This is a genomic window from Pseudomonas gozinkensis (assembly GCF_014863585.1).
Taxonomy (GTDB): Bacteria; Pseudomonadota; Gammaproteobacteria; order Pseudomonadales; family Pseudomonadaceae; genus Aquipseudomonas; species Aquipseudomonas gozinkensis.
Genome location: NZ_CP062253.1, coordinates 2,019,183 through 2,941,928 on the forward strand (window position 1 = coordinate 2,019,183; position 922,746 = coordinate 2,941,928).

General features: G+C 59.9%; 750 protein-coding genes, 13 tRNA genes, 3 rRNA genes, 1 other RNA gene and 8 pseudogenes (2 of these 775 running past the window's edge). 403 read left to right on the plus strand and 372 right to left on the minus strand.

All coding sequences use genetic code 11. The annotated features are described in order from the left end of the window. A protein-coding gene (locus tag IHQ43_RS09175; RefSeq protein ID WP_192564101.1) for a 3-oxoacyl-ACP reductase family protein crosses the window boundary here: on the minus strand, positions 1 to 36 show its 5' portion. The gene continues 711 nt to the left of window position 1, outside the view; the window shows 36 of its 747 coding nt (coding positions 1-36); it begins with the start codon at positions 34 to 36; its stop codon lies off the left edge, out of view. Positions 37 to 161: 125 nt separating this feature from the next. Here IHQ43_RS09175 and IHQ43_RS09180 point away from each other — a divergent pair, with 125 nt between their 5' ends. After that, positions 162 to 1,103, plus strand: a complete 942-nt coding sequence (locus tag IHQ43_RS09180) for a LysR family transcriptional regulator (protein ID WP_192564102.1) — start codon at positions 162 to 164, stop codon at positions 1,101 to 1,103. Here IHQ43_RS09180 and IHQ43_RS09185 read toward each other — a convergent pair. The 3 genes from IHQ43_RS09185 to IHQ43_RS09195 form a co-directional block, all read right to left on the minus strand. Then, positions 1,072 to 1,800 carry an aspartate/glutamate racemase family protein gene (locus IHQ43_RS09185; RefSeq protein ID WP_192564103.1) on the minus strand — a complete coding sequence of 243 codons (729 nt, stop codon included), beginning with the start codon at positions 1,798 to 1,800 and terminating at the stop codon, positions 1,072 to 1,074. The genes IHQ43_RS09180 and IHQ43_RS09185 overlap by 32 nt on opposite strands. A gap of 54 nt (positions 1,801 to 1,854) precedes the next feature. Next, positions 1,855 to 3,399 carry an NCS1 family nucleobase:cation symporter-1 gene (locus IHQ43_RS09190; RefSeq protein ID WP_192564104.1) on the minus strand — a complete coding sequence of 515 codons (1,545 nt, stop codon included), beginning with the start codon at positions 3,397 to 3,399 and terminating at the stop codon, positions 1,855 to 1,857. Between the two features lie 590 nt (positions 3,400 to 3,989). Beyond that, positions 3,990 to 4,724: a phosphoadenylyl-sulfate reductase gene (locus tag IHQ43_RS09195; protein ID WP_039769972.1), complete on the minus strand. Its 735-nt coding sequence runs from the start codon at positions 4,722 to 4,724 to the stop codon at positions 3,990 to 3,992. A gap of 162 nt (positions 4,725 to 4,886) precedes the next feature. Here IHQ43_RS09195 and thrH point away from each other — a divergent pair, with 162 nt between their 5' ends. Next, positions 4,887 to 5,504, plus strand: a complete 618-nt coding sequence (thrH, locus tag IHQ43_RS09200) for a bifunctional phosphoserine phosphatase/homoserine phosphotransferase ThrH (protein WP_192564105.1) — start codon at positions 4,887 to 4,889, stop codon at positions 5,502 to 5,504. Positions 5,505 to 5,625: 121 nt separating this feature from the next. Here the strand turns inward: thrH and pabB are convergent, their stop codons facing one another. The 4 genes from pabB to rloA all read right to left on the minus strand — a co-directional run bounded on the left by pabB (position 5,626) and on the right by rloA (position 10,257). Next, a complete protein-coding gene (pabB, locus tag IHQ43_RS09205) occupies positions 5,626 to 6,969 on the minus strand; it encodes an aminodeoxychorismate synthase component I (RefSeq protein WP_192564106.1) in 1,344 nt (447 codons plus the stop codon). A 224-nt stretch (positions 6,970 to 7,193) separates the two neighbouring features. Continuing rightward, positions 7,194 to 8,180: an alpha-L-glutamate ligase-like protein gene (locus tag IHQ43_RS09210; RefSeq protein WP_007951965.1), complete on the minus strand. Its 987-nt coding sequence runs from the start codon at positions 8,178 to 8,180 to the stop codon at positions 7,194 to 7,196. Then, positions 8,180 to 9,715 (minus strand): osmotic stress tolerance membrane protein RloB, encoded by a 1,536-nt coding sequence (rloB, locus tag IHQ43_RS09215; RefSeq protein ID WP_039769978.1) that lies wholly within the window; start codon positions 9,713 to 9,715, stop codon positions 8,180 to 8,182. The genes IHQ43_RS09210 and rloB overlap by 1 nt, the downstream gene beginning before the upstream one ends. Before the next feature lie 5 nt (positions 9,716 to 9,720). After that, positions 9,721 to 10,257, minus strand: a complete 537-nt coding sequence (rloA, locus tag IHQ43_RS09220) for a retropepsin-like aspartic peptidase RloA (protein WP_011333239.1) — start codon at positions 10,255 to 10,257, stop codon at positions 9,721 to 9,723. A gap of 300 nt (positions 10,258 to 10,557) precedes the next feature. On the opposite strand from rloA, the gene IHQ43_RS09225 reads away from it, so the two are divergent. The 6 genes from IHQ43_RS09225 to prpD all read left to right on the plus strand — a co-directional run bounded on the left by IHQ43_RS09225 (position 10,558) and on the right by prpD (position 19,079). Next, complete coding sequence (locus IHQ43_RS09225; protein WP_169432611.1) at positions 10,558 to 11,280, plus strand: GntR family transcriptional regulator; 723 nt, start codon at positions 10,558 to 10,560, stop codon at positions 11,278 to 11,280. Next, complete coding sequence (prpB, locus tag IHQ43_RS09230; RefSeq protein WP_007951973.1) at positions 11,277 to 12,167, plus strand: methylisocitrate lyase; 891 nt, start codon at positions 11,277 to 11,279, stop codon at positions 12,165 to 12,167. The genes IHQ43_RS09225 and prpB overlap by 4 nt, the downstream gene beginning before the upstream one ends. A gap of 43 nt (positions 12,168 to 12,210) precedes the next feature. After that, complete coding sequence (prpC, locus tag IHQ43_RS09235) at positions 12,211 to 13,338, plus strand: bifunctional 2-methylcitrate synthase/citrate synthase (RefSeq protein WP_192564107.1); 1,128 nt, start codon at positions 12,211 to 12,213, stop codon at positions 13,336 to 13,338. A 202-nt stretch (positions 13,339 to 13,540) separates the two neighbouring features. Beyond that, a complete protein-coding gene (gene acnD, locus IHQ43_RS09240; RefSeq protein WP_192564108.1) occupies positions 13,541 to 16,135 on the plus strand; it encodes a Fe/S-dependent 2-methylisocitrate dehydratase AcnD in 2,595 nt (864 codons plus the stop codon). Positions 16,136 to 16,190: 55 nt separating this feature from the next. After that, a complete protein-coding gene (prpF, locus tag IHQ43_RS09245; protein ID WP_192564109.1) occupies positions 16,191 to 17,381 on the plus strand; it encodes a 2-methylaconitate cis-trans isomerase PrpF in 1,191 nt (396 codons plus the stop codon). A gap of 213 nt (positions 17,382 to 17,594) precedes the next feature. Then, positions 17,595 to 19,079 carry a 2-methylcitrate dehydratase gene (prpD, locus tag IHQ43_RS09250; RefSeq protein ID WP_192564110.1) on the plus strand — a complete coding sequence of 495 codons (1,485 nt, stop codon included), beginning with the start codon at positions 17,595 to 17,597 and terminating at the stop codon, positions 19,077 to 19,079. A gap of 134 nt (positions 19,080 to 19,213) precedes the next feature. Here prpD and ppsR read toward each other — a convergent pair whose 3' ends face one another. After that, positions 19,214 to 20,032, minus strand: a complete 819-nt coding sequence (ppsR, locus tag IHQ43_RS09255) for a posphoenolpyruvate synthetase regulatory kinase/phosphorylase PpsR (RefSeq protein ID WP_007951980.1) — start codon at positions 20,030 to 20,032, stop codon at positions 19,214 to 19,216. 174 nt (positions 20,033 to 20,206) lie between these two features. Between ppsR and ppsA the strand changes: the two genes are divergently transcribed. The 8 genes from ppsA to IHQ43_RS09295 all read left to right on the plus strand — a co-directional run bounded on the left by ppsA (position 20,207) and on the right by IHQ43_RS09295 (position 28,362). After that, complete coding sequence (gene ppsA / locus IHQ43_RS09260; protein ID WP_192564111.1) at positions 20,207 to 22,582, plus strand: phosphoenolpyruvate synthase; 2,376 nt, start codon at positions 20,207 to 20,209, stop codon at positions 22,580 to 22,582. A gap of 93 nt (positions 22,583 to 22,675) precedes the next feature. Next, the gene (locus IHQ43_RS09265) at positions 22,676 to 23,665 is read left to right on the plus strand and encodes an alpha/beta fold hydrolase (protein WP_007951983.1); all 990 of its coding nucleotides are present in this window, start codon (positions 22,676 to 22,678) and stop codon (positions 23,663 to 23,665) included. A gap of 226 nt (positions 23,666 to 23,891) precedes the next feature. Continuing rightward, complete coding sequence (gene rraA / locus IHQ43_RS09270) at positions 23,892 to 24,383, plus strand: ribonuclease E activity regulator RraA (protein ID WP_007951984.1); 492 nt, start codon at positions 23,892 to 23,894, stop codon at positions 24,381 to 24,383. Between the two features lie 24 nt (positions 24,384 to 24,407). After that, a complete protein-coding gene (locus tag IHQ43_RS09275; RefSeq protein WP_007951985.1) occupies positions 24,408 to 25,403 on the plus strand; it encodes a zinc transporter ZntB in 996 nt (331 codons plus the stop codon). Positions 25,404 to 25,466: 63 nt separating this feature from the next. Further along, complete coding sequence (locus IHQ43_RS09280) at positions 25,467 to 25,715, plus strand: hypothetical protein (protein ID WP_007951986.1); 249 nt, start codon at positions 25,467 to 25,469, stop codon at positions 25,713 to 25,715. A 2-nt stretch (positions 25,716 to 25,717) separates the two neighbouring features. Then, a complete protein-coding gene (locus IHQ43_RS09285; RefSeq protein ID WP_007951987.1) occupies positions 25,718 to 26,542 on the plus strand; it encodes a mechanosensitive ion channel family protein in 825 nt (274 codons plus the stop codon). Between the two features lie 90 nt (positions 26,543 to 26,632). Continuing rightward, positions 26,633 to 27,223, plus strand: a complete 591-nt coding sequence (gene sigX / locus IHQ43_RS09290; RefSeq protein ID WP_011333251.1) for an RNA polymerase sigma factor SigX — start codon at positions 26,633 to 26,635, stop codon at positions 27,221 to 27,223. Positions 27,224 to 27,330: 107 nt separating this feature from the next. Then, on the plus strand, positions 27,331 to 28,362 hold the full coding sequence (locus tag IHQ43_RS09295; protein WP_192564112.1) for an OmpA family protein: 1,032 nt from the start codon (positions 27,331 to 27,333) through the stop codon (positions 28,360 to 28,362). Positions 28,363 to 28,436: 74 nt separating this feature from the next. Here the strand turns inward: IHQ43_RS09295 and cobA are convergent, their stop codons facing one another. The 8 genes from cobA to IHQ43_RS09335 all read right to left on the minus strand — a co-directional run bounded on the left by cobA (position 28,437) and on the right by IHQ43_RS09335 (position 40,045). Beyond that, a complete protein-coding gene (gene cobA, locus IHQ43_RS09300) occupies positions 28,437 to 29,189 on the minus strand; it encodes a uroporphyrinogen-III C-methyltransferase (RefSeq protein WP_192564113.1) in 753 nt (250 codons plus the stop codon). A 13-nt stretch (positions 29,190 to 29,202) separates the two neighbouring features. Then, the gene (locus IHQ43_RS09305) at positions 29,203 to 31,917 is read right to left on the minus strand and encodes a nitrate reductase (protein ID WP_192564114.1); all 2,715 of its coding nucleotides are present in this window, start codon (positions 31,915 to 31,917) and stop codon (positions 29,203 to 29,205) included. Continuing rightward, positions 31,917 to 32,234 carry a nitrite reductase small subunit NirD gene (gene nirD / locus IHQ43_RS09310; RefSeq protein ID WP_007951992.1) on the minus strand — a complete coding sequence of 106 codons (318 nt, stop codon included), beginning with the start codon at positions 32,232 to 32,234 and terminating at the stop codon, positions 31,917 to 31,919. The genes IHQ43_RS09305 and nirD overlap by 1 nt, the downstream gene beginning before the upstream one ends. Further along, positions 32,231 to 34,684 carry a nitrite reductase large subunit NirB gene (gene nirB, locus IHQ43_RS09315; protein WP_192564115.1) on the minus strand — a complete coding sequence of 818 codons (2,454 nt, stop codon included), beginning with the start codon at positions 34,682 to 34,684 and terminating at the stop codon, positions 32,231 to 32,233. Before nirB ends, nirD begins: the two co-directional genes overlap by 4 nt. Before the next feature lie 309 nt (positions 34,685 to 34,993). Then, entirely contained in the window at positions 34,994 to 36,664 is a 1,671-nt protein-coding gene (locus tag IHQ43_RS09320) for a bifunctional protein-serine/threonine kinase/phosphatase (protein WP_192564116.1), read from the minus strand. 7 nt (positions 36,665 to 36,671) lie between these two features. After that, positions 36,672 to 37,883 (minus strand): nitrate/nitrite transporter, encoded by a 1,212-nt coding sequence (locus IHQ43_RS09325; protein WP_007952035.1) that lies wholly within the window; start codon positions 37,881 to 37,883, stop codon positions 36,672 to 36,674. 359 nt (positions 37,884 to 38,242) lie between these two features. Further along, a complete protein-coding gene (locus tag IHQ43_RS09330; protein WP_192564117.1) occupies positions 38,243 to 38,818 on the minus strand; it encodes an ANTAR domain-containing response regulator in 576 nt (191 codons plus the stop codon). 15 nt (positions 38,819 to 38,833) lie between these two features. Beyond that, positions 38,834 to 40,045: a CmpA/NrtA family ABC transporter substrate-binding protein gene (locus IHQ43_RS09335; RefSeq protein ID WP_192564118.1), complete on the minus strand. Its 1,212-nt coding sequence runs from the start codon at positions 40,043 to 40,045 to the stop codon at positions 38,834 to 38,836. Positions 40,046 to 40,267: 222 nt separating this feature from the next. Here IHQ43_RS09335 and IHQ43_RS09340 point away from each other — a divergent pair, with 222 nt between their 5' ends. After that, entirely contained in the window at positions 40,268 to 41,287 is a 1,020-nt protein-coding gene (locus IHQ43_RS09340) for a quinone-dependent dihydroorotate dehydrogenase (protein ID WP_192564119.1), read from the plus strand. Between the two features lie 259 nt (positions 41,288 to 41,546). On the opposite strand, the gene rmf is transcribed toward IHQ43_RS09340, so the two are convergent. Continuing rightward, complete coding sequence (gene rmf, locus IHQ43_RS09345; RefSeq protein WP_003223300.1) at positions 41,547 to 41,762, minus strand: ribosome modulation factor; 216 nt, start codon at positions 41,760 to 41,762, stop codon at positions 41,547 to 41,549. A gap of 530 nt (positions 41,763 to 42,292) precedes the next feature. Between rmf and rlmKL the strand changes: the two genes are divergently transcribed. After that, on the plus strand, positions 42,293 to 44,563 hold the full coding sequence (gene rlmKL / locus IHQ43_RS09350; RefSeq protein WP_192564120.1) for a bifunctional 23S rRNA (guanine(2069)-N(7))-methyltransferase RlmK/23S rRNA (guanine(2445)-N(2))-methyltransferase RlmL: 2,271 nt from the start codon (positions 42,293 to 42,295) through the stop codon (positions 44,561 to 44,563). Between the two features lie 146 nt (positions 44,564 to 44,709). Further along, complete coding sequence (locus tag IHQ43_RS09355; protein ID WP_192564121.1) at positions 44,710 to 47,094, plus strand: sensor domain-containing diguanylate cyclase; 2,385 nt, start codon at positions 44,710 to 44,712, stop codon at positions 47,092 to 47,094. A gap of 188 nt (positions 47,095 to 47,282) precedes the next feature. On the opposite strand, the gene dacB is transcribed toward IHQ43_RS09355, so the two are convergent. Next, a complete protein-coding gene (gene dacB / locus IHQ43_RS09360; protein ID WP_192564122.1) occupies positions 47,283 to 48,743 on the minus strand; it encodes a D-alanyl-D-alanine carboxypeptidase/D-alanyl-D-alanine endopeptidase in 1,461 nt (486 codons plus the stop codon). 234 nt (positions 48,744 to 48,977) lie between these two features. On the opposite strand from dacB, the gene IHQ43_RS09365 reads away from it, so the two are divergent. Beyond that, positions 48,978 to 49,322: a YggL family protein gene (locus IHQ43_RS09365; protein ID WP_007952029.1), complete on the plus strand. Its 345-nt coding sequence runs from the start codon at positions 48,978 to 48,980 to the stop codon at positions 49,320 to 49,322. A gap of 54 nt (positions 49,323 to 49,376) precedes the next feature. Here the strand turns inward: IHQ43_RS09365 and IHQ43_RS09370 are convergent, their stop codons facing one another. After that, entirely contained in the window at positions 49,377 to 50,567 is a 1,191-nt protein-coding gene (locus IHQ43_RS09370; RefSeq protein WP_007952028.1) for a benzoate/H(+) symporter BenE family transporter, read from the minus strand. 347 nt (positions 50,568 to 50,914) lie between these two features. Between IHQ43_RS09370 and IHQ43_RS09375 the strand changes: the two genes are divergently transcribed. After that, entirely contained in the window at positions 50,915 to 51,679 is a 765-nt protein-coding gene (locus tag IHQ43_RS09375) for a GntR family transcriptional regulator (RefSeq protein ID WP_007952027.1), read from the plus strand. Between the two features lie 180 nt (positions 51,680 to 51,859). Here IHQ43_RS09375 and guaD read toward each other — a convergent pair whose 3' ends face one another. The 4 genes from guaD to xdhA all read right to left on the minus strand — a co-directional run bounded on the left by guaD (position 51,860) and on the right by xdhA (position 58,024). Then, positions 51,860 to 53,164, minus strand: coding sequence for a guanine deaminase (gene guaD / locus IHQ43_RS09380; RefSeq protein ID WP_192564123.1), 1,305 nt, complete (start codon positions 53,162 to 53,164; stop codon positions 51,860 to 51,862). Between the two features lie 13 nt (positions 53,165 to 53,177). Then, the gene (gene xdhC / locus IHQ43_RS09385) at positions 53,178 to 54,035 is read right to left on the minus strand and encodes a xanthine dehydrogenase accessory protein XdhC (protein WP_192564124.1); all 858 of its coding nucleotides are present in this window, start codon (positions 54,033 to 54,035) and stop codon (positions 53,178 to 53,180) included. A gap of 142 nt (positions 54,036 to 54,177) precedes the next feature. Beyond that, positions 54,178 to 56,577 carry a xanthine dehydrogenase molybdopterin binding subunit gene (gene xdhB, locus IHQ43_RS09390; protein ID WP_192564125.1) on the minus strand — a complete coding sequence of 800 codons (2,400 nt, stop codon included), beginning with the start codon at positions 56,575 to 56,577 and terminating at the stop codon, positions 54,178 to 54,180. Then, positions 56,570 to 58,024, minus strand: a complete 1,455-nt coding sequence (gene xdhA / locus IHQ43_RS09395) for a xanthine dehydrogenase small subunit (RefSeq protein WP_192564126.1) — start codon at positions 58,022 to 58,024, stop codon at positions 56,570 to 56,572. The genes xdhB and xdhA overlap by 8 nt, the downstream gene beginning before the upstream one ends. 266 nt (positions 58,025 to 58,290) lie before the next feature. Between xdhA and IHQ43_RS09400 the strand changes: the two genes are divergently transcribed. The 7 genes from IHQ43_RS09400 to IHQ43_RS09430 all read left to right on the plus strand — a co-directional run bounded on the left by IHQ43_RS09400 (position 58,291) and on the right by IHQ43_RS09430 (position 69,727). Next, positions 58,291 to 58,950 carry a GntR family transcriptional regulator gene (locus IHQ43_RS09400; protein ID WP_011333269.1) on the plus strand — a complete coding sequence of 220 codons (660 nt, stop codon included), beginning with the start codon at positions 58,291 to 58,293 and terminating at the stop codon, positions 58,948 to 58,950. 2 nt (positions 58,951 to 58,952) lie between these two features. Further along, a complete protein-coding gene (gene smc, locus IHQ43_RS09405) occupies positions 58,953 to 62,441 on the plus strand; it encodes a chromosome segregation protein SMC (RefSeq protein ID WP_192564127.1) in 3,489 nt (1,162 codons plus the stop codon). A gap of 259 nt (positions 62,442 to 62,700) precedes the next feature. After that, a complete protein-coding gene (gene zipA, locus IHQ43_RS09410; protein WP_192564128.1) occupies positions 62,701 to 63,567 on the plus strand; it encodes a cell division protein ZipA in 867 nt (288 codons plus the stop codon). A gap of 87 nt (positions 63,568 to 63,654) precedes the next feature. Next, a complete protein-coding gene (gene ligA / locus IHQ43_RS09415; protein WP_192564129.1) occupies positions 63,655 to 66,012 on the plus strand; it encodes an NAD-dependent DNA ligase LigA in 2,358 nt (785 codons plus the stop codon). 154 nt (positions 66,013 to 66,166) lie between these two features. Beyond that, complete coding sequence (locus IHQ43_RS09420) at positions 66,167 to 67,333, plus strand: zinc-binding metallopeptidase family protein (protein WP_192564130.1); 1,167 nt, start codon at positions 66,167 to 66,169, stop codon at positions 67,331 to 67,333. A 111-nt stretch (positions 67,334 to 67,444) separates the two neighbouring features. Then, positions 67,445 to 67,541: signal recognition particle sRNA small type (ffs, locus tag IHQ43_RS09425), an RNA gene on the plus strand. A 230-nt stretch (positions 67,542 to 67,771) separates the two neighbouring features. Further along, complete coding sequence (locus IHQ43_RS09430) at positions 67,772 to 69,727, plus strand: hypothetical protein (RefSeq protein ID WP_192564131.1); 1,956 nt, start codon at positions 67,772 to 67,774, stop codon at positions 69,725 to 69,727. Positions 69,728 to 69,736: 9 nt separating this feature from the next. On the opposite strand, the gene IHQ43_RS09435 is transcribed toward IHQ43_RS09430, so the two are convergent. Further along, positions 69,737 to 70,486, minus strand: coding sequence for a substrate-binding periplasmic protein (locus IHQ43_RS09435; RefSeq protein WP_192564132.1), 750 nt, complete (start codon positions 70,484 to 70,486; stop codon positions 69,737 to 69,739). 145 nt (positions 70,487 to 70,631) lie between these two features. On the opposite strand from IHQ43_RS09435, the gene dnaX reads away from it, so the two are divergent. The 5 genes from dnaX (at position 70,632) to IHQ43_RS09460 (ending at position 76,459) form a co-directional block, all read left to right on the plus strand. Next, positions 70,632 to 72,716, plus strand: coding sequence for a DNA polymerase III subunit gamma/tau (gene dnaX, locus IHQ43_RS09440; RefSeq protein WP_192564133.1), 2,085 nt, complete (start codon positions 70,632 to 70,634; stop codon positions 72,714 to 72,716). Between the two features lie 67 nt (positions 72,717 to 72,783). After that, positions 72,784 to 73,122 (plus strand): YbaB/EbfC family nucleoid-associated protein, encoded by a 339-nt coding sequence (locus IHQ43_RS09445; protein ID WP_007951650.1) that lies wholly within the window; start codon positions 72,784 to 72,786, stop codon positions 73,120 to 73,122. 276 nt (positions 73,123 to 73,398) lie between these two features. Then, positions 73,399 to 74,433 carry an NADP-dependent oxidoreductase gene (locus IHQ43_RS09450; protein ID WP_192564134.1) on the plus strand — a complete coding sequence of 345 codons (1,035 nt, stop codon included), beginning with the start codon at positions 73,399 to 73,401 and terminating at the stop codon, positions 74,431 to 74,433. A 66-nt stretch (positions 74,434 to 74,499) separates the two neighbouring features. Beyond that, entirely contained in the window at positions 74,500 to 75,102 is a 603-nt protein-coding gene (recR, locus tag IHQ43_RS09455) for a recombination mediator RecR (RefSeq protein ID WP_007951652.1), read from the plus strand. Between the two features lie 208 nt (positions 75,103 to 75,310). Next, positions 75,311 to 76,459: an acyl-CoA dehydrogenase family protein gene (locus IHQ43_RS09460; protein ID WP_192564135.1), complete on the plus strand. Its 1,149-nt coding sequence runs from the start codon at positions 75,311 to 75,313 to the stop codon at positions 76,457 to 76,459. A gap of 110 nt (positions 76,460 to 76,569) precedes the next feature. On the opposite strand, the gene IHQ43_RS09465 is transcribed toward IHQ43_RS09460, so the two are convergent. Both IHQ43_RS09465 and fnr read right to left on the minus strand, forming a co-directional pair. Beyond that, a complete protein-coding gene (locus tag IHQ43_RS09465; protein WP_003223345.1) occupies positions 76,570 to 77,118 on the minus strand; it encodes an adenine phosphoribosyltransferase in 549 nt (182 codons plus the stop codon). A gap of 78 nt (positions 77,119 to 77,196) precedes the next feature. Next, entirely contained in the window at positions 77,197 to 77,931 is a 735-nt protein-coding gene (gene fnr / locus IHQ43_RS09470) for a fumarate/nitrate reduction transcriptional regulator Fnr (protein WP_007951654.1), read from the minus strand. Between the two features lie 155 nt (positions 77,932 to 78,086). Between fnr and IHQ43_RS09475 the strand changes: the two genes are divergently transcribed. Next, entirely contained in the window at positions 78,087 to 78,569 is a 483-nt protein-coding gene (locus IHQ43_RS09475) for a hypothetical protein (protein ID WP_192564136.1), read from the plus strand. Here the strand turns inward: IHQ43_RS09475 and hemN are convergent. The 7 genes from hemN to IHQ43_RS09510 form a co-directional block, all read right to left on the minus strand. Beyond that, entirely contained in the window at positions 78,566 to 79,948 is a 1,383-nt protein-coding gene (hemN, locus tag IHQ43_RS09480; protein ID WP_192564137.1) for an oxygen-independent coproporphyrinogen III oxidase, read from the minus strand. The genes IHQ43_RS09475 and hemN overlap by 4 nt on opposite strands. A 195-nt stretch (positions 79,949 to 80,143) precedes the next feature. Further along, positions 80,144 to 80,827, minus strand: a complete 684-nt coding sequence (locus IHQ43_RS09485; RefSeq protein WP_179692122.1) for a sulfite exporter TauE/SafE family protein — start codon at positions 80,825 to 80,827, stop codon at positions 80,144 to 80,146. Next, entirely contained in the window at positions 80,820 to 81,032 is a 213-nt protein-coding gene (ccoS, locus tag IHQ43_RS09490) for a cbb3-type cytochrome oxidase assembly protein CcoS (protein ID WP_007951659.1), read from the minus strand. The genes IHQ43_RS09485 and ccoS overlap by 8 nt, the downstream gene beginning before the upstream one ends. Before the next feature lie 22 nt (positions 81,033 to 81,054). After that, on the minus strand, positions 81,055 to 83,505 hold the full coding sequence (locus tag IHQ43_RS09495) for a heavy metal translocating P-type ATPase (protein WP_192564138.1): 2,451 nt from the start codon (positions 83,503 to 83,505) through the stop codon (positions 81,055 to 81,057). Positions 83,506 to 83,617: 112 nt separating this feature from the next. Beyond that, positions 83,618 to 84,157 (minus strand): FixH family protein, encoded by a 540-nt coding sequence (locus IHQ43_RS09500; protein ID WP_192564139.1) that lies wholly within the window; start codon positions 84,155 to 84,157, stop codon positions 83,618 to 83,620. A gap of 11 nt (positions 84,158 to 84,168) precedes the next feature. Next, positions 84,169 to 85,584, minus strand: coding sequence for a cytochrome c oxidase accessory protein CcoG (gene ccoG / locus IHQ43_RS09505; protein ID WP_007951662.1), 1,416 nt, complete (start codon positions 85,582 to 85,584; stop codon positions 84,169 to 84,171). Between the two features lie 264 nt (positions 85,585 to 85,848). Further along, positions 85,849 to 86,037, minus strand: coding sequence for a hypothetical protein (locus IHQ43_RS09510; RefSeq protein ID WP_192564140.1), 189 nt, complete (start codon positions 86,035 to 86,037; stop codon positions 85,849 to 85,851). Positions 86,038 to 86,461: 424 nt separating this feature from the next. On the opposite strand from IHQ43_RS09510, the gene IHQ43_RS09515 reads away from it, so the two are divergent. Further along, the gene (locus IHQ43_RS09515; protein ID WP_192564967.1) at positions 86,462 to 87,466 is read left to right on the plus strand and encodes a metallophosphoesterase family protein; all 1,005 of its coding nucleotides are present in this window, start codon (positions 86,462 to 86,464) and stop codon (positions 87,464 to 87,466) included. A gap of 57 nt (positions 87,467 to 87,523) precedes the next feature. Here the strand turns inward: IHQ43_RS09515 and ccoP (IHQ43_RS09520) are convergent, their stop codons facing one another. The 8 genes from ccoP (IHQ43_RS09520) to ccoN (IHQ43_RS09555) form a co-directional block, all read right to left on the minus strand. Then, positions 87,524 to 88,507, minus strand: coding sequence for a cytochrome-c oxidase, cbb3-type subunit III (gene ccoP / locus IHQ43_RS09520; protein ID WP_192564141.1), 984 nt, complete (start codon positions 88,505 to 88,507; stop codon positions 87,524 to 87,526). Beyond that, positions 88,504 to 88,689 (minus strand): CcoQ/FixQ family Cbb3-type cytochrome c oxidase assembly chaperone, encoded by a 186-nt coding sequence (locus IHQ43_RS09525; protein WP_003175465.1) that lies wholly within the window; start codon positions 88,687 to 88,689, stop codon positions 88,504 to 88,506. Before IHQ43_RS09525 ends, ccoP (IHQ43_RS09520) begins: the two co-directional genes overlap by 4 nt. 5 nt (positions 88,690 to 88,694) lie before the next feature. After that, positions 88,695 to 89,303 (minus strand): cytochrome-c oxidase, cbb3-type subunit II, encoded by a 609-nt coding sequence (gene ccoO, locus IHQ43_RS09530; protein WP_011333287.1) that lies wholly within the window; start codon positions 89,301 to 89,303, stop codon positions 88,695 to 88,697. Next, positions 89,303 to 90,745: a cytochrome-c oxidase, cbb3-type subunit I gene (ccoN, locus tag IHQ43_RS09535; RefSeq protein WP_179692117.1), complete on the minus strand. Its 1,443-nt coding sequence runs from the start codon at positions 90,743 to 90,745 to the stop codon at positions 89,303 to 89,305. The genes ccoO (IHQ43_RS09530) and ccoN (IHQ43_RS09535) overlap by 1 nt, the downstream gene beginning before the upstream one ends. A 481-nt stretch (positions 90,746 to 91,226) precedes the next feature. After that, positions 91,227 to 92,180, minus strand: a complete 954-nt coding sequence (gene ccoP / locus IHQ43_RS09540; RefSeq protein ID WP_192564142.1) for a cytochrome-c oxidase, cbb3-type subunit III — start codon at positions 92,178 to 92,180, stop codon at positions 91,227 to 91,229. Then, a complete protein-coding gene (locus IHQ43_RS09545) occupies positions 92,177 to 92,392 on the minus strand; it encodes a cbb3-type cytochrome oxidase subunit 3 (RefSeq protein WP_192564968.1) in 216 nt (71 codons plus the stop codon). Before IHQ43_RS09545 ends, ccoP (IHQ43_RS09540) begins: the two co-directional genes overlap by 4 nt. A 5-nt stretch (positions 92,393 to 92,397) precedes the next feature. Beyond that, positions 92,398 to 93,006: a cytochrome-c oxidase, cbb3-type subunit II gene (ccoO, locus tag IHQ43_RS09550; RefSeq protein WP_007960355.1), complete on the minus strand. Its 609-nt coding sequence runs from the start codon at positions 93,004 to 93,006 to the stop codon at positions 92,398 to 92,400. Positions 93,007 to 93,016: 10 nt separating this feature from the next. Next, complete coding sequence (gene ccoN / locus IHQ43_RS09555; RefSeq protein ID WP_007960356.1) at positions 93,017 to 94,441, minus strand: cytochrome-c oxidase, cbb3-type subunit I; 1,425 nt, start codon at positions 94,439 to 94,441, stop codon at positions 93,017 to 93,019. A gap of 95 nt (positions 94,442 to 94,536) precedes the next feature. Here ccoN (IHQ43_RS09555) and IHQ43_RS09560 point away from each other — a divergent pair, with 95 nt between their 5' ends. The 3 genes from IHQ43_RS09560 to IHQ43_RS09570 all read left to right on the plus strand — a co-directional run bounded on the left by IHQ43_RS09560 (position 94,537) and on the right by IHQ43_RS09570 (position 96,930). After that, positions 94,537 to 95,217 (plus strand): alpha/beta family hydrolase, encoded by a 681-nt coding sequence (locus IHQ43_RS09560; RefSeq protein ID WP_192564143.1) that lies wholly within the window; start codon positions 94,537 to 94,539, stop codon positions 95,215 to 95,217. Positions 95,218 to 95,688: 471 nt separating this feature from the next. Next, entirely contained in the window at positions 95,689 to 95,901 is a 213-nt protein-coding gene (locus IHQ43_RS09565) for a hypothetical protein (protein ID WP_192564144.1), read from the plus strand. A 669-nt stretch (positions 95,902 to 96,570) separates the two neighbouring features. Next, positions 96,571 to 96,930, plus strand: a complete 360-nt coding sequence (locus IHQ43_RS09570; protein WP_192564145.1) for a DUF6124 family protein — start codon at positions 96,571 to 96,573, stop codon at positions 96,928 to 96,930. Positions 96,931 to 97,503: 573 nt separating this feature from the next. On the opposite strand, the gene IHQ43_RS09575 is transcribed toward IHQ43_RS09570, so the two are convergent. The 3 genes from IHQ43_RS09575 to inhA all read right to left on the minus strand — a co-directional run bounded on the left by IHQ43_RS09575 (position 97,504) and on the right by inhA (position 100,893). Continuing rightward, positions 97,504 to 99,069 (minus strand): methyl-accepting chemotaxis protein, encoded by a 1,566-nt coding sequence (locus tag IHQ43_RS09575; RefSeq protein WP_085711948.1) that lies wholly within the window; start codon positions 99,067 to 99,069, stop codon positions 97,504 to 97,506. 102 nt (positions 99,070 to 99,171) lie between these two features. After that, positions 99,172 to 99,963: a CPBP family intramembrane glutamic endopeptidase gene (locus IHQ43_RS09580; protein ID WP_192564146.1), complete on the minus strand. Its 792-nt coding sequence runs from the start codon at positions 99,961 to 99,963 to the stop codon at positions 99,172 to 99,174. A 243-nt stretch (positions 99,964 to 100,206) separates the two neighbouring features. Beyond that, entirely contained in the window at positions 100,207 to 100,893 is a 687-nt protein-coding gene (gene inhA / locus IHQ43_RS09585; RefSeq protein WP_192564147.1) for an isonitrile hydratase, read from the minus strand. An 88-nt stretch (positions 100,894 to 100,981) separates the two neighbouring features. Here inhA and IHQ43_RS09590 point away from each other — a divergent pair, with 88 nt between their 5' ends. Then, a complete protein-coding gene (locus IHQ43_RS09590) occupies positions 100,982 to 101,965 on the plus strand; it encodes a GlxA family transcriptional regulator (protein WP_192564148.1) in 984 nt (327 codons plus the stop codon). Here IHQ43_RS09590 and IHQ43_RS09595 read toward each other — a convergent pair. The 5 genes from IHQ43_RS09595 to IHQ43_RS09615 all read right to left on the minus strand — a co-directional run bounded on the left by IHQ43_RS09595 (position 101,934) and on the right by IHQ43_RS09615 (position 109,438). Continuing rightward, the gene (locus IHQ43_RS09595) at positions 101,934 to 102,833 is read right to left on the minus strand and encodes an alpha/beta fold hydrolase (protein WP_192564149.1); all 900 of its coding nucleotides are present in this window, start codon (positions 102,831 to 102,833) and stop codon (positions 101,934 to 101,936) included. The two genes, IHQ43_RS09590 and IHQ43_RS09595, sit on opposite strands and share 32 nt — an antisense overlap. Before the next feature lie 10 nt (positions 102,834 to 102,843). Continuing rightward, entirely contained in the window at positions 102,844 to 103,233 is a 390-nt protein-coding gene (locus tag IHQ43_RS09600) for a hypothetical protein (protein WP_192560197.1), read from the minus strand. A 442-nt stretch (positions 103,234 to 103,675) separates the two neighbouring features. Beyond that, the gene (locus IHQ43_RS09605) at positions 103,676 to 106,654 is read right to left on the minus strand and encodes an amino acid adenylation domain-containing protein (RefSeq protein ID WP_192564150.1); all 2,979 of its coding nucleotides are present in this window, start codon (positions 106,652 to 106,654) and stop codon (positions 103,676 to 103,678) included. Positions 106,655 to 106,818: 164 nt separating this feature from the next. Beyond that, on the minus strand, positions 106,819 to 108,645 hold the full coding sequence (locus tag IHQ43_RS09610; RefSeq protein WP_192564151.1) for a glycoside hydrolase family 15 protein: 1,827 nt from the start codon (positions 108,643 to 108,645) through the stop codon (positions 106,819 to 106,821). Further along, positions 108,638 to 109,438, minus strand: a complete 801-nt coding sequence (locus IHQ43_RS09615) for a glucose 1-dehydrogenase (RefSeq protein ID WP_192564152.1) — start codon at positions 109,436 to 109,438, stop codon at positions 108,638 to 108,640. Before IHQ43_RS09615 ends, IHQ43_RS09610 begins: the two co-directional genes overlap by 8 nt. Positions 109,439 to 109,748: 310 nt before the next feature. Here IHQ43_RS09615 and IHQ43_RS09620 point away from each other — a divergent pair, with 310 nt between their 5' ends. Beyond that, on the plus strand, positions 109,749 to 110,921 hold the full coding sequence (locus IHQ43_RS09620; RefSeq protein WP_192564153.1) for an MFS transporter: 1,173 nt from the start codon (positions 109,749 to 109,751) through the stop codon (positions 110,919 to 110,921). Positions 110,922 to 110,927: 6 nt separating this feature from the next. Here the strand turns inward: IHQ43_RS09620 and IHQ43_RS09625 are convergent, their stop codons facing one another. Continuing rightward, entirely contained in the window at positions 110,928 to 112,061 is a 1,134-nt protein-coding gene (locus IHQ43_RS09625) for a cupin-like domain-containing protein (protein WP_192564154.1), read from the minus strand. A gap of 129 nt (positions 112,062 to 112,190) precedes the next feature. On the opposite strand from IHQ43_RS09625, the gene IHQ43_RS09630 reads away from it, so the two are divergent. The 5 genes from IHQ43_RS09630 to IHQ43_RS09650 all read left to right on the plus strand — a co-directional run bounded on the left by IHQ43_RS09630 (position 112,191) and on the right by IHQ43_RS09650 (position 145,156). Further along, entirely contained in the window at positions 112,191 to 112,928 is a 738-nt protein-coding gene (locus IHQ43_RS09630; RefSeq protein WP_192564155.1) for a thioesterase II family protein, read from the plus strand. 235 nt (positions 112,929 to 113,163) lie between these two features. Then, positions 113,164 to 125,574: a non-ribosomal peptide synthetase gene (locus tag IHQ43_RS09635; RefSeq protein WP_192564156.1), complete on the plus strand. Its 12,411-nt coding sequence runs from the start codon at positions 113,164 to 113,166 to the stop codon at positions 125,572 to 125,574. After that, entirely contained in the window at positions 125,574 to 139,100 is a 13,527-nt protein-coding gene (locus IHQ43_RS09640; RefSeq protein WP_192564157.1) for a non-ribosomal peptide synthase/polyketide synthase, read from the plus strand. The genes IHQ43_RS09635 and IHQ43_RS09640 overlap by 1 nt, the downstream gene beginning before the upstream one ends. Next, positions 139,097 to 142,327 carry a non-ribosomal peptide synthetase gene (locus tag IHQ43_RS09645; protein ID WP_192564158.1) on the plus strand — a complete coding sequence of 1,077 codons (3,231 nt, stop codon included), beginning with the start codon at positions 139,097 to 139,099 and terminating at the stop codon, positions 142,325 to 142,327. The genes IHQ43_RS09640 and IHQ43_RS09645 overlap by 4 nt, the downstream gene beginning before the upstream one ends. 339 nt (positions 142,328 to 142,666) lie before the next feature. Next, positions 142,667 to 145,156, plus strand: coding sequence for a TonB-dependent siderophore receptor (locus IHQ43_RS09650; protein WP_192564159.1), 2,490 nt, complete (start codon positions 142,667 to 142,669; stop codon positions 145,154 to 145,156). A gap of 165 nt (positions 145,157 to 145,321) precedes the next feature. Here IHQ43_RS09650 and IHQ43_RS09655 read toward each other — a convergent pair whose 3' ends face one another. The 5 genes from IHQ43_RS09655 to pvdM all read right to left on the minus strand — a co-directional run bounded on the left by IHQ43_RS09655 (position 145,322) and on the right by pvdM (position 155,015). Beyond that, entirely contained in the window at positions 145,322 to 149,485 is a 4,164-nt protein-coding gene (locus IHQ43_RS09655; protein ID WP_192564160.1) for an amino acid adenylation domain-containing protein, read from the minus strand. A 125-nt stretch (positions 149,486 to 149,610) separates the two neighbouring features. Beyond that, positions 149,611 to 151,272: a cyclic peptide export ABC transporter gene (locus tag IHQ43_RS09660; RefSeq protein ID WP_192564161.1), complete on the minus strand. Its 1,662-nt coding sequence runs from the start codon at positions 151,270 to 151,272 to the stop codon at positions 149,611 to 149,613. Positions 151,273 to 151,423: 151 nt separating this feature from the next. Beyond that, positions 151,424 to 152,332 carry a dihydropyoverdine dehydrogenase gene (gene pvdO, locus IHQ43_RS09665; RefSeq protein ID WP_192564162.1) on the minus strand — a complete coding sequence of 303 codons (909 nt, stop codon included), beginning with the start codon at positions 152,330 to 152,332 and terminating at the stop codon, positions 151,424 to 151,426. A gap of 32 nt (positions 152,333 to 152,364) precedes the next feature. Further along, on the minus strand, positions 152,365 to 153,648 hold the full coding sequence (pvdN, locus tag IHQ43_RS09670; RefSeq protein ID WP_192564163.1) for a pyoverdine-tailoring periplasmic protein PvdN: 1,284 nt from the start codon (positions 153,646 to 153,648) through the stop codon (positions 152,365 to 152,367). Continuing rightward, positions 153,645 to 155,015 (minus strand): pyoverdine-tailoring dipeptidase-like protein PvdM, encoded by a 1,371-nt coding sequence (gene pvdM, locus IHQ43_RS09675; RefSeq protein WP_192564164.1) that lies wholly within the window; start codon positions 155,013 to 155,015, stop codon positions 153,645 to 153,647. Before pvdM ends, pvdN begins: the two co-directional genes overlap by 4 nt. Before the next feature lie 174 nt (positions 155,016 to 155,189). On the opposite strand from pvdM, the gene pvdP reads away from it, so the two are divergent. Continuing rightward, the gene (gene pvdP / locus IHQ43_RS09680) at positions 155,190 to 156,809 is read left to right on the plus strand and encodes a pyoverdine maturation tyrosinase PvdP (protein WP_192564165.1); all 1,620 of its coding nucleotides are present in this window, start codon (positions 155,190 to 155,192) and stop codon (positions 156,807 to 156,809) included. Positions 156,810 to 156,940: 131 nt separating this feature from the next. Here the strand turns inward: pvdP and IHQ43_RS09685 are convergent, their stop codons facing one another. From IHQ43_RS09685 to IHQ43_RS09695, 3 genes are read right to left on the minus strand one after another with little or no spacing between them, the layout of a single operon-like run. Continuing rightward, positions 156,941 to 158,335, minus strand: a complete 1,395-nt coding sequence (locus IHQ43_RS09685; RefSeq protein ID WP_192564166.1) for an efflux transporter outer membrane subunit — start codon at positions 158,333 to 158,335, stop codon at positions 156,941 to 156,943. 7 nt (positions 158,336 to 158,342) lie between these two features. After that, positions 158,343 to 160,316: a MacB family efflux pump subunit gene (locus IHQ43_RS09690; protein WP_192564167.1), complete on the minus strand. Its 1,974-nt coding sequence runs from the start codon at positions 160,314 to 160,316 to the stop codon at positions 158,343 to 158,345. Further along, the gene (locus IHQ43_RS09695) at positions 160,317 to 161,489 is read right to left on the minus strand and encodes an efflux RND transporter periplasmic adaptor subunit (protein ID WP_007956378.1); all 1,173 of its coding nucleotides are present in this window, start codon (positions 161,487 to 161,489) and stop codon (positions 160,317 to 160,319) included. 319 nt (positions 161,490 to 161,808) lie between these two features. Here IHQ43_RS09695 and IHQ43_RS09700 point away from each other — a divergent pair, with 319 nt between their 5' ends. The 6 genes from IHQ43_RS09700 to IHQ43_RS09725 all read left to right on the plus strand — a co-directional run bounded on the left by IHQ43_RS09700 (position 161,809) and on the right by IHQ43_RS09725 (position 171,947). Further along, positions 161,809 to 162,291, plus strand: a complete 483-nt coding sequence (locus tag IHQ43_RS09700; RefSeq protein WP_007956380.1) for a sigma-70 family RNA polymerase sigma factor — start codon at positions 161,809 to 161,811, stop codon at positions 162,289 to 162,291. A 113-nt stretch (positions 162,292 to 162,404) separates the two neighbouring features. Beyond that, complete coding sequence (locus tag IHQ43_RS09705; RefSeq protein ID WP_192564168.1) at positions 162,405 to 163,742, plus strand: lysine N(6)-hydroxylase/L-ornithine N(5)-oxygenase family protein; 1,338 nt, start codon at positions 162,405 to 162,407, stop codon at positions 163,740 to 163,742. Positions 163,743 to 164,328: 586 nt separating this feature from the next. After that, positions 164,329 to 167,028 (plus strand): magnesium-translocating P-type ATPase, encoded by a 2,700-nt coding sequence (gene mgtA, locus IHQ43_RS09710; protein ID WP_192564169.1) that lies wholly within the window; start codon positions 164,329 to 164,331, stop codon positions 167,026 to 167,028. A 53-nt stretch (positions 167,029 to 167,081) separates the two neighbouring features. Next, positions 167,082 to 167,798: an MgtC/SapB family protein gene (locus tag IHQ43_RS09715; RefSeq protein WP_064594791.1), complete on the plus strand. Its 717-nt coding sequence runs from the start codon at positions 167,082 to 167,084 to the stop codon at positions 167,796 to 167,798. A gap of 305 nt (positions 167,799 to 168,103) precedes the next feature. Further along, complete coding sequence (locus tag IHQ43_RS09720; protein WP_192564170.1) at positions 168,104 to 168,721, plus strand: response regulator transcription factor; 618 nt, start codon at positions 168,104 to 168,106, stop codon at positions 168,719 to 168,721. A gap of 13 nt (positions 168,722 to 168,734) precedes the next feature. Continuing rightward, positions 168,735 to 171,947, plus strand: coding sequence for an ATP-binding protein (locus tag IHQ43_RS09725; protein ID WP_192564171.1), 3,213 nt, complete (start codon positions 168,735 to 168,737; stop codon positions 171,945 to 171,947). A 4-nt stretch (positions 171,948 to 171,951) separates the two neighbouring features. Here the strand turns inward: IHQ43_RS09725 and dkgB are convergent, their stop codons facing one another. Further along, positions 171,952 to 172,755, minus strand: a complete 804-nt coding sequence (gene dkgB, locus IHQ43_RS09730) for a 2,5-didehydrogluconate reductase DkgB (protein WP_192564172.1) — start codon at positions 172,753 to 172,755, stop codon at positions 171,952 to 171,954. 219 nt (positions 172,756 to 172,974) lie between these two features. On the opposite strand from dkgB, the gene IHQ43_RS09735 reads away from it, so the two are divergent. Both IHQ43_RS09735 and IHQ43_RS09740 read left to right on the plus strand, forming a co-directional pair. After that, positions 172,975 to 173,841 carry a pirin family protein gene (locus tag IHQ43_RS09735; protein ID WP_192564173.1) on the plus strand — a complete coding sequence of 289 codons (867 nt, stop codon included), beginning with the start codon at positions 172,975 to 172,977 and terminating at the stop codon, positions 173,839 to 173,841. 139 nt (positions 173,842 to 173,980) lie between these two features. Further along, positions 173,981 to 175,423: a mechanosensitive ion channel family protein gene (locus IHQ43_RS09740; RefSeq protein ID WP_192564174.1), complete on the plus strand. Its 1,443-nt coding sequence runs from the start codon at positions 173,981 to 173,983 to the stop codon at positions 175,421 to 175,423. A gap of 4 nt (positions 175,424 to 175,427) precedes the next feature. Here IHQ43_RS09740 and IHQ43_RS09745 read toward each other — a convergent pair whose 3' ends face one another. Further along, positions 175,428 to 176,015, minus strand: a complete 588-nt coding sequence (locus IHQ43_RS09745) for a GNAT family N-acetyltransferase (RefSeq protein WP_192564175.1) — start codon at positions 176,013 to 176,015, stop codon at positions 175,428 to 175,430. Between the two features lie 117 nt (positions 176,016 to 176,132). On the opposite strand from IHQ43_RS09745, the gene IHQ43_RS09750 reads away from it, so the two are divergent. Together IHQ43_RS09750 and IHQ43_RS09755 are read left to right on the plus strand one after the other, a co-directional pair. Beyond that, a complete protein-coding gene (locus tag IHQ43_RS09750; protein ID WP_192564176.1) occupies positions 176,133 to 176,927 on the plus strand; it encodes an exodeoxyribonuclease III in 795 nt (264 codons plus the stop codon). Between the two features lie 101 nt (positions 176,928 to 177,028). Continuing rightward, complete coding sequence (locus IHQ43_RS09755) at positions 177,029 to 177,856, plus strand: arylamine N-acetyltransferase family protein (protein ID WP_192564177.1); 828 nt, start codon at positions 177,029 to 177,031, stop codon at positions 177,854 to 177,856. A gap of 21 nt (positions 177,857 to 177,877) precedes the next feature. On the opposite strand, the gene IHQ43_RS09760 is transcribed toward IHQ43_RS09755, so the two are convergent. Further along, positions 177,878 to 178,189, minus strand: coding sequence for a BrnA antitoxin family protein (locus IHQ43_RS09760; protein WP_192564178.1), 312 nt, complete (start codon positions 178,187 to 178,189; stop codon positions 177,878 to 177,880). Between the two features lie 348 nt (positions 178,190 to 178,537). Here IHQ43_RS09760 and IHQ43_RS09765 point away from each other — a divergent pair, with 348 nt between their 5' ends. After that, complete coding sequence (locus IHQ43_RS09765) at positions 178,538 to 180,058, plus strand: nucleobase:cation symporter-2 family protein (RefSeq protein ID WP_192564179.1); 1,521 nt, start codon at positions 178,538 to 178,540, stop codon at positions 180,056 to 180,058. 123 nt (positions 180,059 to 180,181) lie between these two features. Here IHQ43_RS09765 and IHQ43_RS09770 read toward each other — a convergent pair. After that, positions 180,182 to 180,257: transfer RNA gene (locus tag IHQ43_RS09770), tRNA-Asn, on the minus strand. Between the two features lie 228 nt (positions 180,258 to 180,485). Here IHQ43_RS09770 and IHQ43_RS09775 point away from each other — a divergent pair. Beyond that, complete coding sequence (locus IHQ43_RS09775) at positions 180,486 to 180,716, plus strand: hypothetical protein (protein WP_192564180.1); 231 nt, start codon at positions 180,486 to 180,488, stop codon at positions 180,714 to 180,716. On the opposite strand, the gene IHQ43_RS09780 is transcribed toward IHQ43_RS09775, so the two are convergent. Together IHQ43_RS09780 and IHQ43_RS09785 are read right to left on the minus strand one after the other, a co-directional pair. Continuing rightward, complete coding sequence (locus IHQ43_RS09780) at positions 180,713 to 180,913, minus strand: hypothetical protein (RefSeq protein WP_192564181.1); 201 nt, start codon at positions 180,911 to 180,913, stop codon at positions 180,713 to 180,715. The genes IHQ43_RS09775 and IHQ43_RS09780 overlap by 4 nt on opposite strands. Positions 180,914 to 181,024: 111 nt before the next feature. Beyond that, positions 181,025 to 182,221: an amino acid aminotransferase gene (locus IHQ43_RS09785; protein ID WP_192564182.1), complete on the minus strand. Its 1,197-nt coding sequence runs from the start codon at positions 182,219 to 182,221 to the stop codon at positions 181,025 to 181,027. Positions 182,222 to 182,557: 336 nt separating this feature from the next. Between IHQ43_RS09785 and uvrB the strand changes: the two genes are divergently transcribed. Then, the gene (gene uvrB / locus IHQ43_RS09790; protein WP_007956424.1) at positions 182,558 to 184,573 is read left to right on the plus strand and encodes an excinuclease ABC subunit UvrB; all 2,016 of its coding nucleotides are present in this window, start codon (positions 182,558 to 182,560) and stop codon (positions 184,571 to 184,573) included. Positions 184,574 to 184,712: 139 nt separating this feature from the next. On the opposite strand, the gene IHQ43_RS09795 is transcribed toward uvrB, so the two are convergent. Together IHQ43_RS09795 and IHQ43_RS09800 are read right to left on the minus strand one after the other, a co-directional pair. Continuing rightward, a complete protein-coding gene (locus IHQ43_RS09795; protein WP_482082713.1) occupies positions 184,713 to 186,263 on the minus strand; it encodes an MDR family MFS transporter in 1,551 nt (516 codons plus the stop codon). Then, complete coding sequence (locus IHQ43_RS09800) at positions 186,253 to 187,302, minus strand: HlyD family secretion protein (protein WP_085607876.1); 1,050 nt, start codon at positions 187,300 to 187,302, stop codon at positions 186,253 to 186,255. The genes IHQ43_RS09795 and IHQ43_RS09800 overlap by 11 nt, the downstream gene beginning before the upstream one ends. 230 nt (positions 187,303 to 187,532) lie before the next feature. Here IHQ43_RS09800 and gltX point away from each other — a divergent pair, with 230 nt between their 5' ends. The 10 genes from gltX to IHQ43_RS09850 all read left to right on the plus strand — a co-directional run bounded on the left by gltX (position 187,533) and on the right by IHQ43_RS09850 (position 193,385). Next, complete coding sequence (gltX, locus tag IHQ43_RS09805; RefSeq protein ID WP_007956429.1) at positions 187,533 to 189,014, plus strand: glutamate--tRNA ligase; 1,482 nt, start codon at positions 187,533 to 187,535, stop codon at positions 189,012 to 189,014. 203 nt (positions 189,015 to 189,217) lie between these two features. Continuing rightward, positions 189,218 to 189,293: transfer RNA gene (locus tag IHQ43_RS09810), tRNA-Ala, on the plus strand. 79 nt (positions 189,294 to 189,372) lie between these two features. Next, positions 189,373 to 189,448: transfer RNA gene (locus IHQ43_RS09815), tRNA-Glu, on the plus strand. Between the two features lie 53 nt (positions 189,449 to 189,501). Continuing rightward, a tRNA-Ala gene (locus IHQ43_RS09820) sits at positions 189,502 to 189,577 on the plus strand. A gap of 78 nt (positions 189,578 to 189,655) precedes the next feature. After that, positions 189,656 to 189,731: transfer RNA gene (locus IHQ43_RS09825), tRNA-Glu, on the plus strand. Positions 189,732 to 189,914: 183 nt separating this feature from the next. Continuing rightward, complete coding sequence (locus IHQ43_RS09830) at positions 189,915 to 190,454, plus strand: TetR/AcrR family transcriptional regulator (protein WP_039770145.1); 540 nt, start codon at positions 189,915 to 189,917, stop codon at positions 190,452 to 190,454. Positions 190,455 to 190,484: 30 nt separating this feature from the next. Further along, the gene (locus IHQ43_RS09835; RefSeq protein WP_192564183.1) at positions 190,485 to 191,318 is read left to right on the plus strand and encodes an alpha/beta fold hydrolase; all 834 of its coding nucleotides are present in this window, start codon (positions 190,485 to 190,487) and stop codon (positions 191,316 to 191,318) included. Positions 191,319 to 191,365: 47 nt separating this feature from the next. After that, positions 191,366 to 191,827, plus strand: a complete 462-nt coding sequence (locus tag IHQ43_RS09840; RefSeq protein WP_127797473.1) for an acyl-CoA thioesterase — start codon at positions 191,366 to 191,368, stop codon at positions 191,825 to 191,827. A 35-nt stretch (positions 191,828 to 191,862) separates the two neighbouring features. After that, positions 191,863 to 192,822: a tRNA dihydrouridine synthase gene (locus tag IHQ43_RS09845; RefSeq protein WP_192564184.1), complete on the plus strand. Its 960-nt coding sequence runs from the start codon at positions 191,863 to 191,865 to the stop codon at positions 192,820 to 192,822. Positions 192,823 to 192,941: 119 nt separating this feature from the next. Beyond that, the gene (locus IHQ43_RS09850) at positions 192,942 to 193,385 is read left to right on the plus strand and encodes an Hsp20 family protein (protein ID WP_192564185.1); all 444 of its coding nucleotides are present in this window, start codon (positions 192,942 to 192,944) and stop codon (positions 193,383 to 193,385) included. A gap of 46 nt (positions 193,386 to 193,431) precedes the next feature. On the opposite strand, the gene IHQ43_RS09855 is transcribed toward IHQ43_RS09850, so the two are convergent. Next, entirely contained in the window at positions 193,432 to 196,710 is a 3,279-nt protein-coding gene (locus tag IHQ43_RS09855) for a bifunctional diguanylate cyclase/phosphodiesterase (RefSeq protein ID WP_192564186.1), read from the minus strand. Between the two features lie 68 nt (positions 196,711 to 196,778). After that, positions 196,779 to 197,669: a LysR family transcriptional regulator gene (locus IHQ43_RS09860; protein ID WP_007956444.1), complete on the minus strand. Its 891-nt coding sequence runs from the start codon at positions 197,667 to 197,669 to the stop codon at positions 196,779 to 196,781. A 140-nt stretch (positions 197,670 to 197,809) separates the two neighbouring features. On the opposite strand from IHQ43_RS09860, the gene leuC (IHQ43_RS09865) reads away from it, so the two are divergent. From leuC (IHQ43_RS09865) to IHQ43_RS09975, 23 genes are all read left to right on the plus strand, one after another. Further along, positions 197,810 to 199,228, plus strand: a complete 1,419-nt coding sequence (gene leuC, locus IHQ43_RS09865; RefSeq protein WP_007956445.1) for a 3-isopropylmalate dehydratase large subunit — start codon at positions 197,810 to 197,812, stop codon at positions 199,226 to 199,228. Positions 199,229 to 199,239: 11 nt separating this feature from the next. Further along, positions 199,240 to 199,884: a 3-isopropylmalate dehydratase small subunit gene (gene leuD, locus IHQ43_RS09870; protein WP_007956446.1), complete on the plus strand. Its 645-nt coding sequence runs from the start codon at positions 199,240 to 199,242 to the stop codon at positions 199,882 to 199,884. A 145-nt stretch (positions 199,885 to 200,029) separates the two neighbouring features. Then, positions 200,030 to 200,797, plus strand: coding sequence for a class I SAM-dependent methyltransferase (locus IHQ43_RS09875; RefSeq protein ID WP_192564187.1), 768 nt, complete (start codon positions 200,030 to 200,032; stop codon positions 200,795 to 200,797). A gap of 69 nt (positions 200,798 to 200,866) precedes the next feature. Next, positions 200,867 to 201,949 (plus strand): 3-isopropylmalate dehydrogenase, encoded by a 1,083-nt coding sequence (leuB, locus tag IHQ43_RS09880; protein WP_192564188.1) that lies wholly within the window; start codon positions 200,867 to 200,869, stop codon positions 201,947 to 201,949. A gap of 66 nt (positions 201,950 to 202,015) precedes the next feature. Continuing rightward, complete coding sequence (gene asd, locus IHQ43_RS09885) at positions 202,016 to 203,128, plus strand: aspartate-semialdehyde dehydrogenase (protein ID WP_007956451.1); 1,113 nt, start codon at positions 202,016 to 202,018, stop codon at positions 203,126 to 203,128. Positions 203,129 to 203,240: 112 nt separating this feature from the next. Next, the gene (locus IHQ43_RS09890) at positions 203,241 to 204,251 is read left to right on the plus strand and encodes an aspartate-semialdehyde dehydrogenase (RefSeq protein ID WP_192564189.1); all 1,011 of its coding nucleotides are present in this window, start codon (positions 203,241 to 203,243) and stop codon (positions 204,249 to 204,251) included. Between the two features lie 209 nt (positions 204,252 to 204,460). After that, positions 204,461 to 207,130 (plus strand): motility hub landmark protein FimV, encoded by a 2,670-nt coding sequence (locus IHQ43_RS09895; protein ID WP_192564190.1) that lies wholly within the window; start codon positions 204,461 to 204,463, stop codon positions 207,128 to 207,130. Positions 207,131 to 207,280: 150 nt separating this feature from the next. After that, entirely contained in the window at positions 207,281 to 208,105 is an 825-nt protein-coding gene (gene truA / locus IHQ43_RS09900; RefSeq protein WP_192564970.1) for a tRNA pseudouridine(38-40) synthase TruA, read from the plus strand. A 64-nt stretch (positions 208,106 to 208,169) separates the two neighbouring features. Beyond that, complete coding sequence (locus IHQ43_RS09905) at positions 208,170 to 208,784, plus strand: phosphoribosylanthranilate isomerase (RefSeq protein ID WP_192564191.1); 615 nt, start codon at positions 208,170 to 208,172, stop codon at positions 208,782 to 208,784. A gap of 192 nt (positions 208,785 to 208,976) precedes the next feature. Further along, complete coding sequence (gene accD, locus IHQ43_RS09910; RefSeq protein WP_192564192.1) at positions 208,977 to 209,897, plus strand: acetyl-CoA carboxylase, carboxyltransferase subunit beta; 921 nt, start codon at positions 208,977 to 208,979, stop codon at positions 209,895 to 209,897. Then, positions 209,894 to 211,201 (plus strand): bifunctional tetrahydrofolate synthase/dihydrofolate synthase, encoded by a 1,308-nt coding sequence (gene folC, locus IHQ43_RS09915; protein ID WP_192564193.1) that lies wholly within the window; start codon positions 209,894 to 209,896, stop codon positions 211,199 to 211,201. Before accD ends, folC begins: the two co-directional genes overlap by 4 nt. Further along, positions 211,185 to 211,847 carry an SPOR domain-containing protein gene (locus IHQ43_RS09920; protein ID WP_192564194.1) on the plus strand — a complete coding sequence of 221 codons (663 nt, stop codon included), beginning with the start codon at positions 211,185 to 211,187 and terminating at the stop codon, positions 211,845 to 211,847. The genes folC and IHQ43_RS09920 overlap by 17 nt, the downstream gene beginning before the upstream one ends. A gap of 98 nt (positions 211,848 to 211,945) precedes the next feature. Continuing rightward, positions 211,946 to 212,506, plus strand: a complete 561-nt coding sequence (locus tag IHQ43_RS09925) for a CvpA family protein (protein ID WP_039771589.1) — start codon at positions 211,946 to 211,948, stop codon at positions 212,504 to 212,506. A 41-nt stretch (positions 212,507 to 212,547) separates the two neighbouring features. Further along, positions 212,548 to 214,053: an amidophosphoribosyltransferase gene (gene purF / locus IHQ43_RS09930; protein WP_007956466.1), complete on the plus strand. Its 1,506-nt coding sequence runs from the start codon at positions 212,548 to 212,550 to the stop codon at positions 214,051 to 214,053. Between the two features lie 80 nt (positions 214,054 to 214,133). Further along, positions 214,134 to 215,345, plus strand: coding sequence for an O-succinylhomoserine sulfhydrylase (locus IHQ43_RS09935; RefSeq protein ID WP_064594841.1), 1,212 nt, complete (start codon positions 214,134 to 214,136; stop codon positions 215,343 to 215,345). Next, positions 215,342 to 216,118 (plus strand): SDR family oxidoreductase, encoded by a 777-nt coding sequence (locus IHQ43_RS09940; RefSeq protein WP_041475192.1) that lies wholly within the window; start codon positions 215,342 to 215,344, stop codon positions 216,116 to 216,118. Before IHQ43_RS09935 ends, IHQ43_RS09940 begins: the two co-directional genes overlap by 4 nt. Before the next feature lie 90 nt (positions 216,119 to 216,208). Next, positions 216,209 to 216,284, plus strand: a tRNA-Val gene (locus tag IHQ43_RS09945). 55 nt (positions 216,285 to 216,339) lie between these two features. Then, positions 216,340 to 216,416: transfer RNA gene (locus IHQ43_RS09950), tRNA-Asp, on the plus strand. A 93-nt stretch (positions 216,417 to 216,509) separates the two neighbouring features. Further along, positions 216,510 to 216,586 (plus strand) — tRNA-Asp (locus IHQ43_RS09955). A gap of 422 nt (positions 216,587 to 217,008) precedes the next feature. Next, a complete protein-coding gene (locus tag IHQ43_RS09960; RefSeq protein WP_192564195.1) occupies positions 217,009 to 219,840 on the plus strand; it encodes a xanthine dehydrogenase family protein molybdopterin-binding subunit in 2,832 nt (943 codons plus the stop codon). After that, positions 219,833 to 220,372 carry a (2Fe-2S)-binding protein gene (locus tag IHQ43_RS09965; protein ID WP_007956473.1) on the plus strand — a complete coding sequence of 180 codons (540 nt, stop codon included), beginning with the start codon at positions 219,833 to 219,835 and terminating at the stop codon, positions 220,370 to 220,372. The genes IHQ43_RS09960 and IHQ43_RS09965 overlap by 8 nt, the downstream gene beginning before the upstream one ends. 2 nt (positions 220,373 to 220,374) lie before the next feature. Continuing rightward, complete coding sequence (locus IHQ43_RS09970) at positions 220,375 to 221,610, plus strand: c-type cytochrome (protein ID WP_192564196.1); 1,236 nt, start codon at positions 220,375 to 220,377, stop codon at positions 221,608 to 221,610. Positions 221,611 to 221,612: 2 nt separating this feature from the next. Then, complete coding sequence (locus IHQ43_RS09975; protein ID WP_192564197.1) at positions 221,613 to 222,584, plus strand: XdhC family protein; 972 nt, start codon at positions 221,613 to 221,615, stop codon at positions 222,582 to 222,584. 52 nt (positions 222,585 to 222,636) lie between these two features. On the opposite strand, the gene IHQ43_RS09980 is transcribed toward IHQ43_RS09975, so the two are convergent. Then, positions 222,637 to 223,920, minus strand: coding sequence for an NAD(P)/FAD-dependent oxidoreductase (locus IHQ43_RS09980; RefSeq protein WP_074687695.1), 1,284 nt, complete (start codon positions 223,918 to 223,920; stop codon positions 222,637 to 222,639). A 184-nt stretch (positions 223,921 to 224,104) separates the two neighbouring features. Here IHQ43_RS09980 and IHQ43_RS09985 point away from each other — a divergent pair. From IHQ43_RS09985 to IHQ43_RS09995, 3 genes are all read left to right on the plus strand, one after another. Further along, positions 224,105 to 224,181 (plus strand) — tRNA-Val (locus IHQ43_RS09985). Between the two features lie 156 nt (positions 224,182 to 224,337). Further along, a complete protein-coding gene (locus IHQ43_RS09990) occupies positions 224,338 to 224,799 on the plus strand; it encodes a GNAT family N-acetyltransferase (RefSeq protein WP_192564198.1) in 462 nt (153 codons plus the stop codon). A gap of 340 nt (positions 224,800 to 225,139) precedes the next feature. Continuing rightward, on the plus strand, positions 225,140 to 225,595 hold the full coding sequence (locus tag IHQ43_RS09995) for a DUF2214 family protein (RefSeq protein ID WP_192564199.1): 456 nt from the start codon (positions 225,140 to 225,142) through the stop codon (positions 225,593 to 225,595). A 207-nt stretch (positions 225,596 to 225,802) separates the two neighbouring features. Here IHQ43_RS09995 and csrA read toward each other — a convergent pair whose 3' ends face one another. Then, positions 225,803 to 225,997 (minus strand): carbon storage regulator CsrA, encoded by a 195-nt coding sequence (csrA, locus tag IHQ43_RS10000; protein ID WP_003179932.1) that lies wholly within the window; start codon positions 225,995 to 225,997, stop codon positions 225,803 to 225,805. A gap of 250 nt (positions 225,998 to 226,247) precedes the next feature. Here csrA and IHQ43_RS10005 point away from each other — a divergent pair, with 250 nt between their 5' ends. Next, on the plus strand, positions 226,248 to 226,613 hold the full coding sequence (locus tag IHQ43_RS10005; protein WP_192564200.1) for an SPOR domain-containing protein: 366 nt from the start codon (positions 226,248 to 226,250) through the stop codon (positions 226,611 to 226,613). Positions 226,614 to 226,700: 87 nt separating this feature from the next. Next, the gene (locus tag IHQ43_RS10010) at positions 226,701 to 227,603 is read left to right on the plus strand and encodes a siderophore-interacting protein (protein ID WP_192564201.1); all 903 of its coding nucleotides are present in this window, start codon (positions 226,701 to 226,703) and stop codon (positions 227,601 to 227,603) included. 54 nt (positions 227,604 to 227,657) lie between these two features. Here the strand turns inward: IHQ43_RS10010 and IHQ43_RS10015 are convergent, their stop codons facing one another. From IHQ43_RS10015 to IHQ43_RS10025, 3 genes are all read right to left on the minus strand, one after another. Continuing rightward, on the minus strand, positions 227,658 to 228,347 hold the full coding sequence (locus IHQ43_RS10015; RefSeq protein ID WP_192564202.1) for an endonuclease: 690 nt from the start codon (positions 228,345 to 228,347) through the stop codon (positions 227,658 to 227,660). A gap of 4 nt (positions 228,348 to 228,351) precedes the next feature. After that, positions 228,352 to 228,621 carry a DUF1654 domain-containing protein gene (locus IHQ43_RS10020; protein WP_425220302.1) on the minus strand — a complete coding sequence of 90 codons (270 nt, stop codon included), beginning with the start codon at positions 228,619 to 228,621 and terminating at the stop codon, positions 228,352 to 228,354. A gap of 186 nt (positions 228,622 to 228,807) precedes the next feature. After that, on the minus strand, positions 228,808 to 229,896 hold the full coding sequence (locus IHQ43_RS10025; protein WP_192564204.1) for an asparaginase: 1,089 nt from the start codon (positions 229,894 to 229,896) through the stop codon (positions 228,808 to 228,810). Between the two features lie 349 nt (positions 229,897 to 230,245). On the opposite strand from IHQ43_RS10025, the gene IHQ43_RS10030 reads away from it, so the two are divergent. The 8 genes from IHQ43_RS10030 to IHQ43_RS10065 all read left to right on the plus strand — a co-directional run bounded on the left by IHQ43_RS10030 (position 230,246) and on the right by IHQ43_RS10065 (position 237,876). Beyond that, positions 230,246 to 230,698, plus strand: coding sequence for a hypothetical protein (locus IHQ43_RS10030; RefSeq protein ID WP_192564205.1), 453 nt, complete (start codon positions 230,246 to 230,248; stop codon positions 230,696 to 230,698). Positions 230,699 to 230,898: 200 nt separating this feature from the next. After that, complete coding sequence (locus tag IHQ43_RS10035) at positions 230,899 to 231,855, plus strand: sugar ABC transporter substrate-binding protein (RefSeq protein ID WP_192564206.1); 957 nt, start codon at positions 230,899 to 230,901, stop codon at positions 231,853 to 231,855. 55 nt (positions 231,856 to 231,910) lie between these two features. After that, the gene (locus IHQ43_RS10040; RefSeq protein WP_192564207.1) at positions 231,911 to 233,464 is read left to right on the plus strand and encodes a sugar ABC transporter ATP-binding protein; all 1,554 of its coding nucleotides are present in this window, start codon (positions 231,911 to 231,913) and stop codon (positions 233,462 to 233,464) included. Further along, entirely contained in the window at positions 233,461 to 234,438 is a 978-nt protein-coding gene (locus tag IHQ43_RS10045; RefSeq protein ID WP_064594871.1) for an ABC transporter permease, read from the plus strand. Before IHQ43_RS10040 ends, IHQ43_RS10045 begins: the two co-directional genes overlap by 4 nt. A gap of 3 nt (positions 234,439 to 234,441) precedes the next feature. After that, on the plus strand, positions 234,442 to 235,461 hold the full coding sequence (locus tag IHQ43_RS10050; RefSeq protein WP_192564208.1) for a LacI family DNA-binding transcriptional regulator: 1,020 nt from the start codon (positions 234,442 to 234,444) through the stop codon (positions 235,459 to 235,461). A 23-nt stretch (positions 235,462 to 235,484) separates the two neighbouring features. Continuing rightward, the gene (gene rbsK / locus IHQ43_RS10055; protein ID WP_192564209.1) at positions 235,485 to 236,402 is read left to right on the plus strand and encodes a ribokinase; all 918 of its coding nucleotides are present in this window, start codon (positions 235,485 to 235,487) and stop codon (positions 236,400 to 236,402) included. Continuing rightward, positions 236,399 to 236,803 (plus strand): D-ribose pyranase, encoded by a 405-nt coding sequence (rbsD, locus tag IHQ43_RS10060; RefSeq protein WP_007956017.1) that lies wholly within the window; start codon positions 236,399 to 236,401, stop codon positions 236,801 to 236,803. The genes rbsK and rbsD overlap by 4 nt, the downstream gene beginning before the upstream one ends. Positions 236,804 to 236,847: 44 nt before the next feature. Further along, positions 236,848 to 237,876 carry a nucleoside hydrolase gene (locus IHQ43_RS10065; protein ID WP_192564210.1) on the plus strand — a complete coding sequence of 343 codons (1,029 nt, stop codon included), beginning with the start codon at positions 236,848 to 236,850 and terminating at the stop codon, positions 237,874 to 237,876. Positions 237,877 to 237,909: 33 nt separating this feature from the next. On the opposite strand, the gene IHQ43_RS10070 is transcribed toward IHQ43_RS10065, so the two are convergent. Then, the gene (locus tag IHQ43_RS10070) at positions 237,910 to 238,122 is read right to left on the minus strand and encodes a hypothetical protein (protein WP_007956023.1); all 213 of its coding nucleotides are present in this window, start codon (positions 238,120 to 238,122) and stop codon (positions 237,910 to 237,912) included. Between the two features lie 129 nt (positions 238,123 to 238,251). On the opposite strand from IHQ43_RS10070, the gene IHQ43_RS10075 reads away from it, so the two are divergent. Further along, complete coding sequence (locus tag IHQ43_RS10075; protein ID WP_179692044.1) at positions 238,252 to 238,557, plus strand: hypothetical protein; 306 nt, start codon at positions 238,252 to 238,254, stop codon at positions 238,555 to 238,557. A gap of 167 nt (positions 238,558 to 238,724) precedes the next feature. Continuing rightward, complete coding sequence (locus tag IHQ43_RS10080) at positions 238,725 to 239,042, plus strand: I78 family peptidase inhibitor (RefSeq protein ID WP_192564211.1); 318 nt, start codon at positions 238,725 to 238,727, stop codon at positions 239,040 to 239,042. Between the two features lie 70 nt (positions 239,043 to 239,112). Here the strand turns inward: IHQ43_RS10080 and IHQ43_RS10085 are convergent, their stop codons facing one another. Continuing rightward, positions 239,113 to 239,325 carry a cold-shock protein gene (locus IHQ43_RS10085; RefSeq protein ID WP_003179963.1) on the minus strand — a complete coding sequence of 71 codons (213 nt, stop codon included), beginning with the start codon at positions 239,323 to 239,325 and terminating at the stop codon, positions 239,113 to 239,115. Positions 239,326 to 239,615: 290 nt separating this feature from the next. Beyond that, positions 239,616 to 239,918: a hypothetical protein gene (locus IHQ43_RS10090; protein ID WP_192564212.1), complete on the minus strand. Its 303-nt coding sequence runs from the start codon at positions 239,916 to 239,918 to the stop codon at positions 239,616 to 239,618. A gap of 371 nt (positions 239,919 to 240,289) precedes the next feature. On the opposite strand from IHQ43_RS10090, the gene thrS reads away from it, so the two are divergent. From thrS to IHQ43_RS10135, 9 genes are all read left to right on the plus strand, one after another. Beyond that, positions 240,290 to 242,212, plus strand: a complete 1,923-nt coding sequence (gene thrS, locus IHQ43_RS10095; RefSeq protein ID WP_007956031.1) for a threonine--tRNA ligase — start codon at positions 240,290 to 240,292, stop codon at positions 242,210 to 242,212. Further along, positions 242,212 to 242,763 (plus strand): translation initiation factor IF-3, encoded by a 552-nt coding sequence (infC, locus tag IHQ43_RS10100; RefSeq protein WP_169432615.1) that lies wholly within the window; start codon positions 242,212 to 242,214, stop codon positions 242,761 to 242,763. The genes thrS and infC overlap by 1 nt, the downstream gene beginning before the upstream one ends. A 60-nt stretch (positions 242,764 to 242,823) precedes the next feature. After that, positions 242,824 to 243,018 carry a 50S ribosomal protein L35 gene (gene rpmI / locus IHQ43_RS10105; protein WP_002553160.1) on the plus strand — a complete coding sequence of 65 codons (195 nt, stop codon included), beginning with the start codon at positions 242,824 to 242,826 and terminating at the stop codon, positions 243,016 to 243,018. A 30-nt stretch (positions 243,019 to 243,048) separates the two neighbouring features. Then, entirely contained in the window at positions 243,049 to 243,405 is a 357-nt protein-coding gene (gene rplT / locus IHQ43_RS10110) for a 50S ribosomal protein L20 (protein WP_002553161.1), read from the plus strand. Positions 243,406 to 243,514: 109 nt separating this feature from the next. Then, on the plus strand, positions 243,515 to 244,531 hold the full coding sequence (gene pheS / locus IHQ43_RS10115; RefSeq protein ID WP_011333387.1) for a phenylalanine--tRNA ligase subunit alpha: 1,017 nt from the start codon (positions 243,515 to 243,517) through the stop codon (positions 244,529 to 244,531). A 26-nt stretch (positions 244,532 to 244,557) separates the two neighbouring features. Beyond that, positions 244,558 to 246,936: a phenylalanine--tRNA ligase subunit beta gene (gene pheT, locus IHQ43_RS10120; RefSeq protein ID WP_192564213.1), complete on the plus strand. Its 2,379-nt coding sequence runs from the start codon at positions 244,558 to 244,560 to the stop codon at positions 246,934 to 246,936. Positions 246,937 to 246,939: 3 nt separating this feature from the next. Beyond that, positions 246,940 to 247,242: an integration host factor subunit alpha gene (gene ihfA / locus IHQ43_RS10125; RefSeq protein ID WP_002553164.1), complete on the plus strand. Its 303-nt coding sequence runs from the start codon at positions 246,940 to 246,942 to the stop codon at positions 247,240 to 247,242. Then, positions 247,223 to 247,579 carry a MerR family transcriptional regulator gene (locus tag IHQ43_RS10130; protein ID WP_003179985.1) on the plus strand — a complete coding sequence of 119 codons (357 nt, stop codon included), beginning with the start codon at positions 247,223 to 247,225 and terminating at the stop codon, positions 247,577 to 247,579. Before ihfA ends, IHQ43_RS10130 begins: the two co-directional genes overlap by 20 nt. A gap of 89 nt (positions 247,580 to 247,668) precedes the next feature. Next, positions 247,669 to 247,745 (plus strand) — tRNA-Pro (locus IHQ43_RS10135). A 190-nt stretch (positions 247,746 to 247,935) separates the two neighbouring features. Here the strand turns inward: IHQ43_RS10135 and IHQ43_RS10140 are convergent. Then, positions 247,936 to 248,193: a hypothetical protein gene (locus tag IHQ43_RS10140; protein ID WP_192564214.1), complete on the minus strand. Its 258-nt coding sequence runs from the start codon at positions 248,191 to 248,193 to the stop codon at positions 247,936 to 247,938. A gap of 206 nt (positions 248,194 to 248,399) precedes the next feature. On the opposite strand from IHQ43_RS10140, the gene IHQ43_RS10145 reads away from it, so the two are divergent. Beyond that, complete coding sequence (locus IHQ43_RS10145) at positions 248,400 to 248,729, plus strand: hypothetical protein (protein ID WP_064378879.1); 330 nt, start codon at positions 248,400 to 248,402, stop codon at positions 248,727 to 248,729. A 57-nt stretch (positions 248,730 to 248,786) separates the two neighbouring features. On the opposite strand, the gene IHQ43_RS10150 is transcribed toward IHQ43_RS10145, so the two are convergent. The 4 genes from IHQ43_RS10150 to IHQ43_RS10165 form a co-directional block, all read right to left on the minus strand. Further along, complete coding sequence (locus IHQ43_RS10150; protein WP_064378880.1) at positions 248,787 to 249,200, minus strand: VOC family protein; 414 nt, start codon at positions 249,198 to 249,200, stop codon at positions 248,787 to 248,789. A gap of 159 nt (positions 249,201 to 249,359) precedes the next feature. Continuing rightward, positions 249,360 to 250,304 carry an alpha/beta hydrolase gene (locus tag IHQ43_RS10155; RefSeq protein ID WP_192564215.1) on the minus strand — a complete coding sequence of 315 codons (945 nt, stop codon included), beginning with the start codon at positions 250,302 to 250,304 and terminating at the stop codon, positions 249,360 to 249,362. Positions 250,305 to 250,416: 112 nt separating this feature from the next. Further along, positions 250,417 to 251,415, minus strand: coding sequence for an NAD(P)H-quinone oxidoreductase (locus tag IHQ43_RS10160; RefSeq protein WP_192564216.1), 999 nt, complete (start codon positions 251,413 to 251,415; stop codon positions 250,417 to 250,419). Between the two features lie 65 nt (positions 251,416 to 251,480). Then, positions 251,481 to 252,701, minus strand: coding sequence for a YbfB/YjiJ family MFS transporter (locus tag IHQ43_RS10165; protein ID WP_192564217.1), 1,221 nt, complete (start codon positions 252,699 to 252,701; stop codon positions 251,481 to 251,483). A 112-nt stretch (positions 252,702 to 252,813) separates the two neighbouring features. On the opposite strand from IHQ43_RS10165, the gene IHQ43_RS10170 reads away from it, so the two are divergent. Next, entirely contained in the window at positions 252,814 to 253,689 is an 876-nt protein-coding gene (locus tag IHQ43_RS10170) for a LysR family transcriptional regulator (protein ID WP_192564218.1), read from the plus strand. A 249-nt stretch (positions 253,690 to 253,938) separates the two neighbouring features. Next, complete coding sequence (locus IHQ43_RS10175; RefSeq protein WP_192564219.1) at positions 253,939 to 254,856, plus strand: coiled-coil domain-containing protein; 918 nt, start codon at positions 253,939 to 253,941, stop codon at positions 254,854 to 254,856. A 50-nt stretch (positions 254,857 to 254,906) separates the two neighbouring features. Here the strand turns inward: IHQ43_RS10175 and IHQ43_RS10180 are convergent, their stop codons facing one another. Then, positions 254,907 to 255,629: a pirin family protein gene (locus IHQ43_RS10180; protein ID WP_192564220.1), complete on the minus strand. Its 723-nt coding sequence runs from the start codon at positions 255,627 to 255,629 to the stop codon at positions 254,907 to 254,909. A gap of 210 nt (positions 255,630 to 255,839) precedes the next feature. On the opposite strand from IHQ43_RS10180, the gene IHQ43_RS10185 reads away from it, so the two are divergent. Together IHQ43_RS10185 and IHQ43_RS10190 are read left to right on the plus strand one after the other, a co-directional pair. Continuing rightward, positions 255,840 to 256,790 (plus strand): GlxA family transcriptional regulator, encoded by a 951-nt coding sequence (locus IHQ43_RS10185; protein ID WP_192564221.1) that lies wholly within the window; start codon positions 255,840 to 255,842, stop codon positions 256,788 to 256,790. 90 nt (positions 256,791 to 256,880) lie between these two features. Next, positions 256,881 to 258,353 (plus strand): ATP-binding protein, encoded by a 1,473-nt coding sequence (locus IHQ43_RS10190; protein ID WP_192564222.1) that lies wholly within the window; start codon positions 256,881 to 256,883, stop codon positions 258,351 to 258,353. On the opposite strand, the gene IHQ43_RS10195 is transcribed toward IHQ43_RS10190, so the two are convergent. Beyond that, positions 258,315 to 261,101: an ATP-binding protein gene (locus IHQ43_RS10195; protein WP_192564223.1), complete on the minus strand. Its 2,787-nt coding sequence runs from the start codon at positions 261,099 to 261,101 to the stop codon at positions 258,315 to 258,317. The two genes, IHQ43_RS10190 and IHQ43_RS10195, sit on opposite strands and share 39 nt — an antisense overlap. A 332-nt stretch (positions 261,102 to 261,433) precedes the next feature. On the opposite strand from IHQ43_RS10195, the gene IHQ43_RS10200 reads away from it, so the two are divergent. Further along, positions 261,434 to 261,997, plus strand: a complete 564-nt coding sequence (locus tag IHQ43_RS10200) for a flavodoxin family protein (RefSeq protein WP_192564224.1) — start codon at positions 261,434 to 261,436, stop codon at positions 261,995 to 261,997. Positions 261,998 to 262,010: 13 nt separating this feature from the next. On the opposite strand, the gene IHQ43_RS10205 is transcribed toward IHQ43_RS10200, so the two are convergent. Beyond that, on the minus strand, positions 262,011 to 262,412 hold the full coding sequence (locus tag IHQ43_RS10205) for a helix-turn-helix domain-containing protein (RefSeq protein WP_192564225.1): 402 nt from the start codon (positions 262,410 to 262,412) through the stop codon (positions 262,011 to 262,013). Between the two features lie 247 nt (positions 262,413 to 262,659). On the opposite strand from IHQ43_RS10205, the gene IHQ43_RS10210 reads away from it, so the two are divergent. From IHQ43_RS10210 to ycaC (IHQ43_RS10260), 11 genes and pseudogenes are all read left to right on the plus strand, one after another. After that, positions 262,660 to 263,643 carry an MBL fold metallo-hydrolase gene (locus tag IHQ43_RS10210; RefSeq protein ID WP_192564226.1) on the plus strand — a complete coding sequence of 328 codons (984 nt, stop codon included), beginning with the start codon at positions 262,660 to 262,662 and terminating at the stop codon, positions 263,641 to 263,643. A 45-nt stretch (positions 263,644 to 263,688) separates the two neighbouring features. Further along, positions 263,689 to 264,612 carry a LysR substrate-binding domain-containing protein gene (locus tag IHQ43_RS10215; protein ID WP_192564227.1) on the plus strand — a complete coding sequence of 308 codons (924 nt, stop codon included), beginning with the start codon at positions 263,689 to 263,691 and terminating at the stop codon, positions 264,610 to 264,612. Positions 264,613 to 264,766: 154 nt separating this feature from the next. Further along, on the plus strand, positions 264,767 to 266,020 hold the full coding sequence (locus tag IHQ43_RS10220) for a YncE family protein (protein WP_192564228.1): 1,254 nt from the start codon (positions 264,767 to 264,769) through the stop codon (positions 266,018 to 266,020). 363 nt (positions 266,021 to 266,383) lie between these two features. Beyond that, positions 266,384 to 266,569, plus strand: a pseudogene (locus IHQ43_RS10225) (DUF6124 family protein); the annotation flags it as partial. A 177-nt stretch (positions 266,570 to 266,746) separates the two neighbouring features. Continuing rightward, complete coding sequence (locus IHQ43_RS10230; RefSeq protein ID WP_192564229.1) at positions 266,747 to 268,030, plus strand: hypothetical protein; 1,284 nt, start codon at positions 266,747 to 266,749, stop codon at positions 268,028 to 268,030. 337 nt (positions 268,031 to 268,367) lie between these two features. Beyond that, positions 268,368 to 268,738: pseudogene (locus IHQ43_RS10235) on the plus strand (DUF6124 family protein). A 192-nt stretch (positions 268,739 to 268,930) separates the two neighbouring features. Further along, entirely contained in the window at positions 268,931 to 270,139 is a 1,209-nt protein-coding gene (locus tag IHQ43_RS10240) for an Ig-like domain-containing protein (RefSeq protein WP_192564230.1), read from the plus strand. A gap of 173 nt (positions 270,140 to 270,312) precedes the next feature. After that, entirely contained in the window at positions 270,313 to 270,729 is a 417-nt protein-coding gene (locus IHQ43_RS10245; RefSeq protein ID WP_192564231.1) for a DoxX family protein, read from the plus strand. Continuing rightward, entirely contained in the window at positions 270,722 to 271,348 is a 627-nt protein-coding gene (locus IHQ43_RS10250) for an antibiotic biosynthesis monooxygenase (protein WP_192564232.1), read from the plus strand. Before IHQ43_RS10245 ends, IHQ43_RS10250 begins: the two co-directional genes overlap by 8 nt. A 45-nt stretch (positions 271,349 to 271,393) precedes the next feature. Beyond that, complete coding sequence (locus IHQ43_RS10255) at positions 271,394 to 273,232, plus strand: amidohydrolase (protein ID WP_011333416.1); 1,839 nt, start codon at positions 271,394 to 271,396, stop codon at positions 273,230 to 273,232. Positions 273,233 to 273,302: 70 nt separating this feature from the next. Continuing rightward, on the plus strand, positions 273,303 to 273,932 hold the full coding sequence (gene ycaC, locus IHQ43_RS10260) for an isochorismate family cysteine hydrolase YcaC (RefSeq protein ID WP_192564233.1): 630 nt from the start codon (positions 273,303 to 273,305) through the stop codon (positions 273,930 to 273,932). Positions 273,933 to 273,987: 55 nt separating this feature from the next. Here the strand turns inward: ycaC (IHQ43_RS10260) and IHQ43_RS10265 are convergent, their stop codons facing one another. Then, positions 273,988 to 275,415: a mechanosensitive ion channel family protein gene (locus IHQ43_RS10265; RefSeq protein WP_192564234.1), complete on the minus strand. Its 1,428-nt coding sequence runs from the start codon at positions 275,413 to 275,415 to the stop codon at positions 273,988 to 273,990. Between the two features lie 63 nt (positions 275,416 to 275,478). Continuing rightward, complete coding sequence (locus IHQ43_RS10270; protein WP_192564235.1) at positions 275,479 to 276,495, minus strand: alpha/beta hydrolase; 1,017 nt, start codon at positions 276,493 to 276,495, stop codon at positions 275,479 to 275,481. Positions 276,496 to 276,657: 162 nt separating this feature from the next. Here IHQ43_RS10270 and IHQ43_RS10275 point away from each other — a divergent pair, with 162 nt between their 5' ends. Next, positions 276,658 to 277,557 (plus strand): LysR family transcriptional regulator, encoded by a 900-nt coding sequence (locus IHQ43_RS10275; protein ID WP_064378896.1) that lies wholly within the window; start codon positions 276,658 to 276,660, stop codon positions 277,555 to 277,557. A 149-nt stretch (positions 277,558 to 277,706) separates the two neighbouring features. On the opposite strand, the gene IHQ43_RS10280 is transcribed toward IHQ43_RS10275, so the two are convergent. The 3 genes from IHQ43_RS10280 to gspG form a co-directional block, all read right to left on the minus strand. Next, entirely contained in the window at positions 277,707 to 278,357 is a 651-nt protein-coding gene (locus tag IHQ43_RS10280) for a hypothetical protein (RefSeq protein WP_244142250.1), read from the minus strand. 79 nt (positions 278,358 to 278,436) lie between these two features. Next, positions 278,437 to 279,624 (minus strand): type II secretion system F family protein, encoded by a 1,188-nt coding sequence (locus IHQ43_RS10285; RefSeq protein WP_192564237.1) that lies wholly within the window; start codon positions 279,622 to 279,624, stop codon positions 278,437 to 278,439. A 14-nt stretch (positions 279,625 to 279,638) separates the two neighbouring features. After that, positions 279,639 to 280,067 carry a type II secretion system major pseudopilin GspG gene (gene gspG, locus IHQ43_RS10290; RefSeq protein WP_192564238.1) on the minus strand — a complete coding sequence of 143 codons (429 nt, stop codon included), beginning with the start codon at positions 280,065 to 280,067 and terminating at the stop codon, positions 279,639 to 279,641. Between the two features lie 203 nt (positions 280,068 to 280,270). Here gspG and IHQ43_RS10295 point away from each other — a divergent pair, with 203 nt between their 5' ends. The 22 genes from IHQ43_RS10295 to relB (IHQ43_RS10400) all read left to right on the plus strand — a co-directional run bounded on the left by IHQ43_RS10295 (position 280,271) and on the right by relB (IHQ43_RS10400) (position 304,442). Then, entirely contained in the window at positions 280,271 to 280,882 is a 612-nt protein-coding gene (locus IHQ43_RS10295) for a lytic transglycosylase domain-containing protein (RefSeq protein WP_192564239.1), read from the plus strand. A gap of 202 nt (positions 280,883 to 281,084) precedes the next feature. Then, the gene (gene mnxG / locus IHQ43_RS10300) at positions 281,085 to 286,931 is read left to right on the plus strand and encodes a manganese-oxidizing multicopper oxidase MnxG (RefSeq protein WP_192564240.1); all 5,847 of its coding nucleotides are present in this window, start codon (positions 281,085 to 281,087) and stop codon (positions 286,929 to 286,931) included. Positions 286,932 to 287,123: 192 nt separating this feature from the next. Further along, positions 287,124 to 289,046, plus strand: coding sequence for a YncE family protein (locus IHQ43_RS10305; RefSeq protein ID WP_192564241.1), 1,923 nt, complete (start codon positions 287,124 to 287,126; stop codon positions 289,044 to 289,046). A gap of 13 nt (positions 289,047 to 289,059) precedes the next feature. Continuing rightward, positions 289,060 to 289,710 (plus strand): SCO family protein, encoded by a 651-nt coding sequence (locus IHQ43_RS10310; RefSeq protein WP_064595146.1) that lies wholly within the window; start codon positions 289,060 to 289,062, stop codon positions 289,708 to 289,710. After that, positions 289,707 to 290,339: an SCO family protein gene (locus IHQ43_RS10315; protein WP_192564242.1), complete on the plus strand. Its 633-nt coding sequence runs from the start codon at positions 289,707 to 289,709 to the stop codon at positions 290,337 to 290,339. Before IHQ43_RS10310 ends, IHQ43_RS10315 begins: the two co-directional genes overlap by 4 nt. A gap of 9 nt (positions 290,340 to 290,348) precedes the next feature. Next, a complete protein-coding gene (locus IHQ43_RS10320) occupies positions 290,349 to 291,899 on the plus strand; it encodes an ABC transporter substrate-binding protein (RefSeq protein WP_192564243.1) in 1,551 nt (516 codons plus the stop codon). A 15-nt stretch (positions 291,900 to 291,914) separates the two neighbouring features. Then, on the plus strand, positions 291,915 to 292,868 hold the full coding sequence (locus IHQ43_RS10325; protein WP_192564244.1) for a peptidylprolyl isomerase: 954 nt from the start codon (positions 291,915 to 291,917) through the stop codon (positions 292,866 to 292,868). Between the two features lie 221 nt (positions 292,869 to 293,089). After that, positions 293,090 to 293,623, plus strand: a complete 534-nt coding sequence (locus IHQ43_RS10330) for a response regulator (RefSeq protein WP_007956122.1) — start codon at positions 293,090 to 293,092, stop codon at positions 293,621 to 293,623. Positions 293,624 to 293,706: 83 nt separating this feature from the next. Then, on the plus strand, positions 293,707 to 295,428 hold the full coding sequence (locus tag IHQ43_RS10335) for a GspE/PulE family protein (protein ID WP_011333429.1): 1,722 nt from the start codon (positions 293,707 to 293,709) through the stop codon (positions 295,426 to 295,428). After that, positions 295,409 to 296,212, plus strand: a complete 804-nt coding sequence (locus IHQ43_RS10340) for a hypothetical protein (RefSeq protein ID WP_085607712.1) — start codon at positions 295,409 to 295,411, stop codon at positions 296,210 to 296,212. The genes IHQ43_RS10335 and IHQ43_RS10340 overlap by 20 nt, the downstream gene beginning before the upstream one ends. Before the next feature lies 1 nt (position 296,213). Then, complete coding sequence (locus IHQ43_RS10345) at positions 296,214 to 296,759, plus strand: PilN domain-containing protein (RefSeq protein WP_192564245.1); 546 nt, start codon at positions 296,214 to 296,216, stop codon at positions 296,757 to 296,759. Further along, positions 296,746 to 297,294 (plus strand): GspMb/PilO family protein, encoded by a 549-nt coding sequence (locus IHQ43_RS10350; RefSeq protein WP_011333432.1) that lies wholly within the window; start codon positions 296,746 to 296,748, stop codon positions 297,292 to 297,294. The genes IHQ43_RS10345 and IHQ43_RS10350 overlap by 14 nt, the downstream gene beginning before the upstream one ends. Continuing rightward, complete coding sequence (locus tag IHQ43_RS10355; RefSeq protein WP_192564246.1) at positions 297,294 to 297,812, plus strand: hypothetical protein; 519 nt, start codon at positions 297,294 to 297,296, stop codon at positions 297,810 to 297,812. Before IHQ43_RS10350 ends, IHQ43_RS10355 begins: the two co-directional genes overlap by 1 nt. Then, positions 297,809 to 299,656, plus strand: coding sequence for a secretin N-terminal domain-containing protein (locus tag IHQ43_RS10360; protein WP_192564247.1), 1,848 nt, complete (start codon positions 297,809 to 297,811; stop codon positions 299,654 to 299,656). The genes IHQ43_RS10355 and IHQ43_RS10360 overlap by 4 nt, the downstream gene beginning before the upstream one ends. A 2-nt stretch (positions 299,657 to 299,658) precedes the next feature. Next, positions 299,659 to 300,132, plus strand: coding sequence for a type II secretion system protein (locus tag IHQ43_RS10365; protein WP_192564248.1), 474 nt, complete (start codon positions 299,659 to 299,661; stop codon positions 300,130 to 300,132). 5 nt (positions 300,133 to 300,137) lie between these two features. Beyond that, positions 300,138 to 300,512, plus strand: coding sequence for a type II secretion system protein (locus tag IHQ43_RS10370; RefSeq protein WP_011333435.1), 375 nt, complete (start codon positions 300,138 to 300,140; stop codon positions 300,510 to 300,512). Then, entirely contained in the window at positions 300,487 to 301,038 is a 552-nt protein-coding gene (locus tag IHQ43_RS10375) for a type II secretion system protein (RefSeq protein ID WP_192564249.1), read from the plus strand. Before IHQ43_RS10370 ends, IHQ43_RS10375 begins: the two co-directional genes overlap by 26 nt. Then, entirely contained in the window at positions 301,035 to 301,427 is a 393-nt protein-coding gene (gene csgE, locus IHQ43_RS10380) for a curli production assembly/transport protein CsgE (protein ID WP_039769043.1), read from the plus strand. The genes IHQ43_RS10375 and csgE overlap by 4 nt, the downstream gene beginning before the upstream one ends. Further along, complete coding sequence (locus IHQ43_RS10385; protein WP_192564250.1) at positions 301,424 to 301,855, plus strand: curli assembly protein CsgF; 432 nt, start codon at positions 301,424 to 301,426, stop codon at positions 301,853 to 301,855. Before csgE ends, IHQ43_RS10385 begins: the two co-directional genes overlap by 4 nt. 29 nt (positions 301,856 to 301,884) lie before the next feature. Further along, a complete protein-coding gene (locus tag IHQ43_RS10390) occupies positions 301,885 to 302,745 on the plus strand; it encodes a CsgG/HfaB family protein (protein WP_115077264.1) in 861 nt (286 codons plus the stop codon). 1,053 nt (positions 302,746 to 303,798) lie between these two features. After that, the gene (locus IHQ43_RS10395; RefSeq protein ID WP_192564251.1) at positions 303,799 to 304,179 is read left to right on the plus strand and encodes a DUF6124 family protein; all 381 of its coding nucleotides are present in this window, start codon (positions 303,799 to 303,801) and stop codon (positions 304,177 to 304,179) included. A 71-nt stretch (positions 304,180 to 304,250) separates the two neighbouring features. Further along, on the plus strand, positions 304,251 to 304,442 hold the full coding sequence (gene relB, locus IHQ43_RS10400) for a type II toxin-antitoxin system RelB family antitoxin (protein WP_192564252.1): 192 nt from the start codon (positions 304,251 to 304,253) through the stop codon (positions 304,440 to 304,442). Positions 304,443 to 304,582: 140 nt separating this feature from the next. Here relB (IHQ43_RS10400) and IHQ43_RS10405 read toward each other — a convergent pair whose 3' ends face one another. The 6 genes from IHQ43_RS10405 to IHQ43_RS10430 all read right to left on the minus strand — a co-directional run bounded on the left by IHQ43_RS10405 (position 304,583) and on the right by IHQ43_RS10430 (position 310,992). Continuing rightward, on the minus strand, positions 304,583 to 304,867 hold the full coding sequence (locus tag IHQ43_RS10405; protein WP_192564253.1) for a type II toxin-antitoxin system RelE/ParE family toxin: 285 nt from the start codon (positions 304,865 to 304,867) through the stop codon (positions 304,583 to 304,585). Continuing rightward, a complete protein-coding gene (gene relB, locus IHQ43_RS10410) occupies positions 304,857 to 305,063 on the minus strand; it encodes a type II toxin-antitoxin system RelB family antitoxin (RefSeq protein ID WP_192564254.1) in 207 nt (68 codons plus the stop codon). Before relB (IHQ43_RS10410) ends, IHQ43_RS10405 begins: the two co-directional genes overlap by 11 nt. Before the next feature lie 267 nt (positions 305,064 to 305,330). Further along, on the minus strand, positions 305,331 to 306,782 hold the full coding sequence (locus IHQ43_RS10415) for a curlin (protein WP_192564255.1): 1,452 nt from the start codon (positions 306,780 to 306,782) through the stop codon (positions 305,331 to 305,333). Positions 306,783 to 306,808: 26 nt separating this feature from the next. Continuing rightward, on the minus strand, positions 306,809 to 307,273 hold the full coding sequence (locus IHQ43_RS10420; RefSeq protein WP_007956150.1) for a curlin: 465 nt from the start codon (positions 307,271 to 307,273) through the stop codon (positions 306,809 to 306,811). A gap of 102 nt (positions 307,274 to 307,375) precedes the next feature. After that, a complete protein-coding gene (locus IHQ43_RS10425) occupies positions 307,376 to 309,610 on the minus strand; it encodes an Ig-like domain-containing protein (protein WP_192564256.1) in 2,235 nt (744 codons plus the stop codon). 35 nt (positions 309,611 to 309,645) lie between these two features. Beyond that, entirely contained in the window at positions 309,646 to 310,992 is a 1,347-nt protein-coding gene (locus IHQ43_RS10430) for a hypothetical protein (protein ID WP_192564257.1), read from the minus strand. A gap of 399 nt (positions 310,993 to 311,391) precedes the next feature. On the opposite strand from IHQ43_RS10430, the gene IHQ43_RS10435 reads away from it, so the two are divergent. From IHQ43_RS10435 to IHQ43_RS10455, 5 genes are all read left to right on the plus strand, one after another. Next, complete coding sequence (locus tag IHQ43_RS10435) at positions 311,392 to 312,840, plus strand: sensor histidine kinase (RefSeq protein ID WP_192564258.1); 1,449 nt, start codon at positions 311,392 to 311,394, stop codon at positions 312,838 to 312,840. A 158-nt stretch (positions 312,841 to 312,998) separates the two neighbouring features. Then, positions 312,999 to 315,806 (plus strand): multicopper oxidase domain-containing protein, encoded by a 2,808-nt coding sequence (locus IHQ43_RS10440; RefSeq protein ID WP_192564259.1) that lies wholly within the window; start codon positions 312,999 to 313,001, stop codon positions 315,804 to 315,806. A 17-nt stretch (positions 315,807 to 315,823) separates the two neighbouring features. Further along, positions 315,824 to 316,894, plus strand: a complete 1,071-nt coding sequence (locus IHQ43_RS10445) for an SCO family protein (protein WP_425220296.1) — start codon at positions 315,824 to 315,826, stop codon at positions 316,892 to 316,894. Between the two features lie 104 nt (positions 316,895 to 316,998). Beyond that, a complete protein-coding gene (locus tag IHQ43_RS10450) occupies positions 316,999 to 318,492 on the plus strand; it encodes a sensor histidine kinase (RefSeq protein WP_192564261.1) in 1,494 nt (497 codons plus the stop codon). Continuing rightward, positions 318,461 to 319,897, plus strand: a complete 1,437-nt coding sequence (locus tag IHQ43_RS10455; protein WP_192564262.1) for a sigma-54-dependent transcriptional regulator — start codon at positions 318,461 to 318,463, stop codon at positions 319,895 to 319,897. The genes IHQ43_RS10450 and IHQ43_RS10455 overlap by 32 nt, the downstream gene beginning before the upstream one ends. On the opposite strand, the gene IHQ43_RS10460 is transcribed toward IHQ43_RS10455, so the two are convergent. Further along, positions 319,888 to 320,256 (minus strand): hypothetical protein, encoded by a 369-nt coding sequence (locus IHQ43_RS10460; protein WP_192564263.1) that lies wholly within the window; start codon positions 320,254 to 320,256, stop codon positions 319,888 to 319,890. The two genes, IHQ43_RS10455 and IHQ43_RS10460, sit on opposite strands and share 10 nt — an antisense overlap. Positions 320,257 to 320,419: 163 nt before the next feature. Here IHQ43_RS10460 and IHQ43_RS10465 point away from each other — a divergent pair, with 163 nt between their 5' ends. After that, a complete protein-coding gene (locus IHQ43_RS10465; RefSeq protein ID WP_192564264.1) occupies positions 320,420 to 321,226 on the plus strand; it encodes a class I SAM-dependent methyltransferase in 807 nt (268 codons plus the stop codon). 145 nt (positions 321,227 to 321,371) lie between these two features. Here IHQ43_RS10465 and IHQ43_RS10470 read toward each other — a convergent pair whose 3' ends face one another. From IHQ43_RS10470 to IHQ43_RS10550, 17 genes are all read right to left on the minus strand, one after another. Next, a complete protein-coding gene (locus IHQ43_RS10470) occupies positions 321,372 to 322,064 on the minus strand; it encodes a GNAT family N-acetyltransferase (protein ID WP_007956163.1) in 693 nt (230 codons plus the stop codon). A gap of 117 nt (positions 322,065 to 322,181) precedes the next feature. Beyond that, positions 322,182 to 322,970: a ChbG/HpnK family deacetylase gene (locus tag IHQ43_RS10475; RefSeq protein ID WP_192564265.1), complete on the minus strand. Its 789-nt coding sequence runs from the start codon at positions 322,968 to 322,970 to the stop codon at positions 322,182 to 322,184. Continuing rightward, positions 322,942 to 324,129, minus strand: a complete 1,188-nt coding sequence (locus tag IHQ43_RS10480; protein WP_192564266.1) for a GNAT family N-acetyltransferase — start codon at positions 324,127 to 324,129, stop codon at positions 322,942 to 322,944. Before IHQ43_RS10480 ends, IHQ43_RS10475 begins: the two co-directional genes overlap by 29 nt. 4 nt (positions 324,130 to 324,133) lie before the next feature. Next, positions 324,134 to 324,823 carry a GNAT family N-acetyltransferase gene (locus IHQ43_RS10485; RefSeq protein WP_192564267.1) on the minus strand — a complete coding sequence of 230 codons (690 nt, stop codon included), beginning with the start codon at positions 324,821 to 324,823 and terminating at the stop codon, positions 324,134 to 324,136. Between the two features lie 68 nt (positions 324,824 to 324,891). Continuing rightward, positions 324,892 to 326,811 carry a hypothetical protein gene (locus tag IHQ43_RS10490; RefSeq protein ID WP_192564268.1) on the minus strand — a complete coding sequence of 640 codons (1,920 nt, stop codon included), beginning with the start codon at positions 326,809 to 326,811 and terminating at the stop codon, positions 324,892 to 324,894. After that, positions 326,808 to 328,115 carry a lipopolysaccharide biosynthesis protein gene (locus tag IHQ43_RS10495; protein ID WP_192564269.1) on the minus strand — a complete coding sequence of 436 codons (1,308 nt, stop codon included), beginning with the start codon at positions 328,113 to 328,115 and terminating at the stop codon, positions 326,808 to 326,810. Before IHQ43_RS10495 ends, IHQ43_RS10490 begins: the two co-directional genes overlap by 4 nt. Next, positions 328,112 to 329,113: a polysaccharide deacetylase family protein gene (locus IHQ43_RS10500; protein ID WP_192564270.1), complete on the minus strand. Its 1,002-nt coding sequence runs from the start codon at positions 329,111 to 329,113 to the stop codon at positions 328,112 to 328,114. The genes IHQ43_RS10495 and IHQ43_RS10500 overlap by 4 nt, the downstream gene beginning before the upstream one ends. 13 nt (positions 329,114 to 329,126) lie before the next feature. Next, complete coding sequence (locus tag IHQ43_RS10505; RefSeq protein WP_192564271.1) at positions 329,127 to 330,263, minus strand: glycosyltransferase; 1,137 nt, start codon at positions 330,261 to 330,263, stop codon at positions 329,127 to 329,129. Further along, on the minus strand, positions 330,256 to 331,224 hold the full coding sequence (locus IHQ43_RS10510) for a glycosyltransferase (RefSeq protein WP_192564272.1): 969 nt from the start codon (positions 331,222 to 331,224) through the stop codon (positions 330,256 to 330,258). The genes IHQ43_RS10505 and IHQ43_RS10510 overlap by 8 nt, the downstream gene beginning before the upstream one ends. Next, entirely contained in the window at positions 331,221 to 332,591 is a 1,371-nt protein-coding gene (locus IHQ43_RS10515; RefSeq protein WP_192564273.1) for an O-antigen ligase family protein, read from the minus strand. The genes IHQ43_RS10510 and IHQ43_RS10515 overlap by 4 nt, the downstream gene beginning before the upstream one ends. Then, positions 332,588 to 333,679: a glycosyltransferase family 4 protein gene (locus IHQ43_RS10520; RefSeq protein ID WP_192564274.1), complete on the minus strand. Its 1,092-nt coding sequence runs from the start codon at positions 333,677 to 333,679 to the stop codon at positions 332,588 to 332,590. Before IHQ43_RS10520 ends, IHQ43_RS10515 begins: the two co-directional genes overlap by 4 nt. Beyond that, positions 333,676 to 335,268 (minus strand): GumC family protein, encoded by a 1,593-nt coding sequence (locus IHQ43_RS10525; protein ID WP_192564275.1) that lies wholly within the window; start codon positions 335,266 to 335,268, stop codon positions 333,676 to 333,678. Before IHQ43_RS10525 ends, IHQ43_RS10520 begins: the two co-directional genes overlap by 4 nt. A gap of 17 nt (positions 335,269 to 335,285) precedes the next feature. Next, the gene (locus IHQ43_RS10530; RefSeq protein ID WP_192564276.1) at positions 335,286 to 336,311 is read right to left on the minus strand and encodes a polysaccharide biosynthesis/export family protein; all 1,026 of its coding nucleotides are present in this window, start codon (positions 336,309 to 336,311) and stop codon (positions 335,286 to 335,288) included. 21 nt (positions 336,312 to 336,332) lie between these two features. Beyond that, positions 336,333 to 336,980 carry a CpsD/CapB family tyrosine-protein kinase gene (locus IHQ43_RS10535; RefSeq protein ID WP_192564277.1) on the minus strand — a complete coding sequence of 216 codons (648 nt, stop codon included), beginning with the start codon at positions 336,978 to 336,980 and terminating at the stop codon, positions 336,333 to 336,335. Next, positions 336,980 to 337,726, minus strand: coding sequence for a sugar transferase (locus IHQ43_RS10540; protein WP_179695618.1), 747 nt, complete (start codon positions 337,724 to 337,726; stop codon positions 336,980 to 336,982). Before IHQ43_RS10540 ends, IHQ43_RS10535 begins: the two co-directional genes overlap by 1 nt. Positions 337,727 to 337,744: 18 nt before the next feature. Beyond that, positions 337,745 to 338,782, minus strand: a complete 1,038-nt coding sequence (locus IHQ43_RS10545; protein WP_192564278.1) for an NAD-dependent epimerase — start codon at positions 338,780 to 338,782, stop codon at positions 337,745 to 337,747. After that, positions 338,779 to 340,131: a UDP-glucose dehydrogenase family protein gene (locus IHQ43_RS10550; RefSeq protein WP_192564279.1), complete on the minus strand. Its 1,353-nt coding sequence runs from the start codon at positions 340,129 to 340,131 to the stop codon at positions 338,779 to 338,781. Before IHQ43_RS10550 ends, IHQ43_RS10545 begins: the two co-directional genes overlap by 4 nt. A 391-nt stretch (positions 340,132 to 340,522) precedes the next feature. Between IHQ43_RS10550 and IHQ43_RS10555 the strand changes: the two genes are divergently transcribed. The 5 genes from IHQ43_RS10555 to IHQ43_RS10575 all read left to right on the plus strand — a co-directional run bounded on the left by IHQ43_RS10555 (position 340,523) and on the right by IHQ43_RS10575 (position 347,264). Then, positions 340,523 to 342,220, plus strand: coding sequence for a sulfatase-like hydrolase/transferase (locus tag IHQ43_RS10555; RefSeq protein WP_192564280.1), 1,698 nt, complete (start codon positions 340,523 to 340,525; stop codon positions 342,218 to 342,220). Positions 342,221 to 342,393: 173 nt separating this feature from the next. Beyond that, positions 342,394 to 343,047: an ABC transporter ATP-binding protein gene (locus tag IHQ43_RS10560; RefSeq protein ID WP_192564281.1), complete on the plus strand. Its 654-nt coding sequence runs from the start codon at positions 342,394 to 342,396 to the stop codon at positions 343,045 to 343,047. Continuing rightward, positions 343,044 to 345,515: an ABC transporter permease gene (locus tag IHQ43_RS10565; RefSeq protein ID WP_192564282.1), complete on the plus strand. Its 2,472-nt coding sequence runs from the start codon at positions 343,044 to 343,046 to the stop codon at positions 345,513 to 345,515. The genes IHQ43_RS10560 and IHQ43_RS10565 overlap by 4 nt, the downstream gene beginning before the upstream one ends. Further along, the gene (locus IHQ43_RS10570; RefSeq protein ID WP_192564283.1) at positions 345,505 to 346,572 is read left to right on the plus strand and encodes a lipocalin-like domain-containing protein; all 1,068 of its coding nucleotides are present in this window, start codon (positions 345,505 to 345,507) and stop codon (positions 346,570 to 346,572) included. The genes IHQ43_RS10565 and IHQ43_RS10570 overlap by 11 nt, the downstream gene beginning before the upstream one ends. 113 nt (positions 346,573 to 346,685) lie before the next feature. Continuing rightward, positions 346,686 to 347,264 (plus strand): hypothetical protein, encoded by a 579-nt coding sequence (locus IHQ43_RS10575; RefSeq protein ID WP_192564284.1) that lies wholly within the window; start codon positions 346,686 to 346,688, stop codon positions 347,262 to 347,264. Positions 347,265 to 347,593: 329 nt separating this feature from the next. Here the strand turns inward: IHQ43_RS10575 and IHQ43_RS10580 are convergent, their stop codons facing one another. Further along, entirely contained in the window at positions 347,594 to 348,412 is an 819-nt protein-coding gene (locus tag IHQ43_RS10580) for a glycosyltransferase family 2 protein (protein ID WP_192564285.1), read from the minus strand. Between the two features lie 244 nt (positions 348,413 to 348,656). On the opposite strand from IHQ43_RS10580, the gene IHQ43_RS10585 reads away from it, so the two are divergent. Further along, positions 348,657 to 349,478, plus strand: coding sequence for a VanW family protein (locus IHQ43_RS10585; protein ID WP_192564971.1), 822 nt, complete (start codon positions 348,657 to 348,659; stop codon positions 349,476 to 349,478). Positions 349,479 to 349,527: 49 nt separating this feature from the next. Here IHQ43_RS10585 and IHQ43_RS10590 read toward each other — a convergent pair whose 3' ends face one another. From IHQ43_RS10590 to IHQ43_RS10620, 7 genes are all read right to left on the minus strand, one after another. Next, positions 349,528 to 349,959, minus strand: coding sequence for a hypothetical protein (locus tag IHQ43_RS10590; protein WP_192564286.1), 432 nt, complete (start codon positions 349,957 to 349,959; stop codon positions 349,528 to 349,530). 2 nt (positions 349,960 to 349,961) lie between these two features. After that, complete coding sequence (locus tag IHQ43_RS10595) at positions 349,962 to 350,378, minus strand: hypothetical protein (RefSeq protein ID WP_192564287.1); 417 nt, start codon at positions 350,376 to 350,378, stop codon at positions 349,962 to 349,964. Between the two features lie 70 nt (positions 350,379 to 350,448). Next, positions 350,449 to 350,793 carry a hypothetical protein gene (locus IHQ43_RS10600; protein ID WP_192564288.1) on the minus strand — a complete coding sequence of 115 codons (345 nt, stop codon included), beginning with the start codon at positions 350,791 to 350,793 and terminating at the stop codon, positions 350,449 to 350,451. A gap of 34 nt (positions 350,794 to 350,827) precedes the next feature. After that, positions 350,828 to 351,223: a hypothetical protein gene (locus IHQ43_RS10605; RefSeq protein ID WP_192564289.1), complete on the minus strand. Its 396-nt coding sequence runs from the start codon at positions 351,221 to 351,223 to the stop codon at positions 350,828 to 350,830. A 71-nt stretch (positions 351,224 to 351,294) separates the two neighbouring features. Next, the gene (locus IHQ43_RS10610) at positions 351,295 to 351,681 is read right to left on the minus strand and encodes a hypothetical protein (protein WP_192564290.1); all 387 of its coding nucleotides are present in this window, start codon (positions 351,679 to 351,681) and stop codon (positions 351,295 to 351,297) included. Positions 351,682 to 351,887: 206 nt separating this feature from the next. Next, entirely contained in the window at positions 351,888 to 352,508 is a 621-nt protein-coding gene (locus IHQ43_RS10615; protein ID WP_192564291.1) for a hypothetical protein, read from the minus strand. Positions 352,509 to 352,621: 113 nt separating this feature from the next. Continuing rightward, complete coding sequence (locus IHQ43_RS10620) at positions 352,622 to 353,044, minus strand: HEAT repeat domain-containing protein (RefSeq protein WP_192564292.1); 423 nt, start codon at positions 353,042 to 353,044, stop codon at positions 352,622 to 352,624. A gap of 327 nt (positions 353,045 to 353,371) precedes the next feature. Here IHQ43_RS10620 and IHQ43_RS10625 point away from each other — a divergent pair, with 327 nt between their 5' ends. After that, a complete protein-coding gene (locus IHQ43_RS10625) occupies positions 353,372 to 354,565 on the plus strand; it encodes an IS4 family transposase (protein WP_192564972.1) in 1,194 nt (397 codons plus the stop codon). Positions 354,566 to 354,680: 115 nt separating this feature from the next. Here IHQ43_RS10625 and IHQ43_RS10630 read toward each other — a convergent pair whose 3' ends face one another. The 10 genes from IHQ43_RS10630 to IHQ43_RS10675 all read right to left on the minus strand — a co-directional run bounded on the left by IHQ43_RS10630 (position 354,681) and on the right by IHQ43_RS10675 (position 368,568). After that, on the minus strand, positions 354,681 to 355,151 hold the full coding sequence (locus tag IHQ43_RS10630) for a hypothetical protein (protein ID WP_192564293.1): 471 nt from the start codon (positions 355,149 to 355,151) through the stop codon (positions 354,681 to 354,683). After that, on the minus strand, positions 355,148 to 355,315 hold the full coding sequence (locus IHQ43_RS10635; RefSeq protein WP_192564294.1) for a hypothetical protein: 168 nt from the start codon (positions 355,313 to 355,315) through the stop codon (positions 355,148 to 355,150). The genes IHQ43_RS10630 and IHQ43_RS10635 overlap by 4 nt, the downstream gene beginning before the upstream one ends. Before the next feature lie 356 nt (positions 355,316 to 355,671). Continuing rightward, a complete protein-coding gene (locus tag IHQ43_RS10640) occupies positions 355,672 to 356,016 on the minus strand; it encodes a hypothetical protein (protein WP_192564295.1) in 345 nt (114 codons plus the stop codon). Beyond that, entirely contained in the window at positions 356,013 to 360,938 is a 4,926-nt protein-coding gene (locus tag IHQ43_RS29730) for an RHS repeat-associated core domain-containing protein (RefSeq protein ID WP_192564296.1), read from the minus strand. Before IHQ43_RS29730 ends, IHQ43_RS10640 begins: the two co-directional genes overlap by 4 nt. After that, positions 360,935 to 361,678 carry a DUF4123 domain-containing protein gene (locus tag IHQ43_RS10650; protein ID WP_192564297.1) on the minus strand — a complete coding sequence of 248 codons (744 nt, stop codon included), beginning with the start codon at positions 361,676 to 361,678 and terminating at the stop codon, positions 360,935 to 360,937. The genes IHQ43_RS29730 and IHQ43_RS10650 overlap by 4 nt, the downstream gene beginning before the upstream one ends. Next, positions 361,668 to 363,710, minus strand: coding sequence for a type VI secretion system Vgr family protein (locus IHQ43_RS10655; protein WP_192564973.1), 2,043 nt, complete (start codon positions 363,708 to 363,710; stop codon positions 361,668 to 361,670). Before IHQ43_RS10655 ends, IHQ43_RS10650 begins: the two co-directional genes overlap by 11 nt. 130 nt (positions 363,711 to 363,840) lie before the next feature. After that, the gene (locus IHQ43_RS10660) at positions 363,841 to 364,356 is read right to left on the minus strand and encodes an Hcp family type VI secretion system effector (protein ID WP_003226246.1); all 516 of its coding nucleotides are present in this window, start codon (positions 364,354 to 364,356) and stop codon (positions 363,841 to 363,843) included. Positions 364,357 to 364,670: 314 nt separating this feature from the next. After that, the gene (hglS, locus tag IHQ43_RS10665; RefSeq protein ID WP_192564298.1) at positions 364,671 to 366,047 is read right to left on the minus strand and encodes a 2-oxoadipate dioxygenase/decarboxylase HglS; all 1,377 of its coding nucleotides are present in this window, start codon (positions 366,045 to 366,047) and stop codon (positions 364,671 to 364,673) included. Positions 366,048 to 366,158: 111 nt separating this feature from the next. Further along, the gene (locus IHQ43_RS10670; protein WP_192564299.1) at positions 366,159 to 367,097 is read right to left on the minus strand and encodes an alpha/beta fold hydrolase; all 939 of its coding nucleotides are present in this window, start codon (positions 367,095 to 367,097) and stop codon (positions 366,159 to 366,161) included. A 16-nt stretch (positions 367,098 to 367,113) separates the two neighbouring features. Next, a complete protein-coding gene (locus IHQ43_RS10675; RefSeq protein ID WP_192564300.1) occupies positions 367,114 to 368,568 on the minus strand; it encodes a flavin-containing monooxygenase in 1,455 nt (484 codons plus the stop codon). A 190-nt stretch (positions 368,569 to 368,758) separates the two neighbouring features. On the opposite strand from IHQ43_RS10675, the gene IHQ43_RS10680 reads away from it, so the two are divergent. Beyond that, positions 368,759 to 369,832, plus strand: coding sequence for a diguanylate cyclase (locus tag IHQ43_RS10680; RefSeq protein ID WP_192564301.1), 1,074 nt, complete (start codon positions 368,759 to 368,761; stop codon positions 369,830 to 369,832). An 84-nt stretch (positions 369,833 to 369,916) separates the two neighbouring features. Then, positions 369,917 to 371,140, plus strand: a complete 1,224-nt coding sequence (locus tag IHQ43_RS10685; protein ID WP_192564302.1) for a M20/M25/M40 family metallo-hydrolase — start codon at positions 369,917 to 369,919, stop codon at positions 371,138 to 371,140. A gap of 86 nt (positions 371,141 to 371,226) precedes the next feature. On the opposite strand, the gene IHQ43_RS10690 is transcribed toward IHQ43_RS10685, so the two are convergent. Together IHQ43_RS10690 and IHQ43_RS10695 are read right to left on the minus strand one after the other, a co-directional pair. Beyond that, the gene (locus IHQ43_RS10690; RefSeq protein WP_192564303.1) at positions 371,227 to 372,567 is read right to left on the minus strand and encodes an ATP-dependent nuclease; all 1,341 of its coding nucleotides are present in this window, start codon (positions 372,565 to 372,567) and stop codon (positions 371,227 to 371,229) included. Then, positions 372,567 to 373,520: a reverse transcriptase domain-containing protein gene (locus IHQ43_RS10695; RefSeq protein WP_192564304.1), complete on the minus strand. Its 954-nt coding sequence runs from the start codon at positions 373,518 to 373,520 to the stop codon at positions 372,567 to 372,569. The genes IHQ43_RS10690 and IHQ43_RS10695 overlap by 1 nt, the downstream gene beginning before the upstream one ends. Positions 373,521 to 374,315: 795 nt before the next feature. On the opposite strand from IHQ43_RS10695, the gene IHQ43_RS10700 reads away from it, so the two are divergent. Continuing rightward, positions 374,316 to 374,618: a hypothetical protein gene (locus IHQ43_RS10700; RefSeq protein ID WP_192564305.1), complete on the plus strand. Its 303-nt coding sequence runs from the start codon at positions 374,316 to 374,318 to the stop codon at positions 374,616 to 374,618. 78 nt (positions 374,619 to 374,696) lie between these two features. On the opposite strand, the gene IHQ43_RS10705 is transcribed toward IHQ43_RS10700, so the two are convergent. The 8 genes from IHQ43_RS10705 to IHQ43_RS10740 form a co-directional block, all read right to left on the minus strand. After that, the gene (locus tag IHQ43_RS10705) at positions 374,697 to 375,566 is read right to left on the minus strand and encodes an isocitrate lyase/PEP mutase family protein (RefSeq protein WP_007956238.1); all 870 of its coding nucleotides are present in this window, start codon (positions 375,564 to 375,566) and stop codon (positions 374,697 to 374,699) included. A 160-nt stretch (positions 375,567 to 375,726) separates the two neighbouring features. After that, entirely contained in the window at positions 375,727 to 376,761 is a 1,035-nt protein-coding gene (gene astA, locus IHQ43_RS10710) for an arginine N-succinyltransferase (protein ID WP_134023093.1), read from the minus strand. Between the two features lie 55 nt (positions 376,762 to 376,816). Beyond that, on the minus strand, positions 376,817 to 377,833 hold the full coding sequence (locus IHQ43_RS10715) for an arginine N-succinyltransferase (RefSeq protein WP_192564306.1): 1,017 nt from the start codon (positions 377,831 to 377,833) through the stop codon (positions 376,817 to 376,819). A gap of 118 nt (positions 377,834 to 377,951) precedes the next feature. Next, on the minus strand, positions 377,952 to 379,301 hold the full coding sequence (locus tag IHQ43_RS10720; RefSeq protein WP_192564307.1) for an APC family permease: 1,350 nt from the start codon (positions 379,299 to 379,301) through the stop codon (positions 377,952 to 377,954). Between the two features lie 87 nt (positions 379,302 to 379,388). Next, positions 379,389 to 380,141: an N-formylglutamate amidohydrolase gene (locus IHQ43_RS10725; RefSeq protein ID WP_192564308.1), complete on the minus strand. Its 753-nt coding sequence runs from the start codon at positions 380,139 to 380,141 to the stop codon at positions 379,389 to 379,391. Beyond that, the gene (locus tag IHQ43_RS10730) at positions 380,125 to 381,456 is read right to left on the minus strand and encodes a glutamine synthetase (protein WP_192564309.1); all 1,332 of its coding nucleotides are present in this window, start codon (positions 381,454 to 381,456) and stop codon (positions 380,125 to 380,127) included. Before IHQ43_RS10730 ends, IHQ43_RS10725 begins: the two co-directional genes overlap by 17 nt. Then, on the minus strand, positions 381,453 to 382,097 hold the full coding sequence (locus IHQ43_RS10735) for a cysteine hydrolase family protein (RefSeq protein ID WP_192564310.1): 645 nt from the start codon (positions 382,095 to 382,097) through the stop codon (positions 381,453 to 381,455). Before IHQ43_RS10735 ends, IHQ43_RS10730 begins: the two co-directional genes overlap by 4 nt. 2 nt (positions 382,098 to 382,099) lie before the next feature. Then, a complete protein-coding gene (locus IHQ43_RS10740) occupies positions 382,100 to 382,954 on the minus strand; it encodes a MurR/RpiR family transcriptional regulator (RefSeq protein WP_085607603.1) in 855 nt (284 codons plus the stop codon). A 320-nt stretch (positions 382,955 to 383,274) separates the two neighbouring features. Between IHQ43_RS10740 and IHQ43_RS10745 the strand changes: the two genes are divergently transcribed. Both IHQ43_RS10745 and cobF read left to right on the plus strand, forming a co-directional pair. Next, positions 383,275 to 383,847 carry a histidine phosphatase family protein gene (locus tag IHQ43_RS10745; RefSeq protein ID WP_192564311.1) on the plus strand — a complete coding sequence of 191 codons (573 nt, stop codon included), beginning with the start codon at positions 383,275 to 383,277 and terminating at the stop codon, positions 383,845 to 383,847. Further along, positions 383,844 to 384,599: a precorrin-6A synthase (deacetylating) gene (gene cobF, locus IHQ43_RS10750; RefSeq protein WP_192564312.1), complete on the plus strand. Its 756-nt coding sequence runs from the start codon at positions 383,844 to 383,846 to the stop codon at positions 384,597 to 384,599. Before IHQ43_RS10745 ends, cobF begins: the two co-directional genes overlap by 4 nt. Before the next feature lie 107 nt (positions 384,600 to 384,706). Here the strand turns inward: cobF and ftrA are convergent, their stop codons facing one another. After that, positions 384,707 to 385,681 carry a transcriptional regulator FtrA gene (gene ftrA / locus IHQ43_RS10755; protein WP_192564313.1) on the minus strand — a complete coding sequence of 325 codons (975 nt, stop codon included), beginning with the start codon at positions 385,679 to 385,681 and terminating at the stop codon, positions 384,707 to 384,709. A gap of 100 nt (positions 385,682 to 385,781) precedes the next feature. On the opposite strand from ftrA, the gene IHQ43_RS10760 reads away from it, so the two are divergent. The 4 genes from IHQ43_RS10760 to IHQ43_RS10775 all read left to right on the plus strand — a co-directional run bounded on the left by IHQ43_RS10760 (position 385,782) and on the right by IHQ43_RS10775 (position 389,412). Beyond that, entirely contained in the window at positions 385,782 to 386,216 is a 435-nt protein-coding gene (locus tag IHQ43_RS10760) for a rhodanese-like domain-containing protein (RefSeq protein WP_192564314.1), read from the plus strand. Positions 386,217 to 386,470: 254 nt separating this feature from the next. Continuing rightward, complete coding sequence (locus IHQ43_RS10765; RefSeq protein ID WP_011333505.1) at positions 386,471 to 387,250, plus strand: ABC transporter substrate-binding protein; 780 nt, start codon at positions 386,471 to 386,473, stop codon at positions 387,248 to 387,250. A gap of 128 nt (positions 387,251 to 387,378) precedes the next feature. After that, on the plus strand, positions 387,379 to 388,491 hold the full coding sequence (locus tag IHQ43_RS10770) for a succinylglutamate desuccinylase/aspartoacylase family protein (RefSeq protein ID WP_192564315.1): 1,113 nt from the start codon (positions 387,379 to 387,381) through the stop codon (positions 388,489 to 388,491). A 204-nt stretch (positions 388,492 to 388,695) separates the two neighbouring features. Continuing rightward, positions 388,696 to 389,412 carry an alpha/beta hydrolase gene (locus tag IHQ43_RS10775; protein WP_192564316.1) on the plus strand — a complete coding sequence of 239 codons (717 nt, stop codon included), beginning with the start codon at positions 388,696 to 388,698 and terminating at the stop codon, positions 389,410 to 389,412. A gap of 3 nt (positions 389,413 to 389,415) precedes the next feature. Here the strand turns inward: IHQ43_RS10775 and IHQ43_RS10780 are convergent, their stop codons facing one another. Together IHQ43_RS10780 and IHQ43_RS10785 are read right to left on the minus strand one after the other, a co-directional pair. Then, positions 389,416 to 389,982, minus strand: coding sequence for a DcrB/PsbP domain-containing protein (locus IHQ43_RS10780; protein ID WP_192564317.1), 567 nt, complete (start codon positions 389,980 to 389,982; stop codon positions 389,416 to 389,418). A 554-nt stretch (positions 389,983 to 390,536) separates the two neighbouring features. Beyond that, positions 390,537 to 391,325, minus strand: coding sequence for a hypothetical protein (locus tag IHQ43_RS10785; RefSeq protein WP_192564318.1), 789 nt, complete (start codon positions 391,323 to 391,325; stop codon positions 390,537 to 390,539). A gap of 147 nt (positions 391,326 to 391,472) precedes the next feature. On the opposite strand from IHQ43_RS10785, the gene IHQ43_RS10790 reads away from it, so the two are divergent. Both IHQ43_RS10790 and IHQ43_RS10795 read left to right on the plus strand, forming a co-directional pair. Beyond that, positions 391,473 to 392,012 carry a chalcone isomerase family protein gene (locus IHQ43_RS10790; protein ID WP_192564319.1) on the plus strand — a complete coding sequence of 180 codons (540 nt, stop codon included), beginning with the start codon at positions 391,473 to 391,475 and terminating at the stop codon, positions 392,010 to 392,012. 76 nt (positions 392,013 to 392,088) lie between these two features. After that, entirely contained in the window at positions 392,089 to 393,408 is a 1,320-nt protein-coding gene (locus IHQ43_RS10795) for an Nramp family divalent metal transporter (RefSeq protein WP_192564320.1), read from the plus strand. 164 nt (positions 393,409 to 393,572) lie between these two features. On the opposite strand, the gene IHQ43_RS10800 is transcribed toward IHQ43_RS10795, so the two are convergent. Beyond that, the gene (locus tag IHQ43_RS10800; RefSeq protein ID WP_192564974.1) at positions 393,573 to 394,466 is read right to left on the minus strand and encodes a LysR family transcriptional regulator; all 894 of its coding nucleotides are present in this window, start codon (positions 394,464 to 394,466) and stop codon (positions 393,573 to 393,575) included. Between the two features lie 114 nt (positions 394,467 to 394,580). Between IHQ43_RS10800 and IHQ43_RS10805 the strand changes: the two genes are divergently transcribed. Continuing rightward, positions 394,581 to 395,183 carry an NADPH-dependent F420 reductase gene (locus tag IHQ43_RS10805; RefSeq protein ID WP_192564321.1) on the plus strand — a complete coding sequence of 201 codons (603 nt, stop codon included), beginning with the start codon at positions 394,581 to 394,583 and terminating at the stop codon, positions 395,181 to 395,183. Positions 395,184 to 395,288: 105 nt separating this feature from the next. On the opposite strand, the gene IHQ43_RS10810 is transcribed toward IHQ43_RS10805, so the two are convergent. Genes IHQ43_RS10810 through IHQ43_RS10820 form a run of 3 tightly spaced genes read right to left on the minus strand, consistent with a single transcriptional unit; the run spans position 395,289 to position 397,870 of the window. After that, entirely contained in the window at positions 395,289 to 396,470 is a 1,182-nt protein-coding gene (locus IHQ43_RS10810; RefSeq protein WP_192564322.1) for an acetyl-CoA C-acetyltransferase, read from the minus strand. A gap of 11 nt (positions 396,471 to 396,481) precedes the next feature. After that, positions 396,482 to 397,147: a CoA transferase subunit B gene (locus tag IHQ43_RS10815; RefSeq protein ID WP_007956272.1), complete on the minus strand. Its 666-nt coding sequence runs from the start codon at positions 397,145 to 397,147 to the stop codon at positions 396,482 to 396,484. Positions 397,148 to 397,171: 24 nt separating this feature from the next. After that, on the minus strand, positions 397,172 to 397,870 hold the full coding sequence (locus tag IHQ43_RS10820; protein ID WP_007956274.1) for a CoA transferase subunit A: 699 nt from the start codon (positions 397,868 to 397,870) through the stop codon (positions 397,172 to 397,174). Between the two features lie 273 nt (positions 397,871 to 398,143). Here IHQ43_RS10820 and IHQ43_RS10825 point away from each other — a divergent pair, with 273 nt between their 5' ends. Continuing rightward, entirely contained in the window at positions 398,144 to 399,022 is an 879-nt protein-coding gene (locus IHQ43_RS10825) for a LysR family transcriptional regulator (protein WP_192564323.1), read from the plus strand. Between the two features lie 10 nt (positions 399,023 to 399,032). On the opposite strand, the gene IHQ43_RS10830 is transcribed toward IHQ43_RS10825, so the two are convergent. Then, positions 399,033 to 399,875, minus strand: a complete 843-nt coding sequence (locus IHQ43_RS10830) for an NAD-dependent protein deacetylase (RefSeq protein WP_192564324.1) — start codon at positions 399,873 to 399,875, stop codon at positions 399,033 to 399,035. An 81-nt stretch (positions 399,876 to 399,956) separates the two neighbouring features. Beyond that, positions 399,957 to 401,003, minus strand: coding sequence for a class I SAM-dependent methyltransferase (locus tag IHQ43_RS10835; RefSeq protein WP_192564325.1), 1,047 nt, complete (start codon positions 401,001 to 401,003; stop codon positions 399,957 to 399,959). 813 nt (positions 401,004 to 401,816) lie between these two features. Between IHQ43_RS10835 and IHQ43_RS10840 the strand changes: the two genes are divergently transcribed. After that, positions 401,817 to 402,656, plus strand: a complete 840-nt coding sequence (locus IHQ43_RS10840) for an HvfB family MNIO-type RiPP peptide maturase (protein ID WP_192564326.1) — start codon at positions 401,817 to 401,819, stop codon at positions 402,654 to 402,656. Beyond that, positions 402,649 to 403,398, plus strand: coding sequence for an HvfC family RiPP maturation protein (locus IHQ43_RS10845; protein WP_192564327.1), 750 nt, complete (start codon positions 402,649 to 402,651; stop codon positions 403,396 to 403,398). Before IHQ43_RS10840 ends, IHQ43_RS10845 begins: the two co-directional genes overlap by 8 nt. 141 nt (positions 403,399 to 403,539) lie before the next feature. On the opposite strand, the gene IHQ43_RS10850 is transcribed toward IHQ43_RS10845, so the two are convergent. Together IHQ43_RS10850 and IHQ43_RS10855 are read right to left on the minus strand one after the other, a co-directional pair. Then, on the minus strand, positions 403,540 to 404,847 hold the full coding sequence (locus tag IHQ43_RS10850) for an ATP-binding protein (protein ID WP_192564328.1): 1,308 nt from the start codon (positions 404,845 to 404,847) through the stop codon (positions 403,540 to 403,542). Continuing rightward, positions 404,844 to 405,584 carry a response regulator gene (locus IHQ43_RS10855; RefSeq protein WP_192564329.1) on the minus strand — a complete coding sequence of 247 codons (741 nt, stop codon included), beginning with the start codon at positions 405,582 to 405,584 and terminating at the stop codon, positions 404,844 to 404,846. The genes IHQ43_RS10850 and IHQ43_RS10855 overlap by 4 nt, the downstream gene beginning before the upstream one ends. Positions 405,585 to 405,890: 306 nt before the next feature. Here IHQ43_RS10855 and IHQ43_RS10860 point away from each other — a divergent pair, with 306 nt between their 5' ends. The 3 genes from IHQ43_RS10860 (at position 405,891) to IHQ43_RS10870 (ending at position 407,778) form a co-directional block, all read left to right on the plus strand. Then, on the plus strand, positions 405,891 to 406,160 hold the full coding sequence (locus IHQ43_RS10860; protein WP_007956290.1) for a DUF2790 domain-containing protein: 270 nt from the start codon (positions 405,891 to 405,893) through the stop codon (positions 406,158 to 406,160). 29 nt (positions 406,161 to 406,189) lie between these two features. Beyond that, positions 406,190 to 406,486, plus strand: coding sequence for a hypothetical protein (locus tag IHQ43_RS10865; protein ID WP_192564330.1), 297 nt, complete (start codon positions 406,190 to 406,192; stop codon positions 406,484 to 406,486). A gap of 77 nt (positions 406,487 to 406,563) precedes the next feature. Then, complete coding sequence (locus IHQ43_RS10870) at positions 406,564 to 407,778, plus strand: cytochrome c biogenesis protein DipZ (protein WP_192564331.1); 1,215 nt, start codon at positions 406,564 to 406,566, stop codon at positions 407,776 to 407,778. 18 nt (positions 407,779 to 407,796) lie between these two features. Here the strand turns inward: IHQ43_RS10870 and IHQ43_RS10875 are convergent, their stop codons facing one another. Continuing rightward, on the minus strand, positions 407,797 to 408,258 hold the full coding sequence (locus tag IHQ43_RS10875) for a GNAT family N-acetyltransferase (RefSeq protein ID WP_192564332.1): 462 nt from the start codon (positions 408,256 to 408,258) through the stop codon (positions 407,797 to 407,799). 229 nt (positions 408,259 to 408,487) lie between these two features. Between IHQ43_RS10875 and IHQ43_RS10880 the strand changes: the two genes are divergently transcribed. Continuing rightward, positions 408,488 to 408,760, plus strand: a complete 273-nt coding sequence (locus IHQ43_RS10880) for a DUF4242 domain-containing protein (RefSeq protein WP_192564333.1) — start codon at positions 408,488 to 408,490, stop codon at positions 408,758 to 408,760. A gap of 24 nt (positions 408,761 to 408,784) precedes the next feature. Next, complete coding sequence (locus IHQ43_RS10885; RefSeq protein WP_192564334.1) at positions 408,785 to 409,597, plus strand: class I SAM-dependent methyltransferase; 813 nt, start codon at positions 408,785 to 408,787, stop codon at positions 409,595 to 409,597. 41 nt (positions 409,598 to 409,638) lie between these two features. Here the strand turns inward: IHQ43_RS10885 and pcsA are convergent, their stop codons facing one another. Then, positions 409,639 to 410,361: a phosphatidylcholine synthase gene (gene pcsA / locus IHQ43_RS10890; RefSeq protein ID WP_115079921.1), complete on the minus strand. Its 723-nt coding sequence runs from the start codon at positions 410,359 to 410,361 to the stop codon at positions 409,639 to 409,641. 260 nt (positions 410,362 to 410,621) lie between these two features. Here pcsA and IHQ43_RS10895 point away from each other — a divergent pair, with 260 nt between their 5' ends. Both IHQ43_RS10895 and ligD read left to right on the plus strand, forming a co-directional pair. Further along, entirely contained in the window at positions 410,622 to 411,365 is a 744-nt protein-coding gene (locus tag IHQ43_RS10895; RefSeq protein WP_192564335.1) for a tellurite resistance TerB family protein, read from the plus strand. A gap of 124 nt (positions 411,366 to 411,489) precedes the next feature. Beyond that, on the plus strand, positions 411,490 to 414,036 hold the full coding sequence (ligD, locus tag IHQ43_RS10900) for a DNA ligase D (protein WP_192564336.1): 2,547 nt from the start codon (positions 411,490 to 411,492) through the stop codon (positions 414,034 to 414,036). Here ligD and IHQ43_RS10905 read toward each other — a convergent pair whose 3' ends face one another. Together IHQ43_RS10905 and IHQ43_RS10910 are read right to left on the minus strand one after the other, a co-directional pair. Further along, the gene (locus IHQ43_RS10905; RefSeq protein ID WP_170929433.1) at positions 414,037 to 414,441 is read right to left on the minus strand and encodes a hypothetical protein; all 405 of its coding nucleotides are present in this window, start codon (positions 414,439 to 414,441) and stop codon (positions 414,037 to 414,039) included. A 114-nt stretch (positions 414,442 to 414,555) separates the two neighbouring features. Next, positions 414,556 to 414,870: a DUF2388 domain-containing protein gene (locus tag IHQ43_RS10910; RefSeq protein ID WP_085698689.1), complete on the minus strand. Its 315-nt coding sequence runs from the start codon at positions 414,868 to 414,870 to the stop codon at positions 414,556 to 414,558. 248 nt (positions 414,871 to 415,118) lie between these two features. On the opposite strand from IHQ43_RS10910, the pseudogene IHQ43_RS29785 reads away from it, so the two are divergent. Continuing rightward, a pseudogene (locus IHQ43_RS29785) lies at positions 415,119 to 415,877 on the plus strand (MCP four helix bundle domain-containing protein); the annotation flags it as partial. Between the two features lie 129 nt (positions 415,878 to 416,006). Next, positions 416,007 to 416,732: a methyl-accepting chemotaxis protein gene (locus IHQ43_RS29790; RefSeq protein WP_371857362.1), complete on the plus strand. Its 726-nt coding sequence runs from the start codon at positions 416,007 to 416,009 to the stop codon at positions 416,730 to 416,732. 42 nt (positions 416,733 to 416,774) lie between these two features. Here the strand turns inward: IHQ43_RS29790 and IHQ43_RS10920 are convergent, their stop codons facing one another. From IHQ43_RS10920 to IHQ43_RS10930, 3 genes are all read right to left on the minus strand, one after another. After that, positions 416,775 to 417,281 carry a hypothetical protein gene (locus IHQ43_RS10920; RefSeq protein ID WP_192564338.1) on the minus strand — a complete coding sequence of 169 codons (507 nt, stop codon included), beginning with the start codon at positions 417,279 to 417,281 and terminating at the stop codon, positions 416,775 to 416,777. Continuing rightward, entirely contained in the window at positions 417,278 to 418,516 is a 1,239-nt protein-coding gene (locus IHQ43_RS10925) for an AAA family ATPase (RefSeq protein ID WP_192564339.1), read from the minus strand. Before IHQ43_RS10925 ends, IHQ43_RS10920 begins: the two co-directional genes overlap by 4 nt. A 159-nt stretch (positions 418,517 to 418,675) precedes the next feature. Next, a complete protein-coding gene (locus IHQ43_RS10930) occupies positions 418,676 to 419,101 on the minus strand; it encodes a nuclear transport factor 2 family protein (protein ID WP_192564340.1) in 426 nt (141 codons plus the stop codon). Between the two features lie 433 nt (positions 419,102 to 419,534). Here IHQ43_RS10930 and mqo point away from each other — a divergent pair, with 433 nt between their 5' ends. Next, on the plus strand, positions 419,535 to 421,184 hold the full coding sequence (gene mqo / locus IHQ43_RS10935) for a malate dehydrogenase (quinone) (protein WP_192564341.1): 1,650 nt from the start codon (positions 419,535 to 419,537) through the stop codon (positions 421,182 to 421,184). Positions 421,185 to 421,250: 66 nt separating this feature from the next. Here mqo and IHQ43_RS10940 read toward each other — a convergent pair whose 3' ends face one another. Next, the gene (locus tag IHQ43_RS10940) at positions 421,251 to 421,679 is read right to left on the minus strand and encodes a nuclear transport factor 2 family protein (protein WP_192564342.1); all 429 of its coding nucleotides are present in this window, start codon (positions 421,677 to 421,679) and stop codon (positions 421,251 to 421,253) included. Positions 421,680 to 422,025: 346 nt separating this feature from the next. Then, the gene (locus IHQ43_RS10945) at positions 422,026 to 422,634 is read right to left on the minus strand and encodes a hypothetical protein (RefSeq protein WP_192564343.1); all 609 of its coding nucleotides are present in this window, start codon (positions 422,632 to 422,634) and stop codon (positions 422,026 to 422,028) included. Between the two features lie 205 nt (positions 422,635 to 422,839). Here IHQ43_RS10945 and IHQ43_RS10950 point away from each other — a divergent pair, with 205 nt between their 5' ends. Both IHQ43_RS10950 and IHQ43_RS10955 read left to right on the plus strand, forming a co-directional pair. Next, positions 422,840 to 424,051: a helix-turn-helix domain-containing protein gene (locus IHQ43_RS10950; protein ID WP_192564344.1), complete on the plus strand. Its 1,212-nt coding sequence runs from the start codon at positions 422,840 to 422,842 to the stop codon at positions 424,049 to 424,051. A gap of 32 nt (positions 424,052 to 424,083) precedes the next feature. Continuing rightward, complete coding sequence (locus tag IHQ43_RS10955) at positions 424,084 to 424,716, plus strand: Vgb family protein (RefSeq protein ID WP_192564345.1); 633 nt, start codon at positions 424,084 to 424,086, stop codon at positions 424,714 to 424,716. Positions 424,717 to 424,720: 4 nt separating this feature from the next. On the opposite strand, the gene IHQ43_RS10960 is transcribed toward IHQ43_RS10955, so the two are convergent. Continuing rightward, positions 424,721 to 425,587 carry a CAP domain-containing protein gene (locus IHQ43_RS10960; protein WP_192564346.1) on the minus strand — a complete coding sequence of 289 codons (867 nt, stop codon included), beginning with the start codon at positions 425,585 to 425,587 and terminating at the stop codon, positions 424,721 to 424,723. A 130-nt stretch (positions 425,588 to 425,717) separates the two neighbouring features. Further along, entirely contained in the window at positions 425,718 to 426,488 is a 771-nt protein-coding gene (locus tag IHQ43_RS10965; protein WP_192564347.1) for an alpha/beta hydrolase, read from the minus strand. A gap of 111 nt (positions 426,489 to 426,599) precedes the next feature. Here IHQ43_RS10965 and IHQ43_RS10970 point away from each other — a divergent pair, with 111 nt between their 5' ends. Beyond that, positions 426,600 to 427,544 (plus strand): aldo/keto reductase, encoded by a 945-nt coding sequence (locus IHQ43_RS10970; RefSeq protein ID WP_192564348.1) that lies wholly within the window; start codon positions 426,600 to 426,602, stop codon positions 427,542 to 427,544. A gap of 6 nt (positions 427,545 to 427,550) precedes the next feature. Here IHQ43_RS10970 and IHQ43_RS10975 read toward each other — a convergent pair whose 3' ends face one another. Then, positions 427,551 to 428,444 carry a LysR family transcriptional regulator gene (locus IHQ43_RS10975; protein ID WP_192564349.1) on the minus strand — a complete coding sequence of 298 codons (894 nt, stop codon included), beginning with the start codon at positions 428,442 to 428,444 and terminating at the stop codon, positions 427,551 to 427,553. A 99-nt stretch (positions 428,445 to 428,543) separates the two neighbouring features. Here IHQ43_RS10975 and IHQ43_RS10980 point away from each other — a divergent pair, with 99 nt between their 5' ends. Beyond that, entirely contained in the window at positions 428,544 to 429,020 is a 477-nt protein-coding gene (locus IHQ43_RS10980; protein ID WP_192564350.1) for a (R)-mandelonitrile lyase, read from the plus strand. A 56-nt stretch (positions 429,021 to 429,076) separates the two neighbouring features. Here IHQ43_RS10980 and paoC read toward each other — a convergent pair whose 3' ends face one another. From paoC to paoA, 3 genes are read right to left on the minus strand one after another with little or no spacing between them, the layout of a single operon-like run. Beyond that, positions 429,077 to 431,275, minus strand: coding sequence for an aldehyde oxidoreductase molybdenum-binding subunit PaoC (paoC, locus tag IHQ43_RS10985; protein ID WP_192564351.1), 2,199 nt, complete (start codon positions 431,273 to 431,275; stop codon positions 429,077 to 429,079). Beyond that, a complete protein-coding gene (locus tag IHQ43_RS10990) occupies positions 431,272 to 432,228 on the minus strand; it encodes an FAD binding domain-containing protein (RefSeq protein ID WP_192564352.1) in 957 nt (318 codons plus the stop codon). Before IHQ43_RS10990 ends, paoC begins: the two co-directional genes overlap by 4 nt. Beyond that, positions 432,225 to 432,866 (minus strand): aldehyde dehydrogenase iron-sulfur subunit PaoA, encoded by a 642-nt coding sequence (gene paoA / locus IHQ43_RS10995; RefSeq protein WP_192564353.1) that lies wholly within the window; start codon positions 432,864 to 432,866, stop codon positions 432,225 to 432,227. The genes IHQ43_RS10990 and paoA overlap by 4 nt, the downstream gene beginning before the upstream one ends. Before the next feature lie 315 nt (positions 432,867 to 433,181). On the opposite strand from paoA, the gene IHQ43_RS11000 reads away from it, so the two are divergent. Then, complete coding sequence (locus tag IHQ43_RS11000; RefSeq protein WP_064382340.1) at positions 433,182 to 433,388, plus strand: hypothetical protein; 207 nt, start codon at positions 433,182 to 433,184, stop codon at positions 433,386 to 433,388. A 43-nt stretch (positions 433,389 to 433,431) separates the two neighbouring features. Here the strand turns inward: IHQ43_RS11000 and IHQ43_RS11005 are convergent, their stop codons facing one another. Continuing rightward, positions 433,432 to 433,704, minus strand: coding sequence for a hypothetical protein (locus tag IHQ43_RS11005; protein ID WP_192564354.1), 273 nt, complete (start codon positions 433,702 to 433,704; stop codon positions 433,432 to 433,434). A 223-nt stretch (positions 433,705 to 433,927) separates the two neighbouring features. Here IHQ43_RS11005 and IHQ43_RS11010 point away from each other — a divergent pair, with 223 nt between their 5' ends. Together IHQ43_RS11010 and IHQ43_RS11015 are read left to right on the plus strand one after the other, a co-directional pair. Continuing rightward, a complete protein-coding gene (locus tag IHQ43_RS11010) occupies positions 433,928 to 435,007 on the plus strand; it encodes a hypothetical protein (protein WP_192564355.1) in 1,080 nt (359 codons plus the stop codon). A 2-nt stretch (positions 435,008 to 435,009) separates the two neighbouring features. Beyond that, a complete protein-coding gene (locus IHQ43_RS11015; RefSeq protein ID WP_192564356.1) occupies positions 435,010 to 435,363 on the plus strand; it encodes a DUF1428 domain-containing protein in 354 nt (117 codons plus the stop codon). Positions 435,364 to 435,378: 15 nt separating this feature from the next. Here the strand turns inward: IHQ43_RS11015 and IHQ43_RS11020 are convergent, their stop codons facing one another. Continuing rightward, a complete protein-coding gene (locus IHQ43_RS11020) occupies positions 435,379 to 435,573 on the minus strand; it encodes a hypothetical protein (protein ID WP_007957125.1) in 195 nt (64 codons plus the stop codon). Between the two features lie 107 nt (positions 435,574 to 435,680). Here IHQ43_RS11020 and thpR point away from each other — a divergent pair, with 107 nt between their 5' ends. Beyond that, the gene (gene thpR / locus IHQ43_RS11025) at positions 435,681 to 436,220 is read left to right on the plus strand and encodes an RNA 2',3'-cyclic phosphodiesterase (protein ID WP_192564357.1); all 540 of its coding nucleotides are present in this window, start codon (positions 435,681 to 435,683) and stop codon (positions 436,218 to 436,220) included. Between the two features lie 258 nt (positions 436,221 to 436,478). Here thpR and IHQ43_RS11030 read toward each other — a convergent pair whose 3' ends face one another. From IHQ43_RS11030 to IHQ43_RS11050, 5 genes are all read right to left on the minus strand, one after another. Further along, positions 436,479 to 437,576 (minus strand): polyamine ABC transporter substrate-binding protein, encoded by a 1,098-nt coding sequence (locus tag IHQ43_RS11030; RefSeq protein WP_169429841.1) that lies wholly within the window; start codon positions 437,574 to 437,576, stop codon positions 436,479 to 436,481. 69 nt (positions 437,577 to 437,645) lie between these two features. Beyond that, a complete protein-coding gene (locus IHQ43_RS11035; protein WP_007957119.1) occupies positions 437,646 to 438,530 on the minus strand; it encodes an ABC transporter permease subunit in 885 nt (294 codons plus the stop codon). Beyond that, entirely contained in the window at positions 438,527 to 439,441 is a 915-nt protein-coding gene (locus IHQ43_RS11040; protein WP_007957117.1) for an ABC transporter permease subunit, read from the minus strand. Before IHQ43_RS11040 ends, IHQ43_RS11035 begins: the two co-directional genes overlap by 4 nt. Continuing rightward, positions 439,438 to 440,580, minus strand: a complete 1,143-nt coding sequence (potA, locus tag IHQ43_RS11045; protein ID WP_007957110.1) for a polyamine ABC transporter ATP-binding protein — start codon at positions 440,578 to 440,580, stop codon at positions 439,438 to 439,440. The genes IHQ43_RS11040 and potA overlap by 4 nt, the downstream gene beginning before the upstream one ends. A gap of 372 nt (positions 440,581 to 440,952) precedes the next feature. Beyond that, on the minus strand, positions 440,953 to 441,714 hold the full coding sequence (locus IHQ43_RS11050) for a gamma-glutamyl-gamma-aminobutyrate hydrolase family protein (protein ID WP_192564358.1): 762 nt from the start codon (positions 441,712 to 441,714) through the stop codon (positions 440,953 to 440,955). 282 nt (positions 441,715 to 441,996) lie between these two features. On the opposite strand from IHQ43_RS11050, the gene IHQ43_RS11055 reads away from it, so the two are divergent. The 4 genes from IHQ43_RS11055 to IHQ43_RS11070 all read left to right on the plus strand — a co-directional run bounded on the left by IHQ43_RS11055 (position 441,997) and on the right by IHQ43_RS11070 (position 447,301). Then, positions 441,997 to 443,373: a glutamine synthetase family protein gene (locus tag IHQ43_RS11055; RefSeq protein WP_192564359.1), complete on the plus strand. Its 1,377-nt coding sequence runs from the start codon at positions 441,997 to 441,999 to the stop codon at positions 443,371 to 443,373. 193 nt (positions 443,374 to 443,566) lie between these two features. Next, positions 443,567 to 445,057 (plus strand): aldehyde dehydrogenase, encoded by a 1,491-nt coding sequence (locus IHQ43_RS11060; protein ID WP_007957097.1) that lies wholly within the window; start codon positions 443,567 to 443,569, stop codon positions 445,055 to 445,057. A 52-nt stretch (positions 445,058 to 445,109) separates the two neighbouring features. Beyond that, positions 445,110 to 446,393: an NAD(P)/FAD-dependent oxidoreductase gene (locus IHQ43_RS11065; RefSeq protein WP_108561094.1), complete on the plus strand. Its 1,284-nt coding sequence runs from the start codon at positions 445,110 to 445,112 to the stop codon at positions 446,391 to 446,393. Positions 446,394 to 446,752: 359 nt separating this feature from the next. Further along, positions 446,753 to 447,301: a cupin domain-containing protein gene (locus IHQ43_RS11070; RefSeq protein WP_011333561.1), complete on the plus strand. Its 549-nt coding sequence runs from the start codon at positions 446,753 to 446,755 to the stop codon at positions 447,299 to 447,301. A 164-nt stretch (positions 447,302 to 447,465) separates the two neighbouring features. On the opposite strand, the gene IHQ43_RS11075 is transcribed toward IHQ43_RS11070, so the two are convergent. The 3 genes and pseudogenes from IHQ43_RS11075 to IHQ43_RS29795 form a co-directional block, all read right to left on the minus strand. Beyond that, positions 447,466 to 447,651: a hypothetical protein gene (locus tag IHQ43_RS11075; RefSeq protein ID WP_192564360.1), complete on the minus strand. Its 186-nt coding sequence runs from the start codon at positions 447,649 to 447,651 to the stop codon at positions 447,466 to 447,468. 262 nt (positions 447,652 to 447,913) lie between these two features. Beyond that, entirely contained in the window at positions 447,914 to 448,201 is a 288-nt protein-coding gene (locus IHQ43_RS29515; RefSeq protein ID WP_244142251.1) for a fructose-bisphosphate aldolase, read from the minus strand. Positions 448,202 to 448,207: 6 nt separating this feature from the next. Next, a pseudogene (locus IHQ43_RS29795) lies at positions 448,208 to 448,432 on the minus strand (ash family protein); the annotation flags it as partial. Positions 448,433 to 448,803: 371 nt separating this feature from the next. On the opposite strand from IHQ43_RS29795, the gene IHQ43_RS29520 reads away from it, so the two are divergent. The 5 genes from IHQ43_RS29520 to IHQ43_RS11105 all read left to right on the plus strand — a co-directional run bounded on the left by IHQ43_RS29520 (position 448,804) and on the right by IHQ43_RS11105 (position 451,776). Beyond that, positions 448,804 to 449,229, plus strand: a complete 426-nt coding sequence (locus tag IHQ43_RS29520; RefSeq protein WP_007957073.1) for a hypothetical protein — start codon at positions 448,804 to 448,806, stop codon at positions 449,227 to 449,229. A 62-nt stretch (positions 449,230 to 449,291) separates the two neighbouring features. After that, on the plus strand, positions 449,292 to 449,705 hold the full coding sequence (locus tag IHQ43_RS11090) for a hypothetical protein (RefSeq protein WP_192564363.1): 414 nt from the start codon (positions 449,292 to 449,294) through the stop codon (positions 449,703 to 449,705). 201 nt (positions 449,706 to 449,906) lie between these two features. Continuing rightward, positions 449,907 to 450,296 (plus strand): hypothetical protein, encoded by a 390-nt coding sequence (locus IHQ43_RS11095; protein ID WP_192564364.1) that lies wholly within the window; start codon positions 449,907 to 449,909, stop codon positions 450,294 to 450,296. Between the two features lie 15 nt (positions 450,297 to 450,311). Continuing rightward, positions 450,312 to 450,734 (plus strand): HD domain-containing protein, encoded by a 423-nt coding sequence (locus tag IHQ43_RS11100; RefSeq protein ID WP_192564365.1) that lies wholly within the window; start codon positions 450,312 to 450,314, stop codon positions 450,732 to 450,734. 28 nt (positions 450,735 to 450,762) lie between these two features. Continuing rightward, the gene (locus IHQ43_RS11105; RefSeq protein WP_192564366.1) at positions 450,763 to 451,776 is read left to right on the plus strand and encodes an AbrB family transcriptional regulator; all 1,014 of its coding nucleotides are present in this window, start codon (positions 450,763 to 450,765) and stop codon (positions 451,774 to 451,776) included. Positions 451,777 to 451,794: 18 nt separating this feature from the next. On the opposite strand, the gene IHQ43_RS11110 is transcribed toward IHQ43_RS11105, so the two are convergent. Genes IHQ43_RS11110 through IHQ43_RS11120 form a run of 3 tightly spaced genes read right to left on the minus strand, consistent with a single transcriptional unit; the run spans position 451,795 to position 455,465 of the window. Continuing rightward, positions 451,795 to 452,832: a DUF2955 domain-containing protein gene (locus IHQ43_RS11110; RefSeq protein WP_192564367.1), complete on the minus strand. Its 1,038-nt coding sequence runs from the start codon at positions 452,830 to 452,832 to the stop codon at positions 451,795 to 451,797. Further along, positions 452,822 to 453,919 carry an HlyD family secretion protein gene (locus IHQ43_RS11115; protein ID WP_192564368.1) on the minus strand — a complete coding sequence of 366 codons (1,098 nt, stop codon included), beginning with the start codon at positions 453,917 to 453,919 and terminating at the stop codon, positions 452,822 to 452,824. The genes IHQ43_RS11110 and IHQ43_RS11115 overlap by 11 nt, the downstream gene beginning before the upstream one ends. Then, positions 453,912 to 455,465 (minus strand): efflux transporter outer membrane subunit, encoded by a 1,554-nt coding sequence (locus IHQ43_RS11120; protein WP_192564369.1) that lies wholly within the window; start codon positions 455,463 to 455,465, stop codon positions 453,912 to 453,914. Before IHQ43_RS11120 ends, IHQ43_RS11115 begins: the two co-directional genes overlap by 8 nt. A gap of 129 nt (positions 455,466 to 455,594) precedes the next feature. On the opposite strand from IHQ43_RS11120, the gene IHQ43_RS11125 reads away from it, so the two are divergent. Beyond that, positions 455,595 to 456,110, plus strand: a complete 516-nt coding sequence (locus tag IHQ43_RS11125; RefSeq protein ID WP_192564370.1) for a transporter suffix domain-containing protein — start codon at positions 455,595 to 455,597, stop codon at positions 456,108 to 456,110. Between the two features lie 42 nt (positions 456,111 to 456,152). On the opposite strand, the gene IHQ43_RS11130 is transcribed toward IHQ43_RS11125, so the two are convergent. Beyond that, positions 456,153 to 456,929, minus strand: a complete 777-nt coding sequence (locus IHQ43_RS11130) for an NAD(P)H-dependent oxidoreductase (RefSeq protein WP_192564371.1) — start codon at positions 456,927 to 456,929, stop codon at positions 456,153 to 456,155. 84 nt (positions 456,930 to 457,013) lie between these two features. Here IHQ43_RS11130 and IHQ43_RS11135 point away from each other — a divergent pair, with 84 nt between their 5' ends. After that, complete coding sequence (locus IHQ43_RS11135; RefSeq protein WP_192564372.1) at positions 457,014 to 457,907, plus strand: LysR family transcriptional regulator; 894 nt, start codon at positions 457,014 to 457,016, stop codon at positions 457,905 to 457,907. A 197-nt stretch (positions 457,908 to 458,104) separates the two neighbouring features. Here IHQ43_RS11135 and IHQ43_RS11140 read toward each other — a convergent pair whose 3' ends face one another. Genes IHQ43_RS11140 through IHQ43_RS11150 form a run of 3 tightly spaced genes read right to left on the minus strand, consistent with a single transcriptional unit; the run spans position 458,105 to position 460,170 of the window. Continuing rightward, on the minus strand, positions 458,105 to 458,986 hold the full coding sequence (locus IHQ43_RS11140; RefSeq protein ID WP_192564373.1) for a glycoside hydrolase domain-containing protein: 882 nt from the start codon (positions 458,984 to 458,986) through the stop codon (positions 458,105 to 458,107). Positions 458,987 to 459,016: 30 nt separating this feature from the next. Further along, positions 459,017 to 459,538 (minus strand): hypothetical protein, encoded by a 522-nt coding sequence (locus IHQ43_RS11145; RefSeq protein WP_192564374.1) that lies wholly within the window; start codon positions 459,536 to 459,538, stop codon positions 459,017 to 459,019. Next, a complete protein-coding gene (locus IHQ43_RS11150; protein ID WP_192564375.1) occupies positions 459,535 to 460,170 on the minus strand; it encodes a hypothetical protein in 636 nt (211 codons plus the stop codon). Before IHQ43_RS11150 ends, IHQ43_RS11145 begins: the two co-directional genes overlap by 4 nt. A gap of 309 nt (positions 460,171 to 460,479) precedes the next feature. Here IHQ43_RS11150 and IHQ43_RS11155 point away from each other — a divergent pair, with 309 nt between their 5' ends. Continuing rightward, on the plus strand, positions 460,480 to 461,265 hold the full coding sequence (locus tag IHQ43_RS11155; RefSeq protein ID WP_192564376.1) for a DeoR/GlpR family DNA-binding transcription regulator: 786 nt from the start codon (positions 460,480 to 460,482) through the stop codon (positions 461,263 to 461,265). Between the two features lie 163 nt (positions 461,266 to 461,428). Here the strand turns inward: IHQ43_RS11155 and IHQ43_RS11160 are convergent, their stop codons facing one another. From IHQ43_RS11160 to IHQ43_RS11195, 8 genes are all read right to left on the minus strand, one after another. Then, positions 461,429 to 462,712, minus strand: coding sequence for an NAD(P)/FAD-dependent oxidoreductase (locus tag IHQ43_RS11160; protein ID WP_192564377.1), 1,284 nt, complete (start codon positions 462,710 to 462,712; stop codon positions 461,429 to 461,431). 146 nt (positions 462,713 to 462,858) lie between these two features. Further along, complete coding sequence (locus IHQ43_RS11165) at positions 462,859 to 464,223, minus strand: glutamine synthetase family protein (protein WP_192564378.1); 1,365 nt, start codon at positions 464,221 to 464,223, stop codon at positions 462,859 to 462,861. A 425-nt stretch (positions 464,224 to 464,648) separates the two neighbouring features. Next, complete coding sequence (chrA, locus tag IHQ43_RS11170) at positions 464,649 to 465,992, minus strand: chromate efflux transporter (RefSeq protein WP_192564379.1); 1,344 nt, start codon at positions 465,990 to 465,992, stop codon at positions 464,649 to 464,651. Positions 465,993 to 466,063: 71 nt separating this feature from the next. After that, a complete protein-coding gene (gene moaE / locus IHQ43_RS11175; protein ID WP_192564380.1) occupies positions 466,064 to 466,525 on the minus strand; it encodes a molybdopterin synthase catalytic subunit MoaE in 462 nt (153 codons plus the stop codon). Positions 466,526 to 466,528: 3 nt separating this feature from the next. Beyond that, on the minus strand, positions 466,529 to 466,780 hold the full coding sequence (locus tag IHQ43_RS11180) for a MoaD/ThiS family protein (RefSeq protein WP_007957033.1): 252 nt from the start codon (positions 466,778 to 466,780) through the stop codon (positions 466,529 to 466,531). Next, on the minus strand, positions 466,777 to 467,262 hold the full coding sequence (gene moaC, locus IHQ43_RS11185) for a cyclic pyranopterin monophosphate synthase MoaC (protein WP_192564381.1): 486 nt from the start codon (positions 467,260 to 467,262) through the stop codon (positions 466,777 to 466,779). The genes IHQ43_RS11180 and moaC overlap by 4 nt, the downstream gene beginning before the upstream one ends. After that, on the minus strand, positions 467,259 to 468,101 hold the full coding sequence (gene fdhD, locus IHQ43_RS11190) for a formate dehydrogenase accessory sulfurtransferase FdhD (protein ID WP_192564382.1): 843 nt from the start codon (positions 468,099 to 468,101) through the stop codon (positions 467,259 to 467,261). The genes moaC and fdhD overlap by 4 nt, the downstream gene beginning before the upstream one ends. Before the next feature lie 266 nt (positions 468,102 to 468,367). Beyond that, entirely contained in the window at positions 468,368 to 469,267 is a 900-nt protein-coding gene (locus IHQ43_RS11195; protein WP_192564383.1) for a LysR family transcriptional regulator, read from the minus strand. Positions 469,268 to 469,565: 298 nt separating this feature from the next. On the opposite strand from IHQ43_RS11195, the gene moaB reads away from it, so the two are divergent. Together moaB and IHQ43_RS11205 are read left to right on the plus strand one after the other, a co-directional pair. Beyond that, positions 469,566 to 470,105 (plus strand): molybdenum cofactor biosynthesis protein B, encoded by a 540-nt coding sequence (gene moaB, locus IHQ43_RS11200; RefSeq protein WP_192564384.1) that lies wholly within the window; start codon positions 469,566 to 469,568, stop codon positions 470,103 to 470,105. Beyond that, positions 470,102 to 471,307, plus strand: coding sequence for a molybdopterin molybdotransferase MoeA (locus tag IHQ43_RS11205; RefSeq protein ID WP_192564385.1), 1,206 nt, complete (start codon positions 470,102 to 470,104; stop codon positions 471,305 to 471,307). Before moaB ends, IHQ43_RS11205 begins: the two co-directional genes overlap by 4 nt. 64 nt (positions 471,308 to 471,371) lie before the next feature. Here the strand turns inward: IHQ43_RS11205 and IHQ43_RS11210 are convergent, their stop codons facing one another. Next, positions 471,372 to 473,582 carry a TonB-dependent siderophore receptor gene (locus tag IHQ43_RS11210; RefSeq protein ID WP_192564386.1) on the minus strand — a complete coding sequence of 737 codons (2,211 nt, stop codon included), beginning with the start codon at positions 473,580 to 473,582 and terminating at the stop codon, positions 471,372 to 471,374. 123 nt (positions 473,583 to 473,705) lie between these two features. After that, positions 473,706 to 474,194 (minus strand): GFA family protein, encoded by a 489-nt coding sequence (locus IHQ43_RS11215; protein WP_192564387.1) that lies wholly within the window; start codon positions 474,192 to 474,194, stop codon positions 473,706 to 473,708. A 234-nt stretch (positions 474,195 to 474,428) separates the two neighbouring features. On the opposite strand from IHQ43_RS11215, the gene IHQ43_RS11220 reads away from it, so the two are divergent. The 4 genes from IHQ43_RS11220 to IHQ43_RS11235 all read left to right on the plus strand — a co-directional run bounded on the left by IHQ43_RS11220 (position 474,429) and on the right by IHQ43_RS11235 (position 479,176). After that, on the plus strand, positions 474,429 to 475,313 hold the full coding sequence (locus tag IHQ43_RS11220; RefSeq protein WP_085608994.1) for a LysR substrate-binding domain-containing protein: 885 nt from the start codon (positions 474,429 to 474,431) through the stop codon (positions 475,311 to 475,313). Between the two features lie 99 nt (positions 475,314 to 475,412). Then, the gene (gene aguA / locus IHQ43_RS11225) at positions 475,413 to 476,528 is read left to right on the plus strand and encodes an agmatine deiminase (RefSeq protein ID WP_192564388.1); all 1,116 of its coding nucleotides are present in this window, start codon (positions 475,413 to 475,415) and stop codon (positions 476,526 to 476,528) included. A gap of 2 nt (positions 476,529 to 476,530) precedes the next feature. After that, positions 476,531 to 477,628, plus strand: a complete 1,098-nt coding sequence (locus IHQ43_RS11230) for an extracellular solute-binding protein (RefSeq protein ID WP_192564389.1) — start codon at positions 476,531 to 476,533, stop codon at positions 477,626 to 477,628. Between the two features lie 90 nt (positions 477,629 to 477,718). After that, positions 477,719 to 479,176, plus strand: coding sequence for a hypothetical protein (locus tag IHQ43_RS11235; protein ID WP_244142252.1), 1,458 nt, complete (start codon positions 477,719 to 477,721; stop codon positions 479,174 to 479,176). Positions 479,177 to 479,209: 33 nt separating this feature from the next. Here the strand turns inward: IHQ43_RS11235 and IHQ43_RS11240 are convergent, their stop codons facing one another. From IHQ43_RS11240 to IHQ43_RS11250, 3 genes are read right to left on the minus strand one after another with little or no spacing between them, the layout of a single operon-like run. Further along, positions 479,210 to 479,836: a DNA-3-methyladenine glycosylase family protein gene (locus IHQ43_RS11240; protein WP_192564390.1), complete on the minus strand. Its 627-nt coding sequence runs from the start codon at positions 479,834 to 479,836 to the stop codon at positions 479,210 to 479,212. A gap of 3 nt (positions 479,837 to 479,839) precedes the next feature. Then, positions 479,840 to 480,637, minus strand: coding sequence for an isocitrate lyase/PEP mutase family protein (locus IHQ43_RS11245; protein ID WP_192564391.1), 798 nt, complete (start codon positions 480,635 to 480,637; stop codon positions 479,840 to 479,842). Positions 480,638 to 480,660: 23 nt separating this feature from the next. Then, positions 480,661 to 481,743, minus strand: coding sequence for a bifunctional transcriptional activator/DNA repair enzyme AdaA (locus tag IHQ43_RS11250; RefSeq protein WP_192564392.1), 1,083 nt, complete (start codon positions 481,741 to 481,743; stop codon positions 480,661 to 480,663). Positions 481,744 to 481,852: 109 nt separating this feature from the next. On the opposite strand from IHQ43_RS11250, the gene IHQ43_RS11255 reads away from it, so the two are divergent. Further along, positions 481,853 to 482,266 carry a VOC family protein gene (locus IHQ43_RS11255; protein ID WP_192564393.1) on the plus strand — a complete coding sequence of 138 codons (414 nt, stop codon included), beginning with the start codon at positions 481,853 to 481,855 and terminating at the stop codon, positions 482,264 to 482,266. Here IHQ43_RS11255 and IHQ43_RS11260 read toward each other — a convergent pair. Further along, positions 482,263 to 482,883, minus strand: coding sequence for a LysE family translocator (locus tag IHQ43_RS11260; protein ID WP_192564394.1), 621 nt, complete (start codon positions 482,881 to 482,883; stop codon positions 482,263 to 482,265). The genes IHQ43_RS11255 and IHQ43_RS11260 overlap by 4 nt on opposite strands. A gap of 275 nt (positions 482,884 to 483,158) precedes the next feature. Between IHQ43_RS11260 and IHQ43_RS11265 the strand changes: the two genes are divergently transcribed. Next, on the plus strand, positions 483,159 to 483,764 hold the full coding sequence (locus IHQ43_RS11265) for a biliverdin-producing heme oxygenase (protein WP_192564395.1): 606 nt from the start codon (positions 483,159 to 483,161) through the stop codon (positions 483,762 to 483,764). After that, on the plus strand, positions 483,761 to 485,998 hold the full coding sequence (locus IHQ43_RS11270) for an ATP-binding protein (protein ID WP_192564396.1): 2,238 nt from the start codon (positions 483,761 to 483,763) through the stop codon (positions 485,996 to 485,998). The genes IHQ43_RS11265 and IHQ43_RS11270 overlap by 4 nt, the downstream gene beginning before the upstream one ends. 8 nt (positions 485,999 to 486,006) lie before the next feature. Here IHQ43_RS11270 and IHQ43_RS11275 read toward each other — a convergent pair whose 3' ends face one another. Then, on the minus strand, positions 486,007 to 486,762 hold the full coding sequence (locus IHQ43_RS11275; protein WP_192564397.1) for a type 1 glutamine amidotransferase domain-containing protein: 756 nt from the start codon (positions 486,760 to 486,762) through the stop codon (positions 486,007 to 486,009). Positions 486,763 to 486,904: 142 nt separating this feature from the next. Here IHQ43_RS11275 and IHQ43_RS11280 point away from each other — a divergent pair, with 142 nt between their 5' ends. From IHQ43_RS11280 to IHQ43_RS11290, 3 genes are all read left to right on the plus strand, one after another. Further along, positions 486,905 to 487,492, plus strand: a complete 588-nt coding sequence (locus IHQ43_RS11280; RefSeq protein WP_192564398.1) for a LysE family translocator — start codon at positions 486,905 to 486,907, stop codon at positions 487,490 to 487,492. Between the two features lie 359 nt (positions 487,493 to 487,851). Next, positions 487,852 to 488,223: a DUF6124 family protein gene (locus IHQ43_RS11285; protein ID WP_192564399.1), complete on the plus strand. Its 372-nt coding sequence runs from the start codon at positions 487,852 to 487,854 to the stop codon at positions 488,221 to 488,223. A 185-nt stretch (positions 488,224 to 488,408) separates the two neighbouring features. Beyond that, positions 488,409 to 489,665 carry a hypothetical protein gene (locus IHQ43_RS11290; RefSeq protein WP_192564400.1) on the plus strand — a complete coding sequence of 419 codons (1,257 nt, stop codon included), beginning with the start codon at positions 488,409 to 488,411 and terminating at the stop codon, positions 489,663 to 489,665. Positions 489,666 to 489,915: 250 nt separating this feature from the next. On the opposite strand, the gene IHQ43_RS11295 is transcribed toward IHQ43_RS11290, so the two are convergent. From IHQ43_RS11295 to IHQ43_RS11320, 6 genes are all read right to left on the minus strand, one after another. Next, the gene (locus IHQ43_RS11295; protein WP_192564401.1) at positions 489,916 to 493,581 is read right to left on the minus strand and encodes a hypothetical protein; all 3,666 of its coding nucleotides are present in this window, start codon (positions 493,579 to 493,581) and stop codon (positions 489,916 to 489,918) included. 284 nt (positions 493,582 to 493,865) lie between these two features. Beyond that, positions 493,866 to 494,699 carry an AraC family transcriptional regulator gene (locus IHQ43_RS11300; protein WP_192564402.1) on the minus strand — a complete coding sequence of 278 codons (834 nt, stop codon included), beginning with the start codon at positions 494,697 to 494,699 and terminating at the stop codon, positions 493,866 to 493,868. A gap of 35 nt (positions 494,700 to 494,734) precedes the next feature. Further along, a complete protein-coding gene (locus IHQ43_RS11305) occupies positions 494,735 to 495,238 on the minus strand; it encodes a VOC family protein (protein WP_192564403.1) in 504 nt (167 codons plus the stop codon). A 93-nt stretch (positions 495,239 to 495,331) separates the two neighbouring features. Further along, complete coding sequence (locus IHQ43_RS11310; protein ID WP_192564404.1) at positions 495,332 to 497,779, minus strand: TonB-dependent siderophore receptor; 2,448 nt, start codon at positions 497,777 to 497,779, stop codon at positions 495,332 to 495,334. An 81-nt stretch (positions 497,780 to 497,860) separates the two neighbouring features. After that, entirely contained in the window at positions 497,861 to 498,832 is a 972-nt protein-coding gene (locus IHQ43_RS11315; protein WP_192564405.1) for a FecR domain-containing protein, read from the minus strand. A gap of 4 nt (positions 498,833 to 498,836) precedes the next feature. Next, positions 498,837 to 499,361 carry a sigma-70 family RNA polymerase sigma factor gene (locus IHQ43_RS11320; RefSeq protein WP_127797686.1) on the minus strand — a complete coding sequence of 175 codons (525 nt, stop codon included), beginning with the start codon at positions 499,359 to 499,361 and terminating at the stop codon, positions 498,837 to 498,839. Between the two features lie 292 nt (positions 499,362 to 499,653). Here IHQ43_RS11320 and IHQ43_RS11325 point away from each other — a divergent pair, with 292 nt between their 5' ends. Beyond that, positions 499,654 to 499,902 (plus strand): transmembrane sensor/regulator PpyR, encoded by a 249-nt coding sequence (locus IHQ43_RS11325; protein ID WP_192564406.1) that lies wholly within the window; start codon positions 499,654 to 499,656, stop codon positions 499,900 to 499,902. 67 nt (positions 499,903 to 499,969) lie between these two features. Continuing rightward, positions 499,970 to 500,316, plus strand: a pseudogene (locus tag IHQ43_RS11330) (NnrS family protein); the annotation flags it as partial. A gap of 5 nt (positions 500,317 to 500,321) precedes the next feature. Here IHQ43_RS11330 and IHQ43_RS11335 read toward each other — a convergent pair. Both IHQ43_RS11335 and IHQ43_RS11340 read right to left on the minus strand, forming a co-directional pair. Further along, complete coding sequence (locus IHQ43_RS11335) at positions 500,322 to 500,993, minus strand: class I SAM-dependent methyltransferase (protein ID WP_192564407.1); 672 nt, start codon at positions 500,991 to 500,993, stop codon at positions 500,322 to 500,324. A 38-nt stretch (positions 500,994 to 501,031) separates the two neighbouring features. Then, positions 501,032 to 502,180 carry a GGDEF domain-containing protein gene (locus IHQ43_RS11340; RefSeq protein ID WP_192564408.1) on the minus strand — a complete coding sequence of 383 codons (1,149 nt, stop codon included), beginning with the start codon at positions 502,178 to 502,180 and terminating at the stop codon, positions 501,032 to 501,034. Between the two features lie 109 nt (positions 502,181 to 502,289). Here IHQ43_RS11340 and IHQ43_RS11345 point away from each other — a divergent pair, with 109 nt between their 5' ends. After that, entirely contained in the window at positions 502,290 to 502,682 is a 393-nt protein-coding gene (locus tag IHQ43_RS11345; protein WP_192564409.1) for a GFA family protein, read from the plus strand. A gap of 38 nt (positions 502,683 to 502,720) precedes the next feature. On the opposite strand, the gene IHQ43_RS11350 is transcribed toward IHQ43_RS11345, so the two are convergent. Then, a complete protein-coding gene (locus IHQ43_RS11350) occupies positions 502,721 to 503,551 on the minus strand; it encodes an alpha/beta fold hydrolase (protein WP_192564410.1) in 831 nt (276 codons plus the stop codon). A 239-nt stretch (positions 503,552 to 503,790) separates the two neighbouring features. Between IHQ43_RS11350 and IHQ43_RS11355 the strand changes: the two genes are divergently transcribed. The 4 genes from IHQ43_RS11355 (at position 503,791) to IHQ43_RS11370 (ending at position 508,033) form a co-directional block, all read left to right on the plus strand. After that, a complete protein-coding gene (locus IHQ43_RS11355) occupies positions 503,791 to 504,246 on the plus strand; it encodes a (2Fe-2S)-binding protein (RefSeq protein ID WP_192564411.1) in 456 nt (151 codons plus the stop codon). A gap of 17 nt (positions 504,247 to 504,263) precedes the next feature. After that, the gene (locus tag IHQ43_RS11360) at positions 504,264 to 506,426 is read left to right on the plus strand and encodes a xanthine dehydrogenase family protein molybdopterin-binding subunit (protein ID WP_192564412.1); all 2,163 of its coding nucleotides are present in this window, start codon (positions 504,264 to 504,266) and stop codon (positions 506,424 to 506,426) included. 1 nt (position 506,427) lies between these two features. Further along, a complete protein-coding gene (locus tag IHQ43_RS11365; protein WP_192564413.1) occupies positions 506,428 to 507,006 on the plus strand; it encodes a hypothetical protein in 579 nt (192 codons plus the stop codon). A gap of 61 nt (positions 507,007 to 507,067) precedes the next feature. Beyond that, on the plus strand, positions 507,068 to 508,033 hold the full coding sequence (locus tag IHQ43_RS11370) for a GGDEF domain-containing protein (RefSeq protein WP_192564414.1): 966 nt from the start codon (positions 507,068 to 507,070) through the stop codon (positions 508,031 to 508,033). Between the two features lie 94 nt (positions 508,034 to 508,127). On the opposite strand, the gene IHQ43_RS11375 is transcribed toward IHQ43_RS11370, so the two are convergent. After that, positions 508,128 to 508,553 carry a VOC family protein gene (locus tag IHQ43_RS11375; protein WP_064595490.1) on the minus strand — a complete coding sequence of 142 codons (426 nt, stop codon included), beginning with the start codon at positions 508,551 to 508,553 and terminating at the stop codon, positions 508,128 to 508,130. Between the two features lie 113 nt (positions 508,554 to 508,666). On the opposite strand from IHQ43_RS11375, the gene IHQ43_RS11380 reads away from it, so the two are divergent. Then, positions 508,667 to 509,530: a LysR family transcriptional regulator gene (locus tag IHQ43_RS11380; RefSeq protein WP_192564415.1), complete on the plus strand. Its 864-nt coding sequence runs from the start codon at positions 508,667 to 508,669 to the stop codon at positions 509,528 to 509,530. Positions 509,531 to 509,573: 43 nt separating this feature from the next. On the opposite strand, the gene fabI is transcribed toward IHQ43_RS11380, so the two are convergent. The 8 genes from fabI to gloB form a co-directional block, all read right to left on the minus strand. Further along, complete coding sequence (fabI, locus tag IHQ43_RS11385) at positions 509,574 to 510,368, minus strand: enoyl-ACP reductase FabI (RefSeq protein ID WP_007956947.1); 795 nt, start codon at positions 510,366 to 510,368, stop codon at positions 509,574 to 509,576. Between the two features lie 19 nt (positions 510,369 to 510,387). Next, positions 510,388 to 511,998 carry an ABC transporter ATP-binding protein gene (locus tag IHQ43_RS11390; RefSeq protein ID WP_192564416.1) on the minus strand — a complete coding sequence of 537 codons (1,611 nt, stop codon included), beginning with the start codon at positions 511,996 to 511,998 and terminating at the stop codon, positions 510,388 to 510,390. 1 nt (position 511,999) lies between these two features. Then, positions 512,000 to 513,019 (minus strand): ABC transporter permease, encoded by a 1,020-nt coding sequence (locus IHQ43_RS11395; RefSeq protein ID WP_192564417.1) that lies wholly within the window; start codon positions 513,017 to 513,019, stop codon positions 512,000 to 512,002. 1 nt (position 513,020) lies between these two features. After that, the gene (locus IHQ43_RS11400; protein WP_192564418.1) at positions 513,021 to 514,094 is read right to left on the minus strand and encodes a microcin C ABC transporter permease YejB; all 1,074 of its coding nucleotides are present in this window, start codon (positions 514,092 to 514,094) and stop codon (positions 513,021 to 513,023) included. 4 nt (positions 514,095 to 514,098) lie between these two features. Next, the gene (locus IHQ43_RS11405; protein WP_192564419.1) at positions 514,099 to 515,940 is read right to left on the minus strand and encodes an extracellular solute-binding protein; all 1,842 of its coding nucleotides are present in this window, start codon (positions 515,938 to 515,940) and stop codon (positions 514,099 to 514,101) included. Continuing rightward, positions 515,937 to 517,769 carry an extracellular solute-binding protein gene (locus tag IHQ43_RS11410; protein ID WP_192564420.1) on the minus strand — a complete coding sequence of 611 codons (1,833 nt, stop codon included), beginning with the start codon at positions 517,767 to 517,769 and terminating at the stop codon, positions 515,937 to 515,939. Before IHQ43_RS11410 ends, IHQ43_RS11405 begins: the two co-directional genes overlap by 4 nt. A gap of 175 nt (positions 517,770 to 517,944) precedes the next feature. After that, positions 517,945 to 519,423, minus strand: coding sequence for a transglycosylase SLT domain-containing protein (locus IHQ43_RS11415; RefSeq protein ID WP_192564421.1), 1,479 nt, complete (start codon positions 519,421 to 519,423; stop codon positions 517,945 to 517,947). Between the two features lie 99 nt (positions 519,424 to 519,522). Next, positions 519,523 to 520,290 carry a hydroxyacylglutathione hydrolase gene (gloB, locus tag IHQ43_RS11420; RefSeq protein WP_192564422.1) on the minus strand — a complete coding sequence of 256 codons (768 nt, stop codon included), beginning with the start codon at positions 520,288 to 520,290 and terminating at the stop codon, positions 519,523 to 519,525. Between the two features lie 65 nt (positions 520,291 to 520,355). Between gloB and IHQ43_RS11425 the strand changes: the two genes are divergently transcribed. Together IHQ43_RS11425 and rnhA are read left to right on the plus strand one after the other, a co-directional pair. After that, positions 520,356 to 521,114 (plus strand): methyltransferase domain-containing protein, encoded by a 759-nt coding sequence (locus tag IHQ43_RS11425; RefSeq protein WP_011333614.1) that lies wholly within the window; start codon positions 520,356 to 520,358, stop codon positions 521,112 to 521,114. 91 nt (positions 521,115 to 521,205) lie between these two features. Then, entirely contained in the window at positions 521,206 to 521,667 is a 462-nt protein-coding gene (rnhA, locus tag IHQ43_RS11430; protein WP_003224162.1) for a ribonuclease HI, read from the plus strand. A 514-nt stretch (positions 521,668 to 522,181) separates the two neighbouring features. Here rnhA and IHQ43_RS11435 read toward each other — a convergent pair. The 5 genes from IHQ43_RS11435 to IHQ43_RS11455 all read right to left on the minus strand — a co-directional run bounded on the left by IHQ43_RS11435 (position 522,182) and on the right by IHQ43_RS11455 (position 528,362). After that, positions 522,182 to 523,240 carry a hypothetical protein gene (locus IHQ43_RS11435; RefSeq protein WP_192564423.1) on the minus strand — a complete coding sequence of 353 codons (1,059 nt, stop codon included), beginning with the start codon at positions 523,238 to 523,240 and terminating at the stop codon, positions 522,182 to 522,184. A gap of 174 nt (positions 523,241 to 523,414) precedes the next feature. Then, positions 523,415 to 524,236 (minus strand): hypothetical protein, encoded by an 822-nt coding sequence (locus tag IHQ43_RS11440; RefSeq protein ID WP_192564424.1) that lies wholly within the window; start codon positions 524,234 to 524,236, stop codon positions 523,415 to 523,417. A gap of 77 nt (positions 524,237 to 524,313) precedes the next feature. After that, complete coding sequence (locus IHQ43_RS11445) at positions 524,314 to 524,613, minus strand: hypothetical protein (RefSeq protein WP_192564425.1); 300 nt, start codon at positions 524,611 to 524,613, stop codon at positions 524,314 to 524,316. A gap of 161 nt (positions 524,614 to 524,774) precedes the next feature. Beyond that, the gene (locus tag IHQ43_RS11450; RefSeq protein ID WP_192564426.1) at positions 524,775 to 525,554 is read right to left on the minus strand and encodes a hypothetical protein; all 780 of its coding nucleotides are present in this window, start codon (positions 525,552 to 525,554) and stop codon (positions 524,775 to 524,777) included. Between the two features lie 153 nt (positions 525,555 to 525,707). Next, positions 525,708 to 528,362, minus strand: a complete 2,655-nt coding sequence (locus IHQ43_RS11455; RefSeq protein WP_192564427.1) for an AAA family ATPase — start codon at positions 528,360 to 528,362, stop codon at positions 525,708 to 525,710. A gap of 447 nt (positions 528,363 to 528,809) precedes the next feature. Here IHQ43_RS11455 and IHQ43_RS11460 point away from each other — a divergent pair, with 447 nt between their 5' ends. Beyond that, positions 528,810 to 529,457, plus strand: coding sequence for a hypothetical protein (locus tag IHQ43_RS11460; protein WP_192564428.1), 648 nt, complete (start codon positions 528,810 to 528,812; stop codon positions 529,455 to 529,457). A 193-nt stretch (positions 529,458 to 529,650) separates the two neighbouring features. Here IHQ43_RS11460 and IHQ43_RS11465 read toward each other — a convergent pair whose 3' ends face one another. Then, the gene (locus tag IHQ43_RS11465) at positions 529,651 to 529,872 is read right to left on the minus strand and encodes a hypothetical protein (RefSeq protein ID WP_192564429.1); all 222 of its coding nucleotides are present in this window, start codon (positions 529,870 to 529,872) and stop codon (positions 529,651 to 529,653) included. A gap of 101 nt (positions 529,873 to 529,973) precedes the next feature. After that, the gene (locus tag IHQ43_RS11470) at positions 529,974 to 530,429 is read right to left on the minus strand and encodes a helix-turn-helix domain-containing protein (protein ID WP_192564430.1); all 456 of its coding nucleotides are present in this window, start codon (positions 530,427 to 530,429) and stop codon (positions 529,974 to 529,976) included. Positions 530,430 to 530,843: 414 nt separating this feature from the next. Here IHQ43_RS11470 and IHQ43_RS11475 point away from each other — a divergent pair, with 414 nt between their 5' ends. Together IHQ43_RS11475 and IHQ43_RS11480 are read left to right on the plus strand one after the other, a co-directional pair. Next, entirely contained in the window at positions 530,844 to 531,155 is a 312-nt protein-coding gene (locus IHQ43_RS11475) for a hypothetical protein (protein WP_425220297.1), read from the plus strand. A 121-nt stretch (positions 531,156 to 531,276) separates the two neighbouring features. Then, a complete protein-coding gene (locus IHQ43_RS11480) occupies positions 531,277 to 531,714 on the plus strand; it encodes a DUF6957 family protein (RefSeq protein WP_192564431.1) in 438 nt (145 codons plus the stop codon). A gap of 903 nt (positions 531,715 to 532,617) precedes the next feature. Here IHQ43_RS11480 and IHQ43_RS11485 read toward each other — a convergent pair. Together IHQ43_RS11485 and IHQ43_RS11490 are read right to left on the minus strand one after the other, a co-directional pair. Continuing rightward, on the minus strand, positions 532,618 to 532,806 hold the full coding sequence (locus IHQ43_RS11485) for a hypothetical protein (RefSeq protein WP_192564432.1): 189 nt from the start codon (positions 532,804 to 532,806) through the stop codon (positions 532,618 to 532,620). Continuing rightward, on the minus strand, positions 532,793 to 533,215 hold the full coding sequence (locus IHQ43_RS11490; RefSeq protein ID WP_192564433.1) for a hypothetical protein: 423 nt from the start codon (positions 533,213 to 533,215) through the stop codon (positions 532,793 to 532,795). Before IHQ43_RS11490 ends, IHQ43_RS11485 begins: the two co-directional genes overlap by 14 nt. A 378-nt stretch (positions 533,216 to 533,593) precedes the next feature. On the opposite strand from IHQ43_RS11490, the gene IHQ43_RS11495 reads away from it, so the two are divergent. Next, a complete protein-coding gene (locus IHQ43_RS11495) occupies positions 533,594 to 534,136 on the plus strand; it encodes an ATP-binding protein (protein ID WP_192564976.1) in 543 nt (180 codons plus the stop codon). Positions 534,137 to 534,411: 275 nt separating this feature from the next. Next, positions 534,412 to 535,617 (plus strand): ISL3 family transposase, encoded by a 1,206-nt coding sequence (locus IHQ43_RS11500; protein WP_192564434.1) that lies wholly within the window; start codon positions 534,412 to 534,414, stop codon positions 535,615 to 535,617. A gap of 246 nt (positions 535,618 to 535,863) precedes the next feature. Here IHQ43_RS11500 and IHQ43_RS11505 read toward each other — a convergent pair whose 3' ends face one another. From IHQ43_RS11505 to IHQ43_RS11515, 3 genes are read right to left on the minus strand one after another with little or no spacing between them, the layout of a single operon-like run. Beyond that, a complete protein-coding gene (locus tag IHQ43_RS11505; protein WP_192564435.1) occupies positions 535,864 to 538,104 on the minus strand; it encodes a DEAD/DEAH box helicase in 2,241 nt (746 codons plus the stop codon). Then, positions 538,079 to 539,374, minus strand: a complete 1,296-nt coding sequence (locus IHQ43_RS11510; RefSeq protein WP_192564436.1) for an ATP-binding protein — start codon at positions 539,372 to 539,374, stop codon at positions 538,079 to 538,081. Before IHQ43_RS11510 ends, IHQ43_RS11505 begins: the two co-directional genes overlap by 26 nt. After that, positions 539,371 to 541,788 (minus strand): tellurite resistance TerB family protein, encoded by a 2,418-nt coding sequence (locus IHQ43_RS11515; RefSeq protein WP_192564977.1) that lies wholly within the window; start codon positions 541,786 to 541,788, stop codon positions 539,371 to 539,373. Before IHQ43_RS11515 ends, IHQ43_RS11510 begins: the two co-directional genes overlap by 4 nt. Positions 541,789 to 542,922: 1,134 nt before the next feature. Between IHQ43_RS11515 and IHQ43_RS11520 the strand changes: the two genes are divergently transcribed. Then, a complete protein-coding gene (locus IHQ43_RS11520; protein WP_192564437.1) occupies positions 542,923 to 543,288 on the plus strand; it encodes a histone-like nucleoid-structuring protein, MvaT/MvaU family in 366 nt (121 codons plus the stop codon). A gap of 166 nt (positions 543,289 to 543,454) precedes the next feature. Here IHQ43_RS11520 and IHQ43_RS11525 read toward each other — a convergent pair whose 3' ends face one another. After that, on the minus strand, positions 543,455 to 544,150 hold the full coding sequence (locus tag IHQ43_RS11525) for an IclR family transcriptional regulator (protein WP_192564438.1): 696 nt from the start codon (positions 544,148 to 544,150) through the stop codon (positions 543,455 to 543,457). A gap of 108 nt (positions 544,151 to 544,258) precedes the next feature. On the opposite strand from IHQ43_RS11525, the gene IHQ43_RS11530 reads away from it, so the two are divergent. Further along, entirely contained in the window at positions 544,259 to 546,634 is a 2,376-nt protein-coding gene (locus tag IHQ43_RS11530) for a cytochrome P450/oxidoreductase (protein WP_192564439.1), read from the plus strand. Positions 546,635 to 546,974: 340 nt separating this feature from the next. Then, positions 546,975 to 547,868 (plus strand): LysR family transcriptional regulator, encoded by an 894-nt coding sequence (locus tag IHQ43_RS11535; protein WP_192564440.1) that lies wholly within the window; start codon positions 546,975 to 546,977, stop codon positions 547,866 to 547,868. A 128-nt stretch (positions 547,869 to 547,996) separates the two neighbouring features. Here the strand turns inward: IHQ43_RS11535 and IHQ43_RS11540 are convergent, their stop codons facing one another. Both IHQ43_RS11540 and IHQ43_RS11545 read right to left on the minus strand, forming a co-directional pair. Next, positions 547,997 to 548,467, minus strand: coding sequence for an ester cyclase (locus IHQ43_RS11540; protein ID WP_192564441.1), 471 nt, complete (start codon positions 548,465 to 548,467; stop codon positions 547,997 to 547,999). Positions 548,468 to 549,066: 599 nt separating this feature from the next. Next, positions 549,067 to 549,843 (minus strand): IclR family transcriptional regulator, encoded by a 777-nt coding sequence (locus tag IHQ43_RS11545; RefSeq protein WP_192564442.1) that lies wholly within the window; start codon positions 549,841 to 549,843, stop codon positions 549,067 to 549,069. 212 nt (positions 549,844 to 550,055) lie between these two features. Between IHQ43_RS11545 and IHQ43_RS11550 the strand changes: the two genes are divergently transcribed. The 3 genes from IHQ43_RS11550 to IHQ43_RS11560 are packed head-to-tail and all read left to right on the plus strand — an operon-like array spanning position 550,056 to position 555,800. Continuing rightward, a complete protein-coding gene (locus IHQ43_RS11550; protein ID WP_192564443.1) occupies positions 550,056 to 551,186 on the plus strand; it encodes an efflux RND transporter periplasmic adaptor subunit in 1,131 nt (376 codons plus the stop codon). Positions 551,187 to 551,241: 55 nt separating this feature from the next. Beyond that, positions 551,242 to 554,391 carry an efflux RND transporter permease subunit gene (locus IHQ43_RS11555; RefSeq protein WP_192564444.1) on the plus strand — a complete coding sequence of 1,050 codons (3,150 nt, stop codon included), beginning with the start codon at positions 551,242 to 551,244 and terminating at the stop codon, positions 554,389 to 554,391. Further along, positions 554,388 to 555,800 carry an efflux transporter outer membrane subunit gene (locus IHQ43_RS11560; protein ID WP_192564445.1) on the plus strand — a complete coding sequence of 471 codons (1,413 nt, stop codon included), beginning with the start codon at positions 554,388 to 554,390 and terminating at the stop codon, positions 555,798 to 555,800. The genes IHQ43_RS11555 and IHQ43_RS11560 overlap by 4 nt, the downstream gene beginning before the upstream one ends. An 88-nt stretch (positions 555,801 to 555,888) precedes the next feature. Here IHQ43_RS11560 and IHQ43_RS11565 read toward each other — a convergent pair whose 3' ends face one another. After that, positions 555,889 to 556,806: a LysR family transcriptional regulator gene (locus IHQ43_RS11565; RefSeq protein WP_192564446.1), complete on the minus strand. Its 918-nt coding sequence runs from the start codon at positions 556,804 to 556,806 to the stop codon at positions 555,889 to 555,891. A 181-nt stretch (positions 556,807 to 556,987) separates the two neighbouring features. Between IHQ43_RS11565 and IHQ43_RS11570 the strand changes: the two genes are divergently transcribed. Together IHQ43_RS11570 and IHQ43_RS11575 are read left to right on the plus strand one after the other, a co-directional pair. Continuing rightward, positions 556,988 to 557,953, plus strand: coding sequence for a nitronate monooxygenase (locus tag IHQ43_RS11570; RefSeq protein ID WP_192564447.1), 966 nt, complete (start codon positions 556,988 to 556,990; stop codon positions 557,951 to 557,953). Positions 557,954 to 558,042: 89 nt separating this feature from the next. Further along, positions 558,043 to 559,164 carry an NADH:flavin oxidoreductase/NADH oxidase gene (locus IHQ43_RS11575; protein WP_192564448.1) on the plus strand — a complete coding sequence of 374 codons (1,122 nt, stop codon included), beginning with the start codon at positions 558,043 to 558,045 and terminating at the stop codon, positions 559,162 to 559,164. Between the two features lie 117 nt (positions 559,165 to 559,281). On the opposite strand, the gene IHQ43_RS11580 is transcribed toward IHQ43_RS11575, so the two are convergent. Then, positions 559,282 to 560,001 (minus strand): cyclase family protein, encoded by a 720-nt coding sequence (locus IHQ43_RS11580; protein ID WP_192564449.1) that lies wholly within the window; start codon positions 559,999 to 560,001, stop codon positions 559,282 to 559,284. 256 nt (positions 560,002 to 560,257) lie between these two features. Here IHQ43_RS11580 and IHQ43_RS11585 point away from each other — a divergent pair, with 256 nt between their 5' ends. The 11 genes from IHQ43_RS11585 (at position 560,258) to IHQ43_RS29800 (ending at position 570,810) form a co-directional block, all read left to right on the plus strand. After that, positions 560,258 to 561,007, plus strand: a complete 750-nt coding sequence (locus IHQ43_RS11585; protein ID WP_192564450.1) for an SDR family NAD(P)-dependent oxidoreductase — start codon at positions 560,258 to 560,260, stop codon at positions 561,005 to 561,007. Positions 561,008 to 561,309: 302 nt separating this feature from the next. Next, complete coding sequence (locus tag IHQ43_RS11590; protein ID WP_192564451.1) at positions 561,310 to 562,248, plus strand: hypothetical protein; 939 nt, start codon at positions 561,310 to 561,312, stop codon at positions 562,246 to 562,248. Next, positions 562,238 to 563,077 (plus strand): MBL fold metallo-hydrolase, encoded by an 840-nt coding sequence (locus IHQ43_RS11595; protein WP_192564452.1) that lies wholly within the window; start codon positions 562,238 to 562,240, stop codon positions 563,075 to 563,077. The genes IHQ43_RS11590 and IHQ43_RS11595 overlap by 11 nt, the downstream gene beginning before the upstream one ends. A 41-nt stretch (positions 563,078 to 563,118) precedes the next feature. Continuing rightward, positions 563,119 to 563,898 carry an SDR family NAD(P)-dependent oxidoreductase gene (locus IHQ43_RS11600; RefSeq protein ID WP_192564453.1) on the plus strand — a complete coding sequence of 260 codons (780 nt, stop codon included), beginning with the start codon at positions 563,119 to 563,121 and terminating at the stop codon, positions 563,896 to 563,898. 65 nt (positions 563,899 to 563,963) lie between these two features. Beyond that, the gene (gene fahA / locus IHQ43_RS11605; RefSeq protein WP_244142253.1) at positions 563,964 to 565,184 is read left to right on the plus strand and encodes a fumarylacetoacetase; all 1,221 of its coding nucleotides are present in this window, start codon (positions 563,964 to 563,966) and stop codon (positions 565,182 to 565,184) included. A gap of 239 nt (positions 565,185 to 565,423) precedes the next feature. Beyond that, entirely contained in the window at positions 565,424 to 566,233 is an 810-nt protein-coding gene (locus IHQ43_RS11610; protein ID WP_192564455.1) for a cyclase family protein, read from the plus strand. A gap of 39 nt (positions 566,234 to 566,272) precedes the next feature. Beyond that, entirely contained in the window at positions 566,273 to 567,067 is a 795-nt protein-coding gene (locus tag IHQ43_RS11615) for a cyclase family protein (RefSeq protein WP_192564456.1), read from the plus strand. 17 nt (positions 567,068 to 567,084) lie between these two features. Then, positions 567,085 to 568,002, plus strand: coding sequence for a 3-hydroxyacyl-CoA dehydrogenase family protein (locus IHQ43_RS11620; protein ID WP_244142254.1), 918 nt, complete (start codon positions 567,085 to 567,087; stop codon positions 568,000 to 568,002). A gap of 360 nt (positions 568,003 to 568,362) precedes the next feature. After that, positions 568,363 to 569,301 carry an AraC family transcriptional regulator gene (locus IHQ43_RS11625; RefSeq protein ID WP_192564458.1) on the plus strand — a complete coding sequence of 313 codons (939 nt, stop codon included), beginning with the start codon at positions 568,363 to 568,365 and terminating at the stop codon, positions 569,299 to 569,301. A 65-nt stretch (positions 569,302 to 569,366) separates the two neighbouring features. Further along, positions 569,367 to 569,969, plus strand: a complete 603-nt coding sequence (locus IHQ43_RS11630; protein ID WP_192564459.1) for a glutathione S-transferase — start codon at positions 569,367 to 569,369, stop codon at positions 569,967 to 569,969. 160 nt (positions 569,970 to 570,129) lie between these two features. Next, on the plus strand, positions 570,130 to 570,810 hold the full coding sequence (locus IHQ43_RS29800) for an IclR family transcriptional regulator (RefSeq protein ID WP_192564460.1): 681 nt from the start codon (positions 570,130 to 570,132) through the stop codon (positions 570,808 to 570,810). A 2-nt stretch (positions 570,811 to 570,812) separates the two neighbouring features. On the opposite strand, the gene IHQ43_RS11640 is transcribed toward IHQ43_RS29800, so the two are convergent. After that, entirely contained in the window at positions 570,813 to 572,138 is a 1,326-nt protein-coding gene (locus tag IHQ43_RS11640) for an MFS transporter (RefSeq protein WP_192564461.1), read from the minus strand. A gap of 440 nt (positions 572,139 to 572,578) precedes the next feature. Here IHQ43_RS11640 and IHQ43_RS11645 point away from each other — a divergent pair, with 440 nt between their 5' ends. Then, positions 572,579 to 573,496, plus strand: coding sequence for a helix-turn-helix domain-containing protein (locus IHQ43_RS11645; protein WP_192564462.1), 918 nt, complete (start codon positions 572,579 to 572,581; stop codon positions 573,494 to 573,496). Positions 573,497 to 573,661: 165 nt separating this feature from the next. Continuing rightward, positions 573,662 to 574,564, plus strand: coding sequence for a DMT family transporter (locus IHQ43_RS11650; protein WP_192564463.1), 903 nt, complete (start codon positions 573,662 to 573,664; stop codon positions 574,562 to 574,564). Between the two features lie 45 nt (positions 574,565 to 574,609). Here the strand turns inward: IHQ43_RS11650 and IHQ43_RS11655 are convergent, their stop codons facing one another. After that, positions 574,610 to 575,482, minus strand: coding sequence for an arginase family protein (locus IHQ43_RS11655; RefSeq protein ID WP_192564464.1), 873 nt, complete (start codon positions 575,480 to 575,482; stop codon positions 574,610 to 574,612). Between the two features lie 365 nt (positions 575,483 to 575,847). Next, the gene (locus tag IHQ43_RS11660; protein WP_192564465.1) at positions 575,848 to 576,330 is read right to left on the minus strand and encodes a hypothetical protein; all 483 of its coding nucleotides are present in this window, start codon (positions 576,328 to 576,330) and stop codon (positions 575,848 to 575,850) included. 358 nt (positions 576,331 to 576,688) lie between these two features. On the opposite strand from IHQ43_RS11660, the gene IHQ43_RS11665 reads away from it, so the two are divergent. From IHQ43_RS11665 to IHQ43_RS11680, 4 genes are all read left to right on the plus strand, one after another. After that, entirely contained in the window at positions 576,689 to 577,747 is a 1,059-nt protein-coding gene (locus IHQ43_RS11665) for an RES family NAD+ phosphorylase (RefSeq protein ID WP_192564466.1), read from the plus strand. Positions 577,748 to 578,429: 682 nt separating this feature from the next. Beyond that, positions 578,430 to 580,499: a hydantoinase/oxoprolinase family protein gene (locus IHQ43_RS11670; protein WP_192564467.1), complete on the plus strand. Its 2,070-nt coding sequence runs from the start codon at positions 578,430 to 578,432 to the stop codon at positions 580,497 to 580,499. A 1-nt stretch (position 580,500) separates the two neighbouring features. Further along, on the plus strand, positions 580,501 to 582,285 hold the full coding sequence (locus tag IHQ43_RS11675; RefSeq protein ID WP_192564468.1) for a hydantoinase B/oxoprolinase family protein: 1,785 nt from the start codon (positions 580,501 to 580,503) through the stop codon (positions 582,283 to 582,285). Positions 582,286 to 582,355: 70 nt separating this feature from the next. Beyond that, positions 582,356 to 583,381, plus strand: a complete 1,026-nt coding sequence (locus tag IHQ43_RS11680) for a D-2-hydroxyacid dehydrogenase family protein (RefSeq protein ID WP_192564469.1) — start codon at positions 582,356 to 582,358, stop codon at positions 583,379 to 583,381. A gap of 81 nt (positions 583,382 to 583,462) precedes the next feature. On the opposite strand, the gene IHQ43_RS11685 is transcribed toward IHQ43_RS11680, so the two are convergent. Then, positions 583,463 to 584,515 carry an AraC family transcriptional regulator gene (locus tag IHQ43_RS11685; RefSeq protein ID WP_341829666.1) on the minus strand — a complete coding sequence of 351 codons (1,053 nt, stop codon included), beginning with the start codon at positions 584,513 to 584,515 and terminating at the stop codon, positions 583,463 to 583,465. A 401-nt stretch (positions 584,516 to 584,916) separates the two neighbouring features. On the opposite strand from IHQ43_RS11685, the gene IHQ43_RS11690 reads away from it, so the two are divergent. From IHQ43_RS11690 to IHQ43_RS11710, 5 genes are all read left to right on the plus strand, one after another. Then, the gene (locus tag IHQ43_RS11690) at positions 584,917 to 585,957 is read left to right on the plus strand and encodes a substrate-binding domain-containing protein (RefSeq protein ID WP_192564471.1); all 1,041 of its coding nucleotides are present in this window, start codon (positions 584,917 to 584,919) and stop codon (positions 585,955 to 585,957) included. Positions 585,958 to 586,088: 131 nt separating this feature from the next. Further along, on the plus strand, positions 586,089 to 587,096 hold the full coding sequence (locus IHQ43_RS11695; protein ID WP_192564472.1) for an ABC transporter permease: 1,008 nt from the start codon (positions 586,089 to 586,091) through the stop codon (positions 587,094 to 587,096). Continuing rightward, positions 587,096 to 588,052, plus strand: coding sequence for an ABC transporter permease (locus tag IHQ43_RS11700; protein WP_192564473.1), 957 nt, complete (start codon positions 587,096 to 587,098; stop codon positions 588,050 to 588,052). The genes IHQ43_RS11695 and IHQ43_RS11700 overlap by 1 nt, the downstream gene beginning before the upstream one ends. Beyond that, positions 588,053 to 589,609 (plus strand): sugar ABC transporter ATP-binding protein, encoded by a 1,557-nt coding sequence (locus tag IHQ43_RS11705; protein ID WP_192564474.1) that lies wholly within the window; start codon positions 588,053 to 588,055, stop codon positions 589,607 to 589,609. 613 nt (positions 589,610 to 590,222) lie between these two features. Next, positions 590,223 to 591,404 carry a carbohydrate porin gene (locus IHQ43_RS11710; RefSeq protein ID WP_192564475.1) on the plus strand — a complete coding sequence of 394 codons (1,182 nt, stop codon included), beginning with the start codon at positions 590,223 to 590,225 and terminating at the stop codon, positions 591,402 to 591,404. Positions 591,405 to 591,648: 244 nt separating this feature from the next. Here IHQ43_RS11710 and IHQ43_RS11715 read toward each other — a convergent pair whose 3' ends face one another. The 7 genes from IHQ43_RS11715 to IHQ43_RS11745 all read right to left on the minus strand — a co-directional run bounded on the left by IHQ43_RS11715 (position 591,649) and on the right by IHQ43_RS11745 (position 599,059). Then, complete coding sequence (locus IHQ43_RS11715) at positions 591,649 to 592,485, minus strand: HNH endonuclease signature motif containing protein (protein WP_192564476.1); 837 nt, start codon at positions 592,483 to 592,485, stop codon at positions 591,649 to 591,651. Beyond that, the gene (locus tag IHQ43_RS29530) at positions 592,485 to 594,113 is read right to left on the minus strand and encodes an AAA family ATPase (RefSeq protein ID WP_244142256.1); all 1,629 of its coding nucleotides are present in this window, start codon (positions 594,111 to 594,113) and stop codon (positions 592,485 to 592,487) included. Before IHQ43_RS29530 ends, IHQ43_RS11715 begins: the two co-directional genes overlap by 1 nt. A 160-nt stretch (positions 594,114 to 594,273) precedes the next feature. Continuing rightward, on the minus strand, positions 594,274 to 595,191 hold the full coding sequence (locus tag IHQ43_RS11725; protein WP_192564477.1) for a LysR family transcriptional regulator: 918 nt from the start codon (positions 595,189 to 595,191) through the stop codon (positions 594,274 to 594,276). A gap of 117 nt (positions 595,192 to 595,308) precedes the next feature. Next, a complete protein-coding gene (locus IHQ43_RS11730) occupies positions 595,309 to 596,019 on the minus strand; it encodes a hypothetical protein (RefSeq protein WP_192564478.1) in 711 nt (236 codons plus the stop codon). A gap of 66 nt (positions 596,020 to 596,085) precedes the next feature. After that, positions 596,086 to 596,643, minus strand: a complete 558-nt coding sequence (locus tag IHQ43_RS11735; protein ID WP_192564479.1) for a cytochrome b — start codon at positions 596,641 to 596,643, stop codon at positions 596,086 to 596,088. Beyond that, positions 596,640 to 597,683 (minus strand): catalase family peroxidase, encoded by a 1,044-nt coding sequence (locus IHQ43_RS11740; RefSeq protein WP_192564480.1) that lies wholly within the window; start codon positions 597,681 to 597,683, stop codon positions 596,640 to 596,642. The genes IHQ43_RS11735 and IHQ43_RS11740 overlap by 4 nt, the downstream gene beginning before the upstream one ends. A 284-nt stretch (positions 597,684 to 597,967) precedes the next feature. After that, on the minus strand, positions 597,968 to 599,059 hold the full coding sequence (locus IHQ43_RS11745) for an NADH:flavin oxidoreductase/NADH oxidase (protein ID WP_192564481.1): 1,092 nt from the start codon (positions 599,057 to 599,059) through the stop codon (positions 597,968 to 597,970). A gap of 85 nt (positions 599,060 to 599,144) precedes the next feature. On the opposite strand from IHQ43_RS11745, the gene IHQ43_RS11750 reads away from it, so the two are divergent. Then, on the plus strand, positions 599,145 to 599,444 hold the full coding sequence (locus IHQ43_RS11750) for an ArsR/SmtB family transcription factor (protein ID WP_192564482.1): 300 nt from the start codon (positions 599,145 to 599,147) through the stop codon (positions 599,442 to 599,444). 209 nt (positions 599,445 to 599,653) lie between these two features. On the opposite strand, the gene IHQ43_RS11755 is transcribed toward IHQ43_RS11750, so the two are convergent. Further along, positions 599,654 to 599,932 (minus strand): hypothetical protein, encoded by a 279-nt coding sequence (locus IHQ43_RS11755; protein WP_192564483.1) that lies wholly within the window; start codon positions 599,930 to 599,932, stop codon positions 599,654 to 599,656. 202 nt (positions 599,933 to 600,134) lie between these two features. Beyond that, positions 600,135 to 601,154, minus strand: a complete 1,020-nt coding sequence (locus IHQ43_RS11760) for a nitrilase (protein WP_192564484.1) — start codon at positions 601,152 to 601,154, stop codon at positions 600,135 to 600,137. 164 nt (positions 601,155 to 601,318) lie between these two features. Here IHQ43_RS11760 and IHQ43_RS11765 point away from each other — a divergent pair, with 164 nt between their 5' ends. After that, positions 601,319 to 602,260 (plus strand): AraC-like ligand-binding domain-containing protein, encoded by a 942-nt coding sequence (locus IHQ43_RS11765; RefSeq protein ID WP_192564485.1) that lies wholly within the window; start codon positions 601,319 to 601,321, stop codon positions 602,258 to 602,260. 177 nt (positions 602,261 to 602,437) lie between these two features. Here the strand turns inward: IHQ43_RS11765 and IHQ43_RS29535 are convergent, their stop codons facing one another. Further along, positions 602,438 to 602,788, minus strand: a complete 351-nt coding sequence (locus IHQ43_RS29535; protein ID WP_244142257.1) for an MbcA/ParS/Xre antitoxin family protein — start codon at positions 602,786 to 602,788, stop codon at positions 602,438 to 602,440. 180 nt (positions 602,789 to 602,968) lie between these two features. Beyond that, the gene (locus tag IHQ43_RS11775) at positions 602,969 to 603,487 is read right to left on the minus strand and encodes a hypothetical protein (RefSeq protein ID WP_192564486.1); all 519 of its coding nucleotides are present in this window, start codon (positions 603,485 to 603,487) and stop codon (positions 602,969 to 602,971) included. A 121-nt stretch (positions 603,488 to 603,608) separates the two neighbouring features. Here IHQ43_RS11775 and IHQ43_RS11780 point away from each other — a divergent pair, with 121 nt between their 5' ends. The 6 genes from IHQ43_RS11780 (at position 603,609) to IHQ43_RS11805 (ending at position 609,470) form a co-directional block, all read left to right on the plus strand. Continuing rightward, positions 603,609 to 603,917 carry a helix-turn-helix domain-containing protein gene (locus tag IHQ43_RS11780; protein ID WP_192564487.1) on the plus strand — a complete coding sequence of 103 codons (309 nt, stop codon included), beginning with the start codon at positions 603,609 to 603,611 and terminating at the stop codon, positions 603,915 to 603,917. Between the two features lie 137 nt (positions 603,918 to 604,054). After that, positions 604,055 to 605,662, plus strand: coding sequence for a hypothetical protein (locus IHQ43_RS11785; protein WP_192564488.1), 1,608 nt, complete (start codon positions 604,055 to 604,057; stop codon positions 605,660 to 605,662). A 448-nt stretch (positions 605,663 to 606,110) separates the two neighbouring features. Beyond that, positions 606,111 to 606,650: an AAA family ATPase gene (locus IHQ43_RS11790; RefSeq protein ID WP_192564489.1), complete on the plus strand. Its 540-nt coding sequence runs from the start codon at positions 606,111 to 606,113 to the stop codon at positions 606,648 to 606,650. 3 nt (positions 606,651 to 606,653) lie between these two features. Beyond that, positions 606,654 to 608,333 (plus strand): adenylosuccinate synthetase, encoded by a 1,680-nt coding sequence (locus tag IHQ43_RS11795; protein ID WP_192564490.1) that lies wholly within the window; start codon positions 606,654 to 606,656, stop codon positions 608,331 to 608,333. 3 nt (positions 608,334 to 608,336) lie between these two features. Continuing rightward, entirely contained in the window at positions 608,337 to 608,987 is a 651-nt protein-coding gene (locus IHQ43_RS11800) for a DUF7002 family protein (protein WP_192564491.1), read from the plus strand. 21 nt (positions 608,988 to 609,008) lie between these two features. After that, positions 609,009 to 609,470 (plus strand): NUDIX hydrolase, encoded by a 462-nt coding sequence (locus tag IHQ43_RS11805; RefSeq protein WP_192564492.1) that lies wholly within the window; start codon positions 609,009 to 609,011, stop codon positions 609,468 to 609,470. Positions 609,471 to 609,544: 74 nt separating this feature from the next. On the opposite strand, the gene IHQ43_RS11810 is transcribed toward IHQ43_RS11805, so the two are convergent. Genes IHQ43_RS11810 through IHQ43_RS11830 form a run of 5 tightly spaced genes read right to left on the minus strand, consistent with a single transcriptional unit; the run spans position 609,545 to position 614,460 of the window. Next, entirely contained in the window at positions 609,545 to 610,030 is a 486-nt protein-coding gene (locus IHQ43_RS11810; RefSeq protein WP_192564493.1) for a hypothetical protein, read from the minus strand. A gap of 51 nt (positions 610,031 to 610,081) precedes the next feature. Further along, entirely contained in the window at positions 610,082 to 610,543 is a 462-nt protein-coding gene (locus tag IHQ43_RS11815; RefSeq protein WP_192564494.1) for a Mov34/MPN/PAD-1 family protein, read from the minus strand. Continuing rightward, complete coding sequence (locus tag IHQ43_RS11820; RefSeq protein WP_192564495.1) at positions 610,540 to 612,258, minus strand: ThiF family adenylyltransferase; 1,719 nt, start codon at positions 612,256 to 612,258, stop codon at positions 610,540 to 610,542. The genes IHQ43_RS11815 and IHQ43_RS11820 overlap by 4 nt, the downstream gene beginning before the upstream one ends. A gap of 1 nt (position 612,259) precedes the next feature. After that, entirely contained in the window at positions 612,260 to 613,456 is a 1,197-nt protein-coding gene (locus IHQ43_RS11825; protein ID WP_192564496.1) for a CBASS cGAMP synthase, read from the minus strand. Beyond that, complete coding sequence (locus IHQ43_RS11830; RefSeq protein ID WP_192564497.1) at positions 613,450 to 614,460, minus strand: CBASS cGAMP-activated phospholipase; 1,011 nt, start codon at positions 614,458 to 614,460, stop codon at positions 613,450 to 613,452. Before IHQ43_RS11830 ends, IHQ43_RS11825 begins: the two co-directional genes overlap by 7 nt. Before the next feature lie 250 nt (positions 614,461 to 614,710). On the opposite strand from IHQ43_RS11830, the gene IHQ43_RS11835 reads away from it, so the two are divergent. The 3 genes from IHQ43_RS11835 to IHQ43_RS29540 all read left to right on the plus strand — a co-directional run bounded on the left by IHQ43_RS11835 (position 614,711) and on the right by IHQ43_RS29540 (position 619,038). Continuing rightward, the gene (locus tag IHQ43_RS11835; RefSeq protein WP_192564498.1) at positions 614,711 to 615,406 is read left to right on the plus strand and encodes a response regulator transcription factor; all 696 of its coding nucleotides are present in this window, start codon (positions 614,711 to 614,713) and stop codon (positions 615,404 to 615,406) included. Further along, entirely contained in the window at positions 615,394 to 617,508 is a 2,115-nt protein-coding gene (locus IHQ43_RS11840) for a sensor histidine kinase (protein WP_192564499.1), read from the plus strand. The genes IHQ43_RS11835 and IHQ43_RS11840 overlap by 13 nt, the downstream gene beginning before the upstream one ends. 681 nt (positions 617,509 to 618,189) lie before the next feature. Next, positions 618,190 to 619,038: a hypothetical protein gene (locus tag IHQ43_RS29540; RefSeq protein ID WP_244142258.1), complete on the plus strand. Its 849-nt coding sequence runs from the start codon at positions 618,190 to 618,192 to the stop codon at positions 619,036 to 619,038. Here the strand turns inward: IHQ43_RS29540 and IHQ43_RS11850 are convergent. Next, positions 619,018 to 619,335: a hypothetical protein gene (locus tag IHQ43_RS11850; protein ID WP_192564500.1), complete on the minus strand. Its 318-nt coding sequence runs from the start codon at positions 619,333 to 619,335 to the stop codon at positions 619,018 to 619,020. The genes IHQ43_RS29540 and IHQ43_RS11850 overlap by 21 nt on opposite strands. 391 nt (positions 619,336 to 619,726) lie before the next feature. Here IHQ43_RS11850 and IHQ43_RS11855 point away from each other — a divergent pair, with 391 nt between their 5' ends. Beyond that, the gene (locus IHQ43_RS11855) at positions 619,727 to 620,410 is read left to right on the plus strand and encodes an HNH endonuclease (protein WP_192564501.1); all 684 of its coding nucleotides are present in this window, start codon (positions 619,727 to 619,729) and stop codon (positions 620,408 to 620,410) included. 254 nt (positions 620,411 to 620,664) lie between these two features. On the opposite strand, the gene IHQ43_RS11860 is transcribed toward IHQ43_RS11855, so the two are convergent. Together IHQ43_RS11860 and IHQ43_RS11865 are read right to left on the minus strand one after the other, a co-directional pair. Next, positions 620,665 to 621,030 carry a helix-turn-helix domain-containing protein gene (locus IHQ43_RS11860; RefSeq protein ID WP_192564981.1) on the minus strand — a complete coding sequence of 122 codons (366 nt, stop codon included), beginning with the start codon at positions 621,028 to 621,030 and terminating at the stop codon, positions 620,665 to 620,667. Positions 621,031 to 621,297: 267 nt separating this feature from the next. Beyond that, on the minus strand, positions 621,298 to 621,741 hold the full coding sequence (locus IHQ43_RS11865; RefSeq protein WP_192564502.1) for a hypothetical protein: 444 nt from the start codon (positions 621,739 to 621,741) through the stop codon (positions 621,298 to 621,300). A 995-nt stretch (positions 621,742 to 622,736) separates the two neighbouring features. On the opposite strand from IHQ43_RS11865, the gene IHQ43_RS11870 reads away from it, so the two are divergent. Both IHQ43_RS11870 and IHQ43_RS11875 read left to right on the plus strand, forming a co-directional pair. Then, complete coding sequence (locus IHQ43_RS11870) at positions 622,737 to 623,021, plus strand: hypothetical protein (RefSeq protein WP_192564503.1); 285 nt, start codon at positions 622,737 to 622,739, stop codon at positions 623,019 to 623,021. Between the two features lie 659 nt (positions 623,022 to 623,680). After that, positions 623,681 to 624,346, plus strand: coding sequence for a hypothetical protein (locus IHQ43_RS11875; RefSeq protein ID WP_192564504.1), 666 nt, complete (start codon positions 623,681 to 623,683; stop codon positions 624,344 to 624,346). Positions 624,347 to 624,483: 137 nt separating this feature from the next. Here the strand turns inward: IHQ43_RS11875 and IHQ43_RS11880 are convergent, their stop codons facing one another. From IHQ43_RS11880 to IHQ43_RS11895, 4 genes are read right to left on the minus strand one after another with little or no spacing between them, the layout of a single operon-like run. Continuing rightward, the gene (locus IHQ43_RS11880) at positions 624,484 to 624,897 is read right to left on the minus strand and encodes a hypothetical protein (protein ID WP_192564505.1); all 414 of its coding nucleotides are present in this window, start codon (positions 624,895 to 624,897) and stop codon (positions 624,484 to 624,486) included. Then, positions 624,890 to 626,935: a hypothetical protein gene (locus IHQ43_RS11885; protein ID WP_192564506.1), complete on the minus strand. Its 2,046-nt coding sequence runs from the start codon at positions 626,933 to 626,935 to the stop codon at positions 624,890 to 624,892. The genes IHQ43_RS11880 and IHQ43_RS11885 overlap by 8 nt, the downstream gene beginning before the upstream one ends. A 1-nt stretch (position 626,936) precedes the next feature. Further along, a complete protein-coding gene (locus IHQ43_RS11890) occupies positions 626,937 to 628,538 on the minus strand; it encodes a site-specific integrase (protein WP_192564507.1) in 1,602 nt (533 codons plus the stop codon). Continuing rightward, positions 628,535 to 629,788, minus strand: a complete 1,254-nt coding sequence (locus IHQ43_RS11895; protein WP_192564508.1) for a site-specific integrase — start codon at positions 629,786 to 629,788, stop codon at positions 628,535 to 628,537. The genes IHQ43_RS11890 and IHQ43_RS11895 overlap by 4 nt, the downstream gene beginning before the upstream one ends. A 94-nt stretch (positions 629,789 to 629,882) precedes the next feature. Between IHQ43_RS11895 and dnaQ the strand changes: the two genes are divergently transcribed. The 3 genes from dnaQ (at position 629,883) to IHQ43_RS11910 (ending at position 633,681) form a co-directional block, all read left to right on the plus strand. After that, entirely contained in the window at positions 629,883 to 630,641 is a 759-nt protein-coding gene (gene dnaQ / locus IHQ43_RS11900; RefSeq protein ID WP_192564509.1) for a DNA polymerase III subunit epsilon, read from the plus strand. 155 nt (positions 630,642 to 630,796) lie between these two features. After that, positions 630,797 to 633,052, plus strand: a complete 2,256-nt coding sequence (locus IHQ43_RS11905; protein ID WP_192564510.1) for an Orn/Lys/Arg family decarboxylase — start codon at positions 630,797 to 630,799, stop codon at positions 633,050 to 633,052. A gap of 14 nt (positions 633,053 to 633,066) precedes the next feature. Continuing rightward, a complete protein-coding gene (locus IHQ43_RS11910) occupies positions 633,067 to 633,681 on the plus strand; it encodes a GNAT family N-acetyltransferase (RefSeq protein ID WP_039770802.1) in 615 nt (204 codons plus the stop codon). Here IHQ43_RS11910 and IHQ43_RS11915 read toward each other — a convergent pair. After that, a complete protein-coding gene (locus IHQ43_RS11915; RefSeq protein WP_192564511.1) occupies positions 633,647 to 634,540 on the minus strand; it encodes a LysR family transcriptional regulator in 894 nt (297 codons plus the stop codon). The genes IHQ43_RS11910 and IHQ43_RS11915 overlap by 35 nt on opposite strands. 85 nt (positions 634,541 to 634,625) lie before the next feature. Beyond that, entirely contained in the window at positions 634,626 to 634,862 is a 237-nt protein-coding gene (locus IHQ43_RS11920) for a hypothetical protein (RefSeq protein ID WP_007956926.1), read from the minus strand. Positions 634,863 to 635,047: 185 nt separating this feature from the next. Here IHQ43_RS11920 and IHQ43_RS11925 point away from each other — a divergent pair, with 185 nt between their 5' ends. Together IHQ43_RS11925 and IHQ43_RS11930 are read left to right on the plus strand one after the other, a co-directional pair. After that, positions 635,048 to 635,605 carry an NADPH-dependent FMN reductase gene (locus IHQ43_RS11925; RefSeq protein WP_007956924.1) on the plus strand — a complete coding sequence of 186 codons (558 nt, stop codon included), beginning with the start codon at positions 635,048 to 635,050 and terminating at the stop codon, positions 635,603 to 635,605. Positions 635,606 to 635,775: 170 nt separating this feature from the next. After that, a complete protein-coding gene (locus IHQ43_RS11930; RefSeq protein ID WP_192564512.1) occupies positions 635,776 to 637,059 on the plus strand; it encodes an arsenic transporter in 1,284 nt (427 codons plus the stop codon). A gap of 111 nt (positions 637,060 to 637,170) precedes the next feature. Here the strand turns inward: IHQ43_RS11930 and IHQ43_RS11935 are convergent, their stop codons facing one another. Further along, positions 637,171 to 638,121: a DUF1853 family protein gene (locus IHQ43_RS11935; RefSeq protein WP_192564513.1), complete on the minus strand. Its 951-nt coding sequence runs from the start codon at positions 638,119 to 638,121 to the stop codon at positions 637,171 to 637,173. Positions 638,122 to 638,236: 115 nt separating this feature from the next. Here IHQ43_RS11935 and IHQ43_RS11940 point away from each other — a divergent pair, with 115 nt between their 5' ends. From IHQ43_RS11940 to pepN, 6 genes are read left to right on the plus strand one after another with little or no spacing between them, the layout of a single operon-like run. Continuing rightward, positions 638,237 to 639,127, plus strand: a complete 891-nt coding sequence (locus IHQ43_RS11940; protein WP_011333623.1) for an NAD(+) kinase — start codon at positions 638,237 to 638,239, stop codon at positions 639,125 to 639,127. Then, a complete protein-coding gene (locus IHQ43_RS11945) occupies positions 639,124 to 640,098 on the plus strand; it encodes a metallophosphoesterase (protein ID WP_425220303.1) in 975 nt (324 codons plus the stop codon). Before IHQ43_RS11940 ends, IHQ43_RS11945 begins: the two co-directional genes overlap by 4 nt. Beyond that, complete coding sequence (locus IHQ43_RS11950; RefSeq protein WP_192564515.1) at positions 640,095 to 640,964, plus strand: rhomboid family intramembrane serine protease; 870 nt, start codon at positions 640,095 to 640,097, stop codon at positions 640,962 to 640,964. Before IHQ43_RS11945 ends, IHQ43_RS11950 begins: the two co-directional genes overlap by 4 nt. 30 nt (positions 640,965 to 640,994) lie before the next feature. Further along, positions 640,995 to 641,255 carry a YeaC family protein gene (locus tag IHQ43_RS11955; protein WP_007956913.1) on the plus strand — a complete coding sequence of 87 codons (261 nt, stop codon included), beginning with the start codon at positions 640,995 to 640,997 and terminating at the stop codon, positions 641,253 to 641,255. Further along, complete coding sequence (locus tag IHQ43_RS11960) at positions 641,252 to 642,082, plus strand: DUF2797 domain-containing protein (RefSeq protein ID WP_192564516.1); 831 nt, start codon at positions 641,252 to 641,254, stop codon at positions 642,080 to 642,082. The genes IHQ43_RS11955 and IHQ43_RS11960 overlap by 4 nt, the downstream gene beginning before the upstream one ends. A 10-nt stretch (positions 642,083 to 642,092) precedes the next feature. Further along, positions 642,093 to 644,750 (plus strand): aminopeptidase N, encoded by a 2,658-nt coding sequence (gene pepN, locus IHQ43_RS11965; protein ID WP_192564517.1) that lies wholly within the window; start codon positions 642,093 to 642,095, stop codon positions 644,748 to 644,750. 132 nt (positions 644,751 to 644,882) lie between these two features. On the opposite strand, the gene katG is transcribed toward pepN, so the two are convergent. Beyond that, a complete protein-coding gene (gene katG, locus IHQ43_RS11970; RefSeq protein ID WP_192564518.1) occupies positions 644,883 to 647,147 on the minus strand; it encodes a catalase/peroxidase HPI in 2,265 nt (754 codons plus the stop codon). A gap of 326 nt (positions 647,148 to 647,473) precedes the next feature. Here katG and IHQ43_RS11975 point away from each other — a divergent pair, with 326 nt between their 5' ends. After that, the gene (locus tag IHQ43_RS11975) at positions 647,474 to 649,510 is read left to right on the plus strand and encodes a TonB-dependent receptor (protein WP_192564519.1); all 2,037 of its coding nucleotides are present in this window, start codon (positions 647,474 to 647,476) and stop codon (positions 649,508 to 649,510) included. 49 nt (positions 649,511 to 649,559) lie between these two features. Here the strand turns inward: IHQ43_RS11975 and IHQ43_RS11980 are convergent, their stop codons facing one another. Further along, positions 649,560 to 651,770, minus strand: a complete 2,211-nt coding sequence (locus IHQ43_RS11980; protein WP_192564520.1) for an LTA synthase family protein — start codon at positions 651,768 to 651,770, stop codon at positions 649,560 to 649,562. Between the two features lie 288 nt (positions 651,771 to 652,058). Here IHQ43_RS11980 and IHQ43_RS11985 point away from each other — a divergent pair, with 288 nt between their 5' ends. Beyond that, the gene (locus IHQ43_RS11985; RefSeq protein ID WP_192564521.1) at positions 652,059 to 653,090 is read left to right on the plus strand and encodes a sterol desaturase family protein; all 1,032 of its coding nucleotides are present in this window, start codon (positions 652,059 to 652,061) and stop codon (positions 653,088 to 653,090) included. Here the strand turns inward: IHQ43_RS11985 and IHQ43_RS11990 are convergent. Further along, entirely contained in the window at positions 653,071 to 653,514 is a 444-nt protein-coding gene (locus tag IHQ43_RS11990) for a GFA family protein (protein WP_192564522.1), read from the minus strand. The genes IHQ43_RS11985 and IHQ43_RS11990 overlap by 20 nt on opposite strands. A 127-nt stretch (positions 653,515 to 653,641) precedes the next feature. Between IHQ43_RS11990 and IHQ43_RS11995 the strand changes: the two genes are divergently transcribed. Beyond that, positions 653,642 to 654,532 (plus strand): LysR family transcriptional regulator, encoded by an 891-nt coding sequence (locus tag IHQ43_RS11995; protein WP_192564523.1) that lies wholly within the window; start codon positions 653,642 to 653,644, stop codon positions 654,530 to 654,532. A gap of 103 nt (positions 654,533 to 654,635) precedes the next feature. Next, on the plus strand, positions 654,636 to 655,649 hold the full coding sequence (locus tag IHQ43_RS12000) for an ABC transporter substrate-binding protein (RefSeq protein WP_192564524.1): 1,014 nt from the start codon (positions 654,636 to 654,638) through the stop codon (positions 655,647 to 655,649). A gap of 60 nt (positions 655,650 to 655,709) precedes the next feature. Here IHQ43_RS12000 and IHQ43_RS12005 read toward each other — a convergent pair whose 3' ends face one another. From IHQ43_RS12005 to IHQ43_RS12020, 4 genes are all read right to left on the minus strand, one after another. Then, on the minus strand, positions 655,710 to 655,907 hold the full coding sequence (locus tag IHQ43_RS12005; RefSeq protein ID WP_096820557.1) for a helix-turn-helix transcriptional regulator: 198 nt from the start codon (positions 655,905 to 655,907) through the stop codon (positions 655,710 to 655,712). After that, on the minus strand, positions 655,904 to 656,278 hold the full coding sequence (locus IHQ43_RS12010; protein ID WP_192564525.1) for a hypothetical protein: 375 nt from the start codon (positions 656,276 to 656,278) through the stop codon (positions 655,904 to 655,906). Before IHQ43_RS12010 ends, IHQ43_RS12005 begins: the two co-directional genes overlap by 4 nt. Positions 656,279 to 656,360: 82 nt before the next feature. Then, entirely contained in the window at positions 656,361 to 656,822 is a 462-nt protein-coding gene (locus IHQ43_RS12015; RefSeq protein ID WP_127797714.1) for a MarR family winged helix-turn-helix transcriptional regulator, read from the minus strand. Positions 656,823 to 657,002: 180 nt separating this feature from the next. Beyond that, positions 657,003 to 657,455: an Ohr family peroxiredoxin gene (locus IHQ43_RS12020; RefSeq protein ID WP_085686511.1), complete on the minus strand. Its 453-nt coding sequence runs from the start codon at positions 657,453 to 657,455 to the stop codon at positions 657,003 to 657,005. Positions 657,456 to 657,720: 265 nt separating this feature from the next. Here IHQ43_RS12020 and IHQ43_RS12025 point away from each other — a divergent pair, with 265 nt between their 5' ends. Continuing rightward, a complete protein-coding gene (locus tag IHQ43_RS12025) occupies positions 657,721 to 658,137 on the plus strand; it encodes an organic hydroperoxide resistance protein (protein ID WP_192564526.1) in 417 nt (138 codons plus the stop codon). An 83-nt stretch (positions 658,138 to 658,220) separates the two neighbouring features. Here the strand turns inward: IHQ43_RS12025 and IHQ43_RS12030 are convergent, their stop codons facing one another. The 4 genes from IHQ43_RS12030 to IHQ43_RS12045 all read right to left on the minus strand — a co-directional run bounded on the left by IHQ43_RS12030 (position 658,221) and on the right by IHQ43_RS12045 (position 661,726). Further along, positions 658,221 to 658,697, minus strand: coding sequence for a copper chaperone PCu(A)C (locus tag IHQ43_RS12030; RefSeq protein ID WP_192564527.1), 477 nt, complete (start codon positions 658,695 to 658,697; stop codon positions 658,221 to 658,223). Next, positions 658,697 to 659,302: an SCO family protein gene (locus IHQ43_RS12035; RefSeq protein WP_007956879.1), complete on the minus strand. Its 606-nt coding sequence runs from the start codon at positions 659,300 to 659,302 to the stop codon at positions 658,697 to 658,699. The genes IHQ43_RS12030 and IHQ43_RS12035 overlap by 1 nt, the downstream gene beginning before the upstream one ends. A gap of 151 nt (positions 659,303 to 659,453) precedes the next feature. After that, entirely contained in the window at positions 659,454 to 660,869 is a 1,416-nt protein-coding gene (locus IHQ43_RS12040; RefSeq protein ID WP_192564528.1) for an efflux transporter outer membrane subunit, read from the minus strand. 62 nt (positions 660,870 to 660,931) lie between these two features. Beyond that, positions 660,932 to 661,726 carry a helix-turn-helix transcriptional regulator gene (locus tag IHQ43_RS12045; protein ID WP_192564982.1) on the minus strand — a complete coding sequence of 265 codons (795 nt, stop codon included), beginning with the start codon at positions 661,724 to 661,726 and terminating at the stop codon, positions 660,932 to 660,934. Between the two features lie 492 nt (positions 661,727 to 662,218). Between IHQ43_RS12045 and IHQ43_RS12050 the strand changes: the two genes are divergently transcribed. The 5 genes from IHQ43_RS12050 (at position 662,219) to IHQ43_RS12070 (ending at position 702,901) form a co-directional block, all read left to right on the plus strand. After that, positions 662,219 to 668,629: a non-ribosomal peptide synthetase gene (locus tag IHQ43_RS12050; RefSeq protein WP_192564529.1), complete on the plus strand. Its 6,411-nt coding sequence runs from the start codon at positions 662,219 to 662,221 to the stop codon at positions 668,627 to 668,629. Positions 668,630 to 668,814: 185 nt separating this feature from the next. After that, positions 668,815 to 685,083, plus strand: coding sequence for a non-ribosomal peptide synthetase (locus tag IHQ43_RS12055; protein WP_192564530.1), 16,269 nt, complete (start codon positions 668,815 to 668,817; stop codon positions 685,081 to 685,083). Further along, positions 685,080 to 699,728: a non-ribosomal peptide synthetase gene (locus tag IHQ43_RS12060; protein WP_192564531.1), complete on the plus strand. Its 14,649-nt coding sequence runs from the start codon at positions 685,080 to 685,082 to the stop codon at positions 699,726 to 699,728. Before IHQ43_RS12055 ends, IHQ43_RS12060 begins: the two co-directional genes overlap by 4 nt. A 66-nt stretch (positions 699,729 to 699,794) precedes the next feature. Further along, positions 699,795 to 700,943 carry a macrolide transporter subunit MacA gene (macA, locus tag IHQ43_RS12065; protein WP_192564532.1) on the plus strand — a complete coding sequence of 383 codons (1,149 nt, stop codon included), beginning with the start codon at positions 699,795 to 699,797 and terminating at the stop codon, positions 700,941 to 700,943. 2 nt (positions 700,944 to 700,945) lie between these two features. Next, positions 700,946 to 702,901: a MacB family efflux pump subunit gene (locus IHQ43_RS12070; RefSeq protein WP_192564533.1), complete on the plus strand. Its 1,956-nt coding sequence runs from the start codon at positions 700,946 to 700,948 to the stop codon at positions 702,899 to 702,901. Positions 702,902 to 702,966: 65 nt separating this feature from the next. On the opposite strand, the gene IHQ43_RS12075 is transcribed toward IHQ43_RS12070, so the two are convergent. The 4 genes from IHQ43_RS12075 to glcD form a co-directional block, all read right to left on the minus strand. Beyond that, positions 702,967 to 703,737, minus strand: coding sequence for a helix-turn-helix transcriptional regulator (locus IHQ43_RS12075; protein WP_192564534.1), 771 nt, complete (start codon positions 703,735 to 703,737; stop codon positions 702,967 to 702,969). Positions 703,738 to 704,697: 960 nt separating this feature from the next. Further along, positions 704,698 to 705,930: a glycolate oxidase subunit GlcF gene (gene glcF / locus IHQ43_RS12080; RefSeq protein WP_192564535.1), complete on the minus strand. Its 1,233-nt coding sequence runs from the start codon at positions 705,928 to 705,930 to the stop codon at positions 704,698 to 704,700. Positions 705,931 to 705,933: 3 nt separating this feature from the next. After that, positions 705,934 to 706,998: a glycolate oxidase subunit GlcE gene (gene glcE / locus IHQ43_RS12085; protein ID WP_192564536.1), complete on the minus strand. Its 1,065-nt coding sequence runs from the start codon at positions 706,996 to 706,998 to the stop codon at positions 705,934 to 705,936. Then, on the minus strand, positions 706,998 to 708,497 hold the full coding sequence (glcD, locus tag IHQ43_RS12090) for a glycolate oxidase subunit GlcD (RefSeq protein WP_192564537.1): 1,500 nt from the start codon (positions 708,495 to 708,497) through the stop codon (positions 706,998 to 707,000). Before glcD ends, glcE begins: the two co-directional genes overlap by 1 nt. A gap of 157 nt (positions 708,498 to 708,654) precedes the next feature. On the opposite strand from glcD, the gene IHQ43_RS12095 reads away from it, so the two are divergent. Next, positions 708,655 to 709,296 carry a LysE family translocator gene (locus IHQ43_RS12095; RefSeq protein ID WP_192564538.1) on the plus strand — a complete coding sequence of 214 codons (642 nt, stop codon included), beginning with the start codon at positions 708,655 to 708,657 and terminating at the stop codon, positions 709,294 to 709,296. Between the two features lie 84 nt (positions 709,297 to 709,380). Here the strand turns inward: IHQ43_RS12095 and yghU are convergent, their stop codons facing one another. Together yghU and IHQ43_RS12105 are read right to left on the minus strand one after the other, a co-directional pair. Next, positions 709,381 to 710,220 carry a glutathione-dependent disulfide-bond oxidoreductase gene (gene yghU / locus IHQ43_RS12100; RefSeq protein ID WP_192564539.1) on the minus strand — a complete coding sequence of 280 codons (840 nt, stop codon included), beginning with the start codon at positions 710,218 to 710,220 and terminating at the stop codon, positions 709,381 to 709,383. Positions 710,221 to 710,412: 192 nt separating this feature from the next. After that, positions 710,413 to 711,258 (minus strand): helix-turn-helix transcriptional regulator, encoded by an 846-nt coding sequence (locus IHQ43_RS12105; protein ID WP_192564540.1) that lies wholly within the window; start codon positions 711,256 to 711,258, stop codon positions 710,413 to 710,415. 97 nt (positions 711,259 to 711,355) lie between these two features. On the opposite strand from IHQ43_RS12105, the gene IHQ43_RS12110 reads away from it, so the two are divergent. The 8 genes and pseudogenes from IHQ43_RS12110 to IHQ43_RS12145 all read left to right on the plus strand — a co-directional run bounded on the left by IHQ43_RS12110 (position 711,356) and on the right by IHQ43_RS12145 (position 720,076). Further along, positions 711,356 to 712,312: a threonine dehydratase gene (locus tag IHQ43_RS12110; RefSeq protein WP_192564983.1), complete on the plus strand. Its 957-nt coding sequence runs from the start codon at positions 711,356 to 711,358 to the stop codon at positions 712,310 to 712,312. A 674-nt stretch (positions 712,313 to 712,986) separates the two neighbouring features. Beyond that, positions 712,987 to 714,523 (plus strand): 16S ribosomal RNA (locus tag IHQ43_RS12115). A gap of 81 nt (positions 714,524 to 714,604) precedes the next feature. After that, positions 714,605 to 714,681: transfer RNA gene (locus tag IHQ43_RS12120), tRNA-Ile, on the plus strand. A gap of 30 nt (positions 714,682 to 714,711) precedes the next feature. Continuing rightward, positions 714,712 to 714,787 (plus strand) — tRNA-Ala (locus tag IHQ43_RS12125). Between the two features lie 244 nt (positions 714,788 to 715,031). Continuing rightward, positions 715,032 to 717,922 (plus strand): 23S ribosomal RNA (locus IHQ43_RS12130). A gap of 155 nt (positions 717,923 to 718,077) precedes the next feature. After that, positions 718,078 to 718,193 (plus strand): 5S ribosomal RNA (rrf, locus tag IHQ43_RS12135). Together the 16S, 23S and 5S rRNA genes with 2 tRNA genes alongside form the textbook arrangement of a ribosomal RNA operon. Before the next feature lie 74 nt (positions 718,194 to 718,267). Continuing rightward, a pseudogene (locus tag IHQ43_RS12140) lies at positions 718,268 to 718,483 on the plus strand (VOC family protein); the annotation flags it as partial. Positions 718,484 to 718,531: 48 nt separating this feature from the next. Beyond that, a complete protein-coding gene (locus IHQ43_RS12145) occupies positions 718,532 to 720,076 on the plus strand; it encodes a methyltransferase regulatory domain-containing protein (RefSeq protein WP_192564541.1) in 1,545 nt (514 codons plus the stop codon). Positions 720,077 to 720,193: 117 nt separating this feature from the next. Here the strand turns inward: IHQ43_RS12145 and tspO are convergent, their stop codons facing one another. Beyond that, positions 720,194 to 720,637 (minus strand): tryptophan-rich sensory protein TspO, encoded by a 444-nt coding sequence (tspO, locus tag IHQ43_RS12150; RefSeq protein ID WP_192564984.1) that lies wholly within the window; start codon positions 720,635 to 720,637, stop codon positions 720,194 to 720,196. A gap of 280 nt (positions 720,638 to 720,917) precedes the next feature. Between tspO and IHQ43_RS12155 the strand changes: the two genes are divergently transcribed. Next, entirely contained in the window at positions 720,918 to 722,453 is a 1,536-nt protein-coding gene (locus IHQ43_RS12155) for a sensor domain-containing diguanylate cyclase (RefSeq protein WP_192564542.1), read from the plus strand. Positions 722,454 to 722,535: 82 nt separating this feature from the next. Here IHQ43_RS12155 and IHQ43_RS12160 read toward each other — a convergent pair whose 3' ends face one another. Beyond that, entirely contained in the window at positions 722,536 to 723,660 is a 1,125-nt protein-coding gene (locus IHQ43_RS12160; protein WP_192564543.1) for an alkene reductase, read from the minus strand. Positions 723,661 to 723,777: 117 nt separating this feature from the next. Then, a complete protein-coding gene (locus IHQ43_RS12165) occupies positions 723,778 to 724,455 on the minus strand; it encodes a type 1 glutamine amidotransferase domain-containing protein (RefSeq protein ID WP_192564544.1) in 678 nt (225 codons plus the stop codon). Between the two features lie 210 nt (positions 724,456 to 724,665). On the opposite strand from IHQ43_RS12165, the gene IHQ43_RS12170 reads away from it, so the two are divergent. After that, the gene (locus IHQ43_RS12170; protein ID WP_192564545.1) at positions 724,666 to 725,250 is read left to right on the plus strand and encodes a TetR/AcrR family transcriptional regulator; all 585 of its coding nucleotides are present in this window, start codon (positions 724,666 to 724,668) and stop codon (positions 725,248 to 725,250) included. A 144-nt stretch (positions 725,251 to 725,394) separates the two neighbouring features. Next, positions 725,395 to 727,521, plus strand: a complete 2,127-nt coding sequence (locus tag IHQ43_RS12175) for a TonB-dependent siderophore receptor (RefSeq protein WP_192564546.1) — start codon at positions 725,395 to 725,397, stop codon at positions 727,519 to 727,521. Between the two features lie 56 nt (positions 727,522 to 727,577). On the opposite strand, the gene IHQ43_RS12180 is transcribed toward IHQ43_RS12175, so the two are convergent. The 4 genes from IHQ43_RS12180 to IHQ43_RS12195 all read right to left on the minus strand — a co-directional run bounded on the left by IHQ43_RS12180 (position 727,578) and on the right by IHQ43_RS12195 (position 731,512). Beyond that, positions 727,578 to 728,534, minus strand: coding sequence for a 2-hydroxyacid dehydrogenase (locus IHQ43_RS12180; protein ID WP_192564547.1), 957 nt, complete (start codon positions 728,532 to 728,534; stop codon positions 727,578 to 727,580). A 32-nt stretch (positions 728,535 to 728,566) separates the two neighbouring features. Next, on the minus strand, positions 728,567 to 729,331 hold the full coding sequence (locus IHQ43_RS12185; RefSeq protein ID WP_192564548.1) for an SDR family oxidoreductase: 765 nt from the start codon (positions 729,329 to 729,331) through the stop codon (positions 728,567 to 728,569). Between the two features lie 39 nt (positions 729,332 to 729,370). Then, positions 729,371 to 730,063 carry a fumarylacetoacetate hydrolase family protein gene (locus IHQ43_RS12190; protein ID WP_192564549.1) on the minus strand — a complete coding sequence of 231 codons (693 nt, stop codon included), beginning with the start codon at positions 730,061 to 730,063 and terminating at the stop codon, positions 729,371 to 729,373. A 99-nt stretch (positions 730,064 to 730,162) separates the two neighbouring features. Next, complete coding sequence (locus IHQ43_RS12195) at positions 730,163 to 731,512, minus strand: MFS transporter (protein WP_192564550.1); 1,350 nt, start codon at positions 731,510 to 731,512, stop codon at positions 730,163 to 730,165. A gap of 590 nt (positions 731,513 to 732,102) precedes the next feature. Between IHQ43_RS12195 and IHQ43_RS12200 the strand changes: the two genes are divergently transcribed. Continuing rightward, the gene (locus IHQ43_RS12200) at positions 732,103 to 733,035 is read left to right on the plus strand and encodes a helix-turn-helix transcriptional regulator (protein WP_192564551.1); all 933 of its coding nucleotides are present in this window, start codon (positions 732,103 to 732,105) and stop codon (positions 733,033 to 733,035) included. Positions 733,036 to 733,038: 3 nt separating this feature from the next. Here the strand turns inward: IHQ43_RS12200 and IHQ43_RS12205 are convergent, their stop codons facing one another. The 3 genes from IHQ43_RS12205 to IHQ43_RS12215 all read right to left on the minus strand — a co-directional run bounded on the left by IHQ43_RS12205 (position 733,039) and on the right by IHQ43_RS12215 (position 736,832). Next, positions 733,039 to 733,977 (minus strand): AraC family transcriptional regulator, encoded by a 939-nt coding sequence (locus IHQ43_RS12205; RefSeq protein ID WP_192564552.1) that lies wholly within the window; start codon positions 733,975 to 733,977, stop codon positions 733,039 to 733,041. 21 nt (positions 733,978 to 733,998) lie between these two features. Then, positions 733,999 to 734,832 (minus strand): oxidoreductase, encoded by an 834-nt coding sequence (locus tag IHQ43_RS12210; RefSeq protein WP_192564553.1) that lies wholly within the window; start codon positions 734,830 to 734,832, stop codon positions 733,999 to 734,001. Positions 734,833 to 734,972: 140 nt separating this feature from the next. Further along, positions 734,973 to 736,832 (minus strand): ABC transporter ATP-binding protein, encoded by a 1,860-nt coding sequence (locus tag IHQ43_RS12215; RefSeq protein WP_192564554.1) that lies wholly within the window; start codon positions 736,830 to 736,832, stop codon positions 734,973 to 734,975. 167 nt (positions 736,833 to 736,999) lie between these two features. Between IHQ43_RS12215 and hchA the strand changes: the two genes are divergently transcribed. Then, positions 737,000 to 737,878 carry a glyoxalase III HchA gene (hchA, locus tag IHQ43_RS12220; RefSeq protein WP_192564555.1) on the plus strand — a complete coding sequence of 293 codons (879 nt, stop codon included), beginning with the start codon at positions 737,000 to 737,002 and terminating at the stop codon, positions 737,876 to 737,878. After that, entirely contained in the window at positions 737,875 to 738,594 is a 720-nt protein-coding gene (locus tag IHQ43_RS12225) for a PA1136 family autoinducer-binding transcriptional regulator (RefSeq protein WP_192564556.1), read from the plus strand. The genes hchA and IHQ43_RS12225 overlap by 4 nt, the downstream gene beginning before the upstream one ends. A gap of 67 nt (positions 738,595 to 738,661) precedes the next feature. On the opposite strand, the gene IHQ43_RS12230 is transcribed toward IHQ43_RS12225, so the two are convergent. From IHQ43_RS12230 to IHQ43_RS12240, 3 genes are all read right to left on the minus strand, one after another. After that, positions 738,662 to 740,095, minus strand: coding sequence for a catalase (locus IHQ43_RS12230; RefSeq protein WP_192564557.1), 1,434 nt, complete (start codon positions 740,093 to 740,095; stop codon positions 738,662 to 738,664). Between the two features lie 136 nt (positions 740,096 to 740,231). After that, the gene (locus IHQ43_RS12235; RefSeq protein ID WP_192564558.1) at positions 740,232 to 740,648 is read right to left on the minus strand and encodes an organic hydroperoxide resistance protein; all 417 of its coding nucleotides are present in this window, start codon (positions 740,646 to 740,648) and stop codon (positions 740,232 to 740,234) included. A gap of 40 nt (positions 740,649 to 740,688) precedes the next feature. Then, positions 740,689 to 741,093, minus strand: a complete 405-nt coding sequence (locus IHQ43_RS12240) for a hypothetical protein (protein WP_192564559.1) — start codon at positions 741,091 to 741,093, stop codon at positions 740,689 to 740,691. Between the two features lie 489 nt (positions 741,094 to 741,582). Between IHQ43_RS12240 and IHQ43_RS12245 the strand changes: the two genes are divergently transcribed. The 7 genes from IHQ43_RS12245 to IHQ43_RS12275 all read left to right on the plus strand — a co-directional run bounded on the left by IHQ43_RS12245 (position 741,583) and on the right by IHQ43_RS12275 (position 765,888). After that, positions 741,583 to 741,801 (plus strand): hypothetical protein, encoded by a 219-nt coding sequence (locus tag IHQ43_RS12245; RefSeq protein ID WP_192564560.1) that lies wholly within the window; start codon positions 741,583 to 741,585, stop codon positions 741,799 to 741,801. A gap of 104 nt (positions 741,802 to 741,905) precedes the next feature. Continuing rightward, entirely contained in the window at positions 741,906 to 750,917 is a 9,012-nt protein-coding gene (locus IHQ43_RS12250; protein ID WP_192564561.1) for a non-ribosomal peptide synthetase, read from the plus strand. Beyond that, positions 750,914 to 755,026 (plus strand): non-ribosomal peptide synthetase, encoded by a 4,113-nt coding sequence (locus tag IHQ43_RS12255; protein WP_192564562.1) that lies wholly within the window; start codon positions 750,914 to 750,916, stop codon positions 755,024 to 755,026. The genes IHQ43_RS12250 and IHQ43_RS12255 overlap by 4 nt, the downstream gene beginning before the upstream one ends. Then, on the plus strand, positions 755,023 to 764,118 hold the full coding sequence (locus tag IHQ43_RS12260) for a hybrid non-ribosomal peptide synthetase/type I polyketide synthase (RefSeq protein WP_192564563.1): 9,096 nt from the start codon (positions 755,023 to 755,025) through the stop codon (positions 764,116 to 764,118). The genes IHQ43_RS12255 and IHQ43_RS12260 overlap by 4 nt, the downstream gene beginning before the upstream one ends. Beyond that, the gene (locus IHQ43_RS12265; RefSeq protein WP_192564564.1) at positions 764,115 to 764,804 is read left to right on the plus strand and encodes a hypothetical protein; all 690 of its coding nucleotides are present in this window, start codon (positions 764,115 to 764,117) and stop codon (positions 764,802 to 764,804) included. The genes IHQ43_RS12260 and IHQ43_RS12265 overlap by 4 nt, the downstream gene beginning before the upstream one ends. Next, positions 764,797 to 765,003, plus strand: coding sequence for an MbtH family protein (locus IHQ43_RS12270; RefSeq protein WP_011333696.1), 207 nt, complete (start codon positions 764,797 to 764,799; stop codon positions 765,001 to 765,003). The genes IHQ43_RS12265 and IHQ43_RS12270 overlap by 8 nt, the downstream gene beginning before the upstream one ends. 15 nt (positions 765,004 to 765,018) lie before the next feature. Then, on the plus strand, positions 765,019 to 765,888 hold the full coding sequence (locus tag IHQ43_RS12275) for a TauD/TfdA dioxygenase family protein (protein ID WP_192564565.1): 870 nt from the start codon (positions 765,019 to 765,021) through the stop codon (positions 765,886 to 765,888). A 55-nt stretch (positions 765,889 to 765,943) separates the two neighbouring features. On the opposite strand, the gene IHQ43_RS12280 is transcribed toward IHQ43_RS12275, so the two are convergent. The 7 genes from IHQ43_RS12280 to IHQ43_RS12310 all read right to left on the minus strand — a co-directional run bounded on the left by IHQ43_RS12280 (position 765,944) and on the right by IHQ43_RS12310 (position 772,175). Continuing rightward, on the minus strand, positions 765,944 to 766,633 hold the full coding sequence (locus tag IHQ43_RS12280) for a hypothetical protein (protein WP_192564566.1): 690 nt from the start codon (positions 766,631 to 766,633) through the stop codon (positions 765,944 to 765,946). After that, entirely contained in the window at positions 766,602 to 767,642 is a 1,041-nt protein-coding gene (locus IHQ43_RS12285) for a GSCFA domain-containing protein (protein WP_192564567.1), read from the minus strand. Before IHQ43_RS12285 ends, IHQ43_RS12280 begins: the two co-directional genes overlap by 32 nt. 37 nt (positions 767,643 to 767,679) lie before the next feature. Continuing rightward, a complete protein-coding gene (locus IHQ43_RS12290) occupies positions 767,680 to 768,195 on the minus strand; it encodes a GNAT family N-acetyltransferase (RefSeq protein ID WP_192564568.1) in 516 nt (171 codons plus the stop codon). A gap of 61 nt (positions 768,196 to 768,256) precedes the next feature. Next, positions 768,257 to 769,816 (minus strand): MFS transporter, encoded by a 1,560-nt coding sequence (locus tag IHQ43_RS12295; RefSeq protein ID WP_192564569.1) that lies wholly within the window; start codon positions 769,814 to 769,816, stop codon positions 768,257 to 768,259. Continuing rightward, entirely contained in the window at positions 769,813 to 770,904 is a 1,092-nt protein-coding gene (locus tag IHQ43_RS12300; RefSeq protein WP_192564570.1) for an HlyD family secretion protein, read from the minus strand. The genes IHQ43_RS12295 and IHQ43_RS12300 overlap by 4 nt, the downstream gene beginning before the upstream one ends. 71 nt (positions 770,905 to 770,975) lie before the next feature. Next, positions 770,976 to 771,389, minus strand: a complete 414-nt coding sequence (locus tag IHQ43_RS12305) for a cupin domain-containing protein (RefSeq protein WP_085747530.1) — start codon at positions 771,387 to 771,389, stop codon at positions 770,976 to 770,978. Between the two features lie 30 nt (positions 771,390 to 771,419). Then, positions 771,420 to 772,175, minus strand: coding sequence for an SDR family oxidoreductase (locus IHQ43_RS12310; RefSeq protein WP_192564571.1), 756 nt, complete (start codon positions 772,173 to 772,175; stop codon positions 771,420 to 771,422). A 251-nt stretch (positions 772,176 to 772,426) separates the two neighbouring features. Here IHQ43_RS12310 and IHQ43_RS12315 point away from each other — a divergent pair, with 251 nt between their 5' ends. Next, positions 772,427 to 773,995: a winged helix-turn-helix domain-containing tetratricopeptide repeat protein gene (locus tag IHQ43_RS12315; RefSeq protein ID WP_192564572.1), complete on the plus strand. Its 1,569-nt coding sequence runs from the start codon at positions 772,427 to 772,429 to the stop codon at positions 773,993 to 773,995. Between the two features lie 4 nt (positions 773,996 to 773,999). Here the strand turns inward: IHQ43_RS12315 and IHQ43_RS12320 are convergent, their stop codons facing one another. The 5 genes from IHQ43_RS12320 to IHQ43_RS12340 form a co-directional block, all read right to left on the minus strand. After that, positions 774,000 to 775,049: an NAD(P)-dependent alcohol dehydrogenase gene (locus tag IHQ43_RS12320; protein WP_192564573.1), complete on the minus strand. Its 1,050-nt coding sequence runs from the start codon at positions 775,047 to 775,049 to the stop codon at positions 774,000 to 774,002. A 119-nt stretch (positions 775,050 to 775,168) separates the two neighbouring features. Continuing rightward, the gene (locus IHQ43_RS12325; protein ID WP_279613384.1) at positions 775,169 to 775,684 is read right to left on the minus strand and encodes a phage infection protein; all 516 of its coding nucleotides are present in this window, start codon (positions 775,682 to 775,684) and stop codon (positions 775,169 to 775,171) included. A gap of 83 nt (positions 775,685 to 775,767) precedes the next feature. Beyond that, the gene (locus IHQ43_RS12330; protein WP_192564574.1) at positions 775,768 to 776,022 is read right to left on the minus strand and encodes a transmembrane sensor/regulator PpyR; all 255 of its coding nucleotides are present in this window, start codon (positions 776,020 to 776,022) and stop codon (positions 775,768 to 775,770) included. Positions 776,023 to 776,249: 227 nt separating this feature from the next. Then, positions 776,250 to 776,888, minus strand: a complete 639-nt coding sequence (locus tag IHQ43_RS12335) for a response regulator transcription factor (protein ID WP_192564575.1) — start codon at positions 776,886 to 776,888, stop codon at positions 776,250 to 776,252. A 153-nt stretch (positions 776,889 to 777,041) separates the two neighbouring features. Further along, positions 777,042 to 779,009, minus strand: coding sequence for an alkyl/aryl-sulfatase (locus IHQ43_RS12340; RefSeq protein ID WP_192564576.1), 1,968 nt, complete (start codon positions 779,007 to 779,009; stop codon positions 777,042 to 777,044). Between the two features lie 105 nt (positions 779,010 to 779,114). Between IHQ43_RS12340 and IHQ43_RS29545 the strand changes: the two genes are divergently transcribed. From IHQ43_RS29545 to IHQ43_RS12355, 4 genes are all read left to right on the plus strand, one after another. Beyond that, complete coding sequence (locus tag IHQ43_RS29545) at positions 779,115 to 779,657, plus strand: LysR family transcriptional regulator (protein ID WP_244142261.1); 543 nt, start codon at positions 779,115 to 779,117, stop codon at positions 779,655 to 779,657. Further along, positions 779,626 to 780,039: a LysR substrate-binding domain-containing protein gene (locus IHQ43_RS29550; protein ID WP_341829667.1), complete on the plus strand. Its 414-nt coding sequence runs from the start codon at positions 779,626 to 779,628 to the stop codon at positions 780,037 to 780,039. Before IHQ43_RS29545 ends, IHQ43_RS29550 begins: the two co-directional genes overlap by 32 nt. A 91-nt stretch (positions 780,040 to 780,130) precedes the next feature. Further along, the gene (locus tag IHQ43_RS12350; RefSeq protein ID WP_192564577.1) at positions 780,131 to 781,351 is read left to right on the plus strand and encodes an S-type pyocin domain-containing protein; all 1,221 of its coding nucleotides are present in this window, start codon (positions 780,131 to 780,133) and stop codon (positions 781,349 to 781,351) included. A 7-nt stretch (positions 781,352 to 781,358) separates the two neighbouring features. After that, positions 781,359 to 781,613: a colicin E3-like toxin immunity protein gene (locus IHQ43_RS12355; RefSeq protein WP_163974841.1), complete on the plus strand. Its 255-nt coding sequence runs from the start codon at positions 781,359 to 781,361 to the stop codon at positions 781,611 to 781,613. A 62-nt stretch (positions 781,614 to 781,675) separates the two neighbouring features. Here IHQ43_RS12355 and IHQ43_RS12360 read toward each other — a convergent pair whose 3' ends face one another. Beyond that, entirely contained in the window at positions 781,676 to 783,007 is a 1,332-nt protein-coding gene (locus IHQ43_RS12360; protein WP_192564578.1) for an amidohydrolase, read from the minus strand. A gap of 193 nt (positions 783,008 to 783,200) precedes the next feature. On the opposite strand from IHQ43_RS12360, the gene solA reads away from it, so the two are divergent. The 5 genes from solA to IHQ43_RS12385 all read left to right on the plus strand — a co-directional run bounded on the left by solA (position 783,201) and on the right by IHQ43_RS12385 (position 786,635). Next, a complete protein-coding gene (solA, locus tag IHQ43_RS12365; protein ID WP_192564579.1) occupies positions 783,201 to 784,361 on the plus strand; it encodes an N-methyl-L-tryptophan oxidase in 1,161 nt (386 codons plus the stop codon). Positions 784,362 to 784,447: 86 nt separating this feature from the next. Next, positions 784,448 to 785,281 carry a suppressor of fused domain protein gene (locus IHQ43_RS12370; protein WP_192564580.1) on the plus strand — a complete coding sequence of 278 codons (834 nt, stop codon included), beginning with the start codon at positions 784,448 to 784,450 and terminating at the stop codon, positions 785,279 to 785,281. Between the two features lie 70 nt (positions 785,282 to 785,351). After that, entirely contained in the window at positions 785,352 to 785,753 is a 402-nt protein-coding gene (locus IHQ43_RS12375; protein ID WP_192564581.1) for a hypothetical protein, read from the plus strand. A 51-nt stretch (positions 785,754 to 785,804) separates the two neighbouring features. Continuing rightward, a complete protein-coding gene (locus IHQ43_RS12380; protein WP_244142263.1) occupies positions 785,805 to 786,290 on the plus strand; it encodes a hypothetical protein in 486 nt (161 codons plus the stop codon). 90 nt (positions 786,291 to 786,380) lie between these two features. After that, entirely contained in the window at positions 786,381 to 786,635 is a 255-nt protein-coding gene (locus IHQ43_RS12385; protein WP_192564582.1) for a hypothetical protein, read from the plus strand. 190 nt (positions 786,636 to 786,825) lie between these two features. Here IHQ43_RS12385 and IHQ43_RS12390 read toward each other — a convergent pair whose 3' ends face one another. Further along, a complete protein-coding gene (locus IHQ43_RS12390) occupies positions 786,826 to 787,656 on the minus strand; it encodes an alpha/beta fold hydrolase (RefSeq protein ID WP_048390108.1) in 831 nt (276 codons plus the stop codon). A gap of 227 nt (positions 787,657 to 787,883) precedes the next feature. Here IHQ43_RS12390 and IHQ43_RS12395 point away from each other — a divergent pair, with 227 nt between their 5' ends. Beyond that, positions 787,884 to 788,363 carry a MerR family transcriptional regulator gene (locus IHQ43_RS12395; protein WP_192564583.1) on the plus strand — a complete coding sequence of 160 codons (480 nt, stop codon included), beginning with the start codon at positions 787,884 to 787,886 and terminating at the stop codon, positions 788,361 to 788,363. Positions 788,364 to 788,378: 15 nt separating this feature from the next. Here the strand turns inward: IHQ43_RS12395 and IHQ43_RS12400 are convergent, their stop codons facing one another. Then, complete coding sequence (locus IHQ43_RS12400; protein WP_192564987.1) at positions 788,379 to 789,305, minus strand: acetoacetate decarboxylase (ADC); 927 nt, start codon at positions 789,303 to 789,305, stop codon at positions 788,379 to 788,381. Between the two features lie 115 nt (positions 789,306 to 789,420). Continuing rightward, positions 789,421 to 790,224 (minus strand): type 1 glutamine amidotransferase domain-containing protein, encoded by an 804-nt coding sequence (locus IHQ43_RS12405; RefSeq protein ID WP_192564584.1) that lies wholly within the window; start codon positions 790,222 to 790,224, stop codon positions 789,421 to 789,423. 194 nt (positions 790,225 to 790,418) lie between these two features. Here IHQ43_RS12405 and IHQ43_RS12410 point away from each other — a divergent pair, with 194 nt between their 5' ends. After that, complete coding sequence (locus tag IHQ43_RS12410; RefSeq protein WP_102688015.1) at positions 790,419 to 791,498, plus strand: saccharopine dehydrogenase family protein; 1,080 nt, start codon at positions 790,419 to 790,421, stop codon at positions 791,496 to 791,498. A gap of 74 nt (positions 791,499 to 791,572) precedes the next feature. Then, a complete protein-coding gene (locus IHQ43_RS12415; protein ID WP_192564585.1) occupies positions 791,573 to 792,805 on the plus strand; it encodes an NADH:flavin oxidoreductase/NADH oxidase family protein in 1,233 nt (410 codons plus the stop codon). A 160-nt stretch (positions 792,806 to 792,965) separates the two neighbouring features. Here the strand turns inward: IHQ43_RS12415 and IHQ43_RS12420 are convergent, their stop codons facing one another. Next, positions 792,966 to 793,328 (minus strand): DUF6124 family protein, encoded by a 363-nt coding sequence (locus IHQ43_RS12420; protein WP_192564988.1) that lies wholly within the window; start codon positions 793,326 to 793,328, stop codon positions 792,966 to 792,968. Between the two features lie 50 nt (positions 793,329 to 793,378). Beyond that, positions 793,379 to 794,629, minus strand: a complete 1,251-nt coding sequence (locus IHQ43_RS12425; RefSeq protein WP_192564586.1) for an IS256 family transposase — start codon at positions 794,627 to 794,629, stop codon at positions 793,379 to 793,381. Between the two features lie 643 nt (positions 794,630 to 795,272). Here IHQ43_RS12425 and IHQ43_RS12430 point away from each other — a divergent pair. Then, entirely contained in the window at positions 795,273 to 796,487 is a 1,215-nt protein-coding gene (locus IHQ43_RS12430) for an aldose 1-epimerase family protein (RefSeq protein WP_192564587.1), read from the plus strand. Between the two features lie 71 nt (positions 796,488 to 796,558). On the opposite strand, the gene IHQ43_RS12435 is transcribed toward IHQ43_RS12430, so the two are convergent. Next, positions 796,559 to 797,104 (minus strand): AAA family ATPase, encoded by a 546-nt coding sequence (locus tag IHQ43_RS12435; protein ID WP_192564588.1) that lies wholly within the window; start codon positions 797,102 to 797,104, stop codon positions 796,559 to 796,561. Between the two features lie 302 nt (positions 797,105 to 797,406). Here IHQ43_RS12435 and gabP point away from each other — a divergent pair, with 302 nt between their 5' ends. After that, entirely contained in the window at positions 797,407 to 798,813 is a 1,407-nt protein-coding gene (gabP, locus tag IHQ43_RS12440; protein WP_192564589.1) for a GABA permease, read from the plus strand. A 65-nt stretch (positions 798,814 to 798,878) separates the two neighbouring features. Continuing rightward, positions 798,879 to 799,325: a GNAT family N-acetyltransferase gene (locus IHQ43_RS12445; protein WP_192564590.1), complete on the plus strand. Its 447-nt coding sequence runs from the start codon at positions 798,879 to 798,881 to the stop codon at positions 799,323 to 799,325. Positions 799,326 to 799,371: 46 nt separating this feature from the next. Here the strand turns inward: IHQ43_RS12445 and msrA are convergent, their stop codons facing one another. Together msrA and IHQ43_RS12455 are read right to left on the minus strand one after the other, a co-directional pair. Then, on the minus strand, positions 799,372 to 799,878 hold the full coding sequence (gene msrA / locus IHQ43_RS12450; RefSeq protein ID WP_192564591.1) for a peptide-methionine (S)-S-oxide reductase MsrA: 507 nt from the start codon (positions 799,876 to 799,878) through the stop codon (positions 799,372 to 799,374). 105 nt (positions 799,879 to 799,983) lie between these two features. After that, positions 799,984 to 801,585, minus strand: coding sequence for a sensor domain-containing diguanylate cyclase (locus IHQ43_RS12455; RefSeq protein WP_192564592.1), 1,602 nt, complete (start codon positions 801,583 to 801,585; stop codon positions 799,984 to 799,986). Between the two features lie 220 nt (positions 801,586 to 801,805). On the opposite strand from IHQ43_RS12455, the gene ycaC (IHQ43_RS12460) reads away from it, so the two are divergent. After that, positions 801,806 to 802,438, plus strand: a complete 633-nt coding sequence (ycaC, locus tag IHQ43_RS12460; RefSeq protein WP_007958138.1) for an isochorismate family cysteine hydrolase YcaC — start codon at positions 801,806 to 801,808, stop codon at positions 802,436 to 802,438. Between the two features lie 88 nt (positions 802,439 to 802,526). On the opposite strand, the gene IHQ43_RS12465 is transcribed toward ycaC (IHQ43_RS12460), so the two are convergent. Then, positions 802,527 to 803,516, minus strand: coding sequence for a zinc-dependent alcohol dehydrogenase family protein (locus IHQ43_RS12465; protein ID WP_192564593.1), 990 nt, complete (start codon positions 803,514 to 803,516; stop codon positions 802,527 to 802,529). Positions 803,517 to 803,642: 126 nt separating this feature from the next. Here IHQ43_RS12465 and IHQ43_RS12470 point away from each other — a divergent pair, with 126 nt between their 5' ends. Next, positions 803,643 to 804,524, plus strand: a complete 882-nt coding sequence (locus IHQ43_RS12470; protein ID WP_192564594.1) for a LysR family transcriptional regulator — start codon at positions 803,643 to 803,645, stop codon at positions 804,522 to 804,524. A gap of 99 nt (positions 804,525 to 804,623) precedes the next feature. On the opposite strand, the gene IHQ43_RS12475 is transcribed toward IHQ43_RS12470, so the two are convergent. The 6 genes from IHQ43_RS12475 to IHQ43_RS12500 all read right to left on the minus strand — a co-directional run bounded on the left by IHQ43_RS12475 (position 804,624) and on the right by IHQ43_RS12500 (position 812,539). Further along, positions 804,624 to 805,712 carry a hypothetical protein gene (locus IHQ43_RS12475; protein WP_192564595.1) on the minus strand — a complete coding sequence of 363 codons (1,089 nt, stop codon included), beginning with the start codon at positions 805,710 to 805,712 and terminating at the stop codon, positions 804,624 to 804,626. Between the two features lie 318 nt (positions 805,713 to 806,030). After that, positions 806,031 to 807,293, minus strand: coding sequence for an NAD(P)/FAD-dependent oxidoreductase (locus IHQ43_RS12480; RefSeq protein ID WP_192564596.1), 1,263 nt, complete (start codon positions 807,291 to 807,293; stop codon positions 806,031 to 806,033). Then, on the minus strand, positions 807,283 to 808,875 hold the full coding sequence (locus IHQ43_RS12485) for an aldehyde dehydrogenase (NADP(+)) (RefSeq protein WP_192564597.1): 1,593 nt from the start codon (positions 808,873 to 808,875) through the stop codon (positions 807,283 to 807,285). Before IHQ43_RS12485 ends, IHQ43_RS12480 begins: the two co-directional genes overlap by 11 nt. Before the next feature lie 80 nt (positions 808,876 to 808,955). Further along, on the minus strand, positions 808,956 to 809,903 hold the full coding sequence (locus IHQ43_RS12490; protein WP_064595748.1) for a dihydrodipicolinate synthase family protein: 948 nt from the start codon (positions 809,901 to 809,903) through the stop codon (positions 808,956 to 808,958). 55 nt (positions 809,904 to 809,958) lie between these two features. Next, complete coding sequence (locus tag IHQ43_RS12495) at positions 809,959 to 810,885, minus strand: 4-hydroxyproline epimerase (RefSeq protein WP_192564598.1); 927 nt, start codon at positions 810,883 to 810,885, stop codon at positions 809,959 to 809,961. Positions 810,886 to 810,907: 22 nt separating this feature from the next. Next, positions 810,908 to 812,539: an APC family permease gene (locus IHQ43_RS12500; protein ID WP_192564599.1), complete on the minus strand. Its 1,632-nt coding sequence runs from the start codon at positions 812,537 to 812,539 to the stop codon at positions 810,908 to 810,910. Between the two features lie 223 nt (positions 812,540 to 812,762). On the opposite strand from IHQ43_RS12500, the gene IHQ43_RS12505 reads away from it, so the two are divergent. Together IHQ43_RS12505 and IHQ43_RS12510 are read left to right on the plus strand one after the other, a co-directional pair. Further along, a complete protein-coding gene (locus IHQ43_RS12505) occupies positions 812,763 to 813,533 on the plus strand; it encodes an AraC family transcriptional regulator (protein WP_192564600.1) in 771 nt (256 codons plus the stop codon). Positions 813,534 to 813,614: 81 nt separating this feature from the next. After that, positions 813,615 to 813,914, plus strand: a complete 300-nt coding sequence (locus IHQ43_RS12510; protein WP_192564601.1) for a hypothetical protein — start codon at positions 813,615 to 813,617, stop codon at positions 813,912 to 813,914. Positions 813,915 to 813,930: 16 nt separating this feature from the next. On the opposite strand, the gene glyA is transcribed toward IHQ43_RS12510, so the two are convergent. From glyA to IHQ43_RS12535, 5 genes are all read right to left on the minus strand, one after another. Next, a complete protein-coding gene (glyA, locus tag IHQ43_RS12515) occupies positions 813,931 to 815,169 on the minus strand; it encodes a serine hydroxymethyltransferase (RefSeq protein WP_192564602.1) in 1,239 nt (412 codons plus the stop codon). Continuing rightward, positions 815,166 to 816,434: a threonine synthase gene (locus IHQ43_RS12520; RefSeq protein WP_192564603.1), complete on the minus strand. Its 1,269-nt coding sequence runs from the start codon at positions 816,432 to 816,434 to the stop codon at positions 815,166 to 815,168. The genes glyA and IHQ43_RS12520 overlap by 4 nt, the downstream gene beginning before the upstream one ends. Before the next feature lie 92 nt (positions 816,435 to 816,526). Further along, entirely contained in the window at positions 816,527 to 816,958 is a 432-nt protein-coding gene (locus IHQ43_RS12525; protein WP_192564604.1) for a Rid family detoxifying hydrolase, read from the minus strand. A gap of 30 nt (positions 816,959 to 816,988) precedes the next feature. Then, positions 816,989 to 818,161 carry an NAD(P)/FAD-dependent oxidoreductase gene (locus tag IHQ43_RS12530; RefSeq protein WP_192564605.1) on the minus strand — a complete coding sequence of 391 codons (1,173 nt, stop codon included), beginning with the start codon at positions 818,159 to 818,161 and terminating at the stop codon, positions 816,989 to 816,991. Continuing rightward, positions 818,158 to 819,363 (minus strand): benzoate/H(+) symporter BenE family transporter, encoded by a 1,206-nt coding sequence (locus tag IHQ43_RS12535; RefSeq protein ID WP_011333741.1) that lies wholly within the window; start codon positions 819,361 to 819,363, stop codon positions 818,158 to 818,160. Before IHQ43_RS12535 ends, IHQ43_RS12530 begins: the two co-directional genes overlap by 4 nt. A gap of 347 nt (positions 819,364 to 819,710) precedes the next feature. On the opposite strand from IHQ43_RS12535, the gene IHQ43_RS12540 reads away from it, so the two are divergent. Next, the gene (locus tag IHQ43_RS12540) at positions 819,711 to 821,099 is read left to right on the plus strand and encodes an aminotransferase-like domain-containing protein (RefSeq protein WP_192564606.1); all 1,389 of its coding nucleotides are present in this window, start codon (positions 819,711 to 819,713) and stop codon (positions 821,097 to 821,099) included. A gap of 98 nt (positions 821,100 to 821,197) precedes the next feature. Beyond that, the gene (locus IHQ43_RS12545) at positions 821,198 to 823,324 is read left to right on the plus strand and encodes a TonB-dependent receptor family protein (protein ID WP_192564607.1); all 2,127 of its coding nucleotides are present in this window, start codon (positions 821,198 to 821,200) and stop codon (positions 823,322 to 823,324) included. Between the two features lie 10 nt (positions 823,325 to 823,334). On the opposite strand, the gene IHQ43_RS12550 is transcribed toward IHQ43_RS12545, so the two are convergent. The 12 genes from IHQ43_RS12550 to IHQ43_RS12605 form a co-directional block, all read right to left on the minus strand. Beyond that, the gene (locus IHQ43_RS12550) at positions 823,335 to 824,090 is read right to left on the minus strand and encodes an ABC transporter ATP-binding protein (RefSeq protein ID WP_192564608.1); all 756 of its coding nucleotides are present in this window, start codon (positions 824,088 to 824,090) and stop codon (positions 823,335 to 823,337) included. Then, the gene (locus IHQ43_RS12555; protein WP_192564609.1) at positions 824,084 to 825,145 is read right to left on the minus strand and encodes a FecCD family ABC transporter permease; all 1,062 of its coding nucleotides are present in this window, start codon (positions 825,143 to 825,145) and stop codon (positions 824,084 to 824,086) included. The genes IHQ43_RS12550 and IHQ43_RS12555 overlap by 7 nt, the downstream gene beginning before the upstream one ends. Further along, positions 825,142 to 826,329 carry an ABC transporter substrate-binding protein gene (locus IHQ43_RS12560; protein WP_192564610.1) on the minus strand — a complete coding sequence of 396 codons (1,188 nt, stop codon included), beginning with the start codon at positions 826,327 to 826,329 and terminating at the stop codon, positions 825,142 to 825,144. The genes IHQ43_RS12555 and IHQ43_RS12560 overlap by 4 nt, the downstream gene beginning before the upstream one ends. A gap of 64 nt (positions 826,330 to 826,393) precedes the next feature. Further along, positions 826,394 to 828,808 carry a TonB-dependent receptor gene (locus tag IHQ43_RS12565; protein ID WP_192564611.1) on the minus strand — a complete coding sequence of 805 codons (2,415 nt, stop codon included), beginning with the start codon at positions 828,806 to 828,808 and terminating at the stop codon, positions 826,394 to 826,396. Positions 828,809 to 828,901: 93 nt separating this feature from the next. Beyond that, positions 828,902 to 829,879 (minus strand): FecR domain-containing protein, encoded by a 978-nt coding sequence (locus IHQ43_RS12570; protein WP_192564612.1) that lies wholly within the window; start codon positions 829,877 to 829,879, stop codon positions 828,902 to 828,904. After that, positions 829,880 to 830,395 carry a sigma-70 family RNA polymerase sigma factor gene (locus IHQ43_RS12575; RefSeq protein WP_096820691.1) on the minus strand — a complete coding sequence of 172 codons (516 nt, stop codon included), beginning with the start codon at positions 830,393 to 830,395 and terminating at the stop codon, positions 829,880 to 829,882. Between the two features lie 83 nt (positions 830,396 to 830,478). Then, positions 830,479 to 831,663, minus strand: a complete 1,185-nt coding sequence (locus IHQ43_RS12580; RefSeq protein ID WP_192564613.1) for an aminotransferase class V-fold PLP-dependent enzyme — start codon at positions 831,661 to 831,663, stop codon at positions 830,479 to 830,481. 14 nt (positions 831,664 to 831,677) lie between these two features. After that, positions 831,678 to 832,922 (minus strand): MFS transporter, encoded by a 1,245-nt coding sequence (locus IHQ43_RS12585; protein ID WP_192564614.1) that lies wholly within the window; start codon positions 832,920 to 832,922, stop codon positions 831,678 to 831,680. A 13-nt stretch (positions 832,923 to 832,935) separates the two neighbouring features. Beyond that, complete coding sequence (locus tag IHQ43_RS12590; protein ID WP_192564615.1) at positions 832,936 to 834,789, minus strand: IucA/IucC family protein; 1,854 nt, start codon at positions 834,787 to 834,789, stop codon at positions 832,936 to 832,938. A 45-nt stretch (positions 834,790 to 834,834) separates the two neighbouring features. Continuing rightward, positions 834,835 to 835,983 carry an NAD/NADP-dependent octopine/nopaline dehydrogenase family protein gene (locus IHQ43_RS12595; protein WP_192564616.1) on the minus strand — a complete coding sequence of 383 codons (1,149 nt, stop codon included), beginning with the start codon at positions 835,981 to 835,983 and terminating at the stop codon, positions 834,835 to 834,837. A 28-nt stretch (positions 835,984 to 836,011) separates the two neighbouring features. Beyond that, positions 836,012 to 837,055: a PLP-dependent cysteine synthase family protein gene (locus tag IHQ43_RS12600; protein ID WP_096820696.1), complete on the minus strand. Its 1,044-nt coding sequence runs from the start codon at positions 837,053 to 837,055 to the stop codon at positions 836,012 to 836,014. A 14-nt stretch (positions 837,056 to 837,069) separates the two neighbouring features. After that, complete coding sequence (locus tag IHQ43_RS12605; protein WP_192564617.1) at positions 837,070 to 838,464, minus strand: Y4yA family PLP-dependent enzyme; 1,395 nt, start codon at positions 838,462 to 838,464, stop codon at positions 837,070 to 837,072. A gap of 587 nt (positions 838,465 to 839,051) precedes the next feature. On the opposite strand from IHQ43_RS12605, the gene IHQ43_RS12610 reads away from it, so the two are divergent. From IHQ43_RS12610 to IHQ43_RS12765, 32 genes are all read left to right on the plus strand, one after another. Beyond that, positions 839,052 to 839,939 (plus strand): HpcH/HpaI aldolase/citrate lyase family protein, encoded by an 888-nt coding sequence (locus tag IHQ43_RS12610; protein ID WP_192564618.1) that lies wholly within the window; start codon positions 839,052 to 839,054, stop codon positions 839,937 to 839,939. Positions 839,940 to 839,954: 15 nt separating this feature from the next. Next, complete coding sequence (locus IHQ43_RS12615) at positions 839,955 to 840,356, plus strand: ParB N-terminal domain-containing protein (RefSeq protein ID WP_192564619.1); 402 nt, start codon at positions 839,955 to 839,957, stop codon at positions 840,354 to 840,356. A gap of 160 nt (positions 840,357 to 840,516) precedes the next feature. Further along, a complete protein-coding gene (locus IHQ43_RS12620) occupies positions 840,517 to 842,721 on the plus strand; it encodes a TonB-dependent receptor (RefSeq protein WP_192564620.1) in 2,205 nt (734 codons plus the stop codon). An 87-nt stretch (positions 842,722 to 842,808) separates the two neighbouring features. After that, positions 842,809 to 843,180: a fe2+ zn2+ uptake regulation protein gene (locus IHQ43_RS12625; protein WP_127797827.1), complete on the plus strand. Its 372-nt coding sequence runs from the start codon at positions 842,809 to 842,811 to the stop codon at positions 843,178 to 843,180. 202 nt (positions 843,181 to 843,382) lie between these two features. Continuing rightward, positions 843,383 to 844,339 (plus strand): AraC family transcriptional regulator, encoded by a 957-nt coding sequence (locus IHQ43_RS12630; RefSeq protein ID WP_192564621.1) that lies wholly within the window; start codon positions 843,383 to 843,385, stop codon positions 844,337 to 844,339. Between the two features lie 141 nt (positions 844,340 to 844,480). Then, positions 844,481 to 845,836, plus strand: a complete 1,356-nt coding sequence (gene benA / locus IHQ43_RS12635; RefSeq protein WP_192564622.1) for a benzoate 1,2-dioxygenase large subunit — start codon at positions 844,481 to 844,483, stop codon at positions 845,834 to 845,836. Beyond that, positions 845,836 to 846,324 (plus strand): benzoate 1,2-dioxygenase small subunit, encoded by a 489-nt coding sequence (gene benB, locus IHQ43_RS12640; RefSeq protein WP_192564623.1) that lies wholly within the window; start codon positions 845,836 to 845,838, stop codon positions 846,322 to 846,324. The genes benA and benB overlap by 1 nt, the downstream gene beginning before the upstream one ends. Before the next feature lie 46 nt (positions 846,325 to 846,370). Further along, positions 846,371 to 847,378 carry a benzoate 1,2-dioxygenase electron transfer component BenC gene (gene benC / locus IHQ43_RS12645; protein WP_192564624.1) on the plus strand — a complete coding sequence of 336 codons (1,008 nt, stop codon included), beginning with the start codon at positions 846,371 to 846,373 and terminating at the stop codon, positions 847,376 to 847,378. A gap of 27 nt (positions 847,379 to 847,405) precedes the next feature. Beyond that, positions 847,406 to 848,167 carry a 1,6-dihydroxycyclohexa-2,4-diene-1-carboxylate dehydrogenase gene (locus IHQ43_RS12650; RefSeq protein ID WP_192564625.1) on the plus strand — a complete coding sequence of 254 codons (762 nt, stop codon included), beginning with the start codon at positions 847,406 to 847,408 and terminating at the stop codon, positions 848,165 to 848,167. A 22-nt stretch (positions 848,168 to 848,189) separates the two neighbouring features. Then, entirely contained in the window at positions 848,190 to 849,311 is a 1,122-nt protein-coding gene (locus tag IHQ43_RS12655; RefSeq protein WP_192564626.1) for a muconate cycloisomerase family protein, read from the plus strand. An 18-nt stretch (positions 849,312 to 849,329) separates the two neighbouring features. After that, complete coding sequence (gene catC / locus IHQ43_RS12660) at positions 849,330 to 849,620, plus strand: muconolactone Delta-isomerase (RefSeq protein WP_085747494.1); 291 nt, start codon at positions 849,330 to 849,332, stop codon at positions 849,618 to 849,620. 178 nt (positions 849,621 to 849,798) lie between these two features. Next, positions 849,799 to 850,713 carry a catechol 1,2-dioxygenase gene (gene catA, locus IHQ43_RS12665; protein ID WP_192564627.1) on the plus strand — a complete coding sequence of 305 codons (915 nt, stop codon included), beginning with the start codon at positions 849,799 to 849,801 and terminating at the stop codon, positions 850,711 to 850,713. Between the two features lie 322 nt (positions 850,714 to 851,035). Next, positions 851,036 to 851,551, plus strand: a complete 516-nt coding sequence (locus IHQ43_RS12670) for an Hcp family type VI secretion system effector (RefSeq protein ID WP_007949952.1) — start codon at positions 851,036 to 851,038, stop codon at positions 851,549 to 851,551. Positions 851,552 to 851,678: 127 nt separating this feature from the next. Next, positions 851,679 to 854,564, plus strand: a complete 2,886-nt coding sequence (locus tag IHQ43_RS12675) for a type VI secretion system Vgr family protein (RefSeq protein WP_192564628.1) — start codon at positions 851,679 to 851,681, stop codon at positions 854,562 to 854,564. Continuing rightward, positions 854,561 to 859,192 carry an RHS repeat-associated core domain-containing protein gene (locus tag IHQ43_RS12680; RefSeq protein ID WP_192564629.1) on the plus strand — a complete coding sequence of 1,544 codons (4,632 nt, stop codon included), beginning with the start codon at positions 854,561 to 854,563 and terminating at the stop codon, positions 859,190 to 859,192. The genes IHQ43_RS12675 and IHQ43_RS12680 overlap by 4 nt, the downstream gene beginning before the upstream one ends. Then, on the plus strand, positions 859,189 to 859,755 hold the full coding sequence (locus IHQ43_RS12685; protein ID WP_192564630.1) for a suppressor of fused domain protein: 567 nt from the start codon (positions 859,189 to 859,191) through the stop codon (positions 859,753 to 859,755). Before IHQ43_RS12680 ends, IHQ43_RS12685 begins: the two co-directional genes overlap by 4 nt. Positions 859,756 to 860,011: 256 nt before the next feature. Beyond that, entirely contained in the window at positions 860,012 to 860,572 is a 561-nt protein-coding gene (locus IHQ43_RS12690) for an imm11 family protein (protein ID WP_192564631.1), read from the plus strand. A 53-nt stretch (positions 860,573 to 860,625) separates the two neighbouring features. Further along, positions 860,626 to 860,889, plus strand: a complete 264-nt coding sequence (locus tag IHQ43_RS12695) for a PAAR domain-containing protein (protein ID WP_096821618.1) — start codon at positions 860,626 to 860,628, stop codon at positions 860,887 to 860,889. A gap of 119 nt (positions 860,890 to 861,008) precedes the next feature. Next, positions 861,009 to 861,623, plus strand: a complete 615-nt coding sequence (locus IHQ43_RS12700; RefSeq protein ID WP_192564632.1) for an Imm43 family immunity protein — start codon at positions 861,009 to 861,011, stop codon at positions 861,621 to 861,623. A gap of 256 nt (positions 861,624 to 861,879) precedes the next feature. Then, complete coding sequence (locus IHQ43_RS12705) at positions 861,880 to 862,257, plus strand: hypothetical protein (protein WP_192564633.1); 378 nt, start codon at positions 861,880 to 861,882, stop codon at positions 862,255 to 862,257. Then, complete coding sequence (locus IHQ43_RS12710; protein ID WP_192564634.1) at positions 862,254 to 862,766, plus strand: DUF4265 domain-containing protein; 513 nt, start codon at positions 862,254 to 862,256, stop codon at positions 862,764 to 862,766. Before IHQ43_RS12705 ends, IHQ43_RS12710 begins: the two co-directional genes overlap by 4 nt. A 93-nt stretch (positions 862,767 to 862,859) precedes the next feature. Then, positions 862,860 to 863,123 (plus strand): PAAR domain-containing protein, encoded by a 264-nt coding sequence (locus tag IHQ43_RS12715; RefSeq protein ID WP_039771176.1) that lies wholly within the window; start codon positions 862,860 to 862,862, stop codon positions 863,121 to 863,123. Between the two features lie 126 nt (positions 863,124 to 863,249). Next, a complete protein-coding gene (locus tag IHQ43_RS12720; RefSeq protein ID WP_192564635.1) occupies positions 863,250 to 863,645 on the plus strand; it encodes a hypothetical protein in 396 nt (131 codons plus the stop codon). A gap of 250 nt (positions 863,646 to 863,895) precedes the next feature. Further along, entirely contained in the window at positions 863,896 to 864,948 is a 1,053-nt protein-coding gene (locus tag IHQ43_RS12725) for an isopenicillin N synthase family dioxygenase (protein WP_192564636.1), read from the plus strand. Positions 864,949 to 864,990: 42 nt separating this feature from the next. Beyond that, positions 864,991 to 865,800, plus strand: coding sequence for a MetQ/NlpA family ABC transporter substrate-binding protein (locus tag IHQ43_RS12730; RefSeq protein WP_045121784.1), 810 nt, complete (start codon positions 864,991 to 864,993; stop codon positions 865,798 to 865,800). Continuing rightward, on the plus strand, positions 865,797 to 866,597 hold the full coding sequence (locus IHQ43_RS12735; protein WP_192564637.1) for a methionine ABC transporter ATP-binding protein: 801 nt from the start codon (positions 865,797 to 865,799) through the stop codon (positions 866,595 to 866,597). The genes IHQ43_RS12730 and IHQ43_RS12735 overlap by 4 nt, the downstream gene beginning before the upstream one ends. Beyond that, the gene (locus IHQ43_RS12740; RefSeq protein ID WP_007955507.1) at positions 866,594 to 867,265 is read left to right on the plus strand and encodes a methionine ABC transporter permease; all 672 of its coding nucleotides are present in this window, start codon (positions 866,594 to 866,596) and stop codon (positions 867,263 to 867,265) included. The genes IHQ43_RS12735 and IHQ43_RS12740 overlap by 4 nt, the downstream gene beginning before the upstream one ends. Positions 867,266 to 867,273: 8 nt before the next feature. Further along, positions 867,274 to 868,830 (plus strand): sugar ABC transporter ATP-binding protein, encoded by a 1,557-nt coding sequence (locus IHQ43_RS12745; protein WP_192564638.1) that lies wholly within the window; start codon positions 867,274 to 867,276, stop codon positions 868,828 to 868,830. Further along, positions 868,823 to 869,848: an ABC transporter permease gene (locus IHQ43_RS12750; protein WP_192564639.1), complete on the plus strand. Its 1,026-nt coding sequence runs from the start codon at positions 868,823 to 868,825 to the stop codon at positions 869,846 to 869,848. Before IHQ43_RS12745 ends, IHQ43_RS12750 begins: the two co-directional genes overlap by 8 nt. 31 nt (positions 869,849 to 869,879) lie before the next feature. After that, positions 869,880 to 870,935 carry a substrate-binding domain-containing protein gene (locus tag IHQ43_RS12755; protein WP_192564640.1) on the plus strand — a complete coding sequence of 352 codons (1,056 nt, stop codon included), beginning with the start codon at positions 869,880 to 869,882 and terminating at the stop codon, positions 870,933 to 870,935. A gap of 107 nt (positions 870,936 to 871,042) precedes the next feature. Then, complete coding sequence (locus IHQ43_RS12760) at positions 871,043 to 873,430, plus strand: TonB-dependent receptor plug domain-containing protein (protein ID WP_192564641.1); 2,388 nt, start codon at positions 871,043 to 871,045, stop codon at positions 873,428 to 873,430. Positions 873,431 to 873,471: 41 nt separating this feature from the next. Then, positions 873,472 to 874,836, plus strand: a complete 1,365-nt coding sequence (locus IHQ43_RS12765; protein ID WP_192564642.1) for an APC family permease — start codon at positions 873,472 to 873,474, stop codon at positions 874,834 to 874,836. On the opposite strand, the gene IHQ43_RS12770 is transcribed toward IHQ43_RS12765, so the two are convergent. From IHQ43_RS12770 to IHQ43_RS12780, 3 genes are all read right to left on the minus strand, one after another. After that, positions 874,833 to 875,294, minus strand: a complete 462-nt coding sequence (locus IHQ43_RS12770) for a DUF3574 domain-containing protein (protein WP_192564643.1) — start codon at positions 875,292 to 875,294, stop codon at positions 874,833 to 874,835. The two genes, IHQ43_RS12765 and IHQ43_RS12770, sit on opposite strands and share 4 nt — an antisense overlap. 193 nt (positions 875,295 to 875,487) lie before the next feature. Beyond that, positions 875,488 to 876,519, minus strand: coding sequence for an NADPH-dependent aldehyde reductase Ahr (ahr, locus tag IHQ43_RS12775; RefSeq protein ID WP_192564644.1), 1,032 nt, complete (start codon positions 876,517 to 876,519; stop codon positions 875,488 to 875,490). A 51-nt stretch (positions 876,520 to 876,570) separates the two neighbouring features. Further along, positions 876,571 to 876,816, minus strand: a complete 246-nt coding sequence (locus tag IHQ43_RS12780) for a hypothetical protein (protein ID WP_192564645.1) — start codon at positions 876,814 to 876,816, stop codon at positions 876,571 to 876,573. A gap of 163 nt (positions 876,817 to 876,979) precedes the next feature. On the opposite strand from IHQ43_RS12780, the gene IHQ43_RS12785 reads away from it, so the two are divergent. The 3 genes from IHQ43_RS12785 (at position 876,980) to IHQ43_RS12795 (ending at position 878,602) form a co-directional block, all read left to right on the plus strand. Beyond that, positions 876,980 to 877,627: an ATPase gene (locus IHQ43_RS12785; protein WP_085700339.1), complete on the plus strand. Its 648-nt coding sequence runs from the start codon at positions 876,980 to 876,982 to the stop codon at positions 877,625 to 877,627. Positions 877,628 to 877,713: 86 nt separating this feature from the next. Further along, positions 877,714 to 878,055, plus strand: a complete 342-nt coding sequence (locus tag IHQ43_RS12790) for a YajG family lipoprotein (protein WP_192564646.1) — start codon at positions 877,714 to 877,716, stop codon at positions 878,053 to 878,055. 154 nt (positions 878,056 to 878,209) lie between these two features. After that, positions 878,210 to 878,602 carry a DUF1801 domain-containing protein gene (locus IHQ43_RS12795; protein ID WP_192564989.1) on the plus strand — a complete coding sequence of 131 codons (393 nt, stop codon included), beginning with the start codon at positions 878,210 to 878,212 and terminating at the stop codon, positions 878,600 to 878,602. A 50-nt stretch (positions 878,603 to 878,652) separates the two neighbouring features. Here IHQ43_RS12795 and IHQ43_RS12800 read toward each other — a convergent pair. From IHQ43_RS12800 to IHQ43_RS12825, 6 genes are all read right to left on the minus strand, one after another. Next, positions 878,653 to 878,727: transfer RNA gene (locus IHQ43_RS12800), tRNA-Gln, on the minus strand. A gap of 229 nt (positions 878,728 to 878,956) precedes the next feature. Further along, a complete protein-coding gene (locus IHQ43_RS12805) occupies positions 878,957 to 879,163 on the minus strand; it encodes a hypothetical protein (RefSeq protein ID WP_007955480.1) in 207 nt (68 codons plus the stop codon). A 96-nt stretch (positions 879,164 to 879,259) separates the two neighbouring features. After that, the gene (locus IHQ43_RS12810; RefSeq protein WP_192564647.1) at positions 879,260 to 880,723 is read right to left on the minus strand and encodes a GDL motif peptide-associated radical SAM/SPASM maturase; all 1,464 of its coding nucleotides are present in this window, start codon (positions 880,721 to 880,723) and stop codon (positions 879,260 to 879,262) included. A 103-nt stretch (positions 880,724 to 880,826) separates the two neighbouring features. Then, complete coding sequence (locus IHQ43_RS12815; protein WP_192564648.1) at positions 880,827 to 881,405, minus strand: DUF1842 domain-containing protein; 579 nt, start codon at positions 881,403 to 881,405, stop codon at positions 880,827 to 880,829. A 40-nt stretch (positions 881,406 to 881,445) separates the two neighbouring features. Continuing rightward, positions 881,446 to 882,072: a DUF1842 domain-containing protein gene (locus tag IHQ43_RS12820; RefSeq protein ID WP_115077533.1), complete on the minus strand. Its 627-nt coding sequence runs from the start codon at positions 882,070 to 882,072 to the stop codon at positions 881,446 to 881,448. 34 nt (positions 882,073 to 882,106) lie between these two features. Continuing rightward, positions 882,107 to 882,292, minus strand: a complete 186-nt coding sequence (locus IHQ43_RS12825; protein ID WP_041475227.1) for a DUF1843 domain-containing protein — start codon at positions 882,290 to 882,292, stop codon at positions 882,107 to 882,109. Positions 882,293 to 882,991: 699 nt separating this feature from the next. On the opposite strand from IHQ43_RS12825, the gene IHQ43_RS12830 reads away from it, so the two are divergent. Both IHQ43_RS12830 and IHQ43_RS12835 read left to right on the plus strand, forming a co-directional pair. Beyond that, positions 882,992 to 883,699, plus strand: coding sequence for a TetR/AcrR family transcriptional regulator (locus tag IHQ43_RS12830; protein WP_085604695.1), 708 nt, complete (start codon positions 882,992 to 882,994; stop codon positions 883,697 to 883,699). Then, entirely contained in the window at positions 883,689 to 884,465 is a 777-nt protein-coding gene (locus IHQ43_RS12835) for a pyrroline-5-carboxylate reductase family protein (RefSeq protein WP_192564649.1), read from the plus strand. The genes IHQ43_RS12830 and IHQ43_RS12835 overlap by 11 nt, the downstream gene beginning before the upstream one ends. A gap of 48 nt (positions 884,466 to 884,513) precedes the next feature. On the opposite strand, the gene IHQ43_RS12840 is transcribed toward IHQ43_RS12835, so the two are convergent. Next, positions 884,514 to 886,550, minus strand: a complete 2,037-nt coding sequence (locus IHQ43_RS12840; RefSeq protein WP_192564650.1) for an NADH:flavin oxidoreductase — start codon at positions 886,548 to 886,550, stop codon at positions 884,514 to 884,516. A gap of 206 nt (positions 886,551 to 886,756) precedes the next feature. Between IHQ43_RS12840 and IHQ43_RS12845 the strand changes: the two genes are divergently transcribed. Next, positions 886,757 to 887,653: a glycine betaine ABC transporter substrate-binding protein gene (locus IHQ43_RS12845; protein WP_192564651.1), complete on the plus strand. Its 897-nt coding sequence runs from the start codon at positions 886,757 to 886,759 to the stop codon at positions 887,651 to 887,653. Between the two features lie 51 nt (positions 887,654 to 887,704). Here the strand turns inward: IHQ43_RS12845 and IHQ43_RS12850 are convergent, their stop codons facing one another. After that, on the minus strand, positions 887,705 to 889,042 hold the full coding sequence (locus IHQ43_RS12850) for a 2-hydroxycarboxylate transporter family protein (RefSeq protein ID WP_192564652.1): 1,338 nt from the start codon (positions 889,040 to 889,042) through the stop codon (positions 887,705 to 887,707). Positions 889,043 to 889,173: 131 nt separating this feature from the next. Here IHQ43_RS12850 and IHQ43_RS12855 point away from each other — a divergent pair, with 131 nt between their 5' ends. After that, positions 889,174 to 890,091, plus strand: coding sequence for a LysR substrate-binding domain-containing protein (locus tag IHQ43_RS12855; protein ID WP_192564653.1), 918 nt, complete (start codon positions 889,174 to 889,176; stop codon positions 890,089 to 890,091). 38 nt (positions 890,092 to 890,129) lie between these two features. Here IHQ43_RS12855 and leuD (IHQ43_RS12860) read toward each other — a convergent pair whose 3' ends face one another. The 5 genes and pseudogenes from leuD (IHQ43_RS12860) to IHQ43_RS12880 form a co-directional block, all read right to left on the minus strand. Beyond that, the gene (gene leuD / locus IHQ43_RS12860) at positions 890,130 to 890,738 is read right to left on the minus strand and encodes a 3-isopropylmalate dehydratase small subunit (RefSeq protein ID WP_192564654.1); all 609 of its coding nucleotides are present in this window, start codon (positions 890,736 to 890,738) and stop codon (positions 890,130 to 890,132) included. A gap of 3 nt (positions 890,739 to 890,741) precedes the next feature. Then, on the minus strand, positions 890,742 to 892,163 hold the full coding sequence (leuC, locus tag IHQ43_RS12865; RefSeq protein ID WP_192564655.1) for a 3-isopropylmalate dehydratase large subunit: 1,422 nt from the start codon (positions 892,161 to 892,163) through the stop codon (positions 890,742 to 890,744). A gap of 135 nt (positions 892,164 to 892,298) precedes the next feature. Next, on the minus strand, positions 892,299 to 892,784 hold the full coding sequence (locus IHQ43_RS12870; protein ID WP_192564656.1) for a MaoC family dehydratase: 486 nt from the start codon (positions 892,782 to 892,784) through the stop codon (positions 892,299 to 892,301). Beyond that, positions 892,781 to 893,137, minus strand: a pseudogene (locus IHQ43_RS12875) (3-methyl-2-oxobutanoate hydroxymethyltransferase); the annotation flags it as partial. The gene IHQ43_RS12870 and the pseudogene IHQ43_RS12875, both read right to left, overlap by 4 nt. Positions 893,138 to 893,142: 5 nt before the next feature. Next, complete coding sequence (locus IHQ43_RS12880) at positions 893,143 to 893,760, minus strand: LysE family translocator (protein ID WP_192564657.1); 618 nt, start codon at positions 893,758 to 893,760, stop codon at positions 893,143 to 893,145. Between the two features lie 122 nt (positions 893,761 to 893,882). Here IHQ43_RS12880 and IHQ43_RS12885 point away from each other — a divergent pair, with 122 nt between their 5' ends. Then, on the plus strand, positions 893,883 to 894,335 hold the full coding sequence (locus IHQ43_RS12885; protein ID WP_192564658.1) for an Lrp/AsnC family transcriptional regulator: 453 nt from the start codon (positions 893,883 to 893,885) through the stop codon (positions 894,333 to 894,335). A 14-nt stretch (positions 894,336 to 894,349) separates the two neighbouring features. On the opposite strand, the gene IHQ43_RS29555 is transcribed toward IHQ43_RS12885, so the two are convergent. The 4 genes and pseudogenes from IHQ43_RS29555 to IHQ43_RS12900 form a co-directional block, all read right to left on the minus strand. After that, positions 894,350 to 894,862: a GNAT family N-acetyltransferase gene (locus IHQ43_RS29555; protein WP_244142286.1), complete on the minus strand. Its 513-nt coding sequence runs from the start codon at positions 894,860 to 894,862 to the stop codon at positions 894,350 to 894,352. Further along, positions 894,860 to 895,417: pseudogene (locus IHQ43_RS29560) on the minus strand (HD domain-containing protein); the annotation flags it as partial. The pseudogene IHQ43_RS29560 and the gene IHQ43_RS29555, both read right to left, overlap by 3 nt. A gap of 85 nt (positions 895,418 to 895,502) precedes the next feature. Beyond that, entirely contained in the window at positions 895,503 to 896,060 is a 558-nt protein-coding gene (locus tag IHQ43_RS12895) for a helix-turn-helix domain-containing protein (RefSeq protein WP_192564660.1), read from the minus strand. 78 nt (positions 896,061 to 896,138) lie between these two features. After that, entirely contained in the window at positions 896,139 to 896,543 is a 405-nt protein-coding gene (locus IHQ43_RS12900; protein WP_192564661.1) for a RidA family protein, read from the minus strand. A 133-nt stretch (positions 896,544 to 896,676) separates the two neighbouring features. Between IHQ43_RS12900 and IHQ43_RS12905 the strand changes: the two genes are divergently transcribed. Then, positions 896,677 to 897,624: a LysR family transcriptional regulator gene (locus tag IHQ43_RS12905; protein WP_192564662.1), complete on the plus strand. Its 948-nt coding sequence runs from the start codon at positions 896,677 to 896,679 to the stop codon at positions 897,622 to 897,624. A 67-nt stretch (positions 897,625 to 897,691) separates the two neighbouring features. Next, positions 897,692 to 898,852 (plus strand): radical SAM protein, encoded by a 1,161-nt coding sequence (locus tag IHQ43_RS12910; protein ID WP_192564663.1) that lies wholly within the window; start codon positions 897,692 to 897,694, stop codon positions 898,850 to 898,852. Here IHQ43_RS12910 and IHQ43_RS12915 read toward each other — a convergent pair. After that, entirely contained in the window at positions 898,834 to 899,721 is an 888-nt protein-coding gene (locus tag IHQ43_RS12915) for a LysR substrate-binding domain-containing protein (protein ID WP_192564664.1), read from the minus strand. The two genes, IHQ43_RS12910 and IHQ43_RS12915, sit on opposite strands and share 19 nt — an antisense overlap. A gap of 137 nt (positions 899,722 to 899,858) precedes the next feature. On the opposite strand from IHQ43_RS12915, the gene IHQ43_RS12920 reads away from it, so the two are divergent. Genes IHQ43_RS12920 through IHQ43_RS12935 form a run of 4 tightly spaced genes read left to right on the plus strand, consistent with a single transcriptional unit; the run spans position 899,859 to position 904,094 of the window. Further along, the gene (locus tag IHQ43_RS12920) at positions 899,859 to 900,911 is read left to right on the plus strand and encodes an agmatine deiminase family protein (protein ID WP_192564665.1); all 1,053 of its coding nucleotides are present in this window, start codon (positions 899,859 to 899,861) and stop codon (positions 900,909 to 900,911) included. Positions 900,912 to 900,914: 3 nt separating this feature from the next. Continuing rightward, positions 900,915 to 901,823 (plus strand): N-carbamoylputrescine amidase, encoded by a 909-nt coding sequence (gene aguB, locus IHQ43_RS12925; protein ID WP_192564666.1) that lies wholly within the window; start codon positions 900,915 to 900,917, stop codon positions 901,821 to 901,823. A 1-nt stretch (position 901,824) separates the two neighbouring features. Beyond that, complete coding sequence (locus IHQ43_RS12930; protein ID WP_192564667.1) at positions 901,825 to 902,928, plus strand: extracellular solute-binding protein; 1,104 nt, start codon at positions 901,825 to 901,827, stop codon at positions 902,926 to 902,928. 47 nt (positions 902,929 to 902,975) lie between these two features. Further along, positions 902,976 to 904,094 carry an agmatine deiminase family protein gene (locus tag IHQ43_RS12935; protein WP_127797868.1) on the plus strand — a complete coding sequence of 373 codons (1,119 nt, stop codon included), beginning with the start codon at positions 902,976 to 902,978 and terminating at the stop codon, positions 904,092 to 904,094. A gap of 9 nt (positions 904,095 to 904,103) precedes the next feature. On the opposite strand, the gene IHQ43_RS12940 is transcribed toward IHQ43_RS12935, so the two are convergent. The 4 genes from IHQ43_RS12940 to IHQ43_RS12955 form a co-directional block, all read right to left on the minus strand. After that, a complete protein-coding gene (locus IHQ43_RS12940) occupies positions 904,104 to 904,766 on the minus strand; it encodes a glutathione S-transferase family protein (RefSeq protein ID WP_192564668.1) in 663 nt (220 codons plus the stop codon). A gap of 30 nt (positions 904,767 to 904,796) precedes the next feature. Further along, positions 904,797 to 905,204: a RidA family protein gene (locus IHQ43_RS12945; protein ID WP_192564669.1), complete on the minus strand. Its 408-nt coding sequence runs from the start codon at positions 905,202 to 905,204 to the stop codon at positions 904,797 to 904,799. A 24-nt stretch (positions 905,205 to 905,228) separates the two neighbouring features. After that, on the minus strand, positions 905,229 to 905,723 hold the full coding sequence (locus IHQ43_RS12950) for a PaaI family thioesterase (protein WP_192564670.1): 495 nt from the start codon (positions 905,721 to 905,723) through the stop codon (positions 905,229 to 905,231). A gap of 163 nt (positions 905,724 to 905,886) precedes the next feature. Next, the gene (locus IHQ43_RS12955) at positions 905,887 to 906,156 is read right to left on the minus strand and encodes a FecR/PupR family sigma factor regulator (RefSeq protein WP_192564671.1); all 270 of its coding nucleotides are present in this window, start codon (positions 906,154 to 906,156) and stop codon (positions 905,887 to 905,889) included. Positions 906,157 to 906,380: 224 nt separating this feature from the next. Here IHQ43_RS12955 and IHQ43_RS12960 point away from each other — a divergent pair, with 224 nt between their 5' ends. Then, complete coding sequence (locus tag IHQ43_RS12960; RefSeq protein WP_192564672.1) at positions 906,381 to 908,291, plus strand: tyrosine-protein phosphatase; 1,911 nt, start codon at positions 906,381 to 906,383, stop codon at positions 908,289 to 908,291. Between the two features lie 190 nt (positions 908,292 to 908,481). Here the strand turns inward: IHQ43_RS12960 and IHQ43_RS12965 are convergent, their stop codons facing one another. Next, complete coding sequence (locus tag IHQ43_RS12965) at positions 908,482 to 909,450, minus strand: helix-turn-helix transcriptional regulator (RefSeq protein ID WP_192564673.1); 969 nt, start codon at positions 909,448 to 909,450, stop codon at positions 908,482 to 908,484. Positions 909,451 to 909,574: 124 nt separating this feature from the next. Then, the gene (locus IHQ43_RS12970) at positions 909,575 to 911,251 is read right to left on the minus strand and encodes an MFS transporter (RefSeq protein WP_192564674.1); all 1,677 of its coding nucleotides are present in this window, start codon (positions 911,249 to 911,251) and stop codon (positions 909,575 to 909,577) included. 408 nt (positions 911,252 to 911,659) lie between these two features. On the opposite strand from IHQ43_RS12970, the gene IHQ43_RS12975 reads away from it, so the two are divergent. Beyond that, positions 911,660 to 911,914, plus strand: a complete 255-nt coding sequence (locus IHQ43_RS12975) for a hypothetical protein (RefSeq protein ID WP_192564675.1) — start codon at positions 911,660 to 911,662, stop codon at positions 911,912 to 911,914. Between the two features lie 76 nt (positions 911,915 to 911,990). Here IHQ43_RS12975 and IHQ43_RS12980 read toward each other — a convergent pair whose 3' ends face one another. Further along, positions 911,991 to 912,686, minus strand: a complete 696-nt coding sequence (locus IHQ43_RS12980; RefSeq protein ID WP_192564676.1) for a transposase — start codon at positions 912,684 to 912,686, stop codon at positions 911,991 to 911,993. A gap of 360 nt (positions 912,687 to 913,046) precedes the next feature. On the opposite strand from IHQ43_RS12980, the gene IHQ43_RS12985 reads away from it, so the two are divergent. Together IHQ43_RS12985 and IHQ43_RS29930 are read left to right on the plus strand one after the other, a co-directional pair. Beyond that, entirely contained in the window at positions 913,047 to 914,060 is a 1,014-nt protein-coding gene (locus IHQ43_RS12985) for an IS110 family RNA-guided transposase (RefSeq protein WP_192561777.1), read from the plus strand. Positions 914,061 to 914,576: 516 nt separating this feature from the next. Then, positions 914,577 to 914,840 carry a hypothetical protein gene (locus IHQ43_RS29930; RefSeq protein WP_192564677.1) on the plus strand — a complete coding sequence of 88 codons (264 nt, stop codon included), beginning with the start codon at positions 914,577 to 914,579 and terminating at the stop codon, positions 914,838 to 914,840. A gap of 63 nt (positions 914,841 to 914,903) precedes the next feature. Here IHQ43_RS29930 and IHQ43_RS12995 read toward each other — a convergent pair whose 3' ends face one another. Then, positions 914,904 to 915,287 carry a DUF6124 family protein gene (locus tag IHQ43_RS12995; RefSeq protein ID WP_192564678.1) on the minus strand — a complete coding sequence of 128 codons (384 nt, stop codon included), beginning with the start codon at positions 915,285 to 915,287 and terminating at the stop codon, positions 914,904 to 914,906. 509 nt (positions 915,288 to 915,796) lie between these two features. Here IHQ43_RS12995 and IHQ43_RS13000 point away from each other — a divergent pair. Together IHQ43_RS13000 and IHQ43_RS13005 are read left to right on the plus strand one after the other, a co-directional pair. Then, on the plus strand, positions 915,797 to 916,177 hold the full coding sequence (locus IHQ43_RS13000; RefSeq protein WP_065261325.1) for a RidA family protein: 381 nt from the start codon (positions 915,797 to 915,799) through the stop codon (positions 916,175 to 916,177). Positions 916,178 to 916,438: 261 nt separating this feature from the next. Further along, entirely contained in the window at positions 916,439 to 918,427 is a 1,989-nt protein-coding gene (locus IHQ43_RS13005; protein WP_007955412.1) for a peptidase U32 family protein, read from the plus strand. 59 nt (positions 918,428 to 918,486) lie between these two features. Here IHQ43_RS13005 and IHQ43_RS13010 read toward each other — a convergent pair whose 3' ends face one another. Then, complete coding sequence (locus IHQ43_RS13010; RefSeq protein WP_192564679.1) at positions 918,487 to 919,797, minus strand: MFS transporter; 1,311 nt, start codon at positions 919,795 to 919,797, stop codon at positions 918,487 to 918,489. Positions 919,798 to 920,316: 519 nt separating this feature from the next. Between IHQ43_RS13010 and yddG the strand changes: the two genes are divergently transcribed. Then, a complete protein-coding gene (gene yddG / locus IHQ43_RS13015; RefSeq protein WP_192564680.1) occupies positions 920,317 to 921,213 on the plus strand; it encodes an aromatic amino acid DMT transporter YddG in 897 nt (298 codons plus the stop codon). A gap of 27 nt (positions 921,214 to 921,240) precedes the next feature. Here yddG and IHQ43_RS13020 read toward each other — a convergent pair whose 3' ends face one another. Further along, complete coding sequence (locus IHQ43_RS13020; RefSeq protein ID WP_192564681.1) at positions 921,241 to 922,476, minus strand: aromatic ring-hydroxylating oxygenase subunit alpha; 1,236 nt, start codon at positions 922,474 to 922,476, stop codon at positions 921,241 to 921,243. Positions 922,477 to 922,579: 103 nt separating this feature from the next. Then, on the minus strand, positions 922,580 to 922,746 hold the 3' portion of the coding sequence (locus tag IHQ43_RS13025; RefSeq protein WP_192564682.1) for an MmgE/PrpD family protein. It continues 1,174 nt past the right edge of the window; the window shows 167 of its 1,341 coding nt (coding positions 1,175-1,341); its start codon lies off the right edge, out of view — the gene reads right to left on this strand; it ends in the stop codon at positions 922,580 to 922,582.

The window sequence follows — 922,746 nt, forward strand, 5'->3', positions numbered from 1 at the left end:
CAGAGCGACTTTACCGCTGAGGTGTTGAGTGGTCATGTTCGATCTCCAGAAGTTTCAAGGCAGGCTGCCTTGGTGTGGTGTCGAGTATCTGCCCCTCGCCACCAGGCGAGTAGACCGTGGTTGCTATAGTCTGTGTAAACCAGAAGTTTAGAGTGGTGGCCATGGAAACCTTCAGCAGTATCGAATGCTTCGTGCGCAGCGCCGAAGTCGGCAGCTTTGCCGAAGCTGCGCGCCGCCTGAGCCTGACACCGGCCGCCGTGGGTAAAAGCGTGGCGAAACTGGAAGCGCGCCTCGGCGTGAGGCTGTTCCAGCGTAGCACCCGAAGATTGACCCTGACGGAAGCGGGGCAACTGTTTCTGAGTGAGGTCAGCGGCAGTCTCACCACCATCCAGAATGCGGTGAACAATCTGGCCAGTGCCGGCGGTCAACCGGCCGGTACGCTGAAAGTCAGCATGGGCACGGTGTTCGGCCGCTTGTACATCGTGCCGTTGCTGGGGGAGTTTCTGAAAAGGTTTCCGGCGATCAACCCGGACTGGCATTTCGATAACCGCCAGGTCGATTTGATCGGCCAGGGTTTCGATGCGGCGATTGGCGGTGGCTTCGAGCTGCCCCAAGGCGTGGTGGCCCGCAGGCTGACGCCGGCGCATCGGGTGTTGGTGGCTTCTGCGGATTATCTGGATCGGTACGCGCCGATCAGCGAACCGGACGACCTCAAGCTGCACGAAGGTATTCTGATCCGCTCACCGCAAACCGGGCGCATTCGTTCCTGGCAGTTGACGCATCGAAGCCGGCAACACAGCCCGCTGACCCTCAAGGCACGAATGACCATGAGCGATTCCGAAGCCGCCTGCGCCACGGCGGCGCAGGGGTTGGGGATTGCGCTGGTGAGCATGCCGTTCGCCGTCGGCTATCTTGAGGCGGGGACATTGCAGCGAGTCTTGCCGGACTGGTACGTCGACGACGGCAACATCTCCATCTATTACGCCGAACACAAATTGCTGCCGGGCAAGACCCGGGCGTTTGTCGATTTTGTCATCGAGCAGTTTTCAACCCTGGGCCTCGCCGAACGTTTCAACGCGCAAAACGTGCTGGCCAGCCGATGATGGTTTTCGGTCGTGGCGTCGCATAAGTCCGCACCTTGGACGTCGACAGGCCCAGTCGCACCAGCGATTCGGCGATGGTCACGGCCGCTGTGACGCCATCCACCACCGGCACCCCGGTGCGCTGACGGATCTTCTCGTCGAGCCCGGCCATGCCGCCGCAACCGAGGCAGATCACTTCGGCCTTGTCCTGAGTCACCGCCAGTTCTGCCTGATGGACGATTGCTTCCAGCGCCCGTTGCGGTTCGTGCTCCAGCTCCAGAACCGCCAGGCCACTGGCGCGTACCGAGGCGCAGCGATCCCACAGGCCGGACAGTTTCAGCCGATCCTCGATCAACGGTACGGTGCGATCCAGCGTGGTGACCACCGAATAGGCGTGGCCGAGGAGCATCGCAGTGCTGGCCGCCGCGTCGGTGATGTCCACCACCGGAACGTTGAGCAATTCCTGCAAGCCTTCGCGACCGTGTTCGCCGTAGCCGGCCTGGATCACCGCGTCGAACGGCTGGTCGTAGGACATCACCCGGTCCATCACGGCGATGGCGGCCAGGTAACTTTCGAAATTGCCTTCGACTGAATCAGCGCCGAAGTACGGCGTCAGGCCGACAATCTCGGTGCCGGGGGAGGCGACAGCCTGCGCCGAACGGGCGATCGCCTGGGTGATGGACTCGGTGGTGTTGACGTTGACCACGAGAATGCGCATGGGAAGTCCTTATTACGGTTGGTTCTGCGGCCCCGTAAAGGGCCGCCAAAAGATTCAGTGACTGACGTTGTCGACGGCGATGGCTTCACCGTCGACATCGGCGTAGTGCGGCTGGCGTTTGGCGACGATCAGGTAGAGCATCCCGGCAATGCCGGCGCCGATCAGCCAGGAGAAGGGCGAAACGCTGTGGAAGCCCGGCACCAGTGCCAGAACGATGGCGATCAGCGCGGCCGGAATGAACGCCGCCACGGCCCGCAGGTTGACTCCGCGGCTGTAGTAATAGGCGCCGTTCGGGTTTTCGCTGTACAGCTGCGGCACGTGGATCCGGCCTTTGCGGATCAGCCAGTAGTCGACCATGATCACGCCGTACAACGGGCCGAGCAGGGCACCGAGGCCGGACAGGAAGTACACGATCACCAGCGGGCTGTTGTAGAGGTTCCACGGCAGGATCAGCACCGCAATCGTCGCGCTGATCAGCCCGGCGCGGCGGAAGGTCAGGTATTTCGGCGCCAGGTTGCTGAGTACGAAGGCCGGGGCGACGAAGTTGGCCATGATGTTCACCGCCACGGTGACGATCAGGAAGGCCAGGCAGCCGAGTACCAGAAAGAAGGTGTTGGGGATCGAGGCGATGATTTCGGTCGGGCTTTCGATGATCCGGCCGTTGATCTGAAATTGCGCGCCGCACAGCAGGACGGTGATCCCGGCGAACACCAGAATATTGACCGGCAGGCCCCAGAAGTTTCCGACCTTGATCGTCTTGCGGCACGGCGAAGAGCGGGCGAAGTCGCAGAAGTTGAGGATCAGCGTGCCGTAGATCGCCAGCCACAGGGCGCCGCCGGCAAAAATGTTGCGCCACATCTCGCCGCCGGTCAGCGGTTCGCGGATCGACCAGGCGATGGTCGCGTTGGCCTGGGTGTACATCCACGCGGCGAGGCAGGCGACGGTCAGCAGAATCACCGGCCCGGCGAAGGCTTCGTAGCGACGGACCATTTCCATGCCGTAGGCGAGGATCGCCAGTTGCACGAACCAGATCGCCACGAAACACACCCAGCCCAGGCTCGACAGGCCGAGGATCGAGTCGTGGTCGTAATCGGCGAAACCCGGGTGAACCGCCGTGAGCAACACGCGAAACACCACCGACGCCAGGTACGTCTGAATCCCGAACCAGGCGATGGCGATCACCGCCCGGATCAATGCAGGAATCTGCGCCCCGTGAATGCCGAAACTGATCCGGCTGATCACCGGAAACGGCACCCCGGTTTTCTGCCCCATGTAGCCGGACAGGTTCATGAAGAAATACACCAGCGCCGCGCCGATCCCCAGCGACAGCAGGATCTGCCAGCCGCCCAGGCCCAGGGCGTACAGACCGATGGCAAACGAGTAGTTGGCGATGTTGTGCACATCGTTGGTCCACAGGGCAAAGATGCTGTATTTGCCCCAGCGCCGTCCTTCGACCCTGGTTGGTGCGAGGTCGCTGTTGTGCAGGCGCGGGCTCAGTTGCAACGGTTCGGCGATGCTATCACCGGGCACAGTGTGGTCGAGGGTGGAAGAGGCGGGCAGATTCAGCGCGATGTTGTTATTGGAGAGACTCGTACGCATTCCGGCAGGCTCCTGATGTTCGAGCCGCGATGACTGTGCATGAGCGCTCGGGCTCGGCAGATCTTCGTCGCGGTGGTGAAAACATCACTGGTTACGGGGCATCTGCAGCCTGTACGGGATAGGGCGCTTCAGGCTTGCGGATCGAAAGTGTGGGTTCATGTTCTGCAGTTTTGTATACAAAACATGCATGCACTAAAGCCAGATCTGTGCCAGCCGGCGATCTATGAAAACCACCGCTGATTTCGAAAAGTTATTGAAGAGCGCCAAGTCGTTGAAATACGGGCGATATAAATTGACCGTTCGAACAGGTATTTATTTTTCGGGAGGGATTTTGGCGGGCGCCGGGAGGGAGTGTTTCTGGAGCTTGATGTAACTTTTCAGGGCGCAGAAACGCAAAGTGCACACATAAATGGCACCGATGGTGACATTCGTGTGTACACATTTTTCATGTCGGGCAGAGACAACTGTGGGAGCGAGCTTGATCGCGAAATCGGTTTACCGGTCAACTCATTTATTGACTGATCCACCGCCATCGTCGGATCGCCGCCCGGAGCAAGCTAGCTCCCACAGCTTTCAGAGGGGCGAAAAGCTTATGCCTTGCTGATGATATTCCCGGCATGCAGGCCGCATTCTTTCTGGGTCGCTTCTTCCCACCACCAGCGACCTTCGCGCTCGTGCTGGTTCGGCAGGACAGGGCGGGTGCACGGTTCGCAGCCGATGCTGATGAAACCGCGCTCATGCAGGCTGTTGTACGGCAGCTCCAGCATGCGGATGTAGCCCCAGATTTCCTCGCTGGTCATCTGCGCCAACGGGTTGAACTTGTACAGGGTGCGCTCCGGGGTGGAGAACGCTGTATCGATTTCCATCACCGCCACGGCGCTGCGGGTGCCCGGGCTCTGGTCGCGGCGCTGGCCGGTGGCCCAGGCCTTTACGTCGGAGAGCTTGCGGCGCAGCGGTTCGATCTTGCGGATCCCGCAGCATTCGCCATGACCGTCCTTGTAGAAGCTGAACAGGCCTTTTTCCTTCACGAACGGTTCAAGTTTCGTGTAGTCCGGCGAGACCAGTTCGATGTCGATCTTGTAGTGCTCGCGCACCTGATCGATGAACCGGTAGGTTTCCGGATGCAGGCGACCGGTGTCGAGACTGAACACCTTGACGTTCTTGTTCAGCTTCCAGGCCATATCCACGAGCACCACATCCTCGGCGCCGCTGAAGGATATCCACAGGTCATCGCCGAACTCGGCGAACGCGAGTTTGAGGATGTCCTGCGCGGATTTGTTGGCATAGGTCGTGGCGAGTTCCACGACGTCGAACGTTGGGCTCATCAGGGCGGCTTCCTACAGGTCGGTGGCGCTGGGCGCTCTATATGGCGGCGATGTTAACAAAAAGCAACGCCCGCCGGGGCAGCCTCTGCGTTGCGCGCTCCTGGTCGAGCCGCTAGAGTTCGGGCTCGCTCGACTCAATAAACAATACAAACGGAGTGTCTTGTGGAAATTGCCTGTCTTGATCTTGAAGGGGTGCTGGTGCCGGAAATCTGGATCGCCTTCGCCGAAAAAACCGGAATCGAATCGCTCAAGGCCACCACCCGGGACATTCCCGACTACGACGTGCTGATGAAACAGCGCCTGCGCATCCTCGACGAGCATGGCCTGAAGCTTTCGGACATTCAGGAAGTGATCGCCACCCTCCAGCCGCTGGATGGCGCGGTGGAGTTCGTCAACTGGCTGCGCGAGCGGTTCCAGGTGGTGATTCTGTCGGACACGTTCTATGAGTTTTCCCAGCCGCTGATGCGTCAGCTGGGCTTTCCGACCTTGCTTTGCCATCGACTGATTACGGATGACACCGGGCGGGTCACGAGCTACCAGTTGCGTCAGAAAGATCCGAAACGTCAGTCGGTGCTGGCCTTCAAGAGTCTGTATTACCGGGTGATTGCGGCGGGGGATTCCTACAACGACACCAGCATGCTGGGCGAGGCCGATGCGGGGATTCTGTTCCATGCGCCGGAAAACGTGATCCGCGAGTTTCCGCAGTTTCCGGCGGTGCATACGTTTGCCGAGTTGAAGCAGGAATTTCTCAAGGCCTCGAACCGCGATCTGACTTTGTAGCAGCCACATGATCGTTCCCACGCTCTGCGTGGGAACGCCTCAATGGACGCTCTGCGTCCGCTCTTGGGACGCAGAGCGTCCCGGGCTGCATTCCCACGCAGAGCGTGGGAACGATCAGCGGTTAAAGGTTCTGCAGAGTTTCGAGCAGGACTCTGACCTTGGTGATCGACTCCTGATACTCCGCCTGCCAGTCCGAATCAGCGACGATCCCGCCGCCGCCCCAGCAGCACACCTGTCCATCCTTCACCAGCAGGCTGCGAATGGCGATGGAGCTGTCCATCTCGCCGCGCACGTCCAGATACAGCAACGAACCGCAATACAAACCACGCCGGGTCGGCTCCAATTCGTCGATGATCTGCATCGCGCGGATCTTCGGTGCACCGGTGATCGAGCCGCCGGGGAAGCTGCCGGCAATCAGGTCCAGAGCGTCGCGATCTTCCGCCAGTTCGCCGGTCACGCTGCTCACCAGGTGATGTACGTTCGGATAGCTTTCCAGGCTGAACAATTCCGGAACCCGCACCGAGCCGATGCGGCAGGTACGGCCCAGGTCGTTGCGCAGCAGGTCGACGATCATCAGGTTTTCCGCGCGATCCTTGGGGCTCGCCAGCAACTCGGCGGCGTTCGCCGCATCTTCGGCCGGGGTCGCGCCACGGGGGCGGGTGCCCTTGATCGGGCGGGTTTCCACCTGATGCTGGCTGACTTTGACAAAACGCTCGGGCGACAGGCTCAGTACTGCGTTGCCGTCGGGCAGGCTCTGGAATCCTGAAAACGGAGTAGGGCAGGCCTCGCGCAATTTGCAGTAGGCCAGCCATGGATCGCCCTGGCACGGCGCGCGGAAACGCTGGGCGAAATTGACCTGATAGCAGTCGCCCGCCTGGATGTAATGCTGGATGCGCTCGAACGCCTGACGGTATTCATCGGCCGAGAGATCGGCCGCCATCGGGCTGCTCAGCTTGAACGGGGTCAGTGTGGTGCCCACCGGTTGGCTGAACACATCGATCAGCCGTTGTTTCTCGCTGGCGCTGACCGACGGGTGGAACACCAGTTGGCTGGTGGCCGATTGGTGATCACTGATCAAGGCCCAGTCGTACAGGCCAAATCGCGCATCGGGTAGTTGCAGGTCATCCCGAGCCTGGCTTGGCAGGTTTTCCAGATGCCGACCGAAGTCGTAGCTCAGGTAGCCGATCAGGCCGCCGGCGAAGGGCAATTCGTACCCGTCGGGCAATTGCGCGTCGCCCAAACGGGTCAGATTGTTCCGCAGGCGTTGCAGGAAACCGTCGCCGCGCTCGTCCGGCAACACCGCCAGTTGTTCCAGCGGCCAGGCACTGAGCAGGTCAAAACGGCCACGGTCGGCACTTGGCCTGCCACTGTCGAGCAGCACGGCGCCGGGCGCATGGCGGACGGCCGCGAAATAGTCGGCGGGGTTGGCGCGGTAGGGCAGCGGGTGTACGGAACAGGTCAACATGGGCGGGGCAGATCGGCCATCGAGGCGGGGTGGGGATTGTAGTCCCCTCCGGGAATTGCTCCTAGAGGGGATGTCGGGGATTGGCAGATTGGCGGCAGGTATCGCGCTCGATCGTTCCCACGCTCTGCGTGGGAATGCATCCCGTGACGCTCCGCGTCACAGTGGACGCGGAGCGTCCATGGCGGCGTTACCACGCGGAGCGTGGGAACGATCGTCGTGGGCTGTCAGCCCTCGACCGCCGGAATATGCCCAAACAACTCCTGAGCAAACGCCACACGCTCTTCAACAGATTCAGTCACGCCGCGCGCCTTGAGCTCTTCCAGATGCGCTTCCACCGCATGGGTACGCAACGTCAGTCCGCAGTCGTTGGCAATCTGGATATTCAGCCCCGGCCGCGCATTCAGCTCCAGAATCAGCGGGCCTTTCTCCTGGTCCAGCACCATGTCCACGCCGATGTAACCCAGCCCGCACAGCTCATAACAACCGGCGGCGAGCTTCATGAAACCGTCCCAGTAGGGCAGTTGCACGCCGTCCACAGCGTTGGTGGTGTCCGGGTGTTTGGTGATGATGTTGTTCAGCCAGGTGCCGCGCAGGGTCAGGCCGGTGGCCAGGTCGACACCGACGCCGATGGCGCCCTGGTGCAGGTTGGCCTTGCCGCCGGACTGGCGAGTCGGCAAGCGCAGCATCGCCATCACCGGGTAACCCATCAGCACGATGATGCGGATGTCCGGCACGCCTTCGTAGCTGATGCTCTTGAAGATCTGGTCCGGGGTCACTCGGTATTCGATCAGCGCCCGATCACGGTGGCCGCCCAGCGAATACAGACCTGTGAGGATGCTGGAGATGTGATGCTCCAGCTCTTCGTGGGCAATGATCTTGCCCGACACCGTGCGATAGCGACCTTCGAAACGGTCGGCAACCACGATGATGCCGTCACCGCCGGCGCCCTGGGCCGGCTTGATCACGAAGTCATTGCGCCCGCCGATGATCTCGCCGAGCTTGTCGATTTCCTTCTCGGTGGAAATCACGCCATACAGTTCCGGCACGTGAATGCCGGCCTTGATCGCGCGTTCCTTGGTGATGATCTTGTCATCGACGATCGGGTACAGGCTGCGCTTGTTGTACTTGAGCACGTAGTCGGCGTTCCGCCGATTGATGCCCATGATGCCCCGGGCTTCCAGGGCCTTCCAGGTCTTCCAGAAACCGAACATCAGGCGTCAGCCTTCTTCAGGAAAGCCTTGAAACGCACCAGCTCGGTCAGGCGGTAACCGCGATAGCGACCCATGGCCAGCATGAAGCCCACCAGGATCAGCAGGATCGCCGGGAAGGTGAACACGAAGTACACCAGCTCCGGAACGGTCATGATCAGGTGCGCCAGGGACGCCGCGAACAGCGTGCCGATCGCCACTTTCATGGCATGGCTGGCACCGCGTTCTTCCCAGGTGATCGACAGGCGTTCGATGGTCATGGTCAGAATCACCATCGGGAACAGGGCCACCGACAGGCCGCGCTCCAGGCCCAGCTTGTGGCTGAACAGACTGATCGCCGCAATCAGCACCACCACGAAGGTCAACACCACCGACAGGCGCGGCAGCATTTGCAGCTTCAGGTGTTCCAGGTACGAGCGCAGCGATAACCCGAGCGCAGTAATCACGGTAAACAACAGGATGCCGAAGCCCAGCTGCGTCTCGCGGAAGGCCAGGGCGATCAGCACCGGCGTGAACGTGCCGAGGGTCTGCAGGCCGATCAGGTTGCGCAGGATCAGGATCACCAGTACGCCGATCGGGATCATCACCATGATCATGAACGTCTGCTGGGTTTGCAGCGGCAGGCCGTACAGCGAGTATTCGAGGAAGTTGGCGTCGGTGTTTTCGTCGGTCAGCTTGGCCAGACGAATCGCGTTCATCTCGCTGTTGTTCAGGCTGAAGGTCACGTTGGCCTTCTTGCCGCCGTCGACAGTGATCAGGTTTTCATCACCGCTCCACCATAGCAGGCGGTCGGTTGGCAGGCCTTGCTCACCGGTTTCCGGGTTGAAGTACAGCCAGTCGGTGCCGTTGAAGCTGCGCAGCCACAACTCCGGGGTTTGCGGCTGATCGGCGACGAGGCGGATGGTGTGGACTTTTTCCACCGGCACGTGGGCGATGGACAGCAGCAGTTCGACGATCTTGGCTTTGTGCGGCGTCGACGGATCGCCGGCCAGCAACAGCTTCACGTTGTCGTCGTTGACGTTGTTGACGCGTTTGATCGCTTCGCCAATGAAGGTTTCGACGTCGGCCGAGTGCTGGCGGATCGGGGCGAGCAGGGCTTCGGCAGCGATCTTTTCCGGGCCTTCGATGGCCATGCTGTCGCGGAAGGTCGGCCCTTTGACCTTGGTTTTCTCGGCGGTGTAACGCTTGGTCAGCACCAGACGGTAATAAAGGGTCTGGTTGCCCTTGGCCCGACGCGCCGACCAGGTGACCTTGCGATTGCCGTCGACACGGTTGACCGCGACGCCGTAATTGTTGGAGATGAAGCTTTCATTGAGGCTGACGTAATCGCGGCTCAGGGGCGGCACGAACATCTGGATCTTTACCGGATCCTTGGTGCTGGCGACGAACTCGACCTTGGCGTCGATGTTCCACAGGTCGTCGGTAGCGTCTTCGGTCACTGGAATGCCGAGCACGAAAATCTGATAGGCCGTGACCGAAACGCCCAGCAACACCAGGATGGTGATCAGGACTTTCAGGTGGAAGGTTAGAGAACGCATGGAAATTACTCGGCGGTATGAGCGGCGATGGCGCAGGCGGGTTTGCCGGCAGCGTATTTAAGACTGGGATCGACCAGCGCATCGAAGCGTTTCAGCGCCTCGGAGCCGATCAAAAGCGGGTATTGGAACGCACTACGGTCGGTCAGGTTCACTTCGATGCTGCGCATTGCCGAACCCATGCAGATGTCCAGCTCGATCACCGGGCGGGCGGTGTACTTCTTGCCTTCTTCCGGGTCGTAGTCGCCGGCACGGCGCTTGATCTTGCTGACCCGGGCCAGCGGCCGTTCGATCGGGTGCGAATGCGCGGCGTCGATGGCCAGGTAGAAACGTACCCAGGACTCGCCGTTGCGTTTGAAACGTTTGATGTCGCGGGCGCTCAGGGAGGCGGTTTTCGCCCCGGTGTCGAGTTTCGCCGCCACTTCCAGGTTGATCCCGTCGAGGGCAGCGTATTCGTTGAGGCCGTACACGGTCTTTTCCCCCGCCGCGGCTAGGCCGGGCAGGCAAAACAGTGCAAAGAATGTGGGGAAGGGCTTGAGTCTCATAAATCCTGGCGAGCAGCGTTCCGTTCTCGGTTCAGGGCCATGGCATCAGGAGATCCTGTCTGCACATGTGCCTTCGTGTGCCTATCAGCTTTTTATGACAAGCCATGCAAATGACTCGCAAATGCGGGCGGCATTCTAGCACGGTGGTTTTATGGCGCCAGCGGCGGGACCGGTCTATAACCCTTGGGGCTGATTTCAAGGCCCATTAGACGATTGTCGACAATCTGTATTTATCCTTTGACTGATGCGGGCTGATTCGCTAGTTTTTGCCGCATTGGATTTGAAGGTGTCGACAATATGCTGGATCAACTCGATCCCCCGGTGATCAGCGGCGACGATTCTGAGACCCTGTCTGAAAACGTCTTCCGACGCATCCAGGCGGCCATCGTCAAAGGCGAGATTGCCCCGGGCAGCAAGATCTCCGAGCCGGAACTGGCGCGCACCTACGGCATCAGCCGCGGGCCGCTGCGCGAGGCGATCCATCGGCTGGAGGGCCAGCGCCTGCTGGTGCGTGTTCCGCACGTCGGTGCGCGGGTGGTGTCGCTGAGCCACGCCGAATTGCTCGAACTCTACGAAATCCGTGAATCCCTCGAAGGCATGGCCTGCCGTCTGGCGGCTGAACGCATGAGTGTCGAAGAAATCGACGAACTGCGCCGGGTGCTGGAAACCCACGAGCGCGATGCGGCGTTTCAGGCCGGCGTCGGCTACTACCAGCAGGAAGGCGACTTCGACTTTCACTACCGGATCATCCAGGGCAGCGGCAACCGCACCCTCACGCAAATGCTCTGCGGCGAGCTCTATCAACTGGTGCGCATGTATCGCATCCAGTTTTCCACCACGCCTAATCGCCCGCGCCAGGCCTTTGCCGAACACCACCGGATTCTCGATGCCATCGCCGACCGTGACGGCGAGCTCGCGGAATTGTTGATGCGCCGTCACATCGGCGCCTCGAAACGCAACATCGCCCGTCACTACCAGGACGGCGCCGACAATAAGACAGCCACTGAACGAGGTGAGTCATGAGTTCCAACAAGAGCACTCCAGGCCAGCGTTTCCGCGATGCGGTCGCCAGCGAACATCCGCTGCAAGTGGTCGGGGCGATCAACGCCAACCACGCGCTGCTGGCCAAGCGCGCCGGTTTCAAGGCGATCTACCTGTCGGGTGGCGGGGTGGCTGCCGGCTCCCTCGGCGTGCCGGACCTGGGCATCACCGGCCTGGATGACGTGCTGACCGACGTGCGCCGCATCACCGACGTCTGCGACCTGCCGCTGCTGGTGGACGTGGACACCGGTTTCGGCGCCTCGGCGTTCAACGTGGCCCGCACCGTCAAGTCGATGATCAAGTTCGGCGCGGCGGCGATTCACATCGAAGACCAGGTCGGCGCCAAGCGCTGCGGCCACCGTCCGAACAAAGAGATCGTGACCCAGCAGGAAATGGTCGACCGCATCAAGGCCGCCGTCGATGCCCGCACCGACGACAGCTTCGTAATCATGGCTCGTACCGACGCGCTGGCCGTTGAGGGTCTGGAATCGGCACTGGATCGCGCCGCCGCGTGCATCGAGGCCGGCGCCGACATGATCTTCCCGGAAGCCATCACCGAACTTGAGATGTACAAGCTGTTCGCCAGCCGCGTGAAAGCGCCGATCCTGGCCAACATCACCGAATTCGGCTCGACGCCGCTGTACACCACCGAGCAGCTTGCTGGAGCCGATGTGTCGCTGGTGTTGTACCCGCTGTCGGCGTTCCGCGCGATGAACAAGGCCGCGGAAAACGTCTACACCGCGATCCGCCGCGACGGCACTCAGCAGAATGTCATCGACACCATGCAGACTCGCATGGAGCTCTACGATCGCATCGATTACCACACCTTCGAGCAGAAGCTCGACGCGTTGTTTGCGGCGAAGAAGTAAGCCGCAACCGTACTCCCTAACAAATTCAAGATTGGAGACAACAATGGCCGAAGCAAAAGTACTCAGTGGCGCCGGGCTCCGGGGCCAGGTTGCCGGGCAAACCGCACTGTCCACCGTGGGCCAGGCCGGTGCCGGGCTGACCTATCGCGGCTACGACGTACGCGAACTGGCAGCAGACGCACAATTTGAAGAAGTGGCGTACCTGCTGCTCTACGGAGAGCTGCCGACCAAGGCGCAACTCGCCGACTATCAAGGCAAACTGAGCAAGCTGCGCGACCTGCCGCAAGCGCTGAAAGAAGTGCTGGAACGTATCCCCGCCGACGCCCACCCGATGGACGTGATGCGCACCGGTTGCTCGTTCCTGGGCAACATCGAGCCGGAAAAAGACTTCTCCGAGCAACGCGACAAGACTGACCGTCTGCTGGCCGCGTTCCCGGCGATCATGTGCTACTGGTATCGCTTCAGCCACGACGGCAAACGCATCAACTGCGTGAGCGACGAGCAGTCAATCGGCGGCCACTTCCTGCACCTGCTGCACGACAAGAAACCGAGCGAGTTGCACGTCAAAGTGATGAACGTGTCGCTGATCCTCTACGCCGAGCACGAATTCAACGCCTCGACTTTCACCGCCCGGGTGTGTGCTTCGACCCTGTCCGACCTGTACTCCTGCGTCACCGCAGCCATCGGCTCGCTGCGCGGCCCGCTGCACGGCGGCGCCAACGAAGCGGCGATGGAAATGATCGAGCGTTTCTCGTCGCCGGAAGAGGCGATCAAGGGCACCCTCGGCATGCTCGAGCGCAAGGACAAGATCATGGGCTTCGGCCACGCGATCTATAAGGACAGCGATCCGCGCAACGAGGTGATCAAGGGCTGGTCGAAAAAACTTGCCGACGAAGTGGGCGACAAGGTGTTGTTCGCGGTCTCGGAAGCCATCGACAAGACCATGTGGGAGCAGAAGAAACTGTTCCCCAACGCCGACTTCTACCATGCCTCGGCGTACCACTTCATGGGCATCCCGACCAAGCTGTTCACCCCGATCTTCGTCTGCTCGCGCCTGACCGGCTGGGCGGCGCACGTGTTCGAACAGCGCGCCAACAACCGCATCATCCGTCCAAGCGCCGAGTACACCGGCGTCGAACAGCGCAAGTTCGTGCCAATCGAACGTCGCTGAATGGTGGAGGCTGAACACTGATCCAGAGGTTCACCGAGGACCCTGTGGGAGCTGGCTTGCCAGCGATGACTGAGTCACATCCAACATTGATGTCGACTGACCCACCGCTATCGCTGGCAAGCCAGCTCCCACAGGGTTTGGTGTGAATTTCAAGATCAGTGTCCGCTCACCCTTTGAAACTACCGTGACCGAGTCCTGACCGATGAACACAGAATTTCGCAAGAACCTGCCCGGCACGCCGCTGGACTTTTTCGACGTCCGCGCGGCTGTCGATGCGATCCAGCCGGGCAGCTACGACACCCTGCCGTACACCTCTCGCGTGCTGGCGGAAAACCTCGTGCGTCGCTGCGACCCGGCCACGCTCACCGATTCCCTGAAACAACTGATCGAACGCAAACGCGACCTCGACTTCCCGTGGTTCCCGGCCCGCGTGGTGTGCCATGACATTCTCGGCCAGACCGCCCTGGTGGATCTGGCCGGCCTGCGCGACGCGATTGCCCAGCAGGGCGGCGACCCGGCGCAGGTCAACCCGGTGGTGCCGACGCAACTGATCGTCGACCACTCGCTGGCGGTGGAAGCTGGCGGTTTTGACAAGCAGGCGTTTGAGAAGAATCGCGCCATCGAAGACCGTCGCAACGAAGACCGTTTCCACTTCATCAACTGGACCAAAAAGGCGTTCAAGAACGTCGACGTGATCCCGCCGGGCAACGGCATCATGCACCAGATCAACCTGGAGAAAATGTCTCCGGTGATCCAGGTGCGTGACGGTGTGGCATTCCCGGACACCTGCGTCGGCACCGACAGCCACACTCCGCACGTCGATGCGCTGGGCGTGATCGCCATCGGTGTCGGTGGGCTTGAAGCCGAAAGCGTGATGCTCGGCCGCGCGTCCTGGATGCGCCTGCCGGAAAGCGTCGGCGTCGAACTGACCGGCAAGCTGCAACCGGGCATCACCGCCACCGACATGGTGCTGGCGCTGACCGAGTACCTGCGCAAACAGAAAGTGGTCGGCGCGTGGCTGGAATTCTTCGGCGAAGGTGCTTCCGCGCTGACCCTCGGCGACCGCGCGACCATCTCCAACATGGCCCCGGAATACGGCGCCACGGCGGCGATGTTCTACATCGACCAGCAGACCATCGACTACCTGAAACTCACCGGTCGCGAAGACCAGCAAGTGCAGCTCGTCGAGCAATACGCCAGGCAGATCGGCCTGTGGGCCGACAGCCTGAAAGGCGCGCAATACGAGCGCGGGCTGACCTTCGACCTGTCCTCGGTAGTGCGCAACATGGCCGGCCCGAGCAACCCGCACGCTCGCGTGGCGGTGTCGGATCTGGCGGCCAAAGGCATCGCCGGCCAGTGGGAAGACGTGCCGGGGCAAATGCCCGACGGCGCGGTGATCATCGCGGCCATCACCAGCTGCACCAACACCAGCAACCCGCGCAACGTGATCGCCGCCGGCCTGCTGGCACGCAACGCCAACAAGCTCGGTCTGACCCGCAAGCCGTGGGTCAAGTCGTCGCTGGCACCGGGCTCGAAAACCGTGGCGCTGTACCTCGATGAAGCGGGGCTGACCACGGAGCTGGAGCAGCTCGGTTTCGGCGTCGTCGCGTTTGCCTGCACTACCTGCAACGGCATGTCCGGCGCGCTGGATCCGGTGATTCAGCAAGAGATCATCGACCGCGACCTGTACGCCACCGCTGTGCTGTCCGGCAACCGTAACTTCGACGGCCGGATTCACCCGTACGCCAAGCAGGCGTTCCTCGCTTCGCCGCCGCTGGTAGTGGCCTACGCGATTGCCGGCACCATCCGTTTCGACATTGAAAAAGACGTGCTCGGCGTGGTCGACGGCAAAGAAATCCGCCTGAAAGACATCTGGCCGAGCGACGAAGAAATCGACGCCGTGGTGAAATCCTCGGTCAAGCCCGAGCAGTTCCGTCAGGTCTACATCCCGATGTTCGCCATCCATGAAGACACCGGCCCGAAAGTCACGCCGCTGTACGAGTGGCGCGAAATGAGCACCTACATCCGCCGTCCGCCGTACTGGGAAGGCGCGCTGGCCGGGGCGCGGCCTCTCAAGGGCATGCGCCCGCTGGCGGTGCTGCCGGACAACATCACCACCGATCACCTGTCGCCGTCGAACGCGATCATGCTCGACAGCGCCGCCGGGGAGTACCTGGCGAAAATGGGCCTGCCGGAAGAGGACTTCAACTCTTACGCCACGCACCGTGGCGACCACCTGACCGCGCAGCGCGCGACCTTCGCCAACCCGAAACTGTTCAACGAAATGGTCGTGGAAAACGGCAAGGTCAAGCAGGGTTCGCTGGCCCGTGTCGAGCCGGAAGGCCAAGTGATGCGCATGTGGGAAGCCATCGAAACCTACATGGAACGCAAGCAGCCGCTGATCATCATCGCCGGCGCCGATTACGGTCAGGGCTCGTCCCGCGACTGGGCGGCCAAAGGCGTGCGTCTGGCGGGTGTGGAAGCGATCGCCGCCGAAGGTTTCGAGCGCATTCACCGCACCAACCTGGTGGGCATGGGCGTGTTGCCGCTGGAGTTCAAACTGGGCACCGACCGCAAGACATTGGGTATCGACGGCAGCGAAACCTACGACGTGATCGGTGAGCGCACGCCGCGCGCCGACCTGACGCTGGTGATTCATCGCAAGAACGGCGAGCGCGTCGAGGTGCCGGTGACCTGCCGCCTCGACACCGCCGAAGAAGTGTCGATCTACGAGGCCGGCGGCGTGTTGCAGCGCTTCGCTCAGGACTTCCTCGAAGAGTCGGCGGTTGCCGTTTAAATCACGTTGTGCGAACGCGGGCCGAACGGCCCGCATTTGCTGAAAAGGAGCATCCATGGCTCACGCACCACAGATCAAAATCCCCGCCACCTACATGCGTGGCGGCACCAGTAAAGGCGTGTTTTTCAGCCTCAAGGATCTGCCCGAAGCCGCGCAGATTCCCGGCCCGACCCGTGATGCGCTGCTGCTGCGGGTCATCGGCAGCCCCGACCCGTACGACAAGCAGATCGACGGCATGGGCGGCGCCACGTCCAGCACCAGCAAAACCGTGATCCTGTCGAAAAGCATCAAGGCCGATCACGACGTCGATTACCTGTTCGGTCAGGTGTCCATCGACAAGCCGTTCGTGGACTGGAGCGGCAACTGCGGCAACCTGTCGGCGGCGGTCGGCTCGTTCGCCATCAGCAACGGCCTGGTGGACGCCAGCCGCATTCCTCATAACGGCGTAGCGGTGGTTCGCGTCTGGCAGGCCAATATCGGTAAAACGATCATCGCCCACGTGCCGATCACCAACGGCGAAGTCCAGGAAACCGGTGATTTCGAACTCGACGGCGTGACTTTTCCGGCCGCCGAAGTCCAGGTCGAATTCATGGACCCGGCGGCGGAAGAAGAGGGTGGCGGCGGCTCGATGTTCCCCACCGGCAACCTGATCGACGATCTGGAAGTGCCTGGTGTCGGCACGTTCAAGGCGACCATGATCAACGCGGGTATCCCGACGATCTTCGTCAACGCCGAAGACATCGGCTACACCGGCACTGAACTGCAGAGCGCGATCAACAGCGATCCGAAGGCGTTGCAGATGTTTGAGACCATCCGCGCTTACGGTGCTTTGCGTATGGGCTTGATTTCGAATCTCGATGAAGCCGCCAGGCGTCAGCACACACCGAAAGTGGCCTTCGTCGCCAAGCCTGCGGATTACGTCGCGTCCAGTGGCAAAGCCATTGGCGCTGGAGACGTGGATTTGCTGGTGCGGGCGTTGTCGATGGGCAAGTTGCATCACGCGATGATGGGGACGGCGGCGGTCGCGATTGGTACGGCAGCGGCGATTTCCGGCACCTTGGTGAATCTGGCGGCTGGTGGTGTTGAGCGCAGTGCCGTGCGGTTCGGACATCCGTCCGGGACGTTGCGTGTTGGCGCAGAAGCTAGCCTGGAAAATGGTGAGTGGGTTGTGAAGAAGGCGATCATGAGCCGCAGTGCGCGCGTCCTGATGGAAGGCTACGTGCGCGTGCCTGGTGATTCCTTCTAAGGCTTACCCGAAACCTGTGGGAGCGAGCTTGCTCGCGATAGCGGTGTATCAGGCAGCATCAATGTTGGACGTGCCGGCCTAATCGCGGGCAAGTCGAATCGTCACACCGCCGCTCCCACAGGTTCTGTATTTCAACAATAAGAATGGTTTAAAACCAAGACTCAGCCTGAACCGAGGTCCCATCAACGAACCACTTTGAAGAGTGAATCGAACATGAGCGCCAACGTCGACCTGAACAACCGCCCCGACTACGACCGTGTCCTGCAGGACATCGCCGATTACGTCCTCAACTACAAAATCGAATCCACCGAAGCCCTCGACACCGCCCGCAACTGCCTGATGGACACCCTGGGCTGCGGTCTGCTGGCCCTGCGTTTCCCTGAGTGCACCAAACACCTCGGCCCCATCGTCGAAGGCACCGTCGTCCCATTCGGCGCCCGAGTCCCTGGCACCTCTTACCGACTCGACCCGGTAAAAGCCGCGTGGGACATCGGCTGCATCGTGCGCTGGCTCGACTACAACGACACCTGGCTCGCCGCCGAATGGGGACATCCGTCGGACAACCTCGGCGGGATTCTCGCGGTGGCCGATCACCTGTCGCAAAAGCGCCTGGCCAATGGCGAAGCGCCGTTGACCTTGCGTGATGTACTCGAAGCGATGATCATGGCCCACGAGATTCAAGGCGTGATCGCGCTGGAAAACTCCTTCAATCGCGTAGGACTCGACCACGTCATCCTGGTGAAAGTCGCCTCGACTGCCGTGACTGTCAAACTGATGGGCGCCAACCGGGAGCAGCTGTTATCGGCGTTGTCCCATGCGTTCGCCGACGGTCAGGCGCTGCGCACGTACCGACATGCGCCTAACGCCGGTTCGCGCAAATCCTGGGCGGCGGGGGATGCATCGAGCCGGGGCGTGCGGCTGGCGGATATCGCGATGCGCGGCGAAATGGGGATTCCCGGCGTCTTGAGTGCCAAACAATGGGGCTTTTACGACGTTTTATTCAGCCACACCAACAACGATCTGGCGCTCAAGCCTGAAGACAAACGCGCCTTCAGCTTCTCGCGGCCGTTCGGCAGTTACGTGATGGAGAACGTGCTGTTCAAGATCAGCTTCCCCGCCGAGTTCCATGCGCAAACCGCCTGCGAAGCCGCCGTAACCCTGCATCCGCAAGTGCGCAATCGTCTGCATGAGATCGACCGGATCGTCATCACCACCCACGAATCGGCGATCCGCATCATTTCCAAGGTCGGGCCGCTGGCCAACGCCGCCGACCGCGATCACTGCCTTCAGTACATGACCGCCGTGCCGCTGGCGTTCGGCAATCTGGTGGCCGAGCAGTACGAAGACGATTTCCACGAGGCCCATCCGATCATCGATGTGCTGCGCGAGAAAATGGTCATCGTCGAAGATCCGCGCTTCACCCGCGAATACCTGGAGGCCGACAAACGCTCGATTGCCAACGCGGTGCAGGTGTTTTTCAAGGACGGTTCGAGCACGGAAAACGTGGTGGTGGAATACCCGATCGGGCATCGCCGGCGTCGGGCCGAAGGCATTCCGTTGCTGGAGGACAAGTTCAGGGCAAATCTGGCCACCCGTTTCACCGGGCAGCGCAGCGGAGAGATTCTTGCGCTGTGCAAGGATCCGGCGCGGCTTGAGGCCACGCCAGTTAACCGATTTGTCGATTTGTTTGTTATCTGAGGGACCGCGTTATCGTTCTTCGCGGGCAAGCCACGCTCCCACAGGGTTTTGTTGTGAATGCAAAATCTGCGTACACCACAAAATCCTGTGGGAGCTGGCTTGCCAGCGATGGCGGCTGCAAGGGCGCTACAAATCTATTTAAAGCGCCGCTCGACGCCTTTCTCCACGAGGATCTTCGCGGAAATTTCTTCTACCGAGAAATGCGTGGAGTTGATGTTCGGGATGTTTTCGCGGCGGAACAGGTTTTCCACTTCGCGCACTTCGAACTCGCACTGGGCGTAGCTCGAATAACGGCTGTTTGGCTTGCGTTCGTTGCGGATCGCGGTGAGGCGGTCCGGGTCGATGGTCAGGCCGAACAGCTTGTGCTGGTGGGCGCGCAGGGCGGCCGGCAATTGCAGGCGTTCCATGTCGTCTTCGGTCAGCGGGTAGTTGGCCGCGCGGATGCCGAACTGCATCGCCATGTACAGGCACGTCGGCGTCTTACCACAACGCGACACCCCCACTAGTATCAGGTCGGCCTTGTCGTAATAGTGCGTGCGGGCGCCGTCATCGTTGTCGAGGGCGAAGTTCACCGCCTCGATCCGCTCCATGTAATTGGAGTTGTGACCGATGGAGTGGGACTTGCCGACGGTGTAGGAAGAATGCTCGGTCAGTTCCTGCTCGAGCGGGGCGAGGAACGTCGAGAAGATGTCGATCATGAAACCATTGGAGGTTGCGAGAATCTCACGGATGTCCTGATTGACGATGGTGTCGAAGATGATCGGCCGGAAACCGTCGGTTTCAGCGGCTTTGTTGATTTGTTGTACCATGGCCCGCGCTTTTTCCACGCTGTCGATGTACGGGCGCGTGAATTTGCTGAAGGTAATGTTTTCGAACTGCGCCAGAAGGCTTTGACCCAGGGTTTCGGCGGTGATGCCGGTGCCATCGGAGATAAAGAAAGCAGATCGTTTCATTTGCACCTTGGGCCTTAAGCTAATGAGTATTTCTGGATATGATAGGCGCGATTTGCCGGCCGCCATCGGCCCGCATTCTCACTTATTTTCCAGGTCCAGGCCATACAGCCGGCCAACGCTCCCCCGAGCCGCCGGTTTCTGAGCTTTTCCAACACAGTTAGTGGAGAGATCACCTTGGTAGAGTACGTAGTTTCCCTCGATAAGCTCGGCAAACACGATGTTGAGCATGTGGGGGGCAAGAACGCATCCCTGGGCGAGATGATCAGTAACCTGGCCGGTGCCGGTGTTTCGGTCCCCGGCGGCTTCGCCACCACGGCGCAAGCCTATCGCGATTTCCTGGAACTGAGCGGTCTGAACGATCAGATCCACAAGGCCCTCGATGCGCTGGACGTCGATGACGTCAATGCCCTGGCCAAGACCGGCGCCCAGATCCGCCAATGGATCATGGAAGCCGAATTCCCTGAAAAACTGAATGCCGAGATCCGCACCGCGTTCGCCGCGCTGTCGGCCGGTAATCCTGACGTGGCCGTGGCCGTGCGTTCCTCCGCCACCGCCGAAGACCTGCCGGACGCTTCGTTCGCCGGTCAGCAGGAAACCTTCCTGAACATCCGTGGCGTTGAAAACGTCATCCGCGCGGCCAAGGAAGTGTTCGCTTCCCTGTTCAACGACCGTGCCATCTCCTACCGCGTACACCAGGGCTTCGACCACAAACTGGTCGCCCTGTCGGCTGGCGTGCAGCGCATGGTGCGTTCGGAAACCGGCACCGCCGGCGTGATGTTCACCCTCGATACCGAATCCGGCTTCCGTGACGTGGTGTTCATCACCGGCGCCTACGGCCTGGGCGAAACCGTCGTACAAGGCGCGGTGAACCCGGACGAATTCTATGTCCACAAGGGCACGCTGGAGGCCGGTCGCCCGGCGATCCTGCGCCGCAACCTGGGCAGCAAGGCCATCAAGATGATCTACGGCGACGAGGCCAAGGCCGGTCGCTCCGTGAAAACCGTTGATGTCGACAAGGCCGAGCGCGCGCGTTTCTGCCTGACCGACGCTGAAGTCAGCGAACTGGCCAAACAGGCGATGATCATCGAGAAACACTACGGCTGCCCGATGGACATCGAGTGGGCCAAGGACGGTGACGACGGCAAGCTGTACATCGTGCAGGCCCGTCCGGAAACCGTGAAGAGCCGCACCCAGGCCAACGTCATGGAACGTTACCTGCTGAAAGAAACCGGCACCGTGCTGGTGGAAGGCCGTGCCATTGGCCAGCGTATCGGCGCGGGCAAGGTGCGGATCATCCGCGACGTGTCGGAAATGGACAAAGTCCAGCCGGGCGACGTACTGGTTTCCGACATGACCGACCCGGACTGGGAACCGGTCATGAAGCGCGCCAGCGCCATCGTCACCAACCGTGGCGGCCGTACCTGCCACGCGGCGATCATCGCCCGTGAACTGGGTATTCCTGCTGTTGTGGGTTGCGGCAACGCCACCCAACTGCTGAAAGATGGCCAGGGCGTGACCGTGTCCTGCGCCGAAGGCGACACCGGTTACATCTTCGAAGGCGAACTGGGCTTCGACATCAAGAAGAACTCCGTCGACGCCATGCCGGAGCTGCCGTTCAAGATCATGATGAACGTCGGCAACCCGGACCGCGCCTTCGACTTCGCGCAACTGCCGAACGCCGGTGTGGGCCTGGCCCGTCTGGAATTCATCATCAACCGCATGATCGGCGTGCACCCGAAAGCGCTGTTGAACTACGACGGCCTGCCGCAGGACATCAAGGAAAGCGTCGACAAGCGCATCGCCGGTTACGACGATCCGGTCGGCTTCTATGTCGAGAAGCTGGTTGAAGGCATCAGCACCCTGGCCGCTGCGTTCGCACCGAAGAAGGTCATCGTGCGTCTGTCGGACTTCAAGTCCAACGAATACGCCAACCTGATCGGCGGCAAGCTGTACGAGCCGGAAGAAGAAAACCCGATGCTGGGCTTCCGTGGCGCTTCGCGTTACATCAGCGAATCGTTCCGTGACTGCTTCGAACTCGAGTGCCGTGCGCTGAAACGCGTGCGCAACGAGATGGGCCTCACCAACGTTGAAATCATGGTGCCATTCGTCCGTACCCTCGGCGAAGCCAGTCAGGTTGTGGATCTGCTCGCCGAAAACGGTCTCAAGCGCGGTGAAAACGGTCTGCGCGTGATCATGATGTGCGAACTGCCATCCAACGCGATCCTGGCTGAAGAATTCCTCGAATTCTTCGACGGTTTCTCGATCGGCTCCAACGACCTGACCCAGCTGACACTGGGCCTGGACCGTGACTCCGGGATCATCGCGCACCTGTTCGACGAGCGTAATCCGGCGGTCAAGAAGCTGCTGGCAAACGCGATTGCCGCGTGCAACAAGGCCGGCAAGTACATCGGCATCTGCGGTCAGGGTCCTTCGGACCACCCGGACCTGGCCAAGTGGCTGATGGAGCAGGGCATCGAAAGCGTGTCGCTGAACCCGGACACCGTGCTGGAAACCTGGTTCTTCCTGGCTGAGGGTCAGGCGCAGGCCTGATCGGTGAGTGAAGAGGTCGGTCCCTGACCGGCCTCTTTAGGATTCAAGTAGGGCGAGCTCTCCGGATGCCGCCCTTTTTTGTGCAAGAGCATTATGCAAAGCAGCAGCAACCTATTTCCTGTCGCCCTGATCAGCGCCGAACGACGCGGTGATCTGAGCGAAGACGTTTACCGTTTGAAACCGGGCAACAGCCCTGACTGGTCCGTGGAAATCGCGGTGACCCGTCTCGGCATGGCCGATGAACCGGCGTCGCGCGGCGTGCCGGTGATCTTGCTGCACGGCAGTTTTTCCAACCGGCGCTTCTGGTTTTCGCCGAAAGGCCTGGGACTGGGCGCGTATCTGACGCGTCTGGGCTTCGATGTGTGGATCCCGGAAATGCGCGGTCACGGTCTGTCCCAGCGCAACGAGGACTACCGCCGCAACCGCGTCGCCGACTATGCCCGTTACGATCTGCCGGCCATTGCCGCGTTCGTCCGTGAGCAGAGCGGGCAGATTCCGCACTGGATCGGTCACTCGCTGGGCGGCATCACCTTGGCGGCCGCGCTGGGCGGCGAATACCTCGGTGAGCCTGCGGTGGCGTCGGCGGCATTTTTCGGCACCCAGGTCAGTCGCACATACTGGCCGCTGAAGATTCCGCCGGTGGAGTGGAGCGGGCGCTTCATTCTCAAGCGTTTTGCCCAGTTGTCCGGCTCGCGGCTCAAGCGCGGTCCCGAGGACGAGCCGATCGGTCTGGCGCTGGAAAGCATGCGCTGGTATGGGCTGTTCGGCCGTTTCGGCGACAAGGACAAGGATTGGTGGGCAGGCCTGGCCGATGTGCAGGTGCCGGTGCTGGCGGTGAGCGCGGCGGGTGATCATCAGGATCCGGCCTGGGCATGTCAGAAGCTGTTCGAACAGATCGGCTCCGAGCACAAGCAGTTCATCAACCTGGGCCGTGAACAGGGTTTCAACGATCAGTTCGGCCATGTCGAAATGCTGGTCAGCAAGGCTGCGCAGGCAGAGGTCTGGCCGCTGGTGGCGCGTTGGCTGGCGGATCAGCACACGCCGTTGCTCGGTGAGAAGCCGGATCTGGCTGCAGCGGTCTGAGCGCGGCGCCCTGAAAAGGGCATTTCGTTCGACTCGGCTTGCGGCTAAGATATGACGCATTGGACGGTTCTGGTCATATTTAGTGACTGTTTCGCTATTACGTTTCAGCTTGTGTTCAGGTTCGTTCAGCGACCATGACATGGGCTAAGGTAAACAGCGACCGCCGGAACTCGTTTCAAAAGAGTGCGACATCCTTGATCGTCTTCCTTGTTACAGGAGTTATTCGATGAACCATTACCTTACGCCTGACCTGTGCGACGCCTATCCGGAGCTGGTGCAGGTGCTGGACCCGATGTTCAGCAATTTCGGCGGCCGTGATTCGTTCGGCGGCGAGATCGTGACCATCAAGTGCTTCGAAGACAACTCGCTGGTCAAGGAGCAGGTCGAACTCAAGGGTAATGGCAAGGTGCTGGTGGTTGATGGCGGCGGTTCCCTGCGTCGTGCGCTGCTGGGTGACATGCTCGCCGAGAAAGCCTCGAAAAACGGTTGGGAAGGGCTGGTCATCTACGGTTGCATCCGTGATGTGGACGTCATCGCCCAGACCGATCTTGGCGTGCAGGCGCTGGCCAGCCACCCGATGAAGACCGACAAGCGCGGTATCGGCGACCTCAACGTGCCGGTGACCTTCGCGGGTGTCACTTTCCATCCCGGCCAGTACATCTATGCGGACAACAATGGCGTGATCATCTCGCCAAGTCCGCTGAAAATGCCTGAATAAATCGCGGTAACCACAGGGGTGAGGATGTTCGAGGAAGAAAACGCGCAATGGGGGCTGGTGCATGCCCTGGTGCTGGACGGTAAAGGCGGTGCGCGTTCGATAGCCCGGACTGATCTCGACGATCTGCAGCTGCAGGCCCATGAAAGCCTGTGGTTGCACTGGGATCGCAGTCATCCGCAGACCCAGACCTGGCTGCGCAAGTCCAGCGGGCTCAACGAGTTCACCTGCGATCTGCTGCTGGAAGAAAATACCCGCCCACGCCTGTTGCCGCTGCCGGACTCCGAGCTACTGCTGTTTTTGCGCGGGGTCAATCTCAACCCCGGTGCCGAGCCGGAAGACATGGTGTCGGTGCGGATTTTCGCCTCGGCCCAACGGGTGATTTCTCTGCGCTTGCGTCCTTTGCGCGCCACCGATGAGTTGCTGGTGATGCTGGGCGAGGGCAAGGGGCCGAAAACCTCGTCCGAGCTGATGCTGTATCTGGCGCAATTCCTCACCAACAAGGTGCAGGATCTGGTCACTTGCCTCTCGGAAGTGGTCGATGAAGAGGAAGAAAAACTGGATGCCGACGAACGGTATACCCCCGAGCACGGAGCCATTTTGCACATTCGTCGCCGGGCCGCAGGACTGAAGCGTTTTCTGGCACCACAGCGGGACATTTTCGGACAGCTGACGCGGATAAAACTGCCCTGGTTCGTCGATGACGATGCCGACTACTGGAATGAATTGAACAACAGCCTGACCCGCTATCTCGAAGAGCTCGAATTGACCCGAGAGCGCGTGGGGCTTGTGCTGGAGGCCGAAGACCGGCGTTTGAGCGTGCGCATGAATCGCACGATGTATCGCTTCGGGATCATCACCTGCATCTTTTTGCCGATGAGTTTTCTCACCGGTCTGCTGGGCATCAATGTTGGCGGTATTCCGTTCGCGAGCAGCCCTTATGGTTTCCTGATCGCCTGCCTGACGGTGCTCGCCCTGGCGTTCGGACAATGGTGGTTGTTCCGCCGTTTGCGCTGGGTATGACGATGCGCCATGTGACCCGACCAAATTTGCCCGCGTCTTTCACAGACATCACGAGAGGTGCGTATGCACGATCCGTTTGAACAGTCTTTGCGCGACATGCTCAACGCCTCGCCGTCCAGCCGCGACGACGATGCCTGTCTGGGCCGCGTACTCAAAACCGCCAACCGCCAGGTCGGCGCCGGCGATCTGTTCAGCCTGCTGGGCCGTTGGCTGCCCGCGCTGATGATTGCCCTGAATAACGGCTCGGCCCATGTCGCGCCGGTCTCCCGTCTCCGTAAACCTACCGCTCGCACTGCTGATAAGGCTGATTGAATATGGAACTTGATCTCTGGACTCAGAGCCTCGTCACTGCAATGACTGCGTTGTGGACCAAAGTCGCTAATTTCATTCCGAACCTGTTCGGCGCACTGGTTGTGCTGCTGTTGGGTTTTGTCGTGGCCAAGCTGCTGGACACCTTGCTGTCCAAACTGCTGGCCAAACTGGGCCTCGATCGCCTGATGGGCGGCACCGGCCTGACCAAATTGATGTCCCGCGCGGGGCTGCAAGTGCCGATCTCCACGTTGATCGGCAAGATCGTCTATTGGTTCGTTCTGCTGATTTTCCTGGTTTCGGCAGCAGAATCCCTTGGACTTGAGCGAGTTTCAGCTACGCTTGACATGCTCGCGTTGTATTTGCCGAAAGTGTTCGGCGCCGCGCTGGTATTGCTGGTGGGTGTTTTGCTTGCGCAACTGGCCAATGGCCTGGTTCGCGGGGCGGCAGAAGGCGTAGGCCTGGACTACGCTTCAGGACTTGGGCGAATTGCCCAGGGTCTGGTGATCATCATCAGCATCTCGGTCGCGATCAGTCAGCTTGAGGTCAAGACCGACCTGCTGAACCATGTGATCGTCATCGTATTGATTACCGTTGGTCTGGCGGTTGCGCTGGCCATGGGTTTGGGAAGCCGGGAAATTGCCGGTCAGATTCTTGCGGGAATCTATGTGCGTGAGTTGTATCAGGTTGGGCAACAAGTGCGTATTGGCGAGGTCGAAGGCCAGATCGAAGAGATCGGCACGGTTAAGACCACATTGCTGACCGATGAGGGTGAGCTAGTCTCTCTCTCCAATCGGATCCTGCTGGAGCAGCATGTGAGTAGCCGCTAACCCGGCAAACCCTGCTAATGTATGCCGCCGCAAAATGCCAGCTGTCGCTGGCTGCGGTGGACATTGACCTGACTGTCGGCACGACTTGTTTTGAATAAAGCCCAAACGCTATCCACGCGCTACGACCCCCGCGAGCTCTCTGATGAGGAGTTGGTCGCGCGCTCGCATACCGAGCTTTTTCACGTAACGCGCGCGTATGAAGAACTGATGCGGCGTTACCAGCGGACATTATTTAACGTTTGTGCGCGATATCTTGGGAACGATCGCGACGCAGACGATGTCTGTCAGGAAGTGATGTTGAAGGTGCTGTACGGCCTGAAGAACTTCGAGGGGAAATCGAAGTTCAAGACATGGCTATATAGCATCACCTACAACGAATGCATCACACAGTATCGGAAGGAACGGCGAAAGCGTCGCTTGATGGACGCACTGAGTCTTGACCCCCTCGAGGAAGCGTCCGAAGAAAAGGCGCCGAAACCCGAGGAGAAGGGTGGACTTGATCGCTGGCTGGTGTATGTGAACCCGATTGACCGGGAAATTCTGGTGCTACGATTTGTCGCAGAGCTGGAGTTTCAGGAGATCGCAGACATCATGCACATGGGTTTGAGTGCGACAAAAATGCGTTACAAACGCGCTCTTGATAAATTGCGTGAGAAATTTGCAGGCATTGCTGAAACTTAGTTCGGCGCAAATATCTCTTACGTGTAGGCAAGTTCTGATAGACTTGCCGCCGAGTTGTCCCCCGGTTTGCGGGACTGCTTCACAATCACCAGATGGGGATTTAACGGATGAAACTGAAAAACACCTTGGGCTTGGCCATTGGTTCTTTGATTGCCGCCACTTCTTTCGGCGCTCTGGCACAAGGCCAAGGCGCAGTTGAAATCGAAGGCTTCGCAAAGAAAGAACAATTCGACAGCGCTCGTAACTTCAAGAACAACGGCAACCTGTTCGGCGGTTCCGTAGGTTACTTCCTGACCGACGACGTAGAACTGCGTCTGGGCTACGACGAAGTGCACAACGTGCGTGCCGACAACGGCCGTAACATCAAGGGCGCGAACACCGCTCTGGACGCTCTGTACCACTTCAACAACCCGGGCGACATGATCCGTCCATACGTTTCGGCCGGTTTCTCCGACCAGAGCATTGGTCAGAACCAAGGCGGTCGTAACCGTTCTACCTTCGCCAACGTTGGCGGCGGTGCCAAGCTGTACTTCACCGAGAACTTCTACGCCCGTGCTGGCGTTGAAGCTCAGTACAACATCGACCAGGGCGACACCGAGTGGGCTCCTAGCGTCGGTATCGGTGTGAACTTCGGTGGCGGCTCCAAGCCAGCTGCTGCTCCAGTTCCAGCACCAGCTGAAGTCTGCTCCGACAGCGACAACGACGGCGTTTGCGACAACGTAGACAAGTGCCCGGACACCCCAGCCAACGTAACTGTTGACGCTGATGGCTGCCCTGCAGTTGCTGAAGTTGTTCGTGTTGAGCTGGACGTCAAGTTCGACTTCGACAAGTCGGTTGTGAAGCCAAACAGCTACGGCGACATCAAAAACCTGGCTGACTTCATGAAGCAGTACCCATCCACCACCACTACTGTTGAAGGTCACACTGACTCCGTCGGTCCTGACGCTTACAACCAGAAACTGTCCGAGCGTCGTGCAAACGCCGTTAAGCAAGTTCTGACCAACCAGTACGGTGTTGAATCGTCCCGCGTTCAGTCGATCGGCTACGGCGAATCCCGCCCAGTTGCTGACAACAAAACTGAAGCTGGCCGTGCTGTTAACCGTCGCGTAGAAGCGCAGGTTGAAGCTCAAGCTAAGTAATTAGCTGCCGCTACGAGAAAAGCCCGGCTTAGGCCGGGCTTTTCTTTGCCTGCGATTTGATGAAGCCGGGATTGTCAGGCCAGGCGATCGGCTGCCCAGCCAATCGAATCGACTTGGGTTGCAGCTGCTGCGACGGCGCCTATGACCAGAATCGCAGGGCTCTTGAGCCGGAAATCAAGGGCATCGATCTCCATGGCTGTCAGATCGCTGCGGCATTCGCGTTGCTCTGGCAGCGAGGCGTTCTCGATCATCGCCACCGGCGTATCCGCCGCCATCCCCCCCGCCAACAGCTGTTCGCGAATCTCGCCGAGCTTCGCCACTCCCATGTAGATCACCAGCGTCGTCCCGCCTTGCGCCAGTGCGCGCCAGTTCAACGGGCTATCGTCCTGGGTATGAGCCGTGACCAGCGTCACCCCCCGGGCCACGCCGCGCAACGTCAGCGGAATATCACACTGGGTCGCGCCGGCCAGTCCGGCGGTGATGCCATTGACCAGCTCCACCTCGACCCCGCGCTCGCGCAACCACTGCGCTTCCTCACCTCCACGCCCGAAAATGCACGGATCGCCGCCCTTGAGCCGCACCACGCATTTACCCTGACGGGCGTAACGCAACATCAGCCGATGGATGAACGCCTGGGGCGTCGAGCGGCAGCCGCCGCGTTTGCCGACCGCGATAATCCGCGCGGTAGGGCAGTGCTCAAGTACCGCCTCATTGACCAGATCGTCGATCAGCACCACCTCGGCTTCGCGCAAGGCACGTACCGCTTTGAGCGTCAGCAATTCAGGATCACCGGGACCTGCGCCCACCAGCCAGACTTTCGCGTTCATGGTGTTTTCCTCTTCAGATAACGGCGACCGGACGCACTTCGGCGGCCAGCAAACGCTTGATTTCCGAGACGCAGGAACCGCATTGCGTGCCGCACCCCAACTTGTTTTTCAAACCCTGCAGATCCAGACCTTCACGGATACCGGCGCAGACCGCGCTATGGCTGACGTTCTTGCAGTTGCACAAGGTTTTGTCCGCCACAACCTGCGCGCCGGCATTGCCCGGCGGTGCACTCATCGGCGCCAGCAGCCAGCGCCGCAGTTGTTCGTCGGCGCGGCCTTCCAGCCACAGGCCTTGCAACCAGTGCTGAGCAAGAGTTTCACCGGCCAGACGGATCGCGGTGATTCGCCCGTTCTCGATGCGCACCCGCTTGCCGATGGCACGGCGAGGATCGTCATAAGCCAGCACCGGCCCGTCGATCAGGGCCAGGCACTGGTCGATTTCACGCAGCAATTGCGGCTCTGGCGCCACGGCGCTGGCTGCGCGAATCAGCAACGCAGGCCGTTCACGTCCGACAAGGCTGAGACTTGCGTAGGAAAACGCCTCGCAGATCGGTCGAAGCGCCTCGAAATGCCGTTGAACATCGCCCTCGATCAGTGCGAACAGTTGCCATGGCAATACCACCGGTTCCAGCCGCACGCCGCTGTGCTTGAGCTCCGGCTGTTTCGACAAAGGATCGAAGGCGGGCAGAGTCAGGCTGTTCACGCCTCCTTTGAGGAAACGATCACCCCAGTGCATCGGCAGGAACGCCTGGCCCGGACGCACGCTGTCATCGCTGGCGACTGCCACGATCACCGCACCCCGACGACTTTTCAGATTCACCAGATCCCCCGGTTGCAAGCGGTGGCGGCGCAATTCGTCCGGGTGCAGGCTCAACACCGCTTCGCTCACATGGCCGAATAACTGCGCCGCAGTACCGGTGCGGCTCATACCGTGCCATTGATCGCGCAGGCGGCCGGTGATAAGGGTCAGTGGAAAACGCGCGTCACGTTGTTCCTTGGCGGCGCGATAGGGATCGGCAACGAACTGCGCGCGCCCATTTGGCGTAGGAAAGATCCCATCGCCATACAGCCGGGCCGTGCCTTGGCGGGCGCCAGCGGGGAAGGGCCATTGCTGTGGCCCCAGTTCATCAATCAACCCATGGCTGATTCCGGACAAATCCAGATCGCGCCCCCGGGTCAGTTGTTTGTACTCATCAAACAACTGCGACGGTTGCTCGAAAGCAAACAGCCCCGGTTGTTGCGGGCGCAGACGTTTCTCCAGTCGTTGTGCGAAATCCACCGTGATCGCCCAGTCCGGACGCGCTTCACCCGGTGCGGCAATGGCTTGGCGGACGTGGGAAATCCGCCGCTCGGAGTTGGTCACCGAGCCTTCTTTCTCGCCCCAACTGGCCGCCGGCAACAGCAGATCGGCAAACGCCGCGGTTTCGGTGGTACGGAACGCCTCCTGCAACACCACGAACGGACAGGCTTCCAGCGCCGCGCGCACGGCGTTCTGGTCCGGCATCGATTGCGCGGGGTTGGTGCAGGCAATCCACAGCGCCTTGATCTTGCCGCTGCGTACTTGCTCAAACAGTTCGATGGCACTGAGCCCGGTATTTTCCGGCAACGAATCCACGCCCCAATACGCCGCCACTTCGGCGCGGTGTTCCGGATTGGCGACTTCACGATGGCCCGGCAACAGGTTGGAAAGACTGCCGGTTTCGCGCCCGCCCATGGCATTTGGCTGACCGGTCAGGGAGAAAGGTCCTGCACCCGGCCGGCCGATTTGCCCAGTGGCCAGGTGCAGATTGATCAGCGCGCTGTTCTTCGCGCTGCCGGCGGTGGACTGGTTCAGGCCCATGCACCACAGCGAGAGAAAACTCGGCGAGGTGCCGATCCATTCGGCGCACTGCTGCAATTGCTCGACACTGATCCCGCACAGTTGCGAAACCATGGCCGGGGTGTAATCGCGCACCAGGCTTTTCAGCTCGGCGAGCCCGTCGGTATGGGCCTTGATGAAGTCGCGGTCGATCCAGTCTTCCCACAGCAACAGATGCAAAATCCCATGGAACAACGCGACATCGGTGCCCGGCAAAATCGCCAGATGCAGGTCCGCCAGATCGCAGGTGTCGGTGCGCCGTGGGTCGATGACGATGATTTTCATCTGCGGGCGGCGGGATCTGGCTTCTTCGAGGCGGCGAAAAAGCACCGGATGGGCGTAGGCCATGTTACTGCCGACGATCACTACGCAATCGCTCAACTCCAGGTCTTCGTAGCTGCACGGTGGTGCGTCGGCGCCGAGGCTGCGCTTGTATCCGACCACTGCTGAAGACATGCACAGCCGCGAATTGCTGTCGATGTTGTTGGTGCCGACCAGCGCTCGAGCCAGTTTGTTGAAGGCGTAGTAGTCCTCGGTCAGCAACTGTCCGGAAATGTAGAACGCCACGCTGTCCGGGCCGTGTTCGGCGATGGTGTCGGCAAACACGTTGGTAGCGTGATTCAGCGCGGTGTCCCAGTCGCAGCGGCTGCGCGCCAGGCTTTTGCCCAGGCGCAACTCCGGGTAAAGCGCTCGTGCTGCCAGATCGCCGGTCAGGTGCAGGGTCGAGCCTTTGCTGCACAGTTTGCCGAAGTTGGCCGGATGCGCCGGATCGCCGCTGACGCCGAGAATGCGCTCGCCGTCATGCTCGATCAGCACGCCGCAGCCGACTCCGCAATAACAGCAGGTCGAGGCGGTCATCTGGCGGTTCATCAGACGGCGTCCCGCAGGGCCAGTTGCACGCGGCCGTTTTCGACCCGGGCCGGGTGGTGGTGGGCGCAACCGACGTCCGGCGCCTGGGCTTCGCCGGATTGCAGGTCGATCTGCCAGTTGTGCAACGGGCAGGCGACACGTTTGCCGTAGATCAGTCCTTGGGACAACGGGCCGCCCTTGTGCGGGCAGCGGTCATCGAGTGCGAAAACTTCGTCGTCACTTGTGCGAAAGATCGCGATGTCACCTTTGGGCCCGGCGATGATCCGCGAACCGAGGGCATTGATCTCTTCCAGGGCACAGATATCGAGCCAGTTCATGCCGGCACCTCCAGGTTTTTCACGGGGATCACGTCGAATTCTTTCTTCAGTTGCGGCTGGGCGAGGCGCTCTTTCCACGGGTCCTGTTCGAACGACAGGGAGAATTGCAGGCGCTCGTTCAGAGCCTTGCGGCGCTCGGGATCTTCCAGCACGGCGTTCTTGATGTGCTCCATGCCGACCCGTTGCAGGTAGTGCACGGTGCGTTCGAGGTAGAAGGCTTCTTCGCGGTACAGCTGCAGGAACGCGCCGTTGTATTCGCGCACTTCCTCGGCGGTCTTGAGCTTGACGAAGAACTCGGCGACTTCGGTCTTGATCCCGCCGTTGCCACCGATGTACATCTCCCAGCCGGAATCGACGCCGATGATTCCTACGTCCTTGATCCCCGCTTCCGAACAGTTGCGTGGGCATCCGGAGACCGCCAGCTTCACTTTGTGCGGCGACCACATGTTGAACAGGTCGTGTTCGAGGTCGATGCCCAATTGGGTCGAGTTCTGCGTGCCGAAGCGACAGAACTCGCTGCCGACGCAGGTTTTCACCGTACGGATCGATTTGCCGTAGGCGTGGCCGGACGGCATGTCGAGGTCTTTCCACACACCGGGCAAGTCCTGTTTCTTGATCCCCAGCAAGTCGATGCGCTGGCCGCCGGTGACCTTGACCATCGGCACCTGATATTTGTCCGCCACGTCGGCGATCCGCCGCAGTTCCGACGGGTTGGTCACGCCGCCCCACATCCGTGGCACCACCGAATAGGTGCCGTCCTTCTGGATGTTGGCGTGGGCCCGCTCGTTGATCAGGCGCGACTGCGGATCGTCCTTGGCCTCGCCGGGCCAGGTGGAAATCAGGTAGTAGTTGAGGGCCGGGCGGCAGGTGGCGCAGCCGTTCGGGGTGCGCCAGTTGAGATAGCTCATGGTGCCGGCGATGGTCAGCAGATGCTGTTCGCGAATGGCCTGTCGAATCTGGCCATGGTTGAGATCGCTGCAACCGCAGATGGCTTTTTCGCTTTTCGGTTTGACGTCCGCCGCGCCGCCGACGGTGTTGATCAGGATCTGTTCGACCAGACCGGCGCAGGAGCCGCAGGAGCTGGCGGCCTTGGTGTGTTTCTTCACCTCGTCGACGCTGAACAGCCCGTGTTCCTGAATCGCCTTGACGATGGTGCCCTTGCACACGCCGTTGCAGCCGCAGACTTCGGCGTTGTCGGCCATGCTCATGGCTTTGTCCTGGCCCTGATGTCCTACGTCGCCAAGTGCGTTTTCTCCAAACATGAGGTGATCGCGGATCTCGCCGATGGTGTGATTCTCACGAATCTGCCGGAAATACCAACCGCCATCTGCCGTATCGCCGTACAGACAGGCGCCGACCAGCACGTCATCCTTGATCACCAGTTTTTTGTACACCCCGCCGATCGGGTCGGAGAGGGTGATGGTCTCGGTGCCTTCGCCGCCCATGAAGTCGCCGGCGGAAAACAGGTCGATGCCGGTGACCTTCAATTTGGTCGACGTCACCGAGCCCTGATAACGGGCGAAACCCAATTGGGCCAGGTGGTTGGCGCAGACCTTGGCCTGTTCGAACAACGGCGCGACCAGGCCGTAGGCAATGCCGCGGTGGCTGGCGCACTCGCCGATGGCATAGATGCGCGGGTCGTAGGTTTGCAGGGTGTCGTTGACCAGGATCCCGCGATTGCACGGGATACCGGCCTTTTCCGCCAGTTCGGTGTTGGGGCGAATGCCGGCGGCCATGACCACCAGATCGGCGGGGATGATGTCGCCGTTCTTGAATTGCACCGAGCCCACGCGACCGTTGCCGGCATCGTGCAGGGCCTGGGTCTGTTCGCACAGGCGAAAGTGCAGGCCACGGGATTCGAGGGCGGTTTGCAGGAGCTGGCCGCTGGTCTTGTCCAGTTGCCGCTCCAGCAGCCACTCACCGAGGTGCACCACGGTGACGTGCATGCCGCGCAGCATCAGGCCGTTGGCGGCTTCGAGACCGAGCAGGCCACCGCCGATCACCACGGCGTGTTTGTGGGTCCTGGCGGTGTCGATCATCGCCTGGGTGTCGGCGATGTCGCGGTAACCGATCACGCCCTGCAAGGTGTTACCGGGGATCGGCAGGATGAACGGTGTCGAGCCGGTGGCGATCAGCAGGCGATCGTAGTCGGCCTCGGTGCCGTCTTCGGCGATCACCCGGCGTTTGACCCGGTCGATCTCCACCACTTTGCGGTTGAGCAGCAGTTTAATGTTGTTTTCCAGGTACCAGTCGAGGTCGTTGAGCACGATCTCCTCGAAGGTCTGTTCGCCGGCCAGCACCGGCGACAGCAGGATGCGGTTGTAGTTGGTGTGCGGTTCGGCGCCGAAGACCGTGATGTCGTACAGCTCGTTGCTCAGCTTGAGCAGTTCTTCCAGGGTGCGAACCCCGGCCATGCCATTGCCGATCATCACCAGTTTGAGTTTTTTCATCAGGTTCTCCGGGAGCATCGGGCTTGCCTCTTGTGGGCAGTCAGGCCTTGCTCGACAAAAATGGCGCAAACAAAAAAGGCGTCCCGCCAGTTACCTAGCGAGGACGCCTTTGTCCTTGTCCCGTTCTCTCGGGAAGCCTGGCCTTCGTCGTTGAAGGTCGGGCTTTATGTCAGTTGAAAACGTTAATGCAGTGGTTGTGCCAAGTCGTGGTGAGCCACGAATTCATTGGGGTAGGGCTGGAATTGGCCAGATCTTCATTGTGGTTTTTGCACTGAATGGAAGCGGCACGCCCGTTAATGGAGCGCCGCGTCAGCCATGAAACAGCAGAAACAGCAGGACCAGATTGCCCAGCAGTGCCAGTAACGCCAGTGTCCGCCAGACCTTCAGCGGCTCACGCTCCAGCAAGGGACGAGGGCGTACATTCAGGCTACGGCGTTCACCCTGTTCCAGCGTCAGCAGCCATTCCTCGGCGGTTTCATAGCGTTGCAAAGGATCGGCCGCCAAACCGCGTTCCAGACACAGCGCCAGCCACTCCGGCAGATCCGGACGATAGCGACCGGCACTCACCGGCACCCCGAAACGAGGGCGCTGGAAGGCTTCGATCTCGCCGTAGGGAAAATGCCCGGTGAGCAAGAAATACAGGGTCACGCCCACCGCATACAGATCCTGTTGTGCGCTGGGGGCTGCGCCCTGAAAGGCTTCCGGCGCGATGTAGCTCGGGGTTCCGGGCAGGGTCGACGGTGCGTCCTGCGACAGACCGGGGCAATACGCCAGGCCGAAATCCAGCAGACGCAACTCGCCGTCGCCCCCCAGGTGCAGGTTTTCCGGTTTGATGTCGCGGTGCAGGATCTGCCGTCGATGCAACAGGCCGACGGCCCGCAACAGGCGTTCGGCCAGATCTTGCCACTGGGCCAGTGGCAGCGGGCCGCTTTGCCCGAACAACTGAGCCAGGGTTGTCCCCGAATATTCACGCATCACGTAGTACAAGTGCTGACGCTGGCCGGCGCTATGGACTTCGGGAAAATGCCGCCCGGCGACGCGTTTGAGAAACCATTCCTCCGCCAGCAAGGCCTGACCGGCCTGGGCATCGTCCGCCAATTGTGCAGGCAGCGTCTTCAACAGCCACGACTGCCCCTGACCATCGAGCACGCGATACAGCCACGATTGCTGGCTCTGACCGAGGATTCCTTGCACCTGCCATCCTTCAAACACTTGACCCGGTTTCAGTGGCGAAGGCAGCGGCCATTGCTGCAAATGAATCAGCGCATCGCCAAGGCTGGCCTCACCGACGGCATCCACCCGCACCAGCAGCGCACTGGCATTGTCCTGGCTGCCGGCCAGATGCGCGGCGTTGACCAACGTTTGCGCGGCACTGTGCAGATCCGGTTGATCGCGCAGGATTCCGGCGATGGCGGTGTCGCCGAGCGCCGCCCACACGCCGTCGCTGAGCAGCACGAAACATTCGCCGTCACGCAGTTCTCCATCGAGAAAGTCCAGCACCAGATGCTGATCCAAACCCAGTGCGCGCTTGAGCACATGCTGCATGCCCGGCTGATCCCAGACGTGATCCTCGCTGATCCGCTGCAAGGTCTCGGCGTGCCAGCGATAGACCCGGCAATCACCGACGTGCGCCAGGGTAAACCGCCGGCCGCGCATGACCAGCGCACTGACCGTGGTGAGCAGCGGCTGACCGCCACCGTTGGCCTGCAACCAGCGGTTTTGCGCGAGCAGCAGACGATCAAGCGCCTGGGCCACGCTCCAGGTTTCCGGGGTGGCGTAGTAGTCCAGCGCCAGCGCCTGCAAGGTCGAACGCGCGGCCAGCCCGCCATCGGCGCACTGGCTGACGCCGTCGGCGATGGCGAACAGAAACCCTTTGCTGGCAGCCAGCGCCGGGGCCGGGGTCACCAGGCGCAAGGCGTCCTGGTTTTCCGCGCGGGGCCCGGTGGCGCTGGCTTCGGCGAAGCTCAGTTGCAGAGCCATTCGGGCCTCAGACCCGGGCAGCGGTCACAGCCGCCGAACCCCAGGTGGTTCTCCAGCGACGTTTGACCCCGTGCAGACCAAACCACGCCAACACACCAAGGCTGGCAAACAACCACAACGCCAGTTGATAGCTGCCGGTGCTCTGTTTGATCGCGCCCATGCCTGCCGCCAGGGCAAAGCCGCCGATGCCGCCGGCCATGCCGATCAGCCCGGTCATCACGCCGATTTCGCGACGGAAGCGCTGCGGCACCAACTGGAACACCGCGCCATTGCCCGCGCCGAGACCGAGCATGGTGCAGACGAAAAGTGCCAGCGCCGCGTAGGAACTCGGCAGGTTGAAGCCGACCGCTGCAATACAAACCGCTGCCACCGTATACATCGCCAACAGCGTGCGAATACCGCCGAAACGGTCAGCCAGCGCGCCACCGAGGGGACGCATCAGGCTGCCGCCGAACACGCAGGCGGCGGTGTAATAACCGGCGGTCACCGGGCTCAGGCCGTATTGATCGTTGAAGTAGCCGGGCAAGGCGCTGGCCAGGCCGATGAAGCCGCCGAAGGTGACGCTGTAGAAAAACATGAACCACCAGCTGTCGCGGTCGCCCAGGGCCTTGAAATAGTCGGCCATGGATTTGGCTTTCGGCCGCTCCGGCGCGTTTTTCGCCAGCCAGGCAAACAGCACCAGGGTCAGGATCAGCGGAATCAGGGCGAAACCGAACACATTGCTCCAGCCGAACGCCGCCGCCAGTACCGGGGCGATCAGCGCCGCGAATACGGTACCGGAGTTGCCGGCCCCGGCGATGCCCATCGCCTTGCCCTGATGCTCCGGCGGATACCACTGCGACGCCAGCGGCAGGGCCACGGCGAACGAGGCGCCGGCCATGCCGAGGAACAGGCCAAGCAGCAAGGCTTGTTCGTAACTGTGGATGCCCAATTTCCAGGCACCGAACAGCGCACAGATCACGATCACCTGGCCGATCAGTCCGGCGGTTTTTGGTGACAGCCGATCGGCGAGCATGCCCATCGCAAAGCGCAATACCGCGCCGGCGAGGATCGGCGTGGCCACCACAAGGCCGCGCTGTTGGGTGGTCAGGTGCAGGTCGGCGGCAATCTGCACCGCCAGCGGACCGAGCAGGTACCAGACCATGAAACTCAGGTCGAAATACAGGAAGGCCGCAAACAGGGTCGGAGTGTGGCCGGATTTCCAGAAGCTTTTATTCATCGCGCACCTCAGCTGTAGAGAATCTCGAGAAGGAGTCAGAACCAGCACAGTGGGGCGCCGCCACGGCCGCACCACCGGCCCCGGGCTGTGGGGCCAAAACGCAAAAACGCCGCTACCCGGATCGCCGAAAGGGGCGAAGAAGGTGAGCGACGTCTTTGTCGTAGGTGGGGCAACCGCCGTTGGTTACCTGTGCTGAATGCTTAGCGAGATTTGTGCCAACAGTTCTCGACCGAGTTGCGGCCAATCGCGGGCAAGCCCGCTCCCACAGGGTCCGCATTAATCACAGACTCTGTGTACGACAAGGAAACCTGTGGGAGCTGGCTTGCCAGCGATGGGGCCTTTACAGGCTCCACGAAATTTCAGCCAAGCAATTCGCTCATCGCGATGATCTGTTCCGCGACCTGAATCAGTTTCTGCTGGCGGCTCATGGCCTGGCGGCGCATCAGGGTGTAGGCCTCTTCTTCGTTGCAGTCCTTCATTTTCATCAACAGGCCCTTGGCCAGTTCGATGCGCTTGCGCTCGGCCAGTTGCTGGTCGCGGGCCTGAAGCTGGGCGCGCAGAGCCTGATCGCTTTCGAAGCGGGCCATGGCCACGTCGAGAATCGGCTGCAGGCGTTGTGCGTGAATGCCCTCGACGATGTAGGCACTGACCCCGGACTTGATCGCCTGGCGCATCACACCGGGGTCGTGCTCGTCGGTGAACATCACGATCGGCCGGGGCTGGTCGCGGCTGACCAGCACCACTTGCTCCATCACATCGCGGGTCGGTGACTCGGTATCGATCAGGATCACGTCCGGACGCACCGTTTCGACGCGTGCCGGCAGGTCGATGGTCAGGCCCGACTCGTCGATCACCTCGAAACCGGCCTCGGTCAGCGCGGCTTTCAGGCGCCCGACTTTTTTCGCGGTGTCGTTGATCAGCAGAATGCGCAGCATGTTCGCGGTCTCCTGTCAGCGCTGGGCGAGAAGGGGCGCGCTGTCGCTCAGCGCGTGGAGCTTGAAGCTGCGGGCGTAGGCGGCCGGGTCGCTGCCGTCCCAGATCTTGCCGTCGATCAACTGGCTGCTGCGCATGTCCTTGCCCCAGGCCGCGACGCCCACAGCAGTCGCCGCGTCGCGATAGATCTCCAGTTGTTGCACCTGACGGGCGACCGCGAGGTAATCCGGGTCATCGCGCAGCAAACCCCAGCGGCGAAACTGGGTCATGAACCACATGCCATCCGACAGGTACGGCAGATTCACCGCGCCATCGCCGTGAAAGCGCAGGGCGTGCGGGTCCTGCCAGCGATTGCCCAGGCCATCGTCGTAGTCGCCGAGAAAGCGTGGCTCGATGCAGGACACCGGGGCGTCGAGGTATTCCGGGGCGCTCAGCAACTGCGCGGTGCTGCGGCGATTTTCCGGGCTCTCTTCGATGAAACGGCTGGCCTCGAGGATCGCCATCACCAGCGCGCGCGCGGTGTTGGGGTACTGCTCGACGAAGGCGCGGGTGCAGCCGAGGACTTTTTCCGGGTGATCGGGCCAGATGGTCTGGCTGGTCGCCAGGGTGAAACCGAGATTCTGCTGCACCGCGCTGGCCGCCCATGGTTCGCCAACGCAGAGGCCATCGATGCGACCGGCCTGCAAGTGCGCGACCATTTGTGGCGGCGGCACCACCACGCTGTCGACATCCTGCAACGGATGAATGCCCTGGCTCGCCAGCCAGTAATAAAGCCACATGGCATGGGTGCCGGTCGGGAAGGTCTGGGCGAAGGTGAGTTTTGCGCGGGTTTGGTGCACATGATGGTGCAGCGCTTCAGGACCGATCACGCCCAGGCCCTGCAAACCGTGGGACAGGTTGAGGCTCTGACCGTTCTGGTTCAGGCCCATCAACACCGACATGTCGGTCGGCGCGACGCCACCGATGCCCAGATGCACCGCGTAGATCAGGCCGTAAAGGCTGTGGGCGGCATCGAGTTCGCCGCTGACCAAGTTGTCCCGCAGGTTGGCCCAGGAACTCTGGCGCTTGAGGTTCAGGGTCAGGCCGTAAGGCTGAGCAAAGCCCTGGGTGGCGGCGACCACCAGCGAGGCGCAGTCGCTCAGGGCCATGAAGCCCAGGTTGATCGCGCTTTTTTCCGGGGCATCGCTGCCGTTGACCCAGGCCAGCGGCCCGGCGGAGGTTTGAGTCATGAAAGCCACCCTCAAAAAAAACGTCGTCCCAGGCTTTGCCCACGCAAAACCGAGAGACGACGCCATTGTCCTTGCCTGCACGCCACCATTGGCCTGCGGGCTGATGCCGAGGAAGGTGCAAGGCATATGCCATGCGCACCGATTTACCCGTGCGCCTCGCGCGGCGGGGCGATGCCCGGCTATAATCGCCGCCTCTTTTCGCCGCCCGAGTCATAGCCGCCCATGTACACCCTGGCCCGTCAGCTGTTGTTCAAACTTTCCCCGGAAACCTCCCACGATCTGTCGCTGGATCTGATCGGCGCGGGCGGGCGTTTGGGCCTCAACGGCTTGCTGTGCAAGGCGCCGGCGTCGCTGCCGGTGACTGTCATGGGCCTGGAGTTCCCGAACCCTGTGGGTCTGGCGGCCGGTCTGGACAAGAACGGCGCGGCCATCGACGGCTTTGCGCAACTGGGTTTCGGGTTTGTCGAGATCGGCACCGTGACCCCGCGTCCGCAGCCGGGCAACCCGAAACCACGGATTTTCCGGCTGCCGGAAGCCGAGGCGATCATCAATCGCATGGGTTTCAACAACCTCGGTGTGGATAACCTGCTGGCGCGGGTGGCGGCGGCCAAATACAAAGGCGTGCTGGGGATCAACATCGGCAAGAACTTCGACACCCCGGTCGAGCGCGCGGTGGATGACTACCTGATCTGCCTGGACAAGGTCTACGCCAACGCCAGCTACGTCACGGTCAACGTCAGCTCGCCGAACACCCCGGGCCTGCGCAGCCTGCAGTTCGGCGATTCGCTCAAGCAATTGCTGGCGGATCTGGCCACACGCCGCGCCGAACTGGCCCTGCGTCACGGCAAGCATGTACCGCTGGCGATCAAGATCGCGCCGGACATGACCGACGAAGAGACCGCGCAGGTCGCGCAAGCGCTGATCGAAACCGGAATGGACGCGGTGATCGCCACCAACACCACCCTCAGCCGCGTGGGCGTCGAAGGCATGGAGCACGGTGACGAGGCGGGCGGTCTGTCCGGCGCGCCGGTGCGTGAGAAGAGCACCCACACCGTGAAAGTGCTGGCGTCCGAGCTGGGCGGCAAATTGCCGATCATCGCGGCGGGCGGTATCACCGAAGGCAAGCATGCGGCCGAGAAGATCGCTGCCGGCGCGAGCCTGGTGCAGATCTACTCCGGTTTCATCTATAAGGGCCCGGCGCTGATCCGCGAGTCCGTGGACGCGATCGCCGCCAAGCGCTGATCCTTTGTGGGAGCGAGCTTGCTCGCGATGGCGTCCGTTCAGTCAACATTTCGTGTGACTGATGCACCGCCATCGCGAGCAAGTCGAGTCGTCGCACCGTCGCTCCCACAGGTTTTGTGTATGGCACAAATAATGTGGCAGGCATAAAAAAGGGCTCCTCGAAGGAGCCCCTGGGCCGTAGCCCGCCGTCCGGGAAGGACGTGCATGGTGATCAGGGTGTTGCGAAATCAGATTGTCGTGTCGGAATAAGTGCCCTGTGTCAGCCGACGGCGTGAAGTTCGTTGAGTCTGTGGATTCCCGCAGTGCCGGTCATACCGTCCCAGTTGTCGCCGCGTCCTTCTCGCCAGCCGTTGATCCAGGCTTGACGTACCGACGGTAGAGTAAATGGGCAAAGCTCACGGGATTTGCCACCAACGCCATATTGATATCCGCGCAAAAATGCTCTTTCCAACGGATCACGCTTAAGTCTTCTCATAGGGTGTTTCCCTCACTTGTTGACTGTTTTTGTCGCGTCGACCTCAATTGAGGTCTGGCAGAAAAACTCTGCCGTTGGCGGCTCGCTGCCGGCGTGGCGAGCCAAGGTGTTGACGCCGTTGCGACGTCAACCTGTGTTCAGTTCTAACCAATGAGTCACATCGATGGAATGACCGTTTTGTCATAAGGACGTAACGAAAAAGATGCTATGGCCATAAGTAACCGCGTATTTATTCAGTGTTCATTGGCCAAACCCCGGTATGATCGGCCCCGCGCTGGATGATGAGGTTAATCCTTTAGTGAGAATGACCCACGTTTACGCTGGGGTACTATTCGACGAAGGGTTGCTTTGAGTCATTTTGTTGCACCAACTTTTTTATCTGTCCCGGCATCTAAGCTCTTTTAACCCGAGCAGCGGGGATGGAACGGCACACCTTCGTGCCACGCGGGCGCTCTTGTAGAAAAGCGCCTGATTGAAAACCGGATCGGCAATGCGTTGCCGGTTCATTAGCCAAAGGCTCTGGAAAAACCATGTCCGACCGTTTCGAACTCTTCCTCACTTGCCCCAAAGGCCTTGAAGGCCTGCTCATCGAGGAAGCCGTCGGGCTTGGCCTTGAAGAGGCCCGCGAACACACCTCCGCCGTGCGTGGCATGGCGACCATGGAAACCGCTTATCGCCTGTGCCTCTGGTCGCGTCTGGCCAACCGGGTGCTGCTGGTGCTCAAGCGCTTCCCGATGAAAAACGCCGAAGACCTGTACCACGGCGTACTCGACGTCGACTGGCAGGACCACATGCTGGCCGACGGCACCCTGGCCGTAGAATTCAGCGGCCATGGCTCAGGCATCGACAACACCCACTTTGGCGCCCTGAAGGTCAAGGACGCCATCGTCGACAAACTGCGCACCCCGCAGGGCGATCGCCCAAGCATCGACAAGCTCAACCCGGACCTGCGCATTCACCTGCGTCTGGATCGCGGCGAAGCGATTCTGTCCCTCGACCTTTCCGGCCACAGCCTGCACCAGCGCGGTTACCGCTTGCAGCAGGGCGCTGCGCCGCTGAAGGAAAACCTGGCGGCCGCGATCCTGATCCGTTCCGGCTGGCCGCGCATTGCCGCCGAAGGTGGCGCGCTGGCTGACCCGATGTGCGGTGTCGGCACGTTCCTGGTCGAAGCCGGCATGATCGCCGCCGACATGGCGCCGAACCTGCGTCGCGAGCAGTGGGGCTTCACCGCCTGGCTCGGTCACGTGCCGGCGCTGTGGAAAAAACTGCATGAAGAAGCGGTCGAGCGTGCTGCTGCCGGTCTGGCCAAGCCGCCGCTGTGGATTCGTGGTTATGAAGCCGACCCACGGCTGATCCAGCCGGGCCGCAACAACGTCGAACGCGCCGGCCTGAGCGAGTGGATCAAGATCTATCAGGGCGAAGTGGCAACCTTCGAACCGCGTCCGGACCAGAACCAGAAAGGTCTGGTCATCTGCAACCCGCCGTACGGCGAGCGTCTGGGCGATGAAGCCAGCCTGTTGTACCTCTACCAGAACCTCGGCGAGCGTCTGCGTCAGGCCTGCCTGAACTGGGAAGCGGCGGTGTTCACCGGCGCGCCGGACCTGGGCAAGCGCATGGGCATCCGCAGCCACAAACAGTATTCGTTCTGGAACGGCGCGCTGCCGTGCAAGCTGCTGTTGATCAAAGTGCTGCCGGATCAGTTCGTCACCGGCGAGCGTCGCACCCCGGAGCAACGTCAGGCCGAGCGCGAGCAAGCCGCTTACGATCAGACGCCGGACGAGCCGCAAGAACGCAAGTACAACAAGAACGGCAACCCGATCAAACCGACGCCGGCCCCGGCGCCAGTGATCGAGCAACCGCGCCTGAGCGAAGGCGGGCAGATGTTTGCCAACCGCCTGCAGAAGAACCTCAAAGCGATGGGCAAGTGGGTCAAGCGCGAAGGCATCGACTGCTACCGCGTCTACGATGCGGACATGCCGGAATACGCCATGGCCATCGACCTGTACCACGACTGGGTGCACGTTCAGGAATACGCCGCGCCGAAGTCGATCGACCCGGAAAAAGCCTCGATCCGTATGTTCGATGCGCTGGCGGCCATCCCGCAGGCGCTGAACATCGACAAGAGCCGCGTGGTGGTCAAGCGCCGCGAGCGTCAGAGCGGCACCAGGCAGTACGAGCGTCAGGCGGCCCAGGGCAAGTTCAATGAAGTGACCGAGGGCGGCGTGAAGTTGCTGGTCAACCTCACCGACTACCTCGACACCGGGTTGTTTCTCGACCACCGGCCGATGCGCATGCGGATCCAGAAAGAGGCCGCCGGCAAGCGCTTCCTCAACCTGTTCTGCTACACCGCGACCGCCAGTGTGCACGCGGCCAAGGGCGGCGCGCGCAGCACCACCAGCGTCGACCTGTCGAAAACCTACCTCGACTGGGCGCGCCGCAACCTGTCGCTCAACGGCTTCTCCGACAAGAACCGTCTGGAGCAGGGCGATGTGATGGCGTGGCTGGAGAACTCCCGCGACGAATACGACCTGATCTTCATCGATCCGCCGACGTTCTCCAACTCCAAGCGCATGGAAGGCATCTTCGACGTGCAGCGTGACCAGGTGCAGTTGATCGACCTGGCCATGGCCCGTCTGGCGAGCGGCGGGGTGTTGTACTTCTCCAACAACTTCCGCAAGTTCCAGCTCGAAGACAACCTGGCCGAGCGTTACGCGGTCGAAGAAATCACCGCCAGCACCATCGACCCGGATTTCGCCCGCAACGGCAAGATCCACCGCGCCTGGAAAATCACGGCTCGTTGACACTCTGCAAAATTGGATCCACAGAGCCTTGATTTTTAAAGGCTCTTGGATCCGTTCAGAGCTAGCCAAATTAGTGGCTAATAGCTATAACTCACACACGGCCGATGGGGTTTTTCCCGCAGATGCTGACGTAGTGAGTGGCTTTTATGTCGTTGCACCCCGTGCGCCCGAAGATATTGGGTTTTATCAGCGAAGACGTCTCGGCCTGGCTGGTCGGGATGCTGGTATTGCTCGCCGGCGGGATTCTCACGGGGCTGCTCGCCTGGGGCACCCTCAATCAGTTTCACAGCCAGTTGCGCCAACGCTTTCAGTTGCTGGCCAACGAGCGCTATAGCCGCATCGAAGAACGTTTTCAGGATCAAGAGCAGCGCCTCGATGGCCTGCGCCGGTTCTTCGCCAACTCCGAATCGGTGTCCCGTGCCGAATTCGACGGCTACACCCACCCTTTATTACTGCGTACTCAGGCCTACTCGTTTGCCCTGCGGGTGAGCGGTGCCGAGCGTGCAGCCTTCGAACAGCGGACGCGGGATGAAGGCCTGAGCACCTTCAGCGTGCGCGAACTCAATGCTCGCGGCGAACTGCAACTGGCCTCGGCCCGCGATGAATACGTCGTGGTGCTGTACAGCCAGACTCAGAGCCGGCTTGGCTCGCCGCTGGGTTACGACTTGCTGGCCCAGCCGCTGCGCCGCACGACCCTGGAGCGTGCCGACCAGCTTCGCGGCCTGGCGGTGTCGCAGCCGATGCATCTGGTCGGTATCGAGCCGGCTTACGCACGCGGCGTATTGTTGGTGGCACCGGTGCTGCGCGAAGGGGAGTCCAGATCATACGGCTACGTGATGGCTGTCATCAGCATGCGTCAGTTGCTGGCAGACGGCTTGCCGGATGCACTTCATGACTATCTCTCGGTGCGCATTCTCGACCTGTCGACCAACGATCAGCATGAGGTGCTGTTCGAGTCGACGAATGAACCGGCGCCGAGCGAATTGTCGGCCACCCGGCTGGTGCGCATGGCCGATCACGACTATCAGGTCGATATCCTTCCGAGCGAAGCGTTCATGCAGGCCAACCATTCGTCGGTTGGCAGCGTGATAGTGCTGGGCGGATTGCTCAGTCTGTTGCTGAGCGCGCTGCTTTATGTGCTGGTCAGTCAGCGTCAGCGTGCGTTGCGCATGGTCGAGTTGCGCACTCAGGAACTGCATGAGCGCGAGCAGGAACTGCGCGATACCCACGGCCAGTTGCGCGGGGTGCTCAACGCGGCGACCCAGGTGGCAATCATCGCCACCGACCTGCGCGGCGTGATCAGCACTTTCAACCCCGGCGCCGAACAGATGCTCGGTTACCGCAGCACTGAAGTGATCGGCCACATGACCCTGGAAAACCTGCACTTTCCCCGGGAACTGGTGGTCCGCGCGGCGGAGCTCAGCGCCCGCTATGGCAAGGCCATTCCCACCTGTCAGGCGATGCTGGTGGAGGGCGGCGAAGTCGGTGGGCACGAGGCGCGGGAGTGGACGCTGGTGCGCAAGGATGGCAGCCACCTGCCGGTGAACATGCTGGCCACTCCGGTGCTGGACGAGCTGGGGCTGTGGGTCGGACACCTGGCGATCTGCATCGACATCACCGAGCGCAAGCGCGTGCACGAAGCGCTGGCCGCGCGGGACGTGTTGTTGAAGAAGCTCAGCGCCCACGTTCCCGGCGGGATCTACCAGTTCAAAATGGAGTTCGACGGGCGCTTCAGCGTGATCTACGCCAGCGACGGTATCCGCGAGATCTACGAACTGGAGCCGGACGTGCTGCTGCTCAACGCCGAAGCGATCTTCACCCGCATCCACCCGCAGGACGTCAGCCGCGTGCGCAAGTCGATCCGCGCCTCGGCGGACAACCTCAGCCCATGGCGCGAGGAATACCGCGTGCAGCTGCCCGAACGCGGCCTGCGCTGGGTTCGCGGTGAGGCGACGCCGGAGGAACTGCCGGGCGGCGGGGTGCTGTGGCACGGATATATCTCCGACATCTCCGACCTGAAGCGCGTCGAGGAAGAGTTGCGCGCCCTGTCGGTGACCGATGCGCTGACCGGCATCCACAACCGGCGCTACTTCCAGGAGCGTCTGACCACCGAAATGGCCCGTGTCGAGCGCGGCGGAGGCGAGTTGTCGGTGATCATGCTCGACATCGACCATTTCAAACGGATCAATGACCAGTACGGCCATGCGGTCGGCGACCGGGTGTTGCAAGCAGTCTGTGAGCGCATCGGCCATCGTCTGCGGCGTACCGACGTGTTCTGCCGGTTGGGCGGTGAAGAATTCATGGTGCTGTGCCCGGACATCGACGGCGATCACGCCCACATGCTGGCCGAAGAGTTATGGCAAAGCCTGCGCGGTGCGCCAATCGACGTGGTCGGGGTGGTGACGGCCAGTTTCGGGATTGCCAGCTGGCGACCCGGGGAGGGCGCGGATGCGCTGTTGCTGCGGGCGGATTCGGGAGTTTATGCGGCGAAGCAGGGCGGGCGGGATCGGGTTGAGCGGCAGATGAACTGAGCCATTCGAATGATCGTTCCCACGCAGAGCGTCAGAACAATCATGTTGGGGGGGGGCGGCAGTTTTGGCTGTGATGATCGTTCCCACGCTCTGCGTGGGAATGCCTCTAAGGACGCTCCGCGTCCAGTGACGCGGAGCGTCACGGGCTGTGTTCCCACGCAGAGCGTGGGAACAATCATTTACGGGGATTACAGAACCGAAGCGGTCTGCGGCGTCCGCGGCTGTTTATAGAGATCCAGCAGCACCTGATCCAGCACCGACGACGCGCCAAACGGCGCCTTGTCATTGAGGATCGCCACCACCGCCCAGGTGTTGCCATTGACGTCGCGGCTGAAGCCGGCAATCGCCCGTACGGTGTTCAGGGTGCCGGTCTTGACGTGGGCTTCGCCGCGCATCGCGGTGGTCTTCAGGCGTTTGCGCATGGTGCCGTCGGTGCCGGCAATCGGCAGCGAGCTGATGTATTCGGCGGCGTACGGGCTGTGCCAGGCCGCTTGCAGCATGCTGGCCATTTCCCGGGCGCTGACCCGCTCCGAACGCGACAGACCGGAGCCGTTCTCCATCACCAGGTGCGGAGCGGTGATGCCTTTCTTCGCCAGCCATTGACGGACCACGCGTTGCGCGGCCTTGGCGTCATCGCCGTCGGCGTCGTTGCGAAATTTCTGGCCCAGGCTCAGGAACAGCTGCTGAGCCATGGTGTTGTTACTGTATTTGTTGATGTCGCGGATGATTTCCGCCAGATCCGGCGAGAACGCGCGGGCCAGCACTTTGGCGCTGCTCGGGGTCGGGGCCAGACGATCCTTGCCCTGGATGCTGCCGCCCAGTTCTTTCCAGATCGCCCGCACGGCGCCGGCGGTGTAGGTCGCGTGGTCGAGCAGCGACAGATAAGTCTGCGAGCTGCAGCCTTCGCCCAACTGGCCGGCCACGGTCACGGTCACGCTGCCATCGGCCTGCGGCACCGGGTTGTAGCGCACGCCGCCGGTGCATTGTTTGGAGTTGAGCGCCTTGACGGTGTTCTCGATGTTGATGCTGGCAATCGGCGGTTCGACCGAGATCAACACCCGGCCATTGTCGTTGCGGGCCACGAAACGCAGGGCCTTGAGGTTGACCAGCAGCGAATCCGGCTTGACCAGGAACGGCTTGTTCTCATCATTGCCGTCATCGTTGAATTCCGGCAGTTGCGGCTGCACGAAGAAGTTGCGATCCAGCACCAGATCACCGGTGACCTGGGTCACGCCGTTGGCGCGCAGGTCGCGCATCAGCAGCCAGAGCTTTTCCATGTTCAGCTTCGGATCGCCGCCGCCCTTGAGGTAGAGGTTGCCGTTGAGGATCCCGCCGTTCAGGTCGCCGTCGGTGTAGAACTCGGTTTTCCACTGATGGTTGGGGCCGAGCATTTCCAGCGCCGCGTAAGTGGTGACCAGCTTCATGGTCGAGGCCGGGTTGACCGACACGTCGGCGTTGTACACGGTCGGCGTGCCCGGGCCGTCCAGCGGCACCATCACCAGCGACAGGGCAGTGGGCTGCAGCTTGCTGGCCTTGAGGGCTTTTTCGACGTTGGGGGTCAGGGCGGTGTTGATGGTGGCAGCGGAGACGGGCAAGGCCAGCGGCAGAAGAAGACCGGCCAGGAGCAGAGGACGCAACGATTTGATCATATGAAATAAAACCCTACAGCCGAGGGGAAAAAAGACGAGGACATGGATGAAAAGGCCCTCAGTGGTCATGAAAGTGTCGGCATTATGCCCCAAGGTGTAACAGCTTGTGCCTTTCGCAGGGGCGCCAATTCGTTATTTTTTTACAGGCGGTCGCACGCGCGTCCCAGAGAGTCGGGCAATCGCCGGCTTAAACTGGTAAAGTGCCGGCCGTTATTACTTAAGAGGATTGTTCCAATGGCGACTAACCGTTCCCAGCGTCTGCGCAAAAAACTGTGCGTCGATGAATTTCAAGAGCTGGGTTTCGAACTGAACCTGGGCTTCAAAGAAGACCTGTCCGAAGAAGCCATTGACGCTTTCCTCGAAGCATTCATCAAAGAAGCCATGGAAGCCAACGGTCTGGGCTATGTCGGCGGCGATGACTTCGGTCTGGTTTGCCTGCAGAAGCGTGGTTCGGTCTCCGAAGAGCAGCGCGCTGCTGTTGAAGCCTGGCTGAAAACCCGCTCCGAGCTGACTTCTACTGAAATCAGCCCGCTGCTGGACGTCTGGTATCCGGAAAAGCCGATCAACGCGGCCAAGTGATACTGAAAAAAACGGCGACCTGAGGGTCGCCGTTTTTTTATGCCTGCGTTTTACTCAGGCCTTGCGCCAGTTGAGGATCAGCAAGGTCAGCACCCCCGCGACAATCCCCCAGAACGCCGAACCGATGGAAAACAGCGTCAGCCCCGACGCCGTGACCATGAAGGTGATCAGCGCCGCTTCCCGTTCCTTCACCTCGGTCATGGCGATGCTCAAACCGTTGATGATCGAGCCGAACAGCGCCAAAGCAGCAATCGACAGCACCAGTTCCTTGGGCAGCGCGGCGAACAATGCCGCCAGCGTGGCGCCGAACACCCCGGCAATCCCGTAGAAAATCCCGCACCACACCGCAGCGGTGTAGCGTTTGTTGCGATCCTCATGGGCATGCGGCCCGGTGCAGATCGCCGCGCTGATGGCCGCCAGGTTGATGCCGTGGGAACCGAACGGCGCCAGCAGCAACGAAGCGATGCCGGTGGTGGTGATCAGCGGCGAGGCCGGGACGTTGTAACCATCGGCCCGCAGCACGGCGATGCCGGGCATGTTTTGCGAGGTCATCGCCACGACAAACAGCGGGATGCCGATGCTGATGGTCGCGGCCAGGGAAAAGTGTGGCGTGGTCCAGACCGGTGTCGCCACTTCCAGATGAAAACCGCTGAAGTCCAGCAGCCCCATGAAGCCCGACAGTGCGGTGCCGATCAGCAGCGCGGCGAGCACCGCATAGCGCGGCGACAGGCGTTTGACGATGAGATAAGTGAAGAACATCCCCAGCACCAGGCCGGTGCGGTGCTGCGCGGCGACGAAGATTTCGCTGCCGATCTTGAACAGAATCCCCGCCAGCAATGCGGCCGCGAGGGAGGCCGGGATCTTTTTCACCAAGCGTTCGAAGCTGCCGGTCAGGCCGCAAATGGTCACCAGCACCGCGCAGGTGATGTAGGCGCCGATGGCTTCGCCGTAGGTGACGCCGCCGAGGCTGGTGATCAACAGCGCTGCGCCGGGCGTCGACCACGCAATGGTAATCGGCGTGCGATAACGCAGGGACAGGCCGATCGAACACACCGCCATGCCGATGGAAATCGCCCAGATCCACGAAGAAATCTGCCCGCTGGTCAGGCCCGCCGCTTGCCCGGCCTGGAACATCAGCACCAGCGAACTGGTGTAGCCGGTCATCATCGCGATGAACCCGGCGACGATGGCGGAGGGTGATGTGTCCGCCAGCGGGCGCAGTCGGGTGTGGGTTATTTCGTTCATGACAGCGGTGTTCCTTGTACCAATGAAGATATTCGCAGCTACACGAAACCCTTGTGGGAGCGAGCTTGCTCGCGATGGCGGCGGAACAGTCGACATTAGAGTTGAATGTCCAACCGCTATCGCGAGCAAGCTCGCTCCCACAGGAATCGCGGATTCTGCGATCAAGCCTAAACTCAAACGTAACGATGCGTTGCAATACAGCCGAAGCCGCAAACAGCCGTACAGTCGTGTTGCCACCTTCCATTGTGTACAATCGCGCTGTTTTTTACGCGATACTTGCCAGCGACCCACTGTGCCGTATTACAGTCACGGTCAATTCGCCGCAGTTCTTCCCGACTCGAGTGCCCATGAACGAACAGTTGCAACCCCTCAAGAAACAACCGCGAGCAGGCAAAGCCGGCCGCAGCGGAACCCAGGACGATATTGTCTATGCGCATATCTTCGAGGCCATCCTCGAACAGCGCCTGGCGCCCGGCACAAAGTTGAGCGAAGAAGCGCTGGGGGAAATTTTCGGGGTCAGCCGCACCATCATTCGCCGCGCGCTCTCGCGTCTGGCCCATGAAGGCGTGGTGCTGTTGCGGCCGAACCGTGGCGCAGTCGTGGCCAGCCCGAGCGTCGAAGAGGCGCGTCAGGTGTTCCTCGCCCGGCGTCTGGTGGAGCGCGCGATCACTGAATTGGCGGTGCAGCACGCCACCGCCGAGCAGATCGCCGAATTGCGCCAGATGGTCAACGACGAACGCGACAGCTTCTCCCGTGGCGATCGCGGTGCCGGCATCCGTCTCTCGGGCGAATTCCACCTGAAACTCGCCGAAGCGGCGAAGAACGCGCCGTTGATCAGCTTCCAGCGCAGCCTGGTTTCGCAGACGTCGCTGATCATTGCCCAATATGAAAGCGGCAACCGCTCGCACTGTTCCTACGACGAGCACACCCAGTTGATCGACGCCATCGAAGCGCGCAACGGCGAGCTGGCGGTGGACCTGATGATGCATCACATGGATCACATCGACAGCAAGCTCAACCTCGACGAGGAAAGTGCTTCGGACGATCTGCATGCAGTGTTCTCGCACCTGCTGCAGACCAAGAAGCCGGGGCGGCCGGCGGTCAAGCTCTGAGTCAGACCGCGTCGACCCCAATCGCTGGCAAGCCAGCTCCCACAGGATTTGCGGTGTGACGCAATTCTGGTGAACACCATAAAACCCTGTGGGAGCTGGCTTGCCAGCGATAGCAATCTGACAGGCAATAAAAATCCCCCGGACTGCAAAGTGCCGGGGGATTTTTTTGTCTGCGGAAAACTAGCGCTGGTGCACCAGCGCGCCTGCTGCATAAGTCTGGGCCACGGTACGGTCATCGCCCAGGGTCATCAGCACGAACAGCGTTTCGGCAATGTTGTTGGCCTGTTTCAAGCGGTAGCTCAGCAGCGGCGTGGCGTTGTAGTCCAGCACCAGGAAGTCGGCGTCGGAGCCCGGTTGCAGGCTGCCGATCTTGTCTTCCAGGCGCAGTGCCCGCGCACCGCCGAGGGTGGCGAGGTATAGCGACTTGAACGGGCTCAGGCGTGCGCCTTGCAACTGCATCACCTTGTAGGCTTCGTTCAGGGTTTGCAGCAGCGAAAAACTCGTGCCGCCGCCGACGTCAGTACCGAGGCCGACGTTCAGCTTGTGCTTCTCGGCCATCGGCAGGTTGAACAGGCCGCTGCCGAGGAAGAAGTTCGAGGTCGGGCAGAACGAGATCGCCGAACCGGTTTCCGCCAGGCGCGCGCATTCGTCGTCGCACAGGTGCACGCCGTGGGCGAACACCGAGCGCTCGCCGAGCAGTTGATAGTGGTCGTAGACGTCCAGATAGCCCTTGCGCTCCGGGAACAGCTCCTTGACCCACTCGATTTCCTTGAGGTTCTCGCTGATGTGGGTCTGCATGTACAGATCCGGGTATTCAGTCAGCAACTGGCCGGCGAGGGTCAACTGTTCCGGGGTGCTGGTCGGGGCGAAGCGCGGGGTTACGGCGTAATGTAGGCGACCCTTGCCGTGCCAGCGCTCGATCAGCGCCTTGCTGTCGACGTAGCTCGATTCCGGGGTGTCGGTCAGGTAGTCCGGCGCGTTGCGGTCCATCATTACCTTGCCGGCGATCATCCGCAGGTCCAGCTTCTCGGCCGCTTCGAAGAACGAGTTCACCGATTGCGGGTGCACGCTGCCGAACACCAGCGCAGTGGTGGTGCCGTTGCGCAGCAATTCCTTGATGAAGATGTCCGCCACTTCATCGGCGTGGGCCTTGTCGGCGAACTGGCTTTCGCACGGGAAGGTGTAGGTGTTCAGCCAATCCAGCAGTTGCTCGCCGTAGGCGCCGACCATGCCGGTCTGCGGCAGGTGGATGTGGGTGTCGATGAAGCCCGGGGTGATCAGCGCATCCTTGTGATGCGTGATCTCGATGTCCGCAGGCAACGTCGGCAGCAGTTCGCTGGCGTGGCCGAGGGCGCTGATCTTGCCGCCATCGACCACCAGCAGGCCGTCCTCGAAATACTCGTAGGAGGCTTCGATGCCGACCTCGGCAGGGTCGGCGATGCTGTGCAGGATGGCGGCGCGGTAGGCTTTGCGAGTCAGAGGCATGAGGGTTCTCTAATCAGTTTGAGGCTTTGAGTGAGGCGGCCTGACTGCGGCGCGAAACCGGCAGCAGTTTGGCAATCGGTTCGGCACTGGCGCTGTGCTGGCCGAAATTGGCGTTATAGGTGGCGATGATTTCGCCGGCGATGGAGATGGCGATTTCCACAGGCAGCTTGCCTTTGACTTCGCTGATGCCCATCGGGCAGCGCATGCGTTGCACGACGCTGGCGTCGAAGCCACGGTCACGCAGGCGGTGTTCGAACTTGGCGCGTTTGGTCTTCGAGCCGATCAGGCCGAACCAGGTAAAGTCGTTACGCTTGAGAATCGCGGCGGTGAGTTCCAGATCCAGTTGATGGTTGTGGGTCATGACGATGCAGTAGCTGCCAGCGGGCAGGTCGTCGATTTCATCCACAGGTTCCTCGGCGACGATTTTGCGCACGCCGTGGGGAATCTGTTCGGGAAATTCCTCTTCCCGGGAATCGATCCAGCGCACCCGGCAGGGCAGGCTGGCGAGCAAGGGTACCAGTGCGCGGCCGACATGACCGGCGCCGAACACGGCGATCTGCGCCTGCACCTGGCCCATCGGTTCGAACAACAGCACCGTGGCGCCGCCACAGCACTGGCCAAGGCTGGCGCCGAGGCTGAAGCGCTCCAGATGGGTGTCCTGCTTGCCGCTGGCAAGCATGTCGCGGGCGATCTGCATGGCTTTGTATTCCAGGTGCCCGCCACCGATGGTGTCGAACGTCTGGCGAGCGCTGATGACCATTTTCGAGCCGGCATTGCGCGGCGTCGAGCCGAGCTCTTCGATGATCGTCACCAGAACGCAGGGTTCGCCCTGGTTCTGCAGGTCGGCGAGGGCGTCGATCCAGTTGTACATGTTCACCTCGACATCTTCGTTGTCTGTTCGGGCCTCATCGCTGGCAAGCCAGCTCCCGCAGGATTTGCGATGAAACGCATATCGGGTAGTCACCACAAAACCCTGTGGGAGCGGGCTTGCCCGCGAAGGCCGCACCTCGGTCTTAGAGCGGAGCCAGCTCGGTTTCAGCTTCTACGGTTTTCACCGCTTTGAGCTGGCGCATCTGCTCGCAACCCCACAACACCCGCTCCGGGGTCGCCGGCGCGTCGATCTTCGGTTGATGCCTGTAGTCGCCAAGGCTGGCCACCGCATCCTTGATCGCGCACCACGCGGCGATGCCGAGCATGAACGGTGGCTCACCGACAGCCTTGGAGTGGAACACCGTGTCTTCCGGGTTCTTGCGGTTTTCCACCAGTTTCACCCGCAGGTCCAGCGGCATGTCCGCCACGGCCGGAATCTTGTAGCTGGCCGGGCCGTTGGTCATCAGCTTGCCCTTGTTGTTCCACACCAGCTCTTCCATGGTCAGCCAGCCCATGCCCTGAACGAAACCACCCTCGACCTGACCGATGTCGATGGCCGGGTTCAGCGAAGCGCCGACGTCGTGGAGGATGTCGGTACGGAGCATCTTGTACTCGCCGGTCAGGGTGTCGACGATCACTTCGCAGCACGCCGCGCCGAAGGCGAAGTAGTAGAACGGCCGACCACGGGCCTGGCTGCGGTCGTAGTAGATTTTCGGGGTCTTGTAGAACCCGGTACTCGACAGCGAAACCTGATTGAAATACGCCAGCTGGATCAGCGCTTCGAAGGTCAGGATATGGTCACGAACGCGCACGTGGCCATTGTGGAATTCCACGTCTTCTTCGCTGACCTTGTAGTGGCGGGCGGCGAATTCGACCAGGCGTTGCTTGATGATTTCTGCTGCGTTCTGCGCGGCTTTACCGTTCAGGTCGGCACCGCTGGACGCCGCTGTCGGCGAGGTGTTCGGCACCTTGTCGGTGTTGGTCGCGGTGATCTGCACCCGGTCCATTTCCACCTGGAACACCTCGGCCACGACTTGCGCGACTTTGGTGTTCAGACCCTGGCCCATTTCCGTGCCGCCGTGGTTCAGGTGGATGCTGCCGTCGGTGTAGACGTGTACCAAGGCACCTGCCTGGTTGAGGAAACTGGCGGTGAAGGAAATGCCGAATTTCACCGGCGTCAGCGCCAGGCCTTTTTTCAGGATCGGGCTGTTGGCGTTGTAGCGACGGATCGCTTCGCGACGCTCGGCGTACTGGCTGCTTTCTTCCAGTTCGGCGGTCATTTCCTCGAGCATGTTGTGCTCGACGGTCTGGTAGTAATGGGTGACGTTGCGCTCGGTCTTGCCGTAGTAGTTGGCCTTGCGCACGGCCAGCGGATCGAGGTTCAGGTGGCGGGCGATGGCGTCCATCACTTCCTCGATTGCGACCATCCCCTGCGGGCCACCGAAACCACGGTAGGCGGTGTTCGACGCGGTGTTGGTCTTGCAGCGGTGACCGTTGATGGTCGCGTCGCCGAGGTAGTACGAGTTGTCCGAGTGGAACATCGCCCGGTCGACAATCGAGGCCGAAAGGTCAGGCGAGCAGCCGCAGTTGCCGGCCAGATCCATCGCAATCCCGTGCAGGCGCCCGGTGCTGTCGAAGCCGACGTCGTACTCGACGTAGAACGGGTGACGCTTGCCGGTCATCAGCATGTCTTCGACGCGCGGCAGGCGCATCTTGGTCGGCTGGCCGGTGAGGTGCGCGATCACTGCACACAGGCAGGCCGGGCTCGCGGCCTGCGTTTCCTTGCCGCCGAAACCACCGCCCATGCGGCGCATGTCGACCACGATCTTGTTCATCGATACGTCGAGGACTTCGGCCACCAGTTTCTGCACTTCGGTGGGGTTCTGGGTCGAGCAGTAGACGATCATGCCGCCGTCTTCGGTCGGCATCACCGAGGAGATCTGGGTCTCCAGGTAGAAGTGTTCCTGGCCACCGATGTGCAGCGTGCCTTGGATGCGATGTTCAGCCGTGGCCAGTGCGGTGGTCGAATCGCCGCGCTGGTGGGTGTGGCTGTCGAGCACGAAGTGGCGTTTGCGCAGGGCTTCGACCACGTCCAGCACCGGCTCCAGATCTTCGTATTCGATGATCGCGGCCATCGCAGCTTTACGTGCGGTTTCCAGATCTTTCGCAGCGACGGCCAGCACCGGTTGACCGACGAACTGTACGTCATCGATGGCCAGCAGCGGATCGCCCGGCAGCAACGGGCCGATGTCTTTCAGGCCTGGAACGTCTTCGTGGGTGATGGCGATGCGCACGCCTTCGAAGGCGTAGCAGGGCTTGGTGTCGATGCTGATGATTTTCGCGTGGGCGCGATCCGACAACCGTGCGTAAACGTGCAACTGGTTAGGGAATTCCAGGCGGTCATCGATGTACTGCGCTTCACCGGACACATGCTTGGCGGCGCTGTCATGCTTGACGCTGCGGCCGACACCGGTGGTCAGGTCCTTGGCGAACAGTTCGGCCAGCTCAGCTTGTGTTTTCTCTACGCCGTGATGGTTAGACATAAGCGGTCACCCGAGTCTCGATGTGCGGTGTTTGCAGTTCGATGAAGTATTTGCGCAGCAGGTTCTGCGCGCTGAGCAGGCGATATTCCTTGCTGGCCCGGAAGTCCGAGAGCGGAGTGAAATCCTCGCCCAGCGCGGTGCAGGCACGTTCGACCACAGCGTTGTTGAATGGCTGGCCGAGCAGCACGGCTTCACAGTGAGCGGCGCGTTTCGGGATCGCGGCCATGCCGCCGAAGGCGACGCGGGCGTCGGTGATCACACCGTTTTCGACGCGCAGGTTGAACGCGGCGCAGACGGCAGAAATGTCATCGTCCAGACGCTTGGAGACTTTGTACGCGCGAAAGCGCTGCTCGGCCGTGGCGCGAGGGACGATGATTTTCTCGATGAACTCGCTTTCCTGACGCGCAGTGACCCGGTAATCGATGAAGTAATCCTCGAGGGCCAGCGTGCGGCGGGTATCGCCCTTGCACAGCACGATCTGCGCGCCGAGGGCGATCAGCAGCGGTGGTGAGTCACCGATCGGCGAGGCGTTGCCGATGTTGCCGCCCAGGGTGCCCTGGTTGCGGATTTGCAGGGAGGCGAAGCGGTGCAGCAGTTCGCCGAAGTCCGGATACTCGGCGTTCAACGCTTCGTAGCAGTCGGAGAGGGCGGTGGCGGCGCCGATTTCGATGCGGTCTTCGAAGGTTTCGATGCGCTTCATTTCGGCGACATTGCCGACGTATATCATCACCGGCAGGGTGCGGTGGAACTGGGTGACTTCCAGCGCCAGATCGGTGCCGCCGGCCAGCAGTCGGGCTTGTGGATAAGCGTCGTAGAGGTCGGCCAGATCGGCCACGGTCAGCGGCACCAGGCAGCGTTTGTCGCCGCTGTTGAGCTCGCCGATCGACGTCGGGGCAATGGATTTGAGGCGGGAGATGGTTTCCGCTTCACGGGCGTCGAACTGATCCGGTTGCTTGCCGCAGCAGGATTGTTCGGCGGCGGCCAGGATCGGCCGGTAGCCGGTGCAGCGGCAGAGGTTGCCGGCCAGCGCTTCGTGGGCCTTGGCATGATCCGGTGCATCGCTGTTCTTTTGCAGGGCGAACAACGACATCACGAAACCGGGGGTGCAGAAACCGCACTGCGAACCGTGGCACTCGACCATGGCTTTCTGCACGCTGTGCAGTTCGCCCTTGTGCTTGAGGTCTTCGACGCTGATCAATTGCTTGCCGTGCAGCGACGAAACGAACGTCAGGCACGAGTTGAGGCTGCGATAGCGAATGTGCTCGCGGCCATCGTCATCCGTCTGCAACTCGCCGACCACCACCGTACACGCGCCGCAGTCACCGCTGGCGCAGCCTTCTTTGGTGCCGGATTTACCCACGTGTTCGCGCAGGTAGTTGAGCACAGTCAGGTTCGGGTCCAGGGCGTGCTCGCTACGGAGTTCCTGGTTAAGTAAAAACTGGATCACGGAAGGCCTCGCAGACTCATTATTGTTGTTGAGCGACTTGAGCCGAATTTAGCAGGTCTGACTTTTCGGTCAATGGTTTTCTGACTTAAAGGTCAGGAAAAACCGTTTTGTCGCTCAACCACGTGTCTCTTCAGTATTGACCCTCATTGGATCAAGCGCTTTTTTGCGGGATTCGTGCCAAAAACCGCTGTGCGGGCACTCCGCCATGACCGCGCATTGCGCTACACTGCGCCGCTTGTGCAGATCGAAGAGTTTGAAGGACAACCATGACGTTCAAGGCGCCGGACAGCCTCGCCGAGCAAATCGCTCACCACCTCGCCGAACGGATCATTCGCGGCGAAATGAAGCCGGGAGAGCGCATCCAGGAACAGAAGGTCACGCTGGCACTTAACGTCAGCCGCGGCTCGGTCCGCGAAGCCTTGCTGATCCTCGAGCGCCGTCACCTGATCGCGATCCTGCCGCGCCGCGGCGCCCACGTCACCGAGCTGACGGCGCACAAGGTGCAGAGCCTGTGCACGTTGATGAGCGAGTTGTACATCCTGCTCGGTAATGCAGTGGCCAATGGCTGGCAAACCCAGGCCGACATGGCGCCGTTCGTGCAGATCCAACAGCGCCTGACCGCCAGCTACGAGCGTCAGGACATCCGCACCTTCGTCGACGACAGTTTCAACGTGATGCGCGCCGCGTATCCGTTCGCCAACAACCCGTACCTGCAGGAAACCGTCGAGAACCTGCAACCGGCGATGAGCCGTGCGTACTTCCTCGCACTGGAGCAGCGCAAGGCCGAGATGAGCGAGTTCCTCGAACTGTTCGAACGCTTGCTCGCCGCCGTCCTCGCCCGTGACTTGCCGCAGATCCGCATCGTGCTGACGGCATACGCCCAGCGCAGCTGCGATCTGGTGGTGTCCGCCCTGACGGTTGCCTGACCTTGCGGCTCAAGTGCATCAAGCTGGCGGGGTTCAAGTCCTTCGTCGACCCGACCACGGTGAACTTCCCCAGCAACATGGCGGCAGTCGTCGGGCCTAACGGTTGCGGCAAGTCGAACATCATCGACGCCGTGCGCTGGGTGATGGGCGAGAGCTCGGCCAAGAACCTGCGCGGCGAGTCGATGACCGACGTCATCTTCAACGGCTCGACCAGCCGTAAACCGGTGAGCCAGGCGAGCATCGAACTGGTGTTCGACAACTCCGACGGCACGTTGCTGGGCGAGTGGGCGGCGTATGCGGAGATTTCGATCCGCCGCAAAGTGACCCGCGACAGCCAGACGACTTATTACCTCAACGGCGCCAAATGCCGTCGTCGCGACATCACCGACATCTTCCTCGGCACCGGCCTCGGCCCGCGCAGCTACTCGATCATCGAGCAGGGGATGATCTCCAAGCTGATCGAGTCCAAGCCCGAAGACCTGCGTAACTTCATCGAAGAAGCCGCCGGCATTTCCAAGTACAAGGAACGTCGGCGCGAGACTGAAAACCGCATCCGCCGCACCCACGAAAACCTTGCCCGTCTGACCGACCTGCGCGAAGAGCTCGAACGTCAGCTCGAACGCTTGCACCGTCAGGCCGAGGCCGCCAAGAAGTATCAGGAATACAAAGCCGAAGAACGCCAGCTCAAGGCGCAATTGTCGGCCCTGCGCTGGCAGGATCTGAACGATCAGGTAGGTCAGCGCGAGTCGATCATCGGCAATCAGGAAATCAGCTTCGAAGCGTTGGTCGCCGAGCAGCGCAACGCCGATGCCGCCATTGAACGCCTGCGCGACGGTCACCACGATCTGTCCGAGCGCTTCAATCTGGTGCAGGGGCGCTTCTATTCGGTCGGCGGCGACATCGCCCGGGTCGAGCAGAGCATCCAGCACGGCCAGCAGCGCTTGCGCCAATTGCAGGACGATCTGAAAGAAGCCGAGCGCGCGCGCCTGGAAACCGAATCGCACCTGGGCCACGACCGCACCTTGCTGCTGACTCTCGGCGAAGAACTTGATCAACTGACCCCCGAGCAGGAAATCACCAATGCCGCCGCCGAAGAAGCCGCCGCGGCGCTGGAAGATTCCGAAACGGTCATGCACGGCTGGCAGGAGCAGTGGGACGCCTTCAACCTGACTGCCGCCGAACCCCGTCGTCAGGCCGAAGTGCAGCAGTCGCGTATCCAGCAGCTGGAAACCAGCATGGAGCGTCTGGCCGATCGGCAAAAGCGCCTGGGCGAAGAGCGCGCACTGCTCTCGGCCGATCCCGAAGACGCGGCGATCATGGAGCTCAGCGAACAGCTCGCCGAGTCCGAAGCCACCCTTGAAGATTTGCAGACCAGCGAAGAAGCCCAGGTCGAAAAACTCGAGCAACTGCGCCAGGAATTGCAGCAGGCGCTGACCGCACAGCAACAGGCGCAGGGCGATCTGCAGCGGCTCAATGGCCGCCTCGCATCCCTCGAAGCCTTGCAGCAGGCCGCGCTCGATCCGGGCACCGGCACTGCTGAATGGCTGAAAGAACACAACCTCGCCGAACGCCCGCGACTGGCCGAAGGCCTTAAGGTCGAGGCCGGTTGGGAGCTGGCGGTGGAAACCGTGCTCGGCGCCGACCTGCAAGCGGTGCTGGTGGATGATTTCGACGGCTTCGATCTGTCCGGTTTCACCCAGGGCGATCTGCGTTTGCTCAGCCCGGGCAACGATGGCGTGCGCGTGCCGGGAAGTCTGCTGGACAAGGTCGAAGCACAGATTGATTTGTCGCCATGGTTGGGCCAGGTCAAACCGGTCGACAGCCTTGAACAGGCGCTGGCCCTGCGCGGCCAACTGGCTGCCGGGCAGAGTCTGATCAGTCGCGACGGTTATTGGGTCGGCCGGCATTTTCTGCGGGTACGCCGCGCCAGCGAGGCCGAAAGCGGCATGCTCGCGCGCGGTCAGGAAATCGAATCCCTGCATGCGGAACGCGAAGAGCGCGAAGCCACGGTCGAGGCCATGGAAACCCGTTTGCAGACGCTGCGTGCGCAACAGCGTCAGCAGGAAAACGGCCGTGAGCATTTGCGTCGTCTGTTGCAGGACGAAGCCCGTCAGCAAGGCGAATTGAAAGCTCAACTGTCCGCCGGAAAGGCCAAGGCCGAACAGTTGAACCTGCGTCGCACCCGTCTCGACGAAGAACTGGTCGAGCTCGCTGAACAGCGCGAGCTGGAACACGAAAACATCGGCGAAGCGCGGATCCAGTTGCAGGACGCCCTCGACGCCATGGCCCTCGACACCGAGCAGCGCGAATTGCTGCTGGCCCAGCGCGACAGCCTGCGTGAGCGGCTGGATCGCGTGCGTCAGGAAGCCCGCCAGCACAAGGATCACGCCCATCAATTGGCCGTGCGTCTTGGCTCGCTGCGTGCGCAGCATGATTCGACCCGTCAGGCCCTTGAACGTCTGGAAATGCAGGCCGAGCGCCTCACCGAAAAGCGTGAACAGCTCAGCCTGAATCTGGAGGAGGGCGAAGCACCGCTGGAAGAGCTGCGCCTCAAACTCGAAGAGTTGCTCGACAAGCGCATGAGCGTCGACGACGAACTCAAGACCGCCCAGATCGCTCTGGAAGACGCCGACCGCGAACTGCGCGACGCGGAAAAACGCCGGACCCAGGCCGAGCAGCAATCGCAATTGATCCGTGGCCAGCTCGAACAGCAACGCATGGAATGGCAAGCCCTGACCGTGCGCCGCAAGGCCCTGCAGGATCAACTGCTGGAAGACGGCTACGATCTGCACGGCGTGCTCAACACCCTGACCGCCGAGGCCAGCGAGAAGGCGGCCGAAGAAGAGCTTGAACGCATCGCCGCGCGCATTCAGCGCCTGGGCGCGATCAACCTCGCGGCGATCGACGAATACACGCAACAATCCGAGCGTAAACGTTATCTGGATGCGCAGGACGCCGATCTGGTGGAAGCGCTGGAGACGCTGGAAAACGTCATCCGCAAGATCGACAAGGAAACCCGTAACCGTTTCAAAGATACCTTTGATCAGATCAATGGCGGTTTACAGGCGCTTTTCCCGAAAGTTTTCGGTGGCGGGCGGGCGTATTTGGAACTGACGGGCGAAGATCTACTCGATACAGGGGTGACGATCATGGCGCAGCCGCCCGGGAAGAAGAACAGCACCATCCATTTGCTCTCCGGCGGCGAGAAAGCGCTGACCGCACTGGCACTGGTTTTTGCGATCTTCAAGTTGAATCCGGCGCCGTTCTGCATGCTCGATGAAGTTGACGCACCACTGGATGACGCTAACGTTGGACGCTACGCACGATTGGTCAAAGAGATGTCGCAGACCGTGCAGTTCATCTACATCACCCACAACAAGATCGCCATGGAAATGGCTGACCAGTTGATGGGTGTAACGATGCACGAGCCGGGTTGTTCGCGATTGGTAGCCGTGGATGTCGAGGAGGCGATGGCGATGGTGGATGCCTGAGCCGGCGCGTGTCGGAAAAGGTATTTGTAGTCTGTAGGACATATTTACCGGCTTCGACTTGCTGGCCAATCGACATAATCGCGCAAGCCAACGAGACAGACGGTGTAAAGTTGTCTTTGGTCGTGCTAGTTTAATGTCAATTTTTCGTATACGTGGGCAAAACGCCTGTCAGAACATAGAGTTGGCGCCACGTTTTAAAGCGGTTTGCACAGTGTAAACCCCTTATTTTTCAGCATTTTTTATAGAGGCACGGGATTACATGGAAATCGGTCTGCGCGAGTGGCTGATCGTCATCGGCATCATTGTGATAGCCGGTATTCTTTTCGATGGCTGGCGCCGTATGCGCGGCGGCAAGGGAAAACTGAAATTCCGTCTTGACCGAAGTCTGTCCAACCTGCCGGACGAGGACACCAGCGCCGAGCTGTTGGGCCCGGCCCGCGTGCTGGATACCCATAAAGAGCCGCAACTGGACGAACACGATCTGCCATCGGTGAGCATGCCGGCCCGCGAAGCACGCGAGCCTCGCGAGTCCGGTTCCAAGCGTGGCAAGCGTGGCAGCAACGGTCCGGCCCAGGGCGACCTGAACCTCGATCTGGACCTGGACGGCGGTCCGAGCTTCAGCAGCCGCGACGAAGATTTCGTCGAGCCTGTTGCCAAGTCGTCGCCGGCAGTTGCCGATAAGGATCAGCCGCAAGCCGAAGAAGTGCTGGTGATCAGCGTGATCTGCCGCGATCCGGCCGGCTTCAAGGGCCCGGCACTGCTGCAGAACATTCTGGAAAGCGGTCTGCGTTTCGGCGAGATGGATATCTTCCACCGTCACGAAAGCATGGCCGGCAACGGTGAAGTGCTGTTCTCCATGGCCAACGCGGTCAAACCGGGCATCTTCGATCTGGACGACATCGACCATTTCAGCACCCCGGCGGTGAGCTTCTTCCTCGGCCTGCCAGGCCCGCGTCATCCGAAACAGGCCTTCGACGTGATGGTCGCGGCAGCCCGCAAGCTGTCCCAGGAACTGAACGGCGAATTGAAAGATGACCAGCGCAGCGTCCTGACCGCGCAGACCATCGAGCACTACCGTCAGCGCATCGTCGAATTCGAACGCCGCGCCCTGACCCAGAAGCGTTGATTGAAAAGGTTGCCTCGCAATAAAGGGGCAATCGGCAAAATAGATTGAGCAGCCTCGGCTGCTCTTTTGCTTTATGAGAGAACACCCATGACTGCCGCCAAAGACCGCATTCTAGAGCTGCGCGCTGAACTCGATCAGCACAACTACCGTTACCACGTTCTCGATGAACCGAGCATTCCGGATGCCGAGTACGACCGGTTGTTCCACGAGCTCAAGGCGCTGGAAGCGGCCAACCCGGAACTGATCACCAGCGACTCGCCGACCCAGCGCGTCGGCAGCGTGGCGCTGACCGCGTTCACCCAGGTGCGTCACGAAGTGCCGATGCTCAGCCTCGGCAACGCCTTCGAAGAAACCGACATGCGCGAGTTCGACCGCCGGGTGACCGAAGGTCTGGATCTGCCGGCCGGCGATCTGTTCGGTGGTGGCGCGGCGGTGGAATACAGCTGCGAACCGAAACTCGATGGCCTGGCGGTCAGCCTGCTGTATCAGGACGGCGTGCTGGTGCGCGGCGCCACTCGCGGCGACGGCACCACCGGCGAAGACATCAGCGTCAACGTGCGCACGGTGCGCAACATTCCGCTGAAATTGCACGGCACGGGCTGGCCGGCGACGCTGGAAGTGCGCGGCGAAGTGTTCATGTCCAAGGCCGGTTTCGAGCGTCTCAACGCCTCGCAACTGGAAGTCGGCGGCAAGACCTTCGCCAACCCGCGCAACGCTGCCGCCGGCAGCCTGCGTCAGCTGGATTCGAAGATCACCGCCAACCGCCCGCTGGAATTCTGCTGCTACGGCATCGGCCAGGTGTCCCATGACATCTCCGACACCCACATCGGCAATCTCAAGCAACTGCAAGCCTGGGGCATGCCGATCAGTCACGAATTGAAACTGGCCAAAGGCATTGGCGAATGCCTGGATTACTACCGCGATATCGGTGAGCGCCGTAACTCGCTGGCCTATGAAATCGACGGCGTGGTGTTCAAGGTCAACAGCATTGCCGATCAGCGCGAGCTGGGCTTCCGCGCCCGGGAGCCGCGCTGGGCCATCGCCCACAAATTCCCGGCCATGGAAGAACTCACCGAACTGCTCGATGTGGAATTCCAGGTTGGCCGCACTGGTGCCGTCACTCCCGTGGCGCGCTTGAAACCGGTAAAGGTCGCCGGCGTCACCGTAGCCAACGCCACGCTGCACAACATGGACGAGGTCGCACGGCTGGGTCTGATGATCGGCGACACGGTGATCATTCGCCGTGCCGGTGATGTGATCCCGCAAGTGGTGCAAGTGGTCATCGATCGCCGCCCGGAAGATGCGCGCCCGGTGCAGATTCCCGAGAGCTGCCCGGTCTGCGGCTCCCACGTCGAGCGCACGCAACTGGTCAAGCGCAGCAAGGGCAAGGAAACCATCAGCGAAGGCGCGGTGTATCGCTGCGTCGGTCGTCTCGCCTGCGGTGCACAACTGAAGCAGGCGATCATTCACTTCGTCTCCCGTCGGGCGATGGACATCGAAGGTCTTGGTGACAAGAGCGTCGAGCAACTGGTGGACGAAGGTCTGGTCAGTTCGCCGGCTGATCTTTACGCGCTGAAGTTCGAGGACATCGTCGACCTCGAAGGCTTTGCCGAAGTGTCGAGCAACAAATTGCTGGCCGCCATCGAGGACAGCAAGAAGCCGGGTCTGGCGCGCTTCATCTATGCGCTGGGCATCCCGGATGTCGGCGAGGAGACGGCCAAGGTGCTGGCGCGTTCGCTGGGGTCGCTGGAACGTGTCCAGCAAGCCTTGCCGCAAGTGCTGACGTACCTGCCGGATATCGGCCTGGAAGTGGCGCACGAGATCCACAGCTTTTTCGAAGATGCGCACAACCAGCAGGTGATCACCGAGCTGCTGGGCCACGGTTTGCAGATTCAGGATCAGGGCGAGCTGGGCGCCGAGTTTGCCGCCAGCACCACGCTGGGTGGTTTCCTCGACAAGCTGCACATTCCTTCGGTCGGGCCGGGCGGGGCGCAGAAACTGGCAGACAAGTTCGAAACGCTGGAAGGGGTAATGAACGCGGACTGGCTGGACATGCGCCAGGCATTGCCGGAGAAACAGGCGAACTCGGTGCGTGAGTTTTTCGAATTGCCCGAGCATCGGCAACTGGCGGAAAGTGCCGAGAAGCAACTGCGCGATTTCGGCATGCACTGGCAAAGCGAGAAGAAAGTCGTCGAAGGCCTGCCGCTGGCCGGGGAGACCTGGGTGTTGACCGGCAAGGTCGAGCTGATGAGTCGCGACGTCGCCAAGGAACACCTGGAAAGCCTCGGCGCCAAGGTCGCGGGCTCCGTGTCGGCCAAGACCCATTGTGTGGTGGCCGGGCCGGGTGCCGGGTCGAAGCTGACCAAGGCTAACGAACTGGGCGTGAAGGTCATGGATGAAGAAGCGTTCATCGCGTTCCTGAAAGGGCACGGTATCAGCGCCTGATTGATCGTTCCCACGCTCCGCGTGGGAATGCCGCCCCGGACGCAGAGCGTCCGCTGTGACGCAGAGCGTCACGGTATGCATTCCCACGCAGAGCGTGGGAACGATCTTTGGGCGGGAATGATCTAGTCTTGGCAAGCCCAAGGGAGAGATCGCCATGTACCGCTTTTTCGAGCAGCTCAGTTCCCGCATCGTCGCGCCGTTCATGGGCGAATCTTCGCGCAACAGCAAAGTCTGGCCGTGCCGCTGCGGCCAGTCGCTGTTCTTTCGCAACAGTCAGTGCCTGGCCTGCAACGCGGCGCTGGGTTATCAGCCGGAGCACAGTCGACTGACCTCGCTGCAGCCGGGGCCGCAAGAGGGCACCTGGACGCTGGATGTCGATCCCGAGGCCGGGTTGTTCCGGCGTTGCGCCAACCTCGACGCCCCGGCGGCCTGCAACTGGCTGCTGCCCGCCAATGATCACGACACCCTGTGCGCCGCCTGCGATCTGAATCGCACCATTCCCGATCTGTCCGTCCCGGAAAACCCCGAACGCTGGCGCAAGGTGGAAATCGCCAAGCGGCGACTGGTGGCGCAACTGATCAGCCTCGGCCTGCCGGTCGTCCCGAAAACCGTCGACGAAGCCACCGGCCTGGCCTTCGATTTCATCGGCGTCGATCTGCAAGGCAACGCGCCGATGACCGGCCACGCCAACGGCCTGATCACCCTGGATATCGAAGAAGCCGACGACGCCCACCGCGAGCAGGTGCGGGCGCAGATGCACGAACCCTATCGCACACTGCTCGGGCATTTTCGCCATGAGGTCGGGCATTACTACTGGGATCGCCTGATCGACAACGGCCCGTGGCTCGGTTCATTCCGCAACCTGTTCGGCGACGAATGCGCCAATTATGCCGAGGCGCTGGAGCGGCATTATCAACAGGGCGCGCCGGCGGACTGGTCGCAGCACTACGTCAGCGCCTACGCCACCATGCACCCGTGGGAAGACTGGGCGGAAACCTGGGCCCATTACCTGCACATGATGGACGCGGTGGACACCGCGCTGGGTTTCGGCATGAGCGCCCGGGAGATGGACCTGGATTACCAGCCATTTCCGTCGAGCACGCTGTACGATCCCGAGCATCCTGGCGGCGCGGCGTTCCTGTCGTTCGTCAACGCGTGGATTGAACTGGCTGGCATGCTCAACGAACTGTCGCGCAGCATGGGCCAGCCGGATTTTTATCCTTTCGTGTTGCCGCCGGCGGCGATCGCCAAGCTGCACTTCATTCATCTGGTGATCCAGCAAGAGGGCGGCCGCGCGGACGAGGTGCTTCAGGCGCAATAGCAAGTGCTTGAAGCCCTTCATATTTTTAATCTGCAACCAGCGGTTGTAACTTCGTCTCAGATAGGTACAATGGCGCGGCTCGCCGACAGGCGAGTGTCGTTATGGTGACCCTATCGGTCCCCCCGCAACGATTACCCGTGAACCTGGTCAGAGCCGGAAGGCAGCAGCCACAGCGGGAACATTGTGTGCCGGGGTGTGGCTGGTAGGGTTACCACCTTAACGAACATCGAACGAATCAACTCCGAACTGCATGGGTTTCGCCCACTGCGGTTTTTTTATGCCTGCGATTTGTCGGCTCGTACCCAAACCTCCTGCTCTCGAGTGCGCCGACACGGGGTAATCATTTGCTCTTCAATCCCGCATACTCGCAGCCACCGAAATAAATGAAGAGTCTGGCCGGGATCGACCTTAGGGTCTGCGCCTTGGTCGCGAGGTTTTATGCTCCCGGAACATTCCGATCTATCCAGCCCAGTGTTCTTGCCCGTCACGGATGAAACCTGCGCGAACCTGCTGCAGACCGGCGGCGCAAAAGCGCTCGAAAGCCTGACCGATCCTGAATTGGCGGCGGTGCTGGTCATCCAGAATCTGGTGCAGACGAAAGAGCAGGATCTCGGCGCTGTAGCGGCAGAGAAAATTCTGGCCAAACTCTTGTCCTGGGCTGCCGAAAACCGACAGTCAGCGACTGCGAGCCTGCTGTCCGAAGCCCAGCGGCTGTTCGATCCGCGCAAACTGTATTTCGGCCTGAAGGTCCTGAACCCTCTGAACCTGCGTTTTCTGCTGGCTGAAGAGGTATCGGCACGCGACTACTTGTTGCCCGACGGTCAGTGGGATTTCGAATACAAAGTCCGGCGCCATCGCAGCCATGACCCGTTCAGCCAGCCGATAGTGACGCCCCGTTACCGCGAGCGCTGGTTGAGCCCGGCGCAGGACAAACTGGTCAGGACCTTCCGCGCCAACCTGGACGAAGACCTGCATGTTCAAGGCTATGCGGGGATCGGCAAGAGCCATCTGCTGGTCGCTTTGCTCGAACATCTACGCCCGGAAAAAACCCTGTTGCTGGCGCGCACCCCGGCCAAGCTGGAAGTCCTTCGCCAGCGCATGGTGGGGCCGAGCGAGAAGAAGGCCGGCAAGACCTTCCTGGCATTTGCGCAGTCGCTGATGCTCGGTCGCAGACCTCAGGCGGAGGCGGGGCGAATCCCGACCCGGCAGGCGCTGGCGCAGGAACTGAATATCTACGGTTTTCGCCACCACGACGGGCAGGCGACCCTTGAACTCTGCCTCAAAGTGATCGAGCGCTACTGCCGCTTCCGCGATCACACCTTTTCGGCGAAGCATCTGCCGCATTTCAACCAGCCGCTCTCCAGCGTCGACGCTCAAGTGTTGCTGGAGTATTCGAGCCGGGTGTGGGGCTACCTCGAACTCAACCCGGCGTGGGGCAGTCAGACCGGCTTCGAAGCTCTGTTGATGATCAAGCGCGCCTGTATTGCCGGCTGCGTGGTGCCGGCGCGCTACACGCACGTGCTGATCGACGAGAGCCAGGACATTCCCGGATCGCTGTTGCAGATCATCGAACGCGGTCGTCAGGTGCTGATCACCCTCGGCGACGAGTACCAGCAGGCCAACGGCGTTCCGGTCAAACGGCACCGTGAGGTTCGCCAAAGCGATATCAGCTATTCCGTGCGTTCGGGTCGCAACGTTGAAAGGCTGGTCAATCCGCTGATCGCCCGGCACTCGCAGAAGGGCAAAATTCCGTTCGAAGGCGCCAGTGATGCTGACGTCCTGATTAAGGAATATCCGGAAGGTTTTGTGCCGTCCGAGGGCTGCGTGGTGCTGACGGCTTCGCCCTGGGACAGCATGATCTGGGCCATCCACCTGCAGGATTCCAACTGCAAGTTCAGATTCCCGGACAAGCGAGCCCAGGATGATCTGAAGCATTTTATGGCCACCGCCATCGAACTGTTCAAACCGGATTTCTACCGTTCCGAATTCAGCGAAAACGGCGTGCATCCGTACTTCAGCGACCTGCCTGACTGGCAAGCCGTGTGCGACGCCAACCAGTTCGACGAGTCGTTTCTGCGGGTCAAGGCCAAGCTGGAAAACGGCTTCATGATTGCCGACCTGACACGCCTGAACCGAATGATCGACAACGCCGGCAACGGTTGCCTGCTGATGCTCGCGGAAGAGGCGGGGGGCATGGAATTCGACAAGGTTCTGCTGACACCGGGGCTGCTGACCAACGAGAAATTCAAGGATGCCTACGCGTTCGATCAGCGGATCTGCGCAGTGTACATCGCCATCTCCCGCGCCAGGCTGAAGCTTTATGTGCCGTACGATGTGGTGGCGTGGGTGGAGTATCACGAGTACCAGCAATTTCGCGATACGGCGGGGCATTGAGGGGCTGACTTACGGTTCGTTGCCCGAACCACCGGTATACAACCGAATAATGTCATCAATCTCCCCCGACATTTTCATTCGCAGCAACGTCCTCAATATCCGCTGCACCGGCACGTTCGGATCATTGCGCACATAGCAGCCGACCTTCTGCTCCTGCAACACCGCTACCGCTTGCAGTTGCTGCCCCGGGAGCAGGCGCTGGTTGAACCAGTCCAGGGTCCATTGATTGCTCACGGCGTAGCGGTAGCGGCCGGCCAGCAGTTTGTCCAGAACCTGCTCCTGATTGCGCGCGTCTTCGCGCCATAGTCGGTCGGCGTCGAATATCGGTTGCAGCGTGGGGTAGCTGTAGCCGAGCACGGTGCCGATCGACTGGCGGGGCAGTTGGGCCGGATCGGCGTGGGGCGGTTGGTCCTGACGGCTGATCAGCAGGTCACGCTGGAAGAACAGCGGAATGCTCCAGATGTAATCCCCGGACAGGTTCGGCAGCCAGGATTGTGCGGCATAGCAGCGCACGTCGACTTCGCCGTGTTCCATGGCGTTCTGTACACGGGCGCGGGGCAGGACGTGAAATTGCGCCGGCACGCCGACCTGGGTCGCCAGGCTGAGTATCATGTCGTAGAGGATGCCTTGGGTCGGGCGGCCGCGTTCGATCTGCACCATCGGCATCGCCCAGCTGTCGGCAACGACGAAGCGCAGCGGCGGTTGCGCCGCCATTGCGCTCAGGCTCAATCCCAGTAATGCCCCCACGGCCCACCGCATAAACGCTCCGGTAATTCCCGATCCCGAGCCGACAAAAGCCCTCGCTCATGCAGCTTAGCCAGAATAGACGAGCACACCGGATGCAATTTTGCCCTTGCTCCGCTAGCATTAGCCGCTTCTGCTTCCTTTGCCGCGACGGTTTTCGATGAGTTATCAGGTTCTTGCACGTAAATGGCGTCCGCGCTCGTTCCGCGAAATGGTCGGCCAGACCCATGTGCTCAAGGCTCTGATCAATGCCTTGGACAGCCAGCGCCTGCACCACGCCTACCTGTTCACCGGTACGCGGGGCGTCGGCAAGACCACGATTGCGCGGATCATCGCCAAATGCCTGAACTGTGAAACAGGTATCACTTCAAGCCCGTGTGGCGAGTGTTCGGTGTGCCGCGAGATCGATGAAGGCCGTTTCGTCGACCTGATCGAGATCGACGCCGCGAGCCGGACCAAGGTCGAGGACACCCGCGAGCTGCTCGACAACGTGCAGTACGCCCCGAGCCGTGGGCGCTTCAAGGTCTACCTGATCGACGAAGTGCACATGCTCTCCAGCCATTCCTTCAATGCGCTGCTGAAAACCCTCGAAGAGCCGCCGCCCTACGTCAAGTTCATCCTGGCGACCACCGACCCGCAGAAACTTCCGGCAACGATTTTGTCGCGATGCCTGCAGTTCTCCCTGAAGAACATGACCCCTGAGCGGGTGGTCGAGCATTTGACCCACGTTCTGGGCGCCGAAAACGTCCCGTTCGAAGACGACGCGCTGTGGCTGCTCGGCCGCGCGGCCGATGGTTCGATGCGCGACGCCATGAGCCTGACCGACCAGGCCATCGCCTTCGGTGAAGGCAAGGTAATGGCCGCCGACGTGCGGGCGATGCTTGGTACGCTGGATCACGGCCAGGTCTACGACGTGCTGCATGCGCTGATCGAAGGCGACGCCAAGGCGTTGCTCGAAGCTGTGCGCCATCTCGCTGAACAGGGGCCGGACTGGAACGGCGTGCTCTCGGAAATTCTCAACGTGCTGCACCGCGTCGCCATCGCCCAGGCCTTGCCGGAAGGTGTCGACAACGGCCACGGCGACCGTGACCGGGTGTTGGCGCTGGCCCAGGCCTTGCCGGCCGAAGACGTGCAGTTCTACTACCAGATGGGCTTGATCGGTCGCCGCGACTTGCCGCTGGCGCCGGACCCGCGCGGCGGTTTCGAGATGGTGCTGCTGCGGATGCTGGCCTTCCGGCCGGCAGACACGGCGGACGCCCCGAGGCAACCGCTAAAGCCAGTGGGGATCAGCCAGGCCACAGTTGATTCCGCAAACTCAGTGGCTGCCGCGCCGAAACCTGCGCCGGTAGTTGCTGCGGCTGTTGCGCCCGCGCCGGCGCCGGTGGTTGCACCTGCGCCGGCTCCCGAGCCTGCACCGGTTGCCCCGGTGATTGCGCCTGAACCCGTTCCTGAGCCTGAACCCGAGCCAGTCGCCGTCGAGGAAGTCGTCGACCTGCCGTGGAACGACCCGGTAGAACCCGCGCCCGTGCAGCAGCCAGCGGTCGAGCCTGTACTGGAAACCACCGCCGAACAACCCGATTTGCCGCCGATGCCGCTGCCGACCCCGGACAGCGTCGTGCCGGACGCCCCGGAGTGGGCCGCCGCGCCGATCCCCGAGCCGTCGGTGGCCGACGTCGATGCCGCCACACCGGGCATGGACATGGACGACGAGCCGCCGCTCGACGAGGACTACATCGAGCCGGACATGGATTCGGCCTACAGTTACCTCGACGATCTGGCCAGCGAACACGCCGCAGAACCGGCCCCGGAGCCCGAGCCGGAACCCGCCGCCGCGCCCGCCACCGGTCTGGCCCTGCAATGGCTGGAGCTGTTCCCGAAACTGCCGATCTCCGGCATGACCGGCAGCATCGCCGCCAACTGCACCCTGATCGCCGTCGATGGCGACAACTGGCTGATGCACCTTGACCCGGCCCACAGCGCCTTGTTCAACGCCACCCAGCAGCGGCGTCTGAACGATGCGCTGAACCAGTTCCACGGCCGCACGCTGACCCTGACCATCGAGCTGATCAAGCCCGAGCAGGAAACCCCGGCCCAGGCCGCGTCCCGGCGCCGTGCCAACCGTCAGCGCGAGGCGGAGGAGTCGATCCACGGCGATCCGTTCATCCAGCAGATGGTGCAGCAGTTCGGTGCGGTCGTGCGACACGATACTATTGAACCTGTCGACGCCCTGGTCAGTCAGGGCTAATAACTGAGGGCGTCCGGCCTGTATGGCCGGGCGCTGTTTTGATCCAAGTACTTTTGAGGTGATTCCCATGATGAAAGGTGGCATGGCCGGCCTGATGAAGCAGGCACAGCAGATGCAGGAAAAAATGGCCAAGATGCAGGAAGAACTGGCCAACGCCGAAGTCACCGGCAAAGCCGGCGGCGATCTGGTCACCGTGGTGATGACCGGTCGTCATGACGTGAAAAAAGTCAGCATCGACCCGAGCGTACTGCCGGGCCTGGACGAAGACGACCGTGAAGTGGTCGAGGATCTGGTAGCCGCTGCGGTCAACGCCGCCGTGCGTCAGATCGAAGCCAACAGCCAGGCCAAGATGGGCAGTATGACCGCTGGCATGAACCTGCCGGCCGGTATGAAATTGCCGTTCTGATTCGCCTTTGCGGGTTGGATGAGCTACAAAAAATGCCAGGCACCGCGCCTGGCATTTTTGTTTCCGCCCGCTGATCGTTCCCGCGCTCTGCGTGGGAATGCAGGCAGGGACGCTCCGCGTCCCAAATCGAAAGCCGAACACGGAACGTCAGATATGGCATTCCCAAGTGGATGATTCGACGCTTAGGCGTTGCACCGATCATCAAGCGGAACGCACCATGCCCACCAAGGTCTGCTCCCTATACCGCCGAATTCACCATTAAAAGGAGACGCTGACATGTCCGACCCTCTGACCCTCAATCAACGCTTCGTGCTGGCCTCGCGGCCGGTGGGCGCGCCGACACCCGAAAATTTCCGTCTGGAGCGCGAGGCGCTGCCGGACCTTGAAGACGGCCAGGTGTTGCTCAAGACCCTGTACCTGTCGCTCGACCCCTACATGCGCGGGCGCATGAGTGACGCGCCGTCCTACGCAGCGCCGGTACAAATCGGCGAGGTGATGACCGGTGGCGCTGTCAGCCGTGTCGAGCAATCGCGTCATCCGAAATTCCACCCCGGCGATCTGGTCGTCGGTGCCACCGGTTGGCAAAGCCACAGCATCAGCGACGGCCGCAACATCATCCCGATCCCGTCCGGCCTGCCGAGTCCGTCGATGGCACTTGGCGTACTGGGCATGCCCGGCATGACCGCGTACATGGGACTGATGGACATCGGCCAGCCGAAAGAGGGCGAAACCCTGGTGGTCGCTGCCGCTTCCGGCGCGGTGGGTTCGGTGGTCGGCCAGGTGGCGAAGATCAAAGGCCTGCGCGCCGTCGGCGTGGCCGGTGGTGCGGACAAATGCAAATACGTGGTCGAGGAACTGGGCTTCGACGCCTGTATCGATCACAAGGCGCCGGACTTTGCCGAGCAACTGGCCAGGGCCTGCCCCAATGGCATCGACATCTATTACGAAAACGTCGGCGGCCATGTTTTCGATGCGGTCGTGCCGCTGCTCAATCCCAAGGCGCGGATTCCGCTGTGCGGTCTGATTGCCGGCTACAACGCCTCGGAAGCGCCGAAAGGCCCGGATCGTCTGCCTGCACTACAGCGCACCTTGCTGACCAAGCGCGTGCGGATTCAGGGCTTCATCGTGTTCGACGATTACGGTGACCGTCAGCCGGAATTCATCAGCGCCATGGTGCCGTGGGTGCGCGATGGCAAGGTGAAATTCCGCGAGGACGTGGTGGATGGTCTGGAGCAGGCGCCGCAGGCGTTTATCGGGCTGCTGGAGGGGCGCAACTTCGGCAAACTGGTGGTGAAGGTCGCTCAGGACTGAGGATTTGACGCTGGCCGGAGGCGCGGGTATAAACCGCGTCTCGTTGTTTTGTCGGACTTTTTCCCCATGAGCTTCAGCCCTTTGATTCGCCAACTGATCGACGCCCTGCGGACCTTGCCGGGCGTGGGTCAGAAAACTGCCCAGCGTATGGCGTTGCAGTTGCTCGAACGTGACCGCAGCGGCGGCACGCGCCTGGCCCAGGCCTTGAGCCAGGCCATGGAAGGGGTCGGACACTGCCGCCAGTGCCGTACGCTGACCGAAGACGATCTGTGCCCGCAATGCGCCGACACCCGGCGTGACGACACGCTGTTGTGCGTGGTGGAAGGGCCGATGGATGTCTACGCGGTCGAGCAGACCGGATTCCGTGGTCGCTATTTCGTGCTCAAGGGGCACCTGTCGCCGCTGGACGGCCTGGGCCCGGAAGCCATCGGCATTCCGCAGTTGATGGCGCGGATCGAAGAGGCGGGCACCTTCACCGAAGTCATCCTCGCCACCAACCCGACGGTAGAAGGCGAAGCAACCGCCCACTACATCGCCCAGTTGCTGCAGAACAAAGGCCTGATCGCCTCGCGCATCGCTCACGGCGTGCCGTTGGGCGGCGAACTGGAGCTGGTGGACGGCGGCACGCTGGCCCACTCGTTTGCCGGGCGTAAACCTATCTCGCTCTAATTTCCGGTGTCTGACCTGGCGCCTTCGCGAGCAAGCTCGCTCCCACAAGATTCTGGTGGCGCTCACATATCTGGTGAGCAACACCATTCACTGTGGGAGCGAGCTTGCTCGCGAAGGGTGCGCCTCGGTCTGACTGAATCACACAATCCTGTTGAAAACCAAGCAAGCGCTCGGTTAAGTTCGGCGAACCCTTCCATGGAGTTCGCCGATGCCCGCCTTCCAGGAATACTTCGACCCCAGCCACCAATTGGTTCGCGACAGCGTCAGACGTTTCGTCGAACGCGAGATCCTGCCGGACATCGATGCGTGGGAAGAAGCCGAAAGCTTCCCCCGTGAGCTGTACCTCAAGGCCGGTGCGGCCGGCATCCTCGGCATCGGTTACCCCGAAGCGCTGGGCGGCAGTCACGAAGGTGATCTGTTCGCCAAGATCGCCGCCAGTGAAGAGCTGATGCGCTGCGGCTCCGGCGGTCTGGTAGCCGGGCTCGGTTCGCTCGACATCGGCTTGCCGCCGATCGTCAAATGGGCCCGGCCCGAAGTCCGTGAGCGCGTCGTCCCCCAAGTGCTCAGCGGCGAGAAGATCAGTGCGCTGGCTGTCACCGAACCGGGCGGCGGTTCCGACGTCGCCAACCTGCAAACCCGCGCCATACGCGACGGCGATCATTACCGGGTCAGCGGCAGCAAGACTTTCATCACCAGTGGCGTACGCGCCGACTACTACACCGTCGCGGTGCGTACCGGCGCGCCCGGTTTTGGCGGCATCAGCCTGTTGCTGATCGAGAAGGACACGCCGGGTTTCACCGTCGGCCGTCAGTTGAAAAAAATGGGCTGGTGGGCGTCGGACACCGCTGAATTGTTCTTCGACGATTGCCGGGTGCCTGCAGGAAACCTGATCGGCGCCGAAAACATGGGCTTTGCCTGCATCATGGGCAACTTCCAGAGCGAGCGACTGGCCCTGGCGTTGATGGCCAACATGACCGCGCAACTGGCGCTGGAAGAAAGCCTGAAGTGGGCAAAGGAGCGGCAAGCGTTCGGCAAACCCATCGGCAAGTTCCAGGTGATCAAACATCGCCTCGCCGAAATGGCCACGGCGCTGGAAGTCTCGCGGGAGTTCACCTACCGGCAGGCGGCGAAGATGGCGGCGGGGCAGAGCGTGATCAAGGAGATTTCAATGGCCAAGAACTTCGCCACGGACACTTCGGACCGCATTACCACCGAAGCGGTGCAGATTCTTGGCGGGCTGGGTTATATGCGCGAAAGCCTGGTGGAGCGGCTGTACCGGGATAACCGCATCTTGTCGATTGGCGGCGGGACGCGGGAAGTGATGAACGAGATCATCAGCAAGCAGATGGGATTTTAGATTTTGCAGTGAGGCTGCTGGCCCATTCGCGAGCAAGCTCGCTCCCACAGAGAAACGCATTCCAACTGTGGGAGCGAGCTTGCTCGCGAAAGCGGTGGAGCAGGCGCTATTTACTTATCGGTCAGGGCAAACTGCGTCAGGCAGAACGTAGGAATTCCCATGTCCTCAAGACGCTGCGAACCACCCAGCTCCGGAAGGTCGATGATCGCCGCCGCTTCATGAACGCGGGCGCCCATGCGGCGGATCAGGTTGGCCGCTGCGATCAGCGTGCCGCCGGTGGCGATCAGGTCATCGAACATCACCACCGAATCGCCTTCACACAGGCTGTCGGCGTGCACTTCGAGGAACGCTTCGCCGTACTCGGTCGCGTAGCCTTCAGCCAGCACGTCCGCCGGCAGTTTGCCTTGCTTGCGGAACAGCACCAGCGGCTTGTTCAGTTGATAGGCCAGCACCGAACCGATCAGGAAGCCCCGCGCATCCATTGCGCCGATGTGAGTGAAGTCGGCTTCGACGTAACGGTGGGCGAAGCTGTCCATCACCAGGCGCAGGGCCTTGGGCGACTGGAACAGCGGGGTGATGTCGCGAAAGATCACACCCGGTTTCGGGAAATCGATCACGGGGCGGATCAGGGATTTGATGTCGAAGGAGTCGAAGACCATCGTCGAGGTGTCCTGGCAGGGCTGCAAACGGCGCAGTATACCCGCGGCTGAAACGATTCGCTCGGCCGCGGGTCGAGATCAGACTTCGAGCGAGCCGCCGGCCAGGGCGCAGAGCTGGATCGGGTCGAGGATATGGATTTCCTTGCCCTCGGCGGCGATCAGTTCGTTCTGCTGGAAGCGGGTGAAGACCCGGGACACGGTTTCCACCGCCAGCCCCAGGTAGTTGCCGATTTCATTGCGCGACATGCTCAGGCGGAACTGGTTGGCCGAGAAGCCGCGAGCGCGGAAACGCGCCGACAGGTTGACCAGGAAGGTGGCGATGCGCTCGTCGGCGGTTTTCTTCGACAGCAGCAACATCATTTGCTGGTCGTCGCGGATTTCCCGGCTCATCACGCGCATCAGCTGACGGCGCAACTGCGGCAATTGCAGGGCCAGTTCGTCGAGGCGTTCGAAGGGAATCTCGCAGACCGAGGTGGTTTCCAGCGCCTGGGCGGAAACCGGGTGTTTCTCGGTGTCCATGCCGGACAGCCCGACCAGTTCGCTCGGCAGGTGGAAGCCGGTCAGTTGTTCTTCGCCGGTATCGCTCAGGCTGAAGGTCTTCAGGGCGCCGGAGCGTACTGCATAAACGGAATCGAAAGTGTCGCCCTGGCGGAACAGGAACTCACCCTTTTTCAACGGGCGGCCACGTTTAACGATTTCGTCCAGCGCATCCATGTCTTCCAGATTCAGTGAAAGTGGCAGGCAGAGAGGGGCCAGGCTGCAATCCTTGCAATTAGCCTGGTTGTGAGCGCGCAGTTTAACTGGCTCGGACATTTCTTAAATCCTTGTGGGAAAACACACATAAGGCGTAAGGGTAACCCAGCGGAGGACATTCAGGCCAGCCTGTGGCGAGATTGCCCCCACGGCATAAAGCCGCAGGGATGACGGCCGATAAACAGGTATCTGACGGCATGCAAGGAACCGCTTCGATGACTGCTATAGGTACGCTGACCCCCGGTAACAGTGGCGTTGCGTCGTTGCTGGAAAGTGCTGAAACCTCCGTTGCCGATGAGTCCGGCACAGACGCGGCATCGTTGGGAAGCCCGACCTTGGTCGAGGGCGTCAAAGTGTCGCTGTCCGATGCCGCCATTGCTAAATCCGCCGGTTCCGGCGGGAAAAACCGCGATATCGAAGAAAGCGGCCTGCCGGAAAACGTCCAGCAATTGCTGAAGATGATTCGCAAATTGCGCCAGCAGATCGCCGAGAAGAACGCCCAGATCAACGCGCTGATGGCCAACAAGACCCTCTCCAACGAAGAGCGGTTCGCCAAAGTTGCTGCCCTTAAAGGCGCCATCTCCGCCCTCAACAACGGTCTGATCACCGCCAACCTGTCCCTGACCAAAGTCATCGACCAATCGGGCCTGACCGCTGACCAGAACCTGAAAACCAACGCGCTGTTGATGAAGAGCTAAATCACCCGCGAAAAACGCTGTCGGTTCTGCTGTTCCAGATACGCGTCGAACACCATGCACACTGAACGCACCAGCAGGCGCCCGGCCGGCAGCACGGTGATGCGCTCGCGATCCAGTTCGATCAGCCCGTCCTGCGCCATGCCCTGCAGTTGCGGCCAGAGCGCGCCGAAGTAACCCTGAAAATCGATGTTGAAGCGGCGCTCGATCTCGGCGAAATCCAGGCTGAAATTGCAGATCAGTTGCTGGATCACCGCACGGCGCAAGCGATCGTCAGCGTTGCACACCAGGCCGCGGCTGGTAGCCAGTTGCGCGCCGGCGAGGGTGTTCTGGTAGTGATTGAGGTCGCTGCTGTTCTGGCAGTACAGATCACCGATCTGGCTGATGGCCGACACGCCCAGCCCAATCAAATCGCAATGACCGTGGGTGGTGTAGCCCTGGAAATTGCGTTGCAGGGTCGATTCTTCCTGGGCAATCGCCAGTTCATCGTCGGGCAGGGCGAAGTGATCCATGCCGATGTAACGGTAGCCGGCGGCGGTCAGTTGTTCGATGGTGCGTTGCAGCATTTCCAGTTTCTGCGCCGGGCTCGGCAGTTCGTTGCCGTTGATCCGCCGCTGCGGCATGAAGCGTTCCGGCAGGTGCGCGTAGTTGAACACCGAGAGGCGGTCCGGTTGCAGGCTGATGACTTCCTCGACGGTGCGGGCAAAGTTGTCCGGGGTCTGCTTGGGCAGGCCGTAGATCAGGTCGATGTTGATCGAGCGAAATTGCAGGGTGCGCGCCGCGTCGATCACCGCGCGGGTTTCTTCCAGGCTTTGCAGGCGATTGACCGCGCGTTGCACCGCCGGATCGAGATCCTGCAGGCCGATGCTGACCCGGTTGAAGCCCAATTCGCGCAGCAGGCCCATGGTCGACCAGTCGGCTTCGCGCGGGTCGATCTCGATGCCGTAGTCGCCGGAGTCATCGTCCAGCAGATTGAAATGCTTGCGCAGGTGCGCCATCAACTGGCGCAATTCGTCGTGGCTGAGAAAGGTCGGCGTGCCGCCGCCGAAGTGCAGTTGCTCGACTTTCTGCGCCGGGTCGAGGTGGCAGGCGATCAGCTGGATTTCCTGCTCGAGCCTTTGCAGATACGGCAGGGCGCGGCCGCGATCCTTGGTGATGACCTTGTTGCAGGCGCAGTAGTAGCAAATGTTCGCGCAGAACGGCACGTGCACGTACAGCGACAACGGGCGCAGGGCCTTGCGGCTGTCGCGCAGGGCGTGGAACAGGTCGAAGGTGCCGACCTGACTGTGAAATTGCACGGCCGTCGGGTACGAGGTGTAGCGCGGCCCCGCCAGGTCGTAGCGGCGGATCAAATCGGTGTCCCAACGAATGGCGTCGAGCATGCGGGCATTCCCCCGGATAGGCTGGCAGTGTGCCGAGTCTAGGGGAGGGCGCGAAAAGGCATCTTGATTTGCATCAACGGGGATATGTGTGTTGCCAGTGCGGGCCTTTTCGCGAGCAAGCTCGCTCCCACAGGAGATTTGTGGGCTACACAAAACCTGTGGGAGCGAGCTTGCTCGCGAAGGCCGCGCCGCCGATCAGTGGCCCATCAGCCAGTGCTGGTGCGGCCCCGGCAGGGTCCAGATACCAAACAGGATCACCAGCAGACCGCCGGCCATGCGCACGCTGCGTTTGCGTAACAGCGCCGTGACCCGTTCGGCCGCGAGGCCGGTCGCCAGCAATACCGGCCAGGTGCCGAGCCCGAAGGCGAGCATCAGCAAGGCGCTGTCGATTGCATTGCCCTGACTGGCCGACCACAGCAACGTGCTGTAAACCAGCCCGCACGGCAGCCAACCCCACAACGCGCCGAGCAGCAACGCCCGGGGCAGGCTCGACACCGGCAGCAGACGATTGGCGACAGGCTGAATGTAACGCCACAGTCCACGACCCAGGCTTTCGATACGGGTCAGGCCGCTCCACCATCCGGCCAGGTACAAGCCCATGGCGATCAGCAGCAACCCGGCGAGTACGCGCATGAACAGCGCAGCAGGACTGTTGGCCACCGCCCATCCCGCCAGGCCAATCAGCAGACCGGCCGTGGCATAACTGAGGATTCGCCCGAGGTTATAGGCCAGCAACAATCGAAAGCGTCGGCTGCGTTGTTCCTTGGGAATCGCCAGGGTCAGCGCGCCCATCAGACCGCCGCACATGCCCAGGCAATGCCCGCCGCCGAGCAGGCCGAGGATCAACGCAGACACCAGCAGCGGCGCCAGTTCAAGCATGGGGTGGCGCCTTGTCGTCCGGTTTGGCCGGGTTGGCTTCGTCCACCGCAGCGGTGTGGTTCGGGTCCTGATCGTCGAACAGGATGCTGTGGGCCGGGCCGTCGAGGTCGTCGTACTGGCCGCTGTCCACCGCCCAGAAGAAGATGTAGACGGCGATGGCCACGATCAGCAGCGCGGCCGGAATCATCACGTAGAGAGCTGGCATCTGTACTCCATGCCCGCGCGGCTCAGGCCGGCAGCGGGCGGGTTTCTGACGTGGCGTTGACGGCCGGCGCACTCGGCAGGCGAGTCAGGCGCAGGGCGTTGAGCACCACGGTCAGCGAACTGATCGACATGCCGACGGCGGCCCATACCGGAGTGATCCAGCCGAGGGCGGCGAACGGCAACATGAGGCCATTGTACAGCGCGGCCCACAACAGGTTCTCGATGATCACCCGGCGGGTGCGGCGGGCCAGCATGAAGGCTTGTACCAAGGCGTCGAGCCGGTTGGACAGCAGCACCGCGTCGGCACTGGTTTTCGCCAGATCGGTGGCCGAGCCCATGGCCACGCTGATGTCCGCAGCGGCCAGCACCGGCACGTCGTTGACCCCGTCACCGAGCATCAACACCTTGCGGCCGTTCTTGTGCAGTTGTTGCAGCACTTGCAGCTTGTCGTCCGGGCGCAGACCTCCTCGCGCCTCATCGATACCCAGTTCGGCGGCGACACTGGCGACCATCGGCGAACTGTCGCCCGACAGCAGCAGCGTGCGCCAGCCGCGCGCCTTGCACGCCGCGAGCAGGGCCGGAGCGTCGTCGCGCAGACGGTCGTCGAGAGCGAACCAGGCCAGCGGCCCCTGACTGTCACCGAGAAGCAGCCATTGCCCCGGCTCCTTCGGCATCGATGGCACAGGCGTACCGCTGAGATCACAGACAAAATCCGCCTGACCGATACGCAAGCGCTGTTCGCCGACCAACCCTTCAAGCCCCAGGCCCGGCGTGCTGTGGACATCTTCGGCAGCCAGCGGCGCGCGACCGAAGGCGCGGGCAATCGGGTGTTCCGAACGGTTTTCCAGGGCGGCGGCGAGGCTCAGGCATTGATCGCTGTCGAGGGCGCCGAGGGGGCGGATCGAGCGCAGCACCAACCGGCCTTCGGTGAGGGTGCCGGTCTTGTCGAAGATCACCGTGTCGATCTGGTTCAGGCCTTCCAGCACATGGCCGCGCGTCAGCAGCAGGCCGAGTTTGTGCAGGGTGCCGGTGGCGGCGGTCAGCGCAGTCGGCGTTGCCAGAGACAGGGCGCACGGGCAAGTGGCGACCAGCATGGCGAGGACGATCCAGAACGCCCGCGAAGAATCCAGTTCCCACCACAACAGGCCGATGGCGGCCGCTGCGATCAGCGACAGCAACAGAAACCATTGCGCGGCGCGGTCGGCGATTTCCGCCAGTCGTGGTTTTTCCGCCTGGGCGCGATCCAGCAGGCGGACGATGGCCGACAATCGCGTGTCCTGACCGAGCGCCTGCACCTCGACGGTCAACGCGCCTTCCACGTTCAGTGTGCCGGCGGTGACAGCATCGCCCTTGGTGCGCGGTTGAGGCAGGTATTCGCCGGTCAGCACCGATTCGTCGATGCTCGACTGGCCATCGAGGATCTTGCCGTCCGCTGGCAACACCGAACCCGGTTGCACCAGCACCCGGTCACCCAGGCGCAGTTCGCTGAGCAGGATGCGTTCAGTCTGGCCGGCGTCGTCGAGGCGCAGGCACGAGGCCGGCAACAGATTGACCAGTTGCGCGGTGGCAGCAGCGGTGCGTTCCCGGGCGCGGCGTTCGAGGTAGCGTCCGGCGAGCAGGAACAGCGCGAACATGCCCACCGCATCGAAGTACAGCTCGCCGACCCCGGTGATCGAAGTCCAGATCCCGGCGACATAAGCCGCGCCAATGGCCAGCGACACCGAGACGTCCATGGTCAGATGGCGAGTGCGCAGGTCGCGCATGGCCCCTTTGAAAAACGGCGCGCAGCTGTAGAACACGATCGGTGTGGTGAGGAACAGCGCGACCCAGCGCAGTATGGTGTGCAACTCGGGGCTGAGGTCGATGTTGAATTCCGGCCAGGTCGCCATGGTCGCCATCATCGCCTGGAACCACAGCAGCCCGGCGACCCCGAGTTGGCGCAGGGCGAGGCGGTTTTCGCTGGCCAGTTGTTCGCTGGCACGGTCGGCCTGATAGGGATGCGCGACGTAGCCGATGTGGCGCAATTCGCCGAGGATCTGGCTCAGCGGCAACTGAGCGTCAGCCCAGCGCACATGCAGGCGATGATTGGACAGGTTCAGCCGCGCCTCGGCCACGGCGGGCAGGGTGCGCAGGTGTTTCTCGATCAGCCAGCCGCACGCGGCGCAACTGATGCCTTCCATCAGCAGGGTGGTTTCGGCCAGTTCACCTTCGTGGCGCACGAACGGTTGCTGCACGTCGGCGCGGTCGTACAGCTCAAGTTCATCGACCAGTTGCACCGGCAGCGCTTCGGGGTTGGCCGAGGCTTCGCTGCGGTGCTGGTAATAGCTTTCCAGGCCACCGGCGACGATGGCTTCGGCCACGGCCTGGCAGCCCGGGCAGCAGAACTCGCGGGATTCCCCGAGCACGACGGCAGTGAAGCGGCTGCCCGACGGGACGGGCAGGGCGCAGTGGTAGCAGGGCAGTGGGGTGGTCATCAGCTAAATCTTTGTCGTCCGGGAGGGCCCCTTCGCGGGCAAGCCCGCTCCCACAGGTTTCGTGAAGGCCACAAATCCCCTGCGGGAGCCAGCTTGCCGGAAAAGATCGGCTTTACTTCTTCAGGTCTTCTGCACCCTGCAGCGGCTCATCACCCAGCAACAAATCCTTGTCATGGCTGACCAGCTCTTCCTCAAACATCCGCCACACGTGATCGTCCTGAGTGCCCAGCAACTCAACAAAGCGCCGGCCTTCGATCTTGTCGCTCAACTGGCCGATGTAGCGGCCCTGTTCAGTCTCGCTGCGGGCCAGGACGATCTTGCGATCCTTCTCCGGCTGGGTCGGCGAGATCAGGTTCAGTTCCAGGGTTTTCGGCTGGCTGTCGCCGCTCAGGCGCAGGTCGACTTCACCGGTGACGTCATCCAGGTGCACGGCGGCGCGCATCTTCAGGGTCTGGGCCAGCAGCTCGCGGTCCAGCGAACGGTTGATGCCCTTGCCGGCCTCGTAGTAGTTGTCGTTGACCAGGTTGTCCGGGTTGTTCACCGCGATGGTTACCATGGACAGTGTCAGGGTCACCGAACAGGCCAGAATCCCGATGATGATCCATGGCCAGAGGTGCTTGTACCAGGGACTTGCGGTGTTTGCTGCGGGCATGTTCAGTTCTCTCAACGATTTTGTGGGCCGATGAATCGGCTCTTGGCTTCTACGTGGACGCTGTCGTCATCGGCATCCTTGAGGATGAATTTCACCTCGTTGGTGCTCGATGGCAATTGTTCGGGCGCGCTCGACAACTCGACCGGCATGCTGAAGATTTCCCCGGCCGGCACCTTGATCTCGCGTTTGCCTTGCAGGCGCAGATCCGGCAAACCGGCGGCTTCCAGCACATAGGTGTGGTCGCGCTGATCCTTGTTCATGATCTTCAGGCTGTAAACGTTTTCGATCCGGCCTTCGGCGTTTTCACGGTACAGCACACGGTCCTTGCTGACGTCGAAACCCACCAGCGAACGCATGAAGAAGGCCGTCACCAACAGGCTGATCATCGCCAGCAACACCACGGCATAACCGATCAGGCGCGGGCGCAGTTTATGGGTTTTCTGCCCGGACAAGTTGTGTTCGGTGGTGTAGCTGATCAGCCCGCGCGGGTAGTCCATCTTGTCCATGATGCTGTCGCAGGCGTCGATGCATGCGGCGCAACCGATGCACTCGATCTGCAGGCCGTCGCGGATGTCGATGCCGGTCGGGCAGACCTGGACGCACATGGTGCAGTCGATGCAGTCGCCCAGGCCCTGGGCCTTGTAGTCGACGCCTTTCTTGCGCGGGCCACGGCTTTCGCCGCGACGCGGATCGTAGGAAACGATCAGGGTGTCCTTGTCGAACATCACGCTCTGGAAGCGCGCATACGGACACATGTAGATGCACACCTGCTCACGCAGCCAGCCGGCGTTGCCGTAGGTGGCGAGGGTGAAGAAACCGACCCAGAAATACGACCAGCCATCGGCCTGCCCCGTGAAAAATTCGAAGACCAGTTCGCGGATCGGCGAGAAGTAGCCGACGAAGGTCATGCCGGTAACGAATCCGATCAGCAGCCATAGCGCATGCTTGGCGAATTTGCGCAGGAACTTGTTGGCGCTCATCGGCGCCTTGTCGAGCTTGATGCGCTGGTTGCGGTCGCCTTCGGTGACCTTCTCGCACCACATGAAAATCCACGTCCACACACTTTGCGGGCAGGTGTACCCGCACCAGACCCGGCCGGCATACACGGTGATGAAGAACAGGCCGAACGCGGCAATGATCAACAGGCCCGAGAGCAGAATGAAGTCCTGCGGCCAGAACGTTGCGCCGAAAATGAAGAACTTGCGCTCAGGCAGGTTCCACCACACGGCCTGATGGCCGCCCCAGTTCAGCCACACCGTACCGAAATACAGCAGGAACAAGGCAGCGCCGCCCATCATCCGCAGATTGCGGAACAGGCCGGTGAAAGCACGGGTGTAGATTTTTTCTCGAGAGGCGTAAAGGTCGACGCTGTTGTTCGCGTTCTTGCTGGGTGGCGTGACGTCGTGTACCGGAATCTGGTTGCTCATCATTGCATCCCACGGCAGTGGAAAAATGCCTCGGTCGATACGTGCCGGCCGGGGTCAAAAAGGGGTGTTGCGGTGGCGCAATGATACGCCTGTACTATCGACGAACGGGTGCGACCTTTGGTCGCGTTGGGGAAAGATCATGAATGGTGTAGCGAATGTGACAAAGCATGATGCAGATCAATTGACTATAGACGATAGGTGCTGCTGGCATCGCGGCGGCAACGCTGCAAAAGCACAGGCATTGCCGCCGCTTTCATGAGTCGGTCAAGGCAAGCGGCCTCGGCCAAGACTGTCTATCCCGCCGGTGCCGCGCTTTCTGTCGACAGCGGCTTCGCCCACGATGGATCGTGTTTGTCGTCTCAGGCTGCTGTTGTCGGTCGCATCATTTTGTGGCGTCTGTTCATCCGTTTGAATCGGCTGATCAGTATCCTGATTCTGATGTTGTTCGTTCATCGTATCGCTTCCTTGCAAGATGAGTCGTGAGGTAGGCAGCACATCGGCTGCAGGTGGACGTTATCGCTTGCCAGCCAATGTGCCCATCGAATTTCAATTGCGAGATGTGAAGCTGCGATGCGGGGCTTTCACTCCCACGGATTGATCAACGCAACGCCGCTGGATTCAAAATCGCTGATGTAGTGCTGCTTGATGATCTGCGTGGCTGAAAACCGGTTCTTGGTTGTTCGCTTTTCATTCGTCAATGATTAGATTGGTCTAGTTGGAGTAAAAGAGTTCTGGCTTCTGTTGTTTTTATGTTTGAAACAAGTTTATTTAATTGTTCCTGTTGTCTCCTTTGAGATGTACCGTTTGATCGAATATGTTTGTGTCTGGCGATATTCAGTTGCCAGTTGGTATTCAAGTTAAATGGAGTTTCAAGGTTATGGCTTTCAATGGAGTTTTAAAGTTTCTGCTGGGTGTCTGTTTGTTTTCTTCTGTTGCTGTGGCGCATGCCGTTGAGGGTATGCCGCGGCACATGGTCTTCGCGTCCGATACGCAATATCCATGGACTGACAAGACCGACAGTGGAGCGCCGGAGTCCGATACGGATTTCGAAAAGCGTGCCAAGTGGCTGGTGGACAGCCAGTTGGGCAGTATCGCCGACTTTCGAAATGCCCACGGAGGGCAGGCGGCAATCCCGTTGATGATCAACGGTGACATTACCGCTTTTGGCCACGGTTGGCAGCGCTCGTATATGAAGTCGGCCCTGGAAAAATACTTCAAGGGTGATTACCTGTACGGCTTGGGTAATCATGATTACGAAAATAACGTGGATGACTGTTTCAGTAATAGTTGTGCGGCGGGCAGTATTGTCGAGTTCAACGAACATCATAAGGGTAAGGTGGATAATTTTGACCTCAAGGTCACCGGAGCTTTTCTGAATATCCTTTATTCAGGCAGTCTTGCGTACTCGAAAAATGTCGGCGAAGTTCATCTGGTGCAGCTCAACAACGAGCCAACTTATGCCACGAAGATTTCTCATGCACTCAATCCGACAACCTTCAACATCACCAGTGCACTGGACTGGCTGGAGAACGATTTGAGGATGGCGAGGACCCAGGGCTACGCCATCATCATCAATATGCACAAGTGGGACGACTGGCAGGGAGACTCTAAACAGCAGCAGCGTTTTCTGGACATGATCGAGAAGTATGAAGTTACCGCTATCTTTGCAGGTCATTACCATACGCAAGGTGGTGGCAGGCGCTGGTTGGGCAAGGTGCCGATGTTTCTCAGCGGCGCAACGTCCCAGCAAACGTACCTGACGGCCAGCTTCTCAGATGATCGCAAGCAGCTGCACGTCAATCTGGTCGAGAACAATGAATGGCACAAACCGCATTTCGTGCACACGGTTCCGGTGAAGTCCATCTGGGCCAGTCGCCCATAAGCAACGGCCCCGCCAATTCTCATTGGCGGGGCCGTTTTTTTGCTTGAAGCGTTGGCCTTACTGGGCCTCGGCTTCCGCTGGTTTTTCACCGTGGGACAGGCTGTAAACATAAGCCGCCAGCAGATGAACCTTGTCGTTGCCTTGCAGTTGTTCCTGGGCAGGCATCTGGCCCTGACGGCCGTAACGGATGGTCTGCTGCAGCTGCGCGAAGCTCGAACCGTAGATGAATGCAGCCGGGTGGGTCAGGTTCGGGGCGCCCATTGCTGGCGTGCCTTTGCCTTCCGGGCCGTGGCACGCCACGCAGTTGGCGGCGAACAGTTTCTGGCCGTTGGCCGGATCTGCCTTGGTGCCTTCCGGCAACTTGCGGCCATCCAGATTGCTCACCACGAATGCGGCCACGTCGGCCACGCCTTGCTCACCGATCACCTCAGCCCAGGCCGGCATCACCGCGTGACGACCGCCCATGATGGTGGTCTTGATGGTTTCCGGCTCGCCGCCCCAGCGCCAGTCGGCGTCGGTCAGGTTAGGGAAACCATAAGCGCCCTTGGCGTCGGAACCGTGGCAGACCGAGCAGTTGGAGGCGAACAGACGGCCACCCATCTTCAGGGCTTGCGGATCCTTGGCCACTTCTTCAATTGGCATGGCGGCGAACTTGGCGAAGATCGGACCGAACTTGGCGTCCGAGCGAGCCATTTCCTTTTCCCACTCGTGAACGCCGGTCCAGCCGGTCTGGCCGTTGGCGAACGCGGTCTGCTTTTCGGTATCGAGGTAGTTGTAGCCCGGCAGCAGACCTTTCCAGTTGCCCAGGCCCGGGTACAGCACCAGATAACCCAGAGCAAACACGATGGTGCCCACGAACAGCATGAACCACCATTTCGGCAGCGGGTTGTCGTACTCCTCGATCCCGTCGAAGGAGTGGCCGACCGTCTCGTCGGTCTGCTCGGCGCGCTGACCCTTGCGGGTCGACAGCAACAGCCAGGTCAGGGAAAAGATCGTACCGAGACTGAGGACTGTGACGTACAGACTCCAGAATGTAGTCATTCTTTGTTACTCCTAGAAGCTTGCTCGACGTGCTTGATGGCTTCGGGATCATCCGCGAAGGGCAGCAAGGTCGCGTCTTCAAACTCCGACTTGCGCTTGGGGCTGAACACCCACAACGCCAGGCCGATGAAGGCAACCATCACGACAACGGTGCCCAGGCCTCGAATCATCCCGATATCCATCTAGATCACCGTTTGCTTTTGATGATGGTGCCCAGGCCTTGAAGGTAGGCCACCAGCGCGTCCATTTCGGTTTTGCCCTTCACGGCATCTCTGGCACCGGCGATGTCTTCGTCGGTGTAAGGGACGCCGAGCGTGCGCAACACTTCCATTTTCTTGGCCGTGTCTTTGCCATCGAGCTTGTTTTCTACGAGGAACGGGTAAGCCGGCATTTTCGACTCGGGGACGACGTTGCGCGGGTTGTACAAGTGCGCACGCTGCCAGTCATCGGAGTAACGACCGCCGACACGGGCCAGGTCCGGGCCGGTGCGCTTGGAACCCCACAGGAACGGGTGATCCCAGACGCTTTCACCGGCGACCGAGTAGTGGCCGTAGCGTTCGGTTTCGGCACGGAACGGACGGATCATCTGCGAGTGGCAGCCGACACAGCCGTTGGCGATGTAAACGTCGCGGCCTTCCAGTTCAAGGGCGGTGCGCGGCTTCATGCCTTCGACCGGCTTGTTGGTGACGTCCTGGAAGAACAGCGGAACGATTTGGGTCAGGCCACCGACGCTGACGGCGATGACCATGAAGAAGGCCAGCAGGCCAATATTCTTCTCGACAGCTTCATGCTTCATCAGTGAGCTCCAACTACGGCGATCTTGGCGGCGGCTTCAGCTTCAGCCGGGTCCGAGGCGCGAACGGTGCGCCACACGTTGTAGGCCATCAGGAACATGCCGCTGGCGAAGAACGCACCGCCCAGGGCACGGACGATGTAGCCAGGGTGGCTGGCCTGCAGCGCTTCGACGAACGAGTAGGTGAGGGTGCCGTCATCGTTGATTGCACGCCACATCAGGCCCTGGGTGATGCCGTTGACCCACATCGAAGCGATGTACAGCACGGTACCGATGGTCGCGAGCCAGAAGTGCGCGTTGATCAGACCGACGCTGTGCATCTGCGCGCGGCCGAACAGTTTCGGGATCATGTGGTAGATCGCGCCGATCGAGATCATCGCCACCCAGCCGAGTGCGCCGGCGTGCACGTGGCCGATGGTCCAGTCGGTGTAGTGCGAGAGCGAGTTGACGGTCTTGATCGCCATCATCGGACCTTCGAAGGTCGACATGCCGTAGAAGGCCAGCGATACCACGAGGAAACGCAGGATCGGGTCGGTGCGCAGCTTATGCCAGGCGCCCGACAGGGTCATCATGCCGTTGATCATGCCGCCCCAGCTCGGAGCCAGAAGGATGATCGACATCGCCATGCCCAGCGATTGTGCCCAATCCGGCAGCGCAGTGTAGTGCAGGTGGTGCGGGCCGGCCCAGATGTACAGGGTGATCAGTGCCCAGAAGTGCACGATCGACAGGCGATAAGAGTAGATCGGACGTTCGGCCTGTTTCGGCACGAAGTAGTACATCATCCCCAGGAAGCCGGTGGTCAGGAAGAAGCCCACGGCGTTGTGGCCGTACCACCACTGGATCATCGCGTCGGTGGCGCCCGAGTAGGCCGAGTAGGACTTGAACAGGCTGACCGGCAGCGACATGTGGTTGACGATGTGCAGCATCGCGGTCACCACGATGAACGCACCGTAGAACCAGTTACCGACATAGATGTGCTTGGTCTTGCGCTTGGTGATGGTGCCGAAGAACACCAGACCGTAGGTGACCCAGACAATGGCCAGCAGAATGGCGAGGGGCCATTCCAGTTCCGCGTATTCCTTGGTGGTGGTGTAACCCAGCGGCAAGGTAATGATCGCGCCGACAATTACGGCTTGCCATCCCCAGAAGGTGAAGGCCGCGAGGCTGTCGGAAATCAGTCGCGTCTGGCAGGTTCGCTGCACGACATAGTAGGAAGTGGCAAACAGTGCACAACCACCGAAGGCGAAAATCACCAGGTTTGTGTGCAACGGGCGCAGGCGTCCAAAGCTCGTCCACGGCAGACCGAAATTCAATTCCGGCCAGACCAGTTGCGAGGCGATGAAGACACCTAGCCCCATGCCAAGGATCCCCCAGACCACCGTCATGATGGCGAACTGGCGGACTACCTTATAGTTATAAGCAGTCGGACTGATTGCTGTGCTCATTCTAAGGTTCCACGGTTTGGGTGTTTTATTAGGATTAAAATCGGCCGCAAGTATGTAGAAAGCAGGGGGTCAATGCAACGCGCCATGACCTGGGTCAATGCTTTCCAACGCTGATTCTGCGGCCTTTCCATGCGCCGCGTAAGGACAAAATTGCCCTCGGGCAAAATGTCGCAGCGGACGAAAAAAGCGAGGGGTCCCGGTCGGATGTAACGGGGTGTGTTCGAACGCTCGGTTCGGGTGACGGACGGTAATCGGCACGACAGCCGGTATCTACCGGCCTTTGCGGCCATGTCAGTCAGCCGATTCGTTCAACGCCTCGCTCGGGGTCGACCTGGAACCGGCACGGGCCAGTCCGCATCGAGCAAGCGTAGACCCGAATCCGGGTAACCGAAAGGAGAGGGGGTGAAGGGGTGCGACAATGCGTCGCAAAGGGGCTGGAAACTGCCGCACGGGAAACATGCGGCAGTCTTGTGCGCAATGATTACTTTTTATTGTCTTCAGTAATCAGTTTTTCTGTATTCAATCCATTGCTTAGGCTGTACACATAAGCCGCCAGCAATTGCACTTTATCGTTGCCCAGCAGCTCGTTCTGAGCTGGCATGTGGCCTTGACGACCATGGCGAATGGTCTGCTCAAGTTGGGTCAGGCTGGTGCCGTAGATGAAACCGGCCGGGTGCGTCAGGTTCGGCGCGCCCATGGCTTCGGTGCCCTGACCGTTTGCCCCGTGACAGGCCACGCACAGGGTGCTGAACGCTTGCTGCCCGGCTTGCAGATCGGCCTTGTTGTCCGCTGCCAATGGCAGGCCGGCCAGTTCGTGACGCACGTAAGCCGCGACGTTTTTCACCCCGGCCTCGCCCAGCGCTTCGCCCCACGCCGGCATCGCCGCCATCCGGCCACCCATGATGGTGGTCTTGATGGTTTCGGCGCTGCCGCCCCAACGCCAGTCCTTGTCGGCGAGGTTAGGGAAGCCGAACGCGCCCTTGGCGTCCGAGCCGTGGCACACCGAGCAGTTGGAGGCGAACAGACGGCCACCCATTTTCAGCGCCTGCGGATCCTTCGCCACTTCTTCCACCGGCATGGCGGCGAATTTGGCGAAGATCGGCCCGAACCTGGCGTCGGCCTTGCTCATTTCCTTTTCCCACTCGTGGACGCCGGTCCAGCCGTCCTCGTAGCCGGGCAGGATGCCTTTCCAGTTGCCAAGGCCCGGGTAAAGGATCAAATAGCCCACGGAAAACACCAGCGTGCCGGCGAACAGCATGAACCACCACTGCGGCAGCGGGTTGTCGTACTCCTCGATGCCGTCGAAGCTGTGGCCCATGGTCTGGTCGACGCTGCCCTTGGTCTCGCCCCGACGGGTGCCGACCAGCAGCCAGGTCAGGCCAATCAGGCTGCCGATGGTCAGTACGCAGATCCACGTACTCCAGAAGGTGGTCATGGCCGGGTACTCCTTGTTTCAGGTGCTTGGATTGTTTCAAAGGCTTGGGTCGCGTCGGGTTGCGGCTCGTCGGCAAACGGCAGCAGGCGCGCTTCGGCGAATTCCGGCGTGCGCTTGCGGTTGAACACCCAGAGGGTCAGGCCGACGAAGGCCACGAACACCACGACCGTGCCGAGGCCGCGAATCAGCCCCGCGCTCATTTCAAAGACCATCTCAATCACCTCTTGCTCTTGATCGCAGTGCCAAGCACTTGCAGGTAGGAGACAAGGGCGTCCATTTCGGTCTTGCCCTTGAGGCTGGCCACCGCGCCGCTGATGTCGTCGTCGGTGTACGGCACGCCGAGGGTGCGCATGACCTTGAGCTTGGTTTCGGTGTGGCTGCTGTCGACCGGTTGGGTGACCAGCCATGGGTAGGCCGGCATTTTCGATTCCGGTACGACGTTGCGCGGGTTGTACAAGTGCGCGCGGTGCCAGTCATCCGAGTAACGCGCGCCAACGCGGGCCAGGTCCGGACCGGTACGTTTCGAGCCCCACAGGAACGGGTGATCCCACACGCTCTCGCCGGCCACCGAGTAATGCCCGTAGCGTTCGGTTTCGGCGCGGAACGGCCGGATCATCTGCGAGTGGCAACCGACGCAGCCTTCGCGGATGTAGATGTCGCGGCCTTCCAGTTGCAGCGCGGTGTAGGGCTTCATGCCTTCCACCGGTTTGTTGGTCACGTCCTGGAAGAACAGCGGGACGATCTGGGTCAGGCCGCCGATGCTCACGGCGAACACCATCAGCAACATCAACAGGCCGACGTTCTTTTCAATCGTTTCGTGTTTCATGGCGGACTCCTCAGGCCATCTGCGCGGCAGCAACGACGTCAGCAGGCTGCGAGGCCCGCACGGTGCGCCAGGTGTTGTAAGCCATCAGGAACATGCCGCTGAGGAAGATCGCCCCGCCAATCAGCCGCACGACGAAGCCTGGGTGGCTGGCCACCAGGGTTTCGACGAAGGAGTAGGTCAGCGTGCCGTCCTCGTTCACCGCACGCCACATCAGGCCCTGGGCGATGCCGTTGACCCACATCGAGGCGATGTAGAGCACGGTGCCGATGGTCGCGAGCCAGAAGTGCGCGTTGATCAGGCCGATGCTGTGCATCTGCTCTTTGCCGAAGATTTTCGGGATCATGTGGTACAGCGCGCCGATGGAAATCATCGCCACCCAGCCGAGCGCGCCGGCGTGTACGTGGCCGATGGTCCAGTCGGTGTAGTGGGAGAGGGCGTTGACAGTCTTGATCGCCATCATCGGACCTTCGAAGGTCGACATGCCGTAGAACGCCAGCGACACCACCAGGAAGCGCAGGATCGGGTCGCTACGCAACTTATGCCAGGCGCCCGACAGGGTCATCATGCCGTTGATCATGCCGCCCCAGCTCGGTGCCAGCAGTACCAGCGACATCACCATGCCCAGCGACTGCGCCCAGTCCGGCAGCGCGGTGTAGTGCAAGTGGTGCGGACCGGCCCAGATGTACAGGGTGATCAGCGCCCAGAAGTGCACGATCGACAGGCGATACGAGTACACCGGACGTTCGGCCTGCTTCGGCACGAAGTAGTACATCATCCCGAGGAAACCGGCGGTGAGGAAAAAGCCTACGGCGTTGTGGCCGTACCACCATTGCACCATCGCGTCGGTTGCACCGGCGTACACCGAGTAGGACTTGGTGAAGCTCACCGGCAACTCAAGGTTGTTGACGATGTGCAGGATCGCCACGGTGATGATGAACGCGCCGAAGAACCAGTTGCCCACATAAATGTGCTTGGTCTTGCGCTGCATGATCGTGCCGAAGAACACGATGGCGTAGGCGACCCAGACGATGGTGATCAGGATGTCGATCGGCCATTCCAGCTCGGCGTATTCCTTGGAGCTGGTGTAACCCAGTGGCAGGCTGATGGCCGCCAGCAGGATCACAAGCTGCCAGCCCCAGAAGCAGAAGGCGGCGATTTTTGGCGCAAACAGTTGGGTCTGGCAGGTGCGCTGCACCGAGTAGAACGAACTGGCGAACAAGGCACAGCCGCCGAACGCGAAGATCACCGCGTTGGTGTGCAGCGGGCGCAGGCGTCCGAAGCTGGTCCACGGCAGGTTGAAGTTGAGTTCGGGCCAGACCAATTGAGCCGCGAGAAAAACCCCGAGCCCCATGCCGACGATGCCCCACACCACCGTCATAATGGCGAATTGGCGGACCACCTTGTAGTTGTAGGCGGTACTGATAGAAGTGTTCATGGTTCCCCATCCACGGTTCAGCCGAAGTGAGCGCGCGCAGAAAACGCCGCGAATCCTTCGCCTGGAGTTATAGGCAGACTAAAAGCGAGGCAAGCATGGACAAACAGCACAAGGCCAGTATTGACGGGGATCAATGGGCGCAGTGCCTGCAGGATCGTGGGTGGCTTTGGGATGCGGCTGTTGGGGAGGCTTCGGCGACGCTCATTCTCGCGCATGGGGCGGGGGCGCCGATGGATAGCGATTGGATGAACGATATGGCTGGGCGCCTTGCTGGGCTTGGTATCAACGTGCTGCGGTTTGAGTTTCCTTATATGGCGCAGCGGCGGGTTGATGGCAGCAAACGCCCGCCGAATCCGGCGCCGAAGTTGCTGGAATGTTGGCGTGAGGTTTATGGCCTGGTGCGACTTCATGTCGCTGGGGTTTTGGCGGTTGGCGGGAAGTCGATGGGGGGGCGTATGGCCAGTCTGCTTGCCGATGAGCTTGGCGCGGATGCGTTGGTTTGTCTGGGGTATCCGTTTTATGCGGTTGGGAAACCGGAGAAACCGCGGGTTGAACATCTGGCTTCTTTGCAGACTCGGACGTTGATTGTTCAGGGGGAGCGGGATGCGCTTGGCAATCGTGAGGCGGTCGAAGGTTATTCGTTATCGCCGGAAATTGAAGTGTTTTGGCTGGTGGCTGGGGACCATGATTTGAAGCCGCTCAAGGTTTCCGGGTTTACGCATGAGCAGCATTTGGCTAGCGCCGCGCACAAAGTTGCTGCGTTTCTCAAGCACTGATCGAGATTTTGAACCGCATGAAGATCGGCTCCCTTTCCCCCTCGCCCCCTTGGGGGCGGTCCGACGTTTCGGGAGGGCTGGGGTGAGGGGGTAGATCTTGAACGCGACACACTTTTCGATCTGTGTGCATATCCGTTGCTGCGGTTACGGCCACTTAGGGTTTCGCCCTGACGGCGACTCACTTTTTTTACAAACGCCTAAAAAAAGTAAGCAAAAAAACGCTTGCTCCTACGTCCGGCCCGCTCGCTAAAGCTCGGGGTTCCTTCGCTCCGGGATTCATCCGGGGGGCATCGCCTACGGTTTGCTTCGCTGCACCTCCTCTCGATGTGTTTGGCTTCGCCAAACGGTCGCTGCGCTCCCACCCCCGGATAAATCCCTCCACTCAGCCTTCCGACGTCGCCGGAAGATCAAAAGCGGTACTCGAGCTAACGCTCATCGTTTTGAGTGGTGAGAAGCGGATGCAGGCTGCTTTTGCATTCTGTGGGAGCCAGCCTGCTGGCGATGGCGGCCTACGAGCCGACCAATCTCTTGCAGGTTGCATGCAATCCCTGTGGGAGCTGGCTTGCCAGCGATGGCGGCCTGACAGCCGACCTGTTTCTTGCAGACTGCATGCAATCCCTGTGGGAGCTGGCTGCCAGCGATGGCGGCCTGGCAGCCGACCAGTTTCTTGCAGAGTGCATGTAATCCCTGTGGGAGCTGGCTTGCCAGCGATGGCGGCCTGCCAGCCGACCAGTTTCTTGCAGACTGCATGTAATCCCTGTGGGAGCTGGCTGCCAGCGATGGCGGCCTGGCAGCCGACCAGTTTCTTGCAGAGTGCATGTAATCCCTGTGGGAGCTGGCTTGCCAGCGATGGCGGCCTGCCAGCCGACCAGTCTCTTGCAGAGCATGTAATCCCTGTGGGAGCAAGCTTGGTCCGGGCGGCGATCCGACGAAAGCGGTCGGCCAGAGCACAACAAACGAACAGTCAAACAGCCGGCCTTTTGGTGCATAAACGTAATTCTGCAAGCGCGTTTAAAGTACACGAACCGTTACGCCATAAGGGCTACAACACCTTGCGTCGTTGCCTACGCGTACGCCAGAATCCGCCGGCTTACGCGGCTTGGAGAGGGCTATATCGTTTCCCTGTCACTGAAAAGTGACTGGGTTTGGTAGCCCGATTCGAGTTGTGGTTATTGCGACACCTTCAATGCTGTCTCTTTTCTGAGGTGCAGCTTTGTATGGTGGGCATGCGTGGGGCTCATTCGTGAGCGCCGGGTTTCCCAATTCGACCGGTCTACCAACCCGCGCATGGCCGCCACCCGCCGTTTGGTAGCGAGGGTGATGGCTCCTATTTTTCAAATTGGAGTTCTATCTATGTTCAAAGCCACACCAAACCCACCAGATCTCAACCCAATTCCCCAAGACCCCGCGCTCGAGTCCCAAAAGACAAAAGAAGCCGCCGACCGCGCACTCGACTTTTACCTCGGCCCCGAAATCCCGAAGTACTTCCCTCCCAAATCTCGCCCCATCTACATGGTCGATCCCACGCTTGATGACGAAACACTGCTCGTCGAAGCCAGTGAATCACTGTCGTCGGCCAACGCCATGGCCGGCAATATCGCCAATTCGGTAAAAGGCCCTGAGCGCAAACCGCTGTTGGCGCTGCAACAGCTGATCATGTTGAACGAGTTGCTGGTGAATCGGTTGCTGGACAAGCTGCGTTTGCCGCAGTAACCGCCAGCTCTGACGTCGTACGTTTTAGCGGGTAATAAAAAGCCCGGACGCTTTCTCGCTCCGGGCTTTCAAAATCACGGGATTGATCCTCCTCGACAATCGGGAGGCAGCCTGCCAGAGATCACAAATTCATCGAACGCCTTCTGCCCATCACGCGCAGCTCGCCGCACATCAAGGAATGTCAGTTCACCCCGGACTTCCTTTCTCACAGGTTTGTCGGTCCTGACCATCGAATTCTGTGTAGGAGGTGGTTTCATGCTGGCTAGCCCGTATTAATAGGTTTGAACGACAAAGTAGAGCCGGGCTTCATCGCGAGCCAGTCAGTTGGGTCTGATTCAGTTGTAGGCACTGTCCGCGCTTTTCGAATGAGATTTTCGCCAGCAGGCCTGGCCTCTTCGCGGGCAAGCCCGCTCCCACAATGATGGTGGTGTTACGAGGTTTTGTGGCCAATGCGAAACCCTGTGGGAGTGGGCTTGCCCACGAAGAGGGCGGTTCTGGCCACATCCATTTCAGACAGATAAATAAAAACCCCGGAAGCTTTCGCTGTCCGGGGTTTCTTTATTGCCACAAAATTCAGCGGTTAAACCGCTCCACCAACGAATACTGCGTATTAGCAGTCTTGGTCAGCTCTTCACTCAGCAACGCCGAGTTATGCGCCTGTTCCGAGGTCTGGTCCGCCAGTTCCGAGATGTTGCTGATGTTGCGGCTGATTTCTTCAGCCACGGCACTTTGCTCTTCGGTCGCGGCGGCGATCTGGGTGGTCATGTCGGTGATGTTGGCCACCGCTTCGCTGATGCCGACCAGGGCCTGGTCTGCTTCCAGTACCCGCGCCACACCTTCTTCCGCCTGACGATGGCCGGCTTCCATGGTTTGTACGGCGCTGGACGCAGTCTGTTGCAACTTGGCGATCAGGGCGTGGATCTGGCCGGTGGATTCGCTGGTGCGTTGCGCCAGTTGGCGAACTTCGTCGGCGACCACGGCAAAACCACGGCCCATCTCGCCGGCACGCGCTGCTTCGATCGCGGCGTTGAGTGCGAGCAGGTTGGTCTGGTCGGCGATGCCTTTGATCACGTCGACCACGCCGCCGATTTCGTCGCTGTCCTTGGCCAGTTGCGTGACGGTCAGGCCGGTTTCACCGACGACGACCGACAGGCGCTGGATGGCTTCGCGGGTTTCGCCGGCGATGTCGCGGCCGCGACCGGTCAGGCGGTTAGCTTCCTGGGTGGCGTCGGCGGTGCGTTGGACGTGGCTCGCCACTTCTTGCGTGGTGGCGGCCATCTGGTTGACGGCGGTGGCGACCTGTTCGGTTTCCACGCGCTGACGTTCCAGACCGCTGGAGCTGTTGTGCGCCAGGGCGTCGGACTGTTTGGCCTGATCGGTCAGGTGCTCGGCGGTGTCCTGCAGACGGGTCAGGCAGGTTTTCAGGCGAGCTTCCTGGCTGAGGATCGACATCTCCAGACGCGCCTGGGCGCCACGGCTGTCGGTGTACATCTGCGCGATCAGCGGGTCGGACGTGGTCTGCTCGGCCAGACGCAGCAGGCGTTTGAGCCCGCGTTGTTGCCATTGCAGGCCCAACAGGCCCAGCGGCACCGACAGACCGGCGGCGAGGGCGAAGCCCCACTGCGAGTTCAGGGTGGCGCCGATCATGAAGCTCAACTGGCTGACCAGAATGAACGGCAGCCAGTCCTGCACGATCGGCAGCCATTTGTCGCTTGAAGGAATCGCCGACTTGCCCTGGTTGATGCGTTGGTAGAGCGCTTCGGCACGGCGGATCTGTTCGGCGGACGGCTTGACCCGCACCGACTCGTAACCGACCACCTGACTGCCATCGAACACCGGCGTTACATAGGCGTTCACCCAGTAATGATCACCGGTCTTGCAGCGATTCTTGACAATGCCCATCCATGGCAAGCCTTGTTTCAGTGTGCCCCACATGTGCGAAAACACCGCAGCCGGGACGTCGGGGTGACGAACCAGGTTGTGCGGCGCACGGATCAGTTCCTCACGCGAAAACCCGCTGATTTCGACGAATGCGTCGTTGCAGTAGGTGATCACGCCTTTGGCGTCGGTTGTGGAAATCAACCGTTGCTGAGCCGGGAAAGTCCGTTCGCGTTGTGTAATGGGCTGGTTATTACGCATGGTTTTTCAATCCGCAAGGCTTTGAAAGGTTGTCGGCGGGGTCGGCTATTTATTGAAATTTTTTTTCATTTATATGTACGGCGTCGCAAAACGGCCCTTGCTTCAACCCGCGAGCATCGGATAGGTGAACAGGCCGAAGTGCAGCAGGTTCAGGCCAAAATGCGTGGCGATCGCCGCACCGAGCCCGCCAAAACGGTAGGCCAGACCATAGCCGACACCCGCCAGGCTCGCCAGCAACACCCATTGCCAGCCGGCGCCCACATGCACCAGACCGAACAGCAGGGACGCGAGCAGCAGCGCGAGGTTGTCACCGTAGGGCAGGTGTTGGAAACGCCGGCTCAGGCCGCCCTGTACATAGCCGCGAAACAGCGCTTCTTCGACCAGCGTCACCAGCAGCAGATTGTTCAGCACCCACAGCCACGCCTGATCCGGCCACTTCGGCGCCCAGGTGATTATGCCCAGCAACACCGCACCACCCAACGCCAGAATCACACTCAACGTCAGTGCCAGTGCCGTGGCGTAAACAGTCAGGCGCAACGAGCGCCGCGCGACAATCCACGGGCAGGCCAGCAACAGCCAGAAACCAATCAGCGGTTTGTCGAGATTGACGAACATCGAGAACGGCACGGCGTTGTCGGTGAAGCGCTGCGCCGGGATCGCTCGGCCGTTGTAGAAGCCCGGCAGCCAGTGCAGGGCCAGTGCCAGGGCCAGTACGATAAACAGGCCATGGCCGAGATATCGCCCGACCGGCACGGTTTGCTGGCGCACGGCGTAACCGGCGAAAACCAGCAGTGCAATGGAGATCAGCGCCAGCCAGCCGAGCTGGCCGAAGCTCAGCGCCAATCCGTAACCAAGGCTGAGAAGCCCGAGATAGAGCCATGGCAGAACTGTCATGGAAAGTCCTTGTGCACGATTTGTGGACAGGCTTTCTACACGGGTGGGGGCGAGGGGACAAGTGAAGGTGTAGGGGAAATCAGGGACAACGCCAATCCCTGTATGAGACGTGAAGGAGAGCAAGTTACCCTTGTGGGAGCGAGCTTGCTCGCGATGGCGGTGGGTCAGTGGCACAAAGGTCAACTGACACGCCCTCATCGCGAGCAAGCTCGCTCCCACAGGGATTTGCGTAAGGCTGAAATGTCAGCGCAGGTTGAGTTTCGCCGCCGCACGTTCGGTAATTTCAGTGCGTAATTTCAGCGAAGGCGCCGCACGCTTGCGCGCCTCTTCGACAACTGCACTCGGCGCTGTCTCCGGGCTGCCCGAATCAAACGGCGGTGCCGGCGCATATTCCAGCTGCAATTGCACCAGTTGCGCCGTGTCGACACCAACCAGTTCCTGCGCCAGCGTCAGGGCAAAATCGATCCCCGCCGTAATGCCGCCCCCGGTGAACAGATTGCCGTCACGCACCACCCGATCCTTCACCGCAATCGCGCCCAGCGTCGGCAGCAAATCGTGATAAGCCCAGTGCGTGGTCGCCCGTTTACCCTGCAACAGACCCGCCGCCCCAAGCACCAGCGAACCGGTGCACACCGACGTCACGTAACGCGCCTGCACGGCTTGCGACTTGATGAACGCCAGCGTCTGCTCATCCTCCATCAACGGCCCGACCCCGGCGCCACCGGGCACGCAGATCACATCAAGATCCGGACAGTCCTCGAAAGTTGTGGTCGGTTTCAGCACCAGCCCGGTGCTGGCGGTGACCGGTACCAGATCCTTCCAGATCAGGTGCACCTGCACGTCCGGCAACGAGGCCAGCACGTCATACGGGCCGGTCAGGTCGAGTTGCTGCACCTGGGGAAACAACAGAAGTCCGATCTGCAACGCCATGATTCTTCTCCGTGAAAAGGGGTGGACGGCTTCACTGTAGGCGCGTAGGTTTTGGCGCATACGCCAATCAGCCCACGAATTACGCCAAATGCCGAAAACCATCCACGTACTCGCATTCGCCAATGTGCAATTGCTCGATGTCACCGGGCCGTTGCAGGTCTTCGCCTCGGCCAACGACATCGCGCGCCAGCAGGGGTTGCCGGCGCCGTACGCGCCAACGGTCATCGCCAGCGGCGGTGGGGCGGTGAACTCTTCGGCCGGGTTGGCGATGCTCGCCGAACCGCTGCCGGAGCAGGCCAGCGATACCCTGATCATTGCCGGTGGCTGGGGCGTCTACGCCGCTGCCGAAGACGCCGAATTGGTGAGATGGGTGCGTGAACATGCGAATGGCTGCCGGCGCGTTTCTTCGGTCTGTACCGGTGCATTTCTGTTGGCGGCCAGCGGCTGGCTCGACGGGCGCCGGGTGGTCACCCACTGGACCCGATGCGAACAACTGGCGCAGCAGCACCCGCGCTTGCAGGTCGAACCCAATCCGATCTTCATCAACGACGGCCCGGTCTGGACCTCGGCGGGCGTCACCGCCGGCATCGACCTGGCGCTGGCCATGGTCGAAGACGACCTCGGTCGCGACATGGCCCTGGAGGTCGCCCGGCAACTGGTGGTGTTCCTCAAGCGCCCGGGCGGGCAATCGCAATTCAGCGTGACGCTGTCACTGCAAAAACAGGGCAACCGCTTTGATGATCTGCACGCCTGGATCGCCGAACACCTGACCTGCGATCTGGGCATCCCGACCCTCGCCGAACAGGCCGGCATGAGCGAACGCAGCTTCGTGCGCCACTACCGCGCCGACACCGGCCAGACCCCGGCCCGGGCCATCGAACTGATCCGCGTCGAAACCGCCCGCCGGTTGCTGAGCGATACCGGATTGCCGATCAAACGGGTGGCGGCCAATTGTGGCTTTGGCAGTGAAGAGACGTTAAGACGCAGTTTCCTGCGGGCCATGGGTGTGACGCCGCAGGCGTATCGGGAGCGGTTTTCGGTCAGCGCTGGAGCAGATCCAGTAATGCCTTGAGCGTCTCGCCCGGCGCTTCCTCGGGAATGTTATGCCCAACGCCGGCCAGCACCCGCCGCACATAAGGTCCGGTGAAGTGGTGCGCATCTTCATCGTCCACCGGCGCAGTGCCTACACCATCATCGGCACCGCACAACGAAATCGTCGGAACGCTGATCGCCGGTTGTTTCTCCAGTGCCTGCTCCACCCCTTCCAGCGCCGGATCGCCCGGCGCATACATGAAACGATGGCGATAAGAGTGAATCACCACCTCGACGAAATCCGGATTGTCGAACGCCGGTGCGCTCAGCGGATAACGCTCGGCGTTCCGCGCCCAGGTCGGCGACCACAACTGCCACAGCAACTCGCACAGCGCCCGACGATTCTGCGTCAGCCCTTCAACGCCACGGGGCGTATGGAAGTAATACTGATACCAGTAGCGATGCTCGCTCTGCGGATCCAGCGGCTGGATCGAGTTCGGTATGTCTTGCAGGTTGTAGCCATCGCCCGTCACCAACCCGCGCACCCGCTCAGGAAACAGCGCCGCCACAATGCACGCCGCCCGACCACCCCAGTCATAACCGCACAATGTCGCTTGCTCGATACCCAGTGCATCCATCAGATCCAGCAGATCCTGAGCCAGCGCCGCTTGCTGGCCGGAGCGCAGCGTGTCCGGGCTGTTGAAACGGGTCGGCCCGTAGCCGCGCAGGTACGGCACGATCACCCAATAGCCTTTGGCGGCGAGGGGCGGGGCGATTTCGTCGTAGGCGCGGGGGGAGTAGGGGAAACCGTGAAGCAGGATGACCGGCGTGCCGTTTTCCGGGCCGTGATGCTCATAGGCGATGGTCAGGCTTTCAGTCTTGCAAAACTGCATCACGGCTTGGGTCATACGAGATTCCTCAAGTTTCAGCTTCCGCCACCTGATTGAAATACTTGCTGCGATCTGGCGTAAACGTCACCACCATCTTCGTCCGCGAGCAGGTCATGACCCGCTCGGCACCCAGATCAATATCCAGATCTTCCCCGCGCAACCCTTGCCACTGCGCAAGGTATTTCAGCGATCCGTATTTTTCATTCTTCTTCAGGCTGCGACTGACCCCGCCTTTCCAGCCCAGCACCGGCAGTTCATCAGCGCTGCAGCGTTGAGCGAGGTCGGGGAAGCGGGCGGCGCGCTGGCGGCCGATTTCCCAGCATTTGATCAGGCCCTTGTCGGCGGCTTCCCACAGTTCGTCGCGCTTGAGGCCCGTGCGCAGTGGGGTGTCGATCTGGCGGTGGATGCGTTGGCTCATTCTGGTTCCTTGAATCGGGTTTTTATTGGACAGCTCCGCTGTGCCCGTTGCGGTGGATGGTAGGGGGGGATGTAACCGCTGGCAACAAGGTATTTCGGGGTGTAAGTACGAAGGATGGGGAAGGCTTGCAGGGAGGCTGACAAGTGTTTATCGGCTGTTAAACGCACGTGGCTGCAGCCAGATTGCTGTTGATAACCCGCATGGCCAATGTGCAACAGGATTCAGCGTTTGATGACTGAAGCGGGTATCAGGATGTTGACGTGTGGGAGGAAACCCATTGAGTCAGTCCTTTCCTACAAATGTTGAAGAGAAAGAGCATTTTTCTGACTGTGTCTGGTGCTTTTTCAGTTGGGAAGATCAGTAAATGGATGACGGAAAACGACCAGACATGACGAAGTCGCAGCGCGAATCGGTCATGTCCGGTCGCACAATTGCAGTTTGATCACACCATGAAAGGCGATTCCTGAATCTTTTTCAGGTACGGGATCAGCAGTTTGGCGTTGAACTCCGGCTCCTGTATGCCACTGCCTTCAAGAAAACGCTGGACGTTGGAACAACCCCAAAGATAGGTGTTTTGGTAAAGCTCCACGGTGGACTGATTGTCGACGATCTTGTCCCGAAACAGGCTCGACAGCGGATAAAGCGGGGCCCGTGGGTTGGTTTTCCAGAGATCGACCCAGTCGTTGAACGGCAGACGGGCGAAATTCAGGCCGCAATGGGTTTCCAGCCGGGCGAAAAAATCCTCAAGGGTCAGATTCTTCTCGGGCGAGGGGATGAGATTGAATTTTTTGCCGAGGGCCAACGGGTTTCGGCAAATACATCCGATTGCCTCGCAAATGTAGTCGACGGTCGTGAGCCCTTCGCGCAGGTTGGTCAGTGCGGGTATGGCCTTGAACGCCAGACAGGTCTGAATCAGACGGCTCCACCATTGATAGCCGGCGAATTCACCGGTGCGGCTGTCGCAAGTGGCGTAACCCAGCCGGAAGGTCATCAGTGGCAGGCCTTTTTCCCGGGCCAGATCGGCGATTTTTTCCATGACCCATTTGCTGCGCACATAACCCAGATCGGTCACGACGGCAGGCAGATTCTGATCGATGTCGTCATGCTCATACATCGTGGTTTTACCGGTGTGCAGATGACCCCAGCTGTACACCGAGATGGTCGACAGCAGGATCAAAGGTTTGAGTCGGCCTTGGGCGGCAAAGTCGATGACCTGTTTAAGCCCCTCAACATTATCCTTCTTCATGTGGGAATAAGGCTGAATGAAATTGACGGCGCTGGCGGAGTGATGAACGACGTCAATCAGTTCGCACAGCCGTGCATACAGCGTTTGCTCAAGGCCAAGTTGCGGTTCGGACAGGTCGGCCGGGAAGATGTCGATGCGCATCAGATCATTTGATTCGAGCCGGATTTTGTAGCGCTCAAGCGTGGCGATTACTCGTTGCTGGGCCAAAAGAGGGCTGGCGGCCCTCACTGGGCAATGGATCTTCGCGTCGGTAGTCCTCAACAGTGTTTCAAGCAGATGAACGCCAATGAAGCCGGTAGCTCCGGTGAGCATGATGTGTTTCGGCGCTGTCAGTTGCTGCTCGTTGAAACGGTCGGCGGGAGCGAAAGTCGGCGGCAGGTTTATATCGTCCTGCAGTGCGCGCACCGGTTCGCTTTGCGGTATCGGGGCACCGGCAATCCTCCTTCGACTCAGTTCTGCGGCCAAGGCTTTGATGGAGCAGAACTCGTAGAAGTCCCGGATGTACGCAGGGGCCTGAAGTCGTTCCGAAATGTCTCGCAGGACAGCCGCTGCCATCAATGAGTGGCCTCCGATCTGAAAGAAGTCATCGTCAGTGGTGAAGTCGGCGTGGCCCAGATGCTGCTGCCAGATGGCGGCGATGCGGGCCTCTGTTTCATTGGCGATATCGAATTTCGGCGCATCATTTGATGCGGCAGCGTAGCGTGCCTGAAGTGCCTGCTTGTCCGTTTTGCCATTGAGGGTGCAAGGAATGGCGTCCAGCAGAAAATAGCGCGCGGGCAACATGTAGTCCGGCACTTCTTTTTTCATGCCGATTTTCAAGGCACTGATCAGGTCGTTTGCCTGTGTATCAGCCGTGGCTACCACGAACGCAATCAGGCGTTTGCCGGCTGGCCCTTCGTTCGTGTCTATCCAGACGACTGCCGTCTTCACACCGGGCTGGCGCAAAAGAGCTGCCTCCACATCTCCCGGTTCGATCCGGTAACCGCGAATTTTCAACTGGTCGTCGTTGCGCCCCAGGTACTGAACGCTGCCGTCGGGCAAGAAGCGTGCGAGGTCGCCGGTACGATAAGCCCGCAGGTTGAGGGGTGGCAATGTGATGAAGCGCTGTGCGGTCAGTTCCGGACTGGACAGGTAGCCGCGCGCCAGGCATTGGCCGCTGATGTACAGCTCGCCAATGCTGCCCGCCGAAACGGATTCGAATTTCTCATCCAGAATGAACACTTGCGTGTCAGCGACCGGAAACCCTATCGAGGACACGCCGTGATCGCCGGACTGATCGAAAACCCGACACGTTGTATAGATCGTTGCTTCCGTGGGGCCGTAGTAATCCACCAATCTGTAGTTCAGGTCTTGTGTCTCGATGGACGGCAGTTTTTCACCGGCGGTAAACAGATACTGCAAAACCAGATTCGAGGTGTGGGGATGTCGGATCAATTCACTGACCAGAACCGTCGGAACATAGGCATGAGTGATCAAGTGTTCGCAGTAGAAATCGTGCAGCTCCGGAACACTGCTGCGTATTTCGTCCGGCAGGATGTAAAGGGTGGCGCCAGCGCACAATGGTGCCCAGATCTCCCATTGCGACACGTCAAAACCAACACCGACCATCAGTGTCGAGCGGCAGTCGCTTGTCATTGCAAAGTGCTCGTTGTGCCATTCGATCAGATTCAGCAGCGAGTGATGTTCAATCTCGACCCCTTTGGGCTGGCCGGTCGTGCCGGACGTGAAAATCACGTACACGACATCCTCGGGAGTGGGCATGCGCGATAGAGGCGCAGCGGATGATGGGTCCTCCAGAATTGCCTTGATTGAACGCTTGGGGACTGCACAATCCGTGGCATCGTCACTGTCTGTAACCAGCACGATTTCAGCCGCGCATTGATCAATAATGTTGCGCTTGCGGTTATCCGGCAGACGAGCATCGATCGGGACGTGACAAGCCGTGGACTTGATGACCCCAAGCTGGGCGACGATCAGCTCGATGGAGCGATGCCCGATGATGGGCACCCGCTGGCCCTGCGTGATGTTGTTCTGAATCAGAAAACCGGCGACCTTGTCAATTTCGCTGTCGAGCTCAGCGTAAGTGACCTGTCGTTCAGGGCAGTGCAGGGCAATGTGATGGGGAAACTGCTTAACGTTTTGTTTGAAAAGCTCCAGGACAGTTTGAGGTTGCATGATGACGCTCCGGTCAGTGCCCCGTCCAAACCGCATTTTGTTCTGTGTGGCCAAAAAATTGTGGGGCAGTTCTCATTTTAGAAAATGCTTCTGACCCAAAACCTTTGTTCCTAGAGTGTGTTTTTCTATGGATATTTCCATGGGAAATATAAGGAAGCCTTCAATCAAGGCTGCCAGTAATTCTTCTCCCCACTCAACTTGCGATCCAGAAAACTCGCCGCGCTGATCAGCGCCAGGTGGGTCAACGCCTGTGGCGTGTTGCCCAAATGCCGGCCACGGTTGTCGAATTCCTCCGCGTACAACCCCAACGGATTGGCGTAACGCAGCAGTTGCTCGAATTCCAGGTGGGCCTTTTCCACTTGCCCGGCGCGAGCCAGACATTCGACGTACCAGAACGAGCACGCAGCAAAGGCGCCTTCGGTGCCGGACAATCCGTCGATACCCGCATCGTCGTTGCGATAGCGATAAACCATGCCGTCACGCACCAGATGTTTTTCGATGGCTTCCAGCGTCGCCAGCCATTTCGGATCCTTGGCGCTGACGAAACGCACCAGCGGCATCAGCAGCATCGAGCCATCCAGCGCCGTGCCGCCCTGGTACTGCACGAAATGTCCGCGCTCTTCGTTCCAGAAGTTGTCCCAGATGTCGGCGTGGATCGCCTGACGGGTCTGGTCCCAGCGGGCAAAGGGCGCCGGCAGCGAACGTTTCGAGGCCAGGCGAATGGCCCGGTCCAGCGCTACCCAACACATCAGGCGCGAATGCAGGAAGTGATGTTGCTCACCGCGCATTTCCCAGATGCCTACGTCCTTGGTCTGCCAGGTCTCACAGACCTGATCGACCACTTCCATCACATGTTTCCAGCCTTCGTGGGAAATCGCGTCGCCGTATTTGTTGACCAGATAAACGGCGTCCATCAGTTCGCCGAAGATATCCAGTTGAATCTGGTTGTACGCGCCATTGCCGATGCGCACCGGTTTCGCGCCGCCATGCCCGGCCAAATGCGTGAGTTCGGTTTCCGGCAGTTCTTGGCGGCCGTCGATGGCGTAGAGGATGTTCAACTTCATCGACTGGCCGCTGCAATCGCTGACCCGTCCGCGCAGCCAGCGCATGTAGGCGTTGGCTTCGTCGACAAAGCCCAGGCGCATGAATGCGTAGACGGTGAAGGAGGCGTCGCGGATCCAGGTGTAGCGATAGTCCCAGTTGCGCTCGCCGCCGGGTGTTTCCGGCAGGCCGAAGGTGGCGGCGGCGAGGATTGCGCCGTGCTGGCGCGAGGTCAGCAGTTTCAGGGCCAGGGCCGAGCGGTTGACCATTTCCCGCCAGCGGCCGCGATAGTTGGACTGGCCGATCCAGTCGCGCCAGAACTTCAGCGTGCGTTCGATGCACAGTTGTGCGGCGCCTTCGGCGAAACGTGGGTCGTCGCTGGCGCCGAGCATGAATGCCGCCGTTTGATCCTGCTTGAGAGTGAATTGCGCGACGGCTGCGTCGTTATCGACGCTCAAGGTTTGATCCGAGGCCAGCCGAAGTGTTGGCTGCCCGCTGGCGCTGAACAGCACATCCTCTTTGTTGATGACGGCGCGGGTTTCAGCGCGGGCGTAGTCATGCCGAACGGCGCAGCGCAGATGAAACGTTGCCTGCCCGCTGACCACCCGCACCCGGCGCATCAACAGCGGCAGGGCGTCGTCGTTGTCGCCGATGGGCAGCAGGTCGGTGATTTCCACCACGGCGTGGTCGCTGAGCCAGCGGGTTTGCAGAACGTTGGTGTCCGGCAGGTAAATCTGTTCGCGCCGGGCATCGGGCAGGTCCGGAGCCAACTGGAAAATCCCCGCGTCGGGGGTATCCAGCAGCGAACAGAAGATCGACGGACTGTCGAACTCCGGCCAGCAGAAGAAATCCACGCTGCCCTTGTCATTGACCAGCGCTGCACTGCGCATGTCGCCGATGATGCCGTGGGCGTCGATGGGGCTTTGTCGTTCGCAAGGATGCTCAGCCATTGCCACGGAACTCCGGATAGAGGCTCATGCCGCCGTCGATGAACAAGGTGGTGCCGACGATGTAGTCGGAGGCATCGGAGGCGAGAAACACCACCGCGTTGGCCACGTCCTCGACATCGCCGATGCGACCGTAAGGGATGAGTTTGAGCAGGGCCTGGGCGGCGTCGCCTTCGGTGGCGTCTTTGTTGATGGCCGTGCGAATTGCCCCCGGCGCGATGCCGTTGATGCGGATGCGCTGCTGGCTGACTTCCTGGGCCAGGGTCTGCATCAATTGATCGACCCCGCCCTTGGACGCTGCGTAATTGACGTGCCCGGCCCAGGGAATGCGCTGGTGCACCGAACTCATGTGGATGATCTTGCCGGCGGCTCGCGACACGCCTTCGCGCACGCCCTGGCGGTTGAAGATCTGCAGCGCGGCGCGGGCGCAGAGGAACTGGCCGGTGAGGTTGACGCCGATCACCGCGTTCCAGTCGGCCAGCGACATATCCACAGCCGCCGCGTCTTTTTGCAGGCCGGAATTGGCCACCAGAATGTCCAGGGTGCCGAAGGCGTCGAGGGTCTGCTGGAACAGCCGCTCGACGTCATCTTCCTTCGAGACGTCGGCACCGATGGCGATGGCCTGACCACCGTCGGCGACGATCTGCCGGGCCAGCGCTTCGGCGGGCTCGGCCTGGCGGTTGTAGTTGATGACCACGGCGGCACCGGCAGCGGCCAGGGCTTTGGCGGCGCCGTGGCCGATGCCGGAACTGGCGCCGGTGACGAGAGCCACTTGGCGGGCGAGGGAAATCTGCATGCAGGGTCGCGCCTTGGGTTGAGGGCTTAATTAGCTGACTGATGAGCGGCGGCGAGAGTTCATCCGCGTACATGAAATGATCGACAGGTTTCTTTTGGGCGTTCCCGAGTACGCATGGGACGCGGAGCGTCCCGGGCTGCATTCCCACGCGGAGCGTGGGAACGATCAACGCCTCGGCGTGGGAGCGATCATCATGCGGCAGCGATTGGCCCTGCACGCCACAGGGACTTCACATTCCACCAACAATTGCGCGCTTCCCCGGCCGTCAGGCTTTGTGGCAACTTGGCCGCCCCTGATGAGGCTGCATCCGATGGCAAACCCTTACCGCGAACTGTTCAACGCCCCCGGCACCCGGGCTTTTGTGATTGCCGCGATGATCGCGCGCATGCCGATTTCCATGACTGGCATCGGCGTGATCACCATGCTTTCGCAATTGACCGGCGGCTATGCGTTGGCCGGCGGGGTGGCGGCGACGTTTGCGTTGGCCACGGCGTTTTGCGCGCCGCAGGTGTCACGGCTGGTGGACCGCTTTGGTCAGGGGCGGGTGTTGCCGGTGGCGGCGCTGATCGGCGGGGGCGCGCTGCTGATGTTGCTGCTGTGCACCCGTTTGCAGGCGCCGACCTGGACCCTGTTTGTCTGCGCCGCACTGGCCGGTTGCATGCCGAGCATGTCGGCGATGGCGCGGGCGCGCTGGACCGAAATCTATCGCGGCCAGCCGCAGTTGCAGACCGCGTATGCGCTGGAATCGGTGCTCGACGAAGTCTGCTTTATCGTCGGCCCGCCGTTGTCGGTGGGCTTGTGCGTCGGCGTGTTTCCCGAGGCCGGGCCGCTGGCGGCGTTGTTGATGCTGGCGATCGGCGTGACGGCGTTCGTCGCCCAGCGCAGCACCGAGCCGCCGGTGCATCCGCACGAATCGCAGCATCAGGGTTCGATCATTCGTTCGACCGACGTGCAATGGCTGCTGGCGTTGATGCTCGCCATGGGCGTGATTGTCGGCGTGGTGGATGTGGTCAGCGTCGCGTTCGCCCAGCAGCAGGGCCAGCCGGCGGCGGCGAGCATTGTGCTGTCGGTGTACGCCATCGGTTCCTGTCTGGCCGGTATCGCCTTCGGTGCAATGCGCTCGAAGCTGCCGTTGCCGCGCCTGTTTCTCTACGGCGGTCTGGCGACAGCGGTGACCACGCTGCCGTTGTTGCTGGCGAGCAACATTTTCGGGTTGGCCGTCGCGGTGTTCATCGCCGGGCTGTTCTTCTCGCCGACCCTGATCGTGGCGATGGCGTTGATCGAGCGCATCGTGCCACCGGCCAAACTCACCGAAGGCCTGACCTGGCTGGTGACGGGTTTGAGCATCGGCGTGGCCATCGGCGCTGCCGGTTCCGGCGCACTGGTGGATGCGTTCGGCGCGCGCAGCGGCTTCTGGCTGGCGATTGCCGCCGGGGCGGTGGTGCTGGGCTCTGCGGTGCAGAGCTTTCGTCACCTCAAATAATGGCGGTTACCAGCCCCGGCCCGAATTCACCCAGAAGTTGACCGACAGCGACGTCGACACCGACTCCACCTGATGGAACCAGCCTTCGGGCAGGAACAGCAGGTCGCCGGCCTCCAGCGTCACGCGCAGGAACGTCACGTTGCGTGCGGCGGGGAAGCGCTCATAGTCCGGCGCATCCGGGTTGAAATCGCAGCCATCCAGCCCACCTTCCGGCGCAGTGGACCAGGTGCCCAGCGCTTCGCGGTGGTGGGGCGCGGCGAGGGTGAACTTCTTCTGGCCCCAGACTTGGGCGAACAGGTTGTCGGAGTCGTCGCGGTGCAGCGGCGTCAGCGTGCCCTTGGGGCCGATCCAGATCCGTGGCGGGATGAACAGCGAGCCATCGAAGTAGGGCGGGTATTTGATCTGCTGCATCAGCGCGGCGGGCAGGATGTTGTTGCCCATGTAGGCCGGCGGCTCGCCGTCCGCACTCTTGGCCGCCGGGCTGTCCAGCGAAGCGATGAAATCGGCCATCGAGGTGGAGCGGAAATCCCGTTCGGTGGAGAAGGTTTTCTTCACGTAATCGCCGTGGCGGGTGATGCCTTGCAGTTCGGCGAAGTGCACCAGCGACTCTTCGCGGCTGAGCTTGAACAGTGGCCAGTCGTGCAAGGCATTGCTGATGACCAGCGGCGTGCCGAAGGGCAGGTAGCGCTCTTCGAATTCCTGAACTGACAACTCGCTGCGCGGCCGGCGCTCGACGACGGTCTGCACCGGTCGAGCGGCGGTGATGGTTTCACTGCGGCGCGGCGGGGTCGGATAGCGCTTGTTCATGTCGACTTTTTGCGCCGGTGCACCCCCGTGGCGGGCGTGGTCGATGATCTGCGGCAGCATCGTCGCCAGGCCCATGTTGCCGCCGATCTTCAAACGACCGCTGGCGAACAGCTCTTCGACGTTGGCGGTGCCGCTCATGATCCCGGCAAAATCGTTCGGCGCCACTTCAATGGTCACGTCCGGATTCGGGTGTCGACCGGCCTCGGTGCGGGTACTGGCCTTGACCTCGGACCAGCACGCCAGCTGTGGACCCAGCACGAATTGGAAAACGCCTTCGATGCCGACGGCGCCGGCATTGGCGAACAGCTTGCCCAGGATGGTCTGCAGGTCCACGGGGAATCCTCGTTGTTGTTTTGGCCTGAACGGTTAACGAGGGTTTGTGGGGGAAATTTAGCCACCGCCGACTAATTTGCCCTGCCGCTGATCCGTACCCTCTTGAAGAGACATTTTTTCGAGGGAAGCGTGGTGACCAAGTTGACCCTGCTGTGCCTGCCGTACTCCGGCGCCAGTGCCATGGTCTACAGCCGCTGGCGGCCGAAGCTGCCGCAATGGCTGCAATTGCAACCGGTGGAGCTGCCGGGGCGCGGCGCACGGTTCGACGAACCGCTGCACACCGACATGCGCGTACTGGCGATGCAACTGGCCAGGGAATTGCGCCCGGCACTCAAGACCCCGTATGCGTTGTTCGGCCACAGCCTGGGCGCATTGATGGCTTGTGAAATCGCCCATGCGCTGCGGGCGCTGGGCTGTCCGGAACCGGTGGCGCTGTTCGCCTCGGGCACCGCTGCACCGACCATGCGCGCCGATTACGACCGTGGTTTCGCCGATCCGAAGACCGACGCCGAGCTGATCGATCAGTTACGCACGCTCAACGGCACCAGCGAAGAAGTGCTGGCCAATGAAGAGTTGATGAGCCTGACCCTGCCGATCCTGCGCGCGGATTTCCTGCTGTGCGGCAAATTCCAGCCGTTGCAGCGCCCGTTGCTCAAATGCCCGGTGCACGTACTCGGCGGCAAGGCCGACAAGGCCACCACCGAACAACTGATCGGCTGGAGCAAGGAAACCTCCGGCAGCTTCTCGGTGGACATGCTGGCCGGCGGGCACTTCTTCATTCATGAGCACGAAGCCCGAGTGCTCAAGGTGATCAAGGATCAACTCGAGGTGCATCACCGGCGCCACAGCTTGATGGCTGCCGTCTAGCCCAACCTCCAACTCATCCTGAAAGCTGTGGGAGCGGGCTTGCCCCGGGCGGCGATCCGACGATAGCGATTTTTCAGTCAGCGCAGGGTTGACTGACAGACCGCTATCGCGAGCAAGCTCGCTCCCACAGTTGCTTCTGACACTTCTTCTCAATCGCTAATTTTTCCGGTCTGCATTCGTTTTATAGGGACGACGTGCCTTTGTGCTGCCTGCCTACTGATCCGGATGCCAAGAAATGAATGCAGAAGACTCCTTGAAACTCGCTCGCCGGTTTATCGGGTTGCCCCTGGAAAAGCGCCAGATGTTCCTGGCTGCCCTGGCGAAAGAAGGGGTGGATTTTTCCCGGTTCCCGATTCCCGCAGGCGTCGAGGCCGAGGACCGACAGGCGCTGTCTTATGCCCAGCAACGCATGTGGTTCCTCTGGCATCTGGACCCGCAAAGCGGCGCCTACAACCTGCCGGCGGCGGTGCGCCTGACCGGTCGCCTGAACCAGGCAGCGCTGGAGCAAGCCTTCGCCAGCCTGATCGAACGTCACGAAACCCTGCGCACGGTGTTCCAGCAGCAGCCTGACGACAGCCTGCTGCAAGTGCCGCTGCAACAACCGCTGGACATCCAGCGCATCGACCTCAGCGATTTGCCCGCCACCGAACGTGAAACCCGTGTTGCCGCCGCTGCGCAGGAGCAATCACTGCTGCCGTTCGACCTGGCCAACGGCCCGCTGCTGCGGGTGCGCCTGTTGCAACTGGCCGAGCAGGAGCACGTGCTGCTGCTGACCCTGCACCACATCGTCTCCGATGGCTGGTCGATGAACGTGTTGATCGACGAGTTCTGCCGCTTCTATGACGCCCACGATCAGGGCCGCGCTGCCGAACTGCCGCCGCTGGCGGTGCAATACAGCGACTACGCCCTGTGGCAGCGCCGCTGGCTGGAAGCGGGTGAACAACAGCGTCAACTCGACTACTGGCTGGCGCAGATGGGCGACGAACACCCGGTGCTGGAATTGCCGGTGGATCATCCGCGCCCAGTGCTGCCGAGCAATCAGGGCCAGCGTCTGGAAAGCGTGGTGGACGCCGCACTGGTCGAGCAATTGCGTGGCATCGCCCGTCAGCACGGGGTGACGTTGTTCATGCTGTTGCTCGGCACGTTCAATATTCTGCTGCACCGTTACACCGGGCAGACCGACCTGCGCGTCGGCGTGCCGATTGCCAACCGCAACCGCCGGGAAATCGAAGGGCTGATCGGCTTCTTCGTCAACACTCAAGTGCTGCGGGTGCAAGTGGACGGGCAGACCTCGATCGCCGATCTGCTGCGTGACCTCAAGGAAACCGCCCTCGGCGCCCAGGCCCATCAGGACTTGCCGTTCGAGCGTCTGGTCGAGGCGCTGAAACTGGAGCGCAGCCTCAGCTACAACCCGCTGTTCCAGGTGATGTACAACCACCAGCCGGAAGTCGCCGACGTCACCACGCTCAAGGTCGGCAGCGGTCTGGAGCTGGGCGTCATCGAGTGGGAAAGCCGCAGCACCCAGTTCGACCTGAGCCTGGACACCTACGAAAAGGGCGGGCAACTGCACGCGGCGTTCACCTATGCCACGGATCTGTTCGAGCCCGAAACCATCGAACGCATGGCGCGACACTGGACGAACTTGCTGCGCAGCATCGTCAGCGATCCGCAGCAGCGCGTCGGTGACATCGCGTTGCTCGAAACGACCGAGCTGGAACAACTGACTCAGGACTGGGGCCGCCACGATACCCAATGGCCGAGCGAGCGCCCGGTGCATCAATTGTTCGAAGCCCAGGCCGAGCTGACACCGGATGCCGTCGCGCTGATTTTCGACGGCCAGCGACTGACTTACGCCCAGCTCAACGCCCGGGCCAATCGCCTGGCGCGCACGTTGCTGGCGCAAGGTGTCGGCCCGGACGTGCTGGTGGGCGTGGCGGTGGATCGCGGACTGGAACTGATCGTCGCCATTCTCGCCGTGCTCAAGGCTGGTGGCGCTTATGTGCCGCTGGATCCGCAATACCCGCGTGATCGCCTGCTGTGCATGATCGAAGACAGCGGCACCCGCTTGCTGCTGACCCAAAGCCATTTGCTCGACCGTTTGCCGGTGCCGCAGAACGTACAGAGCCTGTGCCTGGATCAGGCCGAAGTCTGGGCACACACCGATGAAAGCAACCCGCAACGCTCGGTGTGGGCCGACAACCTGGCCTACGTGATGTTCACCTCCGGCTCCACCGGTCGCCCGAAAGGCGTCGGCATCAGCCACGGTGCCCTGAGCAAACACGCGTTCGCCTCGCAGCATTACTACGACCTGAGCGCCGCCGATTGCGCGTTGCAATTCGCGACCTTCAACTTCGATGCCTTCGGCGAGCAACTGTTCGGCCCGCTGACCTGCGGCGCCTCGGTAGTGCTGCGCGGCAACGAAGTGTGGGACAGCGAAACCCTGTACCGGAACATTGTGGAACACGGCATTACGGTCATGGACCTGACCACCGCTTACTGGAACATGATCGCCAAGGAGTTCGCCGCCGCCGGCCCGCGTGACTACGCGGCGCTGCGTCAGGTGCACAGTGGCGGTGAAGCGATGCCGCCGGAAGGGGTGCAGGCCTGGCGTCAGGCCGGGCTGGAACAGGTCAAATTGCTCAACACCTACGGCCCGACCGAAGCCACCGTCACCGCGACCACCCTCGATTGCAGCGATTACGTGTCCGGTCGTCAGCCGTTGCCGCTGACCCTGCCGATCGGTCAACCGCTGCCGGGCCGTCACACGTATCTGCTGGATGCCGATGGCCAGCCGACCCCGGTCGGCGTGGTCGGTGAACTGCTGATCGGTGGCGAGCTACTCGCACGCGGTTACTTCCAGCGTGCCGATCTGACCGCCGAACGCTTCATTCCCGACCCGTTTTCCAGCAGCGGGGCGCGCCTGTATCGCACCGGCGACCTGGCGCGTTACAACGCCCTCGGCCAGATCGAATACGTCGGCCGGGTTGACCATCAAGTGAAGATCCGTGGGTTCCGTATCGAGCTGGGCGAAGTCGAAGCGCGCCTGCTGGAACTGAGCGACGTCAGCGAAGCTGTGGTGCTGGCGGTGCAGGGTGGCAGCAGTCTGCAACTGGTGGCTTATGTGGTGCCGAAGGATGCGTCCGTGGTCGCGGCGTCCGCCGACGAACAAGGCGCGGCGCGGGAAGCGATCAAGGCGCAGCTCAAGGACAGCCTGCCTGACTACATGGTGCCGACGCAGCTGTTGTTCCTCGCCGAACTGCCCCTGAGCCCGAACGGCAAACTGGACCGCAAGGCCTTGCCGGCGCCGGACGCCAGCCAGATGCAACAGGCGTTCGTCGCGCCGCGCAGCGAGCTGGAACAGAAAATCGCCGGCATCTGGCAGGACGTGCTCAAGCTCGAGCAGGTCGGCCTCACCGACAACTTCTTCGAACTGGGCGGCGACTCGATCATCTCGATTCAGGTGGTCAGCCGCTCGCGTCAGGCCGGGATTCATTTCAGCCCCCGCGACCTGTTCCAGCACCAGACCGTGCAAGGTCTGGCCAGCGTGGCGCAGCAGGGCAGCGGTGGCGTGAGCATCGATCAGGGGCCGGTGACCGGCGAGCTGTCGTTACTGCCGATCCAGCAAGTGTTCTTCGAAGACCCGATTCCCCAGCGTCACCACTGGAACCAGGCGGTGCTGCTGCGCAGTCATCAACCCCTGAACGCCGAGGCACTGCTGCAAGCGCTGAACGCGTTGCTCGCGCACCACGACGGCCTGCGTTCGCGCTTCGTCGAAAGCACCGAAGGCTGGCGTGCCGAAGTCGCGCCGGGTGCGCACGATCCGGAACTGTTGTGGACCGCCGACAAGCTGGCCGACAGCGAACTGCAAGCGCTGTACACCAAGGCCCAACAAAGCCTGAGCCTGCAAAACGGCCCGCTGCTGCGCGCGGTGCTGGCGACCGTCGCCGATGGCAGTCAGCGTCTGTTGCTGGCGGTGCATCACCTGGTGGTGGACGGTGTTTCGTGGCGGATTCTGCTGGAAGACCTGCAACTGGCTTATCAACAAGCTGCGCAAAAAACCGCCATCAAGCTGCCGGCAAAAACCAGCGCCTACAAGGCCTGGGGCGAGCATCTGCAAGCTTATGCGGCGACCGAAGCGCTGCAAGCTGAACTGGAATTCTGGAAGCAACAACTCGACGGCGCGGCACTGGATCTGCCCTGCGACAACCCGCAGGGCAGTCTGCAAAGCCGTCATGCACTGGTGCTGCACAGCCGCCTCGACAAGTCTTTCACTCAGCAATTGCTGCAACAGGCGCCAGCGGCGTATCGCACGCAGGTCAACGATCTGCTGCTGACCGCGCTGGCGCGGGTCATCAACCGCTGGACCGGCCACGCCGACACCCTGATCCAACTGGAAGGCCACGGCCGCGAAGACCTGTTCGACGACCTTGACCTGACCCGCACTGTCGGCTGGTTCACCAGCCTGTTCCCGGTGCGCCTGACCTCGGCGTACTCCGTCGCGGCGGCGATCAAGCAGATCAAGGAACAACTGCGCGCCATTCCGAACAAGGGCATCGGTTTCGGCGTGCTGCGCCATCTCGGCGACGCGTCCACCCAGGCCAGCCTCAAGGCGCTGGCGATGCCGCGCATCACCTTCAACTACCTCGGCCAGTTCGACGGCAGCTTCGATGCCGAGGACGGTGCGCTGTTCAGCCCGGCCGGTGAAAACGCCGGGCTGGAGCAAAGCCTCGACGCGCCGCTGGACAACTGGCTGGGCGTTGAAGGTCAGGTCTACGACGGCGAACTCGACCTGCGCTGGGCCTTCAGCCGCGAGCAATTCAACGAGGCGACCATCGCCCATCTGGCTGAAGACTACGAGCGTGAACTCCAGGCTTTGATCAGCCATTGCTGCGACGCGAGCTCGATGGGCGTGACGCCGTCGGACTTCCCGCTGGCGCATATCGATCAGGCGCAACTGGACGCAATCCCGGTGCCGGCCGCCGGCATCGAAGACATCTATCCGCTGTCGCCGATGCAGCAGGGCATGCTGTTCCACACCTTGTACGAGCAGGGCACCGGCACTTACATCAACCAGTTGTGCGTCGATGTCGACGGCCTCGATCCCGAGCGTTTCCGCGCGGCGTGGCAAGCGACCATGGACGCCCACGACATCCTGCGCAGCGGCTTCATCTGGCAGGGCGAATTGCAGGAACAACTGCAAATCATCCATCGCCAACTGGCGCTGCCGTACACGCTGCTCGACTGGCGCGAGCGCAGCGACATTGCTCAGGCACTCAAGGACTTCACCGCTGCCGATCTGGCCGAAGGGTTCGACCTGACCCGGGCCGGGCTGCTGCGCGTGACCCTGATCCGCGTCAGCGATAACCGTCATCACCTGATCTTCACCAACCACCACATCCTGATGGACGGCTGGAGCAGCGCGCAGATGCTCGGCGAAGTGCTGCAACGTTATGCAGGCCAGCAACCACCGCGTCCGGTCAGCCGTTATTCGGATTACATCCAGTGGCTGCAACGTCAGGACGCGGCGGTCAGCGAAGCGTTCTGGCTGCAACAACTGGCGGATTTCCACGAGCCGACGGTGCTGGCGCAAGCCGCTGCCGGCGGTGGCGAGGTGCGCATTGAAGTCGGTCATCTGCTCAAACATTACGAGCTCGATGCGTCGCGCACCCGTCGCTTGAACGCGTTTGCCCGTGAGCAGAAAGTCACCGTCAACACCTTGGTGCAAGCCGCGTGGCTGTTGCTGTTGCAGCGCTACACCGGCAGCGCCTGTGTGGCGTTCGGCACCACGGTGGCCGGGCGTCCGGCGGAACTGGTGGGCATCGAGCAGCAGGTCGGTCTGTTCATCAACACCTTGCCGGTGATTGCCGGCAGTCGTCCGGACCAGACCGTGGCCGCATGGCTGGCGGCGGTGCAGGCGCAGAACCTGTCGCTGCGCGAGTTCGAACACACGCCGCTGGCGAGCATTCAGCGCTGGGCCGGGCAGGGCGGCGAGTCGCTGTTCGACACGCTGCTGGTGTTCGAGAACTTCCCGATTTCCGAAGCGCTGCAACACGGCACCGCCCAGGGCGTGGTGTTCGGCGAAGTCGCCAACCAGGATCAGACCCACTATCCGCTGACCCTCGGCGTGACGCTGGGCGAAACCCTGGCGCTGCACATGAGTTTCGACCAGGCGCATTTCAGCGTCGCCACCGTCGAGCGCCTGAGCGCACAGTTGCTGCACCTGCTGGAGCAGTTCGCCGAATCCGCCGAACGTCGTCTCGGTGAAATCGCCCTGGCCACGGCTGACGAACACGCGTGGCAACAGGCGCAAAACCATCCGCAGGCGTATCCGACCGATATCGCCGTGCACCAGCGCTACGCCCGCTTGGCGGCGCAGCAACCGGATCGCACAGCGGTGATTTTCGATGGCAAGCATTACAGCTACGGCGAACTGGATGCCCGGGCCAACCGTCTGGCCCATGAACTGGTAGCCCGTGGCGTGCGCGCCGAAGTGCGGGTCGGCGTGGCGATGCCGCGCGGCGAAGGGCTGATCGTTGCCTTGCTGGCGGTGCTCAAGGCCGGCGGCGCCTATGTGCCGCTCGACACCAGCTATCCGCGCGAGCGGCTGGCGTACCTGATGCAGGATTCCGGGCTGGCGCTGCTGCTGACTGATTCCCGCGTGTCGGCGCAACTGCCGATCGACGACGCCATGAGTGTGCTGGAACTGGATCGCCTCGACGTAAGCGGCCATTCGGCGCAGGCGCCGGTGGTGGCGATCGATCCGGACAACCTGGCCTACGTGATCTACACCTCCGGTTCCACCGGCAATCCGAAAGGCGTCAGCGTCACCCACGGGCCGCTGGGGATGCATTGCCTGGCCATCGGTGAGCGCTATGAAATGCGCGACAGCGATTGCGAATTCCACTTCATGTCGTTCGCCTTCGACGGCGCCCATGAACGCTGGCTGACCAGCCTGACCCACGGCGGCTCGCTGCTGATCCGCGACGACAGCCTGTGGACGCCGGAGCAGACCTACAACGCGATGATCGAGCACGGCGTGACCGTGGTCGCGTTCCCGCCGGTGTACCTGCAACAACTGGCCGAACACGCCGAACGCGTGGGCAATCCGCCACAGGTGCGGATCTACTGCTTCGGCGGTGATGCGGTGCCGAATGCGAGTTTCGAACGGGTCAAGCGTGCGCTCAACCCGGAATACATCATCAACGGCTACGGCCCGACCGAAACCGTGGTCACGCCGCTGATCTGGAAGGCCGGTCGCGATGTGCCGTGCGGCGCTGCCTATGCACCGATCGGCAGCCGCATCGGCGACCGCAGCGCCTACGTGCTCGATGCCGATCTGAACCTGTTGCCCCAAGGCATGGCCGGCGAGCTGTACCTGGGTGGCAGCGGTGTGGCCCGTGGTTACCTGAATCGTCCGGCGATGACCGCCGAGCGCTTTGTCGCGGATCCGTTCAGCACAACCGGTGGCGTGCTGTACCGCACCGGCGACCTGGTGCGCCAGCGCGCCGACGGCACCTTCGATTACCTGGAACGCATCGACAACCAGGTGAAGATCCGTGGTTTCCGCATCGAACTGGGCGAGATCGAAGCCAGTCTGCAAGCCCTCGACGGCGTGCGCGAAGCGGTGGTCGTGGCCCAGGAAAGCGCCGGCAGCAAACGGCTGGTGGCGTACGTGGTCGGTGACTCGCAACAGGCGGATTTCGCCGAGCAACTGCGGGCGCAACTCAAGGCCACCTTGCCGGCGCACATGGTCCCGGCCTACGTGCTGACCCTTGAGCGCATGCCGCTGACGCCGAATGGCAAACTCGATCGCAAGAACCTGCCCAAGCCTGACGTCAGTCAGTTGCAGCAAACCTACGTGGCGCCGCAAAGCGCACTGGAACAGCAACTGGCAACGATCTGGCAGGACGTGCTGAAGCTGGAGCGCGTCGGCCTGACCGACAACTTCTTCGAGCTGGGCGGCGATTCGATCATCTCGATCCAGGTGGTCAGCCGCGCCCGTCAGGCCGGGTTGCGCTTCACCCCGAAAGACCTGTTCCAGCACCAGACCATTCAGGCGCTGGCCAATGTGGTGCAGACCGGCGAGCCGGTGCAGCAGATCGATCAGCGACCGGTGACCGGTGAAACCGCGTTGCTGCCGATTCATCAGTGGTTCTTCGCCCAGCCGATTCCCGACCGTCATCACTGGAACCAGTCGGTGATGCTCAAGACCGCTCAGCCGTTGGATGCTTCCGTTCTGGAGCAGGCACTGGATGCGCTGGTCGTGCATCACGACAGCCTGCGCCTGGACTTTGCCGAGCAAGGACAGGGCTGGACGGCGCAGTACCGCGATGTTGAAACCCAAGCCGGCGAAACCGTGCTGTGGCAAGTCGAGGTCGCCGATCTGGCGGCCCTCGAAGTGCTCGGTAATCAGGCCCAGCGCAGCCTGCAACTGAGCGGCGGTTCGCTGATCCGCGCGGTGCTGGCGAACCTGGCCGATGGCGGCCAGCGTCTGTTGCTGGTGGTCCATCACCTAGTGGTGGATGGTGTGTCGTGGCGGATTCTGTTCGAAGACCTGCAAAGCGCTTACCGGCAGATCCAGTCGGGGGCGGCCGTGCAGCTGCCGGCCAAGACCAGCGCTGTGAAAGCCTGGACCGAAGCGTTGCAGGACTACGCCGGCAGTGCGCCGCTGCAAGCCGAACTGGGCTTCTGGCAGCAACAACTGCAAGGCGCATCGAACGCGTTGCCGTGCGACAACCCGCAGGGCGGCCAGCAACATTGCCAGGCGCTGGCGATCCGCACGCCGCTGGACAAGACCCTGACCCGTCAACTGCTGCAAGAGGCCCCGGCGGCCTATCGCACCCAGGTCAACGATCTGCTGTTGACCGCGCTGGCGCGGGTGATGGTGCGCTGGACCGGTGACGACAATGTGCTGGTGCAACTGGAAGGGCACGGTCGTGAAGACCTGTTCGATCACGTCGACCTGACCCGCACCGTGGGCTGGTTTACCAGCCTGTTCCCGGCAAAGCTGACCCCGACCGCCGACCTCGGCGCCTCGCTGAAACAGATCAAGGAACAGCTGCGGGCGATCCCGAACAAAGGCATCGGTTTTGGTGCGCTGGCGCATCTGGGTGACGACCACGCCCGGGCCAGCCTGCAAGCGCTGCCGACGCCGCGCCTGACCTTCAACTATCTGGGTCAGTTCGACGGCAGTTTCGATGCCGGCGACGAAGCGCTGTTCGTGCCGACCAGCGAATCCGGCGGCGAAGAAGTGAATATGCAAGGCCCGCTGGGCAGTCCCCTGGCCCTCGACGGCAAGGTGTTCAACGGCGAGCTGGACCTGAGCTGGACCTTCAGCCGTGAGATGTTCGAGCCGGCGACCATCCAGCGTCTGGCCGACGATTACCTGCAGGAACTGACCGCGCTGATCGCCCATTGCTGCGACAGCGCCAACCGTGGCGTGACCCCGTCGGACTTCCCGCTGGCGAGCCTGACCCAGGCCCAGCTCGACGTGCTGGCGCCGCAGCCACAGACCATCGACGACATCTACCCGCTGTCGCCGATGCAGCAGGGCATGCTGTTCCACACCCTGCTCGAACACGGCAACGGCGACTACATCAACCAGATGCGTCTGGACGTCGATGGCGTCGACCCGCAGCGGTTCCGCGCCGCGTGGCAAGCGGCGGTGGATGCCCATGACATCCTGCGCACCGGTTTTGTCTGGCAGGGCGATCTGGAGCAGCCGGTGCAAGTGGTGCAGCGCCAGCTCGAAGTGCCGTTCCGGGTACTCGACTGGAATGGTCAGAGCGACCTGGATGCCGCGCTGAAAAATCTTGCCGATGAAGAACGTGCCCAAGGCCTCGACCTGACCCGCGCACCGTTGTTGCGTCTGGTGCTGGTGCGCATCGCTGCGAGCCGTCATCACCTGATCTACACCAACCATCACATCCTGATGGACGGCTGGAGCAGCGCGCAGTTGCTCGGCGAAGTGTTGCAGCATTACAGCGGCGAAGCGGTGCCGCGTCCGAGCGGGCGCTACCGCGATTACATCGCCTGGCTGCAGCGTCAGGACGCTGCGACCGCCGAAGCCTACTGGCTGGCGGCGCTGGGCAACCTGCAAGAGCCGACGCGTCTGGCCGATGCCATCGTGCGGCCGAGTGCCGGTCTGCCGAGCGTCGGTTACGGCGATCATTTCCAGGTGCTGGACGCCGGTCTGACTCAGCGTCTGGGCGAGTTTGCCCGGGCTTCGAAAGTCACCGTCAACACCCTGGTGCAAGCCGCGTGGCTGCTGCTGTTGCAGCGCTACACCGGCAAGGATTGCGTGGCGTTCGGTGCCACGGTCGCCGGGCGCCCGGCGGATCTGCCGGGGGCCGAGCAGCAGGTCGGTCTGTTCATCAACACCTTGCCGGTGATCGCCGCGCCACAAGCGCAGCAGAGCCTGGCCAGCTGGCTGCAAGGCGTGCAGGCGCAGAACCTGGCGCTGCGCGAGTTCGAGCACACGCCGCTGGCGCAGATCCAGCGCTGGGCCGGGCAGGGCGGTGATGCGTTGTTCGACAGCCTGATGGTGTTTGAGAACTACCCGATTGCCGAAGCGCTGGAGCAAGGCGCGCCGCAGGGCCTGCGATTCGGTCCGGTGGAGAACCACGAGCAGACCAACTACCCGTTGACCCTGCTGGTGCATCTGGGCGTCGAACTGTCGGTGCACTTCAGCTATCAGCGCGACCGTTTTGCCGACGTCGGCGTGGCGCAACTGGGCGCGCACTTGCAGCGTTTGCTGGAGCAGATGACCGAGGCGGGCGAGCGCTCGCTCAGCCAATTGCGTCTGATCGAAACGGCGCCGGTGTCCACCGATTTCGTCACCGAGCTGTGCATTCACCAGAGCATCGCCCGTCAGGTCGCCGCGACCCCGGATGCACGGGCCGTGACCTTCGCCGACACGCAACTGACCTACGCCGAACTGGACGCCCGGGCCAACCGTCTGGCGCACAAGTTGATCGAACTCGGCGTCGGCCCGGAAGTGCGGGTGGGCGTGGCGTTGCCGCGTTCCGAGCAGTTGCTGATTGCACTGCTGGCGGTGCTCAAGGCTGGCGGCGCCTACGTGCCGCTGGACCCGGACTACCCGGCCGACCGCGTGGCCTACATGCTCGAAGACAGCCGCGCGCGAGTGTTGCTGACTGAGCAGGAACTGGCGGCCACGTTGACCGTGCCGTCCGAGACTCAAGTGTTGTTGCTGGATCAGATCGCGCTGGATGCCTATTCGGTTCAGGCACCGCAAACCGCCGTGACCCCGGACAACCTCGCCTACGTGATCTACACCTCCGGTTCCACCGGCAAGCCGAAAGGCGTGGCGATTGCCCATCGCAACGTCATGGCGCTGATCGACTGGTCGGCCAAGGTCTACCGCCGCGAAGACATTCAAGGCGTGCTGGCCTCGACCTCGGTGTGCTTCGACCTGTCGGTGTGGGAGCTGTTTGTGACCCTGGCCAACGGCGGCTCGCTGATCATCGCCCGCAATGCACTGGAGCTGCCGCAACTGCCGGCCCGGGATCAGGTGCGCCTGATCAACACCGTGCCGTCGGCGATCAACGCGTTGCAGCGCGCCGGGCAGATTCCGCCGGGTGTGCGGATCATCAACCTGGCGGGCGAACCGCTCAAGCAAGGGCTGGTGGACGCGCTTTATCAGCAGTCGACGGTCGAGCATGTCTACGACCTGTACGGCCCGTCGGAAGACACCACGTATTCGACCTGGACCCGCCGCGCAGCCGGTGGTCAGGCACGGATCGGCCGCGCGCTCGATCACTCCGCCAGCCACTTGCTCGATGCCGATCTGCAAGCGGTGCCGCACGGCGTGTCGGCCGAGCTGTACCTGTCCGGTGCCGGTGTCACGCGCTGTTATCTGGGCAAGGCGGCGATGACCGCCGAGAAGTTCGTGCCCAACCCGTTCGCCCGCAACGGCGAGCGCCTCTACCGCACCGGCGACCTGATCCGTCAGCGCGAAGACGGTGAGCTGGAGTACATGGGCCGGATCGACCATCAGGTAAAAATCCGTGGTTTCCGTATCGAACTCGGCGAAATCGAAGCGCGCCTGCTGGCGCAACCGGGCATCAGCGAGGCGGCCGTGCTGGCCGTCGAGGCCGAGGGTGGCGCGCAATTGGTGGCCTATGTGGTCGCTCCACAGTTGGACGTGTACGACGGTGAAGCGCAGCGCCAACTGCGCGACGGACTAAAGACTGGCCTCAAGTCTTCGTTACCTGACTACATGATTCCCGCGCACCTGCTGTTCCTTGAGCAGTTGCCCCTGACCCCCAACGGCAAGCTCGACCGCAAGGCGCTGCCGTTGGTGGATGCCAGCCAGATGCAGGCCGCGTATGTCGCGCCGCAGTCGGAGCTTGAGCAACAGGTCGCGGCAATCTGGCAGCAAGTGCTCACCGTGGAACGCATCGGTCTGAACGATCACTTCTTCGAACTCGGCGGGCACTCGCTGCTGGCGGTCAATGTCGTGTCGCGCATCGCCCTCGAACTGGGCCTGACGCTGACGCCGCAACTGTTATTCCAGCACCCCGTCCTGAGCGACTTTGTCGCTCACCTCAATACAGGAGGCGGGGCAATCAACGAACAGAAACTGAACAAGCTGGAAGCCCTGCTTGACGATATGGAGGAGTTCTGATGGACACGAGTGTTGCTTTGAGGATTGCCAAGCGCTTTATCACTCTGCCGCTGGACAAACGTAAGCTCTACCTGGAAAAGATGCTCGAAGAGGGCGTCTCGCCGGCCAACCTGCCGATTCCGGAAACTCGCTCAAGCTTCGAGGCGATCCCGCTGTCCTACGCCCAGGAACGCCAGTTGTTCCTGTGGCAGATGGACCCGCACAGCACCGCGTACCACATTCCCAGCGCCCTGCGGTTGAAGGGTCGGCTGGATGTCGCGGCGCTGGAGCGCAGTTTCAACGCCGTGGTCGCCCGCCACGAAAGCCTGCGCACCACGTTCGTCGAGCAGGGTGAAACCTTCTGCCAGAAGGTTCACGCGCAGATGCCGCTGAGCATCACGGTCGAGACGCTGGCGGCCGGTCAGGACGCCGACGCTGCAATTAAGGCGTTCGTCGAACAGGAAACCGCGCGTCCGTTCAATCTGCAACAGGGCCCCTTGCTGCGGGTGTCGTTGCTCAAGGTCGGCGAAGACGATCACGTGCTGGCGCTGATCCAGCACCACATCATCTCCGATGGCTGGTCGATGCAAGTGCTGGTCGGCGAGCTGATCAAGCATTACGCCGCCGACACCGGCGGCCAGTCCCTGAGCCTGCCGCCGCTGGAAGTGCAATACGCCGACTACGCGATCTGGCAGCGTCACTGGCTGGAGGCCGGCGAGCGTGAGCGGCAGCTGAAATACTGGATCGACACCCTCGGCGGCGAACAGCCGGTGCTGGAATTGCCGATCGATCATCCGCGCCCGGCGGTGCAAAGCTTCCGTGGTGCGCGCCTTGATCTGAACCTGCCGACCGCATTGGGCGATGCCCTCAAGCAACTGGCCCAGCGCGAAGGCGCCAGTCTGTTCATGGTGCTGCTGGCGTCGTTCCAGGCCTTGCTGCACCGCTACAGCGGCCAGTCGCAGATCCGCGTCGGCGTGCCGACCGCCAACCGCAACCGGGTTGAAACCGAAGGCTTGATCGGCTTCTTCGTCAACACCCAGGTGCTGAGCGCGGACGTCCATGGACAACTGCCGTTCAATCAATTGCTGGCACAGGTCAAGCAATCGGCGATGGCGGCCCAGGCCCATCAGGATCTGCCGTTCGAGCAACTCATCGAAGCCCTGCAACCGGAACGCAGCCTGAGCCACAGCCCGGTGTTCCAGGTGATGTACAACCACCAGGCGGTGAACGACCAGACCCAGCGTCAGAGCCAGGTGCAACTGCCGCAACTGAGTGTCGAGGACATCGTCTGGGAGGGCCGCACCGCGCAGTTCGACCTGACCCTCGGCACGTACGAATCCAGCGAAGGCGTGGCGGCGGAACTGACCTACGCCACCGACCTGTTCAAACCGCAAACCATCGAGCGTCTGGCGCGCCACTGGCTGAATCTGCTGCAAGGCATCGTCGCCGCGCCGAATCAGCGTGTCGGCGAACTGCCGCTGCTGGAAACCACCGAACATCAAGTGCTGTTGCAGGACTGGAAACGCGTGGTCGATCACGCCGCACCAGCGCCGTGCGTGCAGCAACGCATTGCCCTGCAAGCCGAGCAAACGCCTGACGCCACCGCGCTGATCATCGGCGAAGACCAACTGACTTATGGTGAATTGAATGCGCGTGCCAACCAGCTCGCGCACAAGCTGATCGAGCTGGGCGTCGGCCCGGATCGACTGGTCGGCATCGCGGTCGAGCGCAGCGTGGAAATGATCGTCGGCCTGCTGGCGATCCTCAAGGCTGGCGGCGCCTACGTGCCGCTGGACCCGGCGTATCCGGAAGATCGTCTGGCCTACATGATCGAGGACAGCGGTATCGAATTGCTGCTGACTCAGTCGCACTTGCAGACGCTGCTGCCGATCCCGGCCGGCCTCGCCACAGTGCTGCTGGATCAACCGCAGGACTGGTTGGCGGCGTACCCGACCACCGCGCCTGACGTGGCCGTGAACGGCGAGCACCTGGCCTACACGATTTACACCTCGGGCTCGACCGGCAAGCCTAAAGGCGTGATGGTCCGCCACGCCGCCCTGAGCAACTTTGTCGCGAGCATGGTCGAGCAACCGGGCATCGCTGCGGCGGATCGCATGCTGTCGCTGACCACCTTCTCGTTCGATATTTTCGGCCTGGAAATCTACGGCCCGCTGCTGGCCGGCGCCGCCGTGGTGCTGACCGGCAAAGACGTGCATCAGGATCCGCAAGCGGTGCTCGAACTGATCGCCCGCCACGGCGTGACCATGCTGCAAGCCACGCCTTCGACCTGGCGCATGCTGCTGGACAACGAACACGCCTCGATTCTCGACGGCCGCACTTTCCTGTGTGGCGGTGAAGCGCTGCCCCAGGAATTGGCGCAACGCATGCTGGCGCGCTCGCCGAAGGTCTGGAACCTCTATGGCCCGACCGAAACCACGATCTGGTCGGCGCTGCATCCGCTGAGCGTGGACAACAGCCGTCCGTTCCTCGGCAAACCGATCGACAACACCGCGCTGTACATTCTCGGCAGTGATCTGGAACTCAATCCGCTCGGCGCGCCGGGCGAGCTGCTGATCGGCGGCGATGGCCTGGCACGGGGTTATTTCCAGCGGCCTGCGCTGACCGCCGAACGCTTTGTGCCGGATCCGTTCTCGACCACCGGCGAGCGTCTGTATCGGACCGGCGACTTGACCCGTTACCGCGCCGAAGGCGTGATCGAATACATCGGGCGGATCGACCATCAGGTGAAAATCCGTGGTTTCCGTATCGAGCTGGGCGAAATCGAGGCGCGCCTGTTGGCGCTCGACAGCGTGCGCGAAACCGTGGTCGTCGCTCAGGACGGCCCGACCGGCCCGCAACTGGTGGGCTACGTGGTGCCGGCGTCCGGCGAGGCGCTGGACGCTGACGGTGAAGCCGCATTGCGCGCTGCACTGAAGGCCAGCCTCAAGGCTGAGCTGCCGGAGTACATGGTGCCGGCGCATTTGCTGTTCCTCGCGCAACTGCCGCTGACCCCCAACGGCAAAGTCGACCGCAAGGCCTTGCCGGTGCCCGACGCCAGCCAGTTGCAATCGACCTACATCGCGCCGCAGACCGCCACCCAGCACACCGTCGCCGACATCTGGCAAGCGGTGTTGAAGCTGGAGCAGGTGGGGCTGGGCGACAACTTCTTTGAACTCGGCGGCCATTCGCTGCTGGTGACCCAGGTCGTTTCGCGGGTGCGCCAGGCGCTCAACGTGCAAGTGCCGCTGCGCACTTTGTTCGAACACAGCACGCTGGTGGATTTCGTCGCCGCTCTCGGCGTCGAGCAGGCGCAGCAGGAGCCGCCAATTTTGGCGTTGCCGCGTCTGCAACCGCTGACGCTGTCCTACGCTCAGGAGCGTCAATGGTTCCTCTGGCAACTGGAGCCGACCAGCACCGCTTACCACGTGCCGGCCGCACTGCGCCTGCGCGGCGAACTGGACCTGCCGGCGTTGCAGCATAGCTTCGATGCGCTGATCGCCCGCCACGAATCCCTGCGCACCTGCTTTGTCGAGGAGCAGGGCCAGACCCTGCAAGTGATCCAGGCTCACGCATCGCTGGACATCGCCGTCGAAAGCATCGACAGCCAGCTGGATGACTCCGCGCTGCAAGCCCTGGTCGCTGCCGAAACCCTGCACCTGTTCGACTTGCAGAAAGGCCCGTTGCTGCGGGTCAAGCTGCTGCGTCTGGCCGCCGATGACCACGCGCTGATCATCACCTTGCACCACATCGTCTCCGACGGCTGGTCGATGGGCATCATGGTCAACGAGCTGGTGGCGTTGTATGCCGCGCACAGCGAAGGCAAGACTGTGCAGTTGCCGGCATTGCCGGTGCAGTACGCCGACTACGCCGTGTGGCAGCGCCAGTGGATGGATGCCGGTGAACGCGAGCGCCAACTGAGCTACTGGACCGCACAACTGGGCGACGGCGACCAGCCGTTGCTGGAACTGCCGACCGACCGTCCGCGTCCGCCGGAGCAAAGCTACCGGGGCGCGCGTCAGGACATTCCGCTCAGCGCGGAATTGGCCGCCGGCCTCAAGCAGGTCGCACAACGGGAAAACGTCACTCTGTTCGCGCTGCTGCTGGCGTCGTTCCAGACCCTGCTGCATCGCTACAGCGGTCAGGCCGATATTCGCGTCGGCGTGCCGGTGGCCAACCGCAATCGGGTCGAGACCGAAGGCCTGATCGGTTTCTTCGTCAACACGCAGGTGCTGAAGGCAGAGTTCGACAGTCAGCAGTCTTTCCGCAACCTGTTGCAGCAAGTGAAGAACACCGTGCTCGGTGCCCAGGCCCATCAGGACCTGCCGTTCGAGCAACTGGTCGATGCGCTGCAACCGGAGCGCAGCCTGAGCCACAGTCCGCTGTTCCAGGTGCTGCACAACCACCAGAGCCAGGCCCGTCAGGCCGAAGGCGCGACGCGTCTGCCGAAGATCGAGATCGAAGGCCTGAGCTGGGTCTCGCACACCGCGCAGTTCGACCTGACCCTCGACACTTTCGAATCGGCGGACAACGTCTGGGCCGAACTGACTTACGCCACCGACCTGTTCGACGCGGTGACCATGGAACGTCTGGCACAGCACTGGACGAATCTGCTGCGCGGCATCGTCGCCGATTGTGCCCAGCGCATCGCCGAGCTGCCGTTGCACGAGGCGGCTGAACGTCAGGCCACGCTGCTGCAATGGAACCCGGCCGTGGCCGATTTCCCGAGCGAGGCGTGCCTGCACCAACTGATCGAAGCGCAGGCCGCGCGTGCGCCGCAAGCGGTGGCCGTGACCTACGGCGAACAGACCCTGAGCTACTTTGAGCTCAACAGCCGCGCCAACCAGTTGGCCCACAAGCTGATTGCCAGCGGTGTCGGGCCGGACGTGCGCGTCGGTCTGGCGGTGGAGCGCAGCCTGGAAATGCTCGTCGGCCTGCTGGCGATTCTCAAGGCCGGCGGTGCCTATGTGCCGCTCGACCCGACGTATCCGGAAGATCGTCTGGCCTACATGATCGGCGACAGCGGCATCGGCCTGCTGTTGACCCAGAGTCATCTGCTCGGGCGTCTGCCGGTGCCGGACACAGTGCGCAGCGTGATGCTCGATCAGGAACGCGACGGCCTCGAAGGCTACAGCGACAGCAACCCGCAGGTGTCCATGAGCCCGGATAACCTGGCTTACGTGATCTACACCTCCGGTTCCACCGGCCAGCCGAAAGGCACCTTGCTCGCCCATCACAACGTGCTGCGCCTGTTCAAGGCCACCGACGCCTGGTTCGATTTCGGCCCGCAGGATGTCTGGAGCCTGTTCCATTCCTACGCGTTCGACTTCTCGGTCTGGGAAATCTTCGGGGCGCTGCTGTACGGCGGCAAACTGGTGGTGGTGCCTTACGAGACCAGCCGTTCGCCGGAAGATTTCTACGCCTTGCTGTGCCGTGAAGGGATCACTGTTCTCAACCAGACGCCGTCGGCGTTCAAGCAACTGATGCAAGTGGCGTGCGCCCCGGAACACGCGGCGGCGCAACCGTCCCTGCGTTACGTGGTATTCGGTGGCGAGGCGCTGGAGGTCAAGAGCCTGCGCCCATGGTTCGAGCGCTTCGGCGACCGGGCCCCGCAACTGATCAACATGTACGGCATCACCGAAACCACGGTTCACGTGACCTATCGGCCGATCTCGCTGGCCGACCTGCAACGCGATGCCAGCAGCCCGATCGGCGAGCCGATTCCGGACTTGTCCTGGTACTTGCTCGACGGCGATCTGAACCCGGTGGCCAAGGGTTGCATCGGTGAGCTGTACGTCGGCCGCGCCGGTCTGGCCCGGGGGTATCTGAACCGTCCGGACCTGACCACGCTGCGCTTCATTCCCGATCCGTTTGCCGCCGATGGCGGTCGTCTGTACCGCACCGGTGACCTGGCGCGCTATCGCGCCGACGGCGTGATCGAATACATCGGCCGGATCGACCATCAGGTGAAGATTCGCGGCTTCCGCATCGAACTCGGCGAGATCGAAGCGCAGCTGCTCGAACAAGCCGCCGTGCGTCAGGCCGTGGTGCTGGCGCAACCGGGTCTCAGTGGTCAGCAACTGGTGGCGTACCTGGTGCCGAGCGATGCTGCATTGCTCGACGCCGACGCTGCCGAACAGGCCCGGTGGCGCGACAGCGTGCGGGCCGCGCTCAAGGAAAACCTGCCGGATCACATGATCCCGGCGCACCTGTTGCTGCTCGAACAATTGCCGCTGACCGCCAACGGCAAACTCAACCGCAGTGCCTTGCCGTCCCCGGATGCGAGTCAGGCGCAGCAGGCTTATCAGGCACCGCAAAGCGAACTGGAACAGCGTCTGGCCGAGATCTGGCAGGACGTGCTGAAGCTGCCGCAAGTCGGTCTGAACGACAACTTCTTCGAGCTGGGCGGCGATTCGATCATCTCGATTCAAGTGGTCAGCCGCGCCCGTCAGGCCGGCATTCGTCTGAATCCCAAAGATCTGTTCCAGCACCAGACCATCCAGCGTCTGGCGCTGGTCGCGCAGATCGGTGACAGCGAGTCGACCATCGATCAGCAACCGGTCACCGGCCCGGCGTTGCTGCTGCCGATCCAGCAGCAGTTCTTCGAGGACGAAATCCCCGAGCGTCACCACTGGAACCAGTCGGTGCTGCTCAAGCCGCGTCAGCCACTGGCGGCCGAAAAGGTCGAGCAAGCGTTGCGTGCGCTGGTCATTCATCACGATGCCTTGCGCCTGAGTTTCAGCCAGCAGGGCAACGTCTGGCAGGCCGAGCACCTGGCGGTCGACGCCTTGCCGCAAGACCTGCTCTGGCAGGAAACCATTGCCGACATCGCGGATCTCGAAGCCTTGGGCAACCGCGCCCAGCGCAGCCTCGACCTGCAAAGCGGCCCGCTGCTGCGTGCGGTGCTGGCCAATCTGGCCGATGGCAGCCAACGCCTGTTGCTGGTGATCCATCACCTGGCGGTGGACGGCGTGTCGTGGCGGATTCTGCTGGAAGACCTGCAAACCGCTTATCAGCAAGCCACCGACGGTCAGGCCCTGAGCCTGCCGGCCAAGACCAGTGCCTTCAAGGACTGGAGCGAACACTTGCAGCGCTACGCCAACAGCCCGGCGTTGCAGGAAGAACTGGCGTACTGGCAGGCCTGCCTGAGCGACGTCAGCACCGATCTGCCGTGCAAGCGTCTCGACGCCGGCCAGCAAAACCGTCTGGCGCAAACCGTGCAGACACGTCTCAGCGCGGAGCTGACCCGGCAGCTGTTGCAAGAAGCCCCGGCGGCCTATCGCACCCAGGTCAACGACCTGCTGCTGACCGCGCTGGCCCGAGTGATCGGGCGCTGGAGCGGGCAGCCGTCGACCCTGATTCAACTGGAAGGTCACGGTCGCGAAGAGCTGTTCGACGGCGTCGACCTGACCCGCACCGTGGGCTGGTTCACCAGCCTGTTCCCGGTGCGTCTGACCCCGGCCGAAGGTGCGGACGATTCGATCAAGCGGATCAAGGAACAACTGCGCTCGATCCCGAACAAGGGCATCGGTTTCGGCGCGCTGCGTCACCTCGGTGATGCCGAGGCGCAAAGCAGCCTGAAGGCGTTGCCGACCCCGCGCATCACCTTTAACTACCTCGGTCAGTTCGATGGCAGTTTCGAGGCCGATGACGGCGCGCTGTTCGCGCCGGCCCCGGACAATGCCGGTCTGGAACAAAGCCTGGATGCGCCGCTGGGCAACTGGCTGACCCTCAACGGTCAGGTGTATGGCGGTGAACTGAGTGTCGGCTGGACCTTCAGCGAAGAACGTTTCGACAGCGCCACCATTGAAGCGCTGGCCCGCGACTACGCCGATGAACTCGCCGCGCTGATTGGCCATTGCCTGACGCCGGGCGTGGAAGGCCTGACCCCGTCGGACTTCCCGCTGGCGGGTCTGACCCAGGCCCAGCTCGACGGTTTGCCGACTTCGCCACGTCTGGTCGAGGACATTTATCCACTGTCGCCGATGCAGCAGGGCATGTTGTTCCACACCCTCTACGCGCAGCAGTCGGGCGATTACATCAACCAGATGTGCGTGGCCGTGGACGGTTTGCAGGTCGAGCGTTTCCGCGAGGCCTGGCAAGCGGCGATGGACAGCCATGACGTGCTGCGCAGCGGTTTCGTCTGGGAAGGTGATCTGCCCCATGCGTTGCAAGTGGTGCACAAGGGGTTGCAGGTGCCGTTCAGCGTGCTCGACTGGCGTGAGCGCAGCGATCTGGAACAGGCCCTGAGCGAGCTGGAACGTGCGCAGCGTCAGCAAGGTTTTGACCTGCACGCAGCCCCGTTGCTGCGGTTGGTTGTGGTGCGGGTGGCAGCCGAGCGCTTCCACCTGATTTACACCTCGCACCACATTCTGATGGACGGCTGGAGTAACTCGCAGCTGCTCGGCGAGGTCTTGCAGCGCTACCACGGCCAGGCGCCGGTGAGCGGTGCCGGACGCTATCGCGATTACATTCAGTGGCTGGCGCAGCAGGACGCGCAGGTCACGGAAAACTTCTGGAAGGGCCAACTGGCCGATTTCGACATGCCGACCTATCTGGCCGATGCGGTGCCGCACAGCGCGGACAGCTCGGTGGCAGGCCAGGGCGAGCACCTGCTCACGCTCGACACTAGCGCGACCGCTGAACTCAACCGTTTTGCCCGCGTGCAAAAGGTCACGGTCAACACCCTGGTGCAGGCCGCGTGGCTGTTGCTGCTGCAGCGCTACACCGGGCAGGACACGGTGGCGTTCGGTGCCACGGTGTCGGGTCGTCCGGCGCAGTTGAGCGGCGTCGAAGGCCAGATCGGCCTGTTCATCAACACCTTGCCGATCATCGCCAGCCCCCGTGCCGAGCAGCCGTTGTCGCAATGGCTGCAACAGGTGCAGGCGCAGAATCTGTTGCTGCGCGAGCAGGAACACACGCCGCTGTTCGACATTCAGCGCTGGGCCGGGCAGAGCGGGGAGGCGTTGTTCGACAACATTCTGGTGTTCGAGAACTACCCGATTGCCGAAGCCTTGCAACAAGCCGCGTCGGATGACCTGCGCTTCGGTGAGGTCGACCGTTACGAGCAGACCAACTATCCGCTGACGTTGATGGTCAACCTCGACCAGCAGCTGACCGTGCACTTCAGCTATCAGCGCACAAGCTTTGCCGCCGAGACCGTGGTCAAGCTGGCCGCGCAGTTGCAACAGCTGCTGACGCGCCTCGACCTCAGCGCCGAAGGCTGCCTGGGCGAATGGAACCTGCTGGAAGCGGCGGACGAGCAACGGATCGTGCATGACTGGAATCCGGTCGAGGCCAACCCCCTCGAAGGGCTTTGCATCCACCAGGCCATCGAGCGGCAGGTGGCTGCCCAGCCGGACGCGCGGGCCGTGACCTTCGGTCATCAGTCATTCACTTATGCCGACATTGACACCCGGGCCAATCGCCTGGCTCACCGTTTGATCGACTGCGGAGTCGGCCCGGAAGTGCGGGTCGGCGTGGCCATGCAGCGTTCCGATCAACTGTTGGTGGCGCTGTTGGCGGTGCTCAAGGCCGGCGGCACCTATGTGCCGCTGGACCCTGATTACCCGTCGGATCGGGTCGCCTACATGCTTGAAGACAGCCGTGCCCGTGTGCTGCTGACTGAAACCGAGGTGGCCGCGATTCTGACGGTCGGTGGCGATACGCAAGTGTTGCTTCTGGATCAACTCGACCTGTCGGCGAACAGCGCGACTGCACCGGTCACGGACGTGTGCGCGGACAATCTCGCTTACGTGATCTACACCTCCGGTTCCACCGGCAAGCCGAAGGGTGTTTCGATCACCCACAGCAACGTGATGGCGCTGAGCGACTGGTCGAAAAACACCTACAGCCGCGATGACATTCAAGGCGTACTGGCTTCGACGTCGGTGTGCTTCGATCTGTCGGTGTGGGAGCTGTTTGTCACCCTGGCCAACGGCGGCTCGCTGATCATCGCCCGCAACGCCCTTGAACTGCCGCAACTGCCGGCCCGCGATCAGGTGCGCCTGATCAATACCGTGCCGTCGGCGATCAATGCCTTGCAGGACGCCGGCGACATTCCGGCGGGCGTGCGCCTGATCAACCTGTGCGGCGAAGCGCTGAAGCAGAATCTGGTGGACCTGCTTTACAAACAGGCGAGCATCGAAGACGTCATCGACCTGTACGGCCCGTCGGAAGACACCGTTTATTCCACCTGGACCCGTCGTGAGGCCGGAGGCACGGCCAACATCGGCCGGGCGATGGCGCGCACCGCCAGTTACGTGCTGGGGGGCGATCTGCAACCGGCGCCACTGGGCGTGTCGGCCGAGCTTTACCTGGCCGGTGCCGGCCTCAGCCGAGGCTACCTGGGCCGGGCGGCGATGACCGCCGAGAAGTTTGTACCCAACCCGTTCGCCGGCCATGGCGAGCGCATGTACCGCACCGGCGACCTGACCCGTTATCAGGCCGACGGCACCTTGCAGTACGTCGGGCGTATCGACCATCAGGTGAAGGTGCGCGGTTTCCGTATCGAGCTGGGTGAAATCGAGGCTCGCCTGTTGCAGATCGAGCGTGTCAGTCAGGCATTGGTGGTGGCGCAACCGATCGCTTCCAGCCATCAACTGGTGGCGTATGTGGTGATGGACGATGCGGCGGTGGCGAACGCCGATGCTGCCGCACAAACCTTGCTGCGCGAAGACTTGAAGACGCAGCTCAAGGCGAACCTGCCGGACTACATGATTCCGGCGCACTTGCTGTTCCTCGCCAGCCTGCCGTTGACGCCGAACGGCAAGATCGATCGCAAGGCTTTGCCGAGTGTCGAGAGTGTGGTTTCGGCCGGGGACTTCGTGGCGCCGGTCGGTGAGCTGGAACAGCAGATCGCAGTGATCTGGCAGAACGTGCTGGAGCTCGATCAGGTAAGCCGCGAAGACCACTTCTTCGAGCTGGGCGGGCATTCGTTGCTGGCCACTCAGGCAGTGTCGCGCTTGCGCCAGTTGACCACCGGCACGCTGGGTCTGCGGGATCTGTTCAACCATCCGCGTCTCAAGGATCTGGCGGCGTGGATGAGTCAGGCCCAGGCGCCGATGGCCACCGACGCTGGCAGCCAGGCCTTGCCGCTCAAGGCCTTTGGCACCAAGTCGACGGCACCGTTGTCGCTGGTGCAGCGCCGCTTGTGGGTCGCCGAGCAGTTGTCCGGGGGCAGCTCGGCGTACGGCATGCCGCTGGCCTTGCGCCTGCGCGGCGAGTTGTCCACCGAGCGGTTCATCAGCAGCTTCGCCGAAGTGGTGCGCCGTCATGAGGTGCTGCGTACCGCGTATTCCCAGGACGATGAAGGTGATCCGATTGCGTTGATCGCCGAGCGGGTCGACGTCGATTTCCCGGTGCTCGATCTGTCCGGTCTGTCGCGCAGTGCCCAGGAAGAACAGGTGGCGCAGGCGGTGCTGGACAACGCGCGCACGCCGATCGATCTGGAGCAGGCGCCGCTGTGGCGCGGGCGCATCCTGCACCTGTCGGCGACCGAACATGTGCTGCTGTTCTCGATGCACCACATCATCTCCGACGGCTGGTCGATGGGCGTGCTGGTCAACGAGCTGGTGCAGATCTACGAGCTGAGCAAGGCGGGCGACAACACGCCGTTGCCGGCGCTGGACGTGCAGTACTCCGACTTCGCCCTGTGGCAACAGGAACTGGAGCGCGCAGGCGTTCTCGGGCAGCAGGCGGCTTACTGGAAAGAGCGACTCGACGGTTACAGCGGGCAGTTGAATCTGCCACTGGACAAGCCGCGCGGGGCGGTGGCGTCGTACGACGGCGATGCCGTGCAGTTCCGTCTGCCGGCGGATCTGAGCCAGGGCTTGCGCAAGGTCTCCACGGATGCCGGGGTGACGCTGTACAGCACGCTGCTGGCGTCGTTCCAGGTGCTGTTGCATCGGTTCAGCGGTGGCGACGATGTGCTGGTCGGCGCGGACGTCGCCGGGCGTGAGCAGCCGGAACTGGAGCGTCTGATCGGCTTCTTCGTCAACGTGTTGCCGCTGCGTTCGCGCTTCGATGCGCACAGCGCGTTCTCGAACTTCCTGGCCCGCACGCAGGACAACCTGCTCGGTGCGCTGGAGCATCAGGACCTGCCGCTGGACATGATCGTCGAAAGCTGTGGCGTGCCGCGTCACAAGGGCATGAACCCGCTGGTGCAGGTGTTGTTCGTGATGAACAACCTGCCGGGGCGCACGCAATCGATGGGTGGCTTGAGCGTTGAACCGCTGGCGGCGTTGCAGACCCATTCTAAATTCGACATGGCATTGTTCGTTGACGAAGAAGAAGGGCAATTGCTGGGTAATTGGCAATTCGCCACAACCTTGTTCGGACACGAGCGCATTCAGTACCTGGTGCAGGCCTGGATAGCCCTGTTGGAACAGATCGTCGCTGATCAGGACATTCAATTGGGAGCTATCAGCATGCCAGTCGACAATTTAGCAGTGGCCACCAAACCCGCTGCGCCCGGACCCAAGGCCGACAAACTGGGCAAGTTCCTCAAGCGCGGCGCCGCTCCGGTGGCCAAGGTACGCCCGGCACCGGTCCGCGAATCGCTGATCGCGGCGCCCCAGCCGTTCCCGCTGCTGGTGGAGCCGAACGAGCCGCAACTGGACTTGATCGAATGGATCAAGAACAACCGGCCGCTGATCGAAGAAAAACTCGCCACTCACGCCGGCATCCTGTTCCGCGGTTTCGAACTCGATGGCATTCAGGGTTTCGAGGCGTTCGCCGAAGCGATCCAGCCGGGCCTGTACGGCCAGTACGGTGACCTGCCGAAGAAGGAGGGCGGCAAGAACACCTACCGCTCTACGCCGTACCCGGAACGCAAGATGATCCTGTTCCACAACGAGAGCTCCCATCAGGATCGCTGGCCGCGCAAGCAGATGTTCTATTGCGAGGTGGCCGCACCGGTGGGCGGTGCGACGCCGGTGGTGGATTGCCGGTTGATGTACGAAAAACTGCCGGCCGACCTGCGTGACAAGTTCGAGTCCAAGGGCCTGCTGTACGTGCGCACGTTCACCGACAACCTCGATGTGTCGTGGCAGCACTTCTTCAAGACCGAAGACCGCGCCGAAGTCGAGGCCCGTTGCCGCGCCGGCGGCATTGAGTGGCGCTGGCTGGACAACAACGAACTGCAAACCCGTACTCCGGGGCCGGCGATCATTCGTCACCCGATCACGGGCGCCAAGTCGTTCTTCAATCAGGTGCAGCTGCACCACATCTACTGGCTGGAACCGGATGTGCGTGAGGACCTGTTGTCGATGTTCGGCCCCGAGCGCATGCCGCGTCACGTGTACTACGGCGACGGCACCCCGATCGAAGACGAAGTGATGCAGCGTATCGGCGATCTGTACGAAGAGTGCGCCGTGCGTTTCGACTGGCAGAAAGGCGACGCGATCCTGCTCGACAACATGCTCGTGGCCCATGCCCGTGATCCGTTCGAGGGGCCGCGCAAGATTGTCGTGGCGATGGGCGACATGTACGACCACAGCAGTCTTGAGCCTGCGCCGGCCGCAGTGAACACCGAGGAAACCGGAGCATGAACGAGGTCATGATGGACACGCAGGAAAGCGGATTCGCCCTGACGCCCGAGCAACAGGCGCTGCTGGAGCAACTGTCGAACACGGCGACCTGCGGTGAAGCATTGCGCTGGTTGAGCGTGACCCTGGAGGGCGACCTCGATCCGCAGCGCTTGCAGGCGGCTTTCGATACGCTGCTGGCGCAACAGCCGATGCTGCTGGCGCAATTGAGCAAGGTCGCCGGTTTCCACGGCTTGCGTCAGAGTGCGATCCCGGCCGCCCGTTTTCCGCTGACGATTCATTCGGTGGAGCAGAGGACCGAGGACGTCCAGGCGCAGATTGACGAGTCGATGAGCCGCGCTTTTGTGGTCGGCGAATCGGCGGGTGTCCAGGCGATGCTTTATCGACTGGCGCCGCAGCAATCGCAGTGCCTGATCGGCATCGCTCGCCACAATGCCGATGCGCAATCGCTGAATCTGTTGCTGGAACAGGTGCAGCAAGCCTACGCCGGTGCCGAGTCTGCCGAAGATGAAGCGCCGGGCGAGTTCAGCCAGTACCTGGAATGGCGCAGCGAAGTGGTGCTCGACGAAGACGCGACCACGGCGCGGGCTTATTGGCAGCAACAGTTGCAAGGTGCTCAGGTGGACATCGCCACGCCCTGGCTGGCCGCCCGCAGCGCCAGCCAGGCAACGACCGCCGCCGACACGCGCCTGTCACTGACGCTGCAACCGGCGCAACGCGCAGGTTTGCAGGCCTTGGCCGAGCAGCTCGGTCAGCCCGTCGCCACGCTGTTGCAAGGTGCGTGGTGGGTGTTGCTGGGGCGCTTGAGCGGGCTTGAACAGGCGCTGGTCGGTGTACGCCATGACAGCCGCAGCGACTATGAATACTTCGCCAGTGCCGTGGGCGTTTTCGAGAAAACCTTGCCGCTGTCCGTATCGTTGCCGGCCGGTGCAGTCTTCAGCGACTGGCTGGTGGAACTGGCCGCGCGCCTGGAAGAACATCGCACCTGGCAGGAATACTGGGCCCCGGATCTGGCACCGGATGCGGCGCGGCCGGCCTACGGCTTTACGCTCGGCCAGGAAAGTCGCAGCGGTAACAGCGGCGGTTTGCGCTGGACGGTCTCGGATGCCTTGCCGGTGCAGCCGGATGCCTTTGAATGCTTGTTGCAGGTGCAACTGGGCGACGCACAGCAACCGGCAACGGTGAGTCTGCAGTACGCGAGCTCGCGTTATTCGCCGGCCACGGCGAGCGTCGTGCTGGAGCAGTTCGGCGTTCTGCTGGATTCGATCCTTGCTGCCCCGAACACCCCGCTGGCGCAGCTCAACCTGCTCGGTCATGCCGAAGAGCAGCGTCTGCTGGCCCTCAATCCGTCTGCGCAGCCATTGGCCGACAGTCGTTATCTGCCGCAGCGCATCGCCGATCTGATGCGGCACACCCCGGATGCGATTGCCCTGACCGACGCCGGGCAGTCATTGAGCTACGGCCAGTTGCAAGTCCGCGTGGACAGCGTCGCGCAAGGTCTCAAGGCGCAGGGTCTGGGCGAAGGCTCGATCGTTGCGCTGGCGCTGCCGCGTTCGGCGGATCTGGCGATCGCCATGTTGGCGAGCTGGCGCATCGGCGCGGCCTATCTGCCTCTGGATGTGCAATGGCCGCAGGCACGTCAGGCCTTGATGCTGGAGCAGGCCGGCGCCGCACTGCTGCTGACCGACGCCGCGCATCGGCCGGCCTGGCAGGGGCAGCCGCACAAGGTGTTGACCCTGGCTGATATCAGTCAGTCGAGCACAGCGTTGCCAGCGCTCGCCACCCAAGGCCACGACATCGCGTATGTGCTGTTTACCTCCGGATCCACCGGTGTGCCCAAAGGCGTGGTGATCGAGCATCGGCAACTGCTCAACTACACGGCTCAGGCCAGTCAGGCGCTGGGGCTGGAACAGTGCCGCAACGTCGGTTTCAGTTCGACGGTGGCGGCGGACCTGGGCAACACCGCGTTGTTTGGTGCGCTGTTCAGCGGGGCCACGCTGCACGTTGCCAGCGATGAGCAGATGCAGGACGGCGCGCTGTTCGCCGAGTACCTGCAACAGCAACAGATCGACTGCCTGAAGATTGTGCCGTCGCATCTCGCCGCGTTGCTCGACAGCGAGCGGGCAACCCTGCCGCGCACCCTGGTGCTGGGCGGCGAGCCGATTGCCACGACGCTGATCGAGCGCATCGCACGGTTGCGCAGCGACTGCCGCGTGTTCAACCACTACGGTCCTACCGAAGCGACGGTCGGGGTCATGGTTCATCCGCTGGATCTGCACGGGGCTGCCGGCGATTGTTCGGCGCTGACTCAGGTGCTGGGCAACAACCAGGTTTACGTGCTGGACGCGCAGCTGCAGCTGGCGCCGGTGGGTGTGCTGGGCGAGTTGTACCTGGGCGGCGCGCAGTTGTGCCGTGGCTACCTGAATGCCGAAGCCGACGCGCAGACGTTCATTCAGAGTCCGTTTGATCCGGCGCAGCGTCTGTATCGCAGCGGTGATCTGGCGCGTTATCGCGTGGACGGCGGCATTCAGTTGCACGGTCGGCGCGATCAGCAGGTCAAGGTGCGTGGCTTCCGCATTGAACTGGCGGAGATCGAAGCCGAGCTGCTGCGTCTGGCGCCGGTGGCCGAAGCGCTGGTACTGCCGGCCGCGTCGGCCGAGCAGGGTTTGCTGGCCTTTGTTGTCGCGCATCAGGGTCTGTCGGCGGGCTTGCTGGACGCCGCGCGCACCGAGCTGAGCGCACGCCTGCCCGCTGTGATGGTGCCGCAACATCTGCAATTGATCGACCGTTTCCCACGGTTGGCCAACGGCAAGATCGACCGCAAGGCATTGCAGCAACTGGCGGGCAGGGCGGCGGATGACGAGGGCGTCGCACCGCGCGATGCGCTCGAGCAATTGCTGGCCTCGCGCATGGCGCAGTTGCTCGGGCTCGAGCGACTGGGCGTTGATCGCGACTTCTTTGCCGCCGGTGGCCATTCGTTGCTGGTGATCAAGCTGGTGGCCGGGATTCGCAAGTTGCTGCAGTGCGAAGTTCATCCTGGACTGGTCTTCGATCATCCGACCGTGGCGTCGTTGGCCATGGCGTTGCGGGCGGTGGAAAGCAGTCCGGGTCAGTTGGAGAAAATGGCCCAGGTACGCCTGCGCATGGACGCGATGAGCCCCGAGGAAAAGGCCCGTTTGGCCGAGCAGGCGCGGCAGCTGCAAGCCGCCAAGGCTGCGCAAGGCAGCTGACATGGCATGAAACAAAAGGCCGTCGCCCAACAGCGTCGGCCTTTTTTTTAACTTTTCGCGCTAATGATAAATAAACTCATTCCGGTTTTTTGGAGGTGCTGCGTCTTACTAAGGTATGTGGGCAAATCGGGTCGGGCAGGGCAGCCAACGCACCGGATTTGTTCAGCGCAAAAATTTCGCCGTTGTTCAGCCAGATGACCGTGCCCGGGGAGGGGCCGGTCGGCCATGTACTGCCATGTCGCCCCGAGTGGCCATCGACAGTACGCGGTTTCCTTGCGCAGACAGCGGCGGGCCCTTCGGCCCGATGGATTTCCACTTCTACCAATAATAGAGAGCACGATGTCAGCAATTCATGAGTTGAAACCTCTGTTCAAGGCACTCGTCATGTCCCGCGGCCTGCGTTCGCGCCGAGTGTTGACCGGTCTGGGGCTGGTCTGCGTATTGCCGCTCAGCGCTCAAGTGATGGCTGAAGACGTCAGCATCAACATTCCGGCGCAATCGCTGCCACAGGCCTTGCAGGCGTTCGGTCAGCAGACCAACCAGCAAGTGATCTACAACGCTGACGACATGGCCGGCCTCAAGAGCCACGCCGTCAGCGGCAAGATGAGCCCGCAGGCGGCCATCGCCGAATTGCTCCGCGGCACCGGCGTGCGCTATAGCATCGAGGGCAACACCCTGATGCTGGTGCGCGGCACGGCCACACAGGGTCTGGAACTGGGCGCGACCAACATCAGTGCGCAACAGGTCGGGGCCACCACCGAAGGCAGCAACTCGTACACCTCCAACGCCGTCACGATCGGCAAGGGCACTCACACCCTCAAGGAAATTCCGCAGTCGGTCACCGTGATGACCCGCAAGCAGATGGACGATCAGGACCTGGTCGACCTCAAGGACGCGCTGAACCAGACCACCGGCATCGTCGGTCTGCAGGGCGTCGGCAAGGGCATCATCATCTCTTCGCGAGGTTTCCAGATCGACGACTGGCAGTACGACGGCGTGCCGATTCCACGTAACAACTACTCGCTGGGCAACTGGGCGACCCAGGACCTGATCTTCTTTGACCGTCTTGAAATCCTCCGTGGTGCATCCGGTCTGTTGCAGGGCACCGGCAGCCCGGGCGGCGCCATCAACCTGGTGCGCAAACGCGGTCAGGCGGCACCGACCGTGAGCATTACCGGCAAGGCCGGCTCGTGGGATCACTACGGTCTGCAACTCGATGCGGGCGGCCCGCTGAACCAGGCCGGAACAATCCGTGGCCGTCTCGTTGCCGATGAAGACCAGAGCGACTCCTTCGTCGACTACGAATGGAGCAAGACCCACTCGCTGTACGGCTCGCTGGACTTCGACCTGAGTGAAGACACCACCCTGGGCCTGGCGGCCAGCCGCACCGAGGCCGAGTCGCGTCCGATGATCCGTGGCCTGCCACGTTACGCCGACGGCAGAATGCCGGACATTTCGCGTTCGACCTACGGCGGTGCCAAATGGAACCACTCGCAGATCAACGTCACCACCCTTTACGCTGACCTCGAGCACCGTTTCAACGATGACTGGGCGTTCAAGGTCGGTGCCGTGCAGATGACGGAAAACAACGACTCGAAAAGCCAGCGTCTGCAAAGCTCCGGTGCCGGTCTCAAGCCGGATGGCACGGGCATTCAGTACGCCGACTTCATCACCGATTTCGACTCCACCAAGGTCGGCCTCGACATGAACCTGACCGGCAAGTTCGAAGCCTTGTCGATGCAGCAGGAAGTCATGATCGGCGGCAACTACTCCCAGTTGGAAACGGATGACCAGCTCGCCCGTACCTTCAACAACAACACCACCGACACGATCTTCAACGTCAATCACGATCGTCCGGACATCAGCTACGACAGTCTGCTCAACACCGCCGGCGGCCGTGCCACCGACAGCAAGTACGATATTCGTCAGAAGGGGCTGTACGGCACCTGGCGCGTCAAACCGGTCGATGACCTGACGCTGGTGCTGGGTTCGCGTGTCAGCTGGTATGACTTCAGCTACAAGTCCAAGAACCGCGCGGCCTTCAGCGATGATTACGTCACCGCCGATCCGAGCAAATCGAACGAAACCGGGGAAGTCACTCCTTACGCCGGTATCGTCTATGACCTGAGCCGCGAGTGGGCGGTATATGCCAGCTACACCGACGTGTTCCAGCCGCAGACGGTGCGCGATGCCAATGGCTCGATGCTCAAGCCGATCATCGGCAGCAACTACGAAATCGGCCTCAAGGGCGAGCTGATGGACGGCCGGGTCAACACCTCCCTGGCGCTGTTCCGCTACGACCAGAAAAACCGTGCCGTCGATGACATTTCCGGCGGCATGGAGTGCGATGGCTGGTACTGCTCCACGGCGGCGGGCAAAGTGCGCAGCCAGGGTCTGGACGCTGAAATCAGTGGTGCTGTGACCGACAACCTGCAACTGTTTGCCGGTTACACCTACAACACCACCAAGTACCTCGACGACCCGGACATGGAAGGTCGTACCTTCAGCACCTGGACGCCGAAACACATGCTGCGCGTGTGGGGCAACTACCAGTTCACCGGTGACTTGAACCGTCTGAGCGCAGGGCTTGGCTTCACCACTCAAAACCACACCCTGGGCTACGAAGGCACTTACGAGGTCGCGGGTTACACCGTGTGGAACGGCCGTCTCGCTTACCAGCTGACGCCGGAGATCGGTCTGGCGGTCAACGCCAATAACCTGTTCGACAAGAAGTACGTCAATGCTGCGTACAACCAGCTCAGTGGTAACAACAACTTCGGTGACCCACGTAACGTGATGTTCTCCGTGAAGTACACCCCGCAGTTCTGATGAACTGACGGGACACCGAACCGGCCCACGCTCCTGAACAGGGGGGGTGGGCCGGTTTTTTTGTGCCCGCAATTCCTGTCGTTACATAGAAAGCCCCGGACAAAATGCAGGCATGAAAAAACGCAGAGGCCGAGGCGTCTGCGTTTTTTGAGTGTTGTCGAAGGGTCAGTCCCGCGTCATGCCCTCGCAGGCGAGGAGCACGGACTCAAAGGAGTCCAGCAGGCTTTCGCCATAGATCATGCTGCGGTGCGGCAAGGGTGAATGGACGGAACCTTGCAACTGCCCGCTGACGTTGTACTGGCGCAGGACCTGTTCCGAGTGCAGCACTTGCTCCAGGGTCTTGTGCTGCAACGACCACCAGCAGCTGGCCTTGACCTTGAGGGTTGGCAGCGAGAACGCGTCGAAACTCTTGACCAGACGTTCATGGATGTCGAACGCCTGGGCGTTCATGATTTCCTGCTTGATGGCCTCCAGGGTGGCGATCATTGCCTGTTCGTCGGTGGCGGCTTGCTGGCTGGCCCACTGATAAAAGGCCTTGAGGCTGGTTGTCGGGTTCTCGGCGATGTAACGCGCCGCCGGCTCTTCCAGATGGGCGAACATCAGGCTGAACATTTCCACGGCAACCGACAGTTCGTTGTCTGCGCTGAGGTACTCGGGGTTGTCTTCCTCCAGCGGTTTGCGTGGCAGATCCGCGGGGAAGATGCTTTCCGGCAGCGTGGTGTCGACCAGGCCCAGGAATGTCACCTGTTTGCCCTGGCGCTCCAGGGTCGCGGCCACGTCCATCGCGATTGCGCCACCCAGTGACCAGCCCATCAGGCGATAAGGGCCGTCGGGGTGCTTTTCGACAATCTGTTCGGTGTACTCGGCAATCATCTCGGGCCAGGTCTGGGTGCTGGCGTCTTTGTCGGCGAAGCCTTTGTGCATGATGCCGAAGGTGCGGGCGTGCTTGCTCAGACGCTTGGCCAGCGGCTGGTAACAGAAGACGATGCCGCCGCTCGGGTGCAGGCAGAACAGCGGGGTGGCGGTTGACGTCGCGCCGGTCAGCTCGACCACGCATTGCACCTGCTGTTGATGTTCCATGCCGATGAACCGGGCCAGCACTTCGACCGTGGGGTGCGCGAGCATTTGCTGCAGGGCCAGTTTGATCCCCAGGCGCGCGTTCAAGGCGGAAATGAACTGAATGGCCAGAATCGAATGGCCGCCCAGCTCGAAGAAATTGTCGTCCAGGCTCACGCGCTCGACATGCAGCGCCTCCTGCCACAGTTCGGCCAGCGCTGTTTCGAGGGGCGTTTGCGGCGCACGGAACGGCCGCTGCGTCTGATGCAGATCGGGCAGTGGCAAGGCCTTGCGATCGAGTTTGCCGTTGGGGCTCAGGGGCAGCGCGCTCAGCACCATCAGGTGGCCGGGGACCATGTAACCGGGCAGGCGGTTTTTCAGTTCTGCCTTGAGGGCCTCGCGCAGTTCGTCCTCCGGTGGCTCGCTCGCATGCGGCACGACATAGCCGATCAACTGCGTGCCGGTCGCGCCTTCGTGGGCAATGACCACAGCTTCACGGACGGCTGGCCATTGCAGCAGACAGGACTCGATTTCGCCGAGTTCGATGCGAAAACCGCGGATTTTCACCTGGTGGTCGAGGCGACCGACATATTCGATAACGCCGTCAACGCCATAGCGGGCCAGGTCACCGGTGCGATAGAGGCGTCCGCCCCGGGTGCTGAACGGATCCGGGATGAAGCGTTCGGCGGTCAGCTCCGGTCGATTGAAATAGCCCCGCGCTAGCAGCTCGCCGGCAATCATCAATTCGCCTACGGTGCCGACGGGCACCGGCTGACCGCCGCTGTCGAGCAGATACACGGCGCGACCGGCCAGCGGGCGACCAATCGGCATGGCTTTGGGCAGGGGCAGGCGCCCGGTGACGTAGTCGCTGCAATCGAGCAGCGTGGAGTCGACGGTTGCTTCCGTCGGGCCGTAGACATTGAGCAGGCGCACGTGGCCGAGGCCGGCCTGGCCCCAGGCCGCGACCGCTTCCGGCGGCATGGCTTCGCCGCCGACCACCACCTGGCGCAGTGATCCGTAGTCCCGTGGGCCGGCGGCCGCGAAGTCCTTGGCCAGCAGGTTCCAGTACGTCGTGGTCAGTTCGCTGACGGTGAACTTCTTCTCCAGCAGCTGTTGATACCAGGTTTCGCTGTCCCAGATATCCTGCCCGCGCAGCACCACCGAAGCGCCGCAGATCAGCGCCGGGTAGAGCTGATCGACAAACGCATCGAAGTTGAACGTGCCGTACTGCAACAAACGGTCGGCAGGCGTCAGGCCGTGGAACTCCCGACCGATTTGCGCATGACGGGTCAGTGCGCCGTGAGTGATGCCCACGCCTTTCGGGCGACCGGTGGAGCCCGAGGTGAACATCACGTACGCCAGATTGCTGGCGAAGGTGCGGCAGGGCGGGTTGTCGACAGGTCGGTCATCGAGAGGATCAACCTCATCGACGCACACCACCTTGACCGATGGCGGCGAGGGCAGGCGCACAAGCAGCGAATCCTGCGTCAGCAATACATCCAGGCCGCTGTCCTCGATCATCCAGGTCAGGCGTTCCTGCGGGTAGTCGGGGTCGAGCGGGACATAGACCCCGCCGGCCTTGAGCACCGCCAGCAGGCTGATGATCATGTGCGCCGAGCGCTCGACGGCAATGCCCACGCGGACTTCGGGGCCGACGGCGCACGCGATCAGGGTATTCGCCAGTCGGTTGGCCGCCGAATTGAGCCGGGCATAGCTCAAATGCAGGTCGTTGACGATCAGCGCCACCGCGTCCGGTGTGGCCAGCGCCTGGCGTTCGAACAACTGGTGCACGCCTTCGTCGGGCAAGGCCGAGGTGGGCGGATTCCATTGTTCGAGCTGCACGCGGCGTTCATCGCGGCTCAGCAGCGGCAGTTCGCTCAGCGCGCGGCGCGGATCTTCGGTGATGGCCTGCAGCAGGTTCTGCCAGTGACCCGCCAGCCGTTCGAGGGTCGCAGGGGTGTACAAATCGCGGCTGTATTCGAGGCTGGCGTCGATGCGCTCCAGCGAATAGGCGATGTCCAGCGACAGGTCGAATTTGGCCTGGGTCGTGTCCGCCGGTAGAAAGTCCAGCGCCAGGTCGCCCAACATCAGCGGACCCTCGCCGGAGGCTTCGGTGCGCCAGTTGAACAGCGTTTGAAACAACGGATTGATCTGCCCGTTCGCCCGCAGTTGCAGGTCGTCGAAGCTCAGCTCCAGCGGGTAGTCGGCATGATCCAGCGCGGCGAGGGTTTCGCGGCGCAGGCGCTGGAGAAAATCCTGGCACGACAGCAATGGATCGACCCGTACGCGATAGACCTGGGCGCTGACAAAAAAGCCCACCAGTTCCTGGGTTTCGCTGCGATTGCGGCTCGCATTCGGCACGCCGACCGTGAAGTCCTGCTGGTTGCTGTAGCGGCTCAGCAGCAATTGCCAGGCACCGAGCGCCACCACAAACGGCGTCAGTCCCCACTGTTGGCAAAAGCGGTTCAAATTCTGTGTCAGCGCTGTCGGCAGGCTGAAGTCGTGTTTGCCGGCCGGATGGGTCTGCTGTTCGTGGCGAGGAAAGTCGGTCGGCAGTTCCAGCGGCGGCAGGGTCTGCCCGAGGTAGTTGCGCCAATAGTCGGCACTGGTGGCGCACGCGGCGCTGCCGAGGTATTCGCCGCGTTGCCAGTTGGCGTAGTCGGCGTACTGGATGGCCGGTCGGCGCAGCGGCGACGGATCGCCCGCCACGACCTGTTCGTAGGCCTGCATCAGGTCCTGCATGAGAATGGCGTTGGACCAGGCATCGGAGGCGATGTGGTGCATGTTCATCAGCAGCAGGTGTTGATCGTCAGCGGTCTGCAGCAACGTTGCGCGCATCAGCGGCGCGGTTTTCAGATCGAAGGGCAGACCGGCCTCGACGGCAATGCGTCGGGCAAGTTCGGGGTCGCGCGCTTCGGCGCTCAGATGGCGCAGGTCTTCGAAGTCCAGTTTGAGTGTCGTGTGTTCATCGACGACCTGCATCGCCACGCCGTCGATCTCGACGATCGCACTGCGCAGCACGTCGTGGCGTTCGATGACTTTGTTCAGCGCCGCTTGCAGATGCCGGGCTTGCACAACGCCGCTCAGGCGTACGGCGCGTGGCAGGTTGTAGGCGGCACTGTCGGGCGTAAGCTGTTGCACGAACCACAAGCGCTGCTGGGCGAATGAGAGCGGCGCCGGAGCGGGGCGGAGGCGGGCCGGGATGCCTTGAAGTTGCACGCCGGCATCAGCCATCAACAGCGCCAGCACTTCATCATCGAGTAAGTCGTTCATCGGTCTCTCGTGGTTGGCAGCGCCGTGGTCGCTGACGGCGTTGCCGACAGTCGGGTCCACGGCGATAAACATTCAGGTGAAGGCCGACAGCGCACAGGCGCTGTCGGCTGAAAGGGCGCTTTCGCTCAGGCGGTTTCGAGGGGCTTTTTGTGGGTGACGACCCGGCCACCCTCCATGCGCACCAGTTGATCGGCGACGTCGAAATAGCGGTCATCGTGGGAGATCACGATGATCGTCTTGCCCATCTGTTTCAGTTCCGGCAGCAACTCGGTGTAGAAGATGCGCCGGAACGCCGGGTCCTGGTCGGCCGCCCATTCGTCGAACACCAGCACCGGACGTTCCTCCAGCCAGGCGTTGATCAGGGCCAGCCGCTTGCGCTGGCCGGTGGACAGATCGGTGGTGCTGAACACGCCGTCCTGAATGCTCACCTTGTGCGCGATTTCCAGGCGCTCCAGATAACGGCCGGCATCGGCAGGAACCTGCTGGTCGCCCTGTACCAGCTCATCGAACAGGTAGTAGTCGGCAAAAATCGTGGTGAACAGCTGGCGGTAGTCATCGCGGGCCCGGGCATCGACCACCTGACCGTTGAGCAGGACTTCACCGCGCTGTGGCGCATACAGGCCCAGCAGCAATTTGATCAGGGTGGTCTTGCCGCCGCCGTTCTCGCCGACGATGAACACGATGTCGCCCTGAGCGATGTTCAGATTGACCGGGCCCAGTTCGAAGGCGGCGCTGCCTTTGACCGGGGGAAAGGCGTAATGCACGTTGTGCATTTGCAGGTGCTGGACCGGGATTTTGCTCACCGGCGCGGATTCGCTCAACAGCAGGTGTGGCTCCGGCGAGGAAAACTGCTCGGCCAGATCGTTGATGCGCTTGAACGCGATGTTCGCGCGGCTGATCACCGGCAGGGTGGTGATCAGGTATTCCAGCGGGCCTTTCATGTACAGCAGCACCAGCACAAAACCGCTGAGCACCGCTTTGTCAGTGCCCAGCCACAAGGACTGCAGGGCCAGCACCAGGCCGATGACCACGAAAAACAGCATCGAGCCGAACGTCTTGGCCATCACGAAAATGTTGACCGAACGAATGTGGGTCCGGCAGATGAAATCGGCGGTGCCTTCGATGCGCTGGCTGAACATGCGCTGGCGACGCGGCCGATGAATGCGCAATTCCTTGGCGCCGGCGGCAATCGCGCTGTAGTGCTTTTGCAGTTCATCCTCGGCTTCGCGAGCGGTTTCGAAGCCCTTGATGCCTTTGTTGCGGGCGACGTATTGCACTGCAATGCCGACCACCAGGGCTACCAGCAGCAGGATGAACATCGGCAGCGACAGGAACGCCAGATAGCCCAGGCAACCGAGCGTCACGGTGAAGGCGATGGCCAGCGGCGCGAAGGAAAAGGCGAAATCGCTGACCGTGTCGACGTCGTGGGTCAGCACCGGAATCAGGCGGTGGCTGCGGAACCGTTCAATCTGTTCGATGGGCGCCAGCAGAACCTTTTCACCCAGGGATTTACGCAGCCCGGCAATGATGTGCTGGCCGACGTGGTTGGTGCCGATGTCTGACAGAATCGAGGTCAACAGGGCAAAGGCGCAGAGGCCGGCAAACGTCGCCAATACCGTGGCCGACGGGCTGCCGGCGCCGTTCAGGGCTTTGTTGATGGTCGCCAGCAGGGCGGTGACGCTGACGCCACCGAGCATGCCGAGCAGGATCGACAGCGCCACGACGACCCGGTAAGGCTTGAGCAGGCCGAGGACTTCACTGATGGCTCCGCGCGATTTTGTGGTCATGGAGGTTTCCGCTTTTGGTGCCGGTCAAGGCATTGGTTCAAGGGTAGGGCTGGTTAAAAGACGAAACCCGCGGGCAGCGATTTAGCCGCCCGCGGGTTTATCGAGGACTCAAGCGACGAGCGAGCGGCGGGTGCCGCTGCGGTGTTCGCGGTTACAGGTCGCGCGCCACGCGAAAACCGATCCAGTCGCCACGCTCGGTCGGCACCAGCGCATTGCGGTTGCCGGAGCGGGAGAACACCGGCGCTTCGCCCCAGTCATTGCCGCGAATGCGCTTGAACTGGCACTTGCCGGTCTCCCACGCACTGCCGTCGCTCGGCGCGCCTTCGTAGTTTTCGTTGTAGCAATCGGCGGTCCATTCGTAGACGTTGCCGTGCATGTCGTACACACCGAAGGCGTTGGGCGGGAAGCTGCCGGCCGGCGCGGTGAAGTTGTAGCCGTCCGCCGCGCCGTAGGTATTGGCGTGCTTGGCGATGCTGTATTCCTTGCCCTCATCGAACGGGAACGGGAACGGCCCGGTGCTGCCGCCACGGGCGGCGTATTCGCGCAGGGACTCACTGACCAGGCGGTATTGCTTGCCGGTCTTTTTCGACAGCCAGGCGACGTAGGCGTTGGCCTCGGCGAAGTCCATGCACACTGCCGGGTGCTTGTCGGTGTACTGCTTGCGCGGGTCGCTGCCGGCGTAATCCGGGATCCCGGCCTTGCACGCGCGACCCGGGCGGGTATCGCCATCGGGCATGACGTAACCGGTGTCCTTGAGGTAGGCAAACCATTCGCCCTTGAGCACCTGGAAACGGCTGATCGCCAGCGGTTTGGCGAACGTCACCGGGTGCATCGGGCCTTCGTCGGGCTCACGGCCGACTTCGTCTTCAGGCGTGCCCATGGTGAACGTGCCGGTGGGCAGCACGACCATTTCCGGGCAGTCCTTGCAGTCCTTGAACACCTTGCCCGGTGCCGGTGGGGTGGCGGCCTGGGCGGTGGTCGGCAGCAGGCAGGCGGCGAGGGCGGCGAGCGTCAGCGCCGACAGGCTTTTCAAGGCAAAACGAGGCAGTTCACTGTTCATTTCGAGTCTCGTCAAAAGGAAAAAGGTTCGGCTCACAGCGCCTGATCCAGCACGGCCAGCAAGCGGTCGATCTGGGCTTCGTCGTTGAGCAGGCCCGGCGCGGTGCGGATAACCGGCCCGACATCGCGCTCGACGGCGTCGGCCACGACCTTGTTGGCCATCAGGTGCGCGGCGATCTTGTCGCTGTTCTTGCCAGTGACCCGGAAGAAGGTGAAGCCGGCGGAAAACTCAGGGCTCAACGGCGTGACCAGCTCGATCTGCGGGCGTTGCAGCAGGCGTTTTTTCAGGTAGCTGTTCAGTTCATGAATGCGCGCCTGCACGTCGGCCTTGCCCAGTTGCAGGTGTAATTTGAACGCCTCGGTCAGTGCCCAGCGGTGTTCGAAAGCGTGATAGCCGCCCGGAGTCATGGTGGTGGAGAAGTGCTCGGCCTCGGAAAACGTCGGGATGATCGGCGTGACGTATTTCACCTCCGGCGTGCGGCTGACCACGATCCCGGTGCCGCGCGGGCCGAACATCCATTTGTGGGTGCCGGCGATGAAGAAGTCGCAGTTCATGGCGGGGAAGCTCAGGTCTTCCACGCCGAAACCGTGCACACCGTCCACCACGTAGATGATGCGATCGGCTTCGCTGCGCCCACGGTTGTGTTTGTCGACCAGCGCACCGATGTCGGCGAGCGGCAGTTTCACGCCGCTGCCCGAATGCACCCAGCACATGCCCAGCACGCGGGTTTCCGGGCGGATGCTGCGGTCGATATTGGCCAGCAGTTCATCCTTGCTGATCCGGTACGGATCCTTGAACAGACGGATCTTGCGCACCTTGGTGCCGTCACGCTGGGTGCGCAGTTCAAGGATGGTGTGGGTGGCGTAATGCTCGTGGGCCGTGGTCAGGATTTCCTGATCGGCGCGTACCTGCACGCCGCCGTAAATCATCGCCAGGCCTTCGGTGGTGCTGCCGGTGAGCGCAATCTGCCGGGCATCGGCCTGCACGTATTGGCCGGCCAGCACGCGCACGGCTTCCTCGCGCTTTTCGGTGACGCCGTGGTCCCAGTCCATCGCCAGCCCGGGGTTTTTGTCGAGGGCGGCGCGGTGCATCTCGATCGCCTCACGCACCGGGCGCGGGTGGGTGGTGATCAGGAAGTTGGAAAAGTGCAGCCAGGCCGGATCCTGATCGAACAATTGCTGCAACTGCGCCCACTTGTTGCGTGGCAGCGGGGCAGCGGCGGTCGAAGCGCTGGCGAGGTTTGGCAGGCTGGCGCCCAGTGGCAATGCGGCGGCAAGGATTGTGGCCTGCTTGAGAAAGTCACGACGGTTGCTCATGGCTTGGCAGCTTCCCGGGCAGTGGCCAGTGCCGGTTTGGCGGATTTTTCCACCTGATCCCAGACCCGCAGGAAGTTGCCGCCCCAGAGCTTGGCGATATCGGCTTCGGTGTAACCACGCGACAGCAGTTCAGCGGTCACGTTGCGGATTTCGCCGACGTTCTCCCAGCCTTTGACGCCGCCACCTTCGTTGAAGTCGGAGCTGATGCCGACGTGGTCGATACCGATCTTCCTGACCGTGTAATCGATGGCGTCGCCCAGGTCCTTGAGGCTGGCCTTGGGTTCGCCTTCGAGGATTGCGTAGAGCTGGCCGGCGTATTCGCCGAACTTCTGCTCCGACCAGGCCGCGATGATCGGATCGCCCGGCATCAGGGCCACGGCCAGGTTCGGCAGTGGCGGCAGGTCGTAGCGTTTGCGCAGTTCGTTGAGCTTGTCCTGAGTCTCTTGGGTCAGCGGTCGCAGGTACTGCGAGAAGCCGACAATCTGCACCACGCCGCCACTGTTCTTGATCAGCTGCATTTCCTTGTCGCTGAGGTTGCGCGGGATGTCGACCATGGCGCGCGGTGCCGAGTGCGAGGCCACCAGCGGCGTACGGCTCAACTGCGCGACTTGCTCCAGGGCCTTGGTCGACATCTGCGATACGTCGATGATCACGCCCAGGTCGTTCAGGCGCTTGACCGCTTGCTTGCCCAGGTCCGAGAGACCGTCGAGGGCGTCCGGCGAATCATTGAAGAACGGCAGCGGACGCGACGAATCGGCCCAGTCGTTGTTGCCGATGTAGCTGAAGCCGAACATGCGCATGCCGCGCGCCGTCCACAGGTCCAGCAGATTCAGGTCGTGGCCCAGCGGGTAGGCGTTGAGCATGCTGATGAAGATCGCGAACTTGCCTTCGCCATGCAGGCGCCGGAAGTCGTTGGCGGTGTAGGCAATGCCGACCTGGTTGGGGAAGTCGCGGACCATGCCGGAAATGATCTTGTAGCGGATTTCCTGCTGGTTGCGCGCCTCGTCGACGAAGCCGGCGGTGGGCTTGTGCGGGGCATTGGCGCCGTTCCAGATTTCCGGCCAGCCGAAGATCGTCAGCGCCGCACCGGACAGGCGTCCGCGATTGGCCTTGACCAGGTCGAACTGGTCGCTGCCGTCCTTGTCGACTTCGTGGCCGGTGGTGCCGAAGTTCTGGGTGATGGTGATGTGGCTGTCGAACGAGAGCATGTGTTCGTGCAGCTCTTCGGCCTGTTGCATGACTTTGCGAGGGTAGCCGGGATTGTCCTTGAACCAGATATCCCAGACCGCGAAACCGGCACCGGCGCTGATCGCCAGGGCCAGCGGCAGGCCGATGTAAAGAGCCTTTTTCGAACGTGGTTTTGTCATTGCAATCTCAGTCAGGTTCGCCGTCGAGGTGCAGGCACAGAGGCCTTTGCTATCTGGGAAGAACGAGCGGGCGCGGGAGAAAATTAGTCCGCCCCGAGGGCGCTTAAATTTGTTCGCTCAGCAAACGTTCTAGCTTGGATAAAGCCTGCTTCAGGGCTGAACACAGGTAGGGCAATGAGGATTTCTCGACGATGGTTCATGGCAGGCCTGGCGCTGACCGGCGCTGCCGTACCTGCAGCTTATTTCGGGCATCGCGAATGGACGAAGCCCGACCCGACGATCACCCCCGGTGAGGCGTCTTTCGATGTCGCGGACGTGGCCGGGCAACGCCTGGCGAATGCGCTGCGCGGGGTCTGGAAGATCCGCTTCGTCGGGCGTGATGCAGGCCTGGACGGCTTGCCGGCCCAGGGCCTGGAAGTGTTCATCGACATCGGTCAGAAAGGCCGGGGCGTGTGCGGTTTTCTCGACACGCCGGAGCGTCTGCGCTCTGCCGACACACCTCGTTACCGAATACTCGGCGATCTTGCCGGGGCCGAGGCTTCGAAGCTCAGCTGGCGCCTGCTGGGCACCGGCGGCAGCGTCGACTACGAACTGAACATGATCCTCGACGAGGTCTGGGCGGATTTCGGCAACGCCGGCAGCGGCACCCTCAGCGGCAGTGTCCAGCGCCTCGATCGCGCGCTGGCCTTGCCGGCGCAGGATCACCGCTTCATCGCGGTCAAATGCCTGTTCCCCGAAGCCCGTCAGCGCACACCGCTGAATGCGCCTTTGCTGGCCTGGCTGGTGTCGCCCGAGCATCGACTGTTCCACCAGGTGTGGCACGCGACGCGAGACAAATGGCACACCCTGTCCGAGGATAAGCGCAACGCCATACGCGGCCTCGGCTGGCAGCCCGGCCCTCGGGATCAGGAGCGTGACGCCCGGGGCAAGCGCAAGGATCGCAACGGTTCAGGGATCGATTTCTTTTTCATGCACCGGCACATGCTCGGGACGGCGCGTTCGCTGCAGGATCTGCCGTCGTGGGAGTTCTTTCCGCTGCCGCAACCGGAACTGGTGCGCGACCGTCCGGGTTTTGCCCGCTATTTCGACAACCACGACGGCACCGCGCTGCCGCCGACCTGGCTGGCCGATGGCGACGATGAATTCAGCCAGTGGGTCAGCGACATCAAGACCGCCGAGACCTATCAGAGCAACTTCGAAGTCTGGGAGTCGCAGTACCGCGATCCGCAGTATCTGTCGAAGATGACCCTCGGCCAGTTCGGTTCCGAAGTCGAACTGGGCCTGCACGACTGGCTGCACATGCGCTGGGCTTCGGTGCCGCGCGATCCGTCCAACGGTCAGCCGGTGCCGCTGGCCCGGGATCTGGACGATTTCGCCGCGCGCTGGTTCGCCCCGGAAAACGACTTCCTCGGCGATCCGTTTTCATCTCATGTGAACCCGGTGTTCTGGCATTTCCACGGCTGGATCGATGACCGCGTGGAAGACTGGTTCCGCGCCCATGAGCGTTTCCATCCGGGCCAGGTCACGCGGCTTGAAGTCAATGGTGTGAAATGGTTTGCGCCTGGGCGCTGGGTCGAAGTCGCGGATCCGTGGCTCGGCCCGACCACCCACGGTTGCAGCACCACGCCGGGGTTGCAGGTCGGCAAGTCGGTGGAGATGGACCCGGAAACCATGAAGCTGGCGCTGCGAATCGTGTTCGGTTCGGATGAGAAGAAGCTGGAAGGATTGTTCCGGCGGGTGCCGAAGCGGCCGTGGTACGCGCGCAATCTGAAAGCCAAAACCAACGCGGTCTGAGGACCGCGTTATCGTTCGCTGGATCACCCAATGCAGCAAGCTCGCTCCCACAGTGATCGTGTCCACTCAGATGGAATGCGGTCACTGTGGGAGCGAGCCTGCTCGCGAAAGCGGTCTTGAGTTCGCTGCGATTACAGCGCCTGCCACCCACCGCCCAGTGCCTTGTACAACCCGATACTCGCCTGCAGTCGCGACAGGCGCAGTTGCACATTCAGATCCTGCGCCGCGTACAGCGTGCGCTGGGTTTCCAGTACCGTCAGCAAATCCTCGGCGCCGGCCTCATAGCGGCTCTGGGCGATGTCGAACGCAGTCTGCGCCTGATTCAACTCTTCACTTTGCCACTGCCGCTGCGCGTCGAGCCCGCGAATGCTGTTCAGCGCTTTTTCGACGTCGGCGAAACCATTGATGATGGCGGCGCGATAGGTTTCCAGCAGTTCTTCCTGACGGGCCCTGGCCTTGTCGCGCTCGGCGCTCAACCGCCCGTTGTTGAAAACGGGTGCGAGCAGTCCGGCGGTGAGGTTGTAGAAGGGGCTGCGGATGATGTCGTCGAACTGGTTGGCGCCGGAGCCGAGCTGGGCAGACAGGGTCACGCTCGGCAGCATGGCGGCGCGGGCGACCTTGACGTCGGCTTCGGCCGCCGCCAGTTGCGCCTCGGCGCGGGCGATGTCCGGACGGTGGCTGAGCAGGTCGCTGGGCACACCGGCGGCGATGGTCGGCCATTGCAGTCGGTCGAACGGCTCCGCGCCGGTTTGCAGGTCCTGCACTGGTCGGCCGAGCAGGGCGGCGAGGCTGATCAAAGCGTCCCGGGCCTGTTGTTGCACCAGCGGCAATTGCCGTTGCTGCGCGGCCACCAGGCTTTTCTGCTGGGCCAGTTCCAGCGCGGTGGCCGAGCCTGAATCGAAGCGGGTCTGCACCAGTTTCAACACATTCTGCGCGTTCGCCAGGTTCAGTTCGGCGATGCGACTTTGCTCGCGCAGGGACAAGGCCTGCGCATAGGTGTTGGCCACGCCGCTGAGCAAGGTCAGTTCCACGGTCGCCCGATCGAACTCGCTGGCTTGCAGGGCAAACTGTGCACTGTCGCGGGAGGCACGTTTGCCGCCCCAGAAGTCGATCTCGTAAGTGGCGGTCAGGCTGGCGTCGAAATAGTCCACCGCCTTGTTGCTGTTGTCGGCGTCGAGCTGGCTGTAGCCGTTGCCGCGCAGCAATTTCTGCCGATTGGCATTGGCCCCGGCTTTCACTTCAGGTAACTGCGAGCCACCGGCAATCACGGTGCCAGCCTGGGCCTGGCGCACCCGCGCCATGGCGGCCGCGAGGTCGAAACTGCCGAGGCGGGCCTGTTCGATCAGGCGGTCGAGCTCGGGGCTGCCGAACTGCTTCCACCATTGCGGATCGATGCGGGCGACGCTGGCGCTTTGGGGCGATTGCCAGGTCGACGGTGGCTGCAAGCCGCTGTCGGGACGCTGGACGGGACTGCCGCAGGCGCTGAGCATCAGGCACACGGTCAACAGGCTGAGGCGCGATTTCATAGATCGATCATTCACTGGTAAGGGCCGTCACCGGGTCGAGTCGGGCGGCTTTGCGGGCCGGCATGAAGCCGAAGACAACACCGGTCACAAGGGCGCAGCCAAAGGCACCGAGCACCGCCATCAAGGAAAACGCCACGGCGACTTCGCTGAGGATCAGCACGCCGCCGACGATCAGCGCCAGGGCGATGCCGGCGATCCCGCCGACCACCGACAACATCACCGCTTCGGTGAGGAACTGGCGCAGGATATCGCGCTGACGGGCGCCGGTAGCCATGCGAATGCCGATCTCGCGGGTGCGCTCGCGCACGGTCATCAGCATGATGTTCATCACGCCGATGCCACCCACCAGCAGCGAAATCGCGGCAATCGAACCGAGCATCAGCGACAGGGTGTTTTGCGTGCGGGCTTCGGCCTGGATCATCGCGGCGTTGTTGGTCAGCTCGAAATCCTTCTTGCCGTTGTGCAGGCGCAGCATCAGTTGCTCGATGGCGTGTTCGGCTTCCTTGACCTTGCGCGCATCGGCGGCGGCGATCGCCACGTACTCCGGATTGCGCGTGCCGAACAGGCGGACGCTGGCGGCGGAGTAGGGCACGGCGATGCGGTTGTCGCTGTCGGAGTCGCCGGAGCTGGCGCCTTTTTCCGCGAGCACGCCGACCACCTGGAAGGGCACGTTCTCGATCAGGATGTATTGGCCGATGGGGTTGGCGACATCCTTGAGTAATTTGGTGCGGACCTTGTGGCCGATCACCGCGACCGCTGCGGCATTGCGTTCATCGGCCTCGGTGAAGTAACTGCCCTGCACCACGGGCCAGTTGAAGATCGCCGGGAAGTTGGTGTCGTTGCCGCCGACGTAACTCAGGTAGTCGGCGTTGCCGAACCGCACGCCGGCCTCGGCGCCGTTGACCGGCATGATCCGCATGACCTGCGGCAGGCTGGCCAGTGCCGCCACGTCATCGAGGGTGACGATGCCTTGCGGTGTGCGCGGGTTGGGTGACGAGCCGCTGAGGTAAATGATGTTCGAGCCGAACGCGCCCATTTGCGCCATGACCTGGCGCTTGCTGCCTTCGCCGACCGCGAGCATGACCACCACCGACGCCACGCCGATGATGATCCCCAACAGGGTCAACGCGGTGCGGAAGCGGTTGATCCACATCACTCGCCAGGCGGCGTGCAGCGCGTCGATCAGTTCGCCTTTCCAGGCGCCTGTGGCTTCGGCGCCTTCGCTCAGGCGTTTGCGCAGATCCACGGCCTGCAAGGCGCCGGGGTTGGCGCTGGTCTGGGCCTCGGGGTTGTGGCGGGCGCTGTCGCTGACAATCAGGCCGTCGCTGATTTCGATGATGCGTTTGGCTCGCGCGGCCACTTCGCGGTCGTGGGTGATGAGAATCACCACGTGGCCCTGGCTCGCCAGTTCGTCGAGCAACGCCATGACTTCCTTGCCGCTGTGACTGTCGAGGGCGCCGGTGGGTTCGTCGGCGAGAATGATGTGCCCGCCGTTCATCAGTGCCCGGGCAATCGACACCCGTTGTTGCTGGCCGCCGGAGAGCTGATGCGGACGGTTGCCGGTGCGCGAGGCCAGGCCCAGCCGGTCAAGCAGGGCAGCGGCGCGGGCATGACGCTCGGCGGCAGGTGTGCCGGCGTAGATCGCCGGCATCTCGACGTTTTCCTGGGCCGAGCCGGACGGAATCAGGTGATAACCCTGGAACACGAAACCAAAGGCTTCGCGGCGCAGCCAGGCCAGTTCGTCGGTGTCCAGTCCGGCAACGTTTTCCCCGGCGAAGCGGTATTCGCCGGTGGTCGGCCGGTCGAGGCAGCCGAGGATGTTCATCAGTGTCGATTTGCCGGAGCCAGAGGCGCCGACAATCGCCACGAACTCGCCGGCGTGGATCGACAGGTCGATTCCGCGCAGGACGTGAACCTCGGGTGCGTCGCCGCCGCCGTAGGATTTGCGGATCTCCTGCAGATCGATCAGAGGCGTTTGCATTCAACCTCCGCTGCCGGTGGCCGGGCCGATCACCAGGTGATCGCCCTCGTTGAGGCCTTCGAGAATCTGCACTTTCAGGCGGTCACTGATGCCGGTGCGCACTTCGCGGGTTTCGATCTTGCCGTTGGCGGCGATCACCTGCGCAGTCTGCAAGTTGGCGGTGGTGCTGCCCTGCAGCGCGGCAACCGGCGCGGTGAGCACGTTTTGCGCCTGGTGGGCGACGAAGAAGACTTGCGTGGTCATTTCCGCCATCAGCGCGTTGTCGGCGTTGTCGACGTCCAGCAGCACGGTGTACAGCACCACGCGGGCGCTCCCGCTTTTACTGGTGCTGGCGGGGCTGCCGCCGCCCTGGCTGGTCTGGTCCAGCGGTTTGGGCGGCACCGGCAGGATCTGCCGTACGGTGCTGCTCCAGCGCCGGTTGCCGCCGCTGAGGGTGGTGAAGTAGGCGGTCATGCCCGGTTTGACGTGGCCGATATCGGCTTCGGAGACCTCGGCCCACACCGTCATCGGCGACAGTTTGGCGATACGCAGGATCAGCGGCGTCTGCTGCTGGGCGTTGAGGGTCTGGCCTTCGCGGGCATCGAGGGCGACCACCGTGCCGGCCATCGGCGCATAGATGCGGGTGTAGCCGAGTTCGGCCTGATCGCTGCGCAGACTGGCTTCGGCCTGACGGATCTGGGCCTGGAACATGTCGATCCGTGCCTGGGTGGCTTTCAGTTCGGCGCGGGCGGTCTGCACGTCTTCTTCGCGGGTCGCGCCGCCGGCGGCGAGATTCTGCTGGCGCTGGTACTTCTGCTGCGCCAGTTCGTGCTGGGCCTTTTGTTCCTGCAATTGGGCCTTGAGGTTTTCGATGGAGAAGCGCCCGGCGTCGAGTTTGGCCTTTTGCGTGGACGGATCGATCTCCACCAGCAACTGGCCTTCCTTGACGACGTCACCGACTTCGACGTGGATTTTCTGGATCTGCCCCGACGCCTGGGCGCCGACGTCCACATAGCGCCGTGGTTGCAGGGTGCCCAGCGCGGTGACGCTGCTCTCGATGTCGCCCCGGCTGACGGAGACGGTAGCGAATTGATCACGGCCGGGCGGCAGGACTTGCCACGCTGCAACGGCAATGACGGGGATCAGGCAAAGAGCGATGAGCAGGGCGCGTCGGGCGGGGCGGGGACGTTTCATGCGGGGTTCCGGCCAGTGTGAAATCGGCCCGTCATCCGGCGGGCACCGCGAGCGGGCACGGCCGAATGCTGTCGCAGGGCGCGACAGACACGGGAGGGCTGATGGTTAAACGAGAGAAGGGACGGGGAATTTAAGCGCTGAAAAACGCGGTAACAGGTATAGGCGAGAACAATTTGTCGGGCAAACCGAAACAGCGCTTTAAATCTATATGAGAATTACTATAAATTACGCACTGAATTTGCCACTACCGTGCCACTGCCTGTTTCGGCCGTCGCCGATCTGGCTCAAGGATCGAAACCGCACGCTGCGGCGGGGAATCATGTTGGAAAACTACTATCGCGAGTTGGTGTGTTTCCTGAACGCCAGGCTCGGCAACCGTCAGGTGGCCGAAGACGTGGTGCATGACGCTTATCTGCGGGTGCTGGAGCGATCCAGCGAAACGCCGATCGAGCAGCCTCGGGCATTTCTCTATCGCACCGCACTCAATCTCGTGATCGACGACCATCGGCGCAATGCCCTGCGTCAGGTCGAATCGCTGGAAGTGCTCGACAGCGAAGAGCGTTACTTCACTCCATCCCCCCACAATACCTTCGATCACGGCCAGCGACTGGAGATGCTCCAGCGTGCCCTCGCTGAACTTTCGCCGCTGTGCCGCGAAAGTTTTCTGCTGCGCAAGATCGAAGGTCTGTCGCATCCCGAGATTGCCGAACACCTAGGGATTTCCAAGGCTCTGGTGGAAAAGCACATCGTCAACGCCATGAAACATTGCCGCCTGCGCATCAAACAATGGGATGCCCATTGAGCCGTCGTCGTTAAATTTTATTTCACTGTCCTCGTTCCTACTCAACAGACGATCTGCTGTCCTGCTCAAGGCCGGTCAGGTCACTCAGGCTTTTCGTCCAGAGGACACTGGAAATGACACAGGCAATTGCATCGCCCATCGTTCACGACCTGATCGGCGTCGGTTTCGGCCCTTCGAACCTGGCACTCGCCATCGCTCTGCAAGAGCGCGGCCCGACCCAGGGGGAACTGGATGTTCTGTTTCTCGACAAACAACCCAACTACAGCTGGCACGGCAACACCCTGTCGACCCAGAGCGAGTTGCAGATTTCCTTCCTCAAGGATCTGGTAACCCTGCGCAATCCGACCAGCCCTTATTCGTTCGTCAACTACCTCAAGCACCACGGCCGTCTGGTGGACTTCATCAACCTCGGCACCTTCTACCCGTGCCGCATGGAGTACAACGACTACCTGCGCTGGGTCGCTGCACAGTTCACCGAACAGAGCCGTTATGGCGAAGAGGTGCTGACCATCGAGCCGGTGCTGCATAACCATCAGGTCGAAGCGCTGCGGGTGATTTCCCGTGGTACGGACGGCCAGCAGTTCGTACGCACCGCGCGTTCGGTGGTGGTCAGCGCCGGCGGCACGCCGCGCATCCCCGAGGCGTTCAAGGCGCTGAAGGGCGACGGTCGGGTGTTCCATCACTCGCAGTACCTGGCCGAGATGGCCAAGCAGCCGTGCATCAACAACCAGCCGATGAGCATCGCGATCATCGGTGGCGGGCAGAGCGCGGCGGAAGCCTTCATCGACCTGAACGATTCGTTCCCGTCGGTGCAGGTCGACATGATCCTGCGCGGCTCGGCCCTGAAGCCTGCGGACGACAGCCCGTTCGTCAACGAAGTGTTCTCGCCGGAATTCACCGACCTGATCTTCCAGCAGAAGAGCAGCGAGCGTGAGCGTCTGGTCAACGAGTACCACAACACCAACTACTCGGTGGTCGACATCGACCTGATCGAGCGCATCTACGGCATCTTCTACCGTCAGAAAGTCTCCGGCGTGGCCCGCCATGCGTTCCGTACCCTGACCACCGTCGAGAAAGCCACCGCCACCGCACACGGTATCGAGCTGACCGTGCGCAACAACGCCACCGGCGAAGTCACCGTGCGTGCCTACGACGCCGTGGTACTGGCCACCGGTTACGAGCGTCAGATGCACCGCAAACTGCTGGCGCCGCTGGAAGAGTACCTGGGCGACTTCGAGGTCGACCGCAATTACCGGTTGATCACCGACGAGCGCTGCAAGGCCGGTCTGTACATGCAGGGCTTCTGCCAGGCCAGCCACGGTCTGAGCGATACGCTGCTGTCGATCCTGCCGATCCGCGCGGACGAGATCGCAGGCTCGCTGTATGAGCATGGCAAGCACCGTGGGCACAGCCGTTCGATGGCGGATCTGTTGCTGGCGACTGCCAGCTAAGTATCTTTTCAGCCTCCACACTGATCGTTCCACGCTCCGCGTGGGAATGCCTCAAGGGACGCTCCGCGTTCCAATGGGACGCAGAGCGTCCCCGGCTGCATTCCCACGCAGAGCGTGGGAACGATCTCGGCGATCTCGGGGGCAATCCTGAACCCTTCCTGAACACCCGCGACATTCCCCGACACACTTCCTTTTGCGGGTTTACTCTCCAGACATCGGGGCGTAAGCTTCGCGCGTTTTCATCAATAGCGGAGACCCACAGTGGGTACTTGTTCGAGTGACAGTTGTCGGCCGGTCCTTGTAACCGGCAGATTCTCGGCAAGATAACGCGCATTCCTTTGTGCCGTTGTCTCGCCGAACAGCGAGCAGCGGCATCCCGATCATGACCGGTCCCGGTCATGTCCCGACGTCCTTCTCATCGACACTGAAAAGCCTGTGAAGTCGACTTCATCGTCGTCATTGCATGCCTATCGACACGCCTGTCTTTTCTGACCGGCGCGCCACGCCTTGCCGTGCCGTTTTGCGGTGCCCAGGACGAGGACGTACCTGCTCGACGGTTTCCCGGCTGACCATAGGGGCAACAGCCATGAAACTTACGCTCAAGGAATTTTTCGCAGGCTTCCTGCGGACCCGCCACATCGCCCGGCACTTCCGTCGCCTGGCCTTGCTGGAAACCCTCAGCGACACCACGGTCAGCCGTGAAGTGCCGCCGACTCTCGCCAATACACTGGTGGACGCCGCCCATTGCGACAGCGGCGTGCTGCTGTCGAACCTCGGCACCCACACCGACGGCCTCACCGATTTCGAAGTCGATGTGCTGCGCGCGCAGCACGGCCTCAACGAAGTCGAACACGAGCAACCGCTGCCGTGGTGGACCCACCTGTGGCACTGCTACAAAAACCCGTTCAACCTGCTGCTGACCCTGTTGGCAGTGATCTCGTGGCTGACCGAAGACCTCAAGGCCGCCATCGTGATTTTCTCGATGGTGGTGCTGTCGACGCTGCTGCGCTTCTGGCAGGAAAGCAAATCCAACCAGGCCGCTGACGCGCTCAAAGCGATGGTCAGCAACACCGCCACCGTGCTGCGTCGGGATGCGCCGCGCGCTGAATTGCCGATCAAGCAACTGGTGCCTGGCGATCTGATCGTGCTGTCGGCCGGCGACATGATTCCTGCCGATTGCCGGGTGCTCAGCGCCAAGGACCTGTTCGTCAGCCAGGCGGCGATGACCGGTGAATCGATGCCGGTGGAGAAATTCCCGCGTCAGGCCGATCGTGACACGCGCAATCCGCTGGAACTCGACAACATTCTGTTCATGGGCACCAACGTGGTGTCCGGCACGGCGGTGGCGGTGATTCTCACCACCGGCAACAGCACCTATTTCGGCGCGCTGGCGCAGCGGGTCGGGGCGACTGATCGCGCGGTGACTTCGTTCCAGCAAGGCGTGAACAAAGTCAGCTGGCTGCTGATCCGCTTCATGTTCGTCATGGCGCCGCTGGTGTTGTTCATCAACGGTTTCACCAAGGGCGACTGGACCGAAGCACTGCTGTTCGCGCTGTCGATCGCCGTGGGCCTGACCCCGGAAATGCTGCCGATGATCGTCACCTCGACGCTGGCCAAGGGCGCGGTGTTCCTGTCGCGCAAGAAGGTCATCGTCAAACGCCTGGATGCGATCCAGAACTTCGGCGCCATGGACGTGCTGTGCACCGACAAGACCGGCACCCTGACCCAGGACAAGATTTTTCTGGCACGCAATGTCGACGTCTGGGGCGAGGACTCCGATGACGTGCTGGAAATGGCTTACCTCAACAGCTACTACCAGACCGGCCTGAAAAACCTGCTCGATGTGGCGGTGCTGGAACACGTGGAAATCCACCGTGAGCTGAAGGTCGGCACGGCGTTTCGCAAGGTCGACGAGATCCCGTTCGACTTCAACCGTCGGCGCATGTCGGTGGTGGTCGAAGGGCGCGGCCAGCCGCATCAATTGATCTGCAAGGGCGCGGTGGAAGAAGTGCTGGCGGTGTGCAGCCGGGTTCGTCACGGTGAAGTCGACGAAGCCTTGAGCGATGAATTGCTGGCGAAAATCCGTCAGGTAACAGCAGCATTCAACGCTGAAGGCTTGCGCGTTGTGGCGGTGGCCGCGCGCTCGATGCCTGAAGGTCGCGACACCTACAGCCTGAGCGACGAGCAGGAACTGACACTGATCGGTTATGTGGCGTTCCTCGATCCACCAAAAGAAAGCACCGCCCCGGCGCTCAAGGCTCTGGCCGAACACGGCGTGGCCGTGAAAGTGCTGACCGGTGACAACGAACTGGTGACCGCCAAGATTTGCCGCGAAGTGGGCCTGGCCCAGCAAGGCCTGCTGATGGGCAATGACATCGAACGCATGAGCGATGCTGAACTGGCGGTGGCGGTGGAGACCACCAACGTGTTCGCCAAACTGACGCCGTCGCACAAGGAGCGCATCGTGCGCATCCTCAAGGGCAACGGCCACGTGGTCGGGTTCATGGGGGACGGCATCAACGACGCCCCGGCGCTGCGCACCGCAGACATCGGTATTTCCGTGGACAGCGCGGTGGACATCGCCAAGGAAGCGGCCGACATCATCCTGCTGGAAAAGAGCCTGATGGTGCTGGAGGAGGGCGTGCTGGAAGGACGCCGGACCTTCGCCAACATGCTCAAGTACATCAAGATGACCGCCAGTTCGAACTTCGGCAACGTGTTCTCGGTGCTGGTGGCCAGTGCGTTCATTCCGTTCCTGCCCATGCTGCCGATGCACCTGCTGGTGCAAAACCTGCTGTATGACATTTCGCAGATCGCGATCCCGTTCGACAACGTCGACGATGAGATGCTGAAACAGCCGCAACGCTGGCAGCCAGGGGACGTCGGGCGCTTCATGCTGTTCTTCGGGCCGATCAGTTCGATCTTCGACATCACAACGTTCGCCTTGATGTGGTACGTGTTCGATGCCAACACCCCGGATCACCAGACGCTGTTCCAGTCCGGCTGGTTCGTGGTGGGCTTGCTGACCCAGACGCTGATCGTGCACATGATCCGCACGCCGAAGATTCCGTTCCTGCAAAGCCGCGCGGCCATGCCGTTGCTGGTAATGACCGCAATCATCATGGCCGTGGGCATCTTCCTGCCGATGGGGCCGCTGGCGCACTACTTCAAATTGCAGGCGCTGCCGTCGATGTACTTTGTGTTCCTGCCGGTGATCCTGCTGGCGTACATGGCGCTGACCCAGGCAGTGAAAGGTTTCTACATTCGCCGGTTCGGCTGGCAGTAACAGGAAAGATTCCCCCCTTGTGGGAGCAAGGGGACGGTTTCAAGGAGTTCGACATGCAAGCGATCAACAATCTCAATCTCACCTCATTGCTCGACACCCTTGTCAGCCTCAGCGCGGCCTTCATCCTCGGCGGCCTGATCGGCTTCGAACGCCAGTACCGGCAACGCACGGCGGGCTTGCGCACCAACGTGCTGGTGGCGGTCGGCGCGGCGATTTTCGTCGATATGGCCAACCGTCTCGCCGGTGCCGAAGGCGCGGTGCGGGTGGTCGCGTATGTGGTTTCCGGCATCGGTTTTCTCGGCGCCGGCGTGATCATGCGCGAAGAAGGCAACGTGCGCGGGCTCAACACCGCCGCCACGCTCTGGACCTCGGCAGCGGTGGGCGCCTGTGCCGGTGCCGACCTGCTGGCAGAAGCCGTGCTGGGCACACTGTTCGTGCTTGCCGCGAATACCTTGCTGCGCCCGATCGTCAACAACATCAACCGCCAGCCGCTGGACGTGGTGTCGGCAGAAGTCACCAACATCGTCTACGTCATCGCTCGACGCTCGCAGCAGAAAGCCGTGTTTGCTCTGCTCGAGGCTGAACTGGAACGCAGCAACTACCCGGCAAGCGATGTCGATGTGCACGCCTTTGGAGCCGATGAAATCGAGATCGAAGCGACGCTGGCGACCACCTCGGTGGACGGTGATGAGCTGGATGCACTGGTGGCGCGCATTTCGACGTCGGCGTTGGTGGTGCAGGCATTCTGGAGCCCGAGTACGACCGAGTGAAGTCCTGGCGCCCCCGGATGGGTGGTCGGTATTTTCGGACAAGTCCTACAGAGTGTGCCGGGGTGGCTGCGTAATCTTCGCGCCTTCATCAATCACCTCTCGCCAGGCATTGCTTTGACCGATCAAAACCCCTGCCTTCGGATTGCCGGGCCGGGCACTTGCACATTTATCCGGGTGCCGCAACTGTCAGGTTTGACAGGTGGAATATATGCCGTTCCCGTGCAAGATTCGTTGCGCAGCCATTGTCTGTGGGGGGCATGCGGGTCCGGTGGCGCCAGCCCCACGTATTTTCCTCGGGAGTGGTCATGAAGAGCGTAGTGATTGTCGATGACCATCCGGTGATACGACAGGCTTTGCGCCTGATTCTGGAATCGTTGGGTTTCAAGTCAATTCATGAAGCCTCCAGTACCGTCGAGGTTGTACCGATGATCCGCCAGCATCGGCCGACGCTGTTGATACTTGACCTGAAACTGGAGGGGGGGAGCGGGCTGGATGTGCTTGAGCGAATCCGGTCCAACGGATTGGAGTGTCGTGTCATCGTGTATACCGCGCAGCCTCCGGACAATTACCTGCAACGTTGCATGCGTGCAGGTGCACGGGCCTACATCAGCAAGACTGATTCCTTGCAACAGCTTATCAATGCTGTCAATGCAGTCATGGCGGGTTACACCCTTTTTCCGGAGTTCCTCGACTGCAGTGTTGCGTCACTGAGTAATGAGCGCCAGCAAATCGAACACCTGTCCGACCGCGAGTTACATATCCTTGTGCAACTGGCGCATGGCAAACCCAACAATCAGATTGCCCACGATTTGAACCTGAGCCACAAGACCATCAGCACTTACAAGACCCGTCTGATGCTCAAGCTCGGCCTCAGCTCGCTGGTGCTCCTCAGGGAGTTTGCCAAACGTAACCATCTGCTCTGAGATGACTCCCATCATGAGCCTTGCGCGATGCGTCCTCCTGCTGATTCTGTTGATTGCAGGCACAGCGCAGGCGGCGAGTGCGCAAAGGCTTGAAATCGTCTCCCGTACCCGTCTGGACGGGGTGCAGGTTCGCCTGGACGAGCAGGATAAGCAGTGGCTGAGCGCGCATCCGGTATTGCGCATTGGTGCCTCCTGGCCGGATTACCCGCCCTTTGAACTGACCCGAAAACGCCATGAACTGGAGGGCCTCACGGCCGACTACGCCGACGCGATCGCTCAGATACTGAACATCGCCGTCGAGGTCTGGTGTTATCCCGACCGCGAAAGTGCCATGGCTGCGCTCAAGGCCGGGAAGGTGGATGCGCTGGGCACGTCGAACCAATTCGAGATCGCCGACCCTGACCTGTTACTGTCGCGCGCCTACGCCGAGGATCAGCCGATGTGGGTGACCCGGATCGACGAACCGTTGCCGGGCGACCTGGCTGGCAAACGCATCGCCATGGTGGACGACTACTTGCCAGCCTCGACCATCGAGGCGGCTTATCCCCAAGCCTCCTTGCAACCTTACCGCTCGATTTTCGATGCCCTCGGTGCCGTGGCGTTTGGTCGGGATGCGGTCTACCTCGGCGACTTGATCAGCGCCAGATATCTGATCAACACCCATTTTCACAACGACCTGCAACTGGCCGGGCCCTCAGGCCTTGACGCCAACCCGTTCGGCTTTGCCCTGGCCCGCAGCAACACCCGTTTGAAGCATCTGGTCGACAAAGCCCTGCTGGCGATTCCCATGGAGCAGCGCCTGGCGATGGAGCTGCGCTGGAGCGCCGGTCGCGCCGACATGGCAGCGCAGGCCCGGGTCAGTCTGAGCGCCAGCGAGCAAGAATGGCTGGACCAGCATCCGGTGGTACGCGTCGGCGCTATCGATGATTTTGCGCCACTGACATTCTTCGACGCCGATGGCCGCTTCAGTGGCCTGGCTGCCCAACTGCTCAACCTGATCAGTCAGCGCAGCGGCCTGACATTCGAGGTGGTGCGCGGTCAGTCTCTGGATCGTCAGGTCGGGCAGCTCAAGACCGGGGAGCTGGACCTGCTGCCGGTGCTGACGCCAAGCCGCGAGCGTGAACTTGAAATGCTGTTCACCCGCTCGTACGCCAACAGTCCCTTTGTGTTGATCACCGATTCGAAGGCACAGGCGCCGCGCAGCCTTGAAGAGATGGCGGGTAAACGCCTGGCGCTCTATCGCGGCAATCCGCTGCGCAATTATCTGTTGGAGTACGTGCCGCAGATCAGCCTGATCGAGTTGCCGAGCCCGGCGGACGGAACACGGGCGCTGCTCGACGGTCGGGCGGATGCGACATTGAGTTCACTGCTGGTGGCGCGCTATCAGATCGATCACCAGTACCGTGATCGCTTGCGGATTGTCTCCACGCTGGGCGATCAACCGGCCCGGATCGCCATGGCCACGGCGCTCGATGCACCGCAACTGCAATCGATTCTGAACAAGGCGCTGTTGGGCATTGCACCCCAGGAAATCGACGCGCTGGTCGCGCGCTGGAGTCGTAACGTGGTGCTGCAGGACAGCTATTGGCAGCGTCATCGAGAGCAGATTCTGCGCGGGTTTGCCGTTGCCGCCGGCTTGCTGTTGCTGGCATTGGGCTGGATCGGCTTTCAGCGTCGGGAGATCCGACAGCGCCAGCAGTGGCTTCGACAGTTGCAGGAGGCCAAGGAGGCGGCCGACGAAGCCAATCGTGCCAAGAGCACGTTTCTGGCGACGATGAGCCATGAAATCCGCACGCCGATGAATGCCCTGATCGGCATGCTCGAGCTGGCCCTGAAGCGTGCCGATGAAGGCGTGACCGATCGCCAGGCGATCGAGGTGGCGTCCAGTGCCGGGCAGCAACTGCTGGCCTTGATCGGCGATATTCTCGACATCGCACGCATCGAGTCCGGGCATTTGTCGCTGGCCCCCGAGCGCGCCAATCTGCATGAAGTGGTGGCGTCGGTGTGTCGGATTTTCGAAGGCCTGGCCCGGCAGAAGCAATTGTTGTGGCATGTAGAGCTGGATGAGCGCAGCAACGTCGAGGTGATGCTCGATGCCCTGCGTTTCAAGCAGATCTTGTCGAATCTGTTGAGCAACGCGATCAAATTCACCAATAAGGGCGAGGTGAGCCTGCGCATGCGCGTGTTCAGCGAGCACGACGGTCTGATTGAAGCGGGTGTGACCATCGAAGACAGTGGCCGGGGGATCAGCGCCGAGGATCAGCGGCGGTTATTCAGTCCGTTTGCGCAGGTTGGCGATCATCAGTCTATGGCCCAGGGTGGTTCTGGCCTGGGGCTGGTGATCAGCCGCAACTTGTGCCGGATGATGGGCGGTGACTTGTGGATGAGTAGTGAGCCGGGCAGGGGTACTCAGGTCATGTTGCGACTGGAGCTGCCAGTGCTGGCGCCGCTTGTGCAAGAGGCTGCACCGGTGCCAGCGACGGCGACGATCAAGTCGCTGAACGTGCTGGTGGTGGATGACCATCCGGTGAATCGCCTGTTGTTGTGCCGGCAGTTGAGCGAACTCGGGCATCGCCACGTTGACACCGGCGGCGGTGAGGAAGGGTTGGCGCTGTGGCGCGAGCAAGCTTTCGACGCACTGATTACCGATATCAGCATGCATGGGCTCAATGGTTATGAGCTGGCGCGAGCAGTGCGTCAGGATGAAGCTGCAACGGGCAGGGCGCCTTGTCTGATCCTCGGATTTACCGCCAATGCGCAGATGGAGGAAAAGCAGCGATGCCGGGCGGCCGGGATGGACGATTGCCTGTTCAAGCCGGTCCTGCTGCGCGAATTGAGCCAGGCCCTGATGGCCACAACATCCGAAGGCGCGCAGATCGAAACCGTGGACGATCCGGCAGTGGCCGAGTTCGATCTGAGTGCGCTGTTGCAACTGGCTGGCGCGGATAACCCGCTCATCGGGCAATTGCGTGATGAGGTGCTGAGCAGCCTGCGCATCGACCTGAAACGTCTGGATGAGTCGAGCCGCAAAAGTGATCGCGCAGATTTACTTGATCTGGCGCATCACGTCACGGGCGGGGCGCATATGATCGGTGCCGAGCGCGTGGTCTCGGCGTGTCGCGTGCTCGATCAGGCCTGCCGGGACGGAGATGCCCCGGCATTGGCGGGCGCAATCGATTTGCTGCGCGTGGCCATGCAAGACCTTGCGCAGCAACTTCAGACCTGACCGATCAATCCCACTGCGGCGCGATGCCTTTGGGGCTGGTCAGGCGATGGCCGCGATCCAGGGTGCCGATCAGCGCCATGTCGGCATCGCTCAGGGTCAGCGCCGTGGCGCCGAGGTTGCCTTGCAGGTTGGCGCGTTTGGTCGACGATGGAATCACCGCGTAACCCGACTGCATCGCCCACGCCAGGGTGACCTGCGCCGGGGTGGCTTGCAGACGCTCGGCGATTTGCACGATCAGCGGATCCTTCAGCACTTCGCCGTAGGCCAGGGTCATGTACGACGTGATCTGAATGCCCTGACGCCGGGCGAATTCCACGACCTTGCGGTTTTGCAGGTATGGGTGCAGTTCGATCTGGTTGGTGGCGATATTTTCCGCACCAACCGCAGCAATCGCCTGTTTCATCAGGTCGATGGTGAAGTTGGACACACCGATCTGCCGGGTCAGGCCCAAGCGTTTGGCTTCCAGCAGCGCGCCCATGAATTCTTCGACCGACACCTGATCTTCCGGCGACGGCCAGTGAATCAGTGTCAGGTCGAGGTAGTCGGTCTGCAGCTTTTGCAGGCTCTCCTTGAGGCTTTCGATCAGCCGGTCCTTGGCGAAGTTGGCGATCCAGATCTTGCTGGTGATGAACAGTTCTTCACGGGCGATGCCGCTGGCAGCGATGGCCTCGCCAACGTCAGCTTCGTTTTCGTAGATCTGTGCGGTGTCGATGACCCGGTAACCGAGCTCAAGGGCAGTGCTCACCGAATCGATGACCACCTGACCTTGCAGGCGAAACGTACCAAGACCGAAAACGGGAACAGACATGCAGGAACTCCAGGGTTGCAGTGGGAATGGGCAGGAGTATCCGCGTCTGATTCCTTGGGAAAAACCGCTGTCGGGGCAAAGTACTGTTGACTGAAAGTCACGAATCACGATCGGTAGTCGTCCCATCAGTAGAACGATGAGGCCGATTTTGGCTGACTAGTGCTAAATACGTGGCGAATTTATGATCGGTCCATGATCAACCTGATGACGGAGTCCACCATGAAAAACCTTATCGGTATCTACACCAGCCCTCGCGGCCACTGGGTCGGCGATGGGTTTCCGGTGCGTACCCTGTTTTCCTACGACAACCTGGGCAAGCACATCAGCCCGTTCCTGCTGCTGGATCACGCCGGGCCCGCGCAATTCACCCCGACCACCGAACGCCGTGGCGTGGGTCAGCATCCGCACCGTGGTTTCGAAACCGTGACCATTGTCTACGAAGGCGAAGTGCAGCACCGCGACTCCACCGGCAGCGGCGGCACCATCGGCCCGGGGGATGTGCAGTGGATGACGGCGGCTTCCGGCATCCTGCATGAGGAATTCCACTCGGAAAACTTCGCTAAAACCGGCGGCAATCTGGAAATGGTGCAGCTGTGGGTCAATCTGCCGGCCAGGGACAAAATGGCCGCGCCGGGTTACCAGACCATTCTGGACAGTGATATCCCGAATATCGCGCTCAAGGACGGTGCCGGCAGCCTGCGGCTGATCGCCGGTGAGTTCGACGGCCACAAAGGTCCATCCCGCACGTTCACGCCTATCGATGTCTGGGATCTGCGGCTGAACAGCGGCAAGTTGCTTTCGCTGGATCTGCACGAAGGCCGCAACACTGCGTTGGTAGTGTTGAAGGGTTCGCTACAGATCAACGGTGTGGAGTCGATGCGCGAAGGTCAGTTGGCGCTGTTCGAGCGCGATGGCGATCGCATCACCCTTGAAGCCAGCCAGGACACGGTAGTGCTGCTGCTCAGCGGCGAGCCGATCGACGAACCGATCGTCGGCCACGGCCCGTTCGTGATGAACACCGAGCAGGAAATCCATCAGGCTTTCGCCGACTTCCAGTCCGGCCGCTTCGGCCAGATGCACGGCTGAAAATCCCGGCAGGTGCCACGTGCGCCTGCCGGTTTTTTTTGAGCGCGCGCAGTGGCGCTCATCCCGCCAAATCAATTACTCCTACACTGAGCCCAATCTGTGCGATCTTCTCGCGACTGGCCCCTGTCGGAGTTGTTTGATGCTGTCTCTGCTCACCGATCATCCGTTGTTTTGCGCCTTGATCCTGATCCTCATCGATCTCGGTCTGTGGCGTCTGATCAGCTCCCACGGCAGCGCGTGGAAACTGTTGGTGCGGGTGCTGATTTTTGCCCTGTTCAGCATTTTGCTGTTCAACGAAGGGCTCAACCCGATGGAGCCTGCGCCGTGGGCCGACAACGTACCGTTGCATCTGGCGGCGACCGGTTTGCAGATCGGCTGGTGGCTGTTCGGTGCGCGCACCCTGACGGTGTTGATCGGCGCGGTGATGATGCAGCGGGTCGGGCACACCGGGCGGTTGTTGCAGGATCTGCTGGGCGCGGTGATCTTCCTGATTGCGATCATCGCAGCGCTGGCCTACGTGCTGGACCTGCCGGTCAAAGGCGTGCTGGCAACGTCCGGGGCGTTGGCGATCATCGTCGGTCTGGCGTTGCAGAGCACCTTGAGTGACGTGTTTTCCGGGATCGTGCTCAACACCACCAAGCCTTATCAACTGGATGACTGGATTTCCATCGACGGCACCGAAGGCCGGGTCACCGACATCGACTGGCGTGCCACGCGCCTGCAAACCAGTCAGGGCAGCATGGCGGTCATCCCCAACTCGCTGGCGGCCAAGGCCAAGATCATCAACTTCAGCCGGCCGAGCAATATGTTCGGGGTTGCCGTCAGCGTGCAGGTCAGTCCCCATGCGCGGCCCAGTTCGGTGATCGATGCCCTGGAACGGGCGATGCAGGGTTGTCGCCAATTGCTGGAGAGCCCCGCGCCGAGCGTCGCGCTGAAGAGCTCCAGCAGCGCCGGCGCCGAATATGAAATCAGCGGATTCGTCGCCTCGATGAGCGAAAAGCGCGTGGTGCGCAATCAGCTGTTCGACCTGGCGTACCGGCACCTGCAAGCGTCCGGGGTCAATCTGCTGTCGAGCGATGAGCCGGGCATGCCGAGCAATCTCTCGCGCCCCCGGTCGCTGCTCGACAGCTCGCCGATTTTCTCCACGCTGCGTCAGGAAGAGAAGGAAACCTTCAGCCAGAACATGACCCTGCAGACCTTCCGTGCCGGCGAGATGATTCTCGCGGGCGGCGAAGTCAGCGATCACCTGTTCATCATCGAGTCCGGCGTGGTCTCGGTGACGCTCAAGCGCCACGGCACGCCGTTCGAGTCCGGGCGGATGGGCCCGGGTGAGGTGATCGGCGAGGCGGGGATTCTGTCCGATACGTCATTGCCGGCCGACTTCTCCGCCAAGACCTTCTGCGCGCTGTACCGCATCGAGAAGTCTTATCTCAAGCCGTGCCTGGATGCCCGTCACGACATCAACGATGCGATGCAGGCGCTGCTCGATTTCCGACTGCACAAGGCGCAATCCCTGACGGAAGAAACGCCGGTGGCGGTGCCGAAAAAAGGTTTCCTGCAATGGCTGCGCAACCGCGTCTGAGCGCTCAGCCCAGGCCGTAATCCGCCAGTTTGCGTTCCAGGTTCTGGCGCACCTGCGGCCATTCGTCATCAATGATGCTGAAGCGCACCGAGTTGCGCTTGCGGCCGTCCGGCATGATCCGTTCGTGGCGGACGATGCCTTCCTGTTGTGCGCCGAGGCGCAGGATCGCGTTGCGCGACTTCTGGTTGTTTTCGTCGGTGGTGAACTGCACGCGCACGCAATCGAGCACCTCGAACGCGTGGCGCAGCATCAGGTACTTGGCCTCGGTGTTGACAAAGGTCTTCTGAAAGCGTGCCGAAATCCAGCTGCTGCCGATCTCCAGCTTGCGGTTGAGCGGGTCGATCTTCCAGAACCGGGTCGAGCCGATCACTTCGCCGGTTTCCTTCAGCACGATGACAAACGGCATGACCGTCCCTGCCTCGCGGCCGTCGAGGGCCTTTTTCAGGTAAGCGTCGACGGTGGTGGCCGACGGCACCACGGTGACCGTCAGATTCCACAGTTCACCGTCAGCGGCAGCGTGGAGCAGGGCATCGGCGTCGGTGTATTGAAGCGGGCGCAGGATGATGCCCTGGCCTTGCAGCGTGGTTTGCATGTGGGGATTCTCGGCGATCGGGCGAGGGCTTATTACGCCGTACGGGAAGGATCCGACGCAACCGTCGCGGTGGGCGGATGTCACAGTTTTTATCGGTGAATGGCAGGAACCCGGACGATGAAAAAAATGCGCATTGCCACGTTCAACGTCAACGGCCTGCGGGCTCGACTGCCGAATCTGCTGGAGTGGCTCAGGCGCGAGCAGCCGGACATCGTCTGTTTGCAGGAACTCAAGCTGGTGGACAGCGCATTTCCTGCCGCCGATCTGGAGGCCGCCGGTTATGGCGCCATCTGGCACGGTCAGGCGTCATGGAACGGCGTGGCGATTCTTGCCCGCGATGCGCAACCGCTGGAGAGCCGGCGCGGGCTGCCCGGCGATCCCGACGATAAACACAGCCGCTACCTCGAAGCGGCGGTGCACGGCGTGTTGGTGGGGTGCCTGTATCTGCCCAATGGCAACCCGCAACCGGGGCCGAAGTTCGACTACAAACTGGCCTGGTTCGAGCGCCTGATCAAATACGCCAGGGATCTGCAAAGCAGCGATCACCCGGTGGTGCTGGCCGGCGATTACAACGTGGTGCCCACCGATCTGGATATCTACAACACCCGTTCGTGGCTCAAGGACGCGTTGTTGCAACCGGAGAGCCGCGAGTGCTATCAGCGCCTGCTGGAACAGGGCTGGACCGATTCGTTGCGGCATCTGTATCCCGAAGACCGGCTGTATACGTTCTGGGATTATTTCCGCCAGCACTGGCAGAAGAACTCCGGGCTGCGGATCGATCACCTGCTGCTCAATCCGACCCTGAGCCCTTATCTGCACGAGGCCGGTGTGGATGCCTGGGTGCGCAACGAACCGCATGCCAGCGACCACGCGCCGACGTGGATTCGCATCGATTCGCGTAAAAGACGCTAGCAGCTGATTGGTTAATTCAATTGTCGATTCGATGCCCGGATCCCGTATACATGGCGACCATCGGCGGAACGATCCGCGCCCCCATGCAAAAGGACCCGGCAATGAGCGAGCCACGCCTGACGAATCTCCAACAGTACCTGCAACGCCTGGGCTTCGATGCGCCCCCGGCACCGACCCTTGAAACCTTGCGTCTGTTGCAACTGCGCCATACCGGCGCCTTTCCTTTCGAAAACCTGTCGACACTCAGCGGCGAACCCGTCCTGATCGATCTGCCCTCCATCGAACGCAAAGTTTTGAGCGGCGCCCGGGGCGGTTACTGCTACGAGCTGAACAATCTGTTTCTGGCCTTGTTGCTGGAGCTGGGGTTCGATGCGCGGGGCATCAGCGGGCGTGTGGTCATGAACCAGCCAGAGGGCAGCTGGACGGCGCGCACTCACCGCTTGAGCCTGGTGACCATTGACGACGTGCGTTACATCACCGACGTCGGCTTCGGCGGCATGGTGCCGACCGCGCCGCTGTTGCTCGATACAGAAGCCGAGCAATCCACGCCGCACGAACCGTATCGCATCGAAGTGCAGGCCGATGGCTACATGCTGCGGGCCAGGGTCGCCGGCGAATGGAGGCCGATGTACCTGTTCGACCTGCAACGTCAGGAAGACATCGATTACACCCTCGGCAACTGGTACGTCTCGACTCACCCGGACTCGCCATTTGCCCAGCGCCTTATGGTCGCGCGTACCGGCGACGGCTGGCGACGCACACTGAACAACGGCAGTTTCGCCATCCACCGCATCGGTGCCGAGAGCGAGCGGCGTGAAGTGATGGATGTCGATGAACTGATCGAACTGCTGGAAAAGGAGTTCGGCCTGAGCTTGCCGCACCAGCCCGGTGCGCGCGAGGCGCTGGCGCGCTTGATTCAGCCGGTTTGAAACCTAAGGTTTTGCCTCCGGCTACAGCACCCGCCGTATCTCGTTCACGGCTGCCGACAGTTTTTTCTCGAGGCTCTTGAGGTCGGTAGCGGTGATGCCTTGCTTGAATTGTCCGCTGGAATGCTCGGGTTCATCGGTTGCGCCACGGCTGCCAAGCAATGCGTGGCGCAGGGTGTTGTTGATTACCGTCTGATAGCCGTAGCCCTCGCTTTCAGCGGCCTCGCGCGCGGCTTCGATCACCGCGTCATCGAGCATGATGGTGATGCGGGTCTTGCCCTTGGCGGGCGCGATGGCGCCGCGTTTACCCTGGCTGAAATCGTATTCGTCCTTCATTGATCACCTCTGCGCAAATTTGCCATCGCTCGTCGGGCTCGAATGCGTTGGCAGCATTCTTGCTTTTGTCGAACTGAATCTTGAATGACTTCATTATGCATACTTTATATGTATAAAAAGGGTGCGGCCGCGCCGTCGGTCGCCATGAACACTTCAGCCTAGGTGGATAAAACGTGAGGTTAGTTGACGATGTATTGCCGGATTTGTGGGGGATGAAAGCAGCGGGATAGAAGGTTGGGTGGCTAGCTAACCATTATGTGACTGATAAGTTGTATACAAGTCTATGGACATTTGTCCTGACTCTTGCATACAGTGTGCGCATAACAAAAACCAGGGAACTCCCCCACCATGAAAACGCCCCATGTTTCACACCAACGGCCCGAGGACGAGAATCTCGGGGTCGGCGCGAATATGGCTTACGGCCTGCAACACGTTCTGACCATGTATGGCGGTATCGTCGCGGTGCCGCTGATCATCGGTCAGGCCGCCGGGCTTTCGCCGGCGGACATCGGTCTGTTGATTGCTGCTTCATTGTTTGCGGGGGGGCTGGCCACGTTGCTGCAAACCCTGGGTTTACCGTTTTTCGGATGTCAGTTGCCGCTGGTGCAGGGCGTGTCGTTCTCCGGCGTTGCCACGATGGTGGCGATTGTCAGCAGTGGCGGGGAGGGCGGGTTCCAGTCGGTGCTTGGCGCCGTGATTGCGGCGTCGCTGATCGGCTTGCTGATCACGCCAGTGTTCTCGCGAATCACCAAGTTCTTCCCGCCGCTGGTCACGGGTATCGTGATCACCACCATCGGCCTGACGCTGATGCCGGTGGCCGCACGCTGGGCCATGGGCGGCAACAGTCACGCGCCTGATTTCGGCAGCATGCAGAACATCGGTCTGGCGGCGGTCACACTGGTGCTGGTGTTGCTGCTGAGCAAGGTCGGCAGCTCCACCATCTCGCGTCTGTCGATCCTGTTGGCCATGGTGATCGGCACCGTGCTGGCGGTGTTCCTCGGCATGGCGGACTTCTCCAGCGTCACCCAGGGCCCGATGTTCGGCTTCCCGACGCCGTTCCATTTCGGCATGCCGACCTTCCACTTCGCTGCGATCCTGTCGATGTGCATCGTGGTCATGGTGACCCTGGTGGAAACCTCGGCGGACATCCTGGCGGTCGGTGAAATCATCGGCACCAAGGTCGACTCCAAACGCCTGGGCAACGGCCTGCGGGCGGACATGCTGTCGAGCATGTTTGCACCGATCTTCGGCTCGTTCACCCAAAGCGCCTTCGCCCAGAACGTCGGGCTGGTGGCGGTGACCGGGATCAAGAGTCGTTATGTGGTGGCGACCGGCGGTATCTTCCTGGTGATCCTCGGCTTGCTGCCGTTCATGGGCCGGGTCATCGCAGCCGTGCCAACCTCGGTACTCGGCGGCGCCGGTATCGTGCTGTTCGGCACCGTGGCAGCGAGTGGTATCCGTACGCTGTCCAAGGTCGATTACCGCAACAACGTCAACCTGATCATCGTCGCCACCTCGATCGGCTTCGGCATGATCCCGATTGCCGCACCAAACTTCTACGATCACTTCCCGAGCTGGTTCGCGACCATTTTCCATTCGGGCATCAGCTCGTCGGCGATCATGGCGATCCTGCTGAACCTGGCGTTCAACCACTTCACGGCGGGTAACTCGGACCAGCAGTCGGTGTTTGCGGCGGCAGAAGAGCGGACCCTGCGTTATCGCGATCTGGCCGCGCTGCGTGAAGGCGACTACTTCAGCGACGGCAAACTGCATGACTGCGACGGCAACGAAGTGCCGGTGATCGATCCGGATGCGGATCACGGTCATGGCGCACCGAAGGCACATGCCAAGAGCAGCGAGCACGTCTGACCGCTGTATGTGAATGAAAAGGGCCGATCAGTTGCGAAACTGATCGGCCCTTTTTCTATGGCGTCGCTTTTTTCAGCGCCCACAAAAAAGCCCCTGAATCTTTCGATTCAGGGGCTCTGTATTTGGCTCCACAACCTGGACTCGAACCAGGGACCCAGTGATTAACAGTCACTTGCTCTACCAACTGAGCTATTGCGGAATTGGTGCGTATGTTACTGATTTAAAAAGACTAGTCAAGCGCCAGTTGTAAATTTTCTGGAAAGATCAGGACGGACGTTGGTCTATCGGCAATTGGCGGTTACCAGAACCGTAGCAGAGGTCTACCATGGCCGCCCGGAAGTGGTCACACGCGCTGCCGGCCATTCGCCGAAAAGGTACGCGCCATGAATAGCCCCATCCTCACCCGTCGTCCTGTCGAGGTGTTCGCATGAGCACCGCACAGATCAGCCTGCCCAAAGGCGTCGGCCCACACGCCGAAAAGCTTTTCGACGCGATCACCCAGGCCGCCACGGTTGAAGAGCTGAACCGTGCAGGCGGCAAGGCCGAAGGTTTTGTCCTCGGTCTGGAAAGCACCAAGGCGATCAAGAGTCAGATCGCCGAATCGCTGTATGTTGTTTATGACGACGCAGCAACTCAGCGTGCAGCGGAACTGGCTTAACCGCCGAACGTGAAGGTGCCGAGCATCAGTTTGGCGTACAGCATCGTCGCGCCCAGTTGCACCAGCCACAGCGCCAGCCCGCCGAGAAACACCCCGGTCGCGACTTGCAGCACCAGGTTGTTGCCGCGTTTGGCCGGGGTGCGGGGGATGAAGTCATCCAGATCGTCGCGGTCGGCGCGCAGGTCATCGTTTTTCATGTCGTCTCTCTGAAATATCGTCTGTGTGCAGTCTAGAGGGTATGGCGGCTTTTCTTCAGACAAATAAAAACGGGAAGCCCGAAGGCTTCCCGTTTTCAGTGCAGCGCCGGATCAGATGACCTGAACGATGGCGTCCGTCACGGCTTCGATATTGCTCTGGTTCAGCGCGGCGACGCAGATGCGGCCGGTGTCCAGGGCGTAGATGCCGAACTCGTTGCGCAGGCGGTGAACCTGTTCGGTGGTCAGTCCGGAGTAGGAGAACATGCCGCGCTGACGACCGACGAAGCTGAAGTCACGCTGCGGGGCTTTCTTCGCCAGCAGAGCAACCATCTGGTCGCGCATGCCGCGAATGCGCAGGCGCATTTCAGCCAGTTCGGCTTCCCACTGGGCGCGCAGTTCCGGGCTGTTCAGTACGGCGGCAACGATGCTTGCACCGTGGGTCGGCGGGTTGGAGTAGTTGGTGCGGATCACGCGTTTGACTTGCGACAGGACGCGGGCGCTTTCTTCTTTCGATTCGCTGACGATCGACAGCGCACCGACGCGCTCGCCGTACAGCGAGAACGACTTGGAGAACGAGCTCGACACGAAGAAGGTCAGGCCGGATTCAGCGAACAGACGCACGGCAGCGGCGTCTTCGGCGATGCCGTCACCGAAACCCTGGTAAGCCATGTCGAGGAACGGCACGTGACCTTTGGCCTTGACCGCTTCCAGCACGTTGTTCCAGTCCGCCGGGCTCAGGTCGACGCCGGTCGGGTTGTGGCAGCAGGCGTGCAGCACGATGATCGAGCCGTTCGGCAGGGCGTTGAGGTCTTCGAGCAGGCCGGCACGGTTCACGTCGTGGGTGGCGGCGTCGTAGTAGCGGTAGTTCTGCACCGGGAAACCGGCGGTTTCGAACAGCGCGCGGTGGTTTTCCCAGCTCGGGTCGCTGATCGCCACAACGGCGTTCGGCAGCAGTTGCTTGAGGAAGTCGGCACCGATTTTCAGTGCGCCGGTACCGCCGACGGCCTGGGTGGTGACAACGCGGCCAGCAGCCAGCAGCGGCGAATCGTTGCCGAACAGCAGCTTTTGCACGGCCTGGTCGTAGGCAGCGATGCCGTCGATTGGCAGGTAGCCGCGGGAAGCGTGCTGAGCGGCGCGAATGGTTTCGGCTTCGATGACGGCGCGCAGGAGTGGAATTCGCCCCTCTTCGTTGCAGTACACACCCACCCCGAGGTTGACCTTATTGGTCCGGGTATCGGCGTTGAATGCTTCGTTGAGGCCCAGGATTGGATCGCGGGGTGCCATTTCGACAGCGGAGAACAGGCTCATTTTTACGGCAGCTCTATTGGAGAGTGGAGGGACGTGTGGCGCTCCAGCCGAATGCACTAGAGCGGTGCACAAACGGGGAGCTAGTATAGAGGCCATCATCGATCAATGGCGACAGGCGAATCGGCTTTTAAGGTAAGTTTTTCCGATTATTTCTCGACCGTTAGTCGAATGAACCTGTCGGAGACTTTACCGGATGTAGGACGTTTGCCTTGAAAGGCGAGGCAATCGGCTCCACATTCAGCACAATCTTCGTTTTTCCTTGCGCGACATCGGTCGTTTGCGGTCTTTCTCGTGGTGCTGCGGTTTGCCCGCAGCGTTGCGATTCCAGAGGTGTTTATGTCTGAATTCCAGCTCGTCACCCGTTTCGACCCCGCCGGCGATCAACCCGAAGCCATTCGCCAGATGGTCGAAGGCATCGAAGCCGGGCTGGCGCACCAGACGCTGCTCGGGGTGACCGGGTCGGGCAAGACCTTCAGCATCGCCAACGTGATCGCCCAGGTGCAGCGTCCGACCCTGGTGCTGGCGCCGAACAAGACCCTGGCCGCGCAGTTGTACGGCGAGTTCAAGTCGTTCTTCCCGAACAACGCCGTCGAGTACTTCGTTTCCTACTACGACTACTACCAGCCCGAAGCCTACGTGCCGTCGTCCGACACCTTCATCGAGAAAGATGCGTCGATCAACGACCACATCGAGCAGATGCGTCTGTCTGCGACCAAGGCATTGCTCGAGCGCAAGGACGCGATCATCGTCACCACGGTGTCGTGCATCTACGGTCTGGGCAGCCCGGAAACTTATTTGAAAATGGTCTTGCACGTCGATCGCGGCGACAAGCTTGATCAGCGTGCGCTGGTGCGGCGCCTGGCCGACCTGCAATACACCCGCAACGACATGGATTTCGCCCGTGCGACCTTCCGGGTGCGCGGCGATGTGATCGACATTTACCCGGCGGAGTCCGACCTGGAAGCAATCCGCATCGAGTTGTTCGATGACGAAGTAGAGAGTATTTCCGCGTTCGACCCGCTGACCGGCGAAGTCATCCGCAAGCTGCCGCGCTTCACGTTCTACCCGAAGAGCCACTACGTGACGCCCCGGGAAACCCTGCTCGACGCCATCGAGGGGATCAAGGTCGAGTTGCAGGAGCGCCTGGAATACCTGCGCAACAACAACAAACTGGTCGAGGCCCAGCGCCTGGAGCAGCGCACCCGGTTCGACCTGGAGATGATCCTCGAACTCGGCTACTGCAACGGCATCGAAAACTACTCGCGCTACCTGTCCGGGCGCCCGGCCGGTGCGGCGCCACCGACGCTTTACGATTACCTGCCGGCTGACGCTTTGTTGGTGATCGACGAATCTCACGTCAGCGTCCCGCAAGTCGGCGCGATGTATAAGGGCGACCGTTCTCGCAAAGAAACCCTTGTGGAATACGGCTTCCGACTGCCCTCGGCGCTGGACAACCGGCCGATGCGCTTCGACGAGTGGGAAGGGGTGAGCCCGCAGACGATTTTCGTCTCGGCCACGCCCGGCAACTACGAAGCCGAACACGCCGGCCGGGTGATCGAGCAAGTGGTGCGCCCGACCGGTCTGGTCGACCCGCAGGTTGAAGTGCGCCCGGCGCTGACTCAGGTTGACGATCTGCTCTCGGAAATCACCAAGCGTGTGGCGGTGGAGGAGCGAGTGCTGGTCACCACGCTGACCAAGCGCATGGCCGAAGACCTGACCGATTACCTGGCCGATCACGGTGTGCGCGTGCGTTATCTGCACTCTGACATCGACACCGTCGAGCGGGTCGAAATCATCCGCGACCTGCGCCTCGGCACGTTCGATGTGCTGGTGGGTATCAACCTGCTGCGTGAAGGCCTGGACATGCCGGAAGTGTCGCTGGTGGCGATTCTCGATGCGGACAAGGAAGGCTTCCTGCGTTCCGAGCGTTCGCTGATCCAGACCATCGGCCGTGCGGCGCGTAACCTCAATGGCCGGGCGATTCTCTACGCGGATCGCATCACCGGTTCGATGGAGCGGGCGATTGGCGAAACCGAGCGCCGTCGCGACAAGCAGATCGCCTTCAACCTGGCCAACGGCATCACGCCGAAGGGTGTGTTCAAGGACGTCGCCGACATCATGGAAGGCGCCACCGTGCCCGGTTCGCGCAGCAAGAAGCGCAAAGGCATGGCCAAGGCCGCCGAAGAGAACGCCAAGTACGAAGCCGAACTGCGCTCGCCGAGCGAGATCACCAAGCGCATCCGCCAACTGGAAGAGAAGATGTACCAGCTGGCCCGCGACCTGGAGTTCGAAGCAGCGGCGCAGATGCGCGACGAAATCGCCAAGCTGCGTGAGCGTCTGTTGGCCGTCTGATCTCTATCGCCTGATCTGGCCCTATCGCTGGCAAGCCAGCTCCCACAGGTTACTTTGGTGTTCACACGTTTTGTGTACGCCATCAATCCCTGTGGGAGCTGGCTTGCCAGCGATAGGGCCGGTGCATGCACCGCAAAAATCAGTGAGACTCCCCGGCCTTCAGTCCGGCGGGCAATTTCTTGGTCAGCAAAATCGCCAACATGCTGACCCCCAGCGCAATCCCGACAAAATGAAACGCGTCGTTGTAGGCCATGATCAGCGCCTGCTGATGGACAATTTCGCTCAGCTTGCCCAGTGCCGCCGTGTCACTGCCGAAACGATCGGTCATCGACGCCAGACGTTCGGCCACCTGCGGATTGGTCGGCACCACCGCTTCGCGCAGGTAATCGAAGTAGGTCTTGGTGCGCGCATCCAGCAGCGTCGCGAGCAGGGCGATGCCGATGGCGCCGCCGAGGTTGCGCAAAATATTGAACAGACTCGACGCAGAGCCCGCGTCCTGCGGCAGGATGTACGCGGTGGCGATCAGCGAAATGGTCACCATGATCAGCGGCTGACCCAGCGCCCGGATGATCTGGATCTGATTGAACTGCGGCCCGGCAAAGTCCGGGTTGAGCACCCCGGATGAAAAACTGGCCAGCCCGAACAGCCCGAAACCAATCGTGCACAGCCATTTCGGCGAGACGAATTTCATCAGCTTCGGCACCAGCGGAATCAGAAACAGCTGCGGCACGCCCATCCACATGATCACTTCGCCGATCTGCAGGGCGTTGTAGTTCTGGATCTGCGCCAGGTACAGCGGCAGCAGATAGATCGAGCCATACAGCCCGACGCCCATGCCGAGGCTGGAAATGCTCGACAGGCCGAAGTTGCGGTTGCGCAGGATCCCGAGGTTGATCAGTGGATTGGGCTTGGAAATCTGCACGATCACAAAGGTGATCAAACTCAACAGGGCGATGCTGCCCAGCGTCACGATCAGGCTCGATTCCAGCCAGTCCTTGCGATGACCTTCTTCAAGAAAAACCTGCAGGCAACCGAGTCCGACGCCCAGCGTGAGAATGCCGGTGTAGTCGGTGCTTTTCAGCAGCTCCCAATGCGCTTCTTTCTTCTCCAGGCCGTACATCAGCCCGGCGATCATGATCAGTCCCGGCGGGATGTTGATATAGAAGATGTATTCCCAGCCCCAGTTCTCCGTGAGCCAGCCACCGAGGGTCGGGCCGATGGACGGGGCGAAGGTGGCGGTCATGGCAAACATCGCCATGCCTTTGGCACGGTGGTGTTCGGGGAGTTTGATCAGGGTCAGGGTGAAGGCCAGCGGGATCAGCGCGCCGCCGGTGAAGCCCTGCATGGCGCGAAAGACGATCATGCTCTCCAGGCTCCAGGCCATCGAGCAGAGCAACGAAGAAATCAGAAACCCCAGCGATACCCACACAGCCAGCCGCCGTGCAGAAAGCAGCTGAACCAGCCAGGCGGTCAGCGGGATCATGATGATTTCCGCCACCAGATAAGAGGTGGAAATCCACGAGCCTTCTTCCAGGGTCGCCGACAGGGCGCCCTGAATATCCTTGAGCGAGGAGTTGGTGATCTGGATGTCGAGCACCGCCATGAAAGCGCCGAGCATCACGCTCATCACCGCGATCCAGTCCCGCCGGGTCGGCTCGCCGACCGGGCGGATCAGTGAATCACCGGCCATTGTCAGGGGCGTCTTTGATATTCACGGTGGCGGTGACGGACATGCCCGGACGGATCTTGCCGTGCAGAGGGTTATCGGCTTTGAAGGTCAGTTTGACCGGAATCCGCTGCACGACCTTGGTGAAGTTGCCGGTGGCGTTGTCCGGCGGCAACAGGCTGAACTGCGCGCCAGAGGCGGCGAACAGGCTGTCCACTCGTGCTTCGATCGGCGTATCGCCGTAGGCGTCGAAAAGCAGTTCGGCCTTCTGGCCCGGCTGCATGTGGCCGATCTGGGTTTCCTTGAAGTTGGCTTGCACCCAGATGTCTTCGTCCGGAACGATCGACAAAAGATAGGCGCCAGCCTGTACCACTTGACCATTACGGGCGGCGCGCTGGCCGATCAGACCGCTGATCGGCGCGTGGATTTCGCTGCGGGTCAGGTTCAGTTCGGCCTGGGCGAGGTCGGCGCGGGCGTTGGCAATCTGTGCGTCGAGGCGTTTGATCTCGGCGGTCAGCGCGTTGACCTGCTGGCGCTGGCTTTGCGCATCGGCCTGGGCCTTGGCCACTTGCGAGCGGGCGATGTGGGCGTCGGCGGAGAGGGTAGTGACGCGCTCCTCGGAGACGTAGCCGGGTTTGCGCAGGGTTTCTGCCCTCGACAAATCCACCTGCGAGCGGCCGAGTGTGGCCTGGGTGGTGGCTACTTGCGCGTCGCTGGCGGCGATGAGGCTGGCTTGCTGGGTCAGTTTGCTCTGGGCTTGCAGGCGCTCGGCCTCGCGGGTGGCCAGAGCGGCGTTGGCGCGATCCACGGCGAGGCGGAAGTCATCGCCTTCGAGACGGATCAGCAACTGGCCTTTTTCCACGTGCTGGTTGTCCTGCACCAGTACTTCGTCGATACGCGCGCTCAACTGGCTCGACACGCGGGTGATTTCACCCTGGACATAGGCGTTGTCGGTGCTTTCATAAAAGCGTCCCTTGAAAAACCAATGGGCGAAAAAGCCCCCGGCAATCAGCAGGACGAGCAGCAGGAAAATGAACAGGCGACGCTTGAGTTGGGCAGGCATGGGCAAACTGTAGTCGAGGAATTGTAAGGAAAGTTATCAGCAGGCGAATCTGGCATACAGCCGATGAACGGTAAATGCCGTCTGTTGATATTCGGCCATTCATCACGGCCAACGGGCGTTCCAGACGCAACCTTGGCTTAAATGCCCTGCCCGCTGGAGCGGGGCGGGTGTCGCCTGTTACCATTCGCCGCTTGATCGTTCTTTGCTTTTCATTCTTTTCGAGACATGCCATGACCACCGTCCGCACTCGCATCGCGCCATCGCCTACCGGGGATCCCCACGTAGGTACCGCTTACATCGCACTGTTCAACTACTGCTTTGCCAAGCAGCACGGCGGTGAGTTCATCCTGCGGATCGAAGACACCGATCAGTTGCGTTCGACCCGCGAGTCCGAACAGCAGATCTTCGACGCCCTGCGCTGGCTGGGTATCGACTGGAGCGAAGGCCCGGACGTCGGCGGCCCGCACGGCCCGTACCGTCAAAGCGAGCGCGGCGATATCTACCAGAAGTACTGCCAGCAACTGGTCGACATGGGCCACGCCTTCCCGTGCTTCTGCACCGCTGAAGAGCTGGACCAGATGCGCGCCGAGCAAATGGCTCGCGGCGAAACTCCGCGTTACGACGGCCGTGCGCTGCTGCTGTCCAAGGAAGAAGTCGCCCGTCGTCTGGCTGCTGGCGAGCCGCACGTGATCCGCATGAAAGTGCCGAGCGAAGGCGTGTGCGTGGTCCCGGACATGCTGCGTGGCGATGTCGAGATCCCTTGGGATCGCATGGACATGCAAGTGCTGATGAAGACCGACGGCCTGCCGACGTACTTCCTGGCCAACGTGGTCGACGATCACCTGATGGGCATCACTCACGTTCTGCGTGGCGAAGAATGGCTGCCGTCGGCGCCGAAACTGATCCTGCTTTACGAGTACTTCGGCTGGGAACAGCCGGAGCTGTGTTACATGCCGCTGCTGCGTAACCCGGACAAGAGCAAGCTGTCCAAGCGCAAGAACCCGACTTCGGTGACATTCTACGAGCGCATGGGCTTCATGCCTGAGGCGATGCTCAACTACCTGGGCCGCATGGGCTGGTCGATGCCGGACGAGCGCGAGAAGTTCTCGCTGCAGGAAATGGTCGACAACTTCGACCTCAAGCGTGTGTCGCTGGGTGGTCCGATTTTCGATATCGAGAAACTGTCGTGGCTCAACGGCCAGTGGCTGCGTGATCTGCCGGTGGAAGAGTTTGCCGCGCGGGTACAGAAGTGGGCGTTCAATTCCGAATACATGATGAAGATCGCACCGCACGTTCAGGGCCGTGTCGAAACCTTCAGCCAGGTTGCACCGCTGGCCGGGTTCTTCTTCGCCGGTGGCGTGAACCCGGATGCCAAGCTGTTCGAGTCGAAGAAGCTCTCGGGTGATCAGGTTCGTCAACTGATGCAGTTGATCCTGTGGAAACTGGAAAGCCTGCGTCAGTGGGAGAAGGACAGCATCACCGCGACGATTCAGGCGGTGGTTGAATCCCTCGAGCTGAAGTTGCGTGACGCGATGCCGCTGATGTTTGCTGCAATCACAGGGCAGGCGAGTTCGGTGTCGGTGCTCGATGCGATGGAAATCCTCGGGCCGGACCTGACCCGTTTCCGTCTGCGCCAGGCGATTGACCTGCTGGGCGGCGTTTCGAAGAAAGAAAACAAAGAGTGGGAAAAGCTGTTGGGCGCCATCGCCTGATTGCGTTTGACTCTGCAGGACGCACCGAAGGTCAGGATCTTTTGATCCCGTCCTTCGGCGTTTTCCCCCGAATTTACGGGGGGAGGGCGGTAAGTGATTGTTATGCCGACAAAAAATTTTGAATTTTTTCAAAAAATAAGTTTGACAGCCTTTCGATACGCCCTTAAGATTCGCCCCGTCCTCAGCGATGACATCAACGATGAGGGGCTATAGCTCAGCTGGGAGAGCGCTTGCATGGCATGCAAGAGGTCGACGGTTCGATCCCGTCTAGCTCCACCAATTTACACTTCGAAGCCTGGCCACACCGGCTTCGAAGCGATCAACACTCAGCGTTGATCAGTTGTATAGAAGGGTTTGCGTCCCCTTCGTCTAGTGGCCTAGGACACCGCCCTTTCACGGCGGTAACAGGGGTTCGAGTCCCCTAGGGGACGCCAGTTTTACAGAAGTGATGTTGCAAAACGTCGCTCCGCCGAGAGGCGAAAAATCCGGGGCTATAGCTCAGCTGGGAGAGCGCCTGCATGGCATGCAGGAGGTCAGCGGTTCGATCCCGCTTAGCTCCACCAATTTACAGTTCAAGGTCTGGCCACACCGGCCTTGAATCGATCAGTACTCAGCGCTGATCAGTTGTATAGAAGGTTTGTGTCCCCTTCGTCTAGTGGCCTAGGACACCGCCCTTTCACGGCGGTAACAGGGGTTCGAGTCCCCTAGGGGACGCCACGATTACCCGCTCTGCGGGATTTTATAAGGGTCATTCAATTATTGAATGGCCCTTTTGTTTGTCTGGCGTTTGGCCAAATCCTCTTTTTCCTTAACACTGTGCTTCAGACCAGCGGTCACGCTTGTGACTTGCGGAATATTATTATGAGAATAATATTGCTATCGTAATATTCGGAGGCGACGATGAACGACAAGAAAGCTCAAACCCGCGAACGCATTCTCAAGGCCGCCAGTGCTGCACTGATCCAGCGTGGCCCGGCTGAACCGAGCGTGGGCGAAGTGATGGGTGCGGCCGGCCTGACCGTCGGTGGTTTCTACGCACACTTCGAAAGCAAGGACGCGATGATGCTTGAGGCGTTCAAGCAATTGCTCGGTCGCCGTCGCGACCTGATTGCCGACATGGACAGCGAGCTGACCGGCGAAGAGCGCCGCGCCCTGGTGGCTGCGTTCTACCTGTCGCGCAAGCATCGCGATTCCAGTGATTCGGCCTGCCCGATTCCGGCCTCCATCGGCGAGTTGGGCCGTCTGCCGGAGGCGTTCCGGATCGCGTTGAACGAGCATCTGGAATTAATGATTGCGCAGTTGGCCGCAGCGCCGGAAGACACCGACAAAGCACTGGCCGATGTGGCCCTGATGGTGGGTGGTCTGGCGCTCGCAAGGGCGTTGGGCCCTGGGGATTTATCCGATCGATTGCTGCGCGCTGCCAAGTCGGCGGTGCGTTGACCTGAAGGCTACAAGCCCGGGGAGAGAGCGATGAGCACGTTGAAGTGGGTTCGCGGCGTTAATGGCACCTTGGGCTGGTTCGCACCGAAACTGGTGGCGAGCAAAATGCGGTTGGCGTTCATGACGCCGCGCGCGAATACACCGCGGGACTGGGAATTGCCGCTGCTGGCGAAATCAGAACGCATTACCCTGCGTTTTGGTCTCTCGGCCCTGCGTTGGGGGCAAGGTCCGACGGTTTTGCTGATGCACGGTTGGGAAGGGCGACCCACCCAGTTTGCCGCGTTGATTACTGCACTGGTCGACGCGGGTTACACCGTTGTAGCGCTTGATGGTCCCGCCCACGGACGCTCGCCGGGGCGCGAAGCCAACGTGGTGCTGTTCGCCCGGGCGATGCTTGAAGCCGCTGCCGAATTGCCGCCGTTGCAAGCGGTCATCGGTCACTCCATGGGCGGCGCCAGCGCCATGCTCGCGGTGCAATTGGGCTTGCGCACCGAAACCCTGGTCAGCATTGCCGCTCCGGCGCGGATTCTTGGTGTGTTGCGCGGATTTGCCCGTTACGTCGGCATGCCGCCCAGAGCGCGTTCGGCGTTCATTCGGCAAGTCGAACAGGACGTCGGTATGCGCGCCGCCACCCTTGATGTCGCCCACTATCAACTGGATATGCCGGGCCTGATCGTGCATGCCGAGGACGACACCTTTGTCCCGGTCAAGGAATCCCAACTGATCCACGAATCCTGGTTCGACAGCCGACTGCTGCGCCTGGAAGCCGGCGGCCATCAGCGCGTACTGGCCGACCCTCGGGTGATTGATGGCGTGTTATCACTGCTGGCCGGGCGCAGCCTTCAGGCGCGGCAATCGGCGTAGTCATCCGTTACACTGCCCCGGTTGAATCATTTGACCGGGAGTAGGGCATGGGCTGGGATCGGGCAACGCCGTTTACCATTGATCTGCAAGTGGGCGCCGAGGACATAGACGGGCTGGGCCACGCCAACAACGCGGTCTACGTGACCTGGCTCGAACGTTGCGCCTGGCGCCATTCGCAGCGCCTGGGTCTGGATCTGGTGGAGTACCGACGTCTGGATCGGGCAATGGCTGTTGTGCGGCACGAAATCGACTATCTGGCCGCCGCCTACGAAGGCGATGAACTGCAACTGGCGACGTGGATCGTCGATTGGGATCAGCGCCTGAAAATGACCCGTCACTTCCAGCTGATTCGCCCCAGCGACAACGCCACGCTGCTGCGCGCGCAGACCACCTTCGTCTGCATCGAACTGTCCACCGGCAAGCCCAAGCGCATGCCTGCCGAGTTCATCGAAGGCTACGGTCCGGCCATACAGACGGCGGACATGGGTTTAACCCGCGAAACCCAGTAAACTGCCGCACGTTTTTCCTTGAGTGTGTGTTTCCCATGCAAATTGCTCTGGCGCCGATGGAAGGGTTGGTCGACGACATCCTGCGCGATGTCCTGACCCGTGTCGGCGGTATTGACTGGTGCGTGACCGAGTTCATCCGGGTCAACGACCAGTTGCTGACCCCGGCCTATTTCCACAAGTTCGGCCCCGAACTGCTCAACGGTGCGCGCACGGCTTCCGGTGTGCCATTGCGTGTGCAATTGCTGGGTTCCGATCCGGTGTGCCTGGCGGAAAACGCGGCGCTGGCCTGCGAGCTGGGTTCTGAAGTGATCGACTTGAACTTCGGATGCCCGGCCAAGACCGTCAACAAGTCCCGTGGCGGCGCGGTACTGCTCAAGGAGCCGGAGCTGCTCAACCAGATCGTCGAGCACGTGCGTCGCGCCGTTCCTGCACACATTCCCGTCACCGCCAAGATGCGCCTGGGTTTCGACAGCCCGGACGGCTCGCTGGTGTGCGCCACCGCGCTGGCCGAGGGCGGTGCCGAGCACATCGTGGTTCACGCCCGGACCAAGGTCGACGGTTACAAGCCGCCGGCCCATTGGGAGTGGATCCCGCGCGTGCAGGACGTGGTCAAGGTGCCGGTGTTCGCCAACGGCGATATCTGGAGCGTCGAAGACTGGCGCCGCTGTCGGGAAATCAGCGGCGTCGAAGACATCATGCTCGGTCGTGGTCTGGTGTCGCGTCCGGATCTGGCCAGGCAGATCGCCGCCGCCCGTGCCGGCGAGGAAGTCGTCGAGATGACGTGGGTCGAGCTGATGCCGCTGATCCAGGACTTCTGGCTGCAAGCCAAAGCGCAAATGACGCCGCGCCAATCGCCGGGCCGTTTGAAGCAGTGGCTGGCCATGTTGACCCGCAATTATCCTGAGGCCGCCGAGCTGTTTACCGTGCTGCGCCGGGAGACCGAGCCGGATCAGGTCTCGCGTTTACTGGGTTTGCCGGTCGCCGAAGCGGCCTGAAAAAATCTTCAAACGATCTCTTGAAAACATAACGCAGGTCCCTATCTAAGGGTTACGCGATGCCGAATTCGGGTCGCGGAGACAAAAAACTTGCTGATTGTTTTCAGGAGATTTGAACCATGAGTACTGCATTTTCCCTCGCACCACTGTTCCGTTCCTCGGTAGGCTTCGACCGTTTCAACGACCTGTTCGAAACTGCCCTGCGCAACGAGCCAGGCAGCACCTATCCGCCTTACAACGTCGAAAAACACGGTGACGATCAATACCGCATCGTCGTGGCGGCAGCCGGTTTCCAGGAAGAAGACCTGGAGCTGCAAGTCGAGAAAGGTGTGCTGACCATCAGTGGCGGCAAACGTGATGCCAACGAAGGCGTCACTTTCCTGCACCAGGGCATCGCCCAGCGTGCATTCAAGTTGTCGTTCCGCCTGGCCGATCACATCGAGATCAAGGCCGCCGGCCTGAGCAACGGTCTGTTGAGCATCGACCTGTTGCGCGTGATCCCGGAAGAGGCGAAAGCCAAGCGCATCCCGATCAACGGGGTGCAGAAGCCGGCTCTGCAATAAGCCGAACGATAAGAAGGGCGCCGAAAGGCGCCCTTTTTTGTGCTCGTTATTCCAGCAATCCTTTCAGCCCTTCCAGTGGCAACGGCCGGCTGTGCAGATAACCCTGATACAAATGGCAGCCCAATCCTTGCAGGAAGGCCAGTTGCTCCGGGGTTTCCACGCCTTCGGCGATCACTTCCAGTTCCAGGCTGCGGGCCATGGCGACGATGGCGCGGATGATCTCGGCGTCGTTGGGGTCGGTGGTGGCGTCGCGGATGAACGACTGATCGATCTTCAGCGTGTCCACCGGCAATCGTTTCAGATAGGTCAGCGATGAATAACCGGTGCCGAAATCGTCCATGGCAAAACTCACGCCGAGTTTTTTCAGGCGACGCATTTTGCTGATGGTGTCTTCCAGGTTCTGTATGACGATGCCTTCAGTGATCTCCAGTTTCAGCAGCGAGCAGGGCAGGCCGTGGCTGCTCATGCTGCGCTCGATACGCTCGACGAAGTCGTTCTGGCGAAACTGCCGGGGGCTGATGTTCACGCACAGACTGAAGGCCAGAGGATCGATCAGCTTTTCGGCGATCAATTGCTTGAAGGCTTCGCACGCCTCATCGAGGATCCAGGTGCCGACCTCCAGAATCAGCCCGCTGTCCTCCAGCACCTTGATGAATTCGGTGGGCGATTGCGCGCCGAGTTCCGGGTGATTCCAGCGCACCAGGGCTTCGGCGCCGATGATGCGGTTGTCCTGGGCGTCGATCTGCGGCTGGTAGTGCACGTCGAATTCGCCCCGGGACAGCGCCAGGCGCAGGTCGGTTTCCATCCGCAGCCGTTCGCTGGCCGCTTTCTGCATGGTGTTGTGGTACATCTGCGTGGTGTTGCGTCCCGAATCCTTGGCCCGGTACAGCGCAATGTCGGCGCGTTTGAGCAGGTCGGTCGGAGTCGAGCCGTGATCGGGAATCAGCGCCACGCCGATGCTCGGCGTCACTTGCAGGCGCTGGCCGTCGAGGAACATCGGCTCCGACAGCAGTTCACGAATGGTGTCGGCCAGCTCGCGCACCTGAACGCTGACTTCATTGCGCGTGCCTTCCAGACCGCTGAGCAGCACCACGAACTCATCGCCACCGAGCCGCGCCACGGTGTCTTCCATGCGCACGCTGGCCTCAAGCCGCGCGGTGATGATTTTCAGCACCGTGTCGCCGACCGGGTGCCCCAGCGAGTCGTTGATGTGCTTGAAGTGATCCAGGTCGAGAAACAGCAGCGCACCGCGCAGGTTGTGGCGCTTGAGCAGGGCGATCTGCTGGCTCAGGCGATCCATCAGCAGCGCGCGGTTGGGCAGGTTGGTCAGCGGATCGTGATAAGCCAGATGGCGGATCTGCGCTTCGGCGTTCTTCAGCAGGCTGACGTCCCGCGCCGTGAGTAACAGGCAGGCGGTTTCGTTGAGAGTGATCGGTTCGACCGAGACTTCCACCGTCAGTATCTCGCCGCGCTTGTTGCGCCCGAGCATTTCCTGATGGTGCACGCGGCCCTTGATCTGCAGCTCGGCGAGCAGTGCCGAGCGCTGTTTTTCCTCGGCCCAGATGCCGACCTGATACACAGTCTTTCCCACCACTTCGTCGGCGCGATAGCCGGTGAGGCGACAGAAACCGTCGTTGACCTCCAGATAGCGCCCGGTATCGCGCTCGGTGATGGTGATCGCGTCGGGGCTGGAGTGAAACGCCTTGGCGAATTTCTCTTCGCTGGCCTTGAGCGCCGCTTCCGAGCGCTGTTGCTGGGTAATGTCGCGCAGCGTGGTGACGATGCACGGCTGGTTGCCGACGCTGATCTGGCGGCTGGAAATCACGCAGGTCAGCGACTGACCGTCCTTGTGCTGGACGATGATCGCGACATTGCTCAGGCCCTGTTCGCGGATCACCCGTTCGATGCGTTGCAGGCTTTTTGCCGAGGCGTCCCACAGGCCGATTTCTTCGGCGGTGTGGCCGATCACATCAGTGGCGCTCCAGCCGAAGGTTTGGGAAAAGCTGGAATTGATCTCAATGAATTCCCCGGTTTCCTGTCGGGTCACGCAGATCGGGTCGGGGCTGACCTGGAACAACGTGGCGAATTTCTCTTCCGAAGCCACCAATCGTTGCTCGCGTTCAACCTGATCGGTGATGTCCAGCAGGGTGCCGGCCATGCGTAGCGGCGCGCCGTTGTCGTCGCGATAGAGGCGGGCGCGACTTTCCAGATAACGCGAGCTGCCGTCCGGCAGTTGCACGCGGTAAGTCAGCTGATAATTGCCGGCCGGGCCTTCTCGCAGGCTGCGATAGGCGTCGCGCATGCTGTCGCGCTCTTCGCCGGGGACGCCCTCGAAGAACTCTTCGAACGATTCATGGAACGGTTTCGGCTCCAGGCCGTGTAATTGCGCAGCGCGGGCCGAGCCGTAGAGCATGCCGCTGGGAATGTGCCAGTCCCAGGTGCCGAGCTGCGCCGAATCCAGCGCGAGGTCGAGGCGTTCCTGGCTGTCTTTCAGGGCATGTTCGGCGACTTTGCGTTCGGTGGTGTCGAGAAAGGTGCTGAGCAGGTACGGCTGGCCTTCGAGTTCGACCTTTTGCGCACTGAGGATGCCGTCGTGGATCTGGCCGTTGCTGGCGCGGAACTGCACTTCCATGCTGACCAGTTCGCCCTTGGCCTTGGTCTTCTTGACCAGCTCCGCCCGTTGCTCGGGATGTACCCAAAGGCCCAGTTCCAGGGTGGTGCGGCCGATGGCGCTCTGCACCGGCCAGCCGAACAGACTTTCGAAGTACTGGTTGGCCTCGCTGATCAGGCCGTCTTCCTGGCGGGTCAGCAGGACCATGTTCGGGCAGAGGTGGAACAGCGTGGCGAAACGTTTTTCGGAGCTGCTGAGGGCCTGTTCCCGCTGACGCTGGTGGGTGATTTCGCGGATCACCCCGATCATTCGGGGCCGGCCGTGTTTGTCCGGCAGCAGGCTGCCGTTGATCTCCAGCCAGTGCAGGCTGCCGTCGGGCCAGCGGATGCGGTGGTGCATCGCCTGTTCCAGCGGCGCGCCGGCGATTACGGCGTGGAAGGCGCGGATGGTTTTCGCCCGGTCTTCCGGCGGCAACAAGTCGAGGTATTCCAGGTCTTCGGGCAGCGGTTGTCGCGGATCGAAGCCGAACAAGGCCTGAGTGCCGCGCGACCAACTGATCTGGCCGCGCTCGATGTCCCAATACCAGGCGCCGAGCCGGGCGCCGTTGAGCGCCGCGAGCAATTGTGGCGCGCTCTCCCAGCTCTGTTCGGAACGCCGTGGATCAATGGCCTGAATACGCGGCATCGGCGGAATACGGTCAACAGATTTCGGCATTGTCGAGAGGCCTTGAGCTGATTGGGGCGTTTGGCACAGGGACGGCAGCTCTATAGGAGTAGCACAAGTTAGCCGAGAGTCCCTGGCAGATCGATTTGAGCGTCCAGCAGGGCCATAAACGCCCTTGCAGCATTCGACAGCGTCCTTTCAGTGTGCAGGATATAGCCTAGCTGGCGACTGAGCTGTATGCCCGGTAAAGGTATGCGTGCCACCTGTTCATCGAGCATCGTGCGCGGCAGAACGCTCCAGGCCAGGCCGATCGACACCATCATCTTGATGGTTTCCAGGTAGTTGGTGCTCATGGCGATGTTCGGCGTCAGGCCCTGAGCCTCGAACAGCCGCTGCACAATATGGTGGGTAAAGGTGTTGCCGCCGGGGAAAACCGCCGGATGGCCGGCAATGTCCGCCAATGTGACGGCGCCGTTGCTGATCAATGAATGCTCCGGGGCGACCACGAAATCCAGCGGGTCATCCCAGACCGGCGTGGCCTTGACCAGCGTGTGCGGTTCCGGCGCCAGGGTGATGACTGCCAGTTCTGCCCGACCATGGAGAATTTCCTCGTAGGCCACTTCCGAATCGAGGAACTGAATATCCAGCGCCACCTGTGGGTAACGACGGGTGTATTCCCTTAATAAGGGTGGCAAGCGATGCAGGCCGATGTGGTGACTGGTGGCCAGGGTCAGACGACCGGTGACTTCGCCGGTCAGGTTGGTCAGGGCGCGGCGGGTGTCGTCGAGCACATTGAGAATCTGATAAGCCCGTGGCAGCAGGGCCCGGCCGGCCTCGGTCAGGCCCACTTCACGACCGAGCCGGTCGAACAGCCGCACATTCAATTGCTGCTCCAGCCCGGCGATGCGTTTGCTGATCGCCGGTTGCGTGAGGTGCAGCCGTTCACCGGCGCCGGAGAAGCTTCCGGTCTCGGCAATCGCGATAAAAGCATTGAGGTTGGCCAGGTCCATGTTCGTATTCCAGTTGGTTATCCAAAGCATAAAAAATATGAATTTGAGTTATTTAATCTAACCTCATAGGATCGGCCTCACAAGCCAAAGGGTTATTGATAAGCCCAGGGCATAGAAACAAGCTGATGAGGAACCGTCTGATGGCCGGCAAAACGCTCTACGACAAGCTCTGGGATTCGCATTTGGTCAAGCAGCGCGACGATGGCTCGGCGCTGATCTATATCGATCGTCACATCATCCACGAAGTGACCTCGCCGCAAGCCTTCGAAGGCCTGCGTCTGGCCGGGCGCAAGCCGTGGCGCATCGATGCCAACATCGCCACCCCGGACCACAACGTACCGACCACCCCGGAGCGCAAGGGCGGCATCGAAGCCATTGCCGACCAGGTCTCGCGTTTGCAGGTTCAGACCCTCGACGATAACTGTGATGAATACGGCATCGTCGAATTCAAGATGAACGACGTGCGCCAGGGCATTGTTCACGTGATCAGCCCGGAGCAGGGCGCGACCTTGCCGGGCATGACCGTGGTTTGCGGCGACTCGCACACCTCGACCCACGGCGCGTTCGGCGCCTTGGCCCACGGGATCGGCACTTCCGAGGTCGAGCATGTGCTCGCCACCCAGTGCCTGGTCGCCAAGAAAATGAAGAACATGCTGGTGCGCGTCGAAGGCCAGTTGCCGTTCGGCGTGACCGCCAAGGACATCGTACTCGCGGTGATCGGCAAGATCGGCACCGCTGGCGGTAACGGCCATGCCATCGAGTTCGCCGGCAGCGCGATTCGCGACCTGTCCATCGAAGGCCGCATGACCATCTGTAACATGTCCATCGAAGCCGGTGCCCGCGTGGGCCTGGTGGCGGCGGATCAGAAGACTGTGGATTACGTCAACGGTCGTCCTTTCGCACCGAAAGGCGCCGAGTGGGATCTGGCTGTCGAGTCCTGGAAAGATCTGGTGTCCGACGCCGACGCGCATTTCGACACCGTGGTCGAGCTCGACGCCGCGCAGATCAAGCCGCAGGTCAGCTGGGGCACTTCGCCGGAAATGGTCTTGGCCGTTGATCAGAACGTGCCGGACCCGGCCAAAGAGATGGATCTGGTCAAACGCGACTCGATCGTCCGTGCCTTGAAATACATGGGTTTGACCGCCAATCAGGCGATCACCGACATTCAACTCGATCGCGTATTCATCGGCTCCTGCACCAACTCGCGGATCGAAGACTTGCGCGCTGCCGCGGTGATCGCCAAGGGCCGCAAGGTTGCGTCGACCATCAAGCAGGCCATCGTGGTTCCGGGCTCGGGTCTGGTGAAGGCGCAGGCCGAGGCCGAAGGTCTGGACAAGATCTTCCTCGAAGCCGGTTTCGAATGGCGTGAGCCGGGTTGCTCGATGTGCCTGGCGATGAATCCGGACCGCTTGGAGTCCGGCGAGCATTGCGCCTCGACGTCCAACCGTAACTTCGAAGGCCGTCAGGGCGCCGGTGGCCGTACCCACCTCGTCAGCCCGGCCATGGCCGCTGCGGCGGCGGTGAACGGTCGTTTCATCGACGTTCGTGAATTGATCTAAAGGAGCGCAGCATGAAAGCTTTTACCCAGCACACTGGTCTCGTCGCGCCTCTGGATCGTGCCAACGTCGACACCGACCAGATCATTCCGAAGCAGTTTCTGAAGTCGATCAAGCGCACCGGTTTCGGTCCGAACCTGTTCGACGAGTGGCGTTACCTCGATGTGGGTCAGCCGTATCAGGACAACTCCAAGCGTCCGCTGAACAAGGAGTTCGTGCTCAACGCCGAGCGTTATCAAGGCGCCAGCGTGCTACTGGCCCGCGAGAACTTCGGTTGCGGCTCCAGCCGTGAGCACGCGCCGTGGGCGCTGGAAGAGTACGGTTTCCGCAGCATCATCGCGCCGAGCTACGCCGACATCTTCTTCAACAACAGCTTCAAGAACGGCTTGCTGCCGATCATCCTGAGCGACGCAGAAGTCGACGAGCTGTTCAAGCAAGTCGAGGCCGCGCCGGGCTATCAGTTGCAGATCGATCTGCACGAGCAGACCGTGACCAGCCCAAATGGCAAGGTCTATCGCTTCGAGATCGACGCTTTCCGCAAACACTGCCTGCTCAACGGCCTGGACGACATCGGCCTGACCTTGCAGGACGGCGATGCGATTGCCGCGTTTGAAGCGAAGCATCGCGCGAGTCAGCCGTGGTTGTTCCGCGACGCGTGATTGATTCGAGATTGATGTAGTCAGGTCTGGCCTCATCGCTGGCAAGCCAGCTCCCACAGGTTTGATGAACACCGCAAACATTGTGGGAGCTGGCTTGCCAGCGATGGGGGCAGACCAAGCAACCCAAAATCAAAGGGAAGTACTCATGACCAGCACCGCCCAGCACAGTCAGGTTGTACAAAAGCAATTCGGTGAACAGGCCGCCGCCTACCTGAGCAGCGCCGTTCACGCTCAAGGCACTGAATTTGCGCTGCTGCAGGCTGAACTGGCGGGGCAGGGCGAGGCGCGGGTGCTGGACCTGGGATGCGGCGCCGGGCACGTGAGTTTTCACGTCGCTCCGTTGGTGAAGGAAGTGGTGGCGTACGACCTGTCGCAGCAGATGCTCGACGTGGTCGCCGCCGCTGCCGTTGATCGCGGCTTGAGCAACGTGTCCACGGTCAACGGCGCCGCCGAGCGTCTGCCGTTTATCGATGGTGAGTTCGACTTCGTGTTCAGCCGCTATTCGGCGCACCATTGGAGCGATCTCGGCGTGGCCTTGCGCGAAGTGCGTCGGGTGCTGAAGCCGGGCGGCGTGGCGGCGTTCATCGATGTGCTGTCGCCGGGCAGTCCGCTGTTCGACACCTATTTGCAGAGTGTCGAAGTGCTGCGCGATACCAGCCATGTGCGCGATTATTCGGCCGGTGAGTGGTTGCGTCAGGTCAGTGAAGCCGGTCTGCACACCCGCAGCACCTCGCGTCAGCGCCTGCGTCTGGAGTACAACAGCTGGGTCGAGCGCATGCGCACACCCGAAGTGATGCGCGCCGCGATCCGCCAGTTGCAGCAATCGATGGGCAACGAAGTGCGCGAATATTTTGAGATTGAGGCCGATGGTTCGTTCAGTACAGATGTACTGGTGCTCTGGGCTGAAAAGTAATCCTGAAACGATAAGTATTTTTCCGGGCGCGCCAGCCGATGGCGCACCGACTGAAGACACGAGGAAAGCATGAGCAAGCAGATTCTGATTCTCCCAGGCGACGGTATTGGTCCGGAAATCATGGCCGAAGCGGTCAAGGTGCTGGAACTGGCCAACGACAAGTACAGCCTGGGCTTCGAGCTGAGCCATGACGTGATCGGTGGCGCCGCCATCGACAAGCACGGCGTGCCGCTGGCCGACGAAACCCTCGATCGTGCCCGTGCTGCCGACGCGGTGTTGCTGGGCGCCGTGGGCGGCCCGAAATGGGACACCATCGAGCGTGACATCCGCCCTGAGCGCGGCCTGCTGAAGATCCGTGCGCAACTGGGTCTGTTCGGCAACCTGCGTCCGGCGATTCTGTACCCGCAACTGGCTGACGCTTCGAGCCTGAAACCGGAAATCGTTGCCGGCCTGGACATCCTGATCGTCCGTGAGCTGACCGGCGGCATCTACTTCGGCGCGCCACGCGGCACCCGTACTCTGGAAAACGGCGAGCGCCAGTCCTACGACACGCTGCCTTACAGCGAAAGCGAAATACGCCGCATCGCCCGTGTCGGTTTCGACATGGCCATGGTTCGTGGCAAGAAGCTGTGCTCGGTGGACAAGGCCAACGTGCTGGCGTCCAGCCAACTGTGGCGTGAAGTGGTCGAGCAGGTCGCCAAGGATTACCCGGACGTCGAGCTGAGCCACATGTACGTCGACAACGCCGCCATGCAACTGGTGCGTGCGCCGAAGCAGTTCGACGTGATCGTCACCGACAACATGTTCGGCGACATCCTGTCCGACGAAGCGTCGATGCTCACCGGCTCCATCGGCATGCTGCCGTCGGCCTCGCTGGACGCCAACAACAAGGGCATGTACGAGCCTTGCCACGGTTCGGCGCCGGACATCGCCGGCAAAGGCATCGCCAACCCGCTGGCGACCATTCTGTCGGTGTCGATGATGTTGCGTTATAGCTTCAATCTGCACGAAGCGGCGGATGCCATCGAGAAAGCGGTCAGCGTGGTGCTGGATCAAGGTCTGCGCACCGGCGACATCTTTTCGACCGGTTGCACTAAAGTCGGTACGCAGGAAATGGGTGACGCAGTAGTCGCCGCGCTGCGGAATCTGTAATCTCTCGGGCCCGCTGCGAAATTCAATACAAAGCAGCGGCCCACTTTTCAAGAAGGTGTAGTTGCGATGAAACGTGTAGGTCTGATCGGTTGGCGCGGCATGGTCGGTTCCGTGCTCATGCAGCGGATGCTGGAAGAGCAGGATTTCGATCTTATCGAGCCGGTGTTTTTCACCACTTCCAATGTCGGTGGCCAAGGCCCGTCCGTGGGCAAGGACATTGCTCCGCTCAAGGACGCTTACAGCATTGAAGAGCTGAAGACCCTCGACGTGATCCTGACCTGCCAGGGCGGCGACTACACCAGCGAAGTGTTCCCGAAGCTGCGCGAAGCCGGCTGGCAGGGTTACTGGATCGACGCGGCCTCGAGCCTGCGGATGAACGACGACGCCGTCATCATCCTCGACCCGGTCAACCGCAAGGTCATCGACCAGCAGCTGGACGCGGGCACCAAGAACTACATCGGCGGCAACTGCACCGTCAGCCTGATGCTGATGGGCCTGGGCGGTCTGTTCGAGGCCGGTCTGGTCGAATGGATGAGCGCCATGACCTATCAGGCGGCTTCCGGTGCCGGCGCGCAGAACATGCGTGAACTGATCAAGCAGATGGGCGCGACCCACGCCGCTGTCGCCGATCAACTGGCCGATCCTGCCAGCGCGATCCTCGACATCGACCGTCGTGTGGCCGAAGCCATGCGCAGCGATGCGTACCCGACCGAAAACTTCGGTGTACCGCTGGCCGGCAGCCTGATCCCGTGGATCGACAAGGAACTGCCGAACGGCCAGAGCCGCGAAGAGTGGAAGGCCCAGGCCGAGACCAACAAGATCCTCGGCCGCTTCAAGAGCCCGATCCCGGTCGATGGCATCTGCGTGCGCATTGGCGCCATGCGTTGCCACAGCCAGGCACTGACCATCAAGCTGAACAAGGACGTGCCGATCGCCGACATCGAAGGGCTGATCAGCCAGCACAACCCTTGGGTCAAACTGGTGCCGAACCAGCGCGAAATCAGCATGCAGGAGCTGAGCCCGACGAAAGTCACCGGCACCCTGAACGTACCGGTCGGTCGTCTGCGCAAGCTGAACATGGGTTCGCAGTTCGTCGGTGCTTTCACCGTCGGCGACCAGCTGCTGTGGGGCGCGGCCGAACCGCTGCGTCGCATGCTGCGGATCCTGCTTGAGCGTTGATCGCTTGATGCAATGAAAGAACCCGTGCCTTGCAAGAGGCGCGGGTTTTTTTTGCCTGCGTGGCGGCCACCCGGTAAAGTGCCGCTCCCCCCGTTTCGCCAGAGGTAGCAACATGACCCAGACCCTTGATATTGCCGTGATCGGCGCCACCGGTACTGTCGGCGAAACCCTGGTGCAGATTCTTGAAGAGCGCGACTTCCCGGTCGGCACCTTGCACCTGTTGGCCAGCAGCGAATCCGCCGGTAGCTCCGTGCTGTTTCGCAACAAGAACGTGCGCGTGCGTGAAGTCGACGAGTTCGATTTCAGCAAGGTCAAGCTTGCGTTCTTCGCCGCCGGGCCGGCCATCACCCTGAGTTACGCTGCCCGCGCTCACGCGGCGGGTTGTTCGCTGGTCGACCTGTCCGGTGCGTTGCCGGCGGATCAGGCGCCGCAAGTGGTGCCGGAAGCCAATGCCAATGTACTGGTCGGTTTGGAAGTGCCGTTCCAGGTCAGCAGTCCGAGCCCGTCGGCCACCACATTGGCCGTGGTGCTGGCACCGTTGCTCGATCTGATCGAGCTGCAATATGTGCATGTCACCGCCAATCTGGCGGTTTCCGCCCAGGGCCGCGAAGCCGTGACCGAGCTGGCGCGCCAGACCGCCGAGCTGCTGAACATGCGTCCGCTGGAGCCGACATTCTTCGATCGGCAGATGGCTTTCAACCTGCTGGCTCAGGTCGGTACGCCCGACGCGCAAGGCCATACGCTGCTGGAAAAACGTCTGGTGCGCGAGCTGCGTCAGGTGCTGGCCAAGCCTTTATTAAAGATTTCCGCAACTTGCGTTCAAGCCCCGGTGTTTTTTGGCGATAGCTTTAGCGTGACCTTGCAGTCAGCGAGCGCGGTCGACCTGGAAAAGGTCAACGCCGCACTTGAGGACGCCGAGGGCATCGAGCTGGTCGAGGCCGGAGATTATCCAACCGCCGTTGGTGACGCGGTGGGGCAGGACGTGGTCTACGTCGGGCGCGTGCGCGCCGGTGTCGACGAGCCGTCGGAACTTAATCTGTGGCTGACGTCAGATAACGTACGCAAAGGTGCGGCCCTCAACGCCGTGCAGGTCGCCGAGTTGTTGATAAAAGACCTGCTGTAAAAGATACTTGGCAACAATTTGTCGACTGATTCTAGCCGGGCGCTATGCTTGGCCGGAGCACTCGATGACGTGTCACCCTCCGGGACTTTCCGGGGCATCAAAGAAATGATCGCGCGCGGCATGCAGTCGTCGTCGCGCGCAATGCCTTACGGCAGCGATATTCAACATCTTCTCGCTGGCCGAGGAACGTTCAAACAAAGGAAGAGGCTATGGTTCAAGTTCGCAAACTGGTGTTAGCAATAGCGGCCGCCTCGGCGCTGTCCTCCGGTATGGCGCATGCCCTCGGGCTCGGGGAGCTGACCCTGAAGTCGACCCTGAACCAGCCGCTGGTGGCGGAAATCGAGCTGCTCGATGTCAAGGATCTGACCGCTGCCGAAGTGGTGCCGAGCCTGGCTTCGCCTGAAGATTTCGCCAAGGCCGGCGTCGATCGCCAGGCCTTCCTCAATGATCTGACGTTCACCCCGGTGCTCAACGCCAGCGGCAAGAGCGTGCTGCGCGTGACCTCGAGCAAGCCGCTGTCGGAACCGATGGTGAAATTTCTCGTACAGGTGATGTGGCCGAACGGTCGTCTGCTGCGTGATTACAGCGTGTTGCTGGATCCGTCGAAGTTCTCGCCGCAGACCGCTGATGCCGCCGCTCAGCCTGCGCCGGCGCAAACCATCACTGCACCGACCACTGGCGCCACGCATTCGACCCATACCACCACGCCGCGCGACACCCTGTGGGAGATCGCTGCCAAGGCGCGCACCGGCGGTTCGGTACAGCAGACCATGCTGGCGATCCAGGCCCTGAACCCGGACGCGTTCATTGGCGGCAACATCAACCGCCTGAAAACCGGTCAGGTGTTGCGTCTGCCGGATCAGGTGCAAAGTACCGCGCTGCCGCAGTCCAAAGCGATTGCCGAAGTGGCGGCGCAGAACGAAGCCTGGCGTCAGGGCCGTCGTTATGTGGCCAAGCCGGGCACCGGTCAGCAGCAGCTCGATGCGACCAATCGTGGCCGCGCCAATACCGGTGCTGCGCAAAACGCCAAAGACAACCTGAGCCTGGTGTCCGCCGAAAGCGCCAAGGCGCGTGGCAAGGGCCCGGCCGGCGATGCCAAGGCTCTGAGCAACAAACTGGCGGTCACTCAGGAAAGTCTCGACACCACCCGTCGCGATAACGAAGAACTGAAAAGCCGCATGGCCGATCTGCAAAGCCAGCTGGACAAGCTGCAACGCCTGATCGAGCTGAAGAACAATCAACTGGCAAAAATGCAGGCCGAAGGTTCGGGCGCTGCTCCCGCGACCGCTGCCACTGCGCCAGTGGTGCCAGCGATCACCGCGGAACTGGCTGCCACGCCGCCGGCTACTCCGGCAGAAGCGGCACCCGCCGCGCCTGCGCCTGAGGCTGCTGCTCCGGCCCCGGTCGAGCCGGTTGTCGAGCCTGTGGTTGAAACCAAACCGGCTGCCGATGACGAGAAAACCTTCAATGAACTGCTGACCAATCCGATCCTGCTGGGTCTGGTCGGTGGCGGTGCGGTGGTTCTGCTGCTCCTGCTGTTGCTGCTGGCTCGTCGCCGCAAGGCGCAACAGGAAGCCGATAAACATCTGCGCATGGCCCGTGCCCTGGAGGAGCAATCCTTCTCCCAGGACCTCGATCTGCCGGAAAGCAGTTTCGAAGGCCTGGAAGTGCCAGCCGCCAGCGTCAAGCTGACCCCGGCTCCAGCTCCAGCTCCAGCTCCAGCTCCAGCTCCAGCTCCGGCGCCTGCCGCCGCTGCTGCTGTAGTTGCGCCAGTCGTGATGGTCGAGCCGATCGCCGCGCCGCTGGTGGCGCCGGCCGCCGAGCGTTCCGACGACGTGCTGGACAAGGCACAGTCGCACATCGACGGCGGTCGTCTGAATCAAGCCGCCGCGTTGCTGGAGGAGGGCGTGAGCCTGGAGCCGCAGCGCAGTGATCTGCGTCTGAAACTGATGGAAGTTTACGGTCGCCAGGGTGATCGCGATGCGTTCGTCGGTCAGGAGCGCCAACTGGTTGCCAATGGCGACAACTTCGCCAAGGTCGAAGAGCTGAAAAGCCGCTTCCCGGCCATGGCGGTCGTCGCTGCCGGCGGCTTGGCGGCGGCGGCCCTTGCCGCCGAGCTGGACGAGGATTACGTCAAGGAGCTGTTGCTCGACGAGCCTGAAGCGCCTGCTGCGGCTGATGACGAACTGGACAGCGCTTTCGACCTGAGCCTCGACGATCTCGACAACATCACGCCAGTAGAACCTGTGGCGGCTGTCGAGCCGGAGGCGCCGGTCGAGCTGGACGCGTTCCCGACTGATGACGATCTGAGCTTCGAGTCGGTGTTGCAACAGCAGACCGACATCAAGGAAAACCTCGACGACCTGTCGGACTTCGATCTGGATCTGGACCTCGGTGCCGATCCTGCGCCTGCGCCGGTCGAGTTGGCAGACGATGACTTCCTGCTGGATCTGGACGAGGGCGTGAAGGATCTGCCGCTGGTCGAAACCCCGGCCGTGGCCGACGTGCCGCAGGACGACCTGGAGTTGCCAGCCGATTTCGACCTGTCCCTGGCTGATGAAATGGACGCGGCGCCTGCCGAGCCGGATGCGTTCGCCGCCGAACTGGACGACGTCAACGCCGAGCTGGATCGCCTGTCTAGCAGCATCAACGAGCCAAGCTTCACCGAGGCTGATGCCGCGTTGGGCGATGATCTGGGTGAGGATGACTTCGACTTCCTGGCCGGTACCGACGAAGCCGCTACCAAGCTCGATCTGGCTCAGGCCTACATCGACATGGGTGACAACGACGGTGCGCGCGACATCCTCAATGAAGTCATCAGCGAGGGGAACGACAAGCAGAAGAGCGAAGCGAGCGAAATGCTTTCGCATCTGGCCTGAGTCGGCATTCAGCGGTAAACAAAACGGCAGCCCATGAGGCTGCCGTTTTTGTTTGGGTCTGGTTTCCCCGTCCCGCCGCCTTATAATGCCCGCCTTTGTAGATCAGCAGGCTGTACCGACTTGGCAAACATAGATAACCCGGCCGCCGAAATGGCACCCGAAGGCTTTTTCCGCGTCGCGCTGGGCGTTGAATACAAGGGCTCGCGCTACAGCGGCTGGCAGCGCCAGTCCACCGGTGTGCTCACCGTGCAGGAAACCCTGGAAAAAGCCCTGTCGAAGGTCGCCGACTCGCCGATCTCGTTGCAATGTGCCGGGCGCACCGATGCCGGTGTGCATGCCTGCGGGCAGGTGGTGCATTTCGACACCCAGGTCGACCGTTCGCTGAAAGCCTGGGTCATGGGCGCCAACATCAATCTGCCCCATGACATCAGTGTCAGTTGGGCCAAGATCATGCCGGCGCATTTCCATGCACGATTCAAGGCGATTGCCCGGCGCTATCGCTACGTGATCTACAACGATCAGATCCGCCCGGCGCATCTCAACGAAGAGATCACCTGGAATCACCGTCCGCTGGACGTTGAGCGTATGGCCGAAGCCGCGCAGTACCTGATCGGTACCCATGATTTCAGTGCGTTCCGTGCCGGCCAGTGCCAGGCCAAGTCGCCGATCAAGAAGATGCACCACCTGCGCGTGACCCGTCACGGCAAAATGATCGTGCTGGACATCCGCGCCAACGCGTTCCTGCACCACATGGTGCGCAACATCGCCGGTGTGCTGATGACTATCGGTGCCGGCGAGCGGCCGGTGGAGTGGATGAAAGAAGTGCTGGAGAGTCGCGAGCGGCGTTCCGGCGGGGTCACGGCGCATCCGTTCGGCCTGTATCTGGTACAGGTCGAGTACCACGACGAGTTCCCGTTGCCCGAGCGTTTCATCGGGCCACATTTCCTTACGGGTTTCTCGGAACTTGACGGCTGACGCCCTCGAACGCATTTGTTACCATCCGGGACTTTCTCGGATTTGCCTTGGGGTTTTTATCGACATGTCAGCCGTTCGCAGCAAGATTTGCGGGATTACCCGCATAGAAGATGCGTTGGCAGCCGTCGAGGCCGGGGCCGATGCCATCGGTTTTGTGTTCTACGCTAAAAGTCCCCGGGCCGTGACCGTGCAGCAGGCGCGGGCGATCATCGCCGCCTTGCCGCCGTTCGTGACCACGGTCGGGTTGTTCGTCAATGCCAGCCGCTGCGAGCTCGGGGAAATCCTCGATGCCGTGCCGCTGGATCTGTTGCAGTTCCACGGCGACGAAACCGCCGCCGATTGTGAAGCCTGGCATCGGCCGTACATCAAGGCCTTGCGGGTCAAGGCGGGCGATAACATTGCCGCTGCCTGCGATGCCTACCCAAGCGCCAGCGGCGTGCTGCTCGACACTTATGTCGAAGGCGTGCCTGGCGGAACCGGCGAGGCGTTCGACTGGTCATTGATTCCGCAGGGTTTGAGCAAACCGTTGATTCTGGCCGGCGGCCTGACGCCGGAGAACGTCGCCGATGCGATTGCCCGGGTGCGGCCGTATGCCGTGGATGTCAGCGGCGGGGTGGAGGCAAGCAAGGGCATCAAGGATCACGCAAAGATTCGTGCATTCATCAACGCCGTACGCTGATGTGACGGCTGGCAGACTGCCGCCGTCCACAGCTCTGTAGAAAAGAGGCTGAGGGTCTTTTCGGGGTGTACGCAGGTCAGTTCCGCTGACCCGGCAGCCCGGCCGATCATCGCCACACATGAATTTAGCTGAAGGGCATACGCGGGGCCGCGAACCAGAGCGTTCGGGCCGCCGGTACTGGAGAAAGAAAGCATGAGCAACTGGTTGGTAGACAAGCTGATCCCTTCGATCATGCGTTCCGAGGTCAAGAAGAGCTCGGTCCCTGAAGGTCTGTGGCACAAATGCCCGTCCTGCGAGGCTGTGCTGTATCGTCCGGAGCTGGAAAAGACCCTGGACGTTTGCCCTAAGTGCAACCACCACATGCGCATCGGCGCACGTGCGCGCATCGACATCTTCCTGGACGCCGAAGGCCGTGCCGAACTGGGCGCTGACCTTGAGCCGGTTGACCGTCTGAAATTCCGCGACGGCAAAAAGTACAAGGATCGTCTGGTCGCTGCCCAGAAGCAGACCGGCGAGAAAGACGCACTGGTCTCCATGAGCGGCACCCTGTTGGGCATGCCTGTCGTGGTTTCGGCGTTCGAATTCAGCTTCATGGGCGGTTCCATGGGCGCCATCGTTGGTGAGCGCTTCGTGCGCGCTGCCAACTACGCACTGGAACACCGTTGCCCGATGATCTGCTTCTCCGCCTCCGGTGGTGCGCGGATGCAGGAAGCCCTGATCTCGCTGATGCAGATGGCCAAGACTTCGGCCGTGCTGGCGCGTCTGCGTGAAGAAGGCATTCCGTTCATCTCCGTGCTCACCGATCCGGTCTACGGCGGCGTTTCCGCCAGTCTGGCGATGCTGGGTGACGTGATCGTCGGCGAGCCTAAAGCCCTGATCGGCTTCGCCGGTCCGCGCGTGATCGAGCAGACCGTGCGTGAAAAACTGCCGGAAGGCTTCCAGCGCAGCGAGTTCCTGCTGGAGCACGGCGCCATCGACCTGATCATCGACCGTCGTGAGCTGCGTCCGCGTCTGGGCAACCTGCTGGCGCAACTGACCGGCAAGCCGACCCCGACCTTCGTTGCCGCGCCGATCGAACCGATCGTCGTTCCGCCGGTGCCTGCCAACGTATGACCGAGCGCACCCTTGGCGAGTGGCTCGCCTACCTTGAGCAGTTGCATCCATCGGCCATCGACATGGGGCTGGAGCGTTCGCAACAGGTAGCGTCCCGCATGGGACTGGGCCAGCCGGCGCCACGGGTGATTACGGTCACCGGCACCAACGGCAAGGGTTCGACCTGCGCTTTCGTGGCTTCATTGCTGCGGGCGCAGGGCTTGAACGTCGGTATCTACAATTCTCCGCACCTGCTGCGCTACAACGAGCGGGTGCAGCTCAATGGCGTCGAAGCCACTGACGCGCAGCTGTGCGAAGCCTTCGCGGCGGTCGAGGCGGGGCGCGGCGACACTTCCCTGACTTACTTCGAAATGGGCACCCTGGCGGCGTTCTGGCTGTTTCAACAGGCCGGGCTCGATGCGGTGGTGCTGGAAGTCGGGCTGGGCGGGCGTCTGGACACGGTCAACGTGGTGGATGCCGATATCGCGCTGGTCACCAGCATCGGTGTCGATCATGCCGATTACCTTGGCAACACTCGCGAATCCGTGGCCTTCGAGAAGGCCGGGATTTTCCGTCAGGGCAAACCTGCACTGTGCGGCGATCTGAATCCTCCGCAACCCCTGCTGGACAAGGCGCGCGAGCTTGCTTGTCCGTTTTTCCTGCGCGGGCGCGATTTCGATCTGGGTATCACGGATCAGTTCTGGCAATGGCGCGGTACCGATGCTGACGGTCAGGTCGTCGAGCTACGCGATTTGCCGCTGCTTGATCTGCCGATGGAAAACGCCGCGCTGGCGTTGCAGGCTTATCTGCTGCTCGGTTTGCCATGGGATGCCGGGCAGATTGTTGCGGCGTTGCAGGCGACTCGCGTGGTCGGTCGTCTTGATCGTCGTTCGTTCGAATGGAATGGCAAGCGCTTGAACCTGCTGCTGGACGTTGGCCATAACCCGCATGCGGCGGAGTATCTGGCGCGGCGTCTGGCTGCACGTCCGCCGGTCGGCAAGCGTCTGGCGGTATTCGGCCTGCTGGCGGACAAGGATCTGGACGGTGTCATCGGTGAATTGAACGTCAGCGTCCAGCATTGGGCGGTGGCGCCGCTGGATTCGCCGCGCGCGCGTCCGGTGGCTGAATTGAATGTTGCATTGCAGAACCTTGGCGCCTCGGTCACGTCTTATGGCAGCGTGGCGGCTGCGCTGGAAGGGCAGTGTGCAGTGGCCACCAGCGACGACGAGATCTTGCTGTTCGGATCATTTTATTGTGTCGCCGAGGCCCTCGAATGGCTGTCTCGGCGCTCCACGGAGGAAGCGGCAAATGGCTTTGCTGGATAAAGCGTACAAACAGCGCATGGTCGGTGCCCTGGTGCTGGTGGCGCTGGCGGTGATTTTCCTGCCGATGCTGTTTTCCCGTCAGGATGAGCAGCGTCAGGTGACCGTCGATGCGCCGGCCGCGCCTCAGGCGCCTGCCGTGGCGCAGATCCAGATGGAAACCGTGGCCGTGCCCGAGCCGCAGGTTCTGCCGCAAGAGCCAGTGCCGAGCGATGATGAAGTCGCCGAGCAGGTGGCACCAACGGCACCGATTGCTTCCGCCGCGCCAGCCCCGGCTCCGGCACCGGTCGCCAAACCGGTTTCACCGGCTCCCGCTCCCGTGGCCAAGCCAACCACGGCTCCGGCCCAGCCGATCGCTGCGCTGTCTGCCAAACCGGATACCACGCAAAGCCGCGTCGATGCCAATGGCTTGTCGGTGAGCTGGTCGGTGCAACTGGCCAGTCTGTCGAGTCGCGCCAGCGCCGAAAGCCTGCAGAAAACCCTGCGCAGCCAGGGCTACAACGCTTACATCCGTTCTGCCGATGGCAAGAACCGGGTGTTCGTCGGTCCGCTGATCGAGCGTGCCGAAGCCGATCGTCTGCGTGATCTGTTGAGCCGCCAGCAGAACCTCAAGGGGTTTGTGGTGCGCTTCCAGCCCGAACGCGGCTGATATCTATCACTTCGATAGAAATGCACTGAAAATCGCAGCTTACCGACAGCCATGCGCTCTGCTAAAATGCGCCGCCTTATCCGTCTGTAGGCTGCACTGTGCCATTTACCTGGGTTGACTGGGCGATCGTTGCAATCATCGCCATCTCCGCTTTGATCAGTTTGAGCCGCGGCTTCGTCAAGGAAGCATTATCGCTGGTGACCTGGATCATCGCAGGAGCCGTTGCCTGGATGTTCGGTGGCTCACTGTCCGAGTACCTCGCCGGATACATCGAAACACCGTCGGCTCGCGTGATCGCGGGCTGTGCCATCATGTTTGTCGCCACACTGATCGTGGGCGCAATGATCAATTATCTTATCGGCGAGTTGGTTCGCGTCACCGGGTTGTCCGGGACCGATCGATTCCTCGGCATGGCCTTCGGCGCTGCGCGTGGCGTGTTGCTGGTGGTCGTGGCGGTCGGGCTGTTGAGCCTGGGGCCGGTACAGCAGGACGGGTGGTGGAAAGAATCACAGCTCGTGCCAAAGTTTCTATTGGTCGCAGACTGGTCCAAGAACCTGATTCTCGGGTGGAGCAGTCAGTGGCTTGCCAGCGGAATCAGCGTACCCGCTGATATTCCGTTCAAGGAGCAACTCTTGCCGTCGGCCAAAACGCCTCAGTGAGTGTTGTTCAGTTCAGATCCATTAAGTAGGGGTTGCGTCGCATGTGTGGCATCGTCGGTATCGTCGGTAAGTCGAACGTCAATCAGGCGCTGTATGACGCGCTAACCGTGCTCCAGCACCGCGGCCAGGACGCTGCCGGTATCGTGACCAGCCATGATGGCCGGTTGTTCTTGCGCAAGGACAATGGCCTGGTGCGTGACGTGTTTCAACAGCGTCACATGCAGCGTCTGGTCGGCCACATGGGTATCGGCCACGTCCGTTACCCGACTGCCGGCAGCTCGACGTCGGCTGAGGCTCAGCCGTTCTACGTCAACTCGCCGTACGGCATCACCCTGGCGCACAACGGTAACCTGACCAACGTTGAACAGTTGGCCAAAGAGATCTACGAATCCGATCTGCGTCACGTCAACACCAGCTCCGATTCGGAAGTGTTGCTCAACGTGTTCGCGCACGAGCTGGCCCAGCGCGGCAAGCTGCAACCGACCGAAGAAGACGTGTTCGCTGCCGTGACCGACGTGCACAACCGTTGTGTCGGTGGTTACGCGGTCGTGGCGATGGTGACCGGTTACGGTATCGTCGGTTTCCGTGACCCGCACGGCATCCGCCCGATCGTGTTCGGCCAGCGTCACACCGACGAAGGCGTCGAGTACATGATCGCCTCCGAAAGTGTTTCGCTGGACGTGCTCGGCTTCACCCTGATTCGCGACCTGGCACCGGGTGAAGCGGTCTACATCACTGAAGACGGCAAGCTGCATACTCGTCAGTGCGCGACCAACCCGTCCCTGACCCCGTGCATCTTCGAACACGTCTACCTGGCGCGTCCGGATTCGATCATCGACGGCGTGTCGGTCTACAAGGCCCGTCTGCGCATGGGTGAGAAGCTGGCGGAGAAGATCCTGCGCGAGCGTCCAGAGCACGACATCGACGTGGTCATCCCGATTCCGGACACCAGCCGCACTGCGGCGCTGGAGCTGGCCAACCATCTGGGCGTGAAATTCCGCGAAGGCTTCGTCAAGAACCGTTACATCGGCCGTACCTTCATCATGCCCGGCCAGGCCGCACGCAAGAAATCGGTACGCCAGAAGCTCAACGCCATCGAGCTGGAATTCCGCGGCAAGAACGTGATGCTGGTGGACGACTCGATCGTTCGTGGCACCACCTGCAAGCAGATCATCCAGATGGCCCGTGAAGCCGGCGCGAAAAACGTCTACTTCTGCTCGGCGGCTCCGGCTGTACGCTTCCCGAACGTGTATGGCATCGACATGCCGAGCGCTCACGAGCTGATCGCACACAATCGTTCGACCCAGGACGTGGCTGACCTGATCGGCGCCGACTGGCTGATCTATCAGGACCTGCCTGACTTGATCGAAGCGGTCGGCGGCGGCAAGATCAAGATCGAAAACTTCGATTGCGCAGTGTTCGACGGCAAGTACGTCACCGGTGACGTCGACGAGGCTTACCTGAACAAGATCGAACAGGCACGCAATGATGCCTCGAAGGTCAAGACCCAGGCGGTCAGTGCGATCATCGATCTGTACAACAACTGAGTTTCAACCGGCCCTTAGGGGCCGGTTTTGTATCTGGCGAAAGACTTTTATTTATCGAGAACAGGGCAAGGAGTGACAGCATGAGTCAGGAATGGGATGCCGGTCGGCTGGACAGCGACCTCGAAGGCGTAGCGTTCGATACCCTGGCCGTACGTGCCGGTCAGCACCGTACGCCGGAAGGCGAGCACGGTGATCCGATGTTCTTCACTTCCAGCTACGTGTTCCGTACCGCCGCCGACGCGGCTGCGCGGTTTGCAGGGGAAGTACCGGGCAACGTTTACTCGCGTTACACCAATCCGACCGTGCGCGCGTTCGAAGAGCGCATCGCCGCGCTGGAAAGCGCCGAGCAAGCGGTGGCCACGGCCACTGGCATGGCCGCGATCATGGCGGTGGTGATGAGCCTGTGCAGTGCCGGTGATCATGTGCTGGTGTCGCGCAGCGTGTTCGGTTCGACCATCAGTCTGTTCGAGAAGTACTTCAAGCGTTTTGGTGTGGAAGTCGATTACGTGCCGCTGGCCGATCTGTCGGCCTGGGACGCAGCGATCAAGTCCAACACCAAATTGCTCTTTGTCGAGTCGCCGTCCAATCCGTTGGCTGAGCTGGTGGATATCACCGCGCTGTCGGAAATCGCGCACGCCAAGGGTGCGATGCTGGTGGTCGACAACTGCTTCTGCACGCCTGCCTTGCAGCAGCCGCTGAAGCTCGGTGCAGACATCGTCGTGCACTCGGCCACCAAATTCATCGATGGTCAGGGCCGTTGCATGGGTGGCGTGGTTGCCGGTCGCAGCGAGCAGATGAAAGAAATCGTCGGTTTCCTGCGTACCGCCGGGCCGACCCTGAGCCCGTTCAACGCCTGGATCTTCCTCAAGGGTCTGGAAACCTTGAATCTGCGGATGAAAGCGCACTGTGCCAATGCCCAGCAACTGGCCGAATGGCTGGAGCAGCAGGACGGTATCGAGAAGGTGCATTACGCCGGTCTCAAGAGCCATCCGCAGCACGAACTGGCTCAGCGTCAGCAGAAAGGCTTCGGTGCGGTGGTGAGTTTTGAGGTGAAGGGCGGCAAAGAGGGCGCCTGGCGCTTCATCGATGCGACCCGGCTGATCTCGATCACGGCCAACCTGGGTGACAGCAAAACCACTATCACGCACCCGAGCACCACATCCCACGGTCGCTTGGCGCCTCAGGAGCGTGAGGCCGCGGGCATTCGTGACAGTCTGATCCGTATCGCAGTTGGCCTGGAAGATGTCGCTGACCTGCAAGCCGACCTGTCGCGCGGTCTGGCGGCGTTGTGATCGAGTTGTCTACGCCAAAGATCGGCACCCATGGCCGCGTTGCATTGGTCACGGGTGCCGCGCGCGGGATCGGTCTGGGGATCGCAGCGTGGCTGATCAGCGAAGGCTGGCAGGTGGTGTTGACGGATCTGGATCGTGTCCGTGGTTCGAAAGTGGCGAAGGTGCTGGGCGAAAACGCCTGGTTCATCGCCATGGACGTGGCGGACGAAAGCCAGGTGGCGTTGGGTGTCGCTGAGGTGCTGGGGCAGTTCGGTCGTCTGGACGCGCTGGTGTGCAACGCTGCCGTGGCCGATCCGCACAACATCACGCTGGAAAGCCTCGATCTGGCTTACTGGAATCGGGTGCTGGCGGTGAACCTCGGTGGGCCGATGTTGCTGGCCAAGCACTGTGCGCCGTATCTGCGTGCGCACAACGGGGCGATCGTCAACCTGGCTTCGACCCGTGCGGCGCAGTCGGAGCCGGATACCGAAGCCTATGCGGCGAGCAAGGGCGGTTTGCTGGCGCTGACTCACGCACTGGCGATCAGCCTCGGGCCGGAGATTCGCGTCAATGCGGTCAGTCCGGGCTGGATCGATGCGCGGGATCCATCCGCCCGTCGCGCGGAGCCGCTGACCGACACCGATCATGCCCAGCATCCGGCGGGCAGGGTAGGGACGGTCGAGGATGTCGCGGCGATGGTGGCGTGGTTGCTGTCGAAGAATGCAGGGTTTGTGACGGGGCAGGAATTCGTGGTCGATGGCGGCATGACCAAGAAGATGATTTATACGGAATGAAGCAATTTCGTCTTTTTTAGAAAAACTTCAATCCTGCTATTGACTTAGGTTCGCTACCTGCGTAAATTTCGCGGCCTCGGAGATGCAAACGGGTGATTAGCTCAGCTGGGAGAGCGTCTGCCTTACAAGCAGAATGTCGGCGGTTCGATCCCGTCATCACCCACCACTCCCGAGATACTTGCGCAAGCAAGAGCGTAGGCTGAAAGTGCCTGCACCGACGCGCAGCGGTAGTTCAGTCGGTTAGAATACCGGCCTGTCACGCCGGGGGTCGCGGGTTCGAGTCCCGTCCGCTGCGCCATATTCAACGAGTCAGACACTGTCTGGTTCGCGATTGAAAAGCACCGAAGCTTTCAGTCAAACGAGTTACTTGAGCGTCAGCTCAAAGCGATACGCAGCGGTAGTTCAGTCGGTTAGAATACCGGCCTGTCACGCCGGGGGTCGCGGGTTCGAGTCCCGTCCGCTGCGCCATATCTGTTTCAAGGACCACTGAACGCCTTGAAACACCGAAAGCAACCTTTGGTTGATTCGGCATCGATAGCAAAGACCCTGGTCGAAAGACCGGGGTTTTTTGTGTCTGAAATTTGACCTTTCCCAAATTCCTCCTCTGAAATCCAGCGATGATCGTAAGCCGTGGCTCGTTCGATGCCGCCGGGCAATCTCTCCTGCGTCCATGGGTCGCTGCGATGCGATGCCGCATTGATTTTTGATTCTTTGGTCAAATTTTTGTAACTGGTTGTTTGCTGCGAGCGCAGAAACCTTTAAAGTTAACCTTTCGGTCAGCTTTGCACTGTCATCACGCCCTTTGTTTAGCCAAAAAGGGCTTCTGCAAGACTCGAGATTCCCAGTAGATAACCAGAAGGGCGGATCCATAACCGCCCAGAGGATGATCCATGTCCAACCGTGAAATATCCCGGCGCTCGTTCCTTCAGGGCGGGCTGGTGGCGGGTGTGAGCGTTACGCTCACGCCGCTCAGCAGTCAGGCGCTGGCTGCCTTGATGGAAAATAGCGTGACCGTGCCGTCCGAGCAGTGGCTCGGTAACAACGGCAAGGCGCGCCAGCGTAACGATGCCTTGTCCAAGGTCTGCGGCAGCAAGGTGTTTGCCCGCGACATCCGTTCCAAGGACATGCCGGGCTGGCCCCAGCAACAAGGCCACGCCATGTTGCTGAAAACCATCAAGGCCGACCGCATCTACGACGGCTACGACCTGTCGTGGCTCGCCGCCGATCTGCAGCCTGACCGCATTGTCACCGCGGCCGACCTGGACAAGGACGGTATTGTATTCCCGGAAGAGCACGCGCCGGATCCATTGCTGCCGGAAGGCAAAGTGCCGATGTTCATCGGCCACCCGGTGGCGATCCTGATCTGGAACGACTTCGAACGTTTCCGTCAGGCCAAGAGCAAACTCAAATTCAATGACAAAGCGATTCGTTACGGTGCGCAAGTACCGTTCTACGAAGGCGATCCCTATGGCAGTTTCCGCTACGTGCGCGTCGGTGGCCCGACGTCGGCGGACGAAGACGAGTTCGCCAGCCTCAAGGATTCGATCCTGTTCCCGATGCTGAAGAACCGTCGTCCGGTGTGGAATTCCCAGCCGAACCTGCACGGCAACCTGACCGAACGCGGCCTGTTCTACGCCGATCGCATGAAAAAAGAGATCGATAGCCCGCCGGACAACTGGCTGGTGTTTGACGAGCGCTACAAAACCCCGTCGATCGAACCTGCCGCGATGGAGCCGGACAACGGCAACGGCTGGTACGACCCTGCGACCAAGACCCTGCATTTCGTCGTCGCCACTCAGTGCCCGCTGGAAACCGCCACCGAGACCGCGAAGATGATCGGCCCGTCGCGTTTCGGTCTGGCCAACCTGAACATGCATCCGGGTTACACCGTCGGTTACGGTTCCAAGGACCACAACATTTTCGTTTACTACGCGGCCCTGGCGGCGTTGTACGGCGCGGGTGTGCCGATTCGCCTCGCCAACGATCGCTACGAGCAGTTCCAGAGCGGTATCAAGCGTCACCCATTCGACATCCGCTACCAGTTGGCAGTGGACAAGACCGATCAGAGCTTCAAGATTTTCCGTGCCGAGATGAGCGTCGATGGTGGCGGTCGGATCAACTACAGCCCGTCGGTGGCCGCCGTTGGCGCCACTGCCGCGCAGTCGATCTACTACATGCCGCAGAACGACCTGCAGGTCACTGCTTACCATTCCCGTGCAGTTGAAGCGGGTTCGATGCGTGGCTACGGCACGCTGCAGAGCATGGCCTCCACCGAAATGATGGTCGACGAAATCGCCGATCGCCTCGGTGTCGATGCTATCGATCTGCGCCGCAAGAACGCACTGCGCTCGGGGATGAAAAACACCCAGGGCGCGATCCCGGCCGGTGCTTTGCGCCTGCACGAGATTCTCGACAAAGCTTCGCTGCACGAAGTCTGGAAAAACCGCGACGCGATCAAGAAACAGCGCGAAGCGGCAGACCCGGACAACTGGTATGGCGTGGGTTTCGCCATTTGCCAGAAAGACTTCGGCACCGGTTCCGAAGCACCGATGGCCAGCATCGAGTTCACCGCTGACGGGCGCATTTCCCTGCGTCATATCGGCATCGAGATCGGCACCGGCATGTCCACCTCGCAAGCGTTGGTGGTGGCTGATTTCCTCGGCAGCGCGGCGCACGATGTGAAGACCGGCGAAACCGAGTGGGATGAGATGCAGCTGGTGACCGCCGGCAACCCTTACATCATGAGCCAGGCCGAGCAGGACAACTTCCTGCGCAATCCGCGCTGGGTCGGCAAGCTGGCTTCTGCCTCATCCGCGACCAACTCCGCCTATTACTTCAGCCACGCCACCCGTGAAGCGGCGCGCGTGCTGTTCAACCACGGTCTGTGGCCGGCGGCCCTGGAGATCTGGCGGCAGGGCCCGTACGGCGGCCAGGCCAACCCTTACGTGGTGCGTCGCGAAGATGCGCACTGGGTCGACGGCAAACTGACCGCCAACGGTATGCAGCCGCTGACCTTCGAAGAGCTGGCCAAGCGTGCTCACGAGCGCGGTCTGGTCACTGGCGCCACCGTTCACGGTTTCAACCGCTGGAGCTGGGCAGAAGCCGAATACAGCATCGACGGCGTGCGCGAGCGTCTGCCGCTCGACGGTTTGGCGGTGAAGTACGGTGACGGCGCCCCTAAGGCGAAGAAAGCGCAGATGACCAGCGCCGGTTTCCACCTGCTGGATCGGCAGAACATCGCCTATCCGGTGGTTCAGCTGAACAACGCCGCCGTGACCTACTACAGCCCGGTCGCAACGCTGGTCGAGTTGAAGGTCAACAAAGGTTCGGCAGAAGTCGAAGTGCTCAACCATCACTCGTGGCTGGAATGCGGCCGGGTGCTGGTTGAAGAACTGGTTCGTGGCCAACTCGAAGGCGGGATCGCCATGGGTATCGGTCACGCCTTGATGGAAGAGATGCCGCTGTACGAAGGCGGGCCGGGGGAGGGTGACTGGAACTTCAACCGTTATCGCCTGCCGATGGCGCGGCATGTGGCGGTGTGGAAGCAGACGTCGGAAATCCTGCCGCCGCTGTCCCCGAGCGACCCGTCCAAAGGCATCGCCGAAGTGGTGATGATCCCGGTGGTTGGTGCCATCGGTAACGCCGTGGCGCACGCCATCGGTAAACGTGTTCGCGATCTGCCAATCACTGCTGCGCGCATCAAGGAGGCCCTCAATGGCTAACCGTCCGCTTCAACTGACCCTCAACGGTCAATCCGTCGGCCCGGTGGACATCCCTGATGACCTGCCGATGATCGATTACCTGCACGAATACAAGAACCTCACCGGTTCGCGCCTGGGCTGCGGTCAGGGCATCTGCCACGCCTGCGTGGTGATCGTCGATAACCCGGACGGCACCAGCGAAGAAGTGCGTACCTGCATCACCGGCGCGCATTACTTCGAGGGCAAGAAAGTCCGCACCATCGAAGGCCACGCCAAGCGTGACGAGCAAGGCCAGGTCACCGAGCTGAACCCGATCCAGCAGCGTTTCGTCGACGAATTCGCCTTCCAGTGCAGCTATTGCGCGCCGGGCTTCGTCAACGCCGCGACCGTGCTGGTGGAAAAGCTGCAACGCCAGCCAATCGTCAAAAGCAAACTGGAACAAGTCATCGAGGACAGCCTCGGCCATCACGTCTGCCGTTGCACCGGTTACGTGCGTTACTACAACGCCACCCGCAACGTGCTGACCGATCTCGGCCTGGTCAAGGAGGGTTGAGCATGAAGCAATTACTCACCCGCCTGACCCTGGCGGTCGGGCTGGCTGCGCCTGTGTTGGCGGTGCACGCGGATGATCAGGTCAAGCGAGGCGAATACCTCGCCCGTGCGGCTGATTGCATGGCGTGCCACACGGCGCCCGGCGGCGCGCCATTTGCCGGCGGCCTGCCGATCGTGTCGCCGTTCGGCACGATCTACGGCACCAACATCACTCCAAGCAAAGAGCACGGCATCGGTTTGTACAACGACGACGAGTTTTTCGCTGCGCTGACTGAAGGCAAGCGTCGTGACGGCGCGAACCTCTATCCGGCGATGCCGTACACCTCGTATCACTTGATGCCGCGTGCGGATTCGGATGCGATTCACGCGTACCTGAAAACCATCGAGCCGATCGAGCGCGCCGCACCGGTGACAAGCCTGAGCTTCCCGTTCAACGTGCGTCTGGGCCTGATGGGCTGGAACATGTTGTATGGCAAGGATGTGAAGCTGGAACCAGCCGAAGGCAAAAGCGAAGCCTGGAAGCGCGGCCAATACATGGTTGACGTCCTCGGTCACTGCGGCGAATGCCACACCCCGCGCGGCTTGCCCGGCGCGATGCAGCAAGACAAACGCCTGACCGGCGGCATCCTCAACGGTTACCTGGCGCCGAGCCTGCTGGCAACGGATCTGGCGGCGCGCGGCTGGAACCATCAGGATCTGAGCACGTTCCTCAAGCATGGCATGAGCGCCCAAGGGACGATGTTCAACGAGATGTTCCCGGTGTTCCACAACAGCACCCAGGGTCTGAATGATCCGGATCTGGCGGCGATGGCGACTTTCCTGCTGGGCGACAAGCCTCCGGCGGCGAAAGAACTGACCGACGTGCCTGTGGAAAAACTCGCTGCCAGCGCTCAACGCGGCCGTCAGGAATACTTGAACGTCTGCGCCGGCTGTCATGCGGCCGGTGGCGAAGGCAAGCCGCACATCGCGGTGGCCATGCGTGGCAACACCACGTTGCGTCTGGAAGATCCGCGCAACCTGTTGCGAGTGATCGAGGATGGTATCGGCGAACAGAAATTCGCCGGGTTCGAACACATGCAGCCGATGCCGGGGTTTGCCGACAAGCTCAGTGCCGAACAACTGACCGATCTGCTGAACTACCTGCGTCAGGGCTGGGGTGGTCAGTCGGCCGAGCTGGCGGTCGGCGATGTGCAGAAGCTTCAGGCCGACGCCCCGTCCATCGAGCACAAGGCGCACTGATCATGCAGCATCTCGATCTGCAGGTTGTGCGGCGGGCGCTGGAGTGGTCGACGGCGGGGCAGCGCATCTGGCTTTGCACCGTGCTGACCACCTACGGCTCGGCACCGCGCGCGCCGGGTTCGCTGCTGGCGGTGAACGACGGCGGACAGTGGATCGGGTCGCTGTCTGGTGGTTGTGTCGAGGAAGACTTTCTCGAGCGCGTCGCCGAAGGTGCGTTTCTCGAAGCGATCAATGTGGTGCGTTATGGCGAAGGTGACGATCCGCGTTCGCGTGTCAGCCTGCCCTGTGGCGGCATTCTTGATGTGCTGGTAGAGAAATTTGACGCCGGCTGCGATGTGCAGGCGCACTTGCGTGAGCTCGAATCGGCGTTGCTGGGTCAGCGCCGGTTGATTCGCGAGGTCGATCTGGCCACAGGCGCGCGCAGTCTGTTTACCGATCGTGAACAGGGTGCGCGAATCGAGCGTGAAATCGACCGGGTCCGGATCCGTATCGGGGCTGCCCAGCGTTTACTGCTGGCCGGCTACTCCAGCGTGGCGCAGGCGTGCGCGGAGTTCGCGGTCGGTCTCGGCTTCGAAGTGATTCTGTGCGATCCACGCGATGAGGTGCTGGAAGGCGTGGTGCTCAACGGCGTGGAAATCCGCCGGCAACTGCCGTCGGTGTTCATTGCCGATGGCGGTTGCCATCGCGACACGGCGGTGGTGGCGCTGACTCACGATCCGCGCATCGACGATCTGGCGATGATGGAGGCCGTTCGCACCGAGGCTTTTTACATCGGTGTGATGGGCTCGCAGCAGACATCGCAAAAACGCTTCGAGCGCTTGCGTCGGATTGGCGGTCTGGGTGAGGGCGAGCTGGCGCGGATTCATGCGCCGATAGGCCTCAACCTGGGCAGCAAGACGCCGGCGGAAATCGCTTTGGCGGTGCTCGCGGATATTCTGCGGATTCGCAGCGGGATTGCGCGGGATCAGTTGTGATTTTTGCTGGATGTAAAAAGGGCCGCTGTTCAGCGGCCCTTTTTTATGCGCGTCAGAAACCGAGCTTGTCGCGCAATCCGTAGTACCACGCGCCCAGTGCGGCAAACGGTGTGCGCAGCAGTTGCCCGCCGGGGAACGGGTAGTGCGGCAGGTCGGCAAACGCATCGAAGCGCTCGGCTTGTCCGCGCAGTGCCTCGGCCAGTACCTTGCCGGCCAGGTGCGTGTAAGTCACGCCGTGGCCACTGCAGCCTTGGGAGTAATAGATGTTATCGCCCAGACGCCCAACCTGAGGAAGGCGCGACAGGGTCAGCAGGAAATTGCCGGTCCAGGCGTAGTCGATCTTCACGTCCTTGAGTTGCGGAAAGGCCTTGAGCATTTTCGGGCGGATGATCGCTTCGATATTTGCCGGATCCCGCGCGCCATACACCACGCCGCCGCCGAAGATCAGACGCTTGTCGCCGGTGAGGCGGTAGTAGTCGAGCAGGTAATTGCAGTCTTCGACGCAATAGTCCTGCGGCAGCAGAGATTTTGCCAGTTCATCGCCGAGAGGTTCGGTAGTGATGACCTGAGTGCCGCACGGCATTGATTTGGCTGCCAGTTCCGGCACCAGATTGCCGAGGTAGGCGTTGCCGGCGACGATGATGAATTTGGCTCGGACCTTGCCCTGCGGTGTATGCACAACCGGATTGGCGCCGCGTTCGATGCGCACGGCCGGCGACTGTTCGTAGATCGTCCCGCCCAGGGATTCCACGGCAGCGGCTTCGCCCAATGCCAGGTTAAGCGGGTGGATGTGACCGCCGCTCATGTCGAGCATGCCGCCGACGTATTGATCGCAGGCGACCACTTCGCGGATGCGGCGCTGATCGAGCAGTTCCAGCTGTGTGTGGCCGAAGCGTTCCCACAAGCGTTTTTGCGATTCCAGGTGGCCCATCTGTTTGGCGGTAAGGGCGGCGAATACGCCGCCGTCCTTGAGGTCGCACTGGATGTTGTATTTGCTGACGCGCTCACGAATGATCCGGCCGCCTTCGAACGCCATCTGCCCCAGCAGTTGTGCCTGTTTCGGGCCGACGCTACGTTCGATCACGTCGATGTCACGGCTGTAGCTGTTGACTATCTGCCCGCCATTGCGTCCCGAAGCGCCGAAGCCAACCTTGGCGGCTTCCAGCACGGTCACGCGAAAACCGTTTTCCAGCAGGAACAGCGCCGAGGAAAGTCCCGTATAACCAGCGCCGATCACACAGACATCCGTCTCCACGTCATCCTGCAGGGCAGGGCGTGGTGGTACGGCGTTGGCCGACGCAGCGTAATAAGACTCTGGGTAAGGGGTGTTCGCCATCCTGCAGCCTCTGTTTAATATATTTTACGAGTGCAGCGATCCTACCCCAGTTGAAAAACCTCCGCCAGCCACCGGGAAATCTTCTTGCGGCGGGTCGAAATTAAATATTTTGCATATTCATAGGGTTAGGTGAAAAAAAGGTGTTGACACCCCTCCGGAATTCCGTAGAATGCCGCCTCACAGCAGGCACGTAGCTCAGTTGGTTAGAGCACCACCTTGACATGGTGGGGGTCGTTGGTTCGAGTCCAATCGCGCCTACCAAACAAAATCCGCTCTGCTGGGCGGTCTGGAAGGGCTCACCGAAAGGTGAGCCCTTTTTTGTTGTCTGTGATTTGCAAAACCCTCGCAAGCACTGGTCGCTAAACTTCCGCGCTGCCTGCGGCAGCTACACTTCGGCACATTTGCAGGGGTGTATTCATGAGTCGTCAATTCAGGCGCGCCGGTCCAGGCGATATCGAAAGCCTGTTGAAGATTGATCCTGTCGCTGAAAAAGATAGCTGCCGTCGTGAGTACATCGTGAGGGCTGTGCGGGCGGAGGAGTGCTGGATTGTTTGCGAGACGGACGATCCTGGCGTTCCTCTCGGCTATGGATGTCTGGATCGAAGTTTTTTTGGAGAGTGGTTCATACCTCTCGTGGTCGTCTCCAGTGCGAACAGGCGTTCCGGTGTGGGGCGGCAGATCGTGAGTGGTCTGGAGCATCATGCTTGTGCAGAAAAGATCTTCACGTCGACCAATACGTCCAACTTACCGATGCGACAGCTGCTGACCAATCTTGGATATCAGCACAGCGGCATGGTGGAGAACCTTGATCCGGGGGATCCCGAGTTCATTTTTGTAAAGTTTTTGAGCCAGATGCGCATTGATCGCGATGGATTTTGATCCATTCGTCGTCAACCGTCGCTAGCGCCCTTTTAAATAGTGTGGATATTTAAGGGGTTATGGATTTTATTAACCATCCGGTTATCAAAAATACGTTGTTACATACTGGAAAAATCAGTAATATCCGCCCCGCGTTCACCACCACGGTTTATGCATTTTTAAATCCCAAGCTTCCATCAGCTGCTTGGGATTTTTTTTGCCCGCGATTTACCCTTTCATAACCTCCGCCCAGTCTTTCGTCTCGCCGGCTTCTGTTTCCCGGGAGGGTGACAGGCAAGCCCACATTTTTTCGACTACTACTGTTTGGCTGATTTCAACTCTGCCGGACAGGAGTTCATCGATGCTGGTTCATTGGTTTCTTGCAGCGATTCATTTACTGGCGTTTGCCACAGGCTTCTGGGCGGTGTTGACGCGTGGGACGGCCTTCAGTCGCCTGGCGTCCGGCTCCGGTGAGGTCGGACGCGTATTGCTTGCCGACAATCTATGGGGGCTTTCGGCGCTGGTGTTGCTCATCACCGGCGGCATGCGCGCCTTCGGAGGTTATGAGAAGGGAGCCGACTACTACCTGCACCAGCCGCTGTTCCATCTGAAGATGACCCTGTTTGTGCTGATTCTGCTTCTGGAACTCGTGCCGATGATCACGCTGATCAAGTGGCGCGTGGCCAAGGCACGTGGTGTTGTCCCTGACATGGGGCGTGCAAAGGTGTTCGCGCGGATCAGTCATGCCGAAGCGCTGCTGTTGATATTGATGGTCGTGGCGGCCACCGGGATGGCGCGTGGCGTTACATTCGGCTAGGCGGGCGAGATTCCCAGCCGCTATTCGGAAACGTCCGACAGCCAGCCCATTGAATGGCGGTTAGTATCGGTTGCGAGAAGGGTTGAGGCAGGGAGGGGCGTGGCACGCGCCGTCACCAAGGAGGTGGGGGAATGGCAATACGGCGCTTGAATCTTTAGCCAGTCATTGCGCGCAGGCAAACGAACTGGCTACTGACTGCGGCAGGGCTCAGGGCGTTTGTGGCTTGTCCGGAGCGGTCAGGCCAGCCTGGATGCGCTGGTAGATCTCTTCCCGATGCACTGCAACGTTCTTCGGAGCATTGATGCCGATTCGAACTTGCTGGCCGCTGACGCCGAGAATGGTGATCGTGATGTCATCACCAATGTTTATGCTTTCACCGACTTTGCGGGTGAGTATCAGCATGGTCTTCTCCTTGATTGCTTTGTAGGGCACCTGATTCAGACAGTGCAGAGGTCGGTGTACGTATAGATTAGTGCGAAGTCTTACAGTTTGGGTGCCTCTTTCTGACGCGCAGCAGCGGCATTAATTCCCAGCGCGTAACTATACAGGGGCCGCCAGCATCAATCTCGTAGTTTTGTGTCGCATTTTGCGGACCTTCGAAAGGATTCTCGAGTGTTAAGATCGCCGCTTTGAAAATTCAGAGGGAAGTGTTGTGCGCAAATTGGTCTGGGTGGTCGCGGCACTGGCATTGGCAGGATGTGGCGAAGGCAAGAGTGTGGATGCGCAAAAGCCGAAACCGGCGGTGGTAACGGCGCCTGCTGCGGTCGGCCCTCAGTGGGATCTCGAAGTGCGCGGTGAAACCCCTCAGGCCGTCAGCGACCTCAGTGGCTGGTTGATCGAGCATGCCTTTGTGGCCAGCGTCGTCAAGGACGCCAGCGGCAAGACCCGCATCCTGCTCGGTCCTTTCAATTCGAAAGCTGACGCCGAGGCTCGCCAGGCGGATGTGAATGCAGCGCTGATCAAGGCGAAGAAGCAGAACATCGAGACGCTGGTGATCGAGCGCATGCCTGCGCAATAAGCGATCCATTTGGCGGAGCTGACTAAAGGGTGTCCAGTGTGATTCGTTTTTCAAGGAATCACTGAAGAGACCCAGAAGGAGCTCCGCATGGCCTCCGCCAACCCTTACAAGTTGTTCGACGTTGTTTTGCGTCACAAGCATCAGTTGAGCCCGCATCTCATGCGGATCACACTTGCCGGTCCGGCAGTCACCGAAATGGCGACCTGGGCGCCGGATCAGCGAGTGAAGCTCTTTTTTCCTGCGGCTGATGGTTCACCTGCCAGGCTTTCTCAAGGGGAGGGCTGGTACGCTCGTTTTCGCTCGATGCTGGTCAATCGCCGTCCGGCGATGCGCACTTACACCATCCGTCATTTGCGCGCTGAGTCAGGTGAAGTCGATATCGATTTCGTCTTGCACGGCGAAACGGGTCCTGCCTCCCGTTGGGCGTTGCGCGCGCAGCCTGGCGAGTCGATGCAGATTCTTGCGCCTGACAGTCGATTCTCGGCGCAAGAGACAGGGGGATTTGAGTGGAAGCCACCGCAAGCGCTCAAGCAACTTCTGCTGGTCGCCGATGCGACGGCCTTGCCGGCCGCCATGGGTATTCTGGAAGAGCTGGCGGCTCTGGCTGAGCCGCCGCAGACCCAGGCGTTTTTTGAAGTCGACAGTCGTGAGGACATGTTGGAGGTTCCTGACTGGCCCGGGCTTTCGGTGCAATGGCTGATCCGCGATCACGCGACCGCTGGCACGTTGATGGTGGAAGCCGTGCGGCAGGCGACGTTGCCTGTCGATGCATCGCCGGTTGGGCAAGCGGTCGAGCTGGCGGATGTCGACATCGAAGAAGAGATACTGTGGGAGATCGCCGATACGGCCAGCGAAGGGTTCTATGGCTGGATCGCTGGAGAATCTGCCGCTGTCATGAGCCTGCGCAAATACCTGATCAAGGAGCGTGGCATCCCTCGTGAATCACTCAATCTGATGGGCTACTGGCGTTACAACAAGTCTGGCGGTTGAGCACAAAAAAAGGCCTTGAGTTTATCGCTCAAGGCCTTTTCTTTTGAGTAACGATCAACCGCAGGCTTTCAGGTTCACCGGGCCGACAAATTCGTTACCGCGTCCCATCACGCACGCCACGCTCTGATTACGCTGGCGCTCCCAGTCTTGCACCGGATAAGTCTTGTCCCAGGCTTCGTACAGTTGCCGATCCTGCTTCGACAAGCGCAAGCCATATTGTTTGCTCATGTAAAAATAGGTGCGGGCGATCATGCCGCGAATCGATGGGCGGGGCATGACCTTCTTCGCCTTGAAGTCGACCTGAGTCAGGCATGAGCCGTACTGACCTTTTTCGACCGGCAGCCAACCGTAACTGAAGTTGCTGCGGTCACCATTCACCTCGCCAATGCTCGGCACCAGGTTGTGCAGGTCGGCTTCGGCTTTCTGATAGCTCGGGTCGTAGCGTGTGCAATTCTTGCGACCACCTTCCTGCCAGCATTGACGCTGATGGCCGAACTGCCACGCGGGAACGATATGCTCCCATTCGATGCGGGATGCCCGTTTGGCGTTCTTGCGCGGGACATAGCCGCAGGCGGCCAGATCAACCTTGTTGCCGGTGTATTTGCACCCGCAATAAAACTCGGTGGATTGTGGTGCGTACAGCTTCCAGGCGACCTTCTTGGCCTCGGTGAACGTACGCGGTGCACCGGCTTGCGCACCCAGGGAAATGAACAGCAACAGCACAGCAACAAAACGCAGAATCATTGAATCAATCTTCCTTCGGCACAACCCAGAAAATCTGTACGCCGCCATCGTCGCGGTAGGCGAGGGTGACGTTGTCGTTTTCGTCGATCTCTTCCAGCAAGCGCTCCCAGTCATCCACCGGCTCGTCCGGAAGGCGGAAGATCAGTGCGGCTTTGACTTTTTGTGCGGTGGGGGAGTTGATGATTTTTTGAACGCGCATGCCCATGCGTTCGTAAGCGTCAGGAGCATCAGGGGAAGTGGCCACGAGGTTATCCTTATTAAGCTGTACGTGCATACAGTATTTAACTGTAGGCATTTTCGCAACTGCTTAAAATTCAAGAAAATCCTCTGACAGCGGTTTTCCGGTTTTGATGTCACTCAGGTGAAATTTTTCTTTGGAGGAGGTGCAAGCTTCCCCCTCCGTCAAGTTGACGAAGGGGGAAGTCAGTGCCCGATCAGGAAAAGATCAGGCGAGGTCAAATCAGTATTCCCAGAACATCCGTTGCAGCTCTTTGCTGTCGTTGGTCCTGGTCAGCGCGACCATTGCCAGGATGCGCGCTTTCTGTGGGTTCAGGTCGTGAGCAACTACCCAGTCGTATTTGTCGTCAGGCTGTTCGGCGTTACGCAGGACGAAACCACCGGCATTGACGTGAGACGAGCGAATGATCTGCACGCCGTCCTTGCGCAGCGCTTGCAGGGTCGGAACCACTCGGGAGGAAACCGAACCGTTGCCGGTACCGGCATGGATGATCGCCTTGGCGCCGGACTGGGCGAGGGCCTTGTAGGCTGTGTCGCTGACATTGCCGTAGGAATAAGCGATTTCTACATCAGGAAGGCTCTTGATGTTTTTGATGTCGAATTCCGAATCCATGGTGTGGCGCTTGGCTGGCAGGCGGAACCAGTAGGATTTGCCTTCGACCACCATGCCGAGCGGGCCCCAGGCGCTTTTGAAGGCTTCGGTCTTGATGTTGATCATCTTGCTGACATCGCGACCCGACTGGATTTCATCGTTCAGGGTCACCAGTACACCTTTGCCGCGCGCTTCTTTGCTGCTGGCGACGGCCACGGCGTTGTACAGGTTCAGCATGCCGTCCGCCGACATGGCGGTGCCCGGGCGCATGGAGCCGACGACGATGATCGGCTTTTCGGTTTTTTCCACCAGGTTCAGGAAGTACGCGGTCTCTTCCAGGGTGTCGGTGCCGTGGGTGATGACGATGCCATCGACGTCTTTGCTGTCGGCCAGTTCGGAAACACGACGACCCAATTGCAAAAGGTTTTCGTTGGTGATGCTTTCCGAGGCGATTTGCATGACCTGTTCGCCACGCACATTGGCCAGTTTGCTCAGCTCGGGAATACCGGCGATCAATTGTTCGACGCCAACCTTCGCGGCCTGATAGGTCGCGCTGTTCGCTGCGCTTGCGCCGGCGCCGGCGATGGTGCCGCCAGTGGCCAGTACTACCACGTTGGCCAGTTTGGCCTGGGTTTCAGCTTCTTTTGCCTGGAGGGCGGTTGGCAGGAGCAGGAGGAGGGCCAAAGCGCCCGGAACGAAACTCTTCAAAGCAGATGTCATTATTTTTCTCTCTAGTAGTGAGACGGTGCTGATGCAGGTTCATCTAGATGCGCCCCGGGCCGATCTGAATGCCAGGGGTGCAGGGAGGGAGCAGGATCTGTACCAGTCGTACTCTGCTTGAGAGAAATGTTTAACCTTATGATTTAAATCAAGATTTATTCGAAGATTGATTGTGAACTTGCCTCGCTCATCCGGGTTTCCGAACACAGGATGTTTTCTCGTTCGGCTCACCGAAAAGGACTACGAGCCTCGTCCACAGACTGAACTGGCTGCTTTTCAGATCTCTGCTAAAGAAAACGGTGCGCTGGCCGATGCGCCTTGATAGGGATCCAATTTTTCAGGAGTTCAAATGTCATTGACTATCGGTTTTTCAAATCCCGGTTCGGTCACGATCGGCGGCAAAACGGCCGCTACGATCAATGCAATGAGTGAAGCTGAAGCCGATGCGTCTGCCGATGCACTGGGTACCGAGAAGATTGAAAGCAATCAGGTCAGAACCGGTGGTCCCGCCCAGGAGGCAAGCGCAAGCGAGGCTGGAAGCGGTGACAATCTGAGCGTCACAATCAAGACGCTGCTCAAACGGATGCAGGAACTGCAGAAGCAGCTTCAGGAGCAGCAACAGCAACTGGCTGCCGCGCAAGCTGCGAGTTACCCAACCCCCGAAGCCAAGTCGCAGGCGGTGATGTCCATCCAGGGGCAGATCGCTCAAACCAGCGGTGCGCTGCTGGAAGTCTCGGCTGCATTGGTCAAGGAAATGTCGAAGGGTTCTTCTGCCGGTAATGTGGTCAACACTACGGCTTGAGCACTCAAGGGCGAATCCGTGGATTCGCCCTGTAATACGATGCCGATTTCTGATTGTTGACAAACGTCGGCGTGATTCGCATAGTTCGGTCTACGCAAACGTTTGCGCGGCCTTCGCGACGGAATAATATCGTCGCGGGTGCAGCGAGCTTACGCCAGCGCAAGCGTTGCTCACAATAATCATAAGATCGGAGTGAACCCATGAAGCTGCCATTCGCTGGACGTCTTCTTGCTGTTGCCATGCTGGCTGCCGCATCCGCCGCACTGCCTGTCTCTTCGGCTTTCGCCGAATCCCCTGAAAAACCCAAAGTCGCCTTGGTCATGAAATCCCTGGCCAACGAATTCTTCCTGACCATGGAAGACGGCGCCAAGGCCTACCAGAAAGAACATTCCGCCGATTTCGACCTGATCTCCAACGGCATCAAGGACGAAACCGACACGGCGGGGCAAACGCGCATCGTCGAGCAGATGATTCTGGCGAAGGTCAACGCGCTGGTGATTGCGCCGTCTGATTCGAAGGCGATGGTGCCGGTGATCAAGAAGGCTGTCGATGCGGGTATCACCGTGATCAACATCGACAACCAGCTCGATCCGGCCGTCATCAAAAGCAAGAATATCAGCGTGCCGTTCGTGGGGCCGGACAACCGCAAAGGCGCCCGTCTGGTAGGTGAATACCTGGCCAAGCAACTGAAAGCCGGGGACGAAGTCGGCATCATTGAAGGCGTCTCCACGACGACCAACGCTCAGCAGCGTACCGCTGGCTTCAAGGATGCGATGGAGGCTGCGCAGATCAAGGTCGTCTCCCTGCAGTCCGGTGATTGGGAAATCGACAAGGGCAACAAGGTGGCCGCTTCGATTCTCAGCGAGTACCCGGATGTCAAGGCGCTGCTGGCCGGCAACGACAGCATGGCCGTGGGCGCCGTTTCTGCCGTGCGTGCTGCCGGCAAGGCCGGTCAGGTGCAGGTTGTCGGCTACGACAACATCAATGCCATCAAGCCCATGCTCAAGGACGGCCGCGTTCTGGCGACTGCCGACCAGTACGCAGCGAAGCAAGCGGTGTTTGGCATCGAGACTGCGCTGAAAATCATCAAGGGCGAGAAAGTCGACAGTGGTACGAATGGTGTGATCGAAACCCCGGTCGAGCTGGTCACCAAGTAAGTCCTTTGGCGACACAACGGCGCTCGCCCGTCCGGGCGAGCGCATGGAGATTTTTATGTCAGTTTCCGCTCCGAACGCTGTCCTCTCGGTCAGCGGTATCGGCAAGACCTATGCGCAACCGGTTCTGACCGGCATCGACCTGACGTTGATGCGCGGTGAAGTGCTGGCGTTGACCGGCGAGAACGGTGCCGGCAAAAGCACCCTGTCGAAGATCATCGGCGGGCTGGTCACACCCACCACCGGCCAGATGCAGTTCCAGGGCAAGGAATATCGCCCCGGCAGCCGCACGCAGGCTGAAGAGCTGGGTGTGCGCATGGTCATGCAAGAGCTCAATCTGCTGCCGACCCTTTCGGTGGCGGAGAATCTGTTTCTCGACAACCTGCCAAGCAACGGTGGCTGGATCAGTCGCAAGCAGCTGCGCAAGGCCGCCATCGAAGCCATGGCCCAAGTCGGCCTCGATGCCATCGACCCGGACACACTCGTCGGCGAGCTGGGCATCGGTCACCAGCAGATGGTCGAGATCGCCCGTAACCTGATCGGCGATTGCCACGTGCTGATTCTCGACGAACCGACCGCAATGCTGACCGCGCGGGAGGTCGAGATGCTGTTCGAGCAGATCACTCGGTTGCAGGCGCGCGGCGTCTCGATCATCTACATCTCTCATCGCCTCGAAGAACTGGCTCGGGTCGCACAGCGTATTGCCGTGCTGCGTGACGGCAACCTGGTTTGCGTTGAACCGATGGCCAACTACAACAGCGAGCAACTGGTCACCCTGATGGTCGGTCGCGAGCTGGGCGAGCATATCGATCTGGGGGCTCGCCATATCGGCGCACCGGCCTTGACGATCAAAGGCCTGAGCCGCTCCGACAAGGTGCGCGATGTGTCCTTTGAAGTGCGCGCTGGTGAGATTTTTGGTATCTCGGGTCTGATCGGGGCAGGGCGCACCGAGCTTTTGCGGCTGATCTTCGGAGCCGATGTCGCGGACAGCGGCACGGTGGCGCTCGGTTCTCCGGCAAAAACGGTGAGCATTCGCTCGCCAGTCGATGCGGTGCGCAACGGTATCGCCTTGATCACCGAAGATCGCAAGGGCGAAGGCCTGCTGTTGAGTCAGTCGATCAGCGCCAACATTGCCCTGGGCAACATGCCGGAAATTTCCAGCGGCGGGTTCGTCAACAACGGCGATGAAACGAAGCTCGCGCAGCGACAGATCGACGCCATGCGCATTCGCAGTTCCAGCCCGACGCAACTGGTGTCCGAGCTGTCCGGCGGCAACCAGCAAAAAGTGGTGATCGGGCGCTGGCTTGAGCGCGACTGTTCGGTCCTGCTGTTCGACGAGCCGACTCGCGGCATCGATGTCGGCGCCAAATTCGATATCTATGCCTTGCTCGGCGAATTGACCCGTCAGGGCAAGGCGCTGGTTGTGGTGTCCAGTGATCTGCGTGAGTTGATGCTGATCTGCGACCGTATCGGCGTGCTGTCGGCAGGGCGTCTGATCGACACCTTCGAGCGCGACAGCTGGACCCAGGATGACTTGCTTGCCGCCGCGTTCGCCGGCTACCAGAAACGTGATGCGCTGCTCAACGAAGCAGCGCCTAGGGATCTCCCATGAAAACTGCATCTTCCGCCGGCAAATCCAGTGGCAATTTCTACGGCCTCGGCACTTATCTGGGGCTCGCCGGTGCCTTGCTGGCAATGATTGCGCTGTTCTCGGTCATGAGCAGCCATTTCCTGTCGTATAACACCTTCAGCACCCTGGCCAACCAGATTCCCGACCTGATGGTTCTGGCGGTGGGCATGACGTTCGTCCTGATCATCGGCGGGATCGACCTGTCGGTAGGCTCGGTGCTGGCACTCGCGGCCTCCACGGTCAGCGTGGCGATTCTTGGCTGGGGCTGGAGCGTATTGCCGGCTGCCTTGTTGGGGATGGCCGTCGCGGCGTTGGCCGGCACGGTTACCGGCTCGATTACCGTGGCGTGGCGAATTCCGTCATTCATTGTGTCGCTCGGTGTGCTGGAGATGGCCCGTGGCCTGGCCTATCAGATGACCGGTTCGCGCACGGCCTACATCGGTGACTCGTTCGCCTGGCTGTCGAACCCGATCGCATTCGGTATTTCGCCGTCGTTCATCATTGCCTTGCTGGTTATCTTCGTTGCCCAGGCCGTTCTGACCCGTACCGTGTTCGGTCGCTACCTGATCGGCATTGGCACCAACGAAGAAGCGGTGCGTCTGGCGGGGATCAATCCCAAGCCCTACAAGATCCTGGTGTTCAGCCTGATGGGCCTGCTTGCCGGCATTGCGGCGCTGTTCCAGATTTCCCGGCTGGAAGCGGCCGATCCGAATGCCGGTTCCGGCCTTGAACTGCAAGTGATCGCTGCCGTGGTGATCGGCGGCACCAGTCTGATGGGTGGGCGTGGTTCGGTGATCAGTACCTTTTTCGGTGTGCTGATCATCTCCGTGCTGGCGGCCGGTCTTGCGCAGATTGGCGCGACCGAGCCGACCAAGCGCATCATCACGGGTGCTGTGATCGTGATCGCCGTGGTGCTCGACACCTATCGCAGTCAACGCGCAAGCCGACGGGGCTGATAAATGGCAACGATCAAGGATGTGGCGGCACTTGCAGGAATTTCCTACACGACCGTGTCCCACGTAGTGAACAAGACCCGACCGGTGAGCGAAGAAGTGCGGCTCAAGGTCGAGGCGGCAATCAAGAGTCTCGACTATGTGCCGAGCGCCGTGGCCCGTTCGCTGAAAGCGAAAACCACCGCCACCATCGGCTTGCTGGTGCCCAACAGCCTCAACCCGTACTTCGCTGAGCTGGCGCGCGGGATCGAGGATTACTGCGAGCGTAACGGCTACTGCGTGATTCTCTGCAACTCCGACGACAACCCGGACAAGCAGCGCAGCTACCTGCGGGTCCTGCTGGAAAAGCGCATCGACGGCCTGATCGTCGCCTCGGCGGGTGGCGACAGTGGTCTGGCGCAAGGACTGGCGGGCGTAAAGACGCCGATGGTGATTGTCGACCGTGGACTTGAAGGCGTGGACGCCGACCTGGTGCGCATCGATCACGAATATGGCGCGTACCTCGCGACGCGGCATCTGCTTGAGCTCGGACATCGGGATATCGCCACGATCGGTGGCCCGGCCAGCACCAGCGTCGCGCAAATGCGTCAGGCCGGTTTTTCTCGAGCGCTGAAAGAGGCCGGTGTTGAAGTGCCTCCGTCGCGCATGCTGGAAAGTGACTTCACCAGCACCGGCGGTTACAGCGCGGCTTCCGTCCTGCTTGAGCGCAATCCGCCGAGCGCGATCTTCGCCGGTAACGACATGATCGGTATCGGGGTGCTGCGGGCGGCGGCGGAACGCAACGTGCGCGTGCCCGCCGAGCTGTCGGTGATCGGCTTCGACGATATCCAGATGAGTCGTTACGTGTATCCAGCGCTGACGACCGTGGGCCAGTCGATCCTGCAACTGGGCGAGATGGCTGCGGAAGTGTTGTTGCGAAGAATTGCTACGCCGGATCTGGCGACGGATCAGCGGATCGTGACCCCGAGTATTGTCCTGCGCGAATCGACTGCACCGCTGTCCGGCGTGTTCACCGAATACCGCTGAAACGAATTGAAGAGTAGTGATGTATGTCCGCAAATGTAGTGGTAATAGGCAGCCTGAACATGGACCTGGTCACCCGGGCGCCGCGTTTGCCCCGGGGTGGTGAGACGCTGATCGGCCATTCCTTCGCGACCGTGTCCGGTGGCAAGGGCGCCAATCAGGCGGTGGCTGCTGCGCGGCTGGGTGCGAAGGTGTCGATGGTCGGCTGTGTCGGCAACGATGACTATGGCGTGCAATTGCGCGACGCGTTGCTGGCCGAGCAGATCGATTGTCAGGCGGTCAGCGTGGTGGAAGATTCCAGTGGCGTGGCGCTGATCGTGGTCGATGACAACAGTCAGAACGCGATTGTCATCGTGGCCGGTGCCAATGGTTCGATGACTCCGGCGGTTGTCGACCGGTTCGACGCTGTTCTGCAGGCTGCCGATGTGATCATCTGCCAGCTGGAAATACCCGATGCCACCGTAGGCCATGCCCTGAAGCGCGGGCATGAACTGGGCAAGACGGTCATCCTCAACCCGGCGCCGGCCAGTCGCCCGCTGCCGGCGGATTGGTTTGCGGCCATCGATTACCTGATTCCCAACGAGAGCGAGGCCGCCGCCCTCAGCGGTTTGCCGGTGGACTCGCTGGCGACCGCTGAAAAAGCCGCTGAGCACCTTATTTCAATGGGCGCTGGCAAAGTCATCATTACGCTGGGCGCTCAAGGGTCCTTGTTCGCCAATGGCACGGGTTACCAGCATTTTCCTGCACCGAAAGTGAAGGCTGTCGATACCACTGCCGCCGGGGACACCTTTGTCGGCGGGTTTGCGGCTGCACTGGCGGCCGGCAAAGCCGTGGACGAGGCCATTCGTTTTGGACAGATCGCTGCGGCCCTGTCGGTTACCCGGGCAGGTGCCCAGCCCTCCATTCCCACCACCTCCGACGTACAGGCATTCAAACCCGCATGAAAAAGACTCCTTTGCTCAATGTCGCCCTGTCGCGGCTGATTGCTTCCCTCGGCCACGGCGACATGGTCGTGATCGGCGACGCCGGCCTGCCGGTACCGCCGGGTGTCGAGTTGATCGACCTGGCGCTGACGCACGGCGTACCGGATTTCGTCAGCACCCTGAAAGTCGTGCTCAGTGAGATGCAGGTGGAAAGCCACGCGCTGGCCAAGGAGATTTTCGACAAGCAACCGACTGCGCTGTCCACGCTGGACGAGCTGAATGACGAAGGCTCGCTGGGGAGGCGTGACCTGCTCAGTCACGAGCAATTCAAAGTGCTCAGCCGACAGGCACGAGCGATCGTTCGTACGGGCGAATGCCAGCCGTACTGCAACATCGTGCTGGTGTCTGGAGTTACGTTCTAAACAGGGTTCGCCCCTTTTGATTTCATCTGCACAAGGAATGCGCCATGCACCGCTATGCTCAAAAAATGCATCAATTGATTCGGAGTCTGCTGCTTTTGTCCGTGATAACCGCGACCGGCGCCCAGGCGGCGGAAAAGATCGACCTGATCATCGACACCGATCCGGGCGCCGACGACGTGGTCGCCCTGTTGTTTGCCCTGGCCTCCCCGGAGGAGCTGAACATTCGTGCGTTGACCACCGTTGCCGGCAACGTGCGTCTGGACAAGACTTCGCGCAATGCCCGGTTGGCCCGTGAGTGGGCAGGGCGGGAGGAGATTCCGGTGTACGCCGGTGCGCCGAAACCGCTGATGCGTACGCCGATCTACGCTGAAAACATTCATGGCAAGGAAGGCTTGTCGGGTGTCGCCGTGCACGAGCCGAAGAAGGGGCTGGCCGAAGGCAACGCGGTCAACTACCTGATCGACACCCTGAAAAAAGCCAAGCCACACAGCATCACCATCGCGATGCTCGGCCCGCAGACCAACCTGGCGCTGGCGCTGATCCAGGAGCCGGAGATCGTTCAGGGGATCAAGGAAGTGGTGGTCATGGGGGGCGCCCACTTCAACGGCGGCAACATCACGCCAGTGGCCGAGTTCAACCTGTACGCCGACCCGCAGGCAGCAGAGGTGGTACTGAAAAGCGGTGTGAAACTGACTTACCTGCCGCTGGACGTGACTCACAAGATCCTGACCAGCGATGCGCGCCTGAAGCAGATCGCGGCGCTTAACAACAATGCAAGCAAGATTGTCGGCGACATCCTCAACGAGTACATCAAAGGGGATATGGAGCACTACGGCATTCCGGGTGGCCCGGTGCATGACGCCACTGTCGTGGCTTATCTGCTCAAGCCTGAGCTGTTCACCGGTCGGTCGGTGAATGTGGTGGTCGACAGCCGTGAGGGTCCGACGTTCGGCCAGACCATTGTCGACTGGTATGACGGCCTGAAGGCACCGAAGAACGCCTTCTGGGTGGAGAACGGCGATGCCCAGGGCTTCTTCGATCTGCTGACCGAGCGTCTGAAGCGCCTGAAGTAAGCTATACGCCCGCGAGTGCCAGCTTGCGGGCTTTTACTCCCTCTCGGTGTCCGATGTCCCTTTGAAGTCATCGGGATACTTCTCGAACAGCTGGGCGATGAACGACTGCGCGCCTTGCGTTCCCAGCGTCTTCACCAGCAAGTCGATGCTGATCAATGCCAATTCCTCCGGGCTGCCCGGACTGTAAGAGCTGTGCCCTTGCGGCCAGGTGGCCTTGATGTCGGCGGTAATGCTTACGGTGGTCATGGCAAGGCTCGGTCACGATATCGGAGTCTTGAGTTAACCACTTTGCCGAGCGTTTGGCACTGCGACTTAGGCATGAGCGCAGGGCTATGCGACACTTGGTCGTTTCCGCCAAAAAACAAGGATTGCGCTGTGCAGATCGATTTGAATAGCCCCGACGGCCTGACACTTGATGCTGTCCGCCGGATGCTGGCGTCGGCCAGTGATGATGAACACACCCAACTGCGCGTGACCAAGGGCGGGATTGCCTATATCTCTTCGGGTGTCACTGGCGGTCAGGACATTGACGGCCTGTTGTTTCGCCTGGAAACCTGGGCAAAAGGCTCGGGGTATGTGGGAAATGTCGCAGCGAGCGACGAAGTCTGGGTCATGCAGATCTTCAATGCGCTCAAGGATAACTGGCCGAATCCGCCCTTCGACTACATTGATGTCTACTGAGCGTCATTAATATTCAGTGACGTTTTACGAGGTGATGCTTCAGGCGTTGCTCAGGCACACTCGGCGTTTTTCCGATCGTGGGGCAGGGTGACAGCACTCACCGTGAAACCAAACGCCGTATTGGCGGTCGCACGATCTCTGCTCAAAATTGAAATAAGGAGGCTTCAATGCCTTGGAAGTTCGCGTCACTGGGTGCACTGATGGCCGTTGCTTTGTTGGGTGGTTGCACCACGACCTCCAGCGAGTCGCAGAAGGATCCCGTGGCGACTGAGGCCGGACATGGTCGTTGTGAAGCGTCAGCTGCGGAGTTCGCTCTCGGAAAGAAAGCTTCGCCGGAGCTCTTGGAGCAGGCGCGCAAAAAAGCCGGTGCGCAGAACGCCCGGTTCCTCAAGCCAAATGACATGATTACTTTGGAGTACCGCTCCGATCGCCTCAACCTGAATACTGATCAGAACCTGGTGGTCACTCGCGTCAACTGCGGCTGAGTTTCGAGCTTTTGTTTCACCCATAAAAAACCCCGTCACATGGACGGGGTTTTTTTAGCGCGCCGGGAGATTACTCTGGGCGAACTTGTGCAGCTTGCATACCCTTTTGGCCTTTCTCAGCCACGAAGGAAACGGTCTGGCCTTCTTTCAGGCTTTTGAAACCGTCGGATTCGATAGCTTTGAAGTGTACGAACAGGTCGTCACCGCCACCTTGAGGAGTGATGAAGCCGAAGCCTTTTTCATCGTTGAACCATTTAACGGTGCCGGTTTGGCGATTAGACATGGTGTATCTCCAAGAAACATATATTTTCAGTAGTACTGTGCTGCTCAGGCCAACTGGGCACACTGGGGTATCATAGTCGAAATGTTCGCTTTGGTAGCCCCCCGGACGTGCTGTTTGCCAATCAGTCGTGTTTTCTTTACTGCCTGTTTCGGCTGGAGGCCCCGGTTTAAAAGGCTTCTGGCGAAAAATAAAGACAATAAAAAAACCTGTAAAACCTGCATAAATCGTACGAAAAGGCCTGAATCAGATGCTTTTGAGCGGTGCTGGGAGCAGTGAAAAGGCCTGATTCATCATTTTTTCGCCGGGGTGTTGGCCTTGCATTTGGCAATTTGCCCCAGGGCTTTCTGCTGCAGTTCCTGGCTAGCCTTGTTGTCCATCAGCGCCTGGATGTCGCTGGCCGGGTAGGACTTGATGGCATCGGCACCGCACGCGCAGTGGGATTTTGCTGCAGCGGCACCGATTTGCGGAGTGGCCGCCTGGGTGCACTGAGCCATGTATTTATCACGCTCGCCCTTTGGCCAGTCGGCGTGGGCGCTCAGCGGCAGCAGCAAAACGAGGGGGGCGACTGCAGCAAGCAGGGTGTTAAGACGCATGCGAGGATGCTCCTTGTGGGTCAATGTCTTGTTATCTGAGGGCCCAAAGGCCGATCAAGTTCAGCACTCTGGCATAAAACGGACGATTTGCCTCTCGGTAAAACCAGAGTGCATCGGTGACCGTTCATCTGTGCTAGCATGCCTGGCTCGGGCGTTCGCAGGCTCCGGATGGCCATAAGTCCCCGCAGCGGCAGCGTACGAACATTCTGAATTGAATCCCAGTCACTCTGGTTCGGTTTTCCGGTTGGCCGCAAGGCTCCTGCCGCTGTAAGGCAGGCGTTCGTCATTGAATGGCCTGGATCGGATCTTGTACTGGCTCATCCCAACCCACGTGACCTTTGGTAGGGGTCACCACTAGGAGAGGAGGCGCCATGCCAACTATTACTCTTCCCGACGGCAGTCAACGTTCATTCGATCACCCGGTTTCCGTAGCCGAGGTCGCCGCATCCATTGGTGCCGGTCTGGCCAAGGCCACCGTGGCCGGCAAGGTCAACGGCAAGCTCGTCGACGCCTGCGACATCATCGACAGCGACGCGACGCTGCAAATCATCACGCCAAAGGATGAAGAGGGGCTGGAGATCATTCGCCACTCTTGCGCACACCTGGTCGGTCATGCGGTCAAGCAGCTGTATCCGACTGCAAAAATGGTCATCGGGCCGGTTATCGACGAAGGCTTCTATTACGATATCGCCTTCGAGCGTCCTTTTACTCCGGACGACATGGCGGCCATCGAACAGCGTATGCAACAGCTGATCGATACAGAATATGACGTCATCAAGAAAGTCACTCCGCGTGCCGAAGTGATCGAAGTGTTCAAGGCCCGTGGCGAAGACTATAAGCTGCGTCTGGTCGAAGACATGCCGAACGAGCAGGCCATGGGCCTGTACTATCACGAAGAATATGTCGACATGTGCCGCGGTCCGCATGTGCCGAACACCCGCTTCCTGAAATCCTTCAAGCTGACCAAACTGTCGGGCGCTTACTGGCGCGGTGATGCCAAGAACGAGCAATTGCAGCGCGTTTACGGCACCGCCTGGGCTGACAAGAAGCAGCTGGCGGCTTACATCCAGCGTATCGAAGAGGCTGAAAAGCGCGATCACCGCAAGATCGGCAAGCGTCTGGGCCTGTTCCACACCCAGGAAGAAGCGCCGGGCATGGTGTTCTGGCACCCGAATGGCTGGACGCTGTACCAGGTACTCGAGCAGTACATGCGCAAAGTGCAGCGCGACAACGGCTATCTCGAGATCAAGACGCCGCAAGTCGTTGACCGCAGCCTGTGGGAGAAATCCGGGCACTGGGCAAACTACGCCGACAACATGTTCACTACCGAGTCGGAAAGCCGCGACTACGCCATCAAGCCGATGAACTGCCCATGCCACGTGCAGGTGTTCAACCAGGGCCTGAAGAGCTATCGCGAACTGCCGATGCGTCTGGCCGAGTTCGGTGCCTGTCACCGTAACGAGCCGTCGGGTGCGCTGCACGGCATCATGCGTGTGCGCGCTTTCACTCAGGACGATGCTCACATCTTCTGCACCGAAGAGCAGATGCAGGCTGAATCCGCTGCGTTCATCAAGCTGACCATGGATGTTTATCGCGACTTCGGATTTACCGACGTCGAGATGAAACTGTCCACTCGTCCGGAAAAGCGCGTCGGTTCCGACGAGTTGTGGGATCGCGCCGAAGCGGCCCTGGCTGCAGCCCTTGATAGCGCTGGTCTGCCATACGATCTGCAACCGGGTGAGGGTGCCTTCTACGGTCCGAAAATCGAATTCTCGCTGAAAGATTGCCTCGGCCGCGTGTGGCAGTGTGGTACCTTGCAGCTCGATTTCAACCTGCCTGTGCGTCTGGGGGCCGAATACGTCTCCGAAGACAACAGCCGCAAGCATCCGGTGATGTTGCACCGTGCGATCCTCGGTTCGTTCGAGCGTTTCGTCGGGATTCTGATCGAGCACTACGAAGGTGCATTCCCTGCGTGGCTGGCGCCAACCCAGGCAGTGATCATGAATATCACTGATAAACAGGCAGATTTCGTCGCTCAGGTCGAAAAAACTCTCAACGAAAGCGGGTTTCGTGCCAAGTCCGACTTGAGAAATGAAAAGATCGGCTTTAAAATCCGCGAGCATACTTTGCTCAAGGTTCCATATCTCTTGGTTATTGGGGATAAGGAAGTCGAGATGCAGACTGTCGCTGTGCGTACTCGTGAAGGTGCTGACCTGGGCTCGATGCCCGTCGCCCAGTTCGCTGAGTTTCTCGCGCAAGCGGTTTCCCGGCGTGGTCGCCCAGATTCGGAGTAATTATTATTAAGCGTGAAATGAGACAAGATAAACGAGCTGCACCGAAAGCCCCGATCAACGAGAATATCTCGGCACGCGAGGTTCGGTTAATTGGCGCTGATGGCGAGCAGATTGGCATCGTCTCGATTGATGAAGCGCTTCGTATTGCTGAAGAAGCAAAGCTTGATCTGGTAGAAATCTCTGCCGACGCGGTCCCACCGGTTTGCCGTGTGATGGACTACGGCAAATCGATCTTCGAAAAGAAGAAGCAGATTGCTGCGGCGAAGAAGAACCAGAAGCAGATTCAGGTAAAAGAAATCAAGTTTCGTCCAGGGACGGAGGAAGGGGATTACCAGGTAAAACTGCGCAACCTGGTACGTTTCCTGAGTGACGGGGACAGGGCCAAGGTATCCTTGCGATTCCGCGGCCGTGAGATGGCCCACCAGGAGCTGGGGATGGAACTCCTCAAGCGGGTTGAACAAGACCTGCTCGAGTACGGTTCGGTCGAACAGCATCCTAAGATGGAAGGACGCCAGCTGATCATGGTCATCGCCCCGAAAAAGAAGAAGTAATCAACAGGGCACGGCAGGCCTTCTGATTATGTTTATCAACTGAATGCGGAGTATCCGAACATGCCAAAGATGAAAACCAAAAGTGGTGCTGCTAAGCGGTTTCTGAAAACTGCTAACGGTATCAAGCACAAGCACGCTTTCAAGAGCCACATCCTGACCAAAATGTCGACCAAGCGTAAGCGTCAACTGCGCGGTAGCAGCTTGCTGCATCCGTCTGACGTGGCAAAAGTCGAGCGCATGCTGCGCCTTCGTTAATTTTTGGATCAAGAATAGAGGAAGTAACTCATGGCTCGTGTAAAGCGTGGCGTCATTGCCCGTAAACGTCACAAAAAAATTCTGAAACTTGCTAAAGGCTACTACGGCGCACGCTCCCGCGTATTCCGTGTTGCCAAGCAAGCGGTAATCAAGGCAGGCCAATACGCCTACCGTGACCGTCGTCAGAAAAAACGTCAGTTCCGCGCTCTGTGGATCGCTCGTATCAATGCTGGTGCTCGTGTTAACGGTCTGTCCTACAGCCGTTTCATCGCTGGCCTGAAAAAAGCGTCCATCGAGATCGACCGTAAGGTTCTGGCTGATCTGGCAGTGAACGAAAAAGCGGCGTTTGCTGCGATTGTCGAGAAAGCTAAAGCCACCTTGGCTTAAGTACCCCCGACAGTCACTTGGCCTCACCTCTGTGGGGCCAGGTGTTAAACGTCATAAATAGGGGAAGAGCCTTCAAGCTCTTCCCCTATTTTGTATCTGGAGTCTGTACATGGAAAACCTGGATGCGCTGGTCTCTCAAGCACTAGAGGCTGTGCAAAGCGCTGAAGATATCAATGCCCTGGAGCAAATCCGGGTTCAATACCTTGGCAAAAAGGGTGAATTGACTCAGGTGATGAAGACCCTGGGGAATTTGCCGGCAGAGGAGCGTCCGCAAGTCGGCGCCCTGATCAACGTTGCCAAGGAACGTGTCACAGGCGTTCTCAATGCGCGCATGGCTCTGTTTGAGGAAGCCGAACTGGCTGCCAAACTGTCTGCCGAATCCATTGACGTGACCCTGCCGGGCCGTGGTCAGACCTCTGGTGGTCTGCATCCGGTAACCCGGACTCTGGAACGAATCGAACAGTTCTTCACCCATATCGGCTACGGCATTGCCGAAGGCCCTGAGGTCGAAGACGACTATCACAACTTCGAGGCGCTCAACATCCCAGGCCACCACCCGGCCCGGTCGATGCATGACACCTTCTATTTCAATGCCAACATGTTGCTGCGTACCCATACCTCGCCGGTACAGGTCCGCACCATGGAATCGAAAAAGCCGCCGATCCGCATCGTCTGCCCAGGTCGTGTGTACCGTAGCGACTCCGATATCACCCACTCGCCGATGTTCCACCAGGTTGAAGGCCTGCTGGTTGATCGCGATATCAACTTCGCCGACCTCAAAGGCACGATCGAAGAATTCCTGCGGGTGTTCTTCGAAAAAGAACTGGCCGTGCGTTTCCGTCCTTCGTACTTCCCGTTCACCGAGCCTTCCGCCGAAGTCGACATGGAATGCGTGATGTGCAGCGGTAAAGGCTGCCGCGTCTGCAAACAGACTGGCTGGCTGGAAGTGATGGGCTGCGGCATGGTTCACCCGAACGTGCTGCGCATGTCCGGGATCGATCCGGAAGAGTTCTCGGGCTTTGCCTTCGGCATGGGCGTTGAGCGTCTGGCCATGCTGCGTTACGGCGTGAACGACTTGCGTCTGTTCTTCGACAACGACTTGCGGTTCCTCGCGCAATTTCGCTAGTCGTAACGAATTCTTAGGAGAGCAGGATGAAATTCAGTGAACAATGGCTGCGTGGCTGGGTCAGCCCGCAGGTAGATCGCGACGCGCTGGTTGCACGTCTGTCGATGGCCGGTCTTGAGGTCGATAGCGTTACGCCGGCCGCCGGTGTTTTCAGCGGCGTGGTGGTGGGCGAGGTGCTGAGCACCGAGCAGCACCCCGATGCCGACAAATTGCGCGTATGCCAGGTCAGCAACGGTGCAGAAACCTTCCAGGTCGTGTGCGGTGCGCCAAACGTGCGTCCGGGCCTGAAGATTCCGTTCGCCATGATCGGTGCCGAGCTGCCGGGCGACTTCAAGATCAAGAAGGCCAAGCTGCGCGGCGTCGAGTCCAACGGCATGCTGTGCTCGCAATCCGAGCTGCAGGTCGGTGAAGGCAATGACGGTCTGATGGAGCTGCCGGCCGATGCGCCGGTGGGCGAAGATTTCCGCGTTTATCTGGACCTGGAAGACGCCAGCATCGAAGTCGATCTGACTCCGAACCGTGGCGACTGCCTGTCACTGGCCGGTCTGGCCCGTGAAGTCGGCGCGCTGTACGACGCCCCGGTCACGCGTCCGGTGGTGATGACTGTTCCGGCCGTGCATGATGAAGTGCGTTCGGTAGAAGTCCTGGCACCTGCTGCCTGCCCGCGTTATCTGGGCCGTGTCATTCGTAACGTTGACCTGTCAAGGCCGACGCCGCTGTGGATGGTTGAGCGCCTGCGTCGCGCCGAAGTGCGCAGCATCGACGCCGCGGTCGATATCACTAACTACGTGATGCTCGAGCTGGGTCAGCCGCTGCACGCCTTCGATCTCGCCGAAATCAATGGCGGCATCCGTGTGCGCATGGCGGAAGAGGGCGAGAAGCTCGTACTGCTCGACGGTCAGGAAGTCAGCCTGCGTAGCGATACGCTGGTGATCGCCGACCACACCCGTGCTCTGGCGATTGCTGGCGTGATGGGGGGCGAGCACAGCGGCGTGTCCGCGACCACTCGCGACGTATTCCTTGAAAGTGCGTTCTTCGACCAGATCGCGGTGGCGGGCAAGGCTCGTTCCTACGGCCTGCACACCGACGCTTCTCACCGCTACGAGCGCGGTGTGGACTGGCAACTGGCCCGTGAAGCCATGGAGCGCGCTACTGGCCTGCTGCTGGAAATCACCGGTGGCGAAGCCGGCCCGATCATCGAAACGGTCAGCGAACAGCACTTGCCGTCGATCGCGCCGATCACCCTGCGTGCGCAGCGCATCACTCAGATGCTGGGCATGGAAATGGATTCGGCCGAAGTCGAGCGTCTGCTCAACGCTTTGGGTCTGAAGGTTTCCGTCGACGGAGCAGGGCAGTGGCGCGTAGAAGTGCCGAGTCATCGCTTCGATATCAGCCTGGAAGTCGATCTGATCGAAGAACTGGCACGTCTGTACGGTTACAACCGCCTGCCGGTTCGTTACCCGCAAGCTCGCCTGGCGCCACAAGCCAAGGCTGAAGCGCGTAGCGACCTGCCGGAACTGCGTCGTCTGCTGGTTGCTCGTGGTTACCAGGAAGCGATCACCTACAGCTTCATCGATCCAAAGCAGTTCGAGCTGTTCAACCCAGGCGTCGAGCCACTGTTGCTGGCGAACCCGATCTCCAATGACATGGCTGCCATGCGTTCTTCGCTGTGGCCGGGTCTGGTCAAGGCGTTGCAGCACAACCTCAATCGTCAGCAGGATCGTGTCCGTCTGTTCGAGAGCGGTCTGCGCTTTGTCGGTCAGTTGGAAGGTCTGAAGCAAGAGCCGATGATCGCCGGTGTGGTATGCGGCAGTCGTCTGCCGGAAGGCTGGGCGCAAGGTCGCGATACCGTGGACTTCTTCGACGTCAAGGCTGACGTAGAAGCAGTGCTGGGCTTCGCCGGCGCGCTGGATCAGTTCACTTTTGCGCCGGGCAAGCATCCCGCACTGCATCCGGGCCAGACCGCGCGCATCGAGCGGGAAGGGCGTGAAGTCGGCTTTATCGGCGCGATTCACCCTGAGCTGTCGAAATCCTTGGGTCTCGACCGTCCGGTCTTCGTCTTCGAGCTGGTTCTGGCTGAAGTCGCTCTGGGTAAAATGCCGAAATTCCACGAGTTGTCGCGCTTTCCTGAAGTGCGTCGTGACCTGGCACTGATTGCGCACAAAAACGTTGCAGCCTCGGCTGTACTGGACGTAATCCGTGAAAATGCAGGCGAATGGCTGACAGACCTCAGGCTATTTGACGTGTATCAGGGTAAAGGCATTGATCCTGATAGAAAAAGCCTTGCAGTCGGCTTGACCTGGCAGCATCCATCGCGCACTCTTAATGACGATGAGGTGAATTCGACGACGCAAAATATCCTCACCTCGCTCGAACAAAGGTTGAACGCCACGTTAAGGAAGTGACGTATGGGGGCTTTGACGAAAGCTGAGATGGCGGAACGTCTGTATGAAGAGCTGGGCCTGAACAAGCGGGAAGCCAAGGAATTGGTTGAACTGTTTTTCGAGGAAATCAGGCACGCTCTTGAAGACAACGAGCAGGTCAAATTGTCGGGTTTCGGCAATTTCGACCTTCGGGACAAACGCCAGCGGCCTGGCCGCAACCCGAAAACGGGGGAAGAAATCCCGATCACGGCTCGCCGTGTGGTCACCTTTCGTCCAGGGCAGAAGTTGAAGGCCCGAGTTGAGGCTTATGCTGGAACCAAGTCATAACGACGAACTACCCGTCATCCCGGGCAAACGCTACTTCACCATTGGTGAAGTCAGCGAGCTGTGTGCGGTAAAACCGCACGTGCTGCGCTACTGGGAGCAGGAGTTTCCTCAGCTCAACCCCGTCAAACGCCGCGGAAACCGCCGGTATTATCAGCGCCAGGACGTGCTGATGATCCGGCAGATCCGCGCGCTCCTTTACGATCAGGGGTTCACCATCGGCGGCGCGCGCCTGCGTCTGTCAGGCGATGAAGCCAAAGACGACACCACCCAATACAAGCAAATGATCCGCCAGATGATCGCCGAGCTCGAAGATGTTCTGGTGGTACTCAAGAAATAATTTCCTGCTTTTAAATACTTCCAGTTTTCAAAAGCTTGCGATATATTCTTGAGCGTTCTTCGAGGTGAGGAACAAGTTTCACGCCTAGTCGGGGCGTAGCGCAGTCCGGTAGCGCACTAGCATGGGGTGCTAGGGGTCGAGTGTTCGAATCACTCCGTCCCGACCATATAATTCAATGACTTAGCCCAACTTTAGCGAGTTGGGCTTTTTCATGCACAGTGACTTTTGTCGTGGAATCCAGTTTCCCTCCTAATCAAAGTCAGACACTCAAGCCGATCAGCCAGATCGGCTTTTTTGTGCCTGCGCAAATGGCTCGCTTTAACGAGTGCCACATCCGGCAGCGACGGCAAAACCCTCTAAGGTTTTTTTTCTTGCACCTTGTCTGTTGGCTTGCTGGACGTCTGCGCATCCTTCTCTGTCTCATGAGTCTCTGCACCTGAGTTCGACCCCGAGGCCTCTTCACCTTTTTTGTCGGCCTTTTCCTCCTTGGATTCGGTGCCTCCCTGGTTGACCCCGGGAATGGCGGCAGGCGGAGTGCTGCTTCCTGCTATCGCAAGAGGGGCGATGGCAGACAGATAGCCTCCAAGCACGAATGCTGCAATGGATATGTTCATATTCGGGGCTTCCGCGTCAGTTGAATGAACGTTGGAAAATCAGAGGCAAGGCAAAGTGCCGGGCGACTGACGGGCGGATGTGAAACCGTGCATCTTATGGGAGAGCCCCTTCGCAAAACACGGCTTCAAAAGGCGGCAAATTGCTGGCCCCCGAATGTTCAAAGTCCCGGCAAACTCGCTTTTTTTCAAAAGGTTAGGTGGGCCACATGCGGACGATTGTCATCACCGTAGCAACGCTTTCCCTCGCTCTGTTCGCGGTGGAGGCCCAGGCCAGGGAACTGAGCAAAAGCCATCGTTTTGCGTGTACCTGGGGTTCGGACATCGCCGCCGGCGCACAACAATCGAAGCTGTCAGGGATTTCGCTGTATGGCGCGCGCAAGCGCTTGCAGGCGCGCAAGTTCCAGCAACCGTGGATGCGCATGACCGCCATGGGCATCACCGAGCAGACCTATGACAGCGCGTCGCGGCTAAAGCCGGCGGCCGTCAAGCAGACCTACTACGAACAGTGCGTTCGGCACGAACTGGCCCAACGTTGAATGAAAAAGCCCGACCTGAAGAGGTCGGGCTTTTTTATGTCCGGCGCACTGGCAGCGTCATTTGTCAGTTTCGCAATTGACCATCCACGACACGCCAAAACGATCCACCAGCATGCCGAAGCGTGCGGCCCAAAAGGTGGCTTCCAATGGCATGTCGACGCGACCGTCCCTGGCAAGGGCGTTAAATACCCGCTCTGCCTCGGCGATGCTGTCGACATTCAGGGAAATCGAGCAACCGCTCATGCCTTGGGTCGGGCGGTCGGGTGTGGTGTCCGAAGCCATGAGCATCTGATCGCCGACTTTCAGGCAGGTGTGGATGATCAGGTTGTGGTGCTCTTTCGGTACATGTTCGGCGGCTGGGGTTTCGCCGAAGGTCATCATCGCCTCGAGCTTGCCTTGCAGGCATTGCTCGTAAAACGTGAAGGCTGCACGGCAGTCGCCGTTGAAGATCAGGTACGGGTTGATTTTCATGGTGGTGCTCCCGAATAGGCAGTGGAACGCCGCACGGCCGGGTGTGCCGAAGCAGCGTCATGGATTGACTCCATCCAGCAAAGCGTTAGAACGCCGGATTGCCAGCCGATGCTGCAAGAATTTCGGTTCTGGGTGACCGATGGTCTGCGAGAAAGGGCGTCAGGAGTCGCGTGGGTTCTTCTGCACCGCGGCGCCCGCCACTCGGGCGGCAGGTCGGGTTTGCATCAGTGCATCGATCGCCTTGCGATAGTTCTGTCCGCCCAGCGCCATGCTGTTGTTATGTGTCGCGCCGGGCACCAGCAGCAGGCGTTTCGGTTGCCGGGCGGCGGCGAACAGTTGTTCGCTGAAGCGAGACGGGACGAATGCGTCGGCCAGGCCGTGCACCACCAGCAAGGGCATGTGGATCTCGGCGATCTTGTCGATGGAATCGAATTTCTGCGACAACAACCAGCGTACCGGAAGAGAGGTGTTGGCCACGGCAGCCGCCACATCCGCCAGTGACGTGAACGTGGATTCGATAACCAGTCCCCGCACCGGCAGTGGGGTGTGATTTCTGGCAGCATCGCGGCCAAGTTCGGCAGCCAGATCGATGGCGACCGCGCCCCCCAGTGAATGCCCGTAGATCAGGCGTTTGTTCGGGTCCGGTTGCAACAGCTGAAAGCGTGCCCAGGCCACCCGGGCATCCTCGTACACCGTGCTTTCCGATGGCAGGTCGCCATGGCTCTGGCCGAAGCCGCGATAGTCGATGGCCAGTACCGAATAACCTGCAGCACGCAATTGTTCGATACGGAACAGTTGGCCGGTGAGGTTCCAGCGCACGCCATGCAAATAGAGGATGGCCGGTGCATCGGCGCGTTCTGCCGGCCACCACCAGGCGTGAATGTTTTGCCCGGCCTTGAAGCTTTTCGGTTGCAGGTCGAGTTCCTGCACGCTGCCGGGCAATCCGTGATACCAGCCGGCAGTGCCCGGTTCTATGCGAAACAACAGTTTGCGTTCGGTGTGTTCCAGCACGGCACAACTCGCCGGCACGCCGATGATCAGGGCGGCCATGCAGGCGAACGCCAGACGGCGGCGTCGAAGTCGGGTCATGAAGGCAAGGAACATTAAACGTATCACCACGGTGTGGACAAAGAACGCTTTTTACCAGATGCCTCGACCCGCGCGTGACATTTTCGATCACCGCACGCCTGCAACGATTACAAAATGCTGCAACGACTCAGTCGATCTTCAGCACGATCTTGCCGATGTGGTCGCCTGCTTCCATGTGCGCATGGGCCAGCGCTGCGTCGGCGAGCGGGTAGACTTTGTCGATGATCGGCAGGCAGCGCCCCGCAGCCAGCACCGGCCAGACGTGTTCGCGCAATTGATCGGCGATGGCAGCCTTTTCCGCAGAAGTGCGGGCGCGCAGGAGGGAGCCGGTGACCACCGCACGCTTGCCGAGGATGGCGAGCAGATCGATGTCATTGGCCCGCGCGCCACCGAGGAAACCGAGCATCACCAATCGCCCGTCCATTCCCAAGGCGCTGATGTTCCCGTTGAGGTACGAGCCGCCCATGATGTCGAGGATCACATTCACGCCCTGGCCGGCGGTCTTCTCGGCGATGACAGCCGCGAAATCCTGTTCCCGGTAGTTGATCGCTTCACCGTCCAGATCACGGATCGTTGCGCATTTTTCGGCGCTGCCGGCGGTGGCGAAGGCTTCAATGCCAAATTCGCGGCACAGCATCAGCGCGGTAGTGCCGATGCCGCTGGTGCCGCCGTGGATCAAGGCACGCTGGCCACGGCTGGCGCCGCCGAGGCCAAACAGATTGGCCCACACCGTGAAAAATGTCTCCGGAATTGCCGCTGCCCGAATCCAGTCCAGTCCATCGGGAATTGGCAAGACCTGGCCCGCCGGAACCGTGCAGTATTCGGCGTAACCGCCGCCATTGGTCAGTGCGCACACCCGGTCACCCACCGCGAATGTGCTGACACCATTGCCGACGGCCACGACTTCACCCGCCACTTCAAGGCCCGGGATCGGGTTCATGCCAGGCTTCATCGGGTACTTGCCGGCGCGTTGCAGGGCATCCGGGCGATTGATGCCGGCAGCGTGCACGCGGATCAGTACTTCGCCTTGTGCGGCCACCGGCAGCGGGACGCGTCGGGATTGCAGAACCTCGGGCCCGCCCGGTTCGGTGATTTCAATTCGTGTCATTTCAGTGGGCAATGTCATTTTTCGATTCCTCTTGAAACAAGTGATCAGTAGATGGGAGCGCAGTCAGGGCGTAATGATTCCCCTCATTGGACGCAGCAGCGTTGCTCGACGGAGGAGGGCAGCAGTTTCATGACTTGTTCAAGTATCAGAGCGATCACGATGGCACCGGCGGCAATCACGAAGAGCAGCACATGCTGTCCGCCTGTGGCGTTGAACAGCGCCGAATAGACGAATCCGGCCAAGGCCTGAAACGTGGCGAACGACACCGTGGCCCGGCTCCACGCCACCTGCTGGCGATGATGATCCGGCACCAGCTCATGCACCCGGGCCAACGCCAGCGGGACAATGCCCGGCGGGAACGAGCCGAGGACTACCGCCAACAGCGCCAGTGCCAGGAACGAGTGCGAAATGGCCAGCAAACCAAGGGTGATCGCTTGCACCACCAGCACCAGACGAATCCCCGTTCGCGCACCGAGATGATCGGCGAGAAAGCCATAACTTACCGGGCCGACGATGGCGCCCAGACCGTACATGATCCAGACCAGCGCGCCGACGTGCGCCCCGGCGCCAAGGCCTCGGGCGACATAATCCACCAGAAAGACCATGGCCGGCACCAGCCCGGCGGCCATGAAAGCGTACTGGGCAAACAGCAGATAAACAGCAGGCGGCGTTGGTTCTGCCGGGGCCACCTGAGCCGTTGCGGTGGTTGCATGGGGCAGCTCCGAGGGCCAGCCGAACCAGCTTAATGCCGTCAGTGCCAGCGACAGTGCGCCCAATCCCAGCCAGGTCGCTTGCAAACCCAGACTCAACAGCAGCGGGACGATCGTGCCCGAGCCAGCGATGCCCAGACCGATGCCAAGGAAAATCGCCCCACTGGCCAGGCCTTTGCGCGCGGCCGGTACGTGTGGCAGCACGGTCGCGGCCACCAGCACCATGATCGCGCCGCCAGCGATTCCGGAGAGCAGACGCCAGCCGAAATACCAGCTCACTGACACGGGGTACGCACAGGCAAAAAACGCCACGGTCACCGCCAGCATCATCAGTCGCAAGGCGTTTCTCTGAGTGAGCCGGCGTGCCAGCGGACGGCCGAGGAGGGCGCCGATCAAGTAACCGACCAGATTCGCCGCGCCGAGATAGACCACATCATGGGCGGAAAACCACTGTGCCTGAATCAGCGAAGGGATCAGCGGCGTGTAAGCAAAACGCGCCAGACCGATGCTGACCAGACTGGCGCAGAGTCCGGCGAAGATCGCCAGCCAGACGCTCGTGTCCGGACGCTCGGGCGAAGCAATTGAAGGGGGCATGACGGCAATCCTGTGGAAAGGTTTATGGCGCCCAGCATATCGGCTATCGTTGCTGCGTTAATGCAGCGAGTTTGCGTGTTAGTGATGCGTTTATGCATCAATGGAGAACGGTATGAACTGGGATGATGCACGAGTGTTTCTTGCGGTTTGTCGCGAGTCGACATTACGCGGCGCCGCGCGCGTGCTGGGCGTGGATCAGGCGACAGTCGGGCGACGCATCACGGCACTGGAAAAGTCGCTCGGCGCGACCTTGTTCCTGCGCACCTCCGAGGGTTATGCGCTGACGGCAGTCGGCGAAGCGGCGCTCAAGTCTGTCGAAAAAATGGAGCATTCGGCACTGGAGCTGGAACGGCGCATTCAGGGCCTGGACAATCGCCTGACCGGAAGTGTGCGGGTCAGCACCACCGATTCGCTGGCCATCGACTTTCTGATCCCGGCCATCGCGCAGTTGCACGAATACCATCCGGACGTGCGCGTGCACCTGGATGCCTCTACGCAGATCCTCAGCCTGGCCAAGCGTGAAGCGGACATCGCCGTACGCAACACCCGTCCCGACAACCCGGACCTGATCGCCCGGCGCATCGCGCGTTGGCCCGTGGGCCTGTTTGCCTCGCAGGCCTATGTCGACCGCCATGGTGTGCCGACGCCAGGCAGTGCGTTCGAGGGCCATGATCTGGTGGTGTACCAGCCGTATCTGCAAGGCAACAAGGACCTGACCCTGGTGACCGAATCCATAAGTCGGGGGCGTATCGTCGCCGGTCTGAGCTCGAGCCTGCTGGTACGACGCTCGATTGCCGCCGGGCTGGGTGTAGGAGAAATCCCGGTCTACATGGGCGAGCGCGATGGACTGGTCAGGCTGTGGCCGGAGCGTACGCGAGCGTTGCCTTATGAAGTGTGGCTGGTGACCCATGCGGATTTGCGCCATACCGCGCGGGTCAGGGTGGTGATCGAGCAGATTGTCGAGGCGTTTGCGCTGGAGAATGAGTAGTCCTTGATGCTGTGTAGGACGGCTACATCAGCTGACGATCTTGCCTACAACAGCGCCAGAATCCGCTGGCTTGTGAGTTTTATGGCCGGGCCCTATCGTTTCCCACACCCTGAGTGAGCAGGTGAAATGCTCCGAGGTGATCAATCCAGGGAAGTATTGATAAACGTCAGAGGTGCGGAATTGATTGCAAGGGAATTCAGCCAATTTCAAGCAAGCGACATGGCCGGGCAAACGGATAGTACTGAGTCTATGAACTACATAACGCGAGACGAATTCAGCGCCAGGATCGAGGTCATCGAGACAAGAATCGATGCACGGATCGAATCCATGTCTGCCAAGATCGATGGCTTTCTGACCCAGCAGGCCGAGCGGGATCAGGCACGGCTGGAGCTCGAAAAAAATCAGGAGCAGGCCCGGTTGGAGCAGAAACGCTCTATGGAGGAGGCTCGGTTCGAGTGGGAGCGATCTCAGGAGGCGGCTCGGGTGGAGCGGGAGCGGTCCCAAGACGCGGCGCGCCTGGAGCAGAAACGAGAGCAGGAGGCAGCACGGCGGGAGTGGGAGAAGTCTCAGGAAAAGTCGCGCCTTGAGCGGGAAGAGGCCCAGGAGAAAGTGCGCCTTGAGCGGGAAGAGGCCCAGGAGAAAGTGCGCCTTGAGCGGGAAGAGGCCCAGGAGAAAGTGCGTCTTGAGCGGGAAGAGGCCCAGGAGAAAGTGCGCCTTGAGCGGGAGCAGGCTCAGGAAAGAATCCAGCTGGCGTACGAGAAGAATCTCGAAAGCCTGCGGCAGGAGCGCTTGAAGGCTCGACTGGGGTATGAAAAGGTCTTGGAGACCACCCGGGTCGAGCGAGAGAAAGCCTACGAAAAAGTCAGACTGGAGCAAGAAAAGGCTCACCTGGAGCGCGACCAGCGTTACGCGATCGTCTCGGCTCGCATTGACAGGTCTCTGGAGCGAATTGACGAAGCCGTCAGGCAGGTCTCGACGATCAAGGCGAATTACTGGGCGGCAACGGCCGTACATTTTCTCGGGATGGTCGCCATACTCGCGGGTACTTACTACGCCAATCAGGCGAACGTGATGATGGCGATGCAGACAACCATGGCAATGCTTCAGTCGGTGAAAGAGGCTGGAAATCCTGCGCCAGCAGTGCTGATGACCTTCCCTGCAGAGTGAAAAACGGCCTTCAACGAAGGCCGTTTTTTCGATCGATGAAAGCCATGGACTCATGGCATTTCCGGCAGCTCCTGCGGACGCAGGTCAAACACCAGGACCTCGGCATCCAGGCCATTGCTCAGGGTCAGTGCCTGTTCTTCACGAACCCGCACGCCGTCGCCTTCCTTCAACTGCACGCCGTTCAGTTCAACGCTGCCGCGAGCAACGTGTACATAGGCATAGCGGTTGGCAGGCAGCTTGAGTGTGGCGCTTTCCTCGCCATCGAACAGCCCGGCGTACACTCGTGCATCCTGGCGTACTTTCAGCGAGCCGTGGCTGCCTTCGGGCGAAATGATCAGTTGCAGGCGACCGCGCTTTTTCTGTTCGCTGAAGTGCTCTTGCTGGTAACGCGGTTTCGCGCCGCTGACGTCCGGCACGATCCAGATCTGCAGGAAGTGCACAGGCTTGGTCGCCGAATGGTTGAACTCACTGTGGGCCACGCCGCTGCCGGCGCTCATCAGTTGCACATCGCCGGGGCGGATTACCGAACCGGTGCCAAGGGTATCCTTGTGTTCCAGGGCTCCTTCGAGCACATAGGAGAAAATCTCCATGTCGCGGTGCGGGTGCTGTCCGAAGCCTTTGCCGGCGGCGACGCGATCATCGTTGATCACCAACAGGTCGGAGAAGCCCTGTTCACGCGGGTCACGGTAGCTGGCGAAGGAAAAGGTGTGGAACGACTTCAACCAGCCATGATTGGCCAGACCACGGTCGGAAGCTTTACGAAGGGTCAGCATGATGAAATCTCCTTTCAGGACGTTGATTCGTCCGAGTGAGGAGAAGGTTACTGTTTACTTATCGACGCAATAAGTAGATGAAAATTGAAATACTGTCTCGCTATGGTTGACAGTGATGTTGACTGAAGCACGCATTCTTTTTCAACGGTTGCGCCGTATCTGGCCATAATGCGCAGATTTATGATTCCACATGGATTTTGGTGATACCCCATGAAGACCGTGGCAATGGTGCTGTTTCCGGAATTTCTGCTGCTCGACATGGCCGGGCCTCTGGAGGTCTTTTCGGTTGCCAACCGCTACCTGAAACCGCAAGCCCACTATCACCTGACAACATTGGGCACCGAGCGCGGGCCGTTGCGTGCGTCCAACGGCGTACTCGTGCACACCGATCGACACATTGACGAAGCCGATGAGCGCTATGACTTGTTGCTGGTGCCGGGCGGACCCGGTGCGTACAACGAAAAACATCCGCCGTTGCTCGCCTGGCTGCAAGGCGCGGTGACGCGTGCCGGGCAATATGGCTCGATCTGTACCGGCGCCTTCGTGCTTGGTCATGCCGGTTTGCTCGACGGCTATCGTGTGACCACTCACTGGAATTACACCGAACGATTGATCAAGGGCTTTCCGAAGGCAAACGTCGCGACCGACCAGATTTTCATTGAAGATCGCAACCTGATCACGTCGGGAGGTGTCACGGCCGGGATCGATATGGCGTTGGCGGTGGTCGCCCGCGATCATGGCAAAAAAATTGCCCAGGACGTGGCCAAGGTATTGCTGGTGGTGATGAAACGTCAGGGCGGGCAAGCGCAGTTCAGCCCGTTGATGGCAGCCGTGGCGCCTCAGGAAACGCCGATAACCCGGGTACAGAACCATGTGCTGGAGCACCTGGAGGAAGCCTTCACCGTCGAGCGCATGGCGGGGCTTGCGAACATGAGTGCGCGGCATTTCGCCCGGGTGTTCGCCCGCGAGGTCAACATGACGCCCATGGAGTTTCTGCAAAGTGCGCGCATCGATTGCGCGCGAAATCTGCTGGAAACCAGCGATCTGCCGCTGAAAACCGTGGCCTATAAAAGCGGTTTCGGCAGCGTGCGGCACATGCGGTTTCTGTTCGGCGAAAAGCTCGGGCTGACCCCGACGCAATATCGCGAACAGTTCAGCTAGAGCGGTTCTGTCCGTTACGGGCATCCGGATGTCCGTGCTGGACCCCGCATGGTGGTTGTACCGTCATCGAGGCCTGCGAAGATAACGGACATGAACAGCCTCAACGAATTGAACTCGGCGTCGGTCCTGTATTTCGGGCCGTACGCGTTCCATTTGCGCCAGCGGCTGATCCTCGAAGGGGATCGGCAATTGCGCATGGGCGGTCGTGCGCTGGACATTCTGCAAGTGCTGGTCGAGCGCGCCGGGCGGGTGGTCAGTAAAGAACAATTGATTGCGCTGGTGTGGCCGACCTCGGTGGTCGAGGAAATCAACCTGCGGGTGCACATCGCCGCGTTGCGTCGGGCTCTCGGCGACGGCGAGAACGGTCAGCGCTACATCGTCAATGTGCCGCAATGCGGGTACAGCTTCGTGGCACCGGTGCAAAGCGACAGCGTCGAGCAGGTGGTGTTCGAAAGCCTGCAGGCGCCCCAACACAATTTGCCCGCACGGCTGACGCCGGTCACCGGGCGCGATTCACTGGTCGGCGGTCTGGTGCGGCAATTGCCATTGTCCCGGCTCCTGACAGTGACGGGACCTGCCGGCGTTGGCAAAAGCACCGTGGCGTTACGCGCAGCGGAACTGCTGCTGCAACATTTCCGTGATGGCGTGTGGCAGGTGGATCTATCGCTGATCGACGACGACATCCCGCTCCTTGATCACCTGCTGAAAACCCTCGACATCGATTTCCCCACCCTGACCGCGCGCCACGCCTTGCTGGTGCTGGACAATTGCGAGCATCTGCACGAAGCCTGCCGGAAGTTGCTGCAAACGCTGCTCGACACCGCGCCTCGTCTATCAATCCTTGCCACCAGCCGCGAACCGTTGCGTCTCGGTCTGGAAGTACTCCAGCCGCTTCCGCCCCTGACCCTTCCCAAATCTTCGGCCCTCAACAGTGTTGCCGAGGTCATGGGTTATTCGGCGGTGCAGCTGTTTGTCAGTCGTGCCCGTGCGCGTCAACACGGTTTTTGTCTGCGTGAGCAGGATCTGGAAACGGTGCGCGATATCTGTCGGCGGCTCGACGGTCTGCCGTTGGCGATCGAACTGGCAGCCGCGCAGATCGATGCGCTGGCGCTGGTCGGCCTTCAGACGCAACTGGATCAAGGCCTGCAAGTCCTGAGTCACGGTCGCCGCACCGCCGTGCCACGCCATCAGTCGATGAAGGCTGCGCTGGACTGGAGCTATCAGCGCTTGAGCGAGCAGGAACAACGCGTGCTGCAACGCTTGTCGGTGTTCAAGATGGCATTCACCCTGGACGCCGCCATCGGCGTGATCAGTTGCGCGCAACTACCACCCTCGACACTGGTGGCAGTGGTCGAACAGCTGGCGGCCAGGTCATGGCTGACAACGGACCGATCCAGCGGAACGCTGCGCTATCGAATGCTCAACACCACACGCCGCTATGCCCTTGAACAGCTGGAGCAGGGCGGCGAACTGAGTGATGTCGAGCGTCGGCACGCGCGTTACCTGGGCCGCACCCGGCCAGCCTCAAGCGGCCGACTGACCGCGCAGTTCGTCGAGCAGTAAACGCACTTTGCGCAGATCCGGTGTGGCATAGCCTTCGGTGAAGCGTTGGTAGATCGGTGTCAGCAATTCTAGCGCCTCGTGATAACGCGACTGGCGTTGCCACAACTGCGCCAGCGACGTTGCGCTGCGCAGCTCCCAGGCCAGGGCGCCTTGTGTCCGCGCTATCTCAAGCGATTGCTGCAAGGCGCTTTCGACCGTGTGATGACAGGGCGCTTCAGCCGCAAGCAATCGCTCGGCCCGGGCCCGCAAGATTTCCGCAGTACTCCAGCCGGCCGCGCCACTTTGCGCCCGTTCCAGCAACGCATCATCAACGAAGCCCGGATCCAGCGTGACCATGATTTCCCTGACCAGACCGCTGTCGGCGGGCGGGATGGCGGGGGCTTTGTCGGCGTCGATCACCTGCGCGTAGTGTCGCGCCCACGTGTAGAACAGCAGCACCGAATGCTTCTGCGCCTGTTCGAGCAACAGTTGCAGCAGCGCGCGGGCGTTCTGTACGTCGCCGTTGTAATGGGCGATCAGGCACGATGCGAGTGCCAGGGTGTAGCAGATCGAGGTGCCGTGGTTGATCTGCACCGCGATGTCCAGCGCCTGCCGCGCCGTGCGCCAGGCCTGCTCGGGAAAACCTTGCAACCACAACACTCGGGCGAGGACGGTCAGCGAGGCAACGCTCTGATCGTATTGCACGCCGAAACCGTGAGTGAAGCGGTTGAGATGGCCGCTGTGGGCCATGCGCTGGATCACCTGTTCGGCGTGGATTCGCGCCTGATGCTGATCGCCGGCGTAATGCAGCGCGAGTACCCGCAAGCGATGGGTGCTCAGGGACAACTGCGCATCGCCGTACACACCGAGGCTTTCGAATTGCTCGCTCTGCTCGAGCGCCATCCGGTAATGCCCGCAACTCAGGTTGACCGCCATATGCCCCGACACCGCGCGCAACTGGCCGGCCTTGTCGTCGTGCCGTTGCGCCAGCAGGCGGGCGCTGACGAAGGCTTCGATGGTTTCCGGGGTGCCACCCCAGGTGTGGTAGCAGGCGCTGCCGAGGGCCAGTTTCAGGGCGATTTCCAGTCGCGGGCAGGGCTCGTCGGATGACGCCAGCAGCGCGAGTGCCCGGCGTACGTGAACGCCGTATTCCTTAAGCAGGGACAGCTCCTGCCACAGTGGCGCGGAAGTCGCCGTCAGGCGCACGCCGAGAGGGCGCGAGCCCGCGCCATTCAGCGTCCACTCAAGCGCCGCGCGCAGGTCTTCGAGACCACGGGCGTATCGCTCGATCCAGACTTCGGTTGGCGTATTCTCCCAATCGGCCTGGGCCTGATGCATCAGCGCCAGGCTGCGTTCGGCATGGCGTTCGCGGGTTTCGCCGAGCTCGGCGGCCTGGTCGAGTTTTTCCAATGCGTAGCGGCGAGTGGTGTCGAGCAGGCGATAAAACACCTCTTCATCGCCGACCTCGACGTTGAGCAGCGACTTGGCGACCAGTTGCGTAATCGAGGCAAACACTTCGTTCGACTCGATGTGCTGACCGACGATAACCGCCGCCGCCGATTCCAGCGTGAACGCGCCACGAAACACACCCAGTCGACGCAGGCCGGTCTGTTCGCAGCCGTTGAGCAGATTGAAGCTCCAGTCCAGCGTAGCGCGCAGGGTTTCATGCCGGCCGAGGCGAGTCTGATTGCCTGTCGGCAAACGCCCCTGAAGCTGACTCAGCAAACCGTCCAGCCCAAGGCTCGCGACTTGCGCGGCCGCCAGTTCCAGTGCCAGCGGGATGCCGTCCAGCCGTCGACAGATGTCGATGATCAAGGGCAGATCAGCGTTGCCCGGCTCAAAGTGTTCGTGGGCCGCCATTGCCCGTTCGACGAACAGTTGCAACGCAGAAAATCCCATCGCCTGATCGCGATCGAGAACCGCAATCGGAGGTGGACAATCGAGAGATTCCAGACGCTGCACATACTCGCCCTCGGCGCGCAGGCTTTCGCGGCTGGTGGCCAGGATGTGCACCTGCGGCGCACCACGCAGAATGCTTTCGCTGAGTAACGCCACGGCGTCGATCAAGTGCTCGCAGTTGTCGATCACCAACAGCATCTGACGCTCGCGCAGGCTGCTGATCAGGCAGGCCATCGGTTCATTGTCATGCAGCGAAAGATCCAGCAGGGCGGCGAGGTGCGAGCAGATCGATCCCGAATCGTTGAGCGGTGCCAGATCCAATAGTCGGATACCGTCGCGGTAGCGGCCGATCAGCTGTTCGGCAACGCGCAAGGCCACGGTGGTCTTGCCGATCCCGCCGGGGCCGACCAGGGTGATGCAGCGCTGGCGCGGCAGTTGCTTCATCAGGCTATCGACCACCGACTGGCGACCGATCATCCGCGTACGGCGCAGCGGCAGGTTATGCCGGCCGAGGTTGGCGGCCGCGGGGTGTTGTTCGATGGATTGCAGCAGGACCGGCGCGACGAAACTGTATCCGCGCTGCGCCACCGTGACGATGTAACGCTGCCCGGCCTGACCGTCGCCGAGCGCCTTGCGCAGCGCGGCCATGTGCACCCGCAGATTGATGTCTTCCACCACGCTGTCCGGCCAGACCCCGGCAATGAGCTGCTGCTTGCTGACGACCTCGCCGGCGTTGGCCAGCAGGATCAGCAGAATGTCCATGGCGCGCCGGCCCAGGCGCAAAGGCTGGTCGCCTTCAAGCACCAGCCGCTGACCGGGGTGGATCCGATAGGGGCCGAAACCGATGGCCTGATTCGGGGAAAGACTCAACCGCTCACTCCTTCGACGTTTTTAAGATCCTGATCCGCCTCGGTGAAGAATCCGTGACGGGCAGGGCGGAGATCGACTCGAGGGTCACGCAAGCCGTCTAATCCGCAGTATCCGGGCATATTCCTCAGGAATTGACGCCAGTGCAACGTGCGCGCAATGCACGCGCCCGGGCATCGCTCGGCATCCCGTGCCGTCACCACTGTATTTAAAGGCTGGAACCTGTGCCGGCTCACCCGACAGCCGGGAAAAATTAACAACGATTAACTCGTCCGCGCCCGCTCCAGAGCCAAAACTCCACGGCAATGGAATGCATACGTCCGGAGGACGCTGCGATGAGCAAGGTAGTGGTGGTCTATCACAGTGGCTACGGGCACACCCGCGTCATTGCCCAGGCTGTGGCGCGAGGTGTTGAGCGCCACTTGGGCAGCACCTGCCTGCTGCTGGCGGTGGAGGACGTGGACGCCCACTGGGATGACCTGCACCGCGCCGACGCCATCATCTTCGGCGCGCCGACCTACATGGGCAGCGCTTCGGCGGCGTTCAAGCAGTTCATGGAGGCCACGGCTTCGTTCTACCTTGCCCGGCCGTGGCGCGACAAACTCGCGGCGGGCTTCACCAACTCCGGCAGCCTGTGTGGCGACAAACTCAATACCTTGCTGCAAATGGCAGTGTTCGCCGCCCAGCATTCGATGATCTGGGTCGGGCTCGATCTGTTGCCGGCGCGCGCGCGCGAAGGTGTTTTCGATGGTCAGTTGAATCGCCTCGGTAGCTCCCTCGGCGCCATGTCCCAATCCTGTGTCGAGCAACCGCCCGAGTGGGTCCCCCCGCTTGAGGATCAACAGACCGCAGCGCATCTGGGCGAGCGGGTGGCGCGACTGGCGCAGCGGATGGCTTGAGGGCGAAACCGCCTCAGCGGTTTTTCATGACCTGACAGCGCCACGCAAACGGATTGATCCCTTCGCTGCGGGTGAAGATGTGGCAGAAGTGCGCCTGATCGCAGAATCCGCATTCCAGGCTGATCTGCGTGAGGCTGTGGTTGGTGTGCTGGATCAACAGCTTGGCCCGCGCAATGCGCTGGGTGCGGATCCAGTCTTGCGGCGAGTACCCGGTGCTGCACTTGAACGCCCGGGAAAAGTGACTGCGTGAGAGCGAGCAGGCGCTGGCCAGTTCCGTCACTTCAAGGCTGTCGCCAAGCCGTTCGAGGATCAGCTGTTTCACCAGCCGTTCCCGTTGCGGGCTCAGCCCGCCGGTGTTGGTCTTGCCGGGTTCGCTGGCAGGGGCGCGGGCGACGGTTTGCTGTAAGTGAGCCATGGCCTAAGTCCGTGTCGGGGGGGAACGCACGGTCAGCGCTTTCCCTCAGGTCAAAAAAACAACGCTGCGCAGAGGGATTCATTGTTTGGCGAAGGGCGAGTGCTGACGAGTTAAACGTTGTTAATTCCACTGTCGGCCTCAACTCAGCACACCACTCCAAGTCCCCATGACGGGAACCGGGCAGGATGGCGACGAAGGGGGCGGTCCATAAGGGGCCGTAGAATCGGGCTCGGCCGAGGGGATGCACATGAAAGGTTTGTTCAACGGCGTCATCGGCATGGCGTTTGTCAGTGTGATGTCCAGCGCCATGGCGCAGGCACCGCAGGTCGGCACGCAGGCACCGGGTTATTTCAGACTGGCGCTGGGCGATTACGAGGTGACGGCGCTGTTCGACGGCTACAACGATTTGTCGCCGAAGCTGTTGCAGGGCATGAGCCAGAGTCAGATTCGCGCGCTGCTGGCCCGTCGTTCGATTGAAACGCCGGGTGTACAGACCGCGTTCAATGCGTTCCTGGTCAACACCGGCAAGCAACTGATTCTGGTGGATACCGGCGCGGGTCAGTGCATCGGTGCTACCGCCGGCCAGCTCTCGGCGAACATGCAGGCGGCCGGCTACAAGCCTGAGCAGGTCGACGCGATTCTGTTGACTCACCTGCACCTGGATCACGTCTGTGGACTGGTCGATGGCCAGCAACAGCCAATCTTCACCAATGCCACGGTTTACGCCGCCAGGGCCGAAGCCGACTACTGGCTCGATCCGCAGGCCGAGGCGAAGGCGCCAGCCGGCGCTCGGGAGTTCTTCAAGATCGCCCAGGACTCCACCGCGCCTTACGTGGCGGCCGGACGCTTCAAGACTTTCGCTGCCGGCCAGTCGCCGTTGCCGGGTGTGGTAGAAGCCACGCTGGAAGCCGGGCACACGCCGGGCAGCACCACCTACCGTTTCACCTCGCAGAACCAGAGCATCGTGTTCATGGGAGATCTGGTGCATAACCTTGCGGTGCAGTTCGATCATCCGGACGTGTCGATTCGCTTCGACGTCAACGGTCAGCAAGCCATCAAAAGTCGTAACGCCGTGTTCAGCGCAGCGGCGGCCAGCAAGACCTGGGTCACGGCTGCGCATTTGCCGTTCCCGGGCATCGGTCACATCACCGCGGTCGACAAACACTTTCAGTGGGTGCCGGTCGAATACGGCCCCTACAAGCGCGCGGCCAAAGTGCCGTTGATCGAGTAAAGTGCGCAGCTCCCACGTCAGGCTCAAACAAGGAAAACGTGCCCCATGAACCGTAACGATCTGCGCCGCGTCGACATGAACCTGCTGGTGATATTCGAAGCGCTGATGTTCGAAAAGAACCTGACCCGCGTCGCCGAAAAACTGTTCATGGGCCAACCGGCAGTGAGCGCGGCGCTGGGCCGCTTGCGCGATCTGTTCGACGATCCGTTGCTGCTGCGCAACGGTCGGGGCATGGAGCCGACAGCCCGGGCACTGGCGATTCTTCGGGAGCTGCAACCGGCGATGGACGTGATTTCCGGCGCGGTCAGTCGGGCCAAGGAGTTCGATCCGGCGACCAGTTGCGACGTGTTCCGCATCGGCCTGTCGGATGACGCCGAGTTCGGTCTGTTCCCGCCGCTGCTGCGCCAGTTGCAGGAAGAGGCGCCGGGGATCGTGGTCGTGGTGCGCCGTGCCAACTACCTGCTGATGCCGACGCTGCTGGCCTCCGGGGAAATTTCCGTCGGCGTGAGTTACACCACCGATCTGCCGGCCAACGCCAAGCGCAAGAAACTGCGCGACATTCCCTGCAAGGTTCTGCGTGGCGATAACCGCCCAGGCCCGCTGACCCTCGACGAATATTGCGAGCGGCCTCACGCGATGGTGTCGTTCTCCGGCGATCTGAGCGGCAACATCGACGTGGACCTGGCCAAGGTCGGCCGCTGCCGCCGCGTGGTGCTCGGCGTGCCGCAGTTCAGCGGTTTGCGCGCGCTGCTGGCGGGCACCGAGATGATCGCCACCGTGCCGGATTACGCCGCGTGTGCGTTGGTCGAAGGCTGTGCGTTACGGGCTGAGGACCCACCGTTTCCGATTGATGCCGCGCAGCTGTCGATGGCGTGGAGCGGGGTGCATGACAACGATCCGGCGGAGAAATGGCTGCGGTCGCGGATCAGTCAGTTCATGTCGGTGGCGCTGGATATTCCAGTTGCCTGATGCGGGTATTTCAGAGAGGGCCGAAAGCATCACTTCGACCAGTCGTCGAGACTGTCAGAGTTGACAGTAGCGCGTTTCAAGTCGGTTGGCGTTCCATTACCCAAGCCTGCTGCACTGAAGCAGTCCGGGCTCACCTTGCGATGGAGCGTCGACAATGACTTTGGCATCATTCAGAAGCTGCACCTCGTTTCCCGGCGGGACCCCGATTCCGTATGGTGGAAGCACACAGTCTAAAGACATTGAGTTTATCGGCGAAGGTTTGCCGGGCGCTCCCTATGAGATTTTTGAGAACAGCAATGTTCTGGCTCGCGGAAATTTCAATCTCAGTGGGGCATTCGTCGAACGGTTGCAGAATCTGTCGTCTGGATCTCATTTATTTAAGTTGCGCGAACATGGCAGTGCACTGCCTACGTCAGACTGGGCGTTGCGAATCCGGACCAGCAGGCCGATCGGTTCGATTCTGGTCGGGCTTTCGCCTTGGGGGCTGACACTCAATGACGATGGTTCCCGAGGGTACGTCCCTGTGGGCGGGAAATTGCAAGTAATCGACACCGACAACTCCACGTTGTTGGCGCCGATAAATATTCCGAAATTAATAAGCTCGTGGGGTATGGCGCTTACGCACAATGGAGCGCGTGCTTTTGTACTGAATAGCTCGGATACGCTGGTGGTTGATCTCACTACATCGACCGTCATTGCGACACTTCCGATACACGGTACCTGGATTGTGCCCGCCAGAGATGGCTCCAAGGTATTTATCAGTAATTACGCCCAGCATGCACTTGCTGTGGTCGACAGTAATAGCTTTTTGTTTTCAAACATTCCCGTCGGTCAGCTCCCAAGGCAGCTTGCCACAAGCCTGGATGGCAATCGGGTGTACGTTGCTCATTCTTCCAATGCTGTTGCAGTCGTGGACGCGCGTACGTTGGTTGTCCTCAAGCAGATCCACACTGGTTTTCCCGTCTATGGGTTGGCAGTGAGCCCGGACGGGAATCATGTGTACGCTGCAGGTTTTCTGACCACTCATAGTGTATTGGTGAAGCTTGATTCGTCGACCGGTTTAACGATCTGGACTTTGAATACCGGAACCGAAACGCGAGGGCTTGCAATCAATCATTCTGGCACTCGGGTCTACTGCTGTTACCGGGATCAGGAAAGCAAGGTCATCACAATTGATGCCCTGTCGAGCCAGATCCTCGCTACAGCGCAGCTGCCCGTAGGCCCGATGTCGCTGGAAATCAGTCCTGATGACCAAAATGCCTATGTCCCGTGCCTGGATAGCGGCATCGTATCGGTTATTGATCTGGCGCCAGGCGCGTCCAATGCCCAGGCGCAGGATGTGTCGTCGCTCGCAGGGGAAAGTGTCGAACGAATCCCGAAAGAGCGGTTTCCCGGTGGAGTGGATTGATCACTTCAACGCCGGGCGCCTCGTCACTTTGTGAGAGTAAGCATGCTCACTTTCACAGGAGATCTGTGTTGCAGATGCTCCTGTTGAATAGTGTTGAAGGGTATGTCCGCAAAGCCACGCAACCTTGCGCCTTTGCCTACGTGTACGCCAGAACCCGCCCGCTTGTGCGCCTCTGGGGCGGGCTCCTTTGTTTGGCGGTCGCTGAAAAACAGTGATCGGGTTTGGCAGCCTGGCTTTTTCTCTAGACGCACAATGTCTTCTGTTCGTGATCAGGTTCACGCCTGACCGTTCATGTTATAGCGGCTTTGCGTGGGGCACTTCGGAGCGCCGGGTTCTAGAGTCCTGGTCTGCTAACCCGCGTAAGAACTGCTGGCCGACGCCTGCGAAACCCTGACCTCGGCCAAAACCATGGCCACCGACTTCGCCGGGCTGGTGGACGGCTCGCATCGGCATGTGCTGCTGGGGATTGCGCAGTTGATCATGCTGGGGGAACTGGCGGTGAATCGGGCGCTGGACAATCTGGAGGCGGCGACGGATTCGGCGGCTTGATCCGCTGAAACAAATAAACGGCCTGCGGGCCGTTTGTTTAGAAAAAGCGGATGAACCCAGCATGACCGCTCGTCGCTACTGTCAAAGTTGACAGTAGCGACACTCCTCTCGATTGGCGTTCGATGGCATATCCACCGGTCAAGCAGTTGCTGCGAACCCCATAAAGGAGTCTTTTCCATGGACATCCAGTCACCAAGCTTTGGCGCCACGAGTTTTCCCGGCGGAACCCCCATCAATGATGGCGATGACATTCCATACACGGACATTGAACTGTCTAGCAGCGATGGAACGGCTTTTAGCACTTATCAGTTACTCGATAACGATGTCGTTGTTCGCGCGGGAGGTTTCAATGCCAGTGGAGGGTTTGTCGAACGGTTCCTGGGTCTTGCTTCCGGAGCGCATCACTTCAAACTGCGCGAGCATGCCAGTGCGCTGCCGACTTCTGAGTTGCAGTTCACCGTTCAGGGGGTACTGAAGTCGCCACAAGTCGATGAGGCTGAGGCGAACAACAACGTGCTGGACTTGGTTGCGTTGGGTTCGAGTGACGCAACGCTTCGTGCATTCGACTGGTCGCGAATCGAGGTGGGACAACAGGTCTGGCTGAAGTTTGCTGGCTTCAAATCAGACGGCACGATGCATAACCTGACGTTCTGGAATGGTGGAACTCACAAGACCAATGCGACGTGGATCAGTCAGGGGTACTGGATCAAACCACTGAGCAACGCCTATCTGGCAGAACTGGGAAACGGCACCACGCTGACTCTCACATTCAAGGTATCAATGGACAAGAGTGGCGAGGAAAGTACCGCTACATTGTTCCCGGAAACGGTTTATTCGATCAGGACCAAAGGGCTGGAGATTAAGCCTGAGCCCATGCTCCTCAACGGTATGGCCATTTTTTCACCTTACGGATGGGCAGACAGTGGTCGGGACTTTCCCGGTAACACACAGTCTCGACGCCCGAATAATGGCACTGAACCTTACACCTTCGAATCAGAAAACACAGTCATTGCGACGGTCGATAGCTCAGGCAAGGTACAGGGCAAGGCAAACGGCGAGACTTGGATAATCGTCAAGGACGCGACCGGGGCTTCAGCCAGGTATCCCGTTGAAGTCAGTAATGTCTTTGAACTGGTCCACAATGGCGCGACAGTTTCAGTACCTGCCGCAGTCGCCTGGGCGGCTTCGATAGGCGGATTGCCACTGACTCCGACAGTCTGGAACCTCATGGTTTTCAAATACCCCAACTATCAAAGTTACTGCCCGCTGTTCTACAACGTGAGCAACATCATCAGCTGGGCAAAAGGTTGGGGCTGGTGGGCATGTCAGCCGAAAGGCAGTGGGCATGAAATAGCCGGGTATGCGCAAAGTAGCCATAGTGGGAATCAAGGGCCGGGGTTGTACGCCCAAGTGGGCGCTACTACAGCCACGGCAATGTGTATTCGGCCATTGAACGGTTAGGTCGCTTGAGCGGAGCAGGCACTCTTGTTGAATAGTGTTTAAGGCTATGTCCGCAAAGCCACGCAACTTTGCGTCTTTGCCTACGTGTACGCCAGAATCCGTCGGCTTGTGCGCCTTGAGGCTGGGTCTTTTCGTTTCCGGGTCGCTGACGAATCAGCGATCGGGGCTCGCAGCCCGCGATCTCTGGACGCACAACATCCTCCGGTTTTATGGCGGCTGTACGTGGGAGACCTTCGGGTCTGCCGGTTCTAGAGTCCCGGTCTGCGACCCGCGTATGGCTGCCACCCCTTCGTATCGCAGCGAATCGTGGCGGCTCAATGACTCTGGAGATGCAACCATGATAAAACCCACGCCAAACCTACCTGAAACCGACACAACCTCGCCCTACAAAACCCTCGACTCCAAGAAATTCCACGAAGCCGCCGAACGCGCCCTCGACCATTAGCTCAATCCGCTCCTCCCCAGAAAACCGCTGCTCAAACCCAACGCCCGCTACCTCATCGCGCCCGGTATCGACAGCGAAGAACTGCTGGCCGATGCTTGCGAAACCCTGACCTGCGCCAAAACCATGGCCACTGATTTCGCCGGGTTGGTGGATGGCTCGCAGCGGCATGTGCTGCTGGGGATTGCGCAGTTGATCATGCTCGGTGAACTGGCCGTGAATCGGTAATGGATAACCTGGAAGTGGCCGCTGATTCGGCTGCTTGATCCGGTATTTATAAAACGGCCTGCGGGCCGTTTTTTTGTGTGCGAATGAATTCGCAGGCGGCAGAAATCACCTTGACCATCCGTCGCTACTGTCAAAGTTGACAGTAGCGCAACGCTCTCTCGATGGCGCTCCATGGTCCATACCTGCTGCTGTTTCGACAGAAACGGCTGTTCTCGGAAGGAGCGTCTGCCATGAAGAAAATGCCAGAAAAACAAAAGTCCAAAAAGAAAAAGCCAAAAAAACAGAATCCGTATTTCTCTTTTTTCACGTCTTTTCCTGGCGGGACCCCTTACAAAAATCCTGACAGCACTTTACTCAGAGGGCTCGATATGGGCGCTGACGGTCCGCCTGGAAGCCCTCTGGAAATAACCCACACACATAACGGCATTCTTAAAGTTCTGACGCCTCCCGGGAGTGTGTTCAATCCCAGTGGCAGATTCCTGTTACAAGTGCTGAATCTTTTTGATGGGTCGCACACCTTCGGCTTGCGTGCAAACTCCAGTTCGTCGCCTTTCCACGAATGGTTATTGAATGTGGGTGCGGTCGAGAAGTTGACGATCGATTCGCTGAAAGGCTTGAACAGCGGGGTGGAGATCCCTTCGGGCACCAGCACTTCCGAAAAGCTGTTTGCACTCAGTGGACAAGCGAGGGCGAATGCCACCGTTGATTTGTACGACAACGACATTCTTGTCGCAGGACCGATCGCCGTGGGTGCGCTTGGCAACTGGACCTACAACACAGGGCCTCAGGCACAAGGGCCCCACCGTTATACGGTGAGAGGAAAATATGACTCGGGCCCTGAGTCGGCTCCGCCGAGAACGCTGACTATTCTTGGTCTGGCAATCGATCCGACTCCGATGATCCTGGACGGAGTTATGGTGATCAATGGGTATGGTTGGTCGACCAATGAGATGCCAGGAAATACGGCCACACGTGTACCCACCACGGGTGTGCTGCCCTTCACCTACCAACCGGCCGACCCGACGATCGTGCAGGTGAGCAATCTCGGAAAAGTTGTCGGGATCAAAAACGGTAGCACGACTGTTACGGTTACTGACGCCACCGGCCAGAGTGCTTCCTACCCTGTTCAGGTTTCCAAGGTTTACAGATTGCTTATAAACAATTCATTGCTGACTGCTTTGGAGGGAATGGCGTGGTTAATGAGTGTTGGCGGTGTGAACGACTACAACGTGATCGCATATGTCGGACCTAGTTTGATGAATCCCGTGCGCGATCTATATGAAAATCGGTTGTATCCAGATCCGTATGGTTCACGAATCTACCAATACCTTCCGGGTCAAGTGAATGTGCTTTGTTGGAATGGCTCAACTATTTCGGGTTACGGCATCTTGTTTACAGGTATCGAGCGAGCAAGGGCAATGACCGTGGTTCCAACTTGAACATGGAAGAGTTGGAGTGTTCCGTTAGCGGGCAGGCCCAGCAAATTTGCGTTTGATCAATCCCGGCGGCCCGCGTGGGAACAATCAACGGCCCGAAAGAGAGCACACCCATCCAATTTCCCCCCGATCAATCGTTGCACCATTGCCTGCAATGATTGATCAAGGGTGGGCCCATGAACGCTGTAGAACGCAATGACCAGGCGCAAGACCTCGGCCTGCTGTTCCTGCGGGTGACCGGTGGGTTGTTTCTGCTGTTCGTCCACGGCTTGCCCAAGCTGCTGGACTTTACCGCGCAGCTGCAACTGATCGAAGACCCGTTCCATCTCGGGGCCCACCTCACGCTGATTCTGGCGATCTTCGCCGAAGTCCTCTGTCCGCTGCTGATCGTCGCCGGGGTGCTGGCGCGTCTGGCGTGCTTGCCTATTCTCTTTGTGCTGCTGGTGGCGTTGCTGGTCGTGCATCCGCAATGGAGTGTGGCCGAAGGGCAGTTCGGCTGGTTGCTCCTGATCCTGTTTACCACTGTTCTGATCGCCGGGCCGGGACGGCTGGCGCTCAATGTTCGTTTGCCCGGAGTGCTCCGTTATGCCTGATTTCCAGACCCTGAAAAAACCGGGACCCGAAGAAACCGTGACGCTGATCGTCAAGCACCGGGTCAAGGCCGGTTTTGAGCAGCCATACGAAGCCTGGCTGCGCAATATCGTTAGCGTGGCGGGGCGTGAAGAAGGGCATCTGGGCGTGGATGTGATGCGCAGCCAACAGGGTGGACTCGCACTGTTCACCTGCGTGCTGCGTTATTGCTCGACCGACGCGATGCAGCGCTGGCTCGACTCGCCGCAGCGTCAGGCGCTGATCGACGAAGCCGCACCAATGCTCGCCGACGGCGACCAGACTGAAGTCAATGCGGCCAATGAATTCTGGTTCACGCCGACGGCCGAGGCCGGTTCACCGCCACCGCGCTGGAAGCAGGCCGTGGTCACGCTGCTGGTGATCCTGCCGCACACCTTGCTGGTGCCGCTGATCTGGGGGCCGCTGCTGCAACTCAATGCCTTTCTCTCCAACTACGTGGTCGCCACGTTCCTGATCACCCTGACCATCGTGGTGTCGGTGGTCTACGTGTTCATGCCGCCCGTGACCCGTCTGTTCGCGCCGTGGCTGGAAGCCGGTCAGTCACACAAACACCCCGAATCCAATGCCAACCCGCCACGCTGAAGCGGTGGGTCCGGGCTTCGTTTCACTTATCTCGAAGGAACTGCGATGAACGCCGATCTGATTCTGTTCAATGGCCAATTTCATACGGTAGACCGCGAAAAACCGCTCGCCAGCGCCGTGGCAATCAAGGACGGTCGTTTCGTCGCCGTCGGTAACGATGCCGAAGCAATGGCCCTCAAAGGCGCCGGTACTCAGGTGGTCGACCTCAAGGGCCGCTGCGTGATTCCCGGCCTCAACGACTCGCACTTGCACCTGATCCGTGGCGGCTTGAACTACAACCTCGAACTGCGCTGGGAAGGCGTGCCGTCGCTGGCCGATGCGCTGCGCATGCTCAAGGATCAGGCCGACCGCACGCCGACTCCGCAGTGGGTACGCGTGGTCGGCGGCTGGAACGAATTCCAGTTCGCCGAAAAACGCATGCCGACCCTCGAAGAAATCAACCAGGCAGCGCCGGACACCCCGGTGTTCATCCTGCACCTGTATGACCGCGCGCTGCTCAACCGCGCTGCGTTGCGCGTTGCCGGCTACACCCGCGACACGCCAAACCCGCCGGGTGGCGAGATCGTGCGCGATGCCAACGGCAATCCGACCGGCATGCTGGTGGCGCGGCCGAACGCGATGATTCTGTATTCGACGCTGGCCAAGGGGCCGAAGCTGCCGCTGGAATATCAGGTCAACTCGACCCGCCAGTTCATGCGCGAACTCAATCGCCTCGGCCTGACCAGCGCCATCGATGCCGGCGGTGGTTTCCAGAACTACCCGGACGATTATCAGGTGATCGAACAACTGGCCAAAGACGACCAGTTGACCGTGCGCATCGCCTACAACCTGTTCACTCAGAAGCCGAAAGAAGAACTGACCGATTTCCAGAACTGGACCGGCAGCGTCAAGTTGCATCAGGGCGATGACTTCCTGCGCCACAACGGCGCTGGCGAAATGCTGGTGTTCTCGGCAGCGGACTTCGAAGACTTCCTTGAGCCGCGCCCGGATCTGCCGCAGACCATGGAACAGGAACTGGAGCCGGTGGTGCGCCACCTGGTCGAGCAGCGCTGGCCATTCCGTCTGCACGCCACCTACAACGAATCCATCAGCCGCATGCTGGACGTGTTCGAGAAGGTCAACCGCGACATTCCGTTCAATGGCTTGCCGTGGTTCTTCGACCACGCAGAAACCATCACCCCGCAGAACATCGAGCGGGTGAGGGCGCTGGGCGGCGGCATCGCGATTCAGGATCGCATGGCGTTCCAGGGTGAATACTTCGTCGACCGCTACGGCAAGCAAGCCGCCGAAGCCACGCCGCCGATCAAACGCATGCTCGCCGAAGGCGTACCGGTCGGCGCCGGCACCGATGCCACCCGCGTGTCCAGCTACAACCCGTGGACCTCGCTGTACTGGATGGTCAGCGGTCGCACCGTTGGCGGTCTGGCGCTGTACGAAGAAGGTTTGCCACGCAGCACCGCGCTGGAACTGTTTACCCACGGCAGCGCGTGGTTCTCGTCCGAGCAGGGCAAGAAGGGCCAGATCAAGGTCGGGCAACTGGCGGATCTGGCGGCACTGAGCGCGGACTTCTTCAGCGTCGAGGAAGAAGCGATCAAGTGGATCGAGTCGGTGATGACTGTGGTCGGCGGCAAGATCGTGTACGCCGCTGGCGACTTCGAAGACCTCGGCCCGCGTTCGCTGCCGGTGCTGCCGGACTGGTCGCCGGTGGTCAAGGTTCCGGGCCACTGGCGCCCGAATTCGCCTTTGCAGGCCCAGGTGCACCAATGCAGCGGCCCGTGCGCGGTGCATACCCATAGCCATGAAAAAGCGCGGATGTCGAATGCGCCGGTCAGCGACTTTGCCGGTTTCTGGGGCGCGTTCGGTTGCTCCTGCTTCGCTTTCTGATCCCTTTGAAAAAGGCGCCGCTCTGCGTGAGCGGCGCTCCCCGCAACAACCATCCATCGAGGAGTTTCACATGAGCAACGTTCCTTACAAGCGCTTGAACAAAGACGACGCTGTGGTACTGCTGGTCGACCACCAGACCGGTCTGATCTCGCTGGTGCAGGATTTCTCGCCGAACGAGTTCAAGAACAACGTGCTGGCCCTGGGTGACATCGCCAAGTTCTTCAAACTGCCGACCATTCTCACCACCAGTTTCGACGCAGGCCCTAACGGCCCGATCGTGCCTGAACTGCGCGAGCAATTCCCGGACGCGCCGTTCATTCAGCGTCCAGGCCAGATCAACGCCTGGGACAACGAAGACTTCGTCAAGGCCATCAAGGCCACTGGCCGCAAGCAGCTGATCATCGCCGGTGTGGTGACTGACGTATGCGTGGCGTTCCCGACCCTGTCGGCACTGGCTGAAGGTTTTGAAGTGTTTGTGGTGACCGACTCGTCCGGCACCTTCAACGAAACCGTGCAACAAGCGGCGTGGGCACGGATGTCGGCGGCCGGTGCGCAGCTGTTGAACTGGTTCTCGGTGGCTTGCGAGCTGCAGGGCGACTGGCGCAACGACATGGAAGGGTTGGCGAATCTGCTGTCGAATCGTCTGCCTAACTATCGCAACCTGATCAACAGCTATACCAAGTTCACTGCTGCCCAGTAATTGGTTGAAAAATGCCCGCTGAAAAGCGGGCATTTTTTCGTCTGTCGCAAAGGGCTCAGCGCTTCTGCAACCACCCCAAAAACCCACCCTTGCGAACCGGCACAGGCTTGGCCATCAACGCCAGCCGACTGTTCTGCTGCCGTACCGCCTGCAATTTATTCAACGCCCGACCCACTTCACTGCGCTGCTCCATGCACTGGCGAGTCAGGTTCTTGTCGAGACGGTAGATGATCGAAGAGCTCAGCGCGGTGAACGTCGCCTGCGAAGGTGTATCCGCGAGGATGCTCTGTTCACCCATGACCTCACTCGGCCCCATGCGTCCGGCTTCGGTGAAACCATTGCCGTCCGGCACGCTGGCGCTGACCACGCCGGTGGCGATCACGAACAGGCTGTCCGGGACTTCATTCAGATCCAGCACAACCTGCCCGGCGCTGTACTGCTGCGCGACCATCGATTCGGCGAGGCGATCGCGTTCTTCATGGCTCAGCGAGCGGAAGATTTTCACTTCATCGAGCAACGCGCGAGCGCGGGTCGAGGGTTCGATCACGCCGTCTGGGTGCCGCGAAATGCCGGCGGCTTCGAGATGGCGGTGGGCGAGGTCGAACAGTTGATTGCGCACGTCGCTTTTCTTGCCCAGCTCGGCGATGAAACCGCTGGCCACGTATTCCGACATTTCTTCGCCGGCCTCTTTCAGCACCGCTTTCGGCGCAGGCGACAGCAACAGACTGCTGCTGCCTTGCAGCGTGCGGTCGAGGGCGTCGAGTACCCGGCGCGGGCGGATGTGGTTCGGCACCTTGATGCTGATCGACACGCCATGCAGGTTGTTCGGGCGGCTGAGGTTGACGATCTTGGCCTTGGCCGCCACCGAGTTCGGCACCACGGCCAGGGTGCCGCTGCTGGTCAGCAGGTGCGTGGCGCGCCAGTTGATGTCGAGCACCTTGCCTTCGACGCCGTCGATGACCACCAGATCATCCACCTGATACGGTTTGGTGGTGTTGAGCACGATGCCGGAAAACACGTCGGCCAAGGTACTTTGCAGCGCCAGACCGATGACGATCGCCACCACGCCGGAGGTCGCGAGCAGGCCTTTGACCGGCAGATCCAGCACGTAACCGGCGGCTGCGACGATGGCGGCCAGAAACACCAGCGCCCCGATCACGTCCTGCAACAGCCGGCCGCTGTGACCGATGCGGCGCATCAGGATCAGGCCGATCACTTCGGTCAGCACCCGCGCGGCGTACAGCCACCAGAGAATCCCCAGCGCCGTGGCCCCGAGTTGCGCCACCGGGTCATCGGCAAACAACGGCGCCTGCAACGGGCTGACACCGGCGTTGATGGCCAGTGCGTTGAAGGCCAGAAACAGCACCAGTCGCACAGCGACCCGTTGCGCGCGATGTTTGAACGGCGCGAGATGCCAGAGCAGGGCGTCGAGCACCAGCAGCAGGGCGCTCCAGGACAGCATGTGGGCGGAAAAAAGACTCATGGGATGAACTCCGGCGGGCACAAAAGAAAACGCCACACCCGAAGGTGTGGCGAGGGGTTGCACTCAGTTCAGGTGGGTCTTGAGTTCCGCTGCGGCCTGGCGCACGGCGGCTTTCACTTCAGGAATCCCGTTCAGCGGGTTGAGCAGGCCGAAGTCGTGAATCATCCCGTTGTAGCGCACCGAGGTCACCGGTACACCGGCCGCGTCGAGGTGGCGGGCGTAGCCTTCGCCTTCGTCACGCAGCACGTCGAACTCGGCGGTCTGCACCAGCGCGGCGGGCAGGCCCTTGAGCTGTTCGGCGCTGGCGTTGAGTGGCGAGGCATGGATCTGCGCACGCTCGGCCGGGTTGGTGGTGTAGTTGTCCCAGAACCACTGCATCATGCCCTTGGTCAGGAAGTGGCCCTCGGCGAACTGCTGGTACGAGCCGTTATCGAACCCGGCGTTGGTCACCGGCCACATCAGCAACTGAAAGCGCAGGGCCGGAGTTTTCTGTTCCTTGGCCATCAACGCCACGACCGCCGCCATGTTGCCGCCGACGCTGTTGCCGGCCACCGCCAGACGCTTGCCGTCTACACCAATCTCCTTGCCGTGCTCGGCCACCCATTTGGTTGCGGCGTAAGCCTGATTGATCGCAGTCGGGTACTGCGCTTCCGGCGACGGCGTGTAGTCGACATACACCGCGACCGCGCCAGAGCCCACCACCAGATCACGAATCAGGCGTTGGTGCGTCGGGAAGTCGCCCAGCACCCAGCCGCCACCGTGGAAGAACATGAACACCGGCAACTCACCCTTGACCTTCGCCGGGCGCACCACTTTCAGGTTGATGGTCTGGCCATCGACCTTGATCGCCTTGTCGCTGACTTCAACGCCGGACAGGTCAACCTTCACCGAAGCCTGGGCACCGGTCAGCACCGCACGGGCGTCTTTCGGGCTCAGTTGCTCGAGCGGTTTGCCACCGCCGCCGGCGAGGGCGTCGAGGAAGGCCTGGGTGGTGTGTTCGACGCCCGTGCCTTCGGCGGCGAAAGCGTTGCCAATGGACAGGGCGAGGAAGGAAGCGGCGAGGGTTTTCTTGATGTTCATGTGCAAATCCTTTTTAAGTCGTTTGAGTTTTTGTATGCCTTGGGATCGGGCTGCTGTGGCGCTGGGCTTCAGGCCTCAGCAACACCGTGAGCACAGATTAATGAGGTGCCGGAAAGTGAAAAAGCGGCTATAAAGCGTTTAACTGTCAACCCGAGAGTGACAATGAACCCGTTCGAAGACATGCGTATTTTTTGCCAGGTGATGGACTCCGGCAGCTTCACGGCGGCGGCCGATCAGTTGGGCCTGTCCAAGCAGTTCGTCAGCCGTCGCTTGATGCAGTTGGAAGAACGCCTCGGCGTGCGATTGCTCAACCGTTCGACCCGACGCCTGGACGTGACACCGCTGGGCCAGAGCTATTACGAATCGGCGCTGCGTTTGCTTGGCGAAGTGGAATCGGTGGAGCAGGGCATTGCCGGACAGACCGCCGAGCCGCGCGGGGCGATTCGCGTGAGTGCGCCGTTGTCGTTCGCATTGGCCCATCTGGGCTGTTTGCTGCCGCCGTTTCTGCAGCGCTATCGCGAGGTCACGGTGGAGGTGGACCTGAGCGACCGGCCGGTGGATCTGCTGGGTGAAGGTTACGACCTGGCGCTGCGCATCGGCGTGCTGGAAGACTCGACCCTGATCGCCCGGCGTATCGCGTCAATCGAGCGGGTGTACTGCGCCAGCCCTGCGTATCTGGCCGAACGCGGTACGCCGGTCAAACCGGAAGACCTGCTCGGCCACGACTGCCTGCCCTACGGCCACGGACGTTCGGTGCAGTGGCGGTTCAATGCGGGGCAGGGCAAGCCGCTGCTGGTGAATGTCACCGGGCGGATGCGGGTCAACAACGGTGAGTTGCTGCGGGATGCGGCGGTCGCGGGGATGGGGATTACCTATCTGCCGACGTTCATCGTCGGCGCGGCGCTGAAGGATGGGCGGCTGGTGCCGGTGCTGGATGAGTTTCGGCCTGAACCGCTGACGCTGTCGGCGGTGTATCCGCAGCATCGTCAGGCGTCGCGGCCGGTGCAGGCGTTGATCGAGTTTCTGCGGGAGCGGCTGGATCAAAACCACGTCGCTCTCTAGGTTGTGCAGCGACCTTGTTGGCACTGATGAGCACTGTGGGAGCCGGGCTTGCCCGCGATAGCGGTGGGTCAGGGAGTGAAGTTCTACCTGACCGGGCCCTATCGCTGGCAAGCCAGCTCCCACAGGGATTGCGGTGTTTTCAGTTCGGGTCAGTTGGCGCGCTTGTCATCGCCAGGCTCGCCACCGGCATGTACGCCGCGATCATCACCAGGTTCGCCCGCCGCATGCAGGCCTCGGTCATCACCGATTTCACCCGCGCGGTGTACGCCGTGGTCATCACCGATTTCGCCAGCGCGGTGTACGCCATGGTCATCACCGATTTCGCCAGCGCGGTGTACGCCATGGTCGTCACCGATTTCACCGGCGCGATGCACACCATGGTCATCGCCAGGCTCTGAATGCGTGCCGCTACGGCCCGATGACGCCGTGCTGCCGGAATGGCCCGAACCGTGGTCACTGCCGCTGTGGCCACTGTTGCCACCGCCGCCGCTGCCACTGTTGCCGCCACTGCCGCTGCCGCCGTGACCACCACCATTGCCGCCGCTGCCGCCGCCACCTCCATTACCGCCACCACCGCCTCCGCTGCCGCCACCACCATTGCCGCCGCCACCGCCACCGCCACCGCCACCGCCACCACTTCCGCCCCCTCCGTTACCGCCGCCACCGCTTCCTCCACCCCCACTTCCACCTTCCTTGGCCTGAACGCTGGACACCCCGGACAGGTTGTCCGGGATCAATATGGTAGACGCCGACAGGACTGCGCCGATGGCCATTGCGAGCACGAGCTTTTGAATGTGCATATCGTTCTCCGTCTTTGTTGTCTTGATTGGGAACGTGGATGTGCCTTGTTTTTGCTTGTGATCCGACCCGTTCCCGAGGTCAGTGGATACTCGAAGCCAGTTCGAAGATCGGGATGTACATCAGGATCACGATCACCCCGATCAACAAGCCGATGAAGGTCATGAGCAGCGGTTCGAACAAGCGCACGAACCACTCGATCCAGCGGCTGATTTCCTCGTCGTAGAAATCGGCGCTGCGTTCCATCATTTGCCCGAGGTTGCCGGATTGTTCGCCGGCGCGCAGCAGGCGCAGGGACACGGGTGTCACCAGGCGGTTGAGCTCCAGCGCAGTGGACAACGACTGCCCCTCGCGCACCCGCTCGCAGGCCTGATCCAGGCGTGCTCGCGAGGCTACGGTGAGCAGGCCGCGCACCATGCCCATGGCCGTCACCAGTGGAATCCCGCCTTGCAGCAGAATCCCCAGTGACCGGTAAAACCGCGCCAGCTCATACATGAAAATCCGCTGGTGCACGGCGGGCAGTTTCTCCACCAGCCGATCCAGCCCACGGCGAAACGCCGGTTGTTTCTGCAGCACGGCGAGGGCGATGACGATCGCCGCCAGCAGGCCGAAAAACTCGCCCTGATGGGCATGCAGAAACATGCCGCTGCTCATCAGGATCTGCGACAGCCACGGCAGGTTCGAGCCCAGCCCTTCGAACACCAGGCTGAAGCGCGGCACCACGTAGCCCATCAAAAACAGCACCACGCCACCGCCGACCACCAGCAACAACAGCGGGTAAATCGAAGCGCTGACGATCTTCTGCCGCACCTCGTCCATTCGCTGGCGATAGCTCACGTAACGGCCCAGCGCATCGCCGACCGCGCCGGTCTTCTCGCTGGACTGTACCAGCGCCACGTACAAGGGCGGGAAAACCGCCGACAACTGGCCCAGCGCCTGGGAGAAGGATTTGCCCTCGTACAGTAGCCGCACCAGCTCACTCAGGGTTTTGCGGGCGGCGGGGGCGGTTTCTTTTTCGGCCAGGCTTTCCAGTGCATCGATCAACGGCAGACCGGCATTGAGCAGGGTGGTCAGCTCCTGGCTGAACAGCACCAGGTTGAAGGTTTCACGCTTGCTCAGGCGCAACGAACGCCAGTGGCGTTCGGCGTGCAGGCTGACCACCCGCAAGCCCTGATCCTCGGCGATGCGCCGCGCTTCGCTCTGGCCGGGCGCCTCGACGCTCAGCGACACCACCCCGGCCTTGCCCACTGCCTTCAGATGAAAACGCATGCGCTGTGCTCCGGTTATTGCCAGTTGGTGACTTCGGCGTTTTCGCCTTCGCCGCCGGGCTGACCGTCCTTGCCCATCGAGAGCAGGTCGTACTCGGCGTTTTCGCCGGGATAGCGGTAGGTGTAGTTGCGCCCCCACGGATCCTGCGGCAGTTTTTTCTGCAAGTACGGGCCGGTCCATTTGGCTTCGTCGCTCGGTGCGGTCACCAGCGCCTGCAAGCCCTGTTCGGTGGACGGGTAGTGGCCGACCTCGAGCCGGTACAGATCCAGCGCCTTGCCCAGGCCTTCAATCTGCGCCTTGGCGACCTTCACTTCGGAACGCCCCAACTGGGCGAAGTATTTGGGCGCGACGATCCCGGCCAACAGGCCGAGCACCACCAGCACCACAAGCAATTCGAGCAGGGTGAAACCGCGTTGGGCACGCGGACGAAAATGCAGCTTCATGATGACCTCCCGTGAGTGGCAGCCGTGTCGCCACAAGCGCTTATGCAATTGCCATGCTCAGCCCCCGATAATTTCGGCTGTCGGGCTGAAGCCCTTGTATTACGGGCTTTTCAAGAGTCGGCACAGTGCTTGCGTACGGCTGATTGACGACGGGTCAGTGGGGCATTTCCCCCAATTTTTCGGGGCCTGTCAGGGGAGGCCCAATGATCCATTCATTCACTGCAGGACTGCTCGGCTGCGTGCTGTCGGTTGGTGTCGCGCAAGCCGATGTCTTCGTTTCCGTGGACGCCAAGGGCAGCTACGTACTGTCCAACGTCCACCGTCCCGGACGTACCTACGAGCGGGTGATCCGCGAAGCCGATGCGCCGTTGGTCAGCCTTGACCGGCAACCGCAATTGATCGCCAACCAGCCCTACGCCGAGCTGGTGTCAGCCGCCGCCACTGCCAATCACCTGCCCGAAGCGTTGCTGCATGCGGTGATCAGCGCCGAGTCGAACTACAACCCCGGCGCCACCTCGCCCAAGGGCGCCGGAGGGCTGATGCAACTGATGCCCGGCACCGCGCGGGACATGGGCGTGACCGACGTCTACGACCCCAAGGCCAACATCCAGGGCGGGGCCAAATACCTCAAGCGCCTGATGACGATGTTCGACAACGACATCGCGCTGGCCGTAGCGGCTTACAACGCCGGGCCAGACGCGGTGCTCAGCCGGGGGCGGGTGATCCCGCCGTTCGCCGAAACCCAGCGTTATGTCCCGAGCGTGCTGCGTCAGTACCGGCGCCTGCAGGGCCTGGCGGTGGATGCGCCGCTGTAAAGGATGTCCCCGGTTGCCCCACTTTCGGGGCAAACCCAAGGGGCCCGGAAAAGTGGGGAATCGGGTGGGGAATATCCCCCGGATTCTCAAGTGACTTGTGTAACTGATTGAGATGGAAAGACATTTTTTGTGGCACGCGGCTTGCTCTCAGGGGTTTATCGAGAATCGTTCCCTGTGAGCACCCACTACGAGGTTTCCGATCATGGTTGGCATTCACCACGCTCCGTCCCTGTTGAACTGGCTGCTGTTGCTGGCCTCGATGCTCAGTGTCGAACTGGCCAGTGCCGCCGTGCGCTGCGAGCGCAACCTGGTGGCCAATGTGGTCGCCTTCGATCAACCGTTGATGTTCAACCGCCTCGGTGCGCAGAACGTCAACGGGATGATGTTCGCGTTGCGCCGCGATGTGGTCGATGACCATGACGTCTCGCTGGCCTACGGCGGCAGCGCGGTGCCGGGCAAAGTGTCGCTGCGTGCGGACAAGCGTCCACGGCCACTGGTGCTGCGGGTAGCCGCCGGTGATTGCCTGACGATCAATCTGCAGAACCTGCTCGATTACCAGGCCAACCCCAACAAGCACTTCGAAGGGCCTGAAGGCGAAGAAGAAGGTGAGGAGGGCATCGAGAACGCGGGCGGCGCGGAAGACTTCAAGGTCGACGAGCAGGTCGCCGACCGCCATGTCGGTTTCCAGGTCAACGGCCTGCAAGCGGTGAACAGCATCGATGATATTTCCTCCTACACCGGGCGTAACGCCAACACACTGGTGCCGCCGGGGGCGAGCCGTTCTTACGTCCTGTACGCCGAGCGCGAAGGAGCGTTTGCCGTCAGCAGCCGTGGCGCGACGTTCGGCGGGGAGGGCGCGGCCGGCAACGTCGCCAATGGCCTGTTCGGCCAGGTCGTGGTGGTGCCGAAGTCGGGACGCACCTATCGCAACACCCTCACCGAAGAAGAAATGCGTCTGGCAACCACCGGCCGCACACCGGCCGGTCACCCCATCGTCGATTACCAGGCCCGCTACCCGCAGCGCGAACCGTGGCTGCGTGAAGGCAAGGCCGGCACGCCGATCATCAGCATGGTCGACGGCAACGAAATCATCTCCAGCGAAAGCGACGCAATCGTCATGGGCAGCAACGCCGATGGCAGTTTTGCGCCCAACACCTATCCGCTGGAATCAGTGGGCAAACGCAACCCGGCGATCCCCAACCGCCTCGAGCCGTTTCGTGATTTCGCCTCGCAGTTCCAGGACGAAACCGCCGCCACCCAGGCATTCCCCGCCTACTGGGCCGACCCGGTCATGGCTCATGTGCTGGAGCCGACCCGCGACTCGTTCATGATCAACTACGGTTCCGGCGGCATGGGCGCTGAAGTAGTCGCCAACCGCCTCGGCGTGGGTCCGATGCACGATTGCCTGTCGTGCGCCTACGAAGAATTCTTCCTCAGCTCGCACACCGTCGGCGACGTGGCGATGCTGGTGGACGTGCCGGCCAATACCGGGCTCGAGAACATCGCCCCCGGCCAGACACCCAGCGCCGATCAGGTCGGCGTCAAGGCCACCATGGCCCTGTATCCGTCAGAGCCATCGAACGTCAACCACAGCTACATCGGTGACTTCGTCAAATTCCGCAACACCCACAACGGCCACGAGCAACACATCTTTCACCTGCACGGCCATCAGTGGCTGTTCAACCCCAACGACGACAACTCCGATTACGTCGATGCCCAAGGCATCGGCCCCGGGGCCGGCTATACCTACGAAATCGCCAACGGCGGCTCCGGCAACCGCAACCGGGTGGCCGGCGATGCGATCTATCACTGCCACTTCTACCCGCATTTCGCCCAGGGCATGTGGTCCATGTGGCGGGTGCACGATGTGTTCGAAGAAGGCACCCGGCTGGAAGTCTCGCAACAGGGCGCCGATGGTTATCACAGCGAACCTTACGCACTGCGCAGCGGTAAACCTGCCGCCGGTGCCCGCGCCTTGCCGGATGGCGAGATCATTGCCGGCACGCCGATTCCTGCCGTCGTGCCGCTGCCCGGCAAAGCCATGGCGCCGATGCCGGGCAAAGTGGTGGTGGTGCCGAAAATCGGTGAAACCCTGGTCGCCGGCCACGATGACGACGATGAGGAAGAAGAGGGCGATGACGACGGCGAACACCACGGCGGTAACGGTGGATCGCAAGCCATTGGTTCCCTGGCATTGGTCGATCGCAGCGAAGCCAACCGCAACGCCGACGGCAGCCTGAAAAACCCTGGCTATCCATTCTGGATCGGCGGCATGGAAAGTTCGGTGGGTCAGCGTCCGCCAACCCCACCGCTGGACATGCTCGATGCGGCCACCGCGCAATCGTTGAAAGCCAGCGGCAAAGCGCTGTGGGCCAACCTCGATCCGAATCAGTCCGGAGGCTGGGATGGCGGCTTGCAGCGTCATGCCCTCGACGGGGTGGCGGCCGGAGGCGAGGCGCACACCGTGACCACCTCGCTGGACTTCTCCAAGGAAGTCACCCGCGCCAAACCGATTTACCTGCCGGAAGAAGGCACTGAAGTGGAACAGGCCGCGATGGCGTTCCACGCGAAAAAGGATCACCCGAGCTTTGCCCTGCTGCCCGGCAATCAGATCGTGGCCAAGGCCTTCCGCACCAACGGCGCTCTGCCGATGGCCGGCGCGCCGTACTACGAACCGTGCATGGACGACCGGCAAAAACGCCTGACCAGCAGCGCCGGCACCGGTGAGTTCGCCAGCGGCGACCGGTTGGACGGCATGTCCTTTGTTGGCGCCTCGACCTTCACCGCCGACCGTCCGCGTGTCTACAAGGCCGCCAACATTCAGTTCGATGCGGTCTACAACAAGGTCGGCTATCACTTCCCGCAAGCCCGGATTCTGGCGCTGTGGGAAGACGCCTGGCCGGTGATCACCAAGCAGCGTCCGCCAGAGCCGCTGGTGATGCGCATGAACACCTTCGACTGCGTGCAATACCAGCAAACCAACCTGGTACCCGCCACCTACGAGATGGACGACTATCAGGTGCGCACGCCGACCGACGTGATCGGCCAGCACATTCACCTGCCGAAGTGGGACCTGACGTCTGCCGACGGTTCTTCCAACGGCTGGAACTACGAGGACGGCGTGCTCTCCCCAGGCGCCGTTCAGGAACGTATTCACGCGATCCGCGAATTCAACCAGTGCGAGGGCACCGACCCGCGCGACGGCACCCAGGCCTGCCCGAAAGCCAAGGCGCATCCGTTCTTCGGTCAGTTCGGGCGCAGTGACTGGATGGGCGCGCGCACGGCCATGCAACGCTGGTTCGTCGACCCGGTGGTCAACGCCAAAGGCGTGGATCGGGGGCTGGGCACCATCTTCACCCACGACCACCTCGGCCCATCGACTCACCAGCAGATCGGGCTGTATGCCACGGTGCTGGCCGAGCCGGCCGGTTCCACCTGGTTCCACGCCGAAACCGGCGAGCCTCTGTACAGCGGCGCGCGGCAGGACGGCGGGCCGACTTCATGGCAGGCGGTGATCAACACCGGCGACCTCGACGGCGACGGCAAGAACGACAGCTTCCGTGAGTTCTTCCTCGAATACAGCGACTTCCAGCACGCCTATGAAGCCGGTGTGTACGTGGGCGCCGGCCCCAACGGCGTGCCGAACCCGCAAGCTTTCCCGGCCACGGCCGACAGCTTCCGCTACGCGATCAACCCGCCGGTGCGCAACAACGCCAGCACCCTGCTCGAGGGCGTGCTGGAAGTGCAGGGCGGTCAGGTGCCGGGCTGCCCGAGCCGGCCTTGCCCGCAAGCGATCTCCGTGGATGATCCGGGCATGTTCGTCGTCAACTATCGAAACGAGCCGCTGGCCCTGCGGGTCTACGACCCGAACAAGGTCGGCCCGGACGGCAAGCGCGGCATGCAGGCCGACGGCCTCGGCGGTGATCTGGCGTACGCCATGCAAAGCCGCACCGACCGCGCGATTCCGGCGATGAACCTGGCACCGAACCTGGTGACGGCCGCCACCGGCCCGACTGGCGGCACCACGCTGTTCCCGCCGCACATCAACAAGGGCGGCAGCGAGCCGGGCGATCCGTTCACCCCGATGCTGCGTACCTACACCGGCGACAACGTGCGCCTGCGGGTGCATGCCGGCGGCCACGAGGAAGAGCACAACGTCACCCTGCATGGCGTGAAATGGCTGCAGAGCGGTTCCGGTTTCGGCAACAGCTCCAACTCTGGCTGGCGCGCCTCGCAGATGATCGGCATCTCCGAACAGATGGGCTTCATCGCACCTGTGTCGATGCTGTCCAGCTCTGCGGCGACCACCGGTGACTATCTGTACTCGATGGACGCTTCGATCGAAGGCTACTGGAGCGGGATCTGGGGCGTGATGCGCAACTACACGGCCAAACGCAATGACCTGTTCGCCATCCCCAACAACCCGAGCCCGGCCGGCATGCGCAACACCGTGGCGTTCGAAGGCAGTTGCCCACGGATCAGCGCCAACCCCAACGGCATCGGCACCCGGCCGACGGTGCAGCGCAACTATGAAGTGGTCGCCGCGCTGGCCAACGACATCCTCGGCAATTCGCTGGGCCTGAGCATCGGCGATTCGGCCGGGCTCGGTCAGCATGTCGGCGGGCCGCTGAATCCGGCGGGCGGCACCCTGGTGCTGAACTCGCGCACGGTGAGCATCCCGCAAGTGACCGTGACCGATCCGGAGGACGGCGAGACCATCACCATTGGTGGCCAGAGCGGGCCGCTGCATGATCCGACGGCGATCCTGTACGTGCGCAAATCCGACCTCGATCCGGTCAGTGGCAAGCTCAAACCCGGCATTCCGGTCGAACCGCTGGTGCTGCGCGCAGCGGCCGGGGACTGCATCAACATCACCCTGGAAAACCGGCTGCCGAGCGTGATGCCGGACCTGACCCAGACCGCGGTGATGCAAGGCATGGTCAAGCGCGACCGCAACAGCGGCCTGGGCTCGACCACGTTCAGCAACAACCTGATGCGGCCGTCCAGCCACGTGGGGCTGCACGCCCAACTGCTGGCCTACGACATCACCAAATCCGACGGTGCCAACGTCGGCGCCAACCCGATCCAGACCGTGCCACCACGGGTGGGCAGCAGCGGCGCCTACCCGACCCGTACCTATCAGTACTACGCCGGGCACCTGGAGCGTGAAGGCAAACCGGTGACTCAACTGGGCCGCAGTGTCGACAACATCAACGCCACGGCCGTGGAGTTCGGTGGCCTGAACATCACCCCGGCGGATGTGATCAAGCAGCCGCAAAAAGGCCTGGGTGGTGCGATGAGCATCCTGCCGATCGGCGCGACCTGGGTCGACGATGCGCGCAAGGTCAACGCCACGGTCACCGCACCGGGGCAGACGACTTACCGCGACTTCGCGATGGTCTGGCACAAGGCGCTGAACACCCGCTGGGCCAATGGCCGGCCGGTCGAAGGCATCGCTGCCGAGGGCTTCGGTGTGCCGACCGATCCGCAGGATAACTCGAGCATGGCGATCAACTACAAGACCGAACCGCTGTGGTATCGCTTCGGTCTCGCCCCGGATGCGCCGTTCGGCCATGCCGATGGCGCGGGTTACGGCGACATGACCAACGCGCACATGGCCTACAGCAATGCACTGGTGGGGGGCGATCCGCAGACGCCGGTGCTGTATGCCAAACCAGGCCAGCCGTTCCGCACGCACATCCTGATGCCGAGCGGCGGCAGTCGCGGCACGACGTTCCAGCTCGACGGACACGTCTGGTCGCTCAACCCGTTCCAGGCCGAGAAGAGCGACACCGGCGGCTACCCGATGGGCACGCCGGGCGTGGGTTCGGTGCGCTTCGGCTACAACCCGATGTCGATGTACATCGGCGCTCACGAGAGCGTCCTGCCGGCGGCGCACTTCAGCTTCATGATCCCGAGCGCCGGGGGCAGCAACGCGATACCGGGGGACTACCTGTTCCGCGATTACGCGGCCTATGGCAACACCTCGGGACTGTGGGGATTGCTGCGGGTGACCAATGAGCCGGAGCCGGCGCCGCCTGCTCAGTAGCTGGAATGCGATGGATCGGTGAGTGCAAAACCTTGTGGGAGCTGCGGTTCGACGGTTCGACTTGCCAGCGATTGGGAGCAACTCGGTTCTGGATGGTGTGGCTGAAGCCCGCTATTGCGGGCAAGTCGAAACGTCGAACCGCAGCTCCCACAGGACCGAGTTGTCGGGGAAAGGTTTGTAGGGGAGAGAGGTATGAACAGGATCATCAACATCATCGGCGTCTGCCTGCTGGCGATGGCCGGCGCGTTGCTCACGCTGAGCGAGATTGCCCTGGCGCAAACCGGCACCGGGCAGGTGCTGACCCGCGACGGCGTGTCGATCGCCTTCGACCTGAAGCCGCTGGCCAGCGACGGCCAGTTGCGTGAGGGCGAGTTCGCCGACGTGCAGTTTCGCGTCACCGATGGCGCATCCGGCCAGCCGTTGTCCGGTGTGGCACCGGGGGCGTGGATCGATCCGCAAGCCATCGCCGCCGATCAGGCCCAGGGCCGTGACCAGAGCTGCAAGTCGCGGGTCGGCACGTTCCTCAAATCCAATATCGGCGCGCGGCCGTTGCTCGACCTCAACAGCTATTTCCTGCTGGTGATGAACCGCGATGCCAGCGTTTCGGTGGTCGATCCGTCAGTTTCGGTCGGCGGTATCACCAGCACCCTGGCGCGGATCGAACTCAAGCAGTCGCCGATGGACTGGGTCACGCCCAAGGACAACAAAAAGGTCTTCGTGTCGATGCCGACGGCGGGGGAAGTGGCGGTGATCGACAGCGAGCAATTCAAGGTCATCGACTCGGTGGCCGCCGGCAGCCAACCGGTGCGGGTCGCTCTGCAACCGGATGAGCGCCTGCTGTGGGTCGGCAACAACGCAAGCACGGCTGAAGAGTCCGGCGTTACGGTGATCGACACCCAGAGCCTCAAACCGCTGAAACACCTGGCGACCGGTCGCGGCCACCACGAAATCACGTTCAGCAAGGACAGCCGTTTCGCCTTCGTCAGCAACCGCGACGACGGCACCCTGAGCGTCATCGACATTGCCAGCCTGAGCCTGCTGCAACAGGTCAAGACCGGTGCCAGCCCGTTGTCGGTGGCGTATTCGCCGTTGTCCGGCGCGGTGTACGTGGCCGATGGCAAGGACGGCACCGTCACCGTGATCGACAGCAACAGCCGCGCCGTACGCCGGGTGATCAAGCTGCAACAGGGCCTCGGCCCGATGGGCTTCAGCGCCGACGGCCGTTTTGGCGTGGTGCTCAACACGCTGGAAAACCGCGCCACGGTCATCGACGCGGCCAACGATTCGGCGATCCATGACCTGGAAGTTTCGGCCGAACCCTATCAAGTGGTGTTCACCCAGGCCTATGCCTACGTGCGCGGACTGGCCTCGCCGAAAGTCACCATGATCAACCTGTCTTCGCTCGGCGAAGGGCGTCAGCCGATTACTCAAGGTTTTGAAGCCGGGCCACAGCCGCCACGGCTGGCCGGGGATCTGCCGCTGGCGTCGAGCCTCGCGGTATCGCGCGATGACAACGCGGTGTTCGTGGTCAACCCGGTGGACAACACCACCTATTTCTACGCCGAAGGCATGAACGCGCCGATGTCCGGTTATCCCAACCGGGGGCAGATCGCCCGCGCGGCGATGGTGATCGACCGCAGCCTGCGCGAAGTCTCGCCGGGGCTTTACAGCGCCCGGGTCAAGCTGCCGGCGGCGGGGCGCTTCGACGTGGCGTTCCTGCTCAACCAGCCGAACATCATTCATTGCTTCAGCGCCCAGGTGGCGTCCGACGGCGCGCCTGAAAAACACCTGGGCGCGGCAAAAGTCGAGTTCCTGCTGGACAAGACTGCCGTGGCCCTCAACGACCCGTACGTGGTGCGCTTTCGCATCGTCCAGGGCAAACAGAAAATCCAGCGCAGCGGCGTGAGCGACGTGCAGTTGCGCTACTTCCTTGCGCCGACTTCCCGGCCCCGCGAAGTGGCCGCACGGGAAGTCGCCGACGGCGTGTACGAAGCGCCGGTGACCCTCGACCGCAGCGGCGCCTGGTACCTGCATGTGCGCGCGGCCTCGCTGGGCGCCGGTTTCGACGACAAGACATTTGCCAGTGTCCGGGTGCTGCCCGGCCAGACTCAGTGACGAGGAAAAGACCATGAACCGATTTGCATCCCGTGGCCTGCTGACCCTGTGCCTGTTGGCCGTCGGTATCCAGCAGGCCAGCGCCCACTCGGCGGACGAGCATGCCGGGCATACCGCACCGGCCGCCAACAGCCAGGAGCACGCTCAGGTCAAGTTCGCCGACGTGCCGCTGCTCGACCAGAACGGCAAGACCGTGCACCTGGAGCAGGATCTGGTGCACAACAAAATCGTCGTCATGAGTTTCATCTACACCAGTTGCACCACGGTCTGCCCGGTGGTCTCGTCGATCATGGGCAAGGTGCAGAAACAGCTCGGTGCCCGGGTCGGGACGGAAGTGCAACTGGTGTCGATCAGCATCGACCCGCAGCGCGACGACCCGAAACGTCTGCAGGATTACGCCCGCACCTTCCAGAAGGGCCCGGGCTGGAGCTGGCTCACCGGGTCGCCGCAGTCGATCACCGCCACCCTCAAGGGCCTCGGCAGTTTCAGCGGCGACTTCAAGAATCATCAGCCATTGATCCTCGTCGGTGACGGCAACAGTCGCCACTGGACGCGTTATTACGGCTTCACCGATCCGGCACTGCTGGCCAAAGAGGTCGAGAAACTCAGCGGCCTGCGCACCCACGCCAAACACACCGCGATTGCCATGGAGCAACAACCATGAGAACCCTGGACTGGATCACCCTGACGGTTTGTTTCTGGATTTTCAGCGCCATGGCCCTGGCTCACGAAGGCCACGAGCAACCCGCACCGGCAACGGCCAGCGCTGCTGCGGCTCCGGCGCCGGCGAAAGGCACCCACGATGCGAAAACCTGGTTCACCGACACCCCGTTGCTCGACCAGCACGGCGACGTCCAGCGCTTCTACAGCGATGCGCTGCACAACCGTGTGGTGCTGCTCAACGTGATCTTCACCAGTTGCAATGACGCCTGCCCGCTGATCACCCGCAAGCTCAAGGAAGTCCGCGAGCTGCTGGGCGACAAGGCCGACGGCATCACCTTCATTTCCCTTACCAGTGATCCGCTGCGCGATACGCCGGCGGTGCTCAAGGCTTACACCTTGAAGCAGGGCGCCGATGACCCTCACTGGCTTTTCCTTACCGGCGACAAGGCGCAGATGGACCTGGTGCTGGGCCGCATCGGGCAGATCGTACCGACGCCCGAGCAGCACTCGACCCAGTTGATCGTCGGCGATGTGGCCAACAAACGCTGGAGCAAAATCCGTCCCGACGCCCCGGCCGCCGCCATTGCCCAGCGCTTGCAGCTGCTGACAATGCCCGTGGCTGGCCGCTGAGTCCGCGCCATGAACCTCGGCCGCGTCCTCGCCCTGATCCTGCTCGCTGGCGTCAGCCTCGGCGCGGCCGCGTTGCCGCTGACCGATGAAGAAAGTGCCGGCAAGCGCCTGTACCGCGAAGGCCTGTCCGCCAGCGGCGAGCCGATCATGGCGCGGGTCGGCGCGGCGGACGTGTTGCTGCCAGCCACCAGCCTGCCGTGCGCCAACTGCCACGGCGCCGACGGCCTCGGCCGGCCCGAAGGCGGGGTGCGTCCGCCGGAGCTCAACTGGTCGCGGCTGACCAGCATTCACGGCCAGCAACAGGTCAACGGCCGCAACTACCCGGCCTACAGCGACAGCAGTCTGGCGCGGGTGATCCAGCAGGGCCGCGACCCCGGCAACAATCGCCTCGACCCGAGCATGCCGCGCTTCCTGCTGTCAATGAAGGATCAGCGCAATCTCACGGCGTACCTCAAGCGTCTGGCCGATGACCGCGATCCGGGGCTCGATGACCAGACCTTGCACCTGGGCACCTTGCTGCCCAGCCAGGGGCCGCTGGCCGAGGAGGGCGCAACCATCGCGGCAGTGCTCAGCGGCAGCGTTGCGCGGATCAATCAGGCCGGTGGCATTCACGGCCGGCAGTTGCGCCTGACCGTGGCCGATCCCGGCCCGGATCGCGCCAGCGCCGAACAGGCCCTGCAACGGCTGATCGAGGAAGAGAAAGTCTTCGCCCTGATCGCACCGCTGGCCCCGGCGCTGGACAGCGAACTGGCGCCGCGTCTGGAGCAGTCCGGTGTGCCGCTGATCGGGGCCCTGTCGCTGCTCGGCCCGGTGCAGGCCAGCCCGCAGATTTTCGAACCGCTGCCGGGCCTGCGCGAGCAACTGATCGCGCTGGCCGACTACGCCACCGCCAGTTTGCGGGTGCTGCAAGGGCCAACGCTGATTGCTTATCCCGATGACCCGGCGCAAGTGCTGGCGGCGCAGACACTTGGCCGCTACCTACAGGATCACGGCTGGCAAAAAGTCCGTTTGCAGGCCTACGACCCGGCGGCGGACAGCTTGCCGCTGGGCTCGCGTTCGGTGTTTTACCTGGGCAGCGGCGGTGGTTTCAGTCGGCTGGCGACCGGATTGCAGAATGCCGGGCAGGTGCCGTACCTGTTTGCCGCATCGAGCCAGGTGGCGGGGGATTTGTTGCAGGTGCCGGAGGGTTTTTCCCGGCGGGTGTTTCTGGCGTATCCGTTCGTGCCCAGCGACTGGACCCAGGCCGGGCGCATGGCGCTGACGCTGTTGCGCGAGCATCAAGGCCTCGGCGCCCAGCACGCGGTGCTGCAAGTCGGCGCCTACGCCTCCATGCTGTTGTTCAGCGAAGGCATGAAGCAGGCCGGCCGCGACGCCAGCCGCGAAAAACTGGTGGCGGCCCTCGAAGGCCTGCACGACTTCGACACCGGCCTGACCCCGCGCCTGAGCTTCGGCCCCGGCCGACGATTGGGTCTGAGCGGGGCGCACGTGGTTACCGTTGACTTGCCCGACCAGCGTTTTTATCTGGTCGCTCCCTACAAACCGATTATTGCCACGCCCTGACCGGAGGCCCTGATCATGAAGCTCAAAACCCTGTGTTGGCTGCTGACAGGCTGGTTGTCGGTGGGAGTGGCGAACAATGAACCGGTGGCCGCCCGGGTCAACGGCGAGGCGATTTCCGAGTTTCGCCTGGAGCGCTTTTTCGCCGAGTACCTGGAAGATCAGGGCCGCGCCGTGGCGAGCATCCGCAACCCCAAGGCCTATAAACAACTGCGTCAGGCCGCGCTGGATACGCTGATTGACAAGGAATTGCTCTGGCAGGAATCGCGCAAGCGCGGGGTGAAAATCGATGCGCAAGCCGTGCGCGAACAGGTCGAACAGACCCGCACCGCCATCGGCGGCACCGATAAATTTCTCCAGCGTTTGCAGGACGCCGGTTTCGACGAGGCCTCGTTCACCGAGTACACCCACCGCGAACTGGCGGCGCAGCGGATGTTCGCCGAGCTGACTAACGTCCAGGCTCCGGACGAGCAAGCGGTGCGTACGTTTTTTGAAGAACACCGCGCTGAAATGGGCGCGCCGGAGCAGGTCCGGGCCCGGCACATTCTGATCAAGGTTGCCGGCGATGCCGATGCCGCCACAGTTGAAGCGGCACGGCTACGCTTGGAGGAGTTGCGCACGGCTATCGCAGGGGGGCAAACCTTTGCTAGCGTCGCCCAATCGGGATCGGAAGATGTCACCGCCAGCCAGGGCGGGGACCTGGGGTATTTCGCCCGTGGACAGATGGTGCCGGCCTTTGAAGCGGCGGCGTTTGCCCTCAAGCCTGGCGAAGTCAGCACGGCGGTGCGCACACCGTTCGGCTGGCATTTGATTTTTGTCGAGAACCACAAGGAGGCGGCCGATGTCCCAGAGGAGCAAGGGCTGGAAACAGTCAGGGCATACCTCGCCCGACAGCAACAGACCCAGGCTCGTCGTCAGGTGCTCGCGCAGTTACGGGCAGAGAACAGGATCGAACGAATTGACGACGACTGAAGGTTCCCCCCCAATAGTGGGGAATGGCTTCGATGCCCATTCAGGTGCTTCCCCGTTTCTGGGGAACGGGGTGCCGGGACGAGCGGGCATTTCCATTCAATTCAAGGACATGAAGACAAAAAATTACCGGCACTTAGCCTGGCATGAAGTGTGCGTTACCTCTTGTGAGGCGCACTCCAGCGGGTTCAGTTTTCGGACTGGCGGGTTTCAAGGAGTTCACCTTGGTTAACAAAGTACTGGTTGTCGAAGACGAACAGCTGCTTGCACAGAACCTTCAGGATTATCTGTCGGCGCAAGGGCTGGAAGTCCGGATTGCACATGACGGCGCAGAAGGAATCGGCCTGGCCGAGACTTTCGCCCCCGACGTGCTGGTGTTCGATTACCGCTTGCCCGATATGGAAGGGTTCGAGGTGCTCGACGCGGTTCGCCAGAACAGGACGTGTCATTTCGTGCTGATAACGGGTCACCCGACCGCTGAAGTCTGTGAGCGGGCGCGGCAACTGGGGGTCAGTCACATCCTGTTCAAACCGTTTCCACTGGCGGAACTGGCCCGAGCTGTCTGCGACCTTCTGGGGATCCAGCGCGAAGCGAAACCCGGTGCGAGCCCATCCGAAGGCTTTGTCGAACGACGCCAGAGCAGGACCGAGAGCTTCCCGTTGCAGTTGTACGATGGCAGTTGGGTGCTGGCGGACCGCCGACGAAACCGGTCGGAGGCCATGGCACCGGACGACGATCAAATGCTCACCGGGGAGTAATGGCGCGATAGACGTTCCGGCACTCGCCGAATTCGCCTCCCGCGCCGTCAGGGCCTCAAGCCCCGGGTGTTGGAGAGCAAGCCATGGATCGTCTGTCCGTTGTCGTCGAACCGCTGTCGGTCAATCCTCCACAGGAGGCGCAGACCCCGCCACGCTTTTCCAGTGAGCAACTGGCCCAGGCCCGGGCACGGGCCACCACGTCCGGGGAACGGGTGCTCGATGCGCTGGCCGTGCTGTGCGAGCTGGCGCCGATGCCGTTCATTGCCAGTCTCGGCGCTACCCTGCATTACCCGGTGCTCGACACCGACACGCTGTTTCTGGCGACCCCGGTGTTCGACCGGGTCACCCTCGCGCAATGCCTCAAACGTGAATTCATCCTGCTGCGCCACAACGACGAAGTCATCGGCGTGTTCGCCGACCCCTTCGACACGTCGCGTCTGGCCTGGATCGACGAATGCCTGCACGGCGCGCCGCTGTATCTGGTGCACGCCGATGACCTCAAGGCCTACCTGGCCCGCCACGAAGAAAGCTTCCACGCGGTGGAATCGCTCAACGCCCAGGCCGACGCCGGCAGCGAGACCGACACCCTGCAAAGCCTGTCGCTGACCAGCATCAGCGAAGACTCGAGCGTGGTGGTGAAACTGGTCAACTCGACCCTGTACGACGCGCTGAAAATGCACGCCAGCGACATCCACCTTGGCACCACTGGTCAGGGCCTGGTGATCAAGTACCGGATCGACGGCGTGCTGAACAACATCGGCAAGATCCAGGGCAGCGAGTTCGCCGAGCAGGTGATCTCGCGGGTCAAGGTCATGGCCGAGCTGGACATCGGCGAAAAACGCGTACCGCAGGACGGTCGCTTCAAGATCGGTATCAGTGGCCGGCAGATCGACTTCCGGGTGTCGATCATGCCGAGCATCTTCGGCGAAGACGCGGTGCTGCGGGTGCTGGACAAACAGGACCTGGCCGACAAGGTCTGCGGCGTGCAACTGCAAGCGCTGGGCTTTGAAGACGAAACCCTGCGTCAACTGCGCCGTCTGGCTGCCGAACCCTACGGCATGGTGCTGGTGACCGGCCCCACCGGCAGCGGCAAGACCACCACGCTGTACGCGATGATCACCGAGATCAATCACGGCGTGGACAAGATCATCACCATCGAAGACCCGGTGGAATATCAGTTGCCCGGGGTGCTGCAAATCCCGGTCAACGAGAAAAAAGGCCTGACCTTCGCCCGCGGCCTGCGTTCGATCCTGCGTCACGACCCGGACAAGATCATGGTCGGCGAGATCCGCGACCCGGACACCGCCCAGATCGCCGTGCAATCGGCGCTCACCGGTCACCTCGTATTCACCACCATCCACGCCAACAACGTGTTCGACGTGATCGGTCGTTTTACCCAAATGGAAATCGACCCCTACAGCCTGGTCTCGGCGCTCAACGCGATCCTCGCCCAGCGTCTGATCCGGCTGGTGTGCAGCAGTTGCAGCACACCGGTCAACCCGAGCGATGAAGAGCTGCGCGCTTCGGGCCTCGACCCACAGAAAGTCGATCACTACCACTTTGTCCACGGCAAGGGCTGCGGCCACTGCCGGGGCAGCGGCTATCGCGGCCGCACGGCGATTGCCGAGCTGCTGCACCTGGACGACGAACTGCGCCAGATGATCGTAGAGCGCCAACCCATCACCCAGATCAAAGCCCTGGCCTGCGCCCGTGGTTTGCGCCTGTTGCGCGAATCGGCGCTGGAGCTGGTGGAGCACGGTCGGACCACGCTGGAGGAGATCAATCGTGTCACTTTTATCGCGTGATCAATTTATCGCCGTGCTCGGCGCCAGCGGTGTCGGCCTCGGCCAGCGCCGGGGCAGCGACACCCTGTGGCTGGGCAGCGTCGGCTACATCGACGAAGGCTTCCAGAGCTACGCGGTGGCGCTGGACACCCTCGACCGTCTGCTCGGCGAACACACCCGCGCTGGTGCCGAGCTGAGCGTGGTGATCTCCGGCCACTTCAGCCGCTTCTGCCTGGTGCCATGGAGCGAGCAGATCAGCAGCCCTGACGAACTGCGCGGCTTCGCCCAACTGTGCTTCGAAGACCTGTTCGGCGCCCCGACCCAACCGTGGAGCCTGGTGCTGTCGGCCGAGCCCGCCGGGCATGACCGGATTGCCAGTGCCTTGCCACAGGATTTGCTGGAACGCCTGCGCACGCTGGTCACGGGTCGCGGTCTGCGCCTGCGTTCGGTGCAGCCGTACCTGATGACCGCGTTCAACCGCTTCGACAAAAGCCTCGATGCCGGCGACTTCCTGTTCATCGTCGCCGAACCGCAACGCAGCGTGTTGCTGCTGGCAAGGGAAGGGCGCTGGTCGTCGGTGCGTTCGGTGGGCGGCAGCGACAGCGACGCGGCACTCAGCGCATTGATCGGTCGCGAACGGCAACTGCAAGCCTCCACCAGCGAACGCGCCTTCAACGTTTATCTGCACGCTCCGGCGCGCCTCGATGCGCAACCGGATGTGGCGGGCGTGCACCTGCGCACCCTCGAAGACAACTCGATGACCGTGCGTGACGCCTTGTACGTCATGTCCCGGGCGGTGGCCTGACATGCGCGCCTTGAACCTCGACTTCCAGCCTCGTCCGCGTTCCGGTCCATTGGGCTGGAGCCTGCTCGGCGGCGGTGTGTTGCTCGCGCTGGTGTGCTTCGGCGTGCAGCAGCACCTCGGCGAGCAGGCCGAGCAACAGCAAGGTCACTTGCAGCACACCCAACGCCAGCTCACCGGCGACAGCGGCGCCAAGACAACGCTGAGCCCGGCGGAAACCCGCGAGCAGGCGCAGAACCTCGCCGAAATGCGCAAGGTCTCGCAGCAACTGCGCCGCCCCTGGGAACGCCTGTTCGCCATGCTCGAAGCCATGCCGCGCGACGACATCGCCTTGCTGACGCTGACCCCGGATGCACGCAAGGGCCAGGTACGGATCAGCGCCGAAGCCCGTGATCTGCAAGCGATGCTGGATTTTCACAAACGGCTGGAGGCCAGTGACGAGCTGTCCGACGTGTCGCTGCTGAGCCACGAAATCGTCGTCAAATCGCCGGAGCAACCGGTGCAATTCAATCTGTCGGCGACCTGGGAGATAGGCGATGCGAATCCCTAGACTGATCGTTCACGAATACCTGCAAGGCCTCGGCGTACCGGGCCTGGCCGGTCTGGCGCTGCTGCTGGTCACGCTGGCCTGGGCACTCGGCGGTTTGCTGCCGGGCTGGCAGTCGCTGCAACAGCTCAGCCAACAAACCCAGGAAGCCACCGAATACCTGGCCAAGGTCGAGGACGGCAGCATCGCGCCGCCCGTGGTGCCGCAACGTCAGCTCGATGATTTTCGCAACAAGCTGCCGGCCCAGCCGCAAGCCACCGTCGCCATCGACCGCATCTACGCCCTGGCCGCGCAAGAGCACATCACCCTGGCGCGCGGCGAATACGCCCTCGGTGTCGATCCCAAGACCCATCTGGCGCGCTACCAGATCCTGTTGCCGGTGCGTGGCAGCTACCCGCAACTGCGCCGCTTCCTGCACGCCTTGCTCGGCCAGTTGCCGGCGGTGGTGGTGGAAGACGTCGAGTTTCAACGCAAGAAGATTGCCGACACCGACCTCAGCGGCCGGATCCGTATGACCCTCTACCTGTCGAGGTCGTGATGGACACCAAACGCATAACCGGCTGGGTGGCCTTCTTCGGCGTGGCGGCGGCGCTGGCCTGGTTGCCGGAATATTTCTCGCCGAGCGACGAAGCGGATTCGACCGAGGTTGCCGTGGCCAGCCCGGCGAAAGCCACCGCCCGTGGCGCGTTGCCCGCCAGCAGCGCCAAGGCCAATGCGGCGCCGATCAAGGACCTGAGCCCGGCCGGCGACCTGTTTGCGAGCAAATCCTGGAAGGCCGCGCCAACCCTGGCGACGGTCACCGAACAAGCGATCAACCCGACCCCGGTGGTGCAAGCCCCGAGCCTGCCACCGGTGCCGTTCCAGTTCGTCGGCAGGCTGCATGACCGCAGCGACCTGCAGGTGTTCTTGCAGGACGGCGAGAAAATCTACGTCGTGCGCAGCGGGGATGTGATCGACGACACCTGGAAGATTGCGGCGATTTCCGATGTGGAACTGAGCCTGGTCTACCTGCCTTTGCATTTGTCGCAGACCTTGTCTGTGGGGAGTACGCAATGAACAGATCCCGTTTGCTGATGAGCCTCGGCCTGTGTGCCGGGCTGGCCGCGTGCAGTTCCGCGCAGGTCGCCAACAAGGAAGCCGCCGACCTGATCGATCAGGGGCAGTACGAGGCGGGCCTGGCCCGGATCGAGGAAGGCTTGCGGGAAAACCCGCGCGACACCGAGCTGCACCTGCTGCTCAACAGCGGTCGCGCCAAGGCAATCACCGCGCTGCTGACCTCCGGCGACACCGACCGCGCCCGCCGCGATTTCGCTTCGGCCCGCACCGCCTACAGCCGGGTGCTGACCATCGAGCCGAACAACCGTCGCGCCCAGGATGCCCTGCGCCAGCTCGACTACCTGCGCAGCATGGACGAGAAGCTGGAACTGGCCCGTGGCGACCTGCGCCGGGGCGATATCTACGGTGCCGACCGCCAGGTCAAACAGATCCTCGAACTCGACCCGAAAAACGATGGCGCGCTGGAACTGCAAGGCAACATCCGTCTGGTGCAGAGCCGCAACGTGGTCCAGTACCCGCAACTGCGCACCCGGCTTGATCGTCCGGTGACCCTGGAGTTTCGTGACGCCAACCTCAAGACCATTTTCGAAGTGCTGTCGCAGGTCGCCGGCCTCAATTTCATCTTCGACAAGGACCTGCGCCCGGACATGAAAGCCACGATCTTCGTGCGTGACGTGCGCATCGAAGACGCCGTGCAACTGCTGCTGCAACAGAATCAGCTGCACCAGAAAGTGGTGAACGAAAACACCTTGCTGATCTTTCCGGACTCGCCGCAGAAGCTCAAGGATTACCAAGAGCTGGTGATGCGCACCTTCTACCTGACCAGCATCGACGCCAACACCGCGCTGAACATGATCAAGACCATGCTCAAGACCCGCGACGTGTTCGTCGACGAACGCCTGAACACCCTGACCATGCGCGACACCGAAGACGCCGTGCGCATGGCCGAGAAACTGCTGCAATCGCAAGACCAGTCCAACCCCGAAGTGGTGCTGGAAGTGGAAGTGATGGAAGTCGCCACCCAGCGGATTCTCGATCTGGGCCTGCAATGGCCGAACACCTTCGGCGTGGTCAACAGTGACGGTTCGGCGGTGACCATTCTCGATCAACTGAAAGGCATCAACTCCAGCCGGATTTCTATCACCCCATCGCCGCAAGCCAAGATCAATGCCCAGGACAACGACATCAACACTCTGGCCAGCCCGGTGATCCGCGTCAGCAACCGCGAACAGGCGCGCATCCACATCGGTCAGCGCGTGCCGATCATCAGCGCCACGTCGGTGCCGTCGACCCAGGGCCCGGTGATCACCGAAAGCGTCACCTACCTCGACGTCGGTCTGAAGCTCGAAGTGCAACCGACCGTGCATCTGAACAACGAAGTGGCGATCAAGATTGCCCTGGAAGTGAGTAACGCCACGCCGCTGGAGCCGACTCGCCAGGGGACGATTCCGGTGCAGGTCGATACCCGCAACGCCCAGACTTCACTGCGCCTGCATGACGGCGAAACCCAGATCCTCGCCGGCCTGATGCGCAACGACCACGGCGCCACCGGCAACAAGATTCCGGGCCTCGGCGACATTCCCGGTCTGGGCCGGTTGTTCGGCAGCAACAAGGACACCATCGGCAAATCGGAACTGGTGCTCTCGATCACCCCTCGGATCGTGCGCAACCTGCCGTACCAGAGCCCGTCTGACATGGAATTCCCGACCGGTACCGAAACCAGCATGCACATCCAGGCGCCGGACCGTTCGCAAACCTACTCGATGCCAGCGCCTGCCGCGCAGCCTCGTGCAGTCGGTGAAGCGGCCGTGGCAACCACTCACGTTACCGTCGAGAAGCCTTGATCATGAACGCCTCCCAGCGCGGTTTTACCTTGATCGAAGTCGTGGTGACGCTGGCCCTGATCGGCCTGCTGGCCGGCATGGCCGCGCCGCTGACCGAGACCCTGGTACGGCGTGGCAAGGAGCAGGAACTGCGCACCGCGCTGTATCAGATTCGCGATGGCATCGACGCCTACAAGCGTGCCTTCGATGCCGGCTACATCGAGAAATCCCTGAACAGCAGCGGCTATCCGCCGAACCTGAAAGTGCTGGTCGAAGGCGTGCGCGACGTGCGCAGCGCCAAGGGTGCGAAGTTCTACTTTCTGCGCCGGATACCGCGGGATCCGCTGGTGCCGGCCAAGCGTGACGACAACGGCGGTTGGGGCCTGCGGGCCTACAACAGTTCGGCCCAGAACCCGCGCGATGGCGAGGACGTGTTCGACGTCTACTCCCACGCCAGGGGCCGTGGCCTCAACGGCATCGCGTACCGCGAGTGGTGATTCTCATGCGCCGGGAAAAGGGTTTTACCTTGCTCGAGCTGATGGTGGTGATGGCGATCATCGCGACCCTTATGACCATCGCCTTGCCGCGCTACTTCAACAGTCTCGAGGCCTCGAAAGAGACCACGTTGCACCAGAGCCTGTCGGCCATGCGCGAGGCGCTGGATCACTACTACGGCGACACCGGGCGCTACCCCGATTCCATCGAACAACTGGTGGAGATGCGTTACCTGCGCAATGCGCCGCTGGACCCGATCACCGAACGCAATGATCAATGGGTGCTGATCGCACCGCCGGACGGCGTGGCGGGCGGCGTTGCCGACATCAAGAGCGGAGCTACCGGGAGGGCGCGTGATGGCAGCCAGTATTCCGAGTGGTAAGCACGTGGAGCAGGGTGGGTTCACCTACCTGGGCGTGCTGTTCCTGATCGTGATCATGGGCATGGGCCTGGCCAGTGCCGGCGAGTTGTGGTCGACCGTGTCGCGCCGCGATCGCGAGAAGCAACTGCTGTGGGTCGGCACCCAGTACGCCCAGGCGCTGCGCAGCTACTACCGCAGTTCGCCGGGCCTGGCGCAGTACCCGAAAGAACTGGTCGACCTGCTGCAGGACGAACGTTTTCCGGAAGCCCGTCACCATCTGCGCCAGCTCTATCCGGACCCGATCGGCGGCGGCGAATGGGCACTGCAACGGGGTTTCGACGGACGCATCACCGGCATCAACAGTGCCTCCACCGAGTTGCCGTTGAAGCAGGCGGACTTCCCGTCGCAGTGGTCGGATTTCGAAGGCATGCAGCGTTATTCGGACTGGCAGTTCGTGGCTGAAAAAGCCTTTCTCGATGGCACCGGCCCTGGCAACGGGGCCCCGGTCAAAGGCCAGTCGGCACTGCCGCAGGCGTTGCAGCCATGAGCCGCCACGTGTGGTGCGCGTTGATCCTCGCGGCCGTGGCGTCTTTCGCCAGCGCCAGCGAGGAAGACGAAATGATGGGCTTCATCGTCGACGACACGATCTCGCACATCGGCCACGACTTTTACTACTCGTTCAGCGAACGCCTGCGCGACACCAGCCGCATGGATTTCAACCTGGTGGTGCGCGAGCGCCCCGACGCGCGCTGGGGGAGCCTGGTGACCGTCGAGTATCAACAACGCCTGGTGTATCGGCGCTTCCTGCCGCCGAACACCGTGGAACTGAAGGACGAGGCCTACGAGGCCGCCGACTCGGTTCGACTGGAGGTCGTCCGGCGCAAGCTGGAAGCCCTGTTGCAGGACACCACCGACCTTGAGAAGGACGAACTATGAACACGACAACGTTCTCACGGCGCAGCGGATTCTGGATCTCGGGGTTGTTGATCGGGCTTGCCAGCGCCGCTGCCGTCCAGGCCACCGAACTGGTCTACACGCCGGTCAACCCGTCGTTCGGCGGCAACCCGCTCAACGGCACCTGGCTGCTCAACAACGCCCAGGCGCAAAACGACCACGACGATCCGGATCTCAAGAAGCGTTCGACGGTGGCCGGTACGTCGGCACTCGAACGCTTCACCAGTCAATTGCAGTCGAGGTTGCTGGGGCAACTGCTGGACAACATCTCCACCGGCAACACGGGGAGCCTGTCCACCGACGCTTTTATCGTCAACGTCGTTGATGACTCGGAGGCCCTCACGATTGAAGTGACGGACCGAGCGAGCGGCGAAGTTTCCGAAATTCAGGTGAACGGCCTCAACCCATGACGGGATGACGGTTCCGGGGAGCGATGGACATGAAAAAAATAATTGCGCTAGGGCTGATGTTGGCAGCATTACAAGGGTGCAGTCTGCGCGAGCCGATGCCGGCCGAGCAGGACACCGATACCCCGACCCTGACCCCCAGGGCCTCGACCTACTACGACTTGCTGAAAATGCCGCGACCCAAGGGCCGGCTGATGGCGGTGGTGTACGGCTTCCGTGACCAGACCGGGCAGTACAAACCGACGCCGGCCAGTTCCTTTTCCACCAGCGTCACCCAGGGCGCGGCGTCGATGCTGATGGACGCGATGCAGGCCAGCGGCTGGTTTGTGGTGCTCGAACGCGAGGGGCTGCAGAACCTGCTGACTGAACGCAAGATCATTCGGGCTTCGCAGAAGAAGCCCAATACGCCGGTGAACATTCAGGGCGAGCTGCCACCGCTGCAGGCGGCGAACATGATGCTCGAGGGCGGGATCATCGCTTACGACACCAACGTGCGCAGCGGTGGGGAAGGAGCGCGGTATCTGGGGATCGATCTGTCCCGCGAGTATCGGGTTGACCAGGTTACTGTGAATTTGCGGGCGGTGGATGTGCGTAGCGGGCAGGTGTTGGCGAATGTGATGACCAGCAAGACGATTTATTCGGTAGCGCGCAGCGCGGGGATTTTCAAGTTTATCGAGTTCAAGAAGTTGCTTGAGGCTGAGGTCGGGTATACGACTAATGAGCCGGCCCAGTTGTGTGTGTTGTCGGCGATCGAGGCGGCGGTGGGGCATATGGTGGCGCAGGGGATTGAGCGGCATCTTTGGCAGGTGGCGGGGGATGCTTCTACGCCTGGGCAGGATGATGTCTTGAACCGGTACCTGACTCAGAACAAGGTTGATCCGGAGGCCGAGTGAACTTGGCGGCCTTTGGGCCGACCAGGTTCTGGTTGATGTATCCGGTTCAAATTGTGGGAGCCAGCCTGCTGGCGATGGCTATTTTTCAGACGCGGGCGTTATTGCGAATGTACCCGGAACCCTGTGGGAGCTGGCTTGCCAGCGATGGCGCCCGGTCAGTCGATGGGGGGCTTTCTGGCTGGGTACATATCCATTTCTGCGGTAACGGCTGCTTAGGGTTTCGCCCTGACGGCGACTCACTTTTTTGACAAACGCCCGGAGTGCCGGCCCAGTCAAAAAGTAAGCAAAAAAAGGCTTGCTCCTACGTTCGGCCCGCTCGCTGAGGCTCGGGGTTCCTTCGCTCCGGGATTCATCCGGGGGGCATCGCCTACGGTTTGCTTCGCTGCACCTCCTCTCGATGCATGCGGCTTCGCCGCACGGTCGCTGCGCTCCCACCCCCGGATAAATCCCTCCACTCAGCCTTCCGAAGGGGCCGGCACGTCAAGAGCGGTACTCGAGCTAACGCTCATTGTGTTGAGTGGTGAGGGGCAAGAGCAAAATCAGGAGCTGGAGTGTTTGGCTCCTGCTTTTCTGTGGGAGCGAGCTTGCTCGCGATGGCGGCCTGATAGCCGATCGATTACTTTCGGATGTACGTGAGCCTAGTGCGGTAGCGAGCGTCCGCACTCGATTGATCGTTCCCACGCTCCGCGTGGGAATGCAGCCCGGGACGCTCCGCGTTCCATTTTCGAATGTTTAAAAGTTGTTTCGGTTTTGTCGATCCTTCCCACAAGGTTTTCAGGTTGTCCGTCGGAAGCGCGGGCTCTAGCCTGTTTCGGTCGCTGCCAATTCAGCGATCGGGATTGGAAACCCCGACTAGAACCGAGCGCACAAGCGCTTTTCATAACGTATGCTTGCGCACCTTGAAAAGTGTGCACTCCGTTATGGCGGCTGTGCGCGGGAGACCTTCGGGTCAACCGGGTTCTCCGTTCCCCGGGTTTCCAGCCTGCGTACAGCTGCCACCCCTTCGTTCGGAAACCGAATGGGCCAGCTTCATTTCAGGATCGGAGATTCACCATGTTCAAACCAACACCAAACCCACCCGAAAACGAAGCCAACCTCGAAACCGACCCAACCTCCCCATACACCTCCACCCACTCCAGAAAACTCCACGAAGCCGCCGAACGCGCCCTCGATCATTACCTCTGCCCCGGCGCCCACATCATGGGCAGCGTCAACGAACCCGCCCCGATGTACCTCGCCAACCCGGCCTACAACACCGAATCCCTGCTCGCCAACGCCAGCGAATCCCTGGGCTCGGCCAGCGAGATGCTCAACAACTTCGCCGCCACCCTCGACCCCGCCCACCGCAAGACCGCCCTGGGCATCGCGCAGATCCTCATGCTGGGTGAACTGGCCGTAAATCAGGCCTTGGATCACGTCGAACTGAAGGGCTGATCCAGCACATCCCCAATAAAAAACGCGGCCCAGTAATGGGTCGCGTTTTTCACATTCAAACTGGAGTCACCATGGATCTCCTGATCTCCACCATCGTTTCAGACTTCGAAAGCGAAGAGCAGGCCGCCAGCTACGACCGCTGGTTGATTGCCAAAATACAGGCTTCAATCGATGACCCACGACCCAGCATTCCGAATGCGCAGGTGATGGCTGAAATGTCGGCCCTGATGGAGGAAAAACGAAGAAAGCATGAGGCGAGGTAAGTGCTTTGCGTTGCAGACGGCAAGAAGGCTCAAGCCGCTATAAATCGCATATTTCACCTCAATTAGCTGAGTACTGAGATACAAAAAAACCGTACCTCCATGGGAAGCACGGTTTTGGGTGTTGAGACGAGGACGGGATCTTAACTGGGGTCGCGTCGAGGGTATTCCTGACGCGCATGCAAGATGCTCACAATCTCAATTCGGTCCGCCACTTGATAAACGACGAGATAGTTCGGGCTAACCACAATCTCCCGAGTGCCGGGAGAGCGACCTTTGCGATACAGGTGTGGATGCCAAGGAAGCGCAGATGTAGTTTTTACGACTGGCTTGTGAAGTGCTGTCGCCGCCACAAAATTTCGCTCGCCAATGTACTTCAGTATTTTCGAGAGTTCGACCCGAGCCTTGGGTCGCCACTTAATCTGCATCAGCGCTTTTGCGCATTGATTCCATCAAGGCGTTTATTTCCGCTATCACTTGCTCATGGGGAATACTCGGACGCGGATCATCGAGAGAGGCCTGTACTTCGGCGCGAAACCAACGGTCATAACTCGCAGCCTGCTCCTCAGGAGCAAGATCCGAAACAACCGGGCACAGTGGGTCGATCAAAGACGGGTCGATCATGGAACCTCCGGGTTTGGTGCCTGGAAGTCTATTCGGTAACGGTATCGCTGTCGTCGCTGTCTGGATGAATTGCATGTTGGCCAAGCTCCATGGTGATCAAGTTGTCCCGGCAAATCCTAGAGCCTGCACTTCCGACGGCCAACCGCCAGAATTCGTCAGAAAACTCCCCGAATTTCTGAAAACGTTCCGTTTTCCGTAGGACGTCACTCAAGCGTCAGCGCAAAAAAAACCGCGACCTCAAGATCGCGGTTTTCCAACACCCAACACTTACTGCTGCAATACCGTCGCCTGGTTAGCCGACCCGAACTGCTGAATGGTCGCGGTCTGCGTCATCCCGCTCTGATCCACGTTCGCAATGTTCCCGGTCCCGCCCTGGGTCACATACGCCACGTTCATGGTGTCAGCCTGTTTCACGGTGATCATGTTGTCGCTGCCATACAGCTGCGCGGTGTAGGCCTGGTTGCCGGTTCCGGATTGATCGAATTCGGCGCTGTTGCCCGAGCCGTTCGATGAGCCCTGAACCAGGTTGGTGGTGCCGCGCTGGTCGGCGATGAGGATGTTGTCGCTGCCGTTCTGATCGAAGTACAGCTCGTTGTAGGAATCAGCCTGGCTGACCGTGGTTTTGTTGCCGGTGCCGGTCTGGTTGGTGGTCATGATGTGGCCGATGCCGTCCTGTTTGAAGCTGGCGATGTTGCCGTTGCCGGCCTGGGTGACGGTGGCGCGCTGGCTGCTGCCGAACTGGCCGCCCAGTTGCGGGCCTTTCCAGTTGCTGGCGTAGACCTTGTTGTCGTTGCCCACCGAGGTGGCGTTGAGGGTGTGGCTGTCGCCGTTCTGGTAGGTGAAATGCACGTTGCCGTTGCCGACCTGGTACAGCGCCAGGGTCGAGTTGACCGACTCGAACTGGTCGGCATAGATGGCGTTGGTGTTGCCGACCTGGGTGACGGCGGCGGTGTTGTTTTCGCCGAAGCTTTGGTCGACCACGGTTTCGTTACTATCGCCGTACTGATTGACGGTGGCCTGGCTGGCCAGTTGCGAGTCTTGCCAGATTTCGGTGCCGTTGAGGTTGCCGAACTGGTTGATGGTGATGTTGCCGCCGGTGCCGTTGCGCTGGTCGCCATAGGCGTAGTTGTTTTCGCCGGCCTGGTTGATGCCGATCTGGCCGCCGTTGTGCAGCACTTGTTCGGCGGTGCCGTAGTTGGCGGTGCCGTACTGGGTGATCACCGAGCTGTTGCCGGTGCCTTCATACAGTTGCTCGATGTTGGCCTCGTTGCTGTCGCCGAACTGGAAGGTCTTGCCTTCGCTGCCGTTCTGCGAGTCCTGGTAGACGAATGAGAAGTTGCCGGTGCCTTGCTGTTGTTGCAGGGCCTGGTTGCCGGCGCCGAAGCCGAGGGACTGGCTGGCGTGGGCGGTGTTGAAGGCGCCGGTCTGTTGTTGGGTGATGGTGCTGTTGTCTTCGAACAGCTGCTCGGCGTAACCGGCGTTGTAATCGCCGACCGCGTCCTGGGTGATGACGCTGGTGGCGGTGTCCTGCACGGCGGCGGCATCGTTGCCCTGGCCCAGTTGGGTCTGGGTGGCGGTGCTGAACGGCGCCTGCGTCTGCTTGACGTTGGCGATGTTGGCGGTGCCGAGCTGGCTCTGGGTGGAAATGCTGTCGTCGGCCATCGCCTGGGCACTGATCATGACCAGGATGGCGGCGGTGAGGGGCGTCAGTTTGAACATGATGAACTCTCCGATGATTGCAGTGCTTAGCGATATTGCTTGACCGAAACGCTCATGCCGTTGCCCGACTGGGTCACGGCGCTTTGCAGCCCCGTGCCGGCCTGCTCGATGCTGGCGTCGTTGTTGTTGCCGTTTTGCGAAATCTGCGCACGGTTGTGGCTGCCGGTTTGCGTGATGGAAGCGGCGTTGCCGGAGCCGTTTTGCGTGATCAAGGCCATCAGGTCGCTGCCTTGTTGCAGGATGTACGCCTCCTGATTGCTTCCCGACTGCACGATCTTGCCCAGCAGCGACTGACCGTTCTGCGAGAGCAGCGCCAGGTTGACCTGGCCGTTCTGGTCGATCAGGGCTTGCTGGCCCACGGGGGGCGGCAGTTCGCCGAGATCGGCGCTGTTGGGCGCCAGATCATCGTTTTCCATCAGGTCGTCGGCGCGCACGCCCGCACTGACGCACAGGGCGAGCAGGCAAAGCAGGGCGGCGGTCGGCGTGTTCATGGCGTTGTCCTGTGGTGTTTTGTGTTGCTCAAACCTGAAATCGTGGCTGAGTCAGCCCCACCCACCCCGCGCCAGGCGGTGTGGGTCGGGTGGGGCGTGGGCTCAGAGCGTGGTCACCGAGATGGTGCGAACGGTGCCCTGGGACGAACGGATGGTGGCGGTCGGGTTGGCTGATGGCACGACCGTCGTGTTGTTCAGCGTCAGCCGCCAGCGTCCGGTGACCGGAACCGTCGTCGTGCCGAGGGTGACCAATCCGGTCGGGGTGGTGACCTGCACGGTGATGGTGTTGCCGGTGGTCACCGACGAGGTGCCGGCGAAGTCCCAGTTGAAGCGTCCGCCGGAACGGGCCTGTACGGTCGAGGTGGTGATCGTGAAGGTTTCCGCCGCTGGCCGTGGCGACACTTGCACCGTGACGGTCGCCGGCGTCGACTGGGCGCCGAAGCTGTCCCGGGCGATGTAGGTGAAGGTCGTGGTGAAAGCCGTGGTCACGGTGGCCGGTGGGGTGTAGGTGATCACCGTGCCGTCAGTGCTGACCGTGCCGCGCCCTGCCGGCGGTTGGGTCAGGCTGGCGACGCCCAGCGGCGTGTTGCCTTCCGGATCGGTGTCGTTGGCCAGGACGTTGATCGGGATCGCGACACCCAGGGTGGCGACGCTGTCGGCGACGGCGGTCGGTGGCCGGTTGGGCGCGACGGTAATCGTCACGGTCGCCGGGTTGGCCGAGGCCAGGCCTTTGCTGTCTTGCGCCTTGTAGGTGAAGGTCGTGGTCAGCGGTGTCGTCACCACGGCTGGCGGGGTGTAGACCACCGAGGTGGTGCCGCTCAGCGCCACAGTTCCCTGGCCGGCGGCCGGTTGAGTCAGCGCGGTAATGGTCAGCGGCACGTTGTTGTCCGGGTCGCTGTCGTTGGTCAACAGGCTGAGGGTGATCGGCACACCGAAGCTGGTGCTGCCAGTGTCGGCGACGGCCAGCGGTGCCTGGTTTTCACCGGTGTCCGGTGCTGCACCGACCACCACGACGGGCTCGGTGTCGCTGCCGCCAGCGGCGGATTTGACCGTGACGGTGGCCGGAGGCTGAGTCAGGTCGGCGACGGTGATTTTTTGCAGAGTCCCGGTTTTCGACAGGCGTCCGTAACCCTGGGCAACCATGTCCGGCACCGCGACCTCATCGGTCGAGGTGGCTTCGATCAGCAGGCTGTGATTGGCCCAGCTGTAGCGGGCGGTCTGGATTTTCACCACGTCGGTGAGCTTGGCCGAGACGGCGGTCGGACGGGTAGTGCCGGCGGGGTTGGTCGCGGTCACGACCACCACCGACGGCAGGGTGCCGGTGCCCAGGCGCTGGCCGAAGAACAGCCCGTTGTTGTCACCCAGCAGACTGGTCTGGCACGGCGTCGGCGGCGGGCCAGGCAGCAGCGCCAGGGTTTCGCGGAAGCACAGGGTCGAGCTGCTGTCAGCCTTGGCGAATACCTCGGCGCGCACACCGGCCGAGGTCCGGCGATAGGTGGCGCGGTCGATGGCGACGTGGGTCTGTTGACGGTTATCGAGCACCTTGCCGGCGACGGTGAACAGGTTGGTCTGAATCGAGCCTGCGCCCGACGGACCATCGATCCGCAGGAAGTTGGTGTTGAACGGGCTGCCGGTCACCGCTTCGGTGAGGTTCGGGTCGCCGACGAAGGTTTCGATGCCGCCGGTGTCCGGGTTCACTTCGGTGTACGGGCCGTTGATGCTGCGCAGGAACGGGCCGATGGCGCCGTTGAGCGCACCGCTGAAGTTGCCCGGCGCGCCGATGCCTATGTCCTTGGTGATGTTGATCGCCCGCCGGCCCGGTGTGGTGACGTTGACGGTTTCAACACCGTACGGGTGGGTGATGGTGTAGGTGCCGGCCACCGGGACGTTCACCCGGATACGGATCCGCGCGAAGCTTTGCTGATCGCCATCGACCGGATTCTCTGAGGCGAACGCCGCTTCGATCCCGGCGACGTAGGCGTCCACACCGAAACCGGCGCCGTTGTTCGGGATATTGGTTTCAGCCAGGAACCAGAAAGCTTCCGGTGGCCAGTTGTCGGGGAACACCATCGGCAGGGTGTCATCGAACACGCCCGGTTCCGGCAGCAGGGTGCACATGTACGCCGGCGGGGTGCTGACCGGCACCCGCGAACTGGCGGCGCGCGACTGGCAGAGCTCCATCGACAGCAGGTTGTTGTCCTGGTACCACATCGGGAATTTCCCGGTGGCGAAGGTGTAGGGGCCGGGATCGACGGCGGCCAGTTGCGCGAACGCACTGCCGGTCAGCGAGATTGTCAGCCCGAGCGCGTTGAGCGCGAAGCGTGGCCACTTGTTCATGATGCCTCCTGATGCGGATCTGGGCATGTGAGCGTTCATTGCACGATGACCACTTCTTCGGTATCGCTGCCGCCGTTGGACGACGTCACCCGAACCTTGGCCGGTGGTATCGGCGTGATCCCGGTGGCCAGGGTTTTCACCGCGCCATCACCGCCCAGCGCACCGATGGTGGCGCCGGTGCCGGAGGTGGCGGTGAGCACCGGCGGCGAAGTTTCGTCGCTGGTCGAGGCCACCACGGTCAATTGCCCGGAACTGAGGCTGTACTCGGCGCGCTGGATCACCACCAGGTCGGTCAGGGTCATGGGCAGGGTGGTCGGCGAGCTGGTGGCGATCGCCAGGTGGTTGTCGGCGGTAACCTGCAGCACGGTCGGCAAGGTCGGGTTGACCGCCGATTGCGCGTACCAGCTGCCGGTGCTGTCGGCTTCTTTCATGTTCACCACGGGCGTGCTGCTGGTGATGGCGGCAGTGCCCGGCGCTGGCGGGGCCTGGACGAACACGTCTTGCTGGGCCACCGGCGCACTGTCGCCGGGTTTGCGCGAGTAGGTGCTGCGCTGCGGAATCAGCGGGGTCGGCCGCACCACTGTCGACAACTTGCCGGACACGGCGAAGGTCGTGGTGCGCAGGTCAATGCCGCCCGGGCCTTCGATGCGCACGTAGTTGGTGTTGAACGGGCTGCCGGTCACGGCTTCGTTGAGGTTCGGGTCGCCGACAAACTGCTCGGCCGCGCCGCTCACCGGGTTGGTCTCGGTGTAGGGCCCGTTGACGCTGCGCAGGAACGGACCGATATCGCCCTTGAGCGCGCCGTCGTAGGTTTTCGGAGTGCCGATGCCGATGTCGCGGGTCATGTTGATCGCGCGGCGACCGGGGGTGTCGACGTTGAACACATCGACACCGTAGGGGTGGGTGATGACGTAGGTACCAGCGGTCGGCACATCCACGCGAATGCGGATCCGCGCAAAGCTGACCTGATCGCCTTCCACCGGCTCTTCGGCGGCGAACGCGGCTTCGACGGCACTCACATAACCGAGATTGATTCCGCGCGCGGCATCCACCAGCGAGGTCTCGCCGGTGAACCAGAACGCTTCATCGGGGAAGTTGGTGGGGAACACGATCGGTTGCGTGTCATCGAACACGCCGGGGGTCGGCAGCAGCGAGCACATGTACGACGGGGCGCCCGGTGTGCTCGGCACGCGGGAGCTGAGTGCTTTGGACAGGCACAGATCCAGGGTGCGACCGTGGGTGTCCTGATACCAGCTGGCGAAACCGCCATTGGCCGGCGTGTAGGGACCCGGGTCGACGGCGAACAGAGCGGCCTGGGCAATGCCCTGGGCCAAGGCGCTCACGACCAGGACGGTCGCGGTTTTGGACAGTAAAGGGTGCATGAGTTAATCCCTCTATCAAAGTACCTGCCCCTTGGGGATGGGTCAGTTGCAGAGGGCTTTACAACTTCCATACCAACGACGGACCAACCGGCCGCAAACGCCCGTGGTGCAAGGCTTGGCGGCTTGGCGTGGGGGGAAAGGGCGCAAGCCCGGATAGGGCGACTGTCCCCAGCATTGGGGATTGTGGGGGCGGGCGCTGCACTGAACTCTGTGGGAGCTGGCTTGCCAGCGATGGCGGACTTCCAGTGCCCAAAGTAGTGACTGACACGACGCCATCGCTGGCAAGCCAGCTCCCACAGGGTTTTGTGGTTATCCGGGGGGCTTGTGGGGCACCCGCATCCGGGCAAACACCCAACCGTGGGCTATAACCCTATAGGGACGTATCGGGAAGTCGCCGCCATGAACATGCAGTCAAAAACGCTACCGATCGAGGAGGGCAGCCAGCGGCTGAACTCGCGCAAGCAGCCGTTCAACCTGTTGCGCTGGTTTTCATTGATCAGCATGGCAGTGATCGGCACCGTGGCCGTGGCGCTCGGGGCGGTGTCGACACGGTTCGTGATCGAGGAAAGCGTACAGCGCGATGCCTTGCTGACCGCACAATTCATTCAGGCGATTGCGGCGGCTGAAGTGCGCCACGTTTCGATCCCCAATGTCCGCACCATGGGCGAACTGCTCGACCCGCGCCAGGACAAGGACTTTCCCGACGTCGACCCGGCGGCCCGGGCCAGCGCCCGGGGCGAATTTCTCGATCACATCGAACACCTGCCGGATGTGATTCTCGCCAACATCTATGCGCCGGACCGGACCGTGATCTGGTCGACCAACCCCGCGCTGGTCAACACCCGCATCCATGCCGACGAAGACCTCGACCGGGCGTTCGATGAAAAGATCCCGGTGTCGGCCAGCTATCACGACGTCGACAAGGGCCGTGAAGAACAGAAGTTCGTGGTACCGCCGGAATACATCTTCATCGAAAACTACATCCCGCTGTTCGACGCCGAGGGCAAGAATGTCACGGCGATGGTCGAGATCTATAAAGAGCCCAAAGACCTGATTGCCCGCATGGAGCGCGGCCTGACGCTGATCTGGCTGGCCACCGCATTGGGCGGCGGACTGATTTACCTGGGGCTGTACTGGATCGTGCGGCGCGCGGCGATCCTGCTGGCAGCCCAGCAAAAACAACTGATCGCCAACGAAACCTTTGTCGCGCTGGGCGAGATGTCTTCGGCGGTGGCCCACAGCCTGCGCAACCCGCTGGCAACCATCCGCTCCAGTGCCGAACTGGCGCTGGAGTTCGACGCAGGGCCGGCGCAGAAGAACATCAAGGACATCATCGGCCAGGTCGACCGCATGTCGAAGTGGGTGCGCGAGCTGCTGCAATCACTGCGACCGCTCAATGACGACCCCGAACCGGTGAACCTGGTGGCATCGCTGCACGACAGCCTGATGGCGTTCGAGCAACAGATCGCCAAGGCTGGCGTGCATGTGGTGTTTCATCCCCAGCAGACGCCGATGGTGCTGAGCCAGCCGGTGCAGCTCACGCAAATCCTCAACAGTCTGCTGGCCAATGCGCTCGAGGCGATGGACAAGGGCGGCACGTTGACCGTCACCCTTGAGCCGGCCGACAGCCATGGGGTCAGCGTGGTGCTCAGCGACACCGGCAAAGGCATGAACGAAGAGCAGCGCAGCATGGCGTTCCGGCCGTTCTTCACCACCAAGCAGGGCGGCCTCGGCGTGGGGCTGGTGCTGGTCAAACGGATCATGGAACGCTTCGGCGGTGGCGTGACGTTGAACAGTCGCGAAGGTGAGGGCACCACCGTTCGTCTGGCCTTTCAGCTCGTCCAGTAGATTGGGGTGAACTTCCCCCAGCAGTGGGTGTCAGGCCCCGGTCACCGGGGAGTGGGGAATGCAACAGCGCGTGCAAGTCCCTGTTACAACTGGAAATGATTTTTTGGCGAGGTAATTGCAAAACACCATCACCCCTTCCTTAGATGAGGCGGCTGGTGATGGACAGAGCAATGCGTGACCCCAAAAAGCTGTTCCTGTTGACGCCACTGAGCGTCTTTCTGATGTTGACCCTCGGCCAGATATCCGGGGTTCGAGCGAGCCCGATCGACGACGAAAATCAGCCGGAGGCATCCGACCCTTCGGCCTATTACGACGAGCCCGCAGACCGCGCCGGTGCACTCAACGCGATCCTGACGATGCCCGAGGCCAACGAAGACTCCTTCGATCTGCCCGACGGGATCAAAGGAACGCGCAACACGACGCGCACGGAGAACATCCTGCCGCCGACCGTCCAGACCAGTTTCAATTACCCCACCAATGGCAAGCCGAGCCCGCTGTACGGTGCCCAGCCGTTTACTCAGCAATTGGTGCTGTTCGAAGAGTTCGGTCCGGAAAAACTCGACCCGACCACACCGGCCGCGCCGTTGAGCTTCCCGCCGGCCGCCATCGGCCCGGCGCCGGCCCAAGACCCGAACAGCATCGCCCGCAGTGCGCCTCCCGGCACGGCGCTGGATGCGTTTTTGCGTCAACCGGGGCTTACGCCGTTCCCGAGTCAGTTCGCCAACGTGGTTGACCGCAACCCTTGGCAGGCGCAGATCGAAATCTTCCTCAACCGTCACATCGGCTCCTCCGCCGAAGGCCGGCCACCGGGAAAAGGCTGGGCTCATCAGCGCTGGAACGAGTTCTACCCGCAAGTGGCCTACAAGACCGTGCAGACCGGTGCGCGTCTGAACGGCGGCCTGCGTGACAGTCGGCAGATGCACGGTTATGCGGTCGGCGAGTTCGGCCCCGGCGGTCTTTACCACAACGTCGCTGGCGTGCCGGCGACCGATGGCACGGCCAAGGGCGTCGATGCGCGCTTCCACCCGGCGATGCCGGTGCAGGATCACAACTCGGTGTGGACCTTCGACGGCACGCTGCCGCCGAAACTGTTGATGGTGCGCTACGGCCAGCCGGTGCTGATGCGGCACTACAACGGTCTGCCGATTGATCCCTCCGCCAACCGCGGTTTCGGTCTGCACACCATCACCACCCACGAGCACAACGGCCACGCGCCGGCGGAAAGCGATGGTTATGCCAACGCGTTCTTCTTCCCCGGCCAGTACTACGACTATCGGTGGCCGATCCAGCTCGCCGGTTACGACAGCATCAACACCAAGGCGGAAGATCCACGCGCTGCATTCCCGTGCGCACCGGGGGAAACCCTGTGGGTCAACGACTTGCAGCCTGCGAAAAAGACCTGCGACCACGGCACCATCAAGATTCGCGGCGACTGGCGCGAAACCATGAGCACTCACTGGTTCCACGACCACATGCTCGATTTCACCGCGCAGAACGTCTACAAGGGCAACGCGGCGATGATGAACTACTACAGCGCCCTGGACCGTGGCAACGAATCGGTGAACGACGGCGTCAACCTGCGTTTCCCCAGCGGCAGCGCCTTGCCGTGGGGCAACCGCGACTACGACGTGAACCTGGTGTTTGCCGATAAAGCCTGGGATCAGCAAGGTCAGCTGTGGTTCAACCCGTTCAACACCGACGGCTTCATCGGCGATCAGGTGCTGGTCAACTGGCAGTGGAAACCGACCCTCGACGTGCGGGCGCGCAGTTATCGCTTCCGCATCCTCAACGGTTCGGTGTCGCGTTACTTCAAGCTCGCGCTGGTGCGTGAAGTCAAAGGCACCGGCGGTGAGTTCCAGGGGCCGAAAAACTCCGGCGTGTCTTACAGCCGCGTGCCGTTCCACATGATCGCCAACGACGGCAATATCATGGAACACAGCGTGCCGTTCGACGGCTCGATGGACCTGGATGCCGACGGCGACAAGCAGAACCACAACGCGATTCTGCCGACCCAGGGCATCGCCGAGCGGTTCGACATCATCGTCAACTTCGCGAAAAACGGCATCAAACCGGGTGACAAGGTGTTCTTCGTCAACCTGCAGGCCCAGGACGACGGCAAAGGCCCGAAAGAAGTGATTTCGCTGGCCGACGTGCTGTCCGAGAAATACCTGCCGGTGATCAAGCAGACCAGCAAGGGGCCGCAGTGGGACAAAGGTGACCCGGTGGTGGGCAAGGTCCTGCAACTCAATGTCAAGGCGTACACCGGCCAGGACCTGGCCATGGACCCGGCGGCCTACGAACCGGCCAAACCGGGCAAGGCCGAAGGCATGGTGATGATTCCGCTGAAGATCCACCGCGACAACGCTGCCGACAAAGCCCTGCTCGCCAAGGCGCTGCACCGCACCTTCATCTTCGGCCGCGCCGACGGCACCGATGAAGCGCCGTGGACGATCAAGACCGATGGCGGTTTCGGCTTCCACATGGACCCGCGCCGCTTGAATGCCTCGACCAAACTCGCCAGCGGCCCGACCGACGCCGGGGTCAGCGGCATCGGCACCCTGGAAGTGTGGAACATCAAGGCCGGCGGCAAGGGCTGGAGCCATCCGGTACACGTGCACTTCGAGGAAGGCATCATCCTCAGCCGTGGCGGCAAGGCACCGCCTGAGTGGGAAAAATGGGCGCGCAAAGACGTCTACCGCATCGGTTCGGAAAACGATGGTCTGGACAGTGTCGAGATGGCGATCAACTTCCGCGAGTTTGCCGGGACCTACATGGAGCACTGCCACAACACCCAGCATGAGGACAACTCGATGCTGCTGCGTTGGGACCTCGAGAAACCCGGGCAACTGCAGTTGATGCCGACACCGCTGCCGAGCTGGGATGGCGTGCGCTACGTCAACTCCGCCGCGCTGCCAACCTTCCGCACTGGCGACGGCCTCGGCCCGCAAGTGACCGTGAAACCATGAGCAGGGAGGGAGCCGACATGACACAGCCAACGCCGCGCTCCCGCGCCCTGGGCATGCACCTGATTCTGGTGCTGGTCACCTGCCTGCTCGGCAGTCAGGTGCTCATCGCCCATCAGGCGCAGCCCGAAGGCGCCAGCGAATCCGCCACCCCGTGGGGTGGCGACTATTTCCCCAACACCCTGCTGACCGACCAGGACGGTCGGCAGGTGCGTTTTTTCGATGACCTGATCAAAGACAAGGTGGTGGTGATCAACTTCATCTTCACCTCTTGTAGCGACTCCTGCCCACTGGAAACCGCACGCCTGCGTCAGGTGCAGAAACTGCTGGGGGACCGGGTCGGGAAAGACATCTTTTTCTACTCGATCACCATCGATCCGCTGAGCGACACCCCCGAAGTGCTCAAGGCTTATTCGCAACGCTTCAAGGTCGGCCCCGGCTGGAAATTCCTCACCGGCGAGTTCGAAGACGTCACCGAGTTGCGCAAGAAACTCGGGCTGTTCATCGAAGGCGTCGACAACGGCCGCACCAAGGATCACAACCTGAGCCTGATCGTCGGCAACCAGAGCACCGGGCGCTGGATGAAAGCTTCGCCGTTCGAGAACCCGTGGATCCTCGCCGACCAGCTCGCCAACACCTTGCAGAACTGGAAACAGGCCAGCACCGAGGAAAGCTACGCCGACGCCCCGCAGATTCGTCCGCCGAGCAATGGCGAAGAGCTGTTTCGCACCCGCTGCGCCTCATGTCACAGCCTCGGCCCGCAGGACGGCGAAGGCATCGGCATGCGCAACATCGGCCCGGACCTGATCGGCGTGACCCGCCAGCGTGATCCGGCCTGGCTCAATCGCTGGATCCGCGAACCGGATCGGGTGCTGGCGGAAAAAGACCCGATCGCACTGCAACTGTTCGAGCAATACGAGCGAATCCCGATGCCGAATCTGCGTCTGGATGAAGCTTCAGCGCAATCGATCATCGACTTTTTGAGTGCCGAAACCGAGCGTCAGCATCCGTCCGTGCAACCCTTGGCCGACGGGGCGTTGACGCCAGTAAAACCGGGTTCTGCGAGCGACGCGGTGAGTCGTATGCAGTAGCGGCTAAATAGCATCATTGAACCGTGTGTCACGGTCATTGCCACCTACACTCATTCGAGAAGGCGGCTGTAACGGGCTCGACACAAAAACGCCAGGGCATTCCCATGCAGCGACTGGAAGAACAAAAAACCGCAGCGCCGAACGTAGCGTTGGCAGCCATCAAGAGTTGGGGCGGGCAGTTCAATCTGCTGCGCTGGTTCTCGCTGGCCAGTTTTTTCATCATCGCGGCCGTGGCGCTGGGGTTGGGGTATATCTCCACGCGCTTCGTGGTCACCGAAAGCGTGGAGCGCGATGCACTGCTCACCGCGCAATTCGTGCAGGCCATCGGCGATGCGGAAATGCGCCACGCCAACATCACGCCGCAACGCACCATGGGCGAGATGCTCGACCCGCGCCAGGACGGGAACTACCCCGACGTCGACCCGCTGTCTCATGCTGCGGCCCGTACCGAGTTTCTCGATCATGTCGAACACTTGCCGGACGTCCTGCTGGCGACGGTGTATGCCCTGGACCGCACGATCATCTGGTCGACCAACCCCGAGCTGATCAACGTCAAGATCGAAGATGACGACGAGCTGGACGAGTCATTCGAAATGAAGGTGCCGGTGTCTTCCAGCTACCACAAGATCGACGACGAAAAACCCGAACAGAAGCTGTCCCGCGAACCCAAATACCTGTTCATCGAAAACTACATTCCGATGTTCAACGCCGACAAAAGCAAAGTCGTCGCCATGGTCGAGATCTACAAGGAGCCGGCGGATCTGGTGGACCGCATCGACCGGGGTTTCGCCTCGATCTGGGCAGCGACGATTCTCGGCGGCGCGGCGATCTACCTGGGGCTGTTCTGGATCGTGCGGCGTGCCTCGACCTTGCTGCAGAGCCAGCAGCAGCAACTGATCAGCAACGAAACCTTTGTCGCCCTGGGCGAGATGTCCTCGGCGGTGGCCCACAGCCTGCGCAATCCACTGGCGACCATTCGCTCCAGCGCCGAACTGGCTCAGGAAATCGCCAGCCCCGGCGCGCAGCGCAACATCGGCGACATCATCAGCCAGGTCGACCGCATGTCGCGCTGGGTCCGCGAGCTGCTGGTGTCGTTGCGCCCGATGAGTGACGACGGCGAGGCGGTGGAATTGCTGGCGGCGGTCGAAGACACCCTGGGAGCGTTTGACGCGCTGATCCGGCGCAATGGCGTCGAAGTGCGATTCACGCCACAAAATTGCCCGCCGGTCGTCAGTCAAAAGGTGCTGCTGACGCAAATACTCAATAGCCTGTTTGCCAACGCCCTGGAAGCGATGCCCAAGGGGGGCGTACTCAGTGTCGAGATTGAAACACCGCACACCGGTCATGTGCGCATGACCCTGAGCGACACCGGCAAAGGCATGAGCGCGCAGCAGCAACAGCTGGTGTTCAAGCCGTTTTTCACCACCAAGCAGGGCGGCCTCGGGGTTGGCCTGGCGTTGGTCAAAAGAATCATGGAGCGGTTTCAGGGGTCGGTCGTGCTGACCAGCCGCGAGCAGGAAGGAACCCGCGTCAGTCTCAACTTTAGAGTGGCATCGGGAGGGGAATATGGAACACAGCATTCTGCTGGTCGAGGATGACGAACTGCTGGCCGAGAATATTCAGACCTACCTGGAGCGCAAAGACTTCGAGGTGACGGTCTGCCACTCGGCCGAGGACGCGCTGGGGCAACTGGAAAGCTTTATGCCGGACATCGTCCTGACGGACAACTCGCTGCCGGGCATGAGCGGTCACGATCTGATCCAGAAGCTGCGCATCAGCGCGCCGGAACTGAAAGTGATCATGATGACCGGCTACGGCAACGTCGAAGACGCGGTGGTCGCAATGAAGGAGGGCGCCTTTCATTACGTCACCAAACCGGTTGCGCTGCCGGAGCTAAAACTGCTGCTGGACAAGGCCCTGGCTACCGAAAAGATGGAACGCACGCTGTCGTTCTATCAGGAGCGCGAGGCGCAGAAATCCGGGGTGCAGGCGCTGATCGGCGAATCGGGGCCGATGCAGTACCTGAAGAACACCATCGGCCAGTTGCTCGACGCCGAGCGGCGCATGGCCAATGGCGATCTACCGCCGGTGCTGGTGGAAGGCGAAACCGGAACCGGCAAGGAACTGGTGGCCCGCGCGCTGCATTTCGACGGCCCGCGCAGCAAAGGCCCGTTCATTGAATTCAACTGTGCGTCGATTCCGTCCAACCTCGTGGAATCGGAACTGTTCGGCCACGAGAAAGGCGCGTTCACCGACGCCAAGGATCGCCGGGTCGGGCTGGTGGAGGCCGCTGATGGCGGCACGCTGTTTCTCGACGAGATCGGCGAAATGGATTTGCTGTTGCAGGCCAAGCTGCTGAAGCTGCTGGAGGACCGTACCATTCGCCGGGTCGGCTCGGTGAAGGAGCGCAAGGTCAACCTGCGGGTGATCAGCGCCACCAATTGCAACCTTGAGCAGATGGTCCAGCAGGGCAAGTTCCGCCGCGATCTGTTTTTCCGCCTGCGGATCATCTCGATCAAGGTGCCGCGCCTGTACGCCCGTGGCGAAGACATCCTGCTGCTGGCCCGGCACTTCCTCGCCAGCCACGGCAAGCGTTATGGCAAACCGAACCTGCATTTCAGCGATCAGGCCGAGGAGCTGCTGCTCAGTTACACCTGGCCGGGCAACGTGCGCGAACTGCGCAACATGCTCGAACAGACCGTGCTGCTGGCGCCGGGCGACACCATCGCCGCGCACCAGTTGAACGTGTGCATGAGCCTGTGCGATGAGCTGCCACCGCAGCATCAGCACGAGGTGCAGCACCCGCACTTCGAACCGCGTCCGGCGAGCAACACCGAATCGATGAACCTGCCGGAAGTCGAGCGCGACATGGTGCGCAAGATGCTCGACAAGACCGACTGGAACGTCACCAAATCGGCGCGCCTGCTGGGCCTGAGCCGCGACATGCTGCGCTACCGCATCGAAAAGCTCGGCCTGGCGCGCCCGGACAAGCGTCAGTGGTAAACGGCGTTGCTGCGTGGATTCGGCGGGCTCAGGCATTCGAGCACGCACGTCGGGTCCAGCACCTCGTCGTTGACGTAAATGCCGCGCTCGGCATCGTAGGTGCGGATGAATACCCGCACCGTCGCATCGGCCACGGTCGGCAGCTGCGAGTCATGGAACACGTGGCGATCCGGGATGACGATGAAATCCTGCGGCGACGCGTCATCGAACGGCCGAGGCGGCTGAGCGGACAGCGACGGCGGAGCGGGGTGGGCAAAAGGCTGATCCGCCCCGTAGTAGTTGAAGTTGCTGTCCAGCGCCTGCACCTGCGTGGCGGCGAGCAGACAGGTGGACAACAGCAGTCGATTGAACATTGGCATGGCAGCACCTGTGGAAGCGTATTTCCCCAAGGCTATTAACTATAGCTGCCCGCGGTGCAGGCGTTGGTGCAGGTTTTGTCGGCTTACAAGTTCGCAACAACCTGTTGCGCGAGGCTGAACTAGACTCGGGCCGCTCAATCAAGAGCATCGTCCGGAGTGCGCCATGGAAGTGCCAAACAATAAAAATGCCGTCGAGAGCAATCGTCAGGCGTGGAACGATTCCGCCCGTCATCACCAGGATTCGCCCGACTGGCAGGCCTTGCTGAGCGAAGTCACGCAGGCTGACTTTTCCTGCCTCGACGACACCCTTCGCGGCTTGCTCGAGCAGGTCGGGGTCGATGGCAAAGACGTCGTGCAGCTGTGTTGCAACAATGGCCGCGAAAGCCTGTCACTGTTCGCCCTCGGCGCACGGAGTGTGGTCGGTGTCGATCAGTCGAGCGCGTTTCTCGAACAGGCCCGCGAACTGAACAAGCGCTCGCCGCACAAGGCCGAATTCATCGAAGCCGATATTCATCATTTGCCTGAATCGCTGCGCGCCCGTTTCGACGTCGCGCTGATCACCATCGGCGTCTTTGGCTGGATGCCCGACATCGGCGAGTTCTTTCGCCACGTCGCCTCGACCCTGAAACCGGGCGGACAACTGGTGATCTACGAGACCCACCCGTTCCTGGAAATGGTCGACCCCGAGGCCGAAGACCCGTTTCGCCTTGCCACCTCGTACTTTCGCGAAGAACCTTTCGTGCAGGAAGAACCGATCGTCTACGTCGGCAAGATCGAACAGCAAGCGGCCAAGTCCTACTGGTTCGTGCACAACCTCGGCGCGATCTTCACCGCCGCCCTCGAGGCCGGCCTGAACATCACGCACTTCAAGGAATACCCGCACTCGAACCGGGAAGAAGTGTACGACCAGTACCAGAACCGCGAGGCGCAGATGCCGATGTGTTTTACGTGGGTGGGGGTGAAGTCCTGACCTGACAATTGAGGTGCGGCGACTGGCCCTATCGCGGGCAAGCCCGCTCCCACAGGATTTATGTCGACCACAAAATACGTGATTGCCGTAGATCCCTGTGGGAGCGGGCTTGCCCGCGAAGGCGGCCGCAAAGCTGCCACAAATCTCAAGCCTGCGCAGCCGCCGTCACCACCGGCCGTCCCGGTTTGCGCAGTGGGTCCAGGCGTGAGCCTTCGTAGCGGGTTTCGCGGAAGAAGCGCCATTTGCCGAACAGGCAATAGACGTGCATGACGCGGCCCTGTTCGTGGTAGCCCATGCGGATGTGCAGTTTCAGCGCGGGGATGTTGTGGGTTTCGCAGACGTCCACCACCTTGTTGCAACCCTGGGCGGCCATGGCTTCCCAGAGGGCGACCTGTACGTCCACCGACAGGCTGCTGCCGAAGTAGGCGCGGGTCATTTCGCCGCCGAATTCGAAGAACTCGCCGGGTTTGACCGGGAAGGTGCAGCCGTAATAGTGGCGGTCGTGGTAGTCGCGAATGCTGCCCCAGATGAACCCGACCGCATGGCCGTCGGCGTCCAGGTACATGTGCCCGGTGTGGCCCTCGTTGGCGAGTTCGGCCATGGTTTCCACGCGGTCACCGAAGTGTCTGGCGAACGCGCCGGCATTCTCGGCGGTGATGTCGACTTTGCGCAGGCCGTCGTAGGGGCGCAGCTTGTGCGGCGGTACCGGGCTGACCAGGTCGCGCTCCATCCACAACAGTTCCCAATGGAAGAACACGTAGCGTTTCCACAACGTGCCGAAAGTGCGGCCCAGGCCTTTTTGCTTGATACGTTCGCGCAGCTTTTCAATGACGCTCATGATGCCCTCCGTGGCCGAAGCCCGGGTGTTGTGGATGACGCTTTTGTGGGTATAGATCAGCCCTGCAAGTCCATGTCAAAGCGCCAGCTTTGAAAGTATTGCAAGTTGTGTAACGGTTCAGAGTGCCGCGGCACCGCGTAGAAAATCCTTGTTCAGATCGGCATAGGAAACCCGAGGAACGCCCGCCAGCCGCTGCTCTAGCACGCGGCTCAGTGACTCTCCGGGTTGCAGATAGGCATCGCCGAAATCCGCACCGAGCTGGTTCGGATGGGCGACGATTTCCAGCACGCCGTCGGTCGGCGCGGGGGCGTTGCGCAGGTCCACCGGGGTGCAGACGTAATCAGCCGTGACCCCGGCCAATCCCTGCAAACGGCGGTTGAGCAAACCCTTGAACAGGCGCTTGGGCAGGCTGAGGTTTTGCCCCAGGTTGCGCGCCAGGCGCACGGGCACACCTTGATGGGCGGCGAAGCGCGCGACGATCTCGCCGATCGGCCAGATGTTGTGCACGTGCTGATGTGAGTCGATGTGGCTGGGACGCACGCCGTGATCGACGCAGCGCTGCCACTGCGCCTGCAATTCTTCCTGCACCGCCTCGCGATCTTCACGGCCCAGCCACAGGCTGTGGCGAGGCAGGTTGAGGTCGAACACGCCGTGGCTGTCGCAGAAGGTGCGACGTTCGAGAATGGCCCGGCTCAAGGGCCGGCCATAGGTCAGGTTGAAGTGCAGGCCGATCCGGCCTTCCAGCAGCGGCAGTCGGGCCATGGCGCAGGCCGCTTCGAACGCCGGCATGTTGGCCATGGCGGTGGCGGAACTGATGACCCCGGCCTGGAACGCACCGAGGATCACCGCGTTTTCGTTCGGGCTCAGGCCGAAATCGTCAGCGTTGACTATGACTTGGCGAGGCATGTTCGCCCTCCTTGGTGGGGTTGATCACAGGTGTCGCAATGACCGCCGATTTGGCCGCCGCACGCTTCGCCCGCCATTGTTGCAACCCAGGCTTTAGCCGGTGCCAGACGCGCAGCCCCAGCCCCAGCAACAGGCCGCTCGGGCGCCACGAGTAGGAACTCCAGCGCCAGTGCTCCAGTTGTCCGGTCATGCGTTCGTGCAGTTGATGGCTGGAGTTTTCCAGGCTGACCCGCGAGGCATCGATCCAGCGCCAGTTGTCGTCCAGCCCCCAGCGAATCCATTCCTCCAGCAACACCCGGCCGCTGCCCAGATCGGCGTATCGCGGCAGGAAGGCGAGGTTGTAATCGTAGAGCCGGCCCTGTTCGAACAGGCCGAGCCGATAGCTGATGCAACGTCCATCCAGCTCCAGCATCACCACGCGCACCCGGCCCGAAGCGGCGAGGGCGGTGAAGGCGTTTTCCATGCAGCGGCGGCTGCGTTCGCTGGCAAAGATCCCGACGCCTTCGTCGCCTTTCCAGCTCACCGCTTCGACTTCGCTGATGGCCAGAAGCAACGGGCCCATGCTGGTTGCGTCGGGAATAATCCGCCGGACCTCGGCGCCGCACGCGGCAATCCGCTTGCGCGCCCGACGCAGTTTGTAGCGCGGATCGCCCGAGACTTCCTGGCGGTCGGCGTCGCTGATCAGGTGTACCGGCACCCGGCAGCTCAAGCGACGTTCGCCGGTGGAGCTGTGGGCCATCCATTCGGTGAGTACGCTTTCGTCGCCGACCGGCTCGACGATTTCGTTGAGTTGCAGCAGGGCGTGGGGCACTCGCTGACGAATCAGCCGCAGGGCCTGGCGCATGTCTTCGGCGTTCAGCCGTGATAACAACGCCAGGCGATCGGCCAGCGGATAACCCAGGTGATGCACCACCCGAAACGGCAAACCGAAAAACCTTTCACGGCTCGCCACCAGTGGCAGGCACAGGCGCAATTCGTCTGCTTCCCAACCCAGCAATACATGCAGCCGCTCGTGCGCATCGAGCGCCTGCTCTGCCGCACACAGCCAGTCGAGGCTGTTGAACGGCGTGTGATCCGTCACCCGCAGGCGCAGCGCTTCATAGGCCGCCGCCGGGAAGTCAGGTGCGCACAACGAGGTGCGCCATTCGAATTGCGCCATAGGCTCAGGTCGCCGTTGCTGTGACAGTTGGACGGGAAGGTTTGCGCAATGCATCCAGACGCGAGCCGCTGTAGCGGGTTTCGCGGAAGAAGCGCCAGCGGCCGAACAGCTCATACACATTCATGATCCGGCCCTGTTCGGTATAGCCCATGCGCAGGTGCAGCTTGAGCGCCGGGATGTTGTGGAACTCGCAGACGTCCACGACCTTGTCGCAGCCCTGGGCAGCCATGGCTTTCCACAGTTCCAGTTGCAGGTCCACCGACAGTTCGGTGCCCCAGTACGAGCGGGTCAGCTCGCCGCCGAACTCGAAGAACTCACCGGGTTTCACCGGGAACATGCAGCCGTAGTAGTGGCGGTCGAAATAGTCTTGAGCGGTGCCCCAGATGAAGGCCACCGCGTGGCCCTGATCGTCGAGGTGCATGTGCCCGGTGTGATGTTCCCGGGCCAGTTCCGCCATGGTGCCGACGCGGTCGCCGAAGTGGCGGGCGAAGGCGCTGGTGTTGTCCGGGGTGATCTTCACCACCCGCAGCGGTGGGTAGGGTTTGAGACTGTGGGGTGGCACCGGACTGACCAGATCGCGCTCCATCCACAGCAGTTCCTGATGAGAAAAGACGTAGTGCTTCCACACCTTGGCCACGGTGGCCCGCAGGCCTTTCTGTTTGATGTGATCGCTGACTTTTTGCAGAACATTCATGGTCGTTGCTCCTGATGGCGAGTCATCGCGCGGCCAGAGGCCAGCGCGGCCGGACATCAACAGGGCGGTCATGAGGCGCTCCAGCTCAGGGCAAACAGGGTCTGCCCCGGCAGCTCGAAGCGCACTCGACCGTCCTGACAGCGGAAAGGTGCGTCGCGGCTGCGGTTATCGGCACCGAAGTAGCGCAGCGCGCCGTTGTTCAACGGGCATTTGGCACCCGCCAGGTCGACACGCTGCAAACGCGTGCCCTTGTTCACGCCGAGCAGGCCGCGCTGATCGTCGCCGGCCATCGCCAGCACATCGACTTCGAACGCGTCGTTCTCCAGCCACAGCACGTTGTGCAGCCAGTGCTGCTGGATGAACTGCTGGGCCAAGCCCACCGGTTTCAACTCGAAGCGGTCATCGCCCAGCACCCGCAACATGCCTTTGGGGTATTGCGGCTCATCGGCGGCCTGGAACCAGTTGAGCATCGTCAGCAAGCCGTCCTGGGAGGCGTTGATCACCACCGAGGCCCACCACAGCGAGGTGAAATGAGTTTCCTGATCGTAGGGGCTCAGGCTCGAGCCGCTGGACAGGTTGGTCTGGTCCAGCAGCAAGGCCTTGCGCGGCTGACCCTTGGCGTCGAGGCCGACCAGATCCGCCGCGCGGCGCACACTGTCGCGGTACACGCGAGTGGCGAGCAGGTCGCGAATCATCCATTCGTGCCAGGCCAGCGCATCGACCTGATCGGCGGATTCACTCAGCAGGCGCCGGGCCCAATCGATGCCACGCTTGTTCGCCGCGTTGTTGGCGAACGGGCCGTTGACCAGCCGCGAACTGGCCGGCATCGCAATGCGCACGCCGGCCTTGGCATTCGCAGGATCGCTGCGCACCTGTCGGGCCATGCTGGTGAAGATCGAACGGTATTGCTCGTAACTCGAGTAATTGAGGTTGGGTTCGTCGGCGAACCCGATGTAGTGCGTGCCTTTGCCGCCCAGCGCACGGGTGCCGGCGAGCCAGGCGTCGAGGCCGTTGTTGCTTTGCACGTCGGCGCGCAGATCGGCCTGACGCTGACTGCCGGCGAGCAACGTGATGTCCTGGCGAATGCCGAAACGATCCTGATAGACCTGACGAAACGCATCTTCGAAGTGCGGCTTCTTCGCCGTCACGTCGACGAAACTGTAGTAACTGGCGGCCGTCGGTTTCAGCGCGTCGAGAAGCGGATGGCTGGCGGGCGGCGGCATCACGTAGGGCAGGGCGATGCCCAGATCCGGGGTGCGGCCGAGTACTTTGTCGTGCAGGGTCAGGCGCGTCTGGCCATCGTCTTCGTGCAGCGGTTTGAGCTGTTGCGGGGTCTGGGCGAACAGATTGGCCGTCCCATCGAGCCAGAACGCCGCTTTGCCACTGCCTTGCAGACGCAGGCGCCAGACCTGCTCGCGCTCGCTGACCGGCAACGCCACCTGATCGAACTGCCAATAGGCACGATAGGGTTTCAGCGCCAAGGACAGCTGTTGTCCATCGCCGACCCGCTGCGCTTGCAGGGCGCTGACCCCGCCGTGGAATTTGCCCGCCAATATTGCGTGCTCACCGGCGGCGACCTTGAAATACAGTTCATCGCCGTTACGGGTTTCCGCGCTGAAATGCACCTTGGCCGGGGCGAACAGGGCCACGGTGTTTTCGTCGTGTTCGACCCGGTAACTGCGGAAGCTGTAGCCGGGGATTTCCAGCTGATAACTCGCGGCGCCCGGCGCCAATGGCCAGCTCTGACTGCCACGGGTTTCACTGGCCTTGATGAAGCGCTCGCCCTGCAATTGGCCCCGGCCGTCGAGCAGGAAGATGTGCTCTTCGTTGGCCTCCGCCTGCCACGCCGGCGCCCAGCGCACGGTCACCGTGTCGGGGCGATCCGCTTGCAGGTACAGGCTGCCGTCGCGAATGTCGCCCCAGCGCATCGCCGCCGCGAAGGCGTCCAGCGACAGGCCGAGACCGAGCAGCAGGGCCAGGCCTTTCATGCCGCTTTCCGTCTTTGCAGCATCAGCCACATCGGCGTGAGGTCGCTGGGCAGAATGATCAGGGTTTGCCAGAACGCCACGCCGCTCAACCGGCAGTACAACACCAGCATTGCCACGGTCACCGCCAGATAGGCAATCGACGACGCCGCCGCCGCGCCGACGATGCCGTAGGCCGGAATCAGCAGCAGGTTCAGCGCGAGGTTAAGCAGCGCGCCGATCCCCATCAGCAGCGACACCGTGCCGGGGCGATTCTTGCCGATCAGATCCAGGCGCAGGATGCTCGCGTAACAAAGACCCAGCAGCCCCGGCAGCAACGCTAGCAGCGCCGGATACGCCGGTTGGTAGGCGACGCCGAACAGGGTGACGATCAGCCATTCGCCGATCACGGCCATGGTCAGGCAGGCGCCGAGCATCACCGTGGCGGTCAGGCGCAAGGCCAGCGGCGTGACTTTGTCCATGCCTTCGTCCTGTTGCAGCAGGCGTTTCATCAGCGGCGTGGTCACCGCTTCCGGGACGATCAGCAGCAGCTCGGCGGCAGCACTGGCCATCGCGTAATGACCGAGCGCCGTGCTGCCAAGCAGGGCGCCGATGAACAGGTAATCGGAACGCAGGATCACCTGCTGAAACAGCAGATCGGGATGACTGCGCGCACTGAAGCGCAGCAGTTCGTTCTGGCTCGCGCGATCCCATTGCAGCTGCAACGGTTGCGCGCGTTTGAGCCACAGCCAGCCGACCAGCACCACCAGACTGATCCCGGCCAGCCAACTGATCAGTGCGGCTTCAAGGGCCGCTTCTTTCCACATCCAGAACAACGCGAGAAACAGCAACAGCGGTGCCAGGGATTCCACCAGCCGCAAGGCATTGAAAGCGACCACGCCGCCGGACGCATTGTGCAAGGTCAGCAGGCCGCTTTTGAGCACGGTCAACGGCACCGCCAGCAGCAACAGCCACGCCAGCAGACCGAGTTGCATCGTCACGTCCAGTTCACTGCCGAACTCGCGCACCAGCGCTACCACCAGCAAGGTCAGCAGGCCTGCCAGCAAGCAACCGAACACCAGCACTTGCGCGAGCAACAACCCCATCGGCCGTTGCTTGGCGGCCTGATAACCGACCGCCGAATTCAAGCCGCCGCTGGTCGCGGCGCTGATCAGGTCCGGCAGGGTGCTGAGCAGGGCGAACAACCCCCGTTCGCTGGGGCCGAGAATCCGCGCCAGCAGCACATTCCTCAGCAGGCGCAGGGCGATCATCGCCAGTTTGGTGCCCATGCTCAGCGCCAGATGCTTGAGGTAACTGCCTCGACTCATGGCCGCGCCCCGCGAAAGATCCGCAACGACAGCAGCTCCGGATTGCGCGCGGTGCGCTGGCTGACACCGAAGCGCGGCAGGTTCAGCGGATCGCCGTTGCCGCGATAGATACCGCTGCCGGTGCCGAGCGCGAAGGGGTAATCGTGATTGGCGATCTGTTCGCGCACCCGCTCATCGTTGTCACCGTTGGGGTAGCAATACACCGGCAGCGGCCGGTTGCAGCCGTTGTGCAGGGCATCGCGGCTGCGGCTGATTTCTTCGCTCAGGCGCACGTCGTCCAGGCCGGTGAGGATCGCGTGGCTGGCGCCGTGGGGGCCGAAACGCACCAGACCGGAAGACTCCATCGCCCGCACCTGATGCCAGTCCAATGCCTGGGGTTGCGACTCTTGCGGGCATTCGTCGGTCAGGCGTTCGAGCATCATCGGGTCAAGCGCTTTAAGCCCTTGCAGGTAATGCAACAGCGTCAGGCTGCGCCGATCCACATCGATGTCGTCCAGCAGCACCGGCACTGGATGATGGATCGACTGCAAATATTCGATCAGGTGCATGCGCGGTTTTTCGCCGTGGCTGCCCCACAGGGTTTCGCCGATGCTTTCCCACCAGAAACGCTGACGGCTGCCGATGAAATCGGTGGAGAGAAAAATGCTCGCCGGCACCTGATGTTTCTGCAGCAACGGGAAGGCGTTGGCGGCGTTGTCGCGCCAGCCGTCGTCGAAGGTCAGCGCCACTTGCGGACGCTCCGTGCGCAAGGCGTTGGGCTGGAGGATTTCCATCAGCGGCACGCAATCGAAATGCTTGCGCAGCCACACCAGCAGGTGTTCGAAGGCCTTGGGCCCGACACAGAGTTCGTTGCGGTGCGGCAGGTCGGCGGCGCGGTCGTTGGACAGCACCCGGTGCAACATCAGGATCACGCCGGCGCCGTGCAACTGGTTTCGCCCCACGGACGAGTTGAGATAGAGCCAGCCGCTGGTGCGTTTAATCAGTTGTTTGATCGCCATGGCTCTATCCCTCTCAACGGTTTTGGTCAGGGTTCCACTGGGCGTAACGCTGGCCGCGCAGGAACTGCCACAGGCCGATGCTCATGCCCGCCAGTGTCACCAGCAGGAATGCCGCAAGGCGGAACGGTTTGGGCAAGCGGTGTTGCGAATCCAGCAGTCCGGCAATGGCGATGGCGTAGCCGATCAGTTGCGCGATCAGGCTCAGGCGATAGAAACCGTGCTCTTCCCACAACCAGAAATTGCTCAACAGCAGCGGCAGCAACAGGATCGGCGCCAGGCGGCGGATCAACTTGTGGCTGATCAACGCAATCGAATACAGCCCGTGCCTGAACGGATTGAGCAGTTCGCTGCGTTGCGCCAGGCTTTGCAGCCCGCCGACGGTGACCCGCTGGCGACGGCGGAATTGCTTGTCGGCTTCGTCCACGCCGTGGTCGATCACTTGCGCTTCGGGCACGTAGACGATGCGTTTGAATTTCACCGGGGCGCAGGTGCTGATGAAGAAATCATCGTTGACCTCCGCCGGTACGTTCTCGAACAGTTCCCGGCGCAGGGCGAGCAGGGCGCCGTCGGCGGAGACCATGCAACCGGTGCGATTCTCGACCCGGCGCAACCAGCCCTCGTAGTGCCGGTAGAGACTGTCGCCGACACTCAAACCACCGCCAGTGACCGGAATCACCATGTGCCCGGCGCAGGCGCCAACCTGCGGATCGCTCAGGGGCGCCAGCAGGTAGCCGAGGGTTTCCCGCGACCATTGGTTGTCGGCGTCGGTGAACACCAGAATGTCGCCGGTGGCCAGTGCTACGCCGGCATTCAGCGTGGCAGCCTTGCCCTGGCGGGGCAGGTCGAGCACGGTGATTCGCGGGTCGACGACCTTGTGCGCGCAGGCCACGGTGTCGTCGGTGGAACCGTCGCTGGCCAGAATGATTTGCAGGGTCGCCGGCTGATAATCCTGGGACAGCAACGAGCGCAGCTTGTGTTCGATATGTCGCGACTCGTTATGGGCGGCGATGACGATGCTGATGTTCAGCGGCGGTGCCGGGCTGTGGCGCCACGCCGGAAACAACGGCGCGAGCAGCGTCAGCAGCAGCGGGTAGCCGACATAGGCGTACACCGGCAACAGCAGGCACAGCCAGAAAATGAATTCAGCCACGGGCAGGCCTCCTGGCGTTCCAATGACACAGACTGAGAATGAATGCGGCGCCCGCCAGGTGCAGGCGCACCCAGTGCAGGCCCCACAGTTGCAGGGTGAAACCTAGGTCGTGTTGCTGGCGGCTCTGGCGCACGCTGAGCACCAGCCCCGGTATCAGCGTCAGCATCACCATGACTGCGGCGTGATGGGGAAAGCCGTCGAGCAGGGCGGAAATCGCCAGGAAATCCAGAATCCAGACGATGATCGACAGCATCGGAAACCGCAGCAGGCGCAGGCTGAAGCCGTGACTGCGCAGCAGTTGCAGGTGACTGCCCTGGCGCCACAATTCCTTGCCCATCCATTCGCGCCAGTTCATTTCGTAACCCCAGTGCAGGGCCACGCTTTCGTTGACCGAAAGCAACTGGGCGCCCCGTTCGCGCAAGCGCAGGGTGAACTCTTTGTCTTCGCCGGTGCGCAGGGTTTCGTTGAAGCCGCCGACCTTGTCGAACCAAGGCCTGCGCATCAGCAGGTTGGCGCTGGGCAGCCAGTCGACCACATGGGCGGCGTGGTTCGTCGGGCGCAGGGTCCGGCGTTGCCATGCGGTGGCGTACCACGGCGCGGCGGCGGGCGTGTGCAGGTCCAGACCGAACACGTCGGCCTGGCCTTCGGCTTCGAGGGCGAACAATCCCGTGAGCCAGTCTTCGGGCATTTCGATGTCGGCGTCGATAAACGCCAGCCATTCACCGGTGGCGATGGCCGTGCCGCGATTGCGCAGCGCGCCGATCAGCAGGCCCGGCATCACCAGCACATGGGCGCCGAACTGTCGGGCGATCTGCGGGCCGTCGTCGCTGGAACCGTTGTCGACCACGATCAGCTCGCACTCGACATTTGCCGCGTGGGCGGCTTTCTGCGCGGCCAGCAGGGTTCGGCCAATGTGTCGGGCTTCGTTGTACATCGGGATGACGATGCTGATCCGGCTCATGCTTTGGCCTCCGTCATCGGTGCCTGCTCGGCTTTCAGGCGCAGGACGCTGGTCAGCGCGAGCATGATCCACAGGTATTTCTGGTTCGGCGCGCTGAGGAACATCAGGAACAGCGTCAGCGACAGGAAACTCACCCCGAGATGGGTCATCAGATCCGCCTGTTGCCAGTTGCGCCGCAGCATCCATTCCTTGCGCGCACGCATCAGGTTGTACAGGCCAAGCGCGAGCATACCGACGAACATCAAACCGGCGGGAACCCCCAGTTCGCTGAAGATTTCCAGGTAGGTGTTGTGCGCCCGGCGGTACAGGTCGCCGATTTTGCGGTTGGCGGAAAACGCCTTGGCGTAGCCGGTGGTGGCGTAGTGCAGCGGGAAGGTGCCGGGGCCGGAACCGAGCAGCGGGTTTTCGCGGATCATCTGGCTGCCGACCACGATGTACGAGGCGCGGCGGCCGAGGGATTCGTCGTTGTGCCCCTTGGCGCCGGCGCTCAGGACGCTGAGGGACTGGATGCGCGCGATGTAGCCGGCAGGCATCGCATAGATCGCCAGCGGAATCACGATCGCCGCGCCGAGCATGGCAAAGCCGAGATGACGAGGACGAATCCGCGCCAGTTGCGCGCGGTAGTGCCAGCAACCGATCACCAGACTCAAGGCCAGCACCACCAGCCCGGAGCGCGATTCGGTCTTGGTCATGCCGCCGAGCAACAGCAGGCAGCAACCGCCCCAGAACAGCCGATGCAACAGGTTCGGGCTGCGGATCACCAGCAGCAGCCCCAACGGAATGGCGAAAGCGATCAGCAGGGCGAAGGCGTTGGGGTCTTCGAGCAGGCCGGCGGCGCGGCCCTGATCCTGGAACTTGGTGGAGAACATGGCCATGGCGCAGGTCATGCTGACGGCCAGGGTTACCAGCCGGGCGAACAGGTCGAGGTTCAGCTCGCGGCCGATCAGCAGAGTGATGACAAACAGAATCAGGCCGACACTGATTTCCCGCAGGTGGCCGAGCGACATGCCCATGTCATCGGTGTTGAGCAGGCTCAGAAAGTACAGCGCCATAAAGGCGATCAGAAAGCGCCAGATATTGCTGCGCAGGCGATCCGAGGGAATCTGGTGCATCGCCAGTTGCAGCATCAGGATCACCGCCAGCGAAGCACCGATCAGTTTGCTGCCGGACAGTGAGCTGTCCTTGAAGAAGCCCTCGAACGGCACCAGGGCGGCAATGCCGAGCAGGCCCCAGGTCGGTTTGCGGTACAGCACCGCGAATCCCACCAGACCGAGCACTGCGCCCGGTGCGAGGTAGGGCCAGGGGCTGGCCAAAAGAGCGATGCAGACCAGGCCCAGCAGACTGACGATCGAGAGCGGGAAAATCATGCGCGTGCCTCCCGTGCCGTGCGGATGTACAGCTGCGACCAGCGTTCGGCCAGGGCCTTGAGGTCGTAGCGGTCCTGTTGCGTGCGTTTTGCGTTGTCGCGCAGTTGCCGCGCCAGGCCAGGCTCGGACAGCAACGTGTCGAGCTGGCGGGCCAGGGCAGCGCTGTCGGTGGGGGCGGCGAGCAAGCCGTTGTGGCGGTTCTCCAGCACATCGGGAATTCCGCCGACGCCGAATGCCACCACCGGTACCCCGGCCTGCATCGCTTCGAGCAGAATCATCGGCGTGCCTTCGGTGCGCGAGCTGATCACCAGCGCATCGAGTTGCTGCCACCAGTGCCGCATGTCGGTCTGGTAACCCGGCAAGCGGATGCGTTGCTGCAAACCGGCGGCGTCGATCCGCGCCTGCAAGTCTTCGCGTTCCGGGCCGTCGCCGAGCATCACCGCGTCAAGTTGCGGGTGCTGGTGACACAGCGGGATCAGCGCGTCGAGAAACAGGTCCGGGCCTTTCTCACTGCTCAAACGCCCGACGTAACCGGCGAGCCAGCGTTGCCGGGGCGCATCGCAAAGCAGCGCGACGGCTGCCGGCAAACCGTTGGGGATCACCTGCAACTTCTCCGCGCGTACGCTGGCCTGGCGATGCAACACCGCGATGCTTTCGGCGACACACACCACCCGATCCACCGACGCCGTGCGGCACAGTTGCAGGCTCAGCCAGGTGTAGAACTTCTGCTTGCGGCTGCGCGGGGTGAAACCGTGTTGGGTAATCACCAGCGGCAGGCGCAACAGCGTGGCGCCGACCCAGCCGAACAACAGGCCTTTGAAATTGTGCGTGTTGATCAATGGCCGTTCACTGCGCCGCTGACGCAAGTGCCGCAGCAGGGCAGCGAGCCCTGCGCAGCCTTGCGCATCGACGCCGGCCTGGCGAAAGCGCGCGATCAATTCCGGCGGCGCATCGAGGAACAGCACCTGGTGCTGCCCCGGTGTCGCCAGGCAATGATCGAGCAACATCCGCTCGGCCCCATAGAAGCCACCGCTGCTGAGCAAGTGCATGATCGGCAGGGCGGCATTCGGGGAGGACGGCGTGTTCAATTGCGCACCCAGTGCACGAAGCTTGGCACCGTCCAGTTCCTGTGCGGGTTGCTCGGTTGCGCGTTCTGATCGTTGATCACCAGCAGCACCGGCAGGCCCAGTTCGTGGCTGATTTGCGCCGGATGTTTGAAGCGGTGATCGAAGAACTCACGCACGTAGACCAGCGCAATCGCCAGCAGCAGACCGGTAAACAGCCCGAACGGAATGATCAGCATCGGTTTGGGGAACGCTGCTTCGGTCGGCTCGAACGGTGGGCTCAACACCCGGGCGTTGGACAGGTCATCGCTCAGCGAGCGGGTGGTGCTGCTTTCGGCGAAACGCTGGGCGTAGGTCGAGAAAGCAGCGTGCATGGCATCGATTTCGGTGTCCATCTGCCGCAGCTTGCTCTGGGTTTGCTGCAGCTCGTGGATGCGGTTCTTGAACTCGGCGATGCGCGCGGTTTTCTGATCGATCACCTGCTGGACCACCGCCAGATCGTTGGTGCGTTCCTGGATGCGGTTGCTCACGACCTTGAGGAACTGCTGACGGGTACGGGCAATCTGCTCGCGGGTCAGCAGCATCGGCTCGCTGCCGGGCTGGAACACGGCCAGATCGTTCATGTAGCGGCTGACTTGCGTGGTCAGTTGCTCGCCCATCTGTTTGATTTCCCGGTCCTCGAACGCCACGTTGTCGACCGTGGTGGTGAAGGTGTAGGGGAAGGTGTAGTCGTTGAGTTTGTTGTTACTGGCGGCGGCCAGCGCGGTTTTCAGGTACTCGAGCCAGCGCTGGCTTTGCAGCAGGCGGTCGCGGTACAGGTTCAGCGCCTGCTCTTCGGTGTTGATCGCGTTCAGGCGGAAAGTGATTTCCTCCTTCGGATCCGACGCGCCGACACTTTCCAGCAGTGCCTGGCGATTGGCTTCCAGTCCATCGAGGCGCACCTGATACAGGTGTTTCTTGGTTTCGTAGAAGGACTGCGGCAGGTCGATCGATTGCAGCGCCTGACGGCTCACCAGATAGTTCTGCAACAGGGCGGCGACGAAAGTCGTGCCTTGATGCGGGTCCGGGAAGCTGTAGACGATCGAGATCACGTTGGAGCCGGGCAGGGTCTCGATCTTCAGGCTGTCCATGGCTTGCTGGGTCAGCGCATCAAGTGCGGTGTCGCGCACCGGATCGGTTTCAAGCCCGAGGGTGTTGCGCACCGGGTTGATCACGTACTGGCGCAGCGGCGAGCTGATGTAGCGCTTGAACGGCTCGCTCACCAGTTTGTTGAACAGGCCGGGCGAAGGGGTGTATTCGCCCTTGTCGCGCAGTTCGCTGATGGTCTGACGGATCAGCGCCGGCGAGCGCAGGATGTTGCTCTCGGTTTCCATGTCCGCCAGCGACGGCGGGATGAAGGTGGCGTTGTCCACGGTCAGCGACGTGGTGGCGTCGCCCTGTGAAAGCTTTTTCGACTGCACGATCACCTGAGCGGTGATATCGAAGCTCTGTTTGAGCAGCAGCGGCAGCACCAGCGCGATCACCGCAAAGATCAGGAAGACCCGTTTCACCAGTTGCTTGTTGGCGAAGAAGATCCTGAAGAACTCATGCAGGTAGTTTTCCTTTGGATTCATGATCGGTCACCTGAGAGTCAGTTGTTGTTGCTGTCTTTGTTGTCGACGCGATAGCCGAAGCTGAAGCCCACGCCCTGGAACAGCACCACGTCGGCCAGTTGCCTCGCGAGCTCGCCGGCGCTGGCCAGTTTGGTTTTGGGCACGTACAGCATGTCGTCCGGTTGCAGGTAGGCGATTTGCGGCGCCTCGCCCGACAACGCTTTCTCGACGTCGTAACGCACGGCCTGCACCTGATTGCCGTTGCGCCGCATGATCACCACCGAATCGAGCCGCGCCTTGACGTTGGTGCCGCGGGCCAGGGTCAGCGCCTCCAGCACCGACACCGGCCGGCGGATCGGGTAGGAGCCCGGCTGGCCGACTTCACCCAGCACGTAGATCTCGTTGCCGGCGGTGGACTTGAGCAGCACGTCCACGGTCATCCTTCCCGGCAGTTGCGCGTACTTCTTGTTGAGGAAGGTTTCGAGCTGGTTGACGGTCATGCCTTGCAGCGGCACCGCGCCGATTTCCGGGAAGCTCGCGTAGCCGTCGGTGCCGACGGTGATTTCGCGGCTCATGCCGGTGGCCGGGTGGTTGAGGGCGTTTTTCAGGTTCTGCTCGTTGGTCAGCGGGCTGATGATCTGCACCGTCAACTGATTGCGGTTGGGCTGGAACAGTTGTTTGCGCTGATAGGCGCGCTGGATTTCCTGGCGCGCTTCTTCGCTGGTCAGCCCGGCGATTTTCACCGAGGTGTTGGCGCCCGGCAGTTCGATGGTGCCGTCCGGCAGCACCAACTGGTTGCCGTTGAGCTGGCTGGCAGCGGTGAAGTTCAGGCCGATCTGGTCACCCGACTGCACGCGGTAGGCATCCGAGCCGCTGGTGCTGATGTGGAAGATCACGTCCAGCACATCCTGCGGGCGCAGGGTCTGCTCGATCTTCGGCATGTCGGTGGCCTGGGCGTTGGCCGGGGTAGCGGTGAGAATGTTCACCGGCATGTTCTGGGTTTCGGAAGTGCTGGAGCAACCTGCGAGCGGCAGCAACAGCAGCACGAGCATTTTGGCGTTCATGGCGACATCCTTCGCGGTTGCTTACAGGTTTTTGTAGAGCCATTTGGGCATGTAGTACTTGCGCCGGTTGAACACACTGCCGACCACTTTCGCCCCGGCCTGGGTCAAGCGCTGCACGGCTGCTTGCGCGACTTCCCAGCGGGTGTCTTCGGCGCGTACCACGAACACCACGCCGTCGACCTGAGTGCTGATGACCAGTGTGTCGGCGGCCGAATACACCGCGTCGCCGTCGATCACCACAAAGCGGTACTGGCTGCCCAGTTGATCGAGCAACGGGCTCAGGCGCTCGGCGGTCAGGTGCTCCAGGGTGCGGATCGGCCGGCCGTTGGGCAGCACATGGAACGGCAGGCTCGACACCTGCACCACGCAGTCCTGCAACAGCGGCGGGTTGTCCGGGTTGAACAGCAGGTCGCGCAGGCCGCGTTCCTTGCTCAGGTTCAGTTGCTGGGTCAGGTTGCTCGCCGACTGGCTGGCGTCGACATAGAGCACCTGGCCGCTGCTCATCTGCGCCAGTTGACTGGCCAGCGCCAGGGCACTGGTGGTGGTGCCGGCGCCGGGGTTGGCGGCGGTCAGGAACAGGATCCGCAGATCCAGGTCCAGCACGGTCGAGGTCAGGTTCGACTCGCTGGGGCTGGCAATGCTCAGGCTTTTGTTGGTTGAACCGTCCATTAGCTTGCTCCGTGGCCGCTGAATACTTTGAAGGGGGTTTTCAACAGAATCTTCAGATCAAGCAGAAGGCTCTGCTCGGCGATGTAGCTGAGGTCCAACTCAACGCGCTGGTCGAAGTCGATGTTGCTGCGTCCGGAGATCTGCCACAGGCCGGTCATGCCGGGGTAGATCGCCAGACGGGCGAGGTGACTGTCCTTGTAGCGGTAGGCGTTGAACGAGGTCGGGCGAGGGCCGACCAGGCGCATGTCGCCGGTCACCACGTTGATCAGATTGGGCAGTTCATCGAGGCTGGTGCGCCGCAGGAAGCCGCCGATCCCGGTGATGCGCGGGTCCTGGTCGATCTTGAAGTCGATGGCGTCGGCACCATGCTTGTTCAGGTGGCGCAGCGACTCCTTGAGCTCTTCGGCGTTGGCGACCATGGTCCGGAATTTGTACATGCCGAACTTGCGCCCGCGATAACCGGTGCGTTTCTGCACGAACATCACCGGGCCTTTGCTGGTGAACTTGATGGCCAGCGCCAGACCGATCAGCAGCGGCGAAATCATCAGCAGGATCATCAGTGCGCCGAGACAGGCGACCACCCGGTTGGTGCGCGACAGCTGCCACGGCCGGCCACCTTCGCGACCGGTCACCCAGCCCTGGCCCTGGCGATGGATCGCCGCGTCGAGGCGCATTCGCTGTTCCGGATCCATGCGTTTGTCCCGCACCAATTGTTGGATCGGTACACCTTTCTCATGTCCAGTCATGGAGTCCTCCGCTGATGGTCAGCCGCGAGCGGCGCGTGGGCGATAGGCAGTGGGGTAGTAATCGCGGAACCAGGCGATGAATCGCCCCAGTCCCTCATCCAGCTCGATCCGGGGCTGGAACCCGGTGGCCTGGGCCAGATCGCTGGCCTCGGCGCAGGTATTGAGTACGTCGCCCGGCTGCAGCGGCAGCAGCTCGACCACGGCGGTCTGGCCGAGGTGTTTTTCCAGCAGGGCGAGGTAGGTTTTCAGCGCCACCGGGTGCTGGCCGCCGATGTTGAACAGGCGCCACGGGGCCATGCTGCTGGCCGGATCGGGTTGTTCGCGGTCCCACTCGGGATTGGCCCGGGGAGCGCGTTCGATCAGACGCGCGATGCTTTCGACGATGTCGTCGATGTAGGTGAAATCGCGCTGATGTTCGCCGTAGTTGAACAGCTTCAGCGGCGAGCCCTCGCTGATGGCCTTGGCGAACTGGATCGGCGACATGTCCGGCCGGCCCCAGGGCCCATACACCGTGAAAAACCGCAGCCCGGTGCAGGCGATGCCGAACAGGTGGCTGTAACTGTGGGCCATCAACTCATTGGCTTTCTTGGTCGCGGCGTACAGCGACAGCGGATGATTGACGCCGTCCTGCACCGAGTACGGTGTGCGCTGGTTGGCGCCGTACACCGAACTGGACGAGGCGTAGATCAGGTGCTCGACCGGGTGCCGGCGGCAGCACTCCAGAATGTTCAGAAAACCGTCGAGGTTGCTGTCCAGATAAGCCCGTGGATTCTCCAGCGAATAACGCACCCCGGCCTGTGCCGCGAGATGGACCACGACTTGCGGCCGTTCACGGGCGAACAACGCTTCCAGAGCCGACGCATCCGCCAGATCAATCGTTGCGAGCTGGAAATCACCGACCTGGTCGCGCACCCAGTCCACCCGATCGTGCTTGAGCTGCGGATCGTAGTAGCCGTTGAAATTGTCCAGACCGATCACCTGATGCCCGTCGCGCACCAGCCGCAGCACGCAATGAGCACCAATGAACCCGGCCGCACCGGTGACGAGGATTTTCATGGGCGCAACCCGTCAGGCGCGATGTGCCGCAGACCGATGCCGCTGTAGTGCAGGCCGGCGGCTGCGACTTGTTCCGGGTTGTAGAGGTTGCGACCGTCGATGATGACTTTCGAGCGCAACTTGTTCGCCAGCAGCTCGAAATCCACCACGCGGAAATTCTTCCACTCGGTGCAGATCACCAGTGCGTCGGCGTCTTCAAGAGTGTCGTCGCGGGTGGCGCACAGGTGCAGGTCATTGCGGTAACCGTAAAGGCGCCGGCACTCGGACATGGCTTCCGGATCGTAGGCCTGCACGCTGGCGCCTTCGGCCCAGAGTGCATCCATCAGATAACGGCTGGGGGCCTCGCGCATGTCATCGGTGTTCGGCTTGAACGCCAGGCCCCAGATCGCAATGGACTTGCCGGCCAGGCCCTGAGGGAATTGCGCCTTCAGCTTGCTGAACAGGATGTGCCGCTGGCTGTCGTTGACGTCGGTGACGCTGCGCAGCAGTTTCAGCGGCATGCCGTTGTGTTCGGCGGTGTGCAGCAGGGCGCGCAGGTCCTTGGGAAAGCATGAGCCACCGAAGCCGCAGCCCGGGTAGATGAAGTGATAGCCGATGCGCGGGTCGGAGCCGATGCCCTTGCGCACCGCTTCGATGTCGGCACCGAGCAGTTCGGTGAGGTTGGCCAGCTCGTTCATGAAGCTGATGCGGGTGGCGAGCATCGCGTTGGCCGCGTACTTGGTCAGCTCGGCACTGCGGTTGTCCATGAACATCAGTTTTTCGTGATTGCGGCAGAACGGCGCGTACAGCTCGCTCATCTGCTCGCGGGCCAGGTCGTCGCGGGTGCCGACGATGATCCGGTCCGGACGCATGCAGTCGGCGAGGGCGCTGCCTTCCTTGAGAAATTCCGGGTTGGACACCACTCGCACCGCCAGGCCGCTCTTGCCACGCCGCTGCAGTTCTTCTTCGGCGGTGTGCAGCACCTGATCCGCCGTGCCGACCGGCACCGTGGATTTGATGATCAGCGTGCGATCGTCCTCCATGAAGCTGGCGATCTGCCGCGCCACGTTGAGCACATGGCTGAGGTCGGCGGAGCCGTCTTCGTCGGCCGGCGTGCCCACGGCGATGAAGATCAGTGCGGCATGTTCCACCGCATCGCTGGCCTGGGTGCTGAACAACAAACGCCCGGCCTTGATGTTTTCTTCCAAAGTTGCCGAAAGACCCGGTTCGCTAATAGGCGGTACTGCCTGTTGCAGTTGTTTAATCTTGTTCGGGTCAATATCGACGCACAATACGCGATGTCCGACATCGGCAAGTGCGGCTGCTTGTATCAGGCCAACATAGCCCGTACCAAATACGCTCACGTCCATATTGGCGTGCCTCGTAAGACGGTGATGAAAGATCAAAATGGAACTGTCAAAAGGGGTATAGCGCAGCGTGGGGAAAGCATGTCAGCAAAATGACATGTTGCAGGTGTATAACACCCCCAGATTTGGGGGCGAATGGCCATCAAGTGCTTGCTGTAGATGGATTTGTCCCGTCCTTGACATGTTTTTCACATTTCAAAGAAAACGATGGACGGTCACGGACCGCGAAACTCAAGGGTTTTAACGACTTGGGTGTGTCAGATTTGAGTCAATGTTTTTTTGACGCTTTTGCTCAATGTCCGACATTTCTTGCGCTTTGATGGCCCGGTGCTAGTGTCAGAAATTGACCGACAAACGATTGACCGTGCCTTGTCGGACGCACCGCGGAATCGCCATGTTTCGATATTTGAAAGAACTGCTTTTAGTTATTTATCTACTGCTTTATTCCGATTATTACCTTGAACGTTTAAGCGCCATGGGAGTCGGTCCGGCAGTACTTCTTTTTGGCGCGATGTTTTTGGCGCTTACTTTCGCATTATTACTAACGGCCTATATACGTCAGACTTTCATTCGCCACTTGTTCGCATTGGCGATGTTTGTTTCGGCGGTATTTTTCGATGTGTATACGCGGGTCACCGCTGATTACCTGACCTACAGCAGTTTCGTCTCGCTGGTGTACTCCGGCGGCTTCATCCAGGAAGCGGCGTATCAGTACCGGGGGGCGATCATCCATGGGCTGCTCAACGGGTTGCTGCTGTTGTTCGGGATCGGTCTCAAGCCACGACACGCGATCCCGGTGCCCAATGCCTTGCGGATCGCTGCACCCTTGTGCGGTGTGTTGCTGCTCAGCGCGGTGTTGTTCGTGCGCGCCGGCGAGGGCGCGCGCGGGTTGCCGATCATGTACACGCCGCTGGCCTATCTGAACCTGTTCGGCTACGAAGCGCTGCATAACACCGTCGGCCCGCGTGAGCCGGTAACCCTGGCGCGCAATGGCCCGGCGGTCGGCCACGACATCGTGCTGATCATCGACGAGAGCATTTCCGGCAATTACCTGGACATCAACGCGCCGTTCGGCGTGCACAGCAACCTCAAGCAGGCCCGTCCGGGCGTCGAGATCTTCAATTACGGCTACGCGGCGTCCATCGCCAATTGCAGCGCCGACACCAACATCACCCTGCGCTACGGCGGCACGCGCGCCGACTACATGCGGATCAACAGCACGCTGCCGTCGATCTGGCAGTACGCCAAAAAGGCCGGCCTGCGCACGGTCTACATCGACGCCCAGCGCACCGGCGGCAACCTGCAGAACCTGATGAACGATGCCGAGAAAAAGGACATCGACGAGTTCGTGCAGTTTGATCAGACCAGCGTGCGCGACCGCGACATGGCCGCCGCCGCCAAGCTGATCGAACTGCTCAACGACGACCAGCCGGAGCTGGTGCTGATCAACAAGGTCGGCGCGCATTTCCCGGTGCACGACAAATACCCGGACGCCTTCATGGCTTACCGCCCGACCTTGCCCCGCGGGCAGTTCACGGAAGTCGCCGACACCGGTGAGCGAACCGGCTTCAACGGCCAGCCGGATGACTGGGTGCTGTATCGCAACGCCTACAAGAACACCGTGCTGTGGAACGTCGGCGAGTTCTTCTCGCGGGTGTTTGCCCAGGCCAACCTGAACAACGCGCTGCTGATCTACACCTCCGACCACGGCCAGGACCTGCACGAACGCGGCAATCCGGGACTGAACACCCACTGCGGCGGCGATCCGGTGGAGGAAGAAGGGCTGGTGCCGCTGGTGGTGATTCAGGGCGATCAATTGCAGACGCTCGACTGGTCGGCGCAACTGGCGGCGAACAAGGACCGCTCCAGTCACTACAACATTTTCCCGACACTCTTGCAGTTGATGGGCTACGACCTGCCGGGGATCGAAGCGGTGTACGGCAAACCGCTGAGCGTGGCGACGGCGGATGAATTCACCTTCAACTACCGCTTCAACGCGCGGCTGGGGGCCAAGCCCGAGTGGAAACACATCGACCTGAACAGCATCGTCACGCCGGGTGAGGCGCCGACGAGTGTGGCGGTGGGGCAATGATTTATTGGTTGTCCTGGTTGGCCTCATCGCGAGCAAGCTCGCTCCCACATTTGGAATGCAGTTCCCAGTGGGAGCGAGCTTGCTCGCGATGAGGGCGGATCAAACACAGCAGAGTTCAGATCCATTCTTGGTATCCGCTATCCTTGCCCGACACGGATCGATCGGATGGCGGCATGCTCCAGGTTCAAAACGTCTTCAAAAGCTACCTCACCCCGCAAGGCCCGTTGCCGGTGCTGCAAGGCATCGACCTGACGCTCAAGCCCGGCAGCAGCCTGGCGCTGATGGGCGAGTCGGGCAGCGGCAAGAGCACGCTGTTGCACCTGATCGCCGGGCTCGACAAAGTCGACAGCGGCAGCATCAGCAGCGGCGAACATCGGCTGGACCGGATGAGCGAGGCGCAACTGGCCAATTGGCGGCGCAGCGAAATCGGTCTGGTGTTTCAGCAGTACAACCTGATCGGCAGCCTGAGGATCGAGGACAATCTGGCGTTTCAGGCGCGGCTGGCCGGGCGGCATGACCCGCGCTGGCAGCATCATCTGGTGCAGCGTCTGGGGTTGGGCGAATTGCTCAAACGCTATCCCGAACAACTCTCCGGCGGCCAGCAACAGCGGGTCGCGCTCGGTCGGGCGCTGGCCGCGCAACCGAAACTGCTGCTGGCCGACGAGCCCACCGGCAGCCTCGACGAAGCCACCAGCGATGAAGTGCTGCGACTGTTGCTGGAATTGCTCGATGACACCCCGACCACCTTGCTGATGGTCACCCACAGTCAACGCGTGGCGGCGCGGCTGGCGGAGCGCGTGGTGCTGTCCAGCGGTCGGTTGACGTGAAGGTTTTCCGCCACGCGCTGATGGCGCTGCTCAGCCATTGGCGGCGCCATCCGGTGCAGTTTTTCAGCGTGCTGACCGGGTTGTGGCTGGCCACCAGTCTGTTGACCGGGGTCGAAGCGCTCAACAGTCAGGCGCGGGACAGTTATGCCCGGGCCAGCCAGTTGATCGGCGGCGAACCCCAGGCCAGCCTCAGTACGCCGAATGGCGCGGCGTTCCCGCAACAATGGTTCGTTGACCTGCGGCGTCTGGGCTGGCCGGTGTCGCCGGTGCTGCAAGGGCGCCTGATTCTCAAAGGCCAAGAAAATCAGCGTCTGCAATTGATGGGCATCGAGCCCGTGTCCTTGCCCGGCGACAGCGCGGTGGCCGGGCAGGCTATGCCGATTGAACGCGTTGTCGAATTCTTCACCCCGCCGGGCAGCACCTGGATTTCTCCCGAGACGTTGCGGGCGCTGAACCTCGTCGAGGGCGCGACCCCGGCCACCGAAACCGGCCAGACGTTGCCACCGCTGCGCGCGCAAACCGACATGGTCCCCGGCGTGCTGCTGGTGGACATTGGCGTCGCTCAGCGCGTGCTCGAACAGCCCGATCAACTGTCGCGACTGCTGCTGCCGAAGGATTTTCACGCCGAGGTGCCGGCCGCGTTCAAAGGCCAGTTGCAGCTCAAGAGCAGTGGCGAGGAAAACAACCTTGCGCGACTGACCGAAAGCTTCCACCTCAACCTCGATGCGCTCGGGTTTCTCTCGTTCATCGTCGGTTTGTTTATCGTCCACGCGGCTATCGGTCTGGCGCTGGAACAGCGCCGGGGATTGCTGCGCACCTTGCGAGCCTGTGGAGTCAGCGCGCGAATGTTGATCGCTTGCCTGATCGTCGAGCTCGGCGCACTGGCGTTAATCGGCGGGTTGTTCGGCGTGGTCAGCGGTTACTGGCTGGCGAGCGTGCTGTTGCCGGACGTCGCCGCCAGCCTGCGCGGTTTGTACGGCGCGGAAGTGGCGGGGCAGTTGCGCCTGAGTCCTTGGTGGTGGTTCAGCGGCATCGGTTTGAGCCTGCTTGGCGCGTTACTGGCCGGGGCAAACAGTCTGCTTCGGGCCGCGCGACTGCCATTGCTGGCGGTGGCAGATCCGCAGGCCTGGCATCAGCAACATGCGCGCTGGTTGCGGCGTCAGGGTTGGGTCGCGGGTATCTGTGCAGTGATTGCGATTGCGGCGCTGGTGTGGGGCAACAGCCTCGCCAGCGGGTTTGTGTTGATGGCGGGGCTGTTGCTCGGCGCCGCGCTGGCGTTGCCGGTGTTGCTCAGCGCGCTGCTCAACGGTTTGCTCGGGCGCAGCCGCTCGGTGCTCGGGCAGTGGTTTCTAGCCGATTGCCGCCAGCAATTGCCGGCGCTGAGCCTGGCGTTGATGGCGCTGCTGCTGGCGATGGCGGCGAACATCGGCGCCGGCAGCATGACCGCGGGTTTCCGCCAGACCTTCAACGACTGGCTCGAACAACGGCTCACCGCCGAGCTTTACCTGAGCCCGAGCAACCCGGCTCAGGCGCGAGAGCTGTACACCTGGCTCAAACAACAACCGAACGTCACCGCGATCATGCCCAACTGGCAGGTTTCAGTGACGCTGCAAGGCTGGCCGGCGGATGTGTTCGGGATCATCGATCATCCGCACTATCGCCAGCACTGGCCGTTGCTCGAATCTCGAGGAGACGACCCGTGGGCGGCGCTGGCCAAGGACGATGCGGTGATGCTCAGCGAACAACTGGCGCGTCGCTTGAAAGTGACGCCGGGCGATCACCTGACGATTCCCACGCCAGGCGGATCGTGGTCGCCGCGTATCGTCGGGATCTACGCCGACTACGGCAATCCCAAGGGCCATGTGCTGGTCAACAGCAATCACCTGTTGCGCGGTTGGCCGCAGCTGACGCCAAACCGCTTCAACCTGCGCATCGACCCGTCGAACATCCCGGCGCTACTCACGGCCTTGCAGACACGCTTCCAGCTCGACGACAGCCGCATCGTCGATCAGGCGCGGCTCAAGGGCTGGTCGGTGCAAGTCTTCGAGCGCACCTTCGCCGCGACCGCCGCGCTGAACAGCCTGACGTTGGCCGTCGCCGGTGTGGCGCTGTTCATCAGCCTGCTGACCCAGAGCCAGAGCCGTCTCGGTCAGCTTGCACCGCTGTGGGCCCTGGGCGTGACGCGACGGCAGTTGATGTTGCTCAACCTCGGGCAAACGTGGCTTCTGGCGCTGCTGACGCTGGTGCTGGCCTTGCCGTTGGGCATCGGCCTGGCGTGGTGTCTGGACGCGGTGATCAACGTTCAGGCCTTCGGCTGGCGTCTGCCGCTGCGGGTGTTTCCATTGCAGTTGCTGCAACTGATGGGGCTGGCGCTGCTGGCGACGTTGCTGGCCTCGGCGTGGCCGCTGTATTCGCTGTACCGCACGCAACCGGCGGACTTGTTGAGGACGTTTGCCCATGAGGACTAGGTTTGCGGTGGTGTTTTTGGTGTTGTTGCTCAGTGGTTGTGACAACCCCACAGCGGAGCAGAAAGGTTTCGCCGGGATGGGGTCTCAGGCGCAGGCGTTTACGCCAGTGGTGCCGGGGCGGGTGTTCAGCTTCCCGGCGGATCACGGTGCCCATGACGGTTTTCGTATCGAATGGTGGTACGTGACGGCCAATCTGAAGGATGCGCAGGGCAACGATTTCGGCGTGCAGTGGACGTTGTTTCGCAGCGCTCTGAGCGCCTCGCCGCAGCAGCCGGGCTGGGCCAACCAGACGATCTGGCTCGGGCATGCGGCGGTGACTTCGGCCAGCGTCCACCACGCCGCCGAGCGTTACGCCCGTGGCGGCGTCGGGCAGGCAGGCGTGCGTGCAGCGCCGTTCGAGGCGTGGATCGATGACTGGCGTTTCGTCAGTCAGGCGAGCGATCCACTGGCCGACCTGCAACTCAGCGCCCGGGACAAGAACTTCAGCTACCAACTGCGCCTGACCTCCAGCCGCCCGCTGGTGCTGCAGGGCGACAAGGGTTTCAGCCAGAAATCCGAACAGGGCCAGGCGTCGTATTACTACAGCCAACCGTTTTTCCAGGCCAGCGGCACCCTGCAGATCGATGGCCAGACCTACACCGTCAACGGCCCGGCCTGGCTTGATCGCGAGTGGAGCAGCCAGCCACTGACCGCCAACCAGACGGGCTGGGACTGGTTCTCCCTGCATCTGGACAGCGGCGAACACGTCATGCTGTACCGCATGCGTCAGAAGGAAGGGGCGCCGTACCTCACCGGCACGTGGATTGCCGCCGATGGCCAGACCGAAACCCTGCACGCCGACCAGATCAAGCTGACCCCGCAGGGCACTGCAAAAGTCGCCGGCCGTTCGATGCCGGTGCGCTGGTCGATCGGCATTGCGGAAAAAAACCTGCAGATCACCCTCGATGCAATCAACCCAGACGCCTGGATGAACCTGCGCATTCCGTATTGGGAAGGGCCGGTGCGCCTGAGCGGCAATCGGAGCGGGCAGGGTTATCTGGAGATGACCGGGTACTGATTGACCCGGATCGAGGAGCAACCGCCGATCAGCGTCTATGCTCCTTGGCACGCCCGGTGCCGAGACCGATTCGGCGCCGGGTGCTGCCATCCATCACAGGGAAAGTACCGCTTATGAAGCTCCAAGCACTGACGCACGCCATTGCACTTGCCACTGTTCTGTCCGCTTCCACTGCGTTCGCTGCCGATATTCCGTTGTCGGCGGCTGTCGAGAAGGATCAGGTCACCACCAAAGTGCTGGCAGTTGATCCGACCAATCATCAGGTTGTCCTTGAAGGCGAAGAAGGTCGCCAGGTGCACGTTCAGCTTAGCGACAAGGCGAAAAACCTCGGCAACCTGAAGGTTGGCGATCAAGTTCAGATCGAGGTGACACGTTCGGTCGCGGCTTTCCTCGACACCGACGTGGATAAAGGTCTGCCAGGCTCCACCGAGCGTACCGGTGAGCTGCGCAACGCCGTGGGCAGCAGCAACCCCGGTGGCGAGGCCTTCCGCCAGGTTCAGGTGCAACTGAAAATCACCAAAATTGATTTGGCGAAAAACCAGGTGACCCTGGAAAACCCGTCCGGCCAGTCGAAAACCCTCAACGTCGAAAAGCCTGAGATTCAGGCCAAACTGAAAAACCTGAAAGTCGGACAGAGCGTCGTGGTCACTTACACCGATGTATTAAAAGTGACCAGTCAGCATGAAAGTTGAGTATTGACTCTACAGAATGACTGTTCTTGTACAAGTAATGGTATGAGAGCAGTCATATAAAATGTTCGAGTCGGATAATTCTGAAAGTTTGTCGGGAAATATCGGTCATCAATATCCGTTAACTTTTTAGTACATAAATTTCATCTTCAATTAGCACGACATATCCGCCAACTTCCATTAAAATCCCTCCCGTTCGCCCAGTGTCAGGGCTCTTTACCGGTGCATGGATTGCCAGGCCATTACACTGGGCGAACACCTCCCCGGAGTGGAGGCATAAGAATTCAGATGCAAAAAGGGCGACTTTGAAGTCGCCCTTTTTTATTGTCTTACTATTTTGCAGGTCGCATGCCTTGTTGTAACTGAAGGCGCTTGAGCGTTCCCTGATACATGGTGGTGCGGCGGTGTTGTGTGCCGTATCCACCGATCGCGGCCACGGTGCCGGCCTGGATGTGATCCAGGTAACGGAAGATCGTCCGCGGCGAGAGGCATTTGATGCCGTAGCCAAGGTTGCTTAAACGATCCTGCAGCGTGTATCCCGGGACCCGGTCGTCCATCGAAAAATGCAGTCCGTGAGCCTTGATCAACCGTGCATTCCACAAGGTACAGAAGCTTTTCAGGTGAGTTTCCCGGTAGGGTTTCGGATCTCTGGACGGCAACCCCAAGTGCTGTTTTGCCCGGCGGAAATAGTGTTTGAAGTAACGCGAAGACAAGCGCCAGGTGTCTCTAAGGACGCCGCGATCTAATTGCTCGACGCAACCTACCGCTGCTGTATCCAAAGATTGCATGCACTCATTCATCATCATCGAAAAGACAGTGCTGTCAAAAACGAAAGTGTCGGTGTGCAGCAAAAACAGGTAATCGGTTTCAACTTTCGCAAGTGCCAGATCAAGTGCCTTGCCATGAGCAATATGTCCCGCTTCCTTGCCGGGTGAGGGGCGCTCGATCAAGTTGATCCAGTCCAGAGACCGCAAGTAGATCAGGCTTTCATCGGCGGAATCGTTGTCCACCACCCACACCGGAATTTGATGCTCCTTGACGTACTGCTGGAGAAACTCCAGGCACATCCGGGTTATTTCCGGCGTCTTGTAATTGACCAATACAAGACTGAAGGCGGGCAGTTGTTTAGAGGTGGAATCGATCGCACTCATGGTCCGGGCTCACTTCAAGTTGAAGGGTTCTGCTGACGGCAATCAGCACACAGAACCGCTGCTTTGTGGCCCGGATGGTAGGGACGCAACCTTAGTTGAAGCTTAATTTCCGAGCGCCCGGGCCGGGCGACTTGTTACGGCTTGCGACACTGGCGAGGCGCTTGGCGATCAAGCGCGGTTCCACGGTAAGATGCGCCGCCCTTTAAAGCTCAAGGAAGACAACGGCCCGCGCCGTTCGCCACGGATGAAACCACTTTCCCTCTACCACCCGGCCCTTTACTGGCTGCGCGTGCGGCAAAAAAGACTGTTCCGCCACATCGCCTGGCACTGCTCGAGCAAACGCTACGCGCAGCCTGCCACGACCTCAGAGCGCTTGCCTTACCGCTACCTCAAACACACCTCAAAACTGATCCGCAAACTCGGCGACTCCGACCTTGCGCTGCAACACAACAAAGTCATCAACCTCAAACTTGCCGTCGCTGCCATCGACGGCGTCACCATCGCCCCCGGCGAATATTTCTCCTTCTGCCGCTTCGTCGGCCGCCCGACTCGCCAACGCGGCTACGTCGAAGGCATGGAACTCTCCTTCGGCGAAGCCCGCACCGGCATCGGCGGCGGCATCTGCCAACTCAGCAACCTCATCCACTGGATGGCCATTCACTCACCCCTGATCGTCATCGAACGCGCCAACCACAGCTTCGACCCCTTCCCGGACGACGGCCGCGTCCTGCCATTCGGCTCCGGCGCGGCGATCTTCTACAACTACATCGACCTGGTACTGCACAACCCGACGGATCGCAGCTTTCAGCTGAAGTTGAAGGTGGGGGAGACGCAGTTGGAGGGGGAGTTGTTGTGTGATCGGGAGCGGGCTTATCGGTATCACGTGTTCGAGGTGGGGCATCGGTTTGTGCGGGAGGGGGAGCGGGTGTACCGGGAGAATGAGATTTGGCGGGAGGTGAGGGAGAAGGGGCAGATGGGGGCGTTGGTGGAGAGGGAGCGGTTGTATGGGAATCGGGTGATGGTTAAGTATGAGGTGGGGGAACAAGTCATCGAAAGGCAGCAGTAGGTTGTATTTCTTGCCTTAGGGTTTCCAGCGTGTGACGAGAATAACGCAATTACAGGTTTCGGTAGGGATATGTTTCGCCGCATAGGTGAAACGTATCGTCCAGATAATAAACTCCAGAAATTGAGTTTATTACCAGTTCTAGCTTTCCCTTTGATGGGAATAGCAAATAGAACAGCTCAAAGAATAAATAGTCTTTGATGAGGGTTGCTGCTACGTCTGGGCGGTTTCTTATCAGGGTTGAAAGTGGCGGGTAATTGCAATCTCGTAATTCGGGGATGTCGGCGTAGCCTTGTTTGTTATCGTCTTGTATGCATTCGGCGATGAATGCATTTGTCAGCACGTGGAATTGCTCGGGAAGCTCGTGAATTTTTATTGATAAAGTATATTTTTTGGCATTGTTGGAGAGAGGTTCACCGAAGCCAAGGCTGCGGTAGGTTACAGAGGCTGGGTCAATAATTTTGTTTTCTGATTTGAAGATCATGATTATTTAATCGCTGGAGGGAGTGAAGTCGATGCTGTATGTACGCAATCATGGTCGTCTACATAAATTAAGAAGCTAAGGGCCGTATTGGTTATCCAGAATGGAAAGCCAGTCGTTTCTGAAAGCAATATTTTCAGATCGGATGATGACTGAAGCGTCCAAGCATGGATTTGGTTGTCGAGGACGATTAATGTTGGTTTTTCAGATGGGTATAGGAGATCGACCTTTTTCCAAAAGTCTGGGTCGTGTTGTTTTGTTACGGATTTTAGATTGAAGGGGTCAAGGGCTTTTGTGTTGGAGTAAAAGAAGCAGGTTTTTATGTCTGAGATTGTTTTTTCTAATTCATTGTCTTTGAGTTGTTGGTTTTTTAGATGGTTTGTTTCAAGTGCTGATGTGATTTCTTTTTCCAAGTAACTCATCGAGGTTTCCTTTTGTTTTACAGAAAAAATAAAAATAGATCAGTTTCATTTGGTTGGGAGGGAAGCATTTTCAAGCGTCGAGCATGAAGCGTTCAATCTGTTTGATAAAGTCTTCTTTGCTTTTTGTTCTGTATTGCCCTAATGGTAGCTCAGAGTTTTTGATCGGTTTTCCTTTGTTGTCGTACTTGATTGTCAGGAATTCAATGACGAAATCCCCGTCAGGATCTCCCTCTGGCTCAAGTCTTGAGTCAAAGCAATGACCAGTAGTTCGCCGGACACCACCCAGTAAAACTGAACCACTAAACCACTCGACAGACTCTGGTGTGAAATCAACCTCGAAAAGGTTGTTGATTGTGATAGTCCATCCGCTTGGGACTCGAAGGGGATGGAGTTCGTATTTAAGCTTGGATCTCATGTTAGTGCGTCCTCTGTGGTTTCTTTTGTTGAATTCAGTCTAGCGGGTACTCGCAAGTCCATGGTGGCGTAAATAGCTCTGGGTTTATGTTGTTTTCGTAAAGAAACGAGTTGATTTCCTCCTCTGTTTCCAAGGTTTTGCATTTTGTTATTGTCGTGTCGTTGGTGCCAATGCTGTCTCTTGTTTCGAGAAGGCGGATTGCGAGAGTGAATTCTATAATTACGTATTTAGAGTTTTTTGAATCTTCTAGGAACTTGAAATATCGCTCTCCTGGGAATCTATTTTCGAAGTTTAAATGATAAACGGCGTAGATTGCGATCCACTTTCGAAGTGACTCATCCTGTGAAGGTAGTTCTTGAGCAATTTCTGTATATGATTTTGCCTCAAAGCCCCACCAGATTTTTCTAGGGATTGTCTTCTGAAGACTCATTTTTTTGTCCTTTAAACTGATTTGGAGAATAGTAAAGGATTAATAAAAATGGGCGGATTACAGTTTGGCTACTAAAGAGGGTATTCACAGCGCCATGGCGTGGTGAAAAGTTCTGGGTCGATGTCGAGGTTTTCAATAAAGGCGTTGATTTCCGCCTCAGAGTTCATGGTTTCTAATTTTGCGATAGTAATGCCTCGGTCGTCCACGCCATCACTTGTTTCAAGTGTTTTGGATGGGATTGTAAATATCACTATTGCATATCGGAAGTTTTTTGAGTGGTGGATAAATTCGTAATATTGATGTGGGTCATTGGTAATGGGATATTTATAAATGGCATATACTGAAATCCATTTTCTAAGAGTGGGGTTCTCGGATTCTAGCTCTTGCGCAATATTGTTGTAGCCTGTTCCGTCGAGCCCGTGCCATACAGTTCGCGGGATACATTTCTGTGCTGTCATTTTTGCCCCTTGGACGGATTTTGAAGAAGGAGATAGATTGTCTATTTTATTCTGTTTTTTAGTTAAGGCCATTCTATGGAAAGTTTGTCTGGCCGATTAATGGGTACTATGTTTAATGTGCCGCTTGATGATTGAACGTAAGGGGGTGGGCCGATTTATTTTTTAAACAAAAAATGAATCTGCTTCCCGTTGTGGTTGCGTGGCAATTATTTATTGTAAGTTCGATAGCCAGCGTCAAAGTTGCTAGTGGTGTGAGTGTCGCTATATGTGGGGTCGAATAGGCCTGTGAGATGTGGTTGAGTAGGTTTTTCTCTTGAATTTAGTTTTTCTAAAGATTTTTGAAGCTCGGGGTAGCTTTCTATGTATGTGTAGTCTGATGAGTTAAATTCAAGTGTTATAGTGCTGGGTGAAATGAATGCGAAGCTAATTAAAAGCTCCGGATTCGAAAAGAGTCTTCCGCTGATGTCGTAAATCTTGTCTCCGGTATTCAATTTTTGGCCGTAGCGTTCGTGGGTCAAATATCCGTGGTCTTGGTTTAATAGTCGTAATAATTTTTCGTAGCCTTTTATTGACTCAAAGAAAATACTGGCTCGTCTTATTACAAGGAAGCCGTCCTCGGTCATGTTCTCCAAAAAGGTTGAGTTCTGCCTGTTGATCGAGGCGATGACGGGCTCGTCGATTAAGTTAAGTACGAAGTTTGATAGGTTAAGGTGAAATTTTTTCCGAGGGTTTTCGATGAGGGGAATGTTGATATAGCTTGTGATCCCGCCTGCGTTATCGGAGTCGATCGCGCCAAAGCACTCTGTTATATCAATTGAAAAAAACAATTTGCTCTCTCGGAAATGAACCGGTCAAGTGATTGGGATCCGATTGATTGAAAAGGGGGCAGATTTATTTTCTTTAACGGATAATAAATCTGCCCCCTTTGATTTGGTTCTATTTAAAGTTGCGCGCTGCTGGCTTTTTTTAGAAGGTTTTCAAGTTCGGGATAGGATTCAAGTTCTTCGTGGTTTAGGGAGTTAATAATAGCTTGTATTTTTTTTGCGTATTTATTCTCGATTGGGACTTCACTCCAATCCAGTTCTGAGGCAGAGACTATTAGTACTTCGGTAAATGGAGAGTCCAAAAGTTTCTTTAGGATTTCAATTGCCTGAGTTGAGCGATTCTCTCCAAGTGCCGCAGCACTTCGCTCCTGCCAATACTCTTCCCTTGATAGGATCGTGTCATTAAGCCGATTCCAGTCTTCAGCACTGAACTTTCCTAGAACTCCTTTGGCTACCTGTTCTGTAATGTATTCATTCCAGTTAGAATCCTCGCTTTGTCCCAGCCAGTAGTTGTATTCATCGAAAACCTTGCTATCCATGATTTGTCTCAATTCAAATAGGAGGCGACATAGGTGAGTCGCCAGCTGGGAAGGAGGATGTGATAACGCCGTCGTCTTTGAGTACTTGCCACTGCACGCCGTCAACGGTTTTTGTATGCAAAGTTGTGGTGACACCATCAACTTCTCGCATGAAAACACCAGGTGTTGCTGCTACCTCGTCGGTCACCCAAAGTATCTTTTTGAAAAGGGGACAGATTCTGAGAAATCCCCGCTTTTTCTTACAACAAATCAAGAAGTTGGGAATTGAAGAGACCTGCATGGGTCGGCAGCTTGTATTGCACCACACAAAAACAAGATCCCGATCCCATGCAGGCCATCCGATTCTTACACAGCGCGCTCACCCAAGCACTTCCCTCCGTCCACTCTCGTCGTCTGAAAACGTTGATGTGTTGTGTCAGCGCATTACTTCGAGGGCGTCGGCTCACTCTGACAGGACTTGGTCGATTCCTGCCAGGCAAGGCCTACCCCAAGCACGCGATAAAGCGAGTGGATCGGTTGTTGGGGAATCGGCATCTGCAAACCGAGCGCTCGCTGTTTTACTGGGTCATGTTGCGAGCCTTGCTAGGGTCACTGAAACATCCATTGATTCTGGTGGATTGGTCGCCGATCGATGCGGCCGGAGAGTTCTTTTTGTTGCGCGCGGCCATACCTTTGGCAGGACGCTCGTTTCCAATTTACGAGAGCGTTCATGAGCGAGAGGGGTGTCCGAAATATCAAAAACGGTTACTGCAGGTGTTGGCCGAAATGCTCCCCAAAGACTGCGTTCCGATCCTTGTAGCTGATGCGGGTTTTCGCCGCCCGTGGATCAAAGCTGTCGAGGCACAAGGCTGGTATTACGTGGGGCGAGTGCGTAACCGAGATCTCTATCGTAGCGACGCACACACTTGGCTGCCGGTTAAAAATCTTTACGCCCAGGCATCGGCGTCGCCGAAATCATTGGGGCGGATCGAGATGACCCAAAGTGCTCCGCACTTCATCCATTTGTACTGTGTCAGGCATTCAGCGAAGGGTCGCAAACACCAGAGAGTTACGGGATCAATCGCCAAAAACAAACTCAGCAGACAGTCGGCCAATCGTGAACGCGAGCCTTGGTTATTGGCCAGCAACCTGCCGGAGGATCAATGGAATCCATCGAAAGTCGTGGCCATCTACAAGCAGCGCATGCAGATCGAAGAAGGCTTCAGGGATGTTAAAAGCGAACACTTTGGCGTGGGCGTGACTCGCCATCGGAGTCATTGCCCGCGCCGAATCGAAGTGCTTCTACTAATCTCGGCATTGGCCAACTACATCATTTGTTTGACGGGGTTACAGGCCCGTGAAACGGGTCATGAACATCGCTTTCAGAGTAATAGTCTTAAACGCCGACGAGTGTTGTCACTGTGGCGGCTGGGGTTGGAATATTGGCGTAGCGGACGCGGCTCAACCTCTCGAAAAACGTTGGAGAGGTTGGAGCTCGCGTTGCGAAACGAGGTACACCAACAAGCGCAGACCTTTGAGTAGTTTTGTGGGGATCCTTCAGGGACAGATTTATTTTTCGCTGAAGAGAATAAATCTGTCTCCTTTGGATTTGTCCCCTTTGGATTTTTTCGCTACTAAATCTAGATCCGGGAATCGACTAAAAATTCTCAATGTCTATGTTGCAGCCATTGTTTTTCAGTCTTTGAATTTCTTGCTCAAAAGAATACTTGGATGATTTTTCGTTTTTTTTGTCATACACTTTTCTCAAGTGTCGGAAGAGTTTACCAATATTGTTTTTTGTCTTGTCGTCAAGGCTAGCAATAAGGTCGTAATCATCCATTGATAGAATGTGTAATTTATTCTTCAGAACGTAGTATGCGGTAATGTTCGAAAGCAGGCCCGCCGCATCTTCGTAGTTCTCTTTCAAGTATTTAGCATAATCTTCAAATATTTTTGTCAAAAGACTCTGCGCGGCTTTTTGATTTTTCAATACGCTGCACATTTCCTGCCAGTTGCTGACATACAGGTGGTCACCCCAATCGGAGCCTCTAGCAAAATAAATTCCTTCTCCTTTGAAGAATTCAGAAATTTCATGCTGGTCTAAGGCAGTTTCAAATGTAGTTTTCATTGAAGCTTTTCCCAATCGTCGAAATTTTTCAACAGCGTTCCAATGTCGCTGTTGTGGGTGACATTCTCAGAGCCGATCAGAGCGGCTTCTTTTGTACCGCTTTTCGTTGCACCACCAGGAATCCATTCGTTAGGGTAGGAGCCATTTTCCTTACCATTAGGCATCTCATATTTAAAACGAGGGTCATCCGGCTTTATTTTAACAATATAGATGCCTTCACCTTCGAGAGTCTTTGCACCAAGGTTCAGCTCTTTATTCAGAACTCGTCAGTCGTTACCTGCAGCTCGATATTTGGCAACGACTTCTTCCATCTCAGAATGAAAAGGGGACAGATTTATTTTCTTTAGCGAAAAATAAATCAGTCCCCTTTAGTTCATGGGGCTGTGTCCTTGCTTTTCTGGTGTGTGTTCGCAACTATCACCGTAGACCAAGGCCAGCCCTTCTTCATTTTTTGCTTTCAGCTCAATCGGTTAGCTGTTAAGTAATTGCCATTCAGATCTTTCCCCTTTAGTCTGGCTTGTTATGATGTTTTGTATTTTTTCAAGCATTCAAGAAGGACCGACATGAAGTGGCGCTTATCAATGGGCTCTTCAGAGAAGTACGTAGTGATTTCGGAAAATACGCGATTAAATTTTTCATTTTTATTTAAAAAGAATGTCAGTGTGTCGATGTACCATTGCTGCTCGCTTATGATGCGTTTTGTAAACTCAGGCTTGATGAGGGTGTTAAATAGGTGTGTTAACTCATCATCATTATTTATGTCAGTTTTTGCAATTAGGTTTTCTATCGTTTCATCTTGATCGCTATTTATGTCGAAAGGGAATAGTAGCGATGGGATTATGTCGAGTGTCGGTTCTAGTTTCATTTTTCATATTTCGGAAATGATGTTTTAGGTAGGCCGTTATCGTCGAGAATTGTCACGGCTTTTGTTTGTTGTTTGTATTTTGTTCCGCCCTTTTTGAAGCCTTCTCCGATGGTTCCGCCCATGCTCATAGGACGCTCAGCTAACGCTTTATTGCCGGTGTTTTTGTATATGCGCATCGCGCGTTTAATAGCTGTAAGTTGTGCTTTGTGGCTGGTGTATCGTGTTGAGTTCGGAGTTATCGGCTTTCCATTTCCGTAGGTTTCAATTACGCCGGTGGTTGGGTTCTTGCCTGTCGCTGCTCTATCCATCTGTGACTGAGTGGTAGTCTGTGCGCCATGTTTTTCAAGGAAATGATACCTAGGCGAAAGATCTTCCATCGCTTTTAGCTCCTTGTATGCCATTGCTTCTGTTAGCTCATGAATCCTAGCTTGGCGCTCAGCCCGCGTCATCGTTGGTGGATTAGGTTCTCCGTCATTAACAACAGCTTTCTTTGTCGGATCGCTAACATCCCCTGATTGCGAATCCTTGTTATTACCAGGACAGCTATTCAATCCCAGTGGATCCACCCACCCCGTAGGGTTAGGCACGTACTGGTAGTTATTCAACCCACCCGCAAGCTTGATCGGATCCGGTGTCAGAAACCGCCCAGTCCCCGGATTGTAGTAGCGATGACGGTTGTAGTGTAGGCCCGTCTCGGCATCAAAATACTGACCCTGGAATCGCAACGGGTTGTCTATTTCGCTGACGTCCAGCGCCGCGAGGTTGCCGTAGGCGCGGTACTTCGCCGACCACATGATCTCGCCACTGTAGTCGGTGAGTTCCTGCGGTGTGCCCAGATGATCGAGTTGATAGTAGAACGGCGTCGCCTTACGCGGGCCTTCGCCGTCGAGCATGGCCAGTGGGCGGAAGCTGCCAGGTTCATAGATGTAAGTGCGATAACGGTTGTCACCGCTTTCGGCGATCAGGCGTTCGCCTTGCCACAAGAATTCGGTGGTATAGCCATCGACAGTTTTCTCGATGCGGCGACCGAAGGCGTCGTACTTATAGGATGCATTACTGCCGCCCGGCAGGCTGACACCGATCAGTCGATGCTGGCAGTCGTAGCGATATTCGGTGACGAGTTTCTGTCCGGTGCCACGGCGTTCGCGGATCAGGTTGCCATAGGCGTCGTAGTCGTAGTGGCGGTCGCCCTGCATCAGCAGACGGTTGCCTTTGACGTTGGCGAGGTTGGCTGTGCCTTCGTTGTTCTGGCCCAGCAGGTTGCCAGCCGGGTCGTGGGCGAAGGTTTCCGGTGTCGCGCCACGTACGCTGGTCAAGCGGTCCAGCGGGTCGTAATGGAAGCTGCGATTACCCTTGCAGCTGTCGTCGATGCCGGCGAGGTTGCCGTTGGCGTCGTAGTTATAGCGACGCTGGAACAGGTTTTTTTCACGCTGGCTGACGCTGTGCGCTTGCAGGCGACCTTGTTCGTCGTACTGGTATTGGCTGAGCAGCAGTCCTTGTTGGCGTTGCTGTTCGCGACCGGCGCTGAATTGGTGGCTGGTCAGGCGTGAGCCGTTGAGGTCGATGCTGCTCAGACGTCCGCCGGACAAGTGGCGGTAGTCGAGTGTGCTGCCGTCGGGGAGGCGGCAGTGACTCAGTTGTCCGACGCTGTCGTATTCGTAACGTGTGGTGCCCCAACCCTGGTGTTCGGTGATCAGGCGATCCTGCACGTCGTATTCGTAGGCCAGCGGCCAGTGACCGTCGTCGACATTCACCAAACGGCCCAGGGCATCGTAGCTGTAGTGAATCTCTTCGCCATCGGCGAGGGTTTTTACCAGCAGCCGCCCGGCAGCATCACGCTGATATTCGGTGATCAGTTCGCTGCCGTCGTCGCCGAATTCGGTTTTCTTCAGCAATTGACCGTTGAGGTCGTATTCGTAAGCGGTGCGGCGGCCGTCGAAACCGGTTTCCTGCTGGATCAGGCCATTGGCGTAGTAGTCGAGCTTGTAGTGCTCGCCGCGTTCGTTTTCGATTTCAGTGAGTAGCAGACCGGCGTTGTCGTAGCGATAGCGCAATTGGCTGCCGTCGGAATTGATGCGGCGGCTGACCAGATGCAGGTTGTCGGCGTATTCGTAGCGGGTGATGCGGCCGAGCTCATCGCGTTCGGCGGTGACGCGTCCGTACGGGTTGTAGGTGAAGGCTCGGGTGGCGCCGCCGGGGAGGGTGACCTGAGTCAGGCGGTCGACGGCGTCCCATTGATAATGGGTGATGGCGCCGAATTCGTCCTGGCGGGTGATCTGCCGTCCAAGTGCATCGTAGCGATACTTGCGCTGACCACCGTCCGGAAGACGTTCCTCCAGCAATTGACCGAGATTGTTCCAGCCCAGTTGATGGCGACTGCCATCAGGGTGATGAATTTCCAGCAGTCGGCCCTGGCCGTCGTAGTTGTAGCGGGTTTCGTTGCCCTGCGGGTCGATTTGCTGGGTGATGTCGCCTTGTTGATTGCGGTCGTACTGCCAACGGGCCTTGCCACGTTTGACTTCAATCAGTTGCCCATCGAAGTAGTTGTAGAGGGTTGGTTCCTCTTCCGGAGGGATGACAGCCATCAATCGTCCGGCATCGCTGTATTGATACTCGGTGATGGCTCCCATTGGATCTTTTACAGCAACCAGACGTCCCTGATCGTCATAGGCATTTTGCGTTTCAGCACCATCGGCAGCGGTTTCACTGATCAGCCGTGCATTTTCGTCATGCACGTAAACCTGTTCACTGCCATCGGCGTTGTGAACCGTAACCGTGCCTTTGTCATCCCACTCGTAGCGAGCTTCCAGTTGCGAATAGTTGGCCCAATGACGTACGCAACGGGAAAGTTTGCCTTCACGTTCCCATTCCCAGAAAAAACTGGCGCCACCGGCCAGTTGTCGCTCGAGAATGACGTGCTGATCGTTGTAGCGGTAATGCTCGGTTTCCCCTGCGGCATTGGATGCCGAGACCAATTGGTTGCGAGCGTTATACCGGTAGGTGACAAGGTTCTGAATGGTCAGCCAAGGATCCTGACGCTCACCGCGCTCGTCATACTCAGAACGCTGCTGTTGCTGATCAACGGCAACGATATGGCGATCGTCGTAGCGCAACAGCAACGCGCGGCCAGCACCGTTATCGATGCGCTGGATCCGCCCCACCAGGTCATAGCTGATATGCACCTGATTTCCGTAAGAGTCACTGACCGTCGTCAGGCGGTCTGCGCGGAAATGATAAAAGCGTGGTTTTGCTCCTGCTTGGGTGAGGATCAGTTCACCCGGCGCACTGCCCAGATAAATCGCCGCCTGAGCCAGACTGTTGGTGATGGCTGGCCGTTGTTCGGTCGGCACCGGGAAGCGGGTCTGACGGTTTTCGTTATCAGTCCACAACACGCCTTCATCGTTGATTTGCAGGCGATGGGATAGGGAGTGGCTCCAGCCATGGCCGAGACGCCCGTCGATTTCAACCGCGCTGCTGCGATAGAGACGTGTCCATTCAATGGGTAGCAGCCCACCCAATATGCCGTCAGTGAGCGTCAGCAATTCCTCGCCGGTAACCATCGATACCGGTTCACCGTTAGTGCAGGTCTTATCGGCGCACTGAGCAGGTTGATCCGCCGGGTTTTTGGACTGGTCGGGCGCGTTGTCTACTTTTTCCTGTTGTTGAGCGCGGGTGCTGTTCTCCTTCTTGCCGCGTGCATGAATCTGCGCATCCGTCTCTACAGCACCTCCGGAAACGGGTGGTTTTTTCTTTGGTGGTGTGGCGGTCTCTGCGGGTTTTGGAGGCGCAATTTCTACGCTCGCCTTTCTCGCCTGGTTCAGTGGCGAATTGCCGTTGAGCATTAACGGTTTCGCCGTATCGGCGTGTGCTGTCGCATTCTTCTTGCTGATCTTCATCAGCATCGACGTGAAGTCTTCAATCAGTGACATGACCTTGCCGCTGTTCCTTGCAGCATTAAGGCCCTTGGTGCCAATACGGACGGCCAAACCGATCCCGCCCGTCAAAACAATACCGATCAGGATGTTCAGCAGTACTTCCGTAGTCAGTTCTGCCAGCACTTCAGTGCAGGTCTGCGGAGGCAGCATCTTGACCCAAGCTACGATAGCTGCGACGTAGATCCACATAAGTGGCTCGTCACTGGCGATCAGCAGGGCTGTTTGAATGGCTTCTTTTGAAGCGTTATAGATCTTCTTTATCTGTTCTTCGGTGAAGAATTTTTTTAGTTTTTCGTAGTTTTCCCGAGGGTGTGCAACCAGGTCGTAGAGACTTTTGATGTCCCCCCACAGCCCCATGATCGCCTTGAGGAACCCCTTCCACGCCGACTCCAATTGCTGCAATGCCCGTCCAGCCATGGATGCATTGGTATGCGCTTGCCAGAGTGGCAGAAAGTCGGTGGTCCACTCTGTTTGCAGCCAGCCGCTAAGGTCCCCGATTACGCCTTGATAGGAGTTGAACAGGCTATCGATCTGGGCCTTGGTGGGATTCGGGAAAAAAGTGATTTCATATTGCTGATGCGGTTTGAGGCCAGTGACCTCCAGAATCCCGCTTGGACCGATTTTGACGTTGATCGGTTGACCGACTTCGTTCTTTCCGTAGAGCTTGCCATTCTCCACCGGCACCAGTCGCACCGGCGTATTGCCGATAGGTACAAAACGCGCAGACTCAAAACTATGTACAAGTTTGAGTTTGCCGTTGGCAGGGCAGTTGGCATAAAGGGTATTTTCCTTTTTGCTGTCCTTGTCTGCCGTACCGACTTCGTCACCGACCTTGAACTGTTGCTCTGCATCCAGAATGCCGCCGTACCAGGCTTCGGCATGCTCGCGATAATCCTTCAGGCACTTCTTGAAGTCGCTGATGATGGCCTGAGCATCAGGCTGTTTTGCATTGAGATTGGCAACAATCTCACCCATCAAAATGCTCATACAGCCACCTCACTTTCCAGATGGGCCTTCAGCAGGCCGGTAAAATTTTCTTCCGTGAGTGGCGTGCGTTTTACGAAGCGCGCCACTTTCTTTTGCAGATTCGATTCCGGGAACGAAAAGTACAGGTCGGCATGCTCTTCCTGCAGCCACTGCATCATGTTGCCGATTACGGTCGACGGGTTTTCGGCCATCAAGCTGTCCAGCAGATCTTTCGGCACCTCCCACCACGGCCAATCCTTCGCCTTCGGCACCACCCTCGGCCCGACTTCCAGGCTCCGCCCATTAATCAGATACCGCTGAAACACCGGCAGCACTTCCCCAGCGGTCTCGCCCAGCCCTTCAAGAATCGGATAGATATGCCGCCCATCCCAGAACCGGAAAAACACCTCGGTCCCGTCCGGCATCTTCACCTGGGTCAAACTGCGCAGATGTTCGAAAACTTCGTTGGGCTCCGAGCGGGAGACCGCCAGCCAGCCCCAGTCGAGGGCGTCGGTTTCGGTGATCCAGGGCAGGAAGGCCGAGTTGGCCTTGAGTTCGGCGACGTAAGGCATCACCGGTTGCCAGGTGGAGTAGGGCGTTCCGCCCCAGACGGGAATGGCCTGCACGGACGGTTCGCTCTGATACAAGGCCTTGAGCGCTTCGGCATCGCTGGCTGCGCTGATGACCAGATACAGCCGCTCGTCTTTCTGCAACGGCTGTTGTGCCAGCCAATCCTTGGGTGTCAGTCGATTAGATGGCACAGGCACCTGCCTTGCATTTTTCACATTCTTCGCAGAACGGCGCATTACGTTTGAGGGTGTTGATTTGCGCCGGCGTCAGTACGGCGCCAGCCTTGTCGGCATCCGCCTGTTTCAGTACGCCCGGCATCAACGGTGCCGCCCCCGTGCCGCTGCCCGGTCCACCGCCCGAGTTGATGTTGATCGCCGGCCCGCTCATGGTCACGCCGCCGCCATCGATCTTGATGAAGCTGCCACCGCCGACCAACGTCAGCTCAGCCCCAGCCTCCAGCACCACCTTCATCCCGCTGCTCAGGTGAATTTCCTGCCCCGCGTCGATGAATTGCCCGGTGCCGATCTTGATGTGCTGGTTCACGCCCACGGTCAGGTGATCGTTGGCCCGCGCTTCGACTTTGCGGTCGGCGTAAACGGTGTGGTGTTCTTCGGCCTTGAATTCCGTGTAGCTGTTTTTTTCCACGACGTCGTGGCGTTCGTTGCCGACGCGGATTTTCTGGTCGTGTTCGATGTTCTCGTCCCAGTCGCGCTGGGCGTGGAGGAAGATCTGTTCCTGGCCTTTCTTGTCTTCGATGCGCAGTTCGTTGAAGCCGCCGCCACCCATCGAGCTCAGGGTCTTGAAGGTGGTGCGGGTCTTGTTCGCCGGCAGGGCGTAGGGGACGGTGTTTTCCTTGTGGTACAGGCAGCCGCTGATCAGCGGCTGGTCGGGGTCGCCTTCGAGGAAGGTGACCAGCACTTCCATGCCGATGCGCGGGATGGCGATGCCGCCGTACTGGGCGCCGGCCCAGGCGGAAGATACGCGCAGCCAGCAGCTGGTCTTGTCGTCGGCGAGTCCGTCGCGGTCCCAGTGGAACTGGACTTTGACGCGGCCGTATTCGTCGCAGTGGATTTCTTCACCTTTTGGCCCGGTGACCACGGCGCTCTGGCTGCCGAGGAGGCGCGGTTTCGGGTGGCGCAGGGGCGGGCGGTTCGGCACGTCCCACGGGGTGGCCTGGAAGCGGTTGCGGTAGCCCTGATGGAAATCGTCTTTCAACGCGGTGGTGTCGCTGGTGACCGACTCTTCCAGCACTTGCGGCTGCTTGCCTTCATGCAGGACTTCGGTGAGCAGCCACAGGTCATTCCACTTGGCCTTCGGGTGTTCTTTGAGTGCGAGGAAATGGCCGCTGACCAGCAACGGCTGGTCGCTCTTGCCTTCGGCGAGCTGGAAGTCGCTGCGATGACGTTCGAGGGCGCGTTTGGCCAGGTGTTTGCCGCGTTCGCGGTCGACGAAACGGCCCGGGTAATCGTAGTCCTCGAGGTCGGGCAGGGCGTCGCCGCGGTTTTCGCTTTCGAGGGTGATCCGCGGTTTTTCGAAGTCGTAATCGCGGCGGGTGGTGCGGCTGGTGCGGGTTTCCAGGCGCAGGTCGAAGCGCTTGATCACCGGGTCGCTGGCGACCATCCCGGAGTCCTGCTGATAGGCTACTGGCGCCAGTTTCTTAAACACCGTCTGGTCATCGCCGAACACCAGTTTGTGGCCCGTGGCGCTGTGCTGGAAGTGGTAGTGAATGCCTTCTTCTTCGCACAGGCGCTGGATGAAATGCAGGTCCGATTCGTCGTACTGCACGCAGTAGATACGCTCGGGGTAGATCGAGCCGGTCTGGAATTCGTAGGCGTTGCCCTGGATGCCGTGTTCTTCGAGGACCTTGCCGATGATTTTCGGCACGCTGAGGTTCTGGAAGATCCGCTGGTTGACCCGGTGCGCCAGGTACGCCAGTTGCGGGCGCAGGGTCACGGAGTAGCGCGTCAGGCGCTTGCCGGAATCGCCTTGCGCGGCGCGGTAGATCAGGCCGTGGATGCCGCTGCCGTCGGGCGACAGTTGCAAAAAGGCCGGTTTGTGCAGCAGGGTTTCGAGGTCCAGCGTCGGCTGCTCACTGACCAGCTCCACCTCGAACACAAAAGGCTGGCTGATGGCTTCCCGGCCGGTCAGGGTAAACACCTGAAAGTCGGCGGAAAGACCTTCGATGGTCAGGGCAAAGTGGGTTTCATTGGCCGGCGCGAACATCCCTTGTTCCTCGTGCTGCATGCGGCGCTCGTCGACGCCGGCAAAGCGGCTCAACGTACGCGAAATTCTGGAGGGGCGTAAACAACATCGACCAGCAGAGCTGGCCGATGCTTGTAACGATCAGCCGTAATTAAACGACTGGAGCACGCCAGTCATCGGAACCCGAAGTACCGGATACTTCGTGGGTCCAGGTGATTTTGCGGTAGGTGAACTGCACTTCTTCCAGGTGGGTGAAGTGCGAGTTGCCTGGATCCTGGCAGTTGTGCATTTTGTTGTTGATGGCGACGATGATCGCGTCTTCCAGTTTGGTGGTGTAGTAGTGCTCTTGGGTACCTTGAGCCGAAGTGCGGTACCACTGGATAACGATTTCGCTCATGCGCTCGCCGGAGGTCAGAGCAGCTTGCAGCAGTGGCGAAGCCTTGTCGTAGACCTTGGTGATGATCACTGGCTTGTGAACGCGTTGACCGGTTGGCTGACCGGATTGCGGGTCACGCGGGATGATCACGTCGTGGCTGAACGCCTGAACCATGACCTGGTCTTCGTGACCTTCCTGGTAGGTGTTGCCAACGGAGTCGGCGGTGAAGGCGCCGGCAGTGATCAGGCCTTGTTTTTCGCCGGTAACCGACATGTACGCTGGTGTTGCCATGGGAGGTGCTCCTTGCGGATAAAGTTAGGGTGCCCGGGAGGCGAAATCGCCCGGTGGGTGCCTGACTGCTATCAAGGAGCGTGCCAGCTTTTGGCGAGTCCCCGGGAACAGGGGGCTTCAGCGGTCTGGAATGCGGGTTTGAGCGTTTTTTGAACAGCCCAATGGCTCGAAGTGCGCAAGAAGTTGCGCAGTACTGCGCAACTTCTTGCGCACTTGGCTGGAGGCCTTGAAGCACGTGGCCTCCAGCGGAATCGGTGAGCATTTTTACAAAACAAGTGCGCAACTTCTTGCGCAGTATGGCCAATTGCCGCTTTTTACGCGGATCGGGCGATTGAAGCGAGGCATTCCTCGATCGAGCGTTGCTGGGTTTCGGCGTACAACCCCAACTCATCAATGGTCGAACGCCCAAGGGCCAACTCGAACGCCTGCCGGTTGGAATGTTCGCCATAGTGCGCCTGTGCCGTATCCCCCAGGTTCGACTGAAAAATCCCTGCCGCACTCACCGGCAGGAAATCTTCGTACACCAGCGGCTCGGCTTTCACATAGCCGTCGCGTAATAACCCTTGCAGCGAAACGTCAGCGGGACGACTTCCTTTGTCTGTCAGGAAATAACGGAAATACGCCAGTTCCTGCTCGCGCATGCCCTCGAGGCTGTCAGGGAATTCGCTGAAGTGCCGGGCCATCAGCGCGTTGTAGCGTGAGGCGTTTCCTTCGTTGGGGAAATCGCCCAGCTCATCGCGCGCCGCGTTCAGCAGTCGGTCGTACAACGCACGGCCCTTGGGAGTCAGCGCCGCGCCCCGTTGTTCGATTTCACCGAAGCGTGCGCTGTGGCTGCCGCGGGTTTGCGTCTGGTCGGTGAAGGCGATCGGCTCGTCCAGCGCCTTGAAACTGGTCTGACGCAACAGGATCGGGTGCTGCCGACGCGGTGGGCCTTCGATCACCGCTTTGGGCGTGATGCCGTGCAGCGGCATCTGCGCCTGGACGATGTCGATGTCCAGCGTGCGCGGGGTCAGGTGGTTGATGTGCGGGCCTTTGAAGGCCACGACATCGGCAATCAGACGATGCTGGGCGCTGAGGGTCTGGTATTGCGCGGCGGTGACGGTGGCGCTGTGGTGCCAGCGAAAAGTCTCCAGCGCTTGCAGGACAAATTCCTCAGCCTCGGATTCACTCAGGCCGCCAGCGGACTCGGCCTGTTCAATCAGCCTCAGCGCCGAAGGCGTAAAGATCGAACGCTTATCCAGCACTGACTCAGCAAAGGCCCGCAGCTCAGGATCTTCAATCAACTCCAGTCGCAGCAACGAAGTGAACACCCGGAACGGGCTGACCTGCAGCGCATCTTCATGCACCGCGCGAAACGCTGTGGAGTGCACTGGCACCCCGGCAGGGGTCAGGTCGTAATAACCCACCGGTTGCATGCCCATCACCGCAAACAGGCGGGTGAGGGTGGCCAGCTCGGTGGCGGTGCCAACGCGGATTGCACCGTGGCGCTCCATGTCCAGCCGTTCGATTTCGCCGGTACTGTGCAGTTGACTGGCGATTTGCGGCTGGCGTGCCAGCACGTCGCGGTTGGTCTGTTCCACCAGTTCCATCAAGGCGCCGTACAGCGGCACTTCTTCGCGGTACATGTCGGACATCGCTTTGGAGAAGCGTTGGCGGATCAGGTCGGGGCTGACGAAAGGCTGCACGGTCATGAAAAAAATTCCTGGCACGGTCACGTAAAGGATGGGGGAAAAGATCGCAGCCTTCGCCGACGCGGGCAAACGAAGAATCCTACGGACTTCATTCTGCCAACGACTGACCGTTTACCTGTCCTGACGCGAATTCTCCCCCAGGAACTCCCGATACAGACGTGCCGTGTTCGACGGCTGTTCGACCATCGGCATGTGACCGACGCCGTCCCAGACATCGACCCGCAGATTGGCAATGCCCTTGCTCCAGACCGGCACGCTGCTGACGTCGATCAACCGATCCTTGCGGCCCCAGAGCAACAGCCCCGGGCATTTGATGTCTGGGAGTTTTGGCTCCATTGGCGGGCTGGCGCGAAAGTCGCGGAAGATCTCTTCCAGTTCGTCGCGGCATTGTTCGTAACGCTGGGCAATCGCGTCCAGCACCAGACCGGGCACCCAGGGTGGCGAGGCCATGGTCATCGCATAGAAACGTCGGAATTCTTCCCGGGAATTGATCAGAAACGGATTGTGCCCACGGGCCAGGTGGCGCTCCATGTCGCTGGGCTCGGGCGCGGTGACGCCGGCCGGGTCGATCAGCGCCACCGAAGCGATGCGATCCGGGTAGGTCGCCGCCAGCCACGCGGCAATGTAGCCGCCCATGGAGTTGCCGATCACGTGGACTTTCTCGACGCCGCAGACATCGAGCAACTGGATCATGCGCTTGGCCTGCACCGGGATGTCATAGCCGCCGCCGGCCTTGAAGCCGGTTTCGCCGTGGCCGGCCAGGTCCGGGATGATCACCCGGTACTGCCCGACAAAATGCCGGGCGAAGCGCAGCCACAGGTTCTTTTCGGCGCTGTAGCCGTGCAGCATCAGAATGCTGCTCGATGCTTCATAAGGCCCGCCTTGCCAGGTCGACACGGTCATTTCGGCAATCGGTACTTCAATCTTGTGCAACCGGTACAGCCTGGCCTCCAGGGCCGCGCTCAGATCGTAGAGCCAGTGGCCGACTGCCGGATAACTCAACCAGCTCCAGGCCACGAAAACCGCGAGGGCGACAAACAGCAAAAGCATCGTGAGTCTTCCTTGTTCAAGACAGAATGTGGTCGGCCGGTTTCAGCGCCCGGGTCAACCGGTGATAACTGAAACTGAAGCCCGGAAACATCGCGATCACATGACCGCTCCTGCTTTGATACCAACTGTGGCAGCCGCCGGTTTTCCAGACCGTGCGCTCCATTTCCCGGTGAATCATCTGAGTGTAGGTACGTTCTGCTTCGGGGCGAACTTCGATACTGCGCAGACCTTTGGCCTGAACGGTGCGGATGCAATCGAGGATGTAGTTCATCTGCGATTCGATGATGAACAGCGCCGAGGTATGACCGATGCCGGTGTTTGGCCCGGTGACGATAAACAGGTTGGGGAAGTCCGGCAGGCTGGTGCCGAGATAGGCGCGCGGATATTGCGCCCAGACATCGCGCAGTTGCACGGCGTTTTTTCCGCTGACCGGGTAGGAAATCACGCCGTCGGTGGCGTCGTAACCGGTCGACCAGACGATCAGATCGACGTCGATATGCTGACCGTCCGTAGTGACGATACCGGTTTCGTCGAGGCTGGCGATGCCTTGTTCGCGGCTGTGCAGCATCACATTGGGCCGGGTCAGTGCCGGGTAATAAGTGCTGGAGACCAACACCCGTTTGCAGCCGATGGTGAAGTCCGGTGTCAGTTTTTTCTGCAACTCGGGATCAGCCACCTGGCGTTTGAGAAACTTAAGGGCCTGGCGCTGCACCATGTGAATCGCCGGTTTCGAGTATTTGAAGGCGATGACCCGGGTTTCGAACTGCCAGTAGATCATCCAGCGCAGCAGTTTGTAGGCCGGTTTCAGACCCAGCAGCCAGCGCTGGAACCGCCCGAACGTACGGTCGGCCCGGGGCAGCACCCAATGCGCTGTGCGCTGAAACACGTGCAATTCAGCGACCTTCGGTGCAATCGCCGGAATCACCTGGGCCGCGCTGGCGCCGCTGCCGACGATCGCCACCCGTTTACCGCGATAGTCGTAGCTGTGATCCCAATTGTTTGTATGAAAGGTCTTGCCCTGAAAGCGATCCTGGCCAGGGAAGTGTGGGATAACCGGCTGGCTCAGCGGCCCGGTGGCATTGATCAGGAATTGCGCATAAAAAATGCCCTTGGTGGCTGTGTGTACGGCCCAGCGCTTTTCGTGATCGTCCCATTCGACGCGCTCGACGTTGGCCTGCAGTTCCACCCGGTCGCGCAGGCCGAAACGCTCGACCACATGGTCGGTGTAGCGGTGCAGTTCGGCCTGCTCGGCGAACATTTGCGTCCAGCGGTAAGGTGCAAACGACAGTGAATAGAGAGGCGACGGCACATCCACCGCTGCGCCGGGGTAGGTGTTCTGGCACCAGGTGCCGCCGAAAAAGTCCCGTCGCTCCAGCAAGCGAAAGTCGTCGATACCGGCCTTGAGCAGATTGACCGCTGCGCACTGGCCGCCAAACCCGCTGCCGATGATCAACACTTGGTAGGTTTGCATGGGCCTCCTTCTTAGAGCCTTTTTTCCATTTTCCCCCTTTCATGTATAGCCAATCATTTGCCCGCCGTGTGGTGTAGATGACGGGGCATTCGGCCCGCTGGCCGGTGATGGCTATTTAACGTCGCCCTGTTAGACTCCCAGCACATCCGGTCTGCGGTCTGCGCGGTGCCGTCGAGTGGTCGAGGCCCCTATGGGAAGAACGGGAGGAAAGGGACTTTCACTGGCCAGGAGGCTTTATACATCGCGAACCCTCGGGCTGGTCCTGGGGCTTTTGTGCGTGAGTGTCGCGATGTACCCGCTCGACCCGCCGGCCTGGGTCTGGGCGCTGATGCTGTTCAATGGCCTGGTCTGGCCGCACCTCGCGTATCAATGGGCCCGCCGGGCGACGGTTCCGTACCACGCCGAACACCGCAATCTGTTGATCGACGCCTTTCTCGGTGGCTTCTGGGTCGCCGCCATGCACTTCAATCCCTTGCCCAGTGCCACGACCATTTCGATGATGGCGATGAACAACGTTGCCATCGGCGGTCTGCGTTTTCTGCTGGCCGGGGCGGCGGCACAGTTGCTTGGCGTTGGCGTCGGGCTGGTGGTGTTTGCCCCCGCGTTCGTCCCGATGACCACGCCGGCTCAGCTGTATGCCTGCCTTCCGCTATTGATGCTGTATCCGTTGGCACTGGGCTGGATCTGCTTTCGCCAGGCCTACACCCTCGGCCTGCACAAACGTGAATTGCTGGCTCTGAGCCGCACCGACAGCCTTACCGGTCTGCTCAATCACGGCGCCTGGAAGGATCAACTGGAAGTCGAGTTTCAACGCTGCAAACGCCAGCAGACAGGCGCAGCGATTGCGCTGATCGACATCGACCATTTCAAGTCGATCAACGACACCTATGGCCATGTGGCGGGGGACATCGTCCTGCGTCAGTTGAGCAAGATGCTCAAGCAGAATCTGCGCATGGCCGATGTGGCGGGGCGCTACGGCGGCGACGAGTTTTGCGTGATTCTGCCGGACTTGCCGCTGTTCAACGCTGCGCAGGCGATGGAAGCATTGCGTGAGCGTTTTTCCTTTCTGGTGTACGAACAGAACCCGGCGCTGCAAGTCAGCCTGAGCATTGGTCTGGCCGCGCTCGATCCGGCTCACAGTGATGCAACGCGCTGGCTGAATGACGCCGATGAAGCGCTTTACGAGGCCAAGGCCAGCGGGCGCAATCGGGTCATCTGCTGCAACGATGACAAGCCGCGACGCGAGGTTTTCGATTCGGTTTGAACGGATTGGGTGTCGCATCCGGGATAGAGCCTTGGCGCGATGTCAGGTACGGTTCAGTACCCGACACGAAACAAGGATTGATTCATGACGTTCAATTTCCCTCGTTCCCTGCTGGCCGGCCTGTCCCTCGCTATTGCAGCCTCCGGTGCCTTCGCCGAACCGCATAAGCAAGTGTTGGCCGACGCGGAGCAATACAAGCCCGAAGCCCTGAAACTGCTCGAGCGCCTGGTCAATATCGACTCGGGCTCGGGTTATGAACCGGGTCTCAAGCAGGTCAGCGACATCGCCATCGAAGAGCTGAAAAAGCTCGGCGCCACCATCGAACTGGTGCCCAACACCCCGGAAAAAACCAACCACGTACTCGCCACGCTCAAAGGCACCGGCAAGGCAAAAATCCTGCTGATGGCGCACATGGATACGGTGTTCAAGGAAGGCTCCGCTGCTGAGCGACCGTTCCACATCAAGGACGGCCGCGCCTACGGGCCGGGGGTGATGGACGACAAGGGCGGGATCGTCGCCGGCATCTACGCGCTGAAAATTCTGAAGAACCTCGACTTCAAGGACTATGCGCAAATCACTTTCCTGCTCGATGCCAGCGAAGAAACCGGCTCGGACGTTGCCACCGACCTGATCAAGAAAACCGCCAAACTTCACGACGTCACCCTCAACCTCGAACCGGGTCGCCCGGCCGATGGTCTGGTGGTATGGCGCAAAGGCAGCGCCACCGCGCTGGTCGAGGTCAAGGGCAAGGCCGCCCACGCCGGCGTCGCACCGGAACTGGGGCGCAACGCGGCGATGGAAGCGGCGCATCAGATCCTGCAACTGGGCAAACTGGGCGACGAAGCCAAGAAAACCACCATCAACTTCACCGTGCTCAAGGCTGGCGACCGCACCAACGTGATCCCGGATCAGGCCACGGCCAAGGCTGACGTGCGAGCGGCGGTGCCGGAAGAGTTCGACCGGATCGAGAAGGATCTGGCGCGGGTGTCGCAGGACAAGTTGATTCCTGACACTGAGGTGAAGACTTCATTGCAACGCGGTTTGCCACCGATGCCGCAGACGGCTGAGTCGGATCGCCTGATGGCGATGGCCCAAGGGATCTACGGTGAGATTGGCCGCAAGTTGACCGAAGAAGGCAGCGGTGGGGCAGCGGATGCCAGTTTGTCGGCCGGAGTGGGTACGCCGACGCTGGACGGGTTCGGGATTGTTGGCGGCAACATTCATACGCCGGAGGAATACGCGGAAGTGGAGAGCGTGGCGCCGCGGATTTATCTGTTGTCGCGGATGATTATGGAGTTGGCGAAATAGTAGTTTGATATATCAGAGTTAAGCAGCCGTCGTGAACGTAGGCTGCTTGCTTTGTTTGTAATAAGCCGAATCATAAAGTGTTCATGTTAGTCAGGTTTTTGAGATAGGAAGCAAGCAATTTCTTTGCTTAGAAGAATTATGTTTTCTTCCGATGTGTTGCACAGGTACTCAAATATAGCAAGGTCGTTAATCAACTTGTTTTCTGTGATAGCTTTGTAGAAGTGCTTGTCTGTGGTGATATGATCAGCACATTTAAAGTCCGGTAGAAACTCAGAGATTTTATGGTCTTCGAAAATTTTCTTCTCAACGCTATCGAAGGGTAAGAAGTAAGTGTTAGGGCAGTTTTTGATGTGTTTGTATATTTTTTGATCCCCGTCCAGGATTGAGATTACGTTTTCTGGACTGGAAAGAAAATGTTCTTTTGCGTTGAGCAATAGTAGTTTTATTACATTTGATCCCCCTCCAATTGGTACGATTTTGTACTGGGAAAAATTAGCTGGGCAGTACTTTGAAATCATGAAGATGAGAAAATTTTTTAGCATCTCATCTTCTGTCAGGATGTATTTGTCCCAGCCAGTAAATCCAAACATTATGCTTTTAATATAGTTGTAGGAGGCGGGTATGATATCGCCTTCACCATGAATGTTTGTCATGTAGAAAAGCTCTTTGTTTTTTAATGTTCTCATTAGGGCGAGTGAATGGGTAGTACATACAATATTGACTTTGTATGTTTCGCAGAATGCGCGGAGTCGCCGTATTAAATGGGCTTGGGTCGCCGCATCTAGCGAAATATCTATCTCATCAATTACGATTAGCTTACAGTGGTTGGTAATTTTTCTGTACAAACTGATCAGGAAGAATTCACCTGAGCTTAGGTGGTCTTCTCTAACATATCTGTCACCCTCAAGTGGTATGCAGTAATATTTCGTGTTTTTTATTTTTATTTCAACAAGATTTTTGAATTTGTCACTGGAATAGATGTCGCTTAGAAACTCAATGAGTTCGTGAGGGCACGTAAACCTTCCTAATATGATCGCTGTTCGTATGTCCTTGTCCGCAGTGCTGATACTTTGGAAATGGTTGAATCGTTGGCCATACGGCATTGGCAGCTCGACATCGATAGTTTTTTTTATTTCCTCAGGGATGGCTGACTTACAGTTAAGGCTGTTGATCGATGTGTCGAAAGTGAACTGAAATTCGTTAGTGCCGAACCTGTATGTTACCTCGCTATCGGCTTTGAATATGCCTGATGAGGTGGTCTTGGAGAAGGTGTCCGCAGATCGGAAATTAAGGATTGCTTTGATGAGCGTTGTTTTTCCTATTCCGTTCTTTCCTACAATGCATGTGAGCTTGTTTTCACTCAAGTCAACGCCAAAAGTCAAACTCTTAACATGTTGTATGTTTTTTAGCTCGACTGATAGTTGCATTATAGTTTGTCCGACTTGTGAAGGAACATGTCCACGGTAGTTGTGCCGTATTTCTTTCTTAACTTGTCGAGATAGCTGGGGTCGACTGTGTTGTAGTAGTTAAGATGTCCCGATATTTTTTCTATAGCGCCATCGAAGTCTGATCCTACGATTTTTTTGAATGTCTCTTTGTTGGTGAGGTAATAGTGAAGTTTGATTTCTGTATCTTGTTTGAATTTTATGTCTATGGATACTTTTCCGTTTGGAAGGATTACCATTCCTAGTAGCTTGATTTTGTTCCCTGTCTGAGTGTGTTTGCTTTTTGCATCATTGATCGAGAGTTTGTTTTTTGTAATTTCGGATAACTTTTGCGATATGTATTTTTCAGCCTCAAATATTGAGTTTTTTTCCATGGAGGAAATGATTATGTCGTCAGAGTATCTAGAAAAAACTAATGAGTTGCTTTTACAGTATTCTTGAAGAGTGTTGTCGAAAGTAAAAAGGCATGCATTGCTGAGAGTTGGTGAGGTTGAGAAGCCCACAGGTACTGAGTTGTTGACTGTCAAGGTTTTTACTATTTTTTCAATGTGATCTTGAATATCAGATATTGGACATTGTTCGATATTTTTGAGAATTGTCTCTTTTACCATGTCTTCGTCAATGCTGTTGAAGAAGTTTTTTATGTCGGTCTGAAAGAAATATTTGCTACGGGAATGCTTAGATACTGCATCTACGGCATTTACCCCTTTTCTGTATGAAAAAACAACGTCTTCATTTGTATCTAGATGATCAAGAAGTATCAGTTTTATGAAGGAGTGAAAGGTTCTTAGTTTTTTGTTTGGTACGTGTACTTCTCGATCATTGTATTTTTTTGTTTCGTAAAGACTGGTTATGTCGCCTGTGTCTAACTCAGGAAATTCGAATTTCCCCTGATGCATTGCGACTAACAGCTCTTTTAGAGGTCTTTTGTTCATTTTTTACGCCTTGGGAAGACTGCCGCAGCGAGAATACGACTTCGACAAAATATGCCGCAAAGTATCGTGTGAAACAATCGTTTCTAAAAAAAGAGAAGAAGGAGTTCCTGACGTAGGAAAAATGTTTCCTAAGGACGTGATGGGTAGGAAATTTCGGATCAGGTACGGATGAAAAGAATCGATCTGTAGCTGTAATCGATCAAAAGAAGTACGTATCTATTTTGACGACAGAGGATGAGACGACAAGAAACTGTCTGCTTGCGTAGGAGGTTTTACTATTTGTGTGCCTCTTAGCTCAACGCTAAAAGGCACACAAACGTAAAAGGAGACTAGACACCTGTAGAGGCCAGATTTGATGACTGGAGATGCTCCTAGTCACTGGCATGACTCGGACTGTAGATCAAGGAGTCTTGGAAAACAAGGTGTGAATTGGTGCGTAGTCTGAGCGGTCGTGGATGTAGGTGCTTTGGGCTCTTCGAACCCTTAAGCCCTTGTCTTTTTTGCGCACAACTTTCCAAGACCTTTCCTACAACGTACCCTGTTGCCGCGTTTCGGTGCCGACCCCTATAGTCTGGGCTCGCGGAAAAACTCCGCGAACGACCTTGGCCGGTCGGGCAGGCAAAACGCTACAGCGTCATCGTCCAGACATTCTCGTGCCTGGATTCGCTTTATGGCAGCTGTGCGCGGGACACCTTCGGGTGTGCCGGATGTGGTCTGCCCGGTCGGCCAACCCGCACACAGCCGCCACCTTCTTCGCTTGGCCGCGAACGGTGGTTGCTCTATTGGAGTTACACCATGACCGATCAAGTAATCCCCCGCTACCTCCCCATCGACACCTACGACGCCGAATCCCCGGTGCTCTTCATCAATACTCAAAAAGAACTCAGCGACATGGCCGCGTGTGCGATGCACCGTTTTGTGGTCGTGCGCGATCTGGCAGACACCTTTTCCAGTCTCGACCTCAAGGGCATTTCCGATTGTGATCTGACGCGCATTACCAGCGCGGTGCATCTGTTGATGCGAGAGGGATGCGCCATTCTGAACGTGATTCAGACGCGGGCATTAAAGCGGGAGGAGGGCTTCAAAACGGCGGTCTAGCGGTTTCGCGGCGGGCGCCATGCGAGTGGACTCGTAATGGCGTCGGGCCGCTCTGCCTCTTTGTAGCGTGGTGCGCGGTTACTCTTTGACGCTCATGTATTCCTTGGCCCAGAGAATGTATTCCTCAGGCTGGGTGTAGGTGTGAGTCAGTTCGGTGGCGCTCAGGTCCGAGGCCTGGGTGAAGATCTGGCGTTGTTCGCGCAGGCTGTCGTAAGTCGCCTTGATCGCCGCGAAGTAGGCACCGTGGCCGTCGATGGTGACGCGCACACCCAGTTCGGCCAGGCGTTTGTCGTCGCGCAGTGCAGGGTTGCCGTAGGTCACCAGCATCAGCGGGACGGTCAGGTGTTCGGCGATCTGCTCGAGCTGATCGAAGTCCTGGATACCCACCATGCAGATACCGTCAGCGCCAGCAGCTTGATACTGCTTGGTACGGCTGATGATTTCCTGGTTCGGCAGGATGCCGGCGTTGGTCCGGGCGATGATCGCCATTTCCGAATCGACCCGGGCTTCCAGTGCCGCGCGGATCTTGCCTACGCCTTCGGCGACGGTGATCAGGTCGGTGGATTTTCGGCCGAATTGAGCTGGCAGCAAGGTGTCTTCGATGGTCAGCGCGGCGACGCCGGCACGTTCCAGTTCGACAATGGTGCGCATCACGTTCAGGGCGTTGCCGTAGCCGTGGTCGGCGTCGGCGATCACCGGCAATTGGGCGACGCGGCCAATGCGGGTGGCCTGTTCAGCGAATTCGCTGAGGGTGATCAGGGCAAAGTCCGGAGCGCCCAGCACCTGCAACGAGGCGACCGAGCCGCCGAGAATCCCTACTTCAAAACCCAGGTCAGCGGCGATGCGGGCGGACATCGGATCGAACACCGAGGCGGTGTGATAGCAGGTGTCGGAAGCCAGCAGCTGACGGAAGTTACGGCGCAAATCTTGATGAGAAAGCCTGGTCATACGAGTTCCACCAATACAAAGGAATGGAAAGGCTTGAGCAAAGGTGTCAACGCCGAAGGTGAAAAGGCTATCACGCCAATGGGTCAAGGATCATGACGAATTAACGAGGAAGTTAACCAGGAAAAACCTGTTCAGGTGCTTTCTCTACAGGAATGTGCGCTCAGGCCGCCACCGCCTGCTGCTGTTGATTGGGCAACGGCACCGCCCGCACCGAGTTGCCTGGCTGCAGTTGCAGGCGTTTGGCAGTGAGGCGGTCGATCACCAGACTGCTGCCGACCCGACGTCCCGGCGCGACGGTAATGCGACAGTTTTCCAGGCGCCGGTTGTGGATCAGCCACAGCGGCGCCTGATCGTCAGGCGTGCCGATGCTCAGGGTCAGTTCCAGACTGTCGCGCACGGTGCGGATATTGCGGATCGGCGCCTCGATCACCGGGCCGCCGTCGAAGATGTCGATGTAGCCTTTGTGAGCGAAACCCTCGGATTGAAGAATTTTCAATGCCGGCTCGGTGTTGGGGTGGGCCTGGCCGATCACGGCCTGGGCCTGTTCGGTGAGCAGGCAGGTGTACAGCGGCTGGCGTGGCATCAGTTCGGCGATGAACGCCTTGTTGCCCAGCCCGGACAGGTGGTCGGCGTGGCTGAAGTCCATCTGGAAGAAGTGCCGCCCCAGACTGTCCCAGAACGGCGAACAGCCTTGTTCGTCGGCACTGCCGCGCAGTTCGGCGATCATCTTTTCGCCGAACAGGTGCGGGAATTCGGCAACAAACAGCAAGCGCCCCAGCGACAGCAGGCGACCATTGCTGCCGTGGCGCTGATCGTGGCGCAGGAACAGCGAGCAGAGTTCCGATTGGCCGGTCAGTTCATTGTTGAGGAACAACGTCGGAATCTGCCGCTGAATGCCCAGGTCCGGCGCCGAGCTGACGGTCAGCCCGACCCGATAGTTGTACCAGGGCTCACGCAGGCCGACAGCTCCGGCCAGGGCGCTGACACCGACCACTCGCTGTTCGTCGTCTTCAAGCACAAACAGATAATCGGCATCGGCCCGTTCGACCTGCTCGGCGAAGGCGCGCTGTGCCCAGCGTACCCGGTGGGCCAGGCGATCTTCGTTGGCGGGCAGGGTGGTGAACCCCGGCCCGGCCTGTTGCACCAGCGTCATCAACGCTGGCAGGTCGCTGACTTGGACCGGACGGACAATCATGCTGCAACTCCTTTTGCGCGCCTGCTCGGGCACTGTCGTTGGGTAGGGGCGCGGTTCACAGGGCGATCAACCGGATCGTGCCGCCCGCGCGGACGTTGAGCGCCGCGCACAGGACCGGGTCGAGCGCCAGGGGCTGGCCGGGCTGGAAATCCAGCTCGGCGACCACCGCCCGAAAGCCATGCAGAGCATCATTGCTCACCAGATAACGACCGCGGGCATCGATCAGGGGTTCCTCCCGAACCGTGGCGGTCTGGCTCCGGGTGATCGAACGGATGTTGGCGGTGCGTGCATACAAGGTCGGGCCGGCATCGAACAGATCGATGTAGCTGTTGGTTTCAAAACCCTCGCGCTCGAGGATGTCGAAGGCTTCCTGACCGTCCGGGTGGATGCGGCCGATGCAGTCCTGTGCCGCCTGCGGCAGCATCGGCACGTAGATGGGGTATTGCGGCATCAGTTCGGCGAGAAACGTTCGGCTCTGCAAGCCGCACAGGCGTTCGGCCTCGACGTAGGGCAGGTCGAAGAAATGTTTGCCGAGCGCATCCCAGAACGGCGAATTCCCTTGCTCGTCGCTGTAGCCGACGATTTCGGTGATCACCGCTTCGGCAAAACGCGGCGCGTGGGCGGCGATGAACAGCAAGCGGGCCCGCGACAGCAATTCGGAAAACGGCGTGCGCACCAGCGCTTCATCGATGTGAAAACCGCGCAGCAGCGTGTGGCCGCTCAGGTCGTGGCACAGCGACAGCGCCGGCACGCCATGCTCGATGTTCAGCTCCCGCGAGGCACTGGTGAAGTGACGGTTGCGCAGGCTGTAGAACGGCTCGTTGAAACCTGCGGTGGCGAGGATCTCCGAGCAGCCGACCAGTCGGCGGGTGTCCAGGTCCTCGAGCACGAAGAAGTAATTCTCCGGGCCCTGAGCCGCCGCATCGCTGTCGAACGAGGCGCAGGACGCGGCGATTTTTTCGCCCAGGTGCTCGCTGTCGTCCGGCAGGGACGTGACGCCTACCAGGCTGTCGCGCGCCAATTGTTGCAATTGAGGCAGGTCGTTTGGCTCGACTGGACGTAAGACCAGCATGGATGCACTCCTGTATCAAAAGGTTCGGCCCATTCGCCGAACCTGACTATCACTGTCGGTTTCCACGCGTTAAAGCGGCGGTCGCCTGATTTGTTGTCAGACGCCGCTCTTTTTCTTGTCAGCCGTTGCTCGGGTCAGGCAGCGCGGTACTGGTGCCGAGCTTGTTCAGGAAGAACAGGTACACCAGACCCAGCGCGATCCAGATCAGGCCGAGTTTCTGTGCATCGACGCCCATGTTGTACATGATGGCCGCGACGATGATGAAGCCGATCACCGGGCAGATCAGGTGACGGATCACCTGACCGGATTTCTGCCGGCGCCAGTAATAATTGATCACGGTCAGGTGCAGCAGCATGAAGCCGCTCAGGGCGCCGAAGTTGACCAGCGAAGTCAGGGTGTCCACCGAATTGATGAACAGATAGCAGATCACCAGCGACAGCACGGCCACCAGATAAATGCTCAGGTACGGCGTATTGTGTTTCGGGTGCACCTTGGCCAGCACTTTCGGCAACTTGCCGTCACGGGCCATACCGAACAGCAGGCGCGAGACCGCCGCTTGCGAAGTGATCGCCACCGCCACACCCCAGGCCAGGGCCGTGGCCACGCCGGTCAAGGTTGCGAGCCAGCTGCCAGCGGCGATTTCGGCGATTTCATAGAACGCGGTGTCGGCGGACTTGAAGCCCATGCCGGCTGCCAGATCGGTAGCGATCCAGGTTTGCGCGACGAAAATCACACCCATCACCACCAGGGTGATCAGCGCTGCTTTGCCGACGCTGCGGCCCGGATCGCCCTTGATCTCTTCGGCGAGCGTGGAGATCGCATCGAAACCGAGGAACGACAGCACCGCAATCGACACCGCTTGCATCAGCAGGGCGAAGTTGAAGGTTTCCGGGTGATACAGCGGCGCGAGGGTCAACTGGCCGTTGCCGCCACCGTTGTGCAGGGCATTCCAGGCGTAGAACAGGAAAATCCCCAGCACCACGAGTTGCGCCAGCAGGAACAGGATGTTCATGCGGGCGGTGAAGGTGATGCCACGCAGGTTGACGAAGGTCGCGCTGACCAGGAATGCCAGAATGAAGCCGACCTTCGGGATGTCCGGGTACAAGTGGTTGAGCGCCATCGCCGCATAGACGTAAAGCAGCGGCGGGATCAGTAGATAGTCGAGCAGCATCAGCCAGCCGGCGATGAAGCCGACGTGTTGATTCAGGCCCCGTTGCGCGTAGGAATACACCGATCCGGCAATCGGAAAGGCCCGGGCCATGCTGCCGTAGCTCAGCGCGGTGAAGACCATCGCCACCATGCCGATGATGTACGCCAAAGGCACCATCCCCGGTGCCTCGGCGTTGACGTAGCCATACACGCCGAACGGGGCGATGGGGATCATGAAGATCATCCCGTACACCACCAGGTCGGTCAGTGTCAGGCTACGTTTCAACTCCTGTTTGTAGCCGAACTCTTCTATTTCCATGAAGCGCAACTCCTTGTCAGCCAATCGGTCGTTTTAGTTGTTATTTCGGTCCGTCGTTTACAGCGTCAGCAGTGGTTACAACAATCCTTACAGCAATGGAGCCAGATAATTTGCCCAGCGGTTCACCGCTTCCGGGCTGCGCAGCAGGTCGTTGCGCACTTCGATCAACACCGACGCAAGACCCCGGGCATCGCCGTGCACCGGTACGGTCATGTCGCCCAGCGGGTCGATCTTGTACGGCTGATTGCCGGCGACCTTCAGTGGATGTTCGCCGAGGCCGTCGAGCATCCGTTGGGCATAGGCCCTTGCCTGGCCGAACAGCACGCCGACTTCCAGCTCGCGCGGCTGGCCGTAGTACACCGGGGTGAAACTGTGAATCCCCACCACCCGCACCGGCCGACCTTCAGCCAGACGTGCATCGATCAGTTGTTGCAGGCGCGTGTGAAACGGCTTGAACAGGCACTGACGCCGGTATTCGCGGGTGGCCTCGTCGAGTTCGCGGTTGCCCGGCACCTGATAGATCTCGCTCTGCGCCGGGATGCTGTCGGGCGCATGCCGGGGGCGGTTGAGGTCGATCAGCAGGCGCGAATAGTTGGCGCTCAACAGCGTCGCGCCCAGTTGCTCCGACAGCTGCTCGGCCAGCGCCAGGGCACCGATATCCCAGGCAATGTGCTCACGGGCAGCCGTTTCATCCAGGCCCAGATTGTTCAGGGCCTCGGGGATGTAGCGGCTGGCGTGTTCGCACACCAGAATCAGCGGGTGCGTCGAATCTTCACGGCTCAGGTTGTAGACCGGTCGGGTGTACAACCCAAGCTCGGCGGATTCAGTACAGGCGTGCATAGTGCTCACAAAGGTCAGCGGGCGAGAGCTGTTCCGTCAGCGCCAGTTCCTCGGTTTTAAGGGCGAAATAAGTGTCGAGCAACGCACTTGGCAGCGCTTCGACCAGCGCTTCACTGCGACGCAGGCAATCCAGTGCCTGGGCCAGGGAGGCGGGCAGGGCAACGATGCCCCGGGCCTTGCGTTGTTCGTCGTTGAGTGAATCGGGTATTTCATCGGTGATTGCGTTCAGCGCCAGACGCTGTTCGATGCCCAGGCGTCCGGCGATCAGCAGCGCAGCCATTGCCAGATGCGGCGAGGCAGTGGCGTCCATGGCGCGGAATTCGAGGTTGTATTGCTTCGCCACGGGTTTGTTGCCCAGGCTCACGGTCGGGCAGATACGCAGCGCCGCTTCGCGGTTCTGCTGGCCCAGGCAGGCGTAGGACGCGCTCCAGTGGTGCGGCTGCAAACGTTCATACGACACCGGTGTCGGCGCAGTGAACGCACATAGCGCCGGCAAGTAATGCAGCACGCCCGCCGCCCAGTGCTGGCCGAGGGTCGACAGACCATTGCTGGTGCCGGAGTCGTAGAGCATTGGCTGCCCGGCCAGATCGAGCAGGCTGACGTGCAGGTGCACGCCATTGCACACCGCGTCGGCGGCAGTCTTCGGCGCAAAACTCAGATCCAGCCCCATCTGCCGGGCGATTTCGCGAGTGATCTCGCGCACGTTGACCGCGCGATCCGCCGCCGCCACGCCGAGAGTCGGGCGGCAGGTGATTTCGTATTGGTGCTTGCCGTATTCCGGCAGGAACATTTCCGGCTCGACGCCCCCGGCGCGCAACGCGCTGAGCAGCCAGCCGCCGAATTCGGCGCCCTGGCGCTGGGCTTCGAGCGAGAACGCCAGATGTTCGGCAAACCCGGCGTGCAGGTTGAATTCGTGTTCGAACGCGGCATTGACTTGCAAGCCGAGTTCATCACGATAGCGCTCGACCTCGTTGCGCAACAGCGTGCGCGGGCAGGCGGCCCAGGGCCGGCCATCGGTCTCGCGGATATCGCCGTGAATGAAATCCAGTGCTGGCGCTGCGGCGTCCGGGCCGTTGCCGACAGTGACGCGGCTGGCCAGATCGGGAATCAGCCGCAGGTCGCCATAAGCGCCCCACGGACTGGTTGAAGCGATGACGTCCTGCGGCGTCAGCGCGCTGTTGGCTGGCACCCAGCCGCAACCGGCGGCTTGATAGTGTTCCAGCTCATCGCTGGGAAACGAACGGCCACGGGTGACGCCGATCAGGTCGGTGGTGACGATAGTGGTCATCGGCAGCGGCGACAGGCGTTCGCTCATGGTTGCATCTCCTGCAACCGGCCGAGCACGGTGTCGGTGTCGGTGATCCAGCAGTAGCCCTTGATCGCGTTCAGGCAGGCGTCGTGGCGTGCTTCGGTGTAAGTCGCGCAGGCGTCCGCCACCAGTGTGACGAGATAGCCACGGTCAGCGGCATCGCGCACGGCCATGTCCACGCACTGGTCGGTGACGATGCCGGCGATGATCAGGTGACGGGTTTCCAGATTGCGCAGCACGTAGTCGATGTTGGTCGAGTTGAAGACCCCGGACGAGGTCTTCGGCAGCACGATTTCGTTTTCCATCGGGGTCAGTTCGGCGATCACCTGTGCCTGCGGGCTGCCTTTGGGCAGGTGCATGTCCGACAGCTTGTGATCCAGCGAGCGGTCACGGCCGTCGGCGGTCAGGCTTTCGATCAGGGTATGCAGCACGTTCTGCCGTGCGTCGCGGAAGGCGTTGAGCAGGCGAACCTGATTGGGCACCACTTGCGAGCGCGTGCGATTGAGGAAATACGCGGCGTCCGGGCCTTCGAGGTGCGGGTCGAACTGCGGCTCGAGCCAGGCGCGCTGCATGTCCACCAGCAACAGGGCGGTGTGGTCGGTGACAAACGGCAGGTCCCGTGGCGAGCGATGGGGAAGGCTGAACATCCTTATTTATCCTCCAGCAAGTGGGTGTCGAAGTCGTTGCGCAGGGCATCGATGCCTTCCAGGCGATCGGCCAGATCCGGGCAGCGCAGGGTCAGGCAGGCAATCAATGCCTCGACCTGGGCCAGCGCCGGGACCATGGTGTCGAACGGCGAGGCCGACTCCACCGGAGCGCTGATGATCATGTCGGCCAGTTCGCGCAGCGGCGAGGCATAGATGTCGGTGAACAGCACGACGCGAGCGTTGCTGTTCTTCGCCGCGCTCGCCACGCGCAGGGCCTGGGTCTGGTAGCGGCGATAGTCGAACACCAGCACCACGTCCTGGCGTTGCAGGTCGAACAGGCGATCGGGCAGTTGCGCGTTGTCCTCCAGCGCAAAGCAGCCGGGGCGCAGCAGACGCAAATGATTGAGCAGGTAAGTGGCCATCAGGCTGCTGAAGCGTCCACCGAAGCAGTAGACCTGATGACGGGTGTCGAGCAGCCAGTCGGCCAGAATTCGTACATCTTCCGGCTGGGTCAGGGCCTGGGTTTCGGCCAGCAAGTTGTGGCTGTGGGCCAGATAATGGCTCCAGGCATCGTCCTTGTTCTGGTGCGAGCGCGGCTGCAACAGGGTGCGCGGCGAGCGCAGGCGGTGGTCCATGTCGCTGAGCAGGGCGTCCTGGAATTCGGCATAACCACCAAAACCGAGCTTTTTCACCAGCCGCACGATCGTCGGATCGCTGACGCCGGCATGTTCGGCCAGGCGCGCCATCGGGCCCAGCCCGTTGCGTGGATACTGATCGAGCAAGGCGCGAACGACTTTGCGCTCCGACGGCGTCAGGTCAAGGCCGGGGTCGGTGATCAGGTCTCTTAAAGGGGGCATCCGGGCTCCTGCTGGATGGGGTGTTGAATTCGCTTCACAATCCGTTAAAACAGTATTTATGTAACTGACGCTACATGTCTAGCGAATTTTTCGGCGTTTAAACCAAGCCCCAAAATGGGGCGGGATGCCCGTAACGCAAGGGTTACATGGATGTCGATCAGTCTTGTAGTCCATTGCCCATGGTGGTGTCAGAGATTGCCGCTTTGACACGTTTGAGTTGTCCAATCGACTTGCCCGGAGCCTCACGGTTTACGGCACAATTGCTGCCCCATCCGCGATTTCGCCGATGACCGTCCTGTCTTCCAGCCGAGTGACTGACCGTGCAGACCACCCGTTTGACATTGATCTGCCATGCCAGAACCGTCGCACAAAAATTGGCGTGTTTTCCTACGAACGAAGCTGTTGAAGAGACCCTGCTCGCGTCCTGCTCGGCGGGTTCCCGTTTTGACGCCGCGTCACGCTTGATCTGTGGCCCGGAACTGCGGACCCGCCAGACGGCAGAATGGTTTGGTCGAGAGGCGCGCATCGATGAGGCCCTGCGTGATTGCGACTGGGGACGCTGGCAAGGTCAGTCAATCAAGGACTTGCAACGGTACGAACCCGACGCATTGCTAGCCTGGCTCGAAGACCCGCACGCCGCACCCCATGGCGGTGAGTCGGTAGCGCAGTTGCGTGAAAGGGTGGCCGCGTGGCTGGTTTCGTTGCAGGCCACGCCGGGGCATGTGGTGGCAGTCACCCATCCATTCGTGATTCGTGCTGCCTTGATGCAGGTCGTGCAGGGTGAGGCGTTTCACAGCATAGATGTAGAGCCGCTGGCGGCGGTCGAACTGCGGTTTACCGGGCGCTGGCGGCTACGTTTGTCCGGCATGAGCCTGGAAGGAGCAGAACAATGAAGCGATTGCTGGTAATCGGCATCGGTGCCGGCAACCCGGACTACATCACGATGCAGGCGGTAAAGGCGCTGAATCAGGTGGACGTGTTTTTCCTGATGGACAAGGGCCGGAGCAAGGACAAGCTGATCGACCTGCGGCGGGAAATCTGCGAGCGCTACATCACCGATCGTACGTACTGCTTCGCCGAAGCCCACAGCCCGGAGCGCGAGCGCGGTGATGTGGACTACAGCGCCAGTGTCGATGATCTGAACCGCGCCAAGCAGCAGACCTTCGAACGCCTGATCAATGACGAATTGGCTGACGGGCAGTGCGGCGGTTTTCTGGTGTGGGGCGATCCGGCGCTGTACGACAGCACCATTCGCATCCTGCAGGCGATTCTGGCCTCGGGGCGATGTGCGTTTGAATTCGAAGTCATTCCGGGCATCACCAGCGTTCAGGCCCTGGCGGCGCAGCACAAGGTGCCGTTGAACACCATCGGTCGCTCAATTGAAATCACCACTGGCCGACGCCTGGCGGCGGGGCAGGTAAGTGACACGGACAGTCTGGTGGTGATGCTCGATGCCGAAGATTCCTACCATCGAGTGGCGGATCAGGAGACAGAGATTTACTGGGGCGCCTACCTCGGTACGCCGGACGAAATCCTCATCCATGGCAAGCTCCGTGATGTTGCCGATGAGATCGAACGGGTGCGCAAGGCTGCCCGGGCCGAGCATGGCTGGATCATGGACACTTATCTTCTGCGCAAGCCTTGATTCACATGTTGCCTGGAAGGGCGCCTTCGCGAGCAAGCTCGCTCCCACAGATAGCAACTTGATCCTGTGGGAGCGAGCTTGCTCGCGAAGAAGGCTGTGAGTTCAACTCAAAAAGTAGATCTGACCTCACGACCAAAGCGCTCGCGATACACCGACGGCGGCACCCCGACCACGCTGCGAAACGCCACACGAAAGCTTTCCACCGAGCGATAACCACAGCGCAGGGCGATCTGCTCGGTGTTTTGCGGTGTGCTTTCCAGCAATTCCCGGGCCCGGGCCAGACGCTCGTGTTGCAGCCAGGCCTTGGGTGACTGGCCGCTGGCTTCGGTAAATTTGCGCAGGAAAGTGCGCTCGCTCATCGCCGCTTCGCTGGCCAGATCGCGCACTTCCAGCGGTTCGTGCAGGCGCTCGCGGGCCCACTGCATCACACGCGACAGGTCGCTGCGCGGCGTCGGGCTGACCGGTGTGGGAATGAATTGCGCCTGACCGCCAGTGCGCTGCGGCGACATCACCAGTCGCCGCGCCACGGAGTTGGCGATCTGGGTGCCGAAGTCCCGCGCCACGAGATGCAGGCAGGCGTCGATCCCGGCCGCGCTGCCGGCCGAAGTAATCAATTGGCCGGAATCGACGTAAAGCACATCCGGATCGACGTCGATGGCCGGGAAGCGCTCGGCCAGTTCGGTGGTGTAGCGCCAGTGAGTGGTGGCGCCGTGGCCGTCGAGCAGGCCGCTGGCCGCCAGAACAAATACGCCCGAGCAGATCGACAGCAACCGGGCGCCGCGTGAATGAGCATCACGCAATGCTTCCAGCAAGGCTTCCGGCACCGGCGCACTGCGGTCGCGCCAGCCGGGAATGATGATGGTGCGCGCATCCGCCAACAGCTCAAGACCGCCATCGGCCAGCACCTGAATCCCGCCCATGGCGCGCATCGGGCCTTGATCGACCGCGGCGATGCAGTGCTCGTACCACGGAAAGTCGAATTCCGGCCGGGCCAGGCCGAAGATCTCCACGGCGATGCCGAACTCGAATGTGCAGAGGCCGTCGTAGGCCAGAATCGCGACCAATCCAGGTGAATCAGGCATTTGGCGGAAACTTCCCGGTGAGTGTCTTGTGCGCCACTGTAGCGGCAAGCGGCGGCTCGATAAAGTCTGTTCATCCCTACAGACAAAGGAGTGATTCAACATGCCCAGCCTGGTTCGCGAAATTCCTGCAGCGCCTTCGGCCATTGCCCTGATGCATTTCAGCAACCGTCTGACCTTCGAAACCGATTGTTCCGACGTCTTCAGCAGCCAGCAGGCTGGCGAGGTCGATTTTGTGCTGGTGGACGTGCGCGGGCCGCTGGCCTTCGAGCGTGGTCATGTGCCGGGAGCGATCAATATTCCCGGGCGTTTGCTGACGGCGGAAGGGCTGGCGGACTACTCGAAAAACACCCTGTTCGTGGTTTATTGCGCCGGCCCACACTGCAATGGCGCCAACAAGGCCGCGGTGAAGCTGGCGGCGTTGGGTTATCCGGTCAAGGAGATGATCGGCGGGGTGACCGGGTGGCTGGATGAAGGCTTTCAGTTGAGTGTCGCGACACAACGCGTTGCCACCGCGCCGATCGCTTGCGATTGCTGATAGTCAGAGGGTTGCCGCTTCGGTGGCAGCTTTTGTCGGCTTTGTCCTACAACCCTTGCACTGCTCTGGCGCACACTTCTCCCATGTGATGGCACTCGCCGATTTTCTGTAAGTATTTGTCGCTTAAACACAATTTGCCCCGTGCGCGGCGCCATAGACTGCCGGCCACTTCGGTTTCTTTGCGCTGCACAGCCCAAGGCCGAACCTGACAATCGAAAGCTGCCAATAAAAGCCTCCGCACACGGGAGTAATAAATGAAAAAGCTGGTTATGTTCGGTGCCCTGGCACTGTCGATGTTGTCCCTGACCGCCGTGGCCGAAGACGCCAAACCGATCCGTATCGGTATCGAAGCCGGTTACCCGCCATTCTCGATGAAAACCCCTGACGGCAAACTGGCCGGTTTCGACGTGGACATCGGCGACGCGCTGTGTGAGCAGATGAAAGTCAAATGCACCTGGGTCGAGCAAGAGTTCGACGGCCTGATCCCGGCGCTGAAAGTGAAGAAGATCGACGCGATCCTGTCCTCGATGACCATCACTGACGACCGCAAGAAAAACGTCGATTTCACCATCAAGTACTACCACACCCCGGCGCGCTTCGTGATGAAGGCAGGCTCCGGCGTGAAAGACCCGCTGACCGAGCTCAAAGGCAAGAAAGTCGGCGTGCTGCGCGCCAGTACCCACGACCGCTACGCCACCGAAGTGCTGGTGCCGGCCGGGATCGAACTGGTGCGTTACGGCTCGCAGCAGGAAGCCAACCTCGACATGGTCTCCGGTCGTATCGACGCGATGCTGGCCGACTCGGTCAACCTGAGCGACGGCTTCCTGAAAACCGACGCTGGCAAAGGCTTCGAATTCGTCGGCCCGACCTACGAAGACGCCAAGTACTTCGGCGGCGGCGCCGGTATTGCTGTGCGTAAAGGCGATACCGAGCTGGCGGAGAAATTCAATACCGCCATCAACGAAATCCGCGCCAACGGCAAGTACAAGCAAGTGCAGGACAAGTACTTCGACTTTGACGTGTACGGCCATTAATACGCCGTAGGACAAAGTGGCCCCGTTGACGCGGTGGCCACTTTTTTTTCGCCCGTGATTTATCCTGTCAGCACATTTTCAATGCGGTCGCTGCGTTGGCAGCGACCCCAGAATTTCCGGAGTTCCCCATGCAACGCATCGATCATCTTCTGCCCTGGAGCCATCTGGGCAGCGAACGTTCCCTGAGCGTGTTCCGTTATGGCGCCGGCCCGCGCAAGGTCTACATCCAGGCCAGCCTGCACGCCGACGAACTGCCGGGCATGCGCACCGCGTGGGAGCTGAAAAAACGCCTGACCGAGCTGGAAACCAACGGCCAGTTGCAAGGCGTGATCGAACTGGTGCCGGTGGCCAACCCGATCGGCCTCGATCAGCACCTGCAAGGCAGCCACATGGGGCGCTTCGAGCTGGGCAGCGGCAAGAACTTCAACCGCTCCTTCGTCGAACTCAGTGCGCCGGTGGCCGAGCGCATCGGGAATCAGTTGGGAAGCGATGCGGAAGCCAACATCGCGCTGATCCGCCAGACCATGGGCCAGGTGCTCGATGAGCTGCCGGCCCCGGCTTCGCAACTGGAGGCGCTGCACCGTCTGTTGCTGCGCCACGCCTGCGAGGCCGACATCACCCTCGATCTGCATTGCGATTTTGACGCCGCGATTCATATTTACGCACTGCCGCAACACTGGCCGCAGTGGCAGTCCCTCGCCGCACGCCTGAAGGCCGGCGTGGCGCTGTTGTGTGAAGATTCCGGTGGCAGTTCGTTCGACGAATCCTGCTCTTCGCCGTGGTTGCGACTGGCCCGGGCCTTCCCGAGCGCGGCGATTCCGCCGGCCAACCTCGCCACCACCCTGGAGCTGGGCAGCATGGGCGACACTCGCGTCGATCAGGCTCAGGCCAACTGCGAGGCGATCCTGGGCTTTTTGGCCGAGCAGGGTTTCATTAGCGGCGAATGGCCGAAGGCGCCAGAAGAATGCTGCGAAGGCATGCCGTTCGAAGGCACCGAATACCTGTTCGCCCCGCACCATGGTGTGGTGAGTTTCCTGCGCGATGCGGGTGAGTGGGTCGAGCGCGGTGATGCGCTGTTCGAAGTGGTCGATCCGTTGAGCGACCGCGTGACCACCGTGCGCGCCGGCACCAGTGGCGTGTTGTTTGCCATCGATCGCGGCCGCTACACCCAGCCGGGGATCTGGCAGGCCAAAGTGGCGGGGCGCGAGCCGATTCGAGTCGGGAAACTGATTAACGACTAAAGGATCTTCGCTGAATTTGATGGCCTCATCGCTGGCAAGTCGAAACGTCGAACCGCAGCTCCCACAGTGACGGTGCAGTGTCAGTCGCATGCGATCAATTGTGGGAGCGGGCTTGCCAGCGATGGCGATATCAGTGACACCGCAATAGCTGGACAGACAGTGTTAGGCTCTGCCCCGAACCCTGCACTGTGTGAAGGAAGGCTTATGTTGAAGGTGTTTGCGCTGTTGACGCTGCTGGCGTCCACTGCCGTCCAGGCTCAGACCTCGCTGCAAAACGATCTGCCGCTCAACTACCTGGCCCAGGTGCACCCGGACGCCGAACAGCGTCCGCTGGTGATTTTCCTGCATGGCTATGGCAGCAACGAAGCAGACTTGATCGGTATGAAATTTCAGCTGCCCAAGCAGTACAACTACCTGTCGGTGCAGGCACCGATGGCGTTGGGAGAAGGGCGTTTCCAGTGGTTTCGCAAGAAAGGCGAAGGTGCCTACAACGGCGAGACGGATGATCTGAAGGCCAGCAGCCAGAAACTGCGGGCCTTTATCGCCGCAGCGGCGCAGAAGTATCACGCGCAACCGGAGAAGGTGTACCTGATCGGTTTCAGCCAGGGCGCGATGATGACCTACGAGGTGGGGCTGCGGGAGCCAGCGACGGTGGGTGGCATTGCAGCGTTGAGCGGACGGGTGTTGCCGGTGCTCAAGAGCGAGCTGAAGCCAGAGCAACAGCATCCGCCGCTGGAGATCTTCATCGGCCACGGCACGGCGGATGACCGTGTGCCTTATAGCGGTGGCACCGAAGCCGATGCGTTGTTGCAGAAGCTGTCGTACAAACCGCAATTTCATGCCTATCCCGGCGTCGGCCACAGCATCAGCGCGGCCGAGCTTCGGGATTTGAACGACTGGTTGCAGCGACTCAACCCGTGAAGATCACTTTTCCTTGAGGATGGTTTTCACCAGCGCCTCGTGACCGCTCTTGTCGCTGGCCCGGGAAATCACCTGGACCAGCGCCATGCGCGTGCCGGAACCGGCCAGCAACGTAGTGTTAAGGGTCTGGCCGCCGCCCTGGGTGGCGGTGCTGTCGACTTGACGCAGACCGAGGCCGTTGCCTTTCTGGGTCAGGCTCTTTTCGCTGAGCTTGTTGAAGTCCGGCAGGGCCTTGCGCTGGGCGTCGATGAAATCGGACACGGTGCCGTCGAGGAACGCACTGTCGTTGTCCTTGACGTTGTTGCCTTCGGGAATCTGGTTTTCGGCGGTGATGACCACAGTCTTGGTGGCATCGTTGGTGTACATCATGCCTTTGGCACCGGTCGGGCCGGCCGGCAGCGGGTCGCCGACGAAGCCCTTGGGCAGGACAAAACTGAATTTGCCGTCGAGCATCGAGACTTTCTCGGTGACAGCCTTCTCTTTGGCCTTGGCTGCCTGAGCATTGATGGCGCCGAAACCGGCCACCGCCGCCAACAACAGGACGACGGCTTTCTTGCTAAGCAATGACATTCGAATCTCCGAGGGGTGGTCGCGCTTGGGCGGCGATGATCCCATGGTGGATTGATGGACTCCAGTGCGGATAATCCTGTTGATCAGGAACCGTTCGTCGGGACTGTCATTTCTGTCAGGTCTCAATTCTTGCCCGATCATTCGACAATGAGCGCAATCTCATCGATGGGCGATGAGGCAGGGAGAAAACATCATGGCCGCCGGCAAATTCGTGATCAGTTCCATTGAACAGATGGGCTTTAACGCTTACCTGACTGGGTTAGCACCTACACCTGATTTCGTAGAGGTTGCGATCTACTGTAGAACCCCAATGAATACTTGGGAGTTGCTAAGTACCTACCAAAATTACGAAACGAGAGAGTTCAGGACATTGATCAATTCGCCCACAGTTCCTGGACCAACTTCGGTCGTGATCTGTGACAAGAGGGATGGAGTACCACCGAATCAAAGCAGCTCAAATGAGTTTCCCCATATCTTTCCCGATTTTGGTTGAACGGATAAACCCGGTTCTGTCGGGTTCACAGCGCCAGTTTGGGGTTAGTGTCGTTTCAGTCTCATAATCCAGAGAGTTTGGATTCTCGTTGGGGGCGCTCAATTTTGACCAGTAAATGGCGGGTAATACCTAGCATTGCCAACGAGACTGTGCCACCAACGGCAAAACCACTGAGGCCCATACTGGGCAATGTCAGTGCCAACACCAGACAAAACGCCGAAAACGAATACATTCCCGTGGCCGTCGCCCGCAACAACGCGGCGGTAAACGCCGGGCCACGGGTCTGCTGGGAAAACACCGCCATCACGCTGCCGAGCACCGGGAACACTGCGAGCAAACCGCTCCAGCGTTCGCCGACGGTGCTGGCCAGCATGGTCACCACCAGCGTCAACGCCGCCCCGGCGATCATTCGCCAGACCAGTTTGTCCGATTTCGGCGCCGGGCCGTTGACCACCGGTTGCACCTTGGGAAACAGGTACGGCGCGGCAAGGAGGGCAGTCGCTGCGGCGGTAATCGAGAAGGGCAGCGACGCCGGAGTCAGCGACAGAATCAGCGCCAGCACGGCCCAGACCGATAAAGAAACTATCAATGCCAGCGGCCAGTTCGCCCGCTGCGCCACCTGCGCATAAGTGACGCAAAACGCGATCATCGCAAACATGGCCGACAGCGCCGCGACCGCCGACTGCGCGGCAAACGCCGGGCCTTGTTCGATGGCGAGGAAAAACAGAATCGGCCCCACCACCACCGGCAACCCCGACAGCCATCCGGCGACACTGGGGCCCCATCGCTTGCCCGCGAGGGAAATCAGCAGCAGGAAACCGGGAATCAGCAGCAGTTTGAGGATCAGCACGCATTCGTCTCCGTTGGGTCAAGGAGGGCCACGTTAGCATTGTCGTCAATGGATTGCCGCATGTGTACGCAAAACATGTATACAAGGTGCCGGAGCTGATAGCCGACTATGCTCTGACAATCAGGGTTTACCGGAGTCGATGCCGCGATGAGCAGTACACCGAAGGTGTTGCGTGGATGCTGCGGTATCGGCTTGTGGGCCTTGTTGCTGACACCCACGTGGGCAAGTTGGCAGGATGCGGTACCCGGTGCGCAAATCATCGGCGCCGGCGGTTTCAGCGTGTTCGGTTTCGACGTCTACAACGCCCGGTTGTGGAGTGCGGCGCGACCACTGGCCGATGGCCAACCTTTTGCCCTTGAACTGATTTACCGGCGTTCCATTTCCCGCGATGACCTGGTGAAGGCCAGCGTCGATGAAATCAAGCGCCTGGCCGGCGCATCCATCAGCCCGGTGCAACTGGCCGTATGGCAGACCCAGATGCAGCAATCGTTCGTTGACGTCCAGGCTGGCACACGGATCACCGGGGTGTATCTGCCGGGGCAGGGCGCGCGGTTCTTTGTCGGTCAGCAGTTGCAGCATGAAATCGATGATCCGCAGTTTGCCCGGGCGTTTTTCAACATCTGGCTCGACCCACGCACGCGCAGTCCCGAGTTGCGCCAGCAATTGCTTGGCAACGCCAAACCCTGAACGCAGCACATCTGCGCTTGGGCACGTCGACTGAAACGTCTAAGCTGCGTCTTTCGACTTGTTTCTGGATGTGTGCGTGAAATTCAGTTTGCCCAAAATCGCCACGGCGCCGTTCTGCCCGCCGGAAGTGGCCGGCAGTGTCCCGGTCGATCCCAACGCCTCGTTCTTCAAACGCGTGCTGCGTTTTGCCGGCCCCGGTTTGCTGGTGTCGATCGGCTACATGGATCCGGGCAACTGGGCCACCGCCATCGAAGCAGGTTCGCGCTTCGGTTACAGCCTGTTGTTCGTGGTGTTGCTGGCGAGTCTGGCGGGGATGGTCGTGCAATGCCTGTGCTCGCGACTGGGCATCGCCACCGGGCGCGATCTGGCGCAGTTGTCCCGCGAACGCTACAGCACCCCGACGGCGCGGCTGCAATGGGTGCTGGCGGAAATCTCGATCATCGCCACCGACCTGGCTGAAGTACTCGGCTGTGCCCTGGCGTTTCACCTGTTGCTGGGCTGTTCGCTGACGTTCGGCATCGCCCTCACTGCGTTCGATACGTTGCTGGTGCTGGCCTTGCAAAACCGTGGTTTCCGCCGGCTGGAGGCGATCATGCTGGTGCTGGTGGGCACCATCGGCGCCTGTTTCTTCGTTGAATTGCTGTTGATCAAACCGTACTGGCCTGACGTCGCCCAAGGCTTCAAGCCATCGCTGTCAGCGATCAGCGATGCCGCGCCACTGTATCTGGCCATCGGCATCCTCGGTGCCACGGTGATGCCGCATAACCTTTACCTGCACACGTCGATCGTGCAGACGCGACTGATCGGCAAGGATCTGGCCAGCAAGCAGGACGCGGTGAAACTGGCGCGCATCGACACCATCGGTTCGCTGGCGCTGGCGCTGCTGGTCAACGCGGCGATCCTGATTCTCGCGGCGGCAGCGTTCCATCAAACCGGGCATTCCGATGTGGTGGACATTCAGGACGCCTATCACTTGCTCGACCCACTGGTGGGCGGCGCGCTGGCCAGTGTGCTGTTCGGCGTGGCGTTGCTGGCCTCGGGGCAGAGTTCGACCTTCACCGGCACCATCGCCGGGCAAGTGATCATGGAAGGCTACCTGAACCTGCGGATTCCCTGCTGGCAGCGACGCCTGATCACCCGTGGGCTGGCGCTGATTCCGGCGTTCATCGGCGTGTGGCTGATGGGCGATGGCGCGGTGGGCAAGTTGCTGGTGCTGAGCCAGGTGGTGCTGAGCCTGCAATTGCCGTTTGCGCTGTATCCGCTGATTCGCATGACCAACGACAAAAAGCTGATGGGGCCGTTTGTGAATCGTTTGCCGACCCGAGTTCTGGCGTGGGGATTGTTTGTGGTGATCAGTGGCGCCAATGCCTGGCTGATTCTGCAGTTGGCGGCATGACCGAACCTCTTGCAGTGTTTTGACTGGCCTCTTCGCGAGCAAGCTCGCTCCCACAGGGTTCTCGGGCATACCGAAAATGTGTGATTGCCCACAATTAATGTGGGAGCGGGCTTGCTCGCGAAGGGGGCGGGATCTCCATCCCTTTTGCTGAGGATGGGCGGCCCTCAGCGGCCGAAGGCATCCACCACAAAATCAATGAACACCCGGGTCTTGGCCGGCAGCAAGGTGCGGCTCGGGTAGTACAGAGATATCGCCCCGGCGTCGCACTGCCAGTCGGGCAACAGCCGCACCAGTTCACCGCGTTCAATCTGTGCGCTGACATCGGGCAGCACCAGCATCGTCACGCCCAGACCCAACAACGCAGCGGTGCGCATGGCCATCGGGTCGTTCAGCACAATATTCGGATTGAGCAGGGCGCTGGCCTGTTCGCCGGTGCCGTTGTGCATCTGCCATTGGCGAATGCGCCCGGTGCGCAGGCCGCGCATGACGATGCCCTGGTGGTCGGCGAGGTCTGTGGGATGCCGGGGCAGGGCGCGTCCGGCCAGATAGGCCGGTGAGGCCACTGCCAGTATTTCAGCGGATGCCAGTCGCCGGGAAACCACACCGGGCGTCAGCTCGAACCCGCCGCCAATCGCCACGTCGTAACCCTCGGCGATCAAGTCCACCTGACGATTTTCAAAGTGCCATTCCGGGCGGATCAACGGATAGCGCGCCAGAAACTCCGGCAGCAGCGGCAGCATGTGATCGATGCCGAATGTCGGCGGCAGGCTGATCTTGAGCACACCCGCCGGCTCGCCGCGCTCCGTTGCCACCGTCGCAATCGCTGCCTGCAAGGCGTCGAGATTGCCGCCGATACTCGCCAGAAAACCTTCACCGGCCTCGGTCAGCGACAGCTTGCGGGTCGAGCGCTGAAACAGCCGCACGCCGAGGTTGCGTTCAAGAATCGCCACGTTGCGGCTGACCGCCGCCGGGGTCAGCGCCAGCAACCGCGCAGCAGCAGAGAAGCTGCCGGTCTCGGCGCTGCGGACGAAGGATTCAAGATTGGCGAGGGTTTCCATGGTTTCGACCTGATAGCGATGCTTGAAGATCATTCAAGGCATTACCGGCTAATCAAGTGGGAATGGCAAGCGCAAGATTCGTTTCGAGTCTTACCCCACTTTCTGGAGAACACCATGAGCACTATCGGAATCATCGGCGCTGGCGCCATCGGTTCAGCGTTTGCCAAAGCCTTGTCGCGTCAGGGCATCCCGTTGGTGATCGCCAACAGTCGCGGGCCAGATACCTTGGCTGAGCTGGTCGCAGAACTCGGCCCGACTGCCCGCGCCGTTACCCGTGAAGAAGCGGCGGCGCAGGACATCGTGCTGGTCGCGGTGAACTGGTCGAAACTGCCGACAGCGCTGGCCGGGCTGCCGGATTTCGGCGGACGGATTGTCATCGACGCCAACAACTCGATTGAAGCGCCGTCATTCAAACCGGTGGATTTGCAGGGTCGGCCGTCCAGCGAAGTGTTTGCTGAATGGGTACCGGGGGCGCGGGTGGTCAAGGCGTTCAACCATTTGCTGGCGCGTTTGCTGGAAGCGGATCCGGCGTCGGAGGGTGGCAAGCGTGTGTTGTTCCTGTCCGGGGATGATGCGCAGGCCAAGGCTGAGGTAGGTGTGCTGATCGATCAGCTCGGCTTTTTCGGTATCGATCTGGGCGAATTGAGCGTGGGTGCGCGGCTGGTGCAGTTCCCGGGCGGGCCGTTGCCGGTGCTGAATCTGGTGAAGTTCGCCTGACGACGGGGCAAAAAATACCCGGTGCGACGTGAGTCGTACCGGGTTTGTTGCCAACGGGCAGTGGATGTCGTGGATCCGCCGCCCGCTGTTGAACCTCTTTTGCTCTTAGGCGCGTTCCAGCGCCAGGGCTACGCCTTGGCCGCCGCCGATGCACAGGGTCGCCAGACCCTTTTTCGCATCACGCTTGATCATTTCGTGCAGCAGGGTCACCAGCACACGGCAGCCCGATGCACCGATCGGATGACCAAGGGCAATGGCGCCACCGTTGACGTTGACCTTGTCCAGATCCCATTGCAGATCCTTGGCCACTGCGAGCGATTGTGCGGCGAAGGCTTCGTTGGCTTCGATCAGGTCGAGCTGGCCGATGCTCCAGCCGGCCTTGTCCAGGCAGCGGCGAGTGGCGGAAACCGGGCCGATGCCCATGATCGCCGGGTCGACGCCCGCGTTGGCGTAGGCGGCGACTTTCGCCAGTACCGGCAGGCCCAGGGCCTTGGCTTTTTCCGCGCTCATCAGAATCACGGCAGCTGCGCCGTCGTTCAGCGACGAAGCGTTGCCGGCGGTGACGCTGCCGTCTTTCTTGAAGGCCGGACGCAGTTTGGCCAGGGATTCGGCGGTGGTGTCGCCCCGTGGCTGTTCGTCGACCTTGAACGCCACCGGATCGCCTTTGCGCTGCGGGATCAGGATCGGGGTGATTTCATCGACAAAGCGACCGGCCTCTATGGCAGCGGCGGCTTTCTGTTGCGAGGCGGCAGCGAAGGCGTCTTGCTGCTCGCGGCTGATCTCGTACTTCTCGACCAGGTTCTCGGCGGTGATACCCATGTGGTAATCGTTGAACGCATCCCACAGACCATCGCTGATCATGGTGTCGACGATTTGTGCGTGACCCATGCGCAGACCGGTGCGCGCGCCCGGCATCACATAGTTGGCCAGGCTCATGTTTTCCTGGCCGCCGGCGATGATCACGTCAGCGTCGCCGCAACGGATCGCCTGGGCGCCGAGGTGCAGAGCCTTGAGGCCCGAACCGCAGACCTTGTTCAGGGTCATGGCCGGCACGGCGTGGGGCAGGCCGGCCTTGATCGCCGACTGACGCGCCGGGTTCTGGCCGGCGCCGGCGGTCAGCACCTGGCCCATGATTACTTCATCGACCTGAGCACCGTCCAGACCGGTCTGCTCAAGCAACTGGCGGATGACCGCTGCGCCCAGATCCACGGCGGAGACGGTGGCCAGCGATCCCTGGAAACTGCCGATCGCGGTACGCGTGGCGGCAACAATGACGACGTCTTGCATTTTCGAATTCCTCACTCGGCAGCGAACTGCATTTCCGGTACGTGATCCGGGACGATCAGTTTACCAGCGGTTTTGGCGACGATTTCCTCGACGCTGACGCCAGGTGCGCGTTCCTTGAGGACAAAAGCGCCATTTTCGATTTCCAGGTAGGCAAGGTCAGTCAGGACGCGCTTGATGCAACCGGCGCCGGTCAGCGGCAGGCTGCATTGGCTCAGCAACTTGGACTCACCGTCCTTGGACGCGTGGGTCATGATGACAATGATGTTGTCGGCACCGGCCACCAGGTCCATCGCGCCGCCCATGCCCTTGACCAGTTTGCCGGGGATCATCCACGAGGCGATGTTGCCTTGAACGTCCACTTCGAAGGCGCCCAGCACGGTCAGGTCGACGTGACCGCCACGGATCATCGCGAAGGACTCGGCCGAGGAAAAGATCGAAGCGCCGATGCGCGCGGTCACGGTCTGTTTGCCGGCGTTGATCATGTCGGCGTCGATGGTGTCTTCAGTCGGAAACGGGCCCATGCCGAGCAGGCCGTTTTCCGATTGCAGCATGACTTCCATGCCTTCGGGGATGTAGTTGGCGACCAGGGTCGGGATGCCGATGCCGAGGTTCACGTAGTAGCCGTCCTGCATTTCGCGGGCGACGCGTTGAGCCATTTGTTCGCGGGTAAGTGCCATGTGCTTGTTCTCCGTCAGCCTGGATTATTTGCGGATGGTGCGTTGTTCGATGCGTTTTTCGAACGTGCCGCAAATGACCCGGTCGACGTAGATGCCGGGCGTGTGGATGTGTGCCGGATCCAGTTCGCCGGGTTCGACGATTTCTTCGACTTCAACCACGGTGATCTTGCCGGCAGTGGCGGCCAGCGGGTTGAAGTTCTGGGCGGTGTGGCGGTAGATGACGTTGCCGAAATGGTCGGCTTTCCAGCCCTTGACGATGGCGAAGTCACCGGTGATGGACTCTTCCATCAGGTACTTGCGACCGTGGAATTCACGCACCTCCTTGCCTTCGGCGACCGGCGTGCCGACGCCGGTGGCGGTGAAAAAGGCCGGAATGCCGGCACCGCCTGCGCGCATTTTTTCGGCGAGGGTGCCTTGCGGGGTCAGGACGACTTCGATGTCGCCCTTGAGCAGTTGCTCTTCGAACAGTTTGTTTTCGCCGACATAGGAGGCGACCACCTTGCTGATCTGGCGGTCGGTCAACAGCACGCCGAGGCCGAAGCCATCAACGCCGCAGTTGTTGGAGACGACGGTGAGGTCGCGGGTGCCCTTGCGCTTGATCTCGGCGATCAGGTTCTCCGGAATACCGCACAGGCCGAAGCCGCCGGCGATCACGGTCATGCCGTCTTCAAGACCTGCCATGGCTTCCTCGTAGGAATACACGCGCTTGTCGAAACCTGCCATATGCACCTCTTTTATTGTTTGTCGGGCGGCTGGCTAGCCGAATGACTGGAGTGTCGCGCTGAAGGATATATTTGTTAAGTTGATTTTTAAGGTTGATTGATTGATAAAGCTCAATAATTGGCTTCGTTGATCGTTCCCATGCTCCGCGTGGGAATGCCTCCGGGGACGCTCCGCGTCCAGTGACGCGAAGCATCACGGGCTGCGTTACCACGCAGACGGTTCGACGCCTCGACGTGGGAACGATCAAGACTCTGATACGGAAGCATAGCGTTCATGACCATCAAACAGATCCGCGCCTTTCTCGCCGTTGCCCAGAGCCTGAGCTTTGCCGTGGCCTGCGAGCGTCTGCACCTGTCGCAATCGGCACTGAGCCTGACCATCAAGGCGCTGGAAGAAGGCCTGGGCGGGCGCCTGTTCAGCCGCAACACGCGCAACGTGGCGCTGACTCCCGAGGGCGAATCCCTGCTGCCGCTGGCCCGGCGCCTGATCGCCGATTGGGACAACGCCGAAGACGAAATGCGCCAGCGCTTCAGCCTGCAACGCGGACGCGTGACGCTGGCGGCGATGCCGTCGTTTGCCGGCAACCTGCTGCCGCCGATCCTCAAGACTTTCCGCGCGCGTTATCCGAACGTCAACGTCACGGTCAACGACGTGATCAACGAGCAAGTGCTGGAAATGGTTCGTGATCGTCAGGTTGAACTTGGCGTGGCGTTCGAGCCGCTGCAGAATACATCGCTGACGTTTACACCTCTTTATAAGGATCGCTTTGTTGCCGTGGTGCCGCAGGATTCGCCGCTGGCCGATCGTAGTGACATCGATTGGCAGACCCTGCTGCAGGAACCCTTCATCACCCTGCAGCGACCGTCCACGGTGCGGGTGATGCTGGAGGAACACTTGCAGGCCCGGGCCATGAAACTGCCGGTGGAATTTGAAAGCCATCAACTGGCGACGGTGGGGCGGATGGTGGCGAGCGGGTTGGGCGTCAGCGCCGTGCCGGCCTTGTGTGCCGGTCAGATGCGCGAACTGGGTGCACATTGCCTGACCTTGCACGAGCCGGTGGTGGAGCGGGCGATTGGCGTGCTGACCGATCCGGGGAATGAATTGTCGGCAGCGGCGCAGGCGCTTTTTGACATTCTCAAGGCTGAACACTGACCTCGGGAGGTCAAGAAGTCAGGCGTTGTGTCAGTAGCGGCAGGAGCTGTTCGCACGACCCCTCAATCTTCAAATCCAGCAACTCATCCGCCCGCGTCTTCCCCAGATTGATCGCAATCAGCGGCTTGCCCCGATCCGCTATCACCCGGCACAGGCGAAACGCCGAATAAGCCATCAAGGACGAACCGACCACCAGCATCCCGGCGGCATTTTCCGCCAGCGCCATGGCCCGCGCCGCCGTTGGTTGCGCCACGTTCTCACCGAAAAACACCACGTCCGGCTTCATCCGCTCGCCTGCGCAATGCGGGCAGTGCGGCACCTGAAATCGCGCCTCGAAAGCCGGGTCCAGCAGGGTGTCGCCGTCCGGTGCCTGCAAGGCATCGACGCCGGCCAGATACGGGTTCTGCGTCTCCATCAATTGCTGAATCGAATCCCGCTCGCTGCGCTGACCGCAATCCAGACACAGCACCCGGTGCAGGCTGCCGTGAAGTTCGATGACGTCGTGACTGCCGGCCTGATCGTGCAGGGTGTCGACGTTCTGGGTGATCAGACCGCTGATCCGACCATGACTTTGCAGACTGGCAAGCGCCTCATGGGCGGCGTTCGGCTGCGCCTGGCGCACGCGCGGCCAGCCGAGCATCGCCCGGGCCCAGTAGCGGCGGCGCGATTCCGGGGCGGCGAGGAATTCCTGGTACATCATCGGCTGCCGGCCACGGCGTATGCCGTCGGTGTCGCGGTAGTCCGGAATGCCCGAGGGCGTGCTGATGCCGGCGCCGGTCAGCACAATGAAGTCGCCGTCGGCCATGACCTGTTGCAGATAGTCGAGCGGGTCGGGGATGGGGCGGTCGAGCATGATCAGCGCTCCGCAGGCGGTAAGTGCCTTGCAGGTTAGCACCGACGGACACCTCTTTTCAGAGGCGTCCGCTGCCCGAGGTTATTTGCGTGCCTCCAGAATCAGGTTGAACGGCGTCTGCGTCGCCCGCCGAAAGTGTTTGAACCCCGCTTCGGTAAACACTTTGCGCAAGCGCGACTCGCCCGCCTGCGCACCGAGGCCGAGTCCCACTTCCTGGGACAGCGAATTTGGCGTGCAGATGAACGTTGACGCGGCGTAGAACAAGCGCCCGACCGGCGTGATGTTTTCGTCCAGGGTGTCGTTGGCAAACGGCTCGACCAGCAGCACCGTGCCGTCGTCTTTCAAAGATTCAAACGCATGCTTCGCCGCACCGACCGGATCGCCCATGTCGTGCAGGCAGTCGAAATAGCAGATCAGGTCATAGTCATCGCCGGGGTAGCTTTTCGCCGTGCCCTGGAAGAATCGCGCGCGACTGCTGACTCCGCCTTCTTCGGCTCGCTGGGTGGCGACGGTGATCGAAGGCGCGTGATAGTCAAAGCCGACGAACCGCGAGTTGGGATAGGCCTGGGCCATGATCACCGTGGACGCACCGTGACCGCAGCCGATGTCGGCGACCTTGGCACCTGCTTCGAGTTTGGCCACCACGCCGTCCAGCGCCGGCAGCCACTCGGCGATCAAATGCCCCTTGTAGCCAGGGCGGAAGAACCGCTCGGTGCCGGTGAACATGCACGGATGGTGATCGCCCCAGGGCAGGGCGCCGTTGCCGCGCATGGCTTTGACCAGTTTGTCCTTGTCGTGGAAAAACGACGCCACTACCCCGAGGCCGCCGGCCACGTACACCGGCGAATCCTCCTTGGCCAGGGCCAGCGCCTGTTCTTCCGGCAGGCGGAATTTGCCGTCGTGGTGTTCCATGTAGCCGGACGCCGCGTGGGCACTCAGCCATTCGCGCACCAGTCGCGGGTTGCAGGTGGTTTTTGCAGCGAGGGATTCGGGGCTGATCGGCTGGCTGTCGGCCATTGCCCGATACAGGCCGAGTTCTTCGCCGACAATGACATTGGCCAGCATCGCCGCGCCGCCCATGTCGTTGACCAGTTTGCCCATGAATTCGTTGAGTCTGGCCTCGTCCATTTCATGTGCTCCTTTGACAGGATCACAGTCCGGTGGCGTTGGGGGTCGAGGCATTCACCACCGGGCGGTGGTCGTGGAAACGGGCAGGGCGACACTGCTGTCCTGCGTCCCCCTCGACTGGGTACTGATTGAGTCTAGCCGCTGTTGGCGCCGGTGGGAGCGGGCTGTGTGGATTTCGAGGCTTGTATTGCGATGGTGCGCTCTCCCACTTTAGCGTGGGCTCCCGAATTATCCGCCGACGGTTCCTGTCCTATGCCAAACGATGCGACTCAGGGCGATCTCGCCAAGAGGCCAAGACAAAGCGCCGGCCCATGTCCGCCTGGAGCAAATGATGGGCGAAAAAAAAACCGCCTTGCGGGGCGGTTTTTTAGCAAGCCTCAGATTGCGGCTGAGGCTTAGTGCGTCTCACCGGAAGCACTGGCGTGGAAGGCATGTTATTGAGCTTTTTCTGTCCTTGCAATGCAATTTTTACCCACCATGAGCAGGTGAGTTAGAGATCCTGGGCAGTGTTTTCAGTACCTGATGTCGCAGCTGGTTCTCGTGCGAAGGTAGGGCATTTCGTCTGCATCTGTAGGTGTCATCCGTAAGCTCTGGATATACAGGGTTGTATGTGCAGTTTTTGAGTTGGTTTAAACCGATGAACTCGCCGTTCAGGAAGAAGGCAGCGGTTCTGTATCCCATTGTGTACAGGCTCACCACCGATACAAAACCCACCACTTCCCACGCATTGGCCACACAGCCGCGATACACCCGCCGGTTTAACTGAGCCTGTCAGTCGCCACGCCCGGCGGCTCCTCAGCAGAGACCTTGCCCATGCAGATTCCCCACCCCACCTTGCAGGCCAGCGTCGGGCTCGGCCTGCGTCGCGGCCTGATGAAAGACCTGCAAGCCGCACGTACCGGCGATTTCGACTTTCTTGAAGTCGCCCCCGAAAACTGGATCGGCGTCGGCGGAGCCCATGGCGCCGCGCTGCGCGAACTGGCCGAGCGATATCCGTTGTCCTGCCACGGATTGTCGTTGTCGCTCGGTGGCTCGGCGCCGCTGGACGTCGGTTTTCTCCGGGAAGTGCGGACCTTTCTCGATCATCACAAGGTGCCGCAGTACAGCGAACACCTGAGCTATTGCAGCGACGACGGTCACCTCTATGACCTGCTGCCGTTGCCGTTCACCGAAGAAGCGGTGCTCCATGTCGCCGCACGGATCCGCCAGGCCCAGGACATTCTCGGCCGACGCCTGGCGGTGGAAAACGTTTCCTATTACGCCGCACCCCGGCAGGACATGGATGAAGTGACCTTCACAAACGCCGTGCTACGCGAGGCCGATTGCGACCTGCTGCTGGATGTGAACAACGTCTACGTCAACTCGATCAACCATGGTTTCGATCCGCAGACATTTCTGGCTGCCATCGAGCCGGGCCGGGTGGTCGGCATGCACGTGGCCGGGCACTTCGACGAGTCCGACACGCTGAAAATCGACACCCACGGCGCCTCGGTCAAACCGGTGGTCTGGGCGTTGCTGGCTGACGCTTATGTCCGATTCGGCGCGCAGCCGACGCTGCTGGAGCGGGATTTCAATTTCCCGGCGTTTTCTGAACTGGTGGCCGAACTGCAAACCATCCGCCGCCTGCAAACCGAAGGAGGCTCGCGTGGATAATCTTCTGCTGCAACAACAGGCCCTGACCCGCTATTTGCGCGATCCAGAGCATGAAGCGCCACCCGCCGACATGAACGCGGCGCGGGTCAATGTCTATCGCGACCTGGTGTTCAACAATGTCTCGCAACTGCTGGGCAGCACATTTCCGCTGTTGATCCGGATTATCGGTCAGGAACGCTGGCGCACGTTGATCCGCGGCTTCCTGCGGGACTACCGCGCGCAGACGCCGAAATTCGGCGAGATCGCCGAGGAGTTTGTCGGCTACCTCGCGTCGGAGCCTGCGGTGTTGAGCGCGGGCGGGTGGCCGGAGTTTCTGGTGGAGCTGGCGCATTACGAATGGGTGGAAATGGTGTTACAGCAGTCCGATGCCGACCCATTGCCTGCGAGCGATCCGGCGCAGTTGCTCGAGAAGCCGTTGCAGGTTTCGGCACTGGCCTGGCCGTTGGCGTACACCTGGCCGGTGCAAATGCTCGGGCCGGATCATCAACCGGCCACGCCACCGGCCCAGCCGACGCTTTTACTGGTGCGGCGCACGGCGGACTGGAGTGTGAAGTTTTCCGAGTTGAGCCCGCTGGCATGGCGGTTGTTGCAGCGGATCGAGGAGTTCCCGTTGCTCAATGGTCGTGAGCAACTGCAAGGGTTGGCGTTGGAGGCGGGGTTGCCGGAAACAGTGTCATTCATGGACAGCGGTCTGGCGTTGCTGCAGCAACTGCATGAGGACGGTGTGTTAGGCATTACCTGATTTCGCAAACACCGCAAATCCTGTGGGAGCGGGCTTGGTCCGGGCGGCGATCCGACGAAGGCGTCTGTTCAGTCGATGAATATATTGACTCTGCTGGCCTCTTCGCGGGCAAGCCCGCTCCCACAGGAATTTATGTTTGGTTTAGGTGTGCAGGGGTAACTTCAGCTCCGCACACAACCCGCCACCTTCGCGATTGCTCAGCGTCAGCGAACCACCCAGCGCCATCGCCAGTTGCTGGGCAATCGCCAGCCCCAGCCCGGTGCCGCCGGTGCTGCGGTTGCGCGAGTTTTCCACGCGGTAGAACGGTTCCATCACCTGGGCCAGTTCTTCTTCGGCGATGCCCGGGCCGCGATCCATGACCTTGATCGACAGGCCGATCCTGTCGCGTTGAATCAGCAACTCGGCTGCGCCGGCGAACTTCAGCGCGTTGTCGGTCAGGTTGACCAACACCCGGCGCAACGCGTGGGGGCGGGTGTCGATGACCGCCTCACTCTTGCCGCTCAACTGCACTTCCTTGCCCATGTCCTGATAGTCGAACACCAGGCTGTCGAGGAACGAATCCAGGTTGGTGCGCCGGCTTTCTTCGGTCGAGCCGTGGATGCTGCGGGCGTAGGCCACGCCTTCGCGCACCAGATGTTCCATCTCGCCGAGGTCGTTCCACAGTTTGTCTTTCTCGACCGAATCGTCCATGAACTCCGCCCGAAGCTTCATACGGGTGATCGGAGTTTGCAGATCGTGGGAGATCGCCGCCAGCAATTGCATGCGCTCTTTCAGGTACGCGGCGATGCGCGCCTGCATCGAGTTGAAGGCGCGGGCGGCGTAAGCCACCTCGTTCGGGCCTTTTTCGTCGAGGTTGATCGGGTGGGCGTTGGGGTCGAGGGTTTCCACCGCGTTGGCGAGGCGGGTGAGGGGGCGGATGGCGATGCGCACCGCCAGCCAGGTGCAGGCGAGCATCAGCGCCAGTTGCCCGAGCAACACCACCGGCAGCCATGGCGACAGCGGCACCATCGACGGACGCACATCGATGGTCACCGGGCTGCCGTCGCTCAGGCGCAGGTGGCCCTGAAAGTGTTTTTTCGGGCCGGGAATGTCGGTGAAGGTCAGCGGGTACGCTTCGCCGATCGCATCGGTGATCGAGGTCACCGCAATCGGCACTTCACCCGGACCGATCGGCGTACCCGGTTCGCCTTCGCTCAGCAGGTAACCGTAGTTGTTGCGCGCCAGGCGCTTGAGCCACATCGGGCGCTCTTCGGCGGGCAGGCGGTCGAGGATGGCAATCGAGGTCGAGACGTCGGTTTCGAGGTTGCCGAGCATGGTGTTTTTCGCGCTTTCGTAGCGCTCGTAATATTGCGCGCCGAACGACAGCGCCTGAGCGAGGATCAGGCCGATCAGGAAAATCAGCGACAACCGGGAGGCGAGGGTGCGCGGCCAGCGCAGGGCGAGATTCATGCGGGGGCTCCGAGGACTTCGACCGGCAACGAGAACACATAACCTTCGCTGCGCACGGTCTTGATATAGGCCGGTTCGCGGGCGTCATCCAGCAGGCGCTGGCGCAGGCGGCTGACCAGCAGATCGATGGAACGGTCGAACAGATCGGCATCGCGGCCTTGGGTCAGGTTGAGCAATTGATCGCGGCTCAGCACCCGTTGCGGATGGTCGAGGAACACCCGCAGCAAACGGTATTCCGCGCCACTCAGGGCGACCATGGTGCCGTCGGTGTCCAGCAGATGCCGGGCTGATGTGTCGAGCTGCCAGCGACCGAACGCCAGCAGCCGGCCGCTTTCGGTCACCACCAGATTCGGCGGCAGCATTCGTGTGCGCCGCAGCACGGCATTGATCCGCGCCAGCAGTTCGCGGGCGGCGAACGGTTTGGTCAGGTAATCGTCGGCGCCCATTTCCAGACCGAGGATGCGGTCGGTTTCATCATTGCGCGCGGTGAGCATCAGGATCGGCGTGGCCTTGTGTTTGCCCGCGCGCAATTCGCGGCACAGCAGCAGGCCATCGTCGCCGGGCATCATGATGTCGAGCACGATCAGGTCGACGGTGTTGGCTTCCAGAAAACTGCGCATCTGCCGGCCATCGGCAACCACCGTGGTGCGCAGGCCGTTCTTCTTCAGGTAATTGCCGACCAGTTCGCGAATCTCGCGGTCGTCGTCGACGATCAGGATGTGATCGACATGTTCCATGTGGCCAAACCTCAATAAAAGGGGATTGCCGGGCAGTCTATCGAGCCTGCGCGAGGCCGCCTGCCTGCCTTTGTATTGCAGTGTATCCAGCGCTGTGACGGATACACGCCGACGCAAAAAGCGGATTTTTACAGGGTTTTGTATCGCTGTGTATCCCGGGCGCGCGCGGATACGTAGCGATTTATACACGGCATTTGCCGACACATGCGCGATACCTCGCGAGCTTTAAATGAGCTCCATCGAGGCACACACAGAACGCCTCGGCCCACTCAACGATTCAACCATTGAAGCCCCGAGGAAAACGCCATGAACACCAAGACCAAATCGATCGCCGCCGCTTGCCTGTTTGCCGCTTTGAACATCTGCACCCTGTCGGCCCGCGCCGAAGCCGATGTCACCCCGCAAACCTACTCCTACGGCAGCCACCTGGACATCCAGAAAGTCGTGTCGCTGAAACAGGACAACTCGATGACCTGCGGCATTGTCGACGCCCGCCTGACCTACCTCGACTCGGCCGGCAAGACCCAGGTGCTCGACTACCGCAAATTCGCCGACGGCTGCAACGAAGACAACTGATTACCCACCTCTATAAAAGGAACATGGCCATGAACAACGTATCGCGCTATCTGACCGCTGTTGCCTTCTCCCTCGCCGGCGTTGCGGCCCACGCCAACGCTGCCGTCGAACAGAACAGCTGTGGCAGCAGCACCTGCTTCCAACTGGCCCCGGTGGCCAAGCAGGGTAGCGAAGGCCTGATCGCCGCCGACGGCGCCAGCCGCACACCGCAGGGGCAAATGGTCGCCGCCGACGGTTCCAGCCATACGCCGCAAGGCCAGATGGTGGCTGAAAACGGTGCCAGCCGTACGCCGCAAAGCCAATGGCTGGACAGCCAGACGGCTTGAGGATTGAAGGGGGCTGCCCGTAACGCGCCGCCCCCGATCCAGGCGACAGACCACCCCTCATTCAAAAGGTGAATCTCATGTTTCTCATCGCTTTCCTGGGCGGTCTGTTGACTGTCCTCAGTCCCTGCATTTTGCCGGTGGTGCCGTTTCTGTTCGCCAGTGCCGACCGCACCCGTTCTTCGATCCTGCTGACCCTCGGCGGCATGGCCCTGACCTTTGCCCTGATCTCCAGTCTGGCGGTGGTCAGCAGCGAGTGGGTAATTGAAGCCAGCAACACCGGTCGCCACATTGCGCTGGCGGTGATGGTGCTGTTTGCGCTGTCGCTGATTTCCGCGCGCATCGGTGACTGGCTGTCCCGGCCCTTCGTGCTGCTGGGCAATCGCCTCGACCCGGACAGCCGGAAAAAAGCCGGCCCGATGGCGTCGATCATGATCGGTGTCGCCACCGGTCTGTTGTGGGCGCCGTGCGCCGGTCCGATCCTCGGCGTGATCCTCACCGGTGCCATGCTGCAAGGCGCCAACGCCCAGACCAGCCTGTTGCTGCTGGCCTACGGTGCAGGCAGTGCGCTGTCGCTGGGGACGTTGATCTTCGCCGGTCGCGGGCTGGTCAACCGGCTGAAACCGTCGATTCCGTTCACCGGCTGGTTCCGTCGCGGTGCGGGTGTCGCGGTGCTGGCGACGGCGGCGGTGATCGCCACCGGTGCCGACAACCTGCTGCTGGCCAACACCTCGTCCCAAGGCGTGGCGACGGTCGAGAAAAGCGTGCTGGAAAACGTGCCGAAGGTGGTGGACTACTTCGTCAGCAAAGTCCGTGCAGACTCGACCGAAGACGAGGCCGGCAAAGGCGTGATGCCGTCGCTGTCCGGTGCGGTGCAGTGGCTGAACTCGCCGGAACTGAGCGCTGAATCCCTGCGCGGCAAAGTGGTGCTGGTGGACTTCTGGACCTACGACTGCATCAACTGCCAGCACACCCTGCCGTACGTGAAGGAGTGGGAGAAGAAGTACGGCAAGGACGGCCTGGTGGTGATCGGCGTCCACACCCCGGAATACGGCTACGAGCGGATCATCGACAACGTCAAGGATCAGGTGAAGAAGCTCGGCATCACTTACCCGGTGGCTATCGACAACAACTACGCGATCTGGCGCAACTTCGATAACCAGTACTGGCCGGCGCATTACCTGGTCGACGCCAAAGGGCAGGTGCGTTACACCCACTTTGGCGAAGGCAGCTACCAGGCGCAGGAGCAGATGATTCAGCAACTGCTCAAGGAGGCCAAGGCGCCTGCAGCGTAAACCGCAAAACTCAATGGCTCACAGGTCGCGCACCATGAGCCATTGTTCGTTGCCCCAGGCGTGAAAACGCTCCAGCACCGTCCAGCCGCGTTTGGCGTAATAGTCCTGCTTGCTCTGGGTGTGCAGGTAGAAACGCGGCAGGCCCCGGTGTTTCGCTTCTTCAGCAATCCCCTCGATCAGCCTTTCTGCCAGACCCTGCCCACGTGATTCTGGGCTGACCAGCACACAGGCCAGCCACGGCCCCAGATCCGGTCGAAGGGCAAGGTCCGCCCGTGCCAGTGCGGCACCGCCCAGCAGTCGATCCCCGTCCAGCGCAATCAGGCAACGCCAGTCACCATTGCTTTGTCCCTCGGCAAACTCGCGCTGCCATTCGGCCAGGGGCTGCTCGGCATATTCGTAGTGAAACTGGCGGTGGATCCATGCCGCGTAAGTGTCGCTGTGCTGCATGTGATCGGCGAGCCATTCGAAGCGCAAGGACATGATCGAATTCCGTTCCGGGGGAGGGCCTGCATGAGAGCCGATCAGCCGGCGCGTTGGCAACCCCCCGACAGTGTTTCGGGGCCTTTACAAAATCCCGCCACTCATCGGCCAACGCCGGTTTTACGGGCTCTCCGGACGATTGGCAGGGACGCCGCACAGCGCCCGCGCGATAGTGGGCGAGCAGGGCCGCCAACGGCTCTGACATCCATAAAAAGAAAGCGAGGTTGCCATGCCGAAATTCGTGATTGAACGCGAGATTCCAGGAGCCGGAAAGCTATCGGAGCAAGAACTCAAGGCCGTATCGCAAACGTCCTGCAACGTACTGCGTGAACTCGGGCCGCAGGTGCAGTGGCTGCAGAGTTATGTGACGGCCGACAAGATCTATTGCGTGTACATCGCACCCAACGAAGAGCTGGTGCGCGAACACGCCAAGCGTGGGGGATTTCCGGCCAACAGCGTGTCCCGGGTGACGAGCATCATCGACCCGACGACCGCCGATTGACCCCCTGCCGTGGAGCACCCATTCATGAGTACCCCCATTGATCTCACTGCCCTGAAGGAACGCCAGAAAGTCGCCTGGGCCAGTGGCGACTACGCCGTGATCGGCACCACCTTGCAGATCGTCGGCGAAACCCTCGCCGAAGCCTGCGACCTGCGCTGCGATGAAGAAGTGCTGGACGTCGCCGCCGGCAACGGCAATGCCACTTTGGCGGCGGCGCGCCGTGGTTGTCTGGTGACGTCCACCGACTATGTCGCGGCGCTGCTGGAACGCGGTCAGGACCGGGCGCGCGCCGAGCATCTGGACGTGACCTTTCAGGTCGCCGATGCCGAAGCGCTGCCGTTTGCCGATTCCAGTTTCGACGCAGTGCTGTCGACCTTCGGCGTGATGTTCGCCCCGGATCAGGCCAAGGCAGCCAAGGAGCTGGCGCGGGTCTGTCGTCGTGGCGGGCGGATCGGCCTGGCCAACTGGACGCCGGAAGGTTTCGTCGGCCAGATGTTCAAGACCCTTGGCCGCCACCTGCCACCGCCACCCGGTGCGCAACCGCCCTCGAACTGGGGCGCGGAAGCCTGGCTGCATTCGCAATTCGATGATCGCCAGTTTCAGGTGCAGGTGACTCGCCGCCACTTCAACTTCCGCTATCGCTCGGCGGCGCATTTCATTGATGTGTTTCGCCACTGGTACGGCCCGGTGCACAAGGCGTTCGCGGCGTTGCCGCCGGAGAGCGGGCAGGCGCTGGAGGGAGATTTGACGCAACTGATCGACGGGCTGAATCGGGCGGGGGCGGAGTCGATGGTGCTGCCGAGTGAGTATCTGGAGGTGGTGATTACCAAACGCTGAAGCCATTGTGGGAGCGAGCGGGCTCGCTCCCACTGGTTTTTCTATTTCAGATGCGCACTGTCGAACCACTCCAGCGCGGTGCGCCAGATGCAGATACCCAGAAAGTACGCCGACGCCAGCAGCCACAGCCCCATCACCAGCGGGTTGATCACCGGGTGGTTCAGCACCAGCGACAGACTGCACAGCAGCCAGATCGCCGTCACCGCAATGTTGATCGGCATGAACCGGCGTACCCGGAACGGGTGCAGGAATTTCATCCGGGTCACGGTCAGCAGCGCCAGGCCAATCACCGTCAGGAAGGTGATCCACGGTCCCGGATCAATGATGTACAGACACAAGGCAACCACGTTCCATGCGGCGGGGAAACCGACGAAGTAGTTGTCCTTGCTCTTCATGTTGACGTTGCAGAAGCAGAACAGCGACGACACCAGAATCAGCGACACCGTCAGCAGCAAGGTGTAGTCGGGCAAGGGAATGTAGCGATAGATGAACAGCGCCGGGATGAACACGTAGGTCAGGTAATCGATCACCAGATCGAGGATCGATCCGTCGAAACTCGGCAGCACCGACTGCACGTTGACCTTGCGCGCCAGCGCCCCGTCGAGGCCATCGACGATCAGCGCCACGCCCAGCCACATCAGGCAATGGGTCGGCTGGTTTTCCAGCAGGGCAAGGGTGGCCAGAAAGGCGGTGACCACGCCGGTCGCGGTGAAACCATGGGCGCCCCAGGCCTTGAGCCTGGCGATGTGGACGGTCGATATCACGAAGGCGTTCTCCAGAAAGTGCAGCAAGCCGCGTAGACCCTTGGGCAGCAAGGGTGGCGACTAACCGGGTCGGGGTTGCAGCTATCGACCGGTCGGGCCGGGTCAAGGTTCACCCATTCATGAAGATTAGCTGGCCGCGAAAAAATTTCTCTGGAGAATCGCTCGCCCATGACCACGTCAGCCCAACGGTGCTGGCACATCGCATCAAGAGGACTATCGTTGCCTGACGCAGTCATACCCCTTTGCCTGAGGACGACGTCATGAACACCAGTGATCTGCTTGAACAACTGCTGCGAGGCCAGGCCTCGGCGGGACAACAAGGTGGCGCGTCGGCCGGCGGGGGACTGGGCGGGCTGGGCGGATTGCTCGGCGGTCTGCTGGGTGGCGGCAACAGCGGCGGCGGTTCTCCTGCCGGAGGGCTCGGTGGTCTGGGCGGGCTGCTCGGTGGACTGCTCGGCGGTGGCGGTGGCGGGGCGCTCGGCGGCGGGACGCAGAGTCGTTCCGGCGGCACCAATTACGCAGCATTGGCCTCGCTGGGCATGATGGCCTTCCAGGCGTATCAGGCCTGGCAACGCAGTCAGGCTTCTGCTGCGCCGCAGCAAACCCCGCAAACCCCGCAAACCGCAGATCTGCTGTCCGGCCCGCAGGTCGAAGAACACAGCCACGCCGTCCTGCGTGCGTTGATCGCGGCGGCCAAGGCTGACGGGCGGATCGACGAGTCGGAAAAACACCTCATCAGCAGCGAAATCGGCAAGCACACCAATGACCCGAACCTGCAGCAATGGCTCGACGACGAGGTCGCCAAACCGCTGGATCCCACCGAAGTCGCCCAAGCGGCACAGAACGATCCGGCCATGGCCGCCGAAATGTACCTGGCCAGCGTGATGTTGGTGGACGATCAGCAGGACGCCGAGCGCAATTATCTGGATGAACTGGCGGCGGCGTTGCAGATCGACCCCGAGTTGCAGGTTCACCTCGAGCAGCAGGCCAAGGGCACGGCTTGAAATAAAAGGCGTGAAAAAGCCCCGGACGGGATCCTTCCGTCCGGGGCTTTTTAATGCCGATTGAATTTTTCTCCGGGGGCGTGGCTCTTCTGCATGACAGGACCCGTCTGCACCCGGAGCCGCCATGAACAGGAATCTCGACGACTACAACCGAATGCGCAACTTCTCCGCGACCTCGGAACCGGCGGCGAGCAAACGTCGGGGCAAGAAAATCGCCGGCGACCACGCCCTGCAATTCTGTATTCAAAAACACGACGCCTCGCACCTGCATTACGACTTTCGCCTGGAGTTGGACGGCGCGCTCAAGAGCTGGGCGGTGCCCAAGGGCCCGTCGCTGGATCCCAAGGTCAAGCGGCTGGCGGTGCACGTCGAGGATCATCCGCTGGACTATGCGACGTTCGAGGGCAGCATTCCGGAAGGGCATTACGGCGCCGGCGATGTGATCGTCTGGGATCGCGGCGTGTGGATTCCGCTGGAAGACCCGGAGAAGGCTTTCGCCAAGGGCAAGCTCAAATTCGAACTGCAAGGCGAGAAGCTCGCCGGGGTGTGGAACCTGGTGCGCACCCACATGCCGGGCAAGAAAGAGCAGTGGTTTCTGATCAAGCATCAGGACAGCGCCGCGCGCCCGCAAAGCGATTACGACGTGCTGGTCGCCGAGCCCGACAGCGTGCTCAGTGAACGCACGATCGTCGATAAACCGAGCCTCAGTGCGAAGCAGGTCAAGCCCTTGAAGGCTTCGTCCAAAGCACCGCGCAAGCCGGCCTCGGGCAAACTCGCCGGGGCGCACAAGGCCAGGATTCCCGCGCAACTCAAACCGCAACTGGCCACCCTGGTGGAGAGTGCGCCGGAAGGGGATTGGCAGTACGAAATCAAGTTCGACGGTTATCGGATCATGGCGCGCATCGATCACGACGAGGTGCAGTTGTTCACCCGCAATGGCCATGACTGGACGCACAAGTTGCCCAAGCAAGCGCAAGCGCTTGCGGCGCTGGGCCTGGAGTCGGCGTGGCTCGATGGTGAGATGGTCGTCGCCGACGAGGAAGGCGTGCCGGATTTTCAGGCCCTGCAAAACGCGTTCGATGCGGGGCGCAGCGAAAACATCCTCTATTATCTGTTCGATCTGCCGTATCTCAACGGTGTCGATCTGCGTGAAGTGCCGGTGCAGGAACGGCGCGCGGCGCTGGCCACGGTGCTGAAAGCCCATGAAGATCCGCTGCTGCGCTTTTCCGAAGCGTTCGACGAAACCCCGCAGGCGTTGCTCAACAGCGCCTGCCAGATGCGCATGGAAGGCCTGATCGGTAAACGTCTCGGCTCGCCTTATGTGTCACGCCGCAGCAGTGACTGGATCAAGCTCAAGTGCAAACATCGCCAGGAATTCGTGATCGTCGGCTACACCGATCCGAAAGGCGCGCGCAGTTCGTTCGGCGCGTTGCTGCTGGGTCTGCATGATCGTGACAGCGGCGAGTTGCGGTACGCCGGCAAGGTCGGCACCGGGTTCAACGAAACCACCCTCAAGCGCATCCTCGCGCAGCTCAAACCGTTGCGGATGAAGAAGGCGGCGGTGGTCAATCCGCCCACGGGCTTCGAGGCCAAGGGGGTGCACTGGCTCAAGCCGAATCTATTGGCGGAAGTGGCGTTTGCTGAAATGACCCAGGACGGATCGGTGCGCCACGCCGTGTTCCATGGCCTGCGCGAGGACAAACCGGCCACGGACATCACCGAGGAGCGAGCCAAACCCATGAAGACTTCAAAGGCTCAAACTACCGCGCCGTCCCAATCCGATCTGGCCGACGGCAAGGTGCGGATCACTCACCCTGACCGGGTGATCGACGCCAGCAGTGGCACCACCAAAATGCAATTGGCCGAGTATTACGCCAGTGTCGCCGAATGGATTTTGCCGCAACTCAAGGATCGCCCGGTGGCGCTGGTGCGTGCGCCGGACGGTATCGCCGGTGATCTGTTCTTCCAGAAGAACGCCGAGAACCTGGCGATCCCCGGCATCCGCACGCTCGACAAGGAGCTGATCGGCCAGCCGGTGATGCTGATCAACAACGCCGAAGCCTTGATCGGCGCGGTGCAGATGAGCACGGTCGAACTTCACACCTGGAACGCCACCACGACGGATCTGGACAAGCCCGACCGCTTTGTCCTCGACCTCGACCCGGATCCGGCGCTGCCGTGGAAAAGCATGGTCGAAGCCACGGCGCTGACCCTCACCGTGCTCGATGAGCTGGGCCTCAAGGCGTTTCTCAAGACCAGCGGCGGCAAGGGCATTCATCTGGTGGTGCCGCTGACCCGCAAGCATGGCTGGGACGAGGTCAAGGATTTCAGCCACGCCATCGTCACACATATGGCGAAGTTGTTGCCGGAGCGTTTTTCTGCGGTGTCCGGGCCGAAAAATCGGGTGGGGCGGATCTTCATCGATTACCTGCGCAACGGTCTGGGTGCCACCACTATCTGCGCCTACGCGGCGCGCACCCGAGAGGGGCTGCCGGTGTCGGTGCCGCTGTTTCGAGAAGAGGTCGGGGAGATCAAGGGCGCCGATCAATGGAACGTGCGCAACGTTCACGAACGGCTGGCGGAAGTGGGCGATGAACCTTGGGCGGACATGAAGAAAACCCGGCAAAGCATCACGGCCGAGATGCGCAAGCGAGTCGGCATGAAGAAATGATCAGGTGCCGCGCAGCAAGTCGTGGGCGTTGAGCAGGTCAAAGGCGACTTGCGGGTTGTTTTCCAGGCCACGGCGGATGGCGGCGGGGATTGTTTTGCGGGTTTTGCGGCAGAGTCCCGGCAGGTCCTGGACCTCGATCTCGATGCCGCCGCGCACGGTTCGTACCTCACCGAACTTCGGTGCGATGAGCACGCGAATGCCTAGTTGATCGAACATTTTTCCTTGCAGGCGCTCGAGGTCGGCGAGGTCTTTCAGGTTTTCCAGACGCTCAAGCAGACGCTTTTCCTCCTCGCGGGTCAGCAGCAGGATGCGCACATCCGCGCCGGGCGTATCCAGCAGCGGATCACGCCCGCAGATGCAAAGACCCGGCGGGCAAGGGGAGCGAAGCGAGGCAGAAATCGTCATGGCCTCCATCATAGAGGCCGTTCGACGGTTTTGCCCATGGTCGTTCGCCAGCCGTCCATCGGCAGGGCACAACGGTGGCGAGTCCGTCAGCCACCATCATCGAGCGTGCCGTGGTTACTGCGACAGACCTTCGTAGTGAACCAGGATGGCATTGGCCAGCTCTTCATCGCTGGCGTTCAGACCGGGATTGTCCTGACGCACCTGTTGCAACACCGATTCCAGGTACACGCCACGGATCGTTCCGCCGCTGGCGACGAATGCGGAAAGGTCGTCACGGGCCGGAATCACCATTTTGTGATCCTTGAAGGTCGAGTACAGCGAGGCGGAAACCCCCGCCGAAGTGGCGACATCCCCTGCGTCCACGCGGGCAAGGGCCGAGCCGAACGGCAGGCACAGCATGAGAGACGAAACGAGTAATAAACGGCGCATGACGGTGTTCCTCCAGCAGCGTAAAGCGAAAAGGAAGTACCACATAATGTGAGAGGTGCCAGATGGCGCGGGAGTTCCGTGCACCGGGCCGGGCGGTCGTGCGCGCAGAACGAGAACCGTCGCACAGTCCTCATTTTTACCGGATGTAACGACACACCCTGCGACGCTCTAAAGCGGCGGATTCACGCAAATAGGCTTAACTGAAGCGTTGAAAGGCGCCGTGTGGCGCGACCAGGGAGGAAATCACGGTGTCGATCAAACTGCGTTTGGTGTTGCTGATTGCGACCAGCCTGCTGACGGCGTTGATCGTGAGCCTGGTCAGTTATGTCGGCAATCAGCGGATGGCTTCGGCGGTCGGTGACAGCGCGGTTAGCATGAGCGCGCTGCGCAACCACATGGAGGCCGACATGATGCACGACGCCCTGCGTGCCGATGTGTATTCGGCAATGCTGGTGGGGCTGGGCAAAAGCACGAGCTCGGCGGACGAGGTGCGCAATTCGGTTGAAGAGCATGCGGCGCATTTTCGCGAGGTGCTGGGTGAAAACCTCAAGCTGCCGGTGAACCCGACGATCAGGTCCGCGCTGGAGCAGGTCAAGCCAAGCCTCGACACCTACATCAGCGCCGGCGAGCAGATCGTCGGTCTTGCACTGGAAAACCCCGACAGCGCCCAGCAGCATCTCGGGACGTTCAGTACCGCGTTCAGCCAGCTCGAAGAGCAGATGGCCGCCCTCAGCGAGCTGATCGAAACCAATGCCCGGCAGACCAGTGAAGGCACCGAAGCGGCGATTCACAATGCCAACGTCGCACTCGGCATCGTCCTGATCGCCAGTCTGTTGCTGCTGTTGGCCCAGGGTCGCTGGGTGATCCTGAGCATCATGGGGCCGCTGAAATCCGCCAGCCGCATCGCCGAAAGTATCGCCCACGGCAACCTCAGCGAACCGATCGCCGAACCGTCCGGCAAGGACGAAGCCAGTGCGCTGATCCGCACGCTGGCGACAATGCAGCGCGACCTGCGGGACATGATCGACGTGGTACGACGCAACGCCCACGGCGTCAGCGGCATGAGCGAACAACTGAGCCAGGGCTGTCATCAGGTGGCCGACAGCAGTCAGCAGCAAAGCACCGCCGCCGGGACCATGGCCGCCGCCGCGAGCCAGATGACCGCCAGCATCGAGGAGATCACCCGTCACGCCGAGCGTGCGCTGAACATGGCCAGTCAGGCCGAGTCACTGGCGAAAAACGGCGGGCAGGTGATCCATCAGGTGGTCAGCGACATGGACGACATCGCCCGTTCCGCCCAGCAGTCGGCGCAGGTGATCCGCACCCTGGATCAGGAATCCGAAGGTATCTTCAACATTATCCAGGTGATCAAGAGCATCGCCGACCAGACCAACCTGCTGGCGCTCAATGCGGCCATCGAAGCGGCACGGGCGGGCGAGCAAGGCAGGGGATTTGCGGTGGTGGCCGATGAGGTGCGCAGTCTGGCTGCGCGCACCAGCGCCTCGACCCAGGAAATCGCCGCGATGGTCGCGCGCATCCAGAACAGCACCCGGGAGGCCGTCAGCAGCATGGAGGCCGGTGTCGCCCAGGTCGACAAGGGCATGGCGGTCACCGCCGACGTCGAACGCGCCATCCGCGAAATCCTCGACGCCACCCTGAGCACCACACAACTGGTCAACGACATCACCCGTACCATCGGCGAACAGAGCCAGGCGAGCAACGAAATTGCCCATCAGGTGGAGATGATCGCGGGCATGTCGGAGGGCAACAGCAAGGTGATCGGTCAGACGGCCAATACCACGGATGAGTTGTCGAGCCTGGCGGGGAGGTTGGCGCAGTCGGTGGATCGGTTTCGGTTGTGAGGGGAATGTAGATATCTGCTCAAGGTGGGATGAGCCAGCGGATCACTGATCCGCTTTTCGCCGTACATTGATGGTTGCCTCAACCTTCAATCTGAAGTTGTACTTCTTGAAGCGGTTCTTCGCATTGAGTTCTGGTTTAACGAAGGGTGACTTTTTGTTGCAGACGTAGGCGATTTTGGGGTGGTAGTTAGCCAGGAATTGCTCGCCGTGTGCATCAATCAAAAATTGAATTGTCGACTCCAATTGTTTGATCCCTTGTCCTTGCCAGCCCCCTCCATCGCGGTCTTTCAACTCAACAAGGTACAGCGCGTCATCAGTCCTCAGCATGCAGTCACATCGATCCCGACCTTTTTCCTCACCGTCTTTGATCACGCATTTGTCAATTGCGGTAAAGACAATCGGTTTTTGGAGCGGGTTCGATACCGAGGCTATCCATTCTTTCCGGTTTCCTGTGTCGACATAAGCCACTGGAAACTCTTGATCGTCACGCAGCCCGAATTCGGCGTCAGTAAACGGACCTGTCTGGCAGCGGATATCAAGAAAATTCACCCTTTCAGCTCCTCCTCGATATCGAGGAGTGCATCAAATAGATCATTGCCTTCTTGCAAGGATCTGTTCAGAAAATTGTCATCGGAAGGAATGCCATCAACCATTGGCAGTTTCGTGATCGATCCAGTTCTTTCATCGGCTTGGTATATCGCCAACTCTTCGGCTTCTAGCAAGGCATGCAAGGGAATAACGGCGGCGAGTTTAGGGAGTAATTCCTTGTCGCGCTTTTTCTGGATAATGCTGTCTTGCAGGTGCTTGCCCTGTACCGAGATGGTCAGGTAATTCACTACGTATGGGCTGTGAGTTGTCAGCACCAGACGGTTGCCCTGACCTTGATTATTGAACTGCAGCAGACTCTGCAAAACGCTCCATTGTGACTGGGGATAAAGATTCTGCTCAGGCTCTTCGACGATATTGATAAACGCTGATTTGTTAAATCTGGAGGACAGCGTGGAGAGAGCAATGCGCCTTTGCTCTTCTGTCAGCGAATCAATGGAAAAGATCTCTTTAACCTCTTTTCTGAAGCGATCCAGCTCATCGGCGCTCATTGTCTCTTGCCGCTCTTCGCTGCGCTCTTGAACCGCCTTGGACAGGTAGTGGCTCACCAGATGCAATGGAACGGCAGACTGAAAGCCACTGGAGGCGTCTGCCAGTCTGAGTTTGTAGTCGGACTCGCGAATATTGAGGATATCGTTGAGCTTGTCATATTCGAGTTCGGCCTGATTGATAGGCAACAGCAAAGTGCCTTTCATATTGGCTTTGGCTGCATCGAATTCGGTCAGGAATTCCTTGAGAGAATCCGAGGACAGTTTCAGCTCGCGAGGGTGTCTGACATAGGAGATGAAGTTTCGCTCAGCAGGCACGTACATGATCTGAGGCAGATGGTAGCTACTACCTTTTGATTCAGTGATATGCAGCTGTCCCCGCATGAAAGAAATCGAGTAGGCCTCGCCCTCGTATTCGATCTCTGTTGCATCGGAGATGTAGTGCTCCAGTCTGTGATAGGTCAGGTACGGTTTGATGAATTTGTTCTTCCTTTCAAACCATTTCTTATCGTAATCACCCCGCACCAACGCCTTCTCTATCCAGGAGAATGTCGAGTAAAGCTTGGCCAGCGTGCTCTTCCCGGAGCCCTGATTCCCCACGAAAACCGTCACGCGTTTGAACTCTATCCAGCCATTGTTCTTCACACCATCGCGGATAGGGCCGAAATGCTTGACGCGTAGTCGGGTCATTGATCACTCCATAGGACGAGCTTGTACGGTTTAGCGATGCAGCATATCAGGGCAGGGGACAAACGGGAGGAGCATATTGGAGCGAAATGGACAGGTAGGTAAAGTGCTTACCAAGGGAGAGAGCTCTGACGAGGTACTCGCCAGAGCCTTCTATTTTAATCAGAACTTGTACGCCTGACGCCCCACCAGCAACCACTTCCCATCCTGCCTCTGCCAGATCTGGAAGTTCTCGATTTCAGTCGGTACGACTTCGGTGCCCTTCAGTGCCTGCGCCGAAAAGTGATGGCGTACCAGCGCGGTGTCACCGGACAGGGTGATGGTCTGGTTTTGCATCTCCAGAGTCTTGAACGCGCTCCTGCCGGTTTCGATATCGGCAATGAAGGCTTTCTTGTCCTGGATCTTGCCGCTGGAGTGGCCGTAGGTGAGGTTGTCGGCGGTCAGTGCGTTCAGTTCGGCAACGTCCTTGTGCAACATCGCGTGGGTCAGGTGATCGACGGCCTGGGCGACGTCCTGTTCCGCCGGGGCGGCGGCAACGTAGCCACTGAAGAGGCAGGCGAGACCGAGCAGCAGTCTGGATTTGTTCATGGGTATTCCTTGTTGTTGTAGGTAATGAAGACGACTGGGTTATTTGTCAGTCGTCGTACAACTTAGCAGGAATGGGACGGCGTTAGAAAGCGCTTGAGGAACCTATTGAAAACTATCCGGTCGCGAACAGACGCGCGGGTTTGCCATGACGTGATATTCTTCGCGCCACTTGGTTTGACCTAATTCAGTCTGGCGCGCTTTTCGGCGGGCCAGGCAGAACCCCTGTCGCTCAAGTAGCTGAAGCCAATAATGATAAGAAGTCAGTTCAGAAGGGACATATAACTGAGGTCGACGCAGCCTGTCGGCCTTGTGTGCCCACCCGTCAAAATTGAAGTGTGCCGGAACCCGCGACGCTGGCCTGAGTGTCGCGCAAAAGGGGACCTCATACGTACAACAGCGGCGGGCGGAAGGCGTTTTATCATAGGTGCAACAGATGTTTAAAAAAGTGAACACAGCCTTGCTGGGGCTGGCTTTGGCGATGGGGATGTCTTCCGCCAATGCCGAAGAAGCAAAGAAAGTCGACGTCCTGCTGATCGGCGGCGGCATCATGAGCACCACCCTGGGTGTGTGGATCAATGAGCTGGAACCGACCTGGTCGATGGAAATGGTCGAGCGCCTCGATGGCGTCGCCCTGGAAAGCTCCAACGGCTGGAACAACGCCGGTACTGGTCACTCCGCACTTGCCGAGCTGAACTACACCCCGGAAGACGACAAGGGCAATGTCACCATCCCGAAAGCCGTCGAGATCAACGAAGCGTTCCAGGTCTCCCGTCAGTTCTGGGCCTGGCAGGTTCAGCAAGGTGTTCTGAAGAACCCTCGTTCGTTCATCAACACCACTCCGCACATGAGCTTCGTGTGGGGCGATGACAACATCAAGTTCCTGAAAAAGCGCTACGAAGCCCTGCAGGCGAGCCCGCTGTTCGCCGGCATGCAGTACTCCGAAGACCCGGCTGTGATCAAGAAGTGGGTCCCGCTGATGATGGAAGGGCGTGACCCGAACCAGAAAATCGCGGCCACCTGGAGCCCTCTGGGTACCGACATGAACTTTGGCGAAATCACCCGCCAGTTCGCCGCTCACCTGCAGACCAAGTCCAACTTCAACTTGAAGCTGTCGAGCGAAGTCCAGGACATCACCAAGAATGCAGATGGCACCTGGCGCGTCAGCTACAAAAACCTGAAAGACGGCACCAAGACTGAAACCGACGCCAAGTTCGTATTCATCGGCGCCGGCGGCGGTGCACTGCACCTGCTGCAGAAGTCCGGTATCGAAGAAGCCAAGGAATACGCTGGCTTCCCGGTAGGCGGCTCGTTCCTGGTGACCGATAACCCGGCCATCGCCGAGCAGCACCTGGCCAAGGCCTACGGTAAAGCTTCGGTTGGCGCGCCTCCGATGTCCGTTCCGCACCTGGACACCCGTGTCCTGGACGGCAAGCGCGTCATCCTGTTTGGCCCGTTCGCGACTTTCAGCACCAAGTTCCTGAAAGAAGGTTCGTACCTGGACCTGCTGACCAGCACCACCACCCACAACATCTGGCCTATGACCAAGGTCGGCATCAAGGAATACCCGCTGGTCGAGTACCTGGCCGGTCAATTGATGCTGTCGGATGAAGATCGTCTGAACGCGCTGAAGGAATACTTCCCGAACGCCAAGGCCGAAGACTGGCGCCTGTGGCAAGCCGGCCAGCGCGTGCAAATCATCAAGCGTGATGAAGCCGCTGGCGGCGTGCTGAAACTGGGCACCGAAATCGTTGCTTCCAAAGACGGCTCCATCGCCGGTCTGTTGGGCGCATCCCCAGGCGCATCGACCGCTGCACCGATCATGCTGAGCGTGCTGCAGAAAGTCTTCAAAGACAAAGTCGCCAGCCCTGAGTGGCAAGCCAAGCTGCACCAGATCGTTCCAAGCTACGGTACCCAGCTGAACAACGATCCAGCCAAAGTGGCTGAAGAGTGGGCTTACACCGCCAAGATCCTGCAACTGCCAACCCCTCCGGTGATTGGCCAGGCTGCAGCCCCAGCGGCGGACGCCTCGGCTGAGAAAGCCCCGGCTCCAAAAGAAAGCGCTGCACGTGACATGGCTCTGTAACTAGACGCCTGACACACGAAGCCCACTGAACCGGTGACGGTCAGTGGGCTTTTTTGTGTCCGGATTTCAGGCCTTGGCGGCAGCCAGATAAGCTCCCAGGCGCCGTCCCATCTCTTCCCCCAGCGCCTGCAACCCGCTCAACGGCCGCACCATCACCTCGAACTCGACGATCTTGCCCTGTTCATCGAAACGAATCATGTCGATGCCTTTGAGCTCTTTCGCCCCCACTTTGGCGCTGAACTCCAGCACCACATTCAGGCCATCGGCCGTCGCCAGTTCACGGTGGTATTTGAAGTCTTCAAACACATTGAACACCGTGTTGAGGATCATCGAGACCACCGCCGCGCCGGGGTAGGGCGTGTGGGCCATGGGCGAGCGGAACACGGCTTTGGGATCGAGCAGCTCAGGCAGGGCCTTGAGGTTGCCGGTGCGGATCATCTCGTGCCAGCGGTTCAGGGATTCGGCGGCGTTGGGGTGCAGCTTCAGGTCGGACATGGTTTCACTCCTGTATTTTTGTTGTTCTTTGTGCGGCGCCCATGACTCTAGATCAAAGCTGTGTAATGGAAACCCTCTGTACCGACCTGAATGTCGATACATGCACTGGCCAAATCCATCTGATCCGCTTTTTCCTGTCGGATCTGCATCTGTAACCATCTCAGCCACGGGCCCAGAATAGCCCTGCCGTTCGGCCATACGCGACGCGCTTCATTCCGAAGCGCCCGGTGCGCCGGACATTCAGTATTCAGGAGGCCTTCATGGCTAAGATGGCGATTTTCCTCGGCGGCTTTCTTGTGTTGACCATCATGATTGGCGTCCTTGCCACGATTTCTCCGGTCTGAGATCAGCAGTTGAGCAGCGGCATGTGGCGCTCTTCACGGACTTTGAAATGGATCGGCGCGGTCGGGATTTTTTCTCCATTCAGGAAGAGATCCGGTAGCGTCAGGATGAAATCGTCCATTTCACCGTCCCCCAGGGGCGTTCCCGGGGAATAAATATCCAGATTCGTTTCACGCGGGTCGAAACCGGTTTTCAGGTGTTCGATCGTGACCGTATAGGACTTGCCGTTGGCCAGCTGCACGGTGGCCTCAGGTGACGCCGCGCTGATCCAGAGTGCCGGAGGAGGGGTTTCTTCGGCGATCTTGCGTTGTTCCGGTGTTTGCAGGTTCCGCATGTACGGGGGCGTGTAGAGGTAAACGTACATCCGCAACTCGGTGTCCGTGGAGAGGTGGGAGTCGGGTTTGGTTGGCATGCCCGGCAACGGCGCATAGACCAGAAGATGAACCCAGTCGAGCGCCTTGGATGCGGTCTTGTACCTCATGGACGGCTTCGCTCCGGGACACGTCCTGACCAGCAGCGCGTGCTCGCCCACGGTCGATTCCGGATATAGAAAGGGCCCCGTGCTGCAAGCCGCGAACAAGGGGAGCAACAGGTACAAGGCAAGACGTTTCAAATGATCGACTCCATGATGGACTGTTTTCCTTTCCCAGCCGACGCAGATTACCTGAAGTGCCATGGATGTGGTGTGTGCTCTGATCCTGACCCTTTTATTCAGCAATCGGATTTCCCGCTGTAACGCGACCACACAGACGAAACCGCATTCGGTATTAGACTCCACCCACGATCTGATACCGGAAACCTGCCATGTCGGACGCTCCATGGACTCGCTGATCAACGCCGCCGGCCACGCGCTGGCAGCGGGTGATCCGTTGGCGGCGCTGAATTTCGTGGCTCTGCGCGAAGACCCTCCAGCGCTGGCCCTGCGCGGGATCGCCATGGCGCAGCTCGGCGACATGACGCGGGCCAGGACGTTGTTGCAACGGGCAGTGAAGGCATTCGGCGCCAATGAGCCGCTGTCCCGGGCGCGCTGCGTGGTTGCCGAAGCCGAAGTGGCGCTGGCGGCACGGGATCTGGGTTGGCCGGTCGAGGCACTGGAGGCGGCGCGACAAGTCTTGCAGGATCATGGCGACGGCGTGAATGCCGCGCACGTGTGTTGTTTGCAGATTCGTCGGTTGCTGCTGATCGGCCAGCTTGATGCGGCTGAAAAGCTGCTCGATGAACTCGATCCTGCACCGCTACCCCCGGCTCTGCGCACTGTTCATGAATTGATGACAGCCGGGATCGCTTTGCGTCGGGTCCAGGCGCACAAGGCGCAAACAACGTTGGAACGCGCGCAACGTGCAGCGTATCAGGCGGCGATTCCGGCGCTGTTGGCAGAGGTCGCTCACGCCCTGCAGTTACTTGAGGCTCCGGCAGCCCGATTGATCGTTGCAGGTCAGGAGAAAGCGGTCACGCTCGCGCAGGTGGAAGTGTTGTTCACCTCGCCGACGCTGGTGGTCGATGCCTGTCGCTACAGCGTGCGCGGTGCCGGAATGACCGTGGCGCTGGCCACGCGACCGGTGTTGTTCAACCTCGTTCGGCTACTTGCCGAAGCCTGGCCGGCAGAGGTGTCCAGAGAGGCGTTGATCGCCAAAGCCTTCCGATTGAAACTCGATGATGAATCCCACCGCGTCCGATTGCGGGTCGAAATTGGCCGGTTGCGTGCGGCGTTGCGTCCGCTGGCCGGAATCATCGCAACCCCTCGCGGCTATGCGCTGGTTGCACACGATGTAGCGCTGCTCACGTTGCCGCTCGAAGACAGACACGCCGGGCTGCTGGCCCTGCTTGCCGATGGCGAAGCGTGGTCGAGTTCGGCACTTGCGCTCGCGTCGGGCAACAGCCAGCGGCAAGTGCAGCGGGCACTTGAAACGTTGGCGGCACAAGACAAGGTGCAGGCGTTCGGCGTTGGCCGTGCACGTCGCTGGCTGACGCCGCCGTTGCCGGGTTTCGCGACGATCTTGTTACTCCCGGTGTCGCTGGGCAATGGCTAGGCTGGACTCACCCACTCAACGAGGAAACCAGCATGAAACAGGCAAACGCAGAAATCCTTCGGGAATACGGCCCGTTCGAAGGCATCGACGGTGTGCATGGCGTGACCTTCGATGGCCGGCAAGTCTGGTTCGCCAGCGATGGTCAACTCAACGCACTCGACCCGGCCAGCGGCGAAACTGTGCGCACGATCAAGGTCGGCGCCGATGGCGGGACCGCGTTCGACGGCAAGCACCTGTACCAGATCGCCGACCGCCGAATTCACAAGATCGATCCCGCCACCGGGCGCGTACTCCATACCATTCCGGCTCCGGGCGACGGCGGCGACTCGGGCATGGCCTGGGCCGAGGGTTCGTTGTGGGTCGGGCAATACCGCGACCGCAAGATCCACCAGATCGACCCGGCCACCGGGAAAATCCTCCGCACCCTCGAATCCAATCGTTTTGTCACCGGCGTCACCTGGGTTGACGGCGCGCTGTGGCATGGCACCTGGGAAGGCGATGAAAGCGAGATCCGGCGAGTCGACCCGAGCAACGGCGAGGTGCTGGAAAGCCTGACGTTACCCAGCGGAATCGGCGTCTCCGGACTGGAGGCCGATGGCGCTGAGCGTTTCTATTGTGGCGGCGGAAACAGCGGCAGGGTGCGGGCGGTGCGCCGGCCGAAGTGACGGCTCATTGCGCCCCGAACAGCATCGTCCAGTAAACCCCTTCATCACTGCGCGCCTCACTGGCAAACCCGGCGCCGACCTGGGTGAACATCGGGTTCATCAGGTTGGCGCAGTGTCCGGGGCTGGCCAGCCAACCGGCCATGGCCTTGCCCGGTGAGCTTTGTCCGGCAGCGATGTTTTCGCCGATCTGCCGGCCACGGAAGCCGGCTGCACGGGCGCGATCTGCCGGGCCGTCACCGTCCGGGTCGCGGTGGGCGAAATAATTGCCGTAGGCCATGGCCTTGCTGTGCCCTTGGGCGGCGGCGCCGAGCGCCGGGTTCCAGCTCAAGGGCCGGGCGGCGGCGAAGCGCTGGTGACCGCACATGCGCGGTCGGGCGCGGGCGGCGTTGACCTCGGCGAGCAAGGCCTTGCCGACGCTGCGGTTGTCGCCGACGCGACTGTCGAGCACTGGCCGGGCCAGCACCACTTGCCATTCGCTGCTGGCGCGGCTGATGCCGATGTCGGCGTATTGGCCGTCGAGCAGCGCGCCGCAGTAATCGCTTTGCAGCAGATCGAACGCCTCTTCGGCGTCCTGCGCACCGACGATCCGGATGCTGCGCACCGCCACGGCCGCGTAGCCGGAATCTTTCAATCGTTCGCGCAATCCACCGCCGTAGCCATAACCGACCGGCAATGCCAGGTTCGACTTCAGCGTCAGCGGCGCCAGCCGTTGGGCGGGGCGTCGGTCACAACGTTGCGGATGGGCGCGGTAGTCGTTGATGGCGGCCACCAGCTGCCGCTCGGCGCCGGCGTGGGCAGAGGGAGAAAGCAGGGGGGAAAGGATCAACAGGCACAGCGAAACGAAGCGAGACGAACGAACGGCGTGGCGCATGGGACGCAAAGCTCTGAACAAGGACAACGCTGAAGGGGAGTGAACCGCAGAACGCGGCGCGGGTAGGACTGGCCTTTTTGCACTTGGTTCACGAAGCAGCGCCGAGTTTTAACAGCTGCCGACGAAGGGCTCAGCGATTCAACGCATCCTCTATCCATTGCAGATATTGCGGCCGTTCGGAAATCGAATTGTGTGCCGAATCCGCCACCACTTTGAGCGTGGCCACACCGTCGGGAAAATTGTGCAGCAAGCGCTCGGTGCTGGCCCGAGGAATCACTTCGTCATCACTCGCCGCCAGCAGCAGCGTCGGCACGCGAATGTGCGCCGCGTACTGACCGGACTGGAAACGATCCTTGAGCAACCACTGCACCGGCACCCACGGGTACTGGCGGGCGGCGATTTCTTCGAGGCTGTTGTAGGGCGTGACCAGAATCAGCCGCTCCACCGGCCGCTGGCTGGCCAGTCGCACCGCGACCCCGGAACCGAGACTTCGCCCGAGCAACGCGACCTGCGGATGACTGGCATACACCTGATCGAACAGCGCCAGCGCATCCTCGGCGATCGCGTCTTCGGAGGGCGAGCCGCCGCTGCCGCCAAATCCCCGGTAATGCAGCAGATACAACGAATAGTCGGGAAACGCCTCGGAAAACTCGGGCAGATTGCGCGAAACGTCCTCGGCATTGCCGCCGAAGTAGATCAGCGCTCTGCGCCCGGCGCGCTCGCGCACCGTCACTTGGATCTCGGCGTCGGGCATGGCCAGCGTCAACCGAGACTCCGGTAAATCGAGGCTGGCGGGCTGCGGAAAATAGATCAGCGCCCGCTGAAAAACGAACAGCGCCGCGCACAGGATCAGGTACACGGCGAAGATCAATGCGACGAGTGACAACAGGGTTCTGGACATTCGACTAACTTTAACCGGGCGCGCAGGTTGGCTGTCGCAGTGTAGTCCAACGGTTTTGCGGGCTGCGTCAAAACACAAGGTGCAACAGATCCACAGGGCAAGGGCGCCAGCATGAACCACACTGAGGGATATTCCCGCCGCCGGTTGCTGAAGCTGGCAGCCGGGGTGTCAGCGGTTTTCACCTTTGACCGGGCGCTGGCCGCCATTACGTCGCCGAACGCCACAGGAGCCCAGACCATGCAGACCCGCGCCATCCCTTCGAGCTCCGAACCACTGCCGCTGGTGGGGTTGGGCACTTATCGCGGTTTCGACGTCGCTCCCGGCGATCCGGTCTACAAACAATTGCCGGCTGTGCTCGGCGAGCTGTTCAAAAAGGGCGGAACGGTAATCGACAGCTCGCCCATGTACGGCCGCGCCGAGGAAACCACCGGTGAATTGCTGTCGATCCACGAACCGCGCTCGCCGGCGTTTCTGGCGACCAAGGTCTGGACCCGGGGTCGCGAGGAGGGCATCGCGCAGATGGAGCAGTCGTTCAGCCTGCTGCGCACCGAGCGCATCGACCTGATGCAGATCCACAACCTGCTCGACTGGCAAACCCATCTGCCGACCCTGCGCGAATGGAAAGAGCAGGGCCGCATCCGCTACATCGGCATCACCCACTACACGCCGTCGGCCTATGACGAGGTCGAAGCCGTGCTCAAGGCCGAACCGCTGGATTTCCTGCAAATCAACTATGCCCTGGATGATCGCGGGGTCGAGAAACGCATCCTGCCGCTGTGCCGCGAAAAAGGGGTGGCAGTGATCTGTAACCGGCCGTTCGGTGGCGGCGACCTGCTCGCCCGGCTCAAAGGCAAACCGCTGCCCGGCTGGGCGGCGCAGGTCGGGGCCAAGAGCTGGCCACAACTGGCGCTGAAATTCCTGCTGGCGCACCCGGCGGTGACCTGCGTGATTCCCGGCACCAGCAATCCGCTCTACATGGCCGACAATGCCGGCGCCGGGTTCGGGCTGATGCTGACCGATGCACAGCGTCAGCAGTTGATTGCGTTGGTGGAGTAGATGGTTTCAGCCTTGATAGCGCAGCGCCGCCAGCAACAATGCAAAGGCCGGCGCTGTCTGGCGCCGGCTCGGGTAGTAGAGGTGATATCCGGAAAACACCGGGCACCAGTCCTCCAGTACTTGTATCAGGCGACCCTCAGCCAGACAGGGTGCGACGATGTTCTCCGGGATGTAACTCAGGCCGAAGCCGTCGAGTGCGGCGTCCAGTAGCGGATAGACACCGTTAAGGGTGACCTGTCCGCAGACTCGCACCTTCAGGCGTTCGCCATCCTTTTCGAACTCCCAGGCGTATAGACCGCCGTTGGTAGGCAGGCGCAGGTTATTGCAAGCGTGCTCGGTCAGATCCCGCGGGGTTTTCGGTACGGTACGTCTGGCGAAATAGTCGGGCGAGCCGACCACCGCCATGCGCATGTCCGGGCCGATACGAGTGGCGATCATGCCTTGTGCGACATCCTCGCCCAGCCGTACGCCGGCATCGAAACCCTGACCCGCAATGTCGACGAAGCTGTAGTCGCAGCTGACTTCGACGGAGATGTCCGGGTACTGCAGCAGAAATTCTTTGAGGACCGGTCGCAGCAGCCAGTTCAGCGAATGATCGGTGGCGCTGAGCCGGATCTTGCCGGCGGGCGTTTCCCGCAGGTTGCTGAGGGCGGCCAGTTCCCACTCGATCTCTTCGAAACGCGGGCCGATGGTTTGCAGCAAGTGCTCACCGGCCTCTGTGGGAGAAACACTGCGGGTGGTCCGGATCAGCAGGCGCAGGCCCAGCCGGGCTTCAAGGCTGCGGATCGTATGACTGAGCGCTGACTGCGAAACGCCAAGTTTGGCAGCGGCTTTTGTGAAACTGCGCTCGCGCGCCACGGCGAGGAAAGCGAGCAGATCACTGGCGTTTTCCCGAAGCATTGATGAGTACTCTGCATAAGTTTTTTTGAATTCTAGTCGATTATCTAAAGAGTCGAGCTGGTTAAAGTGGAGCCTTTCCCTTTTCAGGAGAACCTCGACATGAACCCCATTGCTGCTTCGGCGCTGACCCTTTCCCTGCTGGCGGGCGAGGTCCAGGCCAGCGAAACATCCCGCGTGACCGTCACCCCTAACGGCTCACAACCATCGGCCAAAGGCCCGAGCGACTGGTTTACCGGGACGGTACGGGTCGATGCGCCGTTCAAGGGCAGCGATGCGGCGCGGATCAGCGGCGCCACCGTGACCTTTGAGCCGGGAGCGCGTACGGCGTGGCACACCCATCCGTTGGGGCAGACGCTGATCGTTACCGCCGGGTCAGGCTTCGTGCAGGAATGGGGGCAGCCGGTGCGGGTGATTCAGCCAGGCGACACCGTATGGATCGCGCCCGACGTGAAGCATTGGCACGGTGCTGCGCCGACCACAGCCATGACGCATATCGCGATTGCTGAAGTGCTGGATGGCAAAGTGGTGGACTGGATGGAGCAGGTGGGAGAGGGGGAATATCCCGACGTCCGCTAATCAATAAGTCGCCCACGGTGAGACCGGACGTCCTCACCGTGGGGCCTGCCAACAAATCAAATCATTTGCGGCAGTGACGCGAGAATCTTGTCCAGGGTAATCGGATACTCCCGCACCCGCGCGCCCGTGGCGTTGTAGATCGCATTCGCCACTGCCGCACTCACGCCGCAAATCCCCAGCTCACCGACTCCCTTGGCTTTCATCGGCGATGAAATCGGGTCGGTTTCATCAAGGAAAATCACTTCCTGATGCGGGATGTCGGCGTGCACCGGCACTTCGTAGCCCGCCAGGTCATGGTTGACGAAAAAGCCCTGACGCTTGTCCACCGCCAGTTCTTCCATCAATGCTGCGCCGACGCCCATGGTCATGGCGCCGATCACCTGGCTGCGGGCCGATTTCGGATTGAGAATCCGCCCGGCGGCGCAGACCGCGAGCATGCGCCGCACGCGGACTTCGCCGGTGGCGGCATCGACGGCGACTTCGACGAAGTGCGCGCCGAAGGTCGATTGCTGGTACTGCTTGGCGAGGTCGGCGAATTCGATGCTGTCCTCGACTTCGATCGCGGCATGTTGCGCGGCCTCACGTAACGATACGTTCTGGCTGCCCAGTTGCACGTGGCCATCGGCAAACTGCGCTTCACCCGCGCTCATGCCGAGTTTTGCCGCGATCGCTTCGCGCAGTTTCATGCACGCCGCGTAGACCCCGGCGGTCGAGCAGTTGGCGCCGAACTGGCCGCCGGAGCCGGACGACACCGGAAAGTTCGAATCGCCCAAATGCACAACCACATCGTCGAGACGCACACCCATCACTTCGGCGGCGGTCTGGGCAATGATCGTGTAGCTGCCGGTGCCGATGTCCGTCATGTCGGTTTCCACGGTGATCTTGCCGTCGCGTTCCAGCCGTACGCGTGCGCCGGACTTCACCAGCAGGTTGTTGCGAATCGCCGCCGCGACGCCCATGCCGGTCAGCCAGCGACCTTCGCGACGGCTGCCGGGCGTTGCATTGCGCATGTCCCAGCCAAAGCGTTCGGCGCCGGTCTGCAGGCATTCGATCAGTCGTCGCTGGGAGAACGGGCGCTCGGTTTTCACCGGATCGACCTGCGTGTCGTTGAGGATGCGGAACTGGATCGGATCGAGTTTGAGCTGTTCAGCCATCTCGTCCATGGCGATCTCCAGCGCCATCAACCCCGGCGTTTCACCGGGTGCGCGCATGGCGTTGCCTTCCGGCAGATCCAGTGGCGCGAGACGCATGCTCACCAGGCGATTTTCTGCGGCGTAGAGCAACTGGCTCGGCTGCGCCGCGACTTCGACCTTGCCGTCGGCGAGGTTGCCCGACCAGCCTTCATGGGCGATGGCGGTGAGTTTGCCGTCCGCCGTGGCGCCCATGCGGATGCGCTGGACGGTGGCGGGGCGGTGGGTGGTGTTGTTGGCGATCTGCGGACGGGCGAGGGCGACCTTCACCGGCCGGTTCGCCAGACGTGCGCCGAGGGCGGCGAGGATCGCGTCGGCGCGAATGAACAGTTTGCCGCCGAAACCGCCGCCAATGTACGGCGAGATCAACCGCACGTTTTCCTTGGGCAGGCCGAGGGTGGTGGCGATGTCGCCGACGCTCCAGGCGATCATCTGGTTGGAGGTCCAGAGCGTCACCTGATCGCCTTTCCAGGCAGCGAGTGTCGCGTGGGGCTCCATCATCGCGTGGGACTGATCCGGCGTGGTGTAGGTCTGGTCGAACTGCACGGGCGCGGCGGCAAAAGCGCTGGCGAAATCGCCGTGTGTGACGTCCGGCAACTCGTCTTTCGGCTCCACGCCCTGATCGCGCACGCTGGCCAGATCAAATTGGCCTTTGTCGGCCGCGTATTCGACGTTGACCAATTGCGCGGCGGCCCGCGCCTGTTCAAAGGTTTCGGCGACCACCAGCGCCACGGCCTGGTGATAGTGCTGCACTTGCGGCCCGGCCAACAGGTGCGCGGCGTTGTATTTGCCTTTGCCGAGCTTGCCGGCGTTGGCGGCGGTGACGATGGTCAGCACCCCCGGCGCGGCGCGGGCGGCATCCAGATCGATGCGGGTGATGCGGCCCTTGGCGATGGCTGAACCGACTATGACGCCGTAAGCCTGATTCTTCACTGCTTGATGTTGCTCGTAGGCGTAAGGCGCCTGGCCGCTGGTCTTGAGCGGGCCTTCGATGCGGTCGGTGGGTTTGCCGATGACGTTCAGCTGATCAATCGGGTTGGTCGTGGCGGGCGTGTCGAATTTCATGCTTCGTCCCTCGCTTGGGCCAGCACCGAGGCAATGGTGCGCTCGACCAGCGTCACTTTGAACTGGTTGTCCGGGGTCGGCGTGGCGCCGTCGAGCAGGCGCGCGTTGACGGCTTTCGCGCCTTGAGGCAACAGCGCTTCCGCCGCTTCGACTCGCCAGGGTTTCGGCGCGATGCCGCCGACGGCGATGCGACCGCTGCCATCCTTCTGCAGGATCAAGCCGACGGAAACCAGTGCAAAGGCGTACGACGAGCGGTCGCGCACCTTGTGATAGACATGGGTGCCGCCCACCGGCGCGGGCAGGGTGACGGCGGTAATCAGTTCGCCGGGTGTCAGGCTGGTTTCGACATTCGGCGTGGTGCCGGGCAATTGATGGAAGTCCGCCATGGCGATGCGCCGGGTGCTGCCATCGGCCTTGAGCGTTTCGATCTGGGCATCCAGCGCACGCATCGCAATCGCCATGTCACTCGGATGAGTCGCGATGCAGGCGTCGCTGACGCCGATGATGCCGAGTTGTCGGCTGACACCGCCAATCGCCGCGCAGCCACTGCCGGGTTTGCGCTTATTGCACGCCTGATTGGTGTCGTAGAAATACGGGCAGCGCGTGCGCTGGAGCAGATTGCCGGCGGTGGTCGCCATGTTGCGCAACTGGCCTGATGCGCCGGCAAGCAAGGCGCGAGCGAGCAGCGCGTAGTCTTTCCGGACGCGGCTGTCGGCGGCCAGATCGGTGTTGCGCACCAGTGCGCCGATGCGCAAGCCGCCGTCGTCGGTGGCTTCGATCTGGTTGAGGCCCAGGTGATTGACGTCAATCAGTTGCTGGGGCGTTTCGATGTCGAGTTTCATCAAGTCCAGCAGGTTGGTGCCGCCGGCGATGAAGCGCGCCCCTTCGATTTGCGCGGCTTGGGCAGCGGCAGCGGCAGGAGAGTCGGCGCGGCTGTAGTTGAAGGCTCTCATGCGGGCACCTCCGCGACTTCGCTGATGGCTTCGATGATGTTCGAGTAGGCGCCGCAGCGGCAGATGTTGCCGCTCATGCGTTCCTGCAGTTCGCTGGCGATCAGTTGCGGTGCTTCGGTGAGGCTGGCGCTGGCATGACTGGGGATGCCGTCGCGGATCTCCTGAAGCACTGCCACGGCCGAGCAGATCTGTCCCGGCGTGCAGTAACCGCACTGGTAACCGTCATGCTTGATGAACGCCGCCTGCATCGGATGCAGGTGGTCCGGCATGCCGAGGCCTTCGATGGTGGTGACGTTGGCGCCGTCCTGCATCACCGCCAGGGTCAGGCAGGAATTGATTCGCCGGCCGTCGACGATCACCGTACAGGCGCCGCACTGACCGTGGTCGCAGCCCTTTTTGCTGCCGGTCAGGTGCAGGTGTTCGCGCAGGGCATCGAGCAGGGTGGTGCGGGTGTCAATCTCCAACGTCTGCGGCTTGCCGTTGACTTCAAGGGTCACTTTGGCCATGGCCGGTTGCTCCAGAGTGGCCGCGTAGGCCTTGAGGCTGATGAAGGGCGGCATCGCGAACGCAGTCGCAGTCACGGCCCCGAGAATCAGGAAACGGCGTCGGGAAATCGCCAACGGCGGATGGTCGTTCATGGCTGGGCTTCCTCTGATCAGGTCGGCAGGTTGCAAATGACCCGCCAGGGCACGCCGGCGTCGTCGCCAGTCTTGGTCTGTTCTAGGAGTGACCGCAGGGGGGAGGAAAAGGTTTGGTCGGATTTCGCGATGTCGTCATGCGGGTCAGAGCCATCAAACGGCCACTGGCTGGACGGGCCGGGCGCGGCAGGCAGGGCGATGAACGGTCGTTGATGGCCAGTGAATCTAAGCTGGTTTCCCCGGTCGTATCTGCGCCAGCGCGCACCCGCGCTGACTGTTTCCGTCGTCAAGACCTTGGTTTTAGGGAAATTCTGAATGATGCGTGCAACAAGCCTGCTGCTGACTGTTTCCGCCGCTGTACTGCTGGGCGGCTGTGTGGCGGATTTCGATGATGACCATCGTCATGGCCGGCATTACGACCGCGATCATGGCCGTTACTACGATCATGACCGACGCTGGGACGACCGCGATGACGACCGCCGCGACGGGCGTCGTTATCACCGCGACCGGGATGATGACTGATTGAAACGAAGAGGGCGTTCCCCGACGGGAACGCCCTCTGGCATTAAAAATGAGCGCTCGCCCGGACGCTGGATCGCGCAGGCACGGAGGCCTCGATGTCCAGCAAATGGGTGGCGAGAATGTCGCTCAGAAAACGGAACTGATCGTTGAGGCCGACCACTTCATTGCTGAAATGATTGCTGGCGGCTGGCATCAACAGATCTTCGAAGGCTTCGTCGAACACCAGCGCGTGTGCCTTGCGCGACACGGCGTGCTGATCGTAGTAGTTGCTGCCGAAGACCGGGAAACTCACGGCGAGGGTGACGGTACTGATCATGATGTGAACTCCTCGTGCTGTGTGTTTCGGATGGGTTAATCGTGCCTTTGGCGAGCGGTCGGCGGAAGGCAATCGTCGCAATGGTGAATATCGACGCCATTGATGGTTGGACTGACGTAGCCCGGACCAGCGGATAAACGGCGCACCGCACGCACCTATACTCATTTCATCTCCCCCGGATTCTTCAGGTCTGCCGACCGAAGAACAGATAAGGACCGCCACCGTGAACCTGCGTGCGCTGCTCGTCGCCGCACTGGTGTTGCTGGCCGGCTGCGCCACCACGGCGCGGGCCCCGGTGAGCGCGCCGGCGGTGGTGGTCTCGCCGGCCACCTGGCAGCAGATCGACCGGGAAATCGTCAGCGCCTCGAAGCAGGCCACCGAGCAGGTCAAGCTGTTCGCCCGTGGCTCGATGGAACATTGGCGCATTCGCGTCTATGAGCAAACTGAAGAAAATTTCATCCCGTGGTTCAGCAGCTACTGGACCCAGGAATGGCTGTCGATGAAGGTCAGCTGGTACACCATCAGTGCCAGCGGCGAACAGGATGCGTCGGCCAAGCGCCTGGCGGATTACCTGCTGGAGCAATATCAGGAACGGGTGCTGGCGCCGGTGGCGGTGGAGATCGATCCGGACGCGATCCTCGGCCAGTCCACCGCGTTCTATGCGCAACTGATGGCGCAGCAGATGCCGGTCATCGCCCAGCGCCACGGCGTGCCCATCGCCCAGCTCAACGGGCGGTTGCAGAAAATCCCCGCCATCGCCCTTGGCCCGCCGCCGGCGCGGGATGCTTCGCTGTACCAGATCGTCAGCACTGAGCCGTTGAACACGCTGCCGGCCTACGCCGCGTTGATCGACAAGATCCACACCGACGGCGGTTCTAAAGGCGTGGCCTCGACCGACTCGGCGATGGCGCCGGTGGCCAAGCGCGCCAGCCAGCGCATGGAGGCGGAAATGGCCCCGCGCGGCGCTGCCAGCGCGGTGGCGGCAGCGGCCGGCAAACTGGCCGGGGCGTTGATTTCGGTCGGTGTGGCGGGCATCCGGGCGATCATTCAGGCCAACGATCGCCCCGACAGCGAAGCCTTGATCCGAAGCAGCCTGGGCAACACCTTCGACAAGGCCTGGCTGAAACTGGTGCAGAACCCGACCACCGGCGTGATGGCCGGCACGCTGCACATGGCGGCGCAGGTCGAGGGCAATCTGGGCGGGCGGGATGAGCCGTCGGTCGGGTTGGGCGTCAACCGTGTCGAATGGCGGCCACCCGAGTCGACTACTCAGCAGATCGAACCCACCCTGCAAGGAGAATGACCATGGCTTACATCGATGTTTTCGTGGCGCCCGTGCCGAATGCCAATCGCGAACAGTACAAGAAACACTGCGAAATCGCCGCCAGGCTGTTCAAGGAATACGGCGCTCTGGAGGTGATTCAGGGCTGGGGCGATGACGTGCCGGACGGTAAGGTCACCTCATTCCCGATGGCGGTGAAACTCAAGGAAGGCGAAACCGTATCGGCGGGCTGGCTGGTCTGGCCGGACAAGGCCACCCGCGACGCCGGCATGGCGAAAATGATGGAAGACCCGCGCATGCAGCCGGACGTCAATCCGATGCCATTTGATGGGCAGCGGATGATCTTCGGTGGCTTCAAGGACATTCTCGAGACCTGATGCTGCGTTGCCGGATCACTCCGCCGACGGGGTGATCCGGCAGCCTTTGCGGTTGCGGATCTGCTCGTCCGTCGGCCGCTCACGCACGAATTCGAAACGCGGCTCACCTTCGCTGTAATGCACCAGCCAGCCCCATTCCAGTTCGCTCTCATCCTGCCCGGGATTCGGCGGTCGGGCCCACCAGGGTTCTTTGCTGAGGATTTCGCGCATGACGTCCTCCGGTTGATGGCAATCGTTGAACTATAAACCCCATGCCGAGAGTCGCCAGAAACGGGCGTGTAGAATCCACGGATCTCGACGAACGAAGGAGCGTGGCCATGACGGACGAAACGCGCGGGGATCAACCGTTCAAGCGGCTGTTCTTTGCCCTGGACTGCCCGCCGGCGCAGCGCAAGGCGATTGCCCAGTGGCGCAGCGAACTGGGTTTGCGCACCGGCAAACCGGTGCCGGCGGACAATTTTCACCTGACGCTGCTGTTTCTCGGCGCGGTGCCGTTGGCGCAGATTGGCGAAGTCTGTGAAGCCGCATCCAAAGTGCGTACGCCGGGCGAGGCGCTGAGGGTTTCGCTGGATCGGTTGCAGGTCTGGCGGCGCGCCGGGGTGTTGTCGCTGGCGCCGGAGCAGGCACCGCAGGGATTGCTGCGGCTGGTGTATGCGCTGGAGCAGGCGATGTTGCCGTTCGGGTTTGAAGAGGCGACGCGCGAATATCGTCCGCACCTGACGCTGGCCCGTGACTATCGCGCGCCGGAGCCGGAATCCGCCACGCCGCCGGAGTTCTTCCTGCGCGCTGAACGCTTTGCGCTGTTCGAATCCCACAAGGGCCGCTACCGCTCGCTGGCCGATTGGCCACTGACCTGACCCCACAAAAAAAGGCGCCCGAGGGCGCCTGAATTCACCTGAACCGAGGAAGCCAGGTGAGGCCGTTCAGAGCGAGGGTGCAGCGGTGGTAAGGCGCTGCATGAACGGAAACTTGTAACTCTGATCGCTGACTGCCTGATCGTTCCCACGCTCTGCGTGGGAATGCAGCCCGGGACGCTCCGCGTCCCTTCCGGAGCTGGAACGCGGAGCGTCCCTTGAGGCATTCCCACGCGGAGCGTGGGAACGATCGTGGTGCCATTACTTGCCGAGTTTTACGCGAGTCCAGCCCCGGGTCATGATCCGTTGCGTGGCAATCGGTTGATCCGGCACCGCATACAGCGTCGCCATCACTTCTTGCGACGGGTACGAACCCGGATCATTGCGGATCGCTTCGTCCACCAGCGGCGTCGCCGCCGCGTTGGCGTTGCTGTAACCGTTGCTGTTGGTGATCTCGGCGATGATGTCCGGGCGCATCAGGAAGTCCATGAACAGGTAAGCATTCTCGACGTTGGCCGCATCGCGCGGGATGGCGACCATGTCGTAGAAACTCCCGGCACCTTCCTTGGGAATGCTGTAGTCGATCACTACGTTGTTGCCCGATTCCACCGCGCGGGCCTTGGCCTGCAACACGTCACCGGAGTAACCGACCGCCACGCAGATGTTGCCGTTGGCCAGGTCCGAGATGTATTTCGAAGAGTGGAAGTACGCCACGTTCGGGCGAATCTTCATGAACAGCGCCTCGGCTTCCTTGATGTGCGCGGTGTCCTTGTCGTTCACCGGATAACCCAGATAGTGCAGGGCCGCCGGGATCATCTCGGTCGGCGAGTCGAGGAAACTGATGCCGCAAGCCTTGAGCTTCTCGGCGTTCTCCGGTTTGAACAGCAGGTCCCAGGAGTTGGTCGGCGCGTTCTTGCCGAGCACTTCCTTGACCTTGGCCGGGTTGAAACCGATGCCGATCGAGCCCCACATGTACGGGAACGCGTGGGCGTTGTCCGGATCACTGGCGGAGGCGTTTTTCAGCAGCACCGGGTTGAGGTTTTTCCAGTTTGGCAGCTTCGATTTGTCCAGGGTCTGATAGACCCCGGCCTTGATCTGCTTGGCCAGGAAACTGTTGGACGGCACCACGATGTCGTAGCCGGATTTACCCGCAAGCAGACGTGCTTCGAGGGTTTCATTGCTGTCGAACACGTCGTAGGTCACGCGGATGCCGGTCTCGTCCTCGAATTTCTTGACGGTGTCCGGGGCGATGTAATCCGACCAGTTGTAAACGCGCAGCACCTTGTCGTTGGCCTGGGCGCCCGTGGCGATTGCGCCCAATAAGGACAGTGTCAGCAGAGTCCTGCCAAACATTTTCATCGGTGAAACTCCATTCTTTTTATTCAAAAGCTTTTAAGCAAAAGCGCAAAGCCGTAAAACGCGACGGCCCTAGGCCGTCGCTGCCACTCGTTGAGGTTGCGGTTGCTGCCACGATTCGTTGGCGGTCTGATCCATCGCTTCCTGAATCGCACGCTTGCGGTTGGCTTCTGCCTTGCGGCCGAAGTACCAGACCAGGAAGGTCACCAGCGACACCGCCAGCAGAATCAGGCTGGCCACGGCGTTGATCTCGGGCTTCACACCCAGACGCACGGCCGAGAACACTTCCATCGGCAGGGTCGTCGAACCCGGGCCCGACACGAAGCTCGCCAACACCAGGTCATCCAGCGACAGGGCGAACGACATCATGCCGCCCGCCGCCAGCGACGGCGCGATCATCGGGATGGTGATCAGGAAAAACACCTTGAACGGTTTCGCGCCCAGATCCATCGCCGCTTCTTCGATCGACAGGTCCAGCTCGCGCAAGCGGGCGGAGACTACCACCGCCACATAAGCGGCACAAAACGTGGTGTGGGCGATCCAGATCGTGACGATGCCACGCTCCTGCGGCCAGCCGATCAGTTGCGCCATCGCCACGAACAGCAGCAACAGCGACAGACCGGTAATCACCTCAGGCATCACCAGCGGCGCGGTGACCAGACCACCGAACAGCGTACGACCCTTGAAGCGCGTCACGCGGGTCAGCACGAAGGCGGCGAGGGTGCCCAGCGCCACGGCGGCAATCGCGGTGTAGCAGGCGATTTCCAGCGAGCGCACCACCGAGCCCATCAGTTGGGTGTTGTCGAGCAGACCGACGTACCACTTCACCGACCAGCCGCCCCAGACCGTCACCAGTTTGGAGGCGTTGAACGAGTAGATCACCAGAATCAGCATCGGCAGATAGATGAACGTCAGGCCGAAGATCAACATGAACTTTGCAAAACCGAAGCGTTTCATCCCCGTGCCTCCATCTCTTTGGCCTGGCTGCGGTTGAACAGCAGAATCGGCACAATCAGGATCAACAGCATCACCACCGCCAGAGCAGATGCCACCGGCCAGTCGCGGTTATTGAAGAACTCTTGCCACAGCACGCGACCGATCATCAGGGTCTCCGGGCCACCCAGCAGTTCCGGAATCACGAACTCGCCCACCACCGGAATGAACACCAGCATGCAGCCGGCGATGATGCCGTTCTTGGCCAGCGGCACGGTGATTTTCCAGAAGTTGTTGAAGTTGCTCGAACCCAGATCCTGTGCGGCTTCCAGCAGGCTGCCGTCGTGCTTCACCAGGTTGGCGTAGAGCGGCAGCACCATGAACGGCAGGTAGGCGTAGACCACGCCGATATACACCGCCGTGTTGGTGTTGAGGATCTCGATCGGGTGATCGGTGAGCCCGGTCCACATCAGGAACGCGTTGAGCAGACCGTTGTTGCTGAGGATGCCCATCCACGCATACACGCGGATCAGGATCGCGGTCCAGGTCGGCATCATGATCAACAGCAGCAGGACGTTTTGCGTTTCCTTGCCGGTCTTGGTGATCGCGTAGGCCATCGGGAAACCGATCACCAGACACATCAGCGTACTGAGCAACGCCACCTTCAGCGAACCGAGGTAGGCCGACAGGTACAGCTCGTCTTCGCCGAGCATGGTGTAGTTGCCGATGTTCAGGAACAGCTGGAATTTCTGTTCGGCGTAGGTGTAGATCTCCGAGTACGGCGGGATCGACAGCGCGGCTTCCGAGAAGCTGATCTTCATCACCAAAAAGAACGGCAGCATGAAGAACAGGAACAGCCAGATGAACGGGATGCCGATGACGAACTTTCGCCCGCTGGGCACCAGGCGCAGGAATTGCTGATTGAAGGTTCTCATGAGCGCAGTACCACGCCGCTGTCGTCTTCCCACCAGACGTAGACCTTGTCGTCCCAGGTCGGCCGCGCGCCACGGCGTTCGGCGTTGGCCATGAACGACTGGACGATCTTGCCGCTCGGCAACTCGACGTAGAACACCGAGTGGCCGCCGAGGTAGGCGATGTCATGCACCTTGCCTTCGGACCAGTTGTAGCGGGTCTCTGGCTTGATCGTGCTGACGAGCATTTTTTCCGGGCGGATGGCGTAGGTGATCGACTTGTCCTGCACCGAGGTGCTGACGCCATGACCGACGTAGATCTTTTGCTGCAAGTCCGGGCTGTGAATGATCGCGTGACCTTCAAGGTCCTCGACCACGGTGCCGTCGAAGGCGTTCACGTTGCCGATGAATTCGCAGACCATGCGGCTGACCGGCGCTTCATAGATGTCGACCGGGCTGCCGATCTGGGCGATCCAGCCCAGGTGCATGATCGCGATGCGCTCGGCCATGGTCATGGCCTCTTCCTGGTCGTGGGTCACCATCACGCAGGTCACGCCGACGCGCTCGATGATTTCCACCAGTTCCAGCTGCATCTGCGAGCGCAGCTTTTTATCCAGTGCGCCCATCGGTTCGTCGAGCAGCAACAGCTTCGGACGCTTGGCCAGCGAGCGGGCGAGGGCCACGCGCTGACGCTGGCCGCCGGACAGTTGATGCGGGCGGCGTTTGGCGTATTGGGTCATGTGGACGAGGCGCAGCATTTCTTCGACGCGGGCGTCGATTTCGCTGGCCGGCAAACGGTCCTGCTTGAGGCCGAAGGCGATGTTCTGCGCCACGGTCATGTGCGGGAACAGGGCGTAGGACTGGAACATCATGTTGATCGGCCGCTCATACGGCGGCATGTCGGTGATGTCTACACCGTCGAGCAGAATGCGTCCTTCAGTCGGCCGTTCGAAACCGGCGAGCATGCGCAGCAGGGTCGATTTGCCCGAGCCGGAGCCGCCGAGCAGGGCGAAGATTTCGCCCTGATGGATCTCCAGGGACACATCGTCCACCGCAGTGGTTTCGTCGAACTTCTTGGTGACTCGATCGACTTTCACCAGAACCTTTTTCGGTTGCTGATGACCTTCAAGAGCCTTCCTGTAAGTGCTGGAGGCGTTTGCCATGTGAAACTCCCAACAGGTTTCAGTCGCCCGGCCAACGCGGCCTGGCTTAAGAGTGGATTGCAGACTTGCAAGAGCATTACCTGTCGGATCGCATCCCCCTGTGGGAGCGGGCTTGCCCGCGATGGCGGCGGGTCAGTCACCTCGATGTCGAAAGTGACGGCCTCATCGCTGGCAAGCCAGCTCCCACAGGGTTTTGCATTGATCCGATTGGTACTGCTCTTACCGATCCGGCTTGGTCGGCGCCGCCGTCCTGGCTGCCTGGGTAGTACTTGTTGTTATTACGGTTTGTTGTTTTCACGGATGACGGGTGCGCAGGTGCGCAGCCGCCGACCCCGCGGGGGCAGTAAATGGTTTTGCAATCGTTGGGTGGCGTCAGCGCTTTTTGCGTTGCGCCGCACGCAGGCGGCAGGCCTCGCCGAATGCCTGGAAAATCCGCAGGTAGTTCGGGTTGTCCAGCACTTGCCATTCCGGGTGCCATTGCACGCCGAGGGCGAAGGTCGGGCTGTGCTCCACCGAGACCGCCTCGATCAGGCCGTCCGGCGCCACGGCTTCGGCGCGCAGGCCGGGAGCGAGGCGGTCGATGCCCTGACTGTGAATCGAGTTGACCTGGAATTCACCCGGCAGCTCCAGCGCTTCGAATACGCCACCGGCCAGCACTGTCACGGCGTGGGCCGGGGCGTACTGCACGGCGACATCCGGGCTATCGGCTTCGCGGTGATCGAGCATGCCCGGCAGCTCATGCACCTTCTGGTGCAGGCTGCCGCCGAACGCCACGTTCATTTCCTGGAAACCTCGGCAGATGCCGAGTACCGGAACGCCCGCCGCGATGGCTGCACGCAATAGAGGAAGAGTGGTGGCATCCCGCGCCGGATCGTGATCCGTGCCGGGAGCGCTGTCCGGGCCCTGATAGTGGAAAGGTTCCACGTTGGACGGCGAGCCGGTCAGCAACAGACCGTCGAGCTGACCCAGCAGGTCTTCGATTTCAGTCAGTTTGCCAAGGGAAGGAATGACGACGGGCAACCCCAGCGCCGCAACGCTGACAGCGCGAACGTACTTGTCGCCGCTGATGTGATAGGGGTGCAGGCCAATCTGTTTGACGCACGCAGTAACGCCGATCAATGGCTTGAATGCCATTTTTATTCACCTCGAAGTTTGACACTTGAACGAGCTTTTCCGGAGCTTAGCCTCGTTGATTTTAATTAACAACTCCCATGTAAAAAATTCTAAACGCCGTTCATCAAATCTTCATCAAGACCGGGGCTCTGGCCCCTGCATTGGCATGTGAGTGTTAAAAAAAGCCCGAAAAATAAACGCTGAGCGGCCCTGTGTTCGCTATTGACTTCACTTTGCCGTTCGGGTTGACTGGCTCGGCGAAACAGCAGTGAACATAATAATTAACAGCTAAATAGGTGCATCATGTCGGTCCCTCTGCGTGCCGTTCAACTCAACGAAGCAAACGCATTCCTTAAGAAACATCCTGAGGTTTTGTACGTCGACCTTCTGATTGCAGACATGAACGGTGTGGTGCGCGGCAAGCGCATCGAGCGCACCAGTCTTCATAAGGTGTACGAAAAAGGCATCAACCTGCCGGCCTCGCTTTTCGCTCTCGACATCAATGGCTCCACGGTGGAAAGCACCGGTCTGGGCCTGGACATCGGCGACTCCGACCGTATCTGCTACCCGATCCCCGGCACCCTGAGCATCGAGCCTTGGCAGAAGCGTCCGACCGCTCAACTGCTGATGACCATGCACGAACTGGAAGGCGAGCCGTTCTTTGCCGACCCGCGTGAAGTGTTGGCCAACGTGGTGCGCAAGTTCGACGAACTGGGCCTGACCATCTGCGCCGCGTTCGAACTCGAGTTCTACCTGATCGACCAGGACAACGTGAACGGCCGTCCGCAATCGCCGCGCTCGCCGGTTTCGGGCAAGCGTCCGGTGTCGACCCAGGTCTACCTGATCGACGACCTCGACGAATACGTCGACTGCCTGCAAGACATCCTCGAAGGCGCGAAAGAGCAGGGCATTCCTGCCGACGCCATCGTCAAGGAAAGCGCCCCGGCGCAGTTCGAAGTCAACCTGCACCACGTCTCCGACCCGATCAAGGCGTGCGACTACGCCGTCCTGCTCAAGCGTCTGGTGAAAAACATCGCCTACGACCACGAAATGGACACCACCTTCATGGCCAAGCCGTATCCGGGCCAGGCGGGCAACGGTCTGCACGTGCACATTTCGATTCTGGATAAAGAAGGCAACAACATCTTCGCCAGCGAGGATCCCGAGCAGAACGCCGCGCTGCGCCACGCGATCGGCGGTGTGCTGGAGACCCTGCCTGCGCAAATGGCTTTCCTGTGCCCGAACGTCAACTCGTACCGCCGATTCGGCGCGCAGTTCTACGTGCCGAACTCGCCGAGCTGGGGCATCGACAACCGTACCGTGGCCGTCCGCGTGCCGACCGGTTCGCCGGATGCCGTGCGCATCGAGCACCGTGTCGCCGGTGCCGACGCCAACCCGTACCTGCTGATGGCTTCCGTGCTGGCCGGCATCCACCACGGCCTGACCAACGAAATCGAGCCGGGCGCCCCGGTCGAAGGCAACAGCTACGAGCAGAACGAACAGAGCCTGCCGAACAACCTGCGCGATGCCCTGCGTGAGCTGGACGACAGCGAAGTCATGGCCCGCTACATCGACCCGATGTACATCGACGTGTTCGTCGCGTGCAAGGAAAGCGAGCTGGCCGAGTTCGAAAACTCGATCTCTGACCTTGAGTACAACTGGTATCTGCATACCGTCTGACGCTCGAGCACGATCTCGCTAACACCGCAAAACCTGTGGGAGCGACGGTGCGACGATTCGACTTGCCCGCGAAGAGGCCATCACCTTCAACATTGAAGGTGACTGACCCACCGTATTCGCGAGCAAGTCGAATCGTCGCACCGTCGCCCCCACAGGGATATCGGTCACTAATTCTTATGTGTGAGTCACCCCCATGACCATGACCCGCAACGACTGGGAACAACGCTTCCAGTCCCTGACCCTCGAATCCCGCGCCTTCATCAACGGCGAATACCGCCCGGCCATCAGTGGCGAAACCTTCGAATGCCTGAGCCCCGTCGACGGCCGTTTCCTGGCCTCCGTCGCCAGCACCGATGAAGCCGATGCCAACCTCGCCGTCGAAGCCGCGCGCCAATCCTTCAACTCCGGCGTGTGGGCCAACAAGGCCCCGGCCGAGCGCAAGCGCATCCTGATTCGCTTCGCCGACCTGATCCTGCAACACCAGGAAGAACTGGCGCTGCTCGAAACCCTCGACATGGGCAAACCGATCAGCGACTCGATGAGCATCGACATCCCGGCGACCGCCAACGCGATCCGCTGGAGCGCCGAAGCCATCGACAAGATCTACGACGAAGTCGCCGCCACCCCGCACGACCAACTCGGCCTGGTGACTCGCGAGCCATCCGGTGTGGTTGCGGCCATCGTGCCGTGGAACTTCCCGCTGATCATGGCCAGCTGGAAATTCGCCCCGGCATTGGCGGCAGGTAACTCGTTCATCCTCAAACCTTCGGAAAAATCCCCGCTGACCGCGATCCGCATCGCGCAACTGGCGCTGGATGCCGGTATTCCGAAAGGCGTGTTCAACGTCTTGCCAGGCTTCGGCCACACCGTCGGCAAGGCGCTGGCGCTGCACATGGACGTCGACGTGCTGGCCTTCACCGGCTCCACCGCGATTGCCAAGCAACTGATGATTTATGCCGGCCAAAGCAACATGAAACGCGTCTGGCTCGAAGCAGGGGGCAAGAGCCCGAACGTGGTGTTTGCCGACGCACCGGACTTGCGTGCGGCAGCACAAGCGGCGGCCGGCGCCATTGCGTTCAACCAGGGCGAAGTCTGCACCGCCGGCTCGCGCCTGCTGGTGGAGCGTTCGATCCGCGAGCAATTCATCCCGCTGCTGGTGGAAGCGCTGCAAGCATGGAAACCGGGTCACGCCCTGGATCCGGCGACCACCGTCGGCGCCGTGGTCGATCAGCGTCAACTGGACAACGTGCTGCGCTACATCAGCATCGGCCGCGAGCAGGGCGCCGAGCTGATCGCCGGCGGCCGACGCACCCTCGAAGAAACCGGCGGCACCTACATCGAGCCGACGATTTTCGACGGCGTGACCAACGCCATGACCATCGCCAAGGAAGAAATCTTCGGCCCGGTGCTGTCGCTGATCACCTTCGACACCGTTGAAGAAGCGCTGCACATCGCCAACGACAGCATCTTCGGCCTCGCCGCCGGGGTCTGGACCAGCAACCTGAGCAAGGCCCACACCTTCGCCCGTGGTCTGCGCGCCGGCAGCGTGTGGGTCAACCAGTACGACGGCGGCGACATGACCGCGCCGTTCGGTGGCTTCAAACAGTCGGGCAACGGTCGCGACAAATCGCTGCACGCGTTCGACAAGTACACCGAGCTGAAAGCGACCTGGATCAAGCTCTGACTCTTTTACAGCGGTGGTCGCCTGCAACCGGCGACCCTCGGAGAATAAAAAAATGAAACAACAACACGTGAACAGCTACTACGCCGCCACCCGCAACGAAGTGATCGATTTCCCGATCCTCGAAGAGTCGGTGGAGTGCGATGTCTGCATCATCGGCGCCGGCTACACCGGCCTGTCCTCGGCGCTGTTCCTGAGCGAAGCCGGCTACAAGGTGACGGTGCTGGAAGCGGCGAAAGTCGGCTACGGCGCCAGCGGTCGCAACGGCGGTCAGCTGGTCAACTCCTACAGCCGCGACGTCGATGTGATCGAAGAACGCTACGGCGACAAGACCGCCGAAATCCTCGGCAGCATGATCTTCGAAGGCGCCGACATCATCCGTTCGCGCATCAAGGAATACGACATCAAATGCGACTACCGCCCGGGCGGCATTTTCGCAGCGATGAACAACAAACAGCTCAAGGGACTCGCCGAACAAAAGCGTAGCTGGGAACGTTACGGCAATAAAAACCTGAAGATGCTCGACGCTGCGGACATCCGCCGCGAAGTCGGTTCCGACGCCTACGTCGGTGGTCTGCTGGACATGCAGGGCGGCCACATCCACCCGCTGAACCTGGCCCTCGGTGAAGCCGCGGCCATCGTGCGTCTGGGCGGCAAGATCTACGAGCAGTCCGCTGCGGTGGAAATCAAATACGGCGAGCCCAACGTCGTGCGCACCGCCAAAGGCCAGGTCCGCGCCAAGTACCTGCTGATCGCCGGCAACGCCTACCTGCCGCAAGGTCTCGACAACCGTGTGACGGCCAAGAGCATGCCGTGCGGTTCGCAGATCTGCGTCACCGAACCGTTGACCGAAAAACAGGCCCGCAGCCTGATCACCAACAACTACTGCGTCGAAGACTGCAACTACCTGCTCGACTACTACCGCCTCACCGCCGACAACCGTCTGCTCTACGGCGGCGGCGTGGTCTACGGCGCCCGTGAACCGGACGACATCGAAACCTTGATCCGCCCGAAGATCCTCAAGACCTTCCCGCAGCTCAAGGACGTGAAAATCGACTACCGCTGGACCGGCAACTTCCTGCTGACCATGTCACGCATGCCGCAATTCGGCCGCATCGAGAAAAACGCCTACTACATGCAGGGCTACAGCGGCCACGGCGTCACCTGCTCGCACCTGGCCGGCAAACTGATCTCGGAAATGATCCGCGGCGACGCCGAACGCTTCGACGCCTTCGCCTCCCTGCCACACATGCCGATGCTCGGCGGCCGCACCTTCTCCGCGCCACTGACCGCCCTCGGCGCCGTGTACTACTCGCTGCGCGACCGTTTCGGCATCTGATTTACCTCGCCGGCGGCGCCCCGCACAGGCGCCGCCGGTTTTTTCACATGACCGGCAACACCACAAACCCTGTGGGAGCGAGCTTGCTCGCGAAAGCGGCCTATCAGCAAAAGGGATGTTGAATGTGCAGCCCATTCGCGAGCAAGCTCGCTCCCACAGGTCTTGTGTCTGACCCGCAATTACCCCCAGCAGGCTCTTTTCACCCACCGTCCATCGAACCTGCTGAGCAACGCCAACAAACGTGATTTAATAGCCGCCTTTCACGGTTCCGGGACACGGGAGCAACGTGATCCGCGCGACCTGCGCGGCACCCGCCACCCACCCCCATCGCCCTTAAGTCGTTCTCACATAAGGCTGTCATGGATACGGGTTCTCGACTCAAACTAGTACGCGAAAGCTACAAACTCTCCCAGCGCGAGCTGGCCCGGCGTAGCGGCGTGACCAATGCCACCATCTCCCTGATCGAACAGAATCGTGTCAGTCCCTCCGTCAGCTCACTGAAAAAGCTGCTCGAAGGCATCCCGATGTCCCTGGCCGACTTCTTCACCTTCGACCAGCCCCCGCGCGAACACCAATACGTCTTCCGCGCCAACGAACAACCCGACCTCGGCCGCCACGGCCTGCGCCTGCTCCTGATCGGCGCCTCGGTCCCCAGCCGCCAGATGCGCTTGCTGCGCGAGCAATACGCGCCGGGTGCGAGTTCCGGGGAAGAGCCGATTGTTCACGCGGAAGGTGAGGAGTGCGGGTTGGTGACCCGTGGCACGGTCGAGTTGACGGTGGATGGGCAGGTGAGCGTGTTGAGTGCGGGGGATGGGTATTACTTTCCGACGACGCTGCCGCACAAGTTCCGGAATATCGGGGCGGATGAGGCGGAGATTATTAGTGCGAATACGCCGGCGAATTTTTGATTATTCGATGCCCGTTACGAGAATTAAGTTGTGGCTGGCTATATTGTAATTCGGGTCCCTATGTCAGGGTAAGGCTTTGATTTTTTTAAGTCAGCCATGTTTTTATGCTATTAAAAAGAAACCGCAGAAGTGCGGTTTCTCTTTAATTATCTGTAAGTCGAATGTTATTTCTTAGTACATTGTCCGTTGATTTTATCCTTTTCTGTACAATCTTCAGCATAGATGGCTTTTTGTCCTCCTACAGTAGGAGTGGCTTTTGCATAGCTAGCCATCGATAGGCCTGCATAGCTCATGCCACTAATGACAATAAACAATGCGGGCAGGAGGGTCGATTTTCGTTTGATGTTCATGGTAAGTCCCTTTGCTTCGATATTTATGGTTGTGTATACCGTTAAGCGAGATGTGGAAGTCACTCGCCAAGATAGACTCGTCTAAAAGACGCAACGTGCCACCTGTTAGAACTGGCAGGTTTTTAGAGTTGTTTGTAATGGTTGGGCGGGTTTTAAGATTTCAATTTTAATTTAATGAGTACTGTCCAGCGGTGAAATTGCTTTCAGAAAAGGCAGAAAAGGTGACAGATCTATTTGTGTGAATCTGTCACCTTCAAATGTTCTACCCAGGAACATCAACCCCTCGTTGCTCTATAACTCGGAACACATCACTTACGTCTTGCACCATGAGTCTGGCGATGGTGGTGACGGTGTTGATGTCATGCTCGGCGTGATCGGGGAGGTGGATGCAGGTCATCAGATCCAGGTATTTGAGAACTGCGTTGAGACGCTCACTGGCACATGCATGCAGGTCGCGCAATGGCGCGTCGGCATCAATGAACATGACGGGCAGGTCAGTGGCGGGGTGGGACATGTTCGCGTATCTGCGGAGCGGTTTATCCGTTGGCATAAGTAAAGCTTCCTCGTATCCGTGAGAAGAGCTACTGCCGCTCGCTGCGAGTCGAAGGGTGGTAGCCATGTGCGGGTTCGCAGACCGAGGATACGAGGAACCCGGCAGACCCGAAGATCTCCCACACACAGCCACCATTGCGCGGTTGTCGGACGCTATTGCGACCGCCACCGTTTTTGGGGGCGTCAGGTTACTACACGTATCGTCAGGGCTGCGAAACCCTATCGCCAAATTCGTTCAGCGACAGACCCACTCTAGGCACGGATCCCCACCATCGCAATCAGCCTGTAGGACGCAAAATCACCACGTCTGGCCAGAGAGATCACTCTCGTTCGGCGGCGCAACCGGCGTAAATCAAGGGCTACGGAGTAACAGGGGAAAACGACTTGCCAGATTTCGGCCCGCTTCGCAGCCCCGCAAGAACAAGTACCCTCACTACGTAGAGTAATTTCCTACAGCGTTTTCAGATCAAAAAAACCATCACACATTCCACCCCCCGGAACTTTCCTCAAAACCGATGTCAATTTGATGGCGTGTCGCGACGCTCATTCATCGGCTCAAGCAGTGCCAGGCTGGTTCCTGGTCAACCATGGAAGTGTGTGATGAGACTATTACTCGCAATGTTGTTGATGTTCAGCGGCTACAGCTTTGCCAGTTGCGGCAACATTGATGACCACGATCAGCGTGCCTATTGCAATGCGAGGGAGAGCGGCAGCAGTTGCGGCAATATCGATAATCACGATTTGCGGGCGGCGTGTAACGCGGAGCAGGGCGGCAGTTCCTGCGGCAACATTGACGACCATGACCAGCGCGCCTACTGCAACGCCAAACAGAGCGGCAGCAGTTGCGGCAACATCGATGATCATGACCTGCGTGCTCGGTGCAACGCGGAGCAGGGTGGCAGTTCCTGCGGCAACATCGATGACCATGACCAGCGTGCCTACTGCAATGCCACCACGGGCGGCAGTAGTTGCGGAAACATCGACAATCATGATTTGCGTACGCGGTGTGAGGCCATGAAGCGCTGATCTGGTTTTGATTGCTTTACTCAGTGCCAGGCTGTTTCCCGGCAAGCTCAAGGATGTGTGAGATGAAACTGATTCTTGCGATGTTGTTGCTGTTCAGCGGTTACGTTTCCGCCAGTTGTGCCAGCATCACTGACCCAGACAAACGCAATTATTGCCAGGCCATGGAGGAAGGCAGCAGCTGTTATTCCATCGACAATTACGATTTGCGCATGGCCTGCCAAGCGGAGAAGGGCGGTTCATGCGCTGGTATCGAGGATCGTGACCAGCGCGCCTATTGCGACGCCAGGAAGGGCAGTAGTTGTGCCTCGATCGATAATTACGATCTGCGCACCGCTTGCGAAGGGGAGAAAGGCGGTTCATGCGCGAGTATCCAGGATCGTGACAAACGCTCCTTCTGTGAGGCGAAGCAGGGCAGTAGCTGTGCGAGCATCGGCGATGGGGATCTGCGCAACCAGTGTGAAGCCATGAAACGCTGATCCATCGGCCTCATTCCAAACGCAAAAAGGGACACCCAACGGTGTCCCTTTTTTGTGGGCGACTGAAACGAAATTCCCGGACTGCCCAGTCAAACTTTTCACTTGCCACGCCCCGGCTCATCGCCAAAGGTTCCCCCCATCGGCACCACGTCGTAGACTGCGAAACAAGTTGTAACGCCTCTCCCACGGACGGAACCGCGCATGATTCACATCGGCAGCCACAACAACGCCCCCACGCCGCAGCACAAAACCCAGGACATCTACATCTTCAGCATCGACCTGTCCCGCCCGGCGACACCGTTCTGTTTCGAGCAATCGATTGGCGGCGGGCATGTCGAGCAGGGCGGTGCGCGGTGGTTGGCGCTGGATGAGCTGGATGGCTGGCCCGGTGAATGGCGTGAGCATTTGAAGAAGGCCGGATGTGCTTGGGTGGTCGAGTTGCTGGATGCTCATCCGAGGGAGAGTCAGGATGATTTGGTTTCGCTGATCCTTCAGCGGTACGCCGAGCCGGTGCAACCGACCGGGCGTTTGCAGGCGATTGGGCGCTGGTTCAAGCGCTATTTCTATATCAGCGGCCGGTACGGCGCCTAATCAGAGGAAACGCCGATGACCCAGACTCTGGAACGCGCCATCGCCATTGCCGCCACAGCCCACACGGGGCAGGTGGACAAGGGCGGTGCGCCGTACATTTTGCATCCGCTGAAAGTCATGTTGCGCATGAGCAGCCTGGAAGAGCGCATCGTCGCGGTGCTTCACGATGTGGTCGAGGATTGCGGCATCAGCCTGGAGGATTTGCGCAAGGAAGGCTTCAGCGAAGCCGTTTTGTCCGCCATCGAATCGGTGACCAAAGTGCCCGGCGAATCCTACGAGGACTTCGTCGAGCGCGCGGCGCAGAACCCGATCGGGCGGGTGGTGAAACTGGCGGATCTGGAAGAGAACAGCGACCTGTCGCGGATTGCCTCGCCGAGTTGGGAGGATCTGGAGCGGATCGAAAAATATCGGCGGGCGATTGGACGGTTGCGCGCCTGACTCAATTTGCATAGCCAGGAAGGCCACCATGAAATCCATTCTGTGTTTGTTGATTGCTGCCGGCTTCGGCGCGCTGTTGCAGTTCGAAGGTGTGCCCCACGGTTTGCTGTTGGGCTCGATTCTTGTGACGGCACTGGTCGTCACCAAATTCAAATTCGCGCCAGCGACGCCCTATGGCCTGGGCTACATCCAGGTCACGCTGGGCATCGCCACCGGGTTGATGTTCGAAGCTTGGGACAGCGCGACCGTCTCGACGATGTTGCCGAGCCTCGGCATCTTGCTGCTGTGTCTGACGGCACAGGTGGCTCTTTCCGCTTTGTGGCTGGCGCGCGGGGCGGGGTGGAATCGCACGGATGCCTTGCTGGCGGTGTATCCGGGCGCGCTCGCGGCGGTGTTTGATTTGCTGGAATCGCATCAGGCGTCGAGCAAGGTGATCATCGTGCACCTGATGCGGCTGCTGCTGATCACGGTGCTGGTGAGTTTGCTGATTCCCGGCGCGGCGCCGGTTGCCGTGGCCGAGCCACTGTCCACGGGCATGGCGCTGACCGTGCTGTCGGTGATCGGTTTGAGCGTGGTGGTCGGGCGTTTGCTGCTGGCTGTTGGCGTGCCGGCGCCGTTCATGTTGACGGCAATCATCATCACCGCCGTGTTCGTGAAATCAGGGTGGCTGCAGGGTTTTCACATGCCGGACTGGAGCCTGAATCTGGCGGCGCTGATTCTCGGTGTGCGAATCGGCTCGCGGTTCCAGGGGCTCGGCCTCGCGGAACTGGGACGCCACGGCCGCACGGCGTTGGTGTCGGTTGGTTTGATGATCCTGGTAGCGGCGCTTTTTGCATTGGCGGCCGCGCGATTGCTGGGCAGCGATGCGTTGTCGCTGTGGCTCGCCTACATGCCGGGGGCCATCGAAACGATCGCCATTGTCGCGTTCGCCGGCGGGATGAATGTGGTGTTTATCCTGACTCACCATTTGGCGCGGATGGTGGTGCTGCATTTTGCGCCAGCGCTTTTGGTTCAGATGCGGCGGGTGCGGGAGGACGCTTGATAAATCGGCGTGCGGTCGTCAGGTCAGTCCCTGACGACTCTCCCGATGTGACGCCAGCAAATGCATCATCACCCCGGCATAAACCGTCACCAGAATGAACAACCCCATGCGCACCGCAAACGCGGTGTAAACGTCCTTGCCCGCCGCGCTGTCCTCAACGGATTGGCCAAGCAGGATGATCATGGTGATCAGCGTATTGAGCCAGAACCCCGGGGTCAGTTGTGTCGGGTGCAGCCGATAGAGTTTGCGCGCCACCAACAGCCCGAACAGCAGCATCCACAGAGAGAACATCCACAGGTGCACGAACAGGCTCAACCCGCACCAGAACAGCACCGCCAGCAGTCCGCCGAGCAAGGTTGAGCCGAGCAATTCGCGTCCGGCATGGTGGGTGCGGGTGGTGGTGCTTTGTTGGCCGAGGCTGACGGCTTTGAGGATGATCGGCAGGTAGCTGGCGGGGTCGATCAGCACCAGCAGAAAGGTCGGCAGCACGATCAATGTTGCGCGCATCGCCACGCGGGGCACGTCTTCGGCGGGCAGGGCTGGAGCGGGTGGTGGCGCGGGGCTGTTGGCCGGCTCCGGGAACAGGGCGTGGCTCAGGCCGACGATGATGACGGCCAGCAACAGGCCTTTGACCAGCGCGCCGATCACCGCCATGGCCAGCTCGAAAGAGGCAAAACCGGCGGCGGAGATCATGGTCATGCCGATCACCAGGAACGTCATGATCAGCACATTGCCGCCGCGCAGGCCGTAAGTGAACACCAGAAACAGACCGACGCCGATCAGCAGCACGCCGCACACCGGGTAATAACGCAGCAACGGCACCAGCAACAACCCGAGACTGGTGGTGAATGCGGCGACCAACGTCAGCACCAGCGCCATTTTCACTGGCAACGGTCGAGGCATGCTGGCCAGCAGCAACACCGCGAGTACCGGCGACAGAAACGACAGCGGCAAGGCGAGGCCGTAACTGGCGGCGGTGCACAACGCTGTGCCGCAGGCCAGGCGCAATGCCCGTTGCGCCGGGACGCTGCGTTCAATAGGCCGCTCAGTAGGCATAGCTCAGCCAGCTCATCAGCCAGACAAACACCCGCCCGAGTGGATTGAGCAGATTGCCCTCGCTGGGAAACGCCATGACTTCCGCCTGCCCGCCAGCGCGAATCGAACGGCTCTCGAACAGTCGCTTTTTCGCCTCTTCGCTGAACTCGATGATCACCGGAAAACGTTGGGCCGGGCGCAGCCAGTCGCGGCTGTTCTGGATCGTCGGCAGGGTGCCGGGCGGCGGCGCCTGGCCGACGCTGACGCCATAACCGACGCTGCGCACCCGGCCGTCGAGCACTTCGCCGGGCAGGGCGTCGAGGATGATCGATACCGGCGTGCCGGGCTTGATCCGGCCGAGGTTGTTTTCGGTGAGGTCGGCGCTGACCCACACGTCCTGGATCGTGATCAGCGTCATCACCGGACTGCCGATGGCGGCGAACTGACCGACATCGGTGCGCAGGTCGGTGATCAGCCCCGCCGAGCGTGCGCCGATGCGGGTGTTGGCAAGATCCAGTTCGGCCTTCGCCAGTGTGGCGGTGGCGCTGAGCAGTTTGGCGTTGGTGTCGGTGTTGCCGCCTTCCTGCTCCTGCGCGCGCAGTACTTCGGCCCGGGCAGCGGCGACCTGGCTGGCGGCGGCCTCGTGATTGGCCCGGGAGACTTCCAGAAGCCTTACGGACACCGTGCCCGGATCTTCTTTATACAAGCCTTCCAGCCGTCGATTGTCCTGGCGCGTTTTGAGTTCATTGGCCTGGGCCGCACGCAACGACGCCTGGGCCGAAGCGATGCCGGCGGTACCGGCGCCGACCGTGCGACGGGTGTTTTCCAGATCGGCGCGAGCCCGGTCGACGGCGATCTGCAGCGGCTGCGGGTCGAGCTCGAAGAGAATGTCGCCGGCCTGCACGTCCTGATTGTTGCGCACGTTGACCTTGATCACCCGGCCCGCGACTTCCGAAGCCACCGGGATCACGAACGCGCCGACCCGCGCTTGCTGGGTATACGGCGTGATTCGGTCGGCCAGCAGATACCAGATCAGGCTCAGCACAATCACCAGCAGCACCCAGCGGATGCCTTTTTTCGCCGGATCCGGCGGCGCTTCATCACTCATGGCGGTCTACCTGCGAGGGAATCGGATAGGTCGGTTGGGGCGGCGGGGCGCTCAGCAGATCGCCCCAGTCGGTGCGCTGCTGCATCTGCTGCCGGGTCGGTTGATCGATCTGCGGCCCGGCGCTTTGCCAGCCGCCGCCGACGGCGCGGTACAGGGCGATCAGATTGCTCACGGCATTGCTGCGGCTGACCAGATAGTTGTCCTGTAGCTCCAGCAATGCACGCTGGGCGTCGAGCACCCGCTGAAAGTCTGAATAACCTTCGCGATATTGAGTGTTGGCCAGCACCAGCGAACGTCGCGCCGCACCTTCCGCCTCGCCGAGAATGCGCTCGCGTTCCAGCGCTTTGGTCAGGCCGCTGGCGGCATCATCGGCTTCGCGGGCGGCCTGGCGGACTTTGTCGCGATAGGCCTCGATCAGTTGCTGCAGGCGCGCATCCTGCACGCGAATGTTGTTGTGGATGCGGCCGTAGTCGAACAGGTTCCAGCGCAGGCTCGGGCCGCCGATCAGGTCGAGGCTGCGCGGGGTGGCGCCGAGGGTGTCGCTGGACCAGACGATGCTGCCGAGCAGGGTCAGCGAGGGATACAGATCGGTTTCGGCCACGCCGACCAGCGCCGATTGCGCGGCAACGTTCAGCTCCGCCGCGCGCACATCGGGACGGCGCAACAGCAGGTTCGCCGGAACGTCCTGCAACACGGCGCGATCCACCAGCGGAATCAGCCCCGGTTGCTCCGCCAGAAACGCCGCGCCACCGGGCGGCTGGCCGACCAGCACCGCCAGCGCGTTGCGGGTGCGCAGCAATTGATCTTCAAACGCCGGGATGCTGCTCAGGGTGCCGAGGTATTGGGTTCTGGCCTGTTGCAGGTCGAGTTCGGCGGTCTGGCCGCTGCGAAAGAGTTTTTCGGTGATCTCGAAGTTACGCTTTTGCTGGGCGGCGTTTTCCCGGGCGACCCGCAGCCGGGCTTCGGTGGTGCGCAGGGCAAAGTAGGTGTCGGCCACTTGAGCGCGCAGCAGCACGAGGGCGTCTTCGTAGTTGGCCTGGGCGGCGAAGTAGCTGGCGTCGGCGGACTCGATGGCACGGCTGAAGCGGCCCCAGAAATCCAGTTCCCAGCCGACATCGAACGCGGCGCTGTGCTGCCAGAAGTGCAAGTCCTGCGGGTTGTTGCCGCCGGACTGGTGGCGGTCGATGTACAGGCTGTCGGCGCTGGCCTGTTGCAGTTGCGGGTAGCGACCGCTGTCGGCGATGCCCAGTTGCGCGCGGGCTTCGAGGACCCGCAGGCCGGCGATTTTCAGGCTGCTGTTGCGGGCTTCGGCGTCGCTGATCAAACGGTCGAGCACCGGATCGGCAAACACCTGCCACCACTGGCGCAGATCCGGCAGCGTGCCGCGTTCGCTGGCCTGCTCCAGCGCCGGGCTTTGCCATTGCTTGCTCCAGGCCTCGGCCGGCGGCTGGAAATCCGGGCCCAGCCGCAGGCAGCCACCAAGGCTCAGCGCACCGAGCAGCAGCAGGTGGCCGGGACGGATCAGCAGGGCTGGCGTTGCAGGCATACCGGGAGGCCCCAGCGGGAAATGTCACTGGAGCATAGACCGCAGATTGCCGGTTGATCGAAGCAATCAGCTGCTACGCTTTTTCAGGCGAACTCCCCTGAACCGCCCCCGACGAAAAGGTAGGAAGCCATGGACACTGCTCAAGAACCGCTTGCCCCGACCAGCGCCAGCTGGCGTTTCAAGGTCGGCGTGGCAATCATCTGCCTGATGCTCGGTTCGTGGCTGATGGTGCCGATTGCCGCCGCCCTCGATGTGCCGGGCTCGAAAGTCGCGGCGCTGACCGGGGTGTTGTTCATCAGTAATAAAGTGCTGTTGCTGCTGGTGATCGCGGTGATGGGCAAGGCCGGGTTCGCCGAGCTCAAACGCACGATCGGCCGCTATATCTCCGGCGTGATTCCGACCCCGGTGGCCGAAGTCAGCCCGATGCGCCACAAGATCGGCGTGGTGATGTTCTGCCTGCCGCTGCTGTCGTCTTTCCTGGAACCCTATTTCGACAACTTCTTCCCGGGCGTGCGGCCCAACCTCTGGCAGATGCAGGCGCTGGGCGATTTGATGTTCATCGGCAGCTTTTTCGTGCTGGGCGGCAATTTCTGGGACAAGGTGCATGCGCTGTTCGTGCGCAAGGCGCGGGTAGTGGTGGAATAAAAAATACAGGGGGCCGGGCCCCCTGTATTTTGAGGTGGGAGGCTATTTGAGGTGGGCGGCGAAGCCTTCGCTGCCCGGCACAATATCGTCCTTCAAGGTCAATGCCGGAATCTCGTAATCCCCGGCATTCTGCCGCCGAAATCCGATCGGCCGCGTACTCCACAACTCATCCAGCCGCGCGCCCAGTTCTTCGCACGTCTTGGCAAACCGCGCCTCGTCCATCTTCCCGGTGCGATACACCACGAACGGCGGCAGCACCTCGAAGCCGGGGTAATACAGAATTCCGTGATGAATCGGGAACAGCAGATCATCGATCGGACCGTTGATCCCGCGTGGGCTGTAGTGCGATTCCCAGCCGCCGGCCGTAACCATCAGCATCGCCCGTTTACCTTTCAAGGTGCCTTCGCCATAACGGTCGCCCCAACGAGAATCCGAATGCTCGCCGACACCGTAGGCAAATCCGTAGGCGTATACGCGCTCGACCCAGCCCTTGAGAATCGCCGGCATGGAAAACCACCACAGCGGAAACTGCAGGATCAGGGTGTCGGCCCACAGCAGTTTTGCCTGCTCGGCGGCGATATCGGCGGCTTGGCGGCCTTGTTCGAAGGCGAGTTTCGAATCGAGGGAGGCGTCGAACGGGCGAGTGCTGTCGCGGCCGGAACTGTCGTCGGCGTCGAGGCTGGCTTTCCAATTCATCGCGTAGAGGTCGGAAACCTGCACGGTGTGGCCGGCGGCTTCCAGGCGCTGGACAGTGAAGTCTCTGAGCGCGCCGTTGAGCGATTGCGGTTCGGGGTGGGCGTAGACCAGTAACACATTCATGGTGAGGCTCCATTGCTGAGTGACAGCAGGATCGGCGCCCGGCAGGTATATTGGAAATGAATGTCTGATATGTCTGGTATAGCCATGAATAATTTGAGACGGCTGGATATCAACCTGCTGCTGACCCTCGATGTGCTGCTATCCGAGCACAACGTCACCCGCGCCGCGCAACGGCTGCATCTGTCGCAGCCATCGGTGAGCGTGCACCTGGCCCGGTTACGGGAGATTTTTGGCGATCCGCTGTTGCTGCCGGGACCCCGTGGGATGCGCCCGACGGCGCGGGCCGATGAATTGCGCGAACCGTTGCGCGAGGCGCTTGAAGCGCTGGAGCGGGCGGTGGCACCGGCCAGTCCGTTCGACCCGGCGCAGGCGACCCACACCTGGAAAGTCGCGGCCTCGGACTATGGCGAATCGACCATTCTGCTGCCGGCCCTCGGTGGGCTGCGCAGTCAGGCGCCGGGCACGCGACTGGCGGTGCTCGATCTGTCGCCTCGGCAATTGGTCAAGCAGGCGGAGCAGGGTGTGATCGATCTGGCGCTGCACACCAGCGAGGACGCGCCGCTGGAACTGCACCGGCGTGCGCTGTTCACCGAGCGTTATGTGCTGGCTGGTCGCGTCGGGCACCCGAAACTGCAACGCAAGCCGACCCGCGCGCAGTTCTGCGAGCTGGAGCATGTGCTGGTGTCGCCGGAAGGCGGAGGTTTCTTCGGGGTGACGGACAAGGCGCTGGCGGAGGTGGGGCTTACGCGAAACGTGGTGCTGTCGGTGCCGCACTTTCTGTTGCTGATGTCGGTGCTGGCCAGCACCGATCTGGTGGCGATGCTGCCGTCACGGCTGGCGCGCGGCAATGCCGCGCTGCAAGTGGTCGAGCCGCCGCTGGAAGTGCCGGGCTACGAAATGGCCATGCTGTGGGCCGAGCGTTCGCACCGCGACCCGGCGCACAAATGGTTTCGCGAGCATCTGGCGGCATCGGTCTGATCAGGCGTGCCCGAGCGCGATGGCGAACGACACAACGACCATGCAGGCGAAAGCGAAATTGAGGTTCATGGGGTATTCATCCTGGTCCTTTTGAAAGTGGGGCCATTCTGAACAGTTCAACGGAAAACCTGAAATTCGCCTTCGTGATTCCAATGATCGAGATGATTGATATCAGGTGTCGGGCACGGCCTCCCAGGTCAAAGAGAAAGCTCTCGCAGGTAGGCTGAGGCCGCGAAACCATCGATACGCCCGTCGCCTTCCAGATCGATACTCGACCACTCTGAACTGACCGGGCTTGCGCTGACGTGCTGGCCGGATTTCAGGTTGCCAATGACGTCATAGTTCGTGCCGGGCCCACCTCTAAGGCGCAGGCTGTTGCGAGACACGACTTCATGAGTACCGGTCCAATGAGCAAGGCTTGCCGACTGTGCTTCGACTGGAATGACAAAGGCACCGAAATCCGGGGTCTCGCTGTTGATCAGGTTGTAATCCAGGTCCAGACCACACAATTTCGCTGATGGTGCTTTTTGCTGAATGTGATAGTCGCCGTTTCTGATTGCGTCCTTTGTGCCGCGAAAGCCGGGTGACATGGCGAGCCAGACAAGCGAGCACACGTTTGCGTTCTTCAAGGCGCTGGCGGTGGCTCCCGAACCGTAAACGCCGACTGCATAGGCAGGCGCATTGTTTGATAACTCGTTGAACGCCTGCTCTACGCCTTGAAAGTACGGGATGATCGCACTGGTGATCTCCTTGTTGCTGGCATCGAAGTCCACTGAGAAGTAAATGCCGGAACCTGCTGGTTGCCCGATGTCGTTGAGTGCATAGCGATAAGCTCTTCGTCCGGCTTCGTAGCCTTTGCTGTGTGAAAAATCTTCGGCACTGTCTTGTCGTTGCTGGAACACCACCACAATGTTCAGGCCCTGGGCGCAGATTGATTGCGCTTCGATCAGCGTCAGACATTTTTCGGGAAAGGTTTTCGAGTTACTGAAGTTGTAGTAACGGATGACCGTGCCGACGTTTTCTTTCGCCAGACACTGGAGTTTTCTCGTGGTGTTGTAGGGGGTGTCTATGACGAGCATGGCGGGCTCCTTGTATTGATCAGCCTGGTTCTAATGTGCTTGTTGAAGGGTTGCTCCCTGCGAAAGGGGTTTCTGCAATGAGTTGTTTTGTATCAGGGAGTTTTTTATATCTTTTGTGTTTTTGTAAATGTTGTCGATTTTCAAGTTGTAATCGGGAATTTGGTGGCCGGTCACAGTGATCGGGTCGCTGTCTTCAGTAATGTCAATCGCACATTTGCCATTTGGGCAAAGTGCGTTATAAGTCTTTGCGAAATCATCCAGATTCAATGTTTTTGTATGGGCAATAACGTTTTCCGCTTCGACTTTGCGGTTTGCAATCTCAGTACATTCCTCAGTTAATTCACTGATGAAGATAATAGATTGAGCATAAGCGCGCTGGGCATCAGGGTTTTGCGTGTGGGTGACCTTCTCGACGATTTTGTCGACCGCTGCGACAGCGCCATTGCACGGTATAACGGCGTTGCCAGCCTCATTTTCGGCGTCTTCTGCCACAACGTTTTGATTGATGAGTGACAGCAGGGCTCCGAGGAAAAAAAACAGTAAGCGATTCATGGTGCCTTGCTCCCGTTTGCTGCATTTTCCTGCTTGAGCCTTTCCTGCATTTTTTCTTTGCTGACGAAACCCGGATTGCCGGTTACCGCAGACGTTGCACGGTTGTCGCTGGCCGATGTTTCTGCCAGGGGCCTGACGGAAAACGTTTTTACGGGTGGTTTGTAGGAATGTTCGATCGTGGCCAGGACCGCAGTAACAATGATGACGGCGCCAATGATCACTCCGACGATGCCAGGTGAGTACGCCGACAATGCGGCCTTGGCGTAAGCCGAAGGAGATTGATGCAATTCACCTGATAACCCGGTTGCTTTTTCATGGGCGAAAAAGGAGACAGCGAGGCCGGCGAATGCGATGGCTGCACCGACCAGAATCGCCAGGAGTCTGAGTAGTGTCAGGTCGATAAGTGCAATCGTTGAGAAGATGAAGGCCAAATCATCCTGCCCCCTGAGAGCCATGATATCTACCAGTTTGGAAACGGTATAAGCAACAAATGTCAGCAGAAGGACAAGTATCAGGAACAGTCCACTTCCTGCGCCTAGCCAAATATATGTTTGCCAAGCTTGAGTGTTCCGGATTTTGTGAGCTTCCGGTGGGTGGGTAATGACAATTTCAGATGGCTCGATATCGTTCACGACTTCATCTCCATGAAGAAAGTGATGAGTGTTGTTTGTGGGTTTAGACTTGGATCCATCAGCAGTCAATGGCGTTCGGTTAAATATTTTCGATGATGTAATAAGTTCGAAACAGTGTCTCGTGGTTGTTACGTAAAGTGTTTTGTTTGTGAGACGTTAAGTTGCTGTTTTATTGTTTTCCTTCTGTTTTATCAGCAATTGAAATAAGTATCCAACCTCCCATTCGATGTTGAATCGTCGTACTTGTGTCCGAACCATCCTTTGGCTAATCTCGGAAACCTGCAATGACAAGCACAAACAGGCAAAACCATGCACGATCATTCCGCTTCCGAGCTTCCTTCCCTGCGCCGGCAGAAAATCCTTTTGATCCTTGAACGTGACGGCAAGGTCATGGCGTCCGAGTTGAGCCAGCATTTTGCCGTGTCCGAAGACACCATCCGCCGCGATCTGGCCGAACTGGACACCGCCGGACTGGTGCAGCGGGTACACGGCGGCGCGCTGCCGAGGCCCAAGGACACCGGCAAGGATTACTTCACCCGGCTGGACGAGATCGACGAGGTGAAGATTCGTCTGGCGCAGTTGGCGGCGCAGCAGATTCGGAATGGGCAAACGGTGATGTTCGACTCCGGTTCCACCTCGTTGCAGGTGGCGCGCTCGTTGCCCAGGGACATCAGCCTCACGGCGGTCACGGCCTCACCGATGACGGCGATTGCGTTGTCCGAATACTCGGGCATCAAGGTGATTCTGGCGGGCGGGCAGCTCAATCCGAAAACCATGTCGGCCGGCGGTCATGAGGCGCTGCGGCTGCTGTCGGGGATCAAGGCGGATCTGGCGATCACCGGGGTCTGCGCGATTCATCCGGAGGTGGGCATCACCTCGCTGCATTTCGATGAAGTGCCGGTCAAGCAGGCGCTGCTCGACTGCGCGGCGCGGGTGATTGCCGTGACCACGGCGGACAAGCTCGGCGCGGTGGAGCCGTTTGTGGTGGCGCCGTGCGAGCGCTTGCACACGCTGATCACCGAACGGCATGTGGCGTCGGGGAGTGTCGAGGACTATCGGCGGTTGGGGATTGAGGTGGAGCAGTTGCCTGACTGAGATTTTGTGGTGACGCTGATGGCACTATCGCTGGCAAGCCAGCTCCCACAGTGTCCTAGGAGTATTCAAAACTAAGGTACACCGCGGACTTTGTGGGAGCTGGCTTGCCAGCGAAGAGGCCAGTCGACCCAATGCATAAACCAGCATGCAGTCAAAAGATCGATCAGCGCAGTTTTTCCAGCATCTGGTAGTACCACATGCCCGCCGCCAGCATCGGATTCCCCAGCAGATCGCCCATCGGCACGCGAATGTGCGAGCACGCGGCAAACGTGTCGAACTGCTGCATCTGCCCGGTGATCGCCCGGCTCATGATCTCGCCCATGATGTGGGTCGTGGCGATGCCGTGGCCCGAGTAGCCCTGGCAATACCAGACGTTGTCCGAGAGCTTGCCCAGCTGCGGGATGCGGTTGATGACGATGCCCATCGCGCAGCTCCACTGGTAGTCGATCTTCACGCCTTTGAGCGCCGGGAAGGTCTGTTCGATGCACGGCCGCAGTTCGCCGGCGATGTCCCGTGAGTCCTTGCCGCTGTAGTTGGCGCCGCCGCCGAACAGCAGGCGGCCGTCGGCGGTGAGGCGGTAGTAATCGAGGACGAAGCGGCAGTCGTAAACGGCGAGGTCCTCGGGGTTGATCTGCTTTGCCAGATCGCCCAGCGGTTCGGTGGTGACGATGCCGCCCATGGCCGGGAAGATCTTGCCCTTGAGCTGGCCCGGCTCAAGCTTGTGGTAGACATCGCCGGCCAGCAGCACTTGATTGGCGTCGATCCGGCCGTGGGCGGTGCGCACGCCCGGGCTGTCGCCGTGAATGATCTCCAGCACTTCACTGTTTTCGAAGATCAGCGCGCCGAGGCTTTCCGCCGCCCGGGCCTCGCCGATGCACAGGTTGAGCGGGTGCAGGTGCATGTTGCGGGTGTTTTTGATTGCGCCGTGATAAAGGTCGCTTTGCAGCAGATCGCGCACCTGGCTGCGGTCGAGCAGGCTGACTTCATCACCCATGCCGCGACGCACGGCTTCGTCATGGTCGCTGCGCAAACCGGCCATGTGGCTCGGCTTGTACGCCGCGTGCAAATGGCCGTGCTTGAGGTCGCAATCGATCGCGTACTTCTCGACCCGTTGCTTGATGATTTCGTGCCCACGCCAGCGCAGGTGCCAGATGAAATCATCGACCTCATCGCCCAATGTATTGCGCATCTGTTTGCGCATCGCGCCGTCGCCGGAGAGGCTGCCGGTGACCTGACCGCCATTGCGCCCGGTGGCGCCCCAGCCGATCTTGTGGCTTTCGACGATGGCGACTTTCAGGCCTTTTTCGGCCAGTTCCACGGCCGTGGCAACGCCGGTGAAACCGCCGCCGATGATCACCACATCGACCTTGTGCCGACCTTGCAGGGTCGGGTAGTCGGTGTCGCGGTTGAGGGTCGCGGTGTAGTAGGAATTGCTGCGTTCAGTCATTTCAGTGTCCAGATTCGGGAGTCGGTGCACGGACCCTGTGGGAGCGAGCTTGCTCGCGAAAAGCGTTGTATCAGTCACCTGAAATGTTGAATGTGACGACGCTTTCGCGAGCAAGCTCGCTCCCACAAGGGGGGCGGAGTGATTAATCAGGCTTCGGTCAGGTACCAACGCCAGTCCTGCTCGCCCACTTCGGCCATGAACTGCCGGTATTCCGCACGCTTCACCGCCAGATACACCCCGAGGAATTCCTGCCCCAGCGCATCCCGCGCCCACACCGAATTTTCCAGTGCCGTGAGCGAGGTCAGCCAGTCGGTCGGCAGCAATTCTTTCGCCTGGGCATAGCCATTGCCTTCCACTGGCTCGCCCGGATCGATGTCTTCTTTTATCCCGCGATGGATACCCGCCAGGATCGCCGCCGCTGCCAGATACGGGTTGGCATCGGCGCCGCAAATGCGGTGTTCGATGTGCCGGGTGTTGGCCGGGCCGCCGGGCACGCGCAGGCTGACAGTGCGGTTGTCGACGCCCCAGGTCGGCGCCAGTGGCGCGTAGCTGTTGGCCTGAAAACGGCGGTAGGAGTTGGCGTTGGGGCAGAACAGCAGCAGCGAATCGAGCAACGAGGCGAGCATCCCGCCAATCGCCGTGCGCAGCAGCGGGGTGCCGGCCGGGTCCTCGGAGGCAAACAGATTGCGTCCCTCGGCATCGGCGAGGCTGACGTGCATGTGCATGCCGGTGCCGGCCAGATGATCGAACGGCTTGGCCATGAACGTCGCCTGCATCCCGTGCTTGTGCGCCACGGCTTTGACCAGCCGTTTGTAGCGCACGGCCTGATCCATCGCCTCCAGCGCATCGCCGTGTTCGAGGGTGATTTCCACCTGGCCCGGTGCGTATTCCGAGATTGCCGTGCGCGCCGGAATGCCGTGCAGTTTGCAGGCGCTGTAGAGGTCGGCGAGGAACGGTTCGATCTGTTCCAGCTCACGCAAACCGTAGACCTGCGTGTGTCGCGGTCGACCACCGTCGGCATCCAGCGCCGGTTGCGGACGACCGTTGTGATCGCGTTTGGCGTCGAGCAGATAAAACTCCAGCTCGCAGGCCATCACCGGGTGGAAACCCTCGGCTTTCAAGCGGTCGATGACCTTGATCAACAGGTGACGCGGATCGGCGATGCTCGCCGGCATGCCTTGTTGCGGGTGCATGCTGACCTGCACCGCAGCGGTCGGAATCTGCCGCCACGGCAGGCGCACCAGACTGCCTTCCAGCGGGTAGGCGCGGCAGTCGATGTCGCCGACGTCCCACACCAGACCTGAGTTCTCCACGTCTTCACCTTGCACCGTCAGGCCGAGAATGGTACTTGGCAGCGGGCGGCCGCTTTCGTACACGGCGAGCAGTTCTTCGCGGTGCAACAGTTTGCCGCGCGGCACGCCGTTGGCGTCGAGGATGAACAGCTCGATCATGTCGATGTCGGGGTTCTGCTCCAGAAAGCGACGGGCGTCTTCAATGGCTGCGAATTTCATAATCAATCACTCACGATGGCGCCGCACAGGCGCGCAGATTCGGGCCGGGCGCAGCGCGGCAAAAGGCGCGGGCGTCCTGGCAGGGATATCGAAAAAAGAGGGGGGAGCTGTCGCGGTTTTTAACGGCGCGATCAGACGGGCAGGCAGATATCCGGCGGGCGTGCGGAGTGACGCAGCTTGGAACGGCTCAGGGCCATGGGGAGATTGACGATGCGATTCATGCGCGGCCCCTGTGAAGGAGGGCGCACAGTGCAGAGACGTTCAACGATTCTGATTGTTGGAGTGACGTGCTCATGACGCGTGTTTCCGTTGGCGGAAAACGTCGGCGGCGGGAGAGTCCCGCCGTGCCGGTGTGGCTGGATAGTAAGGGGGAATCCCCGGATAAGTAAACGCCTGATTCCGCGAGCGGTGGCCTGCCACCCGGTTCAGCGCAGCAGGTGAAACCCCAGCCCTACGAGGGCGCAAACGATCAACACCTCGATCACGCCGCGCTTGAAAAAGAACAGGGCGAGGGCGGCCATGAGGGCCAGCACGATCGAGAACACATCGGGCTGACCGGTAAAACCGTCGGGCCAGAACACGTGGTAAGCAAAGAAACACGCCAGATTGAGGATCACCCCGACCACCGCTGCGGTGATCGCGGTCAGTGGCGCGGTGAATTTCAGTTCGTTGTGCGTCGACTCCACCAACGGCCCGCCCGCGAGGATGAACAGGAAAGAAGGCAGGAAGGTGAACCAGGTCACCAGCGTCGCGGCCAATGCACCGGCGGTGAACGCGTGTTCCGGGCCGTACATCGGTTGCACGTAGGCGCCGACGAACCCGACAAACGCCACCACCATGATCAGCGGCCCCGGCGTGGTTTCGCCCAGGGCCAGGCCGTCGATCATCTGCGTCGGCGTCAGCCAGCCGTAATGTCCGACCGCACCTTGATACACGTAGGGCAGCACGGCGTAAGCGCCACCGAATGTGAGCAATGCTGCTTTGGTGAAGAACCAGCCCATCTGCGTGAAGGTGCCGTCCCAGCCGAACAGCGCCGTCAGCAGCGCCATCGGCAGACACCACAGCAACGCACCGATCAGCACCAGACGCAGCAGCCTCGGCAGGCTGAACCGCGCATGCTCGGGTGGCGGGGTGTCGTCATCGATCAGTGCCGGACCGAAGGACTTTTCGCTGCCGCGATGACCGCCGTTGCTGAAGCGCTGCGGCGCCCAGCGTCCGCCGAAATAGCCGATCAATGCCGCGCCGAGCACGATCAGCGGGAACGGCACGTTGAAGGCAAAAATCGCCACGAACGCGGCGCCGGCGATTGCCCACAGCCAGCTGTTCTTCAACGCTCTCGAGCCGATGCGATGGGCCGCGTGCAGCACAATCGCGGTCACCGCCGGTTTGATCCCGTAAAACACACCGGCCACCGCTGGCACGTCGCCGAACGCGATGTACACCCAGGACAAAGCGATCAGGATCAGCAGCGACGGCAACACAAACAGCGCACCGGCCAGCACGCCGCCACGGGTGCGGTGCAGCAGCCAGCCGATGTAGGTCGCCAGCTGCTGGGCCTCGGGGCCGGGCAGCAACATGCAGTAGTTGAGGGCATGGAGGAAGCGTCGTTCGGAGATCCAGCGCCGGCGCTCCACCAGTTCCTGATGCATGATCGCGATCTGCCCGGCGGGGCCGCCGAAGCCGATGCAGCCGAGTTTCAGCCAGAAGGGCCAGGCCTGGCGCAGGGTGATGGGTTGAGGGCGGGGCAAGTCCTTTGGCGTTTCGCTCAATTGCGGCTCCACGTTCGAATCGGCGGGAGTCGCTATCTAATCAGGCTTTTGTTGCAGCCGACAGTACCCGGTCAGGCATGTGCCAGACTCCAGCGAAACGCCGCATTCTGATCACTCTCCCGCGCCTCGACCCAATGCGAACCCTCAGGTGTAGTCTCACGCTTCCAGAACGGCGCACGGGTCTTCAGCACATCCATGATGAACGCACAGGCCTCAAACGCCGCATGCCGATGCTTGCTGCTCACGCCAACAAACACGATCGGCTCGCTCACCGACAGGGCGCCGACCCGATGCACAATCTCCACCGCCAGCAACGGCCAGCGTTCGCGAGCCTGTTCGGCGATCTGCTCCAGAGCCTTCTCGGTCATGCCCGGGTAGTGCTCCAGAAACAGCTCGGTCACCGACTGCCCGACGTTCAGATCCCGCACATAACCAATGAAATTCACCACCGCGCCCACCCGAGGATTGCGCGCATGCAAATCGGCAATCAACTGACCGGCATCGAAGCCTTTACGCTGGACTCGAACACCCATGCCTCAGCCCCCCGTGACCGGCGGGAAAAACGCGATCTCGTCGAAATCCTCGATCGCCTGATCCGGCTGACACAGCTCCTGATTCACCGCGCACATCAGGTTGCCGGCGCCGAGCACTTCACGCCAGACATCGCCGCGCTGCATCAGCATCTGCCGCACGTCCTCGACACAGGCGAGAGTGTCGCTGGCCGGAATCTTTTCACCGCCCAGATTGAGCCGGTCACGGTAGCTGGCGAAGTAGTTGATCAGAATCATTGCGGGTTCTCCCATTCAAAGTGGCCGGAGCGCCCGCCCTGTTTGCTCAGCAGGCGGATGTCGCCGATGACCATCGCCCGGTCCACCGCCTTGCACATGTCGTAGATCGTCAATGCGGCGACGCTGGCGGCGGTCAGGGCTTCGAGTTCGACGCCGGTCTGGCCGGTGAGGCGGCAGGTGCTGGTGATCTGCACGCGGTCCGGCTCGCAGGCCTTGAGCTCGACGTGGATCGAACTGAGCAGCAGCGCATGACACAGCAGAATCAACTCGTGGGTGCGCTTGGCCGCCTGAATCCCGGCGATCCGCGCCACGGCGAACACGTCGCCCTTGGGGTGGCCGTTGGACTGGATCATTTGCAGGGTTTGCGGGCGCATCTGCACCCAGGCCTGGGCGGTGGCTTCGCGGCGGGTCGCGGCTTTGTCGCTGACATCGACCATGTTGGCGCGGCCCTGATCGTCGAGGTGGGTGAGGGTGTTGCTCATGCGGTGGGCTCCTGGATCGGGCTGTAGATTCGCGGGGCGTTGCGGTGCGGGACGTGGATCAGGTTCAAGCGGTGCTTGAGCGCCCAGCGCACGGTCAGCGCAGTAGGGGCGGACAGGCTGACGAGGGTGCCGAGGCGGGCGCGCACGGCTTTGTGGATCAGTTCGAGGCTGCAACGGCTGGTGACCACGACGAAACCCTGGCGCGCATCAAGGCCTTCGAATTGCAGGGCGCCGATCAGCTTGTCGAGGGCGTTGTGGCGGCCGATGTCTTCGCGGCACAGCCGCGCTTCGCCGTCGACGTCGAAGTACAACGCCGCGTGCAGGGCGCCGCTGCTGCGGGCCAGCTGTTGGGCCTGTTCGATGCGTTGGCGGATGCCGTCGAAATGCGCGGCCGGTGGCAGCGGTGTCGGGGTCAGTATGTCCAGCTGCGGCAGCGCCTGTTCAAGGGCTTCCACGCCACAGAGGCCGCAGCCGCTGGTGCCCGCCATTTGCCGGCGGTGATCTTTCAGGGCCCAGAAGGCACGGCTGGAAATCTGTACGTCGGCCTGGCAAGCCTGGTCGAAATGGGTCAGGCGGATGTCATGTATATCGTCGAGGCGGTCGACGATGGCGTTGCTCAGGCTGAAGCCGCGAATGAAGTCCTCGATGTTGCCGGGCGAGACCATCATCACCGCCTGGTTCAAGCCGTTGTAGCTGATGGCTAATGCAATTTCCGCTGCCAGCGCCGCGTGGGACACCGGCGCGTCGTCGAGGTATTCGCGGTACGCCACTTGCGAAGGTTGTGGCGCGGGAGCGTTGGCGTCGCCCGGTTCGATGGTTGTTTCAACCTGACACAGCATCTTGAAAATCCCCGAAGCGCTGAAGTGGGTTCAGGCTACGGGGCAGGGAAAAGTGCGTCCAATCGCTTGTTCCGATGTAGTGATTGGCTTGGTCGATGACGGCTTTCACATTATGGATTTGTATTGATTGATCTGGCCTCATCGCTGGCAAGCCAGCTCCCACAGGGTTACGCGGCGGATCCGAAACTGCGATCACCTCGATCATTGTGGGAGCTGCGGTGCGACGATTCGACTTGCCAGCGATGACGGCCTGACATTCAACACATTTATTCGGCAGGCGCCTCGATCCCGAACATCTTGCGCGCCTCGGCAAAACACTTCTCGGCAATCGCCGAGCGCGGTTCGGTCTTGCGCATCACCAGCCCCAGCGGCGCGAGCACGCTGGCATCCGGCAAGTTGATGAAGGCCAGGTGTTCGATCGGTTCTTCCAGCCCGCTGTCCAGCGGCATGATCGAGCAGCAGAAACCCTGGTGAATCGCCTGCAGCAACTGATAGGTCGAGTCGCTTTCCATGATCGGCTGCGGATTCAGCCCGCGACTGCGGAAACTCAGGTCGATGGATTTTCGGTAGTGCATGCCGGTGGTGATCATCCCCAGCGGCAGTTCGGCGGCGTCTTCCCAGCTCATTTCCGGGCCTTCGAAATGGAAGTGGCGGGTGTCGTAGAGCAGGCCGACACGGGTCTCACCAATCTCGAAGAACTCGAAATAGTTCGGGTTGACGTGGTCCAGATAACACACGCCCAGGTCCAGCTGATTGTTGCCCAGACCTTCGATGATCTCGTCCGAACTCAGCGACGACAGACTGTATTTCAGCTCCGGATACGTCCCGGACAAGCCCTGAATGTAATTGACCGGATTGAAGTTGCTCAGCGGCACCAGCCCCAGGCGCAGGCTACCGACCAGTTGCCCGCGGCAGGCTGCAGCTTCGGCAAACAACCCGTCGTGAGCGGCCAGCAGCGTGCGGGCCCAGGCCAGTACGCGCTCGCCGGCCTGAGTAAAGCCTTCGAAGCGCTGGCCGCGATTGACCAGCACCAGATCGAGTTCGTCTTCCAGATTGCGCAGGCGCATCGACAGGGTCGGCTGGGTGATGTGGCAGCGCGCGGCGGCCTGGCCGAAGTGGCGGGTTTCGTCCAGCGCGATCAGGAACTTGAGTTGTTTGATGTCCACGACGGCACCTGCTCGATAAGGAATTTTGATTGAGTATTGACGCAGATGCGTACGGCGCACGGAAAGCGCAGGCAGCGACGATCCCATCGAGGGCTTTTTTCGTCCAATCGGCAGTGTTTAAGAGCTTATCGATGGTTTCGATGACGCCCGGTTTCATTGGCCCGGACAGCGGTCGAGGCACTGAAAAAAATCACCGATAGAGCAGGTCGATAGTGTGGTTGGCCAGAGTGATTAGACAGTCCTCACAAGCGGCACTTAGGCTCGTCAGCAATTGAATTGACGACGGCCGGAGAGTGCCATGAGTGTTAAATCGGATGCCTTGTTCGTTCCCCTGAATATTGCCGTGCTGACGGTCAGCGATACCCGCGATTACGCCAACGACACCTCCGGCCAGTTGCTGGTCAGCCGCTTGCTGGAAGCCGGCCACACCTTGAGCGAGCGCAACCTGCTCAAGGACGACCTGTACAAAATCCGCGCCCAGGTCGCGCAGTGGATTGCCGACGACGGCATTCAAGTGGTGCTGATCACCGGCGGCACCGGTTTCACCGGGCGTGACAGCACCCCGGAAGCCGTGGCCTGCCTGCTGGACAAGCAGATCGACGGTTTTGGCGAGCTGTTCCGCGCCATCTCGATTCTCGACATCGGCACCTCGACCGTGCAAAGCCGTGCGCTGGCCGGCCTGTCCAACGGCACGCTGGTGTGCTGCCTGCCGGGCTCCACCGGCGCCTGCCGCACCGCTTGGGAAGGCATCCTTGCCGAACAACTGGATAACCGTCACCGCCCGTGCAACTTCGTTCCGCACCTCAAACCGGTGCAAGCCTGCGGGCCGCGCGGATGAGCAAGCCGGGTTTGATGCCGGTCGAGGAGGCCCTCGACCAACTTTTGGCGATGGCTGATGAACAACGTCTGCCGGACAGTGAGTCGGTGCCACTCAACGTGGCTCGCGGACGGGTGCTGGCCAGCGATCTGGTCGCCACACTCGACCTGCCGCCGTGGCCGAACAGCGCCATGGACGGCTACGCCTTGAACCTCGCCGACCTGCATCGCCAGCCATTGAACGTGTCGCAGCGGGTCTACGCCGGACTGGCGCCTGATGCCTTGCTGCCCGGCACTTGCGCGCGGATTTTCACCGGCGCGCCGTTGCCTCCCGGCGCCAATTGCGTGGAGATGCAGGAAAACGTCGAAGTGCTCGAAGAGGGTCGCGTCCGTTTCCTGCAACCGCTGAAGGTCGGCCAGAACATTCGCGCCCAGGGCCAGGAGAACCGCGTCGGCGACACCTTGCTGCGCGCCGGCAAACGCCTCGGCCCGTTTGAACTGGCCGTCGCCGCAGGGCAGGGCATGACCCATGTGCCGGTGGTGCGTCGTCCGCGCGTGGCGTTGCTGTCGACCGGTGATGAGCTGGTGGAACCGGGCCAGCCATTGCGTCCCGGCAGCATCTACAACAGCAACCGCACCCTGCTCGATCACTGGTTGCATGAACTGGGTTGCGAAGTGATCGACGCCGGGATTCTTCCCGATCGCCCGGCGCAGACCCGGCTCAAACTCGAGCAACTGCAAGTGGCGGCCGACTTGATTCTGACCACCGGCGGCGTGTCTGCCGGTGACGCCGATTGTCTCGGTCAGGTGCTGCGCGACAACGGCAAACCGCTGTTGTGGAAGCTTGCGATCAAACCCGGCAAACCGCTGACAGTCGGCCATTTCGGCACGGTGCCGGTAATCGGACTGCCGGGCAATCCGACCTCGGCACTGGTGACCTTCGGCCTGCTGGCGCGCCCGTATCTGCTGCGCATTCAAGGGGTGGAGGAGGTGATGCCGCTGAGCTTCACGGTCAACGCCGGTTTCGACTGGCCGAAACCCGGCAGCCGTCGCGAATACCTGCGGGTGCGTCTTGAGGGCGGGCAGGCGGCGCTGTATCCGAACCAGAGTTCCGGCGTACTGCTCGGCGCGACCTGGGCCGACGGGCTGGTGGAAATCCCGGAGAACAGCACCTTGCAGCTCGGTGATCCGCTGCGTTTCATTCCGTTCAGCGAGTTGTTCTGAGGCCGCCGCCATCCCTCCTGCGGTACAGGCCGGAGAGGGTGGCGGGGGCTGCCGGTCCGAGGCGTCAGAAGTCCCACTGGGTGGTGAGCATCAGGTTGCGCGGCTCGCCGTAGAACGTGGTGTCGAAGTTGCCCAGGCCCGTCAGGTACTTCTTGTCGAACACGTTGTTGGCGTTGACGGTGAAGCTCAGGTGCTCGTTGTACTGATAGCGGGTCATCAGGTCGACCAGGGTGTAGCCGCCTTGCTTGATGCGCGTGTAATCGCCGGCCGGTGCGCTGTAGATCTTGCCGTAGAACGCGCTCTGCCAACTGATGCCGCCACCGACGGTGACTTTGTCGAGCATGCCCGGCAGGCGATAGGTGGTGAAGGTGCGCACCACGTGTTCCGGTTTGGTGGTGGACAGCGGGTAGCCGTAGATTCGCTGTTCGTCGGCATCGCGGGTACGGGCGTAGGTGTAGCCGGCGGAGACGTTCCAGCCGTCGGCCAGTTCGCCGGCCAGTTCCAGTTCGACGCCTTGGGTGGTGGCGCCGTCGATGGCTTTGTAAATGCCTTCGTTGGTGACGGCGTTGGTGCCGATCGACTCGGCGACCCCGTCCTGCTCGATACGGAAAAACGCCAGGCTGGCGTTCAGGCGTCCGTCGAAGTACGCGGCTTTCAGACCCGCTTCGTAGCTGTCGCCTTCCACCGGGGCCAGGGTCGAGCCGTTGATGTCCTTGTAGGTCTGCGGCTGGTAGATGCGGGTGTAGCTGGTGTAAACGGAGTAGGTGTCGTCGAGGTCATAGACCAGCCCTGCGTACGGCGTGACCACGCCGTGTTCCTTGTAGCTGGCATGGGTGTCGCTCAGACCGGCGCCGGCGTTGTAGCGGTAGTCTTCGTTGTATTTGAAGGTGCTCAGGCGGCTGCCGAGGATCACCGACAAGTCGTCGGTCGGGTGCAGGCGGGTGGCCAGGTAAACGCCGTTCTGGCTCTGGGCGCGCTCGTATTTGCCGTTCTTCGGGAAGTCCTGTTTCGGCAGGTCGCCGTTCCAGTCGTAGATGCTGCCCGGTACTTGAGCGAAGGCACTGGTATCGTAGGTCGAACCGGTCTGGCGCGAATGCGAAGTCATCACGCCGGCGATCAGCTCATGCTCGCGGCCGCCGAGGGTGAACGGGCCAGAGACATTCACGTCAGCGGTGTTCTGCACCCGATGACCTTCCCAGCGGCCCCAGTACAGGAACATGCCTTCGCCGGTGGCGCGATCCGGGTTGCCGCCACTGGCCGAGGCCAGTCGAGTGTCGTGGTCGGTGGTTTTCTGGTCGAGGCTGACCTTGAATTTCCAGTCGTTGGCCAGCGCCTGCTCCAGAGAGGCGAAGTAGGTGATGTTGTCGAAGTCGCGACGGCTCCAGTCGGCGCCGCTGTTGAAGTGGCGCGGGAAATCGGTGCGGCCACCGTCGGCGAAATACACCGGGTTGCCGGTCCACGAGGTACCGCGCGGGGTGGTGCTGGACTTGTCGATGCCGAAGGTCAGCAGGGTGTCGTCGGTCAGGTCGGCTTCGAGGATGCCGTAGAACAGATCCTTCTTCTGGCTGTAGTGATCGAGGTAGGAATTCTTGTCCGAATACGCGCCGACAAAACGCCCGCGCACATTGCCCGAATCAGTCAGCGAGCCGGAAATATCGCCAACGGTGCGATAGGCGTCCCACGAACCGACGGTTCCGCTGATCGAGGCCTTGAATTCTTTGGTCGGCTTCTTGCGGATCAGGTTGACCGTGGCCGACGGATCGCCCGAGCCGGTCATCAGGCCGGTGGCGCCCTTGATCACTTCCACACGGTCGATGCTGGAGGCGTCGTCGCCGTTGTTCGGGTTCTCGCCGTAGACGCCGTCGTAGGGCAGGTTGACGCCGTCGTACTGGAAGTTGGTGATGGCAAAACCGCGAGCGGAAAACTCGGTGCGGTCGCTGTCGTATTTCTGGGTCGAAATGCCCGGCGTGTTGCGCAACGCATCGCCGACGCTCTGCACGCCACGGTCGTCCATTTGCTGGCGGGTGATCACCGTCACCGATTGCGGGGTTTCGCGCAGCGACAGCGGCAAACCGGTGGCCGAGGACGTCGCGCCGGTGGTGTAAGACTGCGTGCCTTCGGTGGTGGCTCCCAGGCCCTGGGCGGAAATATTGGTCGCGCCCAGTTGCAGGGTTTCTTTTCTGGCCGGGATTTCAGCGGCGTTGGCGGTGGCGGCAAAACTCACAACGGCCAGCGCCAGCGGGCGCAAGGCAAAACGGAAACGGACGTGCGACATGGAGATCCCTTTGCATCGAATCGATCGGTAGTTGAAGTGCTTCTGGTGGGTTAACCGAACGAGCGATGCAAAAGGGAACCGGGTTCTGGAAAAAAGGGTTCTGAAAATAAACCGAATCGATGCTCAGCGTGTCAGGCCAAGGCGTTCATGCCACTGGGCGATGGACTCTTCGGGGTAGATCTCGAACTGCTGATCTTTGGCGCTTGCCTGCACTTCGACCCACGGTGCTTTGGAGCCAAGCATCAGGTGGGTGTGTTCCGGCGGCACCGGCAGCGGCGTGTCGATGACCGAGGCGAACGGGTGGATCAGCTCCGGCCACTCCGGGCTGAACAGCCACAGCCCGCTGCCGCACAACGAGCAGAAATGCCGTTCGGCGGTGCTGCGGTGGGCGCGGGCATCGCCTTCGTCTTTCATTTTCGCGTGGTAGATCGTGATGTGTTTGCGCCCGCGCACCTTGAGGCTGGCCGCGTCGCCGCCGAGGTTGATCGCAAAGCCGCCACCGCCCTGGGTCTTGCGGCAGATCGAGCAGTAGCAGCGCTGATAAGGGTAGGGGTGGGCGCTGTCGAGGGTGAATGAAACCGCGCCGCAGTGGCAGGAGCCTTCGAGGTGCATGAGTGGCCTCCGGTTGGGCTTTTGTTGATGCGGTTCAGCCTAGAAGAGATGTCGTGTCTGTGCCGCCGCTATCGCGAGCAAGCTCGCTCCCACAGGGTTATTCAGAGTTTGAAAGATTGAGGGCACACCGCAAAACCTGTGGGAGCGAGCTTGCTCGCGATGAACGATAACGCGGTACGACTGGACGCCCACGAATCCGAAGGTCAGCATGTCCGCAAAAAAGGGACTCAACCCATGCGCCGACTACCTTCCCTGGCCGCCCTGCGAACCTTCGAATGCGCTGCCCGTCACGCGCACTTCGGTCGGGCCGCCGCCGAGCTGTGCGTCACCGACAGCGCCGTCAGCCATCAGATCCGCCAGCTCGAAGAGCAACTGGGCGTGTCGCTGTTCATCCGCGAGGGCCGGCAGATTCGCCCGACCATCGCCGCCGGGCGTCTGATGCAGAGCCTGCAACAGGCCTTCGAACTGATCGGAGATGCCTGTGACGAGTTGCGCGATCCGTCCTCGCTCGCGGTGTTGCGGCTGGCGGTGACGGCAGAACTCGCGCAGAAGTGGCTGATGAACCGTCTCACCGATTTCTACGCGCGTTATCCGCACATCACCTTGCATCTCTACGAACAACCGATCGACGCCACCGCGCCCGGCGAAGACATCGACTTGGCCATCACCTACGGCACCGGCCCCGTGGACAGCAGCGCGTACTTCGTCCGCCCGTTGCCGGCGTTGCAGTTCTTCCCGGTGTGCAGCCCCGGCCTGTTCAACCAGGGCAACCTGAAAACCCCCAAGGACCTGGCCCGCCATTGCCTGTTGCACGACGATCAGGACGGCAAGACCTGGACCGCGTGGCTCACCAGCCATGCCGGCGACCTGCGCCCGGAGCGCCAGTTGTATTTCGCCCACGCCGGTCTGGCGCTGGAGGCGGCGGCGCAAGGGCAGGGCGTGGCGATGGGCGACAACCTCACCGCGCAGGAAGACTTGCAGAACGGGCGTCTGGTGCGACCGTTCACCTCCAGCATGACCGCGCTCGGCCAATATGCGCTGGTCTGCGAGCGGGTGCGGCTGGAGCGTCCGGCGGTGGCGCAGATGCTGGAATGGTTCAACGATCAACTGGCGGATTGATGAGTTGAATTCAACTGTTCCGAAATAATCATCGTTGGCGGCGCGACGGCCCACGACCGTAGCCTGAGGTCATTCCCATCCCGACGACGAGGTTTGACCATGGCACGTTTGCTCGACACCACCCCGAAACAGGACGGCTTCCGTCTGCCCGGCGAATTCGAAGCCAAGTCCGGTTGCTGGCTCGGCTGGCCGGAGCGCACCGACGTCTGGCGCAACGGCGCCAAGCCTGCGCAGAAAGTCTGGGTGCAGATCGTCACCGCGATCTCCCACAGCGAACCGGTGACGGTCTGCGCATCGGCCTCCCAGTTCGCCACCGCCCGCCGCCAGTTACCGCCGCAAGTGCGCGTGGTGGAAATGACCTGCAACGACACCTGGTTCCGCGACAGTGGCCCGTGCTTCGTGGTCAACGATCAGAGCGGTGAAGTGCGTGGCGTCGACTTCGAATTCAACGCCTACGGCGGCCTCGATGGCGGGCTCTACTACCCGTGGGACAAGGACGATCAGATCGCCAGCAAGATCCTCGAAATCGAACGCTTCGACCGTTATCGCGCACCGTTGATTGCCGAACTCGGCGGCATTCAGAGCGATGGCCAGGGCAGCATCCTGACCACCGAGCAATGCCTGCTCAACCGCAATCGCAACCAGCACCTGGGCAAGGACGAAGTCACCCGGCGGCTGACCGATTACCTCGGCGCCGAGCAAGTGATCTGGCTGCCGCGCGGTTGCAAGTTCGACGAAACCGACGGCCACGTCGACGACCTTGCGTGCTTCGTGCGCCCCGGCGAAGTCGTGCTGCAATGGACCGACAACCGTGACGATCCGCAGTGGGAAATCTATCAGGAGGCCTATGACATCCTGCGCAGCACCCGCGACAGCCGTGGCCGCGAACTGATCGTGCACAAGCTGCCGCAACCGGACGTGCTGGAGTGGACCGCCGAAGAAGCCGAAGGCCTCGATCAGCAGGACAGCACCCACACCCGTCAGGCCGGCACCCAAATCTGTGCGTCGTACATCAACTACTACGCCGGCAACCGTTCGATCGTGGCGCCGCTGTTCGGTGATCGCAACGACCGGGTGGCGCTGGCGACCCTCGCCGAACTGTTCCCGCAGCACAAGATCGTCGGAATCGAAAACTCCCGGGAAATCCTGCTCGGTGGCGGCAACGTCGCGTGCATCACCATGCCGCAGTACGCCGGCCAGAAAAAAGGAGCCTGACCATGGGCCTGCACAAACTGAGTAAAGCGTTATTGCTGGTGCTTGCACCCCTGTGTGTGCAGGCTGCCGAAACGGCGAAACCGGTGGTCAACCTGTACATCTGGGGCGAGTACCTGGCCCCGGATACCCTGAAGAATTTCGAGGCGAAAACCGGGATTCGGGTGGTCGCCGATCACTTCGATTCGCTGGAAACCGTCGAGACCAAACTGCTCACCGGCCGCAGCGGCTACGATCTGGTGCTGACCGCCGGCCAGCACCTGTCTCGGGCCATCGAGAGCGGTGCGATCCAGGCCCTGAATAAACAACAACTCCCGCATTTTGCCGGGGTCGGGGACGAATTCCGTCAGCACATGGCGGTGTTCGATCCGGGCAACCGCTACGCCGGGATCTACGCCTGGGGCACCACCGGCGTCGGTTATCAGGAGGAGGCTGTGAAGCAGCGTCTGCCGGACGCGCCACGGGACAGTTGGGCAATGCTGTTCGATCCGGCGGTGGTGTCGAAATTCGCCGATTGCGGGGTGAGCCTGCTCAACGATCCGAACGAAGTGTTCGCGGCGGTCATGAAATACATGGGCCTGGATATCAACCGCCAGAGCCTCGACGACCTGAAACTCGCCGAACAGCAACTGGCGAAGATCCGTCCGTACATCCGCTACTTCGACAATGACCTGAACATCAGCGACCTGGCCAACGGCAACACCTGCGTGGCGATGTCGTGGAACGGCAACGTCGCCATCGCGGCGGGTCAGGCTCAGGCGGCCAACAAGCCGTTCAAGTTGAATTACCGGATTCCGAAGGAGGGCACGCTGATCTGGTTCGATGCCATGGTCATCCCCAAGGATGCCCCGCACCCCGAGGCCGGATTGGCGCTGATGGATTACCTGATGACGCCCGAGGTGATTGCGCCGATCACCGACACCATTCACTACGCCAACGCGATCACGGCGGCGGATGGCTTGATAGATCCAGCGATTCGTAATGATCCGGGGACCTATCCGCCGGAGGCGGTGAGGGCAACGCTGTACAGCAAGAATGACAACGGCAAGGCGTTCAACCGGGCGTTGATTCGGGCGTTCAGTCGGTTGAAGTCGGGGTTGTGACGGCGCGCCGGGAATCATCTTGAAGCGGTTTGCTCGTGGGCGTGTGTGGGGGGAGTCTGGTAGTTTTTTCGCCATGGATTTGCACCGGCAATGATGCCGAACGCCTTGTCAGTTCCTGTTTTAGAGGACCTGCGACGGCCTACTTTCAAGGAAGAAAACATGCCAATCAAACCGCCGACCAAGGGCTCAGGCTCGGTCGATGCTCATCTGAAGTCTTCCACTGACGGTTCTGTACCAGGGCCGGTGATTCGACCGAGTGCCCACGACACTCTGCCAGAGCCGCCGGCGATTTTCAGCGGAGCAGGGGCGCCCCAATACAGCGGTGGAGGGGACGTCAGCCCGCCGTCATCGTTCACCTTTCGCGATGGGTTGCCCGTGGTGGAAAATGCACCTGCCGACGGGCAGCCGTCGCTGGCGGCGTATCACGTCGCGGCGGCAGGCCGGCTGACCGACATTGATGCCGAGGGTTTCCGGTCGTTCAAGGGGCGTCAATTCGCCGAATTGCCCGACCAGGAAATCGTCCAGGTGGGAGCCGACCTGCAAACCGGATTGTACCGGGCCAGACTGGCCAGCGAGCGCAATCCAAGCGGGCCGGTTCTGGAGCGCGACAGCGATGGCGCGCGCTGGCACCCGCTGGAAGAATTTGCCCTGGACCGTTTCCGCACTCCCGACCCGCGCTCCGAAGTCGGCTCAACACTGGAGGCTTTTCCTCATCCGGATGGTGACGAAGGGCGAAACCGTCAGGATGCGTCCGATGACGAGTTTGAACTGGCTTCGGAGTCGATGCCGATCAAGCCCTACAGCGAGCAGGAACTGGCCGCCATGCGCGAAGAAGTTCGCTATTCGTTTCGCAGCAATCGTCCGGGCACATACGACCGCGCCAACAACGGCAAATACCCGCTGCGCGATACCCTGGGCAGGCCGGTGCGGATCCGCAAGCTGGAAACCCTGGTCACCCTGACCACGGGCGAGCAATACCGCTCGGGACCGATCAAGCCCTACATCAAGTTCGAAGGCTATGAAGACGTCGCCAGGCTCTACGAAGAAAAACTCGAGTTGCGCACCTTTACCGAGGCAGATATGAAGGTCCCGGGCGAAAAGGCGCTGATCGGACAACTCATGGTGGTCGCCAACAAGCGAATCAGCAAAGGCGAGGCACTGGGCCTTTACGGCGGGACGCTCAGTCCGGTGCGTCTGGTGCGGCGCGAAGAGCAGACGTTTACCATGCTCGCGGGTGCCTACCTGCATTACGGACCCGGAAAGTTTATTGAAGAACCGGTGGTGGTCATCGGCGATAACATTGTTTCGCGGATCAACTCGAACTTCGAATACGACGCCTCGGGCAAACCGATCCATCAATCACCGCACGGCTATAACGTACTAACCGTTGGATTCAAAGTCGAAGCAGACATGCAGGTCGGCGACAGGCTGGTCAACAGACGCTATATGCTGAACGCGCTATTTGCCACGGAGGATATTCCGGCGGGAACCGAATTGCGCTGGAACTACAACTATTCCGACAAAGAGATGAAGATGATTTTCCCGTGACGAGCCAAAGCCCTTCTCCCAAAGGGAGGGGGGCTAACGGATGGGACTCTTTGGCACCCGCCACAAATACCACGCCGCCACGGTGCGAAACGGGCTCCATGCCAACCCGATCTCGACCATCTGCCTGCGCGTCGGCTGCACCTCCAGCCCCTTCAACCGCCGATAGCCCTCGCGCACGCCAAAGTCATCGGCGGGCAGAATGTCCGGTCGTTCCAGGCTGTAGATCAGGAGCATCTCGACGGTCCAGCGTCCAACGCCGCGCAGGTTGACCAACCGCTCGATCAGCGCTTCATCCTCCATCGCCAGCGCCGTGGGGTAATCCGGCACTACGCCGTCCAGGGTCGCCTGGGCAATCCCCTGAATCGTCGCAATCTTGCCGGCGGAAAAACCGCAACTGCGCAGGCGGTCGAAATCCGTCGCCAGAATCTGCTCCGGGCGGGGAAAAGCCTGTTCGGGAAACAACCCCACCAACCGCCCGACAATCGCATCGCCAGCCTTGGCGTGCAGCTGCTGATAGGCAATCGCCCGCACCAGCGATTCATAGGGATCGCGCGCCGGATGCGGCTGATGCAGGCAAGGGCCGACCGCAGCAATGTGGCGCTGCCAGTCGGCGTCGAGGCTGGCCAGAAATTCGCTGGCCGGTTGGTAGGGATCGGGCATGGATTACTTCAGCAGACCGTTGACTTCGCCATAGGTAAAGGCCTTGAGGTCATGGGTATCGAGCTTGCCGGTGGCGAGGAAGCTCTTCACCAGCGACCCCATGGCGCCGTACATGAACTCGGCGATCCCGGAACCGGCGCTCAAGCGGCGTACGCCGAGGGCTATCAGTTCTTCGGGGGAGGGCAGGCAAGCGAAGCCCAGAACGTTGACTGGCAAAGTCGTCCCCCTGCAGATCGCTTCGATTTCGTAGGCAGACGTCACCCCGGCAGCGAACAATCCATCCGCCCCGGCTGCCTGATACAGCGCGGCACGACGCAGTGTTTCGGCGACGCGATCCTCGGCCGGTACCAGCCCTTTGAGGTAAACGTCGGTGCGGGCGTTAATGAACAGCTTCACATTGCGCTTCTCGGCCACTTTCCGCGCGACTTCGATCTTGCGCACCAGCAGTTCCGGCGTGCCGCTGCCGTCTTCGATATTGATCCCGACCGCACCCGCTGCGAGCACGGCATCGATCACTTCGGCGACCCGGTCGAGGTCATCGGAATAACCGGCCTCGATGTCCACGCTCAACGGCACCTGGATGACCCGGGCAATCGATTCCACGGTACTGATCAACCGCTCCAGCGGCAGGGTGTTGCCGTCCGGATAACCGTGGGCCCACGCGACAGCGGCGCTGCTGGTGGCGACCGCTTTGCCACCCAGTTGCTCGACCAGCCGCGCACCCGTGGCGTCGGCGACGTTGGTCAGGATCAGCAGGCCATCGTGGTGCAACTGGTGAAACTGTGTGTCGAGCGCGCTCATCGAGATCCCTTCTTGTCGGTTGTTCAGAAAGCCAGTGGTTGCGTGAGCTGCACGGCGGCGTTTTCCAGCCGGAGCAAAAACGCCTTGCGCGGTTGCCCACCACCATAGCCGGTCAGCGAGCCGTCCGCACCGATCACCCGATGGCACGGCACCACGATCGACAGTCGATTGTGTCCGTTGGCCAGGCCCACCGCTCGGCTGGCACCGGGTTTGCCCAGCCGTGCCGCGATGGTGCCGTAGGTGCTGGTGTGGCCGTAGGGGATTTGCCGCAGTTCAGCCCAGACCTGACGGGCAAACTCACTGCCAGGCAGGTGCAGCGGCACGCTGAATTCGCTCAGTTTCCCGGCGAAATACAGCGCCAGTTCGTTTTCGATCTGCTGTAAATACGCGTTGTGTCCCGGCGCGACCACGTAACCGTGACGACTTTGCAGTTCTTCGACTTCCCGGGTCAGCGCCGGACGGTCGAGAAACTCCAGCAATACCAGCCCGCGCCGCTCGGCCATGGCGATCATCGGCCCCAGCGGTGTGGTCAGGCGAGTGAACAGCAGCGGTTCGCTGGTCGCCGCGCGCCCCGGCGTGATGTGAAACGACTTCTGAAACGCATCACGAAAACCGCTGAGGGATTCATAACCGGAATCGAACGCCGCATGGTCGATGGACGTGCCTTGCTTGATCCCGCCCAGGGCCATGCCGAGCCGGCGGGTGCGCAGCCACGCATGGAACGTCATGCCGAAATGCTGCTTGAACCAGCGCCGCAGTTTCAGCGGCTCGATGCCTTCGGCGAGCAATTGCGCGTCGCTCCAGCGCAACTCCGGATCGGCGTCGACAGCTTTTAACAGTCGTTGCACCCAGTCCGGCGCGATGGCCGCAGCGTCCAGCGGCTTGCACCGCAGGCAGGCGCGGTAACCGGCGGACAGGCATTCGTCAGCCTGGGCAAAGAACTCGACATTTTCGGGTTTCGGCTTGCGCGCCGTGCAGCTGGGGCGACAGAAGATCCCGGTGGTTTTTACGGCCGTGAAGAACACGCCTTCATAGGCAGTGTCGCGTTCGAGCATGGCGCGAACCATTTCGGCGTGGGGCGGCAGGACAGCGGTCTGTATGTTCATGGGCCGAGGATAAAACCAGTTATTCGATGGCTCCACCGAAAAATCGACAGTGAATTTTCGGGCCGCTGCACTACAGTGATCGGGTCGCTACAACTCGGGAAATGAAGGTATGCCACCGTTCACGATTCAACACATCGATCACATCGTGCTGCGCGTCGCCGATCTGCAACGCAGCATTGATTTCTACGACCGGGTCTTCGGTGCCGAAGTGGTCAAGCACAACGAGAAGTTCGGTCTGGTGCACCTGCGCGCGGGCACGTCGATGATCGACCTGGTCGACCTCGACGGCGAAATCGGCCGCAAGGGTGGCGCCGCTGCCGGCAGCGAGCGGCGCAATGTCGATCATTTCTGCCTGCGCATCGAGCCGTTCGATGAAGCGGCACTGGTCAGCCACCTGCAGTCCTGTGGGTTGAGCGTCGACAAGGCCGCCACCCGTTTTGGCGCCGAGGGCTACGGCCTGTCGCTCTACTGTTTCGATCCGGACGGCAACCAGGTCGAACTCAAAGGCCCGTCCGAGGCTTAGGCCCGCTTGGCCATCAGCAACACCGAGGCCGCTGCCGACAGCAGGCCGGCGCAGCAACGGTTGAAAATCCGTTTGCCGCGCGGCTCGGCGAACCAGCGGCGCATGTGCAGGCCCATGTAGGCGTAGGCGCTGATGGCGATCCATTCCAGCAGCAGAAACAGCAGGCCCAGCAGCATGAACTGCGGGGTGATGGCGCGGGTCGGGTCGACGAATTGCGGCAGGAAGGCGGTGAAGATGAGGATGGCCTTGGGATTTCCCGCTGCCACCAGAAACTCCTGACGTGCCAGGGCCAGAAGCCCGTGCGCCGGTGCTGCAACGGCGCCTTCGGCGGTTGGATGGGCTCGCCACAGCTGCCACGCCAGATACAGCAGATACCCCGCGCCGACAATCTTGATCCCATAGAACAACAGTTCAGAGGTTTGCAGCACCACCGCCAGCCCCGCCGCGGCGAGGGCGATCATCCCGGCGAACGCCAGCAACCGACCGATCCCGGCCACGCAGGCGCGACGGTAGCCGTAGCGAGTGGCGTTGCTGACCGACAGCAGGTTGTTCGGCCCGGGTGCCATGTTCAGGGCAAAACAGGCGGGCAGAAACAGCGAGAGGGTGGCGAGATCCATGGCGCGGGCTCCGGTGACGGGAGCGTTATTTTTATCACGCGATCATAGGAGCCCGAACCGTACAGTCAGGCAGCAGAGTCGCGGTACAGCGATGGATGGGTGTGAATTCGTTCGAACTTTCTGCATTCCCGCCAACTCTGAATCCGTCACAGGGTGATGAATTCGTCAGAAAAAACCATCTGGCGGGTCAGAAAGGACAATTGCCGTGTAAGCTTTCGCGCCATGCTTTTCCATTCCCCCATGGCCCCAGGCGGCCTACTGTACGAGCGACCTACATGCAAGCAAAGGCCCGTGAGGTTCATGTGCCACCGGTACTGCAAGATCTGCGGGCCGGCACCGCCGAACTGCACATTGCACTGGAAAAACGCCTTCCTTTCTTCTCCGACACCCTTGATCTGCACGCTTTCGAGCGACTGATGCGCGCCTATTACGGCTTCTATCAGCCACTGGAAGCCGCGTTGCAGGACAGCGACGCGATTCCCGCCGACTTTGATCTGCCTTCGCGCCTCAAGGCTGCGACCCTGCAACGGGACCTGCAAGCGTTGGGTGCAAGCGGTGGGGATCTTGCGATCTGCCGCCAGTTGCCTGCCATCGACTCCGCCGCCGCGTGTCTGGGCGTGCTGTACGTACTGGAAGGCGCGACGCTCGGCGGGCAGATCCTGCGCCGGGAAATCGCCACGCGCCTGAGCCTGGGTGCGGACAACGGCGCGGCGTTTCTGGACATCTACGGCGCCGCCACCGGCCGGCGCTGGCGCGATTTCATTGAGTACCTGGGCAGTCGCCCGATGGACGCCGACGAGCGTGAAGCCGTCGTGGCGGCCGCCCACACCACATTCAGCTGTTTCGAGCAGTGGCTCGAAAGCCAGGAGGTTCTGGTATGAACCCGCAAGACAAAGAAGCCTTTGAAGAGTTGCTGGCCAACTGCGCCGACGAGCCGATCCGCTTTCCCGGCGCGATCCAGCCGCACGGGTTGCTGCTGACCCTGAGCGAGCCGGACCTTTCGATCATCCAGATCAGCGCCAACGTCGAGACCCTGCTCGCGCGCCCGGCGCAGGAACTGATCGGTCAGCCACTGCAAAGCCTGATCGGTGACGCCCGTGCCGCGCAGGTTCGCGAAGCCTTGCAGCAACCGGCCTTGCCCGATGCACCGCCGTTGCACTTTCGCCTCAACGGCACCGCGTTCGAAGGTTTGCTGCACCGGCATCAGGATGTGCTGATTCTGGAACTGGAAATCCACGTCGAAAACTTCCAGCCGCGTAACGTCGCCGGCACCGAAACCCACTTGGGGCGGATGCTCGCGCGCCTGCAAAAGGCCCAGAGCCTGCAAGCGCTGTACGACATCAGCGTCAAGGAAATCCAGGCGATGACCGGTTACGACCGGGTGTTGATCTATCGCTTCGAAGAGGAGGGCCACGGTCAGGTCATCGCCGAAGCGTCCGATCCGTCGATGGAAGTCTTCAACGGGTTGTTCTTCCCGGCCTCGGACATCCCCGAGCAGGCCCGCGAGCTGTATCGCACCAACTGGCTGCGGATCATCCCGAATGCCGACTATCAACCGGTGCCACTGGTACCCAAGCTGCGCCCGGACACCCAGGCCCCGCTGGACCTGAGCTTCGCGACGCTGCGCAGCGTGTCGCCGATTCACTGCCAGTACATGAAGAACATGGGCGTACTGTCCTCGATGAGCATTTCCCTGCTCAAGGGCGACCGGCTCTGGGGTTTGATCAGTTGCGGCAACCGTCAGCCGCTGCACGTGCCGCACGAGTTGCGCACGGCGTGCCAGACCATCGGCCAGGTGCTGTCGTTGCAGATCAGCGCGATGGAAGCGCTGGAAGTCAGCCGTCAACGCGAGGAAAAGCTCGAAGCGCTGACATTGCTCAATCAGGCGATGATCGACTCGCCACAGAACGTTTTCGATGGCCTGGCCAACCAGCCACAAGTCCTGATGGCGCTGGCCAATGCCGGCGGCATCGCGATCATCGAAGACAAGCAATTGCACCGCTACGGCAACTGCCCGGAGCCCGAAGAGATTCGTGCTTTGCACAAATGGTTGCAGGAGCGCGGCGAGCCGGTGTTTGCCAGTCATCACCTGGCCAGTGTTTATCCGCCGGCCGCGCAGTATCAGCAGGTTGCCAGCGGCGTGCTCGCCATGAGCCTGCCCAAACCGGTGGACAACGGCGTGCTGTGGTTTCGCCCCGAAGTCAAAGAGAACATCAACTGGAGCGGTGACCCGCGCAAGCCGCTGGACCTGGAAAACTCCGACGCCGGCCTGCGCCTGCGGCCGCGTACCTCGTTCGAAATCTGGAAGGTCGAGATGGCCGGGATCTCCACCAAGTGGAGCCACGGTGATCTGTTTGCCGCCAACGACCTGCGTCGCTCGGCGCTGGAAAACGATCTGGCCCGCCAGGTACGCCGCGAGCAGGAAGCGGTGCGCGCGCGCGACGAGCTGGTGGCGGTGGTGTCCCACGACCTGCGTAACCCGATGACGGTGATTTCCATGCTGTGCGGCATGATGCAAAAGGCTTTCAGCTCGGACGGGCCGCACACGTCGCGGCGCATCTCGACCGCCATCGACACCATGCAGCAAGCCGCCGGGCGCATGAACACGCTGCTGGAGGATTTGCTCGACACCTCGAAAATCGACGCCGGGCGCTACACCATCGCGCCGCAGAAACTCGATGTCGCGCAGATGTTCGAAGAGGCGCAATCACTGCTTGCGCCGCTGGCGCTGGACAAGGACATCAGCATCTCGTTCGAGGCCGATCCGGATCTGAGCATTCATGCCGACCCGGAGCGGCTGTTCCAGGTGCTGTCGAATCTGGTCGGCAATGCGATCAAGTTCACCCCGCGCCTGGGCACGGTCGATGTGTTTGCCAAATCGGTCGGCGATGACATCGTCTTCACGGTACGCGACAGCGGCGAAGGTATTCCCAAGGACCACTTGCCGCATGTGTTCGATCGTTACTGGACGGTGAAGGAAGGCAATCCGACCGGCACCGGGCTGGGCCTGTACATCACGCAGGGCATTGTAGAGGCCCATGGCGGGCGGATCGTTGCCGAGAGCGAGCCGGGGCAGGGCAGCGAGTTCCGTTTCACTGTGCCGCGTCTGGACTGAAAAGCGGATCAGCGCTTGGGTGGCTGCAGCATGGCCACCCATTCGGCGGCGAATCGATGGCAGTCGCCGGGCCAGCGCGCCGTGAGCAGTTGACCGTCGCGCACTACAAATCCTGCTTGTGGTGCATGTGCGCAATCGCGCTTGGCGATCAGCGGCCCGCGTATGAAGTCGGATTTGCTGGCCAGCGCGGTCTTCACTTCCGCTTCGACGGTCTGCTTGTAGGTGCGGTAGTAGCGCCCCAGCCACGCAGCTGTCATCAGCCACGCCGGCATCTCCATGGTTGCCGCGAGTAACGCCGTCACCTTGCGCCCGAACAACACCGAACGCCCGGTGTCGGGATCGAGCGTCCGCGCCAGCAACAGCACGCCATGACACACCGCCGCCACCGGTTTTTCGGCCTTGAAAAATTGCAGGGCGATCTGCTGGGCCTGATTGGATTCCAACAGCGTGCGCATCCCTTTGGCATGACCGCCGGGAATCAGTAAACCTTCGAACAGGGACGTGTCGACATCGGCATACGCCAGTGGCTGCCTGAACCCATTGGACTCGGTCATCTGCGTGTAACTGTCCAGATCGGCCTTGCGCGTCATCAGCATCGAATTCAACAGACCGAAACCGATGTCCACCAATCGTGAATCGGCGTGGGCAGGCAAGCCTTGCGGCGTGGCGAAACGCACTTCCATGCCCGCGTTGCGCATTGCCTGCCAGGGCACGCTGCTTTCGGTGGGGTCGTAATCGGCGGAGGGCAGCAGAATCAGAATCATCGAGGGCAGACTTCCTGGTCAAAAGTGGTCGCATAGCCAGAGCGTAGTGGGTCTGCGCGAGCGGGGGTAATTTCCTTCAATACCGTCCGCTGTGCGCTGGCTACTGTGAGCGTCTTGTTCCTCGATTTGAAGCAGGTGTGCGATGAGTCTGATTGTGTCGATGGCGGCGTTTGCCCTGGCCGCGTCCATTACCCCGGGGCCGGTGAATATCGTGGCGTTGAGTTCGGGGGCGCAGTTCGGCTTTCGTGCCAGCCAGCGGCACGTGGCCGGGGCGACGCTGGGGTTTGTATTGTTACTGGTGTTGATGGGGCTTGGTCTTCACGAAGTATTGAGGTTGTGGCCGTCGCTGACCCGTGTGGTGCAACTGGCCGGAGTGGCGTTTCTGCTGTTCATGGCCTGGAAACTCGCCACCGATGACGGTCGATTGAATGCCGGAGAATCGGGCCGGGCACCGTCGATGCTCTACGGTGCGGTGATGCAGTGGCTCAATCCCAAGGCGTGGCTGGCCTGCGTGGCGGGGATGGGCGCATTTGTCGCCGACGGCGAGGCGCGGCTGGTGTGGCAGTTTGCGGCGGTGTATCTGGTGATCTGTTATCTGTCGGTCGGGTGCTGGGTGTATGCGGGGACGTTCTTGCGCGGCTATCTCGGTAATCCGGCAGGGATGCGCTTGTTCAACCGGGTGATGGCGTTGTTGCTGGCGGTGAGTGCGGGCTATTTGTTGCTGCCGTAAGCGTGGCGGGCCTTGGGTTTAAAGGTGTTTAAGGATGCTTCCGGCAAGCCACAACACCTTGCGCCATTGCCTACGCATCCGCCAGAATCCGCCGGCTTGTGCGCCTTTGGGTCGAGTTCTATCGTGTGTCGGTCGCTGATGAATCAGCGATCGGGTTTAGCGACTCGTATCATAAATAGGTGCATCAGCGCTCCATGCTTTGTCGCAGACTCAATGTCTGCAACTCCGCTATGGTGGCTGTATGCGGGAGACCCTCGGGTCTGCCGGGTGCCTATAACCGGTTCGCTAACCTGCGTACAGCCGCCTCCTTCCTGTTTAGCGACAGTTCCGGGCGGCTCCACTCTTATAGGAGCTTCACCATGATCAAACCAACACCCAACCCACCCGAAGCCGATTCAACCTCGCCCTACGAAACCCTCGATTCCAAGAAGTTCCACGAAGCGGCCGAGCGCGCCCTCGATCACTACCTCAATCCGCTGCTCCCCAGAAAACCGCTGCTCAAACCCGGCACCCGCTACCTCATCGCCCCCGGTATCGACAGCGAAGAACTGCTGGCCGACGCCTGCGAAACCCTGACCTCGGCCAAGGTCATGGCCAATGATTTCGCCGGGTTGGTGGATGGGTCGCAGCGGCATGTGCTGTTGGGGATTGCGCAGTTGATCATGCTGGGGGAACTGGCGGTGAATCGGGTGCTGGATAATCTGGAGGTGGCGGCGGATTCGGCGGCTTGATTCGCTGAAACAAACAAACGGCCTGCGGGCCGTTTGTTTGTTTAGAAATAGCGGATGAACATCATGACCGCTCATCGCTACTGTCAAAGTTGACAGTAGCGCAGCTCCGACCGTTTGGCGCTCGATAGCTTATTTCCGCTGCAACTTGCAATGGTTGCCGCTGAGTCTGCGAAGGAGCGTTGTCCATGAGTACCTTGATTCCGAAGTTTGGCTATTGCACGACACTGGGTGGAACCCCTATTCAGAATCCCGGCATCGCACCTGCTGCCGGGATCCGTATCGGTGCAAAAAACGGCCCCTCCCTAGGGGCTTACATGGTCACCTACAACGGTGGGTCTATTACAGGCCAGTACGACTACTATGGCGTGTTCGATGATCAAATACTCAATCTGAGTCCTGGATCTCACACTCTCGAGTTGCGGGAAAATCTGAGTTTGCCTGTTACAGACTCATGGATCCTGACGGTAACCGACGTGAACAAGCTGCCCGCACCGATCCCCCGCGAGCAATTGAATGACTCCACCGATGACCCAAGCATTATTGATCGGACGAAGCTTGGCTCCAACCCGCTTCAAGTGATCGTGTTGACTGCCGACCCCAGTTTTCAGCCGGGCGATACAATCAACGTCATCTACATCGCCAAAGTACCCGGTAAACCTGATGTGGTGGTCGCCCTGACCGGAACTGTTACAACGGATCAATTCGGACAGAAGGTTCCGTGTATTTTGCAGGTGTCCAACGATCAGGTACCTACCGGGGCGATGGTGACGATTCAATATGATCTGGCCAGAGGTGTGACGCTGATAGGGCAGTCGTATATAGCAACAGCACAAGTCGTGGGTGAGGCCACTCCTGAACTTACGATTGATACGAGCGACATGCTGCTCACCGGCAAGAATTACATTCCCGGTCCCGAGTTCGGTTGGATAAGAAAGGCGCAGTTTCCGGGTACCTTTGAGCAACGTACTGCCACGAATGGAACATCACCCTATAAGTATGAGTCATCCGCTGCTTCAGCCAGTGTGGATAGCACCGGGCTGGTTCAAAGCAAATCCAATGGCCTTGCCCGTATCACGGTGACGGATTCATCTGTACCACCTCAGTCCAAGACTTTTATTGTTTACACCGCAAACGTTTATCTGCTAATGAAAAATTATTCCACCTTGACTGTCGAGCAAGCAGCTGAATGGATCGATTCTCAGGGTGCATTAAGGTTAGAGGCTGATGATCATAACTTTCTCAACTCAAATTACGCGCCAGGGCTCCCCCCACCTGATGCCACTCATTATCACACTGGCGCGCGTAATAATGATTTTCCCGAGTATCCCAATCGGGCATTTGTCTTCAGTGAGCATCGGCTCTCCAATAATGGGGTTTTCAATCAGGGAGTGCATATAATCCCGGATCCTTTATACCCGGCCATATGTCGAAAGCTCACCTGACTTCAAATTCATTGGAAAAGGTGACGCATTAATTTTCCAGTATCCACCAAAGCCCGCGTTCTTCTTCAACTGGAAGCGCGGGTTTTGTCATTCAAATTCAAGCCAGTGCACTCGTTGAATTATGTTGAAGGGACGCAGCCCTGTAGCCATATCGCTCCCACGCTGAGCGTGGGAACGATCAAAATTGATTTGTCAGGCACCCAACACCGGGGTTGTCAGGATTACACCGATCAGGCGAACGACCGATGCGTCAGAAGATGCCGTTCAACTCGCGAAATACATGCGGGGGCATCGGCGTAAACCGACCTGCCCGCAATTGGCTGATGGCATACAGTGCGCTCGCGGTGCGCCCGTTTCCATCGCCGAAGCCTTGAAAGCCGACCACTGCGGCCAGCAAATGCTTGTCGAAGTGGGTATGGCGGGTATCCAGCAATTTCAGATGATCCTCCAGCAACGCGAAACCGGTGATACTGCTGCCATATTTCGCCTCGGTGCCGCCGCCGCGTACTTTTCCTGCCAGGTGCGGTACCAGTCGCCTGTGGACTTCCCGGATAACGGCGGGGTCGGTCAAGGACTGGTTGTTGCCAGCATATTCGCGCAACAGCGCGACGATGTTATCGAAGTCATTATCAGACGTTGATCCGTTCACCATCCATGCGGCGGCCCTGTCCGAGGGTTCGGTATAACCTTTCGGGTTGAAGGCCGAGTCCGGTAAAACGTCGGTCCACGGTGCCTGTCCCAGATCCTGTTTCAGGACATTTTGCTGGTGGTTTTTCATGTAACTGGCTTTTTTCGTTTCCAGCCTGGCCAGGTCGCCCAGGGTGTCGACGTAGGTTTGCACCGAGAACACGGCATTATCGAGTTGAACCGGGTGACTGCCCAGGCGAGAGGAAAGAAGTTCGTCGACGGCCGATCGGCCAATGATTGATTCCAGATCCTTTACATGCGTGTTCTGGAGGGCCGTTTCTTTCACGGCGTTAAACGCCAGTTGTTCCAGTTCTGCCGGTGGCACGCCCTTGAGTGAGGCAATGTTCTTGTCGCTCAGGCGCGTCACAACATCTTGCGCGGTGACGATGCTGTCGCTTTTGAACAGGGCGCGGGCATGTTCCACCGTATCCAGTGACATCCGGATCCGCGATGCCGAGCCAGTGTGGTCGATGGCTTTGAGCAGGTCGTAGCTGTTCGCGCCTGTCAGGTAGCGCAACTGCTGACGGGCCTGACGGGTTGCCGATAGTGTCGAAGCGCTCAGTTTCGAAACGCCGCGAGCGGCCAGCTTGCCTCCACCCTTGAGCAAGTCAGGCAGTCCGCTCAGTGGATTGAACAGGCTCAGGGTGTTGCTCGTCAGTACTCGGGAGGCGGACAGTAGCCGGGTGGTCACTGTTGCGGCTTTGGCGCTGGTACTGGCAATTTTTGCGGGCACGGCGGCAAAGGCGAACACCAGCGCTGCGGCGTCGACCATGCAGTCGACAATGGCGGCTCCCTGTTTCTTGGCATCACCTGACGTCAGGCCTTCCACGCAACCCTTCAACGGGATGATCAGGTTGAGAATGACTTCGAAGATGGCTTCGGTTTTTGCAATGGCTCGCTCGCGCCGGGTTGCTTGCAGGCCCAACTGGCGAATTTCGCTCAGGGTCAGGTACGGATTGTTTTCGGCAATGAACCTGCTCAATGTCTCTTTGCGTGGCGAGCGCAAGGACGGTGTCGGATAGGCGGGGTCCGCGTCTCCCGTCGGCGCCTTCAACTCTCCCAACTTTTGCAGGTAAAACCTGGATTTGATGTTGCTGCGAGGGGCGACGTTTTGCAGATAGGCCTGCAAGTCGACAGGAATATTTTCGAGTTTGCCGGTCTTGGCGAACCGGGTATCCAGATCATCGTAGTTACCAGATACCAAGGGTTCGAAGAAGGTTTCGAGATCCGGGTTGTACCGGCATTCCATTCTCATGGGGAACAATTCAAAGCAGGCAATGGTGTTGTGAGTGAACTGCGCGCAGACGATGACACCATAGCGACCGGTGTCGCCCGGCAATTCAGCGGCGGGGATGGTGACACCTGGTCGACCGGAGGCGGATTCCGCCCGGTAGTCCACTTTGCGCAATGCGTAGATGCCCAGGGCGCCGTACTCAAGAGCTCCGGCATCTGTCGGTGAAACTTGTGAAAGTGCGATTTCCAGATTGTGGGTCAGCGCATCGGTGATCCCGTTGAAATAGTCTGAAATGGCCGATTCATAAAGCTCCTGGACGGGGAACAGTTCGGTCAGTCCCGGAAACACTTCATAGATACTCGTGCCTCGGATCCGGTCCCAATCGCGGGTGTGAAGCTCATCCCCCATATAAAGGTCGAGCACAGAGACTTTTCGTCCGGCACCGCCTCCACTGCCCCGGTGCTTGACCAGCAGTTCGTCGGGATCGCAGTCCGGAACATCGGACGTGAGTTCCCGCCGTGCAATTTGCCGGCGATCAGGCATGGGGCTGGAAAACTTCCTGGCTGCGCTCAATAACTTGTCGAGATGCAGGTTGTATGCAGCAATGGCTCTAGTAATGGACGCCTGGCTTACAGCGTTATCGGCCTCCCGGGTGATGAGTTTGTTCATGACCGCCCAGTTGATCACCGGGTCTACGGCCCCGTGGGATTGCAACGATGAAAGCAGTGGCATGGCTTTCGCCGCCTGCCCGAATCCCAGCAGTTGTTCATAACTCATTTTGCGGGAAACACCGGGGATCAACGCTTCGGCAAGGTGCACGGCCTGGGTGCCGATCACCCAGGCCGGCGTGCCGATCCTGATCTCGGAAGGCCATTGACGGAACACATATTCGGGTGCCATCCCTCCGAGCACCCACTGCGTCACCAAAGGGGCGAGGATTGGATGGAGATCCAGTGTGTCGACCAGATGCTGTTCGAGTTGTATGCGAACGGCGGAAGGAGGGCGCAAGAACAGGTCGCTGGCGTACAGGTCGAAACCGGCAAAGTGGGTATTGGCGACGTCGAGTGCAGGATCCAGGTCGAGCAGCATCGCGGCGATCAACAGCTGTTCGACGAGCTCCGGTGTCGCGGCTGTTGCTGCCGCATCAGGGAACCAACCCAGAGCATCGATATGCATCCTGGCGTGATCCGAATCCCAGCCGGCTATTTCGAGCAATCTTTGTAACCGGTACTCCACGCTGGTGGGCAACTGGTCGGCGGAGGCGCTTTCAAGTATCAAATGGGCGCCGAAGCGTTCTATCAGAAAGTCATAACCTTCCTTCATCGCCTTGTTCACCTCACCAATGATCGCGCGATGTTTGTCTTCGATCTTGAACGGAGAACCGTCGGGGGCGTTCAGCAATTGCCAATAATCGCCATACCTGGGGGCGCCAGGCAGGTTCGAAAAGTTCAGCAGATCAATCAGTCCCCTGGCTTCGTTATCGTTGTTTGGCAGTTGCAGGCCCTGAAAGCGTAACCACTGGCCGACAAGGATCTGTTCTCCGGACGTTACCCAGCCACCACTTGAACGTGCGGCGCTGCCCAGCAGCCTCAAGTCTTGGGTGAAGTCGTTCAAGTGGGCGACATCGGCAGTTATGTCGCGAGGGGAAACATAGTAAGTCCCGGGTTTTTCGCCATGCCCCACGAGGTTCCGATAAGAAAAGAAGAGACGGCTGTTTTGATCAACCAGAAAGATCGCCGTTTCCGGGATGGAGCGTCGACGGCGAACAGCCGCAAAACCAGGGTGCCGGACAAGAATGGCCAGAGAAAGCCGGGCGGGGCGGTGGATCTGGTCAAAGGAGGTGCTCCCGATGTTCGGGGTCAGCAGCCGGTCCCATTCCCAGCCCAGAGTCGTTACCGCATCTTTGTTGTCGATGAAGTGGCTGAGCACTGTTGTAATGTTTTGTTTTTGCTGCGCGTCCAGAGATACCGCAGGTTGAATATCATTTGATTGCATGGAATAAAAAACCGATTGGTACTCAATACTTTGGAGTAATGATTTTGGGTGGTTGGGCTGAGTCGGTTTTATATTAGTGAGTTGTGCGAAATGAAAAATATGGAATGTGTGTTTGGATATTTGTTATGCGTGAAAGTGCAGGCGGGTGCTGTTCTAAAATAATGGTTTTTTGTGATTAGGTGGGTTTGATGATTTTTCGGAAAAAAATACTGTTCGCGAAACATGCATCATACTTGTCTGGTGGTTGTGATGAAGTTGCTGTTCGTGACCGTTTCAAGTTGTTTTCATCCCCGATACTGCCCCGGCGTAGCCGCCAGATGCTGCTTGAACGCCCGCTGAAAGTGCGCCTGGTCAGCAAACCCCGCCTCCAGCGCCACATCGGCAATCAACTGCCCGCGACGCAGACACTCGCGGGCAAACTGAATACGCTGGTTCACCAGAAACGCATGGGGCGTCATGCCGAAGTGCTGTTTGAAGGCGCGGATCAGATAGGACGGTGACAGCTCGGCAGCGGCGCAGATGTCGTCGAGGCTGAGCAGGTCGGTGCAGTGCTGGCGAATGAATTCGGCGGCGCGCTCGAGTTTGAAGTTCGGTTCGCGCAGCGGTTGTTCGATGGGGTTCAGGCGCAGTTGCAGGTCGCTGAAAAACTCCACCGCCGCGCTCTGTTTACGCAGCACGTCTTGCTGCTCGTCGACCAATACCGCGTACAACGCATTCAAGTCGCGAAACAGGCGGGCGTCATTCAAGTGGGTATCGGAAAACCGCCGAAACTCAAGTTCCGCACTGAACCCCAGCTGATGCTGCAGATCGGTCAGCCACGGCGTTTCCACATACAACATCAAATACGACCACGGCTGATCATCGATCGGGTTGCATGCGTGCACATCCCCCGGGTTCATCAGCACCACCGTGCCGGCCGCCACTTCGAACGAGGATTGCTCATGCACATAGGTGCTGCGCCCGGCGGTGATCGCGCCGATGGAAAAGTGCGCATGGGAATGCCGTGAATAGCAGACCTCACGGCCATCGGCGATGGCCCGCGCTTCGATGAAGGGCAGGGCGTCGTCGCGCCAGAAGCGCGGGGCTTGTTCGGGGTTCTTGGCGGCAGCGTGTTTCATTGTTGGGGTTCTCGGCAGGCCAGTGCCCGAGTGTATTAGCTCTGGCCGGCGAAGGCTCGTTCCAGTTCGGCGATGTCGAGCTTTTTCATCCCGAACATGGCCTGCATTGCCCGTTGGGCCTTGGTCTGGTCGGGGTCGGTCATCATGTGCATGAAGGCCACCGGCACGATCTGCCAAGACACGCCGAACTTGTCCTTGAGCCAGCCGCATTGCTGCGCTTCCACCGGCCCGCCGGAGCCGAGGTTGCCCCAGAAATGGTCGACTTCTTCCTGGTTCTGGCAATTGACCTGAAACGAGATCGCCTCATTGAACTTGAACATCGGCCCGCCGTTGAGCCCGGTGAAAGTGTGGCCGTCGAGTTCGAAACTGACGGTCATCACCGAGCCTTCCGGGCGGCCGTGGAATTCCTGGCCGACCTTGCTGTAGTGGGTGAGGGCGGTGATTTTCGAGTGATCGAAGATCGAGCAGTAGAACTTCGCCGCAGCTTCCGCCTGATCGTCGAACCACAGGCACGGAGTCAGCTTTTGAAAGCGTTGCATGGCAGTCATCCTCGGCAGGTTAGACACGCTGGATAACAGCGTAGTCAGTCTGTAGTCGAGCGGTGCTGCCGTAGATCGACAAGTCGGCGAATTTCAGAAATCCCAGCGAGTGGTCAGTTGCAGGCTGCGCGGCTCGCCGTAGAACCCGGTGCCGAAGTTGCCGAGGCCGGTGTAGTAGGTCTTGTCGAACAGGTTCTTGATGTTGAACGTGGTGCTCAGGTGTTCGTTGAAACGGTAGCGGACCATGGCGTCCACCAGGTAGTAGCTGCTCTGGGTAATGCGCACGTTCTGGCCGGTCCCTGTCGGGTCGGGCTGGAACACGTTGCCGAAGAACTCGCTCTGCCAGCTCACGCCGCCGCCCACGGTGAGGTTTTGCAAAGCGCCCGGCAGACGATAAGTGCTGAACACCCGCACGATCTGTTCCGGCGCGGTGGTTTGCAGGATCGCGCCGTAGACCGGATCGCCATTGGCGTCGCGGGTGTGGTTGAGCGCGTAGCCGGCGGAGAGGTTCCAGCCTTCGCGCAGCTCGCCCGTCAGTTCGAATTCGAAGCCTTGGGTGGTTGCGCCCTGTACGGCGCGGTAGACGGACTGGCTGTCGAAACCGCTGACGTATTCGGCGATGTTGTCCTGCTCGATGTGGAACACGGCAAAACTGGCGTTGAGCCGACCGTCGTAGAACCCGGCCTTCACACCGGCTTCCAGGCTGTTGCCCTGCACCGGGTCGAGCACGTGGCGCGAGGCGTCCTTGCTGGTTTGCGGCTGATAGATGCGGGTGTAGCTGGCATACAGCGACCAGGTTTTGTCGAGGTCGTAGACCATGCCGGCGTAGGGTGTGACGACGCCGGTCTGGCGATACCCGTCGCGCACGTCCGGGGTGTCCGGGTCGCTGTAATCGAGGTGGTCGCGGGCGGTGAAATCGCTGACCCGGCCGCCGAGAATCAGCGCCAGATCGTCGCTGGGTTTGAGGCGGGTGGCGAGGTAGGCGCCGGTCTGGCGTTGTTCGATGTGGTCACGGCCGACCTGCGGGATGTCCGGTTTGGGAACCTCGCCACGCCAGTCGAAGAGGCTGCCGTTCAGCGCCGGGTAGACCGAGCCGTAGACCGGGATGTCCTGGCGGGTGTTCATCGACATGAAACCGGCGCTCAACTGATGCTCGCGGCCAAGCAGACTGAAGGGGCCGCTGAGGCTGAGGTCGATGTTGTCCTGAACCTCGTCGCCCTTGAATTTGCCCATGTACAGGAACATGCCGTCGCCGCTGACCGGGTCGGGATTGCCGCCGCTGGCGGAGCCGAGCAGGGTGTCGTGCTGGCGGTGCTTGCGGTCGTAGCTGAGTTTCAGCGTCCAGTCGTTGGCCAGTTGCCGGTTGAGGGAGGCGAACAGCGTCTGGTTGGTGAAGTCGCGCCGGCTCCAGTCGGTAGCCGGGTTGAACGAACGGGAGAAATTCGTTCGTGAACCGTCGCTGTAGAACATCGGAAAACCGGTCCAGCTGGCGCCGCGCGAGCGGGTGTTCTGTTGGTCGAAACCGAGGGTCAGCAGGGCGTCCGGCGTGAGGTCGGCTTCGAGGATGCCGTAGGCGATGTCTCGGGTGTTTTGATAATGGTCGGCGTGGGCGCTGCGCTGCTGATGGACACCGACGAAGCGCCCACGCAGGTTGCCGCTGTCGGTCAGCGGCCCGGCGATATCGGCTTCGCTGCGGTAGTGATCCCACGAGCCGACGGTGCCGCTCAGCGAGGATTTGAACACTTGGGTTGGCCGCTTGCGGATCAGGTTGACCGTGGCCGACGGGTCGCCGGAACCGGTCATCAAACCGGTGGCGCCCTTGATGATTTCGACCCGGTCGTAGGGCGCCATGTCGGTGCTGGTGGTGCCGTAGTCGTAGACGCCGTCGTAGTCGGTATTGACCCCGTCGTACTGGAAATTGGTGATCGGCGCGCCCCGGGCGGAGAACTCCCAGCGCTCGCTGTCGTAATTCTGCACGCTGATGCCGGGCGCGCGGCGCAGGATGTCGGCGATGCCGGTAGCGCCCTGATCGTCGAGTTGCTGGCGGGTGATGACGGTGACCGACTGCGGGGTTTCGCGCAGAGACAAGGGCAGGCCGGTGGCCGACGCGGTCGAGCCGGTGGTGTAGGCGCCGGTGTCTTCGGTGATGGCGCCGAGCTGTCGGCCGGAGACCGTGGTGGCGTCCAGTTCCAGCGGATCTTGCCCGGCCGGCGCGGCCCGCAACACGTAACCGCCCGCGCTCTCCGCTTGGGCTTGCAGGCCGCTGCCTTGCAGCAGGCGTTGCAGGGCTTGTTGTTCGGTGAAGTCGCCGCTCAGGCCGGGGCTGCGTTTGTCGGCCGCCAGGTCGTTGTGGCCGGCGAGGAACACGCCGCTTTGTTCGGCGAAACGGTTGAGGACGCTGACCAACGGACCGGGTGCGATGTTGTAGCGATGAGTTACTGCGCGCAGGGCTTCGGCCACGGCATTCGGCGCGCACAGCCCCGGCAAGGCGCACGCCAGGGCCAGGGTGAAGCGGGTGCGAGCAAACGTGGAGCGCAGCATGGAGTTCCCGAAGGCAGAAGAGGGGCTACTGAGGATCAACCGAACGAGACGGCCAAAAGGGAACCGTGAAATGAAAAATAATCAGCCTCTGGGTCCGACGTTGACCCACCAGCTCAATGTCTTGTCGACCCGGATCGGCAACGCCGCCTCGAGCAATCGCAGCGCCTGATCGGTGTCCTTGAGCGGGAAGGAACCCATCACCGGCAACCGCGCAACGGCCGGATCGCAATGCAGATGTCCCGGTCGATAGCGGCCGAGTTCTTCGATCAGTTCGCCCAGCGGCAGGTTGTCCGCCAGCAGCAGGCCCTGACGCCAGGCTTCGCGGGATGGATTGGCCGGGGTTGTGGCGTGCAACTGCTCAGCGTTGAACGCCAGTTGCCGTCCGGCCTGCACCACTTCGATCTGATCGTTGTGATTGCGCACTTCGACCGCGCCTTCGAACACGTTGAGTACGGTTTGCTGTTCTTCATGACGCACGCTGAATCGCGTGCCGAGGGCGCGCATCCGGCCATGAACGGTGTCCACCAGAAACGCGCGGCCGGGATCTTTCGCAGTGTCGATCAGCACTTCGCCGGCGCGCAGTTGCAGCCGCCGTTGCGTGGCATTGAAACGTACATTGAGGGCGCTGAGGGCGTTGAGCCAGATCCGGCTGCCGTCGGCGAGCGTGGTTCCGCGGGTCTCCCCGGTGCCGGTGGACAGGTCGGCGCTGAGGCGTTCGAAAGTGCCCGGCAACGGTGTGCCGCGCCATGCGACCCAGCCGCTGAGGCCGGTAGCCGCAAGGATCAACAGACCCTTGAGCGACTGACGACGGCTGATCGAAGCGCGCGGGCTGCTGCGCAAAGTGTGGCTGACGGCATGGGCCTCGTTCTCGCCCTGCAACGGTGCGAAACGCTGGCCGACCCGTTCCACGTAGCGCCACGCTTCCTGATGCTCGGCACTTTGCGCCAGCCAGGCTTGCCAGCGCTGGCGTTCGTGGTCGGCGACGTGTTCGTCGTGCAGCTGCACGTACCACTGCGCGGCCTGTTCGAGGCTGGCGTGACTGAGTCGGTTCATGGCCTTACTCAATCAACAGACCATCGAGTTCGGCCTCGAGGATCGCGCAATGCATCATCGCTTGGGCCAGGTATTTCTTGATCATCCGTTCGCTGACGCCGATCTGTTCGGCGATCAGCCGGTAAGGCATGTCGTGCAGTTGCGCGAGGATGAACGCTTCACTGACCCGTTGCGGCAGGCGCGCGAGCATGGCGTCCACTTCGTGCAGGGTCTCGACGATGATTGCCTGTTGTTCCGGCGACGGTTGCAGGGCCGGCGGACGGTTGGCCAGGGTTTCCAGCCAGGTCTGTTCCAGTTGCCGGCGGCGCCAGTGATCGACACACAGGCCACGGGCGATGGTCGCCAGATGCGAGCGTTCATGGACTTCGCCGTTGAACGCCTGCGGACGCTTGAGCACGCGGATGAACGTGTCGTGCGCCAGATCGGCGGCATCCATCGCGTTGCTCAGGCGCCGCCGCAATAGCTCGTGCAGCCAGCGGTGATGGCTGACGTAGAGGTTCTGCACGAGAGAGGTGTCGGCGACCGTCATTCTGAGCAAGCGTCCAGGGCGACCGTTGTCAGCGGTCCAAATAAGAATGGGTCGCGATTAAAGCAAATGGGTCGAAGCTGCGCAAATGATATTGGTTTGCTTTTGGGAGGGGTGTCGGATGTGGAAGTGGATTTGTAGTCTGTTTGACTTCTTTGTTAGTCGTTATGACTAATTCGGTATGAGGTCATATTGACTACGTCATTCTCAAATTGCTGATTCTGTTGGGTTAAAAATCTGGCACGAGAGTTGATACATCCAACGTACCCACTGAACCGATCAGGAGTACGCCACCATGTTCGCTTTCTTCGAAAGTCCGCTGAACGTTCTGCACCTGTCGAGCAAGATCCTCGTCGCCGGTCTGGTGATGCTGCTGGCAGGTATTTACGGCGCCTACCTTTATCAGGGCCACATGCCGATTGCGCTGCTGGTAGCCATGCACGCGATGACCATCATTGGCCCGACGCTGCTGAAAATCGGCTACGTGATGCGGCTCCTGTCTCAATATCGGCTGGGCCGGCATCACGCCGCCGTGGTGGCTTGAACATGCGCAGACTCGCCGATGCACCGCTGTTCAGCCTCGGTTTTCGGCCGCTGTTTCTGGCTGGTGCCGGAGCTTGAACCGTCCGCCGGCGCAGGCCGTCAATCCTCTGCCAACACGCTTGCTGTTGATCGGCAGCCTGCTGATCGCCGTCACCTTCGCGGCAGGCCTCAATGATTCGCCACGACTGTGGCTGGCGGGTTTGTTCGTGCTGACCGGCAGTTTGCAGTTGATACGGTTGATCCGCTGGCATGATCGCGGAATGTGGCGGGTGCCGCTGCTCTGGTCGTTGTTCCTGGCTTACGGCTGGTGCCGTTTTCCAGTCTGGGGCTGGGGCTGTCGGTGGTGCTCTGGTGCGCGGGGTTCGCCCTGTTTTTGCGGCATTCCACCGGGATCCTGCTCAAGCCGAGGCTCTAAGCGTTTTAAGCGCGACGCTCGGCAATCATCAACAACGACTGCGGCACCGGGCTTTGCGGATGCTGCGGCTCGCGCAGGCCGGTCAACTGCAGGCCGGCCATGTCCAGCGCATTCAGCCAACTGGACAGGGTGCGGAAATACCATGGCATCGGCTTCCACTCGCCCTGGAAGCCGTCGAAGGTTTCTTCCCGCCAGCCATCCTGATAATCACCGGCGGCGACCGACCACGGATGCAGCGTCTGGATCACCAGCGCACCGCCGGGCACGAGCAGGGCATTCATCGCCGCGAGCAGCGGAATGATGTCCTGGTGCAGCAGGGAAAAGTTGGCGCAGATCAGATCGTAATCGCGGCCGATGTCGACCTTCGCCTCCACCAGTTCTTCGTAGCTGGCGACATGCACGGGCGCTGAACCGGCCACCCGCGCGGCCTCGACCAGCGTCGCATCACCGTCCACACCGACGGCGTCGAACCCTCGTTCGGCCAGCGCCCGCAACAGCCAGCCTTCGCCGCATCCCAGATCGAGTACGCGCTCCGGCTGACGTCCCATCGCCGCCAGCAGAATGGCCTGATCGGTGACCTGTCGACGGCTCTCGATGGCGCCGCTGCGCACGGCTTCGGTCCAGGCGTGGGCGTTGTGGTGCCAGCTCTGGAGGAGGGTGGATTCAGGCGAGGGCATGGTGAACTCCGACGTCACGGGATGCAGGCAAGGATAGATCAGGTGTAGTCGGCCAGACGAATCCGGTTGCGACCGCTTCGCTTGGATTCGTAGAGCGCGCTGTCACCCTGTTCGATCAATGCCGTGAGGCTGGCCGGTGGCTGATCGAAGACCTTGGCGCCAATGCTCAGGGTGACCGCTTCAGGGGTGATGTACGCCTGCGAAGTCATCTCCTGAAATTGCTCACGCAGCGCACTGCCCAGCACCATGATCTGTTCGTGGGTTGCATTGCCCAGCAGCATCACGAATTCGTCACCGCCCAGCCGTGCCGCCAGTGCGCCTTTGGGCAGCACTGCGCGGATCATCTCGCTGAGGGTGATGAGCAATCGGTCGCCGGCGGTGTGGCCGTACAGGTCGTTGATCAGTTTGAAGTTGTCGATGTCGATCAGCAGCAGGGCGCCGGGCCGGGTATTGGACACTTCATCGAGCAGACGCGGTGCGCGGACTTCCAGGGCGCGACGGTTGTACAGCGCGGTCAGCGGGTCCCGGGCGGCCAGTTCGGCAATCTGCTTTTCCCGGCGGTAGCGTTCGGTGCCGGTCATCGACAAAGCGATCAGCATGATCGCCATCGCGCCTTCCACCAGGGAAATCTGAATGATTTCGCCACGCAGCGACGCCAGATCGATCAGCGTGCCGGGAATTAACGCGATGATCGCCTTGGTGAAATAGAACGCGCCGTGGATCAGCAGCACATAACGCAATTGCACCGCACCGACGCTCAACGATTTGCCGTGCGGGCGCAGCAACAGGCTGGCCCGCAGCATCAACGCGGCCACTAGCAGGGAGTTGGCCATCAGCATGATCTTCGACCACGACGGGTCTTCCGGTAACAGCAGCAACGCCAGCCAGAGCAGGAACATCAAGTACCAGGCCCGCGACAAGCGCTTCTGCGTAAACCGCGCGACCCCCAGCAGAAACAGCCAGTGGGCGACCACCAACAGGCCGTTGGCGAACCAGATGCCGATCAGCGGATAACCGTTGGCGCGCAGCAGGGCCAGGCTCGAGCCGACGGTGATGGTGGCGAAACCGGCGCTCCAGAACAGCAGGGAAGGTTCGCGGATGCTGCGCCATTCGACCGCCAGATAAAGCGCAGCCGCCGCTGCCAGAGCGGTGGAAATGGTGAGCATCGTGAGAGGATCGAGCGCCATGAAAGAACAGGTCTGCCTGAATAGTATTAATGGGCCACGATTGTAAGCGTTCCCCCAGTGGGCTGCTATTTTCACTCACCGGATATTCCATTTTCAGACGAGGTGTTCCGTGGACCGATTGACCGGCGGTTGTTTGTGCGGCGAAGTGCGGATCGAGGCCTCAGGACGACCCTACAGAGTGGGCGTTTGCCATTGTCTGGATTGCCGCAAACACCATGGCGCGCTGTTTGCTGCGTCGGCGATCTTTCCCGAGGGTGCGGTGACGATTACCGGCGAGACCCATGACTATGCGGGTCGGCATTTTTGTCCGCGCTGTGGCTCGTCGGTGTTCGGTCGCAGTGGCGATGAAGTCGAGGTGAATCTCGGCGCGCTGGATGCACCGGATCAATTCCAGCCCACCTATGAGTTGTGGACGGTGCGTCGCGAATCCTGGCTGCCGGCCTTTGCATTGGCCAGACATTACGTGCGCGATCGCGAGGGCGCAGGGCGAACCGAAAAATAGCCGGGGTCAGGCTGGGCGCCTGACCCCGGCCAACAGGATCAGCCGCGAATGAACGCCAGCAGATCCGCGTTGATCGTCGGTGCCTCGGTGGTCGGCATCCCGTGGGGGAAGCCCGGATAAATTTTCAGCGTGCTGTTTTTCAGCAGTTTTGCCGACAGTACACCGGCGTTTTCATACGGCACGATCTGGTCGTCGTCGCCGTGCATCACCAGTACCGGGATCGAGATGCTTTTCAGGTCGGCGGTGAAGTCGGTCTGCGAGAAAGCAACGATGCCGTCGTAGTGCGCCTTGGCGCTGCCGATCATGCCTTGGCGCCACCAGTTCGCAATGATCCCTTCCGATGGCTTGGCGCCAGGGCGGTTGTAGCCATAGAACGGCCCACTGGGCACGTCGCGATAGAACTGCGCACGATTGGCCGCCAGTTGTGCCTGAAGATCGTCGAACACCGATTTGGGCAAACCACCGGGGTTGCTCTCGGTTTTCACCATCAGCGGTGGCACGGCGCTGATGATCGCGGCTTTTGAAACTCGATCCTCGCCATGCCGGGCGATGTAATGAATCACTTCACCGCCTCCCGTCGAATGGCCGACATGCACGGCTTTCTGCGTCCCCAGATGATTGACCACTGCTGCCACATCGTCGGCGTAGTGATCCATGTCGTGGCCGTCCCAGACCTGGCTCGAACGTCCGTGCCCCCGTCGATCATGGGCCACGACCCGGAAGCCCTGGGCGAGGAAGAACAGCATCTGCGCATCCCAGTCGTCTGCGCTGAGCGGCCAGCCGTGGTGGAAGTGGATCACCGGTGCGTCTTTCGGGCCCCAGTCCTTGTAGAAGATCTCGACGCCGTCTTTCGTTGTGACATATCCCATGTTCGCGACTCCAGGAAAGAGTGAAAGGGCAGGTCTTGCGATGACAACCGGATCAACTGTAGGAGCAAAGTCGGCACTTTGGTCGAAGAATTCCCGAACGGTGCGGCATGACCGGTGGTCGCGGCGGCTGGTCGTCGGGTCAAAATGCGCTTAGCTGAAAGGGATAAGCCGAGGCGCGCACAGCCATCGAGAGCCGTAGCAGCGCCCTTCAGAACACCGTGAGTCTGAGGAAGTCCCCGATGCTGACCTTGAACATCAATGGCAAGGATCAGGAGCTCGATGTCCCCGCGGACATGCCGTTGCTCTGGGTCCTGCGCGATGTCGCGCACCTGACCGGTACCAAATTCGGTTGCGGCCTGGCCCAGTGCGGTGCCTGCACCGTGCACGTCGATGGCGCGCCGCTGCGCTCGTGTATCACCCCGGCCACGGCCGTCGCCCATGGCCAGAAAATTCTCACCATCGAAGGCCTGTCGAGCGACGGCTCGCACCCGGTGCAACAGGCCTGGGCCGAGCTGGACGTGGTGCAATGCGGCTACTGCCAGTCCGGGCAGATCATGTCCGCCGCCGCGTTGCTGGCGAAAATCCCCAAGCCCACCGACAGCGATATCGATCAGGCGCTCTCCGGCAACATCTGCCGCTGCGGCACGTACCCAAGAATCCGCGCGGCGGTCAAACGCGCCGCCGACATCGGCTGAGCGAGGGGAGGTGAGTGATGAACAGTCCTGTATCCCGTCGCGGATTTCTCAAGGGCAGTGCCGTACTTGGTGGCGGCCTTGTCGTGGCGTTCGTGGTGCCTGGCGGCAACCGGTTCGCCATGGCCGCCGAGAATGAAGGCAAAGTGTTTGCGCCGAACGCGTTCCTGCGGATTGCAGCGGACAACAGCGTGACCGTGCTGCTCGGCCATTCGGAAATGGGCCAGGGCATCTGGACCGGCTTGACCATGCTGATCGCCGAAGAACTGGACGCCGACTGGTCGAAGATCCGCGTCGAGCATTCCCCGGCTTCGGCCGCCGATTACGGCATGCCGGCGTTTGGCGGGATGCAGATCACTGGCGGTTCGACCTCGACCTGGATGGAATTCGACCGCTACCGACTTGCGGGTGCTACGGCGCGGCAGATGCTGGTTGAGGCGGCGGCCAAGCGCTTCAATGTGGCACCGTCGACGATCCGCACTGAATCCGGCGTGGTGATTGCCGGCGACAATCGCGCCACTTACGGCGAACTGGCAGACGCCGCCGGGCAACTGCCGGTGCCGGATCCGAAGTCGATCACCTTTAAAGAAGCCAAGGACTGGAAGGTCATCGGCAAACCCACCAAACGCCTCGACACCCCGGAGAAAATCACCGGCCGTGCGAAGTTCGGCATGGACGTGCAGTTCGACGGACTGATGACGGCGATGGTCGTGCGAGCGCCTACGTTCGGCGCCACAGTGAAATCCTTCGAAGGCGCAGAAGCCCTGGCGATTCCCGGCGTGCACAAAGTGGTGCAAGTGCCGACCGGTGTAGCGGTGGTCGCCGAGCATTACTGGGCGGCGAAACTCGGTCGTGATGCGCTCAAGGTCGATTGGGACCTGGGGCCGAACGCTGATCTGAGCAGTGAAAAACTGCTGGCGAGTTTCCGCAAACTGGCGGCCACGCCAGGTACCTCGGCGGCGCAGGCTGGCGATGCCAAGGGCAATTTCGGCAAGGCAGCGAAGAAAATCGACGTCGAATACAGCGTGCCGTACCTGGCCCATGCGCCGATGGAGCCGCTGAACTGCACGGTGAAGATCAGCTCAGATAAATGCGAGATCTGGACCGGCACCCAGTTCCAGACGCTGGACCAGATGGTTGCCGGCAAGATCACCGGGCTCAAACCGGAGCAGGTCGAGATTCACACCGAATTCCTTGGCGGCGGTTTCGGCCGGCGGGCCAATCCGACCTCGGACTTTGTCGCCGAAGCGGTGCAAGTGGCCAAGGCTGCGGCGATGCCGGTGAAAACCGTGTGGTCGCGCGAAGACGATATTCGCGGTGGTTACTACCGCTCGATGTTCCTGCATCAGGCAAAGATCGGCCTCGGCGCCGACGGCATGCCGCTGGCCTGGCAGCATGTGCTGGTCGGGCAGTCGATCATGGCCGGCACCATGCTCGAGAAAACCATGGTCAAGAACGGCGTCGACCAGACGTCGGTCGAAGGCGTTTCGGACAGTCCGTACATCAAGGGCCTGGCCCATCATCAGGTCGACCTGCATTCGCCGACCACCGGGATCAACGTGCTCTGGCTGCGCTCGGTGGGCCATAGCCACACCGCGTTTGTCATGGAGTCGCTGATCGATGAAATGGCCACGGCGGCGGGCAAGGACCCGGTGGAGTACCGACGAACGCTGCTCAAGGATCATGCCCGGCATCTCGGCGTGTTGAACCTGGCGGTAGAGAAGGCCAACTGGAAAGCCCCGCTGCCGGACGGTCATGCGCTGGGCGTGGCGGTGCACGAATCGTTCGGCAGTTACGTGGCGCAGGTGGCCGAGGTGTCCCAGGACAATCTGGCGATCCGCGTGCATCGCGTGGTCTGCGCGGTGGACTGCGGGATTGCGGTGAACCCGCAGAGCATCGCGGCGCAGATGGAGTCGTGCATCACTTTCGGCCTGGGCATGGCGCTGCACAGCAAACTGACGCTTAAGGACGGTCATGTCGTGCAGTCCAACTATCACGACTATCAGGTGTTGCGCCTGAACGAAATGCCGGTGGTCGAGGTGCACATCGTGCCGAGCACCGACAAACCCGGCGGCATCGGCGAGGCCGGTGTGCCGCCCACGGCGCCGGCGGTGGCCAACGCGGTGTTCGCCCTGACCGGGCAGCGCCTGCGGGAACTGCCGCTGCAACTGTCGGGGGTGTGAGATGAAACGACATTTGTTGTTGGGCACGGTGATTCTGCTTGGGCTGGGTGGTTACGCCTCGGATCTGTTCGCTGACGATCAGGAAGCCTTGAAAGCTTTCGGCACGGTGCAGAAAGTCTTCCAGAGCCCGCGCTGCCAGAACTGCCACATTCCCGGCGATTCACCGTTGCAGTTCGACGCTGGCACGCCCCACGCGATGAACGTGGTGCGCGGCATGGACGGCAAGGGCGCCGCCGGTTTGCCCTGCGCCACCTGCCACGCCGAAAGCAATCCGCCGGCCAGTTACGGCCCCCACGCGCCACCTGGCGCGCCGCACTGGAGCCTGCCGCCAGCCGCGCACAAAATGGCCTGGATCGGTCTGCCGCCGGATCGTTTGTGCGCGATGATCAAGGATCGCAGCAGCAACGGCGATCGGGATTTCGCTGCACTGATCAAGCACGTCAGCGAGGACAAACTGGTGCTCTGGGGCTGGAATCCGGGGGGCGGGCGCGCGCCGGTGCCGGTGCCGCACGATATCTTCGTGACCCAGTTCAAACTGTGGGCCGATGCGGGCGGGCCCTGTCCGGTGGCCGGTGGATGAGAAGTTGAGTCATTGCTGATTCGGTCTACGCTCAAGTGCATCGACGACAAAGGAGTGTGTGATGCTGGTACCCGGCAAACCCGCCAATGAAGCTGTCCGTATTCAAGCGCTGCAGGACCTGAAGCTGCTCGACTCCGCACCGGAAGAACGCTTCGACCGGCTGACGCGACTGGCCAAGCGTCTGTTCAACGTGCCGATCGCGCTGGTCACGCTGGTGGACAAGGATCGGCAGTGGTTCAAGTCCTGCGTGGGCCTGGACGCCACCGAAACTCCGCGGGACGTTTCGTTCTGCGGCCACGCGATCCTCAAGGACGAACTGCTGTTGGTGCCCGATGCTCGCGAGGACGAGCGCTTTCACGACAATCCGCTGGTGATCGGCGCTCCGAACATCCGCTTCTACGCCGGTTATCCGCTGACCGTGCCCAACGGCAACAAGATGGGCACGCTGTGCCTGATCGACACCCAACCCCGCGAACTCGACGACGAAGAGCGCGACCTGCTGCGTGATCTGGCGGGCATGGCCGAGCAGGAACTGATGGCCGTGCAGATGGCGAGCATGGATGAGCTGACACTGCTGTCCAACCGTCGCGGCTTCAAGATGCTCGCCCAGCACGCGCTGGATGCCTGCGCGCGCCTGGAAAAACCGGCGACGCTGCTGTTTTTCGACCTCAATGACTTCAAGCAGATCAACGATCTTTATGGGCACGCCGAGGGCGACAGCGCGCTCAAGACCTTCGCCGATGTGCTGCGCATTGCCTTTCGCGAGAGCGATGTGGTCGGGCGTCTGGGCGGCGATGAATTCGTGGCGTTGCTGACCGGCTCAAGCCATGTCGAAACCACGGCGATCATGGCGCGACTCAAGGAAATCCTCGAAGAACGCAATGCCACGTTGCACCGCGGTTATGCGATTCGCTTCAGTGTCGGCCAGATCGAGTACGACCCACGGCGGCATGACACCGTGGACAAACTGCTGGCGGATGCGGACGGGGCGATGTATGCGCACAAGCAGGCTTTAAAGCGTTGCTAGTGCCGGCCTCATCGCGAGCAAGCTCGCTCCCACAGGAGGCGAATTTCAAAGGGTGGGAGCGAGCTTGCTCGCGAAGGCGTCTGTACTGGCACTGCTATTTGGCAAACAACTGCCCGATATCCTTGAACGCCTTGAACTCCAGCGCATTGCCGCACGGGTCAAACAGAAACATCGTCGCCTGTTCGCCCACCAGTCCCTGAAATCGAATCCCCGGCTCGATCACAAACCGCGTGCCCAGCGACTTCAAACGCTCGGCCAGTGCGTGCCATTCCTCCATCCCGAGCACCACACCAAAATGCGGCACCGGCACGTCATGGCCATCCACGGCGTTGGTGTGCGCCGCTTCCTGTGAAGCGTTCTTCGGCGCCAGGTGAATCACCAGTTGATGGCCAAAGAAATTGAAGTCGACCCAGTGATCGCTGGAGCGACCCTCTTCGAGTCCGAACACTTCACGGTAAAAATGCCGGGCGGCGGCGAGGTCGTACACCGGAATGGCCAGGTGGAAAGGGCTGAGTGACATAGGCGCGGTCTCTATCAAGGGTTGGGGTGAACTGAGTCTAGCGCTGTGCTTTTCGATTGAAAGACGATAGTTTTTGCGCCGAGCTCAAATTATTTCGATCAGTCGAGGCGCCTATGCTGCGTGAACTGAAAACCTTTCTGGCAGTGGCGCGGCATGGCACGTTTGCCGCCGCAGGCCTGCATATCGGCCTGACGCAATCGGCGGTCAGCGCGCAGATTCGTAATCTGGAGCAGGCCTTGGGCGTGCGTCTGTTCGATCGCACCGGGCGGCAGGCGATCCTTAATCCGGCAGGGCAGCGGGCGGTGCCGATGGCGCAGGAAATGCTCGCCACCTTCAGCCGCATGGCGATCAGCGAAGATGTCAGCGAGTTTCGCGGCGAGCTGAGAATCGGCGCCGTGGCGACTGCGCAAACCGGGCTGTTGCCTCAGGCGTTACTGCGCTTGCGGCAACAGGCGCCAGGTGTGGAGCCGAAACTGGTGCCCGGCGTGTCGCTGAATCTGTTGAGCCAGGTGGACGCCGGGGAAGTCGATCTGGCGATCATGATCAAGCCACCGTTCGAATTGCCCAAGGAGCTGTCGGCGCAGGTGATTCGCCGCGAGCCTTTTGTGCTGATCGTGCCAATAACGGTCGAGGGCGATGATCCGCTGCCACTGCTGGCCGAGCATCCTCACGTGCGTTATGACCGCAACTCGTTTGGTGGACGGCTGGTGACGCAGTTTCTGCGTGAGCAGCGGATTGATGTCCACGTAGCGCTGGAGCTGGATGAGCTGGAAGCGATCGTGAAGATGGTCGAGTGCGGGCTCGGGGTTTCGTTGCTGCCCAGAGCCGGGCTGTGGCTGGAGCATCCGCTGAAGGTGAGGGTGATCGAACTGGGAGAACTGACGTTCTATCGGGAAATGGTGGTGTTGCAGCGTTACAGTCAGCGCTCCCAACCGATTCAACAGTTGTTCGCCCGTTGCCTGGAATCGCAGGCATGAAAAAGCCCGCTAACAGGCGGGCTTTTTATCGGCAGCGCGAAGATTACTCTTCGATGTTGCCCATGGCGGTGGTGTTGAAGCCGCCGTCCACGTACATGATTTCACCGCTGATGCCCGACGCCAGGTCGGAGCACAGGAAGGCGCCGGCGTTGCCGACTTCTTCGATGGTGACGTTGCGGCGCAGCGGGGTTTGCGCTTCGTTGGCGGCCAGCATCTTGCGGAAGTTCTTGATGCCCGAAGCGGCCAGGGTGCGGATCGGGCCGGCCGATACGCAGTTGACGCGGGTGCCGTCCGGGCCCAGGGAGCCGGCCAGGTAACGTACGCCGGCTTCCAGCGAAGCCTTGGCCATGCCCATCACGTTGTAGTTCGGCATGGTGCGCTCGGCGCCCAGGTACGACAGGGTCAGCAGGCTGCCGTTGCGGCCTTTCATCATTTCGCGACCGGCTTTGGCCAGGGCCACGAAGCTGTAGGCGCTGATGTCGTGAGCGATGCGGAAACCGTCACGGGTGGTGGCTTCGGTGAAGTCGCCGTCCAGTTGGTCGCCCGGGGCGAAGCCGACGGAGTGCACGATGCAGTCCAGGCCGTCCCACTTCTTGCTCAGTTCTTCGAAGACCTTGGCGATTTCTTCATCGCTGGCCACGTCGCACGGGAAGCACAGCTCAGGGCTCGAACCCCAGCCCTGTGCGAACTCTTCTACGCGACCTTTCAGTTTGTCGTTCTGATAAGTGAAGGCAAGCTCAGCGCCCTCGCGATGCATGGCGGCAGCGATGCCGGATGCGATGGACAGCTTGCTGGCGACACCGACGATCAGTACGCGCTTACCGGCGAGAAAACCCATGTGTTGCTCCTCTTTCAGGTTATTGCGCAGTGGCTGGTGCCAGGAAAGCGGCCTCCAGCAACTGCTGTGTATACGGATGTTGGGGGGCGGCAAAGATACTTTGCGCGTCTCCCTGTTCGACCACTTGGCCATGCTTGACCACCATCAGCTGGTGGCTCAGCGCTTTCACAACAGCCAGGTCATGGCTGATGAACAAATACGTCAGGTTGTACTTGGCTTGCAGTGAACGCAACAGCTCCACTACTTGCCGCTGAACCGTCCGGTCGAGGGCCGAAGTCGGCTCGTCCAGCAGGATCAGCGCCGGCTTGAGCACCAGGGCCCGGGCTATGGCAATTCGCTGCCGTTGCCCACCGGAAAATTCATGGGGGTAGCGGTGCCGGGTTTCCGGATCCAGACCTACCTCCTTCAATGCGGCAATAATTGCCGCCTCTTGCTCTGCTGCGGTGCCCATCTTGTGGATCCGCAGGCCTTCACCAACGATGTCATTCACGCACATCCGCGGGCTCAGGCTGCCAAACGGATCCTGAAACACCACCTGCATCTCCCGGCGCAATGGCCGGACTTCGCTTTGCGTCAGGCAGTCTAGCTGCTTGCCTTCAAAACGGATCGCACCCTGGCTGCCGATCAGCCGCAGGATTGCCAGGCCGAGGGTGGATTTGCCGGAACCGCTTTCCCCCACAATCCCCAGAGTTTGACCCTGAGGCAGGCTGAAGTTGATGCCGTCCACTGCCTTGACGTGATCCACCGTGCGCTTGAGCAGGCCTTTCTTGATCGGGAACCAGACTTTCAGATCCTCGACTTCAAGCAGCGGCGCCCCGATTTTATTGCTCGCCGGGCCTCCGCTGGGCTCCGCGCCAAGCAGTTCCCGAGTGTACGGATGCTGCGGCGAACGGAACAGCTCTTCGCACGATGCCTGTTCGACGATGCAACCGCGCTGCATGACACATACACGATGCGCAATTCTTCGCACGAGGTTCAAATCGTGACTGATCAGTAACAGCGCCATGCCCAATCGAGCCTGCAATTCCTTGAGCAGGTCGAGGATTTTCAGCTGAACGGTCACGTCCAGCGCGGTGGTCGGCTCGTCGGCGATCAGCAGTTCCGGCTCGTTGGCCAGGGCCATGGCGATCATCACCCGCTGGCGCTGGCCACCGGACAATTCGTGGGGCAGGGCCTTGAGGCGCTTGTGCGGCTCGGGGATGCCGACCATCTCCAGCAACTCCAGAGTACGCCTGGTCGCGACTTTGCCGGTCAGGCCCTTGTGGATGCCCAGCACTTCGTTGATCTGCTTCTCGATCGAGTGCAGCGGGTTGAGCGAGGTCATCGGCTCCTGAAAGATCATCGCGATCCGGTTGCCACGAATGTGACGGATGGTCTTTTCGCTCAGCTCCAGCAGGTTTTGCCCGGAATAATTGATGCTGCCGGCCGGATGCCGCGCCAACGGGTAAGGCAGCAGGCGCAGGATCGAATGCGCCGTCACCGACTTGCCCGAGCCGCTTTCGCCCACCAGCGCCAGGGTTTCGCCGCGCTTGATGTCGAAACTCACGCCTTCGACCACCCGTTGCACGCGATCACCGATGCCGAATTCGACGGCCAGGTCGCGGATTTCGATCAGATTGTCCTGATTCATGTCACTTCCTCGGGTCGAAGGCATCGCGAGCGGACTCGCCGATGAACACCAGCAGACTCAACATCAGCGCCAGCACCGCAAACGCGCTCATGCCCAGCCACGGCGCCTGCAGGTTGGATTTGCCCTGGGCCACCAGCTCACCCAGCGACGGACTGCCGGCCGGCAAGCCGAAACCGAGGAAGTCCAGCGCGGTGAGGGTGCCGATGGCGCCGGTCAGGATGAACGGCATGAAGGTCATGGTCGAGACCATGGCGTTGGGCAGGATGTGGCGGAACATGATCGCGCCGTTCTGCATGCCCAGCGCTCTTGCTGCGCGCACATATTCGAGGTTGCGCCCTCGCAGGAACTCGGCGCGGACCACGTCCACCAGGCTCATCCACGAGAACAGCAGCATGATCCCCAGCAGCCACCAGAAATTCGGCTGGACGAAGCTGGCGAGGATGATCAGCAAATACAGCACAGGCAAACCCGACCAGATCTCCAGAAAGCGTTGGCCGGCCAGATCGACCCAGCCGCCATAGAAGCCCTGCAAGGCGCCGGCGATCACGCCGATGATCGAACTGAGCACGGTCAGGGTCAGGGCAAACAGTACCGAAATCCGGAAACCGTAGATCACCCGCGCCAGCACGTCGCGGCCCTGATCGTCGGTGCCCAGCAGGTTGTCCGCCGACGGCGGGGCGGGGGCCGGGACTTTCAGGTCGTAGTTGATGCTCTGGTAACTGAACGGAATCGGCGCCCACAGCACCCACGCGTCCTTGGCCTTGAGCAGTTCGCGGATGTACGGGCTCTTGTAGTTGGCTTCCAGCGGGAATTCGCCGCCGAAGGTGGTTTCCGGGTAGCGCTTGATCGCCGGGAAATACCAGTTGTTGTCGTAGTGCACCACCAGCGGCTTGTCGTTGGCGATCAGTTCGGCGCCGAGGCTTGCGCCGAACAGGATCAGGAACAGCCACAGTGACCACCAGCCACGCTTGTTGGCCTTGAACAGTTCGAAGCGCCGGCGGTTGAGAGGGGACAGGTTCATCTCAATGCTCCCGGCTGGCAAAGTCGATGCGCGGATCGACGAGGGTGTAGGTGAGGTCGCCGATCAGTTTCACCACCAGCCCCAGCAAGGTGAAGATGAACAGGGTGCCGAACACCACCGGGTAATCGCGGTTGATCGCCGCTTCGAAGCTCATCAGGCCGAGGCCGTCGAGGGAAAAGATCACTTCCACCAGCAGCGAGCCGGTGAAGAAAATGCCGATGAACGCCGACGGGAAGCCGGCGATCACCAGCAGCATCGCATTGCGAAATACATGGCCGTAGAGCACGCGGTGGCGGGTCAGGCCCTTGGCCTTGGCGGTGACCACGTACTGCTTGTTGATCTCGTCGAGGAAGCTGTTTTTGGTCAGCAGGGTCATGGTCGCGAAGTTGCCGATCACCAGCGCCGTCACCGGCAGCGCCAGGTGCCAGAAGTAATCGAGGATCTTGCCGCCCAGGCTCAGTTCATCGAAGTTGTTCGAGGTCAGTCCGCGCAACGGGAACCAGTCCAGATAACTGCCGCCGGCAAACACCACGATCAGCAGAATCGCAAACAGGAATGCCGGAATCGCGTAACCGACGATGATCGCGGAGCTGGTCCAGACGTCGAAATGACTGCCGTGTCGCGTGGCCTTGGCGATCCCCAGCGGGATCGACACCAGATACATGATCAGCGTGCTCCACAGCCCGAGGGAGATCGACACCGGCATCTTTTCCTTGATCAGGTCGATGACCTTGGCGTCGCGGAAGAAGCTGTCGCCGAAGTCCAGCCGGGCGTAGTTCTTGACCATGATCCACAGCCGTTCCGGGGCCGACTTGTCGAACCCGTACATCTTCTCGATTTCCTTGACCAGTGCCGGGTCCAGGCCCTGTGCACCCCGATAGGAGGAGCCGGCCACCGACACCTCGGCACCGCCCCCTGCAATGCGGCTGGTGGCGCCTTCGAAGCCTTCGAGCTTGGCGATCATCTGTTCCACAGGGCCGCCGGGCGCGGCCTGGATGATCACGAAGTTGATCAGCAGAATGCCGAACAGGGTCGGGATGATCAGCAGCAGTCGCCGAAAAATGTACGCCAGCATCTGATTACTCCGTGCCCACAGGGTCGGCTTGCAGTTGGGTTTCGACTTCTACCGCAGGTTTCGCATCGGGTTTGACCCACCAGGTGTTAATGCCGATGTCGTACTTGGGGGAGACTTTCGGGTGGCCGATGTGGTTCCAGTACGCCACGCGCCAGGTCTTGATGTGCCAGTTCGGGACCACGTAGTAACCCCATTGCAGCACACGGTCGAGGGCGCGGGCGTGGGCCACCAGGCTTTTGCGCGAGTCGGCGTTGATCAGGTTCTCCACCAGATGATCGACCACCGGGTCCTTGAGTCCCATGGTATTGCGGCTGCTGGGCTTGTCGGCGGCAGCGCTCATCCAGAATTCACGCTGTTCGTTGCCCGGCGAGTTGGACTGCGGGAAGCTGCCGACCATCATGTCGAAGTCCCGCGAGCGTACGCGATTGACGTATTGCGAAACGTCGACACGGCGGATCACCAGGTCGATGCCGAGGTCACTGAGGTTGCGCTTGAACGGCAACAACACGCGTTCGAATTCGGTCTGCGCCAGCAGGAATTCGATGACCACCGGTTTGCCGGTCGCGTCGACCATTTTGTCGTCGACGATTTTCCAGCCAGCCTCTTGCAGCAACTGATACGCCTCGCGCTGTTGCGTGCGGATCATGCCGCTGGCGTCGGTTTTCGGATTCTCGAAGGCTTCGCTGAACACCTGCGCCGGCAGCTTGCTGCGGTACGGGTCGAGGATCGTCACCTGTTCTGCATCTGGCAGACCGGTGGCGGCCATTTCCGAGTTTTCGAAGTAACTGCGGGTGCGCGCATAAGCGCCGTTGAACAGTTGCTTGTTGGTCCATTCGAAGTCGAAGAGCAGGCCGAGCGCCTGGCGTACCCGCACGTCCTGAAACACCGGGCGGCGCAAATTGAAGACGAAGCCTTGCATGCCGGTCGGGTTGCTGTTGGCAATCTGTTCCTTGATCAGCCGCCCCTCGGTCACCGCTGGCACGTTGTAGGCGTTGGCCCAGTTTTTCGCGGCCATTTCCAGCCAGTAATCGAACTGCCCGGCTTTCAACGCTTCCAGTGCCACTGTGTTGTCGCGGTAATAGTCGGTGGTCATCACATCGAAGTTGTAGAAACCGCGATTGACTGGCAGGTCCTTGCCCCAGTAATCCTTGACCCGCTCATAACGCACCGAGCGTCCGGCCTTCACTTGGGTGACCTTGTACGGGCCGCTGCCCAGCGGGATTTCCAGGTTGCCCTTGTTGAAATCCCGATCGGCCCACCAGTGTTTCGGCAGCACCGGCAACTGACCGAGGATCAGCGGCAGTTCGCGGTTGTTGGTGTGCTTGAACTTGAACAACACCTTGAGCGGATCTTCGGCGATCACGTCCTCAACGTCGGCGTAGTAGCCGCGATACATCGGTGCGCCATCCTTGGTCAGGGTCTGGAAGCTGAAGACCACGTCTTCGGCGCGGATCGGATGGCCGTCGTGAAACTTCGCTTCGGGACGCAGGTAAAAACGCACCCAGCTGTTGTCCGGGGCCTTTTCGATCTTGCCGGCGATCAGGCCGTACTCGGTGAACGGCTCGTCCAGGCCCTGTTTGGCCAGGGTGTCGTAGATCAGGCCGATATCTTCCGCCGGCACGCCTTTGCTGATGAACGGGTTGAGGCTGTCGAAACCGCCGAAGCCGGCCTGGCGGAAGATCCCGCCCTTGGGCGCGTCGGGGTTCACGTAATCGAAATGCTTGAAGTCGGCGGGGTATTTCGGCGGCTCGTTGTACAGGGTCACGGCGTGTTGCGGGGCGGCACAGGCCAGCCCGGCGAACAACAGACCGCAGGCCTGCACAAGCAGGGTGCGAACGGCGTTCATTGACCTTTCTCCGAAGATTTCAGCCACCACGCGCTCAGGCCCAGGGTGTAGGGCGGCGTGGTGACGAAGGCGAACCGGTTGCGGTACGCCAGACGGTGATAATTGAGGTACCAGTTGGGAATGCTGTAGTGCTGCCAGAGCAGCACGCGGTCCAGTGCCTTGCCGGCGGCGACCTGTTCATCGCGGGTGCGGGTGGCGAGCAGTTGCTCGAGCAGATGATCGACCACCGGGTTGGCGATGCCCGCGTAATTCTTGCTGCCCTTGACCCCGACCTGGCTGGAGTGGAAGTACTGCCACTGTTCCAGCCCCGGACTGAGGGTCTGGTTGAGGGTCATCAGGATCATGTCGAAATCGAACTGATCCAGACGCTGTTTGTACTGGGCGCGATCCACCGTGCGCAGGCGCGCGTCGATGCCGATGCTGTTGAGGTTCTCGATGTACGGCTGGAGTATCCGCTCAAGATTCGGATTGACCAGCAGCAGCTCGAAACGCAGCGGCTGGCCGGCGGCGTTCTGCAGGCGCTGGCCGTTGAGCTTCCAGCCGGCCTCGGCCAGCAGTGCCAGGGCCTTGCGCATGGTTTCCCGGGGAATGCCGCGCCCGTCGGTCTGCGGCAGCGTGAACGGCTCGGTGAATAGCCGCGCCGGCAATTGATCCTTGTACGGCTTGAGCATCAGCCATTCATGGCCGACCGGGAGGCCGACGGCGCTGAATTCGCTGTTGGGGTAGTAACTGGTGGTGCGCTTGTAGGCGTCGCTGAACAGTGCGCGGTTGGTCCATTCGAAGTCGAACATCAGGCCCAGGGCTTCGCGCACCTTGATATCGGCAAAGGCCGGGCGCCGGGTGTTCATGAACAGACCCTGGCTCTGGGTCGGGATCTGGTGCGGGATCTGCGCCTTGATCACGTCGCCGCGACGGATCGCCGGGAAGTTGTAGCCGTTGGCCCAGTTCTTGGCCTGATGCTCGATATAGATGTCGAACTCGCCGGCCTTGAACGCTTCGAAGGCCACATCGCTGTCGCGGTAGAACTCGACTTCCATGCGGTCGACGTTGTATTTGCCGCGATTGACCGGCAGGTCCTTGCCCCAGTAGTCCTTGACCCGCTCGAAAATCAACTGCCGACCCGGCGTGACCGAGGTGATGCGGTACGGCCCGCTGCCCAGCGGCGGTTCGAAGGTGGTGGCCTTGAAGTCGCGACCCTTCCAGTAATGCTGGGGCAGCACCGGCAATTCGCCCAGACGCAGGATCAGCAGCGGGTTGCCGCTGCGCTTGAGCACAAACCGGATGCGCTGCGGATTGAGGATGTCGACCCGCAGCACTTCCTGAAGGGCGGTGCGGTACAGCGGATGACCTTCCTTGAGCAGCAGGCGATAGGAGAACGCCACGTCGTACGCGGTGATCGGCGTGCCGTCGTGGAAGCGCGCTTGCGGGCGTAGATTGAACACGACCCAGCTGCGATCTTCGCTGTACTCCACCGATTGCGCGATCAGGCCGTAACTGGAGGCCGGTTCATCGCCGGACGGCGAATACTGCCCGGTGCCGACCATCAACGGCTCGTTCAGCTCGTTGATGCCGTACTGCAGGAAATTAGGAGTGGTAACCGGGCTGGTGCCCTTGAAGGTGTAGGGATTGAGCGTATCGAAGGTGCCAAACGCCATCACCCGCAAGGTGCCGCCCTTGGGCGCTTGCGGGTTGACCCAGTCGAAGTGGGTAAATCTGGCCGGGTACTTGAGCGTGCCGAACTGCGCATAACCGTGGCTTTCGGTGATCGTCGCGCTGACGGGGGAGCTCAAGGCCAGGCTGATCAGGAGCAGGAGGAGGGGACGCTTCAAGTCAGATCCGATCCAGGCGGCTTGGGCTTTGTGGGCCGTACAGTAACAGCTTGTATGGACAGGAAAAAGACAGGGGCTTAATGCGCGGTTAATTGTGGGAGCTGCGTGCGCCGATCTACGGAAATATCAAAAAATGACAGGCGAAAAAAAGCCCCTGAAATTCAGGGGCTCCTTGTCAGTGCGGCTGGTAGACCGTGAGCATCTGCCCAGGCTTGAGCGCCTTGCCGGCGCCCGGATTCCAGCGCTTGAGGTGCTGCATCTCGACGTTGAAGCGCTTGGCCACCACGTACAGCGTGTCGCCGCGCTTGACCTTGTACTGGGTCTGCTGCTTGCCGTCGTCCTTGTCTTTGGTCTTGCTGCTGGTCTTGCTGTTGGCAGCGATGACCGTATTGATGCGCCCGCCAGTGTTACGCGCAGGCGTGCGTTTGGTGGTGTCCTGCATGACCAGGGTCTGGCCGACCTTGAGGTTCTTGCCGGTCAGCTTGTTCCAGCGTTGCAGGTCCTTGACCTCGACCTTGTTGGCCTTGGCAATGGAGCCGAGGTTATCGCCACGCTTGACCCGATAGGCACGCTTGGCCTGTGCGATTTCGCTCGGATCGGCGCCTTCGAATACCGGTTTCAGCGAACGCGGGCTGATCAGCTCTTCAGGACGCATGGTCTGCAGGCTGGCGGTCAGCAATTGCGCCTTCGAGGTCGGCACCAGCAGGTGCTGCGGGCCGTCGATGGTAGTGCGCTGCTTGAAGGCCGGGTTGAGCTGGAACAGCTCGTCTTCGTCGATGTTGGCCACCGCCGCGACCTTGGACAGGTCCATGCGCTGGTTGATTTCGACGACCTGGAAATACGGTTCGTTGGCGATCGGGTTGAGGTTCACGCCATAGGCTTCAGGCGTCAGTACCACTTGCGAGAGCGCCAGCAGTTTCGGCACGTAAGCCTGGGTTTCTGCCGGCAGCGGCAGGTTCCAGTAATCGGTCGGCAGGCCGAGCTTTTCGTTGCGCTCGATGGCGCGGCTGACCGTGCCTTCACCGGCGTTGTAAGCGGCCAGTGCCAGCAGCCAGTCACCGTTGAACATGTCGTGCAGGCGAGTCAGGTAGTCCATTGCCGCAGTGGTCGACGCGGTGATGTCGCGACGACCATCGTAGAAACGGGTCTGGCGCAGGTTGAAGTAGCGCCCGGTGGACGGGATGAACTGCCAGAGGCCCACCGCGTCGGCACGGGAATAGGCCATCGGGTTGTAGGCGCTTTCGATGACCGGCAGCAGGGCCAGTTCCAGCGGCATGTTGCGTTCTTCGAGGCGCTCGACGATGTAATGAATGTAGAGGCTGCCGCGTTCGCCGGCGTTCTCGAGGAAGGAAGGATTACTGGCGAACCACAGGCGCTGTTGCTCGATGCGCGGGTTCACGCCCAGACCTTCCTGCAGCTGGAAACCGCTACGCATGCGCTCCCAGATGTCCTGAGGCACCTGCGGGCTGGGCTTTTCCGACAACCAGATAGGCTTCTGCTTGGCTCGCGCAGCAATGTTCGGCGTATGCGTCGCTTCAGTCTGCGGAGCATGGCTGGAACAGCCCGCCAGTGTGGCGGACACAGCCACCGCGATGGCTTGCGCCAGGCGGGTCAGTGCATCTGAATTGACGGACTTACGTATGGATGACGACATTGGCTGGAAGTAAGTTCCGGGCAAAAATGTCGGGCGATTCTAGAAAGCGCACCCCCTGCGGTCAACCATTCAGAATTTTCCTCCCCGCTGGCGACTGCCCTAGAACTTGTCTTTCCATGCTCGCAGAGCCGCAAAAACCTCACTCGGCGCCCGGTTTTGAGGGCCGTTCCGTTCGTCCACTTTTTGTGTAACTAATATTTCACTGGTGCGTAAAAACGGGTTTGTGAGCTTTTCCAGCGCAAGGGTCGAGGGCAGGGTCATGACGCCGCTCGCACGTTGCTGGCTGACTTTTTCCAGACGGGCGGCGATGTCCGGGTTGTCCGGTTCCACGGCAGCGGCGAATTTCAGATTGCTCAGGGTGTATTCATGGGTGCAGTAGACGAGCGTGTCTTCCGGCAGCGCCGCCAGACGGCTCAACGAATGGTGCATCTGTTGCGGTGTGCCTTCGAACAGTCGGCCGCAGCCGGCAGCAAACAGGGTGTCGCCACAGAACAGCAGGCCATGGTGGTAGTAGGCGATGTGTCCCAGGGTGTGGCCGGGCACGGCATAGACGTCGAAGTCCCAGCCGAGCACGCGCACTGTGTCGTTGTCCTTGAGGGCCACGTCCCGCCCCGGAATGCTTTCGCTGGCCGGTCCGTAGACCGTGGCGCCGGTGACCTTTTTCAGCGTCTCGACACCGCCGACATGGTCGTGGTGATGGTGAGTGATGAGGATGTCGCCGAGCACCCAGCCCGGATGCGCGTCGAGCCAAGCCTGCACCGGGGCGGCATCCCCCGGATCGACCACCGCGCAACGCTGGGTGGCATGATCCTGTAACAACCAGATGTAGTTGTCGGTGAAGGCGGGCAGGGCACTGATCTGTATCATCGTCGAATTCGCCAAGCGGGTAACATTGGCGCATCTTAGAGGTTCCTGGCGTGTTGGAGAATGCAATGATCGATAAAGCGTTCGCTCAGGCCGATCCTGACTGGCTCGCGCTGATCGGTGCAGCCCGTGAATGGCTGTCCGGCCCCCTCGGGCAATTTCTGCTGGACGAAGAACGGCGCATGCTCGAAGACGAGCTGGGGCGGTTCTTCGGCGGCTATCTGGTGCATTACGGCCCGTCCGCCGAGACGCCGCCGTCGGCGCCACAGGTGCAGCGCAATGTGCGGCTCGGTGCGCCGCTGCCGGGCGTGGAAATCGTCTGCGAAGAACAGGCCTGGCCGTTGAGCGAGCACGCCGCCGATGTGGTGGTGTTGCAACATGGCCTGGATTTCTGTCTTTCGCCCCACGGTCTTTTGCGCGAAGCGGCCAGCAGCGTGCGCCCCGGCGGGCATTTGCTGATTGTCGGCATCAACCCCTGGAGCACCTGGGGGCTACGCCATGTGTTCGCCCATGACGCGTTGCATCAGGCGCGCTGCATCTCGCCGTCACGGGTGGCGGACTGGCTCAATCTGCTGGGCTTTGCGCTGGAGAAACGCCGCTTCGGGTGCTATCGTCCGCCGCTCGCGTCACCCAAGTGGCAGGCCCGTCTGGCCGGCTGGGAGCGCAAGGCCGGTGACTGGCAACTGTCGGGCGGCGGCTTCTATCTACTGGTCGCACGCAAGATCGTGGTCGGCCTGCGTCCGGTACGCCAGGAGCGCCGCGAGCCGATGGGCAAGCTGATTCCGCTGCCGATGGCCAAGGTCAACCGCCGGCGCATCGAACCGTAAACCTTCTTTTATTTGTGGCCGGGTCAATCCCGGCCTCGGTCATTGTCGATCCGTGATCGGCGAGGCCACGCATTTTTCTGGATAGACAGGCATGAGCGAAAGCGTCGATAGCGTAGAACTGTTCACTGACGGCGCCTGCAAGGGCAACCCCGGCCCGGGCGGCTGGGGCGCCTTGCTGGTGTGCAAGGGCGTCGAAAAGGAGCTGTGGGGCGGCGAGGCCAACACCACCAACAACCGCATGGAGCTGCTCGGGGCGATTCGCGGCCTGGAAGCCCTCAAGCGTCCGTGCGAAGTGCTGCTGGTGACCGACTCGCAATACGTGATGAAAGGCATCAACGAGTGGATGGCCAACTGGAAGAAGCGCGGCTGGAAAACCGCCGCCAAGGAGCCAGTTAAAAACGCCGACCTCTGGAAAGAACTCGACGAGCAGGTCAACCGCCACAAGGTCACCTGGAAATGGGTTCGCGGCCACATCGGCCACCACGGCAACGAACGCGCCGACCAGTTGGCCAACCGTGGGGTGGATGAGGTTCGCGGTTACAAGCAGAGCTGAGTCCTTGCGACTGAAACACTCCCGGCGAGCGTGTTAACATCGCCGCTTTTGCACGATTGACCCGTTGAGAGCTGAACACTGATGGCCACCAGATCCGTTTTGATCCTCTCGATTGTCAACGCCTCTGTAAAAAATATTTTTTTGCCCCCAAACCCCCGCGTCCTCTGACCCCCAGAGGCCCAGCTTCTCCTGAAAAACCTCTGAATTCGTAAAAAGTGTAAAAAAGGGCCCTGTTTGGGCCCTTCTGTTTACGTTTTATTCTGAGCCTTCGATTTGCCTGCCTGCACGCGCGCTTGGATACCTGCCTGACACACGCCCGCCCGCTGCCTGGCTGGAGACGGATCAATCACCCGTCCTACGATCATTCAGGGCCGCGAGATCAATCCTCCAATCTGCTCTCGCCCCAGCCAATGTGCGGCGAAATCGTTTATAAGCGAAGGCAATAACAGAAACGGTGCGATACGGAGTAAGCTCCTGGTTCGGGCTCTAGTGGTATTAATTTTTTGCTTGAGGTTCAGGCGTCATTTGAGCCAAAGAGCATGCTTTTTAATGCGGCAACATCAGGGGAGCTCGCTAGTTGAATGGATGTCAGCGAGCTTACACGATGCTTGAGGTTTTCAATATCGTCCAAGAGGTCGAGAATGTCTCCGATTGAGTTGATACGCTCCTGATCGAGTTTAATATCTCTGCTTGTGGAGTACGAGCGCATTATTAAATCATTCAATGAATACGTTTGCTCGTATTTTAAAACACGCTGGAAATCAATTTTTTTAATGTCTTCCTTTGTGAGTGTCGCGTATATCATGGAAAAAATATCTTCTTCATCACCCATGCCATTCACAAGCTTGGTCAGCACGCTTTTTAGTTGGTGTTCCAGCTCTTGCAGGCTCACTTCGTACCTGGGGTGAACTCGACCGTTATAAGTGAGGGAAAGCAAGTTTAGGTTGTTTAGGGTGCTTAGTAACGAATAGGCTAGATAGTTGGCGTCAAATTCCATAAAGCGCCGGAATTTGCTTTTTTTGATATTTTCCCATTGGCTGCGTTTTACTTTTCGGTACGCACCGTATGGGATGGTTTCGTTTGAGTGCCCAAATTGAACTTCGGTGCTGTCAAGGTAATCATTGATGTAACTTGCGAAATCTGCCGCAATTGCGGATGCTGCCTTGACTCCAGATGTAAAAGCAATTTTTTCGTCGGTCAGGTTACTTTTTTCCATCAGACTGGAAAAATGTTCATTGGCGTCCGTTATTAGTGCTATTAGAGTTCCAGTTTGTCGTTCTAATATGGTGTCAATTTTTGCTTCTAATGATGAAAGTGTTGATTTGTTGGCTTCGAGAGCGAGTTTTAATTTTTCGGATGCGGCACTGATGGAAATGAAACAGTATTGTTCGAAGCTTATAAAAATCTGGGGCGAAAAATAGAGATTGGAAGACGCCTCTAGAGATTTAAGGTTGCAGACAATTCGACCCAAGTTATCGCGAAGCTGAGTTCCATCAATGGAATATCCGTCATTATCTAGTTTGGCTTGAAGCTCGGGCGGTATTTTTACTGTTATATGTTTTTCGGTATCCATTTCCAGATCTCGCGTCGAATGAGGTAGAAAGGTGGTTGTGATCCACCAGTAAAAAGAGTTCTTAACCTATAAGATGATGCCAGCAGCTAGACGTAACCTTTCTTGCTTATCGGCAGGAATTTTAGACATGTCACTTCTTGAGCGCATGGCATATGTACTTTTATGGTCAGCTGATCACTCATGTTCTGAATCCGATCCGCTCTGGGCGGTTGCTAGACCGATTTCAGCAGGAAATGCCTTGGCCATCATTTTTTCCACGACAGAATCCATTGTTCTTGCCGTGGGCGATGTGAGAAAAGATTTGTTTACAACTACGTCATCGTATTTAACAAAGTCTTTAGGGTTTGGCCGCTTAGCCTTGGCTGACGTTTTGAAGTACGCTTTGATAATGAACTGACTTCCAGGCTGAAGATTCCAGTAATCATCGAGATTTTTCACGCTTGCCGGGAACAAAAAACGTACCCAGTTTTTTCGCCAGTATTCATTTTTTGAATTTTTCTTTTTAATTGGCGCGAAATCTTTAAGCACCAGAAGGATTAGCGGGATTTCATATTCTTTCAGATGGTGATAACCCCAGATCTTCCTTTCGTCTGCGAAATTCAGAAGCTCAATGAAATCCTCGACTTTTGCGTAACCAACGTAGTCGCGAAATTGGAACCAGTGAAGATGCCAGCGCGAGAAAAAAGACTCTCTGAGTGCAGATGCGATCTCGGCGCTGTATGAAGCAGGGATCAGCACTTCATATTTTGCCCTGCCTCCTTCTTTAATTGGGCAAGGATGTTGTTCGACGCCTAAGACAGGGTTGTGACTAAAGACCTTGGTGATTTTGCTTGTCCCTGACTCACCCTTGATATGAAGGTCTTCCCTGCAAACCGGACATCTTACCAGAGGGCGTAAATTTGGTCGGTTGGAGGCATCCAACAGCGAGCCATATTCAGCACGGTAGCCCTCGACGGTGATTGGCTTTCCAGTGCGGCTGTCTTGAGCTTGATGCATATCCCTATCTCACAAAAAATCAGATAGTGGCGTTGCGCTATGAAAAATTCAACCAGTTATTGTTGGTCAACAGGGGGTCAGCCTCTGAATGCTGGATTGTCTCGCGAGTCTAGGCCGGCGGCCCCATGGCTCAATCCCAGCTGGTAATAATGTCCAGCGATTGACGCGCAACTGAGCAGGCTGCCGACAGATATCTGGTCAGGTACGACTCCGATGAATATACGTTTGCGTGACTTTTTGACATTTTGCTGCAGGCGATAAACACGATAAAACTGTGATTGATTGAAGGGAGATTTGGCGGCTTCTACCTCCCAATCACAGTGCTCTCGAAGTACGGAGTTGATTTGATCTTCGTTTAAATCAATTTTTTCGGTCATGGTATATGCTCCTTTTTAATACTTTGCAGTGGGAGCAAGTAGCTTGTAAATGTTCTTTAGGTACTATCGCTGCTATCATGCGGCGGTGAGGCTAGGCGATACCAAGGTTCCCACCTTGCTTCACATATTTTTTGCAATGTCTGGCCAATAAACGTGCCTGTTCAAACAAAATCTCCCGAAAGCGTCCACACCGTGCTCTGGTGCTCTTCAAAATTACCACCGATCTCCAGTGACGCCTTGCTGAGCTGAGCTTTCAGGCCGGCATTGATGCCGAAGTCTTCAGTGTATGTCAGGGTCAACGAGAATTTTTTGAGGCCGTGCTTTGTCCGGTTATTGGCAATCGCCTGCCACATTGGTTCAAAGGGATACCAGGCCAGGTCGTCCGGGATGGTCGGCGACGCATGCCCTTCAAGGGTCGAGGTAAAGAGTAATCGCGAATTGTCACTTCGTGTATGCCCGGCCTCCATGGACGCTGTCTCACCTGTAGCCGCAAATGCACCTGCCAGATTTGCAGCGAACTCTTGCCCCCATCCTTTGACGTGTTCTGCCTGGATGTTCGATGCGCCGAGCGCAGCCAGCAAGCGAATGACCTCTGCGAATTTGTGTTCAAAGGCAAATCTATGGAATCCCGCTAGCGGGAAATACGTTGTTTGCTTCGCGGGGTGCTTTGCATAGACCAATCGCTCTTGCGGGTGGCCAGGAGGAAATTGCAGATCGCAGGCGCGCTGTGCACTGATTACTGAAACATTATCGATTTCTGCAATCGTATTGAGGACTTTTTCCAACGTTTTGGAGGTTGCGATGGAGAACCAGTCCAGTGGGTTCTTTTCACTTAAAATCGTTTCCCTAACGGTACGTAAATGCCCCGAGATTTTGTGCTCGACCTTGCCGTCCTTTGAGACAATGATTAGCTGATTGTTCAGCGAATTCTGACCGTTCACAGGTTTTCCTTGTTGATTTCAACTCTTTACACCCAGCCGCCATCAAGCTCGGATGGGGGAGATATTCTATTCTGTCGGCGTGCTTTCTTCGATCTTTACGCAAGGATATCCAGAAGTCGGGCACCTCGCCGGTATCGCAGGCTAATTGACCCTTTAATTTCTACTTTTACTGGGCGCCGTAATAGGCAACGGAGCAGAAAAGGTACCCGATTTCCTGGCGCGACTCGTCGCAGTGCTGCGAGTTTCGATTTGAAGACGCCATGCTTCCAAAGCCTGGATATCCGTGAGCAATTCATCCGGATCAGGTACCGCTACGTCACCTGCCATTGCCTTGTCATGGGCATAATTGGAGCACTTGCTCATGCCAGCAGTTACTTGCAGGTAGTCATTGTCATCAACGATGACTCCAGATAGACGCTGGGTTTCTACACCCTTGCGGAATCGTAAGACGACACACCTTAAAAGCACCTCCTCGACTGCACGTTCCCATGCCATTCGAAGTAGGAAGTATGCCTCGACGGTTTGTCTGCGGTGCTCGTCCTCTTCTCCCGATCTGAAAAGCTTTGCTATGTGCTGTTGCCGCACCTTCAATGATCCGATGCGACCAGTCGTATTTTTGCCTTCAAATGGCAGCTCCGGCGTTGCGACACCATAACCTTCAGCACTTTGTGCGATGCTTTGGGTCATTGCGGTGACCCCAGTCGAATCTGCTTGCTCCGCTAAAACACAAAGGAAGTAGATGTCGTGGGTGAAAACGACTACCTGTCTGCGCGCCGCTTCTTTGACTAACCTAGCCGCGACACGCTCGCGACGCCGGTGATCCAGGGAGGAAACCGGGTCATCCAAAATGATGCCTCCTGTGCTTTCATCGAGCCCTACCTCGGCCAAAAAGGACGCTAATGCAATGGCTCGCTGTTCACCTTCACTGAGAAGGTCTTTCGGATTTCGACTCTGCGGCAGATCCAACTTGAGCTTGTGCAGCATTTTTCCGCGCCCTGATCGACTCTGGAGGGCAACCTGGAGACCTCCCACACCTAGCGCTTTGAACTCGGCATTAAGAGCGTCCTGGAGTGACGTGGAGATTACGGTCTCACCAATCTGAGTGGCTTTGGTTGAGATGGCATTTGTCCGAAGCGAGGTGATGCATTTGGCCAAAAGGGCCACGTGGGTCATTCGGGAAATGGCGTTTATGACTGCGTCTTTTACCTTGCTCAGCAGCACGCGTGCTTCCAGTTCTGCATACGCCTGCTGAAGTTGAATTCTTACCACCTCATCGGACGCCTGCTCAAGGTTGAGAGCTTGTTGATTGAGTTGGTTTACCAGTGCCTGTAATCCAGATGAGGGATTTGACGGGGGAGGCGTGATACCTATCCAGTTGTTGGACTTCACAGCGTCAACCAATTGGTCACGACGCTCCCCTAATGCACGCTCATACTCCCGACAGTCCGCCGCGACCTTTGGAGCCAGTACGTGGATTTCCGCATGCGTGGCCTCATCGAGTCCAATCGTCACATCCAGTGTTGTAAGCGGTGTGTATTTCTCAACCATCGCTTTACGGCGGGAGCGCGACGTTTTTTCAGCCTCTTGTTGGATGAACTCCTCAAAGCGAGCCAGTCGCGCGGCGCCATCATTGAGCGTTTGCTGGCAGAGTGGACATGGGCTGTTCGGGTCGAGCGATATGAAGTCCTGACCTGGGTGGGATTCGAGAGCGAATTTACGGGCTGCGTCGAAAAGCTCCCGCCAGGCATCACCACCAGTGCCTGGTAGTAGGTTTTGCTGTTCTTTGAATTTATTCGCGGCGAGTTCCGCCGCCGATTTTGCTAGTAGATAGTCCTCAACCGATTGCTTGAGGCCTTGTTCAACGTCCTGGTCAACGTGTGGCGATTTGTTCAGGGCGGTGCCGGCAACTACAGATATACGTTGTGCCAGTCGCCTCAACTGGTTGGCCTTTTCTTTGGGATTATTTTCCTGGAGGCTCTTGCCAATGGTCGTGTGCTGGGTGAGCTCGTCTTCTGAAAGGGTGCCGAGCGTTTGAACAGTATCTGGATTGGTCTTGGCGGAGAGAGCGGCAATCATCCTTCCAACTTCGGTCTTGCCTTGCATCGGGGAGAAGGCAGTGAGGTCAACGGAGTACTCTCTCTGCTCCTGCTCGATCGCCGTTTTTAACTGTTGCTGGAGCACGGCGAGTCGTTCAAAAACATCCAGACCGTGAGGGACATAAGAGTAGTCGGCTTCGTTTACCAGGTATGCATTTGCACAGCGGGAGTCAAAAATTGAAAGGCTGGAGAGTTCCGGCGGCGCAGGCTGGTTATCCGTCCACAGCACATCGATACCGACACCATTCACGCTAATGCTAAAGCTGGCCCGGGCATTGGCATCCACTGGTAGGGGATGATTGGCATTCGGGTAGATTGTTTCTGACTGATCCCGCGCTCGACATGCTCGTTTCAATACTCGGGAGTACCCTGATTTGCCAGAGCCATTCCCTCCGTAAATTACAGTCAGCCCCTGCGGCGCGAATACCAGGCTGTGTTCTGGCGCAATCGCGTTGACGTTTACAAGATTTTTGACTGCAAGCAGTTCGATGTGAGTTGTTGGTTTTATTGCAGCGGGAATCTGATCCTCATTCAGTGGGGAGGCGATACGTCCCTGCGGGTCGGTGATTCCATGAGCTGCCTTGAGCAGGGCGAGCACATCCTCAAAGTCCTGTGGGGTCAAAGAGTCCTGCCTCAGCAAGCGTCTCACACAGTCCCCTTGCCAAGCGGGCAAACTTTTCGACCAAATCAACACTTCCTGCAGAACTGACATGAAACCTCCATTTCCATGCGATACCGTCCAGCTCTAAGCTTTTGGTTTCGCTCTGGTTTCTATGTAGGTGACCAGCAAAAGCATGGTGAGTAGTTCGCGCTGTGATCGAACCTAATCCACATAAGTTGTGAGTCTAGCTTGTTCAGTGATGATGACTTCTCGGATACTCCATTCTCTTAAATTAATTTCCAAAAATACTCACAATGCCCTAGCGAGGCTGACTTGAGACGAAGTGATTATCTGCAAGGTGACGTTGCGCGATTTTACAAATGGCTATCCCAGCGATTGAGGGGGTGCCCTATTCATTTTTCGATCACGGGATATCACAGGCAATATCCAGCGTTGTATGACGCATTGAACGCATACAGGTGGCCACCGAGGGAGGTGTCTGGTCGACCGAATCCTGATGGCAGTTATCCCTACATGCACCCAACGGTGCCTACCTTAGTGGCAAACAGTACGTTGGCCGCCAATTCGGAAGTACTTGAGATTATCCAGAAGGCATTACGAACTGCGTACGCTGAGGCACCCGCGTCGAGCAGCGCGCTTGCTGGGGCAGTGGCAGCCACGCTCCACTGGGGCGGCGTTTATACGAGAACTAGACATGGTGGTAACAAGCCCTGGCTTGCTCAAAATTACGTGAATTTGTTCTCCGTCCTTCAAAATGTAGTGAAGGATCATGCCCTAGGAGACGATGTCAGCGGGGTTGCCGCGTTGCGCTTTAATTCCGGGATGACGAAGATATACTCGCTCCTCATAGATGATTTCATTATCTATGACAGCAGGGTCGCTGCGGCGTTAGCTTGGTTGGCCCTGAAATGGTGGACGGTTATTGAAGGTAAGCCGCAAAACCAGATACATGAGCACCTTCGCTTTCTATGTCTCCCAGGTAACGGAAAATCACGGAAACTTCGTAATCCTGCGCCTTCAGTGTTTACGACCCACGCGACCAATCCCTATGAGCACTACAAATGGAACGTGCGAGCTAACTGGTTGCTACATCATGCTCAGGTGCTGGCAGGTAAAAAAAGCCGCTTCAGTTCATTGCGTGAGGTTGAGGCGGCGCTGTTTCAGATGGGGGAGAGAGTGGTTTAAATTAGCGAGAGATCGAAGAGCTACGATTCAAAAAGAGTTGTGTGGTTACCATTAGATCCTTGGTCGCTACGCTAAAAAACTCAGGTTGGTGATCGAGTAAATGAAGCTGGGGTTCGTAGCAAACGGGGCCGTTCGGGGAGAAATACGGTGCAGCGCTCTTGCTCCGCGCTTCCATCTTTAAGCAAAAAAATGGTCATTCGGAAGTGCCTGCACTTCTCCCCAGCCTCGCGATCCCCTGCTTGATATGCCCGGCATTCTCGCCAATTGTGTCCAGCGCAACCCGAGCATTGTCACAAGCCTCAGATGACCCTCGCTTCTCCTCCAGCAGCACAAGTTCCATCAGCGCTGCTTCGATGGCCAGTTGATTTTCGTACAGTCTTGCCAGTACGTCGGGAAGGGAATATTGCTCGGCCATGACTCGACTCCGTTCGGATGGAGAGCAAAAGCATAGCAGTGGTTCGAAGACGGCCTGTATTGCCTGGCGGGCGAGGTCATAGACAAGAAAGAGCAAAAAACTCAGTCCAAGCGATTCCAATGGCGCTGAACGGTGGTTTTTGCCATCCCCAGCTTCATTGCAACCTCAGCCCGCGAAAGGCCTTGCTCCTTGAGCACCCGGACGGCCTCTCGCGCTTGGGTGGCTGCAGTAACGCGCGGGTGAGGGGACGGCTCCATTTTCATTGGGATCGAACCCTTCAACAGCTTCAGCGATTTCAGATCCCTTTCAGCATTCTTCAGGATCTCGCCGGCGCTCAAATCGTCCTGCACTCCACATACGATTGCCATTAGCGCAACAGGACTGATCTCCAGCGCGTCGGCAAGCTCAATGATGGCCTCCAGGCTTGGTGAGGTCTTCTCATTCTCGATGCGGCTGACATGCGATTGATCGACCTTTTGGCTCAGCGCTTGCTGCGTGAGATCACGTTGGGCTCGCAAGAGCTTTAAGGTCGCGGCAAATGCGGTGCGGACAGACATTTTTCCGTTCCGTAAAAACAGAGCTGTATGCCGCGATTGCCATGATCCACTCAAATGTATATATTCATTCTGGTGGATCTGACGGCTCGTTAATGCAGCGACACGCTTTGGAGGCTCGGCGACGTGACAGCCGTTAGTCATTCAATTTAGCTGTAAATCGAGATCAAGATCGGGAGACAGATCGAATCTGTGCAGCGAACGCTCATCAACTGAGCCTCTGCTCCAATGCTTCGCCTAGCCGTGCTGTGTACACCAAACATAATGCATGTACGGCGCCCATCCGAACGCACGGCGGGGGCGGACGTGCGAGAACCACGAACCTCTATTTTTAGTAAAGAAGGGCGGTCTGAATGGTCGATGGTCTCGGCGAGATTTTGCGTGATAGGAGCGTTGCTCCCCTGGTGACAGTCCGGCGTGATGATTGATCAACAGAGTCTTTCATGTGTCCCGGCAGCCGTCGCTGTGGCGATGGAAAAGGACTTCGGAGTGCCCGTTACGGCGTACTTATTCGCCGCCATCGACAGTCCACCTGTTCTGATGGGAACGGTTTACGGCGATACCACTGGGCGATTTCGCGAGGGAACCAGCATGCGGACGTCGAGGATCATAGGCGTGCTGTTCATCGATGGTTATTCGCTATTCAGAACCATCGCCGGCAGCCTCTACGTGGTGGTCAGTTGGATACCTGGAGGAAGCAATATTTATATGAATCGCGTTTATCACTGAGTATTTTTTGGCTAGATGCTTTTTTCAACAACTCGCTGCGGCAATCAGGTTGGCGAGGGGTAAGGGCACTGTGAAAGAGCTCCTCTTCGCGTGCAGGGTAGAGCGGTAGGTTTGATTGGCAATGGAAAAAATGAGCGTTACAGATGTTGAGTTGTTGGGGGATTTGTTTTTTGGGCCGGCCACCGTCTTGGGTGGTTCAGGGTTAGACGACGGGGCACTGAAGCAGGCCGCAATGGAATCATTCCCTGAAAAGCGCAGCTGCGTGGTGCGTGAGTGGATGCTCCTCGATTTGATGCTTGAGGATGAGTGTCAGCGGGAGATGAGGGGCCAAGGGTTAGTACCTACCATCCTGTACACCCAAAATCTGGTGTTCGACAGCGCCCAAAAACTTCCTGAGCGAGGCCTATTCAGAACGCATTTTGCGACCTCTGTAGAAGGTTGCTTCTTCGAAACGACCGATACGGTTTTCGTACTCGCTGGCAGAGGCAGTCGTAAGTATGCAAGTCTTTGTGCAATCAGCGCACTGGACTTGGCCATTAAGATGCAACCGATACGCTAAGCCAAGCAAGCGCATCAGTTTGAACGCAACGAGACAATTCGACACTTTCAGGCAAGCAGACAGCACGTCCAAACAGGGTACAACGTAAGCGGGACATTGACCGTGATGACCATGACACCGTCGGGTCGGAGGACGGGCATTTCCGACGACTCGGACTTCACTCTGCTGGTGTCCTTCCGATGCCGCGCGGATACGAACTGAGCGACGCTGCGCTAAAATCGCGCGATGTGAACAAGTGATCAGGTCTATTCGATGGATGAAGCAACAATCTCTCGCCTACAGTGGCTGGACGAATCGGCCAGTGATCACGGTTGGAACAATCGTGAAGAAATTAACGCGAGCGTGAGATGCATCTGCAGCGCCTGTGGACAATGGTCAGAACCCGCCAACATCACAAGGTGGTACAAAGAAAAGCACGCCTGTTGCCCCTACTGTGGGCTGACCGGTGTTGTGGTTGGCTCAGAGTCGGGACTGCCGCTTGAGGAATACGAGAACTGCCGAATTCCTGAGTAGCGCAGCCCCATACAATTCGCTCGTTGGAAAAGCCCAGAACCCGCCATAAAGCGGGTTCTGTCGTTTATGAAACATAGGAAAACCATGATTTGCATTCAAAGGCCAATGGATTCATTCGAGCCAATCCCGAAGAACGGCCCGAAGCATTTCCTGAACGAGTGCCTGCACCATTTTTTCAGCAAGAAACTGGGCTGCGGATTTGAAGCGGCTCTTGTGTCGCATGGGCATTTCCTTCTCCAATGATTGAAATTTCAACAGGGCTATCGAAGCAACAACTGTCAGAGCTGTTGACGTCATAGCGTGTTGAACAGATGCAATGGTGAAGGCAAAAAAAGCCTGCTTTTGAGGCTGGTTTGCATGGTTTTTACGTCGAGCATGGCTGCTCTAGAATCAAATCGCTTCCAGGTTTTTCACTGAAGAAGTTGATTTGTTCAGGTGACTCACCAGAGCCTCACGCAGCGTCTCCAAAGCATCCTGCAGACGCCGCTTCTCTCTCGGATCATCTCCTGCCGGCACAAAGCTCTCGCAATGTCTGATCAGCGCCTCACAGTCGTTTGCATTCAAATCAAACTCGATCATTTTCAAACCACTCCCGGTGCGCTTTGAGATGTGCCATTTCCCGTACCCATAGTCGTAAAAAGCGTCGCCAGTCACTTGCGTAGCTTCCTTGGGGTAAACGGGTTGAAAGCATGCTGGCGGCTTCAAATCTTGCGTGCCAAGGTTGGGGTATGTGCTGATCCAGGACGATCACAAAAGAATGGCCATCAGTGCCTTCGATTCGCGTCTCTGGAACGGCCTCACGAAGCTCATCTAGCGACATGGCGCCGGAGAGTCCAATAGGATTTTCCAGATCCTGCCGGTCGATTTCAGCCAGTGTGGCCAAAAGTGCTTTGGCTTCTGCTGCGCCAGATTGCAGAACTTCCAGATCCCACAACGCTTCTCTACGGTTTCGCTCGCGCAGCCAAAGGGCTTTTAGATCACTGTCCATCCGTAACTCCTTACTGCATTGACTGTCTGTTGGCACCATTAACATTTCAGCGAATGCTATCAGCGACTGCTGGGAAAGGGCGCTATGGATGGTGAAAAGGATATGCAAATAGAATTCCGGTAAAAGGTAAGGGGCAGTGACAGGAGAACTATAGGTGAGGACTGCTTGCAACGTAATGTACGTCGCTTGTGGTCGCCCAGTATCGGGCTACGCAATATTTTCGCCTATGCAAAGGACGGCTTGCGGCGATTTGCTGACGCTCACGAACGCCTGCTTTCGGCCAGAAGCAGTCATTTGCAGCCCAGAAAAAAGTGAGACCCAATCGAGTAAGGGATATATTGCCTGCCTCGAAACAGACTTGTATTCATGGAGGAAAAATTGCGGATTTACATTACAGGTGCTTCGTGTGCGGGCGTGACTACTTTGGGTCAAAACGTCGCAACTCTGCTCGGTGTACGCCAGGTCGATGTCGATGATTACTTCTGGATGCCTACTGACCCTCCTTTTACGACCAAGCGAACTCCCAGTGAGCGCGTGTCATTGATCCAGCAAAAGTTCGGTGATGACGATTGGGTGCTAACCGGTTCTTGCATGGTCTGGGGAGAAGCGCTGATTACCCATGTCGATCTGATTGTTTTCGTTGTAACTCCAACACCCACTCGCCTTGAACGGCTGGCCGCCCGTGAAAAGGAGCGTTTTGGAGATCGGATAGCACCGGGCGGTGACATGCATGAGATACATGTAGCCTTTCGGGAATGGGCTTCGCAGTATGACGATCCGAACTTTTCAGGACGCAACCGGGCGTGGCACGAGGCGTGGCTATCAGAGCAGACCGCTCCGGTCTTACGGATTGACGGGATGAACAGTGCTGAAAAGATGGTTGCGGATGTCATTCATGCTTTGTCGCAAGTAGCGCAATAACTCGAGGCCGGAACGGCTGAGGCACGACTCAACACGCTTTAGTAATGCTCGCTTCGGGTCGAAAGCGGTCAGTCGCGACCGTCCGCTTCTGGCCGAAAGTGATCTTCCACAAGGACAGCAAAATTGGAAACTCGAAAAGCTTTGATAACTGCCCGCTGCTTTCTCCAAGGCATAAAAAAGGTTCTTCACGGAATCCCGGGAAACACAGAAACAAGAACGCCGATTTGATTGATGATGTTCGTGCGAGCAAACACATCTAACAAACCGGCGTTCTTATGCGCGATATTAATACTTTCCTTCCTTTTTGGGAGGGCTTTTCTGTCGTCACGATCAAGCCTGATGGTGACGCTCTACAGATCGATCTGATTCCCCACGCCACCCGATTCCCTTCCTGCGGTGGCTGCCAAAAACCTTGTTCATCCACTCATGAGTATTGCGAGCGAACCGTACGTGATCTGCCCATTCTCGGCCGTGCGGTGCGCCTCAGTGTTTTGCTCAGACGGGTTGTCTGTCGGGACTGCGGCAAACGCATGGAAGCCGTCAGTTGGCTGGATCGCTATGCGCGCATGACGCGCCGCTTGGCTGATGCGGTTATTCAGGCTTGCGAGCGCCTTCCCACGCTGCACGTGGCCCAGATGCTTGGGTTGCATTGGGGCACGGTTCGGTTGTTGGAGCGTCGCGCTTTGCAGGCGGTATTGAGTGAACTGCCGAAGGCGCAACCACGACGCTTGGTGATGGATGAGTTCGCGCTGTTCAAAGGGCATCGCTACGCCAGTGTTGTGCTGGATGCCGATACGCGACGAGTGCTCTGGATCGGCGAAGGTCGCAGCCGGGCGGCGGTTCGGCCCTTTTTCGAAGAGCTTGGGACAGAGGGGTGTGCTCGTATCGAAGCGGTGGCCATGGACATGAACACTGCGTTTGACCTGGAGGTTCGTCAGCACTGCCCGAACGCGCGAGTGGTCTACGACCTGTTTCATGTGGTGGCCAAATATGGCCGAGAAGTCATTGATCGGGTCCGCGTCGACGAAGCTAACCGATTACGGCACGACAAGCCGGCGCGCAAGGTCATCAAGCAGGCGCGATGGCTGTTACTGCGCAATCCACAAAATCTGAAAACGCCGGACCAGCAGGTTCACTTGCAGGATTTGTTGGAGGCCAACCAATCGCTGATGACGGTGTATTTGATGAAGGCTGAGCTAAAAACACTTTGGACGCCGATTACTGCTTGGGCTTGGCGATCAGCCTGGAAGCAATGGCTGCGCCATGCTCATGAAAGTGAAATCCCCGCCTTGATCCAATTTGCCAAACGGCTAAAGGGATATTGGCGTGGCATCGTCAGTCGCGTTCGCTGGCCGATGCATACCGGTCAGCTGGAAGGAATAAACAACCGAATAAAGGTTATCAAGCGGATGGCGTACGGTTACCGGGACAGCGAGTTCTTCTTCATGAAGATCAAGAGCGTCTTTCCCGGTAATCCGTGAAGAACCATAAAAAACCTCGCCGAAGCAAGGTTTTTCTCTTCGTTTACGCCTGATCAGGTGCCTAGCAAGCTAGCCGGCTTTCTCCACTCTGTAGGCGGCTCGTCTGCCAAGGGAACCAAAGCCTCATATTTTATGATGCCGGCAATCCTGGCCGCTTTGTCGATGTTGTCACGAGCATCCTTAAGAGCAGATGCTTTAGTCCAGCCAGTCGTGTAGTGCCCCGGGTATCATTTCATTGGGATTTGTTCAGGTTGCGGCGTGCGTTTGTGCAAACTCGATCGCCGTTGAGATATCCAATGAAATCGAAGCAAATGATTTCATCAGTAATGATTCGGGCAATGCCCAATCCCATTTTTCGCGCAGCATGTTTTCCACGTCTGCGAGTATCGAATCCAGATCATTTGCATCCAGTTCACCAACGTCCTTGAGTGCCACCAATGTCCGTTGGATATCGGCGTCAATCTCAATCGCTAAGCCCGCGTTATCACACGAGAGCCCCACATGATTGAGTAATAGGCGAAGCGCATCGTTGGCGTAATCACCCAGCCAACTGATCAGATAGCATTTGCCACCAGACTCAATTAGGTAGCATTCACCGAGGCTTAACGCGTTGAATGTCTTTTTGGCTTCGTCGAGTAACACTTGGGCATCGCGGTCTATGAATGGGCAGGGATTAGGGTCTGCGAGGACGGCTCGCATTTCCTTGCGCACGTTGTCATGCACCATGGCGCCCAGGCCGTCGAATAGGGGAGGGGCGCCCCCGCGTGCCGGGGCTACGATGATGACCTTTGCCTGAAGATCAACATCACGAACTTGCCACCGTCGGCCACCGAAGATGATGCGCTGATCCTTTGTCAAAGGCCTGCTGACGGGTACAGATCCTAGGGCTTTACCGTCGCACACCAGGCGGAACTCCTCATCGCTGATGAAGGCGCTATAGAACTCATAGTGGTTGATCAGGCGCTCACCGACTGTCCCAGGTAGCAACAAGCCCGAGCTGTCTTGGACGATGAGTTCATGTTCTCCCAGCGACTTGAGCAGCTTGAGAAAATCGGATTTCTCTACGTTCTGGAATGCCGCTTCAGCGACCAAGTGTTTCCAAAGATCAGCCGCAGTTGCACCACCACACTGAGCAATTACAGAGAGACATTGCTGAACGAGTGTGGACGCATGAAGACCCTGAGTCCGGGGAGGTTCGAACCATCCACCGAGCAACAAACGAACCATGGCAATGGTCTGAACCAAACCTTGGCGTAACTGATCCGAAAGGCTGGAGATATCCTTCAGTGGCGACTCCTTGCAGTAAACGCGCAAGATCGCGTTTTCTCCCGGTCGTCTACCCGAGCGACCCAGTCTCTGTCGCAAGCTGGCCACCGAGGGTGGGGCGCCAATCTGCACCACTGTCTTGATGCTACCGATATCTATACCGAGCTCCAGCGTCGTAGTACAGATGGCTGATGCTGCTTGGTCGCCCGCCTTGAGGGCGTGCTCAGCTTGCTCGCGCAAGTCTTTCGAAAGGCTGCCGTGGTGGGGCCAGAACTCATTGGGCACACCATCTTTCTCACAACGCCGGCGCAACTGATCTGCGTACCATTCAACTTGCTGCCGGCTGTTTGGGAAAATCAGATTGTTGCTACCACGCAATACCTTGTAGAGATGGTCAGCGATCGCAAAGTCGGGACTTGCCTTGTTTTCCGTTTCGTCTTCTTCGCTTTGTTCGTCAGCAGATTGGATGAGAAGCTTTTTAAGCTCACTCATGGGGGGCTGGATGTAACCGCGAACCTGTACCTGGAGTGTCTGGCCTGAGTTTTCGGACTTGATGACGGTTACTCCTCCTGCGTCTGCAGAACGAAGAAACTCCTTAGCTAAACTCATATTGCCGAGCGTGGCTGAAAGCCCGACCCTGGGGAGAGGGCGCCTGGCAACGAGCTCTACTCGGTGCATCAGGGATTGAAGCTGTTTGCCTCGCTCACTTCCAATGAATGCATGCAACTCGTCCACGACGATATAACGCAGGTTCTGGAACGCTCCGGCAAGAGTGGAGCCTCGGTTGACGAACAGAGCCTCCAGGGATTCAGGCGTGATCAGAAGCACCCCTTCAGGCGACTTCAGGAAGCGATGTTTTTTACTTGATGAAATGTCGCCATGCCAAGCCACCACGGGAATTTCGAGCTGCTCGCAGAGGCGACCTAGTCTGTCCCATTGATCATTGATCAAGGCTTTAAGCGGACTGATGTACAGCACAGAGCCGGGAGGGTCATTGTGGTTGAGTAAATGGGTCAGGATGGGGAGGAACGCGGCCTCGGTTTTCCCCGCCGCCGTTGCGGCGGCAATGATGACATCCTGATCGGCATCCACCAGTACCGGTACAGCCCTTTCCTGGGCGTCACGCAAGGACGTCCAGCCTTCAGCCCAAATCCATCGCTGAATACGAGGTTCCAGCTGGTCGAATCCCGATGACTCAGAGTGTGAAGGTGGCAAGTTCATCGTCCGTGTCGACTTTCGTGTCTTCTTCTCCGCCCAGGTCTTTGGCTACCTCGACACCTCCCAGCAGCGTTTTCCAGTCAGCTCCCGGGTTCTGCTCCAAGATGGCTAGCAGATTGATAAATGCAGTGATCGTGGTGCGCGGCGTGCGGAAGTAGGCTTCACCCAAGCGCTGATTACAGTGCGCCATAAACAGGGGGAGCGCTTCGTCAGGCAGTAGATATTTTTCGACATCGCCGCCCGCGTAAACATTGCGAAGCTTCTGCAGCAGTACATAGAAGTCTTCGGGGGTGAGGCTGGTCAGACGAATCACCGGGCCCGACAGATCCACCAGCCCTGACTTGGCAAACGAGTTCTCTGCCAAGCGCGATTGCAGGGCAGGGTAGCTAAACAGACCTCGACGAGTGTCCATCAAGAACTCTGGGGTACCGCCCAAGACGAATCCGAGACCCTCAGAGGATCCCTGCAGCGAATCATTGAGGATGCGCAGGATCTGCTCGTAGTTGGCATTGCGTGCCTGCGTGTTGGCCAGCTTGTAGAGGTTGACCAACTCGTCCAGGCAGATCATCAGACCGCCAAAACCTGCGAGTTTGACGAATCTCGAGAGCAGCTTGAGCTGATCGTATACGGAGGCATCATCAATGATGGTTCGCACACCCAAGGCTGCGCGGGCATCGGTCTTGGTGGTGAACTCGCCACGCAACCAGCGAATGGCATCAGCCTTGAGTTGTTCGTTGCCTTCCTCGAAACCTCGGCAATACGCGGCGATTACTTCAGCGAAATCGTAGCCGTTGACCATCTCGGTCAACTCAGCCAAGTGTGCTCGAATGACAGTCTCACTGTCCGTGCCTGCCGCCTTGGCTTCCGTTTTGGCCTGCGAGATAAACTTCTCAACAATGCCTTGCATCGCACCACCGTCGGGCTTGGTGCGCGTCGACATGTTCTTGGCCAGCTCGGAGTAAAGCGAGCGTGCTTGACCGCCGGTGGCGTGCAACCTGCGATCCGGGTTTAAGTCAGCGTGCATGGTGACGAGTTTGCGCTCCATGGCGATGGCTCGAACCAAGTTCAAAAAGAACGTCTTGCCTGCACCGTACTCACCAATCACCACTCGAAATGCCGATCCGCTCTCGACCAGGCGATTGACGTCCTTGATCAGCGCATCCAGCTCTCCCACTCGGCCAACCTGAATCAAGTGTTGACCGACGCGAGGAACAACGCCTGCACGCAACGATTGGATGACCGCGTCGCGATCCTTGGCTCTGATAGTGCTCATAGGGCTAGTTCTTCCAGAATGTCTGTATTGATCTCGATGGGATCATCACCTTCGGTGACGGGCATGTCGAAGCGCTCAAAAGCCATGTCATTGATTTGCTCCAGGGCGCCATCGAGCATCAGCTCCATATCGCTGGCAGCGGCTTCAAGTTCGGATCGGCTCCATTCGGCACGGGAAATCAACAAGCGCAAGAATGCAGAATGTTCCAGATCGAGGCCGGCAACGTCAGCAGTGGTTTCGGTCGCCGACTCCACGGTATCAACGGCCTGTTCCGGCTCCTCAACCTGGTCATCAGTGAATACCTGGGCGAGGAGGGCAGAGACTTCAGCCGTTTCACGTTGCAGCTCAGCAATGCGCTCGTGATCGAGCACGAAGCCCTGGTTTGCAACGGCGGCTGATTGTGTGCCGGGTTCGGTTGGAGTGGAGCTTGTTGCAGGTTTGACGGGAGTAATACTCGCCCCGGCTGCGGCGCCGTGAAGATCGCTGTAGAGCAGTTGACTATCCAGTTGCAGCGCCTTGTAAACACGCTCAAGAAGTTTCACTTCAGCAGGGCTGACGATCCCATCGGCTTGAGCCAAGTGAGCCAGGAAACTGGCAATCGTGCGCTTGGCTTCGACAGTTAATGGATCGAGCTTTTTCTTCAAGCTTGCCAGCGTTGGCGGTTGCTGGATTTGAATCTGCAGGTGCGCCTTGAGACGTTTGCGATGGGCAACGCTCAGGTGACTCCAGGAGTCGATGTGCTGAGCAAGTAGTGAAGCTTCTTCATTGGATGTATCACCGTCGGCAGAGGCGACTGAACTGGCCAAATCGAGTGTGACTGAGGCCGCGTTGTAGGCCGCTGACGCTCGCAGTGATCCGTCCTCAGGTTGGGTCACGAACAGCGCTATACGATCTTCAGCTTTTGGAGTCCTGCTCCCAGCAAGAACATCAGGCTCCATACCGATATGAAGTGATTCCAATGCACGAGCAAGGGCCAGAACCTTGTCACGAGATAACGCACCAGCGCTTTTGAATCGACCGGCGAGTTCTCCAAAGCTCATGACAATCAGATCGTCACCGATTCTGCTTTGAAGCTCATCCAACTCCGTACGGGCTGTAGCTGGCCATAGGGTGACGGGAAGTTGCAGCAGGCCTTCAAGGGCTTCTGCGCTTTCAGGGTTTCGGCCTAGATAACGGCTGTAGGGTTCTAGCTCGCTGGTGCAAAGCTCCACCAACGACTGCAGACTTTTGCGCGTTCCCGACGTTGCCATGACATCAGGAAGATCGCCCACGTTGAGCAAGGGGGCCATGAGAACGGCCGAGGCAGGTCGATAGCTGGCTTTAAGCTTGGTCTTGTTTTGAGCGAGCATTAGACCCGCAGGATGTGTACTGGCGTACTTGAGCTTGAACAGCGCCGCGAAGACATTCTTGCACCGAGTTACCGGGGTGCGCTTGCTGATATTGGGGTCAGCTAACGCCCATGCCAATGCCCAGGCGGCATCAAGTGGTCGTTTGTTTGCAGCGTGTTGCCCCAAACCAATACGCAGTGGAAGCGGCATTTCATAGCTGTAAGCAACTGCATCGGGAGGTGGGCCAAGGTAAAGGCTGGCGTCGAGCGATTGATTGCTCAGGTAATCCAGAAAGCCCTCTGCGTAACCTCTGAACGAACGATTCTCCCCATAAATACTGAGTAATCGTTGGACTTCTCTGACGATCAGGGGAATCTCGGCCTTCACCTGCGGATCGCTTACTGCATCAACGAGAGCACGACGCTCAAGGCCATAGAAGAACAGAAAAACGTAGCCAGTGTCTGCCAGCGGATCACGCCGTCCGCCTTCTAGCCACTGCAGATAACCGCGCCGAGCCTCAGGCGATATGGAATGAAAACTCGGCCAGTAGGACATCAGCCGCTCTCCGATATCAACGTACGACTTGGCTATCCGTAGTTTGGGATTGAGCAGTGATGGCTCTTGCGCGTCGTATCGACCCAGCGCGCTTCCTACATAGAGCATTCCACCTGGAAGTGAAAAGCCAGCCACGGTAACTGACTCGCCCGCAGGCACCCAGCGGGCATCTGATTTCTGCTTGCTCGCATCTGGGATTTTGAAGGAGGCGGAAGAAGGGGAGCCGAGTTGGGCGGTATAAAAGTCGGAGGTTTCTTCAGACATATTGCTCGACGAAACCTCTTGCATCGAGAAGGTCACGTTCTTGTCGCGCGGCTCACGCGGAGGTCTTGTCGCTGAGGTAGATTTTTGCAACTGCGTGAGCTGCCGTTTCGTGCGTGTGGCCAACAACCACATGACCCCGCCGATGCAAGCAACCACGCCAATAGCGATCCATGCATTCTTCGGGATCGAAGCGAGCGCACCAAAAACCAGTGCAAAGATAATCAAGATACCGGTGCCGCTGGAGTTTTTTGCTTTCTTCCTTGCCATGAGTATTTCAGCCTTGAAAGTTGGATGCTGGCGCAATGGAAGTATCCGACAAATGCATTCATAGGGCCATGGGCTACGCAGCGCTTCTGATCGGAGAAAAGCCCATCAGAGATCCCAAGGCGTTAGCTGTCTACAGTCACCCTTGTGATCGAGCGCTTTGGCTATAGCCGTTTTCTCCAACGGGTTGAATTATTCAAGCATGGAATATAGGCCTTCGATTGATTTTTGCTGTCAGCCAGTTGTGACACTTAGCAGAGCTGAGGATTGATTACGTCTGTGGCGTTGTCTCAGCTCCAGGCGCTCGCAGATTCGTTGTATTCACAGGGCTAGGCAGTAGAGGGAAGGGCATAGCCTCTATTGTTCTGGCGACGTCAACAAAAATATATTTTCGAAGCGCCCCTTGAAAATTTTTTTGTGCGACGGATCTTTATATTTGAGGACAACAGAAAAGCAGCGATCTCGGCTCCTCACCGTCCACAGGTCTTTCAGGCAGACTGTTGTGGTTTTTCGCTGTTGCTGTGCCCTTGCTTTTGGATTTTTCCTACGACCTACCTTTGCTAACGCTGGTGTATGGCGGCCTCATGGGTACAGCAAAATCGTTCTTTAGCGGCTGAAAGCCGCTGCTAACCCGTTTGATTTCAAATTCATGGGCTTTTTTTTGAAAAAATACCCGTGCCGGACAACAAATGGGCTGGGCTGTTGTTTGAAAAAGGTGATGTAAATGCACAGTGAGCTTGAGTCTGTCGTGTGGCTCTCGGTGCAGAAAGCATGCGACGCTACAGTATTCGAATCACTGATTCAGCGGGCCGTGGATGGCTTTAAGAGGGCTCCTGGATTTGATCCTTTGGTGCGTTTGCATGCCTCTGAAATAGGCTCGCTAGGTCTTCAAGTACTGAAGGCTGTGCTGCGGCAGCGAGGGGTTCATCCAGAACCTTGCGTCGATGTACCAGGTTGCCTTCAACTGAGGTCTCGACTTAGAGATCACCTACGCTCTGAGCTTCAGTGGTATCTAGTAAAGGGTGGGCATGGAACTGAGAGGATCCAAGAAGATCAGCTCGAAAGAGATTTGGGGCTGTAAACGCTCTATCATGTTACAGATCTATTCTGCGTCATCCACTTTGAAGGAAATTATGCATGTCTCGTCTAGCTGAATATCGCGCACTCGAACAACAATTGGCTGCCCAGCTAGCTGAGCTTGAATCGATGAAAGGCGATTCTGGCCTCAAGAAGGAGATGGAGTTTGAAAGCAAACTACGTGCACTGTTGGCGGAGTACGGCTTCAGTCTGAAAAATGTAATCAACTTGCTTGATCCGCAGTCCGGCCGCCGCACTCCAGCTGTAGAGTCCAAAGCCGGTAGCCGCAAGCCACGCCAATTGAAGGTTTACAAGAACCCGCACACCGGTGAATCCGTCGAAACCAAAGGCGGCAATCACAAAACTCTCAAGGAATGGAAGGCTAAACACGGCTCTGACATCGTAGAGTCTTGGCTGACCAAGTGAGTTGCTGTTGAGCGCAACGAGCTCTTCGAAGCCTATGTGAAAATACGCTCGCGAATGTATCAATAAACGCCCCGACATGCTCGGGGCGTTTATTTTTTGTGCGCAAGAAGGGCCTCGCTTAAGCGTTCCGCCACCGCACCTTCCGAGGAGCATGCGCTTGTACTGCTCAAGCGGGGGCGGTGCCGAGTAGTTGAGTAATGATCGCCGCAGCTTTAGGCACAGCCTGAGTGGCGATGTCCATATTCAGCGAGTTCAAGGCAACGACCCCCACGCAGGCTTCGAAGAAGTGTTGGTTGTGGGGGCGACTGATTGGGCTCGCCACACCAATGGCTCCAGGCTGCAGTTGACCGTGAGTCAAGCTATAGCCCATTTCACGTGCCTGTATAACGGCCTCCAAGTCTTCGCGGTGCGCCTTGCGCCCGGAAAGAATCGCAATTCCGGCTGCACCCTGATGAAGGGGGTGGCGACTACCGATTCGATACCCTACGCGCATCATCGACTCTTCAGGGTCGGCGACCATGATCACCATGCATTCATCGCCTTGAGTAACGGAGATGAAAGCACTGGCTTGAGTCTGTTTGGCCAGGTCGAACAGCGGATGCTGTGCCACAGCCCTCAGCCGGGGTTCAAAGCGCGCTGCCAGGAGAGTTGCTCCAGCACCCAGTCGGATAACCCCTTCAGCCCCGCGACTGATCAGAAAATGATCCTCAAGCGTGGTCACAATTCGATAAGCAATGGCCCGATGAACCTCAAGGCGAGTGGCCAGTTCGGCGATGGATATGCCGCTGTCCTGTTGAGCAATGATGTTTAACGCCTGAAGTCCTCGATCAAGCGTTTGCAGGGTGTTCTTGCTTTTTTCCATAGACGGGCGCTCCAGGTTCTTTGACGCGATCGAAACAACGGCATATGCTAATTTTCTATATTGGTACATTGTTGTGCGATAAAAGTAAAATAATAAAGAGGTCGATTTATGTCTGAGCCACGTGCGCTGGAAAAGTCTGCATCTCGTGAAGCTGGTCAATCAGTCAATGCAGGTAAATGTCCGTTTGATCATGGTCAGGTGAAGCCCGCTGCAAGTGCGGGATGTCCGTTCTCTGCGGCGGCGACCAGCTTTGATCCTTTCGATGAGCCCTATCAGCTGGATCCAGCGAATGCCTTGCGCTGGTTCAGGGATCAAGAGCCGGTGTTCTACAGCGACAAATTGGGTTACTGGATTGTCAGCCGCTACGAGGATGTGAAGGCGATATTTCGCGACAACCGCGTTTATTCACCTGCCAACGCACTGGAAAAGATCACTCCGTTTGCTCAAGAGGCGCAGGACGTGCTGAAGAGTCACGGTTACGCCATGGATCGAACCTTGGTCAATGAGGACGAGCCGGCACATATGGATAGGCGTCGAGCGCTGATGGGGTCGTTTTCAGTAGAGGCGCTGGCCCACCATGAGCCGATGGTGCGGCGCTTGGCCGGTGAATACATTGATCGATTCATTGATTCCGGAAAGGCCGATCTGGTGGATCAAATGCTCTGGGAATTGCCGCTGACAGTTGCGCTGCATTTTCTGGGTGTCCCTGAAGAGGATATGGACACTCTCCGTAGGTACTCAATCGCGCATACAGTGAACACATGGGGTAGGCCTTCCCCAGAGGAGCAGGTGGCCGTCGCCGAAGCGGTTGGACAGTTCTGGCGGTACGCTGGCCAGGTGCTGGAAAAAATGCGTAAGGAGGATTCTGGCGAAGGTTGGATGGGGTATGCCCTTCAGCGGCAGAAGGATATCCCGGAGATCGTAACCGACTCCTATCTGCACTCCATGATGATGGCCGGAATCGTCGCTGCACATGAAACCACAGCGCATGCTTCAGCCAATGCCTTGAAGTTATTACTTACCGACCGTACGGCTTGGGATCAACTGTGTGCCGATTCCGCATTGATTCCCAACGCCGTGGAGGAGTGCCTTCGCTTTTCCGGTTCGATAGTCGCTTGGCGACGACTGGCGACGGATACGACGCGCATTGGGGATGTTGAGATTCCTAAAGGTGCGAAATTGATGATGGTCATGGCTTCCGCCAACCATGACGAACGACACTTCGAAAACGCAGACGAGTTGGACATCTACCGAGACAACACCACTGATCACCTATCGTTTGGCTATGGCAGTCACCAGTGCCTGGGCAAGAATTTGGCACGTATGGAAATGCGCATTTTCATTGAAGAGTTCACCAAGCGTCTGCCTCATATGCGGCTGGTGGAAAACCAGGTGTTTGAAGTCATCCCGAACATTTCATTCCACGGGCCAGAACACTTGTGGGTTGAATGGGATCCAGAGCTCAACCCGGAACGGGCAATGCCTGAGCTCTTAGGCAGTTACCTTCCCTCGAAAATAGGCCCACCCGCGCGATCCGATATTTACCGCCATGTAGTCGTTACGCAGGTGAAGCAAGAAGCCGACCGTGTTTTGAGTATCACGTTGGCAGATCCAAGTGCGAACAAGCTGCCGGGGTGGACTCCGGGCGCCCATATCGACGTGATCGCCGGTGACTATGTTCGAAAATATTCGTTATGTGGCAGTTCTCACAATCGCCATGAATTTAAAGTTGCTGTCTTAAAGGACGACTGTGGCCGAGGTGGTTCTGCCTTCATTCATCAAACGATCATCCAGGGGATGGCGCTGAAAATTCGCGGCCCGAGGAACCACTTCAGGTTGGATGAGACGGCGGATGATTACCTGCTGATTGCGGGCGGTATCGGTATTACACCGATCATCAGCATGGCGGATCGCCTCAAGCAATTGGGTAAGCGATATCGCATTCATTACGCCGGTCGCTCGTTGCGCTCAATGGCTTTCATCGAGAGGCTCAAGCGTGACCACTTGGAAAATGTGCAGTTGTATTCCATGGAGCAAGGGAGTCGCTTACAGGTCGGCTCCCTTCTGGAAACCGCTGCGGCGGGAGCCCACCTCTATGCTTGCGGCCCGGAGCGTCTGCTGACTCACATGCAAGAGCAGGTGCTCTGCAGGCCAGACCTGATATTGCGCATCGAGCATTTCAGTGCCGCGCTCACGGCGCTGGATGCGACGACTGAAAAAGGCTTTACAGTCGATTTGCAAGACTCAGGGTTGACCATCCATGTGCCTCCTGAGCAAACGCTTTTGCAGGCCCTTCAAACCTTCAATGTGGATGTTCCTAGTGACTGTGGTGAGGGGCTCTGCGGCTCCTGTGAGGTGCGCGTTGCTCAGGGTGAAGTGGATCACCGAGATAAGGTTTTGACCACTGCAGAGCGGCAAGTAAATGACCGAATGATGGCCTGCTGTTCAAGAGCCAAGAGCGGCCGGCTTGTATTGAAGCTTTAGGATTTCAATGGTGCGGTGGCATTTGCACGCCCCCCCAAGGATCAAGTCCCTGAGTGGAAAAGCTTGGGCAAGGAGAACAGTCCGTTATGACGTCGCGATTAAGCGCGGTTTGAGGCCGGTGAGACGTAAAGCCTTCACTGTTTGCAGTGTCAAGTGTCCACCGGCTATCGAATAGTAAGTGAACCCGGTGAGATCGAGGACATTGCTTCTGGATGTTGCGGGTTAAGGATGGTTATCGGCAGAAATGCTAATTGCCATCGCAGTAGTTTGGTTAGCTGAACGGTAGCTTCGGAGCGTGTCCAGGAGGACAATCGTGTCTCGTCTTGTCCTTGGAAGCACCATGAATCAGTTGTTAGCGATGCGGACACTTGTGAGGGTCGTCGAGAGTGGTTCCTTCAGTAAAGCGGCAGATCACTTGGGATTGCCGCGCTCAACCGTGAGCAAACTCATCAGCGATCTGGAGCTATATCTAGGCATCAAGTTGGTGCATCGCACTACACGTTCGCTGGCTGTGACACAGGAGGGCTATGAGTACGCTACGCGTGCCCGGGAAGTGCTCGGTGGATTGGATGCACTCGACAGCTCCATCCGTAAAACATCAGATAGACCCGGAGGTCATTTACGCGTCGACGCGCCCACGTCTTTTGCGAATAGGCTTCTTATTCCAGCTTTGCCGGATTTCAATCGCTTGTACCCTGACATCAGCATTGCAGTGGGAATAAGTGACCGAACCATTGATATCATTGGGGAGGGTGTTGACTGCGTCATTCGTGCAGGCGTGCTTGCGGACATACCTTTCATAGCACGGAAAATCTTTACCCTGGATTACGTAACCTGCGCGTCGCCTTCCTATCTTGAGCAGAATGGAATTCCGGAATTTCCGGCAATGCTAGAAAGCGGGCATCGAGGTGTTGGCTACTTTTCGGCTGCCACAGGTAAGGTTGAACCATTGATATTTCATCGTGATATCGAGCGATATGAGATCACGAAACACCACTATTCCGCGAATGAGGGAAATGGGCATATCGAGTTGCTCAAGGCCGGGTTCGGTGTCGGACAGAATCTTAAACGATTCATGGAGGCCACTTTACAAGCTGGTGAGTTGGTCACTGTCCTGGATGATTGGACGCGTCCGTCGGTTCCATTCCATATCATCTATCCTCCAAGTCACCATAAAAAAGCTAGGCTCGGAGTGTTCATTGAATGGCTTGTTGAGCGCTTCCCTACGTTGTGATTATGGATCACATCCGGTCAACAGACGCTCGGGGCGTGTCAGGAACTCCTAACCGCAATGCGCCAGTGGTTAGGTGATTTCCCCGAGCGATCGGTCATACATGACCTGTATAAACAGGTCGTTTACGCTTAGGCCAGCTCCAGCTTGTAGCCGATATTTACTGCGAGCTTCAGTTCTTCGCACATGAACCAAAGAGTCTCGATTTTCCCTTCTTCGTTGAAGTGGGCGATACCGATCTCTTCCCAGTCGATGGTTTTTTGTGTTGCCGGCGCGCCTGCAAACGGGCCCCTATGAAGGATCTGCATGTGCCACTTCATCATCACGGTATCGCCGTCGCCAACTACGTGATCCACTTTCATTTTTTGGCCGCCAAATGCTTCCGACAAAGGCTTCCAGCCTGCCTCAAGCCAATTTAGAAAGTTACCGCGCTCTGGAATTGCATCTCCAATCGCATTGTAAAGGTTAGCAAAGCCGGCGCGCAGAGTTACGCATTCGGGAGTTACCATGTCACGAATTACATCAAGCTGGCCATTAGGCATTGCTTCTTCGATCAGACGGCGAAAAGTTTCTTTGTTACGTGCTACTTGTGCGCTGGTCATATCAGTTCTCATATAAGTATATAAAAGTGATTGTGAGTTGGTTGTTGCGCTTGGCCTAACTAAGTGCTTGTGGCAAAACTTGTTAGGAAGTGAGGTAAGCATAAAATCATAATGATCCAGGTGCTACCGTTGAAAATCGATAACACTATCCATGTATGTGGATAATCGTTTAAAGCGCGCACGAAGGGTGGATGCCCCATCCCTCATCCCCAACCTATTTGACCGAGGTTGCGAGCACCGCATCCGAGATGGGTATGGAGGTGTCTTGATGGGTGGGGGTAGGACTGCGCCATGAAGTAGGGACGTAACGAGTTCTGGGCAGAGGCTCGCAGAGAGAGGAGGCAGAAGAGGCGTTCTTGAGCGCAGTGGCTCGGCGAGATGGTTTTTGGCGTAGTTTGTCTGGCCAAAAAAGTAATTTTGCTAGCTCGTTATTTCTAAGCTGTTCAGTACGGGGAGGGCTTGCGCAAACATAACGTTTATTGGAAGTTGGATATCATTCCGTAGGAAAAACGTGTTGGTTGATGCACTGCATGCCCTCCTCAAAAAAGCTCGCTGTCTCAGCCCGGATTCATTCGATTCGCTGTGCTGGACTTAACCATTTACCGACCTCCCGCAAACAGCGCGATGTCCGATTTGCACTCTTGCAATGCGACCTTGAAGCTTTCGAAATGCATGTTAAACCGACTGGTCGGCGCTACCACGGTCACGGCATGGGGCCCCATGAATGTGGGAACCAAAATGCTACATGCACTGACACCTACCAAGTGCTCCTCACAGGAGCTAGCAAAGCCCGTGCGCCGAATTTCATTTAGCTGCGCGAGTAGACCTTCCATGTCGAGTGTCGTGTCAGTGAGCTTTTCGAGCGAAGTGCCTAGCCATTCTCGTACCTGCTCTTCCGGTATGGTCGACAGCAGTGCCTTGCCATCGGAAGTCGCATGCATAGGCATAGATTGGCCCATCGGAACGACAACACGCAATTCTCGCTCGGCGACCACACGGTCGATGATTATGTTCTGTTTACCGCTTAGGCAGGAGAGCGTGACGCTTTCCCCCAGGTGCTCACTCAGTGACTCCAGGGACTTTCGGGCAATGGAAATAATGTCCGTATGAGTTTGATGGATCAGTTGAGCAAGAGCCGGCCCTAAGCGAAATCCGTTTCCTGTAAGAACCGGCTCCACAAGCTGTTCTGCTTCCAAGGCTGCAATGATCCGCTGCACGGTCGACCGAGCCAAGCCCACATGTTGCGCGATGGCGGTCAAGGTCAACCCTTTCGGGTTACTTCCTAACGCTCGCATTACAGCGCTAGCCCTCGCAATGACCTGAATCCCGCCGGGTCGGCTGGCGTCATTTTCGACGTTTTCTTCTGCGTTGCTCATCTACGACCTCAAAGTCCAATCGGCGGTTTCGTACGAAGACGGGTGCAGTTTACAGGTTCCTCCGCCCGATTCGACGCCAAAAACGGGTTTGCACAATTCGATTTAACCGCATTATGATTAAAAAACCGCAATGTGGTTAAAATTGCTTGCCGCATCCTTACCGTGTTCCGTCCAGGTAGCTAGGGACATATGCCGCTTAATTGGAGACAGAAATGAAAATCAGAACCGCCCGAAGCATTGGCTACGTGTTGCCTTTAACCGTGCTTTTGCTTTCGGGTTGCAAGGAGCCACAGCAGGTTGCAGCTGCAGCACCACCAGACGTGGGCGTAGTGATCCTGAAGGCTGAAAATGTATTGCTCAGTAGCGACTTGCCTGGCCGAACCTCGGCGTACCGTGTTGCTGAGGTGCGGCCTCAGGTCAGTGGCATTATCCAAAAGCGCTTGTTCAGTGAAGGGGCAGTGGTAAAGCAGGGGCAGCAGCTCTATCAAATCGACCCATCGGCCTATCAGGCTGCTTACGACAAGGCGAAAGCGAACCTTGATACCACTCGCAATCTGGCAGAGAGGTACAAGCGTTTAGTGGAATCAAGAGCAATCAGTCGCCAGCAATTCGATGACGCTGCTGCCAATTACCTACAGGCGCAAGCCGATCTGAAGATCGCTCAGATCAACTTGCAGTACACCAAGGTACTTGCACCAATCGATGGTCGGATTAGCAGGTCTGCAGTCACTGAAGGTGCACTGGTGAGTACCAACCAGGCGGATGCACTGGCGTCCATCAACCAGCTTGATCCGATCTATGTCGATGTCACTCAGGCTTCTACGGAGATGCTTCGGTTGCGTCGAGAAGTTGCTTCTGGAGGGCTGAGTATGGCGGGCCCCGAACAGGTCAAGGTTCAGTTGAAGTTGGAAGATGGCTCGCGCTACAACCAGTCAGGCGCATTGAAATTTACTGAGGTGACCGTCGACCCGAGCACAGGTGCAGTCACCATGCGTGCCGCATTTCCAAACCCTGACAATATTTTACTACCAGGTATGTTTGTTCACGCCAACCTGGCTGAAGGTGTGCGCGAGCAAGCTGTGCTTGTACCTCAGCAAGGCGTCACTCGTGATCTCAAAGGGCAAGCGACTGCCTACGTGGTCGGCGAAGACAATAAAGCAGAGCTTCGCGACATTAAGGTGATGCGAACGATTGGAAACCAGTGGCTGGTTGAATCCGGACTGCAAGCAGGTGATCGTGTGGTCACCGAAGGTGTCCAGAGAGTCAGAACTGGTATTGAAGTAAATCCTGTCCCCGCCGCAAACATCGACGTTACTCCGGCGATGGCTGCTTCCGCACTCTGATCATTCTGCTCATGCATTGTCGCCTCGGCGTCTGATGCACCTTAGGTACCAGCTAATGGCTAACTTCTTTATCAACCGGCCTATCTTTGCCTGGGTGATCGCTATCGTGATCATGCTGGCAGGCAGCTTGGCTATCCTCAAATTGCCGGTTAACCAGTACCCCAACATTGCTGCTCCTGCAGTCAATATCACAGTGACCTACCCAGGCGCCTCAGCTCAGACTGTCCAGGACACGGTGGTTCAGGTAATCGAGCAACAGCTGAACAACCTTGACGGTTTGCGTTATATGTCGTCTGAAAGTAACAGTGACGGCAGCACCAACATTACTGTGACATTTGACCAGGGCACGGATCCGGATATCGCCCAAGTCCAGGTGCAGAATAAACTCCAGTTGGCTACCCCATTACTGCCTGAGGAGGTGCAGAGGCAGGGGCTGCGAGTCGCCAAATATCAGATCAACTTCATGCTCATCGTCAGTATGTATTCTGAAAACGACTCGATGGATGCGTTCGACATCGGTAACTACATTGCCTCCAACGTGAAGGATCCGGTCACGCGTACTAAAGGGGTCGGCGACTTTCTCCTGTTGGGTGCTCAGTACGCGATGCGCATTTGGGTAGACCCGATAAAGCTTGAGAGCTTCCAGCTGACACCCCAAGACGTCATTGATGCCGTGCGGGCGGAGAACGTCCAGGTTTCTTCTGGTTCGCTGGGTGGATTACCGACTCGCAAGCAAGTGCAGCTCAATGCAACCGTGCTGGGCAGCTCACGCATGAAAAGCGCAGAGGAATTCAACGAAATCCTCGTCAAGGTCAATCCGGACGGCTCCCAAGTTCGGCTCAAAGATGTCGCCACCGTGGGACTGGGGGCAGAAAATTTCTCGATTACTGGCAAATACAACGGTAAGCCTGCGGCATCAATTGCGTTGCGTCTTGCCACAGGTGCGAACCTGCTGGATACAGTGAAAAGCGTTCGCAAGACAGTGGCCGAGTTGGAACCCTATTTTCCAAAAGGTCTGAAGGTTGTCTATCCCTACGATACATCTCCTACGGTTGGAGCTTCTATTCATGAGGTAGTGAAGACGCTGCTTGAAGGGATCCTGCTGGTGTTTCTGGTCATGTATTTGTTCATGCAGAACATTCGCGCGACGCTCATTCCTACGCTGGCAGTGCCCGTCGTATTGCTGGGCACCTTCGGCATACTTTCGGCCTTCGGTTTTACCATCAACACCTTGACGATGTTCGGAATGGTATTGGCAATCGGCCTGCTCGTGGACGATGCCATCGTGGTGGTCGAGAACGTCGAACGAGTGATGGTTGAGGATGGTTCCTCTCCCAAGGACGCCACGCGTAAATCGATGACCCAGATTCAGGGAGCCTTGGTTGGGATCGCGTTGGTGCTTTCGGCAGTATTTGTGCCGATGGCTTTCTTCGGTGGTGCGACGGGAATTATCTATCGACAATTTTCTGTAACCATCGTCTCTGCGATGGCTCTCTCGGTGCTGGTTGCACTCGTCTTCACACCGGCACTGTGTGCGACGATCCTTAAGCCCATCCGTCATGATCATCATGAAAAGAAAGGTTTTTTTGGATGGTTCAACCGCACATTTGATCGGGGCGCGGACAAGTACAGAGATGGCGTGGCCACCATCATCAAGCGTAAAGGGCTGTTCCTTTGCGTCTATGTTTGCATCATCGCTGCAATGGTATTTTTGTTCCCGAAAATTCCAACCGCATTTTTGCCGGATGAAGACCAAGGGACGATGATCGTCCAGGTTCAGATGCCGACTAACACGTCCGCAGAGCGTCTGCAGGTCGTGCTGGATGATGTTCAGAATTACATTTCTACTCAGGAAACTGGCGTTACTGAAAGTGCCTACACGGTAAATGGATTTAACTTTGCTGGTCGTGGACAGAGTTCAGGGATGCTGTTTATTGAGCTCAAGCCATGGGAGGAGCGTGAAGGTGATGACACGTCGATTTTTGCGCTTGCCAAGCGTATCCAAGCTCACGCAAACGGGATCAAAGACGGCACGGTGATTGCCATTGTCCCCCCTGCAATTCTTGAACTGGGTAACGCGACCGGTTTCGACATGTACCTGCAAGACAATGTTGGAATGGGTCATGAAAAGCTGATGCAAGCACGCGATAAATTCCTGGAGCTGGCGGCTCAAGACCCCACACTTATTCGCGTTCGTCCCAACGGCCTAAACGATGAACCGCAATACCAGATCGAGATCAACAAGGAGAAAGCACGAGCCCTTCAGGTGAGCATCAGCGACATCAACTCGACGATGAGTACGGCCTGGGGATCGTCCTATGTGAATGACTTCGTTGATCGTGGTCGGGTAAAAAAGGTTTACGTGCAAGGCGACGTAGAGGGGCGAGTCTCCCCCGAAGATTTCAACAAATGGTATGTGCGTAACGCACAGGGTGAAATGGTCAAGTTTTCCGCTTTCGCGACAGGCCATTGGACATATGGCTCACCCAAGTTGCAGCGTTACAACGGTATCCCGGGGATTGAAATCATGGGTGAACCAGCTCAAGGATTCAGTTCTGGTGATGCAATGGCAGCGGTGGAGCGTATCGCGCGGCAGCTACCCGATGGAGTGGGAGTGCAATTCACCGGGATGTCTTATGAGGAGCGACTGTCGGGCTCTCAAGCACCGGCCCTGTTCGCGCTTTCAATCCTGATTGTTTTTCTGTGCTTGGCGGCGCTGTACGAGAGTTGGTCAGTTCCGATCTCGGTGATCATGGTGGTACCGCTAGGTATTTTGGGCGCAGTCATTGCGACGCTGGGGCGAGGCCTCTCCAACGACGTGTTCTTCCAGGTCGGATTACTGACCACCATTGGCCTCTCTGCTAAGAACGCAATTCTGATCGTCGAGTTTGCCAAAGCTCTTCATGAGGAGCAGGGCAAACCTCTATTGGATGCAGCGGTAGAGGCTGCACGCTTACGTTTGCGTCCAATCATCATGACGTCGCTGGCGTTCATGCTTGGAGTTCTACCATTGGCTATTTCCGACGGTGCCGGCTCAGGTAGTCAGCACTCAATCGGTACAGGTGTCATTGGCGGCATGATCACCGCAACGTTCTTGGCAGTGTTCTTCGTGCCAATGTTCTTTTTCGTGATCTCCAAGGTATTCAGCAAAAGGCCCAAGGCTCAACTTCAAATGCAGGCTCAACTCGATGGAGCACAGTCATGAAACAGTGTCGTTTGAGCGCGGCTATCGTAATGGCGATCGTAGGGTTGGGTGGTTGCTCATTGATCCCTGAATACAATCGTCCTGAGGCTCCTGTTGAACAATCGTGGTCGGTGCCAATTGCTGCTCAAGCCAACGCCAAACGGGTTACCTGGCAACAGTTCTTCAAAAACGATGCGCTCAAAAAACTCATCAGCCAAGGCCTCGAAAATAATCGTGATCTGCGAATAGCGACGCTCAATATTGAGCGCGCGCAGGCTCAATATCGAATTTCCCGCGCGGACTTGCTGCCGTCTATCAATGCGACGGGATCAGGCATCAGTCAGCGAACACCGGCTGACCTGAGTACCACGGGTGATGAAGCTGTTACCCATCAGTACAGTGCTGGTGTGGGCTTTACAGCCTATGAATTAGACTTCTTCGGGCGTGTGCGCAGTCTCAATCAACAGGCGTTGGAGAGTTACTTTTCGACGGTTGAGGCTCAGCGCAGCATCAAAGTTTCATTGATTGCTGAGGTCTCGGGCGCGTACTTCCAGCTGCAGGCTGATCAAGAGCTGCTGGCGATATCCCGGCAAACCTTGTCAAGCCAGCGCGACAGCTATGCACTGGTCAAAAGTAGCTACGATGAGCAAGTCGCAACGGAGCTTGATCTGAGTCAGGCTGAAAGTACTGTCCGCACTGCTGAAGCAGCCGAGGCTCAGTATGAACGATTGGTTGAGCAGGATAAGAATGCGCTGGTTCTTCTCGTAGGCAAGCCGTTGTCAGCTGAATATTTCGCGGCTGTAGAGCTTGATGCCCCACAGGTCGATGAGGAAATTCCTGCAGGGTTGCCCTCGGAGCTTTTGAACTACAGGCCTGACATCCTCTCAGCGGAACACTCACTGAAAGCTGCCAACGCCAATATTGGTGCTGCGAGGGCTGCTTTTTTTCCGAGTATTACATTGACGGCCTCAGGCGGGGCGGCCAGCGCGGATCTGGGGCAGCTTTTTACAGGCGGGCAGGGGGCTTGGAACTTTACGCCCTCAATCAACATTCCGATCTTCAATGCGGGTCGCAATCGAGCAAATCTCGATGTGGCAAAAACACAGGCGTCGATTGAGGTTGCGAGCTATGAGAAATCAATTCAGGTCGCGTTTCGGGAGGTTTCAGATGGCCTTGTTGCCAGGGACTCACTGGACAAACAGGTCATTGCCCAAATACAGCTAGTGCATGCCAATCAGCGGAACTACACGCTGGCGGATAGTCGATACAAGGAAGGTGTCGACACCTATCTGAACTCCTTGGATGCTCAACGCAGTCTGTTCAGTTCACAGCAGGGGCTGGTCACTACGAAGCTTGCACGCATCAATAATTTGATTTCACTCTTTAAAGCGTTGGGGGGAGGTGAAACCGCTGAGAGCGTGATCCGCTGAGAGAGCACCTAGTGTTGAATGCCCGGTCGCAAGCGCGTCGGGCATTCTAATAATGGTTACCTAATACCGCATGTGCGCACTCGCAATTTCAAGTGACCCTTTCCTGCTCTTGCGCATAGTCCGCAAACGTCGACATCGTCCAATCGATGAATGCTCTGACCTTGGGCGGCAGGTGATTTCGCGCCGGGTACAAAATAGTCACTGGCATAGTGCCTGAGTCGAGATGCGATAGCACGGGTATCAAATGCCCGGCAGCCAGCTCAGTCTGTATGCCCATCCTGCCAATTTGAGCGAGTCCCAACCCCTTTAACGCACAGTCCACATAGGCGTCGTGGTCATTCGTCATCAGCGCAGGCTTAATACGAACGGACTGCGATTTGCCCTCTGAGGTGAATTGCCATTCTTTGACCTTACGGTTTCTACCGTGGAAATAGAGAATGCCTACGTGATTTTCCAGGTCGTTCAACGTTTGGGGCGTTCCGTGCTTCTGCAGGTAAGCCGGGGAAGCGCACGTCACTGTAGGAGTACGGTGCACCAGACGGCTGACCAAACTGGTGGATGCCAAGTCTCCGACCCTCAGGACGCAATCCACCGCCTCGGCAACTAGGTCAACTTGATGGTCGCTCACTCCTAGCGCTAATTCGACCTTCGGATAGAGGGCCAGGAAGTCGCTGATTCGGGGAATAATGACCGACCTGGCAATCGAATTACTCATGTCGACTCGTAGCTTGCCTGAGGGCTCCGCAATGTTTGCACTGAAAAAGCTGCGGGCCTCGTTCACGGCATTCAACGTGAGCCTCGCTTGATCCAGATAAACGCGGCCATCACCCGTGAGGGTGGTGCGTCGAGTTGTGCGATGCAGCAGACGAACGCCAACCTCTTTTTCTAATTCGTTAACGGCAATTGTCACGCTTGGGCGTGTGAGTCTCAAAGACTCGGCTGCTCTAGCGAAACTTTCGTACTCCACCACGGCGGTGAACACCTCCAGCTTTTGAATGAAGTCCATACAAATCCTTCCTGCGGCCCGTGAGATCGGGCGAAATTGTTTCGAAAATTCATAACAAAGTAGTTCACTGTGCATGGATTCTGCAATTGATTCGAGCGGCGTACCCTCGTGTTCAAACGAAATCGGCAGCTTCGATCCGTCGGTTCAGAACACCTATCTAATAGTTACACGAGGATTTTTTATGAATTACGAAGGTTCACGCGTCGCCAAAGTGCTGGGTATCAAGTACCCGTTGATTCAGGCGCCGATGTCTTGGGTGACAGACGCTCATCTGGTGGCTGCCGTATCGGAAGCAGGAGGCTTGGGCGTTTTGGGGCCAAATGCCGGCTACAACACCCTTACCACCGATATGAATGAAACGATCGAGAGGATGCGTAGCGAGATTCGCAAGGTGCGGACTTTGACCGACAAGCCATTCGGTCTGAATGTCTTGTTGATGAGCGGTGAGGCCTTGGACGAGTTCACAAAAAGCTGGGTAACGATGGCGGCCGAAGAGGGCGTAACCCATTTTGTCTCCGTAGGTAATGCTTCAGAGCAGGCATTCGGGTTCATGAAGGAGTTTGGTGGCACCATCATCCACCGGCCGCTGACGCCAACAGTAGACAATATGCGGGAAGCAGAAGCCCTTGGAGCCGACGTACTTGTCGCCACAGGTTACGACGAAGGCGGTCTGATTCCGGCCAGTGCCCTTGGTACCTTCACCGTTGTTCCGACCATGGTCGATGCCGTCGACATTCCGGTTATGGCGACCGGAGGTATTAATGACCGCCGAGGTGTTAAAGCTGCGTTTGCCTTGGGCGCGGAAGGTGTTTACATCGGCACGCGATTCATCGTCACTCAAGAGTCGCCTGCAGCCGATAACGTCAAGAATGCAATTATCACGTCCGGCTACGCCAATATGGCATTCGTATCTCCTCTGCAGCGCTCGATTCGTACGCGCACTGCTGATCGCTTGGCAGCACTGAATCTGGACAAGCAGAACACTCTCGACCTGGATCGGGAAATCAGCAAGTTGGGTGGACTGCGCCCGGGCATGCTCGAAGGCAATATGGATGAAGGGATCGTGTCGGTTAACACCGGGATCGACATCATCAAATCCAATCCTACTGTCAAAGAGCTAATCGACCAGCTTCTCGAACTGAACTGATGCTCAGAAGGCTGTAAGGAATCACTACACGTACGGGCTCGATTGGTGATGACTGATTGAGCCACGCGTAGCGGAACAGGAGGAACAGAATGACGTCACAGCTGTTTTCACCCTTTCAACAACGCTCGATCACACTTCCAAATCGCATAGTCATGAGTCCTATGGCCCAGTATATGGCCAAGGATGGAGTCGCTAACGATTGGCACTATGTGCATTACGGGAAGATCGCCCAAGGGGGCGTCGGCACGGTCATGATTGAGTCGACAGCCACCTCCTTCCAGGGGATGGGTACCTACGGCGACCTGGGGATCTGGAATGATGAACAAACCCAAGCGCTGGCCCGCATAGCTGAATCCATAGAGGGCTTCGGAGTTGTCCCGGCCATTCAACTTGGCCATGCAGGACGCAAAGGCGCTCTCCAGCGCGCCTTTGACGGTTACGGGTTTCTTTCAGATGCTGACGCAAGCCGAGGGGAGGTTCCTTGGGAGATTGTCGGCCCTAGCGCCATCCCCTTCGCGGATGGCGCATTAGTCCCCTCGGAGCTTTCTGAGCCGCAACTTTCAAGTCTCATTGAGGAATGGGTAGATGCGGCTCGGCGAGCGCATCGAGCAGGTTTCAAAATTCTGGAAGTGCATACCGCACACGGTTACCTGCTCAACCAATTTCTGTCTCCAATTGCCAATAAGCGGGAGGATCGTTGGGGTGGTGACGCTGAACGCCGAATGGCTTTCCCTTTGGAGGTTATTCGTCGGGTGCGCGAGGTTTGGCCTGAAGAGCTTCCGCTTTGGGTGCGGGTATCAGTGATTGACGATGCGGATGGCGGTAGGACGCTCGAAGATACCGTAGTGTTTTCCCGTAAGCTCAAGGCGATCGGAGTCGATCTTGTGGACTGCTCTTCTGGCGGCTGGAGAGAGTCGCATGCCAAGAGCCGTCTGGTGCCATCCCTTGGGTTTCAGGTTCCGTTTGCGGAGGCTGTGAAGGTCACGGCGGATATCCCCACGATGGCAGTTGGACTGATCACTGACGGTCGATACGCCGATGAGATTCTGCGTGCTGGCATGGCGGATCTTGTGGCGATTGGACGTGAGCTTTTGGTCGATCCCAATTGGGCATTGAATGCACGCAAAACAGTCGAGGCCAGCGGTTTTGAGTACTGGCCACCTCAGTACGGCTGGTGGCTGACCCGTCGGCAGAAGTATCAACCCGTCTAGTAGCGTTGGTTGGTCTTGAGCATGGAAAAGCTCTTTGCGTCACTGCCTTTGGCTAGCCTCTTGGTGTGAGGCTGGCCAGGGCGATATTGATAGCTGTAAGCGAGGTAGACGGTAGGGCTAGCGAATGACTTTTGCGAAAATCCTTGTCGGGAAGCTCGCCATTTCCACGCGAGGAGGAACAGCCGTCAGCACGGCCTTTTTTCCAGATACGGCCATGATATTGGTCATGTCCTCAGCGACGGTGACACCGTTACCCAAGAGAATGTCGTGAGCGGGTACCGCGCTGGAGTCGTGAAAGTTGTCGATCAAAGGAGCGTCTATCCCAACAAGCTTGGCTTTATGTTCCACCAGCCAGGTCGCTGCCGCAGCAGACAGGAAAGGATAGTCCTGACCGTAGTTGGGTTTGCCAAAATTGCTGTCTTCGCCAGTGTGGAGAAGCACCGCTTTTCCTTTGACATCTGAACCCTGGAAATCCTGGATCTCAAAGGTTTTTCCATTCTTCGCTTTCGTGATGACGACGACCGGTAGGTCTACCAAATTTTCGAGTAAGAGCTCGGATATCTTCTTGCCGTGCTCGCTCACGTGATAAGGCGCATCGATATATGTTGAGGTGATTCCATACATTTTGATGCTGTCGACGTAAGCACCATTAGCAAAACGTGGTTCTTTAGCATATATGTCGACTTCGCTAGTGCCCGGAAACGTGATCATGCCTTTGCGAATGATGTGGTTTAAATCGATATATTTAACGTCGCCAGAGTAAGACGGTGGTGCAAATCCTAGTAGAGCTGTTAGTGCCGAATGGATAGCAATTTTTATTTTGAATGTGTGTTTCATTATCAGGGTTCCTAGTTGGCATGGGCGTCTCTCCCGGGAAATTGAGGGATACGCGCTTAGAGTTTTTTTGTTTCGGCAGTCTGACGGGATTTAGTAAGATTTTTTGAGTTGGCTGAGATCTGTTCGCAATATTGTCACGGCCCAGCGGATCATTTTTTGCTGTGGGCGCCAACAGTTTTGCTGGTTGCGCCACTGACTTGCTTCACCCTATTGGTACCCATACTGTGGTGCCAAAGCCATGTAAAGGAGATAGAGAATGGAAACCAAAGTAGTTTTGGTGACAGGCGCGTTGGCGGGTATTGGCCAAGCCACATCGCTGCAGTTTGCCGGTAGTGAGACTCACGTCGTGGTGTCCGGGCGCGATGATTCACGCGGCAAATCGCTGGTTGCAAAAATCAAGGCAGCAGGCGGCAACGCCACCTTCATCAAGGCGGATGTGACCAGTGAGCAAGATGTAGCTCATCTCCATGAAGTCATCATTTCGGAGTTTGGTCGTCTGGATATCGCGGTCAACAATGCAGGTACGGAAGGCGTGCCTGGCTCCGTAACGGAGCAGACTGCAAAGTCTTATAACGCAACGTTCGACACCAACGTCCTGGGCGTTATCCTCAGCCTCCGTCATCAAATTCAGATTATGCAAAAGCAGGGCTACGGCTCGATCGTCAACGTATCTTCCTCCCTTGGGCACAAAGGGGCAGCGGGTGCCTCAGTTTATGCTGCCAGCAAACATGCGGTCGAAGGCCTGACCAAATCAGCGGCCTTAGAGGTAGCTGCTTATGGCATCAGGGTCAACGCCGTTGCTCCTGGGCCAGTCGACACCGGGATGCTGTCTCGATGGACTGGGACTGAAGAGGTCAAACAGGGCATGGTAAAGGCTACGGTTCCGTTGCAGCGCGCAGGGAAACCGGAAGAGGTCGCACAAGCCATCTATTTCCTGGCATCCGAAGGTGCAAGCTTCATCACCGGTCAGATTCTCGGTGTTGATGGCGGGCAGTCTGCCTCCTGATCAACCTATTCTGGTTTGAGCGTCACTCGACACAGAAAGTGCGCTCAAGCTGGAGGGGGATTCATTGCTGGCAGCCGCGCAAAAAAGCAAAGGATTTCTGCGTTGGCGCTATGAGCGGATTGGTTGGCAGTGAGAGTCATGCGACCTTCCTAACAACTGATTATGCTGTAATTGAAGATTCAAACTAGAAGCCATTTTGTGCTGGAATCTGACAAAAATAATAGTGCGTTGAACCAAACTGATCTTTGATTTCAAGTGTGGTTTAAGGCAGCCGAAGATTACTGAAGAGTGCAGTTTCTGGCATGCAATATGCCCAGATTGCGCTGGAGATCAAAATGGAAGCGTTTTTTGGTTCCGTTCCTGTCCTGTATCGACGCCCAGAAGTCCATGAAGATGTTTTTTATAAATATTGGCACGATATCCATGGCAGTTTTGTTGCGGAATTTATTGGCCCTTACCGTTATCGGCAGTTGCATTTTTTGCCGTACGACAAAAGCGTGTGGCAAAGCGAAGTTGTAGACAAAGAGTTATCTGAATCCCGCCAGCTTGGGGGGACTGCTGAGTTCATCTTTGATAGCGAGCAAAAGCGGAGTTGGTGGTTACAGAATGTGGGCATCTTTGCCGACTCTGATGATGCCACCGTTTTTCGTCGGTCAGCGTCTTACAACGTTTCGCTGGAGGGATTCAGCTCTACAAGATCCATAGTCGCCAATCCCGCTGTCGACGAAAGCAGCTACCGCATATTTGCGATGCTCGTCGCCAACGAACCCGGTTCCGCTTTCAGGCACTACGTGCATACCCAATTGGGCCCGTTGATCGGCGCGGCGCATGGCGTCAAACATGTGCAAATCACCTCCTATGAGCCCTATGAGACACCCACCCGGGAGTACTTTGGTGGCGTAGATGTAGGGCGCCATTTGCTGCCGGACGAGCAGCACCAGGCTTCAATCGAGATCGTTTTTGAGAATCGTGTGGAGGTAGACAGTTTTTTCTTGAATGACTTTAGACCCTTGGAATCCGACTTTGCTCGACACGTTAAGCGAGTACATGCCTACCAGATTCGAGGGGCTTATACCTTGATCGAAAATGAACTCCTGACGTTGGCGGGATTTCTCGGCGTTTCTGCGTCGAAAATAGTTGCTCAGTTGCAGCCCCAAAGTGTGCTGAGTGAACTCGAAAAGGCCAACGAGCTAAGGGCGCAAAAAATTTCCAAGATATTCGGAGGCCAAGATGCACGCTAATTACCGCATTCAGCGAACTGACCATACGTGCGCTATCAGCATTGGTGAGATTCGTGTCACAGCCATCCGAGAAAGCTTTGTTGATGCGCCGTCCGGCATGCTCGTGAAGGGCGGTGGGCTCCCTGTTCCTGAGGTACCTGCGAGCAAGATCTCAATCAACTGTTTTCTGGTTGAAACTGCCAGCGCGCTGGTGTTGATCGACACCGGCTTGGGCGGTCGGGAAACAGAGGTCAGCGGTCGCTTGGTCGCAGAGTTGGGTAGGCTTGGTAAACGTGCCGAAGACATCTCCCATGTGTTTTTTACGCATCTTCATGCGGATCATTTTGGTGGTGCGATTGATGAAGACGGTTTGAGCTTGTTCCCACGTGCCACGTTCGTCGCGCATTCGTCTGAGCGCGATTTTCTATTTGCCGGAGCGGTGCCGTCCGGCAATGAAGCGGTCATGCAGCAGTTCAATGCCGCTCAACGACTCCAAGGCGTTCTGCCGCAGTTCGAGTGGGTGGCGCCTGGGCAGATGATGCCGGGAATTGAACTGGTGCATTTACCTGGTCACACGCCAGGTCACTCCGGATTCCGAATCGAATCCCAAGGCGAAACTGTCTTGCTTTGGGGCGATATCGTTCATGCGCCTGATTGGCAGTTCTCCGATACCGGTATCGGGGTTTCCTTTGATGTAAACGCCGGTTTAGCCGAAGAAACCCGGCGAAGCACTATGAGGAAAATCGCTGAAGACGGACAGATCATCGCAGGTACTCACACGGATTTACCGGGGTTTGGAAAGTTGGAGGTTAGCGGGGCTGGTTATCGTTTTGTGCCGCTTGCTGATTGATTCGTCAGTCGTCTGGTTAAGCAAAAATTTGCGAGGAACTCATGAAAGATCTAAGTGGCAAAGTGACCATCATCACCGGCGCTTCTGGTGGTATCGGACAAGTCATTGCTGAGAAATTTGCCCAAGCCGGCAGCGCTGTTGCTATCTGCGATGTGGCGTTCGAAAAGGCCAGCGCGTTAGCTGATGTACTCAACAGTGCGGGTCACAATGCATTTGCCATAGAGCTGGATGTAGCGTCGGAAGAGAGCTGGCAGCTTGCGTGCGAGGAAGTCTTGCGCCGCGTAGGCCGCGTGGACGTTCTGGTGAACAACGCTGGTATCAATGATCGAGGGACAATGATGTCAACGGATCTCGAAAAATGGGATCGCACTTTCTCCGTCAACCTCAAGGGGGCATTCATTGGGATGCGTACCGTGGCTCCTATCATGCGTCAGGGGGGCGGCGGATCCATCATCAACACCTGCTCACTCGCTTCGCATCACGGTGAGGCATTTGCGGCTTACGGTGCGAGTAAATGGGCTCTACGTGGGCTCACCAAAATCGCGGCCATGGATTTTGTGGATTGGAATATTCGCGTCAACTCGGTCAGTCCTGGAGTGGTTGAAACCGAATTGAACTCAGGCCAGCCTTACATCCAACCAATGGCATCGCTCACGCCCATGGGGCGCAATGGCAGAGGTGAAGAGGTTGCTGCATGCATGCTGTTCCTGGCGAGTGACGATGCAAGTTTTGTCACCGGGCATGACATGCCCGTTGATGGTGGTTTTACTGCTGGTGCTGCAGCCAAATACGTCGGAAAACTCATCGCTCAAAATGCCTAGGGTTAGCCTTTTACCCTGGAGGTAAAGTCTGTATCTGTCACGCGGAGTTCTAAGGAATGCCTCTTTTGAAGAGCTGGGTCGAAAGCGCAAACAGCCCGGCGACCGATTTTCCACTCAATAATTTACCCTATGGCGTGTTTTCGTTGCCGGGGATCGCGCCCCACTGCGGTGTCGCCATTGGTGACTATGTGCTTGATGTGATCAACATTGATCACGGGATTGACCCGAAGTATTTCAACCGACCGAGCTGGAATGACTTTATGGCCGCCGGCCCAGACGTGTGGTCAGCCTTCCGAGCTCGGCTCACCGAGATGTTGACGAATCCGCAGTACGAAGAGTCAGTGCGTGCCCATCTCGTGCCGCGCAGAGATGTACAGCTCTTGCTGCCCTTGGATGTTACCGAATACACGGACTTCTACTCCAGCAAGCAGCACGCAACTAACGTCGGAACAATGTTTCGAGGGAAGGAAAACGCGCTTCCTCCTAACTGGCTGTGGATGCCGATCGGATATAACGGTCGCGCATCATCAGTTTGTGTTTCCGGCACGCCAGTCCAGCGTCCATGGGGCCAGTTGAAACGAGAGGGTGCGGATCCCGAATTTCTGCCCTGTGAACGTTTCGACATAGAGCTTGAGGTGGGAGCTATTGTCGGTCAGCCATCTTCAGGAATGGTGTCTGTTGAGCAAGCTGACGAAATGATTTTCGGTTATGTACTCTTGAATGATTGGTCTGCACGAGATATCCAATCGTGGGAGTACCAACCGTTGGGGCCATTCCAAGCGAAGGCTACTGCAACGACGATTTCCCCATGGATAGTCTCAAAAACGGCGCTTGAGCCATTTCGAACTGCTTCAAAAGAACGTGAGATTCCATTGCTTAAGCACTTGGAAGAGCACAGAAAAATGCTCTATGACATTGATCTGGAAGTAGTGCTTGCTCCCGAATCTGGTGAATCGACCACGCTTGCCCGGACTAATTATAAAGAACTGTACTTCTCTGCTCCTCAACAGTTATGCCATCACACTACTAGTGGATGCAGTATGCGAGTTGGAGATCTGCTTGGTTCGGGAACTATCTCGGGGCCAGAGCCTGAGAATTTCGGATCGTTGCTTGAGATGTCCTGGGGTGGAAAAAATCCTATTGGACTTAATGGCGGAGGCACCCGCAGCTTTCTGCAAGATGGCGATACTGTGACTTTGAAAGGCAGTGCAAAAGGTGACGGCTACCGAATCGGATTTGGAGAATGCGTAGGTAAAGTTGTGCCCGCTAGAGATGCTCTGGCCTAAATACGATAAGGCTTTGAGGCTATTTCCTCTTGGGAGCTTCGGCTCCCTTTTTTTTGGCACCGTCAGCGCAGCACTTGGCATTCAGAGCCAAGCCGGCTTCAGGTCGTTCCCGTACGATTGAACAATGCAGTAAGGAACTTCGTTCATCCAATCTACGTTGGTGTTGATTCGGTTTCGCACGGAATTTTCTGGGCGAATCTCAGACTATCTTAGTTAAAAAGTTTAATGAGGAGAATAATATGTTTGAGGTAACAGATCCTTGGTCGGGCCTTAAGTTGGTTGAACTAAGTCATGAGTGGGGCTTTGGTGTTCCTTCGCTGCCTGGTCATAGCGATGTTCTTATGTATCGTTCGGTAAAACATGCTGAGCATGGCGTCATGGCGACTCGCGTTCGCATGGTCATGCACACCGGCACGCACATGAACGCGCCTATTCATCTCGTACAGCGCGGTATCGGCATTGGGGAGCTTCCCCTGAACTGTTTCTTTGGTAATGGTGTTGTCCTGGACATTCCCAAAGGTCGCTGGGAAACCATCGACGCCGAGGATTTTGAAAAGGCAACGCCAAAAATCGAAGCGGGCGACTTCGTCGTAGTCGTTACCGGATGGCACAAGAAATACAGCGATAGCCTGGAGTATTTCGGCGAAGCCCCCGGGCTGTCTGCCAGTGGTGCTCGATGGTTGGTGGAGCGTCGTATCCGAACGTTCGCCATCGACACCCCACACGTTGACCACCCTCTGGCAACTTCCATGGGCGCTCATCGTGGTGGCCCACTGATGAAACGTCTACCAGGTCATTACAAAAATGAAACCGGTCGAAATCCCAATGATGACCACCCAGTGTGGAACGTCGCGCATAAAACGTTGCTGGAAGCTGGCATCCCCACTATCGAGCAAGTAGGTGGAGATGTCTCTGAGCTTGTCGGCTCACGCTGCACATTCCATGCAGCCCCATGGCGCGGAAACATGCTGGACGCCTGTCCGATCCGCTTTGTAGCTCTCATCGATCCAACTGGTTCCGCCCGCGTCGAGCCCGGTAACAATCACTGAGTGACGTCTGCCTACAATCTTTGAAATGAGGTACCGAACATGTCCGCCAACCTGCAATATTTCGACCTGACTCACCCTTGGGGTCACGGTATGCCTGAATGGCCGTCCAACCCAGGCATCAACGTAGTGACCAAGAAGTTTCATGCTCGTGATGGTGTCTATGAAACCGAGTTCGAAGGGATCATGCACCGTGGTACCCACGTCGACGCACCGCTGCACGTGACCGAAGATACCCCTGATCTGATGGGCTATCCGATGTGGCGCTTCTTCGGTACCGGCGTTGTCGTTTCGATCCCAAAAGGGAAGTGGGAAGTGATCACTGCAGCAGATCTGGAAGCAGCTAGTCCGGCGATTCGCGAAGGTGACATCGTGATGATCAACACCGGCATGCACAAGAAAATGGCCGACACCGACGAGTACTACTCCTATTCGCCAGGTATCTACCGCGATGGCGCTCAGTGGCTGGTCGACAAGAAGGTTAAATTGGTGGGCTATGACGTCCAGTCCAACGACCACCCCATGGCCACCAAGCTCGTTGACCATGGATTAGGCCCGACTCACCCGCACCTCATTGAGGAGTACAAGGAGTACACCGGTCGAGATCCCAAAAAGGATTTCCCTGAATGGGAAGCAGGCCACAAAACGTTGATGGTGAAGGGCGGCATTCCTGGTATTGAAAACGTAGGCGGCAACCTCGATGCGGTGACCGGTCAACGCTGCACGTTCATGTGTTTCCCATGGCGTTGGCCGGGCGGTGAAGGTTGCGGAGTGCGCATCATTGCTGTAATCGATCCTGACCAAACCTTCCGATTCGGTGAAGGCCCTAAGCGCTGATGTAAGGAGGTATGTGTATGAAGCACATCACCGTAATTGGGGCCGGGCTTATGGGGCAGGGAATCGCTCAGCTTTTCGCTGCCAGTGGCCATCAGGTGGTATTGCACGATGTGTCGCAAGAAAGTCTTCAACGAGCGCAGCTGAATATCGACAAGATTTGCGAGCAGATGGAGAGCCCTGCGGGGACGTCAGCACGGATCACGATTTCAACTGACCTCATCGCCGCCGTGGGACGGGCTGATCTAGTGGTGGAGGCGGTCTCGGAAAAGTTGGAAATCAAGCAGGCGATTTTCGCAGTTTTGGATACCCATTCTCCATCGACTGCAGTGCTAGCCTCGAACACATCCGTGATTCCGATCTCTAGTATCGCGGAGCCGGTGATCGATAAGTCCCGCGTGATGGGGATGCATTTCTGGAATCCTCCCTACCTTGTGCCGCTGGTTGAGGTGGTGGAGATTCCAGAAACAAACCCTGAGCGCCGGGATGAGATGGTGAGTCTGCTCGCCTCGGTAGGCCAGGAACCTGTGGTTGTGCATCGCGACATCCCGGGGTTCATCGGGAACAGGCTGCAGCACGCACTGAAGCGTGAAGCCATTGCGCTGGTCGCCAATGGTGTCTGCGATGCCGAAACGGTCGACAAGGTCATCAAACTGGGCTTCGGATCAAGACTGGGTGTGCTGGGCACGTTGGAGCAATCCGATATGGTGGGCCTCAATCTGACCCTCGATATTCACAACGTGATCATCTCCGATTTGGATGTTTCCCCAGGGCCGCATCCATACCTTGAGAAGCTGGTGTCCGAGGGTAATCTCGGCATGAAGACTGGCAAGGGCTTCTATGAATGGACTGATGAAAAGGCAGCCGCAGTCAGAGACCGCTTGAGCACCTATCTCAACGACCAGCGCTTCAAGCGACCACGCTCAATCGACGTTTGATTTATCCCTCCAGCTCGGCATTCGCGTTGCGACGCGACTCCGGGCTGTCTCCCTTCGCCTAAATCCTCACCCTCCCTTTTGGTCTGTCCGCTCGTCATAAAAAATGGCGATTGAGCGTCAGCGTTAAGAGGGGGGTGAAATAAATCCCATATTTTTCAGCTAGATGCATTTTGATCTGCTTCCGGCTAGCTGGGCCGTGATCTTGACGTTCAGATTTATGAGGGGTACTGTTCGTATATCGACCATATATGTCCGCATATCGGACAAAAATCAAGTCGGGGAGCCTTGGATGCAGCTAGGCAGCCAAGGGCAGCTCTTCCGCTTGGACGATAGAAGTCAGACCTTTGAACGGTGATCATTATGTCCGCCAGTACGTTTCTAGATAAAAATAAATCCCTAGAATCCTCCACTGACGCCGCCAGTATCCTGCGGGATCACTACGGCAATACGCTTCGCTTGTCAGAAGCAGCCAGTGGAATTAGCGCTGAACAGATCCAGGATTTTGCGCATGGTCGGATGATCAGCTTGCGTTCAGGACGAGTGGGGCTAGGCCTGGGCCATTTAGCTGCCACTGATGATGAGGCGGGTGATAGTTATTACCTTCACATTTGCTTGTCCGGTGCGCTGGAAGTCGAAAATGCTCAGACCGTTACCAGGCTGTCGGCGGGTTGCCTTTTGATGGTCGATGGAGCCGAGAGATTTTCCATCAAAGTCTCACCGATGACTCACATAGTCAGCATGCGGCTAGAGAGGTTCCTGGTTGATGAATCCTACCGCCACCCTAAGGATCTGCTGTGGGAGGTGTCCGAAGGAGCTGATGCCTTGGCCGCTATCACGGCTGCGTCACTTCAGGGATTCTCATCCTCGCGGATCAGTGAGTCAGCCAGAGATCAGGAAATGCTCAGCCAGATCCTCGCTGACGCTGCTTTGAAATACTTGTCGACAAGTTGTTCTGCGAAAGATCGGAGCCTGGAACACGATAAGCTCGCGAAGGCGAAGCGGTACATTCTCAAATATATCTCCGACCCCGATCTGAGTGCAGAGGCGGTTGCCAAAGGGGTAGGGCTCTCCACGAGGTCGCTGTACAGATTATTTTCCGACGACAGCACCACTTTCATGCGGTGGCTGATAGCCAAACGTATTGAGGCCAGTTACGAAGCATTGGCCGCTGGCAACTGCAGGGATGTAACGGATGCCGCCTTTAGCAATGGTTTTAAAAACCTTTCCCATTTCAGCCGATCTTTTAGGAAGCAGTACAGGAAGTCACCTGTCAGCGTTCTTAGAAGCCACGCGGTATAAGCGTTTGGATTGATAGCGGATTAAGAGCAATCCGTAATCGTCACAAAATGGAGCTGGAACGAATAATGAAGATCTACTATGCACTGCCGTCGCCATTCGTAAGAAAGGTAATCGTTACTGCCCACCTACTGGGTTTGAATGACAGCATTGAGAGGTTGTCCGGTAAGGCTCATCCTATAAACCGCGATCAAGATATCGTGCACGCCAATCCGCTTGGGAAGATTCCGACGTTCTTCAAGGAGGATGGCGAGCCGTTGTTCGATAGCCGTGTCATTTGCGAATACCTCGATAGTCTTGGGCAGAAGAAAGTGTTCCCTTCTGGGGATCTTCGCTGGCAAGCATTACGTGAACAAGCGCTAGCGGACGGATTACTGGATGCCGCTATGATCATTCGTTACGAGAAAGCGTTCCGACCTGAGGCCTTGCACTGGGCACCATGGCTAGACGGTCAAAAAGAGAAAATCATATCCGCGCTTGATCACTTTTCGTCCCATGCCGATCAACTGCATGAGCGTATTGATATAGGCACGATTAGCATCGGTTGTGCGCTCGGGTACCTGGATTTGAGGTTCCCTGACTACCAATGGCGAGAGGGGCGAGAACCGCTAGCAGCTTGGTTCAGCAAGTTTGATGAGCTTCCTTGTATGAAACAGACCCGCCCTGAATAACGGACTCACGGTTTCATATTCATTCCCAGCAAACTGAAGGATCCTCAGTAGTGTGGTCAAGCTGGCTCTTGTGTGGGCTGACCGCCTATCATGGCGCAGTTCAAATTTACGGCGCTAACTAGGGGGCCATGTGGCAGAGATCTCGTCAACCGGCGACTTGATGCTTGAGGTGTTAGAGAAAGTGGCGCAAGAAGGGCCAATCTCTGTAGCTGATTTGGCCAAATCTTGCGACATCAATCGCACTGTAGCGCACCGATTGCTCTCGACGCTTGCCGGTCGATCTTTCGTCCGTAAGACTGAGCGCGGCTATGCATTAGGCTTCGCAATCCCGAGATTGAACGAGCTGGCAGGGCCTAGCCTTCAGTCAATCGCAAGGCCCTACATGGCGGAGCTGGTAGGGCGTTGCGGGGAGTCAGTCTCACTGCATGGCCTGGATGGCAAGCAGGCGGTAGTGCTTGACCAGGTCGTAGCTAGCGGTCACCTCGTCCAAGTCCAACACACCCCTGGATCTCGTTACCCAGCGTACCTCGGCGCCAGTGGTCTGGCCCTGCTGGCTTGTCAGCCCCCATCGACGATTGAGCGAGTCCTTGAAGGCGTGCTTGGGGCCGACGAGGTTTTCAAACGTTTGGAGGGCATCCGTTCGGCGGGCTTCGCTCACTCTCATGACGAGCTGCAGAACGGTGTGCATGCCATTGCTGCGCCTCTACTTGACAGCAGCGGCACATGCCGTGGGAGCTTGGCGCTTTTCGTTCCCACAATCCGATCCGAAAATATCCTGCGGTTTCGCGGTGACATCATCCTCGCGGCGGAGCAGATCGTGGGAAGCCTGGATGCTGAGTAGCGTTAGCTTGATTGACGGATCGAGGGAGTGAGAGTGATCGGTTCCTCGATTTTTTTATCCTGATAGACTTGCGCGCGCTCAACTTGATGTTGATGCGCGCGCTCACCGCGCCGGCGCTTTCGCGAATCGAGATACCAAGCTACAGCGAAGAAAATGGTAACTGCGAGCGGGAACAGGGCTGCTAGTTCGAACATATGCGTTGTCGATTGGGTCATGACCCAGTCAAGCTCAGGTGTTTTCTCTTTAAGTGCCTCAAAGGCTTGGGCGCCACCTGCAACTTTCACCTTGGTCTGGTCGAACAGGACTCCGAATCCTGCAATCAGGCTATAGGACGACAGCATCCCAAAGGACGCCATGACCCCAATTGCCAGTGAGCCGCCTTTTGGAAATCTCTCCGACGTGCTGCCGAGCATGGTGGGCCACATGACGCTAGTTCCCATTCCGAACAACAGGGCTGCAAGCAGTCCAGCCCACGCAGTGGCAGCCTGGCTCATTACCAACAGCCCCACACAGGCAAATGCGGCGCCGAAGAACATGATTCCGCTGGAGCCAATGTATCGATTGAAAAAGCCTGTGCACAACCGCACGGCGATTTGAACCGTATACACAAATGCAACCAGCCAGAAGCCCTCAATTCCCACTATGCGAGTCAGGGTTAAATCCATCCAGTTGCTGGGTACCATCTCGGTTGCGGCTGTTAGAAGCATCGCGAATAGAAACACGTAAAACGCCACACGCCCGAAGGTGTATTTGAACATTTCTGGCAGTGAAACACCTTCCGTGACGCGCTCACTAGGGGGATAGCGCAGTCGCAGTGAGAGGCATAGTGCGATGGCCGCCGGGATCAATACCAGGCAGATCTGAATACGCCAACTTACGTGGTATGTGTCGACCAACACCGAGGTTGGCGCCGCGATCAGCATCCCCAGAGCGAATGCACTGAAGAACAGATTGAGCTTGGGTACTTTCTGCTTGGGATAGATGGATACGATGAGGGGATTCAGGGCCGCTTCAATCCAGCCCCAAGCGATGCCTTGGATCAGTGAACCACCCCATAGAAGCATGAACGCGTTGTCGTGATCCGGTTGGGCATTGGCGATCAGCAATGTGCCACCCGCGAAGAGGGCGATGCTGGCCATTTGTACTTTGCGGATGCCGAGCACATCGATGAATGGAGCCATGAGCAAGTTGGAAATGGCGAATCCTAAGTAAATCACACCTAGAATTTCCCCGATCATTGCTCCTGAGTTTAATGGGTGGGAAATGTCAAAGAATTCCCCTTTGATTTTGGTTGCCGCACTGATGCGTAGCAGTACTTCGTAGCCCATGCAGAACTGGGTGATAAAAGCCGCTATAAAAATGCTTTTGGCGGATGATACGTTTGCTATCAGACTATGACCTGGCCGTGTGCTCTGCATTGCGACGTCCCTTGATTGTTAGTTGTTTTGAAGGGCGAAACCCATTGGGTTGCAAGGCCTCCGATGTTGCTGGACGGTGACCTGCGAAACCAATCCTATGCAGGTCGAACGGGTGGGGCTTTGTCCTCAACGCCAATCTCTTGGTCTGGGGTGCCAACCGATGGGTGTCGGGTCGCATACGTATTGCAAACTGGTATGATCGAACCTGGTGCCGGGGAGGCGAAGTCAACAGGGCTTTTCTTTGATGGTGCTGGGCACGGAGGCCTTCCAAAATCCAGTGGCTAGTGCGGCCGGGCTCGTGACGTGAGGCATTCTGAAAGCCTGCGTCCAGCGATCAGTAGGAGGGAGTGATGACTCAAGTCCATGCTCAGAGTTTCGAGTGCAACGATTTTGCCAAATGGCATTCAGTCGTCTGCTCCACCTACGACAAGACCAATGGCCAGTTGTTGGCGAGTGAGGATTTCCACGGTTCGCTGGAGGTGAAGTCGTTCGGGCCATGCCAGATCAGCCACATATCGTCCAAGCCGGTTGCATACCACCGACGGCCTGAGAGCGAGGCTGATTTGTACTACATCGTGCTCTCAATGTGCCCTGTCGCCCAAGTCGTACAGAACTCCAGGGAGTCATTGCAAAGAGCAGGCGACATAGTCATCTATGACAGCTCCCGACCTTATTCATGTAGTTTTCCCAGTGGTGATGATCAAATCATCGTGAGTGTCCCGCATGGCGTCATGAACAAGCATGTGTTCAAGGCTTCCTCTCTGGTCAGTCTGACGTTGCACGGCAATGAGGGAGTGGGAAAGATTACTCGGTCAATGATGCTGGAGATGTGGCGATCACAAGCCGCCGACAGCAATATTGAAGGTCGGTTGCTTGGTTCACTGCTGGATGTATTGTCCGCCAGCTTCGACGCTGAGTACGGAGAAACCGACGTCAATGAGAAAGCGCGGCAGTTGCAGCAACTCAACCGCATCAAGTCTTACATTCTCGCCAACTTGGGAAATTCCGACTTGACGATTGAGTCAGTGGCGTTTGATACCCATGTTTCCGAGCGTACGTTGAACCGTCTTTTCGCTGGCGAGAACACGACTGCTTACAAATGGTTATGGCAGCAGCGGCTGACTGCCAGTCACCGCCTTTTGGTCAGCAACAAAAGCAAATCGGTCAGCGATATCGCGACTGATTTTGGTTTCAAAAACCTCTCGCACTTCAGTAGATCCTTCAAAGATTACTATGGAGTTACCCCGCGTGATACGCGCCGCCTGTAGGCGGGCGGAGCGCAATTTTTGGCGGACGCAGCAAAAAGCCTCGGAGCCGGATCCGTATAGTGCAAAGGGCACCCTCTGCATAATAAAAATAGTCAGTCTCCCTCAGGTGTAGTCGGGTGACTGGCACGGCTTCTCTACCTGCCGGTACTCATGAGGCATCTAAAAATGAACCGAGGCTATATCTACGTTTTACTCTGCTACGCCCTGTTAGGAATCGGGTATCCAGTAGCTAAAAACGCAATCGAATCCTTCCCTCCTTGGATTTTCACCTGTGTCACCATGCTGATTGGCGGAATCGTGCTGATTCCGATCTCCTTAAGGTTCGACAAGGGAGCGTTGTTTAGCCTTTCTAAGAAAGATTGGGGCATCATCGCTGTACAATCGGTCATCGGTTCGGTGCTATACACCGTCTTCTTGCTCTACGGAATGGAATCCTCGACGGCCGTGATGGCGTCGATCTTCACCAGCCTCACGCCCGCTTTTGTGCTGTTACTTTCCGCAGCAGTACTGAAAGAGTCCCTCAATGTCAGAAAGCTCATCGCGATTGCTTTGGCGATTGGTGGAGTCTTCCTGCTGACGGTTCCAAGTTCCGATGCGACTGGACACAACACGCTATTCGGTTTGGCTATGTTGTTGCTATCGACATTGTCATCGGCTGTCTACGTGATCGTTGCCAAGAAGTACAGCGTGGATATTCCGGCGGCCACTATTGCGCTCGGGATATGCATGACAGGGGCGGTTTTTACCCTGCCAATGGCACTTAATGAGCTTTCATCGTTCGACTATGGGCTGATAACCAAGACGAACGTGAGTCTCTTGGTTTTCTACGGGATTACGTGCTGGGCGGCGCCTACTCTGTTGTTCTTCGCAGGTGTCACCAAAATTCCTGCGAGTGCTGCGGGGATGGCATTCGCCGCGACTCCATTGACTGCCTCGCTGTTCTCGATCTTGTTTCTTGGCGAGCACCTGACAATTTTCAGCGCCGCCGCACTGGCGCTAGTGATCATCTCTATCCTGATCGCAGAGGCCCAGGGAAAGACTGATCGATTAGAACAGCCGACAGCTTGACAAGTTTTAGCTCAAAAAAATCGGCTCATCCTTGAGCCGATTTTTTTATCCGCGAAACAGTGGCAGATCCGCCATCATCTTCTTCAGAGCGATAGCGTCCCAAGGGAAATGCTCGGTGATGCCGATGGCTACAATTTCCACCTCATTGCTAACGTCCTTCACCAGGCGCACGACCTGAGGAATGGTCATCTTGCCGCGTGCAATACCATCGTAAGTACTTTCGGGCACGTGCGGGTTATTGAAGAGGATCGAGCCAAAGCTCGAAGGGTTCAGCACGTCTAGGTCGAAATGAACTGCAACGTACTTGGCCTTGATCGACCGCAGCCAGTCGACGATCGGGGCGCTGCTATCTCTCAGGTCGTCTCCGCTTGCACTGCGCAAGCCAAGCCTATCGATGAAGCCTCGTTCAAATTCAGTTGGGTCTTCTAAGCCAGCGTACATGACGTTTTCAGCTTTCACCGGCACTTTCACTCGACTGCGGAATTCTTCGTCGCCTTCACCCAGCAGGTTACCCAGTACCATTGCATGCGCATTGTTGAACTCATTCGGGGTCATGATATCCGGATGCGCATCAACCCATAGGATGGCGAAGTCATCGCCGTACTTTTCGCTGAGATAGGCGAAGGGCGCCAGGTCTACCAGGCAGTCGCCACCAAGCACAATTAAACTGTCGGGTGCGTGCTGTTCAATTACGGCCCGGGCATCATCAGTTTGCTTGAGCAGTTGAGCACGTCCCATGATGCCGCGCTCTTCTTTCAAGGACGCAACATCGGGTGCTGGAACATCAAGTCTGACAACAGGGCCAGTGGCTTCTGGAGCCAGCCAATTCAGCAGTTCGGCGCCGATACCATATTGCTCGCGGGCACCGCCTTGCCATTGTGGAAAAACAAGCCTAAGTGGAGGTTTTCTGCTCGTCACGGGGTCTCTCCATTTCTCTGGTTTTACCCATCAGGGGGTAGCCCAATTGTCTCAATTACGTCAATCGCAAATTGTTGCCTGACCGCCAGAGCGTTTGACTCTGTCCGCCAAATCGACATTTAGGGACTGGTAGCAGATGGTTTGGAGGTCTGAATAAGCTACGCACATTGCATGCATTGTCGGGAGGCAGCCGATGATTGATAAGAGTGTGTGTCTCAGCGACATAGGCGAGTAGTGCTTGTTAGCCCTACTGCACGGAAGCTTTTAGCTATTCCAAGATAAGCAGGTGATCAGTGGGTCTAGCTTGGCTGATCAATCAGCGGTGCAAATGCTTTACTGAAAAGATTGCTCCCGGCGTGCTTCGGCTACATGTGTTCGTTGGGGTCGAGACGCTCGTAGTGAGCGCGATCATGCGATGTCACCCGTGCCATCACTTTGTTGTATTGCCGCTTGGCGCTTCGATCAAGTTCGCAGCGGATGTTGTCGGGGAATTGATCATCGTTTTTTAGGCACAGGAATAAAGCTTCATACGCCTCTAAACCAATCCCGTAGTCGGCAATGAAATAAAGCGGATCGTTATCTCGGACGCGATCAGCAATATTATTGTTTCCGCGTCGCCTTTGATGGCTTCTCAGCCTCCCTCTTACCCCCGTCTTGGTCGACTCCGAAATGCCGATGTAGTAGGGAGTGAAGTTATCAGGCCAGTTTCGTCCTAGTTCGTCACTCTCGCTGATGCTGCTTGTGACCGGGAGCGTTTTGTCACGAGGCCCTCCGATGATATAGATCCCTGGCTCTTGTAGGGCAGAGCGGTACTGGGTTAGAAGCTTTGGAGATGTCCAAGTAATCATGGTAGTCCTTTGCCATTAGAATTCGGGTAATTCTATATGGGAAATCATGCGCATTGCATTGAGCTGTAGCCATCCATGCTAGCGTCTTTGCGGTCAATGATCTCGAATTGTGGGTAGGTCAGGAATAGCAAGAGAGGTGATACGATCACACCAATCGGGATTTCTTGGGGGTGGGGATGTGACAGCTAGGCAGATACTGGAAGAGATCGGACATCAAATGCGTCTTGAGGCAGAAGCTGATGAATCCACGTTTGTATGCCTAGAGTGCATTGGTGACAGCTGGCTAAAAAAACAGCCCTCCCGGCGTGTGATGCCAAGAAGGTGCGCTGGTTGTGGAACGGAGGTCTCTGCAGCGCTGATGTCTAAAGACATCGTAAGATGTATCAAGCCTTTCCTTTCAGACCACTTCATCATCGACGATGGGCTTTTTTCAGGCTACGGATTAACACTCAGTCAAGTCGTTGGCCTAGCCATCCGCTGTGAATCGGAAGTGGTCTGCGATGCACTGGCTGAAAAAATGGCAGACCCAGATGTAGATGAAAAACACTTCTACTTTTATGGTCAAGAATATTGCCAAACGTTCAGCCGATTCGAGTCCGAGGAGCAGGAGCGATCTTGGGTTGAAGGTGAGTGGTCTCGAATAGCCACTGAGCTGATGCATGGTCGAAGGTTTTTCAATCCAAACGCTAGTCGTTTTTTTGAAACGGTGATGGCAGAAACCATGCACGCGGGTAGCGACGTCAATGCTGACAAGAGCGCAGTCGTCAATGTAATTCCCGAGAACAGCTGTTTTTACCGAGCGAGAATTGCCTCAACGCATGCGCAAATCCAGGAGTTTCAAAAGAATCCTGTGAAGGAGATGGGGGCTCCCCCCAAGGATCGTGCGGCCAACAACCGGATGAGTCCGGCTGGCGTGCCGTTACTATACGTGGCCGCTGACGCTTTGACGGGGATTGCTGAGATAAGGCCATCAATTGGCGACAAGGTGGTGGTCGGGACATTTATCTCTCGTCGACCATTGGAGTTTTTTGATTTCACAGCACTTACGGCTCTTCAGCATAAGGAACTCAGCTGGTTTGAGCCGGGGTACCGCGAACGGACTGACCGTCGGTTGCTGCTTGAGTATCTTCATGACCTGATCGCTCGGCCAGTGCGCGCGAATGATACCGATTATGTGATGACTCAAGCCTTGGCAGAGTACATTCGGTACTACCGAAAGCAAAAGTTCGATGGCATTTCGTTTCGTTCAGTGCAGCGACAGGGGGGTGTCAATTACGTGATTTTTGACAAAAGTACACCTGAGGCATTGCAGGCCTCTGATTGGGTGCCCCAGTTCGATCTTGATGTTTCGACGGAACCGTTATCGGTCTTCGAAATAGAGGGTGTTCAATACGTCACGAACGGCCCGTCTAAATGACTGGATTGCCTGATTTGCTTCTATACCACCTAGAGGATAGGCAGTGCTGTGCTGCCAATTCCGAGCTGTGGAGCCGCGACTTGTCTTGAGTGCTTTCAATATCGAAGTTTGAAAGTAAGTGCGACAGTCTGCCTTGCAGACGCAATTAACTCGACGGTAAAAACGGGCATTTAACCTTCGTCCTGGGGAATGAGGGGAGGCACGCTATAGCGTGCTGAGGGCAAAGACCGCGTTCGATCTCAATATGCAGTTGGCGCCAATCAAGGCACCGAAACCAGTGGCTCTGGTTCGATCACATCTTCCTAATACGGATTTTGGTATCTGCACTTTCAATTATGGCGACAATCGCGCCTGGTTAAATTCAGGTGCGCCCTATCTTAGGGCTTTGGACTGTCACATGGCTTCGTTGGGCTGATGCCTATGTTGCTTGAGGCTGCTATAGGAAACCGATTCGATTAGCCCGTCGTTTTGCGCTCTTGGTGAGATAGCATCAGGGTAGGTGCCTTTCGCCAAAATCGGGTGATACCGAACCGTAGACAGGAAATTGCAACGGGGCAATCTCAGCATAGCGATTGGCAATCAGGGCCGAGCCAGGCCTTCTGCAATGCCTGCATTCTTACTCCACGAACCCACCCAAAAGGTTAAGGCGCTTTCGCTGAAGACCTCTTCACGGAGTAACGAAATGTACCGCATTTCCGTTGACACCGGCGGCACGTTTACTGATGTCGTAGTCACTGACGACAAAGGCCGCCTTTATATCGGTAAAGCCCTCACGACGCCTGAACGCAGCTTCTCAGGACTTTCAGCGGCTATTGCCAACGCAGCTGATCAAATAGGCATCACGTTTGAAACGCTGATGGCGGAAACGCGGTTGCTCGTTTACGGAACAACCAGAGCTACCAACGCGATCATTGAGCGCAAGACAGCCAAAACAGCGCTCCTGGTAACCAAGGGTTTTCCGGATACGCTGATCTACCGTAATGGTGGCAAGCTCAACTCTTCCCAAATCAACGCAGCAGTATCTCCACCCTTCGTACCACGGCATCTGACGTTTGAGATACCTGAGCGGATCAATGCTGAAGGTGGGGTTGAGCGTGCCCTGGACATTGACGCCACTCGCTCGATACTTGAAGAGCTGAAGGTGCGCGGAGTTGAGGCGATCGCCGTCAGCTTCCTGTGGTCGATCGCCAACCCAACTCACGAGCGTGGTGTGGGGAAAATGATCGAGGCCATGTTGCCAGGTGTCCCGTATACGCTTTCCTCCGAACTCAACCCCGTAATCAGGGAGTATCCAAGGACGTCATCGACGGCAATTGATGCCTCCCTCAAGCCCCTGATGCAAACCCACCTCAGCGCTATTCGCACCGATATGAACGCCGCTGGCTTCAAGGGCGAACTGTTGGTCAGTGCGTCCTCTGGTGGTGTCATGCACATCGAAGACATGGCCCTCAAGCCGATCTACATGGCAAAGTCGGGCCCCGCAATGGCGCCGTTGGCTGGCATCGCCTACACGCAGTCTGAAGGACTCAAGGACGACATTATTATCGTCGACACCGGCGGCACGACCTTCGATGTCAGCCTGATCCGCGCAGGGACGGTTAAATACTCCCGGGACACTTGGATCGGCGGTCAACTCAGCGGAACATTGCTTGGCATTGCCACAGTCGATATCCGTAGCGTTGGTGCTGGCGGCGGCTCGATTGCCTGGATCGATTCTGGCGGCCTTCTGCGCGTTGGCCCACGAAGCGCCGGTTCGGTTCCAGGCCCAGCGTGTTACGGAAAGGGCGGGACGTTCCCAACTGTGACGGATTCAGCTGTCGCACTGGGCTACATCGATCCTGATCGCTTTCTGGGTGGTCGGATGAAGCTCGACAAGAGCGCGGCAGTCGCTGCGATAACTCCGATTGCACGAAGCATTGGCAAATCCGTAGAGGAGACTGCTGCGGCAATTCTGAAGCTGGCCAGTGAAACGATGATCAAGGCCATCGAAGACATCACGATCAACGATGGTGTGCATCCTGCTGACAGCGTGCTGGTGGCAGGAGGCGGGGCTGCGGGTCTCAACATCCTCTCCATCGCGAAAAGCCTCAACAGTAAGTCGGTGATCATCCCCAAAACCGCCGGTGCTATCAGTGCCTCGGGTGGCCAGTTCTCTGACGTTGCCATCGACTTCTCGGGGTCGTGCTTCACCTCGACTGATCAGTATGAAAAGGACAAAGTCCAAGCGCTGCTGAGTGATCTGAGCGCGCGAGCGGACGAGTTCGAAAGCGACCTCAAGCGCCGTGGCATCTCGAATTTCACTCGGCGTGTTTACGTGCAGGCCCGCTACGAGCGTCAGCAGTTCGAAATGGAAATCGAACTCCCGATCGAGTGGATCAAGGCTGGCGAAGACCTCACAGTCCTACGTGAAATCTATGACACGCAATGCAAGCGTCTCTATGGCTTCTCGCGTGCTGACGCCCCGATCGAGACCATTACTTGGCGTCTGCGTGTTGTAGCTGACCTGCCGCAGCCCGAAGTGACCTGGACGGGCCCCAAAGAAGGGAGCATGGATATTCGGACGACTAAAGCCTACTTCGATGGTCATGGTCTCGTAGATACCCAGGTCTACAACGGCACCACGATTCCGCTTGAGACCCTGATTGAAGGCCCGGCGATCATCGAAGAGCCGACTACGACCGTTGTTGTCGATCCAGGTATCACTGGCAAGCTTTCGGCTAACGGCAACTACATCTTTAGCTTTGGAGCCTGAAATGACAGCGTCCAATCAGAATGTGAAATTTGATCCTGTACAGCTTGCCGTTATGGCGAACCGGATCGATGCCATCGTGCGCGAGATGACCAGCACCGTTGTGCTCACCGCGTGCTCCAGCGTGATCGGCATGGCGCGGGATTTTTCCTGCGCAATCCTGACCGCAGATCATGAGCTACTCAGCGCAGCTGATGGTCTACCTGTACACACTTTCGGTGGCAGCTTACAGGGGAAACACTTGGAGAAGGCCCATCCGGACTTACGGGAAGGGGATGCGTTTCTCAACAACGACCCTTACTCCGGCAATTCCCACCCGGCCGACCACACGTTTCTCGTTCCGGTTTTCCACGAAGGCAAGCATGTTTTCACAACAGCGGTGAAATGCCACCAGGCGGACTGCGGTAATAGTCTGCCAACGACCTACCATGCTTCGGCGAGGGACATCTATGAGGAAGGCGCTCTCATATTCCCGATGGTGAAGGTGCAATCGGACTACCAAGACAACTCCGACATTGTGCGGATGTGCCGCAGTCGTATTCGGGTTCCTGATCAGTGGCACGGTGACTTCCTGTCAGGTATCTCCGCAGCGCGCGCAGGTGAGCGAGCGTTGAAAGGGTTCGTGGAGCAGTTCGGTTGGAAGCAAGTCCAAGCCTTCAACGAAGCATGGCTGGACTATTCTGAGCGGCGTGCACTGGCTGCAATCAAGGAAATGCCGAAAGCAGTCGTACAGCGCTCCGGCCGTATCGACCCTCTGGAGGACTTCCTTCCTGAAGGATTGGACGTCAATGCTACCGTCCATGTGGAACCTGAAGAGGGCCTGATCACCATCGACCTGCGTGACAACGTCGACTGCCTGGACAACGGCCTGAACCAAACCGAGGCCACTGTCACGGCCATGGCGATTACTGGGGTCATCAACTGTCTGGGCGGCGATCTCCCACTCAATTCGGGGACGTTTCGGCGCATCAAAGTCCAACTGCGGGAAAACTGCGCAGTGGGCTTGCCAGAGTTTCCTCACAGCTGTTCGGTCGCCACCACGATGATCGCCGACACCCTCGGTAACATCGTCCAGCACGCCCTAACCGACCTGGGCTACGGCTACGGGATTGCTGAAGGCAATCTGTGCTTGCCAGCTTCCACTGCGGTGATCTCCGGCAAGGACTTCCGTAAGGCTGATGCTGACTACGTGAATCAACTTTTCCTTATGGGCGGTGGGGGCCCAGCCTCGGCCAGCGGTGATGGTATCAACTACTACATCGTTCCCGGCGGCGCGGGGGTTTGCTACCGCGACAGCGTTGAAATCGACGAGCAGCGTCTTCCGATTATCGTTCATTCGATGGGGCTTGTAGCGGGGTCTGCTGGCGCCGGCATGCGTCGTGGCGGCCTGGCTACGCGAGTCGAATTTGGGCCTCGCGGTGATGGGCTCACGGTGATGGCTTTGACGAACGGTTCTCAGACCGCACCTCGTGGCGCTCACGGCGGTTTGGCTGCCTTTCCTGGTGCAAACCTTCGCCTGAAGGCTGGTGAAATCACCGACACCCTCGGCGGGTACATCGTCGAAACCCTCGCCGGTGATGAGACCTTGGTGAGTTTTGATAGCGGTGGTGGTGGTTACGGTGATCCAACGACCCGTAGCCCTGAACTGGTACTTGAGGATGTGCTTGAACGCTACGAGACCCCGGAGCGCGCTCGCGACATCTACAAGGTTGCGCTCATCTATGACGAGTTTGGCGACGCTGTGGCAGTAGACAAGCAAGCGACGGAGCGGGCCAGGGCAGGTTTCTGATTCGGCAGATTGATCGCATGCAAGTCACTCATAAAACTGCCAGGAACAACGGGTGCATGGCTTGACGGCCATGCACCTGTCCCTGTTGTGTTTGGATCAATTCAGGAGAGAGCAGGTGTCGAAGCCACAGATATCTCGCAAAAAAATAGCCATTTTAAACGACTATCAGGGTGTCGCTCTGAGCATGGCTGACTGGTCAGCGCTGCAAAAAGAGACCGAGGTTGTTGTGTTCAGGGAGCCCTTTGCCAACGAGCGAGAGGTCATCGCTGCCCTTGCCGATTTCGATGTGATCTGCGTGATGCGAGAGCGCACTCCACTGACTCGTGAGATTCTGCGCTCATTACCAAAATTGCGTTTGATTGCATCGACGGCTCAGTCGAACTCATCGATCGATGTGAAAACGGCGAGCGAACTTGGTATCACCATCGCATGGACTGAACACCTGCCATATGGGACTACTGAGTTGGTGTGGGGCCTGATCCTGAGCGCGATCCGCCGTATCCCGGCTGAAGTGCAGTCTTTCCGTACTGGGGGCTGGCAAACCTCCGTGGGCCAAGACATTTCAGGCAGAACGTTGGGTATTGTCGGCCTCGGCAACTTTGGCAAGGCCGTTGCCCGGGTAGGCCAGGCATTCGATATGCGGGTCATTGCCTGGAGCCCGAACTTGGATCCGGAGATGGCGAAAGGATTAGGGGTTGAGGCCGTTAGCAAGCAGTCCCTATTTGAAGATTCCGACATCGTTACTCTGCACATGGTGCTCAGTGAGCGCACCAAAAATATTGTTGGCAGCGCTGAGCTTGATTGCATGAAGTCTCATGCCTGGTTGATCAATGCATCTCGTAGCGGACTCGTTGATCAGTCGGCATTGATTACGGCACTCGACATGAAGCAGATCGCTGGAGCGGCTTTGGACGTGTATGACGAGGAGCCTGTGCCTGCGGATCACCCGTACCGAGAAATGGGGAATGTAATCGCAACTCCTCATATTGGTTTTGTAACTGAAGACACTTACAGGCTTTTTTACTCACAAACTGTAGAGAATATCGAATCTTGGCTAAAGGGTATGCTCGTAAGAGAAACCGTAGCTGCTGGATAAGTATTTTCAGCTAATCAATGTGTTGATCTGTAGTCTTGGGTTTTACAGCCGGTCTCCTCCATGCGGAGACCGGTGTATTCGTTAGCACTGCAGAAGTTTTGCACTTCGAATGAATTGTAATGCGTAGGGGTCATTTGTCAAAGCATGGTTCTGCAATACACTTCGTGGTGAGCGCCTGATTTGCTTTCTAAATGATCTGCTGAATGTCGATAGATCTTTGAATCCGTAGCTAAGTGCAGCGTCAGTTACATCGCGGCACTGACCGTCAGCTAGTGCCTTGTAACTTGCATCTATTCGCTGCTCCATCAGCCAGCGCATAAAGGTTGTATTCTCTTCTGCAAATAAACGATACAGGGTTCGGGGGGATAAGCCCAAATTTTGGCAAACCTGTTCAGCATTAAGATTTGGGTCTTTCAAAAACTTAATCATATAACGCTTGGCTTTATCAAGGCGGTCGCTCTTGATGGCGCTGGGCTTATCTCTGCGTTTTTGCTGGAGCAGGGTGGTCAGCATGTCGAAAACGCTTTGGGAGATCTTGGCCTGCTCAGTTTCGTTGATACGTTCAAATGTGGCAGTTTCCGAGAGGATCGCCCTCAATACAGCACCGAGCCCTTGTCGACCGTCAAGCACCTGCCAGGCCATATCCTCCGGGCTTTCCAGATACTCAGAGAGCGATGAGATCGGAAGCCGCAAATGGATGAACTGGGCCGGGGTGTTGAAGCTCATTTGGAATTTTTCAAGCGTATCGAGGAGTACCAAATCACCCCGTTCAACCTTAATCGTCTCTGAAAATTTCTGGAACGTCGTCCCTCCACCGATTGAAAGATGGAGCATTAGATATTCTTCTTCACCTGGCACGGAACAAGCTGCGTCATAGGTGTAAGTAGCTGGCCCTGAGGTGATAGATGTTATCTGAGATGGCCCTAAGCTATTTACAAATAGCTGGCCCATGAAGTCGGAAGGCTTTACTGGACAGCAGGATGATGAACCATGATGTTGATTGAGAAGCTCTTTCCAGTACGTCAGCCTATCGTGTGAACCTCTATCAGTAGTTGCGAATAGGAAACCCATAGGAACCTCACAGCGTTGCATCTGTCTTGCGAAGTCTAGCCGGCGCACTGCGCCTGCCAGCATGTGTTATATGTGGGCTAAATAACCCGTATAACGCTTGGCTAGACACTAACACCTCAATCATTCAAGTTGAATGGCTTATCTGTGTTTTTGGCGTTATTAGGCATGTTTGCTGTCTGGGAAGATGAATGTCTTGGGGTGGTTGTACGGTGAGATGTCGTTTTTAGAACTGTTTCGTAACCGTCAGATATTTGTCTGTCAGCAACCCGTCATATAGAACAATGGCTCAAATTATTTTTTGTCAATCTCAGCACAGTTGTTGGCTATGTAGAGCAAGCGCCTACCGGTGAAAGGTGTCACGGTGAGTACCAGCAGGCGTTGGAGAGGAAAGCACTCAGACGCTTGATTGCATCAATAAAAATAACTGCTCACGACCACGTGGCTATACCGCAGGGGAGTACCAAATGACCTACCGAATCTCGCAATTTTTTGGGGTGGCCGTGACGGCTGCTTTAGTTCTTGGTACACACACCCAGTTCGCATCCGCGTCTGACAACAGAATCGCACTGGTACCGCCAGGCCCTCACCCGTATTTCCTGGCATGGGAAAAAGCGGCAAAAGATGCTCAGGCTGATTTCGGAATCGCATCCGTCGATTTCAGGGTGCCGTCGGAACGAACCTTGAATCGTCAGATGGAACTCATCGAAAGTCTCGCCAGCCAAGGCTACACCGGGTTTGCTTTGTCCCCGGGTGATCCTGTCGGCGTTAACTCAGTGCTTCAAGAACTCAAGAGCAGCGGCATCCCCTCGATCGCTATCGGGGCATGTCCTGCCGAACCTTCAGCGGCAGCATTATGCCTGTCGACCGATGTGTTCGGTTCCACCTATGACGAAACCAAAGTATTGATCAATGCCATGGGGGGGAAGGGCAATATCGTTCACCTTGCGGGTCTACTTGTAGATCCGAATGCTCGAATGCGTATGGACGCAGTCGAGAAAGCAATCAGCGAGACCAATGGAGCGGTGAAGCTGATTCAAACCATCGCCGATACCGACAACGAAGAAAAGGCAGATCAAAAGATCAATGCCTTATTGGGCGCTCGAAAAGATCAGATCGATGGGATCGTTGCCTCGGGGTATGTGCAATCCACCGTAGCCGCCAAGTCCTTGCGTAACCTGGGCGACAAACGAATCAAGCTGGTTGGTGTAGCCACCGACAAGATCATGATTGAGGGCATCCGCGACGGATTTGTTGTCGGTACGGTGGGGCTCAATGCCTACGCAGAAGGGTACGCCGGCGCCTATATCCTCGACCAGCTCGCTGGTGGTAAATGCACCATCAAAGCTGGAGCTCCGTTCCTGACTACCCCCACCTCCACGCACTTTGTGGATTCCAGGCCGGTGTTCATTACATCGGCGAACGTCGATAACTACATGAAGGGGCTCACTGATAATGCGAAAGACATTACAGCTACCTTCAAATCTGAATTTCTAAACTGCCCGTAATTTAACTAGGCCCGAACGCCGCTGCGAGATATGCAGGTCGCTAACGGCACCCTTTTGGGTACCGCCGGCCAGCCTGTGTCTTCAAATCAGCGATTGCGTCGGATGGCTCGCCACACAAGTCTGGAAAAATAATGGATAGCAAACTTTCTAAACCGATTGGTTTTACGGGTTTTCGTTCACTCACTTTGGAGCACGGAAATCTCATAGGCCTTACGCTCATCATTGTGGGCTTCTGGATTTTCTTCGCCCTGCAAGCGCCTGGCTTTGTTTCTAATTTCAATATTTTCGTACTGCTTCGGTCGCTCTCGATTGACGTGGTAATCGGCTTTTCCACGATGGTGGTACTGGCGACGGGCGGGATGAATCTAGCGATAGGTTCCATCGGCGTCTGCGCTGTCATGTTTTCCGGGTACTTGATGCAAATCTGTGGCATCTCGGCTGTGCCTGCCGTCGTGGCAGGCCTAGCGCTAGGCATCGTGCTGGGTTGGATCAATGGCATGGTCATCGTGCGAACTGGTGTGAGCGCGTTCATCGTGACTCTTGCAACGACTAGTCTTTATTCGGGGGCCATGTTGATCCTGACCAAAGCGCAGATCTACAACCAGATCCCACTGGGGTTCGCCACGTTTGCCCGAATGCAGGTGGGTGTAGTTCCAGTACTTCTCCTTGTTGCACTCGCAGTGGGCCTAGGATTGCTTGTGTTGTTCAGATACAGCGTTCTTGGTAGGGAGATCCTGTCGACAGGAGCAAATGCCCGGGCAGCCGAATTGTCAGGCGTACGGGTGAACCGGGTAATTGTCTTTGTCCATTCACTGTCCGGATTTTTGGCTGCGTTGGCTGGGATTCTTCTGTTGTCGCGACTTGGTGCTGCGATGCCATCCATAGGACAGGACTGGCTTCTTCCATCGTTTCTGGCACCCGTACTGGGTGGAACCCTATTGGCGGGTGGTTTTGTATCTGTAGTGGGCACTGTATTGGGTGCGTTGCTAGTCGCAACAATTCGCTCCGGGCTTTTGGTTATGCAGGTGGGAAGCTTCTGGCTTCAGTTGTTTCTTGGACTCATTTTGTTGTTCGCGCTCTTCATAGAGCGGTACCGCACTTTGTACTCGGCTCGTCGTAGCAAGCTTGGAGGCCGCTAATGTCTCGTAGTGAAAGGTTTTTCTCCAAAGAGTGGTCGGCACTTGCGCTTGTGATTTTGCTGGGGGGAATGTGGCTGACACTGACTTCCCCAGCGTTCCTGACTCAGTACAACATCTACGTGCTGTTACGCTCTTTCTGCGTTGTGCTGTTAGTGGCATACGCGCAGATGGTCACGTTGGTGGTAGGTCAGATCAACCTGTCGGTGGGCGCCCTGGGCGGTCTTGTCGCCATTTCAGTTGGAGGCATGCTGGAGTCTTGGGGGTTGCCCATTCCGGTCGCCGTCATTGGTGGTATGGCACTAGGGGCCCTGGCCGGCATGGTGAACGGGTTGATCATAGTTCGAACGAACATCAATGCCTTCATTATCACCCTTGCTACGGCATCAGCTTTCACAGGGATCAACTACGGCCTGACAGAGTCCCAGCCGTTTTACCACCTACCACAAGCGTTCGTCGATTTTGGTAGCGGACGTTTTCTCTCATTGCCTTACCTGCTGATACCACCGTTGATTATTGCAGTGATCTTGCACGTGTTCTTCGCACGCTCCGTTCCGGGTCGGTGGCTACTCGCGGTAGGAGGAAATTCGCATGCAGCTGAGCTTTCTGGGATTCCTAAATCTCTGGTTGTTGTGCTCGCACACACACTATCTGGATTGCTCGCCGCGATCGCTGCAATTCTAGCCGTTGCCCAGATTGGCTCAGCTCAGCCGAGCATCGGCGCTGACTGGTTGCTCATGTCCTTCGCTGCTCCCATCATCGGTGGCGTTGCGCTAACAGGAGGCCACATTTCTGTTCTTGCTACGGGGCTCGCTGTTGTTCTTGTCGTGCTCATTCAGAATGGGATGGTGCTGGTTGAAGTAGATCCTTACTGGGTGGAATTCCTTCTAGGCGCGTTGATTCTTGCGGCCGTAGGTATGAATAGATATCGAGCCGTCAAGGCTCAGAGGGCTCGATAAATGAAGCTGACTTTGGATCGTATTGAAAAACGTTTTCCAGGCGTGGTGGCACTTAACGGCGCTTCGTTTGAAATTCTTCCAGGGGAAATACACGCGTTTCTCGGTGAGAATGGAGCTGGAAAATCTACCCTCATTAAAATTATCACGGGGTTATATCGGCCTGACAGTGGTGAACTTCGAGTAAACGATCAGCCAGTCAGATTCAGCAAACCCCAGGATGCGCTAAAGACAGGTATAGGCGCGGTTCACCAGGAACGTAACCTCATACCTCGATTTAGCGTGGGCGAAAACATCCTGATTGAACGACTGCCTCAAAAGCATGGAATGGTGAATTACGAAGAGGTTCATCGAGAGGCCAAGCGTTACCTTGATCTCATTGATCCTACGATCGATACCAGAACAGAGGTCAGGTACCTATCAGTCGCACAGATGCAAATCGTAGAGATCGCCAAGGCCCTCTCGCTTGAGGCTAATCTTCTGATCCTCGACGAGCCGACCGCGTCCATTTCCGGGCATGAGGCTGAGGCGCTTTTTAAAGTGCTGCGTCGGCTTCGTGATGAAGGCAAAGCGATCGTATTTGTGAGCCATAAACTGGAGGAGGTCACAGCTCTTTGCGATCGGGTTACCGTGCTACGTGATGGGAAGGTAGCCGTATCTGGAGAGCTGATGGTCAATATGGATCGTGGAAAGATTGTGGAAGCCATGATTGGCCGAGAGGAGCCTTCCGCAGACATGGGAAATCGACCCACCGCAACTCATCCTATTCTTTCTCTACATGGGATTTTCACGCAGCTAGGACACAAAAATGCAAATTTTACCTTGAACAAGGGTGAAATTCTTGGCCTCTACGGGCTTGTAGGGGCGGGACGTAGCGAGCTGGCCAGGGCGTTGATTGGCGATGTGAGGATCACTGCCGGCAATATCAAATTGCATGGCAACGTCATCAATATTCCCGATGTCGCGACTGCGCTGAAAAAGTATCGGATTGGCTATGTCTCAGAAGATCGAAAAGGGGAGGGGCTCATACTCAGCCATTCAATACGGTCGAATATTGGCATCGCGATCTGGCGTCGTATTTCATCCCGTATAGGGCTGTTCAGCCTGGGGCAAGAGCATAGTTATATTGATCCTCTGGCCCGAAAGCTTGAAGTCAAGGCACCATCTTGGGAGCAGTTGGTTGGAAATCTATCTGGCGGAAATCAACAGAAGGTGGCGCTGGCGAAGTGGTTAGCAGCGGGTGTAGAGATCCTGATCATCGATGAGCCTACCGTAGGCATAGACATCGGCGCTAAGACAGCCATTCACGAGTTGATTTCAGAAGTCACCAAAGAGGGGCTGTCTGTCATCCTTATTTCAAGTGACATGAGTGAAATGATTACCCTGGCAGATAGAATCCTGGTCATGCATCAATACAAAATTCTTGGGGATATTATAAATAGTCGCCAATATGATGCTGTGAGCAAAGATATTATGAGGTATATCCATTCTGATGAGTTTGGCACGCAAGCTTCAAAAATTCCATCAGCTGTTATTGGGCGTGTAGCCTCTACGCTCTAGGCTGGGCTGTATGGTTGTGCGTTTGTGATCGCTGAATTTAGTTCTGGGAAAATCAATTAGAAGATTTTCAAGGGTTGGATAGGGCTTCTGTCTGCTTGAAATGATCGCCTAATAAAAATTTGCATAGTGCAAGCGATTCGCTTGGTCTTGCATGGTTTTCGCTTGAAGTGCTGCGCTAAAAATATTGAAAGAGTGATCGTACTTTTTCAAAAAAACAAAAGTTCGCGCAAGGAAGTATGAGGTTGAGGGCTTGGTTGCTGCTTTCAATCAATAAGGACGTTTGTGTCATTTTCTCCCAAGTTTTTGGGAGCGATTTACCTATGCCAAAAAAAGATAAAACTATTAGGCTATATTCAAAAGGTGCATCGTCTTGAAAATAAAAAAACTGTTCTGCAGTAGCGTTATTGTTGGGGGGTTGTGGTCAGGTGTTCTGCATGCAGGGCAGAACCAGACGTCCAGTCCATCTCCAAGTGCAAGCCAAAGCTCAACTTTCGAGTCCAGTTCGAACCCGTCCCCTACAGCGGCTTATACGGCAGAAGGTGGGTCGCAGTGGATGCTAGGGGATTGGGGCGGTCTGCGAACTGAGTTGGAGCAAAAGGGTTACGCGCTGAGCATGACCTACCGTAATGACGCAGCGACGAACCTGAGTGGCGGTCGTAATAAAGATAAGACACTAGATTACGCGGATCAGTTCGCGTTCACTTTGAACATGGATTTGGACAAAATTGCTGGGATCAAGGGCGCGAACCTCGTCACTATAATCTCTGATCGTAACGGAAAAGACCTTACAGCGGAGCGGCTGATTGATAATCGTCAAGGCCAGCTTGGATCTTCCCAGAACGTGTTTGGGCGGGGCAACGTTACGCGACTGACTCAGGTCATGTTCAGGCAGAAGCTGCTGGATGGGAACCTCGAATACAGTATTGGGCGTTTCGGGCCTGACGCGTTCGGCCAATTCACCTGTGACTTCGAAAACCTGGTTTTCTGCGGTAGTTCTCCAGGCAACTGGCACGGGGATGACTGGTATAACTTCCCGATTGGTCAGTGGGGGGCCAGTACGAAGTTGATCTTCGCCTCTGACTGGGCTTTTCAGATCGGTGTTTTCGAGCAGAACCCAACACTTCTGGAGAACAGAAACCATTTCAAAATCAGCACCAGTGGGCGTGAAGGTTTCATCATCCCGGCTGAGTTGATCTGGTTTCCTAGACAAGCTCTGTTCGGTCTGCCGGCTGAGTATCGCGTTGGCGGTTTCTACAACACGTCTAATGCCAGCGACCTGTATGAAGGGGCGGATGGGCAGCCACAGCCATTGACGCCCGGTGGTGAGTTCAAAGAACGCTCGCATCGTACTGGCTGGTGGTATGTTGCTCGTCAAACGGTGGCAACCATCAACAATAACCCGAAGCGCAACATAGAAGTGTTTAGTCAGGGGTTTTGGAACGACCGTGCTACCGGTTATGTTGCCAGACACTACACGCTGGGGGTGACGATTAATGGGCCCTTTGACGCGCGCCAAGGTGATGCAATTGGTATCGCAGTAGGCGGGCTAAGTGTTGCCGATGATGTCAGCAAACGTCAGCGCCTAGTCAATGAGATCAACGATGTCACCAACTATGACGATCCGCGTTACCTCCCAGTGCAGGGTGACGAATACAGTGCGGAGATCTACTACGGCGCTAAGATCACGAGTTGGCTTACGTTGCGACCGAACCTGCAATATATCGTTCATCCAGGAGGCGTAAATCAGGTCGACAATGCCTTGGTCGGTGGTTTGATGGTGCGAGTTTCCTTCTAATTGCGTTTGGCAATAGTAATGGCCTGATGCAAGACCAGCGGCGAGTCAGCCAGCTTGAACCTTTTCACGTAGCCCTGCGCCTCATCAACCTGAGATAGGCTGGTGAGGCGTTTTTGGTGGTATCGTTAGAACCCCATCCAATAAGTCAGAAGCCTTTCAATCTCTCGATTCGAAGGATTGCCCAGCCCCAGATAAAAACTCGTCCGGAGCAAAATAAATTTTCTGCATTGTATCTGTGCTAAAGCTAGGTAAAGCCAAGCACATCATAAAAGCCTCCATCACAAAATTCTTCTGATTCAGCAAGTGCGACCACCAATGCTCCCCTCCAGTCGTTGGGGCCATTTGTACGTCGATTAGATTCGGCAGTGCGGAGCAAATATGCTCTAACACCTGCTGCACCACCTAGTTTGAAATTATCGTCCAATCCTGTTTCTTGCGATTCCAGGTAATTTGTTATCTGAGCGACATATCTTTCATTCAATCTAAAATCTTTAAGGTGCTGTTTCAGACGCCTAGTTAGCTCGTCACTCATACCTCGACGTTTCTCGATTCTGAAAATAACGGATAGTGCATTATCCGAAATCTCAATGTCAGCTACCAGGAAGTTCAGCCCTGAAACGTCATCGAGGTATGCATGAATATGATATTTATCTCTGGCAGTAGGTGGTGTTCGCGGTTTATGGCCATTGCATTTAGAGCAGGACGGTACAAGATTCAGTGCGAATACGCTGAAGCATTTGTAATGTTGTTTTGGCAAATGATGATCGAGGTCACGTATTTCTCCAAACCCGCAGTAAGGACATTTTTTAGCTTCCCGTTTGAGCGCTGCGCGAAGTAAGGATAATTCGCCTTTGTCTGACACCTCCCCGTATGCTGCAAGTAAGAGATCTCTGGACTCATTGGATAGCAGTCTTGTTTTCCACCCAGGGTCAGGCTCACCTAGTCCTTCCTCGTACTCATCGTATAGCTCCAATACTTTGAGCTTGTCACCTTCGGAAATACCATCTCCAGTGCCCTCGGGGAAAAGTATATCGAGATCAGATCGAATAGAAGCTAGGCTAGGTTTTTTTAAATTCCACACTATTTCTTCGTCCTTTTCAGAAATAAGCGCCTGCTCATGCTGTAAGATCTAGCCTGATGGCTCATTTGGCCTTGTAGGAATAGGCCCTCTAAATCTTCTTGATCATCTACGCGATCCACCAGTTTGTCCAAAATCCGATGGTAATCAGTTGCTTCGGGGTTGAGTCCAAATACTTCTGAAGTTATCAGGCCGATACTCTCTCCAAAAGTCTCACTACCTACTCCCTCTACAAAAGCCCAGTCACCATCACGCTTAAGCACTTTAACGTCCGCCCCTAGCGTTTCTTGAACAACGACTGGGGAATGGCTGGCGACAATGCAGAATGAATTGTTGTTCGCCATAATTGCCCTTATGGCATGCATCAGGGCTGCGAGCAGTGGTGGGTGTAGGTGTGTTTCAGGCTCGTCAAACAATACCAGCGAGGACGGTACGGTCACCGCAATTAGGCTGGTAACCACAAGCGCGGCAATTTTATGTCCGGTGCTGCACTTAAGAAAGGCTGAAAGGATAATTTCTTTATCCCAAAAATTTAGCTCGTACTCCAGTAACTCCTCAAGTGCTGAACCTTCAAGGAGTCCTGAAAGTAAAGAATTCAATATGGTTATTTTGGTAGAGTCAGTAATCTGAGATAGGTGGAGATAAAACTCTTCTGCGATTTTGTCTATGGATTTAAGCTTGGTAGCCCCGAGTCTATCGGTATCCCCAAAAGGACTGGCTTCACTTTCCGTACTTCTAGCAATCCTGGAACCTTCAGCCTTGAGGTCTCTTAAGCCAACGTATGCAAATCTACCGGTACCTGAATTCATTTCGTCCAGTATTTTTCGACGACTTCGTGTATTTGAACCAGGTAGGTGAAAGCTGTCAAAAGCACTGAATGATATGGTGACAATGCGCGGAAATCCAATTCCAGCAGGTTTCAATGCGCCAAGAGCAGTCAGATCTTTTCTTTCCGCGATAGTAGCGAAAGCTAATCTTGCAATACGAGCCAGTACGGTGCTTTTTCCGGAACCGTTAGCTCCAACCAGAACTGCAATGCGGCCAGGTAGGATAGGACGTCGGCGGAAGTAGGGTTTGCGTTGGCCAAATTCAAAGTCCAAACTGTTCAGCCAGTTATCAAATTTCACCGAAAAAGCTAGCTCTTCACCTGGTAGCTCTGTGTAGTCTCCAGTCATTAGACCATAGGCGATTTTTAAATATGCATCTTCCTTGCCGTCCCGGAAAAGGGATTTTCCCCATCCTGGTTCGTTGCGAAAGATCTCTTCCAGTGAAGAATCGTAAACTATATCTCGAAGACCTAAGAGCGCGCGCTTTGCTTTCGGCTTTGAAAGTTGACGGAGCCTTTCATAATAGTCTAGGGATGCCCCCACTGAGCAAAAATCATCATCCAATGAGTTAAAGCTTTCAGTGATTTGTATACCATCTCCCGCGACTTGACCAAAGCGGAGAATTTTAACAGGCCCTATAAGGTCGACTACTCGTTGACCGGTCTCATCCAGCGTTACGTAATATAAATGGTACTGCGTCCTGAAGCCGTAATCATCCCATCTGTCCTGTTCGAGTACAAAAGCTGGTAAATCCTCTTTAGGCCAAGTCCCATTTTGCTTTCTGATTAAGAACTTATACCCCATGGTTCAATCCTTTAGCTCACGCAGGTGAAAATTTCATATGCCATAGCTACATAATACCAAATGATACTTCAATAGGTCGCTACGGTTTCGTGGCATTGCTTGCAGATGTCTGATTGGCGTTGTGAAGGTAGAACTCAGTATCCAAAATGCGTTATCGCTGTTAGAAGGCCAGATTAAGGTTACTGGTAAAGTGCTCGACGGCTTCTTTGACGAACGCTTTGACAACGGCGGTCTGTTGGCGATCAGATTTGTAGACAAGATTCAGTGGTCTTGAAGGCCCTTCGTAGTCATCGAGAACGCGTACCAGATCTCCACGGCGCAAGGCGTCAACTAACGTTTCCTTTGCAGCCAAGACGATCCCTTGTCCATTAATAGCCGCATTGATCAATGCTCGCATGTCGTTTATTCGCATGCGGCTTTTGAGTTGCGCCGGCATCGGAGTTCCACTCAGAGTGAAGACCCATTCCTGCTCGTGTGTTTGATCTGAAAATAGATAGGACAGACAGGTGTGGCGAATCAGATCTTGTGGGTTTTGCGGGGTGCCGTTTTCTCTGATGTAGCCCGGCGACGCACATGGAATCAATTGGTAGCGCCTAAGCTCTCTTGAGACCAGATGAGGGGAGTCAACGCCAGATGATTCACCTACCCTGATCGCTGCCTCAAACCCTTGGTGAGTCAGGTCGACATACTGATCCGATAAAGTGAGTTCGACCTCCACCATGGGGTGTTTGGAAAGAAAGCCTTGGATGAACGACATAAAGCTGCCTGACCCAAAATTTAATGGGGCGCTTATCCTGATTTTTCCGCGTGGTTCTTCCAGTGCATCCTGAGCCATGAACTCAGCCTCTTCCGTGACGGAAAGGATGTACTTGCATCGCTCGAAGTATCGCTGGCCAAACTCGGTGAGGCTCTGGCGCCTAGTAGTACGATTCAATAGGCGCACACCGAGCCGGCTCTCAAGGGCTTGCACATACTTGGCAACCATTTGAGGGGTCATGAATAGCTTGGCTGATGCTGCTGCGTAAGAGCCGGCCTCAGCCGCTGCGACGAAAACCTCCATAGCCTTGAATCGATCCATTTTTCGAAAACCCTGGTTGTCAATTCAGGCTATGGTAATAGCTTTGGGTGATTTTTGGTTTGCAGTCTAGGGCTGCGTTATCACCGGTTATCGTGTTCGGTCACCAACGCGAGGCTACTACTTTCTGGCTTTTTTGCGGTTTTGCTTGGGTTGAATAATAGCTGCCTGGCGAGCTGTTTTCTCTACGTTGAACCCAGCATTTATCGGCGTGAAGCTGCCATGGAGGACGGTGTGGGCTGCTGATACGTAGCGTAACGGCTTTCTCTTGAGAGGCTTATTTCGCTCATATACCACCACCGCATTTTGGTCTTCAACGCTGGCATAGATGACTTTTTCGTACGGAAAGTCATCTGCGCTTAGAAAGAAATTCGTCCATTCAATAATCCCAAGCCGAGCAGATAGATCGGGGCTGATGTAATCGCTATAGCAGAGCAGGATCACTTCGTCGAAGGTTCCTGCGGCCGCATAATTTTTGTAGTGATCCAGTTTCTTTGACGCCCCCTTATAGATGTACTTAGCATTAACGTCGATATCGATTTTTTTGCGTGGGGCCGTGCTGTAGCTTCCATCGCGTTGAAAGTCTTCAACTTGTTTGCGTACGATTTCCCTTTCTAGCTTTTTGTCGTTGAGGTACGCCTTAACCCTTTGGTCATCTATTGACGTTATCTCGATACCAATCCGTTTTTTAGGTTCGCTGGTTTCGATTGCAGCGTCTGGTTTATCGGTCTGCGTGGGATCGATCTCGAAAAGACCGTAAAGTTCTTTCAATAGGGTGTTAGCTGCCTCAAGAACAAGTCGTTCGTCTTCGATTTTTTTTTCATTTCCCACGGATGATTTCCTCAAAGTCTTTATTTCTGAAGGTGTGTGCCTCAAGGGCTCGCGGCTCAGATTGGCCTATCTGTTCCGAACCTTTGAGCCGAAGGTCATCCGCGTGAACACGCCGTCCTTTTTTATCCATGCATGCACTAACGCAGCTGCGAGGTGAGTGAGGATCAGCGCGAAAAGGCTGTACGCCATGATTTCATGTGTCTGATGAAGGATTGAGTACAACAGAGGGTCGGCTTTCACCAGTGTTGGGAGTGCCCAGCCCAATATGGTGGGTGGCGGATACCCACCGGCGGAAAGCAATGTCCACCCAACAATTGGCAACGCGATCATCAGTATGTAAAGCATAAGGTGCGCGAGGGTCACGCCCAGTGCCTGCCATGATGCGAAGCCCTCGGGGTGACCGGGGTAGGGCGATGTAAGACGGTTTACGATGCGTACAATTACCAGCGCAAAAATGCTGACGCCTAGTAACAGGTGAATATTCAGCAGCAGCGGGCGCCACTGTAACGAACTAGTCATTCCCACTCCGACAAATAATGTCGACAACACCATCATGGCCATCAACCAGTGGAGCATTCGGCCGGCCAGGTTGTACCGTGCTGCCGGAGATTCAGATCGCTTCATTGGGTCACCTCTTTGCCAGATGATTGCTGGCCAACTTCTCGCTCGCGCAGGTTGAATGATTTTGCATAGACGCCGGATCTCGCGTGCAAGATAGGGTCATCTGAGATCGCCACCCCGTTGGGAACGATAGTGGGATCAAAGTTGGTGTCACGGCAGGAACCAGTAGCCTGCTCGCTCAGAGCGTTTATGGTTAGAGTCCCTGCATTCACTTTTAGCCTGCTGTCCGGCCAAGGCTGTGATGGATCATTAACCGGATCACTGGGATCGGCGACCGTTACGATCAGATCCCAGACAATAGGCTTGTTGGCAACGCGGGTGATAAGTTCGTCGAATAACGCCTGAGGCTCAGCTTTGTCTCGGGACTCGGCGGGCCATCCGCTGAATGGGAGTCGAGGCTGCCATGACCAGCGAACAAAACGCTTCTGATTCTGTTTGTTGGTGAATGCAAAAGCATTGATGCTGTAGAACTGAGTGCTGGCAAAACTGCGCGACCAGGGAGCCTTGTCCGAAGCATCGATATATTTTCTTGCCTCTGGATAAGCCTCATAAAATGCTTCGATTCGCGCAGGCACTGGCTGATGGGTAATCGAGTCCGGCGCAAAAGCCTCTCCCATGGCAACGAGTCCCTCCACTGTTGCAGTCGGGAAGAATGAGTCGTTTATCATGGCCATTCTCCACTCGCCTCCGTCGGGCTGCTTGAGTAGCAGCGACAGGCTCAATATGCGAGTTGAATTGTCAGTTGCGTGCGGGTCACCGGCTCCTAGAGAGAAGCGGCCGATGACCTGAGTCATGTTGTCAGAAAAAACACGCGCTGAAGACAGGTCGCCTGCTTGTTCGGTAGGCACAAACTGTCCTGTGAAACACATGCCTTTGCCGTGTGCACGTCTGAATCCTGGGGGGAATGGATTCGGCGCATCTTTCTCCACGGAGGTCAAAACCTGATTTGCGGTCAGTCCACGATGACCCAGCCAATCTGCCGACCAGGCAAATGCCAAGCCCAGGCTGGCGACAATCGTGACGATGCCTAGCGCAGGAAGCATTCGCGACCTTGGAGTATTAGGTGAGCGAGACAATCATGATTCTCCACAAAAAGTTATTTGGATAGCGAGCTATCGGCCTCAGTTGAGCGTGCAGGTAGGCAGAAAGCTTTATGTGGGAATCACTTTAATAACCTACTGTAGATTGATAAATGGCTTTTAAATTGCTTGAGTAACAACTGAAAGTTGTTAATTCAGTTGGCTGACGAAGAGGGAGAGAGTGATGGGTTTTGTTGCGGTTGGCATAGTGAGCTGATGCCGCTTTAGCGGCATCAGCTCAACAGTTTTCAGCGGTAGCGTTCAAGCCAGTGAGCATACGGTGCGGGAAGCGTCCAGGAGGCTTTTTCAACTCCCAGCTCTTTGGCTGCAAAGTATGCCCAGTGCGGGTCAGCCAAGTGGGCACGGCCCACCGATACCAGATCTAACTGGCCTGCATGAATAGCCTCGTTTGCCAATTGCGGGGTGCCAAAGCCCCACGCCGACGTCACAGGAAGTCCAGCTTCGCGACGTACTCGCTCTGATATCGGGCCCATAAACGCTGGAGCCCAAGGTACGTTGGTTTCTGCAACTGTGAAACCAACACTGACGCTCAGTAAATCGAGCCCATGGTCTTTAAAGCGTCGAGCCAATTCAATCGACTCACTAAGCGTCTGTTCATCTCGCCCATCGTATTCGATCACACCGAAGCGTGCCGTTAATGGCAGATTTTCGGGCCAGACCTCACGAACAGCCGCGAGGGTTTCCAAGAGGAACCGGCAGCGGTTTTCAAAGCTGCCGCCGTAGGCATCGGTGCGCTTGTTTGAGTGTTCTGAAAAGAAGCTTTGGGCTAGATATCCGTGTGCAAAGTGCAACTCGATCCATTCAAAGCCAGCGTCGCGAGCCCTGCGTGCAGCGTCTACGAAGTCTTGGCGGACGCGAGCAATGTCTTGCAACGTCATCTCTTGTGGGACTTTCGGCAGGTGTGCACCGAATGCGATCGGGGAGGGCGCTATGGTCTGCCAACCATTAGGGTTGCTCTCGGCGATGTGGTCGTCACCTTCCCAAGGCCGATTGGCGCTTGCTTTTCGGCCAGCATGGGCAATCTGAATACCAGGAACAGCACCTGCAGCTTTGATCGCTTTGACGGCTGGCACGAACGCCTGGGCCTGTTCGTCGTTCCAGAGACCTGCACATCCAGGTGTGATGCGTCCTTCTGGAGAAACGGCAGTTGCCTCGACCACTATCAGGCCGGCTCCGCCACGAGCCATGCTGGCAAGATGAACATGGTGCCAATCGTTGATTACACCGTTTTCAGCCATGTATTGGCACATAGGTGGAATGGCAATGCGATTACGTAGGGTGACGTCCTTCAGAGTGAACGGCTCGAACAGTGCGGACATGACTAGACTCCTGATAGGGGTGATTCGCTTGTTCGATAGTAATCGAAATATGGATAATTCTGTAACCCCCGATTATCATTAGCCCATGCGAGCACTCAAACACCCGGTTCCATCTGACTTTCTTCTAGAGCGTATCCTCTACGCGCTGAGCGATCCCGTTCGTCTGGACATTGTTCGTTGCCTGGCGGCTGTAAATGAGGCTTCTTGCGGCGAGCTTGATGGGGGACGACCAAAGTCCAGCGTATCTCATCATTTTCGGGTGTTACGCGATGCTGGGCTGGTTCGTACACGCAATGTCGGAACTACGCACATGAACTCGCTTCGCACCGAAGAACTCAACCTGCGCTTTCCGGGGCTGATGGAATGCATCCTGTCCCAAGACTGAGTTCCTGTCCTGCCCAGGCACAGTACTAGGGGGAGTAGCCACCGAAGAGGAGGCTATAAGTGGATGGGTGCCACTTTAGGCCACTGTCGAGATGACCAGACCAGAACTGATCAGCCATTGAATGATTCGCGGCAATTGTTGACGTGCACTGCGGTACCGACAATTGGGATGGGGTAACAATGTCGCAGGGTGGTAGTCCGTCTAACTGTTCAACCATTCTGCTTCGAAAGTCGCCGTGGAATGGCAGGCCGATAGACCAGTTTTTTCTGGTAGACCTTGAGAAGAAAATACCGCTTCCGAGAGTTCGATAATGGAGACGCCATCCTCCTTAACCCCGCCAAATGCCTTCCGTATTTCATCTTATCGCCACTCGGCAACGCACCAAGACTTTTGTCTTTGAGCAAAGGCTCAGCCTCATAAGCAATGGTCAGGTTGCTAAAGCCATCTTCGTTGAGGCATTGGGCCGCGTTCCAATTCAAGGGGGGCATGCGGATCGCCGTCTGTGCAGTATGAGGGGCACTTACAGCAACCTGTCTCCGGCTTCCGCATGCCGAAATAAACGATCGCTACTTGACAGGCCAGCGGGCTAAACCGTAATGACCAGACAGGGAACGGAGACTGGTCGGTGGCCGGTGTAGGCGCTGGGTTTCTTTCTCCATACTCAGACGTTTTGGGATCGTAGATTCCATGTCAAAACTCCAGATGGTCAGCAAGACGTTCGATGTTGTCTGCATCTGGCTCGACACTTTGTGGCTGTGGCGCACTGAACTCCACTACGCAGGGATTGGCTGTTCGGTTGAGCATCAGTCTCGTCACGTCGGGTCGAGAGTAATGGCCAGCGGGGTCGGCGGCCACTTTGGCAAAAATCAATGCACTCGGTTCCAGGGTGGCGTACAGCAGACCCTCTTCATCCTCAGCCAAAGGCGTGGCTAGGTCGCTACCATCAGGGCCAAAGATGCGCGCGTGACCACCTCCTGTTTGAAGTAGGCTGCGCTTGTAATCGTCGTCGCACAGCAGGTCTATCATCTCGGGTGACACCAAGGCGCAAGGGGCGAGTACAAAGCACTGGCCTTCGGCTGCATAAATTCGAGAGGCTGCGGTATTGACCTCAGGGCCCAGCGCATTGGTGATCTGCCGGTAAAGACTGAAACTTGGCCAGGCAGCGACGTGTATCTGCTCGTTCTGAGCATACATCGCGTATTTGGACAACGGTTGTAAGTGTTCCCAGCAGCACAGCGCTCCCAGCCTGCCGAGCTCTGTTTCAAAAGTGCTAAGTGACGAACCATCGCTTTCCCCGAACAGCGTACGTTCGACATGAGTGGCTTTGAGTTTACGGCGTACTCCGATGGTCTTGCCTTGGGCATCAATGATCCATTGGCCGATATACAAGCTGCCATTCGCCCGTTCGCTGTGACCTAAGACTACATGGATGGCACATTCACGGGCGGCGTCGCTGATGCGTCGCGCCTCTGCGCTGTCAAGCACCAAGGAGTTCTCATGGTAGCGCTGCACCAAAGGCATATATGCAGCGGGAGCCTCAAGCCAAAGAAACCAGGGGTATCCAGGAATCCAGGTCTCTGGGAACGCAATCAACTCAGCGCCTTCAGCAGCAGCCTGGCGTATCAAACTAATTGTTTTGTCGACCGTAGCCTGCAGGTCGAGGAATACAGGGGCTGCCTGGACGCAAGCGACTTTAATCGGACGTTTCATGGTGGAGGTCTCGGCTGTCTAAGGTAGGACGCAGCCTATTCCCGTTGTCGGGACGCTCATTAGGACAAAACGGAACTGAAAATTGTCTCCGGCGGTACAGACATGTGGGGCGGAGTGAGAATTGCATCAGTGGGCTATGAGGATTGAGACCAGGATCAACGACCATGAAAATTCAATTAAGCACCGACTGTGTGAAGCCTAAGGAGCGGTCTGCCTACTGGCAGGAAGTGGTGAGCAAAACGTTCGTTCCCTTGGAGTGCCAGTTAAGCGATCCAGAGACCTTTCAGGGCAGTATCAAAGCATGCCAAGTAGGCGGTTTGTCAGTGGTTGATATCAGCGCACACCAACAAACAGTGGTTCGCAATGTACGTAGCCTTGGCTCCAGTAATGATGAGTTCGTGTTGGTCGGCCTAGGCCGCGAGGGCCGCTCACGCTTCACGCAGGAAGGTCGCGAAGCCAACATCGAGGCCGGGGACTTCACCATCTACGACACTCGCCGTCCATATTGTTTGCAATTTGATGGTGCATTCCGCCAGACCGTGGTGCAGATCCCTAGGAACAGCCTGAAACAGCGCGTTGCGCACCTTGAGTACCTCACAGCACTACCAATGTCACGAAACGACCCATTGGAGCGGATGGTGTTCGATTTTTTTCTTGGGCTGGCTGCTCTAGATAATCAGCTGAACGCTCACCAGCAGATGAGGTTGAGCGAACAGGGCATAGACTTGTTGGCGATGGCCTTGTCTCAACGAGCTGAGGGGCAGGTTGCACAGGGTTCGCAGCGTACGACTCTGTTATTTCGTATTAAGGACTACGTGCACGCGCATTTGAGTAATTCTGACTTGACGCTGGCTGAAGTCAGCAGGCAGTTCAGCATCAGCACGCGTTACATCAGTAGTCTGTTCCAGATGGAGCAAACCTCGTTCAGTCGCTACCTACTGGACGTTCGTCTGAAACACTGCGCTCGCGACTTACGTGACACTGCGCTGGAGAACCGTCAGATCAGCGAAATTGCCTACCAATGGGGATTTGGCGATATGGCGTATTTCAGCAGGGCTTTTCGTGCACGCTTTGGCCTACCTGCGCGGGAATATCGACGCGGATAAGCACGGTGAGAAGGATCAGATTTGCGCGTTTATTGCGATACAGAATCGCTGACCTTCCAAGCAGCACTTCTTTTGTGCAGCAATCCTTGAACGTGCCAGAGCAGGGATTCTGCCGTCATTCGAATTGAGATCAAAAGCAACGATTTTGAGTCCGAGGGCTTGGAGGATAGGTTGGAGTTAACAGGTAAATCCGTGACTGAGCCTTTCAAGTTCAGCCTTTACACGTTTGAATCCTTGTTCAGTGTAAGCCATTTGCAGGCGTGAGCTGTCACTGCCCTTGACTGTCGTCAGACTCAGCCAATGATTGGCCTTCACTTTGCTGCCAAAAACCTGCTCGGCTTGGCGTTGTATCAGCTCAATGGCCATCGAGTCTTGACCGGAATTTTGCTTTGAGTCCATAAAAGGCCCCTCGATCAAAGCATTCGATTCAGACTTTGAAAAATCCCGGATGCTTGACTGGGAGTCTTCGTCATTCTTTAGTAGGCATTGAGAGCCTGTGTGTTCAGTTAGCGCATTTAAATGCGCCAACTCCGCCTCATTTCAAATCTTAGCGCATTATAATGCGCTAATGAGTTCGTTAGAGAGCTTTCGTCATTGGTTACCTTGGCTTTCGCTTTGTTGCCAAATGCTCATAGGGCTTGGCCTGATGATCAGCTCAACGTGATTCACATTCTTGGCTCTCGGAATACGTATCGCTATCCGCTCGTTTCAATTGGGTGCCGAGGCTGATTTAGGGGCCTTGGCGCAATATTCGCGAAACGCCTTGATGCCGCGCGTGATGATCAACATTGGCTTAATCATGTAGCGATAGCTGACGAACAAATTGAGTGCGATCCAGCCCAATTGGTAGGACGAGCCGTGAAAGCCCCGATGGTTGGCGCTGTTCTCCCAGAAACCATAGGCAACGAAGATCGTAAAGATGGCGACCATCAGAGGCAGGATGCTGAGCCTTCCCAGGGATACAGCAATGAAAGGAACATTAACGATCGAGCGGACTGGCTCTCCGTCCACCTGAATCGCCCAGATTCTGTTGACCTTGTCTTTGCCGTATTGGGAGGTCACTCGAACTCGATCACCCGCCTTTACATGCGCATCGAGCGCATCGGGGATCTCGAGCGTTTCGAGTTTTTTGCCGTCAATTTTCCAGTAGTGGTAGCTGACCATGTCCCCGCCGAAGCCACGCGATTTTTCGTCGAGTCGCCCGTCTGTGATCTGCATTTCCTTCATTTTAATTCCTGTCCTTGCGTTTGGAGTGATGGCAAAAGGATATTTCTGCCGAATACTAAGGAATACTTAGTATCTGCTCAAGCCAAATCTAAGAATCTCTTAGCCTTTCGGCGATGAGAAAATGGGTACGTTTGGCAAGCGGTTAAAAGAAGCGCGCAAGATCAGAGGTTTTTCACAGGAGCGTTTGGGGATCGAGGCGGGCATTGAGCCGGCGACAGCTTCTGCGAGGATGTCTCAGTACGAGAAGGGCGTTCACCAGCCTAGTGAAAGCATCGTGAAGCAGATCGCTGCTGTGCTGAATTTGCCGGTGCCGTATTTTTACTGCGAGGATGATGAGACGGCGCACCTGCTGCAGTGTTTTCACTGTCTGAAAAAAGATGATCGGAAGCAGGTGATCGATTTGGTTGAAAGTCTTGCTTTGCGGAGGTGATGCTCACGACCAGAAGTGATTTGGTGAGCAGCCTTAGCGAGCAAAACCTTGTGGTAAAAGATTCTTTTAAATCTTTGCTGTAGAGCTCATGGCAGTCGACACTGCTACCAAGGACTGATGGTTGGCAGGATAAAGTAATGCCCAGACTGCTAAGTAACAACGCGGTGCGGCTGTTAGAGGCCAGTCAGGAATCACTCGCATTGGCCCTAATCTGCCTTGGTACGCCCAGTCGCGGAGAGCTTCGGGTGGAAAGCGCCCGATATTCGCCGGCAATAGGTCTTGTTGGCGCAGCAGCGGAGCAGGCCCTGGCGGCAATTATCGTGCAGGTTCGGGGTGAACAAGCAATGATGCTTTCCCCAACTCAGTTCAAAAGTGCACGGCAAATCCTTGGTGATGTGCGAGACCTCCTTCGAGCGCCTGTCCCAGCAGCTTCTTTTTTAACCGCTGGCGTAGCAGACGCAGCCGCGCATAGAACACTGGTGAATGAAGCAACCCAAGGATTTTCACTTCTATTCACGCAGAGAGCTGCTGGTCTTCATGCTGGCTCAGGAGTATCCCGAGCCGTGACTCTGATGCAGGCGCTTAGGGTTCACTGCTTTCTGGAGCTTCTAGCGTCTTCTACCCGCATGCGACCTTACCTAGATCGCCTCCCCACTCCATTGGAAGATGTCATCGACCAGAATGTACTGGTAGACGATCTCATACAAAAATTTCAACACGCGCAGGCACCTGGAGAGCGAGTAACTGCTTTGAGGTCTTTATTTTTGGTGCTTCCTGAGATGCCACCTGAAGCTCCAGAATGGCTGGACGCATTTGATCGATCGGTTGTTTCACCGACAGCCGCAGACATCGCATTGCTTTTAGGGACGCTTCAAAATGCTGCTCCGATTAGATTCCAACGCATCAATCCAGGAGGTCAAGGGCTAAACGTTGTAGTGCGGCCGAATGACCCCAATGCTTTAGCGATTGCCCCACAGCATTTGCGCCGTGCTTTTGCTGACATTCCCGACCAATTCGCGGCAGATGTTGGTATCGCGAATGGCCGATTAAACGAAGGACGATTGGATCTTCCCCCCGAATCCTTCCTTCTCGATTTATGCCTTCTTGGGCCCGAACAGATACCGCATGTTTTGGGGCGGCCAAACCTCACTGCGCAGGAGGTATGGCCCTTCGTAGCTACGGCTCTGAGTCAACAGGGAACGGAGCGCCCATACTGGTTCCTTGTTTCATTGGTCGACGATATTGGCCGTTTGATTGGACAACTGCGCCTAGCTGCTCGGGTATCAACGCAAGAATACTTAAAGCAGAAAGTATTGGCCGCTATAGATGCCCTGGAGGCAAGGAGACAAGAGCGCCCGTCACCCCCTGAAGCCGAATTGACGGCTTTCACAATCACTCAATTCCAGCAGGCTGATCAAGTTCGTAATGATCTGTCGGCGGCCATAGAGCGTTCTGAGGGAACGGAACGGAAACCAGAGGAACCGGCAACTACGGCATTGACGCGAGTTTGGGAGCGTGAAATCAATCCAGGACAAGCATTTGGAGTAGTGCTTGAAATCGGTTCTGATGTTGCCCGTTTGTACTGGTCTAAGCGTCTCGCTGAAGCCTCCACAGAGGTAGAAGACCGCCAGATGCTGATAGACATCCTACGAATCGGCGATTTGGTTGCCGCTAAAACTGCAGCAAGGAAGGCGCTTCGTCTCGCGGATATTATGACCTATGGCCCGCAAATTGAACTCGAATAGAGTTCGTAGAGTTAGCTTCTAGACACCGTATTGCGGTCGTTTCTTAGGACACTCTCATAGGGGACATGCGCGAATTGAGTTTGCGATGAATTGTAATCGGCCAGGTTTTTCTCGCATAACCACTCCAAAAAATCGAATACATCTAGGCGTCACCAAGATGCCGATGGGCTTAGGAATCCCTTGCTCTTGCCCCTTACATTCGCGTTTTGGCTGCATCATAGAAATTCTGAAATTGAGGTGATGCAGGGCGCCACTTCTGAAGTCTGATTCCATTATTAGTGTCAGCGATGAAAGCGCTGGGCCAGGCGTGATACAGGATCGCTTTCCAGATACATAAATTCGCCGGATGGATTCTTGCCGGATCTGTGTGGAAAAAAACATATGAACTTAGCCGGGCCAGCTACGCTTTAGCGTGATATTGAATTCGCAAGACAGGGATTGTCATCACATGAAGCGACTACTTCTTTTAAGCGGCCCGATAGCCAGTGGCAAGACTTCAGTGTCTGCCTCGCTACAAGAGCGCCATGGGTTTGTTTCCATCAGTAGTGGCACCTTTCTGCGGGCTCAGTTGGTTGCCCGAAATGAGCCACTTGATCGTAGTAATCTCCAAGAACTCGGTGACTCCCTAGACAGGGCCACTGATTTTTCCTGGCTCATTGAGTCTGTCGCAAGTCCAGCCATCGAAGCCCGACCAGATGTTGATAACTGGCTCCTGGATGCAGTTCGGAAACACCGGCAAGTGGAGTTGTTCAGGCTCCGTTTCGGGGATGTGGTGAGGCACGTGCACATTGTCGCGCCAGAGTCTGTTCTGGAGCAGAGATACGCTGCACGTGGTGCAGCTCTTCTTGATGAGTATCAAGTGAGCGTACAGCACCCTAACGAGCAGAGCGCTCGTTCGCTTGCAGGTTTTGCGGACAAAGTTCTAGACACTCAACAACACACCTCATCGGAAGTTGCAGATCAGATAATAGGCATCTGGGAGAAGTAGCGCATGGAAACTCGGCAGATTGTAGTGATCAGTGGCAAGACCTGTAGCGGCAAGAGTGGATTAGCCAATTTGTTGGAAAGGCAGTTTGGCTTCGCCGTGGTTTGTGATCGTCGAGCCATTGAAGATGTCGAGTGGCGCCTTCGAATGGATCAGCCGGACATTCTTGATCGGCGACGTGATTTGGATCAGGGAACGCATGAGCAGTGGATGCTTCTGGAAACCCAGGCGATGTGCGCGAGTGAGGGCGATGATCGACCATTAGTCGTTGATCACCTTGATACGCTGGCCCAGGTGCTGCAGTTTCGACAGGCTTTCGGTGCCAACCTGGTACATGTGCACCTCTACGCTAGCGATCCCACGCTTCAGGGGCGTTACGCCAAGCGTATTGAAGGGCAAACCAGCCCTCCAGCCTACGAGGATGTGAATCAGCTCAAGGATCCGGATGAGATCGAAGCGCTCAAACAGGATGCAGACGTTCGCATCTACACCGAACGCTCAGATTCCGAGGACACATTGGTGCGGGTCGCCGCTCGCTTGCATCTCTTCACACCGCCTGAAATTCGATGTGTAGATGTTCTCATTGGCGGTCAGTACGGAAGCGAGGGCAAAGGCAATATCGTCGCTTACCTGGCCCGCGAGTACGATGTCATGGTTCGCGTCGGTGGCCCCAACGCTGGGCACACCGTGGCGAGTGCCGCCGGTACGTTTACCTATCATCATCTTCCCTCAGGGTCGCGTGAAGTGACTGCACGACTACTCCTTGGCCCTGGCATGACTATCAGGTTGCCGGGGCTTTTGAAGGAGATTGAAGCTTGCGGTATCGGCGTAGACCGGTTGTTCATCGATCCTCAAGCAACCATTATTGAAGATGAAGACATCGAGACGGAGAAGGAGGGGCATCTGGTGTCAACCATCGCCTCTACTGGAAGCGGAAGTGGGGCAGCGGCTGCGCGGCGTATTCTGAGCAGAGGTAAAAAGATAAGGCTCGCGCGGGATGTTGATGAGCTTCGCCCTTACGTGGGGATGCCTGGAAAATATCACGGATGCACATCAGACAGGCTGGAAGAGGCCTACCGCAACGGTAACTCCATTCTGCTGGAAGGAACCCAGGGGAGCGGACTGAGTATTTTCCACGGTGACTATCCGCATGTGACGTCCAGGGACACGAATGTTGCAGGATGCCTCGCTGAAGCGGGGATATCACCCAGCAGAATTCGCAAGATCCTTATGGTCATTCGACCTATGCCTATCCGCGTCGGCGATCCGGATGGGGATCAGGGACACACTTCTGGGACGCTCAAGCATCCGACGACTTTCGACGACATTGCGAAGTTCGCATGTCTCGAAGCGGACGCTTTGAACGCTGCCGAGAAAACCTCCACCACTCACCGTAACCGTAAAGTTGGCTGGTTCGAATGGGATCAGTTTCGCAAAGCCTGCGCGCTGAATGCCCCGACTGACATCGTTCTGACTTTTGCAGATTACCTCAAGTCGACGAATCGTAATGCTCGTCGGTTCGAGCAGCTTGATTCTGACACGATCAAATTCGTGGAGGAGCTTGAGCGAGTGTCTCAAGCACCTGTCTCGCTGATTAACACTCGCTTTACCAGAGACCCGGATCCCAGCGATTTACGTTCGCTGATTGATCGGCGCAACTGGACGGCGCGTTCTGGCAGGAGATAACAGATGGATCTAAACAAGCTAATCGAGCTTTATCCTCGGGTTTACCATATGGCTGAGCGCGGAGCTTGGGACAGTATTCGTACCCAAGGGCTGATGAGCGCAACGGCAGTCCTTGATCATCTCGCCATCGAAGGGGATGACCGCGCCCGGTTCGAGAGCGAGCACCGTAACCAGAAGATGGATGTGAGGGCAGGGCACCCTTCCAACATTGTGCTTCGTGATCAAAAGCCCATGCCTGAGGGCAGACTGATACAGGCCCTCACGGATGGGACAACACCGCGACAGTGGTATGAGTTGATCAACCACAAGGTCTTCTTTTGGGCAGAGGAGCATAGACTGCATCGACTGCTCGGCGCTCGCGATTACCGCAGGCTCGAACATGATGTCCTGACGCTGAATTCGGCGACTTTCATCCCGGCGTATGCCCAAGCCATTTGGCTGTGTCATATGAACTCAGGCAATACTTGGCCTATGCCGCATCGTCGCGGCACAGAGATCTTCCGTAGAATTCCGGATTATCCTGTAGGGCGTTCAGGCAAACCGATCAAAGCGGTGGTCGAGTTGGTTGTTGATTACTCCGTCCCCAACATTGCTGAGTATGTGGTGGAAGTTCGGCGAATGCGGGGTAGTGAGGTCTTGGAGGTCATTGGTTAGTGCTCATCAATCGGGGGACTCATGCCACGACGCCGTTTAGCCTCACGCATATTGTTGATCAGCCCGGATCATCGACTGCTGCTTTTCAAGATCAATTACAAGACCGGTGCTTTGGCGGGGATGAGCTACTGGGCGACACCTGGCGGACAACTCAGACGGGATGAGTCTTTTGAGGAGGCGGCAGTGCGCGAGCTCCAGGAAGAGACCGGTGTTGATGTCCAATCCGTTGGCTCATGCATCGCACGCAGAGAGTTCCTATGGCAAATGCCCGATGGGGAGCCTGTGCTCGCGGTCGAGAAGTACTACGCGGTGTATGCCCGCACCGAGAAGTGCTCCTCTGCCGCATGGAGTGATCAGGAGCGCAGCGTCGTGTGTGAAGTGAGGTGGTGGTCGGAAACAGAACTGTCGAGGTGTGACGAGGATATTTACCCACCGGATCTGACGAGTCTGTTCGCCGAGGCATTGCTCACCGGCGGTGGGTGAACCCAGCGAATCACCTCGATCAGTCGATTTGCCTAAGGTCAGGCGCTTGAAGTGTTGGGGGCCTTCAAGCGAACTTAACGCTGAAAATTCTCCGCCTTATCGACTGCTTGCTGATATGCGTTTCGGGCAAACGGGGCAAAAAAGAAAAGCAGGGCCGAGGCGATGAAGAAAAAGATGCCGCCGACCCATGCGGCGTCAGTAGCAGTCTTAAGTGCTTCCAATGCGCTCCCCGAGGCCTTTATTTTATGTTGAGCTATCAGGCAATCTGCTTGGTAGCTCGATAGAAGCCGGCAGTCTGTCTGATCCAAGAAGCGGTGGGTAACCGCCTCAAACTTGTATTTGTCGGAATATGCATCAATTTCTTTGTCGTACAGCGTCACTGCGGTTTGCGACGCACCGATCAGCCAGATGGTGAGACACACCGTCCCTGCTTTGAATAATCCCGAGTAAGTGGAAGAGTCAAAGATCTTGAGGAAGAGGATTTTGCCGCCTGCGCTTGGATTTGCCGTGTGGGTGAATTCAATATCTACTGCGGTTTTTTGCTTGTGCTGCGCACCCATGCTTTTTCTCATGTTGAAGTAAGTTGAAATCGATGACAGCAAGACAGTCTTTCATTCGCCACTAGTCAGCGGTACAGCATTCTGGTCAGTGTGATAAGCCGCAAAAATTTTCGCACGCTCTCCTACAATCAAGAAGAGCAGAGGTTTATTCAGGGTCGAGCCGAGCTTCGCCCATTCCGTGTAATCAATTCCAGAAGGCGATGGGTTCAATTGTGGATGAGTGTGCCAGTCGCCGAGGTAATCAACACGACCCTGGCTTTCTTTCCACGCCTTCGTCACGGCAAGCTGATGACCTGGATCCAGGCGTTCAAAGCTGATGCGTGAACACTTGTCCAAAGGCATTGGCACGGTCGCGTAAAGGACATGAAGATGCTGGCCCGATCTGTATCCCATCAGCGTGCCTCCGGCTTCTTGTTTCTTTCTACTGTCCTGGCGGTAAGCACAGATCACGTCGAGCACACTGCTCTCGACGAGAATGTACAACTCAGGCAACTCGGGGGCCGTCAGGATCATTTCGTTCCGCATGCAGGGCAGCCACTCAACGGAGTGATGTCTTGGTTCTTTATTTTGTAGGTGTCTGCGTTTTCCACTGCCCGGGTTCGAAACCTTGGGCTTGGGCTGCCGTTCTTTTTCCAGTCAATCAACATGTCCGTGACAAGGGCAGCAGCGGACAGCGATGCAGACACGGCGTACGGCGTAAAATGTTGGCAGGCGCGAAAGCCTTTCTCCACTTCGTGCTTGAGTACTTGGAACCGCTCTGCCATTTCGCTTCCGGGCTCGTACCGCCGCAAGCAGCGAAAGCATCCGTGTTTCAATGAGTCCGTCCACAAGGCTTGAACACATTCGCCATTACCTTTGATCCATGCATGCAAGATAGGCGGGAATGCCGCGTCATTGCTGATGCGTAGCGCATTCAACATTTCTGAGAGAGGCTCCTCGCCGGTCGCATTGATGAGCAGATCAAAGCTGGTGTAATCGAGCTTCGGTGTAATCGCAATGGGACGCGACTCGATAGTGCTGTAGGGAAACTGCAGATCAAGTTCATCCTTGAGCGCCTGAGATTTTCGCTTGAGCAGCGCGTTGAACCCAAGAGCGTGGCGACCTATATTGTCCGGCTGAAGTAATTGATTGTCGATCAGCATGAGCACGCCGCCGTCTGTTCCAGCGCCCAGTCGAGTCATCGCTTGAGCGACATAACCACCAATCGATCCGCAACCAAGGAGAGCGATTTTCAGCCCGGCCAACCCCTTTTTCAGTGAACCGGCCAGGTTTCGCGTGTGCACAAACTCGGAACTGAGATCTGTGGTGTACAGGCGAACTATTTTGTCGGAACCACCGAATCCATGAAGGTATTGACGGTACGCCTTCCCGGCCAATCGGCGGCTGCCGGCAGTCCCTTTGGTGGTTGCTTTAGTGATGTAGCGCCGGTTCACGGTAAAGCCGAAACCGATCCAACCCACCGGTGAATCGATGAGGATGTAAATACGGCTGGAATCCAAGATCGATTTGTCAGATTCGATCCTTTTCTGAATTGCAGCGTAGAGAGAGCTGTCCCACGTTTTTAGCCAGCTTAAGGTCTCTTTCACCGACCAAGGCAGTGCTGATGACGCAACTGGCGCGGCAGTTGTTCTGAAAAGCCAGCAGCATCGTGCCTCCAGCGGTTGTGCAGTGGCCCCCCAAGAAAGTGCCATGCGATCCACCGCAGCCTTATTGGTGGTAACGATGTCGCCAAATGGGGCTCTGGGTGACAGCCTGTAAACCTGCGCCTCATTAGCGTCTGATGACAACTCAGATAAGCCAATTGGGAGCACTGTCCCGGCACTCGACCCAGTCCAATACGACTGAAACTCTATTTGAATATCCGCTTCACTTTGAGCTGGGTTGCTAATGAGTTGGTCGATCAGGCTGGTAGCTTGCTGCAAGCAAAACGCGACGGCTCCAGCCGGGTTGTATCGATCAAGCACCACGGAGCCTTCGGCCAGGTAGCAGAAATCACCTCCAACGATTCCATGCGCCATTCGGGCCGGCAAAAAGGAGGGCTTTTCCGTAATACGGATTTTCGGGTAGACAAGAAAATCCCAGTCGGCAATCGCAAGTTCGACTGGAACCAGCCCGGCGATGGACTTTAACGTACCAAGAAATCGGCGAACCCCATTCTTGGTGGGACGGGCTTTGAAGCCCAGTCCATGCAGGTAGCGAAGCACATCGCCAAGGCCTTCGAATTCCATATCAACCTGCAGAAGTATTTGGGACACGAGGGGCAGGTACTACGGCAGGTGCGGTTGAGCGCACAATTTCCGTGGCGCTTTCAACATCGATCAGGTCTGTATTCGATGGGATTCGCCCACCCAGCTGGCCAGTGGTGATCTGCAATGCCAGATGCTTTTGGTATTCCTGGCACCCTTTAGCTCTTTTGAGCGCGGCGGCCAGGTCTTGGGCTTTGCTTGAAGCGTACTCACGTTTTTCCTGATCTAGGCGGTTAAAGTCCTCAACGCCGTCATCAATGCCAGGCTCGCGAATTTCGGTACTCAGCGCAATGGACAGCGCGTTGGCCGCATGCTCGAAAGCGATATCGTCGCGACCCCGTTTCCCCTCGAAGTTCTGGGCAATCGCGATCATCAAGGAAATGGAGGTGGGGCCGCCGATCTCCCAGTGGAAGTCCCGCCAGGCTTTCGCGTAACGGCACACGCGAAGGAATTGATTGCCCAGATCACCAAAACGCGCGACTTGGTCTTTGATCCACTTTGCGACGTCTTCTGGATCAGATGCTCTCCACAGGCCAGACCGAGACGCCAGCATGATGGTGTCAAGGTCGTCCCATGTCTGAGCTTTGGCCTTCGCCAATATCTCGTAAGCTTCATTGGAACTCACGCTGTCCATGACTGCCGTGCGCCGTTCGTTGCTGAGCACGACCGTGCGTTCGACAACCTTGTTGAACTCCTCGATCGGGGCGGCGTACAGCGGGATGTCAATGTGGGCCCACGAAGCGACATCTATCCGGATGCAGGTGTCCTTGGCCCCAGCGCCTGTAATCAGCTTCCAGCCTTCCTGAACACACAGCACCTGAAGGAGTGTTTCAACCAGGTCGAAGTACTTTTTGGCCATCGCGGCCGGCGGGCCGTTTTCCTGCCAAACATCGACGGGCAGGTAGACGCCATAATCGAGGTCGGTTTCCTGCTTGTCAGGGTGTGCGGGTTGGATGCAGGTTTTATAGGCCCAGGAACCTTGCGTCCTGAACCGAGGCTCCACACGCTTTTCCATGCCCAAAACAGCGACGGTCGCGTTGGCAATCGCGGGCTTCAAGTACTCGCGAATTTTCGTGCGACACTGGGTAAGAAAATCACGCTGCTCGTCAGTGGGCGCGATTTTGTCGCTGAAAACCACGTCGTCGACGGAAGAAAAATAGAGCTTCGTAAGGTTCAGCATGTTTCAGGCTCCTGGCGTGTCGCGTTGTTGCCGTAGTAAAAATTTATAGGGCGAGCTTTGTGCGCAACGAACGCCATGAAGTCCGTTTTTCCGAGGCATGTTTTGGCCTTTTCCAGACCGGAGCCGATGAGCACTTCCTGCGCGTGGATGTCCGCTTTGTCCAAGGCGACCGCCTTGGAGCGATCGTCTGTTAGGTCTTCGTCTACATGCATGTAGCGTGAGCCGAGCTTGTGCTGCAGCATGAAATCGCAGAGCGACTCTTGAACGGAAATCGACAACCCGAACAGTCGTTGCGCTGCTTTCCCGGGATTGCCTCCACCCCAGTCCACGGCACCGCCTTCACGATTGTTTTTTGGGTTAACAGTGAATTTGGATGACATCGTCCCGATGGACAGAAGATGAACGTCCGAGCTGGCCACGTCGAAAAAGGTCTCTGCTTCATGAAGCGCGAGTAGGCCGGGGGCGTTGGCGAACAGTCCGCCATCGACGTACTGGTTGTGTTGAAACTGGTGACGCGGAAAGAAGGTTGGGGCAGCGCTCGTGGCGAGGGCGATGTCCACCATCGGGTGCTGGTGGTCACGCCGAAAGCTTTCATGGTGCGGTGTTTTGAACAGTACTGGCTTGCCAGTCGAGTAATTGATCGCCGGGATGACGACCGGGTGAAGGCAATCCCCCAGCAGCTTGGTGCCCAGCATTTCAGGTTCCGAGATTTGTTTTTTTAGCTCGTCACTGCTGAACGTGGACTTGAAGATGGGCATCCGCGTGCGGGGGGTGAAGATCGCCTCCCCATGCTTTTTAAAGAGGTCTACGATTGCTTGGGCAGGAATCTCCGATGCAATCGCGAGCGCCAGGATGCCGCCTATGGACGTTCCGGCAATGAGGTCGAAATGGCGAGCGATGGGGCCACCGATCTCGCGCTCTATTTCTGCCAAGATCGTGGCCGTGTACAGCCCTCTGTATCCCCCACCTGATAGTGCCAAAATCTGAAAGCGATTTGCTGACATGAATACGATCCTCCGGCACTACAGGATGAGTGCGATTGATGATTAAGTTAACGGCAGAGGCGTGAGTAAAAAAGGCGGGTTGGGGTTGGCTTTGTTATCTTACGCTTTCGTGAATACACTAACGTTTAGTTCAAATTTTGATCGTGAAGATCTCTTTCGCTTCGTGAGTATTTGCTCACGTGCGCCATGTTGACTTCTGTGAGATTATCGGTCGCAATCGATTTGCTTAGATTTGTCCGAGGTATGTCTCATGTATAAGATAGCCATTATTGAAGATTCGAAGGCCGTGAATAATGCCCTTGCAGAATTCTGTCGTCAGCTCGATCAGTCAGCAGAAGTTGATCAGTTCTTTGATAGGACATCGGCCGAAACGGGCATCAAACAGAATAATTATTCTTTGATTGTGGTGGACATTGAACTACCGCCCGAAAAAAATGCGGGCATTGGACTTATAAGCGTTAACTCCCAGTATCACAAAAGTCCCGTCATCGTTGTCTCCGGTTTAGACTCATCCGTCTATCGTTCGATCATGTACCAGCTTGATATTTGGGATTTTCTTGAAAAACCCATTGCACCCGATGGTCAAATGTTTTTAGCCGCCGCGATGCGAGTGCTGAGGGACAGGCGAAACTCGCAAGGAGCGCAGAGCGAGCAGCAAGCAGAGTCTGAAGAAGACCTATTCGTAGACCATGAGACGGGCAAAGCGAGTTTCAAAGGAAAGCCTCTGAACATTCCTCATACAGCAAAAATAATATTGCAAAAGGTGTATAAGAATAAAGGTGCACTCGTCACGTACGAAGAGCTGTTTGATTTGGTGAAAAGCGGTAAGAACAATGATGCCATCCGCCAGCATGTGAAAACCATACGCGATGCGTTGAAGGAGGTCGGTGAGTTAGAGGGGCACGTTGAAGTCATCAGGATGAAGGGGGTTCGGTGGCAGGATTAGATCTTAGCAAGCTTAAAAATAATATCAGCAAGGCATCGATCAGAATTTATATTATCGGTGTGCTGGTGGCGGTTTTTATTGTTGTATCAGTCGGCACAATTGTTGCGCTTCGATTGAGTTTTAGTTCTGTTGCGCAGCAGTACGAATCGAGTGTTAAACGTAATTTGCAGCGTGTGGCCTATGAGTTTGATTCGCTGGATGGAAGGATTAATCTTAGTAATTTTGAAGCGCCCAAGTCTGATAACACCGGAATCCCTTTTTACAGACTTCCCCTGGAATACCTCAATGTCATGCCAGGGCATGTCGAGGATGTAAAACCTCTGTTGGGATGCAGCTTTGCTGGCATCAATGCGCCCCAGAATAGAGTTTGCGCTGGAGTGTTGGAAAATAAAGCGCTCGGTGCAATTGCCTACGTGAGGGGTGGATTCGATAAATTCGGTGATTTGGTTTCGCCTCGTTATATCGAAGATCCGAGGACGGGAGACTACTTTCTGGTTACGGTGTCTGCGCGCGGTGCCGCTAACCAGTTCATCGTCACCTTCGACGCCATCAAGAGGGTTGGCGACTCCATGGCCCCTTACTTGTCTCCCGCTTGGAGCTTAACCGGATTCAAAATCGGCTCTTCAACAGGCCGGGCTTATTCAAGAGAGCCGCAGATCAAAGGGCGTGCGTTGAAGGTCAGCAGCCAAGGTGCAAGCGATAGGTTTGAATTCATATTTCAGCTGCCGGTTTATGCGTTTGCTGACGACGCCTTCGAGGCAAATCAGCCGGATGGGGAAACCGCCGTTTGGCCGCCGGAGGATCTGTCTGAAGCCCGTATAGACGTTAAATTAATCGGTAATGACGCGACAGGTGAAAGCAGTATCGTTATGGACACGACGCTGTCGGAGCCGAATACCGTTTTTTCGTTTGAAAGAATGAGTAACTATTTAACCCCAGGAGAGATTTTAGTATTTACCCCAGTTAATTCGAACACGAAAATTAGTGTCAGGCACGCAGCTAGCGAGAGCAAGGGTTCGGTAAGGGTTTTTCCATTCAATGTCGTTGATCAGTTAACTGATTTTTTTATTAAGATTATTGTTCCTGCGACAACAATTGATGAGATGTCGAGGCTTCCGGATGGAAGCACCGTTGCCATTCGGGGTGATGCTTCGAGTGTATTGGGTGGATGGCGAATTGCTGCGCAATCCATTATCATGCTTTCCTCTCTTCTGATTGTCCTGTTGTTCATATCCTACGTGATTCTGCGTGTGTTCGTGCTGACACCACTTTACAAAGTTCGGCGCAATACGTTGCATATGAAAGAGAGGTATAATGCCCTTCATGAATACAAGCTGCCTTTTGAAATAAAAGAAAGTCAGAGTGAGGTCGGCGTTCTTTGGCGAAACATCTCAGAACTTCATGAGGCGCTCATGGCTTACGGTCGTAGTGCTCTAGAGCGCTCTAAGAGAGAGCACCATTTTCTACGTGCGATAGGTCATGAAATCAGATCTCCCTTGCAGGATTTGATGCTTCGCCACAATGATGATACTGATCCCAGTACACGTTACGTACGGAGGATCTCATTCGCAGTCAAGTATTTATATGGAGCTTCCTTGGGGCAAGAGACTTCTGATAATTTCATATTCAAAAGCCCACAAGAGGCCATGAACTCCTTGTCTGGAAACATTACTAAGGAAAACATAACGGAATATTTGATGAACGCCGCTGAGTCGATAACGGCGGGTATCAAATATGTCGGCAGCGATTCTGCCCTTTATGTGATGGTTGACGCTGACATGCTGGAGTCGGTGCTGACCGCGATCATCAGCAACGCCCAGGATTTTAGAACGCTTGATACCGACATTATTGTCGATGGCTATCTGGAGCAGGGCGACGCCGTTGTCACGATAAAAAATTGTGGCCCTCATATCGCGAATGACCCTATCGAGGAAATCTTTGAATATGGCGTCTCTGTGCGAGACGGCGCAGGGGAGGGGGATCATCTTGGTCAGGGGCTGTATATGGCGAAGACCTTTGTTTCACGTCTGAGCGGTAGCCTGACCGCCAGCAATTTAGGTGATGGTGTCTGCTTTGAAATCAGACTTCCCTGCGTGGGTTAGACGTTCAAATTTCGGCTGGTTGACCGACCATTGCCATAGCCGGCCCGTTCGGGCCGGCCGGACAAAAATGGAGGTCAGGACGGGACTGCGAGCCGTGCTGATATCACCCCAATACCGTTGTTACTTTTCAGGCTTATGGGTGGGAAGTGTGGGATGCTTCGGCTTAGTTTCGGGGTTCACGTGATGCCTTCTGTCATCCTTTCCGTCGTCACGTTTCGGTTTCGGGCCTGGCTTAATGTGCGTTGACATACTTGTCTCGATATCCAAATGGTTGATTTCAAGGGGGGCAGCTTGCAACCGACAACAGTGGCGTACATCCCGTCCCCATGGTTTCTAGGCGTGCAATCAATACCCTAGAACCAAACGCCAAGACCGCAAGTGGAAAGGCATGGGAAATACCAATCGACCCTGAGTCAGCGGTCGCTCCCGGCAAACCTCAAAATCTTAAGTACTGTGACAGCGTGGTATCGACCTCACAGGGAAACACCTGCCTTGCGAGATCGCCGTAACGCTGTCGCAGGGGGGGGCGCTAATCGACGATCCTCGACAATGGGCCATGCCTATCCCCTTGTCAGGGTGGTGGCTCCTGGCCATTATGAGTGCCTGAAATTTGAGCGCGACTCCGTGAGCCCGATATCGTGAATTCTCGGCATTGGCCTTACGAAACTTTAAGGAAAAAAGTTGAACGTATTCAGTACGCTAGAAAAGCCAAAGGTACCTGTGGTTCTGACTCAACGTAACTACAACAGTAAAACCCACAGAGCCGAGACGTACGTCAGGAATGATGGGCGGGAGGTCAAGTCCTATGCGTTGTGTCCTGCATGTGAAAACCCAGTGACCCTCGTTAATCGGCTTGTCCCTAAAACGGATGCCCAAATTCTATACGCACGGCACACGGGAAGTTCAGTCCCAGGCTTGGCGAATCACGACCAGGGAGCTTACGAGGACTGTCCGTTTCATAACCCGGAAAGATTTGACAGCAAAACTCCCCGAAAAAACAAAGAACGAAATGATGAAATTCGAAATGCGCTGATTAACCATCTTCATTTGGTAGTCTCGACTCTAGAAAAAGCTATAGGTATCACCTTCGCAGATGGTCTGATAGTAGAGATGCTAAAGGATTTTAAGGCGAGTGAAGGGTATAAGTATCGATGTGTCAATCTATACAATTTGCCATTTGGTTTCGCCTATATGACTGAAGCACGTGACTTGTGGGGGGTAAAAGTTGATAGCGTAATTGCGGAGAAAATCAAAGAAAATTCTAACGGGTTTACGGTTGGGAAATATGGAGGCGTAGAGCGTAAACCGAACATCAAGGGAAGCATTCTTCGGTTTTATTTTAATAATCACCGTCTTGGTAATGAGGATTCTGGCAGTGACTGTATTGATTTCGTAGTCGCGGAGATTGAAAAGTCCGCGACTAAATCTAAGGTCATTTACACCAAATCGCTTGAGTTCGATAGCGCATTTTTCTTCAATACATATATGCGCCGTGAACGTTTGCACTCGCTAGCGGTGAGTCATCTGTAAAGCCGAGCCGATCGGTTTCATGAGGACAGCGTCCAGTTCCCAAGTATCGATCGGCGTCTCTATTAATTCCTCTCGAACCAATTCGGCAGTCAACTCTGGTACCAAGTGATTGATGGCGTTGTAAGCCAGTTGGTTGACAAGATCTAGTAAGCCCTCAGGCGCCTTAAAGGGGGCCAAGGCTTGAGATAGACTCATCGATCCGGCGCTGAGGCGTTCCAATTGATCAATTTTGATCAGCGCGGCAAGAATGAGATTGTCGCGGTAGCCAATAAATGGAGTGTTTTGATGAAAATTCATGGTAAATCGTGCCCGTCTTATTATTAAAATCCGGCTTCACCCCGGGAGGGAGTGATATTTCTGTACCCGTCTTCATCTTGCATAGGGAGCTAGTCGGCACGCAACACATGGAGTTCAATCTGGACTACAGACGCTATCTTGGTAGAGGTGGTTGACAAAAAGAGGGCGGGCGATTTGCTGAAAGGCGAGATCTGGAGCGCTCGTACGCCTTGCTGCGTTTGGCCGGAAAGACTCCGACGCTCTCAACATGAGGAGTAAACTCGGAGAGGAGAACTTTTTTCTAGAGAAAAAATGGTGTCGAATCATTCGATTCAAACAGCAAGTCGTTCAATGAAAAGCGACATGCCCCCAATGGGGATGTTGATCGATTACCAGACTCACGGAGCGAACGATGCAGGTTCAAGATGCCGTAAAATTGACGAAGAAAGAACAGCAGATTTTGGATTCCGTAATGCCCGGTCAGGACGGTTGGCACTTGAAAAGTCACTTGAAGTGTTTGAAGTCGTGCCCTTCACATGATCGTTGTGGTGGACAGGGGCCTGATGGAAAGGTTTGCTCTGACCAATGGAGAGACGCGTCATTTGAGAAGGACGCATCTCAGGTCTTCGTTCATGTCCTGAGGAACTTTGATTTCTACAACCAAGGCGATCTGGCCGACCTGACTACGAAATCCAACCAGGTTACAGCGCTTCGTCTCAAATTCCTGCAGCAAATGCACGTCCTCGCTCCCCAAGAATACGCGGAAGGGTCTCTGCGGCTGACCCAGCATCGTCGGCGAGAACGGGCTAAAGGCCTCTCGCGGGGTTTGAAGTTGGAGCGATTTGATCAAACCGGAAAACTAGAATGCGAAGCCTGCGCTATCGATTTTTTCGCGATCTATGGTGATGCTGGTTTCCGGGTCATTGAGTGTCACCATCAGATCCCTCTGTCCCATGAAAATCACAAGGGTAAGACCAAGTTGGAGGATCTGGCGCTGCTTTGCGCCAACTGCCACCGGCTCGCTCACTCGAATGAGTTGTTGCACGGCATCGTTGCACTGAAAGAATACGTTCAAGAAATGAGCGCTGCAGGCTGATGATCCTTTGAGTTTCAAAAACGCTTCACTAGTGTCCGTGAGGACAGGATCTTTTATTGTCTCGGGTCATACTTTTTCAGTGCGCATAAATGTGAACTGCTTTTGGGCCCGCTGCGATTTTGGCAGGCCCATGAAATTCACTGGAAACGGCTCCTTACCCCCCTGCTTGGGTAAGCATTGGCGTGAGATAGAGGGCAAGGCCAAATCACGCCAGACCATGAGGCTTGCTTTAAACTACGGATGGTTAACGCGCCTTAATCGGCTCCCTTGGAGATGGGAGAGGGAGGTAGCGCAGCAGTAACTGTGGGGATACTAAACCCTGCTTTGCTTTTCCTGGCAGCTGCGGCGTTAAGTTCTAAAGGACTAAGGTGAGCCAGGCTTACTTTAAGACCGAATTTCCTGAATACAGCGTCCAAGGTCGCAAGAGTTGGATTGCCACTATCGACCTCAAGCTGCGACAGAGTACGCTTTGAAATTTTGCAGGCGACTGCGAACCTTTCTTGGTTTATGCCCAGAAGATTTTCACGCAGTTGCTTGGTGGCGCCTCCGAGCGACAATTTTCCTTGGGCTACCTCCTCGGCCACTGTTTGAATGTAGGCCTTACGCTCTTCTAGATTCATCTCTTTCACGTCAACCCTCGTTTGTTCAGCCGTATCCAGGCTGTGGGTAGTCTTTATCCTTGTAGCGTTAGTTATGCTGGATATGTTTTCTCCAGGATAATCCACCCCCAAGTTTTACCTTCGCTCAAAGTATGTTTCTTGAACTCTGGCGACTTCAATGCTATGAATGGCCTGTTCGTACTTGGATTTCCCCTTGAATGCAGCATCTAGGTAGTCCAAGAGGCTTTCCATGGTGTTCTCCATTGTTGAGCTTGGTGATCACTGGGTTTATTCGCATGAATGCGTGCAGCAAGGTTGGCTAGCAAACCATTTTTTAACTTCGTTGTCCCAGCCTGGTTCGCAAAACTCAAGGCTAGGCCAGTAATTATGAAACTCTTCGTAATCTAGCGCTCTCGCGTTTTTCTGAGACTTCTCGGATATAAAACCCCAGATGATGTACATCCGCTCTTTCCAATTGGATGTAGCAAGCATATGTATGGGCGCGCATTCAGGAAATCCAAGGTTCAATATGGAAGCACTGAAAGATTCGACTGCTGCCGGCGTAAACCGGGAGTCGTACTCATCGGTCGCGTCAAGGTTGTGATACAGCAGACCGATGTACTGGAAGGCACTATGATCTATGCTGTCCTGTTTTTTGATGCTGTGAAAAGAGCTGAGGTTAGAGCCTTCAGGCGTTTGGGATACACTGAAGCTGATTTTTAGGTCGGGCATTGATGTTCTCTTTTTTTATTTTATGGTAACGAAGGAGCAAACATCAGTGCAACTCCGAGAGATTAATTTTTTAGGGGTTATATGCGGTTTTTTCGATGTGGGTTGTGGGCTGGCTGCTTGCGTTTATTTCCCCAACTTTGCTTATTTGATAGCAAAGGCTTTCGATTTTTAGATGCTGACCTATGAGGGCATGGCCTGATGGCCTGATGAGATGGTGAGAATTTGGCTTGCAGGTGGTGAGCCGCCTTGCCTGGATTTGATTGATTCCGTAGCGAGAAGTCCGCATTGGAAGTTGCTGAGTGAAAGTCTCCATGGACAACGCAAAAGGGAGAGCTGAGTCACAAGCGAGGATGGTGTTATGGAAAGCAGAGATGTTGAGCAACTGAATATTGATTTGCTTTGGGTGTTTGGATGGCAGGTGCAGACTGCTAAGCAGGATGAGTCTTTTGGCGTCTCTGGCAAGTACTTGAGGCTTTACCGGGTTACCAGGCCTGGCCACCTGACTGCGAGAAATCTTAAGTCAGCCCAATGCCCTTAGATATACATGGCTTCGCAATCCATACCGCCGGTTGGTTCTGTCGTGATTATTTTCTTCTAGGCTACAACCAGGCCGCCGAGATGAGGGTGATCCAGGAAAAAAACGAGCTCGTCAGCGCTAAGAGTTGAGGTTGCCAATGAATGCTAAAAACATCAGGGTTTTGGATTCACGGTCAGAGCTCCAGATGTTCAGGCATCTCACCCGTTTGAGTCGAAATTTGCATCCGTGCATACATCCATTTACTTCCTGCGGTGCCCTATTTGGGCGATGCGCGTTGCAGTGCTTGTGAGCAGTCACTAGCGGCTAGGGGGAAATCTCTAAGGCTCAATATTTGGTTACAAATATTGAGCTTTTTTGGTGATGCGTAAAGCTTGAGGTGTAGGCGAAGAGCCACCATTGAAGTTGTGCGGCTACAGGATGGATGAGCCATGCCTGGCCCGCTTAAGGAAAAATAGAAATGGCTGTGAGCTCAATCAAAGAAATCAACGACAAATTTTCGTACGACGACAAGGTAAGCGGTGGGGAGGGTGACGGGGTAAAGGTCTCATGCGGCCAACACGGCTCCTACAACGAGCTTAGCTACATCTATACCACGCTGCTCCAACCCTTGATCGATAAGAAGAAAATCACAAAGCAGGAAGCCCTGGATGCCTTGGACGAGGCATGCGACCTGCCACAACCGCGCATGCGTGAGGCCTACTATGACAAGCTGGAGGAGTTGCTGGGCGTGGCAATTCGATAAGGTGCCAGGCGTTTCACTACGAGAAAAAAACTCTAGCTTTGAGTTGCTAGGTTGAGCAGAAGGCTGGAAGCTGGTGAGGGTTTCAGCCTTCTTCATCCCAAACGACGTTTTAAACTCAGGAGCAACTTGCTACGCGTGTTCTCACGATTGTTTACTTTTCCTCAACAAACCAAGCTCTTACAGCAGTCATTGTCTGGCGTGTCCTCTACGCTGTGGCTAGCTGGCAAAATCCTGAACGGGCTGAGTTTTTGAGTGTGCGAGGTTTCGAGGTGAGCATGTGGCATATTTTTATGCAAGGCTTACTGGTTATCGCTCCATTTTGGCATTCATCAATGTTTGGCATGTCCGTATGACTAACAATCTGAAGTGCTGAGTCAGGGGAGGAGCGGGGGCTACATAGAGCTTCGATTCTGTGGCGCTCCCGAAGTCATCAGCTAGCTATGTTGGCCGCTCTAAGAGCAGGCACCTTTTCATAAGGGTGTCATAAAACTACAGGTTTCTGAAGGGATTGTCAGCTTGCTGAAAATAGTTGAGGTGATGGCTATTTGCCCTTAGCATTGCGTGGTCTAGGAAAGTTTTTGCCGGTGACCTTTAGTCAAAGGGATCAAAGCTTTGCTGGAGCGGCATTAACCTCAATCGTCGAGTAGTTAAGAACTAATATGGCTAGTGATATCTGGAGTCTGGTACTAAATGTTGTGGCATCATTCATTTATGCAGGGATTATGTCTTTGTGGGGGATGAGAAGGAAACGCTCTGTCCCGCGACCTGCCTCAAACCGGAATGCAACAAGAATTGAGCCAATAGAACTAGTTGTTCCTGATGGTTCGATGGGGGCAGAGCGTCGATTGAAAAATCGCCAAAAAGCGGATGAAACAGCGTACAAATTTGTTTTCTATCTAGTGACATTTGGTATGCTTTATCTTTCGATTTCTACTCCTCCAGTATTTAAAGCGCTGTTCTCAAGTGGGGAGGTTTATTTAAGCAGTGCTCGCTTTATTGGAGAGTATTTACCTGCGATTCCTGTTGTAAAAACGAATCTCCAGCTTGTTTTTTTTCTGATTTCAGCGCTGCTCTATATTCCTTTGCTTCTTGTTTCTGAATTTGTAGCTGAACTGATCACGCCGATGGTCGACTCATTCAAAGAAGTGACAGATCGCATTTTTGTAGCCATCACAATGCTGGTGTCTGTTGTGCTCTGCATTCCAGTGGCGGCAACTTCTGTCTGGTTGTTTTTCGATAAAACCTATCCGGACTCTCTTTTGAGTGTATTGTTCTTCACCGCGCTCCCATTCATTTTTCAGCAGGCGCAATCAGGGCGTCGCTAAGTGTGCCTGTTTTAGGGCGCCAGTCATTTGGCTGAATGGGTGAAATTTCGAAGTTCACGGCAAGTTAAATTCGCTGGTGCCAGCTTACGGATGAGCTGGCGCCAGTTCGGGCCAAAAAAATACAAGCATCCTCCTGGCTAACCTTTTCTATCCGGCTTAGGGATCGGGTTCATCAGCTTATCCCGAGTCAATCCATTCAGTGCAGCGTTGTGAATGAATATTTGAGCCGTTTCGGCCATGAGCTGAAGTTCTTTTTTCAACCGATTGTTCTCTTCCTGCAGTCTGAGAATCTGCTCCGCTGCAGCGGTGAGGCTTTTCGGCAATGGCATACTTGCCATGCGATCCCGATCCGAAGTGATCTCCGCTTTTCTAACTTTGTAAGCGTTAACAACCAATGCTTTTCCGGCCAGCGCCTGGCGGGTTGGAACAAAGCCCAAGGCCGATTGAGAGGCTTCGCATATAGCCTCCCAAGTCAGCTTTTTCTTCAACGGCCACTCTCTGATAATGGCCGTTATGGCTTTAAGCTCCTTCGCGGTGAACGCGCTAGGCATCGTTGTTTTCTTCCATCAATTCTTTCAGGCAGCTTAACAAATCGTCGCTGTAGACGTCACTGAGCCCACTGGACTCAAGCAGTTCAGGGTGTTTAGTCGTCAATATGCGTTTGGCGTGTGTGAAGTCATGACCCACCATTTGCACCGGGCTACCATCCGGAATCGCTGGATTCTTGTGCATCGCCACAATCTCATCCAGGCGCACCAGATACAGTTGATGCCGATCGACCCAACGCGTTGCCGCACGATTGCCTGCCTCGATTTCCATGAGCGCAGCCTCCAGGTTTTCCGCGACATGCGCGCGCTCGCGCTCCACGGCCTTCAGGGAGTTCTTGTGCCCTTTGCAATGCAGCAGCTCTGAGCAGTTCAGGCAGTCTGCAGCTTTCTCGCAGGCTGATACAGTCCATGGATGAGTACAAATGCCGTAGCGGGTTGTGATGATGTTGCCCTTGTCTCGGACGTCGTATTCCTGCTCGGTGATAGGGGTATGTGTGATATCCGTCACCTGTATCAAGCGGTCGCCAATTTCCCTTGCAGTACGTTTCGGGTCTTTATGCATGTACGTTCGTGATTGCTGGACAGACGCGCGGCCGCTCCATGCAGTAATTCGTTCGATGGCAACACCCGCCTCTTCAGCGGCGGTGTTCAAGAAGTGCCGAAGTTGATGGGATTTCAGGGTGATGTTTTCGTAACCATGCCGGTGCAAGAAGGAAGGGTAGGTCTTGCCATTGAGCTTGCTCACGTTGTTCTGAGACAGACGTTTGTTGTAGTAATCACCATTGATGGGGGCCAGGAAAATCGGGCTCGTCGCAAAGCCATCCGCCAATTGGAATTCGCGGAAGCAAAGGAGTGACTCCGACATTTTGGGCGGCGTGATGGAGCAGAGCCTCGGGTCTACCTGGTAAGGGAAAAATGGGTTGTTCTTTTTGTGATACTCAACCACGGATGCCCATAGTGTCCTAAGCGTCCACCCTGCCAACCTCCGATGGCCCTCCATCCATTTCATCAGGTTTTCTGCTGACTTGAGGGTAGGGCGGCCCAGTGCCGCGACGGCCTGGTCGCGTGTCAAAACTTGATTAGGGGGGACATCAGGACAGGTTTCGTGCGGATAGAAGTCCTTCGCGCCTGATTCGTAATAGCGCGCGAGCTTTCGACCTTCTTCAGTGATTTTTTCCAAGCGTCGGAACGCCTTTTCGCAGTGGCTTGCCATCACCTGCGGAATCTCTTTCGTGACAATTTTGTTTATCTTTGGAGAGTAGTGCCGCAGGAACTTCTGAGGTTGGCCGAGAGTGTCGAAATCCTCTTCAAGCGATACGGACTTCAGCCAGCTCTGTTCGTTGATACGAAAAGGTGCCGAAAGGAAGATGGCCGTAATACTGGTGATGTAGGTTGCCTCATCATTCAGATCACCTGTATGGCCGTTTGCAAAGATTTCGGCGAGCGCCAACAGCGTTTCGTCCAAGGGAAGCTTCGTTTCTCGGTCATAGGTGGCGCCTGGTTGTCGTATACCTCGAAAGGGGTGTTGCCAGTGGCGAATACCACTCGAGGTGATGTTGTGCTTGGTGACTTCATCAACCAGGTTTTTTAGCGCCGCGCCCATACCTAAAAGATCGGCATAGGTCTCCTTGATGATGGCAGAGGCACGATCAAGGTGCTGCTCCGAAAGCCGAGTAATATCTGCGTAGCCGTCTACTTCAATGAGCGCTTGTTCAACGACCATTATTATAGAGAAGTCTTTTGCGGGCACCTTTGCGGCGCTTCCTCGTCGTGTTTCCACGATGTAGGCCTTGGCGAACTCAATGAACTCTGGTGCTAGTTGTTGGCTTGCCGAGGGCGTGACGCTCTTATGCAAACCCGCGTTCTGCAAATTCAAAAAGCGAAGCCTGCCACGAGGCAGTACCCATACGTTGTCGTTCCAGTTAAAGCTTGGGAGACTGGCATATGTCGGGTTCACATGCCTTGCATTGAAAATGTAGTTGGCAAGGTTTTGAGCGTTCGCGATAGCGGCTTTTGATTTGAAAGGCGTTGGCATTAACATTTTATTTTTTTTCCAATTCGGCTTTGCGTTTCTCGCACAATGCAATAACCGTTTTTACGGCCCTGATGTCCTTGTCAAGCTGAAGAGGTGCCAATATGCGGCGCGACTTGCTCGGCAAGTGGATGTTGTTTTCTTCTTCTTGGCGATCAATGAGCCGAATCAATACCTCTTCGTGCGGCCCGTAAACCCAGGGCTGAAATTTGTTGCACCGGTAGCAGGGGATCGGCACCGAAGCGGAGCAAAATCCTGATTCGCCGCAAGTGCCCACACCCTTGCGTCCATCCAACTCAATTCGGCTGGTCGGATCATCGCCTCGAATGGCGTGGGACTCGTCATCCCTGATTACGCCGCTGAATGCTTGTGCCAGAGGAGCTAGCAGCGTCCCGACGTCGTTGTTGAGGGTTCGCGCGCGTTCAGCTGGATCGTCATAGTAAGAATCGAGAGAAATTGGGGACTCGTGGCCCAACCAATACTGAAGAACCTTTCTCGGCACTCCCAACCTTGCCAGTTGACGGGCTCGCGTATGCCGCATCCGATATGCAAACTCGTGAAGTAATTCTCCTGTCCTCTCGGAGAATACAGGGCTACCATCTTTCCTTAGAAGGATCTGGGAGATTGATGACGCGCTTTTATGCCAGATCAACGAGTAGTAGTATTCGTCGCCAGTAGCATATTTATCTGCCAGCTTTTTTCTTTTTCTAAGCGCCCACTTCTCAAGTGTAAGAAAAAAAGGAAGCTGGCCTCGTTCGATCTCGCTTAAGGTTTTTCCAAAAAAATGCTCAAAGGCTTCGATGGAGTTTTTAATTTGAAGTTGGCAGATATCCCAGAGGTCATCGCCCATTGGGTGAACTTCAAATTTTCCGTCGCGAAACTCTCCGGAGTGCTCATCTTTTACGCTAGGAAAGGATACGCGCTTTCCAGAGACCCCAAAGGTTGACCCCGATGACTCAAAATCCCTATTCTTTAAGTGTGAAAGTTGTTTGGGGCGTCTGCCGTATTGAGCATTCAATAGCGTAGCTACGCTGTTTTGTAGACTAACCTGACCTGTGCCATAGTCGTGCCACATCGTACTGACCAAGTCATCGTACTCTTGTTCCGAGTACCAGCCTGTATCGATATTTCCCGCGACGGCTCTACTGTTCGGCTTATGATAGGGTCGGTGTAGTCTATGAACCGTGTCAATCACCTCGTCACTAACACCAGCGATGCCAAGTGAGTGCCAGGTGATTAGCAAGTTTCCGATGTCATTGGTCGTTTTGTCGTTTTCATCACCAATAAGTTTCGAATAAGATTCCGGTGTGAACGTTGATGTCGGGTTTATTCGCAAAACCTTTGCTAGGCAACGAATCCCATTACGCATTGTGCTAGCGGACAGTTTTCCAGTGCGGCCAATAGTTATTACCATTGATTTAAAACCCTCAACGGTTTTATCGTCCATGGTGAGAATCGAAGTGATCTTCATTCCATAGTGGCCGACCAGATTTAGATGGTCATCGTTGAACTCGGCGATATAGCCTCTTTTGTTTTTAACGCTGCTTTTGTCAAATTCTTCAAGTGTGGCCAGGATCTGTGCCGAGGCTTCAAGTTTTTCACGGGCGCTCATTTGTTCTTCCTGCTTTTACTGTTTTTTGCTGTATCTTCAGCAATTGCCAAACCTGTTTTAAATGCGGACTCGCGCACGTAACGACGATCATAGATTTTGGCGGATTCTGATCCTGGTGCCCACCCCATGAGATACTCCCTGTCAGAACGTTCTTTCGCCTCACTCACGCCCTCTGCCTCACACTTAAGAGAGAAGCGATAGTTCCAGTCATGACGAAGCAAGTGGGGGTGAAGATGCCTCAGACGCGCGTCTTTTTTGATCATCTCTGTGAGAGCAGCCCTGAAAGTATTCAGAGTGATCTCTCGTCCTTGGCCCTCTCCCTTTTTATGCTTTACGAAAATGAAAGCGGTCTTCTCAAACCCCACATTTGGAATGTCGGCACGCCAAGTCCCCAAATATTCAAGGATCATCTTTTCAAGTTCGGGAGAGATTGCGATGTCTCGGCCTAATGTCTTTGCGACAGGCTGCATTTGACGGCGGTCGTAACGATCATCATGGTTGCGCTCAACAACAAGGTAGGCATGATCACCACCCCGGGCGGGAAGGAAATGCTCTAACTTCAGGCTTAAAAGCTCTCCAGCCCTCATGCCTGAGTCGTAAAGAATGTAGAGTGCCAGAGTGTTGCGAAAGGCAATGCCCTTATCAAATGCGGTCGCATCGTCATCGTATGGATTGGAGAACATCTCCAGCAGCGCTTCGCGAGTGACCTCATTCAGCTTTTTGTCGATCTGCTTTTGTTTTGCAGCTGCTGGGGAACCAGACTTGACCTTACGTTCCAGCAGGCTCTTCTCAAGCTTTTCGATGAGCGCATAGTTTTCCGGTGCGTTCGAGTCTTGGGTGAGGCGCCCAAAGAGCCAGGACAGATAGAGGGCAAGCACCTTCAGCGAGTTGTTGATGCGTCTGCCCGTCACCTGAGAGCCATCATCCTCGCGGCTGCTAACCGAGATGTGCTGGGTCAGAGACTCCACTTCTGGCAAGGACAGAAGCTTCTTGGTGGCGAACCGTAGCTCAAGGTCTATGCCTTGCTCATCAGCCCAGGTGTACAGGCTTTTCAGGACGTACAGGTTCGCCCTTTGAGTGTTCGCGGTCAGGCTGGCCGTCCGAAGGCTCGTGTAGGCTGTTGGATAGAACAGCGGAAAACCGTCACCATCGGTATCATAAAGGAGGGAGAATCGCCTGCCGTTCCTGGCAATGTGATCCTTCACCTTCAGTGTCTGTTTACGTTTTTGATCGGACTTTGTATTTTTCATTTTTGGTTTTTACATTTTTTAGCCGGATTTTGGAAGCAGTTTGCCCTCAAGGGCTGCTACCATAGGGCTTCAAGGTCGAGGTTATTTACTCTTTATGGTTAACAGGTTAGTAGTACTCGATACCGAAACCACCGGCATGCCGGTGACCGACGGCCACCGGATTATCGAAATCGGTTGTGTCGAGCTGATCGGTCGACGCCTGACGGGCCGGCACTTTCACGTTTACCTGCAACCGGACCGCGAGAGTGACGAGGGCGCGATCGGCGTTCACGGCATCACCAACGAATTCCTCGTCGGCAAGCCGCGTTTCGCCGAAGTGGCCGACGAGTTCTTCGAGTTCATCAACGGCGCGCAGCTGATCATCCATAACGCGGCGTTCGACGTTGGCTTCATCAACAACGAATTCGCCCTGATGGGCCAGCAGGATCGCGCGGACATCACGCAGCATTGCACGATCCTCGACACCCTGATGATGGCCCGGGAACGTCACCCGGGTCAGCGCAACAGCCTCGATGCCCTGTGCAAACGCTACGGCGTCGACAACTCCGGCCGTGAGCTGCACGGCGCATTGCTCGACTCGGAGATTCTCGCCGACGTCTATCTGACCATGACCGGTGGCCAGACCAGCCTGTCGCTGGCCGGCAACGCCTCCGACGGCAATGGCACGGGCGAAGGCGCGGACAACTCCGCGACCGAAATCCGCCGTCTGCCGGCAGATCGCCAACCGGGACGGATCATCCGCGCCACCGAGGCCGAGCTGGCCGAACATCAGGTGCGGCTCGAGATCATCGCCAAGTCGGCGGGCGCCCCGGCGCTGTGGACTCAGTTGCTGGAAGCCGAAGCCCAGGCGTAATGCACAAAAGGATCGTCCGGACACCCAAGCCGTGTCCGGACGATCCTTTGTTTTTGGCAGTACTGACAACTGGCCACCCTCGCCACATCGGCTCCGACCCTCTACCCTGAGGACATTGGCAGATCACTCTCCGCCGCCTCAGGACACTGAGCCCCATGTACAAAGATCTGAAGTTCCCGGTATTGATCGTCCACCGTGACATCAAGGCCGATACGGTTGCCGGTGACCGCATCCGCGGAATCGCCCGAGAGCTGGAGCTGGAAGGTTTCAGTATCGTTTCGGCCACGGACTACACCGAAGGCCGGCTGGTGGCGTCGACCCACCATGGTCTGGCATGCATGCTGATCGCCGCCGAAGACGCCAGCACCAACTCCCATTTGTTGCAGAACATGGCCGAACTGATCGGTCTGGCCCGGGTGCGGGCGCCGGATCTGCCGATCTTTGCCCTCGGCGAGCAAGTCACCCTGGAGAATGCCCCGGCCGATGCCATGGCCGAGCTCAATCAGTTGCGCGGCATTCTCTATCTGTTTGAAGACACGGTGCCGTTTCTCGCCCGGCAGGTGGCGCGGGCGGCGCGCAAATATCTGGACGGACTGTTGCCGCCATTTTTCAAGGCGCTGGTGCAGCACACCGCCGATTCCAACTATTCCTGGCACACTCCCGGGCATGGCGGCGGGGTGGCGTATCACAAGAGTCCGGTGGGGCAGGCGTTTCACCAGTTCTTCGGGGAAAATACCCTGCGTTCGGACTTGTCGGTGTCGGTGCCGGAGCTGGGGTCGTTGCTCGACCACACCGGGCCGTTGGCCGAGGCAGAAGCGCGGGCAGCGCGCAATTTCGGTGCCGATCACACCTTTTTCGTGATCAATGGCACCTCGACCGCCAACAAGATCGTCTGGCACTCGATGGTCGGGCGCGATGATCTGGTGCTGGTGGATCGCAACTGCCACAAGTCGGTGTTGCACGCGATCATCATGACCGGCGCGATTGCGCTGTATCTGTGCCCGGAACGTAATGAGCTGGGCATTATCGGCCCGATTCCGCTCAGTGAATTCAGTCGCGAATCGATCCAGGCCAAGATCGATGCCAGCCCGCTGACCAAGGGGCGCGAGCCGAAAGTCAAACTGGCGGTGATCACCAACTCGACCTACGACGGCCTCTGCTACAACGCCGAGCTGATCAAGCAGAGCTTGGGCAATAGCGTTGAAGTCCTGCATTTCGACGAAGCCTGGTACGCCTACGCGGCGTTTCACGAATTCTTTGCCGGCCGTTACGGCATGGCCACCTCGCGCAGTGAAGACAGCCCGCTGGTGTTCACCACCCATTCCACCCACAAACTGCTGGCGGCGTTCAGTCAGGCTTCGATGATTCATGTGCAGGACGGCGGCGCGCGGCAGCTGGATCGCGACCGGTTCAACGAAGCGTTCATGATGCACATCTCGACGTCGCCGCAGTACAGCATCATCGCCTCGCTGGACGTGGCGTCGGCGATGATGGAAGGCCCGGCCGGCCGCTCGCTGTTGCAGGAAACCTTCGACGAAGCCCTGAGCTTTCGACGGGCGCTGGCCAATCTGCGCCAGCACATCGCCGCTGATGACTGGTGGTTCTCGATCTGGCAGCCGCCGGGCGTCGAGGGCATCGACCGGGTGCAGACCGAGGACTGGCTGCTGCAGCCCGATGCGGACTGGCATGGTTTCGGCGAAGTCAGTGACGACTATGTGTTGCTCGACCCGATCAAGGTGACTTTGGTCATGCCGGGGCTGACCGCCGGCGGCGCCTTAAGCGACAAGGGAATCCCGGCGGCCGTGGTCAGCCGCTTTCTCTGGGAGCGCGGACTGGTGGTGGAGAAAACCGGGCTGTATTCGTTTCTGGTGCTGTTCTCCATGGGCATCACCAAGGGCAAGTGGAGCACGCTGCTGACCGAATTGCTGGAGTTCAAGCGCAGCTACGACGCCAACGTCAGCCTCGATACCTGCCTCAAGTGTGTCGCCCAGGAAGACAGCGCGCGCTATCGCGGCATGGGCCTGCGCGATCTGTGCGATCAGCTCCATGCCTGCTACCGCAGCAACGCCACCGCCAAACACCTCAAGCGCATGTACACCGTGCTGCCGGAGATCGCCATGAAACCGGCCCATGCTTACGACCAACTGGTGCGCGGCGAAGTCGAGGCGGTGCCGATCGATGAGCTGGAAGGCCGGGTGGCGGCGGTGATGCTGGTGCCGTACCCGCCGGGCATTCCGCTGATCATGCCCGGCGAGCGTTTTACCGAATCCACGCGCTCGATCATCGAATACCTCAGGTTTGCCCGCACGTTCGACGCAACGTTTCCGGGGTTCGTGGTCGATGTACACGGTCTGCAACACGAAGATGAGGGCAATGGGCGGCAATACACCGTCGATTGCGTCAAGGAATGAGGGCTTTTCCGAGTATGCAACCGGTCATGAATCCGAAATACCCAGGGTTGTCGGTGCGGGTCGCCGACGATGGTTTTGCCGCGTATATCTGGGGCAGCGATTTCAGCTTCGAGGTGGCCGCCTACGGCGCGGCCGAAATCGGCAAACCCGTGGCGCAGTGGGCCGTGACGCCCATCGTGCCGTATCGCAAGTGCTACGGCATCGATCCGGAGGAATTCAGCAGTTTTCGCGATGCCGCCGACAGCGCGATCTTCATGGCGTATCTGGAGGACGAGCCGGTCGGTCATCTGGTGATCAGCACCAACTGGAACGGCTTCGCCCATATCGATGAACTGGCGGTGCACGCCCCGGCGCGGCGCCATGGTGTGGCCAAGGCCTTGCTGGATGTGGCGCAGTTCTGGAGCCGCAAGAAAAAGCTGCCGGGAATCATGCTGGAAACCCAGAACAACAACCTCGGCGCCTGCCGCCTGTATGAGCGTTGCGGCTATGTCATCGGCGGAATCGACCACCTGCGTTACCGCGGCATCGATCCGAACACCGCCGAAGTAGCGTTGTTCTGGTATCGATTGTTCGATAACCCGCTGGAGCATCCGATCAGTTCGCCAGCATCGCCTCGGCTTGTTCCGTGACGATTCCGAGCAGTGTCTGAATCGCCGCTGACGGCGTGGCGTGTTTGAAGGTCAGGGCATAGAGGCTGATCGGCACCGCCGGCGACAACGGGCAGACGTCGAGGCCGCCCGCCCGTGCACCGAGGGCGGTGAACGGGTCGACGATCGCCAGACCTTCGCCAGACTCGACCATGCTGCGCATCATCTGGTGGGTCTGCACCCGTGTCTGAACGGTTGGCGCCGGGCGCAGGGCCTGGAGCTTGTTTTCCAGCGCCGGGCTCAACGGGTCCTGACCTTCGAGGCCGACCATCGCCTGGCCGGCCAGATCCTGCAGCGAAATGTACTTTTGCTTCGGTTGCAGCCAGCCGTGGGGCGCGAGCAGTTGCAATTTGCCCTGGGCCAGCGGCTGGCAATGGATATCGGGGTGTTGCGGATCGTGCAGGCTCAGCCCTAGATCGCTATCACGCAATAGCAGGTGGCGGACGATGTCGCGGGTCGGTTCGCTGAGCAGGGTGCAGGGCACGTCGGGCAGGCGCCGGCGCAGGGCGGCGAGACTTTGCGGCAGCAGTTGCTGGGCCAGCGGCGGAGTGCCGATGATCCGAAGGGGTGGGGCGAGGTATTGCTTGAGGCTGCTGGCCAGCCGTTGCACCGGCTCCAGCGCTTCATAGATGTGGCCGATCTCGACTTGCAGCGCCCGGGCCTCCGGGGTCGGCTGAAGTCGTCCGCGTACGCTGGCGAACAGCATGAACCCGAGCTGACTCTCGGCTTCGCGCAAACGCTCCTCGACCTCGGGCGCCGGTAGTTGCAGCCATTCGGCGGCGGTGCCCACGTGACCGGTCTGCAACAGCGCCTGAATCACTTCGATATGACGTAAACGCATGCGTGAAGTCCATGTCCGGCCGTTGGGGTCAGTGGCTGAATCCTACCCCAACTCGGCGCGGATGACTTCTGCTCATAACGATCGGTTATGAAGCGACCGATGGCTCGGGTTCGCGGATCAGGGTGATGCCCGACTGAACCAGCAAAAACTCGTTGTCGTCGATCTTGTTGACGCGGTCGCCAATCGCCAGTTTGTAGGTGGTAACGGGCTCCGTGCCGGTGAAACCGTCTGCCGACGGGTTGGATTCCTGGAACTCATGCACGGAATAAACGCGGCCTTCCGCATCTCTTGCATGGAACTGACCGACGAGTACTGCTGCCATCTGCTTAGAACCTCTGGAGATAAAACGCTTGATTTGCGGCTTGGTAGACCGTCATCGAGCTTGGTAAGTTTTCCTACAGGAAAAAAATATTCCAGACGCGGGAAATAACCTTCGACGTCTGGTGGAATCGTCATCGGATCATCTATAACTGTTGGCTCCTCCCACGGACAGTCGAGAGTCTTCCAATGAGCAATGTGTATAACGTCGCAGTAGTGGTCGGCAGCCTGCGCAAGGCGTCCATCAACCGCAAGGTCGCCCTGGCGCTGGCGGAACTGGCACCGGCCAATCTCAAGCTGAACATTGTCGAAATTGGCGATCTGCCACTCTACAACGAAGACATCGACGGCGATTCACCGCCGGCAGCCTACAGCACTTTCCGGCAAAAAGTGGGTTCATCCGACGCTCTGCTGTTTGTCACCCCGGAGTACAACCGCTCGGTGCCGGCGCCTTTGAAGAACGCGATCGACGTCGGTTCCCGGCCCTATGGCAAGAGTGTCTGGAGCGGCAAGCCGGGGGCGGTGATCAGCGTTTCGCCGGGTGCCATCGGCGGTTTTGGTGCCAACCAGCATCTGCGTCAGTCCTTCGTTTTCCTCAACGTGCCGTGCATGCAGCAGCCGGAAGCCTACCTGGGCGGCGCGGGCACGGCGTTCGACGAGGCAGGGAAACTGAACGAATCGGTGAAGCCGTTCCTGCAAAGCTTCATCAATGCCTTTGGCGAGTGGGTGGCGCAGCACAAGAAGTGATCCACTGAATTTTCTGACAAGATCGATACCCTGTGGGAGCGAGCTTGCTCGCGATATCGGTGTATCAGCTGACACTTCAGTTGAATGACACGCCGCCATCGCGAGCAAGCTCGCTCCCACAGGTATTTTGTTGTGGCTTGTTTTTCTAACCTGATTGAAGGCTGTCGCGAATGCTCGCTGCGTCACTGATTTTCCTGCTGACCATTACCCTGGTGATCTGGCAACCCAAAGGCCTCGGGGTCGGCTGGAGTGCAACGTTCGGCGCCATCGTCGCGCTGATGTTCGGCGTGGTGCACCTCAGCGACATCCCGCTGGTGTGGCAAATCATCTGGAACGCCACCGGCACGTTCGTGGCGCTGATCATCATCAGTCTGCTGCTCGACGAAGCCGGTTTTTTTGCCTGGGCCGCGTTGCACGTGGCGCGTTGGGGGCGGGGCAGCGGGCGCAAGCTGTTCGCTTTCATGGTGCTGCTCGGCGCGCTGGTGTCGGCGCTGTTCGCCAACGACGGCGCTGCGTTGATCCTCACGCCCATCGTGATTTCCATGCTGCTGGCCCTGCGTTTTTCCCCGGCGGCGACCCTGGCGTTCGTCATGGGCGCGGGGTTCATTGCCGACACCGCGAGCCTGCCGTTGGTGGTGTCGAACCTGGTGAACATCGTCTCGGCCGACTTCTTCCACATCGGCTTCAACCGCTATGCGGCGGTGATGGTGCCGGTCAACTTCGTCAGCGTCGCGGCCACACTGGGCATGTTGCTGTGGTTCTTTCGCCGTGACATTCCCAAGAACTACGACCCTGAACAGCTTGAGCACCCGGAAACCGCCATCCACGACAAAGCCACGTTCTACGCCGGTTGGGCGGTGTTGCTGATTCTGTTGATCGGCTGTTTCGCGCTGGAACCGCTGGGGATTCCGATCAGCGCAATCTCGGCGGTGTGCGCGGCGCTGTTGCTGGCGATTGCCGCGCGCGGACACAAGATTTCCACGCGCAAGGTGATGAAAGAGGCGCCGTGGCAGATCGTGATTTTTTCGCTGGGCATGTACCTGGTGGTCTACGGTCTGCGCAATGCCGGGCTCACCGATTATCTGGCCGGGTGGCTCGATGTGTTCGCCGGTTACGGTGTGTGGGGCGCGGCGATGGGCACCGGGGTGCTGACGGCCTTGCTGTCGTCGATCATGAACAACCTGCCGACGGTGCTGATCGGGCTGCTGTCGATCGATGCCAGTCAGGCCAGTGGTGTGGTGAAGGAAGCGATGATCTACGCCAACGTGATCGGCAGCGACCTGGGGCCGAAAATCACCCCGATCGGCAGTCTCGCGACCTTGCTCTGGCTGCATGTGCTGGAGCGCAAGAACATCAAGATCGGCTGGGGGTATTACTTCAAGGTCGGGATCGTGCTGACGGTGCCGGTTCTGTTGGTCACCCTGGCGGCGCTCGCCGTGCGGTTATCCCTTTAGAACCAGTTGGCTTCAATCGCGAGCAAGCTCGCTCCCACAGGTCCAGTGTTTACCGCATAACCTGTGGGAGCGAGCTTGCTCGCGAAAGGGCCGGCTCAGGTGCCACAGAAATCAGGATTGGCCGGGCACATTCGGCCACAGATCCGACACCAGAAACAGCCGCTCGGCCTCTTCCCACTCGCCCAGGGCGTTTTCGGTGAGGCGCACCATCAGTTGCGCCGGCGCCAGCGGTTCGAGTTCATCGAGCCAGGCCTGCAAATGCCCATTGCTCCAGGTCTGGTCCGCCGGGTAGTGCGCCGGCGCCAGCCAGGCGTGGCGGGGCAGGGGTTGCCAGCGTCCGGCTGGGCGCTGGGCGACGAACGCCGGCCAGTCTTTCTGATGCAGCCAGCTGCCGCGCAAATGCTGCGGGTGGGCGCCGCTGGGCGGCACGGACTGACCGGGCCATGGGTACAGCAGATACCCGCCAAGCCACAATTGCGCACTGAACGACCCGACATCCAGCGCCGCCAGCACTTCGCGGCTTTCCGGGCGCGCGGAGATCGGCAGCTGATGCTCGCTCAAATGCGCCAGTTTGCGATCCAGCCGATCATGACAACCCGGCCCCAGCCACGACGCCGGATCATGACCGTCGCCGTTCTGCGGGCCGAGGTAGAGCTTGATCGCCAGTTCCAGGTGATGCACGCCGTCGCGGTCGCGCAGCAGCATGTCCAGCTCGCCGAGGGTGTGGCCTTCGCGGCGGATCGGCAGGTTGGCCGCGATCAGCTCGATGCCCGGCGCGTGTTCCACCGCAAATTGCCACAACCGCTCGTAATACAGGCCCAGGCGCCGGGTGCGGGCCTGGGACAGCCAGTGCAGCAGGCCGTAACTGTCGCGGTCGAGCTGGCGCAACCAGTGTTCCAGACGTTCGGGGTCACTGACCCATTCGCTGCCCGCCAGCGGATGGCGCTGCGGCCACGGGGTGGCGGCGAGCATCGGCGGGGCGAGGATCACCCACGCCAGATCACGCACCTCGGGGTGACGTAATTGATGGGGCAACTGCAGCAAATCGGGAAATAGGATCATCTTGCGAGCATAGCCTCAAACACCGGTGCATCCTCGGGGCTGAAAGGATTTTGTCTATCCGGCGCTTTCGCCCATAATCGTGCTTTTCGCCGCCTCAGTCCCCCGCAGGAGTCCCATGGAGCAATTTCGTAATATCGGCATCATCGGTCGCCTGGGCAGCTCCCAGGTGCTGGATACCGTCCGCCGACTGAAACGCTTCCTGCTCGATCGTCACCTGCATGTGATTCTCGAAGACACCATCGCCGAAGTCCTGCCGGGCCATGGCCTGCAAACCTCGTCGCGCAAGATGCTCGGCGAAGTCTGCGACATGGTCATTGTGGTCGGCGGTGACGGCAGCCTGCTCGGCGCCGCGCGGGCACTGGCCAAGCACAATATTCCGGTGCTCGGGATCAACCGTGGCAGCCTCGGTTTTCTCACCGACATCCGCCCCGACGAGCTGGAAATCAAGGTCGCCGAAGTGCTCGACGGCCATTATCTGGTGGAAAACCGCTTCCTGCTGCAGGCCGAAGTCCGCCGCCACGCCGAGGCCATCGGCCAGGGCGACGCGCTGAACGACGTGGTGCTGCACCCGGGCAAGTCGACGCGGATGATCGAGTTCGAGCTGTACATCGACGGCCAGTTCGTCTGCAGCCAGAAAGCCGACGGCCTGATCGTCGCCACCCCGACCGGTTCCACCGCGTACGCATTGTCCGCTGGCGGCCCGATCATGCATCCCAAGCTTGACGCTATTGTGATTGTGCCGATGTACCCCCATACCTTGTCGGGCAGGCCGATTGTGGTCGATGGCAACAGTGAGCTGAAAATCGTCGTGTCCAAAGATATGCAGATCTACCCGCAGGTCTCCTGCGACGGGCAGAACCACTTCACCTGCGCGCCGGGCGACACCATCACCGTCAGCAAGAAAGCGCAGAAGCTGCGGCTGATCCATCCGCTCGACCACAACTACTACGAAGTCTGCCGGACCAAGCTCGGCTGGGGCAGCAAGTTGGGTGGTGGAGGCGACTGATGCTCGATCCCGCGCGCAGTTATGACCTGATTGGTGACGTGCACGGATGCGCCCTGACCCTGGAACACCTGCTGGACCGTCTCGGTTACCACAAGCAGGGCGGGGTCTGGCGGCATCCATCGCGCATGGCCGTGTTCGTCGGCGACATCATCGACCGTGGCCCGCGGATTCGCGAGGCGCTGCACATCGTCCACGACATGGTCGAGGCCGGTCAGGCGTTGTGCATCATGGGCAACCACGAGTTCAACGCGCTCGGCTGGAGCACCCCGGCGCCTCCGGGCAGCGGCAAGCAATTCGTGCGTGAACACACCCCGCGCCATGCCCGTCTGCTGCATGAAACCCTGACCCAGTTCGAAGGCCACCCGGGCGACTGGCACGACTTTCAGCGGTGGTTCTACAAGTTGCCGCTGTTCGTCGACGCCGGACGCTTCCGGGTCGTGCATGCCTGTTGGGATGCAGGCCTGATCGAGCCGCTGCGCGCGCTGTTCCCCAATGGCTGCATCGACGAACACTTCCTCCAGGCGTCGGCGGTGCCGGGCAGTTTCGCCTGCACCGTGTTCGATCGCCTGCTGCGCGGTACCGACATGCGTCTGCCAGATGGCCTGACCATGACCAGCGGCGACGGCCTGGTGCGTTCGTTCTTCCGCACAAAGTTCTGGGAAGACGACCCGCAAACCTATGGCGACATCGTGTTCCAGCCCGACGCACTGCCGGAACCGGTGGCGCAGAAGCCGCTGACCTCCAGCGAAAAGAATTCCCTGCTGCGCTACGGCGTCGATGAGCCATTGCTGTTCGTCGGCCACTACTGGCGCAGCGGCAAACCGGCGCCGATCCGGCCGAACCTCGCGTGCCTGGATTACAGCGCAGTGCTGTACGGCAAGCTGGTGGCCTATCGTCTGGATCAGGAAACCCGCCTCGATCCGCATAAATTTGTCTGGGTCGACGTCGAGCGGCCGGAGGTGCTGCGATGAGTGCCATAGCCGTTTTGCGTTTGCCGTTGGCGGCGGACCTGAGTGGGTTCGTCAAACTGCTGCAACGCATGCAAGTGCCCCATCGCGTCAGCGAAGAGGCGGGCGAGCAGGTGTTGTGGGTGCCCTCGGAAATCAGCGACGACGTGCGTTCGCTATACGAGCGTTTCCCGGCGGGTGACCCGGATCAGCAGCTGGAAATTCCGGTGGCGCCGACGTTCAAGCGCCCGAGCTTCGCCGAGCAACTGAAACATGCCAAAGCCACCGGGTTCATTCTGCTGCTGAGCCTGATCGTCGGCGGGTTGACCTTTCTCGGCGATAACCTCGAGACGATGCGCTGGCTGACCTTCCTTGATTTCCGCGTGGTCGGCGACTACATCCACTTCACACCGCTGGCCGACAGCCTGGCGGCGGGGCAGTGGTGGCGCCTGTTCACGCCGATGCTGATTCACTTCGGCATCCTGCACCTGGCCATGAACGGCATGTGGTACTGGGAACTGGGGCGGCGCATCGAGTCGCGCCAGGGCAGCGTCAACCTGATCGGCCTGACGCTGCTGTTCGGCCTCGTTTCCAACTATGCGCAGTTCGCGTGGGGCGGCCCGAGCCTGTTCGGCGGCTTGTCCGGCGTGCTTTACGGGCTGCTCGGTCACTGCTGGATCTTCCAGCTGCTGGCGCCGAACCCGGCCTATCGTCTGCCGCGCGGCGTGCTGGTGATGATGCTGGTGTGGTTGCTGGTCTGCATGTCGGGGCTGATCTCGATGATCGGTTTCGGCGAAATTGCCAACGCCGCCCACGTCGGCGGGTTACTCATCGGATGCTTCACCGGTTTGTTGGGCGGTTTGTACAACCGCCGTAAACTGGCCGCCTGAATTTTTTGAATAAAGAGCACGGAGACCCTGATGTCCTCTTTTAACGATTTGATCAAGAACATCACCCCCGACATCTACCAGAGCCTGAAACTGGCCGTAGAGATCGGCAAGTGGTCGGACGGTGGCAAGCTCACCGCCGAACAGCGTGAACTGTCGTTGCAGGCGATGATCGCCTGGGAAATGCAGAACCTGCCCGAGGAAGAACGCACCGGTTACATGGGCCCGCAGGAATGTGCGTCGAAGTCGATCGAAGTGCCGAACATTCTGTTCAAGTCGGACGCCATCCATTGATCGAGATCGGCCGCGGTGCAATCAGCAAAATGTCGGCGCGCCTGGACGGGCCGAACGTGCAGTACGCGTTTCGTCTGGATGACGTCGAGGTGCCGGTCAACCCGTTGATCGGCAGCACGGTGCGTCTGGAATACCTGGGGGCGATCCACTGCACCCATTGCGGGCGCAAGACCAAGACCAGTTTCAGTCAGGGTTACTGCTACCCGTGCATGACCAAACTGGCTCAGTGCGACATCTGCATCATGAGCCCGGAACGCTGCCACTTCGAGGCCGGCACTTGCCGTGAACCGGCGTGGGGCGAGAAGTTTTGCATGACCGACCACGTCGTCTACCTGGCCAATTCGTCAGGGATCAAGGTCGGCATCACCCGCGCCACCCAGTTGCCGACCCGCTGGCTCGATCAGGGCGCCAGTCAGGCGTTGCCGATCATGCGCGTTTCCACACGGCAGCAGTCGGGCTTCGTCGAAGACCTGTTCCGCAGTCAGGTGGCGGACAAGACCAACTGGCGCGCCTTGCTCAAGGGCGATGCGGCCGCGGTGGATCTGGCGCAGGTGCGTGATCAGTTGTTCGCCAGTTGCGCCGAAGGTCTGCAAGGCTTGCAGGAACGTTTCGGTCTGCAGGCGATTCAGCCGGTCACCGACGTCCAGCCGCTGGAAATCCGTTATCCGGTCGAGCAGTACCCGGCCAAGATCGTCAGCTTCAACCTGGACAAGAACCCGATTGCCGAAGGCACGCTGCTGGGGATCAAGGGCCAGTACCTGATCTTCGACACCGGCGTGATCAACATTCGCAAGTACACGGCCTATCAGCTCGCCGTGCATCAATAAGGACTTCAGCATGCGCACCGAACAACCGAAGATGATTTACCTGAAGGACTATCAGGCGCCCGAGTACCTGATCGACGAAACACACCTGACCTTCGAGTTGTTCGAGGACCACAGTCTGGTCCACGCGCAACTGGTGATGCGCCGCAACCCGGCCCGTGGCCCGGGCCTGCCGCCGCTGGTGCTCGACGGCCAGCAGCTGGAATTGCTCTCGGTGACCCTGGCAGACCAGGAACTGAGCGCCGGCGATTACCAACTGACTGAAAATCACCTGACCCTGCAACCGGCCAGCGAAACCTTCACGGTCGATACCAGCGTCAGGATCCACCCGGAAACCAACACCGCACTGGAAGGCCTGTACAAGTCTGGGACGATGTTCTGTACCCAGTGCGAGGCGGAAGGTTTCCGCAAGATCACCTATTACCTCGACCGCCCGGATGTGATGAGCAAGTTCACCACCACCGTGGTCGCCGAGCAGCACAGCTATCCGGTGTTGCTGTCCAACGGCAACCCGATCGCCAGCGGCCCCGGCGAAGACGGCCGGCACTGGGCGACCTGGGAGGACCCGTTCATGAAACCGGCGTACCTGTTCGCGCTGGTGGCCGGTGACTTGTGGTGCGTTGAAGACAGCTTCACCACCATGACCAAGCGCAACGTGGCGCTGCGCATTTACGTCGAGCCGGAAAACATCGACAAGTGCCAGCACGCCATGAACAGCCTGAAGAAGTCGATGCGCTGGGACGAAGAGGTCTACGGTCGCGAGTACGATCTGGATATCTTCATGATCGTCGCCGTGAACGACTTCAACATGGGCGCGATGGAGAACAAGGGCCTCAACATCTTCAACTCCAGCGCCGTGCTGGCCCGCGCCGAAACCGCCACCGACGCCGCGCACCAGCGGGTCGAGGCGATCGTCGCCCACGAATACTTCCACAACTGGTCGGGCAACCGCGTGACCTGCCGCGACTGGTTCCAGCTGTCGCTGAAGGAAGGCTTCACGGTGTTCCGCGACGCCGGTTTCTCCTCCGACATGAACTCGGCCACGGTCAAGCGCATTCAGGACGTGGCGTACCTGCGTACCCACCAGTTCGCCGAAGATGCAGGTCCCATGGCCCACGCCGTGCGCCCGGACAGCTTCATCGAGATCTCCAACTTCTACACCCTGACCGTGTACGAAAAGGGCTCGGAGGTGGTCGGCATGATCCACACGCTGCTGGGCGCCGAAGGCTTCCGCAAGGGCAGTGACCTGTACTTCGAACGTCATGATGGCCAAGCCGTGACCTGCGATGACTTCATCAAGGCCATGGAAGATGCCAATGGCGTCGACCTGACCCAGTTCAAGCGCTGGTACAGCCAGGCCGGTACGCCGCGTCTGGCGGTGAGCGAGTCTTACGACGCCGCCGCGAAAACCTACAGCCTGACGTTCCGTCAGAGCTGTCCGGAAACCCCGGACAAGGTTGAAAAGCTGCCGTTCGTGATCCCGGTGGAACTGGGCCTGCTCGACAGCCAGGGCAACGAGATTGCCCTGCGTCTGGCCGGCGAAGCCTCGGCGCAAGGCACTAGCCGAGTGATCTCGGTGACCGAAGCCGAGCAGACCTTCACCTTCGTCGACATCGCCGAACAACCGCTGCCGTCCTTGCTGCGTGGCTTCTCGGCGCCAGTGAAGCTGAGCTTCCCGTACAACCGCGATCAGTTGATGTTCCTGATGCAGCACGACAGCGACGGTTTCAACCGCTGGGATGCCGGCCAGCAACTGTCGGTGCAGGTGCTGCAAGAGTTGATCGGCCAGCAGCAGAAGGGCGAAAGCCTGGTGCTCGATCCACGTCTGGTTTCCGCGCTGCGCACCGTGCTGTCTGACGAGTCGCTGGATCAGGCGATGGTCGCGGAAATGCTCTCGCTTCCGGGTGAGGCCTATCTGACGGAAATCAGCGAAACGGCTGACGTCGATGCGATCCATAACGCCCGCGAGTTCGCCCGCAAGCAACTTTCGGAAGGTTTGTTCGAAGCGCTGTGGTTGCGTTACCAGGCCAACCGTGACCTGTCCAAGCAAACCGCGTACGTGGCCGAGGCCGAGCACTTCGCCCGTCGCGCGTTGCAGAACATTGCCTTGTCGTACCTGATGCTCAGCGGCAAACCGGAAGTGTTGGCGGCGACGCTGGAGCAATTCGACAGTGCCGACAACATGACCGAACGTCTGACCGCACTCGCGGTGCTGGTCAACTCGCCGTTCGAAGACGAGAAGGCCAAGGCGCTGGCCAGTTTCGCCGAGCACTTCAAGGACAATCCGCTGGTCATGGATCAGTGGTTCAGCGTGCAGGCCGGCAGCACCTTGCCAGGCGGTCTGGCACGCGTGAAGGCGCTGATGCAGCACCCGGCGTTCAACATCAAGAACCCGAACAAGGTGCGTGCGCTGGTCGGTGCGTTCGCCGGGCAGAATCTGATCAACTTCCATGCGGCGGATGGCTCGGGCTATCGTTTCCTCGCGGATCTGGTGATCGAGCTGAATGGCTTCAACCCGCAGATCGCTTCGCGTCAATTGGCGCCGCTGACTCGCTGGCGCAAGTATGACGGCGCTCGTCAGGCATTGATGAAGGCGGAGCTGGAGCGGATTCTCGCGTCCGGTCAGCTGTCCAGTGATGTGTACGAAGTGGTCAGCAAAAGCCTTGCGTAAGCTGGGATAGCACCGCTTAAAAATGTGGGAGCGAGCTTGCTCGCGAAGAGGGAGTATCAGACAAGGAGATGTCGTCTGAACTACCGCATTCGCGAGCAAGCTCGCTCCCACAGTTGTTTTGCGTTTCCTCAGTTACTTCAGATCAAACCGATCCAGATCCATCACCTTTGCCCACGCAGCAACGAAGTCCGTGACGAACTGTTCCTTCGCATCGGAGCTGGCATACACCTCTGCCAACGCCCGCAGTACCGCGTTGGAACCGAACACCAGATCGACCCGGGTCGCCGTCCATTTCACGTTGCCGGTCTTGCGGTCGCGGCCTTCGAACTCGGTTTTCGATGTCGGTTTCCATTCCACGCCCATGTCCAGCAGGTTGCGGAAGAAGTCGTTGGTCAGTGAGCCGGGTTTGTCGGTGAACACACCGTGTTTGGATTTGCCGACGTTGGTGTCCAGCACCCGCAGGCCGCCGATCAGTACAGTCAGTTCCGGTGCCGAAAGTGTCAGCAGTTGCGCCTTGTCGATCAGCAACGCTTCGGCCGGCACGCGATAGGTGTTGGCGGCGTAGTTGCGGAAGCCATCGGTGTGCGGTTCAAGGAAACCGAACGATTCGACGTCGGTTTGCTCCTGAGTCGCATCGGTACGGCCGGGCGAGAAGGGCACCGTGACCGAATGGCCGGCATTTTTCGCAGCCTGTTCGACCCCGGCATTACCGGCCAGCACGATCAGGTCCGCCAGTGAGACTTGCTTGCCTGCCGCTCCGGCGTTGAACTCGTTCTGAATGCCTTCGAGGACTTTCAGCACCTTGTCCAGTTGCTCCGGCTGGTTGGCCTGCCAGAACTTCTGCGGTGCCAGACGCAGACGCCCGCCATTGGCGCCGCCGCGTTTATCCGAACCCCGGAAGGTCGAGGCGGCCGCCCAGGCAGTGGAGACCAGTTCCGAAACGGACAGCCCCGACGCCAGTACTTTGCCTTTCAGTGCGGTGACATCGGCGTCGCCTATCAGTGGGTGATTGGCTTCTGGAATCGGGTCTTGCCACAGCAGTTCTTCATTGGGCAATTCCGGGCCGAGATAGCGCGAGAGCGGGCCCATGTCACGGTGAATCAGCTTGTACCAGGCGCGGGCGAAGGCATCGGCCAGTTGATCGGGATTGGCCAGGAAACGCCGCGAAATCTTCTCGTAGGCCGGGTCGAAACGCAGGGCCAGGTCGGAGGTCAGCATGGTCGGGTCGATGCGTTTGTTCGGGTCGTGAGCGTGGGGAATGGTGCCGGCCCCGGCGCCGTTTTTCGGTTTCCACTGATGGGCACCGGCCGGGCTCTTGGTCAGTTCCCACTCGAAGCCGAACAGGTTTTCCAGGTAGTTGTTGCTCCACTTGGTCGGGGTGGTGGTCCAGGTCACTTCCAGGCCGCTGGTGATGGTGTCGGCGCCCTTGCCGGTACCGAAGGTGCTTTTCCAGCCCAGGCCTTGTTCTTCGAGGCCAGCGGCTTCCGGTTCCGGGCCGACGTTATCGGCGGGGCCGGCACCGTGGGTTTTGCCGAACGCGTGGCCGCCGGCGATCAGGGCGACGGTTTCCTCGTCGTTCATGGCCATGCGGCCGAAGGTTTCGCGGATATCCTTGGCCGAGGCCACCGGGTCGGGATTGCCTTCCGGGCCTTCCGGGTTCACGTAGATCAGGCCCATCTGCACGGCAGCGAGCGGGTTCTCGAGGTTGCGTTCGCCCTGATTGGTGCGGCTTTCCTCGTTGCCGTGTTCTGCGGGTTCCGCGACCAGTGTTCCTTCGCCCGGCGGCTGCATGGATTCCGGGTCTTTGCCGTAGCGGTTGTCGCCGCCCAGCCATTTGTTTTCCGAACCCCAGTACACGTCTTCGTCCGGCTCCCAGACGTCCGCGCGGCCACCGGAGAAACCGAAGGTCTTGAAGCCCATGGATTCCAGCGCGACGTTGCCGGTGAGAACGATCAGGTCGGCCCAGGAAATGTTGCGGCCGTATTTCTGCTTGATCGGCCACAGCAGGCGCCGGGCCTTGTCGAGGCTGACGTTGTCCGGCCAGCTGTTGAGCGGGGCGAAGCGTTGCTGGCCGGAGCCTGCGCCACCACGGCCGTCAGCGGTGCGATAGGTACCGGCGCTGTGCCAGGCCATGCGGATAAAGAGCGGGCCGTAGTGGCCGAAGTCCGCTGGCCACCACTCCTGGGAGTCGGTCATCAGCGCCGTCAGATCGCGTTTGAGGGCCTGGAAATCCAGGCTTTTGAAAGCCTTGGCGTAGTCGAAGTCCTTGCCCAGCGGATCGGATGCGGGCGAGTGCTGACTCAGGATTTTCAGGTTCAGTTGATTCGGCCACCAATCGCGGTTCGTCGTGCCACCGCCGGCGGCGTGATTGAACGGGCATTTCGATTCATTTGCCATGTTCGGGTCCTTATCAGGTCTTCTGCGGCCGGCTCGTGCCGACTTCGGAGTAGTAAGGCTAGACCCGACTCGGCGAGTCAGCTAATAGGCCGACTATTGGTGCCTGATAGGCGCAGTCTCTTACGCGAAGTGTTGTGACCCGGCGCAGGGCAGGGCGCTGAAATGCCCGTGCTTGAGCGATGGATTGCAATTTTGTGGAAGAAACGTGATGGTTATTAGAAATGTTATTGTATAACATAAAAATGATTTCATCTGATCGATGCCGGCAACACACCCTCTGTAGCGCCGGCATCGATCCTCACTTTTCTGCCTGACGGATTTCTGAAATGCCTTCCCGTTTCCACACCTTCCAACCCCGCCTGACGCTCATGGCCTCGGCGCTGCTGATCGCTTCGCCTGCATTCGCCGCCGACCCGCTGGAACTGCAACCGCAAGTCATCACCGGCAATCCGCTGGGCAGTCAGACCCTGGCTTCGCCTTCGACCGTGTTGAGCGGCGATGACCTGACGCTGCAGCAAAAGGGCAGCCTCGGCGAAACCCTGAACAAGCAGCCGGGTGTGTCGTCGTCCTACTTCGGCCCGGGTGCCAGTCGCCCGATCATTCGCGGGCAAGACGGCGATCGCATCCGCATCCTGCGCAACGGCGTCGGCGCGCTGGACGCCTCGTCGCTGTCCTACGATCACGCAGTGCCGCTGGACCCGGTCAACGTCGAGCGCATCGAAATCGTCCGTGGCCCGGCAGCGTTGCTGTATGGCGGCAGCGCCATCGGCGGGGTGGTCAACACCTTCGACAACCGTATCCCGACCGAAGCCATCGAAGGCATTCATGGTGCCGGCGAGTTGCGCTACGGCGGCGCCGACACCACTCGCAGCAGCGCCGGCAAACTCGAAGCCGGTAACGGCCAGTTTGCCTTGCACCTGGATGCCAGCGCCCGTGAGTTCAATGACCTGAAGATTCCCGGCTACGCCAAGACCGGTCGTGAACGGGCGAACGACGATGGCGATTCGAAGAAGCATCGGCTGGCCAACAGCGACGGTCGTCAGGATGGCGGGGCGGTGGGCGGGTCGTACACCTGGGATGACGGTTACGCGGGGCTGTCGTACAGCAATTACGACTCCAACTATGGCTCGCCGGCCGAAGACGATGTGCGCATCCGCATGGAGCAGGAGCACTACGCGTTCGCCTCCGAAATCCGCAACCTCGAAGGCCCGTTCAGCTCGGTCAAATTCGACGCCGGCTACACCGATTACCAGCACCGGGAAATCGAGGGCGGCGAGGTTGGCACCACATTCAAGAACAAAGGCTACGAGGCGCGGGTCGAGGCACGGCATCAGCCGCTGGGGCCGTTCAACGGGGTGATTGGTGCGCAGGTCAGTCGCAACGAGTTCTCGGCGCTGGGCGAAGAAGCGTTCGTGCCGCACACCGATACCGACGCCGGTGCACTGTTCATTCTCGAAGAGCTGCAAGCCACCGATCGTCTGCTGTTCACCCTCGGCGGACGCCTCGAACACACCACGGTCGACCCGGACGCCAAGGGCAACGAGCGTTTCGCCAATGCCGATCGCTCCAGCAGTTTCACCGCCGGCAGCCTGTCATCCGGCGCGGTGTACACGCTGACGCCGGTCTGGTCGGTCGCTGCAACGCTGGGCTACACCGAACGCGCGCCGACGTTCTATGAGCTTTACGCCAACGGCGCCCACGTCGCCACCGGCACTTATGAAGTCGGGGATGCGGGGCTGTCGAAAGAGAAAGCCGTCTCCAGCGACCTGGCCCTGCGTTTCGACAACGGTACGCACAAGGGCAGCGTCGGCGTCTTCTATAGCCATTTCTCCAACTACATCGGCCTGCTCGGGACGGGGCGCACGCTCAACGAAGAAGGGGAGGAGGACGCCGATGGGATTCCTGAATACACCTACTCTGGCGTACGTGCGCGCTTCAGTGGCATCGAAGCGCAGGACCGCTGGACACTGGGTGAAAACGCCTACGGCAAGTTTGCGCTGGAGCTGTCGGGCGATTACACCCGGGCCAAGAACCTCGACAACGGCCAGGACCTGCCGCGCATCGCACCGCTGCGGTTGAACACCGGTCTGTTGTGGGAGCTGGATCGCTGGCAGGCGCGCATCGATGTGGAACACGCCAGTTCCCAGCACCGGGTGCCGGACAACGAAAGCAGCACCGACGGTTACACCACGCTTGGAGCGAATGTGGGTTATCACTTTGATGTCGGACAGAGCAAATGGCTGGCCTTCGTCAATGCCGAGAACCTGACCAATCAGACCGTGCGTTATGCCAGCTCGATCCTGCGCGATATTGCGCCGGCAGAAGGGCGCAGCATTCAGGTCGGTCTGCGCACAACGTTCTGATCGTTCACACCGGATAGGCGCCAGCGTCGTTGCGACGCTGGCGTTCACCTCAACTCGATTGAGCGGTGTCTTCTTCCGGGATCTCGTCCAGCAGATCCTGTTGCCCCGGCAGTTCGGTGATCACGCTGAAATCACTGACTTCCACGGCGCCCAGGCCATACCCCAACAAGTGAAACGAAAACGCTTTGCGCGGTTGCGGGTTGTCGAAGCTGAAATCCATCTCCAGCGGCTGATCCGCCGTGGCCACCATCTCGGTCGGCAGGCCCAGTTGCACGTCCTGTTCGAATTCCTTGGCCTTGAGCTGAATGTACGCCGCCTGCTGCGGATCCACCGAACGCACGGTCAGGCGCACGCGGGTGTGGGAGCCCTTGGGCATTTCCAGGTATTGCGCGCCGATCAGGTTGTCGGCCCAGTCGTCCTTGATCTGCGCTTGCAGCGGGATGACGTTGGCGCTGCCGAACTGGTAGCGCTGGTTCAGCGGGGTACGCAGCAGCGACAGGTCCAGGGCCGAAGCGCGGGCGGCGATGTCCCGGGCGTTCTGGCTGCTGGCGTTGCCCTTGAACGTGGCGCTTTCGGCGATGAAACCTTCGCTGGCGTAATTGCGGCAGCGGCGCGGCATGTCGCATTCAGTCAGCAGGCCGCGACCGTCGTGATAGCGCAGCTTGCCGTTGGTGAACGACATGATTTCACGGCCCGAATCGTAATCGCGAAACAGCGAGCGACCGCTGAGGGCGGAAGGCACCGGAAAGTCGAAGTAATCCAGAATCGACGCGCTCAGATCGACGTGACCGTAGACCCCGGCGTTCAGGCGCGGCAGCTGCGCCTGCTCCGGCGCGAGGGTCAGGTTGAAGCCCCAGGACGACGCGAGGCGCACACCGTCGATGCCATGGGATTCGTCCGAGGTGATGACCACCAGCGTGTCTTTCAGCACGCCCTGGCGTTCGAGCCCGCTGAGAAACTGCTCCAGCGCATCGTCCAGATAACCGACGGCGGCCTGCTTCGGCGTGTCGTAGCGTTGCAAGTATTCCTCGGGCGCGGAGTAGGGCTGGTGAGTGCCGACGGTCAGCAGCGTGAGCATCCACGGCTGTTTCTGTTTTTTCAGGTCGCCGACGTATTTCAGCGCGCCTTCGAAAAACGCCTTGTCATCCTTGCCCCACGGGAATTCCAGGTAGTTGGCGTTGGTGAACCACTCCAGGCCATGGGTCGCGTCAAAACCGATGTGCGGCATGATCTTGTCTTTAGCCATGAACCGCAGCCCTGCGCCTTGCAGGTAATGCGTGGCGAAACCGTGCTGACGCAACTGCGCCGGCAAGCAGGCCTGATTACGCTCGTGCTGGGTCAGCATTTCCACGCCTTTGGGCGTGCCGTTGTCGAGCTTGTCGTAATCGCCGCAAAGCATGGCGTACAGACCGCGAATGGTCTGGTGAGTGTGCAACACGTAATCCGGGGTGTTCATGCCGCGCTCGGCCCAGCGGCTGAGGTTGGGCATCAGGTCTTCCTGATAATGGCTGCCGATGGCTTGGCGATTGGCGCCGATGTAGGCGCCGGGAATGCCTTCGAGGGCAACGATCAGCACATTGCGCGCCTGGCCCTTGGCCGCCAGCAACGGGTGACCGTTCAGATCAACATCAGTGAGCCCGGCCATCGGCGGCGGAGCGACTTGGGTGTCACCCTCCATCCATTCTTCAGCCTGCATCTGCACATCGGCGACCTGCGCGGCCAGCAACTGGTGCGGCAGGTTGTACAGACGCCACGGATCGGCATCGCTCGGGTTTAAGTGCTGCGCGCCCCAGTATGCGGAGAACAACAGCACCGGCGTCGCCCAGGCTGCGCGGGGCAGAGCCGGGGCGGTTGTCGCGCGTTGAGTCCAATGACTCAGCAACCACAGCGTCAGAGCCACCAGCAGCGCAACCGCCACACCGGGATGGGCGAAGCCGCCGCCGGTGGAGTTCTCCACGAACTGCGGGTCGATCAGGTAATGCAGGTCCGCCACGGTCGGCAGGCGGCCGACCGCGCTGACCAGTTCAGCGGTCGCCACCGCCAGCAATCCCCAGAACAGCAGCACCGGCAGCGCCAGCCACCAGGGACGACGATGCAACAGCACCACCAGCAGACTGCCGATGGCCAGATCCGACAGATAACCGAACAGGCTCGACCAGCCAAGTGCCGCGCGAAGGCACACCGGCACGAACAGTACCAGGAAAATCAGAGAAAGAAGACGGGCATCCAGGTGCCGCAGTCGTTGAAAAAGAGCGCTCACAAAAAAGACCTTCCAGCCATTAAACCGTCATAAAAGTGTGGGCGATGATACCAAGGGTGGGCTGTCTGATCGCCTTTTTAAACGGCTGGGTGATCGGGTCCCGAAAGGCACTGTTAGCCTCCCGGATGAGCCGGGGCCTTGATCGGCGACCGTCCTGGCGGTTTTTCGGCCTGAGCGCAGCGACGGTTTTATTGTTTCAGGCTGTTTAACCGGCCTTTGATCCGTTCGTGCTGCATTTGCGAACCAGTGCGATTTACAATGCGCGACCTCTGATGGAGATCAAGCTCCGTGGATGTCCTCACGCAACTCTTTGCGCAGCTCTGCCACTGGGTGATCGATCCGGTCACCGAGCAGTTCCTTGGCCTGTTCGATTTGAACGGTCGCCTGGGTGTGGTGTTTCTGCTCACGTCCTACGGCGTGGCTTACGGCCTTTATCGCCACCGAAAATCCCGACATCTGACGCAGGCCCGATCCTTTTGGCAATTTGTCGGCGGCGGTCGCGTCCACGGCCATCGTTCGGCCTGGCTGGATTACCGTTATTACTTCATCAAGGCGATTCTTCGAGTGACGCTGGTGTTGCCCGTGGTCGGCCTCGTCGATCCGCACATTCTGCGTTCAGGCGACTACGCGCAGTTTTTCACTCAGCTGTGGGGTGCGCGCGAGCAACTGCCGGATCATCCGTTGATCGCGCTGTTCTACGGACTTGGCGTGTTCCTGTTCAGGGATTTTCTGCATTACTGGATTCACCGCGCCTTCCACTCCCGCTATCTGTGGGAATTTCACAAGGTTCACCATTCGGCGCCGGTACTGGTGCCGGCCACCGCCAGCCGGATTCACATCGTCGAATCGATCGTCGAGCGGATCGTCATCACCGCCGGCCTCGGCGCGTTTGCCGGTGTGGTCTGGTACGCCTGTGGCGGCGAGGTCAGCCGCTATACGCTGTTCGGAGTGACCTGGCTGGTGCTGATCATCAACAGCCTGGGCTCCAATCTGCGGCACAGCCATGTCTGGCTGTCGTTCGGGCCGGCGATCGAGCATGTGCTCAACAGCCCGGCCCAGCACCAGATCCACCACAGCGACGCCCCACGACATTTCAACAAGAACTTCGCGATCAACCTGTCACTGTGGGACTGGCTGTTCGGCACGCTGTACGTCACCACTTCAAAGCCCGAAGTCCTGCGCTTCGGCACGGGCGAGCAAGACCGCACGCGTTATCTGACGCTGTACAGCCTGATCGTCACGCCGTTTGTGGACACTGCCAAGCGCTTGTCGTCGAACGCCGACGGGCTCAGAACCCGGTTCAACCAGCGTACGCCATGAGGGCTTCGCCGAAGGCCTGCGGGGTCGGGCTCTGCGGCCAGCTCGGCAACTCCTCGGGCAATGTCAGCCAGGGTTGTTTGTGACTGATCCAGATGTGCGCCATCGGTTGCAGTGAGCGACTTTCATCGAGCGTGCCGGCGCGCAGCACTTTCATCCCCGGCGCGGCCGTGGTGGTGTTGCACAGACGCGTGTGGCAGACGCTGCACAGCTGATGTTCGGTGTGCTGGCCATTGAGATCGTAGGCATAAGTGGTCAACGGTCCGCTCAGCGTCAGGGCGTCGGCGGGCAGCAGCGCATGCAGGGCAAAGGCGCTGCCGCTCCAGGTTTGGCAATCCGTGCAATGGCAGGCGTAGATCGCCGGCGGCACGTCGGTGTTCAACTGATAGCGGACGGCACTGCAGCGACATTGGCCGGTGAGTGTCATGGGCAAGGCTCCTCCTACTGCGGGTTCGATGCCGGGCGCAAGGCCCGTGCGGTATGCTCGCGCAGCATGCCGCAGACCCCGGTGAATGAACATCGGCCAAAACTGCCCAACCGCTCACAGGAAATGTATGAACGCTCCACAACTTCAATGGGAAACCCAGCGCGCCTTTCTCGCGGTATTGCGCACCGGCAGTCTGTCGGGCGCCGCGCGTTTGCTGGGAATCGCCCAGGCCACGGCGCGGCGGCGGATAGAGGCGCTGGAGCAGAGCGTCGGCGTCAGCCTGTTCATCCGCTCGCCTTCGGGGCTGTTGCCGACCGAGACTGCGAAGGAGCTGATCGGCCACGTTGAAGCCATGGCCCTGGCCGCCAATGCTTTCAACCGCGCCGCTTCCGCCGACGTGGCGCAAACCGGCGGCACCGTGCGCCTGACGGCCGGCAAGCTGTTGGGCGTCGAGATCCTGCCGCCGATGTTGCGTCGCCTGCGTCAGCAACACCCGCAATTGGGTCTGGAATTGAATGTGTCGAATCGTCTGCAAACCCTCTCACAGCAAGAGGCCGACGTCGCCGTGCGCATCCGCCGCCCGACCGAAGCTTCGGTGGTGGCGCGCAAGGTCGGCGATCTGCACGTCGGCCTGTACGCCACGCCGGAATTGCTGGCGGAGCAGGGCGTGCCTGAAACGCCTGAGGACTTGCGCCATTTTTCGCTGATCGGCCCGGATCGCCATGCAGGCGAAATCGAGTTTCTGCGCGAACGCGGCTTCGATTGTTCAGCCGAGCACACGGCGATCCGCACCGATGATCATCTGGCGCAATGGGCGGCGTTGCGTGCGGGGCTGGGGGTTGGCGTGAGTTCCCGGCAACTGGCCCAGCGTCACGGCTTGGTCCGAGTCCTGCCCGAGTTTGTGGATTTTACGGTGGATGTATGGATCGCCATGCATCAGGACATGCGCCGGGTGCAGCGGGTTTCTGCGGTGTTTGACGGCTTGGGTGCGGACTTGCAGGCGTTTCTGGAAGGCTGACGTTCAGGTGATATCAATATGCGATAACGGTATTTAAATTTCATTTTTTATAGCGATAGAGTCCGGCCTCACAGATTTTCCGGTAAATCACTGCGAGGTTGTCATGGCCCTACCGTTCAAACGTTCTGCACTGGCGCTGCTGGCGGCTTCGCTGGCTGGCGCATTGCTCGGCAACACCGCTCAGGCCGAAGGCAAGATCAGCATCGCCCAGCAATTCGGCATCGGTTATCTGATTCTGGATGTGGTGCGCGATCAGCACTTGATCGAGAAGCACGGCAAGGCCCAGGGCCTGGACATCAAGGTCGACTGGAACAGCATTTCCGGCGCCACCGCCATGAACGAAGCGTTGCTCACCGGATCCCTGGACGTGGTCTCGGCCGGTGTGCCGCCGATGCTCACCGTGTGGGACCGCACCAAGGGCAAGCAGAACGTCAAGGCCATCGCTTCGCTGGGCTCGATGCCCAACTACCTGCTGACCAATAACCCGAACGTGAAAACCCTCAAGGACTTCAGCGACAAGGATCGCATCGCCGTTCCGGCGGCGGGTGTGGGTTTCCAGTCACGCACGCTGCAGATCGAAACGGCGAAAGAATTCGGCAATGACCAGTACAAGAAATTCGACGACATCTCCGTCAGCCTGCCGCACCCCGATGCCACGGCCGCGTTGATCGCCGGCGGCTCGGAAATCAACGCGCATTTCTCCAGCCCGCCGTTCCAGTACCAGGCGTTGCAGAATCCCAACGTGCATAAAGTGCTGAGTTCCTACGACGTGCTCGGCGGCCAGGCCACGTTCAACGTGCTCTACACCACGGAAAAATTCCACGACGAAAACCCGAAAACCTACAAGGCGTTCTACGACGCACTGGCTGAGGCCGAGAAAATTATCAAGGCCGACAAGCCTGCGGCAGCTCAAGCTTACATTCGGGTTGAACAGTCGAAGTTGCCGCTGGCGCTGGTGGAGAAAATCGTCACCGACCCGGAAATCGATTTCACCGTGGTGCCGCAACGCACCTTTATCTATGCAGAGAAATTGCAGGAGCTGGGCGTGCTGAAAAACAAGGCGGACAGCTGGAAGGATTATTTCTTTGAAGAGGCGCATGGCGGGGCGGGGAGTTGAACAGTCGTCATTTGTGAACAGTCCGCCCGGCAGCCTGTGCTGACGGGCGGACTTTTCTTATCAACTCACCGAGTCATCAAAGATGCTCTCAATCGGCATCTCGAACGCCCGGGCAATCTGGAACGCCAGAGGCAGGCTCGGGTCGTAGCGTTCGTTTTCAATCGCATTGATGGTCTGGCGCGAAACGTTCAGGCGTTCGGCCAGATCAACCTGCGACCACTTACGCTCGGCTCGCAGTTCCTTGAGGCGGTTCTTCATTGGTAGCGGCGCCGGGCGATGCGCAGGCCGATCATCCACATCGCACCCATCACCGGCCAGACCCAGAACCACGGGATATGGGGGGCGCCGACGTTCTCCAGAAAACCGTAGCTGAAGGTCAGCAACGCCGAGGCAGCGAAGGCGAAGCCGAGGGCTTCGAACTGGATGCGCAGATACATTTCGTCCAGACGCCTCATGTCGCGTACCACGCTCCAGCACACCAGTGCGGCCGGAATCATCGGCGTCAGAACAATGAGCGTGCGCAGGTAAATGTTGGCGTCCCCCAACGACTGCAGCGCAACCGTCGAGGCAATCAGCACGACGGCATACAGCGCCAGCGCCCCGCCCATTTCGAGATGGAATCGATTCATGCTTCACTTCCTGTGTAAAAGACCCTTTACATAGTCACTGAAGCCACTGGCAATGTAAAGCACGCTTTCCATCAGGACTCGATTAGCCCTCGGCATTCATCGACCGAATCAGGTTGTTGCGCAACGTGACGATCGACTTCTGCATCTGCGTGAATTCTTCTGTGGTCAGCCCCGTCGCCTCGAACAGGCTCGTGCCCGAAGACACGTTGCGCAGGTCGCGGCCGCTCTGGGTCAGGCTGATTCGTACCTGGCGTTCGTCTGCCGGGTCGCGCTGGCGCTGCACGTAGCCCATGGCCTGGAGTTTTTTCAGGATCGGGGTGAGGGTGTTGGATTCCAGAAACAGCTTCTCGCCCAGGCCGCCGACGGTCTGGTTGTCCTGCTCCCAGAGGGAGACGATGGTGATGTATTGGGTGTAAGTCAGGCCGAGCCGTTCGAGGATCGGTTTGTAGGCCTTGCCGAACGCCAGGTTGGTGGAGTAGACGGCAAAGCACAGGAAATCGCTGAGTTTGAGATCGGTTGGTGCGGTGTTGGCGGTGGAATTCATGTTCATCCTCGTGGGTCGGGTGACCGGTGAAACGAATGGGGCGAACTATACGTCGGATGCGATTCTATCGGGAGGGTTGATCATGTTGCCTGAGGTGACCGGTTCGCCATGGACGAGCGCGAACCGGTTATCTATTTCCTATGCGCCTATATCGCATGCGATGTATTTGGCGCGGAAAAATTACTCAGTGATGACGTTCAGTGCCACTTCGATGTTGCCGCGAGTCGCCTTGGAGTACGGGCAGATCTGGTCAGCGGTGTGGGCCAGGTTTTTCGCGATGTCTTCGGCGATGCCGGGTACGCGCAGGGTCAGGCGGGCTTGCAGGAAGTAGGCAGGGCCGGTCTGGCCCAGATCCACCTCAATGTCTACCGACATGTCGGCCGGCAGCACCACGCCCAGATCATTGGCTACCAGGCCGACGGCGGCGGTGTAGCAGGACGACCAGGCACCGGCGAACAGTTGCTCGGCGGTCGGGTGGGGCAGCACGTTGGCAAACACGTGCGCCGGTTTGGCATTGCCGGGCGTCGAGAGCTGAATGTCGAGATTGCCGTTGTGACCGCGGGAAGTGAGGCCGGCACTGCTGGCGGTAGTGTGGGTCTTGCCGGTGGCCAGGACTTTTTCGATTTTGCTCATTTGGGAATCCTCAAGGTGTTGTGACTGATTGTGATCGTATACGGTTAAGTCGCATGCGATGTAATAATAATCCTCTCGTTCCAAAGTTCTGTCAATCCACTCAGAGCCGTCCATACGACGGGCGGTTGTCCGCACGTCCGCCGGCCGGGTGAGTGGAAAACCCCCGTCTATAGTGAGAGGGCTGTGTGAAACGGGTGGCGCACCTCAAGGCTGCGACGGGAGGCGCCGAGTGAACAATTCGCTGTTTTTCATTCAGGAGATCGCCATGAGTCAGATCGAAAAAGTCCTCTACACCGCGAAAACCCATACCACCGGCGGACGTGATGGCGCATCGCGCAGTTCCGACGGCATCCTCGATGTAAAACTGTCGTCGCCCGGTTCCAGTGGCGGCGGGACCAATCCGGAACAATTGTTCGCTGCCGGCTGGTCGGCGTGTTTCATCGGCGCGATGAAAGCGGTGGCGGGGCAGCAGAAAATCAGCCTGCCAGCGGACCTGGCGGTGGATGCCGAAGTGGACCTGGGCACTAATTCGGGAGGGTATCTGCTGCAGGCGCGACTGAATGTGAGCCTGCCGGGCATGGAGCGCGGCGCGGCGCAGCAGTTGGTGGATGCGGCGCATCAGGTGTGCCCGTACTCCAAGGCCACGCGCAACAATATCGAGGTCGAATTGAAACTGGCCTGATATCCAGATGCAAAAGGGGCGGCATGATCATCGATCATGCCGCCCCTGTTGTTTTTTGAAGCCGTAGATCTGTCAGTCAGCGATCAATGCATCTTGCTGTGATCGTGGCCTTCCATGGTCAGCGCCTTGACCGGTGCTTTCACTTCAACGGTTTCCTTTTCGCCCTTGGCGTTTTCCACGGTCAGGGTCAGCGGCACGCTGTCGCCTTCCTTCAACTGAGCGGTCAGGCCCATCAGCATCACGTGGTAGCCATTCGGGTCGAAATTGACGGGCTTGCCTGCCGGCAGGTCGACCGATTTCACCGGGCCCATGCTCATCACGTCGTTCTTCATGGTCATCTCATGAATCTGCACGTCTTTGGCGGCCGGCGAGGCAACGCTGAGCAGCTTGCTGTCGCTGTCGGCGGTGACGGTCATGAACGCGCCGCTGGCCGACTGGTTTGGCACGGTTGCGCGCACCCAGGCGTCGTCGACCTTGGTCTGCGCCGATACCTGGAAAGCCAGGCCCAGCAGGGACAGGCCCAGTGTGGCACGTTTGATGTTGTTCAGAAAAGGGTTCATCAGCAGACCTCCATGACGGTAAGCAAATCTTCCGTGCACTCTTGTGCAGAAAGCGATTGAGACAGGCCCACACGCAAGTTGCCCCGGGTGTCGTAGACATAGCTGGTGGCGGTGTGGGAAAGGGTATAGGTGTCGCCGGCCGGGACTTTTTCGTAGAACACGTCGAATTCCTTGGCGGTGGCCTTGGTTTCTTCGAGGGTGCCGTACAGCGCGACAAAGCTTGGATCGAAGGTCTTGACGTAGGCGTCGAGAATTTCCGGGGTGTCGCGTTCCGGGTCGAGGGTGATGAACACCACTTGCAGGATGTCGCCGTCCTTGCCCATCAGCTTCTTGATTTTCGCGGCGCGGGCCAGCGTCGTCGGGCAGATCGCCGGGCACTGGGTGAAGCCGAAGAAGATCATCGGCATCAGGCCGCGAAAGCTCGACAGCGACACGGTGTTGCCTTCGGTGTCCTTGAGCTTGAAGGTGCGTCCGAGGATCTTGTCGCTCAGATCCTTGCCGTACTTGTACGACAGTTCGCCGCGGGTGTCGCAGCCGGCGAGCAGGCCGAGACCGAGTACGCCCATTCCCGCAAGCACCTTGCGGCGAGTCAACAAAGCCGTCATTTCATACCGCCCTTTGGAGCCCGCCAGTCGGCAGGACAGGCGGGCGGGTTAACCGTAAAAGCGGCGCATGATACCAAAATGATCCGGCAGGTCGGTTTTTGATCACCCGTCAATGTCGGAACGGGCGACAAAAGGTGTAAGAAAAAATGACTCAGGGTGATGGCGGAAGCGGCTCGACCGGGCTCCAGCCACCGCCCAGCGCGGTGTACAGGTTCACTTGCGCCACCAGTTGCGCCAGCCGGTCGGTAATCAGTCCTTGCTGGGAACTGAACAGCGAACGCTGGGCATCGAGGAACGTCAGGCTGCTATCGACGCCGCTCCGATAACGGTGTTGCGCCATGTCGTAGTAATCCTGGGTCGCCTGCACCAGATCGCGTTGGGCCTGGAGTTGCTGTTCGTAGGTCTGGCGCGCCGCGAGGCCGTCGGACACTTCCTGAAATGCCGTTTGAATGGTCTTTTCGTACTCGGCGACGGTGATGTCTTTTTGCAGCTTCGCGTAATCCAGGCTGGCGCGCAGACTGCCGGCGTTGAAGATCGGCAGGTTGATCTGCGGCTGAAACGTCCAGGCCCCGGAGCCGCCCTTGAACAGCCCGGACAAGTCGCGGCTGGATGTCCCGGCATTGGCGGTCAGGCTGACACTCGGGAAAAACGCCGCCCGCGCCGCGCCGATGTTGGCATTGGCAGCCCGCAGCTTGTATTCGGCCTGCAGAATGTCCGGCCGGCGTTGCAGCAGATCCGAAGGCAACCCGGCCGGCACGGTTGCCACCAGATCACTGTCCAGTGGACGCGCCGGCAGGTGCTCGGAAACTGGAGCACCCACCAGCAGCGTCAGGCTGTTCAAGTCCTGGGCGACCTGACGCTGATAACGGGCCAGGCTCGCGCGGGTGCTGTCGACACTGGTCTGCGCCTGAATCTGATCCAGCGCCGAAGACTTGCCGGCCTCGCGGTTGCGGGTAGTCAGGTGCAGGCTGCGCTCATCGGCGGCCAGCGTTTCCCGGGCCAGCGCCAGCAACTCCTGATCGGCGCGCCAGGTCAGGTAGGCGTTGGCGACGTTCGCCACCAGGCTCAATTGCGCACTGCGCCGGGCCTCTTCGGTGGACAGCCAGGTCAGCAATGCCTGCTCGCTGAGGCTGCGTACCCGGCCGAAAAAATCCAGTTCGTAAGCGCTGATGCCCAGATTCACCGAGTAGGTCGAGGTGATCGCTGCCTTGGTGCGGGTCACGCTGGACGGCACCCGCTGACGCAGTTCGCTGGCGTTGGCCGACACCGCCGGCAGCAGATCGGCGCGCTGGATGCGGTACTGCGCCTGAAACGCCTCGACGTTCAGCGCAGCCACTCGCAAATCACGGTTGTTGACCAGCGCGCTTTCGATCAATTGCTGCAACGCCGGGTCATTGAACAGCGCGCGCCAGTCTTCGACGCGGAGTGTGGCCGGGGATTGCACGGCATACGCCGGACCTTGCGGATACTGCGCAGCGCTCGGCGATGCCGGTCGCTGGTAATCGGGAATCAACGAGCAACCGCCCAGCAGCGCGGCGGACAGCAGGGAAATCGGCAACCTGGACATCAAACAGCCTCGTTCACAAAAGAGAGCGGACGCCGGGCGCCCGTGATGAGAAATGCGCCGGATCAGGCCCCGGCCATCCATTTCGCCAGACCGTGTCGCCCGCTGACCCCAAGCTTGGCGGCCGCGCGCTTGAGGTAGGTCTCGATCGAGCTGTTTTTGACCCGCAGTTTTTCCGCCATCTGCGGCACGGTGCCGCCAGTCAGCAAACCCAGGCAGACCTCTTTCTCGCGCACCGACAAGGTGATGTCGCCCAACGCCAGGCGTTCGTCGAACACCTGTTGCAACGGCGTCTGGGATTGATCGGCTTGTGGCGTGCGGGGCTGGCGGGCGATGGCTTGTCGACTGATGTGCGCGTGGCGCTCGATCAAGGGCAACAGGGTGTCGGACAGGCGCTTGAGGAACGACAGCTCCGGCAGAGAGAACACTCGATGCGTGTGGGGGCGGTAGAACGAGATGACGCAACGGCGGTTGGACGTGCGGGACACCAGATTGCATTGGTGGACGCTGTGGTGGGGGGGGCGATGCTGGAGCGAGGCTTTCAGTTGAATCAGTAGCGAGTCGTTCATCTCGATCATCTGTTGCAGCAGCGGGTGGTCGTCGGGGTGCTGCAACGGATCCGGGGGCGGGAAGGTGTCCGGCAAACCGGCACTGCCCAACGCCTTGATCTCGACCACGCTGGACTCCCGTTCATCCAGAGTCCACTCACTGAGATGGACCCGATTGACCGGAACGAGGTTGTCGACCAGCTGGAACATGTTGGTGGCAAAACGCTCGTTGCCGGTGCTGGCGATCAGTTCACCCAGCTGCCAATAAAAGTGCGGATTTTCCATGTTGCGAAGACTGCCGGTCAGATTCATATCCTTGTCATCCTTGATGTAGAGCCATTGTCGAATCGTCTGCCGTGCATGCACCCGTGAAACGCCCACCCAGTCTTTTCTCCTTGAAATCGATCTGGAGCGGGATTTAAGCCTATGCATTTGTCCTACGTCTGTAGGGGAAAACAGGGACACAAAGTGCCACCATTTCCGAAAAAATGGCGTCACGTTTCTGTCAGATCAATGTGTAAGGTCACGTAGTCCGTGATTGTACGATCTAGTGCGAACCCCGAAATCCGGGGCTCGGACCGACGCGTCCCACAATTGCGAGGCGCTAGTCGGTAGCACCGAGTGGCGATTGTCCTACAGGATTTTCAGCCATTTCTTTCCGAACTTTTAGGGGGATCGCTGACTTATCCGGTCCTGTTGGTTCGCAGGATGGTGCGAAGTGGGCAGGGTTGTCCGGGTTTCACGTGTCACGCGGGTTTCGGGGCCGATGCTTGAATACGCGCCAAATCACGTGAGATGGATCTTATGAACCAATTTGCTGCCGACGCGGCGGACGGTCTGTCCGCGATTTCCGAGGCCTTCCCGCTGACTGCCGCCCAGCGCGACATCTGGCTCGACCAACTGCGTCAGGGAAACTCGCCGATGTACAACATCGGTGGTTATGTCGAACTGACCGGGCCGCTGGATCCGGCGCTGATGCAGGCAGCGCTTGAAGGGCTCGTGGCCCGGCATGACGCCATGCGCACCAGCCTGCTGCCGGGGGCCGGCGAGCATGGGCTGCCGTTGCAGCGTTTTGCCCAGACCATGCCGGTGCCGATGCCGGTGCACGACTTTCGCAGCCATCCCGATCCTTACGCCGCCGCGCGCCAGCTGACTCAGGAATGCATCGAGCAGCGGTTCACGCTGGGCGGCGGGCCGTTGTTCCGGTTTCGTCTGCTCTGGCTCGATGACGACTGCCATTGGCTGTCACTCCAGGCCCATCACTTGATTGTCGATGGCTGGGGTTTCGGCGAGATGCTCAAATCCCTCGACGAGATCTACAACGCGCTGGCGCTCGGGCAGCAGCCACCCGATTCGGCGCCGTCCTATGTCGATTTCATCCGTGATGATGCGCGGTATTTTCAGTCCGCCCGTTATGCCCGCGACCGTGCGTACTGGCTGGACAAATACCGGCATCGTCCCGAACCGCTGTTGTTGCCGCGCTATCAGGAACGCTTTGCCGGCGCTGCGGCACCGACGCGGATTTTCTCGCAGGTGTTTCCGGCACGCCTGCACGAGCGCATGAAGCAGGTGGCCCGAGAGTACGGCGCATCGGCGTTTCATGTGTTGCTGGCAGCGATTCATGTGTACTTCAGCCGCAGCGCCCAGCGTGACGAATGGGTAGTGGGCGTGCCGCTGCTCAACCGTTCCGGCGCCCGGTTCAAATCGACCCTGGGGCTGTTCACCCAGGTCAGCGCGGTGCGCATGGGGTTCGGCCGCGAGTTGGCGTTCAAGGCGCTGATCAAGGCGATTGGCGATGAGTTGAAACAGGATTTCCGCCATCAGCGATTCCCCCTCAGCGAGATGAACCGCGCACTCGGACTGCTGCGCGAGGATCGCTCGCAGCTGTTCGAGGTGACCGTGTCCTACGAGCGCGACGCGCATGAGTACCGCTACGGCGATGCGCAGGGGCGAGTGGTCAAAGTGTCGAACCACGAAGAGGGCACGCCGCTATCCGTGCACCTGCTGAGCAGCCGGGGCGACGACGAGGACAGTTTGTACATGGTGTACAACGAGGCCTACTTTGACGCCGATGAAATCGCGGCGCTGAGCGGGCGGTTGCTGTGGGTGCTGGAACAGGGGCTTGAAGAACCCGCGCTTGCGGTGGGCGATTTCAGCCTGAGCCTGCCGACCGAAACGGCGCTGTTGCAGCAGTGGAATGACACGCGCGCGGAATATCCTCAAGACCTGACCATCCACCAGCGCATCGAAGCGCAAGCCGCAATGCGACCGGATGCGGTGGCGGCAGAGTTGCAGGGCTTGCGGCTGACCTATGCCGAGCTGAACCGACAGGCCAACGCCCTGGCCCATCATTTGATTGCGCTCGGCGTGCGACCGGATGACCGCGTGGCACTCGTCGCCCGCCGAGGGCTGGACACACTGGTCGCGCTGCTGGCGATCCTCAAATCCGGCGCCGGTTACGTGCCGGTCGACCCGGCCCATCCGGCGGAACGGCTGAGCTATTTGTTGAGTGACAGTGCTCCGGTCGTGGTCCTGACCCAGCGCGATCTGCGCGAACGCTTGCCGGTGCTGGACGTGCCGGTGATCGAAATCGATTCGCGCGGCTGGCCGATCAACGATCTCAATCCCGACGTCTCGGGGCTGACCACCGCGCACCTGGCCTACGTGATCTACACCTCCGGCTCCACCGGGCAGCCCAAAGGCGTGATGGTCGAACATCACACGTTATCGAATCTGGTCGACTGGCATTGCGCGGCCTTCGATCTGTGCGCCGGTCGCCATACCTCAAGCCTCGCCGGTTTCGGCTTCGACGCCATGGCCTGGGAAGTCTGGCCCGCGCTGTGTGCCGGCGCGACCCTGCACCTGGCGCCGTCCCGCGACGGCGGCGAAGACATCGACGCGCTGCTCGATTGGTGGCGCGCGCAGCCGCTGGACGTGAGTTTCCTGCCGACCCCGATTGCCGAGTACGCCTTCAGCCGTCACCTCGAACACCCGACCCTGCGCACACTGCTGATCGGCGGCGATCGCCTGCGTCAGTTCAACCGCGAGCAGACGTTCGCGGTGATCAACAACTACGGCCCGACCGAAGCGACGGTGGTCGCCACTTCGGGCCGAATCGAACCGGGCCGGACGCTGCACATCGGCAAACCCGTGAGCAATGCCACGGCCTATCTGCTGGATGACCGACAGCGTCCGGTGCCGATTGGCGTTCCCGGTGAGTTGTACGTCGGTGGTGCCGGTGTGGCGCGGGGTTACTTCAACCGTCCTGAGCTGACCGCCGAACGTTTCCTCGACGATCCATTCAGCCGCCAGCCCAACGCGCGGATGTACCGCACCGGCGACCTCGCACGCTGGCGCCAGGACGGCACTATCGAATACCTGGGCCGCAACGACGATCAGGTGAAAATCCGTGGCGTGCGCATCGAGCCCGGCGAAATCGAAGCCGCGTTGAGCAGCCATGAATCCGTGCGCGATGCTGTGGTGCAGGTGCGCGACGGGCAGTTGCTGGCCTGGTTCACCGAACGCCAGCCGCTGGATATCACGCAGCTGCATGCTCACCTCAAGACCCGTCTGCCCAGCGTGATGCTGCCATCGGCCTACGTGCGCCTGACGGCGTTGCCGCTGACGGCCAACGGCAAACTGGATCGCCAGGCGTTGCCGGCGCCGGGGCCGGAGGCGTTGATCCGCCGCGAATATGAAGCTCCGCAAGGCGACGTCGAAATCCTCCTGGCACAGATCTGGGCCGACGTACTGCAAGTCGAAAAGGTCGGGCGTCACGATCACTTCTTCGAGCTGGGCGGGCATTCGTTGCTGGCGGTGAACCTGATCGAACGCATGCGTCAGCTCGGCATGAGCAGCGATGTGCGCGTGCTGTTTGGCCAGCCGACGCTGGCGGCACTGGCCGCATCGGTGGGCAGTGGCCGCGAGGTCGAAGTGCCCGCCAACCGTATTCCGGCGGGTTGCACGCAGATCACTCCGGACCTGTTGCCGTTGGTAGAACTGGATCAGGCCACCCTCGACCGGATCATCGCCACCGTGCCGCGCGGAGCGGCCAACGTGCAGGACATTTATCCGCTCGCGCCGTTGCAGGAAGGCATCCTCTACCACCACATCACCGCCGCGCAGGGTGATCCGTATCTGCTGCAATCGCAGCTGGCGTTCGACAGCGTCGAGCGGGTCGAGGCCTATGCGGCGGCGCTGCGTCAGGTCATGGCGCGCCACGACATCCTGCGCACTGCGGTGGTCTGGGAAGGTTTGACCAATCCGGTGCAGGTGGTGTGGCGCGAAGCCGAATTGCCGGTGCAAGAAATCGAACTCGATCCGGCGGAGGGCGATGTCCTCGCGCAACTGCACGCGCGTTTCGATGCTCGTCGCTATCGCATCGACGTCAGTCAGGCGCCGCTGATCCGGCTGATGTATGCCCGCGACCCGGCCCAAGGGCGGATCGTGGCGATTCTGTTGTTCCATCACCTGGCGCTGGATCACATTGCGCTGGAAGTCTTGCGCCATGAAATGCGCGCCAACCTGCTGGGCCAGAGTGAGCCCTTGCCGCCGGCGGTGCCTTACCGCAACTACGTGGCCCAGACCCGGCTCGGTGTCAGCGAGCAGGAACATGAAGCGTTCTTCCGCGAGATGCTCGCCGACATCGACGAGCCGACCTTGCCGTTCGGCTTGCAGGACGTGCAGGGCGACGGGCGCGGTATCGATGAAGCCGTACGCACGCTTGCGCCGGAACTGGATCGGCGTTTGCGCCTTCAGGCGCGACAGGCAGGCGTCAGCGTGGCCAGCCTGATTCACTTGGCCTGGGCGCAGGTGCTGGCGGCGACCTCGGGACAGGAACATGTGGTGTTCGGCAGCGTTTTTATGGGCCGGATGCAGGGCGGCGAGGGCTCCGATCGAGCGCTCGGGGTGTTCATCAATACCTTGCCATTGCGGGTGGACATGGACCGGGGCGCGCGCGATGCCGTGCGGCTGACCCACGCCCGACTGACCGACTTGCTCGGGCACGAACATGCGTCACTGGCGCTGGCCCAGCGTTGCAGCGGCGTTGCGTCGCCGGCGCCGCTGTTCAGTGCATTGCTCAACTATCGGCACACCGACCTTGAGGTGCAGGAATCAGCGTCGGATCCGGCCTGGCAAGGCATCCAGACCCTGGAGAACGAAGAACGCACCAACTACCCGCTGACCTTGAGCGTCGATGATCTGGGCAGCGCTTTGCAGATCACCACGCGGACCCTGATCAGCATCGGTGCGCAGCGCATCGGCGACTACGTGCAAACCGCGTTGCAGGCATTGGTTGATGCCCTTGAGCAGACACCGCAACAACCGCTGAATCGCTTGCCGATCCTGCCGGCGACGGAGCTTGAGCGACTGCTGGTCGAATTCAATGCCAGCGAAGTCGATTGCCCGCTCGATCAGCCGCTTCAGGTGTTGTTCGAGCAACAAGTACAGCGCAGACCTGAAGCCATCGCGCTACAGGCTGGCGAGCAACAACTGACCTATCGCCAGCTGAACGAACAGGCCAACCGTCTGGCGCATCATCTACGCGAGCACGGTGTGCAGCCGGATTCTCGGGTGGCGATCTGTGTCGAACGCAGCCTGGATCTGGTGGTCGGTCTGCTCGGCATTCTCAAGGCCGGCGGCGCCTATGTGCCGCTGGATCCCGACTATCCGCTGGATCGCCTGCATTACATGCTGCAGGACAGCGCGCCGGTTGCTGTGCTGGTACACGAGGCCACCCGCAATCTGTTGGGCGAGCCGGGTGTGCCGGTCATCGATTTCGACCGTTGCACCTGGCAGCACGCGTCCGCGGACAATCTGCAAATACCGGGTTTGAGCGCTTCAAACCTGGCCTACATGATCTACACCTCGGGCTCCACCGGCACGCCGAAAGGCGTGATGGTCGAGCACCGCAGTGCCTGCAACATGGTCCACTGGGGCTCGCAGATCAGCCCGCCGACCGAGCACGGCGCGCTGTTGCAGAAGGCGCCGTTCAGCTTCGACAGTTCGGTGTGGGAGATTTTCTGGCCACTGAGTTCCGGCCTGCGGCTGGTGCTGGCGCGGCCCGACGGCAACCGCGATTCGGCGTATGTGACCCAGGTGATTCGCGAACGGCAGATCACCGTGGTCAAGTTCGTGCCGGCGCTGTTGCAACAGTTCATCGAACAGGACGATGTCAGTCAGTGCACCAGCCTGACCGACGTGCTCAACGGTGGCGGTGAGCTGACGGCTGCACTGGCCCGGCGCGTCCGCGAGCGCCTGCCGTGGGTGCGTCTGCACAACGTCTACGGCCCGACCGAAACCACGGTCGACAGCACCGGCTGGACGCTGGAGCCGGATCAACCGCTGCCGGAGGCCGTGGTGCCGATCGGCAAGGCCCTGAGCAACACCCGGCTCTATGTGCTGGATGCCCACGATCAACCGGTGCCGTTCGGTGTCAGCGGACATTTGCACATCGGCGGGGTCGGGGTTGCACGGGGTTATCGGGGGTTACCAGCCATGCAAGCCGAGCGCTTCATCGACAGCCCGTTCGTGGCCGGTGATCGCCTGTACCGCACCGGCGATCTGGTGCGCTACCGCGCGGACGGCAACCTCGAATTCCTCGGGCGCAATGACTTCCAGATCAAGCTGCGCGGCCTGCGTCTGGAACCGGGGGAAATCGAGGCGCGACTGATCGAGCATGCGGCGGTGCGTGAAGCGGTGGTGCTGGTGCGGGACGAGCGGCTGGTGGCGTATTTCACCGTGCGCGAAGGCTTCGACGCGCCCCCCATCGAAACCTTGCGTGCCCATGTGCTCGAGCGTTTGCCGGAGTACATGGCGCCGGGCGCTTACGTGAAGCTCGACGCGCTGCCCCTGACCCCCAACGACAAGGTCGACCGCAAAGCCTTGCCGGCACCGGGGGCAGAGGCGGTGCTCAGTCGCCGCTACGAGGCGCCCGAGGGCGAAGTCGAAATCCGGCTGGCGCAAATCTGGGCCGAAGTGCTGCAACTGGAGCAGGTCGGGCGCAACGACCACTTCTTCGAACTCGGCGGGCATTCGTTGCTGGCGGTCAGTCTGGTGGCGCGCATGCGTCAGGCCGGGCTGCACGTCGATGCGCGGACGCTGTTCAGCCAGCCGACTCTGGCCGCGCTGGCGGCTCAGACTTCGGCGCAGGCAAAACAGGTGGAAGTCCCGCAAACCACCATACCGACGCTCAACCGCAAACGCCGGCTCTGAGCCGACATCGGCGTCGATTCGCGGTTCCCGCGGATCGACGCCATGACTGGCCGGTCACGGGTCTTGTCCCCGCTTCCCATGTCAGACACCCAGGCCCCGATGTTTTAGCTTTTCCGGGCTGCGCGCGGCCGCACGGACTCGCCGCTGCGCGCTCTTTTTTCCCGAATTTACAGCAGGTTACCCCCATGCAATTTCGCGAGCTGATGGCTGTTATTTCCACCCATGCGATCCGCCTTCAACAGGACGATGAAGACCTGGTCATTCTGGGCAACGACGACGCGCTGGACGACGCGTTGTGGGACAGCCTCGCCAAACACAAGGCGCAGTTGCTGGAGCTGGTGGCGAGCCACGGCGGCGACTGGTCGAGTCCGGCGCTGCGCATTACCCCGGACATGCTGCCGCTGGTGGAACTGGATCAGCCGGCCATCGACTGCATCGTCGCCACCGTGCCGGGCGGCGTGGCGAACGTGCAGGACATCTATCCGCTGGCGCCGTTGCAGGAAGGCATGTTGTATCTGCACCTCGCGGCCGGCGAAGGTGATCTGTATGTGCAACAGGCGCAGTTCACCTTCGACAATCACCAGCGTCTCGATGCGTTTGCCCAGGCGTTGCAATGGGTGATCGACCGTCACGACATTCTGCGCACCTCGTTTGTCTGGGAACGCCTGGACGAGCCGGTGCAAGTGGTCTGGCGCCAGGCGCCGCTGGTCTGCGAAGAGGTGGAAGCCGACACGTCCAAGGACGTGTTCAGTCAGTTGCAGGCGCGCTATGACGCGCGCCACCTGCGCCTCGATCTGCAACAGGCGCCGCTGCTGCGTCTGGTGTACGCCCGGGATCCGGTGCAGGGCCGGATCGTTGCGTTGCTGCTGTTCCATCACATGATCATCGACCACGTGGCGCTGGATGTGGTGCGCCGGGAAATCCAGGCGTGGCTGCAAGGGCAGACCGAGCTGGTGGCGCCGGCGGTGCCGTTTCGCAATCACCTGGCGCGGACGCGCACGGCCCTCGACGAGCAGGCCCACGAAGCGTTCTTCCGCGAGATGCTCGGCGATATCGACGAGCCGACGTTGCCGTGGGGTTTGCAGGATGTTCACGGCGGCGGACAGGATTTCGAAGACGCGCAGCTGACGCTCAGCGACGCACTGAACCTGCGACTGCGCACGCAGGCGCGGCAGCTCGGTGTGAGCGTGGCGAGCCTGATGCACCTGGCGCTGGCGCGGGTATTGGGCCAGTTGTCCGGGCGCACCTCGGTGGTGTTCGGCACGGTGTTGCTTGGGCGGATGGAGGCGGGCGATGGCGGCGAGCAGGCGTTGGGCATGTTCATCAACACCTTGCCGCTGCGGGTCGATGTCGGTGCGCAAAGCGTCTACGACGGCGTGCTCGCCACGCACCGGCGGCTGAGCGCCTTGCTCGCCCATGAACAGGCGTCGCTGGCACTGGCCCAGCGTTGCAGCGCGTTGAATGCCCAGACGCCGTTGTTCAGCGCCATGCTCAACTATCGCCACAGCGCTGTCGGTGACGTTGCCGAGGTGATCGACCTGGCCCCCGGCGTTCGGGTCCTGAGTGGCAAGGAACCAACCAACTATCCGCTGACCCTGAGCGTCGATGACCTGGGCAGTGGTTTCCGGTTGTCCGCCATTGCCCCGAGCGGCATTGGCGCGGAACGGGTTTGCGGTTACGTACAAACCGCACTCGGCGCCTTGCTCGATGCGCTGGAGCAGTCGCCCGAGACGCGGATCAACCAGTTGCCGATTTTGCCGGCGCACGAGCGGCAGCAATTGCTGGTGGGCTTCAATGACAGCCGCGTCGATCTCGATCTGGAGCAGACCGTTCACAGTCTGTTCGAAGCTCAGGTCGAGCGCACGCCGCAGGTTATCGCGCTGCAGTCCGGCGAGCAGTCACTGACGTATGTTGAACTCAATGTACGGGCCAATCGCCTGGCTCACCGATTGCGTGAGCTGGGTGTCGGGCCGGATACGCCGGTGGCGATCTGCGTCGAACGCGGGCCTGAACTGGTGATCGGATTGCTGGGCATTCTCAAGGCTGGCGGCGCTTATGTGCCGCTGGATCCGGCCTACCCGGCGGAACGCCTGAACTACATGCTCAAGGACAGCGCGCCAATAGCGCTGCTGGCGCACGGCGCGACCCGGGCGATGTTCGAGGCGGGCGGCGTGCCATTGCTCGATTTCGATCAGGACCACTGGCAGGACTATCCCGAGCACAATCCTCAGGTGCCGGGCCTGAACGCTTCGAACCTGGCCTACGTGATCTACACCTCCGGCTCCACCGGCACGCCGAAAGGCGTGATGGTCGAGCACCGTGGCCTGGGCAATCTGCTTCATTGGAGTTCGCAGGTGTGCCCGCCCGTGGCGGACGGCGCCCTGTTGCAGAAAACCCCTTACAGTTTCGACGCGTCGGTCTGGGAGCTGTTCTGGCCGCTGACCGCCGGAATGCGTCTGGTGCTGGCGCGCCCCGATGCGCACTTCGAACCGGCGTACTTGACGCAAGTGGTGCGCGAGCAGCGTATCAGCGTGGTTCAATTCGTCCCGGCACTGTTGCAACAATTCCTCGATGTGAAAGACGTCAGCCAATGCACCCGTCTTACGGATGTTTTCTGTGGTGGCGGTGAGCTGACGCCAGAGCTGGCCCGCCAGGTGCGCGAACGTCTGCCGCAGGTGCGTTTGCACAACGTCTACGGCCCGACCGAAACCACCGTCGACAGCACGGTGTGGACGCTGGAGCCATCGATTCCGGTGCCAGAGGCGCTGTTGCCCATCGGCCGGCCCGTCAGCAATACCCGCTTGTACGTTCTCGACGATCAACTGCAACCGCTGCCGCTGGGCGTGGCCGGCGAGCTTTACATCGGCGGGGTACAAGTGGCGCGGGGTTACTTGAACCTTGCGTCGCTCACCGCCGAGCGCTTCCTTGACGATCCATTCAGCGATCAGCCGAACGCGCGGCTTTACCGCACGGGCGACCTTTGCCGCTACCGGGCCGACGGCAACCTTGAATACCTCGGTCGCAATGACGATCAGGTGAAGATTCGTGGCTTGCGTATCGAACTGGGCGAAATCCAGACGCGCCTGCTTCAACTCGACACCGTGCTCGCCGCCGAAGTGCTTGTGCGCGAAGACGTGGCTGGCGATCCACGGCTGGTGGCGTACTACACCGGTGAACCGCTGGAGATCGGCGAACTGCGCGGCCATCTGCTGGAGCAGTTGCCGGATTACATGGTGCCGACGGCGTTCGTCCATCTCGACGCCATGCCCCTGAGCCCCAACGGCAAACTTGATCGCAAGGCCTTGCCGGCCCCGGATCAAAGCGGCCAGTTGTTGCGCGGGTATGAGGCGCCGGTCGGTGATGTGGAATGTCGCATCGCCGGAATCTGGCAGACCCTGTTGAACGTCGAGCAGGTCGGGCGGCATGACAATTTCTTCGAGCTGGGCGGCCATTCCTTGCTGGCCGTGAAGCTGGTCGAGCGCATGCGCCAGCAGGAATTGAGCTGCGACGTGCGGGTCTTGTTCGGTCGGCCAACCGTGGCGGGACTGGCGGCAACCCTGGGCGCGTCGTCCAGTGTTCAGGTGCCGGTCAATCGCATCAGTTCTGACTGTAAATACATCACGCCAGACATGCTGCCCCTCGCCTCGCTGGATCAGGCCGGCATCGACCGGATCGTGGAAAGCGTCCCCGGGGGCGTCGCCAATGTGCAGGACATCTATGCACTGGCGCCGTTACAGGCGGGGATTCTGTATCACCACATGGCGGCAACTGCGGGCGATCCTTACGTGTTGCAGGCGCAGTTCGTGTTTGACGGAATCAAGTCGATCAAGGCGTTCGTGCGCGCCGTCAACGTGGTGATCGCGCGCCACGACATACTGCGTTCCAGTGTGGTCTGGGAAGGTCTCGAAGCGCCGGTGCAAATAGTCTGGCGTGCGGCGCCATTGGCGCTTGAGCGGGTGGATGACGAAGCACTGGAAGGCGACGTGCTGCAACAGATGCAGGCGCGTTTCGACCCGCGTCACTATCGTCTGAATCTCGGCCGCGCACCCATGATGCGCTTCGCCTACACCGAAGACCCGCAGCAAAAGCGCTGGGTCGGCATCCTGCTGATGCATCACCTGATGCTTGATCACACCGCGCTGGAAGTGCTGGTGCGCGAGATGAACAGCGTGCTGCACGGTCACGCCGCCGAACTGGCGGCCCCGGTGCAATACCGCAACTACGTCGCGCAGGCTCGGCTCGGCGCGGATGCCGAAGCGCACGAAGAATTCTTCCGCGACATGCTCGGCGATATCGACGAGCCGACCCTGGCGTTCGGCGTGCAGGACGTGCACGGCGATGGCAGTGCGGTGGTCGACAGCCAGCTCACCCTGGACACCTCGCTGGCCTTGCGTCTGCGCGAGCAGGCGCGGCGGCTCGGCATCAGTGTGGCGAGTCTGGCGCATCAGGCCTGGGCGCAGGTGCTGGCGCAGATTTCCGGCCGGGACGAGGTGGTGTTCGGCACGGTATTGCTGGGCCGGATGCAGGGCGGCGAGGGCGCCGACCGGGCGTTGGGCCTGTTCATCAACACTTTGCCGCTGCGGGTCAGCGTGACCGCCACAGCGGTGCGCGACAGCGTGCTCGCCACCCATGAACGGCTGGCGCAGTTGCTCGCCCATGAACAGGCGTCACTGGCGCTGGCCCAGCGTTGCAGCGGGGTTTCCGGCTCGTTGCCGCTGTTCGGCACGTTGCTCAACTATCGCCACAGCGCACCGCAGGCTGCGGGGCTGACGCTGGATGGCATTGAACTGCTCAGCTCCCGCGAGCGCAGCAACTATCCGCTGGTGGTCAGCGTCGATGACCTTGGCGAAGGCTTGCGTCTGAGTGTGCAAGCGGTGCCGGGCATCGATGGTGCGCGGGTCTGCGAGTACATCAATATTGCCTTCGACAGTCTGGTGCAGGCGCTGGAGCAGACGCCGCAACGGGGCGTCGATCAGTTGTCGATTTTGCCGCCGGATGAGCGTCGGGAGTTGCTCGTCGGGTTCAATGCTACCCAGCGGGATTATCCGTCGGGGTCGACGGTTCATGGTCTGTTTGAACAACAAGTGAAACTGCATCCGCAAGCCGTGGCGGCGGTGCATGGCAACGCGGCGTTGACCTATGAAGAGCTGAATCAACGGGCCAATCGCCTGGCCCATCACCTGATCGGGCAGGGCGTGCAACCGGGCGACCACGTGGCGATCCTGCTGCCGCGCTCGCTGGATCTGCTGGTCGCGCAGCTGGCCATCGGCAAGTGTGCGGCGGCTTATGTGCCGCTGGACATCAACGCCCCGGCTGAGCGTCAGGCGTTCATGGTTGAGGACAGCTCGGCGAAAGCGCTGTTGACCTTCAGCACTGAAACGGTTGATTACGCGGTGCGCCGGATCGATCTGGATGCACTGGCGTTGGACGCGCAACCGGTCCACAACCCAGACTTGCCGCAGTCCTCCGAATCCGTGGCCTACATCATGTACACCTCCGGTTCCACTGGCACGCCGAAAGGGGTGATGGTGCCGCACCGGGCGATCGGCCGGTTGGTAATCAACAACGGCTATGCGGATTTCAACCCACAGGATCGCGTGGCATTTGCCTCCAACCCGGCGTTTGACGCCAGCACCATGGACGTCTGGGGCCCGTTGCTCAATGGCGGACGCGTGGTGGTGATCGATCATGCGACCTTGCTCGATCCACACGCTTTCGGGCAGGAATTGGCGGCCTCTGGCGTCACGATCCTGTTCGTCACTACCGCGCTGTTCAACCAATACGTGCAACTGATTCCCGAAGTCCTCAAAGGTTTACGCATTGTGTTGTGCGGCGGCGAACGCGCCGATCCGGCCGCCTTCCGACGCTTGCTCGCCGAGGCGCCAAACCTGCGCATCGTGCACTGCTACGGCCCGACCGAAACCACCACCTACGCCACAACCTTTGAAGTCCGAGAAGTGGCGGAGGCCGCCGACAGCGTGCCAATCGGCGGCCCGATCTCCAACACTCAGGTCTACGTGCTCGACGCTCGTCAGCAACCCGTACCGATGGGTGTCACCGGCGAGCTGTACATCGGCGGCCAAGGCGTGGCGCTTGGCTATCTGAATCGCCCGGACCTGACTGCCGAGAAGTTCCTGCAAGACCCGTTCAGCGAGCAACCGGGCGCGTTGCTGTACCGCACTGGTGACCTCGCACGCTGGCTGGCACCGGGACAACTGGAATGCATCGGTCGCAACGACGATCAGGTGAAAATCCGTGGCTTCCGCATCGAACTGGGGGAAATAGAAAACCGCCTGCTCAACTGCGAAGGTGTGAAGGAGGCCATCGTGCTGGCCCGTCAGGACGGCCAGGAGCCGCTGCGCCTCGTGGCCTACTTCACCGCCGAAGAGAGCATCGACAGCGCCAGTTTGCGCAGTCAGTTGCAAGCGCGCTTGCCGGAATACATGGTGCCCTCGGCCTGGGTGCAACTCGACGCATTGCCGTTGAACAACAACGGCAAGATCGACCGCAAAGCCTTGCCGCTGCCGGATCCGAGCGCCTGGCTCAGCCGCGAATACGAAGCTCCGCAAGGCCCTGTGGAAACCGCGCTGGCGCAGATCTGGGCAGATGTCCTGAAACTGGACAAAGTCGGTCGCCACGACAACTTCTTCGAACTGGGCGGCCATTCGCTGCTGGCGGTGAGCCTGATCGAGCGGCTGCGCCGGATCGGCCTGAGCACCGACGTGCGTGTGCTCTTCAGTCAACCAACCCTGGCCGCATTGGCAGCAGCGGTGGGCAGCGGTCGCGAAGTCGAAGTGCCCGCCAACCGCATTCCTGCTGATTGCACCCACATCACCCCGGACCTGCTGAGCCTGACCGAGCTGGATCAGGCCGGCATCGACCGGATCGTCGCCTGCGTGCCGGGCGGTGCTGCCAATGTGCAGGAAATCTACCCGCTGGCGCCGTTGCAGGAAGGCATCCTTTATCACCACTTGAGCGCGGAACAGGGCGACCCGTATCTGCTGCAATCGCGGCTGGCCTTCGACAGTGTCGAGCGCCTGCGCACCTTCACCGACACCTTGCAGCAGGTCATCGCACGCCACGACATCCTGCGCACCAGCGTTGTCCACGAAGGCCTGGCGATTCCTCATCAAGTGGTGTGGCGCCACGCCGAACTGGTGGTGCAGCACGTAACGCTGGACCCTGCGCAGGGCGACATCCTCGAGCAGTTGCACGAGCGTTTCGATGCCCGTCACTACCGCCTCGACATCAGCCAGGGGCCGCTGCTGCGCATGGTGTATGCCGAAGATCCGAAGCAGCAGCGCGTGGTGGCGATCCTGCTGTCTCATCACCTGATCCTCGATCACACCGCACTGGAAGTGATCGTCGATGAAATGCGCGGTGTGATGTTCGGTGAGGTCGACCACCTCTCGGCGCCGATTCCCTATCGCAATTACGTGGCCCAGGCACGCCTGGGGCTCAGCGAACATGAGCACGAAACGTTCTTCCGCGAAATGTTCGGCGACATCGATGAGCCGACGCTGCCGCTGGGTCTGCGGGATGTGCAGGGCGACGGTCACGGCGTAGAGGAAGCGCTGCAACCGGTGGCTGCCGAACTCAATCTGCGCTTGCGTGAACAGGCGCGGCAACTGGGCGTGAGCGCGGCCAGCCTGATGCACCTGGCCTGGGCCCAAGTGCTGGGCGTGCTTTCGAACCGCCGCGATGTGGTGTTCGGCACGGTGATGATGGGGCGGATGCAGGGTGGCGATGGCGCCGACCGGGCGCTGGGGGTGTTCATCAACACCTTGCCGCTGCGCATCGATATCGGCGCCGGTGCGCGCGACGGGGTAAAGGCGACCCACGCACGGCTGACGGCATTGCTCGGGCATGAACATGCTTCGCTCGCACTGGCCCAGCGTTGCAGTGGTGTCGCCGCGTCGTCGCCGCTGTTCAGTGCCTTGTTCAACTACCGTCATAGCGCCCCTGCGCAGCCGTCGCAAAACGGGCAGGGCATCTGGGAGGGCGTGCAAAAACTCGGCGGTGAAGAGCGCACCAACTACCCGTTGACCTTGAGCGTGGACGATCTGGGCGAAGGCTTTGCCTTATCGGTGCTGGCGGTCAGCCAGATCGGCGCGCAGCGGATTTGCAGTTACATGCACACCGCGCTGGAGCAACTGGTGCAGGCGCTGGAGCAAACACCGCAAAAGCCGCTGAACCGCTTGCCGATCCTTTCGACTGCGGAGCTGGAACGTCTGGTCGACGGCTTCAATCCACCGGTTACGGCCTATTCCCGTGGCGCGACGATTCACGCACTGGTCGAGGCGCAGGCCGAGCGCAACCCGAATGCCCTCGCGGTGATTCAAGGTGCGCAACAGCTGACCTACGGGCAGCTCAATCAGCGCGCCAACCGACTGGCCCATCACCTGATCGGCCTCGGCGTGCAACCGGACGACCGCGTCGCGCTCTGCTTGCGCCGTGGCCCGCAGATGCTGGTCGGCCTGCTGGCGATTCTCAAGGCCGGCGCCGGTTATGTGCCGGTGGATCCGGCGCACCCGGCGGAGCGCATCGCCTACCTGTTGCAGGACAGCGATCCGGTGGCCGTACTGGCCCAGGCGTCGACCCGGGATCTGCCGGGCATGATGCCGGTGATCGATCTGGACAGTGACGCCTGGCGGCACCTGCCCGACAGCAATCCACAACTGCCGTACCTGACTCCGGCGCACCTGGCGTACGTGATCTACACCTCGGGATCCACCGGCCAGCCGAAAGGCGTGATGGTCGAGCACGCGACCCTGGAAAACCTCGTGCACTGGCACGCCGAAGCCTTTGACCTGCACGCCGGCAGCCACACCGCCAGCGTGGCCGGTTTCGGTTTCGATGCGATGGCCTGGGAAGTCTGGCCGGCGCTGTGCGTCGGCGCGACGTTGCACTTGCCACCGGAATCGGTGAGCAATGAGCATCTGGACGAACTGCTCGACTGGTGGCGAGCGCAGCCGTTGCAAGTCAGCTTCCTGCCGACTCCGGTGGCCGAATATGCGTTCAGCCGCGAGCTGCAACACCCGACCCTGCGCACCTTGCTGATCGGCGGCGACAAGCTGCGCCAGTTCAATCGGGAACAGACTTTCGCGGTGATCAACAACTACGGCCCGACCGAGGCTACGGTGGTCGCCACCTCGGGTCCGGTCGAAGTCGGCCAGCCGCTGCACATCGGTCGGCCGATGGCCAACGCCCGAATCTATCTGCTCGATGACCAGCAACGTCCGGTGCCCGTGGGTGTGACGGGTGAGTTGTACGTCGCCGGCGCTGGGGTGGCGCGGGGTTATCTGAACCGTCCCGATCTGACCGCCGAACGCTTTCTTACTGATCCGTTCAGCGATCAGCCGCAGGCGCGGATGTACTGCACCGGCGACCTCGCACGCTGGTTGGCAGACGGCAGCATCGAATACCTGGGCCGCAACGACGATCAGGTGAAACTGCGCGGCGTGCGCGTTGAACTGGGGGAGATCGAAGCGGCGCTGGCCAGCCATCCGGCGGTGCAGGACGCGGTGGCACTGGTGCGCGACGGGCAGTTGCTGGTGTGGTTCACCGAACGGGCACCGGCCGATATCGAAGCCCTGCGTAATCATCTGCAAACCCGATTGCCGCAAGCCTTGATCCCGGCGGCGTATGTGCGACTCGACGGCTTGCCGCTGACCGCCAACGGCAAACTCGACCGCAAGGCCTTGCCGGATCCGGATCAAAACGCCTGGCTCAGCCGTGAATATGCAGCGCCGCAAGGCCCGGTGGAAACCGCGCTGGCGCAGATCTGGGCCGATATCCTGAAACTGGAGCAGGTCGGACGCCACGACAATTTCTTCGAACTGGGCGGCCACTCGCTGCTGGCAGTCACCCTGATCGAACGTCTGCGCCAGATCGGCTTGAACACCGATGTGCGCGTGCTGTTCAGCCAGCCAACGCTGGCTGCACTGGCCGAAACGGTAGGCAGCGGTCGCGAGATCGAAGTGCCGGCCAATCGCATTCCTGCTGATTGCACCCACATCACCCCGGATCTGTTGAGCCTGGCCGACCTGGATCAGGCGAGCATCGACCGGATCGTTGCCACAGTGCCCGGCGGCGCCGCCAACGTGCAGGACATTTATCCGCTGGCGCCGTTGCAGGAAGGCATTCTTTATCACCACTTGAGCGCGGAGCAGGGCGATCCGTACCTGCTGCAATCGCGACTGGCCTTCGACAGCATCGAGCGTGTGGAAGCGTTCGCGGCCGCGCTGCGTCAGGTCATTGCCCGTCACGATATCCTGCGTACGGCGGTGATCTGGCAGAAACTGGCCGAGCCAATGCAAGTGGTGTGGCGTCATGCAGACCTGCCGGTGCAGGAGATCGTGCTCGACCCGAAGGATGGCGACATCCTCGAGCAGTTGCACGAGCGTTTCGATGCCCGGCACTACCGCCTCGACATCAGCCAGGCACCGTTGCTGCGTCTGGTGTATGCCCGTGATCCGGCCCACGAACGGGTGGTTGCGATGTTGCTGTTCCACCATGTCGTGATGGATCACACCGCGCTGGACGTGGTGCAGCACGAAATGCTCGCCTGCCTGCAAGGACGCGCAGCCTCGCTGGGCGCCGCCGTGCCTTACCGCAACTACGTGGCGCAGGCACGGCTGGGTGTCAGCGAGCAGGAGCACGAAGCGTTCTTCCGCGACATGCTCGGCGACATCGATGAGCCGACCCTGCCGTTCGGCTTGCAGGATGTGCAGGGAGACGGTCGTGACATCGAGGAAACGCAACAGGCCCTGACTACGGCAACCAGTCAGCGTCTGCGCAGCCTCGCGCGGCAACTGGGCATCAGCGTGGCCAGCCTGTTCCACCTCGCGTGGGCGCAGGTGCTGGCGGCGACGTCGGGGCAAGAACAGGTGGTGTTCGGTACGGTGCTGATGGGCCGGATGCAGGGCGGCGAGGGGGCCGACCGGGCGTTGGGGATGTTCATCAACACCTTGCCGCTGCGGGTCGATCTGGGGGCAACCCCGGTGCGCGAAGGGGCTCGGGCGACGCATGCGCGGCTCAGTGCGCTGCTCGGGCATGAGCACGCGTCACTGGCGCTGGCACAGCGTTGCAGCGGCGTGGCCGCGCCGTCACCGCTGTTCAGTTCGATGCTCAACTACCGGCACAGCGCCGACGAGGCGCAACAGCACAACCTGCGTCAGGCCTGGCAAGGCATCGAGACCCTGAGCAGTGAAGAGCGCACCAACTATCCGCTGAGCCTGGGCGTCGATGATCTGGGCAACGGTTTTGTGCTCACCGCCATGACCCCGGCGAGCATCGGTTCGCAGCGCATCTGCGACTTCATGCAGACGGCGCTGGAGACACTGGCGGATGCTCTGGAGCAGGCACCGCATCAGCCGCTGAACCGATTGCCGATCCTTGACGGCGCAGAACGTCAGCAGGTGCTGTACGACCTCAACGTCACCGACACCGTAGACGATCTGGAGCAAACCGTTCACGGTCTGTTCGAGGCGCAAGTACAACGCACGCCGCAAGCCGTTGCTTTGCAGGCCGGTGAACAGCGGCTGACCTATGCCGAGCTCAACGCTCAGGCCAACCGTCTGGCCCATCACCTGCGCGAACTGGGCGTGGGGCCGGATTCGCGGGTGGCGATCTGTGTCGAGCGCGGGCTGGAGCTGATGATCGGTCTGCTTGGCATTCTCAAGGCTGGCGGCGCCTATGTGCCGCTGGACCCGGCGTATCCGGCGGAGCGTCTGGATTACATGCTCCAGGACAGCGCGCCGGTAGCGGTGCTGGTGCACGGTGCGACGCGTGAGTTGCTGGGTGAGAGCACTGCATTGGTGATCGACCTGGATCAGGATCACTGGACATTCAATCCGGACGACAACCTTCAAGTGCCGAACCTGAGCGCTTCGAACCTGGCCTACGTGATCTACACCTCCGGTTCGACCGGTGCGCCTAAAGGTGTGATGGTCGAGCATCGCGGCGTCGGCAATTTGCTGCACTGGAGTTCGCAGCTGTGTCCCGCCGTGACAGACGGCGCCCTGTTGCAGAAAACGCCGTTCAGTTTCGATGCCTCGGTCTGGGAGCTGTTCTGGCCTCTGAGCGCCGGGCTGCGTCTGGTGCTGGCGCGTCCTGACGGGCACCGCGAACCGGCGTATCTGGCGCAGGTGATTCGTGAGCAGCGGATCAGCGTGATCCAGTTTGTGCCCGTGCTGTTGCAACAGTTCCTCGAGCAAAACGATGTCAGCCAGTGCAGCAGTCTCACCGATGTGTTCTGTGGCGGCGGTGACCTGACGCCGGCGCTGGCTCGCCTTGCGCGTGAGCGTTTGCCACAAGTGCGCTTGCACAACGTTTACGGCCCGACCGAAGCCACGGTCGACAGCACGGTGTGGACGCTGGAACCGTCGATGCCGGTGCCGGACAGTGCTTTGCCGATCGGGCGGCCGATCAACAACACCCGTCTGTATGTACTCGACCCCGCCGAGCGACCGGTGCCGATGGGTGTGATCGGTCAGTTGTTCATTGGCGGTGCCGGGGTTGCGCGTGGCTACCTGGGATTGCCGCAGTTGATGGCCGAACGGTTTATCCCGAGCCCGTTCGTGGCCGGCGACCGGTTGTATGCCACGGGCGACCTGGTGCGCTACCGCGCCGATGGCCAGCTCGAATTCATCGGGCGCAACGACTTCCAGGTCAAGCTGCGTGGCCTGCGCCTGGAACCGGGTGAAATCGAAGCGCAACTGTTGAGCCATCCGGCGTTGCGTGAAGCTGTGGTGCTGGTGCGTGAGGAGCGTCTGGTGGCGTACGTCACTTGGCACGCCGAGGCCGGGCAACCGGGGATCGAGGCGTTGCGCGAACACTTGCTCGCGGGCTTGCCGGACTACATGGTGCCGTCGGCATTCGTCGCGCTCGACAATCTGCCGCTGAGCCCCAACGGCAAGGTGGATCGCAAGGCGCTGCCGGCCCCCGGTGCCGAGTCGGTGCTGGTGCGTGAATACGAGTCGCCAGTCGGCGAGACCGAAATCGCCCTGGCCCGACTGTGGGCCGAGGTGCTGAAGGTCGAGCGGGTCGGACGTCACGATCACTTCTTTGAACTGGGCGGGCACTCGCTGCTGGCGGTGAGCCTGATCGAACGCATGCGTCAGATCGGCCTGAGCACCGACGTGCGTGTGCTGTTCAGTCAGCCGACCCTGGCCGCACTGGCCGCCGCCGTGGGCAGCGGGCGTGAAATCGAGGTGCCGGCCAATCGCATCGCGACCGGTTGCACTCGCATCACCCCGGACATGCTGACGCTGGTCACGCTGGATCAGGCCGCTATCGAGCGCGTGGTGTCCAGCGTGCCGGGCGGCGCCGCGAACGTGCAGGATATTTATCCGTTGGCGCCGTTGCAGGAAGGCATTCTTTACCACCACTTGAGTGCGGGAGAAGGCGATCCCTACCTGCTGCAATCGCGTATCGCGTTCGACAGCCTTGAACGTCTGCAGCGTTTCCGTGCGGCGTTGCAGCACGTCATTGACCGCCATGACGTGCTGCGCACGGGCGTGGTGTGGGAAGGTTTGAGCGTGCCGGTGCAGGTCGTGTGGCGTCGGGCTGAACTGGTGGTGCAGGAGGTCATGCTCGAAGCTGCGGCTGGCGACATTCTTGAGCAGCTGCATGCCCGATTCGATGCCCGGCATTACCGCCTCGACATCGCTCAGGCGCCGTTGCTGCGGTTGGTGTACGCCCGCGATCCGGCCCATGGCCGGGTGGTGGCGATGCTGCTGTTCCATCACATCGTGCTCGACCACACCGCGCTGGAAGTGGTGCGCCACGAAATGCAGGCATACCTGCGTGGAGCCGACGAGCCGTTGCCGGCGGCGGTGCCGTACCGCAATTACGTGGCGCAGGCGCGTCTGGGCGTCACGGAGCAGGAGCATGAGGCGTTTTTCCACGACATGCTCAGCGACATCGACGAGCCGACCCTGCCGTTCAGCCTGCGCGATGTGCGCGGCGACGGACGCGGCATCGAGGAAGTGCAGCAGGCGCTCGACAACGGCCTGAACCTGCGTCTGCGCAGTCAGGCGCGGAAGTTGGGCATCAGCGTGGCCAGCCTGTTTCACCTTGCGTGGGCACAGGTACTGGCGGCGGCCTCCGGGCAGGACAACGTGGTGTTCGGCACCGTGCTGATGGGCCGGATGCAGGGTGGCCAGGGCGCCGACCGTGCGCTGGGCATGTTCATCAACACCTTGCCGTTGCGGGTCGATCTGGGCGAGACCCCGGTGCGTGAAGCGGTCAAGGCGACGCATCAGCGTCTCACCGCGTTGCTGGGGCACGAACACGCTTCGCTGGCACTGGCCCAGCGTTGCAGCGGGATCGCGGCACCGTCGCCGTTGTTCAGCGCGATGCTCAACTATCGGCACAGCCACGGCGCAGAGCATTCGGACAGCGTGGTTCAGGCCTGGCAAGGCATCGAGACCCTGAGCAGTGAAGAGCGCACCAACTACCCGCTGAGCCTGAACGTCGATGACCTGGGCAACGGTTTCTCGTTGATTGCCATGGTGCCGGCGGACATTGGCGCGCAGCGGATTTGCGGTTACATGCAAATGGCGTTGACGGCGTTGGTCGAGGCGCTGGAGCAGGCACCGACGCGGGCAATGAATCGTATGCCGATTCTTGAGGGGGGTGAGCGGCAGCGGTTGTTGTTCGATTTCAACGCTACTGAAATCGGCTATGACCTTCAGCAGAGCATTCACGGTCTGTTCGAGGCGCAGGTGTTGCGCACCCCGCAGGCTGTGGCGGTGCTTTCCGGCGAACAACGACTGAGTTATGCCGAGCTGAACGCTCGAGCCAACCGTTTGGTGCATCACTTGCGCGGACTGGGCGTTGGCCCGGATGCGCGGGTGGCGATCTGCGTCGAGCGCGGGCTGGAAATGGTGGTCGGGTTGTTGGCCATTCTGAAGGCCGGCGGCGGTTATGTGCCGCTGGATCCGGCGTATCCGCTGGAGCGTCTGGCGTACATGCTGGAGGACAGCGCGCCGTCGGCGGTGTTGGTGCAGGGTTCGACTCGCGCCTTGCTGGGTGAGTTCGCGGTGCCGGTGGTCGATCTGGATCACGACACCTGGCAATCGTTGTCGGCGGATAACCCTTCGGTCGATGGACTGACCCCGCAACACACGGCCTACGTGATTTACACCTCGGGCTCGACTGGGCAGCCGAAGGGCGTAATCAACGAGCACAGTGGAGTGGTCAACCGCTTGCTGTGGATGCAGGACGCTTATCGCCTTGGCTTCGAAGATGCTGTGCTGCAAAAGACTCCGTTCAGCTTCGACGTCTCGGTCTGGGAGTTCTTCTGGCCGCTGATGACCGGCGCGCGACTGGTCATGGCCCGTCCGGGCGGGCACAAGGATCCGCTGTACCTGAGCGAAGTGATCGAGCGCGAACGCATCACCACGCTGCACTTCGTGCCATCGATGCTCGATGTGTTCCTCGCCCATGGCGAGACCGCGCGTTGCATCGGTTTACGTCAGGTGATGTGCAGCGGTGAGGCGTTGCCGGGCAGTCTGGTGCGGCGCTTCAAGCAGCAATTGCCGGGCACCGGCTTGCATAACCTGTACGGCCCGACCGAAGCGGCAGTGGACGTTACGGCCTGGGATTGCGCCGGGCCAATCGACACCACCCCGGACAACACGCCCATTGGCAAACCGATCGCCAACACTCGGATGTACATCCTCGACACCCAGCAACAACCGGTGCCGCAGGGCGTGGTCGGCGAGCTGTACATCGGCGGCGTGCAGGTGGCTCGCGGTTACTTGAATCGCCCTGAATTGAGCGCCGAGCGTTTCCTCAACGATCCATTCCAGCCCAATGGCCGCATGTACCGCACCGGCGACGTCGCCCGCTATCTGGCGGACGGCAACATCGAATACCTGGGCCGCAACGACGACCAAGTGAAGATCCGCGGCCTGCGTATCGAACTCGGTGAAATCCAGTCCCGCCTGACCGACATCGGCGGCGTGCAGGAAGCGGCGGTATTGGCCCGTGAAGACGTGCCGGGGGATAAACGTCTGATCGCCTATTACACCGGCGCCCGGCTGGACATCGACGTGCTGCGCGGTCACCTGCTGGAGCACCTGCCGGATTACATGGTGCCGGCGGTGTTCATGCACCTCGATGCTCTGCCGCTCAGTCCGAACGGCAAGCTCGACCGCAAGGCGTTGCCGGTGCCGGATCAGGCCTCGGTGATCACTCGCGAATACGAAGCCCCGGTCGGCGAGGTGGAAATTCTCCTCGCAGGCCTCTGGGCCGAACTGCTCAACGTGGAGCGAGTAGGGCGCCACGACAACTTTTTTGAACTGGGCGGGCACTCATTGCTGGCGGTCAGTCTGATCGGCCGGTTACGTCAGGAAGGCATGGAAGCCGAAGTCAGGGCGTTGTTCGAACAACCGACCCTGGCCGGTTACGCCGCAATTACGGAAAGAATGGAGATCGTCCTGTGAACGTGATCGAACTGTTGGCAACACTCAAGGCTAAAGACATCCAGTTGGCGGTCACCGACGACCAGTTGCGCGTACAGGGCAACAAACAGGCGCTGAGCGATCCGGCGGTGCTGGCGCTGTTGCGCGAGCACAAACCAGCGCTGATCGAGTTGATCAAGGCCGGGCAATATTCAGCGACCAAGAGCGGCCAGATCGAGGTGCCGGCCAATGGCATTGCACCCGGCACCACGCGCATCACCCCGGCGATGCTGACCCTGGCCGAACTCGATCAAACAACCATCGACCGTCTGGTCGCGGAGGTGCCGGGTGGTGCCGCCAATGTGCAGGACATCTACCCGCTGGCGCCGTTGCAGGAAGGCATTCTTTACCACCACGTCAGCGCAACACAGGGCGATCCGTACGTGATGCAGGCGCATTTCGCCTTTGCCGATCGTGGGCGCTTGAATGACTTCGTTCAGGCTTTGCAGGCCGTGATCGATCGCCACGATATCCTCCGTACGGCGGTGGTCTGGGAGGGGCTGGATACGCCGCAGCAAGTGGTCTGGCGTGAGGCCGAATTGCCGGTGGAAGAGATCGATGCCCAAGGCGATGCGCTGGCGTACTTGCACGAGCGTTTCGACGCCCGGGAATTCCGCATGGATGTGGGCCGGGCACCGATGATGCGTCTGGCCCATGCCTGGGACGAAGCCGGACAACGGGTGGTCGCGACGCTGCTGTTCCATCACATGGCGCTGGATCACTCGGCGCTCGACGTGGTGCGCCATGAGATGCGCGCGTTCCTCACGGGGCAGGGCAATCTGCTGGGGCGGCCGGTCGCGTTCCGTGATTACGTGGCGCAAGCACGGCTGGGTGTCAGCGAAGCCGAGCACGAAGCGTTCTTCCGCGACATGCTCGGTGATATCGACGAGCCGACCTTGCCGTTCGGTTTGCAGGATGTGCAGGGCGACGGCCACGGCATCACCGAACTGAGCGTGCCGGTGGAAGCAGCATTGGGCCAACGCCTGCGGGGGCAGGCGCGGCAGCTCGGGGTGAGTGCGGCCAGCCTCTTTCATCTGGCCTGGGCACAGGTGCTGGCCACGCTTGCCGGCAAGCAACGTGTGGTGTTCGGCACAGTGTTGATGGGTCGTCTGCAAGGCGCCGAAGCCACCGACCGGGCGCTGGGCATTTTTATCAACACTTTGCCGGTGCGGGTCGATGTCGACACCCAGAGCGTACGCAGCGCCGTGCAGGCGACCCACGCGCGCCTGACCACCTTGATGCGCCATGAGCACGCGCCGCTGGCGCTGGCCCAGCGTTGCAGCAGCGTGGCCGCACCGACGCCGCTGTTCAGCGCTTTGCTCAATTACCGCCACAGCCATGGCGCCGGGTCGGCCAGCGCGCAAACCCTGTCGGCGTGGGAGGGCATCACCACCCTGCATTCGGAAGAACGCACCAATTATCCGCTGACCCTGAGTATCGATGACCTGGGTGACACCTTCAGCCTGACCTTGCTCGCCACCACTGAGGTCGATCCGCAGCGGGTGTGCGATTACATGCTCGGTGCCCTGAACGGCCTGGTGTCCGCGCTGGAACAGACGCCGGATTCGCCGATCAGCCAGGTGCCGATCCTGCCGGACGCGGAGCGCGAGCAGATCCTGCGCGGCTTCAATGCGACCCAGGCCGACTATCCGCAAGGGCTGACGATTCACCAACGTTTCGAAGTGCAAGTCACCGAGCGGCCGGAAGCGGTGGCGGCGGTGTTCCTTGGTGAGCAAGTTACCTACGCCGAACTGAACCTGCACGCCAACGCCCTGGCTCACCACCTGATCAACCTCGGCGTTCGCCCCGATGATCGCGTGGCCATCGTCGCCCGTCGAGGGCTGGATACGCTGGCGGGTTTGCTGGCGATTCTCAAGGCCGGGGCCGGTTACGTGCCGGTCGACCCGGCGCATCCGTCCGAGCGCCTGAGCTACTTGCTCAGCGACAGCGCCCCGGTGGTGGTGCTGACCCAGAGCGATCTGCGCGATCGGCTGCCGACGCTGGACGTCCCGGTGATTGACCTCGACCGCCGCACCTGGCCACTGAGCCTGGCCCTCGACCCGCAGGTGCCGGGCTTGACCACCGAGCATCTGGCCTACGTGATCTACACCTCAGGCTCGACCGGTCTGCCCAAGGGCGTGATGGTCGAACACCGCACTCTGTCCAACCTCGTCGGCTGGCATTGTGGCGCGTTCGATCTGTGCGCCGGCCGCCACACTTCAAGCCTTGCCGGCTTCGGCTTCGACGCCATGGCCTGGGAAGTCTGGCCGGCCCTGTGTGCCGGCGCGACCCTGCACCTGGCGCCGGCCCGCGACGGCAACGAAGACATCGACGCCTTGCTCGACTGGTGGCGCGCGCAGCCGCTGGACGTGAGCTTCCTGCCGACTCCGGTGGCCGAATACGCTTTCAGTCAAAACCTCGAACACCCGACCTTGCGCACACTGTTGATTGGCGGGGATCGCCTGCGGCAGTTCAGCCGTCACCAGCATTTCGATGTGATCAACAACTACGGCCCGACCGAAGCCACGGTGGTGGCGACCTCGGGCAGGGTCGACGCCGGGCAGGCGCTGCACATCGGTCGGCCGGTGAGCAATGCCACGGTCTACCTGCTGGATGAGCAGCTACGCCCGGTGCCCATCGGCGTGGCGGGGGAGTTGTATGTCGGTGGCGCCGGGGTTGCCCGTGGTTATCTGAACCGTCCCGAGCTGACGGCCGAACGGTTTCTCGACGATCCATTCAACAGCGGGCGTATGTACCGCACCGGTGACCTCGCACGTTGGCAAAGCGACGGCACTCTCGAATACCTGGGACGCAACGACGATCAGGTGAAGATTCGCGGCGTGCGCATCGAGCTGGGCGAGATTGAAACCCGTCTCAACCAGCTCCCCGGTATTCAGGAAGCGGTATTGCTGGCCCGTGAAGACGAACCCGGCCAGCCGCGCCTCGTCGCCTATTACACCGAACAGGCTCAGGTCGAACCGCAACCGGTGGCTGAGTTGCGCGCGTGCCTGCTGGCGCAGTTGCCCGAGTACATGGTGCCGACGGCGTTCGTGCGGCTGGATGCGTTGCCGCTGACTGCCAATGGCAAGGTCGACCGCAAGGCCTTGCCGGCGCCGAATCGCGCGGCGCTGTTCACTCGCGAGTACGAAGCACCGCACGGCGAACTGGAAACCGCGTTGGCACGGATCTGGGGCGAAGTGCTGCAGGTCGAGCGGGTCGGGCGCCGAGACCACTTCTTCGAACTGGGGGGGCATTCGCTGCTGGCGATGCGCATGGTGTCCCAGGTTCGCCAACGCCTGGGCGTTGAACTGGCCCTGAGTGAGCTGTTCGCCAATGCCGAACTGGCGGCGGTCGCCGAGGTGCTGGCCCAGGCCGGGCGCAGCTCGCAACCGGCGATGGTTCCAGTGCCTCGCGACGGTTCGCTGCCGCTGTCGTTCGCCCAGCAACGGCTGTGGTTTCTGGCGCGGATGGAAGGCGTCAACACGGCCTACAACATTCCGCTGGGCCTGCGCCTGCGCGGTGATCTCGACGAGGCGGCGCTGCAACGGGCACTGGCGCGGATCATCGACCGCCACGAAACCCTGCGCAGCCGTTTTGTCCCGCACAACGACGATGTGCAGGTGACGATCGCGGCGCTCGACGACGCGGTGCTGCTGCGGGTCGAAGATCTGCGTCAGCATCCACACGCCGACGAAGCCTTGCAGGCGTTGATCCGTGAACAGGCCTCGACCCCGTTCGATCTGCAGCACGATCCTTTGATTCGCGGGCGACTGGTGCGGTTGGCCGACGATCACCATGTGTTGCTATTGACCCTGCACCACATCATCTCCGATGGCTGGTCGATGGGCGTGCTGACCCGTGAACTGATGGCGCTGTATCAGGCGTTCAGCCAGGGCGAAGCCGATCCGCTGCCACCACTGGCGCTGCAATATGCCGACTACGCGATCTGGCAACGCCGCTGGTTGAGCGGCGAAGTGCTGCAACGGCAGAGCGATTACTGGCAGCAGAATCTGGCCGGGGCCCCGACCTTGCTGGTGCTGCCGACCGATCGTCCGCGTCCGGCGCAACAGGATTACACCGGCGCCAGCGTCGAGTTCCGGCTGGACGAGCCACTGAGCGCCGGGCTCAAGGCGCTGAGCCAGCGGCACGGCGTGACGATGTACATGACGATGGTGAGCGCCTGGGCGCTGTTGCTCGGTCGCTTGTCCGGCCTGTCGGACGTGGTGATCGGCTCGCCGATTGCCAACCGTGGCCGGGCGGAAATCGAAGGGTTGATCGGGTTGTTCATCAATACCCTGGCCCTGCGCATCGACACGTCCGGCGGGCTCAGCGTCGAGGCGCTGCTGGCGCGGGTCAAGGCGTGCACGCTTGAGGCGCAGGCCCATCAAGACCTGCCCTTCGAGCAGGTGGTGGAAGTCACCCGGCCGGCGCGCAGCCTGTCCCACAGCCCGTTGTTCCAGAACACCTTGAGCTGGGAAAACAGCGTCGGACCGGCGCTGGCGCTGGGTGAGCTGGCGCTGGAAAGCGTGGCTGGCCCGACCCGTTTCGCCAAGTTCGACCTGTCGCTGACCCTGGGCGAAACCCGCGAGGGCATTCGCGGCGTGCTGGAATACGCCACGGCGTTGTTCGATGAGTCGACCATCCAGCGTTACGCCGGCTACTTCGAGCAGTTGCTGCGCGGGATGGTTGCCAACGATCAGGCGGCGCTGGAACAGCTCGATATGGTTCAGGCATACGAGCGTGAACAGTTGCTGGTTGCGTTCAACGACACGCACGCTGAGTTTGTGTCGGGGCTGACGATTGCGCAGCGATTCGAGGCGCAAGTGATCGAGCGACCCGAAGCGGTTGCGGCGGTCTGCCAAGGGCAGGCGTTGACCTTTGCCGAACTGAACCAACAGGCCAACACCCTGGCCCATCATCTGATCGGGCTGGGTGTTCGCCCCGATGATCGGGTGGCCATCGTTGCCCGGCGTGGGCTCGACACGCTGATCGGGCTGGTGGCCATTCTCAAGGCCGGCGCCGGTTATGTGCCAGTGGATCCGGCACACCCGGCGGAGCGCTTGAACTATCTGCTGAGCGACAGTGCTCCCGTGGCGGTGCTGTGCCTGAGTGATTTGCGCGAACGCCTGCCGGCGCTGAACGTCCCGGTGATCGACCTCGATTTGCAGGTCTGGCCGGACTCCGAAACCGGCAATCCGCAAGTGCCGGGGCTGACCAGCGAACACCTGGCCTACGTCATCTACACCTCGGGCTCCACCGGTTTGCCCAAAGGCGTGATGGTCGAACACCACACCCTGAGCAACCTCGTCGACTGGCACTGCAAGGCGTTCGACTTGTGCGCCGGTCGCCACACTTCAAGCCTTGCCGGTTTCGGCTTCGACGCCATGGCCTGGGAAGTCTGGCCGGCCCTGTGCGCCGGCGCGACCCTGCACCTGGCGCCGGCCCGCGATGGCAGCGAAGACGTGGACGCGTTGCTCGATTGGTGGCGCGCGCAGCCGCTGGACGTGAGCTTCCTGCCCACGCCGGTGGCCGAATACGCCTTCAGCCAGAACCTCGAACACCCGACCCTGCGCACGCTGCTGATCGGTGGCGACCGCTTGCGTCAGTTCAACCGTCAGCAGTCGTTCGATGTGGTCAACAACTACGGCCCGACCGAGGCAACGGTGGTTGCCACCTCGGGCATCGTTGAAGCGGGGCAGGCGTTGCACATCGGCAAACCGATCGCCAACGCGACGGTGTACCTGCTCGATGAGCAGCTGCGTCCGGTGCCGGTCGGCGTGGCCGGGGAGCTTTATGTGGGCGGCGCCGGTGTGGCCCGGGGTTACCTGAATCGTCCGGATCTGACTGAAGAACGTTTCGTAAACGACCCGTTCAACCACGGGCGCATGTACCGCACAGGTGACCTGGCCCGCTGGCGCGCCGACGGTTCCATCGAATACCTGGGGCGTAACGACGATCAGGTGAAAATCCGTGGTGTGCGGGTCGAACTCGGCGAAATCGAAACCCGCCTCAACCAATTGCCCGGCATTCAGGAGGCGGTGCTGGTGGCCCGCGAAGACGAACCCGGCCAGGTGCGGCTGGTGGCGTATTTCACCGAGCAGCCACAGGTCGAGCCGTTGGCCATGGCCGAGTTGCGGGCGCACTTGCTGAGCCAGTTGCCGGAATACATGGTGCCGGCCGCGTTCGTCAGACTCGACGCGCTACCACTGACCGCCAACGGCAAGGTCGACCGCAAGGCGCTGCCGGTGCCGGATCGCAGTGCCTTGTTCACCCGCGACTATCAGGCGCCGCAAGGTGAACTGGAAACCACCCTGGCGCAGATCTGGGCCGAAGTGCTGCAAGTCGAACAGGTCGGGCGTCAGGATCACTTTTTCGAACTGGGCGGCCACTCGTTGCTGGCGATGCGCATGCTGTCTCAGGTACGCCAGCGGCTGGGGGTGGAACTGACCCTCGCCGAGCTGTTCGCCAACGCCGAACTCGCCGCTGTGGCCGAGGTGCTGGCCGAGGCCGGGCGCTGCACGCAACCGGCAATCAGGCCGGCGCCACGCGAGGGCGCGCTGCCGTTGTCGTTCGCCCAGCAACGCTTGTGGTTCATGTCCCAGCTGGAAGGCGCCAACACCGCTTACAACATTCCGCTCGGCCTGCGCCTGCGCGGTCGCCTCGATGAAGCGGCCCTGCAACGGGCACTGGCGCGGATCGTCGAGCGTCACGAAACCCTGCGCAGCCGTTTTGCCCAGTTCAACGAGGAAGCCCAGGTGCTGATCGCGCCGCTCGACAGCGGTGTGCTGTTGCGGGTCGAAGACTTGCGCCAGCACCCGCAGGCCGACGAAGCCTTGCAGGCACTGATTCAGGGCGAAGCGTCGGGGCCGTTCGATTTGCAGGACGATCCACTGATTCGCGGGCGTCTGGTGCGACTCGCCGATGATCATCATGTGCTGTTGCTGACCCTGCACCACATCGTCTCCGATGGCTGGTCGATGGGTGTGCTGACCCGCGAGCTGATGGCGCTGTATCAGGCGTTCAGCCATGGCGAGGCCGATCCGCTGCCGCCGCTGGCGTTGCAGTACACCGACTACGCCGTGTGGCAGCGCCGCTGGCTGAGCGGTGAAGTCTTGCAGCGTCAGAGCGATTACTGGCAGCAGACCCTGGCCGGTGCGCCGGCACTGTTGATGTTGCCGACCGATCGTCCACGCCCGGCCCAGCAGGATTACGCCGGCAGCAGTGTCGACATCCGGCTGGATGAACGTTTGAGCGCAGGCCTCAAGGCGCTGTGTCAGCGGCACGGCGTGACGCCGTACATGGCGGTCATGAGCGCGTGGGCGATGTTGCTCGGTCGCTTGTCCGGGCAGTCGGACGTGGTGATCGGCTCACCGGTCGCCAACCGCAACCGGGCGGAAATCGAAGGGCTGATCGGGTTGTTCGTCAACACGCTGGCCGTGCGCATCGACACCTCGGGCGCGCTGAGCGTCGAGGCGCTGCTGGCGCGGGTCAAGGCGTGCACGCTTGCGGCGCAGGCTCATCAGGATCTGCCGTTCGAACAGGTGGTGGAAATCACCCGGCCGGTGCGCAGCCTGTCCCACAGCCCGTTGTTCCAGACGCTGCTGAGCTGGGACAGCGGCAGCGGTGCGACGCTGGTTCTTGGTGACCTGACGCTGGAAGGCGTTGCCGAGCCGAGCTACTTTGCCAAGTTCGATCTGTCGCTGACGTTGGGTGAGGCGCAAGGCGTGATCCGGGGTTCGCTGGAATACGCCACGGCGCTGTTCGATGAATCGACGGTTCAGCGTTATGCCGGTTACTTGCAACAGCTGTTGCAGGCCATGGTCGGCAATGATCAGGCGCTGCTGGAGCAGGTGGATGTGCTGGCGGAGGATGAGCGTCGACATTTGTTGCATGGCTTCAATGCCACTGACGTTGATTACGACCTTGAGCAAAGCATTCATGGCTTGTTCGAGGCGCAGGTCTTGCGGTCGCCGCAGGCTGTGGCGGTGCTTTCCGGTGAACAACGACTGAGTTATGCCGAGCTGAACGCTCGGGCCAACCGTTTGGCCCATCACCTGCGCGGACTGGGCGTTGGCCCGGATGCGCGAGTGGCGATCTGCGTCGAGCGGGGGCTGGAGATGGTGGTCGGGTTGCTGGCCATTCTGAAGGCCGGCGGCGGTTATGTGCCGCTGGATCCGGCGTATCCGTTGGAGCGTCTGGCGTACATGCTGGAGGACAGCGCGCCGTCGGCGGTGTTGGTGCAGGGTTCGACTCGCGGGTTGTTGGGTGAGGTCGCGGTGCCGGTGGTCGATCTGGATCACGACACCTGGCAATCGCTCTCGGCCGACAATCTTTCGGTCGATGGACTGACCCCGCAACACACGGCCTACGTGATCTACACCTCAGGTTCGACCGGTCAGCCGAAAGGCGTGATCAACGAGCACAGTGGTGTGGTCAACCGCTTGCTGTGGATGCAGGACGCCTATCGCCTTGGCTTCGAAGATGCTGTGCTGCAAAAGACTCCGTTCAGCTTCGACGTCTCGGTCTGGGAATTCTTCTGGCCGCTGATGACCGGCGCGCGACTGGTCATGGCCCGTCCGGGCGGGCACAAGGATCCGCTGTACCTCAGCGAAGTCATCGAAGCCGAACGCATCACCACGCTGCACTTCGTACCATCGATGCTCGACGTGTTCCTCGCCCATGGCGACACCGCGCGTTGCCATGGTTTGCGTCAGGTGATGTGCAGCGGTGAAGCGTTGCCGGGCAGTCTGGTGCGGCGCTTCAAGCAGCAATTGCCGGGTAGCGGCTTGCATAACCTGTACGGCCCGACCGAAGCAGCAGTGGACGTTACGGCTTGGGATTGCGCCGGACCAATTGACACCACACCGGACAACACCCCGATCGGCAAACCGATCGCCAACACCCGCATGTACATCCTCGACGCCCAGCAACAACCGGTGCCACAAGGCGTGGTCGGCGAGCTGTACATCGGTGGCGTGCAAGTGGCTCGCGGTTACTTGAATCGTCCCGAATTGGGCGCTGAGCGTTTCCTTCAGGATCCATTCCAGCCCAATGGCCGCATGTACCGCACCGGCGACGTCGCCCGTTATCTGGCGGACGGCAACATCGAATACCTGGGCCGCAATGATGATCAGGTCAAAATCCGTGGCCTGCGCATCGAACTCGGCGAAATCCAGTCCCGCCTGACCGACATCGGCGGCGTGCAGGAAGCGGCGGTATTGGCCCGCGAAGACGTGCCGGGGGACAAACGTCTGATCGCCTATTACACCGGCGCCCGGCTGGACATCGACGTGCTGCGCGGTCACCTGCTGGAGCACCTGCCGGATTACATGGTGCCGGCGGTGTTCATGCACCTCGATGCTCTGCCGCTCAGTCCGAACGGCAAGCTCGACCGCAAGGCGTTGCCGGTGCCGGATCAGGCCTCGGTGATCACTCGCGAATACGAAGCCCCGGTCGGCGAGGTGGAAATTCTCCTCGCAGGCCTCTGGGCCGAACTGCTCAACGTAGAGCGAGTAGGGCGCCATGACAACTTCTTTGAACTGGGCGGACACTCGCTGATGGCCGTCAACCTGGTGGCGCGGATGCGCCATGTCGGTCTGGCCGCCGACGTGCGCGTGCTGTTCAGTCAGCCGACGCTTGCCGCACTGGCCGCTGCGGTCGGCGATGAGACGGAGACTGAAGTCCCGGCCAACCGCATCGCGCCGGACTGCAAACACATCACCCCGGACATGCTGCCGCTGGTTGCACTGGACCAGCCCGCCATCGACCGCATCGTCACCAGCATTCCCGGCGGCGCGGCCAATGTGCAGGACATCTACCCGCTGGCGCCGTTGCAGGCCGGCATTCTGTTCCATCATTTGTCGGCACCGCAGGGCGATCCGTATGTGCTGCAGGCGCAGTTCGCTTTTGCCGATGAATCCCGGCTGCGGGTATTCGCCGAAGCCTTGCAGGCCGTGATCGAACGCCATGACATCCTGCGTACGTCGCTGTTCTGGGACGGTCTGCAAGAGCCGGTGCAAGTGGTCTGGCGCCAGGCATCGCTGGTGTGTGAAACGGTCGAACTGGACGTTGGTGAAGTCGATGCGCTGAGCCAACTGCGCAGCCGCTTCGATGTCCGGCAGTACCGCATGGCTGTCACGCAGGCGCCACTGATGCGCGTGGTGCACGGCTGGGATGCGGTCAACCGGCGCGTGGTGGCGCTGTTGCTGTTCCATCACCTGGTCATGGATCACATTGCGCTGGAGGTGTTGCGCCACGAGATGCAGTCGGTCCTGCTCGGCGAGGTTCGGCAACTGGCCGAACCGGTGCCGTATCGCACTTACGTCGCCCGTACGCGCTCGGGGCTGAGCGAGGAGGAGCATGAGACGTTCTTCCGCGACATGCTCGGCGATATCGACGAACCGACCCTGCCGTATGGCCAGAGTTCTGTCGCGGACAGCGGCAACGGGCATGCGCAGCGGTTGCTGGACACCGCGTTGAGCCAGCGAGTCAGGGCCAAGGCCAGACGTCTGGGCGTCAGCGCCGCGAGCCTGATGCACCTGGCCTGGGCCAACGTGCTGGGGCAATTGTCGGGGCGTGAAAACGTGGTGTTCGGCACGGTGCTGCTTGGCCGGCTGCACGGCGGTGAAGGGGCCGAACGGGCGTTGGGGGTGTTCATCAATACCTTGCCGCTGCGCATCGATCTGGGCGGGCAATCGGTGAGGGAGGCCGTGCTGGCGACCCATCAGCGCTTGAACCGCTTGCTGCATCACGAACACGCGCCGCTGGCGTTGGTGCAGCGTTGCAGCGCCATGGCGCCAGGAGCGTCGCTGTTCAATGCGTTGTTCAATTACCGCCACAGTGGCGGCGGGGGCACGCCATCCGCTGAGGTCCTAGCGGCATGGCAGGGCATGCAGTTACTCGATGCCGAAGAGCGCAGCAACTACCGCCTGAGCCTGAGCGTCGATGACCTGGGCGAAGACTTCAGCCTGACCGCGTTGACCACGGCCGGGATTGATGCCGGGCGAATCTGTGACTACATGCACCTTGCGGTTGGCAGCTTGTTGCAGGCTTTGGAGCAGACGCCGCAACTGGGCGTCGATCAATTGTCGATTTTGCCGCCGGATGAACGTCGGGAGCTGTTGGTCGGGTTCAACGCCACCCAGCGCGAATACCCGTCGGGGTCGACGGTTCATGGTCTGTTCGAGCAGCAAGTGAAACTGCATCCGCAACATCTGGCGGCGGTGCATGGCCGCGCGACGTTGACCTATGACGAACTGAATCAACGGGCCAACCGACTGGCCCATTTTCTGATCGGGCAGGGCGTACAGCCGGGCGAGCATGTGGCGATCCTGTTGCCGCGTTCGCTGGATCTGCTGGTCGCGCAACTGGCCATCGGCAAGTGTGCGGCGGCTTATGTGCCGCTGGACATCAACGCGCCGGCCGAGCGTCAGGCGTTCATGGTTGAGGATTGCGGGGCGAAAGCGCTGCTGAGCTTCAGCACTGAAATGGTTGATTACGCTGTGCGCCGGATTGATCTGGATTTACTGGAGCTGGGCGTGCAAGCGGTTCATAACCCGGATCTGCCACAGTCCTCGGAATCGCTGGCTTACATCATGTACACCTCCGGCTCTACCGGCACACCAAAGGGCGTGATGGTGCCGCACCGGGCGATCGGCCGGCTGGTGATCAACAACGGTTATGCGGATTTCAATGCGCAGGATCGGGTGGCGTTCGTCTCCAACCCGGCGTTCGACGCCAGCACCATGGACGTCTGGGGGCCGTTGCTCAACGGGGGGCGAGTGGTGGTGATCGATCACGCGACCTTGCTCGATCCACACGCTTTCGGTCAGGCACTGGCCAACACCGGCGCAACGATCCTGTTCGTCACCACCGCGCTGTTCAACCAGTACGTACAGTTGATTCCCGAGGCGCTGAAGGGCCTGCGCATTGTGCTCTGCGGTGGCGAACGCGCCGATCCGGCCGCCTTCCGCCGCTTGCTGGCCGAAGCGCCAAACCTGCGCATCGTCCACTGCTACGGCCCGACCGAAACCACCACCTACGCCACAACCTTCGAAGTGCGCGAAGTGGCAGAGGGTGCCGACAGCGTGCCGATCGGCGGCCCGATCTCCAACACCCAGGTCTACGTGCTCGACGCCCGTCAGCAACCCGTACCGATGGGCGTGACTGGCGAGCTGTACATCGGCGGGCAGGGCGTGGCGCTGGGCTATCTGAATCGCCCGGACCTGACTGCCGAAAAATTCCTGCAAGACCCGTTCAGCGAGCAACCGGGCGGATTGCTGTATCGCACCGGCGACCTCGCACGCTGGCTCGCGCCGGGCCAACTGGAATGCATCGGCCGTAACGACGATCAGGTGAAAATCCGTGGCTTCCGCATCGAACTGGGGGAAATCGAAAACCGCCTGCTGAACTGCAAAGGGGTGAAGGAAGCCATCGTGCTGGCACGTCAGGACGGCCAGGAACCGTTGCGCCTGGTGGCGTACTTCACCGCCGAAGAGGGCGTGGACAGCGCCAGCCTGCGCGAACAATTGCAAGCACGCCTGCCGGAATACATGGTGCCGTCGGCTTGGGTGCAACTCGACGCCTTGCCTCTGAACAACAACGGCAAAGTGGACCGCAAAGCCTTGCCGATCCCGGCGCAGGACGCGCTGCTCAGCCGCGCCTATGAAGCCCCGGCCAATCCGCTGGAGGAAACCCTGGCGCAGTTGTGGGCCGAGGTGTTGCAGGTCGAACAGGTCGGTCGTCACGACAACTTCTTCGAACTGGGTGGCCATTCGTTGCTGGCGATTCGTCTGGTCAACCTGATGCAGCAGAACGGGCTGGAGGTGACGCTGGCCGAGCTGTTCCAGCACGCCAGCATCGAGTCGCTCGGCACCTTGCTCAGCCAGCGTACGGGCACCGAGCAGCAGGACGACGGGCTGGTCGTGGTGCGTGCCGGTGGCACCGGCACGCCGTTGTTCCTGGTCCATGAGTTCAGCGGACTGGACGCCTACTTCCCGGCGCTGGGCCTGCACATCGACGGCGATTTCCCGATCTACGGCCTGCCGGGCATTCCGTTCGGCAAGGCACCGCTGCGCACCATGGAATGCCTCGCCGCACGCATGGTGGACATCATCCGTTCGGTGCAACCGCAAGGGCCTTATCGCCTGGCCGGCTGGTCGTTCGGCGGGGTGCTGGCCTATGAAGTGGCGATGCAGTTGCTCGGCATGGATGAGGCAGTGGCGTTCGTTGGTCTGATCGACAGTTTCGTGCCGCGTCTGACCGATCAGGGCAAGGCGCGCTGGAGCGATGAGCACGCGCACAAGCGCCAATTGTTGCAGCATTGCACGATGTACTGGGCCACGCGCGGCGAGGCGGGACAAACTGCGCTGGCGCATCTGGCGCTGTTGCAGACCGAGCTGGAACAGATCGACTTCCAGCCGCTGTTGAACCGTTGCCGGGAAGAACAACTGCTGCACCCGGACATGGCCGCCGCCGCGCTTCAAGACCTCTGGCACTACCTCGACCGCGAGGTCGCCCACGGGCATGCGCTGGCGCATTACCGGATCAATCCATTGGGCTTGCCGCTGCACTTGTTCCGGGCGCAGGAACATCCGACGGAGCTGTCCCGGCGACACCCGACCCTGGGCTGGTCGGACGAGATTGCATCCACGCTGCTGCGCTGCATCGATGTGCCGGGCGATCACCAGAGCATGATGCAGGCGCCGCATGTGCACGTGCTCGGTCAGGCGCTCAGCCAGGCATTGCAGGCTTTGACTGCCATCGAATCCCGAGCCTATCAGCCACTGCTGACGATCCAGACCGGTCACGCCGGCCATGCGCCGATTTTCTGTGTGCCGGGGGCCGGGGACAGTGTCACCGGGTTCATCCACCTGACCGAGGCGCTGGGGCCGGAGTGGCCGATTCATGGGCTGCAACCCCGAGGCCTCGACGGCGCGACGGTGCCGCACAGCCGGGTCGAAAGCGCCGCCGCGTTCTACCTGCGGGCACTTGAGCAGTTGTATCCGCAAGGACCGGTGCATCTGATCGGGCATTCGTTCGGTGGTTGGGTGGCCTACGCCATGGCGGCTCAATTGCAGGCGGCGGGGCGCGAGGTGGCGTCCCTGACCCTGATCGACAGCGAATCGCCGGGAGGCAACAGCGTCGTGGGCAAGCCGTACACCACGACGGCGGCGTTGTTGCGGCTGATCGAGTCGCTGCAATTGTCCAGCGGCAAGTCTCTGGGCATCGATGCGCTGGCCTTCGCTGAAGCCGATGACCCTACGCAAATGCGCCTGCTGCATGAGGGGATGGTCCATGCGGGTGTGCTGTCTGAACGTGCGTCAGTCGATGCGATGCAGGGCCCTGTGCGCACCTTCGCCACCGCGCTGCGCACGGTCTATCGGCCGGCGCTGGCCTACACCGGGCCGGTGCGTCTGGCGCTGGTGGACGACCCGACCCTGGATGCAACGGGCAACCAGCGCGAACAGGCGGCGATGCTCGAAGGCTGGCAGCGCGAGGCCAGGGATCTGGCGGTGTGGTACGGCCCCGGCAACCACTTCACGATTCTCAAGGCGCCCAACGTCTTCAGTCTCGCGGCGTGGTGGCATGACGGGCTGACGGTGGCGGCGGGTCAAGTGTTGTCCTGAGTGAAGTTTTCATCCTGGAACCCGGCCGCTGGCCGGGCTCAACCCTGAACGGAATTGTGGTCATTTATGGAACAGTCGAAGTTGCGCAAAGTCGGTCTGGGAGTCGCGTTGACGCTGGTGGCCGGGTTGGTGTTCTACACGGTGCAGGCGCCGGCCGAGGCACCGCAATACCTGACCGCCACGGTCGAACGCGCTGACATTGAAAACGCAGTGCTGGCCACCGGTCTGCTGGAGGGCATCAAGCAGGTGGACGTCGGTGCCCAGGTTTCGGGCCAGTTGAAGTCGCTCAAGGTCAAGGTCGGCGACAAGGTCAAGAAGGGTCAGTGGCTGGCGGAAATCGATCCGCTGGTGCTGCAGAACACCCTGCGTCAGGCACAGGTCGATGAGGAGAATCTGCAAGCCCAACGCCGGGCGACTCAGGCTCAGTTGCGGCAGACCAAGGCGATCTACGAGCGCTATCAAAACCTGCAGGAGGACGCTTCGATCTCGCGTCAGGATTTCGAAACCGCGCAATCGAACTATGAAGTGCAGCAGGCCAACCTGATGTCGCTGGATGCACAGATCAAGAGTGCGCACATCCAGATCGACACCGCCAAGGTCAATCTGGCCTACACGCGGATCGTCGCGCCCATCGACGGCGACGTGGTGGGCATCGTCACTCAGGAAGGCCAGACCGTGATCGCCAGCCAACTGGCGCCGGTTCTGCTGAAACTGGCGGATCTGGACACCATGACCGTCAAGGCTCAGGTGTCGGAGGCCGACGTCATTCACATCGCGCCGGGGCAGGAGGTGTACTTCACCATTCTCGGCGAGGACAAGCGTTATTACGGCAAGCTGCGCGGCACTGAGCCTGCCCCGCAGAATTTTCTCGAAACTCCGCCCGCCGGCACGCCGAAGCAGAATACGGCGGTGTTCTACAACGCGCTGTTCGATGTGCCCAACCCCGATCATCGCCTGCGTATTTCCATGACGGCTCAGGTCCGGGTGGTGCTCGATACCGCCAAATCGGTGCTGACGATTCCGGTGGCCGCGCTGGGGCCGCGCAACAACGACGGCAGTTTCCCGGTGCGGGTGCTGGACGCCAAGGGCCAGGCGCAGTCGCGCAATGTGCAGACCGGGATCAACAACAACGTCAAGGTGCAGGTCAACGACGGTCTGGCCGAAGGCGACCGGGTGGTGATCGGTGATCCGGTGTCGAAAGTGGCAGGGGCATGAGCATGAGCGAACCTCTGCTGCAACTGACCGGCATCAGCCGCAGTTTCACTGCGGGCGACCGTGAATTTCTGGCGCTGAAGAATATCGACCTGACGATCCATGCCGGGGAAATGGTGGCGATCATCGGCGCCTCGGGCTCCGGCAAATCGACATTGATGAACATCCTCGGCTGCCTCGATTACGCCACGGCCGGCAGCTACAGGATCAACGGTCGGGAAACCCGTGATCTGGACAATCAGGCGCTGGCCGAACTGCGTCGTGACTATTTCGGCTTCATCTTCCAGCGCTATCACTTGCTGCCGCATCTGAGCGCGATGCACAACGTCGAGATGCCGGCGATCTACGCTGGCACGCCGGAACCGCAGCGTCATGCCCGAGCCCGTGAATTGTTGGCGCGCCTCGGGCTGGAAGGGCACCTGACCCATCGTCCGAGCCAGCTATCGGGCGGTCAGCAGCAGCGGGTGAGTATCGCTCGGGCGCTGATGAATGGCGGCGAAGTGATTCTCGCGGATGAGCCGACCGGCGCCCTCGATACCACCAGCGGCAAGGAGGTGATGCGGATTCTGCTGGAGCTGCACGCGGCCGGGCACACGGTGATTCTGGTGACCCACGACCCCAAGGTCGCGGCCAACGCCGAGCGCATCATCGAAGTCAGCGACGGTGAAATCCTCAGCGACCGCCGCAACGAGCGCGACACCACGGCACTGACCAATGAGGACGCGGTGCCCAAATCCACGGCAGCGCGACGTCTGGTGGCCAGCCTCGGGTTGTTCAAAGAGGCCTTCAACATGGCCTGGGTCGCGCTGATTTCCCATCGGATGCGCACACTGCTGACCATGCTCGGGATCGTCATCGGCATCACCTCGGTAGTGTCGATTTCAGCCATCGGCGAAGGGGCCAAGCGCTATGTGCTGAAGGACATTCAGGCCATCGGCAGCAACACCATCGATATCTATTCCGGCACCAGTTTCGGCGACAGCCGTTCGGCCGCCATCGAAACCCTGGTGCCGGCGGATGTGACGGCGCTCAACCAGCTGTATTACGTCGACAGCGCCACGCCGGTGGTTGGGCGCAATCTGTTGCTGCGCTATCGCAACATCGACCTCGATGCGCAGGTCAACGGGGTCAGCGATCTGTACTTCCAAGTGCGCGGAATCAAGATGGAATCGGGCATTGCATTCAGCGAAAGCGATGCCCGGCGCCAGGCGCAGGTGGTGGTGATCGATCACAACACCCGCCATCGGTTGTTTGGCGAAGGAGTCGATCCGCTGGGGCAGGTGATCCTGATCGGCAACCTGCCGTGCACCGTGATCGGTGTGGCGGCAGAGAACAAGAATATCTTCTCGTCGAGCAAGTCTCTGAATGTCTGGGTGCCTTATGAAACCGCAGCCGGCCGGTTGCTGGGCCAGCGTTACCTGGACAGCATCAGCGTGCGGATCAAGGACGGCCAGCCGAGCAAAGTGGTAGAAGACAACGTCAACAAACTGATGCTGCAGCGCCACGGCACCAAGGATTTCTTCACCAACAACCTCGACAGCGTCATGCAGACCGTGCAGAAAACCAGCCGCTCACTGGCGTTGTTGCTCTCATTGATTGCTGTGATTTCGTTGGTGGTCGGGGGCATCGGGGTGATGAACATCATGCTGGTGTCGGTCACGGAGCGTACCCGCGAAATCGGCATTCGTATGGCGGTCGGGGCGCGGCAGTCGGATATTCGTCAGCAGTTTCTGGTGGAGGCGGTGATGGTCTGTCTGCTGGGCGGGGCCATCGGTATTTCGTTGAGTTACGCCATTGGCCATCTGTTTTCGTTGTTCATCAAGGAATGGGAAATGGTGTTCTCGCTGACCTCGGTGCTGACGGCGGTGTTCTGCTCGACGCTGATCGGCATCGTGTTCGGCTTTGTGCCGGCGCGCAATGCATCGCGGCTCGACCCGATCGAGGCGTTGGCGCGCGACTGAGCGGCGGGTATGAAAAAACCGCCGTCCCCGACAGGACGGCGGTTTCTTTACAGGCGTGTGAGCGGTCAGGCCGCGTTGGACGGGTCGCAGGCGGCCGGACAGTCTTCAGGTGAATACATCCAGCGCATCAGCGAATGACGGCCGCTGATCCCCAGTTTGATGGCGGCGCGCTTGAGGTAGCTCTCGACGGTGTTGACCTTCAGTTGCAACTGTTCGGCCAGTTCAGGCGCGGTGCGGCCGGCGAGGAGGCCGACGCACACCTCCATTTCACGGTTGGACAGGCTCAGGCCCAGTTGCTGCACGCGCTCGCAAAAGCGCAGACGCAGGGTTTCCAGGCCTTGAAGCGATGCTTCGGTCGCCGCGGCTTGCGCCTCTGGATCCGCATTCGCCGGTTGCAGGGCGTGAATGTGTTTTTCCACCATGGGCAGCAACACCGGGGAGATGTCCTGCAACAGGCTGCGCTCCCGGGCGGAAAACCGCTTCGACGGGCCGCAGCGATACACGGAAATTACATAACGGTAGCCGTCCGTGCGTCGGGTCAGGTGCAACTGCGAAGCGTCGGTCACCGTGGAGGGTTCGGAGGCGGGCACGTCACTGTTGCCGGGATCGGTGCTCAGCTCGGAATACACCGTCTCGGCCGTCAGTGTTGCCTCTTTGGGACATTCCGGATCGGTGCGCGGTTGCGCACGTCCGACCGGCTCCACGCGCATCTGCCGGATATGCGTGGCATCCACGGCCAGTTGGGTGAGGATCAGGTCATGCAGCATCCGCGGAAAATGCCGGCTACCGGTGCTGGCGATGACCTTGCCGATGTGAGGGAACAGATGTGAGTTCATGTGTTTCATCCATGAGTAGCAATGGGGGAATTGCGCTTTCCCGACTCTCCGGCGGATGTCCTTGGCCGGTGACCGCAAATCGGGAAATTGGATCCTATCCTAGTACAACGTTTGAGCGACGGTTTAATGAAGGGGTTATTAGCTCATAACCAGTGTGAGTGACGTCACACGAGCGTCGACGCCCGTGCTGCGGTAACAAGTTTGAAGGTGTTCGAAGTGATTGGTGAAATGTCCTACAGAGACCTTCAGATAAGTCCTACTTATGACAGCTATTAACACGCATAAAAAAGCCCGTTTCAGCCAAAACTGAAACGGGCTTCTTCCCGCATCAACGACCGGTTATTTCAGGTCGTTGAAATGGTCTCGCAGGAATTCGTAAAAGCGGAACGCTTGAAACGATCTCCATACGAGGCTCAGCGTACGCAGCAACAGCTTCATACGTTTTGGCCTCCAGGTCGGGGGCCAAACCTCCAGCGCACTTACCGGATCATGTGTGCCTTCGGACAGGCAGGTCAGTGCTGTCCGTGAGGCGGCCGGTTGTGATCCCTCCGAGCCATCATTCCGGCACGGGTGCAAAACCGTGTCGAAGGGCATGAAGCCGTTATGGTTCCAGCCAAACCTCACGTATGCACTGTCGAGTGAGCGTCCGCATACTAACCTGTCTTATGACGGGATTTTGAGGATCCTGGATAAAGACCTGACAAGTTTTGTAATTCGTTATTTCTGTCAGCATGATTTGGTCTTCTGAACGCCCGTCAAGACTGCCCTCGGCTTGACATAACATCATTCAATACGTTGCAAAATAACGTTGCAACGAAAGCCAAAGGCAAATAGTATTCCGCTACGTCAGTGCTGTCCGTGAGATGCATCAAGCCCCAGCCGCAAACTGAGGCTTGTCGAAAAAAACCGCCCCGCAAAGGCGGTTTTTTTTCGCCCATCGTTTGGCCCTCGACAGCGATCCTATTTCTCGGTCATCGACGGCAACGCGGCATCCACCAACTCGATCCAGTGCCTGACCGGCGTGCGCCCCGCACCGTCGAGGTGGACCTGGCAGCCGATATTGGCGGTGGCGATTACATCCGGATGGCCGCTCTCCAGGGCATTGAGTTTCTGGTCGCGCAACTGCCGGGCCAGTGTTGGCTGGGTCAGTGAGTAGGTGCCCGCCGAGCCACAGCACAGATGCGCGTCCGGCACAGTCGTGAGGTTGAAGCCCAGTCGATTCAGCACCGACTCCACCGCACTGCCTAGTTTCTGTGCGTGCTGCAGAGTGCAGGGGCAATGAAAGGCCAGGCGCTTATCAGCGTGGATGCCAAGGGATTCGAGCGATTCGTCGCGCAGCACCTCGACCAGGTCTTTTGCCAGCGTGCTGACGGCTTTGGCCTTGTCGGCATAAGCCGGATCGGCGCCTAGCAAATGCCCGTAATCCTTGATGAACGCACCACAACCGCTGGCGGTCTGCACGATCGCCTCGGCGCCCTGTTCGATGGCCGGCCACCACGCATCAATGTTGTGGCGGGCGCGGTCAAGTCCGGTAGCCTGAGCGTCGAGGTGATAATCCACCGCGCCGCAACAGCCAGCCTCGCGGACCGGGATCACGCTGATACCCAGACGATCCAGCACCCGTGCCGCTGCCGCATTGGTATTGGGTGACAAACCCGGCTGTACGCAACCCTCCAGCATCAGCACTTGCCTTGCATGGCGGATGACAGGATGTGATGCAGGCATCACCGCGTTGCCTGGCAATTTGTCTTGCAAGGCATCGGGCAGTAGCGCCCGGAACATCTGACCGCCAGTGACCAACCCTTTGAACAGCTGTGGATTGGGCACTACGATTCGAAGCCCTTCGCGCAACAGACGCTGCCCAAACGGGCGCGGGACGGCGGCGTCCACCACCGCTCGGCCGATGTCGAGCAAGTTGTGATAGTCCACGCCGGAAGGGCAGGTGGTTTCACAGTTGCGGCACGACAGACAACGATCCAGGTGTTGCTGGGTTTTCACCGTGACGTCGTTGCCTTCGAGCACCTGCTTGATCAAATAGATTCGCCCGCGCGGGCCGTCCAGTTCATCGCCGAGCAATAGATAAGTCGGGCAGGTCGCATTGCAGAATCCGCAATGAACGCACGTGCGGAGGATGCTTTCGGCTTCTTCGGCGCGGGGCAGTTGCCGGGCTTGCGGGCTGAGGGTGGTCTGCATGGCTCAAAGCTCCGCGTACAGACGCCCGGGGTTGAAAATGCCCCTGGGGTCGAGTTGTCGCTTGAGTTGGCGGTGATAGTGCAGCAGGGCGGGCGCCAGAGGATGGAACGGTTCGTCGATCAGGCCGTGGCTGTAGCAGGTTGCATGCCCGCCGACGTCGCCAACCGCTTTGCGAATGGATGCGGCTTCAGCTGTGGACTTGAGCCAGCGTTGAGCACCGCCCCAGTCGAGCCACTGCTCGCCAGGCAGGTTCAACAGCGGCGTGTTCAGCGGCACGGACAGACGCCAAAGCGGTTGGTCTTCATCGAAAAAGCCCAGGCGTTGCTCGTTGAGATCGGCCCAGAATGAATTGTCGACCAGTTCGCCGCCGAGGCGATCATGGGCGGCCGCTACTGAACCTTCGCCACCCTCAAGACGCAGAAACAATTGCCGGCCATCGTGACACGCAGCACTGATCGGCAAAGGCTGCTGGCCCCATTCGGCCAGGCGCAGCAGTGCTTGTTCGCCGGTCATTTCCAGGCTGAGGCTCAGGCACGTTCGTGGCTTGGGCAGCACCTTGAGCGAGACCTCGGTGATGACTCCCAGCGAGCCGTAACTGCCGGCCATCAGGCGCGACAGATCGTAGCCGGCAACGTTCTTCATGACTTCGCCGCCGAAACGCAGGTGTTTGCCATGACCGGTGATGATCCGCGTGCCCAGTACGAAATCGCGCACCGAACCCGACCAGGGCCGACGCGGTCCGGACAGGCCGGTGGCGATCATACCGCCGACCGTGGCGTCGTCGGCGAAGGCGGGTGGTTCGCATGCCAGCATCTGTTGCGCGGCGTCCAGCACGGCCAGCAATTCTGCCAGTGGAGTGCCGCAGCGCGCGGTGATCACCAGTTCGGTCGGATCGTAGCTGACAATGCCGCGATGGGTGCGGGTGTCGAGTATTTCCCCTCCGACGATGCGTCCGAGAAACGCCTTGCTGTTCGCCCCCTGGATGCGCAGCGGCGTAGCGTTTTCGAGTGCCCGGTTGACCTGTTCGAGCAGCGCGGCGCTGTCATCGAAATCCTTGGTGTCACCCATCAGAACCGCTCCAGCTCGGGGAAGGGCAATTGCCCGTGATGCACGTGCAGCGCACCGAATTCGGCGCAGCGGTGCAAGGTCGGAATGTTTTTGCCCGGATTGAGCAGGCCGCCGGGATCGAACGCTGCTTTCACGGCGTGGAAAAGGGTCAGCTCATCGCTGTTGAATTGCGCGCACATCTGATTGATTTTTTCCCGGCCCACGCCGTGTTCGCCGGTGATGCTGCCGCCGACCCTCACACACAGTTCGAGGATCTTGCCGCCCAGCGATTCGGCGCGATCCAGTTCGCCGGGCCGGTTGGCGTCGAACAGAATCAGTGGATGCATGTTGCCGTCGCCGGCGTGGAATACGTTGGCGACCCGCAAGCCATATTCGGCTGAAAGCTGCGCAATCGCGTGCAGTACAGCGGGAAGCTCGCGGCGCGGGATGGTGCCGTCCATGCAGTAGTAATCCGGCGACAGCCGACCCACGGCGGGAAAGGCATTCTTGCGCCCGGCCCAGAATCGCACGCGCTCGGCTTCATCCCGGGCCTGGCGCAGTTCGGTGGCACCGGCCCGTTCCAGCACCTGGCGAACCCGATTGCAGTCGTCGTGGACGTCCGCTTCGACACCATCAAGTTCACACAGCAAAATGGCCTCGGCGTCCACCGGATAGCCGGCTTGGATGAAGTCTTCGGCGGCGCGGATCGCCAGGTTATCCATCATTTCCAGTCCGCCGGGGATGATGCCGGCCGCGATGATGTCGGCCACGGCGCGGCCAGCCTTTTCCACGGAATCGAACGCCGCCAGCAGCACTTTCGCGGTCTGGGGTTTTGGCAGCAGTTTGACCGTGACTTCGGTGATTACCCCGAGCAAGCCTTCAGAACCCGTGAACAGCGCCAGCAAGTCGAAGCCTGGGAAGTCCAAGGCTTCCGAGCCCAGCGTGAGGCGTTCGCCCTCGACAGTGAGAATCTCTACCTTGAGCAGGTTGTGCACGGTCAGGCCGTACTTGAGGCAATGCACGCCGCCGGCGTTTTCCGCCACATTGCCGCCGATGGAGCAAGCGATTTGCGAGGACGGGTCGGGCGCGTAATACAGACCGAATGGCGCTGCCGCCTGGGAAATGGCCAGGTTGCGCACGCCGGGTTGAACCCGTGCGGTGCGTGCTTCCGGGTCAATCTGCAGGATATTGTTGAAGCGCGCCATCACCAGCAACACACCTTTTTCCAGCGGCAGTGCACCGCCGGACAGTCCGGTGCCGGCGCCCCGGGCGACTACCGGCACCCGCCGTTCGTGGCAGATTCGCAACACGCCCTGAACTTCATCGATGTGCCGGGGCAGAACCACCAGCAGCGGGGTGGTGCGATAGGCCGAGAGACCGTCGCACTCGTAGGGTTTGAGTTCTTCGTGCTGATGAAGGACTTCCAGGGCCGGCCACTGACGCTGCAAGGCTTGCAGGAGCGCGCCCTTGTCGACATCGGGCAAGACGCCGTCGACCTGTTCGTCGTAGAGAATGTTCATGATCGGTGGACGACCCTCCGTTGTCGTTATTCGAGGCCGGGTGCCGCTCTTGCATCATTGGGCCGCCGACACCGAGAAGTAAAGCGTAGCGGTCTGTGGCCCGATGTCCCGTTCGCTCCTGTAATATGCGAACACCTCATCTCAACGAGCCTGGAAATTGGACTCTCACTCGATTCTGGCGTTTACCCTGGTTGCGGCGATTGCCATCGCCAGCCCGGGCCCAGCGACGCTGATGGCGATCAACAACAGCCTGGCCCATGGTCAGCGCAGCGCGATCTGGTCGTCCCTTGGCAATGCCAGCGGTCTGTTTTGTCTGTCGGCCGCTGCCATGTTGGGGTTGGGGGCGTTGCTGGCCAGTTCTGAAATGCTGTTCAACGCGGTGAAAATCATCGGCGCCGGTTATCTGTTCTATCTCGGGATCCGGCAGTTGCTCAAAAAAGGCCCGATGCTCCCGGAGGGTTTTCAGGATGACTCGAAGAAGCTCCGGCCGACGCGTTTCAGACTGTTCAAATCTGCGTACCTGACGGCGGTAACCAATCCCAAGGCTACGATGTTCTTCACCGCGCTGTTTCCGCAGTTCATTGATCAGGGCGCAACCCTACTCCCGCAATTCCTGATCCTGACGTCGATTTTCATGGCCTTGTCGGTGACATCTCTGACGCTCTACGCCGCACTCGCTTCCCGTGCCAAGGGCGTGCTGACCCGGCCCGCGCTGTCTCGTTGGGTCAGCCGGGTGGTGGGAACCACCTTCATCGGTTTTGGCGCGGCGATTCTGACGATGCGTCGGCAGGTTGCCTGAGTGGCGAGGATGGCACCGGGAATTACTGACCAATCCAACGCCTGATAGCTAACCGCCCAGGCGTTGGTCGTCTTTAGCCTGGACTCAACCCAGATCGCTTGCCTGATGCCGCTCCGGAACCTGGCTCGCTTCATCACCCCACGTCCGGTTGACGCGCTGGCCACGAATCACCGCAGGCCGTTCAGCAATCGCTTGCGCCCAGCGCTGCACGTGGGTGTATTCGTGAGCGGAAAGAAACTCGGCGGCAGAGTAGACGTTGTTGCGCACCAGTTGCCCGTACCACGGCCAGACCGCGATGTCGGCGATGGTGTAGTCGTTGCCGGCAAGGTAGGGGCTTTCGCTCAGGCGGCGATCGAGTACATCCAGCTGACGCTTGGTTTCCATGGTGAAACGATTGATCGGGTACTCGAGCTTTTCCGGCGCATACGCATAGAAATGCCCGAATCCACCGCCCAGATAAGGCGCAGCGCCCATTTGCCAGAACAGCCAGTTCAGGGTTTCGGTGCGTCCCGCCAGGTCGGTGGGCAGAAAGGCGCCAAATTTTTCCGCCAGATAGAGCAGGATCGAGCCGGATTCGAATACGCGAATGGCGGGTTCTACACTGCGATCCAGCAGCGCTGGAATTTTCGAATTGGGGTTGATCTCGACAAAGCCGCTGGAGAACTGGTCCCCCTCGTTGATGCGGATCAGCCAGGCGTCGTATTCGGCGCCGGAATGTCCGAGCGCCAGCAACTCTTCAAGCAGAATGGTCACTTTCACGCCGTTGGGCGTGGCCAGCGAATACAGTTGCAACGGGTGCTCGCCAACCGGCAGCGTCTTGTCGTGGGTCGGTCCGGCAATAGGGCGATTGATGCTGGCGAACTGGCCGCCGGACGGCGCGATGTGTTTCCAGACCTTGGGTGGTGCGTAAGACGTATTGCTCATGAAACGGACCTCATCGGTTGTATGCCGGAATGACATGAGCCGCCCAGGGAGGGTGTCGGGCTCTTGTCGAACAGGACACCATAGAAGGGCGTTTGAATGCCACTGGTGATTCGCTGAAATGGTTTGGGTGAAAGACAAGCCCGGCGGATGTCGGGCTTTTGTCATTCAGGGCGTCTCATGTGGCCGCTTCTTCTATATAGAAGAGTGTTGTTTGTCGGTGATAAGGCTATTGAGAGAATCTGTGCGCAGTTGCGCCGGACTCACGCCGAGGCGCTGTTTGAAGGCTGTGGTCATATGCGCCTGCGAGGCGAAACCGCAGGCGAGGGCGATCTGCGAGAGGCTGGCCGTTGTATCGCGCATCGACGCTCGGGCTTTGGCCAGTCGTCTGTCGATCAGGTAGCTGTGGGGACTTTTGCCGGTCACCTGCTTGAACGCGCGCATGAAATAACCTTCGGACAAGTTCAGCAATTGCGCCATCGTTGAAACGCTCAGCGGGCCGCCGAGGCCGGCGTCGATGAATTCATCCAGCAGTCGCATTCGGCTGCCGGTGATTGAGCTTTGATGCGTTACGGTCGCATGGCCCTCAACCCGTTCGGCCAGGTTGAGCGCCCAGCTTTCCCAGTCATCATCCAGTGAAGTTTTCAGCAATGCACTGCGCATACGCGACGCGAGGTGAATGGCCTGCGGGTCGATACGATTGTTGAACGCCCGGTCACCCGCCAGTGCCGTGCCGTCTGTGCGTATCACCCGCAGATACTCACCGCCCTTGGGCGACTCGGACAGCACGTCACAACCAGCGGGAACAAACGCCAGACCATTGGGCATCGCATCGAAGGGGCGTATTCGGTCAGTACCAATGGCGTGTACGCCGCGCTGGCTGTCGAAGGCAAAGCCAATCGCTGACTGGGTCGCCACGTACCGCGCTGAATAGGCTGCGCCTGGTAGCAACTCGATCGCCCACGGACCGGCCTCGACACGACGTATCGGCTCTGCGACGGTTAGGGGGTGGCTCCGGTTTCGATGGCTCATGAACGCCATAGTAGTGAAGGAAGTGCATAAAAGTCAGGTCGGTTTTTTGAAAGCCGACGTGGTGCGTCCGTGCCTAGACTGGGCCAAAGTCCAAGGAGCCACTTATATGCACGCATTCACTCGCGACGACATTGAAAACGCTGCCCGCCAGGTTTATCAGGTGATGCCGCCTACCGCCCAATACCGTTGGCCGCTGCTGGCCGAGCGGTTGGGCTGCACTGTTTGGGTCAAGCATGAAAACCACACGCCGACCGGCGCCTTCAAGGTGCGCGGCGGTATTACCTTTATGCATTGGCTGCGTCGTGAGCATCCGACTGTCAAAGGCATTGTCTCTGCGACTCGCGGCAATCACGGTCAGAGTCTGGCGCTTGCAGCCCGGGCTGTGGGCTTGAAAGCGTTGATCGTGGTGCCACAGGGCAATTCGCTGGAAAAGAACAACGCCATGCGCGGCTTTGGTGGTGAAGTGGTTGAATGCGGGCGCGATTTTGACGAAGCGCGTGAGGAGGCGGCGCGCCTGGCGCAGGAGCATGACCTTTTTCTGGTGCCTCCGTTTCACGTTGAACTGGTCAAGGGCGTGGCGACCTATGCGCTGGAGTTGTTCGGCGCGGCGCCGGATCTGGATACCGTTTACGTGCCCATCGGTTGCGGATCGGGGATCTGTGGTGTGATCGCTGCTCGCGATGCGCTAGGACTGAATACTGAAGTGGTGGGGGTTGTTTCGACGGAGGCCGCAGCCGCCAAGCTGTCGTTCGAAGCGAACGTGATCTGCGAAACCGCATCGGCGAATACCTTTGCCGATGGCTTGGCCGTACGCAAACCGGTTGTGCAGGCGTTCGACATCTATAAGGAAGGGGCGGCGAGGGTAGTCTCGGTCAGCGAAGGCGAGATTGCCGAAGCCATGCGCGTCTATTACACCGATACCCATAACCTTGCAGAGGGCGCAGGTGCCTCTGCGTTGGCTGCGTTGATGCAGGAGCGGGGAAGGATGGAGGGGAAAAAGGTCGGGGTAATACTGTCCGGGGGGAATATTGACCGGTCGGTGTATGCGAAGGTGATTGGCTGATTGGCTGGCGGGCTCGGCATTGAGTGATGGCGGTAGCCGATAGGCGACTGCTGGGCAATATAGTGCGCAGTTGCAGCGTCCCGTCTATATAGAAGCGGCTTTTTCCCTTCTCTTGATAGAAAACTCAAATTAAGGGTTGACGGCAGATTCTGAGTCTCTATAATTCGCCCCACTTCCGGCGCAGTCGAAACGGAAAACTCCTTGAGATTCAATGAGTTAAGTAGGTTTCGGGCGTGGGTCGCTTCAGTTCATCGAAGCCTGGAAGGAGTTGGAAATGCCGGTTCTTTTGGCGCTTTCAACGGTTCGATCTTCTCGGTCGAAAGCGGAGAAAAAGAGGTGTTGACAGCAGCGTGTAACGCTGTAGAATTCGCCTCCCGCTAACGAGAGATCGGAAGCGCAAGTGGTTGAAGTTGTTGAAGAAATCTTCGAAAACTTCTGAAAATAATCACTTGACAGCAAATGAGGCTGCTGTAGAATGCGCGCCTCGGTTGAGACGAAAGATCTTAACCAACCGCTCTTTAACAACTGAATCAAGCAATTCGTGTGGGTGCTTGTGGAGTCAGACTGATAGTCAACAAGATTATCAGCATCACAAGTTACTCCGCGAGAAATCAAAGATGTAACCAACGATTGCTGAGCCAAGTTTAGGGTTTTCTCAAAACCCAAAGATGTTTGAACTGAAGAGTTTGATCATGGCTCAGATTGAACGCTGGCGGCAGGCCTAACACATGCAAGTCGAGCGGATGAAAGGAGCTTGCTCCTGGATTCAGCGGCGGACGGGTGAGTAATGCCTAGGAATCTGCCTGGTAGTGGGGGACAACGTTTCGAAAGGAACGCTAATACCGCATACGTCCTACGGGAGAAAGCAGGGGACCTTCGGGCCTTGCGCTATCAGATGAGCCTAGGTCGGATTAGCTAGTTGGTGAGGTAATGGCTCACCAAGGCGACGATCCGTAACTGGTCTGAGAGGATGATCAGTCACACTGGAACTGAGACACGGTCCAGACTCCTACGGGAGGCAGCAGTGGGGAATATTGGACAATGGGCGAAAGCCTGATCCAGCCATGCCGCGTGTGTGAAGAAGGTCTTCGGATTGTAAAGCACTTTAAGTTGGGAGGAAGGGTTGTAGATTAATACTCTGCAATTTTGACGTTACCGACAGAATAAGCACCGGCTAACTCTGTGCCAGCAGCCGCGGTAATACAGAGGGTGCAAGCGTTAATCGGAATTACTGGGCGTAAAGCGCGCGTAGGTGGTTCGTTAAGTTGGATGTGAAATCCCCGGGCTCAACCTGGGAACTGCATCCAAAACTGGCGAGCTAGAGTATGGTAGAGGGTGGTGGAATTTCCTGTGTAGCGGTGAAATGCGTAGATATAGGAAGGAACACCAGTGGCGAAGGCGACCACCTGGACTGATACTGACACTGAGGTGCGAAAGCGTGGGGAGCAAACAGGATTAGATACCCTGGTAGTCCACGCCGTAAACGATGTCAACTAGCCGTTGGGAGCCTTGAGCTCTTAGTGGCGCAGCTAACGCATTAAGTTGACCGCCTGGGGAGTACGGCCGCAAGGTTAAAACTCAAATGAATTGACGGGGGCCCGCACAAGCGGTGGAGCATGTGGTTTAATTCGAAGCAACGCGAAGAACCTTACCAGGCCTTGACATCCAATGAACTTTCCAGAGATGGATTGGTGCCTTCGGGAACATTGAGACAGGTGCTGCATGGCTGTCGTCAGCTCGTGTCGTGAGATGTTGGGTTAAGTCCCGTAACGAGCGCAACCCTTGTCCTTAGTTACCAGCACGTTATGGTGGGCACTCTAAGGAGACTGCCGGTGACAAACCGGAGGAAGGTGGGGATGACGTCAAGTCATCATGGCCCTTACGGCCTGGGCTACACACGTGCTACAATGGTCGGTACAAAGGGTTGCCAAGCCGCGAGGTGGAGCTAATCCCATAAAACCGATCGTAGTCCGGATCGCAGTCTGCAACTCGACTGCGTGAAGTCGGAATCGCTAGTAATCGCGAATCAGAATGTCGCGGTGAATACGTTCCCGGGCCTTGTACACACCGCCCGTCACACCATGGGAGTGGGTTGCACCAGAAGTAGCTAGTCTAACCTTCGGGAGGACGGTTACCACGGTGTGATTCATGACTGGGGTGAAGTCGTAACAAGGTAGCCGTAGGGGAACCTGCGGCTGGATCACCTCCTTAATCGACGACATCAGCTGCTCCATAAGTTCCCACACGAATTGCTTGATTCATTGAAGAAGACGAAAGAAGCAGCCCGAAATTGGGTCTGTAGCTCAGTTGGTTAGAGCGCACCCCTGATAAGGGTGAGGTCGGCAGTTCGAATCTGCCCAGACCCACCAATTTTGTGTGGGAAACGCCTGTAGAAATACGGGGCCATAGCTCAGCTGGGAGAGCGCCTGCCTTGCACGCAGGAGGTCAGCGGTTCGATCCCGCTTGGCTCCACCACTACTGCTTCTGAAGTAAGAGCTTAGAAATGAGCATTCCATCGTGTTGATGGTGAATGTTGATTTCTAGTCTTTGACTAGTTCGTTCTTTAAAAATTTGGGTATGTGATAGAAAGATAGACTGATGGCCACTTTCACTGGTGGTGATCAGGCTAAGGTAAAATTTGTGAGTTCTCTTAGTTGAGAAATTCGAATTTTCGGCGAATGTCGTCTTCACAGTATAACCAGATTGCTTGGGGTTATATGGTCAAGTGAAGAAGCGCATACGGTGGATGCCTTGGCAGTCAGAGGCGATGAAAGACGTGGTAGCCTGCGAAAAGCTTCGGGGAGTCGGCAAACAGACTTTGATCCGGAGATGTCTGAATGGGGGAACCCAGCCATCATAAGATGGTTATCTTGTACTGAATACATAGGTGCAAGAGGCGAACCAGGGGAACTGAAACATCTAAGTACCCTGAGGAAAAGAAATCAACCGAGATTCCCTTAGTAGTGGCGAGCGAACGGGGACTAGCCCTTAAGTGGCTTTGAGATTAGCGGAACGCTCTGGAAAGTGCGGCCATAGTGGGTGATAGCCCTGTACGCGAAAATCTCTTAGTCATGAAATCGAGTAGGACGGAGCACGAGAAACTTTGTCTGAATATGGGGGGACCATCCTCCAAGGCTAAATACTACTGACTGACCGATAGTGAACTAGTACCGTGAGGGAAAGGCGAAAAGAACCCCGGAGAGGGGAGTGAAATAGATCCTGAAACCGTATGCGTACAAGCAGTGGGAGCAGACTTTGTTCTGTGACTGCGTACCTTTTGTATAATGGGTCAGCGACTTATTTTCAGTGGCGAGCTTAACCGAATAGGGGAGGCGTAGCGAAAGCGAGTCTTAATAGGGCGTCTAGTCGCTGGGAATAGACCCGAAACCGGGCGATCTATCCATGGGCAGGTTGAAGGTTAGGTAACACTGACTGGAGGACCGAACCGACTACCGTTGAAAAGTTAGCGGATGACCTGTGGATCGGAGTGAAAGGCTAATCAAGCTCGGAGATAGCTGGTTCTCCTCGAAAGCTATTTAGGTAGCGCCTCATGTATCACTGTAGGGGGTAGAGCACTGTTTCGGCTAGGGGGTCATCCCGACTTACCAAACCGATGCAAACTCCGAATACCTACAAGTGCCGAGCATGGGAGACACACGGCGGGTGCTAACGTCCGTCGTGAAAAGGGAAACAACCCAGACCGTCAGCTAAGGTCCCAAAGTTATGGTTAAGTGGGAAACGATGTGGGAAGGCTTAGACAGCTAGGAGGTTGGCTTAGAAGCAGCCACCCTTTAAAGAAAGCGTAATAGCTCACTAGTCGAGTCGGCCTGCGCGGAAGATGTAACGGGGCTCAAACCATACACCGAAGCTACGGGTATCACGTAAGTGATGCGGTAGAGGAGCGTTCTGTAAGCCTGTGAAGGTGAGTTGAGAAGCTTGCTGGAGGTATCAGAAGTGCGAATGCTGACATGAGTAACGACAATGGGTGTGAAAAACACCCACGCCGAAAGACCAAGGTTTCCTGCGCAACGTTAATCGACGCAGGGTTAGTCGGTCCCTAAGGCGAGGCTGAAAAGCGTAGTCGATGGAAAACAGGTTAATATTCCTGTACTTCTGGTTATTGCGATGGAGGGACGGAGAAGGCTAGGCCAGCTTGGCGTTGGTTGTCCAAGTTTAAGGTGGTAGGCTGAAATCTTAGGTAAATCCGGGGTTTCAAGGCCGAGAGCTGATGACGAGTTGCCTTTAGGCGACGAAGTGGTTGATGCCATGCTTCCAAGAAAAGCTTCTAAGCTTCAGATAACCAGGAACCGTACCCCAAACCGACACAGGTGGTTGGGTAGAGAATACCAAGGCGCTTGAGAGAACTCGGGTGAAGGAACTAGGCAAAATGGCACCGTAACTTCGGGAGAAGGTGCGCCGGTGAGGGTGAAGCACTTGCTGCGTAAGCCCACGCCGGTCGAAGATACCAGGCCGCTGCGACTGTTTATTAAAAACACAGCACTCTGCAAACACGAAAGTGGACGTATAGGGTGTGACGCCTGCCCGGTGCCGGAAGGTTAATTGATGGGGTTAGCTAACGCGAAGCTCTTGATCGAAGCCCCGGTAAACGGCGGCCGTAACTATAACGGTCCTAAGGTAGCGAAATTCCTTGTCGGGTAAGTTCCGACCTGCACGAATGGCGTAACGATGGCGGCGCTGTCTCCACCCGAGACTCAGTGAAATTGAAATCGCTGTGAAGATGCAGTGTATCCGCGGCTAGACGGAAAGACCCCGTGAACCTTTACTATAGCTTTGCACTGGACTTTGAATTTGCTTGTGTAGGATAGGTGGGAGGCTTTGAAGCGTGGACGCCAGTTCGCGTGGAGCCATCCTTGAAATACCACCCTGGCAACTTTGAGGTTCTAACTCAGGTCCGTTATCCGGATCGAGGACAGTGTATGGTGGGTAGTTTGACTGGGGCGGTCTCCTCCTAAAGAGTAACGGAGGAGTACGAAGGTGCGCTCAGACCGGTCGGAAATCGGTCGTAGAGTATAAAGGCAAAAGCGCGCTTGACTGCGAGACAGACACGTCGAGCAGGTACGAAAGTAGGTCTTAGTGATCCGGTGGTTCTGTATGGAAGGGCCATCGCTCAACGGATAAAAGGTACTCCGGGGATAACAGGCTGATACCGCCCAAGAGTTCATATCGACGGCGGTGTTTGGCACCTCGATGTCGGCTCATCACATCCTGGGGCTGAAGCCGGTCCCAAGGGTATGGCTGTTCGCCATTTAAAGTGGTACGCGAGCTGGGTTTAGAACGTCGTGAGACAGTTCGGTCCCTATCTGCCGTGGACGTTTGAGATTTGAGAGGGGCTGCTCCTAGTACGAGAGGACCGGAGTGGACGAACCTCTGGTGTTCCGGTTGTCACGCCAGTGGCATTGCCGGGTAGCTATGTTCGGGAAAGATAACCGCTGAAAGCATCTAAGCGGGAAACTTGCCTCAAGATGAGATCTCACTGGAACCTTGAGTTCCCTGAAGGGCCGTCGAAGACTACGACGTTGATAGGTTGGGTGTGTAAGCGCTGTGAGGCGTTGAGCTAACCAATACTAATTGCCCGTGAGGCTTGACCATATAACACCCAAGCAATCTGTAGACTCGAAAGAGACCAGATTGCGGTGTGTGAAGACGAAGATGAACCGAAAGTTCGACGCTCACAAAACACCTAGCTGTCACATACCCAATTTGCTGAAGCGAGGCCATCCGGTCACGACTCAGTACCCGAATTTCTTGACGACCATAGAGCGTTGGAACCACCTGATCCCATCCCGAACTCAGAAGTGAAACGATGCATCGCCGATGGTAGTGTGGGGTTTCCCCATGTGAGAGTAGGTCATCGTCAAGATTAAATTCCGAAACCCCAATTGCGAAAGCAGTTGGGGTTTTGTTTTGCCCGCAGGAAAGTTCTTACAGCATTCGGATATCGAAAAAGCCCACGATGAACTGCACGCCAAAGACGTACAACCCGAAGATGAAAACGGAAATCCGTTGACGCGCGAACACCTGCAGTCGCCTTCCGGTACGCGCATCATCTGGCTGCCAAAACACTTCGGACACTTCTCGATCAAGATTCTTGAAGAGCGTTCGCTGAAGGCGTTCATCGCCGATAGCTTTTCTTCTTGTGAATTGCCCTGACTACCCCTTATAAGAGCAACCTTCATTTCCGAAAGTAAGGGTGCACGCATGAGCAATGCCTGGAACGAGGGATATTTCACGGACGAAGGCTATACCTATGGGTATAGCCGGGAAATCAATCCGGTTTTCCAGCGTTATTGTTTGTTGTTGCGCGGTTTTGCCACGCTCGAAAGCACCGATGGTTATCACTGCGAACTGGGTTTTGGCCAGGGTGTTTCGATCAATATCCATGCCGCCGGCAATCCGGGATCCTACGTTGGCACAGACTTTCACCCAGGTCAGGCGGCCCATGCCATCGGGCTGGCGAGCGACTGGGGTAGCGATGCGCGGTTGTATGACGATAGTTTCGAACAGTTGCTGGCACGCAACGATCTGCCGCAATTCGACAGCATCAGCCTGCATGGCATCTGGACTTGGGTCAGCCGTGACAACCACAAGCTGATCGTCGAGTTCACTCGCCGTCATCTCAAGCCGGGCGGCCTGCTGTTTATCAGTTACAACTGCCTCCCGGGGTGGTCGCCATTGGCGCCACTGCGCAATCTGTTCAGCCTGCATGACCGATTTTCCTCCCAGGCGTCTGTACGCCCGGATCAGCGTATCGATGCTGCGTTGCAATTTTCCGAAGCGCTTTTGGCGGCGAACCCCAAATATGCCAACTCGGCGCCGGGGCTGGATGCCAAGCTGCAGAGCATCAAAGGCCAGAATCGTCAGTACGTCGCCCATGAGTATTTCAACCGTGACTGGAATTGCATGTATTTCACTGACGTGGTCGATGCGCTGTCACCCGCCAAGCTCGACTATGCCACGACAGCTGTACCGGTGGACTCGGTGGATCCGCTCAACCTGAGCGCCGAAGGCATGGACTTTCTGGAGGGCATCGAGCATCCGATCATGCGCGAGCAGGCGCGCGATTACTTCGTCAACCAGAGCTTCCGTCGGGATCTGTACATTCGGGGCGCCAACAGACTGTCCGCCTCAGAGCATCGCGAGCGCATGCTCAGTACACGCTTTGCCCTGTTGCAGGCAGCAGGCAGCGTACCGGACACGGTCACCGGTCCGGCAGGTGCCGCCACACTGCAGCCGGAAATCTACCGCCCGGTTCTCGAAGCGCTGGCGGACGGGGACTATGCACCAAAGAGCCTCCGTCATTTGCTGGATCTTGTGCCCTCGTTGCCTTATGGCGACATGGAGCAAGCCATCAACGTATTGATCGGCATGGGGGCCGTGGCGCCATGCCAGAGCGAGGCGGCCGAGAAGCTCGTTCAGGCGCGGTGCAATTCGCTCAACCTGCAACTGTGCAAGCGTTCGTTGTACGGTCCCAAAGTCCAGGTTCTGGTCAGCCCTGTCACCGGTGGCGGATTGGTCGTCAGCCGCATCCAGCAGTTGTTCCTGATCTCGATCAAACAGGGCAAAAAGCATCCGGCTGAATGGGCACAACTGGCGTGGGGCATCATCGGTGGACAGGGCGAAGGCCTTCTCAAGGATGGCAGGGCGTTGACCACTGCCGAAGAAAACCTTGCCGAACTCACCGAGCAAGCCGAGGCGTTTGCCGAGGGTTTGCTGGTCATTCTCAAAGCGTTGAAAGTCGCCTGATTGTGATCCGGGCGGGGCAGAGCGCCGACGCGCAGTTTTCCTCCGCCCGCGTGCGAACCTGTTCAGGACTGGCCCTGCTGTGGTGCGATCTCTGTTCCCGCAGGAGGGCCATGCGGGTCATTTCGAATTCTTGCGCAAAATCGAAAAGTTCAACGCCGCCGCAACGCACAGCCATGCCAGGTAAGGAAACAGAATCAGTCCGGTGATGAGATCCAGCCGCAAGGCCAGCACCACCATCAGCACGACCACCAGCCACAGCAACGCGAGTATCACCATCGCAGCAAACATGCGTTGTGCGCCAAAAAATACTGGCGTCCACAAAGTGTTCAGCGCGATCTGCGCCGCCCACAGCGCCAGCACCGTTTCACTCCCGGGAATCAGGGTCAATCGATAGCCGACCCAGGCCAGCAGCAGATAGATGATCGTCCAGGCCACCGGAAATGCCCAGTTGGGTGGGGTGAAGGCGGGTTTGGCGAGACCTTCGTACCAGGTGCCAGGCTTGAAGAAAATGCCAGTGCTGGCGGCGGCACCGCAGGCAATCAGAAAAATCACAAAATTCATCATGGGTCCTTTCCTTGTCTGAGCTCAGCGGTCGGGGGGGCGAGCAATGCTTGTGTGTGCAGTCTCAAGCTTCGACGCCAGGCGAGGCGAAAAGTCCGGTCGGACTCAGGTTTTTATCGGCCAGGCCGATCGCGAAGAGTTAACCCTGACCGCGACACTCTGTTGCTGCGCCCTTGATGGACTGCTTGTATCCTTGTGCCGCCAAGGAAATACGGTCGGTTTTATTGCCCTGGTCCAATGATAGCCGTGACGGAAACCGGACTTTCCAAAAGGTACTGATGTGAAGCGTGATACTCACCTCGTAATGCTCTTGCTGTTGGTTATCGGCTGTTCCCTGGCGTCGCTGACGATCTGGAAAGTGCTGGGCTCTCGGGATCAAGCACTTGATGAGGTCAACGTACACGGGCTGAACCTGACCCAGGCGCTCGAGACTTATTCCGAAGGCATTGTTCGGCAGAGCTCGTTGCTTCTGCTCGGACTCGTCGAACGTCTGGAAACCGAGGGTGGTGGCCCAGCGCAGATCGAACGGCTCAATACATTGATCAACCGGCAGCGACCGCTGATGCCGCAGATGAGTGGTATCACGATCTACGACAACAAAGGTCACTGGTTGCTGTCATCCAACCGGCCGATTCCTGTCGGTGCCAACAGTAGCGACCGTGCCTATTTCACTCATCACCGTGACGATCCGTCCCGCGAGCCCTTCATCGGCCCGCCGATTCGTAGTCGCTCGAATCAGGAATGGGTGATTACCATCAGCCGGCGTTTCAATGACGCTCGCGGGGAGTTTGCCGGTGTGGTGGCGGTCACCCTGGGGGTGGAAAACTTCCTGCGGCTGTTCGGGCAACTCGATGTGGGACAGGAGGGCGCGATCGGCTTGTCCTACACCGACGGCACGATGCTGGTTCGCTATCCCTTTCGCGAACAGGACATGGGGCGCAACTTCTCCAAGTCGCCGATCTATGCGAAATACCTGGTGGACCAATCGGTCGGCACGGCTTCCTTCACCTCAAGCCTTGACGGCGTCGAACGGCTCTACGCCTTTCGCAAGAGTGAAACGCTGCCGCTGGTCACCACGGTTGCGCTCGGCAAGCGCGAAGCCCTGGCGGCGTGGCGACTCGAAGCGCTTCTGTCGATCGGCGTGGTCGCCACGCTGCTGGGGCTTACCGGCGTCATCGGCTGGTTTCTGATTCTCGATATCCGTCGTCGGACCCAAGTGGAAGGTGAGCTGCGGGACACTCAACAGCAATTGCTCGGCACGAACCGGCAGCTGGAACTGTTGGCGATGAAGGATGCGCTGACCGGTCTGGCCAACCGGCGGTGTTTCGATCAGACCCTGGAGATGGAAGCACGTCGGGCGAAGCGTGACGGGACTTCATTGGCATTGCTGATGATCGATCTCGACTATTTCAAGCTGTTCAACGATTCCCAAGGGCATGTTGCCGGCGACGAATGTTTACGGCAGGTGGGCAGAGTCCTCGAGACCTGCGTGCGCAGGCCGTCGGATCTGGTGGCGCGCTACGGCGGGGAAGAGATGGCGGTCATCATGCCCGATACCGACAGTGACGGTGCGGCGGTCGTGGCGCAACTGATCCTGGAACGGTTGGCGCACGAGCCCATCGCTCACCCGACCAGCCCCTTCGGTCGAGTGAGTGTGAGTATCGGGATGGCGGCGGCCTCGGGTTCGCAGCTGGACCGGGTACAAGGCCTGATCGAGGCGGCAGATCAGGCGCTTTATCTCGCCAAGGGGGCCGGACGGAACCAGGTTGCGAAGAGTGCAGTCAGTGACGGACTCCCGTCATCGCAGCCGGTCTGACCCTGCTTCCGTTCTGCCGCGGGATGGCGCAGTTGCTCCCGATCAGTGAGGAGCGCTTTATCGGATGCGGCAGATCAAATCGTTACTCCCTGTAGACCGGGTAATCCACATAGCCTTCGGCATGACCACCATACACCGTGGCCGGGTTCAGCGAATTCAGCGGCCAGCCGTTGGCGATGCGCGCGGGCAGATCCGGGTTGGCCATGAACGGGCGGCCGAATGCCACGAAGTCTGCCAGTCCGGATTCGAGCAACCGTGCCCCGGATTCTGCGTTGTAGCGCCCCGCGTAAATGATCGCGCCGCGGAAGGTGTCTCGCACCGCTCGACGGAAGGCTTCCGGCATCACGGGCGCATCGTCCCAGTCGGCCTCTGCGATGGACAGGTAAGCAATGCCGACATCTTGCAGCACCTTGATCGCTTCGATGTAAGTGGTGTGCGGATCTTCCTCGACCATGCCCAGATAAGTCCGCGCTTCATCGGTGGTAGTGAACAGCGGCGCAAAGCGCACACCGACTTTTTCCTTGCCGATGCACTCGGCGACCCCGGCCACCACTTCGCGCAGAAAGCGCAGGCGGTTATGCAACGAGCCGCCGTATTGATCGGTCCGCAGGTTGCTGTGGGCGGAGATGAACTGGTTCACCAGATAGCCATTGGCGCAGTGCAGTTCGATACCGTCGAAACCGGCGTCCATGGCATTGCGCGCCGCCTGGATGTACAGCTGAACCAGTTCCTGGACTTCCTCGGTGGTCAGTGCGCGAGGCGCAGACGGCGGTACCAGAGCGCCAATGCCCGGCGCAGTTTCGATGAACACGCTGACCCGGTCGGTGGCGACGGCAGAGGCCGACACCGGTGCATCGCCATTGGGCTGCAAGGCGGTGTGGGATACGCGACCGACGTGCCATAGCTGAGCGAAGATCACGCCGCCGCTGGCGTGGACGGCCTCGGTGACCTTGCGCCAACCGGCGATTTGTTCCGGGGAATGAATGCCCGGTGTCCAGGCGTAACCCTGTCCACGGGGTTCGATCTGGGTACCTTCGGTGACCAGCAAACCGGCACCGGCGCGTTGCTGGTAATACTCGGCCATCAATTCATTGGCGACATTCCCAGGCTGCGTGCTGCGTTGGCGGGTGAGGGGCGGCAGGACGATGCGGTTTTTCAGGGTGTGGCGGCCCAGGGTGGCGGGGGTGAAGAAACTGCTGTTGTTCATGGATATACCTTGTCCATGGTCTTATTAGACCAGTCGACTATTGCGCGAGCGAAAAAAGAACACCGTGCAACTCGCACACGGTGTCCGGATCAGTTGTTTCAATACTTAGTAAATGTCTCAGCCGAGCAGCTTCAAGAGTTTTTCGGCGACAGCCGCCGAGCTGGCGGGGTTCTGCCCGGTGACCAGTTTGCCATCCGTCACCACATGAACCTGCCAGTCAGCGACTTTGGAGTAGCGACCGCCAAGACGCTGAAATTCGTCTTCGATCAGGAAAGGCACGATATCCGTCAGACCGACCGCTGCTTCTTCGGAGTTAGTGAAACCCGTCACTTCGCGATGCTGGATCAGCGGTTTGCCGTCTGCGTCGACGACATGACGCAGCACCCCCGGCGCATGGCAGACGAAACCATGGGGCTTGTTGCTGCGGGCGAAGGCTTCGATCAGCGCAATCGAATGCTTGTCTTCGGCGAGGTCCCAGAGCGGGCCATGACCACCCGGGTAAAACACAGCATCGAAATCATCGGCGCTGACGTCGGCCAGACGTCCGGTGTTCGCCAGTGCCTGCTGGGCGGCGGGGTCGTGGCGGAAACGGTCGGTTTCCGCAGTTTGTGCGTCCGGCTCGTCGCTTTTCGGATCCAGCGGTGGCTGGCCGCCGGCGGGCGAAACCAGTGTGACGTCGGCGCCAGCGTCCTTGAAGGCGTAGTAGGGGGCTGCGAACTCTTCGAGCCAGAAGCCGGTTTTTTTGCCGGTGTTGCCAAGTTGATCGTGGGAAGTCAGAACCATCAAGATTTTCATAGAGCACCCTGGGTTGGTCAGGCGGCGTTCATGAGCAAGGGATTCGCACAGGATCGACACCGGGGAAAAGGTTTGTCGGAGCGCAGCATAGATTCCAATTAGACCAGTCGTCTAGTAATTTTTTGTCTGAAGCTTTTTCATGGACAGGTGTGGCAAACTCGCGTTCCTTTGAGTTAAACGACTGGTCTATTGCCTGGTAATTTGTGCCCCATGAAACCGACCTACGACGACACCCGCCAACATTTGCTCGACACCGGCCACCGGATGATGGCCGAGAAAGGCTTCACCAGTGTCGGCCTGAACGAGATCCTGCAGACCGCCGGTGTGCCCAAGGGCTCGTTCTATCACTACTTTAAATCCAAGGAACTGTACGGGCAGGCCTTGCTCGAGGATTACTTCGTCGACTACCTGGCCGACATGGAGCGACGTCTGACGCTGCCCGGCCTGAGCGCCCATGAACGGCTGATGGGTTACTGGCAAGGCTGGCAGGATCGCTGCACCCTGGAAGGTCACGGCGACGAATGTCTGGTGGTGAAACTCAGTGCCGAGGTGTCTGACCTGTCCGAAACCATGCGCCTGACCTTGCGTGATGGCGCCGAGCGAGTGGTGACGCGCATCACCGAGTGCATCGAACAGGGCCAGGTCGACCACAGCCTGCCTGAGGGGGATGCCCGGCAGTTGGCCGAAACCTTGTATCAGCTATGGCTGGGGGCCAGTCTGCTGAACAAACTGCAACGTACGGGGCAGTCGTTGAGTACGTCGATGGAGACCACGAAGCGCCTGCTGAGCGTGTGAGAAAGGAATGAGCGCAAGCGGTTGAGAGTCAGCTGCATAAGCGAATGGGAATAACTATCAAGTGCGCGACGATTGGTATACCATGCGCCGCGTTTTGCTGGCAGTTATCCCCTTCGTTCTGGCTTATCCGTAAGGTTTCCCCTCATGCGTCGAACTCTGCTGTCCATCTGTGTGTTGCAAGCGTTGTCTCCTTTCGCATGGGCCGAGCCCTCCGATTCAACAGCGTCAGCGCTGGAGCTGGATGCAACCGATGTGGTCGGTACCGCGGATTACGAAAGAGCGGACGGCCCGGTACAGGGATATCGCGCGACCCGTTCGGCCAGCGCCACCCGAACCGATACCTCGATCCATGAAACGCCACAGTCCATCAGTGTCGTCACCAGAGATGCGGTCGAAGACATCGGTGCCACGCGGCTGCAGGACGCACTGGATTACGCGGGCGGCGTCGGACGTGCCAACAATTTCGGCGGCCAGGGACTGACCACGTTCACCGTGCGCGGATTTACCACCGGCGAGTTCTACCGTAATGGTTTCCCGATCAATCGCGGGTATCCGAACATGCCGGATGCCAACACCGTCGAGCGTCTTGAGGTCCTGCGCGGGCCGGCGACCATGCTCTACGGCCGTGGCGATCCGGGCGGTACCTTCAATGTCGTTTCCAAACAACCGTTGCCCGAGCGCACGGTCACACTCGGCAGCCAGTTGAATGACCAAGGCATGCAGCGCGGTACCCTGGATGCTTCCGGCCCGCTCGATGAAGAGGGGCGTCTGGCCTATCGCCTGAATGTGGTGGGTGAGGGCGGCGATACGTTCCGCGATCACGTCGAAACCGAACGCTACGGCGTGACCCCTGTGCTGACCTGGCAAGCCAGCGATGACACCCGAGTGATCTTCGAGGGTGACTTCATGCGCAACAACCATCCGCTGGACCGGGGCGCGACGCGTTATCCCCGGCAGATCGGCACCGCCTCCCGCGACACCTTCTTCGGTGAACCGGACGCCGGCAAGTTGCACAACGACAACAACATGGCGCAATTGCGCTTTGAACATGTGCTCAATGATGACTGGACGCTCGGCGGTGGATTCCAGTGGCTCGACGGGACCTTGCAGGGCAATGCCATTGAAGCCAACGGCATCGCCGCCGACGGCCGGACCCTGGGACGAAACTTCAACTATCGCAAGCTGGAGTGGACGGACAAGGACACCCAACTCAACCTGACCGGTCACTTCTTCACCGGCGGACTGCAGCATACGTTGCTGACCGGTATCGAATACGAGGACTACGACTACCAGTCGATCATCCAGCGCTCCAGCGGCGCGGTGAGTGCCTATCCGATCGATATCTTCAATCCGGTCTATGGGCAGCCCCGTCCGGCACTGACGCGCACCCCGACCCACGACAAGGAAAATCTCAAGACCTACGCGGCGTTCGTACAGGATCAGGTGGCCCTGACCGAGCGCCTGAAAGTCCTGGCCGGCGCACGTTTCGAGCGCTTTGAACACGACTACGAAACCTACGTGCCCGGCGGCAAAAACTGGCAGGCCAGTGACAATGCCGTGACACCCCGCATCGGTGTGACCTACGACCTGACTGACACCCTCGCGGTCTACGCGGACACCGCGCGTTCCTTCAAACCCAATACCGGCGCAAGTCGGCAGGGTGGCGGCTTTGAACCGGAGAAAGGCAAATCCTGGGAGATGGGGATCAAATGGGAAGCGCTGGATCATCAGCTGAGTGTTGACGCGGCGATCTATCAGATTGAAAAGCGTAATGTCCTGACCACTGACCCGGTGGATTCGACTTTCAGCGTGGCTGCCGGGGAAGTGCGCAGCCGAGGGTTTGACCTCAATGTTGCCGGCAATCTGACTCCCGAGTGGCGCGTCATCGGGGGTTACGCCTACGTCGATGCCGAGGTGACCAAGGACAACGTGATCCGCTCCGGCACGCGACTGATGAACATCCCGAAAAACAGCTTCAGCCTGCTCAACGTCTACGAGTTCCAGGATGGTGCCCTTCGTGGTCTCGGTCTGGGAACGGGCCTCAAATATGTCAATGAGCGCGCGGGTCAAACGGCGAACACCGCGTTCTCGATGGGGAGCTACACCGTTGTCGACCTGCTCAGCTACTACAAGGTCAATGACAAGGTGCGCCTCAACCTCGACCTGAAAAACCTGTTTGACCGGGACTACGACGAAGGTGCATTCGGCAACGTCTACGCCTATCCGGGGGCGCCGAGAACGGTGCAGGTCGGTATCTCCTACACGTTGTAGTCCGATCGGGTCCGGAACCCATCATCGGGGGCAGCGGCCCCCGATGACTGTGAGGCTCAGCCGGTTACACAGCCTTGCGGAGTCTTTCCGGCAAAGCTGTCCAACAGGCTCGCCACGACCATTTCGCCCATCCGGGTGCGAGTCTGAAGGGTCGCGCTGGCGCGGTGCGGTTGCAACACCACTTGTTCATTGGCAAACAAGGCTTCAGGCACGTTTGGCTCGTCGACGAAAACATCCAGCGCCGCACCCGCGATCTCGCCGGCCTTCAGTGCCGCCACCAGATCGGTTTCGTTGACCAGTTTGCCGCGCGCCACGTTGATCAGGTATCCACCCTTGCCCAAGGCCTGCAACACGGAGGCATCGATGATGGCCTCGGCCTTGTCGGCCGCCGCCGCAAGAATCAGGGCATCACTGTCGCGGGCCAATTGCTTGAGGTCGGCGATGAACGTGTGGCTGACATCGCTCATCGGTTGCAGGTCGGTGTAACTGATCGGGCAGCCAAACGCAGCAGCTCGGGTGGCGACCGCTCGGCCGACCCGGCCCATGCCAACGATGCCGATACGCATGCCGGACACCTGACGTGCCAGCGGCAGCGGTGCAAGCGGCGTCGGGCTCTGCGGCCACTGACCCGAGCGAACATAACGGTCACTGGTGCACAGCCCGCGGCACACGGCGATCAGCAATCCGATGGCCAGGTCGGCCACGTCTTCGGTCAGTGCGCCGATGGTCGCGGTCACGCGGATCCCGCGATCCCTGGCGTAGGCCAGGTCGACCGCATCGGTGCCGACACCGTTGACCGCCACCACTTCCAGTTTGGGCAGTTGCGCCATCAGCGCCTGGCTGATGCCCGTGTGGCCACCGGTGATCACGCCGCGAATGTTGGCGCCGTGTTCCTGCAAATACGCCGCTTTGTCGGCCTGCTCGAAATAACGTCTGATCGTGAACAGTTCGCCGAGACGGGCATTGATTTCAGGAATCAGGATCGGGCTGAGCTGCAAGACTTCTGGCTTCATGTAAACCTCACTTACGCAATAAAAAAGCCGGCTCAACCGCGGCCGGCAAACGGCATGGCAGTGGCCATGACGGTCATGTTCAGGACGTTGGCCGACAGTGGCAGACCGGCGATGTAGCGCACAGCGTCGGCGACGTGCTTGACGTCGACCATCGGCTCCACGGCGATGCTGCCGTTGGCCTGGCGCACCCCTTTGGTCATGCGCACCGACATTTCGGTCAAGGCATTGCCGATATCGATCTGGCTGCAGGCGATATTGAATTCCCGACCATCCAGGGCCAGGGATTTGGTCAATCCCAATACCGCGTGTTTGCTGGCGGTGTACGCGCTGCTGAAAGGACGTGGGGTGTGGGCCGAAATCGAACCGTTATTGATGATGCGACCCCCCTGTGGCTGTTGCCGGCGCATGAGCCCGAACGCGCCGCGGGCACAGAGAAAAACACCGTTGAGGTTGGTATCGATCACGTTGCGCCACTGCTCGAACGTCAGCTCATCCAGCGGCACGGCGGGGGCATTGACCCCGGCATTGTTGAAGACCACGTCCAGGCGTCCGTAGACTTCGGCAATGGTTGCAAACAGCTGATCGACGCTGGCAGGGTCGCGTACATCGCTGGGCACCGCCAGGGCTTCGCGGCCTTCGCTGGCCGCCAGATCGACCAAGGCCTGCAAGGGTTCTGGCCGGCGTCCGGCCAGCACCAGGGTGTATCCGTCGGCCAGCAGGCCCAGGGCCACGGAACGGCCGATCCCGCTGCCGGCGCCGGTCACCAGGGCGACTTTCAAGGATTGAGTGTCAGACATCTTGTTGTTCTCCTTTTTTCCAATCACTTAATGACAGACTCAAGGCCGAGGGCCGACGCGCATTTTGAGTTGGCCGATGCCGTCGATCCCGGCATTGATGATGTCGCCGGGTTGCAAGACATCGACGCCGGCGGGGCTGCCGGTCATGATCAGGTCACCGGCCTTGAGTGTTACGGATTGCGAGATGCGGCTGATGACTTCACTCACCGACCAGATCTGGCTGTCGAGTCGATCGCGCTGGCGTTCTTCGCCGTTCACGCTCAACCATAATTCCCCTTCAAGCCGACCGGTCCGAGTGACCGGCACAATGGCGGTCATCGGTGCGGCGCCGTCAAACACCTTGGCACCTTCCCATGGCATGCCGTTGCGCTTGGCCAGCCGCTGTACGTCACGACGGGTCAGATCCAGTCCGGCGGCATAGCCCCAGACGTAGGCCAGCGCCTGGCTCTCGGGGATCTGCGCGCCGCCTTCACCGATGGCCACGACCAGCTCGATTTCATGGGCAAACTCTTCGGTCAGTGACGGGAAGATCACTTCACCAACAGCGTCCACCACGCAGCTTGCCGGTTTCATGAAGAACACCGGCGGCTGGCGAGGCTGGCCCTGGGTGTCCGGCCATGGGTAGTTGCGGCCGACGCAGAACACTCGTCCGACGGGAAAGCGTTGCTTGCTGCCGACCACCGGCAAGGTCACTGGCAGATCCGGGGTAAAGACGTATTCGGTCATGTTCATCCTGCTGGAAGTCCTGTGTGAGGGTGCAGCGTACGGCGGCAATCGCTGGCGAAGTTGGACGAAAGCCGCCTCAAATTGGAGAAAACAGTTGTTCTGCCTTCAGCGCGTTTTCAACTCGATGCGGTACAGGCGACCGAGCAGCAAGGAATAAGAGAGGGTGCCGATCAGCGCCACGGCACCGATGAACCAGAACGCCCAGGCGAACGAGCCGGTGGCGTGGACGATGGCACCGATCACGATCGGAGTGACGATGCCGCCGATGTTCGCGGCCAGGCTGGTGATCCCGCCGGTCAGCCCGATCAGTTCCTTGGGGGCCACCTCCGACACCGCCGCCCATGAGGACGACGCGATGCCCTGAGCGAAGAAGGCAATGGTCAGCACGGCGATGCAGATGACGTTCGAGTCGGTGAAATTCACCAGCACGATCGACATGCCCAGCATCGACCCGACCACCAGCGGCAGTTTCCGAGCGAAGGACATTGAATAGCCACGACGGATCAGCAGGTCGGACACGATGCCGGCGAGCAGGATGCCGACCGTTGCGCCCACGAAGGGCATCACGGCAAAGATCCCGACCTTGATCGTGGTCAGATGGCGTTCTTCGATCAGGTAGGTGGGGAACCAGGTGAGGAAGAAGTACAGCGCCGAAGTGCTGGCGAATTTGCCGATGCAAATGGCCCAGACCTGACGGTAGCTGAACAGCTCGGCGATCTGCCGCCAGTTGAAACGGGTGCGCTCCTGACTGCTCTTGACCAGTCCGCCACCGGCCTCGATGTATTTCAGCTCCTCCTTGCTGACTTTCTTGCAGTTCAACGGATCGCGATACAGATACAGCCACAGCACACCGAAGACGATGCCGAGCGCGCCGGTGCTGTAGAAGACATGGCGCCAGTCAAAGGTTGTGGCCAGCCACAGCAACGCACCGGTAAACAGCGCCGTCCCCAGGTATTGCCCGCAGACGTAGATGCTGCTGGCCATGCCCCGTTCCCGGGCCGGAAACCACACGGTCACGGCACGGCTGTTGGCCGGAAACGCGGGTGCTTCCATCGCCCCGACGGCCAGGCGCAGGCCGAACAGCGAAGCGAATCCCGTCGCGAAGCCTTGAAATACGGTCACGGTCGACCAACTGATCAGTGAAACCCCGTAGGTAAAACGTGAGCCGAAGCGGTCGGCGATAAACCCGGCCGGCACCAGAGCGAGTGCGTATGTCCAGGCAAAGGCAGAGAAGATCAGCCCCATTTCGATCTTGTCCAGGCCCAGGTCCTTGGCCATGAACGGGGCAGCAATCGAGATGTTCACCCGGTCGATGTAGTTGATGATCGTCGCAATCAGCAACAGCGAGAGCATGAACCAGCGTCGCCGTGTTGGCAGTCTCCGGGATGACACGGCGTCCCTGTCGGTGACAATCAACGGCGGGGCGGTGGTCTGAGAGGTGTGCGAATTCGACATGAGTGGACCTCGTTATTGTTAGAAGTGTCGAGTTGTTTGCGGACAGCCGACGCCGTTGCCCTCCGTCCGGGAGCAAGGCAATCGAAGTTGAAACCAATGGCACCAACGGCCAGGGTCAGACGTTCAGGAACGTCTCCCGGCTGGCGTCGTCGGTAATGAGTGGGGAGGGGCGGCGGGGAGCAATAGCGGATTCATGACGTGCGCACCTTCTGTTGTTTTTGAAAGAGGTTGGGCTGCGTGGGAAATACAGTGGTCGTACAACCTCTTTAAATCAATCAAGGTGTTAGATCATTTTTTCCGGAGAAGGGAGTGCCAGATAAACCTGTCCAAAAAAATCCATACAGTGAATTTTCCAGATGGTTTCTTGTTTTCTTTATATGTCACTGTTTTTGAATGGAAAAAACAATGACTGTACGGTCGCTTTTTTTGGACAGGCACCCTCGGTACCCGCGGTGTAGAAAATTCACTGAGCCTGATGTCATCGTATGACTGCTTGAAGGGCTGGCGATGAACCTTCAAGATGAGCCACGCCGATTGCTCGGCAACGCCAGGAAATCCTGCCCCAATACCTGTCGAGAGATTCTTTGGAAATGACGTCACAATGCCGTGTACCCACCTACGTCATGCAGCAACGCAGCGAGATGATGGACTTCTATATTCGTGACAAGAAGGGTCGCCGCGCCGAGACCAGCCCGCATCGACACGAATACTTCCAGATCCAGATCAACCTCGGCGGTGACACGGTGCAGCACATCGGCAGTGCGGTTCGTCCATTCCCGCGCAATGCGCTGGCGTTCATCCTGCCCCATCGTGTGCACGTGATTCCGCATCCGGCGGACAGCAATTTCATGGTGATCAACTTTTCCCAGACCTTTCTGCTGCCGCATTTGCAGTGCGACCCGATGGATCTGGAGGAGGTATCGATTCTCCTGGCCCCCGAGTTGTCGCCTTTCCGCTTTCAGGAGCATCTGGATTTCATTCTGGGGAATGAGGATTTCAGCGAAATCTGTGGCTTGATCGACCAGATGCGCAGGCTGGACGAGAATCGTCAGTTCGGTACACGCGAAGTGCTCAAGGGATTGCTCCTGCAACTGGTGGGCAAGGTGTGCGTCCTGTATGCCGAACCACTCAAACGCCTGGCGGAAGAAAATGCTGCGCAAGCCAGCCGGCGGGATGCGTTGAGCAGGATGTTCGAGTATCTGCGCAAGAACATTGCCGACCCCGATCTCAATCTGATCAAGGTCGCGGCGGCTACCTATCTGTCACCGACCTATCTCACGCACTGGCTGCGCAAGGAAATCGGCAAGACCTTCACCGAGCTGGTGCTGGAGCGAAGAATGCATGCGGCGCGCAATTACCTGCTCAACGGGACGCGATCAGTGGGCGAGGTCGCGAGGTTATGTGGTTTCGCCGATGAAGCTTATTTTTCTCGACGCTTTCGCCAGATCCATGGCCAGCCACCTGGACAGTTCCGCCGTCGACAACTGGACCCCGACACTCCGCAATCACCTGTAGATGCCTGACGGCTAATGCGACGAAACATAGACCGAGGCCGACGTCGGCGCAGGCAACGCATAGGTTGCCTTCATCCACTCGATCTCCGCCTGCGGTGTTCGGCCGAAAAAGCGTTTGAACTCACGGCTGAATTGCGAAGCACTTTCATAGCCGACACTGAACGCCGCCGCTGACGCAGTCATGGCATTGCGCAGCATCAACAAGCGCGCCTGATGCAGGCGCGTTGACTTCAAATATTGCATGGGAGAGGCGTCCGTCACACTGCGAAAGTGCAGGTGAAAACTGGGCACGCTCATGCTCGCTTCGCGGGCCAATTGCTCGACGTCCAGGCGCTCCTGATAGCTGCTGTGGATCTTGCGGATCGCCCGCGTCACCTTGCCGAAGTGCCCTTGCCGATTGAGTGCGGCGCGCATCGATCCGCCTTGCTCGCCGGTCAGGATGCGGTAATAGATTTCCCGCAACAGTGACGGCCCCAATATCTGCGCTTCACCCGGAATGCTCATGGCTTCGAGAAAGCGCAGTGTCGATGCGCGCAGGCTGTCGTCCATCGGCGAGGCGAACATGCCTTTTGGTTGAGCATCGCTCGGGCCGTGGACGTCATCCACTTGCTGCATCAACTCGCTGGCCACCTGGAAATCGAGTCGCATATAGATCGCGAGCATTGGCTCGGCCTCGGAAGCATCGGTCTCCATGGTGAAGGGGATCGGAACGGACACCACCAGATAATGCTGGGCGTCATAGACGTAGACGTCATCGCCCAGATACCCGCGCTTCTGCCCCTGACAGAGAATCACGATGCCGGGGTCGTACAGCACCGGCGTGCGGGTCAGTGGCCGGTTCGAGCGCAAGAAACGCACGCCCTCCAAGGCACTGAGGTTGTAGCCCTCGACCGGTGCCAGCGCTTCCATGAGCTGCACCATGCGCGAAGTACTTGCGTCGGCCTGTTTCATTGCGTTCTCTCTGTGGGCCGTTCAATGGTCGGTGGAACGGGTCAGCGCTTCCCATTGGTCGATCTCGCTGGCGGCGCGTTTCAGCTTGTCGCGCACCAGGCTCAATGCATCGCTGCCCAGCAACAGATGCGCTGGCGGAGCAGGGCAGGCGATGATCTGCAACATCGCCTGCGCCGCTTTGCGCGGATCGCCGAGTTGCTTGCCGCTCTTGTCTTCGCGCGCCTTGCGCACCGGATCGAAGCTGGCGTCATAGTCGCCAATGCTGCGGGGCGTGCGCTGCATCGAGCGACCGGCCCAGTCGGTTCGAAATGAACCCGGTGCGACGGCGGTCACGAAGATATTGAACGGCGCCAGTTCCTTGCTCAGGGTATCGGAGATGCCTTCGAGCGCAAACTTGCTGCCGCAGTAGTAGGCAATGCCCGGCATCGTGATCGTGCCGCCCATCGACGTGATATTGAGAATATGGCCGGCCCGCCGCTTGCGAAAGAACGGCACAAACGCCTTGGTCACGGCAACCGCGCCGAACACATTCACGTCGAACTGGCGGCGCATGTCCTCCAGCGGCGATTCTTCGAAGATGCCTTCATGGCCGTAGCCGGCGTTGTTGATCAGCACATCGACCGGGCCGTGGGTCGCTTCGACGGTTGCCACGACGCTATCGATGCGGTCGAAGTCCGTGACATCCAACAGCACGCCATACGCATTATCGATAGATAGAGCCTGAAAGGCTTGCAGGTCGGCTTCGCTGCGCACGGTGCCGATGACGCGGTGTCCGGCGGCCAGTGCTTCCTTGGCCAGCGCGTGGCCGAAGCCGCTGCTGACGCCGGTGATGAAGAGGGTTTTGGTGTGGTGCATGACGTACTCCGCAAATCAGGTGTGACGTCATGGTAGCCAGCGATAAATCGTTCACCTATGCCGGTTTGTCTTTGAACCTTGCCTAATCCTCTGCGCGGCAATCAGCCCCGCAATCGTTATCGCGGGGCTGATCAGAGGACTCACGCCTGATCCATCGCCTCGGCCACGCCCTGATCCTCACCCAGAAACCCGCCACTCTGATGCTGCCACAGCCGCGCATAGGTGCCGTTTTTCGCCAGCAGTTCGGTGTGGGTACCTTGCTCGATGATGCGCCCCTCATCCATGACAATCAGTCGATCCATCGCCGCAATCGTCGACAGTCGATGCGCGATGGCAATCACGGTCTTGCCCTGCATCATTTCATCGAGGCTTTCCTGAATGGCGACTTCGACTTCGGAATCCAAGGCGCTTGTTGCTTCGTCCAGTAGAAGGATCGGCGCGTTCTTGAGCATCACCCGGGCGATGGCGATGCGTTGGCGCTGGCCACCGGAAAGCTTGATGCCGCGCTCGCCTACCAGCGTGTCGTAGCCGGTGTGGCCCTGGCGGTCGCTGAGCTGGTTGATGAAGCCGTCGGCCTGGGCGTTGGTCGCAGCACGCTGGATCTGTTCGTCGGTTGCGTCCGGTCGGCCGTAGGCGATGTTGTCGCGAATGGAGCGGTGCAGCAGGGACGTGTCCTGAGTGACCATGCCGATCGCGCTGCGCAGGCTGTCCTGCGTCACCTGCGCGATGTTTTGCCCGTCGATGCGAATCTCGCCACGGTCAACATCATAGAAGCGCAGCAGCAGGTTGATCAGCGTGGATTTACCGGCACCGGAGCGGCCCACCAGACCGATTTTTTCCCCCGGCCGGATGCTCAGGCTCAAGCCGTCGAGCACCTGGCGTTCGCCGTTGTAGTTGAAGCTCACGTTGTCGAATTCCACGGCGCCGCCGGCAGGCACCAGCACGCCGGCGTCCGGCGCGTCCTGCACCTTGGGGCCACGGGTCAGGGTGTCCATCCCGTCCTGCACGGTGCCGATGTTTTCGAACAGCGACGTCATCTGCCACATGATCCAGTGCGACATGCCGTTGATGCGCAACGCCATGGCCGTGATCGCCGCCACGGCGCCGGTGCCGACTTCGCCCTGATGCCACAGCCACAAGGCGTAGCCGCCGGCGCCCATGATCAGCCCGACGACCAGCGCCTGATTGACGATCTCGAACTGGCTGACCAGACGCATCTGACGGAAGCCGGTCTGCTTGAAATCCTCCATCGCCGCCCGCGCAAAGTGCGCTTCACGTTTGGAGTGGGAGAACAGTTTCACCGTGGTGATGTTGGTGTAGGCGTCCGAAACCCGCCCCGTCATCGATGAGCGCGCATGGGCCTGTTCCTGTCCGACCTGGCCCAGGCGTGGCACGAAATACAGCATCGCCAGCCCGAACAGCGCGACCCAGGCAATGAACGGCAGCATGAGTTTCAGGGCGAAACCGCCGGCCAGCGCGATGATCGCAATGAAATAAACGCCAATGCCCGGTGCGATCTCGATAACGGTGAACAGCACCTCGCGCACGGCCAGTGCCGTCTGCATGACCTTGGTGGTGACCCGCCCGGAAAACTCGTCGGAAAAGAACGAAAGGCTCTGCCGCAGCATCAGCCGATGGAAATCCCAGCGCAGCCGCAACGGCAGGTTGATCGCCAACACCTGGTGCTGAACCATGGTGCGCAGCGCCACCAGCCCGACGCTGGTCAGCAACACGATGCCAATGCCCCACAGCACGCGGCTCTCTTGCCCGTTTACGTCGCCGCCAGCCTGCCACGTCGAGAGCAGATCCACGACCTGACCCAGAAAGGAAAACAACCAGGCTTCGTAGATCGACACACCGGCACTGAGCAGCGCCAGCGCGAGGATATAACCGCGAGCGCCGCGGGTGCAGGCCCACAGGAACCGCGCCAGACCGACCGGCGGTGGCGGTGCTTCGTCAGGCGGGAAGGGATCGAGCCGTTGTTCAAACAGGCGAAGCATTGTGGGTCTCCGAAATCATCAGTTGCGGGGATTCTGCCATTTAACGACGCTCTTGAGGGTTTGCAGGTTCCCGGGCATGTCCTCGTTGAGGGAAAACCCTCATTGCCGGAACACGGTCGCGTTACTAGCATGGGTCTCGGCAATCGACCCATTCGATGGAGAGCACCATGGCTACCACGCAGACTGACGACAAGCGCCCGACCCCCGATCCGGCGGAGGACAACGCGTTTTTCCCCTCGCCGTATTCCCTCAGCCAGTTCACTTCGCCCAAATCCGATCTCGGTGGTGCCGAGTACCCCAATCGCTACAAGGGCGGGCGCTGGAAGGTCCTGATGATCGGCGCGGACGAGCGCTATCTGTTGACCGACAACGGCACCATGTTCTCCACGGGCAATCACCCGGTTGAAACCTTGCTGCCGATGTATCACCTCGACAAGGCCGGTTTTGGCTTCGACGTCGCGACGCTGTCGGGCAATCCGGTCAAGTTCGAATTCTGGGCCATGCCCTCGGAAGACGCCGAAGTGAAAGGCTTCTATGAGCAATACCGCGATCAGTTCAAGCGCCCACTCAAGCTCTCGCAGGTGATCGAAGAAGCGCTGGGCGAGGACTCGGACTACATCGGTGTGTTCATTCCCGGCGGCCACGGTGCGTTGATCGGCCTGCCGGAAAGCGAGAACGTGAAGAAGGTCCTGCAATGGGCCGTCGCCAAGGACAAATTCGTCATCACCCTGTGCCACGGACCGGCGGCGCTGCTGGCGGCCGGCCTCGGTGAAACAAAAGATTCATGCATCTTCAATGGCTACCGGATCTGCGCGTTTCCCGATGCGCTGGACGCGACAACCCCTGACATCGGTTACATGCCCGGCCACCTGACCTGGAAGTTCGGCGAGCAGTTGCAGGCGCTCGGTGTGGAAATCACCAACCAGGGCATTTCCGGGGCCACGCTTCAGGATCGCAAGTTGCTGACCGGTGACAGTCCGCTCGCGGGCAATGCGCTGGGCAAACTGGCAGCGGCCGCGCTCCTGAAAGAGGTCACGTCGGGGTGAGCCCCGCACCTGCCGAAGCACTCTTGCGCGCCGCCCTCGATATCGAGGCGGCGCCGACGCTGGTGGCGATCCAAAAGGCTGTGCGCAGTTTCGCCGGGGCCTATGGCTACGATCGATTCGTTCTGTTCTCCGCCACCTCGGCGTCGGAGGACGTGGTCGAGCGCATTTACTGGGTGGAAGGCGACTGGTTTGGCGACGGCATCGCTGTCGACGCCCAGACCTACGTTCAGCGGTGCCCCGTGACCCGCCACCTGCTGGACACCCGCGAATCGTTCTTCTGGAGCAAGGTGCAGGAGCAGAGCGGCGAACTGTATCGGGTGGTTCGCGTGCCAAGCGGCCCGGGCGTGCATGGCTTGCAGATTCCAGTCTTCGGCCCGCAGGGGCTTGAAGGCGCCATGAGCCTGGGTGGCGAGCAGATCGATGCGTCGGCGCGGGTCCGTCTGGCGTTGGGCATGCTAGCCACCGTGGCGTTTTACTCTGCACGACGCTTGCTCGAAGCGCCGCTGGACGAGACGGCCGGAAAACTCTCGACCCGCGAGCGCGAAGTGCTGGCGTGGGTCGCTGCCGGTCGCCGGCAGGCCGACATCGCTGCCACCCTCGGTCTGTCCGGGCGCACGGTGGAAAATCACCTGCGTTCGGCCCGTCGGCATCTGGGCGTGGCAACCACCGCCCAGGCCATCAAGATTGCCATTCGCAAGGGTGAAATAAAGGGGTGAAATCGTGGCGCGGCGTGGGCACGAATGAGCCACGCTTGAACGATCACGCGAGGCTCATTCCTTTCAATCAGCCCAACTGCTCAATCGCCTGCGCAACGCCTGCACCGTAGACCGGATCGGCGCGGGTGCAGTTATCGATGTGCCGCTGGCGGGTCTGGGCACTGGCGCCATGGATCGAGCGCGCGGTGTTCTCGAACAAGACCTTTTGCTGGGCGGGGGACATGGCCCGGAACAGTGCACCCGGTTGCGAGAAGTAATCGTTGTCCTCCCGGTGATTCCAGTGCCCGGCGCTGCCTTTGAGGGCCAGCGGCGGCTCGCTGAAGTCCGGTTGCTCGGCCCATTCGCCGTAGCTGTTGGGCTCGTAACCGAGGGTGCTGCCCGCGTTTGAGTCGGTGCGCATCTGGCCGTCGCGGTGATAGCTGTTGACCGGGCAGCGCGGGGCATTCACCGGGATCTGATGATGATTGACGCCGACGCGATAGCGCTGGGCATCGCCATAGGAAAACAAACGCGCCTGGAGCATTTTGTCCGGTGAGAAGCTGATGCCGGGCACCACATTGGCCGGGTTGAAGGCAGCCTGCTCGACGTCGGCGAAGTAGTTGTCGGAGTTGCGGTTGAGTTCCAGCACGCCGACTTCGATCAGCGGGTAATCCGCGTGGGGCCAGACTTTGGTCAGGTCGAACGGGTTGATCGGGTAGGTCTCGGCGTCCAGTTCCGGCATCACTTGCACGTAGAGCTTCCATTGCGGGAAGTGCCCTTCCTCGATGGCGTTGTACAGGTCGCGCTGGGCACTTTCGCGGTCATCGCCGATCACTGTCGCGGCTTGTTGATCGGTCAGGTTCTCGATGCCTTGTTGAGTCTTCCAGGTGAACTTCACCCAGAAACGCTCGTTCGCCGGGCTGATGAAACTGAAGGTGTGGCTGCCGAAACCGTGCATGTGGCGGTAGGTGCGCGGCAGTCCGCGGTCGCTCATGACGATCGTGACCTGATGCAGCGCTTCCGGCAGCAACGTCCAGAAATCCCAGTTGTTGCGGGCACTGCGCATGTTGGTGCGCGGGTCGCGTTTGACCGCATGGTTGAGGTCGGGAAATTTCAGCGGATCGCGCAGAAAGAACACCGGCGTGTTGTTGCCCACCAGGTCCCAGTTGCCTTGCTCGGTATAGAACTTGATGGCGAATCCACGGATATCGCGCTCGGCATCCGCCGCGCCACGCTCACCGGCCACGGTCGAGAAGCGGACGAACACATCGGTGGTCTTGCCCACGCTGGAAAACAGCCTGGCCTTGGTGAAACGGCTGATGTCGTGGGTGACGGTGAAGGTGCCGAACGCGCCCGAACCCTTGGCGTGCATGCGCCGCTCGGGGATGACTTCCCGATCGAAGTGCGCCAGTTTTTCCAGCAACCATACGTCCTGCAACAGCATCGGGCCCCTCGGGCCGGCGGTCTGTACGTTGTTGTTATCAACCACGGGCGCGCCCGCGGCAGTCGTCAGCTTGTTCATGCGCAACTCCTGGCTTTTGTCGGTTTCCTCCCATCACATCAAAAGCCCGGGGTGCGATCTATTGCACCATGGTGTCGCCGGATAGCACCAAGGTGTGGTTGGAATGGATTGCGTTTTGGTGTCTGCAAAAGACGGATCAGGCGAGGGTGATGCTGACCTTGATGTTGTTGCGCGTGGCCTTGGAGTAGGGGCAGTTCTGGTGCGCCGCGTCGATCAGTTGTTGCGCCACTTGCGGGTCGATATCCGGCAGCGACACCGCCAGTTGGGCCTGCAGGAAGAACCCTTGCTCCCCATGAGCCAGATCGACTTGCGCATCAACCATGGCTTGTGCAGGAAAGCCGATCTTGCGCGCGTTGCAGGCATGGCGCAGCGAACCGAGGAAACAGGCTGACCAGCACACGGCGAACAATTGCTCGGGGTTGGTTCCGGTGCCGGGCGCGCCCGGTGGTGAAAGCTTGAGATCCAGTCGGCCATCGTGACTGCGTCCTGTGCCCTCGCGGCCTCCTGTGGTGCAGGTGTGCGCAGAGTAGAGGGTTTTTTCGATATCGATCATGGGCATTCCCTGAAGAGCATTTCACAGCGAGAAGGGCGGTTCATGTTGCCCGTGTGGGTTCATGACATTCACGTACAGGCGCACCCGCCAGTGCGTCGGTCGTGGCCAGGGCGTTGGCGCCGCGACGGCCCAGGTTGTCGAGCAGGGTCGAGCGGGCGATCTCGATCAGCCAGGCCCGAAACGGAAAGCTTGGGTCATGGGCGGCCGAATCCTGATAGAGCGCCCTGAAGGCTTGCTGAACGAGGCTGCCGGTGTCTTCGCGACGGATCCGCCCGGCCTGCACCTGACCTTCGTAAAAGGCGACGAGCAGCGGGGTCACCGTCGCGAACAGCTGTTGTGCCTCACCTCGGCCATGCCTGACGGCACCCGCGACCAAGGCATACAGTTCGTCGTTGCCGAGGCGGTCGGCCTCGCACAGGCAATTGTCGCGATAACCTTCAGCCATGGTCGAATCCCTCGCATAACCATCGTTCGACTGAGCGAGGCGAGCGAAAAGATTCGCAGGTGGCCTGGCGTTCAGCGGTGAGATTCAAGCCTGCCTTCACGGCCGAATGACTGCCAGTTATGCGTTGTTAGCACTTGTTAGCGCCCAGTGATTGCAGCTCGTCGAGCGGTGATTTTTCGCTGGCTGGTCAAGACTCTGCGCGGATTTTCGATGCCCGTTGCGGGAAAGAAACGGCGGGGCAGTGTACGAGCATTTTTGACATCCCTGTCTCTTTGCCATCGTCACAATCGGGTAGGAAACGTCTGATATTTATTTCTCAGAATTCCTACATTTTGTTTGCCTCCCTGACGAAAAACGTGGTTATTATCCGCCGGCGCTTCGGGTCACAAACCCGGCGCCAGAAGATTGCCGTGTGTCCACAGACCCGGCAGTCGCAGCCGATCGGGACCACCCTGGCGCTGTCATCCCCGCGCAGGTTGTTCCTCGTCGTTGACCCTCAAATGGAAGTCGAGGTTTCAATTGGTCACGCGGTTTGCAATCGACGATGCAATGAACGGTGCGACGGATGTCGCCAGTGATTCAGCCCACTTTCCCGCTGCCTGCGCCGACCGCGCGGCGGTGTTCTTCTCCAGCCTGTCTCCTCCCGAATTTCTGCGTGCGCCCGCGTTCAACGCGAGTCTGCACGCGCGCGCCGCGCCATCCTCCTGAATTCGAAAGACCGTACCGGCACTTGATGCCGGGGCCTGACTGGCAGGAAGCGTTCTGTCCCTGCCTGATCACAAAAATAATGTAGTCATGGACGGTAGCCTCCGATGCTCGACAACACTTCCTTGCGTGGGACGAATCCCGTGCAGCCCGACGTTTGCTCCTTGAAACCGTTCGATGCAGACCTTTGTGTGCACGGTCTGTTTGAAGCGCAGGTGCTGCGCAACCCCGAGGCCATCGCCGCGCGCTGGCGGCAGGAGGCGCTCAGTTATCGTGACCTGAACACCCGTGCCAACCGGTTGGCCCATCACCTGCGCAAGCTCGGGGTCGGGCCGGACGTGCGGGTCGGGCTGTGTCTGGAGCGTTCGCTGGAGATGTTGGTCGGCGTGCTCGCGGTGCTCAAGGCCGGCGGCGCCTATGTGCCGCTGGACCCGGCTTATCCGCAGGCGCGGCTGGCGCACATGCTGGCCGACAGCGCACCGCCGGTGGTGCTGACCCACGGCCAGACGCGCGATGTTTTGCGGGCGACGCTCGAACAGTCGGCGACTGCACCCGCGATATTGGATCTGGCCGACGCCTCTGATTGGGCTTCGCTCCCGGCAGATAACCCCGATCCTCACGCAATCGGCCTGACATCCCGACACCTGGCTTACGTGATCTACACCTCCGGCTCCACCGGCACCCCGAAAGGCGTGATGGTCGAGCATCGCGGACTGGTCGCCGTGAGCGCCGACTGGGCGCAGCTCTATGGATTGGGCGAGCCAGTCAATCACCTGCAAATGGCCGGTTTTTCCTTCGACGTGTTCAGTGCCGACCTGATCCGTGCGCTGGGTTTTGGCGGCACGCTGGTGCTGTGCCCACGGGACACCCTGATGGACCCGCCGGCCCTGTATCGCCTGATGCGCGACGCGCATATCGGTTTTGCCGACTTCGTGCCGGCGCTGCTCAATCCGCTGCTGGCGTGGGTCGAAGAGACCGGCCACGATCTGTCGTTCCTGCGCACCGTAGTCTGCGGCTCGGACATCTGGACCGCCCACAGTGCGCGGCAATTGCGCAGGCTCTGCGGTGAGCGGGTGCAGATTGTCCAGGCCTATGGCGTGACTGAAGCGAGCATCGACAGTACTTGTTTCGAGTTCACCGAAGGCAGCCAGATCGACGCAATAGCGCCCATCGGCCGGGCACTGCCCAATACCCGGATTTACCTGTTCGACGCCGATGGCGCACCGGTTGCCGAGGGCGTCGCGGGTGAGCTTTACATCGGTGGCGTCGGCGTGGCGCGCGGTTATCTGAACCTGCCGCAACTGACCGCCGAGCGTTTCATCGACAGCCCGTTCGTGGCGGGCGAACGCCTTTACCGCACCGGTGACCTGGCGCGGTATCGGGCCGACGGGCAGCTGGAATTCCTCGGTCGCAATGATTCACAGGCCAAGTTGCGCGGCCTGCGTCTGGAACTGGGGGAAATCGAAGCCCGGCTGGCGGACATCCCCGGTGTGCGGGAAAGCGTGGTGTTGCTACGTCAGGACAGTCCCGGTGAGCCACGTCTGGTCGCCTACTACTGCGAAAAACCAGACACACCCTTGAGCCCGCGCGCACTGCGCGAACAGCTGCAAATCAGCCTGCCGGACTACATGGTGCCGAGCGCCTTCATGCGTCTCGATGCGTTGCCGCTGACCGCCAACGGCAAGGTCGATCGGCCAAATCTGCCGGCGCCGGACGTCGAGGCGTTTGATCAACAGGAATACCTGGCACCCCAAGGTCCGCTGGAAACCGCGCTCGCCGCGATCTGGGTCGATGTGCTCGGCGTCAAACGGGTCGGACGTCAGGATCAGTTCTTTGCCCTTGGCGGTCACTCGCTGCTGGTGATGCGCGTGCTGGCGCAGGTTCGTCACACGCTGGGGCTGGAAGTCGCGCCTTCGACGTTGTTTGCAGCGCCGGTTCTGGCAGAGTTCGCCGAACGGCTGCAAGCCAGTCAGGCCGCGGCTCGCCCAGCTATCACGGCCTTTGAACGGACGGGCGCGCAAACGTTGTCGTCTGCCCAGCAGCGCCTGTGGTTTCTGGCACAAATGGAGGGTGGCAACGCGGCGTATCACATGCCGCTGAACTTGCGTTTGCGCGGTTCGCTGGACGTACCGGCACTCGAACGCAGCTTCAATCAACTGGTGGCGCGCCATGCTGCGCTGCGCACGACGTTCGTCGCCGTTGAAGGGGAAGGGCGCCAACTGGTTTCGCCGCCGGCGCACAGCATCCGGCTGATGGTGACTGACGTGCAGGGGGGCTATGCGCAAGAACGCCTGACCCGCTTGATCGACGAGGAGGGCGCCCGACCGTTCGACCTGAGCCGGGGCCCGCTGATGCGGGTCAGCCTGATGCGGCTGGCAGCGGATGACCATGTGTTGCTGCTGACCCAGCATCACATCATCTCCGATGGCTGGTCGATGGGCGTGCTCACCCGCGAGCTGGGTCAGCTGTACGCAGCGGCGTTGCAGGATCGCGACGATCCGCTACCGCCCTTGCCAGTGCAGTACGTGGATTACGCCGTGTGGCAAAAGCAATGGCTGTCCGGCGACGTGCTGGAGCAGCAGAGCCGTTACTGGCGCGAAACCCTCACGGGCGCGCCGGTATTGCTGGAATTGCCGACCGATCACAAGCGCCCGCCCGTGCAGGACTACCTCGGGGGCTTTGTCCCATTGGTCTTCGACGAAGCTTTGACCGCGCGATTGAAAGCTCTGGGCATGCAGCAAGGCACCACGCTGTTCATGAATCTGTTGGCCGGTTTTTCGCTGCTGTTGTCGCGCCTGTCGGGGCAGAACGATGTGGTGATCGGCGTGCCATCGGCCAACCGCCCGCAGCAGGAACTGGAAGGGCTGATCGGTTTCTTCGTCAACACCCTCGCGCTGCGCATGACTCAGTCCGGCACGCCGTCGGTGGCGCAATGGCTGCAACAGGCGCGGCGGGTGGCGCTGGAGGCTCAGGAGCATCAGCACCTGCCGTTCGAGCAAGTGGTGGAATTGCTCAACCCGCCGCGCAGTCTGGCCCACAGTCCGCTGTTCCAGGTGCTGTTTGCCTGGGAGCAGGATCAGGATTCCGATCTGCTGCTGACCGGGCTCGACGTTACGCCGGTCGAGAGCAGTCATCACGTGGCCAAGTTCGATCTGCAACTGGCGCTCCATGAGCGAGACGGACAGATCGTCGGCGGTCTGGAATATGCCTCGGGTCTGTTCGAGCGCAGTACTGTCGAGCAGTTCGGCGAGTACCTGCGTCGGGTGCTGACGCAGATGGTCGAGGACAGCCAGCAGTCGATGGCCAGGATCAAGCTGCTGAGCGCCGAGCAACACCAGCAGATCGTTCATGACTGGAACCGCACTGCGCGGGATACGGCATCGCTGCCCGATTGCGTGACGCGTTTTGAAAATCTCGCACGGCAAACACCCGACGCCGTGGCGCTGCTCGCCGACCGCGAGCAACTGAGTTACGGCGACCTGAATCGCGCCGCCAACCGCCTCGCGCATTATCTGATCGACCAAGGCGTCGGCCCTGAACATCGCGTCGGTCTGTGCCTGGAGCGCTCGCCGCAAATGGTCATCGGCCTGCTGGCGATCCTCAAGGCTGGCGCGGCGTACGTGCCGTTCGACCCGGCTTACCCGAGCGAGCGGCTGGCGTTCATGTTCAGCGATGCGGCGCCGACCTTGCTGCTGACCCAGTCGAGTCTGTTGGCCGGATTGCCTGTCAGCGAGACGACGAAAATCTGCTGCCTGGACACTGACGTATCGCAATGGGCGCAACACCCGACTGATGATCCGCAAGTCACGGTGAGCCCGGAACACCTTGGCTACGTGCTCTACACCTCGGGCTCCACCGGACGCCCGAAAGGCGTGGCCCACAGCCGTCGCGCGCTGGACAACCTGATCGCCTGGCAGCTCGATCAAGCCAACGCACCGCAGCGCGTGCTGCAATTCGCCTCGCTGAACTTCGACGTTTCATTTCAGGAAATCTGCAGCACGCTCTGCCAGGGCGGCAGCCTGTTGCTGATGACCGAAGGCAGCCGCAAGGACCTCGCCGCGCTGCGCCCGACCCTGGTGGCCGAAGGCGTGCAACGGGCGTTCCTGCCGTTCGCCGTATTGCAGCAACTCGCCGGCCTGACCGAGTCCGATGCCCCAATGCCGGCTGGCGGCTGCGAGATCATCACCGCCGGTGAAGCCCTGCAAATCAATGACGAGCTGCGCGGGTTTGTCCGTGGGCTCGGTGGCGCGCAGTTACATAACCAGTACGGCCCGACCGAAACCCATGTGGTCAGCCAGTTCAGCCTTGATTGCAACGAGGCCGAATCCTGGCCGGACGCGCCGCCCATTGGCCGTCCCGTCGCCAATGCGCGGCTCTATGTGCTGGACGAACATTTGAATCCGGTCCCGGTCGGCGTGGCGGGTGAGCTGTTTATCGCCGGCGCCTGTCTGGCCCGTGGCTATCTGAACCGCCCGGACTTGACCGCGGAACGCTTCCTGCCGGATCCGTTCAGCGACGAACCGGGTGCGCGGATGTACCGCAGCGGCGACCTCGCGAAGTTCCAGGCCGACGGCAACGTGCAGTACCTGGGACGCATCGACCAACAGGTGAAACTGCGCGGCTTCCGCATCGAACTCGGCGAGATCGACAGCCTGTTGCATCAACAACCCGGTGTGCAGGAAGCCGCCGTGCTGCTGCGCGAAGACGTGGCCGGGGACAAGCGTCTGGTGGCCTACGTGGTCGGCACCGCGACCAGCGAATCCCTGCGCGCCGAACTGCAACGCCAGTTGCCCGAACACATGATCCCGAGTGCGTGGGTCCGGCTCTCGCAATTGCCGCTGACCCGCAACGGCAAGCTCGACCGACAGGCGCTGCCCGCACCGGAACGCAGCGCCGGTGCGACCTACGAGGCGCCGCGCAACGACATTGAACGGCAAATGGCCGAGATCTGGGCCGAAGTGCTCAAGTGCGAGCGGGTCGGCATCCACGACAACTTCTTCGACCTCGGCGGCCATTCGCTGCTGGCGACGCGGATGATCTACGCGATCAACCAGCGCATGGGCGCGCAACTGTCCCTGAGCAGTCTGTTCCAGACGCCGGTGTTGCTGGATCTGGCGGCGCAGGTTTCGCGTGAAGAGCAGAGTGTTGGACCGGTGTTCATCCAGATCGAACCGGATCGCGGTAATCGACATGAACCATTTCCTCTGACCGATATCCAGCAAGCCTACTGGTTTGGTCGCGAGGCGACGGTCAGCCTCGGCGGCGTCAGCGCTCACGGCTACGAAGAACTGCGCATTCCCGAATTCGACGCCGAGCGTTTCGAACAAGCCCTGAATCGCATGATCCTGCGCCACGACATGCTGCGCGTGGTGTTCCTGAGCGACGGCACGCAACAGGTGCTGGCGCAGGTGCCGACCTATCGCATGCCCCGCAGCGACCTGCGCGGATTGCCCGCCGAAGTGGCGCAACGCACCCTTGAGGCGACCCGCGAACGCCAGTCCCATCAGGTGCTGGACGCGAGTCGCTGGCCACTGTTCGAGTTCAGCCTGTCGCTGCTGGATGACGGCATCACTCATTTGCACATCAGCCTCGACGCCCTGATCGTCGACGCGGCGAGCACGCAGATTCTCGCCCGCGAACTCATGGCGTTCTACGTCGAGCCGACGCTGGAGCCGGCGGAACCGGGCCTGACTTTCCGCGACTATGTGCTGGCCGAACAGCAACTGCGCAACGGTCGCCGCTACGAGCAGGCGCTGGGCTACTGGCGCGAGCGGGTGACCACTCTGGCCCCGGCGCCGGACCTGCCGCTGGTGCGCCAGCCGGAAAGCATCGCCAACCCGCACTTCACCCGCCGCGACCGCGACATGTCGGCGGCGCAGTGGACCCAGCTCAAAGCCGTGGCCAAGCAGTTTGCGGTGACGCCGTCGGTGATGCTCCTGACCGCCTTCAGCGAAGTGCTGGCGCTGTGGAGCCGCACGCCGCGTTTCACCCTGAGCCTGCCGCTGTTCAATCGTATGCCGCTGCACCCGGATGTCGACGAAATCATCGGCGACTTCACCTCGCTGGTGCTGCTGGAAGTCGGCATCGACGGTTCGCAGAGTTTCACCGATAAGGCCCGTGCCGTGCAGGCACAGCTGTGGCGCGACATCGACCATTCGGTGGTCAGCGGCGTGCGGGTGCTGCGTGAATTGTCCCAGGCCCGGGGCGTGCAGCAGACGGCGATGCCGATCGTGTTCAACAGCACGCTGTCGGAAGCCGCGCCGGAACTGGCCGAGTTCAACCTGGCCGACGCATTGAATGCCAAACACATGCACAGCATCACCCAGACCCCGCAGGTGTGGCTCGACCACACGTTGCTGGAGCTGGAAGGACGCCTGTTGTTCAACTGGGACAGCATCGACGAGCTGTTCCCGCAAGGCATGATCGAGCAGATGTTCGGCGCCTATAACACGCTGCTCGACAGCCTGTGCGAGCCGGCAGCCTGGGGTGCGAACACGCCACAACTGCTGCCGCAGGTGCGCTTGCCGGCACCGGTTGACCGTCAGCAAACGCTGCCGCTGATGCACGAACTGTTCGAACGCCAGGCCCTCGCCACTCCGGATGCACTGGCGGTGATCGGCGCGCGACAGCTGACTTACATGCAACTGCGCAACGAAGCCCGACAACTCGGCGCCCGACTGCAAGCGCAGGGTGTGCTGCCGAACCGGTTGGTCGCCGTGGTGATGGAGCGCGGTTGGGAGCAAGTGGTCGCGACCCTGGCGATTCTGTATGCCGGTGGCGCTTATCTGCCCATCGAACCGACTCAGCCCGCTGAGCGACTGCGGCATATTCTTGAGCGGGCCGAGGCGAGTCTGGCCCTGATCCAACCGGCGCTGCTCGACAAGATCGAATGGCCGGCGCAGGTCACAGCCATTGCGGTGACCGATGAAGTCTCAAATGACGTCTTGCCACTGCAACCGGCGCAGGTGAACGAAAGCGACCTCGCTTACGTGATCTACACCTCCGGTTCCACCGGCCAGCCCAAAGGCGTGGTGATCGACCATCGCGGCGCGGTCAACACGCTGCTCGACATCAACCGGCGCTTTGCCGTCGGCCCGAACGACCGCGTATTGGCGATCTCGTCGCTGAGTTTCGACCTGTCGGTCTATGACTTCTTCGGCACGTTGGCGGTGGGTGCGGCGGTGGTCATCCTCGACCCGCAACTGACCCTTGATCCGGCGCACTGGCTGGCGTTGATCGAACGTCATCGGGTCAGCCTGTGGAACTCGGTGCCGGCGCTGCTCGGCATGCTGGTCGAATACGTGGAGGGCGAGGGCGGCGCATTGCCTGCCAGTCTGCGGGTAGCGATGCTGTCCGGCGACTGGATTCCCCTGACCTTGCCCGAACGGGCCTGGGCCTTGCAGCCGGAGTTGCAGTTGATCAGCCTGGGCGGCGCCACCGAAGCGTCGATCTGGTCGATCTGCTATCCGGTGCAACATGTCGACCCGGCCTGGCGCAGCATTCCCTACGGCAAGGCCCTCGATCATCAGCGCTTCTACGTGCTGGATGAAGCGCTGCAAGTGCGCCCGACCTGGGTCGCGGGGCAGCTGTACATCGGCGGCATCGGTCTGGCAAAAGGTTACTGGCGCGACGAAAAACTCAGCGCCGGCAGTTTCTTCAATCATCCAGTGACCGGTGAACGGCTGTATCGCACCGGCGACCTCGGCTGTTTGCTGCCGGACGGCAACATCGAATTCCTCGGTCGCGAAGACAATCAGGTCAAGGTGCAGGGCTATCGCATCGAGCTGGGCGAGATCGAAGCCGCGCTCAATCGCCATCCCGGCGTGCAGAGCGCGGTGGTGCGGATTCTTGGCAGCACGCTGGGTGAGAAACGTCTGGCGGGTTATGTGCTCAAGGCCGATCCGGCGTTGCAGGCCAGTGACTTCACCGACTACCTGACTGACAAGCTGCCGGCGTACATGATTCCGACGTCGTTCACCTTCGTCGAAGCCTGGCCGTTGTCGTCCAACGGCAAGGTCGACAAGAAGCGCCTGCCAGAACCGGAGCAAATCGAGGAACAAGGCCCGGCGCTGGAAGTCGAGGGCCCGCAGGAGCAGCGGCTGGTGGAAATCGTGCAGGGCGTGCTCAAGCGTGAATCCATTGCCGCCAATGCCAACCTGCTGAACCTCGGCGCGACTTCGATCGATATCGTCAGGATCAGCAACGCCTTGTCCGGCGCCTTGCAGTTCCGCCCGCACGTGGCGCAACTGCTGGCCCAACCGACGTTGCTGCATCTGCTCGGCATGTACCGCCAGAACCGGGCGCGTCAGGAATTGCTCGGCAACGTCCAGCAGACGCCGGAGACCCCGCAGGACATCATCGAAGATCCACAGCAGCGGGCGCAGTTCAAAGCCGAACAGCGTGGGCGCCGTGAGTTTGCTCAAGCCCTGCCGGCCCTCGCGCTGGATCTGCCGCAAGACCCGGCCTTCGCCCGGCGTTTGAGCGATTACCGCTCGGTGCGCCAATACGATCGGCAACCGATCGCCACCCAGGCTTTCGCCCATGTACTGGCGGCGCTGGCCCAGGGGCAACTCGACGGCGAGGTGAAATACCAGTTCCCGTCGGCGGGCGGCCTATATCCGATTCAAGCGTACCTCTACGTCAAAGCGGATCGCGTGCTCGGCGTGCCCGGTGGCGCGTATTACTACGATCCTCGCCAGCATCGTTTGCTCGCCCTCCAGAGCGGACTGCTCGACCCGGACACCTACGACTATTTCGTCAACCGCCCGGTGTACGAGAACGCCGCGTTCTCGCTGTTTTTCATCGCCGACATGGCGGCGATCCATCCGCTGTATGGCGAGCGCAGCCGCGACTTCTGCCACATCGAAAGCGGCGCCATGGCGCAGTTGCTGAGCATGACCGCCGTCGAGCATGGATTGGGTCTGTGCGGCATCGGCTCGGTCGAGGAACAGCAACTGACGGCGCTGTTCGACCTCGGGCCAAGCCATGAATTGATCTACTCGATGATCGGCGGGCTGCGCACGGCCGATGAACAACACCGCGCGCCGGTCGAGGCGTTTGCCATCGAGCCTGTGACCGCCAGCCTGGACGACGAAGACATGGAGGAGTTCGAAGTATGAATGCCGATCAATTGCTGGCGTTGTTCGCTCGCCATGGCGTGGTGCTCGAGGTAGACGGTGACAGGCTGCGCTGCAAGGCGCCGCGCGGGTTTCTCACCGAAGAACTGACCCAGGCACTCAAGCGTCACAAACAGGAACTGATTGCCTTGCTCGGCGGGCACGATGACGCGGCGATTCCCCGCCGTGTCGGCGCGCATACGTCCTGGCCGTTGTCGTTCTCGCAGCGGCAACTGTGGTTTCTCGATCAACTGGAGCCCGGCAACCCGTTCTACAACGTGCCGACGGCGGTAACGCTGAAAGGGCAGTTGGACGTCGCGCAGCTGGAGCAGGCGCTCAACCAACTGGTGGCCCGCCACGAAGTCCTGCGCACGACGTTTTGCAGCGTGGACGGTGAACCGCGTCAGGTGGTGCATCCGTCGATGCCGCTGTCGTTGTCGGTGACGGATCTGCGCCAGTTGCCTGCCGACGAACGTGAGCAACAAGTGCGATTCGCCGTCGAACAGGACGCTCGGTCGCCGTTCGATCTGGCCTCCGGCCCATTGCTGCGGGCGTCGCTGCTGCGCGTGGCGGATGACGAATACCTGTGGCTGTACAGCGTGCATCACATCATTGCCGACGGCTGGTCGATGGGCGTGATCCTGCATGAAGTCGCCACGCTGTACGGCGATTATCTGCGTGGCGAAATCCCGACGCTTGCGCCGCTGCCGGTGCAATACGCCGACTACGCCTGCTGGCAGCAACAGCGCGTCGGCGGTGCGGCGCTGGACGCTCAGCTCGATTACTGGCGTCGCATCCTGGACGACGCGCCACTATTGTCGACCTTGCCCGCCGACCGGCCGCGTCCATTGGTGCAGCGTTATGTCGGCGCCACTTTCAGTTCCTCCGTCGATGGCGGCACCTTGCGCGAACTCACGGCGCTGGGCCGGCAGACCCAGGGCACGTTGTTCAACGTGTTGCTGGGCGCGTTGGCGGTGTTGCTGTGGCGCCACAGCGGTCAACAGGATCTGTGCATCGGCACGCCGTTCGCCAACCGCAATCGCCCGGAAGTCGAGCCGCTGATCGGCCATTTCGTCAATACGCTGGTGCTGCGTCAGCACCTGAATCCGCAGCAGACCTTCGCCGAGCTGTTGCGTGAGGTGCGTGGCCAGATGCTCGACGTCCACGCCCATCAGGACGTGCCGTTCGACCGCGTGGTCGAGGCGGTCAACCCGTCACGCGATCCCGGTCATTCGCCGTTGTTCCAGGTGATGCTGGTGCTGCAGAACACGCCGGGCAACGCGGTGCAGATGCCTGGCCTGGAACTGGCGCCGTACGGCACCAGCAGCGCCACGGCCAAGTTCGATCTGGCGTTCGAATGGGTCGAGCGGGCGGGGCGGCTGGACCTGTTGGTGGAATACAACACGGACCTCTATGACGTTGCGACCATCCAACGCCTGAGCGGTCACTATCGGCATATGCTCGAGCAGATCGCTGCCGACGCCAAGCAACCGATCAATGCCTTGCCGTTGATGAACGAAGCTGAGCGTCAGCAGGTGCTGGTCGATTTCAACCGCGCCGCGCCGCTGACGCAAGCGGCGCCCTGCGTGCATCAACTGGTCGAAGCGCAGGCCGCGAGCAACCCTCAGTCCTGCGCCGTGGTGTTCGAGGGCGAGTCGCTGAGCTACGCCGAACTCAATGCCCGGGCCAACCGACTGGCCCGGCATTTGCGCACCTTGGGCGTGGGCCCGGATGTGCGCGTGGCGGTGTGCATCGAGCGTTCGCTGGAGTTGCCGGTGGCGCTGCTGGCGGTGCTCAAGGCCGGTGGCGCCTACGTGCCGCTGGATCCGGATTATCCGCTGGGGCGCCTGAGCCATATGCTCGGCGACAGCACGCCGGCGGTGCTGCTGACCCTCGGTTCGGCGCACGGAATCTTGCGTCAGGCCGTGCAAGGCTCGAACTGGGAAGCGCCTATCCTCGACCTCGAAAAAGATGCCGCGAGCTGGGCGTCGTTGCCTGCAGACAATCTCGATCCGCGCAGTGTCGGGGTTAACCCTGACCATCTCGCCTACGTGATCTACACCTCCGGCACCACCGGGTTGCCCAAGGGCGCGATGGTCACGCACCGGGGCTTGAGCAATCTTCTGCTGTGGTGTTTGCAGGTCTGTGGCGAAGCGGGGGCGATGCTGCACAAGATTCCGTTCGGCTTTGATGCCTCGGCGTGGGAGACCTTCTGGCCGCTGGCAACCGGCGGACGGCTGGTGATCGCGCGGCCTGGCGGGCATTACGAACCGGCGTATCTGGCCCGCGAGGTACGCGAGCAGAAGGTCACGGCACTGGTGTTCGTGCCGGCGATGTTGCAGCTGTTTCTGGAGGTCGACGAGGTCAGCCAGTGTGCGTCGCTGACCGATGTGTTCAGCGGTGGCGGTGAGCTGCCGCCAGCGCTGGCCCGGCGTTTTCAGGAGCGTCTGCCCCATGCGCGTTTGCACAACGTTTACGGCCCGACCGAAACCACGGTGATCAACAGCATCTGGACCCTGGAGCCCGGTGCCGACGTGCCGGCCCGGCAAATACCGATCGGCCGGCCGATTTCCAACAACCGTTTTTACGTACTCGATGACCGCGATGAGCCGGTGCCAGTGGGCGTGACCGGGCATCTGCACATCGGCGGCGTGGGCGTGGCCCGGGGTTATCTGGGGCTGGCGCAGCTCAGTGCCGAGCGCTTTATCGACAACCCTTTTGTGGCAGGGGACCGGCTCTATCGCAGCGGCGATCTGGCGCGTTATCGCCCGGATGGTCAGCTGGAATTTCTCGGTCGCAACGACTTTCAGGTCAAGTTGCGCGGTGTGCGCCTGGAGCTAGGCGAGATCGAAGCCCGGCTCGAAGCGTTTCCCGGTATCCGCAGCGCCGTGGTGTTGATGGTCGGCGAAGCGGCGCAGGACCAGCGGCTGGTAGCTTGTTGCGTGGTGGCAGAGCCCGTGGACGAAGCCACGGTGCACGCCCATCTGGCGACGACGTTGCCCAGAGCGGTGATCCCCGGCAGCTATCTGTGGCTCGACGCGCTGCCGCTGACCGCCAACGGCAAGGTCGACCGTGCGGCGCTGACAGCGTTGGCGGACGAAGAAATGGTCAACCGTCAGGTCAACCTGAGCAGCCCGCGCGATCACATCGAACTGGCGCTGTACCAGATCTGGAAAAGCCTGTTGCTGGCGCCGCAGATCGGCATTCGCGACAACTTCTTCAATGTCGGCGGCACCTCCATCGCCGCGATCAAGATGGCCCATGAAATCAGCCAGCAGTTTGCGGTCGAAGTGCCGGTGCGCGTGGTGCTCAGCTACCCGACCATCGAGGCGCTGGGCGGCTGGCTGCGGGTCGGGGCGAATCCGGCGCTGGCCCAGAGCAACCTGATCGAATTCCGTCGTGGCAGCGGCCAGCACAACGTCGTGTGTATACACCCGGCGGGCGGCACGGCGTTCTGTTACCTGTCGCTGGCCAAAGTGCTGCCGGATGAAACCGGCGTGTACGGGGTGCAATCGCCGGGGCTGAATCCGGGGGAGCGCACCGAACCGACGGTCGAAGCGATGGCCGAGGCTTACTTGCGCCAGATCGAACCGCTGACGCAGCAACCGCTGATTCTTACCGGACTGTCGTTCGGCGGTCTGGTGGCCTATGAAATGGCGCGGCGGTTGTCGGCGGCGGGGCATCGTCAGGTGACGGTGGTGCTGCTCGACACCCAGGGCAGCGACGACCCGGGTTTCCGCGAGCAGATCGGCACCGTGGACATGGCCGAGTTCCGCGACAAACTGGTGCGTTTCAACGGCATGTACCCCGGCATCGAAGACGCTCAGGTCGAACGCTACTTCAACATCTATAACCACAACCGGCTGGCCATGGCCGCCTATGCGTGCGCGCCGCGCGCCGGTCGTGTGGTGCTGATCCAGGCGCGGGAAGATTTCAGCCGCCATCAGTTGCATGAACTGCGCGGCTTCTGGCGGCGCCGCGCGGGTCACGGCTATCTGGCGAAACTGGTCAGCGGCGGGCACTGGGACATGCTCGAAAGCGCGGAAATCCATCGGGTCTCGCAAATCATCCGTCGGGAGCTGCAACGCTTCGACGCGCAGGAGGCGAAATGATGAGTGCGTCCAATCACATGCCGTTGCTCACGCGTTTTGCCGAGCAAGTGCGGCGTAATCCGCAAGCCCCGGCGGTGATCGATCAGTCGCTCACGCTGACTTACGCGGAACTGGCCAGCGCCAGTGAACGCATCGCCCGAGGATTGCTGGCGCGCGGCACCGAGCCCGGCCAGTCGCTGGCGTTGTGCATGCCGCGTTGCTGGCAATGGCTGGCGGCGATTCTCGGCGCGCTGAAAGTCGGCGCGGTGGTGGTGCCGCTGGATCGGGCCAGCCCGCGCAAACGTCGGGAATTGATGCTGGCGGATGCGGCGTGTGTCGGCCTGATTACCCTGGATGAAGAACCGTTGTGGTCGCCGTCGCTATGGCAAACCAGAGTCGAGGCTTTGCTCGATCAGCCGGACGCTCCGCCGCAAACACTGGCCGAAGATTTTGCCGAGGTGATGTTCCTGTTCTACACCTCGGGCACCACCGGCACGCCGAAAGCGGTCGAGGTTGGCGAACGCGGCTTGCAGCGGCTGGCGCACAGCGACGGCTATATCGAGATTCGTCCGATGGACCGCTTCGCCTGCCTGTCCAACCCGGCGTTCGATGCGTGCAGTTTCGAACTGTGGGCGCCGCTGCTCAACGGCGGTTGCTGCGTGATGATCGCCGACGAGGACGTGCTGGATGCGCGACGTCTGGCCGAAGTGCTGGAGCGGACCCGGGTCGACAATCTGTTCATGACGGTGTCGCTGTTCAATACGTTGATTGCCGAGTGGCCGTCGTGCTTTTCCAGCGTGCGGCAGGTGCTGATCGGCGGTGAGCAGATCAGCGCTGCCGCCGTGCGCGGATGGTATCGGGCCAATCCTGAGAGCCGCTGCCGGATTTTCAACGTCTATGGCCCCACCGAGTGCACCACGTTTGCCTTGTGCTGGCCGATCAGCCGCGACTTTGCCGGTGACTCGGCGCCGATTGGCCGACCGTTGCCGGATACCGGCGTGTTGGTGCTGGATGAGCAGCAACGGCCGGTGCCGGCGGGCGAGGTGGGCGAGCTGTATTTGAGTGGCAGCGGTGTCGCTCGAGGTTATCGCAACCGGCCCGAAGAAACCGCCCGCCAGTTCGTGCGCTTGCCCGATCTCGACGGCGGTGCGCAGGTGCATTACCGCACCGGTGATCTGGTACGGCGCAATGCCGAAGGCTTGATCGAGTATCTGGGGCGGGTCGACCGGCAGGTGAAGATTCGCGGCTTCCGGATCGAACCGGGGGAGGTGGAGCAACGGCTGCTGGAGTATCCGGGCGTGGCGCAGGTGTACGTCTGCACCCGACGTCAGGCGGCGGAGGATCATCAGTTGCTGGCGTTCATCGTGCCGCGCGGGGATCTGGACTATCACGCCTTCGAAAACCATCTGCGGACACAACTGGCGCCGTATATGCGGCCACATCAGTTGTACCTGGTGGAGCGCCTGCCGCTGACGGCCAATGGCAAAATCGACCGCGACGGGTTGCTGGCGCAGGGGCTGAAGCCGTGGCATCCAGTCCTGGCGGTTACGGATAACGAAAGCGTGTCACTGGCGCTGGGCTGGTTGCTGAGTCAGGCCCGCTCGCTGCTCGGCCAACCGGCCCTGAGCGCGCAGGACGACTGGCTGGGCAGTGGCGGCGATTCGCTCAAGGCCATGCGCCTGCGTTCGGCGATTCGTGTCCGTTGGCAGCGCGAGATCACTCTCGACGCGTTGCTCAACGAGCCTTTCTCGTCATTGGCCGAACAACTGACCGGTGAAACGAACGGCGATTCGATCTACCCACCTGCGCCACCGATCAGTAACGCCAAACGCCTGCCGGCCACCGCCGAACAGCACCGTTTGTGGCTGTTGCAGCAACGTTCGCCGACCTCGATGGCCTATAGCGTGCCGCTGATTCTGCATCTGGCTTCAGGTATCGAAGTCACGGCACTGGCCGAGGCCGTTGGGCGTCTGGTGCAGCGTCATCCTGGATTGCGCACGGCTTTTGCGCCCGGTGCCGATGGACTCGATCAGGTAATCGCCGAGCAGCGTCCGGCCTGTCGCACCTTCGCGGTCGGGCATTTCACCGAAGACAACTGGCAGGCCTTCGCCGAGCTGGTGTTCGCCGTGCCGTTCGACCTGAGCACACCCAACCTGTTTCAGGCCTGGCTGTTGCCGTTCGCCGACGGCAGCTGCCGCTTGTTGCTGAACCTGCATCACATCATCGTCGATGGCTGGTCGGTGAACCTGCTGTTCGACGACCTGGCGCAGCTCTACGCCGATGTCCTGCAGGGCCGCGACAGCCCGCAACCGGCCGCCCGGTTGACGACACTGCAGTTTGGCCAGTGGCAGCGCCAGTGGGGCGTCGATCCGCATTATCGCGACCAGCGCCGCGCACTCGCCGAGTTGCATCGCCGCCAGGAAGAACCGTCGCCTGCATTGATGCCGATGCGCGAAATCAGCCCGGACGCCCGGTTGCACCGGGAACCCTTGGGCACCCTGCGCAGCGCAGCCCTTGAACGTTTTTGCACTCAACAGCGGCTGACCCGTTTCGAAGTGCTGTTCAGTGTCTTCGCCTGGAGCCTGTATGCCCTGACCGGGTGCGAGCGGCCACGGATCGCCAGCCCGGTGTCGAATCGGCCGCTGGCGGAGTTCGAAGACACCGTCGGCATGTTTGCCAACACCGTGCTGATCCCCACTGCCGTCGAGCAGGCATTGTGCCTGGGCGAACAGTTGTGCAAGCAGACCACCGCCGTGCGCGAAGTGCTGGCGTTGCAGGACGTGGCGCTGGCGGATCTGGTGGAAGACCTGCGGCTGTCGTCGAGCCCGTTGCTGTTCGATTTCATGTTTGTGCTGGAGAACACCGATTACGCCGCATTGGCCGACTCGAACCTGCGCGCCTCGCTGGAATTCAACGAGCAGTTGCACGCCAAGTGCCCGCTGACGTTGTTGATGGTGGGGAGCGGGTCGCAACTGGAATGCTGGTGGGAATATCAGTGCAGCTATTTTGATGCCGAACAGATGCGGACGGTGAACGCGCTGTTCCGCCGAGGGCTGGACCTGTTGCTGGAAAGCCCGGCGGCCAACCTCGACGATTTCCTCGGTGCGTATCGACGCAGTCTGCCACCGGCCAGCGAAGGCCCGCAGATGACGCTGCCGTTCAACACATTGGCGGACGGATTCGAGCATCAAGTGCATTGCACGCCGGAGGCGGTTGCGCTGGTTCAAGGGCAGCGCCGTCTCACCTACGGCGAGCTGAATGCGCTGGCCAATACTCTGGCGGCCACCCTGATCGAGCATCATCCATTGCCGGCCGGGGACGCACCGCTGCATGTCGTGCTGTTTCTCGATGCCTCGGTGGAACACATCGTCACCTTGCTGGCGCTGGCCAAACTCAATCTGACTGCCGTGCCGCTGGATCCTGCTTATCCGGTGGCGATCCAGCGTCAGGTGCTGGAGCAGGCGCAACCGCATTGTGTGCTGTTCAGCGACACGACGGTGGCGGCGCTTGATGATCTGAACGCCGGACGATTCGCCACGCATCGGGTCGATCTGCACGCCGATGCCAAAGCGTTCGAGCGTCCACGCCACACCGGTGAACGGCCGCTGTACACGCTGTTCACCTCCGGATCCACCGGCACGCCCAAAGGTGTGCAAGTGTCCGAGCGAACCCTGTGCAACCTGCTGCAATGGCAGCGCACCGAAGGTCAGTTGCCGGCGAAAGCGGTAACGCTGCAGTTCTCGATGCTGTCGTTCGACGTATCGTTCCAGGAGATTTTCAGCACCCTGTGCGGGGGCGGTTGTTATCACCTGATCACGCCGCGCTGGCGTCAGGATGCCGAGGCGTTGCTGGATTACATGGTCAAGGCGCGGATCGAGCGCCTGTTCCTGCCATACGTGGCCTTGCAGCATCTGGCGCAAACCGCCGTGGCCCGCGGCATTTACCCGTCGGCGCTGCGTGAGGTGATCACGGCCGGCGAGCAATTGCTCTGCACCGATGCGCTGCGCAACTGGTTCGGCGGTATGCCGCATGCCTCGTTGTTCAACCACTATGGCCCGACCGAAACCCACGTGGTCAGCGCCTTGCGCCTGCCGCCGGTGGCGCGGGACTGGCCGTTGCGTGCGCCGATCGGCCATGCCGTCGGCAATGCGCGGTTGCTGCTGGTCGATGAACACGACCGCCCGGTGCCAATCGGCAGTCGCGGCTATCTGCTGGTCGCTGGCTCGATGGTTGCCCGTTGCTATCTGGCTGATCCTGCGCTGAACGCTGCGCGGTTTGTCGAGCTGGCAGACGGCTGTTTGTACTACCGCACCGGCGATCTGGCGTGGGCCGATGCCCAGGGCTGCCTGCATTATCTGGGACGTGACGATCAGCAGATCAAACTCAGCGGCCATCGTCTGGAACTGGGGCAGATCGAGGCGGCGCTGATGCAGGTGCCGGAAGTGGTCAACGCGGTGGTGGCGGTTCAGGCCAGTCCACCACGGCTGATCGCCTGGCTGCAACTCGATGGCCAACCTGCAACGTCGCAACAACTGGATCGTCAGGTTGCGCGGCTGCTGCCGGCCCATGTGCGGATCGATGAGTACCGACGGATCAACCTCTGGCCACGCACCCCCAGCGGCAAGATCGACCGCAAGGCCTTGCCGAATCTGGGCGAGGCGTTGGAGCGGCGCAGCACGCCACAATCGGTTGTTCAATTGAGTGCGCTGGAGCGACAACTGAGCGAGTTGTTCCAGGCTGTCATCGGCCGTGACATCGAGCCGGACCAGACCTTCTTCGAGGCCGGCGCCACCAGCCTCGGCCTGATGCGTTTGCATGGCCGTTACGCCAAAGAGTTGCCGCACAAGGTGACGATGGCCGATCTGTTCGAACACGTCACGGTGCGGCGTCTGGCGGCGCACCTGTCGACCGCGCCGGTGGCAGCGGTGGAGCGTGTCCGGCAAACCGATGCAGGTCATCAGCCGATGGCGATCATCGGCATGTCGGTCAACGTGGCCGGGGCGCAGAACCTGTCCGAGTTCTGGGCGATGGTGCAAGGCAATGGGCTGGGCATCGAGCACTTTGCCGCTGAAGAAGGGCTGGTCGGCGCCCGCAGTCAGCTGGCGGGCATGCTTGATTTCGATCCCGAGTATTTCGGCATCAGCCGCCAGGAAGCGCGCCTGATGGACCCGCAACAGCGGCATCTGCTGATGGCGTGCGTGCAGGCCCTGCAACACGCGGCCATCGTTCCGTCGGCGGACGGCCCGCGCATCGGTCTGATCGCCAGCTGCGGCGAAACCACCTACTTCCAGCAGATGCTGCGCGAAACCGCCGAAGACGATTTGCCGGACGGCTTCCAGCTGGCGCTGCACCACGACAAGGATTTTCTGGCGACCAAGGCCGCGTATCACCTGGACCTCAACGGCCCGGCCCTCAGCGTGCAAGCCGCTTGCGGCAGCTCATTGATCGCCGTGCACCTGGCCAGTTCGATGCTGCGTCAGGGCGACAGTGACGTGATGCTCGCGGCCGGGGTGCTGATCGACTTGACCCTGACCGAGGGCTACCGGCATCGCTCGCAGCACATCTTTTCTGCCGACGGTCTGTGCCGTCCGTTCAGCGACGACGCCAGCGGCACCCTCGGCGCCAGTGGTTACGGCGTGGTGGTGCTTAAACCGTTGGCCAAGGCGCGGGCCGATGGCGACCGGATCTATGCGTTGCTCGAAGGCTCGGCGTTGAACAACGACGGGCGGGCCAAGATGAGTTACACCGCACCGTCGGTGGCGGGGCAGAGCGCGGTCATTCGTGATGCCTTGAACCGCGCCGGATTGACCGGTGCCGACATCGGCTACATCGAGGCCCACGGCACCGGCACCTTGCTGGGCGATCCGATCGAAGTCGCGGCGTTGACCAAGGCTTTCGGCGACGCACCAACCGGCCATTGCGCGCTGGCTTCGGTGAAAAGCCAGATCGGTCACCTGGGCGCGGCGGCGGGGGTGGTCGGGCTGATTCGCGCCAGCCTCGCGGTGTTCCATGGCGTGCTGCCGCCGAACCTCGGTTTTGGCCGGATCAACCCGCAGATTGATCTGGAGCATTCGCCGTTTTACGTGCCGACCACGTCCCGGCCATGGCCGCAAGGGCGGCGGCGACTGGCGGGTGTCAGCAGTTTCGGGATCGGCGGGACCAACGCGCATGTCATCGTCGGCGCGGCGCCCACGGCGCAGGAAGGGGGCGAGGAAACGTTACCGCTGCTGATGGTTTCGGCCCACAGTCGAGCGGAGTTGCTGCGCGATATCGCGACGATTCGCGAATACCTGCATGCGAACCCGGAGCAGCAGAGCGCGTTGCTACGGTACTTGCAGTCAGGTCGCCGGCAACTGCGCTGGCGCTTCGCGATGGTCTGCCGGGCAGGTGACGACATTCCGTTGCAGCCAACCTCGATCAAGGAAATCACCGCTTCGGGCGCGCAACTTAAAATCGTCGATCAATCGCCGCAGGAACTGCTGGACGCCTGGTACGAAGGCACGAATATCCAGTGGCCGCAGCGCTCGGCACCGCCGCCCTGGGATTTGCCGCCGTCGTCGTTCGATCTTCAGACGTATCGTTTCCAGACGCCTGTAGCTGCTCAACCTGATGCGCCAGCCCTTGAGCGACAACCGCTGGCGGACTGGTTCCACCAGCGACAGTGGGTGCGCACCCGGCGCCTGAGCGGAGTAACCACGGCTGGATCCCGTGAAGTGCTGATCCTGTGCAGCCATGACGCGCCCGAATCGACCTTGCTGACGAGCTTGAACGCTGTATACCGACGCGTGATTCATGTGCGCGCCGGCAACGGCTTCAAGCGTTTGAACCCGGACCGTTTCGAGCTGGATCCGCTGGACAACGAAGCCCTGAACCGGTTGCTCGCCGAAGTTGCAGAACCAGACCTTGGCGAGCTCGACTGGCTGCATGCCTTGCCGCTGGCGGTGTCGGGCGCGGTCAACGAGCAATCGCTGGATCTGGCGCAGTGGGCCTGTCTGGACACGGTCAGCACGCTGATGCAGGCCTGGGGACAAACCGTGCGCACGACCCGTCTGCGCCTGTGGTTGATGTCATGGCAGGCGTGCCCGGTGGACGGCGAAGTGCGACGTCCCGAGCTGGCAGCGCTGGCCGGCATCACCGAAGTGGTGCCGCAGGAATACCCGGTGCGTTGCCACTGGCTGGATTGGCCGGCGTCACGCCTCGATGCGCAGACAGCTACGCTGGCGGCATTGCTGGCCGATCCTTCGTCGTTGCCTCGGCGAATGGCAGTGCGCGACGGTTACCTGTGGCAGCCACGCTTGCTGCCTCAGCCATTGACCGGCCCGGCAACGACGTCTCTTTTACCGGAAGATGGAAAGTTTCTGGTGCTCGGCGGCAGCGGCGGCATCGGCCAGACCTTGTGCGAACACCTGCTACAGGCACCCGCGCGCCGTGTGGTGCTGCTTTCGCGCAAGGGGCAATTGCCGGCGTCTCTGGCGGCGTACGCGTCGCGGATCGACTGCATCAAAGCAGACATCGCCGACCTGCCGCGCTGGCCGCAGATCCTAGATCAACTGGCCGTTCGTTACGGTCGCCTGAGTGGTGTGATTCATGCGGCGGGCGTCGGTGCGGGCAGCCTGATTCGCCACCGCGATGCCCGGCAAATGGCCGAGGCCATGGCCGCCAAGACTCGCGGCATGCTGGCGGTCGAAGCCTTGATCGAACACCTGACGCCGGGTTTTGTCCTGTACTGCTCGTCGATGTCGGCACTGTTCGGCGGCGCGGGACATCTGGATTACGCGGCGGCCAGCGGGGGGCTCGACGGCTTCACCCACTATCGTCCGAATGCGACCGACGCTTGCCTGCGCCTGGGGATCAACTGGGACATCTGGCGCGACATCGGCATGGCCACCACCAGTAACGGCGGAGACGCCGCGCACCTGGAGCATCTGACGGTCGGTCTGTCGGCGGAAGAGGGCTGCCGAGTATTCGATCTGGCAATGGCGACGCAGTTGCCGCAGCTGTTGATCTCCACCACCGGCATCGACACGGCGCGGCGGTTTTATCCGGTTCGTCACGGTGCCGTGACCGCACCGGTCGAGGTGCCGAAGGGCTTCGATCTGTCGGCGCGCTTGCATGAGTGTCTGTGCAAGTGGCTCGGTGTGGCCGAGCTGGAAGATGACGATTCGCTGTACGACCTGGGCGCGGATTCGCTGACGCTGCTCGACCTGATCGACGAACTGCAAGCCGCTACCGGCGAGGTTTTCCAACTGTCGCAATTCAGCCACAAGGTCAGCCTGAGCGAAGTGCTGGGACTGGTCTCGACCGCGACGGTTGAAGAGGCTCCCGGCGTAACACTGCCGGGCTGGCACGACGCAGTGCGGATCGATCAATGGCATGCCGGTGCTGGCCGCGATTGGCTGTACCTGATTCATCCGGTGGGCGGCGATGTTCAGGCCTATCGGGAACTGGTCTCGGCGCTACCGGCGGAACTGGGCGTGTGCGTGATCGCCGACCCGGCGTTGCGTCTGCCGCAGTTGCCGAGCATCAGCGTGGAAGAACGTGCACGCAGGTATCTGGAGGCGATCAAGACCCATCTTCCGCACGGCAGCACCTGGCGGCTGGCAGGCTGGTCCTTCGGCGCATGGGTGGCGCAGGCCTTGTGTCACCAGGCCCAGGCTGACGGGTTCAGGCAACCGTTGTTGTACCTGATCGACCCACCCGCGCCGGATGCCGGTGCAGAGTTGGCCGGCATCGACGAACAGACCATCGAACAGGTGTTCCAGCGCGAGTTTGCCCAGCGCTGGCCGGCGGTTGAAGGGCAGGGCATGGCCGAGGAACGGCAGGCGTATCTGCAACGGCTGACAGTGTGCTGCCGCAACAACATGACCAGCATGATCGACTTCCAGCCACCAGCGCTGGCGACCACAGCGGTGCGGCTGTTCATCGCCGGGCAGGCCAATCCTTACGGACTGGGCAACGACTGGAACCCGGACGACCTGCAACGCAACTGGCAGGCCTTGCTGCCGCAGTTGCGCAGCTGGCAAACCCTGGACACCGATCACTACGGCATCGTGGCGGGCCGCTGGGCGCGGTTGCTGGCCGAAGTCATCGGTACGGATGAGCCTTCACCATGAGTGAACCGATCTTGATGCCACAATGGTGGCTGGCTCTGACCAAGGTGTTGTGCGAAGCCGAACCGGACGAGGCCTTGCGTCTGCACTTGAGCCGAATCAGCGGACAGGTGCCGTTTCAGCTGTTTCATCTCTGGCAGGCCGACGTGGTCATGCCGATGCTCTGCGAAGCCTTGCCGGAGCATCAGCAGGCGCTGCTCGCTTTGCAAAGCCTGCACCAGCGAGCGGCGCTCGGCGTGATCGGGCGTCAGGGTGAATGGCGGGCCGCGCTCAAACCGGTGTTGCTGGCGTTGTATCGCAAGGCCTACGCCTATGACGCGGCTTACGCCAAGGCCCACGCCAGTGCGATGACCTACGGCCTCGCACCGGCCAACGCCGCCATGATTGCCGAGCACTTCGGCGATGCCGAGGCGTTCGCCGAGTACTACGCGCAATTGAATACCGAGGCCGCTGCCACGGCGTTTGCCCAGGCCCACGCCAGCGCCAACGCCGAAGTGTCGGCTCGGGCCTTCGCGGACGACGACGCAGAAACCTGCGCGCAGATTTGCGGGGCGTCCGTGCGGGTTTACGTCGGGGCCTGCGCTTGGAGCGATGAACAGCGACATGCCGTATACAACCAACTCGCCACCGGGCTCGAGCGAAGTCTGGCCACACTGCAATCCCGTTCAACAGGAGAACGACATGAATGACGCACAACTGCAATTCGATGTGGTGATCAACGCTCAGGGTCAGTATTCCCTGTGGCCGGCGGGCAAGCCGATGGCCAGCGGCTGGAGCGAGGCGGGGATGCGTGGCGAACGCCAGGTCTGTCTGGATTACATCAACGAGCACTGGATCGACATGCGCCCGCGTTCGCTGCGCGAGCAGTCATCGGTGTCGTTCCAATAAAAAGGGTGAGAGAACATGGATCAGTTGGCACTCAAGGCAATCGAGCGCATCGCCGCCGAACGGCGCGCGCCGTATCAGCACATCACGGTCGAGCGAATCACGCCGATCATCGGCGCCGAGATCGGCGGCGTCGATCTCTCGCAACCGCTGAGCGACGAGCAGCTCGCGGAAATCCGCCGGGCCTTTCTGGAAAACCACGTGGTGGTGTTCCGCGATCAGCATCTGACGGTGGACGAGCACAAGGCTTTTGGCCGGCTGTTCGGTGAGCTGCGGGCGCTGCCGGTGGAGGACATCGACGGCGATGACCCGGAACTGGTGGTGATCCGCGCCAATGCGCAATCGCGCTACGTGGCCGGCGAAACCTGGCACACCGACGGCACTGCCGATCTGGCGCCGTCCATGGGCTCGATGCTGTACGTCAAGGAGACTCCGGCCATCGGCACCGGTGGCGATACGTTGTTCGCCAACATGCACCTGGCGCTGGAAATGCTGTCGCCGACGATGCAGCAGTTTCTCTGCGAATTGACCGCGATCCACGACGGCGCGATTCCGTGGAAGGGTTATGAGGCGCCGGCCAACCTGCCGAAAACCGAACACCCGGTGGTAGTTCGCCACCCGGAAACCGGGCGCCAATCACTGTTCGTCAATTCCGGGTTTACGTCGCACATCGTTCAGTTGTCCGGCGGTGAAAGTCAGGTGCTGCTGAACATGCTGTTCGACCTGGTCGCCCGCGAACCGGTCCTCAGCTGCCGCGTGCGCTGGGCGCCGAATAGCCTGGTGTTCTGGGACAACCGTTGCACCCAGCACCATGCGGTCTGGGATTATTTCCCGCATTCGCGGTATGGCGAGCGGGTGACGATTCTGGGGACGCAGCCGAAGGCGTGATGACCCTGAAAATCCCCCTGTGGGAGCGAGCAAGCTCGCTCCCACAGGTCCGGGTCTAAATTCCTCGATTGAGCAGTTGCTCGACGATCAACTCGCCAAACTCCAGATTCCCGTGCAGCGGGTCATCCACTTCGCAGTACGTCGGAAGCTGAAAACCCTGCTCATCATTCGCTGCAGCGCGCACGTCGATCAGCTTGATGCCGAGCCCTTGCAAGCGCTCGATCAGCAGCGCCTGCGCGGCCATGAACACCCGCGAATCGGACAGTTCCGGCACCCGTTGCGGCGGCAGCACGGCGAACACCTTGAGGTTCATCGCCCGGGCCTGTTCATAGAACGCCAATGCAGGTCGGGACAGGGTGTCGACGATGGATTCGAACAGGGGACCTGCGAGAAAACCTTCGTCGAATGCGCCGTCCGGGGTCTGGTAGCACGTCCAGTTCGGCGTGGTGGCGAGGTAGTGCAGGCTCAGGCCGAGGGTACTCACCAGCGGCACGCCGACCTTCGCCAGTTGCGGCACTTCGAACGGCTCAAGGGCCTGGCGATACAGGCGCTCCATCTCGGCGTCCCGGAACACCACGTCATGGCGGGTCAGGCTGAAAAAATCCACCGCGAAATCCCGGCCGGTGCCCAGCGGGCCGCCACTGAAAGGCAGCTCGCGGGCCTGCGCCGCCTTGCCGATGACCCCGGCATGGGAGTCGCCCAGCAGCAGAAACCTAGGCGTAGTAATCGAGCACGGCGTCTTCACAGACAAGCTCCTCGCTGGACACGCAGGTGGAAGGCACGCTGGCCGGCGTCTGCACCGGTTGAACCGCATCGAGCCCGGCGAAAAACTGCTGCATGACAAACGCCACGCCCTCGGGAGTGACCTCGCGCTGGTTGGGCTGATAGAACGCGCCCTTGAACGGTGTGCCCGTGATGATTTCGTAAGAGGGGAAATAGTCGACGTCGTGCAGGTCTTCGCACAGCTGCCCGGCGACCGCGCGCAGCACCGATTTGGAATAGGTGGTGGCGCTCAGCACATGCTCGCCCGTGGCGGTTGCCGTCAGGGGCACCGGTGACACGGTGAGCAGAACGCGCAGTTGCGGGTTGATCGAACGCATCAACTCCAGCGCCCGGACCATGTCGCCATAGGTGTCCATGAAGCCGAAATTGCAGAAGCGGTGCAGCTGCGGATCGAACGTGCCACGCACGGTGCCGGGGCACACGGGATACACCAGACCGGTCTGGCGGTTTTGCCAGGCTTCGGTCAGACCGAGGGTGAACACGAAGACTTTGGCCCGGCGCAGGGCGGTGCGAATGGCGTCGAGGGTGGCTTCGCGCGAGGCGAACAGCGCGTCCTCGCTGGCAAAACCGTCGGGCTCCACGGCGGGGCGGAACGGGTCGAAGAAGCGCCCGTCATGGGCCCAGGTTTCGTCGGGCGGCAGGCTCACGCCCAGCGCCCATTCGAGCCATTGGCACAGCATCGCCGGGGTGTACAGATTGCCAGTGCGGAACGAGAACACCCCGTAGTTGTGGGCCCTCCAGTCGGTTTCGGGCAATTCGGCCGGGGCCGGTTCCGCATCCAGCCAGTTCATGCCGCGCTCCACCAGCGCCCGGCCGATGTGCTGGGCGAAACACGAGCCGGCGGTGACGATGGCGTCCTTGTTGCCGATCTCGAAGTGTGGCGTCCACAGTTGATCGATGTGCAGCGCGGGCTTGTCAGCCACGGCGGTGCGCCAGAAAGCGCGGGGTGGCAGGCATTGATAAGGATTCACGACGAGGGCCTCCTTGGCGGTCGCTGATAAAACGGGGTCAGCTGATTTGATAGCGGTAGATCAGGTCGTCAAACCACCGATCTCCAATCTGATAGGCCTGCGGCACGCGGCGCTCGAATACAAAACCGCATTTCTCCAACACCTTGCAGGACGCGATATTACCGTCGGTCACGGTCGACTCCAACGAGTCCAGGCCGATGGCGGCGGCGTAGTCGATGATCGCCTGCCGCGACTCGGTGCCAAAGCCTTTGCCCTGGTGTTCCGGCAACAGCAGGCAACCCACCTCGGCATGCCCCGGCGACAGTATCCGAAATCCGGTCACACCCAGTTCCTGCCCGCTGGCCCTGTCGGTCACCACCAGACACAACCAGTGATCCGACTGCGGCCCCCAGACCGGAAGCCGATGCTCGAAACCTTTGCGAACCTGGTCCTCGGCGATTTCACCGAACACGTACTGCATGGTTTGCGGCTCGGAATGCAGCCTGAGGAACAGCGGCCAGTCGGATTCGACCATCGTGCGCAGGTCCAGGCGTTGCGTGGTGAGCTCGAGCATCCGCTGCTCCTTGCAAGGGCGGAAAGGGAAGACGGTTTTTTACTGGGTGTGGGGCGAAAGATCAATGTTTTGATCCGGCGTGTTTCGCAAAGCCGATCTTGATCGCTACCAGCAGCGGGGCCGCCACCGCAAACAGCAACGTCACCGCCATGAACGCACTGTCAAAGGCAATCACCAGCGACTGCTCAGAGACCGTTCGCCCAAGCAGACTGGTCGCCGCGCGAGCCGCCGTTGAAGCTTCCATGCCTTTGCCCGTCAGCCAGGCGCCAGTGGTTGTCAGCCGTTCGATCAGCGCCGGGCTGCCCGGCGTGACGCTGCTGCCTAAAATCACGGCGTTGGCCGCATGCCCGTGCTCGATCAGCGTCTGCAGCCCGGCCACGCCGATCAGACCGCCCAGTTGCCGGCCGGTATTGAACAGACCGATGCCGGCCGCCAGGTTGCGGCTGTTGAGGTGGGTGAACGCAATCAACGTTATCGATAGAAACAGAAAGCCCAGCCCCAGCCCGCGCAGCAGGATCGCGCCCATCATGTCTGCGCTGCCGCTTTCGCGGGTCGAGCCGGACAGCAGCCACATGGCAATCATGATCATCAGGATGCCGAACGGCACCGTGGCAAACGGCGCCACGCCGCGCTTCTGCATCAGCCAGGCTGCGATCAGCAACGCACCGACAAACAACGCGCCGCTGGGCAACAGCAGCAGGCCGGCCTCGGTCAGGGTGAAACCAAGCACCGACACGGCAAATGCCGGAATCAGGTAAGCACTGCCGAACAGCGCTGCACCCGCGACGAAGCTGACGATGAAGGCGAACGAGAAATCGCTCGACCTGAACAGGCTGAAGTCGAGTACGCCTCTGCCGCTGATCAGCAGTTGCTGGCCGAGAAAACCCAGCAGGGCTGCGCTGCCGACCAGCGTCAGCCAGACGATGCGCGGCGCCTCGAACCAGTCCCAGCGTTCGCCCTGGCTCAGGACGTAGGTGAAGCAGAGCAGGGCGGTGGCGCTCAGCAACAGCCCCGGACCGTCGAATGGACGCAGGCTGGCTCGAGCGGGTGTCGGGGTGACCGTGATCAGTAACAGTCCGCTGGCCACCAATGCCAGCGGCACGACGCTGAGGAAAATCCACGTCCAGGACTGGCTGTCGACCAGCCAGCCTTGCAGGGCGGGCGTCAGCGTGGCGGAAGCGACGACCGCGCCGATGGCGAACAGCGCTTGCAGCGCGGGTTGCAGCTGGCGCCGGTAGCTGCGAAAGATCAGCACCTGGCCGGCCACCAACAGCGTGCCGCCGGCAAAACCCTGAAGGATGCGCAGCGTGATCAGCAGGTCGAGCCGCGTGCTGAAGGCAGCGATGGCGCAGGCCAGCCCCATGGCCAGGGTCGCAGCGACGATCACGTTGCGCGGGGCGAAGCGTGCCAGCAGCCACGACGCCGTAAGGAAACCGATCAACTTGAACCCGGTGTAGCCGATGTCCAGCCAGGCAAATTCGTCAGGTGTGGCGGCGGTGTCACCGATGATGTCGCTGCGGCCCAGCACCAGCGCGGTGCCGGCGATCGCTTCGGTGAGACTGGCCAGCAGAATGCCGATCATCAGCAGCACGCCGGGCCGGGCTGCGGCAGACCGGTTCATGAGCCGTCTCCACGCTCCACATCGACCCGCGCCGACAGCCCCGGCACGATGCGCCCCGGCAAAGGGTTGTTGGCGAGGCGGATTTTCACCGGCACCCGCTGCACCACCCGGACGAAATTGCCCGTGGCGTTGTCGGTCGGCAACAGGCTGAAGGCCGAGCCGCTGCCGGGGGCAAAGCTGTCGACCACGCCCTCCAGCGCATCGTCGGGGTAGCCGTCGACAGTGATCCGCACCGCCTGACCGGTCTGGAGATGCTCCAGCTGGGTTTCCTTGAAGTTGGCCACGACCCACACGTCCTGCACCGGAACGATGTCGAGCAAGGCCACCCCCGGCGTGACGTAACGGCCGACCCGCACCTGGCGGTTGCCGACCACCCCGGTCACGGGCGCACGCACCACGGTGCTGTCGAGGTCGATCCGGGCCAGATCCTGCGCCGCCTCGGCCTGAGCCATGGCCGCGAGGGCCGCGCCGCGCTGGGCCAGCAGCACGGCAAGGCGTTGGCGCTGTGCCTCGACCGACGCCGAAGCAGCGTCCACCGCCGCGGAGGCGCGCGTCTGGGCCGCTGCCGTCTCATCGACCAGCGCCATGCTCACGGCATTGCTGGCGATCAGTTTGCGGTTGCGTTCATGGGTCTTGCCGGCGAGGTTCATCTGCGCGGCGGCGGAGCGGCGCTCGGCCTCGGCCTGGCGAATCTGCGCATGTTGCAGTTGGGTCTGGGCATCGACATCACTCAGACGTGCCTGTGCCGATTTGAAGTTGGCTTCGGCCTGGGCAAGGCGGGCGCGATAGTCCTGATCGTCGATGCGAAACAGCACATCGCCGCTCTGTACCGACTGGTTGTCGCGCACCTCGACGCTGGTGACGTAGCCGGCGACCTTGGCCGCCAGGGACGTGACATCGCCCCGAACATAGGCGTTGTCGGTCGAGATGCTTTTGCCGCCGTACAGCACGACGTAACCGCCCGCCACAATCGCCAGGGCGGCGGCGCACAACAGCAGTCCTGTCGCCTTGCGTTTGCCTTGGCGCGGTGTCGCGGGCGTCGGTTCGGATTGCGCCGTGCTGGCGGTGGAGGGCTGGGGCGCGTTCATGATCGGGGTCCTGCGCAAGGCCGACACCTCCGGCAGCCGCGCCGCCGGAGGTGAATCGGCGAATGGATCGGTTACGGCTTGACCGGTTTGACCAGGTCGGTCTCGCTGCTGTCGAGCACGAACACCGCCAGCAGACGGGACGGTTCGGTGGTGCTGGCATTGGCGCTTACCGCGTGGAAATCACCCGGTTGCTCGACGAAGTTTTCTCCGGCCTTGTAGACCTTCTCCGGCCCGTCGCCGACCTTGCTGCGCACGGCGCCCTCAAGCACCGTGGCGTAGATGAACGCGGACTTCGGATGAAAGTGCGCCGGCGAAGAGCCACCGGGCGCGTATTCCACCAGCACGCCCCGCATGGATTTGCCCGGAACGTTGGGCAGGGCGCGGTCGAACACTACGGTGACCTTGCCCCCCTGCGGCTCGGCGGCCGAGGCGGATGAAATCGACAGGGCCGCAAACGTGGCGGCCAGCAGGATTCGGCTGAACATGGCGATACTCCTTCAAATGAGTGGGGTGCTTCAGCGCGGGATCGATTGCGCCAGCCAGTCTTCAAAGCGCGTCGGGCCCAGGCGCGGGTTGCTGCTGCCGGGGGTGAGCGACTGGTCGTCGAGTACGTCGCCGAAGTAACGGGCGTGGACGTCCGGGATCACTTTGCGGGTGTCGTGGGTGGCGCGGAAAAAGCGCCGGACCAGCTCGTCGAGCGGTATGGCTTCGGGGCCGGCAATTTCCTGCGTGCCGTTTATCGGCGCTGCCAGTGCCACATCCGTCAGCGCAGCAGCGACGTCGTCAGACGCCATGGGCTGGATCAGCGCCGGCGACAGACGTACTTCCTCGCCGACGGTGGCGGACTGGGCGATGCCGCCGACAAATTCGAAGAATTGCGTGGCCCGCACAAGGGTGTACGGAATGCTCGACGCCTTGATCAGGTTCTCTTGCGCGACCTTGGCGCGGAAGTAGCCGTTGGCAGGCGAGCGCTCACTGGCGACGATCGACAGCGCCACGTGATGGCGAACCCCGGCGGCGGCTTCGGCAGCGAGCAGGTTACGGGTGGAGGTCTCGAAGAAATCGAGTACGGCCTGGTCTTCCCACGACGGCGCGTTGGACACATCGACCACCACCTGGGCGCCGTCCATCGCTTCGGCCAGGCCTTCGCGGGTGATGCTGTTGACGCCGGTGTTAGGGGAGGCGGCGCGGGCATCGTGGCCGCGTTCGCGCAGATTGTTCACAAGTTTCGATCCGATGAGGCCGGTGCCTCCGATAACGACGATCTTCATGGCATCTCTCCACTTGCCGACGGCAACCATTGCTGTCGATGTGGGTCGAGCATGCCTGCGGCACTCGGGCAAATCCTTGTGGTGACCTTGAATTTGCCTTGGTTTTTTGTCCAGACAGGCCAATCCGTCGGCAGACGCGTAGACCAGTGTGCAGACTGGTGCGGCGGTCCAAGGTCTGCCGTATCATTGAGCGCACGACAATCGCCCGCTCGGACACGGAGTCGGGGGCACCACACCAGAGAACAGCCACCGTGCAATTCGTGTTTGAAGACTACGTGCTCGACCAGCAGCGCCGGGAACTGACCTGGCGCGGGGAGGTTGTGACTGTCGGGCCGCAGGTCTTCGATCTGCTGTTGCTGCTGGTCAGCAACCGCGAGCGGGTGGTGAGCAAGGACGAGCTGTTGAACGCCGTGTGGAGTGGCCGGATCGTTTCCGAATCGACCATCACCAGCCACATCAACGCCGTGCGCAAGGCCATCGGCGACACCGGCGAGCAACAGCGCCTGGTGCGCACGGTGCCGCGCAAGGGCTATCGCTTTGTCGGTGAAATCATCCCGTGCGACAGCCCCGTCAATACGCCCGAAGCACCTGCGAAACCCGAGGTGGCCGCGACACTTGTCCTGCCGGAAAAACCTTCGATCACCGTCCTGCCATTCCAGAACCTCAGCGGCGACCCCGAACAGGACTACTTCGCCGACGGCATCGTCGAAGACATCATCACCGCGTTGTCGCGCCTGCGCTGGCTGTTCGTCATCGCCCGCAACTCCAGCTTCACCTACAAGGGCAGGGCGGTGGATGCGCGAGGCGTCGGTCAGGAACTGGGTGTGCGTTATGTGCTGGAAGGCAGCGTGCGCAAGTGCGGCAACAAGATCCGCATCACCGGCCAGTTGATTGATACCTGCAGCGGAACTCACCTGTGGGCCGAGCGTTTCGAAGGCCTGCTTGACGATATTTTCGAACTCCAGGACCAAGTGGCCGAAAGCGTTGTGGGCGCCATCGCGCCGCAGCTCGAACGCGCGGAAATCGAACGGGCCAAACGTAAGCCCACCGACAGCCTCGATGCCTACGATTACTACCTGCGTGGGACGGCCAAACTGCACATCGGCACCCGTGAGGCGATCGAGCAGTCACTGACGCTGTTCTACCGGGCGATTGAACTGGATCCGGAATTTGCCTCGGCGTACGGCATGGCCGCGTGGTGCCATTTCTGGCGCAAGCTCAACGGCTGGATGACCGACCGGCCCCGGGAAATCGCCGAAGGTGCGCGGCTGGCACGAATGGGGGTGGAGCTGGGGCGTGATGACGCCGTGGCGCTGACCCGTAGCGGGCATGCTCTGGCGCATCTGACCGGGGATGTCGACTGTGGCATTGCCTTGCTTGATCGGGCTCGACTGCTCAACCCCAATCTGGCGCCGGCCTGGTATCTGGGTGGAATTCTGCGTGCCTTGCGTGGCGAAACTGACGCCGCCATCGCCAACCTCGAGCATGCCGTGCGCCTCAGCCCGCTGGATCCGGAAATGTTCCGCATGCAGGTCGGGATGGCGCTGGCGCACTTCTTCGCCGGACGCTTCGAACTCTCGGCTTCCTGGGCCGAGAAAGCGCAGGGAAACCTGCCCTGTCTGCTGGCAGCGGTGGCGTTGATCGCCGCAAGCCAGGCGCTGAGCGGGCGAACCGACAAAGCCGGGCAAACCATGGAACGGGTGCGTCAGCTGGACCCGACCTTGCGGGTGTCCAGCCTGAGCGCGTGGCTGCCCATTCAACGGCCTGAAGACGTTGCCCGGTTTGCCGAGGGTCTGCGATTGGCGGGATTGCCGGAGTGACGGCTCAGCCGGCCAGCGTCGCGTTATCGATCACAAACCGATACTTCACATCGCCCTGCAGCATCCGCTCGTAGGACGCATTGATCTGATCCGCGCGAATCAGCTCGATGTCGGAAACGATGCCGTGCTCGGCACAGAAATCCAGCATCTCCTGGGTTTCAGGAATACCGCCGATCATCGAACCGGCGATGGTCCGGCGTTTCATGATCAGGTTGAACACGTTCGGTGACGGATGCGGCGAGGCGGGGGCACCGACCAGCGTCAGGGCGCCATCGCGCTTGAGCAGCACCAGGAACGCGTCGAGATCGTGAGGCGCGGCGACGGTGTTGAGGATCAAGTCGAAGCTCTTGGTGTGTGCGGCCATTTCTTCAACGTTGCGCGACACCACGACCTCATCGGCGCCCAGTGCCTTGGCGGCTTCGCGCTTGGACTCGGAAGTAGTGAACGCCACGACATGCGCGCCCATCGCATGGGCCAGTTTGATACCCATGTGGCCCAGGCCACCGATACCGACCACACCGACCTTTTTGCCCGGCCCGGCGTTCCACTGGCGCAGTGGCGAGTAGGTGGTGATGCCCGCACACAGCAGCGGCGCGACGGCGGCCAGTTGAGCTTCCGGATGACGGATGCGCAGCACGTAACGCTCATGCACCACGATGTTTTGCGAGTAACCGCCAAGGGTCCAGCCCGGTGCGTCCGGGGTCGGGAAGTTGTAGGTGCCGATCATGCCGTCACAGTAGTTTTCCAGACCGGTTTCACAGTCGTCGCAGTGTTTGCAGCTGTCGACGATGCAGCCGACACCGACCAGATCGCCGACCTTGTAGTCGGAAACATGGGCGCCGACCGCCGAAACGCGACCGACAATCTCGTGCCCCGGCACGCAGGGGAATTGCGTACCGGCCCATTCGGCGCGCACCTGGTGCAGATCGGAGTGGCAGATGCCGCAGAAGGCGATATCGATCTGCACATCATGGGCCGCCGGCGCGCGGCGATTGATCTGCATCGGCTCAAGGGGTTGGTCGCCGGCGTGGGCACCGTAGGCATGTACGAGCATGGGGAAATCCTTGATGAATGTGTCGAAGGACCATTCTTCCCGGATTGCTCGCACAGCCTGTAGTGCATTTCTACCGATTACTTGCCTGATCCTGCGGGATCGATTTGGGTGAAATCACGTCAGTCCATCGAGAAATGCATTCGCATGTTCATCACGGCGTCGTACTGATTGCTGGCTACCCGGCGTTCGATCAGGCGGTCGGATCCGCCTTCGGCAACACGGCGTTCGAGCAGGCGATCGGAGCCGCCTTCGGCGACACGGCGTTCGATCAGGCGATCGGAGCCGCCTTCGGCGACACGGCGTTCGATCAGGCGATCGGAGCCGCCTTCGGCAACGCGGCGTTCGATCAGGCGATCGGATCCGCCTTCGGCGACACGGCGTTCGAGCAGGCGATCGGAGCCGCCTTCGGCGACACGGCGTTCCATCAGCCGATCCGAACCCCCTTCGGCAATCTGGGTAGGCGCCTTTCTGGCCCGGTGCTGTTGCACCGATGAAGTTTCTGAATCCGGAGCACTGGTTTCCTGTCTGTTGGCCACCGGCATGTCGGGCAGGCAACTTGCCCCGAATGCATGAGTGGCAACTATCCAGGTGGCTGAAACAATGGCGACGGGCAATACCAATCCAATAGTTTTCATCGTGATCATCCTGAGTCGTAGTGGGATTTCGTTAATGAACTTCCGGGTTGCAACCAGACAGGTTTGAATTCAATCGAATACTTCTAATGGGAGTTGCCATGCTCCTGCGCGGCCAGGCGAATGCGGTTGTAAGCAATCAGGCGCATGACATAGCCCAACTTGATCGCGGTCGGTCCGAGGATTGTCATCCCGTGTGCGCCGACCAGCGTGGGCAAGGCCAAGTGAGCGTCGAACACATAGGCCAGGAAAATCCCCGCCATCAACATGCCCAGACCGCCGATCAGCAATACGTGGGACAACTTCAGCACGCGATGCGAGTCTTCAAAAAAGTCATACATGTTGTTCAGCCATCCCTGAGTCAATGAGTGGGTGGGCAAGTGTCGGCGCGAACGGAGACCGCGAAGTCAATGACTTTGCCGGCCGTTGCATTTGATGGAGGGATTTTACTGTTGGCGGTAGGGATCAACCATGTTGCATGAGTTTGGTTTTATCCTGCCCGCGTATGGAGAAGTCATACCTACGTATATAAACAACTTTCAATGTGCGCTGAATAAGAGCGTTACATCTAATGGTTGATACCCAGGCTTTCGGCCATTCGAACCAGATCGGCAAACGACTGCGCGCGCATCTTGCGCATGGCCTGGCTGCGATGGATTTTCACGGTGATCTCGCTCAGGCCGATGGCACTGGCGATCTGTTTGTTCATCAAGCCCGAAACGGCCAATGCCATTACCGATTGCTCTCTGACCGTCAGTGTCCCGTGGCGTGTGCGCAGCTCATGATGGCGGCGTTCGCACTCGCGGCGTGACCTGTCCCGCGCATGTGCGGCGACTACGGCATCGATCATTGCCTGCTCGCGAAACGGTTTTTCCAGGAAGTCGATGGCGCCGGCTTTCATGGCGCGAACCGTCATGGCGATGTCGCCGTACCCGGTCATGAAAATGATCGGCAGACCGATTTTGGCGTCGGCGAGTGCCTGCTGAAAGACCAATCCGCTGGTGCCTTGCAATCGCACATCCAGCACCAGGCAACTGGGCAGGTCAGGTCGCTCGTATTGCATGAAGTCGGTGACCGATCCGAACAGCTCGACCTGCAGGCCGATGGAGCGCAACAGGCTGCCAAGTGCCTCGCGCAGAGGGGCGTCATCATCAATGATGAAAACGATGGGTTCCGGGTTTCGGTCTGGTGCTGATTCTACTTCCATACGCTGGATGGCTTCGCGGCGATCGGGTTGCGCAGGATGCGGAATATTTCAATGGAAAACTTTGCCCGAGCCTCCGGTTTTCATTGGATTTTTCTTGGGTAACCGTCCAGAGGCCATCGACCGTGTGTTCCGTTAGTCGATGGCCTCGGCGGGTCAGTTTCCTGCCCTGGCGACGATTGCAAAATTCCCCGGTGCCTTCTCCAGCAGCCCCAGAAACCTCACGAGATCGACCTTGCTGCCATCCACTTTCAGGTCATCGGAAGTGAGCGTTTCCTTCAGCCCGGCGGTGCCGCCCAGCAACTGGACGAACAGGTCCTTGGTGACGGTCAGCGTTGCGTTGGCGTTCGCCGCGGTCGGGCCTTTTCGGTAGTGCAGCACGGCGTTCTCGATCCACAGCACGAACGATTCATTGGTATCGGTCAGCACCAGATTGAAGGTCCAGCTCTTGCCATCTGCCGCCGGCCCGTCGAGGCTCGCGGCCATGGCTTCGAGGAAGCGTTCGGTGGGCGTCTGCTTCATCAGTTCGATCAGGTCGGAGCGTTTGACGCCCTTGACTGGCGGGCCGTTGCGCAGCTCCATCGCCGCCGTCAGGTAGCTGTTGCGCCAGGTCGCCGATTCCGCCTGATAGCCCATCTGCTCGTACGCGCGGGCCAGCAGCTCCTTGGCGGCCGTGTCGTCGGGTTTAGCGAGCACGGCCTGGTCCAGCAGCTCGGCGACCCAGCGGTATTCGCCCTTGTCATAGGCCACGCGGGCGGCCTCGATCACCTTGGCGTTACCTCCCATCAATTCGACGTAGCGCTTTGCCGATTCCTTGGGTACCAGAGGATTCAAGTGTGCGGGGTTGCCGTCGTAGGCGCCCAGGTACATCTGGTAGATCGCCTTGACGTTGTGGCGCAGGTCGCCGTAATAGCCGCGAGTGCCGAAGTACGACGCCAGTGAATCCGGCAACTGGATCTTGTCGGCGATCTCGTTGGGGGTGTAGCCGGCGTTCATCAGGCGCACGGTCTGATCGTGCAGGTATTTGTAGACGTCGCGGTGCTTGGTGATGAATTCGCGGATCCGCTCGTTGCCCCAGATCGGCCAGTTGTGCTGACCGAAATAGACCTCGGTGTCGCCCAGTTCGTCGAGGGCGATTTGCGTGTATTCGGACCAGCGCAGCGCATCGCGCACCTTGGCGCCACGGATCGGCAGCAGGTTGTGCATGGTCTGCGCCAGCAGCTCCGCGCCGCCGTAGGCCTTGAGCGAGGGGATCGAAAAGGTCAGCTCGGCCGGGGCCTCAGCGCCGGGCATGTTGTGGAACACGAAGCTGACGCCGTCGAGCACCAGCGGCTGGATCGGCTGATCGATGATCTGCGTCGGCGGCAGGATGCCCATGCTGCCGTAAGCGACGTTTTTGCCCAGCCCGGTGTCGACAATGCCGGTGACGCCCGGCGTCAGGTTCTTGCCGAACTGATACATCGAACGCCGCGCCATTGCCGGCCCCGCCAGAATGTTTTCGCTGGTGGCTTCCTCCATGAACCCGGCCGGCGCGACGATGGGAATGTTGCGCTGGGCGACTTCGCTGCTCGAGGTGATGCCCAGCACACCGCCGAAATGGTCGGCATGGTCGTGGGTGAAAATGATCGCGGTGACGGGCTTGTTGCCCAGATGCTCGCGGGCGAATGCCAGCGCTGCGGCGGCGGACTCCCGGGAGGTCAGCGGATCGACCACGATCCAGCCGGTCTGCCCGTCGATCAGCGTCATATTGGCGATGTCGAAACCGCGCAACTGGTAAATTCCGTCGCGGACCTTGAACAGACCGATCTGCGCGTTGAGCATCGCGTGCCGCCACAGGCTCGGGTTGACGGTGGCCGGCGCCTGGCCTTCGACGAAGCGGTAGGCATCGAAATCGATCAGGACATTGCCGTCGGAGCCGAGGATCTTGCCTGTGGGTCGGGCGATGAAACCGCGCTGGGCATCTTCCATGTCGCGGTTGTCGCTGAGGTCCAGGCCCTTGATCGACGCCTGGATCACCGCTGCCGTGGCGGGCGTGGCATCTCCCGCAGCGACGCCGGGCTTGTTGTCGCAGCCGGCGAGGGACACCAGCGTCAGGGCGAGGATCGTGTAGAGGGTCGGTTTCATTCTTGTTGTTCTCCGAGGGTCGAATGCGCTCCAGCCTAGGGGCCGGGCGGCGATGTATCCAATGCATTGTTTACATCCGGATAATGCGTCGCTAGCATCGGGCGAATGGACCTCAAACGACTGTCACACCTTCTCGCGCTGGCCGATGAACGCCATTTCGGCCGTGCGGCCGAACGCGTTCACCTCAGCCAGCCGGCCCTGAGCCGCAGCATTCAGGCGCTGGAGAGCGAAACCGGGCAGCGCCTGTTCGATCGCGACACCGGCGACGTCCGCCCGACGCCGGCGGGGGAGTTTCTGATCGAGCGGGCGCGACGGCTGCTGTTCGATGCCCGGTCGCTGGAGCGGGACATGGCGCTCTATTGCGATCGCCAACTGGGCAGCCTCGCCTTCGGCGTCGGCCCGTTCCCGGCTGCGATGTTGATGCATCAAGTGGTGCCGCGACTGCGCCTGGATCACCCGGCGGTCACCCTGCGTGTGGAAGTGAACAACTGGCAGATTCTCGAAGCGCGGCTGCGCGCGGAAGCGATCGAATTCTTCGTTGCCGACATTCGCAACTTCACGGCGGAATCCGATCTGTTGATCCCGTTCGCTGGGCCAGGTTTCGGCAGGCTTCTTCGTGCGTCCGGGGCACCCACTGGCCGGGCATAAAGTGGCGATGGGCGAACTGGAAGGCTACGGCATCGCCACGACGCGCCTGCCGGAAGTAGTGAAGCTTGAGACCGCCCGAACCCTCGGCATCTCCACCCGCCAGGCGCTACCGATCGTGCTGGAGTGTGATGATGTGGCGTTGCTCAAGACCGTCGCTGGTTCAACCGACACCATCCTCGGCGTCATCCATGGCGCGGTGGCCGAAGACATTCGGGTGGGGCGTTTGATCGAGCTTCATGTTGTCGACAGGCCCCGATTTCATTCTGAAATCGGGGTGGTGAGCTTGCAGGGCAGGAGCTTGTCGCCGACGGCTTTGTGTGTGATTGAGGCGGTCGCTGCCGAGATGAAATCCGTTCACGTCGAACAATCCCCACGTCTTTAGAGATACGTCCTACAGCCATGATTTTCCTGCTTCGTTAACGTCGTGCAGCCTCTTGCGAGGGGTTGCCGATGCATGAACGAAAGGACAATCAGTGGCTGGTCAAAAGGACATTCCCCAGGTTCCCAACCCACCGGCGGGCGACGGGCATCACGTCACCTACCGCTACATGACGGCCACCGAACTGGCCGATCAGCAAGAACGACAAGACAAGTACGACGCCATGCTGGCGAGACAGGACGCCTTCGAGCGTAGCCGTGAGGTGGCGGCGAACAAGCCTGAGCCGATGCGCGCGGGCTGTGTGTTTGCCAAATCCTGCAAGTTGCCGGATGCGATCATCGATTACTCGAATCCTTCGGGGATGGTGCCGACTGACAGCCTGAAGGATTACGGCGAGCTGATTTTGCTCGGTGGGCGTGAGGCCAATGACAGCGGTGGGGTTGAACTCAAGAAAATCAGCGGCTCTGCCATTCCTGCGGGAATGGGTACTTTTGCCCTTGCCGGTGAGGCGTTCAAGGCATTGCCCGCGCTGGCCTCTGCTGCCGTCATCAGCCCGTTGCTCGGGCTGGTGGCGATGTTCATGCCCTCGAACCTGGGCGACAGCGCGCTCTATACCGAAGACCAGTTGCTCGCCCTCAAACAGGCCCGAACCCGCGTGCGCTTGCGCGTTGAACAGCAGGCCGATGGCAACCTGAAGGGTTACGGCTTCTACACCGGCAAGAATCGCGATTGGGAGATGGTTGATGTTGTGCAGTTCGCTGCACGCGATAGCCGGTTTGTCGCAGACCTTGGTGAAGGTGTTGAGCTGGTTTGGACGCCTGCCGTGGATGGTTCCGACATTCTTGGTATTCCGGCACTGGAGGCTGCTCCTCAGGCGCCGCATATCTGGGTGTACCCGCCGACGAAAGCGGCGGACGGGATTCTGGTGAATCCGGTTTATCCGCCGGAGTATCGGGATTTCATTCTGGTGTTTCCGGCGAGTTCCGGGGTTAAGCCGATTTATATTGTTTTAAATGTACGCGGCCATGGCACAGCCAAGGCTGGTCACACCTACCACCCGGCCCCTGAGACAGACGAAATCACAGCGTTTCCAGGATTGAGAAGAGCGAAAAAGAAAACCCCGTACTCGGGTGGTCTCCGGGATCGCTGGATAGACGCAAAAGGGAGGACGATATATGAATGGGACTTTCTTCACGGAGAGCTTGAGGCCTATCGCGCGAGCGACGGTACTCATTTGGGGTCGTACGACCATAGAACCGGTAAGCAACTAGATCCCCCTAAAGGGAAAAAGCGAAGCATCAAAAAGTACTTGTGAGGGATTTATGGGATTGAAAGCCAGACTTGAGTGGTATGACAAGGAAACCGAGCTCGGTATGGGAGAGGAATTATCGAAAGATTTCGGTGACGACGGTGCTGTAATCGAATCACTCGGCATACCAATTGAAAACAATATAAACAACGGCGGATTCGACGTGCTCTCAAACTGGGTGAGCATTCTTCAACCGAATTTCAACCATGTCATTGATCCATCTTCTTACGACTACCAAATTTCGTTCGTTTACCGTGATCAGTGGTAAGCACCAAAACAATACCCCCGATCAGTCATCTGATCGGGGGCTGAAACTGCGAATGGGATTAGTCAGCCCCGCTGACCCCGCCCCGGATAATTCAGCACAAACTGCACATGCGCCTTCACCCCGGTGGCGAGTGTCGCATCATCGGCGGTGAAGTAGGGGCTGTGGTTGTTCGGCGCCTTGCTCATGTCCTGGTCTTCCGGCGTTGCACCGAGAAACACGAACAACCCCGGCACTTTGCGCGCGTAGTAGGAGAAGTCCTCGCTCGGCGACAGGGAGGCGGGCAGGCGCTCGACCTTGCCCGGCGCTGCCAGCTCGAGGGCCGGGATCATGGCTTCGGTCAGGGCCGGATCGTTGGTGGTCACGGGCGCATTGTTCACCAGCAGCAGGTTGGCCTGGGTCTCGTAGGCGCTGGCGACGCTGTTTACCAGCGGCGGCATCTTTTTCAGGATCGTGTCGCGGATATCGGCGTTGTTGGTGCGGATGGTCCCGGTCATTTCCACGGTCTCGGGAATGATGTTGGCCGCCGAGCCGCCGTTGATCGTGCCGACACTGATCACGCCCATGCCCTGGGTAAGGTCGACGCGCCGACTGACCAGCGTCTGCAATCCGCTGATGATGCCTTGGCTGGCGACAATCGGATCGACCCCGCTCCAGGGCGCCGAGCCGTGAGTCTGCTGGCCCTTGACCGTGATGCGGAACGAGTCGCTGCTGTTGAGCACAGTTCCGGATTTGTAGAACAGGTGCCCGGTCGGATAACCCGCCATCACATGCACCCCGAACACCGCCTCGACCTTGGGTGAATCGAGCGCACCATCGCGGATCATCGCCTGTGCACCGATCAGGGTGTCAGTCTGAAATTCATCGACATCAGCCGCGCCTTCCTCGGCAGGCTGAAACAGAAACACCACCGTCCCGCGCACCTGATCGCGATGCTCGGCCAGCACCTTCGCGGCCCCCAGCAACATCGCGGTGTGGGTGTCGTGCCCGCAGGCGTGCATCACCGGCACGCTCTTGCCCAGCCGCGTGCTGGTGGCCTGACTGGCGAACGGCAGGTTCGTCATCTCCTTGACCGGCAATGCGTCCATGTCCGCGCGCAACGCCACGACCGGCCCCGGCAATCCGCCTTTCAGCACCCCCACAACACCCGTCTTGCCGACCCCGGTGCGCACTTCGATGTTCGAGGCCTTCAACCGCTCGGCCACCAGCGCGGCAGTCTTGAACTCAAGATTGCCCAACTCAGGATGCTGATGAATCGTGTGGCGTAGGTCGATGACATCCTGATTGACCGCGCTCACGGCGCTATCGACCCAGGGCGCCTCGGCGGCATGGCTGGCAGTGGCAACGAACGAAGACAGAACGGCGAGGCACAACGAGGTTTTGCAGAAACGGATCAAGGCGGGACTCTCTCTTATGGTTTTTATTGGCGTCAGAGGGTATGCCGCGATGCAAGGCGGGACAAACGAGTCTGGCCGGTAATCGCACGGCTTTTGGTTTTTCACGTTTTTGCCTGAGCGCGGCTTTCAGCGGATTGTTTTCCATCGTCTGATCCGCTTCACTGTGGCTCTTTTGCCTGAGCGGAAATCAATCATGGAACGATGCGAAGCACTGGTCATCGGCCTCGGCGCCATGGGCGCGGCCACGGCGTATCAACTGGCGAAAGCCGGGGTCAACGTGGTCGGCATCGACCGCCACCACCCGCCACACACGTTCGGCTCCAGCCATGGCGACACCCGCATCACCCGGCTGTCCGTGGGCGAGGGCGCGCAATACGTGCCCATCGTGCGCAACTCCCACCGCATCTGGCGCGAACTGGAAGCGCTGTCAGGCGAGTCCCTGTTCGAACAGACCGGCCTGCTGGTGCTGACCTCCAGCCCCGACTTCGATCCCGCCGACGAAACCGACTTCACCCTGCGCACCATCGCCCTCGCACAGACCTACGGCATCGAACACGAAGTCCTCGACGCTGCCCGGATCCGCCAGCGCTTCCCGCAGTTTGCCCAGGTGCGCGACGACGCCATTGGCTACTTCGAGCCCGAAGGCGGTTTTGTAAGGCCAGAACGCTGCATCGACGTGCAACTCAGATTTGCCGAACAACAAGGCGCCACGCTGTACAAGGGCGAGACCGTGACCCACATCAGCTCGGACGAACAGGGCGTCACCGTCACCACCGACCAGCGCACCGTGCGGGCGGACAAACTGGTGGTCACCGCCGGCAACTGGGCGGGCGGCTTGCTGGGCGCACCGTTCGACAGACTGCTCAGCGTCTATCGGCAAAAGCTGTTCTGGTTCGAAACCGAGCCTGACGCGGACCTGGTCGGCCACTCGCCCACGTTCATCTTCACTCACGGCCCGGACGACGATTTCTATGGCTTTCCCGCATTGCCGGGGGAGGGCAGCTTGAAAGTGGCGACGGCGCAGTATCACAGCACGTCCACGCCTGAAACTCTGGATCGCACAGTCTCGGCCGAGGAAGAACGCGAGATGTACGAACAGCAAGTGCAGGGGCGCATTGCCGGGCTGACGGATCGGGTGATGAAGTCCGCGGTTTGCGCCTACACCGTTACGCCGGATCGGCATTTCATCATTGATGAGCATCCACGGTTGCAGCACACGTTGGTGGTGTCGGCGTGCTCCGGACATGGGTTCAAACACTCGGCGGCGCTGGGGGAGGCGTTTGCGCAGTGGTGCTTGCGGGGGGAGAGTGAGCTGGATCTTTCGTTGTTTTCAGTGGGGCGGTTTGAGGCATAGTGCCCATATTCGAAAACAGATCCATTTAATGAAAACAGATTCGCCCCTTTCATGGAGAGCGAACCGAAACCCCGCAAGGAAAGCACATGAATTTTTTCAAGAAGCTTCTCGTTTCATTGAAACGTCCTAAAACCGAAGACGCCCAGCGCACACCGCAACCCCTTGAAGTCCAGGAGCCGGATATCTACGACAGCATGACCGAGGCTGAAGCGGCAAATCTGGCTGCCCGAGAGGCCAGCGCAGCGTGTCTGGATCGTCATTGGGCATCAGTCGGCACAGTCGAGCGCGATGTCCTTGCGTACATGATCAGCCCGAGCTTTTCCGGTGGCCCTTACTGGCCCTCGACTCGCCAGGCCTACCGAGTGGTTCGCCGTAACGACACAATCATCATCGCCACGGAAGGTATGTCAGACCCGTTCGATGACGCGGAAGAAATGGGCAATGGTTTCGAGATGGAGTTGTTCTTAGAAACCGCCGATATACCCGAACACGCCCGTGGCCCGGTGGGTGACGTCGATCCTTTCAAGCGCAGCTGGGCATTTGAGCTGGTGGAGCACGTTGCCAAAACGGTTGCAGACGCTGGAGGCTACACTCGCGGACTCGACAAGTACGGTGCGATGTCCATTGAAATTCCCGGGTTCAGTCTCTCGAATCACATGTGTGATCAATTCCCCAAACACTTCGTGACCGAAGACGACTCGACCGGCGTCCTGCTGGGCGCCCCGGAACCGGATTTCCCTATCCGACTGGATGACATGCCTTTATCCCCGGTGAGATTGGTCCCGGTGGTACTGATCACCGCGGCGGAGCTTGAGTACATCCGTGCGGGCGGGCGAGCAGCACGCGATGATCTGGTGAGCCGATTGAAGGCTGCGGGTGTCGGGCATGTAAGCAGTTTGCAGCGTGACAGTGTTGTTTGACGCCGCACGGAAATGAAAGCCCAGTCCGCTTTTTAACGACTTGGCCAAACGTAAAGGTATCGAACCGCAAATGAGCAAATTGGGTTGCAGATGTGGGCATGTGATCGTCGATCAGACTGACAGCTTGCCCTATAAGGCGAGTCTGCTTCGCGATGAAGTGGAGAATGCATTCTGGGAAGAGGTAAACCACGAACTCAAGCCTTTGATGACTGCTGCCGAGTCGGGAGACAAGGCCGTGATTGCCGAGGCATTCGGTAAGTTTGCACCTTGGGGCAACGTGGCTGACGAGTTGGAAAGTCGTATATCCAGCCTCCACATCCACCGGACATCAGATGTTTATGAATGCACGAACTGTGGGCGTCTTTGGGTGCAAAAGGGCGCGGGTAACCAGTTCGTTTCATTCGTTCCTGAAGAGGGCGGATATCAGGCGATCTTGTCGGCGACGTCAGGCGATACCGAGAGCCTGGATTGAGTGGGTCGGTGCAGAAAATTTCGTCTTTACCCAACAGGTCTCCAAGGTTACGTGAAGAGAAAAAAATTGAAGAGAAAAGAGTTGATGGCTGCCCTTTTGGCCAGCGCAGCCGTCGAACCGCCTCGCGTGTTTGACCCTGATTGCATGATCCGGATACCCGATTGTCATTCGATCATCGAGGTGCTTCGCCTTATCAAACATGGCGGACCAGAGTGGGCGAGTCGTTATGTTTCGATGTGGTTTGACGGCGCATCGAACGGCTGGGTTCTGGTGTATCCGCTGCAGGAGACGAGTGAGCCGTACTTCGACTTCATGTACACGGGCGATTTGGCGCCTCAGAAGGTTTTTGCCGCGCTGCTTGCGAAGTATCCGCAATGCAGGGTCATGGATTGGGCTGTTGGGCGCATTGCTTGTGTCATTGTTGAGGGTGGGGAGGTTGAGAGGCTGGCGGAGATTATTCGGGCGTTTACTGAAGCAGCCTGGGGGGAGGGCGTTGCGGTTGTTGATGTTTCGTATGAGGAGATGGGAAGGGCGTGATCAGAGTTTCAAAGGTGGCGCGGGAAGGCTGTCTATTTTCTGAAGAACACAGTTCTTTCCTCGGATCGACATTTCCAGGTAGAGAATCACATGAGCACATTGTCGACATTGATCACGCAGTCGCGTGAAGGGTTATGCATCCAGCAGGGGATTCCTCAAGAAAAATGGGAGGCGATCGCCGCTCACTGCGGACCTGCAGAGATAGCAGAGATCGAAGACCGAATAACCGCATTGAGGGCTGAGCTGAAAACCATCGAGGAGTGGGATGGTGAAACCATGGTCGATGTAAACATTGCCATTTCCCGATTTACTCAGTTGCTGAAACTATCCCATGGCTCATCGTGAGCAGTTGACTTGTTCACCTAGGGTCGAGAACCGCCGTTCGTGATCGGCCAGAAGCGGACGTTCACAAGCGACCGCTACCGGCCAATAGCGGACAATCAGTTAACGCATTCTTATGCACTTTGCGAAATTCAAAATCTGATCTTGGAGTCGCAAGGGGAAAAAGGGCGGGATTAACCCGCCCCATTTTTTTTTAGCTCCGCACGAACGCCAGCAGATCTGCGTTAATCGTCTCGGCGTTGGTTGTCGGCATTCCATGAGGGAAGCCCGGGTAGATTTTCAACGTACTGTTTTGCAGAAGTTTGGCCGACAAAACCCCTGCATTTTCATAAGGCACGATCTGGTCATCATCACCATGCATTACCAGGACGGGGATCTTGATGCTCTTCAAGTCTTCGGTGAAGTCAGTCTGAGAAAACGCCACGATCCCATCATAGTGTGCCTGTGCACATCCCATCATGCCTTGTCGCCACCAGTTCAAGACAATGCCCTCGGAGGTCTTTGCACCTGGGCGGTTATAGCCATAGAAAGGTCCTGCAGGAACGTCGTGGTAAAACTGTGCCCGGTTGGCTTTCAGTTGTGCCTGCAAGTCGTCGAACACTGACTTCGGCAGGCCGCCAGGATTGGTCGGTGTCTGGACCATCAGCGGTGGCACGGCACTGATGATGGCCGCTTTCGAGACTCGGTCTTCGCCATGGCGAGCGATATAGTGAACGACTTCGCCGCCGCCGGTGGAGTGCCCGACGTGAACTGCGCCTTGTACACCCAAGTGATCAACTACGGCCGCGACGTCGTCGGCGTAGTGGTCCATGTCGTGTCCATCCCAGACCTGGCTGGATCGCCCGTGACCGCGCCGATCGTGTGCTACAACCCGGTAACCGGCACCCAGGAAAAAGAGCATTTGCGCGTCCCAATCATCCGCGCTCAGTGGCCATCCGTGGTGAAAAAAGATGACCTGGGCATCGCGTGGCCCCCAGTCTTTGTAGAAGATTTCAACACCATCTCTTGTAGTGACATACCCCATGTTCGTATCTCCTGAATGAAGTGGAGGCCTTCATCGAATCGCGTTCCGATCATGGCCTTGAGTTAATAGCATGCAGCCCTTCCGGTAGGCAGTTCAGAGTGCGTTGCTGGATTAGCCTGCGCTTACTCACGAACGCCATGACGACCAAGTCACACGTTGCGCTTGGCCGCTCGATGACTTTAGGTTTAAAGTCAACTTTAAGGTCAATAGATTTTTCAGGGTGATGTATGAGAATAGGCGAACTGGCGAAAATCAGCGGACTGGCACCCTCACGCATCCGTTTCTATGAGGCCAGTGGCTTGATCAGCTCCGTTGAGCGCAAGGCCAATGGCTACCGGGACTACGCGCCCGATACCGAATGGGTACTGGAACTCATCACCGGCGCACAAGCGGCAGGTTTCTCATTGGAGGAAATTCGGCAACTGATGCCGATGAATGCCAGTGGCTGGCGGCACGACGAGTTGCTCACTGGACTCAAGCAAAAGGTGGAAGAAATCAGCGTTCTGCAGGAGCGGCTAGCGCAAAACAAAGCTCAACTTCTGGTCGTCATCAAGGGCATCGAAGATAAACCCGAGGGCATGGCGTGTGGGGATAATGCTCAAATGCTGATAAATCGTCTGCGTGAAGAGGGGGTTGGCAAAGCTTCAGATAGGCCCGCGGTTACGTCTTCTACAAAAAAATACACCCGTCAAGCTTCCGGAGCCTGACAGGCGCAAAAGGTCTCAGCGCTCGCCAATCAGGCTGGCGAGTGGCTTGGGCGCATAAAGCGCACTCTGGAACTCTGGCACGTATTCGTACTTCATCATTTTCCCCAGCTTCAGGGCACGGAGGTAATTCGACAGACTGCCGTCGCCCAGCGTGAGGGTGACCGAATCAGCGTCGCGGCTGGAGCCGTGACTGAGCTGGCGGGAAACCGCATACCCGTATGCCAGTTGGCCCTGATGATCGAGATTGGTGAAGCTGCTGGTGACGATGTCGACATCGCGAGAGAGGTTGTCGAGTTTCTTCGCTTTGAAGGACACGTCAACTTTTCCGGTCTGGCTGTCGGTGATGTCATAGACCACAGATTGGGCATCTTCTTTGCGGTCAATACCGGTCAGCCATTTAGGCAGGTTGTAACCGACGACACCGCGCACCCGTGCAAGCTCGGTATTGACCGGCAGCTTGAGCACATAGCCCCAGAAGTCGCCAGACATCGACTGGCCAATCAGTGTGAACGGGCCCAGATTGGCTTTGCCTGGCTTGTTGGTAATGATCGACACGGCCACTTCGTTATAGGCGTCGTTATCACAATGCTCATAGGTGTACGCGGTAAAGGCAATCAAGCCGCGACCCGGCCAGATTTGCAGGGGGTGTACGGTTGCCAATACTTCCGGCGGCATCAATGCCCGAAGTGCGTCCAGGTCGGCCGTGTAGACAGCCGTTACCCGACTGTTCTGGTAATAAAAGTTCGGAGAGTATGACTCGAAGCCAATGTCTACCTTGTGCTTTTCCAGTCCTTTGAACCAGCTCAAATCAACACCCGGCAGTTCTGCTGCAATCACCGACAAGGGAGGATTCGAGCGATAACGGTCGTACAAGCCGCCCTTGACGACCGGCACTGTGTGGCCTGCGATATCGATTGTGTTGGTTTCAGTCGGGCTGAGCATTTCAGGCGTCCCCGCCAACGCATGGTTGGCAATTGAGCTGAACAGCAATCCTGTTAATACGGCGCTTGCGAGTTTCAATCGGTCTTTCTCCGGGTGGTGGGAACTACTTGAGGGTTCAGCGAGCTACGTTGTCGCCTGAGAGCACCGCCATCACGGCTTCAGCTACGGCTTTGGGCGATTGAGGGTTTTGGCCGGTGACAAGCCTTCCATCAGTGATGGCGAATGACGTGAATGGCAGCCAGCCTTTGCGGTACCGCGCGCCTTGGCTCACCAACTTGTCCTCAAGGAAGAAGGGCACCTGGCTTTTCATGCCGGAGAACAGCTCTTCGCGATCAGAGAAGCCGGTGATGTTCTTCCCTTTGATGATCAACTGGCCTTGTTCATCCTTCAGATCCAACAGACCCGCAACGCCATGGCAGACGGCCGAGACGATGCCACCCTGGTTGTAGATAGTTTCGGCGACACGCCGCAGGTCGGGATTATTGGGGAAGTCCCACATCACCCCATGGCCCCCGGTGAAGTAGATGACGCTGAAATGGGACGGATCGACATCGGCGATAGGCAGTGTGTTTTGCAGGCGAGCGCGAAAGGCAGGGGACTGCAAATGCTCTCGGGCGGCCTTGTCCATGTACAGCCAACCGAGGCTGCGCTCATCTAGAGGCACCGCACCGCCTTTGGGACTGGCAAAAACTGTGCTGTAGCCAGCTGCCTCCACTACGTCGGTGAAATGCGTCAGCTCAGTCAGCCACAACCCCGTCGTATCGGTTCGTGAGGGATAGCTGAAGTGGTTGGTCAGAATCACCAGAATTTGGCGATTTTTGGCAGTCATTGTGGAAGGGGCGGTGTCAGCATTTGCAAATGTCATGAAAGCGCTACCTATTAGTACCAACGCATAAGAAACAAAGGTCTTGAGCATCATCCGGGTTCCATCAATCAAGCAGGTCGGCGCATGCTCACCTTAAACCTCGCTTTAAGGTCAACCCCGCCGCTGCAAATAATTTCCACTGGTAGCTGCTCACTTCAACTTGACCCTCAACCTGACTTTAACGCTAGCGTCTGATGCTGAATGAGCAAGGCAATAACGCTCGTCACTAATCCACTCGGGAGCCATGCATGAGTCAGCAAGACAACCTTGATATGCAGATGAAATGGATGATTTATGGAGCCAACGGCTACACCGGCGAGTTGATCGCTCGTGATGCTGTAAAACGTGGGCTTAAACCTGTGCTGGCGGGACGTAGCCGAGACAAAGTTGAAGCCCTGGCTCGGGAGTTGGGTCTTGAAGCTCGGGTGTTTGGACTCGAAGACGAAGTACGTTTACTTGCTCAGATCAAAGGCCATGGCTTGGTTCTGCATTGTGCAGGGCCGTTCTCAGCGACCGCCGTTCCGATGATGGAAGCATGCTTGCGTGCCAATGCACATTATTTGGATATCACCGGCGAGATTGCCGTATTCGAGCACGCTCAATCCCTGAATGAACGTGCGCGGGCGGCGGGCGTGGTCATTTGCCCAGGCGTCGGTTTCGATGTGGTCCCTACGGACTGTGTTGCTGCTGCATTGAAAAATGCGATGCCGGATGCCACGCATCTGGCATTGGGTTTTGATTCGCGCTCAAGTTTTTCGCCCGGTACTGCTAAGACTTCAATTGAGGGTATGGCGCAGGGTGGCAAGGTTCGCCGTGACGGCAAAATCACCTCGGTGCCGCTGGCCTACCGGGTGCGTCGCATCGACTTTGGTGCCGGAGAAAAGCTGGCAATGACTATTCCATGGGGCGACGTTTCCACTGCTTGGCACACCACCGGCATTGCCAACATCGAAGTTTTCATCCCTGGTTCCGCAGGCATGATCCGCGGCGCCCGGTTTGCTAATTGGATTCGTCCGTTGCTGGGTTTGTCGTTCGTGCAGCGGTTGCTCAAAGCACGAATTGGAAAAACCGTGGTCGGCCCAGATCAGGAAAAACGCGCAGATCAAGGCACCTATGTTTGGGGCGAGGCTCGCAACGCCCGTGGTGAGTGCAGAACCGCGCGCCTGCATACCGCGAACGTCTACAGCCTGACGATCGACGCTGCATTGGCGGTGGTTGATTACCTGTTGCAAATGCGTCCGACTGGCGGGGCTTACACACCCGCACTGTTGTTAGGTGCTGAGCTGGTGACGCAATTGCCAGGATCTGGCGCGATGAACATCGACTGATTCGGAAAAAAGATGTTGACCTTAAAGTTGACTTCAATCTTAAGGTAGCCTCATATCCAGTTGAGGACTGCCCCATGAATGTGTTCGACACCCTGATGCTTCCAAACGGTTCGTCTATCAAGAACCGAATCGCCAAAGCCGCCATGGAAGAGAACATGGCGGACGCCGATCAGGCACCCTCCGAAGAACTGATGCGTCTCTACCAAGCGTGGGCCGATGGTGGTGCAGGCCTGATCATCACCGGCAACGTGATGGTCGACGGCCGCGCCATGACCGGACCGGGTGGCGTAGTTTTGCAGGACGATCAGCAACTGGCCAAATTCAAGCGCTGGGCGCGTATTGGTCGATCCGGCGGTGCGCAGTTCTGGTTGCAGATTAATCACCCAGGGCGGCAGATGCAGTCCAATCTTGGGCAAAAAACATGGGCGCCGTCGGCCGTGCCGCTGGATTTGGGCAAACTGTCCAAGCGTTTCGCCACGCCTCACGCGATGACCTCAGGCGTGATTAAGGAGGTCATCCAGCGCTTTGCGAATACCGCGCGCCTTGGTGAACAAGCCGGGTTCACCGGCGTGGAGGTCCACGCCGCGCATGGCTATTTGTTGAGCCAGTTCCTTTCGCCGTTGACCAACCAAAGGACGGACGAATGGGGCGGTTCCCTAGAAAATCGGGCACGTCTGTTACTCGAAATCGTCAAGGCGGTCAGGGCTGTGGTTTCTGCGGATTTCGCAGTGGCGGTCAAGCTCAACTCCGCCGATTTCCAGCGGGGAGGGTTTACCGCCGATGATGCGAAGAAGGTCGTTGAGCTGCTCAATGGCCTTGGTGTGGATTTGGTGGAATTATCCGGAGGCAGTTATGAAGCGCCCGCTATGCAGGGGGAGGCGCGCGATGGTCGCACGCTGGCTCGCGAAGCCTACTTCGTCGAGTTCGCCCGTGATATCCAAACAGTTGCCAGAATGCCGGTGATGGTCACCGGTGGTATACGTCGCCGCGCGGTGGCGGAAAACGTCGTGCAGAGCGGCGTTAATATGGTTGGGATCGGAACAGCGTTAGCCATCGATCCCAACTTGCCTCGGGACTGGCTGCTGGGCAAAGACAATGCTCCGCAATTGCCGCCGATTACCTGGAAAAATAAAGCCATCGCATCCTTGGCAAACATGGCGGTAGTGAAGTTTCAGTTACGCAAGCTGAGTCGAGAGAAAAAGCCCGATCCGAACGTTTCACCGCTGCGTGCGCTTATCCTGCAACAGCTCGGTATGGCATTTCGCACTCGTCAATATCGACGGTGGGTGGAAAACCGTTTGATGTGAGCCGATACGTTTTTTATTTGAAGAGCTAAGTTTTGTCGTATCGGTCATTACTAACAGGAGCGTCCGCTATTGGCCGATAGCTGCCATTTACCGTGGCAGCTTCGGCTAGCGTTGTTTTCTCAAGCCCCCGTGCTAATCAGTCACGACAGAGGGTTGGCTTTCAGGTCTTCACCTCAACATGATCCAACGCCTGATTCACCGCCAATTCACTCAACATCACCAATTGCGCAATCCCGATCGCAGTCTTGCGATGGGCAGGCTCCAGAGTCGCCGCAAAGTTGTTGAGCATTTCGCTCGCCGAGCCCAGTGATTCGCTGGCGTTGGCCAGGAGGGATTCGGTGTTGTAGGCCGGGTTGGCCAGGTACATGGGGTCGTGCTTGTGGTGGCTGCCCATGATCCGTTGTTGCGGAGTGAGGTAGTGGTCGAGCGCGCGTTCGGCCGCTTCGTTGAGTGTCCGGGAATCGGGAAATTTGTAGGGAGAAACCGGATCGGTTTCCGGTGGGTTCGGTGTTGGGACTGTCAGATATTTTGTGTGCGGGCCGGTAACGGCCTGCCGTCAGGCAGGCCGTGCTTTTACCAGGTTGGCCTGATAAATCGATCTCCGTACAGAATCGCAAATTGATTCATCGCGCTTTTCCAGTCATGGGCCGCTGAGCCCCAGTTGGCGGTGATATTGCGCAGTCCAAGCCAGATCAGTTTTGTCGCCGCATCGTCGGTCGGGAAGTGGCCGCGCGTCTTGATGATTTTGCGCAATTGAGCGTTGATGCTCTCGATGGCGTTGGTCGTGTAGATCACTTTTCGGATCGCCGGCGGGAACACGAAAAATGGGATCACACGATCCCAAGCGCGGCGCCAGGCAGCCACTACCGTCGGATACTGCTTGCCCCACGGTCCGTTTTCAAAGGCGTCCAGCGCCTGCTCGGCCGCTTCGGCGGTCACCGCCTGATAGATCGGCTTAAGCGCCTTGGCCAGTTCGCGACGCTTGTCCCAGGCCGCGTAATCAAGACTGTTGCGGATCAGATGAACAATGCATGTTTGCAGTGTCGTGTCTGGGAATACGGCGTTGAGCGCTTCTGGCATGCCTTTCAGTCCATCGGTCACAGCAATCAACATGTCTTCGACGCCGCGTGTCTTGAGGTCGTTGAAAACCTTCATCCAGAACTTGGCGCCCTCGGTATTTTCAATCCAGATGCCGAGAATATCGCGTGTTCCGTCAGGCAAAACGCCCAGGGCCAAGTAGATCGCCTTGTTGCGAACCAGCCCCTCTTCACGGATTTTGACCCGTAGAGCATCGAAGAAAATAACCGGATACATCGGCTCCAAAGGCCGCTGTTGCCATGCACCGATCTCTGCCATGACCTCGTCGGTTACAGAGCTGATGAAGTCGGGAGAAACATCGGTACCGTACTGCTCGGAAAGAAACGCCCGGATCTCTCTGACCGTCATTCCACGGGCATACATGGCGATGATCTTGTCATCGAACCCGGTGTAGCGGCGCTCGTGTTTGGGAATCAGGATCGGGGAAAAACTGCCGTCCCGGTCGCGTGGAATATCCAGCCGTAGCGGGCCGTCACCGGTTAGAACCGTCTTGCCGCTCTTACCATTGCGCTGGTTGGTTTCATCCTCTGGGCGCTGCGCGCCCGGCGGATAGCCCAAGTGGTGACCAAGCTCTGCACTCAGCGCTCGCTCGATCAAAGCCTTCTTGAACGCTGCTGACGCGTCCTCGATGGCTTCAGCGGTCATCGGTCCATCGGTGAATTGCTCGAGCAGCTCTTTCGGGATTTTCGGCAGCTCTCGCAACGCGGGTTTCTTTTTGGTTGGCATACATGCACCTCTTACTCATGTTATGCCCGAACACAAAATTTCTGACACCCCCTCGGTGTTGGTTTGAACATAGATGAATCTCCAGCACTTATTAAAGGGGAGTCATCCACTCTCGCTACCAAACGAGGGGTGGCGACCATACGCAGGTTGGTAGACCGGAGCACTGGAACCGGCGCTTCCGAAGAAGCCCTGAGCATGGCCACCATAAATCCAGTCGCATGAATGCAACTGCATGAGGTGACGCGATGCGTCAGCGCTGCGGGCTACCAAACCCGATCACTGTTTTTCAGTGACCCGGAAACGATAAAACCCGCACCCCAGACGCACAAGCCGGCGGATTCTGGCGTAGTCGTAGGCAATGACGCAAGACGCTGTAGCCGTGGGGAAGTAATGCCGGGCGTTTCTAAACGCCAATCAAAAAACGCTTAAACACGCTGCCTTCGCCATGTCGAAATCAGACGTCCATGCCACTCCTGAAAAAAGCAGACTCCCGTCTGCGGGATAACGCGATCACATCGATTTCAATTTTCCTGTCCTCACCAATTCTTTCTTGGCATCTACAGTGTGCATCGCTTTTTAAGCTTGATGAAACGTTTCAGCAAGTTTATAAAAAGAGCCACAACTCCAAGAAAAGGCTGCTCCCATGACCCCGCTCAAACTCGTTGTTGCCCTCAGCGCACTGTCCGCTGCCTCCCACGCCATGGCCTGGGATTACGTTCTGCTCGACACCGACAAAGCCGCTCAGAACTGGCAGATCACCAGCCAGCAACTGGGCCTGAAAACCGACAAACCCTTCAGCGTCAGCCTACGCACCTTGCATGGTGGTCGGCAGGAGGGCGTCAGCATTGTCGACATCGATAACGGCACGATGAAACTCTCGGTGGTGCCAACGCGGGGGATGAACGTCTTGCAGGCTTCGGTCGGCAATGTGCGTATGGGCTGGGATTCGCCGGTCAAGGAAGTGGTCAATCCGTCCTTCATCGAACTCAATGGCCGCGGTGGTCTGGGCTGGCTGGAGGGTTTCAACGAGCTGGTGACCCGCTGCGGATACGAATGGGTCGGTCACCCCGGCGTCGACAACGGCGAACTGCTGACCCTGCACGGCCGGGCCGCCAACATTCCTGCGAACAAGGTCACCCTGCACATCGATGAAACGCCACCGTACGCCATCACCCTGCGCGGTGAACTGAAAGAGCAGGCGTTCAAGAAAGTCGACTTCTCCGTCGCCACCGAACTGGTCACCGAACCCGGCAGCGTAGTGTTCGCACTTAACGACACCCTGACCAACAACGGCGACTATCCGAAGGAATACCAGGCGCTGTACCACAGCAACTTCAGCACCCCGTTCCTGGAGCAAGGCGCTCGTTTCGCCGCGCCGGTGAAACAGGTCTCGCCGTTCAACGACAAAGCCAAGGGTGATCTGCCCGAATGGCAAACCTATCGCGCACCGACCAAGGATTACGACGAAACGGTTTACAACGTGGTGCCATATGCCGATGCCAAGGGCGATACGTTGACCGTGTTGCATAACAAGGCCGGCAGCCTGGGCGTTTCGGTTGGCTTCAATACGCAGACATTGCCGGTGTTTTCCCTGTGGAAGAACACCGATACCCAAGGCCAGGGTTATGTCACCGGGCTGGAGCCGGGGACGAGTTTTTCCTACAACCGCCGTTATCAGCGGCCACTGAACCTGGTGCCCACCATCGGGCCGAAGGAACACAAACAGTTCCGCATCAGCTACAGCTTGTTGGCGGATAAGACGGCGGTGGATAAGGCCTTGAAGCAGGTGAGCGACATTCAGGGCGGGCGGGAGACAGAGGTGCGGCAGACACCGTTGGTTGATTTGACCAAGGGCTGATACCGGCCACAAAAAGGGGGACCACAAAAAGGGGGACTGATTTATTTTTCCTAAATAAATCAGTCCCCCTTTTATATTTTGGAAACCAACAAGGCGTTAACCGTTACCGGTAGCCGTTCGACAAAATCCGCAATCTCCCGCACCCCACGCAAATGCACCACAGGAATCTCCGGCCCAATAGCCTGGCGCACTCCGTCGATCCCCGGCCGGTAGCCCCGGTCGAAATTCCACACAAATTTCAGAAAGGTCAAAAACGCCCGATCGATCTTTTCTCGACAACCCACAGCAAGATCCGGGCGAGGACGGTTCATCACGCTGCGTTTGATCACGCGGACGAGGCAGGTCAGGCGTGGGGTGTCGAGCCAGATGATCAGGTCGGCGCGAGGCAGGCGCAGGTCGAAGGTTCGCCGGGCGTAGTTGCCTTCACAGACCCAGGTGTCTTCCGCGACGGCCTGGCGTACGCGGGTGCGAAATTGCTCTGCATCGGGCTCGACCCAGCCGGGTTCCCAGAACAGCTTGTCGAGGTGGATCACCGGCAGGCCGAGGCGTTCGCCGAGGGCGCGGGCGAGGGTGGATTTGCCGCTGCCGGCGTTGCCCAGAATGACGATCCGTTGCATGGGGACTTCCTGTCGCGAAAAAAGCCGGCGATTGTGCAGGAATCGGCTCTCCGACAGAAGTCCGAACGCCACTCACCATGTCGAAATCAGACGCCCCCATGCCGCTCCCAGGCTATTTGCGATCAACGCCGGGCACGTAAGGTGACGCATCATTTCATCGCCCTGCGTCGTCGTCCGACCGATTTGTAACGCTGCAGCGCTTGAGGTGCGCCGCTCTGGAGCAGGGCAACAGGAAGAAATGATGATCGCCTGACACGTCGTCAGTACGCCCAAACGTCGATCACCAGAGAACAACAAAAACAATGAATAGCCTGAACTCGAAGGACTCGAACGGTCAGTTGGCGCAGGGCTTCAAGCCGCGTCATGTCACCATGCTTTCCATTGCCGGCATCATCGGTGCGGGGCTGTTTGTCGGCTCCGGCCACGCCATTGCCGCCGCCGGCCCGGCAGTCTTGCTTGCTTATCTCTTCTCCGGTCTGCTGGTCGTGCTGGTCATGCGCATGCTCGGTGAAATGGCCGTGGCCCATCCGGACACGGGATCGTTTTCCACCTATGCCGATCAGGCCATCGGGCGCTGGGCGGGGTTCACCATTGGTTGGTTGTATTGGTGGTTCTGGGTGCTGGTCATTCCGATTGAAGCGCTGGCCGCCGGGCATGTGTTGAATCAGTGGTTTCCTCAGGTCGATGCGTGGTTGTTCGCGTTGTTGTCGATCATTTTGCTGGTGGTGACCAACCTGTTCAGCGTGTCCAAGTACGGCGAGTTCGAGTTCTGGTTTGCGATGGCCAAAGTGGTGGCGATCATCGGGTTCATCGGTCTGGGTTTTGCGGTGTTGATGGGCTGGATTCCGGAGCGTGAGGCCAGCGGTTTGAGCCGCTTGATGGAGGAGCACGGCGGGTTTGCACCCAATGGTTTGTCAGCGGTGGTCGGGGCTTTCATCACGATCATGTTCAGCTTTATCGGGACCGAAGCGGTGACCATCGCGGCCGCCGAATCGAGCAACCCGGCGCAGAACATCGCCAAGGCCACGCGCTCGGTGATCTGGCGCATCGGCGTGTTTTATCTGCTGTCGATTTTCGTGGTGATTTCCGTGGTGCCCTGGAACGATCCGCTGCTGGCGTCCGTCGGCTCTTACCAGCGCGCACTGGAGCTGATGAACGTTCCCAACGCCAAATTCCTGGTCGATGTGGTCGTGTTGATCGCGGTGGCCAGTTGCATGAATTCCTCGATCTACATTTCCTCGCGGATGCTGTTCTCGCTGGGTCGTCGCGGCGATGCTCCGCAACCGCTGAAAGTGACCTCCGCTGCGGGCGTGCCGAGAGCTGCGGTGATTGCCAGCACCGTGATCGGCGCCGGGGTGACGCTGTTCAGCTATTTCATGCCGGCCGGGCTGTTCCAGTTTCTGCTCGCCAGCTCCGGCGCGATTGCGTTGCTGGTGTATCTGGTGATCGCGGTTTCGCAATTGCGCATGCGCCGGATGCTGCGTCGGCAGAACGTCGAGCTGACGTTTCGCATGTGGCTGTTTCCGTGGCTGACGTGGCTGGTGATCGCGTTCATCTGCGCCGCGCTCGCGGTGATGATGGTGACCCCCGAGCATCGTCTGGAAGTGACGTCAACCATCGGCCTGGCGCTGGCGATTTCCTTTATCGGGCTGGTGACCACGCGACAGCAGGGGCAGGTGAGGGCGGCGGTTTCGGTGGGTGAGGCCTAGGTGTGTCGCAGGCGTGAACTGTGGGACTATCGCCAGCACGCCTGACATTCGATCGGAGCCCCATCGTGCAGACCATCCGCCGCGCTCAACCCCAGGATGTCGAGTGCATCACCGCACTCGTCACTGAGGCCTACACCCCGTACATCGCCAGAATCGGCAAGAAACCTGCGCCGATGCTGGAGGATTACCGACAGGTGCTGCAGGACAATGAGACGTTTGTTCTGACCGACAGTGACGAGGTTGTCGGTGTGCTGGTGATGAGCCCTGAAGACACCGAGCTGCTTCTGGTCAACGTCGCCGTTTCAGCTCGGCACAAGGGCAAGGGCCTGGGAAAAGTGCTGATGACGTTCTGTGAAGAACACGCGCGTGACAAGGGGGTGGCGGCAGTGCGGTTGTACACCCACGAACGGATGTCCGAAAACATCGAGATCTACAAAAAGCTCGGCTATCTCGAAACCCATCGCGCCACCGAAGACGGGTTTGCCCGCGTGTTCATGCGTAAGGCGCTTTGACCAAAAACGGAGGCCGTTGCACATTGCGCAATGGCCTCTGTTGATCTCAACCGCGTTTCGGCAGCTTCCAGTTCGGGCGAATGAAGTGGCAGGTGTAGCCGTTCGGAATGCGCTCGAGGTAATCCTGATGTTCCGGTTCCGCTTCCCAGAACGGCCCCGCCGGTTCGATTTCGGTGACCACCCGACCTGGCCAGAGGCCTGACGCGTCGACATCAGCAGCAGTGTCTTCGGCGATATCGCGTTGCTGCTCGTTCATGTAATAGATCGCCGAACGATAGCTCGGACCGAGATCGTTGCCCTGACGGTTTGGCGTGCTCGGATCGTGGATCTGGAAGAAAAACTCAAGGATCTGCCGATAGCTGATCACAGCAGGGTCGAAGACGATTTCGATGGCTTCGGCGTGATTGCCATGATTGCGATAAGTGGCGTTCGGCACATCGCCACCGGAATAACCGACCCGCGTCTGCAGCACGCCGGGGTAGCGGCGCAACAGATCCTGCATGCCCCAGAAGCAGCCGCCGGCGAGAATGGCAGTTTCGGTTTGAGTGGTCATGGCATGTCCTTCCTCTCGAATGGGTCGCAGATGTTCCTTGATATGAGGGAGTGTGGGCTGATTCCAAGGTTGAGGCGGTAAATAAATCGTGCAGCGCGGGCTCGCTCAGCGATCCGTGCGCGGCATCGCCGCAATCGGCTGGATCTGCCGGGAGGCCTGCGCCGAGCACCAGCGATTCCGGCCCTGCTGTTTGGCCTGATAGAGGCAAGTGTCGGCGGACTTGAGCAAAGTGGCCGGGGTCACCGCGTCGTCAACCGGATAACGCGTGGTGATCCCCGCACTCGCAGTGACATACCCCAGTGGATGCCCCGCATGTTCAAGCTCCAGCGAGCGAATGGTCTGCAGAATGTCTTCAGCCACCTGAATCGCCCCGGCGCTGTCGGTGTTGGGCAGCAACACGGTGAATTCCTCGCCACCGTAGCGCACGGCCAGATCAGAAGGCCGCTTGACCGTTTTCCGGATACCGTCGCCGACCGCGATCAAGCAGTCATCGCCAGCGGCGTGGCCGTACTGGTCGTTGTAACGCTTGAAGTAGTCGACATCGAGCATAATCAATGACAGCGGCGAACCCTGACGCCGGGCCAAACGAATCTCGTCCGCCAGCGCCGCATCCAGGCGCCGACGATTGCCCAGACCAGTGAGGCTGTCGGTCAGCGCCATGTCGCGCATCGTTTTGTGCGCGGAGCGGATCTCCCGTTCCATCGCGATCCGCTGGCGCAGCTGGCTCAGTACGATGAGCCCGAAACAGGCGAGCACCAGAATCAGGAACACCAGTACGAAGCCGTTTTTCAGCAGGTCCTGGCGCCACGGCGCGATGATAGAGTCACGGGACAAACCGGCCTCGACCACCAGCGGGTAAGTGGTCAGGGCGCGATAGCCGTAAAGGCGCTCGGTGTCGTCGACCACCGCCCTGATCTGGGCAATGCCCTGGTTGGAGTTCGGCAGGTAGGTCTTGAAGATCTCGCTGTTCGCCAGGCTTTTGCCAATCACTGACGCAATGAACGGTCGGCGAACGAGGATCGTGCCGTCGCGCATCGCCAGCACCAGCGCGCCTTTGTCATCGATGCGGAAATCACCGTAATAGTCGACGAAATAACTGACCTTGACCGTCCCCAGCAGCACGCCGGCGAACGAGCCATCGGGGTTATTCAAACGCCGGGAAATCGGAATGATCAGGTCATGGGTGGAACGGCTTTCCACCACCTGACCGATGCGCACGTGCCGGTCTTCATGGGTGCGGTGGTACTGGAAATAATCGCGATCGGCGTTGTTGGCGGTTTCGGGCGTGACCTCCTTGTCGGTCACGATCCAATGGCCGTCCGGGCCGTAAATGAACAGGCCGTGCAGCTGCGGCATGATTTTCGACTGCTGGATGAGCAGCTTGTGAATCCGCGCCACATCCAGGTTCTGCAAACCATCGCCTTCGACCCGCTCTGCCAGCCCGGCAGTCAACACATCGACCTGGCGGATGGTGTCCTCGGCATGTTGCGCCGTAGCGCGGGCGAGGTTGGTCACCGAATCACGCGCGGAAGCGAAGACCGAACGATAGTCGCGCCACGTCCGCCAGCTCTCTACCGCCAGAAAGGCCACGACCACCATCAGCATGAAACTGACGGTCAGCCGAAAGGTCGAGCCGGCCTTCACGCCTTTGCGGGGCGCGCGCGGTGCTTCATCTGGAGTGGGCGCTTGCGTGTTGCGTCCGGGCATCAACATTTCCCTGGAGGTCGTTCTGAGCGGGTGAGCATTATGACAAGGATAGGCGCGAAGGTCGGGCTGGCGATGCGATCTGCCTGGCAGTTTGTATTGATTGTCCGTTTTGAGTTGACGGTGAAACGCTTTTAAGACGATTTATCGCTTTCAGGCGAGTTAGTAATCTGTGCCCATCTTGAACGCAAACGAACTTCCACAACTAAAAAGGGATTCACACATGAGCACTCCAACCTACAACCGCCTGAACAAAGACGACGCCGTGGTTCTGCTGGTCGACCACCAGACCGGTCTGATTTCTCTGGTTCAGGACTTCTCGCCAAACGAGTTCAAGAACAACGTACTGGCGCTGGCCGATCTGGCCAAGTTCTTCGAGTTGCCGACCATCCTCACCACCAGCTTCGAACAAGGCCCGAACGGCCCGCTGGTGCCGGAACTCAAGGAAATGTTCCCGGATGCGCCGTACATCGCCCGCCCAGGCCAGATCAACGCCTGGGACAACGAAGACTTCGTCAAGGCGATCAAGGCCACCGGTCGCAAGCAGATCATCATTGCCGGCGTCGTGACCGATGTGTGCGTAGCGTTCCCGACCCTGTCGGCGCTGGCGGAAGGGTTTGATGTGTTCGTGGTGACCGACGCTTCCGGCACCTTCAACACCACCGTGCAGCAAGCCGCATGGAACCGCATGACCCAGGCCGGCGCACAGATGATGAACTGGTTCTCGGTAGCTTGCGAGCTGCACCGCGACTGGCGCAACGACATCGAAGGCCTGGGTAACCTGCTGTCCCAGCGCATCCCGAACTACCGCAACTTGATGAACGGCTACGCGGCGCTGACGGCGCATCAGAAATAACCGGATGCCGGACAGACGAAAGCCTGCTTTGAAAAAAGCAGGCCTTCGTCGTTTCTACCGCAGACAGCAGAGCAGGGGGCTCGTCACCTCAAACCGTGACGACAACCTTCCCGACCTGCTGATTGGCTTCAAGAAAGCGATGCGCTTCCTGAATGTCATCCAGGGCGAATGTCCTGGCAATGATCGGTTGCAGCGCACTCGATGCCAGCCCGTCGCCGATGAAAGCCTTGGCGCGCGCCAGGATGGCCGGGTCGGAGACGATCTCCGTGTAGAGGTAACCCTTGAGGGTCAGGCATTTGCCGAGCACGGTGAACAGCGGGAACGGTGTCGGCTCCGGGCTCAGAGCGCCGTATTCCAGCAGGATGCCGCCGCGCGCCATGCTTTGGGTCAGCGGTTCGAACGACGGGCCGCCTACCGGATCGAACACCACTCGCGCGCCTTTGCCGTCGGTCAGCGCCATGACCGCTGCAACCATGTCTTCTTCCTCGCTGACGATCACGTGCGCCGCGCCGGCGTCGAGCAAGGCCTGTTTCTTGGCGCGGGTCCGGGTGACGGCAATCGAGGTGGCGCCGACCATTTTGGCGATCTGGAAGGCTGCCAGGCCGACGCTGCTGGAGGCGGCAGTGACGATCACGAAATCGTCCTTTTGCAATTTGGCCTGTTCGACCAGCGCACCCCACGCGGTGACGTATTGCATCCAGGACGCCGCCGCTTGTTCAAACGACAGGTTCTGCGGGTGCTTGACGGTGAGGTGGGCGGGCACATTGGCCAGTTCGCCGTAAGTGCCCCAGCGCGCGATGTCCAGCGGCGGAATCACACTGACGGCATCGCCAATGTTGAATTCGCTGACGTTGGTGCCGACCGCCACCACCACGCCGGCGGCTTCGTAGCCGAGACGACTGGGAAACTCCGCTTCCTGCAGATAGGCGTGATTGCGGAACATGACTTCGGCACGATTCAGGCCAAAGGCTTTGACCTCGATCTGTACTTCGTCCGCTGCGGGCGCCGGGACGTCGACGTTTTCCAGTTTCAGGACGCTCGCGTCACCGTATTCATGAATCCTGACAATGCGTGCCATCTGTACTTCCTCGCTTATCGATGAAATTGCACCAGTGTGATTCGGTGCCATGGACGCCAATTTAGGCTTTGGTCTGCTCCGGATAAAGGCCTAGGATGGCGCAACACTAGAAACAACGAGTTTCCAATGGATCGCCTCACACTCATGGCCACCTTCGTCAAAGCGGTGGAGCTGGGCTCCTTCAGCGCGGTGGCGGACGAGCTCAACCTGTCCCCGCAAATGGTCGGCAAACAGGTGAAAATGCTCGAGCAGCATCTGGGTGTTTCGCTGCTCAACCGCACCACTCGCAAGCAGAGCCTCACGGATTTCGGCCGCACGTTCTATCAGCGGGCCAAGCTGATACTGGCCGACATGGACGCCGCCGAAGAAATGGCCGCCGTGACCCGGGGCGTGCCCAGCGGTCGACTGCGGATCAATGCGCCCGTCACGTTTGGCGTCAGTTCGCTGTCGCCGAAGCTGCTGGAGTACATGGTTCGCTATCCGCAAGTGTCGGTGGACCTGACACTGTCGAACGAACTGGTCGACCTGGTGGACGGCGGATACGACGCGGTATTCCGCATCGGCGAACTCGCCGACTGCGGCCTGAAGGCATTGCCGCTGATGCCCTATCAAATGGTGCTGTGCGCAGCGCCGTCCTACCTCGCACGCCGCCCACCGATCACCACGCCTTGGGACCTTCAGGAACATGAATGCCTGGCGTTTGCCTATTCGGACGGCCGCTCGCACCTGCGATTCGAAGGCCCGGAAGGCTTTATCGACGTGCCGATTAAAAGCCGATTGACGATTAATCAGGGCGATCCGTTGCTATCCGGAGCAGTGGCGGGGCTGGGGGTGGTGATGTTGCCGCTGGAGCTGGTCAAGGATTCGCTGCGAAGCGGGACGCTGGTGAGTCTGCTGCCGCAGTACAAGGTGCCGGTTTCGCCGATGAATCTGTTGTATGCGCCGGATCCGAGGCTGACGCCGAAGTTGAGGAGTTTTATTGATTTTGTGCGCGTAGCGTTTGGTTGAGCGAAGTGCCCTATAGCAGTCGCTTTGGCTGACTGCTATAGGGTGATGGCTGTTGGTGGTAAATCAGACGTGCCCGTTGTGCTAAATACAGCGGCAAAACTATCTATTGGATTCGTGCCGCCACTTCGAGATAAGAATCTCCAACACCTGAACCTGACCTACATCCGGGAGGCCATACGTTGGATAGGGTACTTCCGCCAGATAACGCTCACTCAAATCTTCGAAACTGGTCAGATCCAGAGGGATGTGTGGGCACTCCACAACGTCTTCCACTGCCAGTTGCCACGCTTGATGCTCATTGAGCATTTTAAGCCTGCCTTGATTTTCACAAACCCAGCGAACAAATGACGTTTCCCATAACTCCAGCATGCGTTCGTGGGTTGTCGACCGCCTGATTAGCATTGGCTCTGCGTCACCAAACCAGCCATTCAGCGCTGTGCATGTCCATCCCCGCACGGTAGCTTGATGCTCTGTGTCGGTTTTTTGCGTGGCTCGCCAATGGCCTCGATCATGGGTCAATGTGAGTACGGCATCCACGTACTTTCTGCTGCCACCGCCAGTCAGCGGAAGCTCACGCTTGAATTGCCACACCGATCCATTAGATAAATCGTCGAGGAAGCCTTCTCGGTTCAGGCTTACCATTCGTCCCCATCCTGGAACGCAGGAGGCATGGTCCACCCCCTCGTAGCGTCCTTGTGTTCCAGCGTGTGGAAAAGTGGAGACGTCGGGATTACCCAGATTCAGCACCTCTGCAATCACCTGCGCTGCAGCCCGATTAAGAGCATTTGACTTGACGCTTTCAAGGGTCCGATTTTGGAAGTCGTTGAGCGAAGAGTGGCCGATTGAGGTGGACTGCTCGACTAATTCAAGTAACTGTGCCGGAGGTGAGTTCACCTCCGGCTCAGCGATAGATTTGTTCAGGAAAAAACCTTGGAGCTGAAGCATCCGTTCGGAAAAACGGATGGGGTCAAAGGAGGCGATAGCGATGCTATCTGGAATACGACTGGCAATCAGAGCCGCATTGCTTTGAAAGTTCAAGGCAAACGCAATGGATTCGGTCAAGTGGGAGGACTTTGAATCGGGGAAAGTCCTCAGGAGGCGAGACTTTAGCCTTCGAAGAGTGATCCGATGATTTTCAGGAACCGACTGTGCCTGAAAAAAAATATCAAGCTCGGGGGGAATAGGCATTTTGAGACACTCCATTGGAATGAGCTAACGGGCCCTGATTACACGCCAGCTCCAACGAAGCGCAGGAGAAGAGCATAAGTTTAGAGAAACACGTAGTTTCACCCAAGGCCAGGTGGGGCACGACTGCCTGATCGGCATGCTGTAGGAACACAAACGGCTTTGCAAGGCCGCGAGCTGATTTTTTTGCTATTCAACTTTCTGCGAGAAAGCAGTTCGACAGTGTTCACCATGCCCAGTCGTCCGGTAATGCGATTGCTCACTTCATGGTAAAAGCGGGCACAGGAGCGGGCACTTCTAGCAGCAAACTGATACCAGGCTTCAGAAGCGGTTCAGTTTGTAGAGTTCGATCCTTGGCATATCCCCAGCTTGCCCAGGCATTGTGCTGAAAACCAACCCCCCAACCATCTCCGCCGTCACCGCCGCCTGCGTCAACCCCAGATGCTGATGCCCAAACGCAAGCAGCACCTTCCCGTCACACACCCGATCGATCACCGGCAACGAATCCGGCAGCGACGGCCGAAATCCCATCCACGGTGTGGCTGCCTCGACATTCAACTCCTCACGAAACAACCCTTTGCTCAACCGATGCAACTGCCAGGCGCGGGCCATGGTCGGCGGGGCTTCGAGGCCGGCGAATTCGACGGTGCCGGCCAGGCGCAGCCCCTCGGACATCGGCGTCATGATGAATTTGCGTTCCAGTGAGGTGACGGGGAACGGCAGCCGGTTGTGTTCGTGAGGCAACATCAGGTGATAGCCGCGTTCGGTGTCCAGCGGGACGTTTTTGCCGGTCAGTGCGGCGGTGAGTTTTGCCGAGTGCGCGCCGCAGGCAATCAGTACCTGGCGAGCGGATAGAGTGCCGGTTCCGGTCCTCAGATTGACGCCATGCCCGTTCAGTTGCCCGCCCAGAACCGCCTGCTTCACAAACTGCACGCCGCTGGCTTTCGCCGCTTCCACCAACTCACAAACGACGCGGTAGGGATCGATGAAGTGCCCGGTGTTCCGGAAAAACAGCCCGCCCTGAATCTGTTCGCTGAGTTGCGGCGCGGTCTCGCGTATCGCACGGGCCTGCCACCAATCGACCGGCACCTGTTGCTGTTGCATGCGTCGCTGTAATGCTTCGACGGCCGGACGTGAGTCGGGGTGTTCGAACACCAGCAGCGAACCTTCCATCTTCAGCAGATCGGGGCGCTGGATGTCATTGAGCAACCGGTGCCACGCGTCGAGCGAGCATTCATTGAGCGCGCGCAATCCGGCAACAGTGCGCTGGAACGGCGCCGAGCGCAGGTTCAGCAACAGCCGCGTAAACCAGGGCAGGGCGCGGGGCAGGTACTTCCAGTCCAGGCGCAGCGGGCCCATCGGGTCCATGAGCATGGCCGGCAGGCGTTTGAGGATCGAGCTGTCGGCAATCGGAAACACCTGCTCGGTCGCCAGGTGTCCGGCGTTGCCGAACGAGGCGCCGTGGCCCGGTTCCTGCGGGTCGATCACCACCACCCGCAAGCCTTGACGGGCCAGGCGCAAGGCACTGGCGACGCCGATGATGCCGGCGCCGACCACGGCGATGTCGTGCGGGTTATTCGGCATTTTTTGCGGTTTCCCTTTGGCCATCGAGCAAGCGACGCAACGACAGTGGGTTGGCGTGTTTCAGCGCGGTCGGCAGCAGGCTGTCGGGGAAATCCTGATAGCAGACCGGGCGCAGGAAACGCAGGATCGCCGCGGTGCCTACCGACGTGGTGCGCGAATCGGAAGTCGCCGGGAACGGCCCGCCATGCACCATCGCATCGCAGACTTCAACGCCGGTCGGCCAGCCGTTGACCAGCAGCCGTCCGGCCTTGCGCTCCAGGGTTGGCAGCAATGCGCGGGCCTGTTGCAGATCCTCGTCATCCAGGTGCAGCGTGGCGGTCAGTTGGCCTTCCAGCTGTTCGAGCACCTGACGGATTTCAGCGTCGCTGGCGCATTGCACGATCAAGGACGCGGCGCCGAAGGCTTCGGCCTGCAACGAATGATCGTCGAGGAAGTCGGCGGCGTCGGTGACGAATACATGGGCCTGGCCCTGATTGGGATCCGTCGCGCGCAGGCCGACGGCGGCAATACGCGCCCGGGTATTTTCCGCGAGAGCATTCACGCTGGATTCGTAGGCATTGAAAATCCCCGGCGTCAGCATGGTCTGCGCGGGGCTGCGCTGGATCAGTTCGGTGGTGGCGTGAGTGAAAGCGTCCAGCGCCGGCCCTTGGCGGGCGATTACCAGGCCGGGATTGGTGCAGAACTGACCGGCGCCCAATGTCAGCGAAGCTACAAAACCTTGGGCCAATGCCTCGGCGCGATTCTGCAGTGCTGCCGGAAACAGCAACACCGGGTTGATCGAGCTCATTTCCGCGTACACCGGAATCGGCTCTGGCCGGGCTTGGGCCGCTTTGATCAGCGCGAGGCCGCCACTGCGCGAACCGGTGAAACCGACTGCCTTGATCCGTGGATCGCTGACCAGCGCAATCCCCACTTCACGGCCGGAGCCGTACAACAACGAGAACACACCTTCCGGCAAACCACAGGCCTTGACCGCCCGCGCAACGGCGCGGCCAACCAGTTCGCTGGTGCCGGGATGGGCGCCGTGGGCCTTGACGATCACCGGGCAGCCAGCGGCCAGGGCCGATGCGGTATCGCCGCCGGCCACCGAGAATGCCAGTGGAAAGTTGCTCGCACCAAACACCGCCACCGGGCCCAGTGGAATCTGCCGCTGACGCAGATCCGAGCGCGGCATCGGCTGGCGCAGCGGTTGCGCTGTATCGACTCGCACATCCAGCCATTCACCGGCCCGCACGGTGCGGGCAAACAGCCGCAGTTGCTGGCAGGTGCGGCCTCGCTCACCCAGCAGGCGCGGGCGCGGCAGACCGGTTTCGGCCATGGCGCGGTCGATCAGTTCATCACCGAGCGCTTCGATTTCGCTCGCGATGGTTTCAATGAATTCGGCCCGTACCTCGAGCGATGTCTCGCGATAGCGGTCGAGCGCCGCCCAGGCCAGTGCGCAGGCCTGCTCGACATGCTCGGCAGAGCCGCCGGCGTAGGCTGGTTCCAAAGGCGAATTGGTTGCGGGATTGATCCCGTGGATGACGTCGCGGTCGCCGGTGAGGGTTTGCTGACCGATCAGCAGTTGGCCCGTCAGAGTCATGGCGCATTCCTTATCAATAAAGCAGGTCACGAATAAGGCCCGCCGCCGTGGGTGGCGGCGGGCTTGAGCGCAGCGGCAGGTCAGGCGAAGTTCTGTTCCGCCGACCAGTTTTCGTACCAGTGACGGAACAGCGTGTACTGGGCTTCCGCGTAACGACGCTGGGAATCGCTGAGCGCATCGGTTTCGTTGAAATGCAGGGTGTATTCCTTGTCGCCGTTGAGCACCATCAGGTGTTTGTAATACAGCACCAGATCCGTGCCTTCGTCGAAGGACGACAACACCGCCAGCGCCGATTCCAGCTCGCGGGCCTGACGTCGGGCTTTGGCGTCACCCTTGGCGGCCTGCTTGCTCAGGGCCACCAGTTGCAGCACCTCGCGGGGCAGGGCGTTGCCGATCCCGGTGATGGCGCCGGTGGCGTTGCAGTTGACGAAGCCGTGCACGACCTGGGTGTCGACACCGACCATCAAGGTCACGTCATCGTCCTTGGAGGTGATGTTTTCAGCGGCGTATCGCAGGTCGGCGCCACCGCCGAATTCCTTGAAGCCGATCAGGTTCGGGTATTCTCGGCGCAGTTCGAAGAACAGGTCGGCGCGGGTAGCGAAGCCGTAGTAGGGGCTGTTGTAGATCACCGCCGGCAGGTTCGGCGCGGCTTGCAGAATCGCCGCGAAGTGGGCTTTTTGCGCTGCCGCCGAAGCGCCACGGGACAGCACCCGAGGAATCACCATCAAGCCCTGCGCGCCGACTTTCGCCGCATGAGCTGCGTGGGACACCGCTTCACGGGTGTTGACCGCGCCGGTGCCGACGATGGTCGGAATCCCGGCTGCCACCAGCCGCGCCACGCCTTCCTGACGCTCGGCTTCGGTGAGCAGCGGCCAGTCGCCCATGGAGCCGCAGTAGACGACCGCGCTCATGCCGATATCGATCAGCTCGCGACCCTTGGCTACCAGCGCATCGAAGTCCGGTTTGCGCGCGGCGGTACACGGGGTCATCAGGGCGGGCATGCAGCCGGTGAAGATGTTGTCGCTCATTATTGTTCTCCTTGGAACGGTCTTTCAGAGGGGTTTGAAAAAACAGCGCAGCGGCTCAGATGCCCCACGCGAACGGATCTGTTTCGTCGATCAGCAACGTGCTGTCGGCGGTCATGTGAGCGCGGCCGGTGATGTAGGGGCGGATGCGTTCGCCTTCCCATTCGAAGCGGCCTTCGAACTGGCTGCCGGTGATGCTCGCCTGCACCCAGCGCTCGCCCGGCGCGAGTTTTTCGTCGGCGGCCAGGCACGCCAGTTTGGCGCTGGTGCCGGTGCCGCAAGGGGAGCGGTCGTAAGCCTTGCCGGGGCACATGACGAAGTTGCGGCTGTCGGCCTCGGCGTCATCGGCGAACAGTTCGATGTGGTCGATGACCGCGCCGTCCTCGCCATGGATGCCTTGGTCTTCGAGGGCCTTGAGCATTTTCCAGGTGAAGTCGGTCAGGGTTTCGACGTTGTCCATCGTCAGCGTCTGGCCATGTTCGGAGACCAGGAAAAACCAGTTGCCGCCATAGGCGACGTCACCGAGGAAGCGGCCGTATCCCGGCACTTCCACCGCCACCTGTTTGCGTGAGCGATAGGCGGGCACGTTGCCCAGGGTCACGGCACCGTCTTCATGCAACGATGCGCTGACCGGGCCGACCGGCGTGTCGATCTTGTGCACGCCCGGCGCGATCAGCCCCAGATGTTGCAGCGATGCGACGAGGCCGATGGTGCCGTGGCCGCACATGCCGAGGTAACCGGCGTTGTTGAAGAAGATCACCCCGCAGGTGGCGTCCGGCGACACCGGCTCGCAATACAGCGCGCCCACCAGCACATCGTTGCCGCGCGGTTCCAGCAGGCAGGCGCGGCGCCACTGGTCATGCTGATTGCGCAGGGCGTCGCGTTTCTCGGCCATGGTGCGGCCCGGCAGGTCGGGGAAACCCTTCATCACCAGACGCGTGGGCTCGCCGCCGGTGTGGGAATCAATGACGTGTACTCGTTTCATGGGCAGGTCCCGTTGAGTGATTTCAGTAAGCGCCGGCAGTGCGCGGGTTGGCGGCGGAGGCGGGTGACGGCGAAGCGACTTCGCTTTCATCCTCTTCCGATTCCAGGCTTAGCAGGTGTGCCGGTACGCCAGTGGCGGCGCCCCAGTAATAGATGCCCATCGCACAGGCTGCGACGACCAAGGTGTCGAACGGATGGGTGAGGATGCCCAGGCCGCCAAAGGTGCCGAGTTTCGACAGGACGATGGTCACGGCGTAGAAGGCAATCAGCCACGCGGACGAGCGCACTTGCCGGGACAGGCTGAGGTGAGCGGTCGGCACGAAGCGGCCGCAGAGCAGGTAGACGACGAACATCAGGATTTGCAGGCCGAGCAGCCAGGACACGGTGTTCCAGCCCGACCAGTAAACGATCAGCGCGGCGATGATGAATGACACCGGCCCCAGCACGCCCATGCACTTGACCCGGAACGGGCGCGGCATGTCGGGCGCATTGCGGCGCAGCGCGGCGACGGTCACTGGAGCGACGGCGTAGCTCAGCACCAGCGCGGCGGACACCACGTTGATCAGCGCTTCCCAGGACGGAAACGGCAGGGTCCAGAACACCGACAGGGCGAAGGTCAGCCACAGCGCCGGACGCGGGATGCCGGACTTCGCGTCGATGTGGGTGAAGACCTTGAAGAAGGTGCCGGTCTGCGCCCAGCCGTAGATCACCCGAGGCGTGGCGTTCATGTAGATGTTGCCGCAGCCGCTGGGGGAGATCACCGCGTCCGCCACTACCAGATACGCAAGCCAGCCCACGCCCAGTGCCAGGGCGATGTCGCGGTACGGCAGGGCGAATTCCTTGGAAACCCCGGCCCAGCCATTGGCGAGCAATTCGGTCGGGATGCCGCCGAGGAAGGCGGTTTGCAGCAACACGTAAATCGCGGTGGAGAGCAGCACCGACAGGATCAGTGCAATCGGAATGGTGCGCTGGGGATTTTTCACTTCGCTGGCCACCGAGATGATCGGGGTCAGGCCGAGGTAGGCGAAGATCACGCCGCCGGCGGAGACGGCCATCTCGATGCCCGAGAGCCCGAAAGGGGCGAAGCCTTGAATCTGAAAGTTTTCCGGTTTGAAGAAGGTGAACAGCACACCGATCACCAGCAGCGGCACGATGAACTTGAACACGCTGACCAGATTGTTGGCTTTGGCGAAAGTCTTCACGCTGCGGTAGTTGAGCAGGAAGAACACGCACAGCAGGCCGAACTGCACCAGCCAGCCGAGCAGGGTCGGGTCACCGCCGCCGGCCTTGGTCAGGCTCGGAAACCAGGCCGCCGCGTATTGTCGCGAAGCAACCACCTCGATCGCCACCAGACTGGAAAACGCGATCAGCGTGATGAAACCCATCAGGTAACCGAGCAGCGGCCCGTGGCTGTAAACCGGGTAACGCACCACGCCGCCGGCCCTTGGCAATGCCGCGCCCAGTTCGCAGTAGACGATGCCCAGCAGCAACACGGCGAACCCGCCCAGCAACCAGGAAAAAATCCCCGCCGGCCCGGCAATCGCCGACACGTGACTGGCCGCGAACAACCAGCCGGATCCGAAGATCGCCCCCAGCCCGATAAAGGTAAGGTCGATCAATGAAAGTTGTTTTTTGAACTTGCCTTGGCCTGACATGGCATCGCCTTCTTGTGAGTTATTGGATAGGCAGGTGTGAGTCACTGGAACGGCTAAACAGTGAACTCATCAGGCGTCGGGCGATTGATGTTTTGCGCAGCTCCGGATGACGAAATCGGCACAGTTGCGAAGAAAGGAGGCGGCGCTCGACAGGCTTAGAACGTTGCTGCAATCTGCACGCGAACGCCTCAGCCCGATCCATTCAACGGGGAAAACCGTCACCATGCAGAACGCATTTGCGATCCTGTGCCAGGGCGATGGGCACAATCGTCCCCACACTCTCGAGGCGCTGCTGGCGGGTGTGGCACCGCTGTTGCCGATGCTCGACGTGATTCCGAACGCGGCGATCTTCATCAAGGATGTGCAGGCACGGTATGTCCTGGCCAATCGCACGCTGGTGCAGCGCTGCGGCCTGAAAGACCTTAAGCCACTGCTCGGCAAGACCAGTGCGCAGGTGTTTCCGGCGCAACTGGGGCCGGGTTATACCGAGCAGGATCGGCGGGTGCTGGAAGAGGGTTTCGTGCTGGAGGATCAGCTGGAACTGCACCTGTACGGCAGTCGCGAACCGGGCTGGTGCCTGACGCACAAGCGTCCGCTGTACAACCGTGACGGCGAGATCATCGGCCTCGCGGGGATTTCGGTGGACCTGCAATCGGCCAGCGAAACCCACCCGGCGTTTCAGCGTCTGGCGGCGGTCGACGAACACATCCGCGCGCATTTCAATCGGCGTGTCACCTTGGGCGAACTGACCCGGATCGCTGGTATTTCGGTGGCGCAACTTGAGCGCTACTGCAAACGGGTCTTTCACCTGACGCCGAGGCAGATGATTCAGAAAGTGCGGCTGGAACATGCCCATCGCCTGTTGCACACCGAACTGCCGATCACCGAGGTGGCGCTGCAATGCGGCTACACCGATCACAGCGCCTTCACTCGCCAGTTCAAGGCGTCGACCGGGTTCACCCCACGCCAGTATCGGCAAGCGACGGAACGTTGAGTCGCTTTCGGTTAGCCACGACTAGACTCAAAGGGACATGCACCTCCATCACATGAAAGGCCTTGCGGCAGAGGAAACGCGATGAGCACAAAGCGGTTGTGCCAATGCTCGTCATGGATCCTGCCGGGCCTGATTGCCGTCAGTCTGGTGCTGACCGCCGGCTGCTCCAGTCGGGCGGCCAAAAACCGGTATCCCGCGTCTGGGGTCGGCGACAGTTGCTATGCCAAAGCGCTGCCGACGGTGGGCGAGGGCGGGTTGGCCTGGGGTTCATCCTTGAACATCGCCCGCCAGAAATCCCTGAACAACTGCATCCGTTATGCCGGCCGCTCCGGTGGCACCCCCGACACCTGCCAGGTGGTGTTGGCCAAGTGCAAGAACTGAGTGGCCGGCCGTTTCGTCACGTCAGCAGATACACCGGAAAGCACTCGCACAGGTGCATCACCCGACGGCGGATATTTTCCAGCCGCGCGGAGTTGTCCGGCTGCTCCAGCAGGTCGGCGATCAGGTTGGCCACTTCGGCGCATTCGGCTTCACCGAAACCGCGCGTCGTCAGTGCCGGAGTGCCGATGCGAATGCCGCTGGTAATCGCCGGTTTCTGCGGGTCATCGGGGATCGCGTTCTTGTTCAGTGTGATGTGAGCGCTTTCCAGCAGGGCTTCGGCGTCCTTGCCGGTGATGTTCATCGCGCGCAGGTCTAGCAGGAACATGTGGCAGTCGGTGCCGCCCGACACCACCCGCAATCCGCGTCGGGTCAGCACATCGGCCATGGTCCGCGCGTTGTTGATCACCCGTTGCTGGTAATGCTTGAACTCGTCGCCCAGGGCTTCGTTGAACGCCACGGCCTTGGCGGCGATCACGTGCATCAGCGGCCCGCCCTGGTAAACCGGGAAAATCGTCTTGTCGAGCACGGCGGCGTATTCGGCCTTGGCCAGAATCAGGCCGCCGCGCGGTCCGCGCAGGGTCTTGTGGGTGGTCGAGGTGATGAAGTCGGCGATGCCCACTGGCGACGGGTACACGCCCGCCGCGATCAGTCCGGCGTAGTGGGCCATGTCGACCATCAGGTAAGCGCCGATTTCATCGCAGATTTTACGAAAGCGCGGGAAGTCGATGACACGCGAATAGGCTGAGGCGCCGGCGATGATCATCTTCGGCCGGTGTTCGCGGGCCAGGGCTTCCATTGCTTCGTAGTCGAGGGTTTCGCTGTCCTTCTCCAGCCCATAGGTGAACGCCTGGAAAAACTTCCCGGAGAAGTTCACCGAAGCGCCGTGGGTCAGGTGCCCGCCGTGGGCCAGGGACATGCCCAGAATTTTGTCGCCGGGCTCAAGCACCGCTAGGAACACCGCCTGATTGGCCTGTGAACCGGAGTGCGGCTGGACGTTGACGTACTCGCAACCGAACAGTTTGCGGGCGCGCTCGATGGCCAGGTTTTCGATCTCGTCGACGACCTTGCAGCCGCCGTAATAGCGCCGGCCCGGATAGCCTTCGGCGTACTTGTTGGTGAGCAGCGAGCCCTGGGCCTGGAGCACTTCTTCGCTGACGTAGTTTTCCGAGGCGATCAGTTCCAGGTGGATTTCCTGGCGGTTGCGTTCGCGGTCGATCAGGCGGGCAATGGCGGGGTCGAAATTTTGCAGGCTCATGCGGTGATTCCTTGTGCAAGCGTTTCGGTCAGCGTGACCGGCACGTGATGGGGGAACACACGTGACGGGCTCGCGGCCGTGTCGGAGAGAAAAATGGAGGTGTCTTTCAAGCCGCTGCCGGTGATCAGGATCACGGCGGTCTGCGCGGTGTCGGGGTGTTGTTCGGCGTACTTCAGCAGGCCGGCGAAGGCACTGGCGGCGCCGGCTTCGGGAAACACGCCGGTGCTGGCGGCAAGCTTCGATGCGGCGGCGACGATGCTCGCGTCACTGACACACATGAATTCGCCCTCGCTGGCGGTCACCGCACGCATGGCCTTGAGCCGGTCGCGGGGCAGCGCCACGTTGATGCTGCTGGCCAGGCTGGTGGGGGTGATGCGTTCGGTCTGCTGCATTGGTCGGTCGCTGCGCCAGGCCCGGTACATGAAGTTGCTCTGCTCGGCCTGCACGCCGATAAGGCGCGGGATGCGCTCGATCCAGCCCAATTGCAGCAGGTCGAAGAAACCCTTGTAGACCGAGCCCAGAATGCAGCCATTGCCGACGGGCACGAACACCAGATCCGGCACCTGCCAGTGCAGCTGTTCGCAGATCTCGAAGGCGACGGTTTTCTTGCCTTCGCTCATGTACGAATTGATGCCGGTGGTGCGGTTGTACCAGCCGTATCGTTCGCAGGCGTTGAGGCATTGCTCGAAGGCTTCGTCATATTGACCGTCGACCAGCACGATCTCGGCGCCGTAGCCCTGCATCTGCGCGCGCTTTTCACGGGGTGCGCTGCGGGGCAAATAAATCACGTTGTGCAAGCCCAGGCTGGCGCTCATTCCGGCCAGTGCCGAGGCCGCATTGCCGGTGCTGGCCACCGCCACGGTGCGCGCACCGGACTGCATGGCGTGAGCCACGGCCAGCGCGCTGGCGCGATCCTTCAGCGAACCGGTGGGCTGGCGCGATTCATCCTTGATCAAGACCTTGATCCGCGAGCCTTTGCCGAGCAGGTCGGTCGGCGCGTACAGCGGCGTATTGCCCACCAGTAACGGCGGAATGAACTGCGACGAGTTCAACGGCATCAGTCGGTCATAACGCCACATGCCGCGGGCCTGATGATGGGCCAGGCTTTCTCGGGGCCATTCGCGTCTGAGCGTCGGGTAATCGTAAAGCGCGTCAAGGGCACCATCGACTTTGCAATGAGGGCAGAAATAACTGACCTCGTGCGGCTGGTAGCTGCGGTCGCATACCAGGCACTGCAACACATACTCTCTGTACGAATTCTTCATGGCCATCCCCTGGAAGTACGCTGTGCGGGTGCATTCCCTGCCGAAGCCGGTCCGATACACCGGACCGACGGGCACTGCTGACAGACGATATTTCAGACCGCCATGATGGCGTCGATGGCGACCAGGGTATTGCGTGCCAGGGCACTGGCGCCGGCGGTGGTGCGGGCCGGATACGGCGGGGTGAAGTATTCCTCCATGACCCGGTTCAGGGTCGGAAACTCGCTCAGGTCAGTGATGAACGCCGTCACCTTGACCACGTTCGCCAGGCTGCCACCGGCGGCCTCGGCCATTTGCGCCAGATTGTCGAGGGTCTGGCGCAGCTGGCCTTCGAAATCCTTGGCCAACACTTCGTTGTTCAGCGCCGACACCGGCGTCTGGGCCGACAGGTAAATGGTCTGCCCGTGGCTGACCTTGATCCCCTGGGAATAGGTGCCCAGCGGCAGTGGCGCCTTGTCGGTGAAAATCACGTTCTCTTCGCCCAGGAAAGGTTTGGCGGCGGACTGGATTTGAGCGTTGGTTTGCATGGTGACGATCCTTGTTGGGTGGGTGGTGGGTTAGTGCAAATCGGCAACCTGTTTCACGGCCAGACGGGCAAATGCCTCGTCGCGGCAGCGAGCCGGGGAAAAGTGCTGGTAATTGAGTTGCAGCGCCGCCAGATCCGCCGGCATGGCGACACCCAGCGCGGCGTGGGCGCACAGCCGGGCAATGGCCGGCGCGGCCTGAATGCCGTAGCCACCGAGGGCGGCAAGCCAGATGAAGCTTTCCTCCTCGGGATCCTGGCCAAGCACCGGCGAGCGGTCGGCGACAAACGTGCGCAGACCGGCCCATTTGTTGATGATCGAGCGTGGGCGCAGGCGCGTGGTGTTCTGCAGGCGATCCATGGTGATCGCCAGGTCCAGTTCTTCCGGCAAGGCATCGCAGGGCAGCGAAGGGTTTTCATCGCAGGGCGAAACGATCAGCCGTCCGGCTTCAGGCTTGATGAAAATGTCTTCGTCGACCGTGCCCAGATACGGTGTGTGGTGTACGTCGCATTGCGGATCGACCGCCAGCACCGTGCGCCGCAATGGCCGCACGCCGACCTTGGGCACGCCGCAGCGCTCGGCCAGTTCATCGGCCCAGGCGCCGGCCGCGTTGACCACGATGGCGGCTTCCAGTTGCTGGCCGTCACCGGTGTGCAAGGTCCAGTGCCCGGCGCTTCGTTGGCCGCGCAGCACTTCGGTCTCGCGTTTGATCACACCGCCCCGGGCACGCAGGCCGCCGAGGTAGGCGCCGTGGATCCCGTGCACATCCAGATCGAAGGCGCTGGGCTCGTAGATTCCGGCGCTCCAGGCGCCTTCGGCGAGGTAGGGCACCAGTTCCAGCACCTGCTTGTCATCGAGGAACTTTGCGCTTGGCACTTGCGCCAATACCGCATTGAACCGCGCCGTCAATTTGTCCACCCGTGCTGCCTGCGCCACGATCAAGGCACCCCGAGGTGCCCAGAGCGGGTGCTCCGCCAAACCTTCTGGCGGGTTTTCGAAGAAGCGTCGGGACGCGCAGGTCAGCGAGCGGATCTGTTGGTTGCCGTAGCTTTCCATCGAGATCGCCGCCGAACGACCGGTGGTGTGATAGGCCAGTTGCTGTTCCTGTTCGAGCAGGCAGACGCTGCCATGGGCGGCCAGCTCGTAAGCGGCCGAGACACCGGCGATGCCACCGCCCACCACAATGAAATCGTAACGAGCGGTCATGGACGGCTGCCCTCGGCAATGGCGGCGGCTTTGCTTTCCCGGGTCCAGGTCAGCACGAAGTGGGCGACAAGGCCGAAGATCAAGCCCCAGAACGCGGCGGCCAGGCCGAGGAAACTCATGCCGGATGCCGTCACCAGGAAGGTGATCAGGGCGGCTTCGCGCTGTTTCTCGTCAGCCATTGCACCGGTCAGGCCGGCGCTGATAGCGCCGAACAGGGCGAGGCCGGCGAGGGACGCAATCAGTTCTTTGGGCAGGGCGGAAAATACCGAGGCCAGGGTCGCGCCGAAGGTGCCCATCAGAATGTAGAACACCCCGCAGGCGATGCCGGCGATGTAGCGCTTGTCACGGTCTTCGTGGGCTTCGCGGCCGGTGCAGATCGCGGCGGTGATGGCCGCCAGGTTGAAACCGTGGGAGGCGAACGGCGCCATCAGGACCGAGCCGATCGCCGTGACCGAAATGATCGAGCGGGCCGGGGTGTTGTAGCCCGAGGTACGCAATACCGCCATGCCCGGCACGTATTGGCCGGTCAGGGTCACCAGCGCCAGCGGCAGGCCGATGTTGATGATCGCGTGCCAACTCCATTCAGGGGCGATGAACACCGGTTGAGCCACGGCGATGGTGATCGAGCCGCTGTTGAGGGTACCGAACGAGGCGGCGACCGCGCAGCCGACAATCAGCACCGACAGAATGGCGTAGCGCGGCGAGACGCGTTTGAAGATCAGGTACGCCGCGATCATCGACAGCACCAGCTCCGGTTGCAGCTTGATCGAGGTAAACAGCTCGGCGCCGAAGCGGAACAGAATGCCCGCGAGCATGGCGGCGGCGATGGCTTTGGGCAGGCGACTCATCAGTTTGTCGAAGGCGCCGGACAGGCCCACGATGGCGATGATCAGCGAGGCCACTATATAAGCGCCGATGGCCTGGGGCAGGGTGACGGTCGGCAGCATCGACACCAGCAACGCCGCGCCGGGGGTCGACCACGCCGTGATCACAGGGATACGCAAACGCCAGCTCAACAACAGACCGGTAATCCCGCTGCCGATTGAAATGGCCCAGATCCACGATGACACCACGTCATTTGGAAGGTGCGCTTCCTTGGCAGCCTGGAACACGATGATGAGCGGGCCGGCATAGGAAATGATCACGGCAATGAAGCCCGCAATGACGGCTGAGAGGGATAGGTCCTTTCTGATTGTGTCCATGATGTCTCGGCTTGGCGCGGCGAAGTCGCGCAGTGGTCAGGAGAATTGAGTCGATTGATTCGATTCGAGATGAGTGTATTTGAATGAATTGAGTTGATTCAATAGTCCGCCAGGTTGTTACGAGATGTTTTTTTGCTATCAGTCGCTGTTTTCCCGCTGTTGGCAATTTAAGTATTTGATTAATAAGTCGATAAATTATTTCGTAAATATTTCACCGTGTCTGGGCGTATCGATTCAATCGTGGCATCAATCGACTCAATTGATCGATTGGGTTGATTTATTAGTTGCCTAACCTCCGTGTGATATGCTCGGATATTCATCATTTCTACGATGGGCAGTGATCATTCATGTGGGTTCCCCAGCTAAGCGAGTTCAGCCAGCCGATGTATTTGTCGATTGCCGATGCGTTGGCGCGCGATATCAGTAACGGCGTGTTGAACGAAGGCGATCGCCTGCCGACCTTGCGGGAACTGGCCACCACTCTGAATGTCACGCCGGGCACGATCAGCCGGGCCTACAGCGAGGCCCATCGGCGGCGTCTGGTGCAGGGCGAGGTGGGGCGCGGGACGTATGTGCTGAGCCAGAGCCAGCTGGAACTGCCGGCGAGCAACAGCGCCGCGCCGCTGAATCTGGGGCAGTCGGAGCTGCTTGATCTGTCGATCATCAAGCCCTACAGCGAAACCCTGGAGTACTGGCTGCGCGGTGCGCTGGTGGGCATGGCCAAAAGCACGGATTTCGCGCGGGCACTGGATTACGCGCCGGACGGCGGTCACCCGGCCCATCGCGAGGCGGGTGCGCAGTGGTTGCGTCATTCATTGCCTGATGCGCAATGGCAACAAGTGGTGATCACCGCCGGCGCCCAGCATGGCCTGATGGTCGCGATGAGCGCCCTGACCAATGCCGGCGACCTGGTGCTCTGCGAAGAGCTCTGTTACCCCGGCATCATTTCCCTGGCCCATGGCCTCGAGCGCCGTCTGCGTGGCGTGGCCATGGACGACGAAGGGATCATTCCCGAAGCGTTGCGCGAGCTGTGTCTGCGGGAGAAACCGGCGATGCTGGTGTGCGTGGCGACCTGTCAGAATCCGACGGCGTCGATCATGTCGCAAAAGCGCCGGGCGCAGATTGCGGCGCTGGCCGAAGAGTTCGACTTCATCATTCTCGACGATGACATTTATGGTTTTCTGGCCACTGATCCGTCGATCAAACCGCTGTCGGCGTTCGCGCCGGACCGTTCGGTGTACCTGACCAGCCTGTCCAAATCGGTCATGCCGGCCTTGCGTGTCGGCTATCTCTACAGCCCGCCGAAACTGTTGTCGCGCCTGACCTCGATGGTGCGCAGCAGCGTGTGGATGCCGTCACCGCTGACCGCGCAACTGGCCAGCAATGTGATCACCGAAGGCCTGGACAAGAAACTGATCCGCATCCAGCGCAACGAGGCCGCCGGCCGTCAGGCGATTGCTCAGGAAATTTTCGCCGGCTTCGAACTCAAGACCCAGCCGTACTCGTACCACGTCTGGCTGACGCTGCCCGAACCCTGGACCGCCGACGAATTCACCATGCTCGCCCGGGCCAACGGCGTATTGGTGCTCAGCGGCACGCAGTTCCAGGCGGAGCGCTCGGGGATCACTCGGTGCGTGCGGCTGGTGCTGATGTCGCCGACCAGCCAGGAAGAACTGCGCTTCGCCCTGACCAAACTGGCGAGCCTGATCGAATCGGATCCGCGGCGGTATTACTGAGTCCTCGCGGGCAAAAAACCAAATCCCCATGTGCTCCATTCGTCCCTTCATACGTCGCAGTTCTCACTGCCCGTTCCCGTATGTCTGGAGTGCTCTCGATGCCCGCGTTCAAAACCCTGCCCACTGCCTTGCTGGGGCTGACCCTGGCCTGTCCGGCCCTGGCTGAAAGCCAGCGCCTGGAGTTGGGGCAGGTGCTGATCGGCGCCGAGGACCGGAGCGGGGAGGATGCGTCGGTTGAAGAGGCGCAGGCGCGGCTTGAGCAGGTGCCCGGCGGCACCAACGTCGTCGATATGCGCCGTCCGTTGCAGGGCCGGGTTGCGAGCAATCAGGATGTTTTGGCATATCAGCCGGGGGTCTATGCCCAGTCAGCGGGCAACGAAGGGACGAAGATTTCGATTCGTGGCTCGGGTATCAACCGCGCTCCCGGCGCCCACGCTTCGGGGCTGTACACGATGCTCGACGGTCTGCCGCTGACCGGCCCCGGTGGAACGCCTTATGAGCTATTGGAGCCGCTGTGGCTCGATCATGTGGAAGTGCTGCGTGGTGCCAATGGTTTTGATCGCGGCGCGCTGGCCCTGGGCGGCGCCGTCGATTACGTCAGCCACACGGGCTACAACGCGCCACTGCTGAATGTGCGCTATGTCATGGGCAGCCACGGTTATGCCCAGCGGCAAGTCAGCTCCGGTCAGGTACTGGGCGATTTCGATTACTACCTGTCGATGACCGACGCGCATTCCGACAGTTATCAGGATCACACCACCAGCAAGAGCCAGGGGGTGATCGCCAACTTCGGTTATCGCTTCAATCCGAATCTGGAAACCCGCTTCTACATCCGTCACCGCGAGACCGACAACGACCTCGCCGGGCGGGTGACCAAGCACTCCATCGAACACGATCCGCGCGCGGCCAACCCGGCCTACGTGACGCGCAACGACAGCCGCGATCAGCCCGGCAGCACCTTCATCGGCAACAAGACCACGTACTACATCGACGACGATTCGAGCATCCAGACCGGTCTGGTTTATCACGATTACCCGATGGACCTGCGCGAAGGCCCCAACCGCCTGAAAGTGGCGTACACCGATGTCAGCGGCACGTTCGACTACAAGCGCCGCGACACGCTCTGGGGAATGGAGAGCAACAGCACTGTGGGCCTGCGAGTGACCAAGCATCTGCCCAACGACGGTGCCAGCGAACTGGTGCGGATTCCCGGCGGCAACACCGCCCGCTATGCGCCGGGCACGCACATGCGCAACTTCACTTATCAGGGTTCGGATTCCGTCCTGCATGTGGGCAACGATCTGGAAATCGCTGACAACCTCTGGCTGACCAGCGGCCTCGCCGCGATCTACACCCGTCGCGAAAGCGCGGTCACCTATCCGGTAGGTGGCGGTAAAACCAGCCTCGGCGATTGGGACTACGCGCCACGTCTGGGCCTGCGCTATCAGGTGACGCCGGACCTGCAACTGTTCGGCAACCTCAGCCGTTCGGTCGAGGCGCCGCATCCGTGGTCGCTGATTTACAGCTCCAACGTACGCTTTCCGACCGGAAGCGGTGCCGCCACCGGCACTCAGCGCGACCCGGTCAAACTGCAGAACCAGACCGCGACCACGCTGGAACTCGGCGGCCGTGGCGACAGCGCGCTCGGCGAGTGGAGTCTGGCGTGGTATTACGCTCAGGTGCGCCACGAATTGCTCTCGGTATTGCCGGACGCCAACGCGACCACGCCTTACGAACTCAACGCCAGCCCGACCGTGCACCAAGGTATTGAAGCCAGCCTGAACAGCAATCTGTGGTCAGCAAAAGATGGCGGCAAGTTGAGCCTGCGTCAGGCTTACACCTTCAGCGACTTCCATTACCGCGACGACGATCGCTTCGGCGACAACCGCTTGCCGGGTCTGCCGATGCATTACTACCAGGGCGAACTGCGCTACGACTTCCCGCAGGGCTTCTTCGCAGCGGTCAACACACAACTGGTCTCGAAGACCGCAGTGGATTACGCCAATAGCTACTACGCCGATCCTTACGCCACCTTCGGCGCCACGCTGGGTTACAACGCACCCAAGGGCGACTGGCAGACCTGGCTGGACATGCGCAACCTGACCGACAAACACTACGCCGCTACCGTTACGCCGGGCTATGACGATAAAGGCTTGGACGCGGCACGATCCACACCGGGCGAAGGGATGGCGATGTATGTCGGGGTGTCGTGGAGTCTGCTCTGAGGGCCAGCCTTCAGACAATATCGTCGATCAGAATATGGTGTTGCCCGCGACTGCATTGCTCGATCCGCGCCTCGACCTTGTAGACCGTGCGCAGCATTGGCTCGGTGATGACTTCATGGCTGGGCCCGCTGCCATGGGCCGTGCCACCCGCGATGACCAGCACCTGATCGGCAAAACGCAGCGCCTGATTCAAGTCGTGGATGGCGATGAACACGATCACTTCGCGCCGACGCGCCAGGGCTTTCATGAAGTTCAACACCTGAACCTGCCGGTGCATGTCGAGTGCGCTGGTGGGTTCGTCCATCAGCAGGATTTCCGGTTCGCGCACCAGCGTCTGGGCGATTGACACCAACTGCTGTTGACCGCCGCTCAATTCCCCGAGGTTGCGAAACGACAGCTCGGTGATCCCGAGTGCATCGAGAATCTCGTCCACCCGTTGCAGTTCATCGTCGTGAACCGACCAGTTGGGCGTCAGTTGCTTGCGCGCCAGCAATACCGATTCGTACACCGTCAGCCGGGCGCTGGCGTTGAGGCCTTGCGGCATGTAACAGATACCCTGCGTGCCCTTTTTCGAATCCTCCAGAATCACTTCGCCAGGGCCGTCGATCAGCCCGGCCATGCGTTTGAACAACGTCGATTTTCCCGCCGCATTGGGGCCGACCACGGCCACGACCTGGCCGCCGGTAAACGTCGCGGTACTGACACCGGAAATGATCTCGCGCTGCCCGTAGCGGGCGCCGAGGTTGTCGAGCCGGATCTTCACCATGAGTTTTTCTTTCCATTGAGAATCAGAGAAATGAAGAACGGCACGCCGATCAGTGACGTGACCACGCCAATGGGGAATATCGCCCCCGGGATCAGGGTCTTGCTGACCACCGAACTGGCGGACAGGATCAGTGCACCGGTCAGCAACGAGGCCGGCAGGAAAAACCGCTGATCCTCGCCGATCAGCATCCGCGCGATGTGCGGCCCGACCAGCCCGATAAAACCGATGGTGCCGACGAACGCCACCGGAAACGATGCGAGCAGGCTGACCATGATCAGCGTCTGAAAACGCAGGCTGCGCACGTTGATGCCGAAGCTGGCAGCCTTGTCATCGCCCAGACGCAGGGCCGTCATTGCCCACGCGCGTTTGGCGAAGATCGGCAGGGTGATGAGGATCACCACGCAGATCACCCCGAGTTTTGGCCAGGTGGCTTTGGTCAGGCTGCCCATGGTCCAGAACACCACGGCCGCCACGGCTTGTTCGGTGGCGAAGAACTGCACCAGCGCCAGCAGCGCATTGAAGGTAAACACCAGTGCAATGCCGAGCAGGACGATGGTTTCGGCCGTTACGCCACGACGCATGCTCATGAAGTGAATCAGCAGCGCGGAGAGCATCGCCATGATGAACGCGTTGAGCGGCACCATGTATTGCGCCGCCAGCGGAAACAGCGCCACGCCAAAGGCCAGCCCCAGCGCCGCGCCGAAACCGGCCGCCGCAGAAATGCCGAGGGTGAATGGGCTGGCGAGCGGGTTGTTGAGGATCGTCTGCATCTGCGCACCGGCCAGCGACAGCGCTGCGCCGACAGCGACCGCCATCAGCGCCACCGGCAGGCGGATGTCCCACATCACCACCCGAACCTGGGCCGATGCGGTGTCCGGCGAGAACAACGCACCGAGCACTTCGCTGAGGCTGTAACGAGCCGGTCCGAGCGCCAGATCGAGCAGCACGCTGAATATCAGCAGCACGGACAGCCCTAGCAGGATCAGCCGTTTACGCAGCACCAGCCGCCGGTAGGTGACGCTCTGCACAATCGGTGCTTCGCCCAGCGAACTCATGGTTTGGCCTCGGTTTTTTGCAGGCTGACGAAATAGCCCGGCTCATACGGCACTGGCAGAAAGCGTTCGTGCATCTCTCGAAATGCCGCGTCCGGATCAAGATCGGCGAACAGTTCCGGATGAAACCATTTGGCCAACTGCTGGATGGCCACGAACTGGTAAGGGCTGTTGTAGAACTGATGCCAGATCGCATGAAACGCCTGAGTGTTCTGCGCCTTGATGCCGGCGTAGGCCGGGCGTTGGGTGTACCAGGCGAGTTTGCGCCGGGCTTCGGTCAGGTCCGCGCCCGGGCCGACGCCGACCCAATGGCCGCCCGGTGCAAAAGCTTCCCAGTCGGCGCTGGTGACCACGACATGGTCGGGATTGGCGACGATCACTTGCTCAGGGTTCAGTTGCCCGAACGTACTCGGAATGATCCGCCGGGCGATGTTGTTGCCGCCGGCCATATCGACGAACAGGCCGAAGTTTTCGTTGCCGAAACTCAGGCAGCAATCGTCGGTGTAGCCGCCGATGCGCTCGATGAAAACGCTGGGGCGGGCAGGGTGGCGCTTCTCGATGACGTCGGTGACACGGTGGATCTGCTGGTTACGAAAATCGATGAAGGCTTCGGCGCGCTCTTCCTTGCCGAACAACTTGCCGAACAGGCGCATGGTCGGCTCGGTGTTCTGCATGGGGTTGTTGCGAAAGTCGACATACACCACCGGGATGCCCAGGGCGTCGAGTTTCTCGATGTAGCGCGCGTCCTCTGTTGCGTGCTGTGCTTCGATGTTGAGGATGATCACGTCAGGCTTTTGCGAGATCGCCTGCTCGATGTCGAAGGTGCCGCTCTCGAAACCGCCGAAGGTCGGGATTTTCGCGATGTCGGGGAATTTGCGCAGGTAGGCGTTATAGGTGTCAGGGTCTGACTGGATCAGATCCTTGCGCCAGCCGACGATGCGTTCGATGGGGTTCTGCGTATCCAGGGCGGCTACCAGGTACAACTGGCGACCCTCGCCCAGTATGACCCGGCGGACCGGCAAGTGAACCTTGACCGTGCGGCCCTGCAAATCAGTGACGGTGCCCAAGGCTGGATCCGGCTCGGCAGCCTGCGCGCGGCTCGGCATCAATGAAGAAATCGACAATCCCAGCAGCCCCGCAAACATCAGGGCGGCGAAGGTCTGGCGGTGGCGAAAAACATTAACCATGGTGTATGCCTTTGCAAAAGCCGGATCGGACCACGACGCCAGGCGCCGCACCGGGCCGGACGTTTCAGAAATCGACAGTGGCCGAGAGCAACAGGGTACGAGGCGCGCCTTGGGAGAACGCGCCGTAGGAAGCAACGCCGGACCAGTATTCACGGTCGAACACGTTCTGCACCGTGGCCCGGAAAGTGGTCGGACGTTCGGCGATGCGCGTGGCGTAGCGGGCGCCGACGTCGAAGCGGGTCCAGGCGTCCAGTTGTTGGGTGTTGGCCTGATTGACGTACTGGCTACCGGTGTAGATCGCGCCACTGGTCAACGTCAGGCCTTCGACCTGCGGGACGTCCCATTCGGCCCAGAGGTTGGCTTGCACTTCGGGAACGCCGACCGGTTTGTTGCCACGGTTGGCGGCGACGCCGGTGCGGGTCAGTTCGCCATCGAGCAGCGTCACGCCACCGATCAGGCGCGTGCCTGTTGCAACCTCACCCGCCATGTTCAGTTCGACGCCACGGTTGCGCTGTTCACCATTGACCGAGAACACCCCGGATGCCAATTCACCACTGGGCTTTTCCAGCTGAAACAGGGCGATGGTGGACATGAAACGGCCGTAGTCGAGCTTGACCCCGACTTCCTGCTGGCGGGACACATAAGGGGAAAAGATCTCGCCGGCGTTGGCGGCGGCGGAGGGCGCGATGTCACCCTTGCTCAGGCCTTCGACGTAGTTGTAGTAGAACGAGACATGATCCCAGGGTTTGACGACGACCCCGAACAGCGGGGTGGATTTGCTTTTGTCGTAGGACGTGGTGACGAAGCCGGCTGCGTTGTAGTTATCCGACTTGATGTTCTGCTGGCGTACGCCGAGCGTGACTTGCAGGCGTTCGTCGAGCACCGACAGGGTGTCGGCAAGGGCCACGCCCGACAGTTCGCTTTCGGAAACCTTCGGAGTATCCGGTTTGGCGATCGCAGGTTTCGGGCGGTCGATCGGGTGGTAGATGTTCGACAGGATCGCCGGGCCGGAAATAATGCCCCGGGACAAATGATCGCGGTAACGGGTGACCTGCAGGGCGGCGCTGTGACTGATCGGCCCGGTGTCAAAGCGCAGTCGCGCCCCGGCATCGACGGTGTAGCGCTGGACTTCGAATTTGTAATAGCCGGGGATCGACGAGGTGTCGCCCGCTTCGTTGATGATGGTCGGGGTCTGGTCGGACATGCGCGCGACATCCGACTTTCCTCCACCCGCGTGGGCGAACACGGTCAGGTTGTCGTTGAGGTCGTACTCGCCGCCGAGCAACGCCGATTTGTCGCGGGTTTCCGACCAGCCCCATTCCTGGCTGACGCTGGTGCGCCCGTTGGCGGCGGACGGAATCTCCACGCCGGAGGCGATCAGGAAGGGGCGGGATGCGGCGTCGAAACTTTCTTTCTGGTTGATCAGATCCAGCGTGGTGCGCAGGCGTTCGCCCTGATAGTCGAGGGCAATCGCGCCGATGCCGACCTCTCGGGATTGCTTGTCGATGGCGGTATCGCCTTGCTGGACGCTGCCATTGACCCGTACGCCGAAGCGGCGTTCTTCACCGAAGCGTCGACTCACATCGAGGTGGCCGCCGAGCTGGGTATTCAAGGCGTAACTGGTGGTGAAGCGGGTCAGGTCTTCGTCCAGCGACCGCTTGGGCACCACGTTGATCACGCCGCCGACACCGCTGTTGGGCGACATGCCGTAGAGCAAAGCGCCGGGGCCTTTGACCAGTTCGATCCGTTCGGCGTATTCGGTGAACACCCGGTAGTTGGAGGCCACGCCGTACACGCCATCGAATGCCAGTTCGCCGAGATTGCCTTCGCCGACCGGAAAACCACGGATGAAGAACGAATCGACAATCCCGCCTGTCTGCCCGGTGGAGCGCACCGAAGAGTCGCGTTCCAGCAAGTCGCCGACCGTGACAGCCTGCTGGTCCTTGATCAGCGTCGACGTGTAGCTGCTGACGCTGAACGGAGCGTCCATCGCATCGCGGTTACCCAGAATGCCGAGACGTCCACCACGCGCGACCTGACCGCCCGCCAGCACCGGCGGCAAGCTGTCGGCGCGCTTGTCGATGCCTTCGATCGTGGTGTCCGACAACGTGACCCGGCGCACCACCAGCGTCCACGTCCCGTCACTGCGGGCGACCATTTCCAGACCACTGCCTTCGAGCAGTCTGGATACCGCTTCCTGCACCGAGTAGCTGCCGGACAATCCCGGGCTGACGAGGCCTTCGGTGATCGACGGCTGAAACGACAGGGCGATGCCGGCGTCCACGGCGAAGCTCGACAGGGTCACGCCCAGCGGGCCGGGTGCAATGTTGTAGGCTCGAACAGTGACCGCGTCCAGTTGCGTCGGCCCGGCTGCCTCGGCGAGCGCGCTGCTGGCCAGGCCCAGCACAACGCTGAGCAGCATACTGCGCATAACGGGCTTTAGCAGACGATCCGAAAACAAGGGTCGTGCAACGAGCATGAAGGGGTGACCCTATGGACGAGGTGGAATGGTTGTTCCTTTCATTGCCAGCCGAGATCAAAAAAAGTATCACCCGTGTGGTGATTTTTTTGCTCAGGCGGGTGAGAGCGTCACCCAGTAACCGCTCAAGTGCCCGGAGACGAGCACGGGATAGGTTTGCGCCAGCATGTTCAGCGAGCGTTGGGTATCGCTGATGGGAAAGGCCCCGGAAATGCGCAAATCGGCGATGGCTGGATCGCAACGCACAAAACCCCGGCGATAGCGCGCCAGTTCGACGACGAAATCCGCCAGCCGCATCTTGTCGGCCATCAGCATGCCCTGGGTCCATGCGCCGACGTTGCGATCGGTCGGGTTCATTGCGCCAAAGGCTTGAGATGAAAAATCGGTACGTTGCCCGGCGTTGACGATGATCGGTGCGCTCTGGGGGCTGTCGGCCAGTTCGACCTGCACGGCGCCTTCGAGCACTGCGAGTTGGGTGCGCGGCTGCCATTCACGAACGGTGAAACGCGTGCCCAGCGCCTGCATCCGGCCCTGACGGGTGCTGACCAGAAAAGGTCGAGGCTGCGCGGCGTTGTCCGGCGCGGTCTGCACCAGGATTTCGCCTTCGCGTAAATGGATCAGCCGCTGCCGGGTGTCGAACAGGACGTCGATGGCCGTGTCGGTGTTCAGGGTGATTTGCGAGCCGTCGGCCAGGGTCAATTCGCGGCGCTGGCCGACGGCGGTGTGGTAATCGGCCGACCATTGCTGCGATTGCGCCAGTTTCCAGCTGCCCCAACCGGCGGGCACCGCTGCCAGCAGCAAGGCCAGTTTGCCGAGGGCAGCGCGGCGTTCCGGGTTGCTCGGGCGATCCAGTGCCGACATCGCCAGCGACGGCGGCAGGCCGCCAAACTTGCTTTGCAGCAACTGCGCGCGGGCCCACGCCCGGTTGCGCTCGGGGCTGCTGACTTTCCAGTATTCCCATTCTGCACGCTCGGTATCGCTGAGGTCGTTTTCACTCAGGCGCATCAGCCATTCGGCGGCTTCTTCGAGGATTTTCGGATCGAGCGGCGGTTCACTGCGTCGCGTGAGCATTCATTCCACCAGCATCAGGCACTGCACGAAAGCCTGCTTCATGTAGCGCTTGACGGTGATCAGCGAGACATCCAGCTGCTCGGCAATGTCGGCGTATTTCAAGCCGCCGATCTGCGACAGCAGGAACGCACGTTTGACCAGCGGCGGCAGGGTGTCGAGCATCGCGTCGATTTCGTGCAGGGTCTCCAGCACCACGAAGCGCAACTCGGGAGAGGGCACTTCCGGCGCCGGCAAATGCGCGAGGGCATCGAGGTAGGCGCGTTCCAGTGCCTTGCGCTGATACCAGTTGATGAGGATGCCCTTCGCCACGCAACTCAGGTACGCCCGGGGCTGCTCGATGGTCGTGACCTGGGAGGCGAGGATCCGGGTGAAGGTATCCTGCGCCAGATCCGCCGCATCCATGGCGTTACCCAGTTTTTTCTTAAGCGTGTTGTACAGCCAGCCGTGATGGCCGCTGTACAGCGCTTCGATCACGCGCAGATGGTTGTCGTTGTTCGCGGGAAGGGTTTCGCTCATGGCTGCAGTGTTTTGCAATTGAGAAGTATTCCCAATGCTAGTGTACAAAGAGCCCATGACGCAAGCGCGATTCGAATCCGTTTTCAGGCGCGTGGCATTCTCATCAAGGCGTCTGCCATGGCGTCGATTTCGGCCTCGGTGTTGTAGGCGTGCAGCGATGCACGGCTGACTTCCGGCAGATCCCGTTGCTGCATGTCGAGCATCGTCGAGCGGAAGGTCGAGGTGGTGACGTTGATGCGTTTTTCCTGCCCCGCCAGCCATGCCTGGACGTGCACCGCGCTGGCGTCCTGGCAGGTGAAGGTGACGATGCCAGACTTGACCGCGCCCCGATCCTGCGGCGTAACACCCGGCACGTCAGCCAGGCGATTGCGCAGGTGTGCCGACAAATGTTGAATGCGCTGCCACATCGGTTCGATGCCCTGCGCCAGTGCGTAGCGGGCCGCCGCGCCCATGCCCAGTTTCGCGGCCACGTTGCATTCCCAGTTTTCGAAACGCCGGGCATCGCCACGAATCCTGAAGGTGTCCGGGGTCAGCAATGAAGCGGCATGCAGGTCGAGAAAGGCCGGTTCGAGGTTTTCGCACAAGGTTTTTTCGACGTAGAGAAACCCCATGCCCCGAGGTCCGCGAAGGTATTTGCGGCTGGTGGCAGCGAGCATATGACAGCCGATCTTCTGCACATCGATCGGCATCTGCCCGACGCCCTGACAGGCATCCAGCAGAAACAGAACACCGGCCGCGCGGGCGAGGGCGCCGATCTGCTCGATGGGCTGCACCGGGCCACCGTTGGTGGCGATCACCGGCAGCGACACCAGGGCAACCCGATCATCCTCAAGCATGTCCCGCAGCGCCGGCAATGACACCTGGCCCTGTTCATCGTTGGGAATGACCCTGATCTCGATACCGCGCTGCTGCTTGAGTTGCAGGTAGGGAATGTAGTTGCCGGCGTATTCGGTGGTCGATGTCAGCACCACATCACCGGGCCGCAGCGGCAATGAGTAGAAGGCCATATCCCAGGCGCGCGTGGCGTTTTCGATTACCGCGATTTCTTCGGGCCGCGCATTGATCAGTTGGCCGATGACGTTGTAGACGTCCTCTACTTCCCGGGCCTGTTGCCCGGCGGCTTCATAACCGCCGATCCGGGCTTCCAGTTGAAGATGACGGGTCATCACTTCTATGACCGGATCGGGCATCAGCGCCGCGCCTGCATTGTTGAAGTGGATCAGTTGCTCGACACCCGGTGTGTCGGCGCGCAGTTGTTCAATGTTCAAAGCAAACTCCTTGATCAGTCGCCCGGCGGGATCTGGCTCGGTTGCATGACCATGGGCCGGTAGCGCAACGCAACGATGGGAATCAGCGCGAGAATGTAGGCGAGGCAGACAAACAAATAGGTGTACTGCAAACCATAGACCTGGCTGAGCAGGCCCCCAGCCGAAATACCGGCGATGGACGCGAACTGCGCGGTGCTTTGGGCAATGCCCAGCACGTAGCCCTGGCGCGAGCTGTCGGCGGTCTTGGAGATCAGCGCCATCAGCACCGGCGTGGTGGCGCCGAGCAATACGCCCCAGATGAAGTAGGCACCGACGAACACGATCGGGTTACGCGTGACGCCCGCGAGTGCCGTCAGCGCAATACAGCCGATCACGACATAAGTGATGCGTTGCAAGGTGTCCTGCTGGGAACGGTGCTCGAAGTAACGCGACCACGCGGTTGCCGACAGAATGAAACCCAGCGCCAGCAAGCCATAACACAGCCCGACCACCGAGTTGCTGACCTCGAACACCGAGCTGACGTACAGCGAGAACGATGTCTGCGGCAGCATCCGCGCCAGCAGCAAAATGCCCATCACGCCCAGCAGCGACAGCAAGGGCGTGCCTTGCCAGACGCTGGTGCTATTGCTGGTCGGAGCCGCTTTGTCGGCGACCGGTGCCTTCTTCACCGGCGGCACGTCCGGCAACGTGACGGCCGCGACAACGGTGCAGATCGCGCACAACACCGCAGCGATCATGTTGATCCAAAAGAACGTCGCGTAATCGAGGATCAGTCCGCCAACCACCGCGCCAAGCAGCGAGCCGACGTTGGTGGAAATCTGCAGGATCGCGAAAAGCCGCGCCCGCCGCGAAGGCGCCTCGATACTCACGCCATACGCCTGGGCCGGGGCGATGTAGCCGGCGAAGGCGCCTTGCAGGAAGCGCAGGATCAGGATCACCCAGATGTCACTGCACAGGGCCAGTCCAAGCTGGGTCAACGACAGGCCGGCGAGGGCGCGGATCATCATCAACTTGTGGCCGTAGCGGTCGCCGATACGGCCCCAGAATGCGCTGGTCAGAATAATGCCCAGCATCGGCCCGACGTAGACGGCGATGCTGGCGAAACTGAATAGCGAGTCTGACGAGGTCAGCCCGCGCAGGTGGACAGGCCAGAACGGCCCGCTCATTTCCATCGCGCCCATCGAAATGAGCTGGATCGCGAACAGAAGATAAATCAGGACTCTTACGCGCGAACCCGCGATGGCACCTGCTTGGGTCATGAGTCAGCCTCGGTTATTGAACGACATTGAGCGGGTTGGTCAGCGTGTGCTGAATCCGGTAATTGGAGTACTGCATCATGTGCATGCGCAACAACGAACGGGTCGGCCACGGATCATTGAGGAAGGCCTTGCGTTCGACTTCCCACAGATCCGGCGCGACACGCTCGCGCACCGCCGCGAACGCCTGCTCGGTCTCCTCACGCAGAATGTCCCACATCCGGTTGTTGTCCAGCGCGTACTCCTTGGTCAGCCACAGGGCCATTTCATGCAGGTGCGTGAGGAACGCCGCGTCGAGCACGAACATGCGCACCGGCTCGATATCGCCGTCGAACACCGTTGGCAGAATGCCCGGCTGCACGTGCGGTTGCAGGGTGTAGCCGCGTCCTTCCAGCAATGGAGCGTAGGTCCTGCCGTCGCCGAAATCGCGGATCAGCAGACTACGTGCTTTGCCATCCGGGGAAAACAGCACCATCGTGTTCTGCTGATGCGCCTCAAGTCCGATCCCGTACATCAGGTAGATCGCCACCACCGGGTGGGTGACCATTTTGGCGTACTGGCGGAACCAGTCTTCGACCTGCGTGGCATTGGCCCGAACGCCATCGCGCTCGATCAGCTCGGTGAACAACGGGCGACCGCTGCCCGGCAAGCGAGTGAACAGAGAAGCCACGGTGATCGGCAGACACTCATCGCTGCGCTCGAACGCTTGCTGACTGGCGCGGAACACCACCGACAGATGCCGGCCGGGGTGGTCGTCCTGAGTGATCGCGTTCTTGTAGCGCACGCCGATTTCTTCCGGGAAGATTTCCAGGCGCTGCCCGAAACCGTTTTCGACCTCGAGGATTTTGGTGATGACGGTGCTGATGCGCGGCCCCATGTGAATCGACTTGGCTTGCAGGCTGCGCAGTTCGCTGGTCATCCACACGGCAATCGGCAACTTGATCAGCGGCGCGCTCTCCTTGAGCACCGGCATCATCGTGCGGTACGACATGGTCGGCAGGGTCTGGATGTCCGGGCCGTCGGTAATGAGGATGCCTTCTGCGATTTCCGCCGCGAAATTCTTCAGCACGTAAGCCTGCAAATGCCACGCGTGAATCGGCAGCGGCAGCCACTGGGATTCGTCGAGACCCTTTTCGTTCAGCGACGCTTTCCATTGCTCCCATTGCGTCGGGAAATTGCTGGCAAACCAGCTGTGGTAATCGGTGACGTGGGGCATGCTTTCGCTTTTCGCCATGTCGGCCCGCAGCGCGGCAATGCGCAACGGCACCTGGGCGTTGAACTCCGGCGAAAGTTGCTCGACTTCCTCATCGCTGAGGCCCGGGCGGGCTTTCCACGTCGGATAGTAGGGATGACCTTCCAGCGAGCCCCACTGGTCGAGAAGGATCGCGGCGTCCTTGGTGCTGGCGTGCTGACGCAGGTAATCGGTCAGGCTGTCGAGGCCCTGTTCCCGGGCGGCGGCGGCCAGTCGTGCGTTCCATTGCTGGCGATGTTGGCGGGCGTGGGCGTCGTTCATCAGGCTGTTTTCCATGTCCGACTTGAGCCCGGCGATGCCTTCATCGGTCGGCTCGAAATCGAAGCTGTCGCGCAGCACATCCAGCAGATCCTGATGGGTGTGGATCACCTGCCGTACGTCTTCATCGGTCATCAGGATCACGTCGCCGTCATTGACCACGGTGTCCGCCGGGCCTTTGGCGATGTTGGAAAAGAACACTTGGGAATGACCATCTTTTAGCGCGTACGTGGCCTCATTGCCAGCGGCGGAGAAGCGCAGGCCCGAGCGATCCAGAATGTTTTCGGCAAACAGGCAACGGATCATCCGTCGCAGGGCGTTCTTGCGGGAGTAGGCGATGAGTGTCTTGAAGTCATCCATATCAGCTATCTGCTCGTCGAGTAATTAATGAAAAGTTGAACCCGCTCACGCCGTGCGCGGCCAATGGCGGGGGAAGTAGTCGAGCGCCGAGTCGCGCAGGCCCTGCATGTAGGAAACGCTCCATTGCAGGACTTCTTCGATGTAGGGGACTTTCAGTTCGAAGCGCCGGGCCATTTCCACCAGCAGCACCAGGCCGTAGGCAACGTCTTCGTTGAAGGCGCGGCTTTCGCGTTCGATCACGTAGCCGGCGCGGTTGTCGTCGGCCGGAATCATCGGGGCGAGGATGTCGTTGTAGGCCTGGTTGGTGCGCAGGATCGACAGCATGCTGCTCTGATCGCGGATCTGCTCGCCGTAGGCTTCGACGATTTCCTGCTTGAGGGATTTGACCGACGACAGATCGATGCCCATGCGCTGGCTGATCACGCTGCACAGTTCCTGGCTTTCCTGATCCATACGCTCAAGGAAATAAGCACCCAGCTCGGGGCATTCGGTCCACCAGCACATGCGCTGCGGGAAGATCTTGCGGTGCCACTGGCCATACGGGCCGATCAAGCCGTAGATCACCGAGCTGTGCATGATCGGGTTGCCCGGTGTCAGGGTGATTTCCAGATAGTGGTCGAGCATCGTCACGCAGGGGCCGTACAGCGTGGTGAGGATTTGTTCCAGGTGTTGCCGTGATTGCGCTGATTCCCGGTCGTGCATCGCCACATACAACTGGCTCTTGCCGCCGCCCATCTTCACCGACACGCCCGGCTTCAGATCGAACGCGGTGTGCGGCACATCCTTCATGCCCCAGATCACCACGTTCGAGCGTTCGCCCAGCGAAGCTTCGGCCAGCCAGTCGAAGCCGCAGAAACCCGGAATCGCGCCGACGTACACCGGTTTGCTCGAACTCAAATGCGGCGCGATGGCTTGCAGGGTTTGCGGTCGTGCGTGGGCCGGTACGGTGATGATCACGATGTCGGCGTCAGCAACCACGACGCTGGCATCGGTGCTGACCTGATCCGGTCGCGCGCTCAGTGTCGAGCCGTCCGGCATCAGCGCCTGCATCGGCAGGTTGGCGAGGTGCCGGTCGACCACCTCTTGATTGTTGGTAAGCATCGAAACCTGAACATTGGGCAGCTGCTTAAACAGAATGGCATTCAGATGCCCGGTCCGGCCTGCGCCGCAGATGGCGACTTTCAGCGGTTTCATACAGAGACTTTCCTGTGTGGGAGGCGCGTCAGGCGACGCTCAATTGCAGAGGAGTGGCGTCGGATTCCAGCCAGCGGGTCTTGCCCAGCCAGCGATCCAGTTGCGGTGCGACGCCCGGGTCCAACAGGTCTCGTTCTTCCAACCAGTTGTCGTCGAACACGGTGTGCAGGTATTTCTCGCCACCGTCGGCAATCGGCACTACGACGTTGCCGGTCAGCGTGCCTTTGTGGATCAGCTCCAGCGCCTTGAAGATCGCACCGCCGGTCGAGCCGCCGACCAGCAGCGCCAGGTTGCGTGCGATGTAGCGGGCGGTTTCGAAGGCCTGGGAATCGGTGACCTGCAAGCCCAGGTCGATGCAGCTGTAGTCGAGCACCAGGCCGACGGTGTCGCCGGCCGGGGTGCCGGTTCCCGACTGGTAGTACGGATAGCCGGGATGGCCAAAGACAATGGAACCGGCCGGTTCGACGGCGACGGTGACGATGTCCGGGTTGTGCAATTTCAGGCCGCGGGCGATGCCGGTCATCGAACCGCCGGTGCCGACACAACCGACATAGGCGCCGATGTGGCCACCCGCTTGTGCGATGGTTTCGCGGACGAAGTCGCTATAGCCGCCGGCGTTGGCCGCGTTGTCGGACTGGTTCATGAACACCGCGCCGGGGATCTGCGAGGCCAGTTCGGCGGCCAGCCGTTGACGCTCGACCACGGCCACTTCGTCTTCCCGGTAAGTGCCGGCGACAAAGCGGATCTCGGCGCCCAGTGCCTTCATCACCGCGATCTTGTCCTGCGCTGCGTGATGATCGACCACGGCAATAAAATGCAAGTCAAACTCCACGGCTGCCATGGCCAGGCCGATGCCGGTATTGCCGGAGGACGATTCCACGACCACGCCACCGGGTTTCAACTTTCCGGACTTGAGCGCCGCCAATACCATGTTTCGCGCCATACGGTCTTTAATACTGCCGCCGGGATTGTTCTTCTCTATCTTGAGCAACAGTCGGGCGTTGGTATCCGGAACATCAATGCCCAACATTGGTGTATTGCCAATAAGATCCGAAACTTTATTCAGTATCATCTGGACGTCTTCCCTTAATAGTCAGGTGTGAATGCGTAGTTACCTTCCGTACAACATGTCGCCATCAGCCGCCGTGGCAACGGGTGGCGATGAAATTCGTTTTCCAGCAAGTCCATCTGATAGCCGGCGGTGTTGGCGTAGATCAATAAATCGCCGGTTTGTGGTGTTTTTTCAAAGTTGATCAATCGATGAGTAATGACATCGTCATCCAGACAACTATGTCCGGCGATGTAGGCTTGCATAGGAACTTGCCTTGAATCTTTCGAAGTGATCAGGATTGGATCGACGAGGTATTCAGACGAGAACCATGTTTCGCACGCACTGAAACTGCTGCCTTCGGCAAAGATCACAATTTTGTTGTCGGCCAGTTGTTTGGTACGGGTTACGCGAAAGACGCTGATCGCTGCTTGGTCCACCAGACTTCGACCGGGCTCCAGTGCCAGTTTTATATTCTGACTCTTCAAGTAACCGGCAATGGTTTTTCCCGGGGAATGCTCCGACTCCAGGAATAAGTCCAGCCACTGGCAAGCCGTCAGACTGCTGCCGTAAGGATAAAAAGAGTTGGGTACTCGACGGTTCTGATAATGACCAGGGTTGTTGTCGCTCTGCAAAAAATTGTCGTACTCCTGCGGGTCGACATAACGCATAGGCAGGCCACCACCGATGTCGATCATGAACGGGTCGAGACCCATTTCCCTGGCGGCATCGAAAAAACCGGTCACTTCACGGAAGGCCTGTACCCGAGTTTCGTAGCCGTAGCCGCCGAGGTGGAAATGGAAACCTTCGAAGTGCAACGACTCACGAGATTCCGCCAGCCATTGCAGGCACTGAAACAGGTCATCGGCGCCCATTCCGAAGCGGCTCGCCGGGCAACTTGTCGGCCTGTAACGCAGCAGAACTCGGGCTTTGGCCGGTGCCGGCGTAGCGTCGAGCAGCGCTTTTAGCTGGCTGAACTCTTCCTGTGAGTCCACACAAATCAGCGACCCGCCTTGCAACAGCGCTTGATGAAACGCGGTCGTTTTGGCCGGCCCTGTTGCGCACAAATGTTGCGCTTTGGTCCCTGCGCGCAGTGCAGCTTGCAGCTCAAACAGGCTCGATACGTCAGTGCCGATGCCTGAAGATGCAGCCGCAGCCAGCAGGCATTGGGACTTGTTGGCTTTGGCGCCGTAGAAAATCGCGTAGTCAACGCTGTGCTTCTTCAGCACCGATTGCAGCGCCTGGACGTTGGCCTCAAAGGCATGTGGCCACACCAGATTCAGCGGCGATCCGTGTTGTTTAACAAGTTCAACAAGTTTTCCCGGTGAATGTAGAAGAAAGTTTTCGATAACAGGGTCAAGTAACGGTTTCAGCACTTTTGGGTATTGGGCTTCAGTTGTTTCTGTTATTCGCGGCGCAATTAATTCAGGCATAGAAAACCTCTGGCGTAAATAATCGCCATATGTATGTTGCGTGTTCTTGCTGCTCGTCAGGTGCGAGTGTTTAAAGAGGTGGAGGCGGATGAACGATCCGCTCTGGAATTAAACAAGGGGCATGTTCTTTCATAAAATTTTCACAAATCTGTTTCATGAGAACCCCACTCCTTAAGGTTCAGGCAGGCAAGGAGAAGGCCAATAAGAGATGACCTTGTCGCTTTTAAAGTGCCATTACCTGACATGTAAATGACATCATTGCGCCGAACTTTCCGTGAACAAAATCGCAGGTCTTGATTTGAGTCTCGACCCTGTCAGCGGCTCGAACAATATTGCGAACAGGAACGATTATCAAGTAAGGTTTTCAAATATTTTTGAATGAACACACACAACAGGGGAGTGCGAAGCCGTTTGTTCGCCTGCTCAAGTAAGCGCTCGCGTATTGATTAAAAAATCCCTTAACGCCTTGTTATTCAAGGTGTTGACGGTTGATTCAATACGCCTGGAATCAACCCGGTTTTTCCCCTGTAACAGGTGTTCGAATTTTTTTGAAAACCCACGACCGAAGCACGCTCAGGAGAGTCCCGATGACTGTTCGTCACAGCACCAACGCCACGCTTCCCATCAGCTACCTGTTCGTCCCCGGCAACCGGCCGGAGCGTTTTTCCAAAGCGGTCGAAGCCGGGCCGGATGCGATCATTCTCGACCTCGAAGATGCCGTTCATCCGAACAGCAAAGCCGTGGCCCGGGCATCGATCTGGGCCTGGCAGCAGAGCACGCCCGAAACCGCCTGCCAGCGTTACATCCGGCTGAACAGCGTCGGTAGTTCGCTGTTTCGCCAGGACATGACCTGGCTGGGCGACATGCGCTACCCCGAGCGCTGCGCGGGGATTTTCCTGCCCAAGGCTGAATGCCCCGAGAGCCTGTCGCTTGTGGTCGAGCGCTTGCTGAAGTGGAACCCCGAGCTGCAAATCGTCGCCATCATCGAGACCGCCAAGGGCCTGCATCAGGTCGAGGCGATTGCGGCGATTCCCGGGTTGGCACGGCTGGCATTCGGTTCGCTGGATTTCTCCCTGGACATCGACTGCAGCCAGATTCCCGAGGCGTTTCTGTTCGCCCGCAATCGCATCGTGCTGGCTTCGCGGGTGGCCGGTTTGCCGGCGCCCATCGATGGTGTGACCCCGGCCATCAGCGACATGGCGGTGGTCGAGCGCGACTCGCGTTACGCCCGGTCGCTTGGGTTCGGCGCCAAGCTGTGTATCCATCCTGCGCAAATCACTACGGTGCAGAAAGCCTTCCTGCCCAACGCCCGCCAACTGGCGTGGGCGGACCGGGTCCTGAACGCGGTGGCGGGGGGCAGTCACGCGGTGCAAGTCGACGGCGAAATGGTCGATCTTCCGCTCATCGAGCAGGCCCAGCGCCTGCGGGACATGGCCAGCCAGTACGCGCTTGTTGCCAACGCGGATGCCTGTTGAAACCGGGGGTGAATCATGGGACATGGTTACCAGATTGCCCTGCGTGCGCTGTGCGACGTGCGGCAATCCGAGCAGGTCGATCCGCTCAACGTGCAGCGCCTGCGCGAGGCGATCATCCAGGCCGGGCACTGGCTCGAACCGATCATCGTCGAGCGCTCCCGAGGCATCGTGATGGACGGCAATCACCGGTTCAACGCGGCGCGGGCACTGGGGTTGAAACGCGTGCCGTGCATCCAGCTCGACTACGCCGACCCACGCGTCTGTGTGCGCCACTGGCAAACCGGGCAGGCGTTCGAAGTGGCGAAGATTTTCACCACCATCGAGCGCGGCGAGTTGTTCCCGTACAAGACCACCCGGCACGCGTTCGACCCTGCGCTGCCTGTGGTCTCCATCCCGTTGCAATGCCTGTATGACTGACCGGCGCCGGAGGGTGGGTTTGACCAACCCATCCTCCGTCGTTTCCTGCTCCGGGCGATCCGCTCAAAAAAATATTCGGCCACGCTGATACTTTTTTGATTGTCGACTGGCAAATAGGAGTCATTACCATTTTCAGCCACTCGAGAAGGACCCAATCGTCATGTCTGTTGCAAGCCGACCCTGCAGTGAACGCGCACTCACACTGGCCATTCGCACCGCGATGCTGAGTTCAATTCTGGCCGCAGGAAGCGCCACTGCCTGGGCAGCAGACCCCAAGCAATCCGAGCAACAGGACGCCGTCGCCACCGAAGGGCTGACGCTGGACACCACCAACGTCAACGCCCGCTACAACGGCGCGACTGCACTGCCGGAAGTCCTCGCCGGTGGCCAGGTCGCCCGTGGTGCGCGGCTCGGGATGATGGGCAACAAGGACGTGATGGACACGCCGTTCAGCGTGACCAGCTACACCGCCAAGACCCTCGCGGATCTGCAAACGGTCACGGTTGCCGATGCGCTGGAACGCGACCCATCGGTGCGCTCCACCGGGCAGACCGGCGGGATCGTCGATTCGTTTTTCATCCGTGGATTTGCGATAGGCGAGGGCAACCTCGGCGAGCTGGCCTATGACGGTGTGTACGGTGTCGCGCCCAACTATCGGGTGTTCACCGAATACGCCGAGCGCGTCGAAGTGCTGAAAGGACCGGGCGCGCTGATGTACGGGATTTCGCCCAACAGCGGCGTCGGCGGCGTGATCAACATCGTGCCCAAGCGCCCGCTGGCCGAAGACCTGACCCGCTTCACCGGCAGTTACGCATCGGACTCGCAAGTGGGCGGGCATCTGGACATCAGTCGGCGTTTCGGTGACGAAAACCAGTTTGGCGTGCGTTTCAACGGCAGCCTCCAGGGTGGCGACACCGCGGTGGATGATCAGCAAAGGGACCTCAACATCGGTGCCATCGCCCTCGACTATCAGGGCGAGCGCTTGCGTCTGAACCTGGATTTCATCAGCCAGAAAGAGAGCTTCGATGCGGCCTCGCGCCCGTTCACCATCGCGCCGGGCGTCGAGGTTCCATCGGCGCCGAATGGCCGCACTAACCTGCCGCAGGACTGGGGCTGGTCCGACACCAAGGAGCAATCGGCCTTGCTCGGCGGCGAGTATGACCTCAACGATAACCTGACGGTGTTCGCCCACGCCGGTGGCGGTCGCTCGGACGTCAAGCGCATGTCCGACCAGGTGCCGCGAATCCTCAACGACGCCGGTGACACGAGCAACATCCCCGGTTACTACAAATTCAACGTCGACCGCTCGACGGCTGACGTGGGGATGCGTGCGCTGTTCGCCACCGGCCCGGTCACCCACACGACTACGGTCATGGCGACCCGTTACCAGGACGAGTTGTCCCGAGGCATTAACAACGGTACGGCAATCAGCTCGAACATCTACCACCCGGTGGACGTGCCGAAGCAGTACATCAACTCGCCGAAAGTGCTGCGCATTTCCGAATCGGAACTGTCCGGCATCGCGTTGACCGACACTCTGGGTTTTCTCGATGACCGGATTCAGTTGACCCTCGGCGTGCGCCGTCAGGACATCGAGTCGCGTAACTACAATGCATCGGGTTCGGTCAGTTCCCGTTACGACGACAGCGCGACCACACCGCTGGCGGGCGTGGTGGTCAAACCGTGGGAAGACGTTTCGCTGTACTACAACTACGTCGAAGGCCTGAGCAAGGGCGACATCGCTCCCGGCACCGCGGCCAACTCCGGCGAAACCTTCGCACCTTACAAATCCAAGCAGCACGAAATCGGTGTGAAGTACGAACACGGTACGTTCATGACGACTCTGGCACTGTTCCAGATCGAGAAGCCGAGCGGTGAAATCGGCGCCGGAAACGTGTTCTCGGTGCAGGCCGAACAGCGCAACCGTGGCGTCGAGTTGAGCATGTTCGGTGAAGTCGCGCCGGGCACTCGCCTGATGGGCGGCGTGACCGTGCTCGATGGCGAACTGACGGATTCGGCCACCGCAGCCAACCGTGGCAACAAACCGGTGGGCGTGCCGGATGTTCAGGCCAACCTCTGGGCCGAGTGGGATACACCGTGGGTCGAAGGTTTCACCCTGACCGGCGGCGCGATCTACACCGACAGCCAATACGTCAATCAGGCCAACACCCAGGAGCTGCCTTCCTGGACCCGCGTCGACGCGGGCGCTCGCTACGCCACCAAGATCGAAGGTCGGCCGACGACGTTCCGCGCCACGGTGCAGAACGTGTTTGATCGTGAGTACTGGTCGGGTGTGGCGTCCTACGGCGCGTTCTCCCCGGGCTATCCGCGCACATTGCAGTTGTCGGCGACCGTCGACTTCTGATCAGGGGGCGCACTGTGAGGTGCGCCTTCTATATATAGCTACGCACAGCGGTTGATCACAGAGCCTTCATGGAAAAGGAGTATTCGAATGTTAACCAGCCCGGCATCGACTTCCTCTGGTACGCCATTGCCGATCCCGAAAGGCCAGCGGGCCTTCGATTTCGAGCGCAGCACCAATGAGCATATCCGTGAGCTGCTGCATTATTACGGGCTGCGCACCAGCCTGATCCGGATCAAGGTGATCGATGCGTTGCTGGTTGCCGCACGGGAAGGGCGCGCCGTTGGCGGGCGCGGGGTGCATGGGTATCTGCAGGCGTTTGTCAGCGGCATTCAGTTCATCAGCGTCAGGGAAGTGCTCAAGCGTTTGTGCGAGGAGGGCGTCATCGTGTTTCAGCCCGACAAAAGCTATCGTTTTACCGGCGAGGCCTACGCGATGCTGGAGCAGCATGCCGATCGATGAATGATCGCGTTTGCCGTTCTGATCCAAACCACCTGTTCGCAGGTGGTTTTTTCGTTGGGGGCCGTCAATCCTGATTCGCGGAAAACGTTCGATCACCGCACGGCCAAACCTTCGTCCAATTGCCCGATCCTGCATGCCGGCGTACTGTGATCGGTGAACCATCCGTGATCACACAATAAATACAAGATCGAGTGCCCTGCCCATGGACAGCCGTCTGCTGAGCGACCGCAGCAGCGTGTTTCGCCACGCTGACCCGTATGCCGTCTCCGACTATGTGAACCAGCACGTCGGCCAGCATTTCATCGGCCTGTCCAAAACCACCCACCCGCAAGCCAGCCTCAATCACCGCAAACTCGCCGACCTCGATCTGTGCCGCATCAGCTATGGCGGCAGCGTTCGCGTGACGTCGCTGGCGCTGGAAACCGTGTATCACCTGCAAGTACTGCTGCAAGGCAATTGCCTGTGGCGCGGGCACAAACGTGAGCATCATCTGGTGCCGGGCGAATTGTTGTTGATCAACCCGGACGATCCGGTCGACCTGACCTATTCCGACGATTGCGAGAAATTCATCCTCAAGGTGCCGGTCAGCGTGCTGGAGTCGGTGTGCGACGAGCAGCGCTGGCTGCATCCTGCGGGCGGCATCCGTTTTCTGCGCAATCATTACCGGCTCGACGAGCTGGAAGGGTTTACCAACCTGCTGGGCATGATCTGCCAGGAAGCCGAAGCCAGTGATCCGTTGCTGCGGGTGCAGGAGCATTACGCGCAGATCGTCGGCAGCAAACTGATCTCGCTGATGAACACCAACGTCAGCCGTGAATGCCTGAGTTCGCCGAGCGTCAGCTTCGAGCGGATCCTCGACTATATCGAGCGCAACCTGAAGCTGGATCTGCCCGCCGAACACCTCGCGGCCCAGGCAAACATGAGCCCGCGGTCACTCTACACCCTGTTCGAACGCCAGCTCGGCGTGACTCCGATGCAATACATCCGCCAGCGCAAGCTGGAACGCATTCATGCCTGCCTCAACGACCCGAGCTGCCCGGTGCGCAACCTCACCGAACTGGCGCTGGACTACGGCTTCCTGCACCTCGGGCGTTTCTCCGAAAGCTATCGCCAGCAGTTCGGCGAGTTGCCATCCGTGACCTTCAAGCGCCGCCACTGAATTCCCGCCCCGAAACAATCTGAAGCACCTGCCGCACCATCCTGCACAAAACGGATAGCGCTCTGCAGGATTCGGATATTGCCGCCCGCGTTGCCTCCCTAATCTGACCTGGCCTGAACAATAACAATGGAGGCCCCGGCCATGTCCCTGGGAATCGACTACCTCAATGCCATGCTTGAAGAGGACCCCGAGAAGGGTGCCTACCGCTGCAAGCGGGAGATGTTCACCGATCCGCGGCTGTTCGAACTGGAGATGGCGCACATCTTCGAAGGCAACTGGATCTACCTCGCCCACGAAAGCCAGATCCCCAACGCCAACGACTTTCTGACCCTCACCATGGGTCGCCAACCCGTGTTCATCGCCCGCAACAAGGCCGGTGAACTCAATGCCTTTCTCAATGCGTGCAGCCATCGCGGCGCCATGCTTTGCCGGCACAAGTCCGGCAACCGTTCCAGCTATACCTGCCCGTTCCACGGCTGGACGTTCAACAACAGCGGCAAACTGCTCAAGGTCAAGGACCCGAGCGAGGCCGGCTATCCCGAAGGCTTCAACTGCGAAGGCTCCCACGACCTGACCAAAGTCGCGCGTTTCGAGTCCTATCGCGGCTTTCTGTTCGGCAGCCTGAACGCCGATGTGAAAACCCTCGCCGAGCACCTGGGCGAGTCAGCCAAGATCATCGACATGATCGTCGATCAGTCCCCCGAAGGCCTGGAAGTGCTGCGCGGTTCCAGTTCCTACATCTATGAAGGCAACTGGAAACTCACCGCCGAAAACGGCGCCGATGGCTATCACGTCAGCTCCGTGCACTGGAACTACGCCGCCACCCAGAACCAGCGTCAGCAGCGCGACGCCGGCGAAGAAATCAAGACCATGAGCGCCGGCAGCTGGGCGAAGAAGGGCGGCGGTTTCTACTCGTTCGACCACGGCCATCTGCTGCTCTGGACCCGCTGGGCCAACCCCGAGGATCGTCCGGCTTACGAGCGCCGCGATGAACTGGCCCGGGACTTCGGCCAGGCCCGCGCCGACTGGATGATCGAGAACTCGCGCAACCTGTGCCTGTACCCCAACGTGTACCTGATGGATCAGTTCAGCTCGCAGATCCGCATCGCCCGGCCGATTTCCGTCGACAAGACCGAGATCACCATCTACTGCATCGCCCCCAAAGGCGAAAGCGCGGAAGCCCGAGCCAAACGCATCCGCCAGTACGAAGATTTCTTCAACGTCAGTGGCATGGCCACCCCTGATGATCTCGAAGAATTCCGCTCATGCCAGACCGGCTACGGCGCCGGGCGCGGCTGGAACGACATGTCCCGTGGCGCGACCCATTGGGTCGAAGGTGCGGACGCGGCGGCCGAGGAAATCGACCTCAAACCGTTGCTGTCCGGCATGCGCACCGAGGACGAAGGCCTGTTCGTGCTGCAACACAAGTACTGGCAGGAAACGATGCTCGAGGCCGCTTCGATCGAACCGAATCTGATTCCTGTGGAGGCCGTGTGATGAACAACCTCTACGACGCCGTGCGCGATTTTCTCTACCGCGAAGCGCGCTATCTGGACGACGGCCAGTGGGATCAGTGGCTGGAACTCTACGCCGCCGACGCCAGTTTCTGGATGCCGGCCTGGGACGACCACGACACCCTGACCGAAGACCCGCAGAGCGAAATCTCGCTGATCTGGTACGGCAACCGTGGTGGCCTCGAAGACCGGGTATTCCGGATCAAGACCGAGCGCTCCAGCGCCACCATTCCCGACACCCGCACCTCGCACAACCTCAGCAACATCGAGATCGTCGAGCAGGGCGGAGGGCAATGCCAGGTGCGCTTCAACTGGCACACCCTGAGCTTTCGCTATCAGGTCACCGACAGTTATTTCGGCACCAGCTTCTACACCCTCGACCTGCGCGGCGAACAGCCGTTGATCAAGGCCAAGAAAGTCGTGCTGAAGAACGATTACGTCCGCCAGGTCATCGACATCTACCACATCTGATCGAGACGGCGGCGAGCCGGGCTCGACGCTGTGAGCGAGGTGCACCATGAGTTTCCAGATCGCACTGAATTTCGAAGACGGGGTGACCCGTTTCATTGAGGCCGCCGGCCACGAAACCGTTGCCGACGCGGCCTACCGCCAGGGCATCAACATTCCGCTGGACTGCCGCGACGGCGCCTGCGGCACCTGCAAATGTTTCGCCGAGGCCGGGCGTTACGACATGGGCGACAACTTCATCGAAGACGCCCTGAGTGAAGACGAACTGGCCCGGGGTTTCGTCCTGACTTGCCAGATGCGCGCCGAAAGCGACTGCGTGGTGCGGGTGCCGGTCGGCTCGCAGGTGTGCAAGACCGAACAGGCGAGTTACCTGGCGTCGATCAGCGATGTCCGGCAGCTCTCCGAGAGCACCATCGCGCTGTCGCTCAAGGGTGAATCCCTGAGCAAACTGGCGTTCCTGCCCGGTCAGTACGTCAACCTGCAAGTGCCGGGCAGCGAGCAATCCCGCGCCTATTCCTTCAGCTCGCTGCAGAAGAACGGCGAGGTCAGTTTCCTGATCCGCAACGTGCCTGGCGGCCTGATGAGCAGCTTCCTCACCGGGCTGGCCAAGGCCGGCGACAGCCTGAATCTCGCCGGGCCGCTGGGCAGCTTTTACCTGCGCGAAATCAAGCGGCCGCTGTTGCTGTTGGCCGGCGGCACCGGGCTGGCGCCGTTCACGGCGATGCTGGAGAAGATCGCCGAACAGGGCAGCGAGCACCCGGTTCACCTGATCTACGGCGTGACCAACGATTTCGATCTGGTCGAGCTTGACCGCCTCGAAGCCTTCGCTGCGCGCATCCCGAATTTCAGCTTCGGCGCCTGCGTGGCCAATCCGCAGAGTCAGCACCCGCTCAAGGGTTACGTCACCCAGCACATCGAGCCGCGCCACCTCAACGAAGGCGACGTCGACGTGTACCTGTGCGGCCCGCCGCCTATGGTCGAGGCCGTCAGCCAGTACATCCGCGAGCAGGGCATCACGCCGGCGAACTTCTACTACGAGAAATTCGCGGCGGCCTGAATCTTCTTTTTGAATTGCGAGGTTGTCATGAACAAGAGATTCGCCAACAAGGTCGCGCTGGTCACCGGCGCGGCGCAGGGCATCGGTCGCCGGGTTTGCGAGCGATTGCTGGAGGAGGGCGCGCAGGTCATTGCCGTCGACCGCTCCGAACTGGTTCACGAGCTGCAAGGCGAGGGCGTTCTGTCACTGACCGCTGACCTTGAGCAATACGCCGGTTGCGCCCGGGTGATGAGCGCCGCCGTCGATACGTTCGGGCGCCTGGATGTGCTGGTCAACAACGTTGGCGGCACCCTTTGGGCCAAGCCGTTCGAACACTACGAAGTCGAGCAGATCGAGGCCGAAGTCCGCCGCTCGTTGTTCCCGACGCTGTGGTGCTGCCACGCCGCCTTGCCGTACATGCTCAAGCAGGGGCGCGGCGTAATCGTCAATGTGTCGTCGATTGCGACCCGCAGCCTGAACCGCGTTCCCTACGGCGCGGCCAAGGGCGGGATCAATGCACTGACTGCCTGCCTGGCCTTTGAAAACGCCGAGCGCGGGATCCGGGTCAACGCCACCGCGCCCGGCGGCACCGAAGCGCCGCCCCGACGCATCCCGCGCAACAGCGCCGAACAGTCCGCGCAGGAACAGGCCTGGTATCAGGAAATCGTCGCGCAAACCCTCGATAGCAGCCTGATGAAACGCTACGGAAGCATTGACGAACAGGTCGGCGCGATCCTGTTTCTCGCCTCGGACGACGCCTCTTACATCACCGGCGTGACCCTGCCGGTCGGTGGCGGTGACCTCGGTTGATCACGCTTGAATGGACACTGAAATGAACCGGATCCTGATTGAAAACCTGTCGGCGATCATCGTCGACCTGCCGACCATCCGCCCGCACAAACTGGCGATGCACACGATGCAGAACCAGACGCTGGTGATCCTGCGCCTGCGTTGCAGCGACGGTATCGAAGGCATCGGCGAAGCCACCACCATCGGCGGCCTGGCCTACGGCTACGAAAGCCCGGAAAGCATCAAGGCCAACCTCGACGCACACCTGGCGCCGGCGCTGATCGGCATGGACGCGGACAACATCAACGCCGCGATGCACAAGCTCGACAAGATCGCCAAGGGCAACACCTTCGCCAAGTCCGGTATCGAGAGCGCCTTGCTGGATGCCCAGGGCAAACGCCTCGGCCTGCCGGTGAGCGAACTGCTCGGCGGCCGGGTCCGCGACAGCCTTGAGGTGGCCTGGACCCTGGCCAGCGGCGACACCGCCCGCGATATCGCCGAGGCCGAACAGATGCTGGAAGCGCGGCGGCACCGGATCTTCAAACTGAAGATCGGCGCCAACCCGCTGGAGCAAGATCTGAAACACGTGGTGGCGATCAAGAAAGCCCTGGGCGAGCGCGCCAGTGTGCGGGTCGACGTCAATCAGTACTGGGACGAATCCCAGGCGATTCGCGGCTGTCAGGTGCTCGGTGACAACGGCATCGACCTGATCGAGCAGCCGATCTCGCGGGTCAACCGTTCCGGGCAGATTCGCCTGAATCAGCGCAGCCCGGCGCCGATCATGGCCGACGAGTCCATCGAAAGCGTCGAGGATGCCTTTAGCCTGGCCGCCGACGGCGCCGCCAGCGTCTTCGCCCTGAAGATCGCCAAGAACGGTGGTCCGCGCGCCGTATTGCGCACCGCACAAATCGCCGAAGCTGCCGGCATCGCCCTGTACGGCGGCACCATGCTTGAAGGCTCCGTCGGCACCCTGGCCTCGGCGCATGCGTTCCTCACCCTCAGGCAATTGACCTGGGACACCGAGTTGTTCGGCCCGCTGCTGCTGACCGAAGACATCGTCACCGAGCGTCCGCAGTACCGCGACTTCCACCTGCACATTCCACGCACCCCGGGCCTGGGCCTGACGCTGGATGAAGAGCGTCTGGCGCGTTTTCGCCGGCACTGATTCCTTAAGGAGAACGCCATGCTGTTCCACGTAAAAATGACCGTGAAATTGCCCGCCGACATGGACCCGGCCGTTGCCACAAAACTCAAGGCCGACGAGAAGGAACTCGCCCAGCGCCTGCAACGCGAAGGCCAGTGGCGCCACCTCTGGCGCATCGCCGGGCACTACGCCAATTACAGCGTGTTCGACGTGCCCAGCGTCGAAGCGCTGCACGACACCCTGATGCTGCTGCCGTTGTTTCCCTACATGGAGATCGAGATCGATGGCCTCTGCCGCCACCCCTCGTCGATCCACACCGACGACCGCTGAGCCTAAAAAATGAATCCACCGCGGAAACCTGTGGGAGCTGGCTTGCCAGCGATAGCGATCGATCAGTGGCCATCCACGTTGAATGACACACCGCAATCGCTGGCAAGCCAGCTCCCACAGGGAATGTGGTTGATCCGTGAGAGCTGAGTAAACACAACAACAAGATGAGGTGAACACCATGACCGTGAAGATTGCCCACACTGCCGAACTGCAAAAATTCTTCGAAGAAGCCGCCGGTTTCGCCAACGATGGCGGCAGCTCGCGCTTGAAAACCATCGTCCTGCGGGTGTTGCAGGACACCGCCCGGATCATCGAAGACCTAGAGATCAGCGAGGACGAGTTCTGGAAAGCCGTCGATTACCTCAACCGCCTGGGCGGCCGCTCGGAAGCCGGGTTGCTGGTGGCCGGGCTCGGTCTCGAGCATTTCCTCGACCTGCTGCAGGACGCCAAAGATGCGCAGATCGGCCTGACCGGCGGCACGCCGCGCACCATCGAGGGCCCGTTGTACGTGGCCGGTGCGCCGTTGTACGAAGGTGAATGCCGGATGGACGACGGCAGTGAAGAGGGCATCGCCACGCTGATGTTGCTCGAAGGCCAGGTGTTCGATCCGCAGGGCCAGCCACTGGCTGGTGCCACGGTCGACCTGTGGCACGCCAACACCAAGGGCACGTACTCGTTCTTCGACCAGAGCCAGTCCGAATACAACCTGCGCCGCCGGATCATCACCGACGCCGAAGGCCGCTACCGCGCCCGCAGCATCGTGCCGTCCGGTTATGGCTGCGATCCGCAGGGCCCGACCCAGGAATGCCTCAACCTGCTCGGCCGCCACGGCCAGCGCCCGGCTCACATTCACTTCTTTATTTCTGCGCCGGGGCATCGGCACCTGACGACGCAGATCAACCTGTCGGGGGACAAATACCTGTGGGATGACTTTGCGTATGCGACCCGTGAAGGGTTGGTCGGGGAGGTCGAGTTTTTGGAGGATGCGGCGGGACGTCGGGCCGAATTGAAATTCGATTTTCAGTTGCAACAGGCGCCGGATTCGGCGGCCGAACAGCGCAGTCAGCGGCCAAGGGCGTTACTGGAATACTGATCCTGCAGGCGCTGATCGGAATTGAACAACTGCGCAAAAAGTTGCGCAGTTGTTCGTAATAAAATCCCTCTGTAAGCCGCTGGAGGCCTTGTAGATCAAGGCCTTCAGCCAAGTGCGCAAGAAGTTGCACAGCACTGCGCAACTTCTTGCGCACTTTTTCGCTGTTTCCTACAGAAAAAATCGAAAAAACCCCACTCGGACTTGGTAAACCCTTGATGGGTAATGGCCATGTGATAGCTGGCACGACTTTTGATAACTCCTTCGCCACCTGGGCAGGCAATCACGCCGTCCGGTCCTGTCTTTTGAGCAAGGAGCACACCCCATGGCAACACCAGCGTACATGTCGGTTACCGGCGAAAAACAAGGCCTGATCACTGCCGGCGCTTTCACCGCCGACTCCGTTGGCAACACCTACCAGGAAGGTCACGAAGACCAGGTCATGGTTCAGGCGTTCACCCACGACGTGATCATCCCGCGTGACCCGCAATCCGGTCAGCCAACCGGTCAGCGCGTTCACAAACCAGTTGTGATCACCAAGGTCTACGACAAGGCTTCGCCACTGCTGCAAGCAGCTCTGACTTCCGGCGAGCGCATGAGCGAAATCGTTATCCAGTGGTACCGCACTTCGGCGCAAGGCACCCAAGAGCACTACTACACCACCAAACTGGAAGACGCGATCATCGTCGCCATCAACAACAAAATGCACAACTGCCAGGATCCAGGCAACGCGCACTTCACCCACCTGGAAGAAGTGCAGTTCACCTACCGCAAAATCACCTGGACCCACGAAGTCTCCGGTACTTCGGGTTCCGATGACTGGCGTGCTCCAGTCGTTTAATTACGGCTGATCGCTTTACTGTCTCGGCCGGCGCTGCTGGCCGAGATCATGAATTTCAAAAGAATTTTTTGCCGCCAGATCCTTAGCGATCTGGCGCGCATCGCAGCACAGCACGAGGGACAAGGGAATGTTCTCACCGGCCAACCAGGCTCATTTCAACCTGACCATCGATGGCGCGGACAGCGATTTCCAGGTGCTGTCGTTCACCGGCCGGGAAGCCCTCAACACGCCCTTCGAATTCGAGCTGGAACTGGTCAGTGAAAAGGCCTCGATCAACCTCGAAAGCCTGCTGCACAAACTGGCGTTTCTTCAACTGTCGCCGAGCGGCAGCGGGATTCACGGGCTGGTTTACAGCATTGCCCAGGGCGAGGCGGGCAAGCGCCTGACCCGCTACAGGATTTCCCTGCGCCCGCAGCTTTCATACCTGGCTCACCGCTTCAACCAGCGCATTTTCCAGCAGATGACCGTACAGCAGATCATCAGTCAGGTGCTGGAAGAACACGGCATCCTCGCCAGCGATTACCACTTCCAGCTGAGTGCGATCTATCCCGAGCGCATCTACTGCACCCAGTACGATGAAAGTGACCTGCACTTCGTCCAGCGCCTGTGCGAAGAGGAGGGGATTCACTACCACTTCCAGCACACCGCCAGCGGCCACAAACTGACCTTCGGCGATGACCAGACGGTGTTCCCGAAACTGGCGCCGGTGGCCTATCAGCAGGACTCCGGACTGGTGGCGGACAAGCCGGTGGTCAAGCGTTTCGGCCTGCGTCTGGCCACCCGCACCAGCCGCACCACGCGGCGCGATTACGACTTCGTCAAACCGAAAATCGAGCTGGAAAGCGACGCCAAAAGCAGCGCCCAACCGGACCTGGAAGACTACGATTACCCGGGCCGTTTCGTGGATCGCGAGCGCGGCAAACACCTGGCCAATCGCAACCTCGAACGCCATCGCAGCGACTACCGCCTGGCCGAGGGCAACAGCGACCAGCCGATTCTGGTCACCGGGCATTTTCTGGCCCTGACCGACCACGCCAACCCGACGTGGAACGACCTGTGGCTGCTCACCGAAATCTTCCACGAAGGCAAACAGCCGCAAGTGCTGGAAGAGTCGGTGACCAGCGACACCTCCGACGACAAGGACGACTTCCATCAGGGCTATCGCAATCGCTTCAGCGCGATCCCCTGGGACGTGCCGTACCGCCCGCCGCTGGATCACCCGAAACCCAAGGTTCTCGGTTCGCAAAGCGCCGTGGTCACCGGTCCCGAAGGTGAAGAAATCTTCTGCGACCAGTACGGCCGGGTGAAGGTGCAGTTCTTCTGGGACCGCGAAGGCCAGCACGACGACAAGACCACCTGCTGGATGCGCGTGGCCTCCAGTTGGGCGGCGGAAACCTTTGGCTCGATCAACATTCCGCGGGTCGGCATGGAGGTGCTGATCACCTTCCTCGAAGGTGATCCCGACCAGCCGCTGATCACCGGTTGCCTGTACCACGGCGCCAACCTGCCGCCGTACAAGCTGCCGGACTTCAAGACCCTGGCCACGGTCAAGAGCAAGGAATACAAGGGCAGCCGCGCCAACGAACTGCGCATCGACGACACCACCAGCGAGATCAGCATCGCGCTGCGCAGTGATCACGGTGCGAGCGCGATCAACCTCGGTTACCTGACCCATCCGCGTCCAAGCGGCGGTCAGCCTCGGGGTGAAGGTTTTGAATTAAGAACCGACCGCCACGGCGCCGTGCGGGCCGGTGCCGGTCTGCTGATCACCACCGAACCGCGCCCGAACGAATCGAAACACCACAAGGACCTGCCGGAAACCGCCGAGCGTCTGGCCACGGCCAGCGATCAACAGGACAGTTTCGCCACACAGGCCAAAGAGCTTCAAGCCCAGGAAGCGGGCGATCAGGATGACGTGGCCAAGGCCTTGCACGCGCAGCATCAGGGCGTGCTCGGAAGCGGCCCGGCGAACCTCACCGCCAATGAATTCCCCGAATTCACCGAGCCGCATCTGGTGCTCGCCAGCCCCGCCGGCATCGCCCTGACCACACCGCGCTCCAGCCACATCGCCACCGGCGAACACCTGGCGCTGAGCAGCACCGGGCACACCAGTTTCTCCATCGGCAAACGCCTGCTGGCCAGTGCCAGCCGTGGGATGCGTCTGTTCGTGCAGAGCATGGGCTGGCGGCTGGTGGCGGCCTCCGGCGACATCGACGTCAAGGCACTGAAGGACAGCATCAACCTGCTGGCCAAACTCAACATCACCGCCAACGCCGATCGCATCACCATCACTGCCAAAACCGAACTGGTGATCCAGGGCGGCGGCAGCGCCACCACCTACAACGCCGGCGGCATCACCCACGCCACCAGCGGCCCGTACACCGCCCACGCGGCGAACTTCGCCTACACCGGGGCGAAATCCCTGGCGGGCGTGTTCCCGGAACCGCCGAAACCGGGCAAGGGCAATCTGGAGCTGTTCAACCAGTACGCCGGGCGTCAGGGCATCAAGGAAGGCGATTACGAAGTCATCGATGCCTTGGGCAAAAGCATCAAGGGCAAGCTCGACGCGAAGGGCTTCGCCAGTGTGGCCGGCGCCGCACCGGGCCCGGCGCGGGTGTTGTTCGGCAAGGATCCGGCGGACACCTGGAGCGAAGGCAGCTACATCGGCAAGCCGGAATGGCCGTTGAATCCGCCGGGTGCGGAAGACGTGCCGAGTCAGGTGCAGGCGATGGTCGCGCAGGCGCTGCCGGGCAAGAACTGGGACTTGTTGGAGAAGGGCAAGGAATTGGCACAGACAGGGATGGGCGCGATGCAAACGGCGCAGCAGGTGAAGGGTGCAGTGCAAGGCGGAGCTGCCGGGCTGCCGAAACTGGCGAGTGCGGCAATGCCGAGTGCGTCGGGGATTCTCGGGGCGGCGAGCAAGAGCGGCAAGTTGCCAACGCTTCCGGCTCCAGCCCTGCCAAAAACTCTTATTCAAACCCCGGGCCTGCTGGCGGGTGAGATGCTGTCATGACCACTGAAACTGCTGTTGTAAAACGTGAACCTCAGGTTGCGATCGTTCCTTTAAATGCCATCGACATTCAGGATGTCGCCAGCAGCGCGGCGACCTTCGATGCCTGGCTGCAATCGGCCAGTGGCGGCGTGGTCACCCTCGACCGGATCAAGAACGTCGCCGGCGCCTTACCCGTGGTAGGCAACATCATGGCGCTGGTCGATGCGCTGGGTGACATCGTCACCCTGTCGAACGCGCAGAAACGCGACCTACTCGCGTGGGCCAGTCTCGGTATCAATCTGATCGGTGTTTTGCCGCTGCCACCGGCAATGGCGGCAGCACGCATGACCTTGCGCCCAACCCTGTTTCTGGTGCGTCAGGAGATGAAGGCCACCAGCAAGATGCTGCTCAGTTCATCGGTCATCGAAGTCCTGATCGGACACTTGAACGAGTCCATCATCGGTACGCTCGACGATTTCGTTGAACAGGCCAAAGGCAAGCTGCCGGGCATTCTGGCGGACGCTGGCAAGCTGGGCGAGGACGTCATCAACGAGATTGCCAAAGGCCTCGAGACGGTGGCCAATGGCAAGCTTGATGCCAAGGGCGATCTCAATGCGGCCAGCGCACAGGCGAGTGCAGCGGTCGATCAATTCAAGAATGATCCCCTTGCGTCGATCGGCAACATCTTCGGCGCCGCGGCCAGCGCCTATAAAGCCGCAGGCAAAGGCTTGGCCAACAGTGCAGCCGATCACCTGCTGCCCGATGACGTGAAGAAGCGGGTTGCTACGGAAACCGCAAAACTGCGAGCGATGGGCCCGGAGCTGCGCACCCAGTTGAGTAAGCTGGACGATGAGTCCGTTCAGAACTCCATCGGCTGGTTGCTGTTGATACTGTCCAGTGCCGTGGCAGTGTGGCGCAAGCGCAATGCCCATGGTCAAGGGGCCGGTGTCAAACCGGATCAGACCAGCCAGGCCAAGCGCACGGCCTCGGAAGGGGCGCTGGGAGCGACGGGCCGACAGGCTCCGGCGACTCACGCCCCTAACCCGAAAAGAAACTGTGCCTGCTCCAGCACCCGTCACAGCATTAACTTTTCCCTGGGTTCGGAAAGCCTCAGCCATACCGATTTCAGCCTGCCCGGCCCATTCCCGATCGAATGGACACGCACTTACAACTCACGCCTCGACGCCTACGATCAGAGCGAGCTCGGCGCCCGCTGGATCAGCGAGTTCACCACACGTTTCGACTGCGTGGACGATGGCCTGACCTTCTACGGTGCCGACGGCCGTGACCACAGCTATCCGCTGCCCAAAGTCGGTCTGTTTCATTACGACGCCATCGAAAACATCACCCTCATTCGTGCCAGCGAAGATCAGCTATTGCTGTGCCACGGTTTCGAACGCAAGGAAACCTACGTCCGTCGTGGCCAGCGTTATGTGCTGACCAACATTTCGCTGCGCAATGGCGCCGGGATCATGCTGCATTACGAGCATCGGCACGGCGAACAATCGGTGCTCTCGGACCTGATCACCTATCAGGAAAACGACTTCACCAAAGTCCACCTGCACCTCGGTACGATGATCGACGATCACGGCCGACTGACGGGTCTCTGGCAAATCGTTGACGGCGAACCGCAGCGACAGCTCTGCGCCTACCAGTACGACGCCTATGGCGACCTGATTCAAGCACAGGACGAGAACGGTGCAGTCTGGTCGTATCAGTTCCAGCATCACCTGATCACCCGCTACACCGACCGCACCGGACGCGGCATGAACCTGCAGTGGGACGGCCCGGGCTCCAAGGCCAAAGCCATCCGCGAATGGGCGGACGACGGCAGCTTCGACACGCGCCTGGAGTGGGACGAAAACATCCGTCTGACCTACGTCACCGACGCCCTCGGCAACGAGACCTGGCACTACTACGACATCCTTGGCTACACCTACCGCATTCGCTACGCGGACGAGCGTTCGGAATGGTTCTTCCGCGATGAGGCCAAGAACATCGTGCGCCGTGTCAATGCCGACGGCAGCACCGATCGCTACAGCTACGATGAACGCAGTAACCTGCTCGAACACATCCGTGCCGATCACACGGTGATGCATTACGCCTACGACGATCAAGACATGCTGATCAAAATCAGCGATGCCGAGGGTGGTCAGTGGCAACGCGCCTATGACGACCAAGGCAACCTGGTCGAAGCGCTCGATCCGCTGGGCAACAAAACCGAATACGCCTACAACAAATCCGGTCAGCCCACCGCGATCAAGGACGCCAACGGCAACGAAAAGACGTTGGACTACAACGACGCCGGGCAAATGGTCGAGTACGTCGACTGCTCAGGCAAGACCAGCGCCTGGGAATACAACGAACTGGGGCAGATGATCTGCTTCACCGACGCCGCCGGTAACGCCACCGAATACGAATACAAGGCTGGCCAACTGGTGCTGATCAAGCACCCGGACAAGACTGAAGAGCGCTTCGAACGCGACGCCGAAGGCCGGCTGTTGACGCATGTCGACGGTCTCGATCGCTGCACTACCTGGAGCTACAGCGCGGCCGGTTTGATCGCCGAACGTGTCGATGCCGCCGAGCAAACCCTGCGCTATCGCTGGGACCGTCTCGGACGGCTAACGGCTCTGGAAAACGAAAACGAACAACGCGCACACTTCCACTATGACCCGGTCGGTCGACTGCTGGAAGAGAGCGGATTTGACGGGCGCAGCACACGCTATCAGTACGACTCGCTAACCGGTCGCCTTGCCCAATCGATCAATGGCAAACGCGTCATCTCGGTGAGCTTCGACCCGATGGGACGTTTGACTGAACGTCGCGCCACCTTGGGCGAGCAGTCGCAAAGCGAAACCTTTGCCTACGATGGCAACGGCAACATGGTGCTGGCCGACAACGCCGACAGCCGCCTGCAATGGTTCCACGACCCGGCCGGCAATCTGCTGCGCGAACACCAACATTACCTCGGACTGGAAAAGCCCACCGTCGCGATCTGGCAGCACGAGTACGACGTGCTTAACCAGCGTGTTGCCACCGTTCGCCCGGACGGCCACCGCGTCAGTTGGCTCACTTACGGCAGCGGCCACCTGCTGGGCATGCGCCTGGACGAGCATGAGCTGATCGGTTACGAACGCGACGACCTGCACCGCGAAGTTGCCCGCCACCAAGGCAATCACCTGCTGCAAACTCAAAGCTGGGACCCGGCCGGTCGCTTGCAGGAGCAACTGCTGGGGCGCAGCGATGACAAAAGCACGCTGCTCAAGCGCGAATACAAATACGACGCTGCCGGCCAACTGACTGACATTAACGACAGTCGCCGCGGCCCGCTCGCCTATCGTTACGATCCCGTCGGCCGACTGCTCAGCGCCGTGACGCGTCAAGGCGTTGAAACGTTCGCCTTCGACCCGGCCGGTAACCTGCTGGATGACCAGACTGCCGAAATCCGTCGTCCACTGGATCTGACGCCACCGCGCAGCAAACTGGTCGACAACCTGCTGCGCGAATACGCCGGCACCCACTACGACTACGACGAACGCGGTAACCAGATCCAGCGCTGGCAAAACGGCCAACGCAGTGATCTACGTTGGGACCTGTTTGATCGACTGGTGCATTTCGAAGATCCGCGCCTGAGCGTGGATTTCGCTTACGACGCACTGGGACGACGCCTGCACAAAAACTCCCGTGCGCACTACAAGCAGCGGCCTGAAGCAGGTTCCCTCTGGAACAGAAACGAGCACGCCCGCAAACAGCGTGAACTGGGCTGCGGTTTTACGCTTTACGGATGGGATGGCGACAATCTTGCGTGGGAAAGCAGTCTGGCGCAGGACGATGGTGAGCCAGGTCGAACGGTGCATTACGTCTTTGAACCGGGCACTTTTGTCCCGATCGCTCAAGCTGTGCGCCACGCGCCGATCAAGCTCATGGGGCAGCCGGATTACAGCGGTGAATACAGCCTTGATGAGGATCCGTTGTGGAATCACAAAGCCACGGCATTACCGTTTGATGCGCTGGCCTGGTACCAGTGCGATCACCTGGGAACACCGCAGGAACTGACGGATTCGCAAGGCAACATGGCTTGGACCGCGCAGTACAAGGCGTGGGGGCAGGTGACGGAACAGCGTTCAGAATGGGCGCGGCAGCATGGCGTGACGAACCCGATACGGTTCCAGGGGCAGTATCACGATCATGAGACGGGGCTGCACTACAATCGATATAGGTACTATGATCCGAGGGTTGGGCGGTTTATTTCGCAGGATCCTATTGGCTTCGCGGGCGGCATTAACATCTACCAGTATGCGCCAAACGCCAATGGTTGGATTGATCCGCTTGGATTGGTTAAAGGTACAAATGAAAAAGGTCAGGTCACGAGTCGTGGAGGATGGAGAAAGGCATCTGTGAGGGACGCATGGAATAGTGCCCTTCCCGGACCGAACGGAGGCAAAATCTGTCCTGTGTGCGAAACAGAAGTAGAAGTTGCCCCAGGAACAGGTCCGCGAGATTGGGATATGGATCACCATCCCGATCCGTGGAGCAAAAGAGATTTCCCAGACGGCGTAAGTCGAAAAGAGGTTCTCGACAACTACCAGACGGGCGTTATTCTAAAATGCCCATCCTGCAACCGTAGAGAAGGAAATCGAAAATGAGCATTGTTGAACATATAGAGAAGCACTTTGGAAAAATTTACCAAGGGTGGGACTTTTCTGAAGGTGCACATTCTTATCAAGTAATTGAGTGTCGGGATGGTAGTGTGGAAGGCGTTGTCACATTTTGTACGCTGGGCCTTTCACATGTAGGGCTTAAGTCTTCGGTGTCTGCACAAGTAATACGTCACGAATTATTATTGTCTATTGATCAGAATGAGATCCCCAAGAATGCGGTCGCAATCGTAAAGCAACTCGCAGATGATGCTATTAAATCCTGTTGTGCCTTGTTGAATAACCAGTTAATACAGAGGGGGGGAGTTGTTTTTGATGATTATTCGCTCTCTGCTGTATGGATCAAGCCTCCGGTTTTTTTTGGAGATGAATCATTTTCTTATACTGGGCCTGATACGCATGGCCTTACATGCGTTTTTGCGTGGATTATTCCACTATTTGACACGGAACTTAAATATATAGAAGAAAAAGGTGCGGATGCTTTTGAAGTGTTGCTTGAAGAAACATCGATTGATTTGTTTTCACTAAGTAGGGGTAGTTTGGTCGATTAATTTTGTAGTGCAAGGTTTCTTTACTCCGTTTTCTGCAGCGAGCTTAATCGAGTTTCAATAATGGGGGCGGATTTTTTTTGATCCTTAAAGCTTTGGGGTAAAGGGAAAGAGGGGTAAAAGCTAGGATTAAAGGAGGCGGATTTTTTTGCATTATATAAATCTGTCCCCTTTAATGCCCTTTAATGGGAACCTTGCGAGGGACGTTGCAATCCGCTCAAAGAAATGCTGAATGGGCCAACGTCCTGGGTAATTGACTATGAAAATCTTCACCTTGAAATCGAACACCCGAGACTACTCGTCATTTATTGAAGAGTACCCGGCCAACCAGCAAAGCATTATCAGCCGTACCATGGCGCAGCAGTGGAAACGGTTCGACGAGAGTATCGAGCCTGTCAGACTGATCTTGACTGCCAGCGACAGCGGCAAGAAGAACTTCCAGTTTGATGTCAGTTGCGCATTGTTCCCGTTTGTCATCTTCAGTGAGGATGCCGTCGAGGCTCTCTCCGAACACTTTCTGGCTGAGCATGGGCAGTTTTTGCCCGTCATTACCGAGAGCAAGCGCAAATCGTTTTCCGGCTACTTCCCGATCGACCCGGTAAAAAAATGCCTGGACATGGAGCGATCAAAGTACCGGGAATATCCCAACGGGCTATTAGTCGAAAAAGCGGTTCTTGTCGCTCGCCACCTGCCCGAGCGAGACATGTTCGTGATTGAGGAAGGCATCAAGCGCATCTTTGTGACGGAGCGGTTCAAGGAACAGGTAGAGCAATCTGGACTGAAGGGGTTCGATTTTTCGAATGAGATAGAAGTGGTGTGATTCTGTGATCGTCAGTCGGCGAGTCGCCAATCCACAAGTCAGAGGAGTACCGCATGAAAGACGCAATCCGCCTCGGCGATTCCACCACCCACGGTGGCAAAGTCCTCGAAGCCTTCTCCCGCACCGACCTCAATGGCAAGCCTATAGCCGGAGTCGGTCACAAGGTCAGTTGCCCATTGTGCAAGGGGATTTTCCCGATTGCCGAGGGCAGCAGCACCTATACCGTCGATGGGGTGCCCATCGCGCTCGACGGTATGAAAACTGCCTGTGGTGCCGCGCTGATTGCCAGCGGCCCGAAAGGGGCGGTTGTCAGTTGAATCACTGAATTTCGATAAGGAATCAGATCTCCGGTCAGCGATTCATCCAAGACTGAGAGCCAGTCTTTCCGTACCTGGCACAACACAGCGCAGACTTGGATAAGCAAGGAGAAGGGATTATGGAATACTTTGTGCTTTCTCAAAAGGAAGAGTCCGGTTGCCCGGTCGGACTCTTGCAGGCGGATCTTTACGATAAATTCTATTCAGATACCAAGGGCGTCGAGCATGGTTTTTTTCCGTGGTATGCGGAGAAAATTCATTACAAAACTCACACGCCTTATCCAGAAGGTATGGTGCTCATTTCCAAAGACAAGTTCTATGATTTTGATATACGTAGCATTGCCCGCTTTTATATAGTTAGTGACGAATTTATGTCTGTTTGCAGCGAGTTGGATGTTGCTGTTACTGATTCGGTGCCAATCAAGGTGGTTTCCAAAGCTGGAGAAAGTATTTCATCCAGAAACTACAATGCTGTTCTTTTTGAGGAACTGGATGCGCGCTCGCAAACTGACCCGGCATCGACTTTTATAGAGGAGGATGGATTGATTTTCAGATTCAAAAAGCTTGTATTGCCAGCAGGCTTTAATCGGAATCTGTTCAAGTTCAAGGGGCTGATTTCAGGTAGTAATACGCTTATCTGTTCCAGTGAGTTCAAGAAGCTCGCGGAGGGGATCAAAGGGGTGAACTTCACTCCTCTGAAGGATGTGATCTGGTCGGGCGTGAGACCTATTTGACTGCGAGCACAGAGTTTATGAATTTTTATGTGCTTTCACAGAAAGAGGAGCAAGGCTGTCCTGCCGGGATTTTACGTGCTGATCTTTTCGACAGATATTATTCCTGCACAAGAGATGTTGAATTTGGTTTTTTTCCCTGGTACGCGGAAAGGGGGAAGCCCGGGCCGCGTACACCGTTTCCGGAGGGCATGGTTTTAATTTCCAAAGATGAAAACTATGAATTCGATATTCGCAGCGTTTCGAAATTTTTTATGTGGTGAGTGACGAATTTTTAGCCGCCTGCAATAGCTTCAACGTGAATGTGGTTGATAGCGTCAGGATTGACGTGCTTTCGGAGGGCGGAAAACGCACTTCCTCAAAACATTACAATGCTGTGTTGTTCGATGAGTTGGATGTACGGACAAACTGCGATCCAGCCTCTACGTTTGTAGAGGAAAAGGGCTGGCCAATCAGGTTCAAAAAATTAATTCTCGGTGATGATTGGAAACTCGATCTTTTCAAGTACAGAAGACTGGTATCAGGAAGTGATAGCTTGATCTGCTCTGAGGCGTTCAGGGATGCGGCAATCGATTTCAAGGGTATTGATTTCACCCCTTTGGAAACGGTTGTCTGGTCAGGGATTAGACGAATATGAAAGATGTAAAACCGGATTGTCGCCTGGTCGATAAAACCAGTCCTGTTCATATTCAGGTATTTGCAGGTAATCGCTCTGATGGCCCGGTGTACGAGGAACTCCCGGCTCGTCATGTAGGCGCGACAGCCTATGAATTGCTGTCCTCACCCGGGCTGGCGCTGAATATGGCTCGCGGAGACGTCATATCGATCAAAAACAAAAACACCCATGCGGTAGTGCTTGAACGAGGTGGTAACTTTTGCATTCACATCTACGCCGATTCCATTCCAGCTGCGGATATCGCTGAGCTGGAAGTCGATGTGCGGCGTGAACTGGGTGGAACGCTGGACGGCGTGTTTGAGGGCAATCTTTCGTTGGCTGTTCCAGCGAGCAACGGGATGAACAAGATCAACGAGGTTTTTGACCGATTTCGCGATAGAACCGGGATTCAATGGTATTACGCCAACATCTATCAGAACCTGGATGACGATGATGACGAGACGCTGTTGAACTGGTGGCTCGAAGGCTGACGACCCTGCGCCACGGGCGCAAAATTCATCATCGATACCCAAGGGTACGAAGACGTGTGGATGGCTGAGTAACCAGGTCAAAGGAGAGACAACATGAAAGACGCAATCCGCCTCGGCGACTCCACCACTCACGGTGGCAAAGTCCTCGAAGCCTTCTCTCGGACCGACCTCAACGGCAAGCCGATTGCCGGGCTCGGTCACAAGGTCAGTTGCCCATTGTGCAAGGGGATTTTCCCGATTGCCGAGGGCAGTAGCACCTACACCGTCGATGGTGTGCCCATCGCGCTCGACGGCATGAAAACCGCCTGCGGTGCAGCGTTGATCGCCAGTGGACCCAAAGGGGCTGTGGTCAGCTGAATCCATGCCTGCGCATTTCCCATGACGCGGACTTCACGGCGCGTCATTTGAATAAGTTATGCTTCAACCAAAACATGCTTCACCCAAAAAAGAGTTCAAAATTCTCCAACATTTAAAGGAATAAATATGAAGACCGCTTCGTTGATTCTCGCCATGGCCGCCGCTTTTGGCACCTGCACTCTCGCCCAAGCTGAAGGGCAAGACGCCGCCACCCTGAAAGGGATATACGACAACGGTCGCAATATGTCCGGCCTGATCAAGAGCTGTGTCGACAAGGGGTTCCTGAAAGCGGACAGCACCGAGAACGCCAACAAGATGGCCGCATTCGTGGGCAACATGCCTGGCGATTTCGACAAGCGTGACGGCGACAAGAGCGAACAGTCTGGCCGTAAAGGCGAAGTGTTCACGGATGGGGAATACAAGAGCCTGGAAAGCAATCTGCCACCGAACCTCACCCTCAAACAATGGTGCGAACAGGCGGATCAGGGCATGCGCGAAGGGTTGAAGCGCGTCGGTCTGTAACAGTCAGCTGATTCAGGACCGACACTAACGGCAACTCGATTGCTGCGGTCGGTCCTGAGGTCAGTCGAGCCCCTCGATAGACCGAACTAAGCTAATGCAAAAAAGATATTTGTTCGGTGTTTTTAATATCGTTTAGTTTTGTTTCATAGACGAATCAAAAGCATCAAACCGATAGACCTCCCGATTGCCATGACGGCACACGCTGAATCGATCACGGACTCTTCAGGTTTGATTCACACGGGAGTGAATCATGCCGCACACCTCAGACATCACCGCATTACCCATCCTCGACCTGTCCCTGCTCGACGGTACGCCGTCGCAACGCCAGGCCTTTCTCGATGACTTGCGCCACGCTGCCCGCGATGTGGGTTTTTTCTACCTGACCGGCCATGGCATCGACACCAGCCTGCTCACACAAGTGCAGGACTACGCCCGCCAGTTCTTCGCCTTGCCTGACAGCGAGAAAACCGCCGTCGGCATGATCAATTCGCCGCACTTTCGCGGTTACAACCGCGCCGCCTCGGAGATCACCCGAGGCCAGCCCGATCAACGTGAACAGTTCGATCTGGGCGCCGAGCGCGACGTCTTGCCGTTGAACGCCGACAGTCCGTTGTGGGCGCGGCTGCAAGGGCCGAATCAATGGCCCGAAGCGTTGCCGCAACTCAAGCCGCTGCTGCTCGACTGGCAGCAGGCGATGACCCAGATGTCGCTGCGTCTGCTGCGCGCATTCGCCCAGTCACTGTCGCTGCCGGAAGATGCCTTCGACCGGTTGTACGGCGACAAACCCAACGAACACATCAAGCTGATGCGTTATCCGGGGCAAGCCTCGACGGCGAGCAATCAGGGCGTCGGTGCGCATAAGGACTCGGGTTTTCTCAGCTTCCTGCTGCAAGACCAGCAGGCCGGCCTGCAAGTGGAAATCGAAGAGGGGCGCTGGATCGATGCGCTGCCTCGGGACAACACCTTGGTGGTGAATATCGGCGAGCTGCTGGAGCTGGCCACAAACGGTTACCTGCGCGCCACGGTGCATCGGGTGGTGTCGCCACCGGTGGGCAGCGAGCGTTTGTCCATTGCGTTTTTTCTCGGTGCGCAACTGGATGCGGTGGTGCCGCTTTATCCCTTGCCGACGGCGCTGTTGCGTGAGGCGCGCGGCCCGGCGAGTGATCCGCTCAATCCGTTGTTCCGCGATGTCGGCTGGAATTACCTCAAGGGCCGACTGCGCTCCCATCCCGATGTCGCTCAGCGCTTCTACGCCGATGCGTCGAATACCCGGACACCGCTTCGCAAGACCGCCAACGCCTGATCCATCACTCGCAAAAGGATTTTTCCCATGTTGAAAAAAGCAGTGTTGAAAAAAGCAGGCTTGACCCTGGCCGTCCTCGGCGCGCTGGTGACTTCGTTTGGCGCTCAAGCGCTGGAGCCATTGCGCGTTGCCGCCGACCCGGTGCCTCACGCGCAGATTCTGGCGTACATCCAGAAACTCGATCCGCAGCTCAACCTCAAGGTGATCGAAATCCCGCAGGGCGTGAACTCCAACGAGCTGCTGGTGCACGGCGATGTGGACGCCAACTACTTCCAGCATTTGCCGTACCTGCAATCTCAGGAAAAGGCCCTCGGTGAAAAACTCGCGGTGGCCGCCACGGTGCACATCGAGCCGCTGGGGATTTACTCCCATCGCCACAAAACCTTTGCCCAAGTGCCGGACAAAGGCACGGTCGCGGTGCCGAACAACGTCACCAACCTGAGCCGCGCGCTGTACCTGTTGCAGGACAACGGCCTGATCAAACTCAAGCCCGGCTTCAATGACCCGGCGGCCGATCAGGCAACGCCGAAGGACATCGCCGAAAACCCGAAACACCTGAAGATTCTCGAAATCGAATCGCCGCAATTGCCTCGTGCGCTGGATGACGTGGACCTGGCGGTGATCAACGGCAACTACGCGCTGGAAGCCGGGTTGGTGCCGGCCAAGGATGCGCTCGGTCTGGAGAAGGCCGAACACAACCCTTACGCCAACATTCTGGTGACCACACCGAAGCTGGAAAACGATCCGCGCATTCAGCAACTGGCCAAGGATCTGACCTCGCCGCAAGTCGCCAAGTACATCGCCGAGAACTTCAAGGGCTCGGTGATCCCGGTGGCGGATGCCAAGCCATGATCGTCGTCGAGCAATTGAGCAAGACCTATCCGTCAGCGTCGACGCCGGCGCTGGATCAGGTGTCGCTGAGCATTCCCGATGGCGCGATCTACGGGATTCTCGGGCGCAGCGGCGCGGGTAAATCAACGTTGCTGCGTTGTCTCAATCTGCTCGAACGTCCGGATGCCGGGCGGATTCTGCTGGACGGAGAAGACCTCACGGCGCTGTCCGATAGCGAACTGCGCCGCCAGCGTCAGCGCATCGGCATGATTTTTCAGGGCTTCAATTTGCTGCATTCGCGCAACGTGTTCGACAACGTCGCGGTGCCGCTGGAAATCGCCAAAGTCACCAAACCACAGCGCCATGAACGGGTTCGGGAGCTGCTGGATCTGGTGGGGCTGAGCGACAAGGCCGAAGCTTTTCCATCGCAACTCTCCGGCGGGCAGAAGCAGCGGGTGGGCATCGCCCGGGCCTTGGCGGCGCGTCCGGCGTATCTGCTGTCGGACGAAGCCACCAGCGCCCTCGACCCGGAAACCACGGCGTCGATTCTGGAGCTGTTGCGCGACATCAACCGCCAGCTCGGTTTGACCATCGTGCTGATCACCCACGAGCTGGACGTGGTCAAGTCGATCTGCGATCACGCCGCATCCATGGCCAACGGAAAACTGGTGGAGACGGGGCCGGTGGCCAGATTGCTCACCGATCCGCAGTCCGCCCTCGGTGCTTCGCTGCGGCCCAGTTGCGGCTTGCCGCTGGGGCATGACGCGCCCGGTTTGAGTTTTCTGCGGCAATACGGCGTGCGGGCGGCCCACTCATGAATCGCGTGATCGACTGGAACGAAATCCTGCAACTGGTGCTCAACGCCACCGGCGAAACCCTGTACATGGTGCTGCTCGCCGGGTTGTTCACGCTGTTGATCGGTTTGCCGCTGGGGGTGTTGCTGTTCATCAGCCGCCGTCAGGGTCTGTACCCGCTGCCGAGGCTCAATCAAGCCTTGGGCGCGATCATCAATCTGGGGCGTTCGCTGCCGTTCGTGGTGATGCTGATTGCCCTGATCCCGCTGACCCGGCTGGTGGTCGGCACCACGCTGGGCAGCACGGCCGCCGTGGTGCCGATCACCATCGGGGCCTTTCCGTTTTTTGCGCGGATTGTCGAGAACGCCCTGGATGAAGTGGAGAAGGGCCGGATCGAAGCAATCCTCGCCATGGGCGGTGACATCCGCCACGTGATTTTCAAAGTGCTGCTGCCCGAGGCGCTGCCGGCCTTGCTGGCGGGCATCACCCTGACGCTGGTGATGCTGATCGGTTTTTCTTCCATGGCCGGGGTCATTGGTGGCGGCGGACTGGGCGATCTGGCGATCCGCTACGGCTATCAACGGTTCAACAATGAAGTGATGGTCGCCACCGTCGTGGTGTTGGTCATCCTCGTCCAGGGCGTGCAAAGCCTGGGCGATCGACTGGTGCGTTCGCTGGCTCATCGACGTTAAGGAATTTTATGGGTGCGCCTGTCGCCGTGGTCTCCGAACCACTGATTCGTGTACGTGAACTGAGCAAGACCTTTGGCTCGAACCGGGCGCTGGATCGGGTCAGCCTGGATATTTTTCCTGCTGAAGTGCTGGCGCTGCTCGGCGCCAACGGTGCGGGCAAATCGACGCTGGTGAAAATCCTCGCCGGCAGCCAGGCCCACGAGGGCGGCGAGATCTGGATCGATGGTCAGCCACGGCATTTCAGTTCGCCGCTGTCGGCACGCCGGTTCGGCATCGTCGCGGTTCATCAGCAGATCAACGAAGGCATCGCGCCCGGATTGAGTGTGGCGGAAAATCTGCTGCTCGATGAACTGTGCCGCCCCGACGCCGACTTCTGGCTCAATCGCAAACGCCTGCTGGAGCGCGCCGCGAGTATCGCCGCCGGGCTCGGTCTGGTGCTGCCGCTGGAGCAACCGATCGAACACCTTGGCCAGGCTGAACGGCAACTGGTGGTGCTGGCCCGCGCCTTCGCCCTGCAACCGCGCCTGCTGATTCTCGACGAGCCCACGGCGGCTCTGTCGGATGCCGAGGCGCAGCGCCTGTTCGGTCTGATCGACACCTTGCGCAGTCGTGGCGTGGCGATTCTGTACATCTCTCATCGGCTTTCCGATCTGCAACGGGTGGCCGACCGCGCCGTGGTGTTGCGTGACGGGCAACTGGCCGGTGAATTCAGTGCCCGGCAATTGCCAGAGGCACTGGAAGCGATGCTTGGTCAGGCGCTGGAAGCCCACGTCTACTCACCGCGAGCGGCGGGGCTCGAAGTGCTGAAACTGCGCGGCGTGAGAATCCTGCCGCGCACCCAGGCTTTCGATCTGACCCTGCACGAAAACGAAGTGGTGGTGCTGACCGGCTTGCTCGGCGCCGGCAAAAGCGAGATCGCCGAAGTGCTGTTCGGGCTGCGCAAACCGTTGTCCGGATCATTGCAACTGGACGGCATCGACTGGCAACCGGGCTCGCCACGGCAGGCAATCCAGAGTGGTGTGTTTTTCGCCGCCGAAGATCGCGCGAGCCAATCGCTGGTGGCGGATTTTTCATTGCGTCGAACCCTGACCTTGCCGTTTCTCGAACGCTTCACCCGTGGCGGTTTCATCCGCAATCGTGCTGAAGCGGCGGCGGTAGAGGCGCAGGTCGCGGCGCTGGGGATCAAGACTGCCGGTATCGATGTGCCGATGAGCGCGCTATCCGGCGGCAATCAGCAGAAAGTCGTGCTCGGACGCTGGCTGCTCGGCGAGGGCCGGGTGCTGATCCTCGACGAGCCGTTTCAGGGCGTCGATGTGCGTGCCCGGCGTGAGATCGGACAGTTGCTGCGTGACAGCGCCGCTGGCCGCGCCACGCTGGTGATCTGCTCAGATGTCGATGAGGCGCTGGAGATCGCCGACCGGATCCTGCTGGTGCGCGATCACGCGGTGGTGGCCGAGTACCCGCGTGTCGGGCTGGATCGCGCCACCCTGGTCGCGGCGCTGGCCGGCAACGATCCGCACAATTCTTTTGTTCAAGCCGCGCCAAGGAGTAGAGCGAGTGCCTGATTCGAGTTCCCTGTTGTCATCCGCCCCGGCGCCGTCCGAGCGCTTCGTGCAAGCGCTGATCCGCTACGGCCTGTTGTGGGTGCTGGCGTTGATCGTGGTGTTTTTCAGTGTCGCGGAACCGGCGTTCCTGCGGGTTGGCAATCTGTTCAGCATTCTGCAGTCGGTGTCGATTGTCGCGCTGCTGGCGTTGGGCGTGACGCTGACCATGGCTGTCGGCGGGCTGGATCTGTCGATCGGCGCGGTGGCGGCGATGAGCCTGATGATCGCCAGTTACGTGATGGTGGTGCTCGGCTGGGGCGCGGTGCCGGCGGTGCTGATCAGCCTGGCGGGTGGCGCGCTGGTGGGGCTGCTCAACGGCTGGCTGATCGTGAAGATGCGCGTGCCTGACATTCTCGCCACGCTCGGCAGCATGTTCCTGGTGATCGGCGTGCAACTGATTCCCACGGGCGGGCGCTCGATTGCGGTGGGCATGACCTTGCCCAACGGCGACGAGGCCGAAGGTTCGTTCAGTGCGTTGTTTCTGGCACTGGGTCGTGGACGACTGTGGGACATCGTGCCGGTTCCGGTCTTGATCACGGCGGTGGTCGCGGTGGCGGTGTGGCTGTTTCTCGAGCGCACGCGCATCGGCCGGTTGTTCTATGCGATTGGCGGCAACGAGCAGGCGGCGCGTCTGGCCGGTGCGCCGGTGCAGCGCTTCAAGTGGCTGGCTTATGTGCTTTCGGCGCTGCTCGCATCGCTGGGCGGATTGTTGTTGGCGGCGCGGTTGGGGCGCGGTGATGTCAGCTCCGGTAATGGCCTGGTGCTCGATGCACTGGGCGCTGCGCTGATCGGTTTTGCCGTGCTGGGGGCGAAGAAGCCCAACGCGTTCGGCACGCTGGTCGGTGCGCTGCTGGTGGCTTCATTGCTCAACGGCCTGACCATGCTCAACGCGCCGTATTACGCGCAGGATTTCGTCAAGGGACTGGTGCTGGTGCTGGCCCTGATGTTCACCTTCGGCCTCGCGCATCGGGCGCGCTGAGCCGGTTCATTGATGCTTCAAGGAAAGATCCATGCACGGTTCAATCAAACAGTTCGCACGTCATTGCCTCGTCGGGGCGTTGCTCTCGGCGCTGGCCCTCAATGCCCAGGCCAAGGCCTTGCCCGGCGCGCCGGCACCGTTCGATAAAGGTCAGGTACAGATCGCGCTGGTGGGCTATCTGTTCTCCGGGGATTTCCCCGAAGCCTACCTGCGCGGTGTGGAGAAACAGACCGAAGCGCTGGGCGCCAACCTGCGGGTGTTCGACGCGCGGCAACAGGCGGCGAGCCAGGGCGAGATGATCGATCAGGCCGCCGACCTCGGTGTCGACGGGATCATTGTCCAGTTGGGGCTGGCGGAAACCCTCAAAGGCCCGATCGACCGGGCGCTCGCCAAAGGCATCAAGGTCGTCGCCTTCGACGTCGACCTGAACACGCCGCAAGTGACCCAGGTCGAGCAGGATCACCACGCGCTGGCGCGTCTGGCACTCGATCAGGCGGTCAAGGACAACGGCACCCGCTTCGACGCCGGGTACGTCTACATCAGCGGCTTCACGCCGATGGAGCGCCGCGACGAGATCTGGAGCCAGGTCAAGGCGAGCAATCCGGGGATCATCGAGAAGGCCCGTTTCGGCACCCTCAATCCGCCGATCGCCAATTCGGTGGCCGATCAGGCCAGCGCCGTGCTGCGGGCCAATCCGGGGATCAGCGTGATTTTTGCGCCGTTCGACGAGTTTGCCAAAGGCGCGAAGATTGCCGTGGACGAGGCTGGTCTGAGCCGCAAGGTGAAGATCTACAGCGCCGACATTTCCACCGCCGACATCCAGATCATGAAAGAGCCGGACAGCGCCTGGGCCGCCACCGCTGCGGTCAATCCGCAAGTGGCCGGCGCGATCAGCGTGCGCAGCCTGGCGATGCTGATTGCCGGCGAGAATCCGGGGCACAAGGTGCTGGTGCCGCCGACCCTGATTACCCGCCAGCAGTTGCTGGATCTGGATGTGAAAAACGTCCGCGATCTGGGGCAGAAACTGCCGGCCTTCGGTGACACCGCCAATGTCGCGCGGGCGCCGTGGATTCCCGTGGCGAACTGAAAATCCCAACACCAAAAAAGCTACAGCAGACATTTGCCGTGCACTGACTGACGACTCCTTTTTGTCGGCAGCGGACGGGTATTAGCTGCGATAAAAGGAGCTGTCACATGGTTCACCGTTCCCGTTCATTACTGGCTGTCGCTGTTGTCAGTGCGATCTGGCAACTTCCCGCACAAGCCGAAGAAACTTCTGCGCACGTCGACGATGACACCCGGCTGGGTACCGTGCTGGTCACCGGCACTCGGGGCACCGCGCGCACGGTGCTGGATTCGCCGGTGCCGGTGGATGTGTTGACCGCCGAGGACCTGAAGACCGCCGGCGCCAGTGGCGGCGAGCTGGGTCAGGCGTTGCAGACGCTGTTGCCGTCGTTCAGTTTTCCGCGCCAGTCCAACTCCGGCGGCGCCGACCACGTGCGCGCCGCGCAGCTGCGTGGCATGAGCCCGGATCAGGTGCTGGTGCTGGTCAACGGCAAGCGCCGCCACACGTCGGCAGTGGTCAACGATTCGTCGAAAATCGGTCGCGGCACGGCGCCGGTGGATTTCAACTCGATCCCGATCAGCGCGATCAAACGCATCGAAGTGCTGCGTGACGGCGCCGGCGCGCAATACGGCTCCGACGCGATTGCCGGGGTAATCAACATCATCCTCGATGATGCGCCCGAAGGCGGCGAAGTCTCCACCAGCTACGGCGCCTATCACACCCATCAGGACGCCATCGGCAAAACCACCACCGATGGCCAGAACAGCGTGACCACGGCCAAGATCGGCACGCGACTGGGTGAGGAGGGCGGCTTCATTCGCGGCGGCACCGAGTACAAGGATCGCAACCCGACCAACCGCGCCGGCTACGACGGTTTCGCCGATACCCCGGGCCAGCGCAACTACGTGATGGGCGACGGCGTGGCGCGGGATGTCAACGCCTGGTTCAACGGCGAATTGCCGCTGGCCGGCGGCAAGGCTTACAGCTTCGGCACCTACAACGAGCGTCACACTACCGGCGACGAGTTCTATCGTTACCCGTCCGAGCAGCCGCAGTTCTACCCCAACGGCTACTTGCCGCAATCGCTGGGCGACAACACCGACATCTCCGCCACCGCCGGCTACAAAGGCCTGATCGGCGACGACTGGGATTTCGACAGCAGCGTCACCCACGGTCGCAACCGCTTCGAATCAGCGACCCGTCGCACTCTCAACGTGAGTCTCGGTGCGGACTCGCCGACCCGCTTCGACACCGGCGACTACGAGTTGCGCCAGACCACCACCAACCTGGATTTCAGCCGCGAATTGCGCCTTGGCGGCCGCTCTTTCGTGCTGGCGGTGGGCGGCGAATATCGCTATGAAAACTACCTGACCTTTGCCGGGGACGAGGCTTCCTGGAGCGGCTCCGGGGCCGATGGCGCCAACGGCCTGCGCCCGAGTGAAGAGTCGGATCTGGATCGCAATGTGTTCGGCACCTACGCCGAATTGTCCGGTGATCTCACCGACCGCTTCTTCGTCGACGCCGCCACGCGCTGGGAACATTACGACGACGCGGGCAGCAAACTCACCGGCAAGCTCAGCGGTCGCTACAAGCTGACCGATCAATGGGCGTTGCGCGGTGCGGTGTCGAACAACTTCCGCGCGCCGTCGCTGGCCCAGAGCGGTTTCCAGAACACCACCAGCAACTTCGGCGACGGCGGCACGCTCACCGACATCCGCGTGCTGTCGGTCAACGACCCGATTGCCCGTGCCCTGGGCGCGGAAAAACTCGATCCGGAAACCTCGAAGAACTTCAGCCTCGGCCTGACGTTCCAGTTGAACGAACGCTTCGATGCGTCGCTGGACGTGTTCCGCATCGACGTCAAAGACCGCATCACCCTGTCGCAGCGAATCGGCAGCGACGCGCTGGAAAGCTACATCAATGACAACTTCGGCGTGGCGGGCGTGCACGACGTCAACTTCTTCACTAACGCCGCCGACACCAGCACCGACGGCGCCGAACTGGTGCTCAACTACCATCAGCCGTTCTACGACGGGCAACTGGGTCTGACCACCGCGTACACCTACAACCACACCAAGGTCACCAGCACCAAGGGCACGCCGTCGCAGCTGACCGCCTTAGGGATCGGCAATGACGCGCTGGTCGGCGTCGAGGAACGCAACACCCTGACTGACGCCGCACCGAAGGATCGCTTCGTGTTTTCCGCCAACTGGACCAGCGAACACTGGGGCCTGCTCGGGCGTCTGACCCGCCAGGGCGAGACCACTCGGGTGTTCGATTTCGGCGACTCGCAGCCTGAGCAGACCTACGGTGCGGTGTGGCAACTGGACGCCGAGGTGACCTACAAATTCACCCCCAAATTCAGCATCGCCCTAGGCGGCAACAACCTGACCGACAACTACCCGGAGCGCTCCGGCTCGGCCATCAACTACGGCGGCAACCTGCCGTATGACGTGCTGTCGCCGATCGGCACCAATGGCGCTTATTACTACGCAACCGCCACTTACGGCTTCTAAGTTTTGCCGCCATGGATGGCGGATCCTCTTCGGAACGAACCATGAGCAAAACCAACGGCCCCCAACGCCATCTGCCGGTGTCTCAAGCGTTGCTGATCACCCTGGGCATGGTCATCACCACCGATATTCTCAAAACCGCGCCGACCGTTGCCTTGAACGTCGGGCCGGAACATTTCTATTGGGTCTGGGTGCTCGGCGGACTGGCGTCGATGGCCGGGGCCTTGTGCTTTGCCGAGATGGCCACCGCGTTTCCGCATCCGGGCGGTGACTATCATTTCCTGCGCACCGCTTATGGCGAGCGCATGGGTTTCCTGTTTGCCTGGTCGCGCTTCTCGGTGATGCACACCGGTTGGATCGCGTTGTCGGCGTTCATGTTTGCCGACTACTTCAACGCCGTCGTGCCGTTGGGGCATTACGGATCGGGGGTGTTTGCCGGTGCGATCATTGCCGCTTTGGTGCTGCTGAATCTGACCGGCAAGCACATTGGTTTCATTACTCAGACTGTGCTGGTCGGGCTGCTTGCCCTCGGGTTCCTGAGCATTGCCAGCGCCGGGGTCTGGTTGGTGTGGCAAGGGATCGAACCGACGCTGCCCAGCGATCCGGTCGTGTCCGAGCACACTGGTGCTGCGGGATTTTCCGCGGCGATGATCTTCGTCTTTCTGGCGTTTGGCGGCTGGAGCGATGCGGCGACGTTATCGGCGGAAGTGCGCGACGGCCGACGCGGTATTTTCATCGCCATGCTCGGTGCGCTGACGGTGCTGATGGCAATCTATCTGGCGCTGAACTGGGCGTTCGTCCAAGGGCTGGGATTCGAAGGTCTGGCGGCGAGCAACGCGCCGGCGGTGGAGTTGTTGAACCGCGCCTTCGGTGCGCCGGGAGTGTTGCTGATTCTGCTGATGGTCGGTGTCGCAGCCATCGCCACCATCAACTCGACCTTGCTGGTCGGCGCCCGCACCACCTACGCCGCCGCCCGCGATGTGCCGCAGTTGCGACGCTTCGGTGAATGGGACGAACGCGATGGCGTACCGCGCAAGGCGTTGCTGGCGGAGGGCGCGGTGGCGTTGTTGCTGGTGCTGTTCGGCAGTTTTACCCAGAGCGGTTTCAACACCATGGTCGAGTACCTGACGCCGGTGTACTGGTTGTTTTTGAGTTTGAGCAGCCTGGCGTTAATCATTTTGCGCAGGCGTTTTCCCGAGGTGCCAAGGCCGGTGAGAGTGCCGCTTTATCCGCTTTTGCCGGTGCTGTTTTTCGGGTTGTGCGTGTACATGCTGTATTCCAGCGTGACGGTGGTGGGGTTGGGGGCGTTTTTGGGGATCGGGGTGTTGGTGGTGGGCGCGCTGTTGCTGGCCGGGTTGAGCCGCCTGGTGTCGACACCTCGGCAAGCTCTGCAACAGAGCGCAGACTAGAAGGACACCACCGCCGGCTGAGACAGACGCAACACCGACAAGTCCCCTGTAATCCGTTTATAAGCCAAACGAATCGCCTCGATGTCACTCTCACGCTTCGGCCCGCTTTCGTGCAGGATCACAATCACCTTGGTGGCCAGCCGCTCGGGCACTTTCGCGTCGTGGTCCTTCCACTGCCCATAGGCATCGAACACGCTGAACCCGTCCGGGAACCGCGTCGTTACTTCCTGATCGAGAAACTCGCGCCAGCGCGCCGGGCTCACCACACCTTCCTTGCCTTCCAGCGGCCCCACCGAAAAGTACAACTCGGTGCGCACCCACTGCGCCTGCGCCGGCCGCGTGGCATCGCCTTGCAGGGTAGAACTGACGGGGTCTTTGGTATGTACGGAAACCGGAGGAGAGCTGGCACATCCGGTGACTGCCAGGAACAGTGCGGCGATCAGCAGGCTTTTTTGCATGGAGCATCCTTTTTATGAGTGAGTGCAGGCGCCAGCAATCATAAGGGGCATCAGTAATAGCAATAAAAGATTAAAAAAACGGCAAGTGCTCTGCTTATGGAATAAGCACAAGCGCTCGGATTCGCACGGAATTAAAGCTGTTTTTCAGGCAAAAAAAGGGCGCGTGAGTTTTATTCTCACGCGCCTTGGGGGTTCATTTGCTGGCGTTCAACACAATCCGGTACCGCGCCTTGCCGCTGCGCAGATGGTCGACAGCTTCATTGACCTTGCTCATCGGAAATTCCTCTACCTGCGGCAGGATCTGATGCCGCGCGCAGAACTCCAGCATCGTCGCTGCCGTGGCGGGCGAGCCGACCGGGGAGGCTGACAGGGATTTCTGTTGAGGGATGAGGTTGAACACGTGCACCGGAATCGCGTCGGGCACGATGCCGACAAAATGCAGCCGGCCTTTGCCGCGCAGGGTGGCGAGCATGGCCGTCCAGTCGAGGTTGGCGTTGGCGGTGATCAGCAGAAAGTCGAGGGTGCCGGCAATCGCTTTCAACGCCTCGCTGTCGGTCGAGGCAACGACCTTGTGGGCGCCGAGACGTTTGGCTTCGTCCTGTTTGCTCAGGGAAGAAGTGAAGGCGGTGACGTCGCATCCCCAGGCATTGAGAAACCGCAGCGCCAGGTGACCGAGGCCGCCGATGCCTACTACGCCAACCCGGTCTGTCGGCTTGATGCCGAATTCCACCAGCGGGTTGAACACCGTAGAGCCGGCGCAGAACAGCGGGCCGGCGAGGGCGGGGTCGAGGTTATCCGGGAGTTTCAGCGCCCAGGCCCAGTGCGTGCGCAGTCGATCGGCGAACCCGCCATGGCTGCCGATGATCGTCGGTTTGGCGGTGGCGCAAAGGTGATGGGAACCGCCGATGCAGGACGAGCAATGCATGCAACTGCCCTTGTACCAGCCGATCCCCACGCGCTGGCCGACTTCCAGGCCGCGTACCTGCGAGCCTGTTCGCACGATACGGCCGACCACTTCATGACCGGGAATGAACGGGTATTGGCTGATGCCCCAGTCGTTATCGATCAGCGACTGGTCGGAGTGACAGACGCCGCAATATTCAACGGCGACTTCGACCTCTTCATCTCCCAGTGGCCCGGGGTTGTAACTGAAGCGTTCCAGCGGCGCGCCGGCCGAGGTGGCGGCCCAGCCGGTGAATGTCGTAGGTTCAGTGTTATTGCTCATGGGACACCTCCAGGTCTGGCGCTGCGGGCGCAGCCTGAAGAGTCTAGCGTGTCATCCAGCAGGCGCTAGCCAGGTGTCCAGTACGCGCCGATCCAGCTCTTCCCAATCCGCCATGCCCAGCACCCGGGTGGTGTTCAGGCCACGCAAATAGCCGCGCAGTTGATTGGCGACGGCGCGTACCGGTTCGGAATCGGCAACGTTCTGGCCCAGCACGGTTTCGTATTCGACCAGGTATTCGGCCACCCGGTCGCGGAATTCGGGCAGGACGGCATCGCGGATCAGGTCAAAGGTTCGCACGGGTAATCCTCATCTGTTTTCGTTGTGATTGAGTGTGCAGCAGTCTGCACGCCGCGCAACTATTGGTTCAAGTAATAGTGACCATCAAGAAACGCAAGTTCTGCTTTGGCGTCGATGGGCGGAAAATCGCCTCCATCGAACACGCCGCTGAAGGAATTGCGCGATGAAGACTTTGACCCGACTGGCTGTAGTCGCCCTGCTGATGGGCGGGGTGGCCGCCACTGTAGCCCCGGCTTACGCAGACGATGCCCAGTCGTGCCATTTTCTGCCCGTCGCCGCCAGCAGCGCCGCGCTGCAGCATTCGCAAACCGTTGGCGTGCTGTACAGCGAAAACACCCTGGACAACCTGCAATACCTCGAGCGTTACCACGACGTGGCAGTGAACGGTGCCAAGGATGCGCTCGATGCGCGGATCCGCGACGCCTTCGTCGACAGCTCCGATCCGGAGCTGGCCATCGACTGGCTGATGAGTTCGCTGCAACAACAGTTTCTCTCGGTGACCGTCTACGACAGCCTCGATGCGCTGGTGCAGGCCCATCCGGACGTTGTGGTGATGCTCGACACCCACAACCGCTTGCTGACCCAACGCAACAGCCAGGTCGAAGCCCGGTTCGCCGCACGCTTCTACGACGCCAACCTGCAATACATCGGCAAGGCCGAAGGCGCGGTGGAGAAGCAACTGCCTTCGGTGTGGGTACACAACAAGGCGGCGCCCGAAATCGCCGCCGGGATCGAACAGCAGCGCGACCTGCAACTGAGTGCCTTGAAGCAGTTCGACGATTCGCTCAAGGCCCTGGTGAGTGCAGGCTGAGCACCTAAAGCAAAAACGGCAACGGCAGTGCCCGTGACACTGAACGTTGCCGAAGAACCGAACCTTTTATTTTCAGGATTTTATCCATGCGTGCTTTTTTTATCCCTGCCATGGCTTTCGCCACTTTATTGCTGACCGCTTGCGCTTCTGCGCCGAATGATCCGACGCTGACCCTGCAGACGCACAAGACGCCCGCCCAGTACGCCGAATGCGTGGTGCCGAAACTGCAGGGCAGTGCGCTGAACCCGACGGTGTCGCAGACCCAGCGCAGCTACCGGATCGTGGTGCCGAGCAAGGTGGCGGCGGACAACGTCCTGGAGGCCTACAAGGCGCAGGACGGCGGCAAGGTGTTTTTGTATGAGCGCCACTTGCTGGCGTCGAGTTTCATGCCGTCGAGTTTTGAACGGGCTGCCCAGGAGTGCCTGTAACGCCTGACGGTTGACGCTTTTGAAGATGCTCCTTTGGTTGGCCGCAACCAACCAATTCCTTTGCCCCGCACCATGCGGGGCTTTTTTTTGCCCGGCGTTTGGCTCAGCCGACGCTACGCTGGAGAGCAGAATAGGTTTTCGGGAGAACAAGGATATGAAGAAGGACAGCAGCGGCGCGGCGACTGAGAATCCCTCTGCGCTGATCGACGCAAGAATCAAGGAACTGAACGACTGGCGCGGCCAGAAGCTGGCCGAGATACGGGCGATCATTCATGAAGCGGACCCGGAAGTCGTCGAGGAGTGGAAGTGGCGCGGTGTTCCGGTCTGGTCACACAACGGCATCATCTGCACCGGGGAAACCTACAAGGCGGTGGTGAAAATGACTTTCGCCAAAGGCGCGGCGCTGGAGGATCCGTCAGGATTGTTCAACGCAAGTCTGGAGGGCAACACCCGGCGGGCGATTGATGTTCACGAAGGCGACACGATCGATGCCAAGGCTCTGAAAGCACTGGTGCGTTCGGCGATTACGTTGAATTCAAAGAAGTGATTTGCCGTTGAGGCAGAGGTGAAGCGGAGGAGGGTGAAACGAGGAAAAAATGGCAGGGGCGGCTGGATTCGAACCAACGCATGGCAGGATCAAAACCTGCTGCCTTACCGCTTGGCGACGCCCCTGTAGCTATTGGTTTCAGTCCCGGGAGGACCTCTGCAACAGTGGGCGGCACTTTACCAGCGCTCTTGCGATCTGTGAACCCCTGAAGCCAATAAATTTCATGGAAAACAGCTACTTATTTCCCGGACGGTATCGCCGGTCAGGTTTTTCGGGCTTTTCAGCGATGGCCCTGAATACTGGCGCGAACGCTGTAGCCCGAAAACCTGGCAAAGACCTGCCTCGACAAACCGATCAGTTGCCGTCTGCAACCTTGCGTTCGATTTCGTCGACCTTGCGTTGTAACTCCTCAGCGTCCTGCTCCTTGGTGCGGGTCGACGAGGGCGTGATGACCTCATCCACGCCGCGGGTGTCGTCGTCCGGATCCTCAAGATCGCGTTTCACCACATTGACCGGTTTGCCGGACGTATCAGTGGGTGGAGCTTTGCTGTCGTTGTTCATAGCGCTGACCTCCGTTGGCTTAAACGTTGGATGCAGCGCTTTGGCGCGAGTTCGAGATTTTTCGCGGTGAGCGGGCAAACGGCAGCCGTCACCGTCTCAGCTCAACGAACCCGGCACTCCCGCCAGCAAACCGGTCAGCGTCTTCATGATAGCCTGCTGCCGGGCCCGGTCGGTCAGGTGCCGGGCCTCGGCGGCGGCGACGTCGGCGTGGCAGTGCGGGCAAATCGATTCGTGCGGCTGGATGTATTGCAGGCAGTCGCGGCACAGGGCCAGTTGCGTCGGCAGGCGTCCTTCCTCGGGGGAGGACTGGCCCTGATTGATCCAGGCCAGTTTAATCACTTGGCCGCTGTCGCTGACGCTGCTGACTTTTTCGCCGGTGTCGATGCATTCGGTGATCAGGTCAAAACGTCCGACGGCAAACGAGCGTTGGGCGGCATCTTCGACTTTGACGATGCGCTCGCGCAGACCCTGTTTTTGCAATTCCAGGGTTCGGTAATGGCAGTAAGGATTGTTGCCGGGTTTGCCCAGCAGCGAATGCGACGTCCAGGTGCAGCCGCCCCGGCAGACGTCGTTGTAATAGCAGCTTCGGCAGTAGCCCCACAGGTCATCGACCGAGCGCAGGCGGCCGAAGTGCATGCCTTCGCTGTAATGCCAGATGTCGTGCAGGCTCATGCTGCGTACGTTGCCGCCGGAAAATCCGACGGTCGCCAGTGACGGGCAGCCTTTCACTGTGCCGTCTGCCTCCAGCGCCAGTACGGTCTGGCCGGCTGCGCAGCCGCTCCAGTGCACGCGCTCGTCACCGAAGCCGCGCCACAGATGTTCGTAAGGGCCGTAATAACCGATGTTGTTGCCGACGTTCATCAGCAGGCCGCGATCCAGTCCTTCGCGATACAACCGGGCGAGCAGCGGCATCACTTCCAGCAGCTTGTAAGGCTGGAGCAACAACTCAGGATGGTCGACGGCGTTGCCCATGGCCACCGTGATCTGGATCTGCCAATGGGTGGCGCCGAGCTCGATGATGGTGTCCATCAGCTCCGGCAGGTCCGGCAACGTGGCCGCGCCGATCTGGGTGTTGACGCTCACCGCCAGCCCCGACGCCTTGGCCCGGCGCAGGGTGTCGACGGCCTTGTCGAACGAGCCGGGCACGTTGCGCACCTTGTCGTGCAGCGGCGCGAGTCCGTCCAGGGAAATGCCGACCCCGTTGAGCCCGGCATCGACCGCTGCCTGCATCTTCGCCGGGGTCAGATTGCGCCCGCCGGTCTGGATCGCGCAGTACATGCCGTGGTCGTGGATGGCGCGGATCAGTTGCGTCCAGTCTTTGCGCAAATAGGCTTCGCCGCCGATCAGGGTGATCTCGCGGGTGCCGAGGGCGGCGAGGGAATCGATCACGTCGAGGCATTCGCGGGTGTTGAGTTCATCGGGGCGCCGATGCCCCGCGCGGGAGCCGCAATGCAGACACTTGAGGTCGCAGGCGAGGGTGATTTCCCAGACCACGTGCACCGGCACGTAGCGTTTGAGATCGGTGTCGCTGAGGTAGCGGGCAGGGCGGTTGTCTGTCATGGGAGATCCTTGCGCACGGGCCTGTGCGCGGCACGAGTGGACTGACCTCGAGTGGCTGGAAGACCGGGCGCGGTCACCCATGACCGCGCCCGGGCCGTACCGCTTAGCGCGCTTCCAGTCGCGCGATTTCCGCATTCAGCTGCGCAAGGGCACTGCGCAAGGCGTCCTCGTGGGCCAGCTGTTGTTCGCCCTGCTGCACGGCGACTTTCAGCTGCGCCAGATCACCGCTGGCCTGAGCCGTTTGCACGGCTACCGCATACAGCGGATGGACGTGGTGCTCGGGCGGCAGTGGCTCGACGCTCGGTGCCTGATGCACGGCGACGTGCCGCACGTCCTGCCACTGGCCGCCTTCGTTGTAGCGGTAATCGACAAAACCGCTGGTCCAGTCGCCCAGAATGCCCTTGAGGTGGAAAGTCTGGGCAATCTGACTCAGCGGGCCGCTCGGGTTACCGTCGAGGGTGAGAATGATGTAGGTCTCGGTGGATGGCGTGAGCCTGGCCTCGGAATAATCGCCCCAGACCCGGGCATGGAAATTCACCGGTGGCCAGGTGCTTTGAAACACGCTCGCGGTTCCGCTGACTTTTTTGCGGACGGTATCGACCACGATATCGAGGGTCAGAACCGGTGCGCCCAGCAGTGAATTGCTGGCGATGAGGCGGGTGTGAAAAAGTCCGATCGACATGATGCTGCTCCCTTGTGAAAGTTATGGTTCCAATTGCCGATCAGCGACTTTGTACGCGGCTGATTTCTTTGTTGGCGTCGTCCACGGCTTTGCGCAGCAGCGGCAGTTGCTCCAGCTGCTGTCTGGCCTGTGCGGACAGGCTCTTCATCTGGGCCAGATCACCGCTGGCGATTGCACCCTGAATCGGCGCGGCATACAGCGGCAGAACCGGTTTGTGCGGCTCGATCACCGGACCGGGATTGAAAGACTGGAGGACGTTCGAAGGCACCTCCACCAGATGCGCCGGCACGTTGTTCAGTTCGTGCCAGCGCTGGCCGTCGAAGTACTCATAGTTGGCCACGCCTTCGCGCCAGTCGGTGCCGACCACCAGATGGATCTTGAAGTTGATGATCGAGTTGGAGCCGGGACCGCCATGGTTGCCCTGGGCGGTGATCAGGATCTTGCTGACGCCGGGCTTCATCACCGTCATGTAGGTGTATTCGCCCCAGACGTCCGAGTCGATGTCGAGCGGCGGATTGGTCGCCTGAGTCACGGCGGCGTTGCCGGTGACATGCTGCTGTGGCGTGGACACCAGCAGGTTCAGCGCAAGACTCTGCGCCCCTGGCTGGCCCGTACCGATCCGGTAGCTCACCGGGAACAAGCCGACATTTTGCTGAGTTGCTGACATGTTGATTGCCTCCATTGCAATGTGGGAAATGGCCTTAAGGTTTTTCCAGTCGAGAAACTTCTTTGGCCAGTTTTTCGTACGCGGTTTGTAGCTCCTTCGCTTCCGGCTTCGTTGAATCGCGCTGCTTCAACAAAGTCTTCATCTGCTGCAGATCGCCGCCGGTGATCGCGCTCTGGATGGCGACGCCATAGGGCGGGATGTTGTGGTTTGAACCGGTCATATCGAGGCCTTCCTTGTGGGTGTGTGCCGCTCGACCCCTTGCGCAGAAGGGGCGCCTTTCCAGACAGGCAGGCGAACGACATCGGCCAGAATTACCGGCAACCGGGATTCTCGGCGACGTGACAGCCTGATCCGTCGGGATCTGATCAATCCGCAAACAGGGTTCGCGCAGGGGCGACGCCGCAGCGCCGGCTCACGCGCAAGCGTCGTCAGCCAAAACCGTCGGGCCTGGCCTCGGGCGTCAATGAAGGGGGTTGCCGCTGGGGCAAACGGGGAAATCTCGCCTGTACGTTGGTCATCTTTCTGTCCTTGATAGAAAGCAACGAAACACAGGGATAGGTCGTTCACTCTTCAAGAGTGCAATACCCGCGCAAGCACAAAAACCATCCCTGATTTTTCTTCCAGTGCCGCTGATGGCGCTCGTCGAGCGACGTTTGCCAAGTGGCCAGCATTTTGCCAGCCACGCAACCCTAGACCCGTTTGTGCAGGGCTGCCAGAAAAAGCGCCGAACGGTCATGTCGGTCCAATGCAGGGATTTTGGCGCACGCACAACCGACCTTTCGGCAGCGTTTTTAAGCGATTGAATCGAGATCGCCATGGGCGCTGAGGAACGTTCGAAAATGAAAAATGTACGCCGATGTACATTACGTGTACGCCCCGTGTAAAGTCCGGTCACAGTCTCAAAGACAGGTGCATTGCAATGACGCAGGCAGGACGGACAAAAAACAAGGCTCAGGATTCAGGATGGCGCGGTTCTGTGGACGTCTGGCTGGACGCCGCGTATGAGGCTTTGAAGGAATCCGGGGTCGATGCGGTCAGGGTGATGCCGCTGGCCAAGCGCCTGAACCTGTCGCGCACCAGCTTCTACTGGTTCTACGAAGATCGCGAGCAACTGCTCGCGGCGCTGCTGGCCCGCTGGCGGGACAAGAACACCGGTGGGCTGGTGGGGCAGTGCGAGCGTTATGCCGAAAGCGTGTCCGAGGCGATCCTCAATGTTTTCGAATGCTGGCTGAACCCCGCGTTGTTCGATTCGCAGTTTGAATTCGCCGTGCGCAGTTGGGCATTGCAATCGGATGAAGTCGCCGGGCAAATCGCGCTCGCCGACGATGCGCGGATCAATGCGCTGGCCGCTATGTTTCGCCGTTTCGGTTACGAGCCGGGGGCGGCCGATGCCCGCGCCCGGACGATCTATCTCACGCAGATCGGCTACATCTCGATGAAAACCACCGAAGACGTGATCGTGCGGTTCCGGCGAATCCCGCAGTACGTCACCGTGTTCACCGGAAAGTCACCCAAGCGGCGCGAGCTGGACCGGTTTTTCGGTCAGTTCGGTTATGCCGAGACGGAGCCGGGGGTGTTTGTTCCACTGGTGGAAACCTTCGAAGAGGCGCTGCCCGATGACCAATAGAACGCTGGGGATCATCGGCGGCACGGGCTGGCTGGGAAAGGCGATTGCCGAATCGTTGCTGGACCTGGGGTTCATCAGTCGGAGTGATCTGCTGATCTCGAACCGCTCGGGCAGTGCTGATGTTGCGCCGGGAGTGCGCGTGTTGAGGGACAACCAGTCGCTGGTCGACAGCAGCGATATCGTCGTGCTTTCGGTGCGGCCTGAGCAGTTCCGTGAATTACAGATTGATGCCCAAGGCAAAACGCTGGTTTCCCTGATGGCCGGCATTTCATCGTCCACCCTTAGTGCCGCGACAGGGGCGCGAGTGGTGGTGCGGGCCATGCCGAACGCTGCGGTGGAGATCCGCCAATCCTATACGCCGTGGTTCGTGGCCGGCCCCATGACCGATGAAGAGCGCGACTGGCTGCAGCGATTGTTCGAGTGTGTGGGCTCGGCGGACGAGATGCCCGATGAAGACTGCGTCGATTATCTGAGCGCGTTGTCCGGCACCGGGCCGGCGTTTCCGGCGCTGTTGTGCGCTGCGCTCGCCAGTCAGGCCGAAGCGGCCGGCATTCCCGCGCGGATTGCGCAGCGGGCGGCACGGGCGGTGGTGGTGGGCGGCGGTCAACTGCTGGCGGGGCGGGAACCGCAAGCTCTGCTGGATGCCTTGATGGCTTATCGCGGGGTCACGGCGGCTGCGTTGCAGTCGATGGCCGGGCAGAACTTCGAAGACATCGTGGGGCGGGCCGTACAGGCCGGCGCCCAGGTTGCCCGGCGCGGCCTGTAGTGGGCAGATTCAGCGACTTCCCTCACGACACAGAAGGGAAGGCCACGTTCAGAGGTCTTTCATCAGCCGTAACGCATCGTAAATGGCCGCATGGGTGTTGCGTGCGGCCACGGCGTCACCAATCCTGAACAGCTGAAAACGTCCCTGCGGGTCGGTGACGATGTCCTGCGTCTTGCCGGCAATCAGGTTGTGTTGTTCCACCGCGCCGCCATTGCTCGAATGCCCGCGCAGGTCGAAATACAGGTCATCCAGCGGAATCGTGCCGTGATTGACCACCACCTGATCCACCACCCGCTGCTTGTGCACCGTTCCGTAATCACTGCCGAGTGTTGCAACCAGTCGCCCGTCGCGGCGCTCGACCGAATCGACGCGATAGGTGACGGTAAAGGTGACATCCAGATCCTGCAGGCTGCGCATGTAGGGCACCAGATTCATCGCCATGACTTCCGGAGCAAAACTGCGGTCGGGGGTGACGATTTCGACACTCGCGCCGCTGGCGGCGATGACCTCGGCAGCCTGTAGCGCAGCGTGGTCGCCGGCATCGTCATAGATCAAGACATGCCGGCCTGGTTTGATGTCACCGGCAATGATGTCCCAGGTTGAAACCACCAGGTCGTTGCCTGCACTGAGCACGTCCGTGTGGGGCAGGCCGCCGGTGGCGACAATCACCACATCCGGTTCATGCTGCAGCACCGTGTCGGTTTCGGCCCAGGTGTTGAAATGAAACTTCACGCCCAGACGCTCGCACTGCGCCATGCGCCAGTCGATGATGCTGATCATCTCGCGCCGACGTTCGCTGAGGGCGGTCAGGCGGATCTGCCCGCCGGGGCGATCCGCCGCTTCCAGCACGGTAACGTCATGACCACGCTCGCCCGCTACCCGTGCTGCCTCAAGTCCCGCAGGACCGGTGCCGATCACCAGCACTTTGCGTTTGCGTGCTGCCTTGGGAATGTCGTGGGGCATGGTGGTTTCCCGGCCGGTCGCCGGATTGTGGATGCAGTAAGCGGCGCCACCCTGGTAGATGCGGTCCAGACAATAGTTGGCGCCGACGCAGGGACGGATATCTTCCTCACGTTTTTCGATGATCTTGCGCACGATATGCGGATCGGTCATGTGCGCCCGGGTCATGCCGACCATATCAACCTTGCCTGAGGCGATGGCATGGCGAGCAGTGGCGACGTCAGGGATTTTGGCCGCATGGAAGGTCGGGAATCCGGTGGCCGCACGGATTTCTCCGGCGAAATCCAGATGCGGCGAATTGCGCATGCCCTGGATCGGAATGACATCGGTCAGACCCGCATCGGTGTCGATGTGGCCGCGTACGACATTGAGGAAATCCACCAGTCCGCTGTCTTTCAGCAGGTGGGAAATCTGCAAGCCTTCGCTGGCATCGAAGCCACCTGGCAAGCCTTCATCGCCGGTGTAGCGCACGCCCAGCAGGAAGTCCTCGCCGACCCGCTGGCGGATCCCGCGCAGAATGTCGAAGGTGAAGCGCATGCGGTTTTCCAGCGAGCCGCCGTACGGCCCGTCGAGTTCGTTGGTCAGCGGTGACCAGAACTGGTCCATCAGATGCCCGTAGGCTTGCAGCTCCAGACCGTCCATGCCGGCGGCGTGCATCCGCTCGGCGGCGTCCACATAGTCTTTGATGATGCGCTGGATATCCCAGTCTTCCATTTTCTTCGGGAAGGAGCGGTGCGCCGCTTCGCGATGGTGCGACGGCGAGACCACCGGCAACCAGTCGGCCTTGTCCCAGCGGGTGCGGCGACCCAGATGCGTCAACTGAATCATCACCGCCGCGCCATGCTCGTGGCATTCGTCGGTCAGGTCCTTCAGCCACTTCACCACTTCATCCTGGTAGGCGAGGACGTTGTTGAACACCGGCGGGCTGTCTCTGGAAACTGCGGCCGAACCGGCCGTCATGGTCAGCGCGACACCGGCTTTGGCGCGTTCGACGTGGTAGGCGCGATACAAATCCTTGGGCATGCCGTCAACCGGGTAGGCCGGTTCGTGAGCGGTGGTCATGATCCGGTTTCTGAGCGTCAGGTTCTTGATTTTGTAAGGCTGCAACAGGGGATCGCTGGACATGGTGGTGCGCTCCGGGGTGGGCTTCATCAGGCTCGGCGACTTGAAATTAGGTCAACTGTACAGGCGTGTCAATCATCGCTGACACAGGTGTACATTTTTCTTGCGCGGTGCTTCGCCCAGGCATAGGATTGCGCCAGACGCCTCAACCGCAAGGCCGTCCAGATTGAGACATACCTGCCGATCCCACCTCCCCAGGAAGACGCTTGATGAACGCTCATTCGCCTTATCGAAATACGCTTTTCGCCCTGATTCTGGCCACGCTCGCTGCACAGGCCCAAGGCGCCGAACCTGCACCCGTGCGCATTGGCTGGGTCAACTGGTCGGACACCGAAATCACCGTCAAACTCGCCAGCGCCGCGCTCCAGGATCACCTCAAACAACCGGTGAAACTGGTGATGGCCGATATCGGCATTCAGTTCCAGGCCCTGGCCAACGGCAACATCGACCTGATCCCGATGGTCTGGCTGCCGAGTACCCACAAGGCGTTCTACGACAAATACAAGGATCGCCTCGAAGACCTCGGCGTGCTGTACGAAGGGCGGATCGGCATGGCCGTCCCGACATCGGTGCCGATCAGTGAAGTGGCCAGTGTCGAGGATCTGAACAAGCCGCAAGTGAAGGAAAAACTCGAAGGCAAGATCCTCACCTCGGAGGTGGGCAACGGCCAGTACAAGCTCACGGTCAAGGCGATCGAGGAATACAAGCTTGATGGCTACAAACTGGTGGCGTCTTCGGAAAGCGGCATGCTCAATGAACTGGATCGCAACCTGAAACGGGACAAATGGTCACTGGTCAATGCCTGGAGCCCGCACTGGATGTTCTCCAAATGGTCGTTGCGCTATCTGGATGATCCGAAGCAGATTTTCGGTGGCGCCGAGCAGATCCATGCGATGGCGCGCAAGGGCTTCAGTCAGGAATACCCGCAGGTCGCGTACTTCTTTGCCCACTACTCGATCCCGCAGGCAGATCTGGAAAGCTTGATGATGCAGGCTCGCCAGACCTCATCGGACCAGGCGGTCGCGGCCTATTACGCGGCCAACAAATCGCGGTTCGAGGCGATGTTCGAACCGGGCACGCAAACCGCCAGCAATCGACAACCCTGATCGCGGCGCCGGGGTTCCGACAAGCGCCAGACCCCGGCATTCACCCAGCGTTCAGGCGACCAAACCCAGCAACAGCGTCGCCAGAATCACCGTCGAGGCGCCACCGATCCGGGTGGAAATCTGTGCAAAGGGCATCAGCGACATCCGGTTCGAGGCCGACAGGATCGCGACGTCGCCGGTGCCGCCCAGGCCGCTGTGGCAGCAGGTCACGATGGCCGATTCGATGGGGTACATCTTCATCAGGTTGCCAATGAAAAAACCGGCGACGGTCATCGACACCACCACGCTGAGGCACACCAGCACATAGCCGATCGAAAACACCTTCACCACGCTGTCGAGCGGCACGTACAGCATGCCCAGGCCAATCATGACCGGCCAGATGAAGGCGGCGGAAACCAGTTTGTAGAAAGACTGCGCGCCTTTTTCCAGTTTCTCCGGCAACACGCGCACGTATTTGAACAGCACCGCCGCGAGAATCATCATCACCGGCCCCGGAATCCCGACGACCTTTTCCAGCAAGCCGCCGAGGACGAAGAAGGTGCAGATGACCAGCACCCCCGCGCCCATGACCCGCAGGTCGATGCTGGTGCCGGTTTCTTCCTTGACCTTGAATTTGTCGTTCTCGGCCCGGGCCCGGATGAGTGCACCTTCACCGTTGATGGCCGGGCGTTTCAGCGCCAGCCGTGCCAGGTAACCAGCGCAGATGATCGCTGCAATGTTGCCGACCACGGCCGCCGGGACCAGCTGCGCGACGTAGATATCCGGCGTGCCGCCGAGGATCGCCGAATAGGCCAGGGACAGCGGCAGGATGCCTTCGCCGATGCCACCACCGATGATCGGCACGATGATGAAAAAGAACGTGTGATAGACACTGTAACCGGCGAGCTTGCCGACGATCAGTCCGCTCGCGACGGCTGCCAGAGTACCGGCCAGCAAAGGAATGAACATGCGGATCATGCCCTGGACCAGAATGAACCGGCTCATGCCCAGGATGCTGCCGACCACTAGGCTGGCGATCACGAAGTACAGGAAGTTGGCTTCCTTCATCAGCATTTTGGTCGCGTCGATCGTTGGCGCGCCGAAGAAGCCATAGAACACCAGCACCGACGGCAACATCAGGCACAGAATGGCGCCGCCACCGATTTCCCTGAGGATCGGCAGACGCGAACCCATCTGGCCGAAGAACACGCCCATGGTCATGATCACGGCCAGTCCGCCGATCATGTTCTTCGGCAGAAAGCCTAGGTGGGCCGACAGAAACACGATCACCGCTATGCCGAGAAAGATCGGCAGCGGGATCACGCCGATCTCGTAGGTGCGCAGGCGCTGGATGAAGCCGCCGGCGCGAGGGCCGTCGACGTTCAGGGATTGCTCAAGGGAGTCGCTCATGACGCATGTCCTCATGTTTGTTTTTATCGAGGATGGACGGGAAACCACGGTGCACCGGGCTCGGGTGGCGAGGCGGTGATTCGATGGTATCCTTCGCAAAATGCGTGATAAACAGCGGAAGTATGCGGCCTATGAACACGAATCGTGACCAATTTCCCTTGCCCGAAGACCTCAAGGTTTTCCTCACCGTCATCCGCAAGAACAGCTTTGCCAGCGCCGCCGACGAGTTAGGCTTCTCACCGGCCTACGTCAGCAAGCGCATCTCGGTGCTGGAAACCACGCTGGCGACCAAGCTGTTGCACCGCACCACCCGGCGCATTGCGCTGACCGATGACGGTGAGCGGGTGCGGATCTGGGCGGAGAGGCTACTGGGGGATTTCGATCAGTTCCTCGGCGAGATTTCCCAGGCCCGGCACCAGCCGGCTGGGTCGCTGCACATTTGCAGCAGCTTCGGTTTCGGCCGCAATCATGTGGCGCCGGCGATCAGTCAGTTGTCCCGGGCGTGCCCGAAACTCGATATCCGGCTGGACGTGTTCGACCGGGTGGTCGATCTGGTGGGCGAGGGCTTCGATCTGGAAATCCTCGTCGGCGATGACCTGCCGGGTCAGCATCTGGCGCGCAAACTGGTGAGCAACCGGCGCGTGCTGTGCGCCACCCCGGAATACCTCGAACGCCGGGGCACGCCACAGTCCCTCGAAGACCTGAAAGATCACGATTGTCTGGTGCTCAAGGAGCGCAACAACGCATTCGGTATCTGGACCCTGAGCAAGGACGGGCAAGAAGAGACGGTGCGCGTCAATGGCCCGCTGTCCTCCAACAGCGGCGAGATCGTGCTGGAGTGGGCCTTGAGCGGTGGCGGGATCCTGTTGCGCTCGATGTGGGACGTCAAACCGATGCTCGAACAGGGCCGGCTGGTGCAGGTGCTGGACGGCTACACCCAGAGTGCCAACGTCTGGGCGGTCTATCCGACCCGGCTCAGCGAGTCGGCGAAATTGCGGGTGTGCGTGGAGTTTCTGGAAGAGTACTTCCGCGATTTGTCCGTGGAATGAAAACGGGCGGTTCAATGAACCGCCCGTTTTTTTTGCCATCAACCCAGCCAGGGATTGTCCGCCAGATGCCGCGCTTCAAAGGCGCGGATCTGCTCGGTGCGTTGCAGCGTGGTGCCGATGGCGTCCAGTCCCAGCAGCAACGACTGTTTACGCAACTGATCGATCTCGAACTCGATCTGCGTGCCGTCTGCCAGCTCAATGGTTTGCTGCGCCAGGTTCACGCTGATCCGCGCGGTTGCCGGAACGCTGATTGCCTCGGCCACACGCCTGAACTGCGCGTCGTCCAGTTGAACCGCGAGCACGCCATTGCGCTGGCAGTTGTCGTAGAAAATCCCGGCGAACGTGGTGCCGATCAAGGCCCGGATACCGACTTGCTTCAAGCCCCACACCGCGTGTTCGCGGCTGGAACCGCAACCGAAGTTGGGGCCGGTCACCAGAAACGCCGCGTCCTGCCAGGCCGGTTGGTTGAGCACGAATTCAGGGTTGGGTTCGCCTGAGGCGAGAAAGCGCAGATCGAAGAACAGCCCGCGATCCAGCCCCTGACGATCGATGCCCTTGAGAAACTGCTTGGGCATGATCACGTCGGTGTCGATGTTGGACGCAAGAAACGGCGCGGCGCTGCCGCTGACGGTGTCGAAAGGTTGCATGGTTCAAGCCTCCAGCGCGACGGTGCGCACGTCAGTCAAATGGCCGGTGATGGCGGCGGCTGCGACCATCGCCGGGCTCATCAGGTGGGTGCGCGCTCCGGCGCCCTGACGGCCTTCGAAGTTGCGATTGGTGCTGGACGCACAGCGATCACCCGGCGCGAGCACGTCGTCGTTCATCGCCAGGCACATCGAGCAACCCGATTGCCGCCATTCGAATCCTGCGTCGAGAAAGATCTGCGCCAGGCCTTCGTCCTCGGCCTGATTGCGCACAAGTGTCGAGCCGGGAACGATCATCGCCCGCACGTGGGCCGCCACACGCTTGCCGCGCACCACGCGAGCGGCGTCGCGCAAATCTTCGATCCGCGCATTGGTGCAGGAGCCGATGAAGGCATGGCTGATCGTCACTTCGCTCAGCGGCATGCCGGGTGTCAGGCCCATGTAGTCGAGGGCGCGCTGCAGACCCTGACGCAGGATCGGATCGGGCTGGGCGGCCGGGTCCGGCACGCGCCCTTTGATCGGCGCGGCCTGATCGGGGCTGGTGCCCCAGGTCACCATCGGCTCCAGCGCGGCGACATCGAGGATGACTTCGTGATCGAACACCGCGCCCTCGTCGCTGTGCAGGGTTTTCCAGCGCTCGACGGCTTGTTCCCAGACCTTGCCCTTGGGCGCACGCGGCTTGAGTTGCAGATAGGCGAACACCTTGTCGTCCGGCGCCATGAACGCACCACGGGCACCGGCCTCGACGGCCATGTTGCAAATGGTCATGCGCGCCTCGACGCTGAGGGCGCTGATGGCCGGGCCGGTGAATTCGATGGCGTAGCCGGTGGCGCCGGACGCACCGATCTTTTCGATCAGCGCCATGATGATGTCCTTGGACGTGACGCCTGCGCCGAGCTCACCGTTGACCGTCACCCGCAGGGTTTTCAGGCGTTTGTAGACCAGAGTCTGGGTTGCCAGCAGATGCTCGATTTCCGAAGTGCCGATGCCGAAACCGAACGCTCCTAGTGCGCCGTAAGTGGTGGTGTGGCTATCACCGGCCGCCACCACCATGCCCGGCAAAATGAAACCCTGCTCCGGCGCCACGACGTGTTCGATGCCCTGACGTTTGTCCAGCACATCGAACAGTTCGATGCCGAAGTCGCGGCAGTTTTCTTCGAAGTACGACACCTGCCGCGCGCCCCCGGCGTCAGGCATGGTCGCGATGCGCTTCGGTGCGGTGGGGTTCACATGATCGACCACCGCCAGCGTCGCTGCGGGCCGCCACACCGTACGCCCGGCATCGCGCAGGCCGCTGAAGGCTTGCGGGCTGGTGTATTCGTTGGCGACCTGGCGGTCGATGTAAAGCAGCACGTGGCCCTGATCGTCGAGGGTGCAGACGGTGTGACTGTCGATGTGCTTCTGGTACAGCGTTCTCGGGCTGGGCATGGCTTGCGCTCTTTTCGGTCCGGGGCAAAAACAACATGAGGACAGAATATTGATCGCAGAAATGGCATCAAGAGCGCTTTGGTGAAGGTATAGGACACGAAATGTAAATAGTCATCGATTCAGTGGCGCTTGAAATCACGGCGCTGATGAGTGAACACCGTTATCGGGATCTCCTTCAGCCAGCATCAGTGAAAGTATCTCTCGCGCGTTTGAGTCTGGCACTAAACCACGGGTTTCACCCGCCAGAACGACGACACCACCCTCGTTGGTCAGAGTAACGACTGCTGTCCCGCGTCCTTTGCTATCCAGTTCAGTGATCAGCCATTCGCACGTCACCGTGTCCCCCGGATAAACCGGACGTTTGAATTCGAATGTCGTCGACGCGGCCAGCCAACCGATCTGTCCGCCGATTTCAGTGACCAGACTGGCCGTCAGCAATCCGTGCGAAACGGGTGCCTTGAAGTGGCGTGCCTCAGAGAAACGCTGGTCGAAATGCACAGGATTGTAATCGCGGGAAACCTGCGCAAAACGCTGGAGGTCTTCAGCTGAAAAGCAGCGGGAGAGGGTGAAGCGGTCGCCGATTTTCAGGCCTTCGGCCGCGCGTTGTCTGAAGCTTTTCATCGATGGTTTTTCTCCTGCGCATTCTCTAAGGGGAATGAATGCTCGGGCCCCGGAAACCTCGACAGTTGCACGTCGTCAATGAAGTTGCGAGCTGCCCCGAGCAATACGCCACGAACGTCGGCGTATTGTTTGACGAATCGGGGCTGATGCCCGGTTCGCAACCCCGCCATGTCCTGCCAGACCAACACTTGTGCATCGCAGCCCGCGCCGGCGCCGATGCCAACGGTGGGGATGGAAACGGCGGCGCTGATTTGCGTCGCGACTTCGTCAGACACCATTTCGATCAATAAAGCAAAGGCCCCCGCTGTTTCGAAGGCAGGGGCGCTCTCGATCAGCCGTTGGGGGCGAGCGCCAGGTTTCAGTTCGGGAGCTGTTCAGCCAACAGAATCGCGGCGATCAGCATCATGATTGCGCCTGACAGGCGACTGACGAATCGCGCCGCCACCGGCCGTGCCTGTAAAACAGAACGCGAGCCGAACCCCACCAACAGATAAATCACCCCGCAACTAAACGCGTGTAAAAGCCCCAACGCGATGATCTGCATCGGCACCGGCCATGCCGCGGTCGGGTCGGTGAATTGCGGCAGCAGTGCCAGGAACAACAGAAAAACCTTGGGGTTGAGGCCGCTGACGCAGGCACCCTTGATCGTCCAGCGCGACCAGGATCCGGACGCTTGGCTCTCTGCCGCTTCGGGCGTGGAGGGGTTTCGCAACATGTTGATGCCCAGCCACAGCAGATAAAGGCTGCCGCCAATCGTCAGCACCGAAAGGGCGAGGGGATTGCTCGCCACCAGACCGCCGACGCCGGCCGCAACCACCAGCGTTGCGAGCAAGTGACCGATCAGCAAACCGGCCACGGCGGGCACCACCACCCGACCGAACAGCCCTGCCGAGATGGCATAGGCCCAATCCGCTCCGGGGGTGATGACGAACAGAAAAGAAACCGCCCAGAAGGCGACAAAAACACTCAGGGACATTTTGATCTCGCAAACAATCGGCTCAAGGCATGCAACGTTCACGAAAAAGAATAGAGATATCGGGCTAGAATCTTTTCTCAAATATTCCAGTCCATAGGGCCTAAAGTGGGAGAAAAATGCTGATGGACAGGATTGACCAGAAGATTCTTGCCGAGCTGCAAGCCGACGGTCGTCTTTCGATCACCGAGCTGGCCGATCGCGTCGGCCTCAGCCTGTCTCCCTGCCATCGTCGGGTTCGGGCGCTCGAAGAGAGCGGGGTGATCGTCGGCTATCGCGCGCAACTGGCCCCGGCAGCGCTGGGGCTGAATTTTTCGGCGATGGTGTTTGTGACGCTGCGCGAGGGCAATCGCCAGGCGGTGGAGGCTTTCGAGGAGTCGGTGACGCAGATCCCACAGGTCGTTGAGGCGCAGCGACTGTTCGGTGAACCCGATTATCTGCTGCACGTCGTTGCGCGGGATCTGCCGGCGTTTCAGCAGCTTTACGACGAGCGCCTGTCCAGCCTGCCCAACGTCCAGCGACTGACGTCCACGCTGGTGATGAAACGGGTGATTCAGGATCGTTCGCTGCCGCTTTGAATGGCAGCGACCGGTTACGCGGTGGCGTCAAAAGCCTCGTGGTAGCTGACGACACCAACCGGCAACTCACCTTCGAACGCCAACGCCTGAAAGTACTCCGCCGGAATCCCCGGCAGCTCCAGACCGGCATGGGTCTTGAAGCCGAAGCGGCCGTAGTAGCCCGGATCGCCAAGCACCACGCAGCCAACCCCGCCAATGCGCTGCAATTGCGCCAGCGAGGCTTTCATCAGCGCCGAGCCGATGCCTTGCTGCTGGCGGGTCGGGCACACGGAGATCGGGCCGAGGCCATACCAGCCCTGAGCCCCGGAGGAAATCGTCACGGGGGAAATGGCGACATGGCCGACCACCGTGTCGTTTTCTACCGCCACCAGCGAAACGCTGAGCTGGCCGGCGCGGCGCAGGGCGTTGACGATGAAATGTTCGGTGTGGCTGGAGTGTTCTTCGTGCTGGAACGCGGCCTCGGTGATTCGGGCGATGGCGTCGATGTCTTCGGGGCGTTCGTTGCGGATTGTGATGTTTGTGTTCATGCGTTCTCGGGTATCGCGGTCGATCAGGGTTCGAAGGGTTTCGAACAGCGGATCGGCATTGGTGTATTGCTTGCCGTAGGCCAGGTTGAAGCCATAGTCGAAGTCGGGCGGATTCTTCCCTTGAGTGTGTTGTAAAAGGGTTTCCAGCTTGTCGAGGGCCTTCACGGCCTTGGCTTCGGGGGAACTGGCGTTTTCGTAGTCGTCCCAGAGCGCGAGAATTTCGTCTCGCAGCGCGTCGTCCAGAGAGCGGATGAGCAGCAGTAAGTCATTGCGCTCCTGTTCGCCCTTGTCGGGTAACCCGGCTTGATCGACAGCTGGAATGTCACCGTTGATGGCTTCGCCGAGGTCGTGAATGACGCACATTTTCAGGACTTTCAGCACGTCAAGCCCGGCCAGGTCGTCGGCGAACACGATTGCCATCAGGCACAGGCGCCAGCTGTGTTCGGCGGTACTTTCGCTGCGTCCGGAGGAGGTGTGGGCGCTTCTGAGGACATCCTTGAGCCGTTCCGCTTCGCGCAGGAAGTCGAGGCGTCCCTTGATTTTTTCGAGGTTCATACTGTGGCCGGGATAAAGAGAGCAGGGCTCAAAGCCTAGGCCCGGCCTCGTTCATCGTCCACGCATAAAATATGCGGCGCGCGGCCTACAGGGTTTCCACCAGCCGTGCGGCGGTGCCGTCCGACAGCGCGATCCGCGTCCAGCGGCACAGGCTTTCGCGGATGGGCACGAGGGTTGAGTCATTGTGGCCGGTGACGAATTCCAGTGCCGGCGGCGCCGGGACTTCTCGCCAACCGGTGTCATCCAGCAAGGACTCCTTGTGCTGGATTTGCGCCGTCGCAAAACGCCACAGCGACTGCCCGAGCAGATCGCTCAGCGGACTGCTGAACTGCGCGGCGCGGGTTGGGGAGCAGGCCAGCAGGCGATGGGTCAGGTCGCAGACAAGATGAACCGGGCGCGCGCTGTCCGTAACCAGTCGCGCGAGGGCCTGATCGGCGGCGCTGTCGAGTCGCGCCGCGAGCAGCCGTTCGAGCTGAAGATGCGCGTCCGGGTCCATCGCCTGCACGCCGCTTTCCCAGCGGGAAATCGTCGACTGGGTGACCTTGAACAACTCGGCGGCATGGCTCTGCTTGACGCGGTGCAGCACGCGCCAGCGGCGCAGGGCGATGCCGGGCAGGCTGGGCTTCAACAAGGTGTCGGACATGGCGATGGATCGCAAAAGGAATGCGGGCCGACAGTCTGAAGACTGTCGGCCCGTGCTGCAAATCGACGCGATATCAGGTCATTCCGGCAGTTTGGCGATCACCTTGATCTCGAACTGGAAGCCATACAGCCACGTCACGCCGACTGCGGTAATGGTCGGGTGTGGCGCCTCGCCCCAGAACTCCGGCACCACTTCCCAGATGGTTTCGAAGGTCGATTGCGGATCGACCATGAACACCGTCACGTCCACCACGTCATCGAAACTGGCGCCGGCCGCGCCGAGAATCGCGTTGAGGTTGGTGAAGGCCAGTCGCACCTGTTGCTTTAGATCCGGTTCTGGCGAGCCGTCCTCAAGGCTGCCGACCTGGCCTGAGACAAACAGAAAACCATTGGAGCGAACCGCCGGGGAATAACGATTGCGCTCGTAAAGCGCATGGCGTCCGGGCGGGAAAACCACGTCGCGTTTTGGCTGGGCACGGGTCATGGGGTGTCTCCTTCAATGGGTGAAAACCTGCGATGGAGAAACTCTAGGGGCTTGCCTCGGCGTGATAAACGCGCAACCTTGGCGATCACTGTTTGCAAATCCCGAACAATCGAGCCGCTATCAGAGGTGGGGTATGGACCGTTTTGACGCGATGCAAGCCTTCGCCCGGGTGGTGGAGGCCGGCAGTTTCACCAAGGCCGCCGAGACTTTGCACATGAGCAAGACCACCGTGACCCAACTCGTCCAGCAACTGGAGGCGCGGCTGCGGGTCAAGTTGCTCAATCGCACCACGCGTAAGGTCAACGTCACGGCGGACGGCGCGGCCTATTACGAGCGGGTGATCAAGTTGCTGGCGGACATGGACGACGCCGAAACCAGCCTTCCCGGCGCCGCGGCCCAGCCCAAAGGGCGCTTGCGGGTCGACGTACCGAGCCCCTTGGCCAATCTGATTCTGGTACCGGCGCTGCCCGGGTTTTACGCGCGTTACCCGGAGATCCAGATCGACATGGGCGTCAGCGACCGGATCGTCGACATCATCGATGAAAACGTTGACTGCGTTATCCGTGGCGGGGAGCTGCGCGATCAGTCGCTGATGGCCCGGCGGGTCGCCGATCTGCAACTGGGCGTGTATGCCGCGCCGGGTTACCTGGCCCGCGCCGGCACCCCGATGCATCCCCGTGAGCTGGAAGACAGCCATCACCGGGTGGTCGGTTTTCTCTGGGCGCGCACCGGCAAACCGGTGCCTTACGCCTTGCGCAACGCCAAGGAAAATCTGTTGATCAAGGGCCGGCATGCCCTGGCAGTCGATGATGGCAACGCCTATCTGGCGGCAGGCATCGCCGGTCTGGGTGTGCTCTGGCTGCCGCGCTACATGTCGGCGGAGCATGAGGCCCGGGGTGAGTTGGTGGCGCTGTTCGAGGGCTGGGAACTTGACCCGATGCCGCTGTACGTTGCCTACCCGCCGAACCGGCATATCAGCCGAAAGCTGCGGGTATTTATCGATTGGGTTGTGGAGTTGATGGCCGAGCGTGCCAATGGCCCGAAACTTGCTGCCCGCGTTCCGGGACTGTCAAATAAATAGCGAATAACGGCGATCTCGAAAGTCGGCAGGGCTGGTTGCACCGCTATTCAATCAAGGATCACTCGTAATGAATATGTACATCGATATTGTCGGCGCGTGCAATTTGAGCTGCCCTTCGTGTCCGATGGGTAACTCGGAAAACGCCAACTTCAAGAAAGCCATGCAACTCGACATGTTCAGGAAGATCGTCGAGAAGGCCCGAACCGAAGGGGTCGAATCGATTTTTCTGTACAACTGGACCGAGCCGTTGATCCACCCGCGAATCGGCGAATTTGTCGAAATCATCAACGCGGCCGGTTTGCGCAGCGGTATCAGTTCCAATCTGAACCTGGCGAAAAACATGGAGACGGCGATGCTCGCCAATCCATGGTTCTTCCGTATTTCGCTGTCCGGCTTTTATCAGCACACGTACGAACAAGGGCACGTGGGCGGCGACATTGAAGTCGTCAAGGCCAACATGATCAAACTGCATGAGCTCAAGCAGAAACATGGCTTGACTACGCGGATCGAGGTCTATTACCACCGCTACCTGGACAACATCGAAGAAGAAGAGCTGATGCGCCAGTTCAGCCAGGCTCTGGGCTTCGAGTTCTCGAGCGGCTTTTCAGTGATGATGCCGCTGGAGAAGACGCTGGCGCTGATCGAGCGCGACCCGTCGGTGACCGATACTGATCGCAAGACCCTGCAGCGACTCGCACTGCCGCCCTATGACGACCTGGTCAATCTGGTCCGCCAGTACCCCAAGCAGGCATGCACGCTCAAGGATGACTGGCTGGTGCTGGACTGCAATGGCAATACCGTCCTGTGTTGTTCCATTTTCAATCAGACCGAATATCAGGTCGGCAAATACCTGGACATGCCGCTGGCGCAACTGACCGAACGCAAGTCCACTCAGTCGAACTGCGTCGACATGTGCAATCGCTGCGCGAACAACGGATTGCACATCTACGCTATGTCCCCCAATACGGGATCGCTGAAAAGTCACGCCATCAACCGGATTGTCGACTTCCACCAGCGCTCGATCAACGGCTTGCCGGTCGACAGCGACAGGCTTGGGCGCAATGGCGAAGTCAGTGCCGAGAACTTCGACGAAGCGCAATACCTGCATATGAATCAGGACGTCAAGAACGCGATTTCCACCGGGGCTTTCACCAGCGGTTATCAGCACTACGTACTGTTCGGTCGGCTGGAAGGCCGGCTCGGCGCAGGTCAATACTCAGTCGTCTGAGCCGGCGGTTCGGGTTCTGCCAGTTGAGTTGACAGCCATTGACTGAAGCATCGCGCCATCGGGTCGTTCTCGCTGTCGCGATGCGTCAGCATCGCCCAGTTCGGGCCGCGAATGGTTTGCTCCACCAGTGGCTGCAACAGCCCGTTCTGTTGCGCCTGACGGCTGAGCAACTGACTGACCAGCGCAATCCCCAGACCTGAACACGCCGCGTCCAGCAGCAGGCCCGGATCAGAGAAATTCAATCCCTGATCCTGTTGGCCGACATCGATTCCCGATTCCACCGCCCAATGGCTCCAGTCCATTTCCCGCTCGCCGTGCAGTGTTGTTCGCTGCCCGCTCGGCACGCTCAGCAGGTTCGGATGACACGCCGGGTAAAGCCGATCAGCGTGCAATACCTTGAAGCTGCATTCAGCCTGGGAACTGATGTCGTCGCGCACCGCCAGATCGATGGTTTGTGTCGCCATGTCCGGAACTTCATCGGTGCTGAAAATCCACAGATCCACCTTCGGATGCTGACGGCGGAAATCCCCCAGCCGTGGCAGCAACCAGTGCCGGGCAAACGCCGGCGTGGTGTTGAGCACCAGTTGATTGGGTTTCTGGTATTGCCCCAGCCGACGGATGCCCACTGACAGTTGCTGCAGCATCGCCTGAGTGGTGCTGAGCAGATCGTGGCCGGCGTCGGTCAGGCTGACACTGCGCCCGCTGCGGAAAAACAGCGGTTGCTCCAGATAGGCCTCAAGGCTGCGGATCTGCTGGCTGATGGCCGACTGTGTGAGGCTCAGCTCCTCGGCGGCCTTGTGAAAACTGCCCAGTCTTGCGGCGGCTTCGAAGCCGCGCAACGAGCTGAGGGGTGGCCAGTGTTTCAGCATGATCGATAAGTTCCTCTAATCAGTTTTCCGCTAAATCCATCGTTTGTTTGCCCGTTAGGCCGCCATTAGCATGCACGTCAACGCCGCCAAGGCTGTTTTCATTGAACACAATGGCTTAACTCAAAGGGCTTTTTACCATGCAGCAGAACAAAAACAACAACAGCGGTTGGATGATGCCGGCAGAGTGGGTGACGCACGCGGCGACCTGGATGGTCTGGCCACACAATCAGGCCCTGTGGGAGTCGGGCTGGCGCGTCACTTTGCCGTTGGTGCAGGAAGATTTCGCTCGCGTCGCCAATGCCATCGCCCGGTTCGAACCGGTGAAAATGGTCGTCGATCCATCGGCAATCGCCAGTGCCAAAGCCTTGTGCGGGCCGAACATCGAACTGATTCCGTTGGCGGTCAACGACAGCTGGTGCCGCGACTCCGGCCCGAGTTTCGTCGTTCACCCGGAGCAAGGTCTGGCCGGGGTGAGCTGGCGCTTCAATGCCTGGGGCGGCAAGTCGGCCCATGACCTGGACGAAAGTCTGGCTCGCCGTGTGCTCAATCACCTGGGCGGCGAGTGCTTCGGCACGGTGCTGAGCAACGAGGGCGGCGCGATCCACGTGGACGGCGAGGGCACGTTGATCACCACCGAATCGGTGCTGCTCAACCCCAACCGCAACCCCGGCGTGAGCAAGGCCGAGATGGAAGAAATCTTCAGTCGCCTGCTCGGCGTGAAGAAAACCATCTGGCTGCCGGGCGATCCGGATTACGTCACCGGCGACATGACCGACGGCCACGTCGATGGTGTCTGCGCCTTTGCCCGTCCCGGTGTGTTGCTGGTGGACGCGACTCACGATCGCAGCTCGGTGTATGCCGAAGTCGTGCGGGAAAACCGTCGCGCACTGGAACTGGCCACCGACGCTCAGGGGCGCAAGTTCGAGCTGATCGAGCTGTACGAAGCCACCGATGCGGTGGACACCGAAGCCGAAGTGTTCTGCGCCTCGTACACCAATTTCTACATCGCCAACGGTGCGATCATCATGCCGGCGTACGGCATCGAGGCCGACCATGTGGCGGCAGAAACCCTGGCCAAAGCGTTCCCGGGCCGCGAAGTGGTGCCGGTGCAGATCAATCATCTGGCCCATGGCGGCGGCGGCGTGCATTGCATCACCCAGCAACAGCCAGCCTGGCCGGTGGAGGGTTGACCGATGACGCTGCTCAAAGTCGCCACCACCCAGATGCCGTGCACCTGGGATCTGAAAAGCAACCTCGACCGCGCCGAGCAGTTGGTGCGTGAAGCGGCCGCGCAGGGCGCGCAAGTGATCCTGTTGCAGGAGCTGTTCGCCACGCCATATTTCTGCATCGAACAGAGCCATCAGCACATGGCGCTGGCCGAGGAGTACCGCGACAGTCAGGTGCTGTCGCGTTTCGCCGCGCTGGCCCGTGAACTGGGCGTGGTGCTGCCGTTGAGCTGGTACGAGAAGGCTGGCAACGCCTACTTCAATTCCCTGAGCGTGGCCGATGCCGACGGGCGCCTGTTGGGCGTGTACCGCAAGACCCACATCCCCAACGCCATCGGCTATCAGGAGAAGGAGTATTTCAGCCCCGGCGACACCGGTTTCAAGGTCTGGGACACCGCGTTCGGCCGCCTCGGCGTGGGCATCTGCTGGGATCAGTGGTTCCCCGAAACTGCGCGTTGCCTCGCCTTGATGGGCGCTGAAGTGCTGCTGTTCCCGACCGCCATCGGCTCGGAACCGGGCTGCGCGGATCTGGATTCGCGGGACCACTGGCAGATGACCATGCGCGGCCACGCCGCTGCGAATCTGCTGCCGGTGATCGCTTCCAACCGGGTTGGCCGCGAAACGGCGGGCACCGATGCGACGCTGCAAATGAATTTCTACGGCTCGTCGTTCATCTGCAACCACAAGGGAAAAATGCTCGCCGAAGCCGACCGTGCCAGCACCGGTGTGCTGGTGCAAAGCCTGGATCTGGCAGCCATGCGTGAAGATCGCTTGAGCTGGGGCATCTACCGCGACCGTCGCCCGGAAATGTACGGCGCCTTGTTGAGCCAGGACGGCCGTCAACTTCACGCTCGCTGGAATCCTCAAGGAGTCTGATATGCCTGTCTCACACAAGTGGTTGCTGGGCGCTCTGGGCCTGGCGCTGGCCGGTTTGATGCCAGTCGTGCACGCCGAAGACAAGACCCTGCGGCTGTACAACTGGGCGGATTATTTCGCCGAAGACACGTTGAGCAAATTCACCGCCGAAACCGGGATCAAGGTGATCTACGACGTGATGGACGGCAGCGAAACCCTGGAGGCCAAGATGCTTTCCGGCGGCAGCGGCTACGACCTGATCTTCCCCGGTGACACCGTGGCCGAACGCTTGATGCGCGCCGGCAGCCTGTTGCCGCTGGATCCCTCGAAGATCACGGCGATGAACGACATTGAACCGGGCCTGCAAAAACTGCGCAGCCATTACGAACATTCGAACAAAGCCACGGTGCCGTACACCTGGGGCACCATCGGCCTGACCTACAACGCCGAGCAGATCAAGCAACGCATGGCCGACGCGCCGGTCAACAGCCTCGACATGCTGTTCAAACCGGAGCTGGCCGCGAAGTTTGCCGATTGCGGGATTTCGATGATCGACTCGCCGGACGAAGTGCTGGCCGTGGTGCTCAATTATCTGGGCCGCGACCCGCGCAGCGCCAAGCCAGCGGATCTGGCAGCGGCCAGTGATCTGCTGATGAAGCTGCGGCCATACATCCGCAAGTTCCAGTCGCAACCGGTGACCGATCTGGTCAACGGCAACCTGTGCCTGTCCCTCGGCTACAGCGGCGACATGACCCAGGCGCAGCGTACTTCGGACAGCGCCGGCAAGCAGACTCGCTTCCAGTACCGCGTGCCGCGCGAGGGCACCACGGTGTGGATGGACACCATGGCCATACCGGTGGATGCCAAACACCCGGAATACGCCTACGAATTCATCAACTTCGTAATGCGCCCGGAGAACATGGCCGCGATCAGCAATTTCACCGGTTACCCGACCTCCAACGCCAAGGCCCGGCCCAGCGTGGATGAGGTGATGCGCAACAACCCGGACATCTACCTCGACGAAGCGACCTATGCTCGTCTGATACCGGGCAAGGATATTCCCCAGGCCGACATGCGTGCCCGCATGCGTACCTGGACCAAGTTCAAGACCGCCACTGCAAAGTGATTTTTCCGGGCCGTTTTGGCGGCCCCTTACACATCAGGAACGTACACATGCCGACTCGTCGCGAGTTCATCAAACAGGTTTCAGTCGCCGCCGGCGTAGGCGCTGCCGTCATGGGCCTCGGCCTGTCCCCGGCACGCGTGCTGGCGGCCAGCGAAGGTCGCTGGTTCATGCCCGACGAGGGCGACAAGCACGAACGCGCCTACATGGCCTTCGGCGCGCAGGACGCGATCTGGGAAGACTTCACCGAAGACGTCCAGGAAGCGCTGGGCCGGATCGCCCGCGCCATCGCCCGTTACGAGCCACTGACCATTTACTGCCGCAGCGGCGAACGCAGCCTGGCCGAAGAGATCTGCGGCACCTCCAACATCACCTACCAGATCGCCAACCTCGACGACATCTGGATGCGCGACATCAGCGCCAACTTCGTCATCGATGACAAGAATGGCCTGGGCGCCGTGGACTTCAATTTCAGCGGTTGGGGCAACAAGCAGCAGCATTCGAAGGACGCGAAAATCGCCAAACGCGTGGCGGCCGATGCGCAGGCGACCTACCAGCGCAGCGAACTGGTGGGCGAGGGCGGCGGCATCGAAGTCGACGGTCACGGCACCGCGATCATGACCGAAAGCTGCTGGGTCAACGAAAACCGCAACCCCGGCTGGAGCAAGGCTGACGTCGAGGCTGAACTGAAGGCACGCCTGGGTTTGCGCAAGATCATCTGGCTGCCGGGTATCAAGGGCAAGGACATCACCGACGCCCACGTCGATTTCTATGCGCGCTTCGTCACGCCCGGCGTGGTCATCGCCAACCTCGACACCGACCCGCGCTCCTACGACAACAAGGTCACCCTGGCGCACCTGGAAATCCTGAAAAAGGCCACCGACGCCGACGGTCGCCCGCTGCAGATCCACACCGTTTCGCCGCCGCTGAAACCGCGCAAGACCAAGTTCAACAAGGACAACGACGACTTCGCCGCCGGTTACATCAACTACTTCGTGATCAACGGCGCGGTGATCGCCCCGGAGTTCGGCGATAAGGACGCGGACAAGAAGGCCTTCGATCTGCTGAAAAAACTCTATCCGAACCGCGACGTGGTGCAGATCAACATCGACGCCATCGCGGCCGGTGGTGGCGGGATTCACTGCGTGACCAGTCACCAGCCGGCGTAAGCCTGAGCCTCAGCGGAAACGTTGGGGCAGGGCCTCGGCAAAGGGATAGAAGTCGAACCACGGTTTGGCTTCTTCGATGACTTGGCTGAATGAAGGGCGCTGCACCAGCCGTTCGAAGTAGGCGCTCAGGCGTGGTTGCTCGGCGGCAAACGGCACCAGCGTGCAGGCGTAGAACAAGGCTGGCGCGGCGGAGCAATCGGCCAGACTGAAATCCGTGCTGGCGATCCATTCGCGGTCGGCCAGTTGCTGTTCGAGCATGCCATACGCCGTGGCCAGCAGCGCCCGTTGACTGCTCAGGTCACCATTGGCGGAGTGAATGCGGTCGGCGACGATCTGCTGCATCGGCGTCATCACGTAATGGTCGAAAAACCGGTCCCACAGACGCACCTCAAGCGCGGTCTCCCAGTCTTCGGGAATCAGTCGCTTCGCCTGCCCCGGTTGATGATCCAGATACTCGATGATCACGCTCGATTCCGGCACCGTGCGCTGGCGCGCGTGATCACGCAACACCGGGAATTTCACCAGCGGCCACAACGCCTGCAGCTCGGCCCGTTCGGCTTCGCTGGACAGGTCGATCAAGCGTTTCTCGAAGGCGACGCCGTGTTCGTAGAGGGCGATCAGCGCTTTGTGGCAGTAGGACGACAGCGGGTGGTAATAGAGGGTCAGGTCCATCGTTCAACACCTCGATGAGGGGGAATGGCGTTACTCAGGTATAGCGTGCCTGCGCACCGCCACGCATTTGATTTCCACCAGCAGCCCCGGATGGGCCAGTTCGCTGACGCCGATGCAGGTCCAGGCGCAGAAGCCTTTGGGGAATACGCGGTTCTTCACGTCGCGAAACACCGGCATGTGCTGGCTCATGCCGACGTGATAGGTGGTCATCTCCACCACATCGTCGAAGGTGCAACCGCCGGCCTTCAGCACCTCGTCGAGATTTTCCCAGGCGCGGATGAATTGCTGCTCGGGGTCTTCGATGACTTGCAAATCAGCTGTGCGGCCCACCTGACCGGCGCAGTAAAGCGTATCGCCGACCAGAACCGCCGGAGCGTAACCGGCGCGTTCGACGATGGTTTTCATGGAGTCGGGAATGATGATTTTGCGATCGGGCATCGTGTTTTCCTTCAATGACGGACTTCAGCGACCGTGCGCGGCCGCTGCCAACTGTTCGGTATCCACTCGCACAAACACCGAATCGCCCACTGCCGTCAGCACATCCCCGGCGTAGACCTCGCAGATCACTCGGGTCTTGCGCCCGACTTCACCGTCGACTCTGGCCTTCAACGTCAGTGGCACGCCCATTGGCGTCGGTTTGATGAACTTGATGCCGAGGTTGCCGGTGACGCAGTTGATGCGCGGCAGGCTTTCGGGTTCGCGTTGCTCGGCCCGATAGTGATAAGCCATCGCCGTCCAGTTGGAATGGCAGTCCACCAGCATCGCGATCAGGCCGCCGTAGACCAGCTCGGGCCAGCCGCAGTATTTGGCTTCGGGCACATGCTCGGCCATGACGTGCACGCCGTCCTCGTGCCAGAAACTCTTGATGTGCAAGCCGTGCGGGTTGCTGCTGCCGCAGCCGAAGCAGACGCCGTCAGGGGCGGCGGTGTCCTGGAGGGAGGTGTCGTGGGTGGACATGTCAGGGTCATCCTTAAACTGTTAGCCGAACCGGGCGGATTCTAACCTTGAATAAAGGACGAAGCGTCAGCACTGCAATTGTTCGCTCAAACAGTACGAGTCTGGGCGAGCCAGAGCGGACGTAGTTTCAGGTCATATCAGCACCCCAGCGTATCGCGGCGCACTAGTTGCGCTGCGCCAGATTGCGTTGGAACTCTTCGAAGCTGCAGGGCAGCGTCGTGGCTTTGCGTTTTTTCGACTTTTCGCGTTCGTCCGGCAGTTGATCGCTCAATTCCCAGACCTCGAGCATTTTCGCGTATTCGAAGGCGTGGCGCGGGTCGATCTGAATCCACTGCTGGAACGCCTGGCGTTCGTCAGCTGTGCAATCGTCCTCCTGCAGGCGCAGGCACCAGTGCGCTGCCTGGTTCAGGATTTCTTCGTCTGCGTCGGTCATTGACGGTTTCCACGATGGCTGGGGAGGACATTTTACGTCGATGCTTGCAAAAAAAACGTCAAAACGGGGCGAGGATTTACACGAACAGGGCGTGTGAAACGGACGGAAAACGCGGCAAACAGACAGATCGCGCTGCTATATCCGGCCTTCGCACGATTGTCATATTCCGTCACATTTCAATGCAGATAGTGGGCAGCCCAACGTATTTCCAGTGAGGCTGTCCCGTGTTTCAACGTCTTGTGTATTCGCTGTCCGTACTGAGTCTGTCCATCGCTGCCGCCCAGGCCGCCGATCTCGATACCCCGCGTCTGGCGGGCATCGACAACTTTCGGGATATCGCCGGCACCACAACCGCCTATTCCACGGCCCATGACGGCACGATGCGCGCCGGGGTGTTTTACCGTTCCAATGCACTGACGCCGACAGGGGCGGATCTGGCGACCCTCAATGGCCTGGGGATCAAGGCGGTTTACGACCTGCGGACACCGAGCGAAATTGCCGGCACGCCCGACACGATGCCGGCCGGAGCGACCTACCAGAACATCGACATCATCGGTAGCACCGCCTCCGGTTCGAACATCACCACGGTGTCGTTCAAAAGTGCGGCCGAGGCCGTTGCAATGATGCAGGAAACCAACCGCGCTTTTGTCAGCGACGCCGGCATGCGCGGCCAGTTCAACGTTCTGTTCAACGAACTGGCGGGTGTCGACGGCGCCGCGCTGTTCCACTGCACCGCGGGCAAGGACCGCACCGGCTGGACCGCCGCCGTACTGTTGAGCATCGCCGGCGTGGATAACGCCACGATCATGAGCAACTACCTGGCGACCAACGACTACACCGCCGCCCGCGTGGCCAAGACCCTGGCGATGCTGCCGCCGAGCATGGCCGCGATCTACGCGCCGCTGCTGGGCGTCGAGGCCAGTTACCTGCAAGCGGGTCTGGATCAGGTGACCGCGCAGTACGGCAGCATGGACAATTACCTCAAACAGGGGCTCGGTGTGTCTCAGGAAACCATTTATGTGCTGCGCGGCAAAATGGTCGAGTACAACAGTCTGCCTGGTCAGGCAGGGCTGATCGGCAACGCGGCGGCCGGTGCGCAGTTGTTGCAGCAGTTGCAAAACACCAGCCTGTCGGGCACCTACAGCGCTTACAACTATTACCTGCAATCGGCCATCGACGCGGGCACCCTGGGCGGCGTCGAGTCCACGGTCGGTGGTCAGGTACACGCGGATGCGGCCAGTTACCTGCTGCGCCAGAACGCGATGATCGAGCAGGCCGCCGCTCCGTTCGCCAGCGGCACCGACCTCAAGGTCGGTCAATACCGCTTGTGGAGCACCGCGCTCGCCGGTTACCTGGGCACCGACGGATCGGCCCATGCGCAAAGCAGCAACGAACACAGTCAGGGCCTGATGGTTGGCGTCACTCAGCGTTTCTCCGAACAGCTCAGTGCGCGCGGCGGGATCGGTTACAGCAAAGGCTCGGTGGGCGGCGCGGGCGGCGAGGCCGATACCGATTTCACGTTTTTCAACCTTGGTGCCCGTTATGGCTTCACCGGTCTGGAACGTGGTCTGTTCGTCGATGCAAACATCAGCGCCGGTTACGTCGACTACGACAGCAAGCGCGATCTTGGCGGTGGCCTCGGGTCGGCGAAGGGCGACACCCACGGCAATCTCAGCGGTGCCACACTGGCGCTGGGCTATCGCATGCCGCTGAACACTGTGATTCTGGAGCCGAGCCTCGGCGTGCGGGTCAGTCGTCTGGACCTGTCAGGTTTCCAGGAGAAGGGCAGCGAACTGGCCCTCAATGTCGATGACATTCAGCAAACCCGGCGCAGTGCGGTGGCCAATCTCGACGTTTCCTTCGCCCCGATGCCGATGGGCGCATGGCAACTGGTGCCGGGCGTTCGGGTCGGCTACGAGCGTGTACTGGGCGATCATCAGGTCGACAGCGAAGGGCATCTGCTGGGGCTGGATATCGAGCAGCGCGCGGCGTTCGACAATCGCGATCAGTTCAGCGGCGGCGTCAACCTGATGGCCAACCTCGGTGCCCTGAGCCTGGGCGCCGAAGTCGGTGCCAGCGGTGGCGGCGACAGCCACGGTTTCAGCGGCGGGCTCAAGGCCAGTTATCAGTTCTGACATCTTCAATGCCAGACAGGCCGCTATCGCTGGCAAGCCAGCTCCCACAGGGATTCACGGTGTGCTCAAGATATCTGCATCACCAAACAACCTGTGGGAGCGGGCTTGCCCCGGGCGGCGATCCGACGATGAGGCCGGCACATCTAGCTTCATCACTACCCGATACACCGCTATCGCGAGCAAGCTTGTGCTATCGCAGTCCTTTTCGCATTTCTGCGGGGCTCACGCCGTAGGCATCCTGAAAGTACTGGCAGAACCGGCCGACATTGCTGAATCCGTATCGCAGGGCCACGTCGGTCACCGATGACGACGGGCCTTGCTTCAATGCATCGCAAGCTCGCTCCAGCCTGACCTGTCGCTGGTACGCGACAATCGAGGTACCGACGAACCGGCGGAAACCTTCCTGCAAGGCCCGCAGGCTGACGTTCACCAGCCCCGCGAGATCCGTCCCGCTGACCAAATGCTCGGGATGCGCCTGAATGTAATCGATCGCCTGCCGCACATGCCGTGGCGCAATCAGCGCCTCGGGGCGACGCAGGGCCTGGCTGAAATTGTGCGGCCAGGCCTCCAGTACCGCGTCCACCAGCATCTCCCGCAGGCGCGACGGCATCAGCGAACCGGCGTTCAACAGCAGATCGAATTCCGTACCGGTGGCCAGATCGATCAGCGCCCGGATGCCCTGAAACGCCGGACTGTTCAGATCCACCCTCGGCTCGAAATGCAGCTTGTGCACGATCGGTTTGCCCAGCAGGGTCGACAGCCGTTCGGTGAGCGCCGCACGGCTGATCGACATGCCGTGCTGGGCGTGATCGTCGATAAAGCGCATCGAACGCAGGTCAGCCTTGTCGATGGCCAGCCCCACATCGCTCAGCCCCACGGCTTCATGGTTGAAGACGATCTTGCCGGCGGTGGGAATGACAAAGGTGATTTCGTCGAACGGCTCGGGAAACGCGACCGTGAAATCGCCCCGGTAATGCATGCGCCGGAAACTCACGCCTTCGTACCGCCCGTAAACGCCGCCGATGATGATGTCCTTGGATGGTGGCGGTGTGTCGCTGTAACGGTTGCCGAACATTCGCGAGAACAGGGCGCCGAAATCGTCGCTGGCCATGTTGTCGGATCGCAGGATGAGGGTCTGGCGCGTCGGGCTTGAGTACACCGGGAGGGTCACCTTGATGGTCGGAGCGAGGGGGCGCGAAGACGTTACCAAGGGAGAATGACGGATATGTGACAACGCTCAATGCCGTGCGTGAACGCCACGCACAGCATTGAGCGAAGTCATTTCAGGTGTGGTGAATTTCCCGATCCTTGGTCTCCGGCATGAAGAAAATCCCGAGGATCGCCGTCATCACCGCAATCACTATCGGATACCACAGGCCGTAGTAAATATCCCCGGTGGCGGCGACCATCGCAAACGCCACCGTCGGCAGGAATCCGCCGAACCAGCCGTTGCCGATGTGGTACGGCAGCGACATCGAGGTGTAGCGAATGCGCGCCGGGAACAGCTCGACCAGCCATGCCGCAATCGGGCCGTAGACCATGGTCACGTAGATGACGAGGATGGTCAGCAGCAGCAAGACCATCGGGTAATTGGTCTTGGCCGGGTCGGCTTTTTCCGGGTAGCCGGCTTCTTTCAGCGCGGTCGTGAGTCCGGCGGTGAAGGCATCGTTGCGGGTCTTGAAGTCCGCAGCCGGCAGGGTCGTGCCTTCGAAGCTTTCGATGACCTTGTCGCCAATGCGCACCTGGGCCACGGTGCCCGGTTCTGCTACCACGTTTTCGTACGGGATCGCCCGTTTGGCCAGGATGGTTTTCGCCAGATCGCAGGAGCTGGTGAATTTGGCCTTGCCCACCGGATCGAACTGGAACGAGCACTGGTCAGGGTTGGCGACCACTTTGACCGGGTTCTTTTCCTGGGCGATGAACACGTCGGGGTTACCGTACTGGGTCAACGCGTGGAAGATCGGGAAGTAGGTCACCGCCGCCAGAATGCACCCGGCCATGATGATGCCCTTGCGCCCGATGCGGTCGGACAGGCTGCCGAAAATCACGAAGAACGGCGTACCGATCAGCAGCGAACCGGCGATCAGCAGGTTGGCGGTCTGCGGGTCGATCTTCAGGGTTTGCAGCAGGAAAAACAGCGCGTAGAACTGCCCGGTGTACCAGACAACGGCTTGGCCAGCGGTGCCGCCGAGCAGGGCCATGATCACGATTTTCAGGTTGTCCCAACGGGCGAAGGATTCGGTCAGCGGCGCTTTCGACGCCTTGCCTTCGGCCTTCATTTTCATGAACACCGGCGACTCGTTCAGTTGCAGCCGGATGTACACCGACACCGCCAGCAGCAGGATCGACAGCAGGAACGGAATCCGCCAGCCCCAGGCCTCGAACGCCTCGGTGCCCAGCGCCGTACGACAAGCCAGAATCACCAGCAGCGACAGAAACAGCCCCAACGTCGCCGTCGTCTGAATCCACGAGGTGAAATACCCGCGTTTGCCCTTCGGCGCATGCTCGGCCACATAGGTCGCCGCGCCGCCGTATTCACCGCCCAGCGCCAGGCCTTGCAGCAGCCGCAGGGTAATCAGAATGATCGGCGCCGCGACCCCGATGGTCGCGTAACCGGGCAGGAAACCCACAATCGCCGTCGACACACCCATGATCACGATCGTGATCAGAAACGTGTGCTTGCGCCCGATCATGTCACCCAACCGCCCGAACACAATCGCCCCGAACGGCCGCACCGCAAAACCTGCGGCGAAGGCGAGCAGGGCGAAGATGAACGACGTGGTCTCGTTCACCCCGGCAAAGAAGTGCTTGGCGATGATCGCGGCGAGTGAGCCGTAGAGATAGAAGTCGTACCACTCGAACACCGTGCCGAGGGACGAGGCGAAGATGACCTTGCGTTCTTCTCGGCTGACACTGTGGTGCGGGGCACTGCCTGTAGACATGCTGTCGAGTACGGCCATGGGGGTTCTCCGTCGTGCTTGTTTTTGTAGGCCGGAGCACTTCATCAACGTCGCGTACCCGAGGCCTTTGGCTGATGCTGGATCAGTTGTTTCGTGGAGCGTGCACAGAATCACGACCTCGCGGGAGGGCGGGGTTTCATTGAGCATAATTGGGATTGGGGGGATATCCAGTGGTGGCGGTGGATGGGGTAGTGATGGAGATGGTTTGGCTGGTTCGAAGAGGGGGTAAGTTAAATGAGTTTGCGCCCGTAGTCTCTTATGGTTATTCAGAATTTCGTTTGTTCTGAATAAGTATTAAGAACTGTTATTTCTGTCAGGTGCGGTTTTGGGCTTTTATGTCGATACTTTTTTTGGTGGAGGGGGGTAAATCTGTCCCCTTTTGTTCTGGTTTTGGTGAGGAAAACTATCATGGGTCGTGTAGCTGGCAAACGTTATCAAACTACTGTTTTTTCAAATTACAGGACTCAGAAGGAGGTTGAAGATTATGTGAGGCTAAACTATCGTCGGGCATGGGTAGATGTTGAGGTGCGAGGATCAGATTTTGTATTTTATTTTGAGGAGCCGGACAGCGGTTCAGGTCCCGCGCCTAGCGCGCTTGGCCAACAAGAACCTATTTGGGTTGAAGTTAAAAAACCGAATCTTTCGCAAAGTAGGACAGATTGATTTGGAATCAAAAGGGGACGGATTTATTTAATGGAATCAAAAGGGGACGGATTTATTTAATCGTCCCCTTTTGATATTAAGCCCTTTTCTCTGGCCGTCCTCTGTTTCTGAACTGAATGCGTCTTCCGGTGATTTTTTCGATTTCGTCGACGAATTTCATATTGCCGGTCAATTGGCCGCGCTGCAGCGCGCCCCTGATGAGTTGCAATTCATTGGTGGGTGTAGCCATTTCAACGAAAGACTTATAGCGCTCACGTCGGGAGGCACCGTCAGGTCCTAACTCGAGGAAGCAAGGATTTTTGTCCAGCCAGGTGCTTTCTGAAAAGTCGTTCAGGCGTAGCGCAAAACTCGACCAGCGATAGTCTTCTGCACACGCCACCATGTGGGCCCGCACCGGGTTTAATTCGATATAGCGACTGCAAGCCAATAGATAGGTGTCGGATTGAACAACGCTGGATTTGTAGCGACTTTCCCATAGCGTGCCAGTCCGCCCCTCAACCTTGTTGCGATACCGCGTCATCCGTGCGGCGAGGGCTTTCATGAGCTGGCCAAGGCTGGACGTTGCTTCTCCTGGGGCGAGAAGTAGGTGGACATGATTGGTCATTAAACAGTATGCATAAACTTTAATACCTAATGCTTCTTTGAGTTCTCGCAGGTCAGAGAGGTAGCGCTCGAAGTCCTCTGGCCCCGCGAATACGACCTGTCTGTTGTGGCCGCGCTGCACGATGTGATGCGGGTAGTTCGCTAGCACGGTGCGTCCGGTTCTGGGCATGGGTCTTACGTCCTTGTTTTGACGGATGAAGTTTAGAAGGTGGCGAGGCTGAGACAGGCGGGATGTGTCAGAGAATGTATCTGCTTGGGCTGAGGGTTATTAAATAAGTCTGTGTCCGTTGTCTCTTATGGTTGTTCGGAATTTTGGTTGTTCTAAATGGGTATTAAAAACTGTCATTTCTATCAGGTGCGGTTGTGGCTGTTTATGTTGATACTTTGTCTGTCAAAGGGGGCGAGAAATAAATCTGTCACCTTTGAAGGTTGAAAAATAAATCTGAGAATCATCTGGCCGGCCTCCCCACCTCACGGAGGTGGCGCAAAATTCAAGGTGCGAACTTAGTCTTTTGCGTAGGAGGCCGTGATGAAATTCTGTGGCATAGACCTGCATTCGAACAACAGTGTTGTGGTGGTTACCGACGAAACGGATCGGGTACTGGTCAGTCGACGCTGCCCCAACGAACTAACGCCGATCCTTTCGCTGCTCGAGCCTCATCGTGCTGAATTGATCGGCGTCGTAGTTGAGTCGACGTACAACTGGTATTGGTTGGTCGATGGCCTTAAGGCGGCGGGTTTCGAGGTGAAGCTGGCCCATCCCGTGGCGATGAAGCGTTACGACGGTTTAAAGCATGCCGATGACAAGGATGACGCGGCTTTCCTGGCGCACTTGCTGCGACTCGGGATTTTACCGACCGGATATATCCACCCGCCGCAAGAACGTGCGCTGCGAGATTTGGCGCGCAAACGTATTCAACTGGTACGCAGTCGGACTCAGCACATTCTGTCCGTGGAGAACATCATGGCGCGCCAGTTTGGTCAGCGCCTGAGCTGCAATGAAGTCAAAGGGCTGTCAGCCACGTCCGTCGACAGGCTGGGCCTGCCGACGGATGTGGCTCTGGCAATGAAAGCGAATGTAGCCATTGTCCAGGCCTTGCAGACCCAGATTGATTTTCTTGAAGAGCGATTACTGCACGAAGCCCGTCTGCGCCCGGAGTTTTCCTTGCTGAAAACGATGCCCGGGATTGGCGAAGTACTGGCCACGATCATCATGCTGGAAACCGGAAATATCGAGCGCTTTGCCGACGCAGGCCACTTCGCCTCTTACGCTCGCTGCGTAAAAAGTGCGCATTACTCCAACGGCAAAAAGAAAGGTGAAGGCAACGCCAAGAACGGCAACGCTTATCTGATCTGGGCCTATATCGAAGCGGCTAATTTCGCCCGGCGCTTCAGCGAAGATGCCAAACGCTTTTTCGAGAAGAAGAAAGCCAAGACCAACGCCGTGGTCGCTACCAAGGCGCTGGCACACAAGCTGGCGCGAGCGAGTTATCACATCCTGAAGGAGAGACAGCCTTTTGATGCCAGACGCTGTTTCGCCTGAGGGGCGAATGAGGTGATGGTCGGTCAACCAAAAAGGGACTGGGCTCGAACCACTAAATCTGAGTGGCGACCGACCATCACCGCCTGAGTGTGTTGTAACCGGGTCGTCTGCCAGGTGAGCCAGCCGGGACTGGACGTGTGTTTTGCACGAGCCACAGTTCTGTGACACGTTTTGGACGCATTGGCGGCACCAACGTTTCTCTGGGGCAGTTAACTGCCAGGGCGGTGCTGGTCGTATCGCTACCGCTTGATCCAAATGGGTGTCTGGAACGACTTGGTCGTAGCCAGTGAAGAGAAAACGGGTTCGACGGGTTCAACCGATCAGGTTGAGTGGAAGAGCAAATCCTGCAGCTGAAACTGCAGGGCGTGGTGGCTCTTAACCTTGACTTGAGACCGGCTAATGGGTGTCCCCATTTGCTGTCCTTTTGCTGTCCCCTTTTGCTCCCCCTTTTCTTCTCTTGTTGGTCTTTGTTGCTAATGGTTCCCTTTGGTTCGATACTTATTGTGAGATGATGAAATGCCTGATATCAAAATAGTGAATGTTGTTAATTTTCCGGCTGATATGTCGGAGCTCGAGCTTGCATCTAATGGTTTTTTTGGAGGGAAGGTGTTAGTTGTGAAGTTTAATGAAGATGGTAAGAGCGCCACGGTTGTGTATGAACAGTCAGTTGATGGTTCGGCGGCGAGAAGCTTTAATCACGGAAGTTACTTTTCTATGGGGGGTAAAGAGCAAATTATATTTCCCGAAATTGAGTACGATAAAGTTCTTGCGGTTAGTTAGGTTCTGTATGAGAAACAGAAAAGCTGGAAAATGTGGCGCGGGACTGTCCGCGCCACTTTTTGCTTACTCCGTCGGAACAACGTTATCCAGCACCTGATTCACCGCCAGTTCCGCCAGCATCACGATCTGCGCAATGCCTTGCGCGTTCTTGCGGTGGGGGCCTTGGAGGAGGTCGACGAGGTTGTTGAGCATGACATTGGCCGAGCCGAGGGTTTCGACGGCGTCGGCGAGCAGGGCTTCGGTGTTGCTGGCCGGGTTGGCCTGGTAGAGGCGGTTGGGGCAGTAGGGCGCGGCCATCATGTGGGCTGAGATCGGGCCGAGGTGGTAGTCGAGGGCGCGGTTGGCGGCTTCGTTGAATCTCTTCGAATCAGGGCATTCGTAGGGGGACGTCGGGTCGGTGATGCTGGCCGGTTCGGTGACCGGGGGATTTGGAGTTGCTTTGAACATATTCATTCTTTTCCTGTGGTGAAGCCGCCAGACCCGAGCTACTAAACAAGGGGGGGAGGCAGCTGTGCGCAGGTTAGTAGACCGGGGAAAAGAAGAAAGCCGGCGTGCCCGGGGGCACCCTACGCACAGCCACCATCAAATCCAGGTATGGAAATACCTGACTGACAGACACTTGTGCACTCTTCAAATACCAACGGGCTACTAAACCCGATCACTGCGAATCAGTGACCCGATCCAAGTTACCGGCCGACCCCAAGGCGCACAAGCCGGCGGATTCTGGCGTAGCCGTAGGCTCTGGCGCAAGGATTTGTGGGCAATGGCGCGTAACTTCAGGTGTCTTTAAACGCTCGCGTCGAAAGGTGTTTACGCGCACTTCAAACACGCTGAAACCTCCGCCCGAAACCACCCCGAAATCCGCCATGGCTTCAAACCCGCTGCCGTGTCTGTAAACTGGCCGCCCGAAACGGCGCGCGATGGCGCCGTCCTCACTGCCAGCGAAGGACTTTCCCATGGCCAACCAAGACATTACCTACACCCCGGATCCGGATGCAGACTCGATCTCTTCGGACGTGACCGAATTCAACGGCATCCTGATGTCGACCCAGATCCCGACCCGTGCCGACGGCAGCCTGGAACTGGGCGACGTTACCGCGCAAAGCGAATGCACCTTGCAGGCACTGAAAGTGGCGCTGGAAAAGGCCGGCAGCTCGATGGACCGCGTGCTGCACCTGACCATTTATCTGACCGATATGGCTGATCGCGCAGCGTTCAACGAGGTGTACAAGCGCTTCTTCGCCAAGCCCTGGCCGGTACGTGCGGCGGTTGGCGTGGCGGCGCTGGCGGTTGAAGGGATGAAGGTGGAAGTGACTGCGATGGCTGCGAAGGCCTGATTCAGTCCAGTGACACTTCCCTTGCTCGCGATAGCGGACAGTTAACCGAAGAAATTATTGACTGACCCGACGCTATCGCGAGCAAGCTCGCTCCCACAGGGTTTTGGGTGCTGGCGGGATCGCTGGCAAGCCAGCTCCCACAGGGATTGCGATGCTCCCGGAATTGTCGGCAGCTGCCACCCGGCAGCACAGGCGTGCCGGCCACGCGTTTCGCGGCTACAATGCGCGCCTCAACCGTGACAGCCTGACTAAAAACTATATATGTCCTTGCCCAAACATCACCTGGAACTGCTCAGCCCCGCCCGTGACGTGGCCATCGCCCGCGAGGCCATCCTGCATGGCGCCGACGCGGTGTACATCGGCGGCCCGAGCTTCGGTGCGCGCCACAACGCGTGCAACGAGGTGAGCGAAATCGCCGAACTGGTGGAATTTGCCCGTCGCTATCACGCGCGCATCTTCACCACCATCAACACCATCCTGCACGACAACGAACTGGAGCCGGCACGCAAGCTGATCCATCAGTTGTACGACGCTGGCGTCGATGCGCTGATCGTCCAGGACCTGGGCGTGATGGAGCTGGACATTCCACCCATCGAGCTGCACGCCAGCACCCAGACCGACATCCGCACCCTTGAGCGGGCCAAGTTCCTCGATCAGGCCGGTTTCTCGCAACTGGTACTGGCCCGTGAACTGAACCTCAAGGAAATCCGCGCGATCGCCGATGAAACCGATGCCGCCATCGAGTTCTTCATCCACGGCGCGTTGTGCGTGGCGTTCTCCGGTCAGTGCAACATTTCCCACGCGCAGACCGGGCGCAGCGCCAACCGTGGCGACTGCTCCCAGGCCTGCCGTCTGCCGTACACCCTGAAAGACGAAAAGGGTGGCGTGATCGCCTACGAAAAACACCTGCTGTCGATGAAGGACAACAACCAGAGCGCCAACATCCGCGCGCTGGTCGAGGCCGGTGTGCGTTCGTTCAAGATCGAAGGTCGCTACAAGGACATGGGCTATGTGAAGAACATCACCGCCTATTACCGCCAGCGTCTTGACGACGTGCTCAACGACCGCCCGGACCTGGCCCGCGCCTCCAGCGGCCGCACCGCGCATTTCTTCATGCCGGACCCGGAAAAGACCTTCCACCGTGGCAGCACCGACTACTTCGTCAGCGAGCGCAAGATCGACATCGGCGCGTTCGATTCGCCGACCTTCACCGGTCTGGCAGTGGGCACGGTCGAGAAAGTCGGCAAGCGTGACATGCAAGTGATCACCCACGAGCCGCTGTCGAACGGCGATGGCCTCAATGTGCTGGTCAAGCGCGAAGTGGTCGGTTTCCGCGCCAACATCGCCGAAGCCAAGGGCGAGTTCGAGGAAGAAGGCGAGAAGCGCTACCGCTACCGCGTCGAGCCGAACGAAATGCCCGAAGGCCTGTACAAGCTGCGCCCGAACCACCCGCTGAATCGCAACCTCGACCACAACTGGCAGCAGGCCTTGCTCAAGACCTCCGCCGAGCGTCGGATCGGCGTGAGCTGGCTGGCGAAGCTGCGTGAAGAACGTCTGGAACTGACCGTGACCAGCGAAGAGGGCATCAGCGCCAGCGTCGCGCTGGAAGGCCCGTTCGGCGTCGCCAACAAACCGGAACAGGCGCTGGACACCTTGCACGACCTGCTCGGCCAGCTCGGCACCACCGAGTACCACGCGACCTCGATCAAACTGGATGCGCCGCAAGCGTTCTTCATCCCGAACTCGCAGCTCAAGTCGTTGCGCCGTGAAGTGATCGAAGCGCTGACCGCCGCCCGCGTTGCCGCCCACCCGCGCGGTTCGCGCAAGGCCGAGACCACGCCACCGCCGGTGTACCCGGAGGCGCATCTGTCGTTCCTGGCCAACGTCTACAACCAGAAGGCTCGCGACTTCTACCACCGTCACGGCGTGAAACTGATCGACGCGGCGTACGAGGCCCACGAAGAGGCGGGCGAAGTGCCGGTGATGATCACCAAGCACTGCCTGCGGTTCTCCTTCAACCTGTGCCCTAAACAGGCCAAAGGCGTGACCGGCGTGAAGACCAAAGTTGCGCCGATGCAGTTGATTCACGGTGATGAAGTGCTGACCCTGAAGTTCGACTGCAAGCCGTGCGAGATGCACGTGATCGGCAAGATGAAGGGCCACATCCTGAATCTGCCGCAGCCGGGCAGTGTGGTGGGGCATATCAGCCCCGAAGACCTGATGAAGACCATTCCTCGGGCGCCGCACTGATTCAGCGGCATAAAAAAAACGGTGACGACGTCACCGGTTTTTTTATGCCTGCCAGAAACTCAACTGGCTTCGTAGCGCGATCCCGTTGGCGGCGCCGCTTCGCCACTCAATGCATCGACCATCGGAGGATGGTCCTGTGCTGCCTGACGCAGATCCTCGGTCACCCGCAGCTCGGCGCCGGTCGGCGAGAAGGTTGCCGCTGCTGCGAACGGCGCCGGGTTGGCCGGCACCGGACGCTTGCCACGGCGCCAGAAGAAGAACGTCACCATGCTCAGATTGACCAGCGCAAAGGCCCAGAACAGGCCGCTTCCGCCGTGGGCGTTCATCGCCGGCGAAATCAGCAGCGGGCTCATCGCCGAGCCCAGCGAGTTGATCAGCAGCATGCCCTGAATCATCGGCACCAACGTTTCAACCGGCGCACGGTCGGCGGCGTGGCTGACCGCAACCGGATACAACGCGAACACGCCGCCGCCCAGCAGGAACAGCGCCGCCGCGAGCATGGCCGAGGACAGCGGCACCAGCACGATCACCAGCGACAGCAGGGTGCACGCGGCGCACAGCACGGTCAGCACTTGCAGGCGATCCTTGCGGTCGGACCAGCGCCCGACCGGATATTGCAGCAGCATCGCGCCGAGGATCGTCCAGGCCATCATGCTGCCGACTTCGCCGACGTTCAGGCCGATGCGTTGCAGGTACAGCGGCAGCAGCGTGTAGATCGCCGCGATGGTGACACCGGAGCCGAAGCAGCCTACCAGTCCGGTGGGCGACACGCCCAGCAGTGCCCGTGGCTTGAGCGGTTCGACCTGTTCCAGCAATGGCGAAACCCGCGGCAGGATCACGATCGGCAGCACCGACAACGTCGCGAGCATGCCGGCCACCATGAACGGCGCGGTGTCGCCGAGCCCGGTGATTTTCCCCAAAAATGCCTGACCCAGCACCCCGGCACCGTAGAGAACGATCATGTACAGCGCCAGCAGACGCCCGCGAATCTTCGCGTCACCGGCCAGCAGCAACCAGCTCTCGATCACCAGAAACACGCCGACCGTGGCCCAGCCGTTGATCAGGCGCAGCACGACCCAGCCCCAGGTGTCATAAAACAAACCTTGCAGCAGGATGGTCGCGGCGATCAGCGAGGCGAAGCTGCTGTAGGCGCGGATATGGCCGATGCGCAGGATCAGTCGGTCGTTGAAGATCGCGCCCAGCGTCAGGCCGATGAAATAGGCCGAGGACACGATGCCGATCATCGTCGCCGATTCGCCGGCAGCGCCCAGGCGCAGGGTGGTCAAAGAAGACAGAAAGCCGTTGCCCAGGGCAACAATGAATAGCCCGAGCAGGGGCGCCAGCGCCATGGCCAGCAAACGCGGTGTCATAAAAACCTCAAGTGATCGAACAGCGGAACGTGCGCCTCTGCGCATGCGAGTGCCAAGCCGAAGTGTGTTGAAGACAAACGACCGCCGAACGGGCAGGACGATTGAGCCTGGCGCACTTCGTGAAAGTGGCCGGCTGTTCAAACCTGAGGGTTGTCATGGCTGCGGGCAGGCGCCGTTCGGGCGACTGCAAGAGGAGGCGCGATTTTAAGCCTTGTGTGGCGTTTGCCAAGGTGCCGTGCCTGCGACGTTGGGACGCAGGCCTGCCCGTTTCAGTACTAATCGCGCTGATCGTTCCCACGCTCTGCGTGGGAATGCCTCCATGGACGCTCCGCGTCCGCCGTTGGAAGGGACGCGGAGCGTCCCGGGCTGCATTCCCACGCGGAGCGTGGGAACGATCAAGGTCGGGAGCAGGATCGATAACGGCAGCGCACTCATTGCCCGGATGAAAAGTTGCTGTATCGATCCGGTTTCCCTCGTTAGCCTGTGTGGTCGAATCGCGATTCTGATCCAGAGGCAAAGATGCAGATAAGAGGCGAGCGCGCCGCCACGGCGTGCGGGCTGTTGGCGATTGTGTTGTGGAGCACCGCTGCCGGGTTGATCAGGGGCGTCAGTGAATATTTCGGTCCTCTGGGCGGGGCCGCGATGATTTACACCCTGGGGGCGATCCTGCTGGTGATGTTTCTCGGGCGACCGCGTCTTCGCTCCACGTCAATACTCTATCTCCTGCTCGGCAGTGGGTTGTTCGTTGCGTATGAGGTGTGTCTGTCTTTGGCGCTGGGGTTTGCCAGTGACCGGCAACAGGCGATCGAACTGGGCGTGGTCAATTACCTGTGGCCGTGCCTGACGGTGGTGCTGGCGATCTTCATGAACGGGCAGAAGACCCGTTGGTTCATCGTTCCCGGCAGTGCGCTCGCGCTGTTTGGCATTCTCTGGGTGGTCAGCGGTCAGGGCCTGTCGCTGCCGGGGATCATCGCCAACGTCAATTCCAATCCCCTGAGTTACAGCCTGGCGCTGGCCTGTGCGATCACGTTTGCGCTGTATTGCAACGTCACACGCCGCTATGCCAACGGGCAGAGTCTGGTGGTGCTGTTTTTCGTGCTGACGGCCATTGTGCTGTGGGTGAAGTGGGGCTTCAGCAGTGAACGGATTTCTGCATTCACGCTGGGCAACTCCCTGGAACTGATCGCCACCGGCATCGCCATGGCCGGCGGTTATGCGCTGTGGAACATCGGCATCCTGCGCGGCAACCTGACTTTGCTTGCGACCGCATCCTACGGCGCGCCGGTGCTGTCGTCGGCGTTCGCCGCGCTGTGGCTGGGTGTCAGTCTGCAGATGCAGTTCTGGCAGGGCGCGGTGCTGGTGACCGTGGGTTCGTTGATCTGCTGGCAGGCGACGCGGCAACGTCAGATCTCCTGAAAAAACCGGCGTTGCCGCGAATGCCGATCAGCCCACGGACTTCAACGGAATCGGCCCCTTGAGCCGGTCCAGCATCGTGGCGCAGTACCAGTCATCGAACTGGCAGACGCCGGTTTCCGCCGTTTCCGAGTACGGCCCCGGTTCATAGGACGGAGAGGTCACGCCACGCTGGGTGCCTTCGACCAGGGTGCGGTCCTGATCGTTGGTGGCAATCCAGACTTTGGTCAGGCGTTCGAGGTCGTAATCCACGCCTTCCACCGCCGTGTCCGGCACCAGCCATTTGGTGGTGACCATGGTTTGCGTGGCGCTGATCGGCAACACCCGGAAGCTCAGCGCATGGTCGCCGAGGAAGTGGTTCCAGGTGGACGGGTAATGGAAGTAGAGCAAGGCGCCAATGTCCGGCTCGGCGGTCTTGTCCAGACGCCCGTTCACTGCCGGTTTGCCGTCCATGGTGTAGCTGACGGCACCGGAGGACAGCGGAATGCGGGTCATGCGGTACTGACCGTTGATGTCCATCACCAGGCGACTCGGCAATCCGGCCTGTTCGCAGGTGTTCCAGTAGGCCGACAACTGTGGGTCGTCTTCGCCGCTGAGGCCGCCCACCGACAGGTTGTCGACGAAGGATTTCAGCAGCTCCGGGTGGGAGCCGTCGCAGTGGTAGCACTCGCGATTGTTCTCGAACACCAGTTTCCAGTTTCCGTTCTCGATGATGGTCGACTCGAACGCCACTTTGCAGTTATCGAGGTAATGCGGGGCGATGAACGGGCTGACGGCCTTGCGAAAGCCGTCAAAGTCCGGCGCCTTGGCGGCGACGCAGACATAGATGTAACTGTGCACGATTTCGCAATGCACCGACTTGAGGTTGTATTGGGTCTTGTCGAAATCCTGGCCCATGTTGCCGGCGAACAGCAGGTTGCCGTCCAGCTCGTAGGTCCACTTGTGATAGGGGCAGACCATCTTCGCGACCTTGCCGTGCTCGTGTTCGCAGATTTTGGCGCCGCGATGGCGGCAGGCGTTATGGAACGCCCGAACCTCGCCATCCTTGCCGCGAACGACCGCGACCGGGTAATCACCGATCTGCAGGGTGAAGTACTGGCCGGGTTTGGAAATTTCGAAGGTGTGCCCGGCGAAAATCCAGTCCTTGTGCCAGATCTGTTCGAGGTCCTGGCGGTAGACGTTTTCATCCTTGTAGAGGGCGCCCGGCAGCGAGTGCCAGGGTTTACGCTGGGCGATCAGGTCAAACACGGTGTCTTTATTGTTCATTGTTTTCCTCGTCATGCGCTTGGGGCCGGTATGGCTCTCAGCCTATCTGTGCCGGTAAAGCCGTCACAAACGACATTTCCTGCGGGCAATCGATGCGTTGAGGTTATGGGTGAGCGCGTTCGAAGATCGGCTCAAGCGTGGCGATGGCCGACGCAGACTGGCCCAGACTGCGAATCGCCTGTTTCACCGCGAGGCGGTGTTCGCTGCCGAGGCTTGAGGCGAACAGGTCGAACTTCTGTTCCAGCTCCCCCTGACTCAAGGCCGTTTCGG

What these genes read in the sequence shown, in the direction of transcription:
- IHQ43_RS09180 (WP_192564102.1), top strand. Translation starts at nt 162, where the DNA reads ATGGAAACCTTCAGCAGTATCGAATGCTTCGTGCGCAGCGCCGAAGTC.
- IHQ43_RS09185 (WP_192564103.1), bottom strand. Translation starts at nt 1,800, where the DNA reads ATGCGCATTCTCGTGGTCAACGTCAACACCACCGAGTCCATCACCCAG.
- IHQ43_RS09190 (WP_192564104.1), bottom strand. Translation starts at nt 3,399, where the DNA reads ATGCGTACGAGTCTCTCCAATAACAACATCGCGCTGAATCTGCCCGCC.
- IHQ43_RS09195 (WP_039769972.1), bottom strand. Translation starts at nt 4,724, where the DNA reads ATGAGCCCAACGTTCGACGTCGTGGAACTCGCCACGACCTATGCCAAC.
- pabB (WP_192564106.1), bottom strand. Translation starts at nt 6,969, where the DNA reads ATGTTGACCTGTTCCGTACACCCGCTGCCCTACCGCGCCAACCCCGCC.
- IHQ43_RS09210 (WP_007951965.1), bottom strand. Translation starts at nt 8,180, where the DNA reads ATGTTCGGTTTCTGGAAGACCTGGAAGGCCCTGGAAGCCCGGGGCATC.
- rloB (WP_039769978.1), bottom strand. Translation starts at nt 9,715, where the DNA reads ATGCGTTCTCTAACCTTCCACCTGAAAGTCCTGATCACCATCCTGGTG.
- rloA (WP_011333239.1), bottom strand. Translation starts at nt 10,257, where the DNA reads ATGAGACTCAAGCCCTTCCCCACATTCTTTGCACTGTTTTGCCTGCCC.
- prpB (WP_007951973.1), top strand. Translation starts at nt 11,277, where the DNA reads ATGAGTTCCAACAAGAGCACTCCAGGCCAGCGTTTCCGCGATGCGGTC.
- prpC (WP_192564107.1), top strand. Translation starts at nt 12,211, where the DNA reads ATGGCCGAAGCAAAAGTACTCAGTGGCGCCGGGCTCCGGGGCCAGGTT.
- acnD (WP_192564108.1), top strand. Translation starts at nt 13,541, where the DNA reads ATGAACACAGAATTTCGCAAGAACCTGCCCGGCACGCCGCTGGACTTT.
- prpF (WP_192564109.1), top strand. Translation starts at nt 16,191, where the DNA reads ATGGCTCACGCACCACAGATCAAAATCCCCGCCACCTACATGCGTGGC.
- prpD (WP_192564110.1), top strand. Translation starts at nt 17,595, where the DNA reads ATGAGCGCCAACGTCGACCTGAACAACCGCCCCGACTACGACCGTGTC.
- ppsR (WP_007951980.1), bottom strand. Translation starts at nt 20,032, where the DNA reads ATGAAACGATCTGCTTTCTTTATCTCCGATGGCACCGGCATCACCGCC.
- IHQ43_RS09265 (WP_007951983.1), top strand. Translation starts at nt 22,676, where the DNA reads ATGCAAAGCAGCAGCAACCTATTTCCTGTCGCCCTGATCAGCGCCGAA.
- rraA (WP_007951984.1), top strand. Translation starts at nt 23,892, where the DNA reads ATGAACCATTACCTTACGCCTGACCTGTGCGACGCCTATCCGGAGCTG.
- IHQ43_RS09275 (WP_007951985.1), top strand. Translation starts at nt 24,408, where the DNA reads ATGTTCGAGGAAGAAAACGCGCAATGGGGGCTGGTGCATGCCCTGGTG.
- IHQ43_RS09280 (WP_007951986.1), top strand. Translation starts at nt 25,467, where the DNA reads ATGCACGATCCGTTTGAACAGTCTTTGCGCGACATGCTCAACGCCTCG.
- IHQ43_RS09285 (WP_007951987.1), top strand. Translation starts at nt 25,718, where the DNA reads ATGGAACTTGATCTCTGGACTCAGAGCCTCGTCACTGCAATGACTGCG.
- IHQ43_RS09295 (WP_192564112.1), top strand. Translation starts at nt 27,331, where the DNA reads ATGAAACTGAAAAACACCTTGGGCTTGGCCATTGGTTCTTTGATTGCC.
- cobA (WP_192564113.1), bottom strand. Translation starts at nt 29,189, where the DNA reads ATGAACGCGAAAGTCTGGCTGGTGGGCGCAGGTCCCGGTGATCCTGAA.
- IHQ43_RS09305 (WP_192564114.1), bottom strand. Translation starts at nt 31,917, where the DNA reads ATGAACCGCCAGATGACCGCCTCGACCTGCTGTTATTGCGGAGTCGGC.
- nirD (WP_007951992.1), bottom strand. Translation starts at nt 32,234, where the DNA reads ATGAACTGGCTCGATATCTGTGCCCTGGAAGAGATCAATGCCCTCGGT.
- nirB (WP_192564115.1), bottom strand. Translation starts at nt 34,684, where the DNA reads ATGAAAAAACTCAAACTGGTGATGATCGGCAATGGCATGGCCGGGGTT.
- IHQ43_RS09320 (WP_192564116.1), bottom strand. Translation starts at nt 36,664, where the DNA reads ATGGCTCTGCAACTGAGCTTCGCCGAAGCCAGCGCCACCGGGCCCCGC.
- IHQ43_RS09325 (WP_007952035.1), bottom strand. Translation starts at nt 37,883, where the DNA reads ATGAATAAAAGCTTCTGGAAATCCGGCCACACTCCGACCCTGTTTGCG.
- IHQ43_RS09330 (WP_192564117.1), bottom strand. Translation starts at nt 38,818, where the DNA reads ATGCTGCGCATTCTGCTGATCAACGACACCGCGAAAAAAGTCGGGCGC.
- IHQ43_RS09335 (WP_192564118.1), bottom strand. Translation starts at nt 40,045, where the DNA reads ATGACTCAAACCTCCGCCGGGCCGCTGGCCTGGGTCAACGGCAGCGAT.
- IHQ43_RS09340 (WP_192564119.1), top strand. Translation starts at nt 40,268, where the DNA reads ATGTACACCCTGGCCCGTCAGCTGTTGTTCAAACTTTCCCCGGAAACC.
- rmf (WP_003223300.1), bottom strand. Translation starts at nt 41,762, where the DNA reads ATGAGAAGACTTAAGCGTGATCCGTTGGAAAGAGCATTTTTGCGCGGA.
- rlmKL (WP_192564120.1), top strand. Translation starts at nt 42,293, where the DNA reads ATGTCCGACCGTTTCGAACTCTTCCTCACTTGCCCCAAAGGCCTTGAA.
- IHQ43_RS09355 (WP_192564121.1), top strand. Translation starts at nt 44,710, where the DNA reads ATGTCGTTGCACCCCGTGCGCCCGAAGATATTGGGTTTTATCAGCGAA.
- dacB (WP_192564122.1), bottom strand. Translation starts at nt 48,743, where the DNA reads ATGATCAAATCGTTGCGTCCTCTGCTCCTGGCCGGTCTTCTTCTGCCG.
- IHQ43_RS09365 (WP_007952029.1), top strand. Translation starts at nt 48,978, where the DNA reads ATGGCGACTAACCGTTCCCAGCGTCTGCGCAAAAAACTGTGCGTCGAT.
- IHQ43_RS09370 (WP_007952028.1), bottom strand. Translation starts at nt 50,567, where the DNA reads ATGAACGAAATAACCCACACCCGACTGCGCCCGCTGGCGGACACATCA.
- IHQ43_RS09375 (WP_007952027.1), top strand. Translation starts at nt 50,915, where the DNA reads ATGAACGAACAGTTGCAACCCCTCAAGAAACAACCGCGAGCAGGCAAA.
- guaD (WP_192564123.1), bottom strand. Translation starts at nt 53,164, where the DNA reads ATGCCTCTGACTCGCAAAGCCTACCGCGCCGCCATCCTGCACAGCATC.
- xdhC (WP_192564124.1), bottom strand. Translation starts at nt 54,035, where the DNA reads ATGTACAACTGGATCGACGCCCTCGCCGACCTGCAGAACCAGGGCGAA.
- xdhB (WP_192564125.1), bottom strand. Translation starts at nt 56,577, where the DNA reads ATGTCTAACCATCACGGCGTAGAGAAAACACAAGCTGAGCTGGCCGAA.
- IHQ43_RS09400 (WP_011333269.1), top strand. Translation starts at nt 58,291, where the DNA reads ATGACGTTCAAGGCGCCGGACAGCCTCGCCGAGCAAATCGCTCACCAC.
- zipA (WP_192564128.1), top strand. Translation starts at nt 62,701, where the DNA reads ATGGAAATCGGTCTGCGCGAGTGGCTGATCGTCATCGGCATCATTGTG.
- ligA (WP_192564129.1), top strand. Translation starts at nt 63,655, where the DNA reads ATGACTGCCGCCAAAGACCGCATTCTAGAGCTGCGCGCTGAACTCGAT.
- IHQ43_RS09420 (WP_192564130.1), top strand. Translation starts at nt 66,167, where the DNA reads ATGTACCGCTTTTTCGAGCAGCTCAGTTCCCGCATCGTCGCGCCGTTC.
- IHQ43_RS09430 (WP_192564131.1), top strand. Translation starts at nt 67,772, where the DNA reads ATGCTCCCGGAACATTCCGATCTATCCAGCCCAGTGTTCTTGCCCGTC.
- IHQ43_RS09435 (WP_192564132.1), bottom strand. Translation starts at nt 70,486, where the DNA reads ATGCGGTGGGCCGTGGGGGCATTACTGGGATTGAGCCTGAGCGCAATG.
- dnaX (WP_192564133.1), top strand. Translation starts at nt 70,632, where the DNA reads ATGAGTTATCAGGTTCTTGCACGTAAATGGCGTCCGCGCTCGTTCCGC.
- IHQ43_RS09445 (WP_007951650.1), top strand. Translation starts at nt 72,784, where the DNA reads ATGATGAAAGGTGGCATGGCCGGCCTGATGAAGCAGGCACAGCAGATG.
- IHQ43_RS09450 (WP_192564134.1), top strand. Translation starts at nt 73,399, where the DNA reads ATGTCCGACCCTCTGACCCTCAATCAACGCTTCGTGCTGGCCTCGCGG.
- recR (WP_007951652.1), top strand. Translation starts at nt 74,500, where the DNA reads ATGAGCTTCAGCCCTTTGATTCGCCAACTGATCGACGCCCTGCGGACC.
- IHQ43_RS09460 (WP_192564135.1), top strand. Translation starts at nt 75,311, where the DNA reads ATGCCCGCCTTCCAGGAATACTTCGACCCCAGCCACCAATTGGTTCGC.
- IHQ43_RS09465 (WP_003223345.1), bottom strand. Translation starts at nt 77,118, where the DNA reads ATGGTCTTCGACTCCTTCGACATCAAATCCCTGATCCGCCCCGTGATC.
- fnr (WP_007951654.1), bottom strand. Translation starts at nt 77,931, where the DNA reads ATGTCCGAGCCAGTTAAACTGCGCGCTCACAACCAGGCTAATTGCAAG.
- IHQ43_RS09475 (WP_192564136.1), top strand. Translation starts at nt 78,087, where the DNA reads ATGACTGCTATAGGTACGCTGACCCCCGGTAACAGTGGCGTTGCGTCG.
- hemN (WP_192564137.1), bottom strand. Translation starts at nt 79,948, where the DNA reads ATGCTCGACGCCATTCGTTGGGACACCGATTTGATCCGCCGCTACGAC.
- IHQ43_RS09485 (WP_179692122.1), bottom strand. Translation starts at nt 80,827, where the DNA reads ATGCTTGAACTGGCGCCGCTGCTGGTGTCTGCGTTGATCCTCGGCCTG.
- ccoS (WP_007951659.1), bottom strand. Translation starts at nt 81,032, where the DNA reads ATGCCAGCTCTCTACGTGATGATTCCGGCCGCGCTGCTGATCGTGGCC.
- IHQ43_RS09495 (WP_192564138.1), bottom strand. Translation starts at nt 83,505, where the DNA reads ATGACCACCCCACTGCCCTGCTACCACTGCGCCCTGCCCGTCCCGTCG.
- IHQ43_RS09500 (WP_192564139.1), bottom strand. Translation starts at nt 84,157, where the DNA reads ATGCCCGCAGCAAACACCGCAAGTCCCTGGTACAAGCACCTCTGGCCA.
- ccoG (WP_007951662.1), bottom strand. Translation starts at nt 85,584, where the DNA reads ATGAGCAACCAGATTCCGGTACACGACGTCACGCCACCCAGCAAGAAC.
- IHQ43_RS09510 (WP_192564140.1), bottom strand. Translation starts at nt 86,037, where the DNA reads ATGAACGAACAACATCAGAATCAGGATACTGATCAGCCGATTCAAACG.
- IHQ43_RS09515 (WP_192564967.1), top strand. Translation starts at nt 86,462, where the DNA reads ATGGCTTTCAATGGAGTTTTAAAGTTTCTGCTGGGTGTCTGTTTGTTT.
- ccoP (WP_192564141.1), bottom strand. Translation starts at nt 88,507, where the DNA reads ATGACTACATTCTGGAGTCTGTACGTCACAGTCCTCAGTCTCGGTACG.
- IHQ43_RS09525 (WP_003175465.1), bottom strand. Translation starts at nt 88,689, where the DNA reads ATGGATATCGGGATGATTCGAGGCCTGGGCACCGTTGTCGTGATGGTT.
- ccoO (WP_011333287.1), bottom strand. Translation starts at nt 89,303, where the DNA reads ATGAAGCATGAAGCTGTCGAGAAGAATATTGGCCTGCTGGCCTTCTTC.
- ccoN (WP_179692117.1), bottom strand. Translation starts at nt 90,745, where the DNA reads ATGAGCACAGCAATCAGTCCGACTGCTTATAACTATAAGGTAGTCCGC.
- ccoP (WP_192564142.1), bottom strand. Translation starts at nt 92,180, where the DNA reads ATGACCACCTTCTGGAGTACGTGGATCTGCGTACTGACCATCGGCAGC.
- IHQ43_RS09545 (WP_192564968.1), bottom strand. Translation starts at nt 92,392, where the DNA reads ATGGTCTTTGAAATGAGCGCGGGGCTGATTCGCGGCCTCGGCACGGTC.
- ccoO (WP_007960355.1), bottom strand. Translation starts at nt 93,006, where the DNA reads ATGAAACACGAAACGATTGAAAAGAACGTCGGCCTGTTGATGTTGCTG.
- ccoN (WP_007960356.1), bottom strand. Translation starts at nt 94,441, where the DNA reads ATGAACACTTCTATCAGTACCGCCTACAACTACAAGGTGGTCCGCCAA.
- IHQ43_RS09560 (WP_192564143.1), top strand. Translation starts at nt 94,537, where the DNA reads ATGGACAAACAGCACAAGGCCAGTATTGACGGGGATCAATGGGCGCAG.
- IHQ43_RS09570 (WP_192564145.1), top strand. Translation starts at nt 96,571, where the DNA reads ATGTTCAAAGCCACACCAAACCCACCAGATCTCAACCCAATTCCCCAA.
- IHQ43_RS09575 (WP_085711948.1), bottom strand. Translation starts at nt 99,069, where the DNA reads ATGCGTAATAACCAGCCCATTACACAACGCGAACGGACTTTCCCGGCT.
- IHQ43_RS09580 (WP_192564146.1), bottom strand. Translation starts at nt 99,963, where the DNA reads ATGACAGTTCTGCCATGGCTCTATCTCGGGCTTCTCAGCCTTGGTTAC.
- inhA (WP_192564147.1), bottom strand. Translation starts at nt 100,893, where the DNA reads ATGGCGTTGCAGATCGGACTTCTGTTGTTTCCCCAGGTGCAGCAACTC.
- IHQ43_RS09590 (WP_192564148.1), top strand. Translation starts at nt 100,982, where the DNA reads ATGCCGAAAACCATCCACGTACTCGCATTCGCCAATGTGCAATTGCTC.
- IHQ43_RS09595 (WP_192564149.1), bottom strand. Translation starts at nt 102,833, where the DNA reads ATGACCCAAGCCGTGATGCAGTTTTGCAAGACTGAAAGCCTGACCATC.
- IHQ43_RS09600 (WP_192560197.1), bottom strand. Translation starts at nt 103,233, where the DNA reads ATGAGCCAACGCATCCACCGCCAGATCGACACCCCACTGCGCACGGGC.
- IHQ43_RS09605 (WP_192564150.1), bottom strand. Translation starts at nt 106,654, where the DNA reads ATGCAACCTCAAACTGTCCTGGAGCTTTTCAAACAAAACGTTAAGCAG.
- IHQ43_RS09610 (WP_192564151.1), bottom strand. Translation starts at nt 108,645, where the DNA reads ATGGCTGAGCATCCTTGCGAACGACAAAGCCCCATCGACGCCCACGGC.
- IHQ43_RS09615 (WP_192564152.1), bottom strand. Translation starts at nt 109,438, where the DNA reads ATGCAGATTTCCCTCGCCCGCCAAGTGGCTCTCGTCACCGGCGCCAGT.
- IHQ43_RS09620 (WP_192564153.1), top strand. Translation starts at nt 109,749, where the DNA reads ATGGCAAACCCTTACCGCGAACTGTTCAACGCCCCCGGCACCCGGGCT.
- IHQ43_RS09635 (WP_192564156.1), top strand. Translation starts at nt 113,164, where the DNA reads ATGAATGCAGAAGACTCCTTGAAACTCGCTCGCCGGTTTATCGGGTTG.
- IHQ43_RS09640 (WP_192564157.1), top strand. Translation starts at nt 125,574, where the DNA reads ATGGACACGAGTGTTGCTTTGAGGATTGCCAAGCGCTTTATCACTCTG.
- IHQ43_RS09645 (WP_192564158.1), top strand. Translation starts at nt 139,097, where the DNA reads ATGAACGAGGTCATGATGGACACGCAGGAAAGCGGATTCGCCCTGACG.
- IHQ43_RS09650 (WP_192564159.1), top strand. Translation starts at nt 142,667, where the DNA reads ATGTCAGCAATTCATGAGTTGAAACCTCTGTTCAAGGCACTCGTCATG.
- IHQ43_RS09655 (WP_192564160.1), bottom strand. Translation starts at nt 149,485, where the DNA reads ATGAACGACTTACTCGATGATGAAGTGCTGGCGCTGTTGATGGCTGAT.
- IHQ43_RS09660 (WP_192564161.1), bottom strand. Translation starts at nt 151,272, where the DNA reads ATGACCACAAAATCGCGCGGAGCCATCAGTGAAGTCCTCGGCCTGCTC.
- pvdO (WP_192564162.1), bottom strand. Translation starts at nt 152,332, where the DNA reads ATGAACAGTGAACTGCCTCGTTTTGCCTTGAAAAGCCTGTCGGCGCTG.
- pvdN (WP_192564163.1), bottom strand. Translation starts at nt 153,648, where the DNA reads ATGAGCAACCGTCGTGACTTTCTCAAGCAGGCCACAATCCTTGCCGCC.
- pvdM (WP_192564164.1), bottom strand. Translation starts at nt 155,015, where the DNA reads ATGACAAAACCACGTTCGAAAAAGGCTCTTTACATCGGCCTGCCGCTG.
- pvdP (WP_192564165.1), top strand. Translation starts at nt 155,190, where the DNA reads ATGAGGATTTCTCGACGATGGTTCATGGCAGGCCTGGCGCTGACCGGC.
- IHQ43_RS09685 (WP_192564166.1), bottom strand. Translation starts at nt 158,335, where the DNA reads ATGAAATCGCGCCTCAGCCTGTTGACCGTGTGCCTGATGCTCAGCGCC.
- IHQ43_RS09690 (WP_192564167.1), bottom strand. Translation starts at nt 160,316, where the DNA reads ATGCAAACGCCTCTGATCGATCTGCAGGAGATCCGCAAATCCTACGGC.
- IHQ43_RS09695 (WP_007956378.1), bottom strand. Translation starts at nt 161,489, where the DNA reads ATGAAACGTCCCCGCCCCGCCCGACGCGCCCTGCTCATCGCTCTTTGC.
- IHQ43_RS09700 (WP_007956380.1), top strand. Translation starts at nt 161,809, where the DNA reads ATGTTGGAAAACTACTATCGCGAGTTGGTGTGTTTCCTGAACGCCAGG.
- IHQ43_RS09705 (WP_192564168.1), top strand. Translation starts at nt 162,405, where the DNA reads ATGACACAGGCAATTGCATCGCCCATCGTTCACGACCTGATCGGCGTC.
- mgtA (WP_192564169.1), top strand. Translation starts at nt 164,329, where the DNA reads ATGAAACTTACGCTCAAGGAATTTTTCGCAGGCTTCCTGCGGACCCGC.
- IHQ43_RS09715 (WP_064594791.1), top strand. Translation starts at nt 167,082, where the DNA reads ATGCAAGCGATCAACAATCTCAATCTCACCTCATTGCTCGACACCCTT.
- IHQ43_RS09720 (WP_192564170.1), top strand. Translation starts at nt 168,104, where the DNA reads ATGAAGAGCGTAGTGATTGTCGATGACCATCCGGTGATACGACAGGCT.
- IHQ43_RS09725 (WP_192564171.1), top strand. Translation starts at nt 168,735, where the DNA reads ATGAGCCTTGCGCGATGCGTCCTCCTGCTGATTCTGTTGATTGCAGGC.
- dkgB (WP_192564172.1), bottom strand. Translation starts at nt 172,755, where the DNA reads ATGTCTGTTCCCGTTTTCGGTCTTGGTACGTTTCGCCTGCAAGGTCAG.
- IHQ43_RS09735 (WP_192564173.1), top strand. Translation starts at nt 172,975, where the DNA reads ATGAAAAACCTTATCGGTATCTACACCAGCCCTCGCGGCCACTGGGTC.
- IHQ43_RS09740 (WP_192564174.1), top strand. Translation starts at nt 173,981, where the DNA reads ATGCTGTCTCTGCTCACCGATCATCCGTTGTTTTGCGCCTTGATCCTG.
- IHQ43_RS09745 (WP_192564175.1), bottom strand. Translation starts at nt 176,015, where the DNA reads ATGCAAACCACGCTGCAAGGCCAGGGCATCATCCTGCGCCCGCTTCAA.
- IHQ43_RS09750 (WP_192564176.1), top strand. Translation starts at nt 176,133, where the DNA reads ATGAAAAAAATGCGCATTGCCACGTTCAACGTCAACGGCCTGCGGGCT.
- IHQ43_RS09755 (WP_192564177.1), top strand. Translation starts at nt 177,029, where the DNA reads ATGAGCGAGCCACGCCTGACGAATCTCCAACAGTACCTGCAACGCCTG.
- IHQ43_RS09760 (WP_192564178.1), bottom strand. Translation starts at nt 178,189, where the DNA reads ATGAAGGACGAATACGATTTCAGCCAGGGTAAACGCGGCGCCATCGCG.
- IHQ43_RS09765 (WP_192564179.1), top strand. Translation starts at nt 178,538, where the DNA reads ATGAAAACGCCCCATGTTTCACACCAACGGCCCGAGGACGAGAATCTC.
- IHQ43_RS09775 (WP_192564180.1), top strand. Translation starts at nt 180,486, where the DNA reads ATGAGCACCGCACAGATCAGCCTGCCCAAAGGCGTCGGCCCACACGCC.
- IHQ43_RS09780 (WP_192564181.1), bottom strand. Translation starts at nt 180,913, where the DNA reads ATGAAAAACGATGACCTGCGCGCCGACCGCGACGATCTGGATGACTTC.
- IHQ43_RS09785 (WP_192564182.1), bottom strand. Translation starts at nt 182,221, where the DNA reads ATGAGCCTGTTCTCCGCTGTCGAAATGGCACCCCGCGATCCAATCCTG.
- uvrB (WP_007956424.1), top strand. Translation starts at nt 182,558, where the DNA reads ATGTCTGAATTCCAGCTCGTCACCCGTTTCGACCCCGCCGGCGATCAA.
- IHQ43_RS09795 (WP_482082713.1), bottom strand. Translation starts at nt 186,263, where the DNA reads ATGGCCGGTGATTCACTGATCCGCCCGGTCGGCGAGCCGACCCGGCGG.
- IHQ43_RS09800 (WP_085607876.1), bottom strand. Translation starts at nt 187,302, where the DNA reads ATGCCTGCCCAACTCAAGCGTCGCCTGTTCATTTTCCTGCTGCTCGTC.
- gltX (WP_007956429.1), top strand. Translation starts at nt 187,533, where the DNA reads ATGACCACCGTCCGCACTCGCATCGCGCCATCGCCTACCGGGGATCCC.
- IHQ43_RS09830 (WP_039770145.1), top strand. Translation starts at nt 189,915, where the DNA reads ATGAACGACAAGAAAGCTCAAACCCGCGAACGCATTCTCAAGGCCGCC.
- IHQ43_RS09835 (WP_192564183.1), top strand. Translation starts at nt 190,485, where the DNA reads ATGAGCACGTTGAAGTGGGTTCGCGGCGTTAATGGCACCTTGGGCTGG.
- IHQ43_RS09840 (WP_127797473.1), top strand. Translation starts at nt 191,366, where the DNA reads ATGGGCTGGGATCGGGCAACGCCGTTTACCATTGATCTGCAAGTGGGC.
- IHQ43_RS09845 (WP_192564184.1), top strand. Translation starts at nt 191,863, where the DNA reads ATGCAAATTGCTCTGGCGCCGATGGAAGGGTTGGTCGACGACATCCTG.
- IHQ43_RS09850 (WP_192564185.1), top strand. Translation starts at nt 192,942, where the DNA reads ATGAGTACTGCATTTTCCCTCGCACCACTGTTCCGTTCCTCGGTAGGC.
- IHQ43_RS09855 (WP_192564186.1), bottom strand. Translation starts at nt 196,710, where the DNA reads ATGCCGAAATCTGTTGACCGTATTCCGCCGATGCCGCGTATTCAGGCC.
- IHQ43_RS09860 (WP_007956444.1), bottom strand. Translation starts at nt 197,669, where the DNA reads ATGGACCTGGCCAACCTCAATGCTTTTATCGCGATTGCCGAGACCGGA.
- leuC (WP_007956445.1), top strand. Translation starts at nt 197,810, where the DNA reads ATGGCCGGCAAAACGCTCTACGACAAGCTCTGGGATTCGCATTTGGTC.
- leuD (WP_007956446.1), top strand. Translation starts at nt 199,240, where the DNA reads ATGAAAGCTTTTACCCAGCACACTGGTCTCGTCGCGCCTCTGGATCGT.
- IHQ43_RS09875 (WP_192564187.1), top strand. Translation starts at nt 200,030, where the DNA reads ATGACCAGCACCGCCCAGCACAGTCAGGTTGTACAAAAGCAATTCGGT.
- leuB (WP_192564188.1), top strand. Translation starts at nt 200,867, where the DNA reads ATGAGCAAGCAGATTCTGATTCTCCCAGGCGACGGTATTGGTCCGGAA.
- asd (WP_007956451.1), top strand. Translation starts at nt 202,016, where the DNA reads ATGAAACGTGTAGGTCTGATCGGTTGGCGCGGCATGGTCGGTTCCGTG.
- IHQ43_RS09890 (WP_192564189.1), top strand. Translation starts at nt 203,241, where the DNA reads ATGACCCAGACCCTTGATATTGCCGTGATCGGCGCCACCGGTACTGTC.
- IHQ43_RS09895 (WP_192564190.1), top strand. Translation starts at nt 204,461, where the DNA reads ATGGTTCAAGTTCGCAAACTGGTGTTAGCAATAGCGGCCGCCTCGGCG.
- truA (WP_192564970.1), top strand. Translation starts at nt 207,281, where the DNA reads ATGGCACCCGAAGGCTTTTTCCGCGTCGCGCTGGGCGTTGAATACAAG.
- IHQ43_RS09905 (WP_192564191.1), top strand. Translation starts at nt 208,170, where the DNA reads ATGTCAGCCGTTCGCAGCAAGATTTGCGGGATTACCCGCATAGAAGAT.
- accD (WP_192564192.1), top strand. Translation starts at nt 208,977, where the DNA reads ATGAGCAACTGGTTGGTAGACAAGCTGATCCCTTCGATCATGCGTTCC.
- folC (WP_192564193.1), top strand. Translation starts at nt 209,894, where the DNA reads ATGACCGAGCGCACCCTTGGCGAGTGGCTCGCCTACCTTGAGCAGTTG.
- IHQ43_RS09920 (WP_192564194.1), top strand. Translation starts at nt 211,185, where the DNA reads ATGGCTTTGCTGGATAAAGCGTACAAACAGCGCATGGTCGGTGCCCTG.
- purF (WP_007956466.1), top strand. Translation starts at nt 212,548, where the DNA reads ATGTGTGGCATCGTCGGTATCGTCGGTAAGTCGAACGTCAATCAGGCG.
- IHQ43_RS09935 (WP_064594841.1), top strand. Translation starts at nt 214,134, where the DNA reads ATGAGTCAGGAATGGGATGCCGGTCGGCTGGACAGCGACCTCGAAGGC.
- IHQ43_RS09960 (WP_192564195.1), top strand. Translation starts at nt 217,009, where the DNA reads ATGTCCAACCGTGAAATATCCCGGCGCTCGTTCCTTCAGGGCGGGCTG.
- IHQ43_RS09965 (WP_007956473.1), top strand. Translation starts at nt 219,833, where the DNA reads ATGGCTAACCGTCCGCTTCAACTGACCCTCAACGGTCAATCCGTCGGC.
- IHQ43_RS09970 (WP_192564196.1), top strand. Translation starts at nt 220,375, where the DNA reads ATGAAGCAATTACTCACCCGCCTGACCCTGGCGGTCGGGCTGGCTGCG.
- IHQ43_RS09975 (WP_192564197.1), top strand. Translation starts at nt 221,613, where the DNA reads ATGCAGCATCTCGATCTGCAGGTTGTGCGGCGGGCGCTGGAGTGGTCG.
- IHQ43_RS09980 (WP_074687695.1), bottom strand. Translation starts at nt 223,920, where the DNA reads ATGGCGAACACCCCTTACCCAGAGTCTTATTACGCTGCGTCGGCCAAC.
- IHQ43_RS09990 (WP_192564198.1), top strand. Translation starts at nt 224,338, where the DNA reads ATGAGTCGTCAATTCAGGCGCGCCGGTCCAGGCGATATCGAAAGCCTG.
- IHQ43_RS09995 (WP_192564199.1), top strand. Translation starts at nt 225,140, where the DNA reads ATGCTGGTTCATTGGTTTCTTGCAGCGATTCATTTACTGGCGTTTGCC.
- csrA (WP_003179932.1), bottom strand. Translation starts at nt 225,997, where the DNA reads ATGCTGATACTCACCCGCAAAGTCGGTGAAAGCATAAACATTGGTGAT.
- IHQ43_RS10010 (WP_192564201.1), top strand. Translation starts at nt 226,701, where the DNA reads ATGGCCTCCGCCAACCCTTACAAGTTGTTCGACGTTGTTTTGCGTCAC.
- IHQ43_RS10015 (WP_192564202.1), bottom strand. Translation starts at nt 228,347, where the DNA reads ATGATTCTGCGTTTTGTTGCTGTGCTGTTGCTGTTCATTTCCCTGGGT.
- IHQ43_RS10020 (WP_425220302.1), bottom strand. Translation starts at nt 228,621, where the DNA reads ATGCACGTACAGCTTAATAAGGATAACCTCGTGGCCACTTCCCCTGAT.
- IHQ43_RS10025 (WP_192564204.1), bottom strand. Translation starts at nt 229,896, where the DNA reads ATGACATCTGCTTTGAAGAGTTTCGTTCCGGGCGCTTTGGCCCTCCTC.
- IHQ43_RS10030 (WP_192564205.1), top strand. Translation starts at nt 230,246, where the DNA reads ATGTCATTGACTATCGGTTTTTCAAATCCCGGTTCGGTCACGATCGGC.
- IHQ43_RS10035 (WP_192564206.1), top strand. Translation starts at nt 230,899, where the DNA reads ATGAAGCTGCCATTCGCTGGACGTCTTCTTGCTGTTGCCATGCTGGCT.
- IHQ43_RS10040 (WP_192564207.1), top strand. Translation starts at nt 231,911, where the DNA reads ATGTCAGTTTCCGCTCCGAACGCTGTCCTCTCGGTCAGCGGTATCGGC.
- IHQ43_RS10045 (WP_064594871.1), top strand. Translation starts at nt 233,461, where the DNA reads ATGAAAACTGCATCTTCCGCCGGCAAATCCAGTGGCAATTTCTACGGC.
- IHQ43_RS10050 (WP_192564208.1), top strand. Translation starts at nt 234,442, where the DNA reads ATGGCAACGATCAAGGATGTGGCGGCACTTGCAGGAATTTCCTACACG.
- rbsK (WP_192564209.1), top strand. Translation starts at nt 235,485, where the DNA reads ATGTCCGCAAATGTAGTGGTAATAGGCAGCCTGAACATGGACCTGGTC.
- rbsD (WP_007956017.1), top strand. Translation starts at nt 236,399, where the DNA reads ATGAAAAAGACTCCTTTGCTCAATGTCGCCCTGTCGCGGCTGATTGCT.
- IHQ43_RS10065 (WP_192564210.1), top strand. Translation starts at nt 236,848, where the DNA reads ATGCACCGCTATGCTCAAAAAATGCATCAATTGATTCGGAGTCTGCTG.
- IHQ43_RS10070 (WP_007956023.1), bottom strand. Translation starts at nt 238,122, where the DNA reads ATGACCACCGTAAGCATTACCGCCGACATCAAGGCCACCTGGCCGCAA.
- IHQ43_RS10080 (WP_192564211.1), top strand. Translation starts at nt 238,725, where the DNA reads ATGCCTTGGAAGTTCGCGTCACTGGGTGCACTGATGGCCGTTGCTTTG.
- IHQ43_RS10085 (WP_003179963.1), bottom strand. Translation starts at nt 239,325, where the DNA reads ATGTCTAATCGCCAAACCGGCACCGTTAAATGGTTCAACGATGAAAAA.
- IHQ43_RS10090 (WP_192564212.1), bottom strand. Translation starts at nt 239,918, where the DNA reads ATGCGTCTTAACACCCTGCTTGCTGCAGTCGCCCCCCTCGTTTTGCTG.
- thrS (WP_007956031.1), top strand. Translation starts at nt 240,290, where the DNA reads ATGCCAACTATTACTCTTCCCGACGGCAGTCAACGTTCATTCGATCAC.
- rpmI (WP_002553160.1), top strand. Translation starts at nt 242,824, where the DNA reads ATGCCAAAGATGAAAACCAAAAGTGGTGCTGCTAAGCGGTTTCTGAAA.
- rplT (WP_002553161.1), top strand. Translation starts at nt 243,049, where the DNA reads ATGGCTCGTGTAAAGCGTGGCGTCATTGCCCGTAAACGTCACAAAAAA.
- pheS (WP_011333387.1), top strand. Translation starts at nt 243,515, where the DNA reads ATGGAAAACCTGGATGCGCTGGTCTCTCAAGCACTAGAGGCTGTGCAA.
- pheT (WP_192564213.1), top strand. Translation starts at nt 244,558, where the DNA reads ATGAAATTCAGTGAACAATGGCTGCGTGGCTGGGTCAGCCCGCAGGTA.
- ihfA (WP_002553164.1), top strand. Translation starts at nt 246,940, where the DNA reads ATGGGGGCTTTGACGAAAGCTGAGATGGCGGAACGTCTGTATGAAGAG.
- IHQ43_RS10130 (WP_003179985.1), top strand. Translation starts at nt 247,223, where the DNA reads ATGCTGGAACCAAGTCATAACGACGAACTACCCGTCATCCCGGGCAAA.
- IHQ43_RS10140 (WP_192564214.1), bottom strand. Translation starts at nt 248,193, where the DNA reads ATGAACATATCCATTGCAGCATTCGTGCTTGGAGGCTATCTGTCTGCC.
- IHQ43_RS10145 (WP_064378879.1), top strand. Translation starts at nt 248,400, where the DNA reads ATGCGGACGATTGTCATCACCGTAGCAACGCTTTCCCTCGCTCTGTTC.
- IHQ43_RS10150 (WP_064378880.1), bottom strand. Translation starts at nt 249,200, where the DNA reads ATGAAAATCAACCCGTACCTGATCTTCAACGGCGACTGCCGTGCAGCC.
- IHQ43_RS10155 (WP_192564215.1), bottom strand. Translation starts at nt 250,304, where the DNA reads ATGTTCCTTGCCTTCATGACCCGACTTCGACGCCGCCGTCTGGCGTTC.
- IHQ43_RS10160 (WP_192564216.1), bottom strand. Translation starts at nt 251,415, where the DNA reads ATGACATTGCCCACTGAAATGACACGAATTGAAATCACCGAACCGGGC.
- IHQ43_RS10165 (WP_192564217.1), bottom strand. Translation starts at nt 252,701, where the DNA reads ATGCCCCCTTCAATTGCTTCGCCCGAGCGTCCGGACACGAGCGTCTGG.
- IHQ43_RS10170 (WP_192564218.1), top strand. Translation starts at nt 252,814, where the DNA reads ATGAACTGGGATGATGCACGAGTGTTTCTTGCGGTTTGTCGCGAGTCG.
- IHQ43_RS10175 (WP_192564219.1), top strand. Translation starts at nt 253,939, where the DNA reads ATGAACTACATAACGCGAGACGAATTCAGCGCCAGGATCGAGGTCATC.
- IHQ43_RS10180 (WP_192564220.1), bottom strand. Translation starts at nt 255,629, where the DNA reads ATGCTGACCCTTCGTAAAGCTTCCGACCGTGGTCTGGCCAATCATGGC.
- IHQ43_RS10185 (WP_192564221.1), top strand. Translation starts at nt 255,840, where the DNA reads ATGAAGACCGTGGCAATGGTGCTGTTTCCGGAATTTCTGCTGCTCGAC.
- IHQ43_RS10190 (WP_192564222.1), top strand. Translation starts at nt 256,881, where the DNA reads ATGAACAGCCTCAACGAATTGAACTCGGCGTCGGTCCTGTATTTCGGG.
- IHQ43_RS10200 (WP_192564224.1), top strand. Translation starts at nt 261,434, where the DNA reads ATGAGCAAGGTAGTGGTGGTCTATCACAGTGGCTACGGGCACACCCGC.
- IHQ43_RS10205 (WP_192564225.1), bottom strand. Translation starts at nt 262,412, where the DNA reads ATGGCTCACTTACAGCAAACCGTCGCCCGCGCCCCTGCCAGCGAACCC.
- IHQ43_RS10210 (WP_192564226.1), top strand. Translation starts at nt 262,660, where the DNA reads ATGAAAGGTTTGTTCAACGGCGTCATCGGCATGGCGTTTGTCAGTGTG.
- IHQ43_RS10215 (WP_192564227.1), top strand. Translation starts at nt 263,689, where the DNA reads ATGAACCGTAACGATCTGCGCCGCGTCGACATGAACCTGCTGGTGATA.
- IHQ43_RS10220 (WP_192564228.1), top strand. Translation starts at nt 264,767, where the DNA reads ATGACTTTGGCATCATTCAGAAGCTGCACCTCGTTTCCCGGCGGGACC.
- IHQ43_RS10230 (WP_192564229.1), top strand. Translation starts at nt 266,747, where the DNA reads ATGGACATCCAGTCACCAAGCTTTGGCGCCACGAGTTTTCCCGGCGGA.
- IHQ43_RS10240 (WP_192564230.1), top strand. Translation starts at nt 268,931, where the DNA reads ATGAAGAAAATGCCAGAAAAACAAAAGTCCAAAAAGAAAAAGCCAAAA.
- IHQ43_RS10245 (WP_192564231.1), top strand. Translation starts at nt 270,313, where the DNA reads ATGAACGCTGTAGAACGCAATGACCAGGCGCAAGACCTCGGCCTGCTG.
- IHQ43_RS10250 (WP_192564232.1), top strand. Translation starts at nt 270,722, where the DNA reads ATGCCTGATTTCCAGACCCTGAAAAAACCGGGACCCGAAGAAACCGTG.
- IHQ43_RS10255 (WP_011333416.1), top strand. Translation starts at nt 271,394, where the DNA reads ATGAACGCCGATCTGATTCTGTTCAATGGCCAATTTCATACGGTAGAC.
- ycaC (WP_192564233.1), top strand. Translation starts at nt 273,303, where the DNA reads ATGAGCAACGTTCCTTACAAGCGCTTGAACAAAGACGACGCTGTGGTA.
- IHQ43_RS10265 (WP_192564234.1), bottom strand. Translation starts at nt 275,415, where the DNA reads ATGAGTCTTTTTTCCGCCCACATGCTGTCCTGGAGCGCCCTGCTGCTG.
- IHQ43_RS10270 (WP_192564235.1), bottom strand. Translation starts at nt 276,495, where the DNA reads ATGAACATCAAGAAAACCCTCGCCGCTTCCTTCCTCGCCCTGTCCATT.
- IHQ43_RS10275 (WP_064378896.1), top strand. Translation starts at nt 276,658, where the DNA reads ATGAACCCGTTCGAAGACATGCGTATTTTTTGCCAGGTGATGGACTCC.
- IHQ43_RS10280 (WP_244142250.1), bottom strand. Translation starts at nt 278,357, where the DNA reads ATGCACATTCAAAAGCTCGTGCTCGCAATGGCCATCGGCGCAGTCCTG.
- IHQ43_RS10285 (WP_192564237.1), bottom strand. Translation starts at nt 279,624, where the DNA reads ATGCGTTTTCATCTGAAGGCAGTGGGCAAGGCCGGGGTGGTGTCGCTG.
- gspG (WP_192564238.1), bottom strand. Translation starts at nt 280,067, where the DNA reads ATGAAGCTGCATTTTCGTCCGCGTGCCCAACGCGGTTTCACCCTGCTC.
- IHQ43_RS10295 (WP_192564239.1), top strand. Translation starts at nt 280,271, where the DNA reads ATGATCCATTCATTCACTGCAGGACTGCTCGGCTGCGTGCTGTCGGTT.
- mnxG (WP_192564240.1), top strand. Translation starts at nt 281,085, where the DNA reads ATGGTTGGCATTCACCACGCTCCGTCCCTGTTGAACTGGCTGCTGTTG.
- IHQ43_RS10305 (WP_192564241.1), top strand. Translation starts at nt 287,124, where the DNA reads ATGAACAGGATCATCAACATCATCGGCGTCTGCCTGCTGGCGATGGCC.
- IHQ43_RS10310 (WP_064595146.1), top strand. Translation starts at nt 289,060, where the DNA reads ATGAACCGATTTGCATCCCGTGGCCTGCTGACCCTGTGCCTGTTGGCC.
- IHQ43_RS10315 (WP_192564242.1), top strand. Translation starts at nt 289,707, where the DNA reads ATGAGAACCCTGGACTGGATCACCCTGACGGTTTGTTTCTGGATTTTC.
- IHQ43_RS10320 (WP_192564243.1), top strand. Translation starts at nt 290,349, where the DNA reads ATGAACCTCGGCCGCGTCCTCGCCCTGATCCTGCTCGCTGGCGTCAGC.
- IHQ43_RS10325 (WP_192564244.1), top strand. Translation starts at nt 291,915, where the DNA reads ATGAAGCTCAAAACCCTGTGTTGGCTGCTGACAGGCTGGTTGTCGGTG.
- IHQ43_RS10335 (WP_011333429.1), top strand. Translation starts at nt 293,707, where the DNA reads ATGGATCGTCTGTCCGTTGTCGTCGAACCGCTGTCGGTCAATCCTCCA.
- IHQ43_RS10345 (WP_192564245.1), top strand. Translation starts at nt 296,214, where the DNA reads ATGCGCGCCTTGAACCTCGACTTCCAGCCTCGTCCGCGTTCCGGTCCA.
- IHQ43_RS10350 (WP_011333432.1), top strand. Translation starts at nt 296,746, where the DNA reads ATGCGAATCCCTAGACTGATCGTTCACGAATACCTGCAAGGCCTCGGC.
- IHQ43_RS10355 (WP_192564246.1), top strand. Translation starts at nt 297,294, where the DNA reads ATGGACACCAAACGCATAACCGGCTGGGTGGCCTTCTTCGGCGTGGCG.
- IHQ43_RS10360 (WP_192564247.1), top strand. Translation starts at nt 297,809, where the DNA reads ATGAACAGATCCCGTTTGCTGATGAGCCTCGGCCTGTGTGCCGGGCTG.
- IHQ43_RS10365 (WP_192564248.1), top strand. Translation starts at nt 299,659, where the DNA reads ATGAACGCCTCCCAGCGCGGTTTTACCTTGATCGAAGTCGTGGTGACG.
- IHQ43_RS10370 (WP_011333435.1), top strand. Translation starts at nt 300,138, where the DNA reads ATGCGCCGGGAAAAGGGTTTTACCTTGCTCGAGCTGATGGTGGTGATG.
- IHQ43_RS10375 (WP_192564249.1), top strand. Translation starts at nt 300,487, where the DNA reads ATGGCAGCCAGTATTCCGAGTGGTAAGCACGTGGAGCAGGGTGGGTTC.
- csgE (WP_039769043.1), top strand. Translation starts at nt 301,035, where the DNA reads ATGAGCCGCCACGTGTGGTGCGCGTTGATCCTCGCGGCCGTGGCGTCT.
- IHQ43_RS10385 (WP_192564250.1), top strand. Translation starts at nt 301,424, where the DNA reads ATGAACACGACAACGTTCTCACGGCGCAGCGGATTCTGGATCTCGGGG.
- IHQ43_RS10390 (WP_115077264.1), top strand. Translation starts at nt 301,885, where the DNA reads ATGAAAAAAATAATTGCGCTAGGGCTGATGTTGGCAGCATTACAAGGG.
- IHQ43_RS10395 (WP_192564251.1), top strand. Translation starts at nt 303,799, where the DNA reads ATGTTCAAACCAACACCAAACCCACCCGAAAACGAAGCCAACCTCGAA.
- relB (WP_192564252.1), top strand. Translation starts at nt 304,251, where the DNA reads ATGGATCTCCTGATCTCCACCATCGTTTCAGACTTCGAAAGCGAAGAG.
- IHQ43_RS10405 (WP_192564253.1), bottom strand. Translation starts at nt 304,867, where the DNA reads ATGCAGATTAAGTGGCGACCCAAGGCTCGGGTCGAACTCTCGAAAATA.
- relB (WP_192564254.1), bottom strand. Translation starts at nt 305,063, where the DNA reads ATGATCGACCCGTCTTTGATCGACCCACTGTGCCCGGTTGTTTCGGAT.
- IHQ43_RS10415 (WP_192564255.1), bottom strand. Translation starts at nt 306,782, where the DNA reads ATGTTCAAACTGACGCCCCTCACCGCCGCCATCCTGGTCATGATCAGT.
- IHQ43_RS10420 (WP_007956150.1), bottom strand. Translation starts at nt 307,273, where the DNA reads ATGAACACGCCGACCGCCGCCCTGCTTTGCCTGCTCGCCCTGTGCGTC.
- IHQ43_RS10425 (WP_192564256.1), bottom strand. Translation starts at nt 309,610, where the DNA reads ATGAACAAGTGGCCACGCTTCGCGCTCAACGCGCTCGGGCTGACAATC.
- IHQ43_RS10430 (WP_192564257.1), bottom strand. Translation starts at nt 310,992, where the DNA reads ATGCACCCTTTACTGTCCAAAACCGCGACCGTCCTGGTCGTGAGCGCC.
- IHQ43_RS10435 (WP_192564258.1), top strand. Translation starts at nt 311,392, where the DNA reads ATGAACATGCAGTCAAAAACGCTACCGATCGAGGAGGGCAGCCAGCGG.
- IHQ43_RS10440 (WP_192564259.1), top strand. Translation starts at nt 312,999, where the DNA reads ATGGACAGAGCAATGCGTGACCCCAAAAAGCTGTTCCTGTTGACGCCA.
- IHQ43_RS10445 (WP_425220296.1), top strand. Translation starts at nt 315,824, where the DNA reads ATGACACAGCCAACGCCGCGCTCCCGCGCCCTGGGCATGCACCTGATT.
- IHQ43_RS10450 (WP_192564261.1), top strand. Translation starts at nt 316,999, where the DNA reads ATGCAGCGACTGGAAGAACAAAAAACCGCAGCGCCGAACGTAGCGTTG.
- IHQ43_RS10455 (WP_192564262.1), top strand. Translation starts at nt 318,461, where the DNA reads ATGGAACACAGCATTCTGCTGGTCGAGGATGACGAACTGCTGGCCGAG.
- IHQ43_RS10460 (WP_192564263.1), bottom strand. Translation starts at nt 320,256, where the DNA reads ATGCCAATGTTCAATCGACTGCTGTTGTCCACCTGTCTGCTCGCCGCC.
- IHQ43_RS10465 (WP_192564264.1), top strand. Translation starts at nt 320,420, where the DNA reads ATGGAAGTGCCAAACAATAAAAATGCCGTCGAGAGCAATCGTCAGGCG.
- IHQ43_RS10470 (WP_007956163.1), bottom strand. Translation starts at nt 322,064, where the DNA reads ATGAGCGTCATTGAAAAGCTGCGCGAACGTATCAAGCAAAAAGGCCTG.
- IHQ43_RS10475 (WP_192564265.1), bottom strand. Translation starts at nt 322,970, where the DNA reads ATGCCTCGCCAAGTCATAGTCAACGCTGACGATTTCGGCCTGAGCCCG.
- IHQ43_RS10480 (WP_192564266.1), bottom strand. Translation starts at nt 324,129, where the DNA reads ATGGCGCAATTCGAATGGCGCACCTCGTTGTGCGCACCTGACTTCCCG.
- IHQ43_RS10485 (WP_192564267.1), bottom strand. Translation starts at nt 324,823, where the DNA reads ATGAATGTTCTGCAAAAAGTCAGCGATCACATCAAACAGAAAGGCCTG.
- IHQ43_RS10490 (WP_192564268.1), bottom strand. Translation starts at nt 326,811, where the DNA reads ATGAAAGGCCTGGCCCTGCTGCTCGGTCTCGGCCTGTCGCTGGACGCC.
- IHQ43_RS10495 (WP_192564269.1), bottom strand. Translation starts at nt 328,115, where the DNA reads ATGAGTCGAGGCAGTTACCTCAAGCATCTGGCGCTGAGCATGGGCACC.
- IHQ43_RS10500 (WP_192564270.1), bottom strand. Translation starts at nt 329,113, where the DNA reads ATGGCGATCAAACAACTGATTAAACGCACCAGCGGCTGGCTCTATCTC.
- IHQ43_RS10510 (WP_192564272.1), bottom strand. Translation starts at nt 331,224, where the DNA reads ATGAGCCGGATCAGCATCGTCATCCCGATGTACAACGAAGCCCGACAC.
- IHQ43_RS10515 (WP_192564273.1), bottom strand. Translation starts at nt 332,591, where the DNA reads ATGATTTTCCCGCTCTCGATCGTCAGTCTGCTGGGCCTGGTCTGCATC.
- IHQ43_RS10525 (WP_192564275.1), bottom strand. Translation starts at nt 335,268, where the DNA reads ATGAATCCAAAGGAAAACTACCTGCATGAGTTCTTCAGGATCTTCTTC.
- IHQ43_RS10530 (WP_192564276.1), bottom strand. Translation starts at nt 336,311, where the DNA reads ATGAACGCCAAAATGCTCGTGCTGCTGTTGCTGCCGCTCGCAGGTTGC.
- IHQ43_RS10535 (WP_192564277.1), bottom strand. Translation starts at nt 336,980, where the DNA reads ATGGACGGTTCAACCAACAAAAGCCTGAGCATTGCCAGCCCCAGCGAG.
- IHQ43_RS10540 (WP_179695618.1), bottom strand. Translation starts at nt 337,726, where the DNA reads ATGACTGGACATGAGAAAGGTGTACCGATCCAACAATTGGTGCGGGAC.
- IHQ43_RS10545 (WP_192564278.1), bottom strand. Translation starts at nt 338,782, where the DNA reads ATGAAAATCCTCGTCACCGGTGCGGCCGGGTTCATTGGTGCTCATTGC.
- IHQ43_RS10550 (WP_192564279.1), bottom strand. Translation starts at nt 340,131, where the DNA reads ATGGACGTGAGCGTATTTGGTACGGGCTATGTTGGCCTGATACAAGCA.
- IHQ43_RS10555 (WP_192564280.1), top strand. Translation starts at nt 340,523, where the DNA reads ATGTTTCGATATTTGAAAGAACTGCTTTTAGTTATTTATCTACTGCTT.
- IHQ43_RS10560 (WP_192564281.1), top strand. Translation starts at nt 342,394, where the DNA reads ATGCTCCAGGTTCAAAACGTCTTCAAAAGCTACCTCACCCCGCAAGGC.
- IHQ43_RS10570 (WP_192564283.1), top strand. Translation starts at nt 345,505, where the DNA reads ATGAGGACTAGGTTTGCGGTGGTGTTTTTGGTGTTGTTGCTCAGTGGT.
- IHQ43_RS10575 (WP_192564284.1), top strand. Translation starts at nt 346,686, where the DNA reads ATGAAGCTCCAAGCACTGACGCACGCCATTGCACTTGCCACTGTTCTG.
- IHQ43_RS10580 (WP_192564285.1), bottom strand. Translation starts at nt 348,412, where the DNA reads ATGAGTGCGATCGATTCCACCTCTAAACAACTGCCCGCCTTCAGTCTT.
- IHQ43_RS10585 (WP_192564971.1), top strand. Translation starts at nt 348,657, where the DNA reads ATGAAACCACTTTCCCTCTACCACCCGGCCCTTTACTGGCTGCGCGTG.
- IHQ43_RS10590 (WP_192564286.1), bottom strand. Translation starts at nt 349,959, where the DNA reads ATGATCTTCAAATCAGAAAACAAAATTATTGACCCAGCCTCTGTAACC.
- IHQ43_RS10595 (WP_192564287.1), bottom strand. Translation starts at nt 350,378, where the DNA reads ATGAGTTACTTGGAAAAAGAAATCACATCAGCACTTGAAACAAACCAT.
- IHQ43_RS10600 (WP_192564288.1), bottom strand. Translation starts at nt 350,793, where the DNA reads ATGAGATCCAAGCTTAAATACGAACTCCATCCCCTTCGAGTCCCAAGC.
- IHQ43_RS10605 (WP_192564289.1), bottom strand. Translation starts at nt 351,223, where the DNA reads ATGAGTCTTCAGAAGACAATCCCTAGAAAAATCTGGTGGGGCTTTGAG.
- IHQ43_RS10610 (WP_192564290.1), bottom strand. Translation starts at nt 351,681, where the DNA reads ATGACAGCACAGAAATGTATCCCGCGAACTGTATGGCACGGGCTCGAC.
- IHQ43_RS10620 (WP_192564292.1), bottom strand. Translation starts at nt 353,044, where the DNA reads ATGGATAGCAAGGTTTTCGATGAATACAACTACTGGCTGGGACAAAGC.
- IHQ43_RS10625 (WP_192564972.1), top strand. Translation starts at nt 353,372, where the DNA reads ATGCAGGCCATCCGATTCTTACACAGCGCGCTCACCCAAGCACTTCCC.
- IHQ43_RS10630 (WP_192564293.1), bottom strand. Translation starts at nt 355,151, where the DNA reads ATGAAAACTACATTTGAAACTGCCTTAGACCAGCATGAAATTTCTGAA.
- IHQ43_RS10635 (WP_192564294.1), bottom strand. Translation starts at nt 355,315, where the DNA reads ATGCCTAATGGTAAGGAAAATGGCTCCTACCCTAACGAATGGATTCCT.
- IHQ43_RS10640 (WP_192564295.1), bottom strand. Translation starts at nt 356,016, where the DNA reads ATGAAACTAGAACCGACACTCGACATAATCCCATCGCTACTATTCCCT.
- IHQ43_RS29730 (WP_192564296.1), bottom strand. Translation starts at nt 360,938, where the DNA reads ATGAGCATTTTGATGGGTGAGATTGTTGCCAATCTCAATGCAAAACAG.
- IHQ43_RS10655 (WP_192564973.1), bottom strand. Translation starts at nt 363,710, where the DNA reads ATGTTCGCGCCGGCCAATGAAACCCACTTTGCCCTGACCATCGAAGGT.
- IHQ43_RS10660 (WP_003226246.1), bottom strand. Translation starts at nt 364,356, where the DNA reads ATGGCAACACCAGCGTACATGTCGGTTACCGGCGAAAAACAAGGCCTG.
- hglS (WP_192564298.1), bottom strand. Translation starts at nt 366,047, where the DNA reads ATGACCGTGCAGCCTTTCGTCAGCCCCGACCTGATCCGCCAACGCTTC.
- IHQ43_RS10670 (WP_192564299.1), bottom strand. Translation starts at nt 367,097, where the DNA reads ATGCTTTTGCTGTTTGTCGCCCTCGCGGTTTTCGTGGCCTGGAGCTGG.
- IHQ43_RS10675 (WP_192564300.1), bottom strand. Translation starts at nt 368,568, where the DNA reads ATGCAAACCTACCAAGTGTTGATCATCGGCAGCGGGTTTGGCGGCCAG.
- IHQ43_RS10680 (WP_192564301.1), top strand. Translation starts at nt 368,759, where the DNA reads ATGGGAAGAACGGGAGGAAAGGGACTTTCACTGGCCAGGAGGCTTTAT.
- IHQ43_RS10685 (WP_192564302.1), top strand. Translation starts at nt 369,917, where the DNA reads ATGACGTTCAATTTCCCTCGTTCCCTGCTGGCCGGCCTGTCCCTCGCT.
- IHQ43_RS10690 (WP_192564303.1), bottom strand. Translation starts at nt 372,567, where the DNA reads ATGCAACTATCAGTCGAGCTAAAAAACATACAACATGTTAAGAGTTTG.
- IHQ43_RS10695 (WP_192564304.1), bottom strand. Translation starts at nt 373,520, where the DNA reads ATGAACAAAAGACCTCTAAAAGAGCTGTTAGTCGCAATGCATCAGGGG.
- IHQ43_RS10700 (WP_192564305.1), top strand. Translation starts at nt 374,316, where the DNA reads ATGACCGATCAAGTAATCCCCCGCTACCTCCCCATCGACACCTACGAC.
- IHQ43_RS10705 (WP_007956238.1), bottom strand. Translation starts at nt 375,566, where the DNA reads ATGACCAGGCTTTCTCATCAAGATTTGCGCCGTAACTTCCGTCAGCTG.
- astA (WP_134023093.1), bottom strand. Translation starts at nt 376,761, where the DNA reads ATGATTGTCCGTCCGGTCCAAGTCAGCGACCTGCCAGCGTTGATGACG.
- IHQ43_RS10715 (WP_192564306.1), bottom strand. Translation starts at nt 377,833, where the DNA reads ATGCTGGTCTTACGTCCAGTCGAGCCAAACGACCTGCCTCAATTGCAA.
- IHQ43_RS10720 (WP_192564307.1), bottom strand. Translation starts at nt 379,301, where the DNA reads ATGGAAATAGAAGAGTTCGGCTACAAACAGGAGTTGAAACGTAGCCTG.
- IHQ43_RS10725 (WP_192564308.1), bottom strand. Translation starts at nt 380,141, where the DNA reads ATGCACGCCTGTACTGAATCCGCCGAGCTTGGGTTGTACACCCGACCG.
- IHQ43_RS10730 (WP_192564309.1), bottom strand. Translation starts at nt 381,456, where the DNA reads ATGAGCGAACGCCTGTCGCCGCTGCCGATGACCACTATCGTCACCACC.
- IHQ43_RS10735 (WP_192564310.1), bottom strand. Translation starts at nt 382,097, where the DNA reads ATGTTCAGCCTTCCCCATCGCTCGCCACGGGACCTGCCGTTTGTCACC.
- IHQ43_RS10740 (WP_085607603.1), bottom strand. Translation starts at nt 382,954, where the DNA reads ATGCCCCCTTTAAGAGACCTGATCACCGACCCCGGCCTTGACCTGACG.
- cobF (WP_192564312.1), top strand. Translation starts at nt 383,844, where the DNA reads ATGAAGCGATTGCTGGTAATCGGCATCGGTGCCGGCAACCCGGACTAC.
- ftrA (WP_192564313.1), bottom strand. Translation starts at nt 385,681, where the DNA reads ATGCCTGATTCACCTGGATTGGTCGCGATTCTGGCCTACGACGGCCTC.
- IHQ43_RS10760 (WP_192564314.1), top strand. Translation starts at nt 385,782, where the DNA reads ATGCCCAGCCTGGTTCGCGAAATTCCTGCAGCGCCTTCGGCCATTGCC.
- IHQ43_RS10765 (WP_011333505.1), top strand. Translation starts at nt 386,471, where the DNA reads ATGAAAAAGCTGGTTATGTTCGGTGCCCTGGCACTGTCGATGTTGTCC.
- IHQ43_RS10770 (WP_192564315.1), top strand. Translation starts at nt 387,379, where the DNA reads ATGCAACGCATCGATCATCTTCTGCCCTGGAGCCATCTGGGCAGCGAA.
- IHQ43_RS10775 (WP_192564316.1), top strand. Translation starts at nt 388,696, where the DNA reads ATGTTGAAGGTGTTTGCGCTGTTGACGCTGCTGGCGTCCACTGCCGTC.
- IHQ43_RS10780 (WP_192564317.1), bottom strand. Translation starts at nt 389,982, where the DNA reads ATGTCATTGCTTAGCAAGAAAGCCGTCGTCCTGTTGTTGGCGGCGGTG.
- IHQ43_RS10790 (WP_192564319.1), top strand. Translation starts at nt 391,473, where the DNA reads ATGAGCAGTACACCGAAGGTGTTGCGTGGATGCTGCGGTATCGGCTTG.
- IHQ43_RS10800 (WP_192564974.1), bottom strand. Translation starts at nt 394,466, where the DNA reads ATGGAAACCCTCGCCAATCTTGAATCCTTCGTCCGCAGCGCCGAGACC.
- IHQ43_RS10805 (WP_192564321.1), top strand. Translation starts at nt 394,581, where the DNA reads ATGAGCACTATCGGAATCATCGGCGCTGGCGCCATCGGTTCAGCGTTT.
- IHQ43_RS10810 (WP_192564322.1), bottom strand. Translation starts at nt 396,470, where the DNA reads ATGCAAGACGTCGTCATTGTTGCCGCCACGCGTACCGCGATCGGCAGT.
- IHQ43_RS10815 (WP_007956272.1), bottom strand. Translation starts at nt 397,147, where the DNA reads ATGGCACTTACCCGCGAACAAATGGCTCAACGCGTCGCCCGCGAAATG.
- IHQ43_RS10820 (WP_007956274.1), bottom strand. Translation starts at nt 397,870, where the DNA reads ATGGCAGGTTTCGACAAGCGCGTGTATTCCTACGAGGAAGCCATGGCA.
- IHQ43_RS10825 (WP_192564323.1), top strand. Translation starts at nt 398,144, where the DNA reads ATGACCATCAAACAGATCCGCGCCTTTCTCGCCGTTGCCCAGAGCCTG.
- IHQ43_RS10830 (WP_192564324.1), bottom strand. Translation starts at nt 399,875, where the DNA reads ATGCTCGACCGCCCCATCCCCGACCCGCTCGACTATCTGCAACAGGTC.
- IHQ43_RS10835 (WP_192564325.1), bottom strand. Translation starts at nt 401,003, where the DNA reads ATGGACGAGGCCAGACTCAACGAATTCATGGGCAAACTGGTCAACGAC.
- IHQ43_RS10840 (WP_192564326.1), top strand. Translation starts at nt 401,817, where the DNA reads ATGCAGATTCCCCACCCCACCTTGCAGGCCAGCGTCGGGCTCGGCCTG.
- IHQ43_RS10850 (WP_192564328.1), bottom strand. Translation starts at nt 404,847, where the DNA reads ATGAATCTCGCCCTGCGCTGGCCGCGCACCCTCGCCTCCCGGTTGTCG.
- IHQ43_RS10855 (WP_192564329.1), bottom strand. Translation starts at nt 405,584, where the DNA reads ATGGAACATGTCGATCACATCCTGATCGTCGACGACGACCGCGAGATT.
- IHQ43_RS10860 (WP_007956290.1), top strand. Translation starts at nt 405,891, where the DNA reads ATGAACACCAAGACCAAATCGATCGCCGCCGCTTGCCTGTTTGCCGCT.
- IHQ43_RS10865 (WP_192564330.1), top strand. Translation starts at nt 406,190, where the DNA reads ATGAACAACGTATCGCGCTATCTGACCGCTGTTGCCTTCTCCCTCGCC.
- IHQ43_RS10870 (WP_192564331.1), top strand. Translation starts at nt 406,564, where the DNA reads ATGTTTCTCATCGCTTTCCTGGGCGGTCTGTTGACTGTCCTCAGTCCC.
- IHQ43_RS10875 (WP_192564332.1), bottom strand. Translation starts at nt 408,258, where the DNA reads ATGTCCTTGCGCTTCGAATGGCTCGCCGATCACATGCAGCACAGCGAC.
- IHQ43_RS10880 (WP_192564333.1), top strand. Translation starts at nt 408,488, where the DNA reads ATGCCGAAATTCGTGATTGAACGCGAGATTCCAGGAGCCGGAAAGCTA.
- IHQ43_RS10885 (WP_192564334.1), top strand. Translation starts at nt 408,785, where the DNA reads ATGAGTACCCCCATTGATCTCACTGCCCTGAAGGAACGCCAGAAAGTC.
- IHQ43_RS10895 (WP_192564335.1), top strand. Translation starts at nt 410,622, where the DNA reads ATGAACACCAGTGATCTGCTTGAACAACTGCTGCGAGGCCAGGCCTCG.
- ligD (WP_192564336.1), top strand. Translation starts at nt 411,490, where the DNA reads ATGAACAGGAATCTCGACGACTACAACCGAATGCGCAACTTCTCCGCG.
- IHQ43_RS10905 (WP_170929433.1), bottom strand. Translation starts at nt 414,441, where the DNA reads ATGACGATTTCTGCCTCGCTTCGCTCCCCTTGCCCGCCGGGTCTTTGC.
- IHQ43_RS10910 (WP_085698689.1), bottom strand. Translation starts at nt 414,870, where the DNA reads ATGCGCCGTTTATTACTCGTTTCGTCTCTCATGCTGTGCCTGCCGTTC.
- IHQ43_RS29790 (WP_371857362.1), top strand. Translation starts at nt 416,007, where the DNA reads ATGGCCGCCGCCGCGAGCCAGATGACCGCCAGCATCGAGGAGATCACC.
- IHQ43_RS10925 (WP_192564339.1), bottom strand. Translation starts at nt 418,516, where the DNA reads ATGACCCGACTACGCGTCAAGCATTTCGGCCCTATCCGCGATGGTGTG.
- IHQ43_RS10930 (WP_192564340.1), bottom strand. Translation starts at nt 419,101, where the DNA reads ATGAACAAATCCAGACTGCTGCTCGGTCTCGCCTGCCTCTTCAGTGGC.
- mqo (WP_192564341.1), top strand. Translation starts at nt 419,535, where the DNA reads ATGTTTAAAAAAGTGAACACAGCCTTGCTGGGGCTGGCTTTGGCGATG.
- IHQ43_RS10940 (WP_192564342.1), bottom strand. Translation starts at nt 421,679, where the DNA reads ATGTCCGACCTGAAGCTGCACCCCAACGCCGCCGAATCCCTGAACCGC.
- IHQ43_RS10950 (WP_192564344.1), top strand. Translation starts at nt 422,840, where the DNA reads ATGGACTCGCTGATCAACGCCGCCGGCCACGCGCTGGCAGCGGGTGAT.
- IHQ43_RS10955 (WP_192564345.1), top strand. Translation starts at nt 424,084, where the DNA reads ATGAAACAGGCAAACGCAGAAATCCTTCGGGAATACGGCCCGTTCGAA.
- IHQ43_RS10960 (WP_192564346.1), bottom strand. Translation starts at nt 425,587, where the DNA reads ATGCGCCACGCCGTTCGTTCGTCTCGCTTCGTTTCGCTGTGCCTGTTG.
- IHQ43_RS10965 (WP_192564347.1), bottom strand. Translation starts at nt 426,488, where the DNA reads ATGTCCAGAACCCTGTTGTCACTCGTCGCATTGATCTTCGCCGTGTAC.
- IHQ43_RS10970 (WP_192564348.1), top strand. Translation starts at nt 426,600, where the DNA reads ATGAACCACACTGAGGGATATTCCCGCCGCCGGTTGCTGAAGCTGGCA.
- IHQ43_RS10975 (WP_192564349.1), bottom strand. Translation starts at nt 428,444, where the DNA reads ATGCTTCGGGAAAACGCCAGTGATCTGCTCGCTTTCCTCGCCGTGGCG.
- IHQ43_RS10980 (WP_192564350.1), top strand. Translation starts at nt 428,544, where the DNA reads ATGAACCCCATTGCTGCTTCGGCGCTGACCCTTTCCCTGCTGGCGGGC.
- paoC (WP_192564351.1), bottom strand. Translation starts at nt 431,275, where the DNA reads ATGAAATTCGACACGCCCGCCACGACCAACCCGATTGATCAGCTGAAC.
- IHQ43_RS10990 (WP_192564352.1), bottom strand. Translation starts at nt 432,228, where the DNA reads ATGAGAGCCTTCAACTACAGCCGCGCCGACTCTCCTGCCGCTGCCGCT.
- paoA (WP_192564353.1), bottom strand. Translation starts at nt 432,866, where the DNA reads ATGAACGACCATCCGCCGTTGGCGATTTCCCGACGCCGTTTCCTGATT.
- IHQ43_RS11000 (WP_064382340.1), top strand. Translation starts at nt 433,182, where the DNA reads ATGATGCGTGCAACAAGCCTGCTGCTGACTGTTTCCGCCGCTGTACTG.
- IHQ43_RS11005 (WP_192564354.1), bottom strand. Translation starts at nt 433,704, where the DNA reads ATGATCAGTACCGTCACCCTCGCCGTGAGTTTCCCGGTCTTCGGCAGC.
- IHQ43_RS11015 (WP_192564356.1), top strand. Translation starts at nt 435,010, where the DNA reads ATGGCTTACATCGATGTTTTCGTGGCGCCCGTGCCGAATGCCAATCGC.
- IHQ43_RS11020 (WP_007957125.1), bottom strand. Translation starts at nt 435,573, where the DNA reads ATGCGCGAAATCCTCAGCAAAGAACCCTGGTGGGCCCGACCGCCGAAT.
- thpR (WP_192564357.1), top strand. Translation starts at nt 435,681, where the DNA reads ATGACGGACGAAACGCGCGGGGATCAACCGTTCAAGCGGCTGTTCTTT.
- IHQ43_RS11030 (WP_169429841.1), bottom strand. Translation starts at nt 437,576, where the DNA reads ATGAAAATGTTTGGCAGGACTCTGCTGACACTGTCCTTATTGGGCGCA.
- IHQ43_RS11035 (WP_007957119.1), bottom strand. Translation starts at nt 438,530, where the DNA reads ATGAAACGCTTCGGTTTTGCAAAGTTCATGTTGATCTTCGGCCTGACG.
- IHQ43_RS11040 (WP_007957117.1), bottom strand. Translation starts at nt 439,441, where the DNA reads ATGAGAACCTTCAATCAGCAATTCCTGCGCCTGGTGCCCAGCGGGCGA.
- potA (WP_007957110.1), bottom strand. Translation starts at nt 440,580, where the DNA reads ATGGCAAACGCCTCCAGCACTTACAGGAAGGCTCTTGAAGGTCATCAG.
- IHQ43_RS11050 (WP_192564358.1), bottom strand. Translation starts at nt 441,714, where the DNA reads ATGGCATTCAAGCCATTGATCGGCGTTACTGCGTGCGTCAAACAGATT.
- IHQ43_RS11055 (WP_192564359.1), top strand. Translation starts at nt 441,997, where the DNA reads ATGTCGGTCCCTCTGCGTGCCGTTCAACTCAACGAAGCAAACGCATTC.
- IHQ43_RS11060 (WP_007957097.1), top strand. Translation starts at nt 443,567, where the DNA reads ATGACCATGACCCGCAACGACTGGGAACAACGCTTCCAGTCCCTGACC.
- IHQ43_RS11065 (WP_108561094.1), top strand. Translation starts at nt 445,110, where the DNA reads ATGAAACAACAACACGTGAACAGCTACTACGCCGCCACCCGCAACGAA.
- IHQ43_RS11070 (WP_011333561.1), top strand. Translation starts at nt 446,753, where the DNA reads ATGGATACGGGTTCTCGACTCAAACTAGTACGCGAAAGCTACAAACTC.
- IHQ43_RS11075 (WP_192564360.1), bottom strand. Translation starts at nt 447,651, where the DNA reads ATGAACATCAAACGAAAATCGACCCTCCTGCCCGCATTGTTTATTGTC.
- IHQ43_RS29515 (WP_244142251.1), bottom strand. Translation starts at nt 448,201, where the DNA reads ATGCCAACGGATAAACCGCTCCGCAGATACGCGAACATGTCCCACCCC.
- IHQ43_RS29520 (WP_007957073.1), top strand. Translation starts at nt 448,804, where the DNA reads ATGAGACTATTACTCGCAATGTTGTTGATGTTCAGCGGCTACAGCTTT.
- IHQ43_RS11090 (WP_192564363.1), top strand. Translation starts at nt 449,292, where the DNA reads ATGAAACTGATTCTTGCGATGTTGTTGCTGTTCAGCGGTTACGTTTCC.
- IHQ43_RS11095 (WP_192564364.1), top strand. Translation starts at nt 449,907, where the DNA reads ATGATTCACATCGGCAGCCACAACAACGCCCCCACGCCGCAGCACAAA.
- IHQ43_RS11100 (WP_192564365.1), top strand. Translation starts at nt 450,312, where the DNA reads ATGACCCAGACTCTGGAACGCGCCATCGCCATTGCCGCCACAGCCCAC.
- IHQ43_RS11105 (WP_192564366.1), top strand. Translation starts at nt 450,763, where the DNA reads ATGAAATCCATTCTGTGTTTGTTGATTGCTGCCGGCTTCGGCGCGCTG.
- IHQ43_RS11110 (WP_192564367.1), bottom strand. Translation starts at nt 452,832, where the DNA reads ATGCCTACTGAGCGGCCTATTGAACGCAGCGTCCCGGCGCAACGGGCA.
- IHQ43_RS11115 (WP_192564368.1), bottom strand. Translation starts at nt 453,919, where the DNA reads ATGAGTGATGAAGCGCCGCCGGATCCGGCGAAAAAAGGCATCCGCTGG.
- IHQ43_RS11120 (WP_192564369.1), bottom strand. Translation starts at nt 455,465, where the DNA reads ATGCCTGCAACGCCAGCCCTGCTGATCCGTCCCGGCCACCTGCTGCTG.
- IHQ43_RS11125 (WP_192564370.1), top strand. Translation starts at nt 455,595, where the DNA reads ATGGACACTGCTCAAGAACCGCTTGCCCCGACCAGCGCCAGCTGGCGT.
- IHQ43_RS11130 (WP_192564371.1), bottom strand. Translation starts at nt 456,929, where the DNA reads ATGAATGTGTTACTGGTCTACGCCCACCCCGAACCGCAATCGCTCAAC.
- IHQ43_RS11135 (WP_192564372.1), top strand. Translation starts at nt 457,014, where the DNA reads ATGAATAATTTGAGACGGCTGGATATCAACCTGCTGCTGACCCTCGAT.
- IHQ43_RS11140 (WP_192564373.1), bottom strand. Translation starts at nt 458,986, where the DNA reads ATGCTCGTCATAGACACCCCCTACAACACCACGAGAAAACTCCAGTGT.
- IHQ43_RS11145 (WP_192564374.1), bottom strand. Translation starts at nt 459,538, where the DNA reads ATGAATCGCTTACTGTTTTTTTTCCTCGGAGCCCTGCTGTCACTCATC.
- IHQ43_RS11155 (WP_192564376.1), top strand. Translation starts at nt 460,480, where the DNA reads ATGCACGATCATTCCGCTTCCGAGCTTCCTTCCCTGCGCCGGCAGAAA.
- IHQ43_RS11160 (WP_192564377.1), bottom strand. Translation starts at nt 462,712, where the DNA reads ATGACTGAACGCAGCAATTCCTACTACACCGCGACCCTCAACCGCGAC.
- IHQ43_RS11165 (WP_192564378.1), bottom strand. Translation starts at nt 464,223, where the DNA reads ATGAAATTCGCAGCCATTGAAGACGCCCGTCGCTTTCTGGAGCAGAAC.
- moaE (WP_192564380.1), bottom strand. Translation starts at nt 466,525, where the DNA reads ATGGGTGTTCGAGTCCAGCGTAAAGGCTTCGATGCCGGTCAGTTGATT.
- IHQ43_RS11180 (WP_007957033.1), bottom strand. Translation starts at nt 466,780, where the DNA reads ATGATTCTGATCAACTACTTCGCCAGCTACCGTGACCGGCTCAATCTG.
- moaC (WP_192564381.1), bottom strand. Translation starts at nt 467,262, where the DNA reads ATGAGCAACACCCTCACCCACCTCGACGATCAGGGCCGCGCCAACATG.
- fdhD (WP_192564382.1), bottom strand. Translation starts at nt 468,101, where the DNA reads ATGCTGTGTCAGGTTGAAACAACCATCGAACCGGGCGACGCCAACGCT.
- moaB (WP_192564384.1), top strand. Translation starts at nt 469,566, where the DNA reads ATGAGTGTTAAATCGGATGCCTTGTTCGTTCCCCTGAATATTGCCGTG.
- IHQ43_RS11205 (WP_192564385.1), top strand. Translation starts at nt 470,102, where the DNA reads ATGAGCAAGCCGGGTTTGATGCCGGTCGAGGAGGCCCTCGACCAACTT.
- IHQ43_RS11210 (WP_192564386.1), bottom strand. Translation starts at nt 473,582, where the DNA reads ATGTCGCACGTCCGTTTCCGTTTTGCCTTGCGCCCGCTGGCGCTGGCC.
- IHQ43_RS11215 (WP_192564387.1), bottom strand. Translation starts at nt 474,194, where the DNA reads ATGCACCTCGAAGGCTCCTGCCACTGCGGCGCGGTTTCATTCACCCTC.
- IHQ43_RS11220 (WP_085608994.1), top strand. Translation starts at nt 474,429, where the DNA reads ATGCGCCGACTACCTTCCCTGGCCGCCCTGCGAACCTTCGAATGCGCT.
- aguA (WP_192564388.1), top strand. Translation starts at nt 475,413, where the DNA reads ATGGCACGTTTGCTCGACACCACCCCGAAACAGGACGGCTTCCGTCTG.
- IHQ43_RS11230 (WP_192564389.1), top strand. Translation starts at nt 476,531, where the DNA reads ATGGGCCTGCACAAACTGAGTAAAGCGTTATTGCTGGTGCTTGCACCC.
- IHQ43_RS11235 (WP_244142252.1), top strand. Translation starts at nt 477,719, where the DNA reads ATGATGCCGAACGCCTTGTCAGTTCCTGTTTTAGAGGACCTGCGACGG.
- IHQ43_RS11240 (WP_192564390.1), bottom strand. Translation starts at nt 479,836, where the DNA reads ATGCCCGATCCCTACCAACCGGCCAGCGAATTTCTGGCCAGCCTCGAC.
- IHQ43_RS11245 (WP_192564391.1), bottom strand. Translation starts at nt 480,637, where the DNA reads ATGAGCGCGCTCGACACACAGTTTCACCAGTTGCACCACGATGGCCTG.
- IHQ43_RS11250 (WP_192564392.1), bottom strand. Translation starts at nt 481,743, where the DNA reads ATGAACATACAGACCGCTGTCCTGCCGCCCCACGCCGAAATGGTTCGC.
- IHQ43_RS11255 (WP_192564393.1), top strand. Translation starts at nt 481,853, where the DNA reads ATGCCACCGTTCACGATTCAACACATCGATCACATCGTGCTGCGCGTC.
- IHQ43_RS11260 (WP_192564394.1), bottom strand. Translation starts at nt 482,883, where the DNA reads ATGGATCTCGCCACCCTCTCGCTGTTTCTGCCCGCCTGTTTTGCCCTG.
- IHQ43_RS11265 (WP_192564395.1), top strand. Translation starts at nt 483,159, where the DNA reads ATGCAAGCAAAGGCCCGTGAGGTTCATGTGCCACCGGTACTGCAAGAT.
- IHQ43_RS11270 (WP_192564396.1), top strand. Translation starts at nt 483,761, where the DNA reads ATGAACCCGCAAGACAAAGAAGCCTTTGAAGAGTTGCTGGCCAACTGC.
- IHQ43_RS11275 (WP_192564397.1), bottom strand. Translation starts at nt 486,762, where the DNA reads ATGATTCTGATTCTGCTGCCCTCCGCCGATTACGACCCCACCGAAAGC.
- IHQ43_RS11280 (WP_192564398.1), top strand. Translation starts at nt 486,905, where the DNA reads ATGAGTCTGATTGTGTCGATGGCGGCGTTTGCCCTGGCCGCGTCCATT.
- IHQ43_RS11285 (WP_192564399.1), top strand. Translation starts at nt 487,852, where the DNA reads ATGATCAAACCAACACCCAACCCACCCGAAGCCGATTCAACCTCGCCC.
- IHQ43_RS11290 (WP_192564400.1), top strand. Translation starts at nt 488,409, where the DNA reads ATGAGTACCTTGATTCCGAAGTTTGGCTATTGCACGACACTGGGTGGA.
- IHQ43_RS11295 (WP_192564401.1), bottom strand. Translation starts at nt 493,581, where the DNA reads ATGCAATCAAATGATATTCAACCTGCGGTATCTCTGGACGCGCAGCAA.
- IHQ43_RS11300 (WP_192564402.1), bottom strand. Translation starts at nt 494,699, where the DNA reads ATGAAACACGCTGCCGCCAAGAACCCCGAACAAGCCCCGCGCTTCTGG.
- IHQ43_RS11305 (WP_192564403.1), bottom strand. Translation starts at nt 495,238, where the DNA reads ATGCAACGCTTTCAAAAGCTGACTCCGTGCCTGTGGTTCGACGATCAG.
- IHQ43_RS11310 (WP_192564404.1), bottom strand. Translation starts at nt 497,779, where the DNA reads ATGCTGCGCTCCACGTTTGCTCGCACCCGCTTCACCCTGGCCCTGGCG.
- IHQ43_RS11315 (WP_192564405.1), bottom strand. Translation starts at nt 498,832, where the DNA reads ATGAACCGACTCAGTCACGCCAGCCTCGAACAGGCCGCGCAGTGGTAC.
- IHQ43_RS11320 (WP_127797686.1), bottom strand. Translation starts at nt 499,361, where the DNA reads ATGACGGTCGCCGACACCTCTCTCGTGCAGAACCTCTACGTCAGCCAT.
- IHQ43_RS11325 (WP_192564406.1), top strand. Translation starts at nt 499,654, where the DNA reads ATGTTCGCTTTCTTCGAAAGTCCGCTGAACGTTCTGCACCTGTCGAGC.
- IHQ43_RS11335 (WP_192564407.1), bottom strand. Translation starts at nt 500,993, where the DNA reads ATGCCCTCGCCTGAATCCACCCTCCTCCAGAGCTGGCACCACAACGCC.
- IHQ43_RS11340 (WP_192564408.1), bottom strand. Translation starts at nt 502,180, where the DNA reads ATGGCGCTCGATCCTCTCACGATGCTCACCATTTCCACCGCTCTGGCA.
- IHQ43_RS11350 (WP_192564410.1), bottom strand. Translation starts at nt 503,551, where the DNA reads ATGGGATATGTCACAACGAAAGACGGCGTCGAGATCTTCTACAAGGAC.
- IHQ43_RS11355 (WP_192564411.1), top strand. Translation starts at nt 503,791, where the DNA reads ATGCTGACCTTGAACATCAATGGCAAGGATCAGGAGCTCGATGTCCCC.
- IHQ43_RS11360 (WP_192564412.1), top strand. Translation starts at nt 504,264, where the DNA reads ATGAACAGTCCTGTATCCCGTCGCGGATTTCTCAAGGGCAGTGCCGTA.
- IHQ43_RS11365 (WP_192564413.1), top strand. Translation starts at nt 506,428, where the DNA reads ATGAAACGACATTTGTTGTTGGGCACGGTGATTCTGCTTGGGCTGGGT.
- IHQ43_RS11370 (WP_192564414.1), top strand. Translation starts at nt 507,068, where the DNA reads ATGCTGGTACCCGGCAAACCCGCCAATGAAGCTGTCCGTATTCAAGCG.
- IHQ43_RS11375 (WP_064595490.1), bottom strand. Translation starts at nt 508,553, where the DNA reads ATGTCACTCAGCCCTTTCCACCTGGCCATTCCGGTGTACGACCTCGCC.
- IHQ43_RS11380 (WP_192564415.1), top strand. Translation starts at nt 508,667, where the DNA reads ATGCTGCGTGAACTGAAAACCTTTCTGGCAGTGGCGCGGCATGGCACG.
- fabI (WP_007956947.1), bottom strand. Translation starts at nt 510,368, where the DNA reads ATGGGTTTTCTCGCCGGTAAGCGCGTACTGATCGTCGGTGTCGCCAGC.
- IHQ43_RS11390 (WP_192564416.1), bottom strand. Translation starts at nt 511,998, where the DNA reads ATGAATCAGGACAATCTGATCGAAATCCGCGACCTGGCCGTCGAATTC.
- IHQ43_RS11395 (WP_192564417.1), bottom strand. Translation starts at nt 513,019, where the DNA reads ATGAACCTGTCCCCTCTCAACCGCCGGCGCTTCGAACTGTTCAAGGCC.
- IHQ43_RS11400 (WP_192564418.1), bottom strand. Translation starts at nt 514,094, where the DNA reads ATGCTGGCGTACATTTTTCGGCGACTGCTGCTGATCATCCCGACCCTG.
- IHQ43_RS11405 (WP_192564419.1), bottom strand. Translation starts at nt 515,940, where the DNA reads ATGAACGCCGTTCGCACCCTGCTTGTGCAGGCCTGCGGTCTGTTGTTC.
- IHQ43_RS11415 (WP_192564421.1), bottom strand. Translation starts at nt 519,423, where the DNA reads ATGTCGTCATCCATACGTAAGTCCGTCAATTCAGATGCACTGACCCGC.
- gloB (WP_192564422.1), bottom strand. Translation starts at nt 520,290, where the DNA reads ATGATACAGATCAGTGCCCTGCCCGCCTTCACCGACAACTACATCTGG.
- IHQ43_RS11425 (WP_011333614.1), top strand. Translation starts at nt 520,356, where the DNA reads ATGATCGATAAAGCGTTCGCTCAGGCCGATCCTGACTGGCTCGCGCTG.
- rnhA (WP_003224162.1), top strand. Translation starts at nt 521,206, where the DNA reads ATGAGCGAAAGCGTCGATAGCGTAGAACTGTTCACTGACGGCGCCTGC.
- IHQ43_RS11435 (WP_192564423.1), bottom strand. Translation starts at nt 523,240, where the DNA reads ATGGATACCGAAAAACATATAACAGTAAAAATACCGCCCGAGCTTCAA.
- IHQ43_RS11440 (WP_192564424.1), bottom strand. Translation starts at nt 524,236, where the DNA reads ATGCATCAAGCTCAAGACAGCCGCACTGGAAAGCCAATCACCGTCGAG.
- IHQ43_RS11445 (WP_192564425.1), bottom strand. Translation starts at nt 524,613, where the DNA reads ATGACCGAAAAAATTGATTTAAACGAAGATCAAATCAACTCCGTACTT.
- IHQ43_RS11455 (WP_192564427.1), bottom strand. Translation starts at nt 528,362, where the DNA reads ATGTCAGTTCTGCAGGAAGTGTTGATTTGGTCGAAAAGTTTGCCCGCT.
- IHQ43_RS11465 (WP_192564429.1), bottom strand. Translation starts at nt 529,872, where the DNA reads ATGGCCGAGCAATATTCCCTTCCCGACGTACTGGCAAGACTGTACGAA.
- IHQ43_RS11470 (WP_192564430.1), bottom strand. Translation starts at nt 530,429, where the DNA reads ATGTCTGTCCGCACCGCATTTGCCGCGACCTTAAAGCTCTTGCGAGCC.
- IHQ43_RS11480 (WP_192564431.1), top strand. Translation starts at nt 531,277, where the DNA reads ATGGAAAAAATGAGCGTTACAGATGTTGAGTTGTTGGGGGATTTGTTT.
- IHQ43_RS11485 (WP_192564432.1), bottom strand. Translation starts at nt 532,806, where the DNA reads ATGATCGAGTTTGATTTGAATGCAAACGACTGTGAGGCGCTGATCAGA.
- IHQ43_RS11490 (WP_192564433.1), bottom strand. Translation starts at nt 533,215, where the DNA reads ATGGACAGTGATCTAAAAGCCCTTTGGCTGCGCGAGCGAAACCGTAGA.
- IHQ43_RS11500 (WP_192564434.1), top strand. Translation starts at nt 534,412, where the DNA reads ATGCGCGATATTAATACTTTCCTTCCTTTTTGGGAGGGCTTTTCTGTC.
- IHQ43_RS11505 (WP_192564435.1), bottom strand. Translation starts at nt 538,104, where the DNA reads ATGAACTTGCCACCTTCACACTCTGAGTCATCGGGATTCGACCAGCTG.
- IHQ43_RS11510 (WP_192564436.1), bottom strand. Translation starts at nt 539,374, where the DNA reads ATGAGCACTATCAGAGCCAAGGATCGCGACGCGGTCATCCAATCGTTG.
- IHQ43_RS11515 (WP_192564977.1), bottom strand. Translation starts at nt 541,788, where the DNA reads ATGGCAAGGAAGAAAGCAAAAAACTCCAGCGGCACCGGTATCTTGATT.
- IHQ43_RS11520 (WP_192564437.1), top strand. Translation starts at nt 542,923, where the DNA reads ATGTCTCGTCTAGCTGAATATCGCGCACTCGAACAACAATTGGCTGCC.
- IHQ43_RS11525 (WP_192564438.1), bottom strand. Translation starts at nt 544,150, where the DNA reads ATGGAAAAAAGCAAGAACACCCTGCAAACGCTTGATCGAGGACTTCAG.
- IHQ43_RS11530 (WP_192564439.1), top strand. Translation starts at nt 544,259, where the DNA reads ATGTCTGAGCCACGTGCGCTGGAAAAGTCTGCATCTCGTGAAGCTGGT.
- IHQ43_RS11535 (WP_192564440.1), top strand. Translation starts at nt 546,975, where the DNA reads ATGAATCAGTTGTTAGCGATGCGGACACTTGTGAGGGTCGTCGAGAGT.
- IHQ43_RS11540 (WP_192564441.1), bottom strand. Translation starts at nt 548,467, where the DNA reads ATGACCAGCGCACAAGTAGCACGTAACAAAGAAACTTTTCGCCGTCTG.
- IHQ43_RS11545 (WP_192564442.1), bottom strand. Translation starts at nt 549,843, where the DNA reads ATGAGCAACGCAGAAGAAAACGTCGAAAATGACGCCAGCCGACCCGGC.
- IHQ43_RS11550 (WP_192564443.1), top strand. Translation starts at nt 550,056, where the DNA reads ATGAAAATCAGAACCGCCCGAAGCATTGGCTACGTGTTGCCTTTAACC.
- IHQ43_RS11555 (WP_192564444.1), top strand. Translation starts at nt 551,242, where the DNA reads ATGGCTAACTTCTTTATCAACCGGCCTATCTTTGCCTGGGTGATCGCT.
- IHQ43_RS11560 (WP_192564445.1), top strand. Translation starts at nt 554,388, where the DNA reads ATGAAACAGTGTCGTTTGAGCGCGGCTATCGTAATGGCGATCGTAGGG.
- IHQ43_RS11565 (WP_192564446.1), bottom strand. Translation starts at nt 556,806, where the DNA reads ATGGACTTCATTCAAAAGCTGGAGGTGTTCACCGCCGTGGTGGAGTAC.
- IHQ43_RS11570 (WP_192564447.1), top strand. Translation starts at nt 556,988, where the DNA reads ATGAATTACGAAGGTTCACGCGTCGCCAAAGTGCTGGGTATCAAGTAC.
- IHQ43_RS11575 (WP_192564448.1), top strand. Translation starts at nt 558,043, where the DNA reads ATGACGTCACAGCTGTTTTCACCCTTTCAACAACGCTCGATCACACTT.
- IHQ43_RS11580 (WP_192564449.1), bottom strand. Translation starts at nt 560,001, where the DNA reads ATGAAACACACATTCAAAATAAAAATTGCTATCCATTCGGCACTAACA.
- IHQ43_RS11585 (WP_192564450.1), top strand. Translation starts at nt 560,258, where the DNA reads ATGGAAACCAAAGTAGTTTTGGTGACAGGCGCGTTGGCGGGTATTGGC.
- IHQ43_RS11590 (WP_192564451.1), top strand. Translation starts at nt 561,310, where the DNA reads ATGCAATATGCCCAGATTGCGCTGGAGATCAAAATGGAAGCGTTTTTT.
- IHQ43_RS11595 (WP_192564452.1), top strand. Translation starts at nt 562,238, where the DNA reads ATGCACGCTAATTACCGCATTCAGCGAACTGACCATACGTGCGCTATC.
- IHQ43_RS11600 (WP_192564453.1), top strand. Translation starts at nt 563,119, where the DNA reads ATGAAAGATCTAAGTGGCAAAGTGACCATCATCACCGGCGCTTCTGGT.
- IHQ43_RS11610 (WP_192564455.1), top strand. Translation starts at nt 565,424, where the DNA reads ATGTTTGAGGTAACAGATCCTTGGTCGGGCCTTAAGTTGGTTGAACTA.
- IHQ43_RS11615 (WP_192564456.1), top strand. Translation starts at nt 566,273, where the DNA reads ATGTCCGCCAACCTGCAATATTTCGACCTGACTCACCCTTGGGGTCAC.
- IHQ43_RS11620 (WP_244142254.1), top strand. Translation starts at nt 567,085, where the DNA reads ATGAAGCACATCACCGTAATTGGGGCCGGGCTTATGGGGCAGGGAATC.
- IHQ43_RS11625 (WP_192564458.1), top strand. Translation starts at nt 568,363, where the DNA reads ATGTCCGCCAGTACGTTTCTAGATAAAAATAAATCCCTAGAATCCTCC.
- IHQ43_RS11630 (WP_192564459.1), top strand. Translation starts at nt 569,367, where the DNA reads ATGAAGATCTACTATGCACTGCCGTCGCCATTCGTAAGAAAGGTAATC.
- IHQ43_RS29800 (WP_192564460.1), top strand. Translation starts at nt 570,130, where the DNA reads ATGCTTGAGGTGTTAGAGAAAGTGGCGCAAGAAGGGCCAATCTCTGTA.
- IHQ43_RS11640 (WP_192564461.1), bottom strand. Translation starts at nt 572,138, where the DNA reads ATGGGCTACGAAGTACTGCTACGCATCAGTGCGGCAACCAAAATCAAA.
- IHQ43_RS11645 (WP_192564462.1), top strand. Translation starts at nt 572,579, where the DNA reads ATGACTCAAGTCCATGCTCAGAGTTTCGAGTGCAACGATTTTGCCAAA.
- IHQ43_RS11650 (WP_192564463.1), top strand. Translation starts at nt 573,662, where the DNA reads ATGAACCGAGGCTATATCTACGTTTTACTCTGCTACGCCCTGTTAGGA.
- IHQ43_RS11660 (WP_192564465.1), bottom strand. Translation starts at nt 576,330, where the DNA reads ATGATTACTTGGACATCTCCAAAGCTTCTAACCCAGTACCGCTCTGCC.
- IHQ43_RS11665 (WP_192564466.1), top strand. Translation starts at nt 576,689, where the DNA reads ATGTCTAAAGACATCGTAAGATGTATCAAGCCTTTCCTTTCAGACCAC.
- IHQ43_RS11670 (WP_192564467.1), top strand. Translation starts at nt 578,430, where the DNA reads ATGTACCGCATTTCCGTTGACACCGGCGGCACGTTTACTGATGTCGTA.
- IHQ43_RS11675 (WP_192564468.1), top strand. Translation starts at nt 580,501, where the DNA reads ATGACAGCGTCCAATCAGAATGTGAAATTTGATCCTGTACAGCTTGCC.
- IHQ43_RS11680 (WP_192564469.1), top strand. Translation starts at nt 582,356, where the DNA reads ATGCACCTGTCCCTGTTGTGTTTGGATCAATTCAGGAGAGAGCAGGTG.
- IHQ43_RS11685 (WP_341829666.1), bottom strand. Translation starts at nt 584,515, where the DNA reads ATGCTGGCAGGCGCAGTGCGCCGGCTAGACTTCGCAAGACAGATGCAA.
- IHQ43_RS11690 (WP_192564471.1), top strand. Translation starts at nt 584,917, where the DNA reads ATGACCTACCGAATCTCGCAATTTTTTGGGGTGGCCGTGACGGCTGCT.
- IHQ43_RS11695 (WP_192564472.1), top strand. Translation starts at nt 586,089, where the DNA reads ATGGATAGCAAACTTTCTAAACCGATTGGTTTTACGGGTTTTCGTTCA.
- IHQ43_RS11700 (WP_192564473.1), top strand. Translation starts at nt 587,096, where the DNA reads ATGTCTCGTAGTGAAAGGTTTTTCTCCAAAGAGTGGTCGGCACTTGCG.
- IHQ43_RS11705 (WP_192564474.1), top strand. Translation starts at nt 588,053, where the DNA reads ATGAAGCTGACTTTGGATCGTATTGAAAAACGTTTTCCAGGCGTGGTG.
- IHQ43_RS11710 (WP_192564475.1), top strand. Translation starts at nt 590,223, where the DNA reads ATGACCTACCGTAATGACGCAGCGACGAACCTGAGTGGCGGTCGTAAT.
- IHQ43_RS29530 (WP_244142256.1), bottom strand. Translation starts at nt 594,113, where the DNA reads ATGGGGTATAAGTTCTTAATCAGAAAGCAAAATGGGACTTGGCCTAAA.
- IHQ43_RS11725 (WP_192564477.1), bottom strand. Translation starts at nt 595,191, where the DNA reads ATGGATCGATTCAAGGCTATGGAGGTTTTCGTCGCAGCGGCTGAGGCC.
- IHQ43_RS11735 (WP_192564479.1), bottom strand. Translation starts at nt 596,643, where the DNA reads ATGAAGCGATCTGAATCTCCGGCAGCACGGTACAACCTGGCCGGCCGA.
- IHQ43_RS11740 (WP_192564480.1), bottom strand. Translation starts at nt 597,683, where the DNA reads ATGCTTCCTGCGCTAGGCATCGTCACGATTGTCGCCAGCCTGGGCTTG.
- IHQ43_RS11745 (WP_192564481.1), bottom strand. Translation starts at nt 599,059, where the DNA reads ATGTCCGCACTGTTCGAGCCGTTCACTCTGAAGGACGTCACCCTACGT.
- IHQ43_RS11750 (WP_192564482.1), top strand. Translation starts at nt 599,145, where the DNA reads ATGCGAGCACTCAAACACCCGGTTCCATCTGACTTTCTTCTAGAGCGT.
- IHQ43_RS11755 (WP_192564483.1), bottom strand. Translation starts at nt 599,932, where the DNA reads ATGCCCCCCTTGAATTGGAACGCGGCCCAATGCCTCAACGAAGATGGC.
- IHQ43_RS11760 (WP_192564484.1), bottom strand. Translation starts at nt 601,154, where the DNA reads ATGAAACGTCCGATTAAAGTCGCTTGCGTCCAGGCAGCCCCTGTATTC.
- IHQ43_RS11765 (WP_192564485.1), top strand. Translation starts at nt 601,319, where the DNA reads ATGAAAATTCAATTAAGCACCGACTGTGTGAAGCCTAAGGAGCGGTCT.
- IHQ43_RS11775 (WP_192564486.1), bottom strand. Translation starts at nt 603,487, where the DNA reads ATGAAGGAAATGCAGATCACAGACGGGCGACTCGACGAAAAATCGCGT.
- IHQ43_RS11780 (WP_192564487.1), top strand. Translation starts at nt 603,609, where the DNA reads ATGGGTACGTTTGGCAAGCGGTTAAAAGAAGCGCGCAAGATCAGAGGT.
- IHQ43_RS11785 (WP_192564488.1), top strand. Translation starts at nt 604,055, where the DNA reads ATGCCCAGACTGCTAAGTAACAACGCGGTGCGGCTGTTAGAGGCCAGT.
- IHQ43_RS11790 (WP_192564489.1), top strand. Translation starts at nt 606,111, where the DNA reads ATGAAGCGACTACTTCTTTTAAGCGGCCCGATAGCCAGTGGCAAGACT.
- IHQ43_RS11795 (WP_192564490.1), top strand. Translation starts at nt 606,654, where the DNA reads ATGGAAACTCGGCAGATTGTAGTGATCAGTGGCAAGACCTGTAGCGGC.
- IHQ43_RS11800 (WP_192564491.1), top strand. Translation starts at nt 608,337, where the DNA reads ATGGATCTAAACAAGCTAATCGAGCTTTATCCTCGGGTTTACCATATG.
- IHQ43_RS11805 (WP_192564492.1), top strand. Translation starts at nt 609,009, where the DNA reads ATGCCACGACGCCGTTTAGCCTCACGCATATTGTTGATCAGCCCGGAT.
- IHQ43_RS11810 (WP_192564493.1), bottom strand. Translation starts at nt 610,030, where the DNA reads ATGGGTGCGCAGCACAAGCAAAAAACCGCAGTAGATATTGAATTCACC.
- IHQ43_RS11815 (WP_192564494.1), bottom strand. Translation starts at nt 610,543, where the DNA reads ATGATCCTGACGGCCCCCGAGTTGCCTGAGTTGTACATTCTCGTCGAG.
- IHQ43_RS11820 (WP_192564495.1), bottom strand. Translation starts at nt 612,258, where the DNA reads ATGGAATTCGAAGGCCTTGGCGATGTGCTTCGCTACCTGCATGGACTG.
- IHQ43_RS11825 (WP_192564496.1), bottom strand. Translation starts at nt 613,456, where the DNA reads ATGCTGAACCTTACGAAGCTCTATTTTTCTTCCGTCGACGACGTGGTT.
- IHQ43_RS11830 (WP_192564497.1), bottom strand. Translation starts at nt 614,460, where the DNA reads ATGTCAGCAAATCGCTTTCAGATTTTGGCACTATCAGGTGGGGGATAC.
- IHQ43_RS11835 (WP_192564498.1), top strand. Translation starts at nt 614,711, where the DNA reads ATGTATAAGATAGCCATTATTGAAGATTCGAAGGCCGTGAATAATGCC.
- IHQ43_RS11850 (WP_192564500.1), bottom strand. Translation starts at nt 619,335, where the DNA reads ATGAATTTTCATCAAAACACTCCATTTATTGGCTACCGCGACAATCTC.
- IHQ43_RS11855 (WP_192564501.1), top strand. Translation starts at nt 619,727, where the DNA reads ATGCAGGTTCAAGATGCCGTAAAATTGACGAAGAAAGAACAGCAGATT.
- IHQ43_RS11860 (WP_192564981.1), bottom strand. Translation starts at nt 621,030, where the DNA reads ATGAATCTAGAAGAGCGTAAGGCCTACATTCAAACAGTGGCCGAGGAG.
- IHQ43_RS11865 (WP_192564502.1), bottom strand. Translation starts at nt 621,741, where the DNA reads ATGCCCGACCTAAAAATCAGCTTCAGTGTATCCCAAACGCCTGAAGGC.
- IHQ43_RS11870 (WP_192564503.1), top strand. Translation starts at nt 622,737, where the DNA reads ATGGCTGTGAGCTCAATCAAAGAAATCAACGACAAATTTTCGTACGAC.
- IHQ43_RS11875 (WP_192564504.1), top strand. Translation starts at nt 623,681, where the DNA reads ATGGCTAGTGATATCTGGAGTCTGGTACTAAATGTTGTGGCATCATTC.
- IHQ43_RS11880 (WP_192564505.1), bottom strand. Translation starts at nt 624,897, where the DNA reads ATGCCTAGCGCGTTCACCGCGAAGGAGCTTAAAGCCATAACGGCCATT.
- IHQ43_RS11885 (WP_192564506.1), bottom strand. Translation starts at nt 626,935, where the DNA reads ATGTTAATGCCAACGCCTTTCAAATCAAAAGCCGCTATCGCGAACGCT.
- IHQ43_RS11890 (WP_192564507.1), bottom strand. Translation starts at nt 628,538, where the DNA reads ATGAGCGCCCGTGAAAAACTTGAAGCCTCGGCACAGATCCTGGCCACA.
- IHQ43_RS11895 (WP_192564508.1), bottom strand. Translation starts at nt 629,788, where the DNA reads ATGAAAAATACAAAGTCCGATCAAAAACGTAAACAGACACTGAAGGTG.
- dnaQ (WP_192564509.1), top strand. Translation starts at nt 629,883, where the DNA reads ATGGTTAACAGGTTAGTAGTACTCGATACCGAAACCACCGGCATGCCG.
- IHQ43_RS11905 (WP_192564510.1), top strand. Translation starts at nt 630,797, where the DNA reads ATGTACAAAGATCTGAAGTTCCCGGTATTGATCGTCCACCGTGACATC.
- IHQ43_RS11910 (WP_039770802.1), top strand. Translation starts at nt 633,067, where the DNA reads ATGCAACCGGTCATGAATCCGAAATACCCAGGGTTGTCGGTGCGGGTC.
- IHQ43_RS11915 (WP_192564511.1), bottom strand. Translation starts at nt 634,540, where the DNA reads ATGCGTTTACGTCATATCGAAGTGATTCAGGCGCTGTTGCAGACCGGT.
- IHQ43_RS11920 (WP_007956926.1), bottom strand. Translation starts at nt 634,862, where the DNA reads ATGGCAGCAGTACTCGTCGGTCAGTTCCATGCAAGAGATGCGGAAGGC.
- IHQ43_RS11925 (WP_007956924.1), top strand. Translation starts at nt 635,048, where the DNA reads ATGAGCAATGTGTATAACGTCGCAGTAGTGGTCGGCAGCCTGCGCAAG.
- IHQ43_RS11930 (WP_192564512.1), top strand. Translation starts at nt 635,776, where the DNA reads ATGCTCGCTGCGTCACTGATTTTCCTGCTGACCATTACCCTGGTGATC.
- IHQ43_RS11935 (WP_192564513.1), bottom strand. Translation starts at nt 638,121, where the DNA reads ATGATCCTATTTCCCGATTTGCTGCAGTTGCCCCATCAATTACGTCAC.
- IHQ43_RS11940 (WP_011333623.1), top strand. Translation starts at nt 638,237, where the DNA reads ATGGAGCAATTTCGTAATATCGGCATCATCGGTCGCCTGGGCAGCTCC.
- IHQ43_RS11950 (WP_192564515.1), top strand. Translation starts at nt 640,095, where the DNA reads ATGAGTGCCATAGCCGTTTTGCGTTTGCCGTTGGCGGCGGACCTGAGT.
- IHQ43_RS11955 (WP_007956913.1), top strand. Translation starts at nt 640,995, where the DNA reads ATGTCCTCTTTTAACGATTTGATCAAGAACATCACCCCCGACATCTAC.
- pepN (WP_192564517.1), top strand. Translation starts at nt 642,093, where the DNA reads ATGCGCACCGAACAACCGAAGATGATTTACCTGAAGGACTATCAGGCG.
- katG (WP_192564518.1), bottom strand. Translation starts at nt 647,147, where the DNA reads ATGGCAAATGAATCGAAATGCCCGTTCAATCACGCCGCCGGCGGTGGC.
- IHQ43_RS11975 (WP_192564519.1), top strand. Translation starts at nt 647,474, where the DNA reads ATGCCTTCCCGTTTCCACACCTTCCAACCCCGCCTGACGCTCATGGCC.
- IHQ43_RS11990 (WP_192564522.1), bottom strand. Translation starts at nt 653,514, where the DNA reads ATGACACTCACCGGCCAATGTCGCTGCAGTGCCGTCCGCTATCAGTTG.
- IHQ43_RS11995 (WP_192564523.1), top strand. Translation starts at nt 653,642, where the DNA reads ATGAACGCTCCACAACTTCAATGGGAAACCCAGCGCGCCTTTCTCGCG.
- IHQ43_RS12000 (WP_192564524.1), top strand. Translation starts at nt 654,636, where the DNA reads ATGGCCCTACCGTTCAAACGTTCTGCACTGGCGCTGCTGGCGGCTTCG.
- IHQ43_RS12005 (WP_096820557.1), bottom strand. Translation starts at nt 655,907, where the DNA reads ATGAAGAACCGCCTCAAGGAACTGCGAGCCGAGCGTAAGTGGTCGCAG.
- IHQ43_RS12010 (WP_192564525.1), bottom strand. Translation starts at nt 656,278, where the DNA reads ATGAATCGATTCCATCTCGAAATGGGCGGGGCGCTGGCGCTGTATGCC.
- IHQ43_RS12015 (WP_127797714.1), bottom strand. Translation starts at nt 656,822, where the DNA reads ATGAATTCCACCGCCAACACCGCACCAACCGATCTCAAACTCAGCGAT.
- IHQ43_RS12020 (WP_085686511.1), bottom strand. Translation starts at nt 657,455, where the DNA reads ATGAGCAAAATCGAAAAAGTCCTGGCCACCGGCAAGACCCACACTACC.
- IHQ43_RS12025 (WP_192564526.1), top strand. Translation starts at nt 657,721, where the DNA reads ATGAGTCAGATCGAAAAAGTCCTCTACACCGCGAAAACCCATACCACC.
- IHQ43_RS12030 (WP_192564527.1), bottom strand. Translation starts at nt 658,697, where the DNA reads ATGAACCCTTTTCTGAACAACATCAAACGTGCCACACTGGGCCTGTCC.
- IHQ43_RS12035 (WP_007956879.1), bottom strand. Translation starts at nt 659,302, where the DNA reads ATGACGGCTTTGTTGACTCGCCGCAAGGTGCTTGCGGGAATGGGCGTA.
- IHQ43_RS12040 (WP_192564528.1), bottom strand. Translation starts at nt 660,869, where the DNA reads ATGTCCAGGTTGCCGATTTCCCTGCTGTCCGCCGCGCTGCTGGGCGGT.
- IHQ43_RS12045 (WP_192564982.1), bottom strand. Translation starts at nt 661,726, where the DNA reads ATGAATCTGACCGGCAGTCTTCGCAACATGGAAAATCCGCACTTTTAT.
- IHQ43_RS12050 (WP_192564529.1), top strand. Translation starts at nt 662,219, where the DNA reads ATGAACCAATTTGCTGCCGACGCGGCGGACGGTCTGTCCGCGATTTCC.
- IHQ43_RS12055 (WP_192564530.1), top strand. Translation starts at nt 668,815, where the DNA reads ATGCAATTTCGCGAGCTGATGGCTGTTATTTCCACCCATGCGATCCGC.
- macA (WP_192564532.1), top strand. Translation starts at nt 699,795, where the DNA reads ATGGAACAGTCGAAGTTGCGCAAAGTCGGTCTGGGAGTCGCGTTGACG.
- IHQ43_RS12070 (WP_192564533.1), top strand. Translation starts at nt 700,946, where the DNA reads ATGAGCGAACCTCTGCTGCAACTGACCGGCATCAGCCGCAGTTTCACT.
- IHQ43_RS12075 (WP_192564534.1), bottom strand. Translation starts at nt 703,737, where the DNA reads ATGAACTCACATCTGTTCCCTCACATCGGCAAGGTCATCGCCAGCACC.
- glcF (WP_192564535.1), bottom strand. Translation starts at nt 705,930, where the DNA reads ATGCAGACCACCCTCAGCCCGCAAGCCCGGCAACTGCCCCGCGCCGAA.
- glcE (WP_192564536.1), bottom strand. Translation starts at nt 706,998, where the DNA reads ATGGGTGACACCAAGGATTTCGATGACAGCGCCGCGCTGCTCGAACAG.
- glcD (WP_192564537.1), bottom strand. Translation starts at nt 708,497, where the DNA reads ATGAACATTCTCTACGACGAACAGGTCGACGGCGTCTTGCCCGATGTC.
- yghU (WP_192564539.1), bottom strand. Translation starts at nt 710,220, where the DNA reads ATGAGCAATACGTCTTACGCACCACCCAAGGTCTGGAAACACATCGCG.
- IHQ43_RS12105 (WP_192564540.1), bottom strand. Translation starts at nt 711,258, where the DNA reads ATGGCGTTCATGAGCCATCGAAACCGGAGCCACCCCCTAACCGTCGCA.
- IHQ43_RS12110 (WP_192564983.1), top strand. Translation starts at nt 711,356, where the DNA reads ATGCACGCATTCACTCGCGACGACATTGAAAACGCTGCCCGCCAGGTT.
- IHQ43_RS12145 (WP_192564541.1), top strand. Translation starts at nt 718,532, where the DNA reads ATGAGCAATGCCTGGAACGAGGGATATTTCACGGACGAAGGCTATACC.
- tspO (WP_192564984.1), bottom strand. Translation starts at nt 720,637, where the DNA reads ATGAATTTTGTGATTTTTCTGATTGCCTGCGGTGCCGCCGCCAGCACT.
- IHQ43_RS12160 (WP_192564543.1), bottom strand. Translation starts at nt 723,660, where the DNA reads ATGAACAACAGCAGTTTCTTCACCCCCGCCACCCTGGGCCGCCACACC.
- IHQ43_RS12165 (WP_192564544.1), bottom strand. Translation starts at nt 724,455, where the DNA reads ATGAAAATCTTGATGGTTCTGACTTCCCACGATCAACTTGGCAACACC.
- IHQ43_RS12170 (WP_192564545.1), top strand. Translation starts at nt 724,666, where the DNA reads ATGAAACCGACCTACGACGACACCCGCCAACATTTGCTCGACACCGGC.
- IHQ43_RS12175 (WP_192564546.1), top strand. Translation starts at nt 725,395, where the DNA reads ATGCGTCGAACTCTGCTGTCCATCTGTGTGTTGCAAGCGTTGTCTCCT.
- IHQ43_RS12180 (WP_192564547.1), bottom strand. Translation starts at nt 728,534, where the DNA reads ATGAAGCCAGAAGTCTTGCAGCTCAGCCCGATCCTGATTCCTGAAATC.
- IHQ43_RS12185 (WP_192564548.1), bottom strand. Translation starts at nt 729,331, where the DNA reads ATGTCTGACACTCAATCCTTGAAAGTCGCCCTGGTGACCGGCGCCGGC.
- IHQ43_RS12190 (WP_192564549.1), bottom strand. Translation starts at nt 730,063, where the DNA reads ATGAACATGACCGAATACGTCTTTACCCCGGATCTGCCAGTGACCTTG.
- IHQ43_RS12195 (WP_192564550.1), bottom strand. Translation starts at nt 731,512, where the DNA reads ATGTCGAATTCGCACACCTCTCAGACCACCGCCCCGCCGTTGATTGTC.
- IHQ43_RS12200 (WP_192564551.1), top strand. Translation starts at nt 732,103, where the DNA reads ATGACGTCACAATGCCGTGTACCCACCTACGTCATGCAGCAACGCAGC.
- IHQ43_RS12205 (WP_192564552.1), bottom strand. Translation starts at nt 733,977, where the DNA reads ATGAAACAGGCCGACGCAAGTACTTCGCGCATGGTGCAGCTCATGGAA.
- IHQ43_RS12210 (WP_192564553.1), bottom strand. Translation starts at nt 734,832, where the DNA reads ATGCACCACACCAAAACCCTCTTCATCACCGGCGTCAGCAGCGGCTTC.
- IHQ43_RS12215 (WP_192564554.1), bottom strand. Translation starts at nt 736,832, where the DNA reads ATGCTTCGCCTGTTTGAACAACGGCTCGATCCCTTCCCGCCTGACGAA.
- hchA (WP_192564555.1), top strand. Translation starts at nt 737,000, where the DNA reads ATGGCTACCACGCAGACTGACGACAAGCGCCCGACCCCCGATCCGGCG.
- IHQ43_RS12230 (WP_192564557.1), bottom strand. Translation starts at nt 740,095, where the DNA reads ATGAACAAGCTGACGACTGCCGCGGGCGCGCCCGTGGTTGATAACAAC.
- IHQ43_RS12235 (WP_192564558.1), bottom strand. Translation starts at nt 740,648, where the DNA reads ATGATCGATATCGAAAAAACCCTCTACTCTGCGCACACCTGCACCACA.
- IHQ43_RS12240 (WP_192564559.1), bottom strand. Translation starts at nt 741,093, where the DNA reads ATGGCTGAAGGTTATCGCGACAATTGCCTGTGCGAGGCCGACCGCCTC.
- IHQ43_RS12250 (WP_192564561.1), top strand. Translation starts at nt 741,906, where the DNA reads ATGCTCGACAACACTTCCTTGCGTGGGACGAATCCCGTGCAGCCCGAC.
- IHQ43_RS12255 (WP_192564562.1), top strand. Translation starts at nt 750,914, where the DNA reads ATGAATGCCGATCAATTGCTGGCGTTGTTCGCTCGCCATGGCGTGGTG.
- IHQ43_RS12260 (WP_192564563.1), top strand. Translation starts at nt 755,023, where the DNA reads ATGATGAGTGCGTCCAATCACATGCCGTTGCTCACGCGTTTTGCCGAG.
- IHQ43_RS12265 (WP_192564564.1), top strand. Translation starts at nt 764,115, where the DNA reads ATGAGTGAACCGATCTTGATGCCACAATGGTGGCTGGCTCTGACCAAG.
- IHQ43_RS12270 (WP_011333696.1), top strand. Translation starts at nt 764,797, where the DNA reads ATGAATGACGCACAACTGCAATTCGATGTGGTGATCAACGCTCAGGGT.
- IHQ43_RS12275 (WP_192564565.1), top strand. Translation starts at nt 765,019, where the DNA reads ATGGATCAGTTGGCACTCAAGGCAATCGAGCGCATCGCCGCCGAACGG.
- IHQ43_RS12290 (WP_192564568.1), bottom strand. Translation starts at nt 768,195, where the DNA reads ATGCTCGAGCTCACCACGCAACGCCTGGACCTGCGCACGATGGTCGAA.
- IHQ43_RS12295 (WP_192564569.1), bottom strand. Translation starts at nt 769,816, where the DNA reads ATGAACCGGTCTGCCGCAGCCCGGCCCGGCGTGCTGCTGATGATCGGC.
- IHQ43_RS12300 (WP_192564570.1), bottom strand. Translation starts at nt 770,904, where the DNA reads ATGAACGCGCCCCAGCCCTCCACCGCCAGCACGGCGCAATCCGAACCG.
- IHQ43_RS12305 (WP_085747530.1), bottom strand. Translation starts at nt 771,389, where the DNA reads ATGTTCAGCCGAATCCTGCTGGCCGCCACGTTTGCGGCCCTGTCGATT.
- IHQ43_RS12310 (WP_192564571.1), bottom strand. Translation starts at nt 772,175, where the DNA reads ATGAAGATCGTCGTTATCGGAGGCACCGGCCTCATCGGATCGAAACTT.
- IHQ43_RS12320 (WP_192564573.1), bottom strand. Translation starts at nt 775,049, where the DNA reads ATGCTCGTACATGCCTACGGTGCCCACGCCGGCGACCAACCCCTTGAG.
- IHQ43_RS12325 (WP_279613384.1), bottom strand. Translation starts at nt 775,684, where the DNA reads ATGAAAACTATTGGATTGGTATTGCCCGTCGCCATTGTTTCAGCCACC.
- IHQ43_RS12330 (WP_192564574.1), bottom strand. Translation starts at nt 776,022, where the DNA reads ATGTATGACTTTTTTGAAGACTCGCATCGCGTGCTGAAGTTGTCCCAC.
- IHQ43_RS12335 (WP_192564575.1), bottom strand. Translation starts at nt 776,888, where the DNA reads ATGGAAGTAGAATCAGCACCAGACCGAAACCCGGAACCCATCGTTTTC.
- IHQ43_RS12340 (WP_192564576.1), bottom strand. Translation starts at nt 779,009, where the DNA reads ATGAAACCGACCCTCTACACGATCCTCGCCCTGACGCTGGTGTCCCTC.
- IHQ43_RS29545 (WP_244142261.1), top strand. Translation starts at nt 779,115, where the DNA reads ATGGACCTCAAACGACTGTCACACCTTCTCGCGCTGGCCGATGAACGC.
- IHQ43_RS12355 (WP_163974841.1), top strand. Translation starts at nt 781,359, where the DNA reads ATGGGATTGAAAGCCAGACTTGAGTGGTATGACAAGGAAACCGAGCTC.
- solA (WP_192564579.1), top strand. Translation starts at nt 783,201, where the DNA reads ATGGAACGATGCGAAGCACTGGTCATCGGCCTCGGCGCCATGGGCGCG.
- IHQ43_RS12370 (WP_192564580.1), top strand. Translation starts at nt 784,448, where the DNA reads ATGAATTTTTTCAAGAAGCTTCTCGTTTCATTGAAACGTCCTAAAACC.
- IHQ43_RS12375 (WP_192564581.1), top strand. Translation starts at nt 785,352, where the DNA reads ATGAGCAAATTGGGTTGCAGATGTGGGCATGTGATCGTCGATCAGACT.
- IHQ43_RS12385 (WP_192564582.1), top strand. Translation starts at nt 786,381, where the DNA reads ATGAGCACATTGTCGACATTGATCACGCAGTCGCGTGAAGGGTTATGC.
- IHQ43_RS12390 (WP_048390108.1), bottom strand. Translation starts at nt 787,656, where the DNA reads ATGGGGTATGTCACTACAAGAGATGGTGTTGAAATCTTCTACAAAGAC.
- IHQ43_RS12395 (WP_192564583.1), top strand. Translation starts at nt 787,884, where the DNA reads ATGAGAATAGGCGAACTGGCGAAAATCAGCGGACTGGCACCCTCACGC.
- IHQ43_RS12400 (WP_192564987.1), bottom strand. Translation starts at nt 789,305, where the DNA reads ATGCTCAGCCCGACTGAAACCAACACAATCGATATCGCAGGCCACACA.
- IHQ43_RS12405 (WP_192564584.1), bottom strand. Translation starts at nt 790,224, where the DNA reads ATGATGCTCAAGACCTTTGTTTCTTATGCGTTGGTACTAATAGGTAGC.
- IHQ43_RS12410 (WP_102688015.1), top strand. Translation starts at nt 790,419, where the DNA reads ATGAGTCAGCAAGACAACCTTGATATGCAGATGAAATGGATGATTTAT.
- IHQ43_RS12415 (WP_192564585.1), top strand. Translation starts at nt 791,573, where the DNA reads ATGAATGTGTTCGACACCCTGATGCTTCCAAACGGTTCGTCTATCAAG.
- IHQ43_RS12425 (WP_192564586.1), bottom strand. Translation starts at nt 794,629, where the DNA reads ATGCCAACCAAAAAGAAACCCGCGTTGCGAGAGCTGCCGAAAATCCCG.
- IHQ43_RS12430 (WP_192564587.1), top strand. Translation starts at nt 795,273, where the DNA reads ATGACCCCGCTCAAACTCGTTGTTGCCCTCAGCGCACTGTCCGCTGCC.
- IHQ43_RS12435 (WP_192564588.1), bottom strand. Translation starts at nt 797,104, where the DNA reads ATGCAACGGATCGTCATTCTGGGCAACGCCGGCAGCGGCAAATCCACC.
- gabP (WP_192564589.1), top strand. Translation starts at nt 797,407, where the DNA reads ATGAATAGCCTGAACTCGAAGGACTCGAACGGTCAGTTGGCGCAGGGC.
- msrA (WP_192564591.1), bottom strand. Translation starts at nt 799,878, where the DNA reads ATGACCACTCAAACCGAAACTGCCATTCTCGCCGGCGGCTGCTTCTGG.
- IHQ43_RS12455 (WP_192564592.1), bottom strand. Translation starts at nt 801,585, where the DNA reads ATGCCCGGACGCAACACGCAAGCGCCCACTCCAGATGAAGCACCGCGC.
- ycaC (WP_007958138.1), top strand. Translation starts at nt 801,806, where the DNA reads ATGAGCACTCCAACCTACAACCGCCTGAACAAAGACGACGCCGTGGTT.
- IHQ43_RS12465 (WP_192564593.1), bottom strand. Translation starts at nt 803,516, where the DNA reads ATGGCACGCATTGTCAGGATTCATGAATACGGTGACGCGAGCGTCCTG.
- IHQ43_RS12470 (WP_192564594.1), top strand. Translation starts at nt 803,643, where the DNA reads ATGGATCGCCTCACACTCATGGCCACCTTCGTCAAAGCGGTGGAGCTG.
- IHQ43_RS12475 (WP_192564595.1), bottom strand. Translation starts at nt 805,712, where the DNA reads ATGCCTATTCCCCCCGAGCTTGATATTTTTTTTCAGGCACAGTCGGTT.
- IHQ43_RS12480 (WP_192564596.1), bottom strand. Translation starts at nt 807,293, where the DNA reads ATGCCGAATAACCCGCACGACATCGCCGTGGTCGGCGCCGGCATCATC.
- IHQ43_RS12485 (WP_192564597.1), bottom strand. Translation starts at nt 808,875, where the DNA reads ATGACTCTGACGGGCCAACTGCTGATCGGTCAGCAAACCCTCACCGGC.
- IHQ43_RS12490 (WP_064595748.1), bottom strand. Translation starts at nt 809,903, where the DNA reads ATGAGCGACAACATCTTCACCGGCTGCATGCCCGCCCTGATGACCCCG.
- IHQ43_RS12495 (WP_192564598.1), bottom strand. Translation starts at nt 810,885, where the DNA reads ATGAAACGAGTACACGTCATTGATTCCCACACCGGCGGCGAGCCCACG.
- IHQ43_RS12500 (WP_192564599.1), bottom strand. Translation starts at nt 812,539, where the DNA reads ATGTCAGGCCAAGGCAAGTTCAAAAAACAACTTTCATTGATCGACCTT.
- IHQ43_RS12505 (WP_192564600.1), top strand. Translation starts at nt 812,763, where the DNA reads ATGCAGAACGCATTTGCGATCCTGTGCCAGGGCGATGGGCACAATCGT.
- IHQ43_RS12510 (WP_192564601.1), top strand. Translation starts at nt 813,615, where the DNA reads ATGAGCACAAAGCGGTTGTGCCAATGCTCGTCATGGATCCTGCCGGGC.
- glyA (WP_192564602.1), bottom strand. Translation starts at nt 815,169, where the DNA reads ATGAGCCTGCAAAATTTCGACCCCGCCATTGCCCGCCTGATCGACCGC.
- IHQ43_RS12520 (WP_192564603.1), bottom strand. Translation starts at nt 816,434, where the DNA reads ATGAAGAATTCGTACAGAGAGTATGTGTTGCAGTGCCTGGTATGCGAC.
- IHQ43_RS12525 (WP_192564604.1), bottom strand. Translation starts at nt 816,958, where the DNA reads ATGCAAACCAACGCTCAAATCCAGTCCGCCGCCAAACCTTTCCTGGGC.
- IHQ43_RS12530 (WP_192564605.1), bottom strand. Translation starts at nt 818,161, where the DNA reads ATGACCGCTCGTTACGATTTCATTGTGGTGGGCGGTGGCATCGCCGGT.
- IHQ43_RS12535 (WP_011333741.1), bottom strand. Translation starts at nt 819,363, where the DNA reads ATGGACACAATCAGAAAGGACCTATCCCTCTCAGCCGTCATTGCGGGC.
- IHQ43_RS12540 (WP_192564606.1), top strand. Translation starts at nt 819,711, where the DNA reads ATGTGGGTTCCCCAGCTAAGCGAGTTCAGCCAGCCGATGTATTTGTCG.
- IHQ43_RS12545 (WP_192564607.1), top strand. Translation starts at nt 821,198, where the DNA reads ATGCCCGCGTTCAAAACCCTGCCCACTGCCTTGCTGGGGCTGACCCTG.
- IHQ43_RS12550 (WP_192564608.1), bottom strand. Translation starts at nt 824,090, where the DNA reads ATGGTGAAGATCCGGCTCGACAACCTCGGCGCCCGCTACGGGCAGCGC.
- IHQ43_RS12555 (WP_192564609.1), bottom strand. Translation starts at nt 825,145, where the DNA reads ATGAGTTCGCTGGGCGAAGCACCGATTGTGCAGAGCGTCACCTACCGG.
- IHQ43_RS12560 (WP_192564610.1), bottom strand. Translation starts at nt 826,329, where the DNA reads ATGGTTAATGTTTTTCGCCACCGCCAGACCTTCGCCGCCCTGATGTTT.
- IHQ43_RS12565 (WP_192564611.1), bottom strand. Translation starts at nt 828,808, where the DNA reads ATGCTCGTTGCACGACCCTTGTTTTCGGATCGTCTGCTAAAGCCCGTT.
- IHQ43_RS12570 (WP_192564612.1), bottom strand. Translation starts at nt 829,879, where the DNA reads ATGCTCACGCGACGCAGTGAACCGCCGCTCGATCCGAAAATCCTCGAA.
- IHQ43_RS12575 (WP_096820691.1), bottom strand. Translation starts at nt 830,395, where the DNA reads ATGAGCGAAACCCTTCCCGCGAACAACGACAACCATCTGCGCGTGATC.
- IHQ43_RS12585 (WP_192564614.1), bottom strand. Translation starts at nt 832,922, where the DNA reads ATGACCCAAGCAGGTGCCATCGCGGGTTCGCGCGTAAGAGTCCTGATT.
- IHQ43_RS12590 (WP_192564615.1), bottom strand. Translation starts at nt 834,789, where the DNA reads ATGGATGACTTCAAGACACTCATCGCCTACTCCCGCAAGAACGCCCTG.
- IHQ43_RS12595 (WP_192564616.1), bottom strand. Translation starts at nt 835,983, where the DNA reads ATGAAACCGCTGAAAGTCGCCATCTGCGGCGCAGGCCGGACCGGGCAT.
- IHQ43_RS12600 (WP_096820696.1), bottom strand. Translation starts at nt 837,055, where the DNA reads ATGATACTGAATAAAGTTTCGGATCTTATTGGCAATACACCAATGTTG.
- IHQ43_RS12605 (WP_192564617.1), bottom strand. Translation starts at nt 838,464, where the DNA reads ATGCCTGAATTAATTGCGCCGCGAATAACAGAAACAACTGAAGCCCAA.
- IHQ43_RS12610 (WP_192564618.1), top strand. Translation starts at nt 839,052, where the DNA reads ATGACTGTTCGTCACAGCACCAACGCCACGCTTCCCATCAGCTACCTG.
- IHQ43_RS12615 (WP_192564619.1), top strand. Translation starts at nt 839,955, where the DNA reads ATGGGACATGGTTACCAGATTGCCCTGCGTGCGCTGTGCGACGTGCGG.
- IHQ43_RS12620 (WP_192564620.1), top strand. Translation starts at nt 840,517, where the DNA reads ATGTCTGTTGCAAGCCGACCCTGCAGTGAACGCGCACTCACACTGGCC.
- IHQ43_RS12625 (WP_127797827.1), top strand. Translation starts at nt 842,809, where the DNA reads ATGTTAACCAGCCCGGCATCGACTTCCTCTGGTACGCCATTGCCGATC.
- IHQ43_RS12630 (WP_192564621.1), top strand. Translation starts at nt 843,383, where the DNA reads ATGGACAGCCGTCTGCTGAGCGACCGCAGCAGCGTGTTTCGCCACGCT.
- benA (WP_192564622.1), top strand. Translation starts at nt 844,481, where the DNA reads ATGTCCCTGGGAATCGACTACCTCAATGCCATGCTTGAAGAGGACCCC.
- benB (WP_192564623.1), top strand. Translation starts at nt 845,836, where the DNA reads ATGAACAACCTCTACGACGCCGTGCGCGATTTTCTCTACCGCGAAGCG.
- benC (WP_192564624.1), top strand. Translation starts at nt 846,371, where the DNA reads ATGAGTTTCCAGATCGCACTGAATTTCGAAGACGGGGTGACCCGTTTC.
- IHQ43_RS12650 (WP_192564625.1), top strand. Translation starts at nt 847,406, where the DNA reads ATGAACAAGAGATTCGCCAACAAGGTCGCGCTGGTCACCGGCGCGGCG.
- IHQ43_RS12655 (WP_192564626.1), top strand. Translation starts at nt 848,190, where the DNA reads ATGAACCGGATCCTGATTGAAAACCTGTCGGCGATCATCGTCGACCTG.
- catC (WP_085747494.1), top strand. Translation starts at nt 849,330, where the DNA reads ATGCTGTTCCACGTAAAAATGACCGTGAAATTGCCCGCCGACATGGAC.
- catA (WP_192564627.1), top strand. Translation starts at nt 849,799, where the DNA reads ATGACCGTGAAGATTGCCCACACTGCCGAACTGCAAAAATTCTTCGAA.
- IHQ43_RS12670 (WP_007949952.1), top strand. Translation starts at nt 851,036, where the DNA reads ATGGCAACACCAGCGTACATGTCGGTTACCGGCGAAAAACAAGGCCTG.
- IHQ43_RS12675 (WP_192564628.1), top strand. Translation starts at nt 851,679, where the DNA reads ATGTTCTCACCGGCCAACCAGGCTCATTTCAACCTGACCATCGATGGC.
- IHQ43_RS12680 (WP_192564629.1), top strand. Translation starts at nt 854,561, where the DNA reads ATGACCACTGAAACTGCTGTTGTAAAACGTGAACCTCAGGTTGCGATC.
- IHQ43_RS12685 (WP_192564630.1), top strand. Translation starts at nt 859,189, where the DNA reads ATGAGCATTGTTGAACATATAGAGAAGCACTTTGGAAAAATTTACCAA.
- IHQ43_RS12690 (WP_192564631.1), top strand. Translation starts at nt 860,012, where the DNA reads ATGAAAATCTTCACCTTGAAATCGAACACCCGAGACTACTCGTCATTT.
- IHQ43_RS12695 (WP_096821618.1), top strand. Translation starts at nt 860,626, where the DNA reads ATGAAAGACGCAATCCGCCTCGGCGATTCCACCACCCACGGTGGCAAA.
- IHQ43_RS12700 (WP_192564632.1), top strand. Translation starts at nt 861,009, where the DNA reads ATGGAATACTTTGTGCTTTCTCAAAAGGAAGAGTCCGGTTGCCCGGTC.
- IHQ43_RS12710 (WP_192564634.1), top strand. Translation starts at nt 862,254, where the DNA reads ATGAAAGATGTAAAACCGGATTGTCGCCTGGTCGATAAAACCAGTCCT.
- IHQ43_RS12715 (WP_039771176.1), top strand. Translation starts at nt 862,860, where the DNA reads ATGAAAGACGCAATCCGCCTCGGCGACTCCACCACTCACGGTGGCAAA.
- IHQ43_RS12720 (WP_192564635.1), top strand. Translation starts at nt 863,250, where the DNA reads ATGAAGACCGCTTCGTTGATTCTCGCCATGGCCGCCGCTTTTGGCACC.
- IHQ43_RS12725 (WP_192564636.1), top strand. Translation starts at nt 863,896, where the DNA reads ATGCCGCACACCTCAGACATCACCGCATTACCCATCCTCGACCTGTCC.
- IHQ43_RS12735 (WP_192564637.1), top strand. Translation starts at nt 865,797, where the DNA reads ATGATCGTCGTCGAGCAATTGAGCAAGACCTATCCGTCAGCGTCGACG.
- IHQ43_RS12740 (WP_007955507.1), top strand. Translation starts at nt 866,594, where the DNA reads ATGAATCGCGTGATCGACTGGAACGAAATCCTGCAACTGGTGCTCAAC.
- IHQ43_RS12745 (WP_192564638.1), top strand. Translation starts at nt 867,274, where the DNA reads ATGGGTGCGCCTGTCGCCGTGGTCTCCGAACCACTGATTCGTGTACGT.
- IHQ43_RS12755 (WP_192564640.1), top strand. Translation starts at nt 869,880, where the DNA reads ATGCACGGTTCAATCAAACAGTTCGCACGTCATTGCCTCGTCGGGGCG.
- IHQ43_RS12760 (WP_192564641.1), top strand. Translation starts at nt 871,043, where the DNA reads ATGGTTCACCGTTCCCGTTCATTACTGGCTGTCGCTGTTGTCAGTGCG.
- IHQ43_RS12765 (WP_192564642.1), top strand. Translation starts at nt 873,472, where the DNA reads ATGAGCAAAACCAACGGCCCCCAACGCCATCTGCCGGTGTCTCAAGCG.
- IHQ43_RS12770 (WP_192564643.1), bottom strand. Translation starts at nt 875,294, where the DNA reads ATGCAAAAAAGCCTGCTGATCGCCGCACTGTTCCTGGCAGTCACCGGA.
- ahr (WP_192564644.1), bottom strand. Translation starts at nt 876,519, where the DNA reads ATGAGCAATAACACTGAACCTACGACATTCACCGGCTGGGCCGCCACC.
- IHQ43_RS12785 (WP_085700339.1), top strand. Translation starts at nt 876,980, where the DNA reads ATGAAGACTTTGACCCGACTGGCTGTAGTCGCCCTGCTGATGGGCGGG.
- IHQ43_RS12790 (WP_192564646.1), top strand. Translation starts at nt 877,714, where the DNA reads ATGCGTGCTTTTTTTATCCCTGCCATGGCTTTCGCCACTTTATTGCTG.
- IHQ43_RS12795 (WP_192564989.1), top strand. Translation starts at nt 878,210, where the DNA reads ATGAAGAAGGACAGCAGCGGCGCGGCGACTGAGAATCCCTCTGCGCTG.
- IHQ43_RS12805 (WP_007955480.1), bottom strand. Translation starts at nt 879,163, where the DNA reads ATGAACAACGACAGCAAAGCTCCACCCACTGATACGTCCGGCAAACCG.
- IHQ43_RS12810 (WP_192564647.1), bottom strand. Translation starts at nt 880,723, where the DNA reads ATGACAGACAACCGCCCTGCCCGCTACCTCAGCGACACCGATCTCAAA.
- IHQ43_RS12815 (WP_192564648.1), bottom strand. Translation starts at nt 881,405, where the DNA reads ATGTCGATCGGACTTTTTCACACCCGCCTCATCGCCAGCAATTCACTG.
- IHQ43_RS12820 (WP_115077533.1), bottom strand. Translation starts at nt 882,072, where the DNA reads ATGTCAGCAACTCAGCAAAATGTCGGCTTGTTCCCGGTGAGCTACCGG.
- IHQ43_RS12825 (WP_041475227.1), bottom strand. Translation starts at nt 882,292, where the DNA reads ATGACCGGTTCAAACCACAACATCCCGCCCTATGGCGTCGCCATCCAG.
- IHQ43_RS12830 (WP_085604695.1), top strand. Translation starts at nt 882,992, where the DNA reads ATGACGCAGGCAGGACGGACAAAAAACAAGGCTCAGGATTCAGGATGG.
- IHQ43_RS12835 (WP_192564649.1), top strand. Translation starts at nt 883,689, where the DNA reads ATGACCAATAGAACGCTGGGGATCATCGGCGGCACGGGCTGGCTGGGA.
- IHQ43_RS12840 (WP_192564650.1), bottom strand. Translation starts at nt 886,550, where the DNA reads ATGTCCAGCGATCCCCTGTTGCAGCCTTACAAAATCAAGAACCTGACG.
- IHQ43_RS12845 (WP_192564651.1), top strand. Translation starts at nt 886,757, where the DNA reads ATGAACGCTCATTCGCCTTATCGAAATACGCTTTTCGCCCTGATTCTG.
- IHQ43_RS12850 (WP_192564652.1), bottom strand. Translation starts at nt 889,042, where the DNA reads ATGAGCGACTCCCTTGAGCAATCCCTGAACGTCGACGGCCCTCGCGCC.
- IHQ43_RS12855 (WP_192564653.1), top strand. Translation starts at nt 889,174, where the DNA reads ATGAACACGAATCGTGACCAATTTCCCTTGCCCGAAGACCTCAAGGTT.
- leuD (WP_192564654.1), bottom strand. Translation starts at nt 890,738, where the DNA reads ATGCAACCTTTCGACACCGTCAGCGGCAGCGCCGCGCCGTTTCTTGCG.
- leuC (WP_192564655.1), bottom strand. Translation starts at nt 892,163, where the DNA reads ATGCCCAGCCCGAGAACGCTGTACCAGAAGCACATCGACAGTCACACC.
- IHQ43_RS12870 (WP_192564656.1), bottom strand. Translation starts at nt 892,784, where the DNA reads ATGAAAAGCTTCAGACAACGCGCGGCCGAAGGCCTGAAAATCGGCGAC.
- IHQ43_RS12880 (WP_192564657.1), bottom strand. Translation starts at nt 893,760, where the DNA reads ATGTCCCTGAGTGTTTTTGTCGCCTTCTGGGCGGTTTCTTTTCTGTTC.
- IHQ43_RS12885 (WP_192564658.1), top strand. Translation starts at nt 893,883, where the DNA reads ATGGACAGGATTGACCAGAAGATTCTTGCCGAGCTGCAAGCCGACGGT.
- IHQ43_RS29555 (WP_244142286.1), bottom strand. Translation starts at nt 894,862, where the DNA reads ATGAACACAAACATCACAATCCGCAACGAACGCCCCGAAGACATCGAC.
- IHQ43_RS12895 (WP_192564660.1), bottom strand. Translation starts at nt 896,060, where the DNA reads ATGTCCGACACCTTGTTGAAGCCCAGCCTGCCCGGCATCGCCCTGCGC.
- IHQ43_RS12900 (WP_192564661.1), bottom strand. Translation starts at nt 896,543, where the DNA reads ATGACCCGTGCCCAGCCAAAACGCGACGTGGTTTTCCCGCCCGGACGC.
- IHQ43_RS12905 (WP_192564662.1), top strand. Translation starts at nt 896,677, where the DNA reads ATGGACCGTTTTGACGCGATGCAAGCCTTCGCCCGGGTGGTGGAGGCC.
- IHQ43_RS12910 (WP_192564663.1), top strand. Translation starts at nt 897,692, where the DNA reads ATGAATATGTACATCGATATTGTCGGCGCGTGCAATTTGAGCTGCCCT.
- IHQ43_RS12915 (WP_192564664.1), bottom strand. Translation starts at nt 899,721, where the DNA reads ATGCTGAAACACTGGCCACCCCTCAGCTCGTTGCGCGGCTTCGAAGCC.
- IHQ43_RS12920 (WP_192564665.1), top strand. Translation starts at nt 899,859, where the DNA reads ATGCAGCAGAACAAAAACAACAACAGCGGTTGGATGATGCCGGCAGAG.
- aguB (WP_192564666.1), top strand. Translation starts at nt 900,915, where the DNA reads ATGACGCTGCTCAAAGTCGCCACCACCCAGATGCCGTGCACCTGGGAT.
- IHQ43_RS12930 (WP_192564667.1), top strand. Translation starts at nt 901,825, where the DNA reads ATGCCTGTCTCACACAAGTGGTTGCTGGGCGCTCTGGGCCTGGCGCTG.
- IHQ43_RS12935 (WP_127797868.1), top strand. Translation starts at nt 902,976, where the DNA reads ATGCCGACTCGTCGCGAGTTCATCAAACAGGTTTCAGTCGCCGCCGGC.
- IHQ43_RS12940 (WP_192564668.1), bottom strand. Translation starts at nt 904,766, where the DNA reads ATGGACCTGACCCTCTATTACCACCCGCTGTCGTCCTACTGCCACAAA.
- IHQ43_RS12945 (WP_192564669.1), bottom strand. Translation starts at nt 905,204, where the DNA reads ATGCCCGATCGCAAAATCATCATTCCCGACTCCATGAAAACCATCGTC.
- IHQ43_RS12950 (WP_192564670.1), bottom strand. Translation starts at nt 905,723, where the DNA reads ATGTCCACCCACGACACCTCCCTCCAGGACACCGCCGCCCCTGACGGC.
- IHQ43_RS12955 (WP_192564671.1), bottom strand. Translation starts at nt 906,156, where the DNA reads ATGACCGACGCAGACGAAGAAATCCTGAACCAGGCAGCGCACTGGTGC.
- IHQ43_RS12970 (WP_192564674.1), bottom strand. Translation starts at nt 911,251, where the DNA reads ATGGCCGTACTCGACAGCATGTCTACAGGCAGTGCCCCGCACCACAGT.
- IHQ43_RS12975 (WP_192564675.1), top strand. Translation starts at nt 911,660, where the DNA reads ATGGGTCGTGTAGCTGGCAAACGTTATCAAACTACTGTTTTTTCAAAT.
- IHQ43_RS12980 (WP_192564676.1), bottom strand. Translation starts at nt 912,686, where the DNA reads ATGCCCAGAACCGGACGCACCGTGCTAGCGAACTACCCGCATCACATC.
- IHQ43_RS12985 (WP_192561777.1), top strand. Translation starts at nt 913,047, where the DNA reads ATGAAATTCTGTGGCATAGACCTGCATTCGAACAACAGTGTTGTGGTG.
- IHQ43_RS29930 (WP_192564677.1), top strand. Translation starts at nt 914,577, where the DNA reads ATGCCTGATATCAAAATAGTGAATGTTGTTAATTTTCCGGCTGATATG.
- IHQ43_RS12995 (WP_192564678.1), bottom strand. Translation starts at nt 915,287, where the DNA reads ATGTTCAAAGCAACTCCAAATCCCCCGGTCACCGAACCGGCCAGCATC.
- IHQ43_RS13000 (WP_065261325.1), top strand. Translation starts at nt 915,797, where the DNA reads ATGGCCAACCAAGACATTACCTACACCCCGGATCCGGATGCAGACTCG.
- IHQ43_RS13005 (WP_007955412.1), top strand. Translation starts at nt 916,439, where the DNA reads ATGTCCTTGCCCAAACATCACCTGGAACTGCTCAGCCCCGCCCGTGAC.
- IHQ43_RS13010 (WP_192564679.1), bottom strand. Translation starts at nt 919,797, where the DNA reads ATGACACCGCGTTTGCTGGCCATGGCGCTGGCGCCCCTGCTCGGGCTA.
- yddG (WP_192564680.1), top strand. Translation starts at nt 920,317, where the DNA reads ATGCAGATAAGAGGCGAGCGCGCCGCCACGGCGTGCGGGCTGTTGGCG.
- IHQ43_RS13020 (WP_192564681.1), bottom strand. Translation starts at nt 922,476, where the DNA reads ATGAACAATAAAGACACCGTGTTTGACCTGATCGCCCAGCGTAAACCC.